Annotated in this window: 844 protein-coding genes, 6 tRNA genes, 16 pseudogenes and 1 riboswitch (1 of these 867 only partly in view); of the genes and pseudogenes, 388 read left to right on the forward strand and 478 right to left on the reverse strand. The window is 72.9% G+C overall.

The window, feature by feature from the left end:
- The first annotated feature begins 96 nt into the window (after nt 1-96).
- Nucleotides 97-1,251 (forward strand): CDP-alcohol phosphatidyltransferase family protein, encoded by a 1,155-nt coding sequence (locus Asera_RS27290; protein ID WP_030444330.1) that lies wholly within the window; start codon nt 97-99, stop codon nt 1,249-1,251.
- A 152-nt stretch (nt 1,252-1,403) separates the two neighbouring features.
- On the opposite strand, the gene Asera_RS27295 is transcribed toward Asera_RS27290, so the two are convergent.
- The gene (locus Asera_RS27295; RefSeq protein WP_051801530.1) at nt 1,404-2,657 is read right to left on the reverse strand and encodes a phosphodiester glycosidase family protein; all 1,254 of its coding nucleotides are present in this window, start codon (nt 2,655-2,657) and stop codon (nt 1,404-1,406) included.
- A 215-nt stretch (nt 2,658-2,872) separates the two neighbouring features.
- Between Asera_RS27295 and Asera_RS27300 the strand changes: the two genes are divergently transcribed.
- Complete coding sequence (locus tag Asera_RS27300) at nt 2,873-3,232, forward strand: PRC-barrel domain-containing protein (RefSeq protein ID WP_030444328.1); 360 nt, start codon at nt 2,873-2,875, stop codon at nt 3,230-3,232.
- Here Asera_RS27300 and Asera_RS27305 read toward each other — a convergent pair.
- Together Asera_RS27305 and Asera_RS27310 are read right to left on the reverse strand one after the other, a co-directional pair.
- Nucleotides 3,184-5,343 carry a transglycosylase domain-containing protein gene (locus Asera_RS27305; RefSeq protein ID WP_212804734.1) on the reverse strand — a complete coding sequence of 720 codons (2,160 nt, stop codon included), beginning with the start codon at nt 5,341-5,343 and terminating at the stop codon, nt 3,184-3,186. The genes Asera_RS27300 and Asera_RS27305 overlap by 49 nt on opposite strands.
- 290 nt (nt 5,344-5,633) lie before the next feature.
- Nucleotides 5,634-5,837, reverse strand: a complete 204-nt coding sequence (locus Asera_RS27310; protein WP_030444326.1) for a cold-shock protein — start codon at nt 5,835-5,837, stop codon at nt 5,634-5,636.
- A gap of 385 nt (nt 5,838-6,222) precedes the next feature.
- On the opposite strand from Asera_RS27310, the gene Asera_RS27315 reads away from it, so the two are divergent.
- A complete protein-coding gene (locus Asera_RS27315) occupies nt 6,223-6,444 on the forward strand; it encodes a hypothetical protein (RefSeq protein ID WP_157034600.1) in 222 nt (73 codons plus the stop codon).
- 1 nt (nt 6,445) lies between these two features.
- Here Asera_RS27315 and Asera_RS27320 read toward each other — a convergent pair whose 3' ends face one another.
- Both Asera_RS27320 and Asera_RS27325 read right to left on the reverse strand, forming a co-directional pair.
- Nucleotides 6,446-7,762 carry a hypothetical protein gene (locus tag Asera_RS27320; RefSeq protein WP_051801528.1) on the reverse strand — a complete coding sequence of 439 codons (1,317 nt, stop codon included), beginning with the start codon at nt 7,760-7,762 and terminating at the stop codon, nt 6,446-6,448.
- Between the two features lie 45 nt (nt 7,763-7,807).
- A complete protein-coding gene (locus Asera_RS27325) occupies nt 7,808-8,491 on the reverse strand; it encodes a class I SAM-dependent methyltransferase (protein ID WP_030444323.1) in 684 nt (227 codons plus the stop codon).
- 395 nt (nt 8,492-8,886) lie between these two features.
- Here Asera_RS27325 and Asera_RS27330 point away from each other — a divergent pair, with 395 nt between their 5' ends.
- From Asera_RS27330 to Asera_RS33700, 9 genes are all read left to right on the forward strand, one after another.
- Complete coding sequence (locus Asera_RS27330) at nt 8,887-10,212, forward strand: hypothetical protein (protein WP_030444322.1); 1,326 nt, start codon at nt 8,887-8,889, stop codon at nt 10,210-10,212.
- A 230-nt stretch (nt 10,213-10,442) separates the two neighbouring features.
- Nucleotides 10,443-11,369: a glutamate ABC transporter substrate-binding protein gene (locus Asera_RS27335; RefSeq protein ID WP_244844049.1), complete on the forward strand. Its 927-nt coding sequence runs from the start codon at nt 10,443-10,445 to the stop codon at nt 11,367-11,369.
- Nucleotides 11,370-11,374: 5 nt separating this feature from the next.
- A complete protein-coding gene (locus Asera_RS27340; protein ID WP_157034599.1) occupies nt 11,375-12,598 on the forward strand; it encodes a hypothetical protein in 1,224 nt (407 codons plus the stop codon).
- 76 nt (nt 12,599-12,674) lie between these two features.
- Nucleotides 12,675-15,302, forward strand: a complete 2,628-nt coding sequence (locus Asera_RS27345; RefSeq protein WP_169745786.1) for a serine/threonine-protein kinase — start codon at nt 12,675-12,677, stop codon at nt 15,300-15,302.
- A gap of 8 nt (nt 15,303-15,310) precedes the next feature.
- Nucleotides 15,311-16,315, forward strand: a complete 1,005-nt coding sequence (locus tag Asera_RS27350; RefSeq protein WP_051801523.1) for a PP2C family protein-serine/threonine phosphatase — start codon at nt 15,311-15,313, stop codon at nt 16,313-16,315.
- Nucleotides 16,312-17,598 (forward strand): VWA domain-containing protein, encoded by a 1,287-nt coding sequence (locus tag Asera_RS27355; RefSeq protein ID WP_030444317.1) that lies wholly within the window; start codon nt 16,312-16,314, stop codon nt 17,596-17,598. The genes Asera_RS27350 and Asera_RS27355 overlap by 4 nt, the downstream gene beginning before the upstream one ends.
- A gap of 76 nt (nt 17,599-17,674) precedes the next feature.
- Entirely contained in the window at nt 17,675-18,808 is a 1,134-nt protein-coding gene (locus tag Asera_RS33690) for an FHA domain-containing protein (protein WP_030444316.1), read from the forward strand.
- Nucleotides 18,809-18,811: 3 nt separating this feature from the next.
- Nucleotides 18,812-20,320: a tetratricopeptide repeat protein gene (locus Asera_RS33695; RefSeq protein WP_051801521.1), complete on the forward strand. Its 1,509-nt coding sequence runs from the start codon at nt 18,812-18,814 to the stop codon at nt 20,318-20,320.
- Nucleotides 20,321-20,323: 3 nt separating this feature from the next.
- Complete coding sequence (locus Asera_RS33700) at nt 20,324-21,679, forward strand: ATP-binding protein (protein ID WP_030444314.1); 1,356 nt, start codon at nt 20,324-20,326, stop codon at nt 21,677-21,679.
- Nucleotides 21,680-21,833: 154 nt separating this feature from the next.
- On the opposite strand, the gene Asera_RS27375 is transcribed toward Asera_RS33700, so the two are convergent.
- A complete protein-coding gene (locus tag Asera_RS27375; RefSeq protein WP_212804736.1) occupies nt 21,834-23,012 on the reverse strand; it encodes a glycosyltransferase in 1,179 nt (392 codons plus the stop codon).
- Nucleotides 23,013-23,097: 85 nt separating this feature from the next.
- On the opposite strand from Asera_RS27375, the gene Asera_RS27380 reads away from it, so the two are divergent.
- On the forward strand, nt 23,098-24,372 hold the full coding sequence (locus Asera_RS27380) for an NHL repeat-containing protein (protein ID WP_030444312.1): 1,275 nt from the start codon (nt 23,098-23,100) through the stop codon (nt 24,370-24,372).
- A gap of 89 nt (nt 24,373-24,461) precedes the next feature.
- On the opposite strand, the gene Asera_RS27385 is transcribed toward Asera_RS27380, so the two are convergent.
- The gene (locus Asera_RS27385; protein ID WP_030444311.1) at nt 24,462-25,013 is read right to left on the reverse strand and encodes a TetR/AcrR family transcriptional regulator; all 552 of its coding nucleotides are present in this window, start codon (nt 25,011-25,013) and stop codon (nt 24,462-24,464) included.
- 287 nt (nt 25,014-25,300) lie between these two features.
- Here Asera_RS27385 and Asera_RS27390 point away from each other — a divergent pair, with 287 nt between their 5' ends.
- Complete coding sequence (locus Asera_RS27390; protein WP_051801516.1) at nt 25,301-25,699, forward strand: nuclear transport factor 2 family protein; 399 nt, start codon at nt 25,301-25,303, stop codon at nt 25,697-25,699.
- Between the two features lie 47 nt (nt 25,700-25,746).
- Here the strand turns inward: Asera_RS27390 and Asera_RS27395 are convergent, their stop codons facing one another.
- From Asera_RS27395 to Asera_RS27405, 3 genes are all read right to left on the reverse strand, one after another.
- Nucleotides 25,747-27,267 carry a M1 family metallopeptidase gene (locus Asera_RS27395; RefSeq protein WP_244844050.1) on the reverse strand — a complete coding sequence of 507 codons (1,521 nt, stop codon included), beginning with the start codon at nt 27,265-27,267 and terminating at the stop codon, nt 25,747-25,749.
- 83 nt (nt 27,268-27,350) lie between these two features.
- A complete protein-coding gene (locus Asera_RS27400; RefSeq protein ID WP_030444308.1) occupies nt 27,351-27,560 on the reverse strand; it encodes a dodecin in 210 nt (69 codons plus the stop codon).
- Between the two features lie 41 nt (nt 27,561-27,601).
- Nucleotides 27,602-28,462, reverse strand: coding sequence for a LysR family transcriptional regulator (locus Asera_RS27405; RefSeq protein WP_030444307.1), 861 nt, complete (start codon nt 28,460-28,462; stop codon nt 27,602-27,604).
- A gap of 72 nt (nt 28,463-28,534) precedes the next feature.
- On the opposite strand from Asera_RS27405, the gene Asera_RS27410 reads away from it, so the two are divergent.
- Nucleotides 28,535-29,875, forward strand: coding sequence for an MFS transporter (locus tag Asera_RS27410; RefSeq protein ID WP_051801514.1), 1,341 nt, complete (start codon nt 28,535-28,537; stop codon nt 29,873-29,875).
- Here the strand turns inward: Asera_RS27410 and Asera_RS27415 are convergent.
- The 3 genes from Asera_RS27415 to Asera_RS27425 form a co-directional block, all read right to left on the reverse strand.
- Nucleotides 29,788-30,432, reverse strand: coding sequence for a type III secretion system chaperone family protein (locus Asera_RS27415; RefSeq protein ID WP_030444305.1), 645 nt, complete (start codon nt 30,430-30,432; stop codon nt 29,788-29,790). The genes Asera_RS27410 and Asera_RS27415 overlap by 88 nt on opposite strands.
- 187 nt (nt 30,433-30,619) lie before the next feature.
- Complete coding sequence (locus Asera_RS27420) at nt 30,620-31,255, reverse strand: DUF8185 domain-containing protein (RefSeq protein ID WP_035295109.1); 636 nt, start codon at nt 31,253-31,255, stop codon at nt 30,620-30,622.
- A 93-nt stretch (nt 31,256-31,348) separates the two neighbouring features.
- Complete coding sequence (locus tag Asera_RS27425) at nt 31,349-32,236, reverse strand: Vgb family protein (RefSeq protein WP_030444303.1); 888 nt, start codon at nt 32,234-32,236, stop codon at nt 31,349-31,351.
- A 99-nt stretch (nt 32,237-32,335) separates the two neighbouring features.
- On the opposite strand from Asera_RS27425, the gene Asera_RS27430 reads away from it, so the two are divergent.
- Nucleotides 32,336-32,980, forward strand: a complete 645-nt coding sequence (locus Asera_RS27430) for a TetR/AcrR family transcriptional regulator (RefSeq protein WP_030444302.1) — start codon at nt 32,336-32,338, stop codon at nt 32,978-32,980.
- 19 nt (nt 32,981-32,999) lie between these two features.
- Here Asera_RS27430 and Asera_RS27435 read toward each other — a convergent pair whose 3' ends face one another.
- From Asera_RS27435 to ettA, 3 genes are read right to left on the reverse strand one after another with little or no spacing between them, the layout of a single operon-like run.
- Complete coding sequence (locus tag Asera_RS27435; protein ID WP_030444301.1) at nt 33,000-33,404, reverse strand: acyl-CoA thioesterase; 405 nt, start codon at nt 33,402-33,404, stop codon at nt 33,000-33,002.
- A 50-nt stretch (nt 33,405-33,454) separates the two neighbouring features.
- Nucleotides 33,455-33,862, reverse strand: a complete 408-nt coding sequence (locus Asera_RS27440) for an acyl-CoA thioesterase (RefSeq protein ID WP_030444300.1) — start codon at nt 33,860-33,862, stop codon at nt 33,455-33,457.
- Nucleotides 33,863-33,868: 6 nt separating this feature from the next.
- Nucleotides 33,869-35,563, reverse strand: a complete 1,695-nt coding sequence (gene ettA / locus Asera_RS27445) for an energy-dependent translational throttle protein EttA (RefSeq protein ID WP_030444299.1) — start codon at nt 35,561-35,563, stop codon at nt 33,869-33,871.
- Nucleotides 35,564-35,849: 286 nt separating this feature from the next.
- Between ettA and Asera_RS27450 the strand changes: the two genes are divergently transcribed.
- The 5 genes from Asera_RS27450 to otsB all read left to right on the forward strand — a co-directional run bounded on the left by Asera_RS27450 (nt 35,850) and on the right by otsB (nt 43,538).
- Nucleotides 35,850-37,172 (forward strand): ABC transporter substrate-binding protein, encoded by a 1,323-nt coding sequence (locus Asera_RS27450; protein ID WP_030444298.1) that lies wholly within the window; start codon nt 35,850-35,852, stop codon nt 37,170-37,172.
- Between the two features lie 193 nt (nt 37,173-37,365).
- Entirely contained in the window at nt 37,366-38,331 is a 966-nt protein-coding gene (locus Asera_RS27455; RefSeq protein WP_030444297.1) for a carbohydrate ABC transporter permease, read from the forward strand.
- Nucleotides 38,328-39,191, forward strand: coding sequence for a carbohydrate ABC transporter permease (locus Asera_RS27460; RefSeq protein ID WP_030444296.1), 864 nt, complete (start codon nt 38,328-38,330; stop codon nt 39,189-39,191). The genes Asera_RS27455 and Asera_RS27460 overlap by 4 nt, the downstream gene beginning before the upstream one ends.
- A 190-nt stretch (nt 39,192-39,381) precedes the next feature.
- Nucleotides 39,382-40,863, forward strand: a complete 1,482-nt coding sequence (locus Asera_RS27465) for an alpha,alpha-trehalose-phosphate synthase (UDP-forming) (RefSeq protein ID WP_084130859.1) — start codon at nt 39,382-39,384, stop codon at nt 40,861-40,863.
- Nucleotides 40,864-40,985: 122 nt separating this feature from the next.
- Nucleotides 40,986-43,538, forward strand: coding sequence for a trehalose-phosphatase (gene otsB / locus Asera_RS27470; protein WP_030444294.1), 2,553 nt, complete (start codon nt 40,986-40,988; stop codon nt 43,536-43,538).
- A gap of 204 nt (nt 43,539-43,742) precedes the next feature.
- Here otsB and thpD read toward each other — a convergent pair whose 3' ends face one another.
- The 6 genes from thpD to cobC all read right to left on the reverse strand — a co-directional run bounded on the left by thpD (nt 43,743) and on the right by cobC (nt 49,490).
- Entirely contained in the window at nt 43,743-44,651 is a 909-nt protein-coding gene (gene thpD, locus Asera_RS27475; protein WP_030444293.1) for an ectoine hydroxylase, read from the reverse strand.
- Nucleotides 44,648-45,061, reverse strand: a complete 414-nt coding sequence (locus Asera_RS27480) for an ectoine synthase (RefSeq protein WP_030444292.1) — start codon at nt 45,059-45,061, stop codon at nt 44,648-44,650. Before Asera_RS27480 ends, thpD begins: the two co-directional genes overlap by 4 nt.
- A gap of 12 nt (nt 45,062-45,073) precedes the next feature.
- Nucleotides 45,074-46,327, reverse strand: coding sequence for a diaminobutyrate--2-oxoglutarate transaminase (gene ectB / locus Asera_RS27485; protein WP_084130858.1), 1,254 nt, complete (start codon nt 46,325-46,327; stop codon nt 45,074-45,076).
- Between the two features lie 24 nt (nt 46,328-46,351).
- Entirely contained in the window at nt 46,352-46,903 is a 552-nt protein-coding gene (gene ectA / locus Asera_RS27490) for a diaminobutyrate acetyltransferase (RefSeq protein WP_211255447.1), read from the reverse strand.
- Between the two features lie 263 nt (nt 46,904-47,166).
- The gene (gene cobA / locus Asera_RS27495) at nt 47,167-48,420 is read right to left on the reverse strand and encodes a uroporphyrinogen-III C-methyltransferase (RefSeq protein ID WP_030444289.1); all 1,254 of its coding nucleotides are present in this window, start codon (nt 48,418-48,420) and stop codon (nt 47,167-47,169) included.
- Complete coding sequence (gene cobC, locus Asera_RS27500; RefSeq protein ID WP_030444288.1) at nt 48,417-49,490, reverse strand: Rv2231c family histidinol phosphate aminotransferase CobC; 1,074 nt, start codon at nt 49,488-49,490, stop codon at nt 48,417-48,419. Before cobC ends, cobA begins: the two co-directional genes overlap by 4 nt.
- Before the next feature lie 282 nt (nt 49,491-49,772).
- Between cobC and Asera_RS27505 the strand changes: the two genes are divergently transcribed.
- Nucleotides 49,773-50,687 carry a hypothetical protein gene (locus Asera_RS27505; protein ID WP_157034598.1) on the forward strand — a complete coding sequence of 305 codons (915 nt, stop codon included), beginning with the start codon at nt 49,773-49,775 and terminating at the stop codon, nt 50,685-50,687.
- 138 nt (nt 50,688-50,825) lie between these two features.
- Here the strand turns inward: Asera_RS27505 and Asera_RS27510 are convergent, their stop codons facing one another.
- Together Asera_RS27510 and Asera_RS27515 are read right to left on the reverse strand one after the other, a co-directional pair.
- Nucleotides 50,826-51,419 (reverse strand): GNAT family N-acetyltransferase, encoded by a 594-nt coding sequence (locus Asera_RS27510; protein ID WP_030444286.1) that lies wholly within the window; start codon nt 51,417-51,419, stop codon nt 50,826-50,828.
- Nucleotides 51,420-51,516: 97 nt separating this feature from the next.
- The gene (locus Asera_RS27515; RefSeq protein WP_030444285.1) at nt 51,517-52,923 is read right to left on the reverse strand and encodes a cobyrinic acid a,c-diamide synthase CobB; all 1,407 of its coding nucleotides are present in this window, start codon (nt 52,921-52,923) and stop codon (nt 51,517-51,519) included.
- Nucleotides 52,924-53,135: 212 nt separating this feature from the next.
- Here Asera_RS27515 and Asera_RS27520 point away from each other — a divergent pair, with 212 nt between their 5' ends.
- Nucleotides 53,136-54,179 (forward strand): SURF1 family cytochrome oxidase biogenesis protein, encoded by a 1,044-nt coding sequence (locus Asera_RS27520; protein ID WP_051801512.1) that lies wholly within the window; start codon nt 53,136-53,138, stop codon nt 54,177-54,179.
- A gap of 135 nt (nt 54,180-54,314) precedes the next feature.
- Here Asera_RS27520 and Asera_RS27525 read toward each other — a convergent pair whose 3' ends face one another.
- On the reverse strand, nt 54,315-55,856 hold the full coding sequence (locus Asera_RS27525) for an ATP-dependent DNA ligase (protein ID WP_030444283.1): 1,542 nt from the start codon (nt 55,854-55,856) through the stop codon (nt 54,315-54,317).
- 312 nt (nt 55,857-56,168) lie between these two features.
- Here Asera_RS27525 and Asera_RS27530 point away from each other — a divergent pair, with 312 nt between their 5' ends.
- Nucleotides 56,169-56,984: a metal-dependent hydrolase gene (locus tag Asera_RS27530; RefSeq protein WP_030444282.1), complete on the forward strand. Its 816-nt coding sequence runs from the start codon at nt 56,169-56,171 to the stop codon at nt 56,982-56,984.
- Nucleotides 56,985-57,093: 109 nt separating this feature from the next.
- On the opposite strand, the gene Asera_RS27535 is transcribed toward Asera_RS27530, so the two are convergent.
- The 6 genes and pseudogenes from Asera_RS27535 to ssb all read right to left on the reverse strand — a co-directional run bounded on the left by Asera_RS27535 (nt 57,094) and on the right by ssb (nt 65,066).
- Entirely contained in the window at nt 57,094-57,852 is a 759-nt protein-coding gene (locus Asera_RS27535) for a site-2 protease family protein (RefSeq protein WP_030444281.1), read from the reverse strand.
- Nucleotides 57,849-59,210, reverse strand: a complete 1,362-nt coding sequence (locus Asera_RS27540; protein WP_035295104.1) for a dipeptidase — start codon at nt 59,208-59,210, stop codon at nt 57,849-57,851. The genes Asera_RS27535 and Asera_RS27540 overlap by 4 nt, the downstream gene beginning before the upstream one ends.
- Nucleotides 59,211-59,300: 90 nt before the next feature.
- The gene (locus Asera_RS27545; RefSeq protein ID WP_084130856.1) at nt 59,301-60,458 is read right to left on the reverse strand and encodes a M48 family metallopeptidase; all 1,158 of its coding nucleotides are present in this window, start codon (nt 60,456-60,458) and stop codon (nt 59,301-59,303) included.
- A gap of 1,165 nt (nt 60,459-61,623) precedes the next feature.
- Nucleotides 61,624-63,246: pseudogene (locus Asera_RS33355) on the reverse strand (cobyric acid synthase); the annotation flags it as partial.
- 5 nt (nt 63,247-63,251) lie between these two features.
- A complete protein-coding gene (locus Asera_RS27555) occupies nt 63,252-64,259 on the reverse strand; it encodes a cobalamin biosynthesis protein (protein WP_030444277.1) in 1,008 nt (335 codons plus the stop codon).
- A gap of 351 nt (nt 64,260-64,610) precedes the next feature.
- On the reverse strand, nt 64,611-65,066 hold the full coding sequence (gene ssb / locus Asera_RS27560; RefSeq protein WP_051801510.1) for a single-stranded DNA-binding protein: 456 nt from the start codon (nt 65,064-65,066) through the stop codon (nt 64,611-64,613).
- A 217-nt stretch (nt 65,067-65,283) separates the two neighbouring features.
- Here ssb and Asera_RS27565 point away from each other — a divergent pair, with 217 nt between their 5' ends.
- Nucleotides 65,284-66,309: a LacI family DNA-binding transcriptional regulator gene (locus Asera_RS27565; protein ID WP_030444275.1), complete on the forward strand. Its 1,026-nt coding sequence runs from the start codon at nt 65,284-65,286 to the stop codon at nt 66,307-66,309.
- A 116-nt stretch (nt 66,310-66,425) separates the two neighbouring features.
- Here Asera_RS27565 and Asera_RS27570 read toward each other — a convergent pair whose 3' ends face one another.
- Together Asera_RS27570 and Asera_RS27575 are read right to left on the reverse strand one after the other, a co-directional pair.
- Nucleotides 66,426-66,926, reverse strand: a complete 501-nt coding sequence (locus tag Asera_RS27570) for a DUF1444 domain-containing protein (protein WP_030444274.1) — start codon at nt 66,924-66,926, stop codon at nt 66,426-66,428.
- Between the two features lie 80 nt (nt 66,927-67,006).
- On the reverse strand, nt 67,007-67,480 hold the full coding sequence (locus Asera_RS27575) for a GNAT family N-acetyltransferase (RefSeq protein ID WP_030444273.1): 474 nt from the start codon (nt 67,478-67,480) through the stop codon (nt 67,007-67,009).
- 27 nt (nt 67,481-67,507) lie between these two features.
- Between Asera_RS27575 and Asera_RS27580 the strand changes: the two genes are divergently transcribed.
- Nucleotides 67,508-68,131 (forward strand): TetR/AcrR family transcriptional regulator, encoded by a 624-nt coding sequence (locus Asera_RS27580; protein WP_051801508.1) that lies wholly within the window; start codon nt 67,508-67,510, stop codon nt 68,129-68,131.
- 172 nt (nt 68,132-68,303) lie between these two features.
- Nucleotides 68,304-68,376, forward strand: a tRNA-Arg gene (locus Asera_RS27585).
- A gap of 81 nt (nt 68,377-68,457) precedes the next feature.
- Here Asera_RS27585 and Asera_RS27590 read toward each other — a convergent pair.
- Both Asera_RS27590 and Asera_RS27595 read right to left on the reverse strand, forming a co-directional pair.
- Entirely contained in the window at nt 68,458-68,616 is a 159-nt protein-coding gene (locus tag Asera_RS27590; RefSeq protein WP_157034596.1) for a hypothetical protein, read from the reverse strand.
- 29 nt (nt 68,617-68,645) lie between these two features.
- Nucleotides 68,646-68,864 (reverse strand): hypothetical protein, encoded by a 219-nt coding sequence (locus tag Asera_RS27595; RefSeq protein WP_157034595.1) that lies wholly within the window; start codon nt 68,862-68,864, stop codon nt 68,646-68,648.
- 166 nt (nt 68,865-69,030) lie between these two features.
- Here Asera_RS27595 and Asera_RS27600 point away from each other — a divergent pair, with 166 nt between their 5' ends.
- The 5 genes from Asera_RS27600 to Asera_RS27620 all read left to right on the forward strand — a co-directional run bounded on the left by Asera_RS27600 (nt 69,031) and on the right by Asera_RS27620 (nt 73,258).
- Complete coding sequence (locus Asera_RS27600) at nt 69,031-69,378, forward strand: ArsR/SmtB family transcription factor (RefSeq protein ID WP_030444270.1); 348 nt, start codon at nt 69,031-69,033, stop codon at nt 69,376-69,378.
- Entirely contained in the window at nt 69,375-69,866 is a 492-nt protein-coding gene (locus tag Asera_RS27605; protein ID WP_030444269.1) for an SRPBCC family protein, read from the forward strand. The genes Asera_RS27600 and Asera_RS27605 overlap by 4 nt, the downstream gene beginning before the upstream one ends.
- Nucleotides 69,867-70,331: 465 nt before the next feature.
- Nucleotides 70,332-71,885, forward strand: a complete 1,554-nt coding sequence (locus tag Asera_RS27610; protein ID WP_030444268.1) for a coiled-coil domain-containing protein — start codon at nt 70,332-70,334, stop codon at nt 71,883-71,885.
- 102 nt (nt 71,886-71,987) lie between these two features.
- Nucleotides 71,988-72,449 (forward strand): PPOX class F420-dependent oxidoreductase, encoded by a 462-nt coding sequence (locus tag Asera_RS27615; RefSeq protein ID WP_030444267.1) that lies wholly within the window; start codon nt 71,988-71,990, stop codon nt 72,447-72,449.
- A 53-nt stretch (nt 72,450-72,502) separates the two neighbouring features.
- Entirely contained in the window at nt 72,503-73,258 is a 756-nt protein-coding gene (locus Asera_RS27620) for a class I SAM-dependent methyltransferase (RefSeq protein WP_030444266.1), read from the forward strand.
- Between the two features lie 76 nt (nt 73,259-73,334).
- On the opposite strand, the gene Asera_RS27625 is transcribed toward Asera_RS27620, so the two are convergent.
- The gene (locus Asera_RS27625) at nt 73,335-74,144 is read right to left on the reverse strand and encodes a class I SAM-dependent methyltransferase (RefSeq protein ID WP_030444265.1); all 810 of its coding nucleotides are present in this window, start codon (nt 74,142-74,144) and stop codon (nt 73,335-73,337) included.
- 130 nt (nt 74,145-74,274) lie between these two features.
- Between Asera_RS27625 and Asera_RS27630 the strand changes: the two genes are divergently transcribed.
- On the forward strand, nt 74,275-74,715 hold the full coding sequence (locus Asera_RS27630) for a GreA/GreB family elongation factor (RefSeq protein ID WP_030444264.1): 441 nt from the start codon (nt 74,275-74,277) through the stop codon (nt 74,713-74,715).
- A 166-nt stretch (nt 74,716-74,881) separates the two neighbouring features.
- On the opposite strand, the gene Asera_RS27635 is transcribed toward Asera_RS27630, so the two are convergent.
- Nucleotides 74,882-75,712 carry a class II glutamine amidotransferase gene (locus tag Asera_RS27635; RefSeq protein WP_030444263.1) on the reverse strand — a complete coding sequence of 277 codons (831 nt, stop codon included), beginning with the start codon at nt 75,710-75,712 and terminating at the stop codon, nt 74,882-74,884.
- Between the two features lie 117 nt (nt 75,713-75,829).
- Between Asera_RS27635 and Asera_RS27640 the strand changes: the two genes are divergently transcribed.
- Nucleotides 75,830-76,915, forward strand: coding sequence for a calcium:cation antiporter (locus tag Asera_RS27640; RefSeq protein ID WP_030444262.1), 1,086 nt, complete (start codon nt 75,830-75,832; stop codon nt 76,913-76,915).
- A gap of 271 nt (nt 76,916-77,186) precedes the next feature.
- On the opposite strand, the gene Asera_RS27645 is transcribed toward Asera_RS27640, so the two are convergent.
- Nucleotides 77,187-77,657, reverse strand: coding sequence for a DUF6194 family protein (locus Asera_RS27645; RefSeq protein ID WP_035295096.1), 471 nt, complete (start codon nt 77,655-77,657; stop codon nt 77,187-77,189).
- A gap of 38 nt (nt 77,658-77,695) precedes the next feature.
- On the opposite strand from Asera_RS27645, the gene Asera_RS27650 reads away from it, so the two are divergent.
- A complete protein-coding gene (locus Asera_RS27650) occupies nt 77,696-78,454 on the forward strand; it encodes a MerR family transcriptional regulator (protein ID WP_211255446.1) in 759 nt (252 codons plus the stop codon).
- Between the two features lie 42 nt (nt 78,455-78,496).
- Here Asera_RS27650 and Asera_RS27655 read toward each other — a convergent pair whose 3' ends face one another.
- Nucleotides 78,497-78,985: a carboxymuconolactone decarboxylase family protein gene (locus tag Asera_RS27655; protein WP_030444259.1), complete on the reverse strand. Its 489-nt coding sequence runs from the start codon at nt 78,983-78,985 to the stop codon at nt 78,497-78,499.
- A gap of 339 nt (nt 78,986-79,324) precedes the next feature.
- Between Asera_RS27655 and Asera_RS27660 the strand changes: the two genes are divergently transcribed.
- Together Asera_RS27660 and Asera_RS27665 are read left to right on the forward strand one after the other, a co-directional pair.
- Nucleotides 79,325-80,128, forward strand: a complete 804-nt coding sequence (locus Asera_RS27660; RefSeq protein WP_244844239.1) for an RNA polymerase sigma-70 factor — start codon at nt 79,325-79,327, stop codon at nt 80,126-80,128.
- Between the two features lie 78 nt (nt 80,129-80,206).
- Nucleotides 80,207-80,770 carry a hypothetical protein gene (locus Asera_RS27665; protein WP_030444257.1) on the forward strand — a complete coding sequence of 188 codons (564 nt, stop codon included), beginning with the start codon at nt 80,207-80,209 and terminating at the stop codon, nt 80,768-80,770.
- A 154-nt stretch (nt 80,771-80,924) separates the two neighbouring features.
- On the opposite strand, the gene Asera_RS27670 is transcribed toward Asera_RS27665, so the two are convergent.
- From Asera_RS27670 to Asera_RS27685, 4 genes are all read right to left on the reverse strand, one after another.
- Nucleotides 80,925-81,206 (reverse strand): hypothetical protein, encoded by a 282-nt coding sequence (locus Asera_RS27670; RefSeq protein WP_030444256.1) that lies wholly within the window; start codon nt 81,204-81,206, stop codon nt 80,925-80,927.
- A 177-nt stretch (nt 81,207-81,383) separates the two neighbouring features.
- The gene (locus Asera_RS27675) at nt 81,384-81,992 is read right to left on the reverse strand and encodes a GNAT family N-acetyltransferase (RefSeq protein ID WP_030444255.1); all 609 of its coding nucleotides are present in this window, start codon (nt 81,990-81,992) and stop codon (nt 81,384-81,386) included.
- Nucleotides 81,989-83,518 (reverse strand): APC family permease, encoded by a 1,530-nt coding sequence (locus tag Asera_RS27680; protein WP_035295092.1) that lies wholly within the window; start codon nt 83,516-83,518, stop codon nt 81,989-81,991. The genes Asera_RS27675 and Asera_RS27680 overlap by 4 nt, the downstream gene beginning before the upstream one ends.
- A 67-nt stretch (nt 83,519-83,585) precedes the next feature.
- Nucleotides 83,586-84,485, reverse strand: coding sequence for a GPP34 family phosphoprotein (locus Asera_RS27685; protein WP_030444253.1), 900 nt, complete (start codon nt 84,483-84,485; stop codon nt 83,586-83,588).
- 469 nt (nt 84,486-84,954) lie between these two features.
- Between Asera_RS27685 and Asera_RS27690 the strand changes: the two genes are divergently transcribed.
- From Asera_RS27690 to Asera_RS27705, 4 genes are all read left to right on the forward strand, one after another.
- A complete protein-coding gene (locus Asera_RS27690; protein ID WP_051801503.1) occupies nt 84,955-85,872 on the forward strand; it encodes a helix-turn-helix domain-containing protein in 918 nt (305 codons plus the stop codon).
- Nucleotides 85,869-86,069, forward strand: a complete 201-nt coding sequence (locus Asera_RS27695) for a DUF397 domain-containing protein (protein ID WP_030444251.1) — start codon at nt 85,869-85,871, stop codon at nt 86,067-86,069. The genes Asera_RS27690 and Asera_RS27695 overlap by 4 nt, the downstream gene beginning before the upstream one ends.
- 256 nt (nt 86,070-86,325) lie before the next feature.
- The gene (locus Asera_RS27700) at nt 86,326-86,844 is read left to right on the forward strand and encodes a SigE family RNA polymerase sigma factor (RefSeq protein ID WP_030444250.1); all 519 of its coding nucleotides are present in this window, start codon (nt 86,326-86,328) and stop codon (nt 86,842-86,844) included.
- Nucleotides 86,841-88,091: a TolB family protein gene (locus tag Asera_RS27705; protein WP_030444249.1), complete on the forward strand. Its 1,251-nt coding sequence runs from the start codon at nt 86,841-86,843 to the stop codon at nt 88,089-88,091. Before Asera_RS27700 ends, Asera_RS27705 begins: the two co-directional genes overlap by 4 nt.
- A 95-nt stretch (nt 88,092-88,186) precedes the next feature.
- Here Asera_RS27705 and Asera_RS27710 read toward each other — a convergent pair whose 3' ends face one another.
- Nucleotides 88,187-89,320, reverse strand: a complete 1,134-nt coding sequence (locus Asera_RS27710; protein ID WP_030444248.1) for a DUF4185 domain-containing protein — start codon at nt 89,318-89,320, stop codon at nt 88,187-88,189.
- A gap of 308 nt (nt 89,321-89,628) precedes the next feature.
- On the opposite strand from Asera_RS27710, the gene Asera_RS27715 reads away from it, so the two are divergent.
- Together Asera_RS27715 and Asera_RS27720 are read left to right on the forward strand one after the other, a co-directional pair.
- The gene (locus Asera_RS27715; RefSeq protein WP_030444247.1) at nt 89,629-90,189 is read left to right on the forward strand and encodes a hypothetical protein; all 561 of its coding nucleotides are present in this window, start codon (nt 89,629-89,631) and stop codon (nt 90,187-90,189) included.
- Nucleotides 90,186-91,676: a PrsW family intramembrane metalloprotease gene (locus Asera_RS27720; protein ID WP_030444246.1), complete on the forward strand. Its 1,491-nt coding sequence runs from the start codon at nt 90,186-90,188 to the stop codon at nt 91,674-91,676. Before Asera_RS27715 ends, Asera_RS27720 begins: the two co-directional genes overlap by 4 nt.
- Nucleotides 91,677-91,716: 40 nt before the next feature.
- Here the strand turns inward: Asera_RS27720 and Asera_RS27725 are convergent, their stop codons facing one another.
- Together Asera_RS27725 and Asera_RS27730 are read right to left on the reverse strand one after the other, a co-directional pair.
- The gene (locus tag Asera_RS27725; protein ID WP_051801502.1) at nt 91,717-92,079 is read right to left on the reverse strand and encodes a VOC family protein; all 363 of its coding nucleotides are present in this window, start codon (nt 92,077-92,079) and stop codon (nt 91,717-91,719) included.
- Entirely contained in the window at nt 92,076-93,176 is a 1,101-nt protein-coding gene (locus tag Asera_RS27730; protein WP_051801500.1) for a glycosyltransferase, read from the reverse strand. The genes Asera_RS27725 and Asera_RS27730 overlap by 4 nt, the downstream gene beginning before the upstream one ends.
- A 48-nt stretch (nt 93,177-93,224) precedes the next feature.
- Here Asera_RS27730 and Asera_RS27735 point away from each other — a divergent pair, with 48 nt between their 5' ends.
- The 4 genes from Asera_RS27735 to Asera_RS27750 all read left to right on the forward strand — a co-directional run bounded on the left by Asera_RS27735 (nt 93,225) and on the right by Asera_RS27750 (nt 97,003).
- Complete coding sequence (locus tag Asera_RS27735; RefSeq protein WP_030444243.1) at nt 93,225-93,617, forward strand: MerR family transcriptional regulator; 393 nt, start codon at nt 93,225-93,227, stop codon at nt 93,615-93,617.
- Between the two features lie 189 nt (nt 93,618-93,806).
- The gene (locus Asera_RS27740; RefSeq protein ID WP_030444242.1) at nt 93,807-95,162 is read left to right on the forward strand and encodes an extracellular solute-binding protein; all 1,356 of its coding nucleotides are present in this window, start codon (nt 93,807-93,809) and stop codon (nt 95,160-95,162) included.
- A 25-nt stretch (nt 95,163-95,187) separates the two neighbouring features.
- Nucleotides 95,188-96,120, forward strand: a complete 933-nt coding sequence (locus Asera_RS27745; protein ID WP_035295089.1) for a carbohydrate ABC transporter permease — start codon at nt 95,188-95,190, stop codon at nt 96,118-96,120.
- Between the two features lies 1 nt (nt 96,121).
- Nucleotides 96,122-97,003, forward strand: coding sequence for a carbohydrate ABC transporter permease (locus tag Asera_RS27750; RefSeq protein WP_030444240.1), 882 nt, complete (start codon nt 96,122-96,124; stop codon nt 97,001-97,003).
- 47 nt (nt 97,004-97,050) lie between these two features.
- Here Asera_RS27750 and Asera_RS27755 read toward each other — a convergent pair whose 3' ends face one another.
- Nucleotides 97,051-98,844 (reverse strand): glycoside hydrolase family 2 protein, encoded by a 1,794-nt coding sequence (locus tag Asera_RS27755; protein WP_030444239.1) that lies wholly within the window; start codon nt 98,842-98,844, stop codon nt 97,051-97,053.
- A 135-nt stretch (nt 98,845-98,979) separates the two neighbouring features.
- Between Asera_RS27755 and Asera_RS27760 the strand changes: the two genes are divergently transcribed.
- A complete protein-coding gene (locus Asera_RS27760; protein WP_030444238.1) occupies nt 98,980-99,990 on the forward strand; it encodes a LacI family DNA-binding transcriptional regulator in 1,011 nt (336 codons plus the stop codon).
- Nucleotides 99,991-100,008: 18 nt separating this feature from the next.
- Here the strand turns inward: Asera_RS27760 and Asera_RS27765 are convergent, their stop codons facing one another.
- Both Asera_RS27765 and Asera_RS27770 read right to left on the reverse strand, forming a co-directional pair.
- Nucleotides 100,009-101,214: an APC family permease gene (locus tag Asera_RS27765; RefSeq protein ID WP_084130901.1), complete on the reverse strand. Its 1,206-nt coding sequence runs from the start codon at nt 101,212-101,214 to the stop codon at nt 100,009-100,011.
- A 238-nt stretch (nt 101,215-101,452) separates the two neighbouring features.
- Nucleotides 101,453-103,543 carry an MMPL family transporter gene (locus tag Asera_RS27770; protein ID WP_030444236.1) on the reverse strand — a complete coding sequence of 697 codons (2,091 nt, stop codon included), beginning with the start codon at nt 103,541-103,543 and terminating at the stop codon, nt 101,453-101,455.
- A 197-nt stretch (nt 103,544-103,740) separates the two neighbouring features.
- On the opposite strand from Asera_RS27770, the gene Asera_RS27775 reads away from it, so the two are divergent.
- Genes Asera_RS27775 through Asera_RS27785 form a run of 3 tightly spaced genes read left to right on the forward strand, consistent with a single transcriptional unit; the run spans nt 103,741 to nt 108,828 of the window.
- On the forward strand, nt 103,741-106,848 hold the full coding sequence (locus Asera_RS27775; RefSeq protein ID WP_030444235.1) for a putative bifunctional diguanylate cyclase/phosphodiesterase: 3,108 nt from the start codon (nt 103,741-103,743) through the stop codon (nt 106,846-106,848).
- Nucleotides 106,849-106,876: 28 nt separating this feature from the next.
- Nucleotides 106,877-108,094, forward strand: coding sequence for an aminotransferase class I/II-fold pyridoxal phosphate-dependent enzyme (locus Asera_RS27780; protein WP_030444234.1), 1,218 nt, complete (start codon nt 106,877-106,879; stop codon nt 108,092-108,094).
- Nucleotides 108,091-108,828 (forward strand): methyltransferase, encoded by a 738-nt coding sequence (locus Asera_RS27785; protein WP_030444233.1) that lies wholly within the window; start codon nt 108,091-108,093, stop codon nt 108,826-108,828. Before Asera_RS27780 ends, Asera_RS27785 begins: the two co-directional genes overlap by 4 nt.
- 164 nt (nt 108,829-108,992) lie before the next feature.
- On the opposite strand, the gene Asera_RS27790 is transcribed toward Asera_RS27785, so the two are convergent.
- Nucleotides 108,993-109,883, reverse strand: coding sequence for an alpha/beta fold hydrolase (locus Asera_RS27790; protein ID WP_030444232.1), 891 nt, complete (start codon nt 109,881-109,883; stop codon nt 108,993-108,995).
- Nucleotides 109,884-109,974: 91 nt separating this feature from the next.
- Here Asera_RS27790 and Asera_RS27795 point away from each other — a divergent pair, with 91 nt between their 5' ends.
- Nucleotides 109,975-110,460: a MarR family winged helix-turn-helix transcriptional regulator gene (locus Asera_RS27795; RefSeq protein ID WP_051801495.1), complete on the forward strand. Its 486-nt coding sequence runs from the start codon at nt 109,975-109,977 to the stop codon at nt 110,458-110,460.
- A gap of 78 nt (nt 110,461-110,538) precedes the next feature.
- Here Asera_RS27795 and Asera_RS27800 read toward each other — a convergent pair whose 3' ends face one another.
- From Asera_RS27800 to Asera_RS27810, 3 genes are all read right to left on the reverse strand, one after another.
- Entirely contained in the window at nt 110,539-111,585 is a 1,047-nt protein-coding gene (locus Asera_RS27800) for a zinc-dependent alcohol dehydrogenase family protein (RefSeq protein ID WP_030444230.1), read from the reverse strand.
- Between the two features lie 70 nt (nt 111,586-111,655).
- Entirely contained in the window at nt 111,656-112,555 is a 900-nt protein-coding gene (locus tag Asera_RS27805) for an amidohydrolase family protein (protein WP_030444229.1), read from the reverse strand.
- Between the two features lie 100 nt (nt 112,556-112,655).
- Entirely contained in the window at nt 112,656-113,549 is an 894-nt protein-coding gene (locus Asera_RS27810) for a universal stress protein (protein ID WP_030444228.1), read from the reverse strand.
- Between the two features lie 273 nt (nt 113,550-113,822).
- On the opposite strand from Asera_RS27810, the gene Asera_RS27815 reads away from it, so the two are divergent.
- Entirely contained in the window at nt 113,823-114,386 is a 564-nt protein-coding gene (locus tag Asera_RS27815) for a VOC family protein (protein WP_030444227.1), read from the forward strand.
- Nucleotides 114,387-114,629: 243 nt separating this feature from the next.
- Nucleotides 114,630-115,799, forward strand: a complete 1,170-nt coding sequence (locus tag Asera_RS27820; protein ID WP_157034594.1) for an Acg family FMN-binding oxidoreductase — start codon at nt 114,630-114,632, stop codon at nt 115,797-115,799.
- A 26-nt stretch (nt 115,800-115,825) separates the two neighbouring features.
- Here Asera_RS27820 and Asera_RS27825 read toward each other — a convergent pair whose 3' ends face one another.
- The 5 genes from Asera_RS27825 to Asera_RS27845 form a co-directional block, all read right to left on the reverse strand.
- Nucleotides 115,826-116,500: an MFS transporter gene (locus Asera_RS27825; RefSeq protein WP_211255445.1), complete on the reverse strand. Its 675-nt coding sequence runs from the start codon at nt 116,498-116,500 to the stop codon at nt 115,826-115,828.
- A 2-nt stretch (nt 116,501-116,502) separates the two neighbouring features.
- Nucleotides 116,503-117,300 (reverse strand): MFS transporter, encoded by a 798-nt coding sequence (locus Asera_RS27830; RefSeq protein WP_211255444.1) that lies wholly within the window; start codon nt 117,298-117,300, stop codon nt 116,503-116,505.
- A 256-nt stretch (nt 117,301-117,556) separates the two neighbouring features.
- Nucleotides 117,557-118,450 (reverse strand): carbohydrate ABC transporter permease, encoded by an 894-nt coding sequence (locus Asera_RS27835; RefSeq protein ID WP_244844051.1) that lies wholly within the window; start codon nt 118,448-118,450, stop codon nt 117,557-117,559.
- A complete protein-coding gene (locus Asera_RS27840) occupies nt 118,447-119,268 on the reverse strand; it encodes a carbohydrate ABC transporter permease (RefSeq protein ID WP_244844052.1) in 822 nt (273 codons plus the stop codon). Before Asera_RS27840 ends, Asera_RS27835 begins: the two co-directional genes overlap by 4 nt.
- Before the next feature lie 139 nt (nt 119,269-119,407).
- Nucleotides 119,408-120,712, reverse strand: coding sequence for an ABC transporter substrate-binding protein (locus Asera_RS27845; RefSeq protein ID WP_211255443.1), 1,305 nt, complete (start codon nt 120,710-120,712; stop codon nt 119,408-119,410).
- Nucleotides 120,713-120,928: 216 nt separating this feature from the next.
- On the opposite strand from Asera_RS27845, the pseudogene Asera_RS33360 reads away from it, so the two are divergent.
- The 3 genes and pseudogenes from Asera_RS33360 to Asera_RS27855 all read left to right on the forward strand — a co-directional run.
- Nucleotides 120,929-121,948, forward strand: a pseudogene (locus Asera_RS33360) (glycoside hydrolase family 3 protein); the annotation flags it as partial.
- Between the two features lie 95 nt (nt 121,949-122,043).
- The gene (locus Asera_RS33365) at nt 122,044-123,369 is read left to right on the forward strand and encodes a glycoside hydrolase family 3 C-terminal domain-containing protein (RefSeq protein WP_244844053.1); all 1,326 of its coding nucleotides are present in this window, start codon (nt 122,044-122,046) and stop codon (nt 123,367-123,369) included.
- A gap of 52 nt (nt 123,370-123,421) precedes the next feature.
- Nucleotides 123,422-124,465 carry a LacI family DNA-binding transcriptional regulator gene (locus Asera_RS27855; RefSeq protein ID WP_051801490.1) on the forward strand — a complete coding sequence of 348 codons (1,044 nt, stop codon included), beginning with the start codon at nt 123,422-123,424 and terminating at the stop codon, nt 124,463-124,465.
- Between the two features lie 74 nt (nt 124,466-124,539).
- Here Asera_RS27855 and Asera_RS27860 read toward each other — a convergent pair whose 3' ends face one another.
- The gene (locus Asera_RS27860) at nt 124,540-124,737 is read right to left on the reverse strand and encodes a hypothetical protein (RefSeq protein ID WP_030444220.1); all 198 of its coding nucleotides are present in this window, start codon (nt 124,735-124,737) and stop codon (nt 124,540-124,542) included.
- Between the two features lie 566 nt (nt 124,738-125,303).
- Between Asera_RS27860 and Asera_RS27865 the strand changes: the two genes are divergently transcribed.
- The gene (locus Asera_RS27865) at nt 125,304-126,089 is read left to right on the forward strand and encodes an SAM-dependent methyltransferase (RefSeq protein WP_030444219.1); all 786 of its coding nucleotides are present in this window, start codon (nt 125,304-125,306) and stop codon (nt 126,087-126,089) included.
- A 104-nt stretch (nt 126,090-126,193) separates the two neighbouring features.
- On the opposite strand, the gene Asera_RS27870 is transcribed toward Asera_RS27865, so the two are convergent.
- Nucleotides 126,194-127,366: a WD40 repeat domain-containing protein gene (locus Asera_RS27870; protein WP_157034593.1), complete on the reverse strand. Its 1,173-nt coding sequence runs from the start codon at nt 127,364-127,366 to the stop codon at nt 126,194-126,196.
- A 253-nt stretch (nt 127,367-127,619) separates the two neighbouring features.
- Entirely contained in the window at nt 127,620-127,868 is a 249-nt protein-coding gene (locus Asera_RS27875; RefSeq protein ID WP_030444217.1) for a winged helix-turn-helix domain-containing protein, read from the reverse strand.
- A 170-nt stretch (nt 127,869-128,038) separates the two neighbouring features.
- Here Asera_RS27875 and Asera_RS27880 point away from each other — a divergent pair, with 170 nt between their 5' ends.
- A complete protein-coding gene (locus tag Asera_RS27880; RefSeq protein WP_030444216.1) occupies nt 128,039-128,284 on the forward strand; it encodes a hypothetical protein in 246 nt (81 codons plus the stop codon).
- Between the two features lie 54 nt (nt 128,285-128,338).
- Here the strand turns inward: Asera_RS27880 and Asera_RS27885 are convergent, their stop codons facing one another.
- Nucleotides 128,339-129,412, reverse strand: coding sequence for a GH25 family lysozyme (locus tag Asera_RS27885; RefSeq protein ID WP_030444215.1), 1,074 nt, complete (start codon nt 129,410-129,412; stop codon nt 128,339-128,341).
- A gap of 200 nt (nt 129,413-129,612) precedes the next feature.
- Nucleotides 129,613-130,449 carry an NAD-dependent protein deacetylase gene (locus Asera_RS27890; protein ID WP_212804828.1) on the reverse strand — a complete coding sequence of 279 codons (837 nt, stop codon included), beginning with the start codon at nt 130,447-130,449 and terminating at the stop codon, nt 129,613-129,615.
- A 37-nt stretch (nt 130,450-130,486) separates the two neighbouring features.
- Here Asera_RS27890 and Asera_RS27895 point away from each other — a divergent pair, with 37 nt between their 5' ends.
- Nucleotides 130,487-131,470, forward strand: coding sequence for an SAM-dependent methyltransferase (locus tag Asera_RS27895; RefSeq protein WP_211255442.1), 984 nt, complete (start codon nt 130,487-130,489; stop codon nt 131,468-131,470).
- Nucleotides 131,471-131,607: 137 nt separating this feature from the next.
- On the opposite strand, the gene Asera_RS27900 is transcribed toward Asera_RS27895, so the two are convergent.
- From Asera_RS27900 to Asera_RS27925, 7 genes are all read right to left on the reverse strand, one after another.
- On the reverse strand, nt 131,608-132,066 hold the full coding sequence (locus Asera_RS27900; protein ID WP_030444212.1) for a hypothetical protein: 459 nt from the start codon (nt 132,064-132,066) through the stop codon (nt 131,608-131,610).
- 5 nt (nt 132,067-132,071) lie between these two features.
- Complete coding sequence (locus tag Asera_RS27905) at nt 132,072-133,619, reverse strand: DUF58 domain-containing protein (RefSeq protein WP_212804739.1); 1,548 nt, start codon at nt 133,617-133,619, stop codon at nt 132,072-132,074.
- Nucleotides 133,616-134,575 carry an AAA family ATPase gene (locus tag Asera_RS33370; protein WP_030444209.1) on the reverse strand — a complete coding sequence of 320 codons (960 nt, stop codon included), beginning with the start codon at nt 134,573-134,575 and terminating at the stop codon, nt 133,616-133,618. Before Asera_RS33370 ends, Asera_RS27905 begins: the two co-directional genes overlap by 4 nt.
- Before the next feature lie 38 nt (nt 134,576-134,613).
- Nucleotides 134,614-135,105 carry a hypothetical protein gene (locus tag Asera_RS33375; RefSeq protein ID WP_244844054.1) on the reverse strand — a complete coding sequence of 164 codons (492 nt, stop codon included), beginning with the start codon at nt 135,103-135,105 and terminating at the stop codon, nt 134,614-134,616.
- The gene (locus Asera_RS27915; protein ID WP_157034592.1) at nt 135,102-136,073 is read right to left on the reverse strand and encodes a DUF4129 domain-containing protein; all 972 of its coding nucleotides are present in this window, start codon (nt 136,071-136,073) and stop codon (nt 135,102-135,104) included. Before Asera_RS27915 ends, Asera_RS33375 begins: the two co-directional genes overlap by 4 nt.
- Before the next feature lie 111 nt (nt 136,074-136,184).
- Complete coding sequence (locus Asera_RS27920) at nt 136,185-137,015, reverse strand: nucleotidyltransferase domain-containing protein (protein WP_051801484.1); 831 nt, start codon at nt 137,013-137,015, stop codon at nt 136,185-136,187.
- Nucleotides 137,016-137,323: 308 nt separating this feature from the next.
- Nucleotides 137,324-138,394 carry a LacI family DNA-binding transcriptional regulator gene (locus Asera_RS27925; RefSeq protein ID WP_030444205.1) on the reverse strand — a complete coding sequence of 357 codons (1,071 nt, stop codon included), beginning with the start codon at nt 138,392-138,394 and terminating at the stop codon, nt 137,324-137,326.
- Nucleotides 138,395-138,500: 106 nt separating this feature from the next.
- Here Asera_RS27925 and Asera_RS27930 point away from each other — a divergent pair, with 106 nt between their 5' ends.
- Nucleotides 138,501-139,742 carry a DegT/DnrJ/EryC1/StrS family aminotransferase gene (locus Asera_RS27930; RefSeq protein WP_035295084.1) on the forward strand — a complete coding sequence of 414 codons (1,242 nt, stop codon included), beginning with the start codon at nt 138,501-138,503 and terminating at the stop codon, nt 139,740-139,742.
- The gene (locus Asera_RS27935) at nt 139,739-140,485 is read left to right on the forward strand and encodes an SDR family NAD(P)-dependent oxidoreductase (protein WP_030444203.1); all 747 of its coding nucleotides are present in this window, start codon (nt 139,739-139,741) and stop codon (nt 140,483-140,485) included. Before Asera_RS27930 ends, Asera_RS27935 begins: the two co-directional genes overlap by 4 nt.
- A 128-nt stretch (nt 140,486-140,613) precedes the next feature.
- On the opposite strand, the gene Asera_RS27940 is transcribed toward Asera_RS27935, so the two are convergent.
- The 13 genes from Asera_RS27940 to Asera_RS28000 form a co-directional block, all read right to left on the reverse strand.
- Entirely contained in the window at nt 140,614-140,826 is a 213-nt protein-coding gene (locus tag Asera_RS27940) for a hypothetical protein (RefSeq protein ID WP_051801482.1), read from the reverse strand.
- Complete coding sequence (gene ku / locus Asera_RS27945; protein WP_030444201.1) at nt 140,823-141,908, reverse strand: non-homologous end joining protein Ku; 1,086 nt, start codon at nt 141,906-141,908, stop codon at nt 140,823-140,825. Before ku ends, Asera_RS27940 begins: the two co-directional genes overlap by 4 nt.
- 63 nt (nt 141,909-141,971) lie before the next feature.
- A complete protein-coding gene (locus Asera_RS27950; RefSeq protein ID WP_244844055.1) occupies nt 141,972-142,325 on the reverse strand; it encodes a plasmid stabilization protein in 354 nt (117 codons plus the stop codon).
- 205 nt (nt 142,326-142,530) lie between these two features.
- The gene (alc, locus tag Asera_RS27955) at nt 142,531-143,610 is read right to left on the reverse strand and encodes an allantoicase (RefSeq protein ID WP_035295081.1); all 1,080 of its coding nucleotides are present in this window, start codon (nt 143,608-143,610) and stop codon (nt 142,531-142,533) included.
- Between the two features lie 4 nt (nt 143,611-143,614).
- On the reverse strand, nt 143,615-145,144 hold the full coding sequence (gene allB / locus Asera_RS27960) for an allantoinase AllB (RefSeq protein WP_244844057.1): 1,530 nt from the start codon (nt 145,142-145,144) through the stop codon (nt 143,615-143,617).
- Nucleotides 145,141-145,527 carry an allophanate hydrolase-related protein gene (locus Asera_RS27965; protein ID WP_030444197.1) on the reverse strand — a complete coding sequence of 129 codons (387 nt, stop codon included), beginning with the start codon at nt 145,525-145,527 and terminating at the stop codon, nt 145,141-145,143. The genes allB and Asera_RS27965 overlap by 4 nt, the downstream gene beginning before the upstream one ends.
- 54 nt (nt 145,528-145,581) lie before the next feature.
- Complete coding sequence (pucD, locus tag Asera_RS27970; RefSeq protein WP_030444196.1) at nt 145,582-147,870, reverse strand: xanthine dehydrogenase subunit D; 2,289 nt, start codon at nt 147,868-147,870, stop codon at nt 145,582-145,584.
- A 109-nt stretch (nt 147,871-147,979) separates the two neighbouring features.
- A complete protein-coding gene (locus tag Asera_RS27975) occupies nt 147,980-149,335 on the reverse strand; it encodes an 8-oxoguanine deaminase (protein WP_030444195.1) in 1,356 nt (451 codons plus the stop codon).
- Nucleotides 149,332-149,808 (reverse strand): (2Fe-2S)-binding protein, encoded by a 477-nt coding sequence (locus tag Asera_RS27980; RefSeq protein ID WP_030444194.1) that lies wholly within the window; start codon nt 149,806-149,808, stop codon nt 149,332-149,334. Before Asera_RS27980 ends, Asera_RS27975 begins: the two co-directional genes overlap by 4 nt.
- Nucleotides 149,799-150,680, reverse strand: a complete 882-nt coding sequence (locus Asera_RS27985) for an FAD binding domain-containing protein (RefSeq protein WP_030444193.1) — start codon at nt 150,678-150,680, stop codon at nt 149,799-149,801. The genes Asera_RS27980 and Asera_RS27985 overlap by 10 nt, the downstream gene beginning before the upstream one ends.
- 6 nt (nt 150,681-150,686) lie before the next feature.
- Nucleotides 150,687-151,556: a factor-independent urate hydroxylase gene (gene pucL, locus Asera_RS27990; RefSeq protein ID WP_030444192.1), complete on the reverse strand. Its 870-nt coding sequence runs from the start codon at nt 151,554-151,556 to the stop codon at nt 150,687-150,689.
- 3 nt (nt 151,557-151,559) lie between these two features.
- Nucleotides 151,560-151,877 (reverse strand): hydroxyisourate hydrolase, encoded by a 318-nt coding sequence (uraH, locus tag Asera_RS27995; RefSeq protein ID WP_030444191.1) that lies wholly within the window; start codon nt 151,875-151,877, stop codon nt 151,560-151,562.
- On the reverse strand, nt 151,874-152,464 hold the full coding sequence (locus tag Asera_RS28000; RefSeq protein ID WP_051801480.1) for a 2-oxo-4-hydroxy-4-carboxy-5-ureidoimidazoline decarboxylase: 591 nt from the start codon (nt 152,462-152,464) through the stop codon (nt 151,874-151,876). The genes uraH and Asera_RS28000 overlap by 4 nt, the downstream gene beginning before the upstream one ends.
- A gap of 210 nt (nt 152,465-152,674) precedes the next feature.
- Here Asera_RS28000 and Asera_RS28005 point away from each other — a divergent pair, with 210 nt between their 5' ends.
- Both Asera_RS28005 and Asera_RS28010 read left to right on the forward strand, forming a co-directional pair.
- The gene (locus tag Asera_RS28005) at nt 152,675-154,207 is read left to right on the forward strand and encodes a PucR family transcriptional regulator (RefSeq protein WP_030444189.1); all 1,533 of its coding nucleotides are present in this window, start codon (nt 152,675-152,677) and stop codon (nt 154,205-154,207) included.
- A 184-nt stretch (nt 154,208-154,391) separates the two neighbouring features.
- Nucleotides 154,392-154,964: a nucleotidyltransferase family protein gene (locus Asera_RS28010; RefSeq protein WP_030444188.1), complete on the forward strand. Its 573-nt coding sequence runs from the start codon at nt 154,392-154,394 to the stop codon at nt 154,962-154,964.
- 18 nt (nt 154,965-154,982) lie between these two features.
- On the opposite strand, the gene Asera_RS28015 is transcribed toward Asera_RS28010, so the two are convergent.
- On the reverse strand, nt 154,983-156,077 hold the full coding sequence (locus tag Asera_RS28015; protein ID WP_030444187.1) for a permease: 1,095 nt from the start codon (nt 156,075-156,077) through the stop codon (nt 154,983-154,985).
- 202 nt (nt 156,078-156,279) lie between these two features.
- Here Asera_RS28015 and Asera_RS28020 point away from each other — a divergent pair, with 202 nt between their 5' ends.
- Nucleotides 156,280-157,878, forward strand: a complete 1,599-nt coding sequence (locus Asera_RS28020; RefSeq protein WP_051801477.1) for a tetratricopeptide repeat protein — start codon at nt 156,280-156,282, stop codon at nt 157,876-157,878.
- A gap of 38 nt (nt 157,879-157,916) precedes the next feature.
- Here the strand turns inward: Asera_RS28020 and Asera_RS28025 are convergent, their stop codons facing one another.
- From Asera_RS28025 to Asera_RS28035, 3 genes are all read right to left on the reverse strand, one after another.
- Nucleotides 157,917-158,537 carry a DUF1684 domain-containing protein gene (locus tag Asera_RS28025; protein ID WP_030444185.1) on the reverse strand — a complete coding sequence of 207 codons (621 nt, stop codon included), beginning with the start codon at nt 158,535-158,537 and terminating at the stop codon, nt 157,917-157,919.
- 144 nt (nt 158,538-158,681) lie between these two features.
- A complete protein-coding gene (locus Asera_RS28030) occupies nt 158,682-160,085 on the reverse strand; it encodes a B12-binding domain-containing radical SAM protein (RefSeq protein ID WP_030444184.1) in 1,404 nt (467 codons plus the stop codon).
- Nucleotides 160,086-160,568: 483 nt separating this feature from the next.
- On the reverse strand, nt 160,569-161,453 hold the full coding sequence (locus tag Asera_RS28035) for a LysR family transcriptional regulator (protein WP_030444183.1): 885 nt from the start codon (nt 161,451-161,453) through the stop codon (nt 160,569-160,571).
- 89 nt (nt 161,454-161,542) lie between these two features.
- Between Asera_RS28035 and Asera_RS28040 the strand changes: the two genes are divergently transcribed.
- From Asera_RS28040 to pepE, 4 genes are all read left to right on the forward strand, one after another.
- Nucleotides 161,543-162,361, forward strand: coding sequence for an aldo/keto reductase (locus Asera_RS28040; RefSeq protein WP_030444182.1), 819 nt, complete (start codon nt 161,543-161,545; stop codon nt 162,359-162,361).
- Between the two features lie 100 nt (nt 162,362-162,461).
- On the forward strand, nt 162,462-162,950 hold the full coding sequence (locus Asera_RS28045) for a hypothetical protein (RefSeq protein WP_030444181.1): 489 nt from the start codon (nt 162,462-162,464) through the stop codon (nt 162,948-162,950).
- Between the two features lie 51 nt (nt 162,951-163,001).
- Entirely contained in the window at nt 163,002-164,021 is a 1,020-nt protein-coding gene (locus Asera_RS28050; protein WP_051801476.1) for a class F sortase, read from the forward strand.
- A gap of 169 nt (nt 164,022-164,190) precedes the next feature.
- Nucleotides 164,191-164,919: a dipeptidase PepE gene (gene pepE / locus Asera_RS28055; RefSeq protein ID WP_030444179.1), complete on the forward strand. Its 729-nt coding sequence runs from the start codon at nt 164,191-164,193 to the stop codon at nt 164,917-164,919.
- A 211-nt stretch (nt 164,920-165,130) separates the two neighbouring features.
- On the opposite strand, the gene Asera_RS28060 is transcribed toward pepE, so the two are convergent.
- The 7 genes from Asera_RS28060 to Asera_RS28090 all read right to left on the reverse strand — a co-directional run bounded on the left by Asera_RS28060 (nt 165,131) and on the right by Asera_RS28090 (nt 171,854).
- Entirely contained in the window at nt 165,131-166,066 is a 936-nt protein-coding gene (locus Asera_RS28060; RefSeq protein WP_030444178.1) for a DUF1177 domain-containing protein, read from the reverse strand.
- Between the two features lie 42 nt (nt 166,067-166,108).
- A complete protein-coding gene (locus tag Asera_RS28065) occupies nt 166,109-166,246 on the reverse strand; it encodes a hypothetical protein (protein WP_157034591.1) in 138 nt (45 codons plus the stop codon).
- Between the two features lie 54 nt (nt 166,247-166,300).
- Nucleotides 166,301-166,978 (reverse strand): AroM family protein, encoded by a 678-nt coding sequence (locus tag Asera_RS28070; RefSeq protein WP_030444177.1) that lies wholly within the window; start codon nt 166,976-166,978, stop codon nt 166,301-166,303.
- The gene (locus tag Asera_RS28075; protein ID WP_030444176.1) at nt 166,975-168,246 is read right to left on the reverse strand and encodes an alpha/beta fold hydrolase; all 1,272 of its coding nucleotides are present in this window, start codon (nt 168,244-168,246) and stop codon (nt 166,975-166,977) included. The genes Asera_RS28070 and Asera_RS28075 overlap by 4 nt, the downstream gene beginning before the upstream one ends.
- Complete coding sequence (locus tag Asera_RS28080) at nt 168,246-169,319, reverse strand: 2,5-dihydroxypyridine 5,6-dioxygenase NicX family protein (protein WP_211255441.1); 1,074 nt, start codon at nt 169,317-169,319, stop codon at nt 168,246-168,248. The genes Asera_RS28075 and Asera_RS28080 overlap by 1 nt, the downstream gene beginning before the upstream one ends.
- Before the next feature lie 13 nt (nt 169,320-169,332).
- Nucleotides 169,333-170,997, reverse strand: coding sequence for an OPT/YSL family transporter (locus tag Asera_RS28085; protein ID WP_211255440.1), 1,665 nt, complete (start codon nt 170,995-170,997; stop codon nt 169,333-169,335).
- A gap of 80 nt (nt 170,998-171,077) precedes the next feature.
- The gene (locus Asera_RS28090; protein ID WP_035295078.1) at nt 171,078-171,854 is read right to left on the reverse strand and encodes an IclR family transcriptional regulator; all 777 of its coding nucleotides are present in this window, start codon (nt 171,852-171,854) and stop codon (nt 171,078-171,080) included.
- Nucleotides 171,855-172,078: 224 nt separating this feature from the next.
- Here Asera_RS28090 and Asera_RS28095 point away from each other — a divergent pair, with 224 nt between their 5' ends.
- From Asera_RS28095 to Asera_RS28130, 9 genes are all read left to right on the forward strand, one after another.
- On the forward strand, nt 172,079-172,606 hold the full coding sequence (locus Asera_RS28095; RefSeq protein WP_244844059.1) for a PadR family transcriptional regulator: 528 nt from the start codon (nt 172,079-172,081) through the stop codon (nt 172,604-172,606).
- Nucleotides 172,603-173,382 carry an ABC transporter ATP-binding protein gene (locus tag Asera_RS28100; protein WP_084130852.1) on the forward strand — a complete coding sequence of 260 codons (780 nt, stop codon included), beginning with the start codon at nt 172,603-172,605 and terminating at the stop codon, nt 173,380-173,382. The genes Asera_RS28095 and Asera_RS28100 overlap by 4 nt, the downstream gene beginning before the upstream one ends.
- A gap of 1 nt (nt 173,383) precedes the next feature.
- Complete coding sequence (locus Asera_RS28105) at nt 173,384-175,165, forward strand: ABC transporter permease (RefSeq protein WP_030444170.1); 1,782 nt, start codon at nt 173,384-173,386, stop codon at nt 175,163-175,165.
- A 111-nt stretch (nt 175,166-175,276) separates the two neighbouring features.
- Entirely contained in the window at nt 175,277-175,546 is a 270-nt protein-coding gene (locus Asera_RS33705) for a dihydrofolate reductase family protein (RefSeq protein WP_245623575.1), read from the forward strand.
- Nucleotides 175,504-175,857 (forward strand): dihydrofolate reductase family protein, encoded by a 354-nt coding sequence (locus Asera_RS33710; protein WP_245623574.1) that lies wholly within the window; start codon nt 175,504-175,506, stop codon nt 175,855-175,857. The genes Asera_RS33705 and Asera_RS33710 overlap by 43 nt, the downstream gene beginning before the upstream one ends.
- A 187-nt stretch (nt 175,858-176,044) precedes the next feature.
- Nucleotides 176,045-176,518, forward strand: a complete 474-nt coding sequence (locus Asera_RS28115) for a GNAT family N-acetyltransferase (protein ID WP_051801471.1) — start codon at nt 176,045-176,047, stop codon at nt 176,516-176,518.
- Nucleotides 176,519-176,644: 126 nt separating this feature from the next.
- Nucleotides 176,645-177,424, forward strand: coding sequence for an SDR family NAD(P)-dependent oxidoreductase (locus Asera_RS28120; protein WP_030444168.1), 780 nt, complete (start codon nt 176,645-176,647; stop codon nt 177,422-177,424).
- 131 nt (nt 177,425-177,555) lie between these two features.
- Complete coding sequence (locus Asera_RS28125) at nt 177,556-178,014, forward strand: hypothetical protein (protein ID WP_051801469.1); 459 nt, start codon at nt 177,556-177,558, stop codon at nt 178,012-178,014.
- A 67-nt stretch (nt 178,015-178,081) separates the two neighbouring features.
- Nucleotides 178,082-178,915: a peptidase inhibitor family I36 protein gene (locus Asera_RS28130; protein WP_244844061.1), complete on the forward strand. Its 834-nt coding sequence runs from the start codon at nt 178,082-178,084 to the stop codon at nt 178,913-178,915.
- Nucleotides 178,916-178,978: 63 nt separating this feature from the next.
- Here Asera_RS28130 and Asera_RS28135 read toward each other — a convergent pair whose 3' ends face one another.
- On the reverse strand, nt 178,979-181,795 hold the full coding sequence (locus Asera_RS28135) for an AfsR/SARP family transcriptional regulator (RefSeq protein WP_084130851.1): 2,817 nt from the start codon (nt 181,793-181,795) through the stop codon (nt 178,979-178,981).
- Between the two features lie 348 nt (nt 181,796-182,143).
- Entirely contained in the window at nt 182,144-183,100 is a 957-nt protein-coding gene (locus tag Asera_RS28140; protein WP_157034590.1) for a helix-turn-helix domain-containing protein, read from the reverse strand.
- A 116-nt stretch (nt 183,101-183,216) separates the two neighbouring features.
- Here Asera_RS28140 and Asera_RS28145 point away from each other — a divergent pair, with 116 nt between their 5' ends.
- The 3 genes from Asera_RS28145 (at nt 183,217) to Asera_RS28155 (ending at nt 187,101) form a co-directional block, all read left to right on the forward strand.
- The gene (locus Asera_RS28145) at nt 183,217-184,449 is read left to right on the forward strand and encodes an MFS transporter (protein WP_051801464.1); all 1,233 of its coding nucleotides are present in this window, start codon (nt 183,217-183,219) and stop codon (nt 184,447-184,449) included.
- A gap of 256 nt (nt 184,450-184,705) precedes the next feature.
- On the forward strand, nt 184,706-185,641 hold the full coding sequence (locus tag Asera_RS28150) for a phosphotransferase (RefSeq protein ID WP_051801461.1): 936 nt from the start codon (nt 184,706-184,708) through the stop codon (nt 185,639-185,641).
- An 83-nt stretch (nt 185,642-185,724) separates the two neighbouring features.
- Nucleotides 185,725-187,101, forward strand: coding sequence for a serine hydrolase domain-containing protein (locus Asera_RS28155; RefSeq protein WP_030444161.1), 1,377 nt, complete (start codon nt 185,725-185,727; stop codon nt 187,099-187,101).
- Nucleotides 187,102-187,196: 95 nt separating this feature from the next.
- Here the strand turns inward: Asera_RS28155 and Asera_RS34130 are convergent.
- Nucleotides 187,197-187,502, reverse strand: a pseudogene (locus tag Asera_RS34130) (hypothetical protein); the annotation flags it as partial.
- 98 nt (nt 187,503-187,600) lie between these two features.
- Complete coding sequence (locus Asera_RS28160; RefSeq protein ID WP_169745784.1) at nt 187,601-191,449, reverse strand: Kelch repeat-containing protein; 3,849 nt, start codon at nt 191,447-191,449, stop codon at nt 187,601-187,603.
- Nucleotides 191,450-191,615: 166 nt separating this feature from the next.
- Here Asera_RS28160 and Asera_RS28165 point away from each other — a divergent pair, with 166 nt between their 5' ends.
- The 6 genes from Asera_RS28165 to Asera_RS28190 all read left to right on the forward strand — a co-directional run bounded on the left by Asera_RS28165 (nt 191,616) and on the right by Asera_RS28190 (nt 196,969).
- The gene (locus Asera_RS28165; RefSeq protein ID WP_030444159.1) at nt 191,616-192,605 is read left to right on the forward strand and encodes a helix-turn-helix domain-containing protein; all 990 of its coding nucleotides are present in this window, start codon (nt 191,616-191,618) and stop codon (nt 192,603-192,605) included.
- A 203-nt stretch (nt 192,606-192,808) separates the two neighbouring features.
- Nucleotides 192,809-193,480 (forward strand): response regulator, encoded by a 672-nt coding sequence (locus tag Asera_RS28170; protein WP_030444158.1) that lies wholly within the window; start codon nt 192,809-192,811, stop codon nt 193,478-193,480.
- An 84-nt stretch (nt 193,481-193,564) separates the two neighbouring features.
- Nucleotides 193,565-194,806, forward strand: a complete 1,242-nt coding sequence (locus tag Asera_RS28175) for a glycosyltransferase (RefSeq protein ID WP_051801455.1) — start codon at nt 193,565-193,567, stop codon at nt 194,804-194,806.
- Entirely contained in the window at nt 194,803-195,699 is an 897-nt protein-coding gene (locus Asera_RS28180) for a hypothetical protein (protein WP_030444156.1), read from the forward strand. The genes Asera_RS28175 and Asera_RS28180 overlap by 4 nt, the downstream gene beginning before the upstream one ends.
- Before the next feature lie 203 nt (nt 195,700-195,902).
- Nucleotides 195,903-196,190, forward strand: coding sequence for a hypothetical protein (locus tag Asera_RS28185; protein ID WP_030444155.1), 288 nt, complete (start codon nt 195,903-195,905; stop codon nt 196,188-196,190).
- Nucleotides 196,187-196,969: a response regulator transcription factor gene (locus Asera_RS28190; protein WP_030444154.1), complete on the forward strand. Its 783-nt coding sequence runs from the start codon at nt 196,187-196,189 to the stop codon at nt 196,967-196,969. Before Asera_RS28185 ends, Asera_RS28190 begins: the two co-directional genes overlap by 4 nt.
- Before the next feature lie 16 nt (nt 196,970-196,985).
- Here the strand turns inward: Asera_RS28190 and Asera_RS28195 are convergent, their stop codons facing one another.
- The 10 genes from Asera_RS28195 to Asera_RS28240 form a co-directional block, all read right to left on the reverse strand.
- On the reverse strand, nt 196,986-198,323 hold the full coding sequence (locus Asera_RS28195) for a glycosyltransferase family 2 protein (protein WP_051801453.1): 1,338 nt from the start codon (nt 198,321-198,323) through the stop codon (nt 196,986-196,988).
- Entirely contained in the window at nt 198,323-199,261 is a 939-nt protein-coding gene (locus Asera_RS28200; RefSeq protein ID WP_051801451.1) for a glycosyl hydrolase family 18 protein, read from the reverse strand. The genes Asera_RS28195 and Asera_RS28200 overlap by 1 nt, the downstream gene beginning before the upstream one ends.
- Nucleotides 199,262-199,368: 107 nt before the next feature.
- On the reverse strand, nt 199,369-200,358 hold the full coding sequence (locus Asera_RS28205) for an NAD-dependent epimerase/dehydratase family protein (protein WP_035295075.1): 990 nt from the start codon (nt 200,356-200,358) through the stop codon (nt 199,369-199,371).
- A 33-nt stretch (nt 200,359-200,391) separates the two neighbouring features.
- Entirely contained in the window at nt 200,392-201,486 is a 1,095-nt protein-coding gene (locus tag Asera_RS28210) for a glycosyltransferase (RefSeq protein WP_030444150.1), read from the reverse strand.
- Nucleotides 201,483-202,235 carry a polysaccharide deacetylase family protein gene (locus Asera_RS28215; RefSeq protein WP_211255439.1) on the reverse strand — a complete coding sequence of 251 codons (753 nt, stop codon included), beginning with the start codon at nt 202,233-202,235 and terminating at the stop codon, nt 201,483-201,485. The genes Asera_RS28210 and Asera_RS28215 overlap by 4 nt, the downstream gene beginning before the upstream one ends.
- Nucleotides 202,226-203,011, reverse strand: a complete 786-nt coding sequence (locus tag Asera_RS28220) for a sugar transferase (RefSeq protein ID WP_051801448.1) — start codon at nt 203,009-203,011, stop codon at nt 202,226-202,228. Before Asera_RS28220 ends, Asera_RS28215 begins: the two co-directional genes overlap by 10 nt.
- Nucleotides 203,008-203,406: a hypothetical protein gene (locus Asera_RS28225; protein WP_212804741.1), complete on the reverse strand. Its 399-nt coding sequence runs from the start codon at nt 203,404-203,406 to the stop codon at nt 203,008-203,010. The genes Asera_RS28220 and Asera_RS28225 overlap by 4 nt, the downstream gene beginning before the upstream one ends.
- Nucleotides 203,367-204,233, reverse strand: a complete 867-nt coding sequence (locus tag Asera_RS28230) for an NAD(P)-binding domain-containing protein (protein ID WP_212804743.1) — start codon at nt 204,231-204,233, stop codon at nt 203,367-203,369. Before Asera_RS28230 ends, Asera_RS28225 begins: the two co-directional genes overlap by 40 nt.
- Nucleotides 204,233-205,501 (reverse strand): carboxylate--amine ligase, encoded by a 1,269-nt coding sequence (locus Asera_RS28235; protein WP_211255438.1) that lies wholly within the window; start codon nt 205,499-205,501, stop codon nt 204,233-204,235. The genes Asera_RS28230 and Asera_RS28235 overlap by 1 nt, the downstream gene beginning before the upstream one ends.
- Nucleotides 205,502-205,511: 10 nt before the next feature.
- The gene (locus Asera_RS28240; RefSeq protein ID WP_030444145.1) at nt 205,512-206,861 is read right to left on the reverse strand and encodes a nucleotide sugar dehydrogenase; all 1,350 of its coding nucleotides are present in this window, start codon (nt 206,859-206,861) and stop codon (nt 205,512-205,514) included.
- Between the two features lie 339 nt (nt 206,862-207,200).
- On the opposite strand from Asera_RS28240, the gene Asera_RS28245 reads away from it, so the two are divergent.
- Nucleotides 207,201-208,592, forward strand: a complete 1,392-nt coding sequence (locus tag Asera_RS28245; RefSeq protein ID WP_051801446.1) for a polysaccharide deacetylase family protein — start codon at nt 207,201-207,203, stop codon at nt 208,590-208,592.
- A 208-nt stretch (nt 208,593-208,800) separates the two neighbouring features.
- Nucleotides 208,801-210,993 (forward strand): MMPL family transporter, encoded by a 2,193-nt coding sequence (locus Asera_RS28250; RefSeq protein ID WP_084130845.1) that lies wholly within the window; start codon nt 208,801-208,803, stop codon nt 210,991-210,993.
- 48 nt (nt 210,994-211,041) lie between these two features.
- Here the strand turns inward: Asera_RS28250 and Asera_RS28255 are convergent, their stop codons facing one another.
- On the reverse strand, nt 211,042-211,755 hold the full coding sequence (locus Asera_RS28255; RefSeq protein ID WP_030444142.1) for a DUF998 domain-containing protein: 714 nt from the start codon (nt 211,753-211,755) through the stop codon (nt 211,042-211,044).
- 120 nt (nt 211,756-211,875) lie between these two features.
- Here Asera_RS28255 and Asera_RS28260 point away from each other — a divergent pair, with 120 nt between their 5' ends.
- Nucleotides 211,876-212,571, forward strand: a complete 696-nt coding sequence (locus Asera_RS28260; protein ID WP_084130844.1) for a TetR/AcrR family transcriptional regulator — start codon at nt 211,876-211,878, stop codon at nt 212,569-212,571.
- Nucleotides 212,572-212,645: 74 nt separating this feature from the next.
- Here the strand turns inward: Asera_RS28260 and Asera_RS28265 are convergent, their stop codons facing one another.
- The 4 genes from Asera_RS28265 to Asera_RS28280 all read right to left on the reverse strand — a co-directional run bounded on the left by Asera_RS28265 (nt 212,646) and on the right by Asera_RS28280 (nt 215,981).
- Nucleotides 212,646-213,554 (reverse strand): hypothetical protein, encoded by a 909-nt coding sequence (locus Asera_RS28265; protein ID WP_035295071.1) that lies wholly within the window; start codon nt 213,552-213,554, stop codon nt 212,646-212,648.
- 97 nt (nt 213,555-213,651) lie between these two features.
- Nucleotides 213,652-214,305: a response regulator transcription factor gene (locus tag Asera_RS28270; protein WP_030444139.1), complete on the reverse strand. Its 654-nt coding sequence runs from the start codon at nt 214,303-214,305 to the stop codon at nt 213,652-213,654.
- Nucleotides 214,290-215,648 carry a sensor histidine kinase gene (locus Asera_RS28275; RefSeq protein ID WP_030444138.1) on the reverse strand — a complete coding sequence of 453 codons (1,359 nt, stop codon included), beginning with the start codon at nt 215,646-215,648 and terminating at the stop codon, nt 214,290-214,292. The genes Asera_RS28270 and Asera_RS28275 overlap by 16 nt, the downstream gene beginning before the upstream one ends.
- Nucleotides 215,649-215,735: 87 nt before the next feature.
- Nucleotides 215,736-215,981: a hypothetical protein gene (locus Asera_RS28280; protein WP_157034588.1), complete on the reverse strand. Its 246-nt coding sequence runs from the start codon at nt 215,979-215,981 to the stop codon at nt 215,736-215,738.
- Between the two features lie 155 nt (nt 215,982-216,136).
- Between Asera_RS28280 and Asera_RS28285 the strand changes: the two genes are divergently transcribed.
- The 5 genes from Asera_RS28285 to Asera_RS28305 all read left to right on the forward strand — a co-directional run bounded on the left by Asera_RS28285 (nt 216,137) and on the right by Asera_RS28305 (nt 220,814).
- On the forward strand, nt 216,137-217,153 hold the full coding sequence (locus Asera_RS28285) for a glycoside hydrolase family 18 protein (protein WP_051801441.1): 1,017 nt from the start codon (nt 216,137-216,139) through the stop codon (nt 217,151-217,153).
- 136 nt (nt 217,154-217,289) lie between these two features.
- Entirely contained in the window at nt 217,290-218,252 is a 963-nt protein-coding gene (locus tag Asera_RS28290) for an acetylxylan esterase (RefSeq protein ID WP_030444135.1), read from the forward strand.
- Between the two features lie 140 nt (nt 218,253-218,392).
- Nucleotides 218,393-218,728, forward strand: a complete 336-nt coding sequence (locus Asera_RS28295) for a YciI family protein (protein WP_030444134.1) — start codon at nt 218,393-218,395, stop codon at nt 218,726-218,728.
- Nucleotides 218,725-219,966, forward strand: a complete 1,242-nt coding sequence (locus Asera_RS28300) for an RNA polymerase sigma factor (protein ID WP_030444133.1) — start codon at nt 218,725-218,727, stop codon at nt 219,964-219,966. Before Asera_RS28295 ends, Asera_RS28300 begins: the two co-directional genes overlap by 4 nt.
- A gap of 122 nt (nt 219,967-220,088) precedes the next feature.
- Entirely contained in the window at nt 220,089-220,814 is a 726-nt protein-coding gene (locus Asera_RS28305) for a DUF899 family protein (RefSeq protein ID WP_030444132.1), read from the forward strand.
- A 121-nt stretch (nt 220,815-220,935) separates the two neighbouring features.
- On the opposite strand, the gene Asera_RS28310 is transcribed toward Asera_RS28305, so the two are convergent.
- Complete coding sequence (locus Asera_RS28310; protein ID WP_084130843.1) at nt 220,936-222,129, reverse strand: acyltransferase family protein; 1,194 nt, start codon at nt 222,127-222,129, stop codon at nt 220,936-220,938.
- A gap of 335 nt (nt 222,130-222,464) precedes the next feature.
- Here Asera_RS28310 and Asera_RS28315 point away from each other — a divergent pair, with 335 nt between their 5' ends.
- Entirely contained in the window at nt 222,465-222,890 is a 426-nt protein-coding gene (locus Asera_RS28315) for a DUF6924 domain-containing protein (RefSeq protein WP_051801437.1), read from the forward strand.
- 46 nt (nt 222,891-222,936) lie between these two features.
- On the opposite strand, the gene Asera_RS28320 is transcribed toward Asera_RS28315, so the two are convergent.
- Genes Asera_RS28320 through Asera_RS28330 form a run of 3 tightly spaced genes read right to left on the reverse strand, consistent with a single transcriptional unit; the run spans nt 222,937 to nt 224,297 of the window.
- Entirely contained in the window at nt 222,937-223,506 is a 570-nt protein-coding gene (locus Asera_RS28320; RefSeq protein WP_030444129.1) for a TIGR03086 family metal-binding protein, read from the reverse strand.
- Nucleotides 223,493-223,975 (reverse strand): SRPBCC family protein, encoded by a 483-nt coding sequence (locus Asera_RS28325; protein ID WP_030444128.1) that lies wholly within the window; start codon nt 223,973-223,975, stop codon nt 223,493-223,495. The genes Asera_RS28320 and Asera_RS28325 overlap by 14 nt, the downstream gene beginning before the upstream one ends.
- Entirely contained in the window at nt 223,908-224,297 is a 390-nt protein-coding gene (locus tag Asera_RS28330; protein ID WP_035295067.1) for an ArsR/SmtB family transcription factor, read from the reverse strand. The genes Asera_RS28325 and Asera_RS28330 overlap by 68 nt, the downstream gene beginning before the upstream one ends.
- 122 nt (nt 224,298-224,419) lie before the next feature.
- On the opposite strand from Asera_RS28330, the gene Asera_RS28335 reads away from it, so the two are divergent.
- Nucleotides 224,420-225,931, forward strand: a complete 1,512-nt coding sequence (locus Asera_RS28335; RefSeq protein ID WP_211255437.1) for an aromatic amino acid lyase — start codon at nt 224,420-224,422, stop codon at nt 225,929-225,931.
- A gap of 45 nt (nt 225,932-225,976) precedes the next feature.
- Here Asera_RS28335 and Asera_RS28340 read toward each other — a convergent pair whose 3' ends face one another.
- Complete coding sequence (locus Asera_RS28340; RefSeq protein WP_030444125.1) at nt 225,977-226,486, reverse strand: MarR family winged helix-turn-helix transcriptional regulator; 510 nt, start codon at nt 226,484-226,486, stop codon at nt 225,977-225,979.
- A 92-nt stretch (nt 226,487-226,578) separates the two neighbouring features.
- On the opposite strand from Asera_RS28340, the gene Asera_RS28345 reads away from it, so the two are divergent.
- Nucleotides 226,579-227,847, forward strand: a complete 1,269-nt coding sequence (locus Asera_RS28345) for an MFS transporter (RefSeq protein WP_051801434.1) — start codon at nt 226,579-226,581, stop codon at nt 227,845-227,847.
- Between the two features lie 48 nt (nt 227,848-227,895).
- Nucleotides 227,896-228,318 (forward strand): MmcQ/YjbR family DNA-binding protein, encoded by a 423-nt coding sequence (locus Asera_RS28350; protein WP_030444123.1) that lies wholly within the window; start codon nt 227,896-227,898, stop codon nt 228,316-228,318.
- 103 nt (nt 228,319-228,421) lie between these two features.
- On the opposite strand, the gene Asera_RS28355 is transcribed toward Asera_RS28350, so the two are convergent.
- Nucleotides 228,422-229,051, reverse strand: coding sequence for an FMN-dependent NADH-azoreductase (locus Asera_RS28355; RefSeq protein WP_030444122.1), 630 nt, complete (start codon nt 229,049-229,051; stop codon nt 228,422-228,424).
- A 117-nt stretch (nt 229,052-229,168) separates the two neighbouring features.
- Between Asera_RS28355 and Asera_RS28360 the strand changes: the two genes are divergently transcribed.
- Complete coding sequence (locus tag Asera_RS28360) at nt 229,169-229,666, forward strand: MarR family winged helix-turn-helix transcriptional regulator (RefSeq protein ID WP_035295064.1); 498 nt, start codon at nt 229,169-229,171, stop codon at nt 229,664-229,666.
- Between the two features lie 180 nt (nt 229,667-229,846).
- Here the strand turns inward: Asera_RS28360 and Asera_RS28365 are convergent, their stop codons facing one another.
- From Asera_RS28365 to Asera_RS28380, 4 genes are all read right to left on the reverse strand, one after another.
- On the reverse strand, nt 229,847-232,621 hold the full coding sequence (locus tag Asera_RS28365) for an AAA family ATPase (RefSeq protein ID WP_169745782.1): 2,775 nt from the start codon (nt 232,619-232,621) through the stop codon (nt 229,847-229,849).
- Complete coding sequence (locus Asera_RS28370; RefSeq protein ID WP_157034587.1) at nt 232,614-235,217, reverse strand: helix-turn-helix transcriptional regulator; 2,604 nt, start codon at nt 235,215-235,217, stop codon at nt 232,614-232,616. Before Asera_RS28370 ends, Asera_RS28365 begins: the two co-directional genes overlap by 8 nt.
- A complete protein-coding gene (locus Asera_RS28375; RefSeq protein WP_157034586.1) occupies nt 235,199-238,237 on the reverse strand; it encodes a helix-turn-helix transcriptional regulator in 3,039 nt (1,012 codons plus the stop codon). The genes Asera_RS28370 and Asera_RS28375 overlap by 19 nt, the downstream gene beginning before the upstream one ends.
- Nucleotides 238,238-238,647: 410 nt before the next feature.
- A complete protein-coding gene (locus Asera_RS28380) occupies nt 238,648-239,295 on the reverse strand; it encodes a helix-turn-helix transcriptional regulator (RefSeq protein ID WP_030444117.1) in 648 nt (215 codons plus the stop codon).
- A 740-nt stretch (nt 239,296-240,035) separates the two neighbouring features.
- Here Asera_RS28380 and Asera_RS33380 point away from each other — a divergent pair.
- From Asera_RS33380 to Asera_RS28400, 4 genes and pseudogenes are all read left to right on the forward strand, one after another.
- Nucleotides 240,036-240,275, forward strand: a pseudogene (locus tag Asera_RS33380) (iron chelate uptake ABC transporter family permease subunit); the annotation flags it as partial.
- Nucleotides 240,276-240,484: 209 nt separating this feature from the next.
- Nucleotides 240,485-241,240, forward strand: a complete 756-nt coding sequence (locus Asera_RS28390; RefSeq protein WP_030444114.1) for a creatininase family protein — start codon at nt 240,485-240,487, stop codon at nt 241,238-241,240.
- A 15-nt stretch (nt 241,241-241,255) separates the two neighbouring features.
- Complete coding sequence (locus tag Asera_RS28395) at nt 241,256-242,455, forward strand: hypothetical protein (protein ID WP_051801430.1); 1,200 nt, start codon at nt 241,256-241,258, stop codon at nt 242,453-242,455.
- 195 nt (nt 242,456-242,650) lie between these two features.
- Nucleotides 242,651-243,841: a CHAD domain-containing protein gene (locus Asera_RS28400; RefSeq protein WP_030444112.1), complete on the forward strand. Its 1,191-nt coding sequence runs from the start codon at nt 242,651-242,653 to the stop codon at nt 243,839-243,841.
- A gap of 42 nt (nt 243,842-243,883) precedes the next feature.
- Here the strand turns inward: Asera_RS28400 and Asera_RS28405 are convergent, their stop codons facing one another.
- The 4 genes from Asera_RS28405 to Asera_RS28420 all read right to left on the reverse strand — a co-directional run bounded on the left by Asera_RS28405 (nt 243,884) and on the right by Asera_RS28420 (nt 246,805).
- The gene (locus Asera_RS28405) at nt 243,884-244,627 is read right to left on the reverse strand and encodes a hypothetical protein (protein WP_030444111.1); all 744 of its coding nucleotides are present in this window, start codon (nt 244,625-244,627) and stop codon (nt 243,884-243,886) included.
- A gap of 294 nt (nt 244,628-244,921) precedes the next feature.
- Nucleotides 244,922-245,308, reverse strand: coding sequence for a PNPOx family protein (locus tag Asera_RS28410; protein ID WP_030444110.1), 387 nt, complete (start codon nt 245,306-245,308; stop codon nt 244,922-244,924).
- A gap of 210 nt (nt 245,309-245,518) precedes the next feature.
- Complete coding sequence (locus Asera_RS28415; protein ID WP_157034584.1) at nt 245,519-245,803, reverse strand: hypothetical protein; 285 nt, start codon at nt 245,801-245,803, stop codon at nt 245,519-245,521.
- A gap of 369 nt (nt 245,804-246,172) precedes the next feature.
- On the reverse strand, nt 246,173-246,805 hold the full coding sequence (locus Asera_RS28420) for a DUF2249 domain-containing protein (protein WP_030444108.1): 633 nt from the start codon (nt 246,803-246,805) through the stop codon (nt 246,173-246,175).
- 51 nt (nt 246,806-246,856) lie between these two features.
- Between Asera_RS28420 and fdxA the strand changes: the two genes are divergently transcribed.
- From fdxA to Asera_RS28440, 4 genes are read left to right on the forward strand one after another with little or no spacing between them, the layout of a single operon-like run.
- A complete protein-coding gene (fdxA, locus tag Asera_RS28425; protein WP_030444107.1) occupies nt 246,857-247,216 on the forward strand; it encodes a ferredoxin in 360 nt (119 codons plus the stop codon).
- On the forward strand, nt 247,213-247,863 hold the full coding sequence (locus tag Asera_RS28430) for a helix-turn-helix transcriptional regulator (protein ID WP_030444106.1): 651 nt from the start codon (nt 247,213-247,215) through the stop codon (nt 247,861-247,863). The genes fdxA and Asera_RS28430 overlap by 4 nt, the downstream gene beginning before the upstream one ends.
- Entirely contained in the window at nt 247,860-248,201 is a 342-nt protein-coding gene (locus tag Asera_RS28435; RefSeq protein WP_035295056.1) for a cupin domain-containing protein, read from the forward strand. The genes Asera_RS28430 and Asera_RS28435 overlap by 4 nt, the downstream gene beginning before the upstream one ends.
- Nucleotides 248,198-248,704, forward strand: coding sequence for a hypothetical protein (locus Asera_RS28440; RefSeq protein WP_051801427.1), 507 nt, complete (start codon nt 248,198-248,200; stop codon nt 248,702-248,704). The genes Asera_RS28435 and Asera_RS28440 overlap by 4 nt, the downstream gene beginning before the upstream one ends.
- Before the next feature lie 132 nt (nt 248,705-248,836).
- Here Asera_RS28440 and Asera_RS28445 read toward each other — a convergent pair whose 3' ends face one another.
- Together Asera_RS28445 and Asera_RS28450 are read right to left on the reverse strand one after the other, a co-directional pair.
- A complete protein-coding gene (locus Asera_RS28445; RefSeq protein WP_030444103.1) occupies nt 248,837-249,316 on the reverse strand; it encodes a hemerythrin domain-containing protein in 480 nt (159 codons plus the stop codon).
- An 87-nt stretch (nt 249,317-249,403) separates the two neighbouring features.
- The gene (locus tag Asera_RS28450; RefSeq protein ID WP_030444102.1) at nt 249,404-250,630 is read right to left on the reverse strand and encodes an NAD(P)/FAD-dependent oxidoreductase; all 1,227 of its coding nucleotides are present in this window, start codon (nt 250,628-250,630) and stop codon (nt 249,404-249,406) included.
- Nucleotides 250,631-250,751: 121 nt separating this feature from the next.
- Here Asera_RS28450 and Asera_RS28455 point away from each other — a divergent pair, with 121 nt between their 5' ends.
- Entirely contained in the window at nt 250,752-251,546 is a 795-nt protein-coding gene (locus Asera_RS28455) for a helix-turn-helix transcriptional regulator (RefSeq protein ID WP_030444101.1), read from the forward strand.
- A 46-nt stretch (nt 251,547-251,592) separates the two neighbouring features.
- Here the strand turns inward: Asera_RS28455 and Asera_RS28460 are convergent, their stop codons facing one another.
- Together Asera_RS28460 and Asera_RS28465 are read right to left on the reverse strand one after the other, a co-directional pair.
- Nucleotides 251,593-252,246 (reverse strand): response regulator, encoded by a 654-nt coding sequence (locus tag Asera_RS28460; protein ID WP_030444100.1) that lies wholly within the window; start codon nt 252,244-252,246, stop codon nt 251,593-251,595.
- Nucleotides 252,247-252,251: 5 nt separating this feature from the next.
- Nucleotides 252,252-253,217, reverse strand: a complete 966-nt coding sequence (locus Asera_RS28465) for a HAMP domain-containing sensor histidine kinase (protein ID WP_030444099.1) — start codon at nt 253,215-253,217, stop codon at nt 252,252-252,254.
- Nucleotides 253,218-253,391: 174 nt separating this feature from the next.
- Here Asera_RS28465 and Asera_RS33385 point away from each other — a divergent pair, with 174 nt between their 5' ends.
- Nucleotides 253,392-253,676 (forward strand): cation:proton antiporter regulatory subunit, encoded by a 285-nt coding sequence (locus Asera_RS33385; protein WP_030444098.1) that lies wholly within the window; start codon nt 253,392-253,394, stop codon nt 253,674-253,676.
- Nucleotides 253,673-254,962 carry an ArsB/NhaD family transporter gene (locus Asera_RS28470; RefSeq protein ID WP_030444097.1) on the forward strand — a complete coding sequence of 430 codons (1,290 nt, stop codon included), beginning with the start codon at nt 253,673-253,675 and terminating at the stop codon, nt 254,960-254,962. The genes Asera_RS33385 and Asera_RS28470 overlap by 4 nt, the downstream gene beginning before the upstream one ends.
- Nucleotides 254,963-255,022: 60 nt before the next feature.
- Here Asera_RS28470 and Asera_RS28475 read toward each other — a convergent pair whose 3' ends face one another.
- The gene (locus Asera_RS28475; RefSeq protein WP_084130836.1) at nt 255,023-255,661 is read right to left on the reverse strand and encodes a TetR/AcrR family transcriptional regulator; all 639 of its coding nucleotides are present in this window, start codon (nt 255,659-255,661) and stop codon (nt 255,023-255,025) included.
- Nucleotides 255,662-255,852: 191 nt separating this feature from the next.
- Between Asera_RS28475 and Asera_RS28480 the strand changes: the two genes are divergently transcribed.
- From Asera_RS28480 to Asera_RS28495, 4 genes are read left to right on the forward strand one after another with little or no spacing between them, the layout of a single operon-like run.
- Nucleotides 255,853-256,881 carry an ABC transporter permease gene (locus Asera_RS28480; RefSeq protein WP_084130835.1) on the forward strand — a complete coding sequence of 343 codons (1,029 nt, stop codon included), beginning with the start codon at nt 255,853-255,855 and terminating at the stop codon, nt 256,879-256,881.
- 7 nt (nt 256,882-256,888) lie between these two features.
- On the forward strand, nt 256,889-257,713 hold the full coding sequence (locus Asera_RS28485) for an ABC transporter ATP-binding protein (RefSeq protein ID WP_425305991.1): 825 nt from the start codon (nt 256,889-256,891) through the stop codon (nt 257,711-257,713).
- Between the two features lie 55 nt (nt 257,714-257,768).
- Nucleotides 257,769-258,722 carry an RNA polymerase subunit sigma-70 gene (locus tag Asera_RS28490; RefSeq protein WP_035295053.1) on the forward strand — a complete coding sequence of 318 codons (954 nt, stop codon included), beginning with the start codon at nt 257,769-257,771 and terminating at the stop codon, nt 258,720-258,722.
- 53 nt (nt 258,723-258,775) lie between these two features.
- On the forward strand, nt 258,776-259,387 hold the full coding sequence (locus Asera_RS28495; protein ID WP_030444092.1) for a maleylpyruvate isomerase family mycothiol-dependent enzyme: 612 nt from the start codon (nt 258,776-258,778) through the stop codon (nt 259,385-259,387).
- A 110-nt stretch (nt 259,388-259,497) separates the two neighbouring features.
- On the opposite strand, the gene Asera_RS28500 is transcribed toward Asera_RS28495, so the two are convergent.
- The 15 genes from Asera_RS28500 to Asera_RS28570 all read right to left on the reverse strand — a co-directional run bounded on the left by Asera_RS28500 (nt 259,498) and on the right by Asera_RS28570 (nt 277,203).
- Entirely contained in the window at nt 259,498-260,121 is a 624-nt protein-coding gene (locus Asera_RS28500) for a hypothetical protein (protein ID WP_030444091.1), read from the reverse strand.
- A 78-nt stretch (nt 260,122-260,199) separates the two neighbouring features.
- Nucleotides 260,200-261,702 (reverse strand): sulfatase family protein, encoded by a 1,503-nt coding sequence (locus Asera_RS28505; RefSeq protein WP_051801422.1) that lies wholly within the window; start codon nt 261,700-261,702, stop codon nt 260,200-260,202.
- The gene (locus Asera_RS28510; RefSeq protein WP_030444089.1) at nt 261,699-263,285 is read right to left on the reverse strand and encodes a hypothetical protein; all 1,587 of its coding nucleotides are present in this window, start codon (nt 263,283-263,285) and stop codon (nt 261,699-261,701) included. The genes Asera_RS28505 and Asera_RS28510 overlap by 4 nt, the downstream gene beginning before the upstream one ends.
- 139 nt (nt 263,286-263,424) lie before the next feature.
- Nucleotides 263,425-264,714: an SGNH/GDSL hydrolase family protein gene (locus Asera_RS28515; protein WP_051801419.1), complete on the reverse strand. Its 1,290-nt coding sequence runs from the start codon at nt 264,712-264,714 to the stop codon at nt 263,425-263,427.
- Entirely contained in the window at nt 264,711-266,348 is a 1,638-nt protein-coding gene (locus tag Asera_RS28520) for a glycoside hydrolase family protein (RefSeq protein ID WP_030444087.1), read from the reverse strand. The genes Asera_RS28515 and Asera_RS28520 overlap by 4 nt, the downstream gene beginning before the upstream one ends.
- Nucleotides 266,345-267,991 (reverse strand): glycoside hydrolase family protein, encoded by a 1,647-nt coding sequence (locus tag Asera_RS28525; protein ID WP_212804745.1) that lies wholly within the window; start codon nt 267,989-267,991, stop codon nt 266,345-266,347. The genes Asera_RS28520 and Asera_RS28525 overlap by 4 nt, the downstream gene beginning before the upstream one ends.
- A 142-nt stretch (nt 267,992-268,133) precedes the next feature.
- Nucleotides 268,134-268,838, reverse strand: coding sequence for a sulfatase-like hydrolase/transferase (locus tag Asera_RS33715; RefSeq protein ID WP_280529771.1), 705 nt, complete (start codon nt 268,836-268,838; stop codon nt 268,134-268,136).
- A complete protein-coding gene (locus Asera_RS33720) occupies nt 268,721-269,563 on the reverse strand; it encodes a sulfatase-like hydrolase/transferase (protein ID WP_212804746.1) in 843 nt (280 codons plus the stop codon). Before Asera_RS33720 ends, Asera_RS33715 begins: the two co-directional genes overlap by 118 nt.
- Nucleotides 269,560-270,444: a carbohydrate ABC transporter permease gene (locus Asera_RS28540; RefSeq protein ID WP_211255436.1), complete on the reverse strand. Its 885-nt coding sequence runs from the start codon at nt 270,442-270,444 to the stop codon at nt 269,560-269,562. The genes Asera_RS33720 and Asera_RS28540 overlap by 4 nt, the downstream gene beginning before the upstream one ends.
- Nucleotides 270,441-271,358 carry a carbohydrate ABC transporter permease gene (locus Asera_RS28545; RefSeq protein WP_211255435.1) on the reverse strand — a complete coding sequence of 306 codons (918 nt, stop codon included), beginning with the start codon at nt 271,356-271,358 and terminating at the stop codon, nt 270,441-270,443. The genes Asera_RS28540 and Asera_RS28545 overlap by 4 nt, the downstream gene beginning before the upstream one ends.
- On the reverse strand, nt 271,355-272,758 hold the full coding sequence (locus tag Asera_RS28550; protein WP_084130831.1) for an ABC transporter substrate-binding protein: 1,404 nt from the start codon (nt 272,756-272,758) through the stop codon (nt 271,355-271,357). Before Asera_RS28550 ends, Asera_RS28545 begins: the two co-directional genes overlap by 4 nt.
- Nucleotides 272,755-274,815: an ADP-ribosylglycohydrolase family protein gene (locus Asera_RS28555; protein WP_051801417.1), complete on the reverse strand. Its 2,061-nt coding sequence runs from the start codon at nt 274,813-274,815 to the stop codon at nt 272,755-272,757. The genes Asera_RS28550 and Asera_RS28555 overlap by 4 nt, the downstream gene beginning before the upstream one ends.
- Entirely contained in the window at nt 274,815-275,204 is a 390-nt protein-coding gene (rbsD, locus tag Asera_RS28560; RefSeq protein ID WP_030444081.1) for a D-ribose pyranase, read from the reverse strand. Before rbsD ends, Asera_RS28555 begins: the two co-directional genes overlap by 1 nt.
- Nucleotides 275,204-276,130 carry a ribokinase gene (locus tag Asera_RS28565; protein ID WP_030444080.1) on the reverse strand — a complete coding sequence of 309 codons (927 nt, stop codon included), beginning with the start codon at nt 276,128-276,130 and terminating at the stop codon, nt 275,204-275,206. The genes rbsD and Asera_RS28565 overlap by 1 nt, the downstream gene beginning before the upstream one ends.
- A complete protein-coding gene (locus Asera_RS28570; protein WP_051801414.1) occupies nt 276,127-277,203 on the reverse strand; it encodes a LacI family DNA-binding transcriptional regulator in 1,077 nt (358 codons plus the stop codon). The genes Asera_RS28565 and Asera_RS28570 overlap by 4 nt, the downstream gene beginning before the upstream one ends.
- 290 nt (nt 277,204-277,493) lie before the next feature.
- On the opposite strand from Asera_RS28570, the gene Asera_RS28575 reads away from it, so the two are divergent.
- Nucleotides 277,494-279,122 carry a peptidoglycan-binding protein gene (locus tag Asera_RS28575; protein ID WP_157034583.1) on the forward strand — a complete coding sequence of 543 codons (1,629 nt, stop codon included), beginning with the start codon at nt 277,494-277,496 and terminating at the stop codon, nt 279,120-279,122.
- 106 nt (nt 279,123-279,228) lie between these two features.
- Here the strand turns inward: Asera_RS28575 and Asera_RS28580 are convergent, their stop codons facing one another.
- The gene (locus tag Asera_RS28580) at nt 279,229-279,822 is read right to left on the reverse strand and encodes a nitroreductase family protein (RefSeq protein WP_035295045.1); all 594 of its coding nucleotides are present in this window, start codon (nt 279,820-279,822) and stop codon (nt 279,229-279,231) included.
- 406 nt (nt 279,823-280,228) lie between these two features.
- On the opposite strand from Asera_RS28580, the gene Asera_RS28585 reads away from it, so the two are divergent.
- Nucleotides 280,229-280,810: a TetR/AcrR family transcriptional regulator gene (locus tag Asera_RS28585; protein ID WP_030444076.1), complete on the forward strand. Its 582-nt coding sequence runs from the start codon at nt 280,229-280,231 to the stop codon at nt 280,808-280,810.
- A gap of 79 nt (nt 280,811-280,889) precedes the next feature.
- Here the strand turns inward: Asera_RS28585 and Asera_RS28590 are convergent, their stop codons facing one another.
- Together Asera_RS28590 and Asera_RS28595 are read right to left on the reverse strand one after the other, a co-directional pair.
- Complete coding sequence (locus Asera_RS28590; protein ID WP_030444075.1) at nt 280,890-281,684, reverse strand: SDR family NAD(P)-dependent oxidoreductase; 795 nt, start codon at nt 281,682-281,684, stop codon at nt 280,890-280,892.
- Nucleotides 281,685-282,063: 379 nt separating this feature from the next.
- Entirely contained in the window at nt 282,064-282,309 is a 246-nt protein-coding gene (locus Asera_RS28595; RefSeq protein WP_212804749.1) for a hypothetical protein, read from the reverse strand.
- A 314-nt stretch (nt 282,310-282,623) separates the two neighbouring features.
- Between Asera_RS28595 and Asera_RS28600 the strand changes: the two genes are divergently transcribed.
- On the forward strand, nt 282,624-283,496 hold the full coding sequence (locus tag Asera_RS28600) for a hypothetical protein (protein ID WP_157034581.1): 873 nt from the start codon (nt 282,624-282,626) through the stop codon (nt 283,494-283,496).
- A 50-nt stretch (nt 283,497-283,546) separates the two neighbouring features.
- The gene (locus Asera_RS28605; RefSeq protein ID WP_051801410.1) at nt 283,547-284,143 is read left to right on the forward strand and encodes a GNAT family N-acetyltransferase; all 597 of its coding nucleotides are present in this window, start codon (nt 283,547-283,549) and stop codon (nt 284,141-284,143) included.
- 65 nt (nt 284,144-284,208) lie between these two features.
- On the opposite strand, the gene Asera_RS28610 is transcribed toward Asera_RS28605, so the two are convergent.
- Nucleotides 284,209-284,664: a MarR family winged helix-turn-helix transcriptional regulator gene (locus tag Asera_RS28610; RefSeq protein ID WP_030444072.1), complete on the reverse strand. Its 456-nt coding sequence runs from the start codon at nt 284,662-284,664 to the stop codon at nt 284,209-284,211.
- Between the two features lie 89 nt (nt 284,665-284,753).
- Here Asera_RS28610 and Asera_RS28615 point away from each other — a divergent pair, with 89 nt between their 5' ends.
- Nucleotides 284,754-285,701 carry a quinone oxidoreductase family protein gene (locus Asera_RS28615; protein ID WP_030444071.1) on the forward strand — a complete coding sequence of 316 codons (948 nt, stop codon included), beginning with the start codon at nt 284,754-284,756 and terminating at the stop codon, nt 285,699-285,701.
- A 101-nt stretch (nt 285,702-285,802) separates the two neighbouring features.
- Here Asera_RS28615 and Asera_RS28620 read toward each other — a convergent pair whose 3' ends face one another.
- Nucleotides 285,803-286,174 carry an ArsR/SmtB family transcription factor gene (locus Asera_RS28620; protein WP_030444070.1) on the reverse strand — a complete coding sequence of 124 codons (372 nt, stop codon included), beginning with the start codon at nt 286,172-286,174 and terminating at the stop codon, nt 285,803-285,805.
- A gap of 240 nt (nt 286,175-286,414) precedes the next feature.
- Here Asera_RS28620 and arsM point away from each other — a divergent pair, with 240 nt between their 5' ends.
- Nucleotides 286,415-287,242: an arsenite methyltransferase gene (gene arsM, locus Asera_RS28625; protein ID WP_030444069.1), complete on the forward strand. Its 828-nt coding sequence runs from the start codon at nt 286,415-286,417 to the stop codon at nt 287,240-287,242.
- 104 nt (nt 287,243-287,346) lie between these two features.
- On the opposite strand, the gene Asera_RS28630 is transcribed toward arsM, so the two are convergent.
- Together Asera_RS28630 and Asera_RS34070 are read right to left on the reverse strand one after the other, a co-directional pair.
- Entirely contained in the window at nt 287,347-287,946 is a 600-nt protein-coding gene (locus tag Asera_RS28630; RefSeq protein WP_425305962.1) for a GNAT family N-acetyltransferase, read from the reverse strand.
- Nucleotides 287,936-288,007, reverse strand: a pseudogene (locus tag Asera_RS34070) (hypothetical protein); the annotation flags it as partial. The pseudogene Asera_RS34070 and the gene Asera_RS28630, both read right to left, overlap by 11 nt.
- Nucleotides 288,008-288,306: 299 nt before the next feature.
- On the opposite strand from Asera_RS34070, the gene Asera_RS28640 reads away from it, so the two are divergent.
- Complete coding sequence (locus Asera_RS28640) at nt 288,307-288,960, forward strand: class I SAM-dependent methyltransferase (protein ID WP_051801407.1); 654 nt, start codon at nt 288,307-288,309, stop codon at nt 288,958-288,960.
- A 147-nt stretch (nt 288,961-289,107) separates the two neighbouring features.
- On the forward strand, nt 289,108-290,526 hold the full coding sequence (locus Asera_RS28645) for a hypothetical protein (RefSeq protein WP_211255434.1): 1,419 nt from the start codon (nt 289,108-289,110) through the stop codon (nt 290,524-290,526).
- Here the strand turns inward: Asera_RS28645 and Asera_RS28650 are convergent.
- Nucleotides 290,442-291,440, reverse strand: coding sequence for a GlxA family transcriptional regulator (locus tag Asera_RS28650; RefSeq protein ID WP_051801405.1), 999 nt, complete (start codon nt 291,438-291,440; stop codon nt 290,442-290,444). The genes Asera_RS28645 and Asera_RS28650 overlap by 85 nt on opposite strands.
- Before the next feature lie 70 nt (nt 291,441-291,510).
- Between Asera_RS28650 and Asera_RS28655 the strand changes: the two genes are divergently transcribed.
- The gene (locus Asera_RS28655) at nt 291,511-291,879 is read left to right on the forward strand and encodes a cupin domain-containing protein (RefSeq protein ID WP_051801403.1); all 369 of its coding nucleotides are present in this window, start codon (nt 291,511-291,513) and stop codon (nt 291,877-291,879) included.
- Between the two features lie 87 nt (nt 291,880-291,966).
- Here Asera_RS28655 and Asera_RS28660 read toward each other — a convergent pair whose 3' ends face one another.
- Nucleotides 291,967-293,187, reverse strand: coding sequence for a GNAT family N-acetyltransferase (locus Asera_RS28660; RefSeq protein WP_030444063.1), 1,221 nt, complete (start codon nt 293,185-293,187; stop codon nt 291,967-291,969).
- 145 nt (nt 293,188-293,332) lie between these two features.
- Here Asera_RS28660 and Asera_RS28665 point away from each other — a divergent pair, with 145 nt between their 5' ends.
- The 4 genes from Asera_RS28665 to Asera_RS28680 all read left to right on the forward strand — a co-directional run bounded on the left by Asera_RS28665 (nt 293,333) and on the right by Asera_RS28680 (nt 299,223).
- The gene (locus Asera_RS28665) at nt 293,333-296,098 is read left to right on the forward strand and encodes an ATP-binding protein (RefSeq protein ID WP_030444062.1); all 2,766 of its coding nucleotides are present in this window, start codon (nt 293,333-293,335) and stop codon (nt 296,096-296,098) included.
- Nucleotides 296,099-296,323: 225 nt separating this feature from the next.
- Nucleotides 296,324-297,361, forward strand: coding sequence for a sugar ABC transporter substrate-binding protein (locus Asera_RS28670; RefSeq protein ID WP_211255433.1), 1,038 nt, complete (start codon nt 296,324-296,326; stop codon nt 297,359-297,361).
- 70 nt (nt 297,362-297,431) lie between these two features.
- A complete protein-coding gene (locus tag Asera_RS28675; protein ID WP_084130829.1) occupies nt 297,432-298,448 on the forward strand; it encodes an ABC transporter permease in 1,017 nt (338 codons plus the stop codon).
- A gap of 13 nt (nt 298,449-298,461) precedes the next feature.
- Nucleotides 298,462-299,223 carry an ATP-binding cassette domain-containing protein gene (locus Asera_RS28680; protein WP_030444059.1) on the forward strand — a complete coding sequence of 254 codons (762 nt, stop codon included), beginning with the start codon at nt 298,462-298,464 and terminating at the stop codon, nt 299,221-299,223.
- 122 nt (nt 299,224-299,345) lie between these two features.
- On the opposite strand, the gene Asera_RS28685 is transcribed toward Asera_RS28680, so the two are convergent.
- A complete protein-coding gene (locus tag Asera_RS28685; protein ID WP_244844063.1) occupies nt 299,346-300,113 on the reverse strand; it encodes an IclR family transcriptional regulator in 768 nt (255 codons plus the stop codon).
- A gap of 235 nt (nt 300,114-300,348) precedes the next feature.
- Here Asera_RS28685 and Asera_RS28690 point away from each other — a divergent pair, with 235 nt between their 5' ends.
- From Asera_RS28690 to Asera_RS28700, 3 genes are all read left to right on the forward strand, one after another.
- Complete coding sequence (locus tag Asera_RS28690) at nt 300,349-301,284, forward strand: U32 family peptidase (RefSeq protein ID WP_030444057.1); 936 nt, start codon at nt 300,349-300,351, stop codon at nt 301,282-301,284.
- Nucleotides 301,285-302,433, forward strand: coding sequence for a mandelate racemase/muconate lactonizing enzyme family protein (locus Asera_RS28695; RefSeq protein ID WP_030444056.1), 1,149 nt, complete (start codon nt 301,285-301,287; stop codon nt 302,431-302,433). It begins immediately after the preceding gene.
- A 115-nt stretch (nt 302,434-302,548) separates the two neighbouring features.
- Nucleotides 302,549-303,556, forward strand: coding sequence for a zinc-dependent alcohol dehydrogenase (locus tag Asera_RS28700; RefSeq protein WP_030444055.1), 1,008 nt, complete (start codon nt 302,549-302,551; stop codon nt 303,554-303,556).
- A 55-nt stretch (nt 303,557-303,611) separates the two neighbouring features.
- Here the strand turns inward: Asera_RS28700 and Asera_RS28705 are convergent, their stop codons facing one another.
- Together Asera_RS28705 and sigJ are read right to left on the reverse strand one after the other, a co-directional pair.
- Nucleotides 303,612-304,736, reverse strand: a complete 1,125-nt coding sequence (locus Asera_RS28705; protein WP_030444054.1) for a hypothetical protein — start codon at nt 304,734-304,736, stop codon at nt 303,612-303,614.
- Between the two features lie 158 nt (nt 304,737-304,894).
- On the reverse strand, nt 304,895-305,809 hold the full coding sequence (gene sigJ, locus Asera_RS28710) for an RNA polymerase sigma factor SigJ (protein WP_030444053.1): 915 nt from the start codon (nt 305,807-305,809) through the stop codon (nt 304,895-304,897).
- Nucleotides 305,810-305,961: 152 nt separating this feature from the next.
- Between sigJ and Asera_RS28715 the strand changes: the two genes are divergently transcribed.
- Nucleotides 305,962-306,591 carry an LUD domain-containing protein gene (locus Asera_RS28715; RefSeq protein WP_030444052.1) on the forward strand — a complete coding sequence of 210 codons (630 nt, stop codon included), beginning with the start codon at nt 305,962-305,964 and terminating at the stop codon, nt 306,589-306,591.
- Nucleotides 306,592-306,616: 25 nt separating this feature from the next.
- Here Asera_RS28715 and Asera_RS28720 read toward each other — a convergent pair whose 3' ends face one another.
- Together Asera_RS28720 and Asera_RS28725 are read right to left on the reverse strand one after the other, a co-directional pair.
- A complete protein-coding gene (locus Asera_RS28720; RefSeq protein WP_030444051.1) occupies nt 306,617-307,000 on the reverse strand; it encodes a VOC family protein in 384 nt (127 codons plus the stop codon).
- 169 nt (nt 307,001-307,169) lie between these two features.
- Complete coding sequence (locus Asera_RS28725) at nt 307,170-307,790, reverse strand: TMEM175 family protein (RefSeq protein ID WP_051801401.1); 621 nt, start codon at nt 307,788-307,790, stop codon at nt 307,170-307,172.
- 199 nt (nt 307,791-307,989) lie between these two features.
- Between Asera_RS28725 and Asera_RS28730 the strand changes: the two genes are divergently transcribed.
- A complete protein-coding gene (locus Asera_RS28730; RefSeq protein WP_030444049.1) occupies nt 307,990-308,466 on the forward strand; it encodes an SAM-dependent methyltransferase in 477 nt (158 codons plus the stop codon).
- Between the two features lie 23 nt (nt 308,467-308,489).
- Nucleotides 308,490-309,155, forward strand: a complete 666-nt coding sequence (locus Asera_RS28735) for a class I SAM-dependent DNA methyltransferase (RefSeq protein WP_030444048.1) — start codon at nt 308,490-308,492, stop codon at nt 309,153-309,155.
- Nucleotides 309,156-309,451: 296 nt separating this feature from the next.
- Here Asera_RS28735 and Asera_RS28740 read toward each other — a convergent pair whose 3' ends face one another.
- Nucleotides 309,452-310,933, reverse strand: a complete 1,482-nt coding sequence (locus tag Asera_RS28740; RefSeq protein WP_051801399.1) for a multicopper oxidase domain-containing protein — start codon at nt 310,931-310,933, stop codon at nt 309,452-309,454.
- Between the two features lie 153 nt (nt 310,934-311,086).
- Here Asera_RS28740 and Asera_RS28745 point away from each other — a divergent pair, with 153 nt between their 5' ends.
- Complete coding sequence (locus tag Asera_RS28745) at nt 311,087-311,578, forward strand: DUF2249 domain-containing protein (RefSeq protein ID WP_211255432.1); 492 nt, start codon at nt 311,087-311,089, stop codon at nt 311,576-311,578.
- A gap of 305 nt (nt 311,579-311,883) precedes the next feature.
- Here the strand turns inward: Asera_RS28745 and Asera_RS28750 are convergent, their stop codons facing one another.
- Nucleotides 311,884-312,630, reverse strand: coding sequence for a hemerythrin domain-containing protein (locus Asera_RS28750; RefSeq protein WP_030444045.1), 747 nt, complete (start codon nt 312,628-312,630; stop codon nt 311,884-311,886).
- A gap of 208 nt (nt 312,631-312,838) precedes the next feature.
- Between Asera_RS28750 and Asera_RS28755 the strand changes: the two genes are divergently transcribed.
- From Asera_RS28755 to Asera_RS28770, 4 genes are all read left to right on the forward strand, one after another.
- Nucleotides 312,839-312,997, forward strand: a complete 159-nt coding sequence (locus Asera_RS28755; protein WP_425305992.1) for a DUF6104 family protein — start codon at nt 312,839-312,841, stop codon at nt 312,995-312,997.
- A gap of 41 nt (nt 312,998-313,038) precedes the next feature.
- The gene (locus tag Asera_RS28760; protein ID WP_030444044.1) at nt 313,039-313,752 is read left to right on the forward strand and encodes a helix-turn-helix transcriptional regulator; all 714 of its coding nucleotides are present in this window, start codon (nt 313,039-313,041) and stop codon (nt 313,750-313,752) included.
- Between the two features lie 338 nt (nt 313,753-314,090).
- Entirely contained in the window at nt 314,091-314,504 is a 414-nt protein-coding gene (locus Asera_RS28765) for a metal-sulfur cluster assembly factor (RefSeq protein WP_244844064.1), read from the forward strand.
- Nucleotides 314,504-315,667 (forward strand): hypothetical protein, encoded by a 1,164-nt coding sequence (locus tag Asera_RS28770; RefSeq protein ID WP_030444042.1) that lies wholly within the window; start codon nt 314,504-314,506, stop codon nt 315,665-315,667. Before Asera_RS28765 ends, Asera_RS28770 begins: the two co-directional genes overlap by 1 nt.
- Nucleotides 315,668-315,760: 93 nt before the next feature.
- On the opposite strand, the gene Asera_RS28775 is transcribed toward Asera_RS28770, so the two are convergent.
- Nucleotides 315,761-316,618, reverse strand: a complete 858-nt coding sequence (locus tag Asera_RS28775; RefSeq protein WP_030444041.1) for an NAD(P)H-binding protein — start codon at nt 316,616-316,618, stop codon at nt 315,761-315,763.
- Nucleotides 316,619-316,703: 85 nt separating this feature from the next.
- On the opposite strand from Asera_RS28775, the gene Asera_RS28780 reads away from it, so the two are divergent.
- Nucleotides 316,704-317,432 (forward strand): TetR/AcrR family transcriptional regulator, encoded by a 729-nt coding sequence (locus Asera_RS28780; protein WP_030444040.1) that lies wholly within the window; start codon nt 316,704-316,706, stop codon nt 317,430-317,432.
- A 255-nt stretch (nt 317,433-317,687) separates the two neighbouring features.
- On the opposite strand, the gene Asera_RS28785 is transcribed toward Asera_RS28780, so the two are convergent.
- On the reverse strand, nt 317,688-318,302 hold the full coding sequence (locus Asera_RS28785; protein WP_030444039.1) for a TetR/AcrR family transcriptional regulator: 615 nt from the start codon (nt 318,300-318,302) through the stop codon (nt 317,688-317,690).
- 214 nt (nt 318,303-318,516) lie between these two features.
- On the opposite strand from Asera_RS28785, the gene Asera_RS28790 reads away from it, so the two are divergent.
- Complete coding sequence (locus Asera_RS28790) at nt 318,517-319,419, forward strand: NADP-dependent oxidoreductase (RefSeq protein WP_030444038.1); 903 nt, start codon at nt 318,517-318,519, stop codon at nt 319,417-319,419.
- Nucleotides 319,420-319,503: 84 nt separating this feature from the next.
- Here the strand turns inward: Asera_RS28790 and Asera_RS28795 are convergent, their stop codons facing one another.
- From Asera_RS28795 to selD, 7 genes are all read right to left on the reverse strand, one after another.
- Nucleotides 319,504-320,418 carry a ribonuclease Z gene (locus Asera_RS28795; RefSeq protein WP_030444037.1) on the reverse strand — a complete coding sequence of 305 codons (915 nt, stop codon included), beginning with the start codon at nt 320,416-320,418 and terminating at the stop codon, nt 319,504-319,506.
- 25 nt (nt 320,419-320,443) lie between these two features.
- A complete protein-coding gene (locus Asera_RS28800; protein ID WP_084130827.1) occupies nt 320,444-321,142 on the reverse strand; it encodes a GAF and ANTAR domain-containing protein in 699 nt (232 codons plus the stop codon).
- 255 nt (nt 321,143-321,397) lie between these two features.
- Nucleotides 321,398-321,754, reverse strand: coding sequence for an STAS domain-containing protein (locus tag Asera_RS28805; RefSeq protein WP_157034580.1), 357 nt, complete (start codon nt 321,752-321,754; stop codon nt 321,398-321,400).
- 189 nt (nt 321,755-321,943) lie between these two features.
- Nucleotides 321,944-322,567 carry a GAF and ANTAR domain-containing protein gene (locus tag Asera_RS28810; protein WP_051801395.1) on the reverse strand — a complete coding sequence of 208 codons (624 nt, stop codon included), beginning with the start codon at nt 322,565-322,567 and terminating at the stop codon, nt 321,944-321,946.
- Nucleotides 322,568-322,790: 223 nt separating this feature from the next.
- Nucleotides 322,791-324,683: a selenocysteine-specific translation elongation factor gene (gene selB / locus Asera_RS28815; RefSeq protein ID WP_035295037.1), complete on the reverse strand. Its 1,893-nt coding sequence runs from the start codon at nt 324,681-324,683 to the stop codon at nt 322,791-322,793.
- Nucleotides 324,674-326,023 carry an L-seryl-tRNA(Sec) selenium transferase gene (gene selA, locus Asera_RS28820; protein ID WP_051801613.1) on the reverse strand — a complete coding sequence of 450 codons (1,350 nt, stop codon included), beginning with the start codon at nt 326,021-326,023 and terminating at the stop codon, nt 324,674-324,676. The genes selB and selA overlap by 10 nt, the downstream gene beginning before the upstream one ends.
- 109 nt (nt 326,024-326,132) lie before the next feature.
- Complete coding sequence (gene selD, locus Asera_RS28825) at nt 326,133-327,137, reverse strand: selenide, water dikinase SelD (protein ID WP_030444031.1); 1,005 nt, start codon at nt 327,135-327,137, stop codon at nt 326,133-326,135.
- Between the two features lie 106 nt (nt 327,138-327,243).
- On the opposite strand from selD, the gene Asera_RS28830 reads away from it, so the two are divergent.
- Nucleotides 327,244-327,337, forward strand: a tRNA-Sec gene (locus Asera_RS28830).
- 64 nt (nt 327,338-327,401) lie between these two features.
- Here the strand turns inward: Asera_RS28830 and Asera_RS28835 are convergent.
- The 12 genes and pseudogenes from Asera_RS28835 to Asera_RS28885 form a co-directional block, all read right to left on the reverse strand.
- Nucleotides 327,402-328,550 (reverse strand): SRPBCC family protein, encoded by a 1,149-nt coding sequence (locus tag Asera_RS28835; protein WP_030444030.1) that lies wholly within the window; start codon nt 328,548-328,550, stop codon nt 327,402-327,404.
- A 42-nt stretch (nt 328,551-328,592) separates the two neighbouring features.
- On the reverse strand, nt 328,593-329,489 hold the full coding sequence (locus tag Asera_RS28840) for a hypothetical protein (RefSeq protein WP_051801393.1): 897 nt from the start codon (nt 329,487-329,489) through the stop codon (nt 328,593-328,595).
- Nucleotides 329,486-329,740 carry a gas vesicle protein GvpG gene (locus Asera_RS28845; RefSeq protein WP_030444029.1) on the reverse strand — a complete coding sequence of 85 codons (255 nt, stop codon included), beginning with the start codon at nt 329,738-329,740 and terminating at the stop codon, nt 329,486-329,488. Before Asera_RS28845 ends, Asera_RS28840 begins: the two co-directional genes overlap by 4 nt.
- Nucleotides 329,740-330,561, reverse strand: a complete 822-nt coding sequence (locus tag Asera_RS28850) for a GvpL/GvpF family gas vesicle protein (RefSeq protein ID WP_051801391.1) — start codon at nt 330,559-330,561, stop codon at nt 329,740-329,742. Before Asera_RS28850 ends, Asera_RS28845 begins: the two co-directional genes overlap by 1 nt.
- Before the next feature lie 61 nt (nt 330,562-330,622).
- Nucleotides 330,623-331,060: a gas vesicle structural protein GvpA gene (locus tag Asera_RS28855; protein ID WP_030444027.1), complete on the reverse strand. Its 438-nt coding sequence runs from the start codon at nt 331,058-331,060 to the stop codon at nt 330,623-330,625.
- 49 nt (nt 331,061-331,109) lie between these two features.
- Nucleotides 331,110-331,844, reverse strand: a complete 735-nt coding sequence (gvpJ, locus tag Asera_RS28860) for a gas vesicle protein GvpJ (protein WP_084130824.1) — start codon at nt 331,842-331,844, stop codon at nt 331,110-331,112.
- Nucleotides 331,837-332,847: a GvpL/GvpF family gas vesicle protein gene (locus Asera_RS28865; RefSeq protein ID WP_030444025.1), complete on the reverse strand. Its 1,011-nt coding sequence runs from the start codon at nt 332,845-332,847 to the stop codon at nt 331,837-331,839. The genes gvpJ (Asera_RS28860) and Asera_RS28865 overlap by 8 nt, the downstream gene beginning before the upstream one ends.
- Nucleotides 332,844-333,191 (reverse strand): gas vesicle protein GvpJ, encoded by a 348-nt coding sequence (gene gvpJ, locus Asera_RS28870; RefSeq protein ID WP_030444024.1) that lies wholly within the window; start codon nt 333,189-333,191, stop codon nt 332,844-332,846. The genes Asera_RS28865 and gvpJ (Asera_RS28870) overlap by 4 nt, the downstream gene beginning before the upstream one ends.
- Nucleotides 333,188-333,499, reverse strand: a complete 312-nt coding sequence (locus Asera_RS33395; protein WP_030444023.1) for a gas vesicle protein GvpO — start codon at nt 333,497-333,499, stop codon at nt 333,188-333,190. The genes gvpJ (Asera_RS28870) and Asera_RS33395 overlap by 4 nt, the downstream gene beginning before the upstream one ends.
- A 237-nt stretch (nt 333,500-333,736) precedes the next feature.
- Nucleotides 333,737-333,835: pseudogene (locus Asera_RS34075) on the reverse strand (Orn/Lys/Arg family decarboxylase); the annotation flags it as partial.
- Between the two features lie 28 nt (nt 333,836-333,863).
- Nucleotides 333,864-334,283, reverse strand: a complete 420-nt coding sequence (locus Asera_RS28880; protein ID WP_030444022.1) for a DUF6098 family protein — start codon at nt 334,281-334,283, stop codon at nt 333,864-333,866.
- 331 nt (nt 334,284-334,614) lie between these two features.
- The gene (locus tag Asera_RS28885) at nt 334,615-335,439 is read right to left on the reverse strand and encodes a sigma-70 family RNA polymerase sigma factor (RefSeq protein ID WP_051801390.1); all 825 of its coding nucleotides are present in this window, start codon (nt 335,437-335,439) and stop codon (nt 334,615-334,617) included.
- 532 nt (nt 335,440-335,971) lie between these two features.
- On the opposite strand from Asera_RS28885, the gene Asera_RS28890 reads away from it, so the two are divergent.
- Nucleotides 335,972-336,229: a hypothetical protein gene (locus Asera_RS28890; protein ID WP_157034579.1), complete on the forward strand. Its 258-nt coding sequence runs from the start codon at nt 335,972-335,974 to the stop codon at nt 336,227-336,229.
- 359 nt (nt 336,230-336,588) lie between these two features.
- Here the strand turns inward: Asera_RS28890 and Asera_RS28895 are convergent, their stop codons facing one another.
- Nucleotides 336,589-337,431 (reverse strand): Rieske (2Fe-2S) protein, encoded by an 843-nt coding sequence (locus Asera_RS28895; protein WP_030444019.1) that lies wholly within the window; start codon nt 337,429-337,431, stop codon nt 336,589-336,591.
- A gap of 105 nt (nt 337,432-337,536) precedes the next feature.
- On the opposite strand from Asera_RS28895, the gene Asera_RS28900 reads away from it, so the two are divergent.
- From Asera_RS28900 to Asera_RS28910, 3 genes are read left to right on the forward strand one after another with little or no spacing between them, the layout of a single operon-like run.
- Nucleotides 337,537-338,718 (forward strand): carboxylate-amine ligase, encoded by a 1,182-nt coding sequence (locus Asera_RS28900; protein WP_084130821.1) that lies wholly within the window; start codon nt 337,537-337,539, stop codon nt 338,716-338,718.
- 41 nt (nt 338,719-338,759) lie between these two features.
- Entirely contained in the window at nt 338,760-339,398 is a 639-nt protein-coding gene (locus Asera_RS28905) for a HemK2/MTQ2 family protein methyltransferase (RefSeq protein ID WP_030444017.1), read from the forward strand.
- Nucleotides 339,385-339,645 carry a CDGSH iron-sulfur domain-containing protein gene (locus tag Asera_RS28910; protein WP_035295032.1) on the forward strand — a complete coding sequence of 87 codons (261 nt, stop codon included), beginning with the start codon at nt 339,385-339,387 and terminating at the stop codon, nt 339,643-339,645. The genes Asera_RS28905 and Asera_RS28910 overlap by 14 nt, the downstream gene beginning before the upstream one ends.
- Here Asera_RS28910 and Asera_RS28915 read toward each other — a convergent pair.
- Entirely contained in the window at nt 339,585-340,622 is a 1,038-nt protein-coding gene (locus tag Asera_RS28915; RefSeq protein ID WP_030444015.1) for an iron-containing redox enzyme family protein, read from the reverse strand. The genes Asera_RS28910 and Asera_RS28915 overlap by 61 nt on opposite strands.
- Nucleotides 340,623-340,949: 327 nt before the next feature.
- On the opposite strand from Asera_RS28915, the gene Asera_RS28920 reads away from it, so the two are divergent.
- A complete protein-coding gene (locus Asera_RS28920) occupies nt 340,950-341,921 on the forward strand; it encodes a TIGR03557 family F420-dependent LLM class oxidoreductase (RefSeq protein ID WP_030444014.1) in 972 nt (323 codons plus the stop codon).
- A gap of 123 nt (nt 341,922-342,044) precedes the next feature.
- Here the strand turns inward: Asera_RS28920 and Asera_RS28925 are convergent, their stop codons facing one another.
- The gene (locus Asera_RS28925; protein WP_035295029.1) at nt 342,045-343,820 is read right to left on the reverse strand and encodes a glycoside hydrolase family 15 protein; all 1,776 of its coding nucleotides are present in this window, start codon (nt 343,818-343,820) and stop codon (nt 342,045-342,047) included.
- A 123-nt stretch (nt 343,821-343,943) separates the two neighbouring features.
- On the opposite strand from Asera_RS28925, the gene Asera_RS28930 reads away from it, so the two are divergent.
- On the forward strand, nt 343,944-344,222 hold the full coding sequence (locus Asera_RS28930; RefSeq protein ID WP_030444012.1) for a DUF3040 domain-containing protein: 279 nt from the start codon (nt 343,944-343,946) through the stop codon (nt 344,220-344,222).
- A gap of 243 nt (nt 344,223-344,465) precedes the next feature.
- Here the strand turns inward: Asera_RS28930 and Asera_RS28935 are convergent, their stop codons facing one another.
- The gene (locus Asera_RS28935; RefSeq protein WP_244844066.1) at nt 344,466-346,691 is read right to left on the reverse strand and encodes a catalase; all 2,226 of its coding nucleotides are present in this window, start codon (nt 346,689-346,691) and stop codon (nt 344,466-344,468) included.
- A 235-nt stretch (nt 346,692-346,926) separates the two neighbouring features.
- On the opposite strand from Asera_RS28935, the gene Asera_RS28940 reads away from it, so the two are divergent.
- Complete coding sequence (locus tag Asera_RS28940; RefSeq protein ID WP_030444010.1) at nt 346,927-347,358, forward strand: DUF2795 domain-containing protein; 432 nt, start codon at nt 346,927-346,929, stop codon at nt 347,356-347,358.
- A 62-nt stretch (nt 347,359-347,420) separates the two neighbouring features.
- Nucleotides 347,421-347,849, forward strand: a complete 429-nt coding sequence (locus tag Asera_RS28945) for a hypothetical protein (protein ID WP_157034578.1) — start codon at nt 347,421-347,423, stop codon at nt 347,847-347,849.
- A 25-nt stretch (nt 347,850-347,874) separates the two neighbouring features.
- On the opposite strand, the gene Asera_RS28950 is transcribed toward Asera_RS28945, so the two are convergent.
- A complete protein-coding gene (locus Asera_RS28950) occupies nt 347,875-349,230 on the reverse strand; it encodes an MFS transporter (protein ID WP_051801388.1) in 1,356 nt (451 codons plus the stop codon).
- 176 nt (nt 349,231-349,406) lie between these two features.
- Between Asera_RS28950 and Asera_RS28955 the strand changes: the two genes are divergently transcribed.
- The 3 genes from Asera_RS28955 to Asera_RS28965 all read left to right on the forward strand — a co-directional run bounded on the left by Asera_RS28955 (nt 349,407) and on the right by Asera_RS28965 (nt 351,596).
- Nucleotides 349,407-350,357 carry an inorganic phosphate transporter gene (locus Asera_RS28955; protein WP_051801386.1) on the forward strand — a complete coding sequence of 317 codons (951 nt, stop codon included), beginning with the start codon at nt 349,407-349,409 and terminating at the stop codon, nt 350,355-350,357.
- Nucleotides 350,354-351,010, forward strand: coding sequence for a DUF47 domain-containing protein (locus Asera_RS28960; RefSeq protein ID WP_084130888.1), 657 nt, complete (start codon nt 350,354-350,356; stop codon nt 351,008-351,010). The genes Asera_RS28955 and Asera_RS28960 overlap by 4 nt, the downstream gene beginning before the upstream one ends.
- A 142-nt stretch (nt 351,011-351,152) precedes the next feature.
- Nucleotides 351,153-351,596 carry a universal stress protein gene (locus Asera_RS28965; protein WP_030444005.1) on the forward strand — a complete coding sequence of 148 codons (444 nt, stop codon included), beginning with the start codon at nt 351,153-351,155 and terminating at the stop codon, nt 351,594-351,596.
- 89 nt (nt 351,597-351,685) lie between these two features.
- On the opposite strand, the gene Asera_RS28970 is transcribed toward Asera_RS28965, so the two are convergent.
- Both Asera_RS28970 and Asera_RS28975 read right to left on the reverse strand, forming a co-directional pair.
- A complete protein-coding gene (locus tag Asera_RS28970) occupies nt 351,686-353,425 on the reverse strand; it encodes a sensor histidine kinase (RefSeq protein ID WP_084130820.1) in 1,740 nt (579 codons plus the stop codon).
- 97 nt (nt 353,426-353,522) lie between these two features.
- A complete protein-coding gene (locus Asera_RS28975) occupies nt 353,523-354,530 on the reverse strand; it encodes an Acg family FMN-binding oxidoreductase (RefSeq protein ID WP_051801381.1) in 1,008 nt (335 codons plus the stop codon).
- Between the two features lie 219 nt (nt 354,531-354,749).
- Here Asera_RS28975 and Asera_RS28980 point away from each other — a divergent pair, with 219 nt between their 5' ends.
- On the forward strand, nt 354,750-355,394 hold the full coding sequence (locus Asera_RS28980) for a response regulator (protein ID WP_030444002.1): 645 nt from the start codon (nt 354,750-354,752) through the stop codon (nt 355,392-355,394).
- A gap of 211 nt (nt 355,395-355,605) precedes the next feature.
- Here the strand turns inward: Asera_RS28980 and Asera_RS28985 are convergent, their stop codons facing one another.
- The 5 genes from Asera_RS28985 to Asera_RS29005 all read right to left on the reverse strand — a co-directional run bounded on the left by Asera_RS28985 (nt 355,606) and on the right by Asera_RS29005 (nt 359,938).
- On the reverse strand, nt 355,606-356,538 hold the full coding sequence (locus Asera_RS28985; protein ID WP_030444001.1) for a universal stress protein: 933 nt from the start codon (nt 356,536-356,538) through the stop codon (nt 355,606-355,608).
- A gap of 760 nt (nt 356,539-357,298) precedes the next feature.
- Nucleotides 357,299-357,574, reverse strand: coding sequence for a ChaB family protein (locus tag Asera_RS28990; RefSeq protein ID WP_051801379.1), 276 nt, complete (start codon nt 357,572-357,574; stop codon nt 357,299-357,301).
- A 54-nt stretch (nt 357,575-357,628) separates the two neighbouring features.
- Nucleotides 357,629-358,483 carry an SDR family oxidoreductase gene (locus tag Asera_RS28995; protein WP_030443998.1) on the reverse strand — a complete coding sequence of 285 codons (855 nt, stop codon included), beginning with the start codon at nt 358,481-358,483 and terminating at the stop codon, nt 357,629-357,631.
- Nucleotides 358,484-358,546: 63 nt separating this feature from the next.
- The gene (locus Asera_RS29000; RefSeq protein WP_030443997.1) at nt 358,547-358,741 is read right to left on the reverse strand and encodes a hypothetical protein; all 195 of its coding nucleotides are present in this window, start codon (nt 358,739-358,741) and stop codon (nt 358,547-358,549) included.
- Between the two features lie 15 nt (nt 358,742-358,756).
- Complete coding sequence (locus tag Asera_RS29005; RefSeq protein ID WP_030443996.1) at nt 358,757-359,938, reverse strand: zinc-dependent alcohol dehydrogenase; 1,182 nt, start codon at nt 359,936-359,938, stop codon at nt 358,757-358,759.
- A 403-nt stretch (nt 359,939-360,341) separates the two neighbouring features.
- Here Asera_RS29005 and Asera_RS29010 point away from each other — a divergent pair, with 403 nt between their 5' ends.
- From Asera_RS29010 to Asera_RS29025, 4 genes are all read left to right on the forward strand, one after another.
- A complete protein-coding gene (locus Asera_RS29010; protein WP_030443995.1) occupies nt 360,342-360,863 on the forward strand; it encodes a DUF1360 domain-containing protein in 522 nt (173 codons plus the stop codon).
- A 131-nt stretch (nt 360,864-360,994) separates the two neighbouring features.
- Nucleotides 360,995-362,017 carry an SDR family oxidoreductase gene (locus Asera_RS29015; protein WP_030443994.1) on the forward strand — a complete coding sequence of 341 codons (1,023 nt, stop codon included), beginning with the start codon at nt 360,995-360,997 and terminating at the stop codon, nt 362,015-362,017.
- 42 nt (nt 362,018-362,059) lie between these two features.
- Nucleotides 362,060-365,170: an FAD-binding and (Fe-S)-binding domain-containing protein gene (locus tag Asera_RS29020; RefSeq protein WP_084130818.1), complete on the forward strand. Its 3,111-nt coding sequence runs from the start codon at nt 362,060-362,062 to the stop codon at nt 365,168-365,170.
- Between the two features lie 352 nt (nt 365,171-365,522).
- Entirely contained in the window at nt 365,523-366,719 is a 1,197-nt protein-coding gene (locus Asera_RS29025) for a S53 family peptidase (protein WP_030443992.1), read from the forward strand.
- Between the two features lie 281 nt (nt 366,720-367,000).
- On the opposite strand, the gene Asera_RS29030 is transcribed toward Asera_RS29025, so the two are convergent.
- The 4 genes from Asera_RS29030 to Asera_RS29045 form a co-directional block, all read right to left on the reverse strand.
- Nucleotides 367,001-367,438, reverse strand: coding sequence for a hypothetical protein (locus Asera_RS29030; RefSeq protein ID WP_211255430.1), 438 nt, complete (start codon nt 367,436-367,438; stop codon nt 367,001-367,003).
- Nucleotides 367,435-367,644: a type II toxin-antitoxin system HicA family toxin gene (locus Asera_RS29035; RefSeq protein ID WP_030443990.1), complete on the reverse strand. Its 210-nt coding sequence runs from the start codon at nt 367,642-367,644 to the stop codon at nt 367,435-367,437. Before Asera_RS29035 ends, Asera_RS29030 begins: the two co-directional genes overlap by 4 nt.
- A gap of 169 nt (nt 367,645-367,813) precedes the next feature.
- Entirely contained in the window at nt 367,814-368,914 is a 1,101-nt protein-coding gene (locus tag Asera_RS29040; RefSeq protein WP_030443989.1) for an enolase C-terminal domain-like protein, read from the reverse strand.
- Nucleotides 368,911-370,716 (reverse strand): thiamine pyrophosphate-requiring protein, encoded by a 1,806-nt coding sequence (locus Asera_RS29045; protein ID WP_030443988.1) that lies wholly within the window; start codon nt 370,714-370,716, stop codon nt 368,911-368,913. Before Asera_RS29045 ends, Asera_RS29040 begins: the two co-directional genes overlap by 4 nt.
- Before the next feature lie 216 nt (nt 370,717-370,932).
- On the opposite strand from Asera_RS29045, the gene Asera_RS29050 reads away from it, so the two are divergent.
- The 5 genes and pseudogenes from Asera_RS29050 (at nt 370,933) to nrfD (ending at nt 376,826) form a co-directional block, all read left to right on the forward strand.
- Nucleotides 370,933-371,505 (forward strand): type 1 glutamine amidotransferase domain-containing protein, encoded by a 573-nt coding sequence (locus Asera_RS29050; RefSeq protein WP_030443987.1) that lies wholly within the window; start codon nt 370,933-370,935, stop codon nt 371,503-371,505.
- Nucleotides 371,506-371,630: 125 nt separating this feature from the next.
- On the forward strand, nt 371,631-372,197 hold the full coding sequence (locus Asera_RS34135) for a molybdopterin-binding domain-containing protein (protein ID WP_030443986.1): 567 nt from the start codon (nt 371,631-371,633) through the stop codon (nt 372,195-372,197).
- A 12-nt stretch (nt 372,198-372,209) separates the two neighbouring features.
- A pseudogene (gene fdh / locus Asera_RS29060) lies at nt 372,210-374,873 on the forward strand (formate dehydrogenase); the annotation flags it as partial.
- Between the two features lies 1 nt (nt 374,874).
- The gene (locus Asera_RS29065; RefSeq protein ID WP_030443984.1) at nt 374,875-375,858 is read left to right on the forward strand and encodes a 4Fe-4S dicluster domain-containing protein; all 984 of its coding nucleotides are present in this window, start codon (nt 374,875-374,877) and stop codon (nt 375,856-375,858) included.
- On the forward strand, nt 375,855-376,826 hold the full coding sequence (gene nrfD / locus Asera_RS29070) for an NrfD/PsrC family molybdoenzyme membrane anchor subunit (protein ID WP_030443983.1): 972 nt from the start codon (nt 375,855-375,857) through the stop codon (nt 376,824-376,826). Before Asera_RS29065 ends, nrfD begins: the two co-directional genes overlap by 4 nt.
- A 134-nt stretch (nt 376,827-376,960) precedes the next feature.
- Here nrfD and Asera_RS29075 read toward each other — a convergent pair whose 3' ends face one another.
- Nucleotides 376,961-380,332 carry an ATP-binding protein gene (locus tag Asera_RS29075; protein ID WP_030443982.1) on the reverse strand — a complete coding sequence of 1,124 codons (3,372 nt, stop codon included), beginning with the start codon at nt 380,330-380,332 and terminating at the stop codon, nt 376,961-376,963.
- A 113-nt stretch (nt 380,333-380,445) separates the two neighbouring features.
- On the opposite strand from Asera_RS29075, the gene Asera_RS29080 reads away from it, so the two are divergent.
- From Asera_RS29080 to Asera_RS29095, 4 genes are all read left to right on the forward strand, one after another.
- On the forward strand, nt 380,446-381,087 hold the full coding sequence (locus Asera_RS29080; protein WP_051801374.1) for a hemerythrin domain-containing protein: 642 nt from the start codon (nt 380,446-380,448) through the stop codon (nt 381,085-381,087).
- A gap of 100 nt (nt 381,088-381,187) precedes the next feature.
- Nucleotides 381,188-381,712 carry a cupin domain-containing protein gene (locus tag Asera_RS29085; protein ID WP_030443980.1) on the forward strand — a complete coding sequence of 175 codons (525 nt, stop codon included), beginning with the start codon at nt 381,188-381,190 and terminating at the stop codon, nt 381,710-381,712.
- 57 nt (nt 381,713-381,769) lie between these two features.
- Nucleotides 381,770-382,237, forward strand: coding sequence for a DUF2871 domain-containing protein (locus tag Asera_RS29090; protein WP_212804755.1), 468 nt, complete (start codon nt 381,770-381,772; stop codon nt 382,235-382,237).
- 94 nt (nt 382,238-382,331) lie between these two features.
- Complete coding sequence (locus Asera_RS29095) at nt 382,332-384,068, forward strand: DEAD/DEAH box helicase (protein ID WP_212804757.1); 1,737 nt, start codon at nt 382,332-382,334, stop codon at nt 384,066-384,068.
- 20 nt (nt 384,069-384,088) lie between these two features.
- Here the strand turns inward: Asera_RS29095 and Asera_RS29100 are convergent, their stop codons facing one another.
- Nucleotides 384,089-384,421, reverse strand: coding sequence for a hypothetical protein (locus Asera_RS29100; RefSeq protein WP_030443977.1), 333 nt, complete (start codon nt 384,419-384,421; stop codon nt 384,089-384,091).
- Between the two features lie 208 nt (nt 384,422-384,629).
- Here Asera_RS29100 and Asera_RS29105 point away from each other — a divergent pair, with 208 nt between their 5' ends.
- The gene (locus tag Asera_RS29105) at nt 384,630-384,908 is read left to right on the forward strand and encodes an ANTAR domain-containing protein (protein WP_211255428.1); all 279 of its coding nucleotides are present in this window, start codon (nt 384,630-384,632) and stop codon (nt 384,906-384,908) included.
- A gap of 3 nt (nt 384,909-384,911) precedes the next feature.
- Here the strand turns inward: Asera_RS29105 and Asera_RS29110 are convergent, their stop codons facing one another.
- The 7 genes from Asera_RS29110 to Asera_RS29140 are packed head-to-tail and all read right to left on the reverse strand — an operon-like array spanning nt 384,912 to nt 389,079.
- Nucleotides 384,912-386,708: a complex I subunit 5 family protein gene (locus tag Asera_RS29110; protein WP_030443975.1), complete on the reverse strand. Its 1,797-nt coding sequence runs from the start codon at nt 386,706-386,708 to the stop codon at nt 384,912-384,914.
- A gap of 1 nt (nt 386,709) precedes the next feature.
- Nucleotides 386,710-387,057, reverse strand: coding sequence for a sodium:proton antiporter (locus Asera_RS29115; protein WP_030443974.1), 348 nt, complete (start codon nt 387,055-387,057; stop codon nt 386,710-386,712).
- Nucleotides 387,057-387,797, reverse strand: a complete 741-nt coding sequence (locus tag Asera_RS29120) for an MnhB domain-containing protein (protein WP_030443973.1) — start codon at nt 387,795-387,797, stop codon at nt 387,057-387,059. Before Asera_RS29120 ends, Asera_RS29115 begins: the two co-directional genes overlap by 1 nt.
- Nucleotides 387,798-387,828: 31 nt before the next feature.
- Nucleotides 387,829-388,071: a Na(+)/H(+) antiporter subunit B gene (locus tag Asera_RS29125; RefSeq protein ID WP_030443972.1), complete on the reverse strand. Its 243-nt coding sequence runs from the start codon at nt 388,069-388,071 to the stop codon at nt 387,829-387,831.
- Nucleotides 388,068-388,367 (reverse strand): cation:proton antiporter, encoded by a 300-nt coding sequence (locus Asera_RS29130; RefSeq protein WP_051801371.1) that lies wholly within the window; start codon nt 388,365-388,367, stop codon nt 388,068-388,070. Before Asera_RS29130 ends, Asera_RS29125 begins: the two co-directional genes overlap by 4 nt.
- Nucleotides 388,364-388,621 carry an MrpF/PhaF family protein gene (locus tag Asera_RS29135; RefSeq protein ID WP_030443970.1) on the reverse strand — a complete coding sequence of 86 codons (258 nt, stop codon included), beginning with the start codon at nt 388,619-388,621 and terminating at the stop codon, nt 388,364-388,366. The genes Asera_RS29130 and Asera_RS29135 overlap by 4 nt, the downstream gene beginning before the upstream one ends.
- The gene (locus Asera_RS29140; protein WP_157034575.1) at nt 388,618-389,079 is read right to left on the reverse strand and encodes a hypothetical protein; all 462 of its coding nucleotides are present in this window, start codon (nt 389,077-389,079) and stop codon (nt 388,618-388,620) included. The genes Asera_RS29135 and Asera_RS29140 overlap by 4 nt, the downstream gene beginning before the upstream one ends.
- A gap of 221 nt (nt 389,080-389,300) precedes the next feature.
- On the opposite strand from Asera_RS29140, the gene Asera_RS29145 reads away from it, so the two are divergent.
- From Asera_RS29145 to Asera_RS29155, 3 genes are all read left to right on the forward strand, one after another.
- Nucleotides 389,301-389,612 (forward strand): DUF6458 family protein, encoded by a 312-nt coding sequence (locus Asera_RS29145; RefSeq protein ID WP_035295021.1) that lies wholly within the window; start codon nt 389,301-389,303, stop codon nt 389,610-389,612.
- Between the two features lie 79 nt (nt 389,613-389,691).
- Nucleotides 389,692-390,591 carry a diacylglycerol/lipid kinase family protein gene (locus tag Asera_RS29150; protein ID WP_051801368.1) on the forward strand — a complete coding sequence of 300 codons (900 nt, stop codon included), beginning with the start codon at nt 389,692-389,694 and terminating at the stop codon, nt 390,589-390,591.
- Nucleotides 390,592-390,672: 81 nt separating this feature from the next.
- Nucleotides 390,673-391,062 (forward strand): PPOX class F420-dependent oxidoreductase, encoded by a 390-nt coding sequence (locus tag Asera_RS29155; protein ID WP_030443966.1) that lies wholly within the window; start codon nt 390,673-390,675, stop codon nt 391,060-391,062.
- Nucleotides 391,063-391,172: 110 nt separating this feature from the next.
- Here the strand turns inward: Asera_RS29155 and Asera_RS29160 are convergent, their stop codons facing one another.
- Entirely contained in the window at nt 391,173-392,537 is a 1,365-nt protein-coding gene (locus tag Asera_RS29160; protein ID WP_030443965.1) for a serine hydrolase domain-containing protein, read from the reverse strand.
- Nucleotides 392,538-392,647: 110 nt separating this feature from the next.
- Here Asera_RS29160 and Asera_RS29165 point away from each other — a divergent pair, with 110 nt between their 5' ends.
- Nucleotides 392,648-393,475, forward strand: a complete 828-nt coding sequence (locus tag Asera_RS29165; RefSeq protein WP_030443964.1) for an SCO6745 family protein — start codon at nt 392,648-392,650, stop codon at nt 393,473-393,475.
- A 230-nt stretch (nt 393,476-393,705) separates the two neighbouring features.
- A complete protein-coding gene (locus Asera_RS29170; RefSeq protein WP_157034574.1) occupies nt 393,706-395,685 on the forward strand; it encodes an elongation factor G in 1,980 nt (659 codons plus the stop codon).
- A gap of 112 nt (nt 395,686-395,797) precedes the next feature.
- Here Asera_RS29170 and Asera_RS29175 read toward each other — a convergent pair whose 3' ends face one another.
- The 7 genes from Asera_RS29175 to Asera_RS29205 form a co-directional block, all read right to left on the reverse strand.
- On the reverse strand, nt 395,798-397,414 hold the full coding sequence (locus tag Asera_RS29175; protein ID WP_051801366.1) for an ABC transporter permease: 1,617 nt from the start codon (nt 397,412-397,414) through the stop codon (nt 395,798-395,800).
- Nucleotides 397,411-398,364, reverse strand: coding sequence for an ABC transporter ATP-binding protein (locus Asera_RS29180; RefSeq protein ID WP_035295018.1), 954 nt, complete (start codon nt 398,362-398,364; stop codon nt 397,411-397,413). Before Asera_RS29180 ends, Asera_RS29175 begins: the two co-directional genes overlap by 4 nt.
- Nucleotides 398,361-398,996: a TetR/AcrR family transcriptional regulator gene (locus Asera_RS33725; RefSeq protein WP_035295183.1), complete on the reverse strand. Its 636-nt coding sequence runs from the start codon at nt 398,994-398,996 to the stop codon at nt 398,361-398,363. Before Asera_RS33725 ends, Asera_RS29180 begins: the two co-directional genes overlap by 4 nt.
- Nucleotides 398,997-399,118: 122 nt before the next feature.
- On the reverse strand, nt 399,119-399,904 hold the full coding sequence (locus Asera_RS29190) for an ABC transporter permease (protein ID WP_030443959.1): 786 nt from the start codon (nt 399,902-399,904) through the stop codon (nt 399,119-399,121).
- Nucleotides 399,905-399,985: 81 nt separating this feature from the next.
- Nucleotides 399,986-400,756, reverse strand: coding sequence for an ABC transporter permease (locus Asera_RS29195; protein ID WP_244844068.1), 771 nt, complete (start codon nt 400,754-400,756; stop codon nt 399,986-399,988).
- Entirely contained in the window at nt 400,753-401,748 is a 996-nt protein-coding gene (locus Asera_RS29200; RefSeq protein ID WP_030443957.1) for an ABC transporter ATP-binding protein, read from the reverse strand. Before Asera_RS29200 ends, Asera_RS29195 begins: the two co-directional genes overlap by 4 nt.
- Nucleotides 401,749-401,953: 205 nt before the next feature.
- Nucleotides 401,954-402,949 carry a helix-turn-helix domain-containing protein gene (locus tag Asera_RS29205; RefSeq protein WP_030443956.1) on the reverse strand — a complete coding sequence of 332 codons (996 nt, stop codon included), beginning with the start codon at nt 402,947-402,949 and terminating at the stop codon, nt 401,954-401,956.
- Between the two features lie 253 nt (nt 402,950-403,202).
- On the opposite strand from Asera_RS29205, the gene Asera_RS29210 reads away from it, so the two are divergent.
- The gene (locus Asera_RS29210) at nt 403,203-404,066 is read left to right on the forward strand and encodes an SMP-30/gluconolactonase/LRE family protein (protein ID WP_051801363.1); all 864 of its coding nucleotides are present in this window, start codon (nt 403,203-403,205) and stop codon (nt 404,064-404,066) included.
- Between the two features lie 226 nt (nt 404,067-404,292).
- Here Asera_RS29210 and Asera_RS29215 read toward each other — a convergent pair whose 3' ends face one another.
- A complete protein-coding gene (locus tag Asera_RS29215) occupies nt 404,293-405,123 on the reverse strand; it encodes an aldo/keto reductase (RefSeq protein ID WP_084130886.1) in 831 nt (276 codons plus the stop codon).
- A gap of 290 nt (nt 405,124-405,413) precedes the next feature.
- Here Asera_RS29215 and Asera_RS29220 point away from each other — a divergent pair, with 290 nt between their 5' ends.
- The 5 genes from Asera_RS29220 to Asera_RS29240 all read left to right on the forward strand — a co-directional run bounded on the left by Asera_RS29220 (nt 405,414) and on the right by Asera_RS29240 (nt 409,646).
- The gene (locus Asera_RS29220) at nt 405,414-406,319 is read left to right on the forward strand and encodes an NAD(P)-dependent oxidoreductase (RefSeq protein ID WP_244844241.1); all 906 of its coding nucleotides are present in this window, start codon (nt 405,414-405,416) and stop codon (nt 406,317-406,319) included.
- Nucleotides 406,312-407,358 (forward strand): D-alanine--(R)-lactate ligase, encoded by a 1,047-nt coding sequence (gene vanA, locus Asera_RS29225; RefSeq protein WP_030443952.1) that lies wholly within the window; start codon nt 406,312-406,314, stop codon nt 407,356-407,358. Before Asera_RS29220 ends, vanA begins: the two co-directional genes overlap by 8 nt.
- Nucleotides 407,355-407,969, forward strand: coding sequence for a D-Ala-D-Ala dipeptidase VanX (gene vanX / locus Asera_RS29230; RefSeq protein WP_030443951.1), 615 nt, complete (start codon nt 407,355-407,357; stop codon nt 407,967-407,969). Before vanA ends, vanX begins: the two co-directional genes overlap by 4 nt.
- Nucleotides 407,970-408,030: 61 nt before the next feature.
- Nucleotides 408,031-409,131, forward strand: coding sequence for a UDP-N-acetylglucosamine--N-acetylmuramyl-(pentapeptide) pyrophosphoryl-undecaprenol N-acetylglucosamine transferase (locus Asera_RS29235; RefSeq protein WP_030443950.1), 1,101 nt, complete (start codon nt 408,031-408,033; stop codon nt 409,129-409,131).
- Nucleotides 409,132-409,139: 8 nt separating this feature from the next.
- On the forward strand, nt 409,140-409,646 hold the full coding sequence (locus tag Asera_RS29240; RefSeq protein WP_084130885.1) for a GNAT family N-acetyltransferase: 507 nt from the start codon (nt 409,140-409,142) through the stop codon (nt 409,644-409,646).
- Here Asera_RS29240 and Asera_RS29245 read toward each other — a convergent pair.
- A complete protein-coding gene (locus tag Asera_RS29245; protein ID WP_030443948.1) occupies nt 409,606-410,682 on the reverse strand; it encodes a sensor histidine kinase in 1,077 nt (358 codons plus the stop codon). The two genes, Asera_RS29240 and Asera_RS29245, sit on opposite strands and share 41 nt — an antisense overlap.
- A gap of 7 nt (nt 410,683-410,689) precedes the next feature.
- Nucleotides 410,690-411,385: a response regulator transcription factor gene (locus Asera_RS29250; RefSeq protein ID WP_212804759.1), complete on the reverse strand. Its 696-nt coding sequence runs from the start codon at nt 411,383-411,385 to the stop codon at nt 410,690-410,692.
- A gap of 87 nt (nt 411,386-411,472) precedes the next feature.
- On the opposite strand from Asera_RS29250, the gene Asera_RS29255 reads away from it, so the two are divergent.
- Nucleotides 411,473-412,003: a M15 family metallopeptidase gene (locus Asera_RS29255; RefSeq protein ID WP_084130815.1), complete on the forward strand. Its 531-nt coding sequence runs from the start codon at nt 411,473-411,475 to the stop codon at nt 412,001-412,003.
- Nucleotides 412,004-412,076: 73 nt separating this feature from the next.
- Here the strand turns inward: Asera_RS29255 and Asera_RS29260 are convergent, their stop codons facing one another.
- The 3 genes from Asera_RS29260 to Asera_RS29270 form a co-directional block, all read right to left on the reverse strand.
- A complete protein-coding gene (locus tag Asera_RS29260) occupies nt 412,077-412,658 on the reverse strand; it encodes a DNA-3-methyladenine glycosylase (RefSeq protein WP_030443945.1) in 582 nt (193 codons plus the stop codon).
- 193 nt (nt 412,659-412,851) lie between these two features.
- Nucleotides 412,852-413,871: a glycoside hydrolase family 113 protein gene (locus Asera_RS29265; protein WP_030443944.1), complete on the reverse strand. Its 1,020-nt coding sequence runs from the start codon at nt 413,869-413,871 to the stop codon at nt 412,852-412,854.
- Between the two features lie 5 nt (nt 413,872-413,876).
- Nucleotides 413,877-414,512: a VC0807 family protein gene (locus tag Asera_RS29270; protein WP_030443943.1), complete on the reverse strand. Its 636-nt coding sequence runs from the start codon at nt 414,510-414,512 to the stop codon at nt 413,877-413,879.
- Between the two features lie 107 nt (nt 414,513-414,619).
- Here Asera_RS29270 and Asera_RS29275 point away from each other — a divergent pair, with 107 nt between their 5' ends.
- Entirely contained in the window at nt 414,620-415,225 is a 606-nt protein-coding gene (locus Asera_RS29275; protein ID WP_030443942.1) for a TetR/AcrR family transcriptional regulator, read from the forward strand.
- A gap of 112 nt (nt 415,226-415,337) precedes the next feature.
- Complete coding sequence (locus Asera_RS29280) at nt 415,338-416,333, forward strand: NAD-dependent epimerase/dehydratase family protein (RefSeq protein ID WP_030443941.1); 996 nt, start codon at nt 415,338-415,340, stop codon at nt 416,331-416,333.
- Between the two features lie 89 nt (nt 416,334-416,422).
- Here the strand turns inward: Asera_RS29280 and Asera_RS29285 are convergent, their stop codons facing one another.
- Together Asera_RS29285 and Asera_RS29290 are read right to left on the reverse strand one after the other, a co-directional pair.
- Entirely contained in the window at nt 416,423-418,567 is a 2,145-nt protein-coding gene (locus Asera_RS29285) for an FUSC family protein (protein ID WP_211255427.1), read from the reverse strand.
- Nucleotides 418,568-418,683: 116 nt separating this feature from the next.
- The gene (locus Asera_RS29290; protein ID WP_030443939.1) at nt 418,684-419,106 is read right to left on the reverse strand and encodes a hypothetical protein; all 423 of its coding nucleotides are present in this window, start codon (nt 419,104-419,106) and stop codon (nt 418,684-418,686) included.
- Nucleotides 419,107-419,190: 84 nt separating this feature from the next.
- Here Asera_RS29290 and Asera_RS29295 point away from each other — a divergent pair, with 84 nt between their 5' ends.
- Nucleotides 419,191-420,015: a helix-turn-helix domain-containing protein gene (locus tag Asera_RS29295; protein WP_030443938.1), complete on the forward strand. Its 825-nt coding sequence runs from the start codon at nt 419,191-419,193 to the stop codon at nt 420,013-420,015.
- A gap of 70 nt (nt 420,016-420,085) precedes the next feature.
- On the opposite strand, the gene Asera_RS29300 is transcribed toward Asera_RS29295, so the two are convergent.
- The 3 genes from Asera_RS29300 to Asera_RS29310 all read right to left on the reverse strand — a co-directional run bounded on the left by Asera_RS29300 (nt 420,086) and on the right by Asera_RS29310 (nt 422,099).
- Nucleotides 420,086-421,330, reverse strand: a complete 1,245-nt coding sequence (locus Asera_RS29300) for an RNA polymerase sigma factor (protein ID WP_030443937.1) — start codon at nt 421,328-421,330, stop codon at nt 420,086-420,088.
- Nucleotides 421,327-421,638 (reverse strand): YciI family protein, encoded by a 312-nt coding sequence (locus Asera_RS29305; RefSeq protein WP_157034617.1) that lies wholly within the window; start codon nt 421,636-421,638, stop codon nt 421,327-421,329. The genes Asera_RS29300 and Asera_RS29305 overlap by 4 nt, the downstream gene beginning before the upstream one ends.
- An 80-nt stretch (nt 421,639-421,718) precedes the next feature.
- Nucleotides 421,719-422,099, reverse strand: coding sequence for a YciI family protein (locus Asera_RS29310; RefSeq protein WP_051801356.1), 381 nt, complete (start codon nt 422,097-422,099; stop codon nt 421,719-421,721).
- A 183-nt stretch (nt 422,100-422,282) separates the two neighbouring features.
- On the opposite strand from Asera_RS29310, the gene Asera_RS29315 reads away from it, so the two are divergent.
- Nucleotides 422,283-422,864, forward strand: a complete 582-nt coding sequence (locus Asera_RS29315; RefSeq protein WP_030443934.1) for a TetR/AcrR family transcriptional regulator — start codon at nt 422,283-422,285, stop codon at nt 422,862-422,864.
- Between the two features lie 11 nt (nt 422,865-422,875).
- Nucleotides 422,876-424,000: a serine hydrolase domain-containing protein gene (locus tag Asera_RS29320; RefSeq protein ID WP_211255426.1), complete on the forward strand. Its 1,125-nt coding sequence runs from the start codon at nt 422,876-422,878 to the stop codon at nt 423,998-424,000.
- A 78-nt stretch (nt 424,001-424,078) separates the two neighbouring features.
- Here the strand turns inward: Asera_RS29320 and Asera_RS29325 are convergent, their stop codons facing one another.
- The 4 genes from Asera_RS29325 to Asera_RS29340 form a co-directional block, all read right to left on the reverse strand.
- Entirely contained in the window at nt 424,079-425,503 is a 1,425-nt protein-coding gene (locus Asera_RS29325) for a DEAD/DEAH box helicase (protein WP_030443932.1), read from the reverse strand.
- Between the two features lie 271 nt (nt 425,504-425,774).
- Nucleotides 425,775-426,545 (reverse strand): ABC transporter permease, encoded by a 771-nt coding sequence (locus Asera_RS29330; protein ID WP_030443931.1) that lies wholly within the window; start codon nt 426,543-426,545, stop codon nt 425,775-425,777.
- Nucleotides 426,542-428,104: a DUF1349 domain-containing protein gene (locus Asera_RS29335; protein WP_051801353.1), complete on the reverse strand. Its 1,563-nt coding sequence runs from the start codon at nt 428,102-428,104 to the stop codon at nt 426,542-426,544. The genes Asera_RS29330 and Asera_RS29335 overlap by 4 nt, the downstream gene beginning before the upstream one ends.
- Nucleotides 428,101-429,075 carry an ATP-binding cassette domain-containing protein gene (locus Asera_RS29340; protein ID WP_051801351.1) on the reverse strand — a complete coding sequence of 325 codons (975 nt, stop codon included), beginning with the start codon at nt 429,073-429,075 and terminating at the stop codon, nt 428,101-428,103. The genes Asera_RS29335 and Asera_RS29340 overlap by 4 nt, the downstream gene beginning before the upstream one ends.
- Before the next feature lie 120 nt (nt 429,076-429,195).
- Here Asera_RS29340 and Asera_RS29345 point away from each other — a divergent pair, with 120 nt between their 5' ends.
- Nucleotides 429,196-429,858: a response regulator transcription factor gene (locus tag Asera_RS29345; RefSeq protein ID WP_030443928.1), complete on the forward strand. Its 663-nt coding sequence runs from the start codon at nt 429,196-429,198 to the stop codon at nt 429,856-429,858.
- Nucleotides 429,858-430,961, forward strand: a complete 1,104-nt coding sequence (locus Asera_RS29350; protein WP_051801348.1) for a sensor histidine kinase — start codon at nt 429,858-429,860, stop codon at nt 430,959-430,961. The genes Asera_RS29345 and Asera_RS29350 overlap by 1 nt, the downstream gene beginning before the upstream one ends.
- Nucleotides 430,962-430,990: 29 nt before the next feature.
- On the opposite strand, the gene Asera_RS29355 is transcribed toward Asera_RS29350, so the two are convergent.
- The gene (locus Asera_RS29355) at nt 430,991-432,544 is read right to left on the reverse strand and encodes a serine hydrolase domain-containing protein (protein ID WP_030443926.1); all 1,554 of its coding nucleotides are present in this window, start codon (nt 432,542-432,544) and stop codon (nt 430,991-430,993) included.
- Nucleotides 432,545-432,794: 250 nt separating this feature from the next.
- Between Asera_RS29355 and Asera_RS29360 the strand changes: the two genes are divergently transcribed.
- The 5 genes from Asera_RS29360 to Asera_RS29380 all read left to right on the forward strand — a co-directional run bounded on the left by Asera_RS29360 (nt 432,795) and on the right by Asera_RS29380 (nt 438,169).
- Entirely contained in the window at nt 432,795-434,336 is a 1,542-nt protein-coding gene (locus Asera_RS29360; protein WP_169745779.1) for an ABC transporter substrate-binding protein, read from the forward strand.
- 117 nt (nt 434,337-434,453) lie between these two features.
- Complete coding sequence (locus Asera_RS29365; RefSeq protein WP_030443924.1) at nt 434,454-435,389, forward strand: ABC transporter permease; 936 nt, start codon at nt 434,454-434,456, stop codon at nt 435,387-435,389.
- Nucleotides 435,386-436,276 (forward strand): ABC transporter permease, encoded by an 891-nt coding sequence (locus tag Asera_RS29370; RefSeq protein ID WP_051801344.1) that lies wholly within the window; start codon nt 435,386-435,388, stop codon nt 436,274-436,276. Before Asera_RS29365 ends, Asera_RS29370 begins: the two co-directional genes overlap by 4 nt.
- Before the next feature lie 11 nt (nt 436,277-436,287).
- Nucleotides 436,288-437,325: an ABC transporter ATP-binding protein gene (locus tag Asera_RS29375; protein ID WP_035295012.1), complete on the forward strand. Its 1,038-nt coding sequence runs from the start codon at nt 436,288-436,290 to the stop codon at nt 437,323-437,325.
- The gene (locus tag Asera_RS29380; RefSeq protein ID WP_051801342.1) at nt 437,318-438,169 is read left to right on the forward strand and encodes an ABC transporter ATP-binding protein; all 852 of its coding nucleotides are present in this window, start codon (nt 437,318-437,320) and stop codon (nt 438,167-438,169) included. Before Asera_RS29375 ends, Asera_RS29380 begins: the two co-directional genes overlap by 8 nt.
- Before the next feature lies 1 nt (nt 438,170).
- On the opposite strand, the gene Asera_RS33730 is transcribed toward Asera_RS29380, so the two are convergent.
- The 7 genes from Asera_RS33730 to Asera_RS29415 all read right to left on the reverse strand — a co-directional run bounded on the left by Asera_RS33730 (nt 438,171) and on the right by Asera_RS29415 (nt 445,333).
- Nucleotides 438,171-438,617, reverse strand: a complete 447-nt coding sequence (locus Asera_RS33730) for a QcrA and Rieske domain-containing protein (RefSeq protein ID WP_030443920.1) — start codon at nt 438,615-438,617, stop codon at nt 438,171-438,173.
- Entirely contained in the window at nt 438,614-439,030 is a 417-nt protein-coding gene (locus tag Asera_RS29390; RefSeq protein ID WP_030443919.1) for a hypothetical protein, read from the reverse strand. The genes Asera_RS33730 and Asera_RS29390 overlap by 4 nt, the downstream gene beginning before the upstream one ends.
- A 90-nt stretch (nt 439,031-439,120) precedes the next feature.
- Nucleotides 439,121-439,543: a DUF120 domain-containing protein gene (locus Asera_RS29395; RefSeq protein WP_051801340.1), complete on the reverse strand. Its 423-nt coding sequence runs from the start codon at nt 439,541-439,543 to the stop codon at nt 439,121-439,123.
- Between the two features lie 160 nt (nt 439,544-439,703).
- On the reverse strand, nt 439,704-440,438 hold the full coding sequence (locus Asera_RS29400; RefSeq protein WP_157034573.1) for an SWIM zinc finger family protein: 735 nt from the start codon (nt 440,436-440,438) through the stop codon (nt 439,704-439,706).
- Nucleotides 440,431-443,475, reverse strand: a complete 3,045-nt coding sequence (locus tag Asera_RS29405) for a DEAD/DEAH box helicase (RefSeq protein WP_244844072.1) — start codon at nt 443,473-443,475, stop codon at nt 440,431-440,433. The genes Asera_RS29400 and Asera_RS29405 overlap by 8 nt, the downstream gene beginning before the upstream one ends.
- A gap of 293 nt (nt 443,476-443,768) precedes the next feature.
- A complete protein-coding gene (locus Asera_RS29410) occupies nt 443,769-444,617 on the reverse strand; it encodes a class I SAM-dependent methyltransferase (RefSeq protein WP_051801335.1) in 849 nt (282 codons plus the stop codon).
- Between the two features lie 158 nt (nt 444,618-444,775).
- Nucleotides 444,776-445,333 (reverse strand): dihydrofolate reductase family protein, encoded by a 558-nt coding sequence (locus Asera_RS29415; RefSeq protein ID WP_030443914.1) that lies wholly within the window; start codon nt 445,331-445,333, stop codon nt 444,776-444,778.
- Between the two features lie 185 nt (nt 445,334-445,518).
- On the opposite strand from Asera_RS29415, the gene Asera_RS29420 reads away from it, so the two are divergent.
- Complete coding sequence (locus Asera_RS29420; RefSeq protein ID WP_030443913.1) at nt 445,519-446,448, forward strand: oxidoreductase; 930 nt, start codon at nt 445,519-445,521, stop codon at nt 446,446-446,448.
- A gap of 243 nt (nt 446,449-446,691) precedes the next feature.
- Here the strand turns inward: Asera_RS29420 and Asera_RS29425 are convergent, their stop codons facing one another.
- The 4 genes from Asera_RS29425 to Asera_RS29440 all read right to left on the reverse strand — a co-directional run bounded on the left by Asera_RS29425 (nt 446,692) and on the right by Asera_RS29440 (nt 450,282).
- Nucleotides 446,692-447,489, reverse strand: a complete 798-nt coding sequence (locus Asera_RS29425; RefSeq protein ID WP_157034572.1) for a hypothetical protein — start codon at nt 447,487-447,489, stop codon at nt 446,692-446,694.
- A 63-nt stretch (nt 447,490-447,552) separates the two neighbouring features.
- Nucleotides 447,553-448,800, reverse strand: coding sequence for a lanthionine synthetase LanC family protein (locus tag Asera_RS29430; protein ID WP_211255425.1), 1,248 nt, complete (start codon nt 448,798-448,800; stop codon nt 447,553-447,555).
- 141 nt (nt 448,801-448,941) lie between these two features.
- Entirely contained in the window at nt 448,942-449,901 is a 960-nt protein-coding gene (locus Asera_RS29435; RefSeq protein ID WP_084130811.1) for a universal stress protein, read from the reverse strand.
- Between the two features lie 123 nt (nt 449,902-450,024).
- Complete coding sequence (locus Asera_RS29440) at nt 450,025-450,282, reverse strand: adenine nucleotide alpha hydrolase family protein (RefSeq protein WP_030443909.1); 258 nt, start codon at nt 450,280-450,282, stop codon at nt 450,025-450,027.
- Between the two features lie 641 nt (nt 450,283-450,923).
- Between Asera_RS29440 and Asera_RS29445 the strand changes: the two genes are divergently transcribed.
- Nucleotides 450,924-451,634, forward strand: a complete 711-nt coding sequence (locus Asera_RS29445; protein ID WP_035295006.1) for a DUF4389 domain-containing protein — start codon at nt 450,924-450,926, stop codon at nt 451,632-451,634.
- Nucleotides 451,635-451,723: 89 nt separating this feature from the next.
- On the opposite strand, the gene Asera_RS29450 is transcribed toward Asera_RS29445, so the two are convergent.
- Nucleotides 451,724-454,234 (reverse strand): cation-translocating P-type ATPase, encoded by a 2,511-nt coding sequence (locus Asera_RS29450; RefSeq protein WP_425305963.1) that lies wholly within the window; start codon nt 454,232-454,234, stop codon nt 451,724-451,726.
- Nucleotides 454,235-454,526: 292 nt separating this feature from the next.
- Between Asera_RS29450 and Asera_RS29455 the strand changes: the two genes are divergently transcribed.
- A complete protein-coding gene (locus Asera_RS29455; protein WP_084130810.1) occupies nt 454,527-455,534 on the forward strand; it encodes an Acg family FMN-binding oxidoreductase in 1,008 nt (335 codons plus the stop codon).
- Nucleotides 455,535-455,701: 167 nt separating this feature from the next.
- Complete coding sequence (locus Asera_RS29460) at nt 455,702-456,319, forward strand: phosphoribosyltransferase family protein (RefSeq protein ID WP_030443905.1); 618 nt, start codon at nt 455,702-455,704, stop codon at nt 456,317-456,319.
- Between the two features lie 294 nt (nt 456,320-456,613).
- Here Asera_RS29460 and Asera_RS29465 read toward each other — a convergent pair whose 3' ends face one another.
- Nucleotides 456,614-457,159, reverse strand: coding sequence for a flavodoxin family protein (locus Asera_RS29465; RefSeq protein WP_051801333.1), 546 nt, complete (start codon nt 457,157-457,159; stop codon nt 456,614-456,616).
- 176 nt (nt 457,160-457,335) lie between these two features.
- Between Asera_RS29465 and ppk2 the strand changes: the two genes are divergently transcribed.
- Nucleotides 457,336-458,202, forward strand: a complete 867-nt coding sequence (gene ppk2, locus Asera_RS29470; RefSeq protein WP_051801331.1) for a polyphosphate kinase 2 — start codon at nt 457,336-457,338, stop codon at nt 458,200-458,202.
- A 76-nt stretch (nt 458,203-458,278) separates the two neighbouring features.
- On the opposite strand, the gene Asera_RS29475 is transcribed toward ppk2, so the two are convergent.
- From Asera_RS29475 to Asera_RS29520, 10 genes are all read right to left on the reverse strand, one after another.
- A complete protein-coding gene (locus tag Asera_RS29475; protein WP_084130808.1) occupies nt 458,279-460,750 on the reverse strand; it encodes a carboxypeptidase regulatory-like domain-containing protein in 2,472 nt (823 codons plus the stop codon).
- A gap of 1 nt (nt 460,751) precedes the next feature.
- Nucleotides 460,752-461,948: a hypothetical protein gene (locus tag Asera_RS29480; protein ID WP_030443901.1), complete on the reverse strand. Its 1,197-nt coding sequence runs from the start codon at nt 461,946-461,948 to the stop codon at nt 460,752-460,754.
- A gap of 8 nt (nt 461,949-461,956) precedes the next feature.
- On the reverse strand, nt 461,957-463,153 hold the full coding sequence (locus Asera_RS29485) for a S53 family peptidase (RefSeq protein WP_030443900.1): 1,197 nt from the start codon (nt 463,151-463,153) through the stop codon (nt 461,957-461,959).
- Nucleotides 463,154-463,165: 12 nt separating this feature from the next.
- Nucleotides 463,166-465,619 carry a hypothetical protein gene (locus Asera_RS29490; protein ID WP_157034571.1) on the reverse strand — a complete coding sequence of 818 codons (2,454 nt, stop codon included), beginning with the start codon at nt 465,617-465,619 and terminating at the stop codon, nt 463,166-463,168.
- Nucleotides 465,620-465,961: 342 nt separating this feature from the next.
- Nucleotides 465,962-468,859, reverse strand: coding sequence for an ATP-binding protein (locus Asera_RS29495; protein WP_030443898.1), 2,898 nt, complete (start codon nt 468,857-468,859; stop codon nt 465,962-465,964).
- A gap of 207 nt (nt 468,860-469,066) precedes the next feature.
- Nucleotides 469,067-469,666 carry a hypothetical protein gene (locus Asera_RS29500; RefSeq protein ID WP_030443897.1) on the reverse strand — a complete coding sequence of 200 codons (600 nt, stop codon included), beginning with the start codon at nt 469,664-469,666 and terminating at the stop codon, nt 469,067-469,069.
- Nucleotides 469,663-470,727 carry a PEP/pyruvate-binding domain-containing protein gene (locus Asera_RS29505; protein WP_051801327.1) on the reverse strand — a complete coding sequence of 355 codons (1,065 nt, stop codon included), beginning with the start codon at nt 470,725-470,727 and terminating at the stop codon, nt 469,663-469,665. Before Asera_RS29505 ends, Asera_RS29500 begins: the two co-directional genes overlap by 4 nt.
- 3 nt (nt 470,728-470,730) lie before the next feature.
- The gene (locus tag Asera_RS29510; protein WP_030443895.1) at nt 470,731-471,801 is read right to left on the reverse strand and encodes a TetR/AcrR family transcriptional regulator; all 1,071 of its coding nucleotides are present in this window, start codon (nt 471,799-471,801) and stop codon (nt 470,731-470,733) included.
- A 62-nt stretch (nt 471,802-471,863) separates the two neighbouring features.
- Nucleotides 471,864-472,274 (reverse strand): hypothetical protein, encoded by a 411-nt coding sequence (locus tag Asera_RS29515; RefSeq protein WP_157034570.1) that lies wholly within the window; start codon nt 472,272-472,274, stop codon nt 471,864-471,866.
- 211 nt (nt 472,275-472,485) lie between these two features.
- On the reverse strand, nt 472,486-473,229 hold the full coding sequence (locus Asera_RS29520) for an NAD-dependent epimerase/dehydratase family protein (protein ID WP_051801325.1): 744 nt from the start codon (nt 473,227-473,229) through the stop codon (nt 472,486-472,488).
- Between the two features lie 199 nt (nt 473,230-473,428).
- On the opposite strand from Asera_RS29520, the gene Asera_RS29525 reads away from it, so the two are divergent.
- Entirely contained in the window at nt 473,429-474,331 is a 903-nt protein-coding gene (locus Asera_RS29525; RefSeq protein WP_030443892.1) for an aminoglycoside phosphotransferase family protein, read from the forward strand.
- A gap of 81 nt (nt 474,332-474,412) precedes the next feature.
- On the opposite strand, the gene Asera_RS29530 is transcribed toward Asera_RS29525, so the two are convergent.
- Nucleotides 474,413-475,435: an SDR family NAD(P)-dependent oxidoreductase gene (locus tag Asera_RS29530; RefSeq protein ID WP_030443891.1), complete on the reverse strand. Its 1,023-nt coding sequence runs from the start codon at nt 475,433-475,435 to the stop codon at nt 474,413-474,415.
- A gap of 73 nt (nt 475,436-475,508) precedes the next feature.
- Here Asera_RS29530 and Asera_RS29535 point away from each other — a divergent pair, with 73 nt between their 5' ends.
- The 3 genes from Asera_RS29535 (at nt 475,509) to Asera_RS29545 (ending at nt 478,054) form a co-directional block, all read left to right on the forward strand.
- Nucleotides 475,509-476,447 carry an AraC family transcriptional regulator gene (locus tag Asera_RS29535; protein ID WP_035295003.1) on the forward strand — a complete coding sequence of 313 codons (939 nt, stop codon included), beginning with the start codon at nt 475,509-475,511 and terminating at the stop codon, nt 476,445-476,447.
- Nucleotides 476,448-476,530: 83 nt separating this feature from the next.
- Nucleotides 476,531-477,481: a phosphotransferase family protein gene (locus tag Asera_RS29540; protein WP_030443889.1), complete on the forward strand. Its 951-nt coding sequence runs from the start codon at nt 476,531-476,533 to the stop codon at nt 477,479-477,481.
- 90 nt (nt 477,482-477,571) lie between these two features.
- Nucleotides 477,572-478,054, forward strand: coding sequence for a YrzE family protein (locus Asera_RS29545; RefSeq protein WP_157034569.1), 483 nt, complete (start codon nt 477,572-477,574; stop codon nt 478,052-478,054).
- 86 nt (nt 478,055-478,140) lie between these two features.
- Here Asera_RS29545 and Asera_RS29550 read toward each other — a convergent pair whose 3' ends face one another.
- From Asera_RS29550 to Asera_RS29560, 3 genes are all read right to left on the reverse strand, one after another.
- Nucleotides 478,141-478,965: an isocitrate lyase/PEP mutase family protein gene (locus Asera_RS29550; RefSeq protein ID WP_051801323.1), complete on the reverse strand. Its 825-nt coding sequence runs from the start codon at nt 478,963-478,965 to the stop codon at nt 478,141-478,143.
- A gap of 126 nt (nt 478,966-479,091) precedes the next feature.
- Nucleotides 479,092-480,348 (reverse strand): phosphatidylserine decarboxylase family protein, encoded by a 1,257-nt coding sequence (locus Asera_RS29555; RefSeq protein ID WP_084130807.1) that lies wholly within the window; start codon nt 480,346-480,348, stop codon nt 479,092-479,094.
- Nucleotides 480,349-480,459: 111 nt separating this feature from the next.
- Nucleotides 480,460-481,080, reverse strand: coding sequence for a TetR/AcrR family transcriptional regulator (locus tag Asera_RS29560; protein ID WP_051801321.1), 621 nt, complete (start codon nt 481,078-481,080; stop codon nt 480,460-480,462).
- A 46-nt stretch (nt 481,081-481,126) separates the two neighbouring features.
- Here Asera_RS29560 and Asera_RS29565 point away from each other — a divergent pair, with 46 nt between their 5' ends.
- Nucleotides 481,127-481,966 carry a class I SAM-dependent methyltransferase gene (locus tag Asera_RS29565; RefSeq protein WP_169745777.1) on the forward strand — a complete coding sequence of 280 codons (840 nt, stop codon included), beginning with the start codon at nt 481,127-481,129 and terminating at the stop codon, nt 481,964-481,966.
- Here the strand turns inward: Asera_RS29565 and Asera_RS29570 are convergent.
- Entirely contained in the window at nt 481,952-482,623 is a 672-nt protein-coding gene (locus Asera_RS29570; protein ID WP_030443883.1) for an alpha/beta fold hydrolase, read from the reverse strand. The two genes, Asera_RS29565 and Asera_RS29570, sit on opposite strands and share 15 nt — an antisense overlap.
- A gap of 256 nt (nt 482,624-482,879) precedes the next feature.
- On the opposite strand from Asera_RS29570, the gene Asera_RS29575 reads away from it, so the two are divergent.
- Nucleotides 482,880-483,584, forward strand: coding sequence for an AraC family transcriptional regulator (locus Asera_RS29575; protein WP_030443882.1), 705 nt, complete (start codon nt 482,880-482,882; stop codon nt 483,582-483,584).
- A gap of 51 nt (nt 483,585-483,635) precedes the next feature.
- Here the strand turns inward: Asera_RS29575 and Asera_RS29580 are convergent, their stop codons facing one another.
- Nucleotides 483,636-484,007 (reverse strand): winged helix-turn-helix transcriptional regulator, encoded by a 372-nt coding sequence (locus Asera_RS29580; RefSeq protein ID WP_030443881.1) that lies wholly within the window; start codon nt 484,005-484,007, stop codon nt 483,636-483,638.
- 54 nt (nt 484,008-484,061) lie between these two features.
- On the opposite strand from Asera_RS29580, the gene Asera_RS29585 reads away from it, so the two are divergent.
- Entirely contained in the window at nt 484,062-484,742 is a 681-nt protein-coding gene (locus tag Asera_RS29585; RefSeq protein WP_030443880.1) for an SDR family oxidoreductase, read from the forward strand.
- A gap of 74 nt (nt 484,743-484,816) precedes the next feature.
- Nucleotides 484,817-485,212, forward strand: a complete 396-nt coding sequence (locus Asera_RS29590) for an NUDIX domain-containing protein (RefSeq protein WP_030443879.1) — start codon at nt 484,817-484,819, stop codon at nt 485,210-485,212.
- Nucleotides 485,213-485,434: 222 nt separating this feature from the next.
- On the opposite strand, the gene Asera_RS29595 is transcribed toward Asera_RS29590, so the two are convergent.
- Nucleotides 485,435-486,397, reverse strand: a complete 963-nt coding sequence (locus tag Asera_RS29595) for a threonine ammonia-lyase (protein ID WP_211255424.1) — start codon at nt 486,395-486,397, stop codon at nt 485,435-485,437.
- 188 nt (nt 486,398-486,585) lie between these two features.
- Here Asera_RS29595 and Asera_RS29600 point away from each other — a divergent pair, with 188 nt between their 5' ends.
- Nucleotides 486,586-486,999: a nuclear transport factor 2 family protein gene (locus Asera_RS29600; protein ID WP_030443877.1), complete on the forward strand. Its 414-nt coding sequence runs from the start codon at nt 486,586-486,588 to the stop codon at nt 486,997-486,999.
- 67 nt (nt 487,000-487,066) lie between these two features.
- Nucleotides 487,067-487,705: a LysE family translocator gene (locus Asera_RS29605; protein ID WP_030443876.1), complete on the forward strand. Its 639-nt coding sequence runs from the start codon at nt 487,067-487,069 to the stop codon at nt 487,703-487,705.
- Here the strand turns inward: Asera_RS29605 and Asera_RS29610 are convergent.
- Complete coding sequence (locus Asera_RS29610; protein WP_030443875.1) at nt 487,702-488,172, reverse strand: MarR family winged helix-turn-helix transcriptional regulator; 471 nt, start codon at nt 488,170-488,172, stop codon at nt 487,702-487,704. The genes Asera_RS29605 and Asera_RS29610 overlap by 4 nt on opposite strands.
- 90 nt (nt 488,173-488,262) lie before the next feature.
- On the opposite strand from Asera_RS29610, the gene Asera_RS29615 reads away from it, so the two are divergent.
- From Asera_RS29615 to Asera_RS29655, 9 genes are all read left to right on the forward strand, one after another.
- Nucleotides 488,263-488,808, forward strand: a complete 546-nt coding sequence (locus Asera_RS29615) for a YceI family protein (protein WP_030443874.1) — start codon at nt 488,263-488,265, stop codon at nt 488,806-488,808.
- Between the two features lie 42 nt (nt 488,809-488,850).
- Nucleotides 488,851-489,420, forward strand: a complete 570-nt coding sequence (locus Asera_RS29620) for a TIGR03086 family metal-binding protein (protein WP_051801314.1) — start codon at nt 488,851-488,853, stop codon at nt 489,418-489,420.
- Between the two features lie 360 nt (nt 489,421-489,780).
- On the forward strand, nt 489,781-490,659 hold the full coding sequence (locus Asera_RS29625) for an FAD binding domain-containing protein (protein ID WP_030443872.1): 879 nt from the start codon (nt 489,781-489,783) through the stop codon (nt 490,657-490,659).
- A gap of 2 nt (nt 490,660-490,661) precedes the next feature.
- Nucleotides 490,662-491,231, forward strand: coding sequence for a (2Fe-2S)-binding protein (locus Asera_RS29630; RefSeq protein ID WP_035295000.1), 570 nt, complete (start codon nt 490,662-490,664; stop codon nt 491,229-491,231).
- Entirely contained in the window at nt 491,228-493,618 is a 2,391-nt protein-coding gene (locus Asera_RS29635) for an aerobic carbon-monoxide dehydrogenase large subunit (protein WP_030443870.1), read from the forward strand. Before Asera_RS29630 ends, Asera_RS29635 begins: the two co-directional genes overlap by 4 nt.
- A 22-nt stretch (nt 493,619-493,640) precedes the next feature.
- The gene (locus tag Asera_RS29640; protein ID WP_051801312.1) at nt 493,641-494,516 is read left to right on the forward strand and encodes an XdhC family protein; all 876 of its coding nucleotides are present in this window, start codon (nt 493,641-493,643) and stop codon (nt 494,514-494,516) included.
- Between the two features lie 2 nt (nt 494,517-494,518).
- On the forward strand, nt 494,519-495,112 hold the full coding sequence (locus Asera_RS29645; RefSeq protein ID WP_030443868.1) for a nucleotidyltransferase family protein: 594 nt from the start codon (nt 494,519-494,521) through the stop codon (nt 495,110-495,112).
- Nucleotides 495,109-495,999: an AAA family ATPase gene (locus Asera_RS29650; RefSeq protein ID WP_030443867.1), complete on the forward strand. Its 891-nt coding sequence runs from the start codon at nt 495,109-495,111 to the stop codon at nt 495,997-495,999. Before Asera_RS29645 ends, Asera_RS29650 begins: the two co-directional genes overlap by 4 nt.
- Before the next feature lie 57 nt (nt 496,000-496,056).
- Nucleotides 496,057-497,361 (forward strand): vWA domain-containing protein, encoded by a 1,305-nt coding sequence (locus Asera_RS29655; RefSeq protein ID WP_169745776.1) that lies wholly within the window; start codon nt 496,057-496,059, stop codon nt 497,359-497,361.
- Here Asera_RS29655 and Asera_RS29660 read toward each other — a convergent pair.
- The gene (locus Asera_RS29660) at nt 497,345-498,298 is read right to left on the reverse strand and encodes a LysR family transcriptional regulator (RefSeq protein ID WP_030443865.1); all 954 of its coding nucleotides are present in this window, start codon (nt 498,296-498,298) and stop codon (nt 497,345-497,347) included. The two genes, Asera_RS29655 and Asera_RS29660, sit on opposite strands and share 17 nt — an antisense overlap.
- Nucleotides 498,299-498,567: 269 nt before the next feature.
- Here Asera_RS29660 and Asera_RS29665 point away from each other — a divergent pair, with 269 nt between their 5' ends.
- From Asera_RS29665 to Asera_RS29675, 3 genes are all read left to right on the forward strand, one after another.
- Nucleotides 498,568-499,206 (forward strand): HD domain-containing protein, encoded by a 639-nt coding sequence (locus Asera_RS29665; RefSeq protein ID WP_030443864.1) that lies wholly within the window; start codon nt 498,568-498,570, stop codon nt 499,204-499,206.
- Between the two features lie 194 nt (nt 499,207-499,400).
- Nucleotides 499,401-500,039, forward strand: a complete 639-nt coding sequence (locus Asera_RS29670) for an HD domain-containing protein (RefSeq protein WP_030443863.1) — start codon at nt 499,401-499,403, stop codon at nt 500,037-500,039.
- On the forward strand, nt 500,036-500,701 hold the full coding sequence (locus tag Asera_RS29675; RefSeq protein WP_244844074.1) for a nuclear transport factor 2 family protein: 666 nt from the start codon (nt 500,036-500,038) through the stop codon (nt 500,699-500,701). Before Asera_RS29670 ends, Asera_RS29675 begins: the two co-directional genes overlap by 4 nt.
- On the opposite strand, the gene Asera_RS29680 is transcribed toward Asera_RS29675, so the two are convergent.
- Together Asera_RS29680 and Asera_RS29685 are read right to left on the reverse strand one after the other, a co-directional pair.
- The gene (locus Asera_RS29680) at nt 500,625-501,620 is read right to left on the reverse strand and encodes a GlxA family transcriptional regulator (RefSeq protein ID WP_030443862.1); all 996 of its coding nucleotides are present in this window, start codon (nt 501,618-501,620) and stop codon (nt 500,625-500,627) included. The two genes, Asera_RS29675 and Asera_RS29680, sit on opposite strands and share 77 nt — an antisense overlap.
- 181 nt (nt 501,621-501,801) lie before the next feature.
- Entirely contained in the window at nt 501,802-502,011 is a 210-nt protein-coding gene (locus Asera_RS29685; RefSeq protein WP_030443861.1) for a hypothetical protein, read from the reverse strand.
- A gap of 309 nt (nt 502,012-502,320) precedes the next feature.
- Here Asera_RS29685 and Asera_RS33735 point away from each other — a divergent pair, with 309 nt between their 5' ends.
- The 3 genes from Asera_RS33735 to Asera_RS29695 all read left to right on the forward strand — a co-directional run bounded on the left by Asera_RS33735 (nt 502,321) and on the right by Asera_RS29695 (nt 504,390).
- A complete protein-coding gene (locus Asera_RS33735) occupies nt 502,321-502,452 on the forward strand; it encodes a hypothetical protein (RefSeq protein ID WP_280529750.1) in 132 nt (43 codons plus the stop codon).
- A gap of 129 nt (nt 502,453-502,581) precedes the next feature.
- Nucleotides 502,582-503,439 carry an aldo/keto reductase gene (locus Asera_RS29690; RefSeq protein WP_030443859.1) on the forward strand — a complete coding sequence of 286 codons (858 nt, stop codon included), beginning with the start codon at nt 502,582-502,584 and terminating at the stop codon, nt 503,437-503,439.
- Nucleotides 503,440-503,457: 18 nt separating this feature from the next.
- The gene (locus tag Asera_RS29695) at nt 503,458-504,390 is read left to right on the forward strand and encodes an aldo/keto reductase (protein ID WP_030443858.1); all 933 of its coding nucleotides are present in this window, start codon (nt 503,458-503,460) and stop codon (nt 504,388-504,390) included.
- Nucleotides 504,391-504,519: 129 nt separating this feature from the next.
- Here Asera_RS29695 and Asera_RS29700 read toward each other — a convergent pair whose 3' ends face one another.
- Nucleotides 504,520-505,026 carry a DUF1269 domain-containing protein gene (locus Asera_RS29700; protein ID WP_030443857.1) on the reverse strand — a complete coding sequence of 169 codons (507 nt, stop codon included), beginning with the start codon at nt 505,024-505,026 and terminating at the stop codon, nt 504,520-504,522.
- 316 nt (nt 505,027-505,342) lie between these two features.
- Here Asera_RS29700 and Asera_RS29705 point away from each other — a divergent pair, with 316 nt between their 5' ends.
- On the forward strand, nt 505,343-505,954 hold the full coding sequence (locus tag Asera_RS29705) for a TetR/AcrR family transcriptional regulator (RefSeq protein ID WP_030443856.1): 612 nt from the start codon (nt 505,343-505,345) through the stop codon (nt 505,952-505,954).
- On the forward strand, nt 505,951-506,643 hold the full coding sequence (locus Asera_RS29710; protein WP_051801309.1) for a haloacid dehalogenase-like hydrolase: 693 nt from the start codon (nt 505,951-505,953) through the stop codon (nt 506,641-506,643). The genes Asera_RS29705 and Asera_RS29710 overlap by 4 nt, the downstream gene beginning before the upstream one ends.
- Before the next feature lie 83 nt (nt 506,644-506,726).
- On the opposite strand, the gene Asera_RS29715 is transcribed toward Asera_RS29710, so the two are convergent.
- Nucleotides 506,727-507,782, reverse strand: coding sequence for an NAD(P)H-dependent flavin oxidoreductase (locus Asera_RS29715; protein WP_212804763.1), 1,056 nt, complete (start codon nt 507,780-507,782; stop codon nt 506,727-506,729).
- A gap of 115 nt (nt 507,783-507,897) precedes the next feature.
- Here Asera_RS29715 and Asera_RS29720 point away from each other — a divergent pair, with 115 nt between their 5' ends.
- Complete coding sequence (locus Asera_RS29720; protein ID WP_211255422.1) at nt 507,898-508,506, forward strand: RDD family protein; 609 nt, start codon at nt 507,898-507,900, stop codon at nt 508,504-508,506.
- Nucleotides 508,507-508,674: 168 nt separating this feature from the next.
- Nucleotides 508,675-509,610 (forward strand): helix-turn-helix transcriptional regulator, encoded by a 936-nt coding sequence (locus Asera_RS29725; protein ID WP_169745775.1) that lies wholly within the window; start codon nt 508,675-508,677, stop codon nt 509,608-509,610.
- 69 nt (nt 509,611-509,679) lie between these two features.
- Here Asera_RS29725 and Asera_RS33740 read toward each other — a convergent pair whose 3' ends face one another.
- A complete protein-coding gene (locus tag Asera_RS33740; RefSeq protein WP_280529751.1) occupies nt 509,680-509,814 on the reverse strand; it encodes a hypothetical protein in 135 nt (44 codons plus the stop codon).
- Between the two features lie 459 nt (nt 509,815-510,273).
- On the opposite strand from Asera_RS33740, the gene Asera_RS29735 reads away from it, so the two are divergent.
- The 4 genes from Asera_RS29735 (at nt 510,274) to Asera_RS29750 (ending at nt 513,424) form a co-directional block, all read left to right on the forward strand.
- Nucleotides 510,274-510,912, forward strand: coding sequence for a Rossmann-fold NAD(P)-binding domain-containing protein (locus Asera_RS29735; RefSeq protein WP_211255420.1), 639 nt, complete (start codon nt 510,274-510,276; stop codon nt 510,910-510,912).
- 324 nt (nt 510,913-511,236) lie between these two features.
- Complete coding sequence (locus tag Asera_RS29740) at nt 511,237-511,623, forward strand: SDR family NAD(P)-dependent oxidoreductase (RefSeq protein ID WP_030443851.1); 387 nt, start codon at nt 511,237-511,239, stop codon at nt 511,621-511,623.
- Nucleotides 511,624-511,661: 38 nt separating this feature from the next.
- Nucleotides 511,662-512,833 (forward strand): IS3 family transposase gene (locus tag Asera_RS29745; protein WP_425305964.1). Its coding sequence is split into 2 segments (ribosomal slippage): nt 511,662-511,941 and nt 511,941-512,833, totalling 1,173 coding nucleotides; the frame shifts between segments, so codons are not numbered across the junction.
- A 45-nt stretch (nt 512,834-512,878) separates the two neighbouring features.
- On the forward strand, nt 512,879-513,424 hold the full coding sequence (locus tag Asera_RS29750) for an SDR family oxidoreductase (protein WP_280529772.1): 546 nt from the start codon (nt 512,879-512,881) through the stop codon (nt 513,422-513,424).
- A gap of 889 nt (nt 513,425-514,313) precedes the next feature.
- On the opposite strand, the gene Asera_RS29755 is transcribed toward Asera_RS29750, so the two are convergent.
- A complete protein-coding gene (locus tag Asera_RS29755) occupies nt 514,314-514,910 on the reverse strand; it encodes a TetR/AcrR family transcriptional regulator (RefSeq protein ID WP_030450012.1) in 597 nt (198 codons plus the stop codon).
- A gap of 160 nt (nt 514,911-515,070) precedes the next feature.
- Here Asera_RS29755 and Asera_RS29760 point away from each other — a divergent pair, with 160 nt between their 5' ends.
- The gene (locus tag Asera_RS29760) at nt 515,071-515,382 is read left to right on the forward strand and encodes a hypothetical protein (RefSeq protein WP_030450013.1); all 312 of its coding nucleotides are present in this window, start codon (nt 515,071-515,073) and stop codon (nt 515,380-515,382) included.
- Between the two features lie 410 nt (nt 515,383-515,792).
- Here the strand turns inward: Asera_RS29760 and Asera_RS29765 are convergent, their stop codons facing one another.
- The 3 genes and pseudogenes from Asera_RS29765 to Asera_RS33420 form a co-directional block, all read right to left on the reverse strand.
- Complete coding sequence (locus Asera_RS29765; protein WP_030450014.1) at nt 515,793-516,164, reverse strand: cupin domain-containing protein; 372 nt, start codon at nt 516,162-516,164, stop codon at nt 515,793-515,795.
- A gap of 118 nt (nt 516,165-516,282) precedes the next feature.
- Nucleotides 516,283-516,384 (reverse strand): annotated as a pseudogene (locus tag Asera_RS34080) (IS5/IS1182 family transposase); the annotation flags it as partial.
- A 24-nt stretch (nt 516,385-516,408) separates the two neighbouring features.
- Nucleotides 516,409-516,758, reverse strand: a pseudogene (locus Asera_RS33420) (transposase); the annotation flags it as partial.
- A gap of 238 nt (nt 516,759-516,996) precedes the next feature.
- On the opposite strand from Asera_RS33420, the gene Asera_RS29775 reads away from it, so the two are divergent.
- On the forward strand, nt 516,997-517,500 hold the full coding sequence (locus tag Asera_RS29775; RefSeq protein WP_244844076.1) for a DUF2752 domain-containing protein: 504 nt from the start codon (nt 516,997-516,999) through the stop codon (nt 517,498-517,500).
- Between the two features lie 272 nt (nt 517,501-517,772).
- Here Asera_RS29775 and Asera_RS29780 read toward each other — a convergent pair whose 3' ends face one another.
- Together Asera_RS29780 and Asera_RS29785 are read right to left on the reverse strand one after the other, a co-directional pair.
- Entirely contained in the window at nt 517,773-519,815 is a 2,043-nt protein-coding gene (locus tag Asera_RS29780) for a chloride channel protein (protein WP_084132968.1), read from the reverse strand.
- Nucleotides 519,816-519,903: 88 nt separating this feature from the next.
- Nucleotides 519,904-520,401, reverse strand: coding sequence for a MarR family winged helix-turn-helix transcriptional regulator (locus Asera_RS29785; RefSeq protein ID WP_030450018.1), 498 nt, complete (start codon nt 520,399-520,401; stop codon nt 519,904-519,906).
- A 201-nt stretch (nt 520,402-520,602) separates the two neighbouring features.
- On the opposite strand from Asera_RS29785, the gene Asera_RS29790 reads away from it, so the two are divergent.
- The 7 genes and pseudogenes from Asera_RS29790 to Asera_RS29820 all read left to right on the forward strand — a co-directional run bounded on the left by Asera_RS29790 (nt 520,603) and on the right by Asera_RS29820 (nt 525,980).
- A complete protein-coding gene (locus Asera_RS29790; protein WP_030450019.1) occupies nt 520,603-520,800 on the forward strand; it encodes a hypothetical protein in 198 nt (65 codons plus the stop codon).
- Nucleotides 520,801-520,890: 90 nt separating this feature from the next.
- A pseudogene (locus tag Asera_RS29795) lies at nt 520,891-521,412 on the forward strand (transposase); the annotation flags it as partial.
- A 60-nt stretch (nt 521,413-521,472) separates the two neighbouring features.
- Nucleotides 521,473-522,252: a transposase gene (locus Asera_RS29800; protein ID WP_212804483.1), complete on the forward strand. Its 780-nt coding sequence runs from the start codon at nt 521,473-521,475 to the stop codon at nt 522,250-522,252.
- 213 nt (nt 522,253-522,465) lie between these two features.
- Nucleotides 522,466-523,026, forward strand: a pseudogene (locus Asera_RS29805) (IS256 family transposase); the annotation flags it as partial.
- Nucleotides 523,027-523,110: 84 nt separating this feature from the next.
- Nucleotides 523,111-524,282 (forward strand): IS3 family transposase gene (locus Asera_RS29810; RefSeq protein ID WP_169745943.1). Its coding sequence is split into 2 segments (ribosomal slippage): nt 523,111-523,381 and nt 523,381-524,282, totalling 1,173 coding nucleotides; the frame shifts between segments, so codons are not numbered across the junction.
- Nucleotides 524,283-524,354: 72 nt separating this feature from the next.
- The gene (locus Asera_RS29815; protein WP_212804765.1) at nt 524,355-525,020 is read left to right on the forward strand and encodes a hypothetical protein; all 666 of its coding nucleotides are present in this window, start codon (nt 524,355-524,357) and stop codon (nt 525,018-525,020) included.
- 423 nt (nt 525,021-525,443) lie between these two features.
- A complete protein-coding gene (locus tag Asera_RS29820; RefSeq protein ID WP_169745931.1) occupies nt 525,444-525,980 on the forward strand; it encodes a FadR/GntR family transcriptional regulator in 537 nt (178 codons plus the stop codon).
- Between the two features lie 66 nt (nt 525,981-526,046).
- Here Asera_RS29820 and Asera_RS29825 read toward each other — a convergent pair whose 3' ends face one another.
- The 11 genes from Asera_RS29825 to Asera_RS29875 form a co-directional block, all read right to left on the reverse strand.
- A complete protein-coding gene (locus tag Asera_RS29825) occupies nt 526,047-527,123 on the reverse strand; it encodes an NADase-type glycan-binding domain-containing protein (protein WP_157035211.1) in 1,077 nt (358 codons plus the stop codon).
- A gap of 577 nt (nt 527,124-527,700) precedes the next feature.
- Nucleotides 527,701-528,258 carry a phage tail protein I gene (locus Asera_RS29830; RefSeq protein ID WP_030449770.1) on the reverse strand — a complete coding sequence of 186 codons (558 nt, stop codon included), beginning with the start codon at nt 528,256-528,258 and terminating at the stop codon, nt 527,701-527,703.
- Nucleotides 528,258-530,213, reverse strand: a complete 1,956-nt coding sequence (locus Asera_RS29835) for a putative baseplate assembly protein (RefSeq protein WP_030449769.1) — start codon at nt 530,211-530,213, stop codon at nt 528,258-528,260. Before Asera_RS29835 ends, Asera_RS29830 begins: the two co-directional genes overlap by 1 nt.
- Nucleotides 530,210-530,632, reverse strand: coding sequence for a GPW/gp25 family protein (locus Asera_RS29840; protein WP_030449768.1), 423 nt, complete (start codon nt 530,630-530,632; stop codon nt 530,210-530,212). Before Asera_RS29840 ends, Asera_RS29835 begins: the two co-directional genes overlap by 4 nt.
- 24 nt (nt 530,633-530,656) lie before the next feature.
- Nucleotides 530,657-532,543, reverse strand: coding sequence for a phage baseplate assembly protein V (locus Asera_RS29845; protein ID WP_084132883.1), 1,887 nt, complete (start codon nt 532,541-532,543; stop codon nt 530,657-530,659).
- Nucleotides 532,543-533,664, reverse strand: a complete 1,122-nt coding sequence (locus tag Asera_RS29850; protein WP_169745930.1) for a phage tail protein — start codon at nt 533,662-533,664, stop codon at nt 532,543-532,545. The genes Asera_RS29845 and Asera_RS29850 overlap by 1 nt, the downstream gene beginning before the upstream one ends.
- Nucleotides 533,665-533,902: 238 nt before the next feature.
- On the reverse strand, nt 533,903-534,376 hold the full coding sequence (locus tag Asera_RS29855) for a phage tail protein (protein ID WP_035298780.1): 474 nt from the start codon (nt 534,374-534,376) through the stop codon (nt 533,903-533,905).
- 9 nt (nt 534,377-534,385) lie between these two features.
- The gene (locus Asera_RS29860; protein WP_157035210.1) at nt 534,386-536,785 is read right to left on the reverse strand and encodes a hypothetical protein; all 2,400 of its coding nucleotides are present in this window, start codon (nt 536,783-536,785) and stop codon (nt 534,386-534,388) included.
- Between the two features lie 365 nt (nt 536,786-537,150).
- Nucleotides 537,151-537,567: a hypothetical protein gene (locus Asera_RS29865; protein WP_030449762.1), complete on the reverse strand. Its 417-nt coding sequence runs from the start codon at nt 537,565-537,567 to the stop codon at nt 537,151-537,153.
- Between the two features lie 25 nt (nt 537,568-537,592).
- Nucleotides 537,593-538,087 carry a phage tail protein gene (locus tag Asera_RS29870; RefSeq protein ID WP_030449761.1) on the reverse strand — a complete coding sequence of 165 codons (495 nt, stop codon included), beginning with the start codon at nt 538,085-538,087 and terminating at the stop codon, nt 537,593-537,595.
- 72 nt (nt 538,088-538,159) lie between these two features.
- On the reverse strand, nt 538,160-539,725 hold the full coding sequence (locus Asera_RS29875) for a phage tail sheath family protein (protein ID WP_030449760.1): 1,566 nt from the start codon (nt 539,723-539,725) through the stop codon (nt 538,160-538,162).
- Nucleotides 539,726-539,937: 212 nt separating this feature from the next.
- On the opposite strand from Asera_RS29875, the gene Asera_RS29880 reads away from it, so the two are divergent.
- The 3 genes from Asera_RS29880 (at nt 539,938) to Asera_RS29890 (ending at nt 545,142) form a co-directional block, all read left to right on the forward strand.
- On the forward strand, nt 539,938-540,534 hold the full coding sequence (locus Asera_RS29880) for a Pvc16 family protein (protein WP_051803072.1): 597 nt from the start codon (nt 539,938-539,940) through the stop codon (nt 540,532-540,534).
- 79 nt (nt 540,535-540,613) lie between these two features.
- Nucleotides 540,614-543,751, forward strand: coding sequence for a choice-of-anchor D domain-containing protein (locus tag Asera_RS29885; RefSeq protein ID WP_030449758.1), 3,138 nt, complete (start codon nt 540,614-540,616; stop codon nt 543,749-543,751).
- Nucleotides 543,752-544,005: 254 nt separating this feature from the next.
- Nucleotides 544,006-545,142: a COG1470 family protein gene (locus Asera_RS29890; protein ID WP_157035209.1), complete on the forward strand. Its 1,137-nt coding sequence runs from the start codon at nt 544,006-544,008 to the stop codon at nt 545,140-545,142.
- Nucleotides 545,143-545,221: 79 nt separating this feature from the next.
- Here the strand turns inward: Asera_RS29890 and Asera_RS29895 are convergent, their stop codons facing one another.
- The 7 genes from Asera_RS29895 to Asera_RS29920 form a co-directional block, all read right to left on the reverse strand.
- Entirely contained in the window at nt 545,222-546,196 is a 975-nt protein-coding gene (locus tag Asera_RS29895; protein WP_212804768.1) for a cytochrome P450, read from the reverse strand.
- Between the two features lie 245 nt (nt 546,197-546,441).
- Nucleotides 546,442-549,441, reverse strand: a complete 3,000-nt coding sequence (locus Asera_RS29900; protein WP_084132879.1) for an AMP-binding protein — start codon at nt 549,439-549,441, stop codon at nt 546,442-546,444.
- Entirely contained in the window at nt 549,438-550,931 is a 1,494-nt protein-coding gene (locus Asera_RS29905) for a hypothetical protein (RefSeq protein ID WP_157035207.1), read from the reverse strand. The genes Asera_RS29900 and Asera_RS29905 overlap by 4 nt, the downstream gene beginning before the upstream one ends.
- 46 nt (nt 550,932-550,977) lie before the next feature.
- A complete protein-coding gene (locus tag Asera_RS33745) occupies nt 550,978-551,109 on the reverse strand; it encodes a hypothetical protein (RefSeq protein ID WP_280529752.1) in 132 nt (43 codons plus the stop codon).
- A gap of 51 nt (nt 551,110-551,160) precedes the next feature.
- On the reverse strand, nt 551,161-551,637 hold the full coding sequence (locus Asera_RS29910; RefSeq protein ID WP_030449752.1) for a hypothetical protein: 477 nt from the start codon (nt 551,635-551,637) through the stop codon (nt 551,161-551,163).
- Nucleotides 551,634-552,392: a GNAT family N-acetyltransferase gene (locus tag Asera_RS29915; protein WP_051803069.1), complete on the reverse strand. Its 759-nt coding sequence runs from the start codon at nt 552,390-552,392 to the stop codon at nt 551,634-551,636. Before Asera_RS29915 ends, Asera_RS29910 begins: the two co-directional genes overlap by 4 nt.
- Nucleotides 552,393-552,408: 16 nt before the next feature.
- On the reverse strand, nt 552,409-553,575 hold the full coding sequence (locus tag Asera_RS29920) for a hypothetical protein (protein ID WP_169745928.1): 1,167 nt from the start codon (nt 553,573-553,575) through the stop codon (nt 552,409-552,411).
- 257 nt (nt 553,576-553,832) lie between these two features.
- Between Asera_RS29920 and Asera_RS29925 the strand changes: the two genes are divergently transcribed.
- Entirely contained in the window at nt 553,833-554,222 is a 390-nt protein-coding gene (locus Asera_RS29925; RefSeq protein WP_030449749.1) for a DUF4280 domain-containing protein, read from the forward strand.
- Nucleotides 554,223-554,330: 108 nt separating this feature from the next.
- The gene (locus tag Asera_RS29930) at nt 554,331-554,957 is read left to right on the forward strand and encodes a helix-turn-helix transcriptional regulator (RefSeq protein WP_030449748.1); all 627 of its coding nucleotides are present in this window, start codon (nt 554,331-554,333) and stop codon (nt 554,955-554,957) included.
- On the opposite strand, the gene Asera_RS29935 is transcribed toward Asera_RS29930, so the two are convergent.
- Nucleotides 554,954-557,605 (reverse strand): AfsR/SARP family transcriptional regulator, encoded by a 2,652-nt coding sequence (locus Asera_RS29935; RefSeq protein ID WP_169745927.1) that lies wholly within the window; start codon nt 557,603-557,605, stop codon nt 554,954-554,956. The genes Asera_RS29930 and Asera_RS29935 overlap by 4 nt on opposite strands.
- Nucleotides 557,606-558,416: 811 nt before the next feature.
- Between Asera_RS29935 and Asera_RS34085 the strand changes: the two are divergent.
- From Asera_RS34085 to Asera_RS29955, 4 genes and pseudogenes are all read left to right on the forward strand, one after another.
- Nucleotides 558,417-558,815: pseudogene (locus tag Asera_RS34085) on the forward strand (dihydrofolate reductase family protein); the annotation flags it as partial.
- A gap of 217 nt (nt 558,816-559,032) precedes the next feature.
- Nucleotides 559,033-559,611, forward strand: coding sequence for a dihydrofolate reductase family protein (locus Asera_RS29945; RefSeq protein ID WP_030449746.1), 579 nt, complete (start codon nt 559,033-559,035; stop codon nt 559,609-559,611).
- 91 nt (nt 559,612-559,702) lie between these two features.
- Nucleotides 559,703-560,263 carry a dihydrofolate reductase family protein gene (locus Asera_RS29950; protein ID WP_211255814.1) on the forward strand — a complete coding sequence of 187 codons (561 nt, stop codon included), beginning with the start codon at nt 559,703-559,705 and terminating at the stop codon, nt 560,261-560,263.
- A 351-nt stretch (nt 560,264-560,614) separates the two neighbouring features.
- Nucleotides 560,615-562,387, forward strand: a complete 1,773-nt coding sequence (locus tag Asera_RS29955; protein WP_084132876.1) for an N-acetylmuramoyl-L-alanine amidase — start codon at nt 560,615-560,617, stop codon at nt 562,385-562,387.
- Between the two features lie 154 nt (nt 562,388-562,541).
- On the opposite strand, the gene Asera_RS29960 is transcribed toward Asera_RS29955, so the two are convergent.
- The gene (locus Asera_RS29960) at nt 562,542-562,832 is read right to left on the reverse strand and encodes a hypothetical protein (RefSeq protein ID WP_157035203.1); all 291 of its coding nucleotides are present in this window, start codon (nt 562,830-562,832) and stop codon (nt 562,542-562,544) included.
- A gap of 847 nt (nt 562,833-563,679) precedes the next feature.
- Here Asera_RS29960 and Asera_RS29965 point away from each other — a divergent pair.
- Entirely contained in the window at nt 563,680-564,306 is a 627-nt protein-coding gene (locus Asera_RS29965) for a hypothetical protein (protein ID WP_030449743.1), read from the forward strand.
- 108 nt (nt 564,307-564,414) lie between these two features.
- Here the strand turns inward: Asera_RS29965 and Asera_RS29970 are convergent, their stop codons facing one another.
- Together Asera_RS29970 and Asera_RS29975 are read right to left on the reverse strand one after the other, a co-directional pair.
- Nucleotides 564,415-564,876 carry a VOC family protein gene (locus Asera_RS29970; RefSeq protein ID WP_084132874.1) on the reverse strand — a complete coding sequence of 154 codons (462 nt, stop codon included), beginning with the start codon at nt 564,874-564,876 and terminating at the stop codon, nt 564,415-564,417.
- A 39-nt stretch (nt 564,877-564,915) separates the two neighbouring features.
- The gene (locus Asera_RS29975) at nt 564,916-565,695 is read right to left on the reverse strand and encodes a transposase (RefSeq protein WP_212804483.1); all 780 of its coding nucleotides are present in this window, start codon (nt 565,693-565,695) and stop codon (nt 564,916-564,918) included.
- A 162-nt stretch (nt 565,696-565,857) separates the two neighbouring features.
- Here Asera_RS29975 and Asera_RS29980 point away from each other — a divergent pair, with 162 nt between their 5' ends.
- Nucleotides 565,858-566,442 carry a GNAT family N-acetyltransferase gene (locus Asera_RS29980; RefSeq protein ID WP_030450004.1) on the forward strand — a complete coding sequence of 195 codons (585 nt, stop codon included), beginning with the start codon at nt 565,858-565,860 and terminating at the stop codon, nt 566,440-566,442.
- Between the two features lie 224 nt (nt 566,443-566,666).
- Here the strand turns inward: Asera_RS29980 and Asera_RS29985 are convergent, their stop codons facing one another.
- Both Asera_RS29985 and Asera_RS29990 read right to left on the reverse strand, forming a co-directional pair.
- Nucleotides 566,667-566,996, reverse strand: a complete 330-nt coding sequence (locus Asera_RS29985) for an AQJ64_40280 family protein (RefSeq protein ID WP_211255823.1) — start codon at nt 566,994-566,996, stop codon at nt 566,667-566,669.
- 483 nt (nt 566,997-567,479) lie between these two features.
- Nucleotides 567,480-567,728, reverse strand: a complete 249-nt coding sequence (locus Asera_RS29990) for a hypothetical protein (protein ID WP_030450006.1) — start codon at nt 567,726-567,728, stop codon at nt 567,480-567,482.
- A 118-nt stretch (nt 567,729-567,846) separates the two neighbouring features.
- On the opposite strand from Asera_RS29990, the gene Asera_RS29995 reads away from it, so the two are divergent.
- Together Asera_RS29995 and Asera_RS30000 are read left to right on the forward strand one after the other, a co-directional pair.
- The gene (locus tag Asera_RS29995) at nt 567,847-569,118 is read left to right on the forward strand and encodes a helix-turn-helix domain-containing protein (RefSeq protein WP_030450007.1); all 1,272 of its coding nucleotides are present in this window, start codon (nt 567,847-567,849) and stop codon (nt 569,116-569,118) included.
- A complete protein-coding gene (locus Asera_RS30000; RefSeq protein WP_051803131.1) occupies nt 569,115-569,666 on the forward strand; it encodes a GNAT family N-acetyltransferase in 552 nt (183 codons plus the stop codon). The genes Asera_RS29995 and Asera_RS30000 overlap by 4 nt, the downstream gene beginning before the upstream one ends.
- A gap of 242 nt (nt 569,667-569,908) precedes the next feature.
- Here Asera_RS30000 and Asera_RS30005 read toward each other — a convergent pair whose 3' ends face one another.
- Nucleotides 569,909-570,076: a hypothetical protein gene (locus tag Asera_RS30005; RefSeq protein ID WP_157035248.1), complete on the reverse strand. Its 168-nt coding sequence runs from the start codon at nt 570,074-570,076 to the stop codon at nt 569,909-569,911.
- 196 nt (nt 570,077-570,272) lie between these two features.
- On the opposite strand from Asera_RS30005, the gene Asera_RS30010 reads away from it, so the two are divergent.
- The 8 genes from Asera_RS30010 (at nt 570,273) to Asera_RS30045 (ending at nt 576,341) form a co-directional block, all read left to right on the forward strand.
- Nucleotides 570,273-570,422 (forward strand): hypothetical protein, encoded by a 150-nt coding sequence (locus Asera_RS30010; RefSeq protein ID WP_157035249.1) that lies wholly within the window; start codon nt 570,273-570,275, stop codon nt 570,420-570,422.
- A gap of 59 nt (nt 570,423-570,481) precedes the next feature.
- Entirely contained in the window at nt 570,482-571,396 is a 915-nt protein-coding gene (locus Asera_RS30015; RefSeq protein ID WP_051803132.1) for a hypothetical protein, read from the forward strand.
- 790 nt (nt 571,397-572,186) lie between these two features.
- Nucleotides 572,187-572,336, forward strand: a complete 150-nt coding sequence (locus Asera_RS30020; RefSeq protein WP_157035250.1) for a hypothetical protein — start codon at nt 572,187-572,189, stop codon at nt 572,334-572,336.
- Nucleotides 572,297-572,785 (forward strand): hypothetical protein, encoded by a 489-nt coding sequence (locus Asera_RS30025; protein ID WP_157035251.1) that lies wholly within the window; start codon nt 572,297-572,299, stop codon nt 572,783-572,785. Before Asera_RS30020 ends, Asera_RS30025 begins: the two co-directional genes overlap by 40 nt.
- 94 nt (nt 572,786-572,879) lie before the next feature.
- The gene (locus tag Asera_RS30030; RefSeq protein ID WP_030450010.1) at nt 572,880-573,476 is read left to right on the forward strand and encodes an SLATT domain-containing protein; all 597 of its coding nucleotides are present in this window, start codon (nt 572,880-572,882) and stop codon (nt 573,474-573,476) included.
- Between the two features lies 1 nt (nt 573,477).
- A complete protein-coding gene (locus Asera_RS30035) occupies nt 573,478-574,284 on the forward strand; it encodes an SMODS domain-containing nucleotidyltransferase (RefSeq protein WP_211255825.1) in 807 nt (268 codons plus the stop codon).
- A gap of 38 nt (nt 574,285-574,322) precedes the next feature.
- A protein-coding gene (locus Asera_RS30040; RefSeq protein ID WP_425305964.1) for an IS3 family transposase occupies nt 574,323-575,494 on the forward strand; the annotation gives its coding sequence in 2 pieces (ribosomal slippage) (nt 574,323-574,602 and nt 574,602-575,494; 1,173 coding nt in all).
- Nucleotides 575,495-575,537: 43 nt separating this feature from the next.
- Nucleotides 575,538-576,341, forward strand: coding sequence for a tyrosine-type recombinase/integrase (locus tag Asera_RS30045; protein WP_051803059.1), 804 nt, complete (start codon nt 575,538-575,540; stop codon nt 576,339-576,341).
- 95 nt (nt 576,342-576,436) lie between these two features.
- On the opposite strand, the gene Asera_RS30050 is transcribed toward Asera_RS30045, so the two are convergent.
- From Asera_RS30050 to Asera_RS30065, 4 genes are all read right to left on the reverse strand, one after another.
- Nucleotides 576,437-576,512, reverse strand: a tRNA-Lys gene (locus Asera_RS30050).
- A gap of 85 nt (nt 576,513-576,597) precedes the next feature.
- The gene (locus Asera_RS30055) at nt 576,598-580,524 is read right to left on the reverse strand and encodes a GH92 family glycosyl hydrolase (protein WP_211255810.1); all 3,927 of its coding nucleotides are present in this window, start codon (nt 580,522-580,524) and stop codon (nt 576,598-576,600) included.
- Between the two features lie 229 nt (nt 580,525-580,753).
- Complete coding sequence (locus Asera_RS30060; protein WP_084132858.1) at nt 580,754-581,128, reverse strand: DUF4873 domain-containing protein; 375 nt, start codon at nt 581,126-581,128, stop codon at nt 580,754-580,756.
- The gene (locus Asera_RS30065) at nt 581,121-581,816 is read right to left on the reverse strand and encodes a TetR/AcrR family transcriptional regulator (protein WP_030449707.1); all 696 of its coding nucleotides are present in this window, start codon (nt 581,814-581,816) and stop codon (nt 581,121-581,123) included. The genes Asera_RS30060 and Asera_RS30065 overlap by 8 nt, the downstream gene beginning before the upstream one ends.
- Nucleotides 581,817-581,973: 157 nt before the next feature.
- On the opposite strand from Asera_RS30065, the gene Asera_RS30070 reads away from it, so the two are divergent.
- Nucleotides 581,974-582,867 (forward strand): AurF N-oxygenase family protein, encoded by an 894-nt coding sequence (locus Asera_RS30070; protein WP_030449708.1) that lies wholly within the window; start codon nt 581,974-581,976, stop codon nt 582,865-582,867.
- A 43-nt stretch (nt 582,868-582,910) separates the two neighbouring features.
- On the opposite strand, the gene Asera_RS30075 is transcribed toward Asera_RS30070, so the two are convergent.
- From Asera_RS30075 to recO, 5 genes are all read right to left on the reverse strand, one after another.
- Nucleotides 582,911-583,342, reverse strand: coding sequence for a bleomycin resistance protein (locus Asera_RS30075; protein WP_030449709.1), 432 nt, complete (start codon nt 583,340-583,342; stop codon nt 582,911-582,913).
- Between the two features lie 57 nt (nt 583,343-583,399).
- Complete coding sequence (locus Asera_RS30080; RefSeq protein WP_030449710.1) at nt 583,400-585,028, reverse strand: GxGYxYP domain-containing protein; 1,629 nt, start codon at nt 585,026-585,028, stop codon at nt 583,400-583,402.
- 335 nt (nt 585,029-585,363) lie between these two features.
- Entirely contained in the window at nt 585,364-586,641 is a 1,278-nt protein-coding gene (locus Asera_RS30085) for a hypothetical protein (protein ID WP_211255811.1), read from the reverse strand.
- 176 nt (nt 586,642-586,817) lie between these two features.
- A complete protein-coding gene (locus Asera_RS30090; protein ID WP_030449712.1) occupies nt 586,818-587,639 on the reverse strand; it encodes an isoprenyl transferase in 822 nt (273 codons plus the stop codon).
- 175 nt (nt 587,640-587,814) lie between these two features.
- Complete coding sequence (gene recO / locus Asera_RS30095; RefSeq protein ID WP_244844080.1) at nt 587,815-588,582, reverse strand: DNA repair protein RecO; 768 nt, start codon at nt 588,580-588,582, stop codon at nt 587,815-587,817.
- A 150-nt stretch (nt 588,583-588,732) separates the two neighbouring features.
- Here recO and Asera_RS30100 point away from each other — a divergent pair, with 150 nt between their 5' ends.
- From Asera_RS30100 to Asera_RS30110, 3 genes are all read left to right on the forward strand, one after another.
- A complete protein-coding gene (locus Asera_RS30100; protein ID WP_030449714.1) occupies nt 588,733-590,619 on the forward strand; it encodes a serine/threonine-protein kinase in 1,887 nt (628 codons plus the stop codon).
- A 197-nt stretch (nt 590,620-590,816) separates the two neighbouring features.
- Nucleotides 590,817-591,722, forward strand: a complete 906-nt coding sequence (locus Asera_RS30105) for an aldo/keto reductase (RefSeq protein ID WP_030449715.1) — start codon at nt 590,817-590,819, stop codon at nt 591,720-591,722.
- Between the two features lie 191 nt (nt 591,723-591,913).
- Nucleotides 591,914-592,696 carry a carbon-nitrogen hydrolase family protein gene (locus Asera_RS30110; RefSeq protein WP_030449716.1) on the forward strand — a complete coding sequence of 261 codons (783 nt, stop codon included), beginning with the start codon at nt 591,914-591,916 and terminating at the stop codon, nt 592,694-592,696.
- 18 nt (nt 592,697-592,714) lie between these two features.
- Here the strand turns inward: Asera_RS30110 and Asera_RS30115 are convergent, their stop codons facing one another.
- From Asera_RS30115 to hrcA, 15 genes and pseudogenes are all read right to left on the reverse strand, one after another.
- A complete protein-coding gene (locus tag Asera_RS30115) occupies nt 592,715-592,852 on the reverse strand; it encodes a hypothetical protein (protein ID WP_157035199.1) in 138 nt (45 codons plus the stop codon).
- 100 nt (nt 592,853-592,952) lie between these two features.
- Nucleotides 592,953-595,271: a transglutaminase TgpA family protein gene (locus Asera_RS30120; protein ID WP_051803061.1), complete on the reverse strand. Its 2,319-nt coding sequence runs from the start codon at nt 595,269-595,271 to the stop codon at nt 592,953-592,955.
- The gene (locus tag Asera_RS30125) at nt 595,265-596,434 is read right to left on the reverse strand and encodes a DUF58 domain-containing protein (protein ID WP_030449718.1); all 1,170 of its coding nucleotides are present in this window, start codon (nt 596,432-596,434) and stop codon (nt 595,265-595,267) included. Before Asera_RS30125 ends, Asera_RS30120 begins: the two co-directional genes overlap by 7 nt.
- Nucleotides 596,435-596,895: 461 nt before the next feature.
- Nucleotides 596,896-597,879 (reverse strand): annotated as a pseudogene (locus Asera_RS30130) (AAA family ATPase); the annotation flags it as partial.
- A 23-nt stretch (nt 597,880-597,902) separates the two neighbouring features.
- Nucleotides 597,903-600,479, reverse strand: a complete 2,577-nt coding sequence (locus tag Asera_RS30135; protein ID WP_084132864.1) for a fibronectin type III domain-containing protein — start codon at nt 600,477-600,479, stop codon at nt 597,903-597,905.
- A gap of 179 nt (nt 600,480-600,658) precedes the next feature.
- A complete protein-coding gene (gene era / locus Asera_RS30140; RefSeq protein WP_030449721.1) occupies nt 600,659-601,561 on the reverse strand; it encodes a GTPase Era in 903 nt (300 codons plus the stop codon).
- Nucleotides 601,554-601,916 carry a hypothetical protein gene (locus Asera_RS30145; RefSeq protein ID WP_030449722.1) on the reverse strand — a complete coding sequence of 121 codons (363 nt, stop codon included), beginning with the start codon at nt 601,914-601,916 and terminating at the stop codon, nt 601,554-601,556. Before Asera_RS30145 ends, era begins: the two co-directional genes overlap by 8 nt.
- On the reverse strand, nt 601,909-603,192 hold the full coding sequence (locus tag Asera_RS30150) for a hemolysin family protein (RefSeq protein ID WP_051803063.1): 1,284 nt from the start codon (nt 603,190-603,192) through the stop codon (nt 601,909-601,911). Before Asera_RS30150 ends, Asera_RS30145 begins: the two co-directional genes overlap by 8 nt.
- A gap of 64 nt (nt 603,193-603,256) precedes the next feature.
- On the reverse strand, nt 603,257-603,757 hold the full coding sequence (gene ybeY / locus Asera_RS30155; protein ID WP_030449724.1) for an rRNA maturation RNase YbeY: 501 nt from the start codon (nt 603,755-603,757) through the stop codon (nt 603,257-603,259).
- 23 nt (nt 603,758-603,780) lie between these two features.
- A complete protein-coding gene (locus Asera_RS30160) occupies nt 603,781-604,803 on the reverse strand; it encodes a PhoH family protein (RefSeq protein WP_051803064.1) in 1,023 nt (340 codons plus the stop codon).
- Nucleotides 604,804-605,017: 214 nt separating this feature from the next.
- Complete coding sequence (locus Asera_RS30165; RefSeq protein WP_051803065.1) at nt 605,018-606,415, reverse strand: serine hydrolase domain-containing protein; 1,398 nt, start codon at nt 606,413-606,415, stop codon at nt 605,018-605,020.
- A gap of 110 nt (nt 606,416-606,525) precedes the next feature.
- Nucleotides 606,526-606,870, reverse strand: a complete 345-nt coding sequence (locus Asera_RS30170) for a histidine triad nucleotide-binding protein (protein WP_030449727.1) — start codon at nt 606,868-606,870, stop codon at nt 606,526-606,528.
- 94 nt (nt 606,871-606,964) lie between these two features.
- Nucleotides 606,965-607,693, reverse strand: a complete 729-nt coding sequence (locus Asera_RS30175; protein WP_030449728.1) for a 16S rRNA (uracil(1498)-N(3))-methyltransferase — start codon at nt 607,691-607,693, stop codon at nt 606,965-606,967.
- A gap of 82 nt (nt 607,694-607,775) precedes the next feature.
- Entirely contained in the window at nt 607,776-608,918 is a 1,143-nt protein-coding gene (dnaJ, locus tag Asera_RS30180) for a molecular chaperone DnaJ (protein WP_030449729.1), read from the reverse strand.
- An 86-nt stretch (nt 608,919-609,004) separates the two neighbouring features.
- Entirely contained in the window at nt 609,005-610,030 is a 1,026-nt protein-coding gene (hrcA, locus tag Asera_RS30185; protein ID WP_030449730.1) for a heat-inducible transcriptional repressor HrcA, read from the reverse strand.
- Nucleotides 610,031-610,191: 161 nt separating this feature from the next.
- Between hrcA and Asera_RS30190 the strand changes: the two genes are divergently transcribed.
- Nucleotides 610,192-610,584, forward strand: coding sequence for a DUF4870 domain-containing protein (locus tag Asera_RS30190; protein WP_051803066.1), 393 nt, complete (start codon nt 610,192-610,194; stop codon nt 610,582-610,584).
- 122 nt (nt 610,585-610,706) lie between these two features.
- Here the strand turns inward: Asera_RS30190 and hemW are convergent, their stop codons facing one another.
- Nucleotides 610,707-611,939, reverse strand: coding sequence for a radical SAM family heme chaperone HemW (gene hemW / locus Asera_RS30195; RefSeq protein ID WP_030449732.1), 1,233 nt, complete (start codon nt 611,937-611,939; stop codon nt 610,707-610,709).
- A 17-nt stretch (nt 611,940-611,956) separates the two neighbouring features.
- On the opposite strand from hemW, the gene Asera_RS30200 reads away from it, so the two are divergent.
- The 3 genes from Asera_RS30200 (at nt 611,957) to Asera_RS30210 (ending at nt 614,341) form a co-directional block, all read left to right on the forward strand.
- Nucleotides 611,957-612,742: an enoyl-CoA hydratase-related protein gene (locus Asera_RS30200; protein WP_030449733.1), complete on the forward strand. Its 786-nt coding sequence runs from the start codon at nt 611,957-611,959 to the stop codon at nt 612,740-612,742.
- A gap of 273 nt (nt 612,743-613,015) precedes the next feature.
- Complete coding sequence (locus Asera_RS30205; RefSeq protein WP_157035200.1) at nt 613,016-613,891, forward strand: hypothetical protein; 876 nt, start codon at nt 613,016-613,018, stop codon at nt 613,889-613,891.
- A gap of 57 nt (nt 613,892-613,948) precedes the next feature.
- A complete protein-coding gene (locus Asera_RS30210) occupies nt 613,949-614,341 on the forward strand; it encodes a cytidine deaminase family protein (RefSeq protein ID WP_244844081.1) in 393 nt (130 codons plus the stop codon).
- Nucleotides 614,342-614,359: 18 nt separating this feature from the next.
- Here the strand turns inward: Asera_RS30210 and Asera_RS30215 are convergent, their stop codons facing one another.
- Nucleotides 614,360-614,926 carry a TetR/AcrR family transcriptional regulator gene (locus Asera_RS30215; RefSeq protein ID WP_030449736.1) on the reverse strand — a complete coding sequence of 189 codons (567 nt, stop codon included), beginning with the start codon at nt 614,924-614,926 and terminating at the stop codon, nt 614,360-614,362.
- Between the two features lie 100 nt (nt 614,927-615,026).
- Here Asera_RS30215 and Asera_RS30220 point away from each other — a divergent pair, with 100 nt between their 5' ends.
- Entirely contained in the window at nt 615,027-615,893 is an 867-nt protein-coding gene (locus Asera_RS30220; protein ID WP_030449737.1) for an NmrA/HSCARG family protein, read from the forward strand.
- Between the two features lie 304 nt (nt 615,894-616,197).
- On the opposite strand, the gene Asera_RS30225 is transcribed toward Asera_RS30220, so the two are convergent.
- From Asera_RS30225 to lepA, 3 genes are all read right to left on the reverse strand, one after another.
- On the reverse strand, nt 616,198-617,232 hold the full coding sequence (locus Asera_RS30225) for a coiled-coil domain-containing protein (RefSeq protein ID WP_051803067.1): 1,035 nt from the start codon (nt 617,230-617,232) through the stop codon (nt 616,198-616,200).
- A 201-nt stretch (nt 617,233-617,433) separates the two neighbouring features.
- Nucleotides 617,434-617,979, reverse strand: coding sequence for a dihydrofolate reductase family protein (locus Asera_RS30230; protein WP_030449739.1), 546 nt, complete (start codon nt 617,977-617,979; stop codon nt 617,434-617,436).
- Between the two features lie 245 nt (nt 617,980-618,224).
- Complete coding sequence (lepA, locus tag Asera_RS30235; protein WP_030449740.1) at nt 618,225-620,081, reverse strand: translation elongation factor 4; 1,857 nt, start codon at nt 620,079-620,081, stop codon at nt 618,225-618,227.
- Nucleotides 620,082-620,508: 427 nt separating this feature from the next.
- On the opposite strand from lepA, the gene rpsT reads away from it, so the two are divergent.
- Both rpsT and Asera_RS30245 read left to right on the forward strand, forming a co-directional pair.
- A complete protein-coding gene (gene rpsT / locus Asera_RS30240) occupies nt 620,509-620,775 on the forward strand; it encodes a 30S ribosomal protein S20 (RefSeq protein ID WP_030449741.1) in 267 nt (88 codons plus the stop codon).
- 272 nt (nt 620,776-621,047) lie between these two features.
- Nucleotides 621,048-621,827 carry a transposase gene (locus tag Asera_RS30245; protein ID WP_212804483.1) on the forward strand — a complete coding sequence of 260 codons (780 nt, stop codon included), beginning with the start codon at nt 621,048-621,050 and terminating at the stop codon, nt 621,825-621,827.
- Nucleotides 621,828-621,890: 63 nt separating this feature from the next.
- Here the strand turns inward: Asera_RS30245 and holA are convergent, their stop codons facing one another.
- From holA to nadD, 7 genes are all read right to left on the reverse strand, one after another.
- Complete coding sequence (holA, locus tag Asera_RS30250) at nt 621,891-622,847, reverse strand: DNA polymerase III subunit delta (RefSeq protein WP_030446985.1); 957 nt, start codon at nt 622,845-622,847, stop codon at nt 621,891-621,893.
- Nucleotides 622,844-625,225: a ComEC/Rec2 family competence protein gene (locus Asera_RS30255; protein ID WP_051802410.1), complete on the reverse strand. Its 2,382-nt coding sequence runs from the start codon at nt 625,223-625,225 to the stop codon at nt 622,844-622,846. The genes holA and Asera_RS30255 overlap by 4 nt, the downstream gene beginning before the upstream one ends.
- A gap of 725 nt (nt 625,226-625,950) precedes the next feature.
- On the reverse strand, nt 625,951-626,661 hold the full coding sequence (locus Asera_RS30260) for a ComEA family DNA-binding protein (protein ID WP_244844082.1): 711 nt from the start codon (nt 626,659-626,661) through the stop codon (nt 625,951-625,953).
- Nucleotides 626,662-627,822: 1,161 nt separating this feature from the next.
- Nucleotides 627,823-628,272 (reverse strand): superantigen-like protein SSL4, encoded by a 450-nt coding sequence (locus Asera_RS30265; protein WP_051802411.1) that lies wholly within the window; start codon nt 628,270-628,272, stop codon nt 627,823-627,825.
- A gap of 187 nt (nt 628,273-628,459) precedes the next feature.
- On the reverse strand, nt 628,460-629,056 hold the full coding sequence (locus Asera_RS30270) for a histidine phosphatase family protein (protein ID WP_030446989.1): 597 nt from the start codon (nt 629,054-629,056) through the stop codon (nt 628,460-628,462).
- Entirely contained in the window at nt 629,053-629,445 is a 393-nt protein-coding gene (rsfS, locus tag Asera_RS30275; protein ID WP_030446990.1) for a ribosome silencing factor, read from the reverse strand. Before rsfS ends, Asera_RS30270 begins: the two co-directional genes overlap by 4 nt.
- Nucleotides 629,446-629,489: 44 nt before the next feature.
- On the reverse strand, nt 629,490-630,110 hold the full coding sequence (gene nadD / locus Asera_RS30280; protein ID WP_030446991.1) for a nicotinate-nucleotide adenylyltransferase: 621 nt from the start codon (nt 630,108-630,110) through the stop codon (nt 629,490-629,492).
- A 140-nt stretch (nt 630,111-630,250) separates the two neighbouring features.
- Here nadD and Asera_RS30285 point away from each other — a divergent pair, with 140 nt between their 5' ends.
- On the forward strand, nt 630,251-630,868 hold the full coding sequence (locus Asera_RS30285) for an ArsR/SmtB family transcription factor (protein WP_030446992.1): 618 nt from the start codon (nt 630,251-630,253) through the stop codon (nt 630,866-630,868).
- Between the two features lie 3 nt (nt 630,869-630,871).
- Nucleotides 630,872-631,951, forward strand: a pseudogene (locus Asera_RS34090) (MFS transporter); the annotation flags it as partial.
- 321 nt (nt 631,952-632,272) lie between these two features.
- Here Asera_RS34090 and Asera_RS30295 read toward each other — a convergent pair.
- The 5 genes from Asera_RS30295 to Asera_RS30315 form a co-directional block, all read right to left on the reverse strand.
- A complete protein-coding gene (locus tag Asera_RS30295; protein ID WP_211255612.1) occupies nt 632,273-633,580 on the reverse strand; it encodes a phenylacetate--CoA ligase family protein in 1,308 nt (435 codons plus the stop codon).
- 121 nt (nt 633,581-633,701) lie between these two features.
- On the reverse strand, nt 633,702-636,170 hold the full coding sequence (gene pepN, locus Asera_RS30300) for an aminopeptidase N (protein ID WP_030446995.1): 2,469 nt from the start codon (nt 636,168-636,170) through the stop codon (nt 633,702-633,704).
- 115 nt (nt 636,171-636,285) lie between these two features.
- Complete coding sequence (pepN, locus tag Asera_RS30305; RefSeq protein ID WP_030446996.1) at nt 636,286-638,796, reverse strand: aminopeptidase N; 2,511 nt, start codon at nt 638,794-638,796, stop codon at nt 636,286-636,288.
- A gap of 127 nt (nt 638,797-638,923) precedes the next feature.
- Complete coding sequence (locus tag Asera_RS30310; protein ID WP_051802413.1) at nt 638,924-639,559, reverse strand: hypothetical protein; 636 nt, start codon at nt 639,557-639,559, stop codon at nt 638,924-638,926.
- Between the two features lie 3 nt (nt 639,560-639,562).
- Nucleotides 639,563-641,407, reverse strand: a complete 1,845-nt coding sequence (locus Asera_RS30315) for an FtsK/SpoIIIE domain-containing protein (protein WP_035297153.1) — start codon at nt 641,405-641,407, stop codon at nt 639,563-639,565.
- A gap of 332 nt (nt 641,408-641,739) precedes the next feature.
- Between Asera_RS30315 and trpS the strand changes: the two genes are divergently transcribed.
- A complete protein-coding gene (trpS, locus tag Asera_RS30320; protein ID WP_030446998.1) occupies nt 641,740-642,720 on the forward strand; it encodes a tryptophan--tRNA ligase in 981 nt (326 codons plus the stop codon).
- Between the two features lie 321 nt (nt 642,721-643,041).
- On the opposite strand, the gene Asera_RS30325 is transcribed toward trpS, so the two are convergent.
- The gene (locus Asera_RS30325; RefSeq protein ID WP_051802414.1) at nt 643,042-643,794 is read right to left on the reverse strand and encodes an NRDE family protein; all 753 of its coding nucleotides are present in this window, start codon (nt 643,792-643,794) and stop codon (nt 643,042-643,044) included.
- A 343-nt stretch (nt 643,795-644,137) separates the two neighbouring features.
- On the opposite strand from Asera_RS30325, the gene Asera_RS30330 reads away from it, so the two are divergent.
- The 5 genes from Asera_RS30330 to Asera_RS30350 all read left to right on the forward strand — a co-directional run bounded on the left by Asera_RS30330 (nt 644,138) and on the right by Asera_RS30350 (nt 649,663).
- A complete protein-coding gene (locus tag Asera_RS30330; RefSeq protein WP_084131794.1) occupies nt 644,138-644,749 on the forward strand; it encodes a DUF5134 domain-containing protein in 612 nt (203 codons plus the stop codon).
- An 84-nt stretch (nt 644,750-644,833) separates the two neighbouring features.
- Nucleotides 644,834-645,511, forward strand: coding sequence for a response regulator transcription factor (locus Asera_RS30335; RefSeq protein WP_030447002.1), 678 nt, complete (start codon nt 644,834-644,836; stop codon nt 645,509-645,511).
- Nucleotides 645,508-646,494: a HAMP domain-containing sensor histidine kinase gene (locus Asera_RS30340; RefSeq protein ID WP_035297159.1), complete on the forward strand. Its 987-nt coding sequence runs from the start codon at nt 645,508-645,510 to the stop codon at nt 646,492-646,494. Before Asera_RS30335 ends, Asera_RS30340 begins: the two co-directional genes overlap by 4 nt.
- A 127-nt stretch (nt 646,495-646,621) precedes the next feature.
- Nucleotides 646,622-647,416: a DUF3152 domain-containing protein gene (locus Asera_RS30345; protein ID WP_084131797.1), complete on the forward strand. Its 795-nt coding sequence runs from the start codon at nt 646,622-646,624 to the stop codon at nt 647,414-647,416.
- 327 nt (nt 647,417-647,743) lie between these two features.
- Complete coding sequence (locus tag Asera_RS30350) at nt 647,744-649,663, forward strand: putative Ig domain-containing protein (RefSeq protein WP_244844086.1); 1,920 nt, start codon at nt 647,744-647,746, stop codon at nt 649,661-649,663.
- Between the two features lie 374 nt (nt 649,664-650,037).
- Here Asera_RS30350 and Asera_RS30355 read toward each other — a convergent pair whose 3' ends face one another.
- Complete coding sequence (locus tag Asera_RS30355) at nt 650,038-650,808, reverse strand: class I SAM-dependent methyltransferase (RefSeq protein WP_084131799.1); 771 nt, start codon at nt 650,806-650,808, stop codon at nt 650,038-650,040.
- 679 nt (nt 650,809-651,487) lie between these two features.
- Here Asera_RS30355 and Asera_RS30360 point away from each other — a divergent pair.
- Nucleotides 651,488-653,662: an NEW3 domain-containing protein gene (locus tag Asera_RS30360; protein WP_169745853.1), complete on the forward strand. Its 2,175-nt coding sequence runs from the start codon at nt 651,488-651,490 to the stop codon at nt 653,660-653,662.
- Between the two features lie 94 nt (nt 653,663-653,756).
- Here the strand turns inward: Asera_RS30360 and Asera_RS30365 are convergent, their stop codons facing one another.
- On the reverse strand, nt 653,757-654,710 hold the full coding sequence (locus Asera_RS30365) for a helix-turn-helix transcriptional regulator (protein WP_035297162.1): 954 nt from the start codon (nt 654,708-654,710) through the stop codon (nt 653,757-653,759).
- Nucleotides 654,711-654,940: 230 nt separating this feature from the next.
- On the opposite strand from Asera_RS30365, the gene Asera_RS30370 reads away from it, so the two are divergent.
- Nucleotides 654,941-655,306: a VOC family protein gene (locus Asera_RS30370; RefSeq protein ID WP_030447009.1), complete on the forward strand. Its 366-nt coding sequence runs from the start codon at nt 654,941-654,943 to the stop codon at nt 655,304-655,306.
- Between the two features lie 22 nt (nt 655,307-655,328).
- Here the strand turns inward: Asera_RS30370 and Asera_RS30375 are convergent, their stop codons facing one another.
- On the reverse strand, nt 655,329-656,189 hold the full coding sequence (locus Asera_RS30375) for a GNAT family N-acetyltransferase (RefSeq protein ID WP_030447010.1): 861 nt from the start codon (nt 656,187-656,189) through the stop codon (nt 655,329-655,331).
- Nucleotides 656,190-656,553: 364 nt separating this feature from the next.
- Between Asera_RS30375 and Asera_RS30380 the strand changes: the two genes are divergently transcribed.
- Nucleotides 656,554-656,988 (forward strand): RpiB/LacA/LacB family sugar-phosphate isomerase, encoded by a 435-nt coding sequence (locus tag Asera_RS30380; protein ID WP_030447011.1) that lies wholly within the window; start codon nt 656,554-656,556, stop codon nt 656,986-656,988.
- A gap of 92 nt (nt 656,989-657,080) precedes the next feature.
- Here Asera_RS30380 and Asera_RS30385 read toward each other — a convergent pair whose 3' ends face one another.
- Nucleotides 657,081-658,031: a S41 family peptidase gene (locus Asera_RS30385; protein ID WP_030447012.1), complete on the reverse strand. Its 951-nt coding sequence runs from the start codon at nt 658,029-658,031 to the stop codon at nt 657,081-657,083.
- A gap of 99 nt (nt 658,032-658,130) precedes the next feature.
- Here Asera_RS30385 and Asera_RS30390 point away from each other — a divergent pair, with 99 nt between their 5' ends.
- Entirely contained in the window at nt 658,131-658,730 is a 600-nt protein-coding gene (locus Asera_RS30390; RefSeq protein ID WP_244844088.1) for an ArsR/SmtB family transcription factor, read from the forward strand.
- A gap of 40 nt (nt 658,731-658,770) precedes the next feature.
- On the opposite strand, the gene Asera_RS30395 is transcribed toward Asera_RS30390, so the two are convergent.
- Nucleotides 658,771-660,048: an MFS transporter gene (locus Asera_RS30395; RefSeq protein WP_051802417.1), complete on the reverse strand. Its 1,278-nt coding sequence runs from the start codon at nt 660,046-660,048 to the stop codon at nt 658,771-658,773.
- A 150-nt stretch (nt 660,049-660,198) separates the two neighbouring features.
- Between Asera_RS30395 and Asera_RS30400 the strand changes: the two genes are divergently transcribed.
- From Asera_RS30400 to Asera_RS30410, 3 genes are all read left to right on the forward strand, one after another.
- Entirely contained in the window at nt 660,199-661,134 is a 936-nt protein-coding gene (locus Asera_RS30400; protein WP_030447015.1) for a LysR family transcriptional regulator, read from the forward strand.
- An 89-nt stretch (nt 661,135-661,223) separates the two neighbouring features.
- A complete protein-coding gene (locus Asera_RS30405; protein WP_030447016.1) occupies nt 661,224-661,949 on the forward strand; it encodes a sugar phosphate isomerase/epimerase family protein in 726 nt (241 codons plus the stop codon).
- A complete protein-coding gene (locus Asera_RS30410; protein ID WP_030447017.1) occupies nt 661,946-663,049 on the forward strand; it encodes a Gfo/Idh/MocA family protein in 1,104 nt (367 codons plus the stop codon). Before Asera_RS30405 ends, Asera_RS30410 begins: the two co-directional genes overlap by 4 nt.
- Before the next feature lie 281 nt (nt 663,050-663,330).
- On the opposite strand, the gene Asera_RS30415 is transcribed toward Asera_RS30410, so the two are convergent.
- Nucleotides 663,331-663,879 (reverse strand): HEAT repeat domain-containing protein, encoded by a 549-nt coding sequence (locus Asera_RS30415; RefSeq protein ID WP_035297165.1) that lies wholly within the window; start codon nt 663,877-663,879, stop codon nt 663,331-663,333.
- A gap of 71 nt (nt 663,880-663,950) precedes the next feature.
- On the opposite strand from Asera_RS30415, the gene Asera_RS30420 reads away from it, so the two are divergent.
- Complete coding sequence (locus Asera_RS30420) at nt 663,951-664,505, forward strand: DUF2087 domain-containing protein (protein ID WP_051802418.1); 555 nt, start codon at nt 663,951-663,953, stop codon at nt 664,503-664,505.
- A 220-nt stretch (nt 664,506-664,725) separates the two neighbouring features.
- Here Asera_RS30420 and Asera_RS30425 read toward each other — a convergent pair whose 3' ends face one another.
- The 3 genes from Asera_RS30425 to Asera_RS30435 all read right to left on the reverse strand — a co-directional run bounded on the left by Asera_RS30425 (nt 664,726) and on the right by Asera_RS30435 (nt 668,276).
- The gene (locus tag Asera_RS30425; RefSeq protein ID WP_030447020.1) at nt 664,726-665,733 is read right to left on the reverse strand and encodes a sugar phosphate isomerase/epimerase family protein; all 1,008 of its coding nucleotides are present in this window, start codon (nt 665,731-665,733) and stop codon (nt 664,726-664,728) included.
- A gap of 46 nt (nt 665,734-665,779) precedes the next feature.
- A complete protein-coding gene (locus Asera_RS30430; protein WP_030447021.1) occupies nt 665,780-666,886 on the reverse strand; it encodes a Gfo/Idh/MocA family protein in 1,107 nt (368 codons plus the stop codon).
- 181 nt (nt 666,887-667,067) lie between these two features.
- Nucleotides 667,068-668,276, reverse strand: a complete 1,209-nt coding sequence (locus Asera_RS30435) for an ROK family transcriptional regulator (protein ID WP_051802419.1) — start codon at nt 668,274-668,276, stop codon at nt 667,068-667,070.
- Between the two features lie 89 nt (nt 668,277-668,365).
- Between Asera_RS30435 and Asera_RS30440 the strand changes: the two genes are divergently transcribed.
- On the forward strand, nt 668,366-668,758 hold the full coding sequence (locus Asera_RS30440; protein WP_030447023.1) for a hypothetical protein: 393 nt from the start codon (nt 668,366-668,368) through the stop codon (nt 668,756-668,758).
- Between the two features lie 39 nt (nt 668,759-668,797).
- Nucleotides 668,798-669,196: a DUF3592 domain-containing protein gene (locus Asera_RS30445; protein ID WP_030447024.1), complete on the forward strand. Its 399-nt coding sequence runs from the start codon at nt 668,798-668,800 to the stop codon at nt 669,194-669,196.
- Nucleotides 669,197-669,227: 31 nt separating this feature from the next.
- Here the strand turns inward: Asera_RS30445 and Asera_RS30450 are convergent, their stop codons facing one another.
- Complete coding sequence (locus Asera_RS30450; protein ID WP_030447025.1) at nt 669,228-670,238, reverse strand: aldo/keto reductase; 1,011 nt, start codon at nt 670,236-670,238, stop codon at nt 669,228-669,230.
- 86 nt (nt 670,239-670,324) lie between these two features.
- Between Asera_RS30450 and Asera_RS30455 the strand changes: the two genes are divergently transcribed.
- Entirely contained in the window at nt 670,325-670,897 is a 573-nt protein-coding gene (locus Asera_RS30455) for a TetR/AcrR family transcriptional regulator (RefSeq protein WP_030447026.1), read from the forward strand.
- Nucleotides 670,898-670,937: 40 nt separating this feature from the next.
- Here Asera_RS30455 and Asera_RS30460 read toward each other — a convergent pair whose 3' ends face one another.
- The 4 genes from Asera_RS30460 to Asera_RS30475 form a co-directional block, all read right to left on the reverse strand.
- On the reverse strand, nt 670,938-671,633 hold the full coding sequence (locus Asera_RS30460) for a DUF4233 domain-containing protein (protein WP_244844090.1): 696 nt from the start codon (nt 671,631-671,633) through the stop codon (nt 670,938-670,940).
- The gene (locus Asera_RS30465) at nt 671,630-672,904 is read right to left on the reverse strand and encodes a bifunctional folylpolyglutamate synthase/dihydrofolate synthase (protein WP_084131892.1); all 1,275 of its coding nucleotides are present in this window, start codon (nt 672,902-672,904) and stop codon (nt 671,630-671,632) included. Before Asera_RS30465 ends, Asera_RS30460 begins: the two co-directional genes overlap by 4 nt.
- Nucleotides 672,905-672,971: 67 nt before the next feature.
- Nucleotides 672,972-675,593 carry a valine--tRNA ligase gene (locus Asera_RS30470; RefSeq protein ID WP_030447029.1) on the reverse strand — a complete coding sequence of 874 codons (2,622 nt, stop codon included), beginning with the start codon at nt 675,591-675,593 and terminating at the stop codon, nt 672,972-672,974.
- 440 nt (nt 675,594-676,033) lie between these two features.
- Complete coding sequence (locus tag Asera_RS30475; protein ID WP_157034901.1) at nt 676,034-676,567, reverse strand: hypothetical protein; 534 nt, start codon at nt 676,565-676,567, stop codon at nt 676,034-676,036.
- Between the two features lie 711 nt (nt 676,568-677,278).
- Here Asera_RS30475 and Asera_RS30480 point away from each other — a divergent pair.
- Nucleotides 677,279-677,662 (forward strand): hypothetical protein, encoded by a 384-nt coding sequence (locus Asera_RS30480; RefSeq protein WP_157034902.1) that lies wholly within the window; start codon nt 677,279-677,281, stop codon nt 677,660-677,662.
- A gap of 53 nt (nt 677,663-677,715) precedes the next feature.
- Nucleotides 677,716-678,696 (forward strand): hypothetical protein, encoded by a 981-nt coding sequence (locus Asera_RS30485; protein ID WP_157034903.1) that lies wholly within the window; start codon nt 677,716-677,718, stop codon nt 678,694-678,696.
- 223 nt (nt 678,697-678,919) lie between these two features.
- Here the strand turns inward: Asera_RS30485 and clpX are convergent, their stop codons facing one another.
- From clpX to Asera_RS30515, 6 genes are all read right to left on the reverse strand, one after another.
- Complete coding sequence (clpX, locus tag Asera_RS30490) at nt 678,920-680,212, reverse strand: ATP-dependent Clp protease ATP-binding subunit ClpX (RefSeq protein ID WP_030447033.1); 1,293 nt, start codon at nt 680,210-680,212, stop codon at nt 678,920-678,922.
- Between the two features lie 143 nt (nt 680,213-680,355).
- A complete protein-coding gene (locus Asera_RS30495; RefSeq protein ID WP_030447034.1) occupies nt 680,356-681,000 on the reverse strand; it encodes an ATP-dependent Clp protease proteolytic subunit in 645 nt (214 codons plus the stop codon).
- Nucleotides 681,001-681,092: 92 nt separating this feature from the next.
- Nucleotides 681,093-681,713, reverse strand: a complete 621-nt coding sequence (locus tag Asera_RS30500; protein WP_030447035.1) for a ClpP family protease — start codon at nt 681,711-681,713, stop codon at nt 681,093-681,095.
- 224 nt (nt 681,714-681,937) lie between these two features.
- Nucleotides 681,938-683,374 carry a trigger factor gene (gene tig, locus Asera_RS30505; RefSeq protein ID WP_084131806.1) on the reverse strand — a complete coding sequence of 479 codons (1,437 nt, stop codon included), beginning with the start codon at nt 683,372-683,374 and terminating at the stop codon, nt 681,938-681,940.
- A gap of 209 nt (nt 683,375-683,583) precedes the next feature.
- Nucleotides 683,584-683,859: a hypothetical protein gene (locus Asera_RS30510; protein WP_157034904.1), complete on the reverse strand. Its 276-nt coding sequence runs from the start codon at nt 683,857-683,859 to the stop codon at nt 683,584-683,586.
- A gap of 195 nt (nt 683,860-684,054) precedes the next feature.
- Nucleotides 684,055-684,128: transfer RNA gene (locus Asera_RS30515), tRNA-Pro, on the reverse strand.
- 106 nt (nt 684,129-684,234) lie between these two features.
- Here Asera_RS30515 and Asera_RS30520 point away from each other — a divergent pair.
- Nucleotides 684,235-684,308, forward strand: a tRNA-Gly gene (locus tag Asera_RS30520).
- Nucleotides 684,309-685,189: 881 nt separating this feature from the next.
- Nucleotides 685,190-685,405: a hypothetical protein gene (locus Asera_RS30525; protein ID WP_030447038.1), complete on the forward strand. Its 216-nt coding sequence runs from the start codon at nt 685,190-685,192 to the stop codon at nt 685,403-685,405.
- 150 nt (nt 685,406-685,555) lie between these two features.
- Here Asera_RS30525 and Asera_RS30530 read toward each other — a convergent pair whose 3' ends face one another.
- Complete coding sequence (locus tag Asera_RS30530) at nt 685,556-685,948, reverse strand: DUF6069 family protein (RefSeq protein WP_051802421.1); 393 nt, start codon at nt 685,946-685,948, stop codon at nt 685,556-685,558.
- A complete protein-coding gene (locus tag Asera_RS30535; protein ID WP_035297226.1) occupies nt 685,945-686,535 on the reverse strand; it encodes a TetR/AcrR family transcriptional regulator in 591 nt (196 codons plus the stop codon). The genes Asera_RS30530 and Asera_RS30535 overlap by 4 nt, the downstream gene beginning before the upstream one ends.
- A 414-nt stretch (nt 686,536-686,949) precedes the next feature.
- Between Asera_RS30535 and Asera_RS30540 the strand changes: the two genes are divergently transcribed.
- The gene (locus tag Asera_RS30540; RefSeq protein WP_030447041.1) at nt 686,950-687,420 is read left to right on the forward strand and encodes a hemerythrin domain-containing protein; all 471 of its coding nucleotides are present in this window, start codon (nt 686,950-686,952) and stop codon (nt 687,418-687,420) included.
- A 45-nt stretch (nt 687,421-687,465) separates the two neighbouring features.
- Here Asera_RS30540 and Asera_RS30545 read toward each other — a convergent pair whose 3' ends face one another.
- The gene (locus tag Asera_RS30545; RefSeq protein ID WP_030447042.1) at nt 687,466-687,762 is read right to left on the reverse strand and encodes an NUDIX hydrolase; all 297 of its coding nucleotides are present in this window, start codon (nt 687,760-687,762) and stop codon (nt 687,466-687,468) included.
- Nucleotides 687,763-687,959: 197 nt separating this feature from the next.
- Nucleotides 687,960-688,688 carry a chloramphenicol phosphotransferase CPT family protein gene (locus Asera_RS30550; protein WP_244844094.1) on the reverse strand — a complete coding sequence of 243 codons (729 nt, stop codon included), beginning with the start codon at nt 688,686-688,688 and terminating at the stop codon, nt 687,960-687,962.
- A 124-nt stretch (nt 688,689-688,812) separates the two neighbouring features.
- On the opposite strand from Asera_RS30550, the gene Asera_RS30555 reads away from it, so the two are divergent.
- Entirely contained in the window at nt 688,813-689,019 is a 207-nt protein-coding gene (locus tag Asera_RS30555) for a hypothetical protein (protein ID WP_030447044.1), read from the forward strand.
- A 58-nt stretch (nt 689,020-689,077) separates the two neighbouring features.
- On the opposite strand, the gene Asera_RS30560 is transcribed toward Asera_RS30555, so the two are convergent.
- Nucleotides 689,078-690,064: an ArsR/SmtB family transcription factor gene (locus Asera_RS30560; RefSeq protein ID WP_030447045.1), complete on the reverse strand. Its 987-nt coding sequence runs from the start codon at nt 690,062-690,064 to the stop codon at nt 689,078-689,080.
- 226 nt (nt 690,065-690,290) lie between these two features.
- Here Asera_RS30560 and recQ point away from each other — a divergent pair, with 226 nt between their 5' ends.
- The 4 genes from recQ to Asera_RS30580 all read left to right on the forward strand — a co-directional run bounded on the left by recQ (nt 690,291) and on the right by Asera_RS30580 (nt 695,317).
- On the forward strand, nt 690,291-692,108 hold the full coding sequence (gene recQ, locus Asera_RS30565) for a DNA helicase RecQ (RefSeq protein ID WP_030447046.1): 1,818 nt from the start codon (nt 690,291-690,293) through the stop codon (nt 692,106-692,108).
- Between the two features lie 266 nt (nt 692,109-692,374).
- Nucleotides 692,375-693,112: an LPXTG cell wall anchor domain-containing protein gene (locus tag Asera_RS30570; protein ID WP_157034905.1), complete on the forward strand. Its 738-nt coding sequence runs from the start codon at nt 692,375-692,377 to the stop codon at nt 693,110-693,112.
- Nucleotides 693,113-693,190: 78 nt separating this feature from the next.
- Nucleotides 693,191-694,267, forward strand: a complete 1,077-nt coding sequence (locus tag Asera_RS30575) for an MBL fold metallo-hydrolase (RefSeq protein WP_084131894.1) — start codon at nt 693,191-693,193, stop codon at nt 694,265-694,267.
- 57 nt (nt 694,268-694,324) lie between these two features.
- Nucleotides 694,325-695,317, forward strand: coding sequence for a helix-turn-helix domain-containing protein (locus Asera_RS30580; protein ID WP_051802422.1), 993 nt, complete (start codon nt 694,325-694,327; stop codon nt 695,315-695,317).
- Here the strand turns inward: Asera_RS30580 and Asera_RS30585 are convergent.
- The 5 genes from Asera_RS30585 to Asera_RS30605 all read right to left on the reverse strand — a co-directional run bounded on the left by Asera_RS30585 (nt 695,270) and on the right by Asera_RS30605 (nt 701,018).
- Entirely contained in the window at nt 695,270-697,645 is a 2,376-nt protein-coding gene (locus tag Asera_RS30585) for a protease-associated domain-containing protein (protein ID WP_157034906.1), read from the reverse strand. The two genes, Asera_RS30580 and Asera_RS30585, sit on opposite strands and share 48 nt — an antisense overlap.
- A 229-nt stretch (nt 697,646-697,874) precedes the next feature.
- Nucleotides 697,875-698,837: a phosphotransferase family protein gene (locus Asera_RS30590; RefSeq protein ID WP_084131896.1), complete on the reverse strand. Its 963-nt coding sequence runs from the start codon at nt 698,835-698,837 to the stop codon at nt 697,875-697,877.
- A 54-nt stretch (nt 698,838-698,891) separates the two neighbouring features.
- On the reverse strand, nt 698,892-699,077 hold the full coding sequence (locus Asera_RS30595) for a nucleoside triphosphate pyrophosphohydrolase family protein (RefSeq protein WP_211255614.1): 186 nt from the start codon (nt 699,075-699,077) through the stop codon (nt 698,892-698,894).
- A 12-nt stretch (nt 699,078-699,089) separates the two neighbouring features.
- The gene (locus Asera_RS30600; RefSeq protein WP_084131812.1) at nt 699,090-700,247 is read right to left on the reverse strand and encodes an FAD-dependent monooxygenase; all 1,158 of its coding nucleotides are present in this window, start codon (nt 700,245-700,247) and stop codon (nt 699,090-699,092) included.
- A 72-nt stretch (nt 700,248-700,319) separates the two neighbouring features.
- The gene (locus Asera_RS30605; protein WP_030447053.1) at nt 700,320-701,018 is read right to left on the reverse strand and encodes an SOS response-associated peptidase; all 699 of its coding nucleotides are present in this window, start codon (nt 701,016-701,018) and stop codon (nt 700,320-700,322) included.
- A gap of 71 nt (nt 701,019-701,089) precedes the next feature.
- Between Asera_RS30605 and Asera_RS30610 the strand changes: the two genes are divergently transcribed.
- Complete coding sequence (locus Asera_RS30610) at nt 701,090-701,233, forward strand: hypothetical protein (RefSeq protein WP_157034907.1); 144 nt, start codon at nt 701,090-701,092, stop codon at nt 701,231-701,233.
- A gap of 211 nt (nt 701,234-701,444) precedes the next feature.
- Nucleotides 701,445-702,533, forward strand: a complete 1,089-nt coding sequence (locus Asera_RS30615) for a hypothetical protein (protein ID WP_051802425.1) — start codon at nt 701,445-701,447, stop codon at nt 702,531-702,533.
- Here Asera_RS30615 and Asera_RS30620 read toward each other — a convergent pair.
- Both Asera_RS30620 and Asera_RS30625 read right to left on the reverse strand, forming a co-directional pair.
- The gene (locus Asera_RS30620; RefSeq protein WP_030447055.1) at nt 702,441-703,028 is read right to left on the reverse strand and encodes a TMEM165/GDT1 family protein; all 588 of its coding nucleotides are present in this window, start codon (nt 703,026-703,028) and stop codon (nt 702,441-702,443) included. The two genes, Asera_RS30615 and Asera_RS30620, sit on opposite strands and share 93 nt — an antisense overlap.
- A 223-nt stretch (nt 703,029-703,251) precedes the next feature.
- Nucleotides 703,252-703,596, reverse strand: a complete 345-nt coding sequence (locus Asera_RS30625; RefSeq protein ID WP_169745854.1) for a cupin domain-containing protein — start codon at nt 703,594-703,596, stop codon at nt 703,252-703,254.
- 156 nt (nt 703,597-703,752) lie between these two features.
- On the opposite strand from Asera_RS30625, the gene Asera_RS30630 reads away from it, so the two are divergent.
- Complete coding sequence (locus tag Asera_RS30630; RefSeq protein WP_035297236.1) at nt 703,753-704,172, forward strand: GNAT family N-acetyltransferase; 420 nt, start codon at nt 703,753-703,755, stop codon at nt 704,170-704,172.
- Nucleotides 704,173-704,314: 142 nt separating this feature from the next.
- Here the strand turns inward: Asera_RS30630 and pyrE are convergent, their stop codons facing one another.
- Both pyrE and Asera_RS30640 read right to left on the reverse strand, forming a co-directional pair.
- On the reverse strand, nt 704,315-704,842 hold the full coding sequence (gene pyrE / locus Asera_RS30635) for an orotate phosphoribosyltransferase (RefSeq protein WP_030447058.1): 528 nt from the start codon (nt 704,840-704,842) through the stop codon (nt 704,315-704,317).
- A 73-nt stretch (nt 704,843-704,915) separates the two neighbouring features.
- On the reverse strand, nt 704,916-706,934 hold the full coding sequence (locus Asera_RS30640) for a protein kinase domain-containing protein (protein WP_157034908.1): 2,019 nt from the start codon (nt 706,932-706,934) through the stop codon (nt 704,916-704,918).
- 166 nt (nt 706,935-707,100) lie between these two features.
- Between Asera_RS30640 and Asera_RS30645 the strand changes: the two genes are divergently transcribed.
- Entirely contained in the window at nt 707,101-708,327 is a 1,227-nt protein-coding gene (locus Asera_RS30645; RefSeq protein WP_030447060.1) for a GNAT family N-acetyltransferase, read from the forward strand.
- An 18-nt stretch (nt 708,328-708,345) separates the two neighbouring features.
- Here the strand turns inward: Asera_RS30645 and Asera_RS30650 are convergent, their stop codons facing one another.
- Nucleotides 708,346-709,593 carry an MFS transporter gene (locus Asera_RS30650; RefSeq protein WP_051802428.1) on the reverse strand — a complete coding sequence of 416 codons (1,248 nt, stop codon included), beginning with the start codon at nt 709,591-709,593 and terminating at the stop codon, nt 708,346-708,348.
- A 118-nt stretch (nt 709,594-709,711) separates the two neighbouring features.
- On the reverse strand, nt 709,712-710,542 hold the full coding sequence (locus Asera_RS30655) for an aminoglycoside phosphotransferase family protein (RefSeq protein WP_211255615.1): 831 nt from the start codon (nt 710,540-710,542) through the stop codon (nt 709,712-709,714).
- A gap of 162 nt (nt 710,543-710,704) precedes the next feature.
- Here Asera_RS30655 and Asera_RS30660 point away from each other — a divergent pair, with 162 nt between their 5' ends.
- Together Asera_RS30660 and Asera_RS30665 are read left to right on the forward strand one after the other, a co-directional pair.
- Nucleotides 710,705-712,237, forward strand: a complete 1,533-nt coding sequence (locus Asera_RS30660; protein ID WP_030447063.1) for a helix-turn-helix domain-containing protein — start codon at nt 710,705-710,707, stop codon at nt 712,235-712,237.
- Between the two features lie 20 nt (nt 712,238-712,257).
- Entirely contained in the window at nt 712,258-712,800 is a 543-nt protein-coding gene (locus tag Asera_RS30665; protein WP_030447064.1) for an MOSC domain-containing protein, read from the forward strand.
- 22 nt (nt 712,801-712,822) lie between these two features.
- On the opposite strand, the gene Asera_RS30670 is transcribed toward Asera_RS30665, so the two are convergent.
- The gene (locus Asera_RS30670; RefSeq protein ID WP_211255616.1) at nt 712,823-713,335 is read right to left on the reverse strand and encodes a YybH family protein; all 513 of its coding nucleotides are present in this window, start codon (nt 713,333-713,335) and stop codon (nt 712,823-712,825) included.
- A gap of 85 nt (nt 713,336-713,420) precedes the next feature.
- Here Asera_RS30670 and Asera_RS30675 point away from each other — a divergent pair, with 85 nt between their 5' ends.
- Nucleotides 713,421-713,966, forward strand: a complete 546-nt coding sequence (locus Asera_RS30675) for a CGNR zinc finger domain-containing protein (RefSeq protein WP_030447066.1) — start codon at nt 713,421-713,423, stop codon at nt 713,964-713,966.
- 15 nt (nt 713,967-713,981) lie between these two features.
- Here Asera_RS30675 and Asera_RS30680 read toward each other — a convergent pair whose 3' ends face one another.
- Nucleotides 713,982-714,815: an AraC family transcriptional regulator gene (locus tag Asera_RS30680; protein ID WP_030447067.1), complete on the reverse strand. Its 834-nt coding sequence runs from the start codon at nt 714,813-714,815 to the stop codon at nt 713,982-713,984.
- Nucleotides 714,816-714,895: 80 nt separating this feature from the next.
- Between Asera_RS30680 and Asera_RS30685 the strand changes: the two genes are divergently transcribed.
- On the forward strand, nt 714,896-715,306 hold the full coding sequence (locus Asera_RS30685) for a DUF2000 domain-containing protein (RefSeq protein WP_030447068.1): 411 nt from the start codon (nt 714,896-714,898) through the stop codon (nt 715,304-715,306).
- Between the two features lie 5 nt (nt 715,307-715,311).
- Here Asera_RS30685 and Asera_RS30690 read toward each other — a convergent pair whose 3' ends face one another.
- From Asera_RS30690 to ndk, 7 genes are all read right to left on the reverse strand, one after another.
- Complete coding sequence (locus Asera_RS30690; RefSeq protein ID WP_030447069.1) at nt 715,312-715,944, reverse strand: LysE family translocator; 633 nt, start codon at nt 715,942-715,944, stop codon at nt 715,312-715,314.
- A 189-nt stretch (nt 715,945-716,133) separates the two neighbouring features.
- Entirely contained in the window at nt 716,134-716,865 is a 732-nt protein-coding gene (locus Asera_RS30695; protein ID WP_212804770.1) for a hypothetical protein, read from the reverse strand.
- 40 nt (nt 716,866-716,905) lie between these two features.
- A complete protein-coding gene (locus Asera_RS30700; RefSeq protein WP_030447071.1) occupies nt 716,906-717,727 on the reverse strand; it encodes an Fpg/Nei family DNA glycosylase in 822 nt (273 codons plus the stop codon).
- A 216-nt stretch (nt 717,728-717,943) separates the two neighbouring features.
- Nucleotides 717,944-718,831, reverse strand: a complete 888-nt coding sequence (locus Asera_RS30705; protein ID WP_030447072.1) for an SDR family oxidoreductase — start codon at nt 718,829-718,831, stop codon at nt 717,944-717,946.
- A gap of 14 nt (nt 718,832-718,845) precedes the next feature.
- On the reverse strand, nt 718,846-719,442 hold the full coding sequence (locus Asera_RS30710; protein ID WP_030447073.1) for a TetR/AcrR family transcriptional regulator: 597 nt from the start codon (nt 719,440-719,442) through the stop codon (nt 718,846-718,848).
- A 107-nt stretch (nt 719,443-719,549) separates the two neighbouring features.
- Nucleotides 719,550-720,038, reverse strand: coding sequence for a pyridoxamine 5'-phosphate oxidase family protein (locus tag Asera_RS30715; protein WP_030447074.1), 489 nt, complete (start codon nt 720,036-720,038; stop codon nt 719,550-719,552).
- A gap of 113 nt (nt 720,039-720,151) precedes the next feature.
- The gene (gene ndk / locus Asera_RS30720) at nt 720,152-720,577 is read right to left on the reverse strand and encodes a nucleoside-diphosphate kinase (protein WP_035297242.1); all 426 of its coding nucleotides are present in this window, start codon (nt 720,575-720,577) and stop codon (nt 720,152-720,154) included.
- Nucleotides 720,578-720,818: 241 nt separating this feature from the next.
- Between ndk and Asera_RS30725 the strand changes: the two genes are divergently transcribed.
- Together Asera_RS30725 and Asera_RS30730 are read left to right on the forward strand one after the other, a co-directional pair.
- Complete coding sequence (locus tag Asera_RS30725; RefSeq protein ID WP_030447076.1) at nt 720,819-722,033, forward strand: acyltransferase family protein; 1,215 nt, start codon at nt 720,819-720,821, stop codon at nt 722,031-722,033.
- A gap of 59 nt (nt 722,034-722,092) precedes the next feature.
- Nucleotides 722,093-722,380: a DUF3224 domain-containing protein gene (locus tag Asera_RS30730; protein ID WP_051802429.1), complete on the forward strand. Its 288-nt coding sequence runs from the start codon at nt 722,093-722,095 to the stop codon at nt 722,378-722,380.
- 146 nt (nt 722,381-722,526) lie between these two features.
- Here the strand turns inward: Asera_RS30730 and Asera_RS30735 are convergent, their stop codons facing one another.
- The gene (locus Asera_RS30735) at nt 722,527-722,757 is read right to left on the reverse strand and encodes a GntR family transcriptional regulator (protein WP_030447078.1); all 231 of its coding nucleotides are present in this window, start codon (nt 722,755-722,757) and stop codon (nt 722,527-722,529) included.
- Nucleotides 722,758-722,923: 166 nt separating this feature from the next.
- On the opposite strand from Asera_RS30735, the gene Asera_RS30740 reads away from it, so the two are divergent.
- Nucleotides 722,924-723,175: a hypothetical protein gene (locus Asera_RS30740; protein ID WP_030447079.1), complete on the forward strand. Its 252-nt coding sequence runs from the start codon at nt 722,924-722,926 to the stop codon at nt 723,173-723,175.
- Nucleotides 723,176-723,358: 183 nt separating this feature from the next.
- Here the strand turns inward: Asera_RS30740 and Asera_RS30745 are convergent, their stop codons facing one another.
- Nucleotides 723,359-726,316, reverse strand: a complete 2,958-nt coding sequence (locus tag Asera_RS30745; RefSeq protein ID WP_030447080.1) for a glycine--tRNA ligase — start codon at nt 726,314-726,316, stop codon at nt 723,359-723,361.
- Nucleotides 726,317-726,747: 431 nt separating this feature from the next.
- Here Asera_RS30745 and Asera_RS30750 point away from each other — a divergent pair, with 431 nt between their 5' ends.
- The gene (locus Asera_RS30750; RefSeq protein ID WP_030447081.1) at nt 726,748-727,287 is read left to right on the forward strand and encodes a hypothetical protein; all 540 of its coding nucleotides are present in this window, start codon (nt 726,748-726,750) and stop codon (nt 727,285-727,287) included.
- Between the two features lie 84 nt (nt 727,288-727,371).
- Nucleotides 727,372-728,595 carry a serpin family protein gene (locus Asera_RS30755; RefSeq protein WP_051802430.1) on the forward strand — a complete coding sequence of 408 codons (1,224 nt, stop codon included), beginning with the start codon at nt 727,372-727,374 and terminating at the stop codon, nt 728,593-728,595.
- A 61-nt stretch (nt 728,596-728,656) separates the two neighbouring features.
- Here Asera_RS30755 and thrS read toward each other — a convergent pair whose 3' ends face one another.
- Nucleotides 728,657-729,895 carry a threonine--tRNA ligase gene (gene thrS, locus Asera_RS30760; protein WP_030447083.1) on the reverse strand — a complete coding sequence of 413 codons (1,239 nt, stop codon included), beginning with the start codon at nt 729,893-729,895 and terminating at the stop codon, nt 728,657-728,659.
- Between the two features lie 236 nt (nt 729,896-730,131).
- Nucleotides 730,132-732,288, reverse strand: coding sequence for an FUSC family protein (locus Asera_RS30765; RefSeq protein WP_030447084.1), 2,157 nt, complete (start codon nt 732,286-732,288; stop codon nt 730,132-730,134).
- 348 nt (nt 732,289-732,636) lie between these two features.
- A riboswitch (cyclic di-AMP (ydaO/yuaA leader) is annotated at nt 732,637-732,791 on the forward strand.
- A gap of 2 nt (nt 732,792-732,793) precedes the next feature.
- Between Asera_RS30765 and Asera_RS33750 the strand changes: the two genes are divergently transcribed.
- The gene (locus Asera_RS33750) at nt 732,794-733,447 is read left to right on the forward strand and encodes a LysM peptidoglycan-binding domain-containing protein (RefSeq protein WP_030447085.1); all 654 of its coding nucleotides are present in this window, start codon (nt 732,794-732,796) and stop codon (nt 733,445-733,447) included.
- A gap of 330 nt (nt 733,448-733,777) precedes the next feature.
- Here the strand turns inward: Asera_RS33750 and Asera_RS30775 are convergent, their stop codons facing one another.
- The 3 genes from Asera_RS30775 to Asera_RS30785 all read right to left on the reverse strand — a co-directional run bounded on the left by Asera_RS30775 (nt 733,778) and on the right by Asera_RS30785 (nt 737,693).
- On the reverse strand, nt 733,778-734,314 hold the full coding sequence (locus Asera_RS30775; protein ID WP_030447086.1) for a DinB family protein: 537 nt from the start codon (nt 734,312-734,314) through the stop codon (nt 733,778-733,780).
- 155 nt (nt 734,315-734,469) lie between these two features.
- Complete coding sequence (locus tag Asera_RS30780) at nt 734,470-735,393, reverse strand: cytochrome c oxidase assembly protein (RefSeq protein ID WP_211255619.1); 924 nt, start codon at nt 735,391-735,393, stop codon at nt 734,470-734,472.
- A 125-nt stretch (nt 735,394-735,518) separates the two neighbouring features.
- A complete protein-coding gene (locus Asera_RS30785; protein ID WP_051802431.1) occupies nt 735,519-737,693 on the reverse strand; it encodes a transglycosylase domain-containing protein in 2,175 nt (724 codons plus the stop codon).
- Between the two features lie 266 nt (nt 737,694-737,959).
- On the opposite strand from Asera_RS30785, the gene Asera_RS30790 reads away from it, so the two are divergent.
- From Asera_RS30790 to Asera_RS30800, 3 genes are all read left to right on the forward strand, one after another.
- Complete coding sequence (locus tag Asera_RS30790) at nt 737,960-739,201, forward strand: glycoside hydrolase domain-containing protein (RefSeq protein WP_051802432.1); 1,242 nt, start codon at nt 737,960-737,962, stop codon at nt 739,199-739,201.
- A gap of 72 nt (nt 739,202-739,273) precedes the next feature.
- Nucleotides 739,274-739,678 carry a hypothetical protein gene (locus Asera_RS30795; RefSeq protein ID WP_030447090.1) on the forward strand — a complete coding sequence of 135 codons (405 nt, stop codon included), beginning with the start codon at nt 739,274-739,276 and terminating at the stop codon, nt 739,676-739,678.
- Nucleotides 739,679-739,697: 19 nt separating this feature from the next.
- On the forward strand, nt 739,698-740,048 hold the full coding sequence (locus Asera_RS30800; RefSeq protein ID WP_030447091.1) for a DUF3817 domain-containing protein: 351 nt from the start codon (nt 739,698-739,700) through the stop codon (nt 740,046-740,048).
- Between the two features lie 113 nt (nt 740,049-740,161).
- Here Asera_RS30800 and Asera_RS30805 read toward each other — a convergent pair whose 3' ends face one another.
- The 3 genes from Asera_RS30805 to eccB all read right to left on the reverse strand — a co-directional run bounded on the left by Asera_RS30805 (nt 740,162) and on the right by eccB (nt 742,849).
- On the reverse strand, nt 740,162-740,593 hold the full coding sequence (locus Asera_RS30805) for an FHA domain-containing protein (protein ID WP_030447092.1): 432 nt from the start codon (nt 740,591-740,593) through the stop codon (nt 740,162-740,164).
- A 191-nt stretch (nt 740,594-740,784) separates the two neighbouring features.
- Complete coding sequence (locus Asera_RS30810) at nt 740,785-741,429, reverse strand: response regulator (protein WP_030447093.1); 645 nt, start codon at nt 741,427-741,429, stop codon at nt 740,785-740,787.
- Between the two features lie 40 nt (nt 741,430-741,469).
- On the reverse strand, nt 741,470-742,849 hold the full coding sequence (gene eccB / locus Asera_RS30815; RefSeq protein ID WP_030447094.1) for a type VII secretion protein EccB: 1,380 nt from the start codon (nt 742,847-742,849) through the stop codon (nt 741,470-741,472).
- A gap of 227 nt (nt 742,850-743,076) precedes the next feature.
- Here eccB and Asera_RS30820 point away from each other — a divergent pair, with 227 nt between their 5' ends.
- Nucleotides 743,077-744,132, forward strand: a complete 1,056-nt coding sequence (locus Asera_RS30820) for a type VII secretion protein EccE (RefSeq protein ID WP_051802433.1) — start codon at nt 743,077-743,079, stop codon at nt 744,130-744,132.
- Nucleotides 744,133-744,186: 54 nt separating this feature from the next.
- Here the strand turns inward: Asera_RS30820 and Asera_RS30825 are convergent, their stop codons facing one another.
- Genes Asera_RS30825 through Asera_RS30835 form a run of 3 tightly spaced genes read right to left on the reverse strand, consistent with a single transcriptional unit; the run spans nt 744,187 to nt 745,465 of the window.
- On the reverse strand, nt 744,187-744,381 hold the full coding sequence (locus Asera_RS30825) for a DUF397 domain-containing protein (protein WP_035297171.1): 195 nt from the start codon (nt 744,379-744,381) through the stop codon (nt 744,187-744,189).
- Between the two features lie 18 nt (nt 744,382-744,399).
- Nucleotides 744,400-744,591, reverse strand: coding sequence for a DUF397 domain-containing protein (locus Asera_RS30830; RefSeq protein WP_030447096.1), 192 nt, complete (start codon nt 744,589-744,591; stop codon nt 744,400-744,402).
- A 13-nt stretch (nt 744,592-744,604) separates the two neighbouring features.
- On the reverse strand, nt 744,605-745,465 hold the full coding sequence (locus Asera_RS30835; RefSeq protein ID WP_169745856.1) for a helix-turn-helix domain-containing protein: 861 nt from the start codon (nt 745,463-745,465) through the stop codon (nt 744,605-744,607).
- A 558-nt stretch (nt 745,466-746,023) separates the two neighbouring features.
- On the opposite strand from Asera_RS30835, the gene Asera_RS30840 reads away from it, so the two are divergent.
- Both Asera_RS30840 and Asera_RS30845 read left to right on the forward strand, forming a co-directional pair.
- Nucleotides 746,024-746,197 carry a hypothetical protein gene (locus Asera_RS30840; protein WP_157034909.1) on the forward strand — a complete coding sequence of 58 codons (174 nt, stop codon included), beginning with the start codon at nt 746,024-746,026 and terminating at the stop codon, nt 746,195-746,197.
- Nucleotides 746,198-746,437: 240 nt separating this feature from the next.
- Nucleotides 746,438-746,605, forward strand: coding sequence for a hypothetical protein (locus tag Asera_RS30845; RefSeq protein ID WP_157034910.1), 168 nt, complete (start codon nt 746,438-746,440; stop codon nt 746,603-746,605).
- Here the strand turns inward: Asera_RS30845 and eccD are convergent.
- From eccD to Asera_RS30870, 5 genes are all read right to left on the reverse strand, one after another.
- Nucleotides 746,595-747,968: a type VII secretion integral membrane protein EccD gene (eccD, locus tag Asera_RS30850; RefSeq protein WP_030447098.1), complete on the reverse strand. Its 1,374-nt coding sequence runs from the start codon at nt 747,966-747,968 to the stop codon at nt 746,595-746,597. The two genes, Asera_RS30845 and eccD, sit on opposite strands and share 11 nt — an antisense overlap.
- 88 nt (nt 747,969-748,056) lie before the next feature.
- A complete protein-coding gene (locus tag Asera_RS30855) occupies nt 748,057-748,365 on the reverse strand; it encodes a YbaB/EbfC family nucleoid-associated protein (RefSeq protein ID WP_030447099.1) in 309 nt (102 codons plus the stop codon).
- A gap of 17 nt (nt 748,366-748,382) precedes the next feature.
- The gene (locus Asera_RS30860) at nt 748,383-748,988 is read right to left on the reverse strand and encodes a hypothetical protein (protein ID WP_030447100.1); all 606 of its coding nucleotides are present in this window, start codon (nt 748,986-748,988) and stop codon (nt 748,383-748,385) included.
- A gap of 31 nt (nt 748,989-749,019) precedes the next feature.
- Complete coding sequence (locus Asera_RS30865) at nt 749,020-750,225, reverse strand: WXG100 family type VII secretion target (RefSeq protein ID WP_157034911.1); 1,206 nt, start codon at nt 750,223-750,225, stop codon at nt 749,020-749,022.
- A 29-nt stretch (nt 750,226-750,254) separates the two neighbouring features.
- Nucleotides 750,255-750,998, reverse strand: coding sequence for a WXG100 family type VII secretion target (locus Asera_RS30870; RefSeq protein WP_030447102.1), 744 nt, complete (start codon nt 750,996-750,998; stop codon nt 750,255-750,257).
- A 217-nt stretch (nt 750,999-751,215) separates the two neighbouring features.
- Here Asera_RS30870 and Asera_RS30875 point away from each other — a divergent pair, with 217 nt between their 5' ends.
- The 7 genes from Asera_RS30875 to Asera_RS30905 all read left to right on the forward strand — a co-directional run bounded on the left by Asera_RS30875 (nt 751,216) and on the right by Asera_RS30905 (nt 759,703).
- Nucleotides 751,216-755,175 (forward strand): type VII secretion protein EccC, encoded by a 3,960-nt coding sequence (locus Asera_RS30875; protein ID WP_030447103.1) that lies wholly within the window; start codon nt 751,216-751,218, stop codon nt 755,173-755,175.
- A gap of 165 nt (nt 755,176-755,340) precedes the next feature.
- Nucleotides 755,341-755,655, forward strand: a complete 315-nt coding sequence (locus Asera_RS30880) for a WXG100 family type VII secretion target (protein WP_030447104.1) — start codon at nt 755,341-755,343, stop codon at nt 755,653-755,655.
- Between the two features lie 52 nt (nt 755,656-755,707).
- The gene (locus Asera_RS30885; RefSeq protein ID WP_030447105.1) at nt 755,708-756,010 is read left to right on the forward strand and encodes a WXG100 family type VII secretion target; all 303 of its coding nucleotides are present in this window, start codon (nt 755,708-755,710) and stop codon (nt 756,008-756,010) included.
- A gap of 342 nt (nt 756,011-756,352) precedes the next feature.
- Nucleotides 756,353-756,673: a hypothetical protein gene (locus Asera_RS30890; protein ID WP_051802435.1), complete on the forward strand. Its 321-nt coding sequence runs from the start codon at nt 756,353-756,355 to the stop codon at nt 756,671-756,673.
- A 2-nt stretch (nt 756,674-756,675) separates the two neighbouring features.
- Nucleotides 756,676-757,881 carry a WXG100 family type VII secretion target gene (locus Asera_RS30895; protein ID WP_030447107.1) on the forward strand — a complete coding sequence of 402 codons (1,206 nt, stop codon included), beginning with the start codon at nt 756,676-756,678 and terminating at the stop codon, nt 757,879-757,881.
- Nucleotides 757,878-759,347: an alpha/beta hydrolase gene (locus Asera_RS30900; RefSeq protein ID WP_051802436.1), complete on the forward strand. Its 1,470-nt coding sequence runs from the start codon at nt 757,878-757,880 to the stop codon at nt 759,345-759,347. Before Asera_RS30895 ends, Asera_RS30900 begins: the two co-directional genes overlap by 4 nt.
- Nucleotides 759,344-759,703, forward strand: coding sequence for a hypothetical protein (locus Asera_RS30905; RefSeq protein WP_030447109.1), 360 nt, complete (start codon nt 759,344-759,346; stop codon nt 759,701-759,703). Before Asera_RS30900 ends, Asera_RS30905 begins: the two co-directional genes overlap by 4 nt.
- A gap of 27 nt (nt 759,704-759,730) precedes the next feature.
- Here Asera_RS30905 and Asera_RS30910 read toward each other — a convergent pair whose 3' ends face one another.
- From Asera_RS30910 to Asera_RS30920, 3 genes are all read right to left on the reverse strand, one after another.
- A complete protein-coding gene (locus Asera_RS30910) occupies nt 759,731-760,906 on the reverse strand; it encodes a S8 family serine peptidase (RefSeq protein WP_030447110.1) in 1,176 nt (391 codons plus the stop codon).
- 215 nt (nt 760,907-761,121) lie between these two features.
- Nucleotides 761,122-762,504 carry a sensor histidine kinase gene (locus tag Asera_RS30915; protein WP_157034913.1) on the reverse strand — a complete coding sequence of 461 codons (1,383 nt, stop codon included), beginning with the start codon at nt 762,502-762,504 and terminating at the stop codon, nt 761,122-761,124.
- 403 nt (nt 762,505-762,907) lie between these two features.
- Nucleotides 762,908-763,483, reverse strand: a complete 576-nt coding sequence (locus tag Asera_RS30920) for a DUF1707 SHOCT-like domain-containing protein (protein ID WP_030447112.1) — start codon at nt 763,481-763,483, stop codon at nt 762,908-762,910.
- A 115-nt stretch (nt 763,484-763,598) separates the two neighbouring features.
- On the opposite strand from Asera_RS30920, the gene Asera_RS30925 reads away from it, so the two are divergent.
- Nucleotides 763,599-764,633, forward strand: a complete 1,035-nt coding sequence (locus Asera_RS30925; RefSeq protein WP_030447113.1) for a lactonase family protein — start codon at nt 763,599-763,601, stop codon at nt 764,631-764,633.
- Between the two features lie 143 nt (nt 764,634-764,776).
- Here the strand turns inward: Asera_RS30925 and Asera_RS30930 are convergent, their stop codons facing one another.
- The gene (locus tag Asera_RS30930; RefSeq protein ID WP_211255620.1) at nt 764,777-765,628 is read right to left on the reverse strand and encodes an N-acetylmuramoyl-L-alanine amidase; all 852 of its coding nucleotides are present in this window, start codon (nt 765,626-765,628) and stop codon (nt 764,777-764,779) included.
- 146 nt (nt 765,629-765,774) lie between these two features.
- Nucleotides 765,775-766,182 (reverse strand): PIN domain-containing protein, encoded by a 408-nt coding sequence (locus Asera_RS30935; protein ID WP_030447115.1) that lies wholly within the window; start codon nt 766,180-766,182, stop codon nt 765,775-765,777.
- A 79-nt stretch (nt 766,183-766,261) separates the two neighbouring features.
- Here Asera_RS30935 and Asera_RS33450 point away from each other — a divergent pair, with 79 nt between their 5' ends.
- A complete protein-coding gene (locus Asera_RS33450; protein ID WP_035297174.1) occupies nt 766,262-767,176 on the forward strand; it encodes an ABC transporter permease in 915 nt (304 codons plus the stop codon).
- 76 nt (nt 767,177-767,252) lie between these two features.
- Here the strand turns inward: Asera_RS33450 and Asera_RS30950 are convergent, their stop codons facing one another.
- Nucleotides 767,253-767,849, reverse strand: coding sequence for an acetate uptake transporter (locus Asera_RS30950; RefSeq protein ID WP_030447117.1), 597 nt, complete (start codon nt 767,847-767,849; stop codon nt 767,253-767,255).
- A gap of 238 nt (nt 767,850-768,087) precedes the next feature.
- Complete coding sequence (locus Asera_RS30955; protein WP_169745857.1) at nt 768,088-769,341, reverse strand: L,D-transpeptidase; 1,254 nt, start codon at nt 769,339-769,341, stop codon at nt 768,088-768,090.
- Between the two features lie 520 nt (nt 769,342-769,861).
- Between Asera_RS30955 and Asera_RS30960 the strand changes: the two genes are divergently transcribed.
- The gene (locus Asera_RS30960; RefSeq protein WP_051802441.1) at nt 769,862-770,854 is read left to right on the forward strand and encodes a sigma-70 family RNA polymerase sigma factor; all 993 of its coding nucleotides are present in this window, start codon (nt 769,862-769,864) and stop codon (nt 770,852-770,854) included.
- Nucleotides 770,855-770,969: 115 nt separating this feature from the next.
- On the opposite strand, the gene Asera_RS30965 is transcribed toward Asera_RS30960, so the two are convergent.
- Both Asera_RS30965 and Asera_RS30970 read right to left on the reverse strand, forming a co-directional pair.
- The gene (locus Asera_RS30965; RefSeq protein ID WP_030447120.1) at nt 770,970-773,042 is read right to left on the reverse strand and encodes a S9 family peptidase; all 2,073 of its coding nucleotides are present in this window, start codon (nt 773,040-773,042) and stop codon (nt 770,970-770,972) included.
- 76 nt (nt 773,043-773,118) lie between these two features.
- On the reverse strand, nt 773,119-774,090 hold the full coding sequence (locus Asera_RS30970) for an acetylxylan esterase (RefSeq protein WP_030447121.1): 972 nt from the start codon (nt 774,088-774,090) through the stop codon (nt 773,119-773,121).
- Between the two features lie 355 nt (nt 774,091-774,445).
- Between Asera_RS30970 and Asera_RS30975 the strand changes: the two genes are divergently transcribed.
- The 7 genes from Asera_RS30975 to Asera_RS31005 all read left to right on the forward strand — a co-directional run bounded on the left by Asera_RS30975 (nt 774,446) and on the right by Asera_RS31005 (nt 783,620).
- Nucleotides 774,446-775,303 (forward strand): C39 family peptidase, encoded by an 858-nt coding sequence (locus tag Asera_RS30975; protein WP_157034915.1) that lies wholly within the window; start codon nt 774,446-774,448, stop codon nt 775,301-775,303.
- Complete coding sequence (locus tag Asera_RS30980) at nt 775,287-776,513, forward strand: hypothetical protein (protein WP_157034916.1); 1,227 nt, start codon at nt 775,287-775,289, stop codon at nt 776,511-776,513. The genes Asera_RS30975 and Asera_RS30980 overlap by 17 nt, the downstream gene beginning before the upstream one ends.
- A 245-nt stretch (nt 776,514-776,758) precedes the next feature.
- Nucleotides 776,759-777,910, forward strand: coding sequence for an ATP-binding cassette domain-containing protein (locus tag Asera_RS30985; protein WP_030447124.1), 1,152 nt, complete (start codon nt 776,759-776,761; stop codon nt 777,908-777,910).
- The gene (locus tag Asera_RS30990; protein WP_030447125.1) at nt 777,907-779,199 is read left to right on the forward strand and encodes an ABC transporter substrate-binding protein; all 1,293 of its coding nucleotides are present in this window, start codon (nt 777,907-777,909) and stop codon (nt 779,197-779,199) included. Before Asera_RS30985 ends, Asera_RS30990 begins: the two co-directional genes overlap by 4 nt.
- On the forward strand, nt 779,196-781,007 hold the full coding sequence (locus tag Asera_RS30995) for a hypothetical protein (protein ID WP_030447126.1): 1,812 nt from the start codon (nt 779,196-779,198) through the stop codon (nt 781,005-781,007). The genes Asera_RS30990 and Asera_RS30995 overlap by 4 nt, the downstream gene beginning before the upstream one ends.
- On the forward strand, nt 781,004-783,373 hold the full coding sequence (locus tag Asera_RS31000) for a hypothetical protein (protein WP_030447127.1): 2,370 nt from the start codon (nt 781,004-781,006) through the stop codon (nt 783,371-783,373). The genes Asera_RS30995 and Asera_RS31000 overlap by 4 nt, the downstream gene beginning before the upstream one ends.
- 174 nt (nt 783,374-783,547) lie before the next feature.
- Nucleotides 783,548-783,620 (forward strand) — tRNA-Gly (locus tag Asera_RS31005).
- A gap of 73 nt (nt 783,621-783,693) precedes the next feature.
- Here the strand turns inward: Asera_RS31005 and Asera_RS31010 are convergent.
- Nucleotides 783,694-784,098 (reverse strand): SRPBCC family protein, encoded by a 405-nt coding sequence (locus Asera_RS31010; protein ID WP_030447128.1) that lies wholly within the window; start codon nt 784,096-784,098, stop codon nt 783,694-783,696.
- A 70-nt stretch (nt 784,099-784,168) separates the two neighbouring features.
- Nucleotides 784,169-784,900 (reverse strand): HAD family hydrolase, encoded by a 732-nt coding sequence (locus Asera_RS31015; RefSeq protein ID WP_051802442.1) that lies wholly within the window; start codon nt 784,898-784,900, stop codon nt 784,169-784,171.
- 128 nt (nt 784,901-785,028) lie between these two features.
- On the opposite strand from Asera_RS31015, the gene Asera_RS31020 reads away from it, so the two are divergent.
- Nucleotides 785,029-786,135, forward strand: coding sequence for an alpha/beta hydrolase (locus Asera_RS31020; RefSeq protein ID WP_030447130.1), 1,107 nt, complete (start codon nt 785,029-785,031; stop codon nt 786,133-786,135).
- A gap of 19 nt (nt 786,136-786,154) precedes the next feature.
- Here Asera_RS31020 and Asera_RS31025 read toward each other — a convergent pair whose 3' ends face one another.
- Complete coding sequence (locus Asera_RS31025) at nt 786,155-787,174, reverse strand: 5,10-methylenetetrahydrofolate reductase (RefSeq protein WP_244844097.1); 1,020 nt, start codon at nt 787,172-787,174, stop codon at nt 786,155-786,157.
- A gap of 93 nt (nt 787,175-787,267) precedes the next feature.
- Here Asera_RS31025 and Asera_RS31030 point away from each other — a divergent pair, with 93 nt between their 5' ends.
- The 4 genes and pseudogenes from Asera_RS31030 (at nt 787,268) to Asera_RS31045 (ending at nt 790,072) form a co-directional block, all read left to right on the forward strand.
- On the forward strand, nt 787,268-787,954 hold the full coding sequence (locus tag Asera_RS31030; RefSeq protein ID WP_084131840.1) for a TetR/AcrR family transcriptional regulator: 687 nt from the start codon (nt 787,268-787,270) through the stop codon (nt 787,952-787,954).
- A gap of 20 nt (nt 787,955-787,974) precedes the next feature.
- Nucleotides 787,975-788,670 carry a VC0807 family protein gene (locus Asera_RS31035; RefSeq protein WP_157034917.1) on the forward strand — a complete coding sequence of 232 codons (696 nt, stop codon included), beginning with the start codon at nt 787,975-787,977 and terminating at the stop codon, nt 788,668-788,670.
- A pseudogene (locus Asera_RS31040) lies at nt 788,667-789,637 on the forward strand (FAD-dependent monooxygenase); the annotation flags it as partial. The gene Asera_RS31035 and the pseudogene Asera_RS31040, both read left to right, overlap by 4 nt.
- 87 nt (nt 789,638-789,724) lie before the next feature.
- The gene (locus tag Asera_RS31045) at nt 789,725-790,072 is read left to right on the forward strand and encodes an FAD-dependent monooxygenase (RefSeq protein ID WP_212804773.1); all 348 of its coding nucleotides are present in this window, start codon (nt 789,725-789,727) and stop codon (nt 790,070-790,072) included.
- On the opposite strand, the gene Asera_RS31050 is transcribed toward Asera_RS31045, so the two are convergent.
- Nucleotides 790,056-790,973: an AraC family transcriptional regulator gene (locus Asera_RS31050; RefSeq protein WP_030447135.1), complete on the reverse strand. Its 918-nt coding sequence runs from the start codon at nt 790,971-790,973 to the stop codon at nt 790,056-790,058. The two genes, Asera_RS31045 and Asera_RS31050, sit on opposite strands and share 17 nt — an antisense overlap.
- Before the next feature lie 89 nt (nt 790,974-791,062).
- Here Asera_RS31050 and Asera_RS31055 point away from each other — a divergent pair, with 89 nt between their 5' ends.
- The 5 genes from Asera_RS31055 to Asera_RS31075 all read left to right on the forward strand — a co-directional run bounded on the left by Asera_RS31055 (nt 791,063) and on the right by Asera_RS31075 (nt 799,741).
- Nucleotides 791,063-791,968 carry an MBL fold metallo-hydrolase gene (locus Asera_RS31055; protein ID WP_030447136.1) on the forward strand — a complete coding sequence of 302 codons (906 nt, stop codon included), beginning with the start codon at nt 791,063-791,065 and terminating at the stop codon, nt 791,966-791,968.
- A 274-nt stretch (nt 791,969-792,242) separates the two neighbouring features.
- Nucleotides 792,243-792,512 carry a hypothetical protein gene (locus tag Asera_RS31060; RefSeq protein ID WP_157034918.1) on the forward strand — a complete coding sequence of 90 codons (270 nt, stop codon included), beginning with the start codon at nt 792,243-792,245 and terminating at the stop codon, nt 792,510-792,512.
- A 210-nt stretch (nt 792,513-792,722) separates the two neighbouring features.
- The gene (glgX, locus tag Asera_RS31065; RefSeq protein ID WP_030447138.1) at nt 792,723-794,840 is read left to right on the forward strand and encodes a glycogen debranching protein GlgX; all 2,118 of its coding nucleotides are present in this window, start codon (nt 792,723-792,725) and stop codon (nt 794,838-794,840) included.
- Nucleotides 794,840-797,089 (forward strand): malto-oligosyltrehalose synthase, encoded by a 2,250-nt coding sequence (treY, locus tag Asera_RS31070; RefSeq protein ID WP_212804774.1) that lies wholly within the window; start codon nt 794,840-794,842, stop codon nt 797,087-797,089. Before glgX ends, treY begins: the two co-directional genes overlap by 1 nt.
- 684 nt (nt 797,090-797,773) lie before the next feature.
- Nucleotides 797,774-799,741 carry a hypothetical protein gene (locus tag Asera_RS31075; protein ID WP_030447140.1) on the forward strand — a complete coding sequence of 656 codons (1,968 nt, stop codon included), beginning with the start codon at nt 797,774-797,776 and terminating at the stop codon, nt 799,739-799,741.
- A 174-nt stretch (nt 799,742-799,915) separates the two neighbouring features.
- On the opposite strand, the pseudogene Asera_RS31080 reads toward Asera_RS31075, so the two are convergent.
- From Asera_RS31080 to Asera_RS31095, 4 genes and pseudogenes are all read right to left on the reverse strand, one after another.
- Nucleotides 799,916-800,866: pseudogene (locus Asera_RS31080) on the reverse strand (CehA/McbA family metallohydrolase); the annotation flags it as partial.
- A 38-nt stretch (nt 800,867-800,904) separates the two neighbouring features.
- Nucleotides 800,905-801,729: a YceI family protein gene (locus Asera_RS31085; RefSeq protein ID WP_030447141.1), complete on the reverse strand. Its 825-nt coding sequence runs from the start codon at nt 801,727-801,729 to the stop codon at nt 800,905-800,907.
- Nucleotides 801,726-802,988 carry an MSCRAMM family protein gene (locus Asera_RS31090; protein ID WP_030447142.1) on the reverse strand — a complete coding sequence of 421 codons (1,263 nt, stop codon included), beginning with the start codon at nt 802,986-802,988 and terminating at the stop codon, nt 801,726-801,728. The genes Asera_RS31085 and Asera_RS31090 overlap by 4 nt, the downstream gene beginning before the upstream one ends.
- A 226-nt stretch (nt 802,989-803,214) precedes the next feature.
- Nucleotides 803,215-804,099 carry a GGDEF domain-containing protein gene (locus tag Asera_RS31095; protein WP_051802445.1) on the reverse strand — a complete coding sequence of 295 codons (885 nt, stop codon included), beginning with the start codon at nt 804,097-804,099 and terminating at the stop codon, nt 803,215-803,217.
- 210 nt (nt 804,100-804,309) lie between these two features.
- On the opposite strand from Asera_RS31095, the gene Asera_RS31100 reads away from it, so the two are divergent.
- Together Asera_RS31100 and Asera_RS31105 are read left to right on the forward strand one after the other, a co-directional pair.
- Nucleotides 804,310-804,720: a roadblock/LC7 domain-containing protein gene (locus tag Asera_RS31100; RefSeq protein WP_030447144.1), complete on the forward strand. Its 411-nt coding sequence runs from the start codon at nt 804,310-804,312 to the stop codon at nt 804,718-804,720.
- A complete protein-coding gene (locus Asera_RS31105) occupies nt 804,717-805,145 on the forward strand; it encodes a hypothetical protein (protein WP_030447145.1) in 429 nt (142 codons plus the stop codon). Before Asera_RS31100 ends, Asera_RS31105 begins: the two co-directional genes overlap by 4 nt.
- Before the next feature lie 190 nt (nt 805,146-805,335).
- Here Asera_RS31105 and Asera_RS31110 read toward each other — a convergent pair whose 3' ends face one another.
- From Asera_RS31110 to Asera_RS31120, 3 genes are all read right to left on the reverse strand, one after another.
- Nucleotides 805,336-806,241, reverse strand: a complete 906-nt coding sequence (locus Asera_RS31110; protein ID WP_030447146.1) for a hypothetical protein — start codon at nt 806,239-806,241, stop codon at nt 805,336-805,338.
- A gap of 61 nt (nt 806,242-806,302) precedes the next feature.
- Nucleotides 806,303-807,907, reverse strand: a complete 1,605-nt coding sequence (locus tag Asera_RS31115; RefSeq protein ID WP_084131844.1) for an MFS transporter — start codon at nt 807,905-807,907, stop codon at nt 806,303-806,305.
- A gap of 162 nt (nt 807,908-808,069) precedes the next feature.
- A complete protein-coding gene (locus Asera_RS31120) occupies nt 808,070-811,606 on the reverse strand; it encodes an alpha-N-acetylglucosaminidase TIM-barrel domain-containing protein (RefSeq protein ID WP_084131846.1) in 3,537 nt (1,178 codons plus the stop codon).
- A gap of 290 nt (nt 811,607-811,896) precedes the next feature.
- On the opposite strand from Asera_RS31120, the gene nhaA reads away from it, so the two are divergent.
- Nucleotides 811,897-813,804: a Na+/H+ antiporter NhaA gene (nhaA, locus tag Asera_RS31125; protein WP_030447149.1), complete on the forward strand. Its 1,908-nt coding sequence runs from the start codon at nt 811,897-811,899 to the stop codon at nt 813,802-813,804.
- 112 nt (nt 813,805-813,916) lie between these two features.
- Here the strand turns inward: nhaA and Asera_RS31130 are convergent, their stop codons facing one another.
- From Asera_RS31130 to Asera_RS31170, 9 genes are all read right to left on the reverse strand, one after another.
- On the reverse strand, nt 813,917-814,501 hold the full coding sequence (locus Asera_RS31130) for a TetR/AcrR family transcriptional regulator (protein ID WP_030447150.1): 585 nt from the start codon (nt 814,499-814,501) through the stop codon (nt 813,917-813,919).
- An 88-nt stretch (nt 814,502-814,589) separates the two neighbouring features.
- Nucleotides 814,590-814,961, reverse strand: a complete 372-nt coding sequence (locus Asera_RS31135; RefSeq protein WP_030447151.1) for a DUF427 domain-containing protein — start codon at nt 814,959-814,961, stop codon at nt 814,590-814,592.
- A 76-nt stretch (nt 814,962-815,037) separates the two neighbouring features.
- Nucleotides 815,038-816,297 carry an MFS transporter gene (locus tag Asera_RS31140; protein ID WP_051802447.1) on the reverse strand — a complete coding sequence of 420 codons (1,260 nt, stop codon included), beginning with the start codon at nt 816,295-816,297 and terminating at the stop codon, nt 815,038-815,040.
- Nucleotides 816,298-816,476: 179 nt separating this feature from the next.
- Nucleotides 816,477-817,235, reverse strand: a complete 759-nt coding sequence (gene narI, locus Asera_RS31145) for a respiratory nitrate reductase subunit gamma (protein WP_035297179.1) — start codon at nt 817,233-817,235, stop codon at nt 816,477-816,479.
- Nucleotides 817,236-817,302: 67 nt separating this feature from the next.
- Nucleotides 817,303-817,905, reverse strand: a complete 603-nt coding sequence (narJ, locus tag Asera_RS31150; protein ID WP_030447154.1) for a nitrate reductase molybdenum cofactor assembly chaperone — start codon at nt 817,903-817,905, stop codon at nt 817,303-817,305.
- On the reverse strand, nt 817,898-819,586 hold the full coding sequence (gene narH, locus Asera_RS31155) for a nitrate reductase subunit beta (RefSeq protein ID WP_051802448.1): 1,689 nt from the start codon (nt 819,584-819,586) through the stop codon (nt 817,898-817,900). Before narH ends, narJ begins: the two co-directional genes overlap by 8 nt.
- 76 nt (nt 819,587-819,662) lie before the next feature.
- The gene (locus tag Asera_RS31160) at nt 819,663-823,277 is read right to left on the reverse strand and encodes a nitrate reductase subunit alpha (RefSeq protein WP_425305993.1); all 3,615 of its coding nucleotides are present in this window, start codon (nt 823,275-823,277) and stop codon (nt 819,663-819,665) included.
- Nucleotides 823,278-823,366: 89 nt separating this feature from the next.
- Nucleotides 823,367-824,323, reverse strand: a complete 957-nt coding sequence (locus Asera_RS31165; protein WP_035297182.1) for a tellurite resistance/C4-dicarboxylate transporter family protein — start codon at nt 824,321-824,323, stop codon at nt 823,367-823,369.
- A gap of 376 nt (nt 824,324-824,699) precedes the next feature.
- A complete protein-coding gene (locus Asera_RS31170; RefSeq protein WP_051802449.1) occupies nt 824,700-825,407 on the reverse strand; it encodes a TetR/AcrR family transcriptional regulator in 708 nt (235 codons plus the stop codon).
- A 125-nt stretch (nt 825,408-825,532) separates the two neighbouring features.
- On the opposite strand from Asera_RS31170, the gene Asera_RS31175 reads away from it, so the two are divergent.
- The 3 genes from Asera_RS31175 (at nt 825,533) to Asera_RS31185 (ending at nt 829,310) form a co-directional block, all read left to right on the forward strand.
- Nucleotides 825,533-827,704 (forward strand): MMPL family transporter, encoded by a 2,172-nt coding sequence (locus Asera_RS31175; protein ID WP_051802485.1) that lies wholly within the window; start codon nt 825,533-825,535, stop codon nt 827,702-827,704.
- A 70-nt stretch (nt 827,705-827,774) separates the two neighbouring features.
- Nucleotides 827,775-828,599, forward strand: a complete 825-nt coding sequence (locus tag Asera_RS31180; protein WP_030447160.1) for an MOSC domain-containing protein — start codon at nt 827,775-827,777, stop codon at nt 828,597-828,599.
- Nucleotides 828,600-828,656: 57 nt separating this feature from the next.
- Nucleotides 828,657-829,310, forward strand: coding sequence for a nucleoside/nucleotide kinase family protein (locus Asera_RS31185; RefSeq protein ID WP_244844099.1), 654 nt, complete (start codon nt 828,657-828,659; stop codon nt 829,308-829,310).
- 41 nt (nt 829,311-829,351) lie between these two features.
- On the opposite strand, the gene Asera_RS31190 is transcribed toward Asera_RS31185, so the two are convergent.
- Nucleotides 829,352-830,578, reverse strand: coding sequence for an MFS transporter (locus Asera_RS31190; RefSeq protein WP_030447162.1), 1,227 nt, complete (start codon nt 830,576-830,578; stop codon nt 829,352-829,354).
- An 82-nt stretch (nt 830,579-830,660) separates the two neighbouring features.
- On the opposite strand from Asera_RS31190, the gene Asera_RS31195 reads away from it, so the two are divergent.
- Nucleotides 830,661-831,617, forward strand: a complete 957-nt coding sequence (locus tag Asera_RS31195) for an ArsR/SmtB family transcription factor (RefSeq protein WP_211255622.1) — start codon at nt 830,661-830,663, stop codon at nt 831,615-831,617.
- A gap of 161 nt (nt 831,618-831,778) precedes the next feature.
- Here the strand turns inward: Asera_RS31195 and ligA are convergent, their stop codons facing one another.
- Both ligA and Asera_RS31205 read right to left on the reverse strand, forming a co-directional pair.
- The gene (ligA, locus tag Asera_RS31200; RefSeq protein WP_030447164.1) at nt 831,779-833,881 is read right to left on the reverse strand and encodes an NAD-dependent DNA ligase LigA; all 2,103 of its coding nucleotides are present in this window, start codon (nt 833,879-833,881) and stop codon (nt 831,779-831,781) included.
- A gap of 96 nt (nt 833,882-833,977) precedes the next feature.
- On the reverse strand, nt 833,978-834,898 hold the full coding sequence (locus Asera_RS31205) for a GNAT family N-acetyltransferase (RefSeq protein ID WP_169745858.1): 921 nt from the start codon (nt 834,896-834,898) through the stop codon (nt 833,978-833,980).
- Nucleotides 834,899-834,957: 59 nt separating this feature from the next.
- Between Asera_RS31205 and Asera_RS31210 the strand changes: the two genes are divergently transcribed.
- Together Asera_RS31210 and Asera_RS31215 are read left to right on the forward strand one after the other, a co-directional pair.
- Nucleotides 834,958-835,713, forward strand: a complete 756-nt coding sequence (locus Asera_RS31210; protein WP_051802451.1) for a 4'-phosphopantetheinyl transferase family protein — start codon at nt 834,958-834,960, stop codon at nt 835,711-835,713.
- A 61-nt stretch (nt 835,714-835,774) separates the two neighbouring features.
- Nucleotides 835,775-836,170, forward strand: a complete 396-nt coding sequence (locus Asera_RS31215; protein WP_030447167.1) for a hypothetical protein — start codon at nt 835,775-835,777, stop codon at nt 836,168-836,170.
- Between the two features lie 156 nt (nt 836,171-836,326).
- On the opposite strand, the gene Asera_RS31220 is transcribed toward Asera_RS31215, so the two are convergent.
- Nucleotides 836,327-837,262: a zinc-binding dehydrogenase gene (locus Asera_RS31220; RefSeq protein ID WP_030447168.1), complete on the reverse strand. Its 936-nt coding sequence runs from the start codon at nt 837,260-837,262 to the stop codon at nt 836,327-836,329.
- An 80-nt stretch (nt 837,263-837,342) separates the two neighbouring features.
- On the opposite strand from Asera_RS31220, the gene Asera_RS31225 reads away from it, so the two are divergent.
- Complete coding sequence (locus tag Asera_RS31225) at nt 837,343-838,074, forward strand: TetR family transcriptional regulator (RefSeq protein WP_244844101.1); 732 nt, start codon at nt 837,343-837,345, stop codon at nt 838,072-838,074.
- 31 nt (nt 838,075-838,105) lie between these two features.
- Here Asera_RS31225 and Asera_RS31230 read toward each other — a convergent pair whose 3' ends face one another.
- Nucleotides 838,106-840,169, reverse strand: coding sequence for an amylo-alpha-1,6-glucosidase (locus tag Asera_RS31230; protein WP_035297184.1), 2,064 nt, complete (start codon nt 840,167-840,169; stop codon nt 838,106-838,108).
- Nucleotides 840,170-840,300: 131 nt separating this feature from the next.
- Here Asera_RS31230 and folK point away from each other — a divergent pair, with 131 nt between their 5' ends.
- Together folK and Asera_RS31240 are read left to right on the forward strand one after the other, a co-directional pair.
- Nucleotides 840,301-840,828: a 2-amino-4-hydroxy-6-hydroxymethyldihydropteridine diphosphokinase gene (folK, locus tag Asera_RS31235; protein ID WP_030447171.1), complete on the forward strand. Its 528-nt coding sequence runs from the start codon at nt 840,301-840,303 to the stop codon at nt 840,826-840,828.
- A 68-nt stretch (nt 840,829-840,896) separates the two neighbouring features.
- The gene (locus tag Asera_RS31240; protein WP_030447172.1) at nt 840,897-841,880 is read left to right on the forward strand and encodes a DUF2804 domain-containing protein; all 984 of its coding nucleotides are present in this window, start codon (nt 840,897-840,899) and stop codon (nt 841,878-841,880) included.
- A 101-nt stretch (nt 841,881-841,981) separates the two neighbouring features.
- Here Asera_RS31240 and Asera_RS31245 read toward each other — a convergent pair whose 3' ends face one another.
- Nucleotides 841,982-843,394, reverse strand: coding sequence for an MFS transporter (locus tag Asera_RS31245; protein WP_030447173.1), 1,413 nt, complete (start codon nt 843,392-843,394; stop codon nt 841,982-841,984).
- Between the two features lie 64 nt (nt 843,395-843,458).
- Here Asera_RS31245 and Asera_RS31250 point away from each other — a divergent pair, with 64 nt between their 5' ends.
- From Asera_RS31250 to Asera_RS31260, 3 genes are all read left to right on the forward strand, one after another.
- On the forward strand, nt 843,459-844,283 hold the full coding sequence (locus tag Asera_RS31250) for an ArsR/SmtB family transcription factor (protein ID WP_051802452.1): 825 nt from the start codon (nt 843,459-843,461) through the stop codon (nt 844,281-844,283).
- A gap of 250 nt (nt 844,284-844,533) precedes the next feature.
- Complete coding sequence (locus Asera_RS31255) at nt 844,534-845,391, forward strand: sigma-70 family RNA polymerase sigma factor (RefSeq protein ID WP_169745859.1); 858 nt, start codon at nt 844,534-844,536, stop codon at nt 845,389-845,391.
- Between the two features lie 74 nt (nt 845,392-845,465).
- Nucleotides 845,466-846,914 (forward strand): sugar porter family MFS transporter, encoded by a 1,449-nt coding sequence (locus Asera_RS31260; protein WP_051802454.1) that lies wholly within the window; start codon nt 845,466-845,468, stop codon nt 846,912-846,914.
- Nucleotides 846,915-846,949: 35 nt separating this feature from the next.
- Here the strand turns inward: Asera_RS31260 and Asera_RS33825 are convergent, their stop codons facing one another.
- Nucleotides 846,950-847,516, reverse strand: a complete 567-nt coding sequence (locus tag Asera_RS33825) for a MarR family transcriptional regulator (RefSeq protein WP_084131850.1) — start codon at nt 847,514-847,516, stop codon at nt 846,950-846,952.
- Between Asera_RS33825 and Asera_RS31270 the strand changes: the two genes are divergently transcribed.
- Entirely contained in the window at nt 847,438-848,331 is an 894-nt protein-coding gene (locus Asera_RS31270; protein WP_030447178.1) for an FAD-dependent oxidoreductase, read from the forward strand. The genes Asera_RS33825 and Asera_RS31270 overlap by 79 nt on opposite strands.
- 77 nt (nt 848,332-848,408) lie before the next feature.
- On the opposite strand, the gene Asera_RS31275 is transcribed toward Asera_RS31270, so the two are convergent.
- The 3 genes from Asera_RS31275 to pdhA all read right to left on the reverse strand — a co-directional run bounded on the left by Asera_RS31275 (nt 848,409) and on the right by pdhA (nt 851,905).
- Nucleotides 848,409-849,704, reverse strand: coding sequence for a dihydrolipoamide acetyltransferase family protein (locus tag Asera_RS31275; RefSeq protein WP_211255623.1), 1,296 nt, complete (start codon nt 849,702-849,704; stop codon nt 848,409-848,411).
- 67 nt (nt 849,705-849,771) lie between these two features.
- Nucleotides 849,772-850,800, reverse strand: coding sequence for an alpha-ketoacid dehydrogenase subunit beta (locus tag Asera_RS31280; protein ID WP_244844104.1), 1,029 nt, complete (start codon nt 850,798-850,800; stop codon nt 849,772-849,774).
- 55 nt (nt 850,801-850,855) lie between these two features.
- Entirely contained in the window at nt 850,856-851,905 is a 1,050-nt protein-coding gene (pdhA, locus tag Asera_RS31285) for a pyruvate dehydrogenase (acetyl-transferring) E1 component subunit alpha (RefSeq protein WP_211255624.1), read from the reverse strand.
- Nucleotides 851,906-852,029: 124 nt separating this feature from the next.
- On the opposite strand from pdhA, the gene Asera_RS31290 reads away from it, so the two are divergent.
- Together Asera_RS31290 and Asera_RS31295 are read left to right on the forward strand one after the other, a co-directional pair.
- Entirely contained in the window at nt 852,030-852,662 is a 633-nt protein-coding gene (locus Asera_RS31290) for a TetR/AcrR family transcriptional regulator (RefSeq protein WP_030447182.1), read from the forward strand.
- Nucleotides 852,663-852,725: 63 nt separating this feature from the next.
- Nucleotides 852,726-853,463, forward strand: coding sequence for a Type 1 glutamine amidotransferase-like domain-containing protein (locus Asera_RS31295; RefSeq protein ID WP_030447183.1), 738 nt, complete (start codon nt 852,726-852,728; stop codon nt 853,461-853,463).
- Between the two features lie 145 nt (nt 853,464-853,608).
- Here the strand turns inward: Asera_RS31295 and Asera_RS31300 are convergent, their stop codons facing one another.
- Complete coding sequence (locus Asera_RS31300) at nt 853,609-854,004, reverse strand: VOC family protein (protein WP_030447184.1); 396 nt, start codon at nt 854,002-854,004, stop codon at nt 853,609-853,611.
- A gap of 326 nt (nt 854,005-854,330) precedes the next feature.
- Here Asera_RS31300 and Asera_RS31305 point away from each other — a divergent pair, with 326 nt between their 5' ends.
- From Asera_RS31305 to Asera_RS31335, 7 genes are all read left to right on the forward strand, one after another.
- Nucleotides 854,331-855,752: an ATP-binding protein gene (locus tag Asera_RS31305; RefSeq protein ID WP_157034922.1), complete on the forward strand. Its 1,422-nt coding sequence runs from the start codon at nt 854,331-854,333 to the stop codon at nt 855,750-855,752.
- Nucleotides 855,749-856,174, forward strand: coding sequence for a roadblock/LC7 domain-containing protein (locus tag Asera_RS31310; RefSeq protein ID WP_051802457.1), 426 nt, complete (start codon nt 855,749-855,751; stop codon nt 856,172-856,174). Before Asera_RS31305 ends, Asera_RS31310 begins: the two co-directional genes overlap by 4 nt.
- Nucleotides 856,175-856,192: 18 nt before the next feature.
- On the forward strand, nt 856,193-856,543 hold the full coding sequence (locus Asera_RS31315; RefSeq protein WP_030447187.1) for a DUF742 domain-containing protein: 351 nt from the start codon (nt 856,193-856,195) through the stop codon (nt 856,541-856,543).
- Nucleotides 856,521-857,132, forward strand: a complete 612-nt coding sequence (locus Asera_RS31320) for a GTP-binding protein (RefSeq protein ID WP_051802458.1) — start codon at nt 856,521-856,523, stop codon at nt 857,130-857,132. The genes Asera_RS31315 and Asera_RS31320 overlap by 23 nt, the downstream gene beginning before the upstream one ends.
- Nucleotides 857,133-857,166: 34 nt before the next feature.
- Nucleotides 857,167-858,537, forward strand: a complete 1,371-nt coding sequence (locus Asera_RS31325) for a styrene monooxygenase/indole monooxygenase family protein (RefSeq protein WP_030447189.1) — start codon at nt 857,167-857,169, stop codon at nt 858,535-858,537.
- A gap of 191 nt (nt 858,538-858,728) precedes the next feature.
- Nucleotides 858,729-860,399, forward strand: coding sequence for an FAD-binding dehydrogenase (locus Asera_RS31330; protein WP_030447190.1), 1,671 nt, complete (start codon nt 858,729-858,731; stop codon nt 860,397-860,399).
- Between the two features lie 245 nt (nt 860,400-860,644).
- Nucleotides 860,645-861,496 carry a phosphotransferase gene (locus Asera_RS31335; RefSeq protein ID WP_030447191.1) on the forward strand — a complete coding sequence of 284 codons (852 nt, stop codon included), beginning with the start codon at nt 860,645-860,647 and terminating at the stop codon, nt 861,494-861,496.
- Nucleotides 861,497-861,574: 78 nt separating this feature from the next.
- Here the strand turns inward: Asera_RS31335 and Asera_RS31340 are convergent, their stop codons facing one another.
- The 6 genes from Asera_RS31340 to Asera_RS31365 all read right to left on the reverse strand — a co-directional run bounded on the left by Asera_RS31340 (nt 861,575) and on the right by Asera_RS31365 (nt 869,481).
- Nucleotides 861,575-862,000 carry a GlcG/HbpS family heme-binding protein gene (locus tag Asera_RS31340; protein WP_030447192.1) on the reverse strand — a complete coding sequence of 142 codons (426 nt, stop codon included), beginning with the start codon at nt 861,998-862,000 and terminating at the stop codon, nt 861,575-861,577.
- Between the two features lie 18 nt (nt 862,001-862,018).
- Nucleotides 862,019-863,164: a glutathione-independent formaldehyde dehydrogenase gene (locus Asera_RS31345; RefSeq protein WP_030447193.1), complete on the reverse strand. Its 1,146-nt coding sequence runs from the start codon at nt 863,162-863,164 to the stop codon at nt 862,019-862,021.
- Between the two features lie 117 nt (nt 863,165-863,281).
- A complete protein-coding gene (locus tag Asera_RS31350; RefSeq protein ID WP_030447194.1) occupies nt 863,282-863,665 on the reverse strand; it encodes a VOC family protein in 384 nt (127 codons plus the stop codon).
- A 130-nt stretch (nt 863,666-863,795) separates the two neighbouring features.
- The gene (locus Asera_RS31355; protein WP_035297186.1) at nt 863,796-866,357 is read right to left on the reverse strand and encodes a glycoside hydrolase family 3 C-terminal domain-containing protein; all 2,562 of its coding nucleotides are present in this window, start codon (nt 866,355-866,357) and stop codon (nt 863,796-863,798) included.
- 163 nt (nt 866,358-866,520) lie between these two features.
- Nucleotides 866,521-868,077, reverse strand: coding sequence for a glycoside hydrolase family 31 protein (locus Asera_RS31360; protein ID WP_051802459.1), 1,557 nt, complete (start codon nt 868,075-868,077; stop codon nt 866,521-866,523).
- A 120-nt stretch (nt 868,078-868,197) separates the two neighbouring features.
- Nucleotides 868,198-869,481: an MFS transporter gene (locus Asera_RS31365; protein ID WP_169745860.1), complete on the reverse strand. Its 1,284-nt coding sequence runs from the start codon at nt 869,479-869,481 to the stop codon at nt 868,198-868,200.
- A gap of 120 nt (nt 869,482-869,601) precedes the next feature.
- Here Asera_RS31365 and Asera_RS31370 point away from each other — a divergent pair, with 120 nt between their 5' ends.
- Nucleotides 869,602-870,465 (forward strand): LysR substrate-binding domain-containing protein, encoded by an 864-nt coding sequence (locus Asera_RS31370; protein ID WP_030447198.1) that lies wholly within the window; start codon nt 869,602-869,604, stop codon nt 870,463-870,465.
- Between the two features lie 39 nt (nt 870,466-870,504).
- Here the strand turns inward: Asera_RS31370 and Asera_RS31375 are convergent, their stop codons facing one another.
- The 5 genes from Asera_RS31375 to Asera_RS31395 are packed head-to-tail and all read right to left on the reverse strand — an operon-like array spanning nt 870,505 to nt 876,785.
- On the reverse strand, nt 870,505-871,347 hold the full coding sequence (locus Asera_RS31375) for a PaaX family transcriptional regulator (protein ID WP_244844244.1): 843 nt from the start codon (nt 871,345-871,347) through the stop codon (nt 870,505-870,507).
- A complete protein-coding gene (locus Asera_RS31380) occupies nt 871,347-873,722 on the reverse strand; it encodes a bifunctional salicylyl-CoA 5-hydroxylase/oxidoreductase (RefSeq protein ID WP_030447200.1) in 2,376 nt (791 codons plus the stop codon). Before Asera_RS31380 ends, Asera_RS31375 begins: the two co-directional genes overlap by 1 nt.
- Complete coding sequence (locus tag Asera_RS31385; RefSeq protein WP_030447201.1) at nt 873,719-875,392, reverse strand: AMP-binding protein; 1,674 nt, start codon at nt 875,390-875,392, stop codon at nt 873,719-873,721. The genes Asera_RS31380 and Asera_RS31385 overlap by 4 nt, the downstream gene beginning before the upstream one ends.
- Nucleotides 875,389-876,300: an acyl-CoA thioesterase gene (locus tag Asera_RS31390; protein ID WP_030447202.1), complete on the reverse strand. Its 912-nt coding sequence runs from the start codon at nt 876,298-876,300 to the stop codon at nt 875,389-875,391. Before Asera_RS31390 ends, Asera_RS31385 begins: the two co-directional genes overlap by 4 nt.
- Nucleotides 876,297-876,785, reverse strand: a complete 489-nt coding sequence (locus tag Asera_RS31395) for a cupin domain-containing protein (protein WP_030447203.1) — start codon at nt 876,783-876,785, stop codon at nt 876,297-876,299. The genes Asera_RS31390 and Asera_RS31395 overlap by 4 nt, the downstream gene beginning before the upstream one ends.
- A 123-nt stretch (nt 876,786-876,908) precedes the next feature.
- On the opposite strand from Asera_RS31395, the gene Asera_RS31400 reads away from it, so the two are divergent.
- The gene (locus Asera_RS31400; RefSeq protein ID WP_030447204.1) at nt 876,909-877,340 is read left to right on the forward strand and encodes a RidA family protein; all 432 of its coding nucleotides are present in this window, start codon (nt 876,909-876,911) and stop codon (nt 877,338-877,340) included.
- Between the two features lie 223 nt (nt 877,341-877,563).
- Complete coding sequence (locus Asera_RS31405; protein WP_030447205.1) at nt 877,564-878,787, forward strand: aldose epimerase family protein; 1,224 nt, start codon at nt 877,564-877,566, stop codon at nt 878,785-878,787.
- Nucleotides 878,788-878,866: 79 nt separating this feature from the next.
- Here the strand turns inward: Asera_RS31405 and Asera_RS31410 are convergent, their stop codons facing one another.
- Nucleotides 878,867-880,627 (reverse strand): ABC transporter substrate-binding protein, encoded by a 1,761-nt coding sequence (locus Asera_RS31410; RefSeq protein ID WP_030447206.1) that lies wholly within the window; start codon nt 880,625-880,627, stop codon nt 878,867-878,869.
- Between the two features lie 303 nt (nt 880,628-880,930).
- Between Asera_RS31410 and Asera_RS31415 the strand changes: the two genes are divergently transcribed.
- The gene (locus Asera_RS31415) at nt 880,931-881,917 is read left to right on the forward strand and encodes an aldo/keto reductase (RefSeq protein WP_030447207.1); all 987 of its coding nucleotides are present in this window, start codon (nt 880,931-880,933) and stop codon (nt 881,915-881,917) included.
- 2 nt (nt 881,918-881,919) lie between these two features.
- Nucleotides 881,920-882,528: a TetR/AcrR family transcriptional regulator gene (locus tag Asera_RS31420; RefSeq protein WP_030447208.1), complete on the forward strand. Its 609-nt coding sequence runs from the start codon at nt 881,920-881,922 to the stop codon at nt 882,526-882,528.
- 82 nt (nt 882,529-882,610) lie between these two features.
- On the opposite strand, the gene cuyB is transcribed toward Asera_RS31420, so the two are convergent.
- From cuyB to Asera_RS31440, 4 genes are all read right to left on the reverse strand, one after another.
- Complete coding sequence (cuyB, locus tag Asera_RS31425; protein ID WP_035297188.1) at nt 882,611-883,351, reverse strand: cysteate racemase; 741 nt, start codon at nt 883,349-883,351, stop codon at nt 882,611-882,613.
- Between the two features lie 31 nt (nt 883,352-883,382).
- On the reverse strand, nt 883,383-884,210 hold the full coding sequence (locus Asera_RS31430; protein ID WP_030447210.1) for a M55 family metallopeptidase: 828 nt from the start codon (nt 884,208-884,210) through the stop codon (nt 883,383-883,385).
- 114 nt (nt 884,211-884,324) lie between these two features.
- Nucleotides 884,325-884,996 carry a class I SAM-dependent methyltransferase gene (locus Asera_RS31435; RefSeq protein WP_030447211.1) on the reverse strand — a complete coding sequence of 224 codons (672 nt, stop codon included), beginning with the start codon at nt 884,994-884,996 and terminating at the stop codon, nt 884,325-884,327.
- Between the two features lie 249 nt (nt 884,997-885,245).
- Nucleotides 885,246-886,088: a DegV family protein gene (locus Asera_RS31440; RefSeq protein ID WP_030447212.1), complete on the reverse strand. Its 843-nt coding sequence runs from the start codon at nt 886,086-886,088 to the stop codon at nt 885,246-885,248.
- Nucleotides 886,089-886,308: 220 nt separating this feature from the next.
- Here Asera_RS31440 and Asera_RS31445 point away from each other — a divergent pair, with 220 nt between their 5' ends.
- Nucleotides 886,309-887,637, forward strand: coding sequence for a 6-phospho-beta-glucosidase (locus Asera_RS31445; RefSeq protein ID WP_030447213.1), 1,329 nt, complete (start codon nt 886,309-886,311; stop codon nt 887,635-887,637).
- Nucleotides 887,638-887,831: 194 nt separating this feature from the next.
- On the opposite strand, the gene Asera_RS31450 is transcribed toward Asera_RS31445, so the two are convergent.
- A complete protein-coding gene (locus tag Asera_RS31450; RefSeq protein ID WP_030447214.1) occupies nt 887,832-888,302 on the reverse strand; it encodes a MarR family winged helix-turn-helix transcriptional regulator in 471 nt (156 codons plus the stop codon).
- 65 nt (nt 888,303-888,367) lie between these two features.
- Here Asera_RS31450 and Asera_RS31455 point away from each other — a divergent pair, with 65 nt between their 5' ends.
- The gene (locus Asera_RS31455) at nt 888,368-889,267 is read left to right on the forward strand and encodes an alpha/beta hydrolase (RefSeq protein ID WP_030447215.1); all 900 of its coding nucleotides are present in this window, start codon (nt 888,368-888,370) and stop codon (nt 889,265-889,267) included.
- A gap of 105 nt (nt 889,268-889,372) precedes the next feature.
- On the opposite strand, the gene Asera_RS31460 is transcribed toward Asera_RS31455, so the two are convergent.
- A complete protein-coding gene (locus tag Asera_RS31460; protein WP_084131858.1) occupies nt 889,373-890,011 on the reverse strand; it encodes a winged helix-turn-helix transcriptional regulator in 639 nt (212 codons plus the stop codon).
- Between the two features lie 80 nt (nt 890,012-890,091).
- Here Asera_RS31460 and Asera_RS31465 point away from each other — a divergent pair, with 80 nt between their 5' ends.
- A complete protein-coding gene (locus tag Asera_RS31465) occupies nt 890,092-891,267 on the forward strand; it encodes a thiolase family protein (protein WP_030447217.1) in 1,176 nt (391 codons plus the stop codon).
- A gap of 83 nt (nt 891,268-891,350) precedes the next feature.
- Here Asera_RS31465 and Asera_RS31470 read toward each other — a convergent pair whose 3' ends face one another.
- Both Asera_RS31470 and Asera_RS31475 read right to left on the reverse strand, forming a co-directional pair.
- Entirely contained in the window at nt 891,351-892,088 is a 738-nt protein-coding gene (locus Asera_RS31470) for a hypothetical protein (RefSeq protein WP_030447218.1), read from the reverse strand.
- Nucleotides 892,089-892,204: 116 nt separating this feature from the next.
- On the reverse strand, nt 892,205-893,062 hold the full coding sequence (locus Asera_RS31475) for an alpha/beta fold hydrolase (protein ID WP_051802462.1): 858 nt from the start codon (nt 893,060-893,062) through the stop codon (nt 892,205-892,207).
- A 127-nt stretch (nt 893,063-893,189) separates the two neighbouring features.
- Between Asera_RS31475 and Asera_RS31480 the strand changes: the two genes are divergently transcribed.
- Nucleotides 893,190-893,447 carry a ribbon-helix-helix domain-containing protein gene (locus Asera_RS31480; protein WP_030447220.1) on the forward strand — a complete coding sequence of 86 codons (258 nt, stop codon included), beginning with the start codon at nt 893,190-893,192 and terminating at the stop codon, nt 893,445-893,447.
- The gene (locus Asera_RS31485; RefSeq protein WP_030447221.1) at nt 893,444-893,881 is read left to right on the forward strand and encodes a PIN domain-containing protein; all 438 of its coding nucleotides are present in this window, start codon (nt 893,444-893,446) and stop codon (nt 893,879-893,881) included. The genes Asera_RS31480 and Asera_RS31485 overlap by 4 nt, the downstream gene beginning before the upstream one ends.
- 87 nt (nt 893,882-893,968) lie before the next feature.
- Here Asera_RS31485 and Asera_RS31490 read toward each other — a convergent pair whose 3' ends face one another.
- Nucleotides 893,969-896,530: a polysaccharide lyase family 8 super-sandwich domain-containing protein gene (locus Asera_RS31490; RefSeq protein WP_030447222.1), complete on the reverse strand. Its 2,562-nt coding sequence runs from the start codon at nt 896,528-896,530 to the stop codon at nt 893,969-893,971.
- A 201-nt stretch (nt 896,531-896,731) separates the two neighbouring features.
- Nucleotides 896,732-897,463: an SDR family oxidoreductase gene (locus Asera_RS31495; RefSeq protein WP_030447223.1), complete on the reverse strand. Its 732-nt coding sequence runs from the start codon at nt 897,461-897,463 to the stop codon at nt 896,732-896,734.
- Between the two features lie 163 nt (nt 897,464-897,626).
- On the opposite strand from Asera_RS31495, the gene Asera_RS31500 reads away from it, so the two are divergent.
- The gene (locus Asera_RS31500; protein WP_030447224.1) at nt 897,627-898,217 is read left to right on the forward strand and encodes a TetR/AcrR family transcriptional regulator; all 591 of its coding nucleotides are present in this window, start codon (nt 897,627-897,629) and stop codon (nt 898,215-898,217) included.
- A gap of 124 nt (nt 898,218-898,341) precedes the next feature.
- On the opposite strand, the gene Asera_RS31505 is transcribed toward Asera_RS31500, so the two are convergent.
- The gene (locus tag Asera_RS31505) at nt 898,342-899,772 is read right to left on the reverse strand and encodes an MFS transporter (RefSeq protein ID WP_051802463.1); all 1,431 of its coding nucleotides are present in this window, start codon (nt 899,770-899,772) and stop codon (nt 898,342-898,344) included.
- A gap of 178 nt (nt 899,773-899,950) precedes the next feature.
- Between Asera_RS31505 and Asera_RS31510 the strand changes: the two genes are divergently transcribed.
- Nucleotides 899,951-902,803 carry a helix-turn-helix transcriptional regulator gene (locus Asera_RS31510; RefSeq protein WP_030447226.1) on the forward strand — a complete coding sequence of 951 codons (2,853 nt, stop codon included), beginning with the start codon at nt 899,951-899,953 and terminating at the stop codon, nt 902,801-902,803.
- A gap of 120 nt (nt 902,804-902,923) precedes the next feature.
- On the opposite strand, the gene Asera_RS31515 is transcribed toward Asera_RS31510, so the two are convergent.
- Nucleotides 902,924-903,949 carry an NAD(P)/FAD-dependent oxidoreductase gene (locus Asera_RS31515; protein WP_030447227.1) on the reverse strand — a complete coding sequence of 342 codons (1,026 nt, stop codon included), beginning with the start codon at nt 903,947-903,949 and terminating at the stop codon, nt 902,924-902,926.
- A gap of 79 nt (nt 903,950-904,028) precedes the next feature.
- Between Asera_RS31515 and Asera_RS31520 the strand changes: the two genes are divergently transcribed.
- Nucleotides 904,029-904,619 carry a helix-turn-helix domain-containing protein gene (locus Asera_RS31520; protein WP_030447228.1) on the forward strand — a complete coding sequence of 197 codons (591 nt, stop codon included), beginning with the start codon at nt 904,029-904,031 and terminating at the stop codon, nt 904,617-904,619.
- Nucleotides 904,620-904,776: 157 nt separating this feature from the next.
- Here Asera_RS31520 and Asera_RS31525 read toward each other — a convergent pair whose 3' ends face one another.
- Nucleotides 904,777-905,250 (reverse strand): hypothetical protein, encoded by a 474-nt coding sequence (locus Asera_RS31525; protein WP_030447229.1) that lies wholly within the window; start codon nt 905,248-905,250, stop codon nt 904,777-904,779.
- The gene (locus Asera_RS31530; protein WP_244844106.1) at nt 905,247-906,152 is read right to left on the reverse strand and encodes an RNA polymerase sigma factor; all 906 of its coding nucleotides are present in this window, start codon (nt 906,150-906,152) and stop codon (nt 905,247-905,249) included. Before Asera_RS31530 ends, Asera_RS31525 begins: the two co-directional genes overlap by 4 nt.
- Before the next feature lie 161 nt (nt 906,153-906,313).
- On the opposite strand from Asera_RS31530, the gene Asera_RS31535 reads away from it, so the two are divergent.
- Entirely contained in the window at nt 906,314-906,799 is a 486-nt protein-coding gene (locus Asera_RS31535; protein WP_169745861.1) for a DUF3995 domain-containing protein, read from the forward strand.
- Nucleotides 906,800-906,882: 83 nt separating this feature from the next.
- Here Asera_RS31535 and Asera_RS31540 read toward each other — a convergent pair whose 3' ends face one another.
- The 4 genes from Asera_RS31540 to Asera_RS31555 form a co-directional block, all read right to left on the reverse strand.
- Nucleotides 906,883-908,385: a DUF2218 domain-containing protein gene (locus Asera_RS31540; RefSeq protein WP_169745862.1), complete on the reverse strand. Its 1,503-nt coding sequence runs from the start codon at nt 908,383-908,385 to the stop codon at nt 906,883-906,885.
- A 28-nt stretch (nt 908,386-908,413) separates the two neighbouring features.
- Nucleotides 908,414-909,844 (reverse strand): alpha/beta fold hydrolase, encoded by a 1,431-nt coding sequence (locus Asera_RS31545; RefSeq protein WP_084131861.1) that lies wholly within the window; start codon nt 909,842-909,844, stop codon nt 908,414-908,416.
- Nucleotides 909,844-910,149 carry a hypothetical protein gene (locus tag Asera_RS31550; RefSeq protein ID WP_157034923.1) on the reverse strand — a complete coding sequence of 102 codons (306 nt, stop codon included), beginning with the start codon at nt 910,147-910,149 and terminating at the stop codon, nt 909,844-909,846. Before Asera_RS31550 ends, Asera_RS31545 begins: the two co-directional genes overlap by 1 nt.
- Nucleotides 910,150-910,388: 239 nt before the next feature.
- Nucleotides 910,389-912,344, reverse strand: a complete 1,956-nt coding sequence (locus Asera_RS31555; RefSeq protein ID WP_030447234.1) for an AfsR/SARP family transcriptional regulator — start codon at nt 912,342-912,344, stop codon at nt 910,389-910,391.
- A gap of 167 nt (nt 912,345-912,511) precedes the next feature.
- Between Asera_RS31555 and Asera_RS31560 the strand changes: the two genes are divergently transcribed.
- Nucleotides 912,512-913,390, forward strand: a complete 879-nt coding sequence (locus Asera_RS31560) for an alpha/beta fold hydrolase (protein WP_030447235.1) — start codon at nt 912,512-912,514, stop codon at nt 913,388-913,390.
- Nucleotides 913,391-913,544: 154 nt separating this feature from the next.
- Here the strand turns inward: Asera_RS31560 and Asera_RS31565 are convergent, their stop codons facing one another.
- Both Asera_RS31565 and Asera_RS31570 read right to left on the reverse strand, forming a co-directional pair.
- Nucleotides 913,545-914,222 (reverse strand): response regulator, encoded by a 678-nt coding sequence (locus Asera_RS31565; RefSeq protein ID WP_030447236.1) that lies wholly within the window; start codon nt 914,220-914,222, stop codon nt 913,545-913,547.
- Nucleotides 914,200-915,426 (reverse strand): sensor histidine kinase, encoded by a 1,227-nt coding sequence (locus Asera_RS31570; RefSeq protein ID WP_035297191.1) that lies wholly within the window; start codon nt 915,424-915,426, stop codon nt 914,200-914,202. The genes Asera_RS31565 and Asera_RS31570 overlap by 23 nt, the downstream gene beginning before the upstream one ends.
- Nucleotides 915,427-915,803: 377 nt before the next feature.
- Here Asera_RS31570 and Asera_RS31575 point away from each other — a divergent pair, with 377 nt between their 5' ends.
- Nucleotides 915,804-916,809, forward strand: the 5' portion of a protein-coding gene (locus Asera_RS31575; protein ID WP_157034924.1) for a hypothetical protein. The gene runs 260 nt beyond the window's last position; only the first 1,006 of its 1,266 coding nucleotides appear in the window; the start codon lies at nt 915,804-915,806; its stop codon lies beyond the right edge, outside the window.

The raw sequence follows: 916,809 nt of genomic DNA on the forward strand, positions 1-916,809 counted from the left end.
CAGGCGGTTCTACGATCGAGAGGTAATCCCACAGATCCGTTGCGGCGTACGCCGTGCCTGCGCCACGGCGTACGCCGGTCGTAGCGGAGGTGCTGGATGACCCCAGGCAACAGCGAACCGGCGCCGGACACGACCCGGTGGTCTGATCCCACCGGCCCGGTGGTGGCGGTTGTCGTCCTGGCGGCGGAGCCGTCGCCGGCACACCGGCCGGTGGAGGCGACCCCGGTCGGCGGGCGACTGCTGCTCGACCGGACGGTACGGATCCTGCACGCGGCCGGCGTGCGCCGGGTGCTGGTGGCCGCCGGCCGGCGCTCCGGTGACCTGGTGGCCGGGCTGGTCACCCGGCACGCGCCCCCGGCCGAGCCGTGCCCACCGCCCGCCGACCTGCCGCCCGGCCGGTACCTGCTGGTCGGTGCGGCCGCGGTGTTCGACGCGGAGACCGTGCGCGATCTGGCCGAGCGGACCGGCGTGCGGTGCACCGACACGACGCTCGCGGTGGTCGACGCCGGTACCGCCCGGGAGGTACTCGCGGCGGACGCCACGGATGCGGCACTGGACGCGGTCGCCGGGCTGGTGTTGCGGCCGGCGGCCGGGTTCGCGACGACGCTCGGCGGCGACCGGGACGTCCGCCGGGTGCACCGCGCGCTGTGGCACCGGTACGGGTCGAAGCCCAGCGACGGGCTCGTCTGCCGGTACCTGAACCGGCCGCTGTCGCGGCCGGTGACGCTGCTGCTGGCCCGTACCGGGGTGTGGCCGGACCTGCTCAGCGGCCTGAGCTTCGCGGTCGCGGTGACCGGCGCCGCGGTGATCGGGTTCGGCGGCCGGTGGTGGACGATGCTGCTCGGCGGCGTGCTGGTCCAGGCCGGCAACGCGCTGGACGGGGTGGACGGCGAGGTGGCCCGGATCGGGCTGCGGACCTCGCGGCGCGGCGCGCTGCTGGACACGATCCTGGACCGCTACGCCGACCTCGCCGTCATCGCGGGGCTGGTGCTCGCGGCCGGCGGGCGGCCGGTCGACTGGGCGTTCGGGTTCGTGGCGGGCGCCGGCAGCCTGCTCGTGTCGTACCTCAACGTGCTGGCGCCGGGTGCGCCGCAGCGGCTGCTGCGCCGCGACGTCCGGCTGCTGCTGTGTGCGGTGGCCGCCGCGGTGTCCGCGCCGCTGGCCGGCCTCGTCGCGCTCGCCGTGCTGGTCAACGCCGACGCCGCCCGGGTGTTCGCCCTGGTGTTGCGGCGCGCGCCGGGCAGCCGCTGACCGCCGCTCCCCCGGGTCGCCACGGATCGTGGGCTTGCCGGCGGGAGACCGTACCGGCCGGGCCCGGAGGGACCCGGCCGGTGGATTCGGTCGTGACCGGCGCACCGGCCGGTGGATCAGCGGGCGACGATGCCCATGAATCAGTCGGTGGATCAGCGGGCGACGATGCCCAGTCCGTTGGCGACCGGGCGCTCCGCCGCGCCGGTGGGCAGCTTGTTCACCAGCGTGACCTCGTCGCTGCCGGGCAGCCGGGCGGCGCAGGTGGTGGAGCCGCCACCGTCGAGGTTCATGCCGTCGGCCGCTCCGAAGCCGGCGAGCAGGTCGGCTTCCTCGGCCAGCGTCAGCCCGCTGCCGGACTCGGCCAGCCCGTCGGTCGTCATCAGGTACAGCGTGCGCCCGTCGGCGCTGATCCCGGCCCCGGTGCGGGTCGCCGCGACCTTGTCGTCGACGCCGGTGATCGTGGCTCCGTCGCGCATGATCGGGGCACCGCCCACCGCGACCCGGAACGGCACCTGCGCGCCGGTCAGCCGGTACGAGACGTGCACCGGCTCACCGACGTGCAGCCCGCGCAGCGTGTCCGCGCCGGCCTCCCGGCCGACCAGGACGGTGCTGCCGGCCGGGATCGCACCCGCACCGGGCGCGTCGGCGACCGCGGTGACCCGGCCGTGCCGGATGGTCACCTCGGCGGTGTCGGTACTGCACGGGTCGCCACGCCTGGTGTCACTGCCGCACACCGCCCGCTCCCGCGAGGTGGCGCCCCAGGCGCTGGTGAACGCGTCGATGCCGCCCTCGGCGACCGCGTACTGGTTGAGCCCGGCCAGCGCGTACCGGTGGCCGGGGGTGACGATGCTGCCGGCCAGGGTGAGGGTGCCAAGGCGGGCCCGGCCGTCGACGCCGACGCCAATCACATCCCGGGTGGAGGTACCCGGCGCCATCGCCGGGCCGAACCGCTGCTTGTCCGGCACCGCCGCCTTGATCGCGCGGCCGCCGTCGACTTCGGGGCCGTCGGAGGAGCCGGTGGCGGCGACGCCCGGGTGCTGCGACTCGTCGATGTTGAAGTAGTCCGCGTTGACGCCGGCGACCGCGTGCGCGTCGGCGGTCATGCCGGACACCGTCTCGCGCTGGGCCACCGCGTCCGGGCGCAGCAGGCGTACCGACACGTGCGGGTCGGCGAGGTCGGCGGTGATCAGCTCGCCGGTGACCGTGCCGTGCGAGGCGGTGGCCTGGAAGGTCGCCAGGGTGACCCCGGACGCGAGCCGCTGGGTACCGGTGAGCTGGACGTCGCCGACCGCGGCGGCCGGGGTGACTGCCGCGGGTGCCGCGACCGCGGACGCCGGTACGGCGAGCGCGAGCCCGGCCGCGGCGAGCCCGGCCGCGAGCCATCGGTGGGACCGGATGCGGGGCATGGAAGTCTCCGTCCTTGTCGATGAAGAGACTGTCGGGGGACCTTCGATCGAGCGGGCCGATCATGAGGTTCCCCGACAGTCTCTGGGATGGATCTCAGCACCGATGGACGTGTCCGGTCAAGATCGACCATGGGCACGGGCCGTGACGTTTCGCCGCCTGGAACCGGATAAGGCGGGAGAATATCGGTGAAGTACCCGTGGCTTCGGAGGTAGGAATGATTGGAATTCAGGACATCTCACAGTGGAAAGGTGCGCCTGTCGTAGGTCCAGCAGGCGGGAAGATCGGCACGCTGGAGTCGGTCTACGTGGACGCGGCCTCGGACGAGCCGATGTTCGCCGCGGTCCGGCTGGGCATGCCGGGGATGCGCAAGATCGCGCTGGTACCGCTGGACGGCGCCCGGGTGGGCCGCAACGACCTGCAGGTGCCGTACGACAAGGGGCAGATCAAGAACTCGCCGACGCTCGGCGTGGACGAGGAGTTGCCGGCCGAGCGCGAGCCGGAGATCTACGCCCACTACCGACTGGGCTACACCCCGGCGCCGACGTCGTCCGGGCGCCGGCTGGCCCGCCGCTGACCCCGGCGGGCCGCGCCGGGGTCAGCCGTACGCGATGTGGTGCGAGGGCTTGTGGAAGCCGCGGATCGGCTGGCCGGACAGGTCGGTGAGCATCGTCTTCGCGACGGCGACGTCCACCGAGCTGGAGATGCCGGCGCCGACCGAGTCCCACGGATTGTCGGGCGTGCAGGCGGTGGCGGCCGCGGCGATCTGCGGGGTGAACCCGACGAACGACTCCGTCGCGTTGGTCTCCGAGCTACCGGTCTTGCCGCCGAGCGGCCGGGAGCCGAACATCTTCCCGACCTCGGGGCGGTGCCCCCGTTGCACTTGTGGTAGAAGCCCTGCTGGCCCACCGGGCAGCGGGCGGCGTCGGTGGCGGCCCGCGCCACGTCCTTGGAGACCGCGCGATGGCACTGCGGCTTCGCCGCGTCCGACGCGTGCCCCCGGGCGTCCACGATGGACTTCACCGGCAGTTCCTTGCAGTAGATGCCCTCGGCGGCCACCGTGGCGTACGCGTTGGCGAGGTCCAGCGGGGTGGTCTGCGCGACGCCGAGGGTGAACGCGCCCCAGCCGTTCGACCGGCCCTTGGAGGCGTACACCGCGTCGCTGTGCGCACGGAACTTGATGCCGAGCCGCTTGGCCATGTTGACCGCCTTCTCGGCGCCGATCTTCTGCTCCAGCCAGACGAAGTAGGTGTTGACCGAGCGGCCGTAGCCGTCCCACATGGTCCGGTAGCCGTCCATCCACTTCGGGTTGTCGTTGACCGGTGAGTAGTAGCCGTTCCCGGCGATGTAGTTGGTGCGCAGCGGGCTGGGCGCGTGGAAACCGGTGTCCAGCGGCAGCCCGGACTCCAGCGCGGCGAGCATGGTGAACATCTTGAACGTCGACCCGGTCTGGTACCCGTTGACGTCACCGCCACCGGCGATCAGCTGGTCGACGGTGTTCGGCCGGTTCTTCATCCCGGCCGGGTTCTTCTTCAGGCTGTAGTCGCGGTTGACCGACATCGCCACCACCCGGCCGGTGTGCGGCTCGATTGCGGCGATCGGCAGCGCCTTGGTGTTGGTCTTCGAGTACACCGCGAGCGAGGCCTTGCGGGCCGACGCCTGCACCTTCGGGTCCATCGACGTGACGATCTTGTACCCGCCGGTGCGCAGCGTGTTCTCCCGCGCCGCCGAGGTCGCACCGAACTGCTTCTGCTGGTCCCACCACTGCACGAACCAGTCGCAGAAGAAGCCCCAGTCCCGGTGCTTGCTCGGAACCTCGGTGCAGCCGTTCGGCGTGCTCGACGGGCGCAGCCCGATCGGCGCCGCCTTGGCCCGCTTCGCCTCCGCCTTGCTGATGTAGTGCAGCTTGGCCATCGAGTCCAGCACGTACGAGCGGCGTACCAGGGCGGCCTTGCGCCCGGCCGGGCCGGACTCCGGGTCGAACGCGTCCGGCGACTTGACCACCCCGGCGAGCAGCGCGGCCTGCGGCAGCGTCAGCTTGTCCGGCGTGGTGTCGAAGTAGACCTTCGACGCCGCGACGATCCCGTACGCCTGGTGGCCGAAGTAGACGATGTTCAGGTAGCCCTGCATGATCTGCTTCTTGGACAGCTTGCGCTCCAGCGCCAGCGCGTAGCGCATCTCCTGGATCTTGCGGGCCATCGACTGCTCGGTCGCGGCGTGTAGCTCCTGCGGCGTCTTCGCCGAGTAGATCCGCACGTTGCGCACGTACTGCATGGTCAGCGTCGACGCGCCCTCGGAGACCTGCCCGGCGCTGCGGTTGGCCAGCAGCGCCCGCATCACGCCGCGCGGATCGACGCCGTGGTGCCGGTAGAACCTGGTGTCCTCGGCGGCCACGATCGCGCGCTGCATCACCGTGGGGACGTGGTCGATCGTGGTGGGCGTCCGGTTGTCCGAGTAGAACGTGGTGATCAGCGTCTTGCCGTCGTTCGCGTACAGGTAGGAGTTCTGCGGCGGCGGGGGGATCTTCAGCTGGTCGGACTCGTTGGTGAACACACCGGTACCCGACTTGACCGCGAGGCCGCTGATGCCGAAGCCCGGGAAGGCCAACAGCGCGACCACGATGCCGGCCAGAACACCGCACACCAACAGCGAAGCCAGGTCACCCAGCAGCGAATTCTGTCGACGCACCAACACCACCCTCGTCCCGCCACGGAGGTGTAAACGATCTCCCCTACCCAGAATGGCACAGAACCGGATCAGCCCGACGATCCGCCATGCCGGTCATCCTTGATCATCGATGCTTTTTGCCCGGCACGGGCGAGGATCCGGGAATCTCACCGGTAAAGAGTCGCCGACGCATACGCCGAGTGAGCGGGAGCGTGGGCGACGGCGAACCAGCCTGAACCAGGACACAAACGACCCCCGATGCGGAGTGCATCGGGGGTCGCTTCGCGTCTGGTGTTACCCAGGCCCGTGGCTCAGATGCCGCGGACGCGCTCGGCCTGCGGGCCCTTCGCGCCCTGCGTCACGTCGAACTCGACGCGCTGGTTCTCCTCGAGGTTCCGGTAGCCGGAGCCCTCGATGGCGGAGAAGTGGACGAACACGTCCGGCTCGCCGCCGTCCGGCGTGATGAAGCCGAAGCCCTTGTCCGGGTTGAACCACTTGACCGTACCCTGTGCCATGACTCTCCTTGTGGTAGCTACTCGGCCGCCGCGCGGACGACCGCCTTGTTGCGGCGGGAGCCGATCGACCCTTCGGAGAGATCTTCCCGAAAAACGAGACGCCCCGCTGTCACAAATCCCGCGTGCGCATCAAACGTTCGGGGAAACTACGACTGCAACGCCAAAAGGATACACGACTCGGAGCCGTTCGGGGCCGTACCGGCGTGCCGTGGACCACGCCCGGTTACTCGACCGGGACCGGTGGCCGCGCTTCCCGCTGGCCTGGGCCGATGACGCCGTTACTCTCGAAGGGAGGCCGGTGCGTTGCCGTTGGGCGCCCGGCCCCGGCCGCACGGGCCGCCGTTGCAGGTGGCCGCTCACCACCCACGCGGGAAGGAGCGGACTCATGCTCGATGTGGAGATCGAACTCGTCGGCGGACCCCGGGACGGGGAACGCATCACGGTGCCGCTGACCGATCCGGTACCAGCCCCGCACCTGGAGATGACCACGGTGGACAGCACCGTGGACGGACTGCCCGACATCTGGCGGTTGAACTACCGCCGCGACGACGCACCCACCGACGACGCCGTCTGGCGCTACCGGTTCCTGTCCACCCAACGCGGTTGAGCTAGCTGTTCGACCCTGCCGCCGGCGGCTCCTCGTCGCCGGCGGCAGCATGTTCGCCCACCGACCCGGACTCACCACCGGCGGCAGCGTGCTCCGGCCCAGAACCGGACTCGTCACCGGCGGCGGGGCGGCCCGTCCCGGGCTCCTCGTCGATGGCGGCCTGCGCCTCCGCGGCGTCGGCCAGCCGGTTCAGCCGGCCCAGCTCGGCGCCGACGACGACCAGCATCAGCACGTCCACCAGCACCGACACGGTCGCCACGAACTGGGTCACGTCGAACTCGAAGACGCGGGTGAACAACAGGTTCACCAGCAGGCTGCGGTGGAACCAGGTGAACCCGCGCAGCCGGTCGTGGCGCAGCAGCCGCCACCCGCCGATCACCAGCACCAGGCACGTGACCGTCGAGGCGAGCCCCAGTACCAGCGGGATCGGGCCGGGCGCGCCCCGCCAGACCGCGCCGGCCGGGCCGTCCAGCCGGCCCACCAGCCGGACACCGAACTGTGCACCCGAGTACGCGATCTGGGCCAGCAGCACGGCCACCGTGATGGTCGGCAGCGCCTGCGCGATCCGCCCCTGACCGTGCACCTCGCGCCGGGCCCACAGCCGCAACCTGGCCAGCAGCCGGTGCGGGTCGACGAACCGCAGCGGGTCGAACAGTTCCACCGGGTCGTCGGGTACCGCGCCGATCAGCGCCCGCGCCTCGGCCCGGCCCGGCGCCCGACCGGCCCGGTGCAGCTGGCGGCCGGCCGCGGCCCGGCGACGCGGGGTGAACCCGCCGACCACGCCGGCGACCGCCTGGTCGACCGCCGCCGCCAGGTGCTCGGAGGGATGGTGCGGCCGGCGCCCGTGCAGCGCGTGCACCAGCAGCACCAGGACCACCACCAGCACGTACATGATCGCCGTCGCTGGCCGGTAGAAGTAGTCGTTGTCGCTGGTGACGAACTTGCCCACCTCGTCGATGAACAGCCCGATGCCGATACCGGCGAGCACCGAGGCGAGCGGCCGGATCACCGGCCCGACGAACGACAGCAGCAGGACCAGGCCGACGATCATCAGCAGCCCGCCCCACAGCACGTGCGCGATGTGCAGGCCACCGCCGCCGACCTGCGGGTACCCGGCCAGCGCCAGGCCACCGCGGACCAGCAGCACCGTGCTGACCGCGGCGACCAGCATCGCGGTCAGGTGCGCGGTGGCCTGCGGGTCGCGGGGCAGGCCACGCACCAGCAACCACCGGGACAGTCCCCGGCCCGGCAGCTGGGTCAGCCCGGACTCCGGCGTGGCCTGCGGCGTTGCGGCGGGTTCGGGGTCGTTCGGCGGCATGGCGGACACCCTACGAAAGCCGGCGGCGCGGCGCAGGCCCGGGCCTCAGGGCCGACGGAACCAGATCATCGGGTTGTGCGTACCCGGATGCACCGGGTCACCGAAGCCCAGGTCGGCCCGGCACTCCTGCAGCCGCCGGTACTGCCCCGGCGCGCGCTTCGCGGCCGCGGTGAAGTACCCGGCGCCGGCGTCGCGCAGGTAGCGCAGCAGCACCGAACCCTCCGAGTACGGCTTGGCCCGCCGGCCGTGGAACACGTCGTGCACGCTGACCGGGGTGGCGGCCGGGACCGCCGGCAGCAGCCGGTCCAGGTACCAGCGGGCGAACCGGGCCGAGTGCGCGGCGTCCAGGAACAGGTAGTCGATCCCGTCCGGCAGGGTCTGCTCCCGCACGTCACCGGCGACGAACCGCCAGCGCCCGTCGGCGAGCTCCACCGGTACGTTGCGGCGGGCGTTCTCGATCCGGTCGTAGCTGGTCAGCGTGCCGGTCTCGTTGTCCCGCAGGGCGCGCAGCAGCCAGCTGGTGGACCAGCCGTGCAGGCAGCCGATCTCCACCACCCGCGCCGGCCGCTCCTGGCGGATCAGCAGGTAGGTCAGTTCGGCCTCGATGTCGTCGAGCTGCGCCCGCATGCCCGGCCGGTCGGCGAGCAGCCGCCGCTGCTCCTCCCGTACCGCCCGCAGTGGTTCGTGGTGTTTGACGTAGAGCTGTACCGCGTCGTCGATCGTCAGCACGACCGCTTCGCCCCCTTCGTACCGCCGGTCTGGCCGTTGACGGCGTGACGGTAGGAGCGCGCCCGGGTCCGGTACGTCCCGCGGCGGAACCAGAACCGACCCCCTACCCCGGCGGGACGTGACGCGGCCGCGTCCCACCCCGGCGGGACATGCCGGACATCGGCACCGACCGGCGGGGACCGGGCCGTCATCGGTACCGCCGGGGCGCCCGGCAGCGTGATCACGCTGGTTGACACGACCGGCTATGTTGGCCCGAAAACACGACGGAGGGCATCGATGCTGGGCAGCACGTCGGGCACGGGCCGAACGGGCCAGGCCGGGATCCGTGTCCGCGCCACCGGCCGGCGCACGGTGGGCACCGATGGGTCGGTGCGGCTCGACGGGTCGGTGCCGCGATGACGCTCGCTCCGACCGCGCCGGCGTCCCCGGCGCCGGCCGTCGACCCGACCCGGCCGGGCCTCGCCGCCCTGGCCCGCACCACCCCGGGCCGGTTGACCACCCTGCTGGCCCTGCTCGTCGTGCTCGGCCTGGCCTTCGGGGCCGCCATGGTCGTCGGCGTGCAGCAGCGCGGTGGCCGGCTCGACGAGGTGCGTTCGCACTCCGGTCCGCTGACCGTGCAGGCCCAGCAGCTCTACCGGTCGCTGTCCGACGCGGACGCGACGGCGGCCTCCGCGTTCCTCGCCGGCGGCGTCGAGTCGGCCAGCGCCGCCCGCCGCTACCAGCAGGACATCGCCGAGGCGGGCAAGGCGCTCGCCACCGCCAGCAACGCCGCCGGTGCGAACGCACGGGTGGTGCAGCAGCTCACCAGCCAGCTGCCGGTGTACACCGGCCTGGTCGAGACCGCCCGGGTCTACAACCGGCTCGGCATCCCGCTCGGCGCCGCCTACCTGCGCGAGGCGTCCGGCCTGATGCGCGACAAGCTGCTGCCGGCGGCCAAGTCGCTGTACCAGGCGGAGACCGCGCGGCTCGCCGACGACCGCTCGGCGGCGGCCGGGTTCCCCTGGGTCGCGATCCCGGTGGGGTTGCTGCTGCTGGCCGGTCTGGTGGTCGGGCAGGTCTACCTGAGCCGGCGCACCAACCGGGTGTTCAACCGCGGGCTGCTGGTCGGCTGCGCGGCGGCGGTGGTGGCGCTGCTGTGGCTCACCGTCTCGTGGGGTGCGCTGGCGAGCCATCTCGGCTCGGCCCGGGACCACGGCTCGGCGCAGGTCGAGGCGTACGCGCAGATCCGGCTCACCGCGCTGCAGGCCCGGGCGGACGAGTCGCTGACCCTGGTCGCCCGCGGCAACGGCGCGTCGTTCGAGCGAGACTTCCGGCAGCGGATGACCGACCTGGTCGGGTCGGACGGCAAGGGCGGCCTGATCGGTGCGGCCCGCAGCGGCGCGGACGACGCCCAGCGCCGGCAGCTCGACGCGGTCCGCAAGGACGTCACCGACTGGCAGGCGGCGCACGCCAAGGTGCGCTCCCTCGACGACGGCGGACAGTATCCCCAGGCGGTGAAGGTCGCGATCGGTTCCGGCCCGGGCAGCGCGGCCGACGCGTTCGGCAGTCTCGACCGGCACGCCGCGGGCGCGATCGAGGCGGCCAACGCGCGGTTCACCGACCAGGCCAGCGCCGCGGCGTCCAGCCAGACCGGTGCCGCGATCGGGCTCGGCGTGCTCGCCGCGCTGTGCGTGGTCGGCACCGCGATCGGCCTGCAGCGCCGGGTCGCGGAGTACCGATGAGAAACGGGTGGGCGCGCGACAGCGCCGGAGTCGCGGCGAGTCCCATTTGTTCGCTGGCAAGGCGGAGGTGCGAGGGCATACCGGTGTCGTATGCGCTCGTGCCGACAACGCGGCCAGCGAGCAAATGGGGCCGGCGCGGCCCGGCAGACTATCGTGCACCAACCCGTAAGACGAGGGAGGGCACGCCGGTGCGGCGACGGGTGCGGGGTTTGCTCGCGGCGGGTGTGGCGGTGACGGCCCTGCTGGTCGTGGCGGGATGCGGGGCCTCGACGCTGCCGGACGCCGGCCGGCCGGCGGCGCCGCCGCAGCCGGTCGGGGTGCAGGATCCGGCGAAGATCCCGGACGCCGAGCCGCAGGACACCTCCTGCGCCGCCGACAGCTACCGCCCGCACGGATCGCCGGCCGACATGATGCACGGGTCGGCGGTGTCCCGGATCAAGGAGCGTGGCCGGCTGGTGGTCGGCGTCGACCAGAACACCTACCTGTTCGGCTTCCGCGATCAGGACAACGACCTCAAGGGTTTCGACATCGACATGCTGCGCGAGGTGGCGCGGGCGATCTTCGGTGACCCGAACAAGATCCAGTTCAAGGTGATCACCTCCGCGCAGCGCATCCCGGTGCTGCAGAAGCACCAGGTCGACCTGGTGGCCGACGTGATGACCGTCAACTGCGAGCGGTGGAAGCAGGTGGCGTTCTCGTCGGTCTACTTCGACGCCGGGCAGCGGGTCCTGGTGCCGTCCGGTTCCACCGCGACGAAGCTCGGTGATCTCGGCGGCAAGAAGGTCTGCGCGGCGAAGGGGTCGACGTCGATCCGGGCGATCGCGGCCAACCCGGCGAAGCCGGTCCCGGTCGCGGTGGACGACTGGACCGACTGCCTGGTGATGCTGCAGCAGCGGCAGGTCGCCGCCATCTCGACCGACGACACCATCCTCGCCGGGCTGAAGAAGCAGGACCCGAACACGAAGGTGGTCGGCCCCAAGTTCACCGACGAGCCGTACGGGATCGCGGCGAACCTCGACGACGTCGACCTGGTCCGGTTCGTCAACGGGGTGCTGGCGAAGATCCGCGGTGACGGTACCTGGAAGAAGCGCTACGACCAGTGGTTGACGGTGCTCGGTCCGGCGCCGAAGCCGCCGGCCGCCACGTACCGGGACTGACCGCGATGGCCACTGCACCACTGCGGCGCGAGGAGGCCGACCAGCGGCTGACCGCGATCGGTGAGGAGTACGACCGGCTCGCCGCTTCGATGTACGCGCTGGACTCCGATCCGGCGCTGCGCTGGCTGCGTGCCGGCGGCGCCACCGGCGCGACCGCCGAGCGGCTGGCCGACCTGCCGCAGCGGGTCAGCGTGCTGTGGGCACACTTCAGCGTCGCCGGCGACCTGCTCGACGCCGCCCGGGCGGTACGGGCGAGGCGCGGCCGCCCGTCCGACGACGACCTGGCGGAGTTGGCCGCGCTGCTGCGGGAGCCGATGGTGGCGTTGGACGCCGCGGGGCTGCCGGCCGACGGCACCGGCAACCCGGTGGCCCGGCGGCTGTGCCTGGTCGACCTGATCCCGATGGTGGTCGTGGACGCCGCCGCGGCCGGCAAGCGGCTGGCCGCCGTGCGAGGGGCGTTGACCGCGCTGACCGACCTGGTGTCCCCGACCGCCGACGCCGTCGACGAGGTCACCACTCTGGCCGCCGAGTTCGGCCTGACCGACCTGGCCCGGCCGCTGATCGCCGAGCTGGACGCGGTGCGCGGCCCGGCGCTCGCCGATCCGCTCACCGCGGCGCCGGACGGGACCCCGACCGCGGCGGTCACCGGTCGGCTCGGCCGGCTCGACGAGTCCGTGGCGGCGGCCCGGCGCCGGCTGTCCGGGCTGGTCGCGCTGCGCGACGACTACGCCGGACGCCGGTCGGGCTGGACCGCCTCGCTGACCGCGCTGGCCGAGGCGGAGCAGGCGGCCGGTGCCGCGTACCGGGCGGCGGCGGCGAAGATCGCCGATCCCGGCCTGCCCCCCGTGCCGGCCGCGGCGGAGCAGTTGCGGAGCCGGCTGGCGAACCTGGACGAGCTGCACCGCGGCGCGGCCTGGCCGGCGCTCGCCGACGCCGTCGCGTCGACCGAGCGCGAGATCGCCGCGGCCGCCGACCGGGCCCGCGAGCTGCGCTCGGCGGCGGACGGGCTGCTCGCCCGGCGCGAGGAGCTGCGCGGCCGGCTCGCCGCCTACCGGGCGAAGGCCGCCGCGCTGGGCCGGCTGGAGGACACCGACGTGGCCCGGCGGTACTCGGCGGCCGAGCGGCTGCTCTACACCGCGCCGTGCGACCTGCCGGCCGCCACCCGCGCCGTGTACGGCTACCAGCAGGCGCTGTCCGAGCTGGTACGGCAGCGGGAGGGCTCGGCATGAGGACGCGGCAGCGACCGGATCGTGGCTGTCGCGCGGACCAGCGCCTGGTGGGCGTTCCGACGAAGGAGGAAAGGCCATGAGTCAGGCGCCGTGCCAGCAGCCGGGATGCACCGGCCGCTACGCCCCGGACGGCTACTGCGACCAGTGCGGGTCGAAGGCACCTGCCCGGCCGCCGAGCCAGCGCACCCCCGCGCCGGCAGCCGCACCGTACGTGGGTGCGCCGCCGGTCGCCGCGAACGTGCCGGCCGGCGTGGGCGGCGGCGGGCTGCCGGCGGGCTGGCCCGCCGGGGCGAGCTGCCAGCAGCCGGGCTGTGCCGGCCACTACGCCGCGGACGGCTACTGCGACCAGTGCGGGTCGAAGGCGGCCGCTCCCCCGCCCCCGGTGCCCGACCCGGCCCGGCCCACCTCCGGCCCGCCGGCCCCCGGCGGCGGGGTGCCCGGGCCGGCGTTCCGCCAACCCGGGACGCCGGTGTCGCAGCCGTTGCCCAGCGGGCCGAGCGTGCCGACCGGCGCGATGACCGGCGGCTGGCGCCCGACCGGTGCCACCGCCGGGTTCGCCGGCCGTACCGGGGCCGGGCTCGGTGGCGCGTCCAGCCTGGGTACCCGCAGCAGCCGCAGCCGGGCCACGGCGCGCGGCGGGCTCGGCGCCGGGCTGGTCGACGTGCCGCCGGTGCCGCTGCGCGACCCGACCACGGCGGTGATGACCGACCCGAAGGTGTCGGAGTCGCGCCGCTACTGCAGCAAGTGCGACCAGCCGGTCGGGCGCTCGCGGGACGGCCAGCCGGGGCGGGCGGAGGGCTTCTGCCCGCAGTGCGGTACCGAGTTCTCGTTCCTGCCCGGGCTCACCGCCGGCGAGGTGGTCGACAACCGGTACGAGATCCTCGGCTGCCTCGCCTACGGCGGGCTCGGCTGGATCTACCTGGCCCGGGACCGGCACGTCTCGGAGGGCGGGGCGGACCGCTGGGTGGTGTTGAAGGGCCTGATCAACACCGGCGACCCGGACGCGATGGAGTCCGCCGTCGCGGAACGCCGGTTCCTGGTCGAGGTCGACCACCCGAACATCGTCAAGATCCACGACTTCGCCCGGCACCCGGACCCCCGGACCGGCGAGCTGATCGGCTACATCGTGATGGAGTACGTCGGCGGGCAGTCGCTGAAGGACCTCGCGATGGACCACCGCGACGAAGTCGGGCAGCGCGCCTCGCTGCCGTTGCCGCAGGTCCTCGCGTACGGGCTGGAGATCCTGCCGGCGCTGGGCTACCTGCACGGTCGCGGGCTGGTGTTCTGCGACTTCAAGCCGGACAACGTGATCCAGGCCGAGGAGCAGCTGAAGCTGATCGACCTGGGTGCGGTGCGCCGGCTCGAGGACCCGGACGGGGCGATCTACGGCACCCCCGGCTACCAGGCGCCGGACGTGGCGACCCGCGGCCCGTCGGTGGAGTCCGACCTGTACACGGTGGGCCGGACACTCGCCGTGCTCAGCTTCACCTTCACCGGCTTCTCCAGCAGGTACGCCAAGTCGCTGCCGACGCCGGCGGAGATCCCGCTGTTCGCCCAGGAGCCGTCGTTCCACCGGCTGCTCGCCCGGGCCACCCATCCGGAGCCGGAGCGGCGCTTCGCGTCCGCGGCGGAGATGGCCGACCAGCTGCTCGGGGTGCTGCGGGAGGTGCTGTCGGCATCGGACGGGATCCCCCGGCCGTCGATGTCGACGCTGTTCACCGCCGAGCGTCGGCCGTTCGGGACGGCCGCCGGCGACGTGCCCGCAGGCGACGGCCGGCTCGACGGCCGGGAGGTGGTGCGGTGCCTGCCGCTGCCGCTGGTCGACCCGGCGGACCCGGCCGCGGCGTTCCTCGCCACCGTCGACGCGTCCGCGCCGGCCGAGGCGATCCAGGCGATGCGGCAGGCTCCGGCCCGCACCGTCGAGGTGTCGTACCGGGTCGTCCGGGCGCTGATCGAGACCCGTGACGTGCCGGCGGCGCGGGCCGAGCTGGGCCGGCTCGCCACCCCGGACGCCGACTGGCGGTACGACTGGCATCGCGGCCTGCTCGGCCTCGCCGCCGGGGCACCCCAGGAGGCGCTCGCCGCGTTCGAGGCGGTGGCCGCGGCGCTGCCGGGCGAGCCGGCGGCGCTGCTGGCCGAGGCGGTGGCGGCGGAGCTGTCCGGCCACGCCGACCTGGCGCTGGCCCGGTACGCCCGGGTGTGGCGGGTCGACCACGGGTACGTCAGCGCCGCGTTCGCGGTGTCCCGGCTGCTGCTCGCTGGCCGCGACCGGCAGGGCGCGATCGCGGTGCTGGACGAGGTGCCCGACTCGTCCAGCCGGCACACCCCGGCGCAGATCGCGGCGATCCGGGCCCGCCTGGACCGCTCCGCCGGCGCGCGTACCGAGGCCGACCTGGTCGACGCCGCGGCCCGGCTGGAGAAGCTCGGACTGGACTCCGGTACGCACGCGCAGCTGTCGGTGGAGATCTTCACCGCGGCGCTGGAATGGCTGGGCATCCCCGCCGACGCGGCACCCGGTACGCCGCCCGGCCGGCCGCCGCAGCAGACCACGGGTAGCGTGCTCGGCCGGCGGCTGGTGGAGCGCGAGCTGCGGCTCGGGCTGGAGACCGGTTACCGTGCCCTGGCCAGTCTCGAACGCACCCCGCTGGCGCGGTACGCGCTGGTCGACCGCGCGAACGCGGTCCGGCCGAGGACGCTCGTCTAGGAGGACACGTGGTTATCGCGCAGACGATCGACTGCCCGGCCTGCGGGGCGCCCGCGTCCGCCGGGTTCCGGTTCTGCGAGGCGTGCGGAACGCCGCTGCACGGTGTACCGGTGCCGCCGGCCGCGGCCGAGTGGGTCTCGTCGTCGACCGCGCCGCAGCGGTGCGAGGCGTGCGGGCACACCGCGTTCACCTCGGACGGGTACTGCGGGCAGTGCGGCCAGCGCGGTCCGACCGGCCCGGACCACAGCGAGTTCGACCTCGGGCCGGTCGCCGGGGTCAGTGACATCGGGCACCGGCACGAGCGCAACGAGGATGCCTTCGCGCTGGGTACCCTGCCGGGCACGCCGCTGGTCGTGGTGTGCGACGGGGTGTCCTCGTCGTCGCGCGGCGACGCCGCCTCGCACGCGGCGGTGGACGCCGCGCTGCCGGTGCTGCGGACCGCCCTGACCGAGGGCTCGCACCCGGAACGGGCGATCGCCCGGTCGGTGCACGCGGCCCGCGAGGCCGTCACCGCGGTCGCCGGGCCGGACCACGGCAACCCGCCGAGCTGCACGTTCGTCGCCGCGGTGGTGTCCTCCGGCTCGATCACCGTCGGCTGGGTCGGCGACAGCCGCGCGTACTGGCTGCCCGACCGTGGCGCGCCGCGCTGCGTGACCGTGGACGACTCGCTGGCGAACGAGCTGATCGCGTCCGGGATGCCCGCCGACGAGGCGCACGCCCAGCCGCACTCCGGTGCGCTGGTGCGCTGGATCGGGGTGGACGCCGACGACGGCCCGCCGAAGGTGCGCACGTTCACGCCGGAGGGCCCGGGGCGGCTGATCGTGTGCAGCGACGGGCTGTCCCGCTACCGTTCGGCGCCGGAGGCACTGGCGTCGTCCACCCCGGCCGGGCCATCGCTCGCGGTGGCCCGGCACCTGACCCAGCTGGCCCTGGATGCCGGCGGCGTCGACAACATCACCGTCGTGGTCGTGCCGTACCCGCCGGCGGCACCGGCCGAAGGGAGCGCCCAGTGAGCCCGCAGTCCGGTTTCACCGCCGAGGTTTATCAGAACCCCTATCTCGCCGCCGGTGCCGAGACGGTCGACGCGGTGATCACGGTGACCGCCGGTGAGGGCGGCGCGGCGCCGGCCCCGGCCGGTACCCCGAGCGCGGCCGAGGCGATCATGATCGACTGCTCCGGCTCGATGGGGTACCCGCGCAGCCGGATGACCGAGGCGATCAAGGCGACCGGTGTCGCGGTGGACACGCTGCGCGACGGCGTGCTGTTCGCCGTCATCGCCGGCCGCAGCCGGGCCGAGCAGGTCTACCCGAGCAGCGGCATGGTGGCCGCATCGGCCGACACCCGGGCGGCGGCGAAGCGCGCCATCGGCGGGCTGACCCCCAGCGGCGGTACCGCGATGGGGAGCTGGCTGGCGCTGGCCAACAGGCTGTTCGCCCAGGTACCGGCGCAGGTCAAGCACGGGATCATGCTCACCGACGGGCGAAACCAGCACGAGACGCCGGAGGCGCTGCGGCAGGTACTGGCCGAGTGCGAGGGCAGGTTCAGCTGTGACTGCCGCGGCGTCGGCGAGGACTGGGCGGCAAACGAGCTGCGCACCATCGCCTCGGCGCTGCTGGGCAGCGCGGACGGCCTGGAGGAGCCGGCGGAGCTGCCGGCCGCGTTCCGGGCGATGACCGAGCAGGCGATGGACAAGTCGGTCGCCGACGTCAAGCTGCGGCTGTGGACCCCGGCCGGCTCCACGATCCGGTTCGTCAAGCAGGTCTTCCCCCAGGTGGAGGAGCTGACCGGGCGCCGGGTCGCGGTGAGCGACCGGATCGGCGAGTACCCGACCGGCGCCTGGGGGGCGGAGAGCCGCGACTACCACGTCTCGGTGCAGGTACCGCCGGGCACGCTCGGCGAGGAGCGGCTCGCCGCCCGGGTGAGCCTGGTCTCGGACGACAGCGTGATCGCGCAGTCGCTGGTGCTGGCCCGGTGGACCGAGGACGACGCGCTGTCCACCCAGATCAACGACCGGGTCGCGCACTACACCGGGCAGGCGGAGCTGGCCGAGGTGATCCAGCAGGGGCTGGAGGCGCGGGAGGCCGGCGACGACGCCACCGCGACCGCCAAGCTCGGCCGGGCGGTGCAGCTGGCCGACGAGTCCGGCCACGAGCAGACCGCGAAGCTGCTGCGCCGGGTGGTCGACGTCGAGGACGCGGCGACCGGCACGGTCCGGCTGCGCCGGGACGCCTCCTCGCTGGACGCCGAGCTGACCAACGTCCGATCCACCAAGACGATCCGGGTCAAGCGGTCCTGACGGGCGGCACAGCCCGCGCGGCCGGCACCCGGTGACGGGGCCGGCACGACCGGCCGGTACGGATTCGAAAGGCTGCATGCACATGCCGACCTGCCCGAACGGACACACCTCGGCCGACGCCGACTACTGCGACGAGTGCGGCGCGGCGATCGGTGGTGCGGCGGCGTCCTCCGGGGCGGCCACCGCGGTGGCAACCGAGGAGCCGGCCGCGCCGGCCACGCAGACCTGCCCGCAGTGCGGCGCGACCCGTACCGGGCGGTTCTGCGAGGTGGACGGGTACGACTTCGTGGCCGCCGACCTGCGCGGCGACCAGCCGGCGACCGGTGCCGGCGGTGCCGGTGGTGCCGGTGGTGCCGGTGGCGGTGCCGGTTCGGGGACGGGCGATCCGGCGCCCGGCTCCGACGGCGCCGCGTCGCCGGGGCCCGCGCCGGACGCGACGACCGGGTCGGGACCGGACGCCGCGGCACCGTCCGCCGGCGAGGGGCCGACCGGCGGCGCGGCCGATGGCCCCGGCGCCGGCACCAACGCCCCCGGTGCCGACGGCGCGGCCACGAACGACGCGGACCTGACCGGCGCGGGGCCCGCCGGTGCCGGTTCGGGCACCGACGCGGGCGGTACCGACTCCAGCAGTGCCAACGCACGCAATGCCGGCGCGGGCAGTACCGATGCGGACGGTGCCAGCGCGGACGGTGCCGGCTCGGGTGGTGCCGGCTCGGGCGGTGCCGGCTCGAGCGGTGCCAAGGCAGGCGGCCCCGGGGCAGGCGGCGCCGCGGCGGGCGGTGGCGGTACCGGCGACGCGGCGACGCGTACCCGGTGGCGGCTCGCGGTGCGCGCCGACCACGACTATCACCTGCGGGTGCTCGCGATGAACGGACCGGACGCCGAGCAGATGGAGTTCCCGAAGTTCGCCCCGGAGCGGCAGTTCGCGCTGCAGGACGATCAGGTGCTGGTGGGCCGGGCCAGCCGCTCCCGCGGCATCGACCCGCAGATCGACCTGACCGGCCCACCCGAGGACCCGGGCGTGTCCCGTTCCCACGCGATGCTGGTGCGCGGCGCCGACGGGTGGGCGTTGGTCGACCTGGACTCCGCAAACGGCACCTACCTGAACGGCTCGGACGAACCCATTGCGGCGAACCGGCCGGTACCGCTGCGCGACGGCGACCGGATCCACCTCGGCGCCTGGACCACGCTGCAGCTGATCGCCGGCTGATCGGTGCCGTCCACCGACCGCGCCGAGCTGGACCGGGTGCAGACGCAGCTGGACCTGGGCCGGGTCACCGCCGCGCGGGAGCTGGTAGGCACTTACCTGGCCCGGCACCCCGACGACGCCCGCGGCCTGTGCCTGCTGGCCCTGTGCGAGGAGCGAGTCCGCGCCAACGACGCGATGCTCGCCGCCGCCGAGCGCGCCTGCACCGCCGATCCGCGGCTGGAGTGGGCGCACCGGTTGCGGGCGCAGGCGCTGATACTGCTCGACCGCCCGGCCGAGGCGGTGACCGCGGCCGGCGCTGCGGTACGGCTCGCACCGGACCGCTGGCAGTGCCACGCGACGATGGCCTTCGCGACCAGCGCGCGACCCGGCCGCCGCGCCGTGCCGCTCGCCGCGGCCGCCGAGGCGGTCCGGCTGGCGCCCGACCAGGCCGAGGCACACCACGCGCGCGGACTGGTCCTGCAGGCCAGTGGCCGGCTGGGCGCGGCCCGGCGCAGCTATCTCCAGGCGCTGCGGCTGGCTCCGCAGCATGCCGGCGCGATGCAACAGCTCGGCCGCATCGCCGAGCGGCGCGGGCAGGCCGGCACCGCGCTGCGGTACTTCGGTGCGGCCGCGGCGGCCGCCCCGGCGGGCACCGCCGGCGCCACCCACCTGCGCCGCATCCTGCTGCGGATCGCCGGATTGGCCTGGGCGACCGCGGCGATGCTGACCATCGTCCTGGTGTTCGGCCGGTACCCGCTCGCCTGGCTGGTCGCCGCCGCGCTGGCCGGTGGGTACCTCATGTGGGCCAGGCGGGCGCTGCGCGCGCTGCCGGCACCGGCGCGGGCGGCGGCGCGGGGCTGGTTGCGTACCGACGCGCGGTTGCTGGTGCGCGTGCTCGGCACCGGTCTGCTGGTGGCGGTCGCGGTGGCGGTGGGAGTCGTGTCCGCGGTGTACGACGCCCCGGCGCACGGCGCGGTGTTGCTGCTGTCGCTGGCCGGCTGGATCGTGGCGCTGCTGGCGAGCGCGCTCACGATCGTCGGTGCCGACCTGATCGCCCACCGGCGCCGCCCGGTCACCGACGTCGGCGATCCGACCAGCCCGGACGGTGCCGGCACCCGCCTGCTGTTCCAGGTGTACTGGGCGAGCTGCGTACTGGCGGCGGTGCTGTGGGCACCGGCGTTCCTGCTCGGTGCCGACCAGATGACCCGGGCCGCGCTGGGCGTCGCCGCCAGCGTCGGGTTCCTCGGCTGGTTCCGGTGGTGGCTGCGCCGGGAACGGCTGGCGCGGCGCCGGTCGGTCGCCCCGATCTGGGCCCGGCTGGCCCGGCTCGCGCCGTTCTTCGCGATCGGCCGACTGGCGAACCTGGTGTTCGCGGTGGCGGTGGTCCTGGTTCCCGGCTCGTACCGGGGGCTGCTGGTCGGTAGCGCGGTGGCGCCCGGCATGCTGATCCCGGTCGGCCTGCTGATCCAGGCGGTGCGGCTGGTCGGCTGGATTCGGTCGGCGGCCCGTGGGCAGTCCGAGATCGTGAGGTGACCGGTGACCGATCCTGATCTGCTGGCCAGCCTGGCCGCCGCCGTGCAGGCCAGGCCGGACGACCTGCCATTGCGGTTGCATCTGGCCGAGCTGCTGCTCGCCGCCGACCGGCCGGACGACGCGCTGACGCAGCTGAGCGCGGCGCTTGCCCAGGACCCGGCCGACGAGCGGACGCGCACGCTGATGCGCCGCGCCCTGTCCGCTCCCGGGCCGGCGTCCGGCGGCTCCGTACCCGCCGGCGCGTCCGGCCCCGCGGCGGCCGGGCCGGCGCCGGGTGGCGCGGAGTCCGATCCGGGGCCCGACGCCGCGGGGCCGGACGATGCGGCGGTGGAGCCAGTGCCGGACCGGACGGGTACGGCTGGGGTGGGTCCGGGCGCTGCGAGCCTGGGCGAGGTGGACTGGGGCGCGTACGAGTCCGAGCTGCGCGGGGTGGCGGCGCCGCGATTCAGCACCGAGGGGAGCGACGACGACGGGGCGGACCGGGCCTTCGACGTTGAGCCGTCCGCGGTCCGGCTGGCCGACGTGGGCGGCATGGTCGAGGTCAAGCAGCGACTGGAGCTGGCGTTCCTGGCGCCGCTGCGCAACCCGGAGCTGCGCCGGCTGTACGCGAAGAACCTGCGCGGCGGCCTCCTGCTCTACGGCCCGCCCGGCTGCGGCAAGACGTTCCTGGCCCGGGCGCTGGCGGGTGAGCTGGGCGCGGGTTTCCTGTCGGTGTCCGCGGCGGACGTGCTGGACCGATGGCTGGGCAGTTCGGAGCGCAACGTGCACGAGGTGTTCCGTTCCGCCCGGCGGCACGCCCCGTGCGTGGTCTTCCTGGACGAGGTGGACGCGCTGGCGGTCCAGCGCAGCAAGGCCGGAGCCGCCATGCGCGCCACCGTCAACCAGCTGCTGGCCGAACTGGACGGGCTGGGCAGCGACAACGACGGGGTGTTCGTGCTCGCCGCCACCAACGCGCCGTGGGACGTCGACACCGCGCTGCGCCGGCCGGGCCGGTTGGACCGGATGGCGCTGGTGCTGCCGCCGGACGTGCCGGCCCGGGAGGCGATCCTGACCTACCACCTGCGGGACCGGCCGATCGCCGGCATCGACCTGCGCCGGCTCGTCGCGGCCACCGACGGGTTCTCCGGTGCGGATCTGGCGCACCTGTGCCAGAGCGCGGCCGAGTACGCGATGCACGACTCGCTGGCCAGCGGGGTGGCCCGGATGATCGGGCCGGCCGACTTCGACCGCGCGCTGCGCGAGGTGCGCCCGTCGACCGGTCCGTGGCTGGAGGCCGCCCGCAACACCGTACTGTTCGCCAACTCCGGCGGCGAGTACGACGAGCTGGCCGGCTATCTCCAGCGCCGCCGCCTGCTCTGACGCGGCCGGCCGGGCCCGGCGCCGGTGGCTGGCCGCGTCGCCGAACCGGCCACGGGAACGGCACCGGACCCGTCGCGCAGTTCGGCGGACCGGAAAGTCTCAGCGGGACAGGAAATCGGGGTACGCGCGGGCCAGGATGGGCTTGATCGACCGCTCAGCGGTAGGTGCGGCCCTTCCAGGCGGCGCCGCGACCGCGGTGGTGCGCGATCGCGGACTGAACCGTCATCGCCGCGTACAGCAAACCGGTGGCCGGCAGGGCCAGCGCGGCGATCGCCGGCTGCCGGTAGTAGCGCAGCATCGGCAGGTACGTCGCGGCCATCAGCAACCAGGCCGCCGCGCCGAACCCGGCGAGCAGCCATCGCGCGCTCGCCACGCCGACCACGGTGGCCGCCACCGGCACCGCGAACAGCAGTGCCAGGCCGAGCACCGTACCGGCGAGCAACGCGAGGTTGTGCCGCAGCTGGGCGTACGCGCTGCGGGCCACCATCCGCCACAGCGAGCCCAGCGTCGGGTACGGCCGGACCGAGTCGGTGGCATCGGCCAGGCCGAGCCAGATTCGGCCGCCGGCCCGCGCCACGCTGCGGGCCAGCGACACGTCGTCGATGACCGCGCCGCGGATCGCCGCCACTCCCCCGGCGGCGGCGAGCGCGTCGGCCCGTACCAGGGTGCAGCCGCCGGCCGCGGCGGCGGTCCGCGCGGACGGACGGTTCACCCAGCGGAACGGGTAGAGCAGCGCGAAGAAGTAGACGAACGCGGGCACCACCAGCCGCTCGGCGATCGAGACGGCCCGCAGCCGCGCCATCTGCGACACCAGGTCGAGCCGGTGCCCCTGCGCGGCCGCGACCAGCGCGGTCAGCGAGCCCGGCCGGTGCGCGATGTCCGCATCGGTCAACAACAGGTACTCGGCGGCGGCCGGCTCGGCGGCAGTGGCGGCGGCGACGCCGGCGCGCAGTGCCCAGAGCTTGCCGGTCCAGCCGGGCGCCGGTTCGCCCGGCGCCAGGACCCGCAGCGGCAGCCGCGCGGTCGGTGCGGCGGCCAGCTTCGCGGCCAGCGCGGCGGTGCCGTCGGTGGAGTTGTCGTCGACCAGCAGCACCCGGGCCGGGCCCGGATAGTGCTGCGCGAGCAGGCTGGGCAGGCTGTCGGCGAGCACCGCCGCCTCGTCTCGGGCCGGCACCACCGCGACCACGGCGGGCCAGCGCGCCGGCGGGTCGGTGGGCGGCGGCAGCCGCTGGTCGGTACGCCAGAAGCCGCCGCGCGCCACCGCGAGCCACAGCCAGGCCGCGAGCGCCACCGCCGCCAGCACGGTCAGGACCGCGACGATCACCGACAACACGGCGAGCAGCGTACGCATCCACGATCGACACGATTCGTTGGGTACCGTACGTGATCATCACATCGCAATGAGGAGTGGTGCATCGATGCGTCGGGTCACCATGGTCGCCGCCGGGCTGTTCACCGCGCTGCTGGTCGCCGCGCTACCGACCGCGGGAGCGAGCGCCGGTGGCGGGCAGTCCACCCTCGTCTCGACGGATCCGGTGGCCTGGACGCCGAACGTGCTCGACGGCACCGTGTACGCGGTTGCCGTGGTCGGCGACGAGGCGATCGTCGGCGGCGACTTCCACCGGGTCGCCAGCGCCGACGGCAGCATCGAGGTGACCCGCGACGGCCTGTTCGCGTTCCGGCTCGGCACCGGCGCGATCTCCACTCGCTTCGCACCGCGGCCCAACGGCACCGTCCGGGCGCTCGCCGCCGGCCCGGACGGCACCGTGTACGTCGGTGGCTCGTTCACCGAGCTCGCCGGCGGCGCACACCACGGCCTGGCGCGACTGTCGGTCGCCGACGGTACCGCCTCGCCCGAGTTCACCGCCGGCATCGACACCGGCACCGTCTTCACCCTCGCCGCCGACGGCCCCACCCTGTACGCCGGGGGCACGTTCGGCGCCGTCGGCGGCACCGCGCGACCGGCCCTGGCCCGCTTGTCCGGACGCACCGGCGCGGTCGACACCGGCTTCGACGCGGCCGTCGCCCAGCAGCGCTCGGGCCGGTTGCGGGTCAGCAAGCTGGCCCTGTCCGGCACCGGCGCGCTCGCCATCATCGGTACGTTCACGCAGGTCGGCGGGCAGTCGCGGAACCAGCTTGCGGTGGTGTCGGCGAGCACCGGTGCGGTGCGCGGCTGGTACACCGACGCGTACCAGCAGCAGTGCAACGAGTCGTACAACAGCTACCTGCGCGACCTCGACTTCGCGCCGGACGGCGCGTCGTTCGTGGTGGTGACCACCGGGCACCAGGCCGGGCCGACGACGATGTGCAACGCGGCGGCGAAGTTCGACCTGACGGGCGCCGGCGCGCACCACCCGGTCTGGGTCAACCGCACCGGCGGGAACACGCTGCTGTCGGTTGCCTGCACCGGCACCGCGGTGTACGTCGGCGGGCACCAGAAGTGGCTGGACAACCCGTACGGCGACAAGTCGGCCGGCGCCGGCGCGGTCTCCCGGCCCGGCATCGGCGCGATCGACCCGGACACCGGCCGGGCGCTGGCCTGGAACCCGACGCACGACCGCGGCAACGGCGTCGACGCGCTCGTCACCTTCCCGGCCGGGTCCGGCCATCCCGGTGGCCTGCTGGTCGGCAGCGACACCGAGCACATGGGCCACGAGTACCACGCCCGGATCGGCGCCTTCCCGCTGCCCTGATCGCGGTCTCCCCGGCCCGGCGCGGCGCGAACCGAAGGTCGGCGGGCTCGTCAACCCGGCCACAGGGCCGGCGCGGGCGTGCCGGCCGGTCAGCGGGGCCGGAGGCCGTCGAACATCATCCGCAGGGTGGCGGCCCGCACCCCGTCGTCGGCGATCGTCGGTACCGCGCGGGACGCGCCGTGGATGAACACGAAGACCTGCGCGACCGCCACGTCGTCACGCACCGCGCCGGCCTGCTGGGCACGCTCGAGCAACACACCGACCGCCTTCGTCACCCGCCCGCGCACCGGCGCGACAACCTGGTCGGTACCGATGCCGGCCCGCTCCAGCGCATCCGCGTAGGCGACCTTCGGGCCGGACGCCTCGACGGTACGGGCCAGGAAGTCGAACAGGGCCGTGCCCGGGTCGCCGTCGGCGGCGAGCCGCTCCGCCTCGTCGGCCAGGGTCTCCAGCCGGGCGGCCAGCACCGCGGACAGCAACGCCTCCTTGGTCGGAAAGTGCCGGAACACGGTACCCACGCCGACACCGGCCCGGCGTGCGATCTGCTCGGTCGACGCGCCCAGCCCCTCCGCCGCGAACACCTCCTGCGCGGCCTCCAGCACCCTGGCCCGGTTGCGCGCCGCATCCGCCCGGGGACTCATGGCCGCTCTCCGCTGCGCTCCGACCGGCCATGAGGCACGGGGACACCACACCCACGATTCACTCGCTCACGCTCGCTCATGCCGCCGCTCTCCGCTGCGCTCCGACCGGCCATGAGGCACGGGGACACCACACCCACGATTCACTCGCTCACGCTCGCTCATGCCGCCGCTCTCCGCTGCGCTGCCCCATGTCCAGAACTCCTCTGGACAGACGGAGTCATCACTCCGTATCGTTGGAAACGGAGTGGCAACTCCATATTCTAGTCGTCGTACTCAGGGAGTTCACCATGTCCGACCCCGCCGGCCCGCGCCAGGTCTTCGAGAGCCTGTTGCGCGGCATCACCAGCGGCAACCTCGCCGACCTCTGGCAGCTGTACGCCGAGGACTGCGTCGTCGAGATCCCCTTCGCCCGACCCGAACCGATCAGGCTGGCCGGGCTCGCCGCGATGAAGGAGCACTTCTCCAACCCGCTCGCGAACCGGATCACGCTCGCCGCCGAGGACGTCGAAGTGCACCAGACCGACGACCCCGAACTGATCGTCGGCGAGTGGCGCTACCGGCTCACCGCCGGCGACAAGACCGCCGAGACCCGCAACATCCAGGTGATGCGGGTCCGCGCCGGCAAGATCGTCTGGTCCCGCGACTTCCACGACCACGCCGCGACCGCCGCCCTGTTCGCCGACTGACGGCAGCCACGGGTCGGGGCGACCGGTGCCGCCCCGACCCGGACGGCTCAGTGCCCGGCCAGCAGCGCGTGGGTGCGCCGCAGCTGTGGCAGCGAGGCCGGTGTGCCGGCCGGCATCGCGGTACCGGCCGGCAGGTGGAAGGCCGAGCGCGGCGGCTTGCCGGTGGTGAACAGCCAGGTGTCGAACAGCCGCGACAGGTCCCGGCCGGACAGCCGCTCGGCCAGCCACTCGAACTGCGGGATGCTGCCGTTGCCGTACCGGTGCTTCGACGCCCAGGTGCGCAGGATGGTGAAGAACATCCGGTCGCCCACCACGTTGCGCAGCGCCTGCAGCGTCATCGCGCCCCGGTCGTACACCGCGGCGGAGAACTGGTGCTGAGCACCGGGGTCGCCCGCCTTGACACTCCACAGTGGATCGTCGGCGGGGTGCGCGTCGTAGTCCGCCAGCGCCACCGACAGGGCGCTGCCGGCGCCGACGTGCTCGGAGTACAGCCACTCGGCGTAGCCGGCGAAGCCCTCGTTGAGCCAGATGTCCGACCAGTGGTGCACCGAGACCGAGTCACCGAACCACTGGTGCGCGTTCTCGTGCACCACCACGTACGGGTCGTCGGCAGACTCGAAGAAGTCCAGCCCGTACATCGGCCGGGTCTGGTCCTCCAGCGCGAAACCCGCCTCGTAGTTCGGCACGATCCCGCCGAGCGCGTCGAAGGGGTAGGGCCCGAACACCGAGCTCTCCCAGTCGATCACCGAGGCGGTCAGCCCGACCGAGGCCCGCGCGTTGCGCGCCTGCGCCGCGCTCAACCCCTGGTCGTACGCCTCGATCACCGGCCGGCCGTGTGCGTCGGTCGACGTGTCGAGGTCGTAGTGGCCCACCGCGAGCACCGTGAGATACGTGGCCATCGGCCGGCTCTCCCGCCACCGCCACCGCGTCGTACCGGGCCCGGCCGGGTGCGTGCCGGCCAGGATGCCGTTGCTGATCGCCTGGTAGCCGGTCGGTACCGTCACGTCGACCGCGAAGCTCGCCTTGTCCAGCGGGTGGTCGTTGCTGGGGTACCACCACCAGGAGACCTCCGGCTCGTTCGCCGCCACGGCGCCGTCGTCGGTGCGCATCCACGAGGTGAAGCCCTCGGCGACCACCGTCGACGGGATCCCGTGGTAGCGCACCCGGATCACCATCCGCTGGCCGGCGTGCAGCGCCCGGGCCGGAGTGAGCACCAGTTCGTGATCGCCGCTGCGTTCGAACCGCGCGCGCCGGCCGTTGACGGTCACCGCGTCGGTGGTCAGCGCGAAGTCCAGGTCGAACCGGGTCAGGTACTGCGTCGCGGCGCCGGTGAGCGTCGCGGTACCGGCCAGGTGGTCGTTGCCGGGTTGGTAGTCCAGATCCAGGTCGTAGTGCGAGATCCGATACCCGCCGTTGCCGTAGTCGGGGTAGTACGGGTCGCCGATGCCGGGCGCACCGACCCCGCCCGACGCGGTCGCCGCCGCCGGCGCGACGCCGGCGGCCAGGACCGTGGCGAGCGCCGCGGCGCCGAGTGCGGTGAGCGCCCTGCCGATTCTCTTACCGGACACAGATTCACCTCCGGGGATGAAAACTCCGGAAGGAACCTATCGAATATTCCGGTCGACCAGGCGCTGATCCGGCGCCGGTGCGGTCAGTCCTCGATCCGGAACCCGACCTTCAGCCCGACCTGGTAGTGCGCCACCCGGCCGTCCTCGACGTGCCCGCGTACCTGGGTCACCTCGAACCAGTCCACGTGCCGCAGGGTGCTGCTGGCGCGGGAGATGCCGTTGTCGATCGCCTGGTTGATCGATTCGGAGGAGGTGCCGACGATCTCGGCCACCCGGTATGTGTGATCGGTCATGCCCCACACCATGGCATGCCGGCCCGCGCGGTGGATCCCGATCAGGTCAACCCGAGTTCGGTGCGCAGCCGGGGCAGCACCGCGAGCAGCTCCGGATGGCCGGGGCGCGGCGTCACGAGCGACAGCCGCAGCCGGGTCCGGAACGGCAGCCGGTCGATGCTCTCGCCCGGGCGCAGGTCGGTCGCCACCGCGGACCGCGGCAGTACGGCCAGGTGCCCGCGCCGGCGCGCCATCCCCACCGTGGTCGGCACCGACGCACCCCGCCGTACCGCGGCGCCGAGCAGCGTCAGCCGCTGCCGCGTCGGAGCACCCTGCATGTCGTAGGTGTAACAGACGACCTCACGGTCGCGCAGCGGCGTGCGCCCGGCCCCCAGCCCGGCGACCCCGGCCGGGCGGAACGCGACCAGCTCGTCGCCGCCGACCGCCCGGGCCTGGGTGCCGTGCGGCAGCGTGACCTGCTCGGCGATGGCGACCAGGGCGCCGTCCATGGTGCCCTCGGCGACCCACTCGATCAGCCGGTCGCCGTGATCGACCCGCTGGTCGACCACCTCGTCCGGCAGCAGCGCGTCGAGCACCGGGAACAGCGCGGCCGCCATGCTGGCGAAGGTGCCGACCACGATCGGCCGGGCGATGTCGGCCGACTGCGCGGCGGTGAAGACCCGGTCCAGGTGGCCGAGGATGTGCTCGGCCTGCCGGGCCAGCTCGGCGCCGGCCGCGGTGGGCCGGGCGCCGGTCGTGTCGCGCTGGAACAGCCGCAGCCCGGCCCGCCGCTCCAGCCGGGTCAGTCGCGCGCTCGCGGCCGGCTGGCTGAGCCGCAGCGACCGGGCCGCCGCGCCGATCGAACCGCACCGGGCGACCGCCACCACCAGCTCCAGGTCATCGATGTCGGGTCGGGAGGCCATAACGTGAGTCTATGGGACGCGGCCAACTTCCGGCGGCTACCGGTGACCCCCGGGGCCCCCGACGATGAGCTCATGTCCGTACCGAGACGCGATGTCACGATCATGCTGGGCACCACGTTCGTCGTCTGGCTGGGCCAGCGCATCACCGCGGTGGCGATGCCCCTGGTGGCCCTGGCCGCCAGCCACTCCGCCTGGTCCACCGGCCTGGTCGGCGGGATGGCCGGACTGCCGCTCGTCACCGCCCCCTGGTGGGCCCGGCGTGGCTGGCAGCGGCTCACCAACGGCCGGGCCATCGGCCTGGTACTCGCCGGCCAGGTCGCCGGGCTGCTGATCGTGCCGGTCGCCGCGATCGGCGGCCACGTCGGCTGGTACGCGCTCGCCGCGACCGGCCTGGTCTCCGGCTGCTGCACCGCGCTCGCCGGGCCCGCCCAACGCAGCCTGCTGGCCGAGATCGCCGAACCGCTCGGCCGGTACGCCGCGGCCAAGGCGTTGGCCTGGCAGGACTTCGCGCACCGCAGCTCGATGGTGGTGGCGCCGGCGCTCGGCGCGCTCGCGGTCGGCGCCTGGGGTCCGGTACCGCTGCTGTGGTGCGAGGCCGCGGGCGTCGCGGTCGGCGCCGTACTGCTCACCACCGTCCGGGCGCGGTCCACCGGTGCCGCCCGCCCGGCCCCGGAGAAGGTGGCGCGACCGACGATGCGGGCGGCGCTGCGGGCACACCCGTCGATCGCGGTCGGGGTGGCGATGTCCGGCGTCGGCGGGTTGGCGTGGTTTGCCTTCACGCTCGGTCTCGCGGTCCGCGGCGCCGAGGTGGGCCGGCCCGGCGCGCTGATCGCCGCCGCGATGACCGGGTACGGGCTCAGCTCGGTGCTGTCCGCACTGGCCAGCCCGCGGCTGCTGCCCCGGCTGCCGTGGCTCGCCACCGCGGCGGCCGCCTGGGTGGGACTCGGGCTGATGTTCGTGGGCGAGGCCGGCGCCGGCGCGTCGGTACCGCTGATCGCCACGATCGCCGCCGTCGGCGGGCTGCTCGCACCACTCGGCAACGGCTCGCTGGACGCGTTGATCGGGACCCGCACCACCGGCGCGGAACGCCGTACCGCGTTCGCCGCGGCGGACTTCGTGCACGCCGGCGCGGTGTCGGTCGGCCTGGTCGCCGGCGGCACGGTGATCGGGCTCGCCGGTACCACCGGCACGCTCGTGGTCGCCGGGATCGCGCAGCTCGTCGCGGGCGCCGCGGGGTTGACCTGGCGGGCACGCCGCCGCGCCGCCCGGCACCACCCGAACGCCGCCCGCGGGACGAAACCGGCCCTGGTCGGGCCGGTGGTCGGTCAGAGGACCGCGCCGTCGCCGTGCAGCCAGTCGGCCCACGCCTCGGCCACGTCGACCGCGCAGCCGAGCAGCTCGTCCAGCAGCTGATCGTGCGCGCCGGGGACCAGCGGCACCTGCATCTCCGCGTACAGCGGGAGCCGGCCCGACTCGCCCGGCTCGCCCAGGTACGCCTTGAGGAACCGCCGGTCGTGGTTCCAGGAGTTGACCGCCGGGAAGGCCTGCGACGCCCACTCCGGTGCCACCGTGCCGTGCGCGCGGGCGCGCACCATCAGAATGTCGCGGTCCGGCCCCTCCAGGGCGAACATCACCGCATGGCGCTCCCACATGGCGACCAGGTTGCCGGTACCGGGGTCGGTCAGGAAGTACACGTCGAGCCGGCGCAGCGCGGCCGACAGCCGGTCGGTGGTCACCGGGCTCGGCCCGCTGGTCGCCGCCTTCAGCAGCGGCATCAGGTCGTGCACGCCGGTGCGCTCGGCCGGCACCCGGCGGCGCACCGTCACCGCGTCGATCGGCCCGAACGACTCCGGATCGAACGACCCGTCGTCAGCGGTCTGCTCGGCGCCGCCGTTGCGGGAAGCACCGCCGCGGGAGGCACCGTCGTTTCGAGAAACACCGTCGCGCTGGCTCTTACGCCACCATGGCATCGCGTCGTCCCCTGCTCGCTTATCGGGAGGTTGTCCGACCGCCGGCAGGTACGCACGCACGATCTCTCGGCGCCGGCACGATCGGATCTGGTTGTCGGTGAGCCGACCGGTGGGACGCCGGTTTGGGGGGCTCCGTGGCCGACGTTACCGGCGATCGGCAAGCGCGTCGCGGTCGCTGTTGGACAGATCACCCGTCACTGCGTGTGATCTCGGCAGGGTTCACCGGATCGAGCGTCAGCCCACCGGGGCGTTGGTACCACGCCGTGCCGTTTCGGGCCTGCGCCGCCAGCCATCGGCCCGCGGTGCCGAAACGTACCGGTTCGTCGGCCAGGAATCCCATCCGGACCAGCGCCAGCACCACCCGCATCGGCACCGCGACCTCGGTGTCGCCGGTGGCCAGGGTGATGCCGGGGTGGTCGAGCAGCGCGTCCCGGATCCGGCGCTCGCCGACGCCGCGGCCGGTCGAGTCGCGCAGCGTCGTCGCCGCGAGCTCGGCGATCCGGCGCAGGTCGGCCGCCGGTACCTGCTCCACCGGCTCGGCCTCGCGCGGCGGCAGCGCGCCGCGCCACTGCGCGTCGTACCGGCCGGGCAGCGCGCCGTCCGGCAGCGCGGCGAGCAGATCGCCGGCCCGTACCGTGGCGTCGTCGGCCAGCTCGCCGGCCACGGTGCGGGCGACCAGCACGCCGAACGGGAGCCGGGACCACAGCGCGAGCAGCCCACCGGCAGCCGGCCGCAGCCGGACCAGCGCGGCCGGATCCAACCGCACCAGCCGGGCGCAGTACGCACCGGCGTCGGGCACCGACTCCGCCGCGATCACTCGCACCGTGCCACCCCTCACTCCGCTCGCGCCGAACGCGCGATTCCGGTCACCGGCTCGCGCCTGGCTGGACCCTATCCGGCCCGGGACGGCGACCGGTCAGCCGTCGGTGCGGGCGAGGCGGGCGAGCGCGCCGGACTCCAGCGCGACCCACAGCGCGCCGTCCGGTCCGAGCGCGATGCCGTGCGGCTCGGAGCCGGCGGTCGGCAGGTCGTACTCCTCGATGGCGCCGGCGGTGTCGATCCGGCCGACCCGGTTGGCGCCCCACTCGGTGAACCACAGCGCGCCGTCACCACCGGCGGTGATCGCGTGCGGACGCGCGGCTCGGTCGGGCAGCGGGTACTCGGTGATGTCGCCGTCCGGGGTGATCCGGCCGATCTGGCCGGCGCCGATCTCGACGAACCACACCGCGCCGTCCGGGCCGGCGGTGATTCCGACCGGCGCCGCCGCCTCGGTCGGCAGCGGATGCAGCCGCACGTCACCGTCGGGCCCGATCCGGCCGAGGGCGTTGCGCTGGTTGAGGGTGAACCACAGTCCGCCGTCGGGGCCGGCGGTCAGGGCCGCCGGGAACGCGCCGTCGACCGGGAGCGCGAACTCGGTGGCCCGGCCCGCGGTGTCGATCCGGGCGATCCGGCCGGCGGCGGTCTCGGTGCACCACAGCGCGCCGTCCGGGCCGGCCGCGAGGCCGAACGGGCCGCAGTCCGGCGTCGGCAGCGGGAACTCGTCGAGCTCGCCGTCGAGGGAGAGCCGGCCGATCCGGTGCGCCTGGTACTCGGTGAACCAGAGCGCACCGTCCGGGCCGACGGCCACGATCGTCGGCCCGCAGCCCGGGTCGAGCTGGCGCAGGGTCGGCTCGCCGCCGGGCACCAGCCGGCCGATTCCGCCGCTGTGGACGAGCGTGAACCACAGCGCGCCGTCCGGCCCGGTCGCCAGCGCGTACGGCCCTGCGCCGGGGACGGGGTGCTCCTGGATCGTGATGCGAGTCATCCGTGCTCCTGCCTGGTGCGGTCGTCGGCCACGAACACTGCGGCCCGGACGCCGATTGGTCAAGCATATTTTTCGGCTCGACCCAGGTATGGTGCCGGCATGGCCACCGACCCGACGGGCCTGCGGGCCCGCAAGAAGCAGCAGACCAGGGCCGCGATCTCCGATCACGCCACCCGGCTGTTCCTCGCCCGCGGGTTCGACAAGGTGACGATCGCGGAGATCGCCGAGGCGGCGCAGGTCGCCAAGATGACGGTGACGAACTACTTCCCGCGCAAGGAGGACCTCGCGCTCGACACGCACGACGAGTTCGTCCAGCTGCCGACCACGACGGTACGCGACCGGCGGGTCGGCGAGTCCGCGCTGGCCGCGCTGCGGCGCGGTCAGCTGGCCGAGGTGTCCGCGCGCAACCCGCTCATCGGCTTCTCCGGCCCCGAGTTCGCCCGGCTGGTCACCGGCAGCCCGGCGCTTTCCGCCCGGCTGCGCGAGTTCCACGAGGACCGGGAGACCGCGCTCGCCGACACGCTCGCCGCCGAGACCGGCGCCGAGCCGGACGACATCGTGCCGCGGGTCGCCGCCGCCCAGCTGGCCGGGGTGCTGCGGGTGCTGTTCACCGAGACGCTGCGGCGCACCCTCGACGGCCAGGACGACGACCGGATCGCGGCCGGGCTGACCCGGCTCACCGAGACCGCGTTCGACGCGCTCGCCCCGTCACTCGCCGCCTACGCGGTACGCGCCGGCGACTGACCCGGCTGCCGCGACGGGGTCAGTCGGACTGCCAGCAGGACAGGAACTCGCGTTCGGTGCCGGACAGCCGGCGCGGTCGCCCGGCCGCCAGGTCGTACGGCACCAGCACCGAGGTGGCCCGCGACGCCAGCCGGCCGGCGTCGAACAGCTCGTAGGAGACGCGGAACGAGGCGTTGCGGATGTCGGAGAGCCACAGCTCGATCCGCACCGGCTCACCGAAGTCGACCGGCCGCAGGTAGTCGACCTCGTGCCGGGCGACGACCGTACCGGCCTCCAGCGTGGTGATGCCCTCGGCGCGCGCGGCGAGGAACATCAGCGCCGCGCGGGCCTCCTCGTACAGGGTGAGGAACCGGGCGTTGTTGACGTGTCCGAACGCGTCCAGGTCCGACCAGCGGACCGGGCAGTCGTAGCTGTACCGAGCCATCTGGAACTCGGACCTCCCGTCGAACTCGGGGCGCGCCGGACCCGGGGCGCTCAGGACTCCAGGTAGCGGCCGAGGAAGTCGCGCTCGTCCGGCTCCAGCGGCCGGGACCGCGCCGTGTCGTAGTCGTAGCCAACCAGCACGCACTCGCAGCGTGCCATCGGGGTTGGCCCGTCGCACATCTCGGCGAGCAGCGTCCACGAGCTGCTGCCGATCTTGCCGACCCAGGTGTCGATGTCGAGCAGCAGCCCCGGCCGGTAGGTGACCGCCGACAGGTAGTCGACCGCGACCCGCGCCGCGATGAAACCACGCCCGCCGGGCGCACCCGCGTACCCGGCCGGCGAGGACGCCAGCATCGCCATCCTGGCGTCCTCGAACAGGGTCAGGTAGCGGGCGTGGTTGAGGTGACCCAGCATGTCCGGATCGGACCAGTGCACCTGCGCCCGGTGTCGCGCCCGCACCCCGCCTCAGTCCCGGGTGAGCTTGCGGTAGGTGACCCGGTGCGGGCGGGCCGCCTCCGGGCCGAGCCGCTCGATCTTGTTCTTCTCGTACGCCTCGTAGTTGCCCTCGAACCAGAACCAGCGCGGGCTGCCGTCGGCGTTCAGCCCCTCCCAGGCCAGGATGTGCGTGGCGATGCGGTCCAGGAACATCCGGTCGTGGCTGGTGATCACCGCGCAGCCGGGGAAGTCCAGCAGCGCGTTCTCCAGCGAACCGAGCGTCTCCACGTCCAGGTCGTTGGTCGGCTCGTCGAGCAGCAGCAGGTTGCCGCCCTGCTTGAGGGTCAGCGCGAGGTTGAGCCGGTTGCGCTCGCCGCCGGACAGCACCCCGGCCGGCTTCTGCTGGTCCGGCCCCTTGAACCCGAACGCCGCGATGTACGCCCGGGACGGCATCTCGACCTTGCCCACCATCAGGTGGTCCAGCCCGTCGGAGACCACCTCCCACAGCGGCTTGGCCGGGTCGATCCCGGCGCGGTTCTGGTCCACATAGGACACCTGCACCGTCTCGCCGATCCGGATCGTGCCGCCGTCCGGCCGCTCGTCGCCGACCAGCATCTTGAACAGCGTGGTCTTGCCGACGCCGTTCGGGCCGATGACGCCGACCAGGCCGTTCTGCGGCAGCGTGAACGACAGCCCGTCGAACAGCGTGTGGTCGCCGTCGCCGGGAACCTTGAACCCCTTGTGCAGGTCCTCGACCTCGACCACGACGTTGCCCAGCCGCGGGCCCGGCGGGATCTGGATCTCCTCGAAGTCCAGCTTGCGGGTCTTCTCCGCCTCGGCCGCCATCTCCTCGTACCGGCCGAGCCGGGCCCGGCTCTTGGTCTGCCGGGCCTTCGCGTTGGAGCGCACCCATTCCAGCTCGTCGGACAGCCGTTTGCGCAGCTTGGCGTCCTTGCGCCCCTCGACCGACAGCCGGGCCGCCTTCTTCTCCAGGTAGGTGGAGTAGTTGCCCTCGTAGCCGTGTACCCGGCCGCGGTCGACCTCGGCGATCCACTGCGCCACGTGGTCGAGGAAGTACCGGTCGTGCGTGACGGCGATGACACAGCCCGGGTACTTCTCCAGGTGCTGCTCCAACCACTGCACGCTCTCCGCGTCCAGGTGGTTGGTGGGCTCGTCGAGCAGCAGCAGGTCGGGCTGCTCGAGCAGGAGCTTGCACAGCGCGACCCGGCGGCGTTCCCCACCGGACAGGTCGGTGACCGGCGCCTCCGGCGGCGGGCAGCGCAACGCGTCCATCGCCTGCTCGAGCCGGGAGTCCAGCTCCCACGCGTCGGCATGGTCGAGCTGCTCCTGCAGCGCGCCCATCTCGGCCATCAGCTCGTCGGTGTAGTTGGTCGCCATCTCCTCGGCGATGGCGTTGAACCGGGCCAGCTTCGCCTTGGTGTCGGCGACGGCTTCCTCGATGTTGCCCAGCACCGTCTTCGACTCGTCCAGCGGCGGCTCCTGCATCAGGATGCCGACGGTCGCGCCGGGGGCGAGCTCGGCGTCGCCGTTGGACAGCGGCTCCAGCCCGGCCATGATCTTCAGCAGGGTGGACTTGCCGGCGCCGTTCGGGCCGACCACACCGATCTTCGCGCCGGGCAGGAAGCTGAGCGTGACGTCATCCAGGATGACCTTGTCACCGTGCGCCTTTCGCGCCTTACGCAGGACGTAGATGTACTGGGCCACGGTGGCCACGACCTCCGGGACTTCTCGACTGCCGGACTGCGGCGGGGCAGAACCCACCTCTGGACGCTCCATCGTCTCAGGCCGGCCGCTATTCCCGGCACCGGGGCGGCCGGGACGCTGCTCCGGCACGTACCGGCGGACACGGCGGGCGAAAGTGTCGGCGAGGTAACGGCGGTTGCCAGCAGGTAACGGGTCGGTTGGGATGTGTGTCACCACGAATGTGGGGCGCCGGTGGTTGACATGTCCGGCGTACCCCACGTTCTTCACGTCGAAGGAGCAGCCAGGAATGCGGATCAAGCGTTCGATGGCACGACGCGCGGTGGCCGCGCTCGGGGTTCTCGCGCTGGCCGGCAGCCTCGCCGCCTGCGGTGACTCGGGTGACGACTCGGCGTCGGGCGCCAAACCGGACAAGTTGACCGGGGTCGGCCCCATCACGCTCGCCACCGGCAAGGACACCACCGGCACCCTGAACGAGATTCTCGCCGACTGGAACAAGGCGCACCCGGACCAGAAGGTCACGCTCACCGAGCTGCCGGAGGACGCCGACCAGCAGCGGCAGCAGATGGTGCAGAACGCGCAGACCAAGTCCGACGCGTACACGATCCTCAACCTCGACGTGGTGTGGACCTCCGAGTTCGCCGCGAACGGGTGGGTCGAGCAGCTGCCGGAGAAGCAGTTCGACATGAGCAAGTACCTCCCGCCGGTGATCAAGACCGCCCAGTACTTCGACAAGCTGTACGCGGCGCCCTACGCGTCCGACGGCGCGCTGCTGTACTACCGCACCGACCTGCTCAAGAAGGCCGGCGTCGACAAGGCGCCGACCACCTGGGACGAGATGACGGCGGACTGCCAGAAGGTACTCAAGCTGCCGGCCGGCAAGGGCATGTCCTGCTACGGCGGTCAGCTGGACAAGTACGAGGGCCTGACGGTGAACTTCTCCGAGGCGGTCAACTCCGCCGGCGGTGAGGTCGTCGGTGCCAACGGCAAGCCGAACGTGAACACCCCGGCCGCGAAGAAGGGCCTGGACTTCCTGGTCGACGGCGTCAAGAACAAGACGATCCCGAAGGACGCGCTGACCTGGAAGGAAGAGGAGTCGCGGCGCGGCTTCGAGAGCGGCAAGGTCGTGTTCCTGCGCAACTGGCCCTACTGCTACGCGCTGATGGCGAACAAGAAGGACGCGGGCAACAAGGTCGCCGGCAAGTACGGCGTGGCGCCGATCCCGGGTCTGGACGGCCCCGGCAAGTCCACCCTGGGCGGTCACAACCTGGCGATCAGCAAGTTCGCCAAGAACAAGAAGACCGCGCTGGACTTCATCAAGTGGTTCACCAGTGAGAAGAACGAGCGGACCTGGCTGACCAAGAACTCCCAGGCCCCGGTCTACGGTTCGCTGTACGACGACCCGGCGCTGCAGAAGCAGTTCCCGTACCTGTCGACGCTCAAGCAGTCGATCGAGAAGGCCGAGCCGCGCCCGGCGATCGTCAACTACGGCGACGCGACCGCGGCGATCGAGGAACAGGCGTACGCGGCGATCTCCGGGAGCAAGTCCTCCGCCCAAGCGCTGAAGGACCTGCAGGACAACCTCACGAAGATCACCAGCAAGGACAAGTAACCCCCGACCGACGGCCGGGTCCGGTTTCCGGGCTCGGCCGTCGGGCTTCTCCTGGCCGGACGCCGCGCGTGCCGGACCGGCCGTTCTCCCCCCGCGTGCCCTGGAAAGGCTGATCGATGAGTTTCGTGCCCGCAGGCTGCCCGCTGCCGCCCGGCGGCGCCGGCCGTTCGCACCCCGTACCGGGGGTGATGTCATGACCACCGCGGTCCAGGTGCCCACCCCGCCGGCCAGGACGGTAGGCCCGATGCGGCAGGACCGGCGGCGCGGTGTCGGCCGGTTCGCCGCCCTGCTGCTGTCGCCGACGGTGCTGGTGCTGGCGCTCGTGATCGGGTACCCGATCGTGTCGGCGCTGCGGCTGTCGTTCCAGGTGACCCACCGGGGCATCAACCCGACCACCGGGATGGTGGAGAACACCACCCACGTCGGCCTCGCCAACTACGCCGGGATCTTCAGCGGCGACTCGGCCAGCCAGTTCTGGAACGCGTTCTGGAACACCACCACGTTCACCGTCGCGGGCGTCGCGATCGAGACGGTGATCGGCGTCGCGATGGCGCTGATCATGCACAAGGCGTTTCGTGGGCGCGGCATCGTGCGGGCCAGCGTGCTCGTACCGTGGGCGATCCCGACCGCGATCTCCGGTCTGCTGTGGAAGTGGATCTTCCAGTCCGACGGCATCGCGAACACCGTCCTGCACACCCACGTGCTGTGGACGACCGAGGGCTTCCACGCCTGGGGTGCGGTGCTGATCGCCGACGTGTGGAAGACCGCACCGTTCATCGGCCTGCTCGCGCTCGCCGGCCTGCAGGTCATCCCGGGCGAGGTGTACGAGGCGGCGAAGGTGGACGGCTCCGGCCCGTGGCGCACCTTCTTCCGCATCACCCTGCCGCTCGCGCGGCCGGCGCTGGTGGTGGCCGTCCTGTTCCGGATGCTGGACGCGCTGCGCATGTTCGACCTGCCGTTCGTGCTGATCGGAGCGCACAAACACTCGGTGGAGACGCTGTCCACGTTCGCCTGGTACGAGGCGTCCAACCTGCGCTACGGCACCGCCGCCGCCTACTCGACGGTGCTGTTCCTGTACATCGCGGTGGTCGCGTTCGTGTTCGTCAAGGTGCTCGGCGCCGACCTGATCGGCCGGGGCGTGGAAGGGAAGAAGAAATGAGCGCCGTCGCCGCCGCCGCGCCCCGCAAGCGGGCCCGGCGGGCCGGAACCAGCCCGTGGGCGTACGCGGGCATCACGGCCATCGTGCTCTACTGCCTCGCGCCGTTCTACTGGATGGTGGTGTCGGCCCTGCGCCGGCCGGCCGACCAGTTCTCGAACAAGGCGTTCCCCTGGCCGATCTCGCTGACCAACTTCGAGTCCGCGTTCAAGCCGGCCAACGGGTTCGGCCGGGCGCTGCTCAACTCGCTCGTGGTGGCCGGGCTGACCACGATCCTGACGCTGGTCATCGGGATCACCGCGGCGTACGTGCTGGCCCGGCTGGAGTTCCGGTTCAAGAACGTCATCCTGGCGGCGATCATCGCCACCTCGATGTTCCCCGGCATCTCGCTGCTGGTGCCGCTGCTCAAGCTGTTCGTGTCGATCCACTGGATCAACACGTTCCAGGCGATGATCCTGCCGAGCATGAGCTTCGCGCTGCCGCTCGCGGTGTTCAACCTGACCGCGTTCTTCAAGCAGATGCCGTTCGCGCTGGAGGAGGCGGCGCAGATCGACGGCGCGTCGCCGATGCAGGCGTTCCGCAAGGTGATCCTGCCGCTCGCCGCCCCGGGCGTGTTCACCACCGCGATCCTGACGTTCATCGCGGCCTGGAACGAGTTCATCATCGCGCTGTCGGTGACCAACAAGCAGGAGATGCGCACCGCACCCGTGATCACGTCGCTGTTCACCGGCCAGTACGGCTATGACCAGCCGTTCGGCACCCAGATGGCGGCCGGCGTGGTGGTGACCATCCCGCTGGTGATCCTGGTGCTGTTCTTCCAGCGCCGCATCGTCGAGGGGCTGACCTCCGGCAGCGTGAAGTAGCGCACCGCGGTCACGGCCGGGGCATCCACGACGGATGCCCCGGCCGTCGCGTGTGCGGGCCGCACCGTTCGTGCCCGCTCGTCCGGAAAGTGCTCACGGTGAGATTCACACTACCGACGGCTCCCGGGACCGGCAGTCAGGCATTAAGTACGCTCGATGTCTGTCCGGTCCGGCGGCGGTAGGAGGCGGCGTGTCGACAGCCAGCCCGTTCGTGGTGGTGGCCAACAGACTTCCGGTCGACGAGGTGACCACACCGGACGGGGGCCGGGAGTGGCGGCGCTCCCCCGGCGGGCTGGTCACCGCGCTGCATCCGATCATGCGGGCCGAGCACGGCACCTGGCTCGGCTGGGCCGGCGGCACCGGCCCGGCCGCCGACGAGTTCGAGCTCGACGGGATGCGGCTGCACCCGGTCGCGCTGTCCGCGCAGGAGTTCGAGAAGTACTACGAGGGCTACTCCAACGCCACCCTCTGGCCGCTGTACCACGACGCGGTCGAGCCACCCGTCTACCGCCGCAGCTGGTGGGACAACTACCGCGAGGTCAACCGGCGGTTCGCCGCGGAGACCGCGAAGGTGGCCGCCGAGGGCGCCGTGGTGTGGATCCAGGACTACCAGCTCCAGCTGGTGCCGGCGATGCTCCGGGAGCTGCGGCCCGACCTGCGGATCGGCTTCTTCCTGCACATCCCGTTCCCGCCGGTGGAGCTGTTCATGCAGATGCCGCGGCGGGTGGAGATCATGCAGGGGCTGTTGGGCGCCGACCTCGTCGGCTTCCAGCGCCCGCTCGCCGCGCAGAACTTCCTGCGGCTGACCCGCCACCTGCTCGGCCTGCACCCGAAGGGCCCGGAGGTACGGGTCGACGATCGCACCGTGCGGGTGGCGGCGTTCCCGATCTCCATCGACGTGGGCGAGATCGAGCGGCTCGCGGCGAGCGAGTCAGTCCGGGCCCGCTCGGCCGCGATCCGCGAGGAGCTGGGCAACCCGAAGCACATCATCCTGGGTGTCGACCGGCTCGACTACACCAAGGGCATCGACCGCCGGCTCAAGGCGTTCCGGGAACTGCTGCAGGAGGGCACCCTCGCGGTGCCGGACGTGGTGATGGTGCAGGTGGCCACGCCGAGCCGGGAGCGGGTGGCGCACTACCAGACCCTGCGCGACGCGGTGGAGCTGCAGGTCGGCCGGATCAACGGCGACTACGGCAAGGTCGGGGTGCCGGCGGTGCACTACCTGCACCAGTCGGTCGACCGGACCGAGCTGACCGCGCTGTACTGCGCGGCTGACGTGATGATGGTGACGCCGCTGCGGGACGGCATGAACCTCGTCGCCAAGGAGTACGTGGCGGCCCGGGTCGACCTCGGCGGATCGCTGGTGCTGTCCGAGTTCGCCGGGGCCGCGTCCGACCTGCGCCAGGCGTACCTGGTGAATCCGCACGACACCGACGCGCTCAAGGACGGGCTGGTGCGCGCGGTCCGGGTCGACCCGACCGAGTCGGCCCGCCGGATGCGGGCGATGCGGCGGTTCCTGCGCGGGCACGACGTGGACCACTGGGCCCGGTCGTTCCTCACCGCGCTCGGCGTACCGGAGGCTACCGACGCGCTCGCCGCCGTGGTGCCGCCGGCGCCGCCGCCCGGTCGTACCCGCCGGCCGGTCCGCCGCGACGGCGGTCCCGCCCGCTGACGTGCCACCCCGAAGGCCAGCCGAGCACCGACACCGCGGAGGCAGCATGAGCACCGACGACGCGATCACCGCAGCGGAGGCGGCATGAGCACCGACGACGCGATCACCGCAGCGGAGGCGGCATGAGTACGGTGGCGCCGACCGAGCCGTTGGACGCGGCGCTGCGCGAGACGCTGGGCCGGCTGGCCCGGGTACCGCAGCTGCTGGTGGCGGTGGACTACGACGGCACGCTGGCGCCGATCGTGGGCGACCCGGCGGCGGCCCGGCCGCTGCCGGAGGCGGTGACCGCGCTGCGCGCGCTGGCGGAGCTGCCGCAGACGAAGGTCGCGGTGGTGTCCGGACGGTCGCTGCGCGACCTGGCCGCCCTGTCGCGGCTGCCCAGCGAGATCCACCTGGTCGGCAGCCACGGCTCGGAGTTCGACGTCGGGTTCGTGCAGCAGCTGTCCGAGGAGGCCCGGCAGCTGCGTACCACGCTGCAGCAGCAGGTACAGCGGATCGCCGCCGGAGCGCCGGGGGTCCGGCTGGAGGCGAAGCCGGCCAGCATCGCGGTGCACACCCGGACCGCGAGCGACGAGGTCGCCGCGAGCGTGAACGCGGCGGTACGGTCCGGCCCGGCGACGCTGCCCGGGGTGCACGTGACCGAGGGCAAGAAGGTGATCGAGCTGTCGGTGGTGCACACCGACAAGGGCACCGCACTGGACACGTTGCGCAGCCGGCTGGGCGCCTCGGCGGTGCTGTTCGTGGGCGACGACGTCACGGACGAGAACGGCTTCGCCCGGCTGCGCGGCCCGGACGTCGGGGTGAAGGTCGGCTTCGGCGACACGCGGGCGACGCACCGGGTGGCCGATCCGATCGAGGTCGCGAAGCTGCTCGCGCTGGTGCTCGACATCCGCCGCCGCTGGCTGTACGGGGAGCGCGCGGTGCCGATCGAGCGGCACTCGATGCTCGCCGGCGGCGACAACCTGGCGCTGGTGACCCCGGACGCCCGGATCACCTGGCTGTGCCATCCGCGACCGGACTCGGCGGCGATCTTCGCCGACCTGCTCGGCGGCAGCCCGGCCGGGTACTTCGGTGTCGCGCCGCAGCGGGGCGGCCTGCCGCTGGGGCAGAAGTACCTCGGTGGCTCGATGACCGTGCAGACGCGCTGGTCCGGGTTGACCGTCACCGACTGGCTCGATTCGACGGGGCCGGCGAACCGCACCACCCTGGTCCGGCAGCTGACCGGTACCGTCACGGTCCGGGTGCAGTTCGCGCCGCGGCCGGAGTTCGGCCAGGTGGCGGTGCGGCTGCAGCCGCTGGGCGACGGGCTGGTGATGCTCGGGTCCAACGAGCCGGCGGTGCTCTACTCCCCCGGCGTCGACTGGGACATCGTCCAGGAGGGCGAGCACGACACCGCCCACGCGCTGATCGACCTGCGGGCCGCGGGGGGCAGCGCGGTGCTGGAGCTGCGCTGCGGCACCGACAGCCTGGATCCGGCGCCGTTACCGGTCGAACACCGGGCCGACGAGACGGCGACGCAGTGGCGGCGCTGGTTGGACGGGTTGCGGCTGCCGGGGGTGAGCACCGAGCTGGTGGCGCGCAGCGCGCTGACGCTGCGCGCGCTGACCTACCGGCCGACCGGGGCGATCCTCGCTGCCGGGACGTCCAGCCTGCCGGAGGATCTGGGCGGGGTGCGCAACTGGGACTACCGGTACTGCTGGCTGCGCGACGCGGCGCTGGCGGCCCGGGCGCTGGTCGATCTGGGTTCGGTCGACGAGGCGGAGGGGCTGCTCGCCTGGACCGCGGGGGTGATCGACCGTACCGGCGGGCATCCGGAGCGGCTGCACCCGCTGTACACGGTGGAGGGTCAGACGCTCGGGCCGGAGGCGGTCATCGACACGCTGCCCGGTTACGCCGGCTCCCGGCCGGTGCGGGTCGGCAACGCGGCGAACAAGCAGCTGCAGCTCGACGTGTTCGGCCCGATCGCCGATCTGGTCGACGCGGTCGCGCAGCGCCGCGGCGTGATCAGCGACTTCGACCGCGAGGTGCTGAGCGCGATGGTCGACGCGGTGGCGCACCGCTGGTTCGAGCCGGACCACGGCATCTGGGAGCAGCGCCAGCCGCCCCGGCACCACGTGTACTCGAAGGTGATGTGCTGGCAGACGGTCGACCGCGCGCTGAACGTGGCGGCCCGGCACGGGCTGCCGGAGCGGCCGGACTGGGTCGAGCTGCGCGCCGCGATCGCCGAGAACGTGCTGGAGTACGGCTGGAACGAGCAGGTCGGCGCCTACACCACCGCGTACGACGGGATCGACCTGGACGCGGCCTCGCTGTGGGTGGGGCTGTCCGGGCTGCTCGCCGACGACGATCCGCGGTTCCTGTCCACGGTGCTCGCGATCGAGGCGGAGCTGCGCAGTGGCCCGGTGGTCTACCGGTACCGCTCGGACGACGGGATGCCCGGCACCGAGGGCGGCTTCCACGTGTGCACCGCGTGGCTGATCGAGTCGTACCTGCGCACCGGTCGCCGGGCCGACGCCGAGGAACTGTACGGGCAGCTGATCGCGTGCGCCGGGCCGACCGGGCTGCTGCCCGAGCAGTACGATCCGCTCGCCGAGCGGGGCCTCGGCAACCATCCGCAGGCGTACAGCCATCTGGGCCTGATCCGCTGCGCCCTCCTACTCGACTCCCGCCCCTGACCCACCCCACCTCACCCCGCCCCAGGAAGTTGATCAAGGCCCCAGGAAGTTGATCAAGGGATCCGCGCACGACATCCTGGACGTTCGTGTACGGATCCCTTGATCAACGACGCGGCCTCTTGATCAACGACGCGGCCCCTTGATCAACCGCGGGGGCCGAGCCGGGGAGCGCGCGGAGGGGCGGCGGCCCGGGGGCGCGGTGGGTCAGCCGACCGGGGTGAAGTCCCGGCTGGCGATGAACGGCGGGCGCGGCGACGGGGCCGCGAACGGCTCCACCGTGGCGTTCTCCACGCTGTTGAACACCACGAAGATGTTCGACCGCGGCCACGGCGTGATGTTGCCGTTGGAGCCGTGCATGCAGTTGCAGTCGAAGATCGTCGCCGACCCGGCCGGCCCGGTGAACTGCTCGATGCCGTGCTTGTTCGCGAGCAGCTTGAGGCTGTCCTGGTCCGGGGTGCCGATCTCCTGTTCCTTCAGCGACTGCTTGTAGTGCTCCGCCGGCGTCTCACCGACACAGGAGACGAACGTGCGGTGCGAGCCCGGCATGATCATCAGGCAGCCGTTCTGCGCGAAGTTCTCCGTCAGCGCGATGGAGATGCTGCACGCCCGCATCGCCGGCATGCCGTCCTCGGCGTGCCAGGTCTCGAAGTCGGAGTGCCAGTAGAAGCCGGCGCCACCGAACCCGGGCTTGTAGTTGATCCGGCTCTGGTGCACGTACACGTCGGAGCCGAGGATCTGCCGCGCGCGACCGACGACCCGCTCGTCGGCGACGAGCTTCGCCACCAGCTCGGAGATCTTGTGCACCTCGAAGATCGAGCGCACCTCGTTCGACGACTTCTCCACCACGGTGCGCTCGTCCGCCCGTACCGCCGGGTCGGTGGCGAGCCGGTCCAGCTCGGCGGAGTACAGCTCCACCTCGGCGTCGGTGAGCAGCTGGTCGACGCTGAGGTAGCCGTTCTTGTCGTAGTCCTCCAGGGTCTGCGTGTCGATCGGCCCCGTCGCACCGGTCGACCAGACCACCGGGTCACGGCGGAAGATCAGGCTCGGCGTCGGACGCTTGCGCGTCGGGTACTCGTCGGGCACGGTCGTCGGCAGGGTCACGGTCGTGGTCATGCGGACACCTCCTGGGTGGTCTCTTCTTCGACGATCAGCGGGTAGACACCGTTGTCGTCGTGCACCTCACGGCCGGTCACCGGCGGGTTGAACACGCAGATCGTGCGGATGTCGGTGATGGGGCGCATGATGTGGTGCTCGTGCCCGTCGAGCAGGTACATGGTGCCGGGCACGATGTGGTGCTTCTCGCCGGTCTCGGCGTTGGTCAGCTCGGCCTCGCCCTCGATGCACAGCACCGCCTCGATGTGGTTCGCGTACCACATGTGCGTCTCGGTGCCGGCGTACATCACCGTCTCGTGCAGCGAGAAGCCGACCTTCTCCTTCGCCAGCACCAACCGCTTGCTGCGCCAGGTGGCCGCCTTGACGTCGCGGTCGGTCTCGGTGATGTCGGCAAGTGAACGAACGATCATTGGTCCTCCAGCTCAGTGTGCGGCGTCGGCGACCGCGTCGGTGAGGATCTCGAGTCCCTCACCCAGTTCGTCGTGGCCGATCGTCAACGCGGGCATCAGCTTGGCGACCTCGCCGTCCGCACCGGCCGTCTCGATGAGCAGGCCGCGGTCGAACGCGCCGGTCACCACCTTCGCCGCCACGTCCGCGTCGGCGAAGGCGAGGCCCCAGGCGAGTCCCCGCCCGCGTACCGCGATGTCGAGCTCGGCGTGCTTCGACGCGATGGCGGTGAGCGCCGACTCGACCACCTCGCCCTTCGTCGCCGTCTGGGCCGGCAGCAGGTCGTCGGTCCAGAACAGTTCGAGGGCCCGGGCCGCGGTCACGAACGCCGGATTGTTGCCCCGGAACGTACCGTTGTGCTCGCCCGGTGACCACACGTCCAGTTCCGGCCGCAGCAGCACCAGCGCGAGCGGCAGCCCGTAGCCGCCGATCGACTTGGACAGGCAGACGATGTCCGGCTCGATGCCGGCCACCTCGAAGCTGAAGAACGGCCCGGTGCGGCCGCACCCCATCTGCACGTCGTCGACGATGAGCAGGATGTCGTGCCGTTTGCACAGCTCGGCCAGGGAGCGCAGCCATTCCGGCCGGGCCACGTTGATGCCGCCCTCGCCCTGCACGGTCTCCACGATGACCGCCGCCGGCGCGTTCAGCCCGCTGCCCGAATCGGCCAGCAGCCGCTCGAACCACAGGAAGTCCGGCACCTGGCCGTCCAGATAGTTGTCGAACGGCATCGGCGTGGCGTGGACCAGCGGAATGCCGGCACCGCCGCGTTTCATCGCGTTTCCGGTGACCGACAATGAACCGAGGGTCATCCCGTGGAAACCATGTGTGAAGCTGATGATCGACTCGCGCCCGGTCACCTTGCGGGCCAGCTTCAACGCCGCCTCGACCGCGTTGGTACCGGTGGGGCCGGGGAACTGCACCTTGTAGTCCAGGCCGCGCGGAGCCAGCACGTACTCGCGCAAAGCCGCCAGCAGATCGCGTTTCGCGGTGGTGTGCATGTCCAGCCCGTGCGTCACGCCGTCACGCTCGAGGTAGGCGAGCAACGCCCGTTTCAGCTCGGGATGGTTGTGGCCATAGTTCAGTGCGCCCGCGCCTGCGAAGAAATCAAGGTAGGGGCGACCGTTCTCGTCGTACATTCGGCTACCGACGGCATGGTCGAAAGCGACCGGCCATGTCCGGCAGTAACTACGGACTTCGGATTCGAGATCGGCGAAGAGATTCATCATCCTCCGTCGGTTGTTCGGTTGTGGTCAGCGTGGCAGCGGACCGATTCGGAACAACACCTCCTCGTTGTGCGGGCCACCACTGAAATGCTCTTCGGTAAACAGGGATTGTTTGGTGAGCGAGGCACCGCGAGCGCGGGCGAATCCCGCGAACAGACGTGCCGAGGGCACGTTGTCTGGTGTCACCGTGGCCTCCAGGAAGACCACGGACTGCGTCCTCGCAACCCGATCGACCAGCGCGTCCAGCGCGCGTACGGCCAATCCACGCCGCCGGTATGCGGCGTCGACCGCCACCTGCCAGACAAACAGCGTGTCCGGCGCATCGGGGCGCAGGTACCCGGTGACGAACGAGGCCACCGAGTCACCGACACAGCCGACCACCGAGGTGGCCGCGAAATCACGGCACCACAGCAGATAGCTGTATTCGGAGTTGACGTCGAGCGTGCCGGAATCGGCCGCCAGCCGCCAGAGTCGGGTTCCGTCGGCAACCGTCGGAGCCCGAAACACGACCGAGCCACCGCGATCGTCGGTCATCGACTCGACGGTCGCGCTTGGCGAATCCTGCGGTTGCCCGGTCATGGCTGCCGACGATAGCCGGGGCGCACTGACCGCTCAACCGGAACGGGCCACAGAAGGCCCGGATTCCCAATAGCCACAACAGATCCCGAGAAACTGTGGCATAATTAACAGAAAATAATCCGGCAAAAACTCTGGCCAGGCGACCCGCCCGACCGGTAACGTAACTCAGATCCCCTGATGCACGCTGCGCTCCTCCAGCGCCGCCGCCGGCGGCCCCGGAAAGTGCCGCCAGCGGTGATTCGAAGCCCTGCCAGGAGCGTGGATCAGCCGGCGCCGATGGCGTCGACGACCGGGCCGATCACCACGACCGCCGGGGCGCCGATCCCCTGCCGGTCCGCCGCCGCCGCAATCGTCGCCAGCGTCGCCCGCACCGTTCTCTGCTGCGGCGTCCCGCCGCGCTCCACCACGGCCGCCGGCGTGCCGCCGGCCCGACCGAGCTCGATCAACCGGGCCGCGATCGAGGCCAGGTTCGCCACGGCCATCAGCAGCACCACGGTGCCGCGCAGCCGGGCCAGCGCCGCCCAGTCGACCAGCGAACCCGGATGCTCCGGCGGGAGGTGACCGGAGCACACCACCAGCTCGTGCGTGAGGCCGCGATGGGTGACCGGGATGCCGGCCAGCCCCGGTACCGCGATCGCGCTGGACACGCCGGGGACCACCGTCACCGGCACACCGGCCGCGAGGCAGGCCGCCGCCTCCTCGCCGCCACGGCCGAATACGAACGGGTCGCCGCCCTTGAGCCGGACGACGAACCGGCCGGCCAGCGCGCGCTCCACCAGGACCTCGTTGATCGACTCCTGGGCGAGCTGACGCCCGCGCGGGATCTTCGCCGCGTCGATCACCTCGACGTCGCCGCGCAGCCCGTCCAGCAGCAGCTGCGGCGCCAGCCGGTCGACCACCACGACGTTGGCCCGCGACAGCAGCCGCCGACCACGCACGGTGATCAGTTCCGGATCGCCGGGCCCGGCCCCGACCAGCGCCACCCCGGGCACCGGGCGCGGCGACGCCGGTACCAGCCGGCCCGCGGGCGACGGTTCCGGGTGCCGGAACCGGGGGGAGTCGAGGCTACCGTCGGCCAGGCCGGCGGCGATCGCCTCGCGCAGCCGTACCGACCGGCGCGGGTCGCCGCCACCCCACACGGCGACGGTCAACTCGTCGGCACCGGTGACGGTCGGCGTCCAGGCGCTCGCCGCCGCCGCGTCGTCGGCCCGGACGCAGAACACCCGGCGTTGGGACGCCGCATCCGACACCGCGGCGTTCGCGGCCGGGTCATCGGTGGCGGCCAGTACCAGCCACTGACCATCCACATCGGACGGTGTGAACGCCCTTTGCTGCCAATGGATCTCGCCGAGGGAGGCACGCTCGTCCAGAGCCGGCGTCGCGGCCGGTGCGACCAGCGTGACGACCGCGTCCGCGGCGAGCAGGGCGGGGATCCGGCGCTGCGCGACCGCGCCGCCCCCCACCACCAACACCGGGCGGCCAGCAAGCCGCAGACCCAGCGGGTACAGCTCGCTCACCGGGCACCGCCCGCCGCCGCCAGCGCCGCGACGAACCCGTCGGTGGTACCGGCGTCCCGGACGGTGATGCGCAGCCAGTCCGGGCCGAGGCCGGGAAACGTGTCGCCGCGGCGCACCGCGTACCCGGCGGAACGAAGCGCCTCGCGCAACCGATCCGCCCCCGGCCGATGGACCAACACGAAGCGTGACCTCGGTACGCCGACCACCGGCAGCTCGGCGGCGGCCAGCCGGGCCATCAGGTACCGCCGGTCGGTGTCGAGCTGCTCGGCGATGCGTCGCTCCGCGGCCACCGCACGGGGCTCGGCAAGTACCCGAGCGGCGGCCAGGGCCGGTGACGACACCGGCCACAGCGGCTGTGCCGCGGCGCAGCGGGCGACCACGTCGGCCGCCCCGAGCAGGTACCCGACCCGCAGCCCGGCGAGCCCCCACGTCTTGGTGAAGCTGCGGATCACCACCAGGCCGGGCAGGTCGCGGCGGCCCGCCAGCGACTCCGGCTCACCCGGCACCGTGTCGGCGAACGCCTCGTCGACCACCACGATGCGACCGGGCCGGCACAGCCCCGCGATCGTCTCCGCCGGGTGCAGTACCGACGTCGGGTTCGTCGGGTTGCCGATCATGACCAGGTCGGCGTCGTCCGGAACCAGTTCCGGCGCCAGCTCGAACGGCGGCGCCAGCAACACCCGGTCGACCCGGTGGCCGGCCGAGCGCAGCGCCGCCTCCGGCTCGGTGAACTGCGGGTGTACCAGCACCGCGCGGTGCACCGGCAGCGCCCGCGCCAGCAGCACGAACGCCTCCGCGGCGCCGGCGGTGAGCAGTACCTCGGACTCCGGCCGGCCGTGCCGGGCGGCCACCGCGCCACGGGCCGGGCCCGGATCGGGATAGTGCGCGAGGTCGTCGACCGCCGCCCGGACCGCGTCGGCGAGCCAGCCCGGCGCCGGCTCGTGCCGGACGTTGACGGCAAGATCGACGAGGCCGGGTGCCAGTTCGGTGTCGCCATGGTGACTCAGATCGACGGCGTCAGCCGCTAGGCTCCGCTCCGGAAGCGCGACAAGACGCTCACGCGACGCCACGCTGAGTGTTCCGTCCGGTGACGCAGCGGTGCGGTCCCCGCTTGCCGATGCGGCCGGAGACACTGCCGCGGGCGTGGCGTCGACCGCGCCCCCCAGATCCATAGGCATGACGCCATTCTCACAACCGAACGAACGGCCGAGTGTGTGCGGCCCAGTCTTGCCTTAATGTGCCTCGCTGGGATTTCGTGACCCGCGATCCCGGCATGCCGGCCGCGCAGCGGCCGGGGCGGAGCAGCAGCGGTCCCGAGAACCGCAGTCTCGGCGTACGGGGAGGATTCAGCGTTGACGACTCCACAGAGCGGCCCGCCCGACGACCGTCGCACCGCGACGCCGCCGGGCAGTGGTCGGCACCGTTCGGACCTGCCCATGCAGCCGCCGAACGCGCCGACCGCGGCCGGCCCGCCACCGAACGGGTTCGCCGCACCGCCCAGCTCGCCGGGTCCGTACGGCTCGCCCGGCCCGTACGGACCGCCCGGTGGCGGCTACCCGCCACCGAACGGCGCCGCGCCGTACGTGCCGTCGACGCGCCCCGGCCCGCGCAACGAGCCGTTGCCGCCCCCACAAGCCTCGGCCGCCGGGCGTTACCGGTCGCTCAAGGACATGTCCGCCCAGCAGCCTCCGGCCACCGCACCGCAACGCACCGCGCCGCGGCAGGACGCCGTGCCGGACGCGCTGAGGAACCTCACCACCACCGCCGAGGCGCCGAAGCGGAAATGGACCGGGCGCCGCTGGACCATCCTCGGCAGCATCGCCGGCGCCGTGGTGCTGGTGCTGGTCATCGGCGGCTACTTCGGCTACCGCGCGGTCGCGCCCTACTACGGGCTGGGCTACGTCAGCGGGCGCTCCACCACCGTCGCGGGCGTGAAGCTGACCACCACCCAGGTCAAGTGCGGGATGTCCACGCCGCCGTTCGGTGAGCGCGGCACGCCGCACGGCGCGTACTGCGCGATCGTCATCTCCGCGCACAACATCGGCAAGCAGACCGCGGTGATCAACCTGCGCACCTGGACCGCGGACCTGGACGTCGGGCTGGACCACGTCGAGCCGGTCACCGAATGGCTCGCGTTCCGCAACGAGATCGTCGAAACCGGGCACAAGGCTAGCTTCCAGCTCGCGTACGACATTCCGACCGGTGCCCGGTTGGACCGCCTGCACCTGGTCATCGGCGACCGCAAGGGCACCATCGCCACCACCTGAGGCCACCCCGGCCGCGCCGTCTCGTACCGCGAGGACGGCGCGGCGGCGCGGGCCGGCCGCACGGCGGCACGGGCCGGTGACACCGGCACGGCGGCGCCGGGAGCGCTGACGGACATCGAGCTACCGATCGTCGACCGGTCAGCCGGCCGCGTGCGGGTCGCCGCGCAGGTCGGCCGGGACCAGCGACCAGACGCTCAGATCGACCCGGCCCGACTCGACCACCCCGGCATTGCGCAGCAGCCCCTCGTAGACGAAGCCGGCCTTCTCGGCCACCCGCCGGGAGGCCACGTTGCCGGCCGCCACGCGCACCTCGACCCGCTGGAACTGGTGTTCCAGGATCAGGTCGACGGCGAGCGCGTCGGCGGCCTCGGCGGTGTAACCGAAACCGCGCGCGTCCGGCGCCACCGCGTACGAGATCTCGGTGCTCCGGGTGCCCCAGTCGGTGCGCTTGGTCCACAGCAGGCCGACCAGCCGGTCATCGTCGCGCTGCACGATGCCGTAGTGGTCGCCGTCGCCGCGGGTGCGCCGCTCGGCCGCCATCCAGGTGCACCACATCTTCGCGTCGGCGTCCGTGTACGGCGAGGGGAGCGACATCCAGCGTCGGGTCTGCCGGTCGGCGAACACCCCGGTGACCTCGGAGGTGTCCGCACCGGTCAGCGGGCGCACCAGCAGCCGGGGCGTGACCACGGTCAGCTCCGGGAAGCGGGCAGCCGACACTGTCTGCGCGGTCATCCGTCCTGCCTTCGTCATACCGCCCCCGCGGGACCAAAGCACGTCAACAGTACTCACCTGCCATCCGCGGAACAAAATCGCCTACGCGGCAGGAAAGTCAGCCGATGGCCGCCACGAACCGCGCAGCCATCTCGGGATGGCCGGCCCAGTGTACGGTCAAGAACGAGGCGTGCACCTTGCGCCAGATGAAGCCCTCCGGGCGCCCGCCGTTCCACTGCCAGGCGGCGTTGTCACCGGCCCGCGGCGTCACCGTCGCGCGGTGATGCTTGTGCCCGGTCACCCGCGCGCCGACCTTGACCACCGAACTCGACGCCCGCGCGACCGCGTCCCGGTAGCCCAGCACCAGCAGGTTCGTGGTCTGCGCGGAGGCATCGAACATGCCACACATCTCGCGGCCGTCGTGTTCCTTGACCAACCAGAGCAGGCCGGCGTTCTCGGCATAGATCGGGCCGTCCTCGCGGGCCAGTGCGACCACGTCGTCCTGCAACCGCCGGTTCGCCGACAGCTCGTCCGCGAACGCCTCCGGGAAGCCACCGCCGAACACCAACGCCCGGGTACCGGCGGGCAGCCGCTCGTCGCGCACCGGATCGAACGGCACCACCTCGGCGCCGGCGGCGGTCAGCAGCTCGCCGGTCTCCGGGTACGAGAAGCTGAACGGGTCGGAGCCGGCCACCGCGACGATCGGCCGATCCCCGGCCGCGGGCAACCGGTCGGTGGCATACCCGACGGCGGCCGGCGAGACCGGAGCGGCGGGCTCCACCGCGGCGCCGACGGCGGCGTCCGGCGACCAGGTGTCCACCGACAGCGGCGGCGCGGACCGGGCCAGCGCGAGCAGCCGCTCCAGGTCGAGCCGGGCCAGCATCCGCTCCCCCAGCCGGCGCACCGCACGGACCGCGTCGACCGCGCCGTCCACCACCGGAACCGTCCCGTACGTGCGGGGCGGCAGCTGGCTGAAGTCGTGCCGGCGCAGCACCCCGAGCACCGGGACGCCGATCTCGCCGAGCGCCGAGCGCAGGATCTGCTCGTGCCGGTCGGACGAGACCCGGGTCAGGATCACGCCGCCGAGCCACAGCTGGTCGTCGTACGCCCGGAAGCCGTGCACCAGGGCGGCCGCCGACTGGCCCATCGCCGCCGCGTCCACCACCAACACGACCGGCGCCCGGAGCATGCCGGCCACCTGAGCGGTGTTCTCCTCGCCGGCCCGGCCGGACAGGCCGTCGTAGAGGCCCATGGTGCCCTCCACGATGGCCACGTCGGCGTCCCGGGCGCCGTGCAGGAACAGGCCGGGCAGCAGGTCACCACCGACCATCCGGGGATCCAGGTTGCGACCGACCCGGCCCGCGGCAAGGCCCAGATAGCCGGAATCGACATGATCCGGACCGATCTTGAACCCGGCCATGGTCAGACCGCGCGCCGCCAGCGCCGCGATCAGGCCGACGGAGACGGCGGTCTTGCCGTGCCCGGACGAGGGCGCGGTGATCACAAGGCGGGGCACGGCGGGCATCGGAGCACTCCTCGGTGGGGCCAGGGCAATGATCCACTCAGGGTCTGCCGGGGAACCTCGTCCGAAGATCCTCCGAACAGCCCCCGTCAGTCTGCGCAACGCGTGCAAACCACAGCTGCGCGCCCCCGCTGCCAGGGCCCGGTGCAGGTCGGTAGCGTTGACCCGTGCCCGACACCGGCTCGCCGACACAGGCGAGGCCCAGCATCCTTGGCGTGCTCCGCACGCCCCGCTGGCTGCTGTTCGGACTGCTCGCGATCGCGCTGGCGGTCGGCATGGTCTTCCTCGGCGTCTGGCAGCTGCACCGTTACCAGCTGCGCGCCAGCATCAACGACCGGATCGACCGGCATGCCGCCGCGGCGCCGGTCGCCGGCACCGACCGGATCCTGCCGGCCGGGCGCAGCCCGTCGGACACCGACGAGTACCTGCGCGTCCGGCTCATCGGCCGGTACGACCCGGCGCACCAGATGCTCGCCCGGGTCCGCACCGTCAACGGCAACGTCGGGTACGAGATCCTCACCCCGCTGCGGCGCGCGGACGGTACCGCGGTGCTGGTCGACCGCGGCTGGCTGCCGCCGGCCGATCCGGACGGCGCGGCAGACCCGAAGGTACCGGCGGCGCCGGGTGGCGAGGTGACCGTCGTCGGCCAGGTACGGCTGCCGGAGAGCGGCGGAAGCGGCCCGACCCGGCGCAACGGCCACGTCGAGGTGCGCCGGATCGACCCGCGGCTGCTCGCCTCCGCGGTGCCGTACCCGATCGCGGGCGGCTACGTGACCGCCACCTCGCAGACGCCGGCGCTGTCCCCCCGGTTCGTCCCGATCCCGATCGACCACCAGAACGCGGCGATGAACCTCTCGTACATCCTGCAGTGGTGGCTGTTCTCCGGCATGGCGCTGGTGGGGTTCGTGCTGCTGATGCGCTGGGAGTCGCGCAAGCGGGCCGGGTTGGCCGCGCCGGGTGACCGGTCGCACGGCGCGCGCTCGGCCGGCCCGGCGGCGCGCGGCGGTTCGCGACTGCCCGAGGACGAGCCGGGCCACGGCTCCGGCCGAGCCCGCGGCGAGTCCCGGCTACCGGAGGACACGGCGCCGAGCAGCCGCCCGGGTTTGCCCGACGCCGAGCCGCCCGCCGCGCCACGGCCGGTCGGGACCCGGCGCCGCCGCAACGAGTCGAGGCTGCCGGAGGACAACGTCGCCACCGCGGCGCCGGCCGTCCCCGATCGTTCGTCCCGGCTGCCGGAGGATCACCCCGGCACGCACTGACCGCGAGCGGGCACCGCCACATCGGCGCCGACCGGCTCCGCACGTCAGCCGGCGGCGGGTCCCCGACCTGCACTTCAGCCAGCCGGCCCGCCGCCGATCTGTACGTCAGCCAGCGGGCGCGCCTCCGGTCTGAGGTCAGCCGGCCGGTTCACCGCCCGAAGCGCGCCAGATCTCCCGCACCGTGTCGATGGTGTCCGCCTCCGCCGCCGGCTTGTCCTCCCGGTAGCGCAGCACCCGGGCGAACCGCAACGCCAGGCCGGCCGGGTACCGCGGGCTGGTCTGCACGCCGTCGAACGCGACCTCGACGACCAGCTCCGGTCGGACCCGGACCAGGTAGCGCCCGCTGTCGACGGCCAGCTGCTGCAGCCGTTCGGTCTGCCACGCGAGCATCGCGTCGGTCAGCCCCTTGAACGTCTTGCCGAGCATCACGAAGCCGTCCGGGCCGGCGGCGCCGAGGTGCAGGTTGGACAGCAGGCCGCGGCGCCGACCGTGCCCCCACTCGGCGGCCAGCACCACCAGATCGAGCGTGTGCCGGGGTTTCACCTTCAGCCAGCCGCCGCCGCGCCGGCCCGCCTCGTACGGCGCGTCGAGCGACTTGATCACGACGCCTTCCTGGCCGCCGGCGACGGCGTCGGCGAACCGCTGCTGGGCCTGAACGACCGAGCCGGTGGTGCGCCGGCCCACCCGGGCCGCCGCCGGGACGATCCGGGCCAGCTCGGCGAACCGGGCCGACGCCGGCTCGTCGAGCAGGTCGACCCCGTCGGCGTGCAACACGTCGAAGAAGAACGGGTGCAGCGGCAGCTGCGCGGGATCGGCGGCGCGCCGGCCGACGCGCGATGCGGTCACCTGGAACGGTCGGGGCCGGCCGGCGTCGGTCAGCGCCAGTGCCTCGCCATCCAGCACCAGGCTGCCCGCCGGCATCGCCCGAGCCGCCTCGACCAGCTCGGGGACCCGGTCGGTGATGTCGTCCAGGCTGCGGGTGAACACGGCCACCTCGGCGCCGTCCCGATGCACCTGCACTCGGACGCCGTCCAGCTTGTCGTCGACCGAGACCGCAGCGCCGTCGACGGCCAGCCGGCGCATCGCCTCGGTCACGTCCGGAGCCGGTTGGGCCAGCATCGGAGCGAGCGGGCGGCCCACCGTCAGGCCGAACTCGGCCAGCGCGGGCTCGCCGCCGGACAGCGCGGCGGCGGCCACGGCCCGCAGGTCGCCCGAGCGCAGCAGCGCGCGCCGGACCGCGGTCGAGTCGACCTCGGCGGCCCGGGCCACCGCCTCGCCCAGCACACCCGCCAGCGCGCCCTGCCGCACCTCGCCCGCCACCAGTCCGGACAGCAACCGCTGCTCGTCGGCGGTGGCGGCGCCGAACAGCTGACCGAGCATGGTCCGCCGTCGGGTGGTGGAGCCCGCACCGCGCTGCCCGGCGATCTCGGCGAACGCGGCGTCGACCGCGGCGACGGTCAGCGTCGGGTGGTCGGCCGGGGCGGGCAGCTCGCGCAGCCCGGCCCAACCGACGCCGAGCTGACGCTGGCGCAGCTCGCCCGACAGGTAGGCGACGCCGGCGGTCACCTCGTCGGAGGTGAGCCGGCGCAGCGCATCGGCCAGCAACTCCACCTTCGCCAGCCGCGACCGGGTCGCCGCCACCGCGGCCGAGGTCGACGCCAGCTCCGCGAACAACATCCACCCATCCTGCCCGCCCGGTACGACACGTCCCGGGTGATCGGCGCGGCCGGCCGGCGGCTCGACCGTCCAGATCGGACCGGCGGGAGCGTTCGGCCCGGCCGGCCAGGGCGGAGTCCGGGCCGGGGGTCGCGTCGGACCGGACGCCGGGAACGTCGTACCCATCTGGCACAGTGAGCGCGGCCGTGCCGATCGGTGCGCTCCGGTGTCGTACCAACCTGTCGGTGCGGGCGGTGAGCGGATCGTGCCATTCGGCGCATCGACGTCACCCGCGCCCGGGTGGCGCGGATTCTGGGGAGGGCGCCGACGATGGTGATGGGGCCGACGCATGCGATGTCCGGCGCAGCGGTGTGGCTGGCCGGGTGCTGGGTGGCCGGCCACTGGTGGGACTACCACCCGGGCCCGGTGCAACTCGGCGTCGGCGCCGCGGTGTGCGCCGGTGCGGCGCTACTGCCCGACCTCGACCTGTCCGGCCGGGTCACCGCGAACAAGGGCGGTGCCACCGTCGCGCACACGTTCGGCGTCGTGTCGTTGTTCCTCGCCGAGTGCGTCGAGAAGATCTCTCTCGGGGTCTACAAGCTGACCCGGCTGCGCCGCGACCCGCAGCGCCACAACGGCCACCGCACCCTGACCCACACCTGGCTGTTCAACGTCGGGCTCGGGTTCGGGGTCGGCGAGCTGTGTGCCCGGTTCGGCAAGTGGGCGGTGGTAGGCGTGCTGTTCTTCATGTTCGCGCTGGCCATCCGCGGGCTGCTGCACACCTGGGCGAAGAAGCGTGGCTGGGTGATCACCACGCTGTGCGCGCTTGCCGCCGCCTTCTGCGCGTACGCATTGCTGCCCACCGGCCGCGGCTATCCGGTGATCGGAGCGGCGATCGCCGCCGGCGGCATCGTGCACACCTTCGGCGACATGATCACCAAGGAGGGCTGCCCGGTGATCTGGCCACTGCCGACCGGGCGGCGCACCTGGCGCGAGTTCGGTGTGCCCGATGCGATCGCGGTCAAGGTCGGCGGCGGGGTCGAGCGACGGCTGCTACTGCCGGTGTTCGTGCTGGTCGCTCTCGTCGCCGGGGTCGCCGTGCTGGCACCCGGATTCCTCCACCACCTGGCCGACTCCGCGCTCGGCTGAGTGCGCCACCGCGCCGGTCGGCGCCACCGACACTCGGTGCACCTGGTGGTCGGCGCGGCCGACGCTGGGTGCGGCCCGGTGCCGGTCGGCGCGACCGGCACCGGGGCACTCAGGTCCAGAAGCGGAACAGCTGGTCGCCCATCGCCACCGCGCCGAGCGGGATGCCGATCAGGTCGGCGAGGAAGAACACCAGCCGGAAGAACAACGCGTTCACCCGCGGCTCCCAGAGCAGGGCGAACACCAGCAGCATCCCGTACGGTGCGATCATCGCCGCGCCGCGCCGCCAGTGCGGCGGCAGCCACGGCTCCAGGATGCCGTAACCGTCCAGGCCCGGCATCGGCACCAGGTTCAGCACGCTCGCGGTGACCTGCAGGAAGCCGAGGAAGGCCAGCGCCGCCCAGAATTCCAGATGGGTCGAGTCGGCCACGCCGAGGAAGAACGGCGCCGCCGAAATCAGCGCGAACACCACGTTGAACGCCGGGCCGGCGGCCGAGACCAGGCTGTGCCGGGCCCGGCCACCGATCCGCGCCCGGTCCACCCACACCGCGCCGCCGGGCATGCCGAACCCGCCCAGCAGTACGAACACCAGCGGCAGCACGAACGACAGCAGCACGTTGGAGTACTTGAGCGGATTGAGCGTCAGGTACCCGCGCTCCACCACACCGTCGTCACCGAACCGGTACGCCAGGAACGCGTGGCCGAACTCGTGCAGGCACAGCGACACCAGCCAGCCCGAGGCGACCAGAAGGAACGCGTCGATGCGGACGTTGCCCACGCCCGACCAGGTGGCGGCGCCGGAGGCCACCAGCAGCGCGACCAGCCCGAGGAAGATCCAGGACGGTCGACGCTGCCGGTCCCCGGGTCTCACCGCTCCGACGCCGGCGCGAGCTTGGCCAGCAGCAGCGCCTCGGCCACACAGGCCCGCCGCCACTCGCCCAGGTGCAGGCTCTCGTTGGCCCCGTGCGCCCGCGCGTCGGGGTCCTCCACGCCGGTCACCAGGATCGCCGCCGACGGGAACGCGTCGGCGAACTCCGCCACGAACGGGATCGAACCGCCGATGCCCATGTCGACCGGCGCGGCGCCGTCCCACGCGGTCCGGAACGCGTCCCGAGCCGCGTCGAACACCGGACCGGTCGCGTCGATCTGGTACGGGGCGCCCAGCTCACCGCGCGTCACGGTCACCGAGGCCCCCCACTCGACGTGCGTCCGCAGGTGTTCGAGCAGCGCGGCCATCGCTGCCTCGGGGTCCTGACCGGGTGCGAGCCGCATGCTGATCTTGGCACGCGCCGATGCGACCAGCGTGTTCGACGCGTTCTGCACCGACGGGCAGTCGATGCCGATCACGGTGACGGCCGGCTTGTTCCAGTTGCGCTCGGTGATCGAACCGGTGCCGACCAGCTGCACCCCGTCGAGCACGCTGGACTCCTCGCGCAGCCGCTTCTCCGGCATCTCCACGCCGGTCGGCCCGGCCTCGTGCAGGCCGGGAACGGCAACGGTGCCCTGCTCGTCGTGCAGGGTGGCGAGCAGGCGACACAGCGTGGTGAGCGCGTCCGGCACGACCCCGCCGTACATCCCGGAGTGCACCGGGTGCTCCAGGGTGCGCACCTCGACGTAGCAGTCGGCCAGGCCGCGCAGCGACGTGGTCAGCGCCGGCGTGCCGACGTCCCAGTTACCAGAGTCGGCGAGCACCAGCACGTCGGCGGTGAGCAGCTCGGCGTACTCGTGCAGGAACCGTTCCAGGGTCGGCGAGCCGCACTCCTCCTCGCCCTCGATGAACAGGGTGACCCCGACCGGCGGCCGGCCGTCGAACGCGCGGATGGCGGCCAGGTGCGCCGCCACTCCGGCCTTGTCGTCGGCGGCGCCGCGGCCGTAGAGCCGCTCCCCCTGCTGGGTCGGCTCGAACGCGGCGGTGTTCCAGCCGCTCTCGTCGCCGACCGGCTGCACGTCGTGGTGCGCGTACAGCAGCACGGTCGGCGCGCCGGGCGGCGCCGGGATGCGGCCGACGACGGCCGGCTGGCCGCCCTCGACGCTCAGGATCTGCACGTCCGGCACGCCGGCGTCCCGGCACAGCTCGGCCACCAGCTCGGCCGAGCGCCGGACCTGCTCGTGGTCGAAGCCGGGGAACGCCACGCTCGGCACCCGGACCAGCCGTTCCAGATCGGCGCGAACCTCGGGCAGAACCCGGTCGACCGCGGCCGTGACGTCCGCATCGCTGGGTGTACTCACGCGGCACCTCCGCATCGAGGTTGCAGCGAGGCGAGCAACGGCGCAGGTCGGGGTGGGGTCATCGTCATGGTCCGGATCGTATGCACCCGGTCAGCGATCGTCGCCCCCCGGGTCCTCGCCGCGACGGGCGTCGCCGGAAACCCAGGCCCGCAGCTTGTCCGCGCCCGCCTTGGCCCACTCCCCGGCGACGTTGGCCCCGTCGCCGAACCGGCGCAGCAGGCCGGCCAGCGGGTCCTGGGACCGCGCGAACGCGTCCTGGTAGGACTTGGCGGCCGCCTTGACCTCCTCGCTGACCGAGGCGTCCGCGTCGTCCTCGCGCAGCGGGTAGTCACCGGACAGCACCCGCCGGTACTCGCCGGTCTCCACCCAGCGGCGCAGCTCGGCGGCCCGCGCCACCGGCATCGGGTGCGTCGACGCCTCCAGCAGCATCAGCTTGACCAGGCTGTCTCGCAGGTCGCCGTTGGCCCGGTCGTACTCGTTGGCCTGGGCCAGGAACGCCGCGGTGTCGATGTCGGACAGGTCGCCACCGCCGGCGAACTTCATGTGCACCCGCAGCGCGGCGGCCGGGTCCTGACCGGCGAGCAGTCCCGCCCGGTCGGACGACAGCTCGGCCTTGCGGTACCACTCCATCAGCGCCGCGACGATGCCGCGCAGGGCCAGCGCGCCGAGCGGGATCCAGTTCAGTCCGCGCATCAGCTCCAGCAGCCAGACCAGCAGCGTGTGGTAGACGGCGTGGCCGGAGCGGATGTGGCCGAGCTCGTGGCCGAGCACGAAGCGCAGCTCGTCGTCGTCCATCATCTGCACGGTGGCGCTGTTGACGACGATGAACGGCTTGTCCATGCCGAAGGCGCCCGCGTTGGCGAACGGCGTCTGGGAGATGTAGAGCTCCGGCAGGTCGGCCGGTTCACCAGCGTCGAGCGCCGCCGCCGCCTCGAGGTAGAGGGCGTGCACGCGGGAGTATTGCCAGCCGTTGGCCCGGATCGACGAGCCCAGGTACTTCATCCGGAAGTAGCGCTCGTTGAACAGGCCGAAGAACTTGCGCAGGATCTCGTCGAACCCGCGCAGCTCACGCAGCGCCACCAGGGCGCCACGGTCGGCGGGGTGTTCCCAGGCCCGCGAACTGATCCCGGTGAGGGTGACCCGACGGCGCGCGGGCTGTCGGGCGCCGGCGTCCCCTCGGTCCGGGCCGCCACCCGCACCATCCTGGCCGCTGCCCCCGCGCGGTCCGTTGCCGGTCGAGTCGGTCATCGTGCCCTCCCGCGATTGTCTGTGTGCAGTCAAAGCTAGGCCGTCCCGGCCACCGTCGGCTGCCTTCCCCACCCGCAAGATGCCCCTACGGGGAACCCTGGCACGATCCGGCGCCGGGAACTATCCGGACAAAGTGCGTTTCTGGCCGGTGCTCGACGTCCGGGTCACCATCCACCAGCACGTCGACCCGCTCGGCCGTACGGTCGACCGCGAAGTGCTGGTCCTCGTCGCTCATCCACCTGGTCCAGTCGGGCACCACGCCGGCGCCGTCGCGGCGCACACCGCGCTCGTACCGGACGCGGCGGCCGGTCTGCACGTAGAGCGATCTGGTCAGCAACGGCCGGGCCGCCGCTCTCGCGGTGGTGACCCCGTCGAGCACCAGCACGTCGGGCCGGCCGATCGGCTCGAACCGGTCCGGGAACGCGCCACGCTGCCAGTCGAACCGCCGGAACCGTGCCGGCTCGCCCCGGCGCAGCGGCGCGATCACCCACTCCACCAGTCGTGGCCAGAACGACACGATGTCCAACCAGCCCTGCAGCAGGTCGTCGGTGTGCAGCAGGTAAACCCGGACGCCGGTGGCCGTCAGCGCGTCGGTCAGCCGGGCCGCGAGCGTGCTCTTGCCGGAGCCGGCACGCCCATCGACCGCGACGAGACGGATGGACCCGCACCGGGCCGGGGCGGCCAGGACGTCGGCGGCCAACCGGTCGAACGAGACGATCTCGCGATCGCCGGTGACGACCGGTTCGGCCGGCCGAGCCGGCGGCGGACCGGCCGCCATGGTGGGCCGATCGGTGCCGTCCAGGACGGCCAGTATCGGACCGAGGCGATCCGGAACAGCCGATGTCACGAGCCGCGGACCCGGCGTCGGGGCCGGGGCGGCGGCCGGAGCCGATGCAGACGGTGGTGGTGCCGAGGCTGACGTCGGAGCCGATGCCGATACCTGCGCCGAGGCATGGTCCGAATCCGAGGCTCGGCCCGAACCCAAAGGTTCGTCCCAAGCTTGACCCGAGGCCGAACCCGCAGCTTCGTCCGAAGCTTGACCCGAGCCCGAGCCCGAGCCCGAGCCCGAGCCCGAGCGCGAAGCCGAGCCCGAGCGCGAAGCCGAGGCTGTAGCCGGGGCTGAGGTGCCGGGCGTGGTCCGGTCAGGACCGGACGGCGAATCCGGCGCCGGGGCCGGCGGGCCGGACGCGGGCGCCAGCGGCTCGGTCAGGTCGGTCGGTGCGGTCGCGGGCGGGACGGGGCGAGCGGTCGGCGGCAGTGGTGGTGGGCCAGGTGGGACGAACGGCAGTCCCGGCGGTACGCCGTGCGCGATGAGGTGCTCCAGCGCGGCGCCGTCGAGATGGTGTTCGACCAGGTCGCCAAGGCGATCGAGGGACGCCTCCCGCAACGCCGGGACGTCGGTGTCGGCGGCCACCCGGAAGCCGTCGCGGCCGGCCAGCCGCGCGACCTCGGTAAGGAACGCCCGCCGGAACTCGTTGCCGTCGAAGGCGCCGTGCCAGTGGGTGCCGAACACCGCACCGGACCGGCAGCCCTCGCCCGCACCCGAGGTGTCCAGGATCAGCGGCGTGGCGGTCGCTCCGTAGCCCACGTCGGCCCGACCGTGATGGATCTCGTACCCGTGCACCGGCCGGCCGAGTGCGGTCCCGGCGACCCGGGCGAGGCGCTTGTCGGCCGCGAACCGGACCTGCACCGGCAGCAGCCCGAGCCCCTCGACCAGCCCCTGCCCACTCTCCACCGGATCGTCGATCGTGGCGCCGAGCATCTGGTAGCCGCCGCACAAGCCGAGCACCGGCCGACCGGCCGCGGCGTGCGCCCGGATCGGCTCGACGAGCCCGCGGTGTCGCAGCCAGTCCAGGTCGGCCACGGTCGCCTTGCTGCCGGGCAGCACGATCAGGTCCGCGTCGGCCAGCTCCACCGCCGAGGCGGTCAGCCGGACCGAGACGCCGGGCTCGGCGGCGAGCGCCTCGACGTCGGTGGCGTTGGAGATGCGTGGCAGCCGAACCACCGCGACCCGCAACCACTGCGACCCGCGCGCCGGACCGGGGCGACCGAGCAGCCGACCGTCGGTGTACGACAGGGAGTCCTCGGTGTCCCACCACAGGTCCGGCTCGTAGGGCAGGACACCGAGGGTGGGCCGGCCGGTGAGGTCGGCGAGCATGTCCAGCCCCGGTCGCAGCAGCGCCGCGTCGCCGCGGAACTTGTTGATCACGAACCCGGCGACCAGCCGCTGGTCGGCCGGTTCGAGCAGCGCCAGGGTGCCGAACATCGAGGCGAACACGCCGCCCCGGTCGATGTCGCCGACGACGACGGTGGGCAGCTCGGCCGCCCGGGCCAGCCCCATGTTGGCCAGGTCGCCGGCCCGCAGGTTGATCTCGGCCGGGCTGCCCGCACCCTCGCAGATCACCACGTCGTATTCGGTGCGCAGCTGGCCGAGGGTGCTGGCGACGATCTGGCCGAGCTCGGCGCGCAGCGTGCCGTACTTCCCGGCGGACACCTCGGTCCGCGCCTCGCCCAGCACCACGACCTGGCTGCGGCGGTCGGATCCGGGCTTGAGCAGGACCGGGTTGAACCGCACGCTCGGCTCCAGGCCACACGCCGCCGCCTGCCACGCCTGGGCCCGGCCGATCTCGCCGCCGTCGGGCGTGACGGCCGAGTTGTTCGACATGTTCTGCGCCTTGAACGGCGCGACCCGCACGCCCCGCCGATGCAGGTACCGGCAGAGGCCGGCGACCAGGGTGCTCTTGCCGGCGTCGGAGGTGGTACCGGCGACCAGCAGGGCGCCGCGCAGCCCGGTCACCGGGACCGCCCGCGCCGGGCGGCGAGCCGCCCCGCCAACCGCAGACCGGCGCGGCGCAGCAGCGCCCGTCGGGCCGGGGCGGTGAACAGGTGCCCGGCGGTGAGTGCGACGGTGGCTGCGCCGACCACCGCGGACAGCCGGGCGGCGCGGACGATGTCGACCGGCTCGGCTCGTCGGCCGGTGCCGAGTTGCGGCCGTTGCTCGACCCGGCCGGCGTACACGTTGCGGCCGCCCAGCCGTACGCCGAGGGCACCGGCCGCGGCCGCCTCGACCTGCCCGCCGTTGGGGCTCGGGTGCCGGTGCCCGTCGCGCAGCCAGGTGCGCAGCGTGGCCCGCCGGCTGCCGCCGACCGTCGGCGCCGCCGCGACGGTCAGCGCCGCGGACAGCCGGGCCGGCGCCAGGTTGGCCAGGTCGTCGAGGCGGGCCGCGACCGTGCCGAACGTGCCGTACCGCGCGGACCGGTGCCCGACCATGGCGTCGAGGGTGTTGATCGCGCGGTAGCCGATCAGGCCGGGCAGCCCGGCCAGGGCGCCCCAGCACAGCGGCGCGACCACCGCGTCCGAGGTGTTCTCCGCGAGCGATTCGACCGTGGCCCGAGCCAGCCCGGAGGTGTCCAATGTGGACGGATCGCGACCGCACAGCCGGGGCAGCCGGCCCCGCGCGGCAGCCAGGTCGCCGGCGATGAGGGCGGCGGCCAGGCCGTTCGCCTCACGGCGTAGCGAGGTGCCGCCGAGCACCAGCCAGGTGCCACCGGCGATCGCCACCGCCCGGGCGAGCGGTCGGCGCCGGGTGACGAGGTCGACGCCCAGCGCTGCCACCACCGGAACGCCGACCGCGACCGCGGCGAAGCGTAGCCCGGCCGCCCGGGACGGCCGGTAGCTGCGCCGCTCCCACCGCTGGACCAGCGACCCGAAGCCCGCGACCGGATGCAGCCGGCGTGGATCGCCGAAGACGAGGTCGAGGCCGGCCCCGGCGAGCAGGCCCGCACCGTTCGCCGCCGCCAGCCGCCACGCGGCACCGTCGCCAAGCCGTCCCGGCCGGCCTGCGAGCAGCGACAGGGACCGCTCGGCGAGTGCGCGGACCGGATCGGCCGGCAGGCCCGACCTGAGCGCGGGGCGGGCGAGGAGCGCGACACCCTGCCGTACCGCGGGCAGCCAGGTCTCGACCGTGGCGGTCAGGTCACCGCGGCGCGCCGGCGCGATCGCCCGGCCGTCCAGCAACGCGACCGCAAGTCGGACGATCTCATCGCCCCGAACCATGGCATTCCTCCCCGAAACGCTGCGGCCCCACCCGGTCCGGCCGCTCGTCACCGGCAGCCTATGTGCCGACCGGTTGTTGCTCGACGGCCGTGTCGATCACGCCGCCTCCGACTGCGGCACGGCCGGCTCCGGGTCCGCGCCGCCGAGCGCGAGCACCGTGGCCGGCGCGCCGGGCTCGGCCTGCGGCGAGGGGCGCCGCTGGAACGTCGCGGTGCCGCGGCTGAGGTCGGGACCGACGGTGGTCGCCTCGACCTCGTACGACCAGCGCCGGGTGCCGTCGGACGCCTCGTAGGAACGGCTGTAGAGGTTCCCGGAGACCAGCACCGGATCGCCGCGGTGCAGCGAGGCGGCGACGTTCTCGCCGAGCCGGCGCCAGCAGCTGACCCGCAGGTGCAGCGAGTTGGCGTCGACCCACCCGCCCTTCTCTCTGTTGAAGGTGCGGGCGGTGGTCGCGATGCTGAAGTTGGCGACCGGCACCTCGTTGGTGCGGGTGTGCGTCAGCCGAACCTCGCTGATGACCGTGCCGACCAGGGTGAGCTTGGTTTCGAACATGCTGGCTCCCGTGACAGGCGACCGGACCATCGGACCGGCCGCGGCTGATGACCGCTCGCCGCCACGGTGCCGCGCCGCTCCCGCCGCCGTCCGACCCGCGGGCGGATCTGTGGACAACCGCGGGGGCTGTGGACCACCTCGACGCTGCGGGGAGTTTCGTGCTACCGCCGGTGCCTCGGTCCGGTACCGTCCGGGGCCGAGACCCGGGAGGCGAGCCGTGCACGGTACCCACGGCGGCGGCGACGGACCGGTCACGGTGCACGACGTGGCGGTCGCCGCCGGCGTGTCCCGGCAGACCGTGTCGAACGTGGTCAACGCGCCGGAGCGGGTCAGCCCGGCGACCCGGCAGCGGGTGCAGGCGGTCATCGACGAGCTGGGCTACCAGCCGAACCGGGCCGCCCGCGCGTTGCGCGCGCACGCGTCACGGCTGATCGGCTACCGGATCCGGCCCAACCGCCCGGACGCGCTCGCCGCGATCCTGGACCGGTTCCTGCATGCGTTCGCCGAGGCCGCCCGCGACCTGGACCATCACCTGCTGCTGTTCGCGGCGGCCGAGGCTGACGAGGTCGCCGCCTGCGACCGGCTGCTGCGCAGCGGGGCGGTGGACGGGTTCGTGCTGACCGACCTGGACTACCGGGACCGGCGGCCGGCGGCGATGGCGGCGCTGGGTGCCCCGTTCGCCTCGTTCGGCCGCACCGGCGACGAGTTCGTCTGGGTCGACGTGGACAACGCCGCCGGTACCGAACGGGCCACCGAGCACCTGGTCGCGGCCGGGCACCGGCGCATCGGGTACGTCGGGGTGCCGGCCGGCGACCGGATCGGCGACGACCGCGAGTCCGGCTGGCGTACCGCAATGCGCCGGCACGGCCTGGACGAGGGCTTCGCCCGGCACGCGGCGGACAGCATCGAGGCGGGTGCGCAGGCCGGCGGCGAGCTTTTGGATGCCGCCGATCCGCCCACCGCGATCGTCGCCGCCACCGACGTGTTCGCGGTCGGGGTGTTGCGCGCGGCCGGGCAGCGTGGCCTGCGGGTCGGCCCGGATCTGGCGGTCTGCGGCTTCGACGACACCCCGACCGCCGACGTGCTCGGCCTGACCAGCGTGCGGCAGCCGGTCGAGGAGGTGGCCCGGGCGATGATGGCGGTACTGGCACCGCGGCTGCCGGGCGCGCCCGCCGACCTGCCGCGGCCGCCCGCCACCCGGTTGTTCGTCCCGGAGCTGGTGGTGCGCGGCTCGACCGGCTGAGCCGGCCGCCGGCGACCGATCGGACCGCCGAGACCGCCCACCGGCACCGGACCCGCCGCCGGCCGCGGCGATCGTCCGGCGCGCCGGCCCGGCGGCGGCTCAGTCGACGGTGCGGGTCACAGCGACTCCCAGCCGCCCTGGCGCCAGACCAGCAGGTGTCGGCTCAGCAGGTTCTCGTGGCCGGCGAAGAAGACCCGCTCGCAGGCGCGGTGCACCTTCTCCAGGCCGGCCTGCGATTCGCTGCCGGTCACGAACATCACGTCCCGGGCCGGCGCCCCGACGACCACCTCGCCCTCGACCTGCTCGGCCAGGCTGGACCAGACGTCGTCGGAGGTCAGCAGCGTCGCCTCGACGCCGTCGAAGGAGAGCGTGAACACCGGCGGCAGGCCGTGCACCTCGACCCGCTCCAGCTGCCCGGCCAGGTTGCCTGCGGCGGTCCGGCGCAGTTGCCGGTGGCCGAGGTCGAGCTCGGTCAGGTCATCCGCGGTGACCAGGCGGTCGCCGTACGGCGGCGGGAGGTGGTAACCGACGACGAGATCGGCGTACCACTCCTCCAGCACCGGCGCGTCCGGGCCGGCGGCCGGGTACGAGTTCGCGACGTCGCGGGACAGGGGCATCGGAATGATCGCTGACACACTCGGCTGCACGCAGAAAACGTACTGCCTGCCGCCAAGTGCGCGCTGACCCGACCCCGCGCTCAGCTGAGTCCGTTGGCCGGCAACACCTTCTGCAACACCTTCTGCAACCAGTGCGTCGCGGACGGGTTCTCGTTGTACCGGGGGATCTCCACGTACCCGTGCCGGCGGTAGAGCCGCAGCGCCTCGACCAACGGGGCGGCGGTGTCGAGCCGCATCGTGTGGCAGCCCAGCTCGCGGGCGACGTCCTCGGCGACCTCGAGCAACCGGCCGCCGAGGCCGGCGCCGCGGCCGGCCGGGCGCACGTACATGCGTTTGAGTTCGGCAATGCCGGGGGCGATGGTGCGCACGGCGAGGCAGCCGAGCGGGGTGCCGTCGTCCGTGCAGCACACGATCATGCTGCCGTCGGTCGCCTCGACGTCGGGGTCACCGCCGCCGCCGTCGAAGTCGGCGAGCCGCGACGCGACCTCGGCCAGGTATTCACGCAACAGTTCGGCCGCAGGTCGGTACGCCTCGGCCCCGCTCAGGATCTTCATCGTACGACGTACGGTACGCTGTACGACATGCCGACGCAACGCCTCACCGCCGAGCAGATCACCACCGCCGCGCTCGACCTGATGGACTCCGACGGCCTCGCCGCGGTGTCCATGCGGGGCCTCGCGCAGCGCCTCGGCGTCGGCACCATGACGCTGTACGGGTACTACCGATCCCGGGAGGAACTGCTCGACGCGGTCGTCGACGCGGCCACCGCCGGCGCGGCAAACCACCGCGATCCCGGCCGTACCGGAAGCGAACCGGTGGACGAGTTGACCGAACTGTTCACCGCGCTGCACCGAACCCTGTCCGAACATCCCGCCCTGTACCGGATCCGGATGTCCCGGCCGTTCCTGAGCCCCGGCGTGCTGCGGCTGTGCGACCGGGCTCTGGGGCAGCTTCGCCGGGCCGGCCTGGACGACGCTGCGGCGGTCCGCGGGTACCGGACGCTCTACCTGTTCACGCTCGGCTGCGTCACCTACGCGAGCCAGGACGCCGCGGACACCCGCAGCGCGCTCGGCGCGTTACCGTCGGGTGATTTCCCTCACCTGAGCGCGCTGGCGCCGACAATGGTGGCGACGGCGGGCAGCCCGGACGAGTTCGAGACGGGACTGGCCACCCTGCTCACCGCGATCCTCGGTACCACCGGCTGAAGCGCACCCGGCGGCGCGCACGCCGGCAGGCCCGGCGCGCGGCGGCGGGCCATCCCGTTGCGGCCCGTTGTCGCCGCGACGGGGCTGGCGTCACGGTTCGCACTCCGCCAAGATGTCCCGGGGGCTGCTCACGGTAGCCTTCAGCCGCGAGCTGATCCCCTCGGCGAGCGACGCGCCCGTAGCTCAGTGGATAGAGCAGCTGCCTTCTAAGCAGACGGTCGTAGGTTCGAGTCCTACCGGGCGCACCCTTCCGCCGGCAGGCCAGGAAGCTGCCGCCGACTCGACCGCGCACCGGTGCGCCTGTCCGGCCGGATCGGGCCGGGTGGTCAGCCGCGATCCGGATCCGCTCGGCGCGCCTGGAGCCGGGCCTGGGCATCCCGCTGGGCCAGGCGGAGTCGTCGTTCCAGCTCGTCGAGGCGTTGCCGGCGCCGCTCCGGAGACAGGCCGGTCAGCCCGAGCCGCTCGTCGCGCGCCTCCTGTGACATCCGCGCTCCTCCCCTGCCGGGGACGCAGCCTACCGGGACTGGGAGCGGAAGCCGAGGATGCCGATGTGCTCCTCGGCGTAGCGGTCGTCGCCGGTTTCGAACTGGCCGGAGGTGGTGCCGGCCTCGCCCCGGCCGAACCGGGTTTCCCGCCACAGTGCCAGCGCAGCCGGCGCGAGGTCGGCGTGCCCCGCGTCCTTCTCTTCGATCTCGATGATGTGGCCGGCGGTCTCGATCCGAACCCGGGTCATCGAATCCTCCTCGCAGCACGCTCGGCCCGCGATGTCCGCGGCCGCTACCACCATCGCAGCCCGGCACCCGTCGCGCCTCCCCCATGTGGTCGGCACGGCACCGCGGCCGGACCCGGGATCGCCGACCGGTTGCGCGGCGCCGCCGGAGGCGCTAACGTACAACCAAATGGTTGTAGATGACTGGTCGGACGGCGAGCTGGACCGGGTCTTCCACGCGTTGGCGGACCCGACCAGGCGCGACATCCTGGTCCGCACGATGCGGGCCGGCGAATCGGTGTCGTCGCTCGCCGGGCACTACCGGATGAGCTTCGCCGCGGTGCAGAAGCACGTCGCCGTGCTCGAACGGGCGGGGCTCGTCAACAAACAACGGCACGGGCGGGAGCAGATCGTGCACGGTGATCCGGAGACGCTGCGCCGGGCCACCACGCTGCTGGAGCGGTACGAGCGACTGTGGACCGACCGCGCCACACGCATCGCCGGCATCCTCGCCGACGAGGAAGGGAACACGACATGACAGTCCTGGACAGCACCACCGACCCGGCCACCCTGACCATGACGTTCGTCGCGGAGTTCGACGCCGCGCCGGAGGCGGTCTGGCAGGTGTGGGAGGACCCGCGCAAGCTGGAGCGCTGGTGGGGGCCGCCGACCTACCCGGCGACGTTCACCCGGCACGAGTTCGTCGAGGGCGGCGAGTGCCGCTACCACATGACCGGGCCGGAGGGCGACCAACACCACGCCTGGTGGCGGATCGAGTCGATCGGCAAACCGCACACGCTGGAGCTCACGGACGGCTTCGCGGGTGACGACGGCGAACCGCTGCCCGGCGACGAGCCGGTCACCATGCGGGTCACGTTCGAGCCGACCGACGGCGGTACCCGGATGACGACGGTGACGCACTTCGTCAGTACCGAGCAACTGGAGAAGATGCTCGAGATGGGGATGCAGGAGGGCATGCGGCTGGCGATGGGCCAGATCGACGCCGTACTGGCGTCCGCCGCCTGAACCGCCGCCGACCGGCGAGCGGCCCGACCGAGGGGCCGGTGGAGAGGGTTCGGCCCTCCCGCCGGCCCCTCCAGGTGATCTTGGGCGAAAGCCCGCCGCGGTACCGGCCGCCGTCGCTACCTTGTGGCCGGGGGTGGGGCACGAGTTGCGAGCACCGGGGGTGCGCACCGGCGTCGGCGTGGGGTCGATCATCATCGTGATGTCGTTGCCGCGCAAGACACCCCGCCCGTGACGCCGCCGCTCCGCGTACCCACAGACCACCCGACCGGATCGGCGGCAATCGATGGGTCGGGTTCTCGTTCGGCCCGGTGATCATGGCCGGCGGCATGGCACGCTAGCAGGTGGTGATCGCAGGGTCGCGGAAACGGTAGAGTGCATCCCCCGACTGGTTGGAATGCCGTATACGAGGGTATTAGTAACTCATGATCGAGTGACGTCGTCGCCGCGGCGGGCTGGAGGCGGGACATGGGTATCCGACGGGATTTCGACACCCACGACGTTGCGCTGCAGGACACCGACTTCCGGCCGGACGCCGAGTTCGAGACTGCGGTGCACGGCTACGACCGCGGCCAGGTGCGGCGCTACGCCGATCGGGTCGAGCGCACCCTGACCGAGCTCGCCGTGCGGATGGCCCGCAGCCAGGACCGGGAGCGCGCGCTGGCGCTCCAGCTGGCGGAGGTGCAGGCCGATCGGTACGCCGAGCAACGTGACGTCGCCATCGTCGAGCTGTCCCACACCCAGTTCCTGGGTGGCCGCATGGAGCAGCTGCTCGGCGAGTCGGAGCAACTCGCCGCCGAGATCGTCGAGCAGGCACACACCGAGGCCGAGCGGGTCCGGGCCGAGGCGCGCGACGCCGCCGAGCACGCCCGTACCGCCGCCCGGAACGAAGCGGCGGCCCGGATCGGTACGGTGCAGCGCGAGATCGACGAGACGCTCGGCGCGGCGCGGCAGGAGGCCGCGAACATGGTCTCCGCCGCGCGGCAGGAGGCCACCACCACGCTGACCGGGGCACACCGGGAGGCGGACGCGGCGCTGCACTCGGCCCGGGTCGAGGCGAACGCGACGCTGTCCTCCGCCCGCGAGGTCGCCGCGGGTTCGGTGGACGCGGCGCGGCAGGAGGCGGACGAGACGCTGATCGCGGCGCGTACCCAGGCGCAGCAGCTGGTGTCCGCCGCCCGCGAGGAGGCCGACGGCACGCTGGGCGCGGCGCGCCAGGAGGCGCAGCAGACACTGGGCGAGGCGCACCGGACCGCGAAGAGCACCATCGACGCCGCTCGCGCCAAGGCCGAGCAGGCGGTCGCGACGGCGCAGGGCGAGGTCGACCGGATCCGCGGCGACGCGACCGCCGCGGCGACCGCGGAGCGGGACGCGGCACACCGGGACGCCACCGCGTTGCTGGCCGCGGCCGAACGGGACGCCACCGCCGAACGCGCGGCGGCGCACGAGGCCGCAACCACCGAGCTGGAGGCGGCCCGGCGCGAGGCGGCGACCGAACGGGAGACCGCGCGGCGCGAGACGGCCGCCGAGCGGGAGACCGCGCACGACAAGGCGACCGCCGAGCTGACCGCGGCACACGAGGCGGCCGAGGCGGAGCGGGCGCAGGCGCACAGCCAGGCCACCGCGGAGCTGGCCGACGCGCAGCTGAAGGCGGGCGCCGAGCTGGCGGACGCGCACGAGCGGGCCACCGCCGAGCTCGCCGAGGCGCACCGGCAGGCGACCAGCGAGCTGGCGGCGGCCAACCACGAGGCCGAACAGACCCGGGCCGCGGCGCAGGCGCAGGCCGAGCAGATCCTGGTCGACGCGCGGCACCGGTTCGCCCAGCTGACCCAGCTGCGGCACCGCATCCAGCGCGAGATCGCGACGATCCAGTCGACCGTCGAGGCGCTCGCCGGGGACGCGGCGCCGCCGCTCGCCACCCCCGCCGACGCGCGCTGGGTGGAGAACGCGCCGCGCCGGCACCGCGCCGACGACCGCAAGGTGGACGAGGCTCTGTCCATAGTGGACGCTGGCGACCGCTGAACCGGCCCGACGTCTCGCGGACCGGATGGTCTCGGCGCCTACCGGGTGGCGGGGTCGGGCCACCGCGACCCGACCCCGCAGGTACCGCCGTAGGGTCGGGACATGGTGAGTTATGCGAGTGCGAACACGGTGGATCGCGACGGGCTGCTCGACTTCGTCCGGCCGCGGCATCATGCGGTGCTGATCACCACCCGCCGGGACGGCCGGCCGCAGACCTCCCCGGTCACCTGCGGGACCGACGGCGCGGGCCGGGTGGTCATCTCGACCTACCCGCAGCGGGCCAAGGTGCACAACGTCCGGCGGGATCCGCGGGTGACCCTGTGCGTGCTCTCCGACGAGTTCAACGGGCCGTACGTGCAGCTCGACGGCACCGGCGAGGTCCGAGACCTGCCCGAGGCGCTGGACGACCTGGTCGAGTACTACCGGGGCATCGCCGGCGAGCACCCGGACTGGGACGAGTACCGGGCCGCGATGCAGCGCCAGGGAAAGTGCCTGATCCGGGTCACCATCGAGCGCTGGGGTCCGATCGCCACCGGCGGCTTCCCGCCGCCCGCCGCCGACTGACGGCGGCGACAAACCGGTCGCCAAACCCCCGGCGGGTCGGACAGACTGCCGGTATGCCCAGCACGTTCGAGGATCTGGTCGCCGAGGCGCTGGCGGTACCCGTCGGGTGGGACTTCGGCTGGCTGGCCGGCCGCGCCGACGAGGCTCGGCCCTGGTGGCGCTACTCGCGCCTGGTGGCCGACCGGATGGCCGTCGCCCGCGCCGCGCTCGACATCCAGACCGGCGCCGGCGATCTGCTCGCCGCGCTACCGGCCGTCCCGCCGCGGCTGGCCGCGACCGAGTCCTGGCCGCCGAACGTGGCGCTGGCCCGGGAGCGGCTGGCACCGGTCGGCGGCACCGTGGCCGAGGTCGCCGACGACGCCGACCTGCCGTTCGACGACGGCTCGTTCGACCTGGTCACCTGCCGGCATCCGACGGTGCTGCGGTGGCCGGAGATCGCCCGGGTGCTGGCGCCGGGCGGCAGCTACCTGTCCCAGCAGGTCGGCGCCGGCTCGGTACGGGAGCTGACCGACGCGCTGATGGGCCCCCAGCCGGTGAGCCAGGTCCGGGCCGCCGCCCGGGCGCTCGGCGGGGCCGAGGCCGCCGGGCTGGACGTGGTCGCGCTGCACCAGCAGTCGCTGCCGATGCGGTTCGACGACATCGCGGCGGTGATCGTCTTCCTGCGCACGGTGGTCTGGATCGTGCCGGACTTCGACGTCGAGCGCTACCGGGGCCCGTTGCTGGCGCTACACGACCAGATCACCGCGCACGGCCCGTTCCGGGCCACCTCGGAGCGGTTCCTGATCGAGGCCCGCCGCCCGGCGAGCTGACCCGCCGTCCGGCGCACGGTGGCCTGCGGCGAGACCGCGCACCCGGCCGCGCCGCACGGCGGCCATGCCCGGCGGGTCAGCCGGGGACGGTGCCGGTGGCAAGCAGGGCGGCGGTCGGTATCGCGCAGACACCGTCGGTGCCGCGGTACGGCTCGGCCAGCCGGTCCAGCTCGGCCCGGATCCGGTCTCGGGTCGCGGCCGGCTGGGCGGCGAGCAGCACGCTGGCGGCACCGATCCCGCCCTCGGCGCCGGCCCACCAGTCGGCGACCGTCGTCCGGTGTCGCCAGTCCAGCTGCCGCCCGGTCACCTCGGTCAGTCCACCGGCGGCCAGCAGCCCGGACAGCCCGGCCACGGTACGGGCGAAGTCGTGCTCGGCGGCCAGCCGCGGCAGCGCGACCGGCGCCGCGCCGATCGCCCGGACCGCCTCACCCAGCAGCGACTGCAGCCGCGGCGGCGGGTACGGCCAGATCGTGACGGCGATGCGGCCGCCCGGCCGGGTCAGCCGGGCCAGCTCGGCGACCGCCGCGGCGGGCACCCCGACGTGGTTGAGTACGAAGTTCGCGACCACCGCGTCGAACGCGCCGGTCGCGAACGGCAGCGCGGGCAGCGCGCCGACCCGTACCGCGGCGCCCGGTGCCGCCGACCGCGCAGCGGCGGCCATGCCGGAATCGGCGTCGACCGCCGTGACCACGGCGCCCCGGGCCAGCGCGAGCGCCGCGACGGTGCCGGTACCCGTGCCGACATCCAGCGTCCGGCTCCCGGCGGTGACCCCGGCGGCGTCGAGCAGGGCATCGGCCGGGTACGCGCACAGTGGTGCGAAGGTGCGGGCGAAGGTGTCGGCGCCGCCGCGCCACTGCGCCCGTTCGTAGCTGTCGAATGCCGTCATGCCGTTCCTCCCTGGTCCGCCGAACCGGCCCAGCCATGATCGGCGAACCCGCCGCGGCTCTCTTGGCCAGGGTCGATAATCGGCCGTGGCGGGCACGGTCCGACATCAGGCAGACCGTTCGGGAGGTGGCATGGGCGAGCCGGATCCGGTACGGCGGCTGCGCGAGGAGCTGGAGACGGTGGGCGAGCAGCGCCGCCAGCTGGCCGCGACGCTGGCGGACGACCGGCAGCCCGGGGACACCGCCGACCAGGCCGAGGGCATCGAGCGGGCCAACGAGCTGCGCCGGCTGGATGCGCGCATCGCGCAGTTGCAGGCGCTGCTGGACGGCGCGGACACCGGTACCGGGCTGCCGTTCGGTACCCGGGCGGTGCTGCGGTTCGCCGACGGCGACACCGAACGGGTCGAGATCGCCCCGGTGCCGGCGACCGGCGCCAGCGGCGCGGCGATCACCCGGGACAGCCCGCTGGCGCGGGCGCTGACCGGGCACGCCGTGGGCGACACCATCACCTGGCGTACCCCCGGCGGGGACGCGTCCGCCGAGCTGGTCGAGCTGCATCCGCCGACCGGCTGACGGCCGGCGAGATCCGCGGCGCCCGGCCCGGCGTGTTCCGGGTGGCTCGGCCGGGCGTGTTCCGGGTGGCTCGGCCGGGCCTGTTCGACCACGCCGGGTACGACCGGCTCGCGAGCGGCGAGTTCTACCGCGGTCGGCGCCGCCGGCCGACCGGCCGCGGCCCGGGTCAGACCGGGGTGGGGTGGAAGTCGCGGAGAGAGTCCCCGCCCGCCTCGACCACGCCGTAGCTCGACTCGGGTACCTCCCGCCAGGCGCCGGGCAGGTCGCCGAGCGGCTCGGACACGATCAGCCGGGTGCGCTCGGACACCCGGTGAAACATCGGGTTCTCCGGGTACAGCTCGCGCAGCGCCTCGATGCGCCGCGAGAAGAACAGCGACCGGGATGCGCCCGCGCTGGAGTACCGGAAGATCCAGACGCGCTCGCCGTTGGAGGTGGCGATCGTCATCTGCACCGGGTTCGCGATGCCGTGCTCGGCGGCGACCCGTTCGACGTGCCCGACCATCCGGGCGACGGCGGCGGGCGGGTCGTCGCGCAGCCCGTAGCTCAGCGCCAGGTAGAACATCATCTCGGAATCGGTGGAGCCCTCCAGGTGCGGAAACAGCTCGGGCTCGACCGCGAGCGCCAGGTCCCGCTTGATCCGGTGGAAGTCGTGGATCTCGCCGTTGTGCATCCACAGCCAGGTCCGATACCGGAACGGGTGGCAGTTGGTCTCCTGCACGGCGGTGCCGGTGGAGGCGCGGATGTGCGCGAAGAACAGCCCGCTCTCCAGGTGCTCGGCCAGCTCGCGCAGGTTCCGGTCACCCCAGGCCGGCCCGATGCCGCGGAACACGCCGGGCCGACGCGGACCGTCGTACCAGCCCATCCCGAAGCCATCGCCGTTGAGGGTGGTCACCCCCAGCTTGGCGTGCATGCTCTGGTCGATCAGCGAGTGGTCGACCTTGTACAGCAGTTCCTCGGGCCTGATCGGCGACCCGGTGTACACCAGCCATCGGCACATGCGTTCATCATCGATGCCGAAGGCCTGGGCCGGGCCGGAACGCCGCAGCCTCACCCGAACCCGGTTCCTGGACGGTTCGCCCGGCACCGGACGGGCGGTTCTGCCAGGGTTGAGCCCATGCGGGTACGGGTGTCCTGGACGCTGATCGTCCCGGTACTGGCGGTCGTCGTGCTGGCGCTGTCCTGGGGCCGCCACCTCGGCCCGGTACCGGTCGCCCTGGTCGGCGTGCTGCTCGCCGGCGCGGTACTCGCGGCCGTGCAGCACGCCGAGGTGGTGGCGCACCGGGTCGGCGAGCCGTTCGGCTCGCTGGTGCTCGCGGTCGCGGTCACCATCATCGAGGTGGCACTGATCGTGACGCTCAGCGTGTCCGGTGGCGCCGACTCGGACACCCTGGCCCGGGACACCGTCTTCGCCGCCGTCATGATCACCACGAACGGGATCGTCGGGCTGGCGCTGCTGATCGGATCGGTCCGGCGCGGGCTGGCGCAGTTCAACCCGGAGGGCAGCGGCGCCGCGCTCGCCACCGTCGCCGCGCTCGCCACGCTGAGCCTGGTGCTGCCGCGGTTCACCGGGAACTCGCCGGCCGGCGAGTTCTCCGGCCCGCAGCTGGCGTTCGCCGCGGTGGCCTCGCTGGCCCTGTACGTGGTGTTCGTGCTGACGCAGACCAGGCGGCACCGGGACTTCTTCCTGCCGGTGGAGATCGCGACGACCCGACCGGCCGACGAGCGGCACGCGCCGCGCCCGTCCAGCCGGCAGGCGCTGGCCAGCCTCGGTCAGCTGCTGCTCGCGCTGATCGGGGTGGTGGGGCTGGCCAAGGTGGAGTCACCGGCGATCGAGGCGGGGGTGCGCGCCGTCGGCTTCCCCGCCTCGTTCGTCGGCGTGGTGATCGCCCTGCTGGTACTGGCGCCCGAGACGCTGTCGGCGACCCGGTCGGCGCGGCGGGACCAGATCCAGATCAGCCTCAACCTGGGCTACGGCTCGGCGATGGCGTCGATCGGCCTGACCATCCCGACGATGGCGCTGGCGTCGATCTGGCTGCCGAACCGGCTGGTCCTGGGGCTGGGCCCGACGCACATCGTGCTGCTCGCGCTGACGGTCGTGGTCAGCGTGCTGACCGTGGTACCGGGCCGGGTCACCCGGCTGTCCGCCTGCGTGCACCTGGTCCTGCTGGCCGCCTTCGTCTTCCTCGCCATCCGTCCCTAGCCAGGCCGACGCGGGTCGGCGCACCGTCCGGTCAGATCGCGACGACCAGCTTGCCGGTCGTGTGCGCCCGGGCGAAGTCGCAACGGTGGCCGGGCGGTACCGGCCATGGCCCGCAGCGCTCGCGGTACGGACTGGCCGGAGATCTCGTCGCCGACCCGGTAGCCGTGCCCACCGGCGCCGAGCTGGTGCCACCGCCGACCCCCTGAGGACCGCGCACCGGCCGCGTCATCCGTTGCGCGCCGGCCTCTGACGTTCGCGCACCGGCCGCGCGTCACCCGTTGCCTGCCGGCCTGCGTTCCGCCCGGCGCCGGGCCGCCTCGTGCGCCTGCCGCAGCAGCCGGACGGCCAGCTCGCCGGTGCGCTCGCCGGGGTTGACGATCGACACCCAACCCTGGGTGCGATACAGCGGGTGCGGGAAGACGACGTCGGTGGCAGTGCGGTCCCGCGGGGTCGCCTCCGCCCGCGGGTTCTCGCCGGTGAGCTCGACGAACGCGGCCGTGCCGACGTGGATGTTCAGCCGCCAGCGGTCCGGCGCATCGAGGTCGCACTCGTCGTCGTCCGGATAGTTCTTGGTCACGATGGTGGCGTAGGGCTGCTCCCGCTGGGGCACCTGCCCGTCCGGGGCGTAGTAGAAGAAGTGGTCGCCCCAGGCGATCTCCGGAAACGGGCCGCCGGCGGCCGGCGCAAGCTCCAGTACTCCGTCGAAGGCGCGGATCGTGTCGAGAAGTCGGTCCATACTCATGGTTCGAGCATGTACTTGAAGTGCTTGTGGAGGGTTGGATGGCGGCGGCGATGACCACGGCCGCGGTCGCGGCCGCTTCCGGCTACTCCGTCCAGCAGGTACGGGACCTGGAACGGCTGGGCGTGATCCCGGCCGCCGCGCGATCGGGCAACGGGTACCGGCGGTTCGGCCCGGCACACGTGGACGCGCTGCGCGCCTACCGGGCCCTCGCGTACGCGGTGGGCCCGGTCGAGGCGCGGCAGGCGATGCGGGCGGTCCGGCACCGGCCGCCGGCGGAGGGTGCGGCGCTGATCTGCGGGTTCCACGCCCGGCTGAACGAGGAGCGGGCGCAGGCGCTCGCCGCCCGGCTGGCGCTGGAGTCGATCCGGGCCGAGGCAGGCACCGACGCCGAACCGGTCGACGGCGACTCGATGACCATCACCGAACTCTCGCAGGCCCTCGGGGTCCGGGCGTCCACCCTCCGGTTCTGGGAGAAGGCGGGCCTGGTGGCGCCGGATCGTGTCGGCACGCCCGCCGGGACCGCGCGGCGCTACCCGCTGGCGGCGATCAGGGAGGCGCGCATCGTCGCGGCCCTGCGCGCCGGTGGGTACCGCATCCCCGACGTGCTGGCCGCGATCACGGCGGCGCGCGATCTCAGCGAGGTGGGCGGCTCGCTTGCCGCGCTCGACGCCCGGCTGGCGGCCATCGCCGATCGGGCGCTCGCCCTGCTGCGGGCGGGTGAGCTGCTGGCGGAGATCATCTCGCCGTCGGGCGCCGGACCCGGGTCGCCGGTACGCGCAGATCGAGAACGGCCCTGAGCGGGCCCGGTCCGGGGCCCGGGCCCCGGACCGGGCGGCGGGTCACTCGCTGCCGGCGGCGGCGAACGTACCGGGCTGGTACGAGCCGCCGGGGTTGCGCACCATGACGTTCATCCGGGTGGCCGCGTTGATCATCGCGATCAGGCAGACGAGGGTGCCGAGCTGGTCGTCGTCGTAGTGCTCACGGGCGGCGGCCCAGGTCTCGTCGGAGACGCCGTGCCGCTCGTCGCCGAGCCGGGTGCCCTCCTCGGCCAGTGCCAGCGCGGCCCGCTCGGCCGCGGTGAACACGGTCGACTCGCGCCACGCGGCGACCAGGCTGATCCGTACCGGGGTCTCGCCGGCGGCCGCGGCCTCCTTGGTGTGCGCGTCCACGCACAGGCCGCAGCCGTTGATCTGGCCGACCCGCAGCTGCAGCAGCTCGCGCAACGTCTTCGGCAGGGTCGACCGTTCCAGCGCGAGGGCGGCGTTCGCGAAGCGCTTGAGCACCTGGGTCGGGGTCGGGCTGGCGAACAGGTCGATGCGGGGTTCCATGAAGCGTCCTCACTCGTCGAGGTGAGCCACCCGTCGGAGCGGCTCGGGACGACCATGGAGATGCCGGCGCCCGGGCCGGCGTGACCGCAGCGCGTTGTGACGTGCCGCACCGGGCCGGGACGTCACACCCCACCGGCCGGCGGCGTCTGGTGCACGGGGCGCCGACCCGAGGTACGGGCGCGGCGACGAGAGGGGCGGTCGATGAACGAGCCAGACGAGCGGGCCACCGGCGACGCGGGTCGGCCGGACGAGCGGGCCATCGGCGACGCGGGTCGGCCGGACCCGGCGACCGAGGCGTTCCTGGCCCATCGCAACCTGCTGTTCACCGTTGCCTACGAGATGCTCGGTTCGGCGACCGATGCCGAGGACGTGCTGCAGGAGACCTGGCTGCGCTGGATCGGCGTCGACCTCGCACCGATCCGGGACCAGCGCGCCTACCTCGTCCGCATCACCACCCGGCAGGCGCTGACCCGGCTGCGGACGCTGCGCCGGCGCCGGGAGTCCTACATCGGCCCGTGGCTGCCGGAGCCGTTGCTGACCACGCCGGACGTGGCCGAGGACGTCGAGCTGGCCGACAGCGTCTCGATGGCCATGCTGTTGGTACTGGAGACGCTCACGCCCACCGAGCGCGCGGTCTTCGTGCTGCGCGAGGTGTTCGACCTGTCGTACGACGAGATCGCCGCCGCGGTGGACCGCACGCCGGCGACGGTGCGCCAGATCGCCCACCGGGCCCGGGCCCACGTCGCGGCGCGCCGGCCGCGCGAGGTCGTCTCCGCCGCGCAGACCCGTGACGTACTGGAGGCCTTCCACCGCGCGGTGCAGACCGGTGACCTGCAGCGGCTGCTCGAACTGCTCGCGCCGGACGTGGTGCTGCTGACCGACGGCGGCGGCGTGGTCCGCGCGGCACTGGCGCCGATCGTGGGCGCCGAGCGGGTCGTTCCAGTACTCGGCAACATCACCGGTACCGCGTCGCTGCGGGCGGCGCTGGTCAACGGTCACCCGGCGCTGCTCGTCCGGTTCGCCGACGGGACCGGGGCGGCGGTGGCGGTACGGGTCGACGGCGGCCGGGTCACCGGGCTCTACGCGGTCCGCAACCCGGAGAAGCTGGCGCATCTGGACCGCGCCGCGCCGCTGCACCGTTGAGCCGGTTCCGGTTCCGGTCGGCGAACGTCCGGTTTCGGTGCGACTCTGGGACCGACCGATCGACCCGACGGGGGCCTGATGAGCGAGTACGAGGTCCGGACGCTGACACCGGACACCTGGGACGGGTTCGCCGCGCTGGTGGAGCGGCACAACGGCGTGTTCGGTGGCTGCTGGTGCACCTGGTTCCACACCATGCCGGCCGAGAAGGAACGCAGCTACGAGGCGAACCGGCTGCTCAAGAAGCGGCTGGTCGACCAGCGGCGGGCGCATGCGGCGCTGGTGTTCGACGGCGCCGAGGCGGTCGCGTGGTGCGAGTTCGGCAGCCCGGCCGAGTTGCCGAACATCCACCACCGCAAGCAGTACGAGGCGGAGCTGGACCTCACCCCCGACTACCGGATCACCTGCATCTTCGTGGACCGGCGGTACCGGCACCGGGGCCTGTCCGCGGTCGCGCTGGCCGGCGCGCTGGACCTGATCGCGGCGGTCGGCGGCGGCCTCGTCGAGGGGTACCCGCACGACAACGCCGGCCAGCGCAAGGCGGTGCTGTACAACGGGACCCGGGCGCTGTACGAGCGAGCCGGCTTCGATTACGTGCGCAGCAAGGGCATGGGCAACTGCGTCATGCGCCGCACCGTCGAGTGACCCGACATCCGGCTCCGGCGCGGGAAGTCGGACACCAGTCCGACCTGGCCGCGACCGCTCTCGCGGACCGGATCGCTCCTGGCCGCGACGGCTCTCGCGGACCGGGTCGCCCCTGCCGGCGTCGAACGTCGGGAAGCGGGTCGAGCTGCCGGGGTCAGAAGTCGCGGACCGGGTCGATCTGCGGCGGTTCGTCGTCGGGCAGCTCGTAGTCGACGTCCTGCGGTGGCATCGGCAGGTTCGTCGCGCCGAACGGTGAGGAGGGCCCGGCATCGTCGGCGAGCAGTTCGCTGACCGGGCGGCCGACCGCCGCGTGCCCGGCCCGGCCCGTCTCGCCGGCTTCGGCGAACGCCGGATCCACTCCGTACGGGGCCGGCCGGTCGTCCCGGTCGTCCCGGTCGTGCCGACGTTCCGGCCGACCCTTCTCCGACTGCGCCACTGCACTCACCTCCGCGCATGGAGCACTGCTACCTCCAGTCTCCCGCGCCCAGCCCATCCCGGGCCCACCTCGGCGAGGTTGATCATGGTGCGGTGCCCCGTGGTAGGCGCACATCTCCAGATTCCGACCATGATCAACCCGCCTCGGGCCTGGACCACCGGGTCCAGGGCCGGCCGGTCAGGTGGCCGGTCGGGGTTCGCGCAGCATCGGGTAGAGGGCGGGCGCGTCGGGCCCGGGGCGGATGTCCGGACCAGCCGGCCGGTAGCCGAGCCGCCGGTAGAGCCGGGCCGAGCCGGCCGACGAGGCGATCAGGAACGCCGCGCTACCGGCCCGGTCCAGCTGTCGATGCCGGTGGTCCAGCAACGCCGCGCCCAGTCCGGCCCGCTGCCGCTCGGGCGTGACGCCGACGAAGCCGAGGTAGGCGTAGCCGGGTCGGTCCGGGTACGCGTCGTGCATCGCACGGTCCAGCGCGGCGAACCGGCCGACGTGCCGGCCGCACGCGCTGGCCAGCAACGCGTCGTAGTCGCCCGGTACCAGGTCCGGCTCACCGCCGTCGGCGGCGTACCAGAGGGCCGCGGCGCTGCCGGCGTCGGTGACGTCCACGGTGGCCGCGCCGGCCAGGGCATGGCGCGCGATGATCGCCCAGTACCGCGGGTAGATCTCGCGGCGCTGCGCCAGATCGGGTACCAGCCAGTCGGCGAGGTCACCGAGCAGGAACGCGTCCGACAGCAGCCGGGTCAGGCGGTCGGCGTCGGCCCGACCGGCCGTCGCGATGGGCACGCTCACCCGTCACCGCCGAGCACCACCGCCTCGCTGGTGGCCGCCGGGCTCGGCTCGGGTACCGCCGCCGGACCGGCGGTCAGGTGCCGCCCACCCTGCCCGATCCGACCGTACGCGGTGCGGTTGGTCGCCCGCCGCAACAGCCCCCAGACGATCCCGAGCACCGCGACCGCGCCGATGCCGGCCGGCAGCGCCCTGGCCCAGAACGAGCCGTTCGGGATGCCGACCAGGGTGCCGAAGTTGATGGTGGTGACGGCCGCGATCACGGCGAGGCCGAGAAACCCGAGCACCGGGGCGATCCGGGCCTGCCAGAGGTTCTCCGCGCGCCGCTTGCGGGCGAAGTAGACCAGGGCGGCGATGCAGCACAGCGTCATCAGCAGCAGCACGCCGTACCCGGCGAACACGGTACCGCCGAAGAACAGCGCGGTCTCCGGGTCGGCGCCCTGCGAGACCATCACCACGATGATCCCGAGCACCAGCACGGACTGGGCGACGGCTCCGCCGGCCGGCGCGGCGGTGCGCGACCAGGTACGGCCGAACACGCCGGGCAGCACGCGGTCGCGGCCGAGTGCGAAGAAGTAGCGCGCGCCGGTGTTGGAGAAGCCGATCGCGGCGGCGAGCAGCGAGGTGCACAGCAGGATCTGCGCGATCCGCAGACTCCAGCTCGGCACGTACGGCGAGACCAGGTGGAACAGGTACTGGTCGGCGTACTTGCCGGCGCCGGCGACGACGTTGCCCGGTCCGGCGGCGACGGTCATCGCCCAGGCGGACAGCGCGTAGATGGCGGCGGTGAACGCGAGCGCGCCGTACACGGCGATCCAGGGCGCGCCCTTCTTCGCCTCCTCGCTGTAGTTGTAGGAGTCCTCGAAGCCGACCAGGCCGGTCAGCGCGATGACCATGCCGACCAGCGCGGTGCCGCCGCCGCCGAACAGTTCCAGCGGGTTGAGGGCGGCGAGCGACACCGAGCCGTGCGGGTGCGCGATCTCGATGACGTCGAACACCAGGATCGCCAGGATCTCGGCGACCAGCGCGACGGCGAGCATCCGGCCGGCCAGGTTGACCTTCAGCACGCCCAGCACGGTGATGACCACCAGCGCGGCGATCGCCATCCACCAGGGCGAGATGTTCGGGCCGAACAGTTCGGCGATCTGCCGGCCGCCGGCGACCCCGAACCCGCCGAGCAGCCCGGCCTCCATCGCCGCGTACGACACGACCGCGACCAGGCCGGCGGCGACGGCGGCGATGCGGCCGATGCCGGCGGCGATCGTGACGTACAGCGCGCCGGCGTTCGGGATCCGCCGGCCCAGCGCCACGTAACCGACGGCGAACCACCACAGGATCAGCGCCACCGCGAGGTACGCGATCGGGATGGAGGTCAGGCCGGTGACGGCCCAGCCGTTGGTCAGTCCGGCGCCGACCACGGTCAGCGGTGCGGCCAGCGCGACGACGTAGCCGCCGAGCGTGCCCCAGGACAGTCTGTTGCGGGCCAGGCGGTTGGTCACCGCGCTGGCCGGAAAGGCTTGCACAGCCACGGGAAGGACCCTTTCGTGAGGGGGTGACGCCCCCGGCGCGGCGTCGCGGGTGCACCGGGGCCGTGGGTCAGTGCCGTCGGGTCACGACGGCCTGCAGTTCGCTCGCGGCGTCCAGGACCGACTGCAGGTCGGGGGTGAGCCGCAGATCGGTGGGCATCGGGAAGTGGTCGGAGAACTCCCGACGGACCACGGCCATCAACCCGATCGCGTCGTAGAGCCCGAACAGCACCCGGTCCGCCTCGCCGACCGGCTCGCGGTCGCGCAGCTTGCGCGGCAACCGGGTCAGCGCGTTGACCGACGCGGTCGGCTCGACGTCGAGGAACACCTGCCGTCGACGCAGCCCGGACCGGCGCTGCTCCTCGACCACCAGCCGCGCCATCGCGAGCCGCTCGCCGACCATCCGGTACGCCCGGTCGGAGAGGTACTCGATGAACTCCACCACCGGCCGCCGCTGGTCCCGGGCGTCCTCGACGATCTCCGACAGCACCCGGTAGCACAGCGGGTCGCGCGGCGGCGCCTCCAGGTAGAGCCGGTGGTCGGGGGCGAGTACCGGGGTCCCGGTCTCGGCCGCCGGGAACGTGCGCAGCAGCCGCTGCCGCCCGTGTACCGGGTCGTCCCGCCAGGTCAGCATCAGCTCGGCGACCAGCGCCGCGGCGCAGCCGATGTCGACCAGCCGGTGGTTGATGCGGGTGGCTCCGGTGAACGCGTCGGTCGCGCCGCGAAACAGTTCGTCGGCGATCGGCCGGACCCTGGCCCCGCCGGTGCCGGGTGCCGGTCGGTGGGCAGCGGACGGCGGGTACGCCGGGTCGGTGTGTGGCGCCCGCGGCGGCGCGGCGTGGGTCGGCGGGACGGCGCGCGGCGGTGGCTCGGCGCGCGGTGGGACCGGGGCCGACCGGGTCGATGGGGCAGCGTCGGGGTGCAGCTGCTCGTACCAACCGGTGTGGTTCGTCCGCCGTGGGTCGGTCACCGGCGGCCTCGCGGGTGCGTCGCGGGTCGCGGACGTGGGTGCGGCATGGCTGGCTGCGTCCTATCCGCGGCGCGTCGGGCGGCGGGGTGAGAATCGGAACATATCGCTGCAGAAAGTGATGTACTGGTTGAACCTCACGCCGGCTCCACCTGGTAGGGACAAGGAAGACATATGTGCCAGCGCGGCACGCATGCAGTGAACACCACGCCGCCGGTTTTCACAAGGTAGCGGAATCGGTATCGCGTAACCGACCCGGCACCCCGATCATGACTGTTCGTGCTTGTCGCGGCGTGACTGGGGCCGCCACCCGTTGTGCAACATCCGAGTGACAAGTACCGCATCGCGCCGTTGCGGCCGCCTCCGCTGCCCCAGGTTCGGTCCGGCCACCTAATACACTCGGCCGAGCCAGACAGCCGGGCACGTTCCGCCGCGCTCCGGCACCATCGGAGCACAGCGCCAGGGGGGCACAATGCGTAATCGGTCGAGCCTCGACGCGGCGGCGGCCGAGAACGGCGAGTCGGTCGGCGCGGCGTGGGCCCGGCGCAAGGTCGGCAACCTGCTGCGAGAGTTGCGCGAGCAGGCCGGCGTCACCCAGGAGGACGCCGCCGAGTTCATCGAGCGCCACGTGACCACCCTGTACAAGATCGAGAACGGGCTGCCCGGGGTGAAGTTACGGCCCAAGGGCGACATCGACGGCCTGGTCGAGCTGTACGGGGCGGACGAGGCGACGCACCGCCGGCTCACCGAGCTGCTCGCACTGACCCGGCTGAAGGGCCCGTTCACCCGCTACCGCGACGTCGTGTCGCCGGAGTTCGACCTGTACCTGGGGTTGGAGGGCTCCGCGACCGAGCTGGTCAGCTACGAGCCGGACCTGGTGCCGGGTCTGCTGCAGACCGAGGCGTACGCGTCGGCCATCACCAGCCTGCCCGGTGGCGACGGCCGCAGCCGGCCGCCGACCGAGGTGGCGAAGCGGGTACGGCTCCGGCGCAGCCGGCAAAGCGTGCTGACCCGCGCGACCGACCCGTTGCGGTTGGACGTGGTGCTCTCGGAGACCGTGCTGCGGCGGCCGGTCGGCGGCCCGCAGGTGCTCGCCGACCAGCTCACCCACATCGTCGCGATGACCGAGCTGCCGACCGTGTCGGTGCGCGTGGTCCGGTTCGCCGCCGGCCTGCACCTGGGCTACACGACCGGCCAGTTCATCGTGTTGCGCTTCCCCGAGGATCAGCCCATCGCCTACTGCGACGGGTTCCTCGGGGACAACTACTTCAACAAACCGCAGGAGGTGGCGCGTTACGACGAGGCATTCGCCGACATCAGCAAGCACGCCCTGAACGCCGCGGACAGCCGCGAGTTCATCGGGCAGATCACGAAGGAGACGACCACGTGAGTGGCCTTTCCGGCGCGGTGTGGCGCAAGTCCAGCCGCAGCAGCGCCAGCAACCAGTGCGTCGAAGTGGCGACGAACCTGCCCGGGATCGTCGGGGTACGCGACTCGAAGGACCCGGCCGGTGTCGCCCTCGCGGTGGCCCCGACCGCGTTCGACGCGTTCGTACGCTTCGCCGCGGGGTGTGCCACCGCGCGATGACCCGGGTACGGCTTCCTGCCCGAAGCCGGCACCCGAGCCATCGCAGTGGTAGGACACCGCGAGACATGATGCCGCATGCGGGCACGTACCGCTAGGCCGCATCACTGTCAGTAATCGGCCCGCGGATCCGTGTCGGATCCGCGGGCCGCACGCGCCGGTCGCCCGCACGCCGCGGTGCGGCCGGCCGGAAAATCTCCGCGAGATCGAACCTCGCCCGGCTTCTTGGCCCTCATAGGCAGTGTCAAGGGAGGTACGGGTGGAGAAACTCGACGGGTTCACGGAGTTCGTGGCCGTCCGGTTACCGGCGCTGACCAGGTTCGGGTTCGCGCTGACCGGCGATCACCAGCTCGCCGAGGACCTGGTGCAGACCGCGCTGTTCCGGCTGGCACAACGCTGGGCGCGCGTCGATGAGCCGCAGGCGTACGCGCGCCGGATCATGATCAACGAGAGCACGTCGTGGCGCCGCCGCCGGCGGGTGCAGGAGTCGCCGCTGGCCGCGGCCGGGGATCCCGCGGCGGCCGTCGAGGTGGCCGAGTCGGTCACCCGACGTGAGACGTTCATCGCCGCCCTGCGGATGCTGACGCCGAAGCAGCGCGCGGTGCTGGCGCTGCGCTACTACGAAGATCTGTCCGAAGTGGACACCGCTGCGGTGCTGGGCTGTTCGGTCGGCACCGTCAAGAGTCGCACTCATCAAGCGATCCGCCGGCTGCGAGAGCTCGCGCCGGGACTCGCGATCGGCACCGGCCGGTCGCTCGCGGAGGAGGTTGTCCGATGAACGAGCTCGGCCAGCTGTACCAAGAGGCCACCGAGACCAGCAGACCGCCGTCGGCGAAGGCGGTCACCGAGAGCATCCAGCGCCGCCTCCGGCGTCGCCGCACCGGCCGGTTCGGCGTCGGTGTCCTCGCCGCGGCGGCCCTGGTGGCCGGCGGCATCGCCTGGCACGGCGGTATCGGCACTCCCTCGACGTCGATCAGCGCCGCGAGCCAGCTACCGGCCGACCGCGCGGTCGGGACGGGCGAGTACCTCCAACCGCAGGAGGGCAAGGACGGCACCACGGTGCTGCACACCACCTCCGGCGCGCGGTACGACCTGCCCGGCCGGATCGGCCCGACCGCCGCGGCGCTCGGCACCCCACTGTCGCCGGACGGCCGCTGGGTCGTCACCAGTGTCGGCAACGAGGTCGTGGCGCGGGACCTGACCAGCCACCGCACCTACCGGACCGCCCGCGCCGGCAAGGACGGGTTCCCCGTCGCCTGGTCCGCGGACGGGCGGTGGCTGGTGCTGCGCGCCGCGCCGAACGACAACGTCATTCACAACCGGCTGTACCGGGTCGATCTGACGAACGGCACGGTCCGCCAGCTCGCCATCGGCAACCAGGACGCGGACCGGCTCGCCGCGATCCTGCCCAACGGCCACCCGGTCTTCCAGGTACCGCGGGACAAGCCGAGGGCGAAGCCGACCGCCGCGAAGCAGCTCGGGTACGCCACAGGCGAGTACCAGGAGGTCGACCCGGACACCGGCACGGCGCTCAGGTACCACCCCGTCTACCACGCACAGGTGTGGCGCGCGCAGCACACGTCGCGCACCCACCCGGCGACGCTGAGCTGGGTGCCGCAGGCCCGGACTCCGCTGGTCGTCTCGCCGGACAACCACGACGGCGCCGCCGCGGTCAGCGAACCCGACAACGGGAAGCTGACCATCGGCAAGGTGCAGATTCTCGGCGACGAACGTCCGTACGGTTCCGACCCGACCAAGCGGGGCAGCGCTCCGGGGAACAAGTCCGAGGCACTCGGCACCCCGTTCGCCCGCGCCGGAGTGCCGGCCGACACGGCCGCGGCGGTACGCGAGTGGCGACCGGTGTCGCTCGTCCACGGCAAGCTCACGCTGCTGGGGCGCACCCAGCAAGGCAGCTACATCTACCGCATCACGGTCAACTTCTCGGACGGCTCGATGCTCTCCGGCCAGAGGGTCGACTACCCGGCGGGCAGCCTGCCGGCGGGCCTGTCCACCATGGCGTACTGACCGGGAGCCGCCGCGGCTCGCTCGGCGAGCGGCCCGCGGCCGGCTTCGGCGAACGCACGGCCCCGACAGCCGCCCGGCTGCCGGGGCCGTGCGCATCAGTGCGCGAGGCCGTTGATCTGGTAGTGCATGACGCGGTAGTTCTGGTTGTCGTACCACTGGCTGACGCAGACGTGGTAGTCGTCGAAGGTGGAGCCGGGGATGACGAAGCCGCCGTAGGGACTCGCGACCAGGTTGCCGACCTCCAGCCCGGGCGAGGTCGGCACGATGATGGTCTGTTCCGGCGTGGTGAACAGGTTCGAGGTGGGCAGCGGGAAGATCTGCGCGCGGATGCCGAGCGCGTCCATGTTCAGCCAGCTGAAGGAGTACTGGCCGCCCATCGCGCGGAAGCAGATCTCGCCCCACCTGCGGGCGCCGGTGATCGTGGTGGGCGGGTTGCCCCAGGCCCAGGCGCCGTTCGCGTAGCCCCACGGTTGGTAGGCGCCGGGTACGCCGAGCTGGTTCTGCGGTACCCGGTGCAGCAACAGGCCGGAGGTGATGCTGCGGTTGAACACCGTGGACAGCACGTAGCAGTAGCCGTCGTCGGCGACCGCGTAGGTCTTCTGCTGGAACTGCCCGCCGTACACCTCGGCGGGCCACTGGCACAGGTACTCCCAGGTCTCGCCGTTGTCGGTGGAGCGCCAGAAATCGGTGTGGTCACACTGATAGATGACCCCACGCATCAGGTGCATGTACATCGTGTCGCCGACGGTGAACACGTCGGACGGGATCGCGGTCGTGTAGCCGCCGCCGACCGGCGCGTGCCCCTCCGGTACCAGGCCGACGGCGCTCGATCCGCCGACCGCGCCGTCGATGGTCAGCGAGCCGAGGTTCGCCGAGGAGGACCGCAGGCCGACCGGGGCACGCCAGTTCGGGCCGCCGACCCCGCTGCCGTCGAAGGTGTCGCCGCAGACGAACAGGATCGAGCCGTCCGGGCAGCGGGCCGGGATGCCGAGGTCGGTCCACGGCGCCGCGAAGGCACCGGTCTCGGCCGGGCCGGTCAGGTTCTTCACCTTGAACCCGGTGACCAGGTCGGGGTGCACACTGCCGGCCGGAGCCGCGGCCCCCGCGGCCGGGTCCAGCGCGCCGGCGCCGAGCGCGAGGCCGGCGGCGGCGCCGAGTCCGGCGGTCAGCAGCCGGCGCCGGCCGAGGGTCGGCCCGGCCGGGTCGGGGCGGTGTCTGCCTGCGGTCACTGTTCGCCTCCGGTGCTCGGGCAGCTGACCGGATGGTGCCGAGGGTCCACCTTGCCAGCTGAATACCTTTTGGGTGAGAAATCGAATTCTCGCGCCTCGTCATGAGGCTGGCAAGACCCCCTCCCCCGGCCAGCGGATCCGCCCTCGACGCCCAGCACGGCGCGGCGACCTCAGGCCGGTACGGGCGGCCCGCCGTCGGGCAGATCCACGCGGATCGATAACCCGGACGTGCCACGCTCCCTGATTCGCGCGCACCCGGCCCGGACCGGCCCGTTTACTGGGCACGAAGTCGATCTTTGGAGGTACGCATGGTCGCCACCGGGGCCGCCGCACGTGCCGGCATGCGCCGGCCGGCCGTCGTCGTCGTGGTGTTGCTCGGCGTCCTGATCGGCGCGATCGCCGTGCTGGCCGCCCGTACGCCGAACACCACCAGAACCGCCGACGCGGACGAGACGGTGACGCTCACCGCCGCGGGCGACTCCGTCCGGGTGGCCCCGATCCCGGGCTGGCAGGTCGCCGCCCAGTCGGAGGACCAGCTGCGGCTGACCCACCAGGGCGACACGGTCAGTGTCACCGCCCTGGCGGTCGCCGGCCCACCGGCCAGCACCTCGACCATGTTCCAGCGCCGGGCCCGGCTGCTCGGCGTGCAGGACATCGCCGCGACCGAACAGGGCAGCCAGACCACCCGGCACGGGTACGCCGGTGTGCAGGGCACCGCGGTCGGCCACGACCGGATCGGCCGGCTGAGCATCCTGCGCCAGGGCGACCACGCGCTGTCGGTACTGGTGCTGGCCGCGCCGGACCGGTTGGACGGCTACCAGCCGCAGCTGACCACGCTGTACGACTCGATCACGGGGGCGAGCACATGACCGCGCCGGCACTCCGGTCGCCACGCGAGTTGCTGTGGCAGCCGGGCAACTGGACCTACTGGGTGTACCTGGCGGCCGTGGTCGTCGCGTTCTTCTCGATGCTGTCGGCGTTCCAACCGCTGCGGGTACTGGCGCCGGCGGCCGCGATCACCGCGGTCGGCGTCAACATCGCGCTCGGCGTGGTGATCGGGCTGATCATCGTCTGGCTCAGCGTCATCCACCGACCGCCGAGGACCCTCGCCGTCGCCGCCGTCGTCTGGGGCGGCGTGGTCGCCGTCGCGATCGCCTTCTACGTCAACGACAACCTGCTCGGTGCCCTACCGAGCATCCTCGGCAACGGCACGGCCACCAACTGGGGCGCCGCGATCGCCGGCCCCAGCAACGAGGAATGGCTCAAGGCGGTCGGCGTGCTCGCGGTGATCGGCATCGGCATCCGCTCGGTGTCGCGCCCGATCCACGGGCTGTTCCTCGGCGCCTGGTGCGGGCTCGGCTTCCAGGTCGTCGAGGACATCTCGTACGCGATGAACGGGGCACTGACCAACCCGACCAGCGACGCCGCCGGGCTGGCCCAGATCCTCGGGGTACGCGGGATCATCGGCCTGCTGCCGTCGCACTGGGTGTTCGCCGCCTGCTCCGGCTACGGCATCGGGTACGCGCTGCTGCGCCGTGACCGGCCGCTGGCGGTGCGGGTGCTGTTCGCGCTCGCCATGTTCGCGATCGCCTGGTCGATGCACTTCCTGTGGAACTCGCCGCTGATCACCGGTCAGCTCAACCCGCTGATCGGCATGCTGATCAAGGTCGTCCTGATCCTCGCCGCCTTCTTCGTCGTGTACCGGCTGGCGATGCGCGCCGAGTGGCGCTGGTACCGGCGGGTGCTCGACACCGACCCGGCGCTCGCCGGCGTGGCACCTGCCGGTACCGCCCAGGCGGGGACGGACGCCCAGGCGGCACTCGGGACGCTGGTCACCGCCGCGGAGATCCGGTCGTTGCGCACCAGGCGGCGCCGCCACCGGGCGCGCCGGGCAGTGCGCAGGACGGTGCGGCGGGAGGCGCGCGGCTCGGCGAGCCGGCGGGTGGCGAAGTCGCGGGGCCGCCAGGCGAGCCGGCTGACCCGGCGGCTGCAGCGGGCCCAGGGCTGGCTCGCGATCACCGCGGCGACCGCGCCCGACCAGCTGCCCGCGCTACGGACCCGGATCACCAGCGTGCGCATCGATCTCGCCCGGTTGGGCGTCGCGCCCGGCGCGAGCGGTAACGACCGGCGCCGCCGGCACCGCCGCGCCGACCGGCAACGCGACCGCCAGGACGTCAACCGACCGCGCGGGCAACGCGGTACCGACCGGCAGCGCGCAGCGGACGCCGCCGACACCGGCATCCCGGCGCCCGGCACTCCCGACACGGGCATCCCGGCGCCCGGGATCGCCGAGGCGGGGACCGACGAGGGCGGGCGGACCGAGCAGCCCCCGCGGCCCGGCTCCGACCGGCCCTGACACCGCCACGCCGCCGCCGGCACGTACGAAGCGAGGTCGGTCAGGAACGGCAGAGGCAGAACTCGTTGCCCTCCGGGTCCTGCCACACCTGCCAGAGGTCCTCGTGCAGCGGGCCGACCGGGCTCGCACCGAGCCGGGCGGCGCGGGCGCTCGCGCGCTCGAGGTCGTCCGCGACCAGATCGAGATGGATCCGGTTCTTCACCGTCCTGCGCTCCGGCACCAGCTGGAGCGCGAGGTCGGGGCCGAGGCTGACCCACTCGGGTTCGCGCCGGGTCACCGGCCGGCCCAGCAGCGCACTCCAGAAACCGGTCAGCAGGTCCAGGTCGTTCGCGTCGATCACGACACCGCCGATCCGCACCCGGCTCTCGTCGGCCGGTACCGGCCGGGTCTGGTCCTCGCTCATCCGTCGGCTCCGTTCCGGCTCGTCGCGGCGGCCGCACCGACCACCGCCGCGACCGCCCGGTCGGGATCCTCGGCGGCGATCGCGGTGGCGAGGCGCCGGGCCGCGGTGGCGTACGCCGGCTCGGCCAGCCCCCGGCGTACCGCCCGCGCCAGCTCGGCCGTCCCCGCGTCGGCGGGCAGCACGATCCCGGCGCCATGGTACGAGACCCGGGCGGCCACGTCGTGCTGGTCGCGGCCCATCGGCAGGCACACCAGCGGTACGCCGGCCCGCAGTGCGGCGAGTACGGTGCCGTGCCCGGCGTGCGTGATCACCAGTGCCGCTCGATCGAGCACCGCCGCGTGCGGCACGTACCGTTCCACGATCACGTTGTCCGGCGGGTTGAGCCGGGCGGGGTCGACCGCCGGGCCGACCGTGACCAACCCGCGTACGGGCAGCCGCCCGAGCACCGCGACCAGCCGCCGCAACAGCTCCAGCTGGTTCTGTTCCTCGGTGCTCAGGCTCGCGAGCACCAGCGGACGGTCGCCCGCCGGTGCGCGCCAGGCGTCGCCGGTGGCGTCGGCGAGTTGCGGGCCGACGTACTCGACGTGCGCCGGCGGGTGCACGCTGGGCAGTTCGAACGCCCGGCTGGTGAGCACCAGTACCCGGTCGGCGGTGAGGATCTGGTCGGTCACCGAGTCGACGGCGGGCAGCCGCACCGTGCGCCGCGCCGCATTGATCTCGGCCAGTACCGTCGCCCAGCGCGGTTGCGCGGCGAGCGCGGACCCGGCAAGCCGGTCGGCGAGGTACACGGTGGGCATCAGGGCCGCGGACCGCACGCCGGCGACCGTCGCCGCGAGCAGGGCGCCGTACAACAGGCAGTCCGCGACGACGACGTCGACTGCGGCGAGCAGCTCGCGCCGGTCGAGCAGTGCCGTGCACAGCGGAGCCGGCGCAAGCTCGGTGAGCGGGTGGAACGGCAGGCCGGAGGCCAGCGGGGCGATGCTCGGCGGGCCGGCCACCCGGACCCGGTGGCCGTGCGCGACCAGCCGGCGGGCCAGCCGCAGCTCGGCCGGGGCGGTGCCACCGCCGTCTCGTACCACGAACAGTGCGTCGGTCATGGAGGCTAGGCTGGCACTTGAATCGCGGTTCAAGTCAACGGGAGCGCCATGACCGAGTTGCTCGACATCGCCGAGGTGGCGCGCCGCAGCGGGGTGAGCGCCTCGGCGCTGCGCTTCTACGAGCGCAAGGGGCTGCTCGAGGCGGACGCGCGGCACGGGCTGCGCCGGGCGTACCGGCCGGAGGTGCTGGCCCGGCTGGCGCGCATCCGGGCCGCGCAGACGGCGGGGTTCACGCTGCGCCAGATCGCCGAGATCCTCGCCGACCGGCCCGCGGACGCGGCGCTGCGCCGGCTGCTGCGCGACCAGGCGACCACGATCGACGCGCAGATCGAGCGGCTGACCGAGATCCGGGACGGCCTGCGGCACGCGACGACCTGCCGGCACCAGCCGCTGAGCACCTGCCCACACTTCCTCGCCGCCGGCACCGACGCGCACCGCTGAGCCCACACTTCCCTCGCCGCGGGCACCGACGCGCACCGCGCGGCAGCGCCGGCCGTACCGGCTCGGCACGGTCTGCGACCGTCGGCGCCGCCGATGTCCGGTCGGTACCGCAACGAGCGACCGCATGGTCTTTACAGGAAATGTACAACGATGTAAAAACAGGGTCACCCGCTCCGGCTGGAGGCCGCCATGACCGAGTCGTACCCGAAGGGCACCTCCCGGCGCGCCGCACTCGGCGCACTCGGGCTGGCCGGAGTCGGCGCGTTGACCGCCGGTTGCGGCAGCCCGATCGCGGCCGGGATCGCCGGCACCGGGCCGGATGCCACCTCGCTGACCTACTGGAACCTGTTCACCGGCGGCGACGGCATCAACATGGTCGCGATGACGGACAGGTTCCGGGCCAGGCACCACAACGTGCACGTCGACGCGGTCACCCTGGCCTGGGGCACGCCGTACTACACGAAGCTCGCGCTCGCGGTCATCGGCGACCGGCCGCCGGACGTGGCGATCACCCACCTGTCCCGGCTGCCCACGCTCGCCGAGGGCAACCTGGTCGAGCCGCTGCGGCCGGCCGATCTGACCGCGCACGGGCTGACCGGCGACCGGTTCACCGCGGCCGCCTGGCGCAAGGGGCAGGTCGGCGGCGCGCAGTACGCGGTCCCGCTGGACACCCACCCGTTCGTGATGTTCTACCGCACCGACGTGTGCGCCAAGGCCGGGCTGCTGGACGGATCGGGGAAGCTGAAGCCGATCGAGGGCACCGACGGGTTGGTCGCGGCGCTGTCCGCGTGCGCCAAGGTGACCGGCGGGTACGGCGGGGTGGTCAACGTCAACGCCGACCCGGCGACCTGCTGGCGCTGGTTCGACACGCTGTACGGGCAGCTCGGCGGCCAGGTGCTCGCCGACAACGGAACCCGCATCGTGCTCGACGAGGCGAAGGCGGAGAAGGCACTGTCGTTCGCCCGGGAACTCACCGTGCAGCGCAAGCTGATGCCGTCCAACATCGACGGTTCCGGGGTCACCCAGCTGTTCGCCTCCGGCAAGGTGGGCCTGCTGTTCGACGGCGAGTGGCAGATCCCGACGTACCAGGGTGCCAAGACGCCGTTCTCGGTGGCGCCGGTGCCGAACCTGTTCGGCGGCACGTACCACTGCTTCGCCGACTCGCACGCGCTGATCCTGCCTCGCAACGGGCGTCGCGACGCGCGGCGCCGGGACGCGAGCCTCACCCTGGTGCGCGGGCTGCTCGACAACAGCCTGATCTGGGCCAAGGGCGGGCACATCCCGGCGTTCCGCGAGATCCAGGACTCGGCCACGTTCCGCAGGATGGAGCCGCAGTCGCAGTACGTGCCGGCGGCGAAGGCGGCGATCTACGACCCGGCCGGCTGGTACTCCGGCGCCGGCTCCGACTTCGAGAACATCATGGGATTCGCGGTGTCGGCCGTCGAGGCGGGGCAGCTGCATCCGGCCGCGGCGATCGCGCAACTGCGCCGGAAGCTGGCCGACTACGCGAGCAGGCCGGCCCCGGTGGGAGGGACGAACTCGTGAGTACTCCGACGAAGGAGGAGCCGTCGTGACTGCCACCGTTGCGGCGCCGGCGGGAGCGTTGCCCGGCGTCAAGGACGAACCGCGCGCCGCCGGCGTGATCGGTCAGACCCGCGCCGGCTGGGGGCTGCTGACCCCGTTCCTGGTGCTGTACCTGGCGTTCCTGATCGGCCCGGCGGTCTACGGGCTGCTGATGAGCTTCTTCGACGGCAGTTCGGTGCGGCCCGGGCTCGGCCCGTTCGCCGGGCTGGACAACTACACCGAGGCACTGACCAGCGCAGACTTCTGGTCCTCGATGTGGCATACGGTGTTGTTCACGATCCTCACCACGCCGCCGCTGGTCATCGTTGCGCTGCTGCTCGCGATGCTCACCGACCGGATCCGGCGCGGCAAGTGGTTCTTCCGGCTGGTGTTCTTCGCCCCGTACGTGATGCCGGTGACCTGCGTCGGTCTGGTGTTCACCTGGATGTACGTGCCGCAGACGGGGCTGTTCGCGACCTGGCTCGGCGCGCTGGGGCTGCCGGCGCCGGCCTGGCTCGCCGACCCGAACTGGGCGATGATCGCGATCGCGCTGATGACCGTGTGGTGGACGATCGGATTCAACTTCGTGCTCTACCTGGCCGGGTTGCAGGACATCCCGCGCGAACTGTACGAGGCGTCGGCGGTGGACGGCGCCGGCCCCGGCGCACAGTGGTGGCGGATCACCGTACCGCTGCTGTCGCGGACCACGGTGCTCGTCACGATGCTGCAGATCATCGCCTCGCTGAAGGTGTTCGACCAGATCTACCTGCTGACCGCGGGCGGGCCGAACTACTCGACCCGGCCGGTGATCGAGTACATCTACGACGTCGGGTTCACCGACTTCCGCACCGGCTACGGCGCCGCCGCCTCGATGCTGTACTTCGTCGTGATCCTCGCGGTGTCCGCAGTCTGGTTCGCGATCAGCCGCAGGAGGGCCTGAGATGGCGACGCTGACCGTACCCGAGGCCCCGACCCGCAGCACGCCGGCCCAGGCACCGGTGGACCCCCGGCACCGCGCGTTCACCGTGCTGTGCGTGGTGGTACTGGTGGTCCTCGCGGCGCTGTGGCTGGTGCCGATGCTGTGGGCGGTGGACACCTCGATCCGCCCGGAGAGCGAGATCACCGCCTCGCCCGCGACCTGGTGGACCAGCCACCCGAGCCTGGACGCCTACCGGCAGGTGCTGTCGGCCGGCCGGATGCCCGTGTGGTACCTGAACAGCTTCCTCGTCGCGCTGCTGACCGCGGTGTTCGCGGTCGTCGTGTGCTCCATGGCCGGCTTCGCGGTGGCGCGGGTGCGCTTCCGTGGCCGGCGGATCGTCACCGGGCTGGTGCTCGCGGGTCTGCTGATCCCGCCGCAGACGCTGATCATGCCGCAGTTCCAGGAGTTCGCCGGGCTGCACCTGCTCAACACGTACTGGGCGCTGATCCTGCCATCGGTGCCGACCTCGGTCGCGGTGTTCGTGTTCGCGTCGTTCTTCTCCGGGCTGCCCGGCGAGCTGGCCGAGTCGGCCCGCATCGACGGCGCCGGCTGGTTCCGGGTGTACTCGCGGATCTTCCTGCCGCTGTGCAAGCCGGCGGCGTCGGCGGTGTTCATCTTCACGTTCGTGTGGAGCTGGAACAACTTCCTGTGGCCGCTGCTGACGATGACCTCGGCCGACGTCATGACGATCCCGGTCGGCCTCAACGTCGTGCAGGACTCCTACGGCATCCGGTACGCGCAGGTGATGGCCTCCGCGGTGCTCGGCGCGCTGCCGCTGTTCGCGGTGTTCCTGGTCTTCCAGCGCCGCATCGTGGAGGGCATCGCCAACACCGGCATCAAGTAGTCCCGTCGCGCCGCGGGGAGGTCGTCGCCTCCCCGCGGCGCCGCGGGTCAGGACGGGGTTTCGCTGGCCGCCGGCCGCTGCTGGGCCGCCTGGAGGCGGGCCATGTCCACGCCGGGCTTGACGCTGCGGTCGAAACGGTAGACGCCGTTCTGCTCCTGGAACACGTCGGTCAGCTGGGTGTAGCAGTAGCCGAACATCCGCGGGTCGGCCAGCAGCGCGCCGACCAGCCCCTCGAACCGCTGGTGGAATTCCTCCACAGTGGACGGGCGTTCGCCGTAGCCCCAGGAGTACTCGTCCTCGCCGGCGTCCGGGTTCCACCAGATGCCGCCGAACTCGCTGACGAAGTACGGCTGCCCCGCGTACGGCAGCGACCACGAGCCGGCCCGCTCGCCGGGGTTGGTGTACGGGAAGCCGTCGACCACCTCCGCGCTGAACGTCGCCGGGTCCTGCGTGTAGTTGTGCGAGTCGTACACGTCGGCCGCGGCGACCCGGTGCGAGTAGCCGGACGCGTCCAGCACCGGCCGGCTCGGATCGGCGAGCTTGGTCGCAAGGTACATCGCCCGGGTCACGTCGTCGAGCACCGTGATCCGGTCCGTACGCCGTTGCCAGGTTTCGTTGAGCGGGCACCAGCCGACGATCGACGGGTGCGAGTGGTCGCGCTCCAGCGCCTCCAGCCACTGCGCGACGTAGCTCGCATCCGGCCGCTGGTTGTCCCCGTCCGGGCCGTACCCGTTGCAGCCCCAGTCGCCGAACTCGCCCCACACCAGGTAGCCGAGCCGGTCGGCATGGTAGAGGAACCGCTCCTCGAACACCTTCTGGTGCAGCCGCGCGCCGTTGAACCCGGCCGCCATCGACAGTTCGATGTCGCGTACCAGAGCCGCGTCGTCCGGCGCGGTGAGGATGCCGTCGGCGTAGTAGCCCTGGTCGAGCACCAGCCGCTGGAAGACCGGTGCACCGTTGATCCGTACCGCGGTGCCGTCGATGGAGACCGACCGCAGGCCGGCGTAGCTGTCCGCGGCATCGACGACCGCGCCGTCGGCATCCACCAGCTCCAGCCGCAGCTGGTACAGGTGCGGGTCGCCCGGCCGCCACACCCGGCGGCGCTCCGCGGGTACGGACAGCCGCAGCCGGGGCGCGAGATCGAGGTCGGCGGCGGTGTCCGCGGTCGCGACCGTCCCATCGGCGTCGGCCAGCGTGGCCCGCACCCGGTACCCGGTCCGGTTCGCCGACAGTGGCAGCACCACGTCGAACGCCGAGCCGGCCAGATCCGGCGTGATGCGCGGCCGGCGCAGGTGTACCTGCGGTACCGGCTCCAGCCACACGGTCTGCCAGATGCCCGTGGTGCGGGTGTAGTCGCAGTCGTGGTTGGCGTACCGGGTGGACTGCTTGCCGCGCGCCTGCGGCCCGGTGCGCGGATCGCGCGCCCGGACCACGATCGTCGCGGTCTGGCCCGGCGTCGCCACGTCGGTCAGGTCGACGGTGAAGCCGGTGAACCCGCCGCGGTGCCGGCCGACCTCGGTGCCGTCGACCCAGACCGTGGCGTCCTGGTCGACCGCGCCGAAGTGCAGCAGGGTGCGGCGGCCGGCCCAGGCGGCCGGCAGCTCGACGTCCCGGCGGTACCAGACGGCGGTCAGGAAGTCGGTGTCGCCGATGCCGGACAGGCTCGACTCCGGGCAGAACGGCACGGTGATCTCGCCAGCCAGCTCGCGGCCGACCAGCCCGCGCTCCAGGCCGCTGTCGCCGCGGTCGGCCTCGAACTGCCATCGTCCGTTGAGGTTGAGCCAGTCCGCCCGGACGAACTGGGGCCGCGGATGCTCCGGGCGCGGTACGGGGTGTGGCACGGTGGTGCTCTCCTCGGCTGGTGTGCGGCAGGTCCGCGCAGTCTATTGCATCGTTGTAAAACCACCAGTCGATTGGACCTGTGACGAGCGGGATACGCTGCGGGGCAGCGCGGACCGGCCGGCGGCGGGGGTGAGATGGGGAGCAACCTGAAGGACGTGGCGGCGCTCGCCGGCGTCTCGGTCAAGACCGTGTCCAACGTCGTCAACGGGTACGTGCACGTATCCGCCGCGACCCGCGAACGCGTCCAGCGCGCCATCGACGAGCTCGGCTACCGGCCCAACGCCACGGCGCGCAGCCTGCGCTCCGGGCGCAGCGGCGTGCTGGCGCTCGCCGTACCGGAGCTCGGCGTGCCCTACTTCGCCGAGCTCGCCAGCCTGGTGGTGGACGCCGCCGCGGCCCACGGGTACACGGTGCTGATCGACCAGACCGCCGGCGCCAAGGACCGGGAACTGGTCGTACTGGGCGGTATCCGGCACCACCTGGTCGACGGGGTGCTGTTCAGCCCGCTCGCGCTCGGCGTCGCCGACCTGCGCCGCCGTACCGACTCGACCCCGATGGTGCTGCTCGGCGAGCGCGGGCTGCGCGGCCCGACCGACCATGTCGGCATCGACAACATCCGGGCCGCCCGCGAGGCCACCCGCCACCTGGCCGAACGCGGCTGCCGGCGGATCGCGGCGATCGGCGTGCAGTCGGTCGGTACCGGCGCCACCGCCCGGCAGCGCTATGCCGGCTACCGCAAGGGACTCGACGACGCCGGGCTGGACCTCGACCCGGCGCTGGTGCTGCCGGCGCCCCGGTTCCACCGCGCCGAGGGGTACGCGGCGATGGCCAGCCTGCTGGAGCTGCCCGATCCGCCGGACGGCGTGTTCTGCTTCAACGACCTGCTGGCCCTCGGCGCGCTGCGCTGCCTGCACACCCGCGGCGTCCCGGTACCCGAGCAGGTCGCGCTGATCGGGTTCGACGACGCCGAGGAGAGCTCCTACGCGACGCCGTCGCTGTCCACCATCGCGCCGGACAAGGCCGCCATCGCCACGACCGCGGTCGAGCTGCTGCTGTCCCGGATCCGCGCCGGCGAACCGCCGGAGGCACCGCGCCGGGTCACCGCCGGCTACACCCTGATCGCCCGCGAGTCCTCCGCCCGCTGACGCTCCCCGGCCGGGCGGTCAGGCGCCGGTGCCCGCGCGGCGGCGCAGGATCAGGAAGCGGCCGGCCAGACCGACCGTGAACAGCAGCACGCCGGCCAGTACCGACGGACAGGGCAGCGTGACCACCAGCGTCAGGCAGCCGACCAGGCCGAGCACCTGCAACGCCCGTGGCCAGCGCCGGTCGGTCGCCGGTTGGGTGAACGCCGACGCGTTCGCGACGCCGTAGTAGACCAGCACCCCGAACGACGAGAAGCCGATCACGCCGCGCAGGTCGGCGCCGAGTACCAGCAGCGACACCACCACCGCGAGGGCCAGCTCGGCGTGATGCGGCACCCGGTACCGCGGGTGCACCGCGTCGAGCCACCGGGGCAGGTCGCCGTTGCGGGCCATGGCGAGGCTGGTACGCCCGATGCCGGCGATCAGCGCCAGCAGCGCGCCCAGGCTCGCCAGCGCGGCGCCGACCCGGACCACCGGGGACAGCCCACCGGCGCCGGCGTCCGTGACCGCCTCGGCGAGCGGCGCGACCGCGGCGGCGAGGCGGTCCGGCCCGGCGGCGAGCAGCGCCGCCACGCCGACCACCGCGTACACCACCACGACGATGCCCAGCGCGGTCGGGATCGCGCGCGGGATGGTTCGCTGCGGGTCGCGCACCTCCTCGCCCAGCGTGGCGATCCGGGCGTACCCGGCGAACGCGAAGAACAGCAGCCCGGCCGACTGCAGGATCCCGTACGGCCCGCCCGAGGTCACCGCCGACCAGCCGCCCAGGTGCGCGGCCGACGCGCCACCACCCACGCCGACCCCGACCACCAGCACGGCCAGCGCCACGAGCGTCGCCGCCACCAGGATCCGGGTCAGCAGCGCGGTCTTCGTCACGCCGCGGTAGTTGACCGCGGCCAGCGCCAGCACCGCCACGACCGCGACCAGCCGTTGCACCAGGGCGTGCCCGGGGATGGCATAGGCGGCGAAGGTGAGCGCCATCGCCGCGCAGGAGGCGGTCTTGCCGACCACGAACCCCCAGCCGGCGGTGAAGCCGAACCAGTCGCCGAGCCGTTCCCGGCCGTACACGTAGGTGCCGCCGGAGGTCGGGTAGACGGCGGCCAGCTGCGCCGAGGAGGTGGCGTTGCAGTAGGCGATCAGCGCGGCGATCGCGAGCCCCACCAGCAACCCGGTACCGGCGGCGCGGGCGGCCGGGCCGAACGCGGCGAACACGCCGGCACCGATCATCGAGCCGAGCCCGATGACCACCGCGTCGCCGGTGCCCAGCCGGCGAGCCAACCGTGGGGGCGGATCCGTCGCGTCCGTGCCGACATCGTACGGCCTCGCAGCCTCGGGAGACACCGCCCGACAGTTGATCAAGGGATCGCGGCACAACGCAGCAGGAGCCCGCGCACCGGTCCCTTGATCAACGCGGCCGGCCCTTGATCAACGCGGCCGGGCCTTGGTCAATGCGGCTGGACCTTGGTCAACCGGCCGGGTTGGGGCGGCGGGACAGCCGGCTGGGCCACCAGCTGGCCCGGCCGAGATCCAGGATCGCCGCCGGCACCAGGACCGAGCGCACCACGATGGTGTCGAGCAGGACGCCGAACGCGACCAGGAACGCCACCTGCACCAGGAACAGGATCGGCAACACCGCGAGCGCCGCGAAGGTCGCCGCGAGCACGACGCCGGCGGAGGTGATGACGCCGCCGGTGGCGCGCAGCGCGTGCAGCGTGCCGTCCCGGGTGCCGAGCCGTACCGACTCCTCCCGGACCCGGCTCATCAGGAAGATGTTGTAGTCGACCCCGAGCGCAACCAGGAACACGAACGCGAACAGCGGTACCGACGGGTCCGCGCCGGGGAAGTCGAGCAGGTGGTTGAACACCAGCGCCGCCACCCCGAGCGTGGCGGCGAACGACAGCACCACGCTCGCGATCAGCACCAGCGGCGCCACCACCGCCCGCAGCAGCAGGATCAGCACCACCAGCACGACCGCGAGCACCAGCGGGATGACCACCGCACGGTCGTGCTCGGAGGTGGCGTTGGTGTCCGCCTGGATCGCCGTGAACCCGCCGACCTTGGCGTCGGCACCCGGTACCGACGCGAGCCGGTCCCGCAGCCGGTGCACGGTGTCGATCGCGGCGGCCGAGTCGGGCGCGTCGGCGAGCGTCGCCTCGACCAGTACCCGGCCGTCGACGACCTTCGCCGGGCCCGCGCCGGGCCGCCCGCCGGCGCCGACGACGGCCACCGAGGACGGCGAGACGCCGCGCACCGCGCGGGTCGCCGCGACCACCCGGTCGGCGGCGCCGGCCCGGGCGGTGATCTGGGTCGGGTTGCCTGCGCCGGCCGGAAAGTGCTCGGCGAGCACCTGCTGCCCGGTCACCGAGTCCTCGGTGTGCAGGAACACGTCGGTCTGCTTGGTACCGCTGGCCTGCAGTTGCGGTACGAACACCACCGCCACGATCAGCAGCACCCCGCCGACCACCAGCCAGCAGCGCCGCGGGTACCGGCCGACGAACCGGGCGATGCGGCCCCACAGCCCCGGGCGGCCCGGGGCGCGGGACGCGCCGTACCGCGGGGCGAACGGCCAGAACGCGGCCCGGCCGAGCAGCAGCAGGCACGCCGGCAGGAAGGTGAGCGCCGCGAGCAGCGAGGCGCCGATGCCGATCGCCGCCACCGGTCCGACGTCATGGGTGGACTTCAGGTTGGTGACGAGCAGGCAGAGCACGCCGAGGATCACCGTGCCGCCGCTCGCCGCGATCGGCTCCAGGGCCGCCCGGTACGCGGTGGTGAGGGCGCGGCGCCGGTCCGCGTGCCGGTGCAACTCTTCCCGGAACCGGGCGACGAGCAACAGTCCGTAGTCGGTACAGGCACCGATGACGAGGATGAAGAGGATGCCCTGGCTCATCCCGCTCAGCTTCAGGACGTCGTGCTTGGCGAGCTGGTAGATCACCCCGCCGGCGGCGGCCAGGGCGAGCGTGGCGGTGGCCAGGACGACGACCGGCAGCAGCGGCGAGCGGTAGACCACGATCAGGATCAGGAACACCAGTGCGCCGGTGACCAGCAGCAGCCGTCCGTCGATGCCGGCGAACGCGGCGCCCAGGTCGGCCGAGAGCCCGGCCGGCCCGGTCACGTGCGCGGTGAGGCCGGCACGGTCCCGGGCGGCGTGCCGGATGGTGTCCACCGCCCCGGCCACGTCGCCGGCCGAGTCGAGCGGCACGACCAGTTCCGCCGCCCGGCGGTCCTCGCTGAACCGCGGGCCGACGACCGGGCCACGCAGGCCAGGCAGCCGACCCAGCGACTTCGCGTCGGCGGCGACGACGCCACGCTGCGCGACGGTCAGCGGTGCGTCCGCGGAGTACACCACGATGGCCGGCACCACACCGGGCTCGGTGAACCGGGAGACCTGCTGCGCGACCTCGGTCGACTCCGACGAGGTGGGCAGGAACGCCGAGTTGTCGTTGGTCTGCACGTCCGCGAGCTTGCCGAGACTCGCGCCCTGCGGACCAGCGCCGACCAGCCAGAGCAGCACGATGAGGGCGGGCACCACCCACCACAACAGTCGCCGGGCCGACATCGCCGGATCACCTCACTTCTACGCCGTGTCGACGATCTTGACACATCCCCACCATCGCGCGTGCCCGGACGCCGATGGGTGGCGCGGTGTCTCACCCAGCAGGCGGGATAACGTTCCGTGGTGGGTGTCGGGCGTATCGTGGTCTTTCACCGGTGCCGCTCGCCGTGGTACCGGTAGTTGGCGTCGGGGGGTAGCGCATGGCCGCACGGCCGGAGCTGACCTGGCGGCTGGCCGCCGGGTACTCGGCGTGGATCGCGGTGCTCGCCGCCGGATACTTCACCCGACCCGACTGGCACCTGGTCACCTGGGCACTGATCAGCCTCACCTGCGTGGCCGGCATCATCGCCGGCATCGTGCTGTACCGGCCGTCGCGGATCTGGCCGTGGGTGCTGCTCGCCGCCGCCAACCTGGCCTACGGCTCCGGCGACACCACCTACAACGTGCTCACCACCTACTTCGGCGCGACCAACCCGTTCCCGTCGGTCGCCGATGCGCTCTACCTCGCCACGTATCCGCTGTTCGCGATCGGTCTCGCCGGTTTCAGCCGGTACCGCACCAGGCGTGATCCCGGCGCGGTCATCGACGCGCTGATCGTCACCGGGGCGGTCGCCCTGCTGTCCTGGGTGTTCCTGATCCGGCCGATGCGCGCCGAGGACGACCCGCTCAGCCGCATCGTCGGCATGGCGTACCCGCTGGGCGACGTGCTCATGCTGCTGATGCTGGCCCGGCTGGTGTTCTCCCCGGACGGCATCCGCAACCCGTCGGTGCGGCTGCTGGCCGTCGGCACCGCCGGCATCTTCGCCTCCGACGTCGTGTACGGCCTGCTGCAGCTCAACGGGAGCTGGTCGGTCGGCAGCGGCGTCGACGTCGGCTGGCTGGTGTTCTACTGGGCCTGGGGGCTCGCCGCCCTGTGGCCGTCCATGCGGGGGCTGACCAACCCGTTGCCGCACAAACCCGCGAACCTGCTCCCGCTGTACCGGCTGATCCTGATCAGCGCCGCGGCGCTGATCCCACCGGTGCTGCTGCTCACCGAGGTGATCATCCACGACCAGTCGTTCATCCGGGCCGGCATCGTCGCGACGATCATCCTGTTCACGCTGGTCATCCTGCGGTTGGCCGGGGTGGTCCGGACCCACCGGCGGGCGGTGGAACGCGAGCGCGCGCTGCGCGCGTCGGCCGCCGACCTGGTCGGCGCGCTGGACCTCGGTCAGATCCGGGACCGGATGCAGCAGGCGGTCGGCCGGTTGGTCGGCGAGGGCGTCCCGCACCGGACGCTCGCCGCAGTCGGCCGCGACGATCTGATGGTGGAGGTCACCGACGACCCCGCACCGCTGACCTGGCCTCGCGGCAGCATCACGGCGACCCACCTGGTGCGGCTCGGCAAGATCCCCACGACCATCACGCCGGTTGCCGAGCTACCGGATCCGCTGGCCGAACGGTTCCGCGGCTCCGGCAGCGTGCTGATCTGCGCGCTCGCCGCGAAACGGGTGTCCGCAACCCAGCCCGGCGGCGTGCTGATGGTCGGCGCCGAGAAGGTCGCGCTCGGGGCGAGCCAGGACGCGCTGGAGACGCTCGCCGCGCAGATCGCGCTCGCGGTCGGCCGGGTCGACCTCGCCGAGGAGGTCGGCCGGCGCAAGAGCGAGGCGTACTTCCGGACCCTGGTGCACAACTCGTTCGACGTCATCCTGATCGTGGACGAGGGCGACATCGTGCGGTACGCGAGCCCCTCGGCGGCGGCGATGTTCGGCGAGCCACCGCAGCCCGGCCAGCTGCTGCCGGAACTGGTCGAGGAAACCGACCGGGGCCGGGTGATCGCCTCGTTGGGCCGGATGCGCGCGTACGACTCCGCCGAGGGGCACGAGGAGTGGCGGCTGTCGGCGGACAGCGACGGCGAGGTGTTCTGGGAGGTCCGCTACGCCAACCTGAGGTCCGACCAGACGGTGAAGGGACTGGTACTGACGCTGCGCGACGTCACCGCGCGCCGCCGGCTGGAGGCCGAGCTGCGGCACCGGGCGTTCCACGACCCGCTGACCGGTCTGGCGAACCGGCCGCTGTTCGCCGACCGGGTGGCGCACGCGCTCGCCCGCTCCCGGCGTACCGGCAAGCTCGCCGCGGTGGTGTTCGTCGACCTGGACGACTTCAAGATCGTCAACGACACGCTGGGGCACTCGGCCGGTGACGGGCTGCTCGTGGCGGTGGCCAACCGGCTGGCCGGCTCGGTCCGCAGCGCCGACACCGCGGCCCGGCTGGGCGGCGACGAGTTCGCCCTGCTGCTGGAGGACGTCGACTCGATGGCGGACCTGGAACGCATCGCCGCCGGGCTCACCGACACGCTGGCGATGCCGTACACGCTGACCGACGGGACCACCCGGGCCACCGCGAGCGTCGGGATCGCCACCTCCGCCGAGTCCGACGACGTGGACGAGATGCTGCGGCACGCCGACCTCGCGGTGTACGCGGCGAAGGCCGCCGGCCGCCGCCAGTGGTGCCGGTTCCAGCCGGAGCTGCACACCGGGATGCTGGAGAGCCGGGCGCTGTCCGCGCAGCTGGAGGAAGCCGTGCGCAGCGACGAGTTCCGGCTGCACTACCAGCCGATCGTGGAGCTCGCCGACGACCGGATCGTGGCGATGGAGGCGCTCGCCCGCTGGCCCACCCGGCGGCACGGCGTGGTGCTGCCGGAACGGTTCATCACCCTGGCCGAGGAGACCGGACACATCGTGCAGCTCGGCGCCTGGGTGTTGCAGCGCGCCACCGCCGACCTGGCCGCCTGGCGCCGCAGCGGCGACTGGCCGACCCCACCGTACGTGAGCGTCAACGTCTCGGCCCGGCAGCTGCACGACGGCGGGTTCGTCGCCGGGGTGCGCGCGGCGCTGGAGTCCGCGCAGCTGCCCGGCGAGGCGCTGGTACTGGAGCTGACCGAGAGCGTGCTGATGGGCCGGCACGACCAGGTCGAGGCCGACCTGCGCGCGTTGAAGGACCTCGGAGTGCGGCTGGCCATCGACGACTTCGGCACCGGGTACTCCTCGCTGAGCTACCTGCGCGAACTGCCCATCGACGTGATCAAGATCGACAAGTCGTTCGTCCGCGGGATCGCCCGCAACCAACAGGATCTGCGACTGCTGGAGGGCATCATCCGGATCACCGACACGTTCGGGGTGCAGCTGATCGCCGAGGGCATCGAGACCGCGCAGCAGCGCGACCTGCTCATCGAGATCGGCTGCGGGTTCGGCCAGGGATACCTGTTCTCCAAGCCGGTCGCACCGGGCGAGGCGGAGCGGCTGCTCGTCGCCTCCAACGACCGATGACCGACCGACCCCCAGGAAGGACACCGCCATGGCCCTCCCCTCGACCCGCTGGCCAGACCTGGCCGAACTGCAGCGATCCCACCCGATGTGCGACGCGGTGATCGACGAGATCGACGGGCGCCGGATCCGGATCGGCGACGACTGGCTGATCGACTTCGCCTCCTGCAACTACCTCGGCTTCGACCTGGAGCCGGAGATCCGGGCCGCGATCGAACCGGCGGTGCGCCGCTGGGGCACCCACCCGAGCTGGTCCCGGCTGCTCGGCAGCCCGCGCCTGTACGTCGACGTCGAGGACCGGCTCACCGAACTGCTGGGTGCCCCGGACGTGCTCGCGCTGCCCACGATCACGCTCATCCACGACGCCGTGGTACCGGCGCTCGCGGCCGGCGGCACCGTGTTCGTCGAGGCGCGCGGGCACCGCTCGCTCTACGACGCGGCGAAGGCGGCGACCACCACCGGCGCCACCCTGCGCCGGTTCCGGGCCGAGGATCTGGCCGGGCTGCGCGCCGCGCTGGCCGAATCGGCCGCGCCGCGACTGGTCTGCCTCGACGGCGTCAACAGCATGACCGGCAACCTGCCCGACCTGGCGGACATCGCCGCGGTCTGCGCGCAGTACGACGCCACCTGCTACGTCGACGACGCGCACGGGTTCGGCGTGATCGGCGAGCGGCGGCCGGGCGAGAGCAGCCCGTACGGGATGCGCGGCAACAGCGTGCTGCGCCACCTGGACGTCGGCTACGACCACATGGTCCTCGTCGGCGGCTGCTCGAAGGCGTACTCGTCGCTGCTGGCGTTCCTCGCGCTGCCGACACCGCTCAAGCAGCACCTGAAGATCGCCGCCGCCCCCTACCTGTACTCCGGGCCCTCTCCCACCGCGTCGCTGGCGACCGTACTCGCCGGGTTGGACGTCAACGAGCGGCGCGGCGACGCGCTGCGCGCCGACCTGTACCGGCGCACCGCCCGGGTGCTCGACACGGTGCGCACGCTCGGGTTGGTCACGCCGAACCGCAGCGGGCTGCCGGTCATCGAGCTGCCGATCGGCGCCGCCGGGATCGCCGAGGTCGGCCAGTTCCTGTACGACCGCGGCATCTACGTCACGCTCGCGCCCTATCCCCTGGTACCGCGGGACGAGGTCGGCGTCCGCATCCAGGTCACCGCGGCGAACACCGACGCCGAGATCGACGCGCTCAACACGGTGCTGATCGAGCTGGCGGACCGTTTCGAGCTGCCGCGGGAGCAGGTGTGACGGCGCAGCCGCGGCGCAACGCCGACGCGGACTGGGACGCGTGGCCGGTCGAGCAGTACCTGGCCGAGAACTACCGGATCCTGCATCCCAGCGACGCGGCGGTGATCGCCGCGCACTCGACGCTGTACCAACGGATCGAGCCCGGCTCGCTGCACCGCACCGTGGAGCTCGGCGCCGGGCCCAACCTGTACCCGCTGCTGCTCGCCGCGGCGGCCAGCCGGCACATCGACGCGGTCGAGCCGGGCGCCGCCGGCGTGGCGTACCTGCGCCGCGCGCTGACCGACGGGCCGGAGCCGAGCTGGCAGCCGTTCTACGCCGAGTGCCGGCGGCTCAACCCGGCGCTGCCGGCGACCATGCGGCAGGCGCTGTCGGCGGTGCAGGTGCACCGGGCGCCGCTGACCGCCCCGCCGGCGGCGCCGTACGACCTCGCGTCGATGCACTTCGTCGCGGAGAGCGTGACCGCCGAGGAGGACGAGTTCCGGTCGCTGTGCGCCAGCTACGTCGCCGCGGTACGGCCGGGTGGGTACCTGGTGGCGGCGTTCATGGCGGGGATGCCGACGTACCGGCTGGGCGACGGATCGGTCTGGCCGGGGCTGCCGGTGTCCGCCGAGCTGCTGCGCGAGGTGTTCGAGCCGCTGGTCGAGGATCTGGAGATCGTCGCCATCGGCCGCGACAGCACGCTGCCGGCCTACGGTGACGACGGCATGCTCGTCCTGCACGCCCGCCGCCGCTAGGACGTGTCTGCACAGCCAGCCACCCGGCTGCGCCGGGCCCGTTCGCCCGCTCGCCGCGTTGTCGGCACGGGCGGGCGGAGCCATGAAGACACGGCCTAGGGTCTGTTTCGGAGCCCCCGGCCGAGCGAGGCTCCGAAACAGACCCCCAACCGCGCGGTGTCCGGTCAGGCCGGCGCCGGGCCGTCGATCGTGCGGTAGAAGGTGCGGAGGACGTCGGCGAGCCGCTCGGGGGCTTCCATCGCCACGTAGTGGCCGATGCCGTCGATCGTGGCGGTACTGGTGTTCTCGCTGACCTGTCGCATCGTCGCCTGCGTGAACGCGGCCGACCGGCCGCCGACGGCGAGTACCGGCGTGGTGAGCTTGCGGCCGGCGAGCTCGCGGATCTCCGCGCCCTCGCGCAGCATCGACCGGTAGAGTCCGGACGCGCCGTCGAAGGCGCCCGTCCGCGTGTAGGCGCGGGCGAGCTCGTCGATGTCCTGCTCGGTGAACGCATCGGGGGTCGCGCAGAGCGAGGGCACCGCGTAGTCGGCGAGGAACGTACGCTCCCGGCCGGCGAGCAGCATCGCCGGGATGCCGGGGGCGGCGAGGACGCCGATGTGCCAGGCACCGCCGTGGGTGACGTCGGCGAGCCGCTCGACGCCGTACCCGGGCAGCCCGGTCTCGATCGCCGCGTAGCTTGCCACCAGGTCGGGGCGGGTGGCGGCGAGCCGGAACGTGGGCGACCCGCTGATGTCCTGGCCCGTCAGGTGGACCGGGCCGAGGTCGAGCCCGGCGATCAGCGCGCCCAGGTCCTCGGCCGCGGTCGCGCTGTCGTACCGGCCGGTCGCGATCGCGGAGTCGCCGAAACCGCGCAGGTCGGGCGCGAACACCCGGTGGTGCGCGCTGAGCAGCGGGATCAGTTTGTGGAAGACCCACCAGGTTTCCGGGAAGCCGTGGACCAGGACGACGGGAGGTCCGGCGTTACCCGCCGAGACGTAGTGCAGCTCGGTGCCGTTGAGGCGGACGCGGTGGTGCACGACGCCCGGAACGGTCGCGCCACGGGGCGAGTGGTTCATGGCTTGCCTCCGACTGATCGACAACCAGGTTGTCAATATATCGATAGACAACCCGGTTGTCTACCAGCTCGGGGCTCGTAGGATGTGTTCCATGGCACGGTCACCAGGCGCCGAGCTGGCGCTCCTGCTGCTCGGCGGCTTCCAGTCGATGGTCGACGAGGTGCACGCCGAGCTGGCGAACCGCGGGCACGAAGGCGTCCGGGCATCCCACGAGTTCGCCCTCCGCGCCATCGACGAGGGGGCCGACACCGCCACCGAACTCGGCCGCAGCCTGGCCGTGTCCAAGCAGGCGGCCGCCAAGGTGATCGCCGCACTCGAACGGCTCGGATACGTGGAACGGGAGGCCGACCCGAACGACGCGCGCCGCAAACGACTGCGCGTCACCACCCGCGGGCACGACATGATGACCCTCGGCGCGGCCCTGTTCACCGAGGTACGCGACCGCTGGGCGGCGCAGATCGGCGCCGCGCGGCTCGACGAGTTCCAGGCCCACCTGGCCCGGCTCACCCGGAACCGGCCCGCCAGCCCGGACGGCCCCGCACCGCTCCCACCGGAGCTCGGCGACCCGCTCCCCTGACCGGACTCCCGCGGTACCGGTTACCAGGCCCCGCGGTACCCGGGCCCGGCGGTGCCGGATGTTGCGTCGCGGCGATGGTCAGTTCGGGATGATGGCGACCTTGCCGCGGTCGCCGGCGTCGGCGAGGCGGTATGCGGTGCCGGCGTCGGCGAGGGCGAACCGGTCGGTGACCACGATCTCGGGGTGCAGCTGCCAGCGCGCCAGCAGTCCCAGCAGTTCGGCCATCCGGTGCGTGCTGGTGACCCAGGAACCGTGCACGGTCAGCTGCCGGTGCAGCAGCAGCGGGCTCGCCTCGACGTCGAACCGGGCGCCCTCGCCGAGCAGCACGACCCGGCCGCGGCGAGCGGTGCCGCGCACCGCGAGGCTGCGGCCGGCGGTGGCGCCGGAGCAGTCCACCGCCACCTCGCAGCCCGCTCCCCCGGTCAGCTCGGCGATCGCGTCGTCGGCCTCGTCGACGGTCACCGCGTGATCGATCGCGCCGAGCTCCAGCGCCGCGGCGAGCCGGCGTTCGCTCACGTCCACGCCGATCCGCAGCGGCGCGCCGAGCCTGCCGCCGAGCAGCCCGACGGCCTGGCCGACCGGGCCGAGCCCGACCACCAGCAGCCGGTCGGCACCCGAGACCGCGGCGCGGCACAGCCCCTCGTACGCGGTGCCGAAGCCGCACGCCACGCAGGCACCGTCCACCATGGACAGTTCCGGCGGCAGCGGCAGGCAGTCGCGCGCCTGCGCGAGCAGGAACTCCGCGTGCCCGCCGTCACGCTGCCAGCCGTATGCGGCGCGCTCCGGCGAGGTGCAGCTGATCTGGTAGCCGAGCCGGCAGTCGGCGCACCGCCCGCACCCGCTGATGTGGTAGACCACCACCCGGTCGTCCACCGCCAGCCCGCGCACCTGCGGCCCGACCTCGACCACCGTGCCGGCCGGCTCGTGCCCGGCGATCACGTCCTGGTACGCCTCCGGGCCGGCGCCGAGGTGTTCCCGGTAGATGGCGCGCAGGTCGCTGCCGCAGATCGTGGAGGCGCCCACCCGCAGCAGCACCTGCCCCGGTCCGGGCACCGGGACCGGCACCGATGCGAGGCGCACCGCGCTCCCGCCCGGCAGGTACACCCCGGTCATCGTCTCGCCCATGCGCCCTCCCGATCGCCGATCCTTGGACCGACCCTAGGGTCTGGACCGGCCGCCGGCGGTGTGCAAGTGCTCACCCGTCGGCGGCGTCGGCGAGCAGCCGGGCGGCGTTGTCGTGCAGTACCGCGCGCAGCCATTCCGGGCCGAGGCCGAGCCGGTGCAGCACTGCGAGCTGGTGCGCGTACGGGTACGGGATGTTCGGGAAGTCGGAGCCGAGCACGATCCGGTCGGCGAGCGCGCCGAGCACCGGCACCAGCTCCGGCGGGAACGGCGACACCCGCTCGGTGAAGTCGGTGAACGCCATCGTCGTGTCCAGGTACACGTGCTCGTATCGCCGGGCCAGGTCGAGGAAGTCCGCGTAGTCCGGCATGCCCAGGTGCGCCACCACCAGCCGCAGGCCCGGGTGGCGGGCCAGCACCTCGGTGATCGGCCCGACGCCGGTGAAGGCGCCCTCCTGCGGGCCCCGGCCGCAGTGACACACCACCGGTACCCGGTGTGCGGCGAGCAGCGCCCAGACGCCGTCGAGCAGGGGGTCGCGCGGATCGTACCCGCCGACCTGCAGGTGCGACTTGACCACCACGGCACCGCGGCGCAGCGCGTCGGTCAGGTAGTCCACCGCGTCCGGCTCGGGGAAGAACGTCGCCGACGGCAGGCAGTCCGGCGTCACGGCGGCGAAGTCCAACGCCCAGTCGTTGAGCCAGCGCGCCATCCCGGGTTTGTGCGGGTAGACCAGCGCCGGGAACCGCAGCACGCCCAGCGACCGCAGGTGCGCGAGCCGCGCCGGCTGGGCCCAGCGGTACGTGATCGGCCACGCCACCCCGAGCTGCTGCTCGGCGCCGTCGAAGTAGCGCCACACCTTGTGCAGCACCCGGTCGGGCAGGAAGTGCACGTGCAGGTCGATCGCACCGGGCAGGCCGAGCGCGCGCAGGTAGCCCGGCACCGCCTCGTCGTCGTCCGGCGGCAACATCGGCATCGCCCGATCGTACGAGCCGGCCCGCCCGGGTCTCGCCGCCGGCCGCCCCGTACCGGCCGGCGGCCGGGTGGCGGCCGGCGGCACCGTGCCGGCCGGCAGGTCAGCGGGAGCGGAGCACGGCGACCGGGCACGGCGCCCGGTGCAGCAGCGAGCGGCTGGTCGAGCCGAGTACCAGGCCGGCGAAGCCGCCGCGGCCGCGCGAACCGACCGCGAGCAGCCAGGCGTCGGCGCTGCGCTGCAGCAGCTCCGGCACCGGGGTGCCGTGCACCAGCACCGGCTCGACCGGCACGTCCGGGTACCGCTCCCGCCAGCCGGCGAGCGACTCCGAGAGCATCCGCCGCTCCTCCTCGGCCACCTCGTCGAGGTTGTAGTACAGCGGGACGCGATCGTGCGGGCGGTCGGAGCCGGGCGCCATCCAGGCGTGCACCGCGACCAGCCGGGCCCGCCGCCAGGACGCCTCGGCGAACGCGAACTCGATCGCCGCCTCCGAGAGCGCCGAACCGTCCACCCCGACCACGACCGATCGGTCGGCGTCGGACGGCGGTACGTTCTCGGTCGCCGGGACGACGACCACCGGCCCGCGGGCGTGCGCGGCGACCTGGGCGCTGACCGAGCCGAGCAGCAGCCCGGACAGCCCGCCGAGGCCGCGCTGACCGACCACGGTCAGCGCCGCGTCGCCGGAGCGCTCCACCAGTACCCGGGCCGGCGACGCCTCCACGAAGTCGCCGTCGATCGTGATGTCCGGGTACTCCTCGCGCAGCCGGTCGACCTCGGCGCCGAGCTGCCGGCGCGCCTCGTCCCGGATCGCCTCGGTGTCGGGCAGCTCCCCGCGCGCCTGCACCGTGTACGCCTGGGCGGGCCAGCGGAACGCGGCCACCAGCCGCAGCGGATGCCGGCGCAGCGTCGCCGCGTCGGCGGCCCACCGGGCGGCGGCGAGGCTCGCTGGCGAGCCGTCGACCCCGACCAGGATCGGCGGGTTCGCGGTGCCGCTCATGTCGCCTCCCTACCAACCGTCGGTCTCTTCGTTCGTCGAGGCTGTCGAGCGCCGTGTGCACCGGTCCGCGACGGACCGGATGACGGGGGTGGGTACCCGTGATCGTACCGGCGCGGCTGCCTCCGGACCCGGTCCTCGCCGTGACGACACCGACCGATCGGGCGTTGCACCTCACCCGTTCGGCCGAGCGCGGCACGCTGCGGTACCCCCGATACTTGCCCAGGCAAAAATGAGAGGGGATTCAGGCCGGTGACAGCTTTGGGCGCTACGTGGATGGTTCCGGCCTTCGGAGCCGTCGCCGGCGCCTATCTGCTCGTCATCACCACCTGGGTGATCTGGCGGCTGGTGGTCGACCGCCGCCGTGGCGGCATGGTCGACCCGGCGGACCCGGACGATCCCCGGGTCTGGTTTCGCACCGGTACGGTGCGCTGGCTGCCGGAATCGGCGGACGGGCCGACACCACCCGCCGGCTCGCAGCTCGGGATGTCCCTGACGCTGTGGCGCGACGTGCTCGGGTTCGACGTGACCGCGGCGAGCGGCCCGGCCGGCAGCACCGGTACGGGAGGGCCGCCGTCACTGCACGTCGTGCTCAGCGCGGGTGGTCGGCGCATCGAGCTCGCGCCGGGCACGCGCGGCCGGTACCGCGCGTTCGACGTCAAGGGCATGCGGCTGGCGTTGACGGTGGACGACCTCGACGCGGTGCTCGCCGCCGCGGACGATGCCGGCTGGCACCGGACAGACCCGCCGGTACCGGGTGAATTCGGTGCGGCCGGGCCACGGTACGGCTACCTGCACGACCCGTCCGGCACCACCATCGAGCTCATTCAGCCGGCCTGACCCGCAGCCCTGGCACGACGGTCGAGCCGTCCCGCCGCGCCGGGTCGCCGGTCCGCACCGAACGCTCGTCGCCGGCTGCCGCGAACCGTCCCGCCGCAGCCGTGCCCGGCCGCACAATGAAGCCACGGGCTCGCCGGTCCGCCCGCGAACCGGGCACCGGTACATCGAGCCGGGCGAACCGAAGACCCGCAACGACACCGCAGACCGAGCGCCAGCCGACGGCGCGGCGTGGGAGGAGTGCGGATGAGCGAGCTCCGCGACCTGTTGCGGCGGGCCGAACGCGATCTGCAGCGCGGCCCGCGCGGCGCCGAACACTCCGACCCCGCGCGGCTCTGGCGGGAACTGGTCGAGCTGCGCGAACGGGCCGCCCACGTCGACGACGACACGCGGCTGCTCGGCGCCGCCCGGCAGCTCGCCGAACGCGCCTCGGACGTGGCCACCGGCCCGCCGGTACCCACCGAGACGCTCGCCGGCACGATCGCCGCGGCGGTGCTGGCGCCGTCGATGCACAACAGCCAACCGTGGCGGTTCGCCGTCGGTACCGGGCGGGTCGAGGTACGGCTGGATCTCCAGCGGCGGCTGCCGGTCGCCGACCCCGACGACGTCGCGGCCCGGATCGCCTGCGGCGCCGCGGTACACAACCTGCGGTTGGCGTTCCCCGTGCGGCTGGGCCGGGCCGCCGAGGTGGCGCTGCTGCCCGACCCGGCCGATCCGACCCTGCTCGCGGTCGTGCGTCCGGGCGCTGCCCGACCGGCCGCACCGCGCGAGCAGGCGCTGCACGCCGCGATCGCCCGCCGGCACAGCAACCGGTACCCGTTCCGGGACGACGTGCCGGTCGAACCGACGCTGCATGCCACGCTGACCGACGCGGCCCGTACCCGGGGCTGCTGGCTGGATCTGGTGGTGGAGCCGGCGACCCGGCAGCTGCTCGGCGAGCTGGTCACCGACGCCGACCGGGTGCTGCGCGCCGACCCGGCGTACGAGCAGGAGCTGTCGGGGTGGATCCGCCGTGACGCGGGAGCCACCGACGGGATACCGGGTGGCGCCGCCGGGCCACGGCCCGAACCGGGCGACCCGCTGCCCGGGCGCGACTACGGTGGCGCGCCGCGGCGACCGGACCGCGGATTCGAACCGGCGCCGCTGGTGGCGGTGCTGGGTGGGCCGGGCGAGCATCCGGCCGATCAGCTCGCGGTCGGCGAGGCGCTGCAGGCGGTACTGCTCGCCGCCACCGACGGCGGCCTCGTCGCGTCGCTCTACTCGCAGGTGCTGGAGGTACCGGAGGCGCGGTCGCGGCTGCGCCGGATGGCCGGTCGGCTCGGCTCGCCCTACCTGGTGCTGCGGATCGGCTACCCTTCCCGGCCGACGTTCGCCACCCCGCGCCGCCCGGTCGCCGAGGTGGTCGACCTGCGCTGAGCCCGCTGCCCGGCTCGGCGCGCGGGTCACCGGTCCTCGACGACCGGGAACCGGCGCGGTGCGATCAGCACGCAGGCGACGCCGAGCACGGCGGTACCCAGCAGCGCCAGGAACACCTGGTGGCTGGCGTCGTGCACGGCGGTACGCAGGTAGCGCGCCACCGCGGAGCCGGGGTCGGCGGCGAGGATCCGGCCGATCCCGTCGACCTGGTCGGGCAGCGGTCCGAGGCCGGGTACCGGTTGGGCCAGCGCCGCGGTGAGGCTCGCGTTGCTGATCGCCGCGTACACCGCGGCGCCGATGCTCTGGCCGAGGTAGCGGCCGAACATCGTGCCGCCGGTCACCACCCCGCGCCGGCCGTAGCGCACCGTGGACTGGGTGCCGACCAGCATCGAGGTGGACATCAACCCGAAGCCACCGCCCATCACCACGGTCGCGACCACCAGCTGCCAGGCCGGCCCGCTCGCCGGTACCAGCACCAGCACGCCGGTGGCGAGCACCACCAGCAGGGTGCCGGCCAGGGCCGTGTCCCGGAACCCGATCCGCAGGTACAGCCGGTTGGACAGGCTGGACGAGATCGGCCAGGTGATGCTCATCGCGGCGAGCACGAACCCGGCCGCGGTCGGCGACAGCCCGGACACCTGCTGCGCGTAGGTGGGCAGCACGGTGTTCATCCCGATCACGATCAGCCCGAGTACGACCATGGTCAGGTTGCGCCGACGAGGGTCCGGCGGGTCCACAGCCAGCCCGGCATCACCGGCTCGGCCGCGTGCCGTTCCACCACCACCGCCACGCCGACCAGTACCGCGGCGACGCCGAACACCGCGAGGCTGGGCGCCGACAGCCACGGCCACCGGCTGCCGCCGGACAACAGGCCGACGATCAGTGCCGCGGTCGCACCGAGCACCAGCGCGGCGCCGGCGTAGTCGATCCGGTGTTTCTTCCGCTCGATGCGTTCGGTCAGGTGCCGCACCAGCATCCACAGCGCGAACCCGCCGAGCGGCAGGTTGATCAGGAAGATCCACCGCCACGACACGTACTGGCTGAACAGCCCGCCGGCGGCTGGGCCGACCAGCGCCGAGATGCCCCACACGCTCGACAGCCAGCCCTGCACCCGGCCGCGCTCGGCGATCGAGTACAGGTCGCCGGCGACGGTGGCGACCGTCGCCTGGATCGAGCCGGCACCCAGCCCCTGGATGCCGCGGAACACGATCAGCGCCAGCATGCTCGGCGCCGCAGCGCAGGCGGCCGAGGCGGCGAGGAACGTGGCCACCCCGGCGATCAGCACCGGCTTGCGGCCGTACAGGTCGGCGAGCTTGCCGTACAGCGGGATCGTCACCGTCTGCGCCAGCAGGTAGGTGGAGAACACCCAGGCGAACAGGTGCTGACCGCCCAGGTCCGCCACCACCGAGGGCAGCGCGGTCGCCACGATCGTGGTGTCCATCGCCGCCAACCCCATGGTCAGCACCAGCGCGACGAGCACCCGGGCCCGACGGTCGGCCATCAGCCTCCTTCGTCCGCGGCGGCGGCGTCACCGCCACCCACGAACCTATCGGCTCACGGTCGACCGCCCGCCCCACCCCTCCGCCGGCAGCTCGACAGGGCGCGATCGAGGCCGGCGCGCCGCAGCCCCATCACGCCCGCCAGCGGGCCCGCGGCCGAAGCCGACGGCGGTAGCGGGTCCGGCGGCCGAAGCGGCAGCGGGTCCGGCGGCCGAAGCGGCAGCGGGTCCGGCGGCCGAAGCGGCCGACGGTAGCGGGTCACCGGCTGAAGCCGGCGGCGAGGCCGCGGAGCAGGTGGCGGCGGCCGAACAGGTACAGGGCGAGCATCGGCAGGGCGGACAGCACGACGGCGGCCATCAGGCCGGGCACGTCGGTACCGTGCTGGCCCTGGAAGTTCCACAGCCCCAGCGGCAGCACCCGCCAGCGCGAGCTCTGCGTCAACACCAGCGGGAACAGGATGCCGTTCCAGGCATTGAGGCCGGACACGATGCCGACGGTGATCAGCCCCGGCCGCGACAGCGGTACCACCAGCTGGAGAAAGACGCGGCCGTTGCCGGCGCCGTCGAGCTCCATCGACTGGTACAGCTCGTCCGGGATGTCGCGCAGCGAGCTGGTCAGCACCACGATCGCCAGCGGCAGTGAGAACGCCGCGGTGGGCAGCACGATCGCGGTGAGCGAGTCGTACATGCTGAGCCGGGTGATGATCAGGTAGACCGGGACGATCACCGCCTGCGCCGGGATCGCCAGCCCGAACAGGAAGACCGACAGCCCGGCACGAACCAGCCGGCTGCGATTGCGCACGATGGCGTACGCGGCCGGCAGCGCGGCGCCGAGGGTGAGCAGGATGGTGGCCACCGTGACGATGGCGCTGTTGCGCAGGAACCCGCTGAAACCCAGCCGCAGCGCCCGGCCGTAGTTGTCCAGGCTCAGGTCGGTCGGCACCGGCAGGGCGCCGTTCGACAGGTACGCGTCGGCCGGGCGCAGGCTCGTCACCACGATGAAGTAGACCGGGACCGCCACCACCAGCAGCCACAGCACCAGCGCGACCGCGGCCGGCACCCGGCCGCCCAGCTTCCCGCTCGCCCGCCCGGCCCGGGCGAGGCCACCCGGCCGCCTGCGACGGGCGGGCAGGGGACGACTGCGGCGGTTCACAGCCCCTCCCGGTCGCTGTCCATCCGGGCGAACCCGCTGGCCCGCACGATCAGCACGGACAGCCCCGCGCCGACGACCACCAGCAGCAACGCCAGCGCGCTGGCGTAGCCCATGTCGAAGCCGACGAATCCGGTGCGATACATGTGCAGTGGAAGCACCTCCGTGGCGTCGCCCGGACCACCCCCGGTCAGCAGCAGGATCGTCTCGAAGTACGTCAGCGAACCGACGATCATCAGTACCGAGGAGGCGACGACGGTGTGCCGCAGCTGCGGCAGCGTCACCGCGACGAACTGCCGGACGCGGGTGGCACCGTCCAGCGCGGCCGCCTCGTACAGCTGGGTGGGGATCTGGCGGGCGGCACCCTGGTAGATCAGCGTGTGGAACGGCACCCACTGCCAGGCCAGCACCGCGACCACCACGTACAGCGCGCGGTGCGGGTCGCCGATCAGGTTCGGCGACGGGATGTGCAGGGCGTTGGCGAGCGCGGCCGGCGCGCCGAAGTTCGGATCCAGCAGCGCCTGCCAGCTCAACGCGATCGCCGCGAGCGACAGCAGCAGCGGCAGGAAGAACACCGCCGACAGCACCGCCCGGTGCCGCTGCGGGCCGGCCGACCAGACCCCCAGCAGCAGCGCCAGCGGCGTCTGTACCACCCAGGACACCACCGTGAGCAGCAACGTGATGCGGATGCCGTGCGGTACCTCGGTGTCGTGCACCAGCGCCCGCCAGTTGGCCAGGCCGGCCCAGTGCGGCGCGCCGAGCCCGTTCCAGGCGGTCAGGCTCAGGTAGGCGACCACGACGATCGGTAGCAGCGCGAACACGGCGAACAGCACCCCGGCCGGGGCCAGCCAGCCGATCCCCGGCCGCTGCCGGGACGTCGCGGAACTCGCGCCCCTCCGCGGGAAGGGGCGCGTCGCCCGCCGGCCCGCGCTTCCGCCGGAAGCACCGCGTCGCCGGTACTCATCCCGCGGCGTCCATCGCCTTGACGAAGCCGGCCGGGTCGAGCTGCTTGACGAACAGCTTCTGCACGTTGGTGTTCACCGCGGCACCGGCCGACGGCGACAGCGCCTGGTCCCAGGCGAGCTGGAAGTGCGGCGCCGCGGAGACGAGGTCGTAGCAGAAGGTGGCGAAGTCGGCGGCCTTGCTCGTGGCCAGCTTCGACTTGATCCCGTTCACCGGTGGGATCTCGCCGATGCCGATCATGGCACCGATGTACGCGTCGCTGGCCAGCGTGTCGAGCAGGAACTTCGTCGCCTGGCGCACGTGCTTGCCGCCCTTGACCACGGAGAAGTAGTTGGTCGGCACGCCGACCACGTTCTTCGCGTCGCCCTTGCCGCCCGGTACCGAGGGGAACGGCACCCACCCGAGTTGGTGCCCCGAGACGAACTTCGGGCTGGACGACACCTGCGTCTGGTACTCCCAGGAGCCCATCACGTGCATCGCGCACTTGCCGGTGGCGAGCAGCTTCGACGCGGCCTGGTTGTCCGAGCTGACCGACGGGTAGTTGGTGCCGAAGGCACCGCGCTCGACCAGCTGCACGCAGTGCTCGGCGGCGGCCCGGATCGCCGGGTGCCGCCAGGCGCCGGGCTTCTTCGCCACCAGCGCGTCCACCACCTCGGGACCGCCGATGCGGTCGGTGAAGTACATCAGGTAGATCAGCTCGGTCCAGCCCTGCGCGCCGGCGAGCGCGATCGGGGTGATCTTCTTGCGCTTGAACAGATCCACCAGCGCCAGCAGTTCAGGGTAGCTGGTCGGCGGCTTCGCACCGGCCGCGGCGAACACCTTCTTGTTGTAGAACAGCACCTCCGGCTGGATGCCGGACATCGGCAGCCCGTACTGCTTGCCGCCGAGCGCGGCGCCGGCGAGCACGCTGGGCAGGAACGACTTCGCCACGGCCGGGTGGTCGGCGAGCGCGGAGTCCAGCGGCTGCACCTGGCCGGCATCGACGAACTGGGCGAGGTTGCCGCCACCCCAGTTGAAGAAGATGTCCGGCGCGTTCGGCGAGCCCATCGCCACCTGAAGCTTCTGCTTGTACGGGTCGTTGACGTACGTGGTCATCTTGACCTTGACCGAGGAGCTGGCGTTGAAGGCGTCGATCCGCTTCTTCAACACCGGGTTCTCGGTGTCGCTCTGCAGCACCCACAGCTGGATCGCGTCGCTGCCGCCGCCGGCCGGGCCGGAGGTGCCGCAACCGGCGACCGTGACACCGGCGGCAGCCGCGCCGGCCAGACCGAGTACCGAGCGTCGGGTCATCCGCATGGTCATGTCTCGCCCTCCCGCGGAGTGGGCCACCCACCGTCCGGCGGGCGTGACGAACATCCGAAAACTCTCCGAAAGTTTCGGATCGCTCGTAAGCTACGACGGGTCGAGCGATCGGTCAATACCTCGCCATCATCCGGTTCTGCCGGTATGTTGAGTCCGGCTTGCTCTCGGCACCGCTCCGAAACTTTCGGGCCGGTGCCCGCGGTCGGAAGGAGTCGGATGACCACCTGCGACAAGGACGTCGAAACGACGGCATGGCGCGACGCGTCGCTTCCCGTCGCCGAGCGGGTGGCGGACCTGCTTGCCCGGCTCACCCCGGCCGAGAAGATCGCCCAGTTGTACGGGGTGTGGGTCGGCGCGGACGCCGACGGTGCCGGGGTCGCGCCCTACCAGCACGACCTCGCCGACGAGCCGGTCGACTGGCCGGCGCTGATCCGCACCGGGCTGGGCCACCTGACCCGCCCGCTCGGCACCGCACCGGTCGAGCCGGCGCGCGGCGCCGCGGCGCTCGCCGCCGCGCAGGCCGAGATCGTGGCCGCCGGGCGGTTCGGCATCCCCGCCATCGCGCACGAGGAGTGCCTGTCCGGGTTCACCGCCTGGGGTGCCACCGTCTACCCGACGCCACTGGCCTGGGGTGCGAGCTTCGACGCCGAGCTGGTCGAGCAGGTCGCCGCCCGGATCGGTACCGCGATGCGCTCGGTCGGCGTGCACCAGGGCCTGGCACCGGTGCTCGACGTGGTCCGCGACCCGCGCTGGGGCCGTACCGAGGAGACCATCGGCGAGGACCCGCACCTGGTCACCGCGATCGGCACCGGGTACGTGCGCGGCCTGCAGTCCGCCGGCGTGATCGCCACCCTCAAGCACTTCGCCGGGTACTCCGCCTCCCGGGCCGGCCGCAACCTCGCGCCGGTGTCGATCGGACCGCGCGAGCTGGCCGACGTCGTCCTGCCGCCGTTCGAGGCCGCGGTGCGCGAGGCGGGCGCCGGCTCGGTCATGCACTCGTACACCGAACTCGACGGGATGCCGGTTGCCGCCGACCCGGCGCTGCTCACCGGGCTGCTGCGGGACCGCTGGGGATTCACCGGTACGGTCGTCGCCGACTACTTCGGGGTGTCGTTCCTGGAGACGCTGCACGGGCTCGCCGCCGACCCGGCGGAGGCGGCCGGGCTCGCCCTCGCGGCCGGCGTGGACATCGAGCTGCCCACCGTGCGCTGCTTCGGCGCCCCGCTGCTCGCCGCGCTCGCCGCCGGCCGGGTGCCGGAGTCGCTGATCGACCGGGCCGCCCGCCGGGTGCTGACCCAGAAGTGCGAGCTCGGCCTGCTCGACCCCGACTGGTGCCCCACTCCCCCGCGCTCGGCCACGGTTCCGCGGCCCGGTCGGAGGCGGACCCCGCGCCGGATGCCGCCGACGGCGGCCCGGTCACCGACCCGGGTGCGGGCACCCGGATCGACCTCGACGGCGCGGCAGATCGCCGGCTGGCGCGCCGGCTCGCCGAGGAGTCGGTGGTACTGCTGCGCAACGCGCACGGCACGCTGCCGTTGCCGCCGGCGGCGCGGATCGCCGTGGTCGGGCCGAACGCGGACGATCCGCGGGCGATGTTCGGCTGCTACTCGTTTCCCAACCACGTCGGCATCCACCATCCCGACGTACCGATCGGCATCCCGGTCGAGTCGTTGCTCGGCGCGCTGCGGGCCGAGCTACCGGACGCCACGATCCGGTACGCGCCGGGCTGCGAGGTCGACAGCCGCGACGAGGCCGGGTTCGGCGCGGCCACGGCACTCGCCACCGGCGCGGACGTGTGCGTCGCGGTGCTCGGCGACCGGGCCGGACTGTTCGGCGGCGGTACCTCCGGTGAGGGGTGCGACGTGGGCGACCTGCGACTGCCGGGCGTCCAGCACGAGCTGCTCGCCGCACTGGTCGCGACCGGTACGCCGGTGGTGGCGGTGTTGCTCGCCGGCCGGCCGTACGCGCTGGACGAGCTGGACGACCGGCTCGCCGCCCGGATCCAGGTGTTCTTCCCCGGCGCGGAGGGCGGGCCGGCGATCGCCGGCGTGCTCTCCGGCCGGGTCTGCCCGTCGGGACGCACCCCGGTGTCGGTGCCGCGCCGACCGGACGGGCAGCCGACCACCTACCTGGCGCCGCCGCTCGGCCACCGCACCGAGGTGTCCAGCGTCGACCCGACCCCGCGGTACCCGTTCGGCTCCGGCCTGTCCTACACCCGCTTCCGGTGGTCGGACGTGCAGGTCGACGGCCGCGCGCCCGGCAGCGAGCCGGTGCGCGTCGCGACCGACGGCACGGTGCAGGTGTCGGTACTCGTACGCAACGTCGGCGACCGCACCGGCACCGAGGTGGTCCAGCTGTACCTGCACGATCCGGTCGCCGAGGTGACCCGGCCGGTGGTCCGGCTGATCGCCTCGGTGCGGGTGCCGCTGGACCCCGGCCACGCCGCGCGGGCCGACTTCACCGTGCCCGCCGAGGCCGCCGCGTACACCGGTCGCGACCTGTACCGGCTGGTCGAGCCGGGCGACCTGGAACTGCGGCTGTCGACCTCCAGCGCCGACCACCGGCACGCCGTGGCGCTGCGGCTCACCGGCCCGCGCCGCCGGCTGGACGACCGCCTGCCCGGCGCGGTGGTCGCCCGGGTCGAGGGAGCACCATAGCCTGCGACAGCACGGCCTGCACGGAACAACCCGCGACGGCAGCCCCACGGCGATGCCGGCACTCGTCTGCGAAGGAGGCAGCGTGGCCGACGACTCCCGCGTCACCATCACCGCGATCGCGCATGAGGCGGGCGTGTCCGTACCCACGGTGTCGCGGGTGCTCAACGGCCGGTCGGACGTCGCACCGGACACCCGCGAACGCGTCGAGCAGCTCCTGCACGAGCGGGGGTACCGGCGGCGGCAGTCGCGGTCCCGACCCGCGGCGGGCCTGATCGACCTGGTGTTCAACGACCTGGACAGCCCGTGGGCGGTGGAGATCCTGCGCGGGGTCGAGGAGGTCGGGCACGACGCCGGTACCGGAACCGTGGTGTCGGCGCTGCACCGGCGCACCGGCCCGACCCGTCAGTGGTTGAAGAGCCTCCAGGACCGCTCCACCGACGGGGTCATTCTCGTCACCTCCGACCTGGAGCCGATGCTGCAGGCCGAGCTGCACCGGCTGGATGCACCGGCGGTCGCGGTCGACCCGGCCGGGACGCCGGCGCTGGACGTCCCGACCGTCGGCGCGACCAACTGGGCGGGCGGGTTGACCGCCACCGAACACCTGCTCGCGCTCGGGCACCGGCGGATCGGGCTGATCGCCGGGCCGCCGCGGCTGCTGTGCAGCCGGGCCCGGCTCGACGGGTACCGGGCCGGGCTGGAGTCGGCCGGCATCGCGGTCGACGACGCGCTGATCGCGCCCGGCGACTTCTACCACGAGTCCGGATTCCGCGGCGCCGACGCGCTGCTCGACCTGCCCGATCCGCCGACCGCGATCTTCGCCGCGAGCGACCAGATGGCGTTCGGGGTGTACGAGGCGGTCCGCCGCCGCGGCCGGCGGGTACCGGACGACATCAGCGTGGTCGGCTTCGACGACCTGCCGGAGGCCCGCTGGGCCAGTCCGCCGTTGACCACCGTGCGCCAGCCGCTGGCGGACATGGGCCGGGTCGCGGCCCGCACCGTGCTGCAGCTCGCCGCCGGTCAGGCACCGGACAGCCGCCGGGTCGAGCTGGCCACCGAACTGGTCCGGCGGGAGAGCACCGCACCGCTGGGCCGCTGATCGTCCTCCGGCGGTCGCCGGCCCGGAGCCCCACCCGGCGTCGGCGATCCGCCGGATCGCGCGCGGGCGAGGGTTCAGCGGTACAGGGTGCGCATGCTGACCTCGTCGCCGCCGCGCCGGGGCGTGGTCGGAGCGGCGCGGGCGTACCGCCGGGCGGTGGCGTCGGCGTAGCGGCGCAGCCGCCGCTCCGTGCGCCAGGCGCTGTACAGGACGACCGTCGCCGCGATGTCGATGCACAGCAGCGTCACCAGAAGCACGATCGCGAGCCGCATCTGCAGACCCTCCCGAGGTGACCGCCGACGCGTGGGGATGGCGCGGGGCGGCTGGCGCTCATCGGGGCGGATCGGGCCGTGCGCGGTCCGGGTCGGCGGTGCGCACCGGTCGCTCCGGTACGGCCGGCGATCGCATCGGCGGGGTCGCTTCGATGGGCGTCGGTATGAATCGCGCGGCGGCGGGGGCGCGTCGACAGGCTCGGCACCGAGTCGTTCGGGCCCACCCGCGCCGGGGCGTTGGAGTCGGCAGCTTAGTACCAGATGCGCTGGGTGACCAGCGACTTGCCGGCGATCCGGGCGAAACCCGCCCGAAGATCACGTTTGGTGGTCACCACCGCGCCGCGTCGTCACCGTACCGGATCCGCCAGGATCCGGGCGCAGCCGTCCGGTCGGGTGGCGCGTGTATCCACCGCGCGCCGGGCGCGGCTGGGGTGTGTCCGGCGCGCACCTCGGGGGCGGGGTAGGTGGGGCCGCGGGCCGTGGCGCGAACGGCCCGCGACCCCACCCGGCCGCCCGCGAACGGCCGCTACCTGGCGGCGGATGTCCGGCTCGGGCATGCTTGCGCCATGGCGGACAGCGACGAGGAGCGGCCCAATGCCGCCCGGATGTACGACTACTTCCTCGGCGGTGCGCACAACTTCGCGGTGGACCGGCAGGCGGCCGAGGCAGCCCGGGCCGCGTTCCCGGCCCTGCCGGAGACGATGCGGGCCGGCCGGGCCTTCCTGCGCCGTGCGGTGCACTTCCTGCTCGACACCGGGATCGACCAGTTCCTCGACCTGGGCTCCGGCATCCCGACCGTCGGCAACGTACACGAGATCGCCCGGCTGGCGAACGTGCCGGCACGCGTCGTGTACGTCGACGTCGACCCGATCGCCGTCGCGCACTCCCGCACCCTGCTCGCCGACGAGCCGGCCACGGTGATCGTCGACCGCGACGTCCGCGACGTCGCCGGGGTCCTGGCCGATCCGCAGACCCGCCACACGCTCGACTTCGACCGGCCGATCGGGCTGCTGTTCAACGGCGTGCTGCACTTCGTCCCGGACGCCGACGACCCGGCCGGGCTGGTCGCCGCGTACCGGCAGGCGGTGGCGCCCGGCAGCTACCTGGCGATCGGGCACGCCACCGGCACCCGGCGCAGCGCCGACGGCGAGGCGGAGATCGGCCGGGCCCGCAAGGTCTACTCCGACGCGGGTGAGCGGGTCAGCCTGCGTGGCCGGGACGAGATCGCGGCGCTGTTCGCCGGTACGACGCTGGTCGAGCCGGGCGTGGTCGAGGTCGACCGGTGGCGGCCGGACGAGGCCACCGAGGCGTTCGGCCTCGCCGGCTACGCCGGCGTCGCCCGCATCGACTGACCACCCGCACGCCGGCGACACCGCCAGCGCCACGATCGCCGCACCGGTCGTCGTGCCGCGATCGCCGCACCGGTCGTCGTGCCGCGATCGCCGCGGCGCGGAGGCTATGCCGGCATCGCCCGGAGCGACGTACCGCCCGCACCGCGGCGCCGGCGGTACCAGAGCGCCCCGACCGCGCACAGGATCGCGACGAGCAGCGCCACCCCGCCGACGACGGTACGCAGCCACCAAGCGGGCGGCGGCCCGTAGTCGGCGGCGGCACCGGTCACGGCCAGGTGCCGCGAGTCGATCAGCGCAACGGCGACGTCGTCGAGCGTGGCGCCGGCCGGCACGGTACCGATTCGCCGGACGGTACCGGTGTGCGCCAGCGGTTGCCGCAGCAGCGCCCCGCCGTCGGTGACCAGCAGGGTCTGCGCGTCGGCCCAGCCGACGAACCGGGCGTGCTGGTCGCCGGGCGGCGCCGGGGGTGTGTCCCCGCTGCCCGGGTCGGTGGACGCGAAGTGCACCGACCGGCCGTCCGCGCCGGCCAGGGCGAGCCAGCGGCCGTCCGGCGACCAGGCGTGCGGCCCCGCGAGCGTGCCGCCGATGTCGGGCAGCCGACCGGCGAGCACGCCGCTGCTGTGCGCGACCTGGATGTCACCGCCGACCTGCACCGCGATGCTGCCGCCGTCCGGGGAGAACGCTGCGCCGCGGGCGGTGCCGGTCGCCAGCGGCACGCTGGTGCCGGCCTTCGGGTCGAGCAGGACCACGCTGTCCGGGCCGGAACCGGCCGCGGTCACCGCGCAGACGATCCGCGTGCCGTCCGGAGCGAACGCCAGCGCGCGCACCCGCCTGGCACCGTGGATCCGGTACGAGCGAACCGATCCGTCGCCGAGCCGGACCAGCCGCAGCACGTCGTCGATGCCGCCCACCGCGACGCTGCGCCCGTCCGGGCTGAGCAGGCCTTCCCCGTCGGTGTGCCCGGTGAACACGTGCCCGCCGAGCACGCTGCGGTAGTCGGTGCCGTCCGCACCGATCACGAGCTGCCCGGAGTCGCCGTACCCGACGAGCGCGATCGCCGCCCCCAGCGGCGCCCGCCGCACCGACGAGGCGGTCGACGACCAGCCCCCGACCGTACGGGGAAAGGACGGTCGCCGCGGCGCCGGCTGCCGCCCTGGATCGGCCGCCAGCCACGGCACCAGCACCAGCGCCACGACCACCACCAGTACCCCGGCCGCCACGAGCAACGGAGTCCTGACCCGCCGAGCCGCCGCCGGCGCCTGCTCAACCAGTTGCATTGCCCCATCTTGCCCGGATCAACCCCCACGAGTGACCCCGCATCCGCCCACGGTCCACCGGATCAACGCCGGCGCCACCAGGGGGCCGCCTCGGTCTCTCGCCTGCGTCGCAGCGGTCCGCGACCGACGCCGGCTACGCCTGTCCCTACTTCGCCACCAGGACCGCACCGACGAGGAACAACCCCAGCACGACGAGCGAAAACGCATCACCAACGGCTCTGCTCACTCGCCGGCCCTCATCAGCACACCACGGTCAGGAATCGGAGTCTCGGTCGGCCGACTTGACCACGTAGACGGCCACGCCGGGGAGGATCTTGACCACGCCACGATCGGCCAGCAGGCGCAGGGCGTGCCGCAGCGTGTTCCGGCCGACGCCCAGATCCCGGGACAGCTCGATCTCGCCGGGCAACCTGACCGGCCACTCGCCCGACTCGATCCTGGCCTCGATCACGTCGGCCGCCTGCTCGTACTTGTAGCGAGGGACGTCACCGGAGATCTCCATGAGGCCATGGTCGGTGTCCAGAAGGGCCGAGGCTCGTTGGTCAGCGGCAGGTAGCTCCTAGGAGTTTCTGGACTCGGATGGGAGCGGAGCGTAGAGTCCACGGCCAGCAGACACTCCCGCGAGCAAGCAAGAGCGGCTCGCTCGCGGCACCAGCCGAAAGTAGGTCCAGCATGGGTCAGGGAATCGTCCACCGCACGGTCAAGGTCCCGCCGGCAGGCTCGCAGGTCTTCATCTCCCCCGCCGCCGGAGTCCACGGCCAAGGGAGTTTCTGGGGACTGCTCGTCTCCAGCACCGATGGGCTGGTCGACGACCACGCGTACCTCAGGGTCTGCCGAATCGAGGATGTCGACGGTGACGCCACCGTTCGGACGTTCTACTGCCAACTGTCCGGGCTGCTCGTGAAGGATGCCGAGTGACTTCTGGATGGCCCTGGTCCGGTCCGGGGCGCGATGTTCGCGCAGTGAGGGCGGTCAGGTGGCGCGTTGGGCGACGCGGAGGCTGGCGCCGGCGAGTACCGGGGCGGCCCGGTCGGTGCCGCCGCCGTCCGGGAAGATCGCGACGTCGAAGTAGAGGTGCTGGCCGTGGTGCGCGTAGCGGCGGACGGGCACGTTGACGTACTGGTCGCCGGTGGTGCAGACGCCGTCGTCGAGCACGTCGATGCCGACGATGCGCTTGGACTTGTTGTGCGTGGTGTCCCAGTCGTGGACCACCAGCCGGGTCTGGTAATGGTCGCCGGGCCTGGTTCCGGTGATCCGCAGCAGGAGCACACCATCCACATAGGACGAGACCGGTGCGACGTAGCCGGGGTAGGTGCCGTCCGCGTGGGCGTGCCCGGGATCGGCGTACTCCTTGCTCCACCGGATGAGGGTGAAGTCGCCGAACGACAGCGTGGTGTCGCTCGCGCCGAGGCTGGTCTCGATCATCTGCTCCTCCTCGTCGACCAGCTGCCGCAGTGCGGCCAGCGAGCCGGCGTACTCGTTGGTGTCACCGATCGACGGCCGCGCGTCGTACTGCAGGATGGTGAGCTTGTCGTAGCCGCCGTAGCCGGCGACCCAGTCGCTGTGCCGCACGTTCTCGGCCTTGCCGACGTAGCCGCGGTTCGGCGCCGCCCACAGCCCGCCGAAGCCGAGGCTGGCCACGTTCCAGCCGCGCGGCCGCAGCCACCAGTCACCGGTGTAGAACAGGATCGGCGCACCGCCGGTACGCGAGTCCCAGCGGTGTTTGAACGCCTTCACGTCGGCCCATCCGGCGTCGGCCTCGCAGTCGAGCTGCCACAGGAATCCGCGCAGCTCGTGCCCGAACAGCGTCCGGGCGCGCGCGATGAAGTGGTCGGCCTGCCCGGATCCGTTGCCGGAGCGCACGTAGTGGTAGCCGCCGAGCACCGGCAGGTGCCGGCTGCGGGCGAACGCCAGGTTGTGCGACGCGTACGGATCGGTGTAGGTGGTGCCCTCGGTCAGCTTGTGGCACAGGAACGAGGCCGCCACTCCGCCGAACCCGGTGAGGTTGCCCTGGTGGTTCGAACAGTCGATCCCGTACAGGGTCATGACGACCCTCCGCCGCCGGTGTCCATCGTCCCGCTCCCCCACACTGTCGACACGGAGCCAACCGTACTCAACGACAAATAGCTATTAAGTAGCCTATGTCCGATAACGAAGGGCGGCGAGTCGGAGCACCGGGCAGCGACGACGATCATCCGATCGGTTACCCGCAGCGCACCGGAGGGGCTCGACCCCGTGGCGGTGACTCAGCCGCAGCCGAGGCGGGTGGTGAGTTCGGTGAGCGCGTCGCCCAGCGGCCGGTCGACGCGGACCGCGGCGAGCGGGTCACCGCGGGTCTCGCCGCGGTTCACGATGACGATGGGGATGCCGCGCTTGCCGGCGTGCCGGACGAACCGCAGGCCGGACATCACCGCGAGAGACGACCCCAGTACCAGCAGGGCCTCGGCGGTGTCCACCAGGCGGTAGCAGTGGTCGACCCGGTCGCGCGGCACGCCCTCGCCGAAGAACACCACATCCGGCTTGAGTACCCCGGATCCGCAGACCGCACAGTCGACCAGCCGGAACCGGCGCACCTGGTGCTCGGCCAGCTCGACGTCGCCGTCCGGGTTGACCCGCCCGGCCGCCGCGGCGAAGTCCGGGTTCGCGGCGCGCAGCCGGCGCTCCAGCTCGACCCGGTCGCTGGTGGCGCGGCAGTCCAGGCAGATCACCCGGGACAGGCTGCCGTGCAGTTCGGTGACCTCGCCGGCGCCGGCGGCCTGGTGCAGGCCGTCGACGTTCTGGGTGATGATCCCGGTCAGCCGGCCGGTGGCCTGCAGCGCCGCCAGCGCGCGGTGCCCGGCGTTCGGCGCGGCGCCGGTGATGGTGCGCCAGCCGAGATGGCTACGGGCCCAGTACCGCCGGCGGCCGTCCACGCTGCCGACGAACTGCTCGTACGTCATCGGGGTGTGTCGCCGTAACGTGCCCGATTCGCCGCGATAGTCCGGGATTCCGGACTCGGTGGACAGCCCGGCGCCGGTCAGCACCAGCACGTTCCCGGCCTCGACCACCTCGGTCAGCTCGGTCAGGCTGGTCGTCGCCGGCACGGCGTTCCCGGTCGGTGTCCAGGTCAGGGTGGGTCGGATGCGCACGATCGCAGCCTACGTCGGTCCGCGCGCAACGCACCCGGTCGAACGCCGGTCGCTCGATGGGCGCCCGTTGCGACGCGGGCACACAGGGAAGTGGCGTACGTTGCTGCCCAGCAGGGCCGACCTGGAGGACGAGATGGCAGCCGACCGGCACGACACGCCGACACCGCCACCCGGCGCGGTGGACATGTCAGTACCCAACCCGGCCCGGATCTACGACTACCTGCTCGGCGGGGCGCACAACTTCGCCGTCGACCGGGAGACCGCCGATCGGGTGATGGCCGCGGGCAGGGTCGGCCCGAAGATCGCCTGGGCGAACCGGTCGTTCCTGCGCCGCAGCGTGCGGTACATGATCGCGGAGGGCATCGACCAGTTCCTCGACCTCGGCTCCGGCATCCCGACCGCCGGCAACGTGCACGAGATCGCGCAGGCGACCAACCCGGCGGCCCGGGTGGTGTACGTGGACAGCGACCCGGTCGCGGTCACGCACGCCCGGCAACTGCTCGCCGGCAACGACAACGCCACCATCCTGGACGCCGACCTGCGTGACACCGACGCCGTACTGCGGGCCGCCGACGCCACCGGCCTGGTCGACCTGTCCCGTCCGGTCGGCATCCTGCTCGTCGCGGTCTTCCACTTCATCCCGGACTCCGCCGACCCGGCCGGCATCCTGCACCGCTACTGCGACGTCGCCCGCGGCGGCGGTCTGCTCGCCCTGTCGCACTACACCGACGAGGCGTACACGGCGGAGAAGCGCGAGCGGTCCCGGATCGGCGTGCAGGAGTACCAGCAGCGCACCAGGACGGCGCCGGTCCCGCGCAACGGCGATCAACTGAACGAACTGCTGGCCGGGCTCGACGTGGTCGAGCCCGGCATCGTCTGGGCGCCCGAGTGGCGACCCGACCCCGGCGACGAGGTACCCGACGACCCGTCCGAGACCGAGATCCGCGCCATGGTCGCCCGCATCCCCGCGCACTGACCTTGGGCGCGGCGTCAGCCCGCCGACGCCACCGGCCGGCCGCTCGCCGACGCGACGTGGCCGGCACCCCTCGCACCGGCCACGCCACGCGGCCTCGCCGCCGGCACACCCGGTACCGGCCACACCCTGCGGCGCATTCACGGCGCCAGGGCGAACCAGCCGGCGACCGCGAGGGCGGCGGCGCCCACGGCGAACAGCAACACCGAACCCGGTACCGGCAGGGCTTCCAGCGCCACCAGGACCAGCACCGTGGCAAGCACGGCGGCCACCGGGCGGCCGCGGCGGTGCAGCCAGGGCCGCAGGCCCGGCCAGTGGTCGTCGGCCGCCTCGGCCGACAGCAGGTACCCGGTCAGCGCGAACCCGCTGCAGCAGCCCAGCAGCGCGCCGGCCAGCGGCGAGGACGCGCCGGCCACCGCGAGCCCGCCCAGCAGTACGCCCTGGACCGCGGTCAGCGTCACCGCGACGGCACGGTGCCACAGCGCACCCAGTACCAGGGTGAGGGCGCCCGTGATCAGCAGCAGCCGGCCGCTGGCCGGCCCGAACAGGGCCGGTACCACCAGCAGCACCGCACCGGTGAGCAGTTGCGCGACCCGCACCGCCCTCACCGCGACCGCCCCCGCGGCGGCATCCGGCGGGCCAGTTCCAGCGCCGCGGACAGGCTCGCCGGCTCGGCCGCCGGCAACGTCATCCCGCCCAGCTCGGCGATCTCGCGCGCCACGATCGCCCGCTCCGAGCGCCACAATCGCAGTGCCGCCCCGCCCGGAAAGGACTCGCCGGCCGCCCGGCCGGCCCCCAGCGCCCCGGCCCCCGACCCCGCACCCATCGCCGGCCCCGCCGGCCCTGCACCCATCACCGGCCCCGCCGGCCCTGCACCCATCGCCGACCCCGCCGGCCCTGCACCCATCGCCGACCCCGCCGGCCCTGCACCCATCGCCGACCCCGCCGGCCCTGCACCCATCGCCGACCCCGCCGGCCCTGCACCCATCGCCGACCCCGCCGGCCCTGCACCGATGGCCGGCTCCGCCGGCAGCGTGTCCAGGACCAGCATGGCCATCCCCCGCTCCCCGAGCCGCTGAACGACCTCGAGGATGCGGTCGGACAGCAACGGCGTCAGCAGTACCACCAGGGCGCCAGGCGGCAGCGCCGGCAACGGGATGCGCGGCGGGCCGGCGATCGGCACCTCGCGGTCCCGGCGTACCGACAGCACCGAGTCGACGATCGGGTACAGGGTGCGCCGGCCCAGGCCGACCGGCAGCCACCGCAGCAGGCCGGACAGCGTCACCACGCCGACCCGGTCACCGATCGCGAGCCACGACTCGGCCAGGCTCGCCGCGGTCCGCACCGACACGTCCAGGCTGCTGCCGCCCGGCGGCCCGACGTCGGAGTACCCGTCGATCATCAGCACCACGTCGGCCAGCCGCTCGGCATGACGCAGCACCACGTGCGGTCGCCCGTACCGGGCGCTCGACGCCCAGTGCACCAGCCGCACCGGGTCCCCCGCCTGGTACGGGCGGATCCCGGCGAACTCGACACCGGTACCGGTGCTGGCGACCACGTGCTCGCCGACCAGCTGCGGCAGCCGGGCCGGGCGCGGCGGCGACGCCGGCGGCGCCGTCTGCGGGTAGATCGTCAGCTCGCCCAGCGGTACCCGCAGCCGGGCCCGGTCCAGGCCGCCCGGCGCGAGCAGCGTCACCAGCGCGGTACCGAGGTCCAACCGGGCCCAGCGCCGTGGGACCAGCGCGAACCTCAGCACGGTCGACGCGGTCTGGACTGCGACACCGTCGTTCGGCCCGTCCACCGGAAGGTCGTCGCCGAGCGTCACCGACAGCTGGTCGACCGGTACCGGCAGGGTCAGCCGCACCGAGAGGGTCACCGTGTCGCCCTCGATGCAGCGTGGTGGATCGAGCGACACCGTCGCGGTCAGCGTGTCCGGCCGAGCCCGCCGGGAACGCAGCGCGAGCAGCAGCAACGGCGGCGCCGCGAGCGCGAGCGCCGCCGCGTGGTCGACGATCAGCGCGACCACCACCGCCGCGACCGCGAGCACGCCGAGCCGGGCGGCGGCAAGCGTGCGCCCGAACCGTACCGGCAGGCTCACCGGCGCGGCGACCGTCGCTTCCGGCGATGTGGCCGGTCCGGGTGAGTCGGTCATCCGGCCCGGTCCAGCCGCGGTACCGGGACCCGGTCGACGATCTCGGCCAGGATCTCCTCGCCACCGATCCGGCGCGCCCACATCTCCGGGCGCAGCCCGATCCGGTGCGCCAGGGCCGGTACCGCGAGCGCCTTGATGTCGTCGGGCAGCACGTAGTCGCGGCCGGCGAGCAGCGCCGCCGCCCGGGACGCGGCGAGCAGCGCGAGGCAGCCGCGGGGACTCGCGCCGACCTGGACCGAGGGATGCATGCGGGTGGCGTCGACCAGCGCGACGATGTAGTCGACCAGGTCCCGGGCCACCTCGACGCGCTCCACCGCGGCCCGCATGCCGCGCAGCGTGGCCGCGTCCAGTACCGGATCGAGCCGCACCTCGGGGGTGTCGCGGGCCAGCCGGGCGACGAGCAGGTCGGCCTCCTGCGGCGGCGCCAGGTAGCCGATCCGCACCCGCAACAGGAACCGGTCCAGCTGGGCCTCCGGCAGCGGGTAGGTGCCCTCGTACTCGATCGGGTTGTCGGTGGCAAGCACCAGGAACGGGTCCGGCAGCGGGCGGGCCGTGCCGTCCACGCTCACCTGGTTCTCCGCCATCGCCTCCAGCAGCGCCGCCTGCGTCTTCGGCGGGGTGCGGTTGATCTCGTCGGCAAGCAGTACCTGGGTGAACACCGGGCCGGGGCGGAACGTCAGCTCACCGGTGCGTTGGTCGTACACGGTGGCGCCGAGCAGGTCGGCCGGCAACAGGTCCGGGGTGAACTGGACCCGGGTGAAGTCCAGGCCGGTCACGGTGGCGAGCGACCGGGCGATCAGCGTCTTGCCCAGCCCCGGCAGGTCCTCCAGCAACAGGTGGCCGCCGGCCAGTACGCCGGTCAGGATCAGCCGCAGCACGTCGGACTTGCCGATCACGGCGCGGCCCAGCTCGGTCTGGACGGCATCCAGCCGCTCGGCGATCCGCGGCCCGGTCAGCGCCGGTACGGCGGTACCCGCCCGGCTGTCGGCGACGCTCACAGGGACTCCAATCGGTCGATCAGGCGAAGCAGGACGGTACGGCCGGGAGCCCGGTCGGTGGCCTGCGGTGCCCGCGCGGGGCACACGTACGGCCAGAGGTCGGCGCCGATCGCGGCGCACGCGGCGGGCTCGTCGTCGAGGTCGATGCCGCGGTCGGCCAGCGCCGCACCGAAGTGTCGCCGTAGCAGCCGCCGGGTGCTCGGGTCGTACCGGGCGTTCGGTGTCGCCGCCCAGGACAGCTGCCCCTCGATCGACCGCAGCGAGCCGTACCCGGCCAGCGGGTCGGGCGCATCCGCCTCGGTACGGGCCGGCGCCCGCTCGCCGCGGCCGGCCAGGACCCGGCCGGCGTTCCGCTCGCGCAGCCCGACCACCACACAGATCACCACCACGGACAGCATCGAGACCACGCCGAGCCGGCCGCCGAGCGCGTACCCGATGCCGACCGCCACGACGGCCGCCGCCCCGGTACCGGACACCGCCGCCCTCACCGCGATGCACCCCCATCACCCGGTCCCGACTGCCGCGGTGTCTCCGCATCGGTCGGGGCCGGGTTACCGACCGGCCCGCCAGCACGGTCCGTGCCGTCGGGTTGCGCTCGGCCCGCGGGCGGGTCGGCGCGATGCCGGTCCAGCTCGGCCAGCACGTCGTCCAGGGCGCGGCCGGCGGCCACGGTGGCCCGCTGGTGCAACGGATGTGCCGAGTAGCGGGCCTCGCCGAACAGCGCGACGAGTTCGGCGCCGCCGCCGTCGGCGCGCAGCAGTCCGGCGTCGGCGGCGCGGCGCAGCACCTCCGCCGGGGTGTCGGCGGCGGCCGGTGCGCCGGCGCCGGCCGCGAGCGACTGCTCCATCGCCCGGTAGCAGGCCAACACCGCGCCGCGCGGATCGTCGGTGGCGGCCAACGCGATCCGGCCGGCGCGTGCCGCGGCGCGCAGCGCGTCCGGCTCCGGCGACGTGTCGACGCCGCGTACCGGGCGGCGGTCGGCGCGCGGTCGCAGCAGCACCGCGACCGTGACGGCGATCGTCACCACCAGCAGGGCACCGACCAGCACCACCCAGAGCGGCGGTGCGGACGCCGCATCGTAGGGCTTGGGCTTTCCTGACCCGGCGGCGCCGGGCACGCGAGGGTGCTCGTCGCCGCCGGACAGCAGGGTGTAGACGGCCACGCCCGCCATCAGCAGCAGGCCGAGCCCCATCGCGATCAGCAGCCCCGGCGGGATCGGCAGGCGCTGTCGGTCGTCCGCCCGGGCGGTCTGCCGGCGGTGCCGGACCAGCCGGGACACCGCGATCGGCGCCGACCCGGCCAGCACCAGGAAGCCGGCGGCCAGCACCTGGAACTGCAGCGTGCCGGGCTCGATGCCGACCGGGTTGTGCGCATCGGCGCGTGGAGCCCGTCCGGCGGCCAACCCGACCGCCGCAACGGCCAGCAGGGCCACCACGGGCAGCAATCGGCCAGGCACGGAAACGTCAGCCTTCACACCCTCTCCGACGCCGGAAGGGGCAGCGGCGTTGACAGCGTGACCGGATCGAGACCTGGTCGTGTCGCCCGGGCGACTCCGCAACCGGCGCCGCTAGGCGCTCAGCGCCACACCAAGCTCGCGGTCCAGGTGTTCGCGCAGCGCAGCGAGCATCTCGGCCGGCCACGGCGTACCGCTGCGGTCGGCCAGGGTACGGGCCAGCGGCAGGAACAGGTCGGCCACGGCGAGGTGCACCGCCAGTACCGACTCTCGGGTGGCGGCGATCGGCGGCAGCGCGGCCAGCTGGGCCAACCGGTCCGGCGGCAGCAGCCCGCGCAGGTGCAGCGCGCCGCCGGGGTCCGGCGCGGCGACCTCCTCGACCATCAGCTGGATCAGCAGGGTACGGGCCAGCCCGGCACCGGAGGCGCCCACCACGTACTCGTCGCGCCCGAGCACGACCGGCAGCAGGCCGAGGATGCGCAGGAACTCCCGGGTCAGCCGGCCCACCGTCGCCGCGGACGGCCCGGCCGAGCTGGCCGGACCCCCGAGCCGGGTGGCCAGATCGTCCCGGTCGAACAGCGGCAGCAGCCCGTCGGCGGAGCGTTCGGACAGGTCGCCGGGGTCGACGAAGGAGGCGTCGAAGCGCAGCCAGCCGTCGGTGATGTGGTTGACCACCGCGGTACCGAGCCGCTGGGTGTGCACGATCGACGCGACCGAGTCGGCCAGCCCGGACCAGTCGTCGAGCAGTCCCGGCCGGTCGGCGTCGGCCACCGCGACCAGCACGTCGAGGTCGCTGTACCGGTCACCGGCCCCGCGGCCGAGGCTGCCGGTCAGCCATGCCGCCCGGATCCGCTCGTCGGCCCGCAGCGCGGCCGTCAGCCGTTCCAGCAGCGCATCGCGATCGGTCTGTCCCTCGGCCGTCGCGGCCGCTTCCGGAACCTCCACCGTGCCTCCCACGGTCGCCCCGGCGACACGGCCCCGTCCGGCCGCGCGGCACCTGCCTGGTCCCGAGCCGAGCCCTGTCGAGACCGTAGCCCCGCCACACCGCGCGCCCACACGCCGGGTGCCACGCCCGTGCCACGGCGACCCTAGGGCCTGTTTCGGAGTCCCGCGTGCCGGCTGCGGCGGCCCCGTTTGCCCACTTGCGGCGTTGTCGGACAGCCCGTGTGCAAGCCCGGCACACGAACTGCCCTCCGCCTTGCGAGCAGACAAACGCGACTCGCCTCGCTCGGCCGGGGGCCCCGAAACAGACCCTAGCGGGCTCGGCGTGCCGGTGCGGCGGACGAGGCGCGGACCACGAGCGCCACCGGGAGCGGCGGGGGTTGGTGCGGGCGCCGGCCGGCGCGCAGGTCGGTGGCGAGTTCGCTGGCCAGCCGGCCCTTGGCGACGAGGTCCTGCCGGACGGTGGTGAGCGGTGGATCGGCGGACGACGCGGTCGGGGTGTCGTCGAAGCCGACGACGGTGAGCTGCCCGGGCACGCGCAGGCCGAGGCGGCGCGCGGCGTCCAGCACGCCGGCGGCCAGCTCGTCGGACAGGCACAGTACGGCGGTGGGCGGCGCGGCGCCCGACAGCAGCGCGGCGGCGGTGTGCGCGGCGGCCGGTCGGGAGATGCCGGCCGCCGCCCAGACCGCGGGCGCGATCCCCGCCTCGGCGAGCACCTCGCGGTAGCCGGCGTGCCGTTCCCGGTCGACCCGGTACCGGCTGGTCAGCGCCTGCTCGGCGGGGACCGGGCCGGCGGCGGCGCCGGCCCGCAGCGGGGTACCGAGGATGGCGACGTGGCGGTGGCCCAGCTCGACCACGTGCCGGGCCGCGGCGGCCGCGCCGGCCCGGTCGTCGGTGCGCACCAGCGCGGCACCGCGGCGGGCCGGCCCGTCCAGCACGACCAGCGGTAGGCCGCGCTCGCGCACCACCCGCAGCACCGGCGCCCGGTCCGGCAGCGAGTACGCCACCGCGCAGTCGACGTGCGCCTCGCGCAGCTGGGCCGCCGCGGCGTCGCCACCCGGTACCAGCAGCAGCGCGTCGCCGGCCGGCGCGACCGCGGTGGCGAGCGCGTCCAGGGTGATCGACAGTGCCGGGTCGGAGAACGCCGCGGAGACGCTCGCGTCCAGCAGGAACGCGAGCGCGCCGGCGCGCCGGGCGGCGAGGCTGCGCGCGACCGGGTGCGGTCCGGCGTAGCCGAGCCGGCGGGCGACCCGCAGGATCTCGCCGCGTAGCGCGGCGGACAGCTGGTCGGGCCGGTTGTACGCGTTGGACACGGTCGCCCGGCTCACCCCGGCGGCGGCGGCCACGTCGTCGAGCGTGGGGCGGCGCGGTGGCTCACTCACGCGGGCCAGCCTACGAGACGCGCCGGCCCCGTGCCGGGAATCCCTGGACGCTTCTGAAGCGCTTCAGATACGATCGCCTTGCCCGCACACGCCAAGGGGGTGCCCGATGAGCTTCACCGTTCCGTACAGCGGGGTGTCCAACAAGCTCGGCGAGGCCGAGATCGCCGCGGTCGTCGACGCGCTGCGGTCCGACACGCTGGCCATGGGTCCGCGCGGCGCGCAGTTCGAGCGCCGGTTCGCCGACCGGATCGGCGCCAAGCACGTGCAGGCCACCAGTTCGTGCACCACCGCGCTGTTCCTCGCCGCGCAGCTGCTCGGGCTCGGCCCCGGCGACGAGGTGATCACCACCCCGCAGACGTTCTGGGTCACCACCTGGCCGCTGCAGGCGCGCGGCTGCGACATCCGGTTCGCCGACATCGACCCGAACAGCCTCACCCTGGACCCCGCCACCATCGAGCCGCTGATCACCGAGCGCACCCGGTCGATCTGGGTGGTGCACCACGGCGGCCAGGCCACCGACATGGACCCGATCATGGCCCTCGCCGACCGGTACGGGCTGAGCGTGGTGGAGGACTGCGCGCACGTGCCGGGCGGCACCTACCGCGGGCGGGCGCTCGGCACCATCGGCGACCTGGGTTGCTTCAGCTTCCACTCGCTGAAGAACATGACCACCGGCGAGGGCGGCGCGCTGGTGACCGACAACGACCGGTACGCGGAGATGGCCCGGGCGCTGGGCACCATCCACACCTGGGGCGACACCGTGCCGCGCCGCGAGGAGCGCATCGGGCCGTACGCGCGGCCGGCGTACTACCGGGACGCGCACGTGCGCTCCTCGTACACGGTGGACTACCGGGACGGGCGCTACCTGGTCGGCAACAACTACCGAATGAGCGAGCTGTCCGCGGCGCTGGGCATCGCGCAGCTGGGGCGGCTCGACGAGCTGAACGACCGGCGACGCGAGATCGCCGCCCGGCTCGACGACGGGCTGCGCGACGTGCCCGGGATCGGCCTGCAGGTCGAGCAGCCGTACGCGCACCACATCTACCACCTGTACACGCTCTTCTACGATCCGGCGGTGATCGGCGCGCCGAAGGACGACTTCCTGCGCCACCTGCAGGAGGTGGAGGGCATCGAGATCGTCCTGCGGTACTTCCCGATCCACCTGCTGCCGGAGTTCCGCGCCGCCGGCCACTCCTACGGCGAGTGCCCGGTCGCCGAGCGCACCTACTTCGAGCACCAGGTGCAGCTGCCGATCTACCCGCACCTGACCGAAGCGCAGATCGACCACATGATCGGCGCGGTACGCCGCGGCGTCGCGGCGCTGTCCAGCGAACGGAGCCCGCGATGACCGAGCAGAACAGGGTGGCGCTGGTGACCGGGGCGTCCCGCGGCCTCGGCGCCGCGATCGCGACCGCGCTCGCCGCGGAGGGTCGTGCGGTGGCGGTCAACTACGCGCACGACACCGCCGCGGCCGACGTGGTGGTCGCCGGCATCGAGGCCGCCGGCGGCCGGGCGGCGGCGTTCCGCGCCGACGTGACCGACGCGGCCGAGGTGGCGCGGCTGCACCGGGAGGTCGTCGCCGAGCTCGGCGAGGTGGACGTGCTGGTGGCCAACGCGACCGGGCCGCAGCCGGAGATCGGGGTCGAGTCGTTGACGGTCGACGACCTGCTGGCGCAGCTGCGGTTCTTCGCGGTCAGCCCGCTGCTGCTGGCCCAGCAGGTACTACCGGGCATGCGCCGGCGCCGCTGGGGCCGCATCGTGCAGATCGGTTCGGAGGTGTTCGAGCTCGGCACGCCCGGTTCCAGCGCGTACGTGGCGGCCAAGGGCGCGCAGCTGGGCCTGACCCGGTCCTGGGCGCGCGAGCTCGGCGGCACCGGCATCACGGTGAACCTGGTCGCGCCGGGCTTCATCCCCACCGAACGGCACGTCGACGTGGCCGACGCCGAGCGGGACCGGTACGCCCGGGGTGTACCGCTGGGCCGGTTCGGCACCCCCGGTGACGTCGCTGCGGCGGTGGCGTACCTGGCCTCGGACCGGGCCGGATACCTGACCGGGCAACGCATCGCGGTCAACGGCGGGAACACCCTCTGAGCCACTTCGGGCACGCCCCAGCGTCCTCGGGCCGGCGTACCGGGCCGGCGAGGTGGGTCGCCCGGTCGGCGTTGCCGGGCGAGCTCCGGTCTGGTGCTGACACCTCGGCGCGGCTGCTGCGCCTGCCGTCAGGGGGCCGGCGCCCAGGCGCAGCGACAGGCGACCTCGACGCAGTCGACCACGAGCAGGTGCTCGGCCGCTCCCCCGGTACAGGCGGCATCGGCCAGGCACTCCTGGCTGCCGTCCGGGTGGCGGACCAGCGTGCCGTGACAGTGCCGCCAGCCTCGCTCGCAGTCGGCGCAGCGCCCGGCGCGCGCCACCCGGGCGGCGCGCGCGGTCACGACGCCCTCCGGCGCGCCTTGCCGACCGTGGCGATCAGCTCGTCACGGCGCATCGTGGAGCGGCCGGGCACGTCCAGCTCGCGCGCCAGCTTGCGCAGCTCACCGGTGTTGAGATCGGACAGGGCGCCGTCGCCGCCCCGCCGGGATGCACCGGAGCCACCGCGCGAACGGCTCGATCCGCCGCGGCCGGAGCCGCGCCCGCCCGACCTCGTGCCGCCGGAACCCCTGCCGCCGGAGCGCTTTCCGCCGGAAGGCTGTCCGCCGGAGCGCTTGCTGCCGGACCGCTTGCTGCCGGCGCCCTTGCCGCTGGAGCGTTCGACGCTCGCGCGCAGTGCGGACATCAGGTCGACCACCTTGGTGTCCTCCGGCGGCTCGGACTCGCCGACCACCTCGGACCCGGACCGCTTGGCCTCGACGAGCTCGTCCACCCGCTCCCGGTACGTGTCGTGGTACCGGGACGGGTCCCAGTCATCGGCCATCGCCTCGATCAGGTCCTCGGCCATCCGCAGCTGCTTGCCGTCGACGTCGTCGGGATCGGGCAGGTCGCCGACCGTCTTCCCGGCGTCGCGCACCTCGTCGTCGAAGTACAGCGTGGACAGCGTCAGGACCGGCCCGGCCGGCCGCACCAGCGCCAGGTATTCCTTGCTGCGCAGCACGAACGTACCGACCGCCACGCGCCGCTGTTCGGCCAGCGCGGCAAGCAGCAGCCCGTACACCTTCTGGTCGTCCTCCCGCCGCGGGCCGAGATAGTACGACTTCTGGTAGAGCACCGGGTCGATCTCGTCCTCGGCGACGAACTCGGAGATCTCCAGCGAGCGCGACCGGCCCGGCGCCACCGACTCCAGCTCGTCCGGCTCGAACAGCACGTACTCGTTCTTGTCGACCTCGGCACCGCGGACGATGTCGTCGTAGTCGACCTCGTCACCGGTGCGCTCGTTCACCCGGCGGTACCGGATCCGGTCGCTCGTGCCGCGCTGGAACTGGTTGAAGTGCGGGCTGCGATCCTGGGTCGCCGAGTACAGCGAGACGGAGACGTTCACCAGCCCGAAAGACAGCGTGCCGGACCAGATCGGCCGTGCCATCGCGGTCCCCCCTTCCGGGCCGCCGCGGCGCGTGCGGCGGGCCCGCCTTCCTCGCCGGTGCGCTCAGGCCCGGCCCAACGCCTTCGCCAGCTCCTTCTTGTTCATGGTGGAGCGGCCCTTGATGTTGCGCTGCCGCGCCTCGTTGTACAGCTGGTCGCGGGTGGGCCCGCCGGGGCCCTGACCACTGCCCGACCGGCGCCCGCCGCGCTTCTGCGGCGAGGTGTCCTGGACGGAGCTCCGGCTGGCCCGCTTCGACTCGCCGGACTGCGCCCGGTTCTTGTTCACCGTGCGGGCGGCGATCTCCTCGGCCCGACCCTCGCTGGTGCCGCGCCGCTTTGCGCCGGACTTGATGTGTTCGTACTGGCGTTCCCGTTTGTCGCTCCACGCGCGCGGCATGGCGAACACCACCTTCCTCATCGACGGTCGTGGTTCTCCTACCCCGTCGCGCCACGGACATGCCTGATGCACCGGAACGAATGCCCGACCGGCGCCGACCGGACGCGGCGCGAAGCGTCCTCCGCGACACCGCCGGCCGGCGCAGCGGTGCCGTCGACGGGACGGAGCGTGCTGCTCCGCGGCGCCCCGGGGCGGCAGACGCCCGCGTGGCACGGTGCGCTGAGCCCTACCGCGGGGCGGTGGCCCCCAGCAGCGCGGCGCGCAGCGGGCCCGGCAGCGTCTCGTACGGGCGAGCCGCCGCGGCGGCCCCCAGCACGGCGGTGGCGTGCGGGTCGGGCAGCGCGTTGGCGTACCGCAGCGCGAGCGCGTCGAGCGCCGCGGCGTCGGGCAGCCCGTACAGGCGGAACCGGGCCAGGCCGCCGTCCGGCAGCAGGTCCAGCCGCAGCCCGGTCACCGGGTCGCCGGCGGCCACCCGGAACCGGTGGCAGGTGCCGGGCTGCAGCCCGATCTCCGGCAGCAGCTCCCGACCGGGCGTACCGTCCCCGCTCAGCGCGGTCAGTCGCACCGCGCCGGGCGCGTTGCCGAGAAAGTGCCGGGCGTCGACCTCGGCCAGGTAGGGCACGCCGGGCACGCCGAGGGCCAGCTCCACCCAGTCGTTGCCGTCCTGCCGCCGGCGCCGGGTCTCGAACCCATCGCCCATCACCGCGGCACTGTCCGGCAGCAGCAGGTTGTCGGCCGGGGCGAAGAAGCTGTCGCTACAGCCGGTCACGTGCCCGCCGATCGCCGCGCCAACCAGGTCCACCGGGCAGCCGGCCAGCTCGCGCGGGTCGGGCAGCGGCTCGCCGAACGCCCGCAGCCGGGCGACCCCGCCGTCCGGGAAGATCCGCAGCCGCAGGTGCGTCCACCGGTGCTCGTCGGGCACCTCGAACTCGTGCTTCTCGTTGCCGCGCAACGGTTGTACCGGTACCAGCGTGGTCCAGCCGGTGAGCTCGTCGACGTCCGGGTAACCGTCGGCCGCAGTGGCCTCCACCGCGCAGCGTTCCGGGAAGTTGCCGGTGAAGTGCGCGGTGTCGACCACGACCCGGCGGACCACGCCCGGCACGCCGAGCCGTACCACCGCCCAGTCGACGCCCGGGGTGCGCCGCCGCCTGGTCTCCCAACCGTCGTAGACCTGGCCGTGCGGGCCGAAGGTCCGGGCCGCGTGGCTCGGTGCGGCCGGCTCGATCAGGTTCTCCTTGCCGGCGAAGAACTCGTCGTTGGCGGCGACGACGGTGCCGCGTACCGCGGCCGAGGCGAGATCCAGCATGACATCAGCTCCTTGTCGTCGGCCCGGCGGGCGGTGTCTCCGGCTCGGTGGCCGGTGGATTCGCCGGCCCAGCAGCGGACCCGAGCGGGTCGGTGCCGGCCGGCGCGGGCCGAGGCGATGCGGCGCCGGCCGGGCGGCGGAGCAGGCGGCCGTGCGGTGCGGCGGGATCGACGGGTACGCCACGCAGCCAGGTACGGTGCACCACCCCGGCCAGCCGCCGCCCCGCGTACGGGCTGACCGGGTGGCGGTGCGCCAGCGCGGCGGGGTCGACGGTGAACCGCTCGTCCGGCGCGAACGCGACCAGGTCGGCGTCCGCGCCGACGCGGATGCATCCCTTGTCCGGCAGGCCGACCAGCCGGGCCGGGCCGGCCGCCATCCACCGCACCACGTCGGACAGGGCGTGCCCGCGGCGCCGGGCCTCGGTCCACACCAGCGGCAGCCCCAGCTGTACCGAGGCGATGCCGCCCCAGGCGGTGTCGAAGCCGCCCCGCTTGAGTTCCGGCGGGGACGGCGAGTGGTCGCTGACCACGCAGTCGATCCGGCCCTGCGCGAGCGCGCGCCACAGCGCGTCCCGGTTCGCCGCCGAGCGCACCGGCGGGCAGCACTTCGCCGCCGTGTCGCCGTCCGCGATCTCCTCGGCGGCAAGCGTCAGGTAGTGCGGGCAGGTCTCCGCGGTCAGGGTGGTACCGGTCAGCGGCGCCAGCGCGGCCGCCGCCGAGACGTGCAGCACGTGCACCCGGGCGCCGGTGGCCGCGGCGAGCCGGACCAGGGTACGTACCGCGGCGACCTCGGCGCGCTCCGGCCGGGTGGCGAGAAACTCGGCGTAGCTGCCGCCGGCCGGGCTGCCCAGCTCGTGCGCGTCCTCGGCGTGCACCAGCAGCAGCGCGTCCAGCTCCGCCAGCCGGCGGGCCACCGCGGTCAGCTCCGCACCCGACAGCGGGGGAAACTCCGGGACACCGGAGTCGGCGAGGAAGCACTTGAACCCGAACACACCGGCCTCGTGCAGTGCGGTGAGCCGGTCCAGGTTGTCGGGTACCGCGCCGCCCCAGAAGCCGACGTCGACGGCGCACCGGCGCTGCGCGGCGGACCGCTTGCGCTGCAACGCATCGACGTCGACCGTGGGCGGGATGCTGTTGAGCGGCATGTCGATCAGGGTGGTCACCCCGCCGGCCGCCGCCGCCCGGGTCGCGGTGGCGAACCCCTCCCACTCGGTGCGGCCCGGCTCGTTCACGTGCACGTGGCTGTCCACCAGCCCGGGCAGCAGCGCGAGCTCGCCCAGGTCGGTACCGCCGCCGTCGGTGTAGTCGGTGATCGCGGCGATCCGGCCGTCCCGGACGTGCACGCTCGCCGGCCGCTCCCCGTCCGGCAGCACCACCCGCCGCGACCTGATCGTCAGCGTCGATCCGGTCGCAGGCGGGCGGTCGTCGCGCGCGGGGCCGAGGGCCGGGGGCGGGTCGTGGCGGCGACGGCCGGGGGCCGGGTGCCCCCGCAGCGCCTCGCCTCCTCGGTCCTCGGGGTGCTCGGGTACGGTCACCGCCGCGGGTTCCGTTTGCGGTACTCGCGCCAGTCGGCGAACCGGTCGATGTCGAGCAGCGGTGCGGTGCCGCGGTACTCGCGCCGCAGGACGGTGGCGAGAGCCCAGGCACCGTCCGCGAGCTCCACCACGCCGAGTTCCAGCTCGTCCGGCTCGGCCGGCAGCAGGGCGCCACCCACGGTCGCGAGCGGCACGTCGTACAGCTCGCCGCGCACCGCCACGCCACCGGACTCGACCCGCTCCAGCGCCGGAAAGCGGTCGTCCACGGCGTACATCCGGTACGCCGGTGCGGTGCTGGTGATCGCGACCAGCGATGCCCCGGCTATCCGGTCGTGCAACCGGCCGCCGCGCATTCCGTCGCCGGTCAGGAACAGCAGTGTCATCCCGTCTCCCTTGCCGTTGGTCGACGTGCCCGGTGGGTCCGGTACGCCGGGTGCTCAACCGATCAGGTCCTGCGGCCGGATCGGGACCCGGTCGACCGGTCTGCCGGTCGCCGCGCGGATCGCCGCCACCACCGCCGGGCCGGCCGAGATCGTCGGCGGCTCGGCTGCCCCGCGCACCCCGTACGGCGCGTTCGGGTCGGCCAGCTCCAGCACCTGCACCGCCATCGGCGGCATGTCGAGAATCGTGGGAATCAGGTAGTCGGTGAACGACGGGTTGCGGATCTTCCCGCCGGACACCTGGATCTCCTCCATCAGCGCCAGGCCCAGGCCCTGCGCGCTCCCGCCGTGGATCTGGCCGCGGACCGCCTCCGGGTTCATCGCCTTCCCCACGTCCTGCGCGGCGGCCAGCTGCACCACCTTGACCAGGCCGAGTTCGGTGTCCACATCGACGACCGCGCGGTGCGCGCAGAAGCCGAACTGCAGGTGGGCGAAGGTCTGCTGACCGGTCTCCGGGTCCAGCGGGCGGGTACGGCGGGGATGCCACTCGACGGTCTCGGCGACCGTGTCGTCGCCGAGCACCTCGACCAGATCGGCCACCGTCTCGCCCGCCACGGTGACCACCTTGCCGCCGGCCAGATCCAGCGTCCGGTCCCCGCCGATCCGGTCGAACACCCGCTGCCGTACCCGGCGACACGCCTCCTGCACCGCGCCGCCGGTCAGGTACGTCTGGCGGGACGCCGACGACGAGCCGGCGCTACCGACACCGGTGCCGGCCGGCGGGATCACCACCTTCTGCACCCCCAGCTCGGTCCGGGCGATCTGCTGCTGCAGCGTGACGTGGCCCTGGCCGACCTCGACCGCGGCGGTGGTCACCACCGCGACCGGCTCGCCGCCGAGGACGCGCAGCGCCACCCGGGCGGTGGAGTAGTCGTCGTAGCCCTCCGAGTAGCCGACGTTCTTGAACCCGACCGCGTACCCGACGCCGCGCCGCACGCCTTCGCCGTGCGTGGTGTTGCCGGCACCGCCGGGCAGCGCGAGCGGATCGCGCACCGACTCGGGATCGGCCGGCAGCGGCAGCTCGCGTACCGCGGTGAGGATCTCGCGGACCGCGGCGGCGCTGTCGAGCACCTGGCCGGTGGGCATGCTGGAGCCCTCGTGCAGCGCGTTGCGCAACCGCAACTCGACCGGGTCCAGACCCAGCGCGTCGGCGAGCCGGTCCATCTGCGCCTCGTACGCGAAGGCCGCCTGCACCGAACCGAACCCGCGCATCGCGCCGCACGGCGGATTGTTGGTGTACATGCCCCAGACGTCCATCGTCACGTTCGGCACCTCGTACGGACCGGCGCCGAGGCTCACCGCGTTGCCGGTCACCGCGGTGGTGGTCGACGCGTACGCGCCGCCGTCGAGCACGATGTCGCCCTTGACGTACACCAGCTTCCCGTCCCGGTTCGCACCGGTCTCGTACCGCAGGGTGGCGGGATGGCGGTGCACGTGGCCGAAGAACGACTCCTCGCGCGAGTAGCAGAACTTCACCGGCCGGCCGGTACGCAGCGCGAGCAGGCAGGCGTGGATCTGCATGGACAGGTCCTCGCGGGCGCCGAACGCGCCGCCCACCCCGGCCAGCGTCAGCCGTACCTTGTCGGCGGGCAGGCCGAGGCAGGGTGCGATCTGGCGCTGGTCGCCGTGCAGCCACTGGGTCGCGACGTACAGGTCGACGCCGCCGTCGGCGGCCGGCACCGCCAGGCCCGACTCCGGCCCGAGGAACGCCTGGTCCTGCATGCCGACCTCGTAGTCGCCGCGCACCACCACGTCGGCGACCGCGTCCGGGTCGCCGCGGCGGATCTTCGCGTACCGCACGATGTTGCCGTCCTCGTGCACCCTGCGCGCGTCGTCGGCCCGGGCGGCACGGGGATCGGTGACCGGCTCCAGCACCTCGTAGTCGACCACGATCGCGGCGGCGGCCCGGCGCGCGGTCTCCGGATGGTCGGCGGCCACGATGGCGATCGGCTCGCCCTGGTAGCGCACCCGGTCGATGGCGAGCACGGGCTGGTCGACCCGATCCAGCCCGAAGTGCTTGCTGGGCCCGGGGATGTCGTCGTGGGTGAGCACCGCGTACACGCCGGGCATGGCCACCGCGGCGGTCAGGTCGACGCCGCGGATCGCCGCGCTCGGGTGCGGGCTGCGCAGCGTCGCGCCCCACAGCATGTCGTCGGTCCACAGGTCGGACGAGTAGGCGAACTCGCCGCGCACCTTGAGGATGCCGTCCGGGCGGTCCGGGCTCGCGCCGACCCCACCGGTGATCGGTACGCTCAGGTTTTGCGCGGACCGCGTCGGGGTGCTCATCGTTCGCTCCCCTCCGTCGCCGGGCCGCGCCGTCGCGGCGGGTTCGTCCGGCGCGACGGCCGGCTCGGCGGCCGGCTCGGCGTGTCCACCATGGACTGCGCTGCCGTGGTCACCGGTCCACGCCTTCCCGCATCCGGGCGGCCTGCCTGGCCAGCGCCCGGCTGGCGTCCGCGGCGGACACCGTGCGCAGCGAGCCGTGCTCGATGACCGGATCGCCGCCGACCAGCAGCGTGTCCACCGCCGGCGCGGCGCCGAGCACCAGCGCCGCGACCGGGTCGGCGATGTCGGCGTGCGCCAGGTCGTCGATGCGCCACACCGCGACGTCGGCGAGCTTGCCGACCTCCAGCGAGCCGATCTCGTCGGCTCGGCCGAGGCACCGCGCGCCCCCCATCGTGGCGAGCCGCAACGCCTCCCGGATGCGCATGGCGGTCGGGCCGCCGCGGCCGCGGGCGGTCAGTACCGCCTGGCGCAGCTCGGTCACCAGGCCGCCGTCCTCGTTGGACGCCGGTCCGTCCACGCCGAGCCCGACCGGGGTACCGGCGTCGAGCAGCTCGCGCACCGGGCTCGTCCCGGCGCCCAGCCGGGCGTTGGAACTGGGGCAGTGCGCGGTGGCGCTGCCGGTCGCGGCCAGCCGCTTGATGTTCTCCGCGGACAGGTGCACGGTGTGCGCGAACCACACGTCGCCGCCGAGCCAGCCCAGGCCCTCCAGGTACGCGGTGGGCGTGCAGCCGTGCTCCGCCAGGCACTGCCGTTCCTCGTCGCTGGTCTCGGCCAGATGCGTGTGCAGCCGCACCCCGTACCGGCGAGCCAGCTCGGCGGAGTCGGCCAGCAACCGGGAGCTGACCGAGAACGGGGAGCACGGCGCGACGCCGACCCGCAGCATCGCGTCCGGGCGCGAATCGTGGTACCGCTCGATCGCCTCGGCCGTCGCCGCGAGGATGTCGTCGGTGCGCTCCACCGCCTCGTCCGGCGGCAGCCCGCCGTCGGAGGTACCGCGGTCCATCGAACCGCGGGTCGGGTGGAACCGCAGCCCGACCTGCGCGGCCGCCGCGATCCCGGCGCCGAACAGGTCGCCGCGGCCGGCGGGGAACAGGTAGTGGTGGTCGGTGGAGGTGGTGCAGCCGGTCAGCGCCAGCCGGGCCAGGCCGGCGACCGACGCGGCGTGCACGACGTCGGCGTCCATCCGGGTCCACGCCGGGTACAGGGTCACCAGCCACTCGAACAGCGTCGAGTCGGTGGCGAGCCCGCGGTAGGCCCACTGGTAGAGGTGGTGGTGCGCGTTGACCAGCCCCGGGGTGACGAGGCAGCCGCGGGTGTCGATCCGTTTCCCGGCCACCGAGTCCGGCGCGTCGCCGGCGCCGACCGCCACGATCCGGCCGCCGTCGACGACCACGTGGCCGGTGTCGTGTTCGGTGTCGTGACCGTCCACTGTGGCCACCGCACCGCCGGTGAGTACGACCCTCACGACGTCACCTCCGCCCGGCGGGCCGCGGCGAGGCGGACCGCGTCCAGGATCTTCTCGTAGCCGGTGCAGCGGCACAGGTTGCCCGACAGGGCTTCCCGGACGGTCGCATCGTCCGGCGCGGGATCGCGCGCGAGCAGGTCGTGCGCGGCGACGATCAGGCCCGGCGTGCAGAACCCGCACTGCACCGCGCCGGCGGACAGGAACGCCTGCTGCACCGCGTCCAGCTCGTCCCCGTCGGTCAACCCCTCGACCGTACGCACGTCCCGTCCCGCCGCCTGCCCCGCGGCGACGAGGCAGGCACACACCGGCGCGCCGTCCAGGTACACGGTGCAGGAACCGCACTCGCCCTGCTCGCAGGCGTTCTTCGAGCCGGGCAGGCCGGCCCGCTCGCGCAGCACGTACAGCAGGCTCTCGCCCTCCCACACGTCGTCGAGCACCTGCTCGGTCCCGTTCACGGTCATCGTCAGGCGCATGTCCGGCCCCCCTGTCGGTACTCGCGCAGGCTCCACGCCGCGGTCCGCCGCGCCAGTACGGCGATCGCCCGGCGGCGGTAGTCGGCGGTGCCACGCACGTCGTCGATCGGTGCGGCCGCGGCGGCGGCCAGCTCGCCGAACCGGCGTACCACCGCGTCCGGTACCGGCGCGCCGAGCGTCCACCAGCGACGGTCGGCCAGCTCCGCGGTGAGGAACTGTTCGGCGGCGGTGCAGCGGCGCGGCGTGGGTGCCGCCGAACCGAGCGCGACCCGTACCCGCTCGGTGCCGGGGTCCAGGGCGAGCGCAAGCGAGCAGACCGCGATCACCATCGCGTTGCGGGTACCGACCTTGGCGAACTGCTGCGGGCCGGTCGCGACCGGCAGGTGCACCGCGACGATCAGCTCGTCGGCGGCCAGCGCGGACCGCTTGACCCCCTGGTAGAACCGCGTGGCCGGGATCCGCCGGGTACCCCGGACCGAGGCGACCTCGATCTCGGCGTCGCAGACCAGCAGCGGCGGATGCGCGTCGCCGGCCGGCGACGCCGATCCGAGGTTCCCGCCGACGGTGCCGCGGTTGCGGATCTGCGGCGACCCCACCGTACGGGAGGCCATCGCCAGCGCCGGCAGCCGCGTACCCAGCTCGTCGACGATCCGCCGGTACGGCAGCCCGGCGCCGATCCGGATCGTGTCGCCGTCGGCGTCCCAGCCGTCGAGCTCGTTGAGCCCGCCGAGATCCAGCAGCGCGCCGGGCCGACCGCGGTCGAAGTTGAGCTCGACCATCACGTCGGTACCGCCCCGGATCGCCACCGCATCCGGCCGCTGCGCGCGGATCGCCAGCGCCTCGGCCAGCTCGCGCGGTTGCAGGAAGTCCATCGTGCCCTACCAGTCCATCATGGACGGTGCCACGTCGTCGCGGGTCACCGTCCCCTCGATCAGCCCGTACGGTCGGTCCGCCGCGTAGTACACGGTGTCGGTGTTCTCGACGTCGTGCGGCGACAGGTCGACCAGGAAGTGGTGCTTGTTCGGCAGCGAGAGCCGGATCTCGGCGATCTCCGGATGCGCGGCGAGCACCCGCTCCCCCATCGCGTACAGCGTCTGCTGCAGCGAGTAGCTGTAGGTCTCGGCGAACGCGGCGGCCAGCAGCCGCCGCACGTCCGGGTACGACTTGCCGAAGTCGGCGTCGGACGACAGGTGCCGCCACTGCGCGTCGACCGCGGTGGCGAGGATCCGGTCCCTGGTCTCGGCCAGCGTGGTGTACCGGTCGGTCGCGAAGCCCCAGAACTCCGAGTCGGTGGTGTTGAGCAGCGTCAGCCCGGTCAGCCCGGACACCACCTCGGCCGCGTCGGCGGTGACGCGCACCCGCGCGGTACGCAGGCAGGTTCCGTTGCGGGCGAACGAGTGCGGCGCCGGCCCGTCGCTGCCCTCGATCCGGTCCCAGGGCTGCTCGGTCAGCCGCACCTCGGCACGCCGGATCGCCGGCTGGCTCGCCACGAAGTGCCGCGCCAGCCGCAGCCCGAACTCCTCGACCTGCCCGACTCCCTCGGCGGCGAACGCGAAGACGGTGTTCTTCTGCGCGTCGGTGGTCAGCACGTTGCTGTTGTCGCCGCGCAGGTGCACGTCCGCCAGCTCGCCGGACAGCGAGACGCCGACCGTCACGTCGGTCAGGCCGTGCCGGTCCGCACCGCGATCCACCCGGACCAGGTGCACCTCCGCCTTGCCGTACCGGTTGTCGCCGAGCACGATCCCCATCGACTAGCTCCCTCGGTAGGTCGAGTACGCAAACGGGCTGAGCAGCAGCGGCACGTGGTGGTGCGCACCGGCATCGGTGACGCTGAACGCCACCACCACCTCGGGGTAGAACCCGTCGGTACCGGTCGCCGCGAACCAGGCCGCGGTGTCGAACACCAGCCGGTACCGGCCGGGCGCGGGCAGCGGCAGTCCGGCCAGCCGCCCGTCGGCGTCGGTGACCCCGGCGCCGAGTTCGGTGCCGTCGGCCGCCGCCAACCGCACCGGCACCCCGACCGCCGGCCGGCCCCGGCCGGTGTCCAGCACGTGCGTCGACAGGCTCACCGGGCGCCCTCCTCCGTGGCACGCTGGCCCGGCCGGGCCAGCCCGGCCGCCAGCTCGGACAGCAGCCGGTCCAGTCGCAGGGCGGCGATCGCGGACAGCTCCCGGCGCACCACGGCGCGCTCGGTGGCCTCGTCGTGGCGCAGCCGCTCGGCCAGCGCGGCGAGGATCTGCTGCCGGCTTCGGCCGGACGCGCAGATCAGGAACACGTGCCCGAACCGCCGCTCGTACGCAAGGTTCCCGGCGACCAGCGGATCCCGCGCGGCCTCGCCGTCGTCCACCGGCACGCCGGTCGCGGCCGGGCCGGAACGCCCGGCCACCGCGGCGGACTGCTCGGCGCGCGACCAGGCGGAGCGCCGGTCGCCGCCGCGTGGCGGCGAGCCGATCCGCGGATGGTCGGCCAGCGCGGTCGCGATCGCCGGCCAGCCGGCCGTGGCGAGCGCCGCGTCCGCGGCGGCCCGCAGCGCACCCCGGTCCGGGTACGGCCGGCCGGCGGCCACCGCGTCGGCCCAGCCCGGCGCGCCGCAGCAGGCGTCGAGCGGCTCGGCCGGTGCCGGTAACGCGTTGAATGCCCGCAACCCACGGTCCATCGGCCGCCTCCCCGTCGGTCCCCGCGACCACGTCGCGGGTTGCCCTGTCGCATTACCCGAACCCGCGCCGCTGACACCCGGCCGATCCGACGCCGGTAGTAGACCCCGCCGCAGGTCGTGCGAACCAGGCACCGAACCTCCGAAAGGACGACCGGTCACGAAGCCACGTCTTGTACCTTCCTCCAAGGCCCTGGCGGCTACCGTGTGTGCGTGCGGCTACGTGCCCTGCTCGACGCGCCGGATCTGCGGCTTCGCCTGCTCACCGGTGGTTCGCACCTGGATCGGGCCGTCCGCTGGGTGTACACGACCGATCTGCCCGATCCGCGCCGTTATCTCACCGGTGGGGAACTTGTGCTCACCGGCATGCTGTGGCGGCACGATCCGGCCGACTCGGCGGCCTTCGTGGCCGCCGTCGCCGACGGCGGCATCGCCGCGCTCGCCGCCGGGTACGCCGACAACGAGGCCCAGTCGGTACCCGACGACCTGATCGAGGAGTGCCGGCGACACGACGTCGTGCTGTTCGAGGTGCCGCCGGACGTCTCGTTCGCGACCGTCACCGAGCGGGTGGTCCGCGCGGTCACCGAGGGCCGGCCCGGCGCCGACGAGGAGCGCTGGCGCGACCGGCTGCACGCCCTGGTCGCCACCGGCGCGGGGCCGGACGAGATGTGCACCCTGCTCACCGACCGTACCGGCGCCGACTGCATGGTGCTGTCCGCCACCGGTCGCCGGATCGCCGGTGCCGACACGCTGGCCGACGACGACCGCCGCGGACTCGCCCGGCGGTACCTGTCCGCCGAGCCGCTGCCGACCACCGTGCGGCTGCGCACCGACCGGTACGCGCTGCTGCCCGTCTCGCCGCGGCAGCCACGCATCGCCGGCTGGTGCCTCGCCGTGGCCGGCGACCTCGACACCGACGACCCGGCGGTACGCGGGCCGATCGGCGAGGTGTGCACGCTGCTGGCGCTGGAGTGGTCCCGGCAGGAGGAGGCGCGCCAGGTCGCCGACCGGCAGGGCGCCCAGCTGGTGCGGCTGGCCGGCTCCGACTCCGCCGCGCCCGCCGACATCGCGTCCCGGCTGCAGGTGGCCGGTTTCGCGCCGGACGAGCCGATCGCGGTGGTGGTCGCCGCGGCCGCCGGCGGGACCCCGCTGACCGCGCTGCTGCACGAGATCTGCGCCGGTGCGCCGGACCCGTCGCTCGTCACCGGGGTCGACGGTGAGGCGGTCGCGATCGTGGCCGCCGGCATCGACCGGTTCGGCGAGCTGGTCGAGCACATCCGTACCGGTGCGGAGGCGCTGCGCCCCGGCCTGTCCGGCGCCCGGGTGGGCATCGGCGTGGCCGCGGCGTCGGCCTGCGCGGCCGGGCTGCACGGCGCGCTGGAGGAGGCCCGCGCGGTACGCCGGCTCGGCGAGCACCGCCCCGGTCAGGTCCGGGTGGCCGACTCCGGCGAGCTGAGCTCGCACGGGCTGCTGCTCGCCACCGTGCCGGACGAGCTGCGCCGCTCGTACACCGACCGGCTGCTCGGCCCGCTCGTCGCGTACGACGCGGCGCACCGCACCGACCTGATCGCCACCCTGGAGGCGTTCCTGGACTGCGACGGATCGTGGACCCGCTGCGCCGCCCGGCTGCACCTGCACGTCAACACGCTGCGGTACCGGATCGGCCGGATCGAGCGGCTGACCGGCCGGGACCTGTCCACGTTCGCCGGCCGGGTCGACCTCTACCTCGCCCTGAAGCTCGCATGAGCGGGCCGCGCACGCCGCTGCGGCCGACCCCGGCCCGCACCGCCCGGCCGGGTCGACCGCTACCTCGTCCTGAAGCTCGCAGGAGCGGGCAACGCACCCCGCGGCAGCCGGCCTCGGCCCGCACCGGACCGCCCGGGCGCGGGTCGGTGCGCCACCGCCGGCCGGGGCCTCGCGGGGGCCGGACATGAGCGGTACGACGGTGGCCGGGCTGCTGCTCGCGGCGGGCGCGGGGCGCCGGTTCGGGCGGCCCAAGGCGCTGGTGCCGTTTCGCGGCCGGACGCTGCTGGAGCACGGCGTTGCCCTGCTGACCGGCGGCGGCTGCGCCCCGGTGTACGTGGTGTCCGGCGCTGCCTCGCTGAGCTGCCCGGGCGTGACCGTGGTGGCCAACCCGGCCTGGCGCAGCGGGATGGGGTCGTCGCTGCACACCGGGATCGCGGCGTTGCCGGCCGAGGTGGAGGCCGTCGTCGTCGCGCTGGTGGACCAGCCGCTCGTCGGGGCCGAGGCGGTGCGCCGGCTGCGCGCCGCGCATCGCGCCGGCGCTCGGCTCGCGGTGGCCGGCTACGGCGGCGAGCCGCGCAATCCGGTGCTGCTGAGCCGGGAGTACTGGCCGGAGCTGCTGGCGTCGGCGCGGGGTGACCGCGGCGCGCGGGCGTTCCTGCGCGCGCACCCGGAGCTGGTGACGCTCGTCGAGTGCGGCGACACCGGTTCACCCGCCGACATCGACACCCCCGAGGACCTCGACTCGCTGTCCGGCTGAGTTACCGCCCCGGCGCGCTCAGCCGAGGGCGGCGAGCAGGGCAGCGGCGAGCAGGCCGGCGACCACGACCGCGGCCGCCATCGTCAGCGTCGCCCGCCAGGACAGAGCCCGGCCGACCAGCACCATCGACGGCACGCTCAGCGCCGGCAGCGTGATCAGCAACGCGCCGATCGTGCCGGCGTGCGCGCCGGCGGCGACGAGCGCCAACACCACCGGGATCTCCCCGCCGGTGGGTATCACCAGCGCCGTACCGACCACCGCGCACACCAGCACGGCGAGAACTCCCCACCGGGCGTCCAGTCCGTCGAACCGGGCGAGCGGTCCGCTGACCCAGCCGAGCGCGAACACCACCAGCAGGTACTCCGGGACCAGCACGGCGGCGAACCGGCCGAGCGAGGTCAGGTACCGCAGCGGCAGGTCGCGCAGCCGCACCGGCCCGGGCCGCCCGTCCACCGCGACAGCGGCCGGCAGCGTCGGTGCCGCCCGGTCCCCGAGCAGCCAGGTGACCAGCGCGGTGCCCCCGACGACGAGCAGCACCCCGACGAGCAGCCGTACCACGCCGAACTGCCACGGGGCGACCAGGAACAGGAACACCAGTACGGCCGGGTTGAGCACCGGATTGCCCAACCAGTAGGCGAGGCTCGCGGTCATCGTCGCACCCCGCGCGCGCAGCCCGACCGTGACCGGCGCCGTGCAGCAGGTGCACATCAGGCTCGGCAGCGCGGCGGCACCGCCCGCGACGGACTGGCCGAGCCGGGTGCGCCGGTTCAGTACCGCTGCGAGCCAGCGCCGCGGCACCAGCGCGTCGATCGCTGCGGCCACCAGCAGCGCCACCAGCGCGGCCCGCCACACCGCGGCGAAGTAGCCGGCGGTGAAGGACACCGCGCCGGACCAGGACGGCGCCGTACCGGCAGCCGCGAACGACGAGGCGCCGGACCAGGACCGGGTGTGCCCGAGCACTGTCGCCTTCGCACCGTACGGCAGCCACTTCGCCCAGGCCAGCCCGGCCACCGCCAGCACCGCGAGCACGGCGACGCCGACGACACCGGTACGCGCGCTGCGCCCGGCCGCAGCTCCGGGCGCCGGGACGGCTGCGGCCGGGTCGGTGTGCATGGCGGCTCCCGTGTGGTCACGGCGGCGGCTCGACCGGCTCCGGACAGCCAGACCGGCATTCGCCGGAGCCGCCGTTTCGCCGAGCCTAGGCCTCCGCGACCGGTCCCGCGCGGCGAACAACGCATCCCCGACCGGGCCGGGACCGCCCGGGAGGGGTCCCAGCGGGCGGCGCGCAGACTCGCGGGGTCGAGTGGAGGTCGGGATGGACGACTGGATGCCGGTACGACCGGGCGCGCCGGACTCGCCGGTGCCGCCGCAGTCACCGGAGCCGCCGGCGCCGCCCGCGATGCCGGAACAGGCGGGCGCACCGACGCCGGAGACGGGACCGGACCCGGCCGGTGCACCGGCGGCGACGGGGTGGGTGCCGCCCGGGCCACCGCCGGGTCCGGCGCCGGCGCCGCCGGCGCGGGTGTCGATGGTGTTCGGTGATCCGGTGGCGGTCGCGCTCGGGAACGCGTCACTGCTCGGCGTCGGGTACTGCATGCTCCGCCGGTGGACGCTCGCGGTGCTGACCGACCTGGTCTCCGTCGTACTGCTGGTCCTGCTGGCGACCGCGTGGCGCGCGGTGTGGTTCGAGGTGCTGGTGGCGCTGTGGTGGGTGGCGCTGGTCGCGCACGGCTGGCACCTGGCCCGGCGGCGCGCGGTGCCGGTCGCGGCCCGGCGGCAACGCCTGGTCGCGGCCTACCTCGCGGTACCGGTGCTGCTCGCGGTCACGGCGCTGCGGGTCGACGGGTACCTGATCGACTCGGCGCTGGCCGATGCGAAGCGGGCCGGCGACTGCGGCCAGGCCGGCCAGGCGGTCGACCGGGTGTGGTTCGGGCTGCGGTTCGCGGACGCCCCGCTGACCGTGCGCACCGAGACCACGCACCGGGTGTGCGCCCGGCTGCACACCGCGGCCGGCCAGCTGGGCACCTCGCTCGCCACCGGTGACACCCGGCAGCTCGCCGCCGGGTTCGCCGGGCTGCAGGCGGTGCTGGCCGGGTACCCGGGGCACGAGCCGATGGTGCGCGCGGTGCTGACCGAGTTCCTCGGCGTGCTGCCGAAGGCCGACGCGTGCCCGGCGGCGGCGGTGACCGACTGGCTGCGGGCCCGGCACCCCGACCACACGGTGCTCGACACCGCCGCCGCGGCTGCCACCCGCCACGCGCCGCCGGCACTGCTCGGCTGCGGCGACGCGCTGGTCGACCAGAAGTCCTGGCCGAAGGCGCTCGCCCGGTACCACCAGCTGCTCGACCAGTTCCCGGACAGCGAGCTGGTTACCAAGGCGCGCAAGGGAATCCGCACCGCGACGCTGGGCCAGCAGCTGTCCACCGTCCGGTCCCGGTTGTCCGTCGACACCGGCGAGCTGCCGAAGTACTGCTCGAACCCGGCGAAGTACGAGGCGGCCACGCCGTACCGCAAGTCGCACAACAGGTCGCTGCTGTACGGCAACTCGGAGTACGTGAACAAGCTGCCCGACTCGTGGTCGGTCTCGGACGCCGCGGACGCCGCCCTGGTGGTGTGCGTCGGCGACACGAAGCTCGGCTCCCGGGTGCAGACCTGCCCGTACACCAGGCTGGACGGCTCCGGCTCGCCGGTGTGGGTGACGTTCTACAAGGTGGCGATCCCGATCCGGGCGTACGAGCTGCGCACCGGCAAGCTGGTGGTACACCGGACGATCCAGATCGGTGGCAGCAGCTGCCCCCAGATCCTGTCGTACACCACCTACGGCGGCTACGACACCGGCCCGGACACCGCGCAGTACGTCACGCCGAGCAGGAGCGGGGTGCGCGCCGCGTTCCGCTCCGCCCTGCACCCGTAACCGGGGTAGGCCCGTACCGGTCGGCCCGGCGGGCGTGGTCAGAGGCGCTCGCCGGCGCGGATCTCGGCGGTGACGGTGTTCTCCGCCGGCGCCAGCGGGCAGACCCAGCTGTCGTCGTACCGGCAGGACGGGTGGTACAGGAAGTTGAGGTCGAGCACCAGCCGGTCGCCGGCGCCGCCGAGGTCGGCACCCTTGGCGGTGTCCAGCAGGTAGCGCCCGGCGCCGTAGCTGGTGCGCCCGGCGGTGCCGTCGCGCACCGGCAGGAACAGCCCGCCGCCGTACTGCCGGGTCCACCACACCGCGAGCGTGCCGGAGACCGGCGCGGGCAGCCGCACCGAACCGAGCAGCTCGTAGCTGGTGACCCCGTCGGCGCCGGTGTCCACGTCGCGCCGCTGCGGCGCGTCCGGCGGCGTCACCGGCACCTCGAAGCGCAGCGCCGGATCGTACGGCCAGTAGGGCAGGCCGGTGTCGCGCAACGGATCGGTGGCCGCCAACGGGCTCTGCGGATGCCGGGTGAACAGCGCGTCGCGGCCCACCCGCCACCGGGCGTGCCCGGCGGCCGGCTCGGCGGCGGCGCGCACCTGCGCGTACAGCTCGGCGACGGTGCGGCGCCAGTCGGCCAGCTGCAGCGCGGTGCCCGCGTCGGTCCTCGACTCCATGCCTCGACGCTACCTCGCCCCATCCGCGCAGGCAGGCGGTGCCGTGCCCCTACGGCGGTGCGCGCCCCTCGGGCGCAGGCAGGCGGTGCCGAGCCCCTACCAGCCCAGCGGGCGATGCGAGCCCCTCGGGCGCAGGAGGGGGCGCTAGCCTGCCCGGCCCGCAAAAGCGGGCGCGGCCGGGCGGCGGGCGCCGAAGCTGCCGAGCAGCGACTCCAGTACCGGCAGCGCGCGGGACACCTGCCCGGCCCGGATCAGCGTGTGCCACAGCGGCGAGAGCTTCTTCCAGCCACCCGCGTACGCGAGATGCCGCAGCCGGTCGCGGCCACCGGGCTTGGTACCCGCGCCGCGCCAGATCGCCGACCAGCGGTAGAAGTCCCGGTACGCCCGCCAGTAGCCGTCGGTCAGTTCGGCCGCGGTCAGTCGCGCCGGCCGGTACACCACGTGCCGGGTGTCGTACCGGTCCCAGTCGGTGTGCAGGATCCTGCCGTCGGCCTGCATCCTCTGGTACAGCGCGGTTCCCGGGTACGGCGTCATGATGTGGAAGGTCGCCGTCTCGATCCCCTGGCCCACCGCCCAGTCGACGGTGCGGGAGAACACGTCCGGGCCGTCGTCGTCCATCCCGAACACGAAGCTCGCGTTGACCATCACCCCGGCCTCGTGCAGCCGCCGCGCCACCGCCGCGTAGTCGCGGCCGATGTTCTGCCGCTTGCGCTGCGCCGGCAGGTTCGCGTCGTTGACGGTCTCGAACCCGACGAACAGGCTGCGCAGCCCGGCGGCGACCGCGCGCTCCAGCAGCCCGGGCGCGAGGACCGAGTCGACCGTACCGGCCGCCTGCCAGACCCGGCCCATCCCGCGCATCCCGTCGAACAGTGCCTCGGCGAACCGCCGGTTGCCGAACAGGTGGTCGTCCAGGAAGTACAGGTGCCGGCCGGGCAACCGCTCGATCTCGGCCAGCGCGTCGTCCACCGCCTGGGTGTAGAACGACTTCCCGCCGGTGAAGAACGCGTCCTTGTAGCAGAAGTCGCAGTGGTGCGGGCAGCCGCGGGACACCACCAGCGAGTTCGGCACGAGGTACCGGTGCCGGTCGATCAGGTCGCGGCGCACCGGCGGCAAGCGGAGCAGGGTGCGTTCCCGCGAGACGTACCGGGGCTTCGGCCGGTGCGCCCGGAAGTCGGCGAGGAACCGCGGCCAGGTGTCCTCACCCGGGCCGAGGAAGATCGTGTCGGCGTGCCGGGCCGCCTCGTCCGGCAGCGACGTGACGTGCAGCCCGCCCATCGCCACGTGCACGCCCTTCGCCCGGTACGCCGCCGCGAGCCGGTACGCGCGCCGGGCCGAGGTGATGTACGGCTGGATCACGGCGAGGTCGGGCCGGTCGTCGTCGAGCCGCAACGGCTGCACGTGCTCGTCCACGATCCGCACCTCGTCGGCGTCCGACAGGTACCCGGCGAGGGTGGCCAGCCCGAGCGGCGGGAACAGCGAGTACTTGATCGGGCGCAGCCGCGGGCTCGTCGCCTCGGTCAGCGCCGGCAACACCATCGTGACTCTCATGTCCGGCGAAGGTACGCACCGGATGTGGAGATTCCCGGCAGCCGCCGTGCGCACCGTGCGCCGATACCGTGCGGGTTTCGCCGCCGCTGGCCGTCCCGGCCTCCCCCTCGCCGGCCGGGACGGCCGAGCCGCACCAGATCCGGTGCGGCCCTACGGCGCCAGCAGCGCCCCGACTCCGACCCGCATCTGCCGCTCCCCCGACGCGTCGCCACTCGGCGACGCATGGTGAGCACACCGTAGCGGCCGGGGTGGCCCGGCCAGCTCAGCCGGTCGGCCGGTCGCGGCCGCCGATCGGCTCGCGTCGCATGTCCTGTCGCCCAGCGGTTCCCGTCCCGCGGTCAGCCGCGCGCCGAGCGCGGCGGCGGCGGGCCGGCGTCGTCGTCAGGAACGGGCGGCGAGGGCACCGGTGCTGTCAGGGACGGGCGGCGGGGTAACGGTGCTGTCCGGGCGGCGGCGCGCAGGGCGGCGAGGGTAGCGGTGCTGTCAGGGGCGGGCGGCGGCGCGGAGCGCGGCGAGGGTGGCGCGGATGGCCGGTTGGCGCGCGGCCGCGGACCGCCAGGCTGCGAAGATCCGCCGCACCGGTGCCGGCCGCACCGCGGCGAACCGGACCCCGGCGGGTACCGGATCGCGGCCGAGGCGGGGCAGCAGCGCGACGCCGTGACCGGCGGCGACGAATGCCAGCTGGGTGGCGTGCTCGCCGGCGGTGTGCCGTACCTCGGCGTCCGGAACGGTGCGCCGCAGCCAGTCGTGGCACAGCTGCCCGGCGGGCCAGCCGATCCAGTCGGCGTCGGCCAGCTCGGCCAGGTCCAGCGCCGGCCGCTCGGCGAGCGGATGCTGCGCCGGCAGCGCCACGTCGAACACGTCGTCGACCAGCCCGGTGCGGCCCAGCCCGTCCGGGACGGCCAGTGGCGACTCGGGCCAGTCCTGGGCGATGGCGAGGTCGAGGTCGCCGGCGGCCACGGCCGGCAACGCCACGTCCGGCTCCTGCTCGGCGGTGTGTACCCGTAGCGCCGGGTACCGGTCGTGCAGCGCGCGCAGCGCCGCCGGCAGCAGGCCGCGGGCGGCGGTGGCGAACGCGGCGAGCCGCAGCTCGCCGACCACCGCACCGCGGTACCGGGCCAGATCGGTCTCGACCGCCTCGGCCTGGGCCAGCAGCGCACCGGCGTGCTCGGAGAGCAGCAGCGCGGCGCCGGTGAGCCGGATGCCGCGACCGTTGCGTTCCACCAGCCGCTGCCCGATCTCCCGCTCCAGCCGGCCCATCTGCTGGGAGACCGCCGAGGTGGTCACGTGCAGGGTGGCGGCGGCGCCGCGGACCGAACCGGTGGCGGCGACCGCCCGCAGCATCCGGAGCCGTTCCAGATTGAGCATGTAGCGATGCTACGCGGTCAAGCTCAGACAGTCTCGCTTGTCTGAACTGTTTCGCTCCCGCACAGTGAACGACGACGAAGGGATGGCAGATGACCGACACGTTCCTGCTCGGTGGTGACCTGCCGGTGCGCCGGCTCGGCTTCGGCGCGCTGCGGCTGCCCGGCCGGCCCACCGCGGCCCGCGCGCACTCCGCCGCGGTGGCCCGGCGCGCCGTCGAGCTCGGGGTCACGCTGATCGACACCGCCGACTCGTACGACCTGGGTGACAACGAGACGCTGCTCGCCGAGGCGCTGCACCCGTACCCGGAGCGGCTCGTGCTGGCCACCAAGGCCGGCCGGATCAACCTGGGCAGCCACTGGTACGACTGCGGCCGGCCGGAGTACCTGCGGCAGCAGGCACGGCTGAGCCTGCGCCGGCTGCGGCTCGACCGGATCGACCTGTTCCAGCTGCACCGGATCGACGCCACGGTACCGGCGGACGACCAGTTCGGTGCGCTGCGGCAGCTGCGCGACGAGGGCGTGGTGCGCCACGTCGGGCTGTCCGAGGTGTCGGTGGCGCAGCTCGACGCGGCCCGCCGGATCGTGCCGATCGCCGCCGTGCAGAACCGGTACAACCTGAGCGACCGGCGGCACGACGACGTGCTGGCGTACTGCGAGCGGCACGGCATCGCGTTCCTGCCCTGGCTGCCGGTGGCCCCGGCGACGATCACCCCGGCGGCGCGCACGATCGCCCAGCGGTACGGCGCGACTGCGGTGCAGGTGGCGCTGGCCTGGCTCCTGCACCGCTCACCGGTGCTGCTGCCGATCCCCGGCACGGCGAGCCTCGACCACCTGGCCGAGAACCTCGCCGCCGCGCGGCTGCGACTGTCCACTGAGGACCTCGCCGAGCTGACCGGCGGAGCCGGGTGACACCCGGCGGGGTGGCAGCTGGCCCGAACCGTGATCGCGAACGGCCGGGACCGTTTACGGTGATCCCGTCATCTCATATGCGACTTGGGGGGTGTATGGGATGTCCTTCGTGCGCAGGATCGTCGTCGCCGGGGCGTTCGGTGCCGCCGCCGCATCCCTGGCCCTGTCGTCCGGTGCCGTCGCGGCGCCGGTGGTCGCGGTCGTGGTGCAGGGCAGCACGGTCACCGTCAGTACGTCCGACTGCGCGTCCAGCGGCGCCATCGCGGCGATCCAGACCGGTACCAACGACGCCACCGAGCAGGACATGGTCGGCAACCCGGAGGCGAGCGGGGTGCTGAGCGCGACGTTCAGCAACGTGCAGCCGGGTACCTACACCGCCACCGTCAACTGCAAGGACACCACGCAGCCCGATCCGGGTACGAAGCAGTTCACGGTAACGCCGGGCGGTAACCCGGACACCGGTGACGGCGCGACCGCCCGGCTCGGCCGCGGCACCACCGCGCTCGCCGCGGCCGGCCTGGGCGTGCTCGGCGTGACCCTGGCCGGCGGGGTCGTCCTGCTGGTACGGCGGCGGCCGAACGGGGAGTGACGCGTCACGGTGCCGGGTCGCGGGCTGCCCGGGCACCGGGACGGAGGGGTGATGCAGCAGCCGGCGAGCGGCCCCGACGGCCGGGACTCCGAGGCCCCGACCGTCCAGTTCCCGGCGCCCGAGGCCCCGACGCCCGAGGCTCTGGCGCCCGAGGTCCCGACGTCCGAGCTCCCCGCGCCCGAGGTCGCCGCCCCGGTGTCTGCGACCGCCGAGTGCGGCACGGAACCCGAGCCGACCGGGGAACGCGCGCCGCGCGCGGAACCCGAGCGAGCGGAACGCGCGCCGCGCGCGGAACCGGAGCGGGTCGTGGAACGCGAGGGGCCGCCGCCGGCCGAATGGGAGCCGCTGGCGCACGGCGGTGCGGCGGGCTGGCGGACCGTGCTCGGCGTGCTGCTGGTCCTGGGCGGGGTGCTCGGCGCGATGCTGCTGGTCCTCGCGATGATGCGCGCCCCGACGCCGCCGCCGCAACCGACCGCGGCGCAGGCGCCACCGAGCAGCGTCGTCGCACCGACCGCCACCGCGCCGCCATCGCCGGCACCGGCGGCCGCCGCGTCGCTCCCGCCGTCGGCGCCGGTACGCATCGACGTGGACCGGGCGCGGATCCACGCGCCGATCATCGCCACCGGCCTGGACGCGGACGACACCGTCGCGGTGCCGCCGATCGACCATCCGTACCTGACCGGCTGGTACGACCGGAGCGTGGCGCCGGGGCAGGAAGGCGCCGCCGTGCTCCTCGGCCACGTCGACTCGCGCCGGACCGGGCCCGCCGTCTTCTACTACCTCGGTACGCTCACCCGCGGCGACACCATCGAGATCACCCGGGCCGACCACCGCGTGGCGGTGTTCACCGTCGACGGCGTCGCCGGGTACCCGAAGACCGAGTTCCCGGCCACCGCGGTGTACGGCCCGACCACCGGGGCGCGCCTGCGGTTGGTGACCTGTGGCGGCGCGTTCGACGAGCGCAGCCACAGCTACGAGCGCAACGTGGTGGTCTTCGCGAGCCTGTCCTCGTCCCACCCGGAGACGGCCGCCGAAGCGGCCCGGCCGCTGGTGACCCGGCCACCGAGCTGACGCGCGTTCGCACCGCGATGAGCAGGAACGACAGGCGACGATCGCGCTGGCCCAGCAGCTCCACCGAGGAATCCAGGCAATCAGGTCCGGGACCGGCCGCGATGTGGCCGGTCTCGCCACGGCCCGCCTCCGTCGCCCGCCGTACGCTCCGACCGGTAAGAATGGCCGCATGGATCTGCTGCTGCTGTCGAACTCCCGTACCCACGGCTACGGCTACCTCGAGCACGTGCGCGACGAGGTCACCGAATTCCTGGCCGGTGCCACCGAACTGGTCTTCGTGCCGTACGCGCTGCGCGACCACGACGCCTACACCGCCACCGTGGCCGACGCGCTGCGCCCGCTCGGGGTGGCGGTCACCGGCGTGCACACCGCCGCCGACCCGGTGGCCGCGGTGACCGCGGCCGAGGCCGTCTTCGTCGGCGGCGGCAACTCGTTCCGGTTGCTGAAGACGTTGCAGGACACCGGGGTACGGGACCCGATCGCCGGCCGGGTGCGGTCCGGCGCGCTGCGCTACATGGGCGCCTCGGCGGGTACGAACATGGCCTGCCCGACGCTGCGCACCACCAACGACATGCCGATCACCGAGCCCGACTCGTTCACCGCGCTCGGGCTGGTGCCGTTCCAGATCAACCCGCACTACGTCGACCCGGACCCGTCGTCGACCCACATGGGCGAGACGCGGGAGCAGCGGATCACCGAGTTCCTGGAACAGAACGACGTGCCGGTGCTCGGCATCCGCGAGGGCGGACTGCTGCGGGTGCGCGACGGATCGGCCCGGCTCGGCGGCGTGAAGGGTGCCCGGCTGTTCGCCCGCGGCGCGCAACCGCGGGAGTTCGCGCCGGGTGACGACCTCTCGTTCCTGCTGTCCGGCACGCCGCGGTTCGACGTGCCCGCCTGACGACCGCTACCGGCCCGTCGATCCGGCGCTGCGGTGCCGTGCCGCCGATCCGGCGGGCCGGCGCGACGTGGCACCGATCCCGCTGGCCGGCGCGACGGGCGCCGATCCGGCCGGCGGGTGCGGCGCGGCCGGAGGCGTGGTGCCGGCCCGCCGCCCCATGGCGAAACGGCGGGCCGGGGTCGAGGTGGTCGGTCCGTCCGGGACCGACCGGTCACGCGTTGCCCTGGGTCTGCAGCGCGGTCATCGGCCCGTACCGGTGCACCAGGTGGTCGAACTCGGCCTGGTCGTGGAACCGTAGCGCGCCGCGGCCGAAGTCCTTCGCCACCTCGATGCAGAACCGTACCGCGGACTCCACACTGGACAGTTGGGTGGCGCCGGTGGCGGAGCCGGCCACCGGCGTCTCGGTCGTGATCGCGACCCCGACCACCGGCGCCGCGGTCGACGTGGTCGGCTGCAGGATCGAGTTGACGTGGTAGGCGCCGTTGCCGTACGGGGTGATGTCGGCCATGGCGAGCGGCAGCACCGTCGGCAGCGAGCCGGTGACCCGCTGCTGCACCGCGAGCAGGTCCTCCGACACCCGCAGGATCCAGCCCTGCTTGACCGTCGGTGAGATCGCGAACCCGTTGACGTTGACGATCCGGTTGCCCTTGGTGGTGTCCACCGAGAGCACCGCGTCGGCGCCCGGATCGACCTCGTGCTCGTTCATCGCGGCCAGGTCGACCGGCGAGTCCATGAACGGTACCGGGTCGTGCGGCCGGGTCGGCGCGTCCGGGCAGATGTGCGTGGCGACGACGACGTCGCCGTCCAGCACGTCGCCGCGGGCGTGCATGGCGGACAGCTTCGCGGCGACCGCCACCGCGGTCAGCGCACCGTCGCCGTCGGAGACGAAGCCGATCTGCTCCGGCCGGGCGCCGAGGCCGCCGAGCCGACCGATCACGCCGAGCGTCGGCGCGTCGCCACCCGCACTGCGCCCGCGCCGGCCCGGGATCGTCAGCCGGACGAAGTCGGTGCTGCCCTTGTCGCCGCGCACCGTGTGCACGGCTGGCGTCGACGCACCGCAGTCGACCAGGTACTTCGCCACCGCGTCGCCGGTGACGGCCGGGTCGTCGAGCAGCTCGTACGCGTCGATCACGTGCCGCCAACTCATGGGTCCCCCTTGCATTCTGTCCTGTGTGGAGTGTCTGACCGCTCAGCGCATCGCGTCGGGGATGCACGCCGAGGTCGTCGCGATCTGGTACCTGGCCCGGATCGCCGCGCCGTGCGCGCCGACGAACGCGGGATCGTCGCTGGTGACCACCCGGACGATGCCCAGCAGCGGGTCGCTCATCGTCGTTGCTCCCCTCCTTGCGCTCCGCCCGGTGCCGCGCCGGCACCGGGTGGGTCAGGCGACCAGTTCACCGGCGAGGCGGGCGACCACCGACCGGGCCAGCAGTACCGGTACGCCGGCGGCTTCGGTTGCGGCGGCCCGCATCGCCGCGGTGTAGCCCATGCAGTCGAGTACGATGCGCCTCGCCCCGTCCGCGGCCAGCCGGGCCGCGGCCGCGGCGACCGTGGCCGGCGCGCCCGGCGCGTACGGGGTCGCCGCGGTCACCGTGACCGCACCGACCACCGGCGCCCACTTCCGGTGGCTCATCGACACCTGCGCCGGGAGCGGGCACACGACGCCGACCGGCTCGCCCGCGCACAGCGCCGCGACCCCGCCCAGCAGCAGCGGTTCGGCGAACAGCAGCGGCCGGTCGTGCGACAGCGGCGGGAACGTGCCGGTGCACACCACCAGGGTGGCGTCCACGCCCGGCTCCACCGCGGCGACGGCCCCCTGCACCGCGGCGATCGCAGCGTCGTGGTCGAGCAGCACCGCGACACCGTCGGCGAGCCGGGTGGTCAGGACCTGTTCGGCGCCCTCGGCTGGGGCGAGCGCGGCGATCTGCGCCGCGCTCATCCCGTCCAGGGCGCCGCGTTCGACCACCGAACCGGCGCCGATGCCCAGCGGCGCCAGCAGCTCCGGCACCATGTCCACCCGCGGCGACTGGCCGATGGTGACGAGCCCGAGCCTGCTCATCCGTCCTCCCGGGCCATCCGCAGCAGCGTGTCCAGCACGGCCGGCGTCTCGCGCAACCCGTCGTGCTGGTAGGCGCTGGTGATCCACGGACGCACGTTGCCGACCAGGTCCGCGGTGGCCAGCGACAGTTCGCGCGGCACGTACATGTCGTCGTGGTAGATCGCCGCGTACACCGGGACCTCGTTGCGCCGCAACCGGTCCACGTCGTACAGGGCGGGCCAGTCCGGCTTCCGCGCGAGCAGCTGCGCGGCCGCCGCGAGCGGCACCAGCGCCGGGTCCTCGGCGAAGTGGAACGGGTGGTAGGTCTCGCCGGTGAACAGGAAGTCCGGGCGGTCCACCGCGAACGCCGCGCGCTGCTGGTACTCGCGTTCCGCGGCCCAGTCCGACGCCGCGCCCTGGTTGTAGATCAGCTCCTGGAACACCGCGTACAGCGGGCGGGTGGCGAGCGACACCTCGGCGTGCACGCCGGCGAGGAACGTGTCGGACAGTTCGTCGCCGACGAACGCCTCGTCCAGCAGGAAGTGCAGCGCGTCGAAGCTGCTGCGCTGGCCGAGCCCGACGCCGAGGCCCTGGAACCGGCGCGGCGACAGCCGTTCCCCGGTGGGCAGCCGCACGTCGTGCTCGGCCAGGTGGCCGGCGATGCGGGCGGCGAGCGCGCGATCGTGCCGGTACCGGTCGAAGTAGCGGCCGTTGCGTTCGGCGATCCGGTCGAAGGTCAGCCGGTACACGTCGGCCGCCGAGGCGGTCGGCGAGGACAGCCCGCCGGTGACGAACGCGCGGCGGATCCCCTCCGGCGCGGTGGACAGGTAGGTGAGCGTGATGAACCCGCCGTAGCTCTGCCCGAGCGTGTCCCACGGCGCGCTGCCGGCGAGCTCGCGGCGGAGCAGCTCCGCGTCGGCCACGATCGAGTCCGCGCGAAAGTGGGTGAGGTACCCGGCCTGTGCGGCGGCGTCCCCGCGGCGCGGCAGGGTCTGCCGGTTGACCGGGGTGGACCGGCCGGTGCCGCGCTGGTCGAGCAGCACCACCCGGTAGTCCTCCAGGGCACGACCGACGAACCCGCCGCGGTTGGCCGGCCGGACCGCCTTGCCGCCCGGACCGCCCTGCAGGTACAGCAGCCGGGGCAGCTCACTGTCCACCTTGGACGCATCGACCAGCTCGCGGGCGAACAGCTCGATCGTCTCGCCGGACGGGTTCGCGTGGTCCAGCGGTACCCGGAGCACGTGGTCGGTGTAGACCACGCCGTGCTGGCGGAAGCTGCCGGTGATCATCAGTACCCCGCAATCTGCAGTCGGTGACAGATCTCGACCAGCGTGGGATGCACGTACCGGCCGTCGACCTCGATGGCCTCGCCGTCCAGCTCGATGGTCGGGTTGAGCAGGCTGCCGTCGGTGTGCGCCGGCGCGACCCAGTGCTCGCCACCGATCCAGGCACCCTTGGTACCGATGCCGAGTTCCACGCAGCCGAACACCCTCTCGTCCTCGACGATGCGGCCGGTGGGCTTCGTGACGCCCGGATTGAAGCCGAGCGACCAGTGCGCGACCCGGTACATGTTCTCGCCGGTGGGCAGCGCGGCCTGGGCAGCCATCCAACGCCGGAACGTCGCGGCGTCCGCGCCGTCGCCCTCGATCGAGGTCACCACACCGTTCTCGACGGCCATCCGGACCGGGGCCCGGAGCAGGCCGAGCTCGTTCGGTGGCCAGCACGCGCCGTCGAAGACCAGCACGCCCTGTTGCGTTTCCTCCAGCGGGTTCCAGGAGATCTGCCCGGCGAGCATCACCGTCTCCCCCGGCTTCTCCGCCGGCTTGCCGCGCAGGTTCACCGGCCGGTTCCCGTTGCGCGCCCGCAGATCCGTACCGGCGGGCGTGGTGATGTGCACCTCGTCGGCGGCGGACAGCAACGCCACGAGCGCCCGGCCCAGCTCCGTGGTACCGGCGAAGTCGACCTTGCCGACGGTGTCGACCAGCATCTGCACGTCCATCCCGGTCAGGTTGGCGTACCGGGCGCCGGCGGCCATCGCGGCCCGGAACGCGTCCGAGTGCATGATGTAGCTCAGCGCGTACTCGATCCACACGTCGGCGTGCGCGATCGCGCCGGCGACCGGTGCCGGTGGCTCCATCGCCACGGTCGGCCGGGTGTCGTACCGGATCACCGTCGGGACGGCACCGGCCGCGGCCGCCGCCTGCGCGGTCAGCTCGATCACCCGGGCGTCGGTGGCCGTGTCGCCGGTGATGACCACGTTCTCGCCCGGCCGGACGAGCATGATCTCCTCGACCAGCTTGCGGGCGCCCAGTGCCGCCTCGAACGACAGGTACTCCGGCCGCGACTCGATCCGACTCGTCACTTCCACGATGGCATCAACCCTTCACGATCCGGCTCACGTCGGTGACCGAGCTGCCGGCGATTAGGCCGGCTCCGAACAGGTTCAACTCGTTCGCTGCCTTGTCCTTCCCGCGCACCCGGGACCAGACGATCCGGAACGCGAGCGCGCCGAACACGAACCAGCACGCGTACGGGGTGAGGATCAGCAGGCCGGTCGCGAGCAGCACGCCCATCTGCCGGTTCGGGCCGCCGATCAGCTGGATCGCCGCACCGGGGATCGCCCACAGCAGGATGTTGACGAGCATCGAGGTGTCGGTCAGGCCGTGCCTGACGGTGTCCGCGTACACCTTGGCGACCGGCGGGATCTGGCCGGAGTCGAAGTACGACTGCCACACCAGCGCGACCACGATCAGCGCGACGGCGAACCCGACCAGCCCGGCGATGTACTGCTGCTTGCGGCCGGCGCGCTCCACCAGCCGGTGCGGAACCCCGCCCTGCCGGACGATCCAGCCGGCCTTGAAGTCGTACCCCATGTCGGCGAACGCCGGGCCGGTCGCCGCCACGTACGCGACGAACAGCGCGAGCGGCACCGTCGGGAACCCGATGACCAGTCCCAGTACCAGGAAGATCAGCGTCACCGCGAACGCCGGGAACCAGCCGGAGTGCATCGCGGCGAGGCCGACGATCAGCTCGTGCACCAGCGCGGCGAACCCGGCCAGCAGACACCAGCCGATCAGCGCCGGTACGGAGAAGTGCCCGATCAGGCCGCCCAGCAGCGCCACGACAACGGCGCCGAGCGCGAACAGCACGTACCCCTCGCCCAGCGCGCGGCGCAGCCCGCGGGCGTCGACGCCGGGTGCGTCGTCGACCAGCCCGGGTGCCGCGGCCTCCGCCTCGGGGGACGGTTCCGGGGCGGGCTTGCCGCGGTCCCGGCGGAACAGCAGCACCAGCGCCTGGATCAGCGCCACCAGCCCGGCGCCGACCATCATCCCGTGCGGGATGTACATGGCGTTGAGGTCGACACCGAACCACTCCTGCGCGTACTGCCGGAAGCCCAGCCCGGTGCCGAACATGGCGAGCGCCCAGATGTTGCCGATCAGCGCGACGCCGGCGGCGGAGAACGGCAGCGCCGCTCCGGCGATCTTGACGAACGAGCCGGCGAAGCCGACCAGTCCGGAGAGCCCGAGCAGCGCCGCCTTCCGGCCGCCCTCGTCGCCGGCGATCATCGTCTCTGCGGCGGCGACCCCGGCGGGCCAGGTCGACTTCGCCGGGTACAGCTTGGAGTCGAACACCCGGAACAGCACCCAGGCGTCGACGGCGAGGCCGATCGCGGCGCCGGCGAGCATGGGCCACACGAGGTCGCGGCGACCGATCAGGAACGGTACAGCGATCGGCACCAGCAGCGAGTTCGCCGCGGCGAACGTGGCGCCGGAGATCGCGCTCTGCACCAGGTTCTGCCGGTGGATCGAGCGCATCTTGCGTAACTGGTTGAGCGGGATCCGGCCGACGAGCATCGCCACCAGCGCGCCGATGACGGCGGTGTTGGCCGAGATGCCCAGCGTGGTGATCAGGTGCAGCCCGATGAAGGCACCGAGCACCGACAGCGCGATCGTGAGGATCAGCACCACCGGTTCGACGGTGCGCGGATGCGACTCGGCACCGTGCAGGACGGCGCCCTTCGGGATCGTCGGGTTGGCCATGACTCTCCTTTGGCGTGGCGTGTCGCCGCTACGTGGCATCGCGGCGGGTCGCCGCTACGTGGCATCGCGGCGGGTCGCCGCTACGTGGTGTCGCCGTCCAGCAGCCGGGTCAGCGCCGCGCCGGCGGCGCGCACCCGGTCGGCGACGCGATCAACCTGTCCCGACATGCGGTCCTGCGGCCCGATCACGACCAGCGAGCCGACGATGTCGCCGGCCGCGAAGACCGGCGCCGCCACCGACGTCACGTTGGCGTCGAACTCGCCGTGCGAGACCGCGATGCCTTCTGCGCGGACCCTGGTGTACCGGTCCGTGAGCTGGTCGGGCGACACGATCGTGCGATCGTTGAACCGCTCCAGCGGTCCCGCGCCGAACAGCTGGTCGATCTGGTCCTCCGGGTAGAAGGCGAAGATCGCGTGGCCGGCCGCGCCACCGTGGCCGGGGATGGTCTCCCCCACGGTGGCCGAGTAGCGGACCGGGCCGGTCGAGTCCACCGCGAGCACGCACCGGTAGTGCGCACCGTGCGGCACGTTCAGCACGGAGCTCTCGCCGAACTCGTCGACCAGCTCGGCGAGCAGCGGTCGGGCCGCCGTCTCCAGGCCGCCGCCGCGTTCGGCGGTGCGGGCCAGCACGGCGATGGCCGGGCCGAGCCGGTAGCGCCGGCTGTGCGGGTCGGCGAGCACGAAGCCGCGGCCGGCGAGGGTGGTCAGCAGCCGGTGCACGCCCGCCTTGTCCAGGCCGAGCTCGCGCGCCAGGTCGCTGACGCCCCACTCGGGTCGGCGCTGGAACGCCAGCAGCACCCGCAGCGCGCGATCGGCGGTCCGGGCCGGACCGCGATCGCCGTCACCGGTCGCGCTCATGGAGCCTCCGTTCCACGTGTTTCAATAATTGAAATGCTGTTCAATTATCTGACACGCATGCGGCGAATAGTGCCTCGCCCGGCGTGCCCGGTCAACCGTTTCCGCTGCTGAATCGGTTCCCCGGGGTCGACCGGATCTCCCCATCCGGGGCGATACCGCTCAACCGGGCCGCTGATCTTGACGCGCAGACAGTTAACCGCTATCTATATGGTTAACGGTTAGGGGTGGCGGTGCAGGACGTGGTGTTGGCCCTGTTGGCCAAGGAGCCCGCACACGGGTACCAGCTGCGCGCGCGGTTGCGCGACGCGCTGGGCCCGCTGGGCGGGGAGCTGAACGCCGGCCAGGTGTACGTCACGCTGGCCCGGCTGGAGAAGGCCGGCCTGGTGTCGGCGGAGCAGCACGCCGATCGCACCGAGCGGGACCGCAAGACGTACGCACTGACCGCGGCCGGCCAGCGCCGGGTCGCCGAGTGGGTCGACGAGGTCAGCTGGCCACGGCCGGACCTGGCCGAGTTCCATCTCAAGCTCGTCGCGGTGGCGGCCAGCCGGCTGGCCGACCCGGTCGCGGTGATCGACGCGCAGCGCCGCGAGCTGCTGCGCCGGTTGCGGGACGTCCAGACCGCGGCGCTGGCCGAACCGGACGACTCGATGGCCGCACTGCTGTTGGAGGGGATCGTGCTGCGGTTGCAGGCCGACCTGCGCTGGTTGGAAGCGTGCGAGAAGACCTGGGTGCCGCGCCGGAGGGACGCGTGAGCGGGGCACAGTTCGCGATCCAGGCGCGGACGCTGCGCCGGGAACACGGCGAGGAACGCACCCTGGTGCGCGCGGTCGACGAGATCGACCTGGACGTACCGACCGGGCAGGCGCTCGCGGTGACCGGCCCCAGCGGCTGCGGCAAGTCCACCCTGCTGCACCTGCTCGGCGGCCTGGAACGGCCCACCGGCGGCGCCCTGTGGCTTGCCGGCCGCCGCATCGACGGGCTGAGCGAACGCGCCCTGGCCCGGCTGCGGCGCCGCGCGGTGGGGTTCGTGTTCCAGTCGTTCCACCTGGTCGAGGAGCTGTCCGCGGTGCAGAACGTCGAGCTGCCGGCGCTGCTCGCCGGCGCCTCGCCGCGCGCCGCCCGCCGGCGGGCCGCCGAGCTGCTCGACCGGGTCGGCCTGGCCCGCCGGTCCGCCCACCTGCCGGCGGCGCTGTCCGGCGGCGAGCGGCAGCGGGTCGCCATCGCCCGGGCACTCGCCAACGCCCCGCTGGTCGTCCTGGCGGACGAGCCGACCGGAAACCTGGACAGCGCCGCCGCCCGCGAGGTGCTGCGGCTGTTCGAGGAGCTGCGCCGGGGTGGCCAGACGTTGGTCATCGTCACCCACGACGACCGGGTGGCGGCCACCGCCGACCGGCTGATCGCGATGCGCGACGGCGCGTTCGTCGACGACGTCTGGCTGGCCGGGGCCGCACCGGGCATCCCGACCGCGCTGAGCGGGCCGGGTGCGGGTTCGACCGGGCTGGGCGGCCTGCTCGGAATGGACGGCTGAGGTGCGGGGGCGACTCGTCCTGGCCGGCCGGCTGATCACCACCGATCTGCGCCGCTGGCCGCTGCCGGCGGTGCTGTTCGTGCTCGTGGTCGGGGCCGCCACGGCGAGCCTGGCCGCGGGCATGGCCTTGGGCGAGACCACCCGGGCCGACTACGCCGCGACCCGGGCCGCCACCAACGGCCCGGACCTGATGATCCTGACCGCGGACCAGCTGCCGGTCGAGCGCGCGGCGCTGCGCTCGATCGCCCGCCGGGACGGCGTCACCGGCCACGTCGGGCCGTACCGGCTGCTGCGGGGCGCGACGCTGACCGCGCACGGGCACCGGATGACGGCGACGGTCGAAGGCCGCAGCACCGCGCCCAGCGCCGTCGACCAGCCCCGGGTGACGTCCGGGCACTGGCTGCGGCCCGGCGGAGCGGTGCTCGAACGCGGCTTCGCCGCCGCCCTGCACGTCCGGGTCGGCGAGCGCGTCACGCTGGCCGGCCGGACCTTCCCGGTCGTCGGCATCGCGGTCACCACCGCCACCGGCATCTACCCCAACGCCGGTCTCGACGTCGGCCCGAACGACTACGCCGGGCTGGTGTGGCTCACCGACGCCGACACCCGCCGGTCGACCAGGCCGGAACTGCGCCCCGGATACGCGATGGGGCTCACGCTCGCCGACCCGGACGTCAAGGCGTTCCAGAACACGATCCGGCCGGCGCTGCGGGCGAACCCGGACGTACGGGTCAACACCCGCGGCCGGCGCACCACCGAGGACAGCAGCAACCGGGTACTTGCCAACAGCGAGGCCGTGTTGCAGATCGGCGGCTGGTTGATGGCCATCGCCGGGCTTGCCGGGCTGGTCAGCCTGTCGACCCTGCGCTCCGACCAGCAGCTGCGCCGGGCCGGCCAGCTCAAGGCGGCGGGCGCGACACCGGGGCTGATCGGCACCGTACTGCTCGCGCAGTACGTGCTGCTCGCCCTCGGCGCGGCGGCGCTGGGACTGCTCGCCGCCTGGTCGATGGTGTCGGCGGCCGGGCACCCCAGCGACAGCCTGCTGCATGCCCCGGTGTCGGTCGGTGCCGGAACCGCGGTACCGGTGTGCGTGCTGGCGCTGCTGATCGCGCTGCTGACCTCGGCCGGCCCGGCGATCCGGGTCGCCCGCACGCCGACCGTGGCCGCGCTGGCGGGCCGCGGCGGCCGCGGGCCGACCCACCCCGCCGGGCTGACCGGCCTGGTCGGCGCGCTACCGGTACCGCTGATGCTCGGGCTGCGGCTCGCCGCCCGCCGGCTGCGCCGCGCCGTGCTCACCGCCGCCGGCGTCGCCGCGGTGGCCGCCGTGATCGCCGGGCTGCTGTGCTGGCACGCGCAACCCCAGGCGGGCGCCCTGAGCGTACGCGCCACGCACACGTACCACGCGATCCTCGCGATCACCGTCGCGCTGGTGGCGCTGGCGGCGCTGGACGCGGTCGTGATCGTCTGGTCGACCGCGCTGGACGCTCGGCGTTCGCTCGCCGTCGCGAGGGCGTTCGGCGCCACGCCGGCCCAGGTCACCGCGGCGCTGGTGCTCGCCCCGCTGCCGGCGGCCGCCGCCGGTGCCGCCGTCGGTATGCCGACCGGGCTCGGCCTGTACTGGCTGGTGTCCAGCGCCGGTGCCCGGATGGACGCGACGCCTCCGACCTGGTGGCTGCTGGCCGGCGGCGCCGCGATCGTGCTGGGCGTCGCGGCTCTCGGTACGATCCCGGCCCGCCTGGACGCCCGCCGCCCGGTGACGCCGATCCTCGACGCCGAAACTCGCTGACGAACCGCCGCAGCACGCCGACCCGGCGCTTCGAACGGACTAGCCTCGTGGCGGGCGGACCTCGGCTGCGATCACCGGATGGAGTTCATGGTGTCCGATACCACCTGCCACATGTCGATCTCCCTGGACGGCTTCGTCGCCGGGCCCGACCAGAGCCGCGCGGACCCGCTCGGCAAGCGCGGGCCGGAGTTGCACGGCTGGCACCTCGGCGACCCGCGGGCCAACGAGGCGGACCGGACCGCGAACGGATGGCTGATGCGTCCGAGAGGGGCGTACGTCATGGGTCGCAACATGTTCGGCCCGGTCCGCGGAGACTGGGACGAGGACTGGTCCGGCTGGTGGGGCCCCGAGCCGCCAACCACGCGCCGGTCTTCGTGCTGACCCATCACCCGCACGAGCCGATCCCGATGGACGGGGGAACCACGTTCCGCTTCGTCACCGACGGCTTCGACGCCGCGTACTCCGCGGCGCTCGAGGCCGCCGGCGACCGGGGCGTGGACATCGCCGGCGGCGCCTCGACGGTCCGGCAGGCACTCGCCGCCGGGGTGATCGACGAGCTCACCCTCGACATCGCGCCGGTGCTGCTCGGCTCGGGTGAGCGGCTGTTCACCGGGGTCGACTTCGACTTCGAACCCGTCGAGGCGCTGCACTCCCCGCTGACCACCCACATCCGCTACCGCCGCACGAGCTGACCCCGGGCCGTCCTCGTACCGCGCAGCAGGGCGGTCGTTCCGTGGTAGGCCCGTGCGCGGCGCAGCGCGGTCGGCCAGTGCCCGCGCACCCCTGCATGCCACCGAAGCAGTCGCTCCGTGCGCGGCGCGGTTGGCATACTCGGCGGTGAGAGGGCCAGCCGCCCTTCGTACGACGCGGAGGGGCGCCGTGGCAGACAAGGAAGCCGGGTCGGGCTGGGCGTTGCGGCCTGCCGTCGACGCCGATCTCGACGTGCTGGTGGAGCTGCGGGCGACGGTGATGCGCGCGGACCTGATCCGGCTCGGGCGGTACGACGAGCACCGGGTGCGGCAGCGGCTACGCGACGGCTTCGACCCGCGGTACACCTCGGCGATCGTCGCGGCCGGCGAGGTGATCGGCTGCCTCACGGTTCGCCCGGCCGACGACGGGTGGTGGCTGGAGCACTTCTATCTTGCTGCGCACCGGCAGGGCGGCGGCATCGGCTCCGCGGTACTGCGCGGGGTGCTCGCCCGCGCCGACGCCCAACGGCTGCCGGTGCGGCTGGTCGTGTTGCAGGGCAGTGCCGCGCGCCGGCTCTACGAGCGGCACGGGTTCGTGTTCGAGCGCGAGGACCCGGTGGACGTGTACCTGATGCGCCCGGTCGCCGCGGCGACACCGGCCTGACCCCGGAGCGGTCTCGCCGCGGCGCCGCACACCCCGGACCCGCCCGCGCAACGGCACCGTTGGGGCGCCGCACATCTCCGGTGGCGCAGGCGATACCGGACCGCACGGGCCGTAGGGTCGGTCGGCATGAGTACGCATGATTACCTGGCCGAGCTGTTCTCGCTGGACGGACTGGTGGCGGTGGTGACCGGCGGCAGTTCCGGGATCGGCCGCGGCATCACCGACGCGCTGGCCCGGGCCGGCGCCAGCGTGGCGGTGGTCGCCCGAACCCGCTCCGCGCTGGACGCCACCGTGCGCGAACTGACCGCGGCCGGCTGCCGGGCCGCCGCTGTCGACGCCGACCTCGCCACCCGGGACGGGGTACGGGCGGCCGCCGAGCGGGCGGTCGCGGCGTTCGGCGAGCCGGACATCCTGGTCAACTGCGCCGGGATCAACCTGCGGCCGCCGATGGGCGAGCTGACCGAGCAGGACTGGGACACCACGATGGCGGTCAACCTGACCGCGCCGTACCTGCTCGGGCAGCGGTTCGGGCCGCGGATGGCCGAGCGCGGCTTCGGCCGGATCATCCACATCACCTCGCAGCAGGCGCATCGCGCGTTCGTCGACAGCGGCGCGTACGGGGTGTCCAAGGGCGGCCTGGAGTCGCTGGCCCGGTCCCAGGCGGAGGCGTGGTCGCGGCACGGCGTCACCTGCAACACGCTGGTACCGGGGTTCGTGCTGACGCCGCTGAACGCGCGGCTCTCGGCCGACCCGGAGCGGGTGGCCGCGCTCGCCGAACGCACCATGGTCGGCCGCAACGGCCGGGCGGACGACTTCGCGGGCGCCGCGGTGTTCCTCGCCAGCCGCGCCGCCGGCTACGTCACCGGACAGTCGATCTTCGTCGACGGCGGGTTCTCGGTGCACTGACCCGGTTGCGCCCCAGCGCGTTCGGCGGCTGGGCAGGGCGCGTGATCGGCGCGTGAGTGACGTGTGATCCGGCCGGTCGACCATGTGAGCCATCCCGGCACAACCCATCTTGTTGGAAGGGAGGCCTGCGGATGAGTTGGCGGAACAGGATCACCGCGGTCGCGGCCGCGAGTGTTCTCGCAACCGGACTCGTCGGAGCCGTCGGTGCGGCCCCGGCGGCCGCCGAGGCGCCACCGAGTTGTTCCAGCACCGTCCAGATCGGCTCGACCGCGCACCTGACCGTCGGAGGTCAGACGTTCGCGTCGATCAAGCAGTTCAAGGGATGCGGGAAGAACTGGGGATACGTCTACGTCTGGGCCGGTTACCGTAGCTCGCACGGCTCCTGGAGCGACTGCGCCGCGGTCTCGGTCACCAACTCCTCCGGCACCGGCGAGCACGATCTGACCGGGCTGAGGTGCACCACGAACAAGGTCGAGACGTGGTCGAGCGGAACCGACACGCTGTCCCAGTGCACCGAGGCATCCGGCATGTACGGCGACGACCCGCTGGGGCCCGTCGTCGGCTGGGTGTCCACCAGCGTGCGGTGCTGAGCCGCGCGAACCCGAGCAGACGCTGCGTCGTGGATCGATGTCCACCCGAGGACAAGGAGAACGACACGTGAAACTCGTCAAGCGCATCGTGACAACGGGGTCCGTGGTGCTGGGCCTCGCCCTGCCCGTCCTGACGATCGCCACCCCGGCCAGCGCCGCGGCCCGCGACGGCGTCTGCCAGAGCGGGGAGTTCTGCTACTACTACAACAGCAACGAGGCAGGATCCGTCTCGGACTTCACCGGCTCGGTGAGCAACTACGGAACCACCGAGCCGACGTGCTACGACTTCAAGGGCTCCGGTGCCGGCCAGGGCACCTGCATCAAGAACAATGCCGCCTCGGTGTGGAATCGCAGCAGCGTGACGGTGCGGGTCTACTACAACAGCGACTACGGCGGCACGTACCAGAGTTTCGCGCCGGGAGCCAAGGGCAATCTCAACTCCACCCTGAAGAACAACAACGCCTCGCACCTGTTCGTGACGTCGGGGAGCGGCTGCTCGACCGCCGGCCTCGGTGATCCGCGCACCTGCGCGGGGGCCGTCTCGTGGGCCACGTCGCACGAGACCACCTCGTACCACTCCGACTACTACAACCGGTGCGACCATGTCGTCGGCCTCGCCTACGGCTTCAGCGCATCCGGCTCGACCACGGCCTACAACCACTGGCTGGCCGTACCGTCGTCGTACAAGCACGCCGGTGACCGCAGCGTTCCGGCGGGTGGTCTGGCGTTCTTCGGCGGCGGCGCCGGGCACGTGATGATCTCCATCGGTAGCGGCAAGTTCGTCTCCACCGACATCGGCGGCAACGGCACCCTGACCGAAACCACGATCGCGACGATCGAGAGCAGGTGGGGAAAGCCCTACCTCGGTTGGACGCAGCCCTGGTTCCAGGCCAACCACTAGGGTCTGTTGACCGATGGGTCCCGGCGCACCGAGGTGCGCCGGGGCCCTGCACGCTGCGCGGTGCTACCCGGGCGCGGCATCGAGCCCACGCAACAGCTCGCGGGGCTCGGCGGCACCGGGATCGTGGAGCTCGTCGAAGATCCGCACCGCCGTTCGCCAGGAACGGCGGGCAGCGGCCCGGTCACCCGCGCGGTTCTGGCAGCGGCCCAGCATCACCATCGTCTGTGCCTGCCCGTGCCGGTTGCCGGCCGCCTCGTACCGCCGGAACGCGTCCGTCAGAGCCTCGGTCGCGAGCCGGTGGGCGCCGACGCTCTCGTACACCAGGCCCAGGTTGCCGAGGGTGGTGGCCTCGCCGTACCGATCGCCGATCTCGCGGTAGATGTCGAGGGCTTCCCGGTAGTGCCGGACGGCCGCATCGTGGTCACCGAGTTCGGCCAGGCACAGCGCCAGGTTGGCGGTGGCCAGACCGACGCCCTGGCGGCTGCCCGACCGCACGTGGCTGGCACGTACCTCGGCGAACATGTCGCGCGCCAACGCGAACTTGCCCAGCTCTCCGTACACGACGGCGAGACTGTTCATCGTGACCGGTTCGCGCTGCGTGTCGCCGGTCGCCCGATGCAGCTCCAGCGCCTGCCGGTAGTGCTCGATCGCCTCGGTGTACCGTCGGCTCTCGCACAGCGCGGTGCCCAGGCAGGCCAACAGCGCGCCCTCGGCCCGGCGATCACCGGCACGACGCGCGCAGGCCAGTCCGATCTCGCTGGCGGCGGTCCAGTCGTCGCGATTCTTGTCGAGGTAGTAGTAGGACCACAATGTCAGCGCCAGCCGCCACGCGAGGCGGTCCGCACCGACCGACGCGGCCAGCTGGACCGCGGTGAGCAGGTTCGCCCGTTCGAGCCGGCACCAGTCCAGCGCGGCGATGTCGTCGGCGAACCCGAGCGGGGTCGTCCCCGCCGGGGGCGTCTCGGCGGGGATGGGCAGGTGGTGCGGGCGGATCAGGTCGGCGGCGTTGGCTGCGGTGTGCAGGTACCACGCCAGGAGCCGGGTGACCGCGGCGTCCCGGTCGCCGGGACCGTCCTGCCGCTCGGCTTGTTCCCGGGCGTAGACGTGCAGCAGGTCGTGCAGGTGGTAGCGACCGGTCGCGGTGCACTGCAGCAGATGGCTCGACACCAGGGTGTCCGCGGCCAGTTCGGTTGCTGCCGCATCGCGACCGGTCAACGCCGCGAGCCCGGCCGACCCGAGGTCGGGCCCGGGCCACAAACCCAGTGCCCGGAACGACTCGGCCGCCGCCGTGTCCGCCGGCAGCCGGGTGTAGCTGATCCCGAAGCTCGCTCTGACTCCGAGGTCGTCGACCTCGAACTGGTCCAGCCGGGACCGTGCGTTGGTGAGTCGGCCGGCCATGGCCCCGATGGGGTGCGCGGGATTGGCGGCGATCCGGACGGCCACGATCCGAATGGCCAGGGGCAGACCCGCGCAGGCCCGCAACACCTCGCGAACCGCCGCCGGCTCGGCGTCCGTACGCTCGCGGCCGACGATGCTGGTGAACAGCGCGGTGGCGTTGTCGTCGTCCATCACGTCCAGGTCGACCCGAAGGTTCGCGGGCAGGGTGACCAGATCGTTGCGACTGGTCGCGATCACCGCGCTGCGGGTCGATCCCGGCAGGAGCGGCCGGAGCTGGGCGGTGTCCCGGACGTCGTCGAACACCAGCAGCGCCCGCCGGTTCGCCAGCAGGCTCCGGTACAGCGAGTAGCGCTCGGATCGGTCGGTCGGCACCGATGCCGGATCGACGCCGAGATCGCGCAGCAAACGCGCGGCCACGTCGGCGGAATCGAGGGGGAACTGGCTGCTGCCGCGCATGGATATGTACAGCTGACCGTCCGGGAATCGGGCCCGGGTCCGGTGGCCGAGGTGTACCGCGAGCGTCGTCTTTCCCGCTCCGCCGGCGCCGGTGAGCACGGCGACGGTCGGCATGGACCCGGGGAAACCGGGATCGACGGCAAGCGACCGTCCCAGCGTGTCCATCCATTCGGCGCGGCCGGTGAAATCGGCGATGTCGGCGGGCAGTTGCGCCGGCACGACCGCCGATCGGCTGGTGCGCCCGACCGGATCGATCGACGGCGCCACGCTTTCCGCGAGGATCTCCTGCTGCAGGCGTTGCAGCGACGCGCCGGGTTCGACCCCGAGTTCCGCCACGAAAACGGTCCGCGCGGCCTGGTAGGCGGCGAGCGCGTCGGCCCGGCGGCCCATCTGGTGCAGCGCCGCGACACGCTGTTCATGAAACCGCTCGTGCAGCGGACAGGTGGCGATCAGCCGGTTCAGATCTTCGAGGGCCTCCTGCGGCCGACCCCGGGCGATCTCGGCGTCCAGGCACATCTCCCACCCGGCCACCCGCAGTTGCGCCAGCACCTGGCTGTCCTCGCGCTGCAGGCGGGAGGAGGTGACGTCGACCAGTGGCGCGCCGCGCCACAGGCCCAGTGCGGAGCGAAGGATGCGGACGGCCTGCGCGAGGTTTCCCTTGCCGATCTCCTCCTGCCCGGCCGCCCGCAGTCGCAGGAATCGAGTCAGGTCGAGCTCGTCGGCGCGGGCATCGATGGCATAGCCGGTCGGGGCCGTCCGAATGCGCGAGCCGATCGGTCCGAGCATCTGGCGCAGCCGCCCGATGTAGGTGTTCAGGGCCGCACGTGTCTTGCGCGGCAGCCTGTCCTCCCAGAGCAGATCGGTCATCTCGTCGATGGTCACGATCCGCGGACTGCGCAGCAGGAGAATGGCCAACAACGCGCGCAGTTTGGCCGCCCCGACGGCGGTTTCGGTACCGTTGATCCGAACGTAGAGGGGTCCGAGAATTCCGAACAGCGGCGCCATTTCCAGCGGTTGCTGCGTCATCGGCGTCCCTCGCCGGGCGGTGGGGAGCCGGGATCTGGTGGCGGTGCCGCCCGGTCGGTGCTCGCATTGTTCGCGAACACCCACCCGGGTCGGCGTGCAATGGGGCGATGCGCAGGCACCATCCGTGCCTCCCTGAAGCCGTGCCCGACCAAAGCGGATGACACAAACCCGGAAAGAATCCTACCGGGAAGAATCAGTTACCCATAGCCGCGATCGTGCCGGCAACGACAGCGCCACTCCGATTGTCGAATCGGCGATTCGCGCTCGCCGCAGGGCGGGGCTCCGCCGCGCGACGGCGTTTGTCGCCGGACCATCGTGCCTGGGCCCGACGGTCCTTCGGTCCGACCTTCAGCGGGCCGCGCCGAAGACCTCGCGGTACCGGCCGGGCGTGGTGCCGGTGCGCCGGGAGAACTGTTCGCGCAGCGCCAGCGGGCTGGCGAAGCCGCACCGGTGCGCGATCGCGGTGATCGGCAGATCGGTGGTCTCCAACAGTTCGCGGGCCCGCTGCACCCGCTGTTCGAGCAGCCAGCGGGTCGGCGACAGCCCGGTCTCGGCCCGGAACCGGCGGGTCAGCGTACGTGCCGACATCCGGGACCGGACGGCCATCGACGCGAGCGAGTGCGGCTGCGCCAGGGCCTCGGTCAGGTACCCGCGAAGCTGCGCCAGGTCGTCGCCGGGCCGGCCGGGCACCGGGCGCTCGATGAACTGTGCCTGTCCGCCGTCCCGGTGCGGTGGCACCACCATCCGGCGGGCCGCGTGGTTGGCCGCCGCGGGACCGAGATCGCGGCGGACCAGGTGCAGGCACAGGTCGATGCCGGCGGCGAGGCCGGCCGAGGTGAGCACCCGGCCCTCGTCGACGTAGAGCACGTCCGGATCGACCCGCACCGCCGGGTACCGCTGGGCGAGCAGCGCGGCGTGCGCCCAGTGCGTCACCGCCCGCCGGCCGTCCAGCAGCCCCGCGGCGGCGAGCGCGAACGCGCCGGTGCAGATCGACGCGACCCGGCCGCCCCGCTCGTACACCGCGCGCAGCGCGGCCCGGGCCGCCTCCGGCACCGGCTCGGTCAGGTCGCCGAAGCCGGGCACCACAACGGTGTCGGCCCGGGCCAGCTCGTCCAGCCCGTACTCGGCCACCAGCGGGAACCCGCTGCCGGTGCGCACCGGGCCGGGCCGCAGGCCGCAGACCCGCACCCGGTAGCCGTCGGTGCCGCCGCCGAAGTCGCGCAGCGTCTCGCCGAGCAGTTGCACCGGGATCGCCAGATCGAATAGCACCACATCGGACAGAGCGAGAACAGCCACCGATCGCATGGCTGGAATCATACCCGAGATGTCTTTCCAGCCACTCCCCCTCGGGCCGGCCGGGCTGCCACGCTGCAGGAACGCGCGGCCGCGACCGGCCGCGACCGATCGTGAAGGGACCACGCGTGGCACAGCCCGGGACCACCGAGACCACCGAGCCGACCGGACACCGGTACCGGCGCAACCTCGCGGTGCTGACCGTCGCGCAAGCGCTGTTTCTGTGCGGCACCAGCGTGGATCTCACCCTGACCGGGCTGGTCGGGTACCGGCTGGCGCCGACACCGGCGCTGGCCACCCTGCCCGCGGCGCTGATCACCGTGGTCACGCTGGCCGGTACCGGGCCGGCCGCGGCGCTGCTGGCGCGGTACGGCCGGCGGGTCGCGTTCCCGGCCGGGTCGATCGCCGCCGCCGCCGGCGGGCTGATCTCGGTACTGGCGGTGAGCGTGGCGAGCTTCCCGCTGTTCTGCCTCGGCACCGCGCTGGTGGGCGGTTACCAGGCCGCGGCCGGCTACTACAGCTTCGCCGCCGCCGACGACGCGCCCACCGGCAAGCGCGGCCGCGCCATCGCCACCGTGCTGATCGGCGGCGTGGTCGCGGCGGTCGTCGGACCGTTCCTCGCCACCACCGGCGTGCACGTGCTACCGGTGCCGTTCGCCGGGGCGTACCTGCTGGTCACGGTGCTGGCAGTGGTGTCGGCCGGGCTGCTGCGACTGCTCCGGGAGCCGCCGGCGGCCACGCCGACGGACGAGCCGGACACCGCGGGCGCGCGGCCGCTGCGGGAGATCATGCGTACCCCGCGGTTCGTCGCGGGCGGCGTCGGCGGTGCGCTCGCGTACCTGGTGATGTCGCTGCTGATGACCGCCGCACCGATCGCCGCGGTCAACCACCACCACAGCGTCGCGCAGGGTGCCAGCGTGGTGCAGTGGCACCTGGTCGGGATGTTCCTGCCGGCACTGGTCAGCGGGCACCTGGTGCAGTGGCTGCGGCCGGTACCGGTGCTGGTCGACGGGATCCTGCTCTCCGCGGCCGGCGCCGTCGTGGCGGCCACCGGTACCGGCGTGCCCACGTTCATGGTGTCGCTGATCCTGGTCGGGGTCGGCTGGAACCTGATGTTCGTGGCGGCCACGACGCTGGTGGCCGCCGCATACCGGCCGAGCGAGCGGGTGCGCACCCAGACCGCGGCGCAGACGATGGCGCGCGTCGCCTCGGCTGCCGGTTCGCTGTCCGCGGGCGCGCTGCTCACCGGCATCGGCTGGGACCGTACCGCGCTGCTGACGCTGATCCCGCTCGCGATCGCCGCCGCCTGTCTGGTCCCGGCGATCCGGGCCCGCGCCGCCACCCCCGCCGAGGAGACCTGACCGCGCCGCACCAACGCCCCGCCGAGCACACCCCAGCGCGCACCCGCCGGCAGACCTCAGCGCGCCCCGCAGACCTCAGCGCGCCCCGCAGACCTCAGCGCGCCCCGCAGAACTCAGCGCGCCCCGCAGAACTCAGCGCGCCCCGCAGAACTCAGCGCGCCCCGCAGAACTCAGCGCGCCCCGCAGACCTCAGGGCGCCCCATCGAACGCCCGAAACGCGGTTCCGCGGCCGACCGCGGCTGGCGATACTGCGGGCATGAAGGACAGACCGGCGGGCGTGTCGGACGAGCAGCTCGCCGCGGCGGTGGCCGCCGGCTGGGGGCTCGATGTCCGGGCGGTGCGCTACCGGCCGGTCGGGTTCGGCAGCTACCACTGGGCGGTGGACGCCGGCCGACCGCTGTTCGTCACCGTCGACGCATTCCGCGACGACCCGGTGGCCGGACTGCGGCGGCTGCGCCGCGCGTTCGACACCGCGCTCGCGCTGCGCCGCGACGCCGGCCTGGAGTTCGTCGTGGCGCCGCTGCCGGCCGGTACCGGCGAGACCGTGTTGCCGCTCGGCGCGCGTCACTCGGTCGCGGTGTTTCCGCAGGTGTCCGGCGAGGCCGGCGAGTTCGGTCGGCACCGCGACGAGGACGCGCCGGCGGTGCTGGAACTGCTCGTCCGGCTGCATGCGGCGACCGTCCACGCGCCGCGCACCGAGCTGGTGCTCCCCGGCCGGGACCGCCTGGACGGCGCCCTGCGCACCGTCGACCGGCCGTGGACCGGCGGCCCGTACACCGAGCCGCTGCGGGCGCTGCTGGCCCGGCGCGCCGGACGGATCGGTGCGCTGCTGAGCGAGTTCGACCACCTCGTCGAGCAGGTACGCGGCGGCACCGGCGGCTGGGTCGTCACGCACGGCGAGCCGCACCCGGGCAACGTGGTGCGCGGACCCGACGGGCCGCGGCTGATCGACTGGGACACCGTGCAGCTCGCCCCGCCGGAACGCGATCTGTGGCTGCTGGATCGCCCCGACCTGCACGCCGAGTACACCCGCCGGACCGGTCGGCCGGTGTCCGCCGCGGCGCTCGCGCTGTACCGGCTGTGGTGGGAACTCGCCGACGTCGCCGGCTACGTCACCGAGCTGTGCCGCGAGCACGAGACCACCGCGGACACCACCGCCGCCTGGACCTACCTCAACCGCTACCTCGCCTGACGGTGCGGAACCGGGACCGATCTGCGGTGGCCGGACTCACACCGGGCGCCGGAGCGCGCCGGGCCGATCCGCGCGCTGGGACGATGACGGTCCGCAGGTCGCGCGGCGAGGGGGTACCGATGCTGGACGGGCTCGGCGAGTTCTGCACCGCGGCGCTGGCCGCGCACGAGTGTCCCTCGGCGTCTGTCGCCGTGGTCCGGGACGGCACGGTCGTCCTGGCCGCGGCGTACGGGCTCGCCGATGTCGCCGCGGGCCGCCCGGCGACGCCGGACACCCGGTACGTGCTCGCCTCGATCACCAAGCCGATCACCGCGACCGCGGCGTGCGTGCTCGCCGACCGTGGGCTGATCGACCTCGACGCGCCGCTGCCGGCCGGATCGGTGACGGCGCCGCCCGGCGCGGACTGGCCGGCCCCCACGCCGCGGCAGCTGTTGCAGCATCGCGGCGGCCTCACCAGCCACTACGACTTCCGGTACGGCGACGATCCGCGACCACCGATCGACGTGTCGGGCTACACCCGGCTGTACCGGCGGCCCGGCTCCGGCTACGAGTACGCGAACCACGGGTACGGCCTGCTGGGTGGGGTGCTGGAGTCCGCGAGCGGGCTGCCGCTGTCGCACCTGCTGACCCGCGAGGTGTTCGATCCGTTGGGGTTGCGCTCATCCGGCCTCGGCACGCCCGGTGGGTCTGCCGCCACCCGGTACAGCATCGACGGGCGGGGCTATCCGACCGAGCTGACGACCAGCCACCCCGGCGCCACCACGGGGTTCGCCACGGCGAGCGAGCTGGCACTGTTCGGACACCGGTACGACACGCTGCTGCGGCCGGCGACCGCCGCGGCGACCCGGGACGCCGCGCCGATCAGCGACCACCTCGGGTACGGGCTGGGCTGGTGCGTCTCGCGCGGCGACGGGCCGCTGATCCTCAGCCACGGCGGCGGCATGGGCGGGGTCGCCACGATGCTCGTGGTGGTGCCGGAGCTGGCGCTGTCGGTGGCGGTGCTGACCAACGGCACCAGCAAGGCGGCCCGCAACGCGATCGTCGACCACGTGCTGTCCGCCGCGGTCCCCGGCTACCGGCCGGCGGCGATCAGCCCGGCGAGTACCGCACCGGCGCGCTCACTCGCCCCGACGGTGGGCGGCTGGTCCGGATCGATCACCACCCCCGACGGGCCGGTGCCGGTCGCGCTGCAGGTACACCCCGACGGCCGGTGCGAGCTGACGCTGGCCGGCGAGCGTGCCACCGCCACGGCGACGCCCTCCGGCGAGGCCGACCTCACCGTCACCGTCGATCTCCAGCTGCCCACCGCCGACGCCCGGCGCAACAGCCCGCTGCTCGGTCTCGTCCTGACCGCCGGTGCGGACGGGCTGTCCGGCGTGGCCCGCGCGTACCGGGACGGCGACCGTCGCGGCTGGCTCGGCAACCTGCTCAGCCACCCGGTCCACCTCACCCACCGCTGACTCCCGGCGCTCCGGGGCGGGTGCGGGCCGAGATCGACGGCGCGGGTCAGCTTCGTTCGTACCGGGTCGCGAGGCGCCTGCGCGGCCCACGCCTGCCGCACCCAGTCGCGCAGCCGGTCGGGTGCCACCCCGGCCAGCGTCACCTCGATGCCGAGAAAGCTGCGCCGCGCGTCCTGCCGCCGTACCACCGTGGCGTGATCGGGGTCGACCGCCACAGCTCGGCCAGCCGCCTCCTCGCTGAGGCAGCAGACGACGGTCGTCTCGTCCCGGCCGAGGCCGAGGAAGGTGCGGCCGTGCACGGACCACTTCGGGGTTCCGAAGCGTCCGTGCACCGTCTCGGTCACCTCGGGCAGCGCCAGTGCCCAGGCGCGAAGTTCCGCCGTGCCGGTCATGAGGGACATTGTCCCCGGTGGGCCTGCGGCACGACACCGCCCGCACCGGGGCACCGACCGACCGCTGGCCCGGCACGCGGTGCCGGGTCAGCGGTCGGAACGCGCGGTCAGGCGTGGCCGACGACCCGCATGGTCACGGTGACCGGCGCGACCGGGTAGGGGGTGCGGGCCCGGACCCAGACGGTGGCCTGTCGGCTGCCGCGCTGGGCGCCGGCCGCGCTCAACCGCACCGGTACCGTCACGTGCTGGCCGGGCGCGAGCGTCACCGTCTCGCGGTCCAGGCTCAGCCACGGCGCCGATGCGCCGGCACAGTCCCAGTAGCCGGGCAGCAGGTCGACCGCCGTGGTCGGGTTGAACGGCTTGAGCACCGAACCGCCGACCCGGGCCAGCCCGCAGGCGCTGCCACCCCGGTACGCCAGCGTCGGTGCCGGCGGCAGCGCCGACCAGCGGTCCGCGGCCGGATCGTAGGCGTAGGTGGCGTTGGTGATGGTGTCGTCGCCGATCCCGCCGGACACCACCAGCTCACCGTTGGCCGCGGTGTACCCGCTGCCCCACAACGGTTCCGGCAGGCTCGCTACCTTCGTCCAGGTGTCGGTGCCGGGCGCGTAGGCGTACGCGTCGGCGAAGTCCTCGCCGCTGGAGGTACCGCCGGCGCAGTAGATCCGGCCGCCGATCGCCCCGCAGGACAGGTGCGCGATCGAGCGCGGGTAGTCGGCGAGCCGCTCCCACCGGTCGGTCGCCGGGTCGTAGCGCCGGACGTTGTTCAGACCGCAGACATTGGTGCAGCCGCCGACCCGGTAGAGCTTGCCGTCGAGCACGGCGCGGCCGGCGAACGCGGCACCGTCGGGCGCGTCGGCCACCGCGTGCCAGGAGTCGGTCTCCGGCTCGTACCGCAGGGTCGAGCGGAGCCCGCCGTTCAGCGACTCGCCGCCGGTGACGTACAGGGTCCCGCCGAGGAACGCGGCGGACCCGCCCTCGCGCGGTTCGGGCAGATCGGCGATGCGCGACCAGGTGTTCGCCGCCGGGTCGTACCGGTAGCTCTGCTCCGTCTTGCGGGTCCCGTCGACGCCGCCCAGCGAGTAGATGGTGCCGCCCTGCTCGGCGACGGCGTTGTCCATGATCCGGGTCGGGAACGTGGCGAGCGGCTGCCACGACCCGGCGGTGCCGTCGCCCCCGCGGTCCGGGCCGGCCGGTTCGTGCGTCGCGTCCACGGGCAGCGGCGAGAAGTCACCCCGCACGTGCATCGCCTTCGGTACGGCGCCGGTCGCCCCGGCCGGCACCTGGTACCGGCCGTTGGTCGTACCGAGGGTGACCGTCGCGGTCGCGGTACCGGTGTTCGTGATCGTCACCGACCGTCGCGCGGTGTGTCCGGCGGGGACGTTCGCGGTGAGGTCCGCCGGCCGCACCGACAGCCGGGCGGCGGCGAGCCGGACGTCGACGTGCACCGCGCCGGCGCCGAGGCGGACCGGGACGGTCGAGCTTTCGTACCCGGTCGCGGCGACGTGCACGCGCTGCTGGCCAGGGGCATCGGCGACCAGCCAGAACAGGCCGTCGGCGCGATACGGGTCGGCCGGGGTCGCGATGGTCCGGGTGCTGCCCGCGCCGGGGATCTCCACCGTGGCCGGGTGCACCGGCTTACCGGTGTTGCGGTCCCGAACCGAGCCGACCAGCAGGTTCGCCGGCCGGTCGGCACAGTACCGCTGTCCCACGATCACGTTGTCCAGCTGCCACTGGCTGTAGTGCCGCTCGGGGCTGGTGTAGCGGAAGCGGACCCGGACGCGGTCTTGGCCGGCCGCGGCCGGGATCGGCACGACCCGGTGGTCGTACTTGGTGCGGTCGGTGTCCTCGAACACCGTCTGCCAGCTGTCGCCGCCGTCGAGGCTGAGATCGACGAAGCCGCGCACCCCGCTGGAGTAGTCGAAGTAGCTGTCGAACGACACCGTCGGCGCGTCCTGCCCGGACAGGTCGGCCACCGGGCTGACCAGCGACGTGTCCTCGGCCCCGGCGCCGTACGCCCAGCTGTCCATGACGGCGAAGGACCCGTCGCCACCGGTGGAGTCGACCCGCTTGCCCGGGTTGTCGAACCGCCACACGTGGCCGCTTCCGGCGGCGTCGACGACCTGCCAGCCGGCCGGTGTGTCGGTGCCGTCGAACGTGGCGCCGGTGCCGTGGTAGGCGAACCCGTAGCCGGCGGCGGTGCAGCGGTTCTGGTCCACGGGTACCGCGACGTCGCGGCGGACGCCCCGGGAGCCGACGGACACCGTCACGCTCGTCGGCTCGTACCCGGCGTACTCCGGTGTCACGGTGAGCCGGTAGTGCGCCCCCGCCGGCAGGTCCACCTGGTACCGCCCGGTGGCCGGATCGGTGAACACGTCGCCATGCGGGTAGCCGTCGATGGTGATCCGCGCGTACAGCGGCCAGCCATGCCCGGAGCCGTCGGTGACGGTGCCGGAGAGGGTCGTCGTCGGCAGGGCCCGCAGCCGGAAGTCGGCGTCCACGGAACGGCCCGCCGACACGGTCACGTCGCGGGTGACCGACCCGTGGTCGTAGTCGGTCACGGTGATCGTGTGCGTGCCGGCCGGCAACGCCAGGTCGTAGCGGCCGTCGTCGTCGGCGGCGGTGGTGTACCCGTCCGGTGTCGCCACACCCGCTCCGGCGATCGGCCGGCGGGTCGCGGCGTCGGTCACCGTGCCGGTGACGTGCCCGAACCGGCCGTGCTGCAGCGCCGAGACACCAGCCGGCGTGCCCAGCCCGGTCGGACCGTCCCAGCCGGGCCCGGCGTTGCACAGCACGGTGCCGCAGGCACCGTTGGCCCCGGTGACCACGTCGTTCAGGCCGGATGCGGCGTCGTACGGGTAGCTGACCGGGTAGGTGCCGGGTTCCGGCGTACCGGCCAGCGCGTACATGCCGGCGACCAGCGGCGCGGACAGGCTGGTGCCGCCGATCTGCAGCCAGCCGCTGTAGCCGTACGTGTCGTACACGGCCAGGCCGGTCTGCGGGTCGGCGACCGCAGAGACGTCCGCCGCCGCCCGGCCGGCGCACTCGGTCGCGACCGCCTGCTGGAACACCGGCTTCGGCTCGTACGGCGAGCAGCCGCTACCGGCGTCCGACCACGCCGTCTCGGCCCAGCCGCGCGTGCTGGCCGTGTCGCGGGTCAGCGTCGTACCGCCGATGCCGACCACATTCGGGCTGGTCGCCGGCCACGAGTTGACGTTGCCGAAGTCGCCGCTGCTGGCCACGACCGCCACGCCCGGATGGTCGTAGAAGTGGTCGTAGTCGGTCTCCGCCGGATCCTCGCCGGCCACGCCGTAGGAGTTGGACACCACGGTGGCGCCCAGCCGTACCGCGGTGTCGACCGCCGGACCGAGCGAGTCGAAGCTCTCGTCGTCGCCCTGTACCAGCAGCAGGTGGCAGCTCGGGCAGGCCGCGGACACCGCGTCCAGATCCAGCGCCGTCTCGCCCGCCCAGCCGATGTCCTGGACCGGATAGTCGGTACCGCCGCGCTGGTCGACCTTGCGGAAGCAGCCGTTCGCGGTGGTGCACTCGGGCAGCCCGTAGTGCGCGCGGTAGGCGGCCAGGTCCGCCTCGGCGTTGTCGTAGCCGTACGCGTCGACGATGGCCACGGTCTGGCCGGCGCCGCCGTCCGGCAACCGGTACGCGGAGCGGATGTCGGTCGGTGCGAGCGCGGTCGGCGGTGGCGCCGCCGCGGCCACGGCGGCCCGCTGCCGGTCGGCCGCGTGCACGATCGCGAAGCACCGCGCGGTGAGGCGGCCATCGTGCGCGTCGGCGGGCTGGGCGCAGGCCAGCGGGCTGCCCCCGGCTGGGGCCGACTCCGCCCCGGTACCGGCGGGAACGCTCGCCGCGGCCGGTACGGACGGTGCCGTGATACCGAGCGGCACGGCAAGGACAACGGTGAGAGCGGCGATCCACCGCCGCAGCGGACTTCTGGCGGCCACGGTCACTCCTCCGACCGCGCGACGGCGGTCCGGTCGAGGCGTGTCATACGGACGACACACACTGATCGAAGAGGACTATGGCGTGCCGGCGACAGCGCTGACAAGATTGATCCGCGTTCCGGTTCCGGACACCTGGCAGGAACACGACAACCCCGGGAGGTCGACGGTGTGGGACTCGGTGGGTCTCGACGACCTGGACGGCAGCACGTACGAGGCGCTGGTCGCGTGCCGGCAGGCCGGCGTCGAGGATCTCGCCGCGGCGACCCGGATGTCGACCGGCCGCGTCCGGACCGCCGTCGCCGGCCTGGTCCGGCGCGGCCTCGTCACCCGGCTGCCCGGCCACCCGGCACGGTACGCCCCGGCACCACCGGATCTCGTTGCGGCGGAACTGATCGCGGCGCAGGAACGCCGGCACCGCCAGTTCCGCAGTCACCTGCAACAGCTGGCCACCACGTACGCGGCGAACCCGGCGTCGCGGCATCCGGCCGAGCTGATCGAGGTGCTGGAGGGGGCGCAGAACGTGCGCAGCGCGTTCCACCGGCTGCAGGACGACGCGGTCAGCCAGGTCCGGGTGTTCGACCGCCCGCCGTACTTCAACTCCGCCGGCTCCGGCGCGTTCGAGGTCAACGAGGGCGAGTTGCAGGCGCTGGAGAAGTCGCGGGTCAGCTACCGGGTCATCTACGAGCGCAGCGTGCTCGCCGAGCCGGGCCGGATGGCCGACGTGTGGGCCGGCGTACGCCAGGGCGAACGGGCCCGGCTGGCCGGGTCCCTGCCGCTCAAGCTGGCCATCGCCGACGACCGGATCGCGCTGGTCAACTCGACCTCCGACTTCGACGCGCAGACGGCCTACCTGGTACATCCCTCCGCACTGCTCGACGCGTTGATCGGCTTCTTCGAGGCGACCTGGAGCCGGTCGGTCGCGCTCAACCAACCCGACCGCGACGCCGACCCGGACCCGGTGGCGGATCCGCTCACCGACCAGCGGCGCGATCTGATCGGCATGCTCGCCGGTGGGCTGACCGACGAGGCGATGGCCCGCGCGCTGGACGTCAGCGTCCGCACCGTGCAGCGGCACATCCACACCTTGATGGACGCGGTCGGCGCCGACACCCGGCTGCAACTGGGCATGGAACTCGTCCGGCACGGCTGGGCCTAGGCGTGTGGTGCACCACCGCGTGCTGGGTTCCACGACACGGCCGCGGCATCGTCCGCGAAGCTCGACATCCCACCGTTTGCCGACCCGCTCCGTCGATCGGCCGCGGTCGCGCGCGACGTGGTGCGCTGTCCTGATCGTCCGGACCGCCGGGGTTCCGTCGTTCGGCGGATGACAGGACGTTGGTGTGGGCGCAGCATCGGTTGGTGGAGCCGATCCGGGTACTGATCATCGACGATCAGCAGCTGTTCGCCGAGGCGCTGGCCGTGTGGTTGGCCCGCCAGCCCGGGTTCGAGGTGGTCGGGGCGGTCCATACGGTCGCCGCGGCCCAGTCGCTGCTGGCCGCCGCGCACGTCGACGTGCAGCTGGTCGACCTGGATCTCGGCGGCGAGTCGGGGATCGCGCTGCTCGACCATGCCCGTGACCGGTACCCGCTGCTACGCTCGGTGATCCTCAGCGCGTCGCGGTCGCCCGAGGCGGTCGCCACCGCGGTACGGCACGGCGCGGTGTCCTGGCTGTCCAAGACCGCCGCCGGCGACACCCTGCTGCAGGTGCTGCGCGGGGTGCTGCGAGACGAGGCCTGGATCCCGCCCGACCTGCTCGCCGGACTGCTGCACACGCTCGCCGAACCGGCCAGCAGCCCGGTGCTCGATCGGCTGACGGGACGGGAGCGCCAGGTGTTGCAGTGCCTGGTGGACGGGCTGACCCGGGCGCAGATCGCCGAGACCCTGATCATGTCGCCGAACACGGTCCGTACCCACACCCAGAACCTGTTGGCGAAGCTGCCGGCGCACTCGGCGCTGGAGGCGGTGTCGGTCGCGTTGCGGTGCGGGATGCGGCCCGACGAGCACGCCGTCGGCCAGCCATCCGCCGAATGACGTAGCGCCGGCTGCTCACTTCGCGAGGTTCGCCGCGCCGCCGTCGGGGTTAGCGTCGAGGGACCCGCCCGCGGGAGGGCCGTGATGGGACGCAGGATCCGGGTCGCCACCGTGATCACCAGGCTGGCTGCCGGCGCCGGCGGGGTCGCGCTGCGCGGTGCGCTCGCCCTCGACCCGGACCGGTTCGCGGTGACCGTGGTGACGGGCGCGGCCGCACTGTTCCCGGGGCGGTCACCACGCCCCGGGATCCTTTCCGGCGAGGCCGCGCTCGCGGCGGCGCCGGAGGGCGATCTGCTGGCCCGTGCCGCCGCCGCCGGCCTTGCGGTACGGCGGATCCCGGCGCTGCTGCCGCAACCGGCGCCGGTCGCGGACGCGCTCGCGTTCGCCGCGCTGGTACGGCTGCTCGACGGCGTCGACGTGCTCCACACGCACTGCGCGAAGGCCGGTGTGCTGGGCCGCGCCGCCGGGTACCGGCACGGCGTGCCGCGCATCGTGCACACCCTGCACGGCCTGCCCTTCCACGACGACCAACCGGCATGGCGCCGGCTCGCGTACCGGCGGATCGAGCGCCGGCTGGGCCGGCGCACCGATGCCTTTCTCGCCGTGGGGGCGGCGGTACGACAGGCGGCGATCCGGCACCGGATCGCCGCTCCGTCCCGGATCCGGACGATCTGGCCGGCCGTCGATCCCGCTTCGGCGCCGGGCGACCGGGCCACCGCGCGGCAGGCGCTGGGACTGCCGCCCGACGTGCCGGTCGTCGGTACCGTCGGCCGGATCGACACCCAGAAGGCGCCGCTGGACTGGGTCGACGCGCTCGCCGCGAGCGGGCCGTCGAGCTGGGGGGTGTGGGTCGGGGATGGACCGCTGCGGGGGGCGCTGCGCGAGCGGATCGCCCGGCGCGGGCTCACCGACCGGGTCCGGCTGGTCGGGCACCGCGAGGACGTGCCGGCACTGCTGCCCGCCTTCGACGTGTTCGCGCTGGCCAGCCGGTACGAGGGGATGCCGTGCGTGCTGGTGGAGGCGATGCGGGCCGGGGTGCCGGTGGTCGCCACCGCGGTCGACGCGGTACCGGAGCTGGTGGTGCCGGAGGTGACCGGGCTGCTGGTACCGCCGGGCCGGCCGGAGCTGCTGGGTCGGGCGGCCGGCCGGCTGCTCGCCGACCGGGGCACCGCCGGCCGGCTGGCCGCGGTCGCGGCGACCCGGGTCGACGACCGGTACGATCCGGCGGCGCTGGGCGAGATCCTCACCGCCACCTACCTCGGGTCGCCCGGCGACGGTCCGGTGACGCGTCCGTGGCCCGACGCCGACGACCTGGCCGTATCGTGACCGGTCCGCTGGCTGCCGCCCTGGTCGAGGCGCATCGGCTCGGCCTGCGGATCTGGCTGGAGGCGGACCTGGTCCGACCGTGGCAGGACGGGCCGGCGCGGCTGCACGCCGCGCTGCGCACCGTCCGCGGGCTGGCCCGGGAGCCCGGTGTGGTGGGGGTCAAGTTCACCGAGGCGCTCGGGTACGCCGACGGGTTGACCGTTCCGGGGCGAATCGGCCGGTTCCTCACCGAGGTCGGGGACCGGCTCGCGGGCGCCGCGCCGGGCCGGCTGCGGCTGCTGGACCTCGCCGTACCGGAGCTGTCCTGCCTGCCCGACGATCCGGGCCGGCCGCGCCTGGCGACCGTCGCCGCGGCCCGGCTGCGCGGCCGGTACCCGCAGCTGGCGATCGACAACGTGCACGACTACCTGCGGCTGGGCGCGGCGGAGGTGGCGCAGGTCGCGACGCTGCCGCGGTCGGCCGCCACCTACGCGGGCTGGGGGGTCGACGACGACGTCGCGCAGCGCTCGGCCTGGTCGGCGACGGTGCAGTACTGGGGTCGCCTGACCCGGCTGTACGCGCGTGCCGATCTGACCCACCCGGGCAGCGGCCCGGGCGATGCCGGCGCCGCCGAGCGACGCCTGCACGCCGCGGTCGACGTGCCGCTGCGCGCCGGCGCCGAGGCGGTCGATGCCTGGACCTGGCGCCGTGCGTACCAGGGTTGGGTGGCGCGGCTGGCCGACCCGGGGCCGCGGGCCAACCCGTTGTGGGACGGTCTCGTGGCCCGGCACGCGGCCGGGGCCCGGCTGCTGACCCACCTCGATCCCGCCGCGCCGGAAGGTACCGTCCGGTCGGATCTGGCGATGATCGCCACCGCCTGTACCGACGTGTACCTTGCGGTCGGCGTCGACTGAGCCGTCCGCCGCCCGAGACGGAGGGCCGGCTCGGACGAACGGCTACCGAGCGTGGTACTGACGGTTCGTTCGCGGTCCGGCCGTCCATTACTCGCCAGGCACCCCGGACGCGGCTCGGATTGTGTGTTGTCGTGGGACGAGATCTTCCGGGTCGAGGGTCCGCGCCATCCAGGCGTGGCCACCGATCCGACGGGGGGAGCACCATGACCGGCGACCAGCAGCCCGTTCCGGCTCCGCGTCGTCCCGCCGATTCCGCGGGACCGCACCGGCCGTTCGGGCCAGAGGTACGGCACGAGATCGCCACCATCATGCTGCTGACCGGGGCGGTGGCCGACGCCGTCGACGTCGGCCCGGACAGCCGGGCCCGGCTCGACCAGCTGCTGACCGGGGCGGCGACCGACACCATCGACGTCAGCCCGAAAAGCCCGGACAGCACGGACAGCCCGGCCCCGCTCGACCAGCAGCTGCCGCCGGGTGGTGCCCGACCATGAACGTCGCTGCATCGACCACCATCCCCCACGGTACGGGGCTGCGCACCGCCACCGCCCACACGGTGACGGCGACGTTCGGCCCATCGACCGCACCGGCGGGAAGCGGTACCGGGCCGGCCGCGGCGGGTGCCCGGGTGCTGGTGTGCGACGACCACCTGGTCTTCGCCGAGTCGCTGGCCATGGTCTTCGTCGACGCCGGGTACCGGGTGACCGCGGTGACCCGCAGCATCGACGAGGTGCTCGGTGTGCTGCGGGCGTGTCCGGTGGACGTGTGCGTGCTCGACGTCGGGCTGGAGCTCGGGGAGCGGTTGGAGCGGCTCGCCGAGCTGCGCGCCGCCGGGCCGGCGACGCATCTGGTCCTGCTGGCCGGTCGAGCGCAGCGGCGGTGGGCGCCGGACGCGCTCGCCGCCGGGGTGTCCGGGCTGGTGGACAAGGGCCAGCACGTCGCGGCCATCCTGGACACGGTGGCCCGGGTGTGCGCGGGCGACACGGTCGTCGGCCCGCCGTACCAGCAGCTGCCCCGGCGCGGCGCGGTGCCGGAGCTGTTCCGGCTGGCCCGGTTCCTGACCCCGCGCGAGCGCGAGGTGTTGTGCCGGCTGGTACGCGGCGAGCACACCGCGGCGCTGGCCCGGTCGATGGGCATCACCTCGGCGACCGCGCGGTGTCACGTGCAGAACGTGTTGTCCAAGCTCGGCGCGCACACCAGGCTGGAGGTCGTCACGGCCGCCGTGCGCTGCGGCCTGGTCGACGCCGCGACCGGCGATTGGCTGGACGGCTGACCGGACGGTCCGCCCGTCAGCTGGCGGTGTCCAGTGTGGACGGCCCATCGACCGGTTCCGGCGGGCGGCGGGTCGGCGAGACCCAGCGGCCGGTGGAGCGGGCCACGAACGCCCTGGGCAGCGTGTAGAGCGTGATCGCCGCATCCACCACCCGCAGCAGCACGAAGAACGGCAGGAACAGCAGGTACTTCGGCCGGCGTTGCAGGGCGGCGACCAGCAGCGTGGTGAGGTAGTCGGGCAGCAGCACGCCGACCGCGAGGGTCTCGAGCCGGACGTAGCTGTGCACGGTTGCGTACACGGTGGACAGTCCGGGCAGGCTGGCCGCCGCCGGCGCCAGTTCCGGCACCACGAGCACCACGAACAGCAACGGCAGCAGCAGGAACAGCAGGCTGCTGGAGACCAGCTCCAGCAGGGTCAGGCCGAGCGACACGGAGAACAGGTTCGGCCGCAGGCCGTGCCGGCGCACCGTCTGCCACAGCCCGAGCGACCAGCGGGTCGTCTGCTTGAGGTAGTCGCGGAAGGTGCCCGGATCCTGGGTGGTGGCCGCGGCGCCGAGGCGGAAGCCGACGCGGCCCAGCCGCCGGCGGTACACCTCGAAGGTCATGTTGAAGTCCTCGATCACCAGTCCGGCCGGGTTCATCTCGATCCGCGGCAGGATCTCGGTGCGGTACAGGCTCGCGAAGCCGGGCACGATGTGGGTGGCGTTGAGCGACCGCCAGGTCTGGCCGTACTTGAGCAGCCGCTGGGTCATCGTGTAGATGCGTTCCCGGTGGGCGACGATCAGCTGCCCGGTGTGCGACATCGTGTCCGGCGACCAGTGGGTGCGGGCACAGCCGGCGACGGCGACCACCGCGGGGTCGTCGAACAGCGGCAGCGCCGCGTCGAAGTAGCCGTCGTCCAGCTGGGTGTCGGCGTCCAGCAGCAGCACGGCCCGGTAGCGGCGAACCAGCCCGAACCGCCGCATCGCGTACTGCAGCGCGCCCGCCTTGCCCAGGTTGCCCGGCGTGGCGAGGACCCGGGCACCGCAGCGGCGGGCGATCGCGACGGTGTCGTCGGTGGAGCCGTCCGAGACCACGTGCACCGCGCCGGCCGGGACCAGCCGCTGCACCGCGGTGATCGACGCGGCCAGCACCACCGACTCGTTGTGCGCCGGCATCAGCACCGCGACGTCCTCCAGCCCGATCGGCCCGGTCCGGGGCGCGTCCGGGTCGCGCAGCAGCCGCGGCCCGGGTGCCGCGTCCGGCCGGTCGTGCCGGCGCACGAACCGGTCGTCGATCAGCCGCAGCAGCCCGATCAGGCCCCACAGGGTGAAGTTGAGGCCGAACACGAACACCAGCAGCAACCACGGGAACATCAGCCACCCCCATCGGACGCGGCCCGCCAGATCGCACCGTCGGCGCTGCCCTCGTTGAGCCAGAAGAACACCCCGGCCAGGTGCGCGGACCGGGCCAGCGCCAGCTTCGCGTCGACGCTGCGGTCGTTCTCGAACCACACCTCGTGCCGGCGACCTTGCGCGTCCCGGTACTCGTACCACGGCGCCTGCGCGGTGGCGTCCCAGCGCACCGGTACGTTCCGGTCGCCCGCGGCGCGCTCCAGCGCGGCGACGCTGCGGTCGGTGCCGCGGTGGCCGACCCAGTCGTACCCGGACAGCGACATGCCGAGCACGATCTTGTCGGCGCCGATCGTCGCGGTGGCGTAGCGCAGCACCCGGCGTACCCACGGGGTGGGCGAGATCGGGCCGGGGCCGGAGGTCTCCCAGTGGTAGTCGTAGGCCATCAGCCGGACCTGGTCGACGGCGCGGCCGAGTTGCCGGTAGTCCTGCGCGACGTTGCGCGGTGCGTAGCCGGCGTCGGTGTCCTTGGCGAACAGGTCGACGCTGAGGGTGCGGTCGCGCGCGTGCAGCGCCGCGGCCACCTGCCGCACCAGCGCGGTGAACGCCGCCCGGTCGCCGGCGCGCAGGTCCTCGTAGTCCAGGTCGATCCCGGCGACATGTGGCGATTCCGCGAGCGCGACCAGGGACCGGACGTGCCGGGCCCGCGCCGCCGGGTCGTGCAGCACCCGCGACACCGGGCCGTACGAGAAGGTGCCGTCCAGCGCGTTCGCCACGGTCGGCACGTACCGGGTGCCGGGCGGCCGGGACCGCAGCGCCGCGGTGTCGGCACCGGCACGCTGCGGGACCACCGTGCCGTCCGTGGCGATCCCGTACACCCAGGGCGAGTACGTGTCGATCCGGCCGGCGTGGTCATCCAGCCGCGCCGCGCCGAAGTTCCAGTACGGTACCGCGGCGAGCACCCCAACCCTCCACTGTGGACTATCGCGGCCGCATCCCACGAGCAGTCCGATCAGCAGCATCGGTACCGCCGCGAGAATCGGCCACCGTCGTGCCGAACCCGCCCTGGTCATGGCGTGGCGAGCACCTGCTCTGCCCGCGGGGTGGCGCGCTGCTCCGCGACGACGTCGCGCAGGATGGCGTCCAGGTCGTGGGTCGGTGCGAACCCGACGAGCTCCCGGGCCCGCCGGCAGTCCGGCACCCGGCGCATCATGTCCTCGTACCCGTCGCCGTACGCCACCTGGTACGAGATGTGGTCGATCGTCGAGTGCGACCCGGTCAGCGCCACCACCCGCCGGGCCAGATCACCGATCGTGACCTGCTCCGCGGAGCCGAGGTTGAACACGCCACCGATCGCGTCCCGCTCGGCCAGCAGCGCCGGCAGCGCGGTGACCACGTCGGCGACGTGGCAGAAGCAGCGGATCTGGTCGCCGGTGCCGTACACGGTCAGCGGGTCGTCCGCCAGCGCCTGGCCGACGAACCGCGGCACCACCATCCCGTACCGGCCGGTCTGGCGCGGCCCGACGGTGTTGAACAACCGCACCGTGACGGCCCGCAACCCGGCCCGGGCGTACGCGGTGACCAGCGTCTCGTCGATCGCCTTCGCCTCCGAGTACGACCAGCGGCTCTTGGTCGGCGAGCCGATGATCCGGTCGTCGTCCTCGCGCAGCCCGACCTTGTCGTTCTTGCCGTAGATCTCGCTGGTGGAGGCGAGCAGCAGCCGCACGTCGTACCGGTGCGCCGCGGTCACCACGTGCTCGGTGCCGTGCAGGTTGGTACGCAGGCTGTCCAGGGTGCGGTCGCGGATGGTGAACGCACCGACCGCGGCCGCCAGGTGGTAGACCGTGTCGGCGCCGAGCACCAGCCGGTCGACCAGCTCCGCGTCCAGGACCGAGCCGCGGACCAGCCGCAGGCCCGGCCGATCGACGACCCCGGCGAGGTTCTCCCACCGTCCGGTACTCAGGTCGTCGAGCACGGTGACCTGGTCGCCGGCGTCGAGCAGCGCCTCGGTCAGGTGCGAGCCGATGAACCCGGCTCCCCCGGTGATCAGTGTGCGCATGTCGTCGTCCCCCCGTCGTTTCCGGTCGTGTCGCTAGGTTCGCGGCGGAGCCGCGAGCCGCTCGTAGAGCGTGTCGATGCGGTTGGCGACCGCGGCCACCCCGTACCGGGCGGCGATCGTCTCGACCGGCCGGCGGTCGGTCGGCGGCGCGTCGAGGACCGCGGCAAGCTCGGCCCGCAGCCCTTCCTCCGTCCCCGGCACCGGCCGGGCCTGCGGCACGTCGAGCCCGACGAGCGCCGGGCAGGTGGTGTAGCGCACCGGCAACCCGGCGGCGAGCGCCTCCAGCGCCGAGAGCCCGAACGTCTCCTGCTCCGAGGCGGTCAGGAACACGTCCATGGCGGACAGCAGCGGGCCTACGTCGTGCCGTTCCCCGGTGAACCGGACGCGGTCGGCGACGCCGAGTTCGGCCGCCAGCGCGCGCAGCCGGGCCAGCTCGGGGCCGTCGCCGACCACCAGGAACAGCCGCCCCTCGGTCAGCAGCGGGGCGATCGCCCGCAACGCCAGGTCGACCCGCTTCACCGGATCCAGCCGACCCAGCATGCCGAGCACCACGGTGCCGGGCGGCACCGCCAGCTCGGTGCGCAGCCGGGTCCGGGCCACCGGGTCGTACCGGGACCGGTCCAGGTCGACGGCGTTGGGGATCACCGTGATCCGCCGCGCCGGCACCCCCCACCGCACCAGCCGGTCGCGGACCGTCTCCGACACCGCGACGGTGACCTGGCCGCACCGCTCGCTGGCGAGATACAGCGCGCGCACCCCGGCGGTCATCCGCCGCCGCTCCAGGTGCGTCTCGCCGATCGAGTGTTCGGTGGACACGATCACCGGGATGCGGGCCAGCCTGGCCGCGGCCCGGCCGTACACCTGGGCGCGGTAGAGGTGCGCGTGCACCACGTCGTAGCGGCCGGCGGCGATCAGCCGGGTCAGCCGGGGCAGCGCGGACAGCTCGGTGTTGCGCCGCATGCCGAGATCGCGCACGCCGATCCCGGCCGCCGCCAACCGGTCCGCGACCGGCCCCGGGTTGTACAGGCTGAGCACGTCGGCGTGGTGCCGGGTGCGGGACAGGATCGTCGGCAGCTGCAGCTCGGCCCCGCCGACGCCCAGCCCGGTGATCACGTGCAGAACCCTCACGATCGCCCTCCCGACGCCAGCCGGGCCCGGTAGAGAACCCGCTTTCCGGTCAGCCGCAGCGCGCCGTCGCGCTCTCCGACGTAGATGCGCGGCACCGCGGCCACGCCGATCGCCGCCCGCGGCGCGTCCACGGCGCAGGCGTACCGGTAGCCGGCGGCGGTGACCGCGGCGCGCGCCGCGGCGTCCATCGACCCGTACGGGTAGCAGAAGCCGTCGACCGGAGCGTCCAGCAGGGCGGCCAGCCGGTCCCGGCTGCCGGTGACCTCGTCGCGCAGGGTCGCATCGCCCAGCCCCGCCAGCGGTACGTGCCGGGCGCCGTGCGCGCCGATCTCCCAGCCGGCGCCGGCGAGCGCGGCCAGGTCCGGGCCGTCCAGCAACGCCAGCTCGCCGCCGTCCCAGTCGTTGACCGCGCCGATCCGGTCGGCGACCACGAACACCGTTGCGGTACAGCCGAACCGGCGCATCGCCGGCAGCGCGTGCCGGACCACCCCGGCGTACCCGTCGTCGAAGGTGATGCCGACCAGTCCGGCGCTGCGGCCGGCCCGGCGGGCCGCGAGCAGGTGCCCGACACCCACCCCGCGCAGCCCGAGCCGACGCAGCGTCGCGAGCTGCCGGACGAACCGGCGCGGCGACACCGCGAGCCGGTGCGGGTCGTCGGTCAGCACGTCGACGGTGTGGTACATCAGCACCAGCGGCACGTCCCGCCACCGCCACGGCGTCATCGTCCGGGCCCGCTCGATCACCGCCATGGCCGCTCAGCTCCCCTCGTCGCCGCCGCGGCGCGACGGACCGCCACCGCCGTGGCGCGCCCGATCGCCAGCATCGCCGCGGCGCAGCCGATCGCCGCGAGCGCCGCCGTCGCCGCGAGGATCCGAAGGTCGCGCCGAAGCGTCCAGCGCTCGATGTAGTCGTTGTCGGCGACGGCCCGGGCGATCAGCGGGGTGTCACCGCACAGCCCGCGCAGCTGAGCGGTGCCGGTGATCCCGGCCGGCATCCGGAACCGGCCCGGGTAGCCCGGCACGCTCCCGGTGAACAGCTCGGCGAAGTGCGGCCGTTCCGGCCGCGGCCCCACCAGCGACATCTCCCCGCGCAGCACGTTGACCAGTTGCGGCAGCTCGTCCAGGTGGCTGCGGCGCAGCGCCGCACCCAGCCTGGTGACTGAGCCCGGCGGCGCCGTCCAGCGCACGTCGGCGTCCGGGTCCGGGGCCACCGTACGCAGCTTGAGCAGCTCGAACGGCACACCGCCGGCGGTGAGCCGAACCTGGCGGAACAGCACCGGACGGCCGTCCAGGCAGCGGATCGCGATCGCGAGCAGCCCGATCAGCGGCGCCGCGAGAACGAGCAGCGGTACCCCCAGCGCCAGGTCCAGCGCCCGTTTGCGCCGGTAGCGCAGCCGGTGCCGGGGCACCCCGACCAGCCGGCCGCCGGCCGGCACCCTCCCGGCCGGCGGCCACCCGTCGGCACGCCGCACCGCGGCGGCGGCCCCGGAACCGGTCGCCGCACGCGGGGTGGTCTGGGCGCTCATCCGGCCGCCCGCGCGAGGGACCGGCCCGTCGTCACGGTGCCGGTGAGGTGCTGCGCGAGGCGGTGTGCGGCGAAGTCGCAGCCGTGCACGAACCGCATCACCGGGCCGAACGAGCTCGCCACCACCGGCCCGGTGAAGTACAGGCCGGGCACCGACGACTGGAACACCCGGTCGACCGCGGGAGCACCGTCCAGGGTGGCGATGCCACCGGCGAGCTGCTCGTCCAGGAACGTCAACCGGGACAGATCCGGCCGGTACCCGGTGGCGGCGATGACATGGTCGGTGGTGATGCGCACCGGGCCGGCGCCGTCCCGCAGGGTCAGCCGCAGCGAGTCGGCGCCGGGCTCGACCGCGATCAGTTCGTGGTCGGTGAGCACCGGCAGCCGGCCCTCCACCCGCGGCCGCAGCCAGTACGCGCCGGCCGGTCCCAGCGCGGTGCGGGCGATCCGGGCCCGACGCCGGGCCGGCAGCCGGTGCAGCAGATCCGGCTGGGTCGAGTACAGCAGCGTGGTCCACCCGGACCCCAGCGGCGCCTCCGGCTCCCGCAGCCGTACCCGCAGCGATCGCCTGGCCCGCAACGGATCACCGTTCCAGGCGATCTTCGGCGCGCGCACCACCACGCGAACCCGCGCACCGGCCTCGGCGGCGAGCGCCGCGGTCTCCAGCGCCGACTGCCCCCGCCGAGCACCGTCAGGTCGGTACCGGCGAAGCGGCTCAGGTCGGTGTGCGCCGACGAGTGCGTCACGAGCGTGCCCGGCAGCTCGGCGAGCAGCGGCGGCATCCGGTCGAAGTGTTCGACGCCCACCGCGACCACCACCCGGCGGGCCAGCAGCGTCTCCCCGTCGTCGAGCGTCACCTCGAACTGCTCGCCCACCGAGGCGATCCGGCGGACCAGCGTCTCGGTCAGATCCGGCACCTGGGTGCGCTGGAACCAGCCGCCGTAGGCGGTGAAGTCGGCCAGCCGCACCGGCTTTCCGTACGGCACGTACTCCTCGCCGCGATGCGCGCAGTAAGCCTTCAGCGTCGCGGCGCCCGCCGGATCGGACAGGTTCGACGCGTACGGCTGGGACTTCAGCTGCATCCCGGCCGGCATGGCCGAGCGCCACAGCGCCATCGGACGGCCGAAGATCCGGACCGTCAGGCCAGTGTCGCGCAGGTGCGCCGCAAGCGACAAGCCGTACGGCCCGGCGCCCACGATGGCCACATCTATCGTTCTCGCCATCAGACCGTTCCTCCCACCGCTTCGATCTCTACCGAACGGGCCGAACGTGCCCGTGCGGTACCTGGTCCGGGCCGCGCCGGAGTGCTCCGGCGTCGGCGCCCGATCGGACGGTGCGCCGCGCGCCAGGCGGTGCGCAGGCACATCAGTCCGAACGGGGCAAGGTCGTCGGCGGCGAACCACGCGGTCTCGTCGATGCCGCGCAGGCTGCGCAGCCACGTCCGCACGTCCAGCTCGCCGCGCCGCAGGTAGCCCAGCGCGGCGGCGGTGTCGTAGTTCTCCACCAGGAAGCGCCGTCCGGCCACCGGCGCCGAGTCCGGTACCGGCCGGCCGGTCAGGTCCAGGTGCGCGGCCCGCGCCACGTCCACCCCGTCGGCGGTGCGGAACAGCCGGAACTGCGCGCCGATGCGCGGATTGAAGTCCAGCAGCCGGAACCGGCCGTCGCGCGCGTCCCGGCGCAGGTCGCAGTCCAGGATCCCGCGGTAGCCGAGGCGGGACAGCAGTGCCGCCATCTCGCCGGAAAGGACCGGATCCGGCACGCACTCGCCCAGGCTGGTCAGCCCGGCGTGCGGCGGGTACGAGCGGTGCTTGCGGCCGGTGAACGCGGGCCGGCAGACCGAGTCGGCGTCGCAGTAGCCGTGGAAGAACCAGTCGCTGCCCGGCAGGTACTCCTGCAGCAGCAGCGGCACGCCGGCCGCGTACGCCGCGGTCAGTGCCCTCGCGTCCCGGACGATGGTGGTGCTGCGCAGCCCGCCGGTGTCCCGCCAGGGCGCCGCCAGTTTCGCCACGACCGGATAGCCGACGCGTTCGGCGAACTCCCGTGCCACCACCGGATCGTCGGTCTCGACCGAGTCCACGGTGGGCAGCCCGAGCTCGCGGCCGAGCGCCGCGAGACTCGCCTTGCCGGCGAGCCGGCGGGGCAGGTCCGGCGGCTGCATCGGGAAGGAGAACCACCGCCGCAGCACCGGTCCGTGCTCGGCGAGCAGGATCGCACCGGCGTCGTCGGTCGGGATCAGCACCGCCCGCCGGCCGATCCGCTCGGCGATGCGGGCCAGCGCCGACAGCACCCGGTAGGGCTGGTCGGCGTCGGGCAACCAGCCGAACCGGCCACGCAGGTACCTCGACCGCGCCGCCGGGGTGAGGGGATCCTCGCACACCGCGTACACCTCGACGCCGGCGCGACCGAGACTGCGGATCACGCCGAGGCCGCCGTGGTGGAACACGTTGCGGTCGAGCTTCAGCACCACAGCCGGGACGTTGTGGTCGAGCATCGTCGCTCCCCTAGACCAGCTGCCGGTGGGGGGCGAGGTCGAACCGGTAGGTCGCGTCGAGCACCCGCGGGCACCCGGCGGCCCAGCCGTACTCGACGCCGGGATGCACGGTGTGGATCAGCACCAGATCCCAGTCGGTGCCCTGCGGGTCGGTCTCGGTGAGCAACCGGGTACCGTCCGGCAGCGTGCAGTCGGGCACCAGCGGGTCGTGGTAGTGCACCTCGGCACCGCGCCGGGCCAGCTCGGCGAGGATGTCCAGCGCGGACGAGCCGCGCAGGTCCCGTACCCCGGGCTTGTAGCTGACGCCGACCACCAGGATCCGCGCGCCGCGCAGCGATCCGCCGGTGTCGGCGAGCAACTCCACCGCGCGCGCCACCACCCGCCGCGGGCGGCCCGCGATGGCGGTCATCGCCTGCTCGATCAGCGGTGCCGGGTGCGCCGCGGTACGCAGCTGCCAGAGCAGGTAGTGCGGGTCGCACGGGATGCAGTGGCCGCCGACTCCCGGCCCGGGGAAGCAGGCCAGGAACCCGTACGGCTTGGTCGCCGCCGCCGTGGTCACCTCGATCGGATCCAGCGCCAGGTGCCCGCAGATGTCGGCGATCTCGTTCGCCAGCGCCAGGTTCACCGCGCGGTAGACGTTCTCGTACAGCTTCGCGAGCTCGGCGGCCTCCGGGGTGGAGACCGCGTACACCGCGTCGGTCAGGTACCCGATCAGCCGCGCCGCCCGCTCGCTGCAGCGGGGTGTCTCGCCGCCGACCAGCCGGGGCGTCTCGCGCTGCCGGTGCGCCGGAACGCCGGGGTCGATGCGCTCCGGGCTGAACGCCACGCACACGTCCACGCCGACGCGCAATCCCCTGCGCTGCAACGGTTCGATCAACATCTCCCGGGTGGTACCGACGTAGCTGGTCGAGGTCAGCACGATGGTCTGGCCGGCCCGGGCGTGCTCGACCACCGCGGTGCACGCCGCCCGCAGTGCCGCGGTGTCCGGCACCCGGTGCCGGTCCACCGGCGTCGGTACGCAGACCACCACGGCGTCCACGTCGGACAGCAGTGCCGGGTCGTCGGTCAACCGCAGCCCGCCGGCATCGAGCGCGGTGGCCAGCGCGCTACGGTCGTCGTCGGGGAGATCCACCGTGCCGGTACGGATCGCGGCCAGCCGTTCGGCGCTGACGTCCACGCCGATCGCCGGCACGCCGCGCGCGTACAGTCCCAACGCGGTCGGCAGGCCGACGTAGCCCAGCCCCACGACGCCCACCGACAGCGGTTCGGTGCCGGGCGGCGCCGCGGTGCGGTGCACCAACCGCGACCTGACGTCGTCCAGCGAGCCGTTGACCGCCAGCGCGAGTTCCAACCCGGCCATGGCGACACCACCTCGTGTCCTCGAACGGCCCGGTGGACGTGTCGGCGTCCGACGGGCCTGGTACACCGCCGGATCTCGGCGGCCCTGCGTGCACCCTAGGTCGCCGCGGTGCCCGCAGTCTCCGGGCGAAGCGCGTAGCGCGCCCTACGTCGATTGGCGGACCGAGCACCCGTGAGGCGCCGGGACCGTCCGGACCGCGAACCGCGTACCGGGCAGCCGATCCCGGCTGCCGGCCCACCTTTTCCACCCGGCCGCCAGCGGCCGATCAGGCCGCTGGCGTACCCGTCCCTACGTCGTTTGACGGGGGTGCGGGCCGGCAGACCGCCCTAACGTGAGGTAATGCGCGCGCACCGCCTCCTCCGTGGCTGGTTGCTGCCGGCCTGGCTCGCGGTCGCGGCACTGGTCGGCGGGCTGGTCATCGCCGCCGGCCACCGGGGTGGCGGTGGGCCCGCGCCGCCACCCCATCCGCTCGCCGGGCTGGCCGCCGTCCCCGCGGCGAGCGCGCTGCCCACCGGGCATGGCCTGGTGGTGTCGCTGACCTTCGACGACGGGTACGCCGACCAGCTGGTCGGCGCTGCGGAACTGTTGCGGCACGGACTGCCCGGCACCTTCTACGTGCCGTCCGGCTGGGTCGGGCTGCCCGGCTACCTGAGCCTCGCGCAGGTGCGGAAGATGTACGCGAAGAGGCTGGAGATCGGCGGCCACACCGTCCTGCACGAGAACCTGCCCGGCGTCGACCTCGCCGAAGCGCGCCGGGAGGTGTGCGACGACCGCGCCAACTGGCTCGGCTGGGGTATCCCGGTGACCTCGTTCGCCTACCCGTACGACGCGCTCGGGCCACGGGAACGACGGATCGTGCGCGACTGCGGCTACAACAGCGCCCGGCAGCTCGGCGACCTGCACTCGGTGCGTACCCCGGCCGACTGCACCGATTGCCCGTACACCGAGCAGATCCCGCCGCCCGATCCGTACAACGTGCGGGCCCCGGCGGAGTTCGACAGCGGCTGGACGCTCGCCGACCTGATCAACGAGGTACGCGGCGCGGAGCGGCACGGCGGCTGGCTGCCGCTGACGTTCCACCACGTGTGCGACGGGTGCAGCGACATCGGCGTCCCCCCGCAGACGCTGCGCAGGTTCCTGGACTGGCTCACTCCGCGCGCCGCCCGCGGTACCGTCGTGCTGCCGGTCGACGCGGTCGTCGGCGGTGCGGTCCGCGCGCCGCACCGGGTCGCCGCGCCCGCCGCGGCACCGGCGGGACGCAACGCGGTGCGCAACGGGTCGGTGGAGCGTTGGCGGCAGGGCGAACCGGCCTGCTTCCAGAGCACCCGGTACGGCCGGAACTCGGTGACGGTGCGCCGGGCCGGCACCGCGCACGGCGGCCGGTTCGCCGCGCGCCTGACGGTGGGCGGGTACCACTCCGGCGGGGCCCAGCTGATGCCGCGGCTGGATCTCGGCAGCTGCGCCCCCGCGGTGGCGCCGGGTCGGCGGTACACGCTGGGCGTCTGGTACACCGCGACCGCGCCGACCACCCCGGTGCTCTACTACCGCACCGCCCGCGGCGCCTGGACGGCGTGGTCGGTCGATCCGCCGGTGCAGCCGGCCACCGGTACCTGGCGGCACCTGTCCTGGCGTACCCCGCCGGTACCGCAGGATGCCACCGCGGTGTCCTTCGGGCTGCGGCTGACCTCGGCCGGCACGGTCGTCACCGACGACTACCACCTCGTCGGGTGACGCGGTTCGGTCGACCCCGGCGGCCGGACGGCGGCCGGGGCCGGAGAACGGCCGATGCGACATCGGCGAGAAGGCGCATCCCGCACCGGTTCCGGGCCCGCGCCGCGGATCCGGCCCGAGACTGGTGATCTGGGTCCGGACGTGCTCGGGCTCCGCCGGCGGCCAGCCGGCCGGCACCGAGGGTCCGGCCCGGGATCGGAGCGGTGCGATGCACGCCTTGTTGTACCGGCTCGGCCGGCTGACCTTCCGCCGACACTGGGTGCTCGCGGCGATCTGGCTCGCGGTACTGGTCGCGGTTCTGGTGCTGCGGGCGGTACTCGGCGGCCAGTACGTCACCGACTACACGATTCCGGGCAGCGAGTCGTCGCAGGCCGCGGACGTGCTGACCCGCGACTTCCCGCAGCAGAGCGGCACCGCCGGGCAGATCGTCTTCCACGCGCACTCCGGTACCGTGGCCGACCAGCAGTCCGCGGTGAACACCGCGGTCGCCAACGTCGGCAAGCTGCCACACGTGGTCCGCGCCACCAGCCCGTTCGCCACCGCGAACTCGCCGCAGGTCTCGCGCGACGGCACGATCGCCTACGCCCCGATGGCCTTCGACGTGGTCCCGGCGTCGCTGGACACCGGGTACCTGCACCAGCTCGACGACGCGGTCGCGCCGGCGAGGCACGCCGGCCTGCAGGTGGAGTACGGCGGTGGCGCCGGCCAGGTGGGCCAGCAGACCAACGACGCCCGCTCCGAACTGATCGGCCTGACCTGTGCGCTGCTGTTGCTGCTGCTGATGTTCGGCGCGCTGGCCGCGGCGGCGATCCCGTTGCTGTCCGCGGTGTTCAGCGTCGGCGCCGGGCTGTCGCTGGTGGGCCTGATCGCCGCGGTCAGCACGGTACCCTCGGCCGCACCGACGGTGGCCACGCTGCTCGGCCTCGGGGTCGCCATCGACTACGGCCTGTTCCTTGTGGCCCGGCACCGCGAGCAACTCGACACCGGTACCGATCTGGCGACCTCGGCCGGCCGGACCGTCGCCACCTCGGGGTCGGCGATCGTGGTGGCCGGCGGGACCGTGGTCATCGCCATTCTCGGGCTGTTCGTCTCCGGCGTCCCGTTCGTCTCCTCGCTCGGCGTGGCCTCCGCCATCGTCGTCGCGGTCACGGTACTGGCCGCGCTGACGCTGATTCCGGCGCTGCTGGGCATCGCCGGGAAGCGGGTACGGGCCCGCCGCGCCCGCGGCAGCACCGCGTCGGTGACCGAACCGGACCACGAGAGCGGTGTGTTCGGCCGCTGGGGGCGCTTCGTCAGCAGCCGGCCGTGGCCGTGGGCGGTGCTCGGCGTGGTCGTGCTGCTGGTGCTGGCCATCCCGCTGTCGGCGTTGCGGCTGGGCCAGCTGGACGCCGGCAGCAACCCGACGAGCGACTCCAGCCGGCGGGCGTACGACCTGATGTCGACCGGGTTCGGGCCAGGCAGCAACGGGCCGCTCGCGGTCGTGGTGCAGCTGCACCCCGGCGACCAGTCGAAGCTGTCGGGGTTGCAGTCCGACCTGGCGAAGACCGCGGACGTGGCGTCGGTGTCGGCACCGACGACCAACTCGGCGGGCACCACCGCGGTGCTGACCGTCATCGCGAAGAGCGCGCCGCAGGACGCGGCCACCACCGACCTGGTCGACCGGATCCGTACCGATGTGTTGCCGGCGTCGAAGCTTTCCGCCAGCCTGACCGGAACCACCCCGGGCTACGTCGACTTCACCGAGCGCGTCTCGCAGCGGCTGCCGTGGCTGATCGGCGTCGTCGTACTGCTCGCGTTCGTGCTGCTGACGATCGCGTTCCGGTCGCTCGCGATCGCGGTGAAGGCGGCCGTGCTCAACATCCTGTCGGTCGGCGCCTCCTACGGGGTGATCGTCGCGGTGTTCGGCTGGCAGTGGGGATCGGGGCTGCTCGGCATCGACGAGTCGCTGCCGGTACCGGCGTTCGTACCGATGCTCATGTTCGCGATCGTGTTCGGCCTGTCGATGGACTACGAGGTGTTCCTGCTGTCCCGGATCCGGGAGGCGTACCTCGCGACCGGGGACGCCCGGCGCAGCGTCGCGGCCGGCATCGGCGGTACCGCCCGGGTGATCAGCACCGCCGCGGCGATCATGGTGGTGGTGTTCCTCAGCTTCGTGCTGGACCCGGATCCGACCATCAAGATGCTCGCCGTCGGGATGGCCGCCGCGGTGCTGGTCGACGCCACCGTGGTCCGGATGCTGCTGGTACCGGCCGTGATGGCGCTGTTGGGCGACCGCGCCTGGTGGCTGCCGCGCGGGCTCGACCGCATCGTGCCGCACCTCGATCTCGAGGGCACCGAGGCGGCCGGCGACACCGGTGCGGGCCGGCCACCGGCCGTCACGCCGGCCGGCGACCGTCCGTAGTCGACGGTCCCCGCGGCGGCGGGTCCGGCGCCGAGGCGGCCGTGCAGGTCAGGCGCCGGGCTTCGGGGTGGCGCGGTAGAGCTGCACCGACACGGCGGCGAGCCAGGCCCAGGCGATCAGCACCCCGGCGGTGAACCCGAGCACGACCGGGGCGCTGCTCGACCCGCTGGTGATCCCGGCGAACGAGAGCAGGAACAGCACGCCGCTCAGCGTCGAGTAGAGCGCCCAGCCGCGGTGCCCCAACCGGAGCGACCGGCGGGCGAACACCAGGCAGGCGGCGATCAGGCACAGGAACCCGAGACCGCCGGCGGCGAGGTGCAGCAGCCCGTGCCAGGAGATCGCGGTGGCGGGGCCCGCCGGGGTGCCGGCCGGGAAGCCGTTCGCCGGATCGGCGACGAACGCACCGGCCAGAACCAGCCCGACCCCGTACCCGCCGACCAGCCTCGGCACCCACCGGCAGCCGGGCGTGCCGGCCAGCGCGCGGTGCATGCCGACCGCCGCGGCGAGCACCATCGCGCCGGACAGCACCAGGTTGGCGATCTGGATCCAGCCGAAGCTGCCGTTCGCGAGCAGGCTCCAGTCGTGGTGTGCCAGGTCGAAGCCGCGCCGGGTGACCGCCTGGATCAGGCTGACCACCACGTAGAACGGGCCCGCCAGCACGCCGTAGCCGAGCAGCGAGCGGGTGACCGCGCGGTGGCGGTCGCACGGCCGCCGGCCGGACGGGGGTGCCGCGGCTTCGGCCGGTTGCGAGGGTGTCGTCATCTCGACCTCCCAGATTGGACTGTCTCGTCTTGTTCAATGGACTAGTCAGTACCAACTGGACTGGACAGTACCGCACGAGTACTGTTCAGTCCAGTACGGTGGCGCGAGGAGAGGCGAGAAATGATCAAACCGGACGAGGACCCCCGCACCGGCGAGCTGATCGTCCGGATCGGCCGAGGTGCGTCGAGCGACTCGACCGGCACGACCGGCAAGCGGGCGGCCATCGTGCAGGCCGCCACCGGCCTGTTCCTGCGCCAGGGCTACCAGGGCACCAGCACCGACCAGATCGCCGCCACGGCCGCCGTGTCCAAGCAGACCGTCTACAACCAGTTCCGGGACAAGAAGACGCTGTTCGCCGAGATCATCCTGGGCGTCACCGCCACCGCCGAACGGTTCGCCGCCGACGTGCCGACCGAACTCGCCGGTGTCCGCGCCGCCGACGACCTCGAACCGGCGCTGCGGTCGCTGGCCCGCCGGTACCTGTCGACGGTGCTCGACCCGCAGGTGCTGGCGCTGCGCCGGCTGATCATCGGCGAGTCCAGCCGGTTCCCCGAGCTGGCCCGCGAGTACCACCGGCGCGCCCCGGCCCGGGTGCTCGCGGCACTGGCCGACGTGTTCTCCCGGCTGGTCGACCGAGGGCTGCTCACGGGCGACCCCGGCGACGCCGCAGAGGACTTCGCCTTCCTGGTCCTCGGGCCGGCGCTGGACCACGGCATGTTCCACGTCGACGACGACCCGGCCCCCGAGCCCGCCGTGCGGCGCGCCGCCGACCGCGCCGTCGCCGTCTTCCTCGGTAGCTACCGCCGCACGGGCTGATCCCGGCTCCACCCACGACGGCAGCGTCCGGCCCGTCGGCGCAACGACCGCGGCGGCACCCGCCCGGGAGCGGTTCAGTCGTCGGTCGGGCGAGGGCGGGCGGCGCGACGGTGCGCGATCTGCGCCGCCCGGTCGGCCCGGGCCAGCTCCCGCCGCGCGGTCCGGGCCCGTTCCCGGGCCGCCTGCTGCTCGCGACCGGCCCGGTCGAGTTCGCTGCTCAGCTCGGCGATCCGGCGCTCCGCCGCCCGGACGGCGCTCTGCGCGTCGGCGAGCTGTCGCTCCGCCACCGCCCGCGCCTCGGTCCTGACCGACAGCGCCCGGTCGGCCTCGACATCCCGGCCGGACCGGGCCGGGCGACCGCGGCCGGAACCGGCCCGGCCCGCGGTGCCGGCCTTGCCGCCGGACCGCTCGGCGGTGCGGGATCGGCCACCCGACCCGCCCCGGCGGTCCGCGGCGGCACCGAGCTCGACCACCTCGCCGCCGGCCGTCCCGTCGCCGGCCGGGGCGGTGACCGCGGCCAGCCCGGTACTGGCGAGCGGCCGGTCCAGCCGGCCCCGGATCCACCGCTGGCCGGCCTGCGCGTCGGCGACCACCGCATGCAGCGTCTGCTCCACCTCGCGGCGGGCCTCCGCGCCGAGCGGGTGCCCGGCCTCGTCGGCCAGCCGCGCCGCCGCGCCGACCAGTACCGGGATCAGCTGCCGTTGTTCGGCCGACAGCGCCCGGATCCGGGTGCCGTCCAGGTGCCGGTACGCGCTGCGCAGCTCCTCGCCCAGCACCAGCAGCCGCTCGACCTCGGCGGAGCGGGTACGGGCGAGCAGGTTGCCGGCCCACGCCGGCACGGTGGGCCGGCGCAGCGCATGGATCGAGGCGGCCAGCTCCCGGTCGCCGCCGGAGCGGGCCGCCTTCTCCCGCTCGGTACGGGCCGCGGTGAACTCACCCGGCGGCAGCGCGTACAGCTGGTCGGCGACGGCATCCAGATCCACGACGCAACACCATCCGCAATCCTCGGCGACCCCCGCCACGACGTCGATCCACCAGCCTACGACGCGACCGGCGGCCGCGCCGGCCGCAACCGGAAGCTCACCCGCCGGAGCCGTCGAGGTAGGCGAGCACCGCCCGGACCCGGCGGTTGGTGTCCTCGGCCGCGGCGATGCCGAGCTTGGCGAAGATCGACGTGGTGTACTTGCTGATCGCGCCCTCGCTCAGAAACAGCCGGGTCGCGATGGCGGCGTTGGACAGCCCCTCCGCCATCAGCGCGAGCACCGAGCGTTCCCGGTCGGTCAGCGCGGCCAGCGGATCCACCCGGGCCGGCCGGCCGAGCAGCTTGGCGACCACCGTCGGATCCAGTGCCGTACCGCCGTGCGCGACCCGGTCCAGCGCGTCGGTGAACTGGTCGGCGTCCAGAACCCGATCCTTGAGCTGGTAACCGATCCCGCCCCGCTCGTCGGCCAGCAGCTCGCGCGCGTAGAGCTGCTCGACGTGCTGGGAGAGGATCAGCACCGGCAGGCCCGGGATCTCCCGACGGGCCGCGAGCGCGGCCTGCAGCCCCTCGTCGGAGAACGTCGGAGGCAGCCGGACATCCACGATGGCCACGTCGGGCCGGTGGATGAGCAGCGCGTCGAGCGTCTCCGGCCCGCTGCCGACCGCGGCGACGACGGCGTGCCCGTACGCCTCGACCAGCCGCACCAGCCCGTCCCGCAACAGGAACAGGTCCTCGGCTACGACAACTCGCATGGCACTGCCACCGTGATCCGGCTCGGTCCACCGACCGGGCTGTCGATGCGCAACACCCCGCCGAACGCCGCCATCCGCCGCTCGATCCCCGCGAGCCCGGACCCGGCCGGCGGCGCACTCGGGGTACCGCCGGGCTCGGTCGCGGCGGCACCGATACCGCCGACACCGTCGTCGGTCACCGTCGCGGTCAGCACCCGCTCACCGTAGTCGAGGTCGATCTCTATCCGGCTCGCCCGGGCGTGCTTGACCGCGTTCGCGAGCAGCTCGGCGACGGCGAAGTAGATCGCCGACTCCACCGGCCGCTCCGGCCGTGCCGGCACCGTGCTGCGCACCTCGACCGGCAGCGCGGCGTCCAGGGCCAGCGCCCGTACCGCGTCGACCAGGCCGCGCTCGGCGAGCACCGGCGGGTTGATGCCGCGAACCAGCGAGCGCAGTTCGGCCAGCGCGGCGGCCGATGAACTCCGGGCCTGGGCCAGGATCTGCTTCGCCTTGGCCGGGTCCTGGTCGACCAGCCGCTCCGCGGCACCCATCGACATGCCGAGGGCGACCAGCCGGGCCTGCGCGCCGTCGTGCAGGCCGCGCTCGATCCGCTCCAGTTCGGCCGCCTGGGTCTGGGTCAGGTCGGCCCGGATCGCCTCCAGCTCCTCCACCCGCCGGTCCATCGACCGCCGGGAGCCGCCGAGCAGCCGAACCCCGACGGGACCGAGCAGCCGCCAGCCGAACGGCGCGGCGGCGAGGCCGGCGGCGCACAGCGTGAGGCCGTACCCGAGCAGGTCCGGCCGGGTGAGCAGGTAGCCGCCGGCGGCCAGGCAGGCCAGCGGGGCGGCGGCGGCCGGCAGCACGGTGACCGCCGCGACCAGCAGCCAGAGCGCGTCGCGGCGCAGCTGCGGGTCGCGGCGCCGGGCGTCCAGCGTGGCCCGGCGGCGCGCCTCGCGCTGCGACTCGTGGTAGGCGTAGCCGTTCCACCAGAACCCGGTGGCCATCCGGGTGACGGGTAGCACCGGGTTGTACTGCGGTTCGACCGAGGCGCCCAGCCAGCGCCGCGCCGCCCAGCGGGCCGCCTCGCTCAGCGCCCGGCCCAGGAACGCCACCACGAACCAGCCGGCCGCGCCGGTCCAGAGCAGCGTCATCGCGATCTCACCGGCGTACACCAGCGCGAGGACCGGAAGCGGCGCGGACAGGTCGGTCGACCAGCTGCGGGCAAACCGGAAACCGAAGAACGCGACCGGCACCACGACGGCGGGCAGCGCCCCGGTCACCCCGGTGACCACTACCGACCGGTACAGCCCGCGCCCGACGGCGCGCGCCCACCGCAGCGGGCCAACCTCGGCAGTCCCCGTCATCCGCGTCCCCTCCTGCATCCCCGTCATTGTCGCAACCGGCGCCCGGCCGCACCGCGCACGCGCGGGCGGGTTCGGCGCCGGCGCCCGTCATGCCTGTTCTGTTCCGTCCACCGGTGCGCCGGCCGGCCCCGACTCACGTGCGGCCCGGCGAAGCGCGACCACTCCGCTGACGGCGAGCACCGCGCCGACCCCGGCGAGCGAGACACCGTGGATCACCAGCCCGGCCGCGAAAATCTTGGACACCCCGGTCAGGACCGCCCCCGCCAGGAGGAACACGCCGCCCAGGATGGTCCGCAGTCGCGCCGGGACGCGGTTCAACAGCAGCAGCAACAACACTTCTCGGCTCCGTTCGGTTCGTCGCCGGCCGTACTGCCGGGCGACACCAACGACGCTACGAACCGGGCGGCGCGGCGGGTATCCGTCCACGCCCCGACCCGGGTGGGTCCAGCCCCACCCCGCGGCCGCCCGGTTGTGGCACGATCTCCCCGATGCCCCCGCACTCCACGCGCCGGCGCCTGCGGCGCCGCATCCTGGTCGTGCCGCTCGGCCTGCTCGGCGCCGTGCTGCTGCTGGTGACGGCCGCCGGCGTGGCGCTGCAGGTCGAGGGCAGCGGTGCGGTTCCGGCCGCGGCGCGCGGCACCGGCCACGACGCCGAATGGCTCGGCCACGCCTGGGTCGACGGGCGGAGGAACCAGTCCGATGTGGACGAACTGGCCGTCCGGCTGCGGCGCACCGGCATCCGCGACCTGTACGTGCACGCCGGCCCGTTCGGCAACGACGGCAGCCTCGATCCGGCGCTGCGGCCCAAGGCCCGCTGGCTGGTCACGGCGCTGCACCGGGCGCTGCCGGGGGTACGGGTGCAGGCCTGGCTCGGCGCCCACCCGGTGCCGGGCCAGCTGCGGCTGGGCTCCGCGCGAACCCGGGCCGCGATCCGCACCTCGGTACGGCAGGTGCTGGGTGACGGGTTCGACGGCGTGCACTACGACTTCGAGCCGGTCGCCGACGGCGACGCCGACCTGGCCACGCTGCTGGCCGCGAGCCGGCGGTTGACCCGCCGGTACCACGCCGTGCTGTCGCTGTCGGCGAGCCTGCTGGCGCCGGTACCTGGGCTCGCCGCCGCGGTCCGGGCGGCGCCCGGCGGGCCGCGCGGGGTCTGGTCGGCCGGCTACCTGCACCGGCTCGCGGTCCACGTCGACCAGGTCGTGCTGATGCTGTACGACAGCTGCCTGCCCACCGCGACCAGCTACGCCGGGTACGTCCGGCGGGCCACCGGGCTGGCACTGCACGCGGTGCCGGGCCGCGTCGCGCTGCTGATCGGCGTACCGGCCTACCACGACCGCACCGCCTGCCACCGCGGCAACGCCGAGACGATGACCGCCGCACTGCGCGGGGTCCGGCTGGCGCTCGGCGAGCGGCCACCGCACCGCACGTTCGGCGTCGCACTCTACGTCGACTTCGCCGCCACCCCGGCGGACTGGGCCGCCTACCGTACCGCTTGGTCCTGATCGCCGACGCGCCGGCCGGGACCACGGGTGCGCTCCGGCGGCTACCGGATCGACATCGTCCACTGTGGACAGTTTCGGTGCGCCGGTCGCCGGGCTCACGTTGTGGCCGGGCGGTCGCGCGGATAGGTTCGGCGGCATGAACGGGCCCGGCTTCGGCTTCGACCCCACGTACGGCTACGACCTCGACAGACTGCTCGCGGTCGGCGCACCGGCGGAGCCGGCCGGGTTCGCCGCGTTCTGGCGCGAGCGGTACGCGGCGGCGCTCGCGGTCGATCCCGACCCGGTGCTGGGGCCCGTGGAGGACAAGCGGGACGGCTGCCGGGTCCTCGGGGTCACGTTCAGCTCCGTCGGCGGCGTACGGCTGGGCGGTTGGGTGGTGCTGCCCGACGAGGAGCCGGCGCGGCACGGGTTCGTCGTCGGGCACGGCTACGGCGGTCGGGCCACGGCCGGGCTGCCGCTGCCGCTGTCACGCGCCGCCGCGATCCAGCCGTGCGTGCGCGGACTGCCCGACCGGGGCCGCATCCCGGGCATCCCGGACACCTCGGACGAACACGTCCTGCACGGGATCGAGACACCCGAGACGTACGTGCTCGCCGGCTGCGTGGCCGACCTGTGGTGCGCGGCGACCGCGCTGCGCCAGCTCGTACCCGAGCTGGACGACCGGCTGGGCTACCTGGGCCAGAGCCTCGGTGGCGGGCTCGGCGCGCTGGCCCTGCCGTGGGACGACCGGTTCGCCGCGGCGCAGCTGACCGTGCCGACCTTCGGCAACCAGCCGCTGCGGCTGACGCTGGAGTGCGCGGGCAGCGGCGAGTCGGTCCGCCGGTACGCGAGGCGCCACCCCGAGGTGACCGAGGTGCTGGCGTACTTCGACGCGGCGAGCGCCGCGCGGCGGATCACCGTGCCGACGCTGGTCGGGGCGGCGCTGCTCGACCCGTCGGTGCCCCCACCGGGTCAGTTCGCGGTGCACAACGCGCTGGTCGGGCCGAAGCAGCTGGCGGTGCTGACCGCCGGCCACGTCGACCGCCCGGGCCTGGCCGCCGAGAACGCCGCACTGGCCGCGGCCACCGCCCGTTTCTGCACCACCCACCTCGCCACCTGACGACCGCCCCGGTGCGGTGCGCACGGACGGTGCGGCGGCGCCTGGGGCAGCATGCCCGCTCGGGAGTCCCGTGCCGGTCGGTTGATCGTCTCGGGAGTTCTCGCGCCGGGGTGTCAGCGGGTCGGTGCACAATCGGGCGGATGAAGTACGTTCTGCTGATCTGCGACGACGAGTCCGCGTCACCGAGCAACGAGGAGCTCGCCGTCGATCCGGTGCACCAGGCCTGGCTCGCCGACCTGGAACGGCGCGGCGCCCGCATCGTCGGCGCCCGGCTGCGTCCGGTGGTCGACGCGACGACGGTGCGGGTCCGCAACGGCGAGACGCTCGTCTCGGACGGACCGTTCGCCGAGACCAAGGACTTCGTCGGCGGCTTCGTGATCGTCGAGTGCGCCAGCCTGGACGAGGCGATCGAGATCGCCGCCGGCCATCCGTACGCGCGCTGGGGCGGGATCGAGATCCGCCCGGTCTGGGAGTGACCGGGCGGCACGGCGAGGTCACCGCGGCGGTCGAGGCGGCGTACCGGGACGAGTGGGGGCAGCTCGTCGCCACCCTGATCGGCCTGACCGGCGACTGGGACCTGGCCGAGGACTGCGCCCAGGAGGCGTTCGCCGCCGCGCTCGCCACCTGGCCCCGCGACGGGGTACCGCACCGGCCGGGCGCCTGGCTGACCACCGCCGCGCGGCACCGCGCCACCGACCGGCTGCGCCGCGATGCCACCGGCGCAGCCAAGCTGCGCCAACTCGCGGTGCTCGAACGCGACCCGGCGGAGCCGCCGGTCGAGGAGATCCCGGACGACCGGCTACGGCTGATCTTCACCTGCTGTCACCCGGCGCTGCCGTTCGACGCCCGGGTGGCGCTGACGCTGCGCACCCTGGCCGGGCTGACCACCGCCGAGATCGCCCGCGCGTTCCTGACCGCCGAGCCGACCATGGCGCAGCGACTGGTGCGCGCCAAGCGCAAGATCGCCGAGGCCGGCATCCCGTACCGGGTGCCGCCGGCCGAGGCGCTCCCGCAGCGGCTGGCCGCCGTCCTCGCGGTGCTCTACCTGATCTTCAACGAGGGGTACGACGAGGAGCAGCTCGACGCCCGCCGGGCCCTGACCGCCGAGGCGATCCGGTTGGCCCGGGTGCTGTGCCGGCTGCTGCCGGCCGAGCCGGAACCGGCCGGGCTGCTCGCCCTGATGCTGCTGCACGAGGCGCGCCGGGCCACCCGGACCGCGGACGGGATGCTGGTGCCGCTGGAGCGCCAGGACCGGTCGGCGTGGGACGCGGCGGCGATCGCCGAGGGCGTCGCGGTGCTGGACCGGGCGCTGGTGTCGCGCCGCACCGGGCCCTACCAGGTGCAGGCCGCGATCGCCGCCTGCCATGCCACCGCACCGGAGGCGGCGAGTACCGACTGGCCGCAGATCGCCGCCCTGTACGGCACGCTCCTGCGGCTCGCGCCGTCCCCGGTGGTGGCGTTGAACCGGGCGGTGGCGGTGGCGATGGCCGACGGGGTCGCGGCCGGCCTGGCGCTGGTGGACGAGCTGGCCGCGGCCGGCACGCTGGCCGGCTACCACCTGCTGCCGGCGACCCGGGCCGACCTGCTGCGCCGCGCCGGCCGTACCGACGAGGCGCGACGCGCCTACCGGGAGGCGCTGCCCCTGGCGCCCACCGCACCGGAACGCCGCTACCTCGCCGCCCGCCTGGCCGAGCTGGGCGACTCCGCGACCTGACCCGGCCCGCGCGACCGCGGTGCCCGGCGACGCCGGCGAGAAAGTTCCGGACCGCTGTCGATCCGGCGTCGCGGTGTTCGTCGGTGGGGTGACGGTGAACCGAAGCGGAGGGACGAGTTCCGATGAACACCGAGATCGACATCGCGGCACCCACCATCGCCGACCGATCCACGTACCAGGCGCAACTGGACATGCTGCGCATCCGGGAGAAGGAGCACAGCCGGGCCGGGGACGCGATCGCCGCGGCCCGGCGCCGGCTGCCGATGGTGGAGGTGCCCGCGGACAGCCCGCTGATCGGCGCGGCCGGTCCGGTGACGCTGCTGGACGCGTTCGAGGGGCGCCGCCAGCTGATCGCGTACTACCAGATGTGGCACGCGGGCGCGCCGGCGGCGCAGCAGTGCCCCGGCTGCACGTTCTTCAACAGCCAGGTGCGGGAGCTGGCGTACCTGCACTCCCGCGACGTGACCTACGCGACGCTGTGCCAGGGTTCGTACGAGCAGAGCGTCCGGTACCGCGACTTCATGGGCTGGGACGTCCCGTGGTACTCGGCGCAGCCGTCGCTGGACGTGCTGCTCGGCGGTCGCGCCCCGTTCGTCCTCGCCTGCTACCTGCGGTCCGGCGACCGGGTGTTCGAGACGTACTGGACCACCGGCCGCGGCGTCGAGGCGATGGAGCAGACCTACGGCCTGCTGGACCTGACCGCCTACGGCCGGCAGGAGCCGTGGGAGGACTCCCCGGCGGGCTGGCCGCAGAACATTCCGGACCCGGCCCGGGTGGACGGCCGTCCCACGGCACAGTGGTCCCGGATCCGCGCGGGCCGCTCCGACGACCTCGGTACCGCCGGCTGACGGCCGGGGCGGACCGCCTCCCCACCGGGAGCGGCGTGCCGCGGCCGGTTCGGTGTCGACGGTGGTCTCGACACCGAACCGGCCCGCCGACGAGGTACGAAGGCCATCCGGCACCACGCCGTCAGAGCACCCGGCGTACGCCCGGAAGCCGGCGGATCGGCCCGGCCAGGGCGAAGCAGGCCGGGACCGCGACCAGCGCGACCAGCGCGACCTTGGGCAGCGTCGGCATCGCGAGGGCGGCCAGCGCATAGCCGGCGGCGGTCACCACCGCGGCGTGGGTCACGTAGACGGTGAACGAGTGCCGGGCCAGGTACCGGCGCAGCGGGCCCTGGCCGTCGAACCGGCGGCGGAACACCGCGAGCAGCGCGAGCAGCAGGCCGACCGCGAACCCCGAGTCGAACAGCGCGTAGCACAACGAGCTCAGCGTGCCGTGGCCGGTCCAGCCGGTGACCCCGCCGGTGCCCAGCGCGAGCGGCAGGAACACCACGACGGCGCCGGCCGCGAGCGCCGCGCCGAACCGGCCCAGCCGCGGGGTGACCGCGCGGAACCAGCCGCGCCGGTACGCGATCGTGCCGAGCACGAAGAACGCCGCGTACTGCGCCAGGTAGGCGCCGGTCGGGAAGTCGATCACCGGCAGCCAGAAGCCCGCCGGTACCAGGATCCGCAGCACGTACGTGGCCAGCGCGAGCGCTGCCACGAACCCGAGCACGGTGCGCCGCTTCGGTGCGCCGGTGGCCCGGTCCTCCCACCGTGCGAGCCGGCTCCCGCGCCGAGGTTCGGCCCCGCGCCGGCCGCGGCGGGCGGCACCAAGAACGCGCACGGCCGCGTAGCAGGCGTCGAACACCAGCAGCGCCAGCGCGAACCACAGCGGACCGGACCCGATCGCGTGCAGGTACGCGATGCCCAGCGGCCCACCGTGGTAGTCGCCGAGCGACAGGATCGGGTTGAGCACGAAGTAGAACACCAGCAGCGGGATGCCGAGCCGGACCAGCCGGTCACGCAGGAACGCCCGGGCACCCTTGCGCTCGTAGGAGCCCGGCGTGAAGTGGCCGGACAGCAGGAAGAAGGCACCCATGAACCACGCCTGGTTCAGCATCAGGAACACGGTGAGCCCGATCCCGACCGCGGCGCTCGTCGGCCGCTCGTCGTAGTACCACATGCCGAGGCCGCTGTAGCCGACGACGACGTGATGCAGCACCACCAGCACCGTCAGTGCGATCCGCAGGTTGTCCACGAACCGCAGCCGTCGTCCGGGACTTCGCTCGCCGTTTCCATGGGGTGCCAGCGCATCCGGCCGGTCTCGCAACACGCTCATGGTGGTCTCCGTTCACCGATCCCCGCTGCGTCACCGGCAGCAGATCGACCGTACGAAGCAGGCGACGGCGCCGGTATCCCGCTGGGCCCCGCCTCGGGTGGGTCCAGCCCCACCCTCGACACCAGGTGCCGGCGGCCTGCTGCTGACCTCCTTCTGGTACGGCAGGGTGCCGAGGCTGGTGCGGCCTGGCGCACGCCATCAGTCTCGGCTCCCCCGCCGTACCCTCGCCCTCCCCGGTACCCTCGTGCTCGGCGCGGGTGCGCTCGTCCTGCCGCTCGCCGCGGTCCGGTCGCACCGCCGCCACGCGACCGTCACCGCGGGAATGAGAGCGCACGATGCCCCAGCCACTACCGGCCACCGAGGCCGCGCTGCTGGTCCGGACCGGCTTCGCCGACGACGCCCGCTGGGAGTCGATCCTGACCGACGTGTTCGAGCCGGAGGAGGACAGCGGCCTCGGCATGCAGGCCGGCGTGCACCCGCTCAGCGACCCGCAGTACGCCGGATGCACGCTCGCCGAGGTGCTCGCCCTGGTGCCCGCGGCGTACCCGCACACGTTCCTGTTCGTGGTCGACGACGTCGCGCTGCGCGAGTTCCGGCACCCGCTGCTGGTGGTCGACCTGCGCCCGCCGGAGCGGGGGCGACGCTTCCGCTGCGTGCCGGAGGCGGTCCGCACCATCGAGGCGAACCTGTTCACCGACAACCTGGGTTTCGACGAGCTCGCCGCCAGCGCCGACGCCGACGGCGTCTACCGCGACTACTGAGCCGGCCCCTCTTCGTCCACTGTGGACCGCATGGTGGCCGGTGCGGTCAGGCCGCCCAGTGCGGGTCGCGGCCGATGAAGCCGATCAGCCGGTCCTGCACGTCGGCGTCGGCGCTCACCACGACGCGCGGCCCGTACTGGCCGGAGGAGCGCAGGAGCTCCTCCATCGGCTCCAACCCGCCGAGCAGTTGCGCGCAGAAGTCGGCGTCCAACCGGTCGTCCTGGCCGGTGGCCCGGGCCAGGTCCCAGGTGTGCATGAACACGTCGGCGGTGTAGAACTGGTCGATCGCGGCGTCCAGCGGCAGCGTGCCAAGGTGCGGGTTGGAAAGCGTGCGGTGCGCCGTCTCCGGGTCGTCGAGGATCGCCTGCACCCAGTCGCGGTGCGCCTGCCAGGCGGCGACCGGGTCGTCGTCGACCGACGGCCGGGCCGGCAGGTCGATGCCGGCGCCGGCGGCCAGGAACGCCGGGAGCCAGTCGGTCAGGTGTCGCACCACGTCGCGGGCGGCCCAGCCGGCGACCGGTGCCGGCGCGTCCCAGCGGCCGGTGCCCCGAACCCGGTCGGTGAACACCCCGGCGACCTGCCGGTGCCGGTCCGCCGGTCGGTCAGACAGCGCCATCGTCGAGCATCCTCTCCAGCTTGGCGTACCCCTCGGCGACGCCGACCTCCATACCGCTGCGCAGGATCGCGTCCCGCGCCTCGAAGCTGTCCACCAGCGACTGGCTGTGCAGCCGGGTGCGACCACCGCCCAGCTCCTCGAACCACAGCGTCTCCAGCGCGACGCCGTCGGGCGCCCCCTCGTACGTGAAGGTCTGCACCAGCCGCCGCGGGCCGATCTCGTGGAAACAGCCGTGGAACCAGTATTCGGTGTCGCCGTCGGTCGAGACGTAGCGCCAGCTGCCGCCGGTCCGGGCGTCCCAGTGGTCGATCCGGGTGCTCAGCGCGTCCGGCCCGACCCACCGGACGAACAGTTCCGGGTCGGTGTGCGCACGCAGCAGCTGCGCGGGCGTCGCGGTGAAGTCACGTACCACCCGGACTATCGGCAACGCCGGGTCGGCCTCGACCATCGCTTCGGTGATCTCGTTCATCGTCGTCTCCCCCCAGCTGCGCCAGGACCGCGTCCAGGCGCCGGTAGCGCTGTTCGACCCGCACCCGGTGCCGCTCGATCCAGGTGTCCAGCAGGTCGAGGGTCTCGACCTGCAGCCGCACCGAGCGCGGCTGCGGGCCGCGCGGCCGGCTGACCAACCCGGCCTCCTCCAACACCTTCAGGTGCTTGTAGATCGCCTGCAACGAGATCCGGTACGGCTCGGCGAGCTGGCTGACGGTGGCATCGCCGTCGGCGAGCCGGGACACCATGTCCCGCCGGGTCGGGTCGGCGAGGGCCGCGAACGCCCGGGTCAGCGTGTCCATCGCAGCCCTCTTTCAACCAATTGGTTTAAAGACACGGTAGCCGAGGGCCTCCGCGCGGTCAACCTCTCGGTTGAAAGTGCAGTATGGGTACGCCCGGAGCGGCAACGACCACGGGAGGCAGGGTGCGCGACGGCGGCCGGCACGAGGTCCGGATCGACAGCACGAAGGGTTCCGGTACGGACGGGTTCGGGGCGGACGCGATCCGGGCGATCGCCGCCGGCGCCCGGGTGACGCTGCCGGCGGAGCTGCTCGATGCGGTGGCCAGCAACCGCACGGCGGTGCTCACCGCGCTGGCCGACCCGAACCACCCGGTGTACGGGGTGACCACCGGCATGGGTGCCTTCGCCGGCCGCCGCCTCGACCCGGACGAGCAGGCCACCCACCAGCTGCGGCTGCTCACCGCGCGGGCGGTCGGTGGGCCGCCCTGGCTGCCGGTGCCCGACGTCCGGGCGGTGCTCGCGATCGTGTTGCGTACCGCCGTGCGGCCGGAGACCGGGGCGAGCGAGCAGCTGTGCCGGTTCCTCGCCGACCGGCTCAACGACGCCTTCCACCCGGCGGTGCCGCGCGAGGGGATCGGCTGCGCCGGCGAGATCATCCCGCTCTGCCACGCCGGCCAGGCGCTCGCCGGTCTCGGCGCGGTCCTGGCCGACGACGGCACCGAGGTACCGGCCGCCGAGGCGCTCGCCGCGCGCGGCGTCGAGCCGTACCGGCCGGGCCCGAAGGAGGGCGTGATCCTGCTCGAGGGCATCCCGGTCGCCACGATGCACGGCATCCGGCGCGGTGCCGAGGCGGCCGCGGCGGCGGAGCGGCTGCTGGTGGCCGCAGCGGCGTCGATCGACGCGCTCGGCGCCCCGCGTGCCGGCTACGACCCCCGGCTGGCGGCGGGCGATCCGGTGCTGGCCGACCGGTACGCGCGGCTGCGGGCGCTGCTCGCCGGCGGCACCGTGCGGGCCGGGCTGCTGCACGCGCCGGTGTCGTTCCGGGTGGTACCGCAGGTGCTCGCGCACCTGAGCCGCACCGTCGCCGACCTCGCCGACGCGGTCGACCGGGCCCTGTGCTGGGTGACCGACTCCCCCGCGTTCCTGGCCGGTGGGTTCGTGTCGACCGCCGGGTACCACGGGTGCGAGCTGGGGCTGCGGCTGGACGCGGTGACCGCGGCCCTCGCGCACGCCGCGGAGGCGAGCGTGCAGCGGATGGCCCGGCTGCTGGACGAGCGGTACAGCGGGCTGCCGCCGCAGCTGGCCGCGGTACCGGGACCGCAGGCGGGGCTGGTGACCGTGCACAAGCGGGCGGTCGGCGAGCTGCAGGCGCTGCGCCGGCTGACCGCGCCGGCGACGCTGGGCTCACTGGACACCTCGGCCGGGCAGGAGGACCTGCAGGCCTTCGCGCCGGCCGCCGGCGAGCAGCTGCGCGCCGCGCTGGAACGCGTCGAGTCGATCGTCGCGGCCGAGCTGCTCGTCGCCTACCAGGCGTGGACGGTGCGGGCCGCCCCGATCGCACCGGCGCTGACCCCGCTGCACGCCGCGATCGCCGCGCTGGTCCCGCCGGTGTACGAGGACCGCCCGCTCGGCGCGGATCTGCGCCGGCTGCGCGCCGCGCTGAACTCCGGCGCCCTGGACGTGGCCGCGGCCTGAGGCGGTGCGTCCGGTTGCGTTGCGGCGCACCGGAACTCGGCGCGGTCAGTCCGGCAGCGACTCGATGTAGAGGGTGAGCTTCTTCAACAGCCGGTTGAGCGCGGCGCGCTCGCGCTCGGTCAGGGTGGCGATCAGCTCGTCCTCCGCGGTGCCGCGGTTGGCCATCGCGCCGCGCCAGACCTCGGTGCCCTTCGGGGTGATCTGGACGATGACGCGCCGGCGGTCGTCGATGGCCGACACCCGCCGGATCCAGCCCCTCTTCTCCAGCGCGTCGAGCCGGCCGGTCATCCCGGCGCCGGAGATCTTGAGGTCCTCGGCGAGCTCGCCCGGTGACGCCGAGCCCGGAGTGTCGCGGATCATCAGCTCGTGCAGCGTCTTGTACTCCGCGTCCTGCAGGTTGGAGGCGGCCGCGGCGCGCTTCACCGTCTCGCGGAGATAGTGGCCGATCTGCCCGATCCGGGTGACGATGCCCTCGACCTGGTCGTCGTACGAGATGCCCGACCAGTGGTCTCGCCAGCGCGCGACGTGGCGGTCGGTCCAGTCCTCGGGCGGCATGCCCCGATCCTACCAACGATGCTTCGGCACCGAGAATCTCGCTGGCGAAAATTTCGTTGACTAAACATTCGCTAGCGAAATACCATCGACCGATGACCACAGCTCCGGCCGCGGCGCGGCCGCTGGCGTACCGCAACTTCCGGCTGCTCGTGATCGGCGCCGGCACCAGCTCGTTCGGCAACGCCATCACCCCGGTCGCACTCGCATTCGCGGTGCTGGCACTCGGCGGTTCGGCCAACCAGCTCGGCCTGGTCGTCGCGGCGTACGCGTTGGCCGATGTGGCCACCGCCCTGTTCGGCGGCGTGCTCGGCGACCGGCTCCCGCGAGCGGCGATGATGCAGGGCTCGGCGATCGCCGCGGCAGCCACCCAGACCCTGATCGCGGCGAGCCTGATCGGCGGCTGGTCGAGCGTCTGGTTGCTCGGCGTGGTCGGCGCCGTCAACGGCTGCCTCGGCGCGCTGGCCAGCCCCTCGTCCTCGGCAATGACCCGGCAGACCGTGCCGCAACCGTTGCTGCCCAGGGCGGTCTCGCAGCGTCGGCTGGTCCAGAACGGCGCCCAGATCGCCGGCTTCGCGCTCGCCGGGGTGCTCGCCGCCACGCTCGGCTCCGGCTGGGCGATCGCGGTCGACGCGGCAACCTTCGCCGTCGCCGCCGCCTGCTACCACCTGCTCCGGGTGCCGGAACCGGCGCGGGAGCGGCACGAGTCGATGCTGGGCGACCTGGGCACGGGGCTGCGCGAGGTGCTGCGTCACGCCTGGCTGTGGATGCTCATCCTGCAGGCCCTGCTGTACCACCTGTTCTACGGCGGGGTGCAGGGCGTGCTCGGCCCGATCGTGGTGTCGGACAACTGGAGCAAGGCGGCCTGGGGCTGGGCGCTCGCGGCGCTGATGATCGGGTTCCTCGCCGGCGGCCTGCTGTCGTTGCGCTGGCGACCGCGCCGCGGGCTGTTGACCGGCACCCTGCTGCTCGCGCTGACCGGCTGCTTCCCCGCCGCGATGGCCCTCGGCGTACCGGGCACGACCGGGCTGATCCTGGTGCTCGCCGGCGCGTTCCTGCACGGGTTCGGGCTGGAGCTGTTCTCGGTCAGCTGGGACCTGTCCATCCAGCAGAACGTGCCCGAGGACAAGCTCGCCCGGGTGTACTCCTTCGACATGGTCGGCTCGTTCGTCGCCCGGCCGGTCGGCCTGGCGCTCACCGGACCGCTGTCCGCCCTCACCGGTACCACCAGCTGGCTGTGGGTGTGCGCCGCGGTGATGGCCGGCGGATCGCTCGCCGCCGCCACGCTGCCCTCCGTGCGCCAGCTGCGCCGGCACGACCCGACCCCGGTGACGGAACTGGACCCGGTCGGCTCCGCCAGCTGACCCGCATCGGGCGCGTCCCCGGCACTCACCACGCCATAAACTGGTGCGATGGCGGACGACGGGCGACCCGCTCGGGTCGAGGACGTGCACGAGCTGGCCCAGGCGATGCCGCACGTCACGGTGGAGCGCGGTGGCAGCGGCAACCCGGTGTACCAGGTCGGCGGGAAGTCGTTCGTGTTCTTCCGCACCCCGCGGCCGGACGCGGTCGACCCGGCCACGGGCGAGCGGTACCCGGACGTGATCGTCCTCTGGGTCGAGTCGGAGGCCGACAAGCAGGCGCTCGTCGCCGATCCGGACTCCCCGTTCTTCACCACGCCACACTTCGACGGGCACCGTTCGGTGCTGGTCCGCGCGGCGCAGCTGCACCGGTTGAGCCGCGCGGAGCTCGCCGAGGTGGTGCAGGACGCCTGGCTGTCGCAGGCCTCGGCGCGCCGCGCCCGCGCCTGGCTCGACGCCCACCAGCTGGACTGACGATCGCTGCCGGACCCCCGGTACGCGGCGGCGCCGCCCCGCGTACCGGTCTCCGGTGGCCGAGCCAGGCGGCGTGCCGGTTCCGGTACGCGGGAGGGCGGGTTCAGGCGGCCAGGCTGCGGCCGGCCTCGGCCGCGGCCTCCTCGGCGCTCTTGCGCAGCGTCGCGGCGTGCTCGCGGAACTCGTCCAGCGCCGGGTTGATCCCGACCAGCGTGAACTCGCGCTCGATCACGGTCAGGTCGGCGCCCCAGACGTCGGCCAGGATGCGCCGCAGGTAGCCGGTGTTGTGGTCCCAGCCCTCGCGCGGCGTGCCCGGTCCGTAGGCGCCGCCGCGGGTGGTGACCAGCACCACCGGGGTACCTGTCAGCAGCCCGACGGGATCGTCCACGCCGGCGATGACCAGGTCGATCCAGGTCTTGACGTGCTGCGAGACGCCGTAGTTGTACAGCGGCAGAGCGAGCACGGCGGCGTCGGCCGCGCGCAGCTCGTCGGCGACCTCGACCGCCAGCGCCAGCGCCGCGCGATCGGCCGGGGTGCGCTGCTCCTCCGGTACCGCCTTGGCCCCGAGTGCCGCGCGCCAGGCGTCGGCCGGTAGCGGCTGCTCGCCGAGGTGGCGGGTGACGATCGGCTCGCTTGGTCGAACGGCGCGGAACTCGGCCACCACCTGGTCGGCCAGTGCGCTGCTGCTCGAACCGTCGCCTTGGATGCTCGAGTCGATGCGCAACAGGGACATGAACGTGCTCCTCGTGGCTCGCCCGACGGCACGGGCGCCGGGGCTAGTTGAATGTTCAAGCGACACGGTAGCGCGCTCGAATTGAACATTCAAGTTCTACTGCCGTAGGATTGCTCCGTGCCCACCGAAGACGCCGCCGACGAGGTCCCCTGGCTCAGCCGTGACCAGCAGGAACACTGGATCGCGTTGATCGGTGTGATCAGCACCCTGCCGCCGGCGCTGGATGCCCAGCTCAAGCGGGACGCCGGCCTCAACATGTACGAGTACCAGGTGCTCGTGCAGCTCGGCGACTCCCCGCAGGCGACGGTCCCGATGAGCGATCTGGCCATGCTCGCCAGCGGCTCGCTGTCGCGCCTGTCACATGCGGTGGGCCGGCTCGAACGCGCGGGCTACGTCCGCCGGGTCGTCTGCCGCGAGCCGGGCCGGCGGACCGCCGCCGTGCTCACCGAGGCGGGCCGGGCCAAGCTGGAACAGACCGCGCCTGGGCACGTCCGGGAAGTCCGGCGACTGGTCATCGACGCGCTGACGCCGGAGCAGCTCGCCGCGCTGGGCGGCGCAGCACGGCGGGTCCTCGAGGTGACCGCGCCGGACATCGCGGCGAGGCTCCACCTCTGACCGCGATGCCCCACCTCCGACCGCGATGCCCCACCTCTGACCGTGATGCCCCACCTCTGACCGCGACGCTTCCACCTTGACCGTGCGAGGTTCGCACCCTGGCCGCGCGCGGGCCGGACGGTCGCGGCGAGGCTCGACCCCGACCACGCGCCGGCCCGGCCGGCGAGACGTGCACCGCGCTCAGCGCAGCGGTTCGCCGTTGACCGCTTCGCCGGCCGGGAACAGCTCGGCCAGCTTCGCGGCCAGCATCGCGCGCCCCGGCACGCCGAGCTTGCGATAGCAGCTCGTCAGGTTCTTCTCCACCGCGCGCCGGGTCACCCCCAGCAACTCGGCGATCTGGCGGTTGGAGCTGCCGCCCGCCGACAGCCGAGCCACCTTCAGCTCGGCCGGGGTCAGCGGTGCCCCGCCCCGGCCGGGCTCCCCCAGCAGCGCCGCCGCGCGGTCGGCCACCTCGTCGGCGCCGGCCCGCCGCGCCAGCCGCATCCCGCGGACCACCTGGTCGGCCGCATCGGGCCGGCCCACCGCACGCAGCCGCACCCCGTACTCGATCAGGGTTCGGCCGAGTTCGGCATCGTTACCGGACTCGGCGAGCACGTCGGCCGACCGGGCGATCAGGTCCACACCGGCCGGCCCCTCGGTGAGCCGGCCGAGGCTCCGCAGCGCCCGCCCGACCGGGATCGGCGAACCCCACCAGGTGGCCCGGTCGTACTCGCGCTCCATCAGCTCGCGAGCGCGCCGGCCGCGGCCCGCCGCCACCAGCGCCCGAACCGACCAGCTGCCCACCGGCAGCAGCGCCGGGTTGCGCCAGCCGAGCCGCTCCAGTTCGGCGAGGCACTGCTCCCAGTCGTCCCACTCGGCCGGGGTCGGGCCGCGGTCGAGGGCAAGCGCGGCGCGCAGCGTCTGCGCCAGCAACCGCAGGTGCGGCCGGGGCGCCGCGGTCGGGTCGGGCCATACCCGGGCGACCTGGTCCAGGATCTTCCGGTCGGCCAGCTTCAGCGCGGTCGACACCAGGCCGATCGCACCGGTGGGATCCAGCGTCGCACCGGCACCTCGGGCCAGCCGGGCCGCCTCGAGCAGATCGCGCCGGCAGTCCGCGACCGCACCCCGCAGCCAGTGCAGGGTGGCCCGGCCGATCAGCGTCAGCAGCAGATCGTCGGGGGTGCGCCGACCGTCCGGCAGCAGCGCGGTGGACAGCCAGTCCGCCACGTCGACCAGCTCCCCGGCGGCCAGCGCGCAGGCGACCGCCAGCGGCGCGGGCGTGTGCGCGAGCAACGGCCGGTACGGCAGGTGCTCGAGCAACCGGGCGGCGAGCGGACCGACCTGGCTGGCCGAGGTGCGCACGGTCAGCGTCGCCGCGTACAGCAGGACCGCGGCGAGTTCCCGCTCCGCCTCGGTGTCGATCGGCGGCCGCGACCCGTACCCGGCCCAGCGGCCCAGGGTGTCTCGCAGCGCCTCGCCGTCGTCCAGGTCGCGGAACCGCCGCCGCGCCTCCAGCCGCAGCGCCAGCTCGCGATCCACCGGGGGGCTGCCCGGTGTCCCCGGCAACGCCCGGGCGGCGGCGTCGATCAGGCCGGACAGGTCGTCGGCGCCGGTCAGCGCGATCGGCGTCAGGCGGGACAGCATCGCCGCCCGGGACCGCACGTCGTCGGTCAGCCGGGCGGCCCGGCCGACGTGCCGCATGGCCGCCACCGGGTCGGTCCACAGCTCCGCCTCGGCCAGCCGGGCCAGCAGCCGCGAGCGTTCGGGCCCGTCGACGGGGCAGTCGATCAGCGCCCGGCGCAGGTACCGCACCGCCCGGTGCGGGTCGTGCGCGCGCAGCGCGGCCCGCGCCGCCGCCGGCAGTACCCGGGCCGCGCAGTCCGGCGGCGTTCCGGACACCGCCAGGCATTCGTCGGCCACCTCGTCGACGGGGTACCCGGCCGAGTCCAGCGCCCCGGCGGCCCGCCGGTGGAACTCGTCCAGCTCCGCCGGCGACATCGCGTCCTCGACCACGGCCTGGGCGTACCCGCGCAGTCCGGGCCGCAGCAGCCCCAGCCGGTCCAGGAAGCGGCGGGCGAACCGGCTCTGCGCCTCGTCCAGCCCGGCGACCGCGGACACGGTCGCCGGGCCCGCGCCCGGCGGCAGCAACACCATCGCCCGCGCGTACGCCCGGACGTCGGCGGTGAGTACCTCGAACGCCTGCACCAGCCGTTCCCGCAGCGGCGACGGGCAGCCGGACGGCTGGCCGCCGGTACCCACCAGGGAGCGCACCACGAGCGGGTTGCCGCGGCTCGCCCGGTGGATGCCCGCCGCGTCGTGGGGATCGCGGCCCACCGAGCGCAGGATGCCCGCGACGGCCGGCTCGGACAGCGGGGCCGGGCGCAGGACCACGTCGGCCGCATGCACGAGCTCGTCCACCGGCACGGTCTGCGCGTCCGTCGTCTCGTGCTGCACCGCGACGGCGAGCACCAGCGGCACCTCGTCCCGGCAGCCGACCAGGTCGGCCAGGAACGCCAGCGACAGCGCGTCGGCGCGCTGCAGGTCGTCGACCACCAGCAGCAGCGGGCGCTGCGCGCAGATCCGCCGGACCACCAGGCGCAGCCCGTACCCCACGTCCGGGTCGTGCTGCAGCCGGGACACCGCGGCCAGGACGGTGGGGTCGTCACTGAACAGCGGTGCCGCCGCGGCCGCCGGGCCGGCCAGCCAGCCCGCCGCGCCCGACGCCGGTGTCACGGCGAGGACCGGGCACAGCAGTTGACGGACCACCGCCCCGCCGAACTCGCGTTCCAGCCGGGTCGCGTGGGCGCTCGACACCCACATTCCGGCCGCGGCGCCGAGCCCGGCGACCGCGGCGAGCAGCGCGGACTTGCCCGCGCCGATGCCGCCCTCCACCACCACCAGCTGGCCGCGCCCGGACAGCGCCGCGGCCAGCGCCCGCTGCGCCGCGGCGAGCTCGTCCACCCGCTCCTCAAGCACCGCCGACACCCGCGCCAACCCGGGCCAGCGCGCCGGCAAGCTCGGTCCGGCGCCGGATCCCCAACTGCCGGTAGGTGTTCGTCAGGTGCAGCTCGACGGTACGCAGGCTGACCTCGCGGCGCTGCGCGATCTGCTTGTTGGACAGGCCGGCCACCGCCAGCTCGGCCACCGCGCGCTGCACCGCGGACAGCACCGGCCCGGTGCCGTGCTCGCACCGCTGGCGCACCTGCGCCGCCCGGTGCAGGACCGGCTGCCAGCCGTGCCGGGCCGCCAGCTCCTCGGCCTCCCGGGCGGCGGAGGCGGCGAGTTCGACGTCGCCGGCGGCCACCGCGGCCGCAGCCAGGTCCACCAGCGCCCGCCCGTACCGCAGCCGGGAGAGGCAGCCGCGCAACGTGTCCACCGCGCTGGTCAGCCGGCTCAACCGCTGGCTCTCGAACGCCTGCCCGGCACAGGCCTGGACCAGACCCAGCGCGCTCGGTGCGCCCCACGCCTCGGCCCGCACCAGCGCGTCGGCGATCAGTCGGGCGGCCCGCTGCGGGCGCCCGCTGGCGGCATCGGCCACCGCCGCGTAGGCGCGCCAGTTGAGCAGCGCCGGATTGTCCAGGCCGTCGGCCGACATCCGCCGGCCGCACTCGTGCAGCAGCGTTGCGGCCGCCGCCCACCGTTCGCGGCGCAGCTCCAGCACGCCGCGCGCGTACAGCACGGCCGACCAGCCGAACCCGCCCGAGCCGGACGGCGGCGGCTGCAGGTCGGCGAGCTCCTGCGCCGCGTCGAACCGTTCGCGTTCGATGTCGATCATCATCTGCACCGCAACCACCTGGCGCAGCACCGCCAGTGGCCAGGCATGCGGGGCCAGCTGGCGCAGCGCGCGCTCCAGCGCCTGCTGGCCGGTGTCGAGCTCACCCTGCCGGTACGACAGCTCGGCGTAAACCAGGAGGGCGTGGATGAGGACCGTATCGGCCCGTGCGCGGGTCGCGTCGGCGAGCACCGTGTCCAGCACCTCGCCGGCGCCGGCCAGGTCGTCGCCCAGCAGCAGCACCCGGGAGGCCACCAGCCGCGGGTGGAACAGCGTGGTCGCCGCCGCGGCCCGGGCGATCTCCAGCGCCGTGGTACGCCGCTCCGCCCGTACGGTCAGCCACCAGGCCCGGCTGGCCAGCTGCGCGGCCGAGGGCAGTTCGGCCCGGGTCAGCCAGGCGTCCTCGTCGTCCTCGTACCCGCGTGGATGGGCGAGCCAGGACAGCCCGAGCAGACCGGCGCGTTCGCTGTCGCTGCGGGCCGAGCGCAGCCCGGCCCGCAGCACCGGCCGGCAGTCCGCCCCGCCGAGCGACAGCAGGTCCGCGGCGGCCAGCCGCTGCGCCTCGTCGTGCAGGTTCTTCTCGCGCAGCAGCGCACCGAGATGCCGTTCGCCGGCATCCCGGTACACCGACAGCTCGGTGGTACCGAGCGCGAGCAGCAGGGCGCCGCGGCGCGGACCGCCCCCTTCGGTGTCGAGAGCCCGGCCGAGCAGCCGGGCGGCGGTGTCCCGGCGGCCATCCCGGGCGGCCCGCCAGCCCACGTCGGCGAGTACCTCGACGGCCCACGCCGGCCGGCGCGGCCCGGCGCGATCCAGCCACTCGGCAAGCACGTCGTCGTCCACCGCCCCGGTGCGGCCGATCTCGGCGGCCTGCCGGTACAGCTCCTGCAGCTCGGTCGGGCTCAACCGGCCGAGGATACGGTCGACGACCTCCGGCCAGACCGGCCGCAGCCGATCGGTGTAGGTGAACAGGCCGGTGGCGAGCAACCGGTCCAGGTCGACCGCGTCGACGCCGGCCAGCTCGCACAGCGACCCGAACGGCAGCTCCCGGCCGGCCACCGCCACCGCCCGCAGCAGGCCGGTCAACTCCGGCGGAACCCCGTCGTACACCCGGTCCACGTGGGCGGCGATCACCTCCGCGGTCACGGTGGACAGCCGCCGCAGCAGCGCCGGCCCGCTGCCGCCGGGGCATCGGCGCACGATCGAGTGCACCAGGGCCGGGGTGCCGCGGCTGGCCGCCGCGACCGCCTGCACGTACTCGTCGGGTACCGGCCCGGCGAGTCGCGTGCACACCTCCTGGACGCCGGCGAAGCTCAGCGGGCGCAGCTGGATCCGGTGCGGTGCGGTCAGATCCGCGCACCGGCCGGTGGCCCACCGGAACCAGGACGCGACGCCGCACACGACCAGTGCCGGTCCGCCCTCGCCGCGACAGGCCAACTCGGTCAGCCAGGCGAGCCCTTCCGGACCGGCGCGGTGCACGTCGTCGACGGCGAGCAGGGCCGGCGTGGGCGCGGCCAGTTCGGCCGCCACCTCGTGCCGCAGCGCCGCCGCGAGGCCGGCCGAGCCGTTCGCGGCGCCGGGCGGCCGCGCGAACCGGACCCGTACCACCGGGATCCCGGCCGCGCGCGCGTCCGCGGCGGAACGAGCCAGCAGCGCGGATCGGCCCATCCCGGCCGGTCCGGTGATCAGTACCGCGCCGGGTTGCCCGGCGCCGAGCGCGTCGATCCGCCGGCGCAACGCCTCGACCGCCGAGGTTCGCTCGACGAGCCGGTCGCCGGCTCCGGTCACGCCTCCGGCAGCCATCGCGCGGATACCTCCGGCGACCGGTGCTGCACACCCGGCAGCGGCGGCTGCGGGTTCGGCTTCCCTGGCTGCCGGGTGTCCGGCAGCCGGGGCGGCGCGGTGTCCGGCAGCCGGGACGGGGACGCCTTCGACAGCCGTGGCCGGGCCACCTCGGGCAGCGGGCGCGGCGGCTCGTCCGGCCGCACCCGCACTGCCGTCTCGGGCAGCCGCAGCCGGGGCGCCGATCGCCCGGGCGCCGAGGTCAGGAGCGCGGCGAGGCGGCGGCGATCCGGCACGCCGGTCTTGCGGTAGACGTTGGTCAGGTGGAACTCGACGGTGCGGGTCGACAGGAAGAGCTCGGCGGCGATCTGCCGGTTGGTCAGCCCTCGCGCGGCGAGTTCGGCGACCCGGCGTTCGCTGTCGGTCAGCCGACCGCCGGGCGCCGCGGCCGGCCGCGCGTCGGCACCGGCGGCGGAGACCATCGCGGCCGCGTCCCGGGCCAGCCCCAGCAGACCGAGCGACTCGGCGTCGGTCACCAGCTCGCGCAGGTGCCGGTGCGCGGCGGGCCGGTCTCCGGCGGCCAGCAGCAGCCGGCCGATCCGCAACCGGGCGGCCAGGTGCAGCGCCGGTGCCCGCTCGCCGGCGGCCTCGGCGGCGGAGCGGGCCAGCGGCAGCCGGTCCGGCTCGGCGGCGAGCAGGCTCGCGGCCAGCAGGTACCGGCCGCGCACGTGCGGGGTGGGCCAGCGCCGCGCCAGCGCCGCACCGCGCTCCAGGTACGGCTGCGCTTCGGTGGGCCGGCCGGCCTCGGCCAGCACGGTGACCGCCTCGAACCACCAGGGCGCGGTCAGGTGGTCGACGACGCCGGCCCGGCGCAGCAGCTCGCCGTGCTCGTCCAGCACCCGGAGTGCCGCCGGCCAGTCGCCCCGCCGCCCGTGCAGCCGGGCGGTGATCGACGTGTAGAGGCTGTGCAGCCACACCGAGCCGGCCAGCGCCTCGCCGGACAGCTGCGCGACGATGCGGCCGGCCAGATCGGACCGGCCCTGGGCCAGCCGGCAGCCGGCGAGCACCAGTCGCGGCCCGGACGTGTCCGGCCGCCAGGGGCACCGGCGCGCGGTTCCCAGCGCCGCGAGCGCACCGTCGACCGCTGCCTCGATCCGGCCCAACTGCAACAGGATGACCGCGCGGGCGAGCTGCGCGAAGTACTCCGAGCCGGGCTGGCGCAGCCGCCGGCTGGCAGCGCCGACCCGGTCCAGCAGCCGCAGCGCGGTCGGCGCCTCGTCCAGCAGCAGCAACAGCGCCGGCGCCGCCATCCCGGTCCAGCCCGCCAGCGCCCGGTCGCTGCGCGGCATCCCTTCCGCGTACCGGCGGGCGGCGTCGAGGTCGCCCCGGCACAGCGTGTCGAGCACCCCGCGCACCGCGGTCAGCTCGTCCTCGACCGACTCGCGTACCCCGAGCAGTCGCCCGCCGTCCGCGGACTCGGCGCCGGTCACCTGCTCGGCGAGCAGCTGCCAGGCCTCGCGGGTGTGACTCAGTTGCAGCATGCCGTTCGCGCCCAGCGCACTGCGCAGCCGTACCCGCAGCGCGACGTCGGTCGGCCGGTCGGGCTCGCGGCTCGCCGCGGCCAGCCGGCGCTCGGCGTCGCGCAGCGTCGACCAGCCGCCGTCGGCCCGGCCGAGGGCCAGTTCGGCCCAGCCGCGGCAGAGCGCCAGCCGCGCGCCGGCGCGGGCGCCGTAGCCGGTGGCGGCCATGTGGTCGAGGTGGGCCAGGGCGAGTTCCGGGTCGCTGCGCAGCAACGCGGTGGCGAGCTCCAACCGCAGCGGCAGCTGGTCGGGGCGTTCCCGCCACAGCCGGGACAGGTAGTCGACCGCGGTCGGGGAACCGGCCGACACCGCGCTCATCGCGGCCGCGTGCACGGTGTCGTACATCCACCGTTCGTCCAGCCGGGGCAGTCGCAGCAGCAGGTCGGCGACCTCGGCGAGCGGTCGGCCGGCGTCGTCCATCAGCCGGGCGGCCCGGGCCAGCAGCTCGTTCGCGGCCGTCTCGGGCAGTTCGGCGACCAGCGCCTCCCGCAGCAGCGGCTGGCCGAACCGCGCCCCGGTGGGCTCCAGTACGCCGTCGCGGCGCAGCTGTGCCGTCGCCTCGGCGGCGACCCGGGGCGACAGTCGGACCACCCCACCGATCAGGTCGGCATCCGCGGTGCCCAGCAGGGCGATCGCCCGGGCGACCTGGCTGCGCACCCGGGGCCAGCGCAGCAGGTCGGCGAGCACGCGCGGGCCGATCGACGACACCGCACCGGATCGCAGTTCCGCGGCGCCGGTGTCGTCCGGCCGGATGTCGCACGCCCGCAGCGCGCCGACCAGCCGCTCCAGTGCGGCCGGGTTGCCGCCGGTCAGCTCGGCGCAGCAGCGCCGGAACCGGTCGCTGACCGGCTCCCGGTAGGCCGCCGCGAGCAGCTCGCCGACGGCCGACTCACTGATCGGCCCGAGTTCCAGCGCCTCGCAGCGTCCCTCGGCGACCATGCCGTCGATCACCGCGGTGGCCCGGGTGCGGTGCCGGGACTGGCCCAGCAGCAGCGTCACCGGGTGCCGGCCGGGCAGCGACGAGAGCAGCGCCAGCCACCGGGCGGACGCCTCGTCGCACCACTGCACGTCGTCGACGACCAGTACCAGCGGCGTGGCCGCAAGCCGCTCCTCGACGTGCTGGCGCAGTCCGACCAGGACGTCGCGGTGGCAGCGACCGGCGCGCTCGGCGCTGTCTTCGGTGGCATCCCGTGGCGCGATGCCCAGCGCTGCCAGGATCTGCCGAGCCACCGCGAAGGCCTGGTCGGCGCTCTCGTGCCGGCAGCCGACCCGTACGGTGGGTGCCGCCGGAAGGTCCGCCGCGGCGAGCAGGCTGGTCTTGCCGACACCCGACGCACCGCGCACGACCACGGCCCTGGACCGGTCACCGGCCGCGGAGGCCAGCGCGGTGCGCAGCCGGCGTAGTTCCACCGCCCGCCCGACCGGTAGCGGGGGCGTGGTCACCGCCGAGGTCTGTGCCACCCGCCCTCCCCAGAAAGATCCAAGCAGGATCCGCTGGCGGTCCGGGGGCTGCTGCCGGCCGGACTCACCGACCGCAAAGTACCCCGTTGGGCAAACTTCCACGCCCGTGGTGCGGGCGGCCGCGGTCGCCCGGACCAGGCGCCGGCGCGGTGCCGGCGCCGTTCCCGGGCACCGCTCTCACCTGCTGAGACGGCGGCACCGCCGGGCGTGCCGGAGCCGGCGCGGGTACGGTTCGTCGCAAAAGTCACGGTGAAGTAACAAGGCCGGGATGCGAGTACCCCGAGGGGCCGGCCGGCGCGGGGGGAGCCCCGGCCAGCCACCTCGGGGGGTTCGGGACCGCCGGTTCGGGCAGAGGCCCCGGGCGACCGGCGACGAGCGGTTCGAGCGCGACGTGGTACCGGTGGGGCGGTTCAGCGCACGACGTAGTCCGGCACGACCTGCGGCGGCCAGCAGCCGATCCGGAAGATCCCGGCCGAGAACGCCTTGGAGGCGAGCGACGCGCGGTTGGGCACGTTGAACTTCCGCAGCATCGTCCCGATGTGGTACTCCACGCCCTGCCGGCTGAGGTAGAGCTTCGCGGCGAGCTGGATGGTGGTCATGCCCATCGCGATGCCTTCCAGGATGCGGGCGTCCAGGTCGGTCAGCAGCTTGGTCGAGCCGATCAGGTGCCGGCCGCTGGAGCCGGCGTGACCGGGCGAGACCAGAACCGCGACGGACTTGGGTTGGCCCGGTTCGCGGTCGATGGCCACGCCGGTCAGCTCACCGCCGGCGCCGCTGTCCTCGTCCGCCCAGCGGGCGGCGACCCGTTCCACGAAGCGGGTCTGGCCGCGGACCAGGCGCGCCAGCTGGCGGCCGAGGTGGTGCCGGATGCTGGGGTGCAGCAGGTCGCAGAAGCTGCGCTCGGTGGCACCGCCGTACCAGCCGGCGAAGACCGTGTTGGCGTCCACGATGGAGAGCCGGCTGTCCAGCACCGCGAGCCCGATCCCCGAACGATCGAACAGCGAGCGCAGCAGCGGGCTGCTGTCCACCGGGCTCGCCGCGGCTCGCTGGGTTGCCACCGGCGCAACCGGCACCACCGACATCACTGCCTCCGAACTCCCCCAGGACCCGACACGACGGTGCGTCCGGAATTGTCGCCCGAGCGCCATCGACATCGTGTGGAAACAACCGGGACCCTATTCAGGGAAATCGATGACGGTCAACGTCTCAGGTACCCGTAGGGAAAAACTGTGGTTGGCACGGGTCGGTACGGTCGGCCGGACTGCGGTTGCTACCGAACCAAGATCCACGGGCAGAAGACGAGCGGGAGTTGACCTGTCCGTGATTTTTAACTTACTTAGAGTCGATCAGAATACGTGATAAACGGAGCTAACCGCACCAGGCTGCGGGATGGCGCCGGCGCACCGTACCGAAGTCCCCCGAAACGCTACGCACCCGTCGGTATCGGCGTCACCGCCCCGGCGCTTGGAATGCCCGGATTATTGACGTCGAAAATATCGTGCACGGGGAACTCGTAAAGGCCGGCAAATCAAGGGACCAAGGTCCCGGAGACCGCGCTGCGGCGTTCGACCGGCAATCGAGAATGGCGCCGCCATCGATCCACCGGAAGCACCGTGGTTCCGAGCCAGGGTCGCCGCCGCGGCGGCGACCGCGCCGAGCGCCGAGACGGGTCGGCAGCACCGGTCGCACCGTCCCCACCCGACCCTGGAACGTTCTCTAATCAGGGTGGGCCAACCTCGCCCCCCGTGATCAGCCTCGATGCTCGCGAACACCCTCGCGGTGCTGCTCAAGCGCTGCGGCGGTGACACTCGCCGGGCCGCTCGGGTTCGTCGGTTTGTGTGCGCCGGCGCTCGCCCGGCCGCTCGCCCGCCGGTTCCCGCTGCCGCACCGCAGCTGGGCGTTCCTCGGCGTCGCGGGCCTGACCGGTACCGCGGTGGTACTCGGCTCCGACGTGCTGCTGCGCGCCGCGGTGTCCGGCAGGACGCGGTGGCGATCCCGACCGGTCTGGTCACCGGCCGGGTCGGCGCGGTGTTCCTGATCGCGCTGGCGATCCGGTCGCGCGACACCGGGCAGGCGGCGCAGCTGCCGGCCGGGCGGCTCGCCGCCCGGCGCCGCGTCGCGATCGTGCTTGACCCCGTACTTCCTCTGGTTGCTCGTGCGCCCCGCGTTTCGCCCGGTGAGCTGCTCGGACGGCGCCGGGGCGGGGCGCGGTAGCGTACGGGCAGTCCACGCCGAGGGGGAGGCGTCGTGTACCGGTTCGAGGAGCAGACCCGGGATCGGCTGCGGGAGCTGGCCCCGTCGTCGACGGTGCTCGTCCCGGTCGGGTCGACCGAGCAGCACGGGCCACACCTGCCGGTGGGCACCGACACCACGATCGTGACGGCGATCGCGCAGCGCGCCGCCGCGGCCGCCGACGTGCCGGTCGTGGTCACCCCGACCCTGCCGTACGGGTTCGCGCACCATCACCTGCCGTTCGGCGGCACCGTGAGCCTCGGTCTGGTGGGCTACCTCGACGTGCTCACCGACATCGGCAGAAGCCTTGCGGTGGACGGGTTCCGGCGCATCGTGTTCCTCAACGGGCACGGCGGCAACGACGGCGCGGTGCGGTCGGTCGGCGACCGGATCGTGTTCGAACGGGAGCTGGACGTGCACGTCGCCGGCACCTCGTACTGGACCTGCGCGGCCGATGCGCTGGCCGACACCGACCTCGGCGTCGGCCCGGTTCCCGGGCATGCCGGCGGTTTCGAGACCTCCTGCATGCTCGCGCTGCGGCCCGAACTGGTCCGCCGCGAGCTGATGCCGGCACCCGAACCCGACCTGCAACCACTGGCGTACAGCGACATCCCGGGTGCCACGATCCGCCGGGCCGGCGTCTGGGCCGCGAGCGACGGGCGTACCGACGACTCCCGGCACGCCAGCGCCGAGACCGGCGAGCGTGCCCTGGCGCTGATCGCCGCCAGCGTCGCCGCGTTCCTCGCCGGATTCCATCGATCCGCCCAGTGAAGTGAGGCCCGCGCCATGACCGAGCAGGAGCTGCCGCGACCACGGGTGGCGGTGCTCGCCACGACCTGGTTCCCCGGCTCGCACGCCGACGTGATCGCCACCCGGCTGGTCGAGGGGTACCGCTGGCAGGGCGCGCACCGGCCGGCCCGGGTCGAGGTCGCCTCGGTGTACCTGGAACAGCTCGGCTCGCGCACCGAGGTGTGGCCGCTGCCGGACGTCGGCGTCGAGATCACCGACCGCAACGGTGTACCGCGGTTCCCGACCGTGGCCGAGGCGCTCGGCGTCGGTCGCCCGGGCGTCGACGTCGACGGCGTGGTCATCATCGGCGAGCACGGCGACTACGAGCGCAACGAGTACGGGCAGACGACCTACCCGCGGCGCCGGCTGTTCGACGCGGCGGTGTCGACCATGCTCGGCGCCGGCCGCACCGTCCCGGTGTTCAACGACAAGGGCCTCGCCTGGTCGTACCCGGATGCACTGTCCATGGTGGACACCGCGGAGCGGCTGGGCATCCCGCTGCTCGCCGGCTCGACGATCCCGCTGTCCTGGCGGATCCCCACCGCGACGCAGTGGCCGCTGGGCGAGCCGATGGACGCCGCCGTCGTCGTCGGCTGGGGGCCGCTCGAGCGGTACGGGTTCCACAACCTGGAGGCGCTGCAGGTGCACGCCGAGCGCCGCTCCGGCGGCGAGCGCGGCGTCGCGACGGTACGGGCGCTCACCGGCCCGGACGCGCGGGACGCGATCGAGGCCCGCATCGTCGACGCGGCGCTGCTCGACGCCGCCCTCGGCACCTTCGAGCTGACCGCCGAGCAGCGGGCGCGGGCGCGGGCCAGCGTCCGGGACGTGTTCCTGGTGCAGTACCGGGACGGGCTGCGCGCCGCGGTGGTGCTCTGCAACGACGTGCTGCGCAACTTCGGCACCGCCTGCCGGGGGCCGGGGCACGAGATGGCGTGCCAGATCTGGCTGCCCGGTGCGCCGCACGAGCACTTCACCTTCCTGGTCCGCCAGATCGAGTCGCTGGTGCTCGGCGGGGTCGCGCCCTACCCGGTGCGGCGCACGCTGCTGACCACCGGGATGCTCGACGCCGCCATGCACTCGCTGCACGACGGCGCCCGGATCGACACCCCGGACCTGGACCGCGGGTACACCCCGGTCGCCACGGTCACCGACACCGGCGTCGAACTCCCCCGGCCCGAGGGCGTACCGACGCCGTGACCGGCGCCCCCGCCGCGCACGGCCCGCGTCAGCGGCCAACCACGGGACGTCGACGTGCCCGCCGGCCGGCTTGGTGCGGGGCGAGCAGCGGGATAAACTGGACAGAAGTCTCGATGGCACGAAGGACGTGCACCATGTCCTGTCCCGCGGATGTTCCCGCCGGCCCGGCCCGCACGAGCGATCGCTGAGCTGCGCATGCCGGGTCCGGCGCCGCCACGAGGTTCGCCCCGGCCGGCCCGGGACGGGCTCGACGATGCACACCGCGCGAGCGGGCGAAGCGAAACTGGACCGGAACCCGCGCGTACCGGCGGCCGGCTGGTCGCGGACTATCTGGCGGCGCAACGCGATGCGCTGCTGACGGCCGCCCCCGGCGCCCGGCGGGGCGACCCCGATGCGGTACACGAGATGCGGACCGCGACCCGGCGGCTGCGCTCGACGCTGCGCACCTTCCGGCCGCTGTGGTCCCACGACGCCACCGAGCCGCTGCGCACCGAGCTGCGCTGGCTGGGCGGGCTGCTCGGCGCCGTCCGCGACACCGACGTGCTGGCCGAGATCCTCGCCGCGGCGATCGGCGCGGCCGACCCGGCGCTGCTCGTCGGCCCGGTGGCCGACCGGGTCGGACGGCAGCTGGCCGTCGATGCCGAAGCGGCCCGGGCCGGCCTGGCGCACGCGCTCACCGACGACCGGTACGCGTTGCTGCTCGACCGGTTGGCCACGCTGGTCGCCGCGCCGGCCCCGGACGCCTCGTACCGCCAGGCCAGGGCGCACGCGCGCGAGGCGTTGCACCGGGCCGACCGCCGCCTGGACGCCGCGCTGCGCCACCCGGCGACGACCCCGAGCTCCGACGAGCCCGACCGCACCACGACCGTGGCACCCGACCAGCCCGACCTCAGCACGACCGGGGCACCCGACCAGCCGGACGTCAGCACGACCGGGGCATCCGACCAGCCGGACGTCAGCACGACCGGGGCATCCGACCAGCCGGACGTCAGCACGACCGGGGCACCCGATCGGCCTGACCTCAGTACCGCCGGGGCACGGGACGAGCCGGACCGGGCGATGCTGCACGACGCGCGCAAGGCGTACAAGCGGGCCCGGTACGCGGCGGAGGCGTTGGCGCCGGTCGCCGGCGAGCCGGCCGACCGGCTCGTCCACCGGCTCCGGGACCTCCAGGACGTGCTCGGCGATCTGCACGACGCGTGGCTCGCCGCCGGTGTGCTGCAGGCGCACGCCGCGGCGGCGCAGCGGGACGGCGAGAGCCCCGTCAGCTACGAGGTACTCGCGGCACACCGCACCGCCGCGGCGAACGACCTGCTCGCCCTGGTACCACGGGCCCGGCGCCGCGCACGCAGGCCCGGCGTACGACGCTGGCTCGAGCGGCGATGACCGGCGCCACGGCGGGTGGACGGCAACGTCGTCGCGCGCGGGTCAGCCGGCCGTCAGCCCGCGGGCCAGGTCGAGGGCGACGATGCGGTCGACGTACAGCAGGGTCTCCAGGCGGGCACCCGCCGGGTTCACCTCGGCCACCTCGTCGAGCGCCCGCAGCAGGGCGACCGCGTCGAGGTCGTCGTCGCACGCGGCCCGGATGCCCGCCATCGCCGACGCCGGGATCGGCGCCGACGGCTGGCGGGCCGCCGCGGCCACCTCGGCGCGCCACCGGCCCAGGCGTCGGGTCGCATCGGCGACCGACGCCCCGACCACCGGCTCCCGTCGCGCCACGCCCAGCAGCGCCAGCCGTACCGCGGTCGGCTCGGCGCCGTCCACGTCGAGCTCCGCGACCGGCGCGACCGCGAGGACCGGCTGGTCGCCACCGATCTCGGCGCCGCACAGGTCGAGGCCGCCCGGGCGCACCTCGTCGGCCGCCGCGACGACCAGTTCCGCGCCGGCCGGCTCGGCCCGTACCTCGTCGGTCGGGATGATCCACAGCTCCCGCAGCCGCTCCCCCGCCGACGCCAGCGCTTCCGCCGAACCGATCACCGTGGTCCGCACCTGGTTGCCGTGCAGGCCCTCCAGCACCCGTCGGGCCAGGTCTGCCACCAGCAGCACCCGCACGGCATGCCAGGACATGCCGTCGTCGCCCGACGGCAGCACCGCGGTCAGCCGCACCAAGCGACTCGGACGGCTTTTCACCGGCACGGCGGCGCCGCTGCGGTCGTCGGTCACGGTGAGCATCGGCACCCTCCGCCAGGCTGATCGTTCGACCGTAACAGCACGCCAACCCGGCACCGGCAGATCGACGACCTCCGTGCGTTGACCAAGGGATGGGTGCGTTGACCAAGGGATGGGTGCGTTGACCAAGGGATGGGTGCGTTGATCAAGGGATGGGTGCGTTGATCAAGGGATGGGTGCGTTGATCAAGGGATGGGTGCGTTGATCAAGGGATGGCGGCACGGCTTCCAGGCACGACGTGTCCGATTCCCTTGATCAACGCGACGGGGGGCGGCAGGGGCGGGGAGGGCCGGGCCGCTAGTGGGTGCGCAGGAGGCGGTACTCGTTGCGGTGGGTCAGGGTGAGCACCAGCCGGGCCGGGAAGCCGAACGCGCGGCGACCGTGCTCGGTGGAGTACTGCTCCACGCCGACGATCGGGTAGGGCTGACCGCCGACTACCAGTTCGCCGCCGCCGGCGGCCACCAGGTTGCGGTACCAGTTGACGGTCTCGCCGTAGGTCAGCTCGGCGACGAATCCCTCCGGCACCCGGGCGACCATGATCGGCGTCTCGTGCTGCCGGCCGGAGGTGCGGCCGACGTGCCGGACCAGCGAGAACGGGCCGTGGCCGGCGCGGGCCAGCCGCACCGTACCGCGGTTCAGGGTGTTCTTGAGCAACCAGAACCACGCTTGCCGTGCTCGCGACATGCCCACGCCTCTCGACGTCCGAGGGCCGGCCGCGGACCTGCACCTCGTCGTTGCCGAACCGGTCGGCCCCATTCTGCGCCGAACCGCCGGCCGGCGCGAGCCGGCCTACCGAGACAAACCGCCGGCCGGCGCGAGCCGGCCTACCGAGACAAACCGACGGCCGGCGCGAGCCGGCCTACCGAGACAAACCGCCGGCCGGCGCGAGCCGGCCTACCGGGGCAACCGGATCGTCAGCCGCCAGCGACGTCTGGCGCCCACCCGCTCCCAACCGTCCCGGTCCGGACCGACCGCGCGGAACCACAGCAGCCGGAAGGTCGCCGCGTCGATCAGCGCCTCCGCGTCGCGGCTCATCGCGTCGGGATGCAACGTGAGTATCGCGCCCTTGGCCTCCGCGGTCAGTAGGGCGACGCGCGGGTCCGCGCGCTGGGCACCGACGGCTATCTCCAGGGTCCCGCCGAGCGCGGCAAAGTCGGCGATCGCACTGTGCTGCGTCACCACCAGAACAGTAGAGACAACGCAGCGCACCCAGTATCGGCCAGGTAGCCGATTCAGGCCCGGCCATCCCAGTACCGGCGGGCCGAGCCGGCAGTGTCACCGACGACCCGACGCGGGCGCCCCGGATGCCCTGGCAGCAGGGCGATACACCGACGCCGCTCGGTGCGGACGGCCGGCGCGGTCTCACGACGCCGCTGCTCAGCACGCGGTCTGCGGTCTGCGGTCGGCGCGACGTCGCGGCGCCGGCGGTCAGCGCCGTGTCGCGCTGCCGGCGGTCAACGCGGTCGCGGCGGCGGTCGGCGCGGCGTCGCGGCGCAGGCAGTCAACACGGTCGCGGCGCCGGCGTCAGCGCGGTCGTGGCGCCGGCGGTCAGCGCGGTGTCGCGGCGCGGCTGGAGTCCAGCAGCAACGCCTGGCGGCGCTGGTGCACGGTCAGGTAGCGCAGGCCGTCCGGCCCGGCGGTGAAGGCTCGGCGCGAGCGCCGTGGCAGCCACAGCAGCGCCCCGGGGGTGAGCTCGACCGTACCGAGTTCGGTGGTGAGGGTGCCGCTGCCGGCGAGGACGTGTACGAGGACGTCGAGGTCCGGGCCGGCGTGCGCGTCGATGGTGCCCGCCGGCGGCAGCGCGATGATGTTGGCGTCGAGGTCGCGGTCGCGGACGTCGAGCTTCCAGGCCGCGCCGGTCACGTCGGGTGCGGCAGGTTCGGCGGTCAGCGCGGTGGTGTCGACCAGGACCCGCGGCAGCGGCGTGCTGGCGAGCTTGGTGATCTTGATACGCCAGTCGCGCATCTCCCGGTTGAGGTACTCCCAGCGGAAGCTGCCGGCGTGGTCGGCCTCGAACTCGTCGTGCAGGTGCTTCGGGTCGTGGTCGTTGACCAGGACGAACGCTCCGCCCACGGGGAGTTCGGCGTACCGGGAGAAGATCGTGGGGTGCTTGTCGGGCTTGCGCATCCCGCGCACGTCCAGCTCCTGCGCCTCGGGTTGGCTCGCGGTCGGCGATGACATGTGCGCTACTCCGCTCTTTTTTACAATCATCTTTTGTGTAAACTGTAGAGCATGACGTACGTGATCGCGCAACCCTGCGTGGATGTGATGGATCGCGCCTGCGTGGACGAGTGCCCGGTGGACTGCATCTACGAAGGCGGCCGCTCGCTGTACATCCACCCCGACGAGTGCGTGGACTGCGGTGCCTGCGAACCGGTCTGTCCGGTCGAGGCGATCTTCTACGAGGACGACCTGCCCGAACACCTGCACGCCTACCTCGCCGACAACGACGAGTTCTTCTCCCGGCCGCTGCCCGGCCGCGAGGCCGCCCTCGGCTCCCCGGGCGGCGCCGGGCCGCTCGGAGCGCTCGGTGTCGACACGCCGCTGGTGGCCGCGCTGCCGCCGCAGGGCGACGCGGTGGCGCAGCAGTGAACCCGGTACCGGCCGGGCGTCGGCTGCAGGTGCTGCAACTGCTGCGGGACGCGCGCACACCGCTGGGCATCGCCGAGATCGCCCAGCGACTCGGCGTGCACGCCAACACCGTCCGGTTCCACCTCGAGACCCTCGTCGGCAACGGCCAGGTCGAGCGGCAGACGGCGAGTCACGCCGGCCCGGGCCGCCCGCCGCAGCTGTTCCGCGCGGCTCCCGGAATGGACCCGATGGGTCCGCGGCGCTACCAGGTGCTCGCCGAGGTGCTCGTCGGTGACGTCGCCGCGCACCCCGATCCGGCCGGCCACGCCGCGGAGGCGGGACGCCGCTGGGGCCGCCGGCAGGCGCTCGCCGAGCCGGCCCGCCCGGCCGGCGCGGGCGAATCCGTCGAGCGGATGACCCGGATGCTCGACGAGCTGGGCTTCGCGCCCGAGCCGGTGGACGGCGCCGACCCGCCGGCCATCGGCCTGCGGCACTGCCCGTTCCTGGAACTCGCGGAAAGCCGGGCGGACGTGGTGTGCCCGATCCACCTCGGCCTGATGCAGGGCGCGATGGAGTCGTGGGGCGCGCCGGTGACCGTCGAGCGGCTGGACGCGTTCGTCGAACCGGGCCTGTGCGTGGCCCACCTGACTGCGATGGGAGCATCGTGACCGACCTCGTTTCCCTGACCGCGCTGGTGCCGGAGCAACTCGCGGCCGCCCGCAACTCGTCCGCCGGCCGCAGCGCGCGCACCCTGTACGGCGGCACCGGGCACGCGCTGCGCCAGACCGTGCTGGCGCTCGCCGGCGGCCACTCCCTGGGCGAGCACGAAAGCCCGGGCGAGGCGACCCTGCAGGTGCTGGCCGGCCGGGTCCGGCTCAGCGCCGGCGGCAAGAAGTGGGAGGCGACCGAGGGCGGCTTCCTGCCCATCCCGCCGACCCGGCACGATCTCGCCGCGATCGACGACTCGGTGGTCCTGCTCAGCGTCGTCGCCGGCACCGGGGCATGACGGCGGCGGCCGACCCGCGCGAGACCGCGACGCTCCCCGCCATCGGCGCGCGGGCGCGTCCGGCGACGGTGCTGACCGCGCTCGGCGGCGGCTGCGTCGTACTCGGTGGGCTGGTCGCCGCGGTCACCGCGCCACTGAGCCTGGCGCACGGCAGCTGGCTCGCCGCGTACCTCGTGCTGGTGTGCGGGGTAGCGCAGTGGGCGATGGGTCGTGCCCGCGCCCGGAGTGGTACCTCCGGCCCGCGCCGGGCCTGGACCCAGGTCGTGGCGTGGAACCTGGGCAACGCGGTGGTGATCGCGGCGACGCTGCTCGGCCGGCCGGCGCTGGTCGACCTCGGCTCCGCACTGCTGGTGGCAGCGCTGGTGATCGCGCTGTTCGCCGCGCCGGCCCGGGGCGCCACCGGGCTCGCGCTGCTGGCTTGCTGGGCCTACCGGGTGTTGCTCGTGGTGCTCGCGGTCAGCATCCCGGTCGGCATCCTGCTGTCGTACCTGCGCCACGCCTGACCGGCCGCGGCCCCGGGCGGCCGGACCCGGTTCCCGGCCGAGGCTGCGGGGCGGGGTCGGTGGTGCGGCCCGGTCCGCGCTCGGGGGCCCGGACCGGGCTCGACGCCGCGGGCGGCCGGACCCGGCCCCCGGTCAGGGCTGCGGGTCGAGCGCGGCGCAGCGCCAGCCGTCCGGGGTGCTGCCGGTACGCAGGAACTCGGCCAGCTCGGCCACCGCCCGCTCGCCGAGGTCGGCGTCGGCGCGCGGGTAGATGATCGGCTCCTCCTTGCCGTTGTGCCGGTCGAGCTCGGCCAGCAGCTCGCGGCAGCCGGGCTCCAGCTCGGCCACCGAGGCGTCCGCGGCGAGCAGGGCGGACAGCGAGTCCATCAGCCGCCACAGCGCGCCGTGCTCGCGCAGCATCACCAGTACCGGCATGACCATCCCGCCCTCGCGGAGCGGCGGGAACAGGAACGTCTCCTCCAGGTAGATGTGCCGCCGCAGGGCCGCGAACGCCGACAGCAGCGGTTCGCGATCCGTCGCGCCGCGATCCAGCCCGGCGACGAACCGCTCGATGCCGCCGTCGATGTCGCGGTGCTCCCGGGTCAGCAGCTCCGCCAGGTTCGTCGTGGTCACCGCGGCCTCCGTTCGTCGTTCCGCCCGTACCCTCATTTATACAACTCATCATTGTAATAATGAGTGGTGGGGTGCGGGCGGCACGACTCACAGGTCGGCGTAGCCGACCGCCGGGTCGGCCAGCCGGTCCGCGTCGACCCGGACGCCACCGGTGATCAGCGGCTTGATCTGGTCGACCACGTCCCACACGTTGACGTTCATGGCGGCCAGGATGCGCGACTCGCCGTCCAGCCAGAACGCCACGAACTCGCGCTTGTCCAGGTCACCCCGAACGACGACCCTGGCGTACGAGCCGGGCGGCGCGAAGCCGATGTACTCCATGCCCAGGTCGTACTGGTCGGAGAAGAAGTACGGCAGCTCGATGTACGGGGCCGCGCCGCCGAGCAGCGCCGCCACCGCCACGGCGGGCTGGTTGAGTGCCGTGGCCCAGTGCTCCACCCGTACCCGACGACCGAGCAGCGGGTGGTCGTGGTTGGCGATGTCGCCGACCGCGTAGATGTCCGGGTCGCTGGTGCGCAGGCAGGCATCGACCAGCACGCCGTTGTCGACCGCGAGCCCGGCCGACTCGGCCAGCGTGACGTCCGGCGCAACGCCGACCCCGACCACGACGGCGTCGGCCGGGATCGTCTCGCCGTCGACCCGCACGCCGGCCACCCGGCCGCCGTCGGTGGCGAACTCCTCGACCCTGGCGCCCAGCCGCAGCCGCACCCCGTGCCCGCGGTGCAGCTCGGCGAACACGGTGGCGAGCTCAGCGCCGAGCACGCCGAGCAGCGGCAACTCGGCGGCCTCGACCAGCGTCACCTCGGTGCCCGCGCCGCGAGCGGCCGCGGCGACCTCCAGGCCAATCCAGCCACCGCCGATCACCACCAGCCGCCGGCCCTCACCGAAGACGGACCGGATCGCGTCGGAATCGTCCCTGGTGCGCAGGTAGTGCACGCCATCGGCGTCGCCGCCCGGCACCGGCAGCCGGCGCGGCACCGCACCGGTGGCCAGCACGAGCTTGTCGTAGCCGAGGTCCTCGCCGTCGTCGAGCCGTACCCGGTGCGCGGCGGCGTCGACCGCGGTGGCCCGGACCCCGGTCCGCAGGTCGACGCGATTGTCCTGGTACCACTGGGCCGGGTGGACGACGGCGTCGTCGAACGCGGACTCGCCGGCGAGGTAGCTCTTCGACAGCGGCGGCCGCTCGTACGGCAGGTGCCGTTCGGCGGTGATCTGACTGACCTGGCCGTCGTACCCCTGCTCGCGCAGGGCCTCGACGGTTTTCGCGCCGGCCAGGCCGCCGCCGATGACGACCACATGTCGGGGTGTGCTCACGGGCTTCCCTTTCGTCGATCGGCGGCGGACGCCAGCGCATCCGCTTCTATCACCAATAAACTTGGAGTTTAGAAGCGCTCGACGGTGCCTGTCAAACTTCGTTGGTTATAGACTGACGGGCATGGATGCCGAGCACCAGCCGCTGCCGGACGCGCTGTCCGGGCTCAGCGCACTGGTCGACCCGATCCGCCGCCGCCTGTACGACTACGTCGCCGGCCAGGACTCCCCCGTGCGCCGCGAGGCCGCCGCCGCGGCGGTCGGCATCAGCCGGACCCTGGCCGCGTACCACCTGGACCGGCTCACCGAGGCGGGGCTGCTCGCCGCGACCTACGCGCGGCCCGAGGGCCAGGGCGGCCCCGGCGCCGGCCGGCCGGCCAAGCACTACCAGCGCAGCGCCGACGAGGTGTCGGTCACCGTCCCGCCCCGCACCTACGTGCTGCTCGCCCGGTTGCTCACCGACGCCGTCGCCACCGACCCGACCGGCGCCGTGCGGGCCGCGCTGATGACCGCGGCCGAGAGCGAGGGCCGAGCCGGCACCGGCCGACCCGCCGCAAGCGACACCGGCGATACCGCGGCGCCCGACACCGGCCGGCGGCCCGCTGCGGCGCCCGAGACCGGAAGCCGATCCGGCGGTACCGCGGGGAGCGCCGCCGAGGATCCCGGCACGCGTGTCGCGGGTGGGCTGCTCGGCGCGCTGCAGGCCCGCGGGTACGAGCCGGCGGTCACCGACGACGGCACGATCGACCTGCGCAACTGCCCGTTCCACCAGCTCGCCCGGCACCAGCCGGAGCTGACTTGCCAGCTCAACCACGCGCTGGTACGGGGTGTGCTCGCCGGGCACGGCGCGGACCCGGACCGGGCCCAGCTGATGCCCCGCCCCGGCCGCTGCTGCGTCCTCGTCCACCCGGCGCAGTGACGGCCGGCGCGCCGCGGTCGACCGGCGAGGCGCAGATCGTCGATGGTCAGGGCTCGATCAGGCCGGTCCGGATGGCGAAGCGGGTCAGCTCGACGCGATCCCGCAGACCGAGCTTCTGCAGCACGTTCGCCCGGTGCCGCTCCACCGTCTTGACGCTGATCACCAGTTCGGCGGCGATTCGCCTGGCCGAGTAGCCCTCGGCGATCAGCTTGGTGACCTGCTCCTCCCGCGGCGTGAGCACCCGGTCCGGCAGCGGGTCGCCCGCGCGGTCCCGGTCCAGGTAGTCCCGGATCAACGCGGTCACCGCGGCCGGGTACAGGAACGACTCGCCGCGGCGCGCGGCCCGGCACGCCTCGATCAGGTCGGTGTCGGCGGCCGACTTGAGCACGTAGCCGGACGCGCCGGCCTTCAGCGCCTCGAAGAAGTACTGCTCGTTGTCGTACATCGACAGCATCAGGATGCCGGTGTCCGGCGAGCGCGCGGCGATCTCCCGGGCGGCCTGGATGCCGGTCATGCGGGGCATCGCGATGTCCAGGATCGCCAGGTCGATGCCGCCGGCGCCGACCAGCGTCACCGCCTCGACCCCGTCCGCCGCCTCCGCGACCACCTCCAGATCCGGTTCGGTGTCGAGGATCAGCCGCAGCCCGCGGCGCACCAGCGCATGGTCGTCGGCGAGCAGGATCCGGGTGGGCTCGGCCATCACGGTCACCCTTCCTCGACCGGTACGACGAGCCGCACCTCGGTGCCACCCGCCGGCCCGGCCTCGATCGACAGGGTGGCACCGATCAGCCGGGCCCGCTCGCGCATCCCCCGGATGCCCGCACCCGCAACGTGTCCGCCGCCGCGGCCGTCGTCGGCCACCCGCAGCGTGACGCTCCCCGGTACCGCCGTGCAGGTCAGCTCCGCGCGGCTGGCGCGGGCGTGCCGGGCCACGTTCGTCAGCGCCTCCTGCGCGACCCGGAACACGACCAGCTCCACCTCGTCCGGCAGGGCCGGCAGGTCGGCGTCGACGGTACGCTCCACCGCGAGACCGGACGAGTGCGCGAACTCCGTCGCCAGCGCGGTCAGCGCGCTGCGCAGGCCCAGGTCCGACAGCACCCCGGGGCGCAGCCGGTGCGCGACTTCGCGCACGTCGTCGAGGCTGGCTCGGACCGCGTCCTGGGCGCCGGCAATGTCGGGCCGCAGCGCATCCGGCGCCCGGTCCGCCACCCGGCGCAGGCTCAACAACGCCACCGTCAGGCTCTGCCCGATCTCGTCGTGCAGCTCTCGGGAGATGCGCTGCCGCTCGCCCTCCTGCGCGGCGAGCGCCCGCGCCGCCGTGTCGTCGTGCTCGGCGGCGAGCCGGTCCAGCATCGAGTTGAAGCTGCGGACCAGCTCGCGCAGGTCTCCCCCGCTGCCCTCGGCCAGCCGCGGGCCGCCGCCGGGCAGGTCGGCCCGCCGCATCGCCGAGGTCAGCTCGCCGAGCGGCGCGAGGCTCAGCCGCAGCAGTACCGCGGTGGCGACCAGGATCAACAGCAGCCCCACCAGCAACACCGGCAGCTCGGTCACCAGTACCGGTGAGGACACCGTCGCCGGGGAGGCGGCAAGGATCGCCGTGCCGATGGCGAACAGCAACCCGTTGATGGCGAACAAGCGCCAGAACAACGTGCGGACAGGCCCTCCCGATCGCATGACTCCAGCATCCCAGCCGCCCCGGCGCTGTCCATCGGGTCCAGCACCCATTCGCCGGCCGAGGTGACGCGAGCCCGCCGGTACAGATGGGTGTTCGCGCCGATGTCCTCCGCGCCCCGGCTCTGCCACCGTGGACAGCGTTACCGGTCGGCTCGCCGGAACGGAGGACCCGCGATGCACACGACGAGGACCACGGTGCTCGGCGTCGGTGCGCTCTACGACTGCCAGACCCGGGACGGCCACCACCTGCGGGTCGTCAGCGAGCACCGCGGGGCACGGCAGCTGATCCTCTACGCCGCGTCCGACCGCCACGATGCACCCGAGAAGCTGACCGTACGGCTGGCGGCGGACGAGGCCGACCAGCTCGCCGACCTGCTGCGCAGCGGTTCCCTCCCGGACCGCGTCGCCGCACTGGAGCGGCGGCTGGCCGCGCTGGCGAGTGCGGAGCGGCACACGTGAGCGCGGTCGCGTCGCTCGCGATCTTCCTCACCGCGTTCGGACTCATCGCGGCCGAGAAGCTCGGCAAGGTCAAGGTCGTCCTGATCGCCGCCGGGCTGATGGCCGCGCTCGGGCTCACCCCCGGTACCGAGGTGTTCTTCTCCGACCACGCCGGGATCGACTGGAACGTCATCTTCCTGCTGTTCGGGATGATGGTGATCGTCGGCGTGATCCAGCAGACCGGGCTGTTCGACTTCCTCGGCATCTGGGCGGCCAAGGCGTCCGGCGGCCGGCCGTACCCGTTGATGGTGCTGCTGATGGTGATCACCGCGATCGCCTCGCCGTTCCTGGACAACGTCACCACGATCATGCTGATCGCGCCGATCACCCTGGTGGTGTGCGAGCGGCTGCGGATCGCGCCCCAGCCGTACCTGATCGCCGAGGCGCTCGCCTCCAACATCGGCGGGGCCGCGACGCTGATCGGCGACCCGCCCAACATCATCATCGGCACCCGGGCCGGGCTGGACTTCGTCGACTTCGTGGTGCACCTGACGCCGATCACCGCGATCGTGTTCGCGGGGTTCGTCCTGTTCACCCGGGTGCTGTTCCGCCGGTCGTTCGAGTACCACCCGGAGCGGGTCGCCGAGGTCATGGCGATGCGGGAACGCGACGCCATCACCGACACCAGGCTGCTGGTGCGCGCGCTTGCCGTGCTGGCGCTGGTGATCGCGGCGTTCTCGCTGCACGGGGTGCTGCACCTGGAACCGTCCATCGTCGCCCTGCTCGGCGCCGGGGTGATGGTGTTGATCTCGCCGCGCAGCCCGGTCGAGTCGCTGCACGCGGTCGAGTGGCGCACGCTGGTGTTCTTCGCCGGCCTGTTCGTCATGGTCAGCGCGCTGGTGCACACCGGCGTCATCGACGCCATCGGACGGTGGACCATCGGCGTCGTCGGCCACGACTACTTTGGTGCGGCGACCGCGTTGCTGTTCGGCTCGGCGGTGATCGGCGCGTTCTTCGACAACATCCCGTACGTCGCGACGATGACGCCGGTGGTCGAGGAGCTCGTCGGGCAGGTGTCGGATCCCGATGCGGCACAGGCGATCTGGTGGTCGTTCGCGCTGGGCGCCGACTTCGGCGGCAACGGTACGGCGATCGCCGCCAGCGCCAACGTCGTCGTGCTCGGGCTCGCCGCCCGCGCCGGGCATCCCATCTCCTTCTGGCAGTTCACCCGGTACGGCATCGTGGTGACCGCCCTGTCGGTCCTCACCGCCTGGGGCTACGTCTGGCTCCGCTACTTCGCGTTCTGACCGCACGGCGGGCGCACACCACCGCGGCGCCGGAGTCCACGCCCGGCGGCCGCCGGACGTTCAGGGGGCGGGAGTCGCGGTGAGGGCCGTGGTGGCGGCGGTGGCCAGGTGGGCGAGGTAGCCGGCCGAGAGTGGGGCGCGGGCGACGGCGAGGCGCCAGTAGAGCGGGCCGACCACGAGATCGACGAGGAAGTCGGGATCGACCGGGGCGGTCAGCTCGCCGCGCTGCTCCGCCCGGTCGACGAGCAGGGTGCCGATGCCACGCTGGTTGTCGCTGAGCGTCTCGTACAGGATTGCCCCGATCGCCGGGTTGCGGGCCGCTTCGGCGAGCAGGTCGGGCACGATGTGGGTGGCGAGCGGGTGGCGCAGCGCGTGCGCGGCGATCATCAGGACGGTCTCGATGTCGCCGCGCAGGCTGCCGGTGTCGGGCAGTTCGGTGACGTCCACCGCGACGGCGGACACCATGTCGATGACCATCTCGAGTTTCGAGCCCCAGCGGCGGTAGACCGCGGTCTTGCCGACGCCCGCCCGGCGGGCGACCCGCTCGATCGACATCCGCCCGTACCCGCCCTCGGCCAGCTCGGCGAACACGGCCGCACGGATGGCCTCGGTCACGTCGGTACGCAACACGGCTGCGCCGGCGGGCGTGCGTTTGGCCCGGGGTGGAGACTCCTCTGACTCGCCGCTTGCCGAACGCATCCGCGCAGTCTAACGCCGGGACGAACCTGTTGCGTTCTCTCGTCGAGCGTGCGTACCGTAGTCGTTACGACGATACGGTATCGTCCCGACGTGATCGGCCCGGGACGGTGCAGACCCGGGTCAGGCGCGGGCCGGCCGGCGGTGCACATCGACGGCCGGGCGAGCGCCCGGGAGCCGAGCGAGGAGCGCGGATGGGTGACGGAGTTGAGGCGACCGCGACCGGCCGGTCCGGATCGCCGCGCGCGACCGGCAGGTACGGGCCCGGATCGCCCGCCGGTACCGCGGTCGCGGCCGAGCCGTACCCGCCGCTCGGGCCCGAGCCGGCCGCCGGCGCGTACCCACCGCTCGCGGCCGGCACGGCGAACCTCGCCGGCCTGGCCCAGCGGTACGGGCTGGCCGTCAGCGGCGCCCGCCCGAGCCTGGTGGACTACGCCCGGCAGCTGTGGGGACGCCGGCACTTCATCCGGACCTTCGCCAGCTCCAAGCTGGCCGCGCAGTACACCACCGCCCGGCTCGGCCAGGTCTGGCAGGTGGTCACGCCGCTGATCAACGCGGCGGTCTACTTCCTGATCTTCGGCGTGCTGCTCGGCACCCACCGCGGCATCGACAACTACATCGCCTACCTGTGCGTCGGGGTGTTCCTCTTCAACTTCACCCAGCAGGCGGTGCAGGCGGGCACCCGGTCGATCCCGAACAACCTGACGCTGATCCGGGCGCTGCACTTCCCGCGCGCCAGCCTGCCCGTCGCCGCGACCATCTCCCAGCTGCAGCAGCTCGTACTGTCGATGCTCGTGCTCAGCGGCATCGTGCTGGTCACCGGCGAACCGCTGACCTGGCGCTGGCTGCTGATCCTGCCGTCGATCCTGCTGCAGACGATCTTCAACGCCGGGCTGGTGATGATCGTCGCCCGGCTGGCCGCGAAGACCACCGACCTGGCGCAGCTGGTGCCGTTCGTGATGCGCGTCTGGATGTACCTCTCGGGCGTGTTCTACAGCACCGGCGTGGTGGCCGCGCACGCGCCGCACCTCGTGGTGACCGCCCTCAACTGGAATCCGGCATACGTGTTCATCAGCCTGATGCGGCACTCGCTGATGACCTCGGTACCGGCGCACGACCTGCCGGGGCACCTGTGGGTCAAGGCGGCGGCGTGGGCCCTGATCGTCGGCGCCGGAGGGTTCGCGTTCTTCTGGCACGCCGAGGAGGAGTACGGCCGTGGCTGAGCAGCACGTGATCGACGTCGTCGACGAGCAGACGGAGGTCCTCGACGACCGGACGCCCGCGGCGGACCGGGAACCCACCGTCATCGTCGACGACGTGCACATCGTCTACCGGGTGTACGGGGCGAGCGGCAGCCGGAACACGCCGACCGCGGCGTTCAGCCGCATCGTGCGCCGGCGCACCTCCCCCGCGATCCGCGAGGTGCACGCGGTCCGGGGCGTCTCGTTCGTGGCGCACAAGGGCGAGGCGATCGGCATCGTCGGCAGCAACGGGTCCGGCAAGTCGACCCTGCTGCGGGCGATCGCCGGCCTGCTGCCGCCGCGCAGCGGCACCGTGTACACCAACGGGCAGCCGTCCCTGCTCGGCGTCAACGCGGCGCTGATGAACGACCTGACCGGTGAGCGCAACGTGGTACTCGGCTGCCTCGCGATGGGGATGACCCCGGCCCAGGTGAAGCAGCACTACCAGCAGATCATCGACTTCTCGGGCATCAACGAGCGGGGCGAGTTCAGCACGCTGCCGATGCGCACGTACTCCTCCGGCATGGCGGCCCGGCTGCGGTTCTCCATCGCCGCCGCGAAGAGCCACGACGTGCTGCTCATCGACGAGGCGCTGGCGACCGGCGACGCGTCGTTCCAGAAGCGCAGCCAGGAGCGCGTCCGCCAGCTGCGCGGCCAGGCCGGCACGGTGTTCGTGGTCAGCCACCAGAACCGGACGATCCGCGACATGTGCGAGCGCACCCTGTGGCTGGAGGCCGGCGTGCTGCGGATGGACGGCCCGACCGAGCCGGTCATGGCCGCCTACGAGGAGTTCTCCCGCAACCGGCGCCGCTGAGGTCACGGCGCGGCTGAGCTCGCGGGTCACGGCGCGGCTGTGCGACGATGGCCGGGTGCCCGGAGTCGAGGACATCGAGGCGCTGCGCGGCCCGCTGACCGGGTACTGCTACCGGATGCTCGGTTCGGCGGCGGACACCGAGGATGCCGTGCAGGAGGCCGTCATCCGCGCGCACCGCGGGCTGGACCGGTTCGATCCGGCCCGGGCGTCCCTGCGCACCTGGGTGCACGCCATCGCGACCAACGTCTGCCTCGACATGCTGCGCGCCGCCCGGCGGCGGGAACTGCTCGCACCGGTACCGGCCACCGTGGACGGTGAGCTGGGTGCGCCGCTGCCGGCCGACGCCTGGCTGGAACCGATGCCGGACAGCCGTACCGTGCACGCCGCCGACCCGGCGGAGGTGACCGTCCAGCGGGAGAGCGTGCGGCTGGCGTTCCTCGCCGCGCTGCAGCACCTGCCGCCACGGCAGCGCGCCGCCCTGCTGCTGCGCGACGTGTTCGCGTTCAGCGCCGCCGAGACCGCGGCGGCGCTGGAGCTGTCGGTACCGGCGGTCAACAGCGCGCTGCAGCGGGCCCGGGTCACGCTCGCCGAGCACCGGCCGGCGCCGGGTGCGGTGGCCGAGCCGGACGACCCCGCGGTACGGGACCTGCTGGCCCGCTACGTCGCCGCGTTCGAGGCGCACGACGTGGCGGGGCTGCGGGCACTGCTGCACCGGGACACGGTCAGCTCGATGCCGCCGTTCGCGTGGTGGCTGTCCAGACGCGACGAGGTGCTGCGGGTCTTCGCCGGCTCCGACGCGTGCGTGGCCGACCGGCTGCTGCCGGTACGCACGAACGGGACGATCGGGTACGGCCAGTACCGGCCCGGCGAGGACGGGACGTTGCGGCCGTTCGCGATCGTCGCGCTCGAGGTGCGCGACGGCCTGGTGACGCACTCGGTCACGTTCCTCGGCACCGGGGCGCGCTTCGGCGAGTACGACCTGCCGGAGTTTCTGCCCGCCCACCGATGAGTTTCGCCCGCCCGGCACGTACCAGAAGCGTACTGCCGATCAGGAGGGACGAGATGACCGAGAACGACATTGTGCCGGCCGAGGAGCGCAGGCTGCAGGCCGAGACGTTCGCCGAGCGGGAACGGCTCGCCGCACTGCTCGCCGGGTTGACCACGCAGCAGTGGGCGGCGCCGTCGCTGTGTGCCGGCTGGCGGGTGCGCGAGGTGGTCGCGCACGTGACCATGCCGTACCGGATGGCCAGCGCGGAGGAGTTCCAGGCCGCGCTGGCCGCGCACGGCTTCGACTTCGACCGGTACGCCGACGCCGAGGCGCACGAGACCACCGAGCGGCTCGGCGACGCCGAACTGCTCGCGATCTACCGGGACAACGTGCGGCACCCGTGGCAGCCGCCGGGCGATGGGGCGGCCGGCGCGCTGAGCCACGAGGTGATCCACGGCCTGGACATCACCGAGGCGCTGGGCCTGCCGGCCGTACCGACCGAGCGGATCGCGGGAGTGCTGGCCCACGTCGGGACGAAGAACCTGGCCTACTTCGGTACCGACCTGAGCGGCATCAGCCTGGTCGGCACCGACGCCGACGTCCGGATCGGCGACGGCACCCCGGTACCGGCGCCGGTCCGGGAGATCCTGCTCGGCATCACCGGCCGCCGCCCGCTCCCGAGCTGACCGACCGCGACCCGGCCGGGCGCCCGCGTCACGGTGCCCGGTCGGGCGGTCGCGGCCCGGCCGGACGGCCGCGGTTGCGGACCGGCGCCCGCGGTCCGGGCGCGGGCCGGTCAGAGCACGATGGCGCGGCCGAGGACGCCGCCGATGGTGAGCAGGCCGAGCGCCAGCAGCAGCGCGACGGCGGTCGCCGCGGTGGCCACCCAGCGGCGGCGGGTCCGGCCGGGGCCCAGCGCGGTCCAGGCCACCGCGGCGAACAGCAGTCCCGTCACGAGGAACCAGGGCTCGTTGAACAGCAGGTCCTGCAGGTCGGCGGCGCGCCGGTCGATGGTCGCCCACATGGCCGGATAGTGCACCTCGACCAACCCGGCCAGGCTGAGGATCCGTTCGGCGATGTCGACCAGGGCGTGCATGCAGCCGGCGACCGCACCGACCCAGAACAGTGCGAGCAGTACCGGCCGGGCCCGGCGCCGCCGCCACAGCGGGTACGCCGCGACCGGCAGGACGGCGGCGATCGCGATGACGACCGCGCCGGCCGCGTTCATCAGCTGGAACGTGGTGCCGGAACCGGCCCGGATCGTGCCGGGCAGGAAGGCGTCACCGCCGAGGGCGTAGTAACCGCGGTAGGCGGCGTACCAGAGCGCCCAGCCGCCGGCGGCCAGGCTGAGCCGGCGCAGCCGCCGGTTCGGGTCGTCGCGGGTGGGCAGGGTGGCGGTGGTCGTCTCCGGCGTGGTCATGCGGCCCACGGTGCCGGCCGCGCACCGGCCGTACCTCCCCCGGCGGTGGGAGTCGCCTCCCCCGCCGGGTGCGGTCCGTCAGCCGGCCGGCGCCGGCAGCGGTACGTCGAACGCCAGGCCGCTGCTGGCATCCACGCAGATGCCGCGCAGCACGTCGTAGAGCCGGGCGACCAGTTCCGGTTGGTCGTCCCACCGGTTGGTGGTCTCGCCCGGATCGGACTCCATGTCGTACAGCTGGCCGGCCGGGTGCTGCGCGTCCCACGGCGGCGCGGTGTGCGGCTTGCCGCTGCCGGTGGCGAACAGGTTGTCGATCGACGGTTCGGAGAACCCGCCGCCGGAGCCGGCCGAGAAGATCGCCTTCCACTTCCCCACCCGCAGCGCGAACCGGCCGCCGAGGCTGTGGTGCACGATCGGCCGGTCCGGGTCACCCGCCTCGGCGCCGGTGAGGATCGGCAGGATGTCCCGGCCGTCGTCGACGGGTACGGCGTCGCCGGTGGCGGCCGCCGCGGACGGCAGGATGTCGGTCAGGCAGATCGGCGCGTCGGTGCTGCTGCCGGCCGGGACGTGACCGGGCCAGCGGGCCACGAACGGCTCCCGGTGCCCGCCGTCCCACAGGTCGCCCTTCTGACCGCGCCAGTCGCCGTTGGGCCGGTGCATCCGGATGTCGCCGTCGTCGGTGAAGTACGTGACGGCGCCGTTGTCGCTGGTGACGATGAACAGGGTGTCGTCGAGCTGGCCCTTCGCCTCGATCGCTGCCCGCAGCTCGCCGACCGCCCAGTCGACCAGGCACACGCCGTCGGCGCGGGCGCCGAGGCCGGAGCGGCCGCGCACGAACTCCGGCGGTACGTTCGGCCGGTGCGGCGCCGAGGGCGCGAGGTAGCACAGGAACGGGCCGCTCGCCTGCTCGATGAACGCGACCGCCTCCCGGGTGAACCGGACGTCGCACTCGCTCTCGTCGAACCCCTCGACCTGCAGCCCGGGCCGCTGCTCGGTCAGGTACCGCTGCTTCTCCCGGTCCGGTACGCCGACGGTGCGGTCCTGGTCGAGGAACGCGTACGGCGGCATGTCGAGCGAGCCGGCGATGCCGAAGAACCGGTCGAAGCCGAGTTCGGTCGGCCCGCCGGTGACCGGTGCGGTGTAGTCGATGTCGCGGCCGAAATCGGTGTCCACGTCGTCGTGCAGCGGCGCACCGGGCGCGAACGCGTCGCGTACCGTGCCGTCGGTGTGCCGCCAGCCGAGGCCGAGGTGCCACTTGCCGAACGCGCCGGTGGTGTAGCCGCGGTCGTGCAGCATGCTGGCCAGGGTCGTGCGGTCCGGCTCGATCAACGCCGGCCCGTGGCCCATCAGCACGAAGTTCTTCAGCGGCCCGCGCCAGGCGTACCGGCCGGTCATCAACGCGTACCGGCTGGGGGTGCACACCGCGGACGCGGAGTGGCAGTTGGTGGCGCGCACCCCCTCGGCGGCCAGCCGGTCGATGTTCGGGGTGGGTACGGCCGAGCCGTAACAGCCGAGGTCACCCCAGCCCATGTCGTCGGCCAGCACGACGACGATGTTGGGTCGACCGGTGGTGGTGTCGCTCATGTCCAGCAGCTCCCGTCGGCGCTCTTGACGATCCGGATCGCGTTGGTGGTGGCCGGATCGATGGTGAAGTCCTCCGCGTTGCCGATGCACCTGTTGTCGGTGAACACGTTGACGAAGTTGACGTCGCGGACCTTGTGCGTCCCGTCGATGCCCTGCACCACGTTGGGGTGCGTGTAGTTGGTGTAGGCGTGGATGTTGCGGAAGATCAGCTGGTCGAGCTCACCGTAACCGAGGGTCGGGTCGTACCACTTGTTGTTCTCGACGGTGAGGTAGAACAGCCGCCAGGTCGCGTTCTCGACCCGGACGTTCTCGAACAGGTAGCGGTTGGGGGTGCCCGCGCCGGCGTGCAGCGCGCGGAACACCGCCGACTTCTCGATCTGGTAGTGCTCGGCGTGGATCACGTCGTCGTCGTAGACGTGGAAGTTGCTCGGGTCGCCTTCGAGGTTCCAGCTGATCATGAACGGGGCGCCGTTCTCCAGCTGCCACACGGTGTTGCCGCGCACCACCTCGTCACCCCAGAACAGTTTGATCGAGTCGTCGTTGGACTTGACGAAGTTGTTCTCCACCAACGCCTTGTTACCGGCGACCATGCCGTCGGTGCTGTACCACCAGGACATCGTCTTGACGTTCTCGATGGTGGTGTACTGCGCCAGCGCGCGCACGTTGAACCGCGGCGCGTTGACCAGCGTGATGCCCTCGACCAGCAGGTTCTGCGAGGACTGGTCGGCGATGTCGATCATGCCCGGCTGGTTCTTGTTCGAGTCCTGGTTGCCGGTGTCCAGGAACGACCCGTCCAGCACGCCGCGGCCCTTGATGGTCACGTTGTCGACCGGGCCGTTGGCAATGAACGCGCCCTGCACCCAGGCGCCGCCGGCCAGGTAGATCGTCTCGTTGGAGTGCAGCACGTTGCCGGACCCGATCTGGTGCACGCCGGGGCCGAAGTACAGCACGTTCGGGTCACCGGTGGCCGGCGGGACGTCGTTCTCCGCCGGGTTGGCGAACACCAGCATCGGGTGCTGGATCGGGTTGTGGATGTTCGGCTGGAACTCCACCGACACGTTCCGTGGCTGGCTCATGGTGAACGTGCAGGTGTTGCCGGCGAACGTGGTGGTGATCGCCGCCGAGTACGGCCGGATCAGGCAGCCGGTCAGGCCGCTGCCGGCCAGGGCCGTCACCTGCACGGTGACCGACCCGGTGAACGAGAAGCTGGTCCACGAGGTGTCCAGTTCCCGGTTGGTGTCGTGCTTGGCGGCAACCGACTTGTACACGAACGACGGCTGGTCGTTCACCTGCACCGAGTACTGGTCGGAGGCCGGTATTCCGGTCGGCCCCGGGTACAGGCTCAGTGCCGGGCCGGAGCCGGGCGTGATGTCGCCGTACGGCAGGCTCGCGCGGTGGTTCGCGACATCGGCGAGGGTGGCGTCGGTGGAGCCGGTGATGCTGTCCGCGATCGAGTCGACGGTGGGAATGTCGCCGTCGATCGGGGTGCGCACCCCGCCGTAGTCGTACTGGTTTCCCACGTACGGTGCGCCGTTGGCCGCGGCGGGCGCCGCGCCGGTCAGGGCCGTCGCGGCGGCGGTCACCGCGACCGTGAAGACGGTACAGAGTCTGCGAAGTCGACGAGCACGCACGGTGACTCCTCTGCGGGGGGACGATCGATCGTCGCGGTGGCACGGGTTTCCGGCCGCGTCGCGGGCGCGGCCGGTCGAATGCGGGACGCGGTCAGCCATGCCGGCATCCCGGCTGCCGCGCCAGGTCCGCGCGGTCGATCGTGTTCGCCATGACCTGGTAGCCGCGGTCGTTGGGATGCAGGTCGCCGACGGTGTGGTAGCGCGGGTCGATGGTCAGCGGGTCGGCCGGGTCGCGCAGCGCCCGGTCGAAGTCGGCGACGGCGTCGAACGTGCCGCTGGTCCGGATCCACCGGTTGACCGCCTGACGCGTCTGCTCGTGCGCCGGCGTGTCGTACACCGAACCGTGGAACGGCGTGATCGTGCCGCCGACGATGCGCAGGCAGTGCGCGTGCGCCAGCTCGACGAGCTGCGTCATCCCGGCTTCGAGCTGCGCCGCGGTGGCACCGGCGCCGATGTCGTTGACGCCCTCCAGCAGTACCACCGAGGTGACGCCGGGCTGGTCGAGCACGTCGTGGCGGAACCGGTGCAGCGCCGACTGCCCGCCGCCGGCGGTGTCGGTCAGGATCGCGTTGCCGCCGATGCCCTCGTTCAGCACGGCCCAGCGCGCAAGCCGGTCGGCCAGCCGGTCCGGGTAGGTGTGGTCGGCGTCGATGGTGGAGAAGGACCCGTCGGTGATGGAGTCGCCGAACGCGACGACGGTGCCGCGCACCGGCCGGCTCAGCACGTCCACTCCGTCCAGGAAGAACCAGGACGGCGTGATCGCCTGGTACGGCGAGCCGCCGGGCTCGGTGGCCCAGTCGCCGCCGCCGGAGACGTAGCTGGTCGCCTGCGCCTTGTTGTGCCAGGTGGCCGGGCCGGTGGGGCCGGTCAGGTAGACGCTGACGACGAGGTGGCGGCCGGCCCGGGCCCGGACCGGTACGGGGTCGCTGACCACCTCCTCGCCCGCCGGGATCGTGACGGTACCGGCGCCGACGAAGGTGGCGGCGCGTTGGGTGGCCGCGACGACGATCGGACCGGTGTCCTGTTCGGCCACCGCGACCCGGCCGACCCGCAGCGCGGCCGTGCCGTACCGGTTGGACAGCCGGATGCGCACCGCCGGCCCGCTCACCGTGGGCCGGACCACCATCCGGACGGTCCGGTTGGTGAACCCGTCGTGGCTCGGTCCGCTCGCGACCGGCGGTTGCGGTGCGGCCCGCCAGCCCGCCCGCCACTCCTGCTCGCCGTTCCCGGCCTGCCGATCGACGCTCAGCTGCGCGGCGTGCCGTTGCTCGGCGTCACCGCGGTCGGCCGTGGCGTGGTGGACGGCCGCGTAGGCGGTCAGCGGCGTCGCCAGCGCCAGCGCCGCGACGACGATGCCGGTACGCCACCGCCGCGGCCTCACCGGTACCGCCCGCCCTCGGTCGTGACGAACCGGATGGCGTCCGAGTTCGTCTGGTCGACCACGAGGTCGGCATCGGCCGCGGACCGGACCGGTGCGCCGCCGATGGTCACGTCCTGGAACGTCACGTCGGCAACCGTGTGGTCCGGGTCGATGCCGTGTACCTGGCTCGGGATCCGGAACGGCCCGTCCGCGCTGACGTGGCGGAAGATCAGGTCGCGGATCTGCCCGTACCCGAGCGTCGGGTCGTACCACTTGTTGTTCTCGATGGTGAGGTCGAACAGCCGGTAGTGCGCGTCTTCGACCCGGATGTTCTCGAACAGGTAGCGGCTCATCGTCGCCGCACCGGCGTGCAGGGCGCGGAAGATGCCGGACTTCTGGATCCGGTTGTGCTCGGCGTGGATCACGTCGTCGTCGTAGACATGGAAGTCCGAGCCGTCCTGCTCGATGTTCCAGCTGATCATGAACGGTGCACCGTTCTCCAGTTGCCAGACGGTGTTGTGCCGGGCGATCGTGTCACCCCAGAACAGCTTGATCGAATCGTCGTCGACCTTGACGAAGTTGTCCTCCAGCACCGACTTGTGCCCGCCGACCATGCCGTCGGTCGAGTACCACCAGGACATCACCTTCACGTTGTGGATGGTGGTGTACTGCGCCAGCGCGCGGATGTTGAAGCGGGGCCCGTTCACCAGCGTGATGCCCTCGATCAGCAGGTTGGTGGACGACTGGTCGGCGATGTTGATCATGCCCGGCTGGCCCTTGTTCGAGTCCTGGCTGCCGGTGTCCAGGAAGCCGCCGTCGAGGATGCCGCGGCCCTTGATCGTCACGTTGTGCACCGGGCCGTGCGCGATGAACGCAGCCTCCACGTACGCGCCGCCGGCCAGGTAGATCGTCTCGTTGTCGTGCAGCTCGACGCCGCTGCCGAGGTGGTGGAAACCCGGCCCGAAGTAGCGCACGTCCTCGTCACCGGTGGCCGGCGGGGTGTCCACCTCCGGCGGGTTGGCGAACACCAGCATCGGGTGCGTGACGTAGGCGCCGGCCTGCGGGGTGAACTCGACACTCAGGTTGGCCGCCGAGGTCAGCCCGAACACGCAGGTCCGCCCGACCAGCCGGGCGCGGACGTGCGCCGATGCCGGCCGGACCAGGCAGCCGGTCGCCTCGATCGGATGCAGCGCGGTCACCGCGACCAGGATCGGCCCGGTGAAGGAGAACGACGTCCAGGAGGTGTCGGCTTCCTGGTTGGTGTCGGTCTTGCGGGCCTGCGCCTGGTAGACGAACGACGACCGCGACTGGCCGGGCGGCTGCGTCACGCTCACCCGGTACTGGTCCGAGGCCTTCGTGCCGGCGGGGGCCGGGTACGTCCACAGCGCCGGGTGCTGCCGCGGCGGCGTGATGTCGCCGTACGCGAGCTGCGCCCGGTGGGCGGCGACCTCCCGCGCCACCGCGTCGGTACTGCGGGTGATCTGGTCCGCGGTGGCGTCGACCCGTGGCAGCGGGCCGTCCACCGGCGTCACCGCACCGCCCTGGTGGTACTCGGTGCCGACGTAGCGGTGCGCCGGGTGCGCGGCGGCCGGCGCCGCACCGAGCGCGACGAGGCCCAGGGTGAGTGCGACGGCGAGGACGCGAACGCGCTTCATCGGGCACCTCCACAGTGCGGGCCGGCCAGCACCCGGATCTGGCTGGTGGCCTCGGGATCGAGCTGCAGGTTGGCCGCCTCGGCGGTGGTCAGGCAGGCGTCGCCCATCCGTACGTCGACCAGGTCGACGTTGCGGAAGCCGTGCTCGGGGTCGATGCCGTTGACCACGCTGGGCAGGGTGAACGCGCTGGCCGACGGCGCCGTGACGTCGCGGAACACCAGCTCGGAGAACGAGCCGTAGCCGAGCGCCGGGTCGTACCAGCGGTTGTGCTCGATGTTGAGGTAGAACAGCCGGTAGGTGGCGTCCTCGATCCGGATGCGCTCGAACAGGTAGCGCTGCAGCCGGCCGGCGCCGGCGTGCCTGGCGTCGAACACCCCCTGGGTCGGCGCGTTGTACTGCTCGACGTGGATCACGTCGTCGTCGTACACGTGGAAGTTGGCCGAGTCCTGCTCGATGTTCCAGCTGAGCATGAACGGCGCGCCGTTCTCCAGCTGCCACACCACGTTGTCCCGGACCACGCTGTCGCCCCAGAACAGCTTCAGCGAGTCCTCGTTGACCTTGACGAAGTTGTGCTCGACGAGGCTCTTGTTGCCGGCGACGATGCCGTCGGTGTTGATCCACCAGCCGATCATCTTCACGTTGCGCACCGTGGTGTACGAGCTGAGCGCGCGCACGTTCAACCGTGGCCCGTCGACCAGGGTCAGCCCGTCGATCAACACGTTGCTGGAGGTCGGGTTCGTCGCGCAGGTGCGGGCCGGGTCGCCCTGGTTGTCGCAGCGGATGTCGACGAACCCGGGTTGCTTCTTGTTCTCCGCCTGGTTGCCGGTGTCCAGGAACAGGCCGTCGAGCACGCCGCGGCCCTTGATGACGACGTTGTCGACGTCGACGCCGACGAACGTGCCCTCGACCCAGGCGCCGCCGGCCAGGTAGACGGTCTCGTTGTCGTGCAACTGCACGTTCGGACCGATGCGGTGCACACCGGGACCGAAGTAGAGCACGTTCTCGTCGTCGGGCGACGGCACGTCGCGTTCCAGCGGGTTGGCGAACAGCAGCATCGGATGGGCGACCACCGGGCCGCCCTGCGGGGTGAACTCCACCGACAGGTTCGCCGGCCGCCGCAGGGCGAACGTGCAGGTGCCGTCGTGGTACCGGGTGTGCACACCCGCCGATGCGGGGCGCACCAGGCAGCCGGTCGCGTCGGTGCGTTGCAGGGCCCGTACCGACACCACGATCGGGCCGCGGAACGAGAACGACGACCACGAGGTGTCCTTCTCGCGGTTGTTGGGTCGCCGCGCGGCCCGGGTGTAGGTGACCGGATCGTGGGAGCGGCCGGCCTGGACGACCGTGGTGGCGTACTGGGTCGACGCCGGCTCGCTGTCCGGCCGCGGATAGGTCACCAGCCGCGGAGATCCGGTGGTGACCGCGTAGTCGTCGGCGCTGTAGGGCAGTTGCGCGCGGTGGGCGGCCAGGTCGCGCAGCATCCGGTCGGTCGAGGAGGTGATCTGCCCGGCGAGCTGGTCCACCTCCGGTTGCGGCCCGGACAGCGGGGTGGCCGTGCCGAGGTCGTACCGGGTGCCGGTGTACGGGACGCCCGCGGACGGGCGCTCGTCGGCGGTGGCGGGTGCCGCGATCGCCGTGGTCACGGTGACCGCGAGGGCGAGCGCGGCGCAGAGTCTGGACAGGGGGTTCGGGTGCGCATGGTGACTCCTCTGCTGGGGGATGAGGATCGCCTTGCTGCCCGGACGGTCCGCGCCGCGTCGGGCGACGCGGGCCGTCCGGGGTTGGTCAGCCGAAACGGAGCCGGTGTTCGGCGGTCGCGTCCCACTCGTTGAGGCCGGGTACGCCGAACGCGGGCGCCAGGACGTAGTGGTCGTAGGTTTCGGCCAGCCGGTCGCGCAGCAGCTGGTGATGGTGACGCAGCTGCTCGGTCTGGGCGGGATCGTCCACCAGGTTGGTCATCTCGTACGGGTCGTTGGCCAGATCGAAGAACTGCCAGGGCTTCCCGCCGTCCGCGCCGCCGAGCACGGTGTACTTGTACCGGCCGCTGCGGATGCCGCGCCAGGTCTGTTCGTGGAACGGGATGTTCGGCCGCATCTCGGCGACGAACTCCAGCAGCACCCCCTCGCGGTCCAGCGTGTCGGTGGCGCCGCGGGCGATCGGGGTGAGATCCAGTCCCGGCTTGGGATCTCGGGGGGTGATGCCGGCGAGGCCGAGCAGGGTCGGAAACAGGTCCTCGGTGCTGACCGGGTCGGCGACCACCCGGCCGCCGGCACCGAGGTTGCCGACGATCAGCGGAATGCCGATCGACTCCTCCCACGGTCGCTGCTTGGCGAGCAGGCCGTGGCAGCCGAGCAGCTCGCCGTGGTCGGCGGTCAGCGCGATGATCGTGTTGTCCAGCGTGCCGGCCGCGCGCAGCCGGTCGACCAGCCGGCCCACGTTGTCGTCCAGGTTCTCGATCGCCGCGTAGTAGGACCGCAGATCGTCCAGCAGGTCGGCGTTGCCGTCCCACGGGCCCGGATCTTGTACTGCTTGTCCAGCTCCACGTTGTCCCGCAGCACCAGTTCCCGGCCCTTCCACCGGTCCAGGTACTCCTGCGGCGCGGTGAACATCGGGTGCGGTGGCTCCACCGACAGCACCATCGCGTACGGCTTGTCCCGCGCCGCGGCGGCGTAGTCCGACGCCATCGAGAACAGCGCGTCGGTCTGGTACCCGTCGATCTTGTGCATGGTCGGTTCGTCGTTGGTGGAGTACCAGGTGTCGTACGGGTCGTTGCAGATGTCGAAACCGGTGAAGGTGCCGAACCGGCCCTGGAACGGCCGCGGCACCGGGGTACGGGACGCCTTCACCACGGTGTGCCCGGGGTAGTGCCCGAAGTTGCCGTACAGGTGCCACTTGCCGAACAGTGCGGTGTCGTAGTCGTGCTCGTTGAACTCGTCGGCCAGGGTGCGTTCGGCCGGCGACATCCGCCACTCGATCGCCGGGATGAACCGGGTGTGCGCGTACTCGCCGGTCATCAGCGAGAAGCGGTACGGCACGCAGACCGGGTAGGTCGAGCATGCGGCGTCGAACCGGGCACCCGAGTCGGCCAGCGCGTCGATGTGCGGCGTGCTGACGTTCGGATCGCCGTAGCAGCCGAGCGCCTGCCGGCGCAGCTGGTCGGCGATGATCAGGATGACGTTGGGGCGCTCCGTCGCCGGGACGGGTGCAGAACTCACTTCAGACCACCAGAGGTCAGGCCGGCGACGAATCGTCGCTGCAGCACGAGGAACAGGATCAGGATCGGTACCAACATGAACAGCGCGGCCGCGCTGGACAGCCCCCAGTTCGTCGAGTTCTCGTCCTGGAAGGCCATGAAGCTGGTCGAGATGGGGCGCTTCGCCGGGTCGTGGATGAACGTGATCGCCCAGAAGAACTCGTTCCACGCCCACAGCCCGACCACCAGCGCGACGGTCATCAGCCCGGGCCAGGCGAGCGGCAGCATCACCCGGCGGGCGATCTGCACCTCCGAGGCGCCGTCCAGCCGGCCCGCCTCGACGTACTCCTTGGGCACCTTGAGCAGGAACGAGCGCAGCAGCAGCGTCGCGAACGGCGCGTCGACCGCCCAGTAGATGACGATCAGCCCGAACAGGTTGTCGGTCAGCCCCAGGTCGGTCCACAGCGAGAACAGCGGCACCACGAACAGCTGTACCGGCATGGAGGAGGCGAGGAACAGGTAGGTGATGACGCCGCCGCGGCCGGGCAGGTCCAGGTGCGACAGCGCGTACGCGGCCAGGCCGGCGATCACGCAGGTACCGGCGGCCGACCCGACGACCAGGATGGCGCTGTTGCGCATCGTGGTACCGAAGTCGCCCTGCTGCCAGGCGATGCTGAAGTTGCTCCAGCTCAACGACGTCGGCGGGGACAGCGGGCTGCCGCCGATCTCCGCGTTGGACTTGAACGCGTTGAACACCATCAGCACCGCCGGCCCGATCGCGAACAGCGCCAGCACCGTGAGCACCAGGTACGCCGGGAAGTGCAGGTTGCGGCGGCGACGGCGGCGCGGCGTGGTGCCGGACCGCAGCGCCGCGTCCCGCCGCTCGATGACGGTGCTGCTCACTCTTCCCACCCCTTGCGCCGCAGGAACTGGTACACCGCCAGAACGAGGCCCACGATCACGGTCATGGACAGCCCGAGGGCGGCGGCGTAGCCGGCCGAGTACTGGTTGAAGGCCTGGTCGTACATCAGCGTCGACACCACGTCGGACGAGTTGGCCGGCCCGCCGTGGGTCATGATGAAGATGTAGTCGAACGCCTTGAGCGACCAGATGATCGTCATCAGCACCACGAAGATCATCGTGGGCCGGATGCCGGGCAGGGTGACCGACAGGAACTGCCGCCAGCGGCCGGCACCGTCGAGCCGGGCCGCCTCGTACAGCTGCACGTCGACGCCCTGCATCGCGGCGAAGAAGATGACCGCGAGGAAGCCCCACCAGTGCCAGTCCACGACGAAGTTCACCGCGTACAGCGAGGTCTTCGGGTCACCGAGCCACGCCTGGCTGATGCCCAGCGTGTGCCCGATCCCGCTGTCGGGAGACAGCAGCATCTTCCAGATCGCCGCGTTGATCACGCTGGCCGTCACGTACGGGATGAAGAACAGCGTGCGGTACAGCATCCGGAACCGCGTCACCTGGTTGATCAGGTGCGCGCCGAGCAGCCCCAGCGCCATCGGTACGAACAGGAACAGCACGAACCAGATCGCGTTGTGCAGCAACGCTTCGCGCACCGCCGGGTCGGTGAACGCCCGGGTGTAGTTGGCCGTCCCGACGAACTTGGCCGGCCCGATGCCGGACCAGTCGGTGAACGAGTACCAGACGGTGGCGAGCGAGGGCCCGAGCACCACGATGACGTTGAGGATCAGCAGCGGCGCGAGGAACGCCCAGCCGATCAGCCCACGTCGCAGCCGCAGCCGCCGCGCGCCGGAGCGCGGCGGCGCGGCCAGCGCGGTACCGCTGGGCGCCGGGGCGGCGGTCACTTCCCCGCCCCGCGCGGCATCAGCTTCGGGATGGTGCCCTCCTGCCGCTCCTGGTCGAACAGGGTGGCCAGCTGCTTGCAGTACGCGGCCGGGGTCATCTTGTTCGTCAGCACCTTCTCCATGCCCTGGAAGACGAACGTGTCCGACTTCGGCGGCCACCAGGTCCACGTCACGTACCCGTAGTTGCCGGTGTCGATGGCGGTGTTGAGCGAGGTGAGCACCCGCTTGGCGCGCGGATCGATGCGGGCCGGGATCTCGTTGTCGGAGAACGTGATCGGGACGTTGTAGGTGGCCGGCACGTCGGCCATCCGGCCGAGCGCCGCGGTCTTGTCCCCGTAGTACCAGTTGAGGAAGTTCGCCGCGGCGTCCTGGTTCTTGCTCGCCTGGTTGATGGCGAACGAGCCGCCGATCCCGATCGGGTACGTGTCCGGCTTGACCGCCGAGGACAGCGGCGGCACCGGCATCCAGTCCCAGTCGTTGTCGTTGCCGGCCTTCGCACCGAAGAACTGGCCGACGTTGCTCATGTACCACTCGCCCTGCGGGATGGTGGCGACCTTGCCCTTGCCGAAGTTCGCGCCCATCTCGGCCGCCGGCACGGAGAAGTACTTCGCCACGCTGCCGCCGATCCAGCCCTTGTCGAAGTACGACTTGAGCAGCGTCACCGCGTCCACGAACACCGGGTCGGAGAACTTCGCCTTGCCGGTCAGCGCCTGGTACACCGCGTCCGGCCCGGACACGTTGTTCCAGAACACCGTCATCAGCCACTCGCTCGCGGCGGCCCAGTCGGTGTTGGACGAGCCGAACGGCACGATGCCGTGGCCGGCCGCCTCCTTGGCGAACTCCTCCAGTTCCGACCGGTTCTGCGGCCTGCTCCAGCCCTTGGACTCGAACAGCGTCTTGTTGTAGTACAGCAGCATCGTGTCCACCCGCATCGGCAGCGCGAACAGCTTGCCGTCGGTGGTGAACGCGTTGATCGCCCATTCGGCGAGCTTGCCGTTCCAGCCCCACTTCTTCGCGTACGAGGAGAGGTCGGCGAGCACGTGCGCCTTGCTCCACGCGATCGTCTGGGTGGCGGCGGGGCCGCGGACGATATCGGGCCCGGACTTCGACTGCAGCGCGGTCTGCACCAGCCGGCGCAGATCCTGCCCCTTGTAGTAGGTGGTCTTCATGGTGATCTTCGGATACGCCTTCTCGAAGCCGCCCTGCACCTTGTCGGTGAAGTACTTCTGGTTGGCGTCACCGGTGATGTCGATCCACAGCTTGACGGTGCCGGTACCGTTGCCGGCCGAGCCGCCGCCCCCACCGCCGCAGGCGGCGAGCAGGCTCGGCACGGCGGCGCCGGCACCGAGCAGACCGGCGCTGGACAGCAGACGACGACGGCTCAGGTTGGGTCCAGTCATGGGGTGTCCTCGGGGAGCGTGACGCCGGGCCCGGTGGCCGGTTCGGCGCCGATGGTTGGGGAGAGCTGCGTGACGTCGACGACCTGGGTCGCGGTGCGACCCTCGGTGACGGTCAGTGCGACGCCGCCGCTGTCGAACGCGTCGTCGCGCTCGTCGAACAGCGACCGGCCGTCGACGCCGGCGCGGAGGCGGTCGCCGTCGACGGTGAGGAACAGGTGGTAGGTCCGGCCGTAGGACCAGTCGTACGGCTGCTCGGCGAGCACGACCGGCTCGCCGTGTGGCACGCCGCGCACCAGCCGGATGTGCTCGCCGGCCAGCTCTACCGCGTAGTACCGGCCGAGGCCCTGTACCCGGGCGGCCAGGCCGGCCGCGGCGGCCAGGTGCGGGGTGACGTCGGCGGTGACCGTGTAGTCGCGCCAGTCGCGGGTGCCGGTGATCAGCATGCCGCGGCCGCGGTTCTGCACGATCCGGAACGGTTCCGGCCACCGGTCGTCGAACCGGTCGAGGGCGGCCACCCAGGCCCGGCGCCACATCGCGCCGCCGTCGGCCGGCCGGGTCAGCCGCACGCTCGGCGCGCCGCTCCAGGTCAGGTCGTGCAGGGTGGCCGGCCCGCTGGTACGGATGCCGACGGCGACGACCGGCTGCCCGTCGAGGTCGGGGACGGTCCAGACCAGTTCGGTGTCGCGGCCGGCGGGGCCCTCGACCGTACGCGGCTCGTCGGTGCCGGTGTAGACCCGCAGCACCAGCTGCGCGGCGCCGCCCACGGTGGCCCGGATCGTCTGCCCCGGGTACAGCGTGGGGCTCGCGACCAGCGCGTAGATCGGCATCTGCTGCGCCTCGGGCGGGATGAACGTCGGCGTGACGACCGTTGCGGCACCGTCGATCGCGAGCCGGCCGCCGGGGTTGCCGACCGTCGCCTCGCCGTCGACCACCTCGAACCCCTGCACCGATCCGGGCAGGGTGAAGTGGAACCGGTGCGCCGGCGCCGGTTCCGGCGGCGCACCGTAGCGGGTCCGGCCGAGCTGGGCCAGCTCCAGAGCCACCCGGGCGGCGTCGGCGACGCAGGAGCCGCCGTCCGCGGCCGGCAGGTAGAGCCGGTCCGCGAGCGGGCCGCGCCAGTCCTGCCGGGACAGCCCGGCCAGGCCGCCGAACACGCCGCAGATCGCGCCGACGTTGCCGCCGTTGGAGTCGGTGTCCCAGCCCGAGGTGCACACGACGGTCATCGCCTCGTCGAACGCGCCGCCGCTGTGTGCCAGCGCGGCGATCACGATCGCGTGGTTGGGCACCACGTGACAGTTCCCGCCGTAGATGTGGTAGCCGTACTTGTCGTCGATGCGCTGCCGGGTGGCCTTCCAGTCCCCGTCGGCCGCCCAGGACCGGACGTCCCGGTGGATCTGCGCGATCAGGCTGTCCGCCGGGATCAGCGTCATCACCTCGTCCAGCAGCCGGTCCATGTCGTCGGCGGTGAACGCGCCGGCGACCAGCGCCGCGACCACCCGGGCGGCGTGGATCGCCTCGCCGTCGTGGCTGACCCGGGCGGCCCGCTCGGCGAGATCCGCGGCACCGGCCGGATCACCCGGGCAGGTCAGGGCGAAACCCTCGACGAAGATCTGCGCGCCGACCTGCTCGGCCACCACGGTGCCGTTGCGCGCGATCGACCCGCTCTCCGGCGGCGCGATGCCCGCCCGCATCCGCAGGTACGCGGTGTGCTCGGTGGAGTTGCCCAGGCCGCCCCACCACAGGATCGAGGTGTCCGGGACGATGTAGTTCAGCCACGCGTCGCCGACGTCCACCGAGCTCGGGTCGACCCCGGCGTCGCGCAGCGCGCGCGGGAACACGAACGTACCGCTGATGTCGTCGTCGGTGACCACCAGCAGGTGGTGCTTGAGCGCGACGTCGGCGCGATCGTTGACGTAGTAGGTGACGTCGCCGAGCTCCGCCTGGATCCGGTCGTACCGCCAGCCCTCGTACGGGCGGCCCAGGTAGACGGCGATCACCTTGCCGAGCACCCCGGCGTAGACGCGTTCGGTGTAGTCGGCCGGCACGATGTGGGACATCAGAACGCCACCCCCGCCCGCAGCACGACGTTGGAGAACGGGGTGTCCTCGCCGGTCCGGACGACCGCGGCGGCACCGGCCGTTTGCTGCTTCAGCTCGTCGTGCGTGGTCCAGGTGACGGCGATGTCACCCAGCTGCGCGGTGATCTCGTCGATCAGCTTCCGGTCGGTCAGCTCGGCGGCCAGCGTCGCGTGCTCGACGATCAGCTCGGCGAGGATCGGCCGCAGCACGGTCAGCAGCCCCGGCTCGCCGCGGGCGACCGCGAGGTCGACGACCTCCACCCCCCGCGGTACCGGCAGCCCGGCGTCGGCGACCACCAGCAGGTCGCCGTGGCCGAGGCCGGCGGCCAGTGCCGCGAGCCGCGGATGCCACAATCCCGATCGGCGCATCAGGCCACATCTCCCATCCGTGCATCGAGCTCGTCCCGGCCGTACAGCGCGGACTGCGCGCCGCGGCCCTCGGTCGCCGCGGCGCCGGCGGCGCACCCGGCCCGTACCGCCTGCGGCAGGGTCCGGCCGTCGGCCAGCGCCGCGGCGAGCACGCCGCAGAACGCGTCCCCGGCGCCGGTCGTGTCGAGCACCGCGGCGGGCAGTGCCGGCTGGTGCCAGGACCCGTCGCCGGTGCAGGCGACCGCGCCGTCGCCGCCCAGCGTGATCACCACCGCGGCCGGCCCCTGCTCGCGCAGCGCGACCGCGACCGGCAGCCAGGCGGCCGGCGTGCCGGCGCCGGACAGCGCGATGGCCTCGGTTTCGTTGACCACCAGCACGTCCACGTTGGCCAGCAGCGTGGCCAGGCCACTGCTGCCGGGCTGCGGTGGCGGGGCCGCGTTGAGCACCACCCGGGCGCCGGCGGCGCGCGCCGCGACGGCCGCGGCGGCGGCGGTCGCCAGCGGTACCTCCAGCTGCAGCAGCACCACGTCGTCGGGGCCGAGGCGGGACCGCAGGTCGGCGATCGCGTCGGCGGTCAGGGCGGAGTTGGCGCCGGGCGCGACGACGATGGTGTTCTCGGCGTCGGCGGCGACCGTCACGAGCGCCAGCCCGGTCGGCGCCGACCGGTGCTCGATCAGCCGGTCGAGGCCGACGCCCTGCGCGGCGAGTGCGGTGCGCAGCAACCGACCGAACGAGTCGGCGCCGACCGCCGCGTACAGCTCGGTGGCGGTCCCCCATCGGCTCGCCGCGACCGCCTGGTTGGCGCCCTTGCCGCCGGGCAGCAGCGCGGTGTCGGTGGCGAGCAGCGTCTGCCCGGGCGCCGGCAGCGCGGCCACCTGGGTGGTGACGTCCACGTTCGCGCTGCCGACCACGATCACCCGACTCATGCCGGTACCCCCGTGCCGTCGCCGGGTGCCGGCGCGTCGCCGTCGGTGTCGGACTCGTCGCCGACGATCGGATCGGGACAGCCGCAGGAGCCGCGGGCCACCAGGTCGACCGGCAGCACCGAACTCGCGGTGTCCGCGGCCGGATCGTCGAGGCGGTCCAGCAGCCGGCGCACCGCGGTCTGGCCCAGTTCGTCGAACGGCTGCGCCATCGTGGTCAGCGCCGGCGAGGTGTACGCGGCGGCGGCGATGCCGTCGAAGGACGCGACGGCCACGTCGTCCGGACACCGGATGCCGAGGTCCTGCATCGCCCGCAGCACACCGATGGCCTGCTGGTCGCTCGCGACGAACACCGCGTCGAACCGGCCGCCGGCGAGCATCTCCCGGGCGGCGCGGTACCCGGCCCGGCGGCCGAACGAGCCGTGCCACACCGACATCTCGCTGGGATGTACCCCGGCCCCGGCCAGCGCGTCGCGCCACCCGGTGACCCGGGCGTTGGCCGGTATCACGTCCTCCGGGCCGGCGATGCAGCCGATCCGGCGCCGGCCGTGCGCGAGCAGGTGCTCGGTGGCGGCCCGCGCGCCGCCGCGGTGGTCGGCCATCACGGCCGCCGCGTACCGACCGGGGGTCTGCCGGTCGAGCGTCACCCAGGCGACGCCGGACTTGCGCAGTTCGGGCAGGCAGCTGGTGGGTCCGTGCGCCGGCACCAGGAACAGGCCGTCGACGCGACGGGCGAGGAAGGTCCGCACGTACGCGGTCTGCCGGGCGTCGTCCTCGGCCGCGTTGCCGATCAGCAGCGTGTAGTCCTCGGCGAAGGCCGCCTCCTCGATGGCGCGGGCCAGCTGGGCGAAGAACGGGTTCGAGGTGTCCGGGACCAGCAGCCCGAAGGTCATGGTCCGGTTCGTCCGCAGCGAGCGGGCGATGCCGTTGGGGCGGTAGCCGAGCTGCTCGATGGCGGCGAGCACCCGCGCCCTGGTCTCCGGCGCGACGCCGCGCGGTCCTCCGTTGAGCACGTAGCTCACGACCGCGGGCGAGGTACCCGCCAGCTTCGCGACATCCGCCCGGCGTACGGCCACCGAACCTCCCTAGCAACGCGTGTTGCGACAGCAGTTGCCGAAGATGGTGTGACGTGGCGGTAAACAGAAGCAACACGTGTTGATTCGTCGTGGCCGAATCGTGACCTGCGCACGCCTGCCGCCGGCTTCGCGCCGCCGGCGAACCACGTGGCGGAATGCGAACGGTGCCCGCGACACCCACGGAGCGTGCCGGTTCCGCGCCCGGTCGCACCTGCTTGCGCAACCTCGTCAACCGTTGGATACTCCGCGCACCGTTTGCCGAGCAACACGAGTTGATGGGGGCTCCCCTGGTGAGCACGCGCAGACAGTTCCTCCGCGCCGGCGGTGGGTTGATGGCCGGGCTGGCCGTGGCGCAGCCGGCCGTCGCGGACCCCGCCCGGAAGTCCGGACCGCAGACCGCCCGCTGGCAGTCCGCACTGCTCCGGGTGACCGACGGCGACCGGCTGGCGTACCAGTGCGACGCGGAGGGCAACCGCCTGCCGGACTTCGGTCACGCCGGTTACCGCAACGGAGCGCCGATCCCCGCGGTACCGGTCGTCGCGCGGATCGGCCCGGTGCCGGGCGACAACACGGCGCACCTGCAGGCGGCGCTGGACGCGGTGGGCCGGTTGCCGAGGCGCGCCGACGGGTTCCGCGGCGCCCTGTTGCTCGCACCGGGCGAGTACCCGGTGGCCGCAACGGTGTTCCTCAACCGCGACGGAGTGGTGCTCCGCGGATCCGGCTCGGGGTCGGATCCCGCGCACGACACCATCGTCCTCGGCACCGGCGACACGCTGCTCGGACCGCCCGTGTTCATCGTCGGCGGCGCATCGACCTGGGGCCCCGGCGAGACCCGGTGGGCCGGCGCGGTCCCCGGCAGCCGCACGTCGATCACGAGCGAACTCGTCCGCATCGGGGAACGCTCCTTCACCGTCGACGACCCGACGTCGCTGCACGCGGGAGACAACGTCATCGTGACCCACCCGTGTACCGCGGAGTGGCTCGCCGCCGTCGACGGCGGCGGCACGCACGGCGGACCGGCCTGGCGGGTCGACGAGGACCCGATCCTCTACAACCGTCACGTGGTGGAGATCAGGGGCCACCGGGTCACGATCGACGCACCGCTGTTCAACGACCTGCGGCGGGAACTGTCGCCGTGCTACCTCTACCGCTGGGACCGCGCCGGGCTGGTCGGCAACGTCGGCGTGGAACACCTGAACATCGACATCCAGTACACCGGGCCCACCGACGAGGACCAGGCGAACGCCGGCGCCGGGATCGCCCTGTCACTCGTCGAGGACGCGTGGGTACGCGACTGCACGACCAGGCACTTCTGGTTCTCCGGCGTGCGGACCACGGAGACCACCCGGGCCACGATCGAGGACTGCCGGGCGCTCGACCCGGTGGCGAGCATCGCCGGCTCCCGCCGCTACAACTTCGCCGCCGGGCCCTACTCGCAGCAGATCCTGTTCACCGGCTGCCACGCGACCAACGGCCGGCACAACTTCGTCGCGTTCGGGAAGTCCAAGACCTCCGGCATCGTCTTCCACCGCAACCTCGGCGAGGGTAGCTACACCGGATGCGAGGGGCACGCCGGCTGGAGCCAGGGGCTGCTGTTCGACAACCACCGGGAACTCGCGCCCAACCTGTCCGCGGTGGAGCACGAGTACCGGCTGCTGCTGGGCTGTCGCGGCAACTACGGCGGCAACCAGGGCTGGGGGGCGGTCAACTCGGTGGCCTGGGCCTCGACGGTGCAGGCGCCGGGCAGTCTCGTGGTCCAGAAGCCTCCGACCGCCCAGAACTACGCCATCGGCTGCGCCACGGACGTCTCCGGGCACGGCCCGTTCGCCGAACCCGCCGGGTACATCGAGGGCACCAACCGGCCCGGCCTGCTGCCGGAGTCGCTGTACGAGGCGCAACGGCGGGCGCGGGGCGCCTGAGCCGGGCGGCGTACCGGACCCACCGGCGGTGCCCCGCGGCTCGGCTCGACCTGGCGGCGGGCGCCCTGCCGCTCGACCTGGCGGCGGGCGCCCCGGCCGGCGCAGCTCAGTACCGGGGTGTCCCGGCCGCGACCGGGACGGCGGCCGGCGTCGTCGGCCAGGACAGTTCCTCGATCGGCTTGCGCTCCCGGCGGGAGGTGACCGTGCCGTACGCGGGTGCGCCGTCGTCGGGGCGCCCGATCGCCGTCATCGACGTCGCCTCCCAGTGCGCGGGAACGGCGAACTCGGCCTCGACCGCGGCGCGGTCGAAGGCCCGGAACTGGTGCGCCTGCAGCCCGAGCGCCACCGCCTGGACGGTCATGTGCGCGACCGCCTGGCCCAGGTCGTAGTGCGCGAACTCGGAGTACTCGAAGTCGCTGTCGGCCACGAACCGCTGGGCCAGGTTGACCACCAGCAGCCCCGCCTCCGGCGCCCACGCCGACGAGCTGCGGGCGAGGTACGGCAGCAGCCGGCGGTGGGCCTCGTCCCCGCGGCGCGCGACGAGGAACGCCCACGGCTGCGAGTTGCCCGCCGACGGCGCCCGCCGCGCGGCCTCGAGCAGTACCCGAAGATCACCGTCGGTGACATCGTGGTCGGTGCGAAACCGCATCGGGCTGTGCCGCTCGGCGAGCAGGCGGTGGAGTACCGGATCGGGGTGCATGGCGGTGCCAACCTGCGCCGACCGGCCGGCATTCCCGGCGGCCCGAGACCCCGCCCGGGCGGTCGTCGGCCGACCACGGACCGTACGGGTCAGCCGATCGTGTGGACTTCGATCACACTCCCGCCCCCGGGTTGGCCACTTTCCGCGGTGGGCGGGTAGGTTTTGCTCAGCGCGGCGGTCATCCGCTGGGGGGCGTAGGACGGCCGCGCAGTGGGGGGAGTCGTCGAGCAGTATCGGGGGGTTCTGCTCGACCCGAGACTTCCACGGGCCCCGCCGGTCGCACCGGCGGGGCCTCTTCACGTTCCGCCACGATCAGTGACCTTGGTCGGCGCCGCTAAGCTAAACGGATCAACGTTCCTGATAGCTGGCGTGGAACGTCGCTCTCGATCCGCACCGAGGAGGACCCGTGCCCGCAGCGGGTGACACCGGCAGGACCCGCGGCAGGCGCGCCGACGCGGTACGAAACGAGCAGGCGCTGCTCGCCGCCGCCGCCGAGGTGTTCGTCGAGGCCGGCGTCGACGCGCCGATCCGGCAGATCGCCGCCCGGGCCGGCGTCGGGCTGGGCACCATCTACCGGCACTTCCCCACCCGCGCCGACCTGGTCGTCGCCGTGTTCCGGCACCAGGTCGAGGAGTGCGCCGAGGCCGGGCCGCGGCTGCTCGCCGCCGCCGACTCCCCGCTCGCCGCACTGCGCGCGTGGATCGACGCCTTCGCCGACTTCCTCGTCACCAAGCACGGCCTGGCCACCACGATGCAGTCGGAGGGCAGCGGGTTCGCCGCCCTGCACGGGTACTTCGTCGACCGGCTGGTGCCGGTCTGCAGGCAGTTGCTCGACGCCTGCACCGCGGCCGGCGAGATCGACACCGACCTGTCGCCGTACGAGCTGTTGCGCGGCATCGGCAACCTGTGCATCGCCGCCGACGACCGGTACCAGCCGCGCCGCCTGATCGACCTGCTGCTGCGCGGCCTGCGCCCGTCCACGACCTGACCCGGACGGTCGGGGCCGGCGAGCGGAAGCGAAGCGGGGCCACGCCGGCGAGAGACCGGCCCGGCTGGCCCGGGGCCGATCAGGGCAGGATCGAGTCCACGTAGCCGCCGTCGACCCGCACCGCTCCCCCGGTGGTGGCCGACGCGAACGGCGAGGCGAGGTAGACCACCAGGTTCGCGATCTCCTCCGGCTCGATCAGCCGCTGCAGCAGCGACTGCGGCCGGTACCTCACCATGAACTCGTGCTGCGCGGCGTCCCAGGGCAGCTCGTCGCCCACCAGCTCGCGGACGAAGTCCTCCACCCCGCCGGTGTGCGTCGGCCCGGCGATGACGGAGTTGACCGTGACCCCGGTACCGGCGGCGTCCTTGGCGAAGCCGCGGCTGACCGCGAGCAGCGAGGTCTTCGTCATCCCGTAGTGGATCATCTCGGCCGGGATCACCACCGCCGAGTCGCTGGCCAGGTTGAGCACCCGGCCCCAACCGCGGCTCTTCATCCCGGGCAGGTAGGCGCGGATCAGCCGGATCGCGGACAGCACGTTGACCTCGAAGTACCGGCGCCACTCGGCGTCGTCGATCGCCAACGGCTCGGCCGAACCGAAGATGCCCAGGTTGTTGACCAGGATGTCGACCGCCGGCGTGGCCGCCACCACCGCCGCGGCGCCCTGCTCGGTGGCGAGGTCGCCGACCGCACCGGTCACGTCGGCGCTGCCGGCTGTGGCCCGTACCGCGGCGACGGCGTCGGCGACCCGCTGCTCGCCGCGGCCGTTGACGACCACCGCGGCGCCCGCCCGCGCCAGGCCGGTGGCGATGGCCTGCCCGATGCCCTGGGTCGACCCGGTGACCAGCGCGGTACGGCCGGAGAGATCGATCTGCATGCCGCGCTCCCCTCGTCGGTGCGCCCGCCCCGGAGCCTATGCCCCGCCCCCGCCGGCCGGGCCGAATCCGCGCGGACGCCCGCCCGGTCAGCCAGTAGCGGGTTTGCGTTCCTCGCCGAGATGGGCAACCTCCTTCCGGTTGCGGCCCACGCGGTCCCGGACGTCGTCGATCGAGCGGATCGCCGGGAATGATCAGGTTGTGCACGAAGCGCCAGTCCCAGATCGTGGCGTCGTCGCCGACGGCATGGACACGAAGGTCGGTCACCGGCCCCGACCCGGGACCGCCCGTTCGGCGGTTCGAGTGCCCCGCAACGGATCGGGGCGGTCGCCGCGGGTGCCGGGCCCCCGCGCCCGCCGGCACCCGCGGCGGCGGCCGATCTCAGCTGCGCTTGGAGATCTTGAGGCTGACCCACTTCCCGATGTACGTGCCGGCACCGGCAAGCGCCGCGCAGGCCGCCGGCCAGGACGACGTCGAGACGTCGTCGAGGACGATCGCGAACACCACGAAGGCGATGATCCAGGCGATGGCGGCGCCGAGCAACGCGCTCGACACCGCCCCGGCGAGTGCGTGGGGGTAGTTCTTCTCGGTCGGCGAGTCGACGTGCGGCGCGGATTTCGTCGTCATGGCTCTCTCTATCCGGTCGACGGGTCCACGACGTCCTGACGGACGTCAACGGGTCCACGACGTCCTGACGGACGTCAACGGGTCCACGACGTCCTGACGGACGTCAACGGGTCCACGACGTCCTGACGGACGTCAACGGGTCCACGACGTCCTGGCGGACCGTCGTACGGCGCCGTCAGGCTGCGGCGTGAACCGCACGAACTGGGTGTGTCTGCAAGAATCCAAACGCGCGCCGCCCGGGGCAAGAACGTCCCGATCCACGACGAGAATGTGGCATCCGAACCTGCGGCCGCTGCGGTGCGGTGGAGGAGCGGGTGACGGCGCGCGAGATCAGGTACCGGATGACCCGGGCCGAGTTCGACGTGGTCAGCGTGTTCGGCGGTCTGCTGGCCACCGAGGTGCCCGGGCCGGTGTTCGTCGCCGTGCTGGCTCATCGCGGCTACTCGGCGAGCAGCGTGCGCAACCAGCTGAGCCGGATGGTCGTGCGTGGCGTGCTCGTGTCCCGGCGGTGCGGGCGGCACACCAACTACCGGCGGGCCGCCCAGATCAACCACCAGTACGAGCGGCTGTCCGGCACCCTCGACGTGCCCGAGTACACGGGCAGTTTCCCGGCACTGATCGTCACGATCCCGGAGTCGGACCGGTCCCACCGCGACCGCGTGGTCTACCTCGCCCGCCTCTGCGGCTACCGTCCGGTGCGGGCCGGCGTGCTCATCGCCCTCGACACCCCGGCCGCGGACCGGCTGCGAGTCGCTCTCGCCGAGGCACGCGTCGACCACGACGGCGTCGACGCGTGCACCCTCGTACCGGCGTCCGACGAGCAGGCGCGGGCCTGGGTACGGCGGGCGTTCGAGCCGGCCGCGGCGGGCGCCGCCGTCGATGCGCTGGCCGCACGGGTCGCGGCGATGGTGGCCGACCCGGATCTGGACCAGGCCCGGTACTTCGACGTGTTCCATGCCCTGTCCGCCCAGACGAGCCGCACGCGGCCGCTGCCGCGCTCGCTCGCGCCCGGCTACGACGCCGACACCCGCCTCGCCGACCTGGCCAGCCGCGTGGTGGACGTGTGGCTCGAACGGTTCGCACCGGCGATGTTCGACGAGGTGGCCGGCTTGCCCGAGGCGGCATCGATCGAATGGGACCAGGCCCGCTGGGCGGCGGTCGGAACGGCCCCACCCGACCTCCGGTAACCGCACCGAACCCGTTCGCGGCCGGCCGCGGCCTGGATTAGGGTGCGCGCATGAAAAGCGCGGAGCTAAGCAGCGAACACGACCTGACCGGCGTGCGGCTGACCACCCCGCGCCTGATCCTGCGGGCGCTGCGCGACGAGGACATCGACGCGGTCACCGAGGCGTGCCAGGACCCCGAGATCCAGCGGTACACGATGGTGCCCTCGCCGTACCGGCGGGCCGACGCCGAGCAGTTCGTGCGCAGGGTGGCCCCGGCCCTGCGGGCGGCGGGCACCGGCGCGCCGTTCGGAGTCTTCACCGCCGACACGGCCACGCTGGTCGGCACGGTCGGGCTGCTGGAGATCGGCGAGCTGGACGAGCCGGCCGGCGGCCGGGCGGGCATCGGCTACTGGACCGCACCGGCGGCGCGGCGGCGCGGGTACACCACCGAGGCGGTCGGCGCAGTGTGTCGCTGGGGATTCCGCGAGCTGGGGCTCGCCGTGATCTCGTGGGAGGCGATCGTCGGCAACGACGGCTCGTGGGAAGTGGCCCGGCGCAACGGTTTCGTCCGCGAGGGAACCCGCCGCGCCCGCCTCCTGCACCGGGGAGTCCGCCGGGATCTCTGGGTCGCCTCCCTGCTGCCCGGCGACCTCGGCGCCCCGGCGTAGTCGGTTCACCGGCCGGCGGATGGCCGAAACGGCCGAGGGACGCGGGCTCGGGTACCCGGCCGCGGTCAGTCGGCGTGGGTGGTGGGCGTCTGCTCGACGAGGGCCGCGGTGGCACGGTCGAGGAACTCGCAGAACCGCGCCTGCTCGTCGGGCGTGAAGCGGTCGGTGAGGGCGCGTTCGAGCACGACCACCTCCTGGTACGCGCGCGCCAGCAGGTCTCTCCCGGCCGGGGTGAGGGACGTGAGCATGACCTTGGCGTGCACCGCCGCCGACCGGCGTTCGACGAGCCCCTTGCGGCGCATCCCGGTCAGGACCGTGGCCATGCTCTGCTGGGTACCTCCGACCGCGCGAGCCAGCTGGGCGCCGGACATGCCGTCCGCACGCGACAGGGTCAGCAGCACCGTGTACTGCGTCATGGTCAGCCCGTAACCACGCAGCACCGCCTCGTGGTGGGCCATCAGTGCCTGTTCGGCTCGCCGGATGCGGGTGCACACGTACTCCTCGATCGGCACGTCGGGCATGTCACAACTCCCTCAGTTGACTCAACTAATTGATACTGGTTAGCTGCCTGAGTATCAGGATACTGAGTCGACACAGGGAGTTGGTCACCATGAAGGCCGTCGTTCTGGACACCGATGACCGGTTTCACCTGACCGAAATGCCCGACCCGATCCCCGGGCCGGGCGAGGTCGCGATCCGGGTCTCCCATGCCGGCGTGCAGTACGGCGACGTGCTGGCGCGCGACGGGCACTTCCCGCTGCCGCGCCCGTTCGTACCGGGATTCGAGGCGGCCGGCGAGATCGTCGCCGTGGGCGACGGCGTGGCCGCCACGCGGGTCGGTGAGCGGGTGGTCGCGCTGATCGACGGCGGCGGGTACGCCGAGATGGTGACCGCACCGGGGGTGCTGACGATCGACGCCACCGGCGTCGATCCGCGTACCGCCGGAGGGTTCGGCTGGGTGACGCCGACCGCCTACGACCTGATCCACACCACCGCCCGGGTACGGACCGGCGACCGGGTGCTGATCCATGCGGCCGCCGGCGGGGTCGGCGCGCTGGCCGGGCAGTTCGCCGCGGCCGCGGGCGCGGCCCGGATCGTCGGCGTCGTCGGCAACGCCGGCCAGGTCGAGCCGGCGCGCGGATTCGGCTACCACGAGGTACTGGTGCGCGATCGGTTCCCCGCGGCGCTGGGCGACGAGAGGTTCGACGTGATCCTCGATCCGATCGGCGGCGCCACCCGAGTCGCGAACCTGGCGCGGCTGGCGCCGCACGGTCGGATCGCGGTCTACGGCAACATCGCCAGCTTCGAACCGATCACCGTGTCGGCCAACGACCTGCTGATGCAGGGCCAGTCCCTGCTGACCTACAACAGCAGCCTGGCCAGCCAGACCCGTCCGGAGCGGTTGGCCGACAGCGCCTCTCGCGCGATGGCACTGGTCGCCGACGGCTCGGTGCGCATCGACGTCACCGCCGAGTACGGCCTCGCCGACGTCGAGACCGCCATCGCCGACCTCGCCGACGGCAGGACCCACGGCAAGGTCGTGGTCCGCGTCGGGTGATCCGGGCCCGGCCCGCCGACCGAGGCGGCCGTCGTCCATGGTCGGCGGGACCCGGCCCGTCGGCCGAGGGCGGCGGCCACGATGCCGCGATCGGCGCCGGGTCAGCCGACCGGGGTGACCGACCCGACCTGCAGCAGGCCGGCCAGCCGGGCGAGCGTCGACGGGACGATCCAGTAGTAGACCCAGGTGCCGCGGCGCTCGCAGTCGATCAGGCCGGCCTGGCGCAGCACCTTCAGGTGGTGCGAGATCGTCGGGCCGCTCACCTCGAACCCGGGCGTCAGCTCGCACACGCAGACCTCGCCCCCGGCGTGCGAGGCGATCCGCGACAGCAACTGCAGCCGGGTCGGGTCGCCGAGGGCCTTGAACGCTCCCGCGGCGTTCACCGCATCGGTCGCCGGGATCGGCTCCTGCGCCAGCGGGGTGCAGCAGCCGGTGTCCTCGGCACCGGTCAGCACCGGGAGCTGTTTCGACATGTTCCTATCTTGACGGATGACGAATCAAGGCGCAAGCTCTGGTTAGACGTTCATCAATCCAGAGAAGGTCGCCATGATCCGTCTCCGCCGCCGCCGCAACGCCCCGCTCCGCGTCGACGAGGCCTGCGGTTGCGCCTGCGACAGCACCTGCCAGGCGCACACCCGGCTCGACCGCGCACACACCCACGCCGTCTCGGTCCTCGGCGGACCCCGCTGATCCGGGCCACGAAGGGATTCACCATGCCCCAGGACCAGAGCACCGGAAACGCGCTCCGCGACGAGGTACGGGCCCGCTACGCCGCGGCCGCCCGCCGCATCACGGCAGCGGCGCCGGCCGCAGGCTGTTGCGGACCGACCGACAGCGCGACCGTGCTGACCACCATCGACGCCAACGCCGACTGCTGCGGCGGCGACTCCTGCGGCACCGCCGAGGCCGACCCGTTCGGCGCCAGCCGGTACGACCAGGCCGACCGCGACCAGCTGCCCGCCGATGCGGTGACCGCCTCGCTGGGCTGCGGCAACCCGCTCGCGGTCGCCGACCTGCACGAGGGCGAGACGGTGCTCGACCTCGGCTCCGGCGGCGGCATCGACGTGCTGCTGTCGGCCAAGCGGGTCGGACCGACCGGCCGCGCGTACGGGCTGGACATGACCGACGACATGCTGACGCTGGCGCGCAGCAACGCGACCGAGGCCGGCGCCACGAACGTGGAGTTCCTCAAGGGCGAGATCGAGCACATCCCGCTGCCGGACGCGACGGTGGACGTGATCATCTCCAACTGCGTGATCAACCTGTCCACCGACAAGCCCGCGGTGCTGGCCGAGGCGTTCCGGGTGCTGCGACCCGGGGGCCGGATCGGCGTCTCCGACGTGGTCGCCGAGGACCGGCTCAGCCCGGCCGAGCGCGCCGACCGCGGCCAGTGGGTCGGCTGCATCGCCGGCGCGCTGTCGGTCACCGAGTACCACGACGGGCTGGCCGCGGCCGGCTTCACCGACATCGAGATCACCCCGACCCAGCAGGCGGCCGACGGCATGCACGCCGCCATCGTCCGAGCAGCCAAGCCGGCCTGAACCGCGGCCGCCGGGCCCGCGCCAGCACGGTCGGTGGCGTGTTCGACGCGATCGCGGAAGCCACGCGGCGCCCCCTCCCCCGACCCGGTCGGTGATCGACCGGGTCAGGCGGGATCGACGACGCGGCGGACGATCCAGGCGTGCTTGCCGACCTGGCGGAGTCGCTCGAACCCCAGCTGTTCCAGCAACTCGACCGTGCCGGAGAACAGGAACCGGCCCGGAGCCACCCGATCCGCGGTGGTCTCCGAGATCGCCTCCACGACGCCGCCGCCGGCGGCGGCGATCTGGTCCAGCGCACCGGTCACCGCAGCCCGCGCGATGCCCTGACCGCGATGCCGCTTGTCGACGAACACGCACGTGATGCGCCAGTCCGGCCGGACCGGCGGATCCTTCTCGTACGCCAGCCGGTTCTTGATCCGGGGCAGTTCCTCGGGGCTGCCCCACTGGCACCAGCCCTGCGCCAGGCCGTCCGCGTCCAGTACGAGGGCCGCGTGCGCCCGGCCGGTGCGTACCCGGTCCTGCTTGGCGGTGCGGAAGTCCAGGCCGGGCTCGGTGCGCTCCGGGTGGAACCCGATGCACCAGCAGCCACCGTAGATGCCGTTGTTGCGCTCGACCAGCTCGGCGAACTGGTCCCACGTGTCGACGTCCAGCGACGCCGCGCAGGACCGCGCCGGACAGGTTGGCGCCGACGAACCGGGCACCACGAAGATCGGTGTGGACGAACCGCGCCCCGTGCAGATCGTCCGGCTGCCCGAAGCTCGCCATGGATGCTCCTTCGCCGGGTGGGGTCGACGCCACCAGGCCCGTGACATCGGCCGGAAGCAGCGATCGTACGGCATGGGGCCCGCCCCGGCGGCCCCGCCGCACCGGGCCGGGCAGCCGTGGGGCTCAGCATCGCCCGGCGGCGGGTCGGGCACCCCGCGGCGAACGGGGCGCGCCGAGGTCGAGGACGGCGGGCAGATCGCGGGTTTGGCCCGTACCGGGGGATCGCCGCGGCGATCCCCCGGTACGGGCCGGCTGGCGTAGCGTCGGTCTCGCGCAGGCGAGGAGGGCAGGTCCGATCAATGAACGATGCCGTCGATTCGACCGAGGGTGATGACCCCACCGCCCGGCAGCGGCGGGTGTGGGACGCCGGCGCCGCGCACTACGACCGGCAGATGGCCTTCTTCGAGAAGATCTGGTTCGGCGGTGGTCGCGGGTGGGTCGGCGAACGCGCCCGCGGCCGGGTGCTGGAAATCGCCCCCGGTACCGGCCGCAATCTGCCGTACTACCGGGCCGACGTGACGCTGACCGGGGTGGAGCTGAGCCCGGCGATGCTCGCCATCGCCCGCCGCCGCGCCGCCGACCTCGGCCTCGACGCCGACCTGCGGGAGGGCGACGCCGAACACCTGCCGCTGCCGGACGCGTCGTTCGACACGGTGGTGTGCGCGCTGGCGTTGTGCTCGATCCCCGACCCGGCTGCCGCGATCGGCGAGATGCGCCGGGTGCTGGTACCGGGTGGGCGACTGCTGCTGGTCGACCACGTGGTCAGCACCTGGCCGCCGATCCGCGCCGCCCAGTGGCTGCTGGAGCGCTGGACGATTCGCAGCGCCGGCGAGTACTTCACCCGCCGGCAGCTGCCGCTGGTCGAGGCCGCCGGGTTCGAGATCGTGGCGGTGGAGCGGCTCAAGGCCGGCAGCATCGAACGCGTCCACGCCAGCAAACCGGGGCCGGCCTGAGCGGGCGCGCTGCCGCTCTCGTCCGCGCTTCGCGGGCGAAAAGCCGGATATCACCGGTTAGTGCGAGCCCGGCGCCGATGGCCGCGCCACCGGTACCACCGGACTTACGCTGGGCCCGCCCCCGGTGACCAGCCGGAAGAGGTCCGCATGCCCGGTACGAACAGCGCGCTTCGCGCTCGGTTGCTCGGCGTCCTGCTGTGCCTGTGCCTCTCGGCCGGCGCCGCGACGGCGACCCGGGCGGGGGCGACTCCCGGTACTGCGCGGTCGCCGGCCGCCATGGCCGGCGGGTCGGTGTCCGACGATCCGGCGAGCTGGACGCCCGACGTGCTCGACGGCTCGGTGTACCAGGTGATCCAGGTCGGTGGGCTGATGTACGCCGCCGGGTCGTTCACCGCCGAGCGCGAGGCCGGCTCCGACCAGGTACGGCGGGTCGGGTCGCTGTTCGCGTTCGACGCCCGTACCGGTGCGATCGACACCTGGTTCCGGCCCCGGCTGGACGGGCCGGTCACCGCGCTCGTCGCCGCGCCGGACGGCCGGTCGCTGTACGTGGCGGGATCGTTCCGGGGCGGCGGGTCGGCCCGCGGGCCGTACCTCGCGCGGGTGGACGCCGGTACCGGCGCCGCCTGGCCCGGCTTCTCGCCGGCGACGCTGGACGGGCCGGTCGCCCGGCTCGTGCTGGCCGGCGGCCGGCTGATCGCGGGCGGCTCGTTCCAGACCGTCGAGGGCCGGCCGCGACCGGCGTTGGCCTCGTTCGACCCGGCCAGCGGCCGGGCCACCGACGATGTCGACCTGCGGTTGGCGGTGCCGCGGCACACCGCCAGCGGCGCCAGCTCGCCGATCAAGGTCACCGCGCTCGCCGTGACGCCCGACCAACGCAGGCTGATCTTCGGTGGTGACTTCGACCGCGTCGCCGGCAAGGCCCGCTACCAGCTCGCCGTCGCCGACCTGGGCACGGACGGCGCCCGGCTCGACCCGTGGTCCACCACCCGCTACCAGCCACAGTGCTCCGACCACTTCCCCACCTACGTCCGCGGCATCGCGGTGGCACCGGCCGGCGGCTGGTTCGTGGTGGCGGCGACCGGTGGCGGCCGGGTCGGCAAGCTGTGCGACGCGGTCGCCCGGTTCGAGCTCGCCGGGAACGGCGACCCGACCTGGGTCAACTGGACCGGCGGCGACACGCTGCTGTCGGCGGCCATCACCGACGCCGCGGTCTATGTCGGCGGGCACCAGCGGTGGCTGGACAACCCGAAGGGCAACAACAGCGCCGGCCCCGGCGCGGTGTCTCGGCCCGGCATCGGCGCGGTGGCCATCTCGGACGGGCGCGCGCTGGCCTGGAACCCCCGCAAGGACCGCGGGATCGGCGTGTTCTGCATCCTCGCCACCGACGCCGGGTTGTGGATCACCAGCGACACCACACACGTGCACGGCGAGTACCACGCCCGGATCGCGTTCTTCCCGGCCCGAAGCGGCCGGGCCGCGACTCAGCCGGACCCGGCCGGGGCGACTTCGGCCGGGACGGATGCGGCGGGGCCGGACGTGACCCGGTCGCGCGTGGCGCGCCGGTAGGCCCCGGGGGTGGTGCCGACGTGCGCGTGGAACCGCCGGCGCAGGTTGACGGCCGAGCGCAGGCCGACCCGGGCCGCCACCGCCTCGATCGGCAGATCGGTACCGGTCAGCAGCGCGCGAGCGCGCGCCAGCCGCCGTGCCAGCAGCCAGGCGCCGGGGCTGGTGTCGAGCTCGTCGGCGAACCGGCGGGCCAGCGTGCGGGCGGAGACGTGCATCTCGGCGGCCAGATCGTCGACCGACAGGTCGGTACCCAGCCGCGCCTCGGCCCAGGCCAGTACTTCGCCGAGGGTGGCCGGGCCCTGCTCCCGAGGCCCCGCGGCGCGGCCCGGTGCCGGCTCGGGTTGCCCGGGCGGCAGCACCATGTCCCGGGCGAGCGCGGCGGCGTACCCGGCGCCGTGGTCGTGACCGACGAGATGCAGGAGCATCTCCAGGCCTGCGCCCGCGCCGCCGCTGGTGGCCACGTCGCCGTGGTCGATGAAGCGGGCGTCCGGCACGACCCGGATCTGCGGGTACCGGCGCTGCAACTGCTCGGCCCGGTCCGGATGGCTGGTGGCCGACCGGCCGTCCAGCAGGCCGGTGGCGGCCAGCACGAACACCCCCGAACACATCGTGACCAGCCGGGCGCCGCGGGCGTGCGCGCGCCGCAGCGCGTCCAGTACCGTCGGCGACGGGGTGGTGGCCACCGGCAGCCAGCCGGGCACGAGCACGGTGTCCGCCGCCGCCAGCGCCGACACGCCATCCGGTACCGACATCGCGTAGCCGGCCGAGGTCTGCACCGGCCCGGGCCGCGGCGTGCACACGGTGAACTCGTAGCGCGCCGGCACGCCCCGGCGTGGCGTGCCGAACACCTCGACCGCGCAGCCCAGCTCGAACGTCGACTGCACCCCACGCACCAGCGCCACCACACGATGCATGGCAGAAAAGTACCCCAGGGTGTCGGGCCGGGTGCTGTCCACGGAGCGTCACCGACGGCACCGTGGAGCCATGCCGTCGGAGAATGCACCGCTCGAGAACAGTCCGCACCCCGAGATCCTGGCCCAGCCGGGCTACACCGCCGTGCACGCCGACCGGACCGCGGACCGCGAGCTGTTCCCCGGTATCCGGCTGCGCACCCTGTGGACCGGGCCGACCGGCGCGCAGGCGCACCTGCTGGAGATGGCGCCCGGTACCTCGTGGCCGCACCGCGACGTGCACGAACCCGGCCCGGAGGAGGTGTACGTGGTCGCCGGCACCTTCCACGACGGCGCCACCGACCACCCGGCCGGTACCTTCCTGCACGCGCCGGCGGGAAGCTGGCACGTGCCCGCCACCACCACCGGCTGCACGCTGTTCCTGTTCTATCCGGAAGGCTGACGCTGCTATCCGGAAGGCTGACGCGCGCCGACCGCCTGGGCTTCCATCCGGATGGCCGACCCGCGCCGCGCGACCGGGGCTCGCGGCTCAGAACGCCGGGAACGCACCGCCGGAGGGGTGGAACGGGTCCCGATCGGCCCGGAACGCCCGCGAGGCGGCGGCCACGGCGCCGGGGCGCAGCTCCTCGACCAGGCCCGCGGCGGCCAGCTCCGCCAGGGTCGTGCCACCGAGGTACGCGGCGCCCAGTTCGGTCGCCGACAGCCGCACCTCGGCACGGTTCCGGGTGGGTTGCCAGTCGACCCGGTCTCCGTCGGCGCACAGCCGGTAGCGGCCGGCGTTCCAGCCACAGAACTCGTCCTCGACCTGGAAGACCACCTCGACCGGGCCCGCGTAGCGGCGCGCGGTCAGCGCCCGGCCGACGTCGACCAGCCGTACCCACAGGTTGTCGACCACGGTCCGGCGCACCGACCGCGGGTCGCGCAGCAGGTGCGGCAGCACCTCGTCGGTCGCCCCCTCGTAGCAGACGTGGTCGTGCCCGTCGAGCTCGATCAGGTACCGCCACAGCGCCGCGTACGAGCCGCGGGTGGTCGCGGCGAGCTCAACCACCCGCACGGTGGCACCGGCGGAGCGGTAGAACACGTAGCCGCGCACCGCGCCCGCGGCGTCGGTGTGCACCGCGAAGCGCAGCGCGGTGCCGCCGCCGCGCACGTGCTCGGCGTCGTACAGCCGGGCGGTCCAGTACTTGTCGGTACGGTCGACCCAGCCGGCGGTGTCCCGGCGCGCCGTGTCGTACACCTTCTCCAGCAGCGGGCGGGCCGCCTCGGCGTCCAGCAGCCGGATGCTGCCGTCGCCGGCCTCGACGTCCGGCCGCAGCGCCATGAACCGGGTGTCGCCCTCCAGCAGCGCCAGGTGGCTCGCGATGCCGTACCCGAACCGGCCGTAGATGGTGGCCTCGGCCGCGTTGAGTGCGGCGACCGGCTCGCCGCCGGACTCGTACAGCTGGGTGAACTGGCGACGCATCATCGCGGTCAGCAGGCCACGCCGGCGGTGCGTGGGCAGCACCGCGACCAGCGTCACGCCGGCCACCGGGACGTACCCGTCGGGTACCGTGAGCAAGCGCCCGTAGATGGACATTCCGCCGATCAGTTGGCCGCCGTCGAAGGCGGCGGTGGTGCGTTCCGGCTCGATCGAGGTCTGCGCGCTGCGCAGCGCGCCGTCGCGCCAGTCCTGCCCGTAGGTGGTGGTGATCATGCGCGCCCACGTCTCGAACTCGTGGGCGTCGATGCTGCGCAGGGGGTAGCTCGTCATGCATCGAGCCTCGCCGCCTAAACACCCGCCCCGCATCGGGCGATCTCGGTATTTCGGAGGTCCCCGGCGGCACCTGGGCGACGCCTGTCCGCACCTCCGACCAACTCGCGCCGCCGCCCGGCGACCCGCCTCCTATGCTGGCGCGGTGGTGGCGCAGCAGGTGGTCAGCCCGGTTCTCGTCGGTCGCGACGAGGCACTGGCGGCGCTGCTGGCGACCCTGGAGACGGCGGTCACCCGCGGTCCGGCGGTGGTGCTGCTCGCCGGCGAGGCGGGCATCGGCAAGTCACGGCTGCTGGCCGAGTTCACCGGTTCGGTGCACACCCGGGTACGGGCGGTGAGCGGTGCCTGCGCGGAGCTGGGCGGCGACGGCCTCGCGTACGCGCCGTTCGTGGCGGTGGTGCGGCGGCTGATCAGCGACGGGCGGGCCGGTCGGCGGCACGAGCTCGCCGAGTGGTTCCCGCAACTCGGTACCGCGGCGCCGGGCCCCGGCGGCAAGCACCGGCTGCACGAGGCGGTGCTGGCGCTGGTCGAGACCGTCGCCGCCGACCAGCCGCTGCTGCTGGCGATCGAGGACCTGCACTGGGCCGACGCCGCCAGCCGCGAACTGTTCGGCTTCCTGGCCCGCAACCTGGTCCAACCGGGCGTCCTGCTCGCGGCGACCTACCGCCCGGCCGACCCCGGCACGGCGCGACTCGCTCCGCTGCTCTCCGAGCTGGCCCGTGGCCGGCACACCACGACGCTGCGGCTGGGCCCGCTCACCGAGGCCCAGGTCGGCCGCCAGCTCGCCGCGATCCTCGGCGCCGCCCCGGATCCGGCCGCGGCGCGGCGGATCCACGAGCGCAGCGACGGCAACCCGCTGTTCGTCGAGGCGCTTGCCCGGGCCGGTGACCGGACCCCGGACAGCCTGCGCGAGCTGCTGCTGTACGGTCCGCGCTCGCTGCCCGCGCCGGCCCGGCGGCTGCTGGGTACCGCGTCGGCGGCCGGCGGCCGGCTCGAGCACCGGCTGCTGGCCCGGGTGGCCGAGCTGGGCCCGGACGACGACCTCGACACGCTGCTGCGCGACCTCGTCGACCGCAGCCTGCTCGTGGTCGCCGGCGACGGGTACGACTTCCGGCACGCGCTGATCCGGCAGGCGGTGTACGAGGACCTGCTGCCCGGCGAGCGCGCCCGGGTGCACGCCCGGTACGCGGAAGCCCTGCGGGACACGGCATCGCTGGCCGAACTGGCCACGCACGCGTACGCCGCCGGCGATGCGGGCACGACGTTGACCGCCGCCTACCGGGGCGCGGTCCGCGCGTACCGCTCCTACGCGTACGCCGAGCAGCAGCACCTGCTCGACCGGGTCCTTCGGGTGTGGGACCGGGTCGACGAGCCGGCCACCCGGCTGGGCGTGGACCGGGTGGACGTGCTCACCGCGGCGGCCGAGGCGGCCATGCTCACCGGCGACTACCCGCAGGGCATCGACCGGGCCACCGAGGGCCTCGCCGCCGTGGACGAACGGGCCGAGCCCGGCCGGGCCGCGCTGCTGCTGGAGTACCGCGGCCGGCTGTCGATCCGGCTCGACGGCACCGGGATCGAGGATCTCGAACACGCGCTCGCGCTGCTACCCGACGACCCGGACAGCGTGCAGCGCGGCCGGATCCTCGGGATGATGGCGATGGGCCGGCCGCTGCGCACCGAGTCCTCGCGCGCCGAGTTCTCCGCCGCGCTGCGGGCCGGGCGCCGCACCGGCGACCCGACGGTGACCGTGCGCGGGCTGCTCGGTGTCGGCGCGATGACCGGCGAGCCGGCTCTGCTGGCCGAGGCGGCAACGCTGGCCGATGGGCTGGACAGCCCCGATCTGGCCCTGACCGTACCGATGTACCAGGCGGCACTGCACACCCGGCTCGGCGATCAGCAGCGTGCCGTCGCGGTGGCCCGGGACGGCATCCGCCGCGCCCGGCGGTTCGGCCTGGCCCGCAGCCGCGGCGCCGAACTCGCCCGGTACGCGGCGCGCGGGCTGATGCTGGCCGGCCGGTGGGCCGAGGCGGACACGGTACTGGCCGAGGCGCTCCGGGAGGATCCGCCCCGCGCGACGCGGCTCGCGCTGCGCATCCTGGCCGGCCGGCTGGCGCTGCTGCGCGGCGAGGTCGCCGCCGCGGACGAGGCGGCGGCGCAGGTCGCCGACATCGACGGGCACGATCTGCTCGGCCTGCTGACCCGCCATCAGTTGCTGTGCGAGGTCGGGGTGGCGCACGGCGAGCTGGACCGGGCCGACCGGTACCTCGATCGGGCGCTGGCCGATCCGGCGCTGACCGTCCACTACGGCAACGACTCCCGGCCGGTGCTGCTCGCCGGTGCGCTGGTGCTGCGGGCCCGGCTCGACCGCGGTGGCCGCGCCGCGGCCGGCGTGGCGGCCCGGCGGGACCGGATCGCCGCGCTCGACGCGGCGATCGAGGTGGACGGGCCGTTCGATGCGGCGCAGCGGATCATGCTGGCCGCGCTGCTGGACGGGCGCGGTTTCGACCGGGCCGTCACGGCCTGGCGCGGCCTGGAGCAGCCGTATGAGCTGGCCGAGGCGCTGTACCGGCACGTCCGGGCCGACCGGCCGGCGGATTCCGCGGCCCACCTGCGGGAGGCGGCGCAACTGGCCGAGCGGCTGGGCGCGACACCGCTCGCGCAGCGGATCGGGCGCCTGGTGGATGCGGCGCCGGCCCGGCACGGCCTGACCGACCGCGAACGCGACGTGCTGGAGCTGCTCGCGGCGGGGCACAGCAACCGGCAGATCGCGCAACGCCTGCACATCTCGCCGAGTACCGCCGGCGTGCACGTCTCGCACATCCTGGCCAAGCTCGGCGCGGCCACCCGTACCGAGGCGGCGGCCATCGCCCACCGCGAGTCGCTGCTCGAGCCCACCGACGGCCCGGCCTGACCTGCCCGAGACCGGCGGCATGCCCGGCACGGGCGCCGTCGCCGGCCGGACCGGCGCGTTTCCGCCGCGCCGGGAAGGGTTGACAACATTCGTGATACCGAACATAGTTCGGTATCACGTACATCGTCGAGAGCCGGTGTGAGGCCGAAATTGACTGACGAGCGCGCCGCCACGGATCGTTCGCGGCGGGACATCCTCAAGTGGTTCGGCGCCGGTGGCGGCGCAGTGGCAGCAACGATGGCCCTGTCCGCCTGCAAGGGCGCACACAGCGACGACTCCGGTGGCACGGGCGCCACCGGAAACTTCCCCAAACCGGGGAAGCGGTGGAAGTTCGTGTTCATCAACCACGTCACCACGAACTCGTTCTTCGCACCGACCCAGAACGGCATCAAGGACGCCGCCGCACTGCTGGGACTGGACTACCAGTGGACCGGCGCCGAGGACGGCAACGTGTCCACCATGGCCACCGCGCTGGAGACGGCGATCTCCGGTGGCGCGGACGGCATCGCGGTGGCGCTGACCGACGACAGCGCGTTCAAGGACGGCTGCAAGAAGGCATTCGCCCAGGGCATCCCGGTGGTCGCCTACAACGCCACGGCCGCCGGCAACTACGCCCTCGCCTACATCGGACAGGACCTGTTCCTGTCCGGGTACAAGATGGGGCAACGGATCCTGTCGCAGGTGCACTCCGGCGAGATCATCGTCGGGATCTCGCAACCCGGCGGCAACAACGTGCAGCCGCGGCTGGACGGCATCAAGAAGGCCATCGCCGACGCCGGCGCGAACGTCACCGTGCACACCGTCAACACCGGCGCCGAGCAGGCCGCCGAGCTGTCGGCGATGGAGGCGGCGTACGCGGGGCGCAAGTCGGCCAAGGGCGTCTACGCGGTCGACGCCGGCAGCACCGCGGGCATCGCGCAGATGGTCAAGAAGCAGGGGCTGAAGGGCAAGTTCCACGCCGGCGGGTACGACACCCTCGACGACACGATCGAGGGCGTGCAGTCCGGCGCGCTGGACTTCACCATCGACCAGTCGGCCTACCTGCAGGGCTTCCTGCCGATGCTCACGCTCTACCTGTACCGGATGTCCGGCACGCTGGTGCACCCGCCGGAGATGGACACCGGCCTGACGTTCGTCACCGCCGAGAACGTCGCGCCGTACACCAAGGCCGCCTCGGTGTACGAGGGCTCGAAGGGCAAGCGGCAGCTGACCATGCCGAAGAGCCTGCCGTTGCCGACGCCGCTGACCGTCACCCAGTCGTGACCCCCGCTGCCTGCCGGCGCCACGCGCCGGCAGGCAGCGCCGAACGCACCCCGTTCCGGAGACCGCCCAGATGACAGAAACCCCCACGAAGTCCACTGTGGACTCATTCGGCCGCGCGGGCCGCGGCAGCGCCGGACGGCTGGTCGTCGACGGCCTGCTGCGCCGCCGGGAACTGAGCATCGCGCTCGTCACGATCGTACTCGCGCTCTACTTCGCTCTGACCACCAACGGCTTCGCGGACAGCTCGAACTACCACATCATCGCGCAGTACTTCGCGCCGTGGGCGATCATCGCGGCCGGCGAGGTGATGCTGCTGATCTGCGGCGAGATCGACCTGTCCGCCGGCTACATGTTCACCCTCTCGCCGTTCGTGCTGGCGGTGCTGCTCAACAACGGGGCACCGCTGATCGTGGCGCTGATCGGTGCGCTGATCGTCTGCGCCTGCGTCGGCATCGCCAACGGGCTGATCGTGACCGTGCTGAAGATGCCGTCGTTCATCACCACGCTGGGCATGTTCTTCCTGCTCTGGGGCGTGGCGCTGCTGCTGTCCGGCGGCTCGCCGGTGCACGCGCCCGAGGGTGGCGCGCTGGTCGCGGTGATCGGCGGCTGGCAGTGGTCGGAGCTGTGCTGGGCGATCGGCATCGTGATCGTGATGCAGGTGGTGCTGTCCGGCACCCGGTTCGGCGTGTACACGTTCGCCGTCGGCGGCAACCCGACGGCGGCGTCCGAGGCCGGCATCCGTACCCGCCGGATCAAGACCGCGTGCTTCGCGCTGACCAGCGTGCTGGCCGGCTTCGCCGGCATCCTCGACGGGGTGCGCGTCGGTTCGTTCGACCCGACCAACGGCGGCGCCAACTACATGTTCCTCGCGGTCGCCTCGGCCGTGATCGGCGGTACCGCGCTGCTCGGCGGCTCGGGCACCGTGGTCGGCGCGCTGATCGGCGCGATCGCGCTGGGCATCGTGCACGAGGGGTTCACCCTGGCCGGCATCAACGCCAACGCGTTCAACGCGGTACTGGGGATCGCGGTACTGGCCGCGATGATGCTCAACATCTACCTCGGCCGGTTCAGCCGGGCCGGCACCTGAGAGGGCGTACACGGTGGACAGCACGAACGACGCGCCCGAGGCGATCCGGGCCGAACACGTCGGCAAGCGGTTCGGCCCGGTCACGGCGCTGCGCGACATCAACCTGTCGGTCCGGCCGGGCGAGATCCTCGGCCTGATCGGCGACAACGGCGCCGGCAAGTCGACGCTGATCAAGATCCTCACCGGCTACCACAAGCCGGACAGCGGCCAGCTGCACGTGCACGGGAAGCCGGTGAGCCTGCGCTCGGTGTCGCACGCCCGGTCGCTCGGCATCGAGACGGTGTTCCAGGACCTCGCGATGATCAACGGCCTGCCGGTCTACCTCAACCTGCACCTCAACACCGAACGGGTGCACCGGCCGATCCCGTTCCTGCGCCGCAAGGAGATGAAGCGCCGGGCCCGGGAATGCCTGGACTCCATCGGCATCGACATCCCGTCGGTCACCACCGAGGTCGGCCGGCTGTCCGGCGGCCAGCGGCAGGCGATCGCGGTCGCCCGCTCGGTGTACTCCAACGCGCGGATCCTGCTGCTGGACGAGCCGTTGGCCGCGATGGGCGCCCGGGAGGGCGGCCTGATCCTGCGGCTGCTGCGCACGCTGAAGGAGCGCGGCGACCTCGCGATCGTGCTGATCGCGCACAACTACACCCAGGTCGTCGACATCTGCGACCGGGTGAACCTGTTGCAGCACGGGCAGATCACGCTGGACAAGCCCACCTCCGAGACCTCGGTGACCGAACTGCTCGACCTGGTCGCCGCCGAGTACCGGGTGCAGTAGGCCCCGGATTGACCGTCACGAACCAGCCGCACCGCTCGCGCCGACGGCGGCCACGCCGGTCACACCCGTCGCGCCGGATCCACCCGTCGCGCCGGGCGTGCCGGCCGGACCGGTCGGGTCGGTCACGCCGGTGGGGGCAGCGGGCGGCCGGCGCGGTGGCCGAGGCGGGCGGACAGGGCGTCGGCGCCGTCGCGGACCACGTCGGTCAGCTTCGCCGCGCTCTCGTCAGTCCAGCGCAGCACCGGCACCGAGATGCTCATCGCCGCGACGACCTCACCCTCGTGATCGCGCACCGGCGCGGCCACGCAGGCCACGGCGTCGTTGGACTCGCACCGCTCGTACGCGATGCCGTTGGCCCGCACGGTGGCCAGGTGCCGGCCGAGCGCGGCGACCGAGGCGATGCTGTGGGGCGTCATCGAGGTCAGCGCGGCGCGGCGGGGATAGCGGGCGGCGAACGCGTCCGCCGGCAGCATGGCGAGCAGCAGCTTGCCCACCGCCGTACAGTGCGCGGGCAGCCGGCGGCCGACCGCGGAGACCATCCGGACCGGCTGGGTGCTGTCGACCTTGGCCACGTAGACGACCTCGGTGCCCTCCAGCACCGCCACGTGCACGGTCTCGTCGCAGCGGGCGGCCACCTCGCTGGCCGCCGCCTGGCCCTCCCGGGCCAGGTCGAGCTGCCCGGCGAACACCCCGCCGAGCTGGAAGACCCGCATGCCCAGCCGGAAGTGGCCGGGCCGGTCCGGCACCGTCGACAGGTAGTGCCGGTCGGTGAGGGTGTGCACCAGCTCGTGCACGGTGGTACGGGGCAGCCCGAGACGCGCGGTGATCTCCGGCGCGGTCAGCGTCTCGCCGTCCAGGAACAGTTCGAGGATGTCCAAGGCCCGGATCACTGCGGGCACCGCTCGCCCCATGCTTCACCCGTGTTTCTGCTGGTCGGTCTGTTCACGATAACCAAGTCACACCCGCGGCCCGCGGCGGCTCGGCTCCTTGACGGGACGACCGCTCAGCCGTTAGCGTCCGATATATCGACTCTCATTCGTGTTATCGAACAAAGGTAGCGCGTCTGTCCGCGGTCGCCGCGACCGCCGCGCGCATGCTCGTAGCGATGCACCCAGGGATGTGACCGTGGAACGTACCCGAGCCTTCCTGCGCTCGATCGACCTGCCGGACAGCGATCCGGGCACGCCGCCGGACAGCCGGAAACGGTTCCCGGACGGCGCCCAGTACCGGGTGGAGATCCCCAGCGTCGAGGGACCCGAGGTACTGGAGGCCGTGCTCGCCGAGGCCGACAAGCGCGGCGTACCGGTACATCGCGTCTCCCAGGGCAGCGGCACCATGCTGCTCACCGACGCCGAGGTCGCGGCGATGGCCTCGACCGCGGCGGCCCGCTCGATCGAGGTCAGCCTGTTCACGCGGCCGCTGGCCGGCTGGGACACCGGAGCCGCCGCGAGCGCCAGCGGCGCCACCGCCCTCGCCACCCAGGCCCGCGGCACCGAGCAACTCGTGTACTGCCTGGAGGATCTGCGCCGGGCCGCCGAACTCGGCATCCGCAGCGTGCTGGTCACCGACCTCGGGGTGCTGCGGGTGGCGGCGCAGATGCGCGCCGCGGGCGAGCTGCCATCCGGGTTCGGGTTCAAGGTCAGCGTCCAGATGGGGCTGTCCAACCCGCCCGCCATCCAGCTCGCCGAGCAGCTCGGCGCAACCACCTACAACGTGCCGACCGACCTGTCGCTGCCCCAGCTGGCCGCGATCCGGGCGGCCGTCGACATCCCGCTGGACATCTACATCGAGTCGCCGGACGATCAGGGCGGCTTCGTCCGGCACTTCGAGATCGCCGAGATCGTGCGGGTCGCGGCGCCGGTCTATCTGAAGTTCGGCCTGCGCAACGCGCCCAACATCTATCCCAGCGGCAGCCACCTGGCCCCGCTGGCGACCGCGCTCGGCGTCGAACGGGTACGGCGGGCCGAGATCGGCCTGGGCCTGCTCGCCCGGTACGCGCCGGACGCGGTAGGTTCCACGCTGCCCGCGGCCGACCTGGCGGTGCCGGAGGTGGTGGCGTAGATGAAGATCAGCGCGATCGACACGTACGTGCTCGGTACCCCGTGGCGCAACCTGACCTACGTGCAGGTCAGCACCGACGAGGGGCTGACCGGGGTGGGCGAGACCCGGATGCTGGGGCACACCCGGGCGCTGCTCGGCTACCTGGCCGAGGCGGCGCCGAAACACGTCCTCGGGCACGACCCGTTCGACATCGAAGCCCTGGTGCAGCGGATGAAGTACCGCGACTTCGGCCGGGCCGGCGAGATCGTCATGTCCGGCATCGCCTGCATCGAGATGGCCTGCTGGGACATCGTCGGCAAGGCGCTGAACCAGCCCGTCTGGCGGCTGCTCGGTGGCCTGGTCAACGACCGGATCAAGGCCTACGCCAACGGCTGGTACACGGTGGAACGCGAGCCGGAGGAGTTCCACGCCGCGGCCCGCCGGGTCGTCGAGCGCGGCTACCGGGCGCTCAAGGTCGACCCGTTCGGCCCGGGCAAGTGGGAGCTGACCCCGGCGGAGCGACGCCGCTCCATCGAACTGGTCGAGGCGGTCCGGGACGCGGTCGGGCCCGACGTCGAACTGCTGGTCGAGATGCACGGCCGGTTCACCGCCGCCGAGGCGGTCCGCATCGCCACCGCACTCGCCCCGTTCGACCCGGCCTGGGTGGAGGAGCCGGTACCGCCGGAGAACCTCGCCGCACTCGCGAGCGTGCACGACAAGGTGACGATCCCGGTCGCCACCGGTGAACGCATCCACGACCGGATCGAGTTCCGCGAGCTGTTCGAGCGCCGCGCCGCCGACGTCATCCAGCCCGACATCGGGCACACCGGCGGCATCGGTGAGGTGCGCAAGCTCGCGGCCACCGCCGAGACCCACTTCATCCAGGTGGCGCCGCACAACGTCGGCGGGCCGGTACTCACCGCGGCCAACCTGCAGCTCGCCACCTGCACGCCCAACTTCAAGATCCAGGAACACTTCAACGACTTCGCCGACGAGTTCGTCAAGGCCGCCGCGCCCGGCGTCCCCGAGGTCGTCGACGGGTACTTCACCGCGCCCACCGCACCGGGCCTCGGGGTGACGCTGAACCCGGAGTTCATCGCCGAGCACCCGCCCACCGAGGCCAACTTCGACCTGTACGCCGAGGGCTGGCAGTACCGGGGCACCCGGTGAGCGCGGGTCCGCGCGGCGTCGGGCGGGTGCCGGATCGGCGGGCCGTGCCCGTAGCCCCGGTCACCGGCCGCTCCGCCGCCGGCACCGTGATTGCCGCCCGCGTGGCGGTGGCGCCGTGAGTACGGTCTGGCTGGATGCGCCGGGCGCGCTGCGGATGGTCGACAGCCAGCCACCCGAGCCGATGGCCGGCGAGGCGGTCGTGCGGGTCGGCTACGCCGGTATCTGCGGCTCGGACCGGGAGATGTTCGCCGGCACCCGGCCCGCGCCGTACGTGCGCTACCCCGTCGTACCCGGGCACGAGTGGTCCGGCACGGTGGCCGCGGTGGGCGCCGGTGTCGACGCGGACCTGGTCGGTCGCAAGGTCGTCGGCGAGGGGTTCCGCAACTGCCAGGTGTGCGCCGCCTGCCGCCGCGGCGACGCCAACCTGTGCGCCGCCCCGTACGCCGAGACCGGGTTCACCGAGCCGGGCGCCTGGTCCGACTGGTTGCGGCTGCCGGCCCGGCTGCTGCACGCCCTGCCGGCCGACGCGGACCTGCGAGCCGCCGCCGGCCTGGAACCCGCCGCCTGCGTCGCCGCGGCCTGCCTGGCCGCGGCGGTGGTACCGGGTGAGCGCGTCGCCGTGGTCGGCGGCGGGATGCTGGGCCTGCTCGCCGTCCAGCTGCTGCGCGCCGCCGGCCCGGCCGAACTGGTCGTCGTGCACCCGACGACGCAGCGCGCCGCGCTGGCGGCCGCGTGCGGCGCGGACGACGTGGTCACCGTCGACGCCGCGACCCGGCTCACCGGCCGGTTCGACGCGGTACTGGAGACGGCCGGCGCTGCCGGCGCCGCGCACCAGGCGGTCACGCTGACCCGGCGCGGTGGCCGGACCGTGCTCGCCGGGCTGCCCAGCGGCGCCGACACGCCGCTGGTACCGGCGGAGCTGGTCACCGCGAAGGCGACGATCCACACCGTGTTCGGCGCCCCGCCGCGGGCCTGGACGCACGCAGTCGCCGCGTTCACCGCCGGCATCCTCGACCCCGGCCGGCTGGTCACCCACGAGCTCGCACTGACCGACGTGGCGGACGCGTTCGGCCTGCTCGCCGAGCGGCGCGACGACGTGCTGAAGGTGCTGCTGCACCCCTGATCCGGTGCCCGCAGCGTGCTGCGGGTAGCCCGCGCGGGCTACCCGCAGCACGCCCTCAGGTGAGCACCCGCGGGCCGACCTTGAAGATGCCCAGCATGTCGTGGATGGCCGGGCCGGTCGACTGGTTCGCCTGGGTCGTCATGAACGACGTCTCGGCGCCCACCCAGCCGCGGAACCGCCCGGCGTCGTCGATGACCTGCAGCGACGGCTTGACGTGCGAATTCTTCTGGTAACAGCTCTGCTTGTGCGTCTTGCCGTCCCACGCCAGGCAGCGGAACCAGTGCTCGGTCGCGTCCCGCCGGTCGCCGCCGAAGTGCGCCAGGTAGTAGTTGACGGTGGCGCTGTGCGCGCTGTCCCCCGGCGGGAACGCCGTGCAGCCGTTACCCGGATCGGACTTGCTGGCCGAGCCCAGGCACCGGCCGTCCGCGCACTGCTGGAACGCGCGCAGGTCGTAGGCGCTCGGGCCGCCGCTGAGCTTGCCGGCCACGATGCCGTTGAACCGATACGCGTACTTGACCCGGTTGGCCGGCTGCATCAGCGTGGCCGCGCTGGCGTTGGCGTCGAGGCTCGCGCTGGACCCGAACGCGTAGCCGGAGGTGGCGGTGTAGCCACGGCCCACGCCGTTCCAGACCAGCTGCACCAGGCTGCCGTCGGTCGACCCGTTCGACTTCTGGATCCGGCCGACCGTCCACTTCTCCTGCACGTACCCGCTGCCGCTGGGCCAGGCGACGGTCAGCGCCGAGCCGCTCAGCGCGTACTTGCCGGCAACGGTCTCGGTCGCTCCGGTCAGGAACCGCTTCATCGTCTGCGCGTAGCACCTCGTCGCGCCGCAGCCCGACGCCAGCACCGGCGTGTCCACCCGGATGTCGCGCTTGTTGGTCTGGTTCCAGCGCCACCACGTGCCGGTGACGGTGCCGTTCGACGGGTGGAAGACGTAGTAGCCCAGGCGCATCCAGTTCGTCGTGGTGTTGGCCTTGAATGAGCCGACACTGACCACGAAGTTCGCCTTGCCGCCGGGCAGGCCCTGCGCGGCCGCACTGGTGCGCTGCGTACCGGTGTCCAGCGGGGCGCGCTGCGCGCCGGCACTGGCCGGCAGCAGCGCGACCCCGACAAGCACCGCGGCTGCCCCGGCGACGACCCCGGCGACCGCCCTGGTCCGCCGGCTGATCGCTGTCCTCATCTGCCCAACCCCTCCCAGCGCGGACATTCCACGCACCGATGTGACGCACAGGGTCGCATACCGATGCTCGTGTCGTGGCGGGCGCGCGCCAGACGCCGACCGGGCTGTCGGCGACCGTTCACCGGCCTGTGCGTCCATGCCGCCGGCCGCCGCAGGTGTCAGGTCGTCCAGTGGCGGAGTTTGTCGGGGTTGCGGATGACCCAGATGTGCCGGATCCGGTCGTCGACCACGTCGAACGCGAACACCGTGACGGTGACGCCGTCCCGGTCGACGACCAGGCCGGGCGCCCCGTTGACGGTACGTTCGTGCAGCGTGGTGCCGTGATCCTTGCGGCGGGCGAGCCCGATCCAGGCGCGGGCGATCCGGTCACCGCCCTCGATCGGGTCCCGGAACGTGACCGCGTTGCCGCCGCTGTCGGCGATCGCCACCGCATCCGGATCGAGCAGGCCGACCAGCGCATCGATGTCCTGCGCCTCCCACGCCTGCCGGAAGCTGCGGACCACCTCGGCGTGCCGGGCGGCCGGTGCCGGCGTGGCGCGCGCGCTCACCAGCCGGTGCCGGGCGGAGGAGGCCAGCTTGCGGCAGGCGGCCGGGCTGCGGCCGACGATGTCGGCCACCTCGACGAACGAGTAGCGGAACACGTCGTGCAGGATGAACGCGACCCGCTCCGCCGGCGTCATCGCGTCGAGAACGACGAGGAACGCCATGTTCACCGACTCGTCCAGGCTGACCCGATCGGCCGGATCGAGCGCGCCGTCGGGTGTGCCCAGCACCGCGTCGGGCAACGGTTCGGGGATCCATTCGCCGACGTAGCGTTCCCGCCGCATCCGGGCCGAGCCGAGCAGGTTGAGGCAGATCCGGCTGGCGACGGTGGTCAGCCAGGCGCCGGGCGAGTCGATCGCGGCGCGCTCCGCGGCCGCCAGCGCGTACCAGCGGGCATACGTCTCCTGCACCACGTCCTCGGCCTCGGCCAGCGACCCGAGCAGCCGGTACGCCACGTTGATCAGCTGGCGCCGCTCGGCCATCACCGCGTCCAGGCTCGGATCGCCGCCCGGCTCGCCTTCGCCGCTCACTCCGTCACCCTCCCCGCCTCTCACCCGGTACGACCGGACAGCCGGCCGAAGTGTGAGGTGGCGCGCGTCGGCCTCACATCCGGCGGGCCTGTCTTGTCGGACCGGTGGCGGTGAACCTGCCACCCACGATCGACCAGCAATCCGGAGACGACATGACGATTCCGACATCGACCACCTCGTTCGCCGAACCGGCCACGGCGCAACGGCTGGAGCGGGCGGCCGCGGCGCTGCGCGCGCACGGCTTCTCGGTGGAGATCCTCGACACCCTGGCCGAGGCGCGTACCCGGGTCCCGGACCTGATCCCGGCCGGCGCGAGCGTGTTCACCGGGGCCAGCGAGACGCTGCGGCTGTCCGGCATCGAGGACGACATCAACGCCAGCGGCCGTTACGACGCGCTCAAGCCACGAGGGTTGGCGATGGACCGCGCCACCGAGGCCGATGCGATCCGGCGGATGTTCGCGTCCCCCGACGTCGAGATCGGCAGCGTCGCCGCGGTCACCGAGACCGGCTCGGTGGTGATCGCGTCCGGCAGCGGCTCCCAGCTGCCCGGCTACGCCGGCGGCGCGGCCCGGGCGATCTGGATCGTCGGCGCGCAGAAGGTGGTACCGGATCTGCCGTCGGCGCTGCGCCGGGTCGAGGAGCACTGCCTGCCGCTGGAGAACGAGCGCGCGATGCGGGTCTACGGCATGCCGAGCGCGATCACCCGGCTGCTCGTGCTCAACGCCGAGTACCAGCCCGAGCGCGGCACCGTGCTGCTGCTGCGCGAGGCCGTCGGGTTCTGAACCGCGGTGGGCCGGCACGGGCCGGTCAGCGCGCGTCCTGCGGGTACCAGCGCAGCTCGATCGTGTTGCCGTCCGGGTCCCGGACGTAGATCGACTGCGCGTCCCCGCGCGCGCCGTACCGGCCGACCGGGCCCTCCAGCACGGTGAACGTGCCGGAGTCGATGATCTCCTCCCAGTCCACCGGATCCACCACCAGGCAGAAGTGGTCCACATTGGACTCCGTCCGGGGGCGGTGCAGCAGGTCGATGATCGTGCTCTCGTTGACCCGCACGGACGGGAATGGCACCTCGCCGCGCCGCCACTCCGCCACCCGCACCGGCGCCAACCCCAGCGGTCCGCAGTAGAACGCCAGCGACCGCTCGACGTCGCCGACGTTGAGTACCAGATGGTCGAACGCCTTCACCCGCATCGACTGCCCCCTTCGTCGCGATCCACGGATCGTAGGCCACTGGGCCCTCCTCGTCGGTGGTGTCCTGCGAGAAGCATCCTCCCGGCGGTGCGCGCCGAGCGGCAGAGTGCCGGCACCCAGATCCCGGCTGAGCACCCGGGCCCGGGCCGCACTACCCAGAAGCGGCGCGCTAGTGATCCAGGCGCGGCCAGCGCCGGAGGATCCGCGTGGACGCGTGGCCACCGACGACGAGCAGCAGCAACGGGAGATAGCTCAACGCCGGGACGAGCACCGAGAGCAGCAACGCGACCCCGTCCACCACGGCGTCGACCGCCGCGGGGATCACGCTCGGCCGGAGCGGCGAACCCGGCGGCCGCTGCCGGCGGACCGCCGCCGCGAGCAGCGCCAGCAGGGCGGAGCTGACCAGCAGCGCCCCGATGTAGAGGATCTTCGTCGCGACCTGGTCGCCGGTCGCCGCCAGCAACGCGGTCGGGAACGGCAGGAACACGATCGTCAGCGCCCACGCGAGCAGGCACCAGAAGAGGTCGACCCGGTCATCGACCGCACCGCGCACGATCTGGTGCTGGGCCCGCCACAGCCGGGCGATGACCACGAAGCTGAGCGCGAAGGCGGCGAACCTGCCGGCGTGCTCCCGGACCACCTGCCAGACCGCGTCGCCGCTTTCCAGCTCGCCGGCCAGATCGACCAGCGGCAGGACGAGCAGGGTGAGCGCGATGGCCACGGCCGCGTCGACGAAGGTCAGCAGCCGATCGAGGTCACGGCTGCGTTCGATCGAATCCGGCGATACCACGCCGAAACCCTACCGTAGCCAGCCCGAACGGCCCCGGTCCGCAGCCGGCGGCACGCGCACGTGTCGGCCCCGCACGGTGCGCCCCGGCCCCTCGCCGCCCGAGCCCGCCCGCCCGGTACCGAGGCCGCCCCGGCGCCGGCCCGTACGGTGTGATTCTTGCCCCGGTCGCAGGCGGCCGAGGGCCGGTTAGGCTCTGCGGATGAGCGACCCGAACGAGATCATCCTGCGCCCGGTGGCCCGCGTCGTCGGCGGTCGGCCCGAGATGTACGAGGACCACTGGTACGACGTGCAGGCGGTCATCCGGTTGGCCGAGCGGTTCGAGCCGTCGGCGCTGCAGGGGCTGGGCGACTTCTCCCACCTGGAGGTCGTCTTCCAGTTCGACCGGCTCGACGAGGCGGACGCGCAGCGCGAGCCGCGGCCGCCGCGCAAGAGCCCGGACGGCCCGCTGCTCGGTGTCTTCGCACACCGCGGGCCGTTCCGGCCCAACCGCCTCGGTGTCTCGGTGTGCCGCTTGCTCTCGGTCGACGGTCGCGACCTGCACGTGGCCGGTCTCGACGCGCTGGACGGCACGCCGGTACTGGACATCAAGCCGTACCACGTCGAGTTCGGTCCGAGTGACCCGGTGCGCCAGCCGGCCTGGGCCACCAGGCTGATGGCCGAGTACTACCTGCCCTGACCGCACGGCGTCGGTGGGCGACAGTGGCGCGACGGGAGAACCGTGACTCCAGCACCGACAGCTGGCTGGCCGACGTGCGCAGCTCCTACGACACGGTCGCGGGCAGCTACGCCGAGCTGATGCGCGACTCGCTCGACACGGACCCGTACATCCGGATGGTGCTGGCGTCGTTCGCCGAGCAGGTACGCGCCGCGGGCGGTGGCCCGGTGGCCGACATCGGCTGCGGTCCGGGCCACGTGACGTGTCACCTGGCGGGGCTGGGTCTCGACGCGTTCGGCGTCGACCTGTCCCCCGGCATGATCGAGGTGGCCCGGCGGACGCATCCGGACCTGCGGTTCGAGGTGGGCTCGATGACCGATCTGGAGCTTCGCGACGGCTCGGTCGCCGGCCTGATCGCCTGGTGGTCGCTGATCCACGTCCCGGACGACGAGGTGCCCACCGTCTTCGGCCACTTCCGGCGGGTGCTGCGGCCGGGCGGGCCGCTGCTGCTCGGTTTCCACCTCGGCAACGGGTCCCGGCTCAAGACCCAGGGGTACGGCGGGCATCCGATGCGGGTGCACGTGCACCGCCGGCGACCCGCCCAGGTGGCGGAGTGGTTGCGGGAGGCCGGATTCGGCGTGCGGGCCGAAGTGGTACTCGCACCCGAGGAGGCGGTGCCGGGCGCGGTGCTGTTCGCCCGGCACCGCTGACCCACCGGTACCGGGTCGGGTCACGGGACGTGGACCGGCACCTCCACCTCGGCCAGCCGGTGGGCGAGGATCGGATCGGCCATGGCCGGCCCGGTGTAGCCGATCAGTGCACGCACGTCGCGAGCAGGTCGGAGAAGCCGGTCATGGTGGCCACCCCGCCGCCGTGCAGCAGCAGGAACGGTCGGGTGCGGTCCCGATCCGGACGGTGATCCGCGACGGAGCCGGCCTCGTCGAGGCGGACGGTGTGGTGCCTGGTGGGCCGCAGCGGATCCCGGTTCGACGCCCGGCCGGGCGCACTACCGGGTGGCGACGAGCGTGCCGGTGGCGCCCCGGTCGGCGTCGGTCATCAGGTGGCTGAGGAACGGGTAGTGGCCCGGTCCCGGCAGGGCGAACTCCACGAAACCACCCTGACCGGGTTGCAACGCCAGCGCCTGCGCCGCACCCCGGGACCTCTCGCCGGGGCGTACCAGGTAGCCGCCGTCGCCGTAGACCGTGTCGAACTGGGCGCCGACCACGTGGAACGCGATCGGCCGGGTCAGCCCGGCGTCGACCACCCAGATGCGCACCCGGCCATCTGCCTTCGCCGCCAGCGGCGCGTACCGGTACTGGTCGTAGTAGCCGTTGAAGACCACCGCGTCCGGCGTACCACGGCTCATCTTGGCCGCGTCGCCGGTACCGCCGTCGGGGCCGAGGTAGAGCTCGGCGCCGACGAGCACGTACTCGGCCGCAACCGGCCGCAGGTCGGGCGGGTCGATGACGATCGCCCCGTACATGCCGTTGCCGATGTGCTGGACCATCGGCGCGGTGGCGCAGTGGTAAAGGAATGCGCCGGCGTGTTCCGCGGTGAAGCGGTAGACGAGTCGCTGCCCCGGGCCGATGGTGCGCATCGACCGGTCCGGTGCGACCGAGCTGGCGTGGAAGTCGATCGAGTGGCCCAGGTCCGCGTCGTTGACCAGCGTGACGACGAACGTGTCGCCGACCCTGCCGTGCAGGGTCGGCCCGGGGACGGTACCGCCGAACGTCCACATGCGTTGGGTCACGCCCGGAGCCACGGCCAGCGTCCGATCCCGCACGGCCAGCGTCACCCGGTGCACCCTGGGCCCCGCCGCGGGCAGCGCCGCCGGGCGGGCCCGGAATCCGTGCCCGGGCACGGCATCGGGGGCGATGGTGGCGTCGTGCGTGGCGGTCGCCGGGTGGCCCGACACCCGGATCGTCAGCGTCATCCCGGCCTGCTTGTGGCCGGGCACGGTGCACCAGCCGGTCTCCCCGGCGTCGACCGGGCCCAGGTCGAGGCGCTGAGTGCCCCCCGGGTTCAGCATCCGGGTGGCCGGGCCGTGCGGGAAGGCCAGGTCGTGGCGTACCGCGCCGGAGTTGGTCACCCGCAGGATCAGCCGCGTACCGCGCGGCAGGGTGATGGTCGCCGGGACGATGTCCATGTCGACGAGGTGCACCGCCACCGTGCGCCGCTCGCCGGCCGTGGCCTCTCGCCGATCGCCCGAGTGCCGGCCGACCACGCCGATCAGGACGGCGGCGAGGACCAACACGCCGACGATGGACAGGCTCACCAGCAGCGGACCGCGGCCCCGGTCCGGCGCACGCGCACCGGCTGGTGCCGCGCCGGTCTCCCGGGCGCCGGGCGCGGTGTCGTCGGCGCCGGGCGCGGTGTCGTCGGCGCCGGGCGCGGTGTCGTCGGCGCCGGGCGCGGAGTCGCCGGCGTCGGGCGGGGTGTCGCCCGCGTCGAACGCGGAGTCGTGGGCGGGTGGCAGCTCGGAGGTCATGCGCAGCGACCCTCTCGTACGTGGGTGGGCGGCCACCGAGCCCTGGGGCGTGGGCTCGGTGACCCGTACCGCGCCGGTGCCGCGGCTGGCACCGTGGAGTAGTTTTCACTATGTCACTGATAAAAACAAGTTCGCTGACGTTGAGGAGCCGCGGTGCCGAGCGATCCGACCACCTCGTCGCTGACCCGGGTGCTGACCCGGGCACTGCGCGGCCTCGGCGAGGCCGGCTACCCCGACGACGCCAGCCGGCTGGCCGCCGCCGGCTGGGTGGCGCTGCGCCGGACCCACCCGGTCGAGGCGAGACAACTCAACGGACTGCTGCACTACCTGGCCAGGTTGCCCGAGCAGACCGAGCCGGCAACCGACGAACCGAAGGAGTCGACGGTGACCACCGAGGACAAGCAGTTGGACGTCCGCGCCGAGCTACCCGCCCGGCGGCACGAGCTGATCTTCGCCACCTACGCGGGACTCGCGCCCGGCGAGGCGTTCGTCCTGATCAACGACCACGACCCGAAGCCGCTGTACTACCAGTTCTCGGCCGAGCACGCCGACGCCTTCAGCTGGGAGTACCTGGAACAGGGGCCGGCGACCTGGCGGGTACGGATCGGCCACACGGGCGAGGGCGCGCCGACCGCCGAGGCCTAGGGGGCTGTTTCGGGGCCCCGGCCGAGCGAGGCGAGTCCCGTTTGTCTGCTCGCAAGGTGAAGGGCCGTTCGTGTGCCGGGCTTGCACACGGGCTGACCGACCACGCGGCGAGCGGGCAACCGGGGCCGCCGCGGCCGGCACGCGGGACTCCGAAACAGACCCAGGCATCGCGGCCTCCGCCCAGGCGGGCACATCGCCGCATCGACCGTCCGCGCACGATCCTCGTGGACGGTCGATGCGGCCCACTCTCGCCGACCGGAGCCCGAGCGCCGGGCCGGCAACACCCGCCGACCGGGTGGCGCGGGTCAGTTCCGGCGCCGCCGGGTCACCTGCATCGCCCAGCGATCGGGCCCCTCCCGCAGGTAGCGGAAGCCGAACCCGCCGGGGTCGAGGCGGTCGAGCCGGCGCCAGACCCAGCCGAGGTCGGATCCGGATCGCAACTCGATCCGGTCGCCGACGGGCAGTCGCAGCAGCCGCTCGCTGAGCGCCGCGATCGCGTGGTCTGCCGGCAGCGCGTCGACGTCCACCACCGGACCTTCGGTCAGCGCGTACCACTGGTGCCGGCGGCCGGTGAGCAGCGCGGTCGCCGTCGCCGGATGTGGTGTGCCCGCGCCGGCGACCAGCGACTCCTCCACCTCCAGATGCCGCTTCAGCTGCGCGACCAGGTCCCGCACGGTCGCGACGAGACGGGCCGGCCTCCAGTCCGGCCCGCCCGCGGCCGCGCCCGCCAGCAGGTCGACCAGGCGGCGCAGCCGCACGTGGTCGTCACCGAGCCGAGCGAATCCGGCGTCGGCCGGGCCGGCCGGGAACAGCAGCCACTCCTCGTCCGCGGCCTGCCGCAGGACCTCCGTGCGCAGGTAGCCGACCAGCGCAGCGAGCTCGGCGCGCGGCCAGCGATGCGGCAGCGTGGCGAGCACCGCATCGGCGCGCAGCGTCACCTGTTGCAGCAGGAGTTCGTGCTCGCCGGCCAGGGTGCGTGGCCCCGTGGCCGTTGCTGTCGCCCCCGGTTGCGGTGCCACCTGCCGGTCCTGGTGGGTGATCACGAACCTCACCTCCGCACGGTTTCCCCCAACGCTTCGTGGCGTTCCGGCGATGGCGGCGTTGCGGGCGGTGTACCCGGTCGGCCGCGCGAACCCGCCGGCTGCGAAGCGATTTCCACTAAGTACAATTCTTATTGTATCTACTGCCACGAGTGAGGTGCGGACGGTGACGTGGCCGGATTCTCACAATCTCACCGGTCCCGATGGTCGCGGCGCCGAGCTGGACGAGCTGGCCCGGCGCCGGGGCGCAGAGCAGGTCGAGCTGGCCGAGCTGGCCGAGACGTTGCGCGACTTCGTCGACGCCAACCCGGAGTTCGAGGTGCCGATCGACCGGCTCGCCACCTGGCTGGCCCGGCTCGACGACGAGGACGACGGCTGACGTCGGTTGTTTCACCGATGCGTTCGTGTAAACATGGACGCATGGGGGCACGGGAGTCGTTGCGCGATGCCGACGGGCCAACCGCCGCGGGCGGCAGTCGCGCTCGTGTGCTCGCCCTGCTGCAGGAGTCGGGCCGGCCGTTGAGCGTCAGCGAGCTGGCCGAGCAGGTCGGGCTGCACCCCAACACCATCCGGTTCCATCTCGACGGCCTGGTCGAGGCCGGCGCCGTCGAGCGCACCGCCGAGGATCGCGATCAACCGGGACGGCCCCGCACGCTCTACGCGGCCCGCCCCGATTCGGCCCGTGCCGGCCAGCGCAGCTACCGGCTGCTCGCCGAGATCCTGGCCAGCTTCGTGGCGGCCGAGACGCCGCAGCCCGCGCAGGCGGCGACCCGGGCCGGCCGGGCCTGGGGCCGCTATCTCGCCGAGCGGCCGGCGCCGTTCCAGCGGCTCGACGCCGACTCGGCATCCGCACAGCTGGTCGCCACGCTCGACGACATCGGGTTCGCCCCCGAACCGGTCACGGCCGGCCGGCGGCGGCAGATCCTGCTGCACCACTGCCCGTTCCGGGAGGCGGCCGAGCAGCACCGCGACGTGGTGTGCGCCATCCACCTCGGGCTGATGCAGGGGGTGCTCAGCGAGATCGACGCTCCGCTGACGGCCGATCGGCTCGACCCGTTCGTCGAGCCGTCCCTGTGCGTGACCCACCTGACCGCCGGGAAGGCCCGGTCGGCCAGTGACCGCGGGCGCCACTGACCACCGCCGCGCTTCCGCGCACCTGCGGCACTTGCTCGCCATCTGCCGCGCCGACCCGTACCGGCCACGTCGGCACGGCGACCGGCAGCCCGCCGCGGTGCGTCATCGCGTGCCGACGCTCCCCCGGCACGCCGACGTGCAACCGCCGGTCGAGGTGCGCCGCACGGGTCGATGCACCCACCGCGAGCCGACGCGTCGGCCGCCGCAGCGGATCCGGATCGTCACCGTCGGGCCGGGCCGTGACCCCGGCACGTCACTAGTTTATACTAGCTCTACTAGTAAAAACTAGCGGACGACCAGTCCGCGGTGCGGGTCATCGCCCCAGGAGGTGTCGACCAGTGACCGCTCCACCGACAGCCGAACCCGACCCGCGCGCACCGAACCCGGACGAGCACGGCGACAGCGACCCGTTGCCGGTCACGGCGTGGCTGGCCGCCGGGCAGGACGCCGAACCCGACCCCTTCCTGTACCGGGAACTGCTGCGCGAGGTCATCGACCCCGAGCTCGGCGTCAACATCGTCGACCTCGGCCTGGTGTACGGCATCCGGGTCGCCGACGGCCTCGCGCGAATCCGGATGACGCTGACGACGCCCGGCTGCCCACTCGGCGCGTACCTCGACGACGAGGTACGCGCGTGCCTGTGGGCGGCGCCCGGCGTGGCGGACGTCGAGGTGCAGGTCGTGTGGGATCCGCCCTGGCGACCGGAGATGATGAGCGACCGGGCCAAGGCCCAGCTGGGGTGGAAGCTCTGATGCCGCGGACGGTCACGCTGGCCGCACCCGCTCGCCGCCGGCCCCGGTGGGTACCGCCGCTGATGGCGGCCGCGGTGGTGTGCCTGCTCGTCGGGTTGTGGGCCGGCCTGCTGCATCTCGGTCTGGCCCTGCCTGCAGGGCGCGACGGCATCGCGGCGACGCACGGTCCGCTGATGGTGCTCGGTTTTTTGGGTACCTTCATCGCGCTGGAGCGCGCCGTCGCGCTCGGCACCACCTGGGCGTACCTCGCCCCGGCGGCCACCGCCGCCGGCGGCATCGCGGTCGCCGCCGGCGCACCCGGCGGGTCGGGTCCGGCGCTGGTCACCGCCGGCGGGCTCGGACTGGTCGCGATCTTCGTCGTCATCCACCGGATCCAGCCCGCGCTGCACAACACCGTCCTGGCCGCCGGCGCCGCCTGCTGGCCGGTCGCCGGCGCGCTGTGGCTGGGCGGCTGGGACGTACCCCGGTTCGTTCCGTGGCTGGCGGCGTTCCTGGTGTTGACGATCGCCGGCGAGCGGTTGGAGCTGTCCCGCCTGGTCGGCGCCACGAGCACGGCCCGCCGGTTGTTCGCTGCCGCCGCGGGCGTGCTCGCGGTCGGGCTGCTGGTGTCGCTGGTGGCCGAACCGGCCGGGGTACGCATCGTCGGCGTCGGCCTGGTCGCCGTCGCGTGCTGGCTCGGCTACCACGACATCGCCCGCCGCACCGTACGGATCGCGGGCCTGCCCCGCTACATCGCCGTCGCGCTGCTCACCGGCTACGGGTGGCTCGCGGTCGCCGGCGTGCTGTGGATCGCCGTCGGCCGGCTGACCGGCGGGGCCGGGTACGACGCGATGCTGCACGCGATCTTCCTCGGCTTCGTGATCTCCATGATCTTCGCGCACGCGCCGGTCATCGTCCCGGCGGTGCTCGGCCGCTCCCTGCCGTACCGACCGGTGCTGTACGTCCCGCTGGTGCTGCTGCACGCCACGCTGGTGCTGCGGATCGTCGGCGGCGACCTGGCCGGCAACCACACCGCCTGGCAGTGGGGCGGTTCGCTCAACGAGGTCGCCCTGCTGCTGTTCCTCGTCCTCGCCGCCAGCCTGGTCGTGCAGGCCCGGCACGACCGCGCCGCGCCGCGCCGGCGCCGTACGATCCCGCCGATCGCCTCCGCCCGACCGCGTTGATCATGGCGGGACGACGGGTGCACCCGCTTGCCGCGCGAGCCGCCGCCACGCTCGACGCGGGTCGGCGGCGGGGCCGGCGCGGGTGCCGGGGATTCAGCTGCGGGCCAGCTCCGCGAGCACGTCACGCGCGGTCCGCGGCTCGCGGCCGAGGATCGCGGCGAGCAGCGGATCGGTACCGGCGAAGAAGCCCCGGCGCGCCGCCTGGTACATGCCGAGCAGGAACCGCGCCATCCGCTCCTGCTGACCGCCGGCGACCTGGCGGGCGACCCACTCGTCCTCCCCGACGACCTCGAACCCGATCGGCCGGCCGGTCAGTTCCGCGGCGGTCGCGGCGAGCTGCGCGAAGGTGGGCGCCGCGGCGGCGGTGAGCGTGATCGGGCCGTCGTACCCGCCGTCGCTGGCGAGGACGGCGGCGGCGGCTTCGGCGAGGTCCTCGCGGGCGGTCCAGGACACCGGGCCGTCGCCGGGCACCGCGACCACGCCGGTCTCCCGCCACGGGCCCAGCAGCCAGGCCAGGCTGTGCGCGTAGAAGCCGTTGCGCAACGAGGTCCAGGCGAGGCCGGACTCGGCGAGCAGCAGCTCGGTCGCGGCGTGGTCGTGGCCGGGGCCGAACGGGCTGTCGAGCGCCGCGCCCTGGTGGCTGGTGTACGCGATGCGACCGACCGCCGCCTTGACCGCGGCGTCGATCGCAACCCGGTGCAGCCCGACCGCGTCGGCCGCGGGGTCGCTCGAGGACACCAGCAGCAGCTGGTCGGCGCCTTCGAACGCGGTCGGGAGCGAATCGGGTTCGCGGTAGTCGCCGTAGCGCACCTGGACCCCACGGGCGGCGAACCGCCACGCCCTGGCCGGGTCGCGCACCACCACGGCGAGCTGGTCGGCGGGCAGCGTGCGCAGCAGTCGGTCGGCCGCCGCGCCGCCCAGCGCGCCGGTCGCTCCGGTGATGACGATCATGAACTGACCTCCTGTTATCAATGGAAGCAAGCTCACCGTATCATCGGAAACAGCTCGATAGCAAAGGGCCGTTATCGTTGGTTACATGAGCGAGGTGACCGACAGCCGCAGCCGGACGCGGTCCAGGATCGTCGCCGTCGCGGCGCGGCTGCTCCAGCAGGAGGGCCCCGCCGCGGTCACCACCCGCGGAGTCGCCGAGGCCGCAGGCATTCAGGCGCCGACCATCTACCGGCTGTTCGGCGACAAGGACGGGCTGCTCGACGCGGTCGCCGAGCACGTGATGGCCGAGTACGTGTCGGCCAAGGCCGCGACCGTGCGCGCCGCGTCGGCCGCCGACGTCGATCCGGTCGACGACCTGCGCGTCGGGTGGCAGCGTCAGATCGCCTTCGGCCTCGCCAACCCCGCCCTGTTCCGGTTGCTCAGCGACCCCGACCGGGTGCTGCTCTCCCCCGCCGCGCAGTCCGGCAAGCGGGTCCTGGAGACCCGGGTACACCGGATCGCGGCGGCGGGCCGGCTACGGGTCGGCGAGCGGCACGCGGTCGACCTGATCCAGGCCGCCGGGATCGGGGTGATCCAGACCCTGCTGGGCACCCCGGCCGACGACCGCGACCTCGGTCTCGCCGACAGCATGTTCGACGCGGTACTGGGCCAGATCCTCACCGACGCACCGAACCGCGCCGGCGGCGCGACGACGGCCGCGGTGGTCGCCTTCCGTGCCGTCGCACCCGACCTCGACGCCCTCACCGCCGCCGAACGCGAGCTGCTCACCGAGTGGCTCGACCGCGCGATCGACACCCCGCCCGCGACCGGCTGAGGCCGCCCGCGCCGGGCCGGTCACCGACCTCACCCTGACCGACCTCGCCACCGAGGCCACCCGCTGGCCCGGCGTCCGGCTGACCCCGACGACGCGCCGTGACACCACCCGAAGGTGGCCGGTCTGTCTACTGTAGACAGTTGTGGATCGCCTGCCCGTGCGGTGCCACGCTGGAGATCGGCGGGCACACCGCCGGGACGCCTGGGTCACGTCGTACCCGCGGCGATGCGTGGGCCCCGCAGGCGACGGCGCCCGTCACGATCCTGCGGTGACACCGTCGCGGAGCGCGGTGAACAGCCGTTCCAGCCGTACGCCGTGGCTTGCCTGCACGGTGCTTGCCGGCTCGCCGGCGAGGAGGCGGCGCGCGGTCTCCACCAGTACGGCGGTGTAGCCGGCGACGAAGAACGCGGCGAGCAGTGCCGGGTCGGCGGCGGAGTCCGGGTCGTGTTCGAGTTCCTCGGCGAGCGTGGCCTGAAGCTCGGCCCCGATCGCCCGCGCCCGGGCAACCAGCGCGGGTGACGCCGCGACCGTCCGGAAGAAGGGGAGGGAGAGCTCGGCGAGGCCGGAGAGCGGGTGCCGGGTGTCGAGGAGCCGGAAGCTCGTCTGGCGCAGGGCCGCCAGCGGGTCGACACCCGGTGCCCGGTCGCGGACGGCGGCGCGCAGCACGTCGGCGGCGTCGGCCGCGCGGTCCATGAACAGGTCCTCCTTGCGCGGGAAGTGGTTGAAGACCGTCACGCTGGAGACCCCGGCCGCACGCGCGATCTCGGCGACCGTGACCGCGTCGTACCCGCGTTCGAGGAACAGGCGGTTCGCGACCGCCAGGATGCGCGCCCGCGTCTGCGGACCTCCCCGCGCGCCGGATCTGGGCATCCGCCCTACCTCCTTGTGCGACTAAATTTAGTCAGTTAACCTAGTGTGCACCACCACCGGCCATGATTGCCGACGCTGCCCGCGGGTCGCCTCGGCGGAGGGGAAGGCCCATGCAGCCACGGCCGACGAACACCCACGACGGGTCGCGTCGATGCCGCGCCGTCGCCCGGCTGCACCGCATCCCGGGCGCAACCGGTGCGGGCGGGAGGGACTCGTGAAGGCGGTCGAGTTCGGCCGGTTCGGCGGTCCGGACGTCCTGGAGATCGCGGAGATCCCCGAGCCGCACCCCGCGCCCGGCCAGGTCCGCATCGTCGTGCGCGCCGCCGGCGTCAACGCGAGCGACTGGAAGCAGCGCCAAGGCCTGATGGACCAGGAACTTCCGCAGTTGCTGGGCCACGAGGCGGCGGGCATCGTCGACGAGCTCGGTGACGGTGTCACCGGCGTCGCCCTCGGCGACCGCGTGTTCGGCTTCTCCGCCACGAGCGGCGCCCAGGCGGAACTGGCGGTGCTGTCGCACTACGCACCCGTCCCGGCGGCACTCGGCTTCGCCGAGGCCGCCGCGCTGCCCGCCGCGATCGAGACGGCGGCACGTGCCCTCGACCAGCTCGGCGTCGGTGCCGGCGACACGACCCTCGTCAACGGCGCCTCCGGCACCGTCGGCAGCGCCGCCGTCCAGCTCGCCGCCGCCCGCGGCGCGCGCGTGATCGGTACCGGTAGCCCGGCCACGCACGAGCTCCTGCGCACGCTGGGCGCCGAGCCGGTCGCGTACGGCACCGGGATGGCAGAACGGGTCCGCGCGCTCGCGCCCGGCGGCGTCGACCGCGCGCTCGACGTGGCCGGCAGCGGCGTCCTGGCCGAGCTCGTCGGGCTCGCGGGCGGCGCGGATCGCGTGGTCACGGTCGCCGACTTCGCCGGCGCGCAGCGGCACGGGGTGCGGTTCAGCCGAGGCGAGGACGGCCGCGCGCTCCACGTGATCACCGAGATCGGCGAGTTGATCGACACCGGCCGGTTCACCGTCCTCGTCGGGCGGACGTTCCCGCTGGCCGAGGTGGCCGAGGCGCACCGCGTCGGCGAGGCCGGCCGGGTGCGGGGAAAACTCGTCCTGCTGATCGACTGAGTCGGCGTGGGCGGCACCGACCTCGGCTCCGCCGAGGTCGAGTCGTCCGGCAGCACCGCCGCGCGATCCCGACGAGCCGGTGACTCAGCGGCGGCCGGGTACGGGGATGCGGTCCAGATCGGCGGCGACCACGACGGTGCCGCCGAAGTGGCGGGCGGCCTCCGCCCGGAAGGCGGCCGGATCGTCGTAGCGCTGGGAGAAGTGGGTGAGCACCAGCGTCCGGACACCGCACTCGGCCGCGGCGCGCGCGGCCTGGCCGGCGGTCAGATGCCCGTACGCGGCGGCGAGGTCGGCGTCGGCATCCAGGAACGTCGACTCGACCACCGCCAGGTCCGCGCCGTCGAGCAGCGCGCCGACCCCCTCGCAGAGCCGGGTGTCCATCACGAACGCGAACCGCTGGCCCGGGCGGTGTTCACTCACCTCGTCGAGGGTGACGGCACGGCCGCCGACCTCGATGCGGCCGTCGGCCTGCAGCCGGCCGACCTGCGGTCCGTGCACTCCGGCGGCGGCCAGCCGGTCGGGGAGCATCCGGCGACCGTCCGGCTCCTCGATCCGGTACCCGAACGACTCGACCCCGTGGTCCAGCCGCCGCGCCGACAGGGTGCCGAACGCACCGGTGCCGATCACCCCGTCGGCCTCGACCGGTTCCTCGCGCAGGTCGGCCGCCTCGTGGTACACCGAGGCGTACCGCAGCCGGGCGAAGAACTCCCGGCCGCTGGCCGGGTAGTGCGCGTACACGGGATGCCGGACCCGGTCGAGCGACATCCGCTGCACCACGCCCGGTACGCCCAGGCAGTGGTCGCCGTGGAAGTGCGTCAGGCACAGCCGGGTGAGGTCGGACGCGGCGAGCCCGGCATGTGCGAGCTGGCGCTGGGTGCCGTCGCCCGGGTCGAACAGGAACCCCTCCCCGTCCCAGCGCAGCAGGTAGCCGTTGTGGTTGCGGGCCCGGGTCGGTACCTGGCTCGCGGTACCCAGGACGACCAGCTCACGAGTCGACATGGCGCGACGATACGGCGCCGGTCGGCTAGCGACGCTGCCGCGCCGCGTTCTCCTTCTGGACCAGCCGCACCGCCAGCTCCCGGACCTTGATGTTGTGCCGCTGCGAGGTCTGGGCCAGCATGGCGAACGCGGCGGTGGTGGTCAGCCGGTGCCGTTCGGCGAGGATCCCGGTCGCCTCCCCGATGCGCTGCCGGCTGCTGATCGCTTCGGTCAGGTGCGCCTGTGACTGCGCACCGGAGAGCGCGACGGCGGCGTGCGAGGCGAAGACCAGGCCGGTGTCGCACGCCTCTTCGCCGAATCCGTGTGCCTGGCGGGAGAACATGTCGAGAGCGCCGAGACTGCCGCGGTCGGTGAACAGCTGGAAGCACAGCATGCTGCGCACGCCGCGATCGAGCGCCTGAGCGCTGAACCGGGGCCAGCGGGTCTCCTCGGCGAGATCCTCGCTCGACACGGTGTGCTGGTTCCACATCGCGTGCAGGCACGGTCCCTCCCGCAGCTCGTACTGCAGCTCGTGCAGGTCGTAGGCCAGCTGGTTGGAGGCGGCGGGGGTCTCCAACCGGCCGTCCCGGTGCACCAGGCACACCCCGACCGACTCGCAGCCGGGGATCGTCTCGACCGCCAACCGGCAGATCTCCTCCACCGTGGCGTCGACGCCCTTGCGCTGGCTCAGCGCCCGTGCCATGTCGGCGAAGATCTGCATCAAGCCCGGTTCCACGGGGCTCATGGGCACTCCTCCTCGACCGTTGCCCGCCCGCCGAGTCGCGCCGGCCGCCGCCGACCCGGTACCGCTGCCGCACGGTACGGTCCGCGCACCTGCGGCGCGCCCCGTGGCGAGGCGTCGAGGCCGACCTCGACGTCGGGCCGTCGGGTGAGGACTATCCCGTGCCGGTCGCGGCAAACGAACGAGGTTGCGGCGCAGGCGCCACAGGCGCAGGCGCCACACCGCCGCCGGACAGGTGCCGGGGGCACCTCGCCGCCGTCACGCCACCGGCGCGAGCGGCGGGGCAACCGCCTCCTCCGGGCACGAGTAGCAGCGCAACCTACGGATCATCCCGATTTCCCGAGCCTGCTGCACGGCGGGCCCGGCGACCAGCCGTAGCTGCCCGCCGAGTTGCTCGACGAGCAGCGCGGCCCGGACCAGGTACCGCAGCCCTTCGGCGTCGACCCGGGACACCTCGGACGCATCGACCACCACGACCAGCGCACGGCCGGCTGCCTCGACCGCGGCCGCGCACAGCCCATTGCCGCCCCCCTGATCGATCGTCCCGGAGATCTCGATCAGCGGGCAGCCTCGCACCACGCGCTGCCGGATGAAAAAAGACGACGACTCGGACATCGCACCCCCACGGCACTCCAACACCAGGGGCGGGCACACTGCCTGACCACGCCACCGCACAAGACGCCCACCGCTTTTTGCTCTCCCCCGGTGGGTGTCGCAGAAAGAATACCCACGGGCCAGCTCCACCAAACACCCTTTCCAGCGAGCCGGTGTCGTGGACCAGGTCGGGGCAGAACGCGCCGTCGTTCAGCCTGGCCGCTCGACCAGGCCGGTCGTGGTGATCTCGGCGGCCAGGTCGCGCAGCTTGACGTTGCGTTCCTGCGAGATGCGGCTCAGCAGCGCGAACGCGGCATCGGAGCTGATCTTGTACCGCTCCATCGCGATGCCCTTGGCCTGACCGATGAGGTCTCGCGACTGCAACGCCGTGGTCAGGTTGGCGATCCGGCGTGCGCTGCCGAGGGTGACCGCCAGCTCGGCGGCCACCGCGATCGCGGCGCTGCGGGTGCCGGCGCCGAACTCGCCCGGCCGGGAGCAGTAGACGTTGAGGACGCCGTCGCCGCGCTCGGTGGGCAGTCGGACCGACATGATCGCGTGCACCCCGTTCAGCACGGCGCGCGGCGCGAACTCCGGCCAGACCGCTGAGGCATCGAGGTCGGTGCAGGTCACCGGCTCGTCGGCGGACAGCGCGTCGAAGATCGGCCCCTCGCTCAGCATGTACTGGAGGCCGTCCAGCCGGCGTGCCAGCGGGTGCGCGAGAGCCACCGTCCACGGTCCCACGTCGTCGACGAGGGCGATGCTGACGAAGTCGGCTGTCGGAATGCCGGCAGCGGCGGCTGCCACCGCGGCCGGCAGAATCGTGTGGTCAGGCATGGTACGAAGGATGTCGACGGACCGGACCGGGCCGGTCGACGACGATGTCCTGGTATCGGCCACGAAATCCCCCCGGACAGAACTAGGGCGTTCGTCAGGTCGCCGAGGCCACGCTCGACGGGCGGCGTGCGGCACTGCGCAGGCGGTCTCGGCTGCCGCCATGGTAGATCGGTTCTCGCGCATCTGCAGCCGAGTGACGCGCAACTCCCGCCCGATCCGGCGATCACGGCTCGGGCATGCCGGCCGGACAGTACCGCCGGGAGTCGGCGCGGCGTCGGGTGCGGCCCTGCCGGTCGAGCAGTTCCAGCAGCGGCACGGCAACCCGGCGGGTGGTGCCGAGCGCCTGCCGGGCCGCGCTGAGCGTGAACGGTTGCGGCAGGCCGGCCAGTATCGCGACCGTGGCGTCCGGGGCTCCCGGGGCGACGACGACCCCGGCGGCCAGTTCGACCAGGCGACCGGCGCGCACGGCGGCGGCGAGCTCGCGCGGACCGAGCCGCAGCCGAGCCAGTTCGTCGGCGGTCGGCGCGGCCCACGGCTGCGGCATCCGCGCGATCAGCGTGGTCACCGCCAGCTCGACCGGTTCGGGCAGTTGCGCCCCGCACCGTGGCGGGGTCAGCCGGCCGGCCGCGACCGGCAGGTGCCCCTCCGCCAGTGCGAGGACCAGCGCGGCGCTGGGTAGCCGCAACGTACGGCAGGCCGCGCTGACGGGCAGGCCGGCCGACAGCGGGTCGTTCCGGGCGTGCCGGTCCACCTGCTCGGCCAGCGCGTCGCGCAGCCGTTGCCAGAGCTCGGGATCGGCGAGCCACCCGTCGACGGCGCCGCCACGCGCCGGATCGGCCGGCAACACCTCGGCCGCCCCACCACGTCCGGGGGCGGCGGGCGGGCCGGCGACGGAGCCGCCCGGCTCGGCGTCCGGCGACTCGACCGGAACGCCGATGGCGGTCAGGTCGGCTGCTCGGGCGAGCCCACGGCGGCGCAGTTCGCCGGGCAGGTCGGGCCGGCCGGTCATGCCGGCCAGCTCGGCGGCCCGGTCGACCGGGCGCCGCGGCCGGTCCACGACGCCCGCGTCGCCCGGACGCGGCCGGCCCAGCGGCGGCGGCGCCGGGTCGAGGACCGTCGCCCCGGCCACGATCCGGTGCCGCCCCGGCTCGCGAAGGATGAGCCGGTCGCCGATGCGCAGCGGCAACGGCGTCGGAACCCGGACCCGGGCGGTGTCCGCGCCGAGCCGGCGCACCTGTACCGGCAGCGCCGCCGCGCCGACGTGCAGGTGCAGCTGCCGGGGCGGCGGCTCGGCGCACCGGGTCAGCCGGACGTCGACGGCGGTGGTACCCCGCCACCGGCCGGGCGCGAGCAGCACGGCGCCGCGCGGCACGTCGGCGGCGTCGACGCCGCGCAGGTTGAGCGCCACCCGGGCCACCCCGCTGGCGGACGGGACCGGCTCGTCCAGGCACTGCAGCCCGCGTACCGTGACCGTCCGGTCGTGCGGCGACAGCAGCAGCGTGTCGCCGACGCGGACGGTACCGGCGGGCAGCGTCCCGGTCACCACGGTGCCGGCCCCGCGAATGGTGAACGACCTGTCGATCCACAGCCGTACGTCGGCCTCCGGTGCGGGCGTCGGCAGCCGGCGTACGAGCGCCGCCAGCGCTGCCCGCAGCTCACCGAGGCCGGCCCCGGTGGTGCCGGACACCGCAACCGCGGGCAGACCGGCCAGCGGGGTGTCGGCCAGCCTCTCCCGGGCCGCGGCGATCGCCCCGGCCGGCGCCGCCCGGTCGCAGCGGGTGATCGCGAGCACGCCGTGCCGGACGCCGAGCGCGGCCAGCGCGGCCAGGTGCTCCTCGGACTGCGGCATCCAGCCCTCGTCCGCGGCGACCACGAACAGCACCGCCGGTACCGGCCCGACGCCGGCGAGCATGTTGGTCACGAAGCGGGCGTGCCCGGGTACGTCGACGAACGCGACGGTGGCGCCGGAGGCCAGCGTGGTCCACACGTACCCGAGGTCGATGGTCAGCCCGCGGCGGTGCTCCTCGGCCCAGCGGTCCGGTTCCTGCCCGGTCAGCGCGCGCAACAGGGTGGACTTGCCGTGGTCGACGTGCCCGGCGGTGGCGATCACCTGCACCGCGCCACCGCCAGTACCGCGTCCGCGACGAACCGGTCGTCGGCCGGGTCCACGGCGAGCACGTCCAGCAGGCAGCCGTCGTCGGCGATGCGGCCCAGCACGGCGGGATCGCCGGCCCGCAGCGGTTCGGCGTACCGGGTGGGCAGCCGGACGGTGGCGCTGGCCAGCCGCACGCCGGGCGCGCTGCCGCCGCCGACCACCCCGTCACTGGGCTCGGCGGTGGCGTCGATTCCGTTGGCGCGCAACAGTTCGGCGAGCCTTTCGGCCCGGCGCAGCCGCTCGTCCGGGGCCGCGGCGAGCGCCACGGCGATCGGCGGGGTGGGGCCGCGCAGCGTCGCCTCCAGCGCCGCCAGCGTCAGCTTGTCGGCCCGCAGCGCCCGGTACAACGGATGGCGGCGCAGCGATTCCAGCGTCGCCGCGCGACCCAGCAGTACCCCGGCCTGCGGGCCGCCGAGCAGCTTGTCCGCCGAGAAGCAGACGAGATCCGCCCCGTCGCGCAACGCGGTCGCTGCGTCCGGCTCGTCCGGCAGCAGCGGCTGCGGCGCGAGCAACCCCGAACCGAGATCGGCGAGGACCGGTACACCCAGACCGGTCAGCTCGTCGATGCCCGCCTCGGCGGTGAAACCGGTGATGGTGAAGTTGGACCGGTGCAGCTTGACGATCAGCCCGGTGTCGGCGCCGACCGCGGCGCGGTAGTCGGCGGCGGTCGTGCAGTTGGTGGTGCCGACCTCGCGCAGCCGCGCGCCGGTGCTGGCGATCAGGTCGGGCAGCCGGAACCCGTCGCCGATCTGCACCAGCTCGCCGCGGCTGAGGACGATCTCGCGGCCCGCGGCGAGCGCGGTGGCGGCCAGCACGACCGCGGCCGCGTTGTTGTTGACCACCAGCGCCGCCTCGGCGGCCGGTACCGCGGCGCGCAGCGCGGCGAGCGTTCCGGCGCCGCGCACCCCCCGCCGGCCGGTGTCCAGGTCGAGCTCCAGGTCGGTGGTGCCACAGCTGGCGGCGACCGCGGCGCGCGCCGCCGCCGACAGCGGCGCCCGACCGAGGTTGGTGTGCAACAGGACCCCGGTGGCGTTGACGACCGGCCGACCGGTGGCGGCCCGCGGCGGCAGCGCGGCGAGCACCGCGGCGGGTACCGACTCGGGTGCGAGCGCGCCGTCCCGGCAGCGCTGCTGCACCCGTGTCACGGTGGCCTTCACCAGGTCCCGGCCCAACTCGGCGACCCGCGCCGCGACGGCCGGGTCGGCAAGCAGCGCATCGGTGCGCGGCACCCGCCGCCGCGGCTCGCCGGTCCTGACCGCGCGGGATGCCGTCGGCACCGCCTCGCCGCCGCGCGGCACCATCGGCTCGCGGGCCGTGTGGTCGCGGTGCGCCGCCGACACCGGGGCGTCCGGGTCGTACTGCGGGGCCGGCGGCCTCGCGGCCATCTCGTCGCGGTGCGGCGGCATCTCCTCAGCGCACCCGGATCACGGCGTCGCCGCGCGGGACGAGTTCACCGATCACCGGCACGCCGGGAACCGCACCGGCCAGCAGCAGGCCGCCGGAGGTCTGCGCGTCGGCGAGCAGCAGCGCCTCGTCGGGCGACACCGCGGACAGATCGCAGTGCGGGGCCACCCAGTCGAGGTTGCGCCGGGTACCGCCGGGCACGTACCCGGCCGCGACCGCCTCCCGCGCGCCCGCGAGGTACGGCACCGCGCGGTGGTCGAGCACCGCGGAGACGCCGGACGCGCGGCACAATTTGTACAGATGGCCGAGCAGCCCGAAGCCGGTCACGTCGGTACCGCAGTCGACGCCGGCCGAAACCGCCCGCTGCGCCACGTCCCGGTTGAGTTCGGTCATGGTGGCGACCGCATCCGGGAACGCCTCGCCGGTCGCCTTGTGCCGGTTGTTCAGCACACCGAGGCCGAGCGGCTTGCTCAACACCAGCGGCAGGCCCGGCCGGCCGGCATCGTTGCGGATCATCCGGGCCGGGTCGACCAGACCGGTCACGGCCATCCCGTACTTGGGTTCCGGATCGTCGATGCTGTGCCCACCGGCAAGGTGGCAGCCCGCCGCCGCGGCCACGTCCGCGCCGCCGCGCAGCACGTCGGCGGCCAGGTCCCAGCTCAACACGTCGCGGGGCCAGCACAGCAGGTTGAGCGCCACCAGCGGCCGGCCGCCCATCGCGTACACGTCGGACAGCGCGTTGGCCGCCGCGATCCGACCCCAGTCGTACGGGTCGTCGACGACCGGGCCGAAGAAGTCGGTGGTCGCGACCAGGCCGGTCGACGCATCCAGCCGCACCACCGCGGCGTCGTCGCCGTTGTCCAGCCCGACCAGCAGCTCACCGACGGTCGGTGCGGCCGGCCCGGCGACCGTCAGCCCGGCAACCAGTTGCTCCAGCTCGCCCGGCGACACCTTGCAGGCGCAACCGCCGCCCCGCGCGTACTGCGTCATCCGCGTACCGGTCACCGTCATGGCTTCGACCCTGTCACGTCCCGCACCGGCGTGTCCGCTTTTCGGCCCGAATCGCGCGGGTGCACGATGGATGGTGACGGCACCGGCGCACCGGCGTCGGGACCGTGGAGGCGTATCCGGCCTGGTGACCGGCGCGGTCCTCAACACCGTCGAGGCCGAGCAACTCGACCTGGCGGGTTCGATTCCCGTCCGCCTCCGCACCGCGCCCGCCCGGTCGCCGCCCCGGCGGCCGGGCGGGCGCCCGCGACTCCCCTGCCGCGCCGATCACCGGCCCTCGTCCTCGTCCTCGTCGTACTCGTCCTCGTCCTCTTCGTCGTACTCGTCGTCGTCCCGGGGGCGGCGACGGCGCGGCTCCTCCTCGTCTTCGTCCTCGTCCTCGTCGTCCTCGTCCTCGTCCTCCTCGTCCTCGTCCTCGTCCCGAGAACGGCCACGCCGGGGCTCCTCCTCGTCCTCGTCGTACTCGTCCTCATCCTCGTCGTCGCGCTCGTCGTCGTCGCGCTCGTCGTCCTCGCGCTCGTCGTCGTCGCGCTCGTCGTCCTCGCGATCCTCGTCGCGCGCGTCGTCGTCGCGATCCTCGCCCTCGCCGTCGTCGACGACCTCGCCGTCGCGAATCTCGCCCCGCCAGCCTTCCTGGCCGGCCTCCGGATCGGTCATCAGGAAGTGACGGAACAGCTTGAGGTCGAGGCGGGCCCGGCGGCCCTGCGAGCGCCACAGGTTCCCGGTCTTCTCGAAGAACCCGCCCGGGATGTACTCCAGCACGACGAGGATCCGGGTCAGCCGCTCGTCCAGCTCGTGGAACGTGACGACGCCGTTGACCACGCCCTTCGGCCCCTCGGAGGTCCACGCGATGCGCTCGTCCGGGACCTGCTCGCTGATCTTCGCCGTCCAGTTGCGGGTCGACCAGAAGACCTTCGCCTTCCAGGTACTCGTGACCTCGTCTTCCTGGTTGACCGCCTGCGCGCCCTTGGACCACTTCGGCACGTCCTGCAGCTGGGTCCACTGGTTGTACGCGGTCTTGAGCGGGACGCCGACGTCGAGGTCCTCGATGATCTTCATCGACTTCTTCCCGCCGCCACCGCCCTTGCCGCCGCCACCGCCGCCCAGGGCCTGCTTGACCTTGCCGCCGATGCCTTTTGCGCCGGCCTTCAACGCACCGGTGACGGGGTTGGAGCCGCCGGCGACCTCCTTGATCGTGCCGCCGAGCAGCCCGCCGGGCCCGCCGTTGCCGTCGGCCATGTCGGTCAGCTTCTTGGTCGACTCGCCCACCTTCTCCGCCACCTTGCCCAGCGCGTGCTTTCCCTGCGCCGACAGGTAGTCCTCGAACTCGCCGAGCAGTCGTTCGGCGGCCGGGTTGCGCGCCGCGACGTCCCGGATCCGCCCGATCATGTCCTGCAGACCGGTCGATTCGCTCACGATGATGTCTCCTTTTCGACGCCGGCAGACGAAACCGCGGGGTCAGTCGTCCGCGGATCCGCGCCGGGACCGCGACCGCCCGGTACGGGTCGAGCTGCGGCTGCTGCTGGATCGGGTACCACCGGACGAGCTCTTGGCCCGGGTCCCGGACGTCGACGAGCCGCCCGACTTGGTGCTGCGCGACGCCGTGCTGCGCGATCCGGTACCGCGCGACGACGTGGAGCTGCGGCGGCGCGGGCGGGGCGGCTGCTCGTCGGCGTCGGACTCACCGGCACCGTCCTCCGACCCGGCTTCCGCATCGGGTTCGGCGTCCTCGTCGGCCTCGCTCTTCTTCGCCGGGCGGCGACGTGCGCCGCCCGCGGACCCGGCTCGCTTGCTGCCGGCCCGGGAGCCGCGGCGGGCCCGGCCCGCCTCGTCCTCGTCCTTGGGCTCCTCCTCAGGCTCCTCCTCGGCCTCCTCCTCGGCCTCGTCGTCGCCCTCCTCGCCGGCCTCGTCCTCGGGCTCGCTCCGCTTGCCGGCTCGCGAGCCGCGACGGCGGCGACCACGGTCCTCGGGCTCCTCCGGCTCACCCTGCTCGTCGGAGTCGGACGGCTCGCGGTCCTCCTCGTCCTCCGACTCGGCTTCCGCACCGCCACCGGACAGCACCTGGGTCCGGTCGTGCAGCCGATCGGCGAGCTGGTTCATCCGGTTCTCCGCCATCGACAGCGCGGCGCCCTTGCCTGCGGTGACGAGCTTCTCCCGGACGTCGCCGGTCAGCTGCTCGACGCCGGGAGTCGCCGACAGCATCGACAGGGCCTCCCGGGCGAGCCGCTTCGGGTCGAAGTCGAACTTGCGACCCAGCAGCCACGCGCCGAGCATGATGGCGAGCTTCGTCTTCTTCCGTCGCCCCAGCAGGTACCCGCCGGCGACCGCGACGGCCACCTTGGTCGAGTTGTTCATCGGCTCCTCCTCACGGAGTCATCTGTGCCAGCGGCCTCGAGCCGGTCGAGAAGCTCGTCCTCGGCGGCGTCGAACTCGGCCTCGCTGATCTCGCCGCGATCGACCGCGTCGGCCAGCCGGCCCAGTTCGGCGCGGATTGCGGCCGGGTCGTAGTACTCGCGGCGAGCCGCCTGGTCGATCTGGTCGGCCACCCAGGCGACGCCGCGGACCGGCGCCAGCGGCAGCGTGAGCAGTCCGGTCAGCAGGCCCATCACGGCTCACCGCCCTCGTCCGGCACGAAGCTGTACGGGGGAAGCGGCCCGGTGCAGCGCACCTCGCCGTCGGTGCGCAGCTCGTGGGCGAGTTCGTGCACCGCGCCCTGGAACGGTTCGAGCTGCTCGTCGGTGACCAGAAAGCTCGCGTTGACCGCGGCGCCCGCGGTCGGCGGCGCCGGCGCGGTCCGCCGGGCCAGCGGGGTCAGGGTCGTCACGAGGCGATCTGCGTCGGCGCGCAGCGCCGCCTCCACCGCCGTCGCCACCGCCTGGCCGAGCCGGACCCGGCCCTCGTAACCGGTGTCGCCGGCGCCGCGTTCCCGGAGTACGGCCGGGTCGGTGTCGGCCACCCGCCGCACCACGGCGTCCTCGTCGGTCAGCAGCTTGACGTTGTACTCGGCTGCCCCCGCGATCTCGCGCAGCGCCGAGAGATAACGGTCCGCGGCCTCGCGCAGCTGCTCGCGCAGCGCGTCGTCGTCCGGGGCCACCACGCCGAACCGCATCGGCAGTACGGTGCCCTGCTCGGCCAGTGCGGTCAGCACCCGGTGGTGGGCCGCGAGGTCACGGCGCTTGGCGCGCAACCGCGGTGGTGCCGCGCCGACCACCGCGGCGACCGGTTCGGCCACCACCCGGCGCACCGGTTCCGGCTCCGCCCCGACGCCGGTCAGCTCGTCCAGCTGGCACGGATGGTCGGCGGCCACGATGCCGAACACGTAGGTGCCCTCGGAGTCGGTGGCCGTCGCCGCGGAGTCCGCGTCGGCCGCGGACGGCACGTCGGGCGGCGACCCGTCGCCGCCGAGGGCTCCGGTTGGCTCGCTCATGAGCCGCCCTCCTTCGTCGGATCGCTCCCGGGGCGCCAGCCCCGGATTCGCGCACGCACGCTCATGAGTCGTCCTCGTCCCGGCTGCGGCTGCGGCTGCGGCTCCGGGTCGGGCGAGCCTTGCGGGACGACGAGTCGTCGTCCTCGCCTCGGCCGTGCTTGAACGCCTCCGACACGGTCTCCGCGGCGCCGCTCAGCGCGCCCTTGGTCTTGCCGTGCGCACCGCTCTGGGTCATGTCGTCGACCAGCTCGGGCAACGTCGAGCTGTCCTTGTTCTGCGTCAGGTCCAGCCGGTTCACCCGCTCGGCGAACCGCAGGTACGTGTCGACGCTGGCGATGACGATGCGGGCGTCGATGGTCAGCAGCTCGATCCCGACCAGCGACACGCGCACGTAGATGTCGATCACCAGCCCCTTGTCGAGGATGAGTTCGAGCACGTCGTACAGGCTGGACGGGTGCGGCGCCCGGTCGATGCTCTGGTTCTGTGAACTGAGGGTCATGAGATGCTCCTCTCCTTGTCCCGGTACGGCGGTCCGTGCGGTGCATGCCTCAGCGGCGGCCGTCGGCGCCGCGCGGCCGCAGGTCCAGCACCTCCACCAGGTCGGCGACCTGCTGTTCGAGTGACATCAGTGCGCGGCCCAGTCGTTCGACCTCGTCGTCGGTGAGATTGCCCGCGTCCATCCGGCGCAGCGCCTGGCGCTGCAGCAGCTGGCGGACGAGGTCGACCACCACGACGACCAGCCCCGCCAGGCCGCTCTGGTTCTGTGCCTGCCCGAGCTGGCGCCCGAGCCGCCCGACGATGTCGCCGGGGTCGCTTCCCGCCCGGCCACCGGCGGTACGCGCGCTCAGCGCGGACGTAGCCGGCGGCGTGGGGACAGCCGGCGTGGCCGACTGGGCCGGTACACCCGGCGGGGCCGGTACAGCCGGCGGGGCCGGCGGCGCGGCCGCGGTGCCGTCCGACCAACGGTTGGTGTGGCTGGGCTCGGGCCGGCGTCGGGCCCGGGAACGGTTGGTGGTGGCGGCCTCCGCTTCGTCCTGCGGCGTGTCGCGCGGGGCACGGCGCGTCGGGGTCGCGGTGCGGGGAAGGCCGGAGTCCGGTGGCGGTTCCGCCCCGTCGGCGAGCGTCGCGAGCGCGGCGACCAGCGCGCGCAGATCGAGCCGGATCAGGTCGACGCCGGACAGCGCGATGATCACGTTGCCGTCGACGACCACGCCGGTGTCGACCAGCCGGTCGAGCAGATCCACCAGCGAGCCGTCGTCGAGCATCAGCCGCCGTTCAGCCATCGTCGGCACCCAGCCGGACGAAGTGGTACGCGGGGTTCGGGCCGCTGACGGTCAGCCGCAGCTCACGCCGGCGCAGCTCCTCCAGTTCGCCCAGGAAGTCGACCCGCGCATCGTCGTCGACGAGGTACACGGTGTCGAGCACCGGGCGGGTCGGATCGTTGTCCGCGCCGCGCCGCTGCCAGGTCTCCCGGGCGTACCCGGCGAGCCGGTCGCCGATGGCGGCGGCCGCCGCGGTCCGCTGCCGCTGCCGGTGTTGCCGGGCGGTCGCGGTGCGCAGCTGGTGCGTCATCCAGCCGGTGCCGTCGGACGGCACCGGGTCGGGCGACGGCTGCTCGACCGGTTCGGCCGGCGCCTCGCTGAACGCCTTGACCGACCATTCGGCGCTGCCGGCCAGCCGGTCCAGTTCGGCGCGCAGCTCGTCCGCGCCGGTCCGCAGCATCGACACGACCGCGTCCCGGTCCGGGTACAGCGTGCCGAACCGCAGCGGCAGCAGCGGCACTGCGTCGAACGCCTCGGCCACGACGCGGTCGTGCGCCCGCAGGGCGTGCGCGAGCCAGCCGTCCTCGGCCAGGTCCGGTTCCCGCTCCGCGGCCCGGAACGGCGCGATCGGCAGTACCGCGGACATCGCGGCGACGCCGGCCGCCTCGACCACCGTGGTCTCGACGCCGTCGATCCCGGTCCGGCCGGTCAGCCCGTCGACCGCCTCCGCGCGTGCCAGCGCGTACACGTACCACCCGTCGCCGGTCTCCTCGTCCCGCCGCGCGGCCCCTGGAGCGTCGCGCACCACGGTCGCCGGCACCTCTCGCCGGGCGGTACCCGATTCCTCCCGCCGAGCGGTCCCAGGCCCGTCCTCGCCTGGTACCGCTGAGCCGATGGCGTCGCGCGCCGCGGCCCGATAGATCGACGCGAACTGCTCGACGAGTTCGGCGTGGACCAGCGCGCGGGCCTCGGCGCGGGCCGACCGCACCAGTTCCGCGACGTCGTCGCCGTCGACCTGTCTCATCGATCTCCGTCCGCGCTCTCCACCTGGTCGGCGGTGCGGCCGGTGGCGCGCTCCAGCCGCTCCAGCCGCTCGGCCAGTTCCTGGTTCTCGCGCTGCAGCGCGGATTCCCCGGTCAGGAACGGGTCCCGGCTCCACCAGTCGATGCCCATGTCGCGAGCGGTGTCGACGGAAGCGACGAGCAGCCGCAGCTTCAAGGTCAACAGCTCGATGTCGAGGACGTTCACCTGGATGTCGCCGGCAATCACGATGCCCTTGTCCAGCACCCGTTCCAGGATGTCGGCGAGGGTGTCTCCGCTGCGGGACGACGGGGACAGCGTGGTCCCGCGCGGTTGCTGCACGGTCACTGGCGCGGTCCTTCCGTTCCGTTGCGGGTGTAGCGCTGCAGCCGGCGGTACGACACGACGTTGCCGTCGGGGTCGGCGTCGACCTCGTAGCTGGCGAGCACGCTGGTGGTCTGCGGGATCCGCTCCAACTCGACGATCTCCACCCGAAAGCGCCAACCGTCGTCGGTGGGTTCCAGTGCGGACACCGAGTCCGGTGTGCGGCCGGTCAACTCGGCCAGCTGCGTCATGGCCTGGCGCGATGCGGCCAGCGCCGGCCCACGCTTGGCCGATGATCGCGCGGTGTCGCGCCTCGCCGTTTTCTCGGTCATGCCGGAACACCCCCAGGGCGGCGGATGGATCGAGTGCAGTCGATGGACAGAAGGTGGCTGGATACCCGGCTGCGCGAGCCTCAAACCAGAAGCGGCGAATGCGCCCGCGACCGGGGAACGGCGTGGTCCGGTCCCGTCGTCGGCGGTGACGACGCGGACGCTCCGAACCGTCGAGCCGGCGGCGTCCGGGCACACGATGCCGGAATCGGCACCGGTAGCCAGGCAGCGGACGAGCGGTTCGGCGATGCGCTCTCCGGGCAGGATTCGCGGAACACCCGGCGGGCACGGTGTGCTCATTTCTGCCGACACCCGCGCGGCTGACCGCTTCACCGGAACCTGTTCGCGACGCGCGGAACCGTCGGCCTCACCGACGTCGTAGCGGACCCCAGCGGCCCTGCTGCCGGTCGATCTCGGCGCCGGCCTGCCGGATCACGGCGGGATCCACCCAGGCCACGGCCTCACGGCAGCGCACCAGTGGCTCGTTGTCCGGGCCCCGGCCGAGCATCTCACCCACCAGCAGCCAGGGCCGGCTGCCCTTCTCGTGGGCCAGGTGGCTGTAGTCGTGCAGTCGGCGGGCCACCCACAGCCGGACCGAGCCGTCCCACCACGGTGCGACATCGAGCGAGTTCGCCGACAGGCCAGGCAGATCGGCGCCGGTCAGGTCGTCGATGCTGCGCCCGTCGAACCGGTCCCGGTCCGGGCCGCCGGACCAACGCACGTACACATCCTGGCGACCACGCAGAACCGCGACGACACGGTCCAGGCTGGTGAGAGTCGGCACCATGAGCGACCGGTTCCCTGCCGTGGCCGCCACAAACGCTCGCCGACCGGTACCGCACCCGCCGCCACGGCCGGCTCACCACGCCGCGGGAATCCGCACGAGGCCACGAGCAGCCGGGCGGGCAACGACAACGAACGGAGGCTGTCGGCGGCGACCATGCACCGCCGACAGCCTCCGTTCGCGCGCGCCTGCCGGACCGCGGCGCGCCTGGCCGACCAATTGCCACGGTGTCGTTCCCGTCGCAACCCCCCTGGCCGGCAGTGACAAGCCTTCCCCGGTACAAGCATCCCAAACATCGCGGCGCCAGAAATTTTCTCGCGACCGCTCGGCGCCGTCAGGCCGCGGGTCGCCACGCCGGGCGCGGGGCGCGCCGGCGCGGGTGGCTGACCACGATCTGATCGGTGTCACCCTCCAGCCAGGCGCGAATCGCAGCGAGCGTGGCCGACAGCAGCCGGGAGACGTGCATCTGCGAGACGCCCAGCCGGTCGGCGATCTGCTGCTGGGTCAGCTCGTCGAAGAACCGCCAGCGGATCAGCTGCCGCTCCCGGACCGGCAGCCGCTCCAGCGCCGGGCGCAGCGAAACGCGCTCCGGCACCTGCTCGACCTTCCCGTCCGGAGCGCCCACGAGATCGCCCACCTCGCAGCCATCGTGGTCCCAGCCGGCGGGCGCGTTCAGCGACGCGACGCTGTACGCGACATCGGCCTTCAGGCCGTCGTTGACCTCGTCCGGGCCGATCTGGAGCTCGTCGGCGATCTCGGCCACCTGCGGGGTGTGTCCCAGTCGCTGCTCGGCCCGCTCGGTACCGGCCCGTACCTCGCTGCGCAGTTCCTGCAGCCGGCGCGGTACCCGTACTTCCCAGCACTGATCGCGGAAGTAGCGCTTCAGCTCGCCCCGGATCGTCGGTACCGCGTAGCCGGCCAGGCCGCCGAGCTTCGGGTCGAAGCCGGCCACCGCCTTGACCAGGCCGAGCCTGGCGACCTGCACGAGATCGTCCACGCTCTGCCGGCCGTGCGGGAAGGCCCGCGCGATGGCGTCCGCCATCGGGAGAAGGGTCTCGACCACCGCACCACGCAGCTGGTGTCGATGCGGGTCGCCGTCCGGCATGGTTCCCACCCGGTACAGCAGTTCCTCGCAGTAGTTCAGTTGTTCGTCGCTCACACGTCCCACGGTGCTCGGCACCCCCCGGCGCTGTGACACCTGTCGAATCCGGTGTCGTACTGGCTCGATGCCCGTGGTTGGACAACTCAGCTGTACCCCCACGACGCCCCCGCGCAAACCGGTCCGGCGAAAGAGCCATCGGCTCGGCCCGGCTGGGCTATCGTCGCGCCGCATCGCTCGGTGGCCGTTCCGGATGGGGTCCGGCGGTCGTTCCGGGTGGCTCTGCGGCCGTTCCGACTGGATAGAGCGGCCCCGTATGGCAACCCGCACAAACCGCCGCGGCAACCGATCGGCACGGCGTGTCGGGTTGCGCGACCTCTCGCGATCGGCTATCAACGCACTACCCCGTGCAACCAGTCGCGGCTACTCATCGCGGACACCTGACCCATCTACAGGCCCTGGGGCCCGCCGGGCCGGGACGCGCGGTACTCGAGCGTTCCGCTCCCCCCGGCACGATCCTGGGCTCGTCGGTACCCCGGCCGGCTTCGACACCGGCCGCAGCGATGTCCGCAGACTGCGACGAGGAACGCGCATGAGTGACGAAGCCCCCCGCGTGTGCGGGCGCTGCAACCGGCCACTGGTGGCCCGGGACCGCAGCGAGTACACCGATCGGCGCGCCGTGCTGGTCGGCGAGCGCGGACTGTGCACCTGCCCTCGGGACCGGAGGACGCGGGTCACGACCGGGCGGCCGTCGACGATCCCGGTCGCGGCGACGATGGCCGCAGACTCCGGCGGCGCCGTGGCGAGCCGAGCCGACGGGTTCCCTGCGGGTACCGCCCGCGCCGGCTAGCGGTTCCGGACCGCTGAACGCTCGCGCGGCGGGCGGGCGCGACCCCGGCGGCCGGCACCGGGCCAGACCGCGTCGCCCGGAACGGTCCACCGGGTGCGTACGACCGAACCTGGCCGGTCGTACGCCTGTGGGCTGCCGGCAGCGGCCAGCTGCCGGCAGCCTCGTGGCCGCCATCGAGATGCCCGGCCCGGAGCATCGATGTCGGTGCTCCGCCTGCGAACCGTTCCCGAAAGATGCACTATTGTCCTGTGCGGGCGTCGCGGGAGTGCGTCCCCCCACGCCGCGCGGCGTCCGCCTCGACATCGTCGTGGCGTACCGCGCGATCATCGGCCCGGCCCGCGGCCCCGGCCACCGATCGCTCAGCCCCGTCGCACCTCGATCCGGCCGTCGCGTATCCGGGCGTCCAGTGCCGGCTGCGCCGCGGTCGCCGGGCCCTGTCGCAGGGCGCCGGTGGCGAGGTCGAACCGGCTGCCGTGCCAGGGGCAGGTGACCGCACCGTCGGACACCGTGCCCTCGTGCAGCGGCCCGGCCAGGTGGGCGCAGCGGTCGGCGAGGGCATGCACCTGGCTGCCGTCGCGGTACAGCACGACGGCGAGCTGCCCGGCCTGCGCCGCGACGGGCCTGCCCTCGGGCAGGTCGGTCAGCAGCGCGACCGAGGTCCACTCCGACGGGGCGAGGGCGTCCACCGCGGCCGCGTGGTTGACCCCCGCCGCCTGCCGGTAGGCCAGGTGACCGCCGACGAACGCCGCCGTACCGGCCGCGCCGTACGCCACGGCGGCAAGCAGCTTGCCCCGCCGCCGGTTGCCACGCAGCCGGGCGACCAGCGAGGCGGCGTACAGGCCGACGGCGGTGACGTTGCCGGCAGCGTGGATCAGGCCCACGCGCTGCTGTTCGGGCCGCAGCGCCGACCAGTCGGCCCAGCCGGTCACCACCGCCGGCAGTGCGCCGGCGCAGCCGACCGCGATCAGCAGATCGGCGGCCCGGCGTTGCCCGGGAACGAGGTCGAGCAGGGCGGCGCTCGTCCACGCGCCCACCGGCAGCTCGACGAGGGTCGGATGCAGCGCGTGGCCGAGCGGGCGCCCGTGCAGCACGTCGGCGAGCCCGGTGGGCAGGACCGACTGGATGGCCTTCCGGATCGGCCGGGCGATCGCGTCCAGCGCCGACCAGCCCGCGACCCGATCGAGTGGCGTCGACAGGTTCATCCCGGCCGCGTTTCCCCGTCGCGGCGGCCCAAACGGCCGGGGCGAAGTTCCCGCTGACCGGGTGAACGAACTGCGTATCTCCCGCCGGGAGGGCATCGTGCGGGTATGGACGAGCCGGATCCGGACGCAGCCGTGCCACCCGGGGCCGATTCGACCGGGGCCGGAGCCGGGCCTGCCGGAGCCGGACCGGTCGGGGCCGAACCGGTCGGGGTCGAGTCGGTTGGGGTCGAGGAGGAGTTCCTGCTGGTCGATTCGCGGACCCGGCGGACGGTCCCGGACGCCGCGGTCGTCCTCACCGACTGCCCACCGGTACGGGCCGAGCTGAAGCCGGAGCTGCTGACCAGCCAGGTGGAGCTGGCCACCGGGGTGTGTACCGACCTCGACGAGCTGCGCGCTCAGCTGGTCGAGGGGCGGCGCGCGCTGGCAGAGGCGGCCGCCCGGCACGGTGACCTGCTCGTCTCGGTGGGCGTGCCGCCGCTCGGTGGCGGGACGGCCGCGGTGGCGGAGGGTGACCGGTACACCCGGATCCGGCAGCGCTACGCCGCCGTGGTCACCGACTACCAGGCCTGCGGTTGCCACGTGCACGTCGGGGTTCCCGACGACGAGATCGTGCCGGTACTCGGCCGGGTACGTGCGGCGCTGCCGACACTGGTCGCGGCGCTGGTCAACTCGCCGTGCCGGGAGGGCGCCGACTCCGGGTACGCGAGCTGGCGGGTGGTGTTGCAGTCCCGCTTCCCCGGCTTCGGCCTGCCCCCGGACTGCGCCAGCCGGGCCGAGTACGACCGGGCCCTGCGGCGGTTGGTCGACACCGGCGCGGTGGTGGACCGGCACATGTCGTTCTGGCTGGCCCGACGGTCCGAGCACCTGCCGACGGTGGAGTTCCGGGTCGCGGACGCGGCCGGATCGGTCGACGAGGCGGTGCTGCTGGCGGGCCTGATCCGGGCGCTGGTGCGTACCGCGCGGCGGGAGGCGCGGGCCGGGCGGCCGGTGCCGGCGGTCGCCCCCGAGGTCGCCGCGGCGGCGGTGTGGTCGGCCGCCCGGTACGGCCTGGACGGCCCCGGCGTCGACCCGGCCAGCGGCCGCCAGGTACCGGCGGCGCAGCAGCTGCGGGCCCTGCTGCGCCGGGTCCGGCCGGCCCTGGCCGAGCTGGGCGACGAGCGGCGGGTCTGCGACGGCGTCGAGGCGCTGCTGGCCGGGGGCACCGGCGCGGCGCGGCAGCGCCGGTTCGGGCTGGCCGATCCGGCCGCGCTGGTGGACTGGCTCGCGGCGCGAACCCGTGCCACCTGATCGGGCGGTTTAGCGGCCCGCGATCGCGGTAGCACCAGGGGATGTGGCTGCTGACCCTGCCCGGCGTGTACCGGCCGTGGCACGACACCTGGTTGCTCGCGCGAGCGTTGGCCTCGGAGCGGAGCCTGCCGGGCGCGCGGGTGCTGGATCTGTGCACCGGTACCGGAGCACTCGCCGTACTGGCCGCGCGGCGCGGTGCCGCGGACGTGACGGCGGTGGACATCCGTACCAACGCGGTGTGGAACGTGCGGCTCAATGCCCTGTTGCGCCGGGTGTCGGTGCAGGCGCGGCGCGGGGACGTGGACAGCACCAACGGCAGCCGGTTCGACGTGATCGTGGCGAATCCGCCGTACGTACCGACCGACGTGACCCCGCGGGGCGGGCAGCGGCACTGGGCCGGCGGCCCGGACGGTCGGGCGGTGCTGGACCGGCTGTGCGCCGCGACCGGGCGGATGCTCGCCCCGGGCGGCGTGCTGCTGCTCGTCCAGTCGAGCCTGTCGAACGAGGAGCGCACGCTCGAACGCCTGCGCACCAGCGGTCTCACCGCCGAGGTCGTCGACCGGCGTTGGCTGCCGTTCGGCCCGGTACTGCTGCAGCAGCGCGACTGGCTGCTGACCGGCCAGCGGATCGCGGCCGACCAGTACGAGGAGGAGTTGGTGGTGATCCGTGCCCGCCGTTGAGCCGCAGCGTTGCGCCGGACCGGCGGTACGCATCCGGGTCACGCCGGACGGGCCGATGCTGGTCGAGGGGCCGGTCGAGGTGACGCTTCCGGACGGCAGCCGGCACCGCAACGACCGGTTCGTCGTCGCACTGTGCCTGTGCCGGCGCAGCCGCCGCTACCCGTGGTGCGACACCAGCCACCGGCGTCACTCACACGGCCCGTTGGGCGCGTCCGGCAGCGGCAGCAGCAACGACGACGAGTCGTGATCCCAGGCGCGCAGCAGGTGCGCGGCAAGCCGGTCCTCCACCAGCACGGTGGCCTCGATGCCGAGTACCACGTCGGGTACCAGCTCGGGTTCGGCCTGGCACAGCGCGGCGAGCACGTCGTGCCGCATCACCTGCTCGTGCACCGCATCGGCCTCGATGTGCTCGGTGTAGTACTCGACGCACTGCGGCGGCGCGTCCATCCGGCGCAGCGCCTCGGCCATCCGTTTGGCGCTCGGTGGGGTACTGATCTCCGCGGCGGCGAAGTGTCCGACCAGCCCGCCGCGCAGCGCCCGGTGCAACCCCAACAGCGACATCAGGTTGACCACGGCGAGCATCGGGGCGGGTACCGCGTCGAGGTAGTGCAGGTAGCCCGGGTCGAGGTCGAGGCCGGCCATCAGGTCGGCGAACAGCTGCTGGTGCACCCGCTCGCCGCGGCCGCCGCCGAACTCGTCGTACTCGACGGCCACCAGCGCGGCCTTGATCGACCCCGTCAGCCGGGGAATGACCCAGGCGTGTGGATCGGCCTCCTTCAGGTGGTACAGCGACCGGTGCACCAGGTACTCGCGCATCTGCCAGCGCTGTCCGCCGTCTCGCAACCGGTCGGCGACGCCGCTCCCGTCGACCGGGTCGACGAGCAGCTCCGCCAGCGCCTCCTGCGGGTCGGCCACCCCGGGCACCGAGTCACGGAGAGCCTGGAGGAACGTGCGTTCCAGGGCGGCCCGGAAGGCGAGTACCGACAGGTCCCACTCGCGCTCGGCCGGCACCCCGGCGAACGACCGGTAGTGCAACTCGTAGCAGGTGTACAGGGCGAGCTGGAGGTCGGCGCCGAACGGCGCCGGGGCGCGCAGCGCCGCCTCCGGCGGGTCGGCGGTGGTGCGATCGGCGAGCGCGTCCACCAGCCAGTCGGACAGCGGGCCACGCGGCGCCGGGAGCCGCGCCCCGCGGGTCGCCCGGATGCTCTCCCCGGTCCGCGTCATGCCGCGGAACTACCCCGGTCGCGCCCGGCCAAACCGAACCGCCGGCGACCGGCGGATGCGGCGCCGCGGACGGGTTGCGGGTTTGCGGGCCGCTGCACCGGTACCCGTGCCGGCGACCCGACGGGCCGGCAAGGTTTCGGCCACCGCCGGCAGGCAACAGGACCATCGTGCGACCGGCGCGCCAGTGCCCGCCGAATGCGGTTCGTGCCCGTCCGGCCGGAAGCGGCGGTACTGGGGCCGCCGCCGGGTATGCGACGTTCACGCCGCCCGCCTGGCATCCGCCGGATCCACCTGACCGGCGGCCCACCCGAGCAGCGGAGGCAACCCATGGTCGGCATCGGCTACACACTGCTGTGCGAACAGTCCGGTCCGCGCGAGCTGGTGCGCTACGCCCGGCTCGCCGAACAGGCCGGCTTCGACTTCGCCGTCATCAGCGACCACACCTTCCCGTGGCTGGATTCGCAGGGCCACGCGCCGTACGCCTGGTCGGTGCTCGGCGCGGTCGCCGAGGCCACCGAGCGCATCGGGCTGATGACCTACGTGACCTGCCCGACGATGCGCTACCACCCCGCCATCGTGGCGCAGAAGGCGGCGACCGTGCAGCTGCTGTCCGAGGGGCGGTTCACGCTCGGTCTCGGCGCCGGAGAGAACCTCAACGAGCACGTGGTCGGCCGCGACTGGCCACCGGTCAACGTCCGGCACGACATGCTGGCGGAGGCCATCGACATCATCGGCGCGCTGTTCGACGGCGGCTACGTCAACCGTGTGGGGCGGCACTACCAGATCGACTCGGCCCGGCTGTGGGACCTGCCCGACACCCGGGTCCCGATCGCCACCGCGGTGTCCGGGCCCGCGTCGGTCTCGCGGTTCGCGCCACGCTCCGACGCGATGATCGCCGTGGAGCCCAACGGCGAGCTGTGCCGGGGCTGGGACGACGCGGGCGGCACCGGCGGCCGGAAGATCGGCCAGCAGCCGGTCTCCTGGGACACCGACGAGCCGACGGCCCGGGCGCGGGCGCACGACCAGTTCCGCTGGTTCGCCGGCGGGTGGAAGGTCAACGCGGAACTTCCTGGTACGGCGGCGTTCGCGGCAGCCACGCAGTTCGTGACGCCCGACGACGTGGCCGGCAACATCCCGTGTGGTCCAGACGAGCAACGCATCGGCGACGCGGTCGCCGGCTTCGCCGACGCGGGCTTCACCGACGTGGCGCTGTGCCAGATCGGGGACGAGAACCAGGAACGGTTCCTGTCCATGGCCGGTGCCACCCTGCTGCCCGCGCTGCGCGGCGGCACCCGGTGACGAGCCGTCGCAGCGCCGACAGGCCGAACGGCGATCTGCCGGTCCCGATCCCGGCCGAGCGGGTGGCGCCGTCGCAGCCCGGATCGCCGCCCGCCGACGACGGCTGACGGGCCGCGGGCACGGTCAGCCGCCGGTACCGATGCCGACCGGATCCGGGCGCAGCGGGTCCGCGGCGGCCGGGCGGCTCAGCACCGCGGCGGCCTCCATCAGGGCGCCGTGCACGAACGCCTGCGGCAGGTTGCCGCGCAGCTGCCGCTGCGTGACGTCGAACTCCTCGCTGAACAGGCCGGCCGGGCCGCACGCGGTGCGGCTGCGCTCGAACCAGCGGACCGCCGCCTGCGGGTCGCCGTGCCGGTGCACCGCGATGGCGAGCATGAAGCCGCACAGCAGGAACGCGCCCTCGGCCTCACCCAGCGCGCACCCCTGGTGTTCGAACCGGAAGGCGAAACCGTCGGAGGTGAGCCGGCGCACGTACTCCCGCAGGGTCGCGAGGTTGCGCGGATCGCCGAGCGGTGTCGCGTCGCGGATCCCGGCGATCACCAACGCCGCGTCCAGGGTGGGATCGTCGGCCGCCCGCTGCCACCGGCCGGAAGGGTGGGTGCCCCATCCGCTGGCGTCGGCGACCACTGCATCGGCGAGCCCGGCCCACCGGTCCCCCGGTTCGGCCACCGCCCGCAGCCCGGCGGCGCAGATCAGCCGGCTGTGCGTCCACCGCCGCCGATCCAGCTCCCAGATTCCCGCGTCCGGCTGCTGCCAGCGCCGCTCGATCGCGGCCGCGGCGACGTCGATCGCCTGCCGCCCGGCCGCGTCCAGCCGCCCGGCGCGTTCGGCGGCGCCGAGGGCGAGCAGGGCCTCGCCGAAGATGTCGAGCTGGAACTGGTCTCGTACCTGGTTGCCGACCACGTCCGAGCCGCCCGGGTAGCCGGGCAGGCCGAGATGCCGTTCGGTCGGCACCCGCCCACCGTCCACCGTGTACGCGGGGTTGAGCCGGTCACCGTGCTCCAGCAGCCGCGCGGTGAGGAACCGGACGGCATTGTCCAGCACCGAGTGCGCCCCGGTCGCCGCGGCGGCCTGCGCCGCCATAGACTGGTCCCTGATCCACACGTAGCGGTAGTCGTAGTTGCGGCCGGCCTCGGCACGTTCCGGCAGGCTCGCGGTCGCGGCCGCGACCATCCCGCCGTCGGCCGTGCTCATCCCGCGCAGCACGGCGTGGGCGTGCCGGACGTCGCGCTCCGCGATCGTGTTCGGGGCGAGCCGGTCGGACCGCCAGGCGTCCTCGGTGCGGCGCCAGCAGGCCGTGGGGTCCGGTGCGGCGGTCACGCCGGCACCGACGGCCAGCACCAGGTCGTGCCGCTCGCCGGCCGCCAGACTCAGCTCGGTGACGAGCCGGCCGTCGCCGTCCGGTTGGGCGTCCGGTGCACCGGTCCAGTGCCAGCGCAGCGAGCCGGACGTGCCCCGCCAGCCGTCCGCAACACGGTGCAGGTCGGCGGAGCGGTGCCGGCCGAAGCCGGCGCGCAAATCCAGCAGCACCTCGACCCGGGCGGGGCCGTCGACGGCGACCAGCTGGCGCAGCAGGACCGCCTCGTCCCGGTTGCCCGGGAACGCCAGCGCCTCCCGGCACTCGACGATCCCGTCGCCGGTGATCCACCGGCTGCGCCAGATCAGCGTGCCGTCCTCGTAGTACCCGCCCCACACGTACCGTCCGACCGGGGTGACCAGGTAGCACCCCGCGCCGCCCAGCAGGGTGCTGAACACCGCGTCGCTGTGCCAGCGCGGTACGCACAGCCAGCTGATGTCGCCGCGCGGCCCGACCACCGCCGCCCGCTCACCGTCGGCGAGCACCGCGTACTCCCGCAGGACGTGCGGTGCCGCTTCGGAGACTTCCCATTTCCCCGCCATTCCCGCCAGATACCCACCGGCGACGGTGGTAACCGTCGGCGCCGGGCGGGCACTCGGGTCGTTTGGCCGTGCGCCCGCTGGGTACACCGACCGCGCAGGGCACGGAAGCGAAGGGCACGAACGATGCTCAGTTCCGAGGAACGCCAACGCCTGGCGGACATGGCGGTCGAGATCGCCCACGACGACCGGCGGTTCGCCGACGGTCTACGGAACGGCAGACCGTGCGCGCCGCGGGAGCTGCGCTGGGGTGGCGGCCGGATCACCGTCTTCCTGCTCACGATCGCCGTCCTCGCCGCCAGCATCGTGCTGGCCGCCACCGGCGTGACGATGCTCGGGATGTGTTCGCTGCCGGCGGTCGGCATCGCCCTCGGCTGGGTGATCCGCGGCTGGTACCGCCACTGACCGCCACCGGGAATTGCGTCCCGGCCAGGTTTGCCGGCAGCGAATCCGGGCAGGACGGCCGGGTTGGCGCAGCCGCGAGGTGGCGTTGGGGGGCACCACCGGTCAGCGGATGACGTCGACGGGATCGAGGTCCTGTCCAACCCGACGCGCAGGGCCTCGGTTCCTGCCCGCGGAATGTGCGGCACGGTGTTCGCGACGGCGCCCCGGCCGGACTGCCAACTCGGGCCGGGGCGGTGCCGGGGCTCAGGCGGCGACGGCGTCGACGTCGCGGGTGAAGATCCGGTGCTTGGCCAGTGCCGCCACGAAGTCGTCGAGGAAGCGGCGCCACGCATCGGAATCGGCCGGATCGGCGATCAGCACGACACCCTGTTCCGCCCCGTCGACGGAGGCCTCCGGCAGCGCCGCGTCCAGCAGCCCGGCCACCAGGTCGGCGCCGGCACCGATCCCGGCGACCGGCTTGCCGTGCTTGTACGCCTCCAGCACGTAGTGCCTCGCCTCGCCGTCGGCCCCGATCGCGGCCACAGCCTCGGGGCCGTCGGGTACCAGCACCGCGTCGTACAGCACCGAGGACACGGTGGTGTGCGCACGAGCCGCCGACACCGTGTCACCGTCGGCGGTGGAGAGCTCGCCGTCGTGCAGACCGAGCAGTTCCGGCTGCGCGCCGCGCTCGGTCAGCGCGTCCAGCAGCGGGCGCAACGTGCCGCCCGCCAGGCCGTCCGCGGCCAGCACCGCGACGGTGCGGGTACCGATGCCGTCGCCGGCCAGGTTCGCCATGCTCAACGCCGGCGAGCTGCGGCCGTGGTTGGTGGTCGTCGCGGTCGGCTCGTCGACGCCGATCCCCTGCGCCACGGCAACCGCGAGGTCGTGGTCGATCTCGTTGATCCGGTCGACGGCCCGCTCGCGTACGTGCCGGTGCTCGCACTTGCCGAGCTCGAACCGGAACGCCGCGACGATGTGCTCGCGTTCCCAGTCGGCCATCGAGTTCCAGAACAGCGTCGCCTGGCTGTAGAAGTCCTGGAAGCTCGGGCTGCGCTCGCGGATCTTCGTACCGCTGACCGTCTGCGTGTAGTGCGCGTACGCGCCCGCGTCGGGCGACGCGGTCACCGGGCAACCGCCCGGGTTCAGCGAGTTCGGCGTGTAGCTCGCCGTCCCGACGTGGACGTCCTGCTGGCCGTACCCGTCGCGCTGGTTGTTGGTGACCCGGGCGACCGGCCGGTTCACCGGCAGCTGGGCGAAGTTCGGCCCGCCGAGCCGGATCAGCTGGGTGTCCAGGTAGGAGAAGTTGCGCGCCTGCAGCAGCGGATCGTTGGTGAAGTCGATCCCCGGCACGACGTTGGCGGTGTGGAAGGCGACCTGCTCGGTCTCGGCGAAGAAGTTGTCCGGGTTGCGGTCGAGCACCATCCGTCCGATCGGCCGGACCGGCACCTGCTCCTCTGGGATGATCTTCGTCGCGTCGAGCAGGTCGAAGTCGAACGCGTGCTCGTCCTGCTCGCCGACCAGCTGCACGCCCAGCTCCCACTCCGGGTACTGGCCGTGCTCGATCGCCGTCCACAGATCGCGCCGGTTGAAGTCCGGATCCTTGCCGGCGCACTTCTGCGCCTCGTCCCAGACCAGCGAGTGCACGCCGAGCAGCGGCCTCCAGTGGAACTTGACGAACGTGCCCTGCCCGGCGGCGTTGACGAACCGGAAGGTGTGCACGCCGAAGCCCTGCATCATCCGGTAGCTGCGCGGGATCGCCCGGTCGGACATCAGCCACATCACCGTGTGCATCGCCTCCGGCTGCAGCGACACGAAGTCCCAGAACGTGTCGTGCGCAGACGCGGCCTGCGGCATCTCGCTGTTCGGTTCCGGCTTGACCGAGTGCACGAAGTCCGGGAACTTGATGCCGTCCTGGATGAAGAAGACCGGAAAGCTGTTGCCGACGAGGTCGTAGTTTCCCTGCCGGGTATAGAACTTGGTCGCGAAGCCACGCACGTCGCGAACCGTGTCGGCCGAACCGCGCGACCCGGCCACGGTGGAGAACCGGACGAACACCGGCGTCTCGAGCTCCGGGTCCTGCAGGAAGTCGGCGCGGGTCACGTCCGCCATCGACTCGTAGACCCGGAACCGGCCGTACGCGCCGGCACCGCGGGCGTGCACGACCCGTTCCGGGATCCGCTCGTGGTCGAAGTGGGTGATCTTCTCGCGAGCGTGGAAATCCTCCAGCAGCGTGGGACCGCGATCCCCGGCCCGCAGCGAGTCGTCGGTCTGCGCGACTCGTACCCCCTGATCGGTGGTGAGGTGGTGGCCGGCCGGGTCGTTGCGCGCGGCGTCGAGGTTCCGCTGCTTGTCGAATCCGCGTTCGGTCGACTGCGGTCCGTTCCCCGCGGGCCGCTCGCCCTCGGGCTGCTGGTGGGCCATCACCGTCTCCTCGCCGTCCGCCACTCGGCGCCACCAGCGGCGGTCGCTCCAGACCGTCGACCACACCACGGTGACGCACTCCTGCCCGCAGCCCGCTACCCGGACCGTCCGCCGACAAACCCTTCGGCGGGGTTCCGGTGTGCCTGCGGCCGCGCGCACCGCCTCGGACTGCTGCGGATCGGCTCCACGGCGTGGTTCGGCGATCGCCTTCTCCGGCTCCTCCATCGGCGTCGTCGGTGTTTGGCGTGCCTGCTGCCGGGTATCGCCCACACATCGATCGGAATCGGCACCCGAAGGAGGCACCATGCCCATCGATCCGCAACCGGGCAGCAGCACCAACAGCCCGCGCCGGGACGACGAGCTCGCGGCCGAAACCTCCGGGTACACCCAGGGCGGCGGTGGCGCGCCGCGAGTCGAGGAATGGCGCGAGCCGGGGCCGGCCGGCGAGGATCAGCCGGCGCCGGGCGAACTCGACGAGTCCGCCGGCGTCGGTGGCAGCCCACCGGGCATGGACGCCGGGGACGTGGCCGGCCGCAGCGAGCTGGCCCGGTACGTGTCGCCGTCGGCGTTCCCGGGCGATCGGGCGGCGCTGGTGGCGTCGGCACGCGACAACAATGCACCGGACGCCATCGTCGGCCAGCTCGACGGACTGCCCGAGGGACGCCGGTACGTCAACGTCAGTGCGGTGTGGGAGGCGCTCGGGCACGGCGTCGAGGCCGACGATCAGCGCTTCTGAGCTCTCGGCCAGCCCGGGTCATCACCCGGCCGGCGTTGGACCTGCCACGACGGATGGTGACCATGGATCTGGCGAGCAGCATCGGAATCGGGCTGATCGGCATCGTGCTCGGCGTCGCGGGCCGCATGCTCGGCCCGCGACCGACCGCACCGCAAGCGTTCGGCTGCGCGGTCGCCGGCGTGGTCGGGGGCGAGCTCGGCGTGCTGCTGGGCTCCCGCGCCTCCCGCGGCGAGTTCCAGTGGATCGGCGGCATCGTGCTGGCGGCGCTGTTCGTCGCCGCCGCGGTGGCCTGGTTCGTGCTGCGTCGCGCGCCGTACCCGCCGCACAACAACACGCCGCGCCGCATCGACCCGGACGACGTCGAGGCGCAGCTGGCCGAGCGGAGCCGGAGCGGCACGCCGGATCGCCACGACGTGGCACGCGACCACGAGGCGAACGACGATGCTCACGGCAATACCGGGGCCAGCTGCAGACCGGACGGAAGCCGCTGAGCGCCGGCGCCGCGGCGGCACGGGCTCACCCGCCGTTTCCGGGCGAGGTTTCCCGTACCGAGGCGAGGGCGGTGGCCACGTCGCGCAGGTAGGTACGCAGGCCGAGCAGGGCGATGAGCCCGGCGACCGGCAGCGGCGTCATGAACAGCAACACCGAGTACGTCCAGCCCTGCGGCACGGTGCTCAGCGCATCGGCGACCAGGCCCAGCCCGACCGGCGCGCTGGTCTCGGCGATCGAGCGAAGCGCGGTACGTACCGCCTCCGCCCTCCCCCACAGCCGCGGATGCATGATGTCGAGCCGAGCGGCGTCGAACGGCGGGTTCGCGGCGGCGAGGATGCCGGTCCCGATCGCGAGCAGCGGCACTGCCAGCAGCACGTCGGTCGACGCGATGGCCGCGGCCAGCACCGGGGTGAGGACGAGCAGGCACACCGCCGGTGCGGCGACGCGCACGCGCGGGTGGCCGCGCCGCAGCAGCCGATCGGTCAGCCGGCCGCCCGCCAGCACGCCGGCCACCGCACCGGCGCCGATCACCACGACCAGCAGGCTCGCGACCGGCTTGGCGATCGAGTACTGCCGCATCGCGTAGACGATCGCGAAGGACCGGATCGCGGCGAAGAAGAAGTACCCCAGCGCGGACGCGACGATGATCACCACGTTGGTGCGCACCCGCAGCACGTAGCCGATCGCCCACCACAGCGAGCGCTTCGCGGGGTCGTCGTGCAACACCATCCGCTCGACCGGACGGATGCCACGCTCGGCGAGCATCCTCGGCATCGGGTCCCGGCCGGACCGGTCCGCGATCCGGGTGGGCCCGCTGCGGGCCGGCTCGGGCAGCCGGTGGATCAACCACGCGAGCAGCGCCCCGACCGGTACCAGCCAGAGCATGGCGAGGCGCCAGGAGGCCAGTCCGGCGATCTCGCCGGACACCACGAACCCGCATCCGGTCCCGATCAGTTCACCGCTGAGGATCACGCCGTAGACCCGGCCCCGGCGATACCCCGGCACGTAGTCGCCCACCAGCGACGCGATCAGCGGCCCCGCCGCGGCGGTCACCACGCCCAGCAGCGACCGGGCCACCAGCATCCACCAGTACGACTGGGCGCTGCCGGACAGCACCAGGGCCACCGCCCAGCAGGCGACGCTGGCCGCGAGCAGCCGGGTACGCCGGAACCGGTCGGCGACCACGCCGACCGGGATGGCGAACAGCGCACCCAGCAGGGTCACGACCGACACCAGCAGGCCGACCTCGGCGTTGCCGACACCGAACGCGCGTTCGATGTCGTCGGTGGTCGCCGAGATCGTCGCCGTGTCGGCGCCGCTGAGCCCCAGCGTCGCGCCGAACAGCACGGCGATGCGCGCGGTACCGTCGCCGGCCGTCATCGGCGGCCCGAGCGGGCGGCCGGCGGCCGCCGTGGCGCGAGCCCGATCACTCCTGACACGCAGGGCGTCTACCCGGCCGGGCTCGTCTGATGCCGGGTGCCGCCGGGCGGAATACCGACGCGTGTCCGGGGTAGTCGCCGGACGCGTGGTTCCCGTCCAGCCAGGAAAGGGGTGTCGTGCCGGTCCTGCTGCTGGTGCTGGCCGCCCTGTTCGCCGTCGTGGCCGGGGCGAACGACGGCAGTGCCATCGTCGCCGCCGGCCTGCGCGCACCGGGACCGCGGCCGATCACGCAGATCGCGCTGCTGCTCGCGGCGTTGCTGCTCGGCCCCACCCTCCTGTTCGGTACCAGGGTGGCCAGCACGCTCGCCGAGCGGCTGGTGCCGTTCGGCGGTGGCCAGCAGGGCGTGGTCCTGGTCGCCATCGTGGTGTCGGTCGGTGTCGTCTTCACGCTGGCCCGGGCCGGCCTGCCGACGAGCCTCACGCTGGCGCTGATGGGCGCGATCACCGGGGCCGGCCTGGGCGCCGGGCTGCCGGTACAGCTTGCGGTCCTGGGTGAGGTCGCGCTCGCCGGCCTGCTGGCACCGGTGCTCGCCGGCGCCCTCGGCTTCGCACTGACCCGCGGCGGACTGCGGATGGTGGGCGGCTGGCAGGCGACGCGGCGCGCGCGGCGGCTGCACCTCGCGGCGTACTGCCTGCAGTGCCTGGCCTACTCCGCCAACGGCGGGCAGAAGATGCTGGCGGTCTTCGCGATCGCCGCCGGTACGGCCGGCTCGGCCGGCTGGCGTTTCGTGCTCGCCGCGGCCGGCCTGTTCGGGCTGGGGCTCGTCGCGGGTGTGCGGCGCGCGGCGGCCAACCTCAGCCAGGGCATTCTGGCGGTGCACCTGCGGCACGCCCTGGTCGCCGAGATCTGCTCGTCGGTGGTCGTCGCGGGCGGTGGCCTGGCCGGGATACCGCTGACCATGAGCCAGGCGGTCAGCGGTGGCCTGATCGGCGCCGGTGCCAGCGAATCGCCGTCCCGGATCCGCTGGGCGACGGCGCTCCGCCTGGCCGGCGCGTGGCTGGTCACGTTGCCGGCGAGCATCGCGGCGGCGGCACTGGGCGGGGTGCTGGTGCGGTGGGCCGGATGAGCCGGCACTCTCGGCTGGCCCGGCGGGCGCACCGGCTGGTCGAGGACCTGACCGGGCGGTCCGGGCGCCGGCTGCTGAGCCTGCTCGGCGACCAGCTCACCCACACCGCCGACGGCGCCGAGCTGGTCGAGAGGCTCGCGTCGGGCGAGGTCACGCCGGCCGCCGCGCACGAGCGGATCCGGGACATCGAGCACCGCGGCGACGACGCCCGCGCGACCCTGATCGAGGAACTCAGTCAGGTCCTCGCGACGCCGGTGGATCCCGAGGACCTGTTCCGCGTCTCTCGCTGCATCGACGACGTGCTGGACAACCTGCGCGACTTCGTCCGGGAGGTCGACCTGTACCAGCCGGACGAGCTGGCGTTCGCGGTGGAACCGATCCGTACCCTGCGGGAGGGCCTGACCGGCTTCTCCACCGGCCTGGGCAGCCTGGACGGCGCACGGCGCGGCGACCCCGAGGCGACCCTGCCGGCACGGCGGGCGGCGAACGGGCTGCGCCGGCAGTACCAGGAGGGGCTGGCCGAGCTGTTCCGCCGCCCGGTCGACCCGGAGGCGCTGAAACGACGCGAGCTGCTGCGCCGGCTCGACGTCATCGGGCTGCGGCTCGGCGAGGCCGCCGCCTTCGCCGACGCCCTGCTCAAACGCAACCACTGACCCGTCGCGAACGTCCCCGGCCGGCCGCGGCCGACCGGACCGGGCCGAAGGTCCCAGCGGTGCCGGTGGCAACGGCACTGTGGCCCGCCCGCGGATGGCCACATCCTCGAGTCGAACCCGCAGACGAGAAGGGGTGACGGTCATGACCGGCACGACATCGGGCACCGGGCGCATCGTGGTGGGAGTCGACGGCTCGGAACCCGCGCAGCGGGCGCTGCGGTGGGCGCTGCGGCAGGCCCAGCTGACCGGAGCGCGGGTGCAGGCCGTCACGGCCTGGGAAGTGCCGCTGTACTACGGCATGTCGCCCACCCTCGACGTGGATCTGTCCGAGCAGACCCGCAAGATCCTCCACGACGCGGTCGCCGAGGCGGTCGAGGACACCCGTGTCGACGTGGAGATCGAACAGCATGCGGTGCACAACGATCCGGCCCGTACGTTGATCAACGCGGCGATCGGCGCCGAGCTGCTGGTGGTGGGTACCCGGGGGCACGGTGGTTTCACCGGGGCGCTGATGGGTTCGGTGGCGCAGAAGTGCACCCACTTCGCCGCGTGCCCGATCGTGGTCGTGCCGTCCGAACGGAAGTAGGCGGTTTCCCGCTCGCCGACCCGCCTGGCGCCGCGCGGCCGCAACCGGCGGGCGGCTGATGGGCGGGTCGCTCGGGTGAGTTCTCGTTGCTACAACGGGACGGACCACTCCAGGATCGTCCCGGTCGGTTCCCGGCCGGACCAGGTGAAGGTGCCGCCGTGATGCTGCGCCCGTTCGGTCATGTTCGCCAGCCCGCCGGAGCGTCTCACGGCGGTCGGGTCGATGCCGACCCCGTCGTCGGTGACCTCCACCCGGAGCAGGTCGGCCGACACCGTGACTGCGACGGTGACGGCGCTGGCCTGGGCGTGCCGGGCGATGTTGGACAGCGACTCGCGGATCACGGCGAGCAGGCAGCCGCGTAGCTCGCCGGTGACCAGGGTGTCGACCGGGCCCCGGAGAGACAGCTGGGCGGGAAAGCCCAGCGATGGCCGGGCCTGGTCGACCGTGATGCGGATCTGGTTGCGCAGGTCGTCCTCGGCCGGGGTGCGCAGCTGGAAGATGGTGCCGCGGATGTCGCGGATGGTCGCGTCCAGATCGTCGATGACCGCGTTGATGCGCTTGTGCACCTCGGGTTTGATGACGAGCTGGTCGGTGGTGGCCAGCTGGGTACCGGCCGCGAACAGCCGTTGGATGACCAGGTCGTGCAGGTCGCGGGCGATGCGTTCGCGATCGCCGAGGATGGCGAACAGCTGACGCTGTTGCTGGTCGCGGGCCCGTTCCAGGGCGAGGGCGGCCTGACCGGCGAAGGTCTCCATCAGCGCCATGTCCGGTGGCTCCACCGGACGGTGCGTGTCGTTGGTCGCGATGGCGAGGGCGCCGAGCGTGCGTCCACTGGCCGACAGCGGGACCAGCAGGGCCGGGCCGGTGTGCAACGGCGTCGGCCAGTCCGCGGCGTCGGCGAGATCGGCCAGCGCGCTGACCGAGCCGCCGGTGACCCGGCCCAGCTCGCCGCTGGCGCTGGGCACCTGGGCCCCGGCCAGCTGCTCCCCGTCGGTGCCGGAGACGACCCGGACGGTCATGCACTGCTCGTCCTCGTCACCGAGCAGCACCAGCGCGAGGTCCGCGCCGGACACCTCGCGGGCCCGGTCGGCGATCAGCCGTAGCGCGCTGTCCTCGTCGATGTTCTCGCCGACCAACACGTTGATGATCTCCGCCGAGGCCTCCAGCCACCGTTGCCGCCGCCCGGCCAGCTCGTAGAGCTGGGCGTTCTCGATGGCGGCGCCTGCGGCGACCGATAGCGCCACGACCAGCTGTTCGTCGCCGTCGGTGAACGAACCGCCGCCCTGCTTCTCGCTCAGATACAGGTTGCCGAACACGTGATCGCGGATGCGGATCGGCACACCGAGGAAGGTGTGCATCGGCGGGTGGTTCGGCGGGAAGCCGTACGCGCGCTCGTGTTGGGTGATGTCGTCGAGCCGGATCGGTTCGGGGTTGTCGATCAACAGCCCCAGCACCCCGTGTCCTCGGGGCAGGTCACCGATCTTGGCCCGGGTCGGCCCGTCGATGCCCTGGGTGATGAAGTCGATCAGCGTGCGGTCGGCGCCGATGACGCCCAGCGCGCCGTACCGCGCGTCGGTCAGCCAGCAGGCGGACTCCACGATCCGGGTCAGCGTGCTGTGCACGTCGAGGTCGGTACCGATCGACACCACCGCATCCAGCAACGACCGCAGCCGCTCGCGACTGCGGGTCACCTCACCCACCCGGTCGAGCAGCTCGCGCAGCAGCTCGTCGAGGCGCACCTGCGGCAACGGCCGGAGGCCGAGCTCGGAATGGCTGCGCGCACCGGGCCGCCCACCGGGCCCGCGAGGAGCCGTCGGATCGACCGCCATACGCCGAGCGTAGCGATCCGATGACGGCGGCGCACCCCTTCACATGGTGCGAGCCCGGGGCCGTCCGGAGGAGGTCACGCGTGACGATCGCCCCGGCTCAGCTCTCGATCATCTCCTCCGGCGAGCGCCGCGGTTCGGGCGGTGGCGGAGTCGCGGCCGCGACGCTGAGCCGCAGCGCGATCATCGGATGCCCGAGCTGACTCAGCAGCCCGGCCAGCGTGGCGCGGGTCGGCTCGACCTCGACCACGTTGCTGATCGGGTTCACCGAGATCCGGTGCTCGGTGGCGGCGATCAGCAGCGCCGACAGCGCCTGCCCGGCCGCCAGCCAGTCGGCCGGCTCGTCGCCGTCGGAGAACAGGATCGCGTAGTTCGCGGTCTGATCGTTGCCTTCGCCGGCATCGAGACCGGCGTCGTCATTGGGTAGGAACTCCCGTTGTGGTACCCGGCGGGGGATCTGCGGCACGACCGAGCTGGCGGTGACCCCGTCTCCGCCACCGGTGGGCCGGTGGGTCCAGCGGGCGAGGTCGCCGCGGACGCCGGGATCGGCCGTTTCGATCGCCGCGGCGTGCGTCGCGGCGACGATCAGCACGGGAACCTGCTCGTGAGGCAGCAGGTGCAGGTGCGCGCCGTGTCGTTCGGCCGCGTCCCGCAGCTGCTGCAGCCGGTAGGCAGGAATGCAGACGTCGCGCGGGGCGGGCCGGCGGTCGGTGCGGCGGGCCAGCATCGCCTGGAACGCGCGCTGATCGGCGAAGCTCGGCCGCTGTTCGGCGCCGGCCCGTACGACCGCCAGCAGGTCCGGTGTGGTCGCATCGGGCCGGACATCGACCTGCGGGCGGTGCCCGATGATGGTCAGCGCCACCATGGCATGGTGCAGCGCGATGCCGCAGCTGAGGATCAGCAGGCGCCCGTCCGGGTCGATGCTGGTGAGCTGGCGCGAGCGATCGGCCCACAGTTCGGCCGACCCGTCGTGTACCCGCCAGCGCCACGGCTGGGTGTTGAGCAGCGACGGAGCCCGCAACGCGGCGAGCGCGGCACGGCCCAGGGGACTGTCTGCGCTGTACCCGCGGCTACGGATCGCTCGGTCGCTGAAGTTGATGGCTGCCACCGTCTTGTCCTCTCCTCGATCCTCTGCACCACATGCTGGTCGGTTCCGCTGCGGCCGGGCAGTGCCGTCCGGCCCGGTGCGGGTCGGCCTTCGGCACCCACGTGCCGGTACCGCAGGGCGGCGAACGGTGCCCGTACGCCCCGCCCGGGCCGATCGGCCCCGAGCACCCGGGCCGTTGGACCGGCGGCACGGGCCGCTCGACCGGAGTAGAACGGAGGGATGATCACGGTGTTCCTGCTCGACGACCACGAGGTGGTCCGGACGGGGCTGCGCGGCCTGCTCGAGAACGACGGACAGATCAGCGTCGTCGGCGAGTCCGGCTCCGCGGTCCAGGCGATCGCCCGGATCCCTGCCCTGCGGCCGGATGTCGCGATCCTGGACGCGCGGTTGCCGGACGGCTCGGGCATCGACGTCTGCCGCGAGGTGCGCTCGGTCGACCCGTCGATCCAGGTGTTGATCCTGACCTCGTACGAGGACGACGAGGCGCTGTTCGCCGCGATCATGGCCGGCGCCGCCGGGTACGTGCTCAAACAGATCCGCGGCACCGACCTGGTGGAGGCGGTACGCCAGGTCGCCACCGGGCACTCGCTGCTGGACCCGGCGGTCACCGAACGGGTCCTCGAGCGCATCCGCCGCGGCACCGCCAACGAACCCGACGAGTTGCGACACCTCACCGACCAGGAGCGCCGCATCCTCACCCACATGGCCGAGGGCGGCACCAACCGGGACATCGCCCAGGCGATGCACCTGTCGGAGAAGACCGTCAAGAACTACGTGTCGAGCATCCTGGCCAAGCTGGGCCTGCACCGGCGCACCGAGGCCGCGGTCCTCGCCACCCGGCTGCTCGGCCGCACGCGCGGTTGACCGGCCTGCCCCGGAGCGGATGCGCGCGACCGGCCTGTCCCTGAGCGGATGCGCGCGACCGGCCTGTCCCTGAGCGGATGCGCGCGACCGGCCTGTCCCTGAGCGGATGCGCGCTACCGGTCTGCCCCGGAGCGGATGCGCGCGACCGGCTGCCCGGAGCGGATGCGCCCGCGGTCGACCGGGCCCCGGCTGCGGGCGGCCCGCCAGTCGGTCAGCTGCCCGCGGCCACGATCGCGGCCGGCTGGTCGGACGCGCCACGCGCCACGCCGGTGTCCACCGACACGGCCCGTCCGGCCTCGGTCGGAGGCAGCACGGCCACCGGGCACCCGGCATCGCGCAGCAGCCCGTACGCGATGGGGCCCAGCGGGGCACGGGACGGCCCCCGTTCCAGGCGACCGATCGCGAGCAGGCGGGCGCCCTGGCTGGCCATGGTCAGCGCGCCCAGCCGGGATCCGCCCAGCACCACGAGCTTGACCGCCACCCGCGGGAATCGACGCCGCCACGGTTCGGTCTCCTGCTCCAGGAATCCCAGCGCTGCCGGTTCGGTCGCGAAGTGCGTTGCCAGCAGCCGCTCGTCGAACCAGTACGCGTCCGTCGACTCCGCGGTCACGTGCGCGGCGGCGAGCGGCAGGTCGTGCGCGTCCGCGTAGGCGAACGCGAACTCCAACGCCGATCGGGCGGCAGCCGATCCGTCCACCGCCGCGACGACCTGCCCCCGCAACGGCCCCGGCAGGCCTGAGTCGGCACGAACCCGCACCAGCGGGCAGCGCACCGTGATCGCCGTACGCAGCGCCACCCCGCCCTGGCTCGCTCCCCGCCGGGACGGATCGGGCGCGCCCCCCAGGACCAGCAGTCGCGCCCGCTCCGCCAGCCGCGCCAGCGCCAGCGCCGGATCGCCGCGGCTCAGGCACACCTGTACCCGGTCGGCGTTCAGCGTCCGCCGCGCCGACCGCAGCGCCGCGGTCAGCAGCCGAGCCGCGTCCTCGCCGTCACCGCCGGGAAAACCCTGCTCCACGTGGCAGATCAACAGGTTCCGGTCGTCGGCCGCGGCCGCCTGCGCCGCCCAGCAGAGAGCGGTACGGCTGTCCGGCGACTCGTCCACACCGACCACGACGGTGCCATTGTCCACAGTGGAGTCGTACATGTCGATGCTTCTTTCCTGTTCTGCCGCCGCCGGTGGCGGGGATCGTCCTGACCTCATCGTGTGCCACCGCCGGCGCGGCGCAGCAGTGCCGAACGGTCCGGCGCCGCCGGGACGTTTGCCGATCACGCCGGCCGGACGGCACGGCCGCGCGCGTCCGGCCTCGACGCGTGTCCGGCTCGACGCGTGTCCGGCCTCGATGGGGGCCGGCCCGGTCGCGGTACGGCCACGGGCCGCGGGCAGCCAGGTGGGTTTACCGTCCGCCGCGGCGGGCAGCCGAGGCTGGCGAGATCCGGCACCCGCCGGGTCCGGGCCTCGCCCCTGTCGTGCCGCGCACTGTTTCGCCGCGGCGGACGGTAAACGCCGGAGCGAGATGTCCGAACACCAGACGGATCGCGAGCGCCAGGTGGAAGGCGACGTCGTGCCCGACTTCAACTTCGTGGAGGAGATTCCGGCCGGGGTCGGCCGGGCCGACGCGGACGCCCTGCCGGACAGCGAGGAGGAGCCGGACGATCGGGGGTCACAGCGCGATCCGGCCGAGAGCGACGAGGATCGCCGAGCCGGCCGCCGGTGCGCCGGACCGGTGGCGCCCACCCGCCGCTGCGCCGGACAGGGCGCCGTTGTACCGAACCCGCCGTCGTACCGAACCCGCCCGCCGTTGTACCGAACCCGCCCGCGGTCGTACGGAGCCCGCCCGCCGTTGTGCCGGGCACGGTGGCGCCGGCACCCGGTCGGTCACGCCGCGAGCGGGTGCCGCACGGTGCTACCGGCGGTGCCGGCCGGGCGAGCCGGGCCGCGAGGTCGGGTGGGGCGTGACCCGTTCGATCGACCGGCCGGCCGGCGCTTCGTCCATGGGGCCGGGCCGCCGCTCCTCCCAGTGATCACCGACCCGGTCGAACCCGCGCCGGAGAACCTCCCGGGCGAACTCGTAGGCCCGCCTCCCGTCACCGAAGCGCCGGATGGCCGCCTCGTGTGCCGACAGCCAGGTCGCGCGGGCGGCCCGCGACGACTGCTGGAGCGCCAGGGGCAGCTCCTGCATGGCTGGCATGTCCTCCTCCGGACTCGTGGTCACCTGGTGTGCCGGCCCGCGGTTTCAGCCGGGCAACGTCTCGCCGCCGATGGGTGCGAGCACCTCGCCGGTGTAGTACGAGGAGAGTTGGTCGCTGGCGAAGAACACGTACGACGGCGCGATCTCGTCGGGATGCGCGGCCCGCTCCATCGGTACGCTCTCGCCGAACTTCTCGACGTGGTCGGCCGACAGTGTGGCCGGAATCAGCGGTGTCCACACCGGGCCGGGTGCGACGCAGTTGACCCTGATCCGCCGCTCGGTCAGCGACTGCGCCATCGAGTAGGTGAAGGCGAGGATGGCGCCCTTGGTGGCGGAGTAGTCGATCAGCGTCTTGTTTCCCCGCAGCCCGTTGATCGACGAGGTGTTGATGATCGCCCCACCGTCCGGCAGGTGCCGCAGCGCCGCCTTCGTGGTGTGGAAGAACGACCCGAGGTTGACCGCCACGGTGCGGTCCCACTGCTCGGTGTCGATGTCGGTGAGCGAGTCGGCCGGTGACTGGTACGCGACGTTGTTGACGAGGATCTCCAGCCCGCCCAGGGCCGACACCGTGCCGTCGACCACGTCCGCGCAGTGCGCCGGATCGGCCATGTCGCCCGGCAGCAGTACGCACCGCCGACCCTCCTGCTCGACCAGCGCCCGGGTCTGCTCGGCGTCGCCGTGCTCCGTCAGGTACGAGATGGCGACGTCGGCGCCCTCCTTGGCGAACGCCACCGCGACCGCGCGGCCGATTCCGGAATCTCCCCCGGTGATCAGCGCCCGCCGCCCGGACAGCAGCTCCCGTCCTTGGTAGTCGCGCATCTGGTCGTCCGGCGGCGGCTGCATCTCGGCGGTGGTACCCGGGTAGTCCTGTTGCTGTGGCGGCGTTTGCTGCGTGCTCATGCCCGCCGGCTACCCACGATCGCTCCGCACAAACGGCGACCGCCGGCCCGGGCCGGTGCCCGGTCACACGACGGGATGGCGCGGACCGTCCGACGAGGGCCGGTGCTTGTTCGACCGCCGCCGCGGTTCCGGGCCGCCCTCGTCGTGGGGCTCCACGTCGGTGTCCGAGTGCTCCTCGGCGAAGTCGTCGGACGCTTCCTTCCGGTACTCGGCGGGCGGCTCGGCGTCACCGAGCTCGGCGTCGTCGTCTCGTCGCATGGTTCCTCCCTCGGCTCACGGGGTGAGCAGGACCTTGATGGCGCCGTCGCGCTTGTGCTGGAACATCTCGTACGCCTCGGGCGCCTCGGACAGTGGCAGCCGGTGGGTGGCGAGATCCAGCACCCCCAACGGATCCGCGTCGTCGGTCACCAGCGGCAGCAGCGTGTCGGTCCACTGCCGGACGTGCGCCTGCCCCATCGCCAGCCGCACCCCCTTGTCGAACAGGGTCAGCATCGGCAGCGGGTCGACGGCACCGCCGTACACGCCGGACAGCGAGATGGTGCCGCCGCGGCGCACCGCGTCGATCGCGAGGTAGAGCGCGGCGAGCCGGTCGACCCCGGCGGTCTTCATCAGCTTGCGGCCGGCCACGTCCGGCAACACCGCGGCGACCCGCTGGGCGAGCTTGCCGGCTGGCGAGCCGTGCGCCTCCATGCCGACCGCGTCGATCACCGAGTCGGTCCCCCGGCCGTCGGTACGCTCCCGGATCGCGTCGGCCACCCCGGATCCGTCGCCCAGATCGACGACCTCCGCGCCGTAGCGCTGCGCCATCGCCCGCCGTTCCGGTACCGGATCCACGCCGATCACCGACGCACCGTGGTGGCGGGCGATCCGGACGCACAGCTGCCCGATCGGGCCCAACCCCAGTACGGTGACGCTGCCGCCGTCCGGGATCGCCGCGTACTCCACCGCCTGCCACGCCGTGGGCAGCACGTCGGACAGGAACACGTACCGTTCGTCCGGCCCCTCGGCGGGCAGCTTGATCGGCCCGAACTGCGCCTGCGGGACGCGCACCAGTTCGGCCTGCCCGCCCGGTACCTGCCCGTACAGCTTCGTGTAGCCGAACAGGGCGGCGCCGGACCCCTGCTCGCGGACCTGGGTGGTCTCGCACTGCGCGTACAGCCCGCGCTGGCACATCCAGCAGTGTCCGCAGGAGATGTTGAAGGGAATCACGACCCGATCGCCGGGCGCGATGTGGTGCACCGCGCTGCCGACCTGGTCCACGATGCCCATCGCCTCGTGCCCGAGCACGTCGCCCTCGCTCAGGAAGGCGCCGAGTACCTCGTACAGGTGCAGGTCGGAGCCGCAGATCGCGGTCGTGGTGACCCGCACGACCGCATCGGTGGGTTCCTGGATGGTGGGTTCGGGCACCTCGTCGATCCGTACGTCCCTGGTGCCGTGCCAGGCCAGCGCCTTCACCGCACACCTCCTCGCCGTCGGGTTCGTGCCAACACCGGTTCGGCTACCCAGCACGGGGCGGGCCACGGTGCACGCCGGTGGGCGCCGCGCAGCGACGCCACGCTACGCCGTTGCCAGGCTGCCCACCGGCAGCCGTCCGGCTACCCAGACCGAGCGCCGGTACACGTGGGGCTTTCCGCGGTCCGCAACGTGTGGGCGTGGCCGACCGGGGTAGGGCGGGGTCGTGCACTCGTCCCGACGGCGGCGCCGGCACGGTCCACGATGGACGGTGGGGCCGAACCGCGGCATCGACATGCTCCGGAGGCCTCGTGCTCGGGCTCGCCGGACGGCCGATCGGGCCGCGCCGGAGCGTACGGCAGGCGGCTCGGTCGGTGCACGCCCGCTGTCGACGAAGGGAACGACCATGACAAACCCGGCACGCCGTGCCGTGGAACGGCTCGCGAAACGGTACGGGCAGGGCTCGTCCCGGCCGCTGTACGGCTACCTCACGGTCGTGGCGGTCTACTCCGGTACGGCAGCCACCGCCGCCGCGCTCGCCCGCCTGACCGGCCGGCAGGCACTCCGGCTGGCACTGTCGGACGTGTTCCTGCTCACCACCGCCACCCACAAGCTGAGCCGGCTGCTCACCAAGGACGCCGTGACGAGCCCGCTGCGGGCGCCGTTCACCCGGTACCAGGAGCCGGCGGGTGAGGGCGAACTCAACGAGGGGGTCCGGGCCTCGGGCACCGGCCACGCGGTCGGCGAGCTGCTGGTGTGCCCGTTCTGCGCGGCGGTCTGGGTGGCCACCGGGCTGACCGCGGGAATGGTCTTCGCGCCCCGGCTGACCCGGCTGGTGGCCACCACCTTCACCGCGGTGGCCGGATCGGACTTCCTGAACCTCGGCTACGACGCCGCCAAGCAACGGCTGGACCAGCTCGCGTCGTGACCGCCGGGCGTTGCGCCCGGCCCGGACACGGCACCCGCTCGTGCCGTGCCCGACGCCGGACGGCTTTCGTCCGCATATTCCGGCACCGGCTGGGTAGGTGCTCCGCAGTCGAGCGAGCGGGAGGGGAACGAATGCCGCAGGTCGTCGTGGTCACCGGTGCCAGTGGAGGGGTCGGCCGGGCCGTGGTGCGGGCCTTTGCACGCCGGCACGACCGGATCGCGCTGCTCGCCCGCGGACAGCAGGGCCTGGCGTCCGCGGCGGACGATGTGCGCCAGGCCGGCGGTACCCCGCTGGTGGTGGCGACCGACGTGGCCGACGCCGAGCAGGTGGCCGACGCGGCCGACCGGGTCGAGCGAGAGCTGGGTCCGATCGACGTGTGGGTCAACGTGGCGATGACGACGGTGTTCGCGCCGTTCGACCGGATCGAGCCGGCGGAGTTCCGGCGCGTCACCGAGGTCGACTACCTCGGCTTCGTGTACGGCACGATGGCCGCGTTGCGGCACATGAAGCCGCGCGATCACGGCACGATCGTGCACGTCGGGTCCGCGCTGGCGTACCGCGGAATCCCGCTGCAGTCCGCGTACTGCGGTGCCAAGCACGCGATCCAGGGCTTCCACGAATCGCTGCGCTGCGAGCTGCTGCACGAGGGCAGCAAGGTACGGGTGACGATGGTGCAGATGCCCGGCCTCAACACGCCGCAGTTCACCTGGGTACGCTCCCGGCTGCCGCGCCGGGCCCAGCCGGTACCGCCGATCTACCAGCCGGAGGTCGCCGCCCGCGCGGTGCTGCACGCCGCCGACCATCCGCGCCGCCGGGAGTACTGGGTCGGCACCAGCACCGCGGTCACGTTGCTGCTCAACGCCGTCGTACCGGGGCTGCTGGACCGTTACCTCGCGCGCACCGCGTTCTCCGGGCAGCAGACCGATCAGCGGCGGCGCCCCGACGACCCGGAGAACCTCTTCGCGCCGGCGGACAGCCGCGCCGGGCACGACTTCGGCGCGCACGGCCGGTTCGACGAGACGGCGAAGGCCCGCGACCCGCAACCGTGGCTGTCCCGCCACCACGGGGTACTGGCGACCACCGCGGTCACCGCCGCCGGGCTGTGCGGTGTGGCCGCGGCCCGGCAGGTGCGGCGCGGCCGGCATCCGGGCTGACCGTCGTCCCGCCTCGACCGACCGGACGACCAGCGAAGGGTGATGAGCGACGTGACAGGTCCGGTACGCGAACTGACACCGGCCGATCTGGCCGACCTCGATGTGACGCGTCTCGCGACGGCGCTGCGTGACCGGGTCGACGGCGAGGTCCGGTTCGACGCGGGCACCCGCGGCACGTACGCGACGGACGGCTCGAACTACCGCCAGGTGCCCATCGGGGTGGTGCTGCCGCGCTCGGTCGAGGCCGGTGTCGAGGCGATGCGGGTGTGCGCCGAGTTCGGTGCCCCGGTGCTGTCCCGCGGCGCCGGTACCAGCCTGGGCGGCCAGTGCACCAACGTCGCGGTGATCATCGACTGGACCAAGTACTGCCACCGGTTGGTCTCGGTGGATCCGCAGCGGCGCACCTGCGTGGTGGAGCCCGGCATCGTGTTGGACGAGCTGAACCGTCAACTGTCCGACCACGGTCTCAAGTTCGGGCCGAAGCCGTCGACGCACAGCCACTGCACGCTCGGCGGGATGATCGGCAACAACTCGTGCGGCGCCTCGGCCCAGGCGTACGGGAAGACCGTGGACAGCGTGCGCCGGCTGGAGATCTGCACCCCGGACGGCAGCCGGTTCTGGATCGGTCCCACCACGGCCGAGGAGGACGAGCGGATCCTCGCCGCGGGCGACCGGCGCGCCGAGATCCATCGCGGCCTGCGCGCGATCGCGGACCGCTACGCCGAGGACATCCGGTCCGGCTACCCGGACATCCCGCGCCGGGTGTCCGGCTACAACCTCGACTCGCTGCTGCCCGAGCACGGCCCGAACCCGGCGCGGGCGCTGGTCGGCAGCGAGGGCACGCTGTGCGCGGTGCTGCACGCCGAGATCGAGCTGGTACCGGTGGAGGCGGCCGACGCGATCCTGGTCCTCGGCTACGACGACATCTGTGCCGCCGCCGATGACGTGCCGGCGATCCTGGCGCACAGCGAACCCTCGCAGCTGGAGGCGATCGACGACCGGATGGCGCAGCTGATGCGCGAGGAGCATGCCTACCTGGATTCGCTGGACCAGTTGCCGGCCGGCAACAGCTGGCTGCTGATCCAGTTCTTCGGCGACGACAAGGAGGACGCGGACCGCAAGGCGACCGACCTGGTGGCCGCGCTGGGCCGGTCCACCGACGACGAACGGGTAGCGCTGTCCGACGACACGGTGCGCGAGCAGGAGATGCTGAAGGCGCGCGAGGCCGGCCTCGGTGTCACCGCCCGGCCGCCGGACGACCGCGAGACCTGGGAGGGCTGGGAGGACTCGGCGGTCGGGCCCGACCGGCTCGGCGACTATCTGCGCGACCTGAAGGCGCTGTTCGACGAGTTCGACTACGACCACCCGGCGCTGTACGGGCACTTCGGCCAGGGCTGCGTGCACACCAGGATCCCGTTCGAGCTGACCACCGCCGACGGGGTGGCCGCGTTCCGGGAGTTCCTGCACCGTACCGCGCGCCTGGTCGTGTCGTACGGCGGGTCGCTGTCCGGTGAGCACGGCGACGGGCAGGCCCGCGGGGAGCTGCTCACCATCATGTTCGGCCCGCGGCTGGTCGAGGCGTTCGGCGAGCTGAAGCGGCTGTTCGATCCGGACAACCGGATGAACCCGGGCAAGGTCGTGAGTCCCCACCCGGTCGACGGCCAGCTGCGGCTCGGCGCCGACTGGCACCCGGGCACGTTCGACACGGAGTTCGGCTACCCGCACGACGACCACAGCTTCACCAGCGCGGTGCTGCGGTGCGTCGGCATCGGCAACTGCCGCTCGCACACCGGCGACGTGATGTGCCCGTCGTACCGGGCGACCGGCGAGGAGGAGCACTCCACCCGCGGCCGGGCCCGGCTGCTGTTCGAGATGATGAACGGGCACGAGGACTCGGCTATCACGAACGGCTGGCGTTCCACCGAGGTACGCGACGCGCTCGATCTGTGTCTGGCCTGCAAGGGATGCAAGAGCGACTGCCCGGTCGGCGTGGACATGGCCACCTACAAGGCGGAGTTCCTGTCGCACCACTATGCGCACCGGCTGCGGCCCACCGCGCACTACGCGCTCGGCTGGCTTCCGCTGTGGGCGCAGCTGGTCCGGCCGGCGCCGCGGCTGGCGAACGCCGCCCTGCGCGCACCGGTGCTGTCGGCGCTCGGCAAGCGGATCGCCGGTGTCGCGGCGGAACGCGAGGCACCGCCGTTCGCGGCGCGGCCGTTCGTCGACTGGTGGCGGGCACAGCGGCGCCCCGAGCCGGACCCGGACGATCCACGCACCGTCGTGTTGTGGCCGGACACGTTCAGCAACCACTTCCACCCGCACGTGGCGCGCGCCGCGGTACAGGTGCTGGAGGCGGCCGGGCTGCACGTCGCGGTACCGGAGAAACCCGTGTGTTGCGGGCTGACCTGGATCTCCACCGGGCAGCTCACGACCGCGAAGAAGGTCCTGCGGCGCACCGTCGCGGCGCTGCGACCGTGGCTGTCCGCCGGTACCCCGATCATCGGGCTGGAACCCTCCTGTACGGCGGTGTTCCGCTCCGACGCACCGGAGTTGCTGGACGGCGATCCGGACATCGAACGGCTGTCCGGTCAGGTGTCGACGTTCTCCGAGGCGCTGCTGCGCCACGCGCCGGACGACTGGCAACCGCCACAGTTGGCCCGGCGGGCGCTGGTGCAGACGCACTGCCACCAGCACGCGGTACTCGGCAGCGACCCGGACGCCGAGCTGTTGCGCCGCGCCGACATCGACGCCGACTTCCTCGACTCCGGCTGCTGCGGGCTGGCCGGCAACTTCGGCTTCGAGCGCGGCCACCACGACGTGTCGATGGCCTGCGCGGAACGGGTACTGCTGCCCGCGGTGCGCGACGCGGCGCCCGACGCGCTGGTTCTCGCCGACGGCTTCAGCTGCCGCACCCAGATCGAGGAGGCGGGTACCGGCCGCCGGGCCATGCACCTGGCGGAGGCGCTGGCGATGGGGCTGTCCGGGCATGCGCCGGTGCAGCGCCCGGAAATGGTCGCCGCGCCCCGGCCGGCACCGTCCGCACGGGCCGGTAAGGCCGTCACCGCGGTCGCCGCCGGCCTGCTCACCGGGGCGGCGCTGACCGCCGTACCGCTGATCCGCGGCAGCATCCGCACCCTGCGCCACCGCCGCTGAGCGGGCCCGACGCCGCCGCTCGGCGGCGCTTGCCGCCACTGCCACTCGGCGGCGCTTGCCGCCACTGCCACTCGGCGGCGCTTGCCGCCACTGCCGCTCGGCGGCGCCGGCCGCCACTCGACCCCCGACCGCCCGACGTTTCGGCCGGTTTCCGGGGAACACAGGCGTGGCACGAAACGACCCCATGAGTTCGTTCGCGAGGCAGTGGTCGTTACATCCTGAATCGAAGCTTCCGTCCGGCCTGTCTGGTCGCTACGCTCCGCCTTGTCCGAAGAGGTCCCGACGAGAGGGCAACCGCCCTCCCGACCGAGACCTCTGACCGGGACCCCTCTCACCCCTCACGGAGGTTCCCATGGGTTCACGCCTGCGTACCGCCGGATTCGCGGTCCTCGCAGCGGCGGGGCTGGTGGCCATGTCCGGTACCGCGACGGCCGCCCCGGCACAGGCCGGCACGACCGCGCGCACGATGCACTCGTGCGCCACCGTCACCGCCGGCCACGCGCACTGCCTGGCGGAGATGCGTACCGACGTGCACCGCAGCAACGCCGCCGTGCGCAAGGCGGCGGCGACACCGTCCGGGTACGGACCGGCGGACCTGCAGTCGGCCTACAAGCTGCCGTCCGGCAGCGCCGGCAACGGGCAGACCGTGGCGATCGTCGACGCGTACGACGCGCCGACCGCCGAGCAGGACCTGGCCGTCTACCGCAGCCAGTACGGCCTGCCGGCGTGCACGACCGCCAACGGCTGCTTCCGCAAGGTCGACCAGAACGGCGGCACCAACTACCCGCGCAAGAACGGCGGCTGGGCGCAGGAGATCTCGCTGGACCTCGACATGGTCTCGGCGGTGTGCCCGAACTGCCACATCCTGCTGGTGGAGGCCAAGAGCAGCTCGTTCGCGAACCTCGGCGCGGCGGTCAACCGCGCCGCCACCATGGGCGCGGACGTGATCAGCAACAGCTACGGCGGCTCCGACGCCTCCGACGCCAACTACGGCCAGTACTACAACCACCCGGGCATCGCGATCACCGTCAGCTCGGGCGACGCCGGCTACGGGGTGGAGTACCCGGCCTCCTCGCACTACGTCACCGCGGTCGGCGGTACGTCGCTGCGCGCCGACTCCAGCTCGCGTGGCTGGTCGGAGTCGGCCTGGAGCGGCGCCGGTTCCGGCTGCTCGGCCTACAACACCGCGCTGTCCGGCCAGTCCGGTGTCGGTACCGGCTGCGGCAAGCGGGCGGTCGCGGACGTGTCCGCGGTGGCCGACCCCAACACCGGTGTCGCCGTCTACGACAGCACCGCCTACCAGGGCTACTCGGGCTGGATGGTGTTCGGCGGTACCAGCGTCGCGGCCCCGGTCATCGGCGCCGTGTACGGCCTGGCCGGCAACGCCGGCAGCATCGACAACAACTACCCGTACGCGCACGCCTCGTCGCTGTTCGACGTGACGAGCGGTTCGAACGGGTCGTGCAGCACCAGCCAGTGGTGCCGGTCGCGCACCGGCTGGGACGGTCCGACCGGCCTCGGCACCCCGAACGGCGTCGGAGCCTTCTGACCGACCAGGTGCCCGCCGGCTGGCAGAGGTACTCGCGATGGGCTACCCAGGCACGCCGGTGGAGCATCCGGATCGGGTCGTCGCACCGCGGCGCCGTCGGCCCGGGACAGCGGGGCGCTCACCGCAGTCGCGCCGGGCTGCTGACGGGCGCGGCGCTCACCCCGCCCCGCTGATCCGCTGCCTGCGTCGCTGTCGCTGAGCCGACCCCGCCGGTGCGAGCCCGGGCTGTCCGTTCGCGGACGGCGGCCCGGGCTTCCGCGTGCTGGCGGAGAGTTGCGCACTCATCGACCCGAGCGTCCGACGTTGGGGATCATGCCGCGCCCCGTCGACCGGCGCGGCGCGACCTGCGAGATCCGCTGCGGCGAGACCCGCAGCAGAACCGCCGCGTCCCGCACCGACATGTGCCGCCGGGTCAGCTGCTCGGCCAGCTTCGCAGTACGTTCCGCGAGTTCCCGCTCGGCTTCGGCGATGCGGCTGCGCTCGGCGCGGATGTCGGCGGTGACGCGGTCGATGTCCTCATCTCCGGTCCGGTACTCATAGTCCAGCACTAGGCCGGCCTCGGCGTCTTCCGGCAGGTCTTCGGCGAGCGCGATCGCTTCGCGGACGTTGCCGTCGAGGCCGGGCAGGTTCTTCGCCCAGGTCTGCGTGCCCTCGAGGTTCGGCACGTCAGCCAGCCAAGCGTCACCCTCGCGGGTCACGACTACCCGGTACGCGTTCACTGCAACCACCCCTGTCCGAACACGGGCTCCATGGCCTTCTCGATGGACCGCAGGGTCCCAGCGGGGATGTCCCCGGCGTGCTGCGGCACGGTGGTGCGGGCGGTGATGGTGCCTTTGATCGCTTCATACCGGCGGTGCGAGCCGCGCTGCCGCAGCTGGTAGCCGCCGAGCCGCTCGATCTTCCGGTTCACTTCCCGCGCCTTCACAAGGGTAAGTCTAGCCGCTAGACGCTGCAAGTGTCAAGCGGCTAGACAATTCCCCGCCACATGAGCGGACCGCGGAAAGACGACGCGCGCGTATCGACCGGGTATGGGCGGCATCCCGTCGGCCCTGGCCGAGCCGGGCCTGGCCGCTGTCCGGCGCGACCGTGCACGGTCAGGCGACGCGGTAGGGGTCGGCGTCGGCGTCACGCAGGTGCAGGCCGTGGCCCGGGGTGGACAGGTCCGGTTGGGCCGCGCCACCGGACGGATCGGGTACGCCGTCGAGCAGCATCCGCTCGATCCGGTCATGGTCGGCGAACCACTCCAGGTGCCGGAAGTTCGGGGTGGCGGCGGCGACCGGTACGGTCAGGCTCGGCGCGCAGTGCCCGGACAGCTCGCGGTTGTGCGCGGCGGCGAGGGCCGCGATCCGCAGCCATTCGGTGTACCCGCCGCACCGGGTTGCGTCGGCCTGCAGGCAGTCGACCGCATCGACCATCCGGGCGAAGTAGACCAGGTCGTAGCCGTACTCTCCGGCCGCGACGTCCGGCTCGACCAGATCGCTGATCCGCCGCAGCCCGGCCAGATCGTCCGACGACACCGGCTCCTCGAACCACCGTACGTCCCACTCGGACAGTCGCCGCCCGACCCGGATCGCTTGTCCGACAGCGTATCCGCCGTTCGCGTCGACGTAGAGCTCGACTTCGGGGCCGACCGTCTCGCGGGTGAGCGCGACGCGCGCCAGGTCCCGCTCGACCCGGCTGCCCCAGGACTCCCCGATCTTGATCTTGACGCGGCGCATCCCGCGGGACAGCCAGCCGGTGAGCGCATCGGTGAGCTGCCCGTCGTCGTAGCTGGTGAACCCGCCGGAGCCGTACACCGGTACCTCGGTGCGGGCCAGGCCGAGCAGCCGGGCCAGCGGCAGTTCGGCGAGCTGGGACGCGGCGTCCCACCAGGCGGTGTCCACCGCGGACAGGGCACAGGACGCGAGCCCGGGCCGGCCCAGGTTGCGGATCGCCCGCTGCATCCGGCCCCACCCGTACGGCACGTCCAGCGCGTCCACGCCGACCGCGGCGCCGGCGAGCTTGCCGCGGATCAGCGGAACGCAGGCCGCGTCGGCGTAGGTGTAGCCGAAGCCGGTGACCGGCCCGGCCCGTACCGTCGCGGTCACCAGGGTGGTCGAGTCCCAGGACAGGGTGCCGTCGGCCTCCGGAACCTCGGTCGGCACCGTGAACGCGGCGGCATCCACGGCATCGACCGCGACGTCCGGCCGGCTCACTGGTGGTTCCGGCCCTGCGCGTCGCCGGGCAGCATCTCCTGCATCTTCGACTTGACGCCTTCCTTGAGCACGCTCCAGCGCTCCGGGTCGCCCTTGAGGATCGCCTCGGCCGCCTTCTCCATCTGGTCCCAGCTGGCGTGCGGTGGGATCGGCGGTACCGACGGGTCGGTGACGAACTCGATCAGGCACGGCCGGTCCGCGGCGAGCGCCTGCTCCCACGCACCGGTGACCTGGTCGGGTTTGGTGACCTCGATGCCGGTCAGCCCGATCAGGCTGGCGTACGCCGCGTACGGGAACTGCGGCAGCTTCTGCGACGGCTCGAACTGCGGCGAGCCGGCCATCGCCCGCATCTCCCAGGTGACCTGGTTGAGGTCGCCGTTGTTGAGCACGCCGACGATCAGCCGCGGATCGTCCCACTCCTGGTAGTACATCGCGGCGGTGAGCAGCTCGTTGATGCCGTTCATCTGCATCGCGCCGTCCCCGACGAGCGCGAACGCCGGCCGGTCCGGATGCGCGAACTTGGCACCCACCGCGTACGGCAGGCCCGGGCACATGGTGGCGAGGTTGCCCGACAGCGAACCCCGCATCCGGCCGTGGAACTTCAGGTGCCGGGCGTACCAGTTGGCCGCCGACCCGGAGTCGGACGTGATCATCGCGTCGTCCGGCAGCAACGGCGACAGCGCGTGGAACACGTACTCCGGGTTGATCGGGTCGGCGTCGACCGCGGCGCGGCGGTCCATGACCTCCCACCACCGGGTCACGTTCGACTCGATCTCCTCGCGCCAGTCGCGCTTCTGCTTGCGCTGCAGCAACGGGATCAGCGCCCGTAGGGTGGCGGCCGCGTCGCCGACCAGGTTCACCTCGTACGGGTAGCGCATGCCGACCATCGTCGGATCGATCTCGATCTGCACCCCGCGCGCCTGGTCCAGCTCCGGCATGAACTGGGTGTACGGGAAGCTGGAGCCGACGGTGAGCAGCGTGTCGCAGCCCATCATCATCTCGTAGCTGGGCCGCGTGCCGAGCAGCCCGATCGCGCCGGTCACGTACGGCAGGTCGTCGGGCAGCACGTCCTTGCCGATCAGCGCCTTCGCCACACCGGCGCCGAGCACGTCGGCGGTCTGCTCGACCTCGGCCACCGCACCGGCCGCGCCCTGGCCGACCAGGATCGCCACCTTCTCCCCCGCGTTGAGCACGTCCGCCGCGCGGCGGATCTCGTCGTCCGGGGGCATCGGGGTAGCGGCGGCCAGGCCGAGGCTGGACGGCACCATCTTGAACGCGTGCGTCGGCGGCGAGTAGTCCAGCTCCTGCACGTCACCCGGGACGATCAGCGCCGTGACCGTGCGCCGCGACATCGCCACCCGCATCGCCCGGTCCAGCACGTTCGGCAGCTGCTCGGGCACCGTGACCATCTGCAGGTAGTCGGCCGCCACGTCCTTGAACAGCGACATCAGGTCGACTTCCTGCTGGTACGAGCCACCCATCGCGCTGCGGTTGGTCTGCCCGACGATCGCCACCACCGGGACGTGGTCCAGCTTCGCGTCGTACAGCCCGTTCAGCAGGTGGATGGCACCCGGGCCGGACGTCGCCGCGCACACGCCCACCTTGCCGGAGAACTTGGCGTACCCGCAGGCCTCGAACGCGGCCAGCTCCTCGTGCCGGGCCTGGATGAACCTCGGCTTGTCGTCCGCGCGCGCCCACGCGGCGAGCAACCCGTTGATGCCGTCACCAGCATAGCTGAACACCCGCTCCACACCCCAGTCGCGGAGCCGTTCCAACAGGTAGTCAGCGACCTTCTGCGCCATGACGCCCCCAACCGCACGCTTATCCGTCCTCATCGGCCTACCCCACCGGGCGCCGGGTACACGTCCAGGCGTTTGTCGCGGCGGCGCCCGCGGCGCGGTACCCGTCCGGGTGTCGGAGTTCATCGCCGCCGCATCGGGGTGGTTAGCCGGCGCTGGATGGGTACGAGGGCGGTAGGGATCCGGCAGACATCCGGCAGACGAGAAGAGGTGGCGACGATGAGCGGGGAGTTGTCCGGCCGCACGGTGGCGTTCCTGATCGCACCGGAGGGCACCGAGCAGGTCGAGCTCACCGAGCCGTGGCAGGCGGTGACCGAGGCCGGCGGTACGCCCCGGCTGGTGTCCACCGCGGACGGCAAGGCGCAGCTGTTCGACCATCTGGACCGGGGCGAGACCCGGGACGTCGACGTGACGGTGGCGCAGACCTCGGCGGACGAGTACAACGCGCTGGTACTGCCGGGCGGGGTCGCGAACCCCGACTTCCTGCGCACCGACCCGGACGCGGTGGCGTTCGTGGACGCGTTCTTCGCCGCCGGCAAGCCGGTCGCGGTGATCTGCCACGGGCCGTGGACGATCGTCGAGGCGAACCGCGTCCGCGGCCGCACCCTGACCTCCTGGCCGAGCGTACGGACCGACATCGTCAACGCCGGCGGGCACTGGGTCGACGAGCCGGTCGTGGTCTGCGAGGACGGGCCGAACCTGCTGATCAGCAGCCGCAAGCCGGACGACCTGACGCCCTTCTGCCAGACCCTGGTACAGCGCTTCGCCACGCTGACCGCCGGCAACACCTGAGCCCGGCGGGTCCGGGGGCCGAAACCAGCACCGGGGAAGGTTTGCCGCCGCCGGCACCGGGTACCGAGACGCCGGGTCGACCGCGCCGCCGCGGTCGGCGCGAGGCTGCCGGTGGAGGTGACGACGTGGGCGTCCGGACCTGGATCGAGGGCTGGCCGGTCTACCGGCAGGCGCTCGGCACGGACCGCACCGGCCGCGGCGCCGCGGCGAAGAGCCGCACCAGCGAGTCGCTGACCCCGCGCACCAGCTCCGCCGACCGCGTCGTCAAGTCGGTCTGCCCGTACTGCGCCGTCGGCTGCGGGCAGGACGTGTACGTCCGCGACGGTGCGGTGACCCAGATCGAGGGCGATCCGGACTCACCGGTCAGCCGGGGACGGCTGTGCCCCAAGGGTTCCGCGTCGCTGCAACTGACCACCGGGTCGAGCAGGGCGCAGCAGGTGCTGTATCGCCGCCCCTACTCCGACCACTGGGAGCACCTCGACCTCGCCACCGCGATGGACATGATCTCCGACCGGGTCATCGCGGCCCGGCGCGACCACTGGCAGTCCGAGCAGGACGGTGCCCGTACCCGGCGCACCATGGGCTTCGCCAGCCTCGGCGGCGCCACCCTGGACAACGAGGAGAACTACCTGATCAAGAAGCTGTTCACCGCGCTGGGCGCGGTGCAGATCGAGAATCAGGCGCGCGTTTGACACTCCTCCACGGTTCCCAGTCTGGGAACCTCGTTCGGTCGTGGCGGTGCGACGACCTTCCAGCAGGACCTGCAGAACTCCGACTGCATCCTGATCCAGGGCTCCAACATGGCCGAGTGCCACCCGGTCGGGTTCCAGTGGGTGATGGAGGCGAAAGCGCGCGGCGCGACGATCATCCACGTCGACCCGCGGTTCACCCGCACCAGCGCGCTCGCCGACCTGCACGTCCCGCTGCGCGCCGGCAGTGACATCGTGTTCCTCGGCGCGATCGTCAACCACGTGCTGTCGCAGGAGAAGTACTTCCGCGACTACGTGGTGGCCTACACCAACGCCGCGTCGATCGTCACCGACGACTACCGCGACCCCGAGGACCTCGACGGCCTGTTCTCCGGCTTCGACGCCGAGACCCGCCGGTACGACTTCCACACCTGGCAGTACGAGGGCCGCGAGGTGCAGGCCGCCGCGGCGCAACGCGACCTGGAGTACGAGGACCGCGCGGTGCGCGCCGCCGGCCGCGGCGAGGCACACGGCTCCGGCGGCGCCCGGTCGGGTACCGCCCGCACCGATCCGACGCTGCAGCACCCGCGATGCGTCTTCCAGATCCTCAAGCGGCACTTCCAGCGGTACACGCCGGCGCTGGTCGAGCAGGCCTGCGGGGTGTCGCCGGAGCTGTTCGCCCGGGTGTGCGACGAGCTGACCCGCAACTCCGGCCGGGAGCGCACCAGCGCGTTCTGCTACGCGGTCGGCTGGACCCAGCACACCGTGGGCGTCCAGTACATCCGGACCGCGGCGATCCTGCAGGCGCTGCTGGGCAACATCGGCCGGCCCGGCGGCGGCATCCTCGCGCTACGCGGGCACGCCTCGATCCAGGGCTCGACCGACATCCCGACCCTGTTCAACCTGCTGCCCGGCTACATACCCATGCCGTACGCGCATCCCGACCAGGATCTCGCCGCGTTCCTCGCCGCGGAGGGCACGGACAAGGGCTACTGGGCCAACATCGGCGCCTACACCACCAGCCTGCTGAAGGCGTGGTGGGGCGACACCGCAACCGCCGACAACGACTACTGCTTCGACTACCTGCCCCGGCTGACGGGCAGCCACAGCACCTACGACACCGTGCAGCGGCAGATCGCCGGCGAGTGCGTCGGGTACTTCCTGCTCGGCGAGAACCCCGCGGTCGGCTCCGGCAACACGAAGATGCAGCGGCTGGGCATGGCGAACCTCGACTGGCTGGTGGTCCGCGACCTGACCATGATCGAGAGCGCCACCTGGTGGCAGAACGGTCCGGAGATCGAGACCGGCGAGATGAGGACGGCCGACCTCAAGACCGAGGTGTTCTTCCTGCCGGCCGCGGCGCACACCGAGAAGAACGGCAGCTTCACCAACACCCAGCGGATGCTGCAGTGGCACCACGAGGCGGTGCAACCGCCCGGCGAGGCGCGCAGCGAGCTGTGGTTCACCTACCACCTGGGCCGGCTGATCCGGGCCAAGCTGGCCGACTCGTCCGACGACCGGGACCGGCCGATCCTCGACCTCACCTGGGACTACCCGACCGAGGGCGCGATCGAGGAACCGTCCGCCGAGGCGGTGCTCGCCGAGATCAACGGGTTCGACGCCGACGGCAACCCGCTGCGCAGCTACGAGCAGTTGAAGGACGACGGCTCGACCCGGTGCGGCTGCTGGATCTACTGTGGGGTGCGCGCCGACGGGGTCAACCAGGCCGCCCGCCGCAAGCCCGGCCGGGACCAGAGCTGGGTGGCGCCGGAGTGGGGCTGGGCCTGGCCGGCCAACCGGCGCATCCTGTACAACCGGGCCGCGGCCGACCCGGACGGGCGGCCGTGGAGCGAGCGCAAGGCGCTGGTCTGGTGGGACGCCGACCAGCAGAAGTGGACCGGGCACGACGTGCCCGACTTCCCGCCGACCACGGCGCCCGACTACCGGCCCGACGAGGACGCCCGCGGGCCGCAGGCGCTGTCCGGCACCGACCCGTTCATCATGCAGGACGACGGGAAGGCGTGGCTGTTCGTGCCGGCCGGACTGACCGACGGGCCGCTACCGACGCACTACGAGCCGCAGGACTCCCCGTTCGACAACCCGCTCTACCGCCAGCAGCGCAACCCGGCCCGGGAGATCCTGCCGCTCCGGCATCCGGCGAACCGGATGCAGCCCAGCGGCAGCGAACCCGGCGCCGACGTCTTCCCGTACGTGGCGACCACCTACCGGCTGACCGAACATCACACCGCCGGCGGCATGAGCCGCTCGCTGCCGTACCTGGCCGAGCTGCAACCGGAGTTCTTCTGCGAGGTCTCCCCCGAACTCGCCGCCGAACGCGACCTGGAACACCTCGGCTGGGCCACCATCGTCAGCGCCCGAGGCGTGATCGAGGCGCGGGTACTGGTCACCGACCGGATCACGCCGTTGCAGGTCGCGGGCCGCACGATGCACCAGATCGGCCTGCCGTACCACTGGGGGCCGACCGGCTACAGCGCCGGCGACGCCGCGAACGAGCTCACCTCGATGTCGTTGGACCCCAACACGCACATCCAGGAGAGCAAGGCGCTCGCCTGCGACATCCGGGCCGGCCGGCGACCGCGCGGCCCGGCGCGCCTCGCGCTGCTGCACGAGTACCAGCAGCGCGCCGGCATCACCGAGCGGACCGGGATGGAGATCTGAGATGGCTCTCGCCCCACACCACCATCCCGCCGATCCGGCCAGTTCGGTCGGGTATGCCGAGCATCCGCCGCGGATGGGGTTCTTCACCGACACCAGCGTCTGCATCGGCTGCAAGGCGTGCGAGGTCGCCTGCAAGGAGTGGAACGGGGTGCCGGCGGACGCGCTGGACCTGACCGGCATGTCGTACGACAACACCGGCGGGCTGGGGGCCGACAACTGGCGGCACGTGGCGTTCATCGAGCAGCGCCGACCCCTTGGTACCGCGCACACCGGGGTCGGCCACGACGACGTCGACGTGCTGGCGCTCGCCGAGCAGGGGTCGGCCACCCCGCCGGAGCAGGCGTCCGCGACCCCGACCTCCCCGCCCCGCGACGATGCGGCTGCTGGGCCACCGCAGCCGGACGGGCGGACCGAGCTGCGCTGGCTGATGGCCTCCGACGTGTGCAAGCACTGCACCGAGGCGGCCTGCCTGGACGTGTGCCCGACCGGCTCGCTGTTTCGTACCGAGTTCGGCACCGTGGTCGTGCAGGAGGACATCTGCAACGGCTGCGGCTACTGCATTCCGGCCTGCCCGTACGGGGTGATCGACCAGCGCAAGGACGACGGACGGGCCTGGAAGTGCACGATGTGCTACGACCGGCTCGGCGCCGGGATGGAACCCGCCTGCGCCAAGGCCTGCCCCACCGACTCCATCCAGTACGGCCAGCTCGACGAGCTGCGCGAGCGCGCCGACGCGCGCCTGCGCACGCTGCACGACGCCGGTGTCGACGACGCCCGGCTGTACGGCCGGGACCCGCACGACGGGGTGGGCGGCGACGGCGCGTTCTTCCTGCTGCTGGACGAGCCGGAAACCTACGGACTGCCGCCCGATCCGACCGTCACCACCCGGGATCTGCCGTCCATGTGGCGCCGGGTCGGGTTCGCCGCCGGCGCGCTGGCCGCCGCCGCGGTCGCCGCCTTCGTCACCACCCGGAGGAGCCGATGAGCCACCACAGCACCGACGCACCGACCGGCCGGACTCGCCGCCGCCGGCGCGGCGGCGAGCAGCCGATGGTGCCGCGCGCCGAGTTCGGTTCGTACTACGGCAAACCCATCCTGAACCCGCCGGTCTGGGCGGCCGCCGATGTCGGCGGCTACCTGTTCTTCGGCGGCCTCGCCGGCGCCAGCGCCGTGATCGCGGCCGGCGCCCGGCTCACCCAGCGGCCGCGGCTGGCACGGATCAGTTCGGCCGGCGCGGCCGGCGCCGGACTGCTGTCGTTCGCCGCACTCATCCACGATCTGGGCCGGCCGGACCGGTTCCTCAACATGCTGCGGGTACTCAAGCCCACCTCGCCGATGAGCGTGGGTACCTGGGTGCTCGGCCCGTTCGTCCCGCTCGCCGCCGTCGCCGCCGCGTCGTCGCTGACCGGCCGGTTCCGCGGGCTCGGCCGGCTCGCCGGCACCAGCGCCGCGGTACTCGGTCCGGCCGTGTCCGCCTACACCGGCGCGCTGATCGCCAACACCGCGGTACCGGCCTGGCACGACGCCCACCGCGAGCTGCCGTTCGTGTTCACCGCCTCCAGCGCCGCCGCGGCCGGCGGGCTCGGCCTGTTCGCCCCGACCACCGAGTCGGCACCGGCGCGGGTACTGGCCGTCGCCGGCGCCGGCTGCGAGGTGCTCGCGTTCGAGCAGATGCGGCACCGGATGGGCCTGACCGCCGAACCGTACGGCACCGGCCCGGCCGGACGGCTGATCAAGACCGGTACCGCCCTGTCGGTCGCCGGCGCGCTCGGTGCCGTGCTGGGCCGGCGCAGCCGGCTGGCGAGCGCCGCCTCCGGCGCCGCGCTGCTCGCCGCCTCGCTGTGTACCCGCCTCGGCATCTTCCGCGGCGGCGTCGCCTCGGCCGAGGACCCGAAGTACACGGTGATCCCGCAGCGGGAACGGCTGCGCGCCGCCGCCGAGGAAGAGTCGTAGCCAACGGCGGAGCCACCCCACGCAACGAGCCGTCTGCCCGACCCCGCACGACCAGCCGCCTCGATGGCCCCGCGCGGCCGGCCGCCTCGATGGTCTGGCCCGGCCGGCGTACCGGACGCGTCCGGTGTGGACGGTCAGCTCGCGGGCAGCGCCGCCGCCCGGTGCGGCGCCTGCCATCGCCGGGCGGTCGCGGCCGCCGCGGCCAGATGGGCCACTGCCGCCTGGTCGTCGCCGAGGAACCGGGCCAGCTCGCCCAGCGTCTGACTCACCGGGCGGGTCGCCAGCGAGAGGCTGGACACGCCGCCCAGCGGGGTGGCGCGGTAGGGAAGGAGCATCCCGTACATCGCCGCCCCGGCCACCCGATCGTCCAGGGCGATGGCCGCCAGCGCCCGGAACGTCGCGAACAAGGTGAAGAAGCAGTCCCGGCGGATCGGATCGCCCCGGCCCGGCACGTGCCGCGCCTCCTCGATGCGGCCGGAGCTGGCCAGCGCGAAGGCATGCAGATCGCCGAGCAGGCCGGAGCCTGCGTGCAGCCGCTCGACCGCCGCGGCCAACTCGGCGACACGTCCCTGGTCGAGTCGCATCAGCGCCTCGGCGACGTGCTGGTAGATCGCGCCGTGTGGCGAGCCCTGCCGGACCATGCGCTCGCCGGCGGCGGCGTAGCGCCGCGTAGCGTCGTCGACGTCGCCTCGCACGGAGGCGAACATGGCGAGGGCGATCTCGCTGACGTCGATCAGCTCGGGCAGCCGGTACATGCGGGCCAGTTCGAGGTTCTCGCCCACCAGCCGCAGCGCGGTCTCCGGGTCGTCGGCCGCGGCCGCCGCCCGCGCCTGCACGATCCGACCGAAGCACTGGTAGCTGGGCAGATCCCGGGTCTCACCCAGCCGGACGAGCTCGGCGCCCAGCGCGGCCTTGCGCGGCCACTCCAGATCGGCGTCCAGTTCGCGGGAGAGGGTGGCCAGCGTCTGGGCGCGGAGTCCGTCGTCGCCGCACTCCTCGGCCAGCGCCACGGCCCGTTCCGCGGCCGCGCGGGCGTCGGGGTTGCCGTTGTCGGCCCGCTCGACGGCATAGGCGTCCAGCAGCCGGCTGCGTACCGCCGGAGAAAGGTCCGGGCCGGGGCGGTGCAGCAGCCGGGTGAGCAACGCGATCACGGGCTCGTCGCTGGTCGCGTACGGGCGGGTCTGCCACGGGGTCGGTTCGGTCCACGCGGTGAACGCGGCGACGACGAGATCCTCGCGGCCGGCGGCCTCGGCGTGCTCGGTCGCGCGCCGTCGCGTCGCCCGCGCCGCGCCGACCGCGCCGGCCCGGAGCTGCGCCCGCAGCAGCCGGCCGTACAGGGCCGAGCGCTCGTCGGCCCGCCGGTCGCTGTCGGGCAGCCGTTCGAGGTTCGCCAGCGCGCTGGTCAGCAACGTGCAGGCGGTGTCGTACGCGTAGCCGCGCTCGGCCTGCTCCGCCGCCCGGACGCAGTAGTCGACCGCCTTGGCCGCGGTCGCGCTGGCGGCGGCTCCGGCGTAGTGGTGGGCGAGTGCCGGGAGATCGCCGGGGGTCACCCGCTCGATCGCGGCCGCCAGCCTGGCGTGCATGTGGCGCGCGCGCAGCCCGCTGAGGTCGGCGAGCATGGTGTCGCGAACCAGGGAGTGCACGAACCGCACCCGGCCGGGCGCCGGTTCGTCGAGCATGCCCGCGATCAGCCCTGCCTCCAGGGCATCGAGCACTCCGGCCTCATCGGTGTCCGCCGCCTCGACGAGCACCTCGACCTCGGCCTCCCGGCCGGCCACCGCGGCCAGCCGCAGCACCGACACGGCCGCTTCGGGCAGCCGGGCCAGCCGGCGGCGCAGCACGTCCCGGACGCCTTCCGGCACCTCCGACACGGCCACCAGCGCCCCCTCGCTGTTGAGCAGCCGTACGCTCTCCTTGACGTAGAAGGGATTCCCGCCGGTACGTTCGGTCAGAGCCGCCACGGTCGCCGGGGTCACCGGGAACCGGCACCCCGCCTCGACGATCGTCGCCACCGCCGGCTCGGGCAGACCGGCCAGCATCACCCGGCGCGGCGAGCGCCGGGCAAGTTCGGCGAGCGCCTCGGTCAGCCGCCCGTCGGCGTCCTGCGGGCGCAGCGCCCCGACCAGCAGGATTCGCGCGTCAGCGAGTCCGGCAGCCGCCACGGTCAGCAGCCGGACCGTCTCGTCGTCGGCCCAGTGCAGGTCGTCGAGCAGGACGGCGATCGGCCGGCGTCGGGCGGCGGCGGCGAGCCAGTCGACCACCGCGCGGTGCAGCCGGAACCGGCCCGAGAGGCCGTCGGGCGATCGTCGATGGGCCCGGGGCGGCCGATCGTACGGCTCGCCAACGGTCTCCGGGGTCCCGGGCGGGGACGCATCGGGATCCGCGGCCAACAGTGGCGCCAGCGCGGCGGACGCCGCTGCCGGTACCGGTTCGACCCTCGCCAGCTGGGTCAACGCCTCGCCCCACGGCCAGGCCGGCGGCGCCGCCTCGTCCGCGACGCACCGTCCGGCCACCACCAGCCAGCCCGCCTGCGCCAGCGCGCGGGTCAGCTGGGCGAGGAGCTCGGACTTGCCGACTCCGGGCTCCCCGGTGACCAGTGCGACCCGCCCGCTGCCCCTGCCGGCGGCGTCGGCGGCCCGGGTGAGCTCCGTCAGCTCGGCGTCTCGCCCCACGAACACCGCCTGATCCGCGGGCCGGGGCTCGCCAGGTGGCGGCGCAACCGGCTCCGCCGGTGTCGTGGCCCGCACCAGCTCGACCCGCTGCGTGAGGATCGCCGACTCCACCTCGGCCAACGCGGGCCCCGGGTCGAGGCCGAGCTCCTCGGCCAGCATCGACCTGGCACGGCGAACCGTGTCCAACGCGTCGGCCTGCCGGCCACCGCCCCACAGCGCCAGGGCGAGCAGCCGCCACCCCTCCTCCCGCAGCGGTGCCTCGGCGGTGAGAACCTCGGCCTCGGCGATCGCGGCGGCCGGGTCGCCGGCCCGCAGCGCGCAGCTCACCCGCAGCTCGCGGGCGGTGTGGCGCAGGTCGCCCAGGCCCTGTACCGACGTGCGAGTCCACGCCTCGTCGACGAACTCGGCGAAGGCCGGCCCGCGCCACAGGGCGACCGCCTCGTCCAGCAGCGTGCGTGCCGCGATCGGCTGGTCGGCGGCGCGGGCCCGGGCGTCGCGGACCAACCGCTCGAACCGCCACGCATCCACCGCCTCCACCGGTAGCCGCAGCGCGTACCCGGGGGCCGCGCTGACCAGCAGCCGGGCCGGCGTGCGCGGCGCTCGACCCGGCTCGAGCAGCTTCCGCAGGTTCGACACGTAGCTCTGCAGCGACGCGACGGCCCTGGCCGGTGGCTCCCCGGACCACAGGTCCTCGATCATCCGGTCGACCGGAAGCACCTCGCCGCGCGCCGCCACCAGCAGGGCGAGCACGGCACGCTGCCGTTGGCCGCCCAGCGGAACCGGCCGGCCGTCCACCTCGGCCGTGCACGGTCCGAGCACCCCAAGCGAGATCATCTCGCCGGCCAGCGTAACCACAGGCCACGGGAACTGCGCAGGTCACAGCGGTGGCTCGGGTCACGATGCGCGTTCCAAGTCGTCTCCAAGTGCCCCCCGGCACGCTCCCGGTCATGACCACCGCACTCCGGGCGAGCCGGCACGAGACGGTACTGGCCCACCGGGCCTTTCGCCGCGCCTCCGCGCTGCTGGCCGCCCGGATCGCGGCGGTCGAGCCCGGGCAGCCGCGTCGCGCCGCGGCGCTCGCCGGCCGCCTCCGCGCGTACCAGCGTGCCCTGCGCGGCCATCAGGGCTGCCAGGACCGGCTGCTGTGGCCGGTGTTGCTGGCCCGCTGCGACCTCGGCGCCGACCTGGTACTGCGGATGCGGGCGCAGCACGAGCGGCTGGCCGGCACGCTGACCGCGATCGACGTGGCGCTGCCCGGCTGGGTGGCGACCACCGCCGAGGACGACCGCGATCGCCTCGTCGCCGCGCTCGTCGAGCATCACGCGGTCCTGGCCGAGCACGTCGACGAGGAGGACCGGGACCTGCTGCCGCTGGCCGCCGATCACCTGGCAGCGCACGAATGGCAGGCGCTGCGCGCCCAGCTGCTCGCCCGGCTCCGCCGGCCCAGGCTGTTCACCTACCTGGGCATCGTGCTGACCCACGCCGATCGTGCCGAACGCCGGCTGGTCCTTGCCACGCTGCCGCGCCGGGATCGGCTCGGCTGGTACCTCGTCGGGAAGCCCTGGCGGCCCCGGTGGATCCGCCCGTGACCCGTTCCTGCCACCAGACCGGAGATCACGTCCTGAGCACCGGCGGCCGGTCACGCACCGCCCGACCACTCCACCCACGTCATCGAAGGAGAACCAGCCAATGTCTCTTCATGTACCACATTTCGACGAGTCCGTGATCGTCCGTTCCGCGACGGCGGAGGTGATCGGCCACGCTCCGAGCACCGTACGGCTGCTTGCCGACAGCGTTTCCACCGGCGGCGCGCTGTCGGCTCAGCGGGTCACGCTCACCGACGGCGCAAACGGAGCCACCCCGCATCGGCACACCTGGTCGGCCGAGCTGTTCTACGTCCTCGACGGCGCCGCACAACTGCTGTCCGGCGACCGGATCGTCACCGCCGAACGGGGCGATCTGGTGGTGGTACCGCCCGGCGCGGCGCACGCGTTCGCCGCCGCGCCGGGCCGCAACGCCGACCTGTTGATCGTCGTCACGCCGGGCATCGAACGGTTCGAGTACTTCCGGCACCTGGCGCGGGTGGGCCGCGGTGAGCTGCCCCCGGAGAGCCTGCTGGAGGTCCAGGAGCGCTACGACAACCACTTCCTCCACCACGCCGCCTGGGACCAGGAACGGCACCGGCACCAGGAACGGCACCGGCACCAGGGCTGACCGGCACCCCATGACGACGCCGGGCAGCCCGCGCTGCCGGCAGCAAGGAGACCCGAGATGAGCGCCAGACGAGTGTCGATGCGGGCGTCGTACTACGCTGCGCACACCTACATGATCCTCGGAGTGACCGCCGGCCTGTTCTACCGCGAGTTCACCAAGGCCCACCACTTCACCGGCGACACCCAGCTCGCCGTCACCCACACACACCTGCTGACGCTGGGAATGCTGGGCTTCCTGATCGTCCTGGCACTCGACAAGCAGTTCCGGTTGTCGGGCACGACGTTGTACACCTGCTTCTTCTGGCTCTACAACGCCGGCATCGCCGTGAGCGTCACCATGATGGGCGTACACGGCTGCCTGACCGTACTGGGCGACCCCGTTCCGGACGCCGTGCCCATCGTCGCCGGGATCGGTCACATCGTGCTCACCGTCGGGCTCATCCTGCTGTTCGTGCACCTGGGCAAGCGCCTGAAAGCTCCGCTGTCCGAGCGCCCGGCGACGGAGCGCTCGACCGCCGGGACGTGATCACGGACACGGATGGTGATCACCCGGGCCGGCCGAACGCCAGGCAACCGGGAACCGCGGGGAGGCCGCCGAGGCTTTCCACTACGATCTGTTGGTGCCCGATACTGAAACGACGCCGACTTTCGATGACCTTGAGCTGGACGGAAGGATCATCAAGGCACTTCGGGACGTCGGCTACGAGACCCCCTCGAACATCCAGGCAGAGACGATCCCCCTGCTGCTCGCCGGCAGGCACGTCGTCGGCCTGGCCCAGACGGGCACCGGAAAGACGGCGGCGTTCGCGCTGCCGATCCTGTCCCGGATCGACCTGGCCCAGAAGGCGCCCCAGGTGCTGGTCCTGGCGCCGACCCGGGAGCTCGCGCTGCAGGTGTCCGAGGCGTTCGAGCGCTACGCCGCGCACATCAAGGGGCTGCACGTGCTGCCCGTCTACGGCGGTCAGGGGTACGGGGTCCAGCTGTCGGCGTTGCGCCGCGGGGTCCATGTGATCGTCGGCACTCCCGGGCGGGTGATGGACCACCTGGAGAAGGGCACCCTGGACCTCAGCGAGCTGCGCTTCGTGGTGCTCGACGAGGCCGACGAGATGCTCAACATGGGCTTCGCCGAGGACGTCGAGCAGATCCTCGCCGACACCCCCGACGACAAGCAGCTCGCGCTGTTCTCGGCCACCATGCCGGCCCCGATCCGCCGGATGGTCTCCAAGCACGCCCCGGACGCGGTCGAGGTGACGGTCAAGGGCAAGACCACGACGGCGGCCAACGTCCGGCAGCGGTACCTGAAGGTCGCGCACGCGCAGAAGCTGGAGGCGCTGACCCGCATCCTCGAGGTGGAGAACTTCGACGGCCTGATCCTCTTCGCCCGGACCAAGCAGGCCACCGAGGAGCTGGCCGAGCGGCTGCGGGCCCGGGGCTTCTCCGCCGCGGCCATCAACGGCGACATCGCCCAGGCGCAGCGCGAGCGCACCATCAACCAGTTGCGCTCCGGCAAGCTGGACATCCTGGTGGCCACCGACGTCGCCGCGCGCGGCCTGGACGTGGAGCGCATCAGCCACGTCATCAACTACGACCTGCCCACCGACCCCGAGCCGTACGTGCACCGCATCGGCCGGACCGGCCGGGCCGGCCGCAGCGGCGACGCGATCTCGTTCGTCACCCCGCGGGAGAGCCACCTGCGGCGCGCGATCGAGCGCTCGGTCGGGGTCAAGCTCGACGAGATGCGGCTGCCCACCGTCGAGGACGTGAACGCGCAGCGGATCGAGAAGTTCACCGCCGCGATCTCCAACGCGATCCAGGACGCGCAGTTCGCCAACTTCCGCGATCTGGTGCAGGACTACGAGCAGAGCCATGACGTTCCCGCGCTGGACATCGCGGCCGCGCTGGCCGTGCTGGCGCAGGACGGCAAGCCGCTGCTGCTGGAGGAGGTGCCCGAGCCGCCGCAGCCCGAGCGGCACCGGCCCCGCGAGCACCAGCGGATGGCCACCTACCGGATCGCGGTGGGCAAGCGGCACCACGTCGAGCCGCGGATGATCGTCGGCGCGCTCGCGAACGAGGGTGGGCTGGCCCGCTCGGACTTCGGCCGCATCGACATCCGGCCCACCCACAGCCTGGTGGAGCTGCCCGCCGACCTGCCCGCGGCGACCTTCGAGCGGCTCGCCGACACCAGGATCTCCGGCATGCTGATCGATCTGCGTCCGGACCGCGGATCCGGGTACGGTGGGGCCCGGCGCCGCCCGACCGGCAGCAAGCCGACCGGTGGCAGGCCGGCGAGCCCCCGGGCCGAGTTCGACGCCGACGGGCGGCCCCGGAAACCGCGGCACAAGAAGCGCGACCACTGACCCACGCCGTCGACCAGACCCTAGTAGTAGATGCTGCTGACCCCGGGCGGGGCGGTGCTGACGTCGACGGAGTTCGCGCGTACCCGCAGGGCGCACAGCAGCACCGGTTGACCGGCGTCGTTGAGCTGCCAACCGGTCAGCAGCCACCAGCGGCGCCGTTCCACCGGTACCCCGGCGAGGCGATCGTCGTCGGCGGGCTCGACCGGGCGGCTCAACTGCAGCCGTACGGTTCGCGCAAGCTGGCCGGGGCACATCTGCGGTTCGACCGTGACGATGTCCCCGGGCTGCGGTAAGCGACCGCCGGACGCCTGCTCGGTCGGGCGGCCGGCGTCGCGTCGCGGATTCGGCCTCACCTGCTGGGAGTACCCGAATTCCCGCAGGTCATGCCCACGATGCGCGGCTGACCGGCGCCCGCGAGGGGCACGATGACGCGGGGTCCGACGGCTCCGCTGTCCGCCGGTGCGCGTTCCGGGCGACTTGTGACCTCGTTTCGTGCGATAGGACCGGCAACAGTTGGGTACGAGACGCCCAGCCGCGGAGTCGAAACCACCGTGCTTCGTGGTGAGTCGGGACGGTGCCGCACGGCCGGCGGGCCGCCCCGGCGGCGCCGCGGCCAGGCAACGGTTGGTCGAGCTCGCCTGCGAGTGGATGCCCGGCTGCGACTGGGCCGCGACCAGCCGGCAGATCGGTTCGGCGATCGGCATCCTGATGTCGGCGTACACGATCACCAACGAGCAGGCGTTCCGGCTGCTGCGCGCCACCAGCCAGAACCTCAACCGCAAGCTGCGCGACGTGGCCCGCGACGTCACCGACCCCGGCGAGCTGCCCGCGCAGGGCTGAGCCTCACCACGCCACCAGCGCGGCGAGCGCCGCGGTGCCGAGAAACAGCCAGGCGACGTAGTCGCCGACATGGCCGGAGTGCAGCCGGTGCAGCCCGACCAGTACCGGACCCAGCGGATGCAGCATGCGGCGCAGCCGTGCCGGCAGCCGCGCCAGTGCGAGCAGTGCCACCCCCACCGCCAGTACCGCCGAGAGCAGGCCGAGCAGCACGCCGGACACCGACCAGTACGCGTCGGGCACCTCGGCGAGCGGCCACAGCGCGCCGTGCAGCACCTCGTCGCGGTAGCCGAGCGTGTCGACCGTGGCGGCGGCGGCGCGACCGCAGGCGCGGGCGAGACCGGGCACCGTTCCCACGACAAGCCCGCCGCCGAGCAGCAGGCAGGTGGCCACGAGCATGGTGACCGGGGTGCCGCGCACCGGGCCGGTGGTCTCCGACTCCTCGCTGCGCCCGGTGGTCTCCTCGTCGCCGCCGCCGGGTGGCCGGCCGAGGCCGGCGAAGATGCGCAGCCCGCTGCGCAGCACCGCGCCACCGGTCAACGCCGACACCGCGACGAACAGCCAGACCAGCCACGGATGCCCGGCACCGGCGGCCTCCTCGGTGAGCGCCTTGCCCAGTCCCGGCCCGAACGGCGGTACCCCGGCCAGCGCGAGCCCCGCCAGCAGGTACAGCCAGCCGACCGGGCTGCGCAGCCCGGCCCGGCCGTGCAGGTACGCCTCGTCCACGCTGCGGTACCGGTTGAGCAGGATGCCGGCGAGCAGGAACAGCGCCGCCTTCACGCCCGAGTGGCCGAGCACGTAGACGGCGGTACCGGCGAGGCCGTCGGCGTCGAGGGTGGCGACGCCGACCAGGAACAGCCCCAGGTGCGCGACGGTGGAGTAGGCGAGCAGCCGCTTGAGGTGGCGCTGGCTGACGCACATCACCGCACCGAGCAGCGCGGTCAACACGCCGAAGACCAGCAGCGCGCGGCCGATCGTGGCGGCCGGCAGCGCCGTGGCGAACACCACCCAGTAGATGCGCGTCACCGCGTACACCCCGAGTTCGACCATCACGCCGGAGAACAGCACGCACACCGGGGTCGGCGCCACCGCGTGCGCGTCGGCGAGCCAGAAGTGCATCGGAACCACCGCGGCCTTGACCAGGAATCCGCAGCACGCCAGGCAGAACGCGGCGACCAGTACCGGATCTGGCCTGGCTGCGCCGATCGCGGCGCCGAGCTGGGCGAGCCCGAGCTGCCCGTACCGGGCGTACAGCACGCCGATGCCCATCAGGGTCAGGTAGGCGCCCAGCGAGTTGACCACCCCGAAGGTCAGCCCGCCCTGTACCGACTCCGGTTCCTCGATGCGCATCCCGGTCAGCGCGTAGGCGACCGCGCCCATCAGTTCGAAGAACACGAACAGCGTGAACAGGTCGCCGGCGCAGGCGAACGCGACCATCGCGGCCAGGAACAGCAGCATCAGCACGTGGTAGTGCTCGCCGGCGTCGGACAGGTAGCGCCAGCCGTACAGCAGGGCGCAGCCGGTGAGCACCGCGGCCAGGCAGGCGACGCCGGCGCCGAGCGGGTCGACCACCAGCACGATGCCCACGCTGTACCCACGGTGCGGGGTGAAGCCGCCCATCCACTCGACGATCCGCCCGCCGCCCGCCGCCGCGGCGAGCAGCCCGGTGCACGCGGCGACGGTCGCGGCCGTCGCCACGCAGATCAGGTCGGTGACGATCCGGGGCAGCCAGCGGCGAAACGCGAGCACCACGCAGCCGACCAGCACCGGCAGCACGAACGACAGCGGTACCAGCGCGCGCATCTCAGCCCTTCAGCGCGCGCAGCTCGTCGGGATCGACCGTGCCGTGCCGCTTCTGGATCTGTACCGCGAGGGCCAGCAGCAGCGCCGTCACGGTCGCCGACACCACGATGTCGGTCAGCGTCATCGCCTGTACCACCGGATCGACCACGGCGCGGTGCGTCTCGGTGCGGGTGCTGAACACCGGCGCCACCGCGGTCCACTGGAAACCGACCGCGAGCAGGAAGACGTACGTGCCGGCCTGCGCCACCGACAGCGACACGACGGTGTGCACCAGGTGATGGCTGCGCACGATCCCGGCCGCGCCGACCAGCACCAGCCAGCCGCCCACCGCGTACGCGAAGACCTGCATCACTCCTCCCCCGAGTACCGCAGCGCCTGCTCCAGGAACTGCGCCAGCAGCACGACGACGCCGCCGCCGACCGCGACGCCGACGGCCAGGCTCAACACCGGTACCGTGCCGGCCGAGGCGAGCGACGCGAACCGCCCGTACGGCAGGACGTTGGCCAGGAACGCGCCACCGGCCGCGAGCCCGGCGAGGCCGAGCGTGGCGAACGTCGCGACCCCGACCGACTCGGCGAACTGGTAGCCGGTCAGCGGCCGGATCCGCTGCAGCGCCGGATATCGCCCGCCGAGGAACAGCAGGTGCAGCCCGGTGGCGAGAACCACCCCGCCCTGGAAGCCGCCGCCCGGGCTCAGCTGCCCGTGCGCGATCACGTCCAGCCCGACCAGCACCGTGACCGGCAGCATCACCGTGCACAGCAGGACCACCGAATCGGGTACGGCGCGGGCCTCCGGATCGGGCGCGGGCCGCTCGCCCTCCCGCCGGGACGGCCGCAGCAGCGCGGCGGCGCCCACCACCGAACCGAGCAGGATCAGTTCCTCGCCGAACGTGTCCAGCGCGCGCTGGTCGAAGTTGATCGAGGACACCACGTTCGCGGTGTGGTGCGCGAGCGCGGCGCGCACCGCGCGGTCCCGGTACGGGTGGGAGTCGCCGCCGAAGCCGGGCAGCCCGGCGAGCGCCAGCGCGAACAGCACCGCGAGCCCGGCGGCGCCGAGCCCGAACACCAGGTACCGCAGGCGCCGGTTCATCCGCACCGCCGGCAGGTGCCGGCAGCCGGGCTCATCGGCGGTCCCGGCGGATCGTACGGACCGCCAGCAGCACCATCAGCGGCATGACTGCGGCGCCGACGGCAACCTGGGACAGCGCCACGTCCGGCGCCTGCAGTACCAGGAACAGCACCGCGAGTAGCACCCCGAACACCGACAGGGTCACCGCCTGCCGGATCGGGTCGTGCGTGACCACCACCGCGAGCCCGCCGATCGCGACCAGCGCCAAGGCGACAACCACCACCGCAGCGCTCATCGGCGTTCCTCCGCGAGCAGTTCGTCACGCCGCAGCCGGGACCGGGCGATCGCGGTGGTCAGGGCCGGCCCGGTGACCGCCTGCACCGCCACCGTCAACAGGATCAGCGCGCTGGACAGGTGGGTACCCGTCGCCACCGCCAACCCGATGCCGACCAGCGGGATGCCCACCACGGAGGCGGGCGAGAGCAGGTGCAGCCGGTTCAGCGTGTCGCGAAACAGCAGTGCCGCCCACCCGGCACCCACGACGAACAGCACGCCGATGCCGACCAGTACGCCGCCGATCCAGCCGGTCACCGGTCGCTCCGGCCCAGTAGCCGGGTGAACACCAGCGTCCCGGCCAGCGACAGCAACGCGAGCACCAGCGGCAGGATCAGGTAGCTCGACCGGTCGTACGCGTAGGCGAAGACCAGCATGAAGCCCACCGCCGTGGCGCTGGTCAGCTGCAACCCCACGAGCCGGTCGACGCCGTCGCCGCGCGAGCCGAGGTACAGCGCCGGCGGCAGGCCGCCGACGAGCAGGATCAGCGCGGCCAGCAGCCACCCGTTCACGACAGGACCTCCTCGTCCAGCCGTGGCCAGCCGCGCACCACCGTGTGCAGTAGCACCGGACGCTGCGCGTCGCCCGACCAGTCCACCAGGTACGAGCCCGGAGCGGCCGACAGCACCGCGCCGCCCACCGCACGATGCCCGTCTGCCCGAGCCCCGCTGCCGATCTCGGGCTGCTCCAGCCGGCGCAGACCGGGGCCGCGCTCCCGGCGCTCGCGCCGTACCAACGTCAGCAGCAGGGCGCTCTCGGTCAGCGCGGCCAGCGGCACCAGAGCCAACCAGCGCAGCCACCGCGGGTCGAACGACCATCGCCGGCGCAACGCCCGGTGCGCGGCGACCGCGGTACCGGTGGCGATCACGGCGCCGACCGCACCCACCGCCAGCTCCACCGGGGCCAGGGTGGCGAGCGTGGCGAGCCAGCACGCCATCAGGACGACCCACCACGCCAACACCCGCATCACCTCTCGGACGCTAAGCCAATCCGTACCGCACCGGACCGGAACGCCGATTCCCGACCGACCTGGCCGTGCGTGCGTCCATCCGCGCAGCCGTCCACCGGTACGCACCGACACGAGTCCTGCGCGTCTTACCCGCCTCGCCGGTACCTATTCCTCCGTGCTGGCGGTCCGGTCGTGCATACCTCGCCCGCGCATCGGGTATCCCGTTGTCGAGGAGGTGCCCGATGAGTGTCGGTGTTGGCATCCTGCTGCTGGTGATCGGCGCGATCTTCACGTTCGCGATCGACGTCGATCTACATTGGCTCAACGTCACCGCGATCGGCGCGATCCTGATGCTGGCCGGCGTGGCCGAACTGGTGATCACCCTGCTGGTGTGGAACCGGCGACGCCACCGGACGGCGGTCACCCAGCGCGAGGTGTACCGCGGGGGCGAGCCCACCGTCGTCACCGAGCGCCGTTCGGTCAACGACGCGGATCCCGGCCAGCGCGGCCCCGGCGGCAGCGTCCGCGCTCCCGGCCCGGAACACCGCGCCTGACCCGCCGGGGCCCGCTCTCCCGGACCCACGCCGTATCGGCGAACGGCGGGCCGGACCCGGAGGCGGCAGACTGGGTCGCATGGACGACGCAGGCACGCCGCACTGTGCGATGGTGGTCAACCCCGTCAAGGTCGACGCCGGCCAGGTGCGCGCCGAGGTGACGCGGGTGCTGGCGGCGGCCGGCTGGTCCGAGCCGGACTGGTACGAGACGACCGCCGAGGAGCCGGGCGCCGGCCTCGTCGAGCAGGCGGTACGGGCCGGCGCCCGGCTGGTGTTCGTCTGCGGTGGCGACGGTACGGTGCGCTCCTGCGCCGGCGCGCTGGCGGGCAGCGACGTGCCCATGGCCGTGCTGCCCGGCGGGACCGGCAACCTGTTGGCCGCGAACCTCGGCATACCCACGGACACCACGGCCGCCGCGCGGCTGGCCGTCGACGGCGGCCGGCGGCGCATCGACGTCGGCGAGGTGGACGGCGAGGTGTTCACGGTGATGGCGGGCATGGGTTTCGACGCGCACATGCTCGGCGCCACGCCCGAGCCGTTGAAGGCGCGGCTCGGCTGGTTCGCCTACCTGCTGGGCGGGGCGCGGCGGCTGCGCGACCGGCCGATGCGGGTCACCGTCGCACTGGACGACCGCACGCCGCTTCGCCGCCGGGCCCGGTCGGTCCTGGTCGCGAACGTCGGACGGCTGCAGGGCGGGCTGGACCTGCTGCCGGACGCGCAGCCCGACGACGGCGCCTTCGACGTCGCGGTGGTGACCCCGCGGTCGCTGGCCGACTGGGCCCGGCTCGGTGCCGCGCTGCTGCTGCGGATGGACCGCCCGCCGCGGATGGAGGTACACCGCTGCCGAGCGGTCACCGTCCGCAGCGTCGGCCACCAGGCGCGGGAGCTCGATGGCGACGTGATCGACTCCTCGGCGCGGCTGCGCGCCACCCTGCGACCGCGGTCCCTGACCGTGTGCGTACCGGCAGAACTGGGGTGACGGTGGCCGTTCGCACCGGTCGGTGCAGGCAGGTCGGGTCGGCCTTGCCTGACACCGGTGTCACGGGCGCAGAATACGGGCATGGTCTTCACCCAGGCAGAACTGGACTACCTGGCCGGGCAGCGGCTTGGCCGGCTGGCCACGGTGTCCCCCGACGGTCAGGTACAGAACAATCCGGTGGGCTTCTTCGTGGACGCCGAGGCCGGCACGATCACGATCGGCGGGCACGCGCTCGGCGCCTCCAAGAAGTTCCGGAACATCCAGCGCGGCAGCACCGTGTCGTTCGTCGTCGACGACCTGGTCTCGGTCGACCCGTGGTCGGTGCGCGGCATCGAGATCCGGGGATCGGCGGTCGCGCTGACCGACCACGAGCCCCCGCTGCCGTACTTCTCCCGGGAGATCATCGTGATCACGCCGCGCCGGATCATCGCCTGGGGGTTGGACGGCGGCCGGTCGAGCCGCACGGTGTGACCGCCCGGCGGGCCCGGCACCCGCCCGGGGCCCGGGTGCCGGGCGGGGTCAGGCTCGCACCAGGCGCAGCGCGGGCGGGCCGGGCTCGCAGCAGGCGCCGCGCGGGCGGGTCAGGCTCGCAGCAGCCGCAGCGACGGGGGAAGCAGCGGTGTCGCGGCCCAGTGGGCGTCGAACGTCCCGGCGTCGACGTCGGCGGTCACCGACAGCCGGTGCGGCGCGTGCAGGAACAGCAGGTCGACCGCGAGGTGCGTCCCGTCGGCCCAGCCGCCGCTGACCGCCACCGGTACCGGCTCGTCGACCACGGTCCAGCGGCCCGGCACCAACGGCAGCCGTAGCTCGGTGCCCGGCTCGCGCAGCACGATCTCGCCGTCGCGTACCACCACCTCGGTCAGTGGGCTCGCACCGGCGCCGGCGGGCGACAGCGACCAGGTCCCGGGACGCGGATCGCCGCCCGGTACCGGCGGCAGCGCGAGGTTGCCGAGTCGCGCGGCGAGTGCCGCGTCGTCGGCGGCCGAGCCACGCGTGCCGAACGCGGGCAGCAGGTGGCGCCAGACCAGGTCGAGCACCGCCTGCATCTCGACCGTCGCCCCGGTGTACGCCACGACCGCGTCCTGCTCGGGCAACACCAGGCAGAACTGCCCGAACGCGCCATCGCCGCGGAAGCCGTGCCGCGACATCCAGAACTGGAACCCGTACCCCTGGGCCCAGTCCGGGTTCTGCTCGCCGGTCGTCGGGATCTGCGGCCGGGTCGCCGCCGCCACCCAGTCCTCGGACAGGATCCGGCGGCCCTGCCACACCCCGCGCCGCAGGTACAGCTCACCGAGCCGGGCGATCGCGTCGGTGGTGAGGAACAGGCCGATGAACCCGAGGTCGCGGCCCGCCGCGTCCTGCTGCCAGGTCGCCGCGTCGATCCCGAGCGGGTCGAACAGCCGCGGCCGCAGGTACCCGGCGAGCGTCGTGCCGGTGAGCCGTTGCAGGATCGCTCCCAGCGTGTACGTGGCCGGCTGGTTGTAGGCGAACACGGTGCCGGGTTCACGGTCGGGCGCCAGCCGGAGGAACGCGCGCACCGGGTCGCCCGGATCGGACTCCACCTCGTCCCAGGTGTCGCGGGTGTGGCCGGTGCTCATCGAGGCCAGGTGGCGTACCCGCATCGCCCGGGTCCCCGGGTCGGTCGCCAGCTCGCGGTACTCGGGAAAGAAGTCGACGACCCGGTCGTCGAGCCGCAGCAGCCCCTCGTCGAGCGCCAGCCCCAGCGCGGTCGAGGCGAAACTCTTGCTCAGCGAGTACAGCATGTGCGGCCGATCGGCCCGGTACGGTGCCCACCAACCGGCGGCCACCTGGTGTCCGTGCCGCAGCACCAGCAGGCTGTGCGGCTCGATGTTCGGCGCCGCCTCGACGGCGTCGAGGAACGCGGAGACGCCGCGGGAGTCCACGTCGTGGTCGGCCGGCGTGCCGGCGGGCAGGGTATGGGTCATACCGGCGGCAACGTCACGCGAGGACGGATGATTCCGGCGCACGACCCGCGCGCCGGCGGGCCGCCGCTCGGCGCAGGCGGCCAGGTGCGGACCGCAGGCATCATGACGCCATGACGAACACAGCCCGCCGCATGTTCGAGCTCCTGGAGCCGATCTGCATGGTCACCTTCGCGGCCGACGAGTGCAACGAGGAGCTCGCCGCGCTCGGCCACCGCACCTACTGGGACGGCTACTTCGCCAGCCGCGCCGCGCCGCTGGGGCGGGTACCGGCGGAGGTCGTGCACGCGGCCTTCTACAACTTCGCCGAGGGTGAGGCCGCGCGGCACATCCCCAGCGCGTGGGAGAAGATCCCGCCCGAGGCGTCGGTCGCCGCCCGGCAACGGGGCAGCGCGGCGTCCCTGCGGCGCATCCTCGGCGACGAGACCGCCGATTCACCCGGCCTGGCCCGGGTCGCCGATCTGACCACCAAGGCCGCCACGAGCGCGCCCCTCGAGGGCCGGATGATGTACGCCGGGATGCGCACCCTGCCGATACCCGGCGACCCGGTCACCCGGCTGTGGCACGCCGCGACGATGCTGCGCGAGCACCGCGGCGACGGCCACATCGCCGCCCTGCTCGGCGAGCGCATCGGCGGGACCGAGGCGCACGTGCTGTCCGCGCTGGACATGGGCATCCACCCGGCGGAGTCGTTCGGCCGCATCCACCACCTGCCGAAGCCGCGGCTCGCCGCGATCATGGCCGGGCTGCGCGAGCGCGGCCTGGTCGACGCCGAGGGCCGGTTCACCGACGCCGGCCGCGACACCAAGCGGCGCATCGAGGCACGCACCGACGTACTCGCCGAGGTGCCATACGAGGCGCTCTCGGCCGGGGAGCTCGCCGAGCTGGTCGCCGGCCTCGAACCGATCACCGCCGTCCTCGTGGCCGCCGAATCGCGCTGACGCCCGGGCCGTACGGCGAGGCCGCGCGATCGGCCGCCGCGCACGATCCGGCCGGGCCCGCCACGCGTGGTGGGCCCGGCCGGAATATCCGGTGGTACGGGGCCGGGACCGGCCCTACGCTGACGGCGACCGCGAGAACCGGCGTAGCGACAGAGGAGTCCCACCGATGCGAGCAGCGCACGCGAACCTTCGCCTCACTCATCGGACTTCTCTCGCCCTGAGGATCTCGCGTGCCGTCAGCATCCACCCGCTTTCTCAACCTGGGCATTCTGGCCCACGTCGACGCCGGTAAGACCACCCTCACCGAACGGCTGCTGCACCTGGCCGGGGCCATCGACGAACCGGGCTCGGTCGACTCGGGTACCACGCACACCGACGACCTCGCGCTGGAGCGCCAGCGCGGCATCACCATCAGATCCGCGGTGGTGTCGTTCGGCTGGCGCGGCCGGCGCATCAACGTCGTCGACACCCCCGGCCACCCGGACTTCATCGCCGAGGTCGAGCGCGTCCTCGGCATCCTCGACGGCGCGATCCTGGTGCTGTCCGCGGTCGAAGGTGTGCAACCGCAGACCCGGATCCTGATGCGGGCCCTGCAGCGGCTGCACGTGCCGACGCTGCTGTTCGTCAACAAGATCGACCGGGTGGGCGCCGACCTCGACCGGGTGGTGGACGCCATCCGCTCCCGCCTGACTCCCGACGTTCTCGTGATGGGCGGCGTGCGGCGCACGGGCTCTCGCTCCGCCGGCTTCCAGCCGTACCGGGGGGAGGATCCGGCGTTCGCGGAGCGCGCCACGACCACGCTGGCCGAGCACGACGACGGCGTGCTCCGGGCGTACCTGGACGGCGCCGCGGTCCCCGCCGGCGACCTGCGCGCCGACATCGCCGCGCAGACCCGGGCCGGGTTGCTGCACCCGGTCTTCGCCGGATCGGCCGCGACCGGGGCCGGGGTCGGCGAGATCCTGGCGGCGCTGCCGACGTTGCTGCCCACCGCGACCGGCTCGGCGGACGACGCCGTCTCGGCCCGGGTGTTCAAGGTGGAGCGCGGGCCGGGCGGCGACAAGATCGCCTACCTGCGGGTCTCGGACGGCACGGTACGGCCCCGGCAACGGCTGGAACTCCCCGGCGGGCGAAGCGGCAAGGCGGCCTCGGTGCAGACCTACGGCGACGGCGGCTGGACGTCGGTCGACCGCCTCGGGCCCGGCGCGATCGGCCGGGTCCGCGGCCTGTCGGCGGTCCGGGTCGGCGACGCCGTCGGCGAGCGGCAGGATCCCGGCGAACCCCACTTCCCGCCGCCGACGCTTTCGGCAGCGGTGGACACCGTCCGGCCCGAGGACGGCCCGGCGCTGCGAACCGCGCTGACCCAGCTCGCCGACCAGGACCCGCTGATCAACGTCCACCTCGACGCCGCCGGGAAGCCCACCGTGTCGCTGTACGGGCGGGTCCAGCAGGAGGTGCTGGAGGCGACGCTCGCCGACGAGTACGGCGTCGAGGCGCGGTTCGCGGACGCGGCGGTGCTGCACATCGAGCGCCCGCGTGGCGTCGGCACCGCGGTCGAGCGGCTCAACACGCCGGGCAACCCGTACCAGGCGACGATCGGGCTGCGGATCGAGCCGGCCGCGCCCGGCAGCGGGGTCCGGTTCGCCGTCGCCGCGCCCGCCCGCGACATGCCGCTGTACCTCTACGGCGACGTGACCCGGTTCGCCGCAACGATCGAGCAGCACGTCCGGGAGGCCCTCGCGTACGGGCTGGCCGGCTGGCCGGTCACCGACTGCGTGGTCACCCTGGTCGAGGCCGGCTACAGCGTGGCCGACGGCCCGCCGTCGAAACGCGGCCCCACCAGTACGGCCCGGGACTACCGCAAGGTCGCGCCGGTGGTGTGCCGCCAGGCGCTGCGCCGTGCCGGCACCCAGGTGTGCGAACCGGTACTGCGGGTCTCGCTGGAGGTACCCGACGCCGATGTCGCCGCCGTCCAGACGGTGCTGGGCCGGATGGGTGCCGGGCTGACCGGCCAGTGGCCGGCGGGGCCGATGGCGCGCATCGATGCCCGGCTGGTGGCGGCTCGGCTGCACGCCCTGCAGCACCAGCTGCCCGATCTGACCGGCGGGGAGGGCCTGTTGGAGTACCGGTTCGACGACTACCGGCCGGTGCACGGCCGCCCGCCCCGGCGGGCGGCCCCCGGCGGAGCACCGACCGCGGAGTCGCTGACCTGACCGACGAGCACGCAGCGCGCGACGCGCGGCCCCGTGCGGGGTCCGACCGGGCCGCGGGCAGGACGCTCGGCCGCGACGATGCCCGAGCCGCCCGCGGCCTGGTCACCCGCGCTCAGGCCCGCGGTACGTCGCGGTGGCGGAAGGCGGCGAAGCCGAGCAGCAGCAGCGCGACGGCGACGAGCGACAGGACGGCCAGGCCGCCGGGTTCGGCGGTGCCGAGCGGCGGGTTCCCGACGTGGGTGGTGGGGGCAAGGTCGAGCACCCACTGCGCGAGTTTCAGGCCGGGTCCGAGGAAGGCGATGAAGGTCGCCACCGCGTACGCCGCCCAGCCGAGCCCGAAGCCGCGCGGCCACAGGCCGAACAGCGCGAGCGCGACGCCGCCGAGCACCAGCTCGGCCGGCAGGTACGCCAGCCCGGAGCGGATGATCGCGCCGAACTCGTCGGCATCGCCGACCGACCACGCGGTCGTCGACGCCAGGACCAGTGACGATCCGACGACGATGACCACCAGCCCGGCCGCCACCACCACGGCGTGGGCGCCCAGCCAGCGCAGCCGGGGCAGCGTACCGGCGAGCCGGGTCTCCACCCGGCCGGCGGCCTCCTCGGCGCGCAGCGTGCCGATCGCCTGGACGAGGTAGCCCGCGCCGATGACCGCCAGGTACAGCTGGGTACCGGCGACGAAGCCGTGCACCGGCCGGGCACCGCTCATCCCCATGGCCGCGGCGAGCCCGGGGTTGCCGGCGATCGCGCCGAGAAGCTGCTGCGCCAGCGCGCCCATCATCCCGGTCAGCAGGACCCCGCCGGCCAACCAGCCGAGCGTCGCGGGGGCGTGTACCCACGTCGCGAAGCCGATCGGCCGCCGGCGAAGCCGGCTCGCGCGGGCCGGGCCGGGGCCGCCCCGCAGCAGGGCGCTGCCCAGGTCGCGCCGGGTCGAGCGCCACAGCGCCGCACCGCCCGCGACCAGCCCGGTAGCGACCGGCAGGGCCAGCACCCACCAGCGCCGGTCGGCGAACGGTGCCGCCTTCTCGACCCAGCCCAGCGGGGACAGCCAGGTCAGCCAGCCCGCGGTCGTGTCGCCGACGCCGCGCAACACGTACGCCACGGCGAGCACGATCAGGCTGCCGGCGTACACACCGCGCGCGTGCAGGACCAGCTGCGCCAGCAGCGCGGCGACGCCGGCGAACGCGAAGGCGAGCGCGCCGAGGGCCACGCTGTAGAGGACCGCGGCACCCGCCGGGACCCCGGCGATTGTCAGCCCGGCGGCGAACAGTACCGCGGTGGCGAGGATCGCCGCGGTCGCGACGGCGAGCGCCGCGAGCACCGGCTGGTGCCGGGCGATCCGGCCGGCGAGGACCGTCTCCAGCCGGCCCGACTCCTCCTCCCGGCGGGTCGACCCGGCGACCAGCGCGATGCCCAGCAACGGAAGCAGGAACGAGGCGAGGAAACCGAACTCGTCCTGGATCACCCCGCCCAGGCTGTCGATGCCCGCCACGTGGCCGTTGATCGCGGCCAGCGCGCTGCCGGCGGTGACCGCCTCGGCGTAGCTGTGGATCTTGGCGGGCGTGTCGTACAGGTTGGCTATCGACGCGGCCGTCCCGATCATGCTCGCGGCGAGGGCGATCACCCAGACCAGGATGCCGCGGCGGCGGGTGCGCCAGACGATGCCGAGCATGGTGGTCAGGCCGGGCCGGCGGACGGCTCCGGACGCTGCGTACCCCGGCCCGCTCATCGGGTGGCTCCGGCCGGCGCCTCGCCCGGCTCCCGAGCGTCGAGCGCATCCCCGTAGTTGCGCAGGAACAGCGCATCGAGGCTCGGCGGGGTGACGGTCAGGGTGTGTATCCGCGCCGAGTGCAACCGGCCGATCACCGCGTCCAGATGCTCGGCGTCGACGGTGAACCGGAGGTCCACCTGCCCGTCCCGGCTCTCGCCGGCCCATTCGGCGACCCCCTCGGCACCGGCCAGCCCCTCGGGTGTCGCGACGGTGACCGCGTGCACCGACGTCCGGGTGTGGCGGCGCAGTTCGGCGAGGCTGCCGGTGGTGACCGTCCGGCCGTGGCGAACGATGCTCACCCGGTCGGCCAGCGCCTCCACCTCGTCGAGCAGGTGGCTGGAGAGCAGGATCGTGGCGCCGTCGTCCCGCCGCTCCCGCACGCACTGCTGGAACGCCTGCTCCATCAGCGGATCGAGCCCGGACGTGGGTTCGTCCAGGACGAGCAGGTCGGCCTCGGCGGCCAGCGCCGCGACCAGCGCGACCTTCTGCCGGTTGCCCTTGGAGTAGTCCCGGATCCGTTTGCTCGGATCCAGGTCGAAGCGCTCGATCAGGTGTCGCCGCCGGGTCTGGTCGACCCCGCCGTGGGTCGCGCCGAGCACGTCGATGCACTGACCGCCGGTCAGGCCGGGCCACAGGGCCACGTCCCCGGCGACGTACGCGAGGCGGCCGTGCAGCGTGGCCGCACGGCGCCAGGGGTCGGCACCGAACAGTTCGACGTGCCCACCGGTGGCCCGGATCAGCCCGAGCAGGATGCGGATGGTGGTGGACTTGCCCGCCCCGTTGGGCCCGAGGAAGCCGTGCACCTCCCCCGGCCGTACGGACAGGTCGAGCCCGTCGAGGGCACGGACCTTGCCGAAGGACTTGGTGAGGTTGCGGATGTCGATGACGGGTGCGCTCGGCGCGCTCACGAGGACTCCTCCCCGGGCGCGACGAACACGCCCCTGGTGTAGACGGCGGTGACCTCTCTGGTCCAGCGCGCGATGCCGTCCGGGGTGAGCGGGTCGACCCCGATCGCGGCGGCGATCTGGTTGCGCAGCAGCACCAGAGCCAGGTCGTTGACCAGCAGAAACGTGGCAAGAATCGCGGGATCCTGGGCGGAACGGACCGCGCCCAGCGCGGTCATCGCGTCGAGCATCCGGCGGGTGAGGGCGACCCAGCGACCGAACAGCGCCGCGCCGGCCGGGTCGCCGACGAGCAGCAACCGGCGCAGGTAGGCGGGCAGCGGGGAGCCGTGCGGGAAGGCCCGCGCGAACATCTCGGCGACCGAGACCCAGTTGTCCCCGGTCACCGCCTCGGTCAGGTCCTTCTCGTCCATCGCGAACAGCGAGTCGAAGGCCTGCCCGGCATGATCGTCGACGGCCGCGCGCAGCCCCTCCTTGCTCCCGAAGTGGTGCACCACGAGCGCGGGTGACACCCCGGCCGCTGCCGCGATCTCCCGCACCGTGACGGCGTCGTGGCCGCGTTCGGCGAACAGGCGCAGCGCGGCGTTGCGAATGTTCGCCTTGGCGGTGAGGTCACCTTCGCCGACGATTGAACTCATGTTCAGCATATTAAACGCTTGTACAGTTGCCCGCAAGGGCGGCCCGCCGCTCGGACCACGTCGAGGTGGCACCCCGCCGGCCGCCGGCCAAATCAGTCGAGGTGGCGTGCGGGGGCTGCCGCTCAGAGCACGTCGAGGGTGGCGTGCCGGCGGCTGCCGCGCTCGAACAGGGCCAGCAGCCCGATCGCGAGCAGCGCGTAGCCGGCGGCGAGGCCGAGCTCGGCGCCCAGCGGCGCCACCAGCCGCGCCAGCGGTGCGCCGTCGGCGGCCGCACGGGCAGCGGTCGCCGCGTGCCGCAGCGGCAGCAGCGCACCGGCCGACCGCAGCACCGGCGGCAGCGCCGCCGGTGCCACGTTGACCCCACTGACCAGCAACAGCACCGCATCCGCGACGTTGGACACCAGCCACACGTCGCGGAACCGCAGCCCGATCGAGCCGAGCGTCAGCCCGAAGAACGAGCAGGACAGGGCGCCGACGCAGATCGCCAACGCCAGGCCCGGCAACGACCGGACCCCGATCGGAATCCGCAGCAGCAGCGCGCCGACCGTCAACGTGAACGCCGAGATCAACACCCCGTTCAGCGCGTACGGCAGGGCCCGGCCACCGAAGACCGCGGCGCGGCGCAGTGGGGACAGCAGCAGCGGGCCGAGCGTGCCGTACCGGCGTTCGTTGGCCACCGCCATGGTGCCGCCGTACACGCAGGCCAGCGCCGCGCTCAGTACGGCGTTGCCGACGAGGTAACCGAGGTCGTCGCCGACGTGCAGGGTACGGCCGAGGTAGACGAAGAACAGCAGCTGGAAGACCGGTGACACGAGCAGGGTACCGACGAACATGGCCGGCGTGGTCCAGTTGAACAGGGCACGGTAGGCGATCGCGCCGCCCACGGTGAGCAGTCGGAGAGTGCGCATGGTTCCTCACTGGGCGACCGCGGGGCCGCCAGGTGTCTGTTGTGGACAGTCGGACGCCGGCCTGACCGCCGGCCGGCACGATCAGGTCAGCGCGAGGGTCGCGGTGACCCGGGCCCGCCGCTCGACGAAGCGCAGCGCGATCGCGCCCAGCACCAACGCGATCAGCGCCTCGCCGACGCAGACCGCGAGCGCCGGCCACACCGGGCCGCCGGTCACCGCCGCCCGCAGCGCGCGGGCACCCCAGGTGGTCGGCAGGACGGCGGCGATCGGCCCGGTCCAACCCGGCAGCGCGGTGACCGGAACGAGCATCCCGGACAGCAGCCAGACCGGGTAGCCGAGCGGGTTGACGATCGCGTTCGCGTTGCGCAGCAGCACGAACGTGCTCGCGAGCAGCAGCCCGAACGCGCCCAGCGCCAGCACGCAGACCGGCGCGGCCACCACGAACCACAGCGGCGCGGCGAACGATGGCGGCACCCCGAGCAGCAGCACGCCCCACAGCAGCGTCGCGACCACCGAGTACAACCCGACCAGGCCGGTGGCGAGGGTGATCGGCAGGATCTTGAACACCGGACGCATCGGCGTGATCATGAGGATCTCCAGGGTGCCCTGGAACCGCTGGTTCTGGATCGCCGCACCGGAACCGAACAGCACCGACGACCAGACGCCCATCAGCCCGGCACCGACCGCGGCCAGCACCAGCGCCGGCGGGTTCGTCCCGGCCTTGAACAGGTAGACCGCGAGCGTGGCCTGCACCAGCGGTACCAGTAGCGAGATGGTGATCTCCAGCGGCGACCGGCTCTGCTGCTTGACCTGCCACAGCGTGCCGAGCACCAGCATCCGCAGCGGGTTCACGCCGCCACCCCGGTCCTCGTCGAGTTGACGATCGCCACGTACGCGTCCTCCAGCGTCGGCGCGCGCGTCTCCACCCGGCCGAGCCGAACCCCGGCCAGCTCCCGCAGTACCGCCGACTGCACGTCGACGTGCGCGTCGGTCTGGATGTGCAGCGTCTGCTGCGCTCCGGACACCTCGACCGTCGCGTCGCGGACCCCGGGCAGCGCGTCGAGGCGCGCCAGGTGCGCGTCGGTCACCCCGTACGCCTCGACCGACAGCACCCGCCGCCCGGCCGCCGCGTGCTTGAGCTCGTCGGCGGTGCCCAGCGCGGCGAGCCGGCCGGCGGCGATCACCGCGATCCGGTCGCACAGCTCCTCCGCCTCGGCCATGTAGTGCGTGGTCAACAGCACCGTGGTACCGGAGGCGGACAGCTCGGCGATCATCGCGCGCAGCTCGCGGGCGGCCACCGGGTCGACGCCGATCGACGGTTCGTCCAGGAACAGCACGTCCGGTTCGTGCAGCAGCCCGCGAGCGATGTGCAGCCGCTGCCGCATGCCGCGCGAGTACCCCTCGACCCGTTCGCGCTCCCGGCCGGTCAGGTCGACGGCGTCCAGCAGGGCGCCGATCCGGGCCCGCTGCTCGCGCGCCGGCACGCCGTACAGCTCGGCGAAGTAGCGCAGGTTGTCCAGCGCCGAGAGCCGCTCGTAGAGGCCGCGGTCGCCGCCGAACACGTACCCGATCCGGCGCCGCACCGCGCGGGTGTCGCGCACCACGTCCAGCCCCATCACCCGGGCGGTGCCGGCGGTCGGGGCGAGCAGCGTGTTGAGCATCTTGATCGTGGTCGTCTTGCCGGCGCCGTTCGGGCCGAGCAACCCGAACAGCTCGCCGCGGGCCACCGCGAAGTCCACCCCGCGGACGGCGTCGACGGTGCCGCGGCGCGGCCGCAACCATCCGGTCCGGGTCCGGTACGTGCGGTGCAGTCCCACCGCTTCGATCGCCAGGTCAGCTGCCATGCCGGCACGGTAGGAACCGCGGCGGCGGCCGCGCCAACGATTCGGCCGCGGCCGAATCTGCCGCGGGCCACCGGCGCCGGAAGGCGAGCAGACCGCGACCGGGCGCTCGCGGGCTCCGGCGCCGGCGCGAGCCCGCTCGGTCGCCGCACAGGGTGCCGTCCGCGCCCGGTCGCGGCACTCGCGCGAGCCGGCCCGCCGGGAACGGTCAGGCGACGGTGCTCGCGGCCGGGTCGGCGAGCAGCGTCAGCAGCGCGGTGCCGGTCTCGGTGACCTGGTAGAGCACCGTACGGCCGTGCCGGCGGCGGGTGACCGCACCGGCGGCGAGCAGCGTGGCGAGGTGCTCGGACACCGTGCTCGGGGCCAGGCCGAGCCGGCGCGCCAGCATCGCGGTACTGGTCGGCACCACCAGCTCGCGCAGCAGCGTCGCCCGGCCGCGGCCCAGCAGCAGCGACAGCCGGTCGGCCGGCGCCGGCGCGACCGGTTCGCCGGCGAGCACCGCCGCGCCGCGCGCCTGGTAGGACACCGCGGTGATGGACGGATGGTCGGTGGAACACATCAGCCCGCCGCGGGAGAACACCAGCGGGATCAGCAGCAGCTGCTTGTCGACCACCCGTTCCCGGTAGTCGAGCTGCTTGACGAGGGTCAGCACCGGCCGCTGCCAGCGCACCCGGTCGTGCAGGTCGGCGAGCAGCGCGTCGGGACCGTCGGTGGCCAGCGCCCGGGCCCGGTGCAGCAGCTCCTCGTCGAGCACCGCACGCAGCGCCGGCCAGTACGGTTCGATCGCCCGCTCGTGGTAGGCCAGCAGCTGGTCGGCGAGCCGGCGCAACGCGTCGCCCGGCGCGGTACGAAACGGGGCCAGCACGGCGGGTTCGCCGTCCGGGTGGTGGCGGTCGAGCTGGGCGCCGATGGTGGCCGGATCGGTCTCGCACAACGCCGTCAGCTCGTCGGCGATCGTCGGGGCCGGGCCGGCCGGGATCGGTGACAGGAAGTCCGGCGAGTTGCCGTCGGTGGCCACCGGGTACCACCCGATGCCGGTCGCCGCCACCGCCTCGACACCGCGCCGGGCCCAGTCCTGGTACGGGTAGGGCGGCCGGCCACCGGTGCGGTGCAGCAGGTGCAGGCTGCACACCGTCTCCCACAGCGGGCTCAGCGCGATCCGGGTGCGCGACAGCGTCGGCTCGTCCAGCTCGATCCGGATCACGTCAGGAGCATAGGCGGGCCGGGCCGGCGGCGGCCGGGAGTGTGACCGACACTGCGGCCGGCGACGCGACACACCGGACACCGGTGACGGCGTCGGCACCGGGCCGGCGCCGTCGCGGCCGGACCGACGCCCCCGGGGCCGCGGCTGAGACGGCGCCCGAGCCGTCGGGGCCGCACCGCCGCCCCCGGTGCCGCGCCCGGGGCGGCGCCCGGCGGACCCGCCAGGCCGGCCGACGTGCCGGTAGCGTTGCGGCATGCACACCGACTACCTGCTGCCCGGGGACGGCGTGTTCCCGGAGGGCATCACCGAAGATCCCGACGGGGTCACCTTCTACGTCTCCAGCTACGCCCAGGGCACGATCTTCCGCGGCCGCTTGGACAAGCCCGAGACCGAGGTGTGGCTGACCGCCGGAGCCGACGGGCGGACCAAGGCGGCCGGGATGGTGGTCGAGTCGGCCGGCCGGCTGCTGGTGTGCGGCGGCGACACCGGCCGGCTGTTCGGCTACGACACCGCGACCGGCGCCCTCGTCGCGCGTCACACCGTACCGGGACGGTCGCTGCTCAACGACGTCTGCATCGCCGGCGGGTACGCGTACGTGACCGACTCGGTCCGCCCGGTGCTGTGGCGGGTACCGCTGGGCGACACGATCGGCGCGCCCGAGGAGTGGCTGACAGTGCCGGATCCGGGCGAGTTTCCTTATCTCAACGGCATCGTGGCGCTCGACGCCGGCCGCACCCTGCTGGTCGCCGCGCAGGGCACCGGAACGCTGTGGCGGGTCGACGTGGCGGCGGCCGCCGCCGAGCAGCTCGACCTGGACGGCGTGCCGGTCAACGGCGACGGGCTCGTTGTCGTCGACGATCTGGTGTACGTCTGCGACAACATCGACCGGCCCGACGGCGGCGCGGACTACGTGCTGACCGCGCTGCGCCCGGCGCCCGACCGGCGATCCGCCGAGCTGGCCGGCCGCTGGCCCCAGCAACACCGCGACACTCCGACCACGGTCGCGCACCTCGCCGACCGGCTGCTGCTGGTGCACTCCCAGTTCGCCGGCCAGCACGACGGCACCGCCGCCGCACCGTTCGTCGTCCGCTCGATCCCGGTCCCGCCCGTCGGCTGACGGTACGGTTCCGGACTCGCCACGCCGATCAAGGGGCCTGCGCGCCGATCAAGGGGCCCGCGCGCCGGCCAAGGGACCGCTGCGCTGATCAAGGGCCGGCGCGCTGATCAAGGGTTGGGGCGCCGATCGAAGGTCGCTGGCTCCAGGCACGACGTGACCGATTCCCTTGATCAACCCCAGCAGGCCCGGGCGGTCGCCGCGCCGGGCGTGCGCGGGTGGGCCGGGCTCACCACCAGGCGTGCTCCTGCGCCCGGTCGGTACCGCCGGTGCGGTCCAGCCCGTCCAGCGCGGCCATGTCCTCGTCGGTCAGGGCGAAGTCGAAGACCTGGGCGTTGCTCTCGATCCGCTCGCGGTGGGTGGACTTCGGCAGCACGACCAGGCCGCGCTGCAGCGCCCACCGGATCAGCACCTGCGCCGGCGTGCGGCCCAGCCGCTCGGCGATCTCGGCCACCTGCCGGTCGCCCAGGTGCCGACCGGTACCCAGCGGGCTGTACGCCTCGAGCGCCACATTGCGGCGCTCGCACTCCGCCAGCAGCCCCCGGCGGAACTCGAACGGGCTGAACTGGACCTGGTTGACCACCGGTGGCACCTCGGCGACCCCGAAGACCGCGCCCAGCTCGGCGACGTCGAAGTTGGAGACCCCGATCGAGCGCGCGTACCCGCGTTCGTGCGCCCGCTGCATCCCGTCCCACGCCCAGGTCGGCCCGCCCTGCGGCCAGTGGATGATGTACAGGTCGACGTAGTCGACGCCGAGGCGCTCCAGGCTGCGCTGCGCCTCCCGCTCCGGATCCTCCCGGCCGGGGAAGAACTTCGTGGTGAGGAACACCTCGTCGCGCGGCACCCCGCTGTCGCGCAGCGCCCGCCCGACGCTGCGCTCGTTGCGGTAGGCCTGCGCGGTGTCGATGTGCCGGTAGCCGGCGTCGAGCGCCCACCGCACCGCGTCCTCGCACGCGCGCCCGTCCGGCACCTGCCAGACGCCCAGCCCGAGCAGCGGGATCTCCTTGCCGTCGGCGAGCACCCGGGCCCGCCCGTCCGCCGTCGTACCTGGCTCTGCCATCGCGCGCTCCTTCACCGGGGTCGGACTGGTGTCGAGCCTATCGACCCGGCTTTCCGCCCGCCCGCGGTCACCGCACCGGGACGGCGTACCCGCTGGTAACATATCGTCGTCGTATCCAGAATCGGATACGCGGCGGCAACGCGGCGACGACTTGACTGACCGGCATGACCTATCGGGAGCCAGTACGAGTTGCGGCCCGCCCCGCCCGGCCGACGGCATCCCCCTCGCCCGCCACGACGACCGGGATCACCGTGTACGGCTGCGGACCGGACGAGGCCGCCCTGTTCCGCATGCTGGCGCCGCGCCTCGGCGTGCGCCCCACCATCACCGACACGCCGCTGTCGGCGGGCAACGTCGCGCTGGCGCACGGGAACCGCTGCATCAGCGTCGGCCACAAGACCCGGGTCGACCACACCACCCTGCGCACCCTGAGCCATGCCGGCGTGCGGTACATGTCCACCCGCAGCGTCGGGTTCGACCACATCGACGTCGGCTACGCCGCGAGCATCGGCGTGTGCGTGGAGAACGTCGCGTACTCGCCCGACAGCGTCGCGGACTACACGCTGATGCTGATGTTGATGGCGGTGCGGCACGCCCGCTCCGTGCTCACCCGGGCCGACCGGCACGACTACCGGCTGGACAAGGTACGCGGCCGGGAGCTGCGCGACCTGACCGTCGGGGTCGTCGGTACCGGGCGCATCGGCGCGGCGGTCGTCGACCGGCTGTCCGGCTTCGGTTGCCGGGTCCTGGCCCACGACGCCCATCCGAGCACCGCGGCCGAACACGTGTCGCTCGAGGAGCTGTTGCGCGGCAGCGACATCGTCACGCTGCACACCCCGCTCAACGCCGGCACCCACCACCTGCTCGACCGGCGCCGGATCGGGCAGCTGCGGCGCGGCGCGATCGTCGTCAACACCGGGCGCGGCCCGCTGGTCGACACCGACGCGCTGCTCGACGCGCTGGAATCGGCCGAGCTGGGCGGCGCGGCGCTGGACGTGGTCGAGGGCGAGGAGGGCATCTTCTACGCCGACTGCCGGGACCGGCCACTGGCCGGCACGGCGCTGGACCGGTTGCAGCGGCTGCCGAACGTCATCGTCAGCCCGCACACCGCCTACTACACCGATCACGCGCTGCGCGACACGGTCGAGAACTCCATCGCCAACTGTCTCCGATTCGAAAGCAGAAGCCATGACTAGGTTGAAGGTCGGCATCGTGTTCGGTGGCTGCTCCGAGGAGCACCCCATCTCGGTCAAGTCCGCGCAGGAGGTGGCGAGGAACCTCGACCTGGCGAAGTACGAGCCGTTCTACATCGGGATCACCCGAAGCGGTGCGTGGCAGCTGTGCGACGGGCCCGCGCCGGACTGGGAGAGCGGCAACTGCCGCCCGGCCGTACTGTCCCCGGACCGCGGGGTGCGCGGGCTGCTGGTGTTCGACGAGGGCAAGTACGAAACGGTCGAGCTGGACCTGGTGTTCCCGGTGCTGCACGGCAAGCTCGGTGAGGACGGCGCGATGCAGGGTTTGCTCGAGCTGTCCGGCATGCCGTACGTCGGGTGCGGCATCCAGAGCTCCGCGCTGTGCATGGACAAGTCGCTGGCGTACCTGGTGGTGCGCAGCGCGGGGATCGCCACACCGCAGTTCTGGACGGTCGACGCCGGTGAGGCCGTCGATCCGGACCGGTTGCCCTATCCGGTCTTCGTCAAGCCGGCCCGCTCCGGCTCCTCCTTCGGCGTCAGCAAGGCCGCCGGGCCGGCGGACCTGCCGGGCGCGGTGGCCGCGGCACGCGAGTTCGACTCGAAGGTGCTGATCGAGGCGGCGGTCGCCGGGACCGAGGTCGGCTGCGCGATCCTCGGCAACGACACCGACCTGGTCGCCGGCGAGGTGGACCAGATCACGCTGTCGCACGGCTTCTTCAAGATTCACCAGGAGAACGCGCCGGAGACCGGCTCGGAGAACTCGACGATCACCGTGCCGGCGAACATCCCGGCGCCGACCCGGGAGCTCGTCCAGGAGACCGCGAAGGCGATCTACCGCGCCCTGGGCTGCCGCGGGCTCGCCCGGGTGGACATGTTCCTGACCGACGACGGGACCGTGGTGCTCAACGAGGTCAACACGTTTCCCGGCACCACCACGTACAGCCGGTACCCGCGGATGATGGCGGCGGCCGGTGTGCCGATGTCCGAGGTGATCGACCGGATCGCGGCGCTGGCACTCACCGGAAGCGGAACCCGGCGATGAACGGCGACTTCGTCTTCGTGGACGAGCTCGTGCCCGGGATCCGCTGGGACGCCAAGTACGCCACCTGGGACAACTTCACCGGCAAGCCGGTGGACGGCTACCCGGCGAACCGCATCGTCGGTACCAAGGCGCTGTGTACCGCGCTGGACGACGTGCGGCGGCAGGCCGAGACGCTCGGCCTCGGGTTGTTGCTGTGGGACGCCTACCGCCCGCAGCGCGCGGTCGACCGGTTCCTGCGCTGGTCCACCGAGCCGGAGGACGGGCGGACCAAGTCGCGGCACTACCCCAACATCGACCGGGCCGCCATGATCGAGCAGGGCTACGTGGCGAGGCGGTCCGCGCACAGCCGGGGCAGCACCGTCGACCTGACGCTGTACCACCTGGCCACCGGTGATCTCGTCGCGATGGGCGGCGACCACGACCTGATGGACCCGATCTCCCACCACCGCGCCGCGGGCCTGCCGCCGGCCGCGACGGCCAACCGCGATCAACTGCGCGATCTGATGTGCGCCGGCGGATTCCGCCCGTACGACTGCGAGTGGTGGCACTACACGCTGGCCGACGAGCCGTACCCGGACACCTACTTCGACTTCCCGATCCTCGCCAACTGAGCCCACCCCCGAACAGACAAGGAACGTGCATGTCACCGCAGCCGTGCCCCGGGGCGACCGCGTGAGCGCACCACGCGTCGTCGTCGCCGGCGGCCATTCGGCCGGCCACATCGAGCCCGCGATGAACCTCGCCGACGCGCTGCGCCGGCTGGACCCCACCGCCGAGGTCACCGCGCTGGGCACCGTCCGCGGCCTCGACACCACGCTCGTCCCGGCCCGGGGCTACCCGCTCGAACTGATCCCGCCGGTACCGTTGCCGCGCAACCTGAACCTGGCGCTGCTGCAGACCCCGGGCAAGCTGCGCGACTCGGTCCGCGCGGCCGGGACGGTGCTCGACCGGGTACGGGCCGAGGCCGTCGTGGGCTTCGGCGGCTACGTGGCCGCGCCGGCCTACCTCGCCGCGCACCGGCGCGGCCTGCCCATCATCGTGCACGAGGCGAACGCCCAGCCTGGCGTCGCCAACCGGCTCGCGGCCCGGCTGACCACGCACGTGTTCACCGCCACCCCGGCGGTACGGCTGGCGCACGCCACCGCGATCGGGATCCCGCTGCGGCCGGCGATCACCGGACTGGACCGGCCCGCGCTGCGCGCCGCGGCCCGGCGCCGGTTCGGCCTGCAACCCGGGGGGCCGGTACTGCTGGTGACCGGCGGCTCGCAAGGAGCCCGCGCGATCAACCTCGCGGTGTCCGGTGCCGCCGCGGAACTGCGCGCGGCCGGCGTGCAGGTACTGCACATCACCGGTCCACAGCACGAGGTCGGGTCGCCGGCCGGCGACCCGCCGTACGTCGTGCTCCGCTACGTCGACGAGATGCAGTACGCCTACGCCGCGGCCGACTTCGTGATCTGCCGTTCCGGCGCGATGACCTGCGCCGAGCTGGCCGCGGTCGGCCTGCCCGCGGCGTACGTGCCGCTGCCGCTGCGCGGCGGCGAGCAGCGACACAACGCCGAGCCGATCGTCGCGGCCGGCGGCGCGCTGCTGGTCGACAACGCCGACCTCGACCCCGCCTGGGTTCGGAGCACCCTGCTGCCGGTACTCACCGATCCCGGTCGGATCGCGACGATGTCGGCGGCCGCGTCGGCCGCCGGCGCGCCCGACGCCGACCTCGTCCTGGCCCGCCACGTCCTCGCCACGATCGCCGACCGGCGCGGAGGTGACCGGTGAACCGCGGCATGACGATCCGATCGGCGCGCGGTGCCGACGCCGGAGCGGTCGCGGTGCTGCTGGATCAACTGGGTTACCCGCAGGACGATCCGGCGGCGACGGCGGACCGGATCCGGTCCTGGGCCGACGATCCGGCCGGCGCGGCCTACGTCGCCGAGGCCGACGGCGAGCTGCTCGGCGTCGTCGCCGTCCGGGTCTGCCCGTACTTCGAACGGGGCGGCGCCTGGGCCCGGATCACGGCCCTGGTCGTGTCCGACCGGGCGCGCCGGCGAGGTGTGGGCGCCCGCCTCCTCGCAGCCGCGGAGTCCTTCGCGATCCGCCAGGGCTGCCGTCGGATGGAGGTCACCAGCGCGGACCACCGCTCGGACGCGCACGCGTTCTACCGCCGTCGCGGGTACACCGACCAGGCCGGATCGTCGTCCCGGTTCCTCCGGGACCTGGACACCGGCGCCGATCGGTACCGAGCGGCGGTCGTCACCCGACCGCCGGGGGCGCGGCCATCAGCTGGACCGTGACGCGGAGGCCGCCGGACGGCAATGGGACGAGGCTGAGCGCGCCGTCGTGCGCCCGGGTGATGCTCTTGACGATGGCCAGGCCGAGGCCCACCCCGGCGTGGTCGCGGTGGATGCGCTGGCTGCCCCGCTGGAACGGCTCGGTGAGCGTCGCCACCAGCTGCGGCGAGAGCCGCTCGCCGGTGTTGTCGACTGTCAGCACCACGAAACCGGCGAACGCCGCGGTGTGCACCCGCACGGTGCCGTTCCGCGGCAGGTTGTGCACGATCGCGTTGTGCAGCAGGTTCGTGGTCAGCTGCAGCAGCAGCGGATGCGAGCCGATCGTGACCGCGACCTGGCCGGCGGTCTCGATCGTGACGCCGCGCTTTTCCGCCAGCGGCAGCAGCGTCTCCCCCGCCTCCTCGGCCACCAGTGACAGGTCGACCGGCTCCCGGGTGAAGGAGCGCCGATCGGCGCGGCTGAGCAGCAACAGCGCCTCGGTCAGGTCGATCGCCCGCCCGTTGACGTAGTGCAGCCGTTCGATCAGCTCCCGGGTGTCGTGGTCCGGATCGTTGCGCGCCACGTCGAGCAGCGTCTGGGTGATCGCGAGCGGGGTACGCAGCTCGTGCGAGGCGTTCGCCGCGAACCGTTGCTGCTCGGCCACCTGTGCCTCGATCCGGGCGAGCATCGCGTCGAAGCTGTCGGCCAGCTCCCGGAACTCGTCGGCGCGGCCCTCCAGTTCGATCCGGTGCGACAGCGACCCGCTCGCCGCCTTACGGGTGGCGTGGGTGATCCGGGTCAGCGGGGCGAGCATCCGGCCGGCCAGGATCCACCCGCCGAACAGCCCGAAGATCAGCAGGAAGAGCATCATCCAGGCGATCTTCGGGGCGAACGCCTCGATCAGGTCGGTGCGTCCTGGAATCATCATCCCGGGCGTGGAGGTGACGACCACCCACGGCACGTAGCGCAGCAGGAAGAAGTACACCACCGCGAGCATCAGCGCACCGGCCACCATGAGGAACCCGGCATAGCTGAGCGTCAGCTTCAGCCGAACGCTCATCCCGGGCTTACGCACGGTCCGCGCCCCCCCGCCCGGTGCCCGCTTCGGCATCGATGCGGTAGCCGACGCCGGGGACCGTGGCGATCAACCACGGTTCGCCGAGCCTCTTGCGCAGCGCCGAGACGGTGATGCGCACCGCGTTGGTGAACGGGTCGGCGTTGATGTCCCAGGCCCGCTCCAGCAACTCCTCGGCGCTGATCACGCCGCCCTCGGCGCCGACGAGTACCTCCAGTACCGCGAACTGCTTCCTGGTCAGCGCGATGTACTTGCCGTCCCGGTACACCTCGCGGCGGAACGGGTCCAACCGCAGCCCGGCGATCTCCCGTACCGGTGGCCGGCTGTAGCTCCGGCGGCGGTCCAGCGCCCGCAGCCGCAGCACCAGCTCGCGCAGCGCGAACGGCTTGGTGAGGTAGTCGTCGGCGCCGATCTCGAAGCCGGAGGCCTTGTCGTCGATCCGGTCGGCGGCGGTGAGCATCAGGATCGGCATCCCGCTGCCGGAGCTGACGATGCTCTGCGCCACCTCGTCCCCGGACGGGCCGGGAATGTCACGGTCGAGCACCGCGAGGTCGTAGGCGTTGACGCTCAACAGCTCCAGCGCGGTGTCCCCGTCACCGGCGATGTCGGCCGCGATCGCCTCCAGCCGCAGGCCGTCACGGATGGCCTCGGCCATGTAGGGCTCGTCCTCGACCACCAACACACGCATGGTCCCGATGCTAGGAGCCGGCGCATATCGTCGGCATACCAAAAACCACATACGGGCGAGCAACACGGCGCCGCCTTGACTGCCCGCATGCGACAAACCACCTCGGTACCAGCGAAGACCGGCCGGATCCCACCCGACGACGCGCCGCCCCCGGCACCGACCACCAGCGAGGCGGACGGCGTGCTGCCCGCCGGCGTGACGGTGTTCGACGACCGCTACCCCGGCGTCGCCAACCTCGACCCCGACCTGCTCCGCGCCCTGCGCGCGGCGGCCACCGACGCCACCCGGGACGGCGTGGAGTTCCGGGTCAACAGCGGCTGGCGCTCCCCGGCGTACCAGAACCAGCTGCTGCGCGAGGCGGTCGCCAAGTACGGGTCGGCGGCCGAGGCCGCGCGCTGGGTCGCCACCGCGACGACCTCCGCGCACGTGGCCGGCCACGCCGTCGACATCGGCCGGTTCGACGCCACCGCCTGGCTGGCCCGGCACGGCGCCCGGTACGGGCTGTGCCAGATCTACCGGAACGAGCCCTGGCACTACGAGCTGCGCCCGGAGGCGGCCCGGCACGGTCGCCCGCCCCTCTACCCCGACCCCACCCACGACCCCCGCATGCACCCCTGAACTCCGCTGGCCGCCCGAAACACCGACAACGGCGCCGAACGGCGCCCGTTCGGACGAACGGCGCAGCGGCCCGTCACAGCCGCGAGACGTAGGGGTTGCCGGCGAGGTAGAAGCGGCGGGGTGCCGCGGCGGCGCGGGAGATGCCGACCCTCGTCGTGGTGACGATGCGAGCCTCGTCGACCGGATCGCGCTCGACCAGCCGCACCGGCGGCAGTGACAGGTCGTGGCCGCTGAGCGTTCGGGTGATGCCGAGGGCCTGGCACACCTTGCCCGGTCCGTTGGTCAGTGCCGGCCCGCCACGTCCGCGCCGGACCCGCATGACGTCCTCGCCCTCGATCGGTTCGGCGGCCCGGATCAACGCCCCGCTGCCGTACCCGTCCCGCCCGGTGACGACGTTGCAGCAGTGATGGATGCCGTGGCTGAGGTAGACGTAGAGGTGTCCGGCCGAGCGGAACATCGCGTCGGTTCTCGCGGTGCGCCCGCGAAACGCGTGGCTGGCCTCGTCGTCCTGGTCGTACGCCTCGGTCTCCACGATCCGCACGGCCAGGGTGCGGCCGTCGAGCTCGCGGCGCAGCTCGCATCCGAGCAGCCGGCGCGCGGCCCGTTCCACCGGAAGGTCGAGCCAGTCGAATCCTGGCCGCGGGGTCTCACTCATCGTCGGCACGAAGCCTAGCGCAGGCCATCGGCGTCGATGAGCGACGACCCGGTCCGGGCGGGCGGAGGGTCGCCGGGACAGCGGCGCCCGGCCGGTGGTCCGGCCGGCCGGCGGTCGCCGGGACAGCGGCGCCCCGGCCGCCCGGGCCGGTCGTCACCGGCCGGGCCATGGCGTTGCCGGGCGCCGCTTCGTGTCATCCGGCCGGTGATCGGTGGCTGCCGACGACACGCCCCCCGTAGGCCTCGGCCAGTGCGTGGAAGGCGGCCTTGGGCCGGCGTTCGCCGTCCGGCCCGATCCGGACCACCCCGTACGAGGCGAGGTCGAGGTCGGCGCGCGGATCGGGCCGGTACTCGAACGCATAGCCGGCGAAGGTGAACCAGAACGCCGTGTCGACCCCCTCGGCGTCGAAGACCGCCAGCAACTCGCGCAGGTAGCGGGCCTGCTCCGGTTCGTCGCGGACGTACTCGCCGGACAGCCGGGGCGGGGTGACCGAGCGGTCCACGATCAGAAAGCCGCGGGCACCGAGGTCGGCCGCACCGCGGAACGTGGCGCAGCCGAACTCGGTGACGGCCACCGGTTTGCCGTGCCGGTGCAGGGCGCGGACCTCCTCGGCGAACGTGGCCGCGTTGTGCGCCGCACGGTACGCGTCCGCCGCGACGTAGTCGAACGGCGTCCAGTCGACGCGCTCGTACGGCAGGGAGGCGTAGGTGACCGGACCGCCGAACAGCGGCCGGACCCGGTCGAGCACGGTCGCCAGGAACGCGTTCAGCGCCGGTGGTACGGCGCCGAGCAGGGCCGGCAGCCGCTCGTCGGGCGAGGTCAACGAGGCCAGGCGGGCGCGCAGGTCGTCGCCGGGCAGGAACCCGGACGCCATGATGCTCAGCTCGCCCCCGAGCACGAGCACGACCTCGTTGCCCTGCCGCCGCAGGCTTTCGGCTCGTCTCGCGCAGTCGGTGAACAGCGCGAGCATCGCGTCGGTGGCCAACTCGCACGGAAACGGCGCGTACCAGACGGCCAGGCCGGCGGTCGCCGCGGCGCGGGCGGCCACGTCGAGCCGGTCCGGATCGCCGCCGGTGATCCGGACCGCGGTGCAGTGCAGTTCGGCGGCGATGACCCGCATCTCCTCGCGTACCACCGCCGGATCGAACCGCTCGCGCGTCGGATGACCGGCCGGGTACGCACCGGTGTCGTAGTTGATTCCCTTGCCGCGCACGGGACTCAGACCGTTTCGGGGGTGGCCGCGTGGCGGGCGGCGGCGCGCTGCCGGCTCCGGCGGTACCACATCGACCAGCCGATCAGCAGCCCGACGGTGCCCACCTGCAACGCGGTCGACAGCGCGGCGGTGACATCGACCGGCAGCAGGTAGATCAACGGCACCCGGACGATCGCCTCGGCCAGCAACCCGGCCCCCCAGACGAGGCTCATCAGCACGAACACCCGCCGAAACGCCGGCTGGTTCTGCCACAGCCGGTCCCACCGGGCGAGCACGTCGGGCTTGCCGGCGTTGAGTCGCCGCATGATCGCGTAGAGCACCGGGCGGCCGACGGCGACCGAGCCGAGCAGCAGCAGGCCGAGGCCGCCGGACACGATCGATTCGCGGGCCAGCAGGATCCGCGGGTCCCCGGTCAGCAGCGACGCCACCAGCAGCGCGACGAACCCACCGACCACGACGGCGGCGAGCCCGTCGAGGCGCCGCCGGGCGATCGCGACGTACGCCACCCGGAGCAGCGCGACGCCGCCGCCAGCGGCGAGCGCGGGTTCGACGTCGAGCCCGACGGCGCGCCCGCCGTAGTAGACCGCGGCCGGCAGCGCCACGTCGGCCAGCAGTCCGATGATCAGCGCTCGCTTGTCCATGTCCACTCCTTCAAAATTAGGATACGTGTACGTATCTTACATAGTTGTGTGCGCAGGGCAAGCGAATTGCGGTAAGGTACGTGTCAGTTCCTTCAGGGGAGGTCTCGATGGGCGAGGACGGCACGGCGGTCAAGGCGACCCGCCGGCGCGGCGCGGCGCTGGAGGCGGCGGTGCTGCAGGCGGCGGCCGACGAGCTGGCCGAGGTCGGCTATCCCGGGCTGACCATGGACCGGGTCGCCGCCCGGGCCGGTACCAGCAAGAACGTGATCTACCGCCGCTGGCCGAACCGGACGGCGCTGAGCATCGCCGCATGGCGATCGATGCTGCCGAGCACGCCGGGCGACGTGCCCGACACCGGCTCGCTGCGCGACGACGCGCTGGCCATGCTGCGCCGGACCAACGACCGGATGGCCGCGCCGTTCGGCGCCGTGCTGCGCGGCCTGCTGGCCGGGATGCAGGACGATCCCGACCGGCTGCACGAGATCCGCGAACAGCTCGGTCGGGTCGGTGTCGGGCCGTGGCTGACGATCCTGGCGCGCGCGGTCACCCGCGGCGAGGCCGACCCCGCGGCGCTGACCCCGCGGGTGGCGACGGTCGCCGTCGACCTGCTCCGCAACGAGTACGGGCTCAACGGCATGACCACCGCCGAGGACGGGCTGCTGATCGAGATCGTCGACGAGATCTACCTGCCGCTGGTCCGACCCCGCGGCTGAGGTGACGCGAGCTCTGCTCTGAGCAGATCCGCTGCTGGCGAAAGCAGCGGGCGTGTCGGCCCGGCGGCTGCGACGATTCCGCAGGAACGGCACGACGAGGAGGACTGCTTCGATGCGAACACTGGTACTCGGCGGCACCGCGATGCTGTCGCGCGCGGTGGCGGAATCGGCCCGCGACGCCGGGCACGACGTGGTGTGCCTGGCCCGCGGCAAGACCGGCGAGCCACCGCCCGGCGTCCGGTTCGTCCGAGGGGACCGAACCCAGCCCGACGCGTACGACGGGCTCGACGGCGAGTTCGACGCCGTGATCGACGTCGCCCGGCGGCCCAGCGAGGCACGGGCCGCGCTGGCCGCACTCGCCGAGCGGGCCGGGCACTGGACGTTCGTGTCGACCTGCAACGTGTACTCCGACGACGCGACGCCCGGGCAGGTCGCCACGACCGCGCCGCTGGTCGAGCCGGCGCCCGCCGACGTGGACGAGTCCGACCAGGAGAACTACGGTCGCTGCAAGCGCGCCTGCGAGCTGGCCGTGGTCGAGGCGATGGGCGCCGATCGGGCGTTCCTGTGCCGGGCCGGTCTGCTGGTGGGCCCGCGCGACTCCGTGGTCCGCTTCGGATACTGGCCGAGCCGGCTGGCCCGCGGCGGCGAGGTGCTGGCACCCGGTGATCCGGACCGGTTGGTGCAGGTCGTCGACGTGCGCGACCTGGCCGACTGGATCGTCCGGGCCGGCGCCGCCGGGCTGGCCGGTGCCTACGACGGGAGCGGTGCACCGATGCCGATGCGCGAGTTTCTCGGCGCGATCGCCGCCGGCGTCGGCGCCAGCCCCGAGCTGACCTGGGTGGATCAGGACTTCCTGGTCGAGCAGGGGGTCAACCCGTGGGCGGGGGAACGGTCGCTGCCGCTGTGGCTGCCGCTGCCCGAATACGGCGGGTTCCTGACCCGCGACGTGACCCCCTCGCTGGCCGCCGGGCTGCGCACCCGCGACCTGGCGGAGACGGCCCGCGACACGCTCGCCTGGACCCGCGAGGCGTGGCGCCCCAGCGACCGCGACGGCGGCATCACCGCCGAGGACGAGGCGGCGCTGCTCGCGGCCTGGCACGCCCGCTGACCAGCGGCCAACCCGGCGCGGTGGCCGCCCGACCGAACCCGGGCGGCCACCGCCCCCGCCAAGCCCTGACGCCACCACGGGGCCGAGCGCTAACGCCACCACGGGATGCGGCGCAGGCGGGCGACCTCGGCCGCCGGCTCGACCAGGCTGTCGAGCGCCGGGCGGATGTGCTGCAGATGCTGCTCGACCCACAGCGTGCAGGGCAGGGTGGCGGTGTCGGCCGCGGCGGCAACGGGCTGCAGAGTCGGGATCCGGGTGGCGACCACCGGAACCCGGGACGGGGCGGCCGCGTCCGGCCGCACCAGCATGTCCGCCAGATCGTCGAACCAGCCCGCGATCTGCGCCGCCTGGCCGCTCAGCGCGTCGCTGACCGGATCCGGCCCGGCGTCCGGCGAGGGCAGGCTGGCCAGCGACTGGGCGGTCAGCCGCAACCGGATCGTGCCGCCGACCAGCCGCCACAACTGCTGGCTGGCCAGGTGCCGGGTGCCGCGTTCGGCCAGCAACCCGCGGACGCCGTCGTCGAGCCGCAGACCCGCGGTGACCGCACGGGCCGGCTCCGGTTCCTGGTGCCGCAGCCCGAGCGCCCAGTTGACCGACTGGGCAAGGTACCGGCCGCCCTCCCGGAACGCGTCCGCGACATCGTCGCCGACCACCGCACTGGCGCCACGGGGCCAGAACAGCACCCCGACGACCAGGCTCACCGCGCAGCCGATCGCGACGTCCTCGATCCGGACCACGCCGATCGACCAGCCCACCGGTACGAGCAGGTTGAACAGCACCGAGACCACGACGGTGAACGCCGCCTGGCCGACCACGAACGGCAGCGTGCCCGGCACGTAGCCGGCGACCAGTACCGCGATCGGCAGCGCAACCCACAGCGCGACCGGGCCGGTGCCGACCACCAGCAGCAGCACGGCGCCGACGACGAAGCCGGCCAGCGTGCCCAGCAGCGCCCGCAGCGCCGTGGAGCCGGTGCCGGCAGCGTTGGTCCGCAGGACCGACAGGGTGCCGAGCACCACCCAGAACGCGTGCTGCACCCCGACGAGGTCGGCCACCAGCACCGCGGCGGCGAGCGCGAGCGCGCCCCGGATGCTGTTGACGAACCACACCGACCGCAGGTTCGCGTGCCGCCACGCCAGCTCGAACACCCCGAACCGGGGCACCCGCGCGGCCGGCAGCCCGTACCAGCGGCGGGCCTGGTCGGCGACGGTCGCCGGATCGGCGCGCCGGGCGGCGATCAGCGCATCGACCGCCGCCGCGCGTACCGTCAGGGCGCTGGTCTGGGCGTGGAACGCCTGGTGCACCGCATCGGCGAACTCCCCGTCGCCGGCCGGCATCCGCCGCAGCGCGGCCACGCTCGCACCGATCGCCTCGTGCAGGCCGGCCAGGTCCGGCGGTTCGGAACCGCCGGCCAGCAGCGTCGCCACCCGACGCAACGTGTCCCGGGTCGCCGCGAACAGCTCCCGCTCGACCGGGGCCACCGCGCGCAGGTCGGGATACTCGCGCAGCCCGTCGTCGAGCACCGCGGTCGCCCACTCCAGCATCCCGACCAGGCTGGTCAGCGCCTGGTCGGCCACCGTCGATCCGGTCGGCCGGTACGGCGTGGTCGTGAACGCCGCAAGCAGCTCGTGCTTGGCGTCGATCGTCGCGGCACGGTCGGCGTCGGTGCCGGCACCGCGCAGGGCCGCGTCGAGCCGGTCGGCCAGCGCCCCGGCACTGCCCGCGACCGCCGCCCGTAGCCGGTCGCCGGGCGGGCGCGGCGCCAGCAACAGAACCGCCACGGTCCCCACCACGCTGGCCAGCCACCACCCGGCCAACCGGGAGCCGAGCATGTCCAGGGTGCCCGGCGACGCCGCCGGCAACACGTACGCGAGCAGCGCCGCGGTACCGCCGGCCGCCGCGTTCGGCCCGCCGATCCCGGCGAACAGGACCATGAACGTCACCGGCAGGGTGACCGCGGCCGCCACCCACGGCGACGAGTTCACCGCCGTACCGATCACCAGCAGGGCGCTGCCCGCCACCGCCAGACCGCCGTGCGCCACGACCTTGTCCCGGCGCGTCCCGGCGAACGACGCCAGCACCAACGTCGCGAATCCACCGAACGCGGCGAAGGTGGCCATCTGCAGATCGCCGATCACCTTGTACGTGAGGGCGAACAAACCGGGAACGACCACCGTGGCGCGTATCGCGCGCAACGCCGCCGCCGACGACCACCACCGTTTCCGCGCCAACACCACCGGAGCATAGCGAGCCCGCCGGGCGGTGCCGAGCGTTCCGCGACGCCGCCCTGCCCCGGTGACGCGAGTCTCGCAGTACGTCGATCAGCTGGGCGAGCCGGACGATCGCCGCGTCACCCGATGTACTGGTGGTCGGTGCGGATCCGGCCGGCCTCGTCCACGGCGAGGACATCGGCGCCACCGCCGTCGACCGTGCCGCGGGCGGTCGACCGCATCGACCAGCGCAGCGTGTACACGGCGGGCAGCAGGACGGACACCTCCGCCAGTACGAACACGTGCTCGCCCGACTCGACGAACATCTGGTACGCGCGGTCCACCCGGCGGCGCAGCGCGTCGTGCCCGCGCACCACCAGGGGCGGCGCCGGGATCGCCAGATTGGCCGCGGCGTCCCTAATCTGCTGCGGCGGGTGGACGAGGACGTGGACGGCGTCGGGCGCCCACAGTTCGGTGATCAACGCGGCCCGCGCCGCGGGGTCGGGTTCGTTCCACTGGGCGAGGTACCGGTCGGCCAACTTCGTGGCGTCTGTGCTGTGCATGCGGTGAAGTCTGCGGCCGGTCGAGCCCCGGTGCGATTCCCTGCAGGGAATGGTGTTCGCACCACCGTCGGGTATGAAGAAGCCATGACGAGCACGCTGTCGGGCGGCCGGTTCGCGGCGGAGCTTCGGCTGTGGCGCAACCGCCGCCGGCTCAGCCAGCTGGAGCTGGCGGCCGCCGCCGGCACCACCCAGCGACACCTGAGCTTCCTGGAACAGGGCAGGTCCCGGCCGGGCCGGGCGATGGTGGTCCGGCTCGCCGAGTCGCTGCGGCTGTCGCTGCGGGAACGCAACGCCCTGCTGCACGTCGCCGGCTTCGCCCCGGTGTACCCCGAGTCGGGCCTCGGTGCTCCCGCGCTCGGGCCGGTGCGGTACGCGCTCGACACCATCCTGCACGGTCACCTGCCGTACCCGGCGGTCGTGGTCCGGCCGTACGGGGAGCTGGTCGCGGCGAACCCGGCGTTCGACGTGCTCACCGAGGGCGCCGACGAGTCGCTGCTGGTACCGCCGGTGAACGTGGTGCGGCTCGCCCTGCATCCGCGCGGGATGGCCCCCCGGGTGGCGAACCTCGCGGACTGGGGCCGGCACATCACCGCCGCGCTGCGCGACACGCTGCGGCGCAGCCCGGACCCGGCGCTGGCCGCGTTCGTCGCCGAGCTGGACGGGTACCTGCCCGCCGCGTCGCCGGGGCCGGAGTACCTCGGCTTCGCCGTACCGTTGCGGCTGCGGGTCGCGGCGGGCGAGCTGCGGCTGATCACCACGCTGACCTCGTTCGCGACCGCGGTGGACGTGACGCTCTCGGAGCTGCGGCTGGAGGCGTTCCTGCCCGCCGACGAGGCGACGGCCGAGATCCTGCGCCGCCGGTACGCGGACGGCTCCGCGCCCGCGGCGGCCCGTCGCGGCGCCGGGTGAGGCCGGTCAGCCGGCGAGTTGGTCGCGGCGCGGAACACGGCGAGTTCGTCGCGGCGTCCGGACAGGCCGGTCAGCCGGCGAGTTGGTCGCGGCGCCGGGTGAGGTAGGTCCGCTCGGCGGGGTTGCCGGCGAGCGCGATCGCCCGGTCGTACGCCGCCCGCGACTCGCCGCTTCGCCCGAGTCGCCGCAGCAGGTCGGCCCGGGTGGCGTGGAACGCGTGGTACCCGTCGAGCGCTGCGGTGAGCCGGTCGACCTCGGCCAGCGCGACGCTCGGCCCGTCGACCTCGGCGACCGCGACCGCCCGGTTGAGCCGCACGATCGGCGCGGGGTCGAGCATCGCCAGCCGGTCGTAGAGCGCGACGATCTGGGACCATTCGGTGTCCCGGGCCGACGGGGCGGCGGTGTGCACCGCGTTGATCGCGGCCAGCAGCTGGTAGCGTCCGGCCGGCTCGCCGCCCGCGGCGACGGCCGCGATCCGCTCGCGGACCAGTGCGTGCCCTTCGGCGAGGAGGGCGCGGTCCCACGCTCCGCGGTCCTGCTCGTCGAGCGTCACCAGCTCACCGGTGCGCGACAGCCGGGCCCGCCGCCGGGCGTCGATCAGCAGCATCAGGGCGAGCAGGCCGGTCACCTCGCCGTCGTCCGGCAGCAGGGTGCGCAGCAGCCGGCCCAGCCGGATCGCCTCGTCGGTGAGGTCGACGCGCACCGGGTCGTCTCCCCCACTGGCCAGGTAGCCCTCGTTGAAGACCAGGAACACCACCGCGAGGACGCCGGCGAGCCGCTCCCGGATGTCGTCGGCCGACGGCACCCGGTACGGGATGTGCGCTGCGGAGATCTTGGCCTTGGCGCGGGTGATCCGCTGCGCGATCGTGCTTTCCCGCACCAGGTAGGCGTGCGCGATCTCGGCGACGGTGAGCCCGCCGAGCAGCCGCAGGGTGAGCGCCACCCGGGCCTGGACGCCGAGCGCCGGGTGGCAGCAGGTGAACACCAGCCGCAGCCGGTCGTCCTGGACCGGCCCGGTCGGGTCGGGTGGGGTGTCGTCGGACAGCATCCGGGCCGCCTGGTGTCTGGCGTCGCGCTGGGACTCGCGACGGATCCGGTCGATCGCCTTGCGCGTCGCGGTGGTGACCAACCAGCCGCCGGGATTGGGCGGTACGCCGTCTCGCGGCCAGCGCTCGACCGCGGCGACGAACGCCTCGGCCGTCGCCTCCTCGGCGATGTCGAGGTCGCCGAACCGGCGCGCGAGCCGGCCCACCACCCGCGCCCACTCCTCGCGGTGGGCGCGGGTGATCGCCTCCTCGACGGCTCGGTCGGTCACGTCGTCAACAGGTCCTGGAACGACTCCTCGGTCTGGAACGGGCGCACCTCCACCGTGCCCCGGCACGCCCTCGACCCCTCGGCGGCGAGCGCCAGCGCCTGGTCCAGGTCGGGCGCCTCGATGATCCAGAATCCGCCGAGGTACTCCTTGGTCTCCAGGTACGGGCCGTCAGTGAAGACGGGTGTCCCGCCCCGGCCGTCGACGGTGGTGGCGGTCGTCGCGGGTGCCAGCCCGCCGGCGAAGACGAGGTGTCCCTCGCGCTCGAGCTTGTCGTTGAAGGCGCCAGTGTCGGCGAACGCCTGCAGCATGGCCTCCTTGGACGGGTAGTTGCCGAACTCGGCGGGTTCGGCTGGTCCGTGCACCGAGAGCAGGTAACGCGGCACCGTGCTCACTTCCTTTCGGGGTCGGTGCGACCGACGTGCCCCGGCCCGGGAAAGCGGTGCACCTCCTGCGGCCAGTCCAGCGCGGTGGCGAGCCGGCCCGCCCAGTACCGGGCGGTCTCGTCGTCCGGGACGTCCACGACGCAGAACCCGCCGAGATGCTCCTTGCTCTCCACGTACGGTCCGTCGGTGAAGACGGGCTTGCCGTCGACCGCCTCGACGTTGAACAGCGCCGTCGAGCGGTCCAGCGCCCCGTTGGTGAAGATCAACACGCCGGCGGTCCGCATCTCCTCGATCACGGCCCGGCTGGCGACGCTCTTTCCCCGGATCTGCTCCTCGGTGTGTTCGGGCACCCACTCGTCGTTGAAAGCGATCAGGTAATCGGTCATGATCGTCCCCCTCTTGATCGGTACGCGAGGATCCCTGGCTCACTCGCGTGCGGCGACCCGGTCGGCCGCCGTACACCGGTTCCACGAACGGCCACCCCCCGATTCGACACTCTCCCGCAAACTTTCCCGGATTTTCCGCGTCCCGGCTTGCCCGATCATCGAACCGGTCGGTACCATCTCTGCATGCCGGTACCCAGGGGAACGACGCTGGATCCGTCCCGCACCCGGGACGCGATCGTGTCGACCGCCACCGGCCTGCTCTACCAGCGAGGCCTCGACGGCATCGGCGTCGCCGAGCTGTGCCGGGAGCTCGGCGTGTCGAAGGAGACGCTGTACCGCCACTTCGGCTCGAAGGACGGGCTGATCCAGGCGGTACTGGAGCGTCGCAGCGACCGGGTCGTCCAGTGGCTGGCCGAGGTCGTGGCCGACGCCGGCGACGATCCCGCCCGGCAGCTCGCCGCACTGTTCGACGCCCTCGGCCGCTGGTACGGCGAACCGCGCTTCCGCGGCTGCGCCGTGCTGAACGCCGCCAGCCAGCACCACGCCGATCCGGTCCGGCCGATCGCCGCCCGCCACCTGGACCGGTACCTGTCGCTGCTGACCGGAATCGCGACCCGGGCCGGGGCCGCCGACCCCGCCGCCCTCGGCCGGCAGTTGCTGATGCTGGTGGAGGGCGCCACGGTCTGCGCCGACCACGCGGACGCCGACGGACGCACCGCGCAGCTGGCCCGGGCGGCCGCGCTGAAACTCCTGCGGGACGGATGATGGACGGTTTCGTGGCACCGGGGTACGAGGGCGTGGCCGCCGCCTTCGAGCGCAACTTCACCGAGCGCGGCGAGGTCGGTGCGGCGTTCGCCGCCCACCATGCCGGGCGACCCGTGGTCGACCTGTGGGGCGGTGTCGCCGACCGGTCGACCGGACGAGCCTGGCAGCGCGACACGCTGCAGCTGGTGTTCTCCGGTACGAAGGGGCTTGCCGCGGCGTGCGTCCTGCTGCTGGTCGAGCGCGGCCGGCTCGACCTCGACGCGCCCGTCGCCCGGTACTGGCCGGAGTTCGGTCAGGCCGGCAAGGCCGCAATCACCGTGGCCGAGGTGCTGTCGCACCAGTGCCGGCTGCCCGGCGTGCGGGCGCCGTTCACGACCGCCGAGCTGCTCGACCACGACGTGATGGCGGCGCTGCTCGCCGCCCAGGCGCCGTCCGATGACCCGCGCGCCGAGTTCACCTACCACGCACTGACCTACGGCTGGCTCGTCGACGAGGTGGTCCGGCGGGTCGACGGGCGAAGCGTCGGCGCGCTGTTCCACCAGGAGTTCGCCGCCCCGCTGGAACTGGAACTGTGGATCGGGCTGCCGGACGAGCTGCACCACCGCGCCGCCACCACCGTTGCCGGCCCCGGTCTGCTGGCAGCCGGCGAGCCGACCGACGACTACGGCCGGCTGGTGCGCAATCCGCTGGTCGTACCGGGCGCACCCGACATCTGGAACGGCGCCGCGTTTCGCCGGGCCGGGCTGGCCGCGGTCGGCGCACACGGTACCGCGCAGTCGATCGCCCGGTTCTACGCCGGCCTGGCGGGCGACGGGGCCTGGGGCGACGTCCGGTTGCTGGCCCCCGAGACGGTGCGCCTCGGCCGCCGGCTGCTGCGTCGCGGCACCGACTCGGCCGCCGGCACCCCGATGGCGTACGGGGCGGGCTTCGAGCTGTTCACCGAACTCGGCCTGCTGGGGCCGGCCACCGACGTGTTCGGGCACGCCGGCGCCGGCGGCTCCCGGCACGGCGCCTGGCCGGCGGCCCGGGTCGGTTTCTCCTACGCGATGAACGAGATCCGCGCCGAGTTCCCGGATCGCCGGCCGCTCAGCCTGCTCGCCGCGCTGCACGACGCCGTCCGGCGCGCACCCGCCTGACCAACCCGAAGGCCCGGACCGGCGCGCGAACACCGAACCGAGCCGAGGGCTCTGACCGGTGCGGCGCCGGGTGGGCGGTCAGTGGCGGCGGGCGCTGAACACGGCGGCGCTGTGGCCGCCACGCGAACCGCCCCGCCCGGTACGGGAGCCGCCGTCACCCTGCGCGGTGCCGCCGGCGGGGTGCTGTCGCGCGGCCGCGCGTTGCCGCCCACGACCGCCGCTGCGCCGGCGCCCCCGGCCGGCGGGCGGTGCGGCCGCCGTCGCCGTACGGGCGTTGCCCTCGCCCGGCGCGCCGGCGTTCGACGACAGCTCCTTGGGGTCGGCGAGCGTCCGGCTGCCGGGCACGATGGTGGCCAGTACCGGATGGTCGGCCGACGTGACCCGGGTGGTCGGTGCGGTGATCCGGGCCGCCCGCAGCAACTTGCGGACCTCACCGGCCTGCTCGGTGTTGGTCAGGGTGACCACGGTGCCGGAGCCGCCGGCCCGCGCGGTGCGCCCGGACCGGTGCAGGTACGCCTTGTGGTCGGCGGGCGGATCGGCGTGGATGACCAGCGCCACGTCGTCGACGTGGATGCCGCGCGCGGCGATGTCGGTGGCCACCAGCGCCGCCACCCGGCCGGACCGGAAGTCGTCGAGATTGCGGGTACGGGCGTTCTGGCTCAGGTTGCCGTGCAGTTCGGCGGCCGGTACGCCGTTCCGTTGCAGCTGGCGGACCAGCGCCTTCGCGCCGTGCTTGGTGCGGGTGAACACGACCGTACGGCCCGGCGCGCTGGTCAGATCGACCAGCACGGGCAGCCGGTGCTCGCGCTCGACGTGCAGTACGTGGTGGGTCATGGTGCTCACCGGGGACTGCGCCGAGTCGGCCTCGTGCCGGGCGGGCTTGGACAGGTACGCGCGGACCAGGGTGTCGACCTCGCGGTCGAGCGTGGCGGAGAACAGCAGCCGCTGCCCGCCGGCTGGGGTCTGGCCGAGCAGCCGGCGCACGACCGGCAGGAACCCGAGCGCCGCCATGTGGTCGGCCTCGTCGAGGACGGTGATCTGCACCGCGGACAGGGTGCAGTGCCCCTGCCCCATCAGGTCCTCCAGCCGGCCGGGACAGGCCACGACGATGTCGACGCCACGCCGGATCGCGGCCACCTGCGGCCCCTGGCCGACACCACCGAACACGGTGCGCGAGGTCAACCGGGCGGCGGCGGCCAGCGGCTGCAGCGCCTCGTCGATCTGGCCGACCAGTTCCCGGGTCGGCGCGAGGATCAGCGCGCGCGGCGCGCCGGGCTTCGGCCGGGCACCGCCGGACAGCCGGGCCACCAGCGGCAGCAGGAATGCGAGGGTCTTACCGGAGCCGGTACGGGCCCGGCCGAGCACGTCGCGCCCGGCGAGCGCGTCGGGGATGGCCGCGGCCTGGATCGGGGTAGGGGTGTGGATGCTTCGGGAGGTGAGTACCTCGGTCAGCCGCGCGGGCAGGCCGAAGTCGCTGAACGAAGAAGACAAGAAGTTCGCCATCTGTGCGGATGTCCCGCCGACAACCGGAACCCGAGGGACTCGGCCGGCCAGGCGCGGAGCAGATCCCCCGGACGGGGTCCGGATGCTACGACGCGCCGACAACTCGCGGCAGGAGCTCAACGAGCTGATGCATCGATCATAGCCGTTGTGGATCTCACCCGCCGGAGGCCGGATACCGGCATCCGGCGGACGCACCCGGGAAATGAGTCACCGGACAAGATTCCGCCCACTCGGGAGTGGCATACCTCACCACATCCGCCCGCTACCTCGATCAGGCGTCGCGGCGGCGGAGCAGCAGGCCGGCGAGCAGCAGGGCGCCGGCGGCCCAGCCGGCGACCACGCCGATGCCCTCCCAGGGCGGGAGCGGGAGTCCACGAAGGTTGGTGGTGGCTCGGATGCCGAGCCCGGCGGTCATCGGCGCGAGCTGTTCGAGGTGCCGCCGGAGCGGATCGCTCACCGCCTGCGCGACCAGGACCGGCAGGTACAGCACGGCGAGCACCACGCCGATGGACACGGCGGTGTCCCGCACGACGGTGGCGATGCCGAGGGCCAGCAGCGCGACCAGTACCAGGTAGACGACGCTGCCGGCGGCGGCGCGCAGGGTCGGGCCGTGCGTGATCGAGCCGGGTACCGGTCCGGGACCGGCGCCGGTTTCGCCGGCGGGCAGCGCTGCGCGCCCGGCCAGGAGCGAGCCCACGACGGCGACCACACCAGTACCGAGGGTGAGTACGGCGAGGGTGGTCGCCTTGGCGGCGAGCACGGTGAGCCGGCGCGGCATCGCGGCGAACGTGGTGCGCACCATGCCGGTGCCGTACTCCTCGGCGACGGCGAGCACGGCGAGTACCACGACGACGGCCTGGCCGAGGTCGAGGCCGGTGAGGGCGAGCGCGGTGACATCCCGGCCGCCGCCCGCCGACTGGTGCGTACCGGCCACGACCACCACGCCCACGCCGATCGTGGCGACGGCGGTACCGAGCAGCAGCCAGGCCGTGCTGGCGAGGGTGCGCAGTTTGGTCCACTCGGCGAGCAGTGCGGCGCTCATGCGTCCCTCCGCTGCATCACGAGCCGCGCGGCGCCGAGCGCCACCGCGGCGTAACCGGCGAGTACCAGCAGTCCGGCCCAGGGTGGCAACGGGTAGTAGCCGTTGGCGAACGTGTACGGGTAGTCGACCAGCGACGATCGCGGCAGCACGCCGAGAACCGAGAACGCGGCGGCCGGGGTGACGCGGAACAGCCACGTCTCGGCGGTCGCGGGCAGGCTGGCGCCGATCAGGTACGGCAGGACGAACACCACGACGCCGGCGGTGACCGCGCCCGCGCCGCGCCGCAGCATCGCGCCGAGGGCGAGCACCGCGACCGCGGTGAGCGCGGTGACCAGCCCGCACCCGACCACGACGCGCACCACGGTGCCGACGCCGGCGGGAAACACGTAGACCCCGTTGCCGGTCAGGATGTGGTCGCCGACCGGCACCGCGACGGCGGCGGCGAGAGCACCGGTCGCGAAGCCGACCGCGCCGATCACGATCGCCTTGGCGGCGAGCACCCGCTCCCGCTTCGGCGTGGCGGCGAGCGTGGTGCGGATCAGCCCGCGGCGGTACTCGCTGGTCACGAACAGCGTGGCCAGCACGATCAGGACGACCGTTCCGACGAGCAGGCCGACCAGCACGGTGCTGGCGGGGGTGTTGGTGCCGAGCACGCCCTGCACGACCGCCGGGGCGATGTCGCCGGACCCGGTGAGTACGGCGGTGTCGCCGGTGATGCGGGCACCACCGGCCGCGAGGATCGGGTAGAAGTCGGCCCGGCCCGTACCGATGCCGCGGCTTCGCCAGGCACCGCCGGTCTCTCCGGTGACGGTGACGTGCCGGAAACCGGCGGTGGCCTGGGTGGGGCGACCGGTCCGGCCGTGGAACGAGACCGGTGAGGTCACGAACAGCCCGACCCGCACGGTGCCGGGCAGCCCCGGGAGGCGGGCGACACCGACCTCGTGCCAGGCGACGCCGTCGGCGGACTCGTAGCCGGTGATCGTGTCCCCGTGCCGGGTCAGCCGCAGCCAGCGCGGCGCCGCGGGCACGCCGTGCCCGGACCGGTCGTGGGTGTAGTCGTACTGGAAGCGGATCCCGTGCCGGCCGGTGGCGAGCACCGCCGCGTACGACGATCCGGGCGCGGTGCTGGGCGTGAGCAGGATGCCGGCCTTCGCCCAGTCCGCCAGCCCGGGGCGCGTCGCGGACGGCGACGGGGCGACGTTCACCGGATTGGTCGAGACCCGGCCGGAGAGCGAGGTGAGCTGGGCGGTGAGGCTGCCGTCGCCGGTGAGCGGGCGGCTCAGGTACCGGTAGCTGTCCGCGACCGCCTCGCCGTTCGGTCCGGTCGGTACCGTCGGGTGACCGCTGTGGCACGTGACGCCGGTGCCGGTACAGGTCCCGCTGTGGATGCCGTTGGCCACCAGGTAGGTGAGCAGCACGCACAGCAGCACGGCAACGCCGAGCCCGACCAGCCAGCCGCGGACGGTACGGAACTTCACCCATTCGGCGCGCAGTGCCGGTCGCAGTCCGAGACCGCGGTCCGCGCCGGCGGTCCGCGCCGGTGCCTCGACGGCGCTCATCGGCCCTGCTCCTGGTCGAGGACCGCCCGGTACTCGGACTCGCCGGCGGTGAGCCGCAGGTAGACGTCCTCCAGGGTCGCCCGCTGGCTCGTCACCTCGGCGAACGGCACGCCGGACCGGGCCAGTACCGCCACGATCCGCTGGGCGTCGGCCCCGGTCACGGTGACGGTGTTGCGGTCCGCGACCCGCGCCGCCAGCCCGTCTCGTTGCAGCGTCGCCGCCGCCTCGGCCGGCTGCGCGGTACGCAGCTGGACCCGGTCACCCGACTCGGCGGCGACCAGTTCGTCCACCGGTGCATCGGCGACGACCCGGCCGCGACCGACGACGACCACCTGGTCGGCGGTGCCCTGCAGTTCGCCCATCAGATGGCTGGACACCAGCACCGCGCGCCCCTCGCCGGCGAGCGAGCGCAGGAACCGGCGGATCCAGATGATGCCCTCGGGGTCCATCCCGTTGAACGGCTCGTCCAGGATCAGTACCGGTGGATCGCCGAGCATCGCCGCGGCGATGCCGAGGCGCTGTCGCATCCCCAGCGAGAAGCCGCCCGCCCTGCGGCGCGCGGCACCGGTCAGGCCGACCAGCTCGATCACCTCGTCCACCCGGCGTACCGGCAACCGCTGCGACCGGGCCAGCCACAGCAGGTGGTTGCGCCCCGTCCGGCTCGGTTGCAGGGCGGCCGCGTCTACCAGCGCGCCCACGTGCCGCAGCGGCCGTCGCAGCCGCCGGTACGGCAGCCCGCCGACCAGCGCGCGGCCCTCGTCCGGGGCGTCCAACCCGAGGATGACCCGGATGGTCGTCGACTTTCCCGCACCGTTGGGCCCGACGAAGCCGGTCACCCGGCCGGGCGACACGGTGAAGCTCATCCCGTCGAGTGCCTGGGTGGCCCCGAATCGCTTGCGCAGCCCGGATACGTCGATCCTCTGCTCGGTCACGGTCACGGTCTCGGTCCGTTCGGTCGTCGGCTGGGTCATGGATGGTTGTACGGCGCGGGCGGTCGCAACGCGGTCGCGGCCGCTGATACCCGGTTGCGACCCGGCAGCGGGGATGCTGGACGCAGGACGAGTACGGGCCGGAAGCGGAGGTGGACGTCGATGAGGGTGCTGGTGGTCGAGGACTTCGAGGTGCTGGCCCGGTCGATCGGCACCGGGCTGCGCCATGAGGGCATGGCCGTCGACGTCGTCCTGGACGGCGCCGAGGCGCTGGCGCACCTCGCGCTCACCCGCTACGACGTCGTCGTACTGGACCGGGACCTGCCCGGGGTGCACGGCGACGACGTCTGCCGCCGGCTGGTCGCGGACGGTGCCGACAGCCGGGTGCTGATGCTCACCGCGGCCGGTACGGTGCAGGACCGGGTGGACGGCCTCGATCTGGGGGCAGACGACTACCTGCCCAAGCCGTTCGACTTCGCCGAGCTGGTCGCCCGGGTCCGCGCCCTCGGCCGCCGAGCGACCCCCGCCGTACCGCCGACCCTCGGCTACGCCGACATCAGCCTCGACCCGGCCCGCCGGGTGGTCACCCGGGCCGGGCGCCGGCTGGACCTGAGCCCGAAGGAGTTCGCCCTGCTGGAATGCCTGCTCGCCACCCCCGGTGTCGTCGTCTCCGCCGAGCAACTGCTCGAACGGGTCTGGGACGAGGCGGCCGATCCGTTCACCACGGCGGTCAAGCACACCATGCGTCGGCTGCGGGTCAAGCTCGGCGAACCCCCCGTCATCCACACCGTCCGGGAGGGCGGCTACCGGATCGGAGACAGCTGATGAGCGCGACGCGACGAGTCGGTGCCCTGCTTCGCGCCAGGCGACCGGTCCTGCGGGCACAGCTCACGCTGCTGTACTCCGGGCTGTTTCTCGCGGTCCTCGCCGGCGTGCTGCTGGCCACCAACCTCCTCTACGGCCACACCGCGGCGCGCGCCCCCGCCGGCACGGCACCCGGGGTGGCCGACTCCAGCAGCAGGTTCGACGTCGGCCCGGCGCTGGTCGGCCTGGCCGCCGCGGTGGTCGCGCTGGTCGGCGCCTGGTGGCTCGCCGGCCGCTTCCTGCGGCCGCTGCACGCCATCACCACCACCGCGCAACAGATCTCCGCCACCAACCTCAACCAGCGCCTCACGGTCCGGGGGCCGGACGACGAGCTGACCCGGCTCGGTACCACGCTCAACGACCTGCTGAGCCGGTTGGAGTCCGCCTTCACCGCGCAGCGCCACTTCGTGGCCAACGCCTCGCACGAGCTGCGTACCCCGCTCGCGGGTCAGCGGACCCTGCTTCAGGTCGCGCTCGCCGATCCGCACGCCGACCTGGCGTCCCTGCGCGCCGCGTGCGCCGAGGCGGTGGAGCTCGGCGCGCAACAGGAGAGGCTCATCGACGCCCTGCTCGCGCTCGCCACCAGCGAGCGCGGCATCGAGCGCCGGAGCCCGGTCGAGCTCGCCGGGCTCGCCGAGCGGGCACTCGCCGGCCGCCGCGCGGAGACGGGCGAGCGCGGCGTCCACATCGACGCCAGGCTCGCCGCGGCCCGGGCGTCCGGCGACCCCCGGCTGGTCGAGCTGCTCGTGGCGAACCTCGTCGACAACGCGATCCGGCACAACCGGCCCGACGGCACGGTCGAGGTCGTGACCGGGCCGGCCCCGAGTGGCGCAGCGACGATCACGGTCCGCAACACCGGTCCGGTGGTCCCCCCGGAGGACCTGGGCCGGCTCTTCCAGCCGTTCCAGCGGGCCGGCGGGCCACGCCTACGACACCGCGACGGGCACGGGCTCGGCCTGGCCATCGTCGCGGCGATCGCCGGTGCCCACCAGGCGACGGTCACCACCCGCGCGCAGGCCGGCGGCGGGCTCGAGATCACCGTCGCCTTCCCGACCGACCGCTGACCGAACGCCCCGCCGGCCCGACCGCACGGTCAGGGAAGTACCACCCTGGTGTTGGTGGCGGCGGTGAGGGAGTTCTCGCGCAGGTACGCGCGCCGCGGCGAGATGTCCACCGGCGCGGCGGAGCGTGGCCGGTCCGCGGGGACCGCCTGCACCACGAGTTCCTGGATCTGCGCGGGCTCGACCGGCGTCAGGTGGATCATGCACAGCAGCTCGCCCCGGGCTCCCGGGATCGACCAGGTGACGTCGGCCGGGGTCGCCGCCGACACGATCTGCGGCGCCGGTCGCGGTTCGGTCAGCGGGCCGATCTGTTCGATCAGCTCCTCGATGCCGGCGCGCCGCTCGGCCAGCGACCGGTCGAAATCGACGTTGTCGGCCAGGATCTGGGCGGCCAGCTCGTCGTCCCAGCGTCGGATCAGCCGGTCGGCGTCCTCGCGCAACCGCACCGTCTCCGGCCACAGCGTGATCGTCTGCGCCGGCACCCGGTCTCGGGCGAGGATGCGGCCGAGCGCCTGCTGGCACAGCTCCGACGGGTTGCCGCGATGGCTGTTGGTCAGCACCACGACGCCGTTGCCGGAGTCCGGATGCCAGCACATGAACAGCGAGAAACCGGGCAGGCCACCGCCGTGCGACACCATCGTGCCGCGCTGTGCGTCGAGGGAGATGCGCAGGCCCAGCCCGTACCCGCCGACGAGCGGCTTCAGGCTGCCGTCGGGCTGCACGCTCAGCGATGGAGTATCGACGATCCGTACCCGCTGCATCTCGCGGCGAGCCGCGCGGCTGAGGATGTCCACGTCGTCGGGGTGCGGCGCGCGGAAGGCGGAGCTGAGCCAGACGATCCACCGGGCCAGGTCGCGAACGGTGCTCATGATCCCGCCGGCCGCGGCGAACGCGGCCGAGACGTTGGGCGCGTAGGGGATCCAGTTCGCCGCCGGGTCGAGCGAGTAGCCGGTGGCGCGTTCGATGCCGGCGGGCGCGGCGTTGTCGAACCAGGTCGAGGTCAGCCCCAGGGGGATCAGCAGCTCGTCGCGGACGAAGTCCTCGATCGGGCGGCCGACGGCACGCCCCACGGCGAGCCCGGCGAGCGTGAAGCCGAGGTTGGAGTACTCGTACTCGGCGCCCGGTACGTGGCTGTAGCGCAGCCCCTTCCCGACCTGGTCGAGCACCACGTCCACCGCGGCGTCGATGAACGGGTCCACCCACGAGTTGTCCTCGGTCAGCCCGCCGGACATGCTGAACAGCATCCCGAGGGTCGGTGGCGGGCACGGGTCCTCCAGCGTGCCGGACGCCGTGAACTGCGGGAAGTACATGGTGATCGGATCGTCCAGGGACAGCAGGCCACGGTCGCGGGCGAGCAGCGCCGCCGCGGCGACGAAACTCTTGGACATCGACGCGATCGGGAAGACCGTGTCCGCATCGGGTACCAGGCCGTCGTCGTTGGCGGTGCCGAAGCCGGCGGCGTGGGAGAGCCCGTCGGCCGTGACGATCCCGTACGCCAGCCCCCGGGACTGATCTGCTGCGGTGTACTGCCCGAAGAACGCGTCCAGTTCGGTCGCGATCGGGGTGCGGATCAGCTCATTCGACATGCCACGATCACCTTCGGTGAGGGGTGCGCAGGACACCAGGAGCGTACGCACACAACGGAACGACCGGCCTCTTTACATGAACGAAAATTGCTGGCAAGTTCTGTTGGTCTGCACAAAAAGTTCATCGACCGTCGGCCCTACCCTGCTGGCACCCCGATCTGAACGTCCAGGCTGGAACCCCGGCCGCGGCCCGCTCAGCTCACTTCGCAAAGTCGACATCGCCGATGTCCCGACAGGAAAGTACGCATCAATGAAACGGTTAAAGACGCTGTGCGGTGCGGTGGTGCTCGCTTCGACCGTGGTGCTGACGGCATGCGGCGGCTCGGGTACCGGCTCGGGTGTCGCGCAGTCCGGCGGTGACCTCGTGATGGCCCGCGCGGACGAGGCGACGAGCCTGCTGCCATCGGTACCCACCGACAACGCCTCGATCTGGGTCATCGAGGAGATCTACGACACGCTCACCGTCCCGGACCAGAGCGGCAAGAGCGTGCGGCCCTCGCTCGCCACCTCGTGGACGCAGTCGTCGGACAAGCTCAGCTGGACCTTCCATCTGCGCAAGGACGCCAAGTTCACCAACGGCAAGACGGTCACGTCGGCGGACGTGAAGTTCTCCATCGAGCAGAACCAGAAGAGCGACGCGCCGTTCTCCTTCATCGACACCGTGGTCACCGCCATCGACACGCCGGACCCGGCGACCGTGGTGTTCCACACCAAGAAGCCGTGGTCCCCGCTGCCGGCCGACATGGCGCTGTACGCGAACTCGATCGTGCCGAACAACTACGGCGGCAAGTCCGCCACCGAGTTCGCCGCCCACCCGATCGGGTCGGGCCCGTTCAAGTTCGCCAGCTGGTCGAAGGGCAGCAGCCTGAAGATCGTCAAGAACACCAAGTACTGGCGCAAGGGCACCCCGCACCTCGACTCGGTCACGTTCACCACGGTGCCGGACAGCAACACCCGCGCCACTCAGCTTGCCAGCAACCAGATCCAGATCAACGAGTACCCGTCGAACTCGAGCATCAAGACGCTGAAGGCGCAGCCGAACCTGACGGTGAGCATGTTCCCGTCCAGCGAGATCGACTACATGTCGATGAACGTGCGGCGCGCGCCGTTCAACGACGTCAACGTGCGCAAGGCGATCAGCCTGGCAATCGACAAGAAGGCGATCCTCGAGGCCGTGTACTACGGGCACGGCACGCTCGCCGGCGGCTTCCTGTCCCCCACCACCTGGGCGCACAACGAGTCGATCAAGCCGGTACCGCACGACGTGGCGGCGGCGAAGGCGGCGCTGGCGAAGTCGTCGCACCCGCACGGCTTCACCACCACGATCATGGTCGGGTCCGGTTCGCAGGACTCGTCGAGCGAGGCCCAGCTGGTGCAGGGCGACCTGGCGAAGATCGGGATCAAGGTCAAGATCAAGACGCTGGATCCCAGTGCGCTGTCGACCGCGAAGCACGCGGGGAACTACGACATGGCGTTCGGCCTGTACACCACCGACATCGTGGACCCGGACGAGATCGCCCGGTTCGCCGGCACCTACGACGGCGGCTCGAACACGTTGTACTCGGGCTACAAGAACTCGAAGATGGACTCGCTGGCGGCCACCGCGAGCAGCTCGTCGCAGCAGAGCGAGCGCAAGGCCGCGTACGACCAGATGCAGCAGATCATCGCGGACAACGTCCCCTACGTCCCGCTGTTCTACGTTCCGGGCATCTACTCGTACGGCAAGGTGAAGGGCTTCCACCCGGCCGCCACCGGCAACTACTTCCTTGAGAAGGTCCAGCTGACCAAGTGACCGCACGGTCCGGGCCCGCACGCGGGCCCGGACCCGGTCGACCGGTCACGCCTTGGAGATCCCGACGGGCGCCCGCAGCCCTTTTCTGCCAGGGTCTCTCCGCCGCAAGGAGGTTCGATGCTTCGTTGGTTCGCCCGACGGCTCCTGCTCGCCATCCCCGTCGTCTGGGGCGTGGTGACCATCTCGTTCTTCATGATGCACCTCGCCCCCGGCGATCCGGCCCGTACCGCGCTCGGGGAGAAGGCCAGCGACGCCTCGGTCGCCGCACTGCGCCACCAGTGGGGGCTCGACCAGAGCATGCCGTTGCAGTACCTGAACTACCTCAAGCAACTGGTGCACGGGGACCTCGGCACGTCGGTGTACTACCACGCACCGATCACCTCGTTGATGGCCCAGCGGCTGCCGGTGACGATCATCCTGGTCGTGCTGAGCGCGATCCTCACGATGCTCATCGCGGTACCGCTGGCCTCGCGCAGCGCCACCCACCCCAACGGCCTCGCCGCCGTGGCGGTGCGGCTGTTCAACGCGGTCGTGCAGGGCGCGCCGACGTTCTTCATCGGCGCGATGCTGATCCTGTTCCTCGGGGTACGGATCGCGATCTTCCCGGCCGGCGGCTACCCGGCCGACATCGGCGGCCGGGCCTGGGCACTGGTCCTGCCGGCGCTGACCATCGCGCTGGGCACCGTGCCGATCATGGTGCGCGGCCTGCGCGCGGCGATGATCGAGTCGTACGGCAGCGAGTACGTCGCCTTCGCCCGGTCCAAGGGCCTGCCGGAGCGGCCCATCCGGTACGGCTACGTCCTGCGCAACGCGGGCATCTCCGGCGTCAGTATCCTCGGCATCCAGGTCGGCGCGCTCGCCAGCGGCGCGCTGGTCATCGAGCAGGTGTTCGCGATCCCGGGAATGGGTTCGATGCTGATGACCGGGATCCTCAACCGCGACTACGCCCTGGTACAGGCGTGCACGCTGGTGTTCGGTCTGCTCGTGGTCGTGGTCTATCTCGGGACCGACCTCGCCTATGCCCGCCTGGACCCGAGAGCGAGGTTGTCATGACCGTCACCGACGCCGCCGCGGTCGCCCGGACCGCGATCACCCCACCGCGCAAGAGCAGGGTGTGGGCGCCGGCGTGGATGCGGCGGCACAACCTGCAGCTGTGGATCGGTGCCGGCATGCTCGGCCTGATGGTGGTCGCCGCGATCTTCGCGCCGCTGATCGCACCGCACAACCCGATCACGCCGGACGCCGCGCACGCGCTGCTGCCGGTGTCGGCGGACCACCCGTTCGGCACCGACAACCTCGGCCGCGACATCTTTTCCCGGGTGGTGTACGGCGCGCGCTCCGACCTGACGATCGCGATCGTCGCGGTCGCCGCGCCGTTCGTCATCGGGCTCGCGTTCGGGATCGTCTCCGGCTACTTCGGTGGCTGGTTCGACAGCATCATGATGCGGCTGGCCGACATCGTCACCGCGTTCCCGTTCTTCATCCTCGTCATCGCGCTGGTGTTCCTGATGGGCAACGGGGCCCTGTCCATCTTCATCGCGATCACCTGCGTGTCCTGGGTCGCCTACGCCCGGCTGGTACGCGGCGAGGCGATGGTGTTGCGTAACAAGGAGTTCGTGGCGGCCTGCCAGGCCAGCGGCATCTCCACGGTCGGCATCCTGGTGCGCCACTTCGTTCCCAACGTGGTCAGCCAGGCCATCGTGTACGCGATGAGCGACATCGTGATGAACGTCGGCGTCATCGTGACCCTCAGCTACCTGGGGCTCGGGATCACACCGCCCACCCCGGACTGGGGTTCGATGATGGCGGGCGGCCAGCAGTTCCTCGCGGGCGGCTTCTACGGCATGACGCTGTTCCCGGCGGGTGCGGTGATCTGGACCAGCCTGGCGCTGTCGTTCATCGGTGACGGGCTGACCCACCAGCTGCGGATCGACCGGTAGGAAGGCGTGACATGACAGTCGATTCGACCGGCGAGCTGCTGATCGTCGAAGGCCTCTCGCTGGAACTGGACATCGGCGGGATGCAGCTCAACGCGCTGCGGGACGTGTCGTTCTCGCTGCGTCCGGGCGAGGCCCGGGGGCTCGTGGGCGAGTCGGGCTCGGGCAAGAGCCTGACGCTGCGGGCGATCCTCGGCTTGCTGCCGCCCAACGCCCGCATCACGTCGGGCCGGATGGTGGTCGCCGGCCAGGAGTTCGACCTGACCCGGACCGACCGGGAGCACCGGCGCCGCATCGCCCGGCTGCGCGGTTCGTCGGTCGCGATGATCTTCCAGGAACCCGCCGTGGCGCTCAACCCGGTGGTACCGGTGGGCAAGCAGATCATCGACGCCGTCGCCCGCCGCGACGGGCTCACCAAGCGGGCGGCGCGCGACTACGCGCTGCACCTGATGGACCTGGTCGGCATCCACGACGCCAGCACGAAGATCGACGCGTACCCGTTCGAGCTGTCCGGTGGGCTCAAGCAGCGGGTGATGATCGCGGCCGCGGTCGCCGGCGAGCCGCAGCTGATCCTGTGCGACGAACCGACCACCGCACTCGACGTCACGGTGCAGAAGCAGATCCTGAGCCTGTTCACCCACCTGCGCGACGAGCTGCACGCCAGCCTGCTCTACGTCACCCACGATCTCGCGGTGGTGGCGCAGCTGTGCGACTCGGTCACGGTGCTCTACTCCGGCGAGGTGATGGAGTCCTCGGACGATCTGCGCGCGGTGTTCGACGGCGCGCAGCATCCCTACACCGAGGCGCTGCTGCGATCCACGCCGGACGTCGACCGCATCGAGCAACGGCTCTACTCGATTCCCGGCAGCGCCGCCTCGCTGAGCGAACGTGCCGGCGGGTGCCAGTTCGCGCGGCGCTGCGAGTACGCCCGGGACGACTGTCGCACCGGCGCGATCCCGGACACCTCAGGCACCCCGGGCCGGGTCGTACGGTGCCTGCACAAGGTCGGCGCGCCCGCCGACGGCGTACCCGTGGGAGGCATCGATGGCTGAGGTCGACGGCGTGGGCGTGCCGGTGGACGAACCGCTGCTGCGGTGCACCGACGTCAACATCAGCTTTGCCCAGCGCGGCAAGGCGGAGCGCTTCCACGCGGTACGCGACGCCTCGCTCGAGGTGGGTTCGGCCGACATCGTGGGCCTGGTCGGCGAGTCCGGGTCGGGCAAGTCGACGCTGGCGCGGGCGATCGTCGGGCTGCAGCGGATCGACTCGGGTGCCATCGAGTTCCAGGGCAGGCCGTTCGGGCGCACCCGTACCGCCGAGGACCGGCGCGGCATTCAGATGATCTTCCAGGACCCCTTCGGTTCGCTGGATCCGCGGATGAAGATCCGCTCCGCGCTGGCCGAGATCATCCGGCGGCACACCCCGCTGCGTGGCAAGCAGATCGACGCGCGGTGCGCCGAGTTGATGGACATGGTGCAGCTGCCGCGATCGATCCTGTCCTCCCGGCCCGCCGGCATGTCGGGCGGGCAGCGCCAGCGCGTCGCGATCGCGCGGGCGCTGTCGATCAACCCGCGGCTGCTGGTCGCCGACGAGCCGGTCGCCGCGCTCGACGTGTCGGTACAGGCGGGCATCGTGAACCTGCTGTCGGACCTGCGCCGCGACGTCGGGCTGTCGATCCTGTTCATCTCGCACGACCTGTCGATCGTGCGCACCCTGTGCGACTCGGTGAACGTGATCTACCGCGGCGACATCGTGGAGTCGCGGCCGTGCGCCGAGCTGTTCGACGACCCGCGCAGCGACTACACCAGAACCCTGTTGAGTGCGATCCCCCGGCTCAACGGGCCGCGTACCGAGGGCCTCGCGCAGGGGCAGTCGCTCGGCGCGCGGCGCCGCTAGGCTAAGACTGGTCGGCGACCACCTCGCCGGCCTTGACCCGCACCGCGAAGGTGGCCAGCGGGCGCGGTGCCGGTCCAGAGACGTTCTTGCCGGTGAGCGCGTCGTAGACGGAGCCGTGGCACGGGCAGTGCAGCTGCGAGCCGGCCGGCGCGACCGTGCAGCCCTGATGGGTGCAGATCGCGCTGAACGCCACCGCCGTGTCCTGGTCCGGCCGCGCCACGATCAGCTTCTCGCCCTTCGGCCCGGTGGCCGACACGGCACCGCGCACCGGCACCTTGTCCAGCGCGACCAGGCCGGCGGGGTGGCCCTTGCCCTGGCCCTGCTGCCCGCCGTCGGAGCCGCTGTCCTCGCCGTCGTCTCCGCCACTGCAGGCGGCGAGCGTACCGGCGGCGGCAAGCGCGCCGCCGGCGGCGAGCACCCCGCGGCGGGTCGGACGTACCTGGCTCATGTGGTGTCTCCTCGTGATTCGACGCGGCGCAGGATCAGCACCGCGAGCGCGCAGATGATCGCGCCCAGCTCGGCGAGCTCGCACAGCAACTGCGGTACGCCGTCGGTGGTCTCCCGGAAGCCGAACAGGCCGACCGTGACCGACAGCCAGAAGGCGACGAGCGTCGCGGCGCCGAAGGCGAACATGCCCAGCACCGGCAGCCAGTGCCGCCACAGCAGCGCGCCCAGACCGATGGCCAGCCCGCCGACCGCGTTGAGCACGAACAGCGGACCGATCGCCGTACCGCCGCCCAGGCCCTCGGCCCACAGCTGCAGGTGCACCGCGGCGGACAGCAGGACGCCGGCAACGCCGACGGCGGTCAGGGCCTGCCCGGCGGTCGCGACGGCTCGCCGCCGGTGAACGGTTTCGATCATGGGACCTCCTCCCCGCCCCATCACGAACCGCGCTCCCGAACCGTTCAACCCCGGCCACGGAAACTTCTGCACCGCGGCGCCGGTGGCCGCTCAGACGGTGAGCCGTACCGGGTCGCCGTCCTCCAGGTGGAACGCGTCCCGGAGCCGGACATCGGTGACGACTTCGACGACGGTGCGTGGATGCGACCCGGTACCGGCCTCGTTCTCGTCCGTGCGCATGATGAACGCCGGCCGGTCGAACACGTGGCAGGGCACCAGGTTGACGCCCCGGCCGACCTCCGCGGCGTCGATGTGGATCCGCCGGCTCGGCAGCGGCCACGGTTCGTCCAGCTCGACGTTGAGGCTGCCCGGGTAGAGCACCATCCCGGTGTACCGCTGGTAGACGGCCCGGTGCATCGACACCCACTGCCCGTAGTCGCCGATGCCCGGACGCACCCGTCCCTGCAGGACCTGCAGCACCGCTCGGCCTGCGCGATGCGGCCGGTTCGGTTCGAGATCGTCGCCGTCGCCCATCGCTGCTCCCCTCCGCACCGTCACCGTACGCCGCCGGGCTGCCGCGATCCCGGCAGCGTCGAGCGATCAAGCCGACCGGTTGCCGGGGCCGCCTGACGCCCGCGGTGCCGGCACGCCGCGCCGCGGGCCGTCGAACCAGCCGGCACCGCGCCGGCCCCGATCACCAGGACGTGAGGTCCTCGTACAGCGGTTGCAGCAGGTCGGTCAGGTTGCGGCGGCCGACGACGATCTCCGAGCCGGCCAGGTGCCGGATGGCCGGATCGGGATCCTGCGGCGGATGGTCGTCGGGCCAGGCGAGCTGCTCGGGATGCTCACCCAGCCAGTAGGCGCGCGCCGAACCGGGAAGCGGGGACGGCACGCGGCCCGTCTCCGGCCCGGCCGGTACGACGGTCGAGGGCCGAGCGGCGGTCAGCGTCTGCAGCCGGGCCCGCAACCGTTCCCGGCCTCGGCCCCGCCACAGCAGCAGCCGGAACGGATCCTCGTCGAAGGACCGCGCCAGGGCGCGCAGCGTCGCGGTCAGGTGCCGGCAGGGCACCGACCACTGCGGGCAGGAGCATTCCTGCACCAGCTCGGTGGCATCCGGCACCAGCGCCACCCCGACCGTGGCGACCAGCGCCTCGACCTCCGCCGGTACCGTACCGTCGAGCAGCCGCGCCACGACCGCGGCGTCGGCGCTGAGCGCGCGTTCGATCCCGGCCCACTGCACCGGGGTGAACACCGGGACCTCCACCCACACCTCGTACGGCCGGGCGTGCGAGCCGCGCACCCGGGCGGCGGCCGAACCGGCGGTCACCTCGACCGCGGACACCCGGTCGGCCGGATAGTGGTCGCCGTCGCCCAGCCCCGCGCGGGCGAGGAACCGGCCGGACCAGTAGCCGGGCTGCACGCTATTCACCGACCGCCTCCGCCGACAGCGTGACCAGCTCGTGGAGCGCCTCGGTGGACAGGCCGGCCAGCCAGGCGTCGTCGCTGCCGACCGTGGTCCGCGCCAGCGCCCGCTTGCCCTCGATCAGCGCGTCGATGCGTTCCTCGATGGTGCCGACACACACCAGCTTCCGGATCTGGACGTCCTTGCGCTGGCCGATCCGGAATGCCCGATCGCTGGCCTGCTCCTCGACCGCCGGGTTCCACCAGCGGTCCACGTGGACGACGTGGTTCGCGGCGGTGAGGTTCAGCCCGGTACCGCCGGCCTTGACCGACAGCAGCATGACGGCCGGCCCGTCGGCCTGCTGGAACCGTTCGACCAGCTCGTCGCGGCGACGCTGGGCGAGCCCGCCATGCAGGTACGACACGTCGCGCGGCAGCCGGTGCAGCAGGTGCCGGTGCAGCATCGTCCCGAACCGGGCGTACTGCGTGAACACGAGCGCGCGCTCGCCGTTGGCCACGACGGTGTGCAGGATGTCCTCCAGCCGGGCGAGCTTGCCGGAGCGGCCCGGGAGCGCCGAACCGTCCTGCAGGAAGTGGGCCGGGTGGTTGCAGATCTGCTTGAGCCGGGTGAGCGTCGCCAGCACCACACCGCGCCGGCGGATCCCCCGGGCGCCCTTCATCCGGTCGAGCATGTCGTCGACCACCGCCTGGTACAGCGTGGCCTGCTCGGCGGTGAGGTTGCACAGCACGGTCATCTCCGCCTTGTCCGGCAGCTCCGCGGCCACCGCCGGGTCGGTCTTGAGGCGGCGCAACACGAACGGCCGGATCCGGCGCCGGAACGCCGCCGCGGCCCGGTCGTTGTCGTCCTGCTCGATCGGGACCGCGTAGCGTTCCCGGAACGCCGCGCGGGACCCGAACAGCCCGGGGTTGGCGAAGTCCAGGATGGCGTGCAGCTCGGTGAGCCGGTTCTCCACCGGGGTACCGGTCAGCGCGATCCGGTGCCGCGCCGGCAACCGGCGGATGGCGGCCGACTGCCGCGTGCCGCTGTTCTTGATGTACTGGGCCTCGTCGACCACGACGCGCCGCCAGCCGATGTCCCGCAACTGCTCCACGTCGCGATGCGCCACGCCGTAGGTGGTCACCACCAGGTCGCAGCGCCCGACCGCGTCGGCCAGCGCGCGGCCGCTCAACCGCTGTCCGCCATGGTGTACGTGGATGGTCAGGTCGGGGGCGAAGCGCTCGGTCTCCCGCTGCCAGTTCCCCACCAACGACATCGGGCAGATCAGCAGGGTGGGTCCGTCGCCGCGCTCCGCCGCCAGCAGCGCGAGGACCTGCACGGTCTTGCCCAGCCCCATGTCGTCGGCGAGCACCGCACCGATCCCCAACCGCGACATCAGCCCCAACCAGGCCAGCCCGCGCTGCTGGTAGGGCCGCAGCACCGCCCGGAAGTCCGGCGGGGGTACCAGTTCGTTCCCCGGCCCGGTCTCCGCGCCGGCCAGTACCGTGGCCAGGGCGCCGTCGGTGTCCACCGTGGCGACCGGCAGCCCGGCCACCTCGGCGTCCGGGTCCACGGCCAGGCGCAGCACCTCGGCGCTCGACATGGTCTCGCCACCGGCGCGCGCGAGGAACCGCGCGGCGGCGGCGATCTGGTCCGGATCGGCCGGCAGCCACTGGCCGTGCACCCGCACCAACGGCCTCTTCGCCGACGCGAGCATCCGCATCTCGCCGTCGGTGAGCGGCACCCCGTCGATCGCCGCCCGCCACTGGAACGCCACCACGGAGTCGCGGTCGACCAGCCGCAGGCGGCGGGCGTCGCGCTCCGCCACCGCCCGGGTGGACAGCGCCAGCCCGAACCGGTGCGGTCGCCGCCACCAGGCCGGCAGCAGCACCCCGTACCCGGCGGCGGACAGCTGCGGCGCCACGTCCCGCAGGAACGCGTACGCGTCGCCGCGGTCCAGGATCACCTCGCCGGGCAGGTAGGTACGCAACACGTCGCGCAGGCGCGGGAAGAACTGGGCCGCCCGTTCGAGCTCGGCGAGCAGCACGTCGGCGGGCCGGTGCACGCTGCGGCGCAACGCCTCCCGGGCCGGGCCGTCCGACCAGACGTCGGCGGCCAGCACCATCAGCGAGGGCTCGTCGACGGGCTGCAGCAGGAACTCGAGCCGCCAGTCCTCGTCCGCCGCGGATCCGTCCGGGTCGTCGGCCTCGGGCCCGATCGGCTCGACCAGCCGGAAGCACAGTCGCAACGGCCCGGTACGCGGTTGCCCCGAGCGTCGCCACCGGCCGAGGGCGTCGTCGAGCGCCGCGAGTTCGTCCGCGTCGGCCTCCCCGATGCGGCCGTCGGCCGCGGTCAGCGCGCGCAGCCAGCGCTCGACCCCGGTCGTGGCGGAGGCCACCAGCGGTGGACGATCCCGGGTGGCCGCCCGCACCTCCCGGTCCACCAGGCTGTCGAGCAGGTCGGCCACCAGCTCGGCCGCATCGCGCCCCGCCGGCTCGTGCGGTGTCCACTCGGCGCGGCAGGCCGGCGGGCAGCACGCGGTGAGGCGGCGGATCTCGGCCCACGCGGTCGCGTCGGAGACCGGTGCCCAGCGGGCCTCCGGCACCGGCGCATCGAGCCGCACCGTGGGCAGCACGCGGCCGCGACCGACCATGCGCCAGGCCAGATCGTGTACCAGGATCAGCCACAGCAGGGAGTTCCCGCACGGCAGCTCGGCCGGGCTGCCGGGCGGCGACTCGGTCGGCAGTACGGCCGAACCGGGTTCGGCCAGCTCACCCAGCAGTTGTGCCGCCTCGTCCGGGTCGAACAGCAACGCGGGAACGCCGAACCGCAGCAGGCCCTGTTCCACCGACCCGGTCGCTGGCGCGCGCACGCCCCAGGTAGCGAGATCGGGCGACGGCACCGGCAGGCCACCCTGCACCGGCAGCTGCAGCACCACCCGGCCGTGCCGCGCGCGCGTGGTGAGCCACGCCAGGGACGGGCCGACGGCCGAGAGCAGCTCGGCCAGTACCGGCGCCGAGCACGCGTACGGATGGCTCGGCGCCCCCGGCGCTCCCGCAGCGGTCACCCGCGTACTTTCGGCCAGAAGTCGGGCATCCTCCGCCCACAGCGCCACCCGGCGATCAGCCGTCCACAGGCCGTGCAGCGCGAGCACTTCCGGCAGTCCCCTTCCAGCGCGAAGCCCCCCAACCCTAGCCCGGCCCCGCCGAATCCCTCACTCCCCGAGGTTCTCGCCGAGCGGCAGGACCACCGTCCGGCACGCCGCCGTCGGGCGGTCAGTGGCCGTGGCGACCGTACTCGTGGCGGATGCCGTCCGGTCCGATCGACAGCCGTGGCGGTGTCCGGAGGTGGGCGGTGCGGTCAGTGGGCGGGGCGGCGGAGGATGAGGTGGGCGAGCTGGGCGAGCTGCCGGTACGGGTCGGTGGTGCCGAGGCGTTCTTCCACATCGAGCAGCGCCTGCCACTCGGCGGGATCGGTCGGCGGTACCGGGTCCAGCTCGGCCAGGTCGACGGCGACCCGCACTCCGTACCACTGCTCCAGTTCGAGGCCGGCCGTCGCGGCCTGCCCGACGAGGGTCTCGAAGGTGTCGGCCCGGGCCTGGCTGCCGATTTCGTTGACGTAGCGCAGGTCGCGCCCCTCGGCGCGGGCGGCCTCGTGCTCGGCGAGGGTCTCCGCCGCGGCCAGCCAGTCCTGCCGGGCGGCCGGACGCCACAACGCCGAGGTCGTCGTACGGGCGGCCACCGCCAGGAAGCCGCCGGGGGCGACGTGGGCGGCGAGTTCGGCCAGCGCGGGTCCGCTGGCCGGCAGGTACATCAGCACGCCGAGCAGCAGCACGGCGTCGAAGCGACGGTCGGCCACGACCGGGGCGAGCCGGCCGACCGCCCCGTCGGCCAGGGTCACCCGGTCGCGCACCGCGGCCGGCTCGGCGGCGAGCGCCGCGGTGCACGCCGCGCGCATCGCACCGTCGGGCTCGACGGCCAGTACCTGATGACCGGCCCGGGCCAGGCGGATCGACTGGGTACCCTGCCCGGCGCCGACGTCCAGGACTCGCTGCGGTGCGGCCGGCAGGTGGCGGTCGAGTTGCCGGCCGATCATCTCCTGCCGGACGAGATTGCGTACGTGGTCCCTGCTCTGGAGCCATTCGCTGCGCGCGGGGGCGAACGTGCCGTGCCGGTCGCCGGTTTCCGCCGAGGTCGGGATCGTCGTCACGGTCCGGGACGCTACCCGTCCCGACGCGAGGTGACCGCGCATCGTGGGACAGCAGACAGCGCGCGCTGCCCGCCGGTCTCCTTTCCCGGCCCGCATCCGTCAACCGGTGGACGGTCACCGCTTCGGGAGGCCAGGGCCGGGGCGGCGAGCGGGACTGCTCAGCGGGTCCGGTAGCGGGCGTAGATCAGCCCGCTGCCGAAGGCGCGCTGCTCGACCAGGTCGAGATCCAGGCGGACACCGTCGGGGAAGAACCGCTTGCCGCCGCCGACGACGCTCGTGGTGACGAACAGGTGGTACTCGTCCACCAGGCCGGCCGCGATCGCCTGCGCGGCGAGGTTCGGGCCGTCGATGGTGAGGTCGCGATCGGCCTCGGCCTTCAGCGTGCGCACCGCGTCGGGGTCGAAGCTGCGCTCGATCCTGGTCTTCGCGCTCGACACCGAAGCCAGCGTGGTGGAGTACACCACCTTCTCCGCGGCCCGCCAGTCCCGCGCGTACTGCCGGATGTGCGGCGGCAGGTCGGGCGTGGCCGGCACGGTCTCCCAGTAGACCATCGTCTCGTACATCCGTCGGCCGTAGAGGTACGTGCCGACCGGGCGGAACAGGTCGTTGATGAAGGTGTGCACCTCCGGATCCTCGGCCCCGACGCCGAGATCACCGTCCGTTGCCTCGACGTAGCCGTCGAGCGAGGTGATCATCGAGTAGATCAGCTTCGCCATGCTTCTCCTTCGCGACCGAGCGTGCCGGCGCGCTGCCGGTTCCGTACATGGTGACGCACGCACGGCCCGGAACTCATCGATCGACCGGCCGGCGGACCTACACTCGGCGCGGCAGCGACCACGATCTCCGACGCCCGACCGCTCGCGCGGGCCGTCGTGATCGCCAGCAGTGGAGGCACGACCGGATGACAGGGACCGGCTGGACCGCGGCGGACATTCCCGACCTGACCGACCGCACGTTCGTGGTCACCGGCGCGAACAGCGGCCTGGGTCTGGTCACCGCCCGGCAGCTGGCCCGCCACGGCGCCCGTGTCGTCCTCGCCGTCCGCGACGAGGGCCGGGGCCGGCAGGCGGCCGCGGACATCACCGCCGCCCATCCGGAGGCGAGCCTGGAGGTACGGCGACTGAACCTGGCCGACCTGGAGTCCGTCTCGGCGTTCGCCACCGCCCTGCAGGCCGACGGGGTGCGTCCGGACGTGTTGATCAACAACGCCGGTGTCATGGCGCCACCGCGCGCGGTGAGCCCGCAGGGCCACGAGCTGCAGTTCGCGACCAACCACCTCGGCCACTTCGCGCTCACCGGCCTGCTGTGGGACTCGCTGCGGCGCGGCACCGACCCGCGGGTGGTGACCGTGACCTCCGACCTGCATCGCGGCAGCCGCATCCACACCGACGACCTGAACGGTGCGCGCTCGTACTCGGGCTGGAAGTACTACCGGCAGTCGAAGTTCGCCAACGTCGTGTTCGCGCTGGAACTCGACCGCCGCCTGCGCGCCGCGGCAAGTCCGGTCCGCAGCCTGCTCGCCCACCCCGGATTCGCGGCCACCAACCTCCAGTCCAGCGGACCGACCGGCCTGCTGCGGTTGCTCACCACGCTCGGCCGGCGGCTGGTCGCCCAGGACGCCGGGACCGGCGCCGAACCCCAGCTGTACGCCGCGACCGCACCAGATGTCCATAGTGGACAGTTTTTCGGTCCGGGCGGCAGGCGCGAGATGCGCGGGCACCCCACGGTCGTGCGGCCGGATCCGGCCGCCGAGGACCCCGACACCGCGCGCTGGTTGTGGCAGCGGTCGGAGGAGCTGACCGGCGTGTCCATTCCGATCACCACCCCGTGACGGCAGCAGCGCCGCCGGCCCCGCGGGCGAAGGACCGCGCAGTACGGCGGGCTCAGGTCCTGACGCGGTAACGGCACGACGACCGCACCGCGATCATCGGCCCGGCCAGAGCGATGGAGGATCGACTCCCCGTCAGTCGCGACCGGCACCTGGCGGTGAACGTAGCCAACCTCGGGCGAGCCGGCACGCTTCGCCGTGGTACGGCGGTTCGCGCGCGATCGCCTCCGGGTGTGATGCGGCGGCTCAGGCGGGTGTGAGGCGCCAGTAGCCGAGCGGGTTGTGGAAGAAGTCGACGGCGTCGTGCCGGTCGTCCGGGTGGTGCTGCAGCAGCCAGCGCGGCGCGTCGGCGGTCGGGCGGAACGCTTCGCCGTCGGCCATCGTCGCCGCCCGCTCCTCGGTCAGCAGGTACAGCGCCAGGGCGTCCATCAGCGCGACGCACTCGTCGCGCTCGGCGTCGGTGGTCGGCGTGGCCGTGAGTTCGGCGTCGGGGGCGCCGAGCAGATGCATGCCGCAGCTGTAGAACAGCTCGCCGGTGGAGACCGGCCGCTTGACCGTGGCGGCGTGGAGCATGGCGGCCAGCTCCTCGTCCGTCGCGGCGGCAGCCGCGTCATCGGCCAGCGAGAGCCACCGGTCCCGACCGTGCGTGATGGCGCTGCTCTCGTTCTTCACCGCGGTGGCATCGGAACGCAGCAGCGCCGCGGAGACCGCCAGCGCCGTACGGGAGACGTCCATCAGCACCGGCCGGCGCAGTTCCGGCGGCATCGTGAGCGCCCGCATGGGCCGGGGCAGCAGGTACGCGACGCTGTCGTGCCGCGCGACCGCCGCCCAGTCGGCGTCGGTGAAGCTTGCCCGGGCGAGACTCGCCTCGAACGCCCGGGTCATCCGCGGGTCACGATCCGGTTCGAAATCCTCGTCGTCGAGCGTGAACCCGGCCGCGGCTCCCGCCCCGGCCGCAACCTTCCGCACCGTCTCGGGGTCCAGGCCGACGCCGAGCACGCAGAGCACCGGACGCGGCAGCAATTGATCGAGTTCAGCAGGCACGGCACGAACCGTATCAACCTGGACGCTTCTGTCACCGCCCGCCCGACGTGTCGGGCCGAACCGCTACCTGGGCTGGTCCGGCCAGAGCACGCGGTATCCCGGGTCGCGGTGCGTGTCGATGCGCGCGTACCGCAGCAGTTCCCGCACGATGCCGGCGCTGCCCATCGCCCAGCCGGTACGGGGTTCCAGGACGCTCGGCGTCGCGCGGTGTTCGACGTTGGACCAGCGGCACCCCGCGGCGTCGCGGGTCGCCCGGTCGGCGAGATCGGCGACCAGCACGTCGGCGAAACCGCCGACGTCGCCGTTGTTGCCGGTCTCGTCGACGAGCAGATCGCACGCCAGCGCGAGCACCCCGGCGGTACCGCAGCAGTGCCCGTTGTTGTCCCAGAAACCCGGGCGCAGCCGCCGAGGCAGGCCGCAGTGCGTCACGGTGTACCAGCAGCGGTCGACCAACCGCGCGAACCGCGGCTGGCCGGGCTCGCGTTGCAGCAGGCGGAAGACCTGGGCGTCCCCCGCCGGCCCCTGACACCAGCCGAAGTTGTACCGGTCGATGAGCTCGGGCCGGTCGGGCGGATCGGAGTGTGCGACGAGGAAGCCGTCCGGGCCCGCCTCGTCGCGGGACACCACGTCGTCGGTCGCGGCCAACGCCAGCTCGAGCAGGTCGGACCGGTTGGTGGCGCGGGCCACCGCGGTCAGCGCGGCGGCGACGCCCAACGTGCCGTGGGAGATGTGGTGCTGCCGGGCGATGCGCCCCTCCCGCGTTTCCCACTGCACCCCGTGGCGGGTGGGCTCGGCCGTGGCCACAAACGGGGTGACCGCCGCGAGGGCGAGATCCGGATCGCCCACCGCGAGCGCACCGAGCGCGATGCCGGCGTTGCCGCCCAACAGATCCACCTGCGGCCCCCACCGGTGCCCGTCGAAACGGCGCCGTACCGTGTCGAGCGCCCGGCGGGCCGCGGCGCCGGCGTCCCGGTCGCCGAGCTGCTCGTGGATGGCGTGTAGCGCGACCGCGATGCCGGTCAGCCCGAAGTACAGCGAGCTGTTGTCCCAGCCGTCGTCGACGACGGCCACGAGCCCGCGGCCGCCGCGTAGGGCAAGCTCGGCGTAGCGTTCGTCGCCGAAGTGACCGTTCGCCTCCAGCAGGGTCAGCACGATCCCGGCCGCGCCGCTGTAGAGCATGGGGTCGCTCTCGTCCTGGCTCGGCCGGTTCGGCCACGCCAGCCCGCCGGTGCTCGGCCGGGCCTGATCGACCAGCCACGACAGGGCATCGGTCGCCAGCTGCTCGGCCCGGCCCTGGAGCACGCTCGACACCACGCCACCATCATCTCAGTCCGGCCCCGCCGGTGGCCGACCGCCCAGCCGTCACCGGGAGATCGCTCGGCCGTCGTCGTCGCCGTCGGGTACTACCTCGTCACGACCGTCGCGCGCCTGATGCCTGCCAGCTGACACTGCTCAACCGGCGGCACCACCTCGGGCCTCCGGCGATCGACCGGCAGCGATATCGTCCACGCCGCTGGCTCCCGCGGACTGCGACCACGAGGATTGCGTGGCGCTGCCGTCGGCGACGGCTGGGACGACGAGGACCGGGCGGTGGGTGTGGTGCAGGGTGGCGACCGCGACGCTGCCCACCAGGATTTCCCGGACCGCCGAGCGCCCGCGGGAGCCGACCACCACGAGGGCGGCGTCCGCATCGCGTGCGCAGTCGGCGAGTGCGGCGGCGGTGTCGCGAGCCGACGTGCCGTGACCGCGAAGGTGCAACCGCGTCACGCGCTCGTCGGGAACCGACGACGTCGGCGCCTCGAGTGGTACCTGGCCGTCGTCGACGGTGGCACGCAACAGCTGCCGCTCGGGCAGCAGCCGGTGCGCGACCGTCAGTGCCCGGCTGGCACCGCTCGACCCGTCGAAGCCCACCACCACCGGACCGGCCGGCAGCGCGGCCTGCTCGGCCTCCAACAATGGGTGCGGGACCACCAACACCGGGCGGGTCGCGTAATGCACGACCATGTCCGACACGCTGCCCAGCACCGCCCGCGCACCGGTCAGGCCCCGGGCGCCCACCACGACCAGATCTGCCGGGAGCGAGTCGGCCAGCTCCGCGAGCCGGATACCGTCCCCGCCGAGGCTGCGCACCGCGAGCGGTTCAGCGTCGCAGCCCGCCGCCTCGGCCAGGGTGACGCCCGTCGAGGCGATCCGACACGCTTCCCGCTCGCCCTCGTGCTCCATCGCGGCGATGAACTCGTCCAGGTGCCCGCGGCCGGTCCACAACCGGCTCCGGAGCCGGTCATCGGCGAACGCGGGCGCCCACGTCGTCGCGATCCGGATGCGGCAGCGCGGAAACAACGACGACGTCGCCTCGATCGCCACCGTGGCAGCGGGAGACCCGTCATAGCCGAGCAGGACCCGGAGTGGCATGGTGACTCCTCGAAGTTCGACGCCAGGCAACGCCAGGCGGCCCCGGCGGGGCGGCCGGGCACGTTCTGCTCCGCCGATGCCCGGCGACCATCGTCAGGCACCGGCGACCGTCCGTTCGGCCCGCTACCGCAGAAGCTGCTCGACCGGCGAACCGAGCGCCACGATCGGTTGCACGGGCACCGTGGGACAGCTCTCCCGCCACCAGCCCAACATCCCGACCAGCAGCTGCCGCTGCTCACCGGCCACGGCGATGGAGCCGGGATCCGGCGAGATCCGCTCACGGGGTACGTGCCTGCCCGGTGCGGTCCACGCGTGCACCGTCTTCGTACGCAGGTAGGTCTCGTTGAACGCGAACTCGGCCCGGCTGGGCGCCCGGGTCACCGCCCGCCGGGCTCGGTGCGGAGCCGTCGAATCCCACGACGACGGGCGCATTGGTTGCCGTCATGGCCACCTCCTCGGCATCGAGCCTGTTGGTGTCGCGGCCGAGCCGACAGGGCCGATCGGCACGGGCCGGCCGGGACGATCGGTCGGCACCGTCAACCCGCCGGAACCGCACGCCGACGGGAACGGCACGCTGCTGGCGGCCGGATCCCGATCGACGGACGGGGCCGGTCGAGCCACGACACTGCGGCGCCGCGGTTGTTCACCACGTACGGTGATCACGGCGCGGTCGGTGGCTCCAGCGGCCGCGGTGGCGTTCGGCCCCGGCCACCCGCGAGGGCCCGGGGGCGGCGCGGGCCTCGAGCTGTCGGGCAACGGAGAAGCATCCGGCAGGTACGACTCCACAGTGGACAACGAGGTCGTCGGAGGACGTCCACTGTGGAGTCATGCTCGATCGGCGGCATCGGCCCGAAGAGAGGCGATCTCGACCGGCCGAAGCCATTGACCGCGCCGGCGGCCGAGCTGGCACCGTTCGTACCCCTTGCGTGCTGCCCGAGTGCCGGAACGGGCCCGAGCCCGGGGCCGCAAGACCTAGCGTAGTGGTCGTCAATGACGGCGCTGTGCCCGTCGGAGGTACCGGCATGCAACCGATCCCCACGACCGAACCGGTCCGGCTGACCGGCCGGCTCGACCCGCCGCCCAACCGGTGGCTCTGGCTGCTGAAGTGGCTGCTGGCGATCCCGCACTACATCGTGCTGATCTTCCTGTGGATCGCCGTCTGGGTCGTCACGATCATCGCGTTCTTCGCCATCCTGTTCACGGCACGCTATCCGCGGCCGCTGTTCGACTTCACCGTCGGCGTGCTGCGCTGGAGCTGGCGGGTCGGCTACTACTCGTACTCGGTACTGGGCACCGACCGGTACCCGCCGTTCACCCTGGCCGAGCGGGAGGACTACCCGGCGACGCTGTCGGTGGTCTACCCGGAGCGGCTGTCGCGCGGGCTGGTCCTGGTGAAGTGGTGGCTGCTGGCGATCCCCCACTACCTGCTCGGCGGCGCGATCGCCGGCAGCTCGTACAGCGGGTACCGGTGGATGGACGACGCCGCCGGCCGCTACGGCACCCCCAGCCTCGTCGGCCTGCTCGTGCTCTACGTCGGCCTCACGCTGCTGTTCGCCGGCCGGTACCCGCGTGGCATCTACGACCTGCTGATGGGCATCCAGCGCTGGGGCTACCGGGTCAGCTGCTACGTGTCGCTGCTGACCGACCGGTACCCGCCGTTCCGGCTCGACCAGGGCGGCGACGAGCCCGCGGCCGGGACCCGCCCGGTCACGCCCGGGGCGCCGAACGAGTGACGCCGCGCGGCCGGCCCGGGAACGCGCGCGCTGGCCGATGGCCGGAGGTCGAGCCTGCCGGGCCGGCTCCGGTCGGCGCCGCCGCCGGGTCAGCCGCCGACCGCGGTGCGGGCACGCCGTCGCCAACACTCGGCGACGGCGACGGCCACACCGGGTACGGCGCCGATGGCCAGGCAGGCGACCAGCTCGGCCACCGAGACCGGGCTGGTGCCGAGCAGCTCTCGTAGCGCCGGCACGGCGACCGCGGCCAGCTGCAGGAGCGCCGAGGATGCGACGGCGGCGTACAGCGCGCGGTGTGCGCCGCCCGCGGGCGGCCGGGCCCGAACCGCCAGCGCGACGCCCAGCTGGGCGAATCCCAGCACCAGAAACAGCAGCGTCTGCCACGGCCGGCCCATCGCGGCGGCCCCCGCGCCGGCGACCAGCGCCAGTGCGGCGATCAGGCCACCGGTCACGGCGACCCGCTGCGCCAGCCCCGCACCGAGGATCGCCTCGCCCGGCGGGCGGGGCGGGGCGTCCAGCAGGCTCCGGTCGGCCGGCTCGGCGCCGAGCGCGACACCCGGCAGCCCGTGGGTGAGCATGTTGATCCACAGGATCTGGGCGGGCAGCAACGGAATCGCAAGCCCGAGCATCGGTCCGGCCAGCATCACCAGGATCTCGGCGAGCCCGCCGGCCAGCGCGTACCGCAGGAATCGGCGGATGTTGGCGTAGATGCGGCGCCCTTCCTCGATCGCGACGGCCACCGTCGCCAGCTCGTCGTCGGCCAGCACGAGGTCAGCGGCCTGGCGCGCCACTTCGGTTCCGTCCCGTCCCATCGCCACGCCGATGTCGGCGCGCCGCAGTGCCGGCGCGTCGTTGACGCCGTCGCCGGTCATGGCCACGACCTGCCCGTCCGCCTGCCAGCCGGCGATCAGATCCATCTTGGCCTGCGGCACGGTCCGCGCGTGAACCGCGTCGGCGGCGATCCCGACGCGGCGGGCGACGGCGTGGGCCGTACCCGGGTGATCGCCGGTGACCATCGCCACGGTGATCCCGGCATGGTGGAAGCGGCGCAGCAGTTCCGGCATGCCGGGGCGAACCGGATCGGTGAGCCCGACCAGGCCACACGGGGTCAGCCGGGACGGCCACTCGGACTCGTCGGGAAGCTCGGCGCAGTACGCGTCGCTGATCGCGAGCACCCGGTATCCGGTGCCGGTGAGCCGGTCGGCGCGGTCGTTCAGGGGATCGCCCGCCGCCAACATGACCTCGGGTGCACCCTTGCCGACCAGCAGGTACCCGCCGTCGGGCGTGCGATGGGCCGTGATCATGCGGCGGGTCGCGGTCTCGAAGCCGATCTCGGCCACCCGCGGGTACCGGCCGCGGGTAGCCGCCGCGGCCGCACCCAGCCGGCCGGCCGCCGTGATCAACGCGGCCTCCATCGGATCACCGATCGGCGTCCAGTCACCGTCGGCCGCCGGTGGTGCGATCAGCTCGGCATCGTTGCACAGCACCAGGTCACGAGCCAGGCGGCCGGTGTGCTCCGGCGAACGCCAGCCGTCCACGGTGGTGACCGTGCCGTTCGGTGCCCACCCGGGCCCGGAGACGCCGAGCACGGCATCGGGCAGGACGACGCGGTCGCAGGTCATGATCCCGGTCGTCAGGGTTCCGGTCTTGTCGGTGGCCAGCAGCGTGACCGAGCCGAGCGTCTCCACCGCCGGTAGCTGCCGCACGATCGCCGCGCGCCGCGCCATCCGGTGGGCGCCCAGCGCCAGCGCGATCGTGACCACCGCAGGCAACGACTCCGGCACGGCCGCCACCGTCAGGCTGACCGCGGTCAACACCATCTCGACGGGCGGCTGGCCACTCACCAGCCCCACGACCAGCACCACCGCGGACAGGGCGACGCAGGCGACTCCCAACGCCCGGCCCAGCCCGACCAGGCGCCGCTGCAGCGGGGTACGCCGGCGCGGCTGGCCGGCCACCAGGGTCGCGATCCGACCCAACGCGCTGGCCGATCCGGTCGCGGTCACGATGCCCCGTGCGGTGCCGCCGACCACGACCGTACCGGCCAGTGCCTCCTCCCCCGCGCCGCGCGGTACCGGCACGCTCTCGCCGGTCAGCGCCGCCTCGTCCAGGCCGAGCCGGTCGGCATGCTCCAGTCGCAGGTCGGCCGGCACCACATCACCACCGGCCAGCACGACCAGATCGCCGGGCACCACCTCGCCGGCCGGGACCCGGCGCGAGGTGCCATCGCGTACCACCCGGGCGGTGGGTGCGCCGAGCCGCTGCAGCGCGGCGACCGCGTGGTCGGCTCGGATCTCCTGGATGACACCGACCGTCGTGTTGAGCACGATCACCAACCCGATGACGATCGTGTCGGTACCGTCCCGCAGCAGCACGGTCACCGCCATCGCCGCGAGCAGCACCACGATCAGCGGGTCGATCAGCTGCCGTCCGATCCGGCGCGGGACGCTCGGTGGGCGTGGGGGCACGACCTCGTTCCGGCCCCACGCGGCCAGGCGCCGATCGGCCTCGGCAGTCGACAGGCCTTTCGTCTGGGCAGCAAGCGGACCCTGCACGCCCCCATCCTTCCGCCCGGCGGCCCCTCGGGAGTGCGGAACCACTCATCGCAGCGGGAGTCGCGCAGCCCGCGCCGGGCCCGGTCACCTCGTCCGCCCGCGGCAACACCGGCCGGCAGCGCGAAAGAGCCGTACACCTCGTGGCATACGAGAACAAATCCCTGCGCCGCGGCACGTACGACGTCGATGACGGCTTCGATCAGGGGCGCGACGCACCTGCCGGGGAGGTGCCCGAGCAGGGCCGGCCGCCCGCCGGCACCGTGCCGGATGGCCCTACCGAGGGCCACCCCCCGCGGCGACGATACGACCAGGACGCGAGCGGAAAGGTGGGAGACCCATGCCAGCCGTCAACTTCAGCGACCCGACCGGTACCGACCGGCACCGCGCCATGGACGGTCCGCTGGGGCGAGCGGTCATGGCCGCGCTTCGTGCCCCATCGATCCTCAACACGCAGCCCTGGCGGTGGCGGATCCACGACGGTGCGGCGGAGCTGTGGGCCGACCGATCGCGCCAACTGACCCATCTCGACCGTGAGGGGCGGCTGCTGACCTTCAGCTGCGGTATCGCGCTGCATCACGCGGCGGCGGCGCTGACGGCACTGGGGCACCGCCCCGGGATCGACCTGTTTCCCGACGACCGCGAACCGGATCTGCTCGCTCGGCTGTGGGTCGGCGAACCGCATCGGCCCACCTCCGACGAATCCCACGCCTTCCAGTCGATGTTGTCGCGCCGCACCGATCGCCGGCCGGGGCTCGGCGACGTCGCCGTACCGGCGTACCTGCTGCGGCAGCTGCGCGGCGCCGTGGAGCGCAGCGGTGCGCACCTGCATCTGGTACCGGACGAGCAGTTGCCCGTTCTCATGGTGGCGGGTGACCACGCCGCGCAGATCGAGTCGGCCGACCCGGGCGCCCGCGCCGACCTCACCCGCTGGACCCACCGGCCCCAGGCCGCCAGGGAGGGGATCTCGGCGGACACGGTCGCGCCCGAGGTCGTACGACGCGTACCGCATCGCCAGTTCCTGTCCGGCGGCGATGCCCATCTCGACCCGGGCGTGGGCAGCGACCGTACGGCTGACTACGCGATCCTGTTCGCCGACGGCGACGGACGGCTGGACTGGCTCACCTCGGGGGAGGCGATGTCGGCCCTGCTGATCGTGGCGACCATGCACCACATCTCGGTCAACCCGATCAGCAACGTCATCGAGGTGGCGGCCACTCGCGCCACGCTTGCCGGCCTGCTCTGTCAGCTCGGTCACCCCATGCTGGGCATGCGACTGACCGTCGCCGCCGCGACGCCGCCACCGCGGGAGACTCGTCGTTCGCCGGCCGAGGTGATCGACGCCTGACAGCCGGTTGCCACGCGGGCTGCTCCACGAGCCAGGCGGTGCACGGGACTCCGCGCGGGCGACTCGCGGTGGGTACCGGCCGGCCCGGGGGTCCCGGCCGCACCGGGCCGTCCGGCACTGCCCGGCAACCGATCGCGGGGACATTCTCGATGCGGGGGTGTTGGAAGATGTTTCGGGATCGCGCAGCGGCCGGGGAGATGCTGGCGCACCGGCTGACGCATGTCTGCCCGACCGAATCGGTGGTACTGGGAGTCGCGGCCGGCGGTGTCGCCGTCGCCCACGAGATAGCCCGGCGGCTGGATCTGCCGCTCGATGTCGTGGTGGTGCACAGGTTGCAGGCGCCCGGCCCGCCGCATGCCACGCTGGGTGCGGTGACCGAGGACCGGATCATCGTGGGTGACCGCATGCCCGCCGACGATGTCCGTGCGGCGTTCGCAGCGATCGACGGGCGGTCGCGGCGCTTCCATGAGGCACGCCCGGCGGTGCCCGTGGCCGACCAGACCGCGGTGATCGTCGATGACGGCGTGATGACCGGTGCCACCGCCCGCGCGGCATGCCTGCTGGCCCGCAGCAGGGGTGCACGACGGGTCGTGTTCGCCGCCCCGGTGATGCCCATTCGGGCCGTCTCCAACCTGGCCGACGTCGCCGACGATCTGCCGCGGATCGTGACCGCACCGTCGGTGCCGGTCCTGTCCGCGTGGTACCTGACGTTTCCGGCCGCCACCGACGAGGACGCGCTCGACCTCCTGACCCGGTTCGACGCCCGGCTGGCGAACAGCCACTGACCAGAACCGCCGACGGCGACCTGCGGTGTGCGCGCCGGGATCTCACCGGTCGAGGACCGGGGAGATCCCGACGGCGCCGGATGCCATGACTGCGCTGAACCGCGCGACGGGTGTCGCGTCGACCATCGCTAGGGTCTGTTTCGCAAGTCCCGCGTGCCGGCTGCGGCGGCCCCGTTTGCCCGCTCGCGGCGTTGTCGGACAGCCCGTGGGCAAGCCCGGCACCCGAACTGCCCTCCGCCTTGCGAGCAGACAAACAGGACTCGCCTCGCTCGGCCGGGGGCTCCGAAACAGACCCTAGGCCGATCCCCCCGACAGGCTCGTTCGCCCGGACCCGAGGGTTGCCGCGGCCGCCTCGGCGAGATCGACGCCCCACCGCAGTGCCCGGTCGCGCTCGCCGTCTGCCAACGGCCCCTGCGTGTCCGTGACGTAGAAGCTGTGCGCGGGCGCGATCGTCCGTGCGCCGAGACGGCGCAACCGACGGTCGATCCCGGCCGCAGCCGAGCCCGGCAGCCGGGTTCGGGCGTGGGTGTCGAATGCCGCGGCCAGCCGGCCGCGCAGCGATCCCACCTCTGCCAACCATTCCCGCACGCCACGCTCGGTGACTCCGACCGCCTCCCGGGACTGCCGGGCCGCCGAGTTCCGGGTGTTCGGCCGGCTCATCCCGAACGCGTGCGTCGGACCGCCCACGACGAGCAGATCCACGGCGTCGGGCACCGGCGCCGGCGCGTCACCGACCGCCGACACCTGCACCGCCGCCCGCGTGCCCAGCCCTTCGGCGAGCGCGCGAGCAACCTGCTCGGTGTCGCCGAACATCGACTCGTACACCACCAGTGCGCGCATGGCTCCCACCCCGCTCGTACTCCCCGTACTGCCAGTCGAGCGTGCCGCCGGCCACCCCGGCAGGGCCGGATGGCAGGTGTCGGACGAGCCGACCGACCGACACCGCACGCTCGTGCGATCCACCATCGGGACCACCGGGGCGCCGATACGCTGGTGGTGACCGACAGGAGGCCGATGTGCCGGACGAGGACACGGGCGGCGAGGCGCCCACCACCGCCGCGAAACGCCTGCCGCGCAAGGTGTACGAACGAGAGCTGCGGCGGCTGCAGATCGAACTGGTCCGGCTGCAGGAATGGGTTCGCGCCGAGGGCGCCCGGCTCGTGGTGATCTTCGAGGGGCGCGACGCGGCCGGCAAGGGCGGCACCATCAAACGCGTCAGCGAGAACCTCAACCCTCGGGTCGCGCGGATCGCCGCGCTGCCGGCGCCGAACGACCGCCAACGCAGCCAGTGGTACTTCCAGCGCTACGTCGAGCACCTGCCGGCCGCCGGTGAGATCGTCCTGTTCGACCGCAGCTGGTACAACCGGGCGGGCGTCGAGCGGGTGATGGGCTTCTGCACTCCCGACCAGTACCGGATCTTCCTGCGGCAGTGCCCGATCTTCGAGCGGCTGCTGACCGAGGACGGAATCCTGCTCCGCAAGTACTGGTTCTCGGTCAGCGACACCGAACAGCAGCGCCGCTTCGCCGACCGGCTCACCGACCCGATGCGGCGCTGGAAGCTGTCACCGATGGACCTGGAGTCGATCACCCGCTGGGAGGACTACTCCCGGGCCAAGGACGAGATGTTCGTGCACACCGACATCCCCGACGCCCCGTGGTACGTGGTGGAAAGCGACGACAAGCGCCGGGCCCGGATCAACATGATCGCGCACCTGCTGTCCACGGTCCCCTACCATGCGGTACGCGAGCCGCAGATCGAACTGCCGCCCCGGCCGGCCGCGCGTGGCTACCAACGGCCACCGCGCAGCGAGCAGACCTACGTGCCGGATCATGCGGCAACGCTGACCGACGTCACCGATCCGGCAGATCGTCCGGGCGGGTGACCGCGGCCGGTGCCAGGTCGCCATCCCGCGCACGGTCCGGAGGGGCACGGTGCGTTGCGTGCCCCTCCGGCCGGTCTCAGGACAGGGTGAAGTCGAGCCTCGTGGTGTGGTCGGCGGTCACCGCGGCGGTCTTGGTGGCCGGGGTGTGGCCCGACGCCTCAGCGGTGACCGACTGGTCGCCGGCCGGGGTGAACAACCGGTAGCGGCCGTCGGTGTCGCCGTGCGTCGTGCTGCCGGCCGCGGTCACCGTGGCCGGCAGCCCCGCACCGGAGCCGTCGGTCACCCGACCCACGACCATGCCACCCGCAACCGGGTCGCAGCTGCGGTTGCCGACGAAGACGTCGTCGATCTCCCACCACTTCGACCAGTTCCCGGTGTAGTGGAACCGCACGATCACCCGATGGCCGGCGGCGTCGGGCAGGTCGACGACCACCGGGCCGCTGACGTTCGGCGTACCTGCCTTGTGCCACACCGACTTCCAGGTCTTCCCGCCGTCGGTACTGGTTTCCACGGTTGCGGTGGAGTTCACCGCGCCGTGCAGGTCGGTACCGAAGGTGATCGCGGGTTCGGTCGCCCCGGCCAGGTCGAAGGTGGGCGAGGTCAGCATCGTGTCCTGGATGGCGTGCTGTCCACTGTGGTCGGAGTCGACCACCGCGAAGTTTCCCTCGCCGCCGGTGGCATTGACCCGGCCGCCGGGGTTGGTGAACTGCCAGCCGGGCTTGTAGTCGTAGCCGGGCTGCCGGTGGTTCACGTCCGCGACCCGCCACCCCTTTGGGGCCTGGCCACCATCGAACGACTGCACCGTACCGTTCCGGGTGGCCCGGTAGCCGGCGGCCGTGCACACCGCCTCGACGGTCAGCGCGACGTCCGCGGTCACCGCCTCGGTACCGAGCTCCACCGTGAGGCTCCGAGCGGTGTAGCCGGTGTCGACGGCGGCGACGTGCAGGGTGTACTTCTCGTTCTGCAACAGATCCAGCTCGTACCTGCCGGTGGCCGGATCGGTGTGGGTGGTCGTGCCGTCCGATGCGGTGACCGTGGCGTACAGACCCCACCCGTGGCCGGAGCCGTCGGTGACGGTGCCGGTGACAGACACGGTCGGGACCGGGTCGAGAGCGAGGTCCTGGGTCGTGCTGCCGCCCTCGGTGACCGACACGGCGACCGTCTTCGCCTGGTACGCCCGGCGAGACGCCGTCACCTCCCAGCTTCCGGCCGGCAACCGCAGCGCGTACTTTCCGTCGGCGCCGGTGGTCGCCCTCCGTCCCCTCGCCTCGATCTCGACGCCCGAGACCGGTTCGTGCGTCGCGGAATCGGTCACGGTGCCGGTGACGGTCCCGGTCGCCTTGTACGTGAACGCCGCGACGCCGTTCGGGGTCCCGAGCCCGGTCGGCCCGTCGTAGCCAGGGCCACCGCCGCACAGGTACGCCGGGGTGCACGTGCCGTTGCTGCCGGAGGTCACGTCGTTCAGCGCGGCCGGGTCCACCAGCGCCGCGTTGTACGGGTAGGAGGCGGGTTCGGTGGCGGCGGCCGGCGCGCCCGCGAGGGCGTAGGTCGCGGCGATCAGCGGCGCGGAGGCGCTGGTTCCGCCGTACACCTTCCATCCGTTGTAGTAGACCGCGACGCCGGTGTTGGGGTCGGCGACCGCCGACACGTCGGCTACCGCCCGCTTCTCGCACCCGCTGTCGGTCTGCCAGGACGGCTTGTCCTCGTAGGCGGAGCAGCCGCTTCCGGCGCCGCTCCAGACGCTCTCGGTCCAGCCGCGCGCCGTACCCGCGTCCCGACCGAGCGAGGTGCCGCCGACCGCGACGACGCCCTCCGCGGTGGCGGGGTAGCTGGTCCCGTAGCCGTTGTCGCCGGTGCTCGCGGTGACCACGACGCCGGGGTGGTGGTAGTGCCCGTCGTAGTCCCCCTCACCCGGGTCCTCGGTCGCGCCGTAGCTGTTGGAAACGTACTTCGCGCCCATGGCGACAGCCTGATCGACCGAGGCGGCGAGCGCGTCGATCGAGTTGTCGTCGCCCTCGACGAGCAGGATGTGGCAGTTCGGGCAGGCGGCGGAGACCATGTCGAGGTCGAGCGAGATCTCCCCGGCCCAGCCGGTGTTCTCGACCGGATAGTCGGTGCCGCCGCGCTGGTCGACCTTGCGGAAGCAGCCGTTGTCGGTGGTACAGGGCGGCAGGCCGTACTGCGCGCGGTAGGTGGCGAGGTCCGACTCGGCCGTCGGATCGTCGTACGCGTCGACGATCGCCACCGTCACGCCGTCACCCGCGGTGGCCGACGGCAACGTGTACGCCGCCTGAAGGTCACCGGGCCCGAACCCGGACGGGCTGACCGCGTCAGGCAGGACTCCCTTGCTGGACCTGATATCCGTACGCCGCAGCGCGAAGCACGACACCTTTCCCGGACCCGGGTCCGCGGCGCACGAGCGGGTCGCGGCCGGTGCGGCGGTGTCCTGACCCGGCGGTACCGAGGCGGCGGCCGGCGCGGTGGCGAGCACGATGCCGGCAGCGAGGGCCGCCACCGTCCACCATCGTCTGTTCCTGGCTCGGGCCATGTCACTTCCTTCCGCAACTGAGGTGGCTGACCTGCGGGTCGACGAGGTCGACGACCGAGTTGTCGGTCACCGAGCCGACCGCCCAGACGTCGTTCGGGCCGGTGCCGTCGATCGCGGCGTAGTAGTAGCGCAACCCGAGCCCCTTCGGCCCCGGTGCCTCGACCATGGCCCAGGCCGAGCCGTCCCAGTGGGCGAACGTGTGCGCACCGTCCGGTACCTCGACGATCACCCAGACGCTGCTCGCGTTGGCCGCGTACACCTTGTTCATCCGGCCGTTGCCGAGATCCGGCAGATCCATCACCTGCCAGGCGTCACCGTCCCAGCGCGCCGCCAGCGGGGCCGCATCGGTGGCGCTGCCGGCGAGCAACTGGCTGCCGACCGCGTACACGGCGCCGTCCGCGCCGACGCTCACGTCCCGGAAGGAGGAGCGTCCGGTGCCCTCCGGGCTCGCTACGACGGTCCACGAGGTGCCGTCGTAGTGCTCGGTGAAGGTGCCGTACCCGGAGCCGACAGCCTGGTAGCCGACCGCCCAGATGTCGGTCGCCGACCGGGCCGCGACCGCGGACAGCACGGTGTCCGGTGCATCCGCAGCGGGGTTCGGCACGATCTGCCAGGAGCTGCCGTCCCAGTGTTCGACCAGCGCCCCGAGCGGGATCGTGTTGCCCACGATCTCGGCACCCGCCTGGTACGTGCCGCCGACCGCCCAGGCATCGGTGGCCGACAGCGGGTCGACGTCCGACAGGTAGAGCGTCGTGTGCACCGGGTCCGGTGCGACCGGCAGCGGCATCATCGCCCACCGGCCGTCGTGCCACCGTTGCACGGTCTGGACTCGTCCGGTGCTGGTGAACGTCCAGCCCTCACTGGCCGACGAGTACGACGGGCCGCTGGTTCCCATCGGCAGCACCGACATGGCGGGGATCTGGGTGGTGTCAGTGATCGCCCGGCCGTCCCAGCGGGTCAGCCGGGACTGCCCGGTCACGCCCTCGAAGCCAGCTATCCGGACGTCCTTGCTGGACAGGGCATCGACGCCGGACAGCTCGCTGATGTTCTGCCGCTTCGGCGGGGTGTCGACCAGCTGCCAGCTCGGCGTGCAGCCGTGGTCCGGCCGGGCCGGGCTGGCCGATGCGGAGGTGCTCGCGGCGGCGGACGCGAGCAGCACGCCCACCGCCAGCGCAACCTTGGTTCTGGTGATATGCATGAGATCTCCTAGAAGGCGCCGATGCCGTGCGGGGTACCGAGTCCGGTCGGCCCGTCGTATCCGGGGCCTGCGTTGCACAGGTAGCCGCCGCCGCAGGTGCCGGCGGGGCCGCTCGTCACGTCGTTCAGCGCCTTGGCATGCGAGTACGGGTACTGGACCGGCACCGTGGTCGCGTTGCCGGCGAGCGCGTACACGCCGGCGATCAGCGGTGCCGCCGCGCTGGTACCGCCCAGCGCCAACCAACCGCCTCCGGAGCCGTACGTGTCGTACACGGCGACCGGTGTGCTCGGGTCGGCGACCGCGGAGACGTCCGCGATGGTGCGCTTGCCGCACAGCTTGTCCTTCTGCCAGGCCGGTTTCGCCACGTACGCCGAGCAGCCGGAGCCGGCGAACCGCCAGGACCGCTCGCCCCAGCCGCGGGCCGAGTCGTCCTGGTAGAGCGAGGTGCCGCCCACGCTGACCACGGTGGGCAGTCCGGCCGGCATCTGCGCGCCGAAGCCGCTGTCACCGGAGGACGCGACGATCGTGACGCCCGGGTGGTCGTAGTGGTCGGCGAGGTCGGCGAGTTCGCTGTTCCACTCGAGGGCGCCGTAGGAGTTGGAGACGACGTCGGCGCCGAGCTCCACCGCCGTGTCGACGGCGATACCGAGGTTCTCGATGCTGTTGTCGTCCGCCTCGACCAGCAGCAGCCGGCAGTTCGGGCAGACGGCGGAGGCCATGTCGAGATCCAGCGAGATCTCCGCCGCCCAGCCCGCATCGGCCGGCGGCGGCGTGGTGCCACCCCGCTGGTTGACCTTCTTAAAGCACGGGAAGTCGGCGTCGCAGGCGGGCAGCCCGTTGGCCTTGCGGTACTCGGCGAGATCGGACTCGGCGTTGGGGTCGTCGAAGGCGTCCACGATCGCGATCGTCTGCCGCGCGCCCAGCAGGTCGGACGGCAGGTCGTAGGCGTCCTGCAGATCGGCGGCCAGGAACGGGTGCAGGTCGGCGGCCGCGGCAGCCGAGCGACTCAGCGGCCGGCCCTTCGCATCGCTGTCGACCATCGCGAGGCAGGCCGCGTAGCCCGCGGCCGGTGCGGAGCAGGCCCGCTGGACGGTCACCTGGGTTGCTGGCGCGGCGCTGGCGGTGGCTCCGGCCATGGCCGCCGCGAGCAGCCCGGCGGCGATGGCGACGGTCCCGATCCGCCGCCGGAATCGTGTGTGAGGCATGGGGAACTCTCCCTAGCTCAGCGCGTAGGCGCGGATGATGGTCTGGGTCACCGCGTTGCCGTCCGCGTCGTGTGCGGCGATGCGCAGTGACACGTAGCCGTTGGTGCCGGCCAGTTCCGGGTGCTGCACCGTCGTGGTGAACCCGCCATCGCCGGTACCGGTCGCCGCCTGCGGCTCGCTCCAGCTCGCACCGTCGTCGTAGGACACCGAGACGGTCGCGGCGGACCCCTTCTGCGTCGAGTGCTGCTGGCCCGCGACGGTGAAGCCGAACGAGTACGCGCCGCCGGCGGGCGCGTGCGACCCGGCGTCCAGGGGCAGGTCGTAGGTGACGAACAGCAGCGGCAGGAACGAGCAACCGCGGGCGGGATCGGGCGGGCACTCCTCGTCGTCGGCACGGTTCGCCGCCGCGTCGCCGGGCGCGGAACGGAACGTCCAGTCCGTGTCGATCCGCTGCTCGGTGTTGCCGTTCGGGTGGTAGGCCCAGTCCAGCTCGTAGTCCGCCGCAGCGGACAGCATCGGCAGCGGCACCTGGTACGGACGAAGACCGCCGTCGGAGTTCGCCGTCGAACTCAGCGCGAGCGTTCCGTTGCGGGAGAACCGAAGCGACGAGTCGGCAGCCGAGACTCCGCCTGTGTCGGCGTAGTGCCCGGGGTTCGCGTCACCGAGCGGCTGGAGGAACAGCACGGCGTTGTCGTCCTGCCTGCACGCGCCGCAGACACCCAGCCACGGGTCGGTCACCACCACGCTCCCGGTGCCGATGCCGACCTTCGGCTCCTGCTGGTACGGCATGGCCGGCGACGGCACGTCCGGTCCGCGGTCCCAGTCTTCGGTGATCACCTCGCCGGGATGGATGTGCCGCCGCCGGTCCCAGCGACGGGTCCCGTCGCTGCCGTTCATCGCCGCCTGCCAGACGGTCAGCTCCGGCTCGCTGGTGTACCAGTAGTCGGTGCGTTCCCCGACCGGCACCGTCGACCCGTTGGTGATGTTGCTCTGGCTCCACGGCGTGAACATGTTGGCGAGCAGCTGCGTCTGCTGCGTGCAGGTCGAGCAGGCCCCGGCGTGGATCGTGCTGTGCACGGTCGTGAGGTCCGCCTTCGCCACGTGGTGGGTCAGCGTCGACGGGATCTGGCCCCGGTTCGGAAACTCCAGCGCGTACCGCGGGCCGGGGTTGAGCCCTTCGATGGACTGAACGAGCTCGGTCTGCGCCGCGAAGTCGAACGAGCCGGTGTGTACCGGTTCGGTCGGGGTCACGTACAACGGGTTCGCCAGGCCGAAGCCGTGCAGCATCCGCATCGCGACGTAGTAGAAGTAGGAGTCGAAGCCGTACGGCTGGACGCGCATGGCGCCGCCGGTGACCGACGCCCGGGTCATCGACAGGTAGTCGACCTGCTCGTAGCCGGTGGGAGCCGGATCCACCGTCGCCTCGTACGGCTTGGCCTGCCGGGCGTCGAGCGAGACGGTGAGGTCCTTGGTGACCGACACCTCCGGCTTGACGACCAGGCTGGACTGCAGGGTCAAGTCGTCACCGGGGCCGCTCATCACCGCGAAGTCCAGGTTGAACTTCCCCTCCGGGACGCTGAAGTTCGACGCGCCCTGGATCCCCGGCAGCCCGACGAGCACCCATCCGCGGGTGAAGTCGTCCACGTTCTGCAGGACGCCGACCATGGTGGCGGGCTTGCCGTCCCGGCCGATCGGGTCCACCGTCAACGTGTGGTACGGCAGGGCCGCGCCGCTGTCGGCTTTCGCGCTCAGGGGCGCGGCCTTGGGCGCCGCGCCGCCGGGCTTCGCCGCCGGAGCCAGCGCCGGCGCAACGGGTAGCGCGGGTGCGCCGTCCGGACGGTCGAGGGTCAGCTTCCCGCCGCCGGGCAGCGTGCCGACCGGCGTGTCCGACGCACCGCTGCGGCTGTCCCGCCACTGCTTCACCAGCATCGTGCCGAACGCCCGGGCGCTCTTCTTGGACACGGTGCTGGTTCCGCTGGCCGCGGACAGTGCCGGCAACGCCGAACCGCTGTGCCCGGACACCGTGACGGGCACGGTCTTGCTGTGCGCGTCGTCGAGCTTGGCCCGGACCAGGTAGCTGACGTCGAACAGCCGTAGGTCCATGGTGGACGACAGGTAGGGCGCGACGGCGTTCGGGATCACGTACTTGTCGCCGTTGAAGCCGAACATCGAGAACGTGGCGCCGTCGGCGGCCCCGGCATCGAGGGCCGAGACGCTCTGCGTACCGTCGCCGTTGGTGTCGACGCGAAACCGGTCACCGGTCACCAACGTGACGGTGGCGCTCGACGGCGCCTTCGGTCGTGCGGCCGGCCGAGCCGGCGTCGCCGGGCCCGGATGGCGCTCCACCGTGACCGGTGGGCTGGTGGAGCCGCCGGGCGCCGCGGTCACGGCACCGGCCACCGCAACCGTGCCGGCGACCAGCGCCAACCCGGCGGCGACCGAGACTGCCCTTCTGGGGATCTTCATGGTGTCCTCCCTGTGTGGTCCGATCCGGCCAGGTGTCCGGCGATCAGAGTGGCCGGTACCCGTCGTCCGACGGCGTCGGGTCGGAACGTTCCGGGCCAACGCCGCCGCACGGGTCGGTGGGCGGAGTTGCGTCTCCCGGTACGGGCCGGGCATCGTCGGGCCCCACCGGTGGCCGGGAACGCTGGCCTGTCGTCGGGTCCGCGCCCCCCGCGGATGGGCGTGACGGGTCGTCGGGCATGAGGTGTCCACTCCGTGGTCGAGGCCGGGTCGACCCGGAGTCTGCGCCCTCGTCACACCCGCCGACGAGTGATCGGATGAGGGGTTTTTGCGCTCCGGCGAGGTTTACTCGTCGGCGTCGAGCAAGCCGAGCCCGACGGCCCGCACGGCCAGCGCGGTGCGGCTGTCGACCTGTACTTTCCGCATGGCCGAACGGATGTGGCTCGCCACCGTCTGCCGGGACAGCACCAGCTCGGCGGCGATCTCGGGATTGGTTCGTCCGGCCGAGACCAGCCGGACGACCTCCCGCTCGCGCGGCGACAGCTCGTCGCCGTAGCTGGGCCGCCCACCACCGTGCGGCGCGACGCCGTGCTCACGCAGTGTCACCGCCGCGCGTTCCTTGGCGACCGTGGCGCCCAACCGGGCGAACCCGCGGCGCGCCTCGTCGAGCAGCCGAACACCGGCCCGGTCGCCGGCGGCCAGCAGCACCCGGGCACGACGCTCGGTCGCCAGCAACGCATCGTAGGGACGGGGCTGCGCGGCCCACGCCGTTGCGGCCTGCTCGTACCGCGCTGCGGCCTCGCCCGACGCACCTCGCGCCTCGGCCAGCTTCGCCCGGCACAACAGCAGCGCGGCCCGCGGGGCCGGGATCTGCCGCTCGCCCAACCCGGCGGCGAAGTCGGCGACCAGCGCCGCGGCCTCGTCCGGCCGGCGCGCCGCAAGAAGCGCCTCGACGTGCACCGGCACCGGCGCGGTGGCCAGGATCCACAGGCCGCTTCGCGCGATCAGCTCGACCGCCTCGCCGCCGATGCGCAGCGCGTCGGCCACCCGCCCCTGGCCAAGCCACAGCATCGCCAGCTCGGCGACCGGATCGACCGCGATCCCCACCGTCCGAGGCGGCAGCGTCTGGTCCACGACCAGTTCGAGTCGACGAGTGGCCCGCTCCGCATCGCCGCCCGCCGCGTCGAGCGCACCCGCGACCAGCGCCGCCTCCCGCCGGCTGCCCGGTGACAGCTCGGGGTCGTCGGCAAGCGCTGCCGCGCGTGCAGCCAGGCCGAGCCAGTTGCCGGTACGCCAGTCGAGCCGCAACAGGTTGGCGCGCGCGATGCTCCGTAACCGCTGGTACTGACCGGCGTCGGTGAGTTCCAGCGCCCGGTCCAGCCGCTGTCGGGCCTCGACGTTGTGGCCCCACAGCAACGCCAGGTCGCCGATGTTGACCTCGACCCGCGCGACGTGCGGCCGGTCGACAGCGCTTCCGGTCGCCGTCGACAGCTCCGCCGCCACCTCCCAACCGGATTGCTCACCAAGAGCCAGCAGGCTGGTCATCAGGTCCACGTCGACCCGCAGCCGCTCGGTCGCCGGCAGCCCGGCCGTCAGCTGCGGTACCTGCTGCAGCCAGCGCCGGCAGGTCCGCGCCGTGCGGTCGACCCAACCCGGGTAGCTGAGCAGAGCGACGGTCATCGCCAGCTGGATGGAACCACGCGGCAGTTCGGGCACCGCGCGCTCCAGTTGGGCGTACCCCTCGGCGTAGTGCGACCGGTGCAGCAGCAGCCGGCCGAGCTGGGCGCGCACCTCGGCGCGCGGCACCGGCTCCAGACCGTCACTGTCCAGTGTGGAGCGTAATGCGGCGATCAGCCGGTTGTAGCGGTGCTCGTCGGTCACCGAGGCGAACGTGAGCTTGTAGGTCAGCCGGCCCACCTCGTTCGGCGCGGCGGTGGTGGCGTGCGTGATCAGGCCGTCCAGCAGCGCAGCGCCGGTGGACTCGTCCCCGGCGAGATGCGCGGCGTCGGCGGCACGCTCCGCGTAGCCGAACCACTCACCGGACTCGCCGGCCTCGCCGAAGTGCCGGGCCAACCGCCCGACCGGCTGCGGCGTCGACCGCTCCAGGTGCCGGGCCGCACGCAGGTGCATGGTGCGCCGCTCCCGGACGGCGGTCGCCTCGTAGACCGCGCGATAGGCGAGAAAGTGCCGGTACGAGACCGCACCGCGCTCGTCCTCGTCCAGCAGGCCGGCATCCACCGCCTCGGCGAGCGCGTCACGCACGACACCCGGCGCCAGCCCCGACACCGCGACGAGCAGGTCCTCGTCGGCCGGATCGACCAGTACCGCCATCGCGCGCAGCACCGTCAGCGTCGCCGGGCCGAACCGGGCGGTGCGTTCCAGCACCGCGTCCCGCACGGTCGGCGGTACCGCGATGTCGGCGAGATCCTGCCGGACCCAGTGGCCGTCCCGGTACAGCAGGTCGGCCCGCTCGGACATCAGCCGCACCGACTCCTCGATCGCCAGCGGGACACCGTCGGTACGCTCGCGCACGAACTCGGCGAAGCTGTCCGACACCTTCTCGTCGGACAGCATCGACGACACCAGTTCCGCGGTCTGCGCCACGTCGAGCGCGGCGAGCGAGACCCTGGCCCGGGCCGTACCCACCGGTAGCCCGGAGGACATCCGGCGCAGCAGCGAGTCGGCCGCCACCTCCTCCGGCCGGTACGTCACGACCAGGCTCATCGTGGCCTGGGACACCAGGAACAGCAGGAACTCCAGTGTCGCCTCGTCGGCCCAGTGCACGTCCTCGACGACCAGCACGGTCGCCTCGACCGCCTGCATCACCTCCACCAGGGCACGAAACAGCCGGTGCCGGGCGGCACTCGCGTCCTCCGCCGGTTCCAGCGCCGGCGGCAGCGCCTCGGCCCACTCCGGGAACAGCTGCCGCAGCGCGCCGGCCAGGCTGCTCAGTCCCAGCGCCGCGACGTCGTCGGCCGCCGGCCGCACCGCATCGACCACCGGTCCCAGCGTGTACGGGGCGCGAAACGGTGGGCACCCGCCGAGCAGGGCCGGCCCCGTCGTGGTGGCCAGCACCTCGCGCAGCAGCCGGCTCTTTCCGATGCCCGCCTCGCCCTCGATCAGCACCACGGCGGGCGACTGCGCCAGCGCGTCGCGTACCGTCGCCAGGTCACGCTGCCGACCGACGAAGCGCGGGCGGGACACGGGCACGGTGCCGGTGTCGCGCGGTTCCCGTGCCGTCATCGCCCACCTCTCCCGGCCAGCCGGTCAGCGCCGGACGCTACCCAAGATCAGCGTGCTTGGGAAGTGCCGGCGGACCGAACCGCCAGCCCACGGGCTCGGCGGAGTCCGATCGCAACGCCCACGCCGGGTACGGCATCGAGAACGGTGCTGCGGCCACGCAACCGGCGGTGGACGTCGAGGCAGACCACTCCCCGTCCCACTGGGTGGTCAGCGGGTGAGGCCGAGGGTGGCGATGAGGTCTTCGTGCAGTTCGAACCAGATGCGGTGGCAGGAGTCGCGGTCGATCCCGGTGATCCAGGCAGGCTCGGCGGATGCCTTGGCCAGCGCCGCGGTGAAACGGTCGTGATAACCGGTGAACCGGAGCAGGTGCGTGGTCAGGCGGTGTTCGATGCCGGCCAGCCGCTGAGCGGGTTCCCGCAGGGCCGTGATCGTCGAGGCCAGGCTTACGTCCTGGGGACCGAGTCCCAGCTCGACGAGTTGCCACCGGGTGCAGGCCGCGCCGACGACCTCGTTGAGCGGGAGGAAGTCCCGGTAGATCGTCGCTATCTCGCTCCGCGCACCGGTGGCGTCGAGCTCGGCGGCCAGCAGCTGCTCGCCGTGCGCCTTTCCTGATTCGGTCAGCGACCATTCGTCGTCTGCGCCGTACGAGCTGCGGGTGACCCAGCCGTGGGCGGCGGCGTCCAGCAGGTGCTCCTCGACCTCCGGCTGGGGCAGGTGGACCCGTTCGGCGATGCGGGCACCGTCGCCGTGCCCCAGGGTCCGTACCGCGTGCAGTGCCAGGACGTGGTTCGGCGTACTCGCTGTCATGGGATCGGTTCCTCGTTCGGCGCGGTCACGGTTCCGGTGGTGCCGTCCACGATCACCCGCCGGCCGTCGGTCAGCCTCGCCATCGCCCCGGTCGCGGCGGTCACGGCGGGGATCGCGAACTCGCGCGCCACGATCGCGGCGTGCGCGAGTATCCCGCCCGTCTCGGTCACGACCGCGGCGGCGCGGGCCAGCAGCGGGGTCCAGGCGGGTGAGGTCGCGTGGCACACCAGTACCTCGCCGGCGGCGAACCGGTCGAAATCGTCGAGCCCGCCGACCACCCGTACCCGGCCGGTCGCGGCACCGGGACTCGACGGCGTGCCGGTCACCAGCGGCCGACCGGACGCAGGCAGGGCCGGCCCCTGCGCCGGCACGGTGGTGATCGGGCGGGCCTGCAGTACCCAGACCTGCCCGCCCGCGATCGCCCATTCGATGTCCTGCGGGTCTCCGAGCGCGGCCTCGATCCGGCGAGCGGTGTCGGCGATCGCTTCGGCCTGCCGCGGGGTCAGTACCTCGGTACCGGTGGCCTGGCCGCGGGCCCGGTCGAGTGTCCAGCGTTGCGGCGTGGTCGTGCCGTCCACGAGCCGATCCCCCAGGCCGCGAACGGCCTCGAGCACGATCCGGTCGGCACCGGTGACCGGGTGCCGGGTGAACGCCACTCCGGCCACCCGCGCGTCGACCATGACCTGCACGATCACCGGGACCGCGGTGTCGATGCCCCGGGCGGTACGCGCCGCGTACGCGGCGACCCGGCCCGCGCGTGCGGAGACCGCCGTGCGGTGTACCGCGTCGACCACTCCCGCGGCCGGCACGTTCAGCGTGGTGTGCAGCTGGCCGGCGAACGACGCCCGCGCCCCGTCCTCGCCCCGCGCGGAGGACCGCACGGCGAACCGGGTGCCGCCCAGCGCCCGCAGTACCGGCGGGATCGCGTCTCGTCCACCGGGCTCCTCGGGGTCGGCGGTGACCACGCCGTCCGGCACCGCGAAACCGGCCCGGGTCAGGCGGGCGAGGGTGGCGGCCTTGGTCCCGTGCCGCTCGTCGGCCGAGGCCAGCGGTACCCACACCGGTCAGCCCTCGCCGAGGCGTGCCGATGCCGCCGCGTGGCAGGCGCCGCGGCCGTCGGCGCGGGCGGCGATGCGACCGCCGCGGATGCGCACCGCGGCCTCGGTCGCGTCGCTGACCGCCGAGATCCCCGCCGCCGCGGCGAGCTCGCCCGAACCGTCGTACACCAGGCGCAGCCGCGGCCGGGCTCGCTCCGGCACCGCGTGCCACAGCCCGTCGCGCAGGTCGGCGAGCACCAGCCGGACCAGTGGCCGCAGTTCGCCGTCGGTGCCGGTGACCAGCACGGCGGTCACGGCCGCGTCGGACGGTGCCGCGCGGACGGCCTCCTCGATGGCGGACAGCCGGTGCAGGCCCAGCACCGCGACCACGCCGTCATCGCCCAGCGGTACCGGGTCGCCGTGCAGGGCGTCGGTGGCCGTGCCGGCCGGCCAGGGTTGGTCGGCGGGGCGGGCCTTCGGTACGTGCGCCAGGTGCGGCGGCTGCCACGGTGCCGCCAGGTCGAGGTCGGCCAACTGTTCGCAGGCGTGGACGACGTGGAACGGCTCGACGAAGCCGGGTGCGGTGGCGGCGAGCTGACTCGCACCGGACAGGATCGTCAGGGCCAGCTCCGCCGTCGGGACCAGCCGCACGGGTTCCGGCCCCTGCAGTCGTTCCAGCGCGAGACCGAGCAGGATCGCGTCGAGGGCCATCAGCTCGGCGAACGGGCGGCGCATCCGCTCGTCGGCCGTGATTTCGGCCAGCAGATCCTTGCCGAGCCAGGCGGCATGGCCGGTGGCCAGCGGGAGTCGGGCGAGCCAGGCGCGTGCGAACGCGCCCAGCGCCTGCCGCACGTCGGGTGCCGGCCGGCGGCGCGACGATCCCGTCTCTCGTTCGGCCTGATCCGCCAGGACCGCGAAGTACAGGGAGCGCTTGCCGGTGAAGTTGGAGTACACCGCGCCACGGGTCAGCTCGGCACGCTCCGCGATGCGGTCGATCTTGGCATCGCGGAAGCCGTACTCGGCGAATTCGTCCCGCGCCGCGCGCAGCACCGCGACGCAGGTGCGCTCCTGCGTCTGGGCTCTGGTGAGCCGGCTCATGGCCCTCCTTCACCGCGGTGACCATCCACGCAGAAGATACTCTCACCATCCAGATGTTGTCATCATCTGGGATGCCGAGCAGCGCTGCGGCAGCGCAGCAGGGCGACGAACGCCGCCGCGAAGCACGGCACGTACAGCCAGAGCACCACGCGGGGGACGGCCGGCACCGGGGCCGGGAGTGCTCCGCGGGCGATCGCACCGAAGACGGCGACCACGGACAGCACCGCCAGCAGCGCGGCCGCGACGGTTGCGGCCGGCCGGAGCGCCACGCCTCCGCACAGCCAGGCCACCGCGACGATGACGGCGGGAACACCCATCGTGACCAGGGTCTGCCACGCGAGGTACAGGTCGAGCTCGGCGGGGTCGACCGGGCGGTCGGTGAAACCGACGTACCCGCCGGAGTGGGGTCCGGTCGCCACGGCCAGCGCCGTCGGGATCAGCGCCGCGGCCAGCGCCACCAGCCGCCATCGCACCGACCGCGATCGGCCTCCCGAGCCGGTGGTCGCCGTCACGACGGGACCCGCGAGCGCACGAGGCACAGGTCAATCGGCATCCGCACAGCGTCGATCACGGCGCCTTGCCAGGGAAGTCGACACACCGATCGGCCGCCGAACTCGCACCGTTCGGCCGGCGAGCTGGCGCGCCCCGATCGTTCGTCCGTTCCGCGCGGGGCCGCAGCCGCGCTCATCGGAAGCGGGACTCCGGTTGGCACAGCGACGTCGACTCGTCGTCGTCGACCGGGTACCGGGCAGGGTCGAGAGCCGGCCGATAGCCCAACTCGGCCGTTGCCCGGCCGATCGACCAGACGGTCGAGCCGGCCGAGACACCGTGGTACACACCGGATCCGACGTCCGCGGTCAGCGCGCGACGGACCAGCTGGCCGAGGTCGTCGGGGCCGAGCCAGGTCGGGCGCAGCCCGGCGGTGAACGGTTCCGGCTGCACCGCGCCGAGGCGCAGGCTCACGACCGACGCACCGGTACGGTGCGCGTGGGCCCGGCCCGCGGCCTCGGCGAACGCCTTCGTCGCGCCGTACGGGCAGCAGGGTGCGGGTGCCCACGTCTCCTGGATCGGAACCCGGCCGGCGAACAGGTACCCGCCCATCGCGTGCACGCTGCTGGCCAGCACCAGCCGTGGCGTCCGGTGCTCGGCCGCCGCGGCGAGCAGCGCGCCGACCCCCGCGAGGTTCGGTTCGACCAGCCCGCCCCACGGCGTCCCCGGGTGCGGTACGGCGGCGAGGTGCACCACCGCGGACACCCCGTCGAGGACGGACGCGGCGAAACCCGGCGCGGTCAGCTCGCCGCGCGCCGTCTCGGCGCCGGGCAGCTCCGGCGGCGCCACCCTGTCGGTCAGCCGCAGCGGCAGGTCGGCGAGGTAGGGCAGCATCATGCCCGCGACACTGCCGGCGGCGCCGGTCACGAGGACCGTCATGACTGCTCCCCACCAGTTGGCGACGCGTCCCGGCGAGGATGCCCCACCGGCGGCGTCCGATGATCGATACGACACTGCCGTACAGGCTCGACCACGCTCGGGTCGTCGGCAAGGGTTGGCTGCCGGCCGCGGCACGCCGGCTTCACGCACGGCCGGAAACCGGGTGCGCGTTTCGTGCCCTCGATGTGAGACTCCGAGAGTGATCGAAGTGCCGGACGCGGTGCGCAACAAGGCTCGAGCGGCCGGCGTCGAAGGCTGGCTCGAGCGCCTGCCCGCGCTTGTCGCCGGCCTCGAGGCGGACTGGTCGATCGTGGTGGGCCGCCCGTACACCCGCGGGTCCGAGGCCTTCGTGGCCGAGGCGACCCGGGCGGACGGGGCTCCGGCGGTTCTCAAGGTTCTGGTGCCCGGCCTCGGCAACGAGTCCGCCAACGAGGCGACGGCGCTTCGCATCGTCGGCGGAGAGGGATGCCCGGCGCTCTACCGGTACGACACCGACCGGGGCGCCCTTCTCCTGGAACGACTGGGGCGACCGATGTTCGAGCTCGGCCTCCCCCTGTCGCGTCGTCTCGAGCTCCTCTGCGACACCGCGGCGCGCATCTGGCGGCCGGCCCCGGACTCTGGCCTGCCGACCGGTGCCGAGAAGGCCCGGTGGCTCGCCAAGTTCAGTGCGAGGCTGTGGGAGGAACTCGATCACCCCTGTTCGGAGAAGGTGGTCGAGCACGCCCTCGCCTGCGCCCGGCGACGGGAGCGAGCGCACCGCGACGAGAGAGCCGTCCTGGTCCACGGGGATGTGCACCAGCTGAACGCGCTGCAGAGCGATGGTGGCTTCAAACTGGTCGATCCGGACGGTCTGGTTGCCGAAGCCGAGTACGACCTGGGTGTCCTGATGCGGGGAGACCCGGTCGAGCTGCTTGCCGGTGACCCCGTCGAGCGGGCCCGTTGGCTGGCCGCCCGGACGGGGCTCGATCCCGTGGCGATCTGGGAATGGGGGGTGGTCGAGCGGGTGTCGACGGGGCTGCTGTGCACGCAGATTCACCTGCAGCCGCTCGGCCGCGACACGCTTCGCGCCGCGGAGGCCGTCGCTGGTTCTTCCATGCCGTGACCGCTCGGCGGTGACGCCGGGTTCGTCGGTCCTGCCCGCGCGTTGCCCGGCGGTACGGTGACGACCGTGGCGGGCCGTCGGTCAGGTCGCGAGCAGCCGTTCGCTGAGCGTCCAGAGCCGGCGGGCCGAGTCGGGATCGATCGCATGCGGTACGACGGTGGAGGACAGCTGCTCCTGCGGGGCGCCGAAGTCGACCGGCTGCGGGGTGCCCAGCGGCGAAACGTCGTTGTCCATCAGGTAGACCCCGCCGATGTCGGCCAGCAGCGGGCTGGTCGCGCCGAACACGCTGGTGCTGGCGCCCTGTTCGGGCGTCTTCAGCTCCCGGCCGGGATCGTTGACCGGTCGGCCCGACTCGTCGATGAGGCCCATCTGGCGCAACTGGTCGTTGGTGAGCCAGTCCGGCCTGGCCTCGCCCTCGGCTCGCCACGGCCCGAGGCCGGTGGTGACGACCACGCCGGGATGTGCCGCGTAACCACGAATCCCGTCGCTGGCCCACCGGCGGTCCAGCTCGACGGCGAACAGCACGTTCGCGGTCTTGGACTGGCCGTAGGCCAGCATGCCCATCTCGTCGTACCCGCTGGCGAAGTTCGGGTCGTCCCACCGGATGTCGGAGAGCCGGTGCCCGCCGGACGTGACGTTGACGACCCGCGCCGTCCGCGCGGCCCGCAGCGCCGGCAGCAGCCCGAGGGTGAGCTGGAAGTGCCCGAGGTGGTTGGTGGCGAACTGCGACTCGTAGCCTCGGGCGTCACGCATGAGCGGTCCGCCCATGATGCCGGCATTGTTGATCAGCATGTGCAGTGGGCGGCGGGCGTCGAGGTAGCGCGCGACGAACGCGTCGACCGACGCCGGGTCGGTCAGGTCGAGCCGAGAGACCTCGACTCGGGCCAGCCCGGCCACCGCGCCGGCGGCGCGTCGCGGGTTGCGTACGGCGACGGTGACGGCCGCGCCGGCGCGGCTGAGCGCCGCGGTGGTGGCCAGGCCGATGCCGCGGTGGCCGCCCGTGACCACGGCGTGCCGGCCGGTCAGATCGATGCCGGCGACGACCTCGTCGGCGGTCGACGCCGCCGTGAAGCCCGACCCGATGGGGTGCTGTGAAGGTGTCATGACCCGACTCTGCGCCCGATCGCTCGGACTCTGAATAGTTGCCAGTCCGTCTTTCTTGCGCGAGAGTACGGATATGGCCGGTGACCAGCTGTCCGAGGTGTTCGACCTCGTCGAAGTGCGGGGCGTGCTGTCCGGCGGCTTCGCCGCACTCGGGCCGTGGGTGTCGCGCGCGGACATCGGCGATCCGCTCAAGTTCGTCGCGATGGTGCGTGGGCGGGCCCGGTTGCGTACCGATGGCGTCGGCCCGGTCGAGCTCGACGCCGGGGACGTGGCGATCCTCAACGACCGGTCCTGGCTGGAGGTGGCCGGTGGGCACGGCGCCGGCCCGCGTCGTGAGATCGTCCCCGACCAGCAGCTCGCCGGCGTGCTCGACGCCGCGCACGAGGCGCACGACGTGGTTCTCGGCGGTCGCATCGAACTCGATCCGGCCGGTCGTGCCCTGTTGTCGGAGGCGTTGCCCCCCGTCGCGCACGTGCGCGCGGCGGCGTCGGCGCACCTGCGGGCCAGCCTGCACCGGCTGTTCGAGGAGGCCGCCGGCCAGCGGGCGGGATCGGCGTTCGCGATCCGCCAGTACGGTCAGCTTCTCCTGCTCGATGTGTTGCGGGCACACGTCGAGCAGTCGGTACTGCCGCCGGGATGGTTGAAGCTGCTGACCGACGAACGCCTGCGCCCGGCGCTGACCGCCATGCACGCCCACCCGGGCCGCACCTGGGGACTGGTGGAGTTGGCCGGCGCCGCGGCCATGTCGCGGACCTCGTTCGCCGAGCGATTCCGCGCCGTGGCCGGCGTTCCGCCGCTGACCTACCTGAACCGGTGGCGGATGCTGTTGGCGCAGCGGGCGCTGCGGGGCGGTGACGTCCGCGTCGGCGAGCTGGCCGACCGGCTCGGCTACGGGTCGGAGAGCGCGTTCAGCACCGCGTTCAAGCGCGCGGTCGGTGAATCGCCGCTGCGGTACCGGCACCGGGTACGCTCCGGTGCCGCCCCGGACGGCCGTCTGCGCAGCGGCGGGTGACCCGGCCGCGCAGGGCCTCGCGCCGTACGACCGTTCGGACAAAAGCGTTCGCGCCTGCGCGCGTCGGATGATGGGGTGGCCCGGTGAGCGACCACGGCGAGCCAGCGGCCATTCCCCCGGCGACCCTCGCCTGGGTGCGCCGGCACCTCGACGCCGGCGAGCGGATCGTCGGCACCGAGTCGCTGCCCGGCGGCATCACCGCCGACCTGCGGAGGCTGACGGTCGCCGGGCGAGACGGCCGCACCCGTGCCCTGGTCCTGCGAAGCTTCGTCGATGCGTACTTCGTGGCGCGCGCCGAGGATTCGCTGACCCGGGAGGCCGCCGCCCTGTCGCTGCTCGCCACGACCACCGTGCCGGCGCCCGAGCTGGTCGCGCTCGACCCGACCGCCGCTTCGTGCGCGTACCCGTCGCTGCTGATGACGCACCTGCCGGGCCGGACGGTCCTCAACGACGACGGCGTGCCGGCACGGCTTCGGTTGCTGGCCGGCCAGCTCGTGGCGATCCACGCGATTCGGCCCGCCGAGCCGCCCCGGGAGTACGAGGCGTTGACGACCGCCGAGACAGTCGTGATTCCCGAGGGCGCGGACGCGGCAGTGTGGTCCGCGGCGATCGACGTGATCCGCCGGCCGGCTCCGCGGGGTGCGGGGCGATTCCTGCACCGTGACTTCCAACCCGGCAACGTGTTGTTCGACGGGCCGGCCGGCACCCGCATCGCGGGCGTGCTCGACTGGGCCGGCGCGGCCTGGGGCCCGCCGGACCTCGACGTGGCGCACTGCGCCGCTGTGCTCGCGCTGCTGCACGGTCCGGCCTGGGGCCTGCGGTTCCCGGAGGAGTACGAGCGGGCCGGCGGGCGGCTGGCCGCGGACGCGAACGACCGGCGGTACTGGCTGGTGCGGGACGCGCTGGCGCTCTCGGAGGAGGTGGCGCAGGTGGCGCGGCCGTGGCGGGACGCAGGCAGGACGGAGCTGACGGCGCGAACCGTGGCGGCCCGCCTGGACGCCTACCTCACGGCCCTGATGGGCGCACCGAGCTGAGCCGGGTGGGCCCCGTTCCGGTCACGCGCCGGGCGGCCCGACCTTGGGCCGGGCTGCCGTTGTTGTCGGGATCGCCGCCGCAATGGGAGCATGGCGCCATACGCGACGCCCGTACGGGAGGCCTTCGTGAGGTTGGTCGGACGCTATCCACGCGTTCAGCTGCAGCACGTGCGGGGAGCCCGCCTTCAGATCACCGGTCGCCTGGAGTTCTTTTCGCTCACCCGGATCCGCGTACCGCGCGCGGATCGCCACACCGTCACGGCGACGATGCGCTGCGAGACCTGCGGAGACGAGGTCGAACTACGGATTTTCGGTCTGCGGGGTGCGCGCCGGGCCCGCCTGGCCTGGCTGTCCGGTGCTCTTGCGGCCGTGCTGGTGACGCTCGTGCTGTTCTTCACCGTGCTCACCTGGACGGGTTCGCAGGATGGCGCCCCCTTCGCGCTGGCCCTGTTCGGTGGCTGCCTCGCCGCCGGCTGCGTCATCGGCGGGTTCGTCGGCTTCCACAACGAGGACGGGGTGCGGCTGGTCCGGCACCGGACCCGCTTCTCCCGAAGCCATTCGCTGACCCGATGAGGGCCTTGCCTCGTACCGAGGATCCCTGGCACCGAAGGCGCGGGCATCCGGGCGACGAAGAGCGCGATCGATCTCGGCGGCTGAGCTCACCCGCCGAGTGCACGGGTCAACAGGTCGGCACCCGCCGCGGCCGTGGCGGAGAATGTCGCCGCGTCGGTCGCCAGGGCATCCGGCAGACCCGCCAGACCGGCGTATGCGGCGTACATCGGGAACGGGCCGAGTGAGACCCGGGCGACACCGAGGTCGGCGAGCTCCGCGATCGACGGCGCGCCTGGCATCCACATCACGCTCAGCGGCACGGTCGTCGCATCCAGGATGCGGCGCAGCTCCGCCGGTTCGGTCACGGCCGGCGCGAAGAGGACCGCGGCACCGGCCTCCTCGTAGGCGACCAGCCGCGCGATGATCTTGCCGAGATCGGCGTCCGGGTCTCGCATCCGGCCGTCGGCGCGCCCGGTCAGCACGAGCCGTCCGGCGCACGCCTGCGCGGCCGCGCGGATCCGGCGGCTCGCCTCGGCCACCGGGTACGGCGGCTCGTCGCGCGCACGGGGACAGTCCTCCAACGAGATCCCCGCCAAGCCCGCCGCCACGCTGCGCGCGACCAGGTCATCGACGGCGACGCCCGCGGCGGCGTACCCGTCCTCGAAATCGGCGCTCACCGGCGCCGCAACGGCACCGGCGATCGCCGCGGCGCTCTCGTACATCCGCATCGGCTCCGCGGCACCGTCGGCGGCTCCGAGCGTTGCGGCCACGGCCGCGCTGGAGGTTCCGATGGCCTCGAAGCCGAGCGCCGTCAGGCAGGCCGCCGAGGCGACGTCCCAGGCGTTCGGCATGAGTACCGGCCGGCCAGGGACATGCTGCTGCAGGAAGGCCGCGGCGCGCGGTTCACCGGCGCCGGTGGGGACGATCTTCACGACTTCTCCAATGCGGGAGGGCGAGCTGGACACCCACCAGTCGACCGCATCCGTTGCTGCCACCGCTGGCGGGAATCGGCCGTTACCGTCCGGCGTCGGCGTCCCCGGCCCGGCGGCCGTACGTGGTCAGTCCGGCGTGCGGACGGTCGCCAGGCGGGAACGAACCCGGACCACAGGCGGGTCGGTCTCGTGCGGTTGGGGGATGGCCGAAACGGCGAAGTCGGCGATCACGCCTGGCCGGAAGACCAGGCAGTAGGTGGATCCGCCGAACTGGAAGTGCCCGAGCTCGTCACCCTTGGCGAGATGACTACCGGGGCCAAGATCCGGCCGGATCACGCACGAGGACACGTCGGACATGCCGACCTGGACCACGGCCATCAGCCCGATCGCCGGGTTGTCGGCCTCGATGAGGATGATCGCGCGGGTCGCGACGTGCGCCAGATAGGACTGCGAGTTGGCCGGCTCGACGGCACCCTCGCCCAGCGAGTCGGCCTCCGAATAGTAGGTTCCGTCGACGCGGAACGCGCGCACGATCGTGCCCGACACCGGGCTGTGCCAGCGATGGTAGTCCGTGGCGCTCAGGAAGGCCTGGTACACGGTGCCACCGACGAACGCGTCCACCGCCTCGTCGCCGGCCAACATCTCCTGCAACGAGTAGGGCTGGCTCTTGATCCAGAACCGGTCCTGTCGCTGCACATCGACGCTGATGCCGTAGGGCGTCGATTCGCAGGCACTGACGATCACCGAGTCGTCGTCCGGCGCGGCCACCGGACGCGCGTCTTCCTTGAAGCGCCGGGTGAAGAAGTCGTTCCACGAACGGAAACCCCAGTGCTCGTCGGCAGGGTCGTACTGGAACTGCTCGATGCCGATCGTGCGGGCGGCGGCCTCCGACATCCAGCCCGACGGCGAGTCGTTGAGCACGTACAACGACCCTGGGCTGTCGAGGAATTCGCACCACGCATTCAGGATCTTCTTGAGCTTCGCGTTGATGCGCCGATCCCGATACGCCGCGAACCCGGCCGGGGTGCCCATCGTCCAGTCGAGGACGGCGCCGAGCGGGGTCATCACCATCGACTCGCCGTACTCCGGCGCGGTACTCAGAATGTCGTCGATCAACCGCAACAGCTGCGACACGCTGCGCAGGTGCCGCTTGCTGTACTGCCGGTTCTGCGGGATCTGGGAGATCATCTGATTGAGGTACATCCGGACGATCGGGTCTGCGTCGATCAGGTCCCGGAATTCCGCGACCACCGGATGTAACGGCTGGTCGGCCCGGGCATCGAGGCCGTCGCAGCGTCCAGCCAACCATTCCTCGAGCTCGCTCTGCTCCGGTAGCCAGCCCGCATGCCGCCGGGTGTCGACCGGGTCAGAAGAGATGCCCATTCGGCCACCCTAGCGTGGTGCACCGGCCTGAACAGCGGTTCGGCAGTCCCCGGCTGCGCCGGGTGTCGACCCGGTGTTGCGCGGGTGTGGCAATCCGGGATGCGGTGACAGTCAGCGGGATCGACCCCGCAGTGCGCTGATGCCGTCGAGGACGAGGTCCAGTCCCACGTCGAACTGCTCATCCCAGCCGCGCCCCGCCTGGTACGGGGACAGCCCGGCAGTGAGGGGGAAGCCATCCCGGCGGGTCGGGGTCCAGTCGCTGTCGCGGTACCCGGAGTGCTCGGCCTGGTACTCGACGACGAGGTAGCCGACCAGGTAGCTGCCCCAGGTGCGGTGAGCGTCGAGCAGGGCGCCCCCGGACAGCCCGGCGGCGGTGAGCGCCGCGTACTGCGCCTCGCGGAAAGCAGCCGTCTCCGGCGTGTCCACCGGCCGGGTCATGGTCACCATCAACAGCGCCGGGTGCGCTCGGACGGTGTTGCGAAAGGCGTGGCTGAGTGCGCGCACATCGGCCCGCCAGTCGCCGGTCGGCTCGGGAGCGGTCTGCCGCAGGACCTCGGTGACCACCTCGTCCAGCAGCGCGTCCTTGTTGGCGAAGTGGTGGTAGACCGCCATGCCTTCGACGCCCAGTTCGGCACCGAGCCGCCGCATGCTGAGCGCGCCCAGACCCTCCCGGTCGACCAGCGTCAGGGCGGCCCGCGCGATCACGCTTCGGTTCAGTTCACCGGCCGGCACGGCCCGTACTTTACAGCATAAAGCTGCTCCTTTACGATGTAAAGCCATGGCGCAACGGGAGAGGTACGGTGTGGACGCGCCGGGGGTGGTGGCCGCGATGCTCGCCCTCGGTGCGGTGCTCGCGGCAGCCGCGTGGCCGGTCGCCGCCGGGCTGAGTTCGCTGGCCGGCACCACCGTCGGCGTACTCGCCGCGGTCGTGCTGGGCTGCTACGCCCTGTCGTTCTGGGTGGCCACCGGCTGGATGGTGATCGGAAGCTTCTGGGGCAAGCGTCGGGCGTGGAACCGGCTACTGGACGCTGCCGGCCTGTGCGGTGGCGAGCGCGTGCTGGAGGTCGGGCCGGGCCGAGGTCAGGTACTGACCGTTGCTGCACGCCGGCTGACCACCGGCCGCGCGGTGGGCGTGGACGTCTGGCGGGCCAAGGACCAGGCCGGCAACGGACCGCAGGCGCTGGTCGACAACCTGACGGCGGCCGGCGTCGCGGGTCGGGTCGACGTCGTCACCGGCGACATGCGCCGGCTGCCGTTCCCGTCCGGCTCGTTCGACCTGGCGCTGGCCTGCCTGGCGGTGCACAACCTCCCCGCGGCCGACCAGGCCGTCGCGCTCACCGAGATCCTGCGCGTACTGGCACCCGGCGGCCGCCTCATCCTGCTCGACTTCCGGCGCACCGACCACTTCGCCGCCGTACTGCGTGAGTCCGGCGCCCGCGACGTCGTTCGCGGCCGCCGCCGGTGGTTCAACTACCCGCCGGTTCGGGTGGTCACCGCGGCGAAGGGGCCCGATGGGACATCCGCCGAGAACCTGGACGGGCGGTCCCGACCCGCTGCCTCGTCGCCCGGCATCGACGCACGTCACGCCGGTGACCGGGGCAGGTCACTCGTCGAGTAGCAGTGCGGCGACCGTCTCCGGGGCCTCGTGCATGGCATCGTGCCCGGTCGAAATTTCGTGCACCCGCCACCCGGGATCGACGAGGAGCCGGGAGCGGACACCGGCGAACGGGGTCCGGTCCCACCCCGAGCAGTAGACGAACTCGCGGCGGGGCACCCGATCGACGGCGCCGGTGAGCCGGACCGCCTGCAGGAACGAGGCGAGCGGCTGCGGGCGGCGGCGGGGGTCGTTGCTGCCACCGGCCGGTGGTTGCACGGCGTAACCGGTCGCCGCGGCGCCGGAAACGCACAACTGGCGGAAGTGGTCGTTCATCGACGACCACCACGACTCCCCGTCGCGCGGCACGCAGGCGTCCAGGTGTACCAGCCGGGTGATCCGGCCGGCGGCGCGATCGGCGGCGGCGGCGATCGCCATCCCGCCGTAGCTGTGGCCGACCAGCGTCACGCCGGTGAGGTGCGCGCGATCGAGCAGCCGCAGCACGTCCCCGGCGTGCGTGTCGAGGTTGGCGGTCGCGACCGTCGCCTCGTCGTCGTCCGGCCGCAGGCCGGTCAGGGTCAGCGCGTGCACGGCGTGCCCGGCACGCTCCAGCAGTGGAACCACCGCCTCATACGCCCAGGAGCCCTTCCAACCACCCGGCACGAGAACGAACGTCGCCATTGCTCTTTTCTCCCTGTCTCGCACGCCTCGCGGATCGAGGTGGGTGCCGTTGGACGTGGTGTCGTTCGGCCGGGCGTTCCGCTCGGCGCCGACCACTCGGTACGCGGCCAGTGTCACCGGAAGGTGCCGTGGCTCGGTACTGTTACGATGCCAATCGATGCCTGTTGCCCGCCAACCGCGCCGCACGGCGGTCGTGACGTCCCATATCTGGCCGTCCGGCGGGCGCCACCTGTGGCCATCCGGCGAAACGAGCCCGGTGCAGTCGCACCCGCGTGGCCATCTGGTGTACGCGGCCAGCGGCGTCCTGGCGGTGCACGGCGAGCGCGGCACGTCGATCGTTCCCGCCAACCGGGGCGCCTGGACCCCCGCCGGGTTCACGCACTACCACCGCGCCCATGGCGACACCGACATGCGGATCGTGTTTCTCGCGCCCGCCCTCGCCCGGCTCATGCCGGACCACCCCGCCGTGTTCCAGACCTCCAGCCTCGCCCGGGAGGTCCTGCTCGAGCTGACCGGGCCGCGCAACTACGACGGGTCGGCACCCGACCGCGGTCGCGCCGCGCGCGCCCGCCTGCTGCGGGTCCTGGTCGACGAACTCCGCGACGCGCACGAGCAGCCGCTGCACCTGCCGACGCCACGGGACGACCGGCTGCGGGCGGTTGCCCGGATGCTGTCCGAGACGCCGGCGGACAACGCGACACTGGCCGAGCTCGGCCGGAGGATCGGTGCGAGCAGCCGGACCCTCAGCAGGCTGCTCCGCAACGAGCTCGGCATGACGTTCTACGAGTGGCGCACGCAGGTGCGCATCTACCACGCGCTGGTGCTGCTCGCCGAGGGCCACGACACCATCCACACCGCGCATGCCTGCGGTTGGGCCAATCCGAGCGGTTTCATCGCCGCGTTCACCACCGTCATCGGGACCACACCGGGCCGGTACCGAAGCGGTCGTCAGGGGCTCTGAGCGTCGGGCCGCACACCGCCGTCAAGTCCACTGTGGACAGCCGAGGGCATCTCACTCCGAGGTATCCGCGACGCCGGCCCGTTCGCGTGCGGCGAGGATGTCCGGGACGTGCGCCTCGGCCCACTGGCGCACGGCACGCAGCGGAACCAGCAGCGAGCGGCCGAGCTCGGTCAGGGCGTACTCGACGTGCGGCGGGTTGCCGCCGAGGTCGGTACGGGAGAGCAGGCCGTCGGCCTCCATCGCGCGCAGCGTCTCGGTGAGGGCCTTGGGCGTGATGCCGCGGATGTGCGCCTTGAGTTCGGTGAACCGCATCGGCCCGTCCTCCAGCGCGTTAACCGCGAACACCGTCCACCGTGCCCCGATGCGGTGCAGCACGGTGCGGCTCGGGCAGGTCGCCGCCATGATGTTGTACGCCTTGCCCATGGGCCCTCCCGGTAGCGTTGAAGATACCGGTAGCGAATGTATACCGTCACGCCCATGAGCGAGAAACTGGCAGGCAAACGCATCCTGGTCGTCGGCGGGGCCCGCGGTATCGGCGCCGAGATCGCCCGGCAGGCCGAACAGGCCGGTGCGGAGGTCGTCGTCGCCGCGCGGGCCGGCCGCGAGGTCCGGGTCGACGTCACCGACGAGTCGACCATCGCGCGGGCCGCGGACTCGCTCGGCGGCTTCGACCACGTGATCTCCACCGCATCGGCGCACCACGACGTGCCGGTACCCGAGCTGGAGCACGACAGGATCCAGGCCGCGTTCGCCGCGAAGGTCGTCGGCCCGCTGCTGCTGGCCAAGCACTTCGCCACTCGGATGCCGGCCGGCGGATCGTTCCTGTTCTTCTCCGGCATCGTGGGCTGGCGACCGAAAGCCGGCACCGTGGTGAAAGGTACGGCGAATGCCGCGCTGGCGGCGCTGGTCACCCATCTGGCGGTCGAGCTCGCGCCGTTGCGCGTCAACGCGATCGCGCCCGGGATCACCGACTCCGGCGCGTGGGACCGGCTGCCGGACGAGCGTCGCCGTGCCCTGTACGACCGTGCCTCCGCAGCGTCACTCGCGGGCCGGGTCGGGACGCTCGAGGACGTCACCGACACCGCCCTGTGGTTGCTGGGCGCCGGGTGGGTGACGGGCGAGACGATCCACGTCGACGGCGGCTCCCGGCATCGCTGAGCCCGCCAGCCACGGCTGTTCGCTCGTGCGCTCGACGGGCGCATCGCGTTCCACCGCACGGGAAGGGAAGGTACGTGAGGGAACAGCGAGAGGCGATCGTCGCGGTGGTACGGCGGGGCGGGCGCGTGCTGGTCATCCAGCGGGGCCCCCACGCCCGGCTGCCGGGCTACTGGGCGCCGCTCAGCGGCACCGTCGAGCCCGGAGAGACGCAGGAGCAGACCCTGGTCCGTGAGGTCCGGGAGGAGGTCGGCCTGCATGTCTCGCCCACGGCCAAGGTCTGGGAGTCCCGGACCGACGACGGCGCCTACCGGCTGCACTGGTGGACCGCTCGGGCCGAGGACGGTCCGGTCGAGTTGCATCCGGGGGAGGTGAGCGATGTTCGCTGGGTGACGCGGCAGGAGTTCGCCCTGCTCGATCCCGTCTTCGCCGCCGATCGGGTGTTCTTCGATCGCGTGCTGCCGCGACTGTGATGCGTGCAGGCGTCGCACCGACGCGGTCGACGGGCCGGCGACCCACCCGCGGCCCGGGGCCGACCCGATGCGGGACGGCCTCCCGCGTCAGCGCCGGCAAGCGCGGTCGACCGGAGCCGGACGAACGGCACCGGATGCCGCGCATGCGTTGCGCGGGCTGCGAATCCGGCGCCCGGCAACCGCGGGACAGGGTCAGGAGCCGTACCGCGCAGCAGCGCCGATCTAGCGGTGGTAGGCGTCGAGATCGACGTTGCTGCCGCACACGATGGTGACCACGTGCCGGCCGGCGAAACGGTCGCGGTCCTCGAGGACCGCGGCGATGCCGAGCGCTGCGGACGGTTCCACCACGAGGCCGGCGCGGTCGAGGAGCAGCCGCATTCCCGCGACGATCGACGCCTCCCGAACCAGTACGGCGTCGTCGGCAACCTGCAGCAGGTCCTCGAGTACCGCAGGGATCGGGTACCGGCCCGCGACGCCGTCGGCGATGGTGTCGGTCGTGTCGGTGGTGACGACCCGCCGCTGGTGCCACGACCGGGTCATGGCCGGTGCGCCCAGCGGCTGCACGCCGATCACCTCGACCCCGGGGGCCAGCGCCTTCAGCACGTGGCCGACGCCGGTGGCCATCGCCCCGCCGCCGAGCGCGATCAGTACCGTGTCGAACGACGGCTCGGCACCGAGCAGCGCCGGGTCGGCGAGCTCCAGGCCGATGGTCGCGGCGCCCTCGCACGTTTCGGTGTCCAGGCTGTCCTCCAGCAACCGGATCCCGTCGTACCGGGCGATGGCGGCCGCCCGCTCGCGCGCGGCCTCGTGGTCGCCGTCCACGAGTTCCAGCCGCGCACCCAGGGCCCGGATGCGGTCGAGCTTGGCGACCGTCGCGGTACGCGACGCCACCACCGTGACGTCGATCCCCCGGTTCCGGCCGGACCAGGCGAGAGCCTGGCCCAGGTTGCCGGCGCTGGCGCACACCACGTGCCGCTGGCCGTCGCCGGCGAGTTGGCTCGCCGCCAGTTCGGTGCCACGGCCCTTGAAGCTGCGCACCGGGTTCGCCGTCTCCAACTTGATGCTCACCCGGCATCCGAGTGCCGGGTCCAGCGCTTCGCAGCGGTACAGCGGGGTGTCGAGGAAGGTCGGGTCGATCACCCTGCGGGCGGCCCGGATCCGCGTGGTGTCAAGACGTGTCTGCACAACAGGAGACCCTAGAGCGGTCCTTGATCGCTGGCCACCCGGGCACGGGTGCCGTGTCGCCGGCCGCACCGTCGGTTCGGCTGCCGACCGCGGCGGCACGGGCCCGCCGGCAGGTATCCGAACGCCGACCGGCGAACCGTGTATAGTTCGTTCCACTAATGTTTGTGACACTAACGAAAGGTGTCGTGATGCACACGGATACCCCGGTCGCCGACCGCATCGAGATCGCCGACCTGTTCAGCCGCTTCGCGCTGCTGCTCGACGAGGGGCGGTGGAACGACATCGACACGGTCTTCGCCGACGGGGTGGTGATCCACTCGCCACGTGGTGGCGAGCTGGAGGGCATCGATTCGGTCGTCGCCTTCCTGCGCCGCAGCACCGTCGAGGGGCAGCACACCCAGCACACCACCACGGATCTTCTGGTCGACCTCGACGGCGATCGCGCGGCCGCCTCGTCGAACTCGATCGTGTACTACTACCGGGACGGGCAGGCGCCGCACTTCGTCGGCGGCCTGCGACAGGCCTGCAACCTGGTACGCACGCCGGCCGGCTGGCGCATGCGCGAGGTGCGGGTCCTGCCCGCCTGGACCCGGGAGGCATGACGGTGCGCGTGGGGCGCGCGAGCACACCACACGACGCGCGCCGGAACGACGGTTCCACCCGGCGACGATGATCTCGCCCGATCGACTTCTGGCCTTCGCGTTGACCGCTGCGCTCATCATCGCGATCCCCGGGCCGGGCGTGCTGTTCGTCGTCGGCCGTGCGCTGTCGAGCGGTCGACGGGCCGGCCTGGCTTCGGCGCTCGGCCAGGAGGCAGGCGGGTTCGTGCTGGTGATCGCCGTCGCGCTGGGGATCGGCTCGCTGATGGAACGCTCCGTACTGCTGTTCACCGTGGTGAAGCTGATCGGGGCGGCCTATCTGATCGTCCTGGGAATTCAGGCGATCGCACGCCGCCACGCACACGTCTCGCCTCGGACGACGCCAGACCCGCGCGGGACCCGGGCGTTGCGGGACGGCTTCCTCGTCGGCGTCACCAACCCCAAGGGGGCGGTCTTCTTCGCCGCGGTCCTTCCCCAGTTCACCGATCGCTCACACGGTCACCTGTCGCTGCAGATACTGCTGTTGGGCGCGGTCTTCGTACTGATCGCCCTCGTCGCCGATGCGGCATGGAGCCTGCTCGCCGCCGGTGCCCGTACCTGGTTCGCCGGTTCGCCGAGGAGGCTGGCGCGCATCAACGGTGCCGGCGGATGCGCCATGATCGCCGTGGGAGCCACCGTTGCCTGCACCGCCCGCCAGAACGGTACCTAGTCCGGTGTTTCCGGGCTGTCCGGGCCCAGGTGCGCGAGCAGGGCCTCGCTGATCTCGCCGAGTTGCCGGACCTGTGCCGGCGTGAGCACGTCGACCAGATGGGCGCGCACGCTCGCCACGTGCGTGGGGGCCGCGGCCTTCAGCGCGGCGAGCCCGCGCGGGGTCAGCACCGCGAGCCAGCCGCGCCGGTCGCCGGCGCAGTGCTCGCGCCGGACCCAGCCCGCCTCTTCCAGCTTGCCGACCGCATGTGAGATCCGGCTGGGGCTGGAGTTGGTGTGCTGGGCCAGCTCGCTCATCCGCAGGGTCCGGTCCGGCGCCTCGGAGAGCATGACCAGCAGCTCGTAGTACGTGATGGGCATCCCGGCGGCGGACCGCAGGTCGCGGTCCAGCCGGTCGACCAGGAGCCGCAACACCGGCCCGAAGGCACGCCAGGTGCGCTGCTCGTCATCGGTCAGCCATCTCGTCACAGCGGCATCCTACTCAACTGTTGCGCGTTGAAACACTTCCGCGTACTCTCCTGGCTTATATTCAAGCGTTCAACTATTGAGGTGTTGACAATGTATCCCGCCGAGCTCACCGGCGACTACACGATCGATGCCGCGCACAGCCGGTTCGGCTTCGTCGCCCGCCACGCGATGCTGACCAAGGTGCGCGGCCACTTCCCCACCGTGCAGGCCACGGCGCGGCTCGACGCCACGAACCCGGCCGCGTCGCAGGTGCGGGTCGTGCTGCTCGCGGCCGGCGTCGACACCGGCAATCCACAGCGGGACGGCCACCTGCGTACCGGCGACTTCCTGGACGCGGAGACCCATCCGCACATCACCTTCACCAGCAGTTCGGTCGAGCACGTCGACGCGGACCGGTTCGAGGTGTCGGGCCCGCTGACCATCCGCGGCATCACCCGGGAGGTCACCATCCCGCTGGAGTACACCGGTACGGCCGTCGACGCCATGGGGCTGACCCGGGTCGGTTTCGAGGGCGGCACCGTGATCAACCGCAAGGACTTCGGGGTCAGCTTCAACGCCGTGCTGGAGACCGGCGGAGTGATGATCTCCGAGAAGATCACCCTCGAGTTCGACCTGTCCGCGGTCAAGGATGCCTGACCACCGCACCGGGGAGACGACCCGATGAGCCCGGATCCGCCCATGACACCCGCGGCGGGCGTCGACACGACCACGCTCGTACCGCGTGCGGTAGACCTCGTGTGGCCGCTGGCTGCCCGTGCCGGTGCCCGCCCCACGGCGCCGACCCCGTGCCAGGAGTACACGGTCGAGCAGCTCGGCACCCACCTCGTCGCGATGTTGGGGCACGGGGTGCGGGCCGGCAACGCCCAGCACACCACGGGCGCGTCGGCCGGCTCCTGGGAGCGCTACGCCGAGACGGCCACGGCACTGGCCGCCGCATGGTCGAACCCGGCAGCATGGACCGGCACGACCCAGTTCCACGGCGGCCGGCAGCGCCGCGGATTCATCGGCTCGATCATGGTGATGGAGCTGGTGGTACACGGGTGGGATCTGGCCCGCGCGCTGGACGTGCCGTACCTCGTCGACGACGATCTGGTGGCGACCTCGCTGGCGGCGGCCCGGGAGAACGACGCGCTGGGTGCCCGGGACTTCGGGGCGTTCGGCCCGCAGCAGCGCCGGGCTCAGCTCGGCGCTCTCGATCACCTGATCGCCTACACCGGCCGCGACATCCGCTGGGCACCACCGGCTTGATCGCCTCCGCCGACCGCGCGATCCGCTGGGCGCCACCAGCCTGATCGCGTGCACCGGCTGCGACCTCCGCGGGAGGCGACCGGCGGCCACACCGGCGACACCAGCGCGGGCCGGCCTGCCGGCGAGGTCTGCGCCGATCCGCCGCGGCGGGCCGGATCGGGCGAACGACCCGCATTGTCCTGGGGCAAACGGCGCCGAGGCGCACGAAGTTCGCCGGCACACCCGCGTGATCCTCACTGTCGGTACCCACGACTTAAGCATTTGGTTATCCGGCGATTGACGGCCGTCGACGGCGGGTGTGTGCTCGGCGGTGACGAGGCTCGACGACGAGTCGGGTCGAGCTGCGCGCAGGGGGCTGTCATGCAGGTTCCCGGACCATTCGAGTACGACCGGGCGACCAGCGTCGAGCACGCGATCGGGCTGCTGGAACGCCGGGGCGACGCGGCCCGGCTGATCGCCGGCGGGCACAGCCTGCTACCGATGATGAAGCTGCGGCTGGCCGACGTGGAGTACCTGATCGACATCAACGACCTGCACGACGAGCTGGGGTACGTGGCGGTCGAACCGGGCGTGGTCCGGCTCGGCGCCCTGACCCGGCACCGCGAGCTGCTGGAGTCCGACGAGCTCGCCGCCGTGTTGCCGATCTTCCGGGACGCCGAGCGGGTCATCGCCGACCCGGTGGTACGCAATCGGGGCACGATCGGTGGCTCGCTGTGCCAGGCCGACCCGTCCGAGGACCTGTCCGCGGTGTGCAGCTGCCTGGACGCGGAGTGCGTGGTGCGCAACGGTTCCGGGCAGCGGGTGGTGCCGATGGCGGAGTTCCACCGTGGGCCGTACGAGACGGCGGTCGGTGACGGCGAGATGCTCGTGGAGGTGCGGATCCCGCTGCATTCCCAGTCGTCCTCCGCGTTCGAGAAGGTGGAGCGCCGGGCCGGCGACTGGGCAGTGGTGTCGGCCGCCGCCGCGGTGACCATGGCGGACGGAGTGATCGCCGACGCGCGGATCGGGTTCGCGGCGGTCGGCCCGCACACGGTGGTGATTCCTGCGGTGTCCGAGCTGCTGCGCGGTGGCACACCCGGCGATCAGCTGTACGAGCGGGCCGGCGCGCTGGCCGCCGAGCACTGCGAGCCGACGACCGACATGCGCGGTACCGCCGACTACAAGCGGCATCTGGTGCGGGAGTTGACACGGCGCACGTTGCGGCGGTCCGTGCGGCGCATCGCCGACGGGAGGTCCTGACCATGCAGGTGACGATGACGGTGAACGGGACCGAAGTGACCAGCGAGGTGGAGCCCCGGCTGCTGCTGGTGCACTTCCTGCGCGACCATCTCCGGTTGACCGGCACGCACTGGGGCTGCGACACGAGCAACTGCGGCACCTGCGTGGTCTGGATGGACGGCGAACCGGTCAAGTCGTGCACGGTACTGGCCGCGATGGCCAGCGGGCACGAGGTTCGCACCGTGGAGGGGCTGGCGCACGACGACGGCACGCTGGATGCGATCCAGCAGGGTTTCATGCAGTGCCACGGGTTGCAGTGCGGCTTCTGCACGCCGGGGATGATGATGACCACCCGGGCGCTGCTGGATCGCAACCCGCACCCGAGCGAGGGCGAGATCCGGGAAGCGATCTCCGGCCAGATCTGCCGCTGTACCGGCTATGCGACGATCGTCCGCTCGGTGCAGTGGGCCGCCGAGCACCCGGACGGCACGGTGCCGGCGACCACCGACGAACCCGCCGCCGCGCCCGCGGAGCCGGCGACCGAGCCGGCCGCCGGCGCGACGCAGCCCGTACCAGCAGGGAGCGCGTCATGACCACCGTGCACGAACGACCCACCGAACACGTCGACAACGACCAGCACCCGGTCGGGCACGGGCGGATGCTGCGCAAGGAGGACCCTCGGTTCATCCGCGGCCGCGGCCGCTACACCGACGACGTGCAGCTGCCCGGGATGCTGCACCTGGCGATCCTGCGGTCGCCGCTGGCGCACGCCCGGATCGTGTCGATCGACACGAGCGCGGCCGAGGCGCACCCGCGGGTCAAGGCGGTGATCACCGGCGCGGCGCTGGCCGGGCAGGGGCTCGCCTGGATGCCGACGCTGTCGAACGACGTGCAGGCGGTCCTGGCCACCGACAAGGTCCGGTTCCAGGGCCAGGAGGTTGCCTGCGTGATCGCCGAGGACCGGTACGCCGCGCGCGACGCGCTGGAGCTGATCGACGTCGAGTACGAGATGCTGCCGCCGGTGATCGACGCCCGGCACGCGCTCGATCCGGACGCGCCGGTGATCCGCGACGATCTGGACGGCAAGACCGACAACCACTGCTTCGACTGGGAGGCCGGCGATGCGGCCGCCACCGAGGCGGTGTTCTCGACGGCCGACGTGGTGGTCAGCGAGGACGTGGTGTACCCGCGGGTGCACCCGGCACCGATGGAAACCTGCGGTTGCGTGGCCGACTTCGACCCCGTCGAGGGCAGGTTGACGCTGTGGTCGACCACCCAGGCGCCGCACGCGCACCGCACCCTGTACGCGATCGTGGCCGGGTTGCCGGAGCACAAGATCCGGGTGATCTCGCCGGACATCGGTGGTGGGTTCGGCAACAAGGTGCCGATCTATCCCGGGTACGTGTGCGCGATCGTCGGATCGATCGTGACCGGCAAGCCGGTCAAGTGGATGGAGGACCGCTCGGAGAACCTGATCAGTACCGGGTTCGCGCGTGACTACATCATGCGGGGCGAGATCGCGGCCACCCGCGACGGCAAGATACTCGCCGTGCGTACCAACGTGCTCGCCGACCACGGTGCGTTCAACGGCACCGCGGCGCCGGTGAAGTTCCCGGCCGGGTTCTTCGGCGTGTTCACCGGCAGCTACGACCTGCAGGCCGCGTACTGCAAGATGACCGCCGTCTACACCAACAAGGCGCCCGGCGGGGTCGCCTACGCCTGCTCGTTCCGGATCACCGAGGCGGTGTATCTCGTGGAGCGGCTGGTCAGCCGGCTCGCCGACGAGCTCGGCCAGGATCCGGCGCAGCTGCGCCTGGACAACTTCATCCGCCCCGACCAGTTCCCGTACTCGACGCCGACCGGCTGGGTGTACGACTCGGGCGACTACCGGGCGACGCTGCGCGAGGCGATGCGCATCGCCGGGTACGACGAGCTGCGCGCCGAGCAGGCACGCCGGCGCGAGCGCGGTGAGCTGATGGGCATCGGCGTGTCGACGTTCACCGAGGCGGTCGGCGCCGGCCCGCGCAAGCACATGGACATCCTCGGGCTGGGCATGGCCGACGGCTGCGATCTGCGGGTGCACCCGACCGGTAAGGCCGTGGTACGGCTGTCGGTGCAGTCCCAGGGGCAGGGCCACGAGACGACCTTCGCCCAGATCGTCGGCGAGGAGCTGGGGATCCCCCCGGACGACATCGACGTGGTGCACGGCGACACCGACAACACCCCGTTCGGGCTCGGCACGTACGGGTCGCGCTCGACGCCGGTGTCCGGTGCGGCGGCGGCGCTGGTGGCCCGCAAGGTGCGGGACAAGGCACGGATCATCGCCTCGGCGATGCTGGAGGTGGCACCGGACGACCTGGAGTGGACGAAGGGCTCGTTCCAGGTGGCCGGCGACCCGGGCAAGGCGGTGACGATCCAGGAGATCGCGATGCGCGCGCACGGCGCCGGCGACCTGCCGGACGGCATCGAGGGGTCGCTGGACGCCCAGATCACCTACAACCCGCCGAACCTGACCTACCCCAACGGTGCCTACATCTGCGTCGTCGACGTCGATCCCGGTACCGCGCAGGTGAAGGTGCGGCGGTTCGTCGCGGTCGACGACTGCGGTACCCGGATCAACCCGATGATCATCGAGGGGCAGGTGCACGGCGGGCTGACCGACGGGCTGGGCATGGCGCTGATGGAGATCATCGCGTTCGACTCCGACGGCAACTGCCTCGGCGGCTCGCTGATGGACTACCTGATCCCGACCGCGCTGGAGACGCCGGACTGGGAGACCGGGTACACGGTGACGCCGTCCCCGCACCACCCGATCGGCGCGAAGGGGGTCGGCGAGTCCGCGACGGTCGGCTCCCCACCGGCGATCGTCAACGCCGTGATCGACGCGCTCACGCCGTTCGGTGTCACCGCGTTGGACATGCCGCTGACCCCGTCCCGGGTCTGGGAGGCGATGCAGGGGCACGCCACACCACCGATCTGACCCGGAGGGGCGGTGTTTCGAGGTGACCGATCGGGGCAGCAGCGCCGAACAGCGGCTGCGCGCCACCGGGACCGCGTACGTGCGGGCCACGGTGGTGCGGGCGCAGCCGCCGACCTCGGCGCTGCCCGGCGACAGCGCCGTGGTACTGGCCGACGGCACCATCGACGGGTTCGTCGGCGGGCAGTGTGCCAGCGGCTCGGTACGGGTCGCGGCGCTGACCGCGCTGCGCGACCGGGAGCCGATGCTGCTGCGCATCCTGCCCGACTCGTCCTCGCCGTTCCCCGACGTGCCGGGGGCGCATCTGGTCGTCAACCCGTGCCTGTCCGGCGGTGCGATCGAGGTGTTCCTGGAACCGCAACTGCCGGCCCCGGCGGTACGGGTGGTCGGCGGGTCCCCGATCGCCCGGGCGGTACGGCAGATCGCGCCGCTGGTGGGGTTGGAGCTCGCCGACGAGGACGGCGGGCGGGCGGCGACCGCGGTGGTGATCGCCACCCACGGCGGTGACGAGGCCGCCACGATCCGGGCCGCCGTGGCCGACGGCGCCGGGTACGTCGGGCTGGTGGCGAGCCAGCGCCGGGGCGCCGCGGTACTGGCCGAGACCGGGCTGACCGAGACCGAGCTGACCCGCGTGCACTCGCCGGCCGGGCTGGCGATCGGCGCCCGCAGCGCACCGGAGATCGCGCTGGCCATCGTCGGCGAGATCGTCCGCGAGCTGCGTACCGGTGGGCTCGACGTGCCGGCAGGAGAGCCGGCACCGGTGCGCCAGGCCGTGGATCCGGTGTGCGGCATGACCGTGGTGGTCGGGGCGGACACGCCGCGGCTGTCGGTCGGCGACGAGGAGTTCTTCTTCTGCGGCCCGGGCTGCCGGGACCGGTACGCCGCGAAGGTGGGCGCCTGAGCATGTCGGTGACCGGGGTGGTGCTCGCGGCCGGCGGGTCGAGCCGGCTCGGCTCGCCGAAACAGCTGCTCCCCTACCGGGGCGCGCCGCTGCTGTCGGCGATCCTGGCAACCGCCCGGCGCTGCGGCTTCGGCCAGCTACTCGTCGCGCTCGGCGGCGCGGCCGAGCAGGTCGTCGCGGAGGTGGACCTGACCGGACTCGACGTGGTGCGCAACCCGGACTTCGGCACCGGGTGCGGTTCCTCGATCCGTACCGCGATCACCGCGGTCGACCCCGGCGCCGACGGGATCGTGCTGCTGCTCGGTGACCAGCCCGGCGTGCGGGTCGAGACGGTGCGCCGGTTGGTCGACACGGTGGGCACCGCCCCGATCGGGATCTGCCGGTACGACGACGGGCTCGGCCACCCGTTCTGGTTCGCCCGCAGCATGTTCGCCGAGCTGGCCACGCTGCACGGGGACAAGGCGGTGTGGAAACTGCTGCACTCCGGCCGGTACCGGGTGGTCGAGGTGCCCGTCGCCGGTCCGGTGCCGATCGACGTGGACACCGTCGACGACTACCGGGCGCTGCTCGCGGCCGACGCCGGAGGCGGCGGATGACCGACGAGCTCACCGATGCCGTGACCCTGGCCGACCGGATGCAACGGGTCGGCTATCTCGTCGACGACGGGCTCGCCACCGCACTGTTCTTCGCGGTACGGCTGGGCCAGCCGGTGCTGCTGGAGGGCGAGCCGGGCGTCGGGAAGACCACCGCCGCGAAGGCGCTCGCCGGTGCGCTGGACACCACGCTGATCCGGTTGCAGTGCTACGAGGGCCTGACCGCCTCGGAGGCCCTGTACGAGTGGAACTACCAGCGGCAGCTGCTCGCGATCCGGCTCGCCGAGTCGCGCGGCGACCGGCTGCGGGACGCGGACCTGTTCACCGCGGAGTTCCTGTCCGACCGGCCGATCCTGCAGGCGATCCGGTTCACCGGGCCCCGGCCGCCGGTGCTGCTGATCGACGAGATCGACCGGGCCGACGACGAGTTCGAGGCGCTGCTGTTCGAGTTCCTCGGCGAGGCGGCGGTGAGCATCCCGGAGATCGGTACGTTCACCGCCACGCGCCGGCCGATCGTGGTGCTGACCTCCAACCGCAGCCGGGAACTGCACGACGCGCTGCGCCGGCGCTGCCTGTACCACTGGATCGAGTTCCCGGCGGCGGCCCGGGTCGCCGAGATCCTGCGCCGCGCGGTACCGGCGGCGGGCGGGGCGCTGATCGCCTCGGCCGCCGAGTTCGTCGGCCGGGTCCGCACCCTCGACCTGGACAAGCCACCGGGGCTGGCCGAGGCGATCGACTGGGTGTCGGCCCTGTCGATGCTGGGCGTCACCGAACTGACCGGCCCCGCTGCGCGGCGAACGCTGGCGGCACTGGCCAAGACCGCCGACGACCGGGACGTGGTCACCGAGGCGTTCCGGGTACTCGACGAACCCGACTCGGCCCGCGCCTGACGACGCGGCGGAGGCAGCGATGGGGATCGACCGCGACAGCCCCGGCGGGGTGGGCCGGTGACCGACGGCCCGGTGCCGGTACTGCTGCGCGGTGTGGACCGGGCGGCCTTCGCGGCCGGGCTGACCCGGCAGCTCCGGGACCGCGGCGTCGCCGTGGACCTCAGTGCCGCCGGTACGTTCGTTCGGGCGCTCGCCGCGCACCCGCCGGGCACCCGTACCGAGCTGTACTGGACGGCGCGGATCGCGCTGGTGCGGCGGCACTCCGACCTCGCCGCGTTCGACGCGCTGTTCGCGTCGCTGTTCGCCGACGCCGGGCTGGGTGCCGACCCGCACGCCCGCCGCCGGCCGCTGCCCTCGTCCGATCCCTTCGCCGCGGTACCGGCACCGACCGCGCAGGCGCAGGACGGCGGCGGCCTGCCCTGGGCCACCCTGCCAGCGGTCGTCGGCGGCGCCGACCGCGCCCCGGCGGACGGCCCGGCCGTACCGCACCGGTTGCCGACCGCCGCGGCCGGGCTGGGCGACGTACCGTTCGAGGCGTTCGACGAGCGGCAACTCGCGCTGCTGGACGCCTGGCTGGGCGCGCAGCTGCGCGCGCTGCCCACCCGCCGCACCCGGCGTCGCGCGGTGGGCCGGCGGGGCAGCCGCGCCGCGCTGCGCGAGACGATGGCGCGATCCCGGCGCACCGGCTGGGAGCCGATCGAACTGGTACGCACCCGGCCGGTACGACGCCCGCGGCGGCTGGTGCTGCTGTGCGACGTCAGCCGGTCGATGCAGGCCGAGGCGACGGCGTACCTGGCGCTGGGCCGCGCGTTCGTCCGGGCCGCGGACGCCGAGGTGTTCGCCTTCGCCACCGGGCTGACCCGGCTGACGCCGGTGCTGCGGCGGCGATCCGCGGTGACCGCGATGGCACAGGCCACCGACGCGGTCGGCGACCGGTTCGGCGGTACCCGAATCGCGACGAACCTGCGCGCGCTGCTCGCCTCCCGCCATGCCGATCTGGTGCGCGGGGCGATCGTCCTGATCGGTTCGGACGGCTGGGACAGCTGCCCGGCCACCGAGCTCGCCGCCGAACTCGCCCGGGTCCGCCGCCGCGCCCACCGGATCCTGTGGATCAACCCCCGCGCCGGCGTCCCGGGCTTCCAGCCCCGGGTGGCCTCGATGGCGGCGGCGCTGCCCTACTGCGACCGGCTGCTGCCCGGCGACACGCTGACCGCGCTGCGCGGCGTGATCGACGCGGTCGCCGAGTGCGACCGGCCGGCACCCGGCCCGACCCGGGGCACCGCACGATCGACACCACGGGGCAGGTCGGCGCCGATGACCAGCGCCTCGATCTCGCCACCTCCGGTCAGGACCAGAGGGTGATGTGGATCGACGGGCGGAACCGGCCGATGTTGACACCGGAGCCGCGCATCATCGCCTGGATCGCCCGCGGGGTACCGATGAAGCGGACCAGCTCGGCGGCCGGTGACGGGCCCGTGTCGGCCAGCACGACCGTGTGCCACACCCCGTCCACCGACGTACCGGGGCCGGCCAGCGGCAGCAGGGCCTTGCTGGCCAGGTCCGCGGTGACCGCGAACGCCGGCGCCACCGCCACCCCCTTGGAGCGCTTCGCCTGGTCCACCGCCGCCGCATGGCTCTGGAAGATCTGCTGGTGCTCCTCCGGTACGTGCAGCCGCAGCAACAGCTGGGACACCGCGCTGACGTCGTTGGCCGCGGACGGCCCCAGCAGCCAGGTCTGCGCCCGCAACTGACCCGCATCGACCGTCCTGCCGGCCAGCGGGTGCTCCGGCCCGACCACGGCGATCATCCGGTACCGCAGGAACGGCCGGCACACCAGCGCATCGCTCTGCTCGGCCGGCTGCGGCCCGATCGCCACATCGACCTCGCGGTTGCGCAACGCCGTCGCGAACCGGCTCGGCGACTGCACGCTCAGCTCGACGTCGAGGTCCTTGGCCCGGGCGGTGAACAGGTCGATCAGCCCGGGCGCGACCTGCTCGGCGAACATGCTGGATGCCGCGATGCGCAGCAGCCGCTGATTGGCCGCCGCCTGCCTGACCTCGAACACGGTCCGGTCCTGCAGCCCGATCAGTTCCGCGGCCCGGCTGGCCAGCCGTAGCCCGCCGGGTGTGAACGCCAGCCCGGTCGAGGTGCGGACGAACAGCCGGTCGCCCAGCTCCCGCCGGAGCTTGGCGATGTGCAGGGACACCGCCGCCTCGGACACCCGCAACTCGTCGGCCGCCCGCGTCACCGACCCGAGCCGCACGACCGCGGAAAACGCCCGGAGCTGTGTCGGGGTCACCGTTCCCCCTTCGGCCACCGGCCACCGTGGGCCGATTTCCACGGTACCTCCGGTCAACCCACCGATACCGGAGTTCCCCGGCGGAACCGGCCCGGCCGGCACAGATGCCCGTCCGGGCCGTTTCCGCCCTTCTCCTCCCGCGCTGTCTGATGCCAGGCCGTCCGCGGTGGACCAACTTCGGGTGGACGTCTGTCCGGACGCGGCTGCGCGGGCTCCGTCTCGGCGAGCATGGAACGCATCGGCGAACCGTTCCGACACAGGGGGTTGCGATGCCGGAGACGATTGCCGGGGTCGAGATTCCCGACACGCCGCTCGCCCGCGACGCCACCGCGCTGGTACGTGCCGCGGCCGACGACACGATCTACCACCACTCCCGCCGGGTGTACCTCTGGGGCATGCTCCGGTCCGCCGCCCGCGGGGCGCAGGTCGACCCCGAGCTCGCGTACGTCGGCGGGATGTTCCACGACCTGGGCCTGACCCGGACGTACCGCACGACCGACCGGCGGTTCGAGCTCGATGGCGCCGAGGAGGCGTACGCGTTCCTCCGCGACCATGGCCGCTCCGAGACCGAGGCCCGCGACGTCTGGCTCGCGATCGCCCTGCACACCACGCCCGAGGTACCGCTGCAACTCGCCCCCGAGACCGCTGTTGTCATCCTCGGCGTGGAGACGGACGTGATCGGCGTCGGCCTCGACCAGATCGCCGCGGCCCGGCAGGCCGAGGTCGTGTCCGCCCACCCGCGACCCGACTTCAAGAACCGGATCCTCCGGGCCTTCTACGACGGCATGTCGGAACGACCGGACACCACCTTCGGCACGATGAACGACGACGTTCTCGCGCACTTCGACCCCGACTTCCGCCGGCTGGACTTCGTCCGGCTCGTCCGGGACAGCGCCTGGCCGGAGTGATGCCGAGATCGGCGGCGGTGCCCGACCGTACCGCGCGAGCGCGTCCGTACCGGCGAACCCGTCCGGAAGCGATCGGCCCGGTAGCCCCGGGATGTCCGGATGTGCCGGCAACGGGTCCGCTGATCGGGGGCGGAACCGGCGCTCGCCGTTGCAGGATCGAGCGACCGGAACCGTACGAGATCGAGGAGTTTTCCGTGGCCGAGAGCATCGCCGGGATCACCGTCCCGGACACCGAACTGGTCCGCGAGGCCACCGAGCTGGTCCGGGACGCAGCGGAGGAACACGTCTTCCATCACTCCCGGCGCGTGTTCCTGTGGGGCATGCTCAAGGCGCAGCATCGGGCGCTGGCGGTGGATCCCGAACTGGCCTACGTGGGCGGGCTGTTCCACGATCTCGGGCTGACCGAGAAGTACCGGACGACCACCCGGCGGTTCGAGCTGGACGGCGCCGAGGAGGCGTACGCTTTCCTGCGACGCCATGGTCGCTCCGAGACGGAGGCGCGCACCGTGTGGTTGGCGATCGCGCTGCACACCACGCCCGAGGTCCCGCTGTCGCTGGCCCCGGAGGTCGCGGTCGTCACCCTCGGCGTGGAAACCGACGTGCTGGGCCTGGATCTCGACGAGATCTCCGCGACCGATCGCGACACCGTGCTCGACGCACATCCGCGCCCGGACTTCAAGAACCGCATCCTGCGGTCCTTCTACCGCGGGATGAAACAGCGTCCGGCCACCACGTTCGGCACCATGAACGACGACGTGCTGGCCCACTTCGACCCGACGTTCGAGCGGGAGGACTTCGTCTCCATGATTCAGGACAACCGGTGGCCGGAATGAACAGCGACAGGCAACCAGCACGCGAGAACAGGGTCGAACAGCGACCGCCTCTCCCGCCGTTCGATCTGGACAGCGCGGTCGCGAAGGTGCAGGCCGCCGAGGACGCCTGGAACACCCGGGACCCGCACCGGGTCGCGCTGGCCTACACCGAGGACTCGGTGTGGCGCAACCGCGACACCTTCATCACCGGCCGCGAGCAGATCGTCGCCTTCCTGACCTCGAAGTGGGAACGCGAACTGGACTACGTGCTGCGCAAGAGCCTGTGGGGCTTCCGCGGGAACCGCATCGCCGTCCGGTTCCAGTACGAGTGGCACGACGGTTCGGGACAGTGGTTCCGCAGTTACGGCAACGAGCTGTGGGAGTTCACCCCGGAGGGCTTGATGTCTCGCCGGGGAGGCGAGCATCAACGACGTCGCGATCGAGGAGTCCGCACGGCGGTGGTTCGGGCCTCGCCCCGAGCAGGAGCGCGGCGTCGACCACTGGCAACAGCACGACATCCCGCTGCAGTGACCGGCGTGCGCGGACGTCGACGACGTACCGCATGGTGGGCGCGGTGCCGCCGTGGCGGCTCTGGTATCCGTCCCGCTAGCGACGGCCGTCCCGGCGGCTGGTGCGGAACTGGCGTTGGTGGCGACTGGGCGCGATGCCGTACTCCTTGGTGAAGGCGCGGCGAAAGTTCTCCGGGCTGTGAAACCCGCTGAGCCGGGCGGCTTCGGTGACGTTGTACCCGTCGTTCAGGAGCGCTCGGGCTCGTTCCAGTCGCATGCGTTCGACGAACCGTGACGGTGCCAGGCCGATCTCGGCGGCGAACTGCCGTCGCAGGTGCCGCGCCGTCACGCCGGCGGTCGCGGCGAGCGAATCGACCGTGTGGTCGGCGCCCGGATCGTTGACCACGGCGTCGACGGCGGCGCGCAACGCGGGCTGCTGCGGAACCGGGACGCGCAACGGAGCGGAGAACTGCGACTGACCACCGGGACGCTGCAGGTACAGGACCAGCTCGCGGGCGACGGCTCGGGCAACGTGCGCGTCGTGGTCGGCTTCCACCAGCGCTAGGGCGAGGTCCATGCCCGCGGACACACCGGCCGAGCTGAACACCGCCCCGTCCGCGACGAAGATCGCATCGGCCTGAACGTCGATCCGGGGGAACGACGTGGCCAGCACCGCGGTGTGCCGCCAGTGCGTCGTCGCTCTCCTTCCGTCCAGCAGGCCGGCGCCAGCAAGGACGAAGGCACCGGTACAGACCGAGGCCACCCGGCCGCTGACCGCGGACAGGTGCACCGCCGCGTCGGTCAGACTCGGCTCGATCGGCCGCCTGACCAGATGGTCCCCGCCGGGCACGATCGTCGTGTCGGCACGCTCGACGCCGAACGCGTCGCTGTCGACGTGCACGGCGGTACCGACGGAGGTCGTCACGGCCCGGCCGTCGGGCGACGTGTACCGCAGCCGGTAGTCGGCGCCGTGCCGGTTGGCCTCGGTGAACACCTCGGCCGGACCCGACACGTCAAGAAGCTTGACCTGGTCGGACAGGAGGAACACGACCTCGTGCGGGCGGTCGTTTCGTTGCCTGTCGCGCGTCGTCACCCGCCCATCGTCTCCCGGGGCTCCGCCGGCGACGAACCCGGCCCGCCCGTCGGCGGCTGCGCCGGTCCGGTCTCGCGCAGCTCGACAAGCCTCGTTGCGTTCCGCTGGTTCTGTTGGGGCGGAGGGGATCGCCGGCTGAACGGCGCGTCTCTTCGCCGGCCGGCACGGGCCGGCGAGTGGGTCACTCCTTCTCGTAGGTGCGTAGGCCGTTGCCCATGGCGAAGAACGTGGGGGCCCACTCCCCCACGAAGATTCCCCACCGGTCGGCACGATGGGTGTTCTCGGCCTTCTTCGACACCAGCCAGGACACCACGCTCACGCCGATGCTGGCGAATCCGGCAGCGTACAGGTGAGACGACTTCAGCCCCAGGTCGTGCAGCTTCTCGAGCATGGTTCCTCCTCGACAGTGATCACACCACCTCGGGTAACCCCGTGGGCCAGGGCTACTCCCGGCGGTTCGGCGTTGTCGCCCGTACGGTGCAGGGCCAGCGGCCCACGGAGCGTCGCCCGGCCGACCCATGGCACCACCAAGATCGGCCGAGCCTCGGGGTGCGGCGACCACCGGCCAGCTGGGTCGCTGATCCCCGGCAGCGGTGGCCCAGCTGGCCGGTGGTGGAGCCGTCGAGTCGGTGCCGCTAAGACTGGACGTCCCGTTTCGGGGTATGCCGAAGTCATGTGGCTACTGATTGCGGTTCTGTTGTTGGCATTGATCTTTGGCGGTATCGGGTTCGCGCTGCACGCTTTGTGGATCGTCGCGGCGGTGATCCTGGTCGTGTGGATCGTCGGCTTCTTCGTCCGGTCGGGGCACGGGCACCGGTGGTACCGCTGGTAGGGGCGGTATCGGCGATTCACATGCGGTACTGCTGAATCTCATCGCTCGCGGTTGTTGGACTTCGAGAAACCCGGTTCCTAGAGTGAACCCGCGGCGCCGTTTGGGGCCTGCGGACGGAGGAAGACATACATGCACAAGCGCACCATCGGCGGTCACGACGTCTCGGCCATCGGCCTCGGCGGCATGCCCATGTCGATCGAGGGGCGTCCCGACGAGGATCGCTCGATCGCGACCATCCACGCCGCGCTCGACGCGGGGATCGACCTCATCGACACCGCCGACGCGTACCACCGTGACGCGAACGAGGTCGGGCACAACGAGGAACTGATCGCCCGCGCGCTGCACGCGTACGGCCCCGGCGCCGACGGTGTGCTCGTCGCCACGAAGGGCGGCCACCTGCGTCCCGGCGACGGCACGTGGACCCGCAACGGCGACCCCGAGTACCTCAAGCGCGCGGCCAAGGAGTCCGCCCGCCGCCTCGGTGTCGACGCCATCGGGCTCTACCAGTTCCACCGTCCCGACCCCACGGTGCCCTACGCCGACTCGGTGGGCGCGATCCGCGACCTGCTCGACGAGGGCGTGATCCGGATGGCCGGCATCTCCAATGCCGACGTCGCGCAGATCGACGAGGCACGGGACGTGCTCGGCGGGCGGCTCGTGTCGGTGCAGAACCAGTTCTCCCCCGCGTTTCGCTCCAGCCAGGGCGAGCTCGAGCACTGCGCCGAACTCGGCATCGCATTCCTGCCGTGGAGCCCGCTCGGTGGCATCAAGAACGCCAAGGACCTGGCCGCCCGCCACGCCGCGTTCCAGGACGTCGCGGACGAGGTCGGCGCGAGCGTCTACCAGGTCACCCTCGCCTGGCAGCTCGCCCTCGCGCCGGTCGTGATCCCGATCCCCGGCGCTTCCCGTCCGGAGAGCATCCGCGACTCCGCGGGCGCCGCCGACCTCGTGCTCACGGCCGACCAGGTCGCCCGCCTGTCCGTCTGACACCGTCGAGGAGACCCCGTGAAGACCTTCACCCTGCCCGGCACCGACCTGGTGGTGCCGAACGTCGTCCTCGGACTCATGCGGATCCAGGACAAGACCGACGAGGAAGTACGGACGCTCGTGCGCACGGCGCGCGACGCCGGCATCACGTTCCTCGACCACGCCGACGTCTACGGATCGAGCATGCACGGCTGCGAGCGCCGCTTCGCCGAGGCGCTGAAGCTGAGCTCCGCCGAGCGCGAGCAGTTCGTGATCCAGTCGAAGGCCGGCATCGTGCGGGAGGGGCCGTACTTCGACTTCTCGTACGAGCGCATCGTCGAGTCGGTCCACGGCTCACTCGAGGCCCTCGGTACCGACTACCTCGACATCCTGCTGCTGCACCGGCCCGACGCGCTCGTCGAGCCGGAGGAGGTCGCCCGCGCCTTCGACGAACTGGCGGCCGCCGGAAAGGTGCGCGCGTTCGGCGTCTCGAACCACACCCCGCGCCAGATCGACCTGCTGCGCAAGCACGTCACGCAGCCGATCGTCGCGAACCAGCTGCAGCTGTCGATCACCCACGCGCCGATGATCGCCCACGGCGTCGCGGCGAACATGCAGGGCCTCGACCAGTCGATCGGCCGCGACGACGGGATGGTCGACTACTGCCGCCTGAACGACATCACGATCCAGGCCTGGTCACCGTTCCAGGCCGGCTTCTTCGACGGCCCGTTCCTCGGCTCGGACCGCTATCGCGAGCTGAACGCGGTGGTCGACCGCCTCGCCGAGAAGTACGGGGTACCGGCCGAGGCCATCGCCGTCGCGTGGATCACCCGCCACCCGGCGCAGATGCAGGTCGTGCTCGGTACCACCACGCCCGAGCGGGTGGCCGGCGCGGCCCTCGGCTCGGAGCTTCCGCTCACCCGCGCCGAGTGGTACGAGCTGTTCCGGGCCGCCGGATACACCGTGCCGTGACCGTCGCTCACCGGTAGATCGCCTGCGGGGCACGGGATGTACGTCGAGGCGCGAGCCGGCGTGCGTCTCGTGCCGGCGATCGGCCCCGACCACCGGATCGGCGTCGAGGGCAACCGTCCGGAGGCCGGGTCAGCCGGCAGACGCGCGAGCGGTGGCGGCCGCGTCGACCAGATGCTGCTCGGCCTCCCGGCTGAGCGAAGTGCGAAGCAGCGTGCCCTGGAAGTCGTACGGCGCCATCGCCGCGACCACCTTGTCCTCGGTGATCTGGTCGACCAGCAGGAACAGCGCGGCCGTACCGGGCTGCAGCTTCGACCCGACGTCGCGCATGAAGGCGTCGTCGACGCCGGTGTCGGCCAGCTTCCCGGACAGCGCGCCGCCGGCGGCGCCGACGGCCATGCCGAACAGCGGTGCGAAGAACAGCAGGCCGATCAGCCCGCCCCAGAGGGCGCCGCCGGTCGCGCCGCGTCCGGTACTGCTGCGTAGCTGGTGCAGCTTGACGGTCCCGTCGGCGCGCGCCTCGACGATGGCCGCGTCCGCTATGGAGATCAAGCCCTCTCGTTGCAGTTCCACGAGCTTGTCCCGGGCCATGTCGGCGGTCGTCACGTCCCGGTACCCGATTGCCACCAGATCACTCATCGTTCCTCCGTCGTCGCCGCGCGGTCGACGGCGCCCGAACCCCTCCGTCCGGGTGCGCCACCGCGACGGCTTCACCCTGCGCGGCCGTACCCGCGGATGCATCACCCGCCGCGGGTGGGGTTCCTCCCCTTGCGATCGAGGACCACGGGCTGCGCGGTCGGGGCGCCGCAGCGCGATGAGGCGAGGCGGCGTTCGTGGTTGGTGTGCACCCCCGAGACGAAGCCACCGCGTCGACCCGACTCCACCGCGCGAGCCGGGGCCGGGTCGGTACCGCCCGGGTGGACAGTGTCCACTCAGAAGGTGGACACTGTCCACCATGAAGACCGAACCACGCACCCGGCTGGTGGACTGTGCGGTCGCGCTGCTTCGCGAGGAGGGCGTCGAGGCGGTGACCCTGCGGGGCATCGCGCGGCGTGCCGGCGTGACGCACAATGCCCCGTTGCGCCACTTCCGCAACCGGGCCACCCTGCTGTCGGCCGTGGCCGCCGACGGCTTCCGGCTGCTCGACCAGTCGCTGTCCGCGACGGGTACCCCGGCCCAGCGGCTGGAGGACGCGGCCCGCGGCTATGTCGGGTTCGCCCTGGCCAACCCGCACATGTTCGCGTTGATGTTCCGGCACGACCTGGTCGACGCAGCCGAACCGGCCCTGGCCGCGGCGAGCCGCCAGGTCTTCGACACGATGGCCGGGCTCGTCGCCGAGCGCCAGTCCGACGGCTGGCGGGACGGCCTGGACACCCGTCAGCTGACCGGCGCCCTCTGGTCCAGCCTGCACGGGTTCGCCCAGCTGTGGCTCTACCGGGCGTTGCCGACGGCCACCGGTGAACCGCCGCTCGCGGCGGCGCTCGACACCCTCCTGCGCATGCTCGACCTGCGCGTCCCCACCGAGCACCTGCTCAACCGGCAGCACGGCGCGAGGAGCGCCCGGTGAACCCGCCGCGCCGACCCACCGCGGTCTTCGACCTCGACGGCACCCTGGTCCGGGGCGACTCGTTCGCACTGTTCACCCGTCGGCTGCTGTTCCGGCAACGCTGGCGGGCGGCGCTGGCGCTGGTTGCCGCGGTCGTGCTGGTCCCGCTGATGGCACTCGGTCCGACCCGCCGGTACGGGCTGCGCGCGCTGCTGTGGCTGGCCACCGCCGGGCTCACCGAAGCGCGCTGCACCGCCCTCGCCGAGGAGTTCGCGGCGAGGCGGGCGAGCCAGTCGATCCCGGTCGCGCTCGACCGGCTGCGGCGCCATCTGGCGGCGGGTGACCGGGTCGTGGTCGCCACTGCCTGCGCCGACCCGCTCGCCTCGGCGATCTGTGCCCGACTCGGGCTCGGCGATGTCGAGGTCGTCGCCGCACAACTGCGACCCGGCCGTACCGGGCTGCGTCCGTACCTCGGCTGCCGCGGGCCGCAGAAGGTCGACCGGCTCCGCGCGATCGGCGTGGCCGAACCGATCGACCACGCGTACACCGATGCCGCGGTCGATCTGCCGCTGCTCGCCGCCGCCCGGCACCGCGTCCTCGTCGCGCCGAGCGACCGCGAACTCGACCGGCTCCGCGCCGCGTTGCCGGGAGCCGACCTCGAGGTACTCCTCGACGCACAGCCCAGCCCGACCACCGACGCACCGACCTGACCGGCCCTCGGCGTCCAGCCCGGGCGACTTCCGCGTGCCTGCGGACCTCGACTTCATCGGCTCCACGGCGGCGGTGGTGAGACTCATCGTTTTTCCCGACGTTGTGTTCCTCGGCCCAAGGATCGGATTGCGGACGCCTGCGAGACGATGCCGCGGACGATCTCCGCCGCCGGCTGGACGTCATGGACCAGCCCGGCCGCCTCACCGGCGTACAGGGCCAGTGCCTCGACGTCCCCGGACAGGCCGGGAAGAGGCGGCAGGTCCTCATAACGCAGGCATTGCCGTCCTGGGCCGGTGGCGATCACGTCACCTTCGCCGGGTCGGTGCGGCGCCGCAGGTGAGCCCGCCTGTTCCCACCGCCGCAGCGTGTCGTTGCGCAAGACCCGGTGCGGCGCATCCGGCCATCCCACGTCGAAGCAGGTCGTGTAGGTCGTCTCGTCCACCCGCGCATCGACGATGCGCTGACGGTAGATGCTGTGCGTCGCGGCTTCGGTCGCGGTGAGGAATCGGGTGCCGATCCATGCGGCCTGCGCGCCGAGGGCCAGTACGGCTGCCAGCCCGCGGCCGTCCGCGATCCCCCCAGCGGCGACGACCGGGATCGGCCCCACCTCGTCGGCCACGGCGGGGACCAGGGTCAGGGTGGACGTGTGCCCGCGGACGTGCCCGCCCGCCTCGACGCCTTGGGCGACGATGACATCGACGCCCACCTCGGCGGCGCGGGCGGCTTCGGCCACCGAGCCGACGGTGTGCACGTGCATCGCCCCACCGGTACGGATCCGGTCGTGCACGGCGGCCGGGTCTCCCCAGAACGTCGAGATGATCGGCACGCGTTCCCGCAGGCACACCTCGAGGATGTCGCCGATCGGGAAGGCGAGCACCAGGTTCGCCCCGAACGGTCGGTCGGTCAGCGCCCGGATGCGGCGGATCAACTCGGCGGACCGCGCCACGCCGCTCCAGGTCAGAGCGGCCATGCCCAGCCCGCCCGCGGCGGAGACCGCCGCGACCAGCTCGGCGGTGACCGCCGACCCGATCGGAGCTTGGATGACGGGTGCACCGATTCCGAGCATGTCGCAGACCGGCGTCGGCGCGTCGTTCGCAGCCTTCACAGCCCCCCCAATGTGCTTCGGTTTCAGAACCACCTGGAGTGTGGACGAACGGCGGTCGCGGGGCAATGAACTACCTCACGCCTGCTGGCCGGTCACCTCTGGTATCCGGAGGCTTGAAGGGTTGCGAGCGGTGCGGCAGGCTGCAGCCGTGAGTTCACGGTTGCGTATCGAGGGCGTCATCGGTGTCGTACCGCAACGGCACGCCCGCGCGAGGATCATCGCCTGGCTGATCGACTGGTGCTGCGTCATCGCCTGGGCCGGGGTGCTCGCCGCCGTCTGCGTTCCGCTCTACCTGACCGGAGCCCTCCACTCGTTACCGGTACTCGCCGCGAACGCCCTCTCCGCCGTCGTCCTCGTCGTCCCCGTCACGGTGGGTCTGGCGGCGTTGGAGTCCAGCCGACACGCCGCCACGATCGGCAAGCGGGTCATGCGGCTCAGCGTGGTGAACAACCAGGGGGCACGAATCAGGTTCTCGCGCGCCCTCGCTCGCAACGGACTCAAGGTAGCGGCACCCTGGCTGGTAGGGCACGCGGCCGTCTACGCGATCACCGGCACCTCCGCCACTGCCGCCACACCCGGCTGGGTATGGGGGCTCACCGGCGCGGCCTACGTTCTCCCCGTCGTGTGGATCCTTTCCTTGTTCGTCGCCTCGGGCCGAACACCCTACGACCACCTGACCCGCACGGCGGTTCGTCGTACCCCGCGCCCGGACACCGCGGTACCCGCAGACCAGGCGACCGTTGCCCTGCCGTCGTAACGGTGGTGTCCCGGCCGGCGTACCGCGACGAGCACGCCGCGCCTGTTCGAACATCCGACCGGAGCAGCCTCGCCGCCGAACCGCTCGCCGATACCTACCCGGATCGGACGGGCGAAGATGCGAGGCTCGATCAAGCCGCGCGCGTCGACCACGGCCAAAATGAGGGACGTGGTTGAGCAGCATCCGTTCTTTGTACGTTTTGTCGAGCTCGTCGCGGCGCAGCTGGACGGCCCGCCATCGACCGTCGAGGCTCTCGCCCGGCAACTGCACTTGTCTACGTCCCAGCTGCATCGTCTGCTCGGTGCGGTCGGCGGAGAACCACCCGCGCAGTTTCGGCGCCGGATCCTGCTCGAACGCGCAGCGTACGCCCTGCTGGGCTCGGACCGGTCGATCCTCGACGTCGCCGTCGATGCCGGCTACGCCTCGCACGAGGCGTTCACCCGCGCGTTTCAACGCGCCTACACGACCACCCCGTCAGGCTGGCGAGGCAAGCCGGGTGACCCGCGGATCGCCAGCGCCAACAACGTCCACTTCCACCCGCCGGCAGGTCTGGTCCTGCCCACCCTCGAAAGGGACAGACCAATGGACTTGATCACCATCATGACCGAGCAGCATGTCGGTGTCGTAGCGCAGATGCTGAACGCCTGTCGCGGGCTGGACACCGCCACGCTCGAACGGCCGATCACCATCACCAACGCCGACACCATCGACGAGGACCTGACCATCCACCTCCTCGCAGCCAGGCTGGTCGACGAGCTCGGGATCTGGAACGCCGCCGTGGCCAACGCGCCCTACCGGCCGCACTCCTGCGACCGGGCGTCGATACCCGAGCTGGAGAACCTGCTCGACGAACACGGCGGGCTGTTCATCCGACACGTCCGTGACGCGTCCGCCGGTGCCGCGCTGGGTGACACGTTCGTGGATGCCACGTCGGGCACGCCCTACTTCTTCACCTACGCCGGCATGGTCGCCCACGTACTCACCTACGGCGCCCATCGACGCACCTTGCTTGCGGGAGCGCTCGAGGCCCAAGGGGTTTCCCTGCAGGAGGATCCCCTCAGCTGGCCACCATTGCGACCCGACGGCCCCACCTTGCCCGACTGACGGGGTCAGAGCGAGCCCACGATGCACCGACAGCATCGCCTCGCGTGATCTCCGGACAGCAGCCACCGCTCACGGATGCCTGCGCGCTCGGCCCGTGCTCGGTTCCCGCCGGCCACCGCGAAGCTCCTGCACCGTCATCAGCGACTCGACCTTCGATCCGGTCAGCTGCAGCGTCGCGCGGTGCGGCGGGTCAAGCAGATCCACGACCCGTCTGTACCGCCACATCCGCATGACGCGCGACCACATGAACAAAGCCCTCATCCGCCCGCCCCGGACCGTCAGGGTCGCTGCGGTACGCGTACCCGCGCCGCAGGATCCGGCTGCCGTCGGTCTTCGCGGTGCGCGGGTTCGCCCGGCGGATGTGTGCATCCAACGGCACCACCACCACCCGCCCGGCCCTACGGCGCGAGCAGTGCTTCCGCGAGCGAACGTCCGCGCCGGGCTGGTCCGTCGGCGCCGAGTGCCTGCACGGTGGCATAGACGCCTTCCATGGCGATGACCAGCTGGTCGGCCAGGATCGCGGTCTCTCGTCACTGCCGGCGAGCCTGTTCGCGCGCTCGTTCGTAGCACTGCATCGGATCGCTTGCCGGCCGGTGTCCAGACCGCCGTTGGCGATCTCAACCAGCCCGACACCTCACCGCGGCACTGACCGGTGTCTCCGGCGTGTTCCTGCTGCCTGGCTACGCCGACATGCCGGGGCTGCTCGACCTGATCGCCCGCTCACACGTGCAACGGGTGGTGCTGCTCTCCGGCCCGTCCGCCGGCAGCGGCGACCTGAACAACGCCGTCACCGCCTACCTGGTCGCTTCCGAGCAGGCGGTACGCGATTCCAACCTGCCCTTCACCATCCTGCGACCGAGCGGGTTCATGTCCAACACGCTCCAGTGGGCGCCACAACTGGCCGCCGGAGACACCGTGCGGGCCCCGTTCGCTTCGGCCGGAGTGGCCATGATCGACCCGGCCGACATCGCCTCCGTCGCCACGCTGGCACTCGCTGACTCACGCCACGAGGGCCACACCTACCGGTTCACCGGCCCGCATACCCTGCTACCGGCCGACCGGGTACGCGTCCTCGCCGAGGTACTCGGGCGGCCGTTGCGGTTCGAGGCACAGCCCGACGACGAAGCCCGCGAAGAGATGACCGCGATCATGCCTCCCCAGTACGTCGCCGCATTCTTCGACTTCTACGCGGCCGGCGCGCTCGACGACTCCGCCGTCCTGCCCACCTTCGAGGAACTCACGGGCCGGCCGCCACGCACCTTCCGCCAGTGGGCCGAGACCCATCGCGACGCGTTCGCCTGACTCCGCGCACATCCTTCCAGCAGCACAGTCCTGCCTGCAGACCATGCTTGCCGCGTCATGGCAGCTGCGAACGGTCGAGGCCACCGTCGGCCGGTGCGCGGGAGGCGCCACGTATGAAGCAGCGCCCACGGATGTGAGAGACGAGACTCGACCCAGCCATGTCCCCAGGCGTAGACTTCTTGATGTCCACAGCCGAAGACTTATGCCTTGACCAAGTTGCGCCGGCAGCCTCCCGAAGCTTGGTTGCCCTGGACGGCGACCCGAACCGTCAGACCGTAGACGCCGCGATGGCTGGGCATGCGACTTTCAACAAAGGACCCATGCATGAGCACTTTTGTCGTCACAGGGGCATCATCGGGCATCGGTCGCGCGACTGCGCACGCACTCGCCGCGGCGGGCCACCACGTCTTCGCCACGGTCCGCAAAGAGCAAGACGCCGCGTCTTTCCGGACCGATGAGCGCATTACGCCGTTGTTCCTCGACGTCACGAGCCCAGACCAGATCGCGGCAGCGGTGGATACGGTCGGTGCACGCGTCGGTGACGCGGGTTTGGACGGGTTGATCAACAACGCTGGCACCGGCAGCGCCCTGCCGATGGAGTTGATGCAGGTGGACGAGCTTCGTCGCCAGCTCGAGGTCAACACCATCGGACAGCTCGCGGTCACACAGGCATTCCTTCCCGGGACTGCTCAGGGTTTGGTTGACACCTGACCTGTGAGGCTGCTGGCCTTGCTGGAAGGATGTCTGTTGTGCCCAAGCCCTATCCCCGCGAGTTTCGGGACAACGTGGTCGCGGTCGCTCGTGCCGGTGGCGCGCCGCTGACACAGATCGCGAAAGACTTCGGGATCTCCGAGTCGTGCCTGTCCAACTGGCTGCGCGCCGCGGTGGTCGAGGACGGTGACCGTCCCGGCGTGACCCGGCAGGAGTCGCAGGAGCTGCGTGAGCTCAAGCGCCGTAATCGGCTGCTGGAGCAGGAAAACGAGGTGCTGCGCCGGGCCGCGGCCTATCTGGCCCGGGACATCAACCCAAAATGATCTACCCGCTCGTCCGTGACTTGGCCGTGGCCGGCGCCCCGATCAGGGTGCCGGTCGCGGTGACGTGTCGGGTGCTGGGGTTCTCCCGGCAGGCCTATTACCAGTGGCTGACCGAGCCGGTATCGCAGCGCGACGTGCAGGACGCGTACCTGACCAATGCGGCGATCGATGCGCATGCCGATGATCCGGAGTTCGGATACCGGCTGGTGGCCGACGAGCTACGCGCCGCCGGTCACCACGTCTCAGACAACAGGGTGTGGCGGCTGTGCCGCGATCAGCGGATCTTCTGCGCCCACTCCCGTAAGCGGGGTCTGAACCGCAGGCCGGGCCCACCGGTGCATGACGATCTGCTCAAGCGTCGGGCAGGCGGCCGTGATTTCACCGCCGCGGCGCCGAACACGGTGTGGTTGACCGACATCACCGAACATCCCACCGGTGAGGGAAAGCTGTATCTGTGCGCGATCAAGGACGTGTGGTCCAACCGGATCGTCGGATACTCGATCGACTCGAGCATGAGCGCGCAACTGGCCGCAGACGCGCTCACCTACGCCATCACGCAGCGGGAAACGGCCGGCACCATCGTGCACTCCGACCGTGGCGCCCAGTTCCGGTCCCGCAAGTTCGTCACCACGCTGCACCAGGCCGGTCTGATCGGGTCGATGGGCCGGGTCAGCGCCTGCGGCGACAACGCCGCCATGGAATCGTTCTTCGCGCTACTGCAAAAGAATGTGCTCAACCGCCGCCGCTGGGCCACCCGCCACCAGCTGCGCCTGGCGATCGTGACCTGGATCGAGAAGACCTACCACCGACGACGCCGACAACGCCGCCTCGGCCGACTGACTCCGATCGAGTTTGAGACCATCTACACGACCGCACACGCGGTCTGACACCCATCAACCCCGAGTGTCAACCAAACTCGGGGCAGTCCCCCCCTGCTTCGACAGGCCCAAGGGCGCATCGTGATGATCGGGTCGATCGGAGTCCGTGCCACACCCCCCTTCACTGGGCCGATCGTGGTGCCGAAGGCCGCCCTCACAGCGGCAACACACGCCCTGCGTCAGGAACTTGCCGGATCGGGCATCCGCACGATTCTCGTGGATCCGGCCACCATCCACACCGACGCCGGAGACAAGCTTGCGCGGGATGCAGAGCGAATCGAGCAGGGGTTCTCCACCGCGGAACGCAGCCGGTATGGAACGGCTTTTCACGCCATGGCCTCGAGGTTCGTTGGCATGCATGCGCATGGCAGTCGGCCGGAAGTAGTCGCGGATACGATCGTTCGAGCGCTCACGACTCGTCGGCCCCGCGCGCGCTACACCGTCGGCAAGAATGCGTTGCCGCTCAGCGTCATCGCGCGACTGCCGATTCCACTGGCGGATGCGTTGCGCCGACGGGTGTTCGGCCTGCCATCCCGGCCCAGCTCAGCCAGTCCGGAGCGACAAGGCCGTCCTCGCAGCCCCAAGAAGCCCAGATTCTGAAACCGACCGCGAAGGCGAACCGAACGGGAGTGCCCACCCATCGGCCGCGACGCCGATCGCGATGACGATCCGCATGCCCGCGTCGAGGCCGAGCGCATCGGCATCACCCAGACCAGGCACCGGCCCACGCGGCGCACCGCCGTACCCCAGCCCACGCACGTGCGGCGCGCCATCCGCCGAGGACGTCCGAGTTGCTGCGGGCCAGCCCGGCAGCGAGCAACGATGGTTGAAACGGCCCCGGTGCGGTCCGATGCGGTGCGGTTGGCCGGATGCCGCCGCCTCCGCGGTCTGCACGGCGCTGCCTGAGGATGCCGTCGAGGACGACATCACCACCCGGTGGAGCACGCCTGCCGACTTCATCGGCCGCGCTGAACTCATCGCGTGAGAATCTGGCGTCCTCGCTGGTCTACCTGCACGGCGGCCTCGACTTGGCGAAAGACCTCCGTAAGGGCAGGTAGACCATCCTGGACGCCGCGGCGGACGACACCAGCCACACAAAGTGCTGCAACGTCGGCTGGCCAAATTCTCCTCACCGTGGCTTGCGCAACTCGACCCTGCGGCAGTGGGAAGCGGCGGGCTCGCCGCCGTCACCGCACCGGCCGGGCGAGGGTGAGGTCATCACCACCGGCCCAGATCGCGCGTGCCCACGCTACGAAGATCAGCCACCGCTTCCCAACCTGTCCGGAGACGTCGGGGCACTAGCGCTCTACTGTGGCGAGTCAGCCGGTCTGGTCCACGACATCCAGCCAGCTGCCGCGATCGTCCACGGCATCGTTGCGCAGGCAGACACACTGGCTGCCAAGCAGATGGTCGGCAAACCGTAGATGCACCATCGTTGCAGCAGATGGCAGAAGCGATGGGGATCGGTGACTCGTCACCGCCCACGGCGTCATGCATCCGAGGAGAGATCCCCGGTCAGATAGTGCTGCAGCACCGGGGCGAGCCAGGACGCCAGTTGTTGGTCGCTCGCGTCTTGCAAGGCAGGGAGCCGGATTACCTGTCGGGACACCGCCAGGCCGACCAGCTGGCTCGCGCACAACGCGCCCCGCAGCTCGGGCCGGTCGGCGTTCAGCCCACGCGCAATGGGCATGAGCACCTGCTCGGTGAGGAACTCACGCATCAGCGCAGCTGGATGGTCGGCGGCCACCGCCGAACGGATCAGTCCGATCAGCGGCGCGGGACGACCGGCTGGCCCCGACAACTTCAGGAACTGGCTCACGAGGCGGTTGCCGGCACGGTCTGGGGGCCCCTGGAGCACGGCGCCAACCGTCTCGCTGGGATGAATCGTCGCCGCGACGAGCGCACTGAACAGCCCGTCTTTGCTCCCGAAGAGCCGGCGAATCATGGCTGGGTCAACAGCGGCATCAGCCGCGATGGTCCGAATCGTTGCCTTCTCATAGCCTCGTGCGCCGAACCAGAGCGCAGCTGATCGAAGGATGTCTTCACGGGTGTGCGATGGACCTGGGCGTCGACCCGTGCGCGCCATCGGCGGCCCCTTTCCTCGCAGCGGAGCGGTAACCCGAAAGTCTACAGACGACGACTTGACCACGATCGCCTTGCAGAGCAGCTCACGTCCGCTGCGTCGACGCGGAGCAGCGTCATCACGGAAAACTGGGCGGCCGGAAGGACCTGCTGGTGTCCGCACGGTGGTCTACCACGTGGTCTGCAACGGGGGTCGCCAACAGGACCGCTGCCGCGGGACACTGCGCCATGCGGACGGCCGCATCGAGGACGTCGACGTTTCAGGGGTGGACCCTTACTTCATCAACATCCCGGACGGCGCCAACGTGGCGGTCCGGGACGGGCCAGTTGGTCCGTGCCTGGACTCCACCGGCGCCTTCTTGCGCCGCGCGGTCGCCGCCGGCCTGATTGCCCTGGTGTTGCTCGGATACCTGGTCCGACGACACATCTGGGTCGAACCTGACCCGGTGACGCCGGAAGCTGCACCGCGCCTGTGACCGGATCCCAGCATCGCCGGTGATGCAGGAGTTTTCGGCCCGGCCGACCGAGCGATGCCCGGGAGGCGTACCGAGCATCGACGCCCGGGACGGTCGCCACGAGCCGCACACGGACCAGCGTTAAGTCGCCGTCGACGGCTGGCCCAGCTCCGGCGAGTCGGGCAGGGCGTCGTACAGCCGCGGAACCGTCTCGGCCGCAGTTGCCCGCCGTCCGGGTCGGAGAGCGCGGCCAGCATCGACCCTGTGATTCCAGCCTGCTTGACCTTGCAGAACGGCAGCCAGCCACACTTCTTCGCCGGGCTCTGCGGGTGGAGTCGGCGGAGGCGTGTCGGCGACCGGGTTGTCGTACGAGTCCGTTCTCGCCGGGATCCTGGTGGTACTGCCCAGCACGCTCCCCGTACGCCCAGCGGTCAGTGCTTCCCGCCGGTCGCATACTCCTCGACAGTGGTGGTCTCGAACTCCAAACCGACGAACGGTTCGTCGCCCACGACCCACGCGTCGTGCCCGGGCAGGATCTCGTACGCGTCGCCCGGGCCGATCTCGATCTCGCCGGAGTCGGGGTGGGTCACCCGCAGCTGTCCCGCCAGTACGGTGCCGACGTGGTGCGACTGGCAGGTCGGCGTGCCTGCGACGGGTTTGATGTGTTCGGCCCAGTGCCATCCGGGTTGCAACGTCATGCGGGCCGCCTTGGCGTTACCGAAGACGATCACCTCGACGCGGGTGAGCGGCGGAGTGCGCACCTCGTCCGGATTGTGAAACGACTTCTTCGCCAGTGCCAGCATCGATCTCACCTCACCTGTGCGCTCGTTCGGGCCGAGCGCCCATCCCTGCAGTCTAGAGGTTGTCTCGTAATGATCTTGGTGGGTTGGTGTAGCAGGACTTCGCCGCGGCGCCCGCCGGTCAAACGACCATCGTCAGGTTGCGCGTCAACGCGATGCCGGCCGCGGCGTACCAGACACCGTGTCGTATGCGGCGGCAGTCGCGCAGGATCTTCCAGGACTTCGATGTGTGGTGAGGCAGGCTGTTCCAGCAGGAGGCGTCCGCAGTGACGGTCTTGTCGACCGCGGCGGCAAGGTTGTGCCACAGGTGCCACCGGTCGGAGGCCCGCACGATGCTCGCGCCAGCATCGAGGACAGCTTGGGCGTAGATGGCCGACCCGTCCGGCATACGATCTCAACACCGGGATGCTCGACCAGCCAACCGGTCAGCGTGGCGGCCTTCCGGTCAGGCAGCACGTCCACACGCTCGTGGGTGACCGCGTCGAGTAGCAGGGTGGCGTAGCGGCGGCCACGGCGTAGCGCGAAGTCGTCGACCGACAGCACCCGCGGCCTCGCAGGTTCGGCCAGTCTGGTACCCAGCAGCAGTCGAAGCATCGTCGACCAGCTGGCCAGCGGCCACCGATGCCGACCGCGCAGGTCTCCGTCGCCAGCGTCTCCGCACCCGGCTGGATCGCCTCACCCGACCAACCGTTCCGTTCTTCTCGTGTGGTACGCGACAATGGTGATGCTTGCCGGCTGTCCGGGAGGGATGATGGCCGGCGGTGATCTCGGAGCGACCACGGCTCTGCCCGGCGCCAGCCGGGTCGATGCGACGCCGATTCGAAGGAGCGACTCCGTGTCCGATGTTGTGGCCACCCCGAGCGGTCCGTCGGCCTTCGCCGCACCGGGGCCGCTCGGTCGGATCTGGCGACGGGTTCGGGTGCTCGGTCCGTGGCTGATGGTGGTGCCAGTTGCCGGCGCGGTCGGGTGGGTGCAAGCGTTCGACCCGACCAACGGCAAGGAGGGCCCGCTGGGCCCGTGTGCCTGGCACCTGCTGTTCGGGGTCAACGGTCCGGGCTGCGGTGGCACCCGAGCCTTCTACTACCTGATTCACGGTGATCTGGTCGACGCGGTGCGAATGCATCTGCCGTTCGTGCTCGCGGTGCCCTTCCTGCTGTACGGGTGGCTGGTCTGGGCGCTGTCCACGGTGGGGGTGCGGCTCCCGATGCGGCGGCCTGGTAAGCGCTGGCTGATTGCGTACGTGGTGTTCTTCGTGCTGTTCACCACGGTGCTGCGCAACCTGTCGAGCCAGCCGTTCGCCTGGTTCGACATCCCCAACACTGCGCACCGGTTGTGGTGATCAGCCGCGCGCCGGGTTCGCCATGCTGCCTCGGTTCGTGCGCCAGTTCGAGGACGCGCGAGGAGCCCGGTGCAGGGCGTGCGGTACATGCGGCCCCGACCCGTTCTGCCGCGGCAGGACCGTCGGCGACTAGCGCCGCCGATCCGATCCGCCCGCCGACTAGGTATGCCGAGCGGGATGGCGATCAACTCGTCGGGCGCATTGTGCAGAACGTCGCCCAACAGCGCCGCAGTGCCGTTGTCCCCGATTACCGCCGACCATGGTGGCTGCGGTCAGGCTGAAGTGCGCTTTGCGGCCAGGTCGGTGAGGGTGTCGGCATGTTCGGGTGGTACCAGGACGGTGAGTCGATCGCCGCAGGCCAGCGTGGTGCCGGCGGTGACCGGTAGGGCGTGGCCGTCGCGTCGCAGCGCCATGACTCGGGTGTTGGGTGGCCAGTCGACCTGGTCGATGCGGGAGTCCGGCAGCGGGCCGGGGCCGGTCAGCTCCAGTGTCACCACCCGGAATCCGCCGATCGCGGGGCGGTCGGGTCGGGCGCGCTCGGCGGTGCTGCGCACCGTCTGCCGGTACGCGGTGAGCACGTCGCGGTGGGTCAGCCAGCCGACGATGCGGGTACCGTCGTCGGACAGCACCGGCAGGCCGTCCTCGTCGGCCTCGTTGAGCAGATCCAGTGCGCTGCTGAGGTTCTGCGTTCCGGACAGCGCGGGCGGTAGCGCGGCGAGCCGGCCGGCGCTGTCGTCGAGGGCGTTGTCGGTGGCGGCACGCTCGGCGTCCCGGGAGGTCAACACGCCGCGGTAGCGGCCCGCGTCGTCGACCACCGGCACCACCGCATCGTTGGTGTCGGTCAGCCGTGCCAGCACGGCGTCCAGCGGCGCGTCCACGCCGATCGGTGGTGGCATGGCCCGCATCGCGGTGGACACCGGCATCGACTCCAGCGGGCTGGCCGGCTTGCCCCGCAACAGATCGATGCCCCGACGCCGTAGCTTGAGCGTGTAGATGGTGTCCCGGGACAGTTTCTTCGACAGCGCGGTGGCCAGTACGACCGCGGTCATCAGCGGCAGGATGATCGAGTAGTCGCCGGTCAGTTCGAAGATGATCAGTACCGCGGTGATCGGTGCCCTGGCCGTGGCGGCGAACACCGCCCCCATCCCGACGATCCCGTACGCCCCGGCCGAGCCCACGATGCTCGGCAGCCCGGCGTGGGCCAGCTGGCCGAACGCGGTGCCCAGCATCGCACCGAGAAACAGCGATGGCGCGAACACCCCGCCGGAGCCGCCGACGGCGATGGTCAGGCTGGTCGCCACCATCTTGCCTGCCAGCAGGATCAGCAGGAACCACAGCACGTAGTGCCCGTCGATCGCGCCGGACAGCACCGGGTAGCCGACTCCGTACAGCTGCGGCAGTGCGAGCAGCACCCCGCCCAGCAGCAGGCCGCCGACGGCGGGGCGCAGCCATTCCGGGCCGCGCCAGATCTTGTCGGCGAGGTCCTCGATCCCGTACAGCACCTTGACGAATGCCACGCCCACCACGGCGGCGAGCAACCCGAGCACCGCGTACGCACCGAACTCGGCCGGGGAGGTCAGGTGGAACGCGGGCAGGTGCAGGAACGGCTCGTCGCCGAACACCGCCCGGCCGATCACCGCGGAGGTGACCGAGGCGAGGACCACCGCGCCGAACGACTCGACGCCGAAGTCGCCGAGGATGAGCTCCATCGCGAAGAACACCCCGGCGATCGGCGCGTTGAACGTCGCCGAGATCCCGCCGGCGGCGCCGCAGGCGACGAGCAACCGTAGCCGCCGTTCCGGCAGCCGTACCAGCTGGCCCAGTGACGACCCCAGGGCGGAGCCGATCTGCACGATGGGGCCCTCCCGGCCCACCGATCCGCCCGAACCGATGCACAGCGCCGAGGCCAGCGCTTTGACCACCACCACCTGCGGACCGATCCGGCCGCCCCGTTCGGCGACCGCGAGCATCACCTCCGGCACCCCGTGCCCGCGCGCCTCGCGGGCGAACCGCTGCACGATCGGTCCGTACACCAGGCCGCCCACCGCCGGTGCCAGCACGACGAAGAAGATGCCCAGCCACGGCACCAGCGGGTTGATCGCAGGCCCGGCGGCCGAGTAGTCGCTGTGGCCGGTGAACAGTTCGGTGAACCAGCCGATCAGGTAGCGGAACGCGACCGCGCCGAGGCCGGCACCGGCACCGACCGCCAGCGCCAGCGGGACCAGCCCGGTCGGTGTTCCGCGCAGCCAGTCGAATCCGCGCGCCAGCCGCGTCGAGGGACGCCGCACGATCGACGCCGGGGACTCGCTGCTCATGCCCGCTCTCCGTGGTTCGACGTACCGGTGCGGCCCGGCAGCTTCGACGTACCGATGCGGCCCGGCAGCGATGCCCCGACGTACCGGGTCATGCCCTGTGCTCGTCCTCGTCGGGCATCGCGAACCCCAGCCACCACCCGTGCTCGGGGACCTCGCCGGCCGCGTCGGCGAACGCCCGCAACGCGCCCTCCGCGCCGATGCGCTGCGCGGCCGGCATCGCCGCGACGATCCGCGCCACCTCGCTGCGGCGACGCCGCGTGACCGTGCGGACCAGCCGGATCCCGGCTGGGCGCAACGCCACCGACACCGCCCGCCGGTCGCCCGAGACTGGCCGTCGCTCGACCAGATCGGCACGCACCAGCCGCTCGATCAGCCGCGTCGCCGTGGACGGATTGACGCCCAGCTCGGCCGCGAGCTCCACCCCGCGCTGCGGCCCGCGGCTGGCCAGCACGACCAGCGCACGGTACTGCGGCAGCGTCACCTCCGACGGCAACCCGGACACCGACCGCGCCGCCACCGCCACCAGCGCCCGGCTGGCCGAAATCAACGCATCGACGAGGTCCTCACCCGCAGCCGTTTCATGCACCAGGACATTATTGTACTGTGCAATGACCGAGCATCACCTGGGGTCGCCGGGACCACGAGATGCGGCGTGGTCGGCGGCACATCTCGCGCGTGCCGCCGACCGCGGCTACGTGTGCTCGGCCGGCGCTGCCGCGCCCGGGCGATATCGCGCGCCCCGATTCGATCGCACCGAGACGCTGTCCGAGAGGTAAGGAATGCCAGCGTGCCCCGCTCCACAGACCCCGAACGCACCTACACGATTCGACAGCTGTACGTCGAACTGGCCCGATACCACCAGACGCTGGAGGACACCGGAAACCACAGCCGCAGCACGATCGAGAGCTACGTGACGCACCCGGTGCGGTTCCTGCGCTGGCTCGCCGGCGACTACGACCCACGCCGATCCGACCCCTGGCCGTGATCGCCATGGGCGCCCAGAACCGGGACTGTAAGACGTTCGGTGTAACTCCCGATCATGGAAATGACATCGATGACCGAGATGATGTCCGGTATGGACAACACCGACGATCCGGCACCGGCGGCTGGCCTGGGCGGGCTGGATGAGCAGCTGATTGATCAGCTGGTCGATCGGGCCAAGGCCGGTGGGCTGCAGCGGACCGGGGAGGGCGGGCTGCTGGCGGCGCTGACCAAGCGGGTGCTGGAGTCGGCGTTGGAGGGCGAGATTACCGACCATCTGGGCTACCAGGCTCACGATCCGGCTGGTCGAGGTAGCGGCAACTCCCGCAACGGCGTCCGCAGCAAGACCGTGCTCACCGAGGTCGGTCCGGTCGAGCTGGATGTGCCTCGGGACCGCAACGGCAGTTTCGAGCCGAGGATCGTGGCGAAGCGACAGAAGCGGCTGTCCGGGGTCGATGAGATGGTGATCTCTCTGGCGGCCAAGGGATTGACTACCGGCGAGGTCCAGGCCCATCTGGTCGAGGTATATAGGGCGCAGGTGTCACGGCAGACGATCTCCACGATCACCGACAAGGTGATCGAGGGCATGGTCGAGTGGCAGAACCGGCCGCTGGATGCGGGGCAGGTTCTAAAGGTTGTCCCGTAATCGTTGGTCCGCTCGGTCGTTGACCTTGGTGTGGAGCAGACGATCAGGTCCGATCAGCCGCAGTGGATCCCGGTGTTCACCGGCCTGTCAGCCCGGCAGTTCGGCAAGCTGGTGGCCATCGTGGCTGGTCGCGGCGGACAGCAGACCGGCGCTGGCCGCCGGTGGGGGCTCCCGCTGGCCGACCGGGTGCTGTTGGTGGCCACCTACTACCGCACCAACCTGACCCTGCGGCAGATCGCGCCGCTGTTCGGAGTATCGAAGTCGGCCGCCGGGCGCATCGTCGATCACCTGGCCCCACACCTGGTACTGGAGCCCCAGAGCCGCCGGCACCGACCCGACACGGTCCTGATCGTGGACGGCACGCTGGCGCCCACCCACGACCGGAACATGTCGGCCCGGTCGAAGAACTACCGGTACTCCACCAACCTGCAAGTGGCCATCGACGCCAACACCCGCCTGACCGTCGCGGTCGGAGATCCGTTGCCCGGCAACCGCAACGACTGCCGCGCCTACACCGACTCCGGCGTCGACCAACAGTGCGCCGGCGCGGCGGTAATGGCCGACGGCGGCTACCAGGGCAACCCGGAGGTAATCATGCCCTACCGCAAGCCGCGCGAGGGTGAACCGCCGCTGCCGCAGTGGAAACAGGACCTCAACACCGTCCACCGCCGTATCCGCGCCCGCGTCGAGCACTGCTTCGCCCACATGAAGTCCTGGAAGATCCTCCGCGACTGCCGCCGCAAACAACGAGGCGTCTGGTACGCCGCCGCCGGTATCGCGTTGATGCGCAACCTGACCATGGTCGTATGACCGGCCCGACGCGGCCGTGAAGTCCTTCCGCGTCAACCCATCAAGATCATTACGGGACAACCTTTAGCGATCGTTGCGAATCCTGATCGGAAGGACTCGCCGTGGCCCGTTACGCGTGGAACAAGGCTTCGCTGCAGACCAAGCGCCGGTTCTTTGAGTTGATCCGCCAGGGCATCAGTGGCCAGGCCGCCTCGTTCGCGGTCGGCGTGTCGCCGAGCTGTGGCCGATGTGTTGATGATGGTCTGCGACGGGCTGTCCGGGCTACCGGAAGCGATCGCCAGTGTGTGGCCAGCCACGGTGACGCAGACCTGCGTGGTGCACCTGCTGCGCAACAGTTTCCGTTACGCCGGCCGGCAGCACTTCGACGCTATCGCCAAGGCGCTACGGCCGGTCTACACCGCGCCCACCGAGGCCGCCGCGGCCGAGCGGTTCGCCGAGTTCACCGAGGCGTGGGGCACCCGATACCCGGCCATCGTCCGGCTCTGGGAACGCGCCTGGGCCGAGTTCGTGCCGTTCCTGGCGTTCGACCCGGAGATCCGGCGGGTGGTCTGCTCGACCAACGCGATCGAGTCGGTCAACGCCCGGATCCGTCGCGCTGTGCGGGCCCGCGGGCACTTCCCCAACGAACAGGCCGCGCTCAAGTGTGTCTACATGGCGGTGATGAGCCTGGACCCGACCGGCATCGGACGCAAACGCTGGATGATGCGGTGGAAGCCCGCACTCAACGCGTTCGACATCGCCTTCGACGGCCGTCTGGCCGCCGGCAAGAAGTAACCCACCCAACCCTGAGATACACCGAACGTTTGACAGACCCGCCTGATCTGTGAGGCTGTTGGCCTTGCTGGAAGGATGTTTGCTGTGCCCAAGCCCTATCCCCGCGAGTTTCGGGACAACGTGGTCGCGGTCGCCCGTGCCGGCGGCGCGCCGCTGACGCAGATCGCGAAGGACTTCGGGATCTCGGAGTCGTGTCTGTCCAACTGGCTGAAAGCGGCCGATGTTGCCGACGGCAACCGGCCCGGCGTGACCCGCGAGGAGTCGCAGGAGCTGCGGGAGCTCAAGCGCCGCAACCGGCTGCTGGAGCAGGAGAACGAGGTCCTGCGCCGTGCGGCTGCCTATCTGGCCCGGGACATCAACCCAAAATGATCTACCCGCTCGTCCGCGAGTTGGCCGCGGCCGGCGCCCCTGTTCGGGTGCCGGTCGCGGTGACGTGTCGGGTGCTGGGCTTCTCCCGGCAGGGCTACTACCAGTGGCTGGCCGGCCCGGTCAGCCAGCGTGACTACCAGGATGCGTGGCTGACCAACGCCGCACTCGATGCGCACGCCGATGACCCGGAGTTCGGCTACCGGCTGGTCGCCGACCAGCTCCGCGCCGCCGGCCACCACGCCAGCGACAACCGGGTATGGCGGCTGTGCCGCGACCAGCGGATCATCTGCGCCCACTCGGTCAAACGCGGTCTGGGCCGCAGGCCCGGTCCGCCGGTGCATGACGACCTGATCAAACGGCCAGGTGGCGGCAGGGACTTCACCGCTGCGGCACCCAACAGGGTGTGGCTGACCGATATCACCGAGCATCCCACCGCCGAGGGCAAGCTGTATCTGTGCGCGATCAAGGACCTGTGGTCCAACCGGATCGTGGGCTACTCCATCGACTCTCGGATGACCTCTGAGCTGGCGGTCGCCGCGCTGCGGCACGCCACCGGGCTGCGTTGCCCGGACCACACGATTGTGCATTCCGATCGCGGCAGCCAGTTCCGGTCCCGGAAATACGTCACCACGCTGCACCAGGCCGGGCTGACCGGGTCGATGGGACGGGTCGGTGCCTGCGGCGACAACGCCGCGATGGAGTCGTTCTTCGCGCTGCTGCAGAAGAACGTGCTCAACCGCCGCCGCTGGACCACCCGTCACCAGCTGAGGCTGGCGATCGTGACCTGGATCGAAGCCACCTACCACCGCCGGCGTCGTCAAGCCCGCCTCGGCCGGCTGACCCCGATCGAGTTTGAGACCATCTACACCACCGCACACGCGGCCTGACACCCATCAACCCCGAGTGTCAACCAAACTCGGGGCAGTCCCGACCACCGGCGCCGGGAGTTTCACGGCAGTGTGCGCCTGGACCTCGCTGAACCGCACATGTTGGTACCAGCAAATGCGGCACCGTCGAGCACTCACCGTCTGCTGCCCTCCGGGCACGCCATCCAGGTCACTGGTGAAGATCAGCACCTGGACACTCTGAGCGCATGGCTGCGTCCCGAGGGCGAATGCTGGGTACATGCGACCCTGCACGAGGTGGTGCAGCAGACGGCCCGCGCCTCGCGTGCCGTGGTCGAGGTACGCATCGACGAGGAGCGTATCGGGCAACTGACACCCAAGATGAGCGGCGACATGATCCCGACCATCCAGCATCTGGCCGAGCAGGACACCATCACTGCGGTACGTGCCGTGGTGAAGGGCAACCGGATCAAGACCGAAGTGGTCCTCTACGCGTTGCGGGCGCATGAGTTGCCCGACACGTGGTTGGACGCGCGGACATCCACGCGGCAGGCCCGGGCGGCGGCACCGGCCGTGGCAGCGCCTCCGGCGCCCAGCGCAACGACGGCAACTCCATCCAGCGAACCGATCCCGCCTCCGCCGACATCGTTCCGCTTCAACCCGCCACCAGACTGGCCACCGCCACCGCCGGGATGGGCCCCGCCCAGCGGCTGGCAGCCCGATGCCAGCTGGCCGGCGGCACCGCAAGGCTGGTCATGGTGGGTGGCGTCCTGGGACTAGACCGCACCGAACGCATACGGCGTGAGCCCGCCAGAGCGTGTACCTGCTCCTCTGCTGTCCCAAGCCATGCAGAGGGACCCGTCGACTTCGCGGGGCCACGGGCGCCTATTGGTCGGGTTCGGGCCAGGCGCACCTCCAGCCGCGCCCGCGATGGATACGCGCCTTGCGTGGGGTAGTAGGCCAGCCGCTCGAGGGCAACGAGGGTGTGCTGAACTCCGCGTACAGCGGGCCGGGTCGGGCCACATCATCCTCCCCAACAGCCAGACGCGGACCCGGCCGGCGGGGTTGCCGCCCTGGGCCGCGAGCGAGGCGTTGACCCCATCGGCCCGGATCGTCCGTTCGCCGGATACCGGGGCATCGATCGGACAACTAGCGTGGTGCCGCTTCCACGTCGGCCGAAGCATGGTCGAGAAGGAGCCGGACATGACGACTTGGGCGGGGAGCCCTCCGGATGAGCCAGCCGGCACGAGCGTGCCGGCGGACCCCCGTCGTCCTGAGTTGCTTCGATACTTCCTGGAGACCAGTGAGGTCATGGGACCGACGATGGCCGCCCTGGCGGCCCGCCGGGCCAGCCACGAGGAGATTCGGCGGATGTGGACGCTGTCCATCCAGGTGGAGACAGCTGACGACGACATGGAGGCGAGCGTCCGAAGCGAACTGGCGTTTCATCAGGAACTTGCCCAGGCCACCCACAATCCGATCCTCCTGTCGACTTACCTGACGCTGCTGCCGGTGGCCACCGCATGCGCGCGGGTATCGCTGCGCGTTGCCGGCGCGCCGCGGCGGAGCGGGTACTGGCACCGCCAGATCTCCCAGGCCATCGAGTCGGGGGACCCCCAGCGCGCGGCAAACGCGATGTGCCTTCATGTGCGGCAGCTTCTTGCCGAGCTTGGGCAGGCGGAGCTGCTGGCGTCGACAGACACCACGGATCCGCCGTGGTCCGATGACGCCGCCAACTGACCGCAGGTCACCACGGCTGGCCGCCTCCTTGGCCAACCGCGCTGGCGCACTGGATGAGTCTCGCGCTCACTGTTTGGCGAACAACTCGATCTCGCTGATCGCGACGTCGCTGCCATGCTGCGATCGGTACACGTGGGTTACCTGGACCTCGACCTCTGTGACCCCGGCCGCGTGGGACAGCTTCAACGTCTGCGGTCGTGCCTGGTCGGTGACGGTGAGGGTGTCCGACTGCCGGTTCGAGTAGACGAGATGTAGCTGTGCAGGTCGGTCATGGTCGGCGTAGCCGGTGGCGGTGCCGGCGGTGAGAACCAGTCGGGTGAGGCTCACCCGGCGCCCCAGATCGAAAGTCAGCGTGGGCGGGCTGTTCGGCTTCCAGACGACCTCCCAAGCGGTGTTGCTGTACCCATCGGCGACATCGGCCGGCGGATGGTCGTGCCGCCCCGTCGTTCCGGACACCGTCGACGGGTGAACCGGCACGTAGGTCGGATGGACCACCCCCCAGGCGCGGTCTTTGACCGCCTCGACCCGTGGCGTGACGATCCCGTTGACCCTGTTGCGCAGAGGCGGATAGGCAACGTAGGTCAGGCCGACCAACACACCAAGAATCCCGGCGATCGTGACCGCCCGACGGTACAGCCGACGGAGGGCGGCACGGATGTCGCGCGGTCCGCCCGAGGTGCGCCGCGCACCGGCAGCCAGGACCCGCGGACCCCGACGCGGTATCAGCCGCTGCCACCATCGCCGGCGTACCGGCAGCGCCTCGGTGAGCGAGGTGCCGCAGCGGCTGCAGAACTTCCGAGTCGGTGCGTTGCCCTCGCCACATTCGGCACAGATCAGGTCGCCGGGACGAAGCCGCCGGCTGGGTTTGGTCTTCCGGACCGGCGTCAAGCGGGCCTGCGGCGGCTGCGGCAACACGCTGCCGGGCACGTCGTCGGTTGGTACCGGCGTGGGGCGTTCGGCCTGCGATCCGGGGACGGGCCGCTCCGCCGCGGCGGAATGGGCCGGGGTCGGGCCGACGGCGGACACCAGCTGGCTCGCCTCCCGACCCGCCAGCGTGGCCCGGAACCTCGCCGCGTCATCGTCGCCCAGATCCTCGCGCGTGTTTGGGCCGGCCGACGGCGTCGATGCCGCCGGACTCTGCACCGGTGCCACCCGGACGGTGGGCACCGAGCGGCCCGGGGGCGGCGGGGCCGGCGCGGCCGATCCGGATGGTTCGGGAGACGTAGCCCCACCCGGTGCAGGTGGCGGTGGCGGCGCGACGCCGCCCGGTGCAGGTGGCGGTGGCGGCGCGACGCCGCCCGGTGCAGGTGGCGGTGGCGGCACGACGCCGCCCGGTGGCGGGGGTGGTGCAGGCGGGGGAACCGGCGGTGGCGGGGCGGCGGCCTTGGCCGGTCGCGGCGGCGGGGGCGGAGGCTTCGGAGCCGGGCCCGATGGCGGGCGGGCCGGCGCCGCCGCCTGGGCGCCGGCGGCGCCGGCTGCACCGCCGGTGGAGCCGGGCGGCTCGGGCGGCGCCTTGAAGCTCAGCCCGGGCCGGTCGACGGTCTGGGTGGTCGGTGAGAAGACGTTGGCGATCCGTGCCAGCAGCCCGGGCGGGTCGGCTTGCGGCTCGGCCACGGCCTCGTCGATCACCTCCTCGGAGACCTTCGGCGTGACGCGCTCGCCGGTCCACTCCAGGAATCCGCCGCAGGAGCCGCAGAAGTCATCGGCGTCGTGGTTGTGGTTACCGCATCGGGTGCAGATGATCATCGCGTCGCAGCTCCAGTTCGTGCAGGACGTGGGCCGGTTTCGCGCCGCGGACCAGGGCGTCGAGAAGTGGAACGGAGACCGAGTCCGGGTCTGCCAGCGTGACCCGAATACTCAGCCGTCCGCCGGGGTCGGGGACCTCGGCGCCGGGAGTCGAAGACACGTGAACGCCGCCCGTGTCGACGATCTCCACCCGACCACCCGTCGCGGTCTCCAGCAGCATCCGCAGCCCTGCCACGGTGCCGCGACAGCGGTGGATTCGCACGGCGGCCAGCACGGCGTCGCGCTGGGTGCGGTCGTCCCAGGTCTCGTCGGTCACAGCGCCGACCCAGTCGGCCAGCCAGTGCAGGAAGTCGGGCGGAGCCAGCCGCGGGTCGAGATAGGACTCGAGACACTCCAGGCTGAGCGCGACCGGCGCGATCACCTCGTCGAATGCCGAGATCCAGCGCATCGTGAAGTCGTCGTCCTGATAGATCGAGGGCAGGAAGGACCGCAGCGGGTACGGTGTGGCGAGTCCGGGGACGGTGCCGCGCATCAGTTGGCCTCGATCCTCACCTGGTGTTCGAACGAAAAGACCAGGCTGTGCGGTTCCAGGTCGACGCGACCGACCTCCGAGCCGCGGGTGCCGGTCACCGGGTTGGCGGCGAATAGCCGCAGATCCTCCACCAGATCCACTCCGCGCACCGTCTCCAGCGCGGCGAACACCTCACCGACCTGGACTGGCCTTCCGAACGGCCAACCATGTCCTTCCGGGCCGCCTCCCGGAAGCGGACTGAGCAGCCGGTACAGCACGGCCAACGAGTCCTTGCGGAGCCGTTCCGCATCGGTCCTCGGCCGCGCGACCAACCTCGCAACCGTAGTCACCCCGCGATACAGCGGCGGCTCGACCATGACCTGCACACCCAGGACACCAACCTGCCGCAGCCGTTCGGCGATGCGCGCCAGGGTGTCCTCCGCCGGGATGAGATCCTCCAGCCTGAGGTGGCCACGGCGATCGGGCGCGGCCGGCACCACGAGCACCCGAACCTGGCCGGCGTGCACACCAGCCTCGCCGGCCACCACACAGCGCACCCGACTCACCTCCGGCGCCGCTTCGCGAGTGATCGCCTCGTAGTCCTCGGCGGTGACGGCGCGGTTGCGGCTGCGCAGTAGCAGCGGCCCCCGTACCTTGGCCTGCTCCAGTGTCTCGGCGTCCACGCCACCCTGGGCTGGCTGCCGGTTCTCCACCGCCGACACGAAGGGAATGGAGGACCGTAGGGCTCGAATCTCGCCGGCCGCGACGTTGCCGTGGCTGCCACCGCCCACCGCGTAGCGAAGCATCCGTACGACCGCGCCGCGCTCGGGCACCGCGCCGTACTGCCTGGTCGAGCCGTCGGGTTGGCGCACTAACGGCCCGAACAGGACCCGGCCGCTGAGGGCGTCCAACAAGAAGTGCCGGTCGGTGGGCGCACTGTCGGCGAAGTGCTCCACCTGGATCCAATCCCGCCAACCGCGATCGGAACCGATCTGCAGAGTCGGGGCACCGAATCCGGCCAGCACCGGGGAACGCGACAGCGCGAACCACTGCCCCGGTGTGCCGTCGGAGGTGCCGACCGCCTCCCCGTCGATCACCTCGGCGTGGAAGACCTCAACGGTGCCGCCGACGGTGGAGGCGGCGATCCCCTCGATCAGCGGGCTGGTGTGGTATGGCGGTTGCCCCTCCGCCGGATCGACCACCCGTGCCCGCAGCCAGCCGGCGAGCTGCCCGTCGACCAGGCTCTGCCGGTGCCCCGGGGGAACGTGCAGGATGATTGCCCCCGGGCGGTTGAGACCACCCGTCTCGTCGAGCCCCACCGCACACTCGATCCAGCCGTCCGCGCAGCTGGCCTCCCAGACCAGCGGCGGATGTACCGGATTGACCCCGATGCCTTCCACCCGGCCCTCGAAATCGATGCGTACCGCGGCGCTAGGCACCTCAACATCAACGCCCAGCAACAGCGTGTCGTCCGGTACCGGCACCGCTGAGAAGGCAGGAACCGGGGTACCGAGCTCGAGTCGCTGGGTCTGCTCGACCGACTCGCCTGCGCCCGCCGAGCGGGTCCGCAGGCTGGACAGTGCGCACGGGGTGACCTCCAGTTCGGCACCGGTGGAGAACACGAGCGGCGCCTCTCCGCCGGTGCGTTGGGTGGCAACCAGCGTCCCGGTCGGTACCACCAGCGGGGCCCGGGCCGCCGTGGCGAGCCAAAAGGTGACAGTGGCCCGGGCAGCAGTGGCGGGGATCAGCCGCACCCCGATCAGGTCCAGGAATCTCACGAACAACCGGTCCGGCACCCGGTTGAGCCGGTACAAGAGTTGGTCGGTGAGAAACGCCACCGCCTCGACCAGGGTGATGCCCGGATCGGCCGGGCCCCTGTCCGTCCACTCTGGACAACGCTGCATGATCAGCCGGCGTGCGTCCGCAACCAGGTCATCGAACCGACGGTCATCGAGATTGGGCAAGGGCAGGCTCATCGGACGCCGCTCCCTTCCACCCCGGTGTTCTCCACCAAGCTGTCGAAATCGAGCACGACGCTGCGGTCGGGCTCGCCGGCGAGCCGGTAGCGGATGTCGATGCGAAAGAGGCCGGCGGCCTCATCCACGGCCGGTTCCACGAAGACCTCCCGCACCTGTACGCGCCCTTCCCAGCGGGTCAGGGCGGCCCGCACCTCGGTGGCGATGCGTCCGGCGGTGTCGACGCTCATCTCGGCGAACACGAAGTCACGCAACCGTGAGCCGAAGTCCGGCCGCATCTGCCGCTCACCCGGGTAGGTCAACAAAATGATGCGCATCGCTTGCTCCACCCGCTCAACCCCGCTGTTGACGGCGATGGCGCCGTGAGCCTGTGCCCTCGGTGGGAACACCCAACCGGTTCCGATGCTGTCGGACCTCACGGCTCCTCCTCGCGTTTGGCTGGACTAGTTCAGCTGGATCGGCTTGCCCTTGACCGCGACCGGCCCGGCGCCGTCGATCTCGACGGTCTTGCCCTTGAGGGTCAATCGGGAGCCGCCGTCGATGGTCACCGTGCCCGCCGCGCCCGCCCGGATCTCGATCGAGCCGTTGCACTCGATGGCCAGTACGCCGGGCCGGTCCGGGCTGCAGCGCAGCGCCACAGACCCCGCCACCTGGTCCAGGCACAGGCCGATCCGGCCGTCCGCCGAGCCGAGCGTCAGGTCTGCCGCAAGGGGCTTTCCCTTGCCGTTCGGTGGTACCTCGTCGTGAAAGGCAAGGACGTTGCCGGCCGGGGTGACCAGCCCGCGCCGAGCCACGGCACCGGACTCGCCGGCGGCATGAACGCCGCCGTTGCCGGGTCGGCCGGTGCCGGGCCTGCCGCCGGCGAGTCCGTACCCGGTGCGCGTGCTCGCCAGGCTGCCCAAAACGTACGGGCGGCGCACGTCACCGTGTTCGAAGGCCACCAGGACCTGGTCACCGGGGCTGGGGAGAAAGAGCGCGCCCTCCGCCGCGCCGGCGAACAGCTGCCCGGTCGGCGACCAGTCCGACTCGTGTGCGGGTGAGAGCCATGGCAGGCTGACCTTCACCCGGCCGAGTTGCTCTGGATCGTTGACGTTGGTGACCACCCCACACACCACCCCGTCGACAGTGGCGGCGCTGTCGCGACGGCGCGGGTCCGGTCGGGCCAGCGCCAGCAGAGAGCGATCCTGCATCCCGCTGGCGGTGAAGTTCGTGCGGTAGCCGAAGACTTCGGTGTCGAAGACGTGCCGGGCACCGCTGAGAAGCCAGCGACCGGCGAACGTGCCGGGTAGTCGGTCGAGCTGTACCACGCATCCGGCCTGAATCCGCGCATCCCCGAGGCACTCTCCGTCCGCCTCTGCCTGGGTGCTTCCCCATCGGGCGGCAGCGGACCGAGCGGCGGTAGCGGCTGCCGCGTCACTGCCGCCGGGCAGCGGCAGGGGAAGGGTGGTGACGACGTTGGCTTGCGGGCTGGGGCCGGGCCCCAGATCGTCGGCCGCGCCGCGGTGTGCCGGCTCGGGTCCGCGCGTCGGTGGGACGAACGCACCCGCGAAGCGGGCTGCCTGGGGGCCGGCGACGGTACTGGCCCCGGCGTTGGCCACCTCATGTCGGACGGAGACCGTGGTCGCCCGAACCGGATCCCAGACCCGCACCTCCGCGTGCGGCGCCAGGTTTCCGGCGGTGACACGCGGGAACAGCCGGCGCAGCTCCGCACCGTACCGCAGCCGCAACGGCGTTGCGGTGTCCACCGTCGACTGGCGGCGGAAGTAGAAGCCGTCGTCGGCAATCCCCAGCTCGTAGCCGATCTCGCGGGCCCGTTGGGACAGGAACTCCCAGTCGGTCTGATTGGCCTGCACGACGTAGTGCACCGGGTCGGCGGTGGCATCCATCCTCCCTACCGGAAGGCCTGCATCGGTGGCCACCTGCCGGGCGATCTCGGAATCCTTCTGCTGGAGGAAGGTCCGGGTACGGCGCGCCCGCTGCAACCGGTGGTCCAGGGTGTAGCCGCGTACGACGGTCGTCGCGCTCGATTCGACGAAGATGCCTTCCACCGCGGTGATCTCCCCAGCGATGAGTCGGTGCGAACCACCCGCGGTGTCCGGCCCCCACACCTGAATCGGGCTGCCCAGTGCGAGGCCGGCGATGCGCAGTGCCGCACCGTCGGGGTCTCTGAACCTGATCTCGAACATGTCCGGCACGGTCAGATGCGAGTCGACCACGACGAGCCGGATTCGATCCGCGGCCGCCGCGGGTAGCACCGTCGCCCCCGTGCCCGTCCTGATCACCGGATGCGCGAGTGCGGTGCTGTCCACCGGCGGGGTTGGCGTGCTCATCAGACCAGCCCTCCGGGCCGCTGGGCCAGCCCGGTGCGAACGTCCTGACCCGGCTGGGGTCGACGATCCTCGGCGTCGCCACCCTCGGCGGTGGCCGGAGAGGTGGCGCTCGCCTCGGGGGTGGCCGCCGACGCATCGTCGCCCGCATCCGTCGCGGCCGTATCCGCCGTGGCCGCGCCGGCCACCGCGTTCTGTTCGTCGGACGGCGACACCGTGTCCGGCGGCGTCGCCGCGTCGTCCGGGCTCTGTTCCTTGAGGGTGAGGCTGACCGTCGCCCGGACCGGACGTCCGGATCCGTCGAACCGGTCGTAGGTGGTACTGAGCTTGTCGATGACCACCAGATGGTTGAAGATGCCCCACCGAAACGACAGCTGTGGTGGCCGAAAGACCTGCGGGTTCATCAACGCGCCCGGTTCCGACTCCCGAGCACGCGGCGTCGCGAACACCAACAGGCGCTCCACGTACAGCTCGGTGTCCGGCCCCACCAGCCGGAGGTTGTTGACGCTGTAGGTCGTCTGGTTCGCCTCGACCGGCACCTTGGCGCCACTGGCGTCCTTGCTCTCCGACCGCTGCGCCGAGCGGCCAACGCTGATCGACTCGGCGTTGTACCGGAACTCCACTCGCTGCTCGGATCGTTCGTCGGTCAGGGTGATCACGCTGCGGCCCGGCCCCGCCACCGAGGAGCCCGCCGATCCGCCGAGCGTGCCGCCGAGGAACCCCTGGTGGCGTAGCTGCAGCTTCTCGATGGCGACGGAGTTGGTGCCGGCGGCAAGATCTGGACCGGTCCAGGCGACCGGCACGACACCCCGCAACTCCCACCGGGCCACGACCTTGCGGTCGGCGTCCAGCAGCGTCACGGTGGCGGTACGGTCCTCGTCCATCACACCGGCGGACCAGCTGCTGGTGACCTCGTGCAGCCAAGCCTGCAGACGCGGTGAGCTTCGTCCGTTCATCGCACGAGCCAGCGTGATCGTGCCGTACTCGAGCTGCCCGGTGAGGTAGTACTGGTGCAGGTGGTCACCGCCGGTGCGAACCGCCTGCGGGTTGAAGTTCACCGAGAGCCCACTGCACGACTGCCACTCGCCGAGATTGGTGTTGTCGAGCTTGACGGCGAAGCGCATCGACAGGCCCAGTCCGGTGCTCCGGCGCGAACTCGACGGGCCGGTCGCGGCACCCGTTCCGGTCGTCGACGCGGGAGACCCCGGCGCCTCGACGCCACCGCCAGCCGGTGCCGCAGTGCCGGTCGCCGGCGTCGGTCCGGCAGCGGCCGGTCCCGCGGGGCCGTTCCGGGCGGGTGGCACCGTACCCACGGTGACGGTCATCGCCGCTCCCCTCGTCTGTCACATCGGTTGTCCACACTCAGCTCCTGCGGTACTTGACGCTGTCGTCCAGGAATCCGGTGTGCGCGAGTTCCAGCGTCTCGACGATGGCCTTGGGCCCTCCCGCGTCGAACTCACCGATCGACCACGACACGGGAAACAGGTCGCGCAGGGTCCACTTGATGATCGGTTTTAGGTCAGAGCTCAGCATCTGGATCACGCCGCTGATCGGGTCGTGTTCGGCCGACAGCGACGCGAGCCAGCGCCGTACCACGGCGGAGTCGGGGCAGGCCACTCGGCTGAGCCGGATCCGTTCGTAGCTCGGGTTGCCCGGGTACTGACGCACATGGTTGCTGTCGCCCGAGCGGTACTCACACATCTGCCAGCTGACCTTGAGCCCGCTGGCCTTCTGCCACGAACCCAGGTCATAGGCGCTGCGGTCGAGGTGTACGAAGAAGTGATGGGCGGTGCCCATCGTGGTGTGTTTCTGCGGCGATGCCACGACAGCGACCATCGGAGCTCCCTACTGATCGGCGAGCCAGCCGCGGCGTTCGCGGTCGACCAGCAGTTCGTGGCGAAACCGGCCCAACAGGCCCGGATACAGCCGATCGGTGAGCTCCTCCAGGTCGGCCGGACCGGTGTCGACCGGCTGGCGTTCCAGCGCGTCGGCGAGTCGGTCGAGCTCACCGCGCAGTACCGCGGCGTCGGCTCGCGCCGCGATCCCGTCCGTGCGGATGTCCAGGACCTGACCGCGAAGCTCGCCGACGGACTGAGCGAGGGCGGCGACATCAACCTCCGTCCCAGCCACAGCGGCGGGCACATCCGGGTGGTCCGGAGCCGTCGGCGCGGCCCCCCCGGGGAACGAGCCGGCGACAGCCAGCGGGTCGCCGAACTCGCGGCGCAGCAACTGGCGCAGCTCGTCCAGGTCCGGCGCGGGCTCGGCCGGTGTCCGTAGCAGGGCGTCGAACGGGACGGGCGCCACGCCACCGCGGCCCGCAACCGGGTCGCCGAAGGACTCGGACGCGACCCAGCGGCGCGGACCAAGGGGTTCCGGGTCGGGGCGTGTGGCCGCCTCCAACAGCGCGTTGCCACGGTTGTGCCCCCACTGCTCGGCCGAGGCGCCCGGCCGCTGCCGGATCGCCGGATCACCCGACGCCATTGTGGTGTCCGTCGTGATGGGCTGGTCGTCCGTACCGGCTCCGACGGGAATCCTGGCCACCCGCCGGCCGGTGTGCTCGGGCGCCCGTTGCGGGATCCATTCCCCTCGCGTCCGAAGCTGGGAGACGTCAACGCCCTGCTTCCGGCGGGGACCGTCCACGCGGGTCGCCGGAACCGTGGCGCGAAGGGGCATCGACGGTGAAGCCTCCCGTTCGAAGATTCCCGGCGGGCTTCCTGGCGCGCCGCTGGACGCTCCCGGGCTGTGTTTGATGCCATCCTGTTGGTGACGGAACCGGGGCAGGGCACTCGATCCGGCACCGTCGGACTTCGAAGAAGCAAGACCGAAGCCGACCTCCGGCGCCGCATCGGCGTGCGGCAGGTCCGCCCCGGGCGATGGTGCGTGCCGAATGGGCTGTGCCTGCCGCTCGGAGGGGACGCTCGTGGTCGGTGCGGTCGCCCCTGCAGGTGGCGGGCCAGCGACCGGCCCGATGGTTTCCGGACCGGTCCGGTCGGCGCTCGGCGGCCCGGGAACCGTCGCGGGAATTGGGGCCGGAGCGGTCACCGCAGAGGGCGGGCGAGAAACATGGGGACGCCCCCTGCCCTCCGGCGATCGGCGGGGAAGCGAGTCGTCGGAGTTCGACATCGTCGGATGGACGTCCGCGAAACGGTTCCCGGCCGCCGACCCAACCTCCGCGCCGACGTCCGGTCGTACCTCACCGTTCGGCACCGCTTCGGCCTCCGGCACCACGCCGATTTCCGGCACGGCATCGGCGTCCGGCACCGCGTCGGCATCCGTCACCACACCGGCATCCGATTCCGCGTCGACATCCGGTATGGGTATGACATCCGGTATCGCGTCGGCCGCGGGCGGGCCGACATCCGGTGCGGCTTCAGCATTCGGTGCGGTCCGGGCGTCCGGCACCGTGGCCGGGTCCGGTGGGGCGCCGGGGTCCGGAGGTGCGTCGGCGTCCGGTGCGACGGCGGCCCGCTCCGGTACGGTCTCCGCGCGGTGTGTCGGGTCGCGATCTGGCGCAGCACCGGTTTCGGCATTCGCAGCGGGCGGCTCCGACTCCCGGTCCGGTGACGATGGCGCATTCGTCCCGGCCGTTGCGGGTGGGTCTGCCACTGGGGCCGACGGGGTCGGCCGTTCCGGCCGGACGGTCGAGTGCAGACCAAGGCGGCGGCTCTGGCCGAGACTGGCCCGCGGGCCAGCCGTCTGGTCGCTCCGGAGCGCCCGGCGGGCCTCGTCCTGCTGGTCCAACGTTCGCAGCAGGTCCAGCCAGGCCGGCTCACCCGACGACTCGTCATCGGTCTCGTCAAAGTCCTGATCCGGTGCTGGTTCAGGCCAGACCCCGGCAACGGGGCCCGGCACCGCGGCCGGTGGAGAGACCGGGCCCATCACATCCGGGTCGACCGGCAGCGGGACCACCGGCAGCTCGTCCTGTGCCCAGAGCGACATGTCGTGGTTCGCGTCCCCCCAGGCCAAGTCGTCCTCGTCGGGCCCGGCCTGATCGTCTACCCAGACGCCGCCAACGGTATCCGGCTGGCGCGGTGCGCCGACCCAGCGATCGCCGGCATCGGTCAGGTCTTGCCGACCGGCCGGACGGGCAACGACCGGGTGACGCGAGCGCCGCCACCCGTCCGACGCCCAGCGCTCGACCGGAGCGGCAGTCTCGATCGGTACATCCGGCACGGCCGGATGTACCCGAACCAGACCAACCACCGTGCCGGCCGGGGACCGACCCAGCGGCGGAAACACCCTCATCGGCGGGTCCCCCACCGAAAGGGCAGGCACCGGCGGTTCACCAACGATCGTCGATGTCAGTGCTCTGGGGGTCGGAACGAGAGGAGCGAGCCTCGCCCACGCCCGAGCGGCGTGCACGCCGGTGGCGCCACCCGCTCTCCGCGCACGCCGACCGGTGAACGGCCATCGCATGCCCCTGCCCCCTCCCGGGATCTCGGCTCACAGCGATCCCAACGCCGCGCCGCCATCGCGGCCGGCAAGCACATCCAGCTCGGCCAACAGCCGGATGCGCGTCGGATGTTCCAGATCGAGAATCGTGTCCAGGCCCCAGTGGAGATGAAAGGCGACGTACGCGATCTCGCCCCACAGCTGATCGGTCGCGTACGTCAGGATCCCCCCGTGGCATCACCACCGATGTCGACGCTGAACTCGTGCCCGCACTCGGGACACGCGACCTCCGCCTCCGTGTGCCCCTGCTGGTTGATCCGCCGGTACAGGTCCTGCAGAAAGGCCAGGTCCGAGGCGAACAGGCCCTCGACGACATCGGTGTCGACCGGCTCGTAGGTGCCGAGCCGCACCAGGGTGCGCGCCAACAGCACGACGGTCAGATAGGCAGGGTTCTGCCGTACCCGAAAGTCCGTGCGCGGCGCGATCTCGTCGCGCGCGGTCGCGAGCCGCAGCACGCCGTCCCGGTGCAGAGATCCGTTGCGGTCACGGTATCCCCGGGGCAGCACGAACGGGTACTCAGTGCGCAGGGACGGGTCCCTCAGCTGCCCCGGAGCGCGTTGCGTGCCTCGCGCCATGACGACTGCACCTCCCGAGATCGGCTTAGAACGACGCCTTGGCATTCGGGTCGATGATGTTGTCGCAGATCAACGTCAGCTCCATCATCACCAAATCGCTGGTGCCAGACTTCATCGAGCCGATGTTCATCTTGGACGGCCAGGCATTCTGCAGGATGTACTGCAGGCCGGGGGGCCCACCCGGATACGGATCCATCGGCCGGAAGAACTTCAGCGTGCAGGTCTTGTAGGCCGTCTCCAAGCCGGTGCGCACCATCTGGTACCAGGTCCAGATCGTGAGGTCCTTGTCCAGGCCACGCTTGAGCGTCACGGTCGGCGGCTTCTGCGCACCGAACAGCTTCGCGTGTTCGATGCCCTTCTTCCCGATCGCCTGATACTCACCCGTGGTGGTCTCCATGTTGATGGCGCCGAGCTCAGCGAAGTTGACGGTCGACATCCCGGTGATCTCCAACTGGAAGATCGCGGCGCTGAGCAGCTCTGTGTGGGCACCGGGACGGGCGATCTGGCGTGGTCCTGGCATCAGATGGCTCCTTTGCGATGGGCGGGGCGGAGGCACGTCGCCGGCGTCGGGTGCCGAACGACCGGGGTGCGCTCACTCCTCCAGCGCCGCACCCTGTGCGAGTTGGGAGAGGCGGAAAACCACGAACTCGGCCGGTTTCACTGGTGCCAGGCCGATGTCGACGGTGAGCACGCCCGCGTCCAGGTTCTCCGGCGGGTTGTTCTCGGCATCGCACTTGACGTAGAAGCCCTCCGCCCAGCTGCTGCCCATGAGCGCACCGGTCGCCCAGATCCGGCCGAGGAACATCGTGATGACCCGGCCGACGGTGTCCCACAGCGCGGCGTCGTTGGGCTCGAACACGACCCAGTTGGTACCCAGCAGGATCGACTTCTCCACCCAGTTGAACAGACGGCGCACGTTGAGGTAGCGCCACTCGGCGTCGCTGGAGAGTGTGCGCGCCCCCCACACGCGGATGCCCTGCCCCGGGAAGAACCGGATGCAGTTGACGCCGATCGGGTTGAGCTGGTCGTGCTCACCCTTGGTGATGGCAAGCTCCAGCGTCAGCGCACCGCGCACCACCTCGTTCGCTGGGGCCTTGTGCACGCCACGGGTCTCGTCGCTTCGGGCCCACACCCCGGCCAGGTGCCCGCTCGGCGGCAGGAGGATCGGCTTGCCCTGCGCCGGGTCCATGACCCTGATCCAGGGCCAGTAGAGCGCCGCGTACTTCGAGTCGTAGCCGGCCACGTCGTTGCGCCACTCCTTGAGCTGCTGGGCATTGAGGCCGGGCGGCGGATCCAGGATCGCGACCCGATCCCCCATCAGCTCGCAGTGGGCGATCATCCCCAGTTGCACCGCCTTGAGCCCGTCGTCGTCGAGCGCGCCACGCTGGTAGGCGCTCATCAGGTCGGGCGCGCACAGCATGGTGACGTCCTCCAAGGCCTCCAGTCCGGCAAAGCCTGTCCGGTCCCCGACGTCGCCGACGTACTCGGCCGCGTCGAGCTGGTTGCCCGCGGGAGCGGCGTCGCCGCCGGCCAGCGCCACCTCGGCACCCTGGCGCGGTACCAACGATCCGCCCTTGGTCTCCTCGACCGCGATCAGCTTCGAGCGCTGCCGGACCGCGGTGACCACGTTGGTCGCGCCACGCTTGACGGTCACGTCGGCGAAGGTCTCGACCACCTTGTCGCCCTGCTTGACCGTCAACGTGAACGTCCCGTCCGACGGTGTGGACGGCGCTTCGACCAGTACGGCAATGTCCCGGCCGGCCGGGCCCGGCTGCAGCGCCCGTACCCGCAGCGCCGTCTTGTTTCCAGCGCTTGCCGGCAGGCTGGCGGTGGCATGGCCGGCCGTCAGCGCGGCCGGCTCATCGCCGGAGTTGGGTACGTTCCCCACGATCCCAGCGCCGACCCGGACCACATAGGCCGACCCGCCGCCGTTGAGGAAGAAGCCATAGACGGCGAGTGGCAGATAGGCGCCGTCGAGGAAGGTACCGAAGGTTCGGGTGAACTGGGTCCAGTTGGTGATCAGGGTCGGCTCGTGAACAGGGCCCTTCTCGGCGAAGCCGACGAAGGCAGCGACAGCGGTGCCGACCGCTTCGATCGGTCGTGAGCCGGAGGAGACTTCCTCGACATAGACACCGGGAGACAGGTACGTCGCCGCCATCGGACACCCCACTGGGTCGAAGTTGTCGGAGCGCGACCGGGACGCCGCAGCGTTGCCGGGTAGGGCGAGCATCGCAGCTCACCCCGCGGGCCGTACCGAACGCACGGGCCTCCGATCGGGCTACCGCCGATGCCCGGACGGGCACCGACGACGCTCGCCTGTCTGCCCGCCGGAGGCAGGCAGGCGGCACGGCGCTCGGTGACGATCGGGGGGTGATCGCCGACCTGGACACCGCGCTCGAGCGCTGGCTCGCACGGATGCTGCCCGACGAGGTTGCAATCGTGCTCGACCCGCCCACGACACCTGGCCCGGTCCCGGTGGTGCACGCTTGGCTGTACGCAATCCGCGAGGACCCCGACGGTGCACCGGCCGGTGGCAGCAGCGTGCGCGACGACGACGGCCGGGTGGTGGCCCGGCTGCCGGCGCCACGCAGGTACCGGTTCGACTACCTGTTGACGGCGTGGGCACAGACCGCCCGGTCCGAACACGAGCTGCTCGGACAGGTCCTCGTCTCCGCGGCAAGCACCCTCGCGCTGCCGCCGGAATACCTCGACGGAAGGCTGGCCAACGGGTATCCGGTCGTGGTGCGGTGTGCGCCGCAGGATCCCGACCGGCCCGCCGGTACCGGTTGGTGGGCGGCCCGGCCATCGGCGCGCACCGCGCTTGCCCTCACCGTGCTCGCCACCCTCGTACCCGAGGCCGACGCCGAACTTTCACCGTCGCCGAGGCGGGTCGCGCTGCGATCGGAGCAGTCTCCGGCAGCGACCGCACCCCGGCCACGGCGTCCGGCCGTCATCGAGGGTCCGTGACCTTCGGGCAGCGGCCCCTTCCCCGCCGGATACCCCGCACCTCCTGCTTCCGACGGCCTCGGCCCGGTTGACTGGCGGGATGGCTGATCTGCACCACACCGCGCCGGGCCGCCGCGGGCGGTGGCTGCGCGGCGTTGCCGCAACCGTGGTCCTGGCCATGCTGGGCGCCGCTCTCGGCGGCGGCGCGGCGTCGTCCGCGCCGGAAACCAGCGGCCACACCATCCTGGTGGGCAGCGGCACGATCCCGATCCCGAGCGGCACGGGCAGCGGCACCGCGCTGAGCGCGGACGGACGCTACCTGGCCAACCCGAGCGGCACGGCGGGGCAACCGAGCCGTGTTCACCTCGCCGACCTGCAGACCGGTACCCAGCAAACGATCTCGCCGGCCGGCGACGCGGCGAGCGCGCCAAGTGTCTCCAGCGACGGCGCACTGGTCACCTACCAGGTCGATGACGACGCCACGTCGACCGCGGGCATCGAGACGTGGCGCCGGTCCGGCGACGGGACGCCGCAACAGGTGACCGGGACCGCCCGGGACCTGCAGTACGAGCGGGCCGTGCCCTGCGTCGGAGCGGGTGCTGACGCCATCGACCCGTGCGGACCACGCTTGTCGGGTGACGGCAACACCGTGGTGTACCCGGTGCTGCAGACCGCCCGATCGCCATACCTGCGGCTGAGCACCGACGCCGTGCAGACATCGAGCGTGGCGCCGGGTCCTCGGACGGTGACCGCGGCCGCCAGCCAACTCGCCGCGGATCCGGTCCTGGACTTCGGCTCGGCCTACGCCGACGGAACCGTGGTCACGCTGCCGCTGCACGTCACGGTCATCGGCAGCGGTCAACCGGGCGTGGGCTCGCTGCGGATTCCGGCCAGCATCCGACCCTCGACCCCGATGCCCGCGGGTGCCGGCTTCGGCTTCGCCGACGAAGACGCCACGCCGACTGACACCAGCGATGCCTGCCGCCCGGTCGCCGTGGGCGCCACCTGCACGCTGTGGATCAGCTACACCGCCGACACCCGGGAGCATCCGTGCGCGGCCCGGTATGCGACCCTGACGCTGCGCGGCAGCACGCCGGCCGGTCAGAGTGCCCTGGCCCTGGTGGCCCGCAACGCGGCAGGCGACTGTCGGGCGGTACCGAGCGAGTGCGCCCCCACCGACCCGGCGCGGCCGGACACCGTGTCAGCCTCGGTGGGCACCGACAACGCCGGAACCACACTGCTCGACCTGGGCGCCCGGCCCGCCGGCGGTACCTACGTGGCGAGCTACACGATCCACAACACCCTGGGCGAGCCGGCACTGGTCGATGTGGAGGGCAGCGACTGCTCCCTCACCCAACTCGGTGGGGCCGCCGGTCTCTACCCTCGCTGCGGAAACAGTGCGGTTGCGACCGGCGGCGACTGTGCGCTGGTGGTCGTCTACCGGCCGCGGCGAGACACGTTCCCGCCCTCGGTTCTGCGCGTCACCTTGAGCACGGCCGCCGGCTGGGGCGGCGGCCCCACCACGACCACTCTCGTCGTCGGCTCCACCAGCCAGTACGGGGTGGTCGCCCGCCGCGATCCCAGCGGGCACGGCGACTTCGCCGCCGCGAACAGCACGGTGGTCAGCACCAACGATGGTGGCGCGGCCATCGACGGTCGAGAGCCAGCGGTCTCCGCCGATGGTCGGTACGTGGCCTTCCGTTCCCACCGCGCCACCACCACGGCAACTCAACCGACCGATCTGGTCTATCTGCACGACACCCACACCGGTAACACCGCGTTGGTGTCCCGGCTACCCGCGACCGGCAGCACCGACGGCCCGGTGGCCCACTCGGCCCATGCCCCGACGCTGTCGGCCGACGGCTCCCGGGTCGCGTTCGAGGCACAAGGCACGGATCAGGACACCGGCCAGATCTACCTGCGCGACCGGACCAACGACCGCACGATGCTCGTCTCCGCCGCGGTCCGGAGTGGCGTGGGCGCCAACGGCCCCAGCTCTCGCCCGGCCCTGTCCGCCGACGGCAGTACGGTGGCCTGGCAGTCCACCGCGACCGACCTGGTCACCGTGCCCGTGCCGGTGGAGGGCGGCCTGCAGGTGTATGCGCGCAACCTCGGCACGGCTCGCACCGGCCCGGCCGGGACCGAGCTGATCTCGACCAGCCCGGCCGGGAACGGCCAGGATCCCGCGATCAGCGCGGACGGCGGCGTGGTCGGGTTCCGGTCAACCGACACGGTGCACAGCTCCGTGGCGTCGGCTCGTCAACCCGTCACGTTCCTCGCCCGGCTCCGCTATGCCAGCCCGTCAACCTCCCCGACCCACATCGCGTTCGACCCACAGCCGGCCGGTACCACCAGCCTGCCTCGGACCGTGCGGGTGCGAAACGCTGGGCCAGGCCCGCTGCACGCCGGTATCGGCGTCACCGGCCCGTTCCGGATACTCGACAGCGACTGCGGCTCCGCCATCCACGCCGCCGAGTCCTGCACCCTCGACATCGTCTTCGAGCCGACCGCGTCCGGCGACCTGAACGGTCTGCTCACCGTGTCACCGCTGGTGTTCGGCGTACCGATCGACGGGTCAGCCAGCGTGACGCTGTCGGGCGCCGGCGCGCCCGTGAGCACGGGACTGCGCGCCGCCCCGTACCCCCTCGAGCTGGGCAGCCAGCAGCTCGGCGTCGCCAGTGATCGGGTCGCGCTCGCGCTGACCAACACCGGAACGGTGCCGTTGACGGTCACGGCGGCGTTCCTGCCCGGCCGGGGGCCGGCGCAGTTCGGTGTCACCGCCGGTTCGTGCCGCGGCTCGCTGGCGCCCGGGGCGGGTTGTCACCTGTTCGTGCGGGTGACACCACGGCGGCTCGGCCGCCTGTCGGGTGAGCTGGCGGTGTCCGGCTCCGCTGGGCCGACCGGCACGGCGCAACTGGTGCCGGTATCCGCCACCACGCGCACACCGGTGCTGGCCCTGAACCCGATGGTGGTCCGTCCACACGACGTGGTGACGCTCACCGGTCGCTACTTCCCGCCCGGCACGACGGTACGGATCGGTGGGGTGCGGAGCTCGGCCGTCGACGTCGACACCGATCGTTCCGGGACCTTCGCGGTGCCGGTGGTGCTTCTGGGCGACGAGCGGACGGGTGTCAGTCGGCCGCGTGCGCTCGTAGCGGGAGTCGGGTCGGTAACCGGGCCGCCGCTGCTGGTGCAGGCTGCGTCGAGCCAGCCGAACCGGTTCGACACCAGGCGATAGGGGACGCACCGTTGCCCGAAGGGTCAGGACCGGATGCCCTCTATCGTTCCTCCCGCCGGGTACCGAGGCGGTGAGGCCGCCGGGAGACTGACCGCATGGCAGCCGTAGTGAGGCTCACCGAGGGCAACGTGACCGCCGAGCCCGGCAGCGAGGCCAGCTGCTCGGTGCGGATCCGGAACGCGGGTCCGGTCGTCGACCGGTTCGCCGTCGAGCTGGTAGGTGCTGCACGGGGCTGGACCGATGTCGAGCCGTCCGTGGTCAGCCTGCTGCCCGGAGCCGAGGACCAGGTCGTTCTGACGTTCCGGCCACCACGTAGCTCCGCCGTCGGCGCCGGAAGCATGCCGTTCGGGGTCAAGGTCCGCTCCTCCGAGGATCCGGAGTCCTCCCGGGTCGAGGAGGGCGAGCTGACCGTGCAGCCCTTCACCGACTTGGGCGCCGAGCTGATTCCGCGTACCTCACGGGGCAGCCGCACCGGCCGGCACGAACTCGTGGTGGACAACAACGGCAACCATCCCCTTACCGTCGAGATCCACGCCGCTGACCCGGATCGGCTGCTGGACTTCCGGATCGCCCCGGCGTTGCTCGACCTGGCGCCGGGGACTGCCACCTTCATCAAGCTGCGGGCTCAGCCCACCCGGCGCTTCCTGCGCGGCGACAACCGAACCCTGCCGTTCCAGGCGTTCGTCACCGCACCTGACGTGGAGGCCACCACCGCCGACGGTGCCATGCTCCAGCACGCCCTCCTGCCGAAATCGACAATGAAGGCGGTCGCGCTGGCACTGGCCGTGGTGACCGCGTTGGTCGTGCTGTGGTTCACCGTGCTCAAGCCGCAGGTGCATTCGGAGGCCACCAAGGCGGTGCAACAGCAGAGTGCACAGCTGTCCGCCGAGGCAAACAGCGCGAAGCAGCACGCCGCCGAGGCTCAGGCGCAAGCCAGCCGGGCGGCCCGCTCGGCCCAGCAGGCAGGGGCGTCGCCGAGCGGAGGCGCGAGCCCGACGCCGAGCGGTGCCCGCGGCGCAGCTGCGGGCACCCTGGAAAACAGCGACTCGAAGACAGCCATCGACTTCCGGATCACCACCAGCGTCGCGCCCGGCCGGCCGGGCAGCTTCACGACCGCCAGCCACGATCAGCCGAAGAAGACGGTCCTGTGGATCACCGACATGGTGCTGCAGAACCCGCAGGGAGACACCGGCACCCTGCAGGTGCGTCGCGGCCGGATCGTGTTGTTCGAGTTCGGCCTGGCCAACTTTCGGGACCTGGACTACCACTTCGTCCAGCCGCTGCGCTTCACCAGAACCGATCGCGTCACCCTCGCGGTGGACTGCCAGAACCCGGGCGCCACCAAGTGCACGCCGTCGGCCTATCTAGACGGGCAGCTGGTCAAGGGCTGACCGCCATGGACGCCGTGCGGGCGCTCTGGTACCTCGGCGCGATCTGACCGGCGAGGGTCAAGAGCCGACGGAACGATGATCAGCCAACGGACACTGGCAGGGTCGCGTAGCCGCGCAGGTTGAACCGGTCCAGCAGTCGCGGCGTGCCGGCGATCGACAGCCGCGCGAACCGGGTGGCGAGCATGGAGAAGGCGAGCTCGCCTTCCAGCCGGGCCAGTCTCGCGCCCAGGCAGTAGTGCACCCCGCCGCTGAAGCTCAGTGGATCGTTGGCCGGCCGTGCCGGGTCGAAGCGGTCCGGCTCGGCGAACCGGCTCGGATCCCGGTTGGCGGCGGCGATCAGGATGATCACCGGCCCTCCGGCGTGCACGGCGACACCGTCGATTTCCAGGTCCCGAGCGGCTCGCCGAGCGGTCATCTGGACCGGCGCCTGGCACCGCAGCAACTCCGTGACGAACGCCGTGGCCCGTTCCGGGCGACGTCGCAGTCGCGTCAGCTCGGCGGGGTGATCGACCAGCATCTGAAAGCCGTTGCCCAGCAAACCGACGGTGGTCTCGAACCCTGCCAGCAGCAGAAACACCGTGTTGGCCACTAGTTCCGCCGAGCTGAGCGGATCGTCGGCCGTCACGTTGCCGGCCAACATCGCGCTGATCAGGTCGGCTCGTGGACTCTCCCGCCGCCGTTCGAGCAACCAGTGAAAGTACTCCGACAGCGCGAGAGCGGCCCGGTCCGCCTCCGTCAGGTCGGCGCCGGGCCAGTCCGGTTCCAGAGCGCGCGCCAGCTCCGCGATCGGCAGGCGAAGCTGTGGTCGGTCGGCATCGGGCACACCCAGCAGATCACCGACGACGTTGACCGGAAGGGGGAAGGCGAACTCCGCCATGAGATCGACTGGACCGCCGCTGGCGCCGAGCGCAACCAGCCGGTCGAGCAGCCGACCGATGCGGCCCGCGACCAGTGGCCGCAGCGCATCGACACGGTGCACGGTGAACGCCCGGCCGACCAGTCGGCGCATCCGGTCGTGCGCATCGCCGTTCACCAGGATCATCGCGTCGCCCAACAGCCGTCGCGACGGCATCGTGCGCCAGAACGGCGCCACCGTGTCGAGGTGCTCCGCGTCCTCGACCAGCAGTCCGCGATCCCGCAGCGCGACGCGAGCGGCGGTATGCCCGACGACCAGCGTCGGACCGTCGGGAACGCACAGCACCGAACCGTGTTCGTGCAGACGGCGGTAGATCGGATACGGATCCGCCCGGCCCTGCGCGGACAGCAGCTCCGCGGCCAGCCGCGCGCCGGCCACGGTCATCATGGCCCCGCCTGCGAGGCATCATCAGTGGCCCCGGTGACGAACGCGACGAACCCGGCGACGAAGCGGGTGATCGCTTCGCGGTCGACCGCGGAGCGCCGGTACAGCGCGACCACCTCCCCGGGAGACCCGGCCGGCAGCCGCAGCTCCAGCTGGAACTCGAACCCGGCGCGGTGCGGCGCCGGCCGGCTCAGTTCGGCCCGGCACCCGGGCAGGTCCAGCACCGGCGGCTCGTTCTGCTGGACGGCGAACAGGTACGGCACCACCGGACGACCGAGGTCTGCGCGTGAACGCAGCAACCCGACCGCCTCCGGGAATGGCACGGCCTGGGTGCGCAACCCGCGGTGCAGGGCGTTCCGCGCGGCATCGACGAGTGCCGCCGAACGGTCGCCGGAGGACATTCGCATCCGCAGGCACAGCAGGTTGAGCAGACAGCCCACCGCGTGCTGGGAGGCGACGCCGCGCTGCGCAACAGGAACGGCGATCGGGACGTCGTCGGCCCCGGTGAGCTGTCTCGCCGCCGCCGCGTAGCCGGCCAGTCCGACAACGAACGGAGTGCTGTGCCAGGCCGCCGCGACGGTATGGCAGCGTCGGGTCTGGTCGACGTCCAGCTGCTGCACCACCACCCCGGTCGAGTCGTCACCCCGACCGACCGGGGCGGGCAGCCTGAACGGCGGCGTGCCGAGCAACTCGGCCGCCAGATCCCGGCGCCGCGATCTCAGCCGCGCCCCGTCCACCGGCGCCGTGATCGGCCACGGCAGCGGGTCGGCGTACCACCGGGTTTCGCGTGGCGTACCGGCGACCTCTGAGCGGTAGGCCGCGGTCAGGTCCCGCGCCACAATGTGCTCCGACCAGCCGTCGAACGCCACATGATGTACGGCCAGCCCGAACAGTGCGCGATCTGGTTCGGCGCCGGTGACCAGTGCGGCCCGCCAGGCCGGGCCACGGTCCAGATCGAACGGATCGTTGAGAACCGCGTCCAACCGAGCCGCGGCGATCGGGTCGTCCGGGCACCGCAGCAGGTGGAACTCCGGCTCGGTCGGCGGGTCGGTACGGGCCTGCTCGAACGGCGGTTCGGTCGGGTATCGGGCGTGCAGGGCCGGGTGCCGGCGATGTACCCAGCCGATCGCACGCCGCAGCGCCGCCGCGTCGACGGTCCCGGTTACCCGCCAGACCAGGGTGCAGTGCCACGCCTGCCGGTTGGCCGGCTCAACCGCCTCGGTGACCAGGAACGCCGCCTGGGTAGGCGTCAACGGCCGCTCCGCCGACCCGGCGGGACCCGTTGGCTGGCAAGGTGTGGCCCCTTGGTCGAGCAACTCGGCCAGAGTGCGTGTCGTGGGCCGGGCCAACAGATCAGCCACGGCGACGTCCCCGCCGAAACGGTGGGCGGCGCGAAGGCACAGTCGCAGCAGGGCGAGCGAGTCGGCGCCCGCGTCCACCAACGAGTCGTCCAACGACGCCACCTCGACACCGGTGGCCTCACGCACCAGTGCCGGCAGCTCGGTCATGATCTGCTCGGCCGGTCCGCCGGCGCTGGGCCTACCGGCCGAAGAGCCCTCGATGGACGCCGCCACTGTGTGCCGCCGCATCGCGGACTCGGCTTTCGACCGCACCATTGCCAGGTCGATCTTTCCATTGTCCAGTAACGGAACTTGGTCGAGTCGCAGCCAACGTGCGGGGACAAGGTATGCGGGCAGCCGGTTCCGCAGGTAGGCCCGCAGTTCGTCGTCCGCCACGTGTCCCCGGCTGCGGTAGCACGCGACCAGTTCGGTGCCGGCGTCACCCGGCCGGGTCAGCCCGATCACAGCGCACTGGTCCACCCCGGGATGTTCCGCGAGGCAACGCTCGATCTCGGCCGGCTCGATCCGGTGGCCGAGTATCTTCACCTGCCGGTCGAGCCGCCCGTGGTAGTGGAACCGACCCCGCTCATCCTGCCAGCCCAGATCACCCGTGCGGTAGCACCTCGTCGGCCGGCCGGCGACGTCGATCCAGCCGAACGCCCGACGGGTCGACTCCGGGTCACCCAGGTAACCGGGCGACAACCGATCGCCGGTCAGGCAGATCTCACCGATCTCTCCCGGTCCGCAACGACGATCACCGTCCAACACGTGCACACCGGTTCCGGCGACGCCCGTACCGATCGGGATCCCGGTGGACAGGTCGCAGTCGTCCGGCGTAACCGCATGCATCGTGCTGAAGATGCAGTTCTCCACCGGGCCGTAGCCATTGAACAGCCGGATGCCCGGATGGGCGCGCAGGAACTCCCGGACGTGGTCGACAGACAACCGCTCGCCGCCGGTCGCCACCTGGCTGAGACCGGTGAAGGCCCCGACGTCCTCTTCGACGAACAGGTTGAACAGCGAACTGGTCAGCCAGACGGTGTTGAGCCCATCCCGTGCCACCCCCTCGCGCACCTGGCCCGGCGACAGTTGCTCACCTGCCGGCAACAGGCAGCTGCCACCGTTGCACAGCGGCCCCCACAGCTCCAACGCGAACGCGTCCCAGGGCGGCGGTGCCGCCACCGTCATGACGGTGGCGGAATCCAGCCGCAACGGCATCGCGCCCGGCGCGAGCAACGCCCGCACCGCCCGGTAGGTGGTGGCCACGCCCTTCGGTTCCCCGGTCGATCCCGACGTGAAGAAGGCGGCGAACACCGCATCGGGAGCCACCGAGCCGAACGGAGCCGGTACGCGCAGAGTGGCGGAGTCCAGGGCGTAGAGCTCCGGCGGGCACCAGCCCCGCTCGACCCGCCACGGTTGGTCGGTCACCACGACGGGGGCGTCCAACACCGAGCAGATTCTCCGTACCCGCTCATCCGGCCATCGTTCGTCCAACGCCACGTACCCGGCGCCGAGCCGAAGGATCCGGCAGAGGATGACGGCCAGCTCCAACCCTCGCGGCAGGAGAACCGGAATCAGCACACCGGGACTGACACCTCGGGCGGCGAGTTCCTGGGCTATTGGATCACTCCCGATGCCGCCGGCCGCAACCCGGATCATTTTGCCGGGCGCGAGTTGCGTATCCACTGTTTTCCGAAATCGTCTGGACTCGTTACGCCGTCAAGCCCAAAAATTATGTCACCGCTTTCCCTGATGTTCTTCTGTGGTAATTTCCCAGCGATTCCTTCGGCAGTCTCCTCGTACTCGACGTGAACTTTTACCGATTGGGCCCACGCATACATGCTGATGTCGATGTTTACGTTACTGTCCCATGAATGAACCCGAACCGGAAGTCCATCTACTGAAGCAACGGGGCTCAGCTTGAAACTCCCTATCCGCTGCTTGAAGCCAGGCCTGCCAATCAGCTTGGTAACCGCTTCACGGGCATCCTCCAGCTCTCTCTTCTTGTCTTCATACCTTTGGTTCACGGTTTCATCGATCTTCAGCAAGTGATTGATCGAATTGTTCAGAAGAACGCTGGACTTGCTTTCCATCTCCCGGGCTCTGCCAATAACATCAAGCACCTTCAGATGACGTCGTGTCAGCTCTTCATCCTTCCACTCATTCAGATCGTTCTCCAATCGTTTGAACCTGCGCTCGATGCTCTCCTCGTCGACGGCAATGATGGAGTACCGGGCCTCGAAACCCACTACCGCCGACACTCCGAACTTCGTGTCATACTGCTTCAGCTGGATCCGATTCGCGGCAGCCGCCACCGCCGCCTTCGCCTCATCGTCCAGCTCCTGCCCGCCATGGCGGGCCTTCCAGCGTTCCTCCTGCTGCATCAGGAGATAACGGCGACGCAAAGTGTCGTACTTCGCCTCCAGCTTCGGACTCTCCGAGTTCGCTACGTCCTCCGCTATCCTGGCCGCCAGCTCAGCATAGTTACCTTCCTCGTATGCCGCGTTTGCACTGGACCAGTAATCAATCGTCGATCCACGCTTGCTCATCAATTCGTGTACCGCTCGACCGAAAGCAACCGCGCCCTGGACCGGCGCGGAGATGGATGTGCTCGCGTAGGCTTGAAGGTCTGTTTTCCCACCCTCGCGCTTGAGGGCAGTCAGCTGTTCTTTCCCCCGTGCAGGGTCTTTTTTTATCCTATTCTTTATGCCCTCAGCCAGCTTTCCCAGTTTCTTCTCGTAGTAGTCTCCAATGAATTTCTTCACTTCATCATCAACGAGGAGTTTGACCGCGTCAGTGTGTTTCCTGGTCATTTTTCCTGAGCCAAATACTGCCTGCGTCCTCGCTTTAACCTCCGCTTGGGTGGCAGCCCTGTTCTTCCCCTTCTCAACGCCATCGGCACCTAACGCCCTCCAGACGCGCGTCCACGATACAAAGCCGCCAGCGTAGCTACGCGACGCGACTGTCTTCCAGTCGAACTTCCATGTGCGCTGCTCCTGAATGTCCTTGACACTGGAAATTTCATCCGTCTGGATTACCATGGACTGCTTCTGGTTCCCATTGAAGGTCTCCTCCAGCTTGTCAACACCTTCCATCATTTTCTTTGGGAGGTCACCTATCTGTTCCTTGGCCAGGTTTCCGAACTCCATCGAATTCCTCCCGATCATTTTCTCAATGCCGATCAGCGCCTGTGCGTCAGCCCTGCGGCTGTTCGTCGTCGTCCATCTGCTCTTCCAGCTGTTTCGCCAGCGCGTTCATCTCTGCAACTAGCGCCAGCACCTCTTTGTCCTCAGATCTCGCATCTGGTTGCCCTTCAGGACTGCTCATTGGCACTTCCTCCCGTTCAATAGGCGTTTTCGGACAATCTGTGAGGAATGGCTACCTCGGCATTTCCGGCGATACCACCAGGTCCCTTTCGAAGAGTTCCTGATTCTTCGACCCAGCATCCCCTTCAGCGTCCTTGAAATACTCGTCGAGTTCCGCCGCCGTTTGTTCTTTCAGCTGCGACTCAATCTTTACCAACGCATGGTCCATGACCTGATCAAGCTCAAGGTCGCTGTCATCAAGTTCAATGCCGTCGAGTTCAACCCGTTCCGTCATGTCAGCGGCTGGACCGGGAGTCTCCTCCAGAGCGGAAGTCACAGAACTACCCGGCTCCTGTGCGGGCAGGCCCACCTTTTTCGACGCGCCGTCAGACACCGGCTCAGCTGCCGAACCGAGCCCCGCCGTGGAGTCGGTCTTCGGATCTGCGGATCTGCGGTACTGGCGGACCAGGTCGGGGTGTTCGTCGAGGTACTTCTCGACGAGGGGCAGCAGCTCGAACTTCACCCTGTTGCGAGTGACCTGACTGGTCATGATCTCCTCCGGGAGTGATCGTTGTTGCGGTCCGCGGCGGGGGGACCGCCGGCGGACGCGGGCAGGGCAACACCGGTGCGCCGAGGTTCGCCCGACCAGGTCTGCGGCTCCACGCCGTCCGCCACTCGGTAGCGGGGCCGTGGTCGGCCGCGCAGATCAGCCGGCACAAGGCCGTACACCGCGACATCGACCCGGCCGGCCGGCACCGAACCGGCGTTGCGCAGCACGCCCTCGGCGGTGAAGCCACAGGCCTCGGCCACTGCCCGCGGCGCCCGGTTGCCGACCGCAGCCGAGATCTGCACCCGGTTGAAGCGCACGACCGTCAGGACCCAGTGGCTCATCGCCAGCAGGGCCTCCTTCGCGAACCCCTGCCGTAGTGACCATTCCGCCTCTGTGGCCGAGACCTCGGTGCTGCGCTCGCGCCAGTCGGTGTGATGGAAGCCGGTGACTCCGATCAGCCGGCCGCTAGCCCGGTGCTCTGCCGCCCAGCAGATTCCGTCTCCATCCAGCCGGATCTGCCGGGCGGTTCGGGCACACCAGGCAGTCGCGTCGCTTCGCGTGTAGGGCTGGGCGGCGACCGACCAGCGGCGTACCAGGTCATGATCGAAGATCGCCTGGTGAGCATCCACATCGTCCTCGGTGTACGGGCGGAGGAACACCCGCTCGGTGATGAGGGCGACGTCGGGGAACCTCCGGACAGCCGGGTGCCGGCCGGACACGATCGGTGCGTGGAGAGCGTCGACCTCGTTGCTCATGGCGTCCGTCCTCGGCTCAGGCGGCGCGGGCCGCGAGTCGTTCCTCGACCACCTCGACGACGATCTCCTCCAGCTCCGCCCGTTCCGGCACCAGCTTGGTCAGGTCGGCCCGGCCGGCCACGACCTGCTCGGTGACCTGCCCAGCAACCTGCTGCACGGGGGACGGTTGGCCCTCCGGCGCCTGCTCGGCGGCGGGTTGCACCTTCTCCACCGGTGGCGGTGCAGGGGCGACAGGCGCGATCCCGAGAATGACCGGCATCCAGTCGCTCAACCACTTGGTGAGCAGGGCGAGATCGGTCTGCTGCGGCCAGGCCGGATAGTACTGATCCAGGCTCGTCCGTAGCCGCTCACGCCATCCGTCGCCCAGTTGACCGCGCTGGTCGTCGGTGACCCAGCTGAAGCTCTCCGGCGTCCCCGGTGGTGGCGGCGCCACCGGAGGCGCGGCGTAGTTCCCGGTCAAGGTGGGCATCCAGTCGCTCAACCACTGGCCAAGCTGCTTGTCGTCGGCCTGCTTCCACTCTGGCCACACCTGATCGATCCGGGTCCGCACCGTGTCGCGCCAGCCGTCGCCGAGCGCGGTGCGGGCGTCGTCGCCGACCCAGGTGAAACTCTCCGGTGTTCCCGGTGGCGGCGGCGCGGCCGGCGCCGGCGCGAAGTCACCGGTCAACGTCGGGATCCAGTCGTCGAGCCAGGGCACCAACTCGTCTGGCGGGCGATCGGACCACTCCGCCCAGATCTGGTCGAGGCGTGGCGGCAACGCCTGGCGCCAGTTCGTCCCGAGCGCCGACAGGACACGCTCCTGCTCGGGCGTCACCCAGTCCAACCGTCGCACCGACTCTGCCCGCTCGCGTCGTGCCTCGTCGATGCAGTCGGTCAGGATCCGTCGCTGCTTGTCCTCGTCCAGAAGCCACTCGCGACGTTCGTCCTCGTTCGTGATCCTCTCGTCGACGTGGACGAGGAACAGTCGGAGAACGCGAAGATCCGGGTCGGTATTGACGCGTGTTTCATCGAGATCAAGGGTCGTCAGGAAATCCGGACGGCACACCCTCTCCCACTCGGGCTTCTCCCCGTCCTGCTCGACCCACTGGAAGCGAAGGTACTCAAACGATCGCTGCAGCCATTCCAGGTAGTCCTCGACTGTCCACTCTGGGGTGGGCGGATTCGGCATGAGCTTCCCCTCCACTTCCCTTGCCCCGTGGGCCACTTCCGCGCCCTGAGGCGTACCTGCTCGAACCGTAGGCGCGGCGCCACGCGCGGCGAACGCACGTCCGCGCAGTCCGGTGCGCACCGGCGGTTGCGCTTTGGTGCAGCCAGACGAGGGCACCGCGTCCAGCCTCGGCGGCACAGCGCCCGAGGGGCCGATCGGGCGATCCGCGATTCCCGGAAGGGCGCCTGACCGTCGCTGGCGGACAACCATGCGGCGCGGGTTCCCTGGGCACCATGCCCGCTCCGCTGATCGTTTCCGGCGCCACCCTGGCATGCTCCATGGGCTCGGCTCCTGGCGCCCTCACGATCCCGCCCGACGAACAGGTCACGATCGCTGGTGCGGCCGCCGCAACGGTCGCGAACACCGCCGCGGTCACCAATGTTCCGTCCTTCGGGCTGTGCCGGTCGCTCGGCAACCCGGAGGTGTCCAGCGCCACCTCCGCGGCCCAGGGCGTACTCACTCCACAGCCGTGCCTGCCGAAGATCGTCGGTCCATGGTTGCCGGGCACTGCGGCCGTGCTGATCGGCCGTATCCCGGCAGTCAGCCAGACCTGCACCTGTGCCTGCGCGTACGGCGGGATGGTCTCGGTGTCCAGGCCAGGACAGGAGGGGGTCCTCGGGTGATGGTGTTTGGACGGCAACCAGACCCGCTGCGCAAGGCACTCGATAAGTGCACGTTAAGCGCTACTCGGAGACTGAACGGGCAACCTTCCGGCACCCAGGAGGCGAGAGATGGCCAAACGCGTACCCGTTCATGTCAGGGCCATGGATCCGATCTCGGTGGCAGGGCTCTCCGCCGCTCTGCGGGGCCACCCCGAGATCGAGATCATCGAACAACAAGCCGTCACCGCCGAGACGGTCGGGATGATCGCCGCGGACTCACTGACCGAGCCGGTCCTGGCCCTCGTGCGGTCGATGCGCCGGCTGGGCTGCGAACGCTTCGTGCTCGTCACCACCACCCCACAGGACATCGATCTAATGGCCGCCATCGAGCTGGGCGTGTCCGCGATGGTGGCGCGCCAGGAGGCCACCACGAACAGGATGGCCCAACTTGTCATGATGACCGCTTCCGGTGAGGCCGCCATGCCAGCCGATGTCCTCGGCCGGTTGCTGCGGCAGGTCTCCCGACTTCAGCACCAGGTGCTTGCGCCGCGTGGACTGAGCGTCAGCGGTCTGGCCGACCGGGAGGTCGAGATCCTCCGGCTGGTCGCGGACGGCTACGACACCCGGGATATCGCAAAGAGACTGGCCTACTCGGAACGCACGGTCAAGAACGCCCTGCACGACATCACGACCAGGTTCCAGCTGAAGAACCGTTCCCATGCCGTGGCCTACGCGGTGCGCGAAGGGCTGATCTAACCGCGCGGGTCGATCCCAAGCTCGATGAGCATCTCCGTGTACTCGGCGCGGGTGTGGCGGGCCGCCGCGCTGTCTCCGGCCCGCTCGTACCCCTCGATGAGCAGTCGCCAGGCGGGGTCGTGGAACCGGTCAATCCGCAATGCTTGCTGCGCGGCCTCCACCGCCCCGTCCTGCTCGGAGAGAAGCAACAGCGCGGTGGCCAGCGCGGTGGCGGCGGTCACGGCCTCGGCCCGCAGGCTTCGACGTTGCTCCGCCAACCACTCGGCCGCACCATCCTCGGGTAGCAGCTCGCCGGTGTATGCGGCGACTGCCGCCCGAAGCGGCCCGACGGCCGCTTCCGGACCATTGGCGCGTAGCCGTCGCCAGGCGGCCATGGCTGCGCCGAACCGCTGCACATCATGGTCGGAGCCGCGCGGCAGCGTCAGGTGGTACGCGTCCCCTCGGCGTTCGAGCATCGAACGCTGGGCACGATCGCGGCCCGGCTCGAGCATCGCCCGGATCATCGAGACCGCCACGTGTACGTTGCGGCGAGCCGAATCGATGGACACCTGCGGCCAGAACGCCTCGTGTAACGTCTCCACGGGCACGTCGTGCCCAGCCCGCAGCGAGATCAGCCGAAGGACCGACCGCACGCGCGGCCGCAGTGCCTGCCACTGCAGCGGCTGTCCGCCGGAGGTCAGCTCGTACCGGCCGAAGCACCGGATCGACACGGCCGCCGACCGCGCCGACCAGGCCCCGGATGGGGGTGTGAGCGGCTCCGTACTCGCCAGCACGACCATGTCCGATGGAATGCCCACGCTCGCTGCTGCCGCGTCGGCCTCGACGCGTAGCCGCGCCGCCTCTGGCCGGCCGCGTTGGGCGGCGTCCCGGGCAAGAACGACCCGAGCCCAGGCGGCGACCACGCCGGCGCCCAATGCCGTCGCCTCTTCGATGCAGGAGAGCAGGCTGCGATGCCGGAGCTGGCCGGCCGCACCGCCACCCATCGCGACGGCGAGTCGGGCGAACAACGTGCCCCACCGGTCACCGGTCTCAGCACAATCCAGCGCCAGCCGCTCGGTCCGCTCGAGCAGCTCGGCGTCGCCCGACAGGGCGCGGGCCGCCCGGTCCAGTCGCCGTAGCCACAGCGGATCGGTCGGCACGGGCGCGGCGGTGACCGGTTCGGTAGGCCCGCGCCCAGGCGGCTGTGCACTCCGATCGAGCGCTGTTCGAAGCAGCTGCGCCAGTTTCCGGATGACCGGCGTTGCCGACCGACCGGCGCGGTCCAGTCGGACCCTGGCCCGTTCTTGGTTGCCACACAGCAGCTCGGCCACCCCGCCCACCAACGCATGCCCATCGTCGGTAGCGTCGGCGGCGTCGGCCCACTCGGCCACGCGGGCGGGCTGTTCTCGCAGCGCCTCACGTAGCATTCGGGCCCAGTGCTCGTCGACGAGGGGGGTACGCACCGGATCCGGTGACGCCCAGGCATGGGCGAGTTGGCGCTCGACCATGCAGGCCTGCCGCGCTGGCCCTTCGGGAAGCTCGGCCAGGGCGGCGTCATAGTCGGCAAGAGCCGCGGCCAACCGGCCGCGGTCGAGGTTGCCATGGGCAGCGGCCACGCGACCCCATGCGTCCGGCAGCGGCTCGCCGGCAACCGGCTCCGCTTGCACCTCAACGGCTGAACGGCGCACGCTGGCATCCCGTTCGCGGGCTGGCACGGACGATTCGAACTCCGCCCCCTCCAGCCCGCTCTCCGCCAACAGCCGGCCCACCTGCCGACAACGGCCGGAGAACCCTGCGGCACCGATCAGATCAGTCAGCTCCGCCTGTAAGTAGCTTCGCACGAGCGGATGTACGCGGTACCCGACCGCTGGACTGTCGAGCGGCGTGATGAACACGTTGCGTTCGGCGAGCCAGCGCAGCACCGCATCGCTGTCCTGACGATCCAGCAGCTGGTCGCACACGGTCGGGTGAAGCACCGGCAGCGGGCTGCTTCCCACCAGCAAGGACCGGACGTCGTCGGTGAGGCTCGCCATGACCTTCGCCGCAAGGAATTCCCTCAGTGGGCCATCGGCACTGGCCAGCGTGGGCAGCACGCGAAGGCGGTCGGCCTCCGAGCGACCGGCGGTGATGCGGTGGAACGTATGGATTGCAGCGATCCAGCCCTCGGTGCGCCGTGTCACCTCCCGTACCACGGCGTTGCTCAACGGTTCCGCATAGACGTCGCGGAAAAGCTGCTCGACTTCGAGCCGGCGAAACCTGAGCTCGCGGATGCCCAGCACCGTGGTCTCGCGCATCATGCGGAGATCGCGGATGCATTCGACCGCACCGAACTGCCCGGCAAGCAGAAACCGGACGGTGGCCGGCAGCCGGTGGATGAGCTCAGACACGGCTGTCTGTGCATCGGGCGTGAGCATATGGACGTCGTCGACGAGGATCGCCAGCGGTTTGACGGCGTTATCGGCGAGGGTGGCGAGGTACTCGGTCGACAGCGATCGCCGCCGTCTCCCGCCCGTCAGATCCCTCGCCGGGGTGCTCGAGACCACCGACAAGTGGTTCGCTCTCCGGTCGACCACGCCCCAGCAGACTTCGAACCCACGCATCAGCAGTGTGCGGGCGAACTGCGAGAGCAAGGTCGTCTTGCCTGCTCCAGGTTCGCCGGTGATGACCACAGACGAGACGACAGATTCGTACGCCGCGCTGAGCAGCCGGTCTCGGCGAAGCTCCCAGGGCTCCGCGGGGCCCGTTCGCACTCCGGGCGCGCGACTGTTGCCGTGCACGTTCCCCCTTTTGGTGAGTTGATCGGACGCCCACCCGCAGCCCGTTGCCCGCGTACATGCGCCGCGATTCCACCTCTTGGAGCAAACGAAGAGCTACCTGGAATGTTCAGATGACGCACTTGTTCAACGATCGGTCAGCCGCGACGCCAATGTGATGTTCGCTACCAAGAGCGCACAAACTACTACGAAGAGTGGAGGTCTGTGAGGTGCCAGCTGGCGTGATCGTTGCTGCGCCGGCCGAGACGCCGCCCTTCGGACTGCTGCCCGGCTCTGCTCGCAGTCGATCGGTCCGGCGACCGCGCCACATCACGCCAGCTTCGCAGGTGGCAGACCGCGACACGCCAACCCAGGCATCAGGCAGCCGGCCTCGAACCACGGACCCCACCGGCCCGCGAATCCATGGTCGACGACAAGACGTTCACGGTTCCAGCACGGTACGCGGCAGATCCGGGAGATGCGCATGACAAGCCGGGTGTTCCGACGATGCGGAGGCGACCCATCGCGACGCAAACCAACCAACCCGCCCGGTCCTCGCCACAGGATCCCTCCGTAGCGCTACCCGCGACTCGACGCTGTCCGCCTGGCAACCACCGAGCGATTCCTGGCTGTGGTGCGGGATTGAACGTGCTTTCAGGAAAGTGAGTGAGGATGAGGAAAGTGCTCTGGCACACGCGCTGAGTCTGGATGGCTTCATAGCCGGGCGATGACTTGGGTGGATCCTCGACGGCGATGGCTGGTCGGGCCAGACCACGAACGAGGTCGTTTCCTCGACGGGAGCGTTGCTGGCTGGCCGGCGTACTCAGGATGCCGAGGACCGCGACCAGCCGGGCTTCTACGGAGGCAGCTTTTGCGGCCGTTCTTCGTGCTACGCCACGATCCGCCGGCACAGCCTCCAGTCGTCAAGGACGTGACTGCCGGTTCCTCGACACGGGGCATCCAGGAGGCGGTGACAGGTGCCAAGGAAGCCGCAGCTGGTGCGGATTTCGGCATCCTCGGCGCCAACGTCGCTCGGCAGTGCCTCGACGCCAGGCTTGTGGACGAGATCATCGTGCACATCGCGCCGGTCCTTCTCGGCTCGGCGGTTCCCTTCTTCAAAAGCAGCGGTGCCAGGTCTCCGAGTACGGCCAGCATGTCGACGGGTTCTGCGCCGCCGTACCCGACGACGATCACTTCTCATGCCGCCGTCCTACCCGGCAAGGCGGGTGTTTCGATCCGGGCGAGACAGGTATCCCAGGATTCCAGCCAAAGATACGGCCGCCGAGTGACGGGGCGTGCGAAGGCAGCGAGCATGGAAGCAACGACCGAAGGAGAGAGCCACGATGGAACTCGTCGTCGACTACATCAGCTCGTTGGACGGCTACGCCGCCGCCGAGGGCTGGCCCGGCTGGTGGGGCCTCGAGGGCCCGGAATACCTCGGCTGGCTCGAAAAGAATTCCACGACCGAGCACACGCTCTTGATGGGAGCCAACACATACCGGTTGATGCACGGCTTCGCCGCATCGCAGACCGAAGGTGTCGACGTGCTCGGATCCGTTCCCAAGATCGTTTTCTCGAAGACGATCACCGAGCCCTTGGTATGGGCCAACTCCACCCTGGTCCGCGGCGACGCGGTACAGGCCGTACGGGAGCTGAAGAGGACCAGTGACCGTCCACTCTGGACGCTCGGTAGCCTTTCGCTGGCTCGTGCACTGCTGGCTGCCGGGCTCGCCGACAAGTTTCGTGTCGCCGTGTTCCCCGTCATCACCGGCCGGACCGGGCGCGAGCGGATCTACGACAGCTACCCCGACCTAGCCCTCGAGCTGGTCCAGGCCCGCACGTTCGACCGGGGAACGCAGCTGCTCGAGTACCGGCCGCGGCTGCTGGATGCGCCGTTGCCTCCGGGTCCTGGCAGCGCCTGAGCACGGTCACGAGAACGCGCGTTCATGACCAGGCTGTCACCCCAGCCCCACGGCCGACCGGCCGCTCGGAGCACGCATCCGATCTGATGAAATGACCACGCGGCTGGGCAGAAGAACGTGCCATGTCGAATCCGTTCTGTACATGTCGATGTCGCGCGACGGGTTCATCGCCGGAGCCAACGACGGGCCCGGTGACGGCGGCCTCCGCCTCCATGAATGGCTGGGCGATCCGGCCTCCGACTACCCGCTTCGCCCCGTCGGGGCTCAACGGCGACATGTTCGCAGAGTCCAAGGACACCGGGACGGTCGTCGTTGGCCGCAATACCTTCGACTACGCCGGCCACTGGGTGGCGGCCGCCACGGCGTTCCGATCTACGTTCCCCATCCGGGGCGCCCGGCGGCGCCGGAGGGCCACTGGCCTCACCACGTTCCCGATGCGAAGTCCGCGGTACGTCAGGCCAAGACCGCCGCTGGCGAGAGGGATGTCATGGGGCACGGCGCCGAGCTGGTCCAGTCGCTCCTACGCGACGGCCTGCTCGACGAGCTGCGGATCCACCTGATCCCGGTCATGCTCGGCAACGGGCGACGGCTGTTCGGAGCAGACCACGTCGATCTCGAGCTGATGCGCGTGCTCGATATCCGAAGGCCCTGATCATCGAGGCTCGGTCAACGACAATCGCACCGACGCCTGCCTCTGCCTGCTCGCGCTGACGTCGCGATGAGCTCTGCGACTAGTGGCGTGTTCCGCTCGAACCTGGCACGGGTCCTCGGCAGTCAGGCGCTCCGCCGGGTACCCCTACCGCTCTCGAACCCCCGCACGATCGGGGTGCGCCCGAACGACCAGGTCGCACGATGAAGGATTACTTCATTGGCCCCATTGTGCACGGCAATGATTGTTGCCAAGATAAGCACATCAGATCCCCTCAACTCAGCGCGTATCGGTCGCCGCGCCGGCCCCTCCTCCGCGGCGCCCTGGTACGCCGGTACCGAGGAGGTTCGTCGAATGTCCAGAAGACCCCGGCTACGTCGCCTGCTCACCCCCGCGGTCGCGCTCGCTCTCGCACTGCTCGGCGCCGCTCCCGGCGCGACGGCGGCGCCAGCACCGGCCGGAGCACCGGCCGGCATCGCCGCCGCGGCGAGGACCGCGCAGCAGCGTTACGGCGTGCCGGCGCCACTGCTCGAAGCGATCTGCTACCTGGAAGGGCGGCTGTCCGACCACGGCGGCAGGCCCAGCGCCAACGGCGGGTACGGCTGCATGAACCTCACCCACAACGCCCGCTCCCGCGACCTCGACCACGCAGCCGCGGCGCTCGGCGTCCCCGCCCGGCAGCTACACACCGACCAGGCCGCCAACATCGCCGGCGCCGCCGAGGTGCTGCGCGCCGACGCGACTGCGCTGTCTCCCGACCATCGGGCCCCCACGAACCTCGCCGGCTGGTACGGCGCGATCGCCCGCTACAGCGGCGCCGACCACGCCGTCGCCACCGCGTACGCCGATGCGGTGTACCGAATCGTCCGGCACGGACTGACCGCCACCGCACCCCGCGGCGAGACCGTACGCATCGCGCCGCACCGTGTCACCCCGGACACCGCGGCCGCCGACGGCGTCGGCGTCCACCCCGACCTGCCGAGTCATTGCACGACCACGAGCGCGGGCGACTACCCCGCTGCGTACGACTGCATCGTGCCGACCAGCTACGACTGCAACACCAACTCGTCGTGCACGTATCAGAGCGCGAACAGGCCGACCGACCTGCCGATCCTCGGCGTTGTCATCCACGACACCGAGGAATCGCTGACCGACACCATGAACACGTTCTATTCGACGTCGTCCGGCGTCTCGATCCACTACGTCGTGGACGGCAGCGGCAACGTCTACCAGCTGCTGCGCGAGAAGGACATCGCCTACCAGGCCGGCAACTGGTGGTACAACCAGCGAACCATCGGTATCGAACACATCGGCTACGACGCCACCGGCTACCAGTGGTACAACGCCACCCAGTACCTCGGCTCGGCGAAGCTGTCCGCCTACCTGCTCAACCGCTACGACATCCCGCTCGACCGCGCGCACGTGGTGGCGCACGGCACCATTCCGGCGCCGACGCTGGGCACCGCACCGAACCACGTCGACCCCGGCCCGTACTGGCTCTGGGGTTACTACCTCGGCCTGATCAACCAGCAGGGCGTCGCCTACCCCACCGGCCCGGCGCCCAGCGGCGTGGTCCGCTTCGACCCGGCGTCCGGGCAGACGCCGCTTGGCACCAACGGCGACGAGACCACCGACAACTTCAACTTCTTCTACCTGTACACACAGCCGTCGACCGCGGCACCAAAGGTGCCGCGCAAGGGCAACGCCACCGACATCACCGACGAGACCGACAACATCGAGACGATGCTGAGCTACGACGTGCTCGCCCAGCAGCCGGACGCGGCCGGCACCGGCGACACGATGTACGAGGTCTGGTACGGCGAGAGCCTGTCCGGCTCGGGCTACTCAGCGACCGGCACCAAGGCGTGGATCGCGGTGCCGCCCGGCGCGGCCGAACAAGGTCACGGCACAGTCGTGACGCTGGCGTCCAAGAACGGACGGCCGGTGCCGGTGTTCGGCCGCCCGTCCGGCTCGAAGACCTATGAGATCGGCTCCAGCCCGGCCGGCTCGGAGTACCTGTCGGCATGGTCGGTGACAGACTCCGGCACCACGTACTACGAGATCAACTTCAACCACCGCCAGGCATGGGTACCGGCCTCCGAGGTCGGATCGACCCGCACCTCGTGACCGGCGCGGGGTGGCCCACCCCGGGCCACCCCGACGTCGGAATCCGGCGTAACACAGCGAGCTAGGCACCAGCAGGTCGGTCAGGTACCGCTGGAACTGTCCATCAAGGACATCCACGCAACGCCGGCCGCGGTGATCGCCAGTCCACCGAGAATCACCGGGCGGTACCGAAGCGGCGCTGCAGCGGGTCGCTCGCCCGGGGACAGGCCACCAGCAGCGCGGTCATCGGCAGGAAGGCCAGCACGGTGTGCATGGTGCTGTAGTGCCAGCTGCGTTGCACGAACAGGGTGAGGAAGAACGCGATCCCCTCCATCGCCATGCTGAACAACACGATCGCGAAGTAGTTGCCCAGCTTGGCGCGGCCGGCGAGCAGTGGGTCAGGGAGGCGGAGCAGTCCGGTGATCGCGCCGTCGGTGCTGCCGTGCAGCAGGACGTCGTCTTCCACGGTGCACAGCCGCACGATGACCTGGTGGTCGACGAACCGGGCCAGCAGTGCCGGGTCGCCGCAGATCAGCGGTCCCGGGTCGGTGTGTGTACGGTCGCTTCACGCCTTCGGTGTCTCGATCCGGTGCGGGTGCGGCACGGCCGCTGACGAGGAGGCCCCGAATGAACGGCACGGCGCAGAAGGCCGCCCGCCGCGACAGGTGGCTGATAAGTAGATCATTGATATACAGTCCGGGCTACGGCAGCGATGAGGGAGCCGACGTTCCTGATCCTGACCGCGCTCGCCGAACGTCCCGCCGAACTCCAGCATGCCGTCCACATCGCCCGTACGCGGCTGCGCGCGAACCCGGAATGGCCTGACCACGAGCCGATCCGTACCGCGAGGCCGGATGGAAGGAGACACCCCCATGCGGGACCGGACTGCGGCCCGACGGTACCGACGGCTGCTGCTCTGTTACCCCGGGCGTATCGGAGGGTGCGGGCGACGAGATCGTCGACACGCTGATCGACGTAGCGCCGTCCGATCGCGAGCGGCCGACGGTGCGGGAGGCGGCGAACCTGGTGACCGCCGTGTTGCGTTCCCGGCTGGGTCGAGCGGACAGCCGGTGGATCGTCGCTTTCTCGCTCGTGACCGCGGTGATCGTGGGAGTGTTTGGCTCCGCCGTGGGATACCGCCTGGCGGGGCAGGCGGCGGCGCGTCCGCTGCCGACGCCCGGAGAGGTCCGGCAGACCATGGCCCGCATCGCTTCCGGGCCGCCGGTGCCCGGAGGTAAGCAGAGCCGCGACGACTACGTGTTCGGCTGGTCGGGCATGCACCGGTCGCTGCCGAACGAAGCGATCCAGGTGCTGTGCCGCCGGCTATCGACGACTTCGACCTCGACTACACACCTGGCGAGATCGACGTCGACACGTACCGGCGGGACAGCACCGCGGTGGTCGACGCCGCGCGCACAGCGCGGGCCCGTCTGCGCGCAGGCGGCTGGACACTCAGCGAACTCGCCGGCGACGACCACCTGGGTATGGGACCCAACGCCACGTTCAGCGCCCGCCGCGACGGCACCGTGATCACCGTGTACATGGATCGCGGCAAGTACGGCTCCGTCCTCGACGGGGAGGGCTGGACGCCGCAGCCGCACGGCCCGCTGTCGGAATCGTGGGTGATCTTCAAGCGGGGCACGCCCACGGTCGTCCCGTACGGGCAGGGCGTCGCAGGCTTGCTGGCGGCCGTGTTCGGCTGGCTGGCGTTCGGCTGGTGCAGCCGGCGCACGACGGCGCGGACCCGGGGCGAACGCGCCCGCACCCGCATCGCCTACGGGGCGCTTGTGATGTCGACGCTGCCCGCGGTGGTCCTGCTCGCCGAAGCCTCGTGGTACACGGTCACCACCGGGGTACCCGACGCACCCCTCGCGGGGGAGTGGGGCCCTCAGCGGCCCCGATCGACGCGATCGGCGACTACCGGATCGTCCTGGACGTGATCGGCGCTCCCGCCCTGCTGACGCTGCTCGTCTCCGCGCTGCTGCACCCGCGCCGCCAACCAGGCCGCGAGGTGCTCACCTCCGACGAGGGACCGCGACCCACCCCGATCACGCGCCGGCAAGGGAATCCGCTCGCGATCGCAGACCGGCGGCCCGGCGGGATGCGATGACGACCGGGTTGGTCGGCATGTCGGCCCAGACGATCTCGAAGTAGTTGTCCTCCGGGTCGCACAGGTACGCCGAACGGCCGGTGAAGAACTCCGCGTCGACCGGTTCTTTTGTCACGCGAGCCCCCGCGGCGCGCATGTGATCGGTGAGCCGGTCCACCTCATCCGCGCTGTCGACCTGTACACCAATGGTGAACCGGATGCCGCTACTCCTCGGCTCGGGCTCGGTGTTTCCGTCGCGCGCCAGTTTGGAGAGCGGGAACACCGCTAACACGATGCCCCGCAGCTCGAAGACCGCGAACTCGCCGTCGTCCATCACCAGCGGCCAGCCCACCCGCTGGTAGAAGTCGCGAAGCGCGCTGAAGTCGCGGGCACCTAAAGGTTGTCCCGTAATGATCTTGATGGGTTGACGCGGAAGGACTTCACGGCCGCGTCGGGCCGGTCATACGACCATGGTCAGGTTGCGCATCAACGCGATACCGGCGGCGGCGTACCAGACGCCTCGTTGTTTGCGGCGGCAGTCGCGGAGGATCTTCCAGGACTTCATGTGGGCGAAGCAGTGCTCGACGCGGGCGCGGATACGGCGGTGGACGGTGTTGAGGTCCTGTTTCCACTGCGGCAGCGGCGGTTCACCCTCGCGCGGCTTGCGGTAGGGCATGATTACCTCCGGGTTGCCCTGGTAGCCGCCGTCGGCCATTACCGCCGCGCCGGCGCACTGTTGGTCGACGCCGGAGTCGGTGTAGGCGCGGCAGTCGTTGCGGTTGCCGGGCAACGGATCTCCGACCGCGACGGTCAGGCGGGTGTTGGCGTCGATGGCCACTTGCAGGTTGGTGGAGTACCGGTAGTTCTTCGACCGGGCCGACATGTTCCGGTCGTGGGTGGGCGCCAGCGTGCCGTCCACGATCAGGACCGTGTCGGGTCGGTGCCGGCGGCTCTGGGGCTCCAGTACCAGGTGTGGGGCCAGGTGATCGACGATGCGCCCGGCGGCCGACTTCGATACTCCGAACAGCGGCGCGATCTGCCGCAGGGTCAGGTTGGTGCGGTAGTAGGTGGCCACCAACAGCACCCGGTCGGCCAGCGGGAGCCCCCACCGGCGGCCAGCGCCGGTCTGCTGTCCGCCGCGACCAGCCACGATGGCCACCAGCTTGCCGAACTGCCGGGCTGACAGGCCGGTGAACACCGGGATCCACTGCGGCTGATCGGACCTGATCGTCTGCTCCACACCAAGGTCAACGACCGAGCGGACCAACGATTACGGGACAACCTTTAGGGTGATCAGGTTGGCCAGAGGCAGCCGATCGGCCATGTTCGCACTCTACGCCCACGCATCGGAAACGGTGCCGAAGTCGTCGCGCGACTGGCCCAGTCGCTATAGGGTCAGATCGTGAGCTTGACGACCAAGCCCCTCACCGCCGAGACGTGGGCGGACTTCGCTGTGCTGGTCGAGGCCCACAACGGTGTATGGGGCGGGTGCTGGTGTATGGGCTTCCATCCCGAAGGTGTCGGTCGGGGCCACACGCCGGAAGGTAACCGAGACGCGAAGCGGGCCCACACGATGGCCGGAACAGTCCATCAGATCCTGGTGTATGCAGACGGCGAGTGCGTGGGCTGGTGTCAGTACGGCACGCCGGCCGAGTTGCCGAACATCAACAACCGCAAGAAGTACGACTCAACCGCCGCGGATACACCGACCTGGCGGATCGGATGTATCTTCACCGCCAGCAAACACCGGGGACGAGGCGTCGCTCGCGCTGCTGTCAAAGGGGCCCTCGACGCCATTGCCCAAGCCGGTGGAGGAATCATCGAGGCCTACCCCGAACAAACCGCGGATCGACCTCCGCAGCGCGGCGGCTATCTGCACACCGGTCCCGAGGCGCTCTACGCGCAGTTTGGCTTCATCCGCGATCGCAAGATCGCCAAGTGGCGCTGGGTGATGCGTGCCGACGTCCCGGCTGCGCCAGACTCGTAAGACCGATGAGCTCACCCTCCTGCGCCGTGAGCGCAACGAGGCACATGGCAGCCGCAGACCCCGAATTCGAGGTGACTCGGCGCCAACGCGATCGCTGGCTCCCCTCGGCGGCACCCCCGTCGACACCGGCGCCGCAACCCGAGCGCCCGTCGCCGCTGCGCGTGTGAACCGTCTGGCCACCACGCGCGCCCGAGGCACCACTCTGGGCGCGGCGCTCGCGTCGCTCAGTGCAGGACAGTTGCCACGGCGGCAACAGCTTCATCGCCGAGTACCGCGTGCTGCGACCGGCCCGGCAGCGCGGGCGGGTAGGCCCAGTGGGTGACCGGTTCGTCGCACGGTCTGCCGAATGGCAGGCGGACGACGCCGTCGGAGTCGACGAAGCAGTCGCGATGCTCGGTCCCGTCCTCGTCCCGGTGACTTGCGTGGAAGACCGACGCGAGAACGAGCCAGAACTGTTCGCCGTCCGGATACCGGCCGGTGGCCGCCACCGATACCGGCCACCCGGATTCGGGCAGCCGATCGCGCGCGTCCACCCACTCGACGATCGCGTCCACGTCCAGCCTCCCCCTGTCATTGTTTCCCCGCCGTGCTTGCGCACGCCCGGCCGCAGTCCGGCCCGGCCGCGCGCGGTGACCCGGTGCCGTCGGCGAGCCCCCAACCAGTTGTAGCCGGACCGGGCCGACCGCCACATCAGGGAGATCCCCTGCGACTGGCCCGCGGTCGCGCGTGGCGATGTGAGCCTGGACCGAAACGGTGGCACGTCGGACCTGCCAGCAACGCCGTGCTGCCTCGCAGCCCGCCTGACCGCGGAGCGTCCTATGCCGCCTTCCGGCGCATGGGATGCCCCGCGCCGATTCCACGCCGGCTTCGTACGGGAGGGCCCGCGTCAATCGGACTGGGCCAACGGCGGGTTCGTCGACGAGATCCAGCTCGGCCTACTCGCAGGTGAGTACGTACCGGTGCCGGAGTGACGGTGACTCGTCTCGAAGACGAACAGGTGACCGCCCGAGATGGAGTGCTCCTTCGAACAGGGTGCGTCAGGCGACCGGGATGGCGGGGGTGTTGAGTAGAGAACGGTCGCCGTCGGTGCCGGCCGCCAACGCAGCGGCGACATCCTCGTGGGGTGTGCCGAGCCGGATCGTGCTCACCTCGTCGAGCAGCCGGTAGTGGCTGGGGTCGAGCGCGAGGTCCAACGCGCCGAGGTAGCTCTCCAGGTGCCCGATGGTGCGCGGCCCCACGATGGGCAGCAGCGAGTCTGGGCGAGGCTGGCGCGCTGGCGCAGCCACGCCAGCGCGATATGGATCGGGCTGGCCCCGGCCTCGTCCGCGACCCCGAGTACCGCATCGAGGACGGCGGCCCGCTGCCCGCCCTCCGCGGCCGCGCCCCGTGCGGCCCGACCGGCCGATGATGTTGCCCGCCGGGTTCGTGCTGCAACCCGACGTGCGGGCCGCGCTGGGAGTCGGCGACTGGCGCAGCGTGCTACGCGCCGCGGTGCGAGTCTCCAACGTCTCCCAGACCGCGATCGCCGCGGCAGCCGGAATCTCACGAGCTCAGGTGTCGAGGCTGATGTCAGGGCGAAGCACAGAGCCGTCACTGCGCACGGTGCGGGGACTGTGCGACGCACTCGGGATCCCCCGACAGATGGCTGGGCTTGCCCCGGCGGTCGCCGAGCCCGAGGAGCCCGCCACGGACCGCCGAGCCTTCATCGCCGGAACACTCGGCGCGCTGACCCTGACCACCCCGGTGCTGGAATTGACCGACGCGCCCACCCCACACGTCGGCCTCGACGACGCGGCCAAACTCCGATCTCTGGCCACCGAAATCGTCCAGCTCGACACCACTCACGGCGGTGACGTGCTACGCGAAGCCGCAGTCCGCGCCGCCGCCCAAGCAGACACAATGCTGCAACACGGGCACTACCCCGACCGGGTCGGTCGCGAGATCCAAGCAACGCTCACCGAACTGTCCGAGCTGGCAGGCTGGGTCCAATACGACGCCGGGCAACAACAACAGGCACGGTACTGGTACCAGCAGGCCCTCACCCACGCCCAACTGATCGAGGATCCACGCCGCGAAGTCGTCGTGCTGTCCTCACTGTCGATGCAAGCCACCTTCCTCGGCCGCACACGCGAAGCCGTGCAGTTCGCGCAACGCGGCCAGAAACTCGCCGCCGGCTGGGCACCACCCCGCGTTCAAGCGCTCATGCTGCTCCGCGAGGCAGCAGGCTGGGCAAAAACCGGCGACCACCACGAAGTCGAGCGCCTACTCACCCGCGCCCGCACCGTCTACCACCCCGCCCGCCATGACGACGACCCGCCCTGGGTGTGGTTCCTCGACGAAGCCGAAGTCGCTTCCATCGAAGCCACCTGCGTCGCCGACTCCGGCGACCACACGCGGGCCGAAACACGCTTCCGCGCCGCTCTAGCCCTGCAACGCGGGCTGTTTCCCCGCAACGAAGTGTTCTTCCGGGTACGACTAGCCGAAGAGATGCACGCCCAACACAACACCCGCGACGCCTGCACCCAACTCGCCGAGTTGATCCCGCACCTGACCGTGCTGTCCTCGTCCCGGCTGAGACGCCGTGCCGTGCAACTCATCCACGCCGTCCATGACCAGCACACCACGTCCTCGGCCGACCTGGTCGAACGTGCCCGCACCGCAGGACTGATCGCATGACCGACGATAAGGCCATGACCGACCCCAGCATCACGCTTCTCCAACCACCCCAGGCCCGCGACATCGCCGAACAGGTGGCCGAGCTGTATGCGGAGGTGTACGCCGAACCCCCCTACAACGAAGGGCCCGACGACGTCGCCGCCTTCACCGACCGCTACCGGCAACAGACCCAGCAACCTGGATTCGCACTCGCCGCCGCCTACCACGGCCACCGCCTCGTCGGCATGGCCTACGTCGCCACCCTCGAAGCTGGCCGCTGGTGGCGCGGAGCACTCGACACCCCATCCCCGGACATCCACGCAGCCGACAAAGCCGGCCTCTACGAACTCGCCATCCGCCGCCCTCACCGCGGCCGAGGGCTCGCACGCCAACTCGTCCACACCGCGCTGGCGCACCGCCCCGAGGCCTGGGCCGTACTACTGGTCAACCCCGACACCACCGCACACACCATCTACCAGCACTGGGGCTGGCAACCCGCCGGACTCGTCCAACCACAACCCGGCTGGCCCGTCAACCAAGCCATGACCCACAACCTGCCGATCAGATAGCCACACCACGCCGCTTTCTGGAGACCGCCCTCGCCATGCTCGGCAGCCAGGCATCTCTGCGGCAACTGACCGATGGGCCAGCATCGTCGTGACCCGCTCGGTGATGCCCGTCGAGTCGACCGACGAGAGATTCACGGTTTGGATGCGCAGCAACCTGGACCGGACTGCAGCCGGTCGGTGAGCCGGCGCTGGGAAGGCCGTCGACCGGTGCCCGGCCGGCGATCTGGCCACGCATCCGCCGATCACGGCCCCGATCGTGGCAGCGGGGCCACTTCCCCACGCACGTCGGGGCCCAACTCGCAGTCATCGATCACCCGACGCGCATCGCTCGGGTCCACCTCGACCCAGTCGCCACCCTGCTCGATGACCCACTGGACGGCGCCCAACGCCTCGTCGAGCGCCTCGTACACCAGATCACCACGACGGGCTGTGCGACCGGTCCAGTTCACCCGCCAACGCCTACCCTCGCCGGACAGCTCGTCGAGGTTGATGAACTCGGCCTCCCAGGGCCTCCCGCGTCGCATCCACCGCCGCCGTGGTGCTACCACGCGATCCCAGGGCACCCCGTCCGGCCACAACGTCCCCACCACTGGCCTATACGAACACATGTTCGAAGTCCACGTCCAGCACGTCATCCGCGAGCGCTACAGCACGCCCACGACCCGAGCGAAGCTGTCGAAGACTCCCGGCTTCCCACAGGTGCGATGCCCGGGCCCGGAGCAGCGGGACAACGCCGACAACAGCTCGTCGATGTGATCGACTCGTCCGGGTGGTTCAGGTTGACGAAATCGAACGTACGTTCGATTATCTGAGTCATGGCTGACGTCGCTGAGCTGCGCAAACTCATCGACGACCGGCAGATCGAGCGCGGGATCATGGGCGGCCTGCCGGTGCCGGGGCCGCTGCGCTCGCTGCTTCCCGGCGGGCTGTCCCGGCAGCGGGCGACAGTGATCACTTGCGGAATCGGGTCACTGTCGTTGGCGATGAGCCTCGCGGCGGCCGGTACCGACCACGGCGGATGGGTCGCCGTGGTCGGGATCCCGCACTGGGGTGTGGTCGCCGCGCAGGAGTTGGGGGTGGCGGCCGAGCGCACCGTGCTGGTACCCGAGCCCGGCCCTCGGTGGGCGGCGGTCGTGTCGGCCCTGGCCGACGGGATGCGCATGGTGGTGACCCGGCCAACCGCGCCGCTGACGCAGCGGATACGCATGCGGCTGCAGACCCGGATCCGGCAGGCCAACTGCGTGCTGATGGTCCTGGAGGATCAATGGTCCGAGGCGGCGGTGCGGTTGTCGACCACCAGGCCCCGCTGGCACGGCATCTATCCGAACGGCCGCGGCCGGCTGGCCCGCCGGGAACTGACCGTCCACGCCGCACCCCGCTCGGGCCGGCCGGCGATCAAGACCGTGTGGCTACCCAACGGGCGCGGCCAGATCGCCGAGATCGCACCCACCCAGCTGGTCCAGTCTTGGTGGTCAGGCCGCTGGGGCCGCTGGAACCAGATCCGCCTCAAACTCGAAGACGCCGGACCCGACGGCTGGGTAACCGACCAGCAAGGACCCGACGGCATCGACCGCCGGACCTACCACCGGCATGACACCCAGGCGCTCAGGCAGGTGCAGGAGATCATCGACGAATTCGACTACCTCCCTTGGCGCGACAGCACCAGCCTGAGCCAACGACCAGCACACCGAGCACCCTCCGCCGCTGCTACCGCGCGGGCTCGGCCATAGCGGACAGGAACCCCGTGCCGGGTTGTCATATGTGAGCCGGCCTCGTGGCGCGCCGACATACCGGCTTCGGCAACTCATTCGGTTGTGTCCCAACGGTGCTGCAACGAATACCAGGCCGAGAGGCCCAGCCGAGCTATCGACGGACCGCGGTATTCGGGGCTCGCGCGCTCAGGCCCGTGGGGCAGGTCAGCTCGTCGAGGAGTGCGATGACGCGGCGGTCGACAGCTCCCCCTCTACAACCTGTGTGCGTGTCTCCGGCGGCCGGCCACCCCGTCTCGATGAGGGCATGCTGCGCATCAACCTTGAAGACGTCAGCGGCTGGTCGATCGGCGCCGACCTGCAGGCTGGAGGATTCGCCACGGGCAGGGCAGACCCCTACGTAAGGGAAATTATGTGATGGCGAACTCGCGTGGCCGACGATGCCGCCGAAGGGCCCGAAGGTCACCGCGCGTGGATCGACGAGAGCCGGCCAGACCGTCGTATTCGTTCGGTATAAGCGTCCCGGGTGGTGCTGCTCAACAAGCTGCACGAGGTGCAGGAGAAGACCTTCTCCCTCGTGCACACGTCGCACAAGGTGTCTCGCCCGCCTGTACACCCGCCCGGGAGCAGCGCCGCGCATCATAGTGGGCCCCATCGGCGGCCCCATCGGAACTGTCTGGACTACATCGACGCAGAAGTGCTGTCACCCCTTGGTCGTAGCCTGCTGATGACGCGCTGACGGCCCGAGGGGGCATCCTCGGGCCGCCGCCAAGCGCGTCACCCGTCCCATCGACGAAAGGTGGTGCGCTCGATGAGCGTAACCGCGGCGCGGTGCGCCCTGTCCATGCAGACCAACTGGCCGGCCACGGTGGCCATCCTCGGCTGCGCCCTGCTCGCGTTCATCGCGCTGCTGGTCAACCCGTGGGCGTTGATCTGCTGGACCAGCGCGCTGCGGGTCTGACACCCACCACGATGCCCTCGGCGTACGACATTTTCGAGCGCCGGGGGCTTACCCCGCTGGAGCTGGTGGACATCCACGACATCAGCTACGAGGACTCCAGGCGGATGGAGAATCTGCTCGACAACCAGATCGCCGAGCTGATGAACGTGTACTTCGACGACATCACCAACAAGTTCATCAACATGGCCCCGGTCACACCCGGCGCTCGATCCGCCGTACCGCGGTCAGCGATCAGGACAGTGTGGCTGCCCAATGGGCGTAGCCAGATCGCCGAGCTCGCCCCCACCCAGCCCGCTGGTCCAGTCTTGGTGATCGGGTGCCCGGGGCCGCTGGAGCCCGATCCGCCAATACCTGCCCCTGGTGTGGCGGCACCAGCCTCATCCAGCGACCAGCACATCGCGCAGCCAGCGCGACCGGCGTGGTGGGCAGCCATCGTGTCAGCTGCATGACTCGTCGGTGGTGTCGGTGGTCGCCGTCATACTTGGGGGGCGTGCACCTGACCTCATGCGCACGTCCAGGAGTCCTCGGCCGAGTAGGCGTGAATTGACAGATCAGAGCGCGGCGGTCCTCGATCGGGATCCGTACCTGCTGGCCCAAGTGCGCGAAGCATTCGGGCGGCTGGTGTACAGCCACAAGACCCATGAGAAGCAGGCCGACATCTGCTTCACCAAGCACCGCTGGCAGCAGGCGGCGCTCATCGCGCTCACCGCGATCAGTTCCGGCACCTTCCTCGTGGCGGTCGTCGGCCTGGTCGGCAACGCGGTGCTGACGGGCCTGGTGACCTCCTCCGTCGCCCTGCTGGTCACCTGGATGAGCCTCGGCGCGAAGACGTTCAAGTTCGAAGAGGAGTCCAACGCCCACCGCGGCATCGCCTCCAGGCTGTGGAACGTCCGGGAGTCCTACATCTCGCTCATCGCCGACCTGATGTCCGGCACGGTCTCCGGCGCCGCCGGCCGGCAGCGCCGCGACGAACTCCAGCAGGCCACGCTCGACGCGTACGCCGATGCGCCCAGGACGAGCACCAAAGCGTTCACGCGGGCGCAGGACGGGCTGCGCAACAACGAGGAGATGACGTTCACCTCCCGCGAGATCGATCTGCTGCTACCCGAAGCGCTCCGCCTCGGCGAAGGAGAGGCGTGACATGCAGACCTCCGAGATCTTCGACGGGCTGCTGGAGAACCTCAAGGTGGGCAGTACGGCCTCCACGGTCGCCGCCCGCAGAGACGAGATCGCCAAGGCGCTGAACAAGGACTTCCGCTCCAAGGATGGCTGCACCGACTACAGGCTCATGGTCGGCTCGTTCGGCCGGCACACCGCCATCAAGGACGTGTCCGACCTCGACATGATCTTCATCCTCCCGTCGGGGATCCGCTCGAACTACGGCAACGAGACGGGTCCGCGGCGGATGCTCGAGCGCGTCCGTAACGTCCTCAGGGCGCGGTACCCGAACACCGACATCCGCGTCGACCAATGTGTGGTCCGGGTGCGGTTCATCTCCAACGCCTTCAAGTTCGAGGTCCAGCCGGCGTTCGAAAACTCCGACGGCAGCTTCGACTACCCGGACACGAAGGCGAAGGACTGGAAGATCACCAAGCCTCGCGAGGAGATCGCCGCGACGAAGGAGTGCAACGACCGCACCTCGACGAACATGCGCCACTTGGCGCGGATGGCGCGGGCGTGGAAGAACGAGAACGGAGTGGGGATGGGCGGGCTGCTCATCGACACCCTCGTCTACAACTTCTTCGCACAGACCGACGAGTACGATTCGGCGGGCTCCGGCTCGTTCGGCCTCATGGCCCGCGACTTCTTCGAGTTCCTCAAGGACGAGCCGGCGAAGGACTACTACCTGGCGCTGGGCAGCCGCCAGCGCGTCAACGTCAAGGCGAAGTTCCAGCCGAAGGCCAAGAAGGCATACAACGGGGCTGCTCAGGGTTTGGTTGACACCTGACCTGTGAGGCTGCTGGCCTTGCTGGAAGGATGTCTGTTGTGCCCAAGCCCTATCCCCGCGAGTTTCGGGACAACGTGGTCGCGGTCGCTCGTGCCGGTGGCGCGCCGCTGACACAGATCGCGAAAGACTTCGGGATCTCCGAGTCGTGCCTGTCCAACTGGCTGCGCGCCGCGGTGGTCGAGGACGGTGACCGTCCCGGCGTGACCCGGCAGGAGTCGCAGGAGCTGCGTGAGCTCAAGCGCCGTAATCGGCTGCTGGAGCAGGAAAACGAGGTGCTGCGCCGGGCCGCGGCCTATCTGGCCCGGGACATCAACCCAAAATGATCTACCCGCTCGTCCGTGACTTGGCCGTGGCCGGCGCCCCGATCAGGGTGCCGGTCGCGGTGACGTGTCGGGTGCTGGGGTTCTCCCGGCAGGCCTATTACCAGTGGCTGACCGAGCCGGTATCGCAGCGCGACGTGCAGGACGCGTACCTGACCAATGCGGCGATCGATGCGCATGCCGATGATCCGGAGTTCGGATACCGGCTGGTGGCCGACGAGCTACGCGCCGCCGGTCACCACGTCTCAGACAACAGGGTGTGGCGGCTGTGCCGCGATCAGCGGATCTTCTGCGCCCACTCCCGTAAGCGGGGTCTGAACCGCAGGCCGGGCCCACCGGTGCATGACGATCTGCTCAAGCGTCGGGCAGGCGGCCGTGATTTCACCGCCGCGGCGCCGAACACGGTGTGGTTGACCGACATCACCGAACATCCCACCGGTGAGGGAAAGCTGTATCTGTGCGCGATCAAGGACGTGTGGTCCAACCGGATCGTCGGATACTCGATCGACTCGAGCATGAGCGCGCAACTGGCCGCAGACGCGCTCACCTACGCCATCACGCAGCGGGAAACGGCCGGCACCATCGTGCACTCCGACCGTGGCGCCCAGTTCCGGTCCCGCAAGTTCGTCACCACGCTGCACCAGGCCGGTCTGATCGGGTCGATGGGCCGGGTCAGCGCCTGCGGCGACAACGCCGCCATGGAATCGTTCTTCGCGCTACTGCAAAAGAATGTGCTCAACCGCCGCCGCTGGGCCACCCGCCACCAGCTGCGCCTGGCGATCGTGACCTGGATCGAGAAGACCTACCACCGACGACGCCGACAACGCCGCCTCGGCCGACTGACTCCGATCGAGTTTGAGACCATCTACACGACCGCACACGCGGTCTGACACCCATCAACCCCGAGTGTCAACCAAACTCGGGGCAGTCCCGTTGTCCGCCCGAGAGGTCCGGCTGTTCCTGGACGGCCTGGCCAAGCACGGCACCGGTGAACACACCGTCCGGTACGTGCACGCGACCCTGCGGGCCGCTCTCGAAGATGCCACCCGGGAAGAGATCATACCGCGCAACGTGGCCAAGCTCGTGCGGGTCGCCGCACCGAGCAAGCGCGAGCCAACACCCCTGACCGTCGAGCAGGTGAAGACCTTGCTCCGGTCCGCTCGCGACTACCGGCTGTATGCTCTGTTCGTCGTCCTGGCGGTCCTGGGGCTGCGTCGCAGCGAAGCCCTCGCCTTGAAGTGGGACGACATCGATCTGACCTCCGGGGTTCTCCGGGTGCGTGGCAGCCTGCAACGCACGAGCGCCGGCCTGGAGCTGCTGCCCACCAAGACTCGCCGGTCCAAGCGGACCGTGCCGCTGCCCGCTCTCGTGCTGCGGGCGCTTCGGGACCACTGGTACGCGTCCCGGATGGAACGTGCCGACCTTGACGGTCGCTACCCCGACTCGGGGCACGTGTTCACCACCTCGATCGGGACCCCGATCGACCCCCGGAACTCCACCCGGCTGTTCCACGAGCAGTGCGAGGAAGCCGAGCTTCCCCCGGTACGCCTGCACGACCTGCGCCACGGGTGCGCGACGGTCCTGCTGTCACTGGGCGTGCCGCCCCGCATCGTCATGGAAATCTTGGGGCATTCCACCCTGGAGATGACGATGAACACCTACGCGCACGTCTCGCTGGACAACATGCGGGACGCCCTGGGCAAGATCAACGACCTCTTGACCGGCGAGGAGGGCTGACCGTTGCTGTCAGCCGGTGCTGTCAGACAGGGGTCACCCTCACATGAAGAAGACCCCTCCGTTAGCGTTTTCGCTGGTGGAGGGGTCTTTCTGAGTGGTGCGCCGTCAGGGACTCGAACCCCGAACCCGCTGATTAAGAGTCAGCTGCTCTGCCAATTGAGCTAACGGCGCAACGGGTAAGAACTTAGCATGCCCCGGCGGGCGGCACGAAACCGATACCCGGGTCCGGCCCGACCCGGGTATCGGTGCTCCGCGTTCAGCGCGACTTGTCCGGTTTGACCGGTGGATCGGCCGGTGTGTCGAGCAGCTCGACCTGCGCCAGTACCAGCGGCGCTCCGCCGGTCGTGGCGGTCACGTCGAGCCGGTACCGGGGGTACGAGCCGGGCTTGGCGACGGTGAACGGCCGGGTCTGTCGGCGCCAGGTGAAGGCCTCGTCGCTGCGGGTGTCCAGCACGGTCCAGTCAGTACCGTCGGTCGAGCCGGACAGCGTCCAGGCCACCGGGTCGCCGTGCTCGGCGGTGCCGGAGGTCAGCGTGTAGTGCGTGACCTTCGCCGCCGCGTCGAGCTGGTAGTCGACCGTGACGGCGGCACCTCCGAACGTGACCTGGTCGGCCGACGTGTCGTTGGCGAGCTTGTCGACGTCGGTACCGTCGCTGGCACTGGCGTCGGCGGCCGCGGTGACGTCGGTGAGCGGGATCGCGACATCGGTCCCGGTGGTCAGCGACGGTGGCGCGGCGTCGGCCCCGCTGCCCCAGCGCGACGGCTTGGCGCCCATGGTGAAGTCCAGGCGGGCGCCCCGCGCCAGCGTCGCATGGTCCACAAAGGACTTCTCGTACCGCTGACCGTTGACCCGAAGACCGCGCACGTACACGGTGGACACCGAGTTGCCGGGGGCGTTCACCACCAGGTTGTGCCCGCTCTCCAGGTGCACGGTGGCCTTGCGGAACAGCGGCGAGCCGATGGCGTAGCGCGGGCTGCCCATCTGCAGCGGGTAGATGCCCAGCGCGGAGAAGATCCACCAGGCGGACATCTCGCCGTTGTCCTCGTCGCCGCAGTAGCCCTGGCCGATCTCGGAGCCGGTGTAGAGCCGCTGCAGCACCTCGCGCACCTTCTGCTGCGTCTTCCACGGCTGCCCGGCGTACGTGTACATGTAGGTGATGTGGTGTGACGGCTGGTTGCTGTGCCCGTACTGGCCCATCCGGACGTCCCGGGCCTCGAGCATCTCGTGGATGGTCCCGCCGTACGAGCCGGGATACTGCGCGGTTTCCGGCGTGCGGAAGAACTCGTCGAGCTTGGCGGCGAGCTTGTCGCGCCCGCCGTACAGGTTGGCCAGGCCATTGCCGTCGTGCGCCACGTGGAAGGCGAAGTTCCAACCGTCGGTCTCGGTGTAGTCGTTGCCCCACACCCGCGGGTCGTACTCGTTGGGCTCCAGCCGCGGCTGATGCTTGGCGTCGAAGCCCTGGAAGAACCCGATCGCGGGGTCGAACAGGTAGACGTAGTTGCGGCAGCGGCGCAGGTAGTAGTCGGCCTCCTCGGCGTAGCGGCGCGCCTCGGCGCTCCCCGCCGTGGCCCGCTCGGCCAGCGCGGCGGCCATGTTGCCGATGCCGAAGTCGTTGACGAAGCCCTCCAGCGCCCAGGACACGCTCTCCCCGGTGCTGTCCGGGGTGTAGCCGAGGAAGATCGACGTGGCCAGGCCCTTGCGGCCGATGGCGCTGCTGGTCGGCGCGACCGAGGCGTTGCGCACGGCCGCGTCGTACGCGTCCTTGGGGTCGAATCCCTTGACGCCCTTGAGGAACGCGTCGGCGAACGCGACGTCGGAGCTGGTGCCGGTCATCAGGTCGGCGTAGCCGGGCGACGACCAGCGGGAGATCCACCCGCCGTCGAGGTACTGCTGCACGAACCCCTGCACGAGCCGGCCGGCCACGCTCGGGTACAGCAGCGCGTACGCGGGCCACGCGGTGCGGTAGACGTCCCAGAAGCCGTGGTTGACGTAGATCGTGCCGTCGACGATCTTCGCGCCGGTCTCGGTGGCGGTGGGATCCTTGACCGGCTTGGACACCGGGCTGGCGTAGCGGTACGTCGGCTGCCGGTTGGTGCCGACGTTCTCGAACCCGGAGTTCGGGTAGAGGTTGAGCCGGTACAGGTTGGAGTACAGCGTGGTGAGCTGGTCCGGCGTGGCGCCCTCGACCTCGATCACGCCGAGCCGCTTCTCCCACGCCTGCCGGGCCCGTTCCCGTACGGATTCCAGGCTGTCGCGGGAGGAGATCTCCAGTGCCAGGTTGTGCTTGGCCTGCGCCACGCTCAGCAGCGAGGTGGCGATGCGCATGGTGACCCGATGGGTTGCGCCGGCGTCGAACCGGAAGAAGCCGGTGACGTCCGTGCCACCGCCACCGGGCAGCATGCCGGAGTCGGTGACCGGGCGGTCGAACTCCGCGTACACGAACAGCCGGGTGGCGCCGTCGGTGCCGACCCGGACGTCGGAGTAGCCGTGCAGGCTGCGGCCGTCGGCGTCGAGGGTGAGTCCGCCGTCGTTGTCGACGTTGTCGAAGATCAGGCTGGCATCGCTGCCGGGGAACCGGAACCGGAAGATCGCCGCGTGGTCGGTCGGGGCCAGTTCCACCGCGATGCCGTTGCTGAAGGTGACCGCGTACCGGTGCGCCTGTGCGGTTTCGTCGTCGTGCGAGAACGCCAGCGCCCGCGTGCCGCGGTCGGCGTCCGGGGTGCCGCTGGCCGCGGACGGCATGACCTGGAAGGTCTGCCGGTCCCCCATCCAGGGACTCGGCTCGTGACTGACCGAGAAGGCCTGCAGTTCCGGCAGGTTCGCCGCGTTGTTGGCCTTCTGGTACGCGTACAGCCAGCTGGTCGAGCCGGCGTCGGTGACCGGCACCCAGAAGTTGAACCCGTTGGGAACCGCGGTGGCCGGGATGTTGTTGCCGCGGGAGAAGTCGCCGGAGGCGTTGGTGCCGCGGGTGGTCAGCACGTAGTCGGTGGGCCGAGATCGCCTGTCCGCCACCGGATCGCCGAGCCGGATGTCGTCCAGCCAGCCGCGGAACTGCGCCGGTCCGGCCGGCTTGTCGTACCCGAACAGGATGCGCTCGACCTTCTTGCCGGCGGCGACCGCGCCGACGTCGATCACCACCGAGTTCCACTGGTTCGGGTACAGGATGTTGCCGGCGCCCTGGCCGCTCGGCGAGGCGGCGATGCCGTGCTGGTCGAGCGCGGGCAGCTGCGACAGGTACGTGCCGTCGGAGAACGCCAGGTCCAGCGCCACGTACGTGCTGGCGTAGGACAGGTCACCGACGCCCATCACCGGGAACACCGTGTACGCCAGCCGCGTGTGCCGGCCGACGGACAGCTCCACGTCGTAGATCTTGTTGTAGGCGAAGGCGCGCCCGTCGGCAGTGTGCTGGCCGGCGAACTCCAACGAGGCGACGCCGGTGAAGCCGACCTTCGGCCGCACGTTCGGCCCGCTGGCCGGGCCGGTACCAACCGCGGTCAGCATGTCCTGCTGCGGCGGTGGCGCATCGTCCCCATTGGACAGTTGCAGGTCGGCGAGCTGCACGATGTCGCCGCTGCCGTTGGCGGTGACGTTCAGCCGGTAGTACGAGTACTTCGTGGTGTTGTCGACGCTGAACTGGCGCAGCTGGTAGCGGTGCTCGAACGTCTCGCCGGTGCGGGTGTCCAGGTCCGTCCACTGTGTACCGTCGGTGGAGCCCTGCAGGGTCCAGTTCTTCGGGTCGCGCTCGGCGTGGTCGTTGGCCGAGGTCAACGCGTACGCCACGACCGCGATCGGTTCGGACAGCTGGACCTCGGCCCACGCGGTCGCGGTGAACGCGAGCCACTTGGTGCTCGGGTCGGCGTCGAGCAGGTTCGCGGCGATCTCGTTGGGCGGGTTCTCCCCGCTCGCCACGCACTTGGTGATCTTGTCGACGATGCTGCCGGGAATGCCGGTCGGGGCGGCGCCGGTCACCCCGGACATCCGCGCGGTGCCGTGCTTGTCGGTCTCCACCGTGCTGGTCCAGTCCAGCGGCCGGTCGTCGGCCTCGAACGAGGAGGCGAACACCGACCCGCGGGCCGGCGCGTACCGGTCGGAGACCGGCGACGCGGACGCGACCGACGGCACCCCTTCCGCCAACGCCACCAGGGATGCCCCGCTACCCACCAACAACGCTCTGCGTTTCACGCCGCGCCTCCATCGACCCGTACGGTTCGAGGACCGGCACGAACCGGTTCTCGCGACCCCAACGGTTGACGCACGAGGACAGGCCGGGCATCAACCCGTAAGCACACAATCGGAATATGACAGCGTTGTCAAGATGCCCAGGTGACGCGGTTTCCGGCGCCCGGATCCGACGACGGCGACAACCGGCACGAACCACGCGTACCGGATCCGGGAGCCGGGCCGCGGCGGTTCAGAACGCGGGCGTGGTCGACACCGGGAACGGCGGCCGCCCGGTGCCACCCACCCGGTACCGGCCCCACGGGTCGGCGTCGGTGAGCGTGGTGGTGACCGAACCGTACGGCGTGGTCAGTGTCAGGTTGCGGGCCTGCGAGGTGGCCAGCCCGGTGATCGCCGGGTCCGCGGCGAGCCGCCCGTACCACCGGTAGGCGCCGCTGATCGGCTCCAGCGCACCGCGCAGCTCCGCGCCGACCCGCACGCTGCGCGCGCCGTCGCCGAGCTCGACCTCGCCCCGGTACCCGTCGCCATCGGGCTCGTGCGACCCCGTCGCCGTCGAAGTCACCGCGGCGGGCCCGGCGTCGCCGGACCGGGTCGGTTCGTCAGTCATCGTCGCCTCCAGTCGGCAGGGGCCGGTCAGGGTCGAGTTCGACGCCGCGGGCGCGCAGGTGGCCGTCGATGACGTACCAGATCGAGTCGCCGAGCGACTCGACCAGCCGGCGCTGGCCGATCAGCCGGCGGTCGCCGAGTTCGTGCCGGCGCACCCACCAGTCGCCGGCCGCTTCCACCATGCCGATCAGCCCGTACGCGATCGGTTCCAGCGCGTCGTCGGCCACACCGAGCAGCGTCATGTAGTGGCCGAGCAGGTCGGCGAGCTGCGCGGCGAACAGCTTCTCGCCGGCGGTGAACGCCTCCCGGCCGGCCGGTACGGCCGCGGAGCGCGTGGCGATCAGCCGGTACAGCTCGGGGTGCTCGTCGAGCCAGCGCACGTGCGCGCGCACCAGCGAGGTGATCAGCGACCGCGGTGCGGCACCGGAGTGCAGCGGCCGGGTCAGCTTGGCCAGCAACAGTTCCACGGCGCGCTGCGCGACCGCCACCTGCAACTCGTCGCGGGAGTCGAAGTAGCGGTAGAGCACGGTGCGCGAGACGCCGGCCTGCTCGGCGATCGCGTCGAATCCCACGTCGATGCCGGCCGCCTCGATCGCGGCGACGGCCGCGTCGACCAGTTCGGCGCGGCGTTGCTGCCGGTGCGCGGCCCACCGCCGGGCCCGGCCGTCGGTCTGCTGGCTGCCAGTCACCCCGACAGACTACGGGGTGGCGTGCGGCAGCGGCGAGATCCGGCCTTTACTGTGACGAGCCGTCACATGATCCTTGACGCGGTGGCCGCGGCGTCGCATAGTTGTTGTGCGTGACATCGCGTCACAGACATCTCGGTGGTGAAGGAGGTGGCCCGGGATGGCGACGGGCACCGATCAGACCCGCGCCCGCGGCCGGTTGCTCACCGCATCCGCCCGGCACAGCTACGATCCCGACCTCGACATCGACTGGTCGGCACCGGTGCCCGACGGCGTGCCGAGCCTGCCCGAGCACCGCGTCTCGCTATACGGAACGCCGCTGTGGCAACGGCTCACCCCCGAGCAGCGCATCGCGCTCGGCACCCACGAGTGGTGCTCGATCACCAGGTTCGGCATCTGGTTCGAGACGCTGCTGATGCGCATGCTGCTGCGCGACATCTACCGGCGCGACCCCGGCAGCGACTACGTGCAGTACGCGCTGACCGAGATCGGCGACGAGACCCGGCACAGCATCATGTTCGCCCGCGAGGTCGAGAAGCTCGGCGCGAGCCAACACGCACCCGGTACCGGCCTGCTGCGGCTCGGCGCGCTGTTCGGTGCGGTCGCCCCGCGCGGGCCGGCGATGTTCGCCGCCACCCTGCTCACCGAGGAGACCCTCGACCGACTGCAGCGCGAGCTGATGGCCGACGAGACGCTGCAACCGCTGGTACGCATGACCTCGCGCATCCACGTGGTGGAGGAGGCGCGGCACGTCACGTTCGCCCGTACCGAGCTGGCGCGGCAGGTCGCGGTCACCTCGCGCCCGACACTGTTGCGGCACCGGCAGCTCACCGCGGCGGCTGCGTACGTCGTGTCGGCCAACCTGATCCATCCCGGCGTGTACGCGGCGGTCGGCCTCGACCCGCGCCGGGCGCGCGCGCTCGCCCGGGCCAACCCGTACCACCGGGAAACCCTGCGCTGGATGGGCAAGCCGGTCACCGACTTCCTCACCGAGGTCGGCATGATCGGCCGCCCCGGCCGCGCCCTCTGGCGCCGCTCCGGCTTCCTCGCCTGACCGGACGCGCGACGCGGGCGGGCACTCGCCGCCGGCGAACCGGTCACCGGCGCACCGCGCGCCGGCCCAGCGAGCGTTGGAACCGCAGCAGGTACCCGTCCGGATCGGTCACCAGGAACTGCTCGACCCCGGCCTCCTCGGCCCCGATCCGGTACCACGTGGTCTCGGTCGGCTGGAACAACCGGTACCGCGCCGACGCCAGCGCGTTGCGGATCGGCCGCAGGTCGGCGACCGCCAGCTGCAGGTTGATGCCCCGGCCCAGCGGTGGTTCCAGTGGCCCGGTCACCCAGTCGCGTCCGATCCCCCGCTGGTCGAGCATCACGTGCGCGCCGCCCAGCGACAGGTAGGCGAACCCCTCCGCCGGCCGCTCGTACTCGACGGTGAAGCCGCACAGGCCGCACCAGAAGCGCAGGCTCGTCGCGAGGTCGGTGACCGACAGCTCCGGTACCAGCGCCGGCTCGCCTCCGGTAGTCACCAGCCCATGCTCGCAGAACCACCGGCGCCAAGGCACCCGCCCGGCGCCGATGTGGCGTCAGTGGCCGGGCAGCTGCAGGGCCCGGCGGGCGAGGTGGAAGAACTGGTCGCCGCGCACCACCGTGTACGGGTCGGCCAGCGACGCGGCGATCGTGCCGACGTCGGTCGGGTTGAGGTTCCAGGACAGGATCCCGATCGACAGGAACAGCGGTGCGTCGCCGGACCAGCCGGCGGCCGAGGCAGCGATCGCCTCCTGCGCCTCGGCGACGCTGCTGGTCAGGTAGCTCACCGCCTGCGGCGTGTCGCGGTGCAGCACGGACAGTTCGGTGCGCGTGGTCCAGTCCTTGAACAGCCCGAGCGGCCGCACGTCGCGGAGGTAGCGCGCGGCCTCGGCGTCGGACAGCGGTACGTCGTCGCCGTCGATGCGGTTCAGGATCACCGCGGCGTCCATCCCGGTGCGCCGCATGTACCGGGCGGTCATCCCGGTGAAGGCGCCGAGCGTGTCGTCCGGCCACGGCGACGGGTAGGCGTAGCCGGCGCCGGACGGCCCGGCCATCAGGTAGTCGTTGCGGGTCGCGGTGCGCTGGTAGTGGCTCAGGAACACCGGCGCCGCGTCGATCAGCAGCGGGTTGGTCGACCAGTTCAGCGGCACCGTGCCGCGGCCCGGGTCGTCCCACAGCTGCCGCATCTTGTGCTGGTTGTACTGCAGGTTGTCACCCTCGGTCATCGAGAACGTGACGTACACGCGGTTGGCCAGCGGCGGCGCCGGCAGCGAACGCTGGCCGGCGGAGACCGGCGCGGATGCCCCGCCGTACACGGTGAGGTTCTGCGAGTGGTCGGCCGCGAGCACGATCACCCCGTGCCGGGAGGTCAGCTCGGTACCGTCGCTCTCGCCGCCGACGCCGGCCGGCCACCAGCCGAGGAACGCCGTACCGGGCGCCATGTCGCTCATCACCCGGTCGCCGATGGCCCGCGACTCCGGTACGTCGGCGTGGATCCACAGCGTCAGCGCCCTCGTCGCGACCGCGTAGTCGCGCAGGTCGCACAGGGTGTTCTCCGGGTCCAGGCCGACCAGGATCCGGTGCTCGGTGTGCGGCCACAGGGTGTCGACCGCCCAGGTGTACGCGGCGATCTCGTCGGCGAACCGGCCACGAAGGTCGGCGACCACCGGCAGGTCGGACAGCGAGTCCAGCTGGTCCGGCGAGACGATGATCGCGTCGTGCAGGCCGGCGAGCGTGGTGGCCACGTTGCGGGTGGCCGGCAGGTCGGGGTCGGTGACCACGACGCCATGCACGACCGATCGGTACCGCCGCAACAGCTCGGCGGGTGAGCCGATCGTGCGGTAGCGCAGCCCGGCGGTGCGCAGCCAGGTCAGGCCGCCCTCGTCGGCCGGCCGCAGCGTCGCGCTCCGCGGCCGGGTCCGGTTGACCAGTCCCTGCAGGCTCGCGACGAGCAGCTGGTCGGCGTCGCTGGCGTCGGTGAGGTCGACCAGATCCAGCACGGCCGGCGCGGCGAAGTGTGGCAGCACCTGCCCGCGCGGCCAGTCGATGCCGGTACGGCCGGGTGCCGCCGCGGCGGGCACCGACCCGGTGCTGGCGCCGAGTGCGGCCGCGCCGGCGGCGGTGCCGGCTCCGATCAGCAGCTGGCGGCGGGTGGGACGCAGGGAACGTGCCGAATCCGTGAACATCTACCGAGCTCCTCGTCGACGGGATCCACCGGTGATGTCCGACAACGTTGTCAAAGCGCATAAATCCCTGTCAAGAGCCGCAAGCCGGGCATCGGTGTGCAACCGGACACGGCGCGCCGCGACGATCGGACACGGTGCCGCGGCGATCGGCCGACCTCGGCCACGACGGCGCAGCGGATCGGCCGAACCCGGCACGGCGCCGCGGCGAACCACCCGACCTCGGCGACGACGGCACCGCGAACCAGCGGAACCGGGCACGATGGTGCGGCCGGCGGCGACCCGAGCCGGCCAGCGGCCGCACCCCCGCCGGGCGGCCTGCCGCCCGGCGGACACGATCACGGCAGGGTGGACACGGGCAGGGCGAAGAGGGTGCGGCCGCAGGTCTGGCCGTGATCGGAGCACACCGCCGACGACCACTCGGTCACCGACCACACCAGCCCGGTCGCCCAGTCGTACGTCAGCGCCTCGGGATGCATCCCCCAACACGCCGGGCCGGCCGGGTCACCGCACTGGGACGGCACGCTGGCGCTGGTGGTCTGGTCGTACAGCCGGCCGTTGGTCACCGCCGAGGAGTGCGCGACGTACCAGTGCCCGTCGTGGCCGAGCACGCCCTGCATGTTGCCGACCCCGCTGCGGTACGCGTCGCTCGCGGCCACGGTGCCGCCCGAGCCGGCGGCGAGCAGGAAGTCGCTGCCCATCGGGTACCGGTAGAGGCGGCCGTGCTTGGTCTGGTCGCTGAAGTACTCGGTGGTGACGATCGAGTCGGGCGAGGTGGTGCGGTCCAGCGACATTGAGGAGAAGCACGGCACCGCGGTGTCGGAGTCCAGGTCACAGGTGCCGCCGGTGTAGCTGTAGTAGCCGATCTGCATCATCGCGTACTTGTAGCCGTAGGCGGCGTACCCGCCGGACACCTTTCCGATCGCCGCGGCGCTGCTCGACATCTGCAGGATGTGCGTGGTGGCGAAGACCCGGATCGCGGTCGAGGTGTTACCGACCGCGGTGACGTAGATCTTGTCGCCGTACCAGGCCATGCCGCCGACGTGTGCCTTCGCCGCGGTGAACGTCGACCCGGTGCTGTTGGGCGCCGCGAGGTAGACCTGCCGGAACGCCGCGGCCGACGGGGTGTTGTCGTTGACGAACATCAGCCGGGCGTCGTCGTAGCGGCTCTTGCCGTCCGAGCCGGTGCCCAGCGTCGACTCGCCGTGCCAGCCGGAGATGAGGATCTTGTCGGCTCCCCACATGCCGTCGTCGTCGGCGTCGCCGGAGGTGGTGATCGACTGCGGCGTCCAGGCGGTACTGCCGGCCCGGTCGGCGTCCCAGCACAGCTTCGTGGTGGCGGTCGGCGCGATCGGCAGCGCCGCCTGCTCCGCCGCGGTACAGCCGGTCATGGCGTGGTTGGCGTCGTGCACGACCGTGTTGGCCGAGACGTTGGGCAGCGCCGCGTCCAGCGCGGACAGCGCCGCGGCCGGGGTGGCGTGCCAGACCAGGTTCTGCTGGGTGGTGCTGGTCAGCGGGTCGGTGTAGGCCGCGGCGGCGGGCGTGGCCCAGGTCAGCAGGGCGGCCACCAGGGTTCCGGTGGCGGCGAGGAGGGTGGCGGTCCGGACAGTGCGCATGCGACCTCCGTTCCACGCCGGCGCGGGCCGGCGCTCACCGTGGAGCACCCGGCGCGCCGATGCCGCCGGGCGCCACGGAGCCGTACCGGCGTCGCAACGCCGACACGGCCACGCGAACGGAATTAATGTGCTCTCACGGGAACAACCCTGTCAAGAAACACCGAAAGGTGCGATCTTCACGAGGAAGGCTCGGCCACGTACGGCGCCGGCTCCGGGTTGGGGACGGCCCCGCCGTACCGCCGGTCCCGGTCGGCGTACTGCTCGCAGGCGTGCCACAGGTGCCGCCGGTCGAAGTCGGGCCACAGCGTGTCCAGGAACACCATCTCCGCGTACGCCGACTGCCAGAGCAGGAAGTTCGACGTGCGCTGCTCGCCGGACGAGCGGACGAACAGGTCCACGTCCGGGATGTCCGGCTGGTAGAGGTAGCGCGCCAGCAGCTTCTCGGTGATCCGGTCGGCGCGCAGCCGGCCCGCCGCCACGTCGCGCGCGATCGCCGCCGTCGCGTCCGCCACCTCGGCCCGGCCGCCGTAGTTGACGCAGAACTGCAGCGTCAACTTGTCGTTGTCGCGCGACATCTGCTCGGCCTGCTCCAGCTCGGTGATCACGCTGCGCCACAGCTTCGGGCGGCGCCCGGCCCAGCGGATGCGTACCCCCATCGCGTTCAGCTCGTCCCGGCGGCGGTGGATCACGTCCCGGTTGAACCCCATCAGCCAGCGCACCTCGTCCGGCGAGCGGCGCCAGTTCTCGGTCGAGAAGGCGTAGGCCGACAGGTACTTCACGCCGAGCTCCAGCGCGCCCTCGATCACGTCGAACAGGGCCGCCTCACCCGCCTCGTGGCCCTTGGTGCGGGGCAGCCCGCGCTGCTTGGCCCAGCGGCCGTTGCCGTCCATGATGATCGCCACGTGCCGCGGCACCTTGTCCGCCGGGATCCGCGGCGGCCGGGCACCGGACGGATGCGGCGTCGGCGGACGGTAGTCCCGACGCAACCGAGGGCTCATCTGTGGCTCCTTGCTGAGAGGTCCTGTCGCCCCGCCGCAGGGATCACGGCGCGCGTCCGAGGCTAGCTGTGCCGGCGCGCGCACCGCCTTGCCGCCCCGTGCGGCAACCGGAGACGACTGCCGGGCACCACCACACCACGATCAACCGGACGGGGAGCGGCGTCGGGTGACCGGGTCAGCCGCGGTCGACGAGGGGAAGCGAGCGGAGCCCGCGCTCCAGGTGCCACTGCAGCAGGGCGGCGACCAGGCCGCTGCCCTGGCTGCGGGCGGCGGGCTCGCTGGCGATCGCCGTCCGCCAGTCGCCGTCGGCCAGCGCCACCAGCAAGCGGAGCGTTTCCGGCCGTGGCGCCGCGGCACCCGGTGGACGGCAGGTCGGGCACACCAGACCGCCGGACGGCACGCTGACCGCCGGCCGCGAGTCGTCGAACGAGTCGGCCGGCCGGCCGCACACCGCGCACTCGGTCAGCGCCGGCGCCCAGCCGGTCAACGTCATCGCCCGCAGCAGGTACGAGTCGAGGATCAGCGGCGCCGGCCGGTCGTCCGGCTCGCCGAGGGCGCGCAACGCACCGAGGGTCAGCAGGTACAGCCGCAAGGACGGCTCCTGCTCCTCGGGGGTGAACCGTTCGGCCGCCTCGGCGATCGCGCTCGCCGCGGTGTAGCGCGGATAGTCGGCGCCGATCCGCTTGCCGTACAGCGAGATGCCCTCGACCTGGCTGACCACGTGCAGCGAGCGCCCCTCCGCCAGCTGCACGTCCACGTGCCCGAACGGCTCCAGCCGGGCGCCGAACCGGCTGGTGGTGCGCCGCACCCCCTTGCCGACCGCGCGCACCCGGCCATGCCGGCGGGTGAACAGGGTCACGATCCGGTCGGCCTCGCCGAGCTTCTGGCAGCGCAGCACCACCGCGTCGTCGCGGTACAGCTTCCTCGGAAAGGCCCGGCTCACACCGACCATTGTCGCGCACGGGGTTGTTGCGGGGCCCGCCGCAGCCGGCACACGGACCTCTCACACCCCCTGCCCCCGGCAGCGGGCCGGCGACACCGCGGCGGTTCGCGCGGGTACTGGCGGAGGCGGCGGGCAGTGCACAATGGCCGGGTGACCGAGCAGACCGGCCAGCGCGTGCCACCGGGCCAATCCGACATCCCGGTCATCCCCGGCTACTCGCAGCTGGAGCTGGTCAGCCGCGGCTCCACCGCGCAGGTCTACCGCGCGGTGCAGGACCGGCTGCACCGGCCGGTCGCGATCAAGCTGCTGCGGGTCGACGACGGGCTGACCACCGCCGAGCAGGTCGAGACCGAGCTCGCGACGACCGTGGCGCTGTCCGCGCAGCCGCACATCGTCAGCATCATCGACACCGGCAGCACCGGCATCGGCCGCCCGTACATCGTGATGGAGTACTGCGAGGGCGGCTCGTACGGGCACATCCTCGCCCGCGGTGGCCCGCTGCCGGTCAGCGAGGTCGTCGACGTCGGGGTGAAGGTCGGCGAGGCGCTGCAGGCCGCACACGAGGTCGGCATCATCCACCGCGACGTCAAGCCGCACAACGTGCTGCGCTCCAAGTACGGCCCGGCGCTGACCGACTTCGGCATCGCCCGCGCCGCGAACGACCTGTCCGGCACCATCACGCTGCACAAGCTCACCCCGCAGCACGCTTCGCCGGAGGCGCTGCGGCGCGAGCCGCAGGGGCCGGCCTCGGACATCTACAGCCTCGCGTCGACGATGTGGAACCTGCTCACCGGGTACCCGCCGTTCGCCGACCCGGGCGACAACTCGCCCGACCCCTTCGAGTACCGCGACCGGGCGCTGCGCGACCCGCTGCCGCCGATGCCCCGCCCCGACGTACCGCCGTGGCTGCACGACGAGCTGCTGCGGGCGATGGCGAAGACGCCGGCCGAGCGGCACGCCAGCGCCGGCGAGTTCGCCGCGGCCCTGCGGCGCGGCTGGCTGCGCAGCAGCGGCGAGCTGTCCACCCCCGGCAACGCCGGCCCGGCCCCGGACGGCACCGGCGGCTCGACACCTGGCGCCGCGGCCGGCTCCAGCGCCGCCGGCCTCGCCACCAGCGCCCCGCATCCAGCTGGCCCGGGCCAAGCCGGCCACGGCGGCCCGGGTGGCCACGGCGGCCCGGGTGGGCCCGGTACCGGCATGTCCGGTCCGGGTGGCGCGGCGGGCGGGGGCGCGCCGGCCCGGCACAGCGGGCCGGAGCTGGACAGCCCGTTCCCGCCCTCGCCGTTCGATCCGGCGGCGGGCGGTCAGCTGCCGCCGGTGGATCCGTTCGCCCCGCTGGAGGCCAACCCGTTCGGGGCCGCCGCCTCGGCCGGCCCGCGCACCGGCGGCCCGGCACCGGGCTGGCCGACTCCCGGCGCACCCGCGGACTGGTCGGCCACGCCCCCGGTGGATCCGCGCGGCGGCGCGCCGGCGCCGGTCTCGGTACCGCCGGGCTCCGTCGCCGCTCCCCCGGTACCGGTACCGCCCGGGCCGGTCGCCGCACCGCCCGCGCCGGGGCCGGCCGGGACGCGGCCGGACCAGCCGCGGCGCCGGATCGGCATCTGGCCGTTCATCGCCGCCGCGGTGGTGGGCATCCTGATCGGGGTCGGCGCGCTGGTCGCGCTTCGGTTGGGGGACAAGCAGAAGACGCCACCGCCGCAGGCGGCGTCACCGACCGCACCGACCAGCGCACCCGCCGCGGGGCAGGACGCGAGGCTCAAGCCGACCGGGGTGAAGCTCGCCGACCACGGCACCTGGGTGCAGCTGAGCTGGACCGACCGCACCAACGGCGCCGCGCTCTACCTGGTCACCGGCGGCGTCGCGGGCACCACCCCGACCAAGCTGGCGCAGCCGGCACACGCCACCACGGCCCGGATCGACGCGCTGCGCGCGGACGCCGACTACTGCTTCGTGGTGATCGGGATGACCGACGTCGACCATGTCAGCCCCGGCGACCGGGTCTGCACCCACCGCACCGGTTCGGCCAGCCCCCGCTGACACCCCGGCGGCTGCGGGCTCGGTCACAACGAGCGCGGAACGTGGCCAGCAACGACCGGCGTTATCGCCGGCGGTGAGTGATATGGGGCAGAAAAAAGCGCGCCCTTCCACGGACAAACGTAGCAGCGGGCAGCCGAAAACGGTATCGACCGGACGATCGACTGCACGGCTCGGGCGGCCTGCCTAGCTTTTCCCCCATGCCTACCAACACTTTCCCGAACGAGACCGGCACCGCCGCGGCGGGTACCTGGCGGCTCGGCGACCGGACCGTGCACCGGATGGGGTTCGGTTCGATGCGGCTGACCGCCGATCCGGACCCGGCCACCGCGATCCGGGTACTGCGCCGGGCCGTCGAGCTCGGCGTCGACCACATCGACACCGCCGCGTTCTACGTGTCTCCGGGCGGAACCCTGGGCGTGGGCACCGGACCGGCGCGCTACGCCACCGAGCTGATCCGCGCCGCGCTGGCGCCGTACCCGGCCGAGCTGGTGATCGCCACCAAGGTCGGCTTCGCCGCCGCCGACGGCGAGTTGTCGGAGGCGAACGGCCCGGAACAGCTGCGCGCGCAGGTCGACGAGAACCTGCGCCGCCTCGGCCGCGACCATCTCGACCTGGTGAACCTGCGGATCGTGAAGCGGGCCGGCCGCGACTCGGTCGCCGAGTCGTTCGGCACGCTCGCCGAGTTGCGGGCCGCCGGCAAGATCCGGCAGCTCGGCCTGTCCAACGTACGGGTCGACCACCTCGACGAGGCGCAGCGGATCGCCCCGGTCGTCTGCGTGCAGAACAGCTACTCGCTGGACCACAACCGCACCGACGACGAACTGGTCCGCGTCTGCGGCGAGCGCGGCATCGCCTACGTGCCGTTCTTCTCCCTCGCCGGCAGTCGCCGCGAGTCCGGCGCCAGCCACGACCACTCCGACGCGGTACACGCGGTGGCCCGCGCGCATCGGGCGACCCCGCAGCAGGTCCGGCTCGCCTGGGCGCTGCACCAGGGCCCGCACGTACTGGCCATCCCCGGTACCGGCAACGTCGACCACCTGGCCGCCAACGTCGCCGCCGGCGCGATCCGCCTCACCGCAAGCGAACTGGCCACGCTGGGCTGACTCGCCGCCTCACGCCAAGCCAGCTGGCCACGCGGGGCTGACTCGCCGCCGGCGCGATCCGCCGCACCGCAGCCGAAGCGGGCCACGCTGGACTGACCGGCCTGCGGCCCGCACCGGGTCCGGCACCGTCGGCGAACGCGACCCGCGCCACCGTCCGCGGAACGGGGAGCGGCTCGGGGGACGATGGTCGGATGCAGATCTCGGCAATGGTGGCGCAGTTCCCGATCGGGTGGGACGTCGAGGCGAACCTGGCGGCGATCACCGCCGCGCTGGCCCAGGCCCGCCCCGGTGACCTGGTCGTGCTGCCGGAGGCGGCGGTTTCCGGGTACGGGCCGGACCTCGCCGAGCGGCTCGGTGCGCTCGACCCGGCACGCATCGATTGGGCCGTCGAACGGGTCGGCGAGCTGGCCCGGCGGTACCGGGTCGACGTGTGCTGCGGGTCGCTGCTGTACGAGCGCGGCGGCTGGTGGAACGCGGCGGTGTTCCTCGGCGCCGGCGGCGAACGCTGGGTCTACCGGAAGATCAACCTGGCCCGGATCGAGCAGGGCGTGCTGCGCGCCGGGGCCACCCTGCCGCTGCTGACCGTACGGCGGGGCGAGGCCGACGTGGCGATCGGCGTGCAGCTGTGTCGGGAGATCCGCTATCCCGAGCAGTGGCAGCAGCTGGCCCGGTCCGGCGCGCAGGTCTTCGTCTACCCGACCAACGCGGCCCACCGCGACGCGCCGGCCGGGGTGTGGCGCAGCCACCTGATCAGCCGCGCCGCGGAGAACCAGCGGTACCTGCTCGCCGCGAACCTCGCCGATCCCGACCAGCACTGCCCGACCATGGCGATCTCCCCGCACGGCGAGGTACTCGGCGAACTGGCGCCCGGCGAGACCGGCGTCCTGCCCGTCACGCTGGATCTGGCGCAGGTCAGCGACGGGAACCTCGACCAGCAGCGCCGCGACGTCGTCGACCTGCGCTACACCGGCTGACCCGACGCCGCGAGGTGGTCAGACGATGAGCATCTGGGCAAGCGCACCACGCACCTCGCGAAGCTGCTCGGCCGACAGCACGATGTCGGTGGCCGGCCGGCGGAACCGTTCGATCGACACGGTCCTGATCTGCTCCTCGTCACTCGCTCGCAGCATCCAGCCAGGATGCTTGGTCGGATACGTCCTGCGTCAACGGATCCGGATACCTCGGCGGGAGCTGCTGCGACAGCATGGTCCCAGTCGGGGAGCCCGGGTGTCAGCGCCAGAACAGGGGGCGCGGGTCGAGGCGCCAGCGCAGCCGGGACAGCAGGCCGTGCCGGGACCGCAGGCCGCGGTGGTAGTCGCGGGCCAGCTCCGCGGCGCGATCCGCGTCGGCCGGCGCGAACGTCACCTCGGGCGCGAACCCGACCGCGTTGACCACCTCGGCCAGCGGCCGCAGGTCCGGCAGCGGCGGCGTACCGGGCCGGTCGGGGACCCCGGTCGCGGCCAGCCGGGCGACCTCGGCGGCGCTGGCCGCGGCCGGCGGCCGGTGCCCGGCCAACCGCAGCGCCTCCCGGATCTCGGTCCAGGCGCCGAGCACCCGCTGCGCGGGGGTCCCGGTACGCAGCCGCCGGCCGCTGCGGCGCGACCGCAGCACCGGTACCGCGGCGACCAGCAGCGCCAGCAGCAGCGCCGCCGCGATCCCGCCGTACGCGCCGGGTGGCAGCGCCGGCCCGCCCGCCGCGGCGGCCGCCTTCGACGACCCGGACGGCCCCGGCGCCGGTTGGCTCGGTGCGGCGCTCGGCGCCCCCTGGTCGAGCTGCTGGCTCTTCTTGCTCTGCTCGCTCTTGGCCTGCGGGGTGTCCTCGTCCGGCGGGGTCGCACCCTTCTTCGCCACCGGCGTCGGGTCGAAGGCCACCCAGCCGTGCCCGGCGAGGTACACCTCCGGCCAGGCGAACGCGTCACCGGAGGTGACCTGGTACCGGTGCGCGCCGATCCGCTTGCCGGCGTGGAAGCCGACCACCACCCGGGTCGGCAGGCCGACAACCCGGCCCATGACCGCGAACGCCGAGGCGAACTGCTCGGAGGTGCCCCGCCCGCCGCCGGCCGACTTCTTCGTCAGCAGGAAGTGCTTGAGCGTCACGTACCCGTTGCCGCTGGGCGCCTTCGACCAGTACTCGTACCTGGTGCGCAGCAGCTGCTCCAGCAGCAGCGCCTTCCGGTACGGGCCGGCGTTGCCGGCGGTGCGCTGCGCCAGCGTCACCAGGTCCGCCGGCGCCCCCGGCGGCACCGTCAGGTACCGCTGCGCGATGCCCGGCGGCACGCTGGCCGCGGCGAGCATGTCCGGGTCCTGCCGCGGCACCGCCGACACGGTCTGGTACGTCAGGCCCGGCTTCAGACCGTCCGGGGCGAGCACCGCGCCGGCGGCGGCGTCGTAGCCGACCCGGACGCCGTGCACCTCGCGCGGCGCGGCCACCACCGGCAGCCAGCTGCCGCCCAGCGCGTCGACCGTGACCTGCTGCCGTACGGTCGTGGTCGCGTCGTCGAGGCCGGTCGGCGGCGGCAGCACCGCACCGGCCGACCGGTAGGTGCGGTCCGGCTGCCAGTTGATGCCGTCGAAGCCGGACAGCGTCGCCCACTGGATCCGGGCCGGCTTGTTCGTGGTCACCTGCAGCAGGTTCTGGTGCGGATCCAGCGCCCACGCGCCGAGCATCCCCAGCGGGTTGAGCTGGTCGAGCTGCTGCTTCGGCGGCACCACGTAGCTGCGCGGATCGACCGGCTGCCGGTGGATCGCCGAGGCCACCACCGGTCCGCCGAACAGTGCCGCCGCGGCCAGCACCGCCATCACCACGATCGCCGAGGCGAGCCGGCGGGCGACGGCGAGCCGGCTGCCGCCCGCCGCGGGCAACCCGGCCGCCGCCGGATCCGGCTCGGCCCGTACCTGCCAGGGGCGGGCCGCCGCGGCCAGCAGCACCGCCAGCGCCACCGCGAAGCCGGCGACCGCCGGGTACGACACCGCACCGTTCGGGCCGACCAGGACCAGCGCACCCACCAGCAGCACCGTCGGCGGGATCGCGGCCAGCCCGGGGCGGCGCCGCGCGCCGGGGGCCGCCCGCAGCGGGCCCAGCAGTACCGTCGCGACGGCCGCGGCGAGCCAGCACGCGGCGATCGGCAGCAGCACCGTGTCCGGCTCGGGCGGTACCGGGATCGCCGAGGTCAGGATGCGGGCGCCGGAGTTGCGGACCGCGTCGAACAACGCGTCGCCGACCCCCTTGGTCGGGTCGCGCAGCGCCGCCGTCGCACCGACCAGGCAGGCCGCCAACCCGGCCAGCCCGGCCAGCAGTGCGAGCAGCGCCGGTGCCCGTACCAGCCGCAGCAGCACGGTCAGCGCCACCGCGCCGAGGGTCGCGCCGGCCAGCAGCACCGGCAGCTGGGTGCCGGCGAAGATCCGCGCCGCGAGCAGCCCCGCCACCATCGTCGCCGCGACGATCGCGACCAGCGCCACGACGATCGGCGTCGCCCGCAGCCGCTCGCCGGTCCGGCGCGTCGTGGCCGGCGCGGCCGGGTGCGGCCGTTCCAGCGGCGGGCTCACCATGCCGACACCGCATCCCAGCGGGCGCCGAACTCCTCGGCGTCGTTCGCGGCGAGGGTGATCACGCCGGGCAGCGCCCGCGCCGACAGCCGGTCGACCGCGCCGTGGCCGAGCACCGCCACCACCACGGTCGGGTACACGTCGCGCAGCAGCCCGATCGAGTCCAGCGACGCCGCGCCGCCGGCTCCGGTGACGAGCACCAGGGTGTCGCCGCGGTGCCGCTGCCGCAGCTTCTGCACGGCGGTGGGCAGCGCGCCGTCGCCGGGCGCCACCTCGGCCAGCAGATCCAGGTACGGCCGGGCCCGGCCGGCGCCGCCCCCGGCCTCGGCGCCGGTCAGGCTGCGCCCGCCGACCAGGTGCAGCTCCACGGTCAGGTCCGCGGTCAGCGCCGCCAGCAGCACCGACGCCGCCGCCGACACCGCCTCCTCCAGCGACTGCTCGGTGTGCGCGGACTCCCGGTCGTCGAGCAGGATCACGATCCGCGGCAGGCTGGTGTCCACGTGCTCGCGCACCATCAGCTCACCCACCCGCGCCGAGGTCCGCCAGTGCACGTGCCGCAGGTCGTCTCCCGGCACGTACTCGCGCAGCGCGTGGAACGTGATCGAGCCGTACTGGACCGCGTCGACCACGCCGTCCAGGCTGCGGGCCGCGCCCACCGGGACCCGGGACAGCCGGTACGAGCGCGGATGTACCCACACCCTCGTGCTGTCGCCGAACGTCTTCGCCGCGCGTACCAGCCCGAGCGGGTCCTGCCGGGCCACCTCCAGCGGGCCGACGTCGAGCACGCCGCGCCGGTCGGTCGGCAGCAGGTAGCCGGTGCGGGCCACCCGCCCGGCCGGCAACCGTACCGGCGGGACCGCCACCTCGCTGTGCTCGCGGCGCTGCGACACCAGCCGCTCGGCGCCGGTCAGCCCCTGCACCCGGAAGCGGGCGGTCGAGGTCATCGCCACCGTCGCCCGGCACGGTTCGCCGGCGACCACCCGGTCGGGTTCGATCTCGCGCTCGACGGTCAGCCGCGGCGGCCAGCCGGCCCACACCAGCGCGATCGCGAGCGCCAGCACCGCGACCACACCGAGGGCCGCAAGCTCCCGGTAGCCGGCCAGGAAGCCGCCCACCGCGAGTACCAGCCCGATCGCGCCGACCGCGATCCCTCGCCGGGTGGGCATGCTCAGCGGCGCCCGAAGGACTGGCCGCCGTCGGACTGCCCGTACCCGGGCTGCTCGGTCGGGCCACCGTCGAACCGCCCGTACCCGGGCTGCTCCGGCCGGCCGCCCTCGGTGGCGTAGCCGGACGCACCGTACTGCCCGGTCACGCCGGCCTGCCCGGCCGCGCCCGGCGCCGGCTGGCCGTAGGTGCCGCCGGCCGCCCCGGACACCGGCTGCCCGTACGTCCCGCCGGACGTCGACTGGCCGTACGTGCCACCCCCGCCGGCCGCCCGGCCGTACGTGCCCGCTCCCGAGACCGGCTGACCGTAGGCGCCGGTGGCCCCCGAGGTCGGTGCCGCGGCCGGCTGAGCTGCCGACCCGGCGCCACCGACCGGCTGGGCCGGACCCCCGGGCTGGGCCGGACTCCCGCCACCGGCGGGCTGGGCCAGACTCCCGCCGGCTGGCTGGGCCAGGCTGCCGCCGCCGGCTGGCTGTGGCACCGGCACCTCGGCCAGCGCGCGCGCCACCACGTCGTCGGCCGACCCGCCGCGCAGCTGCGCGTCCGGGGTCAGCACCAGCCGGTGCGCGATCACCGGCGACGCGAGCGCCTTGAAGTCCTCCGGCAGCACGTAGCCGCGGCCCGACGCCAGTGCGTACGCCTGGGCGGCGCGGGTCAGCGCGATCGCGCCGCGCGGCGACAGCCCGAGCCGGACGTCGGCGTGGTTGCGGGTCGCGGCGGCCAGCTGCACGGCGTACGCGTACAGCGCCTCGTGCAGGTAGACCCGGTGGGTCAGCGCCGACGCCGCCGCCACCGTGTCGGTGTCGGTGACCGGCGACAGGTCGTCCGGCGAGCGCCGCGCCGCGCCGCCGCGCAGCACCTCGATCTCGCTCGCCTCGTCCGGGTAGCCCACCGACAGCTTCATCAGGAACCGGTCCAGCTGCGCCTCCGGCAGCCGGTACGTGCCGTCCATCTCGACCGGGTTCTGCGTCGCCACCACCTGGAACGGGTTCGGCACCGGATGCCGCAGCCCGTCGACGGTGACGTGCCGCTCCTCCATGACCTCCAGCAGCGCCGACTGCGTCTTCGGCGACGCCCGGTTGATCTCGTCGCCGATCACGATGTTCGCGAACACCGGGCCCGGGTGGAACTCGAACTCCTTGGACGCCTGGTTGAAGATCGTCACGCCGGTCACGTCGGACGGCAGCAGGTCGGGGGTGAACTGCAGCCGCCGCACCTCACCCGACAGGCTCGCCGCCACCGCCCGGGCCAGCGTCGTCTTGCCCGTCCCCGGTACGTCCTCGATCAGCACGTGGCCGCCCGCGAACAGCGCCGTCAACGCCAGCCGTACCACCTCGGGCTTGCCCAGCACGACCTGCTCGACGTTGCGCTGCAGCGCGGTGAACACCGACACGAAGCCGGCCACCTCACGCTGCTGCGGCGGCCCGTCCTGCCGCGGGTAACTCACTCACGTACTCCCGGTCTTGTCGATCAACAGGTCGGCAACGAGTCGCGGGTGCCGGTACTCATGTCCGAATAGGCCCACGGCACGTAGCCGCTACCCGGAATCTTGAGCCAGACATCGCTCCGGCGATCACCGTTCTGGTTGTAGGCGTAGATGCTCTGGCCGGTCGCCTTGCACTCGACGTTGACCGATGAACCCTGCTTCCACCTGCCCACACTCGTCCCGTTCTGGTTCGGAGCCGGGTAGATGCCGACGGTGCAGTCCGGCTGCGCGTTCTGGCACGCGTTCTTGGTACTGACCACCGTGGTGGTGCCCGAGGCCGGGCCGGTGGCGGACTGCTGATAGGCGTCGGTGACCGTCGCGGTGAAGTTGTAACTCGACGACGGGTGCAGCCCAGAGAACGTGTGCGAACTGGTGCCAGTCGCGCATGACTGGCTGCTGCCGCCGTTGAGCGCGACGGTGCACTTGGTCGCGGACTGGCTCGCGACCACCCGCACCGTGATCGAGGTGGTGGTTTTGCCGGTCACCGAGACCGACACGGTGGGTGGCGCCGGTTTGCCGGTGGTCGCCGTCACGCTCGTCTTCTCGCTGGTTCCGGCGGCGTTCTCCGCCCACACCGTGACGGTGTGCTTCGTCGCGGGCTGCAGGTTGCCGAACTTGTGTGACGTTGCCGATACCTTCTCGGCCGTGCCGCCGTCGAGCTGGACGTAGTACTGCGTGATCTTGCTGCCGTTGTCCGCGGCGGGCGGCCAGCTGACCGTCACGCTGCTCTGGTCGGTACCGCTGACCGAGACCTGCGGAGCGCCCGGCGCCGTGAACGGGGTGACCGCGTTGCTGGGCTTGCTCGGGTCGCTGGCGCGGCCGTTGGCGCCGCGCGAGGTGACCGTGAACGTGTACGACTGCCCGCCGGTCAACGAGTCGAACGCGGCCGAGGTGGTGTTCACGATCTGGCTGCCGGCGCCACCCGAGGGCTGCACGACGTAGTCGCGGGCCTGGTCGGCCTTGTCCCAGCTGACCGTGACCTGACCCTTGTCGGTCACCGTCGCCTTGACGTTCTGCGGCACGTCCGGTGTCTTGCCGCCCGGAGTCACCCGGTCTGACAGCGCCTCCGGCGAGGTGCCGAACTTGTTCGTCGCGGTCACCGCGAACGAGTAGGACTGGCCGTTGTGCAGCCCGGTGATCGAGGCCGTCCGGGTGCTGGCACCGAACGTGCGGTGGCCGCCGTCCCAGCTCACCTCGTACTGCTGGATCGGGGCGCCGTTGACCGCCGGCTGCGGCCACGACAGCGACACCTGGTGGTCGCCGGCCAGCGCGGTCACCGGGATCGGCGGGCTCGGCGGCCCGGTGTGCTGCTGCCCCGGGCCGTGCGCACCGTCACCGCCGCGGCCGTGCCCGCCGTTGCCGCCGTGCTTGCCGTGGTCGCCGGGCGCCGGCGCGGCGATCACCGACAGGTCACCGTCGCCGCCGGGCACGTCGGTGCGGTACTTGTCGACCACCCGGGTCACGCCGTCCGGGTCGACGACCCGCGCCACCGAGGCGTCCGGCGCGTTGATGGTCAGATGCCCCTCCCGTACCTGCAGCTCCAGCGGCCCCTGCGCGCCGGCGAGGCCGAGCGTGCCCAGGTTCTTGCCGGACTTGTCGAACACCAGCACCTGGTGGTGCTTGGCGTCCGGCACGTAGATGCGGCCGGAGAACGGGGTCGCCGGGTCGGGGGTGACCCCGTCCGGCAGGTCGAACGCGGTCGGCCGGGTCGGCTTGCTCAGCCCGACCGGCAGCACCTGCCCCGACTTCGGCAGCGTCACCACGGCCAGGTTCCCGACCGTGCGGGCCGGCACCGTCGCGCCGGTCAGCGGCTGCGGCGCGGTCAGCGTGGTCACCTTGTCGGTCACCACCGCGATGTCCCGGCCGGACGTGTCCGCCGCGAGCACCCCGTGGTCGAGCACCGACACCGCCATCGGGTGGCCGGGCGGGGTGGCCGACTCGGTCCGCGCCACCGCCGCCTTCTTGGCCGACAGCGACACCGACGCCACCGTGCCCTGGGACGGCACCCCCACCCACAGCTTGCCGGAGGCGTCGAAGTCGCCGCCGGCCAGCGGCGCCGGCAGGTGCAGCGTCGCCGCGGTGGTGCGCAACGTCGCCGGGTCGAAGCCGCGGATCTCGCCGGTGCGCTGGTCGATCAGCGCCGCCCGGTCACCGGACAGCGCGACCCGCACCCCGGAGCCCTTGGTGACCTGCAGCGACCCGGTGAAGCCCATCCGGGTCAGGTCGACCGAGGTCACCTTGCCGGAGTCCAGGTCGTGCAGCAGCAGGTACTTGTCGTTCTGGGTGATCTCGACGCGGTGGCCGCGGGAGTCGGTCAGCGGCTGGTTCTGGTCGACCCGACCGGAGTTCGCGTTGACCCGGCTGACCTGGCCGGGCTTGCTGCTCCACAGCCACACATTGCCGTCCGCCACGTCCAGCGAGCGGCTGGTCGCGCCGACCCCGAGCACGGTGCCGACCAGGCCCACCGACATCGCCAGCACCAGACCGACCGAGATGAACCCGCCACTTCGCCTGGACGGCAGGCGGCCCGCCGGCGGCTGGGTTGCTCCGCGACGTCGCATGCGTACGCTCCTCGTTGCCTCGACGGGGCGCCCCGGACCGACCGATCGACGATCACCGATACCGTCCGGGGGCGGGCGGGTCTGGCGACATACGCGCTCGATGATACGAGTAACCGCACCACCGCCCCAGACCGCAAGCAATGGTCACCAAACGTGCTACTGCAGACTACCGACAGTCGTCAGAATCCGAGCTTGCGCAGCTGCTTCGGGTCGCGCTGCCACTCCTTCGCCACCCGGATGTGCAGGTCCAGGAACACCTTCGTACCCAGCAACTGCTCGATCTGGGTCCGCGCCGCGGCACCGACCCGCCGCAACCGCTCCCCACCGCGGCCGATCACGATCGCCTTCTGACTCGGCCGCTCGATGTACAGGTCGGCGTAGATGCGGGTCAGCGGCTCGCCGCCGCGGGTGGTCTCCTCGGTCATCTCCTCGACCAGCACCGCGATCGAGTGCGGCAACTCGTCCCGCACCCCTTCCAGCGCCGCCTCCCGGACGAACTCGGCGATGCGGACCCGGGTCGGCTCGTCGGTCGCCACGTCGTCCGGGTAGAGCATCGGCGAGGGCGGCAGCTGGCCGATCATCAGCTCCGCCACCAGCTCCACCTGCTCACCCGACACTGCCGAGACCGGTACCACCTCGGCGAAGTCGGCCAGCGCCGAGACCGCCAGCAACTGCTGCGCCACCGTCTGGCGATCGGCCAGGTCGGTCTTCGTGACGATCGCGAGCTTCGTCCCACGCACCCCCTGCAGGGCCCGCACGATGAACCGGTCACCCGGGCCGATCGGTTCGTTCGCCGGCACGCACAGGCCGATCACGTCCACGTCCGACCAGGTCTCGGCCACCAGGTCGTTCAACCGCTCGCCCAGCAGCGTCCGCGGCCGGTGCAGCCCCGGCGTGTCCACCAGTACCAGCTGGGCGCCCGGGCGGTTCACGATGCCGCGGATCGCCCGCCGGGTCGTCTGCGGTTTCTCGCTGGTGATCGCGACCTTCTCCCCCACCAGGGCGTTGGTCAGCGTCGACTTGCCCGCATTCGGCCGGCCCACCAGGCAGCCGAACCCGGCCCGGAACTCCGGCTCAGCCACGGTAGGCGCCGAGCACCGTGCCGTCGACGCCCGCGAGCAGCACCGGCGCCGCGTCCGCCAGATCCCGCACCGCGGCCAGGCCCGGCTCGTCCACCGCATCCGCCGCGGTGACCACCGCCGCCGCCTCCAGCCCCGCCGCACCCGCCGACACCGCCTGCGCCACCGCCGCCTGCAACGCCGACAGCGCCAGCGACGGCAACGTCACGCTGGCCGCCGCGTACGTCCGGCCGTCGGTGTCGCGCACCGCCGCGCCCTCGGCCGAACCCACCCGGCCACGCGCCGCCCGGCTCAACGTGACCAGCTTCGCGTCCTCGGCATCCAGCTCGGCCGCCGCCGGCCGCAACGTCTCAGGCATCTGCTGTCTGTTCCTCACGGTTGTCATCGGTCGCCGGCGGCTGCACCCGGCGCACCAGCACGGTATCGATGTGGTTGCGGCGTCCCTTCGTCCCCTCCGCGGTCAACCGCAACCCGGCCACCGTCGCGGACGCACCCGCGAGCGGCACCCGGCCCAACTCCTGCGCGAGCAGCCCGGACACGGTCTCCACGTCGTCGCCGACCAGATCCAGCCCGAACAGCTCACCCAGATCCTCCACCGGCAGCCGCGCGCTGACCCGCACCGACCCGTCCGGCAGGTGCTCCACCGGCGGCCGCTCCACGTCGTACTCGTCGGTGATCTCGCCGACGATCTCCTCCAGGATGTCCTCGATGGTCACCAGCCCGGCCGTCCCGCCGTACTCGTCGACCACGATCGCCATGTGGATCCGCTGCACCTGCATCTGGCTGAGCAGATCGTCCACCGGCTTGGACTCCGGGATGAACTCCGCCGGGCGCATCACCTCGGCCACCGGCACCTGCCCCGACTGCCCCTGCGTGCGCCGCACCAGATCCTTCAGGTACGCCACCCCGAGCACGTCGTCGACACTCTCGCCGATCACCGGTATCCGGGAGAACCCCGACCGCAGCGCCAGCGCCAGCGCCTGCCGCGCCGTCTTGCCCGCCTCGATCCACACCATCTCGGTACGCGGCACCATCACCTCGCGCGCGATCCGGTCACCGAAGGTGAACACCGAGTGCAGCAGCTCGCGCTCGTCGTGCTCCACCACCCCGCGCTGCTCGGCCAGATCCACCAGCTCGCGCAGCTCCACCTGGGTGGTGAACGGCCCCTCCCGGAACCCCTTGCCCGGCGTCATCGCGTTACCGACCAGGATCAGCAGCGTCGCGAGCGGCCCCAGCGCCCGGCCCAGCCACCGCACGATCGGCGCCGCCACCAGCCCCACCCGGTACGGGTTCTGCCGGCCCAGCGTGCGCGGGCCCACCCCGACCAGCACGAAACTGACCACCGTCATCGACCCCGCGGTCACCAGCGCCGCAAGCCAGCCCGTCCCCCAGGCATCCACGGTCACGAACGCCACCACCGTGGTCGCCGCGAGCTCGCACACCAGCCGCAGCAACAGCAGCAGGTTCAGGTGCCGGGGCAGGTCGCCCAGGATCGAGACCAGGGTACGGGCGCCCCGGCCGCCTTCCCGGACCAGCTCACCGGCCCGCGCCTTCGACGCCGAGGACAGCGCCGCCTCGGTCATTGCGATCAGGCCGGCCAGCACCACCAGCGCCGCGGCCACCAACAGGACCATCGGACTCACCCGACCGGCACCCCGCGCCCGCGAGGCCGCCGCGCGCCGCCGTGTCCCGCCACCATCAGGACTGCTCCGGCACCTCTCGCCCGTCCCGGGCGGCCTGCCAGCGGCTGAGCAGCTTGTTCTGCAACGCGAACATCTCCCGCTCCTCCTCCGGCTCGGCGTGGTCGTAGCCCAGGATGTGCAGCACGCCGTGCACCGTCAGCAGGTGCATCTCGTCCGCGGCGCTGTGCCCGGCCGCGGCCGCCTGCTTGGCCGCCACCTCCGGGCACAACACGATGTCGCCGAGCATCGCCGGCTCGCTCACTTCCGCACCCGGCGCGCTCGGGCCGCGATCCGGACCGGCACCGACCTCGTCCATCGGGAACGCCAGCACGTCGGTCGGGCCGTCGCCGCCCATCCACCGGTGGTTCAGCTCCGTCATGTACGGCACGTCGACCAGCAGCACCGACAGCTCGGCGAGCGGGTTGACCTGCATCTGGTCCAGGGTGTAGCGGGCGACGTCGAGCACCGCGTCGGTGTCGACCTCGACCCCGGACTCGTTACTGATCTCGATGGACACGGGTCCTCTTCTACTGGTCTCGGTCAGCGCCGGCGCCGGGCCGGGCGGTCGTCGTCCTCGCCGTGCTCGGCGTCCCACTTGTCGTACGCGTCGACGATCTGGCTGACCAGCTTGTGCCGCACCACGTCCGCCGAACCCAGCGTCGAGAAGTGCACGTCGTCGAGGTCGCCCAGGATGTCGCGCACCACCCGCAGCCCGCTGCGAGTGCCACCGGGCAGGTCGACCTGGGTCACGTCACCGGTCACCACGACCTTCGACCCGAACCCGAGCCGGGTGAGGAACATCTTCATCTGCTCGGGAGTCGTGTTCTGCGCCTCGTCGAGCACGATAAAAGCATCATTAAGGGTCCTACCCCGCATATACGCCAGCGGCGCCACCTCGATGGTGCCGTTGGTGGTCAGGCGCGGGATCGAGTCGGGGTCGACCATGTCGTGCAGCGCGTCGTACAGCGGGCGCAGGTACGGGTCGATCTTGTCGTACAGGGTGCCGGGCAGGAAGCCGAGCCGCTCGCCGGCCTCGACCGCCGGTCGGGTCAGGATGATCCGGTTGACCTGCTTGGCCTGCAGCGCCTGCACCGCCTTCGCCATCGCCAGGTAGGTCTTGCCGGTACCGGCGGGGCCGATGCCGAACACGATCGTGTGGTTGTCGATGGCGTCCACGTAGCGCTTCTGGCCCAGCGTCTTGGGCCGGATCGTCCGACCGCGCCGGGACAGGATGTTGAGGGTCAGCACCTCCGCCGGCCGCTCCTCGGTGCCCTGTTCGAGCATGCCGACGGTGCGCCGGACCGCGTCTTCGGTCAGCGTTTCGCCTTTCTCGATGAGCTCCAGCAGCTCGGCGAAGAGCCGCTCGGCGAGGGCGTTGTCGGCCGGCTCGCCGGTGAGGGTGATCTCGTTGCCCCGGACGTGCACGTCGCTCTTGAGCGAGCGCTCCACCAGCTTGAGCAGCTCGTCACGGGCACCGAGCAGGCTCACCATGGTGTGCGGGTCGGGGACCGTGATCTTGGTCGTTACCCGGGCGTGCCGCAGGTCGGCTGCGCTACTGGTCATGGGTTGGCCGCTGCGGGCCATGCCTCCAGACGTCTCGGGTGGCTACTGGTCACCATGGTATCCGCCGGGGCGCCCGGACCGCGTCGCGTTTCCGGCGGGCTTTGCCCGCATGTCTCCCTGATTGCCGGAAAGGTCCGGCCAACCTGGCCGGTTTCTCCCGCACGACGAGCGATCGTCAAGCCCCCGCCCGGGCGAGGCCGGTTCCCGGTGCCGGTCAGGGGCGGCTGGCCCAGACGCCGTCGAAGGTCTGCTGCTCGCGGGTGAACCGGTACGTCGCCCAGTGCAGCCGCACGATCCGGCCCTGCTCGTCCCGGGTCAGCCGCAGCGGCTCGCCGATCTCACGGCCCGACACCGAGCGCAGCAGGTCGGGCCCCTCGATCCCGAACACCGCCGGCGGTACGCCGGGCGCGTCGTCCGCGCCGCTGGCCTCCAGGTGCCCGTCGCGCCAGCGGAACACGTACTCGAAGCCCTCGCCCCACCAGTGGCCGAGCAGGCCGGCCCACTCGTCCGGCACCGGGGTACCGATGCGCCACGGCTGGATGTCGGCCGGGTCGCGCTCGACCGCGGCGTCCAGCAGCGTGGTGGACAGCCCGAGCGCGCGGTCGCCGTTGCCGGCGGACAGCAGTACGGCGGCGGCGAACGCGCCGGGCACGTCGTCGTCGGTGCCGGACACCCGGCCGTACGTCTCGGCGAGGAAGCCGGGCATGGCGCCGCCGTGGCCGACATCGGTACCGCGGTCGCGGCCGGGCCGGACGATCAGGCCGAGGCCCCAGCCGGCGGTCCAGACCTGCTCGTCGCGCAGCACGGTCGGGTGCCGCATCTCGACCAGGGTGTCGGCGCTGAGCACCTTGCCGTCCGGGTCGATCGCGGTCGGGTCGGCGAGGAACGCGCCCCACCGGGCCAGCTGCGCCGCGGTACCCCACAGTTGCGCGGCGGGCGCGACACCGCCGAGGTCGGTGCGCGGTTCCGGGCGGGCGTGGTCGGACCAGGCGTCGACCAGGTAGCCGGTGGCGGCGTTGGGGCCGGGCTGCAGGGTCAGCGGCAGGTCGAGCGGGGTCAGGATGCGGTCGGCGAGCACCTCGGCCCAGCTGCCGCCGCGCTTGGCCGCGGCGAGGTGGCCGAGCAGCGCGAACGCCAGGTTGGAGTAGTGGAACCGGCGGCCGGGCGGCAGGATCCGTTCGGCCTGTTCCAGCCCGGCGAGCGTCTCGGCCAGGCTGGGGACGGCGAGGGTGTCCCAGATGTCGCCGTACGGCTCGCGTTGCAGGCCGGCGGTGTGGCTGAGCAGCCGGCGGATGGTCAGGTCGCCGTGTGCCGGGACGGACAGGTGTGCCGATACCGGGTCGTCGAGGTCGAGCAGGCCGTCGTCGCGGCACTGCAGTACCAGTACCGCGGTGAAGGTCTTGGTGATCGAGCCGATCCGGAACTGGGTGTCCGCGTCGAGCGTGGCGCCGCCGCCCGCCTCGCCCACCTCGAAAGTCCACAGTGGACGGTCGGCGCGGTGCAGCGCGACCTGTACCGCGGGCACCCGCGCGGTGCGCTGGGCGCGCCGCACCGTCCGCTCGTAGTACCGGGCCACCTCGGCCGGCGTCGCCCGCTGATCGGTTGCGCTCACGCTGTTGCTCCATCTCGACAAGGGGTCCGGCACGACCGGCAGCACCGCCCGTACCCGTGGTGCTCGGGGCCGACCGCGCGGCCCGGTCGTCCTGCGGCGGCCGGTGCCCGCTAGCCGGGCGGCCAGGTCATGGTGCGGCCGCCGAGGACGTGGCAGTGCACGTGCGGCACGGTCTGGTTGGCGTCCGGCCCGGTGTTGAACACCAGCCGGTAGCCGGACTCGGCCACGCCGGCCGCCTGCGCCACCCGGTGCGCGGTCGCGACGATCTCACCCACCAGCGTGGGGTCGGCCGCGGCGGCCGCGGCGGCGTCCGGATGGTGGTCTCGGGTGATCACCAGGACGTGCGTCGGCGCCTGCGGCTCGATGTCGGCGAACGCCAGCGTGCGCCCGGCATCGTCCACGACCTTCGCCGGGATCTCCCCCGCCACGATCTTGCAGAACAGGCAGTCGGTCACGCCTGCATCCTAGGCCGCGGCCGGCGCCGGGTCCCGCACCAGGTCAGCGGGTCCGGTGCCAGGGCACCGGGCGCCACGTCGCCGGGCCCAGGGGTCAGTGCCAGCGGCCGGTGGCGGCGGAGAGAACGGCCAGGGCGGCGACGCCGGCGGTGGAGGTACGCAGCACCTCGGGGCCGAGGCGGACCGGGGTGGCACCGGCGGTTTCGAAGGCGGTGAGTTCCTCCGGGGCGACGCCGCCCTCCGGCCCGACCACCAGCAGTACGGTGCCGGTCGACGGCACCGGAGCGGTGGCGAGCGGCGTGTCCGCGTCCTCGTGCAGCACGTACGCCGAGGCCCCGGCGAGGCGCGCGGCGAGCGCCGCGGTACCGACGGGGTCGGCGACGGTGGGCAGGAACGCGCGGCGGGACTGCTTGGCCGCCTCCCGGGCGGTGATCCGCCAGCGGGCCAGCGAGCGCGCACCGCGGTCACCCTGCCAGCGCACCACCGACCGGGCCGCCTGCCAGGGCACGATCTCGTCCACGCCGACCTCGGTCATCGTCTGGACGGCGAGCTCGCCCCGGTCGCCCTTGGCGAGCGCCTGCGCCACGACCAGCCGCGGTTCGCGGGCCGGTAGCCGCCGGTAGCGGGTGACCTCGACATCGAGGACACCCCTGGCGACGGCGGTCACGACGCAGTCGGCGACCGTGCCGGCGCCGTCCCCGAGCAGCAGCGTCTCGCCGGCCCGCAGCCGTACCACGTCGGCGGCGTGGTGGCCCTCGGCACCGTCCAGCCGGTACCGGCCGGATTCGGGCACCGCCGGCACGAGGAACAGTGCGTCGGTCACCGCAGCCGCCGGCGGCGCACCGCGCGGATCGAACTCGACGCGGCCGCGCCGACCCGCGTGGGGATCGGGTTCGGCACGGCGGTCAGGCGTGCCCGTTGAACGCGTCGCGCATCCGGGAGAAGAAACCGCCGCCGGGCCGGGCCGGCTCGATGGTCTCCTCGCCGCGCAGCTTGGACAGCTCCTTGAGCAGCTTCTCCTGCTCGGCGTCGAGCCGGGTCGGCGTCTTGACGTCCAGGTGGACGAACAGGTCGCCGCGGCCGCCGCCGCGCAGCCGGGGTACGCCCTTGTTCTTGATCTTGATGGTGGCGCCGGGCTGAGTGCCGGGCTTGACCTCGACGTTCTCCTCGCCGTCCAGCGACTTGAGCGTCATCTGGGTGCCCAGCGCCGCCGCGGTCATCGGCAGCACGACGCGGCAGTGCAGGTCCTCGCCCTTGCGGCTGAACACGTCGTGGGCGCGCTCGTGGATCTCCACGTACAGGTCACCGGGCGGGCCGCCGCCGGGGCCGACCTCGCCCTGGCCGGCGAGCCGGATGCGCATCCCGTCCTCGATCCCGGCCGGGATCTTGACCGTGACGGTGCGGCGGGTCTGCACCCGGCCGTCGCCGCCGCAGGTGGGGCACGGGTTCGGAATGACGGTGCCGAAGCCCTGGCAGTTGCCGCACGGACGGGTGGTCATCACCTGGCCGAGGAAGGTGCGCTGCACGCTCTGCACCTCACCGGAGCCGCCGCACATGTCGCAGGTGGCCGGGTGGGTGCCGGGTGCGGTGCCCTCACCGTGACAGGTCTCGCAGACCGCGGCGGTGTCCACGGTCAGCGGCGCCTCGATGCCGAACGCGGTCTCCTCCAGATCCAGGTCGAGCCGGATCAGCGCGTCGGAGCCGGGCCGGGTACGCGGCCGGGGGCCGCGGCTCGCACCGCCGGCGGCACCGCCGAAGAACGCGTCCATGATGTCCTGGAAGCCGACGAACGGTCCGCCCGGACCGCCAGGGCCGGGCCCCCCACCGCCGGGGGCGAGGGGGTCGGCGCCCATGTCGACCATCTGCCGCTTCTGCGGGTCGGACAGCACCTCGTAGGCGGCGTTGATCTCCTTGAACCGGTCCTGCGCGTCCGGCTCGGAGTTGATGTCCGGGTGGTACTGGCGCGCAAGCTTCCGGTACGCCCGCTTGATCTCGTCCGGCGTGGCCTCGCGGCCCACGCCGAGGATCGCGTAGTAGTCCTTGGCCACTGCGGTGTCCTGTGTCCTTCGTGTCGTAACGGTAGGCCGGCCCGGTGGGGTTCCGGCGGCCCGGTTTCGCGCCAGCGGTTCGCCGACTAATTCTGCGCCAGCAGTTCGCCGACGTAGCGTGCCACGGCGCGCACGGCCGCGATCGTGCCGGGGTAGTCCATCCTGGTCGGGCCGAGCACGCCGAGGCCGCCGACGACGACGGCGCCCGGGCCGTAGCCGGTGCTGACCACCGAGGTCGTGCGCAGCCCCTCGAACTCGTTCTCGTCGCCGATGCGGATGCGCAGCGTGGTCGGCGATTCCACCTCGCCGATCAGCTTGAGCAGCACGACCTCCTCCTCCAGCGCCTCCAGCACGCCGCCGAACGAGCCGGGGAAGTCCAGCGCGGTGCCGCGGGCGAGGTTGGCGGTGCCGGCGAGCGAGATGCGCTCCTCCCGGCGCTCGATCAGCGTGTCCAGCAGCACGTTGGACAGGGTGGCCATCGCCGACCGCATCGGCTGCGGCGTCTCGTCCACCAGCGTCTCGATCAGCACCGGGCTGTCGGAGAGCAGGCAGCCGGCCAGCTTGTCGTTGATCTTGGAGCGGAGGTCGAGCACGTCTTCCTCGTCGAGCGGGACGGGCATGTCGACCAGCCGCTGCTCGACCCGGCCGGTGTTGGTGATCATCACGAGCATCAACCGGGTCGGGGTGAGCATCACCAGCTCCAGGTGCCGCACCGTGCTGCGGGCCAGGCTCGGGTACTGCACGACCGCGACCTGCCGGGTCAGCTGGGCGAGCAGCCGCACCGTGCGGTGCACGATGTCGTCCAGGTCGACCGCACCGGACAGCAGCCGCTGGATCGCCCGCCGCTCGGCCGGCGACAGCGGCTTGACCGTCGACAGCCGGTCGACGAACAGCCGGTATCCCTTGTCGGTGGGCACCCGGCCGGCGCTGGTGTGCGGCTGGTGGATGTAGCCCTCGTCCTCCAGCGCCGCCATGTCGTTACGCACCGTAGCGGAGGAGACGCGGAGCTGGTGGCGCTCGACGAGGCTCTTGCTGCCGACCGGTTCCTGGGTGGCGATGTAGTCCTCGACGATCGCGCGCAGAACCTCCAACTTGCGCTCATCGAGACTCACACCGACCACCTCCTTCGCACCCGGCCACGTCACACTGGCACTCCTGACCACTGAGTGCCAGTCTACGACCCCGACCGCCCGACCCGCTCGTTACCGATCTTGGCGTCGCCTTCCCGCCCGGTGCGATACCACCCCACCGGGCAGTTGCGTACCGTGTTCGCATGACCGGACCGTCTCCCGCCCCGCCCGGCTACGACAGCACCGAAGAGCGCAACTGGGCGGTCCTGACCCACGCCCTCGCCGCCGTCGGCATCTTCTTCGGCGGCCTGCTGGGTTGGGTGGCACCCCTGGTCACGCTGCTCAGCAAGGGCGACACATCGCCGAAACTGCGCGCGCACGCCGTCTCCGCCCTCAACTTCAACCTCACCTGGGCGATCATCGATCTGGTCGCGGTGATCCTCGCCGGGTGCGCCGGATTCGTCCACCTGTGGCCGCTGCCCTGGCTGCTGCGGCTTATCCCGGTGGTGCCGTTCGTGTTCAACATCATCGCCCTGGTCAAGGCCAACAACGGCGAGTGCTACCGCCACCCCCTCTCCTACCCGCTGGTCAAGTAGGCCGCGCCTGTCTGCCCGCCCGGCGAGCGAGACCGGCGGCACGACGCCGGTCGTACCCGGACCGGTGACGCGCCGCCGGCCTGACGCGCGATGCCGCGGGCGACGGGTCCGGCCGGCGAGCGTCAGTCGGGGAGGAGGTCGCGGACCACGGCGTCGGCGAGGAGGCGGCCGTCGAGGGTGAGTACGGCGCGGCCGGCGGCGAGGTCGGCGGTGGCGAGCAGGCCGTCGGCGGCCGCGCGGTGCGCGGCGGCAACCGCCGGCTCGGGCAGTACGGACAGGTCCAGGCCGGTGCGCAGCCGGGTGGCGAGCAGCACGTCCTCGGTGTGCCGTTCGGCGGCGGTGAGGATCTCCCGGCCCGCGCCCGGGGAGAGCCCGGCGGCCAGCCGCTGCGCGTACCGGCTGGGGTGCTTGACGTTCCACCAGCGGACCCCGCCGACGTGGCTGTGCGCGCCGGGGCCGAGGCCCCACCAGTCGCCGCCGGTCCAGTACAGCAGGTTGTGCCGGCAGCGGGCCGCGTCGTCGGCCGCCCAGTTCGACACCTCGTACCAGGTCAGCCCGGCGGCGGTGAGCCGCTTCTCGGCGGCGAGGTAGCGGTCGGCGGCCACGTCGTCGGACGGGGTCGGCAGCTCGCCGCGGGCGATCCGGGCGGCGAGCCGGGTGCCGTCCTCGACGATGAGCGAGTACGCCGAGACGTGGTCGACGACGCCGTCGGCGACCGCGGCCAGCACCGCGTCGAGGCTGTCGGCCCAGTCCTGCGCGGTCTCCCCCGGCGTGCCGTAGATCAGGTCCATGTTGACGTGGTCGAACCCGGCCGCGGCCGCCTCGCGGGCGGCGGCCACCGCACGGCCCGGCGTGTGCCGGCGGTCCAGGACGGCGAGGACGTGCTCGGCCGCCGACTGCATGCCCAGCGAGATGCGGGTGAACCCGGCCCGGCGCAGCGCGGCGAGCGACGCCGGCGTCACCGACTCGGGGTTGGCCTCGGTCGTCACCTCGGCATCCGGCGCCAGCCCGAACGTCGCGTCGATGCCGGCGAGGATGCGGGCCAGCGCGTCGGGCGGCAGCAGGGTCGGGGTGCCGCCGCCGAAGAACACCGTCCGCACCGGCGTCGGGTCGGCGCCGAGCACGCGGCGGGCCTGGGCGAGCTCCGCCAGTACCAGGTCGGGGTAGTCGTCCCGGCTCGCGCCGGGCAGCTGGTCGGCGGTGTAGGTGTTGAAGTCGCAGTAGCCGCACCGGCTGGCGCAGAACGGCACGTGCACGTAGATGCCGAACGGGCGCTCCCGCCGCCCGGCGAGGGCGGAGTCGGGCAGCGCGCCGTCGTCGGGCATCGGTTCTGCGTCCGGGAGAGCTGCGGCCATCCCACTAGTCTGACGCGGTGACCGATGACACCCGACCGCTGGTGCGGTACGCGGTGGCCGACGGTGTGGCCACCCTCACCCTGGACAGCGACCACAACCGCAACGCGTTGTCTCGCCGGCTGATCCGCGAGCTGCTCGACGCCGTCGACCGCGCCCTGGCCGAAGACGCGGTACGGGTGCTGCTGCTCGACCACGTGGGCCGGGTGTTCTGCGCCGGCGCCGACCTGGCCGAGACCGCCGCCGCCCGCGAGGCCGGCGAGGTACCCGCCGGGGACATGCCGGCGCTGCTCGCCGCGCTGTGGGACGCGCCGAAGCCGGTGGTCGCGCGGGTCGGCGGGGCGGCCCGCGCCGGCGGGCTGGGGCTGATCGCGGCCTGCGACCTGGTCGTCGCCGCGCGCGATGCCACGTTCGCGTTCACCGAGGTACGGCTCGGGGTGATCCCGGCGGTGATCTCGGCGCCGGTGCTGCGCCGGCTGCCGTCCCGGGCCGCGGCCGAGCTGTACCTGACCGGCGACACGTTCGACGGCAGCCGGGCCGCGACACTGGGCCTGGTCACCGCCGCGGTGCCGGCCGACGAGCTGGACGCCACCGTCGAGCGGTACGTGTCGTCGCTGGTGCGCGGCGCGCCGGGGGCGCTGGCCGGGGCGAAGGCGCTGCTGCACGGCGGGCCGCCGATCCGGCCCGAACTCGACGCGCTGGCGGAGCTGTCGGGCAGCTACTTCCTCTCCGCCGAGGGGCGCGAGGGCGTCGCCGCGTACCGGGAGAAGCGGGCGCCCCGCTGGGTGCCGCCCGGCCGCGACTAGGCGCCGCGGGGCCGGCGGGCGGCGGGACGCCGCGGGCACATTCGTTCGGCGCCACGTGTCCGGATTCACGCGGGGCAACGGCTGCCCTGCTCGGCGCGGTTTTCGGTACGCCGACGATAGGGTCCGGCTCCTAGCATCGGAGCACCCGAGTGCCCTCCGGTCTTCGGTACCGGCTCGGTGACCGAGGGCACCCGGCACAATGGACACGGGCGGCGACGAGCACCGTCGCCCGCGGCTCGCGGGGTCGACCCCGCTCGGCTCGAAGGAGACGCTGTGCGAGGTCGGGTGGTGCAAGGGCGAGCCGTGCTCGCCGGCGCCGTCGCGGTCGCGACCGGTCTGGCGATCGCCGCGTGCAGCGGCAAGACGTACCATCCGCCGCTGCTGTCGACCTGCCAGGTGCACACCAGCGACGGGAAGTTCGAGCTGAACCCGGACCAGACCGCCAACGCCGCGACCATCTCCGCGGTCGGGGTGCGCCGCCGGCTGCCCGACCGGGCGGTCGTGGTGGCGCTCGCCACCGCGCTGCAGGAGTCCAAGCTGACCAACCTGGAGAGTGGCGACCGCGACTCGGTCGGTCTGTTCCAGCAGCGGCCGAGCCAGGGCTGGGGCGAGCCGAAGCAGCTCCAGGACCCGCGGTACGCGGCGGGTGCCTTCTACGACCACCTGGTCACGGTGCCCGGCTGGCAGGACATGTCGGTGACCGAGGCGGCGCAGGCGGTGCAGCGCTCCGCCGCTCCCGACGAGTACCAGAAGTGGGCGCCGGAGGCCGAGACGGTGGCGAACGCGCTGGTCGGCTCGGCCGGGGGCGCGCTGTCCTGCAGCCTGCACGACGGACCGGCCAAGCGCGGCGCCGCCGCCCGCGACGCGGTGGTCGCCGCGATGCGGCTGGACTGGGGCAACTCGCTGATCACCCGCAACTCCGGGGCTACCGGGCTGACCGTGCCGACCGACGGGCAGCGCTCCGGCTGGCAGTTCGCGCACTGGCTGGTGGCGTACGCGTCGCAGACCGGCATCGAGCAGGTGCAGTACGGCTCGAAGCGGTGGACGGTCGACTCCGGCGAGTGGAAGTCGGTCGGCGCCGCGCAGGCGGCGTCCGACACGCCACCCCCGGTCCAGGTCGAGGTGTACGGCCCGAAGAAGAAGAACTGACCCCGGGCATCGGTGCCCACCGAAGCCGAAAGCGAGACGATGACCTCTCCTGCCGTGGTGGATCACGAGCTCGTCGAGGCGGCGACGCGGGTCGCCGCGACCCGTTGCCGGGGCGACAACCACACGGTGGCCGCTGCGGCGCGGGCCCGGGACGGGCGGATCGTCACCGCGGCCAACGCGTACCACTTCACGGGCGGGCCGTGCGCCGAGCTGGTCGTGATCGGCTCGGCGGCCGCGCAGGGTGCGTACGAGCTGGAGTCGATCGTGGCGGTGGGTGACCGGGGCCGCGGCGTCATCCCGCCGTGCGGCCGGTGCCGGCAGGTGCTGCTCGACTACTTCCCCGAGATCACGGTCGTCGTCGGCCACGGCGAGCAGGTGCGCGGCGTCCCGATCGTCGACCTGCTGCCGGAGACCTACGTCTGGGCCGATCACCAGCTCGACGCCGACTGAACCGGCCGGCGTGACGGCTCAGCGCTCGCCGACCGCGAGGCCGTGCATCAGGTAGTCGAGCAGGCGGGCCGTGAGCGCGGCCGGGTCGGCGGAGTTCTCGCTGGCCCAGGCGATGCCGGTGGCGGCGGCGAGCAGATCCTCGATGGTCGCGTCGGTTCGTACGGTCCCGGCCCGCTGGGCCGCGCGCAGCAGATCCCCGCCCGCCGTCCGCATCGCGTCGCAGCTGTCGTGCAGCCGGGAGTCGTGGTCGCGCAGCGCGGTGCGGACCGATTCGGGCAGCCCCCGGTAGGTACCGGCGCCGGCCGCGACCCGGCTGAGCCAGCGCAGCAGCGCGGCGCGCTGATCCTCCTCGGCGGCGAGATCGGCGGCGTCCTGGCGCAGGGTGTCGAACCGGTCGGACAGCAGCGCCTCCAGCAGCGCCTCGCGGGTCGGGAAGTGCCGGTACAGGGTGCCGATGCCGACACCGGCACGGCGGGCGACCTCGCGCAGCGACGTCGCGGTGCCGTACTCGGCGAAGGACTCGCGCGCGACGGCGAGCAACTGGTCGCGGTTGCGGCGGGCGTCCGCGCGCTGAGTGTCGGTCATGCCGGGCAGCCTCCCACATGGACAAGAGGAGCACCGCTCCGTATTATCTGGAGCGATGCTCCATTCGGAGCACTGCTCCACTTTATCGTAGGGGGAAACCATGTCCGACAACCTCGTCCTGGTCACCGGCGCGACCGGCAAGCAGGGCGGCGCGACCGCCCGGCACCTGCTCGCCGCCGGCTGGCGGGTCCGCGCCCTGGTCCGGGACACCGACAGCCCGGCGGCGGCCCGGCTGGCCGCCGCCGGCGCCGAACTCGTCGCCGGCGACATGACCGACCGAGACAGCCTCGACCGCGCCGCGGCCGGTGCGTACGGCGTCTTCAGCGCGCAGCCCGCCGTCCCCGAGCCGCGGCACGACCCGCTGGAGGTACGGATGGGCCGCAACGTCGCCGACGCCGCGGTCGCCGCCGGCGCCGAGCACCTGGTGTACACCTCGGTCGGCGGCGCCGACCGCGCGACCGGCATCGACCACTGGGAAACCAAGTGGCAGATCGAGCAGTACATCCGGAGCCTCGACCTGCCCTACACGATGCTGCGGCCGGTGATGTTCATGGAGAACCACGCGAGCCACGGACCGTACGGCGCGTTTGGCGAGACGCCGCTGATCCGGATGATCACCCCGGACGGCAGGGTGCAGATCATCGCCGTCGACGACATCGGCGCGTTCGCCGCGCTCGCGTTCACCCGACCCGACGAGTACCGCGGGGTCGAGCTGGAGATCGCCGGCGACGAGGTGACCGGCGCCCAGATCGCCGCTGGGATCGAGGCGGCGGTCGGGCACCCGATCGACATCACGCCGCTGGCGCTGCCGGAGCAGGCGCGCACCGACGGGAGCTCGTTCGCCGGCTGGCAGGCCGACATCCCGGCGCTTCGCCGCCGGTACCCGGGACTGACGACCTTCGACACCTGGCTGGACCGCACCGGCGCCGACCTGCTCCGCGCCGCTGCGGCACACGCCGCCGCCTAGGATCTGTTTCGGAGCCCCCGCCCGCACGCGGGATTCCGAAACAGACCCTGGCCGGCACCGGCACCCGCCGCCACGCCACCGCAGGTCGGCACCAGGGACCGCCCGCGGCGCGGTCGAGGTCGGCGGGTGCCGGTCGTCCGGCGCGGGTGGCGCGGAAGGACAGCACGGTGGGCACCTCGCCGCCGGACTCCCGGAAACGCCGCACCCGCAGACCCGCGTGTCGTCGGGGCCGAGGATCTCGCGCCCGTACCGGTCGGCGATCCTGTCGTACGCGGCGGGCGTTAGGTCCCCGCGCGCACCCAGGTCACTGCACGGACAGGTGCACGTGGTTGGTGTGCTCGACCGACGGCGCGCCGGTCGGGTCGTAGTGCTGCCAGCCCACCCCGGGCATCCAGATCTGCCGGTACCAGATGACGTACAGCACCGCGAGCCGGCCGGAGTTCGCGATGAACCAGGCGGCCAGGTTGTCGCCGTAGGTCTTCGCCTCACCGGTCGCCGCGTCGCCGAAGCCATCCGGGGTCACCGAGAAGTCGCAGGCCCGACCGCGTGGATGTTCGCCGCCGTCCTCGTTGGAGCGGTAGCAGGCCGTGTAGCGGGTGTAGCCGGCCTTGCGCGCCTCCTGGTACGCGTGCAGCAACCGCGGCGTGATGCATCCGTCGGTGGTCGGGTCGTCCACCGAGCACGACTCGGGCGGCCAGCTGCCGTCCGGGTTGCGCGGCGCCGGCTCGGCCGAGGCGGACTGGCCGCCGTACCCGTTGGACGAGCCGGAACTGATCTTGTCGACCGCCTTCTGCGCCGCGTCCCGGCTCTTCTTCAGCTCGGCGACCTGCTTGCGCTGTTTGGCCGCGGTCTCGGCGAGCTCCTGCTGCTGCTCCTTCTGGTCCCGCCGCGCGGCGACCAGCGCATCGATCTTGCGGGTGTCCTGCCGGCCCAGATAGGTCAGCGTGTCGGCCATGGCGAGCAGATCGGTACTGGACTGCTGGTCCAGGGCGAGCGTCAGTAGGCTGGTCGGGCCCTGCCGATAGCGCACCGCGGCGATCTTGCCGACCTCGTCGGACAGCGTGTCGACCGTGTGGTTGGTGGCCGCGATCTTCTTCGTCAGCTGCTTCTGCTTCTTCTTGGTGGCGTCCAGCTTCGCCTTGGCGTTGTTGTACTTGCGTGCCGCCGAGTCGAGCTTCTTGTACACCGAGGCGCTGCCGCCCTCGTCCGGGTCGGCCGCCACCGGACCCGGCGCCACCAGCACCGCACCGAGCATCGCGAGCACCGCCACCAGCACCGGCCACCACGCCCGCGTTGCGCGCGCGCCGTCGCGCCGTACCGTCACCTGCCACACCCCCACCCGACCACCGCGGTCCGAACAGGCACCACAGGCTACCGGCAGGTGAGCCAGCGGCAAAAACCACTCACTGAACGTATTCGGTTCGACACGATCCAGTGGTCGACACATCCACAGTGGAGGGTCCCGGTCCGTCCACTGTGGATCATGACGGCGCCGGCGCGGCAATCGCCCGAACCGGTACGGTGCCGACAGATCGGGCCGTCAGGCCGCCGTGTACGTCAGGTGCACCACACCGCTGTCGTACGACTCGCAGCCGGCCAGCGCCAGCCGCTCCGGCCCGCCCGCCGCCGGAAAAAGGCGCTGCCCGCTACCCAGCGCGAGCGGGAAGACGAACAGATGCAGCTCGTCGACGAGCCGGTCGGCCAGCATCGCGCGCACCAGCCGACCGGAGCCGCTGACGTAGATCCCGCCGTCCACCCGGTCCTTGAGCCGCTGGATCGTCGCCGGCTCGTACGGCCCGAGCACCGTCGAGTGGCGCCACTCCGCGTCGGTCATCGTGCCCGACACCACGTACTTCGGGGTGTCGTTGAAGAACGGTGCACCCGGGTCGTCCTCCGCAGTCCGGGACGACCAGGCCGGCGCGAACCCCTCGTACGTGGTACGGCCGAGCAGGATCGCCTCGCAGCCGGCCATCATCGCGCCGATCGCGTCGCCCATCTTCGGATCGAACGGGTAGTCCATCGTCCAGGTCGGCTCGGAGATGATGCCGTCGATCGTGATGAACTCGTGTACCCCGATGGTCCCCATCGTCGTCCTCCCAGCGGTGATCGTCGTACCGGTACCTGTGTCGACGGCGCCCGCCCGCAGAACTCATCGATGCCGCCGCCCGCGGCTCGGCGGAGGGCACCGGGCGCGTCGGGACGCGTGCCCCGCAGCGAGGATCAGACCACCAGCCGCGCCGGCCCCGCCATCCGAAGTGGACAGTCGACCGGTGCGCGTGCGGCCTCTTCGCGCGCCTTCGACTGCTCCGGCCCCGCCGCTCGGCGCGGCACCTACTTCTTCGGCTGCTCCGGACCGTCCGAGGTGGACAGCGCGGCGATGAAGGCCTCCTGGGGAACCTCGACCCGGCCCACCATCTTCATCCGCTTCTTGCCCTCCTTCTGCTTCTCCAGCAGCTTGCGCTTGCGGGTGATGTCACCGCCGTAGCACTTGGCGAGCACGTCCTTGCGCATGGCGCGGATGTTCTCCCGAGCGATGATCTTGGTACCGATCGCCGCCTGGATCGGCACCTCGAACTGCTGCCGCGGGATCAGCTTGCGCAGCTTGGTGGTCAACTGCACGCCGTACGAGTACGCCTTGTCCTTGTGCACGATCGCGCTGAACGCGTCGACCGGCTCGGAGTTGAGCAGGATGTCGACCTTCACCAGGTCGGCGGACTGCTCACCGGACGGCTCGTAGTCCAGGGACGCGTAGCCGCGGGTGCGCGACTTGAGCTGATCGAAGAAGTCGAAGATGATCTCCGCCAGCGGCAGCGTGTAGCGCAGCTCGACCCGGTCGGCGGACAGGTAGTCCATGCCCAGCAGCTTGCCGCGCCGGTTCTGGCAGATCTCCATCACCGCGCCGACGAACTCGTTCGGCGTCAGCACCGTGGCGCGCACCACCGGCTCGTAGACCGCGGCGACCTTGCCCGTCGGGTACTCGCTCGGGTTGGTGACGATGTGCTCGGTGTTGTCCTCCAGCTCGACCCGGTAGACCACGTTGGGCGCGGTGGAGATCAGGTCGAGGTTGAACTCGCGTTCCAGCCGCTCCCGGATGATCTCCAGATGCAGCAGGCCGAGGAAGCCGCAGCGGAAACCGAACCCGAGCGCCGCCGAGGTCTCCGGCTCGTACGCGAGGGCGGCGTCGTTGAGCTTCAACTTGTCCAGCGCGTCGCGCAGCGCAGGATAGTCCGAGCCGTCGATCGGATAGAGCCCCGAGTAGACCATCGGTTTCGGATCGGAGTAGCCGCCGAGCGGTTCGGCCGCGGGCCGGCCCAGCGCGGTGACGGTGTCGCCGACCTTCGACTGCCGCACGTCCTTGACGCCGGTGATCAGGTAGCCGACCTCGCCGACACCCAACGCCGGCGACTTGGTCGGCTCCGGCGAGATCACGCCGAGCTCCAGCAGCTCGTGGGTGGCGCCGGTGGACATCATCGTCAGCCGGTCACGCGCCTCGATCCGGCCGTCGACCATCCGGACGTAGGTGACGACGCCGCGGTAGATGTCGTACACCGAGTCGAAGATCAACGCGCGCGGTGGCGCGGCCGGGTCACCGGTCGGCGGGGTGAACTGGCGGACGATCTCGTCCAGCAGTTCCGCCACGCCCTCGCCGGTCTTGCCGGACACCCGCAGGCAGTCCGCCGGGTCGCCGCCGATCAGGTGCGCCAGCTCCTCGGCGTACTTGTCCGGTTGCGCCGCGGGCAGATCGATCTTGTTCAGCACCGGAATGATGTGCAGATCGTTCTCCAGCGCCAGGTACAGGTTGGCGAGCGTCTGCGCCTCGATCCCCTGCGCGGCGTCGACCAGCAGCACCGCACCCTCGCAGGCGGCCAGGCTGCGCGAGACCTCGTAGGTGAAGTCGACGTGCCCGGGCGTGTCGATCATGTTCAGCACGTACGGCTCGCCGGCCAGCTCGCCCTCGCGCACCGTCCACGGCATCCGGACGGCCTGGGACTTGATCGTGATGCCGCGCTCGCGCTCGATGTCCATCCGGTCGAGGTACTGCGCCCGCATCTGGCGCGCGTCGACCACTCCGGTCAGTTGCAGCATCCGGTCGGCCAGGGTGGATTTGCCGTGGTCGATGTGCGCGATGATGCAGAAGTTGCGGATCCGCTGCGGATCCGTGACACCGGGATCGAGCTGGTGTGGCACGCGGAGTCCGTTCTGTTCGAGGCACGTCGTGGGTCTCGGGCACGCCGTGGCCGGTCTGCGGTACCGGCGCCGTCGGGGCTGGCGTGCCGGCGCCGTCCATGCTCCCACGAACGCCGGAGGGCACACCGGGCAGCGGCGCCGTGCCGGCCCGACGGTACGGTGCCGGCCCGGCGATGGCGCACCGACCGAGCGGTACGTTCCTGATTCGGGTGAATGCGCGGTCAATGCCGCATTCGTCGGACAAGCGGTCGCTCACGTCGGTGTCCCCCATCACGGTACCCACCGGGCCGGACCATGGCCGCTGTGGCAGCAGACGGTGCGGCTGGTAGCCTGATGCTTCGTGTGTGCCGCCGCGTCGTGGACGCGCGTGCACTTTCTGCCGGCAGGCAGACCCCGATCCGTACCGACCAAGACTGAAGGCTGTCGCGTGGCGAACATCAAGTCCCAGATCAAGCGCAACCGGCAGAACGAGAAGCGCCGCCAGCGCAACAAGGCGGTCAAGTCGTCGCTCAAGACGGCGATTCGCTCGTTCCATGAGGCGGCCAGCGCCGGCGACTCGGCGAAGGCCGAGACCGCGCTGCGCGACGCGTCGCGCAAGCTGGACAAGGCCGTGAGCAAGGGCGTCATCCACAAGAACCAGGCGGCGAACCGCAAGTCGGCCATCGCCAAGCAGCTCCAGCAGATCTCCGCCTGACAGCGGCGACGCCCAGGCACGCCCAGCGGGGCCGACCGACACCAGCGGTGTTCGGTGACCCCGCTTTTGGCGTACCCGCAGACGGTCCCGACCGGCGCCCTCGCCGAGGCTCCCGACCGGCACACTCGCCGACAGTCTCGACGGGCGCGCCCGTCGACCGTCTCGACGTTGCACATTCGTCGACGGTCTCGACGTTGCACATTCGTCGACGGTCTCGACGCTGGCTAAAGGTTGTCCCGTAATCGTTGGTCCGCTCGGTCGTTGACCTTGGTGTGGAGCAGACGATCAGGTCCGATCAGCCGCAGTGGATCCCGGTGTTCACCGGCCTGTCAGCCCGGCAGTTCGGCAAGCTGGTGGCCATCGTGGCTGGTCGCGGCGGACAGCAGACCGGCGCTGGCCGCCGGTGGGGGCTCCCGCTGGCCGACCGGGTGCTGTTGGTGGCCACCTACTACCGCACCAACCTGACCCTGCGGCAGATCGCGCCGCTGTTCGGAGTATCGAAGTCGGCCGCCGGGCGCATCGTCGATCACCTGGCCCCACACCTGGTACTGGAGCCCCAGAGCCGCCGGCACCGACCCGACACGGTCCTGATCGTGGACGGCACGCTGGCGCCCACCCACGACCGGAACATGTCGGCCCGGTCGAAGAACTACCGGTACTCCACCAACCTGCAAGTGGCCATCGACGCCAACACCCGCCTGACCGTCGCGGTCGGAGATCCGTTGCCCGGCAACCGCAACGACTGCCGCGCCTACACCGACTCCGGCGTCGACCAACAGTGCGCCGGCGCGGCGGTAATGGCCGACGGCGGCTACCAAGGCAACCCGGAGGTAATCATGCCCTACCGCAAGCCCCGAGAGGGTGAACCGCCGCTGCCGCAGTGGAAACAAGACCTCAACACCGTCCACCGCCGTATCCGCGCCCGCGTCGAGCACTGCTTCGCCCACATGAAGTCCTGGAAGATCCTCCGCGACTGCCGCCGCAAACAACGAGGCGTCTGGTACGCCGCCGCCGGTATCGCGTTGATGCGCAACCTGACCATGGTCGTATGACCGGCCCGACGCGGCCGTGAAGTCCTTCCGCGTCAACCCATCAAGATCATTACGGGACAACCTTTAGCGGCTGCGGGCGCCGACAACGGCGAGAATGGCGCGTTCCAGCGCGTACCCCCGGTTGTCGGCACCGCCCTTGACCTCGGCGTTCGCCGCGGCAGCGGCATGCATCGCCTGCGCCAGCCCCTCCGGTGACCAGCCCCGGGCCTGCCGCTGGGCCCGCTCGATCTTCCATGCCGGCATGCCCAGCTTCGACGCCAACTGGTACGGGTTGCCCCGCACCCCAGCCACCCGCGACACCGTGCGCACCCCGTCGGCCAGTGCATCGGCGATCGGCACCGGGTCGACACCGATCGCAAGCGCCCAGCGCAGCGACTCCAACGCCGCCGGCGAATCGCCGACCATCGCGGCGTCCGCGACGGTGAACCCGGTCACCTCCGACCGTCCCTGGTAGTAGCGGTTGACGATGTCGACCGTCAGCCGCCCGCCGGTGTCGGCGACCAGCTGCGCGCACGCCGAGGCCAGCTCGCGCAGATCGTTGCCCACCGCAGAGATCAACGCCTCCGCCGCATCCTCCGGGCAGCGGCCGCCGAGGCCACGCACCTCGTCGCGGACGAAGCTGACCCGCTCCCGCGGCCGGGTGATCCGTGCGGCGCGGACCACCTCGACGCCCGCCTTCTGCAGCCCGTCGGCAAGTGCCTTGCCCTTGTTGCCGCCGGCGTGGGTGAGCACCAGACAGATATCGTCGGCCGGCGCGGCGGCGTAGCCGAGCAGCGCCGCAGCCAGGTCCTTCTTGGCGTCCTGGGCACCGCGGATCACCACGACCTGACGGCCACCGAACAGCGACGGGCTGGTCAACGCCGCGAGCTCACCCGCCGTGAGCGCGCTGGCGTCTCGCTCGGCGGGCTGCGCATCGGGCTCGACCGCTCGGACCGCGGCGATCACGTCGGTCACGGCGCGCGCGGCGAGCAGTTCCTCGTCGCCGAGGATCAGGCGGATCGGTGGTGGTGTCTGGCTCACGGCCCCATCCTGGCACGCCGCCGACCGGCCCGGATGCTGACCGCCGACCCGAGCGGGGTGATCGGCGCGTCACACCCTCCCGCGACTCCGCCGGTGCGCCCGGCGACGGACGACCCGGCCGCCGATGGCCCGGTACGCGGGCAGCGACGGCGGCGCGACGAGCGGCCGGCACGCCGCGTCATCGCCGGCGGCAACGCTCGGTCGGCGGGTGGTTGCCGTCCCGGTGGCGGGCCCCGTCGGGCGACGGCCAGCCCGTGCCCGGTGTCGACGACCGCCACGTCGCCGTCCCGGTCGGTGCGCAGCACCCGGATGCCGGCCCCGGAGATCCTCGACAACAGTCCCGGGTTCGGGTGCCCGTAGTCGTTGTCCACCCCCACCGACACGACCGCGACCTCGGGAGCCACCGCCGCGACGAAGCCCGGATCCTGATGCTTGCTCCCGTGGTGCGGCACCTTGAGCACGTCGGCATGCAGCGGCGCACCGTCGACCCGCAGCTCCTGCTGGAGTTCCGGGCCCGCGTCACCGGTCAGCAGGATCGACACCGAACCGACCACCGCCCGCAACACCACGCAGTTGTTGTTCGTGTCGGACTCGGTGCCGGTCATCGGCTCCGGCGGGCCCAGCGCGGTCACCGCCAGCATGCCCGCCCGGTAGTGCCAGCCGGCCGGGACCGGGAACGGCCGCAGCCCGTGCGCGCCGGCGACCCGCTCGATGCGGGCCCGTCCGCCGCCGGTACCGCGAAAGCGGGACACCCCGATCGCGCCCACCCGCCGGCCATCGAACACACCCGCGACCCCGCTGACGTGGTCGGCGTCGTCGTGCGTGAACACCAGTAGCGGTACCGACCTGATGCCGAGCCGGCGCAGGCACCCGTCGATCGCCGTCGGTTCCGGACCGCTGTCGATGACCACGGCCTGACCCGGCGCCACCCGAAGCACCAGCCCGTCGCCCTGGCCGACGTCACAGGCGACGAACACCCAGCGGTCCGGCGGCCAGCCACCGGCCACCCAGCGCACCGGGGCGGCGCCCACGATCACGCAGATGACCAGGACGAGCAGCAGGCGACGGGCGGTGCGGTGTCCGGCGAGAGCGATCGCGGCGACCAGGATCGCGGCCAGCAGGACGGCGCCGAGGACACCGACCGGCCACGGCGCCACGGCGGCCGGGGCACCTGCCGTGGTGTGCGCGACCAGCACCAGCCAACGGCACGGCCACGCGGCGAGCCACGCGAGGGCATGCGCCGCCGTCGGCGAGATCGGCGAGACCACCGCGGCTGCCAGCCCCAGCACCGTGGCCGGTGCCACCGCGGGTTCGGCCAAGACGTTCGCCGGCACGGCAAGGAGGCCTACGGTGCCGGAGAAGCCGGCGATCACCGGCGCGCAGGCGACGTGTGCGGCGGTGGACACCGCGACCACCTCGGCGATTCCGCGCGGCACGTGGCGTCGGCGCAGTGCATCCCGCCAGGCCGGCGCGAACAGCAGCAGACCGAGCGTGGCCAGCGCGGAGAGCACGAAGCCGAGTCGCAGCGCCAGCGCGGGATCGGCAAGCAGCAACAGCAGGACCGACGCCGCCAGGCCGGGGACCGCCGCCCGGGGGCGGTGCAGCGCCAGCGCGAGCAGCCCCAGGCCGCCCATCAGTGCGGCCCGCAGCACGCTCGGATCAGGCCGGACAAGCACCACGAACCCGACCGTGGTCGCCGCGCCGACCAGGGCGGCGACGCGCGGCCCGGCCCGCGCCCACCGCGCCGCCAGCAGGACAAACCCGAGCACGACGGCGAGATTCGAGCCACTGACAGCCGTCAGGTGTGTCATGCCCGCCGCTGTGAAGTCGGCGTGCACGATCGGATCGAGCCGACTGGTGTCTCCGTCGACCAGGCCCGGCAGCAGGCCACCCGGAGCCGCCGGCAGACCGCGGCACGCGGCCTGCAGACCGCCCCGGAGCCGGGCGGCAACCAGCTGGTACCACGGTGGACGGCCGATGCGCCGGGGCGACTCGGTGATCGACAGGACCGCGACGGTGCCGTCGGCACGCTGCGGTGGCGTCAGCCGTGCCGTGACAGCGAGGCGCTGTCCCGGCAGCACGCTGCGCCAGGTCGGGTCGTTGCCGAACCCGATGACGGCCGCATGCGCCCGGACCGTGGGGCCACCCGCCACCGACTCGAAGCTGGTCATCGTCGCCGGAACCAGCCAGGTCGAGCCGAACGCGCTGCCGGCGATGGCATGCGGATCGCCGGTGACGGTCAGCTCGGCGTGTACCAGCCGGTGCTTCCGGATCGGGTTCGCCAGCGTCTCGAGCTGCGCGGGGTAGGTGCGTGCCGCGGTCGTCGCTGCCCCGCAGCCCGCACCGAGCAGCACCGACACCACCAACCGCAGCGCCACCGCGACCCAGCCCGGGGCACGGCCGCCCGGGCCGGAGCCGGGCCGGCCAGGGCCGTGGGCGCCGATATCGTGCGGGGCCGCACGTGGACCGGGGCCATGCTGGCCAGGACCATGCAGGCCGGGAAACTGCAGGCAGGGACCATGCGGGCAGGGACCATGCGGGCCGGGAAACTGCGGGCCGGGACCATGCGGGCCGGGACCATGCGGGCCGGGAAACTGCGGGCCGGGACCATGCGGGCCGGGACCATGCGGGCCGGGATCGGGCCGAGCGGCAGCCGGACCGCCAGCGTCATGTCGACCGGCATGGTCGGCATGGTCGGCATGGCCGGCATGGTCGGCATGGCCGGCATGGCCGGCATGGCCGGCATGGCCGGCATGGCCGGCATGGCCGGCATGGCCGGCATGGCCGGCATGGCCGGCATGGCCGGCGTCCGGCCGGCTGGCAGCACCCTGGCGGGTGCGTCGATGCGCGAGGATCCCGGCCGCGCCGGCCATCGCGAACGCGAGCGCGGCGCCGGCCAGGGCTGCCGACGCCGGCAGCCGGATCGCCACCAACACGGCGAACCAGCAGCCGGCCGCCAATCCGACCAGCCGCAGATCCGGCCCGCGACGCGGCCGCTGCGGATCGGACGGCACAGGGCCGTGCTCATGCCCCGCGCCACGGGCACGGCCGCGGGGCGCCGGCCCCGGCGAGTTCCCCGGATCGCCGGCCGACGGCGCGCCCATCAGACCGTCACCAGATCCTTGAGATCCGCGTACCGGGCGTCTCCGATGCCGCTGACCTGCTTGAGCTGCTCGACCGAGCGGAAGCCGCCGTGCTCGGTGCGGAACGAGATGATCCGACCGGCGAGCGTCGGACCGACCCCGGGCAGCGTGTCGAGCTGGTCGGCCGTGGCGGTGTTGAGGTTGACCTTGCTCGCCGGGTTCGCCGAGCCACCCGGGACACCGGCACCACCGGCGTCGGGCGGCGGGGTGACGCCGACCGCGATCTGTTCGCCGTCGACGAGCCGGCGAGCCTGGTTGAGCAGGCCGAGATCCACGCCCGGGAGCACACCGCCGGCCGCCCGCACCGCATCGGCGACCCGGGATCCCGCCGGTACCCGGACGACACCGGGATGCCGCACCTTGCCCACCACGGAGATCACCAGCTCGCTGCCGGCAGACGCGGACGGTGGGGCGGTGGGCGCGGCGGCCGGCGCTCGGGGCGGCTCGACCGGATCGGTGACCGGCCGCAGTCGCCACGCCACCACCCCGGCGGCCACCACTGCGACGACGGCCAGCACGACCAGGGCTCGCAGGCCGCGCCGCCCGGGATCGAGCAACGCGCGTCGGACGCCGAGCAGCCGGGCCGAACGGTCGTACCACCGGTCCGGTCGCGCCGACACCGCCGCGGCACCGGCCGGCTCGCTCGGCCCCGCACCGTCGAGGTCGACCACCTCGATGTCGCCGGCCGAGCCAACCCCGGTCGGCTCGGCCGAGGCGAGGTCACGGGTGTCGGCCGCTACCAGCTCGGACTCGGCGAGTCCATGAGGGTCGACCGAATCGGCCGCATGCGGCCCGAAGCCAGCGGGTTCGTCAACGCCGGCCGCGATCGGCTGGGGCCGGGTGGATGCACGGACCTCAGCCGGGGCGGACGGGGCCGGCTCGGCGCCGGCCGGTTCAGCGGGATCGGCCGATTCGACGAAGGCGGGCCGCTCGGATCGGGCCGGCCTGGACCCCGTCTCGGCGCCAGCGGACCCGACCGCCGTCTCGGCTCCGACCGGCCCCGGCACCGTCGGTGGGGAGGCAGCGGCCGGGGAGCCGATCAGCACGTTCCCGCGGGGATGCTCGTCGGCCGGGGCCGGGTGTCCGACCGGAGTCGACGGGTCGGCCGGGGTGGCGCGGTCGAAGTGCAGATGCCGTCGGTACGGGACGGAGCCCACGACGGTCCAACGACCCGTCACCGCGGCTCGGACCCGATCGTCGCCAGGATCGGCGCGGGCGGTCGTGGTCGCCGGTGTGGCAGCGACAGCGCCCGGGGCCGGCGGCGTCCCACCGTCGCCGGCCCCGGGCAGCGGCGAGCCCGGATCGGGAGCGCGCGGCGTGTCGCGCCCCGGATCCAGCGGTGGCAAGCCGCGCCCTGTTTTGAGTGGCAGCGGTGCTCGTGGCGTCGGGACGAGCGATCCGCTCCCGGGCCCGATCGCCCTGTCCGGCGGCGATCCAGGGCGTGCGGCCGGTGCGACCGGCAGCAGTCGGCGCAGTCGGAGACGGGTGGTGTCGGCGAGAACTTCGGCACGGCGGGAGGCGAACACGCGGCGACCCTAGGCAGCCGGCACGGCCGGCGGCCGCCGCCGGCACGAGATCTGTGCACAACCGAGGGGGCTGTGGACAAGCTCGCCATTTCGGCCCACGCGTGCTACATCGCCTCGAGCCGACGGCGCCCCCGCACCCGCCGCAGGACCGCCACCCGGCCGTCCGCATTCGGTGTCGGTACCGCTCTCTGCACCGAGGTCCACGCCGGTCCACGTGTCCGCGGCGACGCCACATCGGGTGGCGCAGGTGGGGGCCCGGCTGCATGGCCCGCCGGAGTCCGCCCGCCGGCACTGGCGGGCGGTGGATCAGCGGGCCTTGGCGGAGACCACCTTGAGCATCGGGCCCTGCATGCAGTGGCTCATCAGTCCGTGCTCGAGGTAGCCGCGGACCTCGACGGATGCCTGCGGCTGCAGCACCTTCTTGGCCGCCGCGTCGGCACCGACCAGCTCGTACGTGCCGCCCGAGCTGCGAAGGATCGTGCAGCCGGGCTCGACGCCCCGGGTCACGGTCCCGGTGAAGGTACGGACCGTGCCGCTGGCGGGTGCGCTCTTCGTCGGCGCGGGCTGGCTGGGCCGCGGTGCGCCGGTCGACGGGGTCGGCGAAGGCGCGGCCGACCTGCTCCCGGAGGGGCTCGGCGCGACCGATCCGCTGGGCGAACCCGAGCTGCTGGGCGAGGGCGATCCAGCGGCCTGCGTACCGCTCGACTTGCAGCCGGTGAGCAGCATCCCGCCGAGCGCCGCGACCAGCAGCGCCAACCCTGCCGTACGGACATGTCGGTGGCCGGTCCGGACGCGTGTCGTCGCCGTTTCCCCGGGCCGGTTCCTCGCGTCAACGCTCATGTCGGTTGGACGCGCGAGACGCCCGGGAGGTTCCGTGCGAATCCCCCGGTTTCGCCGGCTCGATCCTGCCGGATTCAGCCGGCGACGACGTGCCAGGGCGGGTTCAGGCGCCGAGGTTGTGCGCGATGAGGCGCCAGCCAGCCCGGCCGCGGCGCAGCTCGGTCCAGTGGCAGTTGGCCAGCGAGCCGAGGGTGGACACGATGTGGTCCGGCCAGCCGAGCAGCGCACCGACACCGCGCCGGGCGGCGCCGCCGTGGGTGACCACGACGACCGTGCCGCCGGGCGCGCGGGCGGCGGCGTCGAGCAGTGCCGTGGACATCCGCTCGGACACCTCGGCGAGTTCCTCGACGCCGTCGATGCGGATCGGTTCACCCGCACGCCAGCAGGCGAACTCGGTCGGGTACCGCAGGGCCAGCTCGTCGTCGGTCAGCCCCTCCCACGGCCCGTACCCGCGTTCCCGCAGCCGGCGGTCGGTGGCGACGGTGAGGCCGGTGGCCGTGGCGATCGCGGCGGCGGTCTGCGTGGCGCGTTGCAGGTCGCTCGCGACCAGCACGTCGGGATGCCGGGCGGCGAGCAGGTCGGCGGCCTTCTCCGCCTGCGCGTGGCCGATCTCGGACAGCTCGATGTTGGTCTGCCCCTGGATGCGACCGGAGGCGTTCCAGCCGGTCTGGCCGTGCCGGCAGATCAGCAGTCGGGTCACCGACCGAGGTCTCCGGCCTCGGCGACGACGGCGGGGTCGGTGAACGGGATGACCGGGCAGTCGCGCCAGAGCCGGTCGAGCTCGTAGTAGGTGCGTTCCTCGTTGCGCTGGACGTGCACGACGACGTCGGCGTAGTCCAGCAGCACCCAGCGGCCGTCGCGCTGGCCCTCGCGCCGGATCGGCTTCTCCCCGGCGGCGAGCAGCCGCTCCTCGATCGCGTCGACGATCGCCTTGACCTGCCGGTCACTCGGCGCGGACGCGAGCAGGAACACGTCGGTGATCACCAGCTGCTCGCTGACGTCGATGAGGACGATGTTCTCCGCCTTCTTGTCGGCGGCGGCGGTGGCGGCGGAGAGCGCCAGCTCACGGGCGTGTTCGGTGGCGGCCACGGATCCCCTTCCGTACTGCGGGTGACGCCTTCAAGCCTCTCACATCAGCGAGGCGGGTCGACCGGTCCATTTCGGTACAATTTACGCTTCGCGATGTACTGGACCACGCCGTCGGGTACCAGGTACCAGACGGGTTTGCGGTCGACGACGCGGCGCCGGCAGGCGCTGGAGGAGATCGCCATCGCCGGCACCTCGACCAGCGACACGCTGTCCCGGGGCAGGTGCTCGGCGGACAGCTCGTACCCGGGGCGGGTGACGCCGACGAAGTGCGCCAGCTCGAACATCCGCTCGGCGTCCTTCCAGGACAGGATCGCGGCGAGCGCGTCGGCGCCGGTGATGAAGTACAGCTCGACCCCCGGGCCGTAGCTTTCCCGCAGGTCGTTGAGGGTGTCGACGGTGTAGGTGGGGCCCGGCCGGTCGATGTCGACCCGGCTGACGGCGAACCGCGGGTTGGAGGCGGTCGCGACCACGGTCATCAGGTAACGGTCCTCGGCCGGGCTGACCCGCACGTGTTCCTTCTGCCACGGCCGGCCGGTCGGCACGAACACGACCTCGTCGAGCCCGAAGCGGTCCTGGACCTCGCTCGCGGCGACCAGGTGCCCGTGGTGGATCGGGTCGAAGGTCCCGCCCATGATCCCGACCCGGCGCCCACTCTGCTGCTGCATCCGCGCATCGTAACCAGCGTTCGGGCCTCGACGGCCCAGCAGTTTCCCAGTCTTCGGACCAGCGCCCGGCCCGGTCGCCGGTCCGGTACCCCCCAACAAGTGCTTGACATTGTCGAAACGGCGGCCCGATGATTCCAAGCATGTCCTTGGAATCCGGCTCGGCGGACCGGCCCGACACCCGGCCGCGGCTCTACGACAACCCGCTCGCCATCCGGGCGCTCGCCCACCCCACCCGCCTCTCGCTGTACCTGCTGCTCGGCCGGGACGGCCCGATCACCGCCGCGGAGGCCGGGCGGCAGCTGGACATCAGCCAGGCACTGGCGTCACACCACCTGCGGCAGCTCGCCAAGTACGGCTTCGTCGTCCCGGCCGAACCGGGCGACGGCCGGGAGCGCCCCTGGCGCGTGGCGTCGACCTCGTTCGGCCTGTCCGACGTGGCACACGACCCGGAGCTGGCCGCGGCCGGCGGCGTCCTCGACGAGGTACTGGTCGAGCGGGCGCTCGCCAACCTGCTGGACTGGAACACCCGGCGGGCCGACTGGGACCCAGCCTGGTACGAGCTGACCGGTACCGGTCACAGCCTGGTCTACCTGACCCGGGAGGAACTGGCGGAGTTCATCGACGGCATGCAGGCGCTGGTCGCACCGCTGGTCGAGCGGCGGCGGATCGGCGACCGGGCCGCCCGTCCGGACGACGCGGTACCGGTCGACATCACCTACGTGGTCACCCCGTTGCCACCGACCGAGAACGGCGGCTGACCGGTGCACCCGCTGCTGCGCGTCCTCGCCACGCGCAGAGACCTGCGGTTGCTGTTGTCCGCCGGGCTGGTCTCCGTCACCGGCGACTGGATCCTGCTGACCGGCCTGGCCTACCAGGTGTACCGGCTGACCGGATCGACCGTGGCGAGCGGGCTCGCGGTGCTCGCCGGCCGGGCGCCGCAGCTGCTGCTCGGTACGGTCGCCGGCACGCTGGTCGACCGGTGGAACCGGCGCACCACGATGATCGTCGCCAACCTGCTGCTGGCCGCCGGCCTGACCCCGCTACTGCTGGTCCGGCACGCCGGCCAGGTCTGGATCGTCTACCTGGTACTGCTCGTCGAGACCTGCGTGGAGCAGTTCTTCACCCCGGCCGAGGCGGCGCTGCTGCCCCGGCTGGTGGTCGAGGACGAGCTGGTCACCGCGAACGCGCTGGACGGGCAGAACCGCAACATCGCCCGGCTGGTCGGCGCCGCGCTCGGCGGGGTCGCCGCCGGGCTGGGTGGGCTGCCGGCGGTGGCGCTGGCCGACCTCGCCAGCTTCCTGGTCGCGGCGGCGCTGGTGGCCCTGATCCGTACCTCCGGGGCGCTGCCGCGCACCGACCCCGAGCCGCCGCTGCGCAGCTGGCTCGCCGGCCTGCGGCTGGCCGTACGCGAACCGACGGTACGGGTGGTGCTGATCTTCTTCGCCGTCACGGCGCTGGGCGAAGGGGTGATGAGCACGCTGATGGCGCCGTGGGTCAGCGACGTGCTGCACGGCACCGGCCGGGCGTACGGGCTGATCATGGCGGTGCAGGCGGCCGGCGGCATCGTCGGTGGTGTGGTCGCCGCGACGCTCGGGCACCGGATCGGTGCGAGGTTGCTGTTCGGTGCCGGCGCGGTGCTGTTCGGCCTCGGCGACCTGGCGCTGTTCCTGTACCCGCTGGTGGCGCCGGCGGTGTGGCCGGCCGGGGTGCTGATCGCGCTGGTCGGGCTGCCGGGCGCGTGCGTCGTGGCAGGCGCGTTGACGGTGCTGCAGACCGCGACGGAGGACGGGGAGCGCGGCCGGGTGTTCGGGGCCGTCGGCGCGGTCGGTGGCCTCGGTGCCCTGCTCGGTACGGTCGGTGCCGGCACGCTGGGTGCGGTGCTGGGCATCGTGCCGGTCATCGCCAGCCAGGGGCCGGCTACCTGCTCGCGGGCATCCTGGTCCTCGCCGCGCTGCCCCGTCGCACCGAGCCCGTGCGGCCCGTCACCGTCGCCGGCTGACCGCGTCGGGCCAGGTCCGGCGGCCGCCGTTCGCCGGCCCGGCAGGGCTGGTGGGACGGATCGCGCCGGGCGACCGAGGAGTCCCTCGACAAGTCGAGCGCGCGGCTGCTGCTCACGCGCGGGTTCCGGACGGATCGCCGTCAATCCCGGCCACCAGCCACGTTCACGCCAGGTCGGGCAGCGGTGGCTCGCCGGACTCCCAACGACGCAGCCGGACCGCCTTGCCGACCTCGGTCCGGGGCAGCGCGCCGGGCGCATCCACCCGCACCTCGCAGCGCAGCCCGAGCCGGTCGTGCAGGGCCGCCGACAACCGGGCGACGACCGGCGCCGGGTCGCCGTCGGCCGCGAGCTCGGCGCACACCACCAGCCGGGTCTGCGCGGTGCGGGTGTCGAGCACCAGCAGGTACTGCGGCGCCACCGCCGGGTCGGCCAGCAGCACCGACTCGATCTCGCTCGGGTACACGTTGACGCCGCGGACCACCAGCATGTCGTCGGCGCGGCCGACGATCCGGCTCATCTTCACCGAGGTACGCCCGTCCGGGCTTGGCGTGCGGTCGAGCCGGGCGAGGTCACCGGTGCGGTAGCGCAGCAGCGGCAGCGCCTGCTTGGTGAACGTGGTGAAGGTCAGCTCGCCGAGCTGACCGTCGGGCACCGGCTCGTTCCCGTTCGGGTCGAGCGCCTCGACGTGGAAGTGGTCGTCCTGGACGTGCAGCCAGCTGCCCGAATCCAGCGTCTGGCAGGCCACGCCGGGGCCGATGATCTCGGACAGGCCGTAGATGTCCAGCGCGCGGATGCCCAGCAGCGCCTCGATCTTGTCGCGCATCGCGTCGGTCCACGGCTCCGCGCCGTGCACGCCGACGGTCAGGCTGATCTCGTCCGGCCCGACGCCGGCGGCGGCGAACGCCTCGCCCAGGTACACCGCGTACGACGGGGTGCAGGTCAGCGCGTCCGGGGCCAGGTCGGTGATCAGCCGCACCTGGCGGGAGGTCAGGCCGGCGGAGATCGGAAGCACCGTCGCGCCGAGGGTACGGGCACCGTGGTGCACCCCGAGGCCGCCGGTGAACAGGCCGTACCCGTACGCGTTGTGGATCAGCGAGTCCGGCGTGATGCCGGCGCCGGCCAGCGATCGGGCCATCACCTGCCCCCACAGCCGCAGGTCGGACTCGGTGTAGCCGACGATGGTGGGCCGACCGGAGGTACCGGACGAGCCGTGCAGGCCGGCGAGCGCGGTCCGTGGCACCGCGAGCATCCCGTACGGGTAGTGCTCCCACAGGTCCGCCTTGCGCACCACGGGCAGTCCGGGCAGGTCGGCGAGGGTCAGCTCGGCGCCGCTCGCCACGCCGGCCGCGCGCAACCGGGTGGCCTGCAGCCCGTCGGCCGCGAGCAACCGGTCGACCAGCGTGCGCAGCCGGCGCTGCTGCAGCGCGGCACGCTCGTCGGTGGACATCCGTTCGGCGCGATCGAAGATCATCGGTGATCCTCCCTGGCGGCGGGCCCTCTTCATACCACCCGACGCACGCCGCACCGATCGTTGCTGTGCGCCAGCCCCCGCGCGCCACGCACGCGTGACGCCGTGCGCTCCCCCGCGAACCTCAGGCGGAGCGGGCGGCGAGGGCGATGCGCGTTTCGTCGCGGCCGGTGGCGAGGGCGCGGCGTACGGCCGCGACCAGGTCGTCGCGGGCCAGCAGCGTCTCGGCGGCGGCGACCGTGGTCGCGGAGACCGCGTAGCCGGGGAACGACCAGCCGGCCAGCCGACCGGCGAGCTCGCCGCTGCGGCCGGCGGTGGCCGGCAGGATCTCGGCGAAGTAGCGCGGCACGTACGGCGCGGTCAGCTCGGCCTGTTCCGGCTGCCAGAAGCCGCGGGACAGCGCCTCCAGGTGCCGGTTGGTGAGCGTCTCGTCGGTCATCATCGACCGCCAGGCCGCCTGCTTCGCCGCGGCGTCGGGCAGTGCGGCCCGGCAGCCGGTCGCGTGTACCGCGCCCTGCCCGGTGTTGTCCCGGGCCAGTTCGGCGTCGATCTCGGCGCTGCCGGCCGCCCCGAGCACCACCAGCCGGCGCAGCAGCCGCCAGCGCAGTTCCGCGTCCAGCAGCACCCCGGTCGGGACCTCGCCGGCCAGCAGCCGGGTCAGTTCGGCCGGCTCGGTCAGGCAGGAGACGAGGGTACGCAGCGCGGTCAGCTGCCGGCCGCTGCCCGGGGCGGCGTCGGCGAGCATCGCCCGGCAGGTGCCGGCGAGGGTACGCAGCGCCGCCGGTCGCCGAGCCGGATCGAGGTACCGGTCGGCGACCTGGGTCCGCGCGTTCGCCAGCATGGTGGCCGCCAGCGTCGCCGACGCCTCGCCCGGTACCGCCGCGGCGACCAGCTCGACGAACGCGTCCGGCGGCAGGTCGGCGGCGCGGGTCGCGTCCCAGGCGACGGTCCACAACAGCGCGCGGGTCATCGGCTCGGTTGCCGCCGGCAGCAGCCGGGGCAGCTCGCGCATCGCCGGTTCCGCCAGCCGTACCGTGGCGAAGGTCAGGTCGCCGTCGTTGAGCAGCACCAGGTCGGCGTCGCCCGGCAGCTCCGGTACGGGGGTGTGCGCGCCGGCGATCTCCACCTCGACCCGGTACTCGCGGGTCAGCGTGGCGCCGGTGAGCCGGTAGCCGCCGATGCCGATCCGGTGCGGCCGCAGCGGCGCGCCGTGCACCCCGTCCTGCCGGACGACGGTTCGACCCTCCACAGTGGATAGTTTGAGCCGGTTGGTACCGGCGGTGCGCAGCCACCGCGCGGCCCAGTCGGCGACGTCCCGGCCGCTCGCCGCGGCCAGCGCGCCGACCAGGTCGGCCAGCGTGGCGTTGCCGTACGCGTGGTGGGCGAAGTGGTCACGCAGGCCCGCGAGGAACGGCTCGTCGCCCAGCCAGGCGGCCAGCTGGCGCAGCACCGACGCGCCCTTCGGGTACGAGATCTGGTCGAAGTTGACCAGCGCGCTGTCCGCGTCGGTCACCTCGTCCGGCGCGACCGGGTGCGTCCAGCTGGACTGGTCGGCGGCGTAGCCGGCGAGCTTGTTGTGCCCGGCGAAGCTGGCCCACGCATCGGTGTAGGCGCTCGCCACCGGCAGCACCCGGTAGGACAGGTAGGTGGCGAACGACTCGTTCAGCCACAGGTCGTCCCACCAGCGCATGGTGACGAGGTCGCCGAACCACATGTGCGCCATCTCGTGCGCCACGATGGCCGCCCGCGTCTCCAGCTCGGCGTCGGTCACCGCGGAGCGGTACAGCAACTCGTCGCGATGCGTGACGCAGCCCGGGTTCTCCATCGCGCCGGCGTTGAACTCCGGCACGAACACCTGGTCGTACGTGTCGCCGAACCCGTACCGCACGCCGAACAGCGCGTGGTAGGCGTCGAAGCAACGCGCGGTCAGCGTCAGCAGCTCGTCCGCCGCGGCGGCCAGCGGCTCGGCCAGCGAGGCGCGCGCGTGCCAGCCGAGCCGGATCCCGTCGTGCTCCCGGTACCGCGACACGTACGGCCCGGCGCACACCGTGGTCATGTAGGTGGCGATCGGGCGCGTCTCGGTGAACTCCCACCGCCCGGCCCCGACGTGCACGCCGCGCTCGTTGGCCAGCACCGTCCACTCCTCCGGTACGGTCACCGCGAGCGTCACCGGCGCCTTGAGGTCCGGCTGGTCGAAGCAGCAGAAGATGTTCTGCGCGCAGTCCAGGAAGCTCATCGCGTACACGTAGACGTTGTCGTCGGCCGGGTCGACGAACCGGTGCAGCCCCTCGCCGGTGTGCGAGTAGTCGCCGTCGGCGACGACCACCAGCTCGTTCTCCGCCTCCAGCGCCGGCAGCGGCAGCCGGTTGTCGTGCAGCGTCGGGTCGAGTTCCCGGCCGTTCAGGGTGGCGCTGCGCAGCGTGCCGCGCAGCTCGGCGAACGTGTCGGTACCCGGGTGGGCGCAGCCGAACCGGATCGTCGAGATCGACCCGAACCGCTCCGCGCCCCTGGTCAGGTCCAACTCGACCCGGTAGGAGCGAACGGTCAGCTGTTCGGCGCGCGCTCGCGCCTCGGCATGGGTCAGGCTCGGCATCCCGCCATCATGCCCACCCGGAGTCGATCACGTCCCGGTAGGGCCGATCATGGTGTCGTCCAGCGAGAAAGCGCTTGCTGGACCCACCGCACCCTGATTCATGGCGGCCTGCGGGTCAGGGTGTCGCGGCACGGGCGGCCAGCGCGACCCGGATCTCGTGGTCGGCCTCGACGACCTTGCGGCGCACCATCGGCGCCAGGTCGTCCCGGGCCAGCAGGTCGGCGCCGAGCCGGGCGGTGCGCTCGGACACCGCCGTCGACGGGTAGCCGAAGCCGACCGCGACGAGCAGCAGGCCGGGGCTTCGCCAGGCCGCCGTCCCCGGCAGCTCGGCGAAGTAGCGCGGCACGTACCCGTCGGTCAGCGCGGCGTGTTCGGGCCGCCAGAACCCCTCCCCGACCGCCGCCAGCTGGCGGTTGGAGATCGACCGATCGGCCATCAACAGCTGCCACGCCGCCTGCTTGGCCGCCGGGTCCGGCAGCGCGGCCCGGCACCGGGTCGCGGCCACCTCGCCCGCCGCGGTGTGGTCGGCGGCCAGCTCGGCGTCGATCTCGGCCGGCCCGGCCAGCCCGAGCGTGACCAGCCGGCCCAGGATCGCCCACCGCAGCTCCGCATCGACCGGTACGCCGTCGGGCACCCGCTCGCCGCGCAGCCACGAGGTGAGCAGCGCCAGCTCGTCGTCGGTGACCGCGCACCGCGCGAGTACCGACGCCGCGAGCAGCCGGTGCGGGCCGGACAGCAACGCACCGGCCAGCCCGGCGAGCCGGTGCAGGGTGGCGTCCCGGCGCTGCGCCGGCAGGTACGTGTCGGCGGCCTGCTCGCACAGCCGCAGCACCGACGGCGGTACGCCCGGCGACGGCTCGGCCGGCAGCGCCGCCGCGGCCAGCTCGACGAACCGCTCCGCCGGCCACCGACCGGCCCGCACCAGCTCCCAGGCGTTGGTCCACACCACCGCCCGCGACGCCGCGTCCGGCATCGTCGGCAGCAGCTCGGCGAGCCGGCCCAGTTCGGCCGGCGTCAGGTCGACCCGGGCGAAGGTCAGGTCGGCGTCGTTGAGCAGCAACAGGTCCGCCGCCGGCCGGCCGACCAGCTCCGGCACCGCAACGGCGGCGTCGTCGGTGTCCGGCAGCGTGACCGGGATGCTGTCGTGCTCGCCGGTCGCCGCGTACCAGCCGACCCGGATGCGGTGCGGGCGGACCGGGCCGCCCGCCGGGGCGGACCGCGCGACCTCGACCGACGAGTAGCGGCCCTCGGCGTCGAGCTCGGTGCGGGCGGTGAGCAGGTCGACCCCGGTGGTCCGCAGCCAGCGGTCCGCCCACGCGGTCAGGTCGGCTCCGCTGACCTCCGACATCGTGCCGATCAGGTCGGCCAGCGTCGCGTTGCGGTACGCGTACCGGGAGAAGTAGGCGCGCAGGGCGGCGAAGAAGGTGTCCTCGCCGAGCACCGCCGCCAGCTGGCGCAGCGCCGAGGCGCCCTTCGGGTACGAGATCGAGTCGATGTTGAGCAGCCCGTGCGCGACGTCCGGTACGTCGGTCGGCGCCACCGGGTGCGTGGCCGGCCCCTGGTCGGCCCGGTAGCCGGGAATCTTGCGGAACACGCTGAAGAAGCCCCAGGCGTCGACGTAACGGCTCGCCTCGCCGACCACCCGGAAGCCGAGGAACTCGGCGAACGACTCGTTCAGCCACAGGTCGTCCCACCAGCGCAGGGTGACCAGGTCACCGAACCACATGTGCGCCATCTCGTGCGCGATCACCATCGCCCGCAGCTGCCGCTCCGAGTCGGGCACCGCCGACCGGTAGAGCCACTCGTCCCGGACGGTGACGCAGCCGATGTTCTCCATCGCCCCGTACAGGAACTCCGGCACGAACACCTGGTCGTACTTGTCGCCGAACGGGTAGCGCATCGCGAACGCGCGCTGGTACCAGTCCATCGCCCGCTCGGTCAGCTCGAACAGCTCGCCGGCCTGCTCGTCGAGGTGGTCGGCGAGGCTCGCCCGGCAGTGCCAGCCGTAGGTGATGCCATCGTGCTCGTGGTACACCGAGTGGAACGTGCCGGCGCAGACGGTGAACAGGTACACCGACATCGGCCCGACCGGCTCGAACTCCCACCGGGCCGCCGCACCCGCGCCGGTTTCGGGGGCGCTGCGGGCACCGGAACCGTTGCCGAGCACCGTCCAGTCGGCCGGCGCCGTGACCGTCAGCGTCACCGTGGCCTTCAGGTCCGGCTGGTCGAAGCAGGCGAAGATGCGCTGAGCGTTGTCCGGCGACGACGACCCGCACAGATACGCCTGGCCGTCGGCCGGATCGACCGCCCGGTGCAGCCCCTCGCCGGAGTTGGTGTACGTCCCCTCCGCGGTCACCACCAGCTCGTTGTCCGCAGCGAGCGGCGGCAACGTGATCCGGTTGTCGGCGCAGACCAGGTCGATCGGCACACCGTTGAGGGTGGCCGCGATCGGCCGGCCGGTCAGCTCGACGAAGGTGGACTCGCCCGGTTCGGTGCACCGGAACCGGATCCGGCTCACCGAGCCGAACACCTCGGCGCCACGGGTCAGGTCCAGCTCGACGGCGTACGACTCGACGGCGAGCAACGCTGCCCGCCGGACGGCCTCGGCCTGGGTCAAAGACGGCATCCGTTCATCATGCCGGTACCCGCCCACCCCCGCCCGCTCGACGGCGCCCGACGGCCCACGCTCACGCCCGCGATCGGCCGGTCACGCCCGCGGTCGGTCCGCTGCCGACACCGCGGACCGGGCCCGGTCAGAACAGCTTGCCGGCCAGCGTGGCCACCAGGACGTACACCGGGAGCGAGGCGATGCAGATCAGCGCGCCGAGCCGCGGGGTGCGCTGCACCGCGCCGCCGACCCGCGGCCGGCACAGCAGCCCGACCAGCAGTACGCCGGCCAGGAACGCCAGCAGCGGGAAACCGCAACAGGTCCAGCCGTACACGGAGATCTGGCCGAGCACGCCACGCCGGCTGGCCACCGAGATCAACACCAGCTGGCCGATCAGGCCGGCGAGCGAGCACGCGGCGTACACCACCGCGGCGCGCGGTCGCGGCCGCCACGCGGGCAGCAGCGGCGGGCTGGCGGCGAGCCGGTCGACCTCGGCGCCGGCGGCGGTCGCGTCGGCCAGGCGGCGGTCGGCCCGCGCCAGCCGATCCGGCACCGGTACCGGTTCGAGCAGATCCGGCAGCTCACCGGGGCCGGCGGCGGCGAAGTCCGGTGCCGGCAAGCGCAACCGGGCGGCCCGTTCGATCAGCTCGTCTCGTTGGGTCAGCGCCCGGTCGGACAGCGCGACGATCCGCTCCTGGTGCGCCGCGGCCGCCTCGGCCGAGATCGGCGCGGCGACGCCGAGGCGCCGGGTCGCCGCCAGGTAGTCGTCCCAGTCCGGCACGGCTCACTCCCCCGCCAGGCTGGTCGGCTCGGTCGCGTGCGGCACCTCCGGCGGCGCGCTACCCGGCGTACGGGCCTGCCACAGCGCCTCGCGCAGCCGGGCCCGGGCCGCCGGATCTGCGTACGGGTCGATCAGCCGGACGGTCCGCTCACCCAGCACCGCCGTACCGTCCACATCGGACACCGTGAGCCGCCCGGGCAACCGCCCGAGCACCGGCGCCGCCGGCCGCTGCGCGGACAGCAGCAGGTGCACCCCGACCGCTCCCCCGGTCGAGACCAGCTCCGCCAGCATCGCCTCGACCGGCAAGGACTCCGGTTCCCCGGTACGGCGGGGTGCCGGCCCGGGTTCGCCGTGGTCGGACGCCCGCTGTGCGCCGTCGCCACGCATCCGCGGCACCGTCCCGCCCTCGGCGCGGGGTTCCGGCCTTGCCGCGCCGTCCGGATCGGCCCCCGGTACCGGCGGCATGCACGTGGCGGCCAGCGCGAGATCGGCGCCGGCGAGCACGACCAGGATCCGCGGCACTGCCCTGTCCACTGTGGACAGAGCAGTGGCCAGATCGGCGTGCCCGGCGTGATCCAGCAGCCGGCGCCGCTCGGCGACCTCGGCGACCAGCCCCGCCAGTACGGGCGCCGGGTCGGCCGCGGACTCGACCGCGTCGACGTGGCGGGCGTGTGGCAGCCAGCTGGGGTCGCCCCGGCTCGGCGCGAACTCGGCGAACAGCGCGAACCCGGTCGCGTCCAGCAGGTACACCGCGAGCTCGTCCGGCGAGTACCGGGTGGCGAGCCCGTACACGGCGGTCAGCGCGACCGCACCGGCCGCCCGCGGGGATCCGGCCAGCAGCCAGTGCGGGGTCCGTTCGGCACAGACCAGCTCGACGGCACCGCCCGCGCCGACGCCGATCGGCGTGCGCAGCCCGGTCGCGGAGCGTTCGGCCCATCGCTGCGCCGGCACCAGCTGCCCGAACCCCGGCCGCAGCGAATCGGCCAACCGCCGGCACACCGCCGCGACCAGCTCGTCCGGTGGCATCGGATCCAGCCGGACCGCGGGCGCCGTCACCTCGCCGTACGAGACCGCCACCCACTCACCGGGGACCGCCCCGGCACCGTCCGCGGTGCCGCTGTGGTCGGCCCGGGTGGCGGCGGAACGCACCGAGACGGTGTGCGGCAGCGGCGCGGCCTGACCGGCCAGCAGCAGGTGCAGCCGGCCGGCCGGGCCCTGCTCGGCCAGCGGGCGCAGCCGCGCCGGCGGCAGCGGCTGCGCGACGACCAGCAGCAGGTACGGCAGGCCGGCCGGATCCTGCCCCGCCCGGACCGCGGCGGCGACGTGCTGCAGCTGCCGGTCGGCGGCCGCGAGCGCGGTGTCCGGGTCGGCCTCGAGCAGCAGCCCGGCCGCACGCAACGGCCGGAACGGCGCCGGCAGACCGGCACCGAGCCAGCACACCCGCAACAGCCCGGCCGGTGCCGCCGCCACCAGCCGCAGCAGGACGCCGGCGAACAGCCCGGGCGACCCGGCGTCGAGGGCCAGGTGTCCGGCACCGAGCAACGGCACCACCGCGGGGTAGCCGAGGTCGTCTGCCGGCACCGCGGTGCCGATCCGCACCGGTACCGGTGCGGATGCGGACGCGTCCCGGCCGACCGGAAGCTCCGCGGTGTCGGCCCAGTCCGCACCGAGCCAGCCGGGCGCCAGCCGGCGGGCGGCTCGCCGGGCCTGCTCGGCGAGCGCGGCGCGCTCGGCCGCGGAGTCGCCGGAGCGCGCAACGTCCAGCGCGGTACGCGCCGCGCGCAGCTGCGCCACCGCCTCCCGGTGCGCGCCCACCGCCTGCCCGAAAACCGCCCGTACCCTGGTCATGCACCACCTCCCGGCCCCCGCCGTGGCCCGCAGACAGTACCGCATCAGCTGGTCACGATGGGCGGTCCAACACTCACGAACCGGCGCCCGCCGGCCGGCCCGGACGCCGACCGGTGACGAGTCGAACAGCTCGTCCGGGCCGCGGTGAGTTAGAGTGGTGGCATGCGCACGAGCTTCAGCTGTCTCGGTTGGTGGCGCCCCTGACGGGCGGCACCACACTCCGCGCACTCTGCTCAGCAAGCACGCGGCCGCCCGGTTCGGGCGGCCGTTTCGCGTGGGTACGCGCTTCGGCGGCGCGGGCCGGTCGGCCCCACCGACAAGGAGCCACCACCATGACCCGCCGCATCAGTGGATTCACCCCGTCCGGCGTCCTGCACCTGGGCAACTACCTGGGTGCGATCCGGCCGATCGTCGACGGCACCGGGCACACCGACACCGTCGTGTTCATCTCCGACCTGCACGCGCTGACCCTCGACCACGACCCCGCCCTGGTACGCGAGCGAACGCTCGAGTTCGCCACCCTGCTGCTGGCCGCGGGCGCCGACCCGGACCGGCACCTGTTCCTGGTCCAGTCGCACGTTCCCGAGCACGCCGAGCTGCACTACCTGCTGGAGTGCACCACCGGGTACGGCGAGGCACAGCGCATGATCCAGTTCAAGGAGAAGTCGCGGCGGCAGGAGCAGATCCGGATGTCGCTGCTGACCTACCCGATCCTGATGGCCGCCGACATCCTGCTCTACGACGCCGACGAGGTACCGGTCGGCGACGACCAGAGCCAGCACGTCGAGCTGGCCCGTGATGTCGCCTACCGGTTCAACACCCGGTACGGCCAGACGTTCACGGTGCCGCGGGCGGTACACCCGCCGGTCGGTGCGCGGATCATGGACCTGACCGCGCCGACCACGAAGATGAGCAAGTCGGCCTCCTCGGTGGCCGGTTCGCTCCGGCTCGCCGACGACCCAGACACGTTGCGGCGCAAGGTGATGCGCGCCGTCACCGACGACGGCCGCGACGTGGTGTACGACCCGGACCGGCGGCCCGGGGTGGCGAACCTGCTCGACATCCTCGCCGGCTGCACCGGCACCGACCCGGTCGGTCTGGCCACCGGCTTCGACTCGTACGGGCAGCTCAAGCGCGCGGTGGCGGACGCGGTGGTGGAGACGCTCGGGCCGCTGCGCAAGCGGTACCTGGAGCTGTCCGACGACCCGGCACACGTCCGTGGCGTGCTGCGTACCGGGGCAGCCCGGGCACGGGAGATCGCCCAGCGCAAGGTTCGTACCGCCAAGCAGGCGATCGGCCTGCTGCCGGCGTAGCCCATCGAGCGTCCGGAACGCCGACTACGTTCCGTGTCCTCACGTTAACACCAGAGAGTGATTGTTGATCATGGGTCGTGACGTGGACTACCGGATCGGCGTTCACTGAGCGAGTCCGTTACCGCCGCACGGAGACGGGCAACTCCGCGCCGGGACGCCCGGCGCGGGCGGCGGTGGCGTCGCGCGGCAACTGGGGGGTGTGCCGCGCGGCGCCACAGTGCCGCATCCGTTTCTTGCAATTCAGCGCAGCGCACATCCTTCGACACCGTTCGCCCATCCTGGCGAACGGAGCAGGCGTCGCCACGCGCCGGCGGTGAGCCGTCAGCCCGTCTCGATCGGCGACCAACCCGCTGCGGCCTCGGCTCCGGGCCGGAAGTCGTAGCGGAGCTCGCCGGTGGCGGACAACCCGAGCAACGTGACCGAGCTGGTCCCCCAGACGGTTCCGTCGTCCTGGACGGAGCGGGCGAGCAGCGCGCGCGGGTCGCTCGGCGCCGGCACGTCCGGTCCGTCGAGCAGCGCGAGCCACGGCGCCCACGCGTCCGCCACCGGCTTGCCCGGCGCGGGTTCGGGACGCTCCGCCGCCGCGAACCGGGGGCCGAAGTGCGCGGCGCGCGGCGATCGCCGGTCCGCCGGCCCGAGCCACCGCCCCTGGTTCACGAACAGGTGGTCGCCGGCGGTCAGCCGGTACCGGTGCGGCTCGTAGCCGTCCCAGGTCGTCACGCACAGCACACCGCCGTCGATCACCAGCAGGTGGCACGGGTCGTACCCGGTGAGCTCGGCCGGTGCGGCCTCGCCGGCAGCGGCCGCCAGCGGCAGCCCGCCGCGCGACGTGCGGCCAACCGGATCGGCGGGCCGCCCGGACGCGTTGAGCACGCAGGCGATCCGGCCGGCGGCGGGGTCGACGGCGAGCCAGGTGCCGCCGGCCTGCTCGTCCAGGCCGCCGAGCAGCCGGGGGCGGTCCGGCCAGTGCCGGGCCGGCGGCTGCCACGGCCGGCCGAGCATCTCGTCTCGTACCGCGAGCACCAGCACCGGCCAGTCCGCATCCGGGCGCAGACTGGCCAGCACGGTGCACATCAGCGCACCACCCGAGCGCTAGCGCACCTCGCGATGACACAGTGTCCGTGATCTGTCACTAGACGGCACCAATCGTCGGCGATTCGTCCGGTTTCCCGGATCATGATGTGGGGGTCCGTGACCACCGTCACCGGGAGGCTCCGATGTCCGAACACACGATCGCGCACCCCACCAGCCTGCACCCCGCGGCCACCCCGACCCGACCCGCCCACCCGCGGATGGGGCGGTCCGAGCCGCGGGTGGGGCTGGCCGAACCGCGCGCCGCGACGCGCTGTGGCTGCGGGTCCGGCTGCGGCTGCGGCTGCCAGTCCGGCGGCTCGTGCACGTGCGGCGGACACTGTCGGTGACCGACACCGGCGTGCCGGCCTGGTGGACCGGGTCGGCCGCCGCGGCGCTGGTCGCCATCGGGGCCGTCCGGCTGCTCCGCGGCGACCGCACCGGCCGCGACGTCGAGGTGGCCCGGATCGGGATGGCCGCCGCGATGGCGGCGATGGCGCTGTCTGACGCGGTACCGCGCTGGTGCGGCCCGGCCCTGCTCGCCGCCGGATCCGCCTGGTCGCTGGCACTGCTCGCCCGTCACCGCTGGCCGCGGCACGCTGGGTCCCGCCCGCCGGCAGCGAGCGCCGGCGGGCATGCCGCGCACCGGCTGCACCACCTCGCGGGGGCCGCCGCGATGGCCTACCTGCTGACGTTGCCGCAGTTCAGCGAGGGTACGGCGATGCACGGGACGGTCCTGCCGGCAACCGGCGCGGTCCCGGCCGCGCTCCTGGTGGCTGCCGACCTGGTGTTGATCGGCTTCGTCGCCGGCTCCGCGGTACTCACGGTGCTCGGCGCCACCCGGCTGGCCGCGCCGATCCTGCCCGGTACCGCGCCGGCACCGCGCGCCACCGCCGCCTGCCAGCTGCTGATGAGCCTCTCGATGCTGGCGATGCTGTACCCGATGCTGCGGGCCTGAGCCCCCGGGCGGCGCTGCGGCGGGCACAACATCTTCACCGCGCGCATCGCGTACCACCACGGGAGCGGCATAGATTGCCCAACCATGAAGCAGCGACGGGTCCTGGTCGTCGAGGACGAGCCGACGATCGCCGAGTCCGTCGGCGCCAGGCTGCGCGCCGAGGGGTACGAGGTGGAACTCGCCGGCGACGGTCCGAGCGCCGTGGACGCGGCGCGGCGGCGACCACCCGACGCCATCGTGCTCGACGTGATGCTGCCCGGCTTCGACGGGCTGGAGGTGTGCCGGCGGGTCCAGGCCGACCGCCCGGTACCGGTGCTGATGCTCACCGCGCGTGACTCGGAGACCGACCACCTGGTCGGGCTGGGCGTCGGTGCGGACGACTACCTGACCAAGCCGTTCAGCATGCGGGTGCTGTGCGCGCGGGTGCAGGCGCTGTTGCGCCGGGTGGACCGGGCGGCGCAGACCAGCGACGAGATCCTCAGCGTGGGCGAGCTGGCGATCAACCGGGCGCAACGCCGGGTGACCAGGTCGGGCGCCGAGGTGCACCTGACGCCGACCGAGTTCGACCTGCTCACCCGGCTGGCCGAGCGGCCCCGCGCGGTGCTGCGCCGCGAGCAGCTGCTGGAGGAGGTCTGGGGTTGGGCCAACGGCTCCGGCACCCGCACGGTGGACAGCCACGTCAAGGCGCTGCGCCGCAAGCTCGGACCGGGCCTGATCCGTACCGTGCACGGGGTCGGCTACGCGCTGGAGCCGGCGCCGTGATCCGGCCGCTGGACCGGATCGGCTCGATCAAGCTGAAGATCGGGGTCCTGGTCACCGCCTCGATCTGCGCCGCGTCCGGGGTGTTCTGGCTCGGCATCGGTACCAACGGGCTCGGCGTGCTGCTCGCCGTGCTCGCGGTCGCGGTGGCGCTGACGGTGACCCAGCTGCTGGCGCACGGGATGACCTCGCCGCTGCGGGACATGACCACCGCCGCGGAGGCGATGGCGCGTGGCGACTACACCCGGCGGGTACGGGCGACCTCGTCGGACGAGGTGGGCCAGCTGGGCCGCGCGTTCAACCAGATGGCCGAGGATCTCGCCGTGGCCGACCGGCAGCGGCGCGAGCTGATCGCGAACGTCTCGCACGAGCTGCGTACCCCGATCTCGGCGCTGCAGGCCGTGCTGGAGAACGTGGTGGACGGGGTGAGCGAGCCGTCCGAGCTGAAGACCGCGCTGGCGCAGACCGAGCGGCTCGGCCGGCTGGTCTCCGAGCTGCTCGACATGTCCCGGCTCGACGCCGGGGTCGTGCCGCTGCGCCGCGAGCAGGTGGCGGCCGAGGACCTCCTCGCCGAGGTGGTGGCGCAGACCTCGGTGGCCGGCCCACCGGTACGGTTCGCCGTCGACGTGACGCCGGCCGACCTGACGATGCACGCCGACCCGCAGCGGCTGCACCAGGTGCTCGCCAACCTGGTCGAGAACGCCTGCCGGCACAGCCCGCCGAACGGGCTGGTCAGCCTGCGCGCCCGCCGGCACGACCACGAGGTGGTGCTGGAGGTGCAGGACGAGGGGCCGGGGATCCGTTCGGAGGACCGGGAGCGCGTCTTCGAACGGTTCACCCGCGGCGAGCCGTTCCGTGACCGGGTCGGCGGTACCGGGCTGGGGCTGGCCATCGCGCGCTGGGCGGTCGATCTGCACGGGGGCACGATCCGGGTGGTCGGCGGCGGCGTCGGCTGCCTGATCCGCGTCACCTTCCCGGCCGGCTGACCACGGCGCCCCGTCGCTTCGTCGGTCACCGGGTCGGCCGATCACGACGTGGCCGATCCGACATCGATTGCCGGGCGATACCCCGCCATGATCAACACGGCAGGACGCGGTGCCGTAGCCTGGGCCGGTGCGTACCGTGCGGGGTTTGGTGGCCGGATTGCTTGCCGTGGCGGCGATCGGGCTGCCCGCTGGATGCAGCGGGCCGGCCGACTCGGCCACCGGCGGCTCGCGCACCCCGTCGTCCCGGCCGGCCGCGAGCCGATCCACGCACTCGCCCACACCGTCACCGAGCCCGTCGCCCAGCCCGGTCAGCTACCCGCTGCGGGGCACCGGTTCGTACGCGATCGCGCCGGGGCACAGCGCGACGCTGGGGCGGCACGGGACGCTGCTGCGCTTCCAGGTGGCGGTCGAGCACGGCATCGACAACCTGTCCGTGTCCGGGTTCGCCGACCAGGTGGTGGACATCCTCGGCGACCCGCAGGGATGGACGGCCGGCGGCGACTGGCGGCTGCGCCGGGTCGGGCCGGGCCAGCCGCACGACTTCGTGCTCTACCTGGCGACGCCGGCGACCCGGGACGTGCTGTGCGGCGCGGCCTTCGACCGGTACACCTCGTGCCGCAACGGCGACGCGGTGGTGATCAACGTGTCCCGCTGGCTGCACGGCGTCCCCTACTACCACGACCTGACCGCCTACCGGGACTACGCGGTCAGCCACGAGGTGGGGCACCGGCTGGGGCACGGGCACGAGCTGTGCCCGGGCAAGGGGAAGCCCGCCCCGACGATGGAGCAGCAGACGCTGGGGCTGCACGGCTGCACCCCGAACCCGTGGCCGTACCCGCACGGGCGCCGCTACACCGGCCCCAGCGGCGAGTACCCGCTGGTCGTACCGACCGACCCGACGACCTGGTACCGGCCGAGCTGACGAACCGCCCGAACCGGGTCAGTGTGGCGGGTTCCCGCCGCAAGCCGTAATTACGCCATCCACGTCGGGTGAACCGACGAAATTACCCCTATCGCGCGGGGTTGTTTTCGTGTAGATCCTTAATGGCGCCTTATGGGTGTCAAGCTCGATCCTTCCCGACCATCTGGGATTGAGGAGGTTTCACCCGTATTAACCGGTGCGTCCCTCCGCACCGGTCGCCGGACCTCGACCGAGGCACCGGCTTACCCCCACGCCGGTGCCGTCGACGGCACCGGCAGCCTCGCCGATGCCGCTCGGCATCGGCCTGCCCCAGCGAGAGGAAGCACCATGGGTGTTCCCCTGCGCCGAGCCATGGTCGTCTCGGTCGCCGCATTGTCGGCTGCCGCCCTGACCTCACTCGGCCTCGCCCAGTCCGCCTGGGCCGCACCGGCAAGCAGCACGACCTCCGGTGTCCAGCGGGTCTGCGACGCGCCCGCCGCGCCGCACACCATGCACTGCATGGCGTTGAAGCGCACCGGCATCCACCCGGACCTGCCGTCCGGGTACGGGCCGACGGATCTGCAGAGCGCGTACAGCCTGCCGGCCAACGGCGGCGCCGGCACGACCATCGCCATCGTGGACGCCTACGACGACCCGAACGCGGCCAGCGACCTCGCCGCGTACCGGTCGGCGTTCGGGCTGCCGGCCCTGACCTCCGGGCAGTTCCGGAAGGTCAACCAGAACGGGCAGACCAGCCCGCTGCCGTCGCCCGACCAGGGCTGGGCGGGCGAGATCTCGCTCGACCTGGACATGGTCTCGGCGATCGCGCCGAAGGCCAACATCATCCTGGTGGAGGCGGACGCGCCGAGCGACACCGACCTGTACCAGGCGGAGGACGAGGCGGTGGCGCTGGGCGCCAAGTACGTCTCGAACTCCTGGGGTGGCGGCGAGTCGTCCGGCCAGACCTCCGACGACCAGCACTTCAACCACCCCGGCGTCGCCATCACCGTCAGCTCCGGCGACGACGGCCACGGCGCCGAGTACCCGGCCACGTCGAAGTACGTGACCGCGGTCGGCGGTACCTCGCTGTCGCGGTCCGGCAGCGGCTGGAGCGAGTCCGCGTGGAGCGGTGCCGGTTCGGGCTGCTCGTCCTACGACTCGAAGGCCAGCTGGCAGAACGTCAACACCGGATGCTCGAACCGGGCGGAGGCGGACGTGTCCGCGGTCGCCGACCCGAACACCGGCGTGGCGGTCTACCAGACCTACGGCGGCAGCGGCTGGGCCGTGTACGGCGGCACGTCGGCGTCCGCGCCGATCATCGCCTCGGTGTACGCGCTGGCCGGCACGCCCGGCGCCAGCGACTACCCGGCGAGCTACCCGTACGCGCACGCGTCGAGCCTCAACGACGTGACCAGCGGCAACAACGGCAGCTGCGGCTCGCCGATGTGCTCGGCCGGCACCGGCTGGGACGGCCCGACCGGCCTCGGTACGCCGAACGGCACCGCCGCGTTCGCGGCGGGTGGCACCACGCCGCCCGGTGACGTGACGGTGTCCAACCCGGGCAACCAGAGCAACAAGGTCGGCGACTCGGTCAGCCTCCAGCTGTCCGCGTCGGGCGGCACCGCGCCGTACACCTGGTCGGTGACCGGGCTGCCGGCGGGCCTGTCCGCCTCCTCGTCCGGCAAGATCACCGGTAGCCCCACCACGGCCGGCACCTCGACCGTGAAGGCGACCGCGACCGACGCCGCCGGCAAGACCGGTACCGCGTCATTCTCCTGGGCGATCACCACCGGCGGTGGCGGCGGCACCTGCGGTAGCCAGCTGCTGGGCAACCCGGGCTTCGAGACGGGCTCGGCATCGCCGTGGTCGGCCTCGTCCGGCGTCGTGTCGTCGAACGCCGACGGCGGCGTCGCACACTCCGGCAACTACTACGCCTGGCTGGACGGCTACGGCACGTCGCACACCGACACCGTGAGCCAGACGGTCCAGGTACCGGCCGGCTGTGACACCGTGTCGTTCTCCTTCTACGTGTACATCTCCACGCAGGAGTCCGGCTCGACCCCGTACGACACGTTGACCGTCAAGGCCAACTCGGTCACCGTGGCGACGTACTCGAACGCCAACGCCACCAGCGGTTACGTGAAGAAGTCGTTCACCCTGACCGGCGCGTCCGGCCTGTCGGTGAAGATCTCCTTCAGCGGCACCGAGGACTCGTACCTGGCGACCTCGTTCCTGATCGACGACGTGGCGTTCACCACCGCGTCCTGATCCGCTCCCCCACGGGCGGGGGCCGGCGCTTCGTCGCCGGCCCCCGCCTCGTCGATCAAGGGCCCAGGCATCGTCGATCAAGGGCTCACCTCGTTGACCAAGGACTCGCGTCGTTGATCAAGGACTCGCGTCGTCGATCAAGGGCTCACGTCGTCGATCAAGGACTCGCGTCGTCGACCAAGGCTCACGTCGTCGACCAAGGGCCTAGGCATCGTCGATCAAGGACTCGCGTCGTCGATCAAGGGCTCACGTCGTTGACCAAGGGCTCACGTCGTTGACCAAGGGCTCGCGGCACGTCGTGCTGCCACTGCGCGCCGCAATCCCTTGATCAACTACCGGGGTCCTTGATCAACGCGTCGAGCGGGCGGGTGGGGTCAGCGGCGGGCGACGAGGAAGCGGCCGAGCGCGGGCAGGCTGCCGTCGGCGAGCCGACGCGCCTCGGTGTCGCGCACCCGGCGGGCGACGTCGTTCGCCACCGGGGTGTCGGCGAGCCGCTGCGCGACCATCCGCCACAGCCCGATCGTCGGCTGGTCGGTGACGGTCAGCCCGGCGGCCTGCAGCGCGGCGACGATGTCGGCACCGGTGTGCAGCGGCCGGTGCGCCGCCTCCTCCGGCGACTCGTGCCCGCTCGGTACGAAGCTGTCCTGCCAGCGCTGCCACGGGTCGGTCGGCCGTGGCCGTCCCTCGTCGTCCTCCGGCTCGGCCGCGGCGACGCCGGCGGCGGCGAGCAGGTCGACCGCGTCGTACAGGAACCGCGCGGCCGCTTCGTTCGCGCGTTCCCGGGCGAACTCCTCCAGTACCAGCACGCCGGAGGGCGTCAGCAGGTCGAGCGCGTGCTCGATCGCGCCGGGCAGGTCCTCGATGTGGTGCAGCGAGCGGGTGAACAGCACCGCGTCGTACCGGCCGGGCGCCCGATGGTCGCGCAACTCGGCGTTGACCACCTCCAGGCCGCGCTCGGCCGCGGTCGCCGCGGAGTCCGGGTCCGGTTCGATCGCGGTGACCCGGTAGCCGGCACCGGCCAGCGCGGCCGCCAGCGCACCGAGCCCGGCACCGACCTCGCAGATTGCCGCCGGCGGCTCGGGCAGTACCGGTCGCAGCAGCGCCATGGTGTCCGGCACCGCGAGCGCGGTCAGGTCGATGTGCACCGGCAGGTACGGATGGTGCCCGCCGTTCCCGTGGCCGTGCCCGTGCCCGCGGCCGCCGGATGGGGCGCCGCCGCCGTGACCGCGGGATGGGGCGCCGCCGTGGCCGTGCCGCCGCAGGCCGCCGCGCTGGTGAGCGCCGGCCTCCGACGACCCGTCGACAGCACCCGGCTCGGACGAGCTGTCGACAGCGCCCGACTCGGACCAGCCGGCGGTAGCGCCCGACTCGGACCAGCTGGCGGTAGCGCCCGACTCGGACGGGCCGGCGGTAGCGCCCGACTCGGACCAGCTGGCGGTAGCGCCCGACTCGGACCAGCTGGCGGTAGCGCCCGACTCGGACCAGCTGGCGGTAGCGCCCGGCTCCGACGAGCCGGCGGTAGCGCCCGACTCGGACGAGCCGGCGGTAGCGCCCGGTTCGGACCAGCTGGCGGTGGCACCCGGCTCCGACGAGCTGTCGGTTGCGCCGGGCTCGGGGGAGCTGTCGGTTGCACCGTGCGGGTGAGCGTCCATGGCCGCATTCTGCCCGCCGTGCGCGGCCGGACCGGTGGTACCGGGCCGGAACGTTCCCGGCACCGGTACGAGCGTGCCGGAGCCTTGACATCCGACCTTTGACTGCGCAATTGTGCTCAATCATTGCCTGATGCGACCAGCTTTGGGCAGCCCGCGTGGAGAGGAGCAATCCATGCGTTCCCGTACCGCACGCGCACAGAGATCCCGCCTGCTGACCGCCCTGAGCGCGGTGGTGGTCGCCGCCGGCTCGTTGGTGGGCGCCACCGCACCGGCGGCCGCCGCGCCCGCACCCGCGGTGGTACCGCACGCCACCAACGGCGACGACCTCGCGCCGACCCCGCCGATGGGCTTCAACGACTGGGCCGGCTTCGAGTGCAACAACCAGATGAACGAGCAGCTGTTCGTCGACACCGCCGACGAGATCGTCCGGCTCGGCCTGGACAAGCTCGGCTACCACTACGTCAACATCGACGACTGCTGGATGCAGCACGACCGGGACGCGAACGGTCACCTGCAGATCGACCGGACCCGGTTCCCGCACGGGCTCAAGTGGCTCGGCGACTACATCCACTCCAAGGGCCTGAAGTTCGGCATCTACGAGGACGCCGGGTACAAGACGTGCCAGGGCGCGGCGGGCAGCTACGGCCACTTCCAGACCGACGCCGACGACTACGCCGCATGGGGCGTGGACTACCTCAAGCTCGACTACTGCTACCAGCCGACCGACCAGTTCCCCGGCAAGTCGGCGGCCGAGGTCGCGCACATCGTGTACCACGAGGCGAGCCAGGCGCTCGCGAACACCGGCCGCAAGATCGTGTTCAGCGAGTCGGCCCCGGCGTACGTCTGCTGCTCCGGGCCGAACTTCGACGACGAGCTGGGCTGGCTGGCCGACGAGGGCCAGCTGTGGCGCTACGGCTCCGACATCGCCGACAACTGGGACTCGGTGCTGCGCAACTACGCCGAGGGCAACACCCCGGGCCTGGCCGCCTACGCCGGGCCGAACCACTGGAACGACGCCGACATGCTCGAGGTCGGCAACGGTGGCATGACCACGAACGAGTACCAGGCGCAGATGTCGGTGTGGTCGGTGCTGGCCTCGCCGCTGCTGTTCTCCACCGCGCTCAAGGGCGCGTCGGCCGACACCGTCCGCATCCTGTCCAACGCCGACGTGATCGCGGTCGACCAGGACCGGCTCGGCGTGCAGGGCACGATCGTCAAGTCCACCGGCGACGTGGACATCCTGTCCCGGCCGCTGGCCAACGGTGACCGGGCCGTGGTGCTGTTCAACAAGGGCCCGGACGAGCAGACCGCGTCGGTGACCGCGGCACAGGCCGGCTTCACCGGCTCCGCGCACAGCTACCGGCTCACCGACCTGTGGTCCAAACAGGTCACCTCGACCGCCGGTACGATCGCCGCCTCGGTGCCGGGCCGCTCCGCCATCCTGTACCGGGTGCACCGCAACGCCTCCCCGAGCGTCCCACCGTCCACAGTGGTCGGTGTCGACGGGCACGGGTACGCCGCGGGCACGACCACGCCGACCACGGTGACGCTGACCAACAACGGCACCAGCGCGATCACCGACGTCACGCTGCGACTGCAGGTACCGGACGGGTGGACCGCGAGGCGCACCGACGGTGCGCCGGCCCGGGCCGTACCGCCGGGCGGGTCGTCGACCGCGCACTTCGACGTCACGCCGAACACCCCGCCACCGGGCGCGATGCTGCACCTGACCGGGAGCGCCGGGTACCGCTGGCAGGGGTCGGGGCAGCGCGTGTCCGGCGGGCTGGACTTCGCCTCGCCGACGCCGTACCCGGGCATCGACGCGGCGGCGAACAACGTCGGCATCACCGACGAGTCGAACCCGGCGCCGGGCAACTTCGACGGCGGCGGGAACAGCTACTCGGCGCAGGCGCTGGCCGGGGCTGGCCTGACGCCGGGCGCCAGCCTCACGCACGACGGGCTGACCTTCCACTGGCCGTCCGCTGCGGCCGGTACACCGGACAACGTGGCCGGCGGCGCCCGCAAGGTGGCCGTCGACGGTACCGGCACGTTGGGCTTCCTCGGCTCCGAGGCCGGCTTCGTCACCGGCTCGGTGACCATCACGTTCACCGACGGGACGACCCAGCAGGCCGACCTGTCGTTCCCGAACTGGTGCTGCAGCGACACCACCGGCTACGACATCGTGGCCACCGTCGATCACCGCAACACCCAGTCCGGCCCGGCGAACTTCGGCGTGCAGTACCGGATCTTCTACGTCGGGGTGGCACTGCCGCCGGACAAGACGGTGGCGAGCGTGACGCTGCCGGCGCAGTCCGCGATCCACGTGTTCGCGGTGGCGGCCGGCTGACCGCCCCCGGCTTCTCGTTGATCAAGGGATCGGTGCACGCAATCCCAGCAGGATCTGCACCGATCCCTTGATCAACCGCATTGGCGGCGACCGTCTACTGTGGACTGTCGGCGGTGAAGGTCACCGGGTCGCCGAAGCCGAGCGCGTCGATGCCGTACTCGTGCAGCGCGCCGACCGCGAGCGTCCGGCGGTACGCGGAGAAGTTCAGCACGTGCGCGATCATCTCGCCGTAGCTGAACGTACGAGGCGGATCGCAGGTCACGTCGACGAACGTGGTGTCCTCCTCGCCGCGGGCCCGGATCCCGTTGGCCAGGTCGAGAAACGCCGGCCCCGCCACCGCGTACCGGCGGCGCAGCGCCGGCAGCGTCCGTTCGGAGTCCGGCAGTTCGGAGCCGATCGGGTCGCCGCCCGGCGGCCGCTGGCCCTGCACCGCGGCGGTCCACCGTTCCTTGGTGGACACCAGGGTGTGCAGCAGGCCGCGCAGCCCGTCGCCGGCGTCCAGCGCGTCGACGCTCATCGTGATGGGCCGATCCAACACCTCGTCCGGCAGCGTCTCGGCGTGCCGCAGGATCTCGCCGACCAGCCAGTTGTCGTGGGCCAGGATCGTGGTGGTGACGTCCATGCTGGACCTCCTCGGGTCGCCGGGCACCCGCAGGTTGCCCGGGGGATGGAAATGAATGCCGTTGGGGGCGGGCAGGTGTACCCGGCTGCCCGGGTCGCCGTGCAACGCCGACGGTGGCCGCCCGTACGCCCGGCCGAACGCCCGGGTGAACGCCTCCGGCGAGCCGTAGCCCGCGCGGTAGGCGACCTCGGTGACCGGTGCGCCGTCGCGCAGCTCGCACGCCGCGCGCTCCAGCAGCAGCCGCCGCCGGAACCCGCCCGGCGCCTCCCCGATCGCCGCTGACACCAGCCGATCGAAGTGGTACCGGGACAGGTACGCGCGGGCCGCGAGCGCCGCGCCGTCCGTCTCGTCGCCGGCCTGGTCCGCGACGCTGTCGACGATCACGTCGAGCAGGTCGCGGAGCCGGTCTCGTCCCGTATCCGACATGAGTCCATCATCGGCGGCGGCCCGGCCCGCCGCCTGATCCTGCTTGCGGTACCGCCGGTCATCGCGATTCGCCCACCTGGGGCGAGGCCCACCAAACAGGCGGTATGCACTCGGGCCCGCCGCCGGTTGCGACGCGCCTACGGTGACGGCCGGCAGACCCGGTTGGCGGCACCGCCCGGAGCCTCGACGGTCGTCCCCCACCTTTGCGTGCGGAGCCCTAAGGTGACCTGATGGGGCACATCATCGGGGTGCACACGCTGGTCTACGCCGACGATCCGGAGGCGGCGTGGGCGTTCTTCCGCGACGTGCTGGAGTGGCCGTACGTGGACGCCCACGGTGGCTGGTTGATCTTCGGTACCGGCCCGTCCGAGCTGGGCGTGCATCCCACCCGCGAGGACGGCAGCCAACCGCTGCACGAGATCACGCTGATGTGCGACGACATCGAGCAGGCGGTGGCGGACCTGACCGCGCGCGGCGCCCGGTTCACCCAGCAGGTCGAGACCGAGAGCTTCGGCCGCACCGCCCGCGTCGCGGTGCCCGGCGCCGGCGACATGCTGCTCTACCAGCCGACCCACCCCACCGCGTACCAGCGGTGACCACACAGTCCACTGTGGACGATCAGGTGATGAAGCGCCAGCGGCCGGCGTCGGCCACCGGCCGGTAGCCGATCCGCTGGTAGATCGCGTTCGAGGTCGGGTTGGCCAGGTCGGTGAACAGCGTGCAGGCCGCCGCGCCGGCATCCAGCGCGGCCTGGCTGGTCGCCGCGACCAGCGCGCTGGCGTAGCCGCGGCCGCGCAGTTCCGGCGGCGTGTACACGGCACTGACCCGGACCACGCCCGCCGCCGGCGGCGACGTCCAGTTCATCGCGACGGGCCGAACGCCCAGCCCGGTGCCGGCCCGGTCCTCGTCGGTCCAGACCCACAACCGGCCCGCCGCGACCCGCTCTGCCAGCCGCGCGTCCGGCACCTCGGTGCCGGTCTCCGCCGCGAACGCCGACACCCAGCCGGACAGCACCGGCAGCTCCGCCGGTACCGCCGGGCGGGCCGCGCCGCGCGCGCCGGCCGCTGGCGTGACGGCGTCGAGACGGTAGATCCGTTGCGCCATCCACAGTTCCGCCCGGACGCCGGTCGCCGCCGAGTATCGGGCGACGAACGGGTCACCGGACACGCGCGGGCCGACCACGCCGCCCAGCCGGGCCGGCCGGGCGAGGCACCAGTCGGCCACCGCGGCGACCGCCTCGGCCGGCATCGCGGCGAGCAGCAACTCGTGCGGCGGCGTCCGCACCGCCACCCCGAGCAATCCGCCGTCGTCCGCACAGACCCGCAGCCACCAGGCGTCCGGCTCGACCGGTACGGTGCCGTCGACGCGCTGGCCGACCAGCGACGCGGGTACCGCGTGCAGCACCGGGTCGGCGGCGAGCCAGTCACCGGCCCGCTGCCGGAACACCGTCACGTCCTCGTCCCGGTACACCCGTGTCATGACCACAGCCTGCCCGTCGCGCGGCGCACCGGCCAGGGGGATTCGGACACAGAGCCTGGCGCGGCGCGGCGGTCGTACGGGAGGGGTGGACCGCCGCGCTCCGTCCTCAGGGCTGATCGCCGGGCTCGGTCCTCGCGGAAGGGTGACCGCCGCGCCCGTCGCACCGGCGGGGTGAATCGTCGCGCCCGTCGTACCGGCGGGGTGAATCGTCGCGCCCGTCGTACCGGCGGGGTGAATCGTCGCGCCCGTCGTACCGGCGGGGTGAATCGTCGCGCCCGTCGTACCGGCGGGGTGAGTCGTCGCGCCCGGGTTGTCCGGGAACGGCGCCGGTCGCCGGGCGGGCGCTCCGACGTAGGCTCGGGGAATGCGGATTGCGGTGGCGGCCGACTCCACCGACGGGGTGGCGGCGATGCTGGTCGACGAGCTGGGCCGGCGCGGTCACGAGGTGCTCGTGCACGGCGCGCTCGCGGCCGGCGACCGGGCCGACTGGGCGTGGTCGGCGGAGGCGGCGGCCCGCGACGTGGCCGCCGGCCGGGCCGAGCAGGCGGTGGTCTGCTGCTGGACCGGCACCGGCGCGTCGATCGCCGCGAACAAGGTGGCAGGGGTGCGCGCCGCGCTGTGCGGCGACGCGTACACCGCGACCGGAGCCCGCCGCTGGAACGACGCGAACGTGCTCGCGCTGAGCCTGCGTACGGTGTCGGAGCCGACGCTGGTGGAGATCCTGGACGCCTGGTTCGCCGGGGCGCCGAGCAGCGATCCGGAGGACGCGGCGAACGTGGCACACACCGCCGACATCTGACCGCCCGGACCGGCCACCGGCTCGCCGCAGCCGGCATCGATCGAGGAGCGCGCGGATTCGAACCCGGCCTCCCGGGCGGCCCCGCGGCGATCTCAAGGCGCCGTGGCCGGCTCCGCGGTCGGTCGATCGACGTCGCGGGCCTGCGCGAGGCGGGTACGGGCGTGCTCGTGCGCGACGGTGAGCGCGTCGGCGGCGGCGGTCGCGACGTGCGGCACCACGCCGGTGCCCTCCCAGTCGGTGCCGGTGATCGGGTTGATCGCGCGGCAGGTGGGGATGCTCGCCTCCAGGTGCGGCCCGAGCCGGACCCCGATGCGCGGGTGCGCGCCACCGCCGGTGGTCTCGCCGACCAGGGTGGCGCGCCCGGTGTGGCGCAGGTCGTACGCGAGCTCCTCGCCGCCGGAGAACGTCTGGTGGCTGGTGAGTACGTACACGGGACGCTGCGTGCCGTAGTGCGGGCCGGGCACGTGCGGCAGCGTCCAGAACTGGATGGTGGAATCGGTGCCGCGGTCGTACACGTCGTTGAGGTGTGTCTCGGCCGGCAGCAGGTAGGTGAGGAAGTACGCGACGGAGCCGGGATCGCTGCCGGTGCAGCCCCGCAGGTCGAGGATGAGTGCGTCGGTGTACCGCAGGATCTGCATCGCCGCGGTGATCTCGTCACCGACCAGGTGCACGCCGAACAGCGCCGGCGAGATCTCCAGCAGGCCGATGTTGCCGTCCAACCGCTCGATCCGGCCGATGCCGCTCATGGTGCGCTGGACCCGGCGTTCGTAGAGCGCCTCGGCGATGGCGTGCTCGTCGCCGTCCTCGGGGATCGGTTCGGTGTGGTGGATCAGCCGCAGGTGCCCGTCGTCGTTTCCGCGCTGCAGGTCGGCGGTGACCAGCTCGGCGAGGGTCGCCTCGTCCGTGGCGGCGGCGTACCGGCCGGCCGCGGCCGCGGCGGCCAGCTGCGCGGCGATCTTCTCGCCCAGCTCGGCGAAGACGTACCGGGTGGCGACGAGTTCGCCGACCTCGGCCAGGATCCGGTCGATGTCCGCGGGTTCCATGGCTTCCTCCGTTGGTCGTGCCGGCCCGGCGCGACGCCCGGCCGCGGCAAGTAGAGCAGACCGGTTGACAAAGCGTCAAGACTTCCGGACACTTTCCTGGTGATCGAACCCGAGGACTCCCTGCGGATCGAGACCGCCGCCCAACACCGGGCTCTGGGACATCCGCTCCGCCAGCGGCTGCTGTTCTCGCTCGGCCAGCAGCCCGCGACCACCAGCCAGCTCGCCGCCGCGCTCGGCATCGCGAAGGGCAGCGTCGGCCACCACCTCAAGACCTTGAGGGAGGCGGGTCTGGTTCGCGTCGTGGAGACCCGGCAGGTGCGCGGCGGCACCGAGCAGTACTACCAGCGCACCGCCCGGCGGATGGACCTCGACGACCCGAGCCACGCCGCCACCTCCGCCATGCTCACCGGCCTCGCCGACGAGCTGTCCGTGGCCGACGACGATCCGCTGCTCGTGCTCCGGCACGTACGGCTGACCGACGCGCAGGCGCACCGGCTGCGCGCGGCGCTGGCGGAGATCGCCGAGAGCGCCACCGACGACGGTGCCGAAGCGCCCCGGCACGGCCTCCTCGTCGCCATGTACCGGCAACGCGACGCCACCGCCGCCGACCCGAGCCGGGCCCGCCCCGCCACGCCGCACGCAGGTGCCGCGTCAGCCGGCCCTTCGGCATCCCCGGCGAACCCCGCAGCGGACAGCTGACCCATCCGCCCGGTGTGCGTTCGGCCCAGCGGAGGCTCGATCAACCACGCCGGGCTTCGCCGACGCTTCGGGCGGTGGGTCGGCCGGCGCGCGGGGAGGGCGGTGGGGCGGCCGGCTCCCGGGCGGACAGCTGGGCCCGGGTGGGCAGCAGCAGCGGGGTGGCGAGTAGGAGCACCCCCGCCACGGTGATCGCGGTGCGCGGGCTGGTCACCGTCGCGAGGATTCCCCACAGCGCGGTCAGGCCGGCCTGGACGATCTTGCCCGCGGCGCTCCAGGTCCCGAGCAGCGGGGCGGCGTGGCCGGTCGGCGCCCGCTGCAACCGTTCGGTGGCGTGGATCGGGTTGTACACGCCCATGCAGGTGATCAGCAACGCCTCGACGGCGATCACGACCAGCAGGCCGGCGAGCCCGGGCCGCACGAACGCCAGCCCGACCGGGAACAGCGCGCGCAGCCAGCCGGCGACCCGCAGCACCCGGTACCGGCCGAACCGGGCGGCGAGGCGGGCGGACAGCCGGGCGCCCAGGAACCCGCCCAGCGCGGGCACACCGAAGGCGAGGCCGTACTGCCAGACCGGCATCCGGTAGCGGCCGAGCAGCAGCACGGACAGCAGCGGCATCCCGGCCACGATCAGCCCGCCGACGAGTACCGAGTTGGCGAACAGCCGCCGCAGCACCGGGTCACCGGCGATGGACCGCGCGCCGGTGAGCAGGTCGGCGCCGCGGGCCGTGCCGCGGGGCGTCACGACGTCGCCGCCCCGGATGCGCAGCACGCCGAGCGCGGACAGCAGGTAGCTGAGCGCGTCCGCGGCGACGGTGGCGACCGGGCCGAGCAGCCCGACGAGCGCCCCGCCGAGCGGCGGTCCCACCGCTGTCGCCACCCAGCTCGTCGCCTCGAACCGCCCGTTCGCGTCGAGCAGAGCGGTACCGGCGGCGAGGTGCTTGAGGTACGCACCGGACGCGGCGGTGAACGCGATCCCGGCGGCGCCGGAGACGACCGCGACGGCCAGCAGCTGCCCGTACGAGAGCAGGCCGAACAGGTGGCAGATCGGGATGCTCGCCAGCGCCGCGAACCGGACCAGGTCCATCGTCACCAGTACCGGTCGCTTGGCGTGGTGCGCCACCCAGGGCCCGAGCGGGAACGCCACGAGGGCCGCAACGGCGAGGCCGGCCGCCTCCAGCAGCGACACCGCGAACGCCGGCGCGTGCAGCACCCGCACCGCGATCAGCGGGAACGCGCCGAAGGCGAGCCACGTCCCGTACGTGCTCACCGCGTACGCCGCCCACAACCGGCCGACCTCGTTGCCCACCCGTGCCCGCATCCCGCTCCCCTGCCACAACCGACGTTCGTGCGCCCGGATCAGATCAGCAGCGCCGGCACGGGATCAAACAACCGTCGTCCCGGCGAGCCACAACCGTTGGTTGGATCCGAACAGGACGGGCGGCGGTGCGCCCTGCCGTAGGCTGCCGCGGTGGACACCGAAGCGATGCGGTCGTTCGTACGGGCGGCCGAGCTGGGGCAGTTGCAACGCGCCGCCGACGAGCTCGGGGTCAGCCAGCAGGCGGTGTCGAAGCGGATCGCCGCGCTGGAACGCGAACTCGGCGTCCGGCTGTTCGTGCGTACCGCCCGGGGCGTCGAGCCGACGCTGGACGGCCAGGCGTTCCTGCCGCACGCGCGGGACATCGTCCGCGGCGTCGACCGCGCGGTCACCGCGGTACGGCCGGGCTCGCGGGCGCTGCGGATCGACGTGCTCGGGCTGCGGTCGGCCCAGGCGGTGGTGCTGCACGACTACTGGCGGGCGCATCCCGGCCTCGATCTCGACGTGGTGACGCTGCGGGTCGAGGACCCGCAGGTGGCGGTCGATGCGGTCCGGACCGGCGACGTGGACGCGTCCTTTCGTACCGTGACCGACCGCGCCGGACTGCCGCCGGAGGTACGCCAGGTGCCCGCGTTCGACTCGCCGCTGGAGCTGCTCGTCGGCCCGCGCCACCCGCTCGCCGGTGCGCGGACGCTGGCCCCGGCGCAGCTGCGCGGGTACCGGATCTGGCTCCCGGGCATCAAGCCGCGCAGCGAGTGGGAGAGGTTCTACGACGAACTCGTCGCCGCCTTCGACCTGCGCATCGACCCGACCGGGCCGAACTTCGGCAGCGAGGTGTTGCTCGATGCGATCGCCGACTCCGCCGACGTGGCGACCCTCGTCGGCGCGCGCGACCGGTACGCCTGGCCGGCGAGCCACGACCTGCGCCGCATCCCGGTCGCCGGCCCGACCCTGGCGTACCCGCTCTCGCTGCTGGTACCGAGCGCCGATCCGCACCCCGGGTTGCGGCCGATACTCGACCACCTGGCCGGGCTGACACCGCCGGCCGAACCGGTCTGGCACCCCTCGTGGGCGTCGCACGCCGGGTGACTTCTGTCGGAATCATCGAAAGTTATTGACCTCGACAGCAAAAGGCTTTTAGCGTTACCGAGTCCGCCACGACGTCCTACGGAGGCACCATGCTCGGTGTCCAGCTGTACTCAGTCCGCGACCGCCTCGCCGCCGACCGTGACGCCACGCTGCGCCGCGTCGCCGAGCTCGGCTACCAGGCGGTCGAATGGTTCAACCCGACCGACGATCCCGCCGGCCTGCGCACCCTCGCCGCCCGGCACGGCCTGACCGTGTGGAGCACGCACGCGCCGCTGCTCGACGACGCCGACGCGATCCTCGACGCCGCGACCACGGTCGGCACCGACACCGTCGTCGTCCCGTGGCTCGACCCGGACCGGTTCGCCGACCGCGCCGCCGTCGAGCAGACCGCACAGCGGCTCAACGACGCCGCGAAACGCGCCGCCGAGCGCGGCATCGCGGTCGGCTACCACAACCACTGGTTCGAGCCCGCGCAGCAGGTCGACGGGCGGCCGGCGCTGGAGGTACTGGCCGGCGCGCTGGACGACGAGGTGTTCCTGGAGGTCGACGTCTACTGGGCCACCGTCGGCGGGCTCGACGTCCCGGCGCTGCTGGGCCGGCTCGGCGAGCGGGTCCGCTACCTGCACGTCAAGGACGGCCCGGCCACCACGCCCGAGGCCGCGATGACCGCCGTCGGCGCCGGTACGCTCGACATCCCGGCCATCCTCGCCGCGGCGCCGCAGGCCCGCCGCATCGTCGAGCTCGACCGGTGCGACACCGACATGTTCGCCGCGCTGGCCGACAGCATCGGTTACCTGCGCGAGGTGGCCTCGTGACCGCGGGACCGGTCGGCGTCGCGGTCGTCGGCTGCGGCACGATCTCCACCCAGTACCTGGACAACCTGACCGCGTTCCCGGACGTCCGGGTGGTCGCCTGCACCGACCTGGAGCTCTCGCGAGCCCGCGACGCCGCCCAGCGGTACGGCATCCCGGTGGTGGGCGACACCGCCGCGGTGATCGGCCACCCGGACGTCGAGATCGTGGTCAACCTGACCATCCCCGCGGTACACACCGAGGTCGCGCGCGCCGCGGTCGCCGCCGGCAAGCACGTGTACTCGGAGAAGCCGCTCGCGCTGGCGCCCGACGACGGGGCCGCGCTGCTCGCCGCCGCCGACGCCGCCGGAGTCCGCGTGGCGAACGCACCGGACACGTTCCTCGGCGCCGGGTTGCAGACCGCGTACCGGATGATCGCCGAAGGCGCCATCGGTACCCCGCTGACCGCGCTGACGCTGATGCAGAGCCCCGGACCCGAGTCGTGGCACCCGAACCCGGCGTTCCTGTTCCAGCGCGGCGCCGGCCCGCTGTTCGACATCGGGCCGTACTACCTGACCACGCTGGTCGGTGCGTTCGGCCCGGCCCGGTCGGTGGCCGCGGTCGGCCGGCGGGCCCGCAACAGCCGGGTGGTCGGCTCCGGTCCGCTCGCCGGTACCGCGTTCGAGGTGGAGGTGCCGACGCACGTCGCGGCGCTGCTCGACTTCACCGGTGGCCAGGCCGCGACCAGCGTGCTCAGCTTCGACTCGCCGCTCGCCCGCGCCGGGTTCGTCGAGATCACCGGGTCCGAGGCGACCATGGCGCTGCCCGACCCCAACACGTTCGGCGGCACCATCAGGCTGCGCCGGGCCGGCGACGACGACTGGTCCGCGGTACCGGCGAAGGGGCCGGACGCCGGCCGCGGCCTCGGCGTGCTCGACCTCGCCCGCGCGCTGCGGGCGGGCACGCCGCACCGCGCGTCCGGCGAGCTGGCGCTGCACGTACTGGAGCTGATGACCGCGATCGCGCGCTCGGCCGAGGACGGCGCCTTCGTCCCGATCGACTCCACCTGCACGGCGCCGGCGCTGCTCCCGGACGAGTTCGACCCGTACACCGCGACGCTGTGACCAACGGCCCGGCCCGTCGAGCACGGGTCGGGCCGACCGACCGCGCCCCACCGATCCGGTGGCCACCCGCCACCGATCCGGCTCGACGTGATCCGCCGGAACCGAGCCAGCGTGGCCACCCGCCACCGATCCGCCTCGACGTGATCCGCCGGAACCGAGCCGGCACGGCGTGGCCGCTCGATCCGATCGGCCGCAACCGAGCCGGCGTGGCGTGGCCAGTCGGCACTGATCCGGCTTGGCATGGTCCCGCGGCGTCGCCTTTGTCCACAGTGGACTGGCGGTCAGTCGAGCAGGTTACGGTCCAGCCGCCGGGACATCGCCCGCAGCGCCGCCTCGGCCCGGGCGACCACCTGATCCTGGTCGTCCGCGACGGCCTCCCGCAGGGCCGGCGCATGCTCGGCCTCGCCGACCACGCCCAGGGCACGCGCCGCCGCGATCCGCACCCGGGGTACCGGATCGGACAGCAGCGGCACCAGCCGATCGCCGGCCGCGCCGATCTCGTGCGAGATGACCACCTTCGCCACCATCTCCCGTACCCGCCAGGCCCGGTCACCGAGCGCGTCGAGCACCGCCGGGATCGCCGCGTCGTCCCACACGTAGACCAGCGCACGCGCCGCCCAGACCCGCGGCCAGTACAGCAGGGACGGGTCGTCCTCGGGGGTGCGCAGCCGCATCTCGTTCTCGGCCGACGCACCGGCCAGCCAGACGATGAACTCGACCTCGGCGAACGGGTCACCGTGCTGCAGCAGCGCCACGCAGCGCGCCACCATCTCGTCCGTGCCGAGCCGCTGCTCGGTGGCCCGCGCCAGCTCCGCCGGTGTCGCACCCATCCGCCCAGGTTGCCACAGCGACGGCGGAAACGCGTTGAAGGCGTTCGCCGGCGCGGCTAGCGTCGGCTGCCATGCGCGATATCAGTACCGCGGCGGCGCTGCTCGCCGCGCTCGGTTCCGCCGACCGGCTCGCCCTTCTCACCGCGGTCGGTACCGGCCGCGCCGGCACGGTCACCGACGCGGCGGCCGAGACCGGCCTGCCGGTACGGCGGGTGCTCAAGGAGGCCGCCCGCCTCGCCGACTGCGGACTGTTGCGCCTGGACGGGCAGCGGGTGTCCGCCGACCTCGCGGTACTGGCCGGGGCCGCCGACGCGCTGGACGCGGCGCAGCCGACGGCAGCGTTGCTGGCCGACGACCCGGTGCTGGCGCGGCACTTCCGACACGGTCGGCTCCGCGCCGTCCCGGAGGACCTCGCGCTGCGGCACCGGCTCGCCGACCTCGCGGCCACCCTGCTGCCACCGGACACCACGCTGACCGAGACCGAGGTGAACGCCGCGCTGCACGAGCTGTACGACGACCACGCCGCGCTGCGCCGGCTGCTCGCCGACTTCGGTCGCGTCACCCGGGACGGCTCCGCCCGCTACCGGGTCGTACCTCCGGCCGACCGGCCACCGCTGCCGGGTTGACCCGCGGCACCGACGGTCACCGGCCCCGCGGAGCCTGCCCAGGGCGGCGCCGTCGGCCCGACGGCGCACCAGCGCACCAGCGCCCGGACCGGCGGGCACGACGACACCGCCCGGACCGACGGGCGCGATGACACCGCCCGGACCGGCGGGCGGCGGTGGCGCCGTCCTCGTCGGGCCGGCTGGGCACGCCCCGCCGCCCCGGCCGGCGGTCGGCGTGTCGTCAGTCGTTCGAGCCGAAGGCGGCGTCGAAGGAGGCGGCCGGCGGCTCGATCGCGGCGAGCTTGCGGACGAACGCCAGCGCCTCGGGTGCGCCGGTGAGCCGGTCCATGCCGGCGTCCTCCCACTCGATCGAGATCGGCCCGTCGTAGGAGATCGCATTGAGGGTGCGGAAGCACGCCTCCCAGGGCACGTCGCCGTGCCCGGTGGAGACGAAGTCCCAGCCGCGCCGCGGGTCGCCCCACGGCAGGTGCGAACCGAGCCGGGTGTTGCGGCCGTTGAACTGCTTCTTCGACTCCTTGCAGTCCACGTGGTAGATGCGGTCCTGGTAGTCCCACAGGAAGCCGACCGGGTCGAGGTCCTGCCAGATGAAGTGCGACGGGTCGAAGTTGAGCCCGAACGCCGGCCGGTGCCCGATCGCCTCCAGCGCCTTGGCCGTGGTCCAGTAGTCGTAGGCGATCTCGGTCGGGTGCACCTCGTGCGCGAAGCGCACCCCCTCGGCGTCGAACACGTCCAGGATCGGGTTCCACCGGTCGGCGAAGTCCTGGTAACCGCGCTCGATCATCGAATCCGGAGTGGGCGGGAACATCGCCAGCGTGTACCAGATGGACGAGCCGGTGAAGCCGACCACGGTGGACACGCCGAGCGCGGCGGCGGCCCGGGCGGTGTCCTTCATCCGTTCCGCGGCCCGCTGCCGCACCCCTTCGGCGTCGCCGTCGCCCCAGACCGCGGCCGGCACGATCGCCTGGTGCCGCTCGTCGATCGGGAAGTCGCACACCGCCTGGCCGACCAGGTGGTTGGAGATCGCGTACACCGAGAGGCCGTGCTCGGCGAGGATCCGCTTCCGTCCGTCCACGTAGGACGGATCGGACAGCGCCTTGTCGACCTCGAAGTGGTCACCCCAGCAGGCGATCTCCAGCCCGTCGTAGCCCCACTGCGAGGCCAGCCGGCACACCTCGACGAACGGCAGGTCCGCCCACTGGCCAGTGAACAGCGTGATCGGTCGCGCCATGGCGCGTGCTCCCTTCGTACGGTCGACTCGCGGGAGTCGGGAGTCCTCAGTGGACAGTGTTGGTCCAGGTGCTGTCGCGGGCGCTGCGGCCCACGGCGTCGAGCACGCGCTGGGCGGCGAGGCCGTCCTCGAACGACGGGCGTACCGGATCGCCACCGCCCACCGCGGCGAGCAGGTCGCGGGCCTGGTGGGTGAACGCGTGCTCGTAGCCGAGCAGGTGCCCCGGCGGCCACCAGGCCGACAGGTACGGGTGGTCGGGCTCGGTGACGAGGATCCGGCGGAAGCCCGCCTCGGCCGACAGCTGGCCGCCGTCGTAGAACTCCAGCTCGTTGAGGCGTTCCAGGTCGAACGCGAGGGTACCGAGGGTGCCGTTGACCTCGATGCGCAGCGCGTTCTTGCGCCCCGTCGCGTACCTGGTCGCCTCGAACGTGCCGACGACACCGCCGGAGAGCCGGGCAAGGAACAGCGCCGCGTCGTCGACGGTGACGGGAGCGTTGCCGGTACCGCCGGGCAGCGGTCGCTCGGTCACGAACGTCTCGGTCAGCGCGCTCACCGACTCGAACTCGGCACCGGTGAGGAACCGTACCGCGTCGATCACGTGCGCGCCCAGGTCGCCGAGCGCGCCGGAACCGGCCCGGTCCGCCGACAGCCGCCAGGTCCACGGCGCGGCCGGGTCGACCAGCCAGTCCTGCAGGTAGCAGGCGCGTACCTGGCGGATCCGGCCGATCCGGCCCGCCGCAACGAGATCGTGCATCAGCGTCACGGCCGGCACCCGCCGGTAGGTGAAGCCGCACATCGCCACGGTGCCCGCATCCCGGGCGGCCGCGGCCATCGCCTCGGCCTCGGCCACGGTGTTCGCGAGCGGCTTCTCGCACAGCACGTGCTTTCCGGCGGCCAGCGCGGCGATCGCGATCTCGGCATGCGTGTCGCCGGGCGTGCAGATGTCGACCAGCTCGACGTCGTCCCGGTCGATCAGGGCGCGCCAGTCGGTTTCGGTGGCGGCCCAACCCAACCGGCTCGCCGCCGCCTCGGTACGCGCCGGGTCGCGGCCGCAGATCACCGCCATCCGCGCGGTCACCGGCAGGTCGAAGACCCGGTTGACGGTACGCCAGGCCTGCGAGTGCGCGGCACCCATGAACGCGGTGCCGACCATCCCGACGCCGACGGTGCGGCCCCGGGCGCCCTCGTCGCCCGCCCGATCCCCGCCGGCTGCGACGTTGCGGCGAGCCCGGTCGACTTCGCCGGCACCGCTCCGGCCGACCCCGTCTACAGTGGACACGCGGTTGACTCCGTCAACGCTGGACACACGGCCCGCCTTTCCTCGATGCGCTCGATCACGACTGCCGGAAGACCAGGTCGCTGGCGAGCTTCGCGGCGCCGAGGGCACCGGCCCGCTCGCCCAGTTCGGACACCACCAGCGGCAGGTTGCCGGTGGCCAGCGGCAACGACCGCCCGTACACCACGGCGCGGACCTCGGCGAGCAGCCGGTGGCCGAGCCCGGCCAGGCCGCCGCCGATCACGATCATCGACGGGTTGACGAAGCTGACCAGGCTCGCCAGTACCCCGCCGAGCGCGGCACCGCCGGCCCGGATCAGCGCCACGCTCGTCGCGTCGCCGGCCGCCGCGGTCTGCCCCACGTCGTACGCGCTGAGCGTGCCGTGCTCCGCCAGCCGGGCGGCGAGCGGTTCGGACCGCCCGGCCCGCGCCGCCGCGACCGCGTCCCGGGCCAGCGCGGCGCCGCCGAACACCGCCTCCAGGCAGCCGGTGTTACCGCAGGCGCAGACCGGGCCGTGCGCGACGACCTGCATGTGGCCGATGTCGCCGGCGCAGCCGTCCTTGCCGCGGAACACCTCGCCGCCGAGGTGGATGCCGCAGCCGATGCCGGTACCGAGCTTGACGAACAGGAAGTCGTCGACCGATCGGGCCACTCCCCCGTAGCCCTCCCCGATCGCCATGATGTTGACGTCGTTGTCGACCACGACCGGGCAGTTGTGTTCGTGCGCCAGCATCTCCCGCACCGGGAAGCCGTCCCAGCCGGGCATGATCGGTGGCGACACCGGCACCCCGTCGCGGAAGCTCACCGGGCCGGGCAGTCCCACACCGAGCCCGTCGAGCTGGCGGTACGCACCCTCCGCGCGCAGCTTCTCCAGCAGGTCGGTGACCACCCGCAGGACCGGCCGCGGGCCGGACCGGATGTCGACCGCTTCCTCCACGGCGGCGACCGGATCGAGGTTGCGGTCGGTGACCTCGATCCGTACCGAGGTGGCGCCCAGGTCGACGGCGCCGTACCGGTGCCGCGGCGACAGCTCGATCAGGGTCGAGCGCCGGCCACCGCGGGACGCCGCGGGCCCGGCTTCCCGTACCCGATCGGTCTCGGTGAGGCGGGTCAGCTCCGACAGCAGCCTGGCGCGCGGCACCGCCAGCCGGTCGGCGAGCTCGACCCTGGACAGCGGCCCGTGTTCCCGCAGCAGGCACAGCACCTGGTACGCCAGCCCCTCCGCCACCGCCGCCCCTTCGGTCGTACGCAAGCCAACTTTTGCCATCTTGAACGAAAGTAGCCGCGAACACAACCGCGGACCGGCGATCGGGCGCTCGCGACCCGGCGCCGCCGGCGCGCTGGCACGATGGCGCCATGACGGCGGTGGTGGGACTGCGCACGATCGTGGACCTGGACGAGGCGGGGTCGACCGCGCGGACGCTGTCGGCGACCGCGCGCCACGAGGCGGTACTGGCCGACGGGCGGCACGTGCTGCTGCTCGACGACCGGGGCTGGGGCGCCTCCGGCCCACCCGACAGCTGGGCGGCGACCAGCGTGGCGGACGTCGAGGCCACCGCGCGGACCGTGGTCGGCCCGGACGAGCCGTTCGCCGAGCACACCGCGGCGGAGATGGCCGCCGACCACTGGGCGCACCTCGCCGACGTCCTGCGCCGGGCCGGCGTCACCGTCGACGCAGACCGGCTGGCCCGGCTGCCGCACGAGGTCGTCCTCAGCAACCGGTTCCGCGCCCGGCTCGGCAGCCGCTGACCCCCGCCCGCCCGGGCGGCGGGCGGTAGGCTGCCCGTCGTGCCGGTGCTGATCATGTTTCTAACCATCGCCGCCGTCGGCGTGGCGTTCCTGGTGGCGACGCTGGTGCCGATCCTGCGCAGCGCCGCGGTGCGGCGCACCGGTACCCGGGTGACCGGATCGGTGACCGGCAACGACATCAAGCGGGTCGGCAACGGGGCAAGCTGGCGGGTCCCGACCGTCGGCTACACCCTCGACGGCCACCGGTACGACGCGCGACTGGCCAACTACACCTCGAACGCCGGGCTACCGGAGGGCAGCGCGGTCCGGCTCGCGGTGTCACCGAAAAATCCGTACCGGCCGGTCGCGGTCGAGCTGAGCTCGTGGCCGACCGTGTACTGGTGCCTGATCCCCATCGCCGTCGGCGTGCTCGGCGCCCTCTGCACCGGCATCCGGTAACCGCCACGGCGCCCCGGCCGGTCGACGACCGTCAGGCCGCGTTGTCGCTGCGCATGCCGTTGACCGCACCGTCGATGGGGACGGACAGCCGGTCGAGTCGTTCGGCCAGTTCGGCGGGAAGCTCCAACTCGGTGAGGTTCTGCTCGATCTGGTCGAGAGTGCGCGGGCCGACGACGGTCGAGGTGATGCCCGGCCGGCCGTGTATCCAGGCCAGCGCGACCGCGGCGGTGGAGGTGTTCAGTTCGACGGCGACCCGTCCGACCTCCTCGGCGATGCGCAGCGTCCGCTCGTTGAGCAGGCCGGCCGCCCAGCGGTGGGCCTCGGGTACGGGCGAGGCGAACAGCCGGCCCAGCCGCGTGTCGCCGGACGGACTGGTGTCGCGGTAGCGACCGGTGAGGACACCGGACCCCAACGGGCTCCATGCCGTGACGCCCAGCCCGTGCCGCTGGCAGGTCGGCAGGATCTCCGCCTCGATCGTCCGGGCAACCAACGAGTACTGGGCCTGCAGGGCGGTGAACGCCGTGCCACCGAGCCGTTGCGCGGCCCACTGCGACTCGACGATCTGCGCGGCGGTGAAGTTCGAGGCACCCAGGTACCGGACCTTTCCCGCGCGGACGAAGCCGTCCAGGGTCGCCATCGTCTCCTCGATCGGCGTCACCCCGTCCCACTGGTGGCAGTAGTAGATGTCGAGGTAGTCGGTGTCGAGGCGGCGCAGGCTCGCCTCCAACGCTCTGGTCAGGTGGACCCGGGACAGGCCGCGGTCATTCGGCCCGTCGCCCTGCGGCAGGAACGCCTTGGTCGAGAGGACCACCTGGTCGCGCCGCCGGTGGATCGCCCGCCCGACGATGCGCTCGGACTCCCCGCCGGTGTAGCCGTCGGCCGTGTCGATCATGACGTGCCCTGCCGCCAGGAACCGGTCGATGATGCGCCGCGCCTCGGTCTCGTCGCTGCTGGCGAAGTATGCCGACGCCCCGAAGTTCATCGCGCCCAGCGCGAGCTTCGAGACCTTCAGGCCGGAGCGGCCCAGCGGTTGGAAGTCCATGTGGCGTCCTCGGTCGATACAATCGGACTCGTGATTCCGCTTAGAATATACGGAACTTGCATTCCGTTTGTCAATCGGCCCACGTCATGACCGCGGACCGACCGCGCCGCGCCGACGCCGCACGCAACCGGATCCGAGTCCTGGAAGCCGCGGAGACGGTGTTCACCGAACGCGGCATCGAGGAACCGGTCGAGAAGGTGGCGCAGGCCGCCGGTGTCGGCGTCGGCACCGTCTACCGGCACTACCCGACCAAGCGGCACCTGGTCGAGGCCATCGTCGCGCGGCGCATGCGCAGGGTCGTGGACGAGGCCAGGATCCTTGCCGCCCAAGGCGATCCACGAACGGGGCTGTTCGACGTGATGAACCGGGTGATGGCCGAGGCGATCGTCAAGATGCATCTGGGCGTCACGATCGACAAGACGGGTTCCGCCGCGGCCGGTGCCGAGCCCATGGCCGAGATCGCCGGTGACCTCACGGCGGCGCTGGCGACGTTGCTCGCCCGGGCCCAGCAGGCGGACGCGGTCCGACACGATCTGGGGCCCACCGACATCCTGCAGACCTTGTACGGGCTCAGCGCCGCCGCGGAGCACTACCGCTGGAACGCCGCCGAGCGGTCGCACGCCATCGCCATCGCGGTCGACGGGCTCCGGCCCCGGTAGCCGCCCGCGCAACCGGTCGCCCGGATCTCCGGCGCTGGGCTCAGATGCGTCCGAGGACTGTGCGGCGCACGTGCAACACGTACAGCCAGATCGCGGCGAACAGGCAGCCGATCACCGCGATCGCCCAGTGCGCCACGCCCGTCGCGATGACCAGCGCCTGCAACACGATCCCGGCATACCAGGCCCAGCGCCGCTTGAGCAGCCCGATCAGCACGATCGCCAGCGCGGCCAGGATCGCCACCGCCGCCATGCCCCAGCCGGGCGCCTTCAGCATCCGCAGCGGCAACACCGCGAGCAGCAGCACCAGTGCCTCGATCGAGAGCACCCCGGCGCCGGCGCCGCGCAGCGCACCGGCCGGGTTCCGCAACCCCGACACCGGCGCCCAGCCCCCGTCGGTACCGGCCCCGGCCGGTTCGGCACCGTCGACCGCCTCGGCGCCCTCCGCGGTCTCGGTGCGATCCGCGGGCTCGGTGGACTCGCTGCCACCCGCAGGCTCGGCGGGCTCGGACCGGTCGGTGGTCTCGCCGCCATCCGCGTGCTCAGCGGGCTCGGCACCGCTCGCAGGCTCGGCGGCGCCCGCTGGAGCGGCGGCACCCGCAGGCTTGGCGCCATCCGCAGGCCCGGCGGGCTCCGCAGCTTCGGCCCGCATGCCGTTGGCCGGGGTGCCGTTCGCGGGGGTGCCGGGGGCGCCGGCGGTGCCCGGATCGCGGGCCTGGTCGGGGCGCTCGTCGGTCATCGCAGCAGCAGCTTCCGCGCGTCGGCGACGGTGACCACCGACCCGGTGATCAGCACACCGAGGCCGCCCAGTGCCGGATCCTCGCCCTGCTCGGACAGGCCGACCGCCTCCTGGATCGCGTCCGGCAGCTCGGGCTCGACGTGTACCCGGTCGGCGCCGAAGATCTCGGTGGCGAGCGCGGCGAGCTGCGCCACCGGCATCGCCCGCGACGACGAGTTGCGGCTCACGACGATCTCGTCGGCGACCGGCTCGAGCAGCTCCAGCATCGAGCCGACGTCCTTGTCGGTGAGCGCGGCGACCAGCACCACCAGCCGGCGGAACTCGAACTCCTCGGTCAGCGCGGTGACCGTCGCGGTCATCCCCGCCGGGTTGTGCGCCGCGTCCAGCAGCACGGTCGGCGAGGTGCGTACCCGCTCCAGCCGGCCGGGTGAGCTGACCTGCGCGAACCCGTCCCGTACCAGGTCGGCGGACAGGGCCCGGCCGCCGGCGCCGGCGCCGAACAGTGCCTCCACCGCGGCGAGCGACACCGCCGCGTTCTGCGCCTGGTGCGCGCCGTGCAGCGGCAGGAAGACGTCGGAGTACACCTCGCCGAGGCCCTGCAGGTTGAGCAGCTGGCCGCCGATCGCGACCTGCCGGCGCAGCACGCCGAACTCACTGCCCTCCCGGGCGAGGGTCGCCTCGACCTCGGCGCATCGCTCGACGATCGGCCGAACCGCCTCCTCGGCCTGCGCGGCGGCGATCAGCGTGGCGCCCTCGTGCACGATGCCCATCTTCTGGGTGGTGATCTCGGCGATCGTGTCGCCCAGCCACTCCGAGTGGTCCAGCCCGACCGGGGTGAGCACGCACACCGGCGCGTGCAGCACGTTGGTGGCGTCGGTGGCGCCGCCGAGCCCCACCTCGACCACCGCCACGTCCACCGGCGCGTCCGCGAACGCCGCGAACGCCATCGCGGTGGTCAGCTCGAAGTAGGTCACCGGCTCCGGGTACTCGGCGTCGACCATCGCCACCATCGGCGCGATCTCCTCGTACACCTCGACGAAGCGGCGCTCGCTGATCGACTCGCCGTCGATGGAGATGCGCTCGCGCACCGTCTCCAGGTGCGGGCTGGTGTACCGGCCGGTGCGCACGCCGTGCGTGCGCAGCAGCGAGTCGATCATCCGAGCGCTCGAGGTCTTGCCGTTCGTGCCGGTCAGGTGGATGGCCCGGAACGCGCGCTGCGGGTTGCCGAGCAGATCCAGCAGCATGATGATGCGCTCGGGCTCGAAGACCATCCGGGTGAAGCCGCGCTCCAGCAGCTCCGCGTCGACCGCCGCGAAGTCCGCCGACTCGTCGCCGCGATCAGCCACGCCCGGCCAGCCCGGACAGCGCGGCGGTCAGACGCTCGATGTCGGCGGTCGCGACGGCCTGCCGGTCGCGGATCTTCGCCACCACCGGCTCCGGCGCCTTGGCCAGGAACGCCTCGTTCGCCAGCTTCTTCGTCGTCCCGTCGAGCTCCTTACGGGCGGCCGCCAAGTCCTTCTCCAGCCGGGCCCGCTCGGCCGCCACGTCGATGCTGCCGCGGGTGTCCAGCTCCACCGTGACGCCGGTGACGGTGACGCTCGCGGTCGGCTCGAAGCCGTCGGACGGCTCGTTGAGCCGGGCCAGCGAACCGATCAGCTGGTGGTGGCCGCCGATGCCGGCCTCGGCCAGGCCGGCCAGCCGGGCCGCGACCCGCTGCCCCGGCTTGAGCCCCTGGTCGGAGCGGAACCGGCGGATCTCGGTGACCACCCGCTGCAGGGTGACGACCTCGGCCTCGGCGGCGGCATCGACCAGCGACTCGTCGGCCGTCGGCCAGCTCGCCACCATCACACTGTCCGCACCGGTCAGGGTCGACCACAGCTCGTCGGTGACGAACGGCATCACCGGGTGCAGCAGCCGCAGCAGCGTGTCGAGAACGTGCCCGAGCACCCGCCGGGTCACCCGCGCGGCGTCGCCGTCGGCGGCGAGCACCGGCTTGGCCAGCTCCAGGTACCAGTCACAGACGTCGTCCCAGGCGAAGTGGTAGAGCAGGTCGCAGACCTTGGCGAACTCGTACGACTCGAACAGCCGGTCGACCTGCGACACGGTGCGCTGCAGCCGGGACAGCACCCAGCGGTCCACAGTGGACATCTCGGCCGTCGCCGGCAGGTCGCCCTCGACGGTGGCGCCGGACAGCAGCGCGAACCGGGTCGCGTTCCACAGCTTGTTGCAGAAGTTGCGGGAGCCCTGCGCCCACTCCTCGCTGACCGCCACGTCCGACCCCGGGTTCGCGCCGCGGGCCAGGGTGAACCGGGTGGCGTCGGCGCCGAAGGAGTCCATCCACTCCAGCGGATCGACCACGTTGCCCCGCGACTTCGACATCTTCTTGCCGAACTGGTCGCGCACCAGGCCGTGCAGCACCACCTGATCGAACGGCTGCCGGCCGTCCATTGCGTACAGCCCGAACATCATCATCCGGACGACCCAGAAGAACAGGATGTCGTAGCCGGTGACCAGCACGCTGGTCGGGTAGAACCTCGCCAGCTCCGGCGTCTGCGCCGGCCAGCCGAGGGTCGAGAACGGCCACAGCGCCGACGAGAACCAGGTGTCCAGCACGTCGGAGTCCTGCGTCCAGCCGTCGCCGGTCGGCGGTTCCTCGTCCGGACCGACGCACACCATCTCGCCGCCCGGCCCGTACCAGATCGGGATCCGGTGGCCCCACCACAGCTGCCGCGAGATGCACCAGTCGTGCATGTTGTCGACCCAGTCGAAGTAGCGCTTGCGCTGCTCGACCGGGTGGATGGTGACCCGGCCGTCGCGCACCGCGTCGCCGGCCGCCTTGGCCAGCGGCTCGACCTTGACGAACCACTGCTTGCTCAACCGCGGCTCGACGGTCGTGTTGCAGCGCGAGCAGTGCCCGACGGCGTGCACGTACGGCCGCTTCTCGGCGACGATGCGGCCCTGCTCGCGCAGCGCCGCCACGATCGCCGGCCGCGCCTCGAACCGGTCCAGCCCCTCGAACGGGCCGTGCGCGATGATCACCCCGTGCTCGTCGAGCACCGTGATCGACGGCAGGTCGTGCCGCCGCCCGATCTCGAAGTCGTTCGGGTCGTGCGCCGGGGTCACCTTGACCGCACCGGTACCGAACTCGGGGTCGACGTGCCCGTCGGCCACCACCGGGATCCGGCGGCCGGTGAACGGCAGCTCCACGGTGCGGCCGACCAGGTGCGCGTAGCGCTCGTCGTCCGGGTGCACCGCGATCGCGGTGTCACCGAGCATCGTCTCGGCCCGCGTCGTGGCCACCACGATCGCGTCGTCACCCTCGCCGTACCGGATGGAGACGAGCTCACCGTCGTCGTCGGAGTGCTCGACCTCGATGTCGCTCAGCGCGGTCAGGCAGCGCGGGCACCAGTTGATGATGCGCTCGGCGCGGTAGATCAGGCCCTCGGAGTAGAGCCGCTTGAAGATCGTCAGCACCGCGCGGGACAGCCCGGCGTCCATGGTGAACCGCTCGCGGCTCCAGTCGACCGAGTCGCCGAGCCGGCGCATCTGGCCGAGGATCCGGCCGCCGAACTCCTCCTTCCACTGCCACACCCGCTTGACGAACGCGTCCCGGCCGAGGTCGTGCCGGGACTTGCCGTCCTGCTCGGCGAGCTGGCGCTCCACCACGTTCTGGGTGGCGATGCCGGCGTGGTCCATGCCCGGCATCCAGAGCGCCTCGTAGCCCTGCATCCGGCGGCGGCGGATCAGCGAGTCCTGGATGGTGTGGTCGAGCGCGTGGCCCATGTGCAGCGAACCGGTCACGTTCGGGGGCGGGATCACGATCGAGAACGGCGGCCGCTGCGACGCCGCGTCCACCCCGAAATACCCCGCCGATACCCACTGCTCGTAGCGGCGGGCCTCTACCTCGCCGGGCTGGTACGCAGCGGACAGGTCGGGCTGGGTCTGCGGAGTCACGGTCACCCCAACGAGTCTACGGAGCCCACGTCACGCGATGCCACGGGGCGCCCGCCGTCGACCGGTCCGCCCGAGGTCTGCGCAGCCGCCGTCAGCGAGGCGATGCTCGGGCGGACGGGCTTCGAGACCCGGCCGCCGCCGGCCGACCACGGGCGCGGTCGCCGAACGACCGACCACGGACCCGCGTACGCAACGTGGACAGGTAAACGTGGACAGGTAAACGTGGACAGGTAGCCGGGGCGGACGAGTCAGGGCGGACTTGCCGGGCCGGACTTGCCGGGCCGGACTTGCCGGGGCGGGCGAGCCGAGGCGGGACGAATCACGGCAAATGCGGCCTGTCGGGCTTCGTCACTTCCGGTCGTTGCCCGGTCAGGCCTCGCGCCACCACCACCGGCCCCTACCAGAAGGCCCGCGCACGCGCCGCGGGCGCACCGAGTGCAACGCCTTCACTGCCAGGGGCCGTGCGGCCCGGGCCCGTACTGCCCTGGCCCGTACTGCCCCGGCCCGTACCCGTACTGCCCGTACGGATCGGCCGGCGGCGGCTGCTGCAGCACGGTGCCGGAGCGGTACCAGGCCATGGTGTCCGGCCGGCGCAGCACGAACAGCGCGTAGATGCCGCAGGGGATGCCGGCCAGCAGGCAGCACCCGGTGAACGGCACGATCGCGAGCACCGCACCCACCGTGGACAACCGGCGGTTGCGGCGGCGCAGCATCTGCACCCCGCCGATGATCGTCGCCGGCGACAGGAACACCGTCAGCACCGGCGAGAAGAGGATGACGTACGCGACGACGTCGCTGCCGCCGAAGCTCACCTCCTGCACCTCGTCGTGCAGCTCCGACAGGCCGGCGGCCATCCAGATCGCCGCGCAGACGAAACTCGCGCCGCCGGACAGGATCAGCGCGATCGCGGCGCCGGTCACGCCACGCGGTCGGGAATGCATCGGGGCCGCTGTCGCGGGCTGGTACGGCTGGTACGCCATGATCGCAAGATAGCCGCCCGGCTCCACCCAGGCCGTCGGCCTTTCGTACCGGGCGTCCCGATCCACCGAAAGGCCGAGGCCGTAACGCCGGAACGGACGATAACGTGTCTCGGCCCCACGCCAGCTCCATCACCGGCGGCCCCGGCGGTACGACCCTGCCGTACCGCTGCGCCGATCCCCGGACACCTCCACGCCCCGGGGCCGCCGCATCGTAGGAGCAGCATGGCCTCAGCAGACGACCCCGCACCGCTCACCGACGGCGCGCAACCCGCGGAGCCGGGCCGGATGCCGCGGACCGTCGGGCCTGCCGCGTCGCCCGGACCGCCGCGATGTGCGGCATCGTCGGTGACCCCGCAGGCTCCACCGGCCGCGGCGACTTCCGACCCAGCGCCAAGCGCGGCGACTCCCTCCCCAGCCCCGGACCCGGCGCCTCCGGGGTCGGCGGTCTCGGCCGCTCCCCTGGTGTGGCCGGACCCGGCGAGTCCCGGGGCGCAGCCGGAGCCGCGACGGAAGCTCCCCTGCAGGCTGCTGACCGGGCTTCGGATCGCGGTCGTCGCGGTACTGCTCCTCGGCGCCGGCGGGTTCCTGACCTGGCCGAAGATCCGGGCCGCTCTCAACCCGGACGCGGGCACCAGGCTGACCGTACCGGCCCGAGCTGGTGGGCTACGCAGGACCGATGCCCCAGACCTCCTGGCCGGGGCGGATCCTGCGATGCTCTCCACTCTCCGCAGCAGGATCTCCGCCGTGTACGGCGTCCCCGGCACGAGCGACGGACCGGTCGCGGTCGTGGGCGGTCTGTTCGCGCATCCCGCCACCGACGAACCCGACGATGCGGTCGACGGATTGTTCCTCGCCCTGTCGTACAGCGATGTGCGGGCGAGCGGCAGGCGTCTTGTCGTCCCACCACGCCCCGTCGACGGCTCCATGACCTGCGCCGCGATCACCGTCACGGGCGGTGGGACCGCGGCACACGGCGGATTCTGTGTCTGGGTGAACCGAGCCGCGGTGGTGGAACTGTTCACGGTCGATCACGACGTCGACGAAACCATCCGGTACGCCAGGCGGGTGCTGCCCGACATCGTGCACCGGGACTGACCGCTGGCCGGGGGTCGTACCCTGGCGGCACCCGCATCCCGATCGGAGCACCGATGTCCTCGCCGTACCCCCCAGGTCCCCCCGGCCCGGATCCGCAGTGGCAGCCACAGCAGTACGAGGTGTCGCCGTTCGGCGACCGGGGCCAGCCGGGCGGCCAGCCCGGTGGCCAGCCGTACGGGGGCGGGCAGCCGGCGGCGCCGCAGTACGGGGGCGGGCAGCCGGCGGCGCCGCAGTACGGCCAAGGGCAGCCACCGGGATCGCCGTACGGCGCGGGCGGGTACCCGGCGGGGCCGTACGGGGCCGAGGCGCCCGGCACCGCGTACGGCGTGCCGCCCGCCGGCGGGCCCGGCTACCCGACTCCGGACTACCCGGCGTCGGGATACCCCGGCGCGGGCTACCCGGCGCCGGGGTATCCGGCGCCCGCGCCACCGGTACCGGCGAAGAAGTCCCGGACCGGGCTGATCATCACGCTGGCCTGTGTCGGCGCCCTGCTGCTGGTCCTGTGCGGCATCGGCGGGTACGCGGCGGTGCAGGGCACGGTCGGCATCGGCCTCGGCGCCAAGAACTCCGCCACCACGCTGTCCACCCCGGACTCGGCCGACGGCCTGACCAAGAAGCCCGGCGACACGGTCGCCGCGTCGATGAAGCGCGAGCTGGACGGCGAGGAGGAGTTCGCCACCACCATCGGCGCCGCGTACACCGACGGCTCGGACACCACCGTCTACGTGTGGGGCGGCACCATGGACAGCTCGCTGGACAGCGTCGAGAACCACCTCGACGACTTCTTCTCCGGCCTGTCCGGCGACTCGGTGACGGTCAGCGGACAGCACTCGGTCGACCCGCCGTCCGCGGTCGGCGGGTCGATGGAATGCGCCAAGGTCGACTTCGGGTCGTCCGGTGCCAAGGGCGGGGTCTGCGCCTGGGCCGACCGGGTCGCCCTCGTCGGCGTGATGAGCCTGACCAGCGACGAGCCGACCGTCGAGACGCTCGCCGGCAAGCTTCTCCCCGACGTCGTACACAAGGGCGGCAGCTGACCGCCCCACGAACCAGCGTCGCTCCGACCGCCCGCGAACCTGGGCCGAGCGCGCCGGCGTCAAGCCGACCGGGCCGACCGCGCCGGCGCCAGACCGACCGCGCCGACCGCGCCGACCGCGCCCGACCAAGCCGGCGTCGGACCGACCGGGCCGAGTGCACCGGCAACACGGAGACGACGAAACGGCCCGGGCGATCGCCCGGGCCGTTTCGTCGTCTGGTCGGTCAGGCCGACTTCTCGCGGCGCTCCCGGGTACGCGTCTCGCGCGCCTCGCGCGGCACGATCGTCGGGTTCACGTTCTCCAGCACCACGTCGCGGGTCACCACCACGCGGGCCACGTCCAGCCGGGACGGGATCTCGTACATCACGGGGAGCAGGACCTCCTCCATGATGGCGCGCAGTCCGCGGGCGCCGGTGCCGCGCAGGATCGCCTGGTCGGCGATGGCCGCGAGCGCCTCAGGGTCGAACGCCAGCTCGACACCGTCCAGCTCGAACAGCCGCACGTACTGCTTGACCAGCGCGTTCTTCGGCTCCTGCAGGATCCGGATGAGCGCGTCGCGGTCCAGGTTGCGCACGCTGGTGACGATCGGCAGCCGGCCGTTGAACTCCGGGATCATGCCGAACTTGAGCAGGTCCTCCGGCATCACGTCGGCGAACACGTCGTCGGTGGAGCGCTCTTCCTTGCTGTGCAGCTGGGCGCCGAAACCGATGCCCTTGCGGCCGACCCGCTGCTCGATGATCTTCTCGAGACCGGCGAACGCGCCACCGCAGATGAACAGCACGTTGGTGGTGTCGATCTGGATGAACTCCTGGTGCGGGTGCTTGCGGCCGCCCTGCGGCGGGACGCTCGCGGTGGTGCCCTCCAGGATCTTCAGCAGCGCCTGCTGGACGCCCTCGCCGGACACGTCGCGGGTGATCGACGGGTTCTCGCTCTTGCGGGCCACCTTGTCGATCTCGTCGATGTAGATGATGCCCGTTTCGGCGCGTTTGACGTCGTAGTCGGCCGCCTGGATGAGTTTGAGGAGAATGTTCTCCACGTCCTCGCCGACGTAGCCGGCCTCGGTCAGCGCGGTCGCGTCCGCCATCGCGAACGGCACGTTGAGCATCCGGGCCAGGGTCTGCGCCAGATGCGTCTTGCCGCAGCCCGTCGGCCCGATGAGCAGGATGTTCGACTTGGCCAGCTCGACCGGGTCAGCGCCCGAGGTGCGGTGCCCGGCGGCATCCGCCTGGATGCGCTTGTAGTGGTTGTAGACCGCCACCGACAGGGCGCGCTTGGCCCCGTCCTGACCCACCACGTACTGGTCGAGGAACTCGCAGATCTCCTTGGGCTTGGGCAGCTCGTCCCACTTGACGTCGCCCGACTCGCTCAGCTCTTCCTCGATGATCTCGTTGCACAGGTCGATGCACTCGTCGCAGATGTAGACCCCAGGGCCCGCGATGAGCTTCTTGACCTGCTTCTGGGACTTCCCGCAGAAGGAACACTTGAGCAGGTCACCGCCGTCGCCGATCCGTGCCACCTACGACTCCCCTGCACCGGCGGCCGGGGCACCCGACCGCTCCTGACTGATTCGCGCTGCACCTGCTCCAGCGCCGTACCTGTCGAACAGACTCTTCGACCGTACCCGCTCGGAGGCCCGAAACGGACCCCCGAGCGGGGCTTTCAGCCCGCCACCGCCGCGGCCGCGTTCTTCTTGCGGCTCGGCAGCACCTGGTCGACCAGCCCGTACGCCATCGCCTCGTCGGCCGTGAGGATCTTGTCACGGTCGATGTCCCGCTTGACCTGCTCGACGTCGCGGTCCGAGTGCTTGGAGATCAGGTCTTCCAGCAGCGTGCGCATCCGCATGATCTCCCGCGCCTGGATCTCGATGTCGGACCCCTGACCGTACCCGCCTTCGGTCGCCGGCTGGTGGATGATGATCCGCGAGTTGGGCAGCGCCATCCGCTTGCCGGGCGCACCGGCCGCCAGCAGCACCGCCGCGGCGGACGCGGCCTGGCCCAGGCAGGCGGTGGAGATGTCACACCGGATGTACTGCATCGTGTCGTAGATCGCGGTCATCGCGGTGAACGAGCCACCCGGCGAGTTGATGTACATGGTGATGTCGCGGTCGGGGTCCATCGACTCCAGCGCGAGCAGCTGCGCCATCACGTCGTTGGCCGACACGTCGTCGATCTGCGCGCCGAGGAAGATGATCCGCTCCTCGAACATCAGGTTGTACGGGTTGGACTCCTTCACCCCGTACGACGTGCGCTCGACGAACGACGGCAGGATGTAGCGGTTCTGCACCGGCGCGAAACCGGTCGGCATGGCGACCCCGCCGAACGGGCTGCCGGGTGTGGAAAGACTCATGGTGAATTCCTTCGTTGAGGCCGGGCGTTGACTCGGGGACGACTGCTGACTCAGGACAGCCCGGCGCCACCGGGGACCTGCGCGGCGCCGGTCACCACGTGGTCGATGAAGCCGTAGTCCTTCGCCTCCTCGGCGGTGAACCACCGGTCCCGGTCGGAGTCGGTCTCGATCTGCTCCAGCGTCTGCCCGGTGTGGCGCGCGACGCACTCCTGGAACATCTTCTTCGTGTACACCATCTGCTCGGCCTGGATGGCGACGTCGGCCGCCGTTCCGCCGATGCCACCGGACGGCTGGTGCATCATGATCCGCGCGTGCGGCAGCGCGTACCGCTTGCCGGTGGTGCCGGCGCACAGCAGCAGCTGACCCATCGAGGCTGCCATGCCGAGCGCGTAGGTCGCCACATCGTTCTTGACGAACTGCATGGTGTCGTAGATCGCCATGCCCGCGTAGACCGAGCCACCCGGCGAGTTGATGTAGAGCGAGATGTCGCGCTCCGGATCCTCGGCGGCGAGCAGCAGCAGCTGGGCGACGACCCGGTTCGCGGACTCGTCGCTGACCTCGCTGCCCAGGAAGATGATCCGCTCCCGCAGCAGCCGGTTGAAGACCAGGTCGTCGAATCCGCCACCGCCGGTGTCCGCGGAGCGCGCGGAAGGCGTGTACAGGTCAGTCATGTTGCGATCCTCTCGGCCCACACGGCGCCGGTGGCGATGCTGCCGGCCCGGCGCTGGTTTCGTCATCGACCCTAGCCGGTACGTGCGCCCAACCGCCGCCGACGGGCCGGGTGTTCGCTCTCAGCGCATCGCCGTGCGCCCGCCACGACAACCGGACGACGAACGGCGACCGGCCCGCACCCGGGACACGGGTGACGGGCCGGTCGGCACGGAACGGAATCAGCTCACTCGGCCCTCGCCGCAGCCTCCTGCTCGGCCCCCTCGGCGGGCGCCTCGGCCTGGGCCGTGTCGCCCTCGGCAGCGTCGCCCTCGGCCGTGTCGCCCTCGGCGCGCGGCTCACCGGCCGGGTTGAGCACCGCGGTCAGGTCGACCTCGTTGCCGGCCGAGTCGGTCACCTTGGCGTGCTCCAGCACCATCGACAGCGCCTTGCCGCGGCGCACGTCGGCCACCACACCGGCGAGCTGGCCGGACCGCACCAGCTGGTCGGCGAACTGCTGCGGCGGGGCGCCGGCCTGCTGCGCCCGGCGCACGACCTCCTCGGTCAGCTCCTGGTCGTTGACGCCGACCTCCTCGGCGTCCGCCAGCGCGTCCAGGACCAGCTGGGTCTTCACGGCTTCCTCGGCGTTGCCCTTGAGCTCGGCGTCGAAGTCCTCGGCCGACTTCTCCTCGGCCGCGAGGTACTGGTCGAGGCTGGAGCCCATCTGCTCCAGCTGCTCGGACATGTTCTGCTTGCGGTAGTCGACCTCCTCGGTCACCACGCCCTCGGGGATCGGCACGTCGGTGGCCGCGAGCAGGGCCTCCAGCGCCTTGTCCCGCGCCTGGTACGCCTGGTCGAGCTTCTTCTGCCGCTCGACCCGGCCGCGGCTGTCGGCGCGCAGCTCGTCCAGGGTGTCGAACTCGCTGGCCAGCTGGGCGAACTCGTCGTCCAGCTCGGGCAGCTCCTTCTCCCGGACGCTGCGGACGGTGACCTCGATCTGCGCGTCCTCACCCGCGTTCGGGCCGCCCACCAGCTTGCTCGTGAAGGTGGTCGTCTCGTCCTTGCTCAGGCCGACGATCGCGTCGTCGATGCCGTCGAGCAGCTGGCCGGAGCCGATCTCGTACGACATGCCGCTGGCGGTGCCGCCCTCGACCTGGTTGCCGTCCACCGTGGCGGCCAGATCGATGGAGACGAAGTCGCCGGTCTGCGCCGGCCGCTCGACGCCCTTGAGGGTGGCGAACCGGTCGCGCAGCTGCGCGATCTGGGCGTCCACGTCCTCGTCGGTCACCGTGATCTCGTCGACCGTCGCGGTGATCGTGGACAGGTCCGGCAGGGTGATCTCCGGGCGGACGTCGACCTCGGCGGTGAAGGTGACCTTGTCACCGTCGTTCAGCTCGGTCACCTCGACCTCGGGGCGGCCGATCGCCTTGACGTCGTGCTCCTTGATCGCCGCCATGTACTGCTCCGGCAGCGCCTCCTGCACCGCCTCCTGCAGCACCGCACCTCGACCGACCCGCTGGTCGATCAGCCGGGTCGGCACCTTGCCGGGCCGGAAGCCCGGAATGCTCACCTGCTGGGCAATGGTCCGATACGCCTTCTTCACGCTCGACTCGAGCTCGGAGAAGGGCACCTCGACCGACACCTTCACCCGGGTAGGGCTCAACGTCTCGACGGCGCTCTTCACAGGGGTACTCCTCGGCAGGTGATCGGGTGCTTAACCACGGCGGTCTGGTGTTCTGGACGTGCGCCCACGCGGGCAGACCCGCCGCTGACCGACCGAGTCTAGGCGAGCGCCACGGAACGCAAGGACTCGGGCGCCCGACCGGCCGGATGGCACGACGCCACCAAGCGTACGCCGGACCCACCGTCCCCCCGGCGCCGCCTCATGCCTGCTCAGGCGGCCGGGGTCGCGTGCAGGTCGATGAAGGTGAACGGCGGCTCCGCACCCGGCCGGTAGACCACCACGGTCACCGGCGACTCCGGCCGCACCGGGCCGACCCGGTCCAGGATCGACGACAGCGACTCCTCGGCCAGCGCGAGTACCAGGTGGCTGCCGGCGCGGAACGTGACCGACCGGGCCAAACACCGAAACATCGGGTCCCGCAGCCGGCTCGCGAACTCCCGCGCGGCCCGCCAGGCCACCACCTCAGAAACCCCTGCACCGCTCATCGTGTACCCATCGTGGCGCGGCCGCGGGCGCCAGGACACCGGCCGCCCGTCCCACCAGCGCACGCCGTTGGGTCAGCCCCAACAACCCGAACCACCGACCCGACGCCTCGCCCGGCCCCTGACCTGAACCGGGCCGTCCCCGGACACGACACGACCCCGGCCGCACGATCGCGGGCCGGGGTCGGGGTCACCGGGTCGGGGTGGCGGGATTTGAACCCACGGCCCCTCGCTCCCAAAGCGAGTGCGCTACCAAACTGCGCCACACCCCGGGTGCCTGCGACAGTGTAGGCCGTCGGTCCGCCGAGCCGCGCACACTGCCCCGCCGCTCCCTATGTACCCTGATGCGGCAGGCCCCGTACCGCCGGGGTCGGCGTCGCGGGTGTAGCTCAATGGCAGAGCCCCAGCCTTCCAAGCTGGTCATGCGGGTTCGATTCCCGTCACCCGCTCCACTGTCCCGGACCAGGTCACAGGGTGTTTCAGACCTGGACCAACAACCATCAGGCACCCTTCTTCTTCCGGCCGTGCCCCTTACGTGCCCGACCGACGCCCTCCCCACCGGGTAGAGCGGTGGAAGTTCCCGCGTCGGAGCGGTGCGCCGTGGGCGCCCGTGAAGACCGGCGCGTCCGGGTCGGTAGCGGTGAACTCGTAGACCAGTTGCCCACCGGCCTGTTCGACGGTGGCGGCGGGACACCCACGAGTGTTCTCCTGGACCGCCTTTTGACCCGGCAGGGGAGCAGTGGATCAGTTCGTCATCCACGGCGGTGTTCAGGACGGCACGCAGCAGGCGGTACGCCTTGGCAGCCGTGGTCGCAGAGACGCCACGGGAGAGTAGATGGGCCCGTCAGGCACAGGATGGGCGGGCGCCGGCGGTTCGGGCACGCGCCTGGCCCCGCTCCGCTGTCGCTACGCGACTGGACGCTCAAGGCCCGCAGCCGGCGCGCACGAAAAGGCGGACCGCCGAACCCGGAGTCTCACCGAGATCAACGACCCGCGTCGGGTCTGCTCACTACCGACCGCACACAGTGGCCCGGGGGCTCCGGCCAGGCCGGCGGTCTGCTGGTGGCCGGGTGGTCACTGCCACGCCGGGGGACGCGGGGCACGCCCCGGTCGCCGGACGGGCCACCGGGAGGCGCCGCCCCAGGCACAGCCGAGCAGGCTGCCGCCGGGAGGGGCATGGCGATGACGGGATGGCTCCCGGCTCATATTGTCCGTAAGGGATAACCGGCCTAGCAGCACGTCCGTGCCGGTCCCACCGAGCCGGGTCCGTGATCGTGCAGCAACTTTCCGGCGGCACACTTTCCGCACGAACTCCAGACGGGGGACCGGTCGAATGAGTGGATTTAGCGAAATCAACCTATTCACGCTGGCCCTTGTCTTCGGCTGTGCCGTGATACCGGTACTCATCGTCGGATCACTGGTGCTGTGCCAGGCGCGCGGATCGTCAAGAGGTGCGCGCTGGGCGCTGCCGGCCCTCATCATCCTCGGCGCAGTGGTGAGCGTCATGTGGCTGTTGGACCTCCTGCTCGTAATAGCAAATCCGATCTGATGAGCAGGCCGATGTGACCGTCGTGCAAGCAGTTGGTTCCTCAAGACCATGCCCCGCACGTGCCCGAGGCTGTAGCCAACAGGGGTCAATTCCAAGCCCTCTGGGTGGCGGTCCTCGTGCTGGCGGTTCGACGGCCCCGGGGTGCGCCTGTCAGGTACGCTTCTCCAGCGCTACCGGGGCTCGGGTCATCCCCGGGATGAGGACGGCCGCGAGGCCGAGGTGCATGAGCGCCAGGCTGGTTCGCGTCGCGGTTGCCATGGGACCGGTCAGCAGGACGAACGATCCCGCGAGCGTGACCAGCGCGGCAACGGTCCACACCGTACGGCCGTGTCGGGTGAGACGTTCCAGAGCCGCCAGCAGCGCCCACCCGGCCAGAGCCGCGGCGAGTGCGAGCACGATGACGGTGCCGACGCGGATCTCCAGCGATGGTGGCCCTTCGACCCGAAGCCGGTGGCCGAGCAGCGGCACGGTCACGATCCAGACGAATACCGGCACCGCCACGGCGGCGATGACCACGCTGCCGCGGATGGCGGCCCGTCTCACGAGGGCTCCGCGAGCGCGCCGTGCAGGAACACCGCCACCAGGTCGCCGGTCGACAGTGGAGTACGAGGCCGGGCGAACAGCAGTCCGAGGAACACCGCGGCCGCCTGGTCCCGGGGTACCCGGAGGGGCGGGGCGTCGTCGCCGAACAGGTCGGTGATCGCCTCCCGGATGGCGGCGACGGACTGCTCCCGGCTGTCGGCGGGCGGGCGTTCGGCCCGACTGCGGTGACCGGAACCGAGCAGCGCCCCGGCGACGGCGCCCATCCGGTCGAGGTGGGCGTCGAGCGCGTCGGCGGCTCCGGTGAGCCGATCGGCCAGTGGCAGATCGGTGGGAATCGACGCGATCTCGCGGACGGCGTGGTCGGGCCGCACCGCTTCGGCCATGCAGGCATCCAGCAACTCGTTCTTGTCGGCGAACGCGCGGAAGATGGTGCCCTCGCCGATGCCGGCAGCGCGGGCAACCTGTCCGGTCGTGACCTTCGCGCCGTGCTCGGCAACGAGGGGCAGCGCGGCCGCGATGATCATCACGCGGCGTTGTTCGGGACTCATCCCCGGGGCGCGGCGCCGGGTCTCCTTCGGTGGTGTCATGACGACCACCGTACGGAGTGAGTACTCACTCCGTCAAGATTGGAGTGAGTACTCACTCCACGACGTGATGCTCCGCCGAGAGCCGGGCCGCGGCACGCCGGAGACGCGCCGGAGCTCCGTACCACCGCAACACCACCCCGTCCGCGCCGGGGCGGTGCAGGCCAGTCAAGATGGCCCACCGGGGGTGAATGCCCGAGCCCGCGGGATGATCATCAGATCGGGAGCTCCGTCCAAGCCGGCGGTACGAGTCCGATTCCCGTCACCCGCTCCCCGGGGCCCGGCCGAGGCCAGCCACTCCGCCACGTTCGGGTACGGTGGCGCGAGCGTCGCGTGTCGGTGGCAGGCCGTGCCAGGCATGGAGGCGTGGGATCCGAAGGAGTACGACGATGATGACGTCGTTCCCTTCGCCCTCACATGGCTGAGGGCGAGAAGACCAGGCTGATCGCCTGGAGCACCGAACTGCGAGCCGTGCACCAGCGGCTGCGCGAGGCGCTACGAGTCACCCGCGCGGCACTGGATGGCGGGGCCGCGAACGATCCGATCGCACCCGACCTGCTGCTGTTCTGCCACGGCTTCTGCACCGCGCTGACCGGCCACCATCAGGGTGAGGACCGCGAACTGTTCCCGGCCATCGCGGCCGCTCATCCGGAACTTCGCGAGACGCTGCGGAAGCTGACCCACGATCACACGATGATCGGCCAGCTGATGGCCGACCTGCAGGCGGCGGTCGAACGGGATGGCTCGCCGGCCGCTCTCCGGCGGCACCTCGAGGGGATCGCCGCCATCATGGAGTCGCACTTCCGGTACGAGGAGCGCCAGCTGCTCGCGGTCCTCGAATCGCTGGCGCTGGACGCCGACCCGCACGACGTCCTCGGGCCCCTCTGACCTCGGTCCGCGACCGCGTCACGGCCCTGCAGCCGGTCGGCACGGTCAGTGCTGCACGAGGCCGCCGACCGGAACCGGCGGAACGTGGCCGTCGGCGGGGCGCGTACGGGCCAGTGCGAGGCCGACGTCGACGAGCGACGAGCGGCGCAGGGCGACGACGTCGGGGATCGGCGTCCAGACCGACTCGGAGGCCTCACCGTTCGGCTCCGGTCGCAGCGTGTCGCCGGTGATCCCGACCTGGTAGAAGACGCCCACGTTCTGGTGCTCCGAACCGCGCCGGCTCTCGGCGGCCGGGATCACCCTGCACGCCGGGTACGCGGCCAGCCGGAAACCGCCCCCCACCTCCGATGAGGTTCGTAGCCGTCGCTCCGGACACCGAACACGCTCACCGTACGGCGGGGTCGAGCGCCTGGTCACCGACCGTTCCGCCGGCAGCTCGGCGAGCCGGAGAACACGGTGTCGGCGGGCGGCGTGCAGGGTCGGCGGTACCGCCCGGCCATCGGTTCGACGTCGAGACCGTGCCGGTCGGTCCAAGGCGCTCAGGCAAGCCGCGGAAAGGCCGACCCGGGCCCTTCTTCGATCCGGCGTTCGATCAGATCGGCGCACTCGGCCGGGCTGGACACCGACGTGTCGACCTCGAGGTCGTAGTGCCCGGGGTCGTGGACCGCCCGCTGCCACAGGCCGACCGGATCGGCCACCGAACCGAGGCGTTGATAGCCGACGCCACCCCAGGTGGCTCGCCGGCGTTGCAGGAGCACTTCTCGGGGGCAGCGAACTCCGACGAAGAAGACCGGCAGGCCGTGCAGGCGTCGGGCGCACCGGGACAGGATGTTGCGCGGTACCGAATAGCTGTCGTGATGGACGGCGTCGACGACGACGTTGAGGCCGAGCCGGCTGTGCGCCGCGATCGACTCGTACATCGCGTCGTACAGCGTCACGATCAGCGGTTCGAGGTCGGGCCGCTCAGCACCCGGGCGCAGGCCGATGGCCGGTTGCCACCGCTGGGGTGCCATGTGCTTGAACCGATCGACGCCGAGGTTCATCCAGACCCCGGCGAACCGATCCTGAATGGCTGCCGCGATGCTCGACTTCCCCGAACGCGGCGGACCGTTCAGGATGACGATGCGACCTGTCTCTTCCACGAGTCCTCCTGCGATCCAGAGTGGACCGGACCGGGCTCGGTCCGGGGCTGTTCCCGAGCGGCGAAACGGTGGTCGGCTCGGTGCTGCCGGCGGCATGCGGGTCGTCGGGGCGGGCTTGGGCCGCATCGTCGTTTCGGGGCGTTCGCTCGCGGGTAGAAAACGTTCAGATCGTTGAAATGTCGTCCAAACGGCAAGGCAGCGGTCACGCGTCGGCGACGCGAGGTCGCCGGCACAGGACGTTGGAGGCGACGTGCGCATCGGACGCATCGGCATCGTCGTGGTACTCGTCTGGCTCATCATCGGCGCCATCGCCGCGGCCCAGCGCGGCTACTTCGGCAGTCCGAAGGCACACTGCGGGACGGTCGGCAGCACCGTCGTGACGATCATCGCCGGCCCGCTCAACTATCTCGGCGTCAACCCGAAGATCAGCTGCCACGTCCCGCAACCCGCGAAGTAGCTCCCTGCGCTTTCTGCCGGCTCGGCGCGTCGTTCGGTTCCGGCCGCCGGCCGGCGGGTCAGGTGGGGGTGTCGAGGAGGGCGAGGCCCAGCTGCGTCGGGGTGTGCAGGGCGGAGTTGCGGTACCGGACGGTGTGCACCAGGCCGGCCGCCCGCAGCACCGTGGCGTGCTGGCTCGCGCCGGCCGGCGACACGTCGGCCAGCCGGGCCAGTTCGGTGGTGGTGCAGGAGGGATGGGCGGCGATCGTGGTGAGGATCGTGGCGCGGGTCTGGCCGAGCAGGGCGGCGACCGCGGTGCCGTTCGGCTGCTGCGGTGCGAGTGCGGTGAGTCCGACGAGCGCGTCGCCCCCGCCGGCGGGGTAGGCGACGACCGGTTGCCGGTCCACCTCGACGGTGACGTACGGGCGGGTGGCGAACGCGGACGGCGCGAGCAGCAGCCCCTGCCCCTCCAGGTACAGGTCGTGTTCGATGCCGGAGGGGATGCGGATCTCCAGCACCGGGGGGCGCCAGCGCAGCCACTCCGGGGAGGCCGCGGACAGCACGGCAGCGATGCCGCCGGCCTGGAACTGGCGCAGCCGAACCGCCCGGTCGGCCGCGTACGCCTCGGTCAGTTGCGACCAGTACGGCGCCAGCAGCAGCGCGAACAACTGCTCGACACCGGTGTGCAGCCGGTCCCGCAGCTCGGCGTCGCGACCGAGCCCCGCAGCCCAGGACGGCAACGGATCGCGGCACGCGATCTCGGCGAGTTCGGCGGCCACCACGTCGTTCGGGGTGGCACGTGCCTGTTCGAGGAGCTGTTCGGGGGCGCCGGGCAACTCGGGCCAGCAGAACGTCGGCGCCACCATGTTCGGCCGGCTGAGCGACAGCGCCAGCCGCGCCGGCTCCGACAGGGCCCCGGCACATGCCCGCCGCCACGCCCCGAACCGCAGCGGCTGACCGCGGTCCTGCAACGCGCGTACCGCGACGTGCAACTCCTGCAGCGGCAACGGTTCCGGGGACACCCGGGTACGGGCGAGGTCGTGCACGGTGAAATGGATCCGGTACACGAAACCCCCTGAACGTGATGACCGATGCCGTCTTCGATCATGCCGCGAAATGTCCCCCTTCAGCCTCGGCTGACGGCTGTCGTGATTCCGACTCGACGGCACACGCGCGAAGCGCGGGTCGCCGTACGCCGGGGCGACCGCGCGGCGTCGTCGGCGGCCGGCGGCGGCGACGCCGCGACGCGCCGGGGCGCTGGGCGGCCGGTGCCGCGCTGCGTACGATCGGGTGATGTCTTTCCGGGGGCTCGACGCCATCGACGTGCTGCGCAAGGTGTTCGGCTACGACGAGTTCCGGGGCGAGCAGCAGGACATCATCGAGCACGTGGTCGGCGGCGGCGACGCGCTGGTGCTGATGCCGACCGGTGGCGGAAAGTCGCTGTGCTACCAGATCCCGGCGTTGGTGCGCGACGGCGTCGGGGTGGTGGTGTCCCCGCTGATCGCGTTGATGGCCGACCAGGTCGACGCGCTGACCGCGCTCGGCGTGCGGGCCGGCTTCCTCAACTCGACGCAGGACTTCGACGAGCGCCGACTGGTGGAGCAGGAGTTCCTCGCCGGCGAGCTCGACCTGCTCTACCTGGCGCCGGAACGGCTGGGGGTGCCGGCCACCCAGCGGCTGCTGGAGCGCGGCACGATCAGCCTGTTCGCGATCGACGAGGCGCACTGCGTGTCGCAGTGGGGCCACGATTTCCGGCCCGACTACCTGGGGCTGTCGATGCTGCACGAGCGGTGGCCGGACGTGCCGCGCATCGCGCTGACCGCGACCGCCACCCCGGCCACCCACACCGAGATCGCGCAGCGGCTCAACCTGACCGGCGCGCGGCACTTCGTGGCGAGCTTCGACCGGCCGAACATCCAGTACCGGATCGTGCCGAAGGGCGAGCCGCGCAAGCAGCTGCTGCAGTTGCTGCGCAGCGAGCACGCCGGCGACGCGGGCATCGTCTACTGCCTGTCCCGCAACTCGGTGGAGAAGACCGCCGCGTTCCTGACCGACCAGGGCATCGAGGCGCTGCCGTACCACGCGGGGCTGGACGCGCGCACCCGCGCGACGAACCAGTCCCGGTTCCTGCGCGAGGACGGCATCGTGATGGTGGCGACGATCGCGTTCGGGATGGGCATCGACAAGCCCGACGTGCGGTTCGTCGCGCACCTCGACCTGCCGAAGTCGGTGGAGGGGTACTACCAGGAGACCGGCCGGGCCGGCCGGGACGGGCTGCCGTCCACCGCGTGGCTCGCATACGGGCTGGCCGACGTGGTGCAGCAGCGCAAGATGATCGACGACTCGGACGGCGACGGCGCGCACCGCCGGCAGCTGACCGCGCACCTGGACGCGATGCTGGCGCTGTGCGAGACCGTGCAGTGCCGGCGGGTGCGGCTGCTCGACTACTTCGGCGAGCAGGCGCAGCCGTGCGGCAACTGCGACACCTGCCTCGACCCGCCGGCCTCCTGGGACGGTACGGTCCCGGCGCAGAAGCTGCTGTCCACGGTGTTGCGGCTGGACCGCGAGCGCGGCCAACGGTTCGGCGTCGGGCAGGCGATCGACATCCTGCTCGGCCGGCAGACCCCGAAGGTCACCCAGCACCGGCACGACCAGCTGTCGGTGTTCGGCGTCGGCGCCGACCTGTCCGAGGCGCAGTGGCGCACGGTGACCCGGCAGCTGCTCGCGCAGGGCCTGCTGAACGTCGAGGGCGACTACGGCACGCTGGCGTTGACCGGCCGCAGCGCCGACGTGTTGCGCGGCGAGTTCCCGGTGCGGCTGCGCACCGAGCCGGAGCGGCGCAAGGCGGCGAAGACCAAGCGCGCCACCGCATCCGCGGAGCTGGCGCCGGAGGCGCAGCCGGTGTTCGAGGCGCTGCGCAGCTGGCGGGGCGCGACCGCGAAGGAGCAGGGCGTCCCGGCGTACGTGGTGTTCCACGACGCGACGCTGCGCGAGATCGCCACCCGCCGGCCGGTCGACCTGAGCGAGCTCGGCACCGTCTCCGGTGTCGGCGAGAACAAGCTCGCCAAGTACGGCGAGGGCATCCTCGCGGTCCTCGCCGAGCACCGCTGACCCTGCCGCCCGGGCCGGCCGCGACCGCCCGGGCGCCGAGCGCACCGAGACCGGTCGGCACCGACCGGAACGCGACGGTCCGTCCGGTGAGGTCCGGCACGATCCGACCTTCGGCCGTTCGGCTGATTTCCGGCGGGTTTCTGTCCGCACTGTCCGGTCTTGCGCCGGATCCCGGTATTGACCGGTACGCAAGACTGGCGGCACCTCGCGTTCCGCGCCCGGTGCGCGCGAGCCGGACGACGATTCCCACCCCCGGAAGGGTTTCCGTGAAGCTCACCCTGCTCGCCGCCGGGTTCGCCGGCGGCGTCCTCGTGTTGGCCGGAGCGACCGCAGCCGCGGCCGACCCGCCCGGACCCGGTGGCCCCGGCGATCCCGGCGCCCACCACCCGGTCACCGTGTCCGCGTCGTGGTCGCAGAAGCTCGCCTACCAGGGCGACTCGGTGGTGCTGACCGCCGTGGCGGCCCAGCCGTCGGTGCCGACCCCGTCGATCACGATCACCGCGACGGTGCCGGCGGACATGCTGAGGCCGGCTGACGGTGCCGGTTGCCGCACCGACCCGGCGGCCAACACGATCACCTGCAGCAGCACCTCGTACCGGAAGGCGCCGTTCCGGTTCGTGGTCAAGGCCGCCGAGTCGCGGACGGTGGTTGCATCGGTCACGGCGAAGGCCGGTACCGGTGACGCCGGCCGGACCCAGGCCGAACTGGCGGTGGACGCCACGACGAGCCCGTCGCCGTCCGCGTCGAGCAGCCCGAGCGCACCGCCGAGCGACTCGCCCAGCGAGTCGCCGAGCGCGCAGCCGAGCGACTCGACCGCACCGTCGGATTCGGCGAGCGCGTCGCCGATCGAGTCGGCGCCGCCGTCGGCGAGCCCGTCGTCGGATGGCGGCGGCCTGCCGGTGACCGGTACGTCGCTGACCATCTTCGGGGTGCTCGCGGCGGTCCTGCTGGCGGCCGGCGGTGTCCTGCTGGTGTTGGCCCGCCGGCGGCGCACCGGCCGGTAGCGGTGCGGCTCCTCGCACCGCGGGACAAGGCGGCTGCGTCGTGGCGGGCCGCGATTACCGGCGGGTAACGTGACGGCGGTGAACACCCCGCCGAGCTCGTCCGACACGGTCACCCCGTCCGTCACCGTCACCGGTACCGCGCAGCACGCGGCGTGGCAGCGCCGCGTGCTGCCACCGGTCGAGCAGGTACGGCCGGGGTTGTGGTCGGTGCCGGTGCCGATCCCGCACAACCCGCTGCGGTACACGCTGTGTTACCTGTTCCCGGGCGCCGGCGGGGTGGTGCTCGTCGATCCCGGCTGGGACAGCCCGGACGGCCGCGCCGCGCTCACCGCCGGGCTGGCCGCCGCCGGTGCCGGACCGGACGACGTGGCCGGCGTCGTGATCACCCACACCCATCCCGACCACCACGGCCTGAGCGGCTGGCTGCGCGAGACCGCGGGCGCATGGGTCGCGATGCATCCGGACGAGGCGGCGAGTATGCCGTCCCGGCTGTGGCAGGGGCTCACCCTCGACGACGACAGGGCCTTCCTGCGTACCCACGGGGTACCGGCGGGCGAGGTCGACACGATCGCGGTCGACCCGGGGCAGGTCGCCGCGCTGCTCGCGATGGCCGAACCGGACCGGTACCTGGCCGACGGCGAGCTCGCGCCGATCCCGGACCGGCAGGTACGGGCGGTGCTCACGCCCGGCCACACGCCGGGGCACCTGTGCCTGCACGACGCCGAGGCGGGCGTGCTGCTCACCGGCGACCACCTGCTGCCGCGGATCAGCCCGACGATCGGGGTGCACACCGAGCGGGACGGCGACCCGCTCACCGACTACCTGGCCGCGCTGCGCCGGATGGACGCGTACGGCGAGGTCGAGGCGCTGCCGGCACACGAGTACCGGTTCCGCGGGGTGCCCGACCGGGCCCGGCAGCTCGCCGCGCACCACGACCACCGGGCCGCGGAGATCCTCGCCGTGCTCGACGCGGTACCGGCGCCGACCACCTGGCAGCTGGCCGAGCGGATCACCTGGTCGCGCGGCTGGGACCAGCTCGTCGGGGTGCCCCGCCGGCTGGCGCTCGCGGAGACCGTCGCCCACCTGTACCAGCTGCGCACGGCCGGCGTCGTCACCGACAGCACCGACACCCCGACCCACTGGTACCGGGCCTGACGCCGAGCTACCGCTCGATGCCTGGTGACCGGGCTCGTGACCAGGCAAGATGGGTGGGTGCTCGAGCCGATCGGTGTCCGCCCCGAGGATGAGGCGGTCTACCGGCGGCTGCTGTCTCGCCCGGACGCCTCCGCGCACGACCTCGCCGCGGCGCTGGATCGTACCGTGACCGACATCGGTGCCTCGCTGGCCAGGCTGGCGGAGCTGGGCCTGGTGCACGAGCTGCCGGGCCAGCCGGCCCGGATGCGCGCGGCGCGGCCGGATGTGGCGATCGACGCGCTGGCCGAGCGGCGCCGCGAGGAGCTTGCCCGTACCCAGCTCGCCGCGCGGGCCCTGCTCACCGAGATGCCGGCGGAGGAGCGGTACCGGCCGGAGGAGATCGTCGAGGTACTGGTCGGCTGGGCGGAGACCGCGGCCCGGTTCGAGCAGCTGCTCGGCACCACCCGGCACGAGCTGATGGTCATCGACCGCCCGCCGTACGTGGCCGATCCGGGGCGCTCCGACACCTCGGTACGCCGGCTGCTGCGCGCGAACGTGCGGGTGCGCGGCCTCTACGCGCCCGAGGCGCTGGAGCTGCCGGGCGCGCTGGCGGAGGTCGAGGACGCCGCCGGGGCCGGCGAACAGTCCCGGGTGCACGCCGGGCTGCCGATGAAGCTCGCGATCGGCGACCGCCGGCTGGCCATCCTGCCGCTCGGCGGTGCGGGCGTCGATGCGGCGGTCTGTATCCGCCCGTCCACCCTGCTGGATGCGCTGATCCAGCTGTTCGAACTGCTCTGGGAGCAGGCGACGCCGATCGTGCTGCCGGCACCGGCGGACACCACCGGCGACCGGCAGCTCGCGGCGCTGCTCGCCTCCGGCGCCAAGGACGACGTGGTCGCCCGCCGGCTCGGCACCAGTACCCGCACGCTCAGCCGGCGGATCGCTGAGCTGATGGACCACCTGCACGTCCGCACCCGGTTCCAGGCGGGCGTGCAGGCGGCCCGGCTCGGTTGGCTTCAGCCCTCAGCGCACGACGTCGAAGGCCCGGACGATCGTCTGGTCGACCGCTGAGCCGCTGGTGTCCTGCGCGTGCAGCCGCAGCGACACCGGGCCGCTGCCGGCCGGCAGCTCGACCCGCCAGCCGTCGGCGTCGCGGGTGACTCGCGCCGCCCGCCAGCTCGCACCGTCGTCGTACGAGGCGTCGATGCTCGGCGTGTCGCTCAGCTCCGGCGACGTGCCGTCCGGGCGCCGCAGCCCGAGGCCGAAGGCAACCCGGCCGTGCCGGTCGGCCCGGACCCGGTTGTGCAGGTCGACGCCGACGTCGTAGCCGGGCAGCAGCACCGGCACGGTCCGTACCGCGTCGGTGGTCGCGGACGGGAAGCTCCACGCGGTGTCGGTGTGCGTCGACAGCTCGTTCCAGCTCTGCGGGTTGTCCGCGGTGAACGAGATCGAGACGCGCGAGGCGCCGCCGGGAAGCTGGACCGTACCGGAAGGCAGGTTGTCGGTCTGGCCCACCAGCGCGCCGTCGGCCCGGATCGCCAGGTGGGTCTGCACGCCGCTCGGGTCGGTGTACTCGGAGCCGTGGTTGCCGTCCGCGTCGGTGAAGCCGTCGACGGCCACCCGCATCAGGTCGCCGGACCGCTGTACCGGACGGGCCGGGTTCGGCGCCGCCGCGATCGGCGCGCGGCCGAAGGCGAGCCGGCCCCGGTCGTGGTCGGCGTAGGACTCTCGACCCGGCCGAGACAGCGTCATGGACTGCACGGGCGCCGCCGGGAACATCGTGTTGTACCTGGTCCCCGGGGCGAACACGGCGTAGGCCCAGGCGGTGTCGGGATCGGCGACGCGGTACTCGGTGCGGGTACGCGGTCCGCCCTGGAACGGGAACACGGTCGAGACGACGAACCCGTCGCCGGGCTGCCAGGGGTACGCCGCCTCGGAGAACGTCGAGGGCTGCGACGGCTGGCCGTACACCCGGTTGGTCTGGGTGGCGAGGTGGCCGCGGGTGGCGACGTAGCTCGGGTGGGCCGGGATCCGCTGCTTCTCCCGCAGGTACAGGTCGTAGACGTACGGGCTGGCCGGCTCGCCGCCGACGGTCACCCGGGCACCGCGCGGCAGGTGGGCGAGCGCGAGCCCCTCCGCCCGGTTCAGCCGGATCGTCGGCGCCCGCAGCTTGACGCCGGTACCGCCCGGATCGCTGATGTCGCCGGGGCCGTCGTTGCGGACCACCACGAGCGCGGCGCCGTGCGCGGCGGCGTTGTTGGACTGTTCGGCGATCGACAGGCCGGCGTCGTGCGTGACCAGCGCGAGCGCGCCGTTGAGCCGCCGGCCGGCGAGCTCGGCCGCGGTGGCGCGCCCGACGTCCACCACCCGCAGCCGGGTGGTGCCGTCGACCACCGGGAAGTCCGAGGCGACGTCGGAGAACCAGGTCCGGTCGACGTACTCCGGGTGCAGCTTCGGCGCGGTCGGCGCGGACAGCGTGATGTCCGGGGCCTCCAGCCGGACCCGGGTGCGCGCCTGGAACTCCCCGACCGACACCGTGGCCGTCGGCTGGAGGTAGAAGTGCTGGTCGAGCAGGTACGACGGGTGCATGTCCAGGTGCAGCGCGGACCCGTCGGCGGCGGTCCGGTCGTACCCGAGGAGCATGGCGCCCTGCGGCGGCACCTTGGTGGTACGGCCCGGGGTCCGGATCGCGAGCTGCTGCGCGTCGCGCGCGTCGAACGCGAAGGTGCGCTCCCCGGTCACCGCCGTCTCCGGCTGGCCGACCAGCGAGATGTTCTGGTACGTACGGCTGCTGCCGATGCTCGGCGTCTGCGCCGGCAGGGTGGAGACGAACGCCATCACCGAGTACCGGCCGGGCGGGACCAGCGCGCAGGTGGTCCGGGCGAAGCTCGCCGCGGTGCACTCGTCGCCGGGCGCGGGATCGACGGCCAGCTGCCGGGTCCATGCGTTCCCGTGGTCCAGGTCGAACACGGTGATGTACGCCTCGGCGGCCCGGCCGTCCCGGCCCAGCGCGGAGAAGTGCAGCGGGACCGCGTCGGCGGCGGCGGCGCTGGCCCGCGCGGCATGGCCGTCGATCACGGTGGGGGCGCCGCCCGCACCGGTGGTCTGCACGGTCGTACCGGTCTTGTCGGTCGCCACCACGAGGCCGGGGGTCGCCCCGTCGGCGGCGGGCAGCGGGGCGAGCGCGGTGGCACCGGAGTCGCCCACCGGCGTCAGCGCGACCCTGGTGCCGCCGACCGACACGACCCGATCGGCAGCGGCCGGGGCGATGCCGGTGACGGTGCCGGCCGCCGGGGTCTGCGCGCTGGCCACGGACGGTACGGCGGTGAGCAGGCCGGCCACGACGGCGAGCGAGGTGACCGCCGCGGCGCCCACCCGCGGTGGGATCGAGAGTGGCATCTTCCAGGACTCCCAGTGGTCGGAGGGGTGTCCTCCTGTTCTTAGCCGAGCCGGGTGGGCGCCGGACAGCACGGCCGCTGGCGATTACCAGCCATGGCTGCCGGCCGCCACCGGTCCTTACCGACCTCACCGGTAACGGCACGCAGCGCCACCCATCGGCGTTGCGCGACCTCGGGTCGCGGCGCCGTGCCCGGCTCGGGTGTCACGTCAGATCGCGCGGCGCGGCCGGTCAGGGTTGGGCGGGCAGCCGGACCGGGCCGCGGTCGAGCACCTCCGCGAGGCGTCGCGCGGTCGCGGTCAGGGTGGCCCGGTCGCCGGTCCACACGTTCCAGCCGAGATGGGTGAACCCGATGTACAACTCGTAGCAGTGATGCCGCTGCGCGGCGTCGACCAGCGCACCGTGCTCGGCGGTGACGGCGGGGTCGGAAAGCAGGCCGGGCAACGGATCCACCGCGGCGATGCCCGGAAGGAACGGCGCCCAGAAGCTGCACCACGCGGCGTCGTAGAGGAAGTCGCCGCGCACCGAGCATTTCCAGGACAGCACCGCCATCACCCTGCTCGCGTCCGGCGACAGCAACACGTTGCCGTGCAACAGGTCCCCGTGTACCAGGTCGCGCCGCTCCGGGCACGCCTCGGCCAGCGCGGTCACCCGGTCGGCGACCGCTCTCGACAGCGCGGCCAGCTCGGGGTCGTCGGCGAGCGCGGCGCTCCAGCCGTGCACCAGGTTGTCCGGATCGTCGACGAGACCGGCGCGCAGGTACTCGCGCCAGCTCGCCGGAGACGCGTCCGGCTGGTGCCAGACCACCGGCGCGTCCGGATCGGCCGGCGCCCGGTACAGCGCGATCAGCAGCCGGGTCAGCGTCGGTTCGAGGGCGGCGGCCTCCTCGACCGAGGTGTCTTCGAGGAACCGCCCGTACCGGCGTTCCGACACCGCGAACGCCCGACCTTCTCCGGTGGTACCGACCTGCCGCACCGGCGGCACCGGCAGGTCCGGGCCGGCGAACCGGACCGCCGCGCGATCCGCCTGGTACCAGGAGATCTCCCGGCCGAACCGGACGACCAGCTCCGCGCCGCCGGACCGGTACGCCCAGGCCGACGACCAGGCGCCGCCGGTCAACGGTTCCAGTGTGGCCGCCGCCCCGGGCACGTCGGCGAGAAACGCCGCCGCCTCGGCCCTGCTCCCCTGCTCCACCACCCCAGTATCCGGCACACCGGCATGCGGGACCGACGCCCCGGTCGGTACGGTTCAGCTTCGCTCGGCGAGCCGAACGGTGATGGAGTCGGCCATCACCAGCTTCGCCAGATCTCCGACGTCGCCCACCATTCCCAACATGAACTCCTCGCGGGTCCACAGGCGGCCGCGGCGGGCGTTGAGCTCGTCGTACAGGTCGTGCACCCGGACCGCCATCTCGCGCAGCTGCTCGATGTCCATTCGGGGACCGTATCAACTGTCCACAGTGGACGACAGGTCGTGCGGAAGGGCCGGCGGGACCCAGTCGGTGAAGCGGGCCGCCTGGCGGCGCCACAGCGGCGGCGGGATGATCCGGGCGAGCCGGGTCACCGCCCGGTAGTGCTTCGCGTTCAGCTCGGCCTGCTTTGCCGCGGCCCGCGCGACGAGCTGGGTGCGCGGGCGCCGCTGACGGTCGTACGAGCCGATCGCGGTGGCGAGGTCGCCGTGCGCGGCCACCGCGGCGGCGAGCACCACCCCGTCCTCGATCGCCTGGCAGGCGCCCTGCCCCAGGTCCGGGGTCTGCGCGTGCGCCGCGTCGCCGAGCAGCACCGCCCGGCCGCGGGCGAAGCCGGGCACCGGATCCAGCGCGTACAGGTCGTGGTGCAGCACGCTGCCCGGCGTCGTCGCCGCCAGCAGCTCGCCGATCGGCGGGTGCCAGCCGGCGACCCGGTCGGCCACCGCGGCCAGCTCGTCGGCGAACCGCTCGCCGGGGCGAGCGGCCGGCGCGGTGAGGAACCAGTACACCGCGTCGCCGGGCAGCGGCAGGATGCCGAACTGGCGGTCCGCGCCGAGCGTCAGGCTCGCCTCGATGCGCGGCGCGCCCGCACCGACCACCGCTCGCCAGACCCTGCGGCCGTCGAACCGCGGCTCGTGCCCCGGCCACATCGCCTGCCGCAGCACCGAATGCAGCCCGTCCGCGCCGACGACCAGGTCGGCACCGCGCTGCCGCGTCTCGCCACCCTGCCGGTACGCCACGGTGCCGGCGGCGAGGTCGACCGAAGTCACCGTGGCGCCCGGTATCAGCGCGTCGGCCGGCAGCGGCGCGCGCATCGCCTCGTGCAGCGCCGCCCGGTGCACCATCAACACGTGCACGTCGTCGGGGCGGGCATGCCGCAGCCAGCCGCCGGACGGCAGCCGCAGCCCGCCGCGCGAGACCGCAGCGACGCCCGCGGCCCGTACCTGCGGGCCGACGCCCAGCTCGTCCAGCGCGCGCAACGCGTTCGGCCACAGCGACAGGCCGGCCCCCACCTCGGCGAACTCGGCCGCCTGCTCCAGCACGGTGACCTGCCAGCCGACCTGCCGCAGCCCGAGCGCCGCGGCCAGCCCGCCCATCCCACCGCCGATGACCAGTGCCGTCCCCCGTGAGCTCATTCGCCCATGATGACCGCGGTGCGCTCGAACGGGGACCTGCCCGGCGAACCTGACTCCTGGGTCACACGGCGCTCAGAACAGCGTGGCGGGCGCCGCCACCGGGACCGGGTCGAGCAGGTGCGGGCCGTCGTTGCGGACCGACCCGACCGCGGCCCCGACCGGCCGGACCTCCAGTCCGGCAACCAGCTCGTCGGACGGCGGCACGGACAGCAGCTCGGCCGCGTCGGCGCCGGGCGCGAGCCACGCCGCGCGATCGGCTCCGGCCAGCAACAGCGGCATCCGCTCGTGCACGGTGCGCAGCTCGCCGACCGCCGCGGTGGTGATGATCGTGCAGCTCAACAGGCGGCCGTCCGGGCCGTCCCACCAGGAGAACAGGCCGGCCGCGGTGAGCAGCCCGGCGTCGCGCGGCACCAGGTAGCACGGTTGCTTGCCGGACTCACCGACCCGCCACTCGAACCAGCCGTCCATCGGCACCAGTGCCCGCATCGACCGCACCGCCGACCGGTACGCGGGCTTGTCCGCCACGGTCTCCGCCCGCGCGTTGATCATGCGCGAGCCGATCGACGGATCCTTGGCCCAGAACGGCACCAGCCCCCAGCGCGCCGCCTGGATCGCGCGCCGCTCGCGCTCCGGGTCGTACACCACGATGCGGACCGGCTGGGTCGGCGCCGTGTTGTACCGACCCGGGACGTCGCCGCCGGTGTCGTCGTCGGCGTCGAAGTAGGCGGACAGGTCGTCGGTAGAGCGGTGCGAGTCGTAGCGGCCACACATGGCGTGCAGGCTAACCCCCGGGTACGACGGTCGCCACCGCCCGGTTGCCGACACCGGCTACGGTGCCGGCCATGGTTGCGATCAGGCCGGTCGACGTGCTCGCCGGGTTCTGCTGTCTCGCCGTGGTCGCCGCCGTCGTGGTGCTGATCGTGGTGCTGGTGACCCGCAGGAACTCCACCGACAAGCGGAACGGCCCGCCGGGGCCGCCCCGGTAGCGCCTCGCCTCACCGTCCGAACTGGACGGCCGACCACTGCTCGGCGAGGCCGGTGTCCTCCACCCGGAAGGTCACGATCCCGTCGCTGCGGATCGCCGTGGTGGGTGAGTACTTACTCTCTTGTCAAGGGAGGGCGCGCTCCCCCGGCGGAGGGAGCTCGTACCCTCCGCCGAGCGAGGCGATCACGGACGAGTGAGCCGACCCTGGGCGCATGAGGAACCGATTCGAGCTCGGCTTGGCCGCCGCCACCGCCGCCTGGGCCCTCGGGTACGGCGGGCTGCGGGTCTGGTGGGCGACCGGGCACCGGCCCGCGTTCGCGCCGCTCGGCTGGGATCTGCTGCTGGTCTCCCCCTGGCAACCGGTACTGGTGTGCGCCGCGGCGCTGCTCGCCGTGCTGGCGATGCTGACCGCGCCGCGCCGCTGGGCGCCACCGGTCGGCAGCGCGGTGCTCGCCGCGACGATCGTGGTGTCCTGCCCGCTGGTCCTGCTCGACCTGGTCGCCACCGTGCTGCCCGGCCTCGGGCTGCCGTACGATCCGGTCTCGATCCTCAGCCGCGCCGGGTACCTGCTCGGCGCGGCGCTGCTCGCGGTCGCCGCGATCCGCCGCACCCGCACGCTGCGCGGCGCCTGCCTGCGCTGCGGTCGGACCGACCGGAGCCGGCACGTCGGCCGGGTGCCCGCCTGGGCCTGGCTCGGCGCGTACCTGGCGGTCGCGGGCTGCCTGACCCGGCTCGCCGCCCAGCTGGCGGTCGGTCTCGGCGCCGGACCGATGCAGGCCGCGCCGGCCACGGTCGCCTTCGAGGTCGGTTTCCTGCTCGCCGGGACCCTGCTGCCGCTCGCGACCGTGCACCGCTGGGGCCGGGTGTGGCCGTGCTGGCTGCCCGGTCTGCGCGGCCACCGGGTGCCGCGCTGGCTGGTGCTCGGCCCGGCCAGCGTGCTGGCGGCCGGCCTGCTCGTCTACTTCGGGATCAGCCTGGCGCAGCTGGTCGTCGACCCCGCTGGCTGGACCGCCGGCTACGACCTTCCGCTCGGGTTCTTCTGGGTCGCGATCCCGGCGTACGTGCTGTGGGGGCTCGGGCTCGCCGCCGGCACCGTCTGGTACCAGCGGCGGACCCGACCGCACTGCCGCCGCTGCGGCCGGGGCGCACCCGGCCCCCGCTCGGCGCCGCAGCCCCGCACCGGCGGGCCGGGGCGCCGTTCGGGGCCGTCAGACCAGGGCGCGGAGCGCCTCGATCAGCAGCCACACGCCGAAGATCGCGAACAGCACCGCGGCGCCGTACCGGATGAAACGCTCCGGTAGCGCCTTGCCGAGCAGCCGCCCGACCGCGATCGCCAGCGCGTCCGCAGCGACCATGCCCAGCGTCGAACCGATCCAGGTACCGAGCCAGCCGTGGTTGGTGGCCAGCGTGATCGTCGCAAGCATCGTCTTGTCGCCCAGCTCGGCCAGGAAGAACGCCACCGAGGCGGCCACCACGGCCGAGCGGGTCGACTTCTGTGCCTTCTCCCGCTCCTCGTCGGTGAGCTTGTCGCCGCGCAAGGTCCACGCCCCGAACGCGAGGAACGCCACCCCGGCGACCAGCGAGATCCAGTCCGTCGGCAGGGCCGCACCCAGCCCGTACCCGATGCCCACCGACACCGCGTGCACCACGGCGGTGGCCGCCGAGATGCCGATCAGTACCGGCAGGGCCCGGTACCTGGTGGCGAACGTCAGCGCCATCAACTGCGACTTGTCGCCCAGCTCGGCGACGAAGATCACCGCGAAGCTGAGCGCCAACGCGCTCCAGACAGCGGTCATGTCATCCTCTCGGTCACACCGGACCGAGGCATGCGAGACCACGACCCGGCACAGTTGCCAGATCGAAGGTCTCGCCCGCCCGACGAATCGGGCCGCGCGGCCGGGCTACCGGTGCGACACCGGCGGCCAGTCTGTCGACCGCGACATTGGGGGCTACTCCCCTTCGCGCCGACAACGATAACCCACGCCACGGCCGGGGCGGGTGGCGCACCGGACCCCGGTGTCAGGGCAGGCGGACGGCGCGGGGGTGGATCGGGAGGTCGGGCAGTTCGAGAACGACCAGGGTCAGGTCCTCGATCGCACGGGTCGTGTGCGGTTCGCCGGCTCGCCAGATCGCGGCCTGGCCCGCTTCGATCGGCCGCCAGGCGCCGTCACCGCCGGACACCTCACCGCGCCCGGCGACGACGAGCAGTGCCTGGTCCGCGACGGCGGGATGCCGCGGGATCTCGGCGCCCGCCTCGACCCGAAGTACGCCCAGATGCGCCTCCTCGCCGCCGACCACGCCGGCCCCGGTGAAGCCCGGCGCGATCTGCCGGGCCACCCCCGCGGTGACATCGATCATCTCCATGACCGGACGGTAGGACTCCGCCGCCCATCGCCGTCCGCCGTGCCGGCACATGTCCGACATCGGCGTGCCGATCACCCGTCCGCCGTGGTGGGCCAGGTCCTCAATCGGGGTGCGGGCGGTCGCGGATGGTCGGCATCATGCGCCATGGAGGTGTCCATGGCAACGGATCCGGAGCTGGCCGTGCGCGGTGCGGTGACCGACGGCGAGATGCACACGCTGTTCGCGGCGGCCTGGGGCGGTGACAGCGACACGAGCTGGGCGCCCATCCTCGCCCGCAGCCTGGCCTGGATCACCGCCCGGCGGGACGGGACCCTGGTCGGCTTCGTCAACGTGGCCACCGACGGCGGCAGCCACGCGTTCCTGCTCGACACCACCGTGCACCCGGACGAGCAGCACCGCGGCCTCGGCACCCGGCTGGTACGGGCCGCCACCGAGCAGGCGCGCGCGGCCGGCGCGGAGTGGCTGCACGTGGACTACGAACCGCACCTGACCGGCTTCTACGCGGGGTGCGGGTTCCGGCCGACCGACGCCGGGCTGCGCCGCCTCGCGCCGGCGCCGACTGCCGCTCCCGGCTGACCACCGATCCTCCCGAGACGCAGCTCGGCCGCCGAGACCGGCGGCCGCAACACGGTCGGCGCGTCCGGTCGGGCCCCGGCGGCACGGTCCGACCGGCGCGTCCGGTCAGGCCCCGGCGGCACGGTCCCACCGGCGGGTGCGGTCAGGCCGCGGCGGCGACCAGCTGGGACATGGTGAACACCGGGCGCAGGTCGAGGCCGGCGGCGGCCAGGTTCGCGGCTCCGCCGGACTCCCGGTCGATCACGCAGACCACCGTGTCGACCTCGGCGCCCAGCGCGCGCAGCTCCGCGGTGGAGGCGAGGATCTGGCCGCCGGAGGTGACCACATCCTCGATCACCACCAGCCGCCGGCCCGCGACCTCGCCGCCCTCGGCGAGCCGGGCCGTCCCGTACGGCTTGGCCTGCTTGCGGACGAACAGCGCCGGCAGCCCACTCGCCTGGCTGGCGGCGACCGCCACTGGCACCCCACCGAGTTCCAGCCCGGCGAGCCCGTCGGCGCCGGCCGGCAGCAGCGCGGACACCTCGGCACCGATCTCCGCGAGCAGCGCCGGATCGGACTCGAACAGGTACTTGTCGAAGTACTCGTCGCTGGTCGCGCCGGAGCGCAGCAGGAACGTCCCGGTCAGGTGCGCGGTGCGGTACACCCGCGCGGCGAGCTCGCTGTTCGTCACGGCTGGAGGATACGGCCCGACGCGACGGCGAAGGAGAGGATCGGGCGCCCGCGCGCCGGTGCGGCCCCGCTCGTCACAGCTGGCCGACGACCCAGTGGTAGGCCTGGCTGACCCAGTCGACCCGGGCGGCGAAGCTGCAGCCGGCGGCCACCAGGTAGGCGGCGACGGCCAGGTGCGACAGCCGGGCGCTGGCCCGCGACCGGTGCATCATCCCCTCGATCACCAGCCGGCCGATCAGCCGGCACAGCGCGAACAGACCGACCGCGATCACCAGGACCAGCACGAACATCATGAAGTTGTTGGCCAGCCGGGCGTCCCGGTTGGCGATCGCGAAGACGCCCCAGCACACGAACGCGAACAGCGCGCCGGTGATCGACAGGCCGATGCCGCGGCGCAGCGTGTGCAGCCGGGCGCCGGGCAGCGGCCGCAGCCGGTCGCGGTCCGGCTCGGCCGGCGGTTGCTCCGGCTCCTCCCCGTACGGCCGCTGGGCCGGCTGCGGGACCGACGCCACGCCACGCTGCTGCGGCTCGCCCCGCGGCGGTTCCACCGGCTGCTGGCCACCCTGGTACGGCGCTCCCCCGCCCGGGTACGCCCGGGCCGCGGCGCCCTGCTGGTACCGGTCGCCGGCCATCACCCGGGTGCCGTTCGCGCCGCCCGCCGGGACGGGCGCGCTGCGTACGGTCGGGTCGACGCCGGCGGACTCGCCGGCGCGCTGCTGGCGCACCGTCGAGCGGGCCGGCCAGAGCGGGCTGTCGCCCAGCGGCGCGGTCGCCGCCGCCCCGGACGCGGCCCCCACGCCACCACCGGCACGCATCGTCGCCTGCTGCGCGCCGTCCGCACCCGGCGTCGCACCCCTGCCGCCCGCTGCCGCCGGCGCCGCACCGTGGGCGGCGGCCGCTCCCGCACCCAGCGCGGCACCCGCGGCGAGGCCGGCCGCCGGGCCGCCGAGGGCGGCACCGCCGCGACCGTTCCGGGAGTCACCCAGCGCGGCGCGTAGCTCCACGACCTCCTGTTCGAGCCGTTCCACCCGGGACCAGTCGTCGGTCGCGGCGACCGGGCCGGGCTTCACTCCGGCCCGGCCGACCACCCGGGCAGATCGGGAGACGCCCCAGTACATGCCGACGTCCGGGGTACCGGCGCGGTCGACCAGGTCGGCCAGCCGGGCGGTCCAGGCGGTCAGCTCCTCGGTACCGGGCCGGTCGGCCGGGTCGTCGGCGAGCGGCGCCAGCAGGTGGTCGCGCAGCGCCGGGTGCGCCTCCAGCAGCGGATGGCGGCGCAGCACCGCCCACGGCGGCAGCGGCTCGGCGCCCGCCATCGCCTGCTGCGGCGACTCGGTACGCGGGAAGGTCCCGGTGATCATGTAGTACGCGACGGCGCCGAAGCCGTGCACGTCGTACGCCGGGCCGACGGTGCCGCTGAACGCCTCGGGGCCGCCCGCCTCGCGGGTGTAGGCGATCGTGGTGATGTGACCGCTGCGGTGGTAGCGGGCGCCGGTGAAGTCGATCAGCCGCGCCTCACCGGAGGGCAGCACGATCACGTTCGACGGCTTGATGTCCATGTGCACCACCGGCGAGGCACCGGGCTCGCTCGGGTGGTGCAACGCGAGCAGCACCCGGACCAGCGTGTCCAGGGTGCCCACCGCGTCGAGCCGGGCGCCCGCACCGGCCTCGGCACCGCCGGCGGGACCCGCGGCGCGCTGCCGGACGTACTCGCGCAGGTTGACGCCGGGCAGGTAGTCGAGCACCTGGTACGGCTCGGGTTCGCCGCGCGGTGAGCTGCCCGGCGGGTGCGGCGGCGGCCCGTAGAAGCCGTCCGCGCGCCGGCAGATGCCGGCCACGCCGCGGCTGTTGAGGTCCATCAGCACCGCGTCGCCCTTGTCCCAGGACATCAGCTGCTCGGCGCGCGGCCGCGAGTCGTCCAGCCGGAACACCTTGACGGTCAGCGGCGCCGAGCTGACCCCGTTGGACAGCCGGACCGCGCGGTACACCTCGGCCTGCCCGCCGGAGGCGATGTGCGCCACCAGCCGGTAGCGCTGGTGGGTCTCGGGGAGCGGGCTCGCCGGGCCGCAGACCAGATCGAGCAACTCGGCCACCCGCACAACCCCCTCGACTGCCTGCCTCGCCCGACCCGGGCCCGCCCGCACGCGAGCCCCCTCGGCGATGCCGGTCTATCGAGGGTAGCGAGGGCCGGCCACGCGGCACCCGCCCCATGCAGGAAATGGGGGGCCGATCGGGGGGCTGCTGGGATAGACAGGCGTGATGGACAACTACGAGCTGCGACCCATCACCGAGGACGAGGTGTACTCGTTCCAGCGGTGCTTCGGGAAGGCGTTCGGGCACGACCACCACGACGACGAGGCGAAACTCGAACGCGACCTGTACGAACTGGGACGCACGCTCGCGGTGGTGCACGAACGCGACGGTGTGGTCGGTACCGCGGTCTCGATGCGCCGCGAGCTGGGCATTCCCGGCGGAACGGTACCGGCGGCGCACGTCACGCTGGTCGCGGTGTCCGGTACGCACCGGCGGCGCGGGCTACTGCGCCGGATGATGACCCGCCAGCTGACCGACCTGGCGGGCACCGACGAGGCGATTGCCGTGCTGTGGCCGAGCGAGCCCGTCATCTACGGACGGTTCGGATACGGCCCCGCCACGTACACGCTGGAGTTCCACGCCGACAACCGCGAGCTGGCGCTGCCGGCCGCCGCCGAGCCGTCCGGCCTCCTGCGCGAGGTGGAGCTGCCGGACGCGCTGAAGGTGCTGGCGGAGGTGTTCGACGCGGCGCGGGTGGACCGGCCCGGCATGTCCGGCCGTACCCCGGCGGGCTGGCGCGTGGTCACCGCGGACCTGGAGCACCAGCGTCACGGCCGCTCCGCCCTCCGCACGATCGTGCACGAGGGACCGGACGGGCCGGACGGGTACGCGATGTTTCGGATCGAACGCGGCGGCGACGCCACCGGGCCGCAGGCGGTGGTGCACGTCGAGGAGGCGGTCGCGACCAACCTCGACGCGTACCGGCAGCTGTGGCGGTTCCTGTTCGACATCGACCTGACCCGGCAGGTGCACTACGACTACGGGGTACTGGACGAGCCGCTGCGCTACCTGGTCAGCGACCCGCGCCGGCTCGGCGCCCGCCTCACCGACGGCGTCTGGCTGCGCATCCTGGACCTGCCGGTGGCGCTCGCCGCCCGCAGCTATCCGGTCGCGGTGGACGCCGTACTGGACGTCACCGACGAGCTGCTGCCCGGCAACGCCGGGCGCTGGCACCTGCGGGCCGCCGGCGACGAGCTGACCTGCGAGCGGACCGACCGGCCGGCCGACGTGGCGCTGTCGATCGCCGAGCTGGGCGCCGCGTACCTCGGCGGTACGTCGCTCGCGGCGCTCGCGGTCGCCGGCCGGGTCACCGAGCTGCGCGACGGCGCGCTCGCGCCGCTGTCCGCCGCGTTCGGCTGGCACCGCGAACCAGCCGCCGTCGAGGTCTTCTGATCCACCCGCCGCGCGCCGTCAGCTGCGTAGGGCGGCGCGGGGCAGGGCGCGTTCCAGCCGGGTGAAGGCGGCTGCGGTGGCGACGTCCAGTACCGCGAGGGCGAGCCACGGCAGCGCCCGGTGCACCCCGAACAGGGTCGCGAAGAACGTCGGTGCCACGATCCCGGCCAGTGTGAACGAGTACTGGAAGCTGGCCAGGTAGCGGCCGCGGGTGGCCGCCGGTGCGACCGCCGCGGCGAGCGCCATCGAGGTCGGCGCGTGCAGCGACTCGGCCACGGTGAACAGCAGCGTGCCGACCGCGAGCAGCGGTACCAGCACCAGCAGGCTGCCGGGGCGCAGCGCGGCGAGCAGCAGCGCCCAGGCCGCCCACACCAGCAGCGCGCCGACCAGTACCCGGGTGCGCCGGGAGCCGGCGACCCGGCGTACCAGCGGGGCGGTGGCGAGCGACACCAGCACGGTGTTGCCGGACAGCAGTGCCGCGGTCAGCCAGCCGGGGCCGTGCAGCCCGCTCGCCACGAACGTCGGCAGCGCCAGCCCGAGCATCATCGAGGTCATCGCACAGATGGTGTTGAGGCCGGTCAGACCGAGGAACGGGCGGTCTCGCAGCAACGCACGGTAGCCACCGGCCGGCTCGTCGTGCGCCCGCGGTCGCGGCGCCCGGACGCACAGCCCGATCGCCGCCGCCGCGGCGAAGAAGCAGCCGGCCGTCGCGTACGCGACCAGGTGGTACGCGCCGGTCCGGTCGGCGCCGACCACCAGTCCGGTCACCAGGCCGCCGACGCCCAGCCCGGCGGTGCGGGTCATGTTCGCCCAGGCGTACCAGTCGTCCTTGGTCAGCCGGCCGCCCGGCCGGCCGTCGGCGTAGTCGGTGATCGCGGTGAAGATCGCCGACCAGAAGAACCGCACCCCGATCGCCGCGGCGGTCATCGCCAGGAACACCGGCACCGGGGTGCGCACGTACGCGTAGGCGAGGAAGCCGGCGGCCTGCAGCAGTTGCGCGCCGACCACCAGCGGTACCGCACCGAACCGGTCCACCAGCGCGCCGGCGAACACCGGGATCGGCAGTGTCAGCACGTTGCCGACGCTGATCAGCACGCCCAGCAGCGCCAGCGGGATGTCGGTCAGCCTGGTGAAGTAGACCAGCGACAGCGGCAGGAACAGCCCGTTGCCCAGCGCGTCCACGACCAGCCCGGCGATCAGCACCGACCCGCCCCGACTCGTACGGCGGTGGTCGACGGCGCCCGCGACGGCGCTGCGCTCGCTCATCTCTCGTCCCGTCGTCGTGGTCGGCGCCGGCCACGCTAGCGGTCGCGGAACCGGCTGGCGAACGCTTTCCCGCCACCGGCCGCCGCCCCCGGAAGGCCCGTCCGGGCGGCCCGCGGCGTCAGTCCACCCTGATCTCGGCGATGGTCAGGTAGCGCTCGACGGTGCCCGCGTCGTGGTGCCGGATGGCCCAGTCGACCTGCCGCAACGCCATCGACGCCCAGTACGGCCGGAGCTCGTCGACGGTCAGCCGGGCGGCGATGTCGGCGTCCAGCCGCGCGGCGAGCGCCGGCTGGCCCGGTGGGATCGCGAAGCGCAGCGTGACCAGGTCGAAGCGCCGGTCGCCGCGGGCCGCGCCGTCCCAGTCGATGATGCCGGTCACCGTGCCGGCCCCGTCGACCAGCACGTTGCCGGGGTGGAAGTCCAGGTGCACCAGGTCGTCGCCGGTCATCGTCGGCGGGCTCACCGCACCGACCGCCTCGATCCAGGACAGCAGCCGGGCGGTACGCCGGTCGTGGGCGGCGAGCGGGCCGTGCAGGCAGAAGCCCGGGCCGTCGTCGGTCAGGTACAGCGCGGCGGCGGGCACGTCGGGCCGGTCGGCGAGCACTCCGGCGAACCGTTCGTGCGCGGCGAGCATCCCGGTGACAAGCGTCTCGTCGTACCGGTCCGGGGTGCTGCCGGGCAGCCGTTCCTGCACCACGGCCACCGCCGGCTCGCCGCCCACCGTCAACGGCACCACCAGCTCGTACGCCGGGACCGGCACGCCGCGCGAGCGGGCCAGCGCGAGCAGCGACGCGATCTGGCGTTGCCGGTCGAGCAGCGGCCCGGGCTGCCAGGTCAGTACGCCGGGCCGCCCGTCCGGCCAGGTCACGTACGCGGCGCCGACCTCGCCGCCGGGGCAGCGCCCGCGGAAACCCAGCGGTACGCCGGTCGCCGCGGAGACGCGGGCCACGAGGTCCGGACCTTCGAGTTGCTGAGCGCGCGGCCAACTCACGGTAGGGCCCCGGTAAACGTCATGACACGGATCGTATCTGCCGGTTTGACCGCCATCACAGCGATATTTCTCCGCGATCCGCCGCGCGTCGTACCTCAATCATGAGATATGGTCCCGGGCATGCCCGACGACCAGTACCTGCAGCGCATCGGCCGGCTCATCCGTGACTCGCGCAAGCACCGCGGCTGGACCCAGACCCAGCTTGCCACCGCGCTCGGCACCAGCCAGAGCGCCGTGCACCGCATCGAGCAGGGTGGCCAGAACCTGAGCCTGGAGATGCTGACCCGCATCTCCGACGCGCTCGACTCCGAGATCGTGTCGCTCGGGCACTCCGGCCCGATGCACCTGCGGGTGCGCGGTGGCGCCAAGCTGTCCGGCAGCATCGACGTCAAGACCAGCAAGAACGCCGGGGTCGGCCTGCTGTGCGCGGCGCTGCTGAACAAGGGCCGCACCACGCTTCGCCGGGTCGCCCGGATCGAGGAGGTCAACCGGATCCTCGAGGTGCTCAACTCGATCGGGGTCAAGACCCGCTGGCTCAACGAGGCCAACGACCTGGAGATCGTCCGGCCGGCGCAGCTCGACCTGGCCGCGATGGACGCCGAGGCGGCGCGCCGCACCCGCAGCATCATCATGTTCCTGGCGCCGCTGATGCACGACCACGAGCGGTTCGAGCTGCCCTACGCGGGCGGCTGCGACCTGGGCACCCGCACCGTCGAGCCGCACATGACCGCGCTGCGACCGTTCGGCCTGGAGGTCAAGGCGACCGGCGGCTCGTACCACGCCGAGGTGGACGGCGACGCCGTGCCGGACCGCCCGGTGGTACTGACCGAGCGCGGCGACACGGTCACCGAGAACGCGCTGATGGCCGCCGCCCGCCGGGACGGCGTGACGATCATCCGCAACGCCAGCCCGAACTACATGGTGCAGGACGTCTGCTTCTACCTCACCGCACTCGGCGTGCAGATCGACGGCATCGGTACCACCACGCTGACCGTGCACGGGGTGCCGAACATCGAGCGCGACATCGACTACGCGCCCAGCGAGGACCCGATCGAGGCGATGAGCCTGATCGCCGCCGCGCTGGTCACCGAGTCGGAGATCACGGTCCAGCGGGTACCGGTGGAGTTCCTGGAGATCGAGCTGGCGCTGCTGGAGGAGATGGGCCTGGACTACGACCGGTCCGCCGAGTACCCCGCCGCCAACGGGCACACCCGGCTGGTCGACCTGACGATCCGCCCGTCCACGCTGCACGCGCCGCTGGACAAGATCCACCCGATGCCGTTCCCCGGCCTCAACATCGACAACCTGCCGTTCTTCGCGGTCATCGCCGCAACCGCGCAGGGCCAGACGCTGATCCACGACTGGGTGTACGAGAACCGCGCCGTCTACCTCACCGAGCTGACCAAGCTCGGCGCCCGGGTGACCCTGCTCGACCCGCACCGGGTGTACGTGGAGGGCCCGACCCGGTGGTCCGGTACCGAGGTGATCTGCCCGCCGGCGCTGCGCCCCGCCGTCGTGGTGCTGATCGCGATGCTCGCCGCGAAGGGCACCTCGGTGCTGCGCAACGTGTACGTGATCAACCGCGGGTACGAGCAGCTCGCCGACCGGCTCAACCTGCTCGGCGCCGAGATCGAAACCTTCCGCGACCTCTGATGACCCTGGGAGCAGCGCCCATGCAGGGCACCGTGACGGCCGTCAGCAGCGACGACGACCACGCGTTCAGCAAGCCGAACCGGGACCGGATCACGCTGCTGGCCGGGCTCGGCGTCGAGGGTGACGCGCACGCCGGCGTACGGGTGCAGCACCGGTCCCGGGTCGCCCGCGACCCCAGCCAGCCCAATCTGCGCCAGGTCCACCTCATCGGCGAGGAGCTGTTCGCCGAGCTGGGCGCGGCCGGCTTCGCGGTCTCGCCCGGCCAGCTGGGCGAGAACGTCACCACCCGCGGCGTCGACCTGCTGGGGCTGCCGGTCGGTACCGTGTTGCGGCTCGGCCCGGCGGCCGTGCTGGAGTTGACCGGACTGCGCAACCCGTGCCGCCAGATCGACGACTTCCAGCCCGGGCTGCTCCGGCAGGTGGTCGACCGGGACGCGGCCGGCAACCTCGTGCGCAAAACCGGGGTGATGAGCATCGTCCGGGTCGGCGGCCCGGTACGCCCGGGCGACGCGATCACCGTCCAGCTCCCCGCCGGCCCGCACCGGCCGCTGGACCGGGTCTGACGCGACCACGGCGCCCGGGCCGTCACCCGGTGACGGCCCGTTGGTAGGCGGCGAGGGCGGCCGGATCGTCGATGCTGCCGTGGTGGTGGAACTGGCGCCATCGCCCGTCCGCGTAACGGAAGTAGCGGGTGGTACGGATGGTGAGCGGCACCTCGACGCCGTCCGGCCCGGCCCAGCTGCCCACCTCGCGGCCGGCGAACACGGCGTGGTCATCCCCCAGGTACTCGACGATGTCGCGGAAGGTGGCGGTCACCCGGACCGGGCCGGTGAAGATCCGGTCGTAGAGCGCGGTGATCGACTCGCCGCCGCGCAGGATGCCGCCGAGCGGATTGTTCAGCTGGGCGAGTGGATCGTCCGACCAGTCTGCCCGCAACACGTCGGCATCGCGCTGGTTGAGCGCGTAGTAGAACGTCTCCAGGGCGGCGCGAGCACCGTCCGCGCCGGCGTGGCCGGTCTCGGCGAGCCGGTTGCGCGACTCCGGGCCATGACGGTGACTGGTGGCGTCGATCAACTGCCGACCGGTCGCACTCATCATCCACCTCACGTTTTCGTGGCTGCTTTTCCGTGATGCCGACGCTAGATCCATTCTCACGGATAAGTCAACGTAGTAACGTGAGAGCGTGATCGAGGACGCACCCGGCGAAGCCGACCATCCGGCGGTAGCCCTGGCCAACACCCGGCACCGCACCGGCGACGAACTCGCCGACGCCGACGCCGCGGCCGGCTGGCTGCGCCGGCGCGGCCACCCGGTACGCCTGGACGAGGCCGCGCTGACCCGGCTGGTGGCCCTGCGCGGCGCGGTCCGCGACGTGCTGCTCGCAGCCGGCACCGGCACCGCGCCGGCTCCCGACGCGGTGACGCTGGTCAACGAGGCCGTACGCGCCGCGCCCGGCGCCGACCTGCTGGTGTGGGACGCCGACGGCCCGCGCAGCCGGCACGAGTCCGCGGCCGGCTCGCCGCTCGCCGACCTGCTCGGCGCATTCGCCGCCGATGCGGTGGCGCTGCTGGTCGGCCCGGACTCCGACCGGCTCGCCGAGTGCGGCGCACCGGGCTGCGTCCGGCTCCTGGTCCGCACGCACGGCCGGCGGCAGTGGTGCTCCACCCGCTGCGGCGACCGGGTACGCGCCGCCCGCCACTACGCGCGCACCCGGGACGCGGCGACCTGACCCGGTCGCGGTGGGTCAGCCGGTGGCGGCCACGTAGGCGGCCGGGGTGATCGCGTAGCAGCGGCGGAACCAGCGGGTCAGGTGTGCCTGATCGGCGAACCCGGCGGTACCGGCCGCGAGCGCCACCGGGGTGCCCGCGGTGAGCAGCCGCCGCGCGTACCGCAGCCGCAACTGGCGCTGGTAGTCGCTCGGCGACAGGCCGAACGTGGCGCGAAACGCCCGGTACACGGCGAAGCGGCTGGCGCCGGTGGCCGCGGCCAGCTCCGCGGTGTCCAGCCCGCTCAGGTACGTGCCGTCCAGGTACCGGCGGGCCGCCACGGCGAGGGAGCGCGCTGCCGGCACCGTCGCCGGCCCCGGCCGGCCGGTCGCGCCGCGCGCCACCAGCAGCCGTACCGCGGTGTCGACCAGTTCGGTGCGCCGCAACGGGGTGGCGATGCCGACCCCGTCGTCGGGCAGCAGCGCCCGGTGCAGCCGCCGCAGCGCGGCCGCCAGTACCGGGTCGTCCAGCACCGGGTCGACGAACAGCGGCGAGCCGACCGGACGACCGGCGAGGTCCGCGAGGGCTGCGTCGATCAGATCCGGGCCCAGATGCACGATCCGGTAGGTGAAACCGAGGGCGTCGGCGGCGTGGCCGTCGTGCGGGTCCTCCGGGTTGAACGCCATCACCATGCCGGCCGCGCTCACCCGCGACGCACCGCGACAGGCGAACGCCTGCGCGCCGGTCTCGGTCACCCCGAACGAGTAGGTGTCGTGACTGTGCCGGTGGTACACGTGCCGTTCGAAATGCGCGTGCATCGCCTCGATGCGCCCGGTGTCGGACCGCCAGTACCGGGACCAGTCGTGCGTCACCCGACCATCCTGCCTCGCCCGGCGGCGCCGACGCACCAGCGTTCAAGACGGCCCGGCCGGGTCGGCGGGAGGCTGGCGGCATGCGATTCTCCACCAAGATCGGCGTCGTGGTCCGGGACGACCTGGCGAGCTGGCAGCGGCTCAACGTGACCGCGTTCCTGGCCAGCGGTGTCGCCGGCGCGGTCGGCGAGACCGTCGGCCTGCCGTACCGGGACGGCTCCGGGGTCGACTACCTGCCGATGTTCCGCCAGCCGGTACTCGTGTTCACCGCCGACGCCGCCGGGCTGAACCGCGCGCACGGCCGCGCGATCGGCCGCGGGCTGCGGGTCGGCGTGTACACCGAGGAGCTGTTCGGCACCGACAACGACGCCGACAACCGGGCCGCGGTCGCGGCGGTACCGACCGAGAAACTCGGGCTGGTCGGCATCGCCGTGTACGGGCCCCGAGCCGACGTGGACAAGGCGCTCAAGGGCCTCTCGCTGCACCCGTGACGCCCTCAGCGCGGGGAGGTGGCGAGCTTCGCGGCGAAGCCGACCAGCACGGTGCCGGTGATCCGGTCCGTCCAGCGGTGCACGGCCGGCCGGTCGAGCACCCGGCGGAATGCGGAGGCCGCCGCGATCAGGGCGGCGAACCACAGCAACCCCTCGGCGTCGTGCACGACCGCGAGCAGCACGCCCATCGCCAGGTGCGACACGTGCGGCGGCAGGAACTGCGGGAGCACCGCCACGTAGAAGGCGCCGATCTTCGGGTTCAGCAGGTTGGTGGTGAGGCCCTTCAACCAGGCCAGCCGGGCCGAGTCCGGCACCGGCGTCGCCGGCGCCACGACCGCGCCACGGCGCCGGAACGACGACCAGATCATCCGGATCCCCAACTGCGCCAGGTAGATCGCACCGGCGATGCGCAGCACCAGGTAGGCCAGGTGCGAGGCGGTGATCAGGGCGGACACTCCGGCGGCGGCGCCGGCGCCCCAGACCAGGGCACCGGTCGAGATGCCCAGTGCGGTGGCGGCGGCGTACCGCCGTCCCCGCGCCACCGCCGACCGGAGCACCAGCGCGGTGTCCAGGCCCGGCGTGATCGTCAACAAGCCGGCCACGACGGCGAACGAGGCCACGGCAGCAACCACTGTCACGCCACGGATCATGCCGCGGGGTGGGCCGCGGCGGAACCCGCTGTGCCCGACCTCACCGCCGGGCGCACCGGCCCGCGGCGACCGGGCCAGCTTGCGCTTCCTCCTCCGGGCGCGCCGTGTCGATCCGACCGGGTCGCATCCCGGCGCGCCGGTACCGGCCGGGACGCAGGGGCCGGGCGCTTCGCGCCCTCAGTTGGTGGGCTGCCAGGGGGGTGCGCCGTACCAGCCCATGCCGCAGTTGCGGAACCCGAGCCGTCGCACCTCCCGTACGACGGTGCCGGTCGCTGCGTCGAACAGGCCGATCGCGGTGTTGTAGTCGGCAACGTCGTCAGCCTTGAGCGCAGCGGCCGCCGCCGCCCAGTACGCGTCGGCGGCGATGAAGTCGGACTGTGCCTTGGCCACATCGGCACCCCAGGAGCCGCTGCCGTCCGGGGTCGGCCAGGCCCGGGCCATGGCCCGGCGCAGCGTCAACGTGTCCGACATCCACCGGTAGGTCAACGGGCTGGGCGCCGGCGTGGCCCTGATGACGTATCTGACGCACACGTAGTCGGAGGCGTCGACATAGGCCTTGCGGCTCGCGACGATCCCGGCCGACGGTGATGGCGCCGGGAACCACCGGTTGCGTAGATCGCTGAACGTACCGATGCCGAAGGCGAACGAGCACAACCCCAGCACCGTGCCGATCTTCCCCAACGACGCCCACAGCGAACCGGATCCAGATCCCGACCTCGCGCCGGGCTCGGCCCCAGGTCCTGTGGGGCCGGGCTTGGCCCGCGGCGCGGCCCCCGACTTCGCACCGGGCTTGGCGTCGGTCCGGGGATCGGCGGTGGTTTTCGGGCCGGTGTTCGACGCGCCGCTGGCGGCCGTCGACCCGGCCGGCGGCGCCGTGCCACGGCGGGGCGGCTCGCTCGTGTCGGCCATGCGGCCATTTTCGCGGGCGCGCGCAACACCCGACCACGCGTCAGCAGGGTTGGCAGGTGGGGCACCAGAACAGGTTGCGGGCGGCCATCTCGGCGACCCGCACCTCGGAGCGGCAGACGTGGCACGGTTGGCCGGCCCGGCGGTACACGTAGACCTCGCCGCCGTGCGCGTCGACCCGCGGCGGCCGGCCCATCGCGCGCGGTTCGTGCTCCGGGCGCACCGTGTCGATCCGCCCGGTGCGCACCCCGGCGCGCATCAGCGTCACCAGGTCCGGCCACAGCCGCGCCCAGGCGTCGGCGGGCAGGTCGTGCCCCGGCCGGTACGGCGAGATGCCGTGCCGGAACAGGATCTCCGCGCGGTAGATGTTGCCGACGCCGGCGACCACGCTCTGGTCCATCAGCAGCTGGCCGACCGGCACCCGGGACCGGGAGATCCGCCGGTACGCCGCGTCCGGGTCGGCGTCCGGCCGCAGCGGATCGGCGCCGAGCCGCGCGTACAGCGCCTTCTGGTCGGCCGGGGTGTGCAGCTCGCAGGCGTTGGGGCCGCGCAGATCCAGCCACCCGGCGCTGGCCTGCACCCGCAGCCGGACCGCCCCGGTCGGCGCCGGCGCGAGCCCGCTGCCGGTGAAGAACTTGCCGGCCAGCCCCAGGTGCACGTGCAGCCGCAGCAGCTCGCCGCCGGTGGTGCGATACCGGTGGTACAGGTGCTTCCCGTACGCGTCGGTGCCGGTCAGCGTGGCCCCGTCGAGCCGGGCCGCCCCGGCCGCGAACCTGCCCTGCGGGCTGGACACCGCAAGCGGCACCCCGCGCAGCAGCCGCCGGTGCTCGCGCGCCAGCCGATGAATCGTGTGTCCCTCGGGCACCGCGCCTCCCCTACCCGAAACCGCGGCAACTCTAGCGCGCGGGGACGTGCTGCCGGCAACGGGAAGGGCCACGGTCGGGGGCGGTGCACGCGGCCCGACGCCCGAGGTCGTGCGCCAGGTGACCGACCCGGCCCCGCGGTACCGACCAGTGACTCCCGATGCCACTGCCGGTCAGCGACTCCACTGCCGGGCAGCGGCTGCCGGTGCGGGTGCCGGTCAGCGGCTCTCGGTGTCGGTGCCGGCGGCCAGCGCGGCGAAGTAGTCGGCGAGGCGGCGGTGACCGATCGGGGCACCGACCATGTCCCGGCGGAGCGATTCGCCGAAGAACGTCAGGAATCCCGCGGCGTTGCGGTTGACCGGCCGCAGCGCCGCGGCCAGCGCCCGCACCGGCCAGAACGGTATGTGCAGGACACGGCGACGGCGCCCGAGCACCTGCTGGGCGAGCTCGACGATCTCGGCGGCCGTGTAGGTGTCCGGGCCGCCGAAGCCGAACTCGGTGTCGCGCCTGGTGTCGTCCCGGATCGACGCGGCGACGAGGTCGCCGATGTCGCGCGGGTGCACCGGATTGATCCGGTGGTGGCCGTCGCCGAACACCATGCCGGCACCGCGGCCGGCGAGCCGGAAGATCTCGCCCATGTCGTTGAAAGCACCGGTCGGGCGCAACACCGTCCAGCCGGTACCGCTGTCGACGAGCCGACGGGTGAACTCCTCCCGCGGCCGCAGGATCGGCACCCGCTGGGCCAGTTCCGCGGCGTGCAGCACGCTGACGAAGAAGAACCGGCCCACCCCGGCCTGCCGCGCCCGGTCGAGGATGTTGAGGTTCGCGCCGAGGTCGACCTGCTCGGGCGTCGGCTTGGCGCGCAACGTCCGCAGCCCGATCGACGACACGACCGCGTCGACGCCGTCGCAGAGCCCGGTCAGGGTCTCCGGCCGCGTCGCGGCGCCGACGAACACCTCGTCGCAGGCGTCCCGGATCGGTTCGAGGCGGCGCGGATCGCGGGCCAGCGCCCGTACCCGGAACCCGGCCTCGTGCAGCGCGACCGCGAGGTTGCGGCCGATGTACCCGGTCGCCCCGGCGACCAGCACCCGTGGGTCGTGGTCCATTCCGGCTCCTTCGGTCAGCGCGCCGTGAGGCCGGCGAGCAGCAGGTCGGTGGCGGCGTCGGCGGCCGGCCCGGGCGCCACCCGGGCCGGGTCGACGAGCCACTGCAGCAGGACCCCCTCGACCAGCCCCACCAGTACCGCGGGGGTCTGCTCGGGCACGTCGGCCGGCAGGGCACCCTCGGCGACGGCGCGGTCGAGCAGCAGCGCGATGAGCCGGCGGTGCTCCGCGTAGATCCGGGCGAAGTCGACGGTGGCGGCGCCGGGGCCGCGGACGGCCCAGAAGTCGAACACGATCCGGGCGAGCTCCGGTTCGGCGGTGGCCCCGGCCACCATGGCGCGCACCAGCGCGTGCAGCCGGTCGAGCGCCGGTTCGGCCGACTCGACCAGAGCCCGGACGCCGCGCAACGCCTCGTCGGCGAACCGTTCGAACGCGGCGGCGAGGATGTCGTCCCGGCTGGTGAAGTAGAGGTAGATGGTGCCCTTGGCGACTCCCGCCTCGCGGGCGACGTCCTCGATCTTGGTCGGGTGGAAGCCGGCGCGGGCGAACACCCGGATCGCCGCGTCGAGGATCTCGGCGCGCTTCTCGTCCTTGTTCACGGGTCGCGGGCTCACCGACACCTCCATGATGACTGACCAGCCAGTCATCAATATAGCCCGGCCGTACCGCTATGCCCAGCCCGGGCAGCACACCGGTACGGCGGCATCCCGGCGCGGAGCCGTCAGCCCGGGCGGCGTTCGGTGCTCACCTCGGTACCGGGGCGCCACCGGCGGACGGTCATCATCCCGTCGGCGGGGTCGAACCGCACCGTCGCGGCGCGCTCGACGTCCAGCACGAACAGGTGGTAGTCGCCGGTCGGGTGCCAGGCGATCCGCGCCTCGATCGCCTGGCAGTACCGCTCGCGCAGGTCCGGGTCGGCCACCTCGACGGCGCGCCCGTCCAGCTTGACGTCGCCGCCGGGGTTGTCCTTGCCCGCCGGCAGGCTCAGCACGGCCAGCCGCGGGTCGCGGCGCAGGTCCAGCGCCTTGCGGGAGCGCCACATCATGCCGAGCATCAGCTCGTCGGCGGCGAAGTCGACCTCACACGGGCTGAGCCGCGGCGCCCCGTCGGACCGGATCGTGCCGAGCAGTACCAGCTGGTCGGCGACGAACCGGTCCCGCGCGGCCGCGGCGAGCTCCGGACACTGTACGGAGAATTCCTGCCATCGCATGCGACCGACGCTAGGCCGGTGGCCTGACAGGTGTTGTCAGGTCCGCCGGGCCGATCCCGGACGCAAGGACCGAGTGCCGTCAGGCGCACCTAGGGTCTGGACGCAACCGGGTGTCAGAGCTTCGGGAACCAGAGGGCGATCTCGCGCTCGGCCGAGGCGGTCGAGTCGGAGGCGTGGATCAGGTTCTCCCGGTTGGACAGGCCGAGGTCGCCGCGGATCGTGCCGGGCGCCGCCTGCCGCGCGTCGGTGGCGCCGGACAACGCGCGGACCACCGCGATCGCCTCGTCGCCGGAGACCACGAGCGCCAGCAGCGGGCCGGAGGTCATGAACTCCTTCAGCGGCGGGTAGAACGGTTTGGCCACGTGCTCGGCGTAGTGCGCGTCGGCCAGCGTGGCGTCCATGGTGCGCAGCTCGGCGGCGTCGATCCGCAGCCCCTTGCGCTCCAGCCGGCCGAGAATCTCGCCGGTCAGGCCGCGCCGGACGGCGTCCGGCTTGATGAGTACGAGCGTGCGCTCGGACACGGATCCTCCCCACGGGATGTGACGGTGCGGCGGTCGCCGCACCCGGGCGAACACGGTGCGTTCCCGGTTGCCCCAGGCGAGCCTAACGAACGGCGGGTGCGAGCCGGACAAGGCCCGCGCGAGCAGGTACTTTCCAGGACAAACCACTGTGAAAAACCCCACGACCGTACCGGGGGCCGAGCGCATCGCCGCAGGTCGGCGGCACCATGGCCGGACCGCGTTCAGTTTCCTTTCAGGTCGATTGGGTACCAACTACGCAATGAGTTCCAGCACTACTACCAGCGACCGCATCGGTACCGACAGCGCACCTGTCGGCGACGTCACCGGGGCCGCGGTCCGGGCGAGCGGCACCGCCGCGGCCCGGGCGACCGGCGGCTTCGGCCAACGGCGCCGCTACCACGAGGTCGACCTGCTCCGGTTGGTCGCCGCGCTGGGTGTGCTCGGCTTCCACTTCCTGTTCCGGGCCAGCACCACCGACCCGGTGTTCGCACACACCGGCTTCCACGACCCGGGCGGGATCTTCCACTACGGCAACCTCGGCGTCCCGCTGTTCTTCGTCATCAGCGGCTTCGTCATCCTCAACAGCGCCTGGAACCGCACCCCGATCCGGTACCTGTCGTCCCGGATCGGGCGGCTCTACCCGGCCTTCTGGACCGCCTGCACGTTCACCGCGCTGATCATGGCCTTCGACCCCACCGGACGGTTCAGCGTCTCGTTCCAGCAGTGGATCCAGAACCTGTCCATGGCCTCCGAGGCGTACGGGGTGGACTACGTCGACGGGGTCTACTGGACGCTCACCATCGAGCTGGCCTTCTACCTGGTCATCCTGGCGTTCGTGCGGATCGGGATCACCACCAACCGGGTCATCGCGTTGGGCCTCGGCTGGCTCGCGATCTCGATGTTCGCGCTGCACCACCCGGCGCCGGACTGGCTGAACCTGATCCTGGTACCCGCCTGGGCGCCGTACTTCGTGGCCGGCATGTTCTTCGCGCTGGTCGCCCGGGACCGTTGGCGCTGGAAGTACGTGCCGCCGCTGGTGGTCGCCTACGGCGTGTGCGGCCGCTACGCGATCCACTACTTCAACGCGCAGACCGACTACTACCACGTGCTGTTCAGCCCGTGGGTGGTCGCCGCGGTGATCACCGCGATCTTCGCCATCTTCGCGGCGATCGTCTCCGGCCTGCGGGTCCCGGGTGCGGCGAAGGTCGCCTGGCTCGCCGGGCTGACCTACCCGCTCTACCTCATCCACGAGAACGTCGGCTTCATCTCGCTGGACTTCCTGCACCACGACCTGGGCCTCAACCGGTACCTGGTGCTCGGGCTCACCATCGCCGGGGTGTGCGGCATCGCCTGGGCGCTGCACGTACTGGTGGAGAACCGGTTCTCGCGGCCGCTCGCGGAGCTGATCACCCGGGTCTGGCTGCGCATCCGCGGCGCCGTGCTCGCCCGGGTACCGGCGCTGTCCGAGCGGTGACGCGCGACGGCGCCGGGTGGCCGGCCGCCGATGTCGGACCCGGCGGCTAGGGTCGCCGCATGCATGCAGCAGGGGCCTTCACCGTCGCCGCGTTCGACCAGACCAGCGGCGTCGGGACGTACGTCGCGATGGAGTCGTTCGAAGGCACCCTCGGCGGTCGTACCGGCGCGTTCAACTTCGCGCACTCGGCCACCACCGGCGGCGACGGCGGACGGCACGGCGACCACTTCGTCGTGGTGCCGAGCAGCGGCACCGGCGAGCTGACCGGAATCTCCGGCGTGGGCGGCATGGCGGTCGATCCGGACGGCATCCACCGCATCTGGTTCGACCACGACCTGCCCGCCTGACACACCAGCCGGCCGAAGCCCCGGGCCATCGCTCCGGTCGCCGGAGGCGACCGGAGCACGGACCCCTGACAGCGCCGACTTCGCCTGCGATGCCGCGGGCGCTGTCCTCGACCCGCGCCGGCGCGGGTCGAGGACACCAGGCGCGTCTAGGGTCTGTTTCGGGCCACGAAGTAACCGAGCCCCCGCACCGACACCAGGACACCGGCCGCGACGAGATCCGTCAGTGCGTGCCGCACCGTCCCGCGGGCCACCCCGAGTTCGGCGGCGAGGTCGACCTCGGCCGGAAGCTTGCCCTGGTACGTGCCGTCGTCGACACGGCCACGGATCAGCTCGCGTATCTGCTCCCACGCGTAGAGGGGCACATCCGGGTTCACCACACCACGAGCGTGTACCGAAATCGTCCGGCGTAGGTTCATGAGGACTGATTGGGTCTGGCATGGTGTCATGTGTGTTACCGATATACACTGTGTATCCAGGTCAAGACATCACCGAGGGCCAGTGACCCGTTCACCTGGTTCCTGACCGCTCGTGAAGGGAGCGGGTGTGTCCGACACCAAGGCACATCGGATATCCAGCGCGAAGGACGTTCACGCGGGCGACGCCGTGTGGATCTCGCCGGCTGCCGGCGTCCACGGATGGGGCTCCGGCTGGCACATGGTCGTCAAGACCTCGCCGGCGCTCGTCGAAGGCGCCGTGTACGTCCATGCCGCTCCGCTGGACGACATCGACGGCGCCTCGCCGGTCCGGGTGTTCTACTGCAGGGTCTCGGGTTTGCTCGTGCGGAGATTGGCTTAGCTGCCGGCGCAAACGGCCCGAACCACGCCATTCACGCTTGACCGGGGTGGCCGTGGTGAGGAGTCACTGGCTGACCGCGGCCTGAACCCCGTCTGGCGGCGCAGGTCGACGGACCAGCACCGCTCCGGCGGTGGGTCGGGTTCGTGCTCCGGTCGACGGAGAGTGACCGGAGCACGGATCCCGTTACAGGGCCGACCAGTCCAGGATCGGGGCGGCCAGGTCGCGGATGGTGGCGAGCAGGCCGAGCCGGGCGGCGCGCAGCTCCGGCTCCTTGGCCATCACCAGTACGTCGTCGAAGAAGGTGTTGATCGGCCCGGTCAGCGCGGTCGCCACCGGCACGAAGCCGGCAAGCCCAGGGTTGGCCGGCAGCGCCTCGGTCACCTCGGCGGTCGCCTCGGCCAGCGCGATCTCGGCCGGTTCGACCAGCGCCGCGGCGTCGTGGCCGGCGGCGGTGTCGGCCGGTACGATCCGGCGCACCCGGCCGAGCGCCTGGGCGAGCGCCTCGAACCCCTCGTCACCGGCGAGCTTGCCGACCTCGGCGAGCGTCGCGTCGGCGTGCGCCGGCGCGTCGGCCAGCGGCAGCACCGCCTCGACGTGCCGGTGGTCGTGGCCGGCGTCGGCGAGCTGCTGCGCGTACCGCTTGACCAGGAAGTCGTGCAGCTCCGCCAGCACCTCGTCGGCAACCTGGACCGGCGCGTGCGCGGCCGCGGCACGCAGCCCGGCGGTCAGCGTGATCGCCGACAGCTGCGGGAACGCCCGCAGGATGGACACGACGCCGACCGCGGCCCGGCGCAGCCCGAACGGGTCGGAGCTGCCGGTGGCCTTCTCCCCCACCGCGGACAGCCCGGTCAGCAGGTCGAACCGGTCGGCGAGCGCCAGCACCGCACCGCCCACGGTGGTCGGCAACGCGCTCGAACCGCGCGGCAGCTCCATCTCGTACAGGGCGGCGGCGACGGTGTCCGGCTCGCCGGCGCGCCGGGCGTACTCCCGGGCCATCGTGCCGGCCAGGCTGGACAGCTCGATGACCATGCTCGACGCGAGATCGAACTTGGCCAGCTCACCGGCCCGCCGGACCGTCGCCGCGGTGCCACCGGTCAGGCCCACCAGGTCGGCCAGATCGGTTGCGGTGGCGGCGATCCGCTCGGCCCGGTCGGCCATCGAGCCGAGCTTGTCGGCGAACGTGAGCTTGTCCAGCCCACCCTTCATGTCGGCCGGCGCGACGGCGAGGTCGGCGCGCCAGAAGAACGCGGCGTCCTCGTACCGGGCGCGCAGCACCGCCTCGTTGCCGGCGCGGACCGCGTCGACATCGATGGGCCCGTTCGCCACGGCGACGAAGTGCGGCAGCAGGGTGCCGTCGGCGGCACGTACCGGCAGGTACCGCTGGTGCTTGCGCATCACCGTGGTCAGGATCTCCGAGGGCAGGTCGAGGTACTTGGGGTCGAAGTTGCCGAGCAGCGGGTTCGGCTCCTCGACCAGGTTGGTCACCTCGTCGATCAGCGCCGCCTCGCCCTCGACGTCGATCGTGCCGCCCACCTCGGCGGCCAGCTGCTGGGCGCGCCGGACGATCTGCGCACGTCGGTCGGCCGCGGCCAGGACGATCCCGTGCCCGGCCAACGTGTCCACATAGGACTGTGCTGCCGGTACGTCGATCACCGGGGTCGGCGCGGTGCGCCGGATCCGGGTGGTGCGGCCGGCGGACAGCGACGAGACGGCCACCGGGATCGGGGTCTCGCCGTACAGCGCGGTCAGCCAGCGCACCGGCCGGGTGAACGACAGTCCCTCGTCGCGCCAGCGCATGTTCTTGTCCGCGCGCAGCTCCGCCACCACCGAGGCGAACAGGTCGCTCAGCACCTCGGCGGCGGGCCGGCCGGTGTCGGTGACGGTGACGCCGACGTGCTCGACGCCGTCCACGTCGATGCGCTCCAGGTCGGCCACCTCGACGCCGCGACCACGGGCGAACCCGGCCGCCGCCTTCGTCGGGTTGCCGTCCGCGTCGAACGCTGCCGCGACCTTCGGCCCGCGCAGGGTGCGCTGCGCGTCGGGCTCGGTGTCGGCGACCGCGTCGATCAGCACCGCGAGCCGCCGCGGGGTGCCCTCGACCCGGATCTCGCCGTGCGCCAGCCGGGTCGCGGCGAGCTTGTCGGTGACCGCCACGCGAACCGCGGCGACCTGCTGGGTCACCTCGTGCGGCGGCAGTTCCTCGACGCCGATCTCGAACAGCACGGTGGCCGGCCCGGACACCGCCGGCAGCTCGCCGCGCACCGCCGGCGCGGGCGGTGCGGCGACACCCAGCGGGTACCCCAGCTCCTCGCGCCGCTCCGCCCACAGCGCCGAGACCTCGCGGGCCAGGCCGCGCATCCGGGCGAACGCGCGGGCCCGCTCGGTGGTGGAGATCGCGCCGCGCGAGTCGAGCACGTTGAACGTGTGCGAGCACTTCAGCACGTAGTTGTGCGCCGGCACCGGCAGCCGGGCGTCGAGCATCCGCCGCGCCTCGGTCGCGTACGCCTCGAACAGCTCCTGGTTGGTCGCCACGTCGGCGTCGTCCAGGTAGTAGCGCGACATCTCGTACTCGGACTGGCCGAAGACCTCGCCGTACGAGATGCCGTCGGAGTAGGCGATGTCCTTGAAGTGGCCGACGTTCTGCAGCGCCATCAGGATGCGCTCGATGCCGTAGGTGATCTCCACCGAGACCGGCTCGACCGGCTTGCCGCCGGCCTGCTGGAAGTAGGTGAACTGGGTGATCTCCAGCCCGTCCAGCCAGACCTCCCAGCCCAGCCCCCAGGCGCCGAGCGCCGGTGCCGCCCAGTTGTCCTCGACGAACCGGACGTCGTGTGCCCGGATGTCGATGCCCAGCGCCTCCAGCGAGCCGAGGTAGACCTCGACCGGGTCGCCCGGGTCCGGCTTGAGGATCACCTGGAACTGGGTGTGCGTCTGCAGCCGGTTCGGGTTCTCGCCGTACCGCGAGTCGTCCGGCCGCACCGACGGCTCCACGTACGCGACATGCCACGGCTCCGGACCCAGCACCCGCAGGATCGTCGCCGGGTTCATCGTCCCGGCACCGACCTCGGTGTTGAACGGCTGCATGATCATGCAACCGCGATCGGTCCAGTACCGCTGCAAGGCCAACAGGGCGTCCTGCATCGTCAACACGAGATCTGTCCCACCTGAATCGGGTCCGTCGAGTCCCGCCGATTCTATGGGCCGAGCCTGCACGCGCCGGCCGCGGGCGGGTGTACAGCGTGGGTACGGCCGGATGCACAGCGTGCGCGCTCCCGCACGGCGTCGTGCGACGCCGCTGCCGGACCGGTGCGGCGGCGGCGCGGGGCAGCGGGAGCCGGCGGCTCGCGGGACGGCGTCCGTGTCGCCGGAACCACGCCGCGGGGCGCAAGCACGTCAATTGACGTATTTACCCTTTCGGAATTAACGGCAGGTCGACGCGAACCTCGCCGACGGCATCCGCGCCCGTCGCCAGCCGGCCGCCGACCAGGGCTGCTTCGACCGCGTCCCGGCCGGCAGCGAGCCTGAGACCGAGGCGTCGCTGGTCGTTTGGTGGTGGCTCCTACCCTGCCCCCATGATCCACTTTCCCTCCCCCGTACGGCGCCGGGTGATCGGGCTGACGGTCACCGCGGCACTGTCCGGCGCGACCCTGCTCGGTGTCACCGGCTGCGATTCGGGCACCTCCGACGACTGCTACAGCCTCGGCAGCACCGAGACCATCACGCTGGCGCGCGGCAGCCACGGTGGCTCGCACGGCGGATCGCACGGCGGCGGCTCCGAGGGCGGCAGCCACACCGGCGGGGACGAGGGCGGGTCGGGCTCCGGCTATCACGACTACGGCGACGACGACGGCGGGTCCGGCTACCACGACTACGACGACGGCGGGTCCGGCTCGGGTTCCCGGTACCACGGCGGCTACCACAACTCCCGGCACGGCACGTCCTGCCCGCCGTCGCCGAGCCCGTCCGAGTACTCGCCGAGCGACGGCGGCCTCGGCAGCACCTCCGGCGACGGCTCGAACGGCAGCGACCCGAACGGCGGCGGCCTCGGCACCGACGGCAGCGGTCCGACCGCCGGCAGCACCGACGGCGGCGGCCTCGACCCGCTCAACTGAGCCACGCCGCGATCACCGGGCGAAGCGGCCCGGACCGACCCAGGCGGTACGGAACCGGGGCCGGTCGCGGCGCGTCCAACGGGCATGTACGCCACCCGCCTGCTGCGCTGCACGCTGGTCGTCCTGCTGCTCGGCGGTACCCTCGCCGCCTCCGGCCGGCAGCACACCGCGGCACCGCTGGCGATCGGTACCGCCCGGCCGGTCGCCGCCACCGGAGCGCCCAGCGCCGCCGCGCTGGCCGGCGCGGACACCGGCTTCGGCCTCGCCGTACTGGCGGCGCAGCCGGCCGAGGGCAACGTGGTGCTGTCGCCGGAGAGCCTCGCCTCCGGCCTCGGCATGGCGTACCAGGGTGCCCGCGGCCCGACCGCGGCGGCGATGGCCCGGGTACTGCGGCTGCCGGCCACCGGCGAACCGCTGCTCGCCGGCCTGCAGCGGCGCACCGACGCGCTGCGGTCCACGCCCGGGCTTCAGGTCTGCGACACGGTGTGGCTGGACCGGCGGGAGCAGACCAGACGCGACTACCTGGACCGGCTCGCCACCGGTTACCGGGCCGGCGTCCGTCGGGTACCGCTGCGCAGCGACCCGGCCGCGAGCGCCACGTCGATCAACGAGACCGTGTCGGCGCAGACGAAGGGCCGGATCCCGGCCATCGTGTCGGCCGACCAGCTGGACGGCATCGGCTGGGTGCTCACCGACGCGATGGCGCTGGATGCCCGGTGGCAGCGGCCGTTCCGGGCCACCGACACCCACCCGGCGGCCTTCCGTACCGCGAGCGGCACCGTCCACGCCGACTTCCTGCACGGTGACGGGAGCTACCGGTACGCCGCGGCGAACGGCTGGCAGGCGGTGGCGCTGCCGTACCGGGGTGGGCGGCTGGAGATGCTCGCGCTGCTGCCGGACGGCGACCAGCGGGTACCGACCCCGGCGACGCTCACCGCGCTGACCGGCGGTCTGCACGACACCCCGCTCGGCCTGGACCTGCCGAAGGTGAACCTGTCCTGGTCGGCGGGCCTGTCCGGCACGCTGTCCGGGCTCGGGATGGGTGTCGCGTTCGAGCCCGGCGCCGACTTCACCGGTATCTCGCCGGACGCGGGGGCGCTGTCGTTCGTCGCGCACCGCGCCACGCTGTCGGTCGCCGAGAAGGGCACCAAGGCCGCGGCGGCGACGGCGGTCGGCGTCACCGCCACCAGCGTCCAGCTGCCGCCGCGCCAGGTGCGGTTCGACCACCCGTACCTGATGCTGATCCGGGACCGGCACACGGGCGAGCCCGTCCTGCTCGCCCGCGTCACCGATCCCACCCGCAGCTGAGCGCCAGCCCGGCAGCCAGCAGGTGTCGCCGGGCGCGGAGCCGTGGTCTGCCGACCGCCGGTCAGTCGCGGGCGGTGATGTGGGCGCGCAGTTCGGCGACCAGGTCGGCGGTGCCGAGCAGCCGGCGGGCGCCGTCGCGGGTGCGTACGGTCGCCGCGTCGGCCACCGCCTCGCGGGCGCCGATCACCGCCTGGTACGGCACCCGGCGCTGCCGGGCCCGCGCCACCCGGGCACCGAGGCTGTCCTGCGGGCCGGCCAGTTCGGCCCTGATGCCGTTGTCCTGCAACGCATCGAGCAGCCGCTCCGCGTCCGGCAGCTGGTCGGCGGCGACCGGCAGCACCGCCACCTGCACCGGGGACAGCCAGGTCGGCAGCGCGCCGTCGTGCCGCTCCAGCAGGTACGCGACGAGCCGCTCCATCGCGCCGACGGTGCCGCGGTGGATCATCACCGGGCGGTGCCGCGCACCGTCGTGCCCCACGTACTGCAGGTCGAACCGTTCCGGCTGGTTGAAGTCCAGCTGCACGGTCGCGAGGCTCTCCTCGCGCCCCGCGGCGTCCGCGACCTGGACGTCGATCTTCGGGCCGTAGAACGCCGCCTCGCCCTCGGCGTCCTGATAGGACAGTCCGAGCCGGTCGAGGGCGTCGGCGAGCTGGCCCTCGGCGGCCGACCAGAGGGCGTCGTCGCCGAGGTAGTTGGTGCCGGACCCGCGACGGGACAGCCGGTAGCCCGCGACCTCGACACCGAGCTGGCGGTGCACCCGCTGGATCGCCTGCAGCGCAAGGACGATCTCGTCGCCGACCTGGTCCGGTGCGCAGAACACGTGGATGTCGTCCAGGTTGATCTGCCGCACCCGGGACAGCCCGGACAGCACGCCGGACAGCTCGCTGCGAAACATCGAGGCGAGTTCGCTCAGCCGCAGCGGCAGGTCGCGCACGCTGCGCTGGCGCGACGCGTACACGAGGGCGTGGTGCGGACAGTTCGCCGGCCGCAGCACGAACTCCTCGCCGCCGACGCGCATCGGCGGGAACATGTCGTCGGCGAACTTCGCCCAGTGCCCGGATCGCTCGTACAGCTCGCGTTTCGCCAGTACCGGGGTGTACACGCGGCGGCAGCCGTCGGCGGCGGCCGACTCGGCGGCGAGCTTCTCCAGCTCGTACCGGATGATCGCGCCGTCCGGGAGCCACAGCGGCAGGCCGGAGCCCACCAGCGGATCGGTGGCGAACAGGTCGAGCTCGCGACCGAGTCGCCGGTGGTCCGGACGGTCGAGGTCGGCGGCGGGTGCGGAGGTTTCGATGGACATCGGAGTTTCCCTTCTGCCCCGGGCGCGACCCCCCGCACCGACACGACGACGGCCCCGGGGTCACCCCGGGGCCGTGGTCGTTGGCTGAGATCAGCTCAGCATCGAGGGCGCCGGGTCACCGGCGTCGTCGTCTGCTGAGCGAAGTCCATGGGGAGACGGTACCTCAACCGGCGCCCAGCCGCCATCACGATCGCTCCGGCCCCAGGGCCGCCATCACGATCGCTCCGGTGCCGGCCTCACCGGGGGCGGTCGGCGAGGCGGGCGCCGAGCGGGCGGGCCAGCGCGATGACCGCCTGGTCCAGCTGGGTGAGGTGATCCACCGCGCGGCGGGTTCGCTCGTCCAGGCCCGCCGGCACCCCGCGACCGATCGCGGCGGCCGGGTTCTCGTCCCGTACCAGCGGTTCCGGGTGCGGTTCGTCCCGCAGCACCGCGCGCAGCCGGTGCAGGTTCGCGGCGACGCGGGCGCCGACCTCGGCCAGCGTCCGGTCCGCCGGCAGCGCGGCCACCTCGGCGTTGGCGGCGATGCCGCGGGCGTGGTGGGCGCACCGGGTGAGCACCCGGACCAGGTGCCGGGTGTCGCTGCGCCGGGCCCGGCGGGGGCTGATGCGGTGCAGCAGCGGCTCGGCGCTGGTCTGTACCGCGTCCAGGTCGGCGTCCACGTCCCGGGAGGCGTCGATCAGGTCGACCAGCTCACCGTCGGCCATCAGCTCCACCGTGGACGTGACGAACCCGGCGAGCCGGTCGAGCAGGCGGGCCACCGAGTCGCGCAGCATGCTCTTGGTACTGGTGGGCAACACGACCAGCGCCGCGAGCGCGCCCGCGGCAGCTCCCGCCGCCGTCTCCTCCAACCGCAGCACCAGCAGCCCTGGCGTGAAGGTACCGAGCAGGCTGTAGAGCAGGCCGAGCATCACGGTGATGAAGAACGTCATCGCGCTGTAGGAGATCGCCATCAGGTAGAACGCGGCGAAGATGCAGACGAACAGCAGTCCGGCGACCAGCGGCAGATCGCCGGCGACCAGCAGCGCGACGACGGTACCGGTGACGATGCCGATCATGGTGCCGACGACCCGGCGGAAGCCCTTCATCAACGTCTGGCCGGCCGAGGACGTGCCGGCGAACACGACGAAAGCGGCGATGACCGCCCAGTACCACCGCTGCGGGGACAGCAGTTCGCCGGCGAGGATGGCCAACCCGCAGCCCACCGTCGCCTGGATCGCCTGCCGGGTGGACGGCAGCAGCCGGCCGACGAGCCCGCGTACCGGCGGGGCCACCGGATCGCGGTCGGCGCGTTCCGGTACGTCCTCCTCGTCGTCCACCGGCGGCCCGAGCACCGGGCGATGGTTCGCCTTGCGGGAGCGGGCGACCGCGGCCCCGACCTCGGCGATCGCCCACAGCAGGCCGCGGGCCGCCGGATCGACCCCGGCGACCCGCTGCTCGCGGTCGCAGACCCAGTCCGGTACCCGGAACTCGCCCGAGCCGCCGCGTTGCCGGTCGACCCGGATCAGCTCGATCAGCGTCCCCAACCGGGCGCGGGCGAGGTCCCGATCGGCTTCGCTGGGCCGATCGGTGGCCGTCATGGCCCGGCGCGCCTCGTGCGCGAGCGACTCCGCGGCGAGTTCGGCGGCGAGCACCCGGCGCTGGTGCAGCGTGGCGCCGGCGGGGGCGAGCGGGCTGTCCAGCTCCGCCTCGACCATCAGGGCGCTCTCGTGCATCCGGTCGACCCGGCGGCGCACCCTGTCCAGCCGACCGGTGGCGGGGCCGTCGGCGAGCAGGTCGGCGACGCTGTCGAGGACCTGGGCCAGCCGGGCCTGGAAGCCGCGCCGGACCCGGCGGAAGGTGCGGGCCGAACGCGGTGGCAGCACGACGATCCGGATCAGCCCGGCGCAGGCCAGCCCGACCGCGATCGCGAGCAGCAGCATCGGCAGTGCCGCCGGGCTCGCGCCCACGAACGAGGCGAAGAAGAACATCATGAACGCCGGGAACCCCAGCGGGAAGCCGTAGTCCGGGATCCGGCGGATGTAGACCGCGCCGAAGATGACGACGAGGAATACCAGATCGGACACCACGTGGTGCCCGGAGAGCAGCGCGGACAGCGTCAATGCGCCCGCGGCCGGCAGGATCGTGAGGACGATCACCGCCGCCTGCTTGCGCACCGTGGGCTGCACCGGGCCGGACGAGGCGACCATCGCGATGCTGGCGCCGAGCAGCGCGCCGGTGATCGCGAAGCCGGCGAGGCCGAGGATCACCACCGCGAGCACGACGCTGACCAGCACGCCCAGCGCGAGCCGCAGCCGGGCGAGCCCGGGGTCGGAGGCGACGAGCCGGTCGTACCCGCTGGCGATCAGGTCGGTCCACCGGCGGCGCAGCGCGAGGGTGGATCCGGCGGCCGACATGGTTCCATTGTGATGGAACTACGCACGCCGTCGGCCGCCGCCGTCGGCCGGAGTGAACGCGGTCATGGCGGCCGCGAGACCGCGCTCGATATTGCACATCGCGATGATGTGATCACTCTGTGCGGGGTTTCTGAACGCCCGCGCGGTGTGTTCCGCCTTCGTACAGCAAACACACGGTTATGCGGTGCGGTTCGTCCGGTCCCGAGTGGTGTCGCACCGACTGGACGTGGCCCTCTTCACCATCGCCCCACCGAACTTTGCGTCCGCGGACCCGGTGCACCTACGGTCAGCCGGTCCGCCGTCGCGGGCAACCACGGCCGGTACGCCGAGTCCATGCCGCCGTCACCGTGGTTCCACGTACCTGCCAGGCATGGAGCGGGGGACCCAGGTTCCTCGGCACCGCGACACGGCGGTGCCTCGGGGTGAAGCCGCAACCCGCGGCCGGGCCAGTACCCCTCGGCCCGAACCCGACAGCTCACCTCGTAGGCGTCGAGGGAGACAACCCATGGCGAAGCACCGTGCCCTTTCCCCCCGGGCCAGGTTGGGTCGCAAGATCGCCATCACGGCGGTCGCGGCCGGCGCCGTCACCGCGGTACCGCTGTTCGGGCTGACCGAGGCGGCGAGCGCGTCCGGGACCAACTGGGACGCGATCGCGCAGTGCGAGTCCGGCGGCAACTGGGCCATCAACACCGGCAACGGCTACTACGGCGGCCTGCAGTTCTCCCAGAGCACCTGGGACGCCAACGGCGGCGGCCAGTACGCGGCGCGCGCCGACCAGGCCAGCCGCAGCCAGCAGATCGCCGTCGCCGAGCGCGTCAAGGCCAGCCAGGGCATCGGCGCCTGGCCGGTGTGCGGCGCGCGCGCCGGCGACGCGGGCGACTACTCCGGTAGCAACACCCAGGGCTCCGGCGGCGGCTCCTCGACGGGTGGCTCGTCGACGGGCAACTCGTCGGCGGGTGGCTCCGCCTCGCGGCTGCCGGCCACGCACGCGCAGAAGAAGGGCCCGAAGTACACCGTCAAGCACGGTGACACGCTGTCGGCCATCGCGACCGAGCACCAGGTCAAGGGCGGGTGGCAGGAGCTCTACGCCAACAACGGCACGACGCTCGACGGCAACCCGAACCTGATCTTCCCCGGCCAGGTCCTCGTCCTGGCCTGACGCAAGCCCGCTCTCCCGGTGTGCCGGGTCACCCCCCCGGCCCGGCACGCCACCTCCTGAAGAAGGTGCGGTGCGCCATCCCCCCGGCGCCCGACACCGGCGCGGTGCGGTTCGCCGTACCGCCGCGGGTCGCGACTCCCCCCGCCGCGTCCCGCGCCGATCCGGCCGGCCATCGTCCGCTGTGGACCATGGCCGGCCGTCGGCATTCCGGCCGGCGTGGACCAGCCCCAGCATCCCGGGCTGTCGCTCGGTCCTGACCGAGCCAGACCCTGGCGCGCTCCCAGGCCGCGCCGGGCTGGCGCCCAGCCCCCTGCTGCGCCGGGCTGTGACTCAGCCCCAGGCTGCGCCGGGCTGTTGCTTGACCCCGTGCCCGACCGCGCCGTCGATCGACTCGCGAATCACATCCGCGTGGCCGGCGTGCCGGGACAGTTCCTCGATCGAGTGCAGCACCAGCCAGCGCACCGTGTACGCGGTGTCGTTCGGCAGCCACTGCCGCACGTTCGCCGGGATGTCCACGACCCGATCCAGGTCCGGCTCGGCCAGCAGCACCTGCTCGGTGCGCCGGCCCACCTCCTCCCACTTGGCCAGCAGCGCCGGCACCGTGTCCGCGTCGGTCAGCTGCCAACCGGCCTGCCACTTCGCCACCGGGTCGGCGGCCTCCTCGGCACCGGCGATCCGGTTGATCATCGTGCGCTCGCCGTCGATGCAGTGCTTGATCAGTACCGACAGGCTCAGCGCGCTGGCCGACGGCACCGAGCGGGCCTGCTCCTCGTCCAACCCGGACACGGCCTGCCGGTACGCTTCCCGCTGCCCCGCGAGGAACCGGACCAGCAACTGCTGCTCGGAGGCGATCTTGTCGTTCGTCATGCCGCCAGTCTGACCCGCGCAGCGGTCAGCTTCGGTCCGCAACCACCGACCGCGCACCGTGGGTCATGAATCCCAGTACGGCGCACACGCGGGCCGCACAACAGCACGGCATGATCAATGGCGCCGGGCACCGTGATCGAACGGTGCGGAGTGGGTCAGGACTGGCGGTTCAGCCGGGCCAGATAGGCGTTGTACGCGGCGAGCGCGGCGTCGCCGTCCCGGTCGGCGGCGCGGTCGTCCCGGCGTGCCCGGCGCTCGTCGTCCTTGATCCACTGCGCGAACAGGGCGATCACCACCAGCAGCGTCGGCGCCTCGCTGAACGCCCAGGCGATGCCGCCGCCGGTGTGCTGGTCGGACAGCGTGTTGATGCCCCAGAACAGCGGCGGATGCGCGAACGTCTTGGTGATCAGCGTCGACGACTGCATCACGGCGATGCCGAAGAACGCGTGGAACGGCATCGCCAGGAACAGCTCGATCATCCGGAAGATGTGCGGCGGTCGGTGCGGTGCCGGGTCACTGCCCATCACGGGCCAGAAGAAGATCCAGCCGACCAGGATGAAGTGCACCAGCATCCAGTGGTGACCCAGCCAGCTGCTCATCACGAAGTCGAACAGCGGGGTGAAGTAGAGGCCGTACAGGCTGGCGATGAACAGCGGCAGGGTGAAGACCGGGGACGTCAGCACCCGGGCAGCCCGGGACCGCAACACCTTGACGAGCACCTCGCGCGGTCCGATCTTGCCGCGCGGCGCGGGCCGGATCGCTCGCAGCGCCAGCGTGATCGGCGCCGCCAGCAGCAGCAGGATCGGCGAGAACATGCTCAGCACCATGTGCTGGATCATGTGCACCGAGAACAGCGCCATCCCGTACGTGCCGAGCCCCGTGCAGGTGACGAACAGGATGGAGACGATCCCGGCCAGCCAGGCCACCGTGCGCAGCACCGGCCATGCCACGCCGCGCCGGCGCAACCGGACCACACCGGCCAGGTACACCGCGGCGGCGGCGAGGCAGCAGATCAGGAAGAACCAGTCCATGGACGGTGCGAGCAGTCGACCCAGGGTGGGCGCGAGCTCCGGTCCCATGTGACCCATTCCCGGCATGACCCACCCCCTGTACCCGTCGGATCCACCGTACGCGGGGCGCACGCCCCGGCACCGGGCAGGTACGGCACCGGTGACCGGCACGACCGCGGCGTGCCGGGCGGGGGTCAGTGGTGGTGGCGCCGGTGTCTGGGCTTGTGCTTGCCGCTGGACAGGTGGCCGGCGATCTTCTTCGACGGCTTGCCGAACTGCCGGACGGCATGCCCGGCAAGCGACCGGCGGATGGTGTTGCCGACCGCCCAGTCGACCTTGTCCGCGTACGCATCCCCGACCGCGTTGCGTGGGTTGTCCGGATCGGCGGCGATCGCCGCCGCGGCGAGCTGCGGGGTGAACCCGACGAACGTGGCGGTCTGGGTGTTGTCGGTGGTACCGGTCTTGCCGGCGAACGGCCGGCCGATCGAGGCGCCGAACCCGTTCGGCGCGGTCCCGCCGTTGCACTGCTTGTAGTAGCTCTGCTGCCCGACCGGGCAGCGGGCCGCGTCGGTGGCGGCGCGAGCCACGTCGGCCGAGATCACCCGGTGGCAGTCGGCGCCGGGGATCGAGACGGCCCTGCCGTCCCGGTTCGTCACGGCGAGCACGCTGCGCGGCGCGCAGTAGACGCCCTCCGCGGCGACCGTCGCGTACGCGTTCGCCAGGTCCAGCGGGGTCACCGCCGAGACGCCGAGGGTGAACGCGCCCCACTCGTGCGCGTTGCGGGCGAGCTTCGCGTCGGACGGGGCGAGGAACCGCACGCCGAGCTTCTTCGCCATCGCGACCGCCTTCTCCGCCCCGACCTGCTGTTCCAGCCAGGCGAAGTAGGTGTTGACCGAGCGGCCGAAGCCGTCCCACATCATCCGCTTGCCGTCCATCCAGGACGGGTTGGCATTGCTCGGACACCAGTAGCCGCCGCAGCTGGCCGGCCCGCCGCCGACCGGGTACTTCGTCTTCAGCTTCGCCGGCGCCTTGAACGAGGTGGCGAGCGGCTTGCCCGCGGACAGCGCGGCGAGCATGGTGAACATCTTGAACGTCGACCCGGCCTGGTAGCCGTAGATGTCGCCGCCGCCGGAGATCAGCGGGTTGGTGGTGTTCGGATAGTTGCCGCGCTGCCCGTTGTGCCGCGTCGATCTGCCGTTGTGGCTGGTGTCCAGGCTGTAGTTGCGGTTGGTCGCCATCGCCTGCACCTTGCCGGTGCGCGGCTGCACGACCGCCATGCTGATCGCGTACGGGTTGTGCGTCGACACCTGGCGCAACACCTCGTGCTGCGCGATCTGCTGGACCTTCGGGTCCAGCGTGGTGACGATCTTGAAGCCGCCCCGGTTCAGCGTGTCCAGCCGGGCCTGCCGGGTTTCGCCGAACTGCTGCTGCGCGGTCCACCAGCTCAGGAAGTAGTCGCAGAAGAAGCCCCAGTCGCGATGCTTGGCCGGCACGTCGACGCAGCCGTTCGGTACCTCCGAGGGGTGCAGCCCGAGCGGGCTGCGCTTCGCCGCCGCGGCCTTCTTCGCATCGACGTAGTGCAGCGCCACCATCTGGTCCAGCACGTAGTTGCGGCGCTGGGTGGCCGGCTTCGGGTCGGCCTGCGTCGGGTCGTACGCGTCGGGCGCCTTGACGAGGCCGGCAAGCAGCGCGGCCTGCGGCAGCGTCAGCTTCGACGGCGGCACCGAGAAGTACCGCTCGCTCGCCGCGTACACCCCGTAGGCCTGGTGACCGAACGCGGCGATGTTGAGGTAGCGGCGCAGGATCTCGGTCTTCGACATCCGCTTCTCCAGCGCCAGCGCGTACCGCATCTCGCGCAGCTTGCGGTCCGCGGTCTGCGCGGTGGCCGCCCGCGCCTGCTCCGGCGTCTTCGCCGCGGTGAACAGCACGTTCCGGACGTACTGCATGGTCAGCGTGGAGGCGCCCTGGCGGACGTCGCCGGCGCTGTTGTTCGCGATCAGCGACCGGAGCACGCCGTGCATGTCGACCCCGTGGTGCTGGTAGAACCTGGTGTCCTCGGCGGCCACGATGGCCCGTCGCATCACCGGCGGGATCTCGTCGATCCCGACGTCCTTGCGGTTCTCCTCGTAGAACGAGGTGATCACGGTCTTGCCGTCGGCCGCGTAGAGGTAGGAGTTCTCCGGCGACGGCGTGATGGTGAGCTCGGTCGGCAGGTCCTCGAAGGTGTCCGAGCCGCTCTTCGCGGCGAAGCCGGTGGCACCGACCGCCGGGAACGCGACCGCGGCGACGACGACGCCCGCGAGCACGCTCGCCAGCAACAGGTACGCGAGGTTCAGCAGGGGATGCCGGTCGCGGTCGGGGTTGGCCACGCGGCGAGGCTACCGCGAAGCGCACAGTAGGCGCACAACCGGCGGATCCGCGTGATCGCCACAGAACACACAGTGAGTACCAGTCGTGCCGTCGGAACCCGCCGCACGGTCGGGCCACCGGCTGACAAACCCGGAAATGTCGACGTGCACACAAATGCGAGTGATAGGCAGAGACATGTCTTGCGGTACCCGGCGGGCGCCTTGACGCCGATGGGACGGCCCGGGTGCTGGCGGACCCGACGGGGGGAGGGTGCGCGGTGCGCGCAATGAGCCGAAACAACCGCACTACGCAGCGGAAACATCGGAAGGTTTCGGCGCTGGCCGGCGCCGCCGCGCTGGTGGCCACGGCGGCGCTGGGCAGCGGTACCGGTGCCGCCGCGCCGGCCGGCAAGCTCGTGACCTATCACGGCGTGAGCCTGCGGGTACCGGCCGCCTGGCCGGTGATCGACCTGGCCCGGCACCCCGGCACCTGCGCCCGCCTCGACCGGCACGCGGTCTACCTCGGTACCCCCGGCGACTCGGCCGACTGCCCGCCGCGCATCCTCGGCCGCACCGAGACGATCAGCCTGCGCCCGGCCGCGGCCACCGCGGCACCGGGCAGCACCGTCGTGACTCGCGGCGTACCGGAGGCCGCGCCGCGCAGCACCGACCACACCGGCCGGGTCGCGCTGGCCGCCGCGGGCGTCGAGCTGACCACCACGTACGGCAGCCGGCCGGAGCTGGTCGACGCCGTCCTGGCCAGCGCCCGGATCACCGAGCAGGCGCGCCCGCGGGCGATCCGGGAACCGGAGAACGAGCCGGCGGTGAGCACCAAGGTGCCCGGCACGTTCCACGGGTACGGTTTCGACTCCTGCACCGCGCCGAGCTCCAAGACGATGGACGCGTGGCTCGCGAAGGCACGGTTCCGCGCGGTCGGCGTGTACATCGGCGGCGGCGATCTCGGCTGCCCCGACCAGCCGAACCTCGACCCGTCCTGGGTGGCCCGGCAGACCGGCAAGGGCTGGCACGTGTTCGCCATGTACGTCGGCCGCCAGGCGCCGTGCTCGGGCGAGCCGTACCGGATCACCAGCGCGGCGAAGGCCTCCGGGCAGGCGAAGGCGGACGCCACCGACGCGGTACAGCAGGCGAAGCACTACGGCCTCGCCGCCGGGTCGATCATCATCCACGACATGGAGTTCTACCCGCGCGGCGGCTCCTGCTCGACCGCGGTACTGCGCTACCTGTCCACCTGGACCGCGACGATCAACGCGCTGCACTACCGCTCCGGGGTGTACTCCAGCCGGGCCGCGGCGATCGACGAGCTGGTCGCCGCCCGCAAGGCGGGCCGGTATCGGATGCCCGGGACGATCGATTTCGCCCAGTGGGACAAGAAACCGACCGTCAACAGCCGCTACATCCCGAGCAAGTACTGGTCCGGGCACCGGATGAAGCAGTACTGGGGGGCGCACACCGAGACGCACGGCGGCATCAAGATCAACATCGACGCGGACTGGCTGTACGTGCACTGAGCACCGTAAGGCGGGCCGCGGCGCGGTACCGGGGCGGCGGATGCCGATCGAGCCGCGGGTAGTCTCTGGCCCATGCGACGGTTCCTGTCGCCCCGCTGGCTGGCGCTGCACCTGCTGATGGTGTTGGCGTTCGGTGTCTGCCTGTTCATGTCCTGGTGGCAGCTCACCCGCGCCCAGGGCGGCAACGCGCTGAGCTGGGGCTACACCTTCGAGTGGCCGGTGTTCGGGGTGTTCGCCGTGGTCTTCTGGGCCCGGCTGATCCGAGACGAGCGGCGCAAGATCTCCGCCGAGCCCCAGCCGGAACCGGAGCGGCTCACCGCACCGGTGCTGCCGGGCGCGCCGCGGCCGATCCGCCGCACCGAGCGCCAGGTACCGGCCACGACGGTCGAGGACGACCCCGAACTCGCCGCCTACAACGCCTACCTGGCCTGGCAGAATGCCAACCCGCACCGCAGCCGCCGGGACTACCCGGGCTGACACGACGAAAGGCAGCACCGTGGACGCTTCCGTCAGTGGCGCACTCACCCGCTATCGCATCATCGCGATCGTGGTGAGCGTCGGCCTGGTCGTCCTGTTCGGGATCGGGGTGCCGCTCAACCACCTGGCGCACATCTCGATCGTGTCCGCGATCGTCGGCCCGCTGCACGGCTTCCTCTACATGGTGTTCCTGGTCCTCACGTTCGACCTGGCCCGCCGGCTGGACTGGCCGTACGGCCGGATGCTCGTGGTGATGCTGTGCGGCACCATCCCGGTCGTGTCGTTCGTCGCCGAGCACGTCACCACCAAGCGGGTGCGCGCCGACATCGCCGCCCGCACCGAGGCGCAGCAGCACGCGGCCACCGGCTGAGGCCCGTCAACCGGTGTCGGACAGCGCGGTCAGGCGCCACGGTCGACCTGGACGAGGTCTACGCGTACGGCTGGTCCGAACTGGAGCGGCTCGCCAGCCGGATGCGGGCCGGTCTAGGACCGCGCCGGTGGGGCGATGAACGCCAGGCGAAACTTGCCGATCCGGATCTCGTCGCCATGCGTGAGCACCGCCGACTCGACCCGCTCGTCGTTGAGATGGGTGCCGTTCAGGCTGCCGAGATCGCGCACCGAGAACCTCGTCCCGTCCCGGAGGAACTCGGCGTGCCGGCGGGACACCGTCACGTCGTCCAGGAAGATGTCGCCGTCGGGGTGCCGGCCGGCGGTGACCACGTCGCGGTCGAGCAGGAACTGGGCGCCGGTCTGCGGACCGCCACGCACCAGCAGCACCGCCAGATAGGGCGGTAGAGCCTCGGCGACCGCCGCGTTGTGGTCGGCTCGGGGATCACCGAGCATCTCGGCCAGGGTGTCCAGGTTGAGCACCGAGGTGGCGTCCATCAGCGGGTGCGTCTGGTCGGCAGTGGTCATTGGGCCACCCTACCGCCGCAGCCGGACAATAACCGCACAGCCCGACGCCCGGTGACACAGCCGCCCAGTTCACCGGCGGGTAACCGCCCGTGCCGGCCGCAACCACCCCATCCGCCGGTCACCCGGCCGCGCCGGCGGCCCGGCAACCGTCAGGCCGACCCCGCTCACCGGCGACCGCGAGACCGCGCCGGTCAGCTCGGCGGCACGATGCCGCGGCGGTACGCCTCACCGGTCAGCTCGGCGCGGCGGCGGGCGCCGGTCTTCTCCCGGATCCGGTCCAGGTGCGAGCGCACCGTCCGGACGCTGATGTTCAGCGCCTCGGCGATGTCCTGGTCCCGCTCACCCGCCGCGACCAGCCCGAGCACCTCGCGCTCCCGGTCCGACAGCTCCAGCCGCACCCCGGCCTGCCGCTCCCGGGACGATTCGAGCAGGAACGAGGCGAGCGTCGGCGAGACGTAGCTGTTGCCGGCGGCGACCTCGCGCACCGCGCGCAGGATCTCGTCCGCGTCGGAGTTCTTGGTCAGGTAGCCGCGGGCGCCGGCCGCCATCGCCGCCAGCACGTCGCGGTGGTCGCCGTGCGCCGACACCACCAGTACCCGGTGGCCCCGGCCCACCACGTCGACCACCGCGGCGGCGTCACGTACCCCGGGCAGCCGCAGGTCGAGGATGACCACGCCGCCGGGATCCGGCCGGTACGCGGAGAACTCCTCCAGCGAGCCGGCGGTGACCCCGACGGTCACGTCCGGCGCCTCGGACAGCGCGCGCACCAGCGCGGCGCGGTAGAGCGGGTGGTCCTCCACCACGCAGACCGCGATCTGCCGAACCGTCACGTCCATCGGCCCTCCCCAGGAAGCCATGCCACGAACCGGTCCACGGTCAGCCGGTACTCGCCGCGGCCGCGGTGGACAGCGTCGGCCCGGACGGGAACAGGGCCAGCAGGGTGGCCGGCACCGGCACCGGCCGGACCGACCCGTAGCCGAGCGCGGCGAGCGATGCGGAGTCCGCCACCCGGAACCGTTCGCCCTGGTCGGTGAGCAGGTACACGCTACCGGCGGAGACCACCGCGGCGCGTCCCGGCGGCAGGTAGATCTCGTTCGCGACCCGGTCGGTACGGCCGGAGACCGGCACCGGCTTCGCCCCGGCCGGCGCCGGGCTGGTGGCCAGCAGCAGCGTGCTCGGCGTACCACCGGAACCGGTGGCGCACACCGAAAGCCGGTCCGCGCCGGTCACCGGGCGCGGCAGCCGGGCCGGGAAGTCGGCCGGGTCGGCGTGCGCGCGCTTCGCGTCGGCGACGTCCGCGCCGGCCACGTCGACCAGCTTCGGCGCCGTCCCGCCGTACGCGGCGCGCTCCCCCGGCGCCCCCAGCAGCAGCGCAGCCTGCGTCTCGGTCACCGCGGCCAACCCGTCCGCGCGCACCACGTAGTAGCGGTACGACGGGGAGCCCACCGTCGCCGCCCGCAGTACCTGGCCGACCAGCCGGTCCTTGCCGCCCACTCGCACCCCGGCGCTGCCGGTGTGCGGCACGGTCGCAGCGGCCAGGTCGGGCCCGGCCGGCAGCGCGGCGACGAACGACGCCGGTACCGGTACCGGATCGACCGCGTCGAAGCCGATCGCGACCAGCGCGCGGTCGCTCGCCACCCGGTAGCGGGTGGCGGCGACGACCAGGTAGCGGCCGCCGTCCGGGTCCTGGACCACCAGGCCGCGGCTGGCCGGCACCGCGGTACCGGCGGGGCGGGCACCGACCAGCACCGTCGTGGTCGGGGTGGCCGCGGCAGGGCCACCGGTCGGCCGCTGCGCGCACACCGTCCATGGTCCGGACAGCAGCTGCTTGACCGCCGGCAGCGCCTCCGGCGCGCCGGCGATGCCGAGCGTGGCGCCGCGCGGCGCGTCGTGCAGCGCGCTTTCCGGCACGCTGACCGTGGCGGATCCGTTGCCACCGGCCAGCAGTCGGGCCGAGGCGTAGTTGCGCATCGGGTGCAGCCGGCCGTCACCGCCGAGCACGTAGCTCGCGCCGGTGTCGGTCGCGAGCACCACCTGGCCGGTCTTCCGCCAGTCCGCGCCGGCGCCGGGCTTGAGCAGCCCGTACACCCCGAAGCCGCCGGCGACGAGCACCACCGCGGCCAGCCCCAGGATGCTGGACAGGATCAGCCGCCGGCTCGGCGACACCGGGTGGTTCGCGTCCGCCGCCACCAGCGCGGACACCAGCCGGCGGCGCAGGAACTGGTACGCCTGCACCTGGTCGCGCTGGGTCCACATCGCTGTCGTCCTCGCGGTCTCACGGTCGCTGCGGTGTCACGGGTCTCGCGGTCTGCCGGTCGTCGGCGTTTGCCGGGACCGTGGTCGGCGCCGCCGCTCGCCGGCCGCCCCGGGCGCTGGCCCGTGGTCCTTCCGGCCTCGACGGGCGGCCGGTACCCGGTGCACTATATGTGGACCCGCCGAACCGCCGACACCGTAGAAATACCGACACCGATTGTGGGGCAGCCGTGGCGATCGCGACCCTGCCGGAGGCACCGGCGCCGGCCCGGCTGACACACCGCCGGCGCTTCCCCGTACGGCCCGGGCAGGTCGCCGCCTGGCAGCTCGCCGCGGCCGGCACGGTGCTTGCCGGTGCGCCCTGGCAGCTGCCCGGGATCGCCGTCGCCGCAACGGGTCTGGCCGCGGTGGCGGTGACCGCGCCGCGCTGGCGGGGCAGGTTCGGCTACCAGTGGCTCGGCTCGCTGGTGCGCTACCGGGCGCGCCGCGGTGCACCGGCGGCGAGCGAGGCGATCGACACGGTACTGCCCGGCCTCGCGGTGTCCACGTGCGCCGACCGGGCCGGCAACCGTACCGGCGTCGCCGCGCACGGCCGGTTCTTCTCCGCGGTGCTGCGGATCGACGCCGGGATCGATCCGGCCGAGCTGATCGGCCCGCTGCTTGCCGGGTACCGGCGGGCCGAGCTGCCGCCGGCCGCGGTGCAGCTGGTGACCTGGCGGGTACCGGTCGGTGAGGAGCAGGTGCGCACCAGCTGGCTCGCGGTGCGGTTCTCGCCGGCGGCCTGCCCGGCGGCGGTGGAGGCGCGCGGCGGCGGCACCGCGGGGGCCCTGCGCGCCACCGCCAACTGCGCGCTGGCGCTCGGCCTGCAGCTCGCCGAGGCCGGCATCGAGGCACACGTACTGGACGGCGCCGCGCTGCGCGAGGAGCTCGCCGCGGCGCTCGGCGCCACCCCGGGCGCGGCGACCTCGATCGCCGAGCACTGGCGCGGCCAGCAGGTCGGCGGCGGCCAGCAGGCGGTGTACCGGCTGTCGGGCCGGGTGGACGTGGCCGACGCGCTGAACCGTCCGGCGCCCGACGACGCCGCGTTCACCGCCGTGTCGCTGACCCTGACCCGGCCGGACACCGGTACCGAGCCGGACGTGTCGCTGCTGCTGCGCGCCGGCGCGCCCGCCGCGCAGGGCCGGATCACCCCGGACACCGTGGTCGCCGACCTCGACCTGCCCGCGTACCGGCTGGACGGCGAGCACGCCCCCGCCACCCGCCGCACCCTCCCGCTGGCTCTCTAGCCGCGCACACGCAGGGACCCCGACCGTGATGGCCGGGGTCCCTGACAGGTGTCGTTACAGGCTCTTGGCCGCTTCGGTGAACGCCCGGAACGCGGCCGGCTCGACCACCAGCACCGGCCCCTCCGGGTCCTTGCTGTCCCGCACGGCAACGACGCCAGGCAGATTGTCCGTCACCTCGACGCAATTACCGTTGGCGCTGGACCGACCGCTCTTGCGCCAGGTGGCGCGGTTCAGGTCTGGCAGAGGCATGCCGTGCCTTCCCTCTGGTCAGGCGTCGAGTTCGCCGCGGGAGACCTTCGCGGTGAAGGCGGACCAGCTACTCGGAGAACATCCGAGGACGGGTGACTGCTCGCCGAGCTTGGTGTCGCGCACCTGCACGAGGTTGACCAGACGCACCTCGACGCAGGACCCGTTGGATGCCGAGCGGCTCGACTTCCGCCACTCGCTGTCGATAGGCACGTGGGTGCCCCTCTCATGCTCGTGCCGCGATCTCTGCTCGGACCCGTCGGATCAACTCGCGGGTCGATGACTCGGAGAGTGCGGCTGCTCGGAGGTTTTCGAAGGTCATCCTATATCGATGAGTGTCTGGCGGATCCTCGTAGAGGTCGCCCGTGACGGTCTCGATGTACACCAGCTCCGGATCGTTTCGAAACTCCAGCAACGTGAACGACGGCAGCATGCCCGGGAAGTTGTTGTCATCGAACGGGATGACCTGGAGGTGGATGCACTCGTTGTCCTCGTCCGCCAGATCGAGCAGGTGATCGAGCTGGGCGAGGTGCACCTGGCGGTTCCCGCTGACGATGCGGTGCAGGACCGCCTCGTCGAACACGACCTGTAGACGCAGCGGCTGCTCCGCCACCAGGCGCTTCTGACGGTTCAGCCGGACCTCCACCTTTCGGTCCACGGTGGCCGTCGCGTCGTCGGGATTTCCAGCGCGGATGGCAGCTCGGGCGTATGCGGACGTCTGCAACAGCCCGTGGACCACCATGCCTTCGTAGATCAGCAGCCGCGACGCCTCCGCCTCGAAGCCGATGTATGCCGAGTACTGCTTGGACAGGATGCTCGAGTACTTGCTCCACCAGCCGCGCTGCCGGCCGCCCTTGGCCAACTCTGTCAGCTCGGCACGCACGTCCTCGCCGACCCGATACAGATCGAGAATCTTCTCCAGGTAGATACGTGTCAGCCCGGAACGGCCTCGCTCGATCTTGGACACCCATGAGTCGGTCCGATCCAGCTCGGCGGCTGCCTGCTCCGTGGTCATACCGGCCGCGACCCGGAACTCCTTGAGCAGCATCCCCAGACGCCGTCGCTTCACAGTCGGGCTTTCTGCCACGGTGGCTCCTTCCTTCGCCATCACCGTAGACAACGACCGAGCCCAACGGAAGCACGAACTTTGGACGGCAGTTCTTGACTCGTCCATTTTTCGGGTGTATAATCGGAGCTGTCGGTTGTGACGCTCAGGTTCGCTCATGATGACCGAGTGTCACGAGCAGCCGGGCGCGAGCACGGAAGCACAGTGCTCGTGGTTCGGCGGAAGGCGGCTCGTCGTCGTACCCGGCGGGTCAGAGAGAAAGGTGGGGGCGCGGTGTGTGCTTGCCGGCTGCACCGCGCCCCCGCCCCATCGTCAGCTTGGAGGCCAGACCGATGGAGCTGCTTCACGCTACCCTGACCGCGCTGCGGCGGCTACGCGCGCGCCTTGCCGCCTGGCGCGACGAGATCGCCGCCCGGCCGATCGACCCGAACGGGTGGTGGCGGTGATCGCCGCCTGGCGCGCCCGCCGCGCCCGCACTCGCCGGATGCGAGCGATCCGCCGTGCACTGGACTGGTACGCCGACCCGCTCGACCCGTACGCCGCGGCGCTGGCACTGGCCGCCCATCGCAGGGCCCGACCATGGTCGTGATCCCCGGCGACCGCGTCCGCATCGGCCGGCACGACCTCACCGTCGCCGAGGCGTACCTGCACGGCCCGCACCTGGTACAGATCACCAGCACCGACGGCCGCACCTGGTGGACACCGGCCACCGCCGTACGCCGCCTCGACGCGGCCCCGGAGCAACCGCGGTGACCCGGCCACAGATCGGTGACGTGGTCGGGCTGCCCGGCTGGCTGCCCGACCGGCCGTACCGGGTGCTGGGCGTGCGCGACCCCGGCATCGACGGACACCTGTGGCTCGACGGCTACCTCATCGAAGGCACCGTCATCACCGTGGCCAGCTACCTGGTACCGGTGGCGCACCTGCGCCCGCTGCCCGATCCCACCTGGGGCCACACCGCTTCCCGGCGACCAGGTACCCATCACCCCCGCCGTGGCGCCGCTCGCCGTCGGCGAGGACGTGCTGACCGTCCTGTGGGTCCGGCACTGCGAAACGCCCGGCTGGGCGTACCTGACCGGCAGGTGGCGAGACGGACACGCCGGCCACGTGATGGTCTGGCTCGACCACCTCATCATCCGCCGTCCCACGGTCAGCCGGTGAGGTCGCGGACGCGCTGGTAGATCTCCAGGACGGCCGCGGCCAGCGGGAGCACGCCGACCAGGGACAGGAACTCCAGCACGTCGAACAGCCGGGACCAGTACGGCGAGGGGTCGCGGGCGCCGGCCCGCAGCGCCACCAGGGTGCAGCCGACCACCACCAGCAGCGCGACGAGCAGCAGTACCAGCCGGAGCGGGTCACCGCCCGCGGCGGCGAGCCGGGCGCCGACCGCGATCAGCGCCGCCGCGCCACCGACCAGCAGCGCGATCCGCTGGCCGGTACCGGCGTAGGACCGGGACCGAAGCAGCAGCGCCAGGCCGGCCACGCCGGCCACCGCCCAACCCCAGCGGGAGTGGCCGAGTACCAGCACCACGGCCGCACCGGCGACCACCGCGGCCAGCGCCGACAGCAGCCCGGTCAGCGCGGACTGCGCGGCGGCGGTCTCGTCGACCACGTCGCGGCCGGCGACCGGGCTCTCCTCGGCCCGGAACGCGGCCACGTCGGACGGGATGCGCGGCAGCGGCAACCGGCCGAGCCGCAGCGCCAGCATCGGCAGCGCGGGGCAGCACACCACGGCGACGGCGGCCGCGACGGCCGCGGCGCGCACCGGAGTGGTGTGCGCGAGAACCGCGATCGAGCTGGCGAGGCAGCCGCCGGCGCCGGCCACACCGACCGCGACGAACCAGGCGATCCGGTCCGCGACGGCGATCGCGGCGAGCGCCGCGTACACGGTGACCGCGGCGAGGCCGAGCGCGAACCGGGCGGTACCGGTGACGGCCGGGATCGCGGTGGCGCCGGCGACCAGCGCCGCCGGTACGCCCGCCGCGGCGAGCACCGCGCCGGCGGTGGCGTCCGCGTACGCCCGGGACAGCGCGCCGCCGGTGACCACCAGCAGCAGTGCGAGCAGGCCGGTCGCGGCCGGCGCGAGCGGAGCGCCCGGCCCGGCGAAGGTGAGCAGCGCGACCGCGCACAGCACCGCGACCGCGGTGGCGAGCAGCGCCGCGCGCCGGGCCAACCGGGGTCGCCAGCCGCCCGGCCCGTCCGCCGCGCTCGCGATCGCGTCCACCACGTCGTCGAACAGCAGCGGGGTGATCCTGGTCCGGCGCGGGTTGAGGTAGAGCACGTCGCCGTCGCGCACCCCGGCGCGGGCGATGGTCAGCCCGGCTTCGAACGGCTCGGCGCCCAGCCGGGCCAGCGACCAGCCGGTGACCGCGCCGGCCGGTGCCGGCTCCGGCAGCTGCGCACCGGTCATCGCGACCAGCTGCGGCAACAGCTCGGCGAGCGTGCTCTCCACCGGCAGCGCGACATCGACCCGGGCCCGCGGGCTGACCACCGTGACCCGGCGCGGCGTCGAGGACACCGACATGCGTTGTGCTCCCTTCAGCGCCAGCCGTCCGGGGCCGGCGGCAACCGGCACGGCGCCGTCCACGCCGGCACCCGGCGGCCGGGACCGCTCAGATGTCGGTACCGGCGGCGTCGATGACCGGCTGGAACCTGGCGGTACTGGCCTCGCCGAGCCGGCGCAGCCCGTCGTTGACCGCCTCCAGTACGACCTCGCCGAGCGCCTCCGCGTCCAGCCGCCGGGCCACGTCCTCCTCGATCGAGATCTCGGTGAACCGGCCGGTGCCGCGCAGCGTCACCTTCACCTCGTTGTTGCGCGAGTAGCCGGTGATGGCGAGCTCGGTGACCGTCTTCTGGATCCGCTCGACCTCCTCCTGCTGCTTGCGTACCCGGTCGAGCAGGTCGTCGATCTCGGCGTTCATCTCTGCATCCCCTGTGGTCACTGGTAGGTCGCGGCGGAGGCGCTGACGGTTCGGTGCACGACGGCGCCGGAGTCGTGGCGCGGCCCGGCAGGCATCGTCCAGCGACCCGTCAGGCCGGCGAGGTGGGACCGGAGCGCGCTGGTCACGCTACCGGCGGCCGAGAGGTATGTCTCCCCCAGCGAACGGGCGGCCGCGAGCACCGCGGCGCACTGACCAGCCGGTACCGCGCCGCACCGGGCGATCAGTGCGGCGAAGTCGCGCTCGAACCCGGCGCCGAGCCGGTCGATGCCGGCCGCCGCATCGGTCAGCGCGTCGGCCGCGCCGTACAGCACGTCGCGCTGCGCGCGCAGCAGCGTGGCGGTGTCGCCGAGCCGGCCCGACCAGGCGCCGCCGGCCTGCCGGTACGCGTCGGCCGCCGGCCCGGTCCAGTCGTCGGCCAGGGCGGTCTCACGGACCGTCTCGGCGAGGTGCCCGAGCCGGTCGGCGCGGGTGGCGTGGCCGGACCCGGCCGCCCGCAGCGCCACCGGGTCACCGGTCGCCGCCCGCCGGTACGCGGCGAGCACCGACCGGTACCGCTCGCGCAGCGCGGCGAGCACGCCGGACAGCTCGACGGTGGTCACCATCGGCTCCGGGCCGTCTCGGGCGGGTCGGCGGTCACGACACGCTCACCGCGCCGTTCGCGTCGATGTCGACGTGCTCGGCGATCGATTCGGAGCCGGACGAGACGTTCAGGTCGATGCCGGTGGCGTGCCCCTGCTCGACCGGTACCTCGACGGTCACCGACAGGTCGCCCTTGGTGGCGGTGATCGTGGTCTCGTGCACGTCGCCGGAGCCGGTCGTGGCCGCCCCGCCGTCGCCCGTGGAACCGGAGTCGCCGTTGCCCGAATCACCGGTGGAACCGGAGTCGCCGCCGGAGTCACCGGTGGAGCCGGTGTCGGCCGCACCCGCGTCGCCGTTGGCGTCCACCGGGATCCAGCTGTTGTCCGCCCCGCCGAGCGCGGTCGGGTTGTAGCCGGTCATCCAGGACGGCACGCCGGCACCCAGGCCGACACTGCCCAGGCCGAGCCCGGCGGTGACGCCGTTGGTGACCTGCCCGGGAACGGTCAACAGCCCTTGCAGGCCGGTCGCTGCGGTGGTGCCGGTGACCGGGGTCATCGTCGGCAGCCCGGCGGAGCCGAGGCCGCCGGCGATCGCCTGCTGGCCGGTACCGGAGGCGACCGTGGTCACCGCGCCCGGCGCGGTGACCGGTGAGGCCGAGACGCCGCCACCGGGCAGGGCACCGCCGGCACCCGCCGAGCCGCCGCCGAAGAGCTGCTCCAGCGTGCCGATCACGGTGCCGAGGTCGGTCAGTACGGTGCCGAGCTTGGTCACCCCGAGCGCGTTCAGCAGCTGTCCGATGGCCTGGATGAACGACCGCAGGGTGCCGGACGTCGCGGTGGACAGGGCACGCGCGGCCGCGTGCGTCCACGGGTTCGACATCAGCGCGGCGACCGTCGGGTTGACCGCCGACACGATCGACCGGTACGCGGTCTGCACCGTCTGGACCAGGTGCGCGGCCTCCTGCAGCAGCTTGGCGCCGTCCTGGATCGCCTTGATGATCTTCTCGAACTGCTGCAGCGACTCGGCGATCTTGGTCAGCGCGCTCTCCGAAGCGTGCCCGGACCAGATCTCACCGAGCTGCTTGCGGGCCTTGTCCAGGTCTTCCAGCAGCGAGATGAACTGGGTCGCCTTGCCCAGCACCTCGGTGACGTGCTGCAGGATCTGCGCGGGTTGGCCGGTGACGATCAGCGGCAGCATCGTGATGGGGCCGCCGCCGGCCGCGGTGGCATCCATCGCGCTGGAGTTCGGAAACGCGGTCACGACGCACCTCTCAAAGTCATCGCGCCTGGTCAGGCAAGTGGTCGGTACACGCGGACCAGGCTTTCGTCCGGAAGGTCCGGGCCCACCGGACCGTGGTTGTAGAGCTGGCCGTCGCCACCGGCGACGCCGATGATCGATGGCCCGGTACCGCCGTCGGCGGGTGAGGCGATCACCACGTCGCCGCGCGCGACCCCGGGCACGTCGGCCAGGCCACCCGCCTGCCCGCTGTACACCCCGATCACGCCGAGCCGGGACTGGTGGTCCGGGTCGCCGTCGAGCCAGTCGGCGAAGTCGGCCGCGTCGGCGAACCGGCCGACCGGCGCCGGGCGGTAGGCCAGCTCGCCCAGCCCGCTGTCGGACAGGTAACCCAGCACGGTGTCGACCGAGTGCGGGGTACCGGTGGCGCCGGCGCTGTCGGTCACCGCCTGCCCGGCGAGCTGCGCGGCGCTCCCGTCGTGCCACAGCGGCGAGGATCCAGCGGAGTACCCCTGGGCGACCTGCCGGTCGGCCTGCGCGTAGTCGTCGGCACTGCGCCGGACCGAGTCCGCGGTGTCGCCCAACAGATCCAGCAGCGAACGGACCGCGACGATCTGCTGGCCCTGCAGTTCGGTGTTGGCGGTGGCGACCGCCGAGCCGAGGGTCGCGAACGACTCCGGCTCGACCATCAGCGCCGACAGGTCGTGCAGCGCGTTGATGGCCTGCACCAGGATCGCACTGACGTTACCGACGGTGGCGCGCATCGCCTCCGGCGCCGCCTGGTACTGGCCGTCCACACCCGCTCACCCCCTCGGCTCCGGCCACATCGTAGGTGCCGCCCGAGCACGGAATGAACGGCAAAAGTACCCACCATGAAGGGCTTGACCGATGGGCAATGTGACCGGGCAGGATGGCCGGGAGACTGTGCGGGAGCCCTCGATCGGGCCGGAGGGCCCGACAGTCGCCGAGTTCCGGCGCGGTGCGCCGGCACCCCAGGGGAGGCGAGGAGTCGCGATGACGGTCGACACCGTACGGCGCCGTGGTCGGCGGGTCGCACTGCCCGCGCCACCCACCGGCGAGATCGGGTTGCAGTCGCCGCCGGTACTGCCGCGCGGATCCGGCCAGGGCGGCATGCAGCTGCTGTTCATGCTGCCGATGATGCTGGGCATGGGCGCCATGTCGTTCGTCTACATCGGACGGTCCGGCGGCGTGATGACCTACCTGTTCGGCGCGCTGTACGCCGGGGCGATGATCGGCATGCTGGTGATGTCGTTCTCCCGCGGCGGGATGGCGAAGAAGGCGCAGATCAACAACGAGCGGCGGGACTACCTGCGCTACCTCGCCGGACTGCGCGGCCAGGTGCACCGGGTGGCCACCGCGCAGACCGCGTCGGCGCTGGCCGGCGCGCCCGACCCGGCCGACCTGTGGACGCTGGTGGACACCGAGCGGCTGTGGGAACGCGGCCGCGACGACGCCGACTTCGGCCGGGTGCGCATCGGTACCGGCCCGCAGCGGCTCGCCACCCCGCTGCGGGCGCCGCAGACCGCACCGCTGGAGGACCTCGATCCGCTGTGCTCCACCTCGCTGCGCCACTTCATCCGGGCGTACGCGACCGTACCGGGGCTGCCGGTGGCGATCTCGCTGCGCGCTTTCCACACCGTACTGCTGTCCGGCGGGCGGGCCGAGTCGCTGGATCTGACCCGCTCGCTGCTCGCCGAGCTCGCCGTCCTCCACGCCCCGGACGACCTGCGCATCGCGGTCGCCGCGCCGACCGACCGGTGGTCGGACTGGACGTGGACCAAGTGGTTGCCGCACGGCCACGCCACCGGTGCCGCCGACGCGGCCGGCCCGATCCGGCTCTGCGCCGACGATCCGGCCCGGCTGGCCGAGCTGCTCGGTGCCGATCTGGGTGAGCGGCCGGCGTTCGGGCACCGCTCCGCCCAGGAACTGCCGCACGTGCTGCTGGTCGTCGACCACGCGACCGCTCCGGTGGCGCCGTTCGACAACGCGCTCGGCGGCGTCACCGTGCTGCGGATCGGCGCGCCGCTGGACGAGGAGACGCCGTCGGTGCCGGGGGTGCTGCGGTTGCTGCTCACCGACGGCCGGGTCGGCATGGTCACCGACGACGGGGTCGCGTTCGCCGGTGACGCCGACCGGCTGGACGCCGCGTCGGCCGAGGCGCTGGCGCGGCTGCTGACCCCACGGCACGTCGCCACCGCCGTCCGCGACGATCTCCCGCTGTCAGCCACCTTCGGGCTGGCCGACCTGATCGGCATCGGCGACCCACGGCAGCTGGATCCGGCCCTGACCTGGGCCTCGCGTACCGCGGGGAACCGGCTGCGGATCCCGCTCGGCATCGACCCGGACGGCCGCCCGGTCGAGCTGGACCTCAAGGAATCCGCCGAGAACGGGATGGGGCCGCACGGGCTGGTCATCGGCGCCACCGGATCGGGCAAGAGCGAGCTGCTGCGTACCCTCGTGTCGGGCCTCGCGGTGACGCACTCGTCGGAGACGCTGAACCTGGCGCTGATCGACTTCAAGGGTGGCGCCACGTTCGCCGGCATGTCCGGGCTGCCGCATGTCTGCGCGGTGATCACGAACCTGGCCGACGAGCTGCCGCTGGTCGACCGGATGGCCGACGCGCTGCGCGGCGAGCTGGTGCGCCGGCAGGAGTTGCTGCGCGCGGCCGGCAACTTCGCCTCGGTGCGCGACTACGAGCGCGCCCGCGCCGGCGGCGCCGACCTGCGCCCGCTGCCGTCGCTGCTGGTGATCATCGACGAGTTCAGCGAGCTGCTGCACGACCGGCCGGAGTTCATCGACCTGTTCGTGATGATCGGCCGGCTCGGCCGCTCGCTCGGCATCCACCTTCTCCTTGCCTCCCAGCGGTTGGAGGAGGGCCGGCTGCGCGGCCTGGACTCGCACCTGTCGTACCGGATCGGGCTGCGGACGTTCTCCGCCTCGGAGTCGCGCGCGGTGCTCGGCGTGCCCGACGCGTACGAGCTGCCGCCGGTGCCGGGATCGGCCTACCTCAAGGTCGACACCGCGACGCTGATCCGGTTCAAGGCCGCGTACGTGTCGGGCGAGCTGCCGCCGCTGGACGGCGCCGACGCGAACACCGGCCCGGCGCCGGTGCACCGGGCGCTACCGTTCACGCTGGCCCGGGTGCCGGAGCCGGACGCCCTGCCGGCGCCCGGCGACGGGCGTGGGCACGCCGCACCCGGTACCGCGCCGGCCGGCGAGACGATCATGGACGCGATGGTCGCCGCGCTGGTCGGCAAGGGCCCGGCGGCGCACCAGATCTGGCTGCCGCCGCTGGCCGAACCGCCGAGCATGGACGGCCTGCTGCCGCCGCTGTCGGTCGACCGGCGGCGCGGCCTGTGCCCCACCGGCTGGGCCGGCAACGGCCGGCTGACGGTACCGGTGGCGATCGTGGACAAGCCGTTCGAGCAGCGCCGCGACCTGCTCTGGGCCGACCTGTCCGGGCAGGCCGGCAACGCGATCGTGGTGGGCGCGCCGCAGGCCGGCAAGTCGACCCTGCTGCGCGGCCTGCTGACCGCCCTGGCACTGACCCACACCCCGGCCGAGGTGCAGTTCTTCGTGCTGGACTTCGGGGGCGGCGCACTCGCCTCGATGGCCGGGCTGCCGCACGTCTCCGGCGCCGCCGCCCGGCTCGACGCCGAACGCTGCCGCCGCATCGTGGCCGAGCTGACCGCGCTGCTCACCGAGCGGGAGGCGCTGTTCGCCGAGCACCGGATCGACTCGCTGGCCACGTTCCGCCGCCGGCGCGCCGAGCTGCGCAGCGCGGACGGGCGCGAGTTCGGTGACGTGTTCCTGTTCGTGGACGGCTGGATGACGCTGCGCCAGGAGTACGAGGCCCTGGAGCAGCAGATCACCAACCTCGCCGCGCGCGGCCTCGGGTTCGGCATCCACGTGGTGCTGTCGGCGAACCGCTGGATGGACGTCCGGCCGCAGCTGCGGGACGCCATCGGCACCCGGTTCGAGCTGCGGCTGGGCGACCCGTCCGACTCGGCGATCGACCGCCGGGCCGCGGAGAACGTACCGAAGGCGGCGCCCGGGCGCGGGCTGACCGCCGAGAAGCTGCACTTCCTGACCGCGCTGCCGCGGCTGGACGGAAAGTCCACAGTGGACGATCTGACCGACGGCGCGGCCGACCTGGTCGCCCGGGTGCGGGCGGCGTGGCCGGGTGAGCCGGCCCCGCCGGTACGGTTGCTGCCGCGGCGGTTCCCGGCCTCCGCGCTGCCGGCGGCCACGAGCCTGCCGGGCCGTACGATCCCGATCGGGGTCGGCGAGTCCGACCTCGGCCCGGTCGGCATCGACCTGTCCGCCGAGCCGCACTTCGTGCTGTTCGGCGACACCGAGTCGGGCAAGTCGAACCTGCTGCGGCTGATCGGCCGCGGCATCACCCAGCGCTACACCCCGGCCGAGGCGGCGGTACTGGTGGTCGACTACCGGCACGGCCTGCTCGACGCGGTCGGCGGCGACCACCTGATGTCGTACGCGGCGGCCGAGCCGACGCTCACCGGCGTGGTGGCCGAGGTGCAGCAGGCGATGCAGGCCCGCCTGCCCGGCCCGGACGTGCGCCCGGAGCAGCTGCGCGACCGGTCCTGGTGGTCCGGCCCGGACCTGTTCATCCTGGTCGACGACTACGACCTGGTGGCGGTGTCCGGCCGCAACCCGCTGGCACCGCTGCTGGAGTTCGTCCCGCTGGCCCGCGACATCGGCCTGCACCTGGTGCTGGCCCGGCACGCCGGCGGCGCCTCGAAGGCGCTGTACGAGCCGATCATGGGCCGGATCCGGGAGCTCGGCAGCCCCGGCCTGCTGCTGTCCGGCGCCAAGGACGAGGGCATCATCCTCGGCGAGGCGAAGATGTCCGCGCAGCCACCCGGGCGCGGCACGCTGGTGCGCCGGCGGTACGCCCCGGAGCTGATCCACCTGGCGCTGCTGGATGACTGACATCGGTTTCCCACCAGGATGTGGGTAATTCGGCCGTACCGCGAACGGTAGTTGTGCCGTGCACTGGGGTGACCGTCAACTCATAGGGTTTCGAACAGAAGAGACTGATCAACGAGGAGGTGACCCGTCGTGGGTAGCCCGGGATTCCAGTCAGATTCCACCGCCATGACCAAGGCGGTGCAGGGGTTCGACGAGTGCGCGACCGGCGCGGCCAAGACCATGACCGAGCTGGAGAACGACCTCGTCGCCGTGCTCAGCCACTACGCCGGCGACCAGGCCAACGCGTTCTGGCAGCTGCACGGCAAGCTGCAGGAGGACATGAAGGTCGCCGCGCGCGAGCTGGACAACATGTCGCAGCTGGTGAACCAGAGCTTCCACAACTACGGCAGCGGCGACTCGACGGTGTCCGACTCGTTCCGCAACCTCAACGGTGCGGTCAACTCCGGCGGCGCCGTGCTGAGCCGGCTGTCCGGCAACTGAGACGTCCGCCCAACCCCCCAACGACAGCGCCGCAGATCCGATCGGAGTAACCATGTCGGCCGAAGTCATCAACGTCGAGTTCGGCGCCCTGCGGTCCAGCGCGGACGCACTGTTCGCCAAGGCCAAGGCGTTGGACAACTACATGGACCAGCTGCACCAGCACCTGGCACCCGTCAAGCAGACCTGGTACGCGTCGGGTTCCACTGCCGGCCAGGCCGCCGAGCAGTCCGAGACCCGGCTGCGCGCCGCGATCGCCGACATCGTCGGCGTGATCGGTCAGTTCTCCGGGAAAGTCAACGAGGCGCACGATCTCCAGTTGGCGCTGGAGAACAAGAACGCCGGATACTTCAACTGATCGATCCGTTTCGGACGATCACCCGTGGCCGCCACCGAACCGGCCCTTCGGTTCGCGCAACGGCCGCCCACGTGCCGGCGGGCGCGTCCTCCCTACTGAGCGTCCGCCGGCACCCGGGAGCCACCCGGGAGCCCTGGCAGGGGCTCGCACCGAGGAGGCCCTGACGGGCCTTCGAGCCCCGGCCGGGGCTCTCGTCGCCGGACCGCCAGCAGGCCGACGGCGACGAGGACCCGGTCGGGTTTCTGGTGTTGGTGCGGCGGTTCGGTCGGCGACGGCGACGTCGTTCGGCACCCTGCGCCGGTCCGCCTGCCGGTGCGCACGCCTGCGATACCGGGAGACGGCATGCACGACCATTCGTTCCGCGTCCACCTCCAGTCGCTCAAGGACTTCGCGCACGAGCTGGAGACCCAGCTCGACGCGCTGACCAAACCCACCAACGGGCTGGCCGCGCTGGCCGAGCACCCGATGCTGCTGGGCGACTTCACCGAGGCGACCTCGCTCGCGCAACGCCACCAGGCAGCCGTGGACCAGATGCACGCGCTGCTGGGCAACGTCCGCGAGGCGATCGGCTTCGCCGGCGACGTGACGCACACCGTCGCCGACGGGTACAAGCAGGCCGACGAGGACATCGCCAACGCCATCGGCTACCACGGGAAAGGCTGACGATGACCGACTTCAGCAAGTTCAGCCACCCGCAGCTGATCGCCATGCTGTACGCCGGTGATCCGCAGACGGTGCGGGCCGCCAGCGCGACCTGGGACTCGACCGGCGGTACCTTGCACGACCGGGCCAACGACCTGGAGAGGCAGCTGCGGTCGTTCTCCGACAAGTGGTCCGGCGGCGCCGCCCAGCAGTACCACACCATGATCAACGACCTGGCCAACGGCATCCGCAAGGTTGCCGGCACCGCGTACGACGTGCGCGACCTGACCGCGTCCGCGGCCGAGGCGCAGGAGAAGGCGCGCAAGGCCATGCCGCGGGCGCAGTCGGTGCCGGCCCTGTCGGCCAGCACCGTGCAGCTCGCCAGTACCCCGCTGTCCGCCGACCCCGGGCTGTCCCCGCAGGTACAGCAGCAGCTGGCGGAGCGGCAGACCGCAGCGGTCAAGGCGGTCAAGGAGCACCAGCAGGCGGCGGCCGCCGCCGACGAGGCGCACCAGCAGGCGGTGCTGGTGATGACCACGCTGGCCGGCCACTACACCGCCGCCGAGCAGTCGATGCCCATCGCGCCGGACGCCGCGCCCGCGCCGACGGTACCGCAGGACGGAACGACGACCACGACCACCGCGCTGCCGGCGCTCAACCCGGCGCTGGAGCCGGTCGCGGACACCGGCTCGGTGCCCGCCGCACTGCCGGTGATCGCCGGCGTCGGCGCGGTCGCGGCCACCAGCCCGCTGTTCGGCCGGATGTTCACCGCCGGCCTCGCCGCCGCCTCGGCTGCCACCGCCGGCCGGTTCGGCGGCATCCTGCCGAAGCTGCCCGGGTTCATGAAGCGCAACGGCGACAAGACCGGGAAGAAGGCGACCGGCGCGGTCACCGGCGGCGGCGGCGGTGCGGGTACCGGCGGGCTCGGCGGCGGCGGTGGCCTCGGTGGCGGCGGCACGGACACCGCGGCCGCGGCGGCCAGCCCGTCGCTCGCGTCCGAGGGCGCCGCAGGAGCCGCCGCGGCCGGCCTCGGCGGGAGCGCCGCGGCGGCCGGTGGCGCGGCCACCAGGGGCATGGGGATGATGCCGATGATGCCGATGGGCGCCGGGATGGCCGGCGGCGACATGGGCGCCGGCCGGCGCATCCCGCCGTGGCTGGTCGAGACGGAGAACGTCTGGGGGGAGACCACGATGGTCGCCCCGTCGGTGATCGGTGAGGACCCGGTGTGAGCAGCCCCGCGTCGCCGACCGCGGCCCGGATCGGCACGCCCGCCGCCACCGCGGCGCCCGGCGGCGCCACCGCCCTCGGCTCGGCCAGCGTCGTGCCCGGGTCGGCGGGCGCCACGATGCTCGGCTCGGCCAGCGCGGCGCCCGGGTCGGCCGGCGCCACGACGCTCGGCCCGGCCGGCGGTACCGCGTTCTTCACCCGGCCGAGCGCGCTCACCCGGGCCGCCGGCACGCTCGCCGACCGGGCCGGCACGCTGTCCACGATGGACACCGAGGTCGCCGCGACCGCATTGCCGGCCGGTGCGTTCGGCGGCGTCCCGGAGTCGGCCGCCCTGCACCAGCGGTACGCGGAGAGTCTCGGCACCGTGCGCGACCGGCTCCGGGCCGGCCGGCAGGGACTCACCGGGCTGGCGGACGGGCTACGAGGCAGCGCGACCGGCTACCGCGCCGCGGACACCGACGCGGCCACCGGCTACCGGTCCCTGCTCGCCGGCGAGAGTTCCGGCAGCGCGTCGTTCGACCAGCTGATCGCGGCGAACCGGGACAAGGTTGCCGCGGCGCTGACCAGCGAGCAGGACACCCTCGCCACACTGCGTGCCGCGCAGCGGGCCCGGTCGCAGGAGTCGTTCTTCCAGCGGCTGTTCGACGGCGGGCACGATCTGAGCGACGAGATCGACAGCGCGCAGAGCCGGGTCGATCTCTACCGGTCGATCCTCGACGACAACCGCAAGATCCTCGACTTCGACCCGGCCGGCAACGGCCGGATCGTGGAGCTGATCGGCGACCTCGACGCCGGTACCCACGACGTCGGGGTACTGGTCCCGGGCACGTTCGCCAACCTGGACAACTACTCCGGCCTGTACGAGCGGGCGAAGTCGTTCGTGGACGCCGACCCGACCGGCGGGCTGGCGATGGTCACCTGGCAGGACGGTGACTTCCCGCCGAACCTGGTGGACGCCGCGTCCGCCAGCTGGTCGCAGGACCTGTCGCCGCGGCTGGCGAGCTTCTCGCACCAGCTGCGCGGCGCGATCGACTCGTCCGCGGCGGCCGGAAACGACGTGCAGGTCACCGTCGCCGGCCACTCGTACGGGGGTGCCGTGGTGGGCCTCGCCGAACACGACGGGCTGGACGCCGACCGGGTGCTGTCGATCGAGTCGGCCGGGATGGGCCACGACGTGTGGAGCCCCGCCGACCTGCACGACACCCGGCCGGACGTGCAGCACTACTCGATGACCGCGCCCGGCGACCCGATCGGGTACGTGCAGGGCGTGCAGCTCGGCAACCTCGGCCACGGTGCCGACCCGGACACCTTCCCCGGGACCGTCGACCTGGCCACCGGCAACTACCCCGACGGCACCGAGCTGCACGGCGTGTCGGCGCACTCCGACGTGTTCACGTACCACTCCGACGCATGGTGGAACATGTACGGCGTGTTCACCGGTGGAGCGGTCACGACGGTGACCCCGTGAGCGAGCCGGGCGTCGAGCTGGCCGAGGCCGCGGCGCGGCTGCGCGCCGCGGTCGGCGAGATCCTGGTCCGGCTCGGCGTCGGCGCGGCCGGTGGCACCGTCACCCGGGACGAGGCGCTGGCGTCCGGCCGAGACGCGATGCGCTGGGAGTACAACGTGCGGGCCGCCGGCGCCGGCGGCGTCGAGCTGGTCGCGCTGGCCGCGGCGTACCGGGCCGCCGGCTGGCAGGTCACCGACCGCAGTGGCCCGCGCGAGCAGGCAGTGCAGCTGCAGCGCGACGGGATGGCGCTCGGCATTCACCACGCCGCCGACACCCTCGTCGTCGGCGGCGCCACCCCGGACGTGCCGACCCGCTGACCGCCCTGGCCTTCGCGTGCGGCACGCTCAGGTGTGCCGGGCGGGGCGCCAGCCACGGCGGCGGCCCCGCAGCGCCGTGCGTACCGCGAGCAGCAACAGCAGCGCGGCGCCGGGCGCGCCGAGTCCCAGCGCCACCACCAGGTTCCGGTACGGCTCGGCCGCCGGTGCGGCGGCCACCGCGGCCTGGATGGCGGTCGGGCCGGGCGACGGCGACGTGCGGTGCGCCGGCAGCGGGGCGCCGACGGCGGCGGCCGGGTCGATCATCCCGGCGCCGAGCCGCGGATCGGAGGCGGCGCCGGCATCCGTTGCGGTACGGGTGATCCGGTCCACCACCTGAGGCGCGGTCAGCGTCGGCGCGTAGGCGCGCAGCAGCGCCGCCGCACCCGCCGCGTAGCCGGCCGCGGCGGCCGGATCGGTCGCCGGCCACTTGTGGCCGAGCGCCCCGCCGGTACCGGCGGCGAGGCCGACCACGTCCGCGCCGGGCGCGGCCACGTCCAGGTAGTCACCGTCCTCCGTGGACTCCGCGGTGCCGTTCCGGTCGGCCACCGCGACGCCGAGCACGCCGGGCGCCGACGTCGGGTACGACCGGCCGGCCGGGTGGTCGCTGGAGCCGATCCGGGCCGGTGCCACCACCACCGCATCGGCGGCCGCGGCGTCGTGCAGCGCGGTGGTCAGCGCGTGGCTGCCGCGCGCCGCCGGTACCGCCACGCAGATCACCGACGCGTGCGCCGCCACCGCCGCCTTGATCGCGGCCGCGAGATCGTCCGGATCCGGTTCGCTGTCACCGCCGCTGGTGGTCTGGGTGTACTTGACCGGCAGCAGCCGCGCACCCGGGGCCAGCCCGGCGAACGTGGTGTGCGCGTCCGGCCGGGCGGCGATCATCCCGGCGGCGAGCGTGCCGCGACCGTCGCAGTCCTGCTCCGGGCCGGTCATCCCGGCCACCGCCTTGCCACCCGCGACCCGGCCGGACAGCTGCCGGTTGCTCGCGTCCACACCGGTACCGACGACCGCGACGAGCTGCCCGGCGCCGGTGGACAGCCGCCAGAGCCGCTTCGGCGCGAACAGGCCCTGCGGCCACGGCGCGGCGTCCGCGTACACCCCGGTGGGTGCGGCGCAACCGGGCGCCGCGACCGCCCGTACCGGGGCCGCCAGGTTCGCGCCGACCAGCAGCACCGCCGCGACCGCACCGGCCACCCATCGCATCGACACGCCCGCTCCGTTCCCTCGCCACGATCCGGTCGCCGCACCGATCCGCCGCACCGGGCCCGCCCACGCCACCACGCCCGTCCACGCCACCACGCCGGCACACGTCACCACGCGGGCCCACGTCACCACGCGGGCCCACGTCACCGCGCCCGCCCATGCCACCGGGCCACCCCACCTCATCGGGCCGCCGCGTGCCGCCGGCCGCCCCCGGGTCACCGGGGTACCCAGAGGGTGATCCGGGTGCCGCGGGACGGGCGGGACTCGATCTCGGCCCGCCCGCCGACCTCGGCCAACCGGGCGCGTACCGACTCGGCCAGCCCGAACCCGAGCGTGTCGGCGGCGACCACGAACCCGCGGCCGTGATCGCGCACCACCACCCGGATGCCCTCGTCCGCCTCGTCCACCCGTACCACCGCGTCGCAGCGGCCGGCGTGCTTCCTGGTGTTGCGCAACGCTTCCCGGACCGCATCGCGCATCGCCTCGCGCCGGTCGACCGGCAGCCCCGCGTCGTCGAGGTGCGCGACGACCAGCTCCACCGGCAGGCCGGCCGCGACCGCCTCGCCGACCACCTCGGCCAGATCGTCGGTGAGCCGCCGGTCGCTGTGGTTGGTCAGCTCGTCCAACGTGCGGCGCAGCAGCCCCGCCTGGCTGCGCGCGGTCGCCCGCAGCTCGGCCAGCGCGCTCGCAGGCTCGGCGTGGTCGAGCCCGGCGCTGAGCGCCATCGCCTCCAGCGCCTGCAGCACGGTGTCGTGCATGCCGCGCAGCATCCTGGCGCGTTCCGCCTGCCGGCCGGCCCGCATCCCGATCAGCATCGCCAGCCGGATGCCCATCCCGACCAGCGCCAGGACCAGTACGGTCAGCACCACCGCGAGCACCAGCGCGGCGCACCGGGCGAGCGCACCGCCGAGCGACGAGGCGCCCGGGCCCGTCGGGCTGAGCCACACCATCGCCAGCTGGGCCGGTACCGACAGCAGCAGCGCGGCCACCGCCGCCTGCACGCCCCGCGCCGCGGACCACAGCGCGACGGTGCCGACCAGGTACCCCCAGAACACGGCGTGGTACGCGGAGTCCAGGTCGCCCGGCACGTTCGGCGCGGCCAGCACGTTCACCAGCACCGCCACCCCGAGGTCGACGACCAGGCCGATCCGCAGCCGCCGCTCGGTCACCACCGGCCGGGCAAGCATCAGACCGATCAACCCGATGTTGCCGGCGGCGAGCAGGATCGCGATCGGCAGCACCGGCCCGAGCGCGGTCGCACCGAACCGGGCGAGCAGCATCCCCACCGGTACCGGCAACGCCAGGGTGCGAAACACCGCCGGCGCGATCAGCAGGTACCGGCCGGAGCGGTGCATCAGCGCGTCCGGCCCGCCGGGTGCGGCGTCGGCGCCGAGCAGCATCGCCACCCGCCGCCAGGCCGGCTGTGGCGCCGGGTCGGCGGCGCCGTCGACCGGCGCGGTACCGATCGCGAGCACCGCGACGCCGCCGCGCAGCAGCGTGCGCAGGAACCCGTTCGATCGGGCCGGTGAGCCGCTCGGCGGCCGGCTCGGAGGCACGACGGGGTCGGCCACCGACCCGCGCTCTCGTGCCGACCGCACGCCTCGCCTCCCCAGGGACGTGCCGTCATCGCCAGCTGACCACCGGGCAACGGACATGCGGCCCGGCGCCGCCCGATCCGGTCGACACGTACCAGTGGTGTAGCAAGACGGTCGCGTCCCGGGCAAGAGGCGCCGGTCGGTGATCGAGGATTTACCGGTATTTCTGACGACGTGCGTCCCGCCCGCCGGGAGAACCGTCCCGGTCCTCGGGCGCGGGGCAGCGTCGAGCGTGGACGGCCGGAGCCGACGGGGTGACGGCTACACCCACCGGCTCCGGCCCGCGTTGCCGGGGCGGCCCGGCCCCGGTCACCCCACGAGCATTCCCCGGGAGTTGCGTTGCGCGACGGACAGGATGTGCGAACTCCGCCTGTTTGGCACTCGAACGGCTGAATCGACCGATCGGTCAGTGGTAGTGGCCGCGACCCCGCCGGTCGTCGCGGCGGTCCCGCCGCATGTCGCGGCGATCCCAGCGGATGCGCCGGTCGTCCCAGCGGTCGCGCCGGTCGTCCCGCCCGTTCAGCTCGCGCTGCCAGCCCTTGCCCCAGACCGAACCGAACACCACCGACAGCGCGATCGGGATCGCGAACATCCACCAGCCGAACCCGGTCGTCACCATGAGCACGACCGCGCCGATCCAGGACACCCCGATCAGCGCACCGGCCGCACGCTGCGCCGGAGTCCCGCCCGCACGGGGCTGGGCCACCTCGCCGCCGGTCGCGACCGGCTGCGCCGAGGGCCCGGTGCCGGCCTGCGGCAGCGTCGGATGCGGCGCCGGAAGATCGGTGAAAAGCCTGGTCAGCTCGTCGGCCGTGCGTGCCTCGGCCGCCTTGCTGGACCGCTCGCTGTACTCGTCGACCTGCAACCGACCGGCCTTCATGTGCTCACCGAGCGCCTGCACCGCCGACTCCCGCTCGGCGTCGCCGATGCGGACCGCGGTCGGACGGGGGCCCTCCCCTGACGTCCCGTCTACGTTCGTCACGCCACCATCGTACGAGGCCACGGCGCGCCCGGCGGACCCGCGCGGCGCGATCGCGGTACCGGGGCACCGCCGGCCGGCAGAATGGCGGAGGGCACCCACGAGGAGGCATACCAGCATGACCGACCGGCTGATCATCATCGGCTGCTACACCCCGGACTCCAGCGGCGGCGGCCACGGCACCGGCATCGCGGTGTACCGGCAGGACCCGGCCACCGGCGCGCTGGCTGCCGCGGGTGAACCGGTCGCCACGCCCGGGCCGTCGTTCCTGGCCTGGCACCCGACCGGCCGCTACCTCTACGCGGTGGTCGAGCGGACCGACGGTGCGGTGCGCGGCTACGCGGTCGACGGGGCCGGGCTGGCGCCGCTCGGCGCCGAGCAGCCGACCGGCGGCAGCGACCCCTGCCACCTCAGCGTCGATCCGACCGGCCGGTTCCTGGTCACCGCCAACTACACCTCCGGCTCGGTGTCGGTGCACCCGATCGGGCCGGACGGCAGCCTGGGCGACCGTACCGACCTGGTGCGGCACGCCGGGTCCGGCCCGAACACCGACCGGCAGGAGGGGCCGCACGCGCATCAGGCCCGGTTCGACCCGGCCGGGCGCTACCTGCTGGTGAACGACCTGGGCACCGACACCGTGACCACCTACCTGCTGCGGGACGGCCGGCTGGTGCAGCAACGGGCGGCGCAGCTGCCGCCGGGCACCGGGCCACGGCACCTCGCGTTCGGCGGCGACGACCGCCTCTACCTGGCCGCCGAGCTCGACTCGACCGTCACGCCAGCCACCTACCAGCCGCAGACCGGCGCGCTGAGCTTCGGCTCGCCGGTCCCGGCGAGCGGCCACGACGGGGTCAACTACCCCAGCGAGATCGCGACCAGCCCGGACGGCCGGTTCGGCTACGTGGCGAACCGCGGCGCGAACACGGTCGCGGTGTTCGGCCTGGCCGGCGAGGCGGTCCAGCTGCTCGCCGAGGTACCCGCCGACGGGGACTGGCCGCGACACCTGGTGCTGTCCGGCGACCATCTGTACGTCGCGAACCAGAAGTCCGACACCGTCACGATCTTTTCCCGGGACACCGACACCGGCGCGCTGCGGCAGACCGGCTCGGTACCGGTACCCAGCCCGGCCTGCGTGCTGCCGACACTCGGCTGAGGAGTGCTTCGGGGCCCCGCCGGTCACGGCACCGCACCGACCAACGGTCGAGGCACCTCAGACCGAAGGGGCTCAGACCTGATGGGCTCAGACCTGATGGGCTCGGACCTGAGGCGCCTCGGGCCGGGACGCCTCGGAGCGGCTCAGGACAGGTACCGGCGGATCGACGCGTCCAGCGCCACGGCGATGCGCTGCCGGAACCTCGCCGAGGCCAGCTTGCCGGCGTCGCCGCCGTTGCGCATGTTGCCGCACTCCAGCAGCACCTTCGGCACCGTGGACAGGTTGAGGCCGGCCATGTCGGTGCGCCGGTTCAACCCGTCGGTACCGATGTAGTTCGCGGTCGGCAGGCCGGTGCCGGACCGGTACCCGTCCCGGATCGTGGCGGCGAGCCGGCGCGACGCCGTCGCCACCTTCTTCCCGCCGGCCATCGACGGCGGGTACATCACGTGGAAGCCGTGCCCGCCGGTCGGTCCGCCGTCGGCGTGGATGGACACCGCCGCGTCGGCGCGCGCCTTGTTGCCGATCGCCGCCCGCTCGTCCACGCACGGGCCGACGCTGTGGTCGTCGGTACGGGTCAGCACCACCTTCGCGCCGTCCGCGCGCAGCAGCGCGGTGAGCCGCTTCGTCACGTCGAACGTGAATGCCGCCTCGTGGTACCCGGCGTCGGTCTCGGTACCGGTGGTGTCGCACGCCTTGCGGAACCCGCCCGCGTTCACCAACCGGTCGATCTGCTTGGTGTGGTCGAAGTTGCCGTCGTTGTGCCCGGCGTCGACGACGATCACCCGCCCCGCCAGCGCCTCGGGCGCGGATGCCGACGGTGACGACGACGGTGCGCGGGTCGAGCCGGCGGTCGCGGACGCGTCCGGCGCGGCCGCCGCGTGCCCACCGCCGCCGCCGGGGCTGCAGCCGGCCGCCGCCAGCACCGCGCCCACGGCAACCACCCCGCCGAGCCGTTTCAGATCGGACGCCATTCGGTGCACAGCTCTGACGGTCACGGGCGAACCGTACCGGACCGGGTGCCTTGCCGCGGTGTCGGCCGCGCACGGCCAGCCACCCGCCACGTTCCGCCGTCCGGCTCGACCCGGAGCCCGTCCCTACCCGCGCCCCTCAGGAGCGCGGCGGCCCTCGGAGTCCGCCCGGGTCAGGAACTCGGCGGAGGGTACACCGAGCGCGGTCCGGCCACCGCGGCGCCGAGCGCCCGGACCCGCTCGCGCAGCTCCCGGTCCGCGGTCACCACCAGCCGGTGCTCGGCCGGCTCCGTCCGCACGAGCGCCACGATCGCGTCGTCGCCGGACCGCGGCGCCGACACCACCTCGACCCCCGGTACCGCCGCGACCCGCCGCGCCGCGCCCTCCACCACCAGCACCACCCGCACCGGCCCGGTACGTGCCCAGGCCGGCACGTCGGCGTCCGCGGCCAGGCCGGCCGCGGCCAGCGGTACCAGCGCGTCCCGCAGCCGCACCGCCGCGCCCGCCCGGTCGCGCCACCAACCGTCCGGCACCGAGCCCACCACGTTCGCCGCGTCGACCACCACCACCGGCTGCGTCATCCCGCCAGCCTGGCACGGCGGAACCGGTCACCGGGGTGCGCTCTCGACACCGTCGGTGGGGTGGAGTGAGATCGGACCCATGGACGGCAACACGATCCCGGTCACGCCGCTGCTCGGTGCGGTACTGGCCGTGCTGGCGCTGCTCGCCGCGGCGGTCGCCGCGCTGGGTCGACTCGGCGTCGCACGGCGGGTACTGACCGCGTCGGTACGGGCCGCAATCCAGCTCGGCGTGGTCTCGCTGGTCATCGCCGCGGTACTGCGCTCGCTGTGGCTCACCGCCGCGTTCGTGGCGCTGATGTACGGCATCGCCACGGTCACCTCGGCCCGCCGCATCACCCACGACGCGACGCGGGCGGCCGGCAGGCCCGGGCGGTGGCGGGTACGGCGGCGGCGCGCGAGCGCACCGGTACTGCCAGCGCCCGGGCCGGCCGGGTCACCGACCGACAAGCCCGCCCGGCCCGGCCCACCGGGCCAGCACGTGCCGGGGCGGGTGGAACGCAGCGGGCTGTGGGCGGCGGTGCCGATCGCGTCGGGGTTGCTGCCGGCGCTCGCGATCGTGCTCGGCTCCGGCCTGGTACCGCTGAAGGGCATCTCGGTGGTCCCGGTGGCGGGCATCCTGATCGGCGGCGCGATGACGGCGACGTCGCTGTCGGGTCGCCGCGCGCTGGACGAGCTCGCCACCCGCCGCGGCGAGTACGAGGCGGCGCTGGCGATCGGGCTCACCCGGCGCGACGCCGCACTGGAGGTGTGCCGGCCGTCCGCGGCGCAGGCGCTGGTACCGGCGCTCGATCAGACCCGGACGGTCGGGTTGGTGACGCTGCCCGGCGCGTTCGTCGGGGTGCTGCTCGGCGGCGCCAGCCCGGTCGCCGCCGGCGCCGCCCAGCTGCTGGTACTGGTGGCGCTGCTCGCAGTGGAGTGCATCGCGGTGCTGGTCGCGGTGGAACTGGTGGCGGCCGGCCGGTTTCGCCGGCCCGAAACGCCGACCACCCGCTGAACCGAGCGATGTCACCGCCCGACAGTGGGCGGCCGGTGCGCGGTGTGCACCGGCCGCCCGCTGTCGGGGTGGACCGCTACCTGGTGCGCAGCAGAGGCCCCCCGACCTTCACCACGTCCCGGCCGGACACGGAGTTGAACACGCCCGCAAACGAGGTGTACCAGGCGACCAGCGCGGTCAGCACGCCGACGTAGCCGCCGATCTTGGCGATCGACTCGCTGCCGGCGAACTCCGCGCTGAACAGCAGGACCTCGGTCGCCTGCAGGGTCAGGAACACTGCGAACAGCGCAACGTTCAACTTGGTGCTCGCGATCAACAGGTACAGGTTGACGATCGCGAACGCGAGCAGGATCCAACCCTGGTCGTTGGCGATCTGGTCGGGCTTGGCCCCCGGGGCCACGAACTTGGCGTAGAACCCGAGACCGAGCCAGAACGCGCCGTACGTACCGAACGCGGTGGCACCGAACACGTTGCGGTTGCGGAACTCCCACATCCCGGCGAGCAGCTGGGCGGTGCCTCCGTAGAAGAACGCGTAACCAAGCCACGCATCGGTACCGTTCGTCCAGCCGGCGTTCTTGGCGGACAGCAGGAACGTGGTCAGCGCAAAGGCGGCAAGTCCGAGCGGGCCGGGATCGGCGATCCTGGACCCTCCGGACTCATTCTCAGTGGGCATGACGGCTCCCCTCGATGAAGGGGGTGGACAGACGCCCATCCCATGGAGATCATATCGCCGCCTGTGATCACCATCACCACCTCCGCGAGAAGTTTTCTCCCGTGTGTCCGGACGGTTCGGAACCTGGCCGACACGCCCGGACCACGGCAATCGCCCCGTTGCCCGGCCGACGCGTCCCGACACACGAGTGGCCGCCACCCGGGCGGGGTGGCGGCCACCGATGCCATCGGTACGCGGGTCAGTTCAGCGCGGAACCCTTCACCCACTGGTCCCAGTCGACGTTCCAGTCGCCGTAGCCGCGAGTCAAGGTCACCTTGTCCGGGGTCCCGCTCATGATCACGATGTCGCCCGGCCGCAGGTGCGAGTACGCCCACTCGGCGTCGGCGTTGCTGAGGTTGAAGCAGCCGTGCGAGTCGTTCTGCACGCCGTGCAGACCCTCGTTCCAGGGCGCCGCGTGCAGGTAGATGCCGTCACCGGTGAGCCGGGTGCCGTAGTCGACCCACAGGTCGTACGCCTGCGGGTTGTCCTTGGCGATGCCCCAGCTCGACGAGGTCATGTGCACCTTGCGCTCGGTGTCCATCACCACCATCGTCCCGCTGGGGGTCCACAGCGAGACGTTGTTGCCGTACTTGTCCTGGATGTATCCGCCCTTGCCACCGCTGAACGGCATGTCGCGGATCATGCTGCCGTTCTTGTAGACCTTCATGTGCAGCGAGGAGTTCGACGCCTTGGCGATGATCTGGTCACCGATGGTGAACGAGGTCTTGCGGTCCTCCTGGCCCCACAGCCCCTTGCCCATGTTCACGCCGTACACGTCGGCGTGCAGGGTCACCTTGGTCCCGGCCGGCCAGTACTTCCCGGCCTCGGTCTTCGGCCGCCAGTGCACGTCCTGGTCGTTGATCCAGCTCCAGGAGCCCTCGATCGCCGGGCTGGTGGTGACCTTCAGCGCCTTCTCCGCGGCCGCCTTGTCCGGGATCTTCTCGTCGAAGTGCACCATGATCGGCTCACCGACGCCGTAGGTCTTCCCGTTGCCGTTCTGCAGGTACGGCAGGGTGAAGTTGCCCGGCTTGACGGTGCTGAACGAACTCTTGGCGGCGGCCTTCTTGCCGTCCGGGTTGGTCGCGCTGGCCGCGACCGAGTATTTCTTGTCGTAACCCAGCTTCTCGCTGGAGGTCCACGTCTTCTTGTCCTTCGACAGCGTGCCGGACACCTGCTTGCCGGCGGCGTTGGTCAGCGACACCGCGGAGAGCGTGCCACCGGTCGCCTTCACCACCACCGGATCGCCGGGCGACACCTTGCCGCTGCCGGTGGTCGGTGTGATCGCCACGGTCGCCGCCGGCACCGGCTTGCCGCCGCCGAGGCCGTCGTCCCCCTTGCCCGCCGACGCCTTGTCGTCGCCGCTGTTGCAACCGGCCAGCATCGTCGCCGCGAGGCCGGTGGCCATCAGCGCCGTGACGATCCTGGCTCGGCCGCGCCACGAATGACGTGGCATGCCGCCTCCCCTGTCTCTGGCCGTCGTCGACCAGTGCTCTGCCTTGCGTGTCCGGTGCGGGACGTCCACTCCCCCGTCGACACCCCGCGCGCCATCCGTGACCCGGTGCCGATCGCCAGGGCCAGGTGCATTGCCGGCGAAGTCCGACATCGGATGGTGCGCTGGCGGCCCGTCGGCCACCACACCTCAAGAACGCATCAGCGTTGCGGTCCGGTTGCACCGCGGTCCACATCGTAACGATCGTGCGCCACGATCGGCAGTTGCCCATCGGCTGTGACGACGCAGACACGCACCGTTGTTCAGTCGGGTACCCCGGCCCTGACTCCCCCATTCGTGCCAACGGATCCCGGGCGCCGCCGGGCAGTTCCCGGATTCGTGCCACCTGGCTCCCGCGACTCCCCGTAGGGGCTTCTCCCCCGGTGGAATCGGCGTCACGGGACGACGCGGGTGACCGACGCGCCGAGCCGGCATCGACAAGCACACTCAGGCGCCCAGCGCCCGGCACGGGAGGCGGAAGACAGTGGCCCTTCCACTGAGCGAGGAATACCTGACGACGCGGACCGACACCGACGATCGAGCGAACTCGGCGGACCTGGTGCGTACCTACCTGAACGCGATCGGCCGGGTCCGGCTGCTGACCGCCGCCGACGAGGTCACCCTCGCCAAGCGGGTCGAGGCCGGCCTGTACGCGACCGAGATCCTGCACGGCCGGGCCACCGAGGGCCCGCTGGCCGCCGCGTACCAGGCGGATCCGGACTCGCTGCGCGACGAGCTGTCCCGGATCGTCACCGAGGGCGTCGCGGCGCGCAACCGGTTGCTGGAGGCGAACCTGCGCCTGGTCGTGTCGATCGCCAAGCGCTACACCAACCGCGGCATCGGCTTCCTCGACCTGATCCAGGAGGGCAACCTGGGGCTGGTCCGGGCGGTGGAGAAGTTCGACTTCGCCAAGGGCTACAAGTTCTCCACCTACGCGACGTGGTGGATCCGGCAGGCGGTGACCCGGGCGATGGCCGAGCAGTCCCGCACCATCCGGCTGCCCGTGCACATGGTCGAGCAGGTGAACAAGATGGTACGGGCCCGGCGCGAGCTGGCGCTCGCCCTCGGCCGGGAGCCGAGCCACCTGGAGATCGCCGAGGCCATGGGCGTAGCGCCGACCGACGTGCTGGAGCTGATCAGCTACGACCGCGACCCGGTCAGCCTGGACCAGGGCGTCGGCGAGGACGGCGAGAGCTCGCTCGGCGACTTCGTCCAGCCGCACCACGACAACGACGACACCGTCTCGTACGGGTTTCTCAAGCACGCGCTGGAAGGCGTCCTGTCCACCCTGACCGAACGGGAGCGGGCGGTCATCCGGCTGCGGTACGGGCTGGACGACGACCGGCAGCGGACCCTGGACGAGGTCGGCCGCGAGTTCGGCCTCTCCCGGGAGCGCATCCGGCAGATCGAGAAGATGACGCTGCTCAAGCTGCGCCGCCCGGACAACGTCAGCGCCCTGCGCGACTACGTCCAGTGAGCGGGTTCGCCCCGGACCGGCCGCGGGGGAGCCGGAACCGGGACGAACCGGGTCGGTGCCGACCGGTCGGCGACCCATCGGATCGGGGGTGTGGGTCGGCCGCGGAAGGCGCTGGTCAGGGGCGGGTCGGGTGCAGGGTGCGGTTCAGGAACTCCAGCTCCATCCGGGGCAGGTTGGCGGCGACGTCCTCCTGGCCGGCCATGTGGGTGACGCCGGTGAGCGGCAGCACCGCGTGCGGCCGGCCGGCCGCGAGCAGCGCGCCGGACAGCCGCAGCGTGTGCGCCACCACCACGTTGTCGTCGACCATCCCGTGCATCAGCAGCAGCGGCCGGGTCAGCGCGGTCGCGTCCGGGATCAGCGAGTTGCGCCGGTACACCTCGGGCGCCTCGGCCGGATGGCCCAGATACCGCTCCTGCCAGTGGGTGTCGTACAGCGTCGGGTCGGTGACCGGGGCGCCGGCGACCGCGGCGTGGAACACGTCCGGACGGCGCAGCACGGCGGCCGCGGCGAGGTAACCGCCGTACGACCAGCCGCGGATGCCGACCCGGGACAGGTCCAGCTCCGGGTGCAGCTCGGCCGCGGCGCGCAGCGCGTCGATCTGGTCGGTCAGCGCGTACGTCAGCGTGTCGCCGCGGATCGAGTGCTCCCACACCGGGCCACGACCCGGGGTGCCGCGGCCGTCGGTGACCAGCACCGCGTACCCCTGGTCGGCGAACCACTGGGACATCAGGTACATGTCGCGGGCGTGCAGCACCAGCTGCCCGTGCGGCCCGCCGTACGGGTCGAGCAACACCGGCAGCTTGTCGGTCGGCCCCGGCCGGTACCAGGAGGGCAGCAGCAGGGCGGAACGCAGCTCGCGCTCGCCCAGCTCGTACAGCCGGACCCGCGGGGTCAGCGTCGGGGTGGCGGCGTGCGACGCGATCGGGGTGACCGCGCCGTCGCGGTGCACGGTGGTCCGGGCACCGGAGTACTCCAGGGAGCGTGAGGTCAGCACGGTGGTACCGCCGGCGGCGACGCCCTGGTGCACCCCGGCACCCGCGGACAGCCGGACCGGGCCGGTGTCCGGCGACCAGCGCCACACGTGCACCTCGGTGGGCTCGGTACCGGCGGTGAACAGCACCGCGTCACCGTCCACCCCGGACACCGCGCGCAGTTGCAGGCCGGGCGGGGTCACCGCGGCGCCGTCCACCAGCAGCCGGCGGGTGTCGCCGTCGTCGGCCGACCAGACCAGCGCGCCGGACGCGGTGCGCGCCGGCAGCCCCGGTACCAGTTCCCACCAGTCGTCGTGGTGGTCGGCGTGCAGCAGTGAGGTGGCGCCGGTCTGCTCGTCGACCTCGAGCACGTGCACTTCGCGCTGGTCCCGGCTCTGTACCAGGATCGTCAGCGGGCCGGACCAGTCGACCTCGGCAAGGTACTCGAAGCCCTCCCGGTCCCAGACCACCTCGGTGCGCGCGCCGTCGTCCGGGTTGATCAGCCACAGCGTGACGATCGCGTTGTCGGTACCGGCGGCCGGATAGCGCACCGCGGCCGGCGGCCGGGCCGGGTCGGCCGGGTCGGTCAGGTACCAGGTCGTCACGGGCGCCTGGTCGACCCGCGCCACCAGCAGCCGGGACGAGTCGGGCGACCACCAGTGGCCGCGGTAACGGTGGATCGACTCGGCGGCGACGTGCTCGGCCAGCCCGTACGTCACGTCCGCCGTCTCGGGCTCGGCGAGCACCCGGTCGTCGGTACCGTCGGCGCCGATGACCCGCAGCGCGCCGGCGGAGACGTACGAGATGTGCGTGCCGGCCGGGTTGATCCGCGGGTCGATCACCGAACCGGTGGCGGGCAGCCGCACCGGGGTGCCGTTGGTCAGCAGCCACAGCTGACCGTCCAGGGTGAACACGGTGCGGTCCGCGGCGCGGTCGCTGGCGTAGGCGACGATGCCGGCGGCGCTCTCCCGGCTGCGTTCCCGTCGGGCCCGTTCGGTCGCGGACAGCTCCCCGCCGGTCAGCCCGGCCCCGTCGGCGAGCAGCGTCTCCGCGCCGGTCGCCACGTCCAGTCGCCACAGGGAGGTGGTCGCGTCGTGGCCGGAGGCGGCACGCAGGAACAGCACCCGGCCGCCGTCCGGCGAAACGGTCACGTCGCGCGGCAGGCCGTACCGGAATCGGCCGGTACGGGCCAGTTCCCGCAGGATGTCGTCACTCATCCCGGCCTCCGCAGGTGCCGGCGGGCAGCGTGCTGGATTGGATCATGTCCAGCACCATGCCACGGTCGGCGCGCGGTCAGCGCAGCAGGTCGCGAACGTAACGCAACTGTTCCGCACGCTGGAACGCCGCGCCGCCCTCGTGCTCGTTGTACGGCCAGACCCGGATGTCCTTGCTCGCCCCGGCGTAGTGGTTGTACGCGGCGAACACCGTCGACGGCGGGCAGATCGCGTCCATCAGCGCCACCGAGAACAGCGCCGGGGCGCTCGCCCGGGCGGCGAAGTTGATGCCGTCGAAGTAGGCCAGCGAGGCGAAGACCCGCTCGGTGGCGTCCCGGTGGGTCCGGCAGTACTGGGTGATCTCGTGGTACGGGTTCTTGTCGGTGATCTCGGTGGCGCGCCGGTAGTGGCAGAGGAACGGCACGTCCGGCATGGCCGCGTACAGCCCGTCGACGAGGCCGGCGACCGCGATGGTGATGCCGCCGCCCTGGCTGGCGCCGGCGACCATCACCCGGTCCGGGTCGACCCGGGGGTGCTCGCGCGCGACCTCGACCGCCCGCACCGCGTCGGTGAACACCCGGCGGTAGTAGTAGCTGTCCGGGTCGGTGATGCCGCGGGTCATGAAGCCCGGCGTGTTGGGCAGCCCGACCGGGTCGGGGTCGGCGGTGGCTCCGGCGGTCGACCCGTTCGAGCCCTGGCCGCGGGTGTCCATGATCAGGTGCGCGTACCCGGCGGACGACCAGTCCAGCCGCTCGTGCGCGAGGCCGCGCCCGCCGTTGTAGCCGATGTACTCGACCACGCACGGCAGCGGGCCCTCGACCCCGGTCGGCAGCACGAACCAGCCGCGGACCGGCTGCCCGTCGAAGCCGGAGAACGTCAGGTCGAACACCTCGACGGTGGCCAGCGCCGCGTCGTACCGGGTGAACGTGGGCGGGCTCGCCTTCGCCCTGGCCTGCTTGAGCGTGCCCGCCCAGAACTCGTCGAAGTCGGCGGGTTCGGTGCGCTCCGGGCGGTAGTCCCGGAGCCGTTCCAGTGGCCAGTCCACCAGCATGTCGTTCTGCCTTTCGTCGTACCGCCCCGACTCGGGGCACCGTGCTCCGGCGACCGGGCGACGGCGCTGGGCCCGGCCGCGATCGCAGCACAGCTTGTCAGACACCGTTGCGGTCGTGCCAGTGCCGGAGCGGGGGTGCGGCACGCAAGCCGTCTCGCCGTGTGCAACGTCACGCAAAGGTGAAATAACCGGAAGATCCGGCTCGACCTTCAGTTGACGTCTAGCGTCAGGGACGCGGGGTGACGGCGGGATCGCATGGCGTACCGCAGACCTCGCGCCGGCCCGCCGGCGTCTCGGCGGGACCGTACGACCGCGTGCCGGCACCCGGTGCCGGCGGCCCCCGGGGGAGGACCTTGTGGCAGCTCGTACCCGACTTCTGCTGTCGGTGATGTCCGGCGCCGGCCTGGTCGCGGCGCTGGCCGCGGCACCGGCCGCGGCCGCGCCGATCGGCGTGGCGCCGGAACAGCCGACCCACTCGGCCGCCGCATACAAGGCGGCGCACGACAACGACCCGCACGTACCGCTGAGCGCGGCGGCGCGGTCCGGCCTGCAGCGCCGGACCGAGGCGGCGCAGCGCACCATGGCCCGGGTCCGGGCCGAGGCGGCGCGGCCCGGCGCGACGGCGGCCAGTACGGCCAAGTCGTTGAAGGGCACGCAGCAGGCCCAGCAGACCTACTACTGGTGCGGACCGGCCGCGGTGTCCGGCGCGCTGAAGGTGCGCGGGGTGTCGCTGAGCCAGAGCAGCACCGCGAAGCTGCTGCGTACCACGGTCGACGGCACCGACTGGTCCGGACGCAACGCCGCGGTACCGAAGGCGTACCAGACCGGCTATCCGGTCGCCGACGTGCTCACCTACAAGCTGCACGGGCAGGGCGCCACCTACTACCCGGTGGGGCTGTCGTACGACCCGACCAGCAAGGAGAAGTCGACCTACCAGACCCGGCTGGTCGCCGACATCAACAACGGCTGGGATCTGATCGGCGACGCCTGGGAGGTACCCGGCGGGCCGCACCTGGTCGGCCACCCCGGCAACCAGGAGGTCTTCCACTACTACACGATGCGGGGCTACTCCGGTTCGGGTAAGTACACCCGCTACCAGGACTCGGTGCACGGCGCCGGGAGCATCTCCTGGTCGTCCGGCGTACCGGCGTACTCGACCATGTCGTCGGCCACCATCACGACGATCAACGGTGGCCGTGGCTACGTCTGGTAACGCCTCGGCAGGCCATCGCGCACCGACCCGTCGGCGCTGGCTGCTGGCGGGGGCGGCGCTGCTGCTGCTCGCCGGCTGCGACACCGCGGCCGACCCGGCACCGCACGACGGTGCCGGGTCGGCCGCCTCGCGCACCCCGAGCGCGAGCCCCGCTCCCCCGGCCGGTACCGCGGTACCCGACGCGGCACCCGCGGCCAACTTCTGCGCGGTACCGCAGCCGGCGAGCTGGCGGCGGGCGCTACGCAGCGACCGGCTGACCCAGCGGGCCGGCGAGATCCTGGTGGTCCATGCGGTCGGCGCGGACGGTGGGACCGCGGTACTCGACGACCGGACCGGCGACGAGCGCACCGTGGTGTTCCGGCGCGATGGCCACAGCACCCGCGTGCTACGGCTCGCGCACCCGGACACCGACCAGCTCTACGGCGCCGCGTTCGATGGCCGGTACCTGGTCTTCTCGGTCAGCCACAACCCGAACGACCTGTCCGCCTGGACCCTGTACGGCTGGGACTCCGTCGCCGGGGGCAGGCCGCGGCGACTGGCCGGCAACGCGGTCGACGCCGCCGGCAACCCGGTGCCGAGCCCGCTGCTGTATCCGGTGGTCGCGGGCGGGGTGGCGGCCTGGACGGCCGGGCGCCCCGATGGCAGCACCGCGCTGCACCGGTACACGTTCGCCACCGGTGCCGACGAGGTGGTGCGGGCCGGGCATCCGGGCGCACCGTTCCTGTTCGAGGGCGACCTGGTGTGGCCGGAGTCGCCGCGACCGGACGCGCTGACCCGGCTGCACGCGGTACGGCTGGCCGACGGCGCACCGGCGCGGCTGCCGGCCACGCTCGCGGCGGTACGCGGACCGGCGTTCATCGTCGGTACCGGCAGCGGCGTGGCCGCGTGGGTGAGCGCCGACGTGCGCACCCTGTACGTGTGGCGGCCCGGCTGGCGCGCCCCGGTGCGGGTGCGGCACGTGTCGACCGGCCGCAACGTGCAGTGGGTCCGCGCCGCGGGACCGCTGGTGACGTGGGACGACGGTACCGCCCAGTTCGCCGCGGACCTGCGCACCGGCGCGTTCACCAAGCTGACCCCGCGGTACGGCTACACCGAGGCGAGCGGCGACGCGCTCGCGGTCGGGTACGCCCCCGCCGCGAAGGGCGAGGCGACCGCGGCACCGAGCCTGGTGCGGGTCAGCGAACTCGCTCCGTTACCCACCTGTCACTGACGACTCGCCGACATCCCGTCTCCGCAGGTCCGCCCGGTTTCGCCGGGCGGATCCAGCATCGTCGACGTCGCACGGTCGACACCACGATGTCCGATATTCGACTAGGGTGTGCCGCATGGCTGCGCCCGGGCGAGCCGCGTGGTGGGCCATGACGTCACACCCTCGGGTGGGACGCGTTGCAGGCCCGGACGGTCCGGCAGGCCCTCCGTCGGGACCGCTCAGTCACACCGAGCCGGATGCGAGGCATGTGCCCAGACCTGGAACTCACCGATCTCGAGTTGGCCCCGACCGCGACGGGCGGGGTACCGGGCCGGGCCGTCGACGGCCTGCGCTGCGCGGTCGCCCCCGGACAGGTGGTCGCCGTGATCGGCGAGACCGGCTTCGGCGGTACCCGGCTGGCCCGCGCGGTCGTCGGCCTGGACGAACCGGCGGGCGGCCGGATCACCTTCGGTGAGCACCAGTGGTCGGCGGACGAGGCGCCGTGCGCGTTCGTACCGTCCGGCGGGGGGCTGATCCCGCAGCTGTCGCTGCGCCGCAACATGCTGTTCGGCGCCCGGCTGCGGGAGGAGATCCGGGCCCGGGAGGAGTCCACCGCCGGCTGGCTGGAACGCCGCCGGATCCGCTGGCGGCGGTACGGCCAGGACTCGGACCAGGTCGACCGGATGCTCACCGCCTTCCAGCTGTCCTCGGTCGAGCGGTACGTGCCCGACCGGGTCAGCGCCGCGCAGCGGATGCTCACCGCGCTGGGACGCGCGCTGCTGCACGGCCGGCCGGTACTGGTGGTCGACGCCACCGGCGGCCAGGAACCCGACGACGCGTACGTCCAGCTGCTCGACCAGGCCCGCACGCAGCGGCCGGACCTCGCCGTGCTGCTGTGCACCGATCGCCCCGGGCTGCTGCGCGCCCGCACCGATCCGTACGCGATCGACTGGGTGGTGGTGGTCGGTTACCAGGGGGCCGTGGTCGCGCAGGGGCCGCCGGCGGCGGTGGCGCGGCCGGGCTCGGTCGACGCCGCTGCGGTGCTCTACGGCGACCCGATGCTGATCGTGCCGGTCGACGACTGGCCGGCCGAGTGGGGCGCACCCGCACCGGCCCCGACGCCGGGAGCCGACTGGATGGTGGTCGGTGCACCGGCCGCGTCCACCACCGGTACCGCCCGCCGGGCGCGCGGCAGCCAGCTCGTCGTCGAGGTGCTCGGGCCGCACGAACGGCCGCGGTTCCAGCGGGTTCGCGCCGTTCGCTGCGGCCGCCGCGACTGGCTGCTGCGGCTGCCCCAGCCGGTACCGGTCGGCCACCGGGTCCGGGTCACCGCCACGCCGGGCCGGGCGGTCCGGGTACCGCTGAACGCCGCCGCGCCGTCCGCCCCGGTGCCGCCGGACGCGGGGGTGCCGTCATGAGGCGCCGCACCCTGCTCGCCGCCGGCGCGGCCGCCGCCACGGTGCCGCTGACCGGCTGCACCAGCGCCGGCCACGGGCTCGAGGTGGTGTGCGCCTGGGGTGGCCCGGAACTCGCCGCGTTCCGGAAGGTCCTCGCCGGTTTCACGGCCCGGACCGGGCACTCGGTCCGGATCGTCGTCGCCAACGGCAACGGTGTCGACGCGATGCTGTCGGCCCGGTTGGCCGCCGGCAACCGGCCGGACGTCGCGGTGTTCTCCGAGCCGTCGCTGATCACCCGGTACGCGAAAGACGGGCACCTCGTCGTGCTGCCGGACGCCTACGTCGCCGGCCTGCCGGACTACTGGTCCTCCCTCGCCGGCGTCGACGGCACCCTGTACGGCTGCTGGCTGAAGATCGCACACAAGTCGCTGTTCTGGTACCGGCAGAGCGAGCTGTTCCCGTCGGCCGACGGGAACCCGCTGCTGGCGCGAACGCCGAGCACCTGGACCGAGCTCGTCGACCTCGTCCACCACTGGCCGGTGCCCGGTCAGGCGCCGCTGGCGATCGGCGCGGCCGATGGCTGGGTACTCACCGACTGGTTCGAGAACGTGCTGGCCTCGCTCAACAGCAACGACCAGACCGGCAACGCGTACGACGCGCTGGTCTCGCCGCACGCGACGTGGGACGTCGAGCTGGTCCGAGACGCGCTGCGCAACCTCGGCGACCTGTGGGCGCTGCCCCACGCGCTCCCCTACGGCGGGGCCCGAGCGCTGCTCACCCCGTTCGACGCGTCGGTGGCACAGGTGTTCGGCGAACACCGGGCCGGGCTGCTGTTCGAGGGCGACTTCGTCGCGCCGATCGTGAAAGGTCTGCACCCCGACGACGAGCCGTCGTACTTCCCGTTCCCCCCGGTACAGGACCGCCGGCGACCGCAGATAGTGGGCGGTGACCTGGCCGTGCTGTTGCGACGCAGCGGGCCCGGGCTGCGCCTGATGAAGTACCTCACCACCAGGGCGGCGGCAACGCCGTGGGTGAAGGCCGGCTTCCTGGTCGCACCGTACCTGGACAACCTGACGATCGAGTACCCGCGACGGCTGCGCCGGCTCGCGCGCGAGATCAACGACCCGCGCGCCGAGATCCGGTTCGACCTGTCCGATCAGCTGACCGGCACGCTGATCGGGGACGACGGGAAGGGCAGCTGGCTGATCCTGTCCGACTTCTTCCGCGCGGTCACCGGCGGCCGGCCGATCGAACGAGCCGTGGACGAGGCGGTACGCGAGTTCGACCGGGCCACGAGGATGCTCCGATGACGACCGCGCCGACGCCCCGGATGCGACCGGTCGACCGGCTGCTGGTGCTCGACGACGTCGGCCCGACCCGGCGCGACCGGATCCGGCCGGAGACCCGCCGGGCCTACCTGTACCTCGCGCCGGCCACGCTGGTCGTCGGCGGACTGCTGGTGTGGCCGGCGATCCGGACCGTGGTCGACAGCCTCACCATCGGCTGCCGCGGCGTCTGCCTGGGCAACTTCACCGACGCCTGGTCCGACCCGCTCGCCCGCCGGGCGCTGCTGCGCACGCTGGCCTGGGCGGTCGCCCTACCGGTGGTGCTGACCGCGGTCGGCTACCTGCTCGCGGTGGTGTCCCGCCGGGTCCGCCGGGCCGGCGTGCTGACCGTCCTGCTGGTGGCGCCGATGGCGTTGCCGATGCTCGCGACCGCGGTGGCGTTCCGGCTGCTGTACGACCCGGATCCGAGCCGTGGCCTGGTGACCGCGCTGACCGGCCGGGTGATCGGGTCCGATGCGCCACAGGCGCTCGGGCCCGGCCTGGTCACGTTCGCCATGATGTCCGCGTTCGTCTGGGCCTACCTCGGGCTGTCGGTGGTGGTGTTCCGGCGGGTGCTGGACGCGATCCCCAGCCAGCAGGTGTCCATGATCATGGCCGAGACCGGCCGGCGCCGGGAGGTCTACCGCTGGCTGTACTGGCCGATCCTGCGCCGGGTGGCGGCGCTGCTGGTGGGCCTGGCCGGGCTGTTCTCGGCCCGCAGCTTCGACCTGCTGCTCGCGCTCGTGCCCGGCTCCAGCCAGCCGGCCGGCGAGGTGCTCGCGCTGCACGTCTGGCGGTACGGTGCCGGACCGACCGCCGGCCCGGCCGCCGCACTGTCCGTGCTGTGGTTCGCGGTGCTGGCGCTGACCGTGGTGCTGCCGCTGATCTCGTTCCGGGCGCAGTGGCGGATGCCGCCGGTCGACGTCACGGTGTGGGACCGGCACCTGCCGGCCCGGTACTCCGGGCTGCGGCACCGGCTCGCCCAGGCGCTGTGCGTGGCGGCGATCGTGCTGTGGCTGATCCCGGCGGCGCTGCTGGTGTTCGCCTCGCTGCACGCCGACGCGACGCTGGCCACGGACGGACTGTCCGGTGCGCTGTCGCTGGCATCCTTCGGCCAGGTGCTCGGCGCCGGCGGGATGCTCGGCAACTACCTCGGTACCGGCCTGTTCGCGCTGCTGGTCGCGGTGCTGGTGGTGGCGTTCGCCGGCCCCGCCGCGTACGCGCTGGGCTGGCTGCGCCCGCCCGGCCGCGGCGCCCTGCTGACGGTCGTGGTGGTGTGCGCGACCGTACCGGTGCAGGCGATCACGATCCCGCTGGTGCAGACGCTCGGCACGGCCCGGCTGTCGGGTACCGGCCAGGCGTTCGTGCTGGCGCACCTGGCGCTCGGCATCCCGCTGACCACCGCCCTGCTGTACGGCGCGTTCGGGTCGCTGTCGCCGGAGCAGATGCGGCAGGCCGCGATCCACCACGGCGCCGAGGCGGCCGGCCCGGGCCGGGCCACGTTGATGCAGGTCGGGCCGAACCTGTTCGCCGCCGGCGTACTGCAGTTCGTGCAGGTGTGGAACGACGTCGCGGTGGGGCTGCTGTTCGCGCCGCCGCAGCTGTCGCCGATCGGGCTCAGCCTGCTCGGCCAGCTGCGCTACTACACCACCGGCTCCGGCCACGTCGCCGCCGCCACCGTGCTGTTCTCGGTGGTACCGCTGGTGGCGGTGATGGCCGCGCGCAAGCAGATCGTCCGGCTGCTGATGGCGGGCGTGTCCGGCAACTGGCAAGCGAAGCCGACGAAGCGGTGACCGACGAGCGCACAAGGCTGTGGCGACAGCGGATCCGCCGGGTCGCCCGGTTCGTGCTGCCGCTGGCCGCGGCGGAACTGGTGTCGCAGCTGGCCTCCGCGATGGGCGCCAACCTGATCACCGACTCGTCGCTGATCAACTCGCTGCTCGCGGTGCTGTTCGGCGTGGCGCTGTCGCTGCTGCTGGAGATGCGCTACCGGATCCGGCTGGAACCCGACCCCGAACCGGATCCCGAGACCGACGCCGCGGCGCTGACCGCCACGACCGTCACCACGCTCGCCGCCGACGCGCAGGCCGCCGTCGCCGCGCCCGAACCCGACGCCGTCCCGGGCGAGCCGGCAGGCCCGGAACGGCGGCGGCTGCGCGGACTCAACCGGCGCGCGGTACCCGTGTACGGCCAGCTGCCGGAGGTGCCCGAGCTGGTCGGGCGGGAAGCGCTGTGCGACGAGGTCGAGCAGGAGATCGCCGACGGCCGGGTCCTGGTGCTGTACGGCGCGCCCAACTACGGCACCTCGGCGGTCGCGGCGGCCTGCGCCCGCAAGTATCCGGCGGCCCGCACCCTGTACGTCGACCTGCGATCCGGCCCGCAGCATCCGTTCACCGCGCAGCAGGTCGTGGACGCGGTCCTCGCGCAGCTGGGCCGGCCGGACACCTCGATCACCGAGGCGCTGCACACCGAGCAGATCCTGCTGGTGGTGGACAACGTGCAGCACGACGAGCAGGTCGCGCCGTTCCTCTCCGCCACCGCACCGCGCGGCCTGACGATGATCGCCGGTACCGGCATGAGCATCCGCTCGGCCTACCCGCACCTGTTCACCTGGGAGGTCAGCGGCCTCAGCGACGAGGACGCGGTCGACCTGTTCGGCCGGGAGACCGACCGCGGCGACCTGTCCGGCAACGAGAACGCGAAGACCATCGTGCGCGAACTGGGCAAGCAGCCGACCGCGATCCGGCTGCTGGCCAAGAACATCGAGCCGGACGACCGGCTCAGCGACTGGCTGCCGGACACCACCGTCAACGACGCCGTCTGGCGGGCCTGCTGGCGCACCTTCGAGCTGGTACATCCGGTGCAGCTGCGGCTGCTGCGGCGGATGGCGGCGGTGGCCGAGGTCGAGCTCGACCTCGGCGGCATCGCCGCGCTGGCGCACCGCCCGCGGTCCCAACCCGAGGTCTACGAACAGCTGCGCACGCTCCGGCACCGCCAGCAGATCCGGCAGGGGTACGCGACCCGCCCGGCCACCGCGGCAGACGGCCGCAGCTACGAACCGCGGTACCTGATCGCCGACGACTGGGTGCCCCCGCTGACCGGGTACGTGCAGTGGTCCCGGCGGGCGGTACGCCGGGAGGCGCAGCGGGCGCTCACCCGGCTGCTGCGCCACTACGGCGACCTCGCCACCCAGTACGCGGACCGGCTGCCGGAGTCGGCGGCACGCGAGTGGTTCGAGGAGTACGAGACGACGCTGCTGCCGCTGGTCACCCGCTGGGTGTCGATCGTGGCGCCGGACCCGGCGGCCGAGGCACCGGTGCGCAAGGCAGGGCCGCCGGGGCTGACCCGCGGCGGGCTGCGCGCGGTGGCCGCGATCGCCGCGGCGCTGTGCCGCTGGTACGAGGCGACCGGCGACTACCGTGGCCTCGGCGACAGCAACCGCACCGCCCGGGCGTACCGGGTGGCGCACTCGATGAAGCTGCTCGCCGACCGGTACGGCGAACCGGCCGGGCGCGCCTGGGCGCTGAACCAGGTCGCCGCGATCCGGCGCGCCACCGGCGACCAGCTCGGCGCGCAGCAGCGGCTGCACGAGGTGCAGCGCGGCCCCGGCCGGTCACGGGGCGGCGCGCAGGTCAGCACCAACCTGGGCATCGCCGAGCTGGGCCGGGATCCGACCACCGCGCTGTACCGGGCGACGAAGGGCCGCCAGCTGCGCCGCCGGTCCGATCATGCCGGCCGGGGCCGCGCCGACCTCGCGCTGGCCGTGGCGTACCTGCACTGCGGCGGTGACGGCAGGTTCAGCCACCGCCGGCAGGCCCAGGCTCGGCTGGAGGCGGCGCTGCGCGAGTTCGGCCGGGCCGGCGACGGCCGAGGCGAGGCCTGCGTGCTGCACAACCTCGGGCTGCTGTGCTTCGACACCGCGCCGCACCGGGCGAACCAGCTGTTCCAGGACGCGCACGTCCGGCTGCTGCACGGCGCCGATCCGACGCTCGCGATCCAGCGCACGCTGGCCGAGGCGGACCTGCTCTGCGCGAACCCCGCAGCGGACCGGGAGGCGACGCTTGCCCGGCTGGCCGAGGCCCGTGACCTGGCCGAGCGCTCCCCCGACATCGACCTGGTCGCCCAGCTCGACACCTACCGCGCCGCCCTGACCCGGTGACGCGGCCGCCGGACCCGTCCCGCCGGCACGGCGTGTTCGACGCGACGCGCTCGGACGGCCGCTCGACGACCGAACGAGCTTCGCACCGGAGACGCACTCGTCCGGTCCGGGCCGCCAGCAGCTCGGGCCGGTGGCGCGGGGTCGCCGGGCGGTGCGCTACGATTGCCGGGCAACGCGGACGTAGCGCAGCTGGTAGCGCATCACCTTGCCAAGGTGAGGGTCGCGGGTTCGAATCCCGTCGTCCGCTCCGGTTCGAGGCCCGACCAGGCAGGTCGGGCGTTTTCGCTGCCCGCCGGCCCCTTTCGGTACCTGCCGCCCGGTCAGTCGCGGTGCTCGACGATCTTCTTGAGGTTGGCGAGGTCGGCCGAGACGAGGCCGGTGTCGCGCTCGAACTCGGCGTCGCTCGCCCCGGGCGACCGGCGCAGCGTGAACACCACGTCGCACCGGTCGGGGCCGTTCGCGATCACCCGCATCGGGTTGTCGAACACCTGCCCGGACCGCGTCGTCACCCGGTGGTCGAGCACCCCGAACTCGTTGCGCGGTGCGAACGCGAACTCCACCCGGTCCGCGCCCATCTGCACGAACCAGCGCCGGTCGACCTGCTCGACGGAACTGCCCAGCCCGGGCGCCCACTCGGTCAGGTGGCGCGGATCGACGGCGTACTCGTAGACCTCGGGCGCGGGGCGGTCGATCGCCACACCGAGATGTCGGGTCTGTTCGGTCATGCCCGCCACCCTGCCAGCCGGTACCGACATTTCGTGGGCCCGGCGGTCGGCGAGCCGGCCCGCCCGCCGGTCAACCGTCGTCGAGGTCGCGCAGCAGGCCGGGCAGGGCACGCAGGCTGTCGATGCGGTACGCGCCGGTGCCCGCCGCGGGGGTGGCGCCGGTACGGTCCAGCCAGATCGCGGCCCCGAGCCCGGCGGCGCGGGCGCCGGCGACGTCGGTGGCGAGGCTGTCACCGACGTGGCAGGCCGCCACCGCCGCCGCGCCCGCGCGCTCCAGCGCCAGCTCGAAGATCTCCCGGCCCGGCTTCGCCGTCTCGACCTCGCCGGAGATCACCACCAGGTCCAGGTACCGGGCCAGCCCGGTCGCGTCGATCTTGGCGCGTTGCGCGTCGCCCGGCCCGTTGGTGATCACCCCGATCGTCCGCCCGTCGGCGCGCAGCTGTTCCAACGATCCGGGCACGTCCGTGTACAAGGCGTAGTCGATGCGGCGCCGTTCGATGTACGCGTCGACCGCGGTCTCGGCCAGCTCGGGGTGCCGGCACTCGGTCAGTGCCTGCCGCCACAGCCCGAGCCACGCGGTCCGCGCGGACGGGATCGGGCCACGCGGGTGCGGAGCGCCCGGCCCGGCGGCGCGGGCCCGCGCGACGTAGCGCGTGACGTACGCGTCGGCCAGCACCGCCGGGTCCAGCCCCGGCGCGGCCGACACGAGGCCGTCGCACACCGCCCGTACCGTGGCGCGCCAGGCAACCGGCCCGAAGTCGACGAGGGTCGCATCCAGGTCGAAGAACACCGTGGTGAGCACGGTCGACCACGCTACCGGCCCGCCGGCGCAGCGGAATCTCTCAGCCGGCGGGGGGCGGTCGGCGCAGCCACCACCGGTACGGCACCATGGTCGGACCGAAGTCGACCAATCGGGCGCGTGGAGGGTGTGTGCGGCAGCGGCAGGGACCGGTCCGGCGATGGGTACGACGAGCCGCACTGCTCGCGGCGACCGGGCTGGCGCTGGCGTTACCGGCGACGACGGCGCTGTTCACGCCCGGACCGGCGATCGCGTCGATGCCGGTGAGCACCGCGGACCGGGCCTGGCTCGGTGACCGGATCGACGGCCGGCCGCTGCCCGATCCCCGTACCGCGACGCCGGCCGAGGTGGCCGCGTTCTTCCGCCACCTGCCGCGGCGCGACGCGGCGGCGCTGGCCGACCGGTACCCGTCGGTGGTCGGCAACCTGGACGGCGCGCCGGTGGCACTGCGGTACCGGGCGAACTGGTCGGCGATGGGCGCGGCCGGCGGCGAGTTCTCGAGCTGGGCGGCGCAGCGCCGGCAGATCATCGAGTTCGACCGGCGGGCCGGCGGCCGGGTCGCCGAGGTGTTCGGCGACCTGACCCGGGCGGACCGGATCGCGGTGATCGTGCCCGGCGTCGGCAACCGGCCGGCCACGTTCGACCGCACCACCGCGGCGCACCCGTACCGCTCGCCGCACGCGCAGGCGGCCCAGCTGTACCGGCAGGCCACCGCGACGGCGCCGGCGGCCAGGGTGGCCGTCGTCGGCTGGCTGGGGTACCGGCCGCCGCCGGACCTCGGTCGCGGGGCGGCCCGGGAGGAGCTGGCTCGGGCCGGTGCGACGGCGCTGGACCGGTTCACCGCCGGCCTCGCCGCGGTCCGGCCGCACGCCGCGATCACCGTGGTCGGGCACAGCTACGGCAGCGTGGTGGCGGGTCTCGCCGCGCACCGGTTCCCCCGGCAGGTCGGCGACGTCGCGGTGGTCGGCAGCCCCGGGATGGGCGTCGACCGGGCCGCGGACCTGCACACCCGGGCGCGGGTCTGGGCCGGCTGCGCCGGTGACGACTGGATCCGCGACGTACCGGACGTGCAACTGCTCGGCGTCGGCCACGGCACCGCACCGACCGACCCGGGCTTCGGCGCGCGCAGGTTCGGCACCGCCGGCGTGCGCGCGCACGACCGGTACTTCGCCCCCGGTACCGAATCGCTCGCCAACCTGACCGCGATCCTCCTGGGCCGCGACCGCGCCGTGCGCTGACGACGACCCTCCCCGTCGGTCACGGTCGGTGCGGCGGCAGGAGGAGGCGGCGGATGTCGGCGGCGAGCGCGACGGAGGCGTCGATCTCGGCCTTGCGGATGGACACGCTCTCCACGTTGAACCCGAACGGCAGGCCCAGCTCGGTGCAGAACTCGACCAGGTCGGTGGCCGTGGCCAGGCAGCGCCGGTACGACTCGGCGAGCGGGTCGGCCGAGTGCCGCAGCGAGTTCTCCAGCCACTTGGGCACGTTGACGCCGAGCCACTGCAGGAACGCCAGCGTCTTGGTCGAGCCGCACACCGACAGGGTGAAGATCACCGGCCGCGGCGCGATCCCGCGTTCCGCGCACGCGTAGTAGTAGTCCGAGACGAGGCTCTTGGTCGTGTCGACGTCGTAGACGACCTGGGAGACGAAGAACAGGCAACCGCGCGACTGCTTGGTGAGCATCCGCAGGTGCTCGTCGCCGCGCTGGGCGTACCGCTCGGTGATGGCCACGCCGCCGAGCTCCAGCTCCGGGCGCACCTCGTCGTGCAGGGCGTGCGCCTCGGCGAGCCCGGTGTGTACCGGCTTGTCGGCCGACGACGAGCCGACGAACACGCCAAGCACCCGGCCGGGGTCGACCGAGCGCAGCCAGTCGGTCAGGTCCGGTGCGGGGTACTTGCCGACGCACCGGTAGATGATCACCGGGTGCGGCCAGGCGCCGAGGTGCTCGGCGTGGAAGACCGCCGGGTCCATCGTCGGCAGGTACGGGAACGGGCGCTCGTCCGGGTTGCGGTCGCTCTCGTCGTCGATGTCGTAGAGGATCAGGCCGTCCAGGTCGAGCCCGGCGAGCCGGCGCAGCGTGACGTCGGCGATGTCGGCGGCCTGCTCGGCGGTGGCGCTGCGCCGCGGCGGGGTCAGCCCGAGCAGCAGGATCCCCCCGGTCCCGGCGGCCAGCCGCTCGGCCAGCGAGGGCGCCGCGGTCGGGCGGTCGGGCGGGGTCGCCGCCGATCCGGTCGGCGCGGTCTTCGCCGGCGGAACCGGGCGGGAGGGCGTCGTCATGGCGGACACCCTACCGAGCCGTCGCAGCAAGATCATCGGCCCCGATCGGCCGCGCGCTTGACACGAATTACCTACCTGAGTAACTTCTTACTCATGCAGGTAACAGATGGTCGCTCACTCGCGGCGCAGGCCCGCCGCGCGCAGATCGTGGACGCGGCGATCGAGGTCATCGCGGCCGCCGGGTTCGCGCAGTGCTCGTTCGGCCGGATCGCCAAGCACGCCGGGCTGAGCAGCACCCGGCTCATCTCGTACCACTTCGAGGACAAGAGCGAGCTGATCCAGGCCGTGGTTGACACGGTGCTCGGCGAGGCGACCCGGTACGTGCAGCCGCGGATCGCCGCGGCCGCCGACCGCCGCGCCGCGCTCGCCGCGTACGTCACGTCGAACCTGGAGTTCGTGCGCGACCACCCGACCCGGGTCCGGGCGCTCGTCGAGATCTTCGCCGGCGCCCGCAACGACGACCGGCTCACCACCTCGGACACGCCACGCGCGGTGGCGATCGAGTTCTTCCGCGCCGGCCAGCAGGAGGGCGTGTTCCGCCGGTTCGACCCGGAGGTGATGGCGACGGTGCTGCGGGCCGCGATCGACGCGGTCGCGATGCGGCCCGACGTCGACCACGCCGCGTACGCCGTCGAGCTGGTCGAGCTGTTCGACCGCGTCACCCGCGCCGACCCGGCGCCCGACACCGGCGCACCCCGGCCCGCCCACGCCGACCCCGGCGCCGAGCCCCAGCACCCGCGGCGGGCAGCCGACCGCGGCACCGAACGGACCGGCCGATGAGGTCGGCGAAGGAGGATCCGATGAGTCAACCGACCGTCCTCACCGCGGGGTCCGCCCCGGCATCCGGCGCGCCGGACCTGCCGCGAGGCCGGACGCCGGGGCGGTGGGCACCGATCGTGTCGATCGTGCTGGACATCGTGGCACCGCTCGCCGTGCTGTACGGGCTGCGCGCGTTCGGCGCGAGCATGTGGACGGCGCTGGTGATCTCCTCGGCGGTACCGGTACTGGTCATGGTGGTGCGGTTCGTCCGCCGCCGGGTGGTCGACTACCCGTCCCTGTTCGTCCTGGTCCTGATCGCCGCCGGGGTCGGCATCTCGCTGCTCACCGGCAACCCGCGAACGCTGCTGATCCGCGACTCGTGGCTGTGGCTGCTGGTCGGCATCGTCGGGCTGTGGTTGCTCGCCTCGGTGCTGTACGGCCGGCCCGGGCTGATGGTCGCGTACCGCTCGTTCGTGCTCACCAAGGTCGGCCCCGACGGGCTGCGCGCCTGGGAGGGCCGGTGGGACACCGACGCGGGGTTCCGGCACGGCCTGCGGGTGCTGACCGCGGTCTGGGGTCTCGCCACCGTGGCCAACGCGGTCCTGCACGTCGCCGCGGCGTTCGTGCTGCCGCTGGGGATCGCGCCGCTGATCCTGCAGCTGATCTGGCCGGCGATCATCGCGCCACTGATGATCTTCCACGTGCTCTACACCAAGCGTCGGGACCTGCGGGCATGACCGGCACCCCGTCGTACGAGGTGGTCGTGGCGGGTGGCGGGCCGACCGGGCTGCTGCTGGCGAACGAGCTCGCCCTGGCCGGGGTGTCCACCGTCGTGGTGGAGCGGCTCGCGGCCCGCACCGGCCAGTCCAAGGCGCTGAACCTGCAGCCACGGTCGGCGCAGATCCTCGACCTGCGCGGGATGCTGGAGCCGATCCGCAAGCGGGCCATCGACGAGCTGCCGGCCGGCCACTTCGCCGGCATCGAACTGGACTACGCGCCGTGGGGCGAGCACCAGATCGGCATCCCGCAGGCCCGCGTCGAGGAGTACCTGGAGCGCCGGCTCACCGAACGCGGCGTGCCGGTGCGCCGCGGCAGCGCGGTCGTCGCGGTCGACGCCGGACCCGACGAGGTCGTCGTCCGCACCGAGGCACCGACCGGCGGCGACCGGATCGACACCGCCGATGACACCGGTGGCACGGAGTTGCACTGCCGGTACCTGGTCGCCTGCGACGGGGGACGCAGCACGGTACGGTCGCTGCTCGGGCTGCGGTTTCCCGGCCGCGACGCGCGGATGTCCGCGGTCGTCGCCGACGTGACGCTCACCGAGCCGGACGGCGAGCCCGCTGCGGGCTCGTGGCGGCTGCCCCGGTTCGACCGGCCGGACGGCACGGTCGCCGAGGTGCTGCCGCTGACCGACGGGGTGTACCGGGCGGTCGTGGCCGGTCCCGAGCAGCAGACGCTGCCGCGGGAGGCGCCGGTGACGCTCGACGAGCTGCGGCGGGCGCTGCCCGCGGTCGCGACGATCCGCTGGGCGTCCCGGTTCACCGACGCCTCCCGCCAGCTGGAGCGGTACCGGCACGGCCGGGTGCTGTTCGCCGGCGACGCCGCGCACATCCACTCCCCACCGGCGGCCAGGGCCTCAACCTGGGCCTGCAGGACGCGTTCAACCTGGGCTGGAAGATCGCCGCGGCGCTGCGGGGCAACACCACGGTGCTCGACACGTACCACGCGGAGCGGCATCCGGTCGCCGCGCGGGTGCTGGCCAGTACCCGGGCGCAGGGGGTGCTGCTGGTGCCGGATCCGGACGTCATGGCGCTGCGCGAGCTGGTGACGGAGCTGATCGCGCTGCCGGCGGCGAACCGGTACCTGGCCGGGCTCGTCTCCGGGTTGGAGTTGCGGTACGAGCTGCCCGGGGGGCATCCGCTGCTGGGCCGGGCGCTGCCCGACCTCGATCCGACCCTGCTGCACGCCGGTCGCGCCGTCGTGCTGGAGGCGGGCGAGCGCGCCCGGTATCCCGGGGATCAGGTGCCGGGGTACGGCTGGGGCGACGAGGCGCTGCTGGTGCGGCCGGACGGCCGGGTCGGCTGGGTCGACGACGGGTACGAACCGCTCGCCGACGCGCTCACCCGCTGGACCTGACGGGCGGCGTCGGGTCGGCTGCACCCGGGTCCGGCCGCTGTCGCGACCGGTACTGCCCGGGTGCCAGCCCGAGCCGGCGCTTGAAGACGTGCGAGAAGGCGAACGGCGAGGCGTACCCGACCCGCGCCGCGACCACGGACAACGGCAGCTCGGTGTCGCGCAGCAGGCGGGCCGCGAGCGTCATCCGCCACCGGGTGAGGTAGGACATCGGCGGCTGCCCGACCGAGCGGGCGAACCGCCGGACCAGGGTGGCGCGGGAGAGACCGGCCAGCGCGGCCAGCTGTTCGATCCGCCATGGCCGGGCCGGGTCGGTGTGCATCGCCTCCAGCGCGGCGGCGACCGGCGCGTCCCACAACGCGCGCCGCCATCCGCCGGCACCGTCCAGGCCGGCCCGGAGCAGGTAGACCAGCAGCAGGTCGAGCAGGCCGGTCACCACCGCCTGCCGGCCGGGCCGGTCGGCGTGCAGTTCGGCGCCGAGCAGCTCGACCGCCGCGCGCAGGTCCGCCGACCGGCCGGGGCCTGCCGGCAGGTGCACCACGTCGGGCAGTTCGGCCAGCAGCGGGTGCGTGATCGCGCGGTCCAGCCGGTACTTGCCGCACAGGAACTCGACGCCGCCGCCGGAGTCCGGCCGTGCCTGGTCGAACGGCACGGCACCGGCGGCGGACGGCGCGTCGGACAGCACGTGCGCCGTGCCGTGCGGCAGGAAGACCAGGTCGCCGGGCCCCAGCGCCACCGGCTCGGCCCCGTCGCGGAGCAGCCAGCCACCGCCGCGCAACAGCATGTGGAAGCCCGCCCCCTGGTAGTCGTCGAACCGGTAGCGGTGCGCGGCGGACACCCGCACCCGGCTCGCCGACGGTCGGCCGGTGCGCAGCACCGCGATCACGTCACTGACCAGGTCCATCGTCCCAGGCTAGACAGTGAGCCGAACGCGCAGTGATTCGAGCTGATCAAGCATGGATCGGCTCATCATTGCCGCTTAGCGTGAGCCGTATGAGCAGTTTCGCAGTCGGTTCGGTCGAGGTCTGCAACGTCGTCGAGTGGGTCGGGGAGATCGCACCGGCCCGTACCGTCATCCCGGACAGCCGGGCCGAGGACTGGGCGGACAACGAGTCCTGGCTCGCGCCCAGCCACTGGAACCCGGCGACCGACCGGTACCGGGCGGCCGTGCAGACCTGGGTACTGCGCAGCGAGGGCGCGGTGGTGCTCGTCGACACCGGCGTCGGCAACGACCGGCACCGGCCGCAGGTTCCGCTGCTGGCCCAGCTGCACACCGACTTCCTCGACCGGCTCGCCACGGTCGGCGTGCGGCCCGCCGACGTCGCCGTGGTGGTCAACACGCACATCCACTACGACCATGTGGGCTGGAACACCCGCCTGGCGGGCGAGAACTGGGTACCGACGTTTCCGAACGCCACGTACCTGATCCCCCGGGCCGACCGGGACTACTTCGACCCGGCGGCGGGCCGGCGCCGGCCGCCACGAGACGAGGCCGAGCGGCGCCGGCACGACGGTGCACGGCTCGTGTTCCAGGACAGCATCGAGCCGGTGCTGGACCGGGCGGTGCTGTGGGACGGGGAGTACCGCATCGACGGCAACCTGACGCTCGAGTCGGCGCCGGGCCACACGCCGGGCTCGTCGGTGCTGCGGGTGGCCTCGGGTGCCGACCGGGCGGTCTTCGTCGGCGACCTGCTGCACAGCCCGGTACAGGTGTTGCAGCCGCGGTACAACAGTTGCTTCTGCGAGGACGAGGCGGCGGCCGCGGTGACCAGGCGGGCCGTCCTGGGCCGCGCGGCGGACGACACCGAACTGGTCGTTCCGGCGCATTTCGCGCAGCCGGGCGCGGTCGAGGTACGCCGGGCGGGAGACCGGTTCGACATCGTCAGGTGGGCCGGCTGACCGGGCACGGACGGTGACCGGCGCACCGGACCGCGCCGGGCCGGGGTGATTTCCGGCGATACCGGTGGTGCGGGCGGGTCGCAAATAACACCATGTAGCTGTACAGATACCCTTCGGAATTGCTCCGTTGTCGGGGGGCGCCCGGAAACCGGGCGGCGACGCGGACCACCCGACGCGCCCACGCTCGTGTCGGCGCTATCGAACAGGGGGTCGGAGGATGAGCACGCATGGTGCAACCGCCGCGGCGGCGACAACCGCCCGTCCGGGTACACCGGTGACCGCGCCACGCCAGACCGTGCCCGCCGGGATCACCGGCGGCACCGGTACCCGGCCGACCGGCGGCGCCGCTCGCGACGGTGCCGGTACCGAGGCGGGCCAGTGGCCGGTGGTCAACGACCCGCGACGGTGGCGGCGATTCGTCCTGCAGGTGATCGAGGCGCACCATCGGGTCACGGTGCCCGGTATCGGCGCCGACCAGTGCTCCTGCGGCCGTCCGTTCATGCTGTGCCCGATCGGTCCGCTCGCGCACCAGCTGCTCGGCTGACACAGGCCTCGACGACGCCCGGTGGGTACGCCCGCCGGGCGTCGGCGTGTCTCGACGTCAGCGGCCGGCGTCGCCTCGCCCGACGTGCGTTCGGGCGAGGCGGTGGTGCGAACGTCCCCCGACAACCGCCACGCACCTGGCACGCCAGTACCATTCGGTCGGTAGCCGATCACACGCTGTGGACACCCTGAGTGCCTTGCGGAGGACGCGATGCAGGTTTGGCCCGGTACCGCCTATCCGCTGGGCGCGAGCTACGACGGTGTCGGCACCAACTTCGCGCTGTTCTCCGAGGTCGCCGAGGCCGTCGAGGTGTGCCTGTTCGACTCCGCCGGGAACGAGCAGCGGGTGAAGCTGCCGGAGAGCGACGGGTTCGTCTGGCACGGCTACCTGCCCGGCATCTCCCCCGGCCAGCGGTACGGGTTCCGGGTGCACGGGCCGTACGAGCCGCGCCGCGGGCTGCGCTGCAACCCCAACAAGCTGCTGCTCGACCCGTACGCGAAGGCGGTCGAGGGCGAGATCGACTGGGACGCGTCGCTGTTCGCCTACCGGCTGGACGACCCGGGCAAGCGCTCGGACGCCGACTCCGCCGCGCACATGCCCAAGTCGGTGGTGGTCAACCCGTACTTCGACTGGGCGGACGACCGGGCGCCGCGCCGGCCGTACCACGAGACGGTCATCTACGAGGCGCACGTGCGCGGCATGACCATGCGCCACCCGGAGGTACCGGAGGAGCTGCGCGGCACGTACGCCGGGCTCGGGCATCCGGCGGTGGTGGCGCACCTGAACAAGCTCGGGGTGACCGCGATCGAGCTGATGCCGGTGCACCAGTTCGTGCACGACGACGCGCTGGTGCGGCGCGGGCTGCGCAACTACTGGGGCTACAACACGATCAGCTTCCTCGCCCCGCACAACGGGTACGCCTCGCGCGGCTCGCGCGGCCAGCAGGTCAGCGAGTTCAGGGCGATGGTGCGCGAACTGCACATCGCCGGCATCGAGGTGATCCTCGACGTGGTGTACAACCACACCGCGGAGGGCAACCACATGGGCCCGACGCTGTGCTTCCGCGGCATCGACAACCCGGCGTACTACCGGCTGCTGGACGACCGGCCGGAGTACTACATGGACTACACCGGCACCGGCAACAGCCTCAACGTGCGCAACCCGCAGCCGCTCCAGCTCATCATGGACTCGCTGCGCTACTGGGTGACCGAGATGCACGTGGACGGGTTCCGGTTCGACCTCGCGGCCACGCTCGCCCGGGAGTTCTACGACGTGGACCGGCTGTCCACGTTCTTCGAGGTGGTGCAGCAGGACCCGGTGGTCAGCCAGGTCAAGCTGATCGCCGAACCGTGGGACGTCGGCCCCGGCGGCTACCAGGTGGGCAACTTCCCGCCACTGTGGACCGAGTGGAACGGACGCTACCGCGACACGCTGCGCGACTTCTGGCGCGGTGAGCCGGGCACCCTCGGCGAGTTCGCCTCCCGCATCTCCGGCTCCTCCGACCTGTACCAGGACGACGGGCGCCGGCCGGTCGCCTCCATCAACTTCGTCACCTGCCACGACGGGTTCACGCTGCACGACCTGGTGTCGTACAACAACAAGCACAACGAGGCCAACGGCGAGGACAACCGGGACGGCGAGAGCCACAACCGGTCCTGGAACTGCGGCGTGGAGGGCGACACCGACGACGAGACGGTGCTCGCGCTGCGGGCCCGGCAGCGCCGCAACTTCCTCGCCACCCTGATGCTGTCGCAGGGCACCCCGATGCTGTGCCACGGCGACGAGCTGGGCCGCACCCAGCGCGGCAACAACAACGCGTACTGCCAGGACTCGCCGCTGTCCTGGATGGACTGGGAGTCGGCCGACCGGCCGCTGATCGAGTTCACCGCCCGGCTCGCCGCGCTGCGCGCCGAGCACCCGATCTTCCGCCGCCGCCGCTTCTTCGACGGCCGGCCGCTGCGCCGCACCGCCGAGTCGCCGGTACCCGACGTCGAGTGGTTCACCCCCGACGCGCGGGAGATGACCGAGGACGACTGGGAGACCGGGCTGGGCCGGGCGGTCGCGCTGTTCCTCAACGGCGAGGGCATCCGGGAGCGCGGCCCGCGCGGCGAGCAGATCACCGACGACTCGTTCATCCTGTGCTTCAACTCGTACTGGGAGCCGGTCACGTTCACCACCCCGGCCAGCGAGTACGGCGAGAAGTGGCGGGTGCTGCTGGACACCGCCGAGCCGACCGGTGACGGCTGGGACGAGGACCAGGTGGCCTCCTCCGGCGGCAAGGTACGGGTCGAGGCCCGGTCGCTGATCGTGCTGATCCGGGCGGTGTGATGGCCGCCCCGCGCGCCACCTACCGGGTGCAGGTCCGGCCGGACTTCGACTTCGACGCCACCGCCGGCATCGCCGACTACCTCGCCGCGCTCGGCGTCACCCACCTGTACTCGGCGCCGCAGCTTGCGGCCACCCCCGGCTCGGCGCACGGCTACGACGTCGTCGACCACTCCCGCACGAACCCGGAGCTGGGCGGCGAGGAGGGCCGGCTGCGGCTGCTGGCGGCGTTGCGGCGCAACGGTCTCGGCCTGGTGCTCGACATCGTGCCGAACCACATGGGGGTGGCCCGGCCGGAGGTCAACGCCGCCTGGTGGGACCTGCTGCGGCTCGGTCGCGACGCCGAGCACGCCGGCTGGTTCGACGTCGACTGGTCCGCGGGCAAGCTCGTGCTGCCGGTCCTCGGCGACGAGGACACCCCGGCACTGTCCATCGTGGACGACGAGCTGCGGTACCACGAGCACCGGTTCCCGATCGCACCCGGCACCGAGGGCGACGACCCGGCCGCCGTGCACGCCCGCCAGCACTACCGGCTGGTGTCCTGGCGCGACGACGAGCTGCTCACCTACCGCCGGTTCTTCGCGGTCACCGAACTCGCCGCGCTGCGGGTGGAGGACCCCGCCGTCCGGGACGCCACCCACGCCGAGATCCTCCGCTGGTACCGCGCGGGAGATCTCGACGGGATCCGGGTCGACCATCCCGACGGGCTGCGCGACCCTGGCGGCTACCTCAACTGGCTCGCCCGCTCGGCGCCGGACGCCTGGCTGATCGTGGAGAAGATCCTCACCGCCGGCGAGCGCCTGCCGGCCTGGCCGGTCGCCGGCACCACCGGGTACGACGCGCTGCGCGAGGTGACCGGGCTGTTCGTCGACCCGCGCGGCGCGGCCGCCCTGACCGCGGTCGACGAACCGTTCGACGACCTCGCCTACGCCGGCCGGCGGCAGGCGGTCACCGAACTGTTGGGCGCCGAACTGGCCCGGCTGGTCCGGCTGGTGCCCGAGCTGGACGCGCCGACAGCCCGCGACGCGCTCGCCGAGATAGCCGCGAACTTCGGCGTCTACCGCTCGTACCTGCCGGCCGGCCTCGAGCAGCTGACGGCCGCGGCCACCGCCGCCGGGCTGCGCCGGCCGGAACTGTCCGGTGCCCTCGCCGCGCTGCTGCCCCGGCTGTCCGACCCGGCCGACGAGCTCGCCGCCCGGTTCCAGCAGCTGACCGGCGCGGTCGTCGCCAAGGGCGTCGAGGACACCGCCGACTACCGCTACACCGGGTTCCTGGTCGGCGACGAGGTCGGCGGCACCCCCGACGAGGTGTCCCGTACCGTCGCCGAGTTCCACACCGGCTGCCGGTCCCGGCAGGCCGACCAGCCGACCTCGATGACCACCCTGTCCACCCACGACACCAAGCGCAGCGAGGACGTGCGGGCCCGCCTCGCGGTGCTGGCCGAGATCCCGGACGAGTGGCTGGATCTCTCCCGCCGGCTGATGGAGGCGGTACCGCTGGCCGACGACGCGGTCGCCCGGCTCCTGTGGCAGACCGCGGTGGGCGCCTGGCCGATCGAGCGGGAGCGGCTGCAGGCGGTGCTGCTCAAGTCCGCCCGCGAGGCCAACACCGCGACCAGCTGGCGCGACCCGGACGCCGACTTCGAGGCGGCGCTGGCCGCCGTGATCGACCGGATCCACGACGATCCGTGGCTGCACGACACGCTGGCCCGGTTCGCCGACCGGATCACGCCGTTCGGCTGGAGCAACTCGCTCGGCCAGAAGCTCGTGCAGCTGACCATGCCCGGCGTACCCGACGTGTACCAGGGCTGCGAGCTGTGGGACTACTCGCTGGTCGACCCGGACAACCGCCGCCCGGTCGACTTCGCGGTACGCCGGGAGCTGCTCGCCCGGCTCGACGACGGCTGGCGTCCCCCCGTGGACGCCACCGGAGCGGCCAAGCTGCTGGTCACCTCGCGCGCGCTGCGGCTGCGCCGGGACCGCCCGGACGCGTTCTCCGACCACCGGCCGCTCGCGGTGCGGGGGGCGGCGGCCGAGCACGCGGTGGCGTACGACCGGGGCGGGGTCGCCGTGGCCGCCACCCGGCTGCCGGTCGGGCTCGCGGACCGCGGCGGCTGGCAGGACACCGTGCTCGAGCTGCCGGCCGGCGACCACACCGACGTGCTCACCGGCCGTACGTTCGCCGGCACCGTCAAGCTCGTCGAGCTTCTCGAAAGCTATCCCGTAGCGCTGCTCGCCACCTCTTTGCGCTGAGGTGGACCCGAAGCGCCGGCGTGCGCTCTTGCTGGTGGTGTAAAGGCCACCTCTGTTTTCTCTTTTCACCCCTCGTGGGGGAACGTGGGGAGCGGGCTTCGCCCCTCCCCACACCCCTCCCCATCAAGGGGCAGTCGCCCCCTTGACAATCCCCCGTCGGGAAACCAGTGACCGGGTCCTGACCCCGCCTGGCCGCTTCGGAACGACGGGGCGTCGGTGCGGCCTACCCATCAACGCCAAGCCCGCCACGACAAGCCAACCCCACCCGCCTACGGCCCGCTGGAAGCGAGGCGGGCGTTGCCGTGATGGGAAGGCCGGGCCGGTTCCCCGGTCTTCTTCGACTCGCACTCGGCGTCGATGGGCAGCAGTACCGGGATGGATAAGGGGATGGCCAAGGGGAATCCCCTTGGCGGGGAAGGAGCGCGAGGAGGGGGCGAAGCCCTCTCCTCGCATTCCCCCACGCGGGGTCAAAGCGTGAACAGAGGTGGTCTTTGCACCGCCAGCGCCGAGCGGCGCCGGGCAGAGGTGGTCTTTGCACCGCCAGCATCCAGCGGCGCCTGGGGTGGACCTCGGCGCAGAGAGGTGACCTTTGGCGACATCGTGCGTTAGAGACGACGGTACGTCGTTTCGTACGCACGGAAAGTCATACGACGCAGAAGGCCCGTCCCCTCCCCAGGAGCCGCCGTGTCCCGCCACCGACCCCACCGCGCCGCCCTGCTGTTCGCCGCGCTCGCCACCGCGGCAGCCGCGCTGACCGCACCGCCCGCGTACGCCCAGGCCACCACGCCGCAGCTGGTGCGCGACTGGCCGCGGGCCGGCACCCCGAACGTTGCGGACGGTGCCGTGCAGGCGATCGCGCGGATCGGCGACACGATCGTCGCCGGCGGTACGTTCACGCAGGTCGCCGACGCCGGCAGCGACACCGAGCTGTCCAGGCCGTACCTGTTCGCGTTCGACGCGGCGACCGGCGCGGTGTCCACGACGTTCGTACCGGCGCTGTCCGGCGAGGTGGACGCGATCGCGCCCGGCCCGGCGGGCACCGTGTACGTGGGTGGTCAGTTCCGCACCGTGGACGGCGTGGCGCAGAAGGGCGTCGCGCTGCTCGACCTCGCCGATGGGTCGCTGGTGCGCTCGTTCGATCCGCCGTACCTCAACGGGATCGTCACCGAGCTCGCGGTGCAAGGCGGCCGGCTGCTGCTCGGCGGTACCTTCCACACCGTCGGCGGGCAGGACCGGTCCGGACTGGCGAGCCTGGACGCCGGCACCGGCGCGCTGGACGGCTACCTCGACGTGCAACTGGCCGGACACCACAACTTCGGTACCGGTGCGGTGGGGACGAAGGCGTGGGCGATCACCCCGGACGGCGGGACCATGATCGTGATCGGCAACTTCCGCACCGCCGACGGTGTCGCGCACGACCAGATCGTCCGGCTCACCCTCGGCGCCGATGCGGCGAGCGTCGATCCGACGTTCGCGACGACCGCGTTCGGCGCGACCTGCAACGCCGGCGCGTTCGACTCCTGGGTGCGGGACGTGGCGATGGCCCCGGACGGCTCGTACTTCGTCGTCGTCGCCACCGGCGGGCCCGGCGGCACCGCGCTGTGCGACTCGGCGAGCCGGTGGGAGACCGGCGCGGTCGGGGCCGACGTGGCCCCGACCTGGGTGGACCACTCCGGTGGCGACACGTTCCTGTCCGCCACGGTGACCGGCGCCGCGGTGTACGTGGGCGGGCACTTCCGCTGGCTGAACAACACCGCCGGGCACGACTCGGCCGGCGCGGGCGCGGTCGGCCGGGCCAGCATCGCCGCACTCGATCCGGTCAGCGGGCTGCCGTACCGCTGGAATCCCGGGCGCAATCCGCGCGGCGTCGGCATCTCCGCGATGACCGTCACCGACGACTGCCTGTGGCTCGGCTACGACACCGACTTCCTCGGCAACTTCCAGTACCGCCGGGAGCGGATCGGCTGCCTGCCGGTGCGCGGCGGCACCGATCCGGTCGGCACCGCCGTGCCCACCCTGCCCGGCACCGTGTACCTGGCCGGCCGCGGCGGCGCCGACACGCTGGCGGCACGCGGGTACGACGGGGGCAACGGCGTCGGCGCGACGACCACGACCGTGACCGGCGGCGGCTGGCAGCACCTGCGCGGCGGGTTCGTGGTCGGCGGCTTGCTGTACACGCTGGCCGGCGACGGGACGCTGGCCCGGCGCCCGTTCACCGGCGGGGTGCCGGGCACGCCGCAGGTGCTCGACCCGTACCACGATCCGTACTGGGACACGGTGTCCACCGGCAGTGGCCAGACCTACCGCGGCTCGCCGTCCCCGTTCTTCGCCGAACTCGGCTCGGTCACCTCGATCACCTACCGCGCCGGCCGGCTGTGCTACACGCTGGCCGGCTCCACCGCCCTGTACTGGCGGTGGTTCGCGCCGGACAGCGGCACCATCGGTGCGGACCGGCACCAGGTGACGGGGGCGTTCGCGGGGGTACGCGGCATGTTCACCGCCGGCGCCTACTGGTACTCGGTGGACACCACCGGCACGCTCACCCGGTACCCGATGGTGGCCGGCCTGCCGGCCCCGGCCGGCGTGCCGGTCTCGGGTCCGCTGCTGGACGGCCAGGACTGGCGCGCCGCCGCCCTGTTCGTCGGCCCCTGAGCGGACCGGTTTCCGGCTCCCGCCCCTGCCCACCGTCACGAACGCGGCAGCGTGCTCGCTGGCGGCCGGGTCTCCGCCGGGCCGTTCGGCGCCGTGGTGGTCGGGCACCAGGAGGATCGGGTTGCTGACCGCCGCCATGGTGCCGTCCGGGTGGCGGATCTCGACCCGGACGAACGCCGATGCTTCCGCGGTGGTGTGCCACTCCACGGTGCCCGATCCCGTCTCGGGCAGCGGGGCGCGATACGCCTGGCCCTGCTCCGTGTGGATGCTGACGGTGCCCGAAGGCACGCCGCGTACGTCGAGGAGGACCGCGGCTGGCTCGCCGCCGATCCGCAACCGCTCCCCGATTCCCGCGACACGACCGCCGGCGCGGACGGTGAGGGACAGGTCGACGGCGTCCGACGCCGCGATCCAGCTCCGGCCCGCGCGGATGCCGGCGAGGATCGCGTCGGGACTCAGCTCGTCTGCCAGCACGACGGTGTGCGGGATCGCGATCTGACCGTCGAGATGGGTGTCGCTGTTGCCGATCGCCGGCCGCCACCGTCCGTGCCGGAGGTCGACCGCCAAGCTGCGACCCCACTGCGCCAGAGCCGCCTCGTTGTCGGCCTGCCACGGCACGTCGGAGCGCCACCGCCCGTTCCACACCTCGACCACGTCGAAACCCTGGTACGGCATGGTGAAGGTGCCCGAGGGATAGGGCGCGTGGGGGTGGGCAACCACGCAGAGCCCACCGGTTCGATGGACCTCGTCCAGATGCCGGTCGACCCGGTCGGGCTGCCCGCCGCGGCCCCCCGCGACCACATGCCCCGGGGGTACCCCCAGGGCTAGCCAGTGCCCGGCCGGGGTGAGGACTTCCTGGCCCAGGATCACCAGCAGGTCGTCGTCCGCGTGTCGATTCCAGGCATCGTGCGCGGCGGCGGTGTCGTGCTCGGTGACGGCGAGGAAATCGAGCCCCGCCGCCCGGGCACCGGCCACCAGCAGGTCCGGGGTCAGCTCGCCGCCGTGCGACACCACCGAGTGCACGTGGCAGTCACCGCGGTACCACCGACGCCCGCGGCCGGCCGCCCGGGTCGGCGAGGACTCCCACCTCGGTGGACGCCCGCCCGCTCCGGTACCCCACGTCATGCCAGCACCGTAGTTCACGCGGCACGACCGGCCGGCGCTCAGTACGGCAGGGTGTCGCCCTGGACCGCCTCCACGTCGAGGGTGACCCGGACGGTACTGCCGACCATGGCGATGCCGGTGGCGAGCGTCTGCGCGAACGAGATCCGGAAGTCCTGACGGCGCAGCTGCGCGCTGGCGCTGAACCCGGCCCGCACCACGCCGAACGGGTCGGTGTCCACACCGAGGTACCGCAGGTCCAGCGGCACCGGCCGGGTCTGCCCGCACAGCGTCAGGTCGCCCCGCACGGACCACCGGTCCGGCCCGGCCGGCGTCATCCCGACCCCGCGGTAGGTGATGGTCGGATGCTCGGCGACGTTCAGGAAGTCCGGCGAGCGCAGGTGGTCGTCGCGCATCTTGTTCGCGGTGTCGACCGAGTCGGCCTGGATGGTCGCGGTGACCGTGGACGACTCGGTCGGCGAGCCGATCATGAGCGATCCGGCGAACTCGGTGAACCGGCCACGCACGGACGAGATGCCGGCGTGCTGCACGGTGACGCCGACCGTCGTGTGCATCGGGTCGATGGTCCAGACGCCGGGCTCGGGCAGCGTCGTCTCGGTGGCGATCCGGTCCAACCGGACCGTGCCCAGCTCGGCCGGTCGCCCGTTCGGCACGACCACGGCGGTCGCCGACGGGCTGAAGCCCGGCGCGGTGAAGATCGCGGTGTACGGGCCGGGCGACGGCGAGTCGAGCCGGGCGCCGCCCTCCTCGTCGGCGACCGCGATCCCGGCCTGCTGGCCGGACAGGTCGGTGAGCGTGAAGATCGCGCCGGCCACCGGCCACCCGTCGCCGGACTCGATCCGTACCGTCAGGGCCTGGCCGGTCATTGCGCGTACTCCTCGTCGACGGTGGCGGTGGTCGCCGGCGACCCGGCGTACCCCAGTCTGATGTCGTGGTCCTCGACCCGGCCGATGGCGTCCAGCGGCGTGCTGACCAGCGGGTAGCCGGACGCGGCGACGGTGTAGTGCCCCGGCCGCAGCCCGGCGAACTCGTACCGGCCGGCCGCGTCGGAGTAGGTCGTCGCAACCTCGGTACCGGAACTGTCCACGACCGACACCCGGATGTCGGCCAGCGGCCGGCCGTCGGAGTGCCGGGTGGTGCCGGCGAGGGTCAGCGTGCGCGGTGCGAACGTGACGTCCTGCCGGGCGATACCGGTCGGTGGGACGTCGACCAGCAGCGCCATCGGTTCGCGCTCCGGCGCCGTCGCGGTCACCGTGTACAGCCCCGGGGTCAGGTCGGTCACGCCGTAGCCGCCGTGCGCGTTGCTGCGCAGCGCGGACACCACCGCTCCGGAGGTGTTGGTCAGGATCACCGTCGCGCCGGCGACCGGCGAGCCGTCCGGGTCGGCGACCGTACCGGTCAGCCCGGCCGACGAGGCCAGCCGGATGTCGCAGGTGGTCAGCACGCCGTGCACCTCGACGGTGGCGGCGTGCGGCTCGTGGTTGAGGCCGCGCGCGATCACCACGTACCCGCCCTCGGCCGGCATGGTCAGCTGGTAGCCGCCGTCGGCACCGGTCCGGGCGTTGCCGGCCTGCCCGCCCGCCACGTTGATGACGGTCAGTACGGCGTCGGCGAGCGGCTCCCCGGACCCGCCGGTCACCACGCCCCGCAGTACCGGCCGGGCCAGCTGCCGGGAGGCGGCGGCGAGCTCGCGCATGTCGATCTCCGACCAGCGCCGCTCGGTCACCGGTACCGGCTCGTCCGCGGCCGGTGCCGCATCGCCGATCGCGAGGCGGTCGGCGGGACCGATCGCGGGAGGGTCCGGCGCGGTACGCGGCGCGGGTTGCGCACCGGCGCCCGGCGTCCGGGTCGGAACCTCTCGGCCCAGTGACTGCCCTCGCGGTGCGCCGACCGGCGACTGCCCCCGCGGCGCGGTGCCCGGCGACCGGGTATCGGCGGACCCGCCCAGCTGGTCCGCCCCGGCCGGTGCGCCCGCCGGGGTTGCCGGGTCGGGCGAGGCCGCCGCCTCCGCGCGCCGGCGGGCGCGCCGGACCGCGATCAGAATCAGTACGACCAGAGCGACGACCACCGCCAGCGCGGCGGCGGCAGCCAGCAGCGGCCAGCCGGTCGTCAAGTGCACGGCCATCGTGTGCACGGCTCACCATCCACGTCGTTGCGGACCGGTGCTCGCCGCGAGGCCGGCAGCCGGACCTCATCCCCCGATGCCCGACACTTCGGAAAAGGCCGGGACTATGGCGAACGTAGGAACATCCTGCCTCATCGTCCGGCGCGATGCGCACCCCGCCCGCACTTCCGGGACAACGATGTACCGAGTGGAAGGACGCGAACACCGTCCGCCCAACGGGGGGTCGTCAGGCGATCCGAATCAGCCGCTTGTCGCTGTACATCCGCTGGTCCGCGCAGCGCACCAGGGCATCGGCGCGCACCGCCGGATCGATCGCCACCGCGACGCCGATGCTGGCCGGGGCGTGCAGCGCGCCGCCGGCCACCGGGTACGGCTCGCGCAGCACGGCACGGATCCGGTCCACGATGTGCGCGGCGTGGATCGTGTTGTTCACCTTGCAGACGACCAGGAACTCGTCGCCGTGCAGCCGAGCGGCGAGGTCACCGGCGCGGGTCACCGAGGCGAGCCGCCGGGCCGCGGCGGCGAGGATCTCGTCGCCGACCTGGTGCCCGTACGAATCGTTGATGCGCTTGAAGCCGTTCAGGTCGAGGTAGATCACCGCGATGCTGTGGTCGTGGTCGGCGCGCAGGTGCCGCAGCGCGCTGGACAGGTAGGCGACCGCGTGTGCCTCGTTGTACAGCCCGGTCAGCGCGTCGTGGGTGGCCTGGTAGGCGAGCTTGCGCTGGACGCCGGCCTGCTCGGTGACGTCCCAGGCGATCAGGTGGCCGCAGCTGCCGCCGGGTGCGGCGATCAGTTCGGTGCGTGCCTCGATGATGCGGGTCCGGCCGGTCGGCAGGGCGAGACCGTACTGTCCGTTGAGGCGGCCGTCGGAGTAGCCGGTGCTCGGCTTGACCTCGGTGAGCAGGTCGTGCAACCGGGCGCCGACCAGGCCGGCCCGGGACAGGCCGGTCAACCCGACCATGCCGAGGTTGACGTAGTCGATCACACCGGTGTCCAGTGCGTAGACCGCGATCGGGTGTGGGGACGACTCCACCAGGGCGTCGAACAACCGGGCCGACGCCTCGGGTGTCGGCCCGCTCTCGGAACTCTCGCCGGGAACCAGCAGGGACATGCTCAACCGCCCAACGGGTGGTTCGATGACTACCGGGACAAAGTGTAGGAGATGTTCAGGCGAAGGTGAAGATCATCAACCTTTCTTCTTCAGTGGATTAACCAGGTATCTCACCTGCAATTTGCAGTGCAGAAGTTCAACTCGAATCGGAGCCGAATCGCCACCTGTTCCGGGCCGCCATCCGGGCCCCGGATGGGCGAGACTGGGACGATGACGGCGCGACCCGACGGCACGATGGGCTGGCTGCTCGCGCAGTTCGCGCGCGACGTCGGTGCCGCGCACGCCATCGCGGTCTCCGCCGACGGCCTGCTGGTCGCCTCGTCCGGCCGGCTGCCCACCGAGGCCGGCGAGCAACTCGCCGCCATCGCCGCCGGTACCACCTCGCTCGCCGCCGGCGGGGCGGAGCTGCTCGGCGGCGGCCGGGTGGTACAGACCGTCGTCGAGATGTCGGTCGGCCTGCTGTTTCTGATGAGCATCGGCGACGGCGCCTGCCTCGCCGTCCTCGCTCCCCCGGACTGCGACGTCGGCCGGATCGGCTACGAGATGACCCGCCTGGTCGACCGCGTCGGCCCCGTCCTCAACCCCGGCCACCGCGGCGACGCCCTGCGGGAGGGGTCGTGAGCGCCGACGAGCGGGCGGCGCGGCGGCGGGCGAGTGCGCACGCGGCCGAGGTGCACGTGGACGCGCAGCGCAAGGCGCGCGAGGCGCAGCAGCGGCAGGCCCGCGAGCTGGTCGCCCGGTTCGTCCGGGACGTCACGGAGCGCGGCATCCCCCCGGTGCCGCTCGCGGCCCGCGGGTACGGCGGGCGGCACCGGTACCGCACCGGGCTGCGCGGCTGGTACCTGAAGCCGGACCGATCGATCGCCGTCGCCGCCGACGGCGAGTTCTACATCCTGTCCGTACCGGACTCGGCGCTCGCCCGGGTGCGCGGCGCGCGGGTGGCGCCGACCCCGCCGCCGCTGACCGTCGGTGAGGGCGCCCGGGACGGTGAGACGCTGCCGCTCGCCGACCTGCTCCGGCTACGCCTGGACCAACCGCTCGGCTGAACCCATGAACGCGGCGGCGCAGGACGGCGCCGGGGTGCGGTCTCGGCGGCGCAGGACGGCGCCGGGGTGCGGTCTCGGCGGCGCACCCCGGCGCCGGCTCGCGGAGGCCCGGCCCCGTGGCCTCCGGTGGAGCGAGGCGCCGCCCGCGCCGCGCGGGCGGCGGGCGACGCCTCAGTTCGAGGGGCGCCGGCTACTGGCCGTTGCCGTTGGAGAGGCCGAGGAACTCCTGCTGCTCCCGGTCGTACCGCTCGGTCAGCCCGTGGCCGTACCGGTGCCACCAGTTGTCGGTGACCCCGCCCTGGTGCGTGGTGGTGTTGCCGTAGATCGCCCGGTCGTAGTCGATCCGGGCGTCGTGGTACGACTGCTGGAACTGCTCGGGCGACATCTGCTGGATCGTCTGGATGGTGTGCTGCGACAGGGTGCCGCTGCGGTGGATCGGGTCGCCGGCCATCGAGTTGAGGATCGCCTGGACGCCACCCTCGCCGCGCATGTGCGCGCCGGACACGATCGCCGCCTGTACCCCGGGGTCGGAGAAGTGGAGCGCACCGGCGGCCCGGGCGTGGTCGGACAGCAGGCCGCTGACCACGGCGACCTCCTGCGGGCTGCCCTGGCCGTACCGGTTGCGCGCGGCGAGGATCTGGTCGTAGCCGTTGTGCTCGCTCTGCCGGAACCCGTACAGCTCGCGCACGCCGCCCTGCTCGCCGGCCGCGCCCTCGGAGTTCATGATGCTGCGCACCACCGCCGGGTCGAGCTGGTCGGTGGGCCCGCCCGCGGTCGTACCGCCGCTGCCCTGCTGGCCGCCGTACCCGTCGGCGACCGCGGTGTCGGTGCTGGCGTAGTCGTCGCTGGACTGCTGCACGTGCCCGTTGATCTTCTCGAACAGCTGCATCGCGCTGCGCAGCGACGCCACCAGCTGGCTCTGCAGGGTGGTGTTCGCGGCGGCGACCGGGCTGCCCAGCGCGGCGAACGACAGCCCGTCCAGCACCGCCGTCTCGAGGCCGCTGATCACCTCGCCCATCCGGCCGGTCAGACCGGAGACCTCGGAGGTGAGCGCGCGCACCGCGGTCGGGTTGATGGTGAATCCGCCTGAGCTCATCGGTCCTCCTCCGTCGGAAGCCCCAGTGTCGGCGATCGACGGCCGGTGGCGTACGGCACAACTACCCACCGCCGTCCGGGCCGGTGTGGGCATTCTGACCGGCACGTCGCCCGCGCGGCAGCCACCACATCACGAGCACGCCCAGTACCGCGACGGCGACGGCGACGGTGCGCAGCGCGGCGCCGGCCGCACCGGTGAACGCGTCGAGCACGGCGGCGCGGTCGACGCCGGTGGCCGCGAGCGCGGCCGCCACCGTGCTCGGATCCCCGGCCGCCGGCGGCAACCGAGCGTCGAACCCGGCGGTGATCAGGCTGCCGGCGACCGCGACGCCGACCGCGCTGCCGAGCTCCCGGGTCAGGCTCTGCAGCCCCGATCCGGTACCGGCGGCGGACGCCGGCAGCGCGGTCACCATCACCTCCGACAGCACCGGCCCGGCCAGCCCACACCCGGCCGCGACCAGTACCACGCCGAGCACGTAGCCGGGGTAGCCGGTGTGTGCGTCCATGTTGCCGAGCACGGCGAGCCCGGCGACGAGCACCAGCAGCCCGGCGCCGACCCCGGCCCGCCGCCCGTACCGGCGGGTGATCGCGACGCCGGCGCGCGGCGCCAGGTACAGCGCCGCCGCCATCGGCAGCAGCCGCAGCCCGGACCCCAGTACCGAGAAGCCCCGGACGTACTGCAGGAACTGGCCGTTGAGGTACATCACCGCGAACATGCCGACGAAGGTCAGGGCCATCCCGAGGGCCCCGGCGCGGACCGCCGGCGCGGCGAGGATGCGCGGGTCCAGCAGCGGCGAGCGCGCCCGGCAGCCATGCCGCACCCACCCGGCGAGCAGCAGTACCGCGAGCGCCGCGGCGGCGACGACCGGCGCGGTGAGCCAGCCGTACCGGGGTGCGGCGATCACCGCGAACAGCAGCGCCAGCACGCCGGCGGTCAGCAGTGCCGCACCCACCGGATCGGGCCGGCCGGCATGCCGCGGTACCCGCGGGGCGGCCAGGGCGGTGACGGCCACCGCGGCCGCGGTCAGCGGTACGGCGGCGGCGAACAGCACCCGCCAGGAACCGGTCTGCAGCGCGGCGCCGCCGCCGACGTTGCCGAGCACCGCGGCCAGGCCGGTCATCGACGACCAGGCCGCGATCCGTCGGCTGCGACCGTGCCCGGTCAGGCTCCGGGTCGAGGTTCCCGCGGCGGTCGGGACGGAGGCGAGCAGCAGCGCGAGGGTGCTGGGTAGTACCGCGGCGGCGCCGACGCCGGACAGCATCCGGCCGGCGATCAGGACGCCGGTGGTCGGTGCCAGCGCGCAGCTCGCGGCGCCGAGGCCGAACACGCTCATTCCGGCGAGCAGGGTTCCCTTGCGGCCCAACCGGTCCGCCAGCGCGCCGGCCGGGATCAGCAGGCACGCGAAGACCGCCACGTACCCGTCGACGACCCACACCACGGCCTCCGCGGAGGGGTGCAGGTCGCTCGCCGACAGCAGCGGGATGCCCAGGTTCAGCGCCGAGACCATGCCGACCACCAGCGCCACGCACAGCCCCATCGCCACCAGCAGCGCACCGCCGTGGCTCCGGTCACCGCCGTGGCTCGGGTCACCGCTGTGCGGGCCACCGCCGAGTGGGTCGGCCCGGTCCGGCGCGCCCGGCGAGGGTGGATCAGCTGGCTGCGGCATGCACCGACGCTAGCGCCGGCTGGTCCGGCCCGGATCACGGCCGCTGACCTGCGCGAACGAGCGACGGCGAGCGGTCTACGAGACCGGCGCTCCGCCACCCGCCGTGGCAGCGGCGGGTGGCGGAGCCTGCCGGTCGCCCCTACAACAACCGGCGGGGATTCGTCAGGCGGGTATGCCGTACACGGTGACCTCGGTGAGGTGGAAGGTGGCGTTGGCGGTGTTGCTCAGCCCGATGATCCGGACGTACCGGGCGGTGCCGATCGTGGTGAACGTGTCTCCGGCATCGGTCGCCGGATCGGTGGTCATCCGGCCGCCGACCGTGAACCAGTGCGTGCCGTCCTCGCTGGCCACCACCCGGTAGGTGTAGTACCGGCCGCCACCGACGTAGTTGCGCACGTTGATCCGGGACACGTCGGTCGCCGCACCGAGGTCGACCTGCCACCAGGTGCCGTCGGCCTCCAGCGGACCGCCCCAGTACGGCGAGTTCGACCGGCTGCCGTCGTTCGCCGCGGTGGCCGGGTGGTTCTTCTCCTCGTTGAACGCGGTGACCGGCTTGCCGACGCTGCACTGCGGATCGCCGCTGCCGTCCCGTGGCATCGGGAACGCGCCGGTGCGCATCGCGTCGAACACGCCGATCCCGGCGGTGCCGGTGTGCCGGTTCACGGCGGTGAAGAACATCCCGACGTCCTCGGCGTCGCTCGCGCCGGGCAGCTCCGCCGACCCGATGACCGTCCAATGTGTACCGTCGGACGAGCACTCGCCGACGAACGTGTCACCGTGCCGGCCGAGCCGCACCTGCACGCTGGCACCGAACCCGCCGACCTCGGACACCTTGTTCAGCAGCCCGTCGCCGTCCGGATCCCAGTTGAACAGGCAGCCCTGCTGCGGCGTCACCGCGACCGCGGCGAAGCCGGTACCGGGATCGGTCAGGTCGCTGCTCGCGACCAGCCCGGCCCGGGCGTACGGGGCCTGCGCGTCGACCCGGGTCACCGTCGTGGTGGCGGCGGTGCCGTCGGTCAGCGCACCCGGCCGGTACACCGAGGCGAACTGGGTGGCGGTCGAGTTGATGTCCTCGCCGCCGCCGGCGATCGCGATCGTGTCACCGGACTGGGCGTACGACGCGTCGGTGGTGTCGACGGTCTTCCAGTCGTCGGACACCGCGCCCGACACCAGGACGCTCGTCCCGGCGCTGGCATGCCCGTCGGTACCCCACTGCGCGGTGGCGGCGAGGTCGCCGATGTCGCCGGCGGTCGCACCGGCCGGCAGCGTCACCGACCAGGTCGCCTGGAAGGTACCGCCGGCGACCACGTCGTCGGTGTCGCTCGGCGTGCTCGCCGTCGCCGCGTAACCGTCCGGTGTGGACAGATCCAGCGCGAGCTTTCCGGTGCCCTGCAACATGTTCAGGTTGGTGAACGTGGCGGTGACCGAGACGGTACCGCCGGGCTTCGCCGCGTTGTGCGTGCTGCCCAGGCTCAGCGTGCCGTCCGGGCTCGCCGCCACCTCGCTCGCCAGCTGGTACGCGTCGCCGTGCGGCCGGGTCGGGTACTCGGTGTCGGCGTGCGCCCAGTCCTCCGCGACCTTCGTCCAGTCGACGGGTACCGGCGGCTGTCCGGTCGACAGCGCCGTGTCCAGGCTGTCGAAGTAGGTCTTCCAGCGCAGCCCGTAGTAGTCGCCGACCAGGCCGTTGAACTCGCGGCGGGCGTAGTCCTGCAGCGTGGTTCCGGTGGCCCACAGGGTGACCAGCGATCGCACGTCGTAGCGCAGCGCCGCCCGCTCGGCCGGCCCCGCGGCGGAGCGCTCCGCGCCCTGCTGCCAGCTGCCGAACAGGAAGTGCTCGTCGCTGCCGAGCAGCCGGTCCATCAGCGCGATCTGGTCTTCGAACCGGCCGGACAGCCGGTCGAACTCCGCCTTGTCGCCCGACCGGTACGCCGCCAGGATGCGCGGCAGGGCGGTGCGGCTGTGGTTCGCGATCACCTGGCGCGCCACGTCGACCAGGTCGTAGCGGTACGCGCTGGTGGTGCGCAGCGACGCCGGCACCGCGAGCAGGTCGGTCAGCACCGTGTCGAACGCGGCGGTGTCGTACGGCAGCGGCGACGACGAGGTGGACAGGCTGGGCTGGTTGTCGAACAGCGCGGTCGGGTGCCGGCTGTCCACGGTGGCCGGCCAGCTGTAGACGGTGTCGGCCAGGGTGCGCCACGCCGCGGCGGCGTGCGGGTCGGTCCCGCCGTACCGGGCGGTGGCGTACTGGGCGAACCAGTCGTGCAGGTCGACCGGGCCGCTGCGCCACGGCAGTTCGGTGAAGAACTCGACCGCGGCCGGGTTGTTGTCGATCGCCTCCGGCATCAGCGCGATGCCGTCCTGCGCGCTGCCCGGCTTGTCCTGCCACTGGTAGAACTTCTCGTTCCAGGTGGTCAGCTGGGCGCCCAGGTTCGTGTGCCCGCCGAAGTTCCAGATCGTCCCGAACGCGTACGGGGTGCCGAAGAAGTCCGCGTCGCGGTCGGTGATGCTGGGCTGGTCCGAGATCCCGTCCAGGACCACCATCTTCGACCGGTCGATCGACTGCAGGGTGGCCGGCAGCGGGTTGGACTCCCAGCCGAGGATGCCCCACAGCGCGTCCGGATGCGCGGCGTTCAGCGCCTGCTGTACCGCCTTCGACGCCGCCGGCACGTCCACGTCGCCGGCCTTGCCGCCCTCGTGCAGCAGGTCCATCTTGTACATCGTGGACGGTCCGAGCAGTCGGGTCTGCGCGGTGTAGAACGCCTTCGCCACCTTGCCGAACCACTCGTTCGTCGGGTCCAGCCAGTCCGGCCGGGGCAGGCTGTTCCAGGTGCCCTGGGGCACCGTCTTCGCGCCGGCGTTGCGGTCGGCGAACCCGTCCGGCACGGTGCCGAAGTAGCCCGGCAGTACCGGCGTCATGCCGAGCGACCGCAGCCGGTCGGCGATCCGGCGGCCCAGCTTGGCGCGCTGGTCGATCAGGTGCTGCGAGATCGGGTCACCGACCCCGGACAGGTTCTGCAGCAGCCACCACGACTGGTGCCCCGGCTGCGGGATCCAGTTGCGCATCTCGCCGGCGGAGTAGCCGAACTGCTCGAACGTCTGCTGGTAGACCGACTCGGAGCCCTCGTACAGCAGCACCTCGTTGATGCCGCGCAGCGCGAGCACGTCGATCCGGTGCTGCCACTCGCTCCAGGAGAGGTACGGACCCGCGTACCCCTCGTTGGTGTCGTTGAGGGCGAACCGGTGGGTCACCGACGAGGTGTGCGTGATCGGCGCGGCGGGCAGCGGCAGCCGGCTCGGCAGCGCGGCGAGGCTGTCGCCTTCCATGGACACGTCCACATGCGCCACGTACTTGAGGTACCAGCCGAACCCGGTCAGCAGCACCGCCGGGGTGGTACCGGAGATGACCAGCCGGCCGTGCCGCGCGTCGATGCCGAAGGTGTCCTTCGCGGTACCGCGGTCCACGGCACGCAGCGTCACCTGGTTCGCCCGGGCGCCGATCAGCCGCCGTACCGCGGCGGCGGCCGGCCCGGTGTCGAACGCGGCGCCCGGATGGGGTGCCGGCGCGGCCTGCGCGGGCACGGCCGTACCGATCACCGCCAGTACCGCCACGGCAGCGAGCAGGGCGCGCCCGATGCGCCGGGCGAGTGGTGGTCGGTCGGGACGTCGGTGCGGGAAGGGGACGGGCGGCAAGGTGCTCACCTCGTTCTGCTGGGGGCCGAGACGCAGCGGGGCGTACCTGACTGACGGTTATCGACTTTTCGAAACGATCCTACGAAAGTTCTTGCCGCAGCATGGCCCGCCCGAACGCACCCGTCAAGCCCGGTCGCACCGAACGAGATCGGCGGCAGAACGGTCCGCAGCCGAACGGCGGCGGTGCGCGACCACCGCCCGCGCCGGCTGTGATCTGGGCGAAGGTTCGGCAGTGATCGGCCCCCCGGGGCGGGGCGCAGTTGGCAGGCTGGGGACGTGCACGCGAACGGAGCCGGACGATGACCGAGTCGGGGCGCTGGTCTGCGCGCAGCGCCGGGACGAATCGGGAAACCGCGCTGCGCAGTTTCCTGCAGACCGAGTCGGGCAGCGCCACCGTGCTGGTGGTCGCCGCGGTGGCGGCGCTGCTGTGGGCGAACGTCGACGGCGCCGGGTACGAGCGGTTCTTCGGCACCGACCTCGCGGTCCGGTTCGGCAGCGTGGAGATCGCCCAGGACCTGCGGGCCTGGATCAACGGCGGACTGATGGCGCTGTTCTTCTTCGTGGTCGGGTTGGAGGCGCGGCGCGAGTTCGACATGGGCGAGCTGCGCGACCGGCGGCGCATCACCCTGCCGCTGCTCGCCGGCCTCGGCGGGATGGCCATTCCGGTGGTCATCTACCTGGCGATCAACGCCGGCCAGCCGTCCGTGCACGGCTGGGGCGCGGCGATGTCGACCGACACCGCGTTCGCGCTCGGGCTGCTGGCGCTGGTCGGCCGCCGGCTACCGGACCGGGTCCGCGCGTTCCTGCTCACCGTGCTGGTGGTCGACGACCTCGTCGCGCTCGCCGTCATCACGTTCTTCTACAGCGGCCACGTCACGCTCGTACCGGTGCTCGTCGCGGTCGGCGCGTTCGGGGTGCTGCTGATCCTGCGCCGGCTGCCGATCGCCGGCCGGATCATGGGCGTACTGACCGTCGTCCTGGCGCTGGTGGTGTGGGGGGCGCTGCGCGCGGCGGACGTGGAGCCGGTCGTCGCCGGGCTCGCGGTCGGCCTGCTGACCGCCGCGTACCCGCCGGCGAGCGACGACCTGGAACGCGCGACCGGCCTGTTCCGCTCGTTCCGGGAACAGCCGACCCCGGAGCTCGCCCGTACCGCCCGGGCCGGCCTGGCCGCCGCGCTGTCGCCGAACGAGCGGCTGCAGCAGCTGTTCCACCCGTGGACCAGCTACCTGATCGTGCCGGTGTTCGCGCTGGCCAACGCGGGCATCCCGATCAACGGCGGGTTCCTCGCCACCGCGTACACCTCGCCGATCACGCTCGGCATCCTCTTCGGGTACGTGCTGGGCAAGCCGATCGGCATCCTCGGTGTCAGCTGGCTGGCGAATCGGATCAGCCGCGGCCGGCTGGAGCCGCCCGTCGGCTGGGCCGCGATCGCCGGCGGCGGTGCCATCGCCGGGATCGGCTTCACCGTGTCGCTGCTGATCGCCACGCTGGCGTTCCACGGCGAGCAACTGGCCGAGGCGAAGCTCGGCGTACTGTCCGCGGCGTTGTGCGCGGCGCTGCTGTCCTGGGGGGTGTTCGCGGTGACCGGGCACCTCGCGCCGCTGCCCCGCAGCCGGGCCCTGCTGGGTACCGGCGAGACGCTGGTGGACCTCGCGGTGCCCGTCGCCGACGACCGCGACCACGTGCGCGGGCCGGCGCAGGCGCCGGTCACCATCGTCGAGTACGGCGACTTCGAGTGCCCGTACTGCGGGCAGGCCGAGCCGGTGGTGCGCGACCTGCTCACCGGGCATGCCGAGATCCGCTACGTGTGGCGGCACCTGCCGCTGCGCGACGTGCATCCGCGCGCCTACCTGGCCGCGAAGGCGACCGAGGCGGCCGCGAAGCAGGGCGCGTTCTGGCCGATGCACGACCTGCTGTTCGATCACCAGGACGAGCTGCGACCGCCGGACCTGCTCCGGTACGCCGAGTTGCTCGAACTCGACCTGGAGAAGTTCAAGGCCGACCTGCGCGGCCGGTGGGTGCAGTCCCGGGTCGCCGACGATGTCGAGTCGGCGCAGCTGTCCGGCGTCTCCGGCACCCCGACGTTCTTCATCAACGGTCGACGGCACTACGGCGCGTACGACATCGATTCGCTGAGCGCCGCGGTCAAGACCGCCAAGGCCCGCGCCCTGATCCGCACGATCGGCACCGACCCCGAACCCTCGTGAGCCCGGCCGATGTTGATCAAGGGATGCGGAGGATGATCAAGGGGCTCGGTCGCATCGTGCCAGGTGCGGACGCACCGATCCCTTGATCAACGCGGTGGGCGAGCGCCTCGGGTCAGGTGGCGGCGTCGAGGAGGGCCACGGCGGCGGCACGGGCGGTCCGCGAGACCGCGGCGGCGTCGTGGTCCATCCGGGCCGAGACGCTCGTCCCGTCGTAGATGACGTGCAGGGCGTGCGCCACCTCCGCCGGGTCGGCCACGCCGGCCTTGGCCGCCAGGTCGGCGAACACGCCGCGCAGCCACGCCCGGTACCGGTCGGTCTCCTCCTCGACCACGCCGCCGCGAGGCGACTCGGCGCTGGCCGCCATGAACGGGCAGCCGTTGAAGCCGGGTGCGGCGCAGGTCTCGGCCTGCGAGTCGAAGATGGCGAGGATCTGCTCGCGCGGCGTGTCGTGCCGCGCCACCGCCGCGGTCACCCGGTCGGCGATGCGCGCGTGCCGGCCCGCCAGGTACGACCGGACCAGCTCGTCCTTGCTGCCGAACGTGCTGTACAGCGACGCCTTGGCAACGCCGGCGCGTTCGATGATGCGGTCGATGCCGACGGTGTGCACGCCCTCGGCGTAGAACAGCTCGTTCGCCGCCGCGAGCAGCCGCTCCCGGGGCGGCTTGCGTACCGCTGCCTGCTCCGCCTTCGTCGCCATCGCTGTCACCTCCGTACTCCAACCCTGATGTTCCCGCCCGCGGCACGGTCCGGCCACCCCGCGGCGGCCGGACCGCGCCAGGTGCGGGTCACGGCTCGACGGTGATGTCCACCTTGTTCGGATAGAACGCCAGGTGCCCGGCGATCTGCTCGACCGCAGGGTACGGCGTGCGGTAGGTCCAGACCGCGTCGATCGCCTCGCCGCCGTCGACGGCGAGCGTGTAGTAGGACGCCTCACCCTTGTACGGGCAGTACGTCGTGGTGTCGGTCGGCCGCAGCACCGCCGGATCCAGCGCGTCCGGCGGCAGGTAGTGCACCGGCGGGTAGCCGGCCTCGCGCAGCTCCACCGACGAGGTGGTGTCGGCGAGCACCGTGTCGCCGAGCCGGACCACGACCCGGGCGGTCGACGGCGCCACCGTGATCGGGTGGTCCGGCCCCGGGATCTTGCGTTCGCGTGTCACGGTCTCTCCTCTGCCTCGATCGTGCGGGTCCGGCCGGATGGAGGTCGCCTGACCGTTCCGGCCCGCTTCCAGGGTGCTACTGCCGGACCGGATCAGCGAGCTCGTGCGCACGCTCGACCACCGGCGCGGGTCGGCGGGGCCGGCGCAGCAGCAGCCCGGCGAGCGCGAGCGCGCCGAGAACCAGGACGCCGATCCCGTAGTCGCGGGCGGCGACCGGCAGGCTGCCCAGCTTCACCGCGAGGACGCCACCGAGCACCGCCGGCCCGCCCATGCCCAGGTAGCAGACGATGTACAGCAGGGACAGCACGCCGGCGCGCTCGTGCGGCGCGGCCAGCGGCACCACGGTACGGATGCCGCCCTGGAAGCCCGCGCCGAAGCCGAGCCCGGCGATCGCGGTACCGACGAAGAAGCCGACCGCGGAGCCGGTCGACACCGAGCCGACCACGATGCCGATCCCGGCGAGCAGCCCGATCGTCCCGAGGTAGAGCACGGTACGGGCGGGCACGGTGCGCAGTGCGAGCACCGGTATCGTGCCGACCGCCGCGGCGAGGAACAGCCCGAGCCCGCCCAGCAGCGGGGCGTGCGAGTGGGCCATGCCGGCGACGATGCCCGGCGCGAGCGCGCCGTAGAAGCCGACCAGCGACCAGACCGCGAACAGCACCGGGGCGGCCACCGCGACCGCACCGCGGGTGGCGCGGGGCAGGCCCAGTTCCGGGCGCAGGCTGCGCAGCGCGCCGGGCGCCCGGGTCACCGTCTCGCGCAGCAGCAGGATGCCGACCGCCTGGGCCAGGTAGGCGACGATCAGCAGCAGGTAGATCAGGTGGGTCGGGAACGGCAGGAACTGGACGACCGCGGCCGAGCCGACCACCCCGACGGCGGTGCCGACGCCAGGGGCGACCGAGTTGGCCAGCGCGCCGCGCTCCTTGTGCAGGTCGAGCATGCCCGCGCCGACCGCACCGATCGCCGCGCCGGTGGCGACGCCCTGTACGGCCCGGGCGACGAGCAGTGCCGGCACGCTGCCTGCGGTCAGGAACACGATCATCGCGGCGACCGCGATCGCGATCGAGACGAGCAGTACCGGCCGCCGCCCGAGGTGGTCGGAGATGCGGCCGAGCAGCAACAGCGACGCCAGTACGGCGAGGGCATAGGTACCGAACACCACGGTGGTGGTGATCGGCGAGAAGTGCCATTCCGCGGCATACGTCGCGTACAGCGGGGTCGGTGCCGCGGAGGCGGCGAGCAGGGTGACGATGATCGAGGCGAGCAGCAGCAGCGCCGCGGTCGGATGCCTCGTGCCGGGACGGCCGCGGAGGTCGGACAGGGTCGCGCTGGTCATGTTTCCCCCGGAGAGTCCGGCCGTGGGCCGCCGGCGGCGGTCACGAACAGACAGGTCTGTCTAACAACTTCCCCGACCCTAGACAGACCTGTCTAGGGCGTCAACCGATCCCGCCGGGTCCGCACTGTGAGCTGCCTCGCGCGCCGGACCGCCGATCGGCGCCGAGCACCGAACGGGGCTCAGCGGTTGCGGTCCCGGGTACCGACCGGGGACCAGGCACGCGCCGTCGACGCGCCGGCGCCGCGCGGGCCGACGGCGTCCCGGGACCGGTACACCAGGTACGGCCGGAACAGGTAGTGCACCGGCGCGGTGAACGCGTGCACCAGCCGGGTGAACGGGAAGATCGTCAGCAGCAGCATCCCGATCAGGGTGTGTATCCGGTAGTCGACCGGCGCCGCGGTCATCTTCCCGATGTCCGGCTGGAAGTAGAACAGCGACCGGAACCACGGGCCGACCGTCGCCCGGTAGTCGTAGCCGCCGACGGACGCCCGCTCGATCGCGTTGAACACCAGCGTCACCCACAGCCCGGCCAGGATCGAGGCGACGAGCACCACGTACATCGCCTTGTCGTTGCGGGTGGTGGCCATGAACACCGGCCCGGTCGTACGGCGACGCACGATCAGCAGCACGATCCCGGCGAGGGTACCGATGCCGGCGACGCCGCCGAGGGTGAGCGCCAGCGCGTGGTAGCCGTTCTCGGACAGGCCGAGTGCCGAGGTGAAGGACTCCGGCACGACCAGGCCCATCAGGTGGCCGAGCACCACGAACAGCAGTCCGAAGTGGAACAGCGGGGAGGCGAACCGCAGCAGCCGCGACTCGTACAGCTGCGACGATCGCGTGGTCCAGCCGAACTGGTCGTAGCGGTAGCGCCAGATCGTGCCGCCGACCAGGACGACCACCATCGCGTACGGCAGTACCGCCCAGAGCACGATGCTCATCGATCTTCCTCCTTCGTCGGATGTCCGACGAGGCACGACGCGCGATGCTCGAGGTGCCCTCGCTCGCTCATGACGGGCCCTTCCGGTACGGCTGGAGTTGCAGGTCGAGGCCGACGGTCTCGGTCGGCGGACCGGTCCGGGCCAGCGCCAGCGCGGCGGCCCGGTCCGCGGGCTGCTCGCCCGGCAGGGTGTCGCACAACGCGGCCAGCACGTCCGCGTACGGCGAGCCGGCGTCGGCCAGCGCCAACCGCAGCAGCGCCAGCCCGGCGCGGTACTCGACCAGCAGGTCGAGCCCCACCCCGTCCGGCGCGTGGGCGGCGAACTCGCACACCGCAGGCAGGAAGTCTGGCAGCTCGCCGTCGGCGACGGCGAACCCGTGCTCCGCGTACCGGCGTTTCAGCGCCGCGAGCGAGCCGCCGCGGCGCCGCGTGTCGCCGTCGGTGTACCAGGTCAGGTAGAGGCAGCACCGCTTCCGGAAGTCGAACGTGTCCACATAGGACGATTGCAGTTCGGCGAGCGGCGTCGCGCCGAGCGTGGCGACGAACCGGCCCAGCGGCGCGATGCCGGCGGTCGCGTCCCGCAGCAGCGGCAGCAGCTCCAGCAGCCGGCGGTCCGGGTAGCACAGCAGCAGCGCCACCGCCTGCCAGACGGTACGGGTGCGGTCAGTCATGAGCCGGCCCACCGCCCGCGGTGCCGCCGTCGCCGGACCGTGACGGCGGGAACATGCCCTCCGGGCGGCCGGAGCCATCCCAGTTGAGCAGGTTGTAGCGGTGCTCGGCATCGGTACGCTCGTCGCTGCCCTGCCGTTCCCGCAACGCGTGGAACGTCTCGATCGACACCGGTACCGGCCGGCCCGAGGCCTCGCCGAACGGTCCCGAGCCGTACATGCCGGGGCCGCCCTCGGTCTCCAGCGAGCAGCCCAGCTCGTCCAGCTGCGCGGCCTGCTCGGCGTGCGCGGTCGGGATCACGTACCGGTCCTCGTACTTCGCGACCGCGAGCAGCCGGTACATCTCCTGCAGTTGCGCGCCGGTCATCCCCACCGCCGCGGGGATCGACTCGTCGGGCTCCTCGCCGAGGTTCTCGGCCCGCAGGTACGAGCGCATCGCGGCGAGCCGACGCAACGCCGAGGCGACCGGTGCCGGGTCACCGGCGGTGAACAGCTCGGCGAGGTAGCCGATCGGGATCCGCAGGCTGTCGATCGCGCCGAACAGGTTGCCCGCATCCTCGCCGTCGTGCCCGGTACGGGACAGCACATCCACGACCGGTGACAGCGGCGGCACGTACCAGACCATCGGCATGGTGCGAAACTCCGGATGCAGCGGCAGCGCGATCCGGTAGGTCTTGGCCAGGCGGTACACCGGGGAGCGGCGCGCCGCGGCCAGCCAGTCCTCCGGGATGCCGTCCCGCCGGGCGTCGGCGACCACCTCCGGATCGTCCGGGTCCAGCAGCAGGTCCAGCTGCGCGGGGTAGAGCTGCTTCTCGTCCTCGGTCGCCGCGGCCTCACCGACCCGGTCCGCGTCGTACAGGAACAGGCCGAGGTAGCGCAGCCGGCCGACGCAGGTCTCCGAACACACCGTCGGCAACCCGACCTCGATCCGCGGGTAGCACAGCGTGCACTTCTCCGCCTTGCCGGTGCGGTGGTTGAAGTAGATCTTCTTGTACGGGCAGCCGGTGACGCACATCCGCCAGCCGCGGCACCGGTCCTGGTCGACCAGCACGATGCCGTCCTCGGTGCGCTTGTAGATCGCACCGGACGGGCAGGCCGCCATGCAGGACGGGTTGAGGCAGTGCTCGCAGATCCGCGGCAGGTAGAACATGAACGACTTCTCGTACTCCAGCCGCACGTCCTCGTTCGCCTTGTCCCGCATCCGTTGCAGCACCGGGTCGTCCAGTGCGTGCTGCGGCGCGCCGCCCAGGTCGTCGTCCCAGTTGGCGCTCCAGGTGATCTGGGTGTCCTCGCCGGTCAGCAGCGACTTCGGTCGGGCGACCGGGAAGTCGTCGCCCAGCGGCGCGTCGATCAGCTTCTCGTAGTCGTAGGTCCAGGGCTCGTAGTAGTCGGAGATGTTGGGCAGCACCGGATTGGCGAAGATCGACATCAGCCGCTTGAACCGTCCCCCGGCGCGCGGCTTCAGCTTGCCGCGGCCGGTCCGCACCCAGCCGCCGCGGAACTTCTCCTGATCCTCGTACCGGCGCGGGTATCCCAGCCCGGGGCGGGTCTCCACGTTGTTGAACCACACGTACTCCATGCCGGCCCGGTTGGTCCAGGTCTGCTTGCAGGTCACCGAGCAGGTGTGGCAGCCGATGCACTTGTCCAGGTTCATCACCATGCCGACCTGAGCCATCACCCTCATCGGTGTTCCTCCTCCGTCGGAACGACGATGGGGCTCCGGGACCCGCGATGCCCGCGGTTCACTCGCTGACGCTCGTTCACCGGTACCTCACCTCCTGGCTGCGGCGGCGGACCACGGTGATCTCGTCGCGCTGGCTGCCGGTCGGGCCGAGGTAGTTGAACGCGAACGACAGCTGCCCGTACGCGCCGATCAGGTGGGTCGGCTTGACCAGTACCCGGGTCAGCGAGTTGTGCATGCCGCCGCGCCGGCCGCCGGCCTCCGAGATCGGTACGTCGATGGTGCGTTCCTGCGCGTGGTAGACGAACGCGGTGCCGGTCGGCATCCGGTGGCTCACGATCGCCCGGGCGACCAGGATCCCGTTGCGGTTGACCGCCTCCACCCAGTCGTTGTCGGCAACCCCGATCGCGGCCGCGTCCGCCACCGACAGCCACACCGTCGGGCCGCCGCGAGACAGCGACAGCATCAGCAGGTTGTCCTGGTACTCGGAGTGGATCGACCACTTCGAGTGCGGTGTCAGGTACCGCACCGTCACGCTCGCGCCGTCCGGGCCGATGCGCGGCTCGCCGAACAGCGCCGACAGGTCCAGCGGAGCCCGGTAGATCGGCAGCTGCTCACCGAACTCGGCCATCCAGTCGTGGTCGAGGAAGAAGTGCATCCGGCCGGTCAGCGTGTGCCACGGTTTGCCGCGCTCCACGTTGACCGTGAACGGTGCGTACCGCCGGCCGCCCTTCTCGCTGCCCGACCACTCCGGGCTCGCGTGCACCGGTACCGGACCCGCCTGGGTGTCGGCGAAGGTGATCCGGCTGTCCGGGTCGGCGAGATCGGCGAGCGGCTTGCCGACCCGCTCCTCCAGCGCCCGGAACCCCTGCTCGGCAAGCCTTCCGTTGGTGGTGGCGGACAGCGCCAGCACCGCCTCGGCCATCTTCGCCGCGGTGTCCAGCGCCGGGCGCCCGGCCGCGACGCCCGACGACATCACCCCGCCGTACGCGGCGAGCTGCGCCACCTCCTCGTCGGGGTGGTAGGTGACGCCCTTGTTCGCCAGGCCCAGCCGCTCGGTGAGCGGGCCGAGCGCCCGCCACTTCTCGCCGATCGCCGCGTAGTCGCGCTCCACCACCGTCACCGCCGGCATGGTCCTGCCCGGCACCGGCTGCTCGCCGCTGCGCCGCCAGTCCGGTACGGTGCCGCCCGGCTGCGCGGTCTCCCCCGGCGTGTCGTGCTGCATCGCGGTGACCACCAGGTCACGCCGCTTGCCCAGGTGGTCGGCGGCCAGCGCGCTGAACCGGTCGGCCAGCGCACCGAACAGGTCGAAGTCGGTCCGGGCCTGCCAGGGCGGGTCGATCGCCGGATTGAACGCGTGCACGTACGGGTGCATGTCGGTCGAGGACAGGTCGTGCTTCTCGTACCAGGTGGCGGCCGGGAACAGCACGTCGGACAGCAGCGAGGTCGAGGTCATCCGGAAGTCCGCCGACACCAGCAGATCCAGCTTGCCCTCGGGCGCCTCGTCGCGCCACACCACGTCGCGCGGCCGGTGCTCGGGCGGCGTCTCGCCGGAGCGTACCTGCGCGGTGCCGGTGCCGAGCAGGTGCTTGAGCAGGTACTCGTTGCCCTTGCCGGACGAGCCGAACAGGTTGGCGCGCCACAGCGTCAGCACCCGCGGCCAGTTGCGCGGATCGTCCGGATCCTCGGCGGCGAACCGCAATCCGCCGCTCGCCAGCCGGTCCGCGACGTAGCCGGCGGGATCGTCACCGGCCAGCTCGGCCAGATCCAGCGGGTTCGCGTCGAACTGCGGGTACGACGGCATCCAGCCCAGCCGCGCCGACAGCGCCAGGGTGTCCGCGGTGTGCATCCCGTCCAGCATCCCGCGAGCCAGCGGGGAGGCGAGCGCGTTGGCCGGGTAGCCGTCGTAGCGCCACTGGTCGGCGTGCAGGTACCAGTAGCCGGTGCCGATCATCTGCCGTGGCGGCCGGGACCAGTCCAGCCCCATCGCCATCGTCTGCCAGCCGGTCAGCGGCCGGCACTTCTCCTGCCCGACGTAGTGCGCCCAGCCGCCGCCGTTGCGGCCCATGCTGCCGGTGAGCATCAGCAGCGTCAGGATCGCCCGGTACGCCGCGTCGCCGTGGAACCACTGGCACACCCCGGCGCCCATGATGATCATCGACCGGCCGCCGGAACGGCGGGCCGAGTCGGCGAACTCGCGGGCGATCCGTTCCGCCGCACCGGCCGGTACCGAGGTGATCGGCTCCTGCCAGGCCGGCGTGTACGGCTGGGTCGCGTCGTCGTAGCCGGCCGGCCAGTCGCCCGGCAACCCCGGCCGGGACACCCCGTACTGCGCGAGCATCAGGTCGTAGACGGTGGTGACCAGGTGACCGTTGATCTCCCGGGCCGGCACGCCGCGGCGCAGCACCCCGTCGGCGTCGAACCGGGGCAGCAGCACCTCGACCGACTGCGTACCAGGGCCGGACATCGACAGCATTGGCTTCGTGTCGCCCAGGTCGAGGTTCCACTTCCCCACGCCCGAGTCGGCGTAGCGGAAACCCAGCGATCCGTTGGGCACCACCGGTTCCCCGGTGGCCGAGTCGAGCAGTACCGTCTTGTGCCCTGCCTCCGGTGCGGTGTCGCCGAGGTCCGCGGCGGTCAGGAACTTGCCCGGCAGGTACGCGTTGTCCTTTGTGGACAGCGTGACGAGGAACGGCAGATCGGTGAACCGACGGGCGAAGTCGGTGAAGAAGTCGACCTGGGTGTCCACGAAGAACTCGCGCAGGATCACGTGCCCCATCGCCATCGCGAGCGCCGCGTCGGTACCCGGTTGCGCCGGCAGCCAGGCGTCGGCGAACTTGGTGTTGTCCGCGTAGTCGGGCGAGACCACGACCACCTTCGTGCCCCGGTAGCGCACCTCCGACATCCAGTGCGCGTCCGGCGTCCGGGTCACCGGCACGTTCGAACCCCACATCACCAGGTAGGCGGAGTTCCACCAGTCACCCGACTCGGGCACGTCGGTCTGGTCGCCGAACACCTGCGGGCTCGCCACCGGCAGGTCGGCGTACCAGTCGTAGAACGAGGTCATCACGCCGCCGATCAGCTCGACGAAGCGCGCCCCCGCCGCGTGCGAGACGATCGACATCGCCGGAATCGGGGAGAACCCGGCGATCCGGTCCGGCCCGTACCGCTTGATCGTGTGCACGTGCGCCGCCGCCGCGATCTCCAGCGCCTCGTCCCAGGACGCCCGGACCAGCCCGCCCTTGCCCCGCGCCCGCTGGTACCGCTGCCGCTTCTGCGGATCGGCGGTGATCTCCGCCCAGGCCGCCACCGGATCGCCGAGCCGGTGCCGCGCCTCCCGGTACATGTCCAGCAGCACCCCGCGCACGTACGGGTAGCGCACCCGGCTCGGCGAGTAGGTGTACCAGGAGAACGCGGCGCCGCGCGGGCAGCCGCGCGGCTCGTACTCCGGCGAGTTCGGCCCCACCGAGGGATAGTCGGTCTCCTGCGCCTCCCAGGTGATCACCCCGTCCGACACGTACACCTGCCAGGAGCACGACCCGGTGCAGTTGACCCCGTGGGTCGAGCGCACCACCTTGTCGTGGGCCCACCGGTTGCGGTAGAAGGCATCCCCCGCCCGACCACCCCGCCGGTACACGTCGTGCAGGTCCGGCGAGACCTCGCGCCGGGTCAGCAGCCGCCCGGCGCGCAACAGCGCCTCCTGCAACACCCCGTCGTCGACCGGGCCGGCCGTCGGTGCGATGCGGCCGTCGCCGGCCGGCGGCATGCTGTCGCGTTCGAGCGTCACGGGGTCCCCCTCACGTCGAGTGCCGCGCTGCGCAGCCTGTTCGCCGCGCCGTACGCGACCGCCGCCCACACCACGAGCGCCGGCCAGATCAACACCTGCCCGGCGGTACGGATCCCCGGCAGCTGCGCGGCGACCCCGAGGTTGATGGCGGCGGTCGCGGTCATCCCGAGCGGGAAGACCGTCGACCAGCGGCGCACGTCGTAGTGCGGCCGGCGCCAGATCGCCTCACCGACCGCGAGCACCAGGTACCAGCCGGCGGCGAGCGCCCAGAGCACCAGCGCCGCCACCCGCAACACCCCGCCGGAAACACCGAGCAGGCCGGCGGCGAGGTACAGCTTGGTGGCGGCCAGGGTCGAGATGGCCAGCGCACCGCCGGCCACCCAGTGGTCGCCCACGCCGAGCGCGACCTGCCGGAAGTCGAACGTCACCAACACGCTGACGTACGCCACCAGGCCGGCGAGGAACAGCACCCCGGCCACGATCGCCAGCCAGCGCAGCTGCTCGGCGATCGCGACCGAGGCGGCCAGCACCGCGAGCGCCTGGGTGGAGACGCACAGCAGGAAGTTGACCCCGACCGTCGGCGTCTTCCAGTGCATGAGCACCAGCGGCAGCAGCACCAGCCACAGCGCCGCGGCCAGCGCCAGCAGCGCCACCGACACCGGCAGCCAACCGAGGATGGTCAGCCGGGTACCGAGCACGCAGGTACCGGCCACCCCGGTCAGCGACGGCGGCACGTCGGCGTCCGCCACCCAGCGGGCCCGGTGCACCAGCAGCCGGGTCAGGAACAGCACCGCGAGCGCCAGCCACAGCACCGCGGCGATCGCGACCAGCACGTACGACAGCCACAGCACCGGCACACCGGCCATGCCGGTGGAAAGGATCGCGGTACCCATCACCGCCGCGCCGGCCCCCGGCGGCACCGTCGACGCGAACCGATCCAACTCCCCGTTCATGCCGCCTCCGCGGGAGAGAGTGCGTCGGCTGGACTCGCCACCGCCTCCGCGGGACAGAGTGCGTCGGCGGGACTCGCCACCGCCTCCGCGGGAGAGAGTGCGTCGGCTGGACTCGCCACCGCCTCCGCGGGAGAGAGTGCGTCGGCGGGGTTCATGGTGCGGCTCGGGATGGCATCGGGCGGAACCGGCGGTGACCCCGCAGCCCACCGATCCCGCCCCGACGTGATCTGCGGTCGGTGACAGTCACCTTTCGGAGCCTAGAAGCGCGTGGTGCCGCGCGCACCCCTTTCCTCGCTATTGGTAAACCGGACGGGCGGTCGGGTCAGCGCTTCGCCTCAGCGGTCCTCACTGAGGCAGCTGTCGGAGCGCGTCCCTGTCAGGGCCTCTCGACGGCGCGGTGCCGGCTGGTGGCGGGGGTGTCGGCGTTCGCGGCGAGCAGCGCGTCCAGGCTGCCCCGGGCGGAGCCGATGTCCTGCCGGGGCAGCGGGATGCCGCCCAGCGCCAGTACCTCGATCGCCTCCGCGGCGAACTGCCGGCTCGGGGTGCGGCCGCCCGCCGCGTACCAGGCTTCGAGGGCCAGCTCGTACACCGCCGCGACCAGCGCGCCGGCCAGTGCCGGGACGACCGTGTCGGCGGTACCGGCCAGCCGGTGTCGCATCTCGTCGGCCAGCTCGCGCCGGAACTCGGCGACCTCGCCGTGCATCGCCGCTCGTACCGCCGGGTTGGCGGCCATCAGGTCCTGTGCGGCCAGCGCGCGCGGCACGTCGACCGTCTCGTCGTACCGGGCGAGCGCGCCGATCAGCGCCTCGGTCAGCGCGTCGCCGATCGGCGCGTCCACCGGAATCGCCCGCAGCCGCTCCAGCACGGCGGCCAACCCGCCGCCGATGTGGTGCAGCGCGAGCTGCTCCTTGGTCGCGAAGTGCCGGTACACGGTGCTCGGCGCCACCTCGGCGGCGGCGGCGATCTCCTCGATGGTGACCTGCTCGTACCCGCGCTCGGCGAACATGTCCAGCGCCGTGGCGGCGATGCCTTCCCGGGTGCGCGCCATCTTGCGCGCCCGCAGCCCGTCCGCCTTCGCCACCATGCGACCACCCTATGACCCGCTGGGAGGTACCGGCGTGACCGGCTCCACAGATTGACGGGAGTGACTCGCACGAGAGAGTCACTCCTGCGAAGCTGGGTGGACAGGAGACCGAGCGAGGAGTGTCGATGTCGGGTCTGCTCTACCGCCTGGGCCGGTTCGCCCACTGCCGCCGCTGGTGGGTCATCGCCGCCTGGCTGGTCGTCCTGGTCGGCATGGCCACCGCGGCGGTGACGCTCAGGGGCACCCTGGCCGACACGTTCAGCGTGCCCGGCACCCCCGCCCAGCAGACCATCGACCAGCTGCACCGCAGCTTCCCCGCCGCGTCCGGCGGCAGCGCCCAGGTGGTCGTGCAGGCGCCCGCCGGCCACAACCTGCTCGAACCGGACATTCAGCGGGAGGTGTCCGCCGCCTCCGCCCGGCTCGACCACCTCGACGGCGTCGTCGGCGCGCTCAGCCCGTACCAGGCGAAGACGATCTCCGGCGGCGACCACCGCACCGGCTACATCTCCATCCAGTTCGTCCAGCCCGACCAGGAGGTCGGCGACGCCACCAAGGACCGGATCCAGCATCTTGCCGGGCAGCTGCGCCACGACGGGCTGCGCGCCGAGGTCGGCGGCCAGGCGTTCAGCAGCGCCTCCCAGGTCGGCGGTACCGAGGCGATCGGCGTCGTCGTCGCGGTGGTGGTGCTGCTGATCGTCTTCGGCTCGCTGATCCCGGCGCTGTTGCCGCTGGTCACCGCGCTGGTCGGGGTTGGCATCGGGTACCTCGGGATCACCGCGCTGTCCGGCGCGATCTCGATGAACAGCGTGGCGCCGGTGCTCGCGCTGATGATCGGGCTGGCGGTCGGCATCGACTACGCGCTGTTCGTGGTGTCCCGGCACCGGGGCCAGCTGCGTGCCGGGATGCCGGTCGGCGAGTCGATCGGGCGGGCCAACGCCACCGCCGGCTCGGCCGTGGTGTTCGCCGGTACCACCGTGTTCATCGCGCTCGCCGCGCTGTCGGTGGTCAACATCCCCTTCCTGACGATCATGGGCCTGGCCGCCGCCGGTACGGTCATCGTCTCGGTACTGGTCGCCGTCACCTTGCTGCCCGCGCTGCTCGCGGTGGCCGGCCGCCGGCTCGACGCGGTACCGCTGCCGATCCTGCGGCGCCGGCAGGACCGTGCCGGCGGGCAGCGGGGGCTCGGCGCCCGCTGGGCCGGCTTCGTCACCCGGCGCCGGGTACCGGTGGTGATCGCCGGGCTGATCGTGCTGGGCGTCCTCGCCATCCCGGCACCGAAACTGAGCCTCGGGCTGCCGGACGCCGGCGCCGAACCGGCCGGTTCCGGCAGCCGCGCCGCATACGAGCTGATCGCGGACAACTTCGGGCCCGGCTTCAACGGGCCGCTCGTGGTGGCCGCCGACCTGCGCGGCACCGCCGCCCCGGCGAAGGCCGCCCTCGCCGTCCGCCAGCGGCTGGCCGGCAAGGGCGTGACCGCGGTGGCCGCACCGACGTTCAACGCCGACAGGACGACCGCGATCATCACCGTGATCCCGTCCACCGGCCCGAACGACGCGCAGACCAAGGACCTGGTGCAGCGGATCCGGGACGACGCCGGCTCGATCCACCGGGCCACCGGCGCGCGGATCGGCGTGACCGGCAGTACCGCGCTCTACATCGACATCTCGTCCCGGCTGTCCGCCGCGCTGCCGGTGTTCGTGCTGATCGTCGTCGGGCTGTCGCTGGTACTGCTGGCGTTCGCCTTCCGCTCGTTGCTGGTACCGGTCAAGGCCGCGGTCGGGTTCGTGCTGTCGCTGCTCGCCGCGATCGGCGGCGTGGTCGCCGTGTACCAGTGGGGTTGGCTCGCGGGTGCCTTCCACGTCGCCGAGTCCGGCTGGGTACTCAGCTTCCTGCCGATCCTGCTCATCGGCGTGCTGTTCGGGCTGGCGATGGACTACGAGGTGTTCCTGGTGTCCCGGATGCGCGAGGAGCACAACCGGCACGGCGACCCCCAGGCCGCGGTACGCACCGGGTTCCGGCACGGTGCCCGGGTGGTCACCGCCGCCGCGCTGATCATGATCTCGGTGTTCGCCGGCTTCGTGTTCGGCGACAACACGACGGTCGCCTCGATGGGCTTCGCGCTGGCGCTCGGCGTGCTGCTGGACGCCTTCCTGGTCCGGATGACCCTGGTACCGGCGGTGATGTCGCTGCTCGGCCGCGCCGCCTGGTGGCTGCCCCGCTGGCTGGACCGGATCCTGCCGCGCGTCGACGTCGAGGGCGCCCCGGAACCGGACCGCACCCCGCAGCCCGTCGCCTGACCCCGCCGGGGCGGCGCGGCAGTGTGGTGGCGCACAGCGGTACGGCCGGGCGGCCGATAGGTTGGGCGGCATGCGGCTGAGCAGGATCAGGATCTATCCCGTCAAGTCGACCAGGGGCAGCGAGCTGGCCGAGGCGTCGGTCGAGCCGTGGGGGCTGCGCGACGACCGGCGCTGGCTGGTCGTCGCCGCCGACGGCGAGGCGCTCACCGCCCGGACCAACGACCGGATGCTCACGGTGACCGCGACGCCGACGGCGGACGGTCTCGTGCTGGCCGCCCCTGGGTACGAGCCGCTGACGGTGGTGCACCCGGCCGCGGACGCCGAGCCGCTGCCCACCCCGATCAGCCGGCTGGACCGGTGCCGCGCCGCCGGCAAGGCCGCCGACGACTGGCTGTCCGAGGTGCTGGCCGAGCCGGTGCGGCTGGGCTGGCAGGACGATCCGCGCCGCCGGGCGGTCGGCGAGACGCACGGCGGCCGGCCCGGCGACCATGTCAGCCTGGCCGACGACGCCCCGCTGCTGCTGACCACGATCGCGTCGCTGGATCGGCTCAACGAGTGGGTGTCCGCCACCCGGGCGGAACGCGGCGAGCCGGCCGGCGACCCGCTGTCGATGGTGCGGTTCCGGCCGAACGTGGTGGTCGACGGCGTGGCGGAGCCGTTCGTCGAGGATGGCTGGGACCGGGTCACGATCGGCTCGGTACCGTTCCGGTTCGCCGAGCGGTGCGACCGGTGCGTGCTCACCACCATCGACCCGGACACCCGGATCCACGGCAAGGAGCCGATCCGTACGCTGTCGCGGCACCGGCGCGAGGACGGCAAGGTGTGGTTCGGCGTCCGGCTGATCCCGCTGGCCACCGGCATCATCCGGCTCGACGACCCGATCACGCTCGGCTGATCGATGGCCGCCGGGCGCCGCCGATCGTCTCCCGGGCGGACCGGAGACCCACCCGCCGTGGCCACCGGCCCGGACGGGACGAGCGGCGCGACCGACATCGTGGGCGTGGACGCCGCGGTGGCCGCCGCGCGGGTCCTCGCGGACCGACCGGGCCTTGGCATGCTCGGCATCGTCGGGCCGCCCGGCGCCGGCAAGAGCACGCTGGCCGAACGGATCGTCGCCGAGCTCGGCGACACCGCGTGCCTGCTGCCGATGGACGGCTTCCACCTCGCGAACGCCACCCTCGACCGGCTCGGCCGGGCCGACCGCAAGGGCGCGCCGGACACGTTCGACGCCGCCGGGTACGTCGCGACGCTGCGCCGGATCCGGGCCGGCAGCGAGATCGTCTACGCGCCCCGGTTCCACCGCGAGATCGAGGAGTCGTACGCGGCGGAACTCGCCGTCGACCCGGCGACCGCCCGGCTGGTCGTCACCGAGGGCAACTACCTGCTGCTCGGCGAACCACCCTGGTCGGCGGTGCGCGGGCAGCTCGACGCCTGCTGGTACGTGGCGGTCGACGAGGCGCTGCGGCTGCGCCGGCTGGTGAACCGGCATCTCGGGTACGGCCGGTCGCCGGCGGTGGCGCACGCCTGGGCGCACGGCAGCGACCAGCGCAACGCCGAGCTGGTGATGCGGACCCGAGCCGCCGCCGACGCCACCGTCCAGCTCTGACCGGCGCCGACCCCGTCCTGCGGTTCCGAGTCGGTGGCGGGTCAGGTGTCGCTCGGGGCGGCGACCGGCGCGGGTCGCGCCGCGGCGTCGAGTACCCGGGACCGGCGCAGCCCCGGTACCAGCAGCGCGGTGGTGGCGAGCGACGCGCAACCGACGAGCCCCACCGCGGTCGCCGCGGCCGCCGCGCCGCCACCGAACGACTGCGTGAGCAGCCCGGCGACCAGCGCACCGATCGCCTGCATCGCCATCATCCCGGTCGAGTTGAGGCCGAGAACCTGCCCGCGGATCGACTGCTCGGTGTTTCGGACCAGCCGGTCCTGCAGCGGCAGGCTCGCCGCGTACCCGGCGGAGGCGACGAATCCGAGCACCAGCCCCACCGGCAGCGCCGGCCGGAGCAGGAACAGCAGGTACGGCGCGGCCAGCAGGAACCGCAGCGGTTCGACGAGCCGGTCCCGGATCCGCGCGGGGACGAACCGGCCGACCACGACGTCGCCGACGAGCATGCCGGCGGCGGTCGCCGCGTACAGGTAGCCGGCGTGACTGCCGGCGAGCGGAACGAACAGCGACTCGCAGCCGACGACCAGCCCGTTCGGGATCCACCCCGCCAGGTAGACCGGCCGTACCAGCGGGGAGCGCAACAGCGCCAGGTTCACCGTGCGAGCCCGGCGCACCACCGCGCGGGCCGTCGACCGTGGCGGGTGGTCACCGATACCCACCGCGACCAGCAGTACCGCGAGCGCCGAGGCCCCGGCCGCGACGAGGAACAGCTCGCTGGCGTCGAGGGCGGCGAGCAGCACGCCGCCCAGCCCGTACCCGACGATCTGCATGCCGCCGATCGCGATGTTGAGCGTGGCCCGGCCGAACACGTAGCTGCCCTCCGGCAGGATGTCGGCGACGAGCGCGAGGGTCGACCCACCGGTCGCCGACATCACCACCCAGGGCAGGGCGAGGACGACGAACCGCGCACCCCACGGCAGTCCCGGGATCGCCTGCAGGCCATTGGCCACCGTGGTCACCGCCGCGACCAGCAGCAACGCCTGCCGCGGCCGGAGCAGGTCCGAGGCGGACAGCAGGAACCACGACGCGATCACCCGCAGCAGCGGCCCGCCGAACATGGCCAGGCCGGACCACACCGCGTTGCCGGTGGCCGCGTACGTGATGGTGCCCAGCGCCAGGCTGCCCACCGAAGCGGACGCAATGGCGAGGCACTGGACGCCGAACACGGCCCGGAACTCGGCCACCCCGAACAGTTCCCGATAGGTACGCACAAGCGAGCAGCATGCCCGCGCGCCGAACCCTCCCGGTAGTGTTTCGCGTGGAGGCGAAACGTTGGGTACCTGGCGGGTTCCGGTGGATCTGTTGGCGCGGGCGCGGTTTGCCGTCTCGCCGCGGGCCGAGATCGTCGCGGCGTTGAAGGCGCTCGTCCATCCGACCGACGCCACCGACCGTGCCTTCCACGCGGCACACCGGCAGGCGTTCGCCGACATGCTGGCCGCGATGCCGCGCCGGCGGGCGCTGCTGGAGTGCAGCTTCCGGGCCCGTCGCGGCGACCGGCCCGGCTGGCTCGCGGGCTACCTGTCGGCGCCGCCGATCGCGCCCGGCGCGAGCATCCAGGACGAGCTCGCCGCGCTTGCCGCCGTCCCCACCGCGACGCTGCGCACCGACCTGGCGGAAACGGCGATGCGGCCGTTGCCGCCCGCGCTGCGCGGCGCCCGGCTGGCCGAGGTGGCCACCGGGCTCCTGGGCTGGGTCTGGACGCACACGCTGGACACCGACTGGCCGCGGCGGGAACGCATCCTGCGCGCCGACATCGTGGCCCGGACCGCTCGGCTCGCCGCCCACGGCTGGGCCGCGGTACTGCGGGACCTCGGCCGGCACCGCGAATGGGTGGGCGACGGCGAGCTGCGGATCAACAGCTTCGACCGGCCGACCCGGGTGCTGCCCGGCGACGCCGAGCTGTACTTCGTCCCGGTGCACGCGAACGGCACCTGGGCCGGCTGGGCCGAACCGCACGCGTACGCCATCTACTACCCGGTGACCGGCCGGCTCGCCGACACCGACGCCCGGCGTACCGGCGGGCTGCCCGGGCTGATCGGCGCGAACCGGGCGGCCCTGCTGCGGCTGCTGCACGAGCCGGCCAGCCCGACCCGCCTCGCCACCGCGCTGGACCTGCCGATCGGCGCGGTCGGCAACCACCTGCGGGTGTTGCTGCAGGCCGGCGTGGTGCTGCGCCGCCGCTCCGGCCGCGCGGTGCTGTACTGGCGTACGCCGCTCGGCGACGCCCTGGTCGCCGCCGACGCCGGCTGATCGGTCGGCTGCGGCCGGCCGGGGTGCGTTCCTGTCACGGCCCGGCGCCACGGACCACCCGGCCCCGGCACGGCTGGACCCGGTGTCGGCGGTGTTCCCAGGGCCGCTCGGTTCGCACAGGTCGGCGCTGGGGCGCGGCTGGGCCCGGTGTCGGCGGTGTTTCAGGAGCTGCTCGGTTCGAGCAGTTCTGCGACGAGGGCGGCGAACTCGTCGGGCGAGGCGAGGCGGATGCCGAGGTCCTCGGCCTTGCTACGTTTCGAGCCGGCATTGTCGCCCGCGACGACCAGGCTCGTCTTCTTCGACACGCTGCTGGCGGAACGGCCGCCGGCGCGTTCGATCAGCTCGTTCATCTCGTTGCGGCTGAGCTTCGCCAGCGGACCGCTCATGGCGCCGGTGACCACCACGGTCATCCCGGCGAGCGGCCCGGCGTCCGGGTCCGCGGTCACGTCCTCGCCCTCGCGCGGTTCCTCGGCGGTCGCCGAGGGGGGAGCGGCGCCGGGTTCGGTCATGTTCACCCCGGCCGCGGCGAGCTTGTCGATCAGCGGCGCGAGCTCCGCGAGCTCGGCGACGATGGACGGCGCCTTCTCGCCGCCGATGCCGTCGACCTGTTGCAGCGCTTCGGCATCGGCGGCGCGGATGGCGTCCATGGTGGCGAAGTACCGGGCGATCCGCCGCGACATCGACCGGCCGGTGCCGCGCACGCCGAGCGCGCACAGCACCCGCGACAGCGGCTGCGTCCTGGCCGCGGCCAGGGCCGCGAGCAGGTTGTCGGCGCTGGTCTCGCCCATCCGGTCCAGGCCGAGCAGCTGCTCGCGGGTGAGGGTGAACAGGTCGGCGAGATCGGCCACCAGCCCGGCCTCGACCAGTTGCACGACGCGGGTGCCGCCCAGCCCCTCGATGTCGAGCTGGTCGCGGCCCACCGCGTACGACAGCGACGCCACCAGGTGGCAGTTGCGACCCTGCACGCAGCGCCAGCGTTCCTGGCTGGTGTCGATGTCCGAGCCGCACCGCGGGCACACCTCGGGAAACGCGATCGGCTGCTCGTCTCCGGTGCGCAGGTGCGCGACGGGTGCCTCGATGCGCGGGATGACATCGCCCGCCCGGTGCACCATGACCCGGTCGCCCAGGCGCAGGTCACGGCGGGTGATGTCGGCCGGGTTGTGCAGCGTCGCGTAGGTGATGGTGGCGCCGTCGATCTCGACCGGTTCCAGCACGCCGCGCGGGGCGATGATGCCGGTGCGGCCCACGTTCCACTCCACCTCGATCAGCCGGGTGATCTTCTCCACGGCGGGCAGCTTGTAGGCGATCGCCCACCGCGGGGCGCGTGAGCCCGCGCCCGCGGCCCGCTGGTCGGCGGCGCGGTCGGCCTTGATCACGATGCCGTCGATGCCGAAGGGCAGGTCGGGTCGCACCGCCGCGATCCGGGTGATCCGGGCGAGCACCTCCTCGACGCTGCCGGCGATGCTGCCGGGCACCTGGGTCGTGGCGGTCGTGTGCACGCCGAACTCGGCGGCCAGCGTCATCAGCTCACCGTGGGCACCCTCGGCCAGCCGGGCGGCCAGGGCATCGTCGGTGTCCGGCAGCGGCAGCAGGCCGTAGCAGAAGAACGTCATCGTCGCCACGTACGCGCGGTCTCGGGCGCGCAGGCTGCCCGCCGCCGCGCTGCGCGGATTGGCGAACGGCTCCCCGCCGTGCGTCACCCGCGCCTCGTTCGCCTGCTCGAACTGCACGGTGGTCATCAGCACCTCGCCGCGCACCTCGACGGTCACCGGCACCGCCAGCTCGGCCGGCAGGCCCTCCAGGGTGCCGATCGCGTGCGAAACGTCCTCCCCCGCCGTGCCGTCTCCCCGGGTGATGAGCCGGACCAACCGCCCGCCGACGTAGCGGGCGGCGATCGCCAACCCGTCCAGCTTCGGCTCGACGCTGAACCGTTCCACGTCGTGGCCGAGCCGCCGGGCCAGCGACGCCGCCCACGCCTCGAACTGCTCCGGCGAGAACACGTTGTCCAGGCTCAGCATCGCCACGGTGTGCGGCACGTCGCCCTCCGCCGCACCGCCGGCCACCTTGCCGGACGGGGAGTCGGGCGACACCTCGTCCGGGTGCGCGGCCTCCCACGCCGCGATGCCGCGCACCAGCGCGTCGTACGCATCGTCGTCCAACGGCGAGCCGCCGCCCGCGTAGTAGGCCGCGGCGGCCGCCACCGCCTCCTCGACCGCCTGGATGTAGGCGGCGGCATCCACGATCTGCGCAACAGGCACCGTCATGCTGCCATCCTGCCCGCCACCACCGACAGAATCCCGTCCACCCCGGGTACGGAGCGTGGCCCGGTCGAGCTACGCCCGGCCGGCCGCGCCCGCCCGCTACCGGGTCGGCTCGGGCGTCGAGCCGAGTCGCTTGACGAGGACCTGTTCGGTGGGGTGGTAGCCGAGGGCGTCGTACAGGGCGCGGGCGCCGTCGTTGAAGCCGAACACCGACAGCCCGACCGCGGTCAGGCCGGCGTCGCGGCAACGGTCGTGCATCGCGCGCAGCATGCCGGCGGCATGGCCCCGCCGGCGGTGCTGCTCGTACACCAGCAGGTCGAGAACGAACGCCGAGTCGGGATCCGTGCTGTACCAGACGAAACCGACCGGCTCACCGGCGGCGTAGCCCATCAGGAACTGCTGGTCGGGGGTGTCGCGGCCGGCCGGGAGCAGCTCCGCCATCTCCCGCACCGCGCGTTCGCTGGCCTCCGCCGCGCTGGCGCACTGGCCCGCGCGCAGCATTTCCGCCGCGTAGTCGCGCTCCTGGTTGGCCCGAAACGCGCTCCACTGGTCTGCTGTCATCGTGCGCAGCTCACGCCGGGGACCGGCGTCGGCCGCGTCGGCCAGCGCGATCCGCATCTGGGTGTTGATCACCCGGTATCCCTGCTCGGCGAGCTGCTGGGCGAACCGCCGGTCCCGGTCGAGCACGGTGATCTTGACGGCGTCGGCGCCCCGCCCGGCGGCGTACCGTTCCAGCGCCGGCAGCAGCCGCTCCCCCACCAGGTCGTGCACGCAGGCGGTACGCCCGGACAGGCCGAGCCAGGCCTGACCGGCCGGCTCGCCCCCGATCCGCGCGGACAGCAGGTGCTGGCCGGGGGTTCCGGCTCCGTCCGGCAGCGCGGCGGCCAGCGCCCGGTCGACCGTCGACTCGGGCGCCGCGATGCCGGTGCCCGCACGCTCGACCAGGCGGGCGCGCACCGGCGCGAGCCACTCCTGGTACCGCTCCGGGGTGACCGGCACCCACTCGACCCGCTCCGTCATGGCGTGCATGATGCCGGCCGGTAGCGCGACGGGCAAACCCATTCCTTACCTTGTGTCGCATGGCCGATGTCGAGGTGTGGGTGGCGGACGCGGTGGTGCTGGCGCAGCAGGCCGAGCCGCTGCTGTCGACGGCCGAGACCGAACGCTCCGCGCGGTACGTGTCGGTCGCGGCCCGACGGCTGTTCGTGCTGTCCCGGGCGCTGCAGCGGCTGCTCGGCTCGGCCTACCTCGGGGTGCCGCCCGAGCGGGTCGAGGTCGACCGGAGCTGCCGGCTGTGCAGCGACGGCGGCGACCACGGCAAGCCGTACCTGCGAGGTGCGGCGGGACTGGACTACTCGGTGTCGCACGCCGGCCGGCTGGTGCTGCTCGCCTGGTCCTCGGCATGCCGGGTCGGGGCGGACATCGAACGGCTGGACCGCCGGCTGGACCCGGGCCTGCTCGGTGCCCGTACGCTGGCCGCCGCCGAGCAGGCCGATCTCGACGCGCTGCCCGCCGCGGACCGGCCGGCCCGGTTCCTGCGGCTGTGGACGCGCAAGGAGGCCGCGGTCAAGCTCGCCGGGCACGGCCTGACCGTACCGCTGGCCTCGGTCCGGGTGGACGGCCCGACCGCCTGCCTCGCCGCACCGCCGGCGGGCTGGCCGGCCGAGCCGCCGATGCTGACCACCCTGCCGGTACCCGAGGAGTACACCGCCGCGCTCGCGACCACCGCGGCGCCGCGGGTGGCGCTGCGCGAGATCACCGACCTGGCCGGGATCGGGCTGGCTCCGGCTCGGCCGGCCGACCGTCGCGACGCCGGGCCGGGAGCGACGATCTAGCCATTGACAAGTTCGACCCCCTCCGGCAATCTAGTCGATGACTAGATTGCCGGAGGGAACCATGGACCCGATCACCCTGTTCACCGTCATCGCGCTGGTCGCCGTGCCGACCGTGATGTTCGGCGGCTACTCGCTGCTGCGACTGCTGCCGGCCGGCAAGCTGGACGACCACCAGACCGCGTCGTTCCGGGCCGGGCACGCGCACGCCGGCGTCCTGCTCATCCTCACCCTGGTGGTACTCGACCTGTCCGCCGACGGCGGCCTCGGCCAGATCGCGCGCTGGACCCTGTGCCTGCTGCTGCTCGCCGGGGTGCTCGCCCAGTCCGGCGGGTTCTTCGTGCACCTGGCGATCGGCCGCCGCGGCAGCTGGTCCGCCGGCAACACGCTCACCGTCGGCGGCGCGGTACTGCTCGCGGCCGCGCTGATCCTGGCCGCCGTCGGCGTCGCCACCGGCTGACCGCCCCCGCCGACCGGCGCCCGAGGCTGCCCAGCTGCCCGACTGCCCGGCTGCCCGGCTGACCCGGCTGCCGGCTGCCCGACTGACCTGGCTGACCGGCTGACCGGCTGACCCGGCTGTCCCAGCTGCGCCGGGCGGAGCGCCGCGCGGGCACGCCTAGGGAACGAGGAGGGTCTTGCCCAGGGCGCGGCGGGACTCGATGGCGGCATGCGCGGCCGCGGCCTCGGCAAGGGCGAACCGCTGGCCGATCGTCGGCCGCAACCGCCCCGCGGCGGCGAGCGCCAGCGCCTCCGCCGACCGGGCCCGCGCGCCGCCGGCCCCGAACGAGACCGCGGACAGCGGCACCACCTCGACCCCGGTGTCGGCCGGCGGCCTGGTCATCGTGCCGCTCGCCGCGCCGTGCACGACGTAGCGGGCCCCGGAACGAGCGAGCGCGAACGCGGCCGCGCCGACCGCGCCGCCCACGCCGTCGAACACCACGTCGACCGCACCGATGCGGTCGGCCCAGCCGTCGGCGGTGTAGTCGACGACGGTCCCGGCACCGACCCGTTCGGCGAGCGCGCGCTTCGCCGCGCTACCAGCGGCGCCGACAACCTCGGCGCCGGCGGATCGCGCGAGCTGCACCAGCAGGCTGCCCAGCCCACCGCCGGCGGCGAGCACCAGCACCCGGTCACCGTCGGTGATGCGGGCGGCGGCCGACAGCGCGAGCGCGGTACGGCCGTCGGCGAGCAACGCGGCGGCGTCGTCGAGCGTGACGCCATCGGGGACGTCGATCAGCTCGTCGACCGCCACCACGGCCAGCTCGGCGTACCCGCCACCGCCGGTCACCGCGACGACCCGCCGACCGACCAGCTCGGCCGGGGTGTCGGGGCCGACCGCACGAACCACACCCGCGGTGCCGTTACCCGGCACGTGCGGCAGCGTGCGCGCCGCGGGTGGGCCACCCCCGGCACGGATCTGCGTCTCCACGAACGTGATCGGGCAGGCCTGCGCCGCGATCAACACCTGACCGGGCCCGGGTACCGGGTCGGGCACCTGCTCGACCCGCAGCACCTCCGGCCCACCCCACTGCCGCTGCACCACCGCTCGCACCGGACCCCCACCCTTTGTCGGAGCGTTTCGCTCCGACAAAAGCTAGCGCGCGCGGTGCACACCGGCAATACGCTGTGCCGGTGAGCCAGGACGCACCAGTACCGCGCCGGAACGATCCGGCACCGGGCCGCGCCGATCCAGTGCCTGGCCCCGCCGATCCAGCGCCGGGCCGCCTCGATCCGGGACTCGAGCGAGGCGGCCCGGTCCGCCGGCGCGGGCGGCAGGCCGAGGCCGCCCGCAACGACCGGCTGGTCCTCGACGCGGCCCGGGAGGTCTTCGCCAGCCAGGGGTTCGCTGCGCCGGTCGCCGCCGTCGCGGCTCGCGCCGGCGTCGGCATGGGCACCCTCTACCGGCGGTACGGCAGCAAGACGGAGCTGTTGCAGCGGCTCTGCGTGCTGGCCATGGCGCAGGCGAGCGCGGCGGCCGAGGCGGCGCTGGCGATGGACGATCCCTGGCTCGCGCTCACCGGGTACATCACCGAGCGGGTCGGGTTCCGGTCCGGCGCGCTCGCCCCGCTGGCGGGCACGATTCCGGTCACCGACGAGATGCTGGCCGCCGCGCGGCGCAGTCGCCGGCTGCACACCCGGGTGGTCGGGCGGGCGCACCACGCCGGGGTACTGCGCCGCGACGTCACCGCGGTGGACGTGGCGCTGCTGATCGAGCACTTCAGCCGGCGCGCACCGGACGACCAGCCCGGCAGCGCCGCCCGGCTGCTCGCGATCGCGATCGCCGGCCTGCGCCCGGCCGGCGACGCCCGGCTACCCGGCCCGGCGCCGAGCTGGCAGGCCTACGAGCAGCGCTGGAACGGCTGACCCGACCCTGCCCGCACGGCGCGCGGCGCCGTCACCGGCCGGATCCGGTGGTGACGGAGATGTCGGCGGTGGCAAGTTCGACGGCGGCCGTACCGTCGGCGGCCACCTCGATCGACAGCGGCGCACCGGCGAGCCGCAGCCCGGACACCGTCAGCGGGAACCAGCCGGCGAACGCCGGGTCCGGCGCCACCGTCAGGGTCCCGTTCGGTACGTCGGGGCGCAGCCCGAGCGCCGCCGCGAGCAACGCCACCGGTGCGGCCGCCGCCCACGCCTGCGGCCGGCAGGACGCCGGGTAGGCGAGTACCGGTTCGTCCCGGCCGGTGCCGGCGAACAGCTCCGGCAGCCGGTAGTCGAACGCGGGTGCCGCGGCGAGCAGCCCGCCGGCGAGCCGGGCGGCGAGCGCGCCGTGCCCCTCCGCGGCCAGCCCGGCGATCGCGATCGCGGTGTCGTGCGGCCACACCGACCCGGTGTGGTACCCGAGCGGGTTCGCCCCGGCGACGTCGGCGGAGAGGGTACGCAGCCCGTACGTGTCGGCGAGGTCGGCGGCGCCGAGCCGGTGCGCCACCGCCGCCGCCTCGTCGGCGTCCAGCAGCCCGGTACCGAGCAGGTGGCCCAGGTTGGAACTCGCCACCGGCACCGGCCGCTTCGCCCCGTCCAGCGCGAGCGCCGGAAACCGGCCGTGCTCGTCGGACACCCAGTACGCGGCGCGGAACCGCTCGCGCAGCCGGTCGGCGAACCCGGTCAGCGCGGCCGCGGTGTCGGCGTCCGCGCCGGAGCCGAGCGCGGTGAGCAGCGCCGCGCCGGCCCGCGCCGCCTGATGGTCGTACGCCTGCGCCTCGCACAGCGCGATCGGCGGCGCGGCGAGCGTGCCGTCGGCGAACTGCACGGCGTCCGGCGAGTCCTTCCAGCCCTGGTTGACCAGGCCGGAGCCGCTCGCGTCGACGTACTCGGCGAAGCCGTCGCCGTCCGCGTCGGCCGGCCCGGACAGCCAGCCCAGCGCCGCGCGCAGCGCCGGCAGCAGCTCGCGCACCTCGGCGGCCGGCATCCCCCACCGCCACGCCTCGTGCAGCGTCACCACCCACAGCGCGGTGGCGTCGATGGTGCCGTAGTAGCGCGGCGGCAGGCCGACGCCGCCGGACTCGTCGCGCACCTCGTGGATGATCTTCCCGGGCGCCTCGCCGGTCACTGGATCGTCCCGGCGGCCCTGGTTGCGGGCCAGGACCCGCAGCGTGCCGGCGGCGAGCCCGGTTCCCAGCGGCAGCAGCATCCGGGCCGCCCACAACGAGTCGCGGCCGAACAGGGTGAAGAACCACGGCGCGCCGGCGGCCAGGAACACGTCGTCGGGGTGCTCCTCGCCGGCCATCGGCAGGCCGGCCAGATCCGCCACCCCCCGCTCGACCGTTCGGTCCAGATCCGGTGCGGCGGAACGGATCCTCGGTACCGACCAGGGCAGCGTCGGCGCCGCCCGGAACGGTCCGCGCCGGCCCTCGCCGTGCGCCCGCACCAGCACCGTCCACTCGGTGCCGGGGTCGAGATCGAGCTGCCAGGACAGCTGCGCGCCGGCGTCGTCGAGCAGCACCTCGTCCGGCAGCACGTCGACACGCAGCACCGCCCCGTCCGCCGTCCCCGGCGCCGCGAAGCGCAGCACCGCATCGGTGTCGCGCCGGGGCGATACCGGCGGTCGCCGGTCACCGCACTTGATCGCGGGCAGGCCGGCCAGATCGGCGCCGACCCGCAGCGCCAGCCTGGTGTGCACCGGCGCGTGCGCGCGGCTGCGTACCGTGATGCGTTCGGTCAGGCCGTCGGGCGTCGCGGTGCGCTCCCGGCGCACCAGCACGGTCGGGTCGGCGCCGGGGTCGCCGAGCTGCCGGGCGACGCCGCTGAAGGTGGCCGCCTCGGCGGAGCCGAGCCGGTACCCGAGCGGGGTCGGTTCGACGCCGTCGAGCGTGACGGTCAGCTCGGCGAGGATGCGCCGGTCGGCGCTGAGCACACCCTCGGTACCGCCGGGGCGGATCTGACCGTCCGCGCCGGACAGCGCCACCGTGGGCGCCGCGAGTACCGTCACCAGCTCGTGCAGGAATGGCTGTGGCCGCACCGTGCTCTCCCTCGCCGACTCGGACGCCGCCCTCCCGGCCGCGGCCTGACGTTTGCGCTCAGCGTATCGACGCCGGACGCCGATCGACGCCGGTGCCGCGGGTACGGCAGACTGGCCACGGGGGTGGTGCGGTGAGCCGGGCGGTGTTGGCGTTGGGGGCGAACCTCGGCGACCGGGAGGCGACGCTGCGGACGGCGCTGCGCCGGCTGGGTGACCGGCTGGTCGCGGTGTCCGACGGGTACCAGACGCCGCCGTGGGGTGATCCGGACCAGCCGCCCTACCTGAACGCGGTGGCGGTGGTCGCCGACGACGCGGTCGAGGCGGACGGGTGGCTCTCGCTGGCGCACGAGCTCGAGGCCGCGGGCGGCCGGGTCCGTGACCCCGCCCGGCGGTACGGGCCGCGGACCCTCGACGTCGACGTGATCGCGGTGTGGCGCGACGGGCCCGCCGGGCCGGAACCGGTGCTGCAGGACGACCCGGTGCTGACGCTGCCGCATCCGCGGGCGCACCTGCGCGCGTTCGTCCTGGTGCCCTGGGCGCAGCTCGAACCGGCCGCGGAGCTGCCCGGCCACGGCCCGATCACCGCGCTGCTGCGCACCGAGCCGGTCGCCCCCGACGTACCGGCGGTGACCCGCCTCGGCCCGCTGCTCACCGGGTGACCGGCGACCCCGAGCCGCTCGCACCCGGGTCATCGACGTCCACTGTGGACTGACGGTACGGTGGGCCGATGGGCACCGCGGAACGCGAGATCACCGAGCCGGTCGAGCTGTGCACCGGGCGGGGTCGGCTCAACCCGGCCGCGGTCGGCTGGACCCGCACCCCGCTGCACCGGGCCAACCTGCGCGGCTGGGGCCGCACCAAACGCTGGGAGTACTGGGGCATCGTCACGCCCCGGCACCTGATCGGCCTGACCGTGTCGTCGCTGGACTACGCGGCGCTGCACGAGGTCTGGATCCGCGACCGGGACACCGGCGTCGAGCACGGCCGGCAGGCCGTCGTGCCGCTCGCCCGCAACACCGTCCTGCCGGAGCGCAGCGGCGCCGGTACGGTCGTGGGCCGGGCCGGAAGCCTGGCGATCCGGATCGAGCAGGACCGTACCGGATCGACGATCGGCGCCCGGCTGCCCGGCGTCGAGCTGGACCTGACCGTCCCGCTGCCGGCCGGGCACGAGTCGCTCGGCGTGGTGGTGCCGTGGAGCCGGCGCCGGTTCCAGTACACGGTCAAGGATCCGGGCCGGCCGGTGTCCGGGACGCTGCGGCTCGGCGACACCGAGCACCGCATCGGCGCGACCGACTCGTTCGCCGTGCTCGACCACGGCCGGGGCCGCTGGCCGTACCGGATCTCGTGGAACTGGGCGGCCGGTTGCGCGCCCGGCCGCTGCCTGCAGCTCGGCGGTAGGTGGACCGTCGGCACGCCCCTGACCGAGAACGCGCTGTTCGTCGACGGCCGGCTGCACAAGATCGGCACCGAACTGGCCTGGGAGTACGACCGGGGTGACTGGCGCGCACCGTGGCGGGTCCACGGCGAAGGGGTCGACGTGCGGTTCGTTCCCTTCCACGTCAGGCAGTCCCGTACCAATCTGGGCGTGGTCGCCTCGTCGACGCACCAGTGCTTCGGTCACTTCGACGGCTGGGCCGCCACCGAGGACGGTGAGCGGATCGAGCTGGCCGGGCTGACCGGCTGGGCCGAGGAGGCCAACCAACGGTGGTGACCGCCGGCACACGACCCGCACCACCCCGCCCTGCGCCGTCACCGCTCACCGCTCACCGCTCACCGCTCACCGCTCACCGCTCACCGCTCACCGCTCACCGCTCACCGCTCACCGACGGTGACTCGTTCCGGCGCACGGCGTGCCCGCGCCCGGTCACCGGCGCTCGGGGCGACCCGGAGGGTGACGACCGCGGCAACCAACCAGAGCAGGGCCGCGGCGAGCCCGAGCCGGTGCAATCCGGCGACGAACCGGTACGGGCTGATCGCGTCGCCAGCGACCGCGCCGAACACCGCGATGCCCAGCGCGGTACCGGCCTGCCGGGCGGTGTTGACCACCCCGTTGGCGAGGCCGGCCCGGCCGGGCGGCGCGGCCCGCAGCGCGGCGGCCACCACCGGCGCGGTGAACAACCCGACGCCGGTGCCGACCCCGAGCAACGCCGGCAGCAGGGCCAGGTACCCGTCACGGTGCGGATCGGCGGTGGTGGCGAGCAGCGCCGCCGATCCGGCCGCGGCGAGCAGGGCGCCCGCGAGCATCGGCCGGCGCGGGCCGTACCTGGCCGTCAGGCGGCCGGCGAGCGGCGACAGTGCCACCAGCGGTACGAAGATCGGCACCAGCAGCAGGCCCGCCGTGGCCGGTGGCAACCCGCGTACCGACTGCAGGTAGAGGGTGACCACGAACAGGGTGCCGTTGGTGGCCAGGTTCATCGTCAGCGCGAGCAGGTTGGCGCCGGTAAACGCCTTGCCGCGCAACGCATCCAGCGGCAATGTCGGTGCCGCGACACGCCGCTCGACGGCGACCAGGCCGGCGCCGGCACACACCGCCACCGCGGCGGCGCCCGCGACCGGCGGCCAGCCGGCGCCGCGGCCGGCGGCGATCACCGCATACACCAGGGTCGCCAGCGCGACCGCCGCCAGCACGGCGCCGGCCGGATCGAGCCGGCGGCGCCGGTCGGCGCGACCGGCGGGCACCGCGAACAGCGTGGCGAGCCCGACCGCGACGACGATCGGCGGGTTGATCCAGAAGATCGACTGCCAGCCGAACGCCTGCACCAGCGCCCCGCCGAGCAGCGGGCCGGCCGGCAGCGCGAGCGACGACACGCCGGCCCAGATGCCGAGGGCCCGCGCCTGCTCGGCCCGGCCCGGGTACGCCCCGGTGATCACCGCGACGCTGCACGGCAGCAGCAGCGCGGCACCCACGCCCTGGCCGGCGCGCGCCGCGACGAGTACCCCGAGACCGGGCGCCAGTGCGCAGGCCACGCTCGCCGCACCGAACACCAGGAGGCCGGCGAGGACGGCGCGCCGGTGGCCGATCCGGTCACCGAGCACGCCACCGGACAGCAGCAGCGCGGCCAGCACGACCGCGTACGCGTCGACGACCCACCCCACACCGCCGGTGTCGGTGGACAGTCCGGCGGCGATCGCCGGTATCGCCACGTTGATCACCGACACGTCGAGCAGCACCAGGAACATCCCGGCACACATCAACAGCAGGACCAGTTTCGGGCGCGTCGTCATGCCCCGAGGCTGGCACCGGAACACTTCCGTACCGGTGGAAGTGTCGCCGTGGCAGGCTCGAGGCATGGCAGGCCGAGACACCGCACCCCTCGCCGCCGCCCCGGGCGGCGGCGGTGACGTCGACGTGTCGCAGGTGGCCGCGCTGTTCGCGGACCGGACCAGGGCCCGGGTGCTGACCGCGCTCGCGGACGGGCGGGCGCTGCCGGCGAGCGTGCTCGCCGCCGAGGCCGGGGTGACCGCGCAGGCCGCGAGCGCCCAGTTGGCGCGGCTGCTGTCGGCCGGTCTGGTCACGGTGGAACGTTCCGGCCGACACCGGTACTACCGGATCGCCGGCGCACCGGTTGCGGCGGTGCTGGAGGCGCTGGCCCGGATCTCCCCCGCCGAACCGGTCCGGTCGCTGCGGCAGGGCACCCGGGCCGCGGCCCTGCGCGCCGCACGTACCTGCTACGACCACCTCGCCGGGCGGCTCGGCGTGCAGGTGCTGCAGGGCCTGCTGGATCGCGGCGCGCTCGTCGCCACGGACGGCGTGCGCACGCCCCGGCGGCGGGCCGGCGACGGGCTGGCACAGCAACTGCGCAACCATCCGTACCGGCTGGGGCCGGCCGCCACGGACGTCTTCGGCGCGCTGGGCGTACCGCCGGAGCGGCTGGCGCCGGCGACCACCGGACGGCCGCTGCTGCGCGCCTGCCTGGACTGGAGCGAGCAGCAGCACCACCTGGCCGGCCGGCTCGGCGCCGACCTGCTCACCGGCCTGCTCGGGCACGGCTGGGTGGAGCGGCCGCCGACCCGCCGCGCGGTGCGGCTCACCCCGGCCGGCGCGACCGCGCTGTCCCGCGTGCTGGGCGTCGGCACCGAGGCGGCCCGGCCGGAACCCGCCCACCGCGCCTGACCACGCCGCCGCGCAGGCCCGGTCGGGCGCGGAAACGCGGTCCAGTTCCGGCAATCCGGGCCGGCGCGCGGCGCACGGTCCTAGCATCGATCCGGGACGCGGCAACGGCTTCACTCGGGCGAAGCCGTGCAGTCGTGCCGTACCGGCGCGGGCCGTCACCGTGGCATCCGACGCCGGGCAGGGCCGGCGTCGGATGCCGGAGGGTGCACCGCCGCGGGTGCGGATCGCGCCGGGCGCAGGGGGTGTCGCGGTGACAGCAACGATCGACCGCAGCGGTGACGCGGTGACAGCAAGGACCGACCGCAGCGGTGACGAGGAGGCGCTGCGGGTCCTGGAGTCGCTCGCCCGGCTGCCCGCCGGCGACCCGGACCGGCAGCGGCGCCGCGAGGCGGCGATCCGCGCGTTCCTGCCGCTGGCCCGGCGGCTGGCCCACCGGTACGCGCACACCAGCGAGGATCCGCAGGATCTGGTGCAGGTGGCGACGATCGGGCTGATCTGCGCGGTCGACCGGTACGACCCCGGTCACGGAACCAGCTTCTACGCGTACGCGGTGCCGACCATCCGCGGCGAGCTGAAACGCTACTTCCGGGACCGGTGCTGGATGATCCAGCCACCACGGTCGGTTCAGGAGCTGCGGCTCGGCATCAACGCGGCCCGGCAGCGGCTGGAGCACGAGCTGGGCCGGACGCCGACCGTTCCGGAGCTGGCGGACGCGGTCGGCACGAGCGCGCGGCGGGTGCGCGAGGTCTTCGCGGCCGAGCGGGGATACCAGCCGGTGTCGCTCAACCAGCCCTGCCCGGGCCCGGGCGGCATCAACGGCACCGAACTCGCGGAGCTGCTCGGCGCACCCGACCCGGCGATGGAGTCGGTCCCCGACCGGATGTCGCTGCCGGGCGCGCTGGCCCGGCTCACCGACCGGGACCGCGCGGTGATCGTGCAGCGCTTCGTACACCGGCGTACCCAGTCCCAGATCGGCCGGTCGCTGGGCATCTCGCAGATGCACGTGTCCCGGCTGATCGCCCGGGCCCTGGTGCAGCTGCGTGCGTACCTGGAGGGGACGGAGCCGGCGCCGCCGGTGACGCCGCGGACGGACCGCCAGGCCGCGTAGGCGCGCATCGCGGTTTCGACCACCCGGATCGGGGTAGTCGCCGGGCATTCGGACGAATCGGGAGGTGACCGGCGATGGCCGAGCCGGTGGGCGCAACCGTACTGGACCGGTTGGATCAGCGGACGCCGACCCGCTTCTACTGGTCGCTGACGATCCTCGCCACGATCGGCGGCTTCCTGTTCGGCTACGACACCTCGAACATCGGCGCGGCGCTGAACTTCGTCCCGTTCCACCTGTCCGGGTTCGCCCTGGGCTATCTGGTCGCCGGTACGTCGATCGGCGCGGCGGCGGGCGCGCTCGCCGCCGGGCCGCTGACCGACCGGTTCGGCCGCAAGTCGCTGTTGATCGTGGACGCCGGGATCTACGCCGCCGGCTCGCTGCTCGCCGGGCTGTCCTGGCACGCCTCGGTACTGATCATCGCCCGGACCCTGATCGGCCTGGCGATCGGCGCCGACTCGGCGATCGCGACCGCCTACATCGCCGAGTACGCGCCGGCCGGCAAGCGCGGCTCGCTGAGCCTGTTGCAGCAGTGGATGATCACCATCGGCATCCTCGTCTCGTACCTGGTGGCGCTGGTGATCCTGCGGATCGCACCCGGCGCCGCGACCACGATCGACTGGCGGCTGATGTTCGCGCTCGGCGCCCTGCCGGCGATCGTCGGCCTGATCTTCCGTACCCGGATGCCGGAGTCGCCGCGCTGGCTGCTGCATCACGGGAAGTTCGACAAGGCCCGGCAGTCGCTCGGCATGCTCGGCGTGGACACCACCGACGAGCAGATCAGGGCCGCGGCCCGCGACGTGGCCGAGCGCGAACGCCAGGAGAAGGTGCAGCGGCGCCGCAAGTGGACCCCGGCGGTGCGCCGGGCGGTGATCATCGTCGCGGTGTTCTTCGTCTTCCAGCAGATCACCGGCATCAACGTCCCGCTGTACTACGGGCCGACGCTGCTCGCGCCGATCCTCGGCGGCGCGCACTCGACCGTGGCGCAACAGATCCAGGCGGTCGAGATCGTCTCGGTGATGACGGTGATCAACGTCGGCGCGACGTACTTCGGCTTCAAGTACATCGACCGGCTCGGCCGGCGCAAGCTGTCGATCGGCGGGTACGGCGGGATGATCGTGTCGGCGTTGATCGCCGCGGCGGGCCTGGGACTGCTGCACGGTACCGCCGAGATCGTCGTCGGGATGGTCGGGCTGTGCCTGTTCATCGCGTCGTTCGCGGTGGGCGTCGGCGGCACCGGCTGGCTGCTGCAGGGCGAGTCGTTCCCGACCGAGGTACGCGGCCGGGCGGCGGCGATCTGCGCGACGGCGGACTGGCTCGCCAACTTCGCGCTGATCCAGGTGTTCCCGGTGTGGCAGGCGGGGATCGGGCTGCCCTGGGTACTGGTCTGCTTTGCCGGGCTGGCCGCGATGGCGATCGTGTTCATCTCGATCTTCCTGCCGGAGACCAAGGGGCTGCCGGTCGAGGAGGTGGTCCGTCGCTACGAGCGGCACACCGCGCCCGGCGCCGCCGAGATGACCAACTGACCTCGGAACCGGTCGCCCCTGGCCGCCGCGCCGCGTCAGGCGCGACCGGCGGCGTGCTCGATGAACCGGCCGAGCAGCTCGTGCAGTCGTGCCCGATCGGCGGCGGACAGCGGCGCGAGCAGTTCGGCCATCACCTGCTCGGTGACCCGCTCGGCGGTCGAGAGCCGGTCCCGGCCGGCCGCGGTGAGGTGCACGTCGTAGCTGCGCCGGTCGCGTTCGTTGCGCCGCCGTTCGGCCAGGCCCTGCCGTTCCAGTTCGTCGATGATCAGCACCATGGACGACTTGTCCAGCTGGAGCCGGTCGACCAGGGCGCGCTGGCTGAGCGGGCCGGTCTCGGCGAGGGCGCTCAGCACGCCGAGGTGTCGTAGCTCGACCCTGTGGTCGCGCAGGGCCCGGTTTCCCGCCGACCGGGCGTAAGCCGGACCGACCCGACCAGGGCTACCGGATCCACATCGCGCCGGAGGGCGATCTCGCGCTCCGCGCCTGCCTGTCCCCGTCCTCCTACGAGAAGGTCCTCGCCACCGTGGGACGCCGCGGTTCCGGCTGGCGGGTACTCGACCCGCAGCTGCGGGTGATCCAGGAGACGCTCGTTCCCGAGACAGCCGGGGAGCGAGAGGACGGCCGGCACCTGACCGTGGACCGGCAGACCCTGCGCCGGATCCTGCTCGACGGGCTGGAGGTGCGCTACCGCGCGCCGTTCGAGCGGTACGAGCTGCTCGCCGGTGGCCGGGTCCGGGCGCACTTCGGCGACGGTACGAGCGTCGAGACCGACCTGCTCGTCGGCGCGGACGGCACCCACTCGCGGGTCCGGCCGCAGCTGCTGCCGGAGGCGGAGATCGTCGAGCTCGGCCAGACCGAGATCTTCGGAAAGACGCCGCTGACCGATCGCGCCCGCGACCTCGCGCCGGCCGCGGCGATCGACGGGTTCTGCGTGGTGGCCGGCACGGACGGCCGGTTCATGCCGCTCGCCGCGCACGAGTTCCGCCACGGCGGGGACGACTACCTGATGTGGGTGGTCGGCGGCCCGAGCGCGCTGTTCCCGGCCGACCTGTCCACCATGGACAAACGGGACCGGCGCGAGCGCGCGGCCGAGCTCGTGGCGGACTGGCATCCCCACCTCGCCGCGCTGGTCCGGCTGGGCGACCCGGCCACGGTCGGCAGCACCACGATCCGCACCGCGAACCCGGTAGCGCACTGGGAAACCGTGCCGGTGACGCTGCTCGGCGACGCGGCGCACACCATGGTCCCGCAGGGCACCAGCGCCGCGGTCGCACTGCGCGACGCCGCGCTGCTGTGCCGGCGGATCACCGAGCGCGGCGACGGCCCGCTGCTGACGGCGGTCGAGAGCTACGAAACCGAGATGCTGGAGTACGGCTTCGCCGAGGTGGCCCGCTCACTCGCGTCCGCCTCGTCCTGAACCGCACGTCGGGCCCGACGGCTCGGCGGGCCCGACGCGCCACCTGCCGCCGCCCGGCCGGGCGGCGGCAGGTTGGCTCAGACCACCGCGAGCCAGGGGTTCTCCAGCAGCTGGGCCAGGTCGGCCAGGAACTGGGCGCCCTGGGCACCGTCCACGACCCGGTGATCGACCGACAGCGTCACGGTCATCCGCTTCACCACGGCGACGGCGCCGTCCACCACGCCGGGCTCCTCGCGCAGCGCGCCGACCGCGAGGATGCCCGCCTCCGGGGGGTTGATCACGGCGGTGAACTGGTCCACCCCGAACATGCCGAGGTTGCTGACGGTGAAGGTGGAGCCGGTCATCTCGGCCGGCGAGAGCTTGCGGTCCCGGGCCTTGCCGGCCAGTTCCCGCGCGGTACCGGCGATGTCGGTGAGGCTGCGGGTGTCCGCGTCCCGCAGCACCGGCACGACCAGCCCGGCCGGGGTGGCGACGGCCATCCCGACGTGCACCCGGTTGTGCGTGACGATCGCGTCCTCGCCGAACGACGAGTTCATCTCCGGGTGCCTGCGCAGCGCGACCGCCACCGCGCGCAGCACGATGTCGTTCAGGCTGATCTTCGGCCGGTCCGCGGCGACCAGCTTCGCGTTCAGCTCGGCCCGCAGCTGGCCCATCGGCCCGGCGTCGACGGTACGGGTGAGGTAGAAGTGCGGCGCGGTGCGCATGCTGTCGGCGAGCCGGCGCGCGATCGTGCGGCGCATCGAGCCGAGCGGCGTGACCTCGTCGTCCTCGGTCACCGGTACGGCCACGGCCGCGGGCTGCTCGACCGGGGCCGGCGCTGCCGCCGGCGCCGGGGTGGCCCGGTCCAGATCGGCGCGGATGATCCGGCCGCCCGGACCGCTGCCGGTGAGGGTGCCGAGGTCGACGCCGGACTCCCGGGCGAGCCGGCGCACCAGCGGGGTGGCCCGCACCCGGGCCCCGTTGGTACCAGCGGCCGGGGCCACCGTGCCCGACGGTGCGCCGCTCGGCACCGCAGCCGCGGTGGCGGTGTCCGGTGTGGACGGTGTCGCGGCCGCGGCGGGCTCGGCCGGTGCCTCGGGCTGGGCCGGCGCCGACCCCTCGACTGCGCCGGTCGGGGCGGCGGCGCCGTCCTCGGGCTCACCGGCGACGCGCATCCGGCCGATCGGCGCGCCGATGTCGGCCGAACCGCCCTCCGGCACCAGGATCTCGGTGAGCACACCGTCCTGATAGGACTCGTGCTCCATCAGCGCCTTGTCGGTCTCGATCTCCACCAGAACGTCGCCGGCGTGCACCTCGTCGCCGACCTTGGCGTGCCAGCTCGCGACGACGCCTTCCTCCATGGTGTCGGACAGGCGCGGCATCAGGATGTCCATCGTGTTCTCCGTCTCGACGCGGCGCTCACCATCCACACTGGACGGTCTCGCCGACGATCCAGTGGTGTCAGCCGCGGCCGGTGGCACGCAGGGTCTGCTCGGCGGCGACGACGATGTCGTCCACCGCGGGCAGGGCGGCGGTCTCCAGCGACTTCGCGTACGGCAGCGGGACCTCGGCCATCGCCACCCGGCGCACCGGCGCGTCCAGCCAGTCGAAGGCACCGTCGGAGATGGACGCCGCCACCTCCGCGCCGATCCCGTACGTCAGCCAGTCGTCCTCGACGACCACCGCACAGCTGGTCTTGCGGACCGACTCGACCACGGTGCGCCGGTCCAGCGGACGCAGGCTGCGCAGGTCGACCACCTCGGCGTCGAAACCCTTGGCGGCCAACCGGTCGGCCGCCTCCAGCGCCATCCGGGCGGTGCGCGAGTAGCCGATCAGGGTGATGTCGGTGCCGGGCCGGCTGATCGCGGCGCGACCGATCTCGATCGGTGTGTCGTCGTTCGGTACCTCGCCCTTGGTGTTGTAGAGCGCCAGGTTCTCCAGGAACAGCACTGGGTCGTCGTCGGCGATCGCGGCGAGCAGCAGCCCCTTGGCGTCGGCCGGGTTCGACGGCGCGACGACCTTCAGGCCGGGGGTGAACGCGTAGAACAGCTCGACGTTCTGCGAGTGCGTGGCGGCGAGCTGCTGGCCGCCACCACCCGGGGTGCGGATCACCAGCGGCACCTTCGCCTGGCCGCCGAACATGCCGTAGATCTTCGCCGCGTGGTTGATGATCTGGTCCAGCGCGAGCAGCGAGAAGTTGATCGTCATGACCTCGACGACCGGCCGCAGGCCGAGCATCGCGGCACCCACCGCGGCGCCGGTGAAGCCCTCCTCGGCGATCGGGGTGTCCTTGACCCGCTTCGGCCCGAACTCGTCCAGCAGCCCGGCGGTGATCTTGTACGACCCCTCGAAGCGGCCGATCTCCTCGCCCATCAGCAGGACGTTCTCGTCCCGCAGCAGCTCGTTGCGCAGCGTGTCGTGCAACGCCTGCCGGTAGCTCATCGTCGTGGTGCCGGCAGCAGCCGGTCGTGCCGTGGTCGGCGCACTCATCGCCGCTCCTCCTTCGTCGGACCGGCGGTGTCGCCGCGAGACGCGCCGTGCCCGCTCACCGCGCCACCACCTCGGGGAACAGCGGCTCGGCCGGTCGACGTCGGGTGTCGTTGGGCACCGGGCTCGCGTACGTGTAGTCGAACAGCGTGCCGACCTCGGGCTTCGGGCTCGACTCGGCGAACTCGACCGCCTTGGTCACCACGGTGGCCACGTCCTGCTCGATCGCGGCGAGCGACTCGTCGCCGACGCCGGCGGCCTGCAGCCGGTCGTGCAGCGCGAGCACCGGGTCGGCCTTGCGCACCGCGGCGACCTCCTCGGCCGACCGGTACGTCGCCGGGTCGACCACCGAGTGGCCACGCAGCCGACCGGTCGTCGCCTCCAGCAGGAACGGGCCCTTGCCGGACCGGGCGTGCGCGGCGGCGTCGCGCATCGCGTCACGTACCGCGGTCACGTCGTTGCCGTCCACCCGGGCCGAGGCCATCCGGTAGGCGGCACCGCGCTTGTACAGCTCCGGCTCGGCGGACGACATCTCGACCGTGGTGCCCATCCCGAGCGCGTTGTTGACCACCGCGAACACGATCGGCAGCTGCCAGAGCGCGGCGATGTTGAGCGCCTCGTGGAACGCACCGATGTTGGTCGCGCCGTCGCCGAGCTGGCACAGCACGATCTCGTCGGTCTCCTTGTACTGCAGGGCGAGCGCGGCGCCGGTCGCGAGCGGCAGCTGGCCGCCGACGATCCCGTACCCGCCGAGCTGGCGGGTCTCGACGTCGAACAGGTGCATCGAGCCGCCCCAGCCGCGCGAGACGCCGTCGGAGCGCCCGTACAGCTCGGCCATCACCCGGCCCGGGTCCATCCCGCGCAGCAGCGCGTACCCGTGGTCGCGGTAGCTGACGAACAGGTAGTCGCGCGCCTCGATGCCGTCCATCAGGCCGACGACGGTGGCCTCCTCGCCGAGGTTGAGGTGGCAGTACCCGCCGATCTTCGCCTCGGTGTAGGCGCGCGCGGTACGCTCCTCGAAGCGTCGGACCAGCAGCATCTGCCGGTAGAACTCGGTCAGCTGCTCGACGTCGGGTTTGTCACTCGCGCCGGATTTCCGCCTCGCCACGGCAGTCCTCTCACGCCCACCGGGGTCACCGGATGGAGCACGACTCGGTAATGAAACGATGCCGTGACATTATCTATCCCGGCAGTCGGCCGGCAAGCGGCCCCCTCGAACCGGGACGGAGACCGTGACCACAACCCGTGCCCGCCGGCCCGCGCGCCGCGGGCGGCCGCCGGAGGCGGAGCGCGCCGCCCGCCGGGACGCGCTGCTGGCCACCGCCCAACGGCTGTTCCTGCGCCTGGGCTTCGGCCGTACCACCATCGACGCCGTCGCCGCCGAGGCGCACGTCGCGAAGCGCACCATCTACGACACGGTGGGCGACAAGGCGGACCTGTTCGTCGCCGTGGTACGCCGGCTCAGCGACCAGGTGCTCGCCGAGCTGCCGGCACCCGACTCGCCCACCGGACGCGACGATCTGCGCGACTTCTCCCGAATCCTGCTCGCCGCGTTGCTGACCGACGAGGCGGTCGGAATGAAGCGGCTGATGATCGCCGAAGCCGGGCACTTCCCGGAGATCGCCGAGCGGTTGTACGACAACGGACCGCGCCGCTACATCGAGATGCTGCGCGCGCTGCTCCCCCCGTGTCTGCCGGACGCCACCCCGGCCGAACTCGACTCGACCGCCGAGGACCTGTTCGCCGGGCTGCTCGGCGAGCCGCACCGGCGCCGGCTGTTCGGTGTCGCGCCGGCGCCGACGCCGGAGCAGACCGCCGTTCAGGTCGACCGCGTCCTCGCCCGCTTCCTCCCCGCCGAGCCGTGACCGCCCCGTACCCCGTGACACGAGGGTCTGGACGAACGGCACCCGGTCGGGAAAGCTACCCGGATGAGGCTGCTGCTCACCTCCGCCGGCATCCGGAACGCCACCATCCGTGACGCTCTGGTCGAACTGCTGGGCAAGCCGATCGCCGAGTCTCGCGCCCTGTGCGTGCCCACCGGCAGCTACCCGTTCCCCGGCGGGGCCGAGATGGCCGGCCGGCTGATCCGCGGGCAGGGCCCGAGCCCGCTGTGCGACCTCGGTTGGAAGTCGCTGGGGATCCTCGAACTCACCGCCCTGCCCAGCCTCGACGCGGACGTCTGGCGCACCGCGGTACGGGAGGCCGACGCACTGCTCGTCGGGGGCGGCGACCCGCTCTACCTGTCCCACTGGATGCGCGAGTCGGGCCTCGCCGGCCTGCTGCCGTCGCTGCCGGACACCGTCTACGTCGGCGTGAGCGCCGGCTCGATGGCGGCGACCACGCTGTTCGGGGAGACCTACCCGGAACCGCCCCGCGGCACCGGCACCCCGCTCAGCGCCGAGCACATGGTGTTCCCCACCCCGGACGGCGGCGCCGAGCGCACCTTCGTCACCGCCCGCGGCGCCGGCCTGGTCGGCTTCGCCGTGATCCCGCACTTCGAGCACGAGCACCACCCGGACGCCTCCCGGGACAACGCGAGAACCTGGGCCGGGAAGCTGCTGGTACCGACGTACGCGATCGACGACGAGTCCGCCGTCCGGATCGTCGACGGCGCAGCCACGGTCGTTTCCGAGGGGCACTGGAAGCTGTTCGACCCGGCCTCCTGAACTCCGGGTTGCCCGGACGCGCGGGGCGGTGGCGGCTGGCCGGCGTGGTGCCGTGGCCGCAGAGCAGGACGCGGTGCGCCGGAGCGCCGTTAGCCGCTCCCGGTGGCCGGGACCCGCGGCGGGTCTCGACGACCGGCGGGAGCGGTCAGGCGGGCGGGGCCGGCGGCGCGCCGTGCGTGACCGCCTCGACGTTGTGGCCGTCCGGGTCGCGCAGGAACACGGCGTAGTAGCCGGGGTGGTACTCCGGCCACTCGCGCGGCGCGTGCAGCACCTCGACGCCGGCGTCGAGCGCCGCGGCGTGCACCGCGTCGACCGCGGCCCGGTCGCCCGCCGGGAACGCGATGTGCAGCTCCCGGGTCTCCGCGCCCCGCGCCGGGGAGAACCACAGCGCCGGCTGCTCGCCGGTGGCCAGCGCCACGATCAGCGCGCCGTCGTGCTCGAACCGCATCGCCTCGTGCATGCCCAGCGGCCCGAACGTGCGCAGGTAGAACGTCACCGACGCCTCGACGTCGGACACCTGAATCCCCACGTGATCGAACATGCGCCGGACCCTAACCGAGCCGTACGACGGTGACCGGCAACCGACGCGCCCTGCCGGCGGCGACCCGGCGGGGCGGAGTTCGGCACACCGACCTCGCAGCGACAACGATCGATGCGATATCGTTCGAAACCGCACAGTGCTCATCAGCTGGGGCGGTCGACCTGATACCGCGTGTCCGGGGAGGTAGGCGTGCAGGAGCCAGGGTCGCAGCCATGCTGAGATGGCGACGGCGAGCCCGCCGGGCGGCGACGCGCGACACGACCGTGCCCGCCGCGGTCCCGCCACCGCCGCCGCCACCACCCCTACCGCCGGCCCAGCGTCCACCGATGATGCCGCCGGCGGACATCGACGTGACCCAGTCGATCCCGGTCGTGCGCGCCGATCCGGCGGACCCCGCGAATCCGGGCGGCACCCACCGGTCCGCCGAGTCGCCTGCCGTGGGCTCGGCCGGGCCCGCAGGCACGACCGCCTGGCCGCAGGCTCCGGGCTGGCCGCAGGCGTCGGCCGCCCCCGTTGCCGCGCCTCCGAGCCGACCGGCCACGCCGTCGGCCGGCCGGGCCTTCGCGCAGCCGCCCGCCGATCCGGCGCCACCCACCGGCGTGATCGAACCGAGCGTGCCGGAGCAGCGCGAGGAGCCGGGCGACGGCGAGCCGGGCGCCGCCGAGGTGCTGCCGATCCTCGCGGTGCGGTTGACGGCGCTGCTCGGCCCGGCCCGGGACAGCCTGGAGGCGCTCGAGGAGCGCGAGCAGGACCCGGAGCGGCTCGCCCAGCTGTACCGGATCGACCACGCGCTGACGCTCGCACGGCGGCAGGCCGAACTGGGCCAGGTGCTCTGCGGTGTGCCCGTCGAGGACGCCAAGCCGCAGACCACGGCGCTGATCGACGTGCTGCGCGCGGCCGCGTCCGCGGTCGAGTACTACCCGCGCGTCCAGCTCGGCCGCACCGTCGACCTGGCGGTCGTCCAGTTCGCCGCGGACGACGTGATCCGGGTGCTGACCGAGCTGATGGACAACGCGACGCGGCTCTCCCCGCCGCAGGCGACCGTGACCGTCTCGACCCACCTGACCGACACCGGCAGCGCGCTGATCCGGGTCGAGGACCACGGGGTCGGGATGTCCGACGACGATCTGGCCGGTTGGAACAGCCTGCTCGACGGCGGGCCGGCACCGGCGGCGGTGCGCCAGCGCGGCACGGCGCGCATCGGCCTGGTCGCGGCGCGCCGGCTGGCCGCCACGCACGGCCTGACGGTGCGGCTGGCCTCGCGCCCGGCCGGTGGCACCACCGCCACCGTCGCGGTCCCGGAGCGGCTGCTGGTCGAGCTGCCGGCGGCGAGCCCCGGCGGCGCGGTGCTGCCCGGCGCGTTCCCGGCCGGCACGCCGGCCACCCGCACCGACGCACCGGTTCGCCTGGTGCCGCGGCCCGCCCCGAGCTCGGCCGCCGAGGACCGTGCCGAGCACGGCGGGGCGGCACAGCGCCGGGGCAGTTCCGAAACGGGCGCGCCGGCCGAGTCGGACTGGCCGAGCATGCCGGTTCCGGCCCATCGCCTGGCCGAGGCCGGGCTGTCGCCGGCCGCGGACGCTCTGCCGCAGCGGGTTCCCGTCAGCCTGCGCGACACCGACGCCGACCTCGGTCGGCCGAACCTGCCGGAGCCTCCGCCGGCGCACCACCGTGAACACCTCGGTTCGTGGGCCGACGATGTCGCCGCCTTCGCCGACGGTACGAGCCGAGCAGAGAGTGACCGAGGATGACCGACAAGGAGCAGCTGCGCTGGCTGCTGGAGCAGTTCATGGCCGACAGCCCCGGGGTGACGCACGTCGTCGTCACCTCGCTGGACGGGCTCCGGCTGGTGACGTCGGCGTCGGTCGACCGCGACCTGGGCGACTCGCTGTCGGCGCTGTCGGCGGGGCTGCTGTCGATGGCCTCCCGCACCTCGGCGCTGCTCGCGCTGGGCGACTGCGAGTACATGACCCTGCGGCTCGCCGCCGGGCACCTGCTGCTGATGCGCATCGACGAGGCGTCCGGCGTGATCGTCGCGGCCACCCCGGACGCCGACCTGCGGATCGTGGCGTACAACATGACGCACCTGTTCGGCAGCGCCTCGCACGCGCTGTCACCGCAGTTGAGGACCACGCCGTCGACCGCCGGGGCACCCGGACCGGCCGGCGCATAGCCAGGGGGAGCCGTCTTCGTGGTCACACCGCGCACCCATCCGAAGGTCCGGCCGTACGTGCTCACCGGCGGGCGCACCGTCACCCGGCACCGGCTGCTGGTGCACACGCTCGTCACCGTGCCCTACTACGACCCGGGCCTCGCCGCGGCCATGCTGCCCGAGGCACGCACGCTGTACGAGCAGGCGCGGGACGGCTGCTCGGTCGCCGAGCTGTCCGCGCTCAGCGGCCTGTCGCTGGGCGTCACCCGGGTCATCGTGTCCGACCTGGCCGCCGCGCAGCGGGTCCGGGTGCACGCCGAGACCTATGGTTCACCGTTCGACCGGCGTCTTCTGGAGAGGGTCCGTGATGGTCTCCGCGCACTCGCCTGAGCACTCGACGACGACCGCGAAGATCGTCGTGGCCGGCGGGTTCGGCGCCGGAAAGACCACGCTGGTCAGCGCGATCAGCGAGATCCCGCCGATCAACACCGAGGCGTGGATGACCACCGCGGGCACCCTGGACGACCCGCTGGAACCCGACAGCGACAAGTCCACCACCACGGTGGCGATGGACTTCGGCCGCCGCACGCTGGCCGACGACCTGGTGCTGTACCTGTTCGGCACGCCCGGGCAGCGGCGGTTCTGGCCGATGTGGGACGACCTGTGCCGGGGCGCCTCGGGCGCGCTGGTGCTCGTCGACACCCGGCACCTCGACCGGTCGTTCGCTGCGGTCAACTACTTCGAGAACGACTCGACGGTGCCGTTCGTGGTCGGCGTGAACCTGTTCCACGGCGAGCAGACGCACCGGCTCGACGCGGTACGGCAGGCGCTGTCGCTGCACGAGTCGGTGCCGCTGTGCGCGTTCGACGCCCGGGACCGCGCACAGGTGGCCGGGGCGCTGGTCGGCGTCGTGGAGCACAGCATGGCCCGTACCGCCCGGACGACGCCGCCGCGCCCGCTCGCGCCGGCGCTGCGCTGACCCGTACCCACCCACCCCTCAAGGAGGCTCCGGGATGCCCCACATTCTCATCGTCGGCGCCGGCCAGTCCGGGCTGCAGCTCGGATTGAACCTGCTCGCGGCCGGCATGGACGTGACCATCATGAGCGCGCGTACCCCGGAGGAGATCCGCGGCGGCTCGCCCACCTCCACCCAGTGCATGTTCCAGCCGGCACTGCAGATCGAGCGCGATCTGGGGCTGAACTTCTGGGAGGAGCAGTGTCCGAAGCTGACGGCGCAGCGCTACAACCTGGGGCTGCCGCCGGACGGCTACCCGGATGCCCGGCAGACCGGCGGTGAGGCGGCGCCGCCGTGGCTGCGGACCGAGGTCGCGCCGTTCACCCGGGCGATCCGGTTCACCGGACCGTGGGAGCACTACACCCAGAGCGTCGACCAGCGGATCAAGATGTCCAGCTGGCTGGCCGAGTTCGAGAACCGCGGCGGCACGGTCATCTACCAGGGCGTGATGACCTCGGATCTGGACAGCCTCACCGCGCTCGGCCGGTACGACCTGACGATCGTCGCCGCCGGCAAGGGCGAGCTGGTCGGGCTGTTCGACCGGGACGCGTCCCGCTCGCCGTACGACCGGCCGCAGCGGGCGCTGTCGGCCATCTACACCCGCGGGATGACCTTCGACCCGGAGTACCAGGACTGGGCGGTGTCGTTCGCGAACATCGCCGGGGTCGGCGAGTTCTTCAACATGCCGGGGCTGACCGTCGACGGGGACGGCATGCAGCCGTGCAACATCCTGCTGTTCGCCGGCTTCCCGGAGGGGCCGCTGGGGTTCCACGCCTGGCGGGACCGGCTGTCGCCGACCGAGCACCTGGACCGGATGGTCCGGGCGATGCGCGAGTACGTGCCGTGGGAGGCCGACCTGGCCGCCGACATCGAGGTCACCGACGCGCACCCGAGCCTGATCGGCGGGTACACCCCGACCGTCCGGCACCCGGTCGGGCACCTGCCGTCCGGCGGGCTGGTCCTGGGTATGGGCGACGTGGTCGTCGCGAACGACCCGATCACCGGGCAGGGCGCCAACAACGCCGCCCACTCGGCGCACATCTACGCCCGGCACATCATCGACAACGCCGACGGCCGGTACGACGAGGCGTGGATGCAGGCCACCTTCGACGACTACTGGAACTACGCCAAGCACCCGACCGTGTTCACCAACGCGATGCTCGCCCACGAGCCACCCGAGCACGTCGGCCGCATCCTGGCCGCCGCACAGGCCGGGCACGACGCGGGCGAGCCGGTCATCGCCGCGCGCATCGCGTACGGCTACACCACCCCGTCCGACCTGGGCTGGATGCTCGACCCGGACGAGACCAACAAGTACCTGGCCGAGGTGGCCCCCGAGTTCGCCACCCCGGCCCCCGCCACCCCGTAACCGCCGCCCCGGCGACAGTTGATCAAGGACTTTTCGCGTTGATCAAGGGATCGGTGCACATCGTGCGTGGTCGCGGCGACCGAATCCCTTGATCAACGGCGCTCGCCCTTGATCGACCTCGATCGCAGTGGGGCCGCCACATCGCGTACCGACGGGTAACGTCGGGGCGGGCGACGCGAAGGAGGCGGCAGATGGCGGACGCGGACGCGATCGTGGTGGGTGCGGGGCTGGCCGGGCTGGTGGCCACCGCCGAGCTGGCCGCCGCCGGCCGCCGGGTGCTGCTGCTCGACCAGGAGCCGGAGTCCGGCCTCGGCGGGCAGGCGCACTGGTCGTTCGGCGGCCTGTTCCTGGTCGACTCGCCGGAACAGCGGCGACTGGGCGTGCGTGACTCGTACGAGCTGGCCCGCAGCGACTGGGCCGGTACCGCCGGGTTCGACCGCGAGGCGGCCGACCCGCTCGGCGAGGATCACTGGGCGTCCCGCTGGGCCGAGGCGTACCTGCAGTTCGCGGCCGGGGAGAAGCGGTCCTGGCTGCACGGCCTGGGAATGCGCTGGTTCCCGATCGTCGGCTGGGCCGAGCGGGGCGGCTCGCTCGCCACCGGGCACGGCAACTCGGTGCCGCGCTTCCACGTCACCTGGGGTACCGGCCCGGGCGTGGTGGCGCCGTTCGCCCGGCTGGTGCGCGAGGCCGTCGACGCCGGGCTGGTGTCGCTGCGGTTCCGGCACCGGGTGGACGCGCTGACCGTCACCGGCGGCGCGGTCGACGGGGTGCGCGGCACGGTGCTCGCGGACAGCGACGCCGCCCGCGGTACCAGATCGTCCCGCGACGCGGCCGGCGAGTTCGCGTTGCACGCGCCGGTCGTGCTGGTCACCTCCGGCGGCATCGGCGCCGACCACGACCTGGTCCGGGCGAACTGGCCGGCGCGGCTCGGCCCGGCACCGAAGAACATGATCACCGGCGTACCGGAGCACGTGGACGGCCGGATGCTCGGCATCACCGAGCAGGCCGGCGGCCGGATCGTCAACCGGGACCGGATGTGGCACTACACCGAGGGCATCCGCAACTGGGACCCGATCTGGCACCGGCACGGCATCCGGATCCTGCCCGGCCCGTCGTCGCTGTGGTTCGACGCGACCGGCCACCGGTTCGGCGCGCCCAACTTCCCCGGCTTCGACACCCTCGCGACGCTCGCCGCGATCGGCGAGTCCGGACACGACCACTCCTGGTTCGTGCTGACCCAGAAGATCATCGAGAAGGAGTTCGCGCTGTCGGGCTCCGAGCAGAACCCGGACCTGACCGGCAAGTCGATCCCGTCGACGTTGTCCCGGGTGCTGCCGGGCGCGCCCGGGCCGGTCGAGGCGTTCAAGCAGCACGGCGCCGACTTCGTGGTGGCCGACTCGCTGACCAGGCTGGTCGACGGGATGAACCGGCTCACCGACGATCCGCTGCTGTCGGTCGGCCCGCTGCGCGACGCGATCGTGGCGCGCGACCTGCAACTCGCCAACCCGTACACGAAGGACGCGCAGGTGGCGGCGATCCACGTGGCCCGGCGGTACCGCGGGGACCGGCTGTCCCGGGTGGCCACGCCACACCGGATCCTCGACCCGAAGGCCGGACCGCTGATCGCGGTGCGGCTCAACATCCTGACCCGCAAGACGCTCGGCGGCCTGCAGACCGACCTGTCCGGCCGGGTGCTGCGCGCCGACGGCACCCCGCTGCCCGGCCTGTACGCGGCGGGCGAGGTCGCCGGTTTCGGCGGTGGCGGCATGCACGGGTACCGCTCGCTGGAGGGCACCTTCCTCGGCGGTTGCCTGTTCGGCGGTCGTACCGCCGGGCGTGCGGCCGCCGACGCCACCGCGTGACGACCTGGCCCCCGCCGCATGGGACCGGCGCCCGCTGGCTCCGATCCCGTACTCGCGTCGACCTGTCGCGGTGGCCGCGCCGAAATCGGGTGTCACCGCTCGGCGCCACGCCGTAGAGTCCGGCGCGGCGCCGGATGTACCCCAGGCGGCGACCCGCGTCCAATGCGCCACGGTTTCCGGCCGCGAGCAGGCCGCGACCCGCGTCCGGATGCACCACGGTTTCCGGCCGCGAGGAGGAGCGATCGATGCAGGCAGCAGACCGGCGCGATGCGGTGACCGCGGGTGTCGCGACGGCGACCGCGCTGGGGTTGCGGGTCGACGAGACGACCGTCCTTCAGGACTCGAACCGGGTGACCCTGCGGTTGCTGCCCTGTGACGTGCTGGTCCAGGTGGCGCGGGAGGCGCATGGGGCCGCCCCGTTCGAGATCGACCTCGCGCAACGGCTCGCCGCGACGGGCAGCCCGGTCGCCGTGCCCGATCCGCGGGTGCCGCCACGGGTCTACCCGCAGCAGGGTTTCCAGGTCAGCCTGTGGACCTACTACCCGTCCGTGCGGCGGCCGGAGGATGCACCGGCCGAGTACGCCGGCGCGCTGCGGCGGTTGCATGCCGGGCTGCGCGGCCTCGACGTGGCGGCGCCGCACTTCACCGAACGGGTCGAGCAGGCGCAACGTCTCGTGGCCGACCACGACCGGACGCCGGCGCTGGCCGACGCGGACCGGGCGTTCCTCGGCGACACGCTACGAGAACTGCACCGCTCGGTCACCGCGCGGACGACCACCGATCAACTGCTGCACGGCGAGCCACATCCCGGCAATGTGCTGGCCACGCCGGACGGCATGCGGTTCATCGACCTCGAGACGTGTTGCCGCGGGCCGGTCGAGTTCGATCTCGCGCACGCTCCGGAGCCGGTCGCCGAACACTATCCGGACGTCGATCGGGACCTGCTGCGCGACTGCCGGATCCTGACGTCGGCGATTGCCACGACCTGGCGCTGGGACCGGGACGACCACTTTCCCGACGGTGCGCGGTTGGGCATCGAATGGCTGGAAGAGCTTCGGTCGGCGCTGGAGCGACACCGACCCGACCGGCGCCGCTGAGCATCGCCGGCTTCGACGAGCGGCCCGCACGAAAGGGCTGTCGGCGGCCAGCCAGTGGCCGGCGGCCGGCGCTACCGGTCACGACGCGAAGGCCGCCACCCCCGCCTGCGCCACCTCGTGGTCGTTGGCCGGTGTGCTGCCGCTGGCCCCGACCGCGCCGACCACCAGGCCGCTGCCGTCCTTGATCGGTACGCCGCCGGGGAACGTGATCAGCCCGCCGTTGGAGAACTCGATGTGGTACAGCGGCTGACCCGGCTGGGCCAGCGGGCCGAGATCGCCACTCGGCATGTCGAACAGGCGCGAGGTGCGTGCCTTCCGGATCGCGATGTCGATGCTGCCCAGCCAGGCGCCGTCCATCCGGGCGAACGCCTTGAGATTGCCGCCCACGTCGACCACGGCGACGTTCATCAGCAGGCCGAGCTCGGTCGCCTTGCGCACGCTGGCGGTGAGGACACGGTTCGCCTGCTCCATCGTCACGTCAGCGGTCGTCGGAACACTGGTCATGGCTCTGTTCCCTCCCGGTCAGGCCGCCGCGGCGGCAGGCTTGAGGACGACCTTGGAGTAGCCGTCCTCGCGTTTGTCGAACCGCGCGTAGGCATCCGGCGCCTCGGACAGCGGCAGCTGCTTGGAGACCACGAAGCTCGGTGTCGCGCGGCCGGCGATGATCAGATCCCGCAGCTGCCGGTTGTAGGCCTTGACGTTCGCCTGGCCGGTACCGACCCGCAGGCCCTTCTCGAACAGCTTGCCGAACTGCATGAGCAGCTCACCGCGCCGGGCATTCTCGGTGGGCCCGCCCGGATCGCCGGGAACGTAGAGGCCGATCACGCCGATCATGCCGGTCGCCCGAACCGTGTGTACCAGCTGGTTGAGCACCACGGCGGGCTGCTCGTCGCCCTCCGGCACGGTGGCCTGGTATCCGACCGCGTCCACGCCCTTGTCGGTACCGTCGCCGTCGGTCTGGTCCTTGATCGCCTCGACCGGGTCCGTCGCGCCGAAGTCGATCGGGATCGCACCCACCTGCTCGGCCAACCGCAGCCGGGAAGCCACCCGGTCGACCACGAACACCTTCGAGGCGCCCTTGAGCAGCGACGAGTACGCGGCCATCAGCCCGACCGGGCCCGCGCCGTACACCGCGACCGTCTCGCCCGGAGAGACCTCGGCCAGCGTGGCACCGTGGTACCCGGTCGGGAAGATGTCGGCCAGCATCGCGAAGTCGTCCTCGTGCTCCTCACCGGGCGGCAGCGACAGGCAGTTGAAGTCGGCGTAGGGCACCCGCAGGTACTCCGCCTGGCCACCCGGGTAGGGGCCCATCGAGACGTAGCCGTACGCGCCGCCGCCGAAGCCGGGGTTGACGGTGAGGCAGAAGCCGGTCCTGCCGGCGAGGCAGTTCTTGCAGAAGCCGCAGGCCACGTTGAACGGCATCGACACCCGGTCGCCGACGCGCACCCGGGAGACGCCGGCGCCGACCTCCTCGACGATGCCCATGTTCTCGTGGCCGAACACCAGGCCGGCCGGCGCTGCCGTACGCCCCTCGTACATGTGCAGGTCCGAGCCGCAGATCGCGGTGGTCGTGATGCGGACCAGCGCGTCGGTCGGCGCCTCGATCCGCGGATCGTCGACGTCCTCCACGGCCACGGTGAACGGTTCCTTGTACACCACGGCTTTCATCCCTGGCCTCCCCCGATGACCTGTTGCGGGCAGCAATCCAACCGCCCGCAACTACCCGGCTACGGCCAGACCAAACTCCTTGCCACGGCGCCGTGACCGAACGCAGTCAGCCGGCGCTCAGGTCATGGTGGCGGCGCGGTCGGCGTCGCTGCGGAGGACGCAGAACTCGTTGCCTTCGGGGTCGGCGAGGACCGCCCAGCCCGTACCGTCGGGGTTGCGGCGGTCGGCGACCAGGGTGGCGCCGAGGGTGAGCAGCCGCGCGACCTCCTCGTCGCGCGTGGTCTCCGGCCGCAGGCAGAGGTGCACCCGGTTCTTGACGATCTTCGGTTCGGGTACCTGGTTGAAGTAGAGCGCCGGGCCGTCCGCCAGCGGTACGGCGATCTCGTGATCGCCGGGCCGGTCGTCCGGGCCGAGCGGTCGCCCGGTCACCTCGCTCCAGAACCGCGCCAGCGTGTAGGCATCCGTACAGTCGATCGCCACGTTCTGCAATACCGAGACCATGCCCACGAGCTTCCCCGATCGGGACCCGTGCCCGCCACTCGGTCCGTCCCGTCGAGCAGGGAGCCCGGACCCGTACCGACGCGGCCCGGCCCCGCGTCGGTGCGGGCCCGGGCCGGGTCGGAATCGGCGGTCAGTCGCGGACCGTGAAGGTGGTGGAGAGGGGGAGGTGGGTGGAGGAGTCGCCGACGTGCACGGTGTACGTGCCCGGGGTCAGCTGCCAGGCGTGCGCGTCCGACGACCAGACCGAGGCGTCGGCCGCGGTCAGGTGCAGGGTGACCCGCCTGGTCCGGCCGGGCCGCAGCGACACCTTCGCGAACCCCTTCAGCTGCGCCGACGGTTCACCGGCCGCCTTCGGGTCGGACAGGTACAGCTGGACGACCTGGTCGCCGGAGCGGTGCCCGGTGTTGGTCACCGACACCGAGGCCGTGAGCCGGCGGTGCGCCTCGAGCGTGTGCCCGGACAGGTGCAGCCCGGACAGCCGGAAACTCGTGTACGACAGGCCGTAGCCGAACGGGAACGCCGGCGTCAGCCCCTGCGAGTCGTACCAGCGGTAGCCGACCCGCAGGCCCTCCGAGTACGACACCTTGCCGTCGACGCCGGGCCACTGGGCCGCGGTGGACGCCGGTACCTGGTCCAGCGAGGTCGGGAACGTGACGGGCAGCTTGCCGGACGGGTTGGTGTCGCCGAACAGCAGCGCGGCGATCGCGTTACCGGCGTCCTGCCCCGGGTACCAGGCCTCGAAGACGCCCTTGACCTTCGACAGCCACGGCATCGTCACCGCGGAGCCGGTGTTGAGTACCACGATGGTGTTCGGGTTGGCGTCCGCGATGGCGGCGATCATCGCGTTCTGGGTGCCCGGCAGGTCGATGTCCTTGAGGTCCGAGCCCTCCGACTCGTAGTCGTTGGCATAGACCACGGCCACGTCGGAGTCCTTCGCCACCTGCACCGCCTGCGCCAGCGGGTCGGAGTCGGGCAGCGTCCAGCCGAGGTTGACGACGGCGTCGCCGGCCGCCTGGTAGTAGTCGACCTCGATCGAGACCGGCTTGTTCGCGGTCAGCGTCACCTGCGCGGTCTCGGTGTGCTCCGCCTGGTTGCGCCAGTTGTCGATGACCTGCTTGCCGTCGATCAGCAGCCGGCTGCCGTCGTCGGAGGTCAGCCCGAACGTGTAGCTGCCGGTCTGCGGCGGGGTCAGGGTACCGGTCCACCGGGTGGAGAAGTTGTTCGCCGGCACGCCGGCGGGCCGGTTCGCGTCGCCGAACGTGAACGACACCTGCGGATCGGTCCGGGTCGCCACCGGGTCACCGGACATCGTCGTGTTGTCGTAGTAGGCGCCGGTCAGCCCGTGCCCGCTGCCGTCGGCCGGGGTCAGGTACCGGCTGTCCACGGCGGGCAGTTTGCCGGAGCTGCCGAGGTTGCCCTGCGCGTACCGCACGTCGATGCCGCTGCCGGCCCGCGCCTTGATCCCCTCGTACGGGGTGACCGTGCCGGTACCGGCGACCTTCGCGCTGCCGCCGCCGGCGGTCATGGTGTCCGGCCCGGCGCCGTCCCCGATCACCGCGATCGAGCCGAGTTTCTTGTCGTTCAACGGAAGTACGCCGTCGTTCTTGAGCAGTACGGTGCCGTCCTCGCTGATCTGGCGGGCGGTCGCGACGTGCTTGTCGGTGGACGCCGGCGCGGTCGGGGTGTCCGCGGAGGGGTGGTCGAACAGCCCGAACCGGAACTCCTGCCGCAGGATCCGGCCGACCATGTCGTCGAGCCGGGAGCGCGGTACCTGCCCGTCGGTCACCGCCTGCTTCAGCGCGGCACCGAAGTACGTGCTGCCCGGCATCTCCATGTCCATCCCCGCGTTCGCGGAGCCGGCGGTGGAGTGCGTGCCGCCCCAGTCGGAGGTGATGAAGCCGTCGAAGCCGAAGTCCTGCTTGAGGATCTGGTTGAGGTACGCGTTCTCGCAGGCGAAGGAGCCGTTGACGACCGAGTACGAGCACATCGCCGAGGACGGCTTCGCCTCGTCCACGATGGTGCCGAACGCGGCGGCGTAGATCTCGTGCACCGACCGGTCGTCGATCTGCACGTCGTCGTTGGCGGTGTTGCGGTGGGTCTCCTGGTTGTACACCGCCCAGTGCTTCACCTGCGCCATCACGCCGTGCGACTGGATGCCCTCGATGTCACCGGCGCCGATCTTGCCGGTCAGGTAGGGATCCTCGCTGTACGACTCGAACGAGCGGCCCCAGCGCGGGTCCCGGACGATGTTGACGGTCGGGCCGAGGTCGACGTCGACGCCCTTGGTCCGGTCCTCCGCACCGACCACCGACCCGTACCGCCGGGCCGCGCGCTGGTCGAAGGTGGCGGCGAGGGTGGTCGCGGACGGCAGCTGGGTGGTGTCGGCCATCCGTACCCCGGTCGGGCCGTCCTGCAGCTTCAGCGCGGGGATGCACAGCGCATCGTTGCCGGGCACGTATCCGGTGTACGCGGAGCCACCGGCGCCGTGCACCATGGCGATCTCGTCGTCCAGCGACATCCTCGCCAGCACCTGCTGGACCCGGCTGTCGATCGGCGCGTGCGAGCCGATCCAGGGGCAGTCGGGGTTCGGCGCGGCCTGCGCGCTGCTGGCCAGCGTGGCGGCCGGCAGCGCGGCCGCGACCAGGGTGAACGCTGTGGCCAGGGCGATTCTGGGACGTGTGGGTCTGTGCATCGATCCTCCCGGCGATCGGCAACTGGATCGGGCTGCAGGGTGGCCCGGGACGCGAAAGATGTCCGGCCTGGACGCCGGACATCTTTCGCGTTCACTACATCGATGTCAACGGACCAATCCGCTATCTCACACCATTATGTCTTGAAACCACCGATACCATCCGTTACCGCACGTCGACCCGGTGCGGGGCCGAGGTGGTACCGGCCGGCAGCCGCACCGTCAGCGTGCCGCCCGGGTACGACCAGCCGGGGCCGGTGTCGCGCGCCGCGAGCGCCCGGCCGTCGACGGTGACGCGGGTCGGGCGGTCGGCGTGCAGCAGCCGTACCGTCCAGGTCCGGGTGTCCACGGCGCCGGGGTAGCCGCCGCGCCGGGAGCCGATGGTCAGCCGGGTCGCGCCGCCGCGCTCGGTGTAGGACAGCGCGGTCGTCGCGGACTGGCCGTGCTGGTAACCGTTCCCGTCGCCCGCGTCCTCGTACAGGCTGACCCGCCCGTCCCCGCCGGTGGCGATCGTCGCGGTCGCCGCGGTCAGCGGATGCCCGGTGTCGCCGGACACGTCGCCGGTACGGGTGGTCACGATGCCGCCGGAACGCACGAACACCGGCATCGTCGACAGGTCGGTGTGCACGGTGCGGGTCGCCGGCCCGGTCACCTGCTCCCCGGTGAACCAGTCGGTCCACGTCCCCGGCGGGAACCAGACCGTGGTGTCGGCCTGCTCCCCCGGCGTCGTCACCGGCGCCACCAGCACGTTCGGGCCGTACAGGTACTCCGTGGACGCGAACTGGTAGGCGTCCGGCTGGTCCGGGTACGCCAGGTACAGCGCCCGGGTGATCGGCAGGCCGGTCGCGTTCGCCTGCCGCGCGAGGGAGTACGTGTAGGGCACCAGCGACTCGCGCAGCCGCAGGAACCGTTCCGCCGAGTCCTTCGCCGCGCCGGCGTAGTCCCACGGCAGCCGGTCGCCGTGCGACGAGTGCAACCGCAGCACCGGCTGGAACGCGCCGAACTGGACCCAGCGCGCGTACAGGTCGTCGGCGAGGTGCTTGCCGTGGAAGCCGCCGATGTCGTGGCTGACGTTCGACTCGCCGATCCCGGCGCCCTCGGCCGGGGTGAACGCCACCTCGTTGGCCAGCTCGTCCCAGGTGGAGTCGGTGTCCGCGGTGAAGTGCGCGGCGTACCGGTGGTCGGCCCACGGTCCGGACGGCAGCGCCGACGAGCCGGAGTAGCCGCCGGCGGTCAGCGAACTGCCGATCCGGGAGAGCACGAAACCGCGCAACCCCAGCTTCTCCCGCTGCCACGCGTAGTTGCCGTTGATCCACGCGTCCGGGGTGATGCCGGGCATCGACGCCTGCGAGTTCTCGCAGCAGTAGTCCAGCCACCAGAAGTCGACGCCCAGCTGCTGGATGGAGTCGTGCAGGCCGAAGTACGCCTCGAGCTGGTGGGGATCCGACCAGTCGAACACGTAGCACTGTCCGTTGTGGACGGTGTCGGAGCCGCAGGACTCCGATGGCGTCAGCCTGCCCTGCGCGGTCGCCTGCGCGGCGGCAAACTTCGGATCGGCCTGCTGCACGCTGGGATGCACGTTCAGCGTGGCGTGGATGCCCTGCCGCTTCGCCCAGTCCAGGTAGCCCTTCGGGTCCGGGAAGTAGGCCGGGTCGAACTCCCAGCCGTTCCAGGCGTCCGGAGACTTCCAGTCGGTGTCGGTCACCAGCACGTCCAGCGGCACGTTCTCACCCGCGACGCCCGCGCAAGGTCAACACGCAGCCACCACAACCGTGCGCCGCGTCGATCACGCGGCGCCCGACCCCCGCGCCGCCTCACACCGCGTGATCGGCGCGCCCGGGCGTCACGGGTGCAGGCGATGCAGCCTGGCCCGCAGCCCGGAAACGGTCCCGAACCGGGTCGCGATCAGCCCGATCGCGACCAGCGGTACCGCGCCGGCGAGGAACAGGCCGACCTGCGGGCCCAGGTGCTGGTCGATCCAGCCGATCACCGGGCCGCCCAGTGCGGCCGAGCCGGTGAACACCAGCAGGTACACGCCCATCGCCCGCCCGCGCAGGTGCGGGTCGACCGACAGCTGGTAGGTGGAGTTCGCGGCGGTCACCAGCAGCAGCGTCGCCGCGCCGAGCCCGGTCAACACCACCCCGAACGCCCACTGCGCCGAGGTCAGCGCGGCGAGCATGGCGAGCGCGGCAACGACCGTACCGGTGGCGAGCAGGCTGCGCACGCCGCCGCCGGTGCGCCGGGCCGACACCAGCGCGCCGGCCACCGAGCCGATCGCGACCACGGAGCTGAGCAGCCCGTACCCGCCGGCGCCGGAGACGAACACCGACTTCGCGTAGACCGACAGCGTCACCGCGAGGTTGCTGGTGAAGAACGTGAACGTGCCGACGAGCACGACGGTCCACAGCATCTCCGGCCGGCTGCGTACCAGCCGCAACACCTCGACGGTGCGTACGGGGGCGGCGGCGGCCGGCTTGGGCAGGTGCACCATCTCGTGCCGACGCATCGCGAGCAGGCCGGCGACCGGCGCGGCGAACGAGCACGAGTTGGCGAGGAACGACCACCCGGGGCCGACCGCGCCGATCAGTACGCCGGAGACGGCCGGACCGACGAGCGCACCGAGCTGGAACACCGTGGAGTTGAGGCTGATCGCGTTGCGCAGCTGCCGCGCCGGCACGAGCTCGTTCACGAACGCCTGCCGGGTCGGGTTGTCCACCGCGGTGATCAGCCCGAGTACGAAGGCGATCACGTACACGTGCCACGCGGCGACGTGCCCGCTGAGCGTGAGCACCGCCAGCACGGCCGCGGTCAGCCCCATGCCGGCCTGGGTGACGAGCAGGATGGTGCGCTTGGCGAACCGGTCGGCGAGCGCGCCGCCGGCGATGCCGAACAGTACGGTCGGCGCGGCCTGCAGGGCGGTGGTGATGCCCACCGCGGTGGCCGATCCGGTGATGCTCAACACCAGCCAGTCCTGGGCGATGCGCTGCACCCAGCTACCTGTGTTGGACACCACCTGCGCGCCGGCGAAGACGCGGAAGTTGAAGGTACGGAGGGATTCGAAGGTGCGGTGCCGTCTCGGCGCCGCGCCGGGTAAGTGGTCGTCGGTGGCCGCGCGCGCGATGCTCACAATCGTCCAAAGATCGAAACCGGGTGGGTGTGCACTCCATCCTTGCCACCTCGGCGCTCATAGCCAAATCCAATTGCTCCTATTAGTGTTATAGCGTCTTGCAATAAGGAAAGGGACGCCGTGTACAACCCGGAGCACCTGCGGAGCTTCCTCGCGGTCAGCGAGTCGCTCAGCTTCACCCGCGCCGCGGCGGCCCTCGGCATCCGGCAACCGACTGTCTCCCAACACATCCGCAAGCTGGAGGACGAGGTCGGCCGGCCGCTGCTGGTGCGCGACACGCGCACCGTCGCGCTGACCGCGGACGGTGAGGCGATGGCCCGGTTCGCCCGCACGATCATCGCCGCGAACGAGGCGGCTGTGGGGCACTTCACCGGCTCCGAGCTGTCCGGCCGGCTCCGGTTCGGGGTGACCGACGACCTGGCGCTGACCCCGGTGCCCAAGATCCTCCGCGAGTTCCGCCGGCTGTACCCGCAGATCGTGCTGGAGCTCACCGTGTCGCAGAGCCTGACGCTGCAACGCCGGGTCGAGTCCGGCCACCTCGACGCCGCCTTCGTCAAGTACGCCCCGGGCGAGGGCCACGGCCGCCTGGTGCAGCGCGACCCGCTGGTGTGGGCGGCGGTCGAGGACGCCCGCCTCGACCGGAACCGCCCGCTCCCGCTGATCGTCTACCACGCACCGAGCATGAGCCGCTCCCGCGGCGTGCAGGCGCTGGAGGCGGCCGGCATCCCGTACCGGATCTCGTGCACGGTGCGCGGCGTCAACGGGGTGCTGGCCGCGGCGCGGGCCGGCCTCGGGGTGGCGATCTTCGCCCGCAGCCTGGTTCCGGCCGACCTGGTCGAGCTGCCGGCCGATGCGGGCCTGCCGGAGCTGGGCGAGACCGACCTGGTGCTGCTGACCAACCCGCACTCGGCCGGTGACGCGGTCGAGGCGCTGACCTCGGCGATCCTGTCCCGCCGCAACCCCATCCGCAACATCGCGCACTGACCGCGAGTCGCGGTGAGCCACGCCACCCCGACCTCGGGGTCAGGGCCAGTAGCGCGCCGCGTGGGCCAGCGCCGGACCTTCGAGCAACGCGACCAGCCGCTCGAACCGGTCGACCGCGGCCGGCCCGCTCCAGTCCGCGGCGAGCAGCTCGCGCGGCAGCCCGGGGTCCCGGAACGGCAGCTGCCGCCAGGTGTCGACCACCCGCAGGTAGTGCACGAACGCCTGCTCCGGATCGACGGCCGGGCGCGACTCCAACTCGGCGACCAGCCGCTCGTGATCATCGATGAACGCGCGATAGCTGTCGTCGATGGCGGCCAGATCCCAGCTCTCGTAGAGCAGCGAGGTGAGGTCGCGGCTGCCGACGTAGGCACCGACGAAGACGGCGGCGTACTTGTCCATGCCCAGCTCGCCGATGGCCCCCTCCGCGGCGGCCCGCATCCGGGCCGGCGCGAGCCACATCGCGGTACCGACGTTGCCGAAACCCAGGTGGGCCAGGTGGGTACGGAGCTGGTCGCGCTTGCGGCGCTCCGCCTCCGGGATGCTGAGGTTGACGATGCACCAGCCGTCGGCGAGGTCGGCCGGGCGCCGGGAGTGCCAGATCACCTCGTCACCCTGGGCCAGCACGGCGCTCGCCCGGTCGGTCAGCGCATAGCCGCGCGCACCGGCACGGCTCTGCGACTCCAGCCAGCCGCGCTGCTTGAGCCGGAACACCGCGGTCCGCACCCCCGGCGCGTCCTGCCCCGCCTGGCGCATCAGCTCGACGACGCCCGCGATCGGCATCCAGTCGTCCCTCCGCCGGACCACCGCACCGAGGAAGCTGACCAGCAGGGTGCGGGAGATCCGCGTCCGGGAAGTGGTCGTCGGCGGGTCGCTGCGGCTCATCACGACACCGATTGTGCCGTCCGGGGCCGCCAGCGCAGATGCACGTCCTCGCGCGCACCCTCGCGCAGCAGTTGCAGCCGGGGCGGCACCTTGTCGGTCCGCGCGGTCGGCGGGCGGCGGTTGCCGGCGGCCCACTGGTCGGGCCACGGTGCGGCGGCACCGGCGTACCCCTGCTCGGCAGCGGCGTGCAGGGTCCACTGCGGGTCGTACAGGTGGGTACGGCCCAGCGCGCACAGGTCGGCGCGGCCGGCGAGCAGGATCGAGTTGACGTCGTCGTAGCTGGAGATCGCGCCGACCGCGATGACCTTCACGTCGGTACCGGCGGCCACCCGGTGCCGGATCACGTCGGCGAACGGGGTCTGGTACGAGCGCCCGAACGCCGGCCGCTCGTCCTTGCTGATCTGACCGGTCGACACGTCGATCGCGGCCGCGCCGTGCTCGACGAAGGCCCGCGCCATCTCGACCGCGTCCTCGGCGGTGTTGCCGTCCGGCAACCAGTCGGTGGCCGAGATCCGGACCGTCACCGGCAGGTGAGCCGGCACCGCGGCGCGGACCGCGTCGAACACCTCCAGCGGGTAGCGCAGCCGGTGCGCCACGTCGCCGCCGTACTCGTCCGTGCGCCGGTTGGACACCGGGGACAGGAACGCGCTGAGCAGGTAGCCGTGCGCGGCGTGCACCTCGATGAGGTCGAAGCCGGCGTCGACCGCGCGCCGGGCGGCGGCGACGAACTCGTCCCGGATCCGGTCGAGGTCGGCCCGGGTCGCCTCGCGCGGCACGTGGCAGCCCTCGCCGTACGGCACCGGGGAGGGCCCGACGACCTCCCAGTTGCCGGCGTCCAGCGGCTCGTCCATGCCCTCCCACATCAGCTTGGTCGAGCCCTTGCGGCCGGAGTGCCCGAGCTGCGCGCCGATCCGCGCCGTCGATCGCCGGTGCACGAAGTCGGTGACGCGCCGCCAGGCGTCGCGCTGCTCGTCGCTCCACAGGCCGGTACAGCCGGGCGTGATCCGCCCCTCCGGGGACGTGCAGATCATCTCGGTCATCACCAGCCCGGCGCCACCGAGCGCCTTGGATCCCAGGTGTACCAGGTGGAAGTCGTCCGGCACGCCGTCGGTCGCCGAGTACATGTCCATCGAGGACACGATGACGCGGTTGCGCAGCCGCAGCTCGCCGATCGAGACGGGCTGGAACATCGCGGGCGTCACCTCGGCGGATCCCTGGTGCCGGGCGAACTCCGCCTCCATCCGGTTCGCGAAGTCGTGGTCGCGTTCCTTCAGGTTGTCGAAGGTGATCCGGCGCGACCGGGTCAGCAGGTTGAAGACGAACTGCGCGGGCTCCTGGTCGGCGTACATCCCGATGTTCTCGAACCACTCCAGCGACGCCTGCGCCGCCCGCTGGGTCGACTCGACGACCGGCTTGCGCTCCTGCTGGTACGCCGCCAGCGCCGGCTCGATGCCCGGGTGCTCGTGCAGGCACGCGGCGAGCGCGAGGGCGTCCTCCATCGCCAGCTTGGTACCGGAGCCGATCGAGAAGTGCGCGGTGTGCGCGGCGTCGCCGAGCAGCACCACGTTCCCGTGGTGCCACACCTCGTTGCGCACGGTGGTGAAGTTCAGCCACTTGGAGTTGTTGGTCAGGATCCGGTGCCCGCGCAGCTCGTCGGCGAAGATCTCGCCGATCCGGGCCACCGCGTACTCGTCGGAGGCGCCGGGCGCGAGCTCCTCGCGCTCGGTGCGGTCGAGACCGGCGGCGCGCCACACGTCCTCGTGCATCTCGACGATGAACGTCGAACCGGCGTCCGAGTAGGGGTAACCATGGATCTGCATGGTGCCCCACTCGGTGTGCTTCACGAAGAACTGGAACGCCTCGAACACCAGATCGGTGCCGAACCAGATGTACTTGTTCCGGCGCAGGTCGAGCCGCGGCGAGAAGACGTCCGCGTACCTCGCCCGCACGGTGGAGTGGACGCCGTCCGCGGCGACCACGAGGTCGTACTCGCGGCGCAGCGCGTCGACGTCCGGTGCGGCCGTCCGGTAGTGCACCGCGACGCCGAGCTCGGCGACCCGGCGCTGCAGGATCTCCAGCAGTTCCTTGCGCGACATCGCCGCGAAGCCCTGGCCGCCGACGGTGAACTCGTGCCCGGCGAAGCTGACGTCGATGTCGGTCCACCGCGCGAACCGCTGCTCCATCGTGGCGTGTACCACCGGGTCGGCGCCCTCGATGCTGCCGAGCGTCTCGTCGGAGAAGACCACCCCGAAGCCGAACGTGTCGTCGGGTGCGTTGCGCTCCCAGACCGTGATGTCGTGGCCGGGATCGATCCCCTTGAGCAGCGTCGCCAGGTAGAGCCCGCCCGGTCCACCACCGACGATCGCAACCCTCATGACGTCGGCTCCGCGGCGGTTTCCTGGTCGACCAGCTGGCGCAGCCGGAAGTGCTGCAGCTTGCCGCTGGCGTTGCGCGGCAACGCATCGACGAACCGTACGTCCCGGGGATACTTGTACGGCGCGAGGTGACCCTTGACGAACGCCTGCAGCGCCGCGGCGTCGGCGCTCGACCCCTCCCGCAGCACGACGAACGCGCAGACGACCGAGCCGCGCTCGGCGTCCGGCTTGGCCACCACCGCGCACTCGACCACGTCCGGGTGCTCCTCGAGTACCGCCTCGACCTCGGGGCCGCCGATGTTGTAACCGGAGGACACGATCATGTTGTCGGTGCGCGCCTGGTACCAGAAGTAGCCGTCGGCGTCCCGGACGAACGTGTCCCCGGTGACGTTCCAGCCGTTCACGACGTAGTTGCGCTGCCGGTCGTCGGCCAGGTACCGGCAGCCCACCGGGCCGATGACGCCGAGCCGGCCGGCGACACCGGGGCTGACCTCGTTGCCGTCCGGGTCCAGGATCGTGGCGCGGAATCCCGGTACCGGCTTGCCGGTGGCGCCCTCGCGGATGTCGTCGCCGGCCGCGGTGATGAAGATGTGCAGCATCTCGGTGGCGCCGATGCCGTCGATGATCTTCAGGCCGAGCCGCTCGTGCACCTCGCGCCAGGTTTCCACCGCGATGTGTTCACCGGCGCTGACCGCGCTGCGCAGCCCGCGCAGCAGCTCGGCGTTGCCGGACCGCAGGATCTGCTTGTACGCGGTCGGCGCGGTCGCGAGCACCGTGACCCCGTGCGCGGCAACCAGTTCCGCGAGTTGCGGCGGGGTCGCCTTCTCGGTGAGGAACGCGCACGCGCCGGCCCGCAGGGCGAACACGACCAGCATCCCGAGGCCGAAGGTGAACGCGAACGGCGCGGTGCACGCGACGACGTCGTCCGGCTGCAACCGGAGCGTCATCCGGCCGAAGGTGTTGTCGATGGACAGGATGTCGCGGTGGAAGTGCGTGGTGATCTTCGGAACCCCGGTACTGCCGGACGTGGGACCGAACAGTGCCACGTCGTCGGCCGCGGTGTCGGCCGGGGTGAAGTCGGCCGGCCGGTCGGTGACGAGCGTGGTGAGGTCGTCCGGCGCGTCGCCGCCGTACACGGCGATCCTGAGGTTCGGCGCGGTCGAGTCGCGCAGTTCCCGCACCGCCGCGGCGAATCGGTGGTCGACGAGGGCGATCGTGGGGGCGGTCTTCTCGACGATCGGCGCGAGTTCCCGGGCGCGCAGCGCGGACATGGTGGTGACGACGATGCCGCCGGCCTTCAGTACGGCCAGCCAGCAGGCCACCGTCCACGGGTTGTTCGGCGAGTGCAGCATGACCCGGTTGCCGGTGACCAGGCCGAGCTCGTCGGTGAGGTAGCCGGCGAGCTGGTTGGTGCGCCGCAACAGCTCGCCGTACGTCCAGACCTCACCGTCGGGGGTGCGCAGCGCGGGGCGGTCGGCACCGTACTTCTGCGTCGGCACGTCGAGCAGCTCGACCGCGGCGTTCAGCCGCGGCGGGTACTGCAGAAGTTCGGTGGTGAACTCCAGGGTCGGCCACTGGTCCCGCGGCGGCAGGTGGTCGCGGGCGAAGGTGTCCTCGTACCCGGAGGGTGCGAGGTCTGCCGGGTAACCGGAAGGCGCGAGCTCGGTCATGTCGTGGCTCCAGCGGGGATGCGGATCATGCCCTCCTGGACGACCGTCGCCAGGTGGGTTCCGTCGGGGGTGAAGAATCGCCCGAGGTTGAGGCCGCGGCCGTCGCTGGCGGAGACGGCTTCCTGGGCGTACAGCAGCCATCCGTCGACCGGCGCGATTCGGTGGAACCACATCGAGTGGTCCAGGCTCGCCGTGACCAGACCGTCGTCGGCCCAGGCGAGACCCAGCGCGCGCAGCGTCGGCTCCAGGATCGTGTAGTCGCAGACGTAGCCGAGGGCGGCGGTGTCGCGCTGCCGGTCGTCGAGTCCGGCAACCTCGCGCAGCCCGTCGAAGGGCCGCACCCACACGGCCTGATGGGGCACCTGCGTGCCGTCGACGGTGAGGTAGACCGGACCGGGCACGTGCCGCATGTCGAAGCCGCGCCCGTGCCGCCAGTACGCGCGCGAACCGTCGGTCATCGTGCCGCCGGACCGGCCGTCGAGATACTCCGCCGAGCTGGGCAGGCCATCCGGCTCGGCGATCTCCGCCGGCGGCTCCGACTGAAGGTGGCCGCCGGGCCCGCCCGCCGCGAAGCTCGCGAGGCAGACGAAGATCGGCTTGCCGGACTGGTAGCCGCGGACCTGGCGGGTGGCGTAACCGCGCCCGTCCCGCAGGATCTCGACCTCGTAGCGCACCGCGGCACCGATCTCGGCCGGGCGCATGAAGTACGAGTGGGTCGAGTGCAGGTGCTTGCCGTCGACGGTGCGGATCGCGGCGACCACGGCCGCCGCGACCAGGTCCCCGCCGTACGCCTTGGGCCACGGGCAGGGCTGGGTGACCGCGGTGAACGCCCGGTCGAAGTGTTCCGGCGCCACCTCGGTGAGGGTGACGGCCCGGGTGAAGATCTCGGAGGTGGCGTCCTTCGTCACGGGCGGTCCGTCCAGTCACGCAGCTCGTCGTCGCGGACCTGCGGCAGGTTGACGACGATGTTCTCCGGGGTACGGGTGGTCATCCAGGTGAGCGGTCTGTTGCGGTCCAGGTTGCACTCGACGTGCGGCATGTACGGCGGCACGAACACCCAGTCGCCCTCGGACATGTCGATGTAGTCCTCGAACTTCTCGCCGAAGTAGATCCGGGCCCGGCCGGACAGCACGTACCCCCCGGTCTCGGCCTCGCCGTGATGGTGCGGCGTGGACCGGTAGCCGGCCAGGTTGTGCACCTTGCCGAACCAGATGCGGGTGGCCGGCGTGTGCTGGATGCTGACCCCGGAGATCCGCGTCGCGCCTTCGGACTGGCCGGTGAGTCCGGCGTCCGGTTCGTGCCCGCCGCGGGTGACGAACGGGACGATCAGCCCCGCGTCGTTGCGGTACAGCGAGTTGTCACCGATCTCGTGGTCGTCGGAGTTCGGGTCCATGCCAGTCCTTCCGCCGGTCGCGGTGGTCACCGTTCGGTATTTCATTATCGGCACGTTCGTTGTGAACATGTCAATAGACCGCTACGGTGGGCCCGACGGCGAAGCACCAGTCGAGGAGAGCCGATGACGAGCCAGCTGCAGCCGGTCCCGGTGAACCCGGTGAGCCTCCCGGCGCCCCGCGGCTACTCCCACGGCACGCTCAGCGGCAACACGCTGTACCTGGGCGGGCAGACGGCGCTGGACGCCGACATGAAGATCGTTCCGGGCGGCATCGTCGAGCAGTTCCGGCAGGCGTTCGGCAACGTGCTCACGACGCTGCGGGCCGCCGGCGGCGTCCCGGCGGACCTGGTCAGCATCACCATCTACCTGACCGACATCCCGGACTACCAGGCGCACGGCCGGGAGATCGGCGTCGTCTGGCGCGAGCTCGCCGGCCCGGTCTACCCGGCGATGGCCGGCATCGGCACCACCGGGCTGTGGCAGCCGGAGGCGATGATCGAGATCCTCGGCGTCGCGGTGATTCCGGACGACCGGCTGATCCGGCCGGCCCGCTGACCGAGCCTCGAGTTCGCGCAACCGCCGCGGGGAGCCACAGAACGGTCGTCAACGGTAGAACACGTTGATTCATGTCGTGACGAGGCTGTAACGTGCGGTTGACCCTGGGGTAAACCCACTCGATCCGCCACATCTGCGCACTCGACGGCGCCCTTCGCGGCACGTCGGGCCCTCGCCCGGCGCGCCGGTGGTGCACCGCGCGGCGCACCATCTGGAGGTGGACATGGCAGTACCCGTTTCCCGCCGCACCGTTCTCCGCTCCGCCGGCGCACTCGGCGGCGGCGCCCTGGCCGCCGGCGCTCTCGCCGGCACGGGGGCCGACGCCGACCCCGCGGCCGCTTCCGCTGCCGCCGCACCGCAGCCGGTCACCAGCGAGCCGGACGCGCTCTCGATCCGTACCGATCCGTTCGGCACCATGCCCGACGGCACGCCGGTCACCCGCTACACCCTCGGCAGCGAGCACGGCGTGCAGGTGCAGTTGCTCGACTACGGCGCGACCGTGCACCGGGTGCTGACCCCCGACCGGCGCGGGCACCGGGCGAACGTCGCGCTCGGTCTGTCCACACTGGACGAATACCGGACGAAGAGTCCGTACTTCGGCGCGATCGTGGGCCGCTACGCCAACCGGATCGCCAAGGGCAGGTTCACCCTGGACGGGCACACCTACCAGATCCCCGTCAACGACGGGGAGAACGCGCTGCACGGCGGTCCCGTCGGGTTCGACAAGCACGTCTGGGACGCCGAGATCGAGCGCCGGCACGGCCGGGTCGGCGTCCGGTTCCGGTTCGTCAGCCCGGACGGCGACATGGGCTTCCCCGGCACCCTGACCACGATCGTGACCTACACCCTCACGGCGCGCGGCGAGCTGATCATCGACTACCACGCGACCACCGACAAGGCGACCGTGGTCAACCTGAGCAACCACACCTACTGGAACCTCGGCGGCGAGGGGACCGGCTCGGTGTACGACCACCTGCTGTGGATAGACGCGGACCGGTACACGGCGGTCGACGGCGAGGCGATCCCGCTCGGCACGCTGCCGAACGTGCACGCGACCCCGTTCGACTTCCGCCGGCCCACGGCGATCGGCGCCCGGATCCGGGCCGGCGACCAGCAGCTGATCAACGTCAAGGGCTACGACCACAACTGGGTGCTCAACGGCTCCGGCCAGCGCCGCATCGCCACCGTGTACCACCCGACCAGCGGTCGGCATCTCGCCTTCACCACCGACCAGCCCGGTCTGCAGTTCTACGCCGGCGACCAGCTGGACGGCACGCTCGTCGGCATCGGCGGCAACACCTACCGGCAGAGCGACACGTTGGTGCTGGAGACCCAGCACTTCCCCGACTCCCCCAACCAGCCGGACTTCCCGTCCACGGTGCTGCGACCGGGGCAGGTCTTCCGCACCGCCACCACGATCGACTTCGGCGTCGCGCGGGCCGACTGAGATCCACTGTGGACAGACCGATGGCCGGCCCCGCCGCGCGGGACCGGCCATCGTGGTGCGGCGTGTCGAGCTGTTCGGGTCAGCCGACCCAGGCGTCGACGTAGCTGATCGCACCCGGCGGGTTCTGGATCTTCACGTCGTGCACCTTGCTACCGGTGAGGCTCAGCTGCTTGATGTAGTACAGCGGAATGCTCGGTGCGTACTTCTTCATGATGTACTCGTCGAGCTTGCCCCAGTCCTTCGTCGCCTGGTTCGCCGGCTCGGCCTTGATCTTGTCGATCTGCTTGTTCACGTCCGGCGCGTTCAGGTACGAGGTGTCCTGGTTGCCTTCCGCCACGATGGTACGGCCGTCGAACAGCGGCGGGATGACCGTGGAGCCGCTCGGCCAGTCCGCACCCCAGTTGGTCGCGTACATGTCCCAGCCGTTGTTCTTGCGGTCGATCGCGGTGAAGAAGTTGTCCTTGTCCTCCGGCCGCAACACGATCTTGAAGCCGGCCTTCTGCAGCGCGGTCTGCACCGCCGTGGCGAGCTTCTGCCCAGACTCGGTGTTCGCGAACGCGTAGACGAGCTTCGGGTGCTTGCCGCCGAGCAACTTCTTCGCCTTGGCGATGCCGTCCGGCGTGGCCGCACCCGGGTAGGCGTCGTACTTGTCCCAGCCGGCGACGGTCGGCGACATCAACGTCGTCGCCGGCGCGGCCTGCGAGGTACCGCCGTTGACCTGGACCAACGCATTGCGGTTGATCGCGTAGTTGAGGGCCTTACGGACGTTGACGTCGGTGACCCGCTGGGTGTTGATGTCGATCCGCTCCGCGAACGACAGGAAGTCGTTGAGCGTGCGGCCCTTCGCCGACGGGTCCGCCAGCACCTTGCTGGTCAGCTCCGGACTGACGCCCGGCTGGTCGACCACCGCGTACTGGTCGTTGCCGTGGTCGGCGAGCACCCGGTTGGTCTGGTCGGTCGGGCTGACACCGATCTTGACGTCCAACGTGTCGAAGTAGTCGTGCCGGATCGGGTCGCTCTTCGGGTCCCAGTACTTGTTGCGCGACAGCTTCAGCTCGGTGCCGCGGTTGTAGCTCTCGATCTTGTACGGGCCGCTGGCGAACGGGTGCGTGTCGATCTTCTGCGGGTTGGAGTCCTGCGACTTGGGCAGCGGCGAGGTGGTGCCCCAGGACGCCGCGTACGGGAACTCCGGCTGCGACGACTTGAGGTGGAAGGTGATCGAGTTGCCGCTGACCGTCACGCCAGGCGGCATCGCCGCGCCACCGTTGTACGGGCCTTTGTACTTTCCGTTGTAGGTGCCCGGACCGGCCAACCACTGCTGGATGTAGTGCGGCCCGTCGGAGAGGTTGGACGAGTACGACCGGGCCACACCGTAGGCCACGTCGGCCGCCTTGATCGGCGTACCGTCCTCGTACTTCAGGCCCGACTTCAGGGTGTATTTCCAGGTCTTGCCGTCGTGGTTGACGTCGACACCGGTGTTGGTGGCGAGGTCGCCGACCAGGACCGAACTGCCGGTCTTCGGGTCGAACTTGAACGCGGTCAGCTGCCGGGTCACGAGCTCGTCGAGCGCCTGCGCGTCGGAGATGTAGATCCGCTGCGGGTCGAGGTGCTCGTAGTCGCGCTCGTGGTACGAGATGATCGTCCCGCCCCGCTTGGCGCCCTTGATCGCCGGGGCCGGACCCTTCGAGTCCGCCGGGTCGGTGCTGATGGAGCCGGACGCCACCTTCGCGCTCGGCCCGTTGTCGTTGCCGCTCTTACCGGTGTTCTTGCTGCATGCCGTGGACATGCCGATCAGCGCCACAGCAACCGCGCCGACGGCCACAACCTTGCCTGTTCGCATCACACCACCTCTTGGAGGCTCCCCCTGCAGGACAGGCACGCTCCACCCGCCCCAATCGGGCTTGTCTTCGCACGCTAGAAGCGGCACATCAGCGACCGGTAACGAGCGGATCACCAAAGCGTCGACATCTGTGCCGGAGACGAGGGAGTTTGCCCTGCTCTTGCATTTCTCACGCGCCGCTAGCGGAAAGGTGCCCCTGGGCGAGATCATGGCCGGAGCCATGTGACGGATGACAAAATTTGAAATCTGTCAGCCTTCGGGTGCAGGATGACTCTCGACCGTCACACCACCTGGAGGATTCGGATGCGACTTCGTCGACTCGGCGCACACGGACCGTCGGTCTCCGCGATCGGCCTCGGCTGCATGGGCATGTCCGGCACGTACGGGCCGGCCGACGACGCCGAGAGCGTCCGCACCGTGCACGCCGCGCTCGATGCCGGCATCACGCTGCTGGACACCGGCGACTTCTACGGCATGGGGCACAACGAGCTGCTGCTGCGCGAGGCGTTGCGCGGCGGCCGCCGCGACGCGGCGACGCTCAGCGTGAAGTTCGGCGCCCAGCGCGGCCCGGACGGCGCCTGGCTGGGCTTCGACGGCCGGCCCGCCGCCGTCAAGACGGCGCTGGCCTACTCGCTGCAGCGGCTCGGCACCGACCACGTCGACATCTACCGGCCCGCGCGGCTCGACCCGGCGGTACCGATCGAGGACACCATCGGCGCGATCGCCGAGCTGGTCGACGCCGGATACGTGCGACACATCGGGCTCTCCGAGGTCGGGCCGGCCACGCTGCGCCGCGCCGCCGCCGTGCACCCGATCGCTGACCTGCAGATCGAGTACTCGCTGCTGTTTCGCGGCATCGAGGAGCAGATCCTGCCGACCTGCCGCGAGCTGGGCGTCGGCATCACCGCGTACGGCGTGCTCTCCCGCGGCCTGCTGTCCGGACGCTGGCGTGCCGACCAGGCGCTGCCGGCGAACGACATGCGCGGGCACACCAGCCGGTTCCAGGGCGACAACCTGGCGCACAACCTGGCCCTGGTCGAGGCGCTGCGCACGATCGCGGCGCGGCTCGGCTGCACCGTGCCGCAGCTCGCGACCGCCTGGGTGGCCGCGCGCGGCGACGACGTCGTCCCGCTGGTGGGTGCCCGGCGGGTGGACCGGATCCCCGAGGCCACCGGCGCCGCCGAGCTCGACCTCGACGACGAGACGCTGGCCGCGATCGACGCCGCGGTCCCGGCCGACGCCGCCGCCGGCGACCGGTACCCGGCCGGCCGCACCCCGGAGCTGATCTGAGCATGGCCGGGCCGCTCACCCGGGAGCAGATCCTCGCCGCCGCCGAGGACGTGCTCCGCCGGTACGGGCCGGACAAGGCGACGGTGGTCGACGTGGCGCGGGCGCTCGGCGTCAGCCACGCGAGCGTCTACCGGCACGTACGAAGCAAGGCCGAGCTGCGGGCCGCGGTGGCACGGCGGTGGCTCACCCGGGTGCACGCCCCGGTCACCGCGCTGCGCGACTCGACCGAGGACCCGCCGACCCGGCTGCGTACCTGGCTGCACACGCTGCTCGCGACCAAGCGGCACAAGGTGCTGGACGATCCGGAGCTGTTCGCCGCGTACCAGCGGCTGGCCGCCGAGTGGCAGGACGCGCTGACCGCCACTCTCGACGGCCTGGTCGCCGACATCGCCGCGATCGTCCGGGCCGGCGTGCGCGACGGCAGCTTCCGGCCGGTCGAACCGGCCGGCACGGCACGGGCGATCTTCACCGCGACGCTGGCGTTCCACCACCCGAGCCACGCGGCGACCTGGTCCGATCCCGGTACCGAGGAACGGCTCGACGCGGTGTGCGACCTGATCCTCGTCGGCCTGTCCGCCGACCGGGACGGTACCGACCGGCACGAACGCTGACCAGCACCGCGCTGGCGGCGGCCGGCGGCCGGTTCCCATCGGGGCCGGCGGGGCTCGCCGCAGGGGCGAGTGGCGGAGGGGGTCAGGACGCGGCGTCGGCCGGGTCGGGGCGCAGCTCGCGGGCGCGGCGGACCACCTCGTGCGCGAGCAGGTCCGCCGGGTCCACCACCGGCAGGACCGGGTCGGCGTCGGTGCCGGCGGCGAGCGCGAGCACGATCTCGGTGCACCCGGCGATCGCGGCCTCGGCGCCGGCGTCGCGCAGCGTGCCGAGCACCTCGGCCAGGGCGGCGGCGCCGGTCGCGTCCGCGGTACCGGCCTTGACCGCGGCGATCGCGGCCGTGACCCGGGCCTGCTCCGCCGGTTCCGGTACCAGCACGGTCAGGCCGACCGCGGCGCACGCATCGTGGTAGAGCCGGGACGCCACGGTGCCCTCGGTGGCGAGCAGACCGACGGTCGCACCGGCCGGCAGCGTCGCGGCCAGCCGCTGCGCGGTGACGTCGATGATGCTGATCAGCTCCAGGCCGGCCGCGGCGGCCAGCGGCGGGACGAACGCGTGCGCGGTGTTGCAGGCCACCGCGAGCAGCCGCACCCCGGCCGCGGCGAGGCCGGCGACCCCGGCCCGCAGCACCGGCGTCGGGTCCTCGCCGTCGCCGACCAGCGCCGCGGTCCGGTCCGGTACCCGCGGGTCGGACCAGATCACCACGGGCAGGTGTTCCTGGTCGGTCGCGGCCGGGGTGGCGGCGACCAGCTTGCGGTAGAAGTCGACCGTGGCGGCGGGGCCCATCCCGCCGAGGATCCCGACCACTGGTGGCGACAGCGTCATGCCCAACCTCCTACGACGACGGGTACCGGGGTCACGTCCAGTCTCGTTCCCGGCCGGACGACAGCACGCCGACCACGATCCCGAAGGTACGCAGCGCGCTCGCCGCGTCGGGTGCGTCGAACGCGACGGTGCGTTCGGCGATCGCCCGCACGCCGGGGATCGAGCTGGCGCGCACGGCGAGGTACGGGTAGTCGACGTCGACTTCGACGGTGTGCGGTGCCGGCGCGGCCGGCCCGGCGCCGGCGAGTGCCGCCGCCTGCCGCGCCGCCGCGGTGATGTCGGCGGCGGTCGCGGCCGGCGGCCGGCAGATCGCGCTGTGCCGGGACAGCGCCCGCTTGACCGTGACCGTACGGGCTCGGGGCGCCCACTGACGCGACGCGGCGCACAGCACGTCGTCGCCGGTGACCAGCACGACCGGTACCCCCGCCTCGGCGGCGACCAGGGCGTTGAAGCCGCCCTCGTCGACCTGCCGGCCGTCCACCCGGACGTCCAGGGTGGTGTGCGACAGGCAGGTGTGCGCGAGCACGCCGGGCCGTCCGGCGCCCATGTGGTAGCCGACCATCGCGACCGCGTCCACGCCGGTGTCGATCAGCTCCATCATGCCGAGCGGCTTGTGCCGGCCGATCACCAACTCTGCGCGCGGGTCCAGTTCGGCCAGCGGGAGGTTGGCCATGCTGCAGTGCGAGTCGTTGACGACGATCTCGTCCGCGCCGGCCGCGGCGAACCCGGCGACGGCCGCATTCACGTCGCCGAGCATCAGCCGCAGCGCCCGCTCGTACCGGTCGGTGCCGGCGATCACGTCGTCGGGCAGCACCGTGCCGGTGGCCCCCTCCATGTCGGCCGAGACGAGGATCCGCATGCGGCCGACTCTACGGCCCCGCCGTACGACCCCCGCCGAGCCTCCGTTGATCAAGGGATCGGCGCACATCGTCCACGGTGAACGCGCACGGATCCCTTGATCAACGCGTCGGGATCAGGTCCACCAGGGGGCGGCGCCGTTGATCAGGCGGTCGTGCCCGACGAATCTGAACAGGCTGGTACCGGGCGACAGCGGCTGCGGGTCCTTGAGGAAGCGGTGCCGTCCGACGCCGTGGTCGACCGTCGCTTCCGACAGGTACGCGCGCTCGAAGCCGTTCTCGTCGAACCGGTCGCAGATCCACGGCACCGGGTCGGGCACCTCCCGGTGCCGGGTCCAGACCACCGAACCGCCGGTACCGCACAGCTGCGTGCAGTGCTCGACCAGCCGGGCGACGCCGGGCAGCGTCAGGTTGCCCAGGATCCCGCAGAGCAGCACGAGATCGGCCGGTACCGAGGGGAGGTAGTGGGTGGCGTCGGCCGCATCACCGGCGATCACCTCGACGCCGGGCAGGCCGGCGCGTTCGGCCGCGGCACGAGCCGCGACGACGTTGCGCTCGTCCAGCTCGACCAGCCGGGCGTGCACGTCCGCGGCGCGCGGATGACCCGCCAGCGCGCCGATCAGGTCACGACCCTGACCGGCACACAGGCTGATCGCCCGGAGCGGACCCGGTGGTGCGTCGTCGAGCGCCGCGGCGATCTGCTCGCGCACCGCGGCGAGGCGGCGGGCCAACTTGGAGTTGGGGGTGTCGTAGAGCTCGTGCCAGGTGAACCAGTCGCGGTCAAACACCCCACAAGGCTACAAAGATCGATTCAGATGGTGAACACCGCAGAAATTCAAATAGTGATCACATCACGACAACAGGTCATGTTGACATCGGCGGCACATTCGTGGAATGGATCCCGTTTCGCCGCCAACCTTTCCCACGGCTCGTCCGTGACAGTCAGCGTGACGGGGGCGAGCGACGCCGGACGTCGGCCAAGTCGAGCACGACCTGGTCGCCGGCAGGTCACGCCGTACTACTGAGACCGCCCCGGCTCAGCCGGGGGACAGGGCGAGGCCGACGGCGCCGGGGCCGAGGTGGACGGCGAGGGTGGCCGAGGACGGCGTCACGATGGGCTCCGGCAGCGCGGGGAACCGCTTGGCCAGCAGCCGGGCCGTGTCGGCGGCGCGGTCCGGCGCGTCGATGTGTTCCACCGCCGCCTGCAGGCGGTCGCCGTCGACACCGCGGCCGGCCAGGTCGACCAGCTGCGACAGCGCCCGACGCGTGCCGCGCACCCGGGTCACCGGAACGATCTGGCCGCCGTCGACGCCGAGCAGCGGCTTGATCGACAGCGCGGTACCGAGAAACGCCGCGGCCGGGCCGATCCGACCGCCGCGGCGCAGGTACTCCAGGGTGTCGACGTAGACGAGCTGGTTGATGTGCCCGCGCTGCGCGGCGGCGAGCGCGAGCACGTCGCCGGGCGCCCGGCCGGCCGCGGCGGCCCGGGCGGCGGCCAGTACCGCGAAGCCGAGGCTCATGCCGGTCGTCTGCGAGTCGACCACCCGTACCGGCACCCCGCACCGGTCGGCGGCGGACTGCGCCGCGGCGCAGGTCTGCGACAGCCGGCCGGAGATGTGGATCGAGATGATCGCCGTGGCGCCCGCGTCGGCCGCCTCCTGGTACGCCCAGAAGAACGCCGACGACGACGGCTCGGCGGTGGCCACCGGTACGTCCGCGCGCAGCGCGGCGAACAGTTCGGCCCGGTCGAGTTGGTCCTCGTTGGTGATCCGGTCACCGATCTTGACCTGCAGCGGCACCACCCGAATGCCGAGTCGCGCGGCGAGCTGCGCGGGCAGCGACGCGGTGGAGTCGGTGACGATCGCGAGGCGCTGGCTCATGGCCCGCAGATTAGCGAGTAAATGGTGCAAATCCAATCGGCGTCGCTCGAGGCAACTCACTGTGAGTAGCCGCCTCCGGTCCGCAGACTGTCCGCTGACCTGCTCGGACACTCCTGAGCGCGCGACAGGTGTCGCGCTGCCGACCACGCTAGGGTCGGTCTCGGCGTGCTCGCAACGGGCCCCGAGGGCGGTTCCGAGTTCAGGCGTGGGGGTGCGGTCGGTGCGGTTGACGATCCTGGGCGGCGGCGGGTTCCGGGTCCCGCTGGTGTACCGAGCGCTGCTCGCCGACCGGGCCGAACCGCGCGTCACCGAGGTCGTCCTGTACGACGTGGACGAGCCGCGGCTGGCCGCGATCGGCCAGGTGCTGCGGCAACTCGCCGACGGCGTCCCGGACGCACCCAGGGTACGGATCTCCGCCGAGCTCACCGACGCGCTCGCCGGCGCGGACGTGGTGTTCTGCGCGATGCGGGTCGGCGGCCTGGCCGGCCGCGCCGCGGACGAACGGATCGCGCTGGACGCCGGACTGCTCGGCCAGGAGACCACCGGTCCGGGCGGCATCGCGTACGGGCTGCGCACCGTCCCGGTGGCGATGCGCGTCGCCGAGCTGATCGCCGAGCTGTGCCCGCGGGCCTGGGTGGTCAACTTCACCAACCCGGCCGGGATGGTCACCGAGGCGATGCAGCGCATCCTCGGCGACCGGGCGATCGGGGTGTGCGACTCGCCGGCCGGGCTGTGCCGGCGCGCCGCCCGGGCGCTGTCGGTCGAGCCAACCCGGGTCGCGTTCGACTACGCCGGCCTCAACCACCTCGGCTGGCTGCGCGCCGTCCGGGCGCAGGGCCGTGACCTGCTGCCCGAACTGCTCGCCGACGACGTCGCGCTGGCCGGTTTCGAGGAGGGCAGGCTGTTCGGCGCGGACTGGATCCGGGCGATCGGCGCGCTGCCCAACGAGTACCTGTACTACTACTACTTCACCGCCGAGGCGATCACCGCGATGGGTGCCGGTGAGACCCGCGGCGAGTTCGTGGCCCGGCAGCAGCAGGCGTTCTACCGCGCCGCGGCGGCCGACCCCGGGCGGGCGCTGGCGCTGTGGGACCGTACCCGGGCCGAACGCGACGCCACCTACCTGGCGGAGGCGCGCGACAGCGACCGGGATCAGTCCGATGTGGACGAAGGCGGCTACGAGGCGGTCGCGCTGGCGCTGCTCGCCGCATTGCGGCACGGTGCACCCACGACGCTGATCCTCAACGTACGCAACGGGTCCACCCTGCCGACGCTGCCGGCCGACGCGGTGATCGAGGTGTCCTGCACGGTGGACGGCTCGGGCGCCCGGCCGCTCGCGGTCACGCCGCTGAGTACCCACCAGCTCGGCCTGGTCGCGGCGGTCAAGGCGGTCGAGCGGGCCACCATCGAGGCCGCCGTGTCCGGCAGCGCGGCCACCGCCGTCACCGCGCTCGCGTTGCATCCGCTCGTCGACTCGGTCGGTACCGCCCGGCGGCTGCTCACCGCCTACCGTGCCGCGATCCCGGAGCTCGCCGCCGTCCTCCGCTGACCGCGCACCGATGCTGCGGTGACGTGTCGTCCCCGACGCCCCCCGCCCCATGCCCGACCCCGACGCGCCGGCCGCCCCCGCGACCGACCCGGCCGCATGCCCGTCCCGCGCGCTGGCCCCGTGACCGAGACACTCCGGCACGGTCGCATGGCCGACGTGGCGTCGGACGGGCCGGGACGACGGCTGCGGGCCGGTCAGCCGACAGGGAGACCGGCCCGGTCGTCTTCGAGTGCGCGGCGGAGGGTGGCGAGGGCGGCAGCCGTCTCGGCGATCTGCTCGGCACCGACGACCGGGACCACGAGCGCGGCGAGGGTGTCGTGGAAGGTGCGTTCGGCCGCGGCGACCAGGGTCGCGCCGGCGCGGGTGAGCGAGATCAGCGACGAGCGCCCGTCCGCCGGGTTCGGGTGCCGGGCAACCCAACCGCGCGCCTCGAGCCGGTCGACGCCCTTGCTGATGGCGCCGACCCCGGCGGCGAAGTTCGTCGCGACCTCGACGACGCGCGCGCCCGGATGGCCACGGACGTACCGGAGCAGTTCGAACTGGGCGGTGTGGATGCCGTGCTCGGCGCGGAGGCATTCGCCGACCGCGTTGTACAGCCGCGTCTCGCACCGGACCAGGTCGTCGAAGAATCCGGCGAGCCGCACGTTTGCCGATGTGGATGCCATGGCATACATTCTACCGGTACATGCCACGGCATATAACTGGGTCGGCCAGCGGACCGGGAGAACAGATGAGCAGGGCACAGCGACAGACACTCGACGCGAGGCTGCGAACGGCGACACCGCCGCCACCGACCGCATCGATCGCGCAACGTAGGGCCGGCTTCGCCGCCTTCATGGCGTCGTTCCCGGTGCCCACCGACGTGCGGCGAGCGCCGGCCGAGCTGGGCGGGCGGCCCGCGGTGCTGGTCGAGCCGGCGACCGAACCGCGGCCCGGCACGATCCTGTACTTCCACGGCGGCTCGTTCTCGCTCGGATCGCCGACGACGTCGCTGGCGCTCACCGCCCACCTGGTCCGGCGCACCGGTGTCCGGGCCGTCTCGCTGGACTACCGGCTCGCCCCCGAACACCCGTTCCCGGCCGGCATCGAGGACTGCCTGGCCGCATACCGGGAGCTGCTCGCCGAGGTCGACCCCGCCTCGATCGCCCTCGTCGGCGACTCGGCCGGCGGCGGTCTTGCGGTGACGACGTGCCTCGCCGCCCGCGACGCCGCACTGCCGATGCCCGCGACGATCGTGGCGTTCTCACCAGGACTCGACCACACCCGCAGCGGCGCGACGATGCGTACCAAGGAGGGGGCCGACCCGTTCTTCACCCAAGCCGACATGGCCCGCACCCGCGAGTTGTACCTCGGCGGGCAGGACCCGGACCAGCCGCTGCTGGCCCCGGCGGCACGCGCGGACCTGACCGGGTTCCCGCCGATCCTGCTCCAGGTCGGCTCGAACGAACTGCTCCTCGACGACTCGGTACGGCTGGCCGAACGAGCCCGGGAGGCCGAGGTGGACGTGATTCTCGACGTCACGGCGGGCGTCCCGCACGTGTTCCCGGCGTACGCCGGGACCCTCGATGAAGCGGACCAGGCGCTCGACCGTGCCGCGCTGTTCCTCACCCAGCACCTGCCCGTGGCCTGACGCCGGATCGCGCGGCGGGCCGTCCGCCGGGAACGGCGCGAACACGAACGCGGAAGGCCGACCGGCGCCGGCGCGTCCACGGGCAGGCTCGGCGAGTCGGTGCCGTCAGCTGGTGGGGCCGGCCGGGGTCCAGCCGGCGGCCTGGGAACGCAGGCGGTAGCGGGACGGGTCGTACGGGTCGAGGTCCTCGCCGCAGTGCGCGCAGCGGGCGACGACGTGCAGCGGGTGACCGCAGTCGTGCTCGACCACCATGGGCGGCTCGTCCACCAGCCAGTGGTCGCCCCAGATCCGCAGCGCGTTGAGCACCGGTACCAGGTCGCGGCCGGCCGCGGTGAGCCGGTACTCGAACCGGGGCGGGTGCTCCTGGTACGCGCGGCGGGTCAGCACGCCGGCCGCCTCCAGCCCGCGCAGCCGGGCGGTGAGCACGTCGCGCGGTGCGCCGGTGTTGCGGGCGATCTGGCCGAACCGGCGGTTGCCCAGGTTGATCTCGCGGATGGCGAGCAGCGCCCAGCGCTCCCCCACCACGTGCAGCGCGGCGGCGATCGAGCAGGGCCGCCCGGGTAGATCGGTCGCCGGCCGACGTTCGGGCAGGGCGGTCGCGCCCGGCCGCTCGGACGCCGCGGCGGTCACGTCCGCGCCGCCCCGGTCGGTTCGGCGCCGGTCGGCACGGCCGCCGGTCCGGCGCCGGGCGGCGCCGTCGGTGGTCCGGCGCCGCCCGGCGCCGTCGGTGGTCTCGGTACTCATCGCCGTCAAGGTTTGCATATCAAACCGACTGCGGCTACCGTGCCAGTGAGTTGGGAATCCAAACTCACCCGGGAGTCCACATGCCCGAGGCACTGATCGTCGATGCCGTACGCAGCCCGATCGGCCGCGGCCGGCCCACCGGCGCGCTGCACGACGTCCATCCCGTCGACCTGCTCGCGCACAGCCTGCGCGCGCTCGTCGACCGCACCGGGTTGGACCCGGCAGCGGTCGACGACGTCGTGGGCGGCACCGTCACCCAGGCCGGCGAGCAGGCGCTCAACCCCACCCGCAGCGCGGTGCTCGCCGCCGGCTTCCCCGAGTCCGTACCGGCGACGACCGTCGACCGGCAGTGCGGCAGCAGCCTGCAGGCGCTGCACTTCGCCGCGCAGGGCGTCCAGGCCGGCGCGTACGAGGTGGCGATCGCCGCCGGCGTCGAGTCGATGGGCCGGGTGCCGATGGGCTCCGCGGTACTGCCCGGCAGCAACCCGTTCGGCCCGGCGCTGGCGCAGCGGTACCCGGAAGGGCTCGTGCCGCAAGGCATCTCGGCCGAGCTGATCGCGGCCCGGTGGGACATCGGCCGGACCGAGATGGACGAGTTCAGCCTCGCCTCGCACCAGAAGGCCGCCGCCGCGACGAAGGACGGCGCGTTCGAGGCGGAGATCGCCCCGATCGCCGGCCTGGACCGCGACGAGGGCGTACGGCTGGACACCAGCATGGCGGCGCTCGGCGCGCTGCGCCCGGCGTACCGCGACGAGGCGATGGCGGCGCGCTTCCCGCAGCTGCGCTGGGAGATGACCGCCGGCAACACCAGCCAGATCAGCGACGGCAGCGCCGCGGTGCTGGTGGCCTCACCGGAGGCCGCCCGCCGGTACGGGCTGCGGCCGCTCGCCCGGGTGCACAGCGTGGCCGTCGCCGCCGACGATCCGCTGTACATGCTGACCGCGATCGTGCCCGCCACCGAGAAGGTGCTGCAACGGGCCGGGCTGCGGCTCGCCGACATCGACCTGTTCGAGGTCAACGAGGCGTTCGCCGCCGTGGTACTGGCGTGGGCCGCACGCACCGGCGCCGATCTCGACCGGGTCAACGTCAACGGCGGCGCCATCGCGCTCGGCCACCCGCTCGGCGCGACCGGCGCCCGCATCACCGCCACCCTGGTACACGCGCTGCACCAGCGCGGTGCCCGCTACGGCCTCCAGGTCATCTGCGAGGCCGGCGGCCAGGCCAACGCCACCATCCTCGAACGCCTCCCCGCCTGATCCCGCGCGCGCCGGCGTTCGTTCGGTTGAACCCGGCATGCCGGCGGCATTCGTGCAGTTGCGCGCGGGCGAGCAGGCGGCGTTCAGTTGGACGCGCTCGCGCGGGTGGCGCGGCGGAACCGTTCGTCCGGCGGCAGGGTCATCCCGCCGGACGCGGCGGGATCGGGCCGGGTGGCGTCCAGGGCGGCGACCAGCCGGGCCGGGCTCCGGCCGTAGAACGGGCCCCGAGCGTCGGTCGGCGTGCTGCGGCCCTGCGCGCGCAGGCTCGGGATGACGTCTCCCCGGCCGAGAACGCCGGCCCGGTACGGGAAGATCGAGTCCGGGCTCAGCGCGCACCAGCCGGCGACCGAGACCCGCTTCGTCCGGTCCAGGTGCACGATCGGCAGCACGTACTGCCGGCCCACCGACATCATCGGCTCGCCGCGCAGCCGGACCGGGGTGCGTTTCGTACCGTGGAACTGCCAGCCGTCGAGGTCGGTCTCGAACGACGCGGGTGCCGCGGGCGCGCCGGTTCGGGACCACAGCACCCGGTCGATCCGCAGCTCGATCACCCGCGGGACGAAGCCCTCGCCGGCCTGGGACTCCTCCCCGGTCGGGGCGAGCCGGCGCTCCCGGGCCACCGTGGCGAGCACCAGCTGATCGGCGTACGTGACCCAGTCGGTCAGCGTCGCGCTCGGCAGCAGCTGATCCCCGGTGGAGACGAGCACCGCCGGCGGCGCGGCCCGGTGGTGCGCCTCGCCGGCACGCAGCGCGAACGTCGCCACCACCGCGCCGGCGAGCACCACCGGCACGGCGACGGCCGCGAACAGCCTGGTACGCACCGGAACCCTCCTCGCGCCGCCACCACTGCCGGTTCGACGAACGCCGGCCGGCCACGGTTCCCCGCACACGCAAACCCGGGCCGTCCGTTGGAGGGCGCGGCTTCGCGCGGGCGAGGTCAGGCCAGGAACCGGGTCAGTGCGGACAGCCAGCGGTCTGGTTGGTCCACGTGGGCCATGTGGCCGGCCTCGTCCAACACGACGGCACGCGCCGAGCCGAGTTGCTCCGCGGCCGTTTCGGCCAGCGATGCCGGGAAGGTCATGTCCGCACGGCCGTGCAGGAGCAGTACGGGCAGCGCCAGTTCCGCGAAACGGGCGACGGCGTCGTCCGGTAGCGCGTTGGGCAGGCGACCGGCCTGCCACGGGCGCAGCCACTCGGCCGAGAACCTGACCGCGTCCAGCCGCCGCAGGTATTCCGGCAGCACCTCGCGGCGCCATACGCTCGCCGGTGCCGCGGCGAGTGCCCAGGCCCGTACCAGCTCGGGACCGGTGAACCCGGCCGGGTCGGGGCCGAGCTCCGCTCCCTGAGCCTGTCGCAGGTCGCGTTCCGCCCAGCCAGCGAAGGCGTCGGGCGGCACCGGCAGCATGCTGCTGGAGGCCACGACCAGCCGGCGCACCCGGTGTGGCGCGGCGAGCGCCAGCCGTTGGGCGATCCGGCCGCCGGTCGAGAACCCCAGTACGTCGGCGGTCTCGACCTTCTTGGCGGTCAGCAGTGCCAGCAGGTCGCGCACCACCGCGTCCCACTGGTACTCGTGCTCGGGCAGGCCACGGGTGCTCCGCCCGCAGCCCCGCAGGTCGGGCAGCAGCACCCGATGGCCACCAGCCAATTCCGCCAGGGGTTCCCGAAGGTACGAGTGGTCCCAGTCGGGGCCGCCGTGGATCACCAGCAACGTGCGCTCGACCGGACCGGCGGTCTCCGCGACGAACAGTTCCACGTCCGGCTCGACCCCGACCCGCACCACACTCTCCGCAAACACCGCACCACCCTGGCACAACCACGAAGCCCTCTGTTCACTCAGCCTGCCGCTCCTTCAGCGGAGCAGTCTCCGTGTGGCCGGCGTGGCGCCGAGGGTCGATGTAGTACATATCCTGTACCATTGGTTCATGGGGCTCAAGCGGACGAACGTCTACGCCGACGAGGACGATCTCGCGGTGATCAAACAGGGCGCGGAGCGCACTGGAAGGTCCGAATCGGAGATCATTCGTGAAGCGATTCACCGGGCGGCACTCGCCCAGCGGGTCTGGGACGAACCATTCGTGACTCGCGACGAGGGGTTACACCTCGGGAAGTCTCTTACTAAGAAGGACATCAAGGACGCCGTGGTGGATGGGTACGAGACCAGGCGGGACCGCAACCGGTGATCGTCGCGGCGGATACGTCCGGGTTGATCACGCTGTTCAACCTCGACGACCCGGCGTACGAACAGGCTGTTGCGGTTGCCGATGGTGCTGAGCTGCTGGTGACAACGGCGTTGGCGCTCACCGAGGTCCACTGGGTGGTTACCAGCCGGGTCGGCGCCGCCGCGGCCAACCATGTTCTCCGGTCGTTGACCGCACACATCCGGACCGAGCGGCTCGCGGTCGCCGATACCAGTGCGGAACTTATCGACACCGCGCTGGCCGTCCGGGCTCGCTACCGGAACCTGAACTTGGATCTGGTGGACGCGGCCATCGTTGCCGTTGCTGCGGAGTACGACACAGATGCCGTGCTGACCCTCGATCAACGCGACTTCCGCGCAATTCGCCCGTTGGGCCGTTGGTCGTGTTTCCGAGTGTTGCCTGCTGACCTCGGTTGATTCGGCGAGCTGCCTCGGGGCGACGTAGCGCTGAGCGACAACGGCGACGCCCCCGACGGTTGCGTCGGGGGCGTCGCCGTGCGTTGGTCAGGAGAGGGTGACGGTGAGGGTCTTGCCGTAGGTGTGGCGGGTGGTGGCGACGATCCGGGTACCGCCGGGCACCCGGTGCGCGGTGACGCCGTCGTCGGCGTCGGTCAGGCGCAGCGGGCGGCCCCGCACGATCACCGACACGGTGTCACGCTCGGTCGTCGGGTCGCTGATCGCGAGCTGCACCTCGCCGTGCTTGCCGGTACGGGCGAGCACGCAGGCGGGGCCGTCCACCACCAGCCGTTCGACGTGGTGCGTCCCGGCGGTGAAGGTGTTGGCGCACACCAGGTCCAGCCCGCCGTGCCGGATCGCCTGCAGCTTCGTCGAGTTGGCGAGGACGGCCAGCGGGCCGCGCCGGTAGCCGGCGAGCTGCTTCTCGGTGGCGTTCGGCACGATCGCGTACGCCATCCGGGCCGGGCGGGCGCCGGCCGGCTGCTCCACCGACAGTCCGAACACCTGCTTGGTGGCGATGGTGTCCGGGTTCGACTCGCGCACCACCCGGCGTGACTTCGACACCGTGTCCAGCGTGACGGTCGGCTTCTGCCGGTACAGGAAGACGTAGCCGACGGCGGTGTCGTTGCTGGCGTTGGCGTACCGCAGCCAGGACAGGTCGGCGGTACCGGTGCCGGCGAAGTCGCCGCCGTCGCGGGTGCGGCCGGTGAGCGTCACCGCGTCGGACTCCGCCGCGATGCGGGTGTCCACGGTGGTCGACACGGCGCGGCCGGCCGGGTCACCGACGCCGGCGGCGAGCACCACGATCTCGTCGTCGAGCAGGAACCAGGACTTGACCGCCCGCGCGTTGCGGTAGGCGACGAAGTCGCCGGGCAGCTTGCCGGCCTGCTGCGCGGCGTACGCGGCGTCGTCGGAGAGCACCAGCGCGGCGGAGCCGTACGGGTCGAGGGTGGCGCCGCCGGAGTGCGGGTCGGTGCCGAGCGGGAAGTAGACGTACGTGTTCTGCGACTCCGACGAGGAGGTGAACCCGGCGTCGGGGTTGTCGTACCAGTCGGTGCCGTACAGCTGCGGGATCGTCTTGCGTTCCTCGACCGGCGCGGTCACGCCGGCCAGCCGGTACGGGGAGACGGTGGTGAGGTAGTCGACGCCGAACGCGGTGGACTGGTCCTGCCCGGACAGGTAGAGGTAGTGCGCGCCGTCGCCCTCGAACCACGGGGTCAGGTTCTCGCCGCTCATGTACTCGTACTTGCTGATCCGGCTGGAGCTGCGGGCCAGCGTGAAGCAGAAGCCGGGCCGGCGGTGCACGGTGCGGTCCATCGCGTTGAAGCCGATGGACACCGCCGCCGGGTTCAGGTCGGCCGGCTCGACCGAGTCGTCGGACAGGATGTCGGCGTAGCTCGCCACCGTCACCGGCGACACGAACTTGGCCGGATCCACCGTCGCCTTCGCCACCTGGTTGAGGTACTTCGCGTAGCCGGCCAGCGTGGCGGCATCCGTGCCGGTGGAGTTCGTGGCGAGGTTGACCACGCCCTCGATCACCGCGACACCGTCGGTGTAGCCGGTGGTGGTACGGGAGATGGCGCGCCCCTTGACCGCCTCCATCATCCAGCCCTCGAAGATCACCGGCGCGAACCCGTGCTGCACCCAGCCGCGCACCACGCCGGTCAGGTCGTCGCCGCCGAGATAGCCGGTACCGGCGAGCATCGTGATGGTCTGCAGCGCCGCGGTGAGCAGCACCTTGCCGTACGACCCGTTGTACGCCACCGACGCGTGCTGGATGAACGACCCGTCCGCGTAGTAGCCGTCGGTCACGCCGTGCTGCAGCTGGTACGGGTCGACCGTGGCGTACACGGTGAGCTGGTCGGCGGCCGCCTTGCTGATCCGGGCGTCGTCGCCGAGCACCGCGCCCTGCAGGATCCGGTTGGTGGTGATGTTGGCGAGGTTCGCGCCGGTGTGGAACCGCGAGTCGAGGTCGACGTCGCCGTCCTTGCCGTTGCGCAGGTAGCCGTCCATCGCCGCGACGAAGGTCTGTGGCAGGTCCGGGTGGTAGTCGGCGATCGTGTCGGCCAGCAGCGCGAGCGTGTTGCTCACCTGGGTGGAGATGCCGATCTCCCAGTTGAACCAGTTGCCGTAGTACCCCTTCGACTGGTCGCCGTAGTAGCTGTCGTACAGCCAGACCATCTTGTCGATCACGGTGTGCTGCACGTCCAGGTTGTCGTGCAGGTCCGAGGTGCTGCCGGGTACCCGGGTGGCCAGCGCGATCTGGTTCAGGTACTGGAACGACTTGGTCAGGTTGCTGTCGTTGGTACCCAGCGGCACGCCGTGGAACAGCTCGCCGGCGCCGGCGGAGTCCAGCGCGGCGAGCCGGGTGCGCGCGGTCGAGTCGATCGCGGCGAGCTTGTCCGCGACCTCGCTGCGCGCGTTCGATGCGGCGGTACCGGCGAACAGCGCCACGGTGTTCGCCAGCACCGTGGCCTGGTCACCGGCCGCGGCGGCGGTGGCGGAGCCGCCGGCCGGTGCGGCGGCGGCCCGCTCGCGGAGGGGACCGGCCACCGCGACCAGGCTCGCGGCGGGGATGATCGACAACACGGCTCGGCGGGTGACAGCCACGCTCGCTCCCGACACTCGATGCTTCCGGCTCTTTGCGGAAAACGCTTACCGGATTCAACCAGCCCTTCCGGTGCGCGGCAATACCGAACCACACCGCGTCTGACCTCAGGATTCGGAGGTCGGCGGCAAATGCCGCGTTCCCACCGAGCGACGTGACACCGCGCAACGGTGCGTGTGCTCAGGGGCCCACACAGCGGACTCTCACAATCCACCGCCAACGGCGATGTGCTGACCGGTGACGTAGCTGGCGCCGTCCGAACAGAGGAAGCCGACCATTTCGGCGACCTCGCGGGCGGTACCGAAACGGCCGAACGGGATCTGGGCTGCCATCTCTTCTGCCATCCGGGCGAGCTGCGCGGCCGGGGCGCCGCTCTTGGACCAGATCGGCGTGTCGATCGCTCCCGGACTGACCGCGTTGACCCGGATGCGCCGGGGCGCCAGTTCGAGGGCCAGGCTGGGCACCATCGCAAGCAGCGCACCGCGGCTCGCGGCCGTGACGCTGCCACCCGCGATGCCGCGGGCCACCCCGGTACCGACCGTGAACACCACGGATGCGCCGTCGGTCAGCAGCGGCGAAAGCCGCTGCAGGGTGAAGAACTGGCCCTTCGTGTTGACCTCGAACACCTCGTCGAAGGCGGCCTCCTCGACCGCGTCGATCGGGGTGCTGCGGGAGATGCCGGCGTTGAGGAACAGCGCCGACAGCGACCCGAACCGGGTTCGGACCTCCTCGGCGAGCCGGTCGGTGTCGGCCAGCGAGCGCGAGTCGGCCCGGATCACGACGATCCCGTCGGGCAGCTCGCGGCGCGCGGCCGCGGTGGATTCCGCCGTGCGACCGGTGACCACCACCCGGTGGCCGCGCTCGTGCAGCAGTTCGGCGGTGGCCCGGCCGATTCCGCTGGTACCGCCGGTGATCAGGGCTGTTGGTGCGGGCATCGAGACCTCCTGGTGTCCGGTCGCCGCGGCAGTGTGCTCGTCGCCGAGGCTCAATCGGAGGGTCCTCCGATTGAATTCGACGATAGCAGCCGGTCCCGCCGGCAACGACCGGTCCCCCGCGCCGTAGCCGGGACCCGCACTCGCCGCTCTAGACTCGGCGGCGATGCCCACCGCCGAACCCGGCCGGCCCCGCGCCCGCATCGCCGAGGCGCGGCGCAACCGGCAGAAGCTGATCGAGGTCGCGACGCAGGCGTTCGCCGCCGAGACGAAGCCCGTCGCGCTGGAGACGATCGCCAAGCGCGCCGGCGTCGGGATCGGCACGCTGTACCGGCACTTCCCGAACCGGGAGGCGCTGGTCGAGGCGATCTACGCCGACCAGATCGGCCAGCTGCGGACCAGCGCGGAGAAGCTGCTCGCGAGCCACCCGCCGGCGGCGGCGCTGCGCCGCTGGACCGGCACCTTCCTCGAATGGGCCGCCGCCAAGCACGGCATGGCCGAAGCGCTGCACCGGGTGGTGGCCAGCGGGCGGATCACCCACGGCGAGATGCGCGGTGAGCTCATCGCGGCGGTCGCGCTGTTCCTCGAGGCAGGTGCGGCGGCCGGGGACCTGCGCGCCGACGCCGACCCGGCCGACGTGGCGGCGCTTTTCGCCGGGGTCCTGGTCGTCGCCGGCGCGCCGGACCACCGCGACCAGGCCCAGCGGATGCTGTACCTGATCGTCGACGGCCTGCGCCCCGCGCCCGCATCCCCCTGACGATCCCGCTCGCCCGACACCGAGCCGCCCCGTCTGTTCGACGGGGCGGCATCCGGGCGGCGTCCGGAGGCGACATTCGGGCACTGCCCGGCTGGGGCATCCGGGCGCGGCCGGCGCGGAACCGTCAGCCGCGCCGGGGCAGGGCGAGGGCACCCACGGCGACCAGGACGTCGACGGCCGCCAGCAGCATCAGCGCCACCGCGAAGGCCGGCGGGTAGCTGTCCGGCGTCGGCTGCGCGCCGAGCACCCGGTAGAACACCACGCCGACCAGCGCCACCCCGACCGCGCCGCCCGCCTGTTGCGCGGCGGTCAGGACGCCGGAGCCGGCCGCCACGTTCGCCGGCGCCACCTTCGACAGCGCGATCGCGGGCAGCGGCGGGATCGCGAACCCCATCCCCGCCCCCGCCACCACCAGCGCCGGGATCAGCGTCTCGACGCTCGCGTGCGACCAGCCCGACGCGGTCTCGGCGAGCATGCCGTACCCGACCGCGACGATCGCCGCGCCCAACGTGATCGTGTACCGGCCGAGCCGGGCGGCGACGCGCCCCGACAGCATCGTGGCGACGAAGTACCCCAGGCCCATCGGGACGAAGATCAGCCCGGCGCCGAGCGCACCCAGCCCGCGCCCGTCCTGCAGGTACAGCGCCAGTACCAGGAAGAACGATGCCATCGTCAGCTGGAACACGAACGCCAGCGCCACCCCGATCGAGTAGCTGCGGGCCGCGAACAGCGACAGGGTCACCAGCGGTGCCCGACCCCCGGCGGCACGCCGACGCTGGTGCAGGACGAAGCCGACGAGCAGCGGTACCGCCGCCGCCAGGCAACCGAACAGCCAGCCCGGCCAGCCCAGGTCCTGCCCCTCCACCAGCGGCAACACCACGGCAACCAGGCCGACGCTGACCAGCACGGTACCGATCAGGTCGGGTCGGGCGGCGACCGGCGAGCGCGACTCGCGCAGCAGGCGGGGCGCGAGCAGCACCGCGACCAGCCCGATCGGCACGTTGATCAGGAAGATCGAACGCCAGCCGGCGCCCGCCAGGTCCAGGTGGATCAGCACGCCGCCGATCAGCTGGCCGAACACCGCACCCAGCCCGATCGCCAGGCCGTACGCGGCGAACGCCTTCGACCGCCGCGCACCGGTGAACTCGGCGTTGAGGATCGCCAGTACCTGCGGCATCAGCAGCGCCGCGGCGATGCCCTGCGCCACCCGTGCGGCGATCAGTACGCCGACCGTCGGCGCCAGGCCGCACACCAGCGACGCGGCGGTGAACCCGGCCAGGCCGATCATCAAGAGCCGGCGCCGCCCGTACAGGTCGCCGAGCCGGCCACCGGTGATCAGCCCGGCGGCGAGCGCCAGCCCGTACCCGGCGACGGTGAACTGGATCGCGGTCGGCCCGGCCCGCAGGTCGGTCGACAGCGACGGGATCGCGACGTTGACGATGAAGAAGTCCAGCGTGGTGACGAACGTCCCGGCCAGCAGGACCAGGAGGCTCAGCCAGCCGAGGCCGGCCGCCGTCCGGGTCGGCGCGCTGGTCGGTACCGCGGTGGTGGCCATGGTCGGTGCCCTTCGATCTGGGTGAACCGCCCGGATCGAGCGGCACGATCGACGCTAGGGACGCCGGCGCGGCGGCGAATCAGTCACGGTTAGGTACTTCGACCGGCCGCCCCGGGCGCTCCTCGGTGGCCTGCGAAACGTCTCGGGACATGTCGGTGCCGGCAGGTACCGTGCCGGCATGTTGTACGGACGGCAGGCGGAGCTGGACGCGCTGCACGAGCTGCTCGCCGCGGTGCGCGCCGGCGCCGGAGCCGGGCTGGTGCTCCGGGGCGAGGCCGGCATCGGCAAGACCGCGCTGCTCGACGCGCTCGCGGCCACCGACGGCGTGCGGGTGCTGCGCGCCGCCGGCGTCGAGTCCGAGGTGGAGCTGCCGTTCGCGGGGCTGCACCTGTTGCTGCGGCCGGTCCTGGACCGGGTCGGCACGCTGCCCGAGGTGCAGGCCACCGCGCTGCGCGGCGCGCTCGGCCTCGCCGCCGGGAACGGTACCGACTCCGACGGGTTCCTCGTCGGCCTCGCCGCGCTGTCGCTGCTGGCCGAGCTGGCCGCGGACCGGCCGCTGCTGGTGCTGGTGGACGACGCGCAGTGGCTGGACCGCGCATCCGCCGCGGCATTGCTGTTCGCCGCCCGCCGGCTGGACGCCGACTCGGTCGGCATGATCTTCGCCACCCGCGACGTGCCCGACTTCCCCACTCCCGGGCTGCCCGAGCTGCGGCTGGCCGGGCTGGCCGACGATGCCGCCGGCGAGCTGCTCGACGCCGGCGGAACCGGCCTCGACCCGGTCCGGCGCGACCGGGTGCTGGCCGCGGCGGCCGGCAACCCGCTCGCGCTGCTGGAGCTGCCCGGTGCGCTCGGCGACGCGGCCGACCACGGCGCGCTGCCGCTGACCGACCGGCTGCGCGCGGCGTTCCGGGCCCGGCTGGCCGGCCTGACCGACGGCGTGCGCGACCTGCTGCTGGTGGCGGCGCTGGACGGCACCGGCGAGCTGCCGGTGCTGCTGCGCGCGGCGGCACGGTTCGGCGCCGGCACCGGCACCGGCACCGGCGAGCTGGACACCGCGGTGCGCGCCGGGCTGCTCACCGTCCTCGACCCGGACGACCGGGTCGCCTTCCGGCACCCGCTGGTGCGGGCCACGGTGGCGCAGGACGCGCCGCCGGGCCGGCGGATCGCGGCGCACACGGCGCTGGCCGCCGCGTGGGACACCCCGGGCGGTGCCGATCGGCGCGCCTGGCACCTCGCCGCCGCGGCGACCGCGCCGGACGAGCAGATCGCGGTGGCGCTGACCGAGGCCGCCGCGCGCGCCGCCGGGCGGCACGGCCACGCCGCCGAGGCCGCCGCGTACGCGCGAGCCGCCGAACTGAGCGAGGCGGCCGACGCCCGGCTGCGCCGGCTCACGCTCGCCGCCGAGGCCGCCGCGGAGGCCGGCGAGCTGGACCGGTCCGCCCGGCTCGCGGCCGACGCCACGGCGGCCCTCGCCGGTACCTCGCCGGCCGGCGCCGAGGGACGACCCGCGACCGGCGAACCCTCCGCCGGCACCGATCCGTCGCCGGTCGACGACGTCGACGTGCGACGTGCCGGCGGTGCCGATCCGCGCCTGGCCGCGCGGCTGCTGTCGGTCCGGGCGGCGGCATCGTTCTGGCGCGGCAGCCTCGGCACCGCGCACCGGGCGTACCTGCGCGCCGCCGACCTGCTCGCCCCGATCGACGCCGGCGCCAGCACCGCGCTGCTGGTGGAGGCGGTGCACGTCGGGTGGTACACCGGCGAGCGCGAGCTGGCCGAGGCGTACGACCGGCTGGCGACCGCGCTCGGGTCCGATCCCGGCACGCCGAACGCCGGTGACTGCGAGGCGACCGCGATGGCCCGGCTGACCCTGCTCGGGGTCGGGCCGGCGATCGGGCGGGCGACGCCGACCGAGCCGTCGCCGGACGAGGCGATGGCCACGGTGCGCCGGCTGGTCGCCCGGCCCGGCTGGCAGATCATGACCGCCGCCGTCGGCATCGTGCTCGGCCAGGACGGCAGCACCATCGACATCGGTGCCGAGGAGGTCGCGCAGGCGCACCGGCACGGCCGGATCGGCCGGCTGCCGCAGGCGCTGTTCTACCTCGCCTCCGGCCGGGCGTACGCCGGCTGGCACGAGGCGGCCGCTCGGGACGCCGCCACCGGGGTCGAGCTGGCCCACGCCACCGACCAGCGGCAGTGGGCCGGCCGGCTGCGCGAACCGCTGGCCCATCTCGCCGCCGTGGCCGGCGACGAGGCGCGGGTGCACCGGCTCGTCGACGACGCACGCGCCGACGCCGCGGCGTCCGATCCCGACTGGGACGTGCCCTGGGTGCACTCGTCGCTGGGGCTGGTGGAGCTGAGCCTGGGGCGGGCCGAACCGGCGCTGGCCGAGCTGTCCGCGCTCGCCGCGCAACGCGCGTTGTTCCACATCCCGGCGATCCGCAGCGTGCCGGACCTGGTCGAGGCCGCGGTCCGGGCCGGCCGGCCGGACGCCGCTGCCGACGCGCTGCACCAGTACCGGCGCTGGGCCGCGCACACCGGACAGGGCTGGGTCGCCGCGCTGGTACTGCGGTGCGAGGCGCTGCTGGCCGACGACGCCACGGCCGAGCAGAAATACGAGGCGGCGCTCGCCGGCTCGCGGCGGGCGAACCGGCCGTTCGAGACCGCCCGCACCGCCCTGCTGTACGGCGAGTGGCTGCGCCGGCTGCGGCGCCGCACCGAGGCGCGCGAGCACCTGCAGGCGGCGGTCCGCGCGTTCGACCGGCTGGCCGCCCCGCCGTGGGCGCAGCGGGCCCGGGCGGAGCTGGCCGCGGCCGGGCAGGCGAGCGAGCAGGCGCCGACCGACACGCTCGCCGTGCTCACCCCGCAGGAGCGCCAGATCGTGCTGCTCGCCGCGCGCGGACTGTCCAACAAGGACATCGCGGGCCGGTTGTTCCTGAGCCCGCGCACCGTCGGCTACCACCTCTACAAGGCGTACCCGAAGCTCGGTGTGCTGTCCCGCGGCGAGCTGCCCGCGGTGGTCGGCGGCAGCTGAGCCGGCGGCCGCGGCGGTGCGCGCCCGACCCGCCACCGGTGCCGGCTTCCGCTCCCGGCACCGGTGCGGGCAAGGACGATCGGCGGCCACCGGTGTCGGCGGCCCGACCGGTCCGGGCGATCAGCCGGCCAGGCCGTGCCGGCGGTCGCCCAGGACCCGCTCGGCGACCCGGGCCTCGTCGGCCGCCGAGAACCCGTCCGCCCGGGCCGCCACGGCCTCGCGCACCCGTTCCTCGATCAGGTCGGCGTTGAGCTGCGCGCCGGCCAGCGCGCCGGCCGCGGCGGCGGCACCGACCTGGGCGGTCAGGTCGGTGACGTTGCCGGCTGCCCACACTCCGGGTACCTCGGCGCGGCCGAGTTCGTCGACCGGCAGATGCTCGCCGAACCCGGACGGATGCGGTACCGGCCGCAGTCCCAGATCGCCGAGGAACCCGGCGCGCGCCACCATCCGGGTCGCCACCGCGATCGCGTCCCGGCGTACCAGGGTGCCGTCGGCGAGGCGCAACCCGACCAGTCGGTCGTCGGCCACCTCGGCCGCGGTGACGGTGCCGGCCAGTACGGGGATGTGGAGGGCGGCGAGTCGCTCGGCCGCCTCACCGGTCGGCGCCGGCGACTCGTGCACGAAGTACACGACGTCGTCGCTGAGCTGGGCGAACATCAGTGCCTGGTGCACCGACATCGGCCCGGTGGCGAGCACGCCGATCGCCTGGTCCCGCACCTCGTACCCGTGGCAGTACGGGCAGTGCACGACCTCGCGGCCCCACCGCTCGCGCAGCCCCGGCACCTCGGGCAGTTCGTCGACCAGCCCGGTCGTGACGAGCAGCCGGCGCGCCCGCACCCGGCTGCCATCGGCCAGCGTCACCACGAACCCGGCGTCGTGGCGGGCCGCCGACTCGACCGTGCCGGCCACGACCTGCCCGCCGTAGCCGCGGACCTCGTCGCGGCCGCGGGCGAGCAGGTCGCCCGGCGCCATCCCCTCCCGGCCGAGCAATCCGTGCACGCCGGCCGCCGGTGCGTTGCGCGGTTGCCCGGCGTCGACCACCAGGACCGACCGGCGGGACCGGGCGAGCATCAGGGCGCCGTTGAGTCCGGCCGCGCCGCCGCCGATCACCACCACGTCATAGCTGTTCTGCAGCGTCTCGGTCACCATGACCACCTCCGCGCTCCACGATCCGGACCGGCGCGACCTGCAGCAAACTTCCTTGCCGGGATGGCAAACTGGGGGCATGGCTCAGGACGACGATCTGGATCGAACGCTCGGAGCGGTCGGCGCCCGGCTGCGCGCGCTGCGCCGGCAGCGCAACGTCACCCTCGCCGAGCTGTCCCGCACCACCGGCATCTCGGTGAGCACGCTGTCCCGGCTGGAGTCCGGCGACCGCCGGCCCACCCTGGAGCTGCTGCTGCCGCTGGCCAAGGCGCACGGCGTCACACTGGACGAGTTGGTCGACGCGCCGGTCACCGGCGACCCGCGGATCCACCTGCGCCCGGTCACCCGGCACGGCATGACCATGCTGCCGCTGACCCGGCGGGTCGGTGGCATCCAAGCCTTCAAGCTGATCATTCCGGGCAGCACCGGGCCGGCCGAACCGCAGCTGCAGACGCACGAGGGCTACGACTGGCTGTACGTGCTGAACGGGCGGCTGCGGCTGGTGCTCGGCGAACACGACCTGGTGCTCGAACCGGGCGAGGCCGCCGAGTTCGACACCCGGACCGGGCACTGGTTCGCCGCCGCGGGCCCGGAACCGGTCGAGCTGCTCAGCCTGCTCGGGCCGCAGGGCGAGCGCGCCCACCTGCGCGCCCGCCCCCGGCGGGACTGATCCGGCGGAGCCGATCCGGCGGAGCCGATCCGGCGGAGCCGATCCAGCGGGGCTGATCCGGCGGGGCCGATCCGGCGGCGCCCCGGGCGGTCGCAGACCGGTGCCACCGCCAGCTACGGCGCCGGATCGCCGCCGCGGCCGACGGGTCCGGCCGCGTTCAGGAGAAGCGGCGGTGCAGGTTGGCGGTGACCCGGCGGCCGATCCGGCGCCGGGCCGGCGCGAGCAGCGGCGCCAGCAGCCGGTTGCCGGGCAGCACGTTGCCGGCGAGGTAGCCGACCCGGGTGTACTCGCCGTCCGGTACCGCGGCCATCCCGAACACCAGGAACCGGTTGCGCATCAGGCACCAGCCGTCCCGCAACACCGCGTCGAACCGGCCGCGCAGCCCGCTGCGACCCAGCACGTGCACCTGCAGCCGTTCCCCGTCGGCGGCCAGCACCCGCAGCCGCCGGATGTCCGGGACCAGCGCCGGGAACTCGCGCTCCAGATCGCTGAGGACCGGCCAGGACTCCGCGAACGGTACCGGCAGGTTCGTCTCGGTGAGCCTCGACCCGGGGTACGCGGCGTGCACGGCGCGCAGCCGTCGCAGGTCGTCGAGTTCGGCGACGGGCCAGGCGGGGTGTGGCCGGTTCACCGCGGCCTCCTCTCGGTCCGGCGGGCCCGGCCCGGGCGCGCCTCGGTCGGGCTCTCCTCGGTCGGACGCCGCCCGGACGGACGCTCCCCGGTCGGACGCCGCTCGGACGCGCTCTCCTCGGTCGGACGCCGCTCGAACGGACGCTCCCCGGTCGAACGCCGCTCGGACGCGCTCTCCTCGGTCGGACGCCGCTCGAACGGACGCTCCCCGGTCGGACGGCGCCCGGACGAACGCTCCTCGGTCGAGGGCCGCTCGGACGCGTGCTCCTCGGTCCGGCCGGCTTCCCTCCGGCCCGCCCGCACGGCGGGCGGGTGCGGGTACCGGTCGGGTGGGGGCCGGTCGGCGAGCCAGGCGCGCCGGAACATTCGGCGGGCCCGGAACAGCCGGGACCGTACGGTGCCGGTCGGTACGCCGAGCAGCTGCGCCGCCCGCGCCTCGTCGAAACCCTCCAGGTCGCGCAGCATCAGTACGGCACGGTGCTCGGGGGCGAGGCGGCGCAGCACGTCCGCGACGTCGACGGCGAGCGCCGGATCGCCCGGCGCCGGGATCTCGCCGAGCTCGGCCGGGACCGTACGGGCGGAGCGGCGTGCCACCCGGACCGCCTCCCGCACCGCGATCACCCGTACCCACCCGAACAGCGCCTCCGGGGTGCGCAGCGAGCGCAGGTTGCGCAGGACCACGATCAGCGCCTCCTGCGCGGCGTCCGGCCCGTCCGCCAGCGCGATGGGACCGCACAGCCGCTGCACGTACGGGGTGATCAGGTCGAGCAGGTCGTGCAGCGCCATCAGGTCACCGTGCTGCGCACCGCGTACCGTGGCCGCGATCTGCTCCGGCGCCGGCCGCGCGCCCGGTCCGGCGGTCATCGGCGCCGGCCGCGCGCGGGACAACGAGCTCTGGTCCACACCGGCACCCTCCGTCTCGTCGGTGTACCAGAAGGAGGCCGACGCACGGCCGAACGCTCCCCACTGTGACGTGGTTCACCGAACGGATCGTCACCGTCGCCGGGCGGCTCTCTCGGTACCGGGGCGTCGTCGGCGCCCCACCCGGCTCCGAGGAGGTAACCGTGAGGGTTCGTTCGATCGCCGGCGCCGCGGTGGCGTCGGTACTGGCCGCCGACGGCGGGCTGCACACGTTCTGGGCGGTGTCCGGCAGCCCGTGGCCGGCGCACGATCACCGCACCCTGTCCGCCGGGCTGCTCGACATGCAGGTGCCGTTCACTCCGGCGGCACTGGTGCCACTCGCGGTGCTGCTGTTCGGCGGCGCGGCGCTGGTGGCGGCGCGCGCCGGGCTGCTCGGCGCGGTGGGTCGGCGGCTGCCGCGCTGGCTGCCGTACCTGGCGACGCTCGCGGTGACCGGCGGCACCGCGGTACGCGTGGCGGCCGGGTTCGGTTGGCTGGTGACGGCGGATCCGGCGAGCACGTTCTTCCGCCTCAACCTGGCCGTCTACACGCCGCTGTGCCTGCTGCTCGCCGCTGCGGGGTTGGTACTGCTGCGCCGGGAGCACCGCGATCCGGTGCCGGCGACACCGGGATGGGCCCCGTCGCGGTAGCCGACGGCGGGGGTCCGCCGCTCCGGCGACCCGCGGCCGGGCCCGGTCGAGGTGGCCCGGCCCGCACCGACCGGATCGTGCGCTCACGCCGGCGCGGCGGCGGTGCGGTGGTGGGCGAGGGCGCGGTGGGCCGGGCCGGCGTCGGCCGGTTCGGTGTGCACGATCGCGGCGGCCAGCCGAGGTATCGCGTGGATCAGCCGGTGCTCCACCTCGTGCGCGATCCGGTGCGCGGCGCCGACGGGCAGCGTGGCATCCACGGCGACGGCGAGCTCGGCCCGCAGGCTGTGCCCGACCCACCGGACCCGGACGTCGTAGGCACGGTCGACGCGATCGGTGCCCGCGGCGGCGCGCTCGATCGCCGCGACGGTACCGGGATCGACCGCGTCCATCAGGCGACCGAACACCTGCCTGGCCGCATCGACCGCGACGAAGGCGATCCCGACGGTGATGGCCAGCCCGATCACCGGATCCGCCAGCGGGATCCCGACCGCCACGCCGGCGGCGCCGAGGACCACCGCGAGGGAGGCGAAACCGTCGGCGCGGGCGTGCAACCCGTCGGCGACCAGGGCGGCCGAACCGATCCGGCGGCCGACGGTGACGCGCCAGCGCGCGACCAGTTCGTTGCCAGCGAAGCCGATCACACCGGCGGCGGCCACGACCCACAGCTGGTGGACCGGCTGCGGGTCGAGCAGCCGCCGTACCGCCGCGTAGCCGGCCAGCACCGCCGAGGCGGCGATGACCAGTACCACGACGACACCGGCGAGGTCCTCCGCCCGTCCCAGACCGTAGGTGTGGCGGCGGGTGGCGGCTCGCCGGCCGAGGACGAACGCGACCCCGACCGGCAGTGCGGTCAGGCTGTCGGCGGCGTTGTGGACCGTGTCGCCGAGCAACGCCACCGATCCGCTGAACAGCACGACCACCAGCTGCACCACCGCGGTCGCCGACAGGGCAAGGAACGAGAAGACGAGGGTACGAACGCCACGACGGCTGTTCTCGAGTGCGGTGTCGACGCGGTCGGCACTGTCGTGGCTGTGCGGCACCAGCGCGTGCCGGACCCTGCCCCAGACGCCACCGTGCCGGTGCGCGTGGCCGTGGTCACCGCCCTGGGCGTGAGCGTCCCCCGGACCGTGCGGGTGATCACCACCGTGCTGGTCGCGGTCACCGCCGTGGTGGTCGTGATCGCCACCGTGCCGGTCGTGCTCGCCACCGTGGTGGTCGGGATCGCCGTCGCGATGGTCGTCGGAGCGGTGCCAGGTGACGGTCAGCTGGTCCCGGTTGCCGAACCGCTCGAGGTCGGACCCGATCAGCCGTTCGAGCTGCGCCAGGCTGGTCGCGTCGGGGGCCTCGATGCGCAGCACGAGGGCATCCGGCTCGGCGTCGAGCGTGCAGCGGCCCCGATCGAACTCCAGGGTGGCGGTGGTATCGGACTGTTCGACCCGCAGCATTCGGGGATGCGGCTGGCTCGCACCGCCGGCGTCGTGCCCGCCGTGACCGGGCCGATGGCCGATCGCCTGGGCATGCCGGCCCAGCTGGGTCAGGTAGCGGCCGGGTCTGCGCGTTGGTACCCGTGCTTCGGAGATGGGCATGGTGTCCGCCTTCTCGGAGGGGGTCGGGTCAGGACCGGACGGCGATCAGCCGCCAGCCGTGGATGCCGGCGGGTCCGGCCGGGTTCGTCAGGACGGTGGGCGCGAGCGCCTCGATCCGCCAGCCGTCGGCGAACGTGGTCGCGATCTCGTCCGCGCTGACTCGGCGTGGCCCGCCGCTTCCCGGTTCCCGATCGCTGAAACACAGCATCAGGTACCGGCCACCGGGCGCGACGACGTCGCGCAGGCTTCGGACGTAGCTGGCTCGATCCTCGTCGCCGAAGATGTGGAACAGACCAACGTCGAGCACGGTGTCGTAGGTGTCCCCCAGTTCGGCCAGGTGATGGGCGTCGCCGAGCAGGAACCGCGCCGACAGGCCCCGGTGCTCGGCCTTCTGCCTCGCCGCGTGCAGGGCCGCGGGCGCGATGTCGACGCCGGTACTGTCCAGGCCGAGCGCGGCGCACATCAGCACGTGCTCGCCGGTACCGCAGCCGACGTCGAGTACCCGGCCACGGATCTCGCCGCGGTCCGCGAGCTCCTGCATCGCCGGCTGCGGCCGCCCGAGATCCCAGTGCGGGGTGCCCGCGTACGAGTCGTTCCAGTTGCCCGCGTGCATCGACCCCGGCGACCCGCCCGGCCGGGCGTCGCCGCCGGGGTGGGCCGGTCCGGCACCGGATCGGTCGAGTGCAGCGGTCAGCTCACCGGCGAAGGCGTCCGGTGCGGACACGAAGCCGACGTGGCCGCCGGGAAGGTCGATCATCGGCCGGCCCAACCTGGCGGCCAGGCTGGCCGTCGCCGCCCGGCACGGGTGGTCGCCGCTGTCTCGACCGGCGGCCGGCACGATCCGGTCGGCGTGCGCGCCGAGGGCGGCGAGGTCGAGGTCGGCGGCCGGGTACTGGCGCAGCTCGTGCTCGAACCAGTACGCGACGTTCTTCGGGTTCTTCGGCGCGTGCGCCATGAACGTGGCGTCCGATCCGGGGAACGTGCGGGACCGGAAGCGGGCCATCGCCACGTCGGGCCCGTCCTCGCGGTACCGGTCGTACACGCTGGCGAAGAACTCCAGCCACTGTTCGCCGCCGGTCAGCTGGCGCATCAGCGGCGGCTCGTGCGCCACGACGGCGGCCGCCACCTCCGGGTGCCCGGCCAGCACCGTGAGCGCGACGATCGCGCCCGAACTCGAACCGAAGAGGGTGGCCGGGCCGTTCCCGAGGTGCTCGATCAGTCGGCGCGCGTCGTCGGCGTCGGCGGCGAGCCGATCACCGTTCTCCGGCGGACCGTCGAGATCGCTGCGGGAGAAGCCGCGCCGGTCGTACCGGACGACCGTGTACCGCTCCGCGAGGTGCCGGGACACCATCCGGAAGACGTCGCCGTCGCCCCCGGCGCCGGCGATCAGGAGCAACGTCGGGCCGCTGCCTTCCGCCTGGAAGTGGAGCCGGGCACCGGGTACGTCGAGATACCCCATCAGTTCTCCCCCTCCTGGACCGCCGGGGTGGTGGTCGAGCCGTGCCGCGACCGGTGGGTGGCGCCATGGGCGTCGTGCTGATGGTCGTGCCCGTGCTGCGGGTCGGCGCGCCGGCGGCGCCTGATCAGCAGCGCCGCCGCGACTCCGCCGGCCGCGACGGCCAGGGCCACGCCGTGCATGGCACCCAGCGAGATCGCGACCTCGGTAGGCAGCACCACGAAAGCCACGATGATCAGGACCTTGACGGCCAGGGCCACCGCCATCCAGCGCGGGCGTGGCCGGCCGATGCCATGAAACCCCTTCACCGGCCGGCCTCCTCGACCGCCACGATGCCGTGTCCGTTCACTGCGCCCTCTCCTCGTCGTCGGAGCCGGTTCGATGGAAGCGATTTTACGAGACAGTCTGTCTCTGTCAAATACATGCCGTCCTCACGAAGGGCAGAGTGTACCGCTCGATCGAGGGAGGGAACCGAGCGGGTGGCGACCGCCGGCGTTCGACAGCGGCGATGCCGCTCCGGTCCGGACGAGCCGCCGGACGGGCGCAGCTAACCGCGCAGGGCCGCGGAGAGCCTGGAGAGGTGGTCGGACACCGGCCCGAGGGTGAGTACGCCGCTACCCGCGCCGGCGAGTTCCCCGGCCGCCGGCCGCAACGCTCCGTGCACCCGGGCGATCGTGGCGCAGTCGCCCAGCTGCACCGCCGCATCGCCGACCAGGCACCACAGCGCCTCGACCAGGTGGTCGTGCCGCGGTTCGGGTACGGAGCGCAACGCGTCGCCCGCCGCCCCGGCCCGGCCCGCCGCGAGCAGCACCAGCGGCCGCACCCACGGCAGGTACGGGCCCCAGTCCAGCTCCCCGGTCGGGGCGGGGATGCCGTGGCTGCGCCGCACGCTCAGCAGCGCCAGCGGGAGCAGCCCGCGCTGCATGCCCGGCATCCCGGCGCCGTCGAGCAGCGCCGCCGCCCGCCGGTACGCGGTGACCGCGTCCTCGGGCGAAGCCCCGGTGATCGCCGACCGCAGCGCCCGGTACCAGGTGGTGAACACGGCGACCAGCGGCGACTCGTACGACCGGGCGATCGCGTCGGCGGCCTCGGCGTGCGCGTCCGCGGCGGCCAGGTCGCCGAGGCCGGCGGCCGCCTGCATTCCGACCAGGCGGCCGAGCAGTTCGTAGGTGGTCAGCCCGCGACCGGCGGACAGCTCGACCAGTTCGGCGCCGATCGCGGCGCGTTCCGCGGCCAGGCCGGTGCGGCCGAACGACTGCAGGAACAGGCCGTTGAGCGCGAACGCGAGCAGCGCCGGATCGCCGGACCGGCGGGCGATCGCCACCGACTCCTCCGCCGCGGCGCGCACCTGCGGGTCGCCGCCGCCGCGGGACTCCACCGCGACCGTGGCAAGCAACCGGGCCCGGGTCGCGTCCGGATCCGCGGCCGGCAGCCGCGCCAAGGCGCGCCGGGCCGCCGCGACGACCTCGGCCGCCTGCGCCGCGTCGTCGACCCGGGACCAGATCGCCGGCACGTCGTAGCCACCGATCACCCGGGCGGTCAGCTCGGCGTCGCCGAGCGCCTCCGCGGCGTGGATGGTGTCCAGCCGCTGCGCCCGCGCCTCGACCAGCCCCGGCCCGCCGGTGACCGCGAGCGTGCGCAACAGGTCCACAGTGGACCGCAGTCGGGTACGCACGCCGGGAACCGCGCGGTAGCTCTCCGCCGCCCGCAACCAGACCCGATCGGCGCGGTCGGCCTGCGTACCAGCCGGTGGCGACTGGCGCAGGATGTCGGTCTCCAGCCATTGCAGGGCCGGGCTCGGGTCCAGGCCGAACCGGTCGACCAGCATCGACCGGGCCCGGCGCAGGACCGCCAGCGCCTCGGCCTGCCGGTCGGTGTCGCGCAGCGCCGTGGCGAGCAGCGCCCACGCCCGCTCGCGCCACGGATGGTCGGCCAGGTGCGCGTCGAGGTCGGGTACCACCTCGGCGGCGCGGCCCAGCGACAGCCGCGCGCTCGCCGACAGCTCGACCGCCTGCAGGCGCAGCTCGGTCAGCCGGGTCCGGTCGGCGCGGGCCCACGGCTCGTCGGCGAACTGCCCGTACGCCGGGCCGCGCCACCACCCCAGCGCCACCGCGAGGCCCGCCGCGGACGCGGCCGGCGCGGCCGTACGGGCGTCCCGCACCGCGGCGGAGAACCGGCTCGCGTCCAGCCGCTCGGTGGGCAGCCGCAGCGCGTACCCGGCGCCGGCGGTGACGAGTACCTGTGGCGCCGCCCGGGGCGGCCGGTCGGGTTCCAGCGCCCGGCGCAGGTCACCGACGAAGGTACGCAGCGCACCGGCCGGGTTCGCCGGTGGCACCGGCCACAGGTCGTCGACCAGCACCGACAGCGGGACCGACCGGCCGCGGGCGGCGACGAGCCGGGCCAGTACCGCCCGGTGCCGCGGCCCCTTCAGGGCGATCTCGGCGCCGGCGGCGTCCCAGCCGGTCACCTCGCCGAGGACCCCGACGCTGACCGGGCCGCTCACCTCGATTCCCCCGCCGCCGCACGCCCGGCGAGGCACCACCGGCCGGGGCACCCGCGACTCGCTGCCGGCCGCCCGCCCGGGACGCCGCCGGCCGATGCTGACCGGATGCTGATCGCGGCCCGGCACGGTGGGGTGCGGACACCGATACCTCGGAAAGGACCGCCGTGATGGCACCCACGATCACCGACTTCGAGTACCGCCGGGTACCGGTCGCCGACGGCGTCGCGCTCACCGTCGCGATCGGCGGGACCGGCAGCCCACTGGTCCTGCTGCACGGGTTCCCGCAGACGCACCTGATGTGGCGCCACGTGGCCCGCGAACTGGCCGGCGAGCACACCGTGATCTGCCCGGACCTGCGCGGGTACGGCGCCAGCGACAAGCCGGCCGGTACCGACGAGACGGCGTACGCCAAGCGCACCATGGGAAACGACGTGGTCGCGCTGGCCGCCGCGCTGGGTCACGAGCGGTTCGCCCTGGCCGGGCACGACCGCGGCGCGCTGGTCGGGTTTCGCACCGCGCTGGACCATCCGGACCGGGTCACCCACTTCGCCAGCCTCGACGTGGTGCCGACCCTGGACACCTGGAACGTGCTGCACGGCGTCTCCGCCGCGGTCGGCTTCCACCTGTACCTGATGGCGCAGCCGCCCGGCCTGCCCGAGCTGATGATCCAGCGCAGCGCGGACGAGTTCTTCGGCCACTTCCTCGACGCGTGGTCGAGCGGGCCGGACGCGATCGAGCCCGAGTACCGGGCCGCGTACCTCGCGGCGAGCGCGGGGGCGGTGCCGTCGATCGTGGCCGACTACCGCGCCTCGGCCGGCATCGACGTCCGGCACGACCAGGCCGACGCCGATCTGGGCCACCAACTGCGGATGCCGGTCACCGTGATCCAGCAGGACTGGGGTGCCGCGCTCGGCTACGACGCGGCGGCCGTCTGGCGCACCTGGGCGCCCGACCTGCACCACCTCACCACCGACGCCGGCCACTTCATGGCCGAGGAGGCGCCCGCCGAGATCGCCGGCGCGCTGCGCGCGCTGCTGGCCCGGTAGCCGTTGCGCCAGCACGACGTCCGGCAACGGCGGCGTACGCATGGCCCGATCGTAGCCAGCGATCACCCCACCCTCGCCCGAACGGGCGTCACGTGGGCCGGCACCGGGGCCGGGCACCGGGACGCCGCCCGGGCCGACGGTGCGCCCGCTCCGGTCAGCGGGCCAGGCCGGCGTCCCGGGCGAGAAGGCCGGCCTGGGTGCGGTTGCTGCAGGCGAGCTTGACCAGCAGCCGGGACACGTACCCCTTGACGGTGGCCTCGCTGAGGTAGAGGCGCGCCGCGATGGCCGCGTTGGACAGCCCCGCGCCGAGGCACCCGAGCACCTCCCGCTCCCGGTCGGTGAGCTCGGCGACCAGCCGGGCCGCCGCGGACGAGGTCGTCTCGGCCGGCCCGGCCGAGGCGGCGAGCAGCCGGCGGGTCGCCGCGGCGGACAGCACCGTGTGGCCGTCCGCGGCGACCCGGACCAGGCCGATCAGATCCTCCGGCGGGGTCGACTTGAGCAGGAAGCCCGCCGCCCCCGCCCGCAGCGCCCGGGTCACGTACTCGTCGGTGTCGAACGTGGTCAGCACGACCACGGCGGGTGGCTCGGGCGCCGCGGTGATGCGTTCGGTGGCGACCAACCCGTCGGTACCGGGCATCCGCAGGTCCATCAGGACCACGTGTGGCCGCAGCCGGGCGACGGCATCGATCGCGGCCGCACCGTCCGCGGCGGTACCGACGACCTCGATGTCGGCGGCGGTGGTCAGGATGGTGCGCAGGTAGGCGCAGACCATCGCCTCGTCGTCGACGAGCAGGACCCGGATCGCGCGGTCAGCCGGCGCTGCTGGACACATGGGAAGGCATTCTCGCATCGAGGTGGAAGCCGCCGTGACCGGTCGGGCCGGCGCGCAGGCTGCCGCCGATCGCGTCGAGCCGGCCGCGCAGGCCGGCGATGCCGCTACCGGTACCGGTGGCGGCCAGGTCGACGCCACCCGGCACCGCACCGGATGATCGTCCGTTGTGGACAGACAGCGCGACCTGGTCGGTCCGGTACCGGACGGTCACCGTCACCGGCGCGCCGGGCGCGTGCTTGTGCACGTTCGTCAGCCCCTCCTGGACGACCCGGTAGGCGGTACGGCGCACGATCGGCGAGGCGAGCGCCGGATCACCGGCCAGGTCCAGCTCGACCGGCAGCCCTACCGCGCGCGAGTCGTCCACCAGCGCGGCCAGATCACCGGGCGCCTCCGCGGTCGGTACCGACCTGGCGGGGTCGCCGTCCGCGCCGGTACGGCGGAGCACGCCGAGCAGGTCGGACAGCTCCTCCAGCGCCTGGCAGCCGGTCGACCGCAACGCCTCCGCCGCGTCCCGTACCGGAGGGTCCGGCGAGGTCATCCGGAGCGCACCAGCCTGCAACACCATCAGGTTCACCCGGTGCGCGACCGAGTCGTGCAGCTCCGCCGCGAGCCGGTTGCGTTCCGCGGCGCGAGCGCGCTCGGTCAGCAGCACGCGTTCCCGCTCGGCCAGCTCGGCACGCTCCCGCAGGGTCCGGACCATCTGCACCCGGCCGGCCAGGTACAGCCCGAGCAGCGCCGGCACCGCGGTGTGCAGCAGGCCGACCGGGGTGCCGGCCCAGGTCGGCTGCCACGGGCGGGCGGCGAGCACGGTGGCCACGCCGATCAGGACCCAGACGGGCACCGCGCGGCGCTGTGGCGCGGTGAGCCGCAGCCCGATCACCACCGTGGACAGGGCGAGCGGCGGCCACAGGTTCACCCCGGTGAAGCGCAGCAGCACCGCCGTCGGTGCGACCACGGTGGGCAGCAGGCCGACCACCACGACCGCGGCGACCACGACGGCGGCCGCGACCGGCCGGGTTCGCAGCAACACCACCGCCGGTGCCGCGAGCAGCTGTAGCCCCGTGACCAGCCACACCGTGGTCAGCTGAGCCGGGCCCACGGTGCCGACCAGCGCCAGCGGTACCGAGCCGAGCGCCGCGACGGCGAGCAGCAGCGCGGCGAGCGGGCCGGGCCGGGTGCCGCCCGGCGAGCAACGTTCCTGCACGGTCGACCACGCTACGCAGTGCCGGCGACGATGCCCGGCCGGCCGCGCCAGGTACCGACGAAAGTCGCACGGCCGCGGCCGGCGCACCGACAAAGGTCGCAAGGCCGCGGCCGGCGCATCGACGAAAGTCGCCGCGGTCGGCCGGTTCGTCGGTACCGGCCGCGACGATCGCCGCTGGTCCCGCGGCGGGTACGGCTGCTGGAATCGACGACGAGCCGACGTCGAGGGCTGCCGTGACCGCACATCCACCCCGCATCGAGGCGGCGGCCATGACCGCACATCAAGCAGACATCGAGGCCGCAGTCATGACCGCGGATCGACCCGACAGCGAGGGGCCAGCCATGACCCCAGATCAGCCCGACAGCGAGGGGGCAGCCGTGACCGCACATCCAGCAGGCATCGAAGGAGCAGGCGCGAGCGCACATCCGGCAGGCATCGAGGGGGCGGGAGCGAGCGCACATCCACCCGGACGCAAGCGGGCCGCGCTGACGCTGATCGTCCTGACGCCGGTGATCGCCGAGCTGGGCCTGGGCAGCACGCCGGTGCACTTCGCGTTCCTGCTGCTGCTGTGGCTGCCGATCTACGGGTTCGGCGTGCTGCTGATCCGCGAGGCGGTCCGCCGGGTCGGCGGCGGCTGGTCCAGCCTGGTGCTGCTCGGTGTCGCCTACGAGCTGGTCGAGGACGGCATCGGGTTGCAGGCGCTGTCCAGCCCGCACCTGTACGGCGCGGCCCAGCTGGCGCCGCGGCTGTTCGGCCTCAACACCGCCTACTGGGAGGTGAACGCGATCTACCACGTGGTGTTCAGCGTGCTGATCCCGATCGCGCTCACCGACCTGATCTTCCCCGCCGGCCGGGACCGCCCGTACCTGCGGCGCGGCGGGCTCGTCGGGATCGGGATCGGCGCCGTGGTGGGCGTCGGGCTGCTGCGGGTCAGCGTGCCGCCCAGCCAGGATCCCGGCTACACCGCCCCGCTCTGGCTACTGCTCGGCTGCCTCTCGGCGGTCGCCCTGCTGGCGGTGCTGGCGCTGGCGGTGCTTCCCCGGCTCGCCGCGCCCCGCGGTGCGGTACCCGGCGCGAGCGGTAGCGCGCGACCCGGCCCCGACCGTGCCGCGCAAGCCGGACGACCCGGGTCGGGTGACCCGATGCCGGGCGGACGACACGGGTCCGGGCAGGCGGCGCCGGGCGGGCGACCCGGGCAGGCGGAGCCGGCCGGACGAGCCGGGTTCGGAGATGCGGATCCGGCCGGCCGGCGCGGGTCGGACGGTGCGGCCGGATCGGTGCCGCGGCCGTGGGTGGCCGGCGCTTTCGGCGCCGCCGGTACCGCCGCGTTCCTGGCGCTGTGGTTCGTGCTGCAGCACGGCAGGGGGAACGGGGCGTGGGCGC

Origin of the sequence: Actinocatenispora sera (assembly GCF_018324685.1) — a bacterium.
GTDB classification, from domain to species: Bacteria; Actinomycetota; Actinomycetes; order Mycobacteriales; family Micromonosporaceae; genus Actinocatenispora; species Actinocatenispora sera.

Coding starts and splice junctions, on each gene's coding strand:
- Asera_RS30665 (WP_030447064.1), top strand. CDS start 712,258: ATGCAGGGCACCGTGACGGCCGTCAGCAGCGACGACGACCACGCGTTC.
- Asera_RS30615 (WP_051802425.1), top strand. CDS start 701,445: ATGAGGAACCGATTCGAGCTCGGCTTGGCCGCCGCCACCGCCGCCTGG.
- Asera_RS31505 (WP_051802463.1), bottom strand. CDS start 899,772: ATGGCCACCACCGCGGTACCGACCAGCGCGCCGACCCGGACGGCGGCC.
- Asera_RS27645 (WP_035295096.1), bottom strand. CDS start 77,657: ATGAGTATGGACCGACTTCTCGACACGATCCGCGCCTTCGACGGAGTA.
- Asera_RS27570 (WP_030444274.1), bottom strand. CDS start 66,926: ATGCCCCTGTCCCGCGACGTCGCGAACTCGTACCCGGCCGCCGGCCCG.
- Asera_RS33395 (WP_030444023.1), bottom strand. CDS start 333,499: ATGACCGAGAAAACGGCGAGGCGCGACACCGCGCGATCATCGGCCAAG.
- Asera_RS30765 (WP_030447084.1), bottom strand. CDS start 732,288: ATGTCGGCCGCCGGATCCACCCTCGCGCTGCGCCGCCGGTGGACCGAC.
- Asera_RS29480 (WP_030443901.1), bottom strand. CDS start 461,948: ATGCATATCACCAGAACCAAGGTTGCGCTGGCGGTGGGCGTGCTGCTC.
- Asera_RS28400 (WP_030444112.1), top strand. CDS start 242,651: ATGCCGGGTCCGGCGCCGCCACGAGGTTCGCCCCGGCCGGCCCGGGAC.
- Asera_RS31280 (WP_244844104.1), bottom strand. CDS start 850,800: ATGAGTGCGCCGACCACGGCACGACCGGCTGCTGCCGGCACCACGACG.
- Asera_RS30160 (WP_051803064.1), bottom strand. CDS start 604,803: ATGACCAGTAGCGCAGCCGACCTGCGGCACGCCCGGGTAACGACCAAG.
- Asera_RS31520 (WP_030447228.1), top strand. CDS start 904,029: ATGGCTCAGGACGACGATCTGGATCGAACGCTCGGAGCGGTCGGCGCC.
- Asera_RS27965 (WP_030444197.1), bottom strand. CDS start 145,527: ATGACACTGCTGTTCCTGACCGGCGACGGAATGCGCGGCGGCCGGTTG.
- Asera_RS28305 (WP_030444132.1), top strand. CDS start 220,089: ATGAACACCGAGATCGACATCGCGGCACCCACCATCGCCGACCGATCC.
- Asera_RS27705 (WP_030444249.1), top strand. CDS start 86,841: ATGAACGAGCTCGGCCAGCTGTACCAAGAGGCCACCGAGACCAGCAGA.
- Asera_RS27980 (WP_030444194.1), bottom strand. CDS start 149,808: ATGCGCCTGACGATGACCGTGAACGGGACCGAGCAGGTGCTCGACGAC.
- Asera_RS30585 (WP_157034906.1), bottom strand. CDS start 697,645: ATGCCACTCTCGATCCCACCGCGGGTGGGCGCCGCGGCGGTCACCTCG.
- Asera_RS27935 (WP_030444203.1), top strand. CDS start 139,739: ATGACCGAGCAGAACAGGGTGGCGCTGGTGACCGGGGCGTCCCGCGGC.
- Asera_RS29260 (WP_030443945.1), bottom strand. CDS start 412,658: ATGAGTGAGACCCCGCGGCCAGGATTCGACTGGCTCGACCTTCCGGTG.
- Asera_RS29925 (WP_030449749.1), top strand. CDS start 553,833: ATGCCCGCTCCGCTGATCGTTTCCGGCGCCACCCTGGCATGCTCCATG.
- Asera_RS27800 (WP_030444230.1), bottom strand. CDS start 111,585: ATGGGCGAGACGATGACCGGGGTGTACCTGCCGGGCGGGAGCGCGGTG.
- Asera_RS31260 (WP_051802454.1), top strand. CDS start 845,466: ATGGCCGAGCCGGTGGGCGCAACCGTACTGGACCGGTTGGATCAGCGG.
- Asera_RS28465 (WP_030444099.1), bottom strand. CDS start 253,217: ATGCGATCGGGAGGGCCTGTCCGCACGTTGTTCTGGCGCTTGTTCGCC.
- Asera_RS30910 (WP_030447110.1), bottom strand. CDS start 760,906: ATGCGATGGGTGGCCGGTGCGGTCGCGGCGGTGCTGCTGGTCGGCGCG.
- rbsD (WP_030444081.1), bottom strand. CDS start 275,204: ATGCGCCGATCGGGATTGTGGCATCCGCGGCTCGCGGCACTGGCCGCC.
- Asera_RS27330 (WP_030444322.1), top strand. CDS start 8,887: ATGACGCTCGCTCCGACCGCGCCGGCGTCCCCGGCGCCGGCCGTCGAC.
- Asera_RS31335 (WP_030447191.1), top strand. CDS start 860,645: ATGCAGGCAGCAGACCGGCGCGATGCGGTGACCGCGGGTGTCGCGACG.
- thrS (WP_030447083.1), bottom strand. CDS start 729,895: ATGTCCATCGAAACCTCCGCACCCGCCGCCGACCTCGACCGTCCGGAC.
- Asera_RS29210 (WP_051801363.1), top strand. CDS start 403,203: ATGCACACCGACTACCTGCTGCCCGGGGACGGCGTGTTCCCGGAGGGC.
- Asera_RS31545 (WP_084131861.1), bottom strand. CDS start 909,844: ATGGGGTATCTCGACGTACCCGGTGCCCGGCTCCACTTCCAGGCGGAA.
- Asera_RS30645 (WP_030447060.1), top strand. CDS start 707,101: ATGGACAACTACGAGCTGCGACCCATCACCGAGGACGAGGTGTACTCG.
- Asera_RS29445 (WP_035295006.1), top strand. CDS start 450,924: ATGCAACCGATCCCCACGACCGAACCGGTCCGGCTGACCGGCCGGCTC.
- Asera_RS31170 (WP_051802449.1), bottom strand. CDS start 825,407: ATGGTGGCGAAGGCGGACGGGCTGCGGGCGCGCAAGATGGCGCGCACC.
- Asera_RS29755 (WP_030450012.1), bottom strand. CDS start 514,910: ATGGCGCGCACGGGTCGACGCCCAGGTCCATCGCACACCCGTGAAGAC.
- Asera_RS30805 (WP_030447092.1), bottom strand. CDS start 740,593: ATGACCACTGCCGACCAGACGCACCCGCTGATGGACGCCACCTCGGTG.
- Asera_RS29600 (WP_030443877.1), top strand. CDS start 486,586: ATGCACACGGATACCCCGGTCGCCGACCGCATCGAGATCGCCGACCTG.
- Asera_RS28040 (WP_030444182.1), top strand. CDS start 161,543: ATGACCGACACGTTCCTGCTCGGTGGTGACCTGCCGGTGCGCCGGCTC.
- Asera_RS27665 (WP_030444257.1), top strand. CDS start 80,207: ATGAGCGAGTACGAGGTCCGGACGCTGACACCGGACACCTGGGACGGG.
- Asera_RS29955 (WP_084132876.1), top strand. CDS start 560,615: ATGTCCAGAAGACCCCGGCTACGTCGCCTGCTCACCCCCGCGGTCGCG.
- Asera_RS29705 (WP_030443856.1), top strand. CDS start 505,343: ATGAAGACCGAACCACGCACCCGGCTGGTGGACTGTGCGGTCGCGCTG.
- Asera_RS30415 (WP_035297165.1), bottom strand. CDS start 663,879: ATGGGTGCGACACCGGCGGAGCTGGCGCGGGCCACCGAGCAGCGGCTC.
- Asera_RS30115 (WP_157035199.1), bottom strand. CDS start 592,852: ATGCTGCGAGCGAGTGACGAGGAGCAGATCAGGACCGTGTCGATCGAA.
- ectB (WP_084130858.1), bottom strand. CDS start 46,327: ATGATGAATCTCTTCGCCGATCTCGAATCCGAAGTCCGTAGTTACTGC.
- Asera_RS31110 (WP_030447146.1), bottom strand. CDS start 806,241: ATGAGCTCAGGCGGATTCACCATCAACCCGACCGCGGTGCGCGCGCTC.
- Asera_RS29155 (WP_030443966.1), top strand. CDS start 390,673: ATGGTCTTCACCCAGGCAGAACTGGACTACCTGGCCGGGCAGCGGCTT.
- Asera_RS28705 (WP_030444054.1), bottom strand. CDS start 304,736: ATGAGGACAGCGATCAGCCGGCGGACCAGGGCGGTCGCCGGGGTCGTC.
- pepE (WP_030444179.1), top strand. CDS start 164,191: ATGGATCTGCTGCTGCTGTCGAACTCCCGTACCCACGGCTACGGCTAC.
- Asera_RS29215 (WP_084130886.1), bottom strand. CDS start 405,123: ATGGCAGAGCCAGGTACGACGGCGGACGGGCGGGCCCGGGTGCTCGCC.
- Asera_RS29845 (WP_084132883.1), bottom strand. CDS start 532,543: ATGAGCACGCCAACCCCGCCGGTGGACAGCACCGCACTCGCGCATCCG.
- Asera_RS31400 (WP_030447204.1), top strand. CDS start 876,909: ATGACGAGCCAGCTGCAGCCGGTCCCGGTGAACCCGGTGAGCCTCCCG.
- Asera_RS30625 (WP_169745854.1), bottom strand. CDS start 703,596: ATGGAGATGATCGATGTCACCGCGGGGGTGGCCCGGCAGATCGCGCCG.
- Asera_RS27430 (WP_030444302.1), top strand. CDS start 32,336: ATGGCCACCGACCCGACGGGCCTGCGGGCCCGCAAGAAGCAGCAGACC.
- Asera_RS30990 (WP_030447125.1), top strand. CDS start 777,907: ATGAGGCGCCGCACCCTGCTCGCCGCCGGCGCGGCCGCCGCCACGGTG.
- Asera_RS27425 (WP_030444303.1), bottom strand. CDS start 32,236: ATGACTCGCATCACGATCCAGGAGCACCCCGTCCCCGGCGCAGGGCCG.
- Asera_RS29290 (WP_030443939.1), bottom strand. CDS start 419,106: ATGCACAGCACAGACGCCACGAAGTTGGCCGACCGGTACCTCGCCCAG.
- ligA (WP_030447164.1), bottom strand. CDS start 833,881: ATGACGGTGCCTGTTGCGCAGATCGTGGATGCCGCCGCCTACATCCAG.
- Asera_RS28125 (WP_051801469.1), top strand. CDS start 177,556: ATGAGTTGGCGGAACAGGATCACCGCGGTCGCGGCCGCGAGTGTTCTC.
- Asera_RS27875 (WP_030444217.1), bottom strand. CDS start 127,868: ATGGAGATCTCCGGTGACGTCCCTCGCTACAAGTACGAGCAGGCGGCC.
- Asera_RS31430 (WP_030447210.1), bottom strand. CDS start 884,210: ATGCGGATCCTCGTCTCGGCCGACATGGAGGGGGCCACCGGCACGGTG.
- Asera_RS30950 (WP_030447117.1), bottom strand. CDS start 767,849: ATGCCCACTGAGAATGAGTCCGGAGGGTCCAGGATCGCCGATCCCGGC.
- Asera_RS30440 (WP_030447023.1), top strand. CDS start 668,366: ATGACGGCGGTGGTGGGACTGCGCACGATCGTGGACCTGGACGAGGCG.
- Asera_RS30135 (WP_084132864.1), bottom strand. CDS start 600,479: ATGCGACGTCGCGGAGCAACCCAGCCGCCGGCGGGCCGCCTGCCGTCC.
- Asera_RS31560 (WP_030447235.1), top strand. CDS start 912,512: ATGGCACCCACGATCACCGACTTCGAGTACCGCCGGGTACCGGTCGCC.
- Asera_RS28405 (WP_030444111.1), bottom strand. CDS start 244,627: ATGCTCACCGTGACCGACGACCGCAGCGGCGCCGCCGTGCCGGTGAAA.
- Asera_RS27460 (WP_030444296.1), top strand. CDS start 38,328: ATGAGCGCCGTCGCCGCCGCCGCGCCCCGCAAGCGGGCCCGGCGGGCC.
- Asera_RS29245 (WP_030443948.1), bottom strand. CDS start 410,682: ATGAGCGTTCGGCTGAAGCTGACGCTCAGCTATGCCGGGTTCCTCATG.
- Asera_RS31095 (WP_051802445.1), bottom strand. CDS start 804,099: ATGTCCCTGCTGGTTCCCGGCGAGAGTTCCGAGAGCGGGCCGACACCC.
- Asera_RS30480 (WP_157034902.1), top strand. CDS start 677,279: ATGCTCTCCACTCTCCGCAGCAGGATCTCCGCCGTGTACGGCGTCCCC.
- Asera_RS27320 (WP_051801528.1), bottom strand. CDS start 7,762: ATGCCGCCGAACGACCCCGAACCCGCCGCAACGCCGCAGGCCACGCCG.
- Asera_RS30150 (WP_051803063.1), bottom strand. CDS start 603,192: ATGGTCCTGTTGGTGGCCGCGGCGCTGGTGGTGCTGGCCGGCCTGATC.
- Asera_RS28740 (WP_051801399.1), bottom strand. CDS start 310,933: ATGACCTCCGAGCTGCCACCCGCCCACGACTCCGCGTTCGACGCGGGC.
- Asera_RS29175 (WP_051801366.1), bottom strand. CDS start 397,414: ATGAGCGGGCCGGGGTACGCAGCGTCCGGAGCCGTCCGCCGGCCCGGC.
- Asera_RS28785 (WP_030444039.1), bottom strand. CDS start 318,302: ATGCCCAGATCCGGCGCGCGGGGAGGTCCGCAGACGCGGGCGCGCATC.
- Asera_RS31480 (WP_030447220.1), top strand. CDS start 893,190: ATGGGGCTCAAGCGGACGAACGTCTACGCCGACGAGGACGATCTCGCG.
- Asera_RS30120 (WP_051803061.1), bottom strand. CDS start 595,271: ATGGTGAGCCCGCCGCTGGAACGGCCGCACCCGGCCGCGCCGGCCACG.
- Asera_RS30080 (WP_030449710.1), bottom strand. CDS start 585,028: ATGTTCACGGATTCGGCACGTTCCCTGCGTCCCACCCGCCGCCAGCTG.
- cuyB (WP_035297188.1), bottom strand. CDS start 883,351: ATGACGCTGTCGCCACCAGTGGTCGGGATCCTCGGCGGGATGGGCCCC.
- Asera_RS28770 (WP_030444042.1), top strand. CDS start 314,504: ATGCCGCGGACGGTCACGCTGGCCGCACCCGCTCGCCGCCGGCCCCGG.
- Asera_RS29565 (WP_169745777.1), top strand. CDS start 481,127: ATGGCGCAACGGGAGAGGTACGGTGTGGACGCGCCGGGGGTGGTGGCC.
- narJ (WP_030447154.1), bottom strand. CDS start 817,905: ATGACTGACCGCACCCGTACCGTCTGGCAGGCGGTGGCGCTGCTGCTG.
- Asera_RS30750 (WP_030447081.1), top strand. CDS start 726,748: ATGATCCACTTTCCCTCCCCCGTACGGCGCCGGGTGATCGGGCTGACG.
- Asera_RS30620 (WP_030447055.1), bottom strand. CDS start 703,028: ATGACCGCTGTCTGGAGCGCGTTGGCGCTCAGCTTCGCGGTGATCTTC.
- Asera_RS27740 (WP_030444242.1), top strand. CDS start 93,807: ATGACCGAGTCGTACCCGAAGGGCACCTCCCGGCGCGCCGCACTCGGC.
- Asera_RS31375 (WP_244844244.1), bottom strand. CDS start 871,347: ATGAGCCGCAGCGACCCGCCGACGACCACTTCCCGGACGCGGATCTCC.
- Asera_RS28370 (WP_157034587.1), bottom strand. CDS start 235,217: ATGGCTGCCGGAGGCGTGACCGGAGCCGGCGACCGGCTCGTCGAGCGA.
- Asera_RS28155 (WP_030444161.1), top strand. CDS start 185,725: ATGACGGTCCGCAGGTCGCGCGGCGAGGGGGTACCGATGCTGGACGGG.
- Asera_RS28760 (WP_030444044.1), top strand. CDS start 313,039: ATGGGGGCACGGGAGTCGTTGCGCGATGCCGACGGGCCAACCGCCGCG.
- Asera_RS28150 (WP_051801461.1), top strand. CDS start 184,706: ATGAAGGACAGACCGGCGGGCGTGTCGGACGAGCAGCTCGCCGCGGCG.
- eccD (WP_030447098.1), bottom strand. CDS start 747,968: ATGTCGGTGTCCTCGACGCCGCGCCGGGTCACGGTGGTCAGCCCGCGG.
- Asera_RS30695 (WP_212804770.1), bottom strand. CDS start 716,865: ATGGCCGACACGAGCGAGCCGCCCCGCCGTGGCACGGCGCCGCCGGCC.
- Asera_RS28845 (WP_030444029.1), bottom strand. CDS start 329,740: ATGGGCCTGCTGACCGGACTGCTCACGCTGCCGCTGGCGCCGGTCCGC.
- Asera_RS29455 (WP_084130810.1), top strand. CDS start 454,527: ATGCCAGCCGTCAACTTCAGCGACCCGACCGGTACCGACCGGCACCGC.
- Asera_RS27855 (WP_051801490.1), top strand. CDS start 123,422: ATGCCGGCACTCGTCTGCGAAGGAGGCAGCGTGGCCGACGACTCCCGC.
- Asera_RS31340 (WP_030447192.1), bottom strand. CDS start 862,000: ATGACCAGTGTTCCGACGACCGCTGACGTGACGATGGAGCAGGCGAAC.
- Asera_RS31295 (WP_030447183.1), top strand. CDS start 852,726: ATGAGGCTGCTGCTCACCTCCGCCGGCATCCGGAACGCCACCATCCGT.
- Asera_RS27315 (WP_157034600.1), top strand. CDS start 6,223: ATGCTCGATGTGGAGATCGAACTCGTCGGCGGACCCCGGGACGGGGAA.
- Asera_RS30660 (WP_030447063.1), top strand. CDS start 710,705: ATGCCCGACGACCAGTACCTGCAGCGCATCGGCCGGCTCATCCGTGAC.
- Asera_RS28240 (WP_030444145.1), bottom strand. CDS start 206,861: ATGGCCGGGTTGGAACTCGCGCTGGCGGTCAACGGCTCGCTGGACGAC.
- Asera_RS30455 (WP_030447026.1), top strand. CDS start 670,325: ATGACCGCGGACCGACCGCGCCGCGCCGACGCCGCACGCAACCGGATC.
- Asera_RS29665 (WP_030443864.1), top strand. CDS start 498,568: ATGCCGGAGACGATTGCCGGGGTCGAGATTCCCGACACGCCGCTCGCC.
- Asera_RS29885 (WP_030449758.1), top strand. CDS start 540,614: ATGGCTGATCTGCACCACACCGCGCCGGGCCGCCGCGGGCGGTGGCTG.
- Asera_RS29280 (WP_030443941.1), top strand. CDS start 415,338: ATGCGAACACTGGTACTCGGCGGCACCGCGATGCTGTCGCGCGCGGTG.
- Asera_RS28285 (WP_051801441.1), top strand. CDS start 216,137: ATGCCCCCGCACTCCACGCGCCGGCGCCTGCGGCGCCGCATCCTGGTC.
- Asera_RS28480 (WP_084130835.1), top strand. CDS start 255,853: ATGGGTGACGGAGTTGAGGCGACCGCGACCGGCCGGTCCGGATCGCCG.
- Asera_RS28295 (WP_030444134.1), top strand. CDS start 218,393: ATGAAGTACGTTCTGCTGATCTGCGACGACGAGTCCGCGTCACCGAGC.
- Asera_RS31415 (WP_030447207.1), top strand. CDS start 880,931: ATGCGACTTCGTCGACTCGGCGCACACGGACCGTCGGTCTCCGCGATC.
- Asera_RS28455 (WP_030444101.1), top strand. CDS start 250,752: ATGGATGCCGAGCACCAGCCGCTGCCGGACGCGCTGTCCGGGCTCAGC.
- Asera_RS30105 (WP_030449715.1), top strand. CDS start 590,817: ATGCCTACCAACACTTTCCCGAACGAGACCGGCACCGCCGCGGCGGGT.
- Asera_RS31385 (WP_030447201.1), bottom strand. CDS start 875,392: ATGACCGAGCTCGCGCCTTCCGGTTACCCGGCAGACCTCGCACCCTCC.
- Asera_RS29900 (WP_084132879.1), bottom strand. CDS start 549,441: ATGATCCGGGTTGCGGCCGGCGGCATCGGGAGTGATCCAATAGCCCAG.
- Asera_RS28135 (WP_084130851.1), bottom strand. CDS start 181,795: ATGACGCAGCAACCGCTGGAAATGGCGCCGCTGTTCGGAATTCTCGGA.
- Asera_RS27880 (WP_030444216.1), top strand. CDS start 128,039: ATGGGTCAGGGAATCGTCCACCGCACGGTCAAGGTCCCGCCGGCAGGC.
- Asera_RS28800 (WP_084130827.1), bottom strand. CDS start 321,142: ATGAGCCCCGTGGAACCGGGCTTGATGCAGATCTTCGCCGACATGGCA.
- Asera_RS30935 (WP_030447115.1), bottom strand. CDS start 766,182: ATGACGCAGCCGGTGGTGGTGGTCGACGCGGCGAACGTGGTGGGCTCG.
- Asera_RS29395 (WP_051801340.1), bottom strand. CDS start 439,543: ATGGGCGACGGCGACGATCTCGAACCGAACCGGCCGCATCGCGCAGGC.
- Asera_RS29685 (WP_030443861.1), bottom strand. CDS start 502,011: ATGCTCGAGAAGCTGCACGACCTGGGGCTGAAGTCGTCTCACCTGTAC.
- Asera_RS33730 (WP_030443920.1), bottom strand. CDS start 438,617: ATGAGCCAGGTACGTCCGACCCGCCGCGGGGTGCTCGCCGCCGGCGGC.
- Asera_RS30380 (WP_030447011.1), top strand. CDS start 656,554: ATGCGGATTGCGGTGGCGGCCGACTCCACCGACGGGGTGGCGGCGATG.
- Asera_RS30070 (WP_030449708.1), top strand. CDS start 581,974: ATGGCGACGGGCACCGATCAGACCCGCGCCCGCGGCCGGTTGCTCACC.
- Asera_RS30425 (WP_030447020.1), bottom strand. CDS start 665,733: ATGGCGCGACCGATCACGCTGTTCACTGGCCAGTGGGCGGACCTGCCG.
- Asera_RS27515 (WP_030444285.1), bottom strand. CDS start 52,923: ATGCCCGCCGTGCCCCGCCTTGTGATCACCGCGCCCTCGTCCGGGCAC.
- Asera_RS27615 (WP_030444267.1), top strand. CDS start 71,988: ATGGTGAGTTATGCGAGTGCGAACACGGTGGATCGCGACGGGCTGCTC.
- Asera_RS28010 (WP_030444188.1), top strand. CDS start 154,392: ATGAGCGGTACGACGGTGGCCGGGCTGCTGCTCGCGGCGGGCGCGGGG.
- Asera_RS28780 (WP_030444040.1), top strand. CDS start 316,704: ATGAGCGAGGTGACCGACAGCCGCAGCCGGACGCGGTCCAGGATCGTC.
- Asera_RS29930 (WP_030449748.1), top strand. CDS start 554,331: ATGGCCAAACGCGTACCCGTTCATGTCAGGGCCATGGATCCGATCTCG.
- Asera_RS29080 (WP_051801374.1), top strand. CDS start 380,446: ATGACCACCGCACTCCGGGCGAGCCGGCACGAGACGGTACTGGCCCAC.
- Asera_RS29740 (WP_030443851.1), top strand. CDS start 511,237: ATGAGCACTTTTGTCGTCACAGGGGCATCATCGGGCATCGGTCGCGCG.
- Asera_RS31275 (WP_211255623.1), bottom strand. CDS start 849,704: ATGGACATCCTGATGCCGCGCCTGTCCGACACCATGGAGGAAGGCGTC.
- Asera_RS27455 (WP_030444297.1), top strand. CDS start 37,366: ATGACCACCGCGGTCCAGGTGCCCACCCCGCCGGCCAGGACGGTAGGC.
- Asera_RS29150 (WP_051801368.1), top strand. CDS start 389,692: ATGGACGACGCAGGCACGCCGCACTGTGCGATGGTGGTCAACCCCGTC.
- Asera_RS27830 (WP_211255444.1), bottom strand. CDS start 117,300: ATGGCCGACCGTCGGGCCCGGGTGCTCGTCGCGCTGGTGCTGACCATG.
- Asera_RS28965 (WP_030444005.1), top strand. CDS start 351,153: ATGACCGGCACGACATCGGGCACCGGGCGCATCGTGGTGGGAGTCGAC.
- Asera_RS28940 (WP_030444010.1), top strand. CDS start 346,927: ATGCCCATCGATCCGCAACCGGGCAGCAGCACCAACAGCCCGCGCCGG.
- Asera_RS30605 (WP_030447053.1), bottom strand. CDS start 701,018: ATGTGTGGCCGCTACGACTCGCACCGCTCTACCGACGACCTGTCCGCC.
- Asera_RS30970 (WP_030447121.1), bottom strand. CDS start 774,090: ATGCTGGTGGACTGGCCACTGGAACGGCTCCGGGACTACCGCCCGGAG.
- Asera_RS28050 (WP_051801476.1), top strand. CDS start 163,002: ATGCAGCAGCCGGCGAGCGGCCCCGACGGCCGGGACTCCGAGGCCCCG.
- Asera_RS27720 (WP_030444246.1), top strand. CDS start 90,186: ATGACCGCGCCGGCACTCCGGTCGCCACGCGAGTTGCTGTGGCAGCCG.
- Asera_RS31320 (WP_051802458.1), top strand. CDS start 856,521: ATGGTCTCCGCGCACTCGCCTGAGCACTCGACGACGACCGCGAAGATC.
- Asera_RS28250 (WP_084130845.1), top strand. CDS start 208,801: ATGCACGCCTTGTTGTACCGGCTCGGCCGGCTGACCTTCCGCCGACAC.
- Asera_RS30145 (WP_030449722.1), bottom strand. CDS start 601,916: ATGCCTGAGACGTTGCGGCCGGCGGCGGCCGAGCTGGATGCCGAGGAC.
- Asera_RS31565 (WP_030447236.1), bottom strand. CDS start 914,222: ATGTGTCCAGCAGCGCCGGCTGACCGCGCGATCCGGGTCCTGCTCGTC.
- Asera_RS29490 (WP_157034571.1), bottom strand. CDS start 465,619: ATGAAGATCCCCAGAAGGGCAGTCTCGGTCGCCGCCGGGTTGGCGCTG.
- Asera_RS29910 (WP_030449752.1), bottom strand. CDS start 551,637: ATGACCAGTCAGGTCACTCGCAACAGGGTGAAGTTCGAGCTGCTGCCC.
- Asera_RS29435 (WP_084130811.1), bottom strand. CDS start 449,901: ATGCCACTCCGGGTCCTGCTCGGCTATGACGGGTCTCCCGCTGCCACG.
- Asera_RS33725 (WP_035295183.1), bottom strand. CDS start 398,996: ATGAGTTCAATCGTCGGCGAAGGTGACCTCACCGCCAAGGCGAACATT.
- Asera_RS31205 (WP_169745858.1), bottom strand. CDS start 834,898: ATGACGGAGCGGGTCGAGTGGGTGCCGGTCACCCCGGAGCGGTACCAG.
- Asera_RS30825 (WP_035297171.1), bottom strand. CDS start 744,381: ATGCCTCTGCCAGACCTGAACCGCGCCACCTGGCGCAAGAGCGGTCGG.
- Asera_RS30325 (WP_051802414.1), bottom strand. CDS start 643,794: ATGTGCACCGTGCTGGCCAGTCTGCGCCCGGATGCGGACTGGCCGGTG.
- Asera_RS28505 (WP_051801422.1), bottom strand. CDS start 261,702: ATGAGCGACACCACCACCGGTCGACCCAACATCGTCGTCGTGCTGGCC.
- Asera_RS29945 (WP_030449746.1), top strand. CDS start 559,033: ATGGAACTCGTCGTCGACTACATCAGCTCGTTGGACGGCTACGCCGCC.
- Asera_RS28565 (WP_030444080.1), bottom strand. CDS start 276,130: ATGAGTCGGGTGATCGTGGTCGGCAGCGCGAACGTGGACGTCACCACC.
- Asera_RS29025 (WP_030443992.1), top strand. CDS start 365,523: ATGGGTTCACGCCTGCGTACCGCCGGATTCGCGGTCCTCGCAGCGGCG.
- Asera_RS28900 (WP_084130821.1), top strand. CDS start 337,537: ATGGACGAGCCGGATCCGGACGCAGCCGTGCCACCCGGGGCCGATTCG.
- Asera_RS28290 (WP_030444135.1), top strand. CDS start 217,290: ATGAACGGGCCCGGCTTCGGCTTCGACCCCACGTACGGCTACGACCTC.
- Asera_RS29865 (WP_030449762.1), bottom strand. CDS start 537,567: ATGGCGCGAGGCACGCAACGCGCTCCGGGGCAGCTGAGGGACCCGTCC.
- Asera_RS31540 (WP_169745862.1), bottom strand. CDS start 908,385: ATGCCCATCTCCGAAGCACGGGTACCAACGCGCAGACCCGGCCGCTAC.
- Asera_RS30090 (WP_030449712.1), bottom strand. CDS start 587,639: ATGAGCCCTCGGTTGCGTCGGGACTACCGTCCGCCGACGCCGCATCCG.
- Asera_RS29335 (WP_051801353.1), bottom strand. CDS start 428,104: ATGAGCGCCGTCGAGGCACCGGCGCGGACCGCCGGCGCGGACCGCGGT.
- Asera_RS29220 (WP_244844241.1), top strand. CDS start 405,414: ATGCTGGCGCCGCGCCTCGGCGTGCGCCCCACCATCACCGACACGCCG.
- Asera_RS28440 (WP_051801427.1), top strand. CDS start 248,198: ATGACGGCGGCGGCCGACCCGCGCGAGACCGCGACGCTCCCCGCCATC.
- Asera_RS29830 (WP_030449770.1), bottom strand. CDS start 528,258: ATGCGCGGCACCGTCCCCGGACTCGCCACACCGTACCCGCTGCGGTCC.
- Asera_RS29255 (WP_084130815.1), top strand. CDS start 411,473: ATGCGACAAACCACCTCGGTACCAGCGAAGACCGGCCGGATCCCACCC.
- Asera_RS29460 (WP_030443905.1), top strand. CDS start 455,702: ATGTTTCGGGATCGCGCAGCGGCCGGGGAGATGCTGGCGCACCGGCTG.
- Asera_RS31130 (WP_030447150.1), bottom strand. CDS start 814,501: ATGGCGACGAAGGCGGAGCAGGCAGCGGTACGCAAGCCGCCCCGGGAG.
- Asera_RS28775 (WP_030444041.1), bottom strand. CDS start 316,618: ATGATCGTCATCACCGGAGCGACCGGCGCGCTGGGCGGCGCGGCGGCC.
- Asera_RS31420 (WP_030447208.1), top strand. CDS start 881,920: ATGGCCGGGCCGCTCACCCGGGAGCAGATCCTCGCCGCCGCCGAGGAC.
- Asera_RS29065 (WP_030443984.1), top strand. CDS start 374,875: ATGGCTCTCGCCCCACACCACCATCCCGCCGATCCGGCCAGTTCGGTC.
- Asera_RS29010 (WP_030443995.1), top strand. CDS start 360,342: ATGACAAACCCGGCACGCCGTGCCGTGGAACGGCTCGCGAAACGGTAC.
- Asera_RS29530 (WP_030443891.1), bottom strand. CDS start 475,435: ATGACACCTTCACAGCACCCCATCGGGTCGGGCTTCACGGCGGCGTCG.
- Asera_RS30020 (WP_157035250.1), top strand. CDS start 572,187: ATGAGCGTAACCGCGGCGCGGTGCGCCCTGTCCATGCAGACCAACTGG.
- Asera_RS29780 (WP_084132968.1), bottom strand. CDS start 519,815: ATGAGCAGCGAGTCCCCGGCGTCGATCGTGCGGCGTCCCTCGACGCGG.
- Asera_RS29675 (WP_244844074.1), top strand. CDS start 500,036: ATGAACAGCGACAGGCAACCAGCACGCGAGAACAGGGTCGAACAGCGA.
- Asera_RS29125 (WP_030443972.1), bottom strand. CDS start 388,071: ATGAGCGCTGCGGTGGTGGTTGTCGCCTTGGCGCTGGTCGCGATCGGC.
- Asera_RS30650 (WP_051802428.1), bottom strand. CDS start 709,593: ATGAGCGAGCGCAGCGCCGTCGCGGGCGCCGTCGACCACCGCCGTACG.
- Asera_RS29340 (WP_051801351.1), bottom strand. CDS start 429,075: ATGACCCAGCCGACGACCGAACGGACCGAGACCGTGACCGTGACCGAG.
- Asera_RS28650 (WP_051801405.1), bottom strand. CDS start 291,440: ATGCATCGTGTGGTGGCGCTGGTGCGTGGGGTGCAGTCGACGTTCGAG.
- Asera_RS31500 (WP_030447224.1), top strand. CDS start 897,627: ATGCCCACCGCCGAACCCGGCCGGCCCCGCGCCCGCATCGCCGAGGCG.
- Asera_RS31210 (WP_051802451.1), top strand. CDS start 834,958: ATGGCCGATGTCGAGGTGTGGGTGGCGGACGCGGTGGTGCTGGCGCAG.
- Asera_RS28060 (WP_030444178.1), bottom strand. CDS start 166,066: ATGAGTTGGCGGCACGTGATCGACGCGTACGAGCTGCTCGACGACCCG.
- Asera_RS29380 (WP_051801342.1), top strand. CDS start 437,318: ATGGCTGAGGTCGACGGCGTGGGCGTGCCGGTGGACGAACCGCTGCTG.
- Asera_RS28795 (WP_030444037.1), bottom strand. CDS start 320,418: ATGTCGACTCGTGAGCTGGTCGTCCTGGGTACCGCGAGCCAGGTACCG.
- Asera_RS27790 (WP_030444232.1), bottom strand. CDS start 109,883: ATGAACCACTCGCCCCGTGGCGCGACCGTTCCGGGCGTCGTGCACCAC.
- Asera_RS29270 (WP_030443943.1), bottom strand. CDS start 414,512: ATGGACAAGCGAGCGCTGATCATCGGACTGCTGGCCGACGTGGCGCTG.
- trpS (WP_030446998.1), top strand. CDS start 641,740: ATGACCCGCCGCATCAGTGGATTCACCCCGTCCGGCGTCCTGCACCTG.
- Asera_RS30600 (WP_084131812.1), bottom strand. CDS start 700,247: ATGAGCTCACGGGGGACGGCACTGGTCATCGGCGGTGGGATGGGCGGG.
- Asera_RS29520 (WP_051801325.1), bottom strand. CDS start 473,229: ATGACGGTCCTCGTGACCGGCGCCGCCGGCAGTGTCGCGGGCATGATG.
- Asera_RS29050 (WP_030443987.1), top strand. CDS start 370,933: ATGAGCGGGGAGTTGTCCGGCCGCACGGTGGCGTTCCTGATCGCACCG.
- Asera_RS28610 (WP_030444072.1), bottom strand. CDS start 284,664: ATGCCCGACGTGCCGATCGAGGAGTACGTGTGCACCCGCATCCGGCGA.
- Asera_RS27865 (WP_030444219.1), top strand. CDS start 125,304: ATGGCGGACAGCGACGAGGAGCGGCCCAATGCCGCCCGGATGTACGAC.
- Asera_RS27885 (WP_030444215.1), bottom strand. CDS start 129,412: ATGACCCTGTACGGGATCGACTGTTCGAACCACCAGGGCAACCTCACC.
- Asera_RS31115 (WP_084131844.1), bottom strand. CDS start 807,907: ATGCCGCAGCCAGCTGATCCACCCTCGCCGGGCGCGCCGGACCGGGCC.
- Asera_RS29420 (WP_030443913.1), top strand. CDS start 445,519: ATGACAGGGACCGGCTGGACCGCGGCGGACATTCCCGACCTGACCGAC.
- Asera_RS29605 (WP_030443876.1), top strand. CDS start 487,067: ATGATCTCGCCCGATCGACTTCTGGCCTTCGCGTTGACCGCTGCGCTC.
- Asera_RS30895 (WP_030447107.1), top strand. CDS start 756,676: ATGACCGACTTCAGCAAGTTCAGCCACCCGCAGCTGATCGCCATGCTG.
- Asera_RS28595 (WP_212804749.1), bottom strand. CDS start 282,309: ATGACGACGAAATCCGCGCCGCACGTCGACTCGCCGACCGAGAAGAAC.
- Asera_RS28915 (WP_030444015.1), bottom strand. CDS start 340,622: ATGACGCGGACCGGGGAGAGCATCCGGGCGACCCGCGGGGCGCGGCTC.
- Asera_RS30995 (WP_030447126.1), top strand. CDS start 779,196: ATGACGACCGCGCCGACGCCCCGGATGCGACCGGTCGACCGGCTGCTG.
- Asera_RS30955 (WP_169745857.1), bottom strand. CDS start 769,341: ATGCCACGTCATTCGTGGCGCGGCCGAGCCAGGATCGTCACGGCGCTG.
- Asera_RS30430 (WP_030447021.1), bottom strand. CDS start 666,886: ATGGTCGGCACCGCGTTCATGGGTGCCGCGCACTCGCAGGCCTGGCGT.
- Asera_RS31100 (WP_030447144.1), top strand. CDS start 804,310: ATGACGGCGCGACCCGACGGCACGATGGGCTGGCTGCTCGCGCAGTTC.
- Asera_RS28235 (WP_211255438.1), bottom strand. CDS start 205,501: ATGCTCGACCACAACGTCCCGGCTGTGGTGCTGAAGCTCGACCGCAAC.
- pucD (WP_030444196.1), bottom strand. CDS start 147,870: ATGAGCACCCCGACGCGGTCCGCGCAAAACCTGAGCGTACCGATCACC.
- narI (WP_035297179.1), bottom strand. CDS start 817,235: ATGAGCATCGTGCTCTGGGCGGTACTGCCGTACGCGATGGTGGTCGTC.
- Asera_RS30855 (WP_030447099.1), bottom strand. CDS start 748,365: ATGAACGCCGAGATCGACGACCTGCTCGACCGGGTACGCAAGCAGCAG.
- Asera_RS30840 (WP_157034909.1), top strand. CDS start 746,024: ATGGTCGTGATCCCCGGCGACCGCGTCCGCATCGGCCGGCACGACCTC.
- vanA (WP_030443952.1), top strand. CDS start 406,312: ATGACTAGGTTGAAGGTCGGCATCGTGTTCGGTGGCTGCTCCGAGGAG.
- Asera_RS30220 (WP_030449737.1), top strand. CDS start 615,027: ATGTCCGACAACCTCGTCCTGGTCACCGGCGCGACCGGCAAGCAGGGC.
- Asera_RS30810 (WP_030447093.1), bottom strand. CDS start 741,429: ATGGACGTGACGGTTCGGCAGATCGCGGTCTGCGTGGTGGAGGACCAC.
- Asera_RS28070 (WP_030444177.1), bottom strand. CDS start 166,978: ATGAGCAGGCTCGGGCTCGTCACCATCGGCCAGTCGCCGCGGGTGGAC.
- Asera_RS27510 (WP_030444286.1), bottom strand. CDS start 51,419: ATGACCGCGCAGACAGTGTCGGCTGCCCGCTTCCCGGAGCTGACCGTG.
- Asera_RS28330 (WP_035295067.1), bottom strand. CDS start 224,297: ATGGACACGCTGACCCGGGCGTTCGCGGCCCTCGCCGACCCGACCCGG.
- Asera_RS29585 (WP_030443880.1), top strand. CDS start 484,062: ATGAGCGAGAAACTGGCAGGCAAACGCATCCTGGTCGTCGGCGGGGCC.
- Asera_RS30685 (WP_030447068.1), top strand. CDS start 714,896: ATGCGATTCTCCACCAAGATCGGCGTCGTGGTCCGGGACGACCTGGCG.
- Asera_RS30875 (WP_030447103.1), top strand. CDS start 751,216: ATGACGGTCGACACCGTACGGCGCCGTGGTCGGCGGGTCGCACTGCCC.
- otsB (WP_030444294.1), top strand. CDS start 40,986: ATGAGTACGGTGGCGCCGACCGAGCCGTTGGACGCGGCGCTGCGCGAG.
- Asera_RS28890 (WP_157034579.1), top strand. CDS start 335,972: ATGAGTGACGAAGCCCCCCGCGTGTGCGGGCGCTGCAACCGGCCACTG.
- gvpJ (WP_084130824.1), bottom strand. CDS start 331,844: ATGGCTGAACGGCGGCTGATGCTCGACGACGGCTCGCTGGTGGATCTG.
- Asera_RS33385 (WP_030444098.1), top strand. CDS start 253,392: ATGCACACGACGAGGACCACGGTGCTCGGCGTCGGTGCGCTCTACGAC.
- Asera_RS28645 (WP_211255434.1), top strand. CDS start 289,108: ATGCCCGGTACGAACAGCGCGCTTCGCGCTCGGTTGCTCGGCGTCCTG.
- Asera_RS31250 (WP_051802452.1), top strand. CDS start 843,459: ATGGCAGGCCGAGACACCGCACCCCTCGCCGCCGCCCCGGGCGGCGGC.
- Asera_RS30535 (WP_035297226.1), bottom strand. CDS start 686,535: ATGACACCACCGAAGGAGACCCGGCGCCGCGCCCCGGGGATGAGTCCC.
- Asera_RS33705 (WP_245623575.1), top strand. CDS start 175,277: ATGTCGATCTCCCTGGACGGCTTCGTCGCCGGGCCCGACCAGAGCCGC.
- pepN (WP_030446995.1), bottom strand. CDS start 636,170: ATGCCGAGCCTGACCCATGCCGAGGCGCGAGCGCGCGCCGAACAGCTG.
- Asera_RS30285 (WP_030446992.1), top strand. CDS start 630,251: ATGTCCTTGGAATCCGGCTCGGCGGACCGGCCCGACACCCGGCCGCGG.
- Asera_RS31510 (WP_030447226.1), top strand. CDS start 899,951: ATGTTGTACGGACGGCAGGCGGAGCTGGACGCGCTGCACGAGCTGCTC.
- Asera_RS27400 (WP_030444308.1), bottom strand. CDS start 27,560: ATGACCGATCACACATACCGGGTGGCCGAGATCGTCGGCACCTCCTCC.
- Asera_RS28590 (WP_030444075.1), bottom strand. CDS start 281,684: ATGCAGATCGATCTCTCCGGCCGTACCGCGCTGGTCACCGGGTCGACC.
- Asera_RS28045 (WP_030444181.1), top strand. CDS start 162,462: ATGTCCTTCGTGCGCAGGATCGTCGTCGCCGGGGCGTTCGGTGCCGCC.
- Asera_RS30110 (WP_030449716.1), top strand. CDS start 591,914: ATGCAGATCTCGGCAATGGTGGCGCAGTTCCCGATCGGGTGGGACGTC.
- Asera_RS30060 (WP_084132858.1), bottom strand. CDS start 581,128: ATGACTGACGAACCGACCCGGTCCGGCGACGCCGGGCCCGCCGCGGTG.
- Asera_RS29000 (WP_030443997.1), bottom strand. CDS start 358,741: ATGCGACGAGACGACGACGCCGAGCTCGGTGACGCCGAGCCGCCCGCC.
- Asera_RS27385 (WP_030444311.1), bottom strand. CDS start 25,013: ATGAGTCCCCGGGCGGATGCGGCGCGCAACCGGGCCAGGGTGCTGGAG.
- Asera_RS27860 (WP_030444220.1), bottom strand. CDS start 124,737: ATGCGGCTCGCGATCGTGCTTCTGGTGACGCTGCTGTGCATCGACATC.
- Asera_RS29510 (WP_030443895.1), bottom strand. CDS start 471,801: ATGAGCCGGCTCACCAGAGCCCAGACGCAGGAGCGCACCTGCGTCGCG.
- Asera_RS29500 (WP_030443897.1), bottom strand. CDS start 469,666: ATGACAGCGAGTACGCCGAACCACGTCCTGGCACTGCACGCGGTACGG.
- Asera_RS30365 (WP_035297162.1), bottom strand. CDS start 654,710: ATGTCGGATACGGGACGAGACCGGCTCCGCGACCTGCTCGACGTGATC.
- Asera_RS28270 (WP_030444139.1), bottom strand. CDS start 214,305: ATGCGAGTTGTCGTAGCCGAGGACCTGTTCCTGTTGCGGGACGGGCTG.
- Asera_RS27630 (WP_030444264.1), top strand. CDS start 74,275: ATGGGCGAGCCGGATCCGGTACGGCGGCTGCGCGAGGAGCTGGAGACG.
- Asera_RS30370 (WP_030447009.1), top strand. CDS start 654,941: ATGGGGCACATCATCGGGGTGCACACGCTGGTCTACGCCGACGATCCG.
- Asera_RS30230 (WP_030449739.1), bottom strand. CDS start 617,979: ATGGGGACCATCGGGGTACACGAGTTCATCACGATCGACGGCATCATC.
- thpD (WP_030444293.1), bottom strand. CDS start 44,651: ATGACCACGACCGTGACCCTGCCGACGACCGTGCCCGACGAGTACCCG.
- glgX (WP_030447138.1), top strand. CDS start 792,723: ATGCAGGTTTGGCCCGGTACCGCCTATCCGCTGGGCGCGAGCTACGAC.
- Asera_RS31245 (WP_030447173.1), bottom strand. CDS start 843,394: ATGACGACGCGCCCGAAACTGGTCCTGCTGTTGATGTGTGCCGGGATG.
- Asera_RS27450 (WP_030444298.1), top strand. CDS start 35,850: ATGCGGATCAAGCGTTCGATGGCACGACGCGCGGTGGCCGCGCTCGGG.
- Asera_RS29855 (WP_035298780.1), bottom strand. CDS start 534,376: ATGGTCGCTGTCGTGGCATCGCCGCAGAAACACACCACGATGGGCACC.
- Asera_RS28640 (WP_051801407.1), top strand. CDS start 288,307: ATGAACGATGCCGTCGATTCGACCGAGGGTGATGACCCCACCGCCCGG.
- Asera_RS29305 (WP_157034617.1), bottom strand. CDS start 421,638: ATGCTGCAGGCGTTCGCCGACACTGGCGCCTTCAACGACAAGCTCGAG.
- Asera_RS31410 (WP_030447206.1), bottom strand. CDS start 880,627: ATGCGAACAGGCAAGGTTGTGGCCGTCGGCGCGGTTGCTGTGGCGCTG.
- Asera_RS27815 (WP_030444227.1), top strand. CDS start 113,823: ATGGTTCCGGCCTTCGGAGCCGTCGCCGGCGCCTATCTGCTCGTCATC.
- Asera_RS30755 (WP_051802430.1), top strand. CDS start 727,372: ATGTACGCCACCCGCCTGCTGCGCTGCACGCTGGTCGTCCTGCTGCTC.
- Asera_RS29485 (WP_030443900.1), bottom strand. CDS start 463,153: ATGCCTCACACACGATTCCGGCGGCGGATCGGGACCGTCGCCATCGCC.
- selA (WP_051801613.1), bottom strand. CDS start 326,023: ATGGTGCCGCGCGGCGGCGAGGCGGTGCCGACGGCATCCCGCGCGGTC.
- Asera_RS29115 (WP_030443974.1), bottom strand. CDS start 387,057: ATGCAGGTCTTCGCGTACGCGGTGGGCGGCTGGCTGGTGCTGGTCGGC.
- Asera_RS31180 (WP_030447160.1), top strand. CDS start 827,775: ATGCGGCTGAGCAGGATCAGGATCTATCCCGTCAAGTCGACCAGGGGC.
- Asera_RS30965 (WP_030447120.1), bottom strand. CDS start 773,042: ATGAGTGACGACATCCTGCGGGAACTGGCCCGTACCGGCCGATTCCGG.
- narH (WP_051802448.1), bottom strand. CDS start 819,586: ATGAGGGTGATGGCTCAGGTCGGCATGGTGATGAACCTGGACAAGTGC.
- recQ (WP_030447046.1), top strand. CDS start 690,291: ATGTCTTTCCGGGGGCTCGACGCCATCGACGTGCTGCGCAAGGTGTTC.
- Asera_RS30795 (WP_030447090.1), top strand. CDS start 739,274: ATGCGACGGTTCCTGTCGCCCCGCTGGCTGGCGCTGCACCTGCTGATG.
- Asera_RS31395 (WP_030447203.1), bottom strand. CDS start 876,785: ATGGACCCGAACTCCGACGACCACGAGATCGGTGACAACTCGCTGTAC.
- Asera_RS27595 (WP_157034595.1), bottom strand. CDS start 68,864: ATGACCCGGGTTCGGATCGAGACCGCCGGCCACATCATCGAGATCGAA.
- Asera_RS31355 (WP_035297186.1), bottom strand. CDS start 866,357: ATGCACAGACCCACACGTCCCAGAATCGCCCTGGCCACAGCGTTCACC.
- Asera_RS27380 (WP_030444312.1), top strand. CDS start 23,098: ATGCGTCGGGTCACCATGGTCGCCGCCGGGCTGTTCACCGCGCTGCTG.
- Asera_RS28310 (WP_084130843.1), bottom strand. CDS start 222,129: ATGAGCGTGTTGCGAGACCGGCCGGATGCGCTGGCACCCCATGGAAAC.
- Asera_RS29315 (WP_030443934.1), top strand. CDS start 422,283: ATGCCGGTACCCAGGGGAACGACGCTGGATCCGTCCCGCACCCGGGAC.
- Asera_RS28085 (WP_211255440.1), bottom strand. CDS start 170,997: ATGGCCAACCCGACGATCCCGAAGGGCGCCGTCCTGCACGGTGCCGAG.
- Asera_RS28995 (WP_030443998.1), bottom strand. CDS start 358,483: ATGAGCACGCAGCAAACGCCGCCACAGCAACAGGACTACCCGGGTACC.
- Asera_RS30375 (WP_030447010.1), bottom strand. CDS start 656,189: ATGACACGGGTGTACCGGGACGAGGACGTGACGGTGTTCCGGCAGCGG.
- Asera_RS28985 (WP_030444001.1), bottom strand. CDS start 356,538: ATGTACGACTCCACTGTGGACAATGGCACCGTCGTGGTCGGTGTGGAC.
- Asera_RS29045 (WP_030443988.1), bottom strand. CDS start 370,716: ATGGCGCAGAAGGTCGCTGACTACCTGTTGGAACGGCTCCGCGACTGG.
- Asera_RS27310 (WP_030444326.1), bottom strand. CDS start 5,837: ATGGCACAGGGTACGGTCAAGTGGTTCAACCCGGACAAGGGCTTCGGC.
- Asera_RS29355 (WP_030443926.1), bottom strand. CDS start 432,544: ATGTCGAATGAGCTGATCCGCACCCCGATCGCGACCGAACTGGACGCG.
- Asera_RS30670 (WP_211255616.1), bottom strand. CDS start 713,335: ATGATGAGTGCGACCGGTCGGCAGTTGATCGACGCCACCAGTCACCGT.
- Asera_RS28230 (WP_212804743.1), bottom strand. CDS start 204,233: ATGGCGAGAACGATAGATGTGGCCATCGTGGGCGCCGGGCCGTACGGC.
- eccB (WP_030447094.1), bottom strand. CDS start 742,849: ATGTGGACCCAGCGCGACCAGGTGCAGGCGTACCAGTTCCTGCGCCGC.
- Asera_RS29190 (WP_030443959.1), bottom strand. CDS start 399,904: ATGCGCACTCTCCGACTGCTCACCGTGGGCGGCGCGATCGCCTACCGT.
- Asera_RS29325 (WP_030443932.1), bottom strand. CDS start 425,503: ATGGCGAACTTCTTGTCTTCTTCGTTCAGCGACTTCGGCCTGCCCGCG.
- Asera_RS27870 (WP_157034593.1), bottom strand. CDS start 127,366: ATGCAACTGGTTGAGCAGGCGCCGGCGGCGGCTCGGCGGGTCAGGACT.
- Asera_RS27575 (WP_030444273.1), bottom strand. CDS start 67,480: ATGAAGATCCTGAGCGGGGCCGAGGCGTACCGACCTGCGGCCGAACTG.
- Asera_RS28460 (WP_030444100.1), bottom strand. CDS start 252,246: ATGGCCGAGCCCACCCGGATCCTGCTCGCCGACGACCATGCGCTGGTG.
- selD (WP_030444031.1), bottom strand. CDS start 327,137: ATGACGGTGACCGGTACGCGGATGACGCAGTACGCGCGGGGCGGCGGT.
- Asera_RS28020 (WP_051801477.1), top strand. CDS start 156,280: ATGGACGACTGGATGCCGGTACGACCGGGCGCGCCGGACTCGCCGGTG.
- Asera_RS28930 (WP_030444012.1), top strand. CDS start 343,944: ATGCTCAGTTCCGAGGAACGCCAACGCCTGGCGGACATGGCGGTCGAG.
- vanX (WP_030443951.1), top strand. CDS start 407,355: ATGAACGGCGACTTCGTCTTCGTGGACGAGCTCGTGCCCGGGATCCGC.
- Asera_RS29860 (WP_157035210.1), bottom strand. CDS start 536,785: ATGAGGGTGTTTCCGCCGCTGGGTCGGTCCCCGGCCGGCACGGTGGTT.
- Asera_RS27525 (WP_030444283.1), bottom strand. CDS start 55,856: ATGTTGTTCGCGGAGCTGGCGTCGACCTCGGCCGCGGTGGCGGCGACC.
- Asera_RS28615 (WP_030444071.1), top strand. CDS start 284,754: ATGAAGGCCGTCGTTCTGGACACCGATGACCGGTTTCACCTGACCGAA.
- Asera_RS28090 (WP_035295078.1), bottom strand. CDS start 171,854: ATGAGCGCGACCGGTGACGGCGATCGCGGTCCGGCCCGGACCGCCGAT.
- Asera_RS29820 (WP_169745931.1), top strand. CDS start 525,444: ATGACGACTTGGGCGGGGAGCCCTCCGGATGAGCCAGCCGGCACGAGC.
- Asera_RS28840 (WP_051801393.1), bottom strand. CDS start 329,489: ATGAACAACTCGACCAAGGTGGCCGTCGCGGTCGCCGGCGGGTACCTG.
- Asera_RS31215 (WP_030447167.1), top strand. CDS start 835,775: ATGGACCCGATCACCCTGTTCACCGTCATCGCGCTGGTCGCCGTGCCG.
- Asera_RS28730 (WP_030444049.1), top strand. CDS start 307,990: ATGAGCGACCCGAACGAGATCATCCTGCGCCCGGTGGCCCGCGTCGTC.
- Asera_RS30885 (WP_030447105.1), top strand. CDS start 755,708: ATGTCGGCCGAAGTCATCAACGTCGAGTTCGGCGCCCTGCGGTCCAGC.
- Asera_RS29240 (WP_084130885.1), top strand. CDS start 409,140: ATGACGATCCGATCGGCGCGCGGTGCCGACGCCGGAGCGGTCGCGGTG.
- Asera_RS30880 (WP_030447104.1), top strand. CDS start 755,341: ATGACCAAGGCGGTGCAGGGGTTCGACGAGTGCGCGACCGGCGCGGCC.
- Asera_RS31050 (WP_030447135.1), bottom strand. CDS start 790,973: ATGGACCTGGTCAGTGACGTGATCGCGGTGCTGCGCACCGGCCGACCG.
- Asera_RS27725 (WP_051801502.1), bottom strand. CDS start 92,079: ATGAGCGAGGACCAGACCCGGCCGGTACCGGCCGACGAGAGCCGGGTG.
- Asera_RS27415 (WP_030444305.1), bottom strand. CDS start 30,432: ATGCCATGGTGGCGTAAGAGCCAGCGCGACGGTGTTTCTCGAAACGAC.
- Asera_RS31010 (WP_030447128.1), bottom strand. CDS start 784,098: ATGACCGAACAGACCCGACATCTCGGTGTGGCGATCGACCGCCCCGCG.
- Asera_RS28420 (WP_030444108.1), bottom strand. CDS start 246,805: ATGTCATCGCCGACCGCGAGCCAACCCGAGGCGCAGGAGCTGGACGTG.
- Asera_RS28520 (WP_030444087.1), bottom strand. CDS start 266,348: ATGAAGCGCGTTCGCGTCCTCGCCGTCGCACTCACCCTGGGCCTCGTC.
- Asera_RS27950 (WP_244844055.1), bottom strand. CDS start 142,325: ATGAGGAAGGTGGTGTTCGCCATGCCGCGCGCGTGGAGCGACAAACGG.
- Asera_RS29275 (WP_030443942.1), top strand. CDS start 414,620: ATGGGCGAGGACGGCACGGCGGTCAAGGCGACCCGCCGGCGCGGCGCG.
- Asera_RS29375 (WP_035295012.1), top strand. CDS start 436,288: ATGACAGTCGATTCGACCGGCGAGCTGCTGATCGTCGAAGGCCTCTCG.
- Asera_RS30540 (WP_030447041.1), top strand. CDS start 686,950: ATGGCTGAGGGCGAGAAGACCAGGCTGATCGCCTGGAGCACCGAACTG.
- Asera_RS28410 (WP_030444110.1), bottom strand. CDS start 245,308: ATGTCGCGAGCACGGCAAGCGTGGTTCTGGTTGCTCAAGAACACCCTG.
- Asera_RS29165 (WP_030443964.1), top strand. CDS start 392,648: ATGACGAACACAGCCCGCCGCATGTTCGAGCTCCTGGAGCCGATCTGC.
- arsM (WP_030444069.1), top strand. CDS start 286,415: ATGCCCCAGGACCAGAGCACCGGAAACGCGCTCCGCGACGAGGTACGG.
- Asera_RS28140 (WP_157034590.1), bottom strand. CDS start 183,100: ATGCGATCGGTGGCTGTTCTCGCTCTGTCCGATGTGGTGCTATTCGAT.
- Asera_RS30335 (WP_030447002.1), top strand. CDS start 644,834: ATGAAGCAGCGACGGGTCCTGGTCGTCGAGGACGAGCCGACGATCGCC.
- Asera_RS27295 (WP_051801530.1), bottom strand. CDS start 2,657: ATGCCCCGCATCCGGTCCCACCGATGGCTCGCGGCCGGGCTCGCCGCG.
- Asera_RS29580 (WP_030443881.1), bottom strand. CDS start 484,007: ATGGGCAAGGCGTACAACATCATGGCGGCGACCTGCCCGAGCCGCACC.
- Asera_RS28205 (WP_035295075.1), bottom strand. CDS start 200,358: ATGCGCACACTGATCACCGGGGGAGCCGGGTTCATCGGCTCGCACCTG.
- Asera_RS29630 (WP_035295000.1), top strand. CDS start 490,662: ATGCAGGTGACGATGACGGTGAACGGGACCGAAGTGACCAGCGAGGTG.
- Asera_RS30125 (WP_030449718.1), bottom strand. CDS start 596,434: ATGCCCACCCGGCGAGGGATCGCGGTCGGCGCGATCGGGCTGGTACTC.
- Asera_RS30780 (WP_211255619.1), bottom strand. CDS start 735,393: ATGGGACCGGAGCTCGCGCCCACCCTGGGTCGACTGCTCGCACCGTCC.
- Asera_RS27895 (WP_211255442.1), top strand. CDS start 130,487: ATGCGCACGATCGCAGCCTACGTCGGTCCGCGCGCAACGCACCCGGTC.
- Asera_RS30790 (WP_051802432.1), top strand. CDS start 737,960: ATGAGCCGAAACAACCGCACTACGCAGCGGAAACATCGGAAGGTTTCG.
- Asera_RS28245 (WP_051801446.1), top strand. CDS start 207,201: ATGCGCGCGCACCGCCTCCTCCGTGGCTGGTTGCTGCCGGCCTGGCTC.
- Asera_RS29650 (WP_030443867.1), top strand. CDS start 495,109: ATGACCGACGAGCTCACCGATGCCGTGACCCTGGCCGACCGGATGCAA.
- Asera_RS31330 (WP_030447190.1), top strand. CDS start 858,729: ATGGCGGACGCGGACGCGATCGTGGTGGGTGCGGGGCTGGCCGGGCTG.
- Asera_RS29390 (WP_030443919.1), bottom strand. CDS start 439,030: ATGATCGAAACCGTTCACCGGCGGCGAGCCGTCGCGACCGCCGGGCAG.
- Asera_RS29120 (WP_030443973.1), bottom strand. CDS start 387,797: ATGAACCGGCGCCTGCGGTACCTGGTGTTCGGGCTCGGCGCCGCCGGG.
- Asera_RS31175 (WP_051802485.1), top strand. CDS start 825,533: ATGTCGGGTCTGCTCTACCGCCTGGGCCGGTTCGCCCACTGCCGCCGC.
- Asera_RS27735 (WP_030444243.1), top strand. CDS start 93,225: ATGACCGAGTTGCTCGACATCGCCGAGGTGGCGCGCCGCAGCGGGGTG.
- Asera_RS28715 (WP_030444052.1), top strand. CDS start 305,962: ATGACGATTCCGACATCGACCACCTCGTTCGCCGAACCGGCCACGGCG.
- Asera_RS27410 (WP_051801514.1), top strand. CDS start 28,535: ATGTCCGTACCGAGACGCGATGTCACGATCATGCTGGGCACCACGTTC.
- Asera_RS27770 (WP_030444236.1), bottom strand. CDS start 103,543: ATGTCGGCCCGGCGACTGTTGTGGTGGGTGGTGCCCGCCCTCATCGTG.
- Asera_RS27825 (WP_211255445.1), bottom strand. CDS start 116,500: ATGGTCGTACTCGGGCTGATCGTGATCGGGATGAACACCGTGCTGCCC.
- Asera_RS27765 (WP_084130901.1), bottom strand. CDS start 101,214: ATGATCGGTGCCGGCGTGTTCGCCGCGTTCGGCCCGGCCGCCCGCGCC.
- Asera_RS29015 (WP_030443994.1), top strand. CDS start 360,995: ATGCCGCAGGTCGTCGTGGTCACCGGTGCCAGTGGAGGGGTCGGCCGG.
- Asera_RS29310 (WP_051801356.1), bottom strand. CDS start 422,099: ATGACCGATTACCTGATCGCTTTCAACGACGAGTGGGTGCCCGAACAC.
- Asera_RS30715 (WP_030447074.1), bottom strand. CDS start 720,038: ATGCGATGGCAGGAATTCTCCGTACAGTGTCCGGAGCTCGCCGCGGCC.
- Asera_RS30495 (WP_030447034.1), bottom strand. CDS start 681,000: ATGCCGACCGGTTTCGCGCCGGTGCAGAACCGCTACATCCTGCCGTCG.
- Asera_RS27435 (WP_030444301.1), bottom strand. CDS start 33,404: ATGGCTCGGTACAGCTACGACTGCCCGGTCCGCTGGTCGGACCTGGAC.
- Asera_RS27760 (WP_030444238.1), top strand. CDS start 98,980: ATGGGGAGCAACCTGAAGGACGTGGCGGCGCTCGCCGGCGTCTCGGTC.
- Asera_RS28255 (WP_030444142.1), bottom strand. CDS start 211,755: ATGACGACACCCTCGCAACCGGCCGAAGCCGCGGCACCCCCGTCCGGC.
- Asera_RS30450 (WP_030447025.1), bottom strand. CDS start 670,238: ATGGACTTCCAACCGCTGGGCCGCTCCGGCCTGAAGGTCTCGAAGCTC.
- Asera_RS29700 (WP_030443857.1), bottom strand. CDS start 505,026: ATGAGTGATCTGGTGGCAATCGGGTACCGGGACGTGACGACCGCCGAC.
- Asera_RS28720 (WP_030444051.1), bottom strand. CDS start 307,000: ATGCGGGTGAAGGCGTTCGACCATCTGGTACTCAACGTCGGCGACGTC.
- nrfD (WP_030443983.1), top strand. CDS start 375,855: ATGAGCCACCACAGCACCGACGCACCGACCGGCCGGACTCGCCGCCGC.
- ku (WP_030444201.1), bottom strand. CDS start 141,908: ATGGCACGGCCGATCTGGTCCGGCACGCTGTCTTTCGGGCTGGTGAAC.
- Asera_RS27600 (WP_030444270.1), top strand. CDS start 69,031: ATGGTTGTAGATGACTGGTCGGACGGCGAGCTGGACCGGGTCTTCCAC.
- pepN (WP_030446996.1), bottom strand. CDS start 638,796: ATGCCGTCTTTGACCCAGGCCGAGGCCGTCCGGCGGGCAGCGTTGCTC.
- Asera_RS30015 (WP_051803132.1), top strand. CDS start 570,482: ATGGCTGACGTCGCTGAGCTGCGCAAACTCATCGACGACCGGCAGATC.
- Asera_RS31055 (WP_030447136.1), top strand. CDS start 791,063: ATGAGCAGTTTCGCAGTCGGTTCGGTCGAGGTCTGCAACGTCGTCGAG.
- Asera_RS31380 (WP_030447200.1), bottom strand. CDS start 873,722: ATGAGGGTTGCGATCGTCGGTGGTGGACCGGGCGGGCTCTACCTGGCG.
- nhaA (WP_030447149.1), top strand. CDS start 811,897: ATGACCGAGTCGGGGCGCTGGTCTGCGCGCAGCGCCGGGACGAATCGG.
- Asera_RS30000 (WP_051803131.1), top strand. CDS start 569,115: ATGACCGACGATAAGGCCATGACCGACCCCAGCATCACGCTTCTCCAA.
- Asera_RS29875 (WP_030449760.1), bottom strand. CDS start 539,725: ATGGCGGCGACGTACCTGTCTCCCGGTGTCTATGTCGAGGAAGTCTCC.
- Asera_RS28395 (WP_051801430.1), top strand. CDS start 241,256: ATGACCGAGCAGGAGCTGCCGCGACCACGGGTGGCGGTGCTCGCCACG.
- Asera_RS31310 (WP_051802457.1), top strand. CDS start 855,749: ATGACCGACAAGGAGCAGCTGCGCTGGCTGCTGGAGCAGTTCATGGCC.
- Asera_RS28895 (WP_030444019.1), bottom strand. CDS start 337,431: ATGAACCTGTCGACGCCACTCGATCGGGTCGCGGGCTGGTCGGCGCTG.
- Asera_RS31025 (WP_244844097.1), bottom strand. CDS start 787,174: ATGACGACGCCCTCCCGCCCGGTTCCGCCGGCGAAGACCGCGCCGACC.
- Asera_RS29200 (WP_030443957.1), bottom strand. CDS start 401,748: ATGGCAGCTGACCTGGCGATCGAAGCGGTGGGACTGCACCGCACGTAC.
- Asera_RS31090 (WP_030447142.1), bottom strand. CDS start 802,988: ATGGCCGTGCACTTGACGACCGGCTGGCCGCTGCTGGCTGCCGCCGCC.
- Asera_RS30435 (WP_051802419.1), bottom strand. CDS start 668,276: ATGGCAAAAGTTGGCTTGCGTACGACCGAAGGGGCGGCGGTGGCGGAG.
- Asera_RS28000 (WP_051801480.1), bottom strand. CDS start 152,464: ATGGACCGTGGGTTGCGGGCATTCAACGCGTTACCGGCACCGGCCGAG.
- Asera_RS28920 (WP_030444014.1), top strand. CDS start 340,950: ATGGTCGGCATCGGCTACACACTGCTGTGCGAACAGTCCGGTCCGCGC.
- Asera_RS29415 (WP_030443914.1), bottom strand. CDS start 445,333: ATGGCGAAGCTGATCTACTCGATGATCACCTCGCTCGACGGCTACGTC.
- Asera_RS28315 (WP_051801437.1), top strand. CDS start 222,465: ATGCCCCAGCCACTACCGGCCACCGAGGCCGCGCTGCTGGTCCGGACC.
- Asera_RS31035 (WP_157034917.1), top strand. CDS start 787,975: ATGAGTCAACCGACCGTCCTCACCGCGGGGTCCGCCCCGGCATCCGGC.
- Asera_RS28030 (WP_030444184.1), bottom strand. CDS start 160,085: ATGAGAGTCACGATGGTGTTGCCGGCGCTGACCGAGGCGACGAGCCCG.
- Asera_RS27635 (WP_030444263.1), bottom strand. CDS start 75,712: ATGTGCCGATGGCTGGTGTACACCGGGTCGCCGATCAGGCCCGAGGAA.
- Asera_RS28550 (WP_084130831.1), bottom strand. CDS start 272,758: ATGACTGGACCCAACCTGAGCCGTCGTCGTCTGCTGTCCAGCGCCGGT.
- Asera_RS29915 (WP_051803069.1), bottom strand. CDS start 552,392: ATGAGCAACGAGGTCGACGCTCTCCACGCACCGATCGTGTCCGGCCGG.
- Asera_RS28220 (WP_051801448.1), bottom strand. CDS start 203,011: ATGAGCGCCCAGACCACCCCGCGTGCGGCGACCGGTTCCGGGGCCGCC.
- Asera_RS27985 (WP_030444193.1), bottom strand. CDS start 150,680: ATGGACTTCCTGCAACCGCGCGAGCTGGCCGAGGCGCTGGCGATCCGC.
- Asera_RS27730 (WP_051801500.1), bottom strand. CDS start 93,176: ATGACCGACGCACTGTTCGTGGTACGAGACGGCGGTGGCACCGCCCCG.
- Asera_RS27290 (WP_030444330.1), top strand. CDS start 97: ATGACCCCAGGCAACAGCGAACCGGCGCCGGACACGACCCGGTGGTCT.
- fdxA (WP_030444107.1), top strand. CDS start 246,857: ATGACGTACGTGATCGCGCAACCCTGCGTGGATGTGATGGATCGCGCC.
- Asera_RS31465 (WP_030447217.1), top strand. CDS start 890,092: ATGCCCGAGGCACTGATCGTCGATGCCGTACGCAGCCCGATCGGCCGC.
- Asera_RS30475 (WP_157034901.1), bottom strand. CDS start 676,567: ATGGCGTACCAGCCGTACCAGCCCGCGACAGCGGCCCCGATGCATTCC.
- Asera_RS27655 (WP_030444259.1), bottom strand. CDS start 78,985: ATGGAACCCCGCATCGACCTGTTCGCCAGCCCGACCCCGACCCAGGTG.
- Asera_RS29690 (WP_030443859.1), top strand. CDS start 502,582: ATGCACAAGCGCACCATCGGCGGTCACGACGTCTCGGCCATCGGCCTC.
- Asera_RS29765 (WP_030450014.1), bottom strand. CDS start 516,164: ATGCTGGCACTGGCGAAGAAGTCGTTTCACAATCCGGACGAGGTGCGC.
- Asera_RS30215 (WP_030449736.1), bottom strand. CDS start 614,926: ATGACCGACACTCAGCGCGCGGACGCCCGCCGCAACCGCGACCAGTTG.
- Asera_RS30385 (WP_030447012.1), bottom strand. CDS start 658,031: ATGGAACCCGCGGACATCGACCGGATCCTGGCCGAGGTCGGCGAACTC.
- Asera_RS29645 (WP_030443868.1), top strand. CDS start 494,519: ATGTCGGTGACCGGGGTGGTGCTCGCGGCCGGCGGGTCGAGCCGGCTC.
- Asera_RS31345 (WP_030447193.1), bottom strand. CDS start 863,164: ATGAAAGCCGTGGTGTACAAGGAACCGTTCACCGTGGCCGTGGAGGAC.
- Asera_RS29160 (WP_030443965.1), bottom strand. CDS start 392,537: ATGACCCATACCCTGCCCGCCGGCACGCCGGCCGACCACGACGTGGAC.
- Asera_RS29360 (WP_169745779.1), top strand. CDS start 432,795: ATGAAACGGTTAAAGACGCTGTGCGGTGCGGTGGTGCTCGCTTCGACC.
- Asera_RS30485 (WP_157034903.1), top strand. CDS start 677,716: ATGTCCTCGCCGTACCCCCCAGGTCCCCCCGGCCCGGATCCGCAGTGG.
- Asera_RS28500 (WP_030444091.1), bottom strand. CDS start 260,121: ATGACCACGCCGGAGACGACCACCGCCACCCTGCCCACCCGCGACGAC.
- Asera_RS30725 (WP_030447076.1), top strand. CDS start 720,819: ATGAGTTCCAGCACTACTACCAGCGACCGCATCGGTACCGACAGCGCA.
- Asera_RS30465 (WP_084131892.1), bottom strand. CDS start 672,904: ATGGTCTTCGAGCCCGAGCGCATCATCATGCTGCTGGATCTGCTCGGC.
- Asera_RS29570 (WP_030443883.1), bottom strand. CDS start 482,623: ATGGCGACGTTCGTTCTCGTGCCGGGTGGTTGGAAGGGCTCCTGGGCG.
- Asera_RS30420 (WP_051802418.1), top strand. CDS start 663,951: ATGCGCGATATCAGTACCGCGGCGGCGCTGCTCGCCGCGCTCGGTTCC.
- Asera_RS28970 (WP_084130820.1), bottom strand. CDS start 353,425: ATGGCGGTCGATCCGACGGCTCCTCGCGGGCCCGGTGGGCGGCCCGGT.
- Asera_RS27780 (WP_030444234.1), top strand. CDS start 106,877: ATGGCCCTCCCCTCGACCCGCTGGCCAGACCTGGCCGAACTGCAGCGA.
- Asera_RS28320 (WP_030444129.1), bottom strand. CDS start 223,506: ATGGCGCTGTCTGACCGACCGGCGGACCGGCACCGGCAGGTCGCCGGG.
- Asera_RS28350 (WP_030444123.1), top strand. CDS start 227,896: ATGGCGGACGACGGGCGACCCGCTCGGGTCGAGGACGTGCACGAGCTG.
- Asera_RS29295 (WP_030443938.1), top strand. CDS start 419,191: ATGACGAGCACGCTGTCGGGCGGCCGGTTCGCGGCGGAGCTTCGGCTG.
- Asera_RS28120 (WP_030444168.1), top strand. CDS start 176,645: ATGAGTACGCATGATTACCTGGCCGAGCTGTTCTCGCTGGACGGACTG.
- Asera_RS27795 (WP_051801495.1), top strand. CDS start 109,975: ATGGCACGGTCACCAGGCGCCGAGCTGGCGCTCCTGCTGCTCGGCGGC.
- Asera_RS28960 (WP_084130888.1), top strand. CDS start 350,354: ATGAGCCGGCACTCTCGGCTGGCCCGGCGGGCGCACCGGCTGGTCGAG.
- Asera_RS28905 (WP_030444017.1), top strand. CDS start 338,760: ATGTGGCTGCTGACCCTGCCCGGCGTGTACCGGCCGTGGCACGACACC.
- Asera_RS30860 (WP_030447100.1), bottom strand. CDS start 748,988: ATGGTGACCACCGTCGAGCTGTCCGGCGTGCTCGCCGCGCTGCGCGAG.
- nadD (WP_030446991.1), bottom strand. CDS start 630,110: ATGCAGCAGCAGAGTGGGCGCCGGGTCGGGATCATGGGCGGGACCTTC.
- Asera_RS30985 (WP_030447124.1), top strand. CDS start 776,759: ATGTGCCCAGACCTGGAACTCACCGATCTCGAGTTGGCCCCGACCGCG.
- Asera_RS31440 (WP_030447212.1), bottom strand. CDS start 886,088: ATGAGCCAGCGCCTCGCGATCGTCACCGACTCCACCGCGTCGCTGCCC.
- Asera_RS27845 (WP_211255443.1), bottom strand. CDS start 120,712: ATGACCATGCGGATGACCCGACGCTCGGTACTCGGTCTGGCCGGCGCG.
- Asera_RS29905 (WP_157035207.1), bottom strand. CDS start 550,931: ATGGAGTTCGGAAACCTGGCCAAGGAACAGATAGGTGACCTCCCAAAG.
- Asera_RS27300 (WP_030444328.1), top strand. CDS start 2,873: ATGATTGGAATTCAGGACATCTCACAGTGGAAAGGTGCGCCTGTCGTA.
- Asera_RS29535 (WP_035295003.1), top strand. CDS start 475,509: ATGGCCGGTGACCAGCTGTCCGAGGTGTTCGACCTCGTCGAAGTGCGG.
- Asera_RS28215 (WP_211255439.1), bottom strand. CDS start 202,235: ATGGCGGTGATCGAGCGGGCCCGGACGATGACGCCGTGGCGGTGGCGG.
- Asera_RS29625 (WP_030443872.1), top strand. CDS start 489,781: ATGCAGGTTCCCGGACCATTCGAGTACGACCGGGCGACCAGCGTCGAG.
- Asera_RS28695 (WP_030444056.1), top strand. CDS start 301,285: ATGAAGATCAGCGCGATCGACACGTACGTGCTCGGTACCCCGTGGCGC.
- Asera_RS28675 (WP_084130829.1), top strand. CDS start 297,432: ATGACAGAAACCCCCACGAAGTCCACTGTGGACTCATTCGGCCGCGCG.
- Asera_RS27905 (WP_212804739.1), bottom strand. CDS start 133,619: ATGACCGACTCACCCGGACCGGCCACATCGCCGGAAGCGACGGTCGCC.
- Asera_RS28880 (WP_030444022.1), bottom strand. CDS start 334,283: ATGGTGCCGACTCTCACCAGCCTGGACCGTGTCGTCGCGGTTCTGCGT.
- Asera_RS30705 (WP_030447072.1), bottom strand. CDS start 718,831: ATGGACCACGACCCACGGGTGCTGGTCGCCGGGGCGACCGGGTACATC.
- Asera_RS27390 (WP_051801516.1), top strand. CDS start 25,301: ATGTCCGACCCCGCCGGCCCGCGCCAGGTCTTCGAGAGCCTGTTGCGC.
- Asera_RS29085 (WP_030443980.1), top strand. CDS start 381,188: ATGTCTCTTCATGTACCACATTTCGACGAGTCCGTGATCGTCCGTTCC.
- Asera_RS29555 (WP_084130807.1), bottom strand. CDS start 480,348: ATGGGCATCTCTTCTGACCCGGTCGACACCCGGCGGCATGCGGGCTGG.
- Asera_RS30595 (WP_211255614.1), bottom strand. CDS start 699,077: ATGGACATCGAGCAGCTGCGCGAGATGGCGGTCCGGGTGCACGACCTG.
- Asera_RS30295 (WP_211255612.1), bottom strand. CDS start 633,580: ATGATCTTCGATCGCGCCGAACGGATGTCCACCGACGAGCGTGCCGCG.
- Asera_RS29110 (WP_030443975.1), bottom strand. CDS start 386,708: ATGCGCGCGCTGGTACCGCTGTCGTTCGTGCTGCCGGTGCTGGTCGGC.
- Asera_RS30610 (WP_157034907.1), top strand. CDS start 701,090: ATGGTTGCGATCAGGCCGGTCGACGTGCTCGCCGGGTTCTGCTGTCTC.
- Asera_RS30510 (WP_157034904.1), bottom strand. CDS start 683,859: ATGAGCGGTGCAGGGGTTTCTGAGGTGGTGGCCTGGCGGGCCGCGCGG.
- Asera_RS28325 (WP_030444128.1), bottom strand. CDS start 223,975: ATGAACGAGATCACCGAAGCGATGGTCGAGGCCGACCCGGCGTTGCCG.
- Asera_RS27810 (WP_030444228.1), bottom strand. CDS start 113,549: ATGAGCGGCACCGCGAACCCGCCGATCCTGGTCGGGGTCGACGGCTCG.
- Asera_RS27805 (WP_030444229.1), bottom strand. CDS start 112,555: ATGCCGATGTTGCCGCCGGACGACGACGAGGCGGTGCCGGGCTACCTG.
- Asera_RS27405 (WP_030444307.1), bottom strand. CDS start 28,462: ATGGCCTCCCGACCCGACATCGATGACCTGGAGCTGGTGGTGGCGGTC.
- Asera_RS30350 (WP_244844086.1), top strand. CDS start 647,744: ATGGGTGTTCCCCTGCGCCGAGCCATGGTCGTCTCGGTCGCCGCATTG.
- Asera_RS29835 (WP_030449769.1), bottom strand. CDS start 530,213: ATGAGCCTGCCCTTGCCCAATCTCGATGACCGTCGGTTCGATGACCTG.
- Asera_RS27930 (WP_035295084.1), top strand. CDS start 138,501: ATGAGCTTCACCGTTCCGTACAGCGGGGTGTCCAACAAGCTCGGCGAG.
- Asera_RS27650 (WP_211255446.1), top strand. CDS start 77,696: ATGGCGGCGGCGATGACCACGGCCGCGGTCGCGGCCGCTTCCGGCTAC.
- Asera_RS28075 (WP_030444176.1), bottom strand. CDS start 168,246: ATGATCACCGGCAGCTTCCGCCAGCACGGCGTGGTCTACACCGACCAC.
- Asera_RS30730 (WP_051802429.1), top strand. CDS start 722,093: ATGCATGCAGCAGGGGCCTTCACCGTCGCCGCGTTCGACCAGACCAGC.
- Asera_RS29370 (WP_051801344.1), top strand. CDS start 435,386: ATGACCGTCACCGACGCCGCCGCGGTCGCCCGGACCGCGATCACCCCA.
- Asera_RS28660 (WP_030444063.1), bottom strand. CDS start 293,187: ATGACGAGCTACCCCCTGCGCAGCATCGACGCCCACGAGTTCGAGACG.
- Asera_RS28015 (WP_030444187.1), bottom strand. CDS start 156,077: ATGCACACCGACCCGGCCGCAGCCGTCCCGGCGCCCGGAGCTGCGGCC.
- Asera_RS29020 (WP_084130818.1), top strand. CDS start 362,060: ATGAGCGACGTGACAGGTCCGGTACGCGAACTGACACCGGCCGATCTG.
- Asera_RS28580 (WP_035295045.1), bottom strand. CDS start 279,822: ATGCACCCCGATCCGGTACTCCACCGCCTGCTCGCCGAGCGGCACAGC.
- Asera_RS27580 (WP_051801508.1), top strand. CDS start 67,508: ATGCCGACGCAACGCCTCACCGCCGAGCAGATCACCACCGCCGCGCTC.
- Asera_RS33450 (WP_035297174.1), top strand. CDS start 766,262: ATGGACGGCAACACGATCCCGGTCACGCCGCTGCTCGGTGCGGTACTG.
- Asera_RS27610 (WP_030444268.1), top strand. CDS start 70,332: ATGGGTATCCGACGGGATTTCGACACCCACGACGTTGCGCTGCAGGAC.
- Asera_RS28355 (WP_030444122.1), bottom strand. CDS start 229,051: ATGTCCCTGTTGCGCATCGACTCGAGCATCCAAGGCGACGGTTCGAGC.
- Asera_RS27820 (WP_157034594.1), top strand. CDS start 114,630: ATGAGCGAGCTCCGCGACCTGTTGCGGCGGGCCGAACGCGATCTGCAG.
- ectA (WP_211255447.1), bottom strand. CDS start 46,903: ATGACCGGGCAACCGCAGGATTCGCCAAGCGCGACCGTCGAGTCGATG.
- Asera_RS28195 (WP_051801453.1), bottom strand. CDS start 198,323: ATGTTCCCGTGGTTGCTGCTGGTGTTCGTGTTCGGCCTCAACTTCACC.
- Asera_RS28855 (WP_030444027.1), bottom strand. CDS start 331,060: ATGACCCTCAGTTCACAGAACCAGAGCATCGACCGGGCGCCGCACCCG.
- Asera_RS31325 (WP_030447189.1), top strand. CDS start 857,167: ATGCCCCACATTCTCATCGTCGGCGCCGGCCAGTCCGGGCTGCAGCTC.
- treY (WP_212804774.1), top strand. CDS start 794,840: ATGGCCGCCCCGCGCGCCACCTACCGGGTGCAGGTCCGGCCGGACTTC.
- Asera_RS27640 (WP_030444262.1), top strand. CDS start 75,830: ATGCGGGTACGGGTGTCCTGGACGCTGATCGTCCCGGTACTGGCGGTC.
- Asera_RS30630 (WP_035297236.1), top strand. CDS start 703,753: ATGGCAACGGATCCGGAGCTGGCCGTGCGCGGTGCGGTGACCGACGGC.
- Asera_RS29615 (WP_030443874.1), top strand. CDS start 488,263: ATGTATCCCGCCGAGCTCACCGGCGACTACACGATCGATGCCGCGCAC.
- Asera_RS28025 (WP_030444185.1), bottom strand. CDS start 158,537: ATGGAGTCGAGGACCGACGCGGGCACCGCGCTGCAGCTGGCCGACTGG.
- Asera_RS29995 (WP_030450007.1), top strand. CDS start 567,847: ATGATGTTGCCCGCCGGGTTCGTGCTGCAACCCGACGTGCGGGCCGCG.
- Asera_RS31495 (WP_030447223.1), bottom strand. CDS start 897,463: ATGCCCGCACCAACAGCCCTGATCACCGGCGGTACCAGCGGAATCGGC.
- Asera_RS28980 (WP_030444002.1), top strand. CDS start 354,750: ATGATCACGGTGTTCCTGCTCGACGACCACGAGGTGGTCCGGACGGGG.
- Asera_RS29850 (WP_169745930.1), bottom strand. CDS start 533,664: ATGCGCTTCGCCGTCAAGCTCGACAACACCAATCTCGGCGAGTGGCAG.
- Asera_RS29250 (WP_212804759.1), bottom strand. CDS start 411,385: ATGCGTGTGTTGGTGGTCGAGGACGAGCCCTACATGGCCGAGGCCATC.
- Asera_RS31350 (WP_030447194.1), bottom strand. CDS start 863,665: ATGGTCTCGGTATTGCAGAACGTGGCGATCGACTGTACGGATGCCTAC.
- Asera_RS31460 (WP_084131858.1), bottom strand. CDS start 890,011: ATGAGTACCGAGACCACCGACGGCGCCGGGCGGCGCCGGACCACCGAC.
- Asera_RS27545 (WP_084130856.1), bottom strand. CDS start 60,458: ATGACCGACTCGACCGGCAACGGACCGCGCGGGGGCAGCGGCCAGGAT.
- Asera_RS29950 (WP_211255814.1), top strand. CDS start 559,703: ATGACCACGCGGCTGGGCAGAAGAACGTGCCATGTCGAATCCGTTCTG.
- Asera_RS31450 (WP_030447214.1), bottom strand. CDS start 888,302: ATGGCATCCACATCGGCAAACGTGCGGCTCGCCGGATTCTTCGACGAC.
- Asera_RS30525 (WP_030447038.1), top strand. CDS start 685,190: ATGAGTGGATTTAGCGAAATCAACCTATTCACGCTGGCCCTTGTCTTC.
- Asera_RS27750 (WP_030444240.1), top strand. CDS start 96,122: ATGGCGACGCTGACCGTACCCGAGGCCCCGACCCGCAGCACGCCGGCC.
- Asera_RS29330 (WP_030443931.1), bottom strand. CDS start 426,545: ATGAGCGCCGCACTGCTCGCCGAGTGGACCAAACTGCGCACCCTCGCC.
- Asera_RS28260 (WP_084130844.1), top strand. CDS start 211,876: ATGATCAAACCGGACGAGGACCCCCGCACCGGCGAGCTGATCGTCCGG.
- Asera_RS28345 (WP_051801434.1), top strand. CDS start 226,579: ATGACCACAGCTCCGGCCGCGGCGCGGCCGCTGGCGTACCGCAACTTC.
- Asera_RS27690 (WP_051801503.1), top strand. CDS start 84,955: ATGCGTAATCGGTCGAGCCTCGACGCGGCGGCGGCCGAGAACGGCGAG.
- Asera_RS29545 (WP_157034569.1), top strand. CDS start 477,572: ATGGCGCCATACGCGACGCCCGTACGGGAGGCCTTCGTGAGGTTGGTC.
- Asera_RS28620 (WP_030444070.1), bottom strand. CDS start 286,174: ATGTCGAAACAGCTCCCGGTGCTGACCGGTGCCGAGGACACCGGCTGC.
- Asera_RS28810 (WP_051801395.1), bottom strand. CDS start 322,567: ATGCCTGACCACACGATTCTGCCGGCCGCGGTGGCAGCCGCCGCTGCC.
- Asera_RS30925 (WP_030447113.1), top strand. CDS start 763,599: ATGACCGACCGGCTGATCATCATCGGCTGCTACACCCCGGACTCCAGC.
- Asera_RS30035 (WP_211255825.1), top strand. CDS start 573,478: ATGCAGACCTCCGAGATCTTCGACGGGCTGCTGGAGAACCTCAAGGTG.
- Asera_RS30190 (WP_051803066.1), top strand. CDS start 610,192: ATGACCGGACCGTCTCCCGCCCCGCCCGGCTACGACAGCACCGAAGAG.
- Asera_RS27660 (WP_244844239.1), top strand. CDS start 79,325: ATGCTCGGTTCGGCGACCGATGCCGAGGACGTGCTGCAGGAGACCTGG.
- Asera_RS33690 (WP_030444316.1), top strand. CDS start 17,675: ATGCACATGCCGACCTGCCCGAACGGACACACCTCGGCCGACGCCGAC.
- Asera_RS28805 (WP_157034580.1), bottom strand. CDS start 321,754: ATGTCCGAGTCGTCGTCTTTTTTCATCCGGCAGCGCGTGGTGCGAGGC.
- Asera_RS28950 (WP_051801388.1), bottom strand. CDS start 349,230: ATGACGGCCGGCGACGGTACCGCGCGCATCGCCGTGCTGTTCGGCGCG.
- Asera_RS28495 (WP_030444092.1), top strand. CDS start 258,776: ATGACCGAGAACGACATTGTGCCGGCCGAGGAGCGCAGGCTGCAGGCC.
- Asera_RS28850 (WP_051801391.1), bottom strand. CDS start 330,561: ATGAGCGAGCCAACCGGAGCCCTCGGCGGCGACGGGTCGCCGCCCGAC.
- Asera_RS30010 (WP_157035249.1), top strand. CDS start 570,273: ATGTTCGAAGTCCACGTCCAGCACGTCATCCGCGAGCGCTACAGCACG.
- Asera_RS30550 (WP_244844094.1), bottom strand. CDS start 688,688: ATGCGGCCCAAGCCCGCCCCGACGACCCGCATGCCGCCGGCAGCACCG.
- Asera_RS29635 (WP_030443870.1), top strand. CDS start 491,228: ATGACCACCGTGCACGAACGACCCACCGAACACGTCGACAACGACCAG.
- Asera_RS30745 (WP_030447080.1), bottom strand. CDS start 726,316: ATGCAGGACGCCCTGTTGGCCTTGCAGCGGTACTGGACCGATCGCGGT.
- Asera_RS31140 (WP_051802447.1), bottom strand. CDS start 816,297: ATGACCAGCGCGACCCTGTCCGACCTCCGCGGCCGTCCCGGCACGAGG.
- Asera_RS30315 (WP_035297153.1), bottom strand. CDS start 641,407: ATGACCAGGGTACGGGCGGTTTTCGGGCAGGCGGTGGGCGCGCACCGG.
- Asera_RS29365 (WP_030443924.1), top strand. CDS start 434,454: ATGCTTCGTTGGTTCGCCCGACGGCTCCTGCTCGCCATCCCCGTCGTC.
- Asera_RS30460 (WP_244844090.1), bottom strand. CDS start 671,633: ATGACCGACGAGCGCCCCGACCAGGCCCGCGATCCGGGCACCGCCGGC.
- Asera_RS27715 (WP_030444247.1), top strand. CDS start 89,629: ATGGTCGCCACCGGGGCCGCCGCACGTGCCGGCATGCGCCGGCCGGCC.
- Asera_RS27620 (WP_030444266.1), top strand. CDS start 72,503: ATGCCCAGCACGTTCGAGGATCTGGTCGCCGAGGCGCTGGCGGTACCC.
- Asera_RS31030 (WP_084131840.1), top strand. CDS start 787,268: ATGCAGGTAACAGATGGTCGCTCACTCGCGGCGCAGGCCCGCCGCGCG.
- Asera_RS31165 (WP_035297182.1), bottom strand. CDS start 824,323: ATGAACGGGGAGTTGGATCGGTTCGCGTCGACGGTGCCGCCGGGGGCC.
- Asera_RS29145 (WP_035295021.1), top strand. CDS start 389,301: ATGAGTGTCGGTGTTGGCATCCTGCTGCTGGTGATCGGCGCGATCTTC.
- Asera_RS31455 (WP_030447215.1), top strand. CDS start 888,368: ATGAGCAGGGCACAGCGACAGACACTCGACGCGAGGCTGCGAACGGCG.
- Asera_RS28605 (WP_051801410.1), top strand. CDS start 283,547: ATGAAAAGCGCGGAGCTAAGCAGCGAACACGACCTGACCGGCGTGCGG.
- Asera_RS29465 (WP_051801333.1), bottom strand. CDS start 457,159: ATGCGCGCACTGGTGGTGTACGAGTCGATGTTCGGCGACACCGAGCAG.
- Asera_RS27480 (WP_030444292.1), bottom strand. CDS start 45,061: ATGATCGTTCGTTCACTTGCCGACATCACCGAGACCGACCGCGACGTC.
- Asera_RS29350 (WP_051801348.1), top strand. CDS start 429,858: ATGAGCGCGACGCGACGAGTCGGTGCCCTGCTTCGCGCCAGGCGACCG.
- Asera_RS28945 (WP_157034578.1), top strand. CDS start 347,421: ATGGATCTGGCGAGCAGCATCGGAATCGGGCTGATCGGCATCGTGCTC.
- Asera_RS30775 (WP_030447086.1), bottom strand. CDS start 734,314: ATGACGAACGACAAGATCGCCTCCGAGCAGCAGTTGCTGGTCCGGTTC.
- Asera_RS33745 (WP_280529752.1), bottom strand. CDS start 551,109: ATGAGCAGTCCTGAAGGGCAACCAGATGCGAGATCTGAGGACAAAGAG.
- Asera_RS28555 (WP_051801417.1), bottom strand. CDS start 274,815: ATGTCCCACATCGTGCCGGCCGACTACACCGAACGCGTCTACGCCGGG.
- Asera_RS29870 (WP_030449761.1), bottom strand. CDS start 538,087: ATGCCAGGACCACGCCAGATCGCCCGTCCCGGTGCCCACACAGAGCTG.
- Asera_RS28190 (WP_030444154.1), top strand. CDS start 196,187: ATGAACGTCGCTGCATCGACCACCATCCCCCACGGTACGGGGCTGCGC.
- Asera_RS29075 (WP_030443982.1), bottom strand. CDS start 380,332: ATGATCTCGCTTGGGGTGCTCGGACCGTGCACGGCCGAGGTGGACGGC.
- Asera_RS28990 (WP_051801379.1), bottom strand. CDS start 357,574: ATGCAGGAGCTGCCCCTGGCGCTCCAGCAGTCGTCGCGGGCCGCCCGC.
- Asera_RS33750 (WP_030447085.1), top strand. CDS start 732,794: ATGGCGAAGCACCGTGCCCTTTCCCCCCGGGCCAGGTTGGGTCGCAAG.
- Asera_RS29620 (WP_051801314.1), top strand. CDS start 488,851: ATGACACCCGCGGCGGGCGTCGACACGACCACGCTCGTACCGCGTGCG.
- Asera_RS30500 (WP_030447035.1), bottom strand. CDS start 681,713: ATGACTGACCTGTACACGCCTTCCGCGCGCTCCGCGGACACCGGCGGT.
- Asera_RS28065 (WP_157034591.1), bottom strand. CDS start 166,246: ATGAGCGACCCGCTGCTGGGCATCGTCCGGGTGGTCACCAGCGACGAT.
- Asera_RS28035 (WP_030444183.1), bottom strand. CDS start 161,453: ATGCTCAATCTGGAACGGCTCCGGATGCTGCGGGCGGTCGCCGCCACC.
- Asera_RS31300 (WP_030447184.1), bottom strand. CDS start 854,004: ATGTTCGATCACGTGGGGATTCAGGTGTCCGACGTCGAGGCGTCGGTG.
- Asera_RS29090 (WP_212804755.1), top strand. CDS start 381,770: ATGAGCGCCAGACGAGTGTCGATGCGGGCGTCGTACTACGCTGCGCAC.
- Asera_RS27775 (WP_030444235.1), top strand. CDS start 103,741: ATGGCCGCACGGCCGGAGCTGACCTGGCGGCTGGCCGCCGGGTACTCG.
- Asera_RS31085 (WP_030447141.1), bottom strand. CDS start 801,729: ATGACCGGCCAGGCCCTGACGGTACGGATCGAGTCCGGCGACGGGTGG.
- Asera_RS31405 (WP_030447205.1), top strand. CDS start 877,564: ATGGCAGTACCCGTTTCCCGCCGCACCGTTCTCCGCTCCGCCGGCGCA.
- hemW (WP_030449732.1), bottom strand. CDS start 611,939: ATGGCCGCAGCTCTCCCGGACGCAGAACCGATGCCCGACGACGGCGCG.
- Asera_RS28275 (WP_030444138.1), bottom strand. CDS start 215,648: ATGACGGGGACTGCCGAGGTTGGCCCGCTGCGGTGGGCGCGCGCCGTC.
- Asera_RS28865 (WP_030444025.1), bottom strand. CDS start 332,847: ATGAGACAGGTCGACGGCGACGACGTCGCGGAACTGGTGCGGTCGGCC.
- Asera_RS30360 (WP_169745853.1), top strand. CDS start 651,488: ATGCGTTCCCGTACCGCACGCGCACAGAGATCCCGCCTGCTGACCGCC.
- Asera_RS29495 (WP_030443898.1), bottom strand. CDS start 468,859: ATGACGGCACGGGAACCGCGCGACACCGGCACCGTGCCCGTGTCCCGC.
- Asera_RS30085 (WP_211255811.1), bottom strand. CDS start 586,641: ATGCGCACTGTCCGGACCGCCACCCTCCTCGCCGCCACCGGAACCCTG.
- Asera_RS28475 (WP_084130836.1), bottom strand. CDS start 255,661: ATGCGTTCGGCAAGCGGCGAGTCAGAGGAGTCTCCACCCCGGGCCAAA.
- Asera_RS28925 (WP_035295029.1), bottom strand. CDS start 343,820: ATGGCGGGGAAATGGGAAGTCTCCGAAGCGGCACCGCACGTCCTGCGG.
- Asera_RS30890 (WP_051802435.1), top strand. CDS start 756,353: ATGCACGACCATTCGTTCCGCGTCCACCTCCAGTCGCTCAAGGACTTC.
- Asera_RS28655 (WP_051801403.1), top strand. CDS start 291,511: ATGCCGTCGGAGAATGCACCGCTCGAGAACAGTCCGCACCCCGAGATC.
- Asera_RS27590 (WP_157034596.1), bottom strand. CDS start 68,616: ATGTCACAGGAGGCGCGCGACGAGCGGCTCGGGCTGACCGGCCTGTCT.
- Asera_RS28175 (WP_051801455.1), top strand. CDS start 193,565: ATGGGACGCAGGATCCGGGTCGCCACCGTGATCACCAGGCTGGCTGCC.
- Asera_RS27345 (WP_169745786.1), top strand. CDS start 12,675: ATGAGTCAGGCGCCGTGCCAGCAGCCGGGATGCACCGGCCGCTACGCC.
- Asera_RS27625 (WP_030444265.1), bottom strand. CDS start 74,144: ATGACGGCATTCGACAGCTACGAACGGGCGCAGTGGCGCGGCGGCGCC.
- Asera_RS30395 (WP_051802417.1), bottom strand. CDS start 660,048: ATGCGGGCACGGGTGGGCAACGAGGTCGGCCGGTTGTGGGCGGCGTAC.
- pucL (WP_030444192.1), bottom strand. CDS start 151,556: ATGGGGATCGTGCTCGGCGACAACCGGTACGGCAAGGCGGAGGTGCAC.
- Asera_RS29345 (WP_030443928.1), top strand. CDS start 429,196: ATGAGGGTGCTGGTGGTCGAGGACTTCGAGGTGCTGGCCCGGTCGATC.
- Asera_RS29475 (WP_084130808.1), bottom strand. CDS start 460,750: ATGGCCCGAGCCAGGAACAGACGATGGTGGACGGTGGCGGCCCTCGCT.
- ssb (WP_051801510.1), bottom strand. CDS start 65,066: ATGTTCGAAACCAAGCTCACCCTGGTCGGCACGGTCATCAGCGAGGTT.
- Asera_RS30405 (WP_030447016.1), top strand. CDS start 661,224: ATGCTCGGTGTCCAGCTGTACTCAGTCCGCGACCGCCTCGCCGCCGAC.
- Asera_RS28340 (WP_030444125.1), bottom strand. CDS start 226,486: ATGCCGCCCGAGGACTGGACCGACCGCCACGTCGCGCGCTGGCGAGAC.
- Asera_RS27340 (WP_157034599.1), top strand. CDS start 11,375: ATGGCCACTGCACCACTGCGGCGCGAGGAGGCCGACCAGCGGCTGACC.
- Asera_RS31240 (WP_030447172.1), top strand. CDS start 840,897: ATGGGCACCGCGGAACGCGAGATCACCGAGCCGGTCGAGCTGTGCACC.
- Asera_RS31305 (WP_157034922.1), top strand. CDS start 854,331: ATGATGCCGCCGGCGGACATCGACGTGACCCAGTCGATCCCGGTCGTG.
- Asera_RS28185 (WP_030444155.1), top strand. CDS start 195,903: ATGACCGGCGACCAGCAGCCCGTTCCGGCTCCGCGTCGTCCCGCCGAT.
- Asera_RS27605 (WP_030444269.1), top strand. CDS start 69,375: ATGACAGTCCTGGACAGCACCACCGACCCGGCCACCCTGACCATGACG.
- alc (WP_035295081.1), bottom strand. CDS start 143,610: ATGCTGGATCTCGCCTCGGCCGCGGTACGCGGCACCGTCGTCGCCGCC.